This is a genomic window from Chryseobacterium turcicum (assembly GCF_021010565.1).
Lineage (GTDB): Bacteria > Bacteroidota > Bacteroidia > Flavobacteriales > Weeksellaceae > Chryseobacterium > Chryseobacterium turcicum.
Genome location: NZ_JAJNAY010000001.1, coordinates 1,025,343 through 1,948,088 on the forward strand (window position 1 = coordinate 1,025,343; position 922,746 = coordinate 1,948,088).

The following is a 922,746-nucleotide window of genomic DNA, read 5'->3' on the forward strand; positions in this document are numbered from 1 at the left end:
ATTCACTTTTTTCAAAAGCCGTTTCTGAAATAGAACCTCTTCCCGGAATTGCAGTTTCCGGAGCGATGTAATAATCAATTTTTCCTTTGGTATTGTTTTCAGCGAGCTCTAAAAGCTCTTTCTGGATGGTAATGCTGTCTTTAGAATATTTTTCCCCATAAGGATCAAGGTCAGGCTGCAACATTAAAACACTGACTTCACCAATCGGTTTTTCATTAAATTGATTAAATTTTATCAATGAAATAATCATCGGAAGACCAATTAATAGTGCAGTTGCCGAAATATTTATGATTAAATCTTTTCTTTTCCTTCCTGCTTGCCAAATTCTGATGGTATAGAATATCAATAAATTAACAATCAAAATCCAGAAACTTCCGCCGGTTGCACCCAACGTATCATACCATTGTATCAGTTTTGGATAATCTGAAAAAGCATTTCCCAGATTCAGCCAAGGCCAGGTTAGTTCCCAATTCAGATGAAATTTTTCAAAACTCATCCAGATTGCTACCAAAAAAGCCATTCCCCAATACGTCCCCTGAGCATTTTTATACCAATGATAGCATTGAAAAACAAGAGAATATAAAAGAGAATTAACCAAAACAGGAAATACAACGGCAAGCAGCGAATGACTTCCATCCGGATTTTTTGCGCCATACAGCCAACCTGTTGTTACAATATTCCAAATTACAAAACATAGATAAGAAAGACCAAAAACGACCCAGCTTTTTCTTTTGTATTTTGAAAATTTAGAAACATCGTGTTCCATCATTAAAAGCGGAACGAGGGCAAAGAATATAAAAAACGGAACTCCGTAAGTCGGCCACGAAACCGAGAGCAACATCGCTGAAATGAGCGTAAGTAAGACGTATTTCATTAAATTAGTTTAACACACAAATTTAATGCTTTTGAAATGAATAACTTTGCAAATGATGTTAAAGAAATTTTATAAAATTATCATTCTTCCTTTTACGGTATTTCTTCTCTATTTAATGTTTTTTGGAATGGGAAGAATGCAGTTTGAGGATCATATTGTAAGAATTAAGCCAATTATTTCAACAGTTTGGTTTATTCAAGATACAATAAGTTGGTTTGATATTGTTAAAATTGTCTTGGGAAATGTGGTGATGTTTATTCCCTTTGGTTTTTTAGGTTGGGTTTTTCCTAAGTTAAATAATTTGAAAAGTCTCATCATAACTTTTGTTTCCACCATTGTGATTATAGAAGCACTGCAGTATTTTTCAAGATTAGGAGTTTTTGATGTTGATGATGTTATTCTGAATACGTTTGGTGTTTTTTTAGGATGGCAAATGAAAAGAATGCTTGAAACTAAATTTAGGAAATTTGTAGTTGAATAATTTAACGTCAAGTTTGTCATTCCGCAGGAATCCCAATGAGGTTTTTAGAATTGTTTACTTTAAAAAATTTCACAGATTATACAGATTTCGCAGATTTAAAATATTCAATAAAATCTGCTTCATCAGCGAAATCTGCGTGCGACCATATTTTAAATTTAACCATTCAATTCTTTAGCGCGTTTTTCAGCATTCAAAATTCCTTGTTGCAGAATTTTTTTGAAATCATTTTCTTCAAAGGTTTTCAATGCGGCTTCGGTTGTTCCACCTTTTGAGGCTACATCTTTTATCAAGTCTTCAAGACTTTTATCAGAATTATTGATGAGATGATAAGCACCCAACATGGTTTGTTTTACAAAAAGTTTAGAAAGATTTTCATCGATTCCCATTGCTGTTCCGGCTTTAATCATCGCATCTACAATATAATAAAAATAGGCAGGTCCGCTTCCTGAAAGGGCAGTAACTCCATCGAGTAAATCTTCATTTTCCAAATAGACCGATCTTCCGGTGCTGTTTAGAAGTCTTTCGATATTCATGAGTTGATGAAAAGAAATACCTTCTGCAGAAGTGTAACCTGTAATTCCCATTCCTAAAAGAGTAGGAGCGTTAGGCATGGCTCTTACAACGAATTTATGATTGAGTAAAGTCTGGATTTTTTCAATTTTAATTCCCGCCATAATCGATAATATCATCTGATTTTCATTTAAAGAAAACTGAAAACTTTCCGCTGCTTTTTGAAAATCCTGAGGTTTTACAGCAATGATGATAAGATCGGCATCCAAATTTTTCACGTCTTCAAACACAGAAATTTGGGATTTGGGAAACTCTTCTTTTATTTTTAAAACGTTCGATTGGCTTCTTGTAATAAGGTGTAGGTTTTCAGGTTTGATGAGGTCATATTTCAAAAAAGATTTTGAAAAAGATAAACCCATATTTCCGGCTCCGATGATGGCGATTTTCATATTTGTGTTGGTTGTTTATTCGATTAAATATTTTCTGAATGTCAAAGAATAAAGGTCATTAAAAGTTATGAAATTAATGTTTTTAAATAGAATTTTGTCAGGTGTTTTTTCAATTTTTCCGGTAGCATCATAATTTTTAATGACTACTGATTTTTCATTTATTTCTAAAATTTCACCAATTGAAAATAAATTTTTCTTTTTTGTGGAACTTTCGATAATGCAGTGGAATTTTTGCTTTTTTAGAGATTTAAATAATAATTCGAAATTCTTTAATGAAGTATTATTGGTAATTTTTTGATTAAATTTTATCAAACCTTCTTCTGAAAATATTTTCTCAGAAGTTTTTTCAAACTTTTTGTGACGGGTTCCTTCAATTCTGTTGTAAGGAATAATTTTTATTCCATCTAAAGTAAAATTATGAGATTCCTGAATCATCAAAAAATGATCTGAAATATTCAGAATGAAGCCTGATGTGAGTTTTTCAGGACATTGTTCGGAGAAGTAAACTTTTACGTAATGCGTTTTATTAATATGATTCTGAATCGTTTGTTTTAACTCTTTATCAGAAGATTTTTTACCAGCCATAGCTTTTTAGAAAATTTGAACTAAAATAAGCTATTCTGTTAAAACGAACGAAGAATTGGTTTTAAAAAGAAATTAATTTATTCCACAGGAAACTCCGGTCTTCTCATTTTATATTTTGTACCTGAGAGAGATTCAAGGAAAGAAACCAAAGCTTTTATTTCTTCTTTATTTAGATCTAATTTCTGCAATAAAGGATCTGTAGACGGATGAAGCGGATCTGCCAATTTTTTCTCTGCGTTTGGGTCTAGTTGGTGCATTCCGCTGTTGTACATATTGACAACGCCTTCTAGGTCATCAAAAAGACCGTTATGCATCCAAGGTTGAGTTAATGCTAAATCTCTTAATTGTGGAGTTTTAAATTTACCTACGTCTTCTGCTTTTTTGGTGATATTGTACAAGCCAAGATCTTCATATTTTCTTTTGTAATACGTTAAACCAATATTATGGAAAGATTCGTCAGTCAAATATTTTCCGCTGTGGCAATTCATACAACGTGCTTTGGTACGGAAAATATGCATCCCGTAGATTTCTTCGTCAGTTAACGAACTGTATTTTCCTTCCAAAAATTTATCAAAACGACTAGGCTGGCTTTTGATGGTTTTCTGAAAATCGGCAATAGCTTTTACAATTTTATCGTAGGTTACTTTTTCGGTTCCGTACGCGTTTTTGAAAAGCGGTTTGTATCCTTTTATATTTTGGATTTTTGCAGGCAGTGTTTTCACATCCATTGCCATTTCGTGGTGCGCTCCAAGTGGTCCGGAAGCTTGCTCTTCAAGAGTTTTTGCTCTTCCGTCCCAGAAAAAAGAAGTTCTTTCGGCAATATTGTAAAGAGAGATGGTATTTCTGTTTCCTAAAAGATGATCGTTTCCAACGGCAACACGTCTTCGGTCTTGCCATCCCATTTCGGGGTCGTGGCAAGTGCTGCATGAAATCTGATTGGATTTTGATAATTTAGGATCGAAAAAAAGCATTTTCCCTAAAATAACATTCGGTTTATCCTGTTCTGTGAAATAAGCAGAATCTGTTTTAATAGCGGCAAATTCCTGCCACTTTACACCGTGATCAATATTCGGTTTTGGCCATTCTACAATCGCCTTTTTGTAACTTTTTACAATATCCTCAATAGATGGATCCTGAATGTTGGAAAGGTCGGTGCTTACTTTTGAAGTAAAACTCCACAGAAAAATGATCATTAACCCTAAACCCCAATAAATACCTTTTTTCATTTTAAAATGTAATTCCTAAACTTGCGCCGACAAAATTATTGTTTTTTTTCTGAATTTTCTGTGATTGATATTCTGCACTTACAAAAAATGCCGGAAGTTTCTCCAATTTGATGTCATATCTTAAAGACGCTCCGAAAGTACTGATGTCGCTTGCCTGGAAGTTGTAGTCATGCAATATCCACTCATTAATTTCCTTGCTTTCCATAAGGCTCAATGCATTGATTGACTTATTGACCATTCTTTTAGAAAAATAAGGTTGAAATGAAATCGTTTGATTGGTACTAATTGACTGACGGTAATCTGCAGTAAGACCAAAATACGAATATTCAAATTTCTGCCCTGAATTAGGATAAAGATTTCTTTCTTTAATTTCTTCATACCCAAAAAATGGCGAAGCGCTCACTGTAAAATTATCAGTATTGTACTGATACAAAACTTTTACTAAGCTTACAAAATTTTCTGAACGGTAAGATTTTCTTTTAAATATTTGTTGGGTAGCATTGGTGTTTGCAGAATATCCAAATTCTGACCCCGTTCTTACAATAGCTTTGTAGTTGGCTGAAACTCCGATTCTGTGTTTTTCTTTAAGAGTGAAAAACTTTGCTCCTTCTAGCTCAAGATTTTTATTTTCAAGTTCTGAAATTTCAAAAGTTGTACCTGAGCCACTATCACGATGACTCTTGGTGTTGTTTGAGCGTCCTGCTGAAGCACGAAGGTAAAAGTCTTTTCCTTGTCGATTGCTTATTTGAGCTCCTCCTTTATAGCCAAACTCCTCAAAAGTTTGGGTAGGATTTACACCACCGCTGAAAAAGTAATTTGAAATACCCAATCCTACCATTTGGTAGACAAAAGGTTTTCCTAAAACACTTTGGAAATTTAAAGAACTGTTTTGAGTATATTTATTGAATGATCCAAAAACTCCCAATTCATATTCTCTGAAAATTGTATAGTTTACTCCTGCATTTACCGATAAATCTGATGTTGTACTTTTTAATCTCGGATCGCGACTGCGGTACCCTAATTGTGCAAGATAACTTATTTCACCACCTACAGTCCATTTATTGATTTTCTGAGATAAACCTCCAGCAAAATAGTAGCGTTCCAAATTTAAACTTCCACCGAGAGAGTCTGCGGTTGTATAGGGTGCAATGCGTTCATAATCTAAATTTTCATTCCATCGGAAAGGTCTTTTTTTCAAATTTTGATAACTTGCATTTCCCCAGACTGTACGATTTGGATTGAGTTTTAAAAAAGATTTTGCATTGACAGTTAAACCTTTTTCACCTGCACCAAGCTGCTGGCGATATACTTTTTGATTATCATTATGATAGCCGACATTAAATTCTGAGAATGAAGAAGAACTATAATCCGACTTATTTGCCGGATTATAGTAAAATTGACTTCTAAAATTTCTTTCGATACTGTATTGATTATTGATTTTCTGATAAAGCTGAATGCTGTCCTGCGCTTTTACAGAAAGCGAAGCAAGAGCTATAATCATCAGTGAAAAAGAATGTTTTAAATTGAGCATAGTTTTAAGTATTATTCAAATACTAATTTTTATTAATGTTGAATACCGTCTTTTAAACTTGGTACTGCATCTTTGGTAAAATCGTTGGTAGAATTGTTGGTATCCATGTAGAGATTTTTACCGTTGGTCATGGTTCCTGCAGTTTTACGCCTTACTGATTTTCCAAAACGATTGGCATCGCTATCGGTGGCTCCAACAGAAGTCCACCCTGAGTCAATACCTGGAGCAGTTAATGTATGAATGAATTTTGTCGGCACAGAATTGTTTTCAGCATCAATGATCCATGAATTAGGGATGGCATAAGTACTTTCAGGCTTTACAGCACCAGCACTATTCACATAAGTATAATCGTATTTGTATTTGCTAAGGAAGCTGTCTTTATTTTCTCCAACTGGGAATCTTGCAATTACATAACTTTCAAAACCTCTGTTGTGAAGGTAAAACATATCGTCAAAACCCATTTTTGTAAAAATGATATCTGCATTTGGTACACTTGGGTTATCTACCTGTCCCAAAGATGTGTTTTTTGTTGATGGAAATTCAAAATCTGCGTTGTGCAAATCGTAGGCTGTACTTGTATTCTGTTTGTGATTAATCGCATTGTCTGCAATCACAATAAAATCTCCCGGCTGTACTGGATATTGGTTTCCGCTTCCAGGCAATACCATTACTCCTTTTACGGGAAAAGATAAATTTTTGTTGTAAGGAGTTGGGTTTTTGTCATCTGTTGTCAAAAATTCAGACTGTCCGATGATTAATTGGTCCGCAAAAAGAATCTTATTGGTATTGTTAGTAATTTTAAAATAACGGCTGGAATTGTAATTTTTGTTGTCGGATGTTTTTACCCCTGCGAAAAAAACTTCTTCAATGATAAAATCTTCATGGAATTTTTTTACAAACAAAGGAATTGTAAGATTTTTAACAGCTGAAGTAACATCTGTTTGTCCGGTACCTGCAGCTCTTACTTCTTCGTTGCTGGCAATTACAACACCGTTTACTGTAATTTTATATGAACCATAAGCAACTTCAAAAGAATGCGCATTTTCTTTATTTAGTGTTTTTTTAATTATGGTTTTGGTATTGATTTCCATAATTTCTACCTCCAAATTGATGTATTCTGTAATATTTTCACCTGTAAAATTAAGTGTCAATACACCGTTTTGTTTTGCGGTTACTCCAAAATCATCATCACTTGAGCATGATGTAACGGTAAATCCTGTTGCCATCGCTGCTACTAAGCTTATTAGTATAACTCTTTTTTTCATGTCGTTTTCTATTTGCTATGTATTACTATTTATTTTAAAAATTATAATTCAGCTCCATTCCGAAATAAGGAGTATTAGCACCTTTTCGGTATACCGTAACATTGTTGAAAGTATAAGGTGCGCTATAGTTGAAAATTCGCGTCACAAACATTGATGTACGAAGAGCTTTGTAAATACTTTTAGTGATTTTCAAGTTTCCTATAATCGTAAAGGTGTAATCTGTCGGCATATTATCGGTTACAGAAACGTTTCTTACCAGCCATTGTTTGTACGTATCTGTTTTGTCTGCTTCGGTAAAAGGGTGAATAATACCGTCGATTCCGTAATAAGAGATAGGTTCTGCAATACGCTGGTCTTTCCTTTGATGATCAAATATACTTCCTTGGAATGATGCAGAGATTGTTAAATCTAAACTAGGAAGATAAGTGTCGATAAAAAGATTGTAATTCATATTAGAATTCACATAACCGTCATCATTCTGGTAAATTCCATAGTAAGGAAATCCGTCTGAACCAATAGATGCATTTGGTCTGAATACAATAGGAACTGAGTTTCTTAATTGTGTTTTAAAATAGGCTCCACTTAAAGTAAATCTTGTGTTAATCGCTTTAAAACGTGGTGATGTATATCCGAATTCAATACCGTTTTTAATGGTTTCACTTCCATTTTCTGTGACTGTATATTCGGCATTAGTTTTTCGGTCAGTGTAAGGAGTGTCGGCCAAATTAGGCCCGTTATTCCATTGTGAAAGATCTACTTGTGATGCATCATATTGTTTGTAGGTGTGAAGAACAGTCTGTTTCATCGGGCGGAAACCATTCGCCATATTTTCTTTGAAATAGGTGAAGAAAAAATTGTGATTTTTATAAGAAAGATCAAGTCTTATTTCTTTTTTGATGCTTTTAGCGGCTTCAAGATTTTTGTTTTCAAGATTTTGTACATACGTCATAAAATTGACGTAACGATATTGAGCATCATTGTGATAATAATTCAATTGAGTATAATCCCAGTATTTTCTGTTGGGGTATAGCATCAAAAGAGTAGGTTGCTTGTAAAATTGTCCGTATCCAATAGTAACATCCGTTTTTAAAGGAGCGTTATCAATCATTACATGGGGAAGATTGTACTGAAGATTTAGTCTAGGTTCTACAAAAACTTTTTTGCTGATGGCGTAAGAATTGTCTATTCCCATTTGTTTTGAAAATCGGAATCCGGTGTATAAAGTAAATTTATGCTGATCGATCGCATAGCTCATCTGATCTCCTAAAAATGCAGCCATTAAATTTGAGGCAGGAATATCATTAAACGGTCTTGGTCTAGAATTACTTAAGTCAGCGGTATAAGGTGAGTTCATATCGTAAATCAAACCTCTTCCGTTGTTTTTAGAAAACCTCCAGTCTAAACCGGCTTCATATTGATGGTTGATTCCAAAAGTATTTCTTGTTCCTGTAGTTTGAAGTAAGGCTGTAATGTCAAGTGGTTTACCTTCTGTGCTGTATTCACTGATGTATCGCAGCACCGGAAAAACACCCACGTTTTCTCCTTGCTCAGTTGCCAAAGAAAAAGACCTAGGCCCAGATAATTGCACCAGTTTGGTCTGATCTATTCTTTCAAATCCTTGTCTGATGGCGGTATTAAAAATAATTTTATCAAAAAATGAGGCCTTATTTAAATTATAAATAAAATTATTGGTAAAGCTTATTCTCGTTCTGGTTTGTTTGTATCGGTCAATGTCTGGAACACCATTATCAGGGTCATTTTTTTTAGAATCGATATTGGATGAAAAATCGATGTTTGAGCGCCATTCTAGAGGATTAGACCAAAGCGTGCTTTTCTTTTTCGACCGAATAGAAGCGGTCATTCTTTGGTAGTTTTCAAAATTATCGGTAGGGTCGGCTTTAGAGTCTAAAAAATCTGCTCCTGCACTTATTTGCCAGTTTTCATTGATTTTAAATCCTTTCCCTACGTAATATTGCTTGCTGAAACCGTCTGCTTTAAATCTTGCCTGCAAAGGAGATTCTCCAATTTTTCTTTCAATTTTTATCACTCCGGAAGTTAAATCTCCATATGATGCAGAAGGAATTCCTCGGATGATTTCTACTTTTTCGATATCATTGGTTGAGATGGTTCTCATATCAACTCCGGTGGTTGCAGTTTCTCTTGCTTCAGGTGAATAACCAAATTGTGATTTATCCAAAGAAACCTGCATATCTGCATTAGAGTTGATTACATTTCCGTCAATCATGAATTGAGTTCCCAGAGCACTCGTGTTGTATTCTGTGGTTCTGTATGAAAGATTGCCTCTGTTTTCACGAAGGGCAGGTCTGTTGTTAACGCTTAAATTCGGGGTTTTTGCCAATCCACCCGGTAAAAGCTCCATCAAATCTGTAAAGCTTGAGGGTTGCAAATGTTCCATCGCTTTTCGGTCGATGATGGTTTTTGTTACTAAGCCCTTACCTTCTTTAGAAAAAATAACGATTTCTTCAAGTTTATCTACAGGCTGAAGCTGAAAATTAAGTGTTTTTGAATTGTTTAAAGTAACATCAAACTCTTTTTCCTGATAATTGGTGTGAATGATTTTTATGTGATGCTTCCCTTCGCTTAAAACTAGTGTCGCATGACCATTTTCATCGGTAGTCGCTGAGGTTTGAGAACTTTTTATAGAAACACCTTTTAGTTTTTGTTGGTTTTCACCCGAAATACTAATGTTTAATTGTAATTTCTCGTTTTGAGCTAATAAAAGTTGAGAGCCCGAGAAAAAAAGTAGTATAAATGTTAAAAGCCTGATCGTCATTATTTTAGTTTATCGAAAGCAAAATCGACCGCAAAAATATGAATTAAATCAGCGGATATGAAATTTATTTAGAACAAATTAAAATAACTGATAAATGTCAGATGAAAAATATGAAAGAATGAGGGTTTAAAGAATATTGACTTCTCGCTCTAGTTCAATCCCGAATTTTTCTTTTACGGAATCAATAATTAGGGTTGAAAAATCAAAAATTTCTTTTCCAGTCGCATTTCCTGTGGCATTAATAATTACTAAAGACTGTAATTGATGAGACGCTACATTTTCGATTTGTTTTCCTTTCCAGCCACATTGTTCGATGAGCCAGCCAGCAGGAACTTTTACAAAATTTCCGTTCGGATATCCTTGAATGTTTTCAAATTTTAATTTTAAATCTTCAAACTGTGCTAAAGGAATGGTAGGGTTTTTAAAAAAACTTCCTGCATTACCAATCTTTTTAGGGTCTGGAAGTTTGCTTTGTCTGATGTTAATTACTGCTTTTGAAACATCCTGAATTGTTGGGTTGGTAATATTTAAATTTTCCAATTCAGATTGTATAGCACCGTATTCGGTTTTGATGGTATGGTTTTGAGTGGTTAATGTAAAACTTACTTCCAAAATCACATATTGGTTTTTTCCTTCCTGCTTAAAAATAGAATCTCTGTACCCGAATCTGCATTTTTCTAAATCAAAAGTTTCTACTTCCAATGTTTGTAGGTTTAAAACTTTACAACTTACAAAATGGTCTTTTATTTCCGTTCCGTAAGCTCCGATATTCTGCATCGGTGAAGTTCCTACATTTCCGGGAATTAAAGAAAGATTTTCAAGTCCGCCATAATTTTTGCTCAGGCAATACATCACAAATTCGTGCCAGTTTTCTCCTGCTTTTGAGGTTACTAAAACTTCGTTATCATTTAAAAATTCTTCAGAAATTCCTTTTAAGTTTAATTTTATCGCTAGGCCTTCAAAATCTTTAGTAAACAAAATATTGCTGCCGCCACCTAAGAATAGAAGTGGGAGAGCTTGAGAGTTTGAGGGTTTGAGGGTTTCTATTAATTCTTCTACAGAATTTACCTCAACGAAATATTTTGCGTTGGCTTCTACACCAAAAGTATTAAAAGGTTTTAATGAAAAATTTTCCAGCATTAGATTGGGTAAATATTAGAATTTAAATAAAATGTTTATTGATATTCTTTTGGGAGAATTCTGTTGAGTTGTAATTTAAAATCAGCAAATTGTTTATAGTTGATATCGCTGTATGCATTAACGTAAACGTGAGATTTTTTGTTGGTTTTAATCTGAAAACTTTCGTCAATCCCATCAATAGGCTGAATGCTTGGTGAGCTTTTGATGCTGTCTAATTTTTTGATTTTAAAAGAAGAAACTAAGCTTTTCCAGGTTTCAGGTTTTATAGCCGAATGCCATTCGTTGTGCTTTTTTGTTGAGGTTGTTCCGGTTTCGAAATGAATGGAGTCTTTTGTTGCTTTTATAACTTTATAATGTCCCAATTGACCACCAATCTCCGCCAAACTAATGGATGTGATGTGTTCGGTTTCTGCATCCGAACTTTTATCAACAGTTTTATCACTGCATGAAAAAAAAATCAGCAGTAAAAACATTGAAACGAAAATTTTCAAATCACTTATTTTTACTGCCGACATCTTTGTAATATTAAAGATTAAACTCTAATTTGTATTTTACAAGTGCATGTTTTAAAATCTCTGCACTTTTTCTTAAATCTTCTTCTTTCAAAACGTAAGCAATTCTAACTTGCTTTTTTCCTAGCTCAGGATTGCTGTAAAAACCTCCTGCTGGCGCAACCATAATGGTTTCGTTATTCAGGGTGTATTTTTCAAGAAGCCATTGAGCGAATTTTTCAGTATCGTCTACCGGAAGTTCTGCAACACAGTAAAAAGCTCCTTTTGGTTTAGGGCAAATAACTCCCGGAATTGCATTCAGTAAATCAACCAAAACATTTCTTCTGTGAGTATATTCTTCTCTTACCGCTCTGATGTAGGCTCCGTCATTTTGGTGAGCAGCAGTTGCAGCAATCTGTCCCAAAAGTACCGGGCTCAGTCTTGCCTGTGCAAAAAGCATTGCAGCATCGTGTATTTTTTTTGAACGGGTAATTAGACATCCGATTCTTACACCACACATCGAATAACGCTTAGATTCAGAATCGATAATGATACAGTTTTCTGCCAATTCAGGAAAAGCAAACATTGAAACCTGTTGTTTCCCATCATACACATATTCTCTGTAAACCTCATCAGAAATGATAACAATATCATATTTTAAAGCAATTTCGGCTAATTTCTGAAGTTCTTCACGAGTGTAAAGATATCCTGTAGGATTTCCAGGGTTGCAGATAACAATCGCTCTTGTTTTTGCAGTAATTTTTTTCTCAAATTCTTCAATCGGAGGAAGGGCAAAACCAGTGTCAATAGAAGATGTAACAGGAACTACGTTTACATTGAATGTACTTGTAAATCCGTTATAATTTGCATAGTAAGGTTCTGGGATAATTACCTCATCACCATCATCACAAAGCGTAGAAATGGCAAAATTTAAAGCTTCAGAGCCACCATTAGTCACAATGAAATTATCTGGAGTAAGGTCTGTAAAATCTAAAGAATGATAATATTCTGTCAATGCTTTTCTGTATTCAATATTTCCTTCTGAAAGGGCATATTCTAATACTTTTAAATCAATGTTTTTTAAAGCATTCAGAGCTGTTTCTGGAGTTTCAATATCAGGTTGTCCGATATTAAGGTGATATACTTTTGTACCTCTTTGTTTAGCTTGTAAAGCAAAAGGAACCAGTTTTCTTACTGGCGAAGGCGGCATCTGTTGTGCTCTGTTTGAAATGTTTGGCATTATCTAAAATTTGTATGCACAAAAATAACAAAATATTTCGGCTCATGAGAAAATATGTGACTCTATATTGATAATATTATGTAGTGAATTGTAATTATGTATTTAGTGTTAATGTTTTTTAAATTGTATAATTCGAAACGTAATAAGTCTTTTGTTATTAATTATAATTCGTTAATTTTATTAATTTGTTAAAAATACTGTAAAATAAATGTGGTGTTTTTGGATTTAATTCTTAGTTTTACGCCGAACTAAATAAAAATAATTATGAAAAGAAAAAAACTCTTTGGGTTTGTCAATCTCTGTGCGCTTTTCTATGCGCCTATGGTATTCAGCCAATATTATCACCCAGTTACTGTAAGTGGATTCACACATGACGTTATTGCTAATGGAATAGGAAATGCAACAGCAAGCACAACTGCTCCTGTAGATGCCGTGGACTATGCTTATTTAGCGAAAGATTTTCAAGCTACAGCAACAAGTCCTTTACTTACTTATGGTCTTCCTGCGTCGGGGCAATTTATGGGTGTTGTAGGGACAACTCCTGGATTGACTTATCAATTGGCATCATACAGTGGCAATAATGCTTTAAAACTGAATGCAGTATCTGATGCGGGAACATTAACTTTTAGTACTCCTACTGCAGCATTTAATTTATATATTTTAGCAACTGGCGGTTCCGGATCTGGAGTTGTAACAGCTGTTGTAAACTTTACAGATAGCACAAGCCAAACGTTTACAGGTTTATCAATTGGTGACTGGTATGATCAGTCAAATTTTGCCATACAAGGTATAGGAAGAGTAAAAATTACGTCCAACGCCTTGGAAGACGGAGGAGGTACAAACCCAAGAATTTATCAAGTTCCATTAGCGATATCAGCTGCGAATCAGTCTAAAACGGTACAAAGTATCAGTTTTACTAAAAATTCGGGTGGCGGTTTTGTAAATATTTTTGGTGTTTCAGCAAATAGATATACCACTTGTTTGGCACCAACAGCGATGACAGCTTCCGCAGTTGCTGTGAGCTCTGTTACTCTTGGTTGGACGGCTCCTGCTACAGTTCCTACAAGTTATGATATTTATTATACTTCGTCTACAGTTGCTCCTAATAGCAGTACGACACCTACGGTTTCTGCTGTTACTGGTATTGCTGCAAACATTACAACGGGAATCAATCCGATGACTAAATATCATGTTTGGATAAGATCAAACTGTGGCGGATCTTTGGGAGAATGGGCTTATGGTACAACATTTACAACGCCTTGTTCTACGTTTACCGTTCCTTATTCAGAGAATTTTGATACTACAGCTGCTGGCTCTAGTTCAAATACCAATGCACCAATGTGTTGGTCGTATTTAGAGAACAGTGGGTTTACGGGATCAGGTTATGTAAACAATAATAATTCAAATTCTCCTGCGAATAGCTATTATTTAACTAATGGTTCGGCAAGTACAGGAAATCAAATGTTGGTGTCTCCTCAAACTGTAGCATTGTCTGATGGTACAAAAAGAGTGAGATTTTTTGCAAAAGGTAGCACAAACTATACTTTGCAAGTTGGAACTTTAACTAATCCTTCAGATCCTTCTACATTTGTTTCATTCAATACAACAATTATAACATCAAATTACGCTCAATATACAGTTAATATTCCATCTGGTGGAGGTTCTTATTTAGCCTTCAGACATAATTTAGGTGGAACCTATAGATCAATTTATCTTGATGATATCACTGTGGAAAGCATGCCAACTTGTTTGGAGCCAACTGCACTTGCTACATCAGCTGTTACTGCTAATTCTGCAACATTAAGCTGGACCGCACCTACAAACGCACCAGCAAATGGTTATGAATATGCGTATACAACAGCGAATACTGCTCCTACTGGAGCTGGAACATCTAATGCTGGAACATCGGTTACAGTATCTCTGCCGTCTGGAAGTACAACGTATTATTTATGGGTAAGATCAAAATGTACGACCACTGATTTAAGTGCTTGGGTAAGTGTTGCTGTAAGTACTAAAGCGATTAATGATGAATGTTCTACTCCGATTATTCTTACTGCTGGAGGAACTTTCGCAACAAATCCTGTTATTGCTTCAACAGTAGGAGCGTCTACAACGACTGATACTACCGCTACTCATACATGTCAAACTACAGGTTATAACGATACTTGGTATTCTGTCGTAGTTCCTGCAAGTGGAAATATTAAAATAGAGACACAATCTGTTACTGATTCTTCTGTTTCAGATACTGTTTTAGGAGTTTATTCAGGGGCTTGTGGTAGCTTAACGCAGATTGGTTGTGATGATGACGCCTCAAGTGACGGAAATTTTTCTCTTGTTACTTTAACTGGTCAAACTCCGGGAGCTACTTTGTTGATTGGTGTATGGAACTATTCATCTTCTTCAAACGGACAGTTTAAGGTTTCTGCTTATGATGCCTCATTATTGTCAACTTCAGAAGTTGGGGCGAAAGCTAAGGAAATTTCTATTTATCCAAATCCTTTCAATGATGTAGTACATCTTTCTGAAACTAAAGATTTGAAAACAGTAAAAGTATTCGACTTAGCAGGAAGAGCAGTAAAAGTTATTGAAAATCCTACTAAAGAAATCAATTTAGGCTCACTAAAATCAGGGCTGTATTTGATTACGACTTATTTCAAAGATGGTTCTCAAGCTACAGTGAAAGCCATCAAAAAGTAAATTATTTTTGAATTATTTTTTTTAACAGTCTTACATTTTTTGTAAGGCTGTTTTTATTTTTAATAAGATTTCAGCTTCGTAAAGTCTTTTATTTTAAATTTGATAAAAATTAAAACAATGCAAATTCCCGCAATATCGGTAGAAGATTATATCTCAAAAATTCCGGAAGAAAGACAAGAGGTTTTCAAGAAAATGTTTGATACGGTTACAGACAATTTACCTCAAGGTTTTAAAACTGGGGTCAGTTACGGAATGGTCGGTTGGGATGTTCCTTTAGAAACTTATCCTTCGGGTTATCATTGTACACCGGGATCGGCGCTTCCTTTTATGGGAATGGCTTCTCAGAAAAATTTTATCGCCTTGTATCACATGGGAATGTATGCAAAACCTGAACTTTTAGACTTGTTTGTAGCAGAATTTCCTAAACATTCAAAAAGAAAATTAGATATGGGGAAATCTTGCATCCGTTTCAAAAAAATGGATGACATTCCTTTTGAATTAATTGCCGAACTGAGTAAAAAAATGACTGTAGATGAATGGATCAATATTTATGAAAACAATCTTAAAAAATAGAATATTCTTACGGTTGACTTTCTTCTTTCCAATTTTGATTTGCTTCTTAAGTTGTAAAAATTCTCAGAATTTAGGTTTAAAAAATGGAGATTTATTATTTGTCACCGCTAAAGAAACTGGTTTGTCGGGAGCAATTAATAATGTCACTCAAAAGCAGAAAAATGCATCTTTTGATCATATCGGAATTTTACAGAAAGATAAAAGCGGCGTCTTTGTGCTGCATGCTGCTCCAAAAGGAGGTTCGCAAAAACAGAATTTTAATGAATTTCTAAAAGATCAAGCTAATGATGGGCAAAAAGTTGTTGTGTATCGATTAAAACCTCAGTTTCAGAAAAATATTCCTGGGGCGATTGAAAAAGCGAATTCAATGTTGGGGAAGCCGTATAATTTCAATTATATTTTAGATGAAAATTCCTATTACTGCTCAGATTATATCGAAAGAGCATTTAGAAAAGATAAAATCTTTACGCTAGAACCAATGACTTTCATTGATCCTAAAACAGGGAAGATAAACGTGTTTTGGGAAGAGTTTTATGCTAAAAAAAATCTTAAAGTTCCGGAAGGTGAATTGGGGTGCAATCCGAATGGTTTAGCCGCATCAGAAAAAATCGAGAGAATAAAAGAATTATAATGCCTTTTTTCTAATCATTTGTAATGACTAACACTAGAGAAACTGAAAAGTTTCTCTTTTTTTGATAAATTTTAAAAATACTACCCTACTAATTTGGTAGACTAATATTTTTTTATACTTTTGTGAAAGAATTAATGAGTAAATATTTAAAAATATGTAATTCAGAAAGTATTATTTAATCAAAAATGTTTTAGTTATGATTACACCCAACGCGCAGGCTTTGCCTAAAAATGTAAACCTTACCAGAAAAGAATTAATTCTTGAAGTAGAACTGAACGGGAAAATGAAATTTGATCATCTTTTAAATGCTATTTATCAGCAGATGGGGATTTGTTACAAAGTATTAAGCGCAAATGTGGAGTATATGAACGGAAACAATTTTGGCTCATTTCAATTGTACATCAATGCCACTCAGGAAGAATCTCAGGAACTGGAATTTTTTCTGAATCATAATAAACTTTTGAATACCACTGTAGAATATACCTGTAGAAAGTATTCATAGAGCTGTACGTCCATATAGTTTGAGGAGCGTTCAATTTATTGAGCGCTTTTTTTGGTTCTACATTTCCCTGCATTTAAACGGTAATGCTTTTTTGACTTAGGAAGCTGTAGCGTTAAGAAAATTGAAATTTAATCCGTTAAAAAATTCCCACTGTTTGAGTGCGGGAGAAGACTTTAAAACAAAAGAAATAATTTAATCCGCACGAGTTTTGGGGATTTTAGGAGTGAATTTCAATTTTTAGCGAAAGGTTCCAGTCTTGAATTTTTGCTACCTTTTGTTTCAAGTTAAAAGTAGAAGATATATTTTATTCAATTTTCCGAGAAAAAGATTATTTTTAATATAAATTAAATTACAAAATTATGATCGCACTTATTATTGGTGGTGTTTTGGTTATTGCATTACTTTATGGGGTTTCCATTTACAATCGTCTTGTGAAATTGAGAAATCTTGTTCAGGAGGCTTGGAGCAGTATTGATGTAATGCTTAAGAAACGTCACGACTTAATCCCTAATTTGGTTGAAACCGTAAAAGGATACGCGACTCACGAGCGTGAAACTTTAGAAAATGTTACAAAAGCTAGAAATTTAGCAGTAAGTGCAGATTCTGTAGAAGGTAAAGAAGCAGCAGAAAAAAATCTGAATCAGGCGATGATGAATTTATTTGCGGTAGCAGAACAATACCCCGACTTGAAAGCGAATGCAAACTTCCAGCAATTACAAGCAGAGTTGACATCAATAGAAAGCGATATAGAAAAATCCAGAAGATATTACAACGGAACGGTGAGAGAAAACAATACTTTGGTAGAGTCTTTCCCAAGCAATATTGTCGCCAATATGTACAAATTTGAGAAGTCTAAATTCTTTGAGCTTGAAAACATTGCCGACAGAGAAGTTCCTAACGTAAAATTCTAAGGAATGAAAAAGATTTTCGCTTTTCTTTTTCTTATTTTCTTTTCACTGGGCTTTGCACAGGAAGCAGAAGGTGCTGTAGCTGTTGGTGAAGAATCGAACGGTTTTGTGAGCGGTTCCGAAAGGATTTTGTCTTTTCATGCAGATATTAATGTTGACAAAAACTCAGCATTGAATATTACGGAGAACATAAAAGTGCATAGTCTCGGGCAAGAAATTAAACGTGGGATTTTTCGTACCCTTCCTGTGGTGAGAAATCTCAATAATCATACTCAAAAAGTAAAATACAATATCATTTCTGTAAAGAAAAATGGTGTTGATGAAGATTATCACGAGGAAATTGAAGATGGTTTTCTTAAAATTTATATAGGAAATAAAGATATTATCCTATCTCCGGGAGATTATGATTACGAAATAAAATATACTACAGAAAAGCAAATCGGCTTTTTTGAAAAATATGACGAACTGTATTGGAACGTCAATGGAACAGAATGGGATTTTCCGGTTGACAGTATTTCTGCTACGGTAAATCTTCCGCAAGGAGCCGGAATTATTCAGAATTCTTGTTATAAAGGTGTTTATGGAAGTAACTCTCAGGATTGTTTGGCTAAAATTCTTTCAGAGCATTCGATAGAGTGGAGTGCGAAAGATTTAGGTTCAGGTGAAGGTTTGACAATTGCGGTTGGTTTTAAAAAAGGGATTATGGTTCCGCCACCACCGCCTACATTTCTGGAAAAATTCGGAGTTTTAATTGCCGGAATTATCATCTTTTTAGGATTGTTATTTTATTATTACTCGACGTGGAAAAAATACGGAATCGACCCTGAAACTCCTACAGTGTATCCGCAGTTTAACTCGCCAGATGATTTGTCGCCGGCTTCGTTAGGGTATATTCACAGTGAAAGTTTTAAAAATAAATATCTCACAGCTTCTTTGGTCAATTTGGCGATAAAAGGATACGTGCAGATTGTTGAAAATGAAGATTCCGGAATTTTCGGTTTGTTTAAATCGAAACAGTTTACCGTTAAAAAACTAAAAAATGCAAATCAGGATTTGCCAAAAGAGGAAATTAACCTGATGAACAGCTTATTTTCTAATATTTCAGACAGCATAAAATTTGACGGAAAATATGATTCTAAAATCGAACAGACGGTTCGAAGTTTTCAATCAGCCTTGAAATTTCAGCATGATAAAATGTTAAACGAAGGTAATAATTCTAAAAAACTGATTGTACCCATCTTAGTCATTTTAGGAGTCTATTTTCTTGGTCTTTTTATAAGTTTTACAATCTTTCCAGAATTTGAAAAAGTATTTTTAGGAATTTTCCTTCTTGTTGTTTTAACGATAGCCTTTGTGGTTGCGATTGTTTTGTTTAAATTTTTTCCAGGTTTATTTAAGATTTTCCTGATTTTTCCGGTCATTGCCTTCGTGCTTTTAGGAATGCTTATTTATAAAGGAAGTGATTTTACGATTGACAATAATTTTAATGTTTGTTATATTTTTATTGTCTTAGGTTTTATGTCGCTGGTTATTTATCAGTTTTTAATTCAGCGTCCATCAGAAGAAAAGCTGAGGAAAAAATCTTTGATTGAAGGATTCAAAATGTACATGGGAGCTGCCGAAAATCAACAAATCAAATTTCACAATCCACCAGAAATGACACCACAGTCTTTCGAGAAATTATTGCCTTTTTCAATGGTTTTGGGAGTTGATGAAATTTGGGGCAAGAAATTCGATGATTTGCTCAAAAAAATGTCTTACGAATATCAAAGCAATTGGTATGTTGGTTCATCAATGAATCATTTTGCGATGGCAAGTGTACTTAATTCCAGCTTAACACAATCAATACAGTCTTCAGCGACACAACCTTCAAGCTCTGGAAGCAGTTCTGGCTCCGGATCTGGCGGTGGTGGATTTTCCGGCGGCGGTGGTGGTGGTGGTGGTGGCGGCGGTTGGTAAACCATTGCCATAAGCAGACTTTTAAAACTTATCATTCTTAATGGTTTAATAAATTTAAACAATTAAGAATGATAAGATTAAAGAAAAATTAAGTTGAGCTTCGCTTTAAGTGCTGAGCTAAATAAAATCATTGATTTTTCGCTTAAAAAACCTTAAAAATTAAAATTCCTTAATGTTTAAAATTATTTAGAACTCTTTTGAATTTGCTTCATAGGAGTATGTTTTAAAAATATTCAATTAATTAAAAGCTCATAAAGATGCTTTGATAATAATTGAAATAAAAACAAAAGCGTTCAGGAAATAAATTCTGAACGCTTTTTATATTGAATAATAGAGATTAATTTTCCTAATTTCTAAAATTAAATTCTCTCAATATCTGCACCAATAGCTTTCAATCTTCCGTCGATATTTTCATAACCACGGTCGATTTGTTCAATATTGTGGATGATTGATTTTCCTTCTGCTGAAAGTGCTGCAATTAAAAGTGCATTTCCTGCTCTGATGTCTGGAGAAACCATTGTCGTCCCACGAAGTGGAGATTCTTGGTTTAAACCGATAACGGTTGCTCTGTGCGGATCACATAAAATAATTTGTGCGCCCATGTCTATTAATTTATCAACAAAGAATAGTCTCGATTCAAACATTTTTTGATGTACCAAAAGACTTCCTTTTGCCTGAGTAGCGACAACCAAAATAATTGAAAGCAAATCTGGTGTAAATCCTGGCCAAGGTGCATCTGAAACCGTAAGAATAGACCCGTCGATGAATTTTTGGATTTTATAATGTTCCTGAGAAGGAATGTAAATGTCGTCACCGCTTTGTTCTAGTTGAATCCCCAACTTTCTGAATGTGTTTGGAATAACACCTAGTTGATTCCAGTTTACATTTTTAATGGTGATTTCAGATTTTGTCATGGCAGCAAGCCCAATCCAAGAACCTATTTCTACCATATCCGGAAGCATAGTGTGCTCAGTTCCGTTTAGATGAGTTACTCCTTCAATCGTTAATAAATTTGAACCGATTCCTGAAATATTAGCCCCCATTCTGTTAAGCATTTTGCAAAGTTGCTGTAAGTAAGGTTCGCAAGCTGCGTTGTAGATTCTGGTTTTACCTTTTGCTAAAGCTGCAGCCATTACAATGTTTGCGGTTCCGGTTACAGAAGCTTCTTCCAAAAGGATAAATTTTCCGTTCAGCTCTTTTGCTTTTAATGAATAGAAGCACTCTTCGTCATCATAATTAAATTCTGCCCCAAGTTCTACTAAACCCTGAAAGTGAGTGTCTAATCTTCTTCTTCCGATTTTGTCACCTCCCGGAGTCGGCATATACGCTTCACCGTAACGAGCCAACATCGGTCCCATCAACATGATTGAGCCTCTTAGTTTAGCACCGTCTTTTTTAAATTCGTTAGATTTAATATAATCAAAATTGACATTGTCTGCCTTGAAAGTATAATCGCCATGAGCGTTTTTGGTCACTTTTACACCGAAGTCGCCCAAAATCTCAATCAGTCTGTTGACATCGTGGATGTCTGGAATATTTTTAATTCTTACCTCTTCATCCGTTAGCAAAACTGCACATAAAATTTGAAGCGCTTCATTTTTTGCCCCTTGTGGAGTAATTTCTCCATGCAGCCTTTTTCCTCCTCTTATTTGAAATGTTCCACTCATTATCTTCTGTTGTGATTATTGTTGTTGTTATTATTGTTAAATCTTCTTTTTGCGGGTTGATTTCTGTTGTTAGTGTTTTTATTGTTATTGTTATTATTCCTGTTAGCATTGTTGGCGTAGTAAATTTTACTTTTATCTAAGCTCTCAATATTAGTAAGGTCTAATCTGTTTGCTGAAAGTTCTTTCAAATGACGGAAAATTACATCATCGGTTACATGTTCTTTATTGTAAACATTGTAAGACTTTTTCATATTGTTGGCAATCACCTCGATTAGGGCTTCTTTTTCGTCGCCTGGTTCTAGCTCGATTGCTTTTTCAATTAACTGAAGAATACTTTTCCCGTAGAATTTAAAATCACCCTGAAGTTTCGGGTATTCCATTCTTTTGGGCTTTTCTTCAAGCTGTTCTTTTGTAGGGAAAGGGTATGGGGAATCTACATCCAGGCTATGATTGGCAAGAATGTAAAGATGATCCCAAAGTTTATGTTTATAATTTTCTTCGTCGCGGAGCTGTGGGTTTCTCTGACCCATAAAATCAATGATTGCCATTGCCATTTCGTTTCTTTCTTCTCTATCTGAAACTTCTTTGCAACGCTCAACCAACTGTTGTATAATTCTGCCATATTCTGGCATATTGAGATGAGTTTTTTGGGTATTGTATTCCATAGTCTGCAAATATATGGATTAATAAAAATAATGTTTCGAAAAACTTAAATGTTTATAAAAATTTAACGAGATAATTTAATAATTCTTAATAGTAATCTGATACCAAAATCTAAACCAAATCAGACTTCTATAAATTTCTTTTTTTGTTGTTGGTCGGGTAGGAAGCACTTTTGAGCGGAAAGTTTCATTCTGTTTTCAGAGATTTTATCGTAAACTTTATCACTTATAAATGTGGGAATTAATTTACCAATAACCAACGTTTTATAAATTCCTCCTAAGAGACTGGCGATTTTTAAAACGGCTTTAGATTTTACAAGATAGTATTGATGAGGTTTCCAAAGATAAAGTGTATTAAATTGTTTAGTTTCTAGTTTTCTTTCGGATAAAAACTTTTGGCCAAAATCTGATTGCAGAGAAGCAAACATAAATTGGTTTTTTTTATCTCTTTCCAAAATCCATTGTACCCAAAAATTACAAACACCGCATTCACCGTCAAAAAATACAATATGTTTTTGTTCCCAGATTTCTTGCATGATTTCTATTATTCAGTTTTAAATTTTGTTTCTTCAATCTCTCTTTTAAAATAAGTAATCAACTTTTTTCTTTGAGGGTCTGTTAATTTTGCTTCCTGATGTCCCAAATAATAAGATTCTAAAGGCATTTCATGCTTTTCAAGCATTTCCACACATTCTTCCATTTTATGAATCTGCCTTTTGGGTTCGTAAGTAGCAAATGTAGAAAAATTAAGATGCTTTCTTCCTTCATCAATATGATTTTTTATCCACCACGAAGCCGGAGCAATACTTGTATACCAAGGATATTTCGTTTCATCAGAATGACAGTCGTAGCATGATGTGGTAATCATCTCAGCTATTTCAGGACTAACGTTTTTTATTTTTAAAAAATCCATTCCTGCATTCAGCGGTTTGTTGGTTTTATCAATAGGAAAAAACTGAATAATCACAAAAGCAACCAAAATTATAAATAGTATTTTTTTCATAGTGAAGTTTTTGAAAGCCTTCAGTGTAGAACAAATCAAATGCCTAAAAGATTAAAAATAAGAAAAAAATATTAAGTATGGGTTTGCGAATGAGGTAATTATATTAATGATTTTTAAAATACTAAATAATAAAGCCTTACCTTTGCAAAAAATTGAGCTCCAAAAGTTGGAGTAACTCATTGATAATCTTATCCTATCGCTTTGTCGAAGGATTATTAAACATTTTTTATGTCAAATATTGTTGCTATTGTTGGGCGTCCCAACGTAGGAAAATCCACGTTATTTAATCGTTTATTAGAAAGAAGAGAGGCTATTGTAGACTCTACTTCAGGGGTAACCAGAGACCGTCATTACGGAAAATCTGACTGGAATGGTGTAGATTTTACTGTAATCGATACAGGAGGTTATGATGTAAATAACGATGACGTTTTTCAGGGTGAAATTTCTAAGCAGGTGCAGTTGGCAATTGATGAAGCTACATCAATTATCTTTATGCTGAATGTAGAAGAAGGTCTTACCGATACAGATCATGAGATTCATGAGATGTTGAGAAGATCAAATAAACCTACTTATATTGTTATTAATAAAGTAGACTCTGCAAAAGAGGAAATTGATGCTACAGAATTTTACCAGTTAGGAATCGATAAATATTATACTATTTCTTCTGCAACCGGATCAGGAACAGGAGAAATATTAGATGATATCGTAAGAGATTTCCCAACTACAGATTATAAAGATCCTTTTGAAGGGTTGCCAAAAATCACCATTGCAGGTCGTCCAAACGTAGGGAAATCTACGATGACTAATGCGTTGCTTGATACGGAAAGAAATATTGTAACTGATGTTGCAGGAACGACGAGAGACAGTATTCAGACGTTGTATAATAAATTCGGACACGAGTTTGTGTTGGTAGATACAGCGGGTATGCGTCGTAAATCTAAAGTAAACGAAGATTTAGAATTCTATTCTGTAATGAGATCTATTCGTTCAATCGAATATTCTGATGTAGTTATCATCATGGTTGATGCTACTCAAGGATGGGAATCTCAGGACATGAATATTTTCGGTTTGGCTCAGAAAAACAGAAAAGGTATTGTAATTGTAATCAATAAATGGGATTTGGTGGAAGATAAGCATACCAATACAATTAGAGATTTCGAAAAATCAATCAGAGATAAAATCGGGCAGTTCAGTGATATTCCAATTTTGTTTGTTTCGGCATTAACGAAGCAGAGAATTTTGAAAGCTGTAGAAATGGCAATGACTGTTTACGAAGACCGTAAGAAGAAAATTAAAACGTCTAAGTTAAACGAAATTATGCTACCGATTTTCGAATCAACTCCACCGCCGGCAAACAAAGGAAAGTATATCAAAATCAAATATTGTGTGCAGCTTCCAACGCCGTCACCACAGTTTGTGTTTTTCTGTAATTTACCGCAATACGTAAAAGAACCATACAAAAGATTTACTGAAAATCAATTGAGAAAACAATTCGGATTTACCGGAGTTCCAATTGAAGTATATTTCAGACAGAAATAAATTAATTTGAGAATTTGGAAATGGGTTAATTTGAAAATTAATTTCATTATCTCATTTTCAAATTCACAAATTTTCAAATTCAAATCATGACAGTAATACTTTCACAACAATTTTCTTTAGTTAATACCTGGATCAACGAACTTCGAAATGTAGAAATTCAGCATGACCGAATGAGATTCCGTAGAAATATGGAAAGAATCGGTGAAATCGCAGCATTTGAAATCAGCAAAAGTTTAGAGCAGGTAGAAGTTGAAATTCAGACACCTTTAGATAAGATTACAGTAAAAGAAATTGCTGTTCAACCCGTAATTACTACAATTTTGAGAGCAGGAGTTCCTTTATTTGAAGGGATTTTAAATTATTTAGACAAAGCAGATTGTGGTTTTGTAGCTGCATATAGAAAACACGATGCCAACGATTATTTTTCAATCAAACAAGATTATTTAACCTGTCCTAGTATCGATGGAAGACCTTTAATCGTTGCAGATCCTATGTTGGCAACCGGAGCTTCTTTAATTGAAGCAATCAAAGATTTGCTGACTAATGGTACGCCAACTCAACTTCACATCGTTGCAGCAATTGCCTCAAGACAAGGAGTAGAAACTATTGAAAAAGCTTATCCCGATGCAAAAATATGGGTCGGAGCAATTGATGAAGATTTAACTTCCAAAGGGTATATTACGCCAGGTTTAGGTGATGCCGGAGATTTAAGTTATGGAGAAAAACTTCAGAGATAAGTTTTTATCGAGAGTTACATTTAACAAAAATATATATAAGAATCCGTCTCAGGTGTGAGATGGATTTTTTTTTCTTTTTTTTGAAGTTAAATTTACTCATCCATTGCCATCACCAAAATATTTACCTTATTATTTCCGGTTTTCAAAATTTCCCAGGCAATAGAAGAAAGTGTGTTCCCGGTAGTGAAAACATCATCAATCAATAAAATGTTTTTCCCTGAAATATTTTTGGTGATAGAAAACGTGTTTTCGATTTCTAAACGATGTTGTCTGTTTTTCAAAGCTTGCGCTTTTGAATAATAGTTTCTTTTAATTAAATCATGACTAAAAGGAATTTCGTAAAACTTCGATAATATTTCCGTAAATAAATGAAGCTGATTATAGCCTCTTTCCTTTAGTTTCTTCGGATGTAATGGGACTGAAACTAATAAATCAGGCTTTTCATTTTTAAAATCTAGTCGTTCCGTCGTCCATTCTGCTAAAATCTTTCCAACTTTTTCTCGACTTTTATATTTTAATTCGTGAATAATTTTTCGGCTTAAATTTTCCTTTTCAAACTGCATTAATGCAAAAGCATTTTCAATAGGAAAGAGAAGTTTACATTTCTCCAGAATATAATTGTTCTCGAAAAAGTTGAAATGGGTAAAGTGAATTTGCTCAAAACAAACATTACAGACAAGCAAGTCGCCGTCAATAATTCGGTTGCAGTGAATGCAGCGATTGGGAAAGAAAATATCTAAAATCATTTGTGTGTTTTATGAAACTAAGATAGTGATTTTGGCTGGAAGATGTAGGCTTGAAGTTGGATGTTTTATATGAAGTTTGACTGAATGCTCTTAATTTAAATAAACAAAGTTTATTTTTCAAAAATGTAGAGGTGCTTTATCGAGTAATAAACTATCAAATAGTTGATATTAAATTTTTGCGAAAATTTATTAAGTTTAAAAATATTCTCAATATATTAAGCTTCCATCATCCAGCTTCAAACTCCCAGCCTAAAAATCTTTGCGAATTTTCTCAATTGCATTTTTCATGCTCGAATTAAAATATTCTTTTTCCAGACGAATCGGTGGCGACTGTCTCACTTCGCAGTCGGCAATACTGCAAGATTCACAAGTTACACCAACATTGACGGTTTTTAATGTCTCAGATTTAATAAAATTGATTTTCTTGATGGTCTGCGAATTCAGTAAAATTCCCAAGCAATAGCTTCTGTTGCTTCCATCAGAGAACGGGTTTTTCTGCGAGGTTGAAATAACCAAATAACTTACACCTTGGTCTTTGTAATGAGAAATTTGTGCATCGGTCAAAGTCTCGTTTTCAGTTAAATCGTGCAGGTTTTTAATCGCAATCCATCTTCTGCAATAATGTTCGTTCGTTGCATTGGCGTGAGGAGCTTGTTGATGATTAAGATGTAATTCCTTTAAAATATGTATTTTATCTGAATTTTTCTTTTTTACCAAACACAAATAAAACAAATCTTTAATTCCTAGTTCTGAAGAAAGTACATTGGTTAATCGATAGTAAAAAGTTTCAGGTGAATGGGTGAAATTCTCAATTAAACTTTCGAAGTTCTTTGGCTTCCAATCATTTTGAAGGAAAAATTCAGAAGTTTTTTCAATCGTTTTCTGTTTTGAAATTAATAAAGCTCCGGCAAAATAAGAAGCATAAAAATTATTTAAAATTTCTTCAAAGCTTCCAAAATCAAGCCATGAATAAGTGTTTGGACGATTTTTTAATTCTAAAACATTAAAAGCTATTTCTTTTGAAAGTATAAAAGTCTTTTGATCTTTTTCTAATTTTTGATTTAAAAGCAACAATTTTTTTTCAGGAATAAATAGTGAACGGAGATTATCCAACGTTCCATATTGTTCGAAATCTTCTGATTGAATTTTATAATTAAATTTTTCAGCTAAAATATTTTCTAAAATATCAGGCTGTAGATTTTTGCCAATTTCTAATTGGTTTTTGTCTGCAAATTGCAAAGCTTTGTCTTCAATCTCAGGGAAATAATTATCATACAATTCCTGAAAAGATCGCAGAACAGCGAAGTAAAATCGTTCTTTTCCCAGATTGTAATTCTGTGAAATTTCAATCAAAGCGTTGATAAAAGCAGTCACTTTTTTGGGAGCATCGCTGATGATACTGATGAGATTGTTCTTGTTGATTCCGAAAAGATCCAAAGGAATTTCTTTAAAAAAATCAGACTGTAAAATTTCGTTAAAAGGAGCTAAACTTTTATCCAGTTTTGTAGAAACCAAATCATCAAATGTGCAATTCAGAGATTCTGAAAGCTGAATGATTTTATCATGTTTCGGATATTTTTTTCCGTTTTCAATTTCGTTGAGGTAAGATTTAGATAAACCAGTTTTCAACGCAAGAGCCTGCAAAGACCAATTTTTCCGTTGTCTTTGCTGTTTTAGTTTTAGTCCGAAAACTGTTTTGATAAAATCACTGTCCGAATTCATAATTCAAATATAAGATTTAGAAGCGATTTTTCGCATAATAATTTTTAAAATAAATTTAGCGAACGTTCGCTGTGTGTGAAAATTTTTATTTAGGTTTGTAATGTCGAATCACAAAATCAACACGTTATGGAAACTAAAACTCAATTAAAAATAAATGCACAGCAACAATTTGAAGAAATTTTCACCAATGATTTGGTAGATTTTCTGGTTGAGCTTCATCAGAATTTTAATCCTAAAAGATTAGAACTTTTAGAAGAAAGAAAAAAAACGCAACAGGAGTTTAATCAAGGAATTCTTCCAAGATTTTTATCTGAAACAGAAAAAATCAGAACTGGAAATTGGGTTTGCGCACCACTTCCTGAAGATTTGCTCGACAGAAGAGTAGAAATTACCGGACCTGTTGATAGGAAAATGATTATCAATGCTTTGAATTCTGGTGCTTCAACCTTTATGGCAGATTTTGAAGACAGTAATTCTCCAACTTGGAAAAATTGTATGGAAGGGCAAATCAATTTGTCAGATGCAATCAGTCGACAAATTGATTTTACAAATGAACAAGGAAAATCATATCGATTAAATGAGAAGATTGCTGTTTTGTTGGTTCGTCCGAGAGGTTTGCATTTGAATGAAAAGCATATTGAAATTAATGATGAGCAGGCTTCAGCTTCATTAATTGATTTTGGAATTTATTTTTTCAGAAACATAAAAAAGTTGATGGAAAACGGTAGTGTAACCTATTTTTATCTTCCAAAATTAGAGCATTACAAAGAAGCCCGTTGGTGGAATGAAGTTTTTGTTTTTGCTCAAAATTATCTTGAAATTCCAGAAGGAACAATCAAAGCAACTGTTTTAATTGAAACAATTACGGCTTCTTTTCAGATTGATGAAATTTTATTTGAATTAAAAAAGCACAGCTCCGGTTTGAATTGCGGACGATGGGATTATATTTTTTCGTTCATTAAAAAATTCAGAAATCTTCCTGAATTTATCGTTCCAGATAGAGATCAGGTAACGATGATTTCACCTTTTATGAATGCGTATTCAAAAAGGGTAATTGAAATTTGCCACAAAAGAAATGTTCACGCAATTGGTGGTATGGCGGCACAAATTCCTATTAAAAATGATTATGAAGCGAATAGCGTAGCCTTCGGAAAAGTAAGAGCTGATAAAGAAAGAGAAGTGAAAAATGGTCACGATGGAACTTGGGTGGCACATCCTGCTTTAGTTTCTGTAGCGAAAGATATTTTTGATCAATTTATGCCAGAAAAAAATCAAATCGATAAAAAGTTTTATTATAAAATTACCGAAAAAGATTTACTGGAAATTCCAAAAGGTGAAATTACTGAAAAGGGTGTCCGTAAAAATATCAACGTTGGGATTCTCTATATTGAATCATGGCTAATGGGAACGGGAGCTGCAGCTATTTACAATTTGATGGAAGATGCAGCGACTGCAGAAATTTCTAGAACCCAAATTTGGCAATGGCTGAAAAATGATGCTGTTCTCAATGATGAGCGAACATTGACAAGAGAAATGATTCTTCAATGGGAATTTGAAGAATTAGAAAGAATCGAAAAATATATCGGAGCAGATCGTTTCAAAAACGGAAAATTCAGTTTGGCAAAAGAACTTTTTAACGAACTCATTTTTTGTGAGAATTTTGAAGAATTTTTAACCTTAAAAGCATATCCTTTTATTTAAATGGGAGCTGGAGGTTTTCCGTTACTTCAAGTAGATTTTTGAAAAAAATCATATCGAGAAGTTGTTGAGCATAGGACAAATTTTGTTTGAACTTCACTGGTTCTCGATACATTTTTCTCCGCTTTGCTACGAAAAACACTAGAACTGACGAAGCGACTCTAAAACCCCAAATTTTGCAACTCGAATCCCGAACCCCGCAACTCAAAACAAAATTTTAAAATCCAAATATTATGAAAACAAAACAAGATCAAATTCAGGAAATAGAAAAAGACTGGTTGGGAAATCCACGTTGGAAAGGTGTGAAAAGACCTTATACAGCAGAAGATGTTTTAAAACTTCGTGGTTCTTACCAATTAGAGTACACGATTGCGACCGAAATGTCAAAGAAATTTTGGAATAAACTAAATTCTCAAGATTTCGTTGCAGGATTAGGAGCTTTAACCGGCAATCAGGCAGTACAGGAAGTTGATGCGGGATTGGAAGCGATTTATCTTTCAGGATGGCAGGTTGCGGCCGATGCCAATTTGTCTGGTGAAATGTATCCTGATCAGTCTTTGTATCCTGCGAATTCAGTGCCTTCTGTGGTGAAAAAAATAAATAATGCTTTGTTGAGAGCCGATCAAATACAATCGGTAAACGGAGGTGGAGAGAAAGAATATTTGGTTCCGATTATTGCAGATGCAGAAGCAGGTTTTGGTGGAAATCTGAATGCTTATGAATTAATGAAGCAGATGATAGAAGCTGGAGCGGCGGCGGTTCATTTTGAAGATCAGCTGTCTTCCGCAAAAAAATGTGGTCATTTAGGAGGAAAAGTTTTGGTTCCAACTCAGGAAGCGATTAATAAGTTGATTTCGGCTCGTTTGGCAGCGGATGTTTTAGGTGTTCCGAGCTTAATTATCGCAAGAACAGATGCTGATGCTGCAGATTTGTTGACTTCAGATATTGATGACAGGGATAAGAAATTTGTGACAGGGGAGAGAACTTCCGAAGGTTTTTATGTCGTGAAAAATGGAGTAGAGCAAGGAATTGACAGAGGCTTGTCTTATGCTCCTTATGCAGATTTAATTTGGATGGAAACTTCAAATCCTGATTTGGAACAGGCAAAACAATTTGCAGAAGGAATTCATGCGAAGTTTCCGGGAAAAATGCTTGCTTATAATTGTTCGCCGTCTTTCAACTGGGCAGCAAGACTTTCGGTAGATGAGATGCTGAATTTCAGAGAAGAATTGGCAAAAATGGGTTATAAATTTCAATTTATCACATTGGCTGGTTTCCATGCATTGAATACGGCAATGTTTGAACTGGCTTTAGCATATAAAGAAAAAGGAATGGCAGGTTATTCTGAACTGCAGGAAAGAGAGTTTGCTTTGCAACAAAAAGGTTTCAGGGCAGTGAAACATCAATCTTTTGTTGGAACAGGATATTTTGATGAGATTCAGAATATTGTTACAGGAGGTTCTTCGGCGACTGTTGCGATGAAAGATTCTACGGAAACAGCGCAGTTTCATTAAAATAATTTGTTGGAAAACGCTAAGAAGCAAAGATTAATGAAATTTATAATGTTTTAAGGCGCAAGAAAATCAAAGATTTTCAATATTAAAAGTCGTAAATTTTATCAAAGATAAAATCTTTGCGCCTTAAAAACATATAATTTGTAAATTTCCTAGCGCCTTTGCCTTTTTCTAACAGAAAAAAATATTAAAAAGATCATTTTAACTCAATTTAATTGTTAAGAACCTTCTCAATTTTGGGAAGGTTCTGCTTTTATGTTTTATTTTTGAGTAAATATTTGAAGAAGATGAGTTTGATTTTTGAAAAGCAGATAAAGATTACAGAGCAACATATTGATGTAAACAATCACGTAAACAATGTGCAGTATGTAAAGTGGGTAGAAGAAATTGCTGGTGAACATTGGGATTCCGTAAAAAATCAATTAGGTTTTCCAAATGACATCTGGATGCTTCTCGATCATCATATTCAATATAAAAAGCAGGTTTATTTGGGAGATGTAATTACGGTGAAAACCTATCCTAAATCTCCTGAGGGAATTCGACAACCAAGAAAAGTAGAGTTTTATTGCAATGATATTTTGGTGGTAGATTCGCTTACGCTTTGGGTTTTTATTGATAAAGAAACACAGAAAATTAAAAGACTAGATGAGAATTGGCTTAATTTGCTTTGATTTTTAATAAAAATATTTATTTTCGTGGTTCAAAAAAAACTACATGGAAACGAAAAACACAGAAGATCAATTTGCAGAGTTTGAAAAATACGAAGCACTTTCTGATCAGGATATTTTTACAAAAATCTGGACAGAGCCAAGAAGGATTTTTAGATTTATCAATGATACCCGATACGATAAATATTTGTACTTACTTATGTTTCTTGCGGGTGTAGCGAGTGCTTTTCAGCGCTCCAGCTCTAAAAATATGGGTGATCATTCATCATTGTTTTTAATTGTTTTCGGATGCGTTATTCTTGGCGGCGCTTTGGGATGGATTTCTTATTACATTTATGCAGCACTTTTAAGTTGGTCGGGAAAATGGCTGAATGGCGTTGGAGATACATCTTCAATTTTTAGAATGATGGCTTATGCAGTGATTCCTTCAATTTTAGGTTTGTTTTTTCTGTTTTTGCAGATCGCAGTTTACGGTGTTGATTATTTTACAGATTTTGCAGGATATTTAGAAAAAAGTGTACTCATAAACGTTATTTTCTGGATTTCATTCGTCATAGAAAATCTATTATCACTTGCAACTTTGGTTTTTATGGTAATTGGGCTTTCTGAAGTGCAGAAAATTTCGATAGGAAAAGCAATTATCAATCTTCTTTTACCAATTGCAATCATTGTTGTACCAATACTTATTATAGTTTTAATAGCATTTCTAGTTAAAGTCTAAGTTAGGGTTTTCTTTTGCAAAATGAATTTCCCTATCTTTGTCCTATGATACGTATTACAAAAATTTTTACATTCGAAACGGCCCATGTTTTATATAACTATGACGGGAAATGTAAAAATATGCACGGGCATTCTTATAAACTTTTCGTTACGGTAAAAGGAAAACCTGTTAATGATCTTGAAAATCCTAAAAATGGAATGGTGGTAGACTTTGGCGATATTAAAGATATTGTAAAGTCTGAAATTGTTGATGTTTGGGATCATTCTGTTTTGATTAATGGAGTTTCTCCACATAGAGAATTGGGTGAAAGTTTAGAAAATCAGGGTCATAAAGTGATTTACTGTACTTTTCAGCCAACTTGTGAAAATATGTTGTACGCCATTGCCGCAAAAGTAAAATCAAAACTTCCTGAAGGAATTTCTTTAGCCTATCTTAAACTTCACGAAACCGAAAACTCTTACGGAGAATGGTTCGCAGAAGATAATTAATATTTTTACTGAAAATTAAAATACAAAAGGTGCTTAAAACAACCATTAATTTAGAGCCAGGGAAAAAAGTATACTTTGCTTCAGATCAGCATTTTGGTGCTCCAAATCCTAAAGAGAGCAAAATACGTGAAGAAAAATTTATCCGATGGATGAATGAAATCAAAGAAGATGCTCAGGTTTTATTTTTGATGGGCGATTTGTTTGATTTTTGGCATGAATGGAATCATGTGATTCCGAAAGGCTACGTGCGTGTTCTCGGAAAAATTGCCGAATTGAAAGATCATGGCGTTCAGGTTTATTTTTTTGTAGGAAACCACGATTTGTGGATGAAAGATTATCTGGAAGAAGAGATTGGCTGCACTGTTTTTTACAAGAAACAATATTTTGAAATCGCCGGAAAGCAGTTTCTTTTAGCGCATGGTGACGGATTAGGTCCTGGAGACAAAGGATATAAAAGAATGAAAAAAGTCTTTACAAATCCTATTGCACAATGGTTTTTCAAATGGTTGCATCCCGATATTGCCATGAAAATCGCTTTGTACATGTCTCAGAAAAATAAAATGATTTCGGGAGATGAAGACAAGGCATTTTTGGGAGAAGACAAAGAGTTTTTAATTATCTATTCTAAAAAGAAGTTGGAAACCGAAAAAATAGACTACTTTATTTATGGTCATCGACATTTGCCGATGGTTTTAGATTTAGGGAAAAATTCTAAATACATCAATCTGGGAGACTGGATTTCCTATTTTACATACGGAGTTTTCGAACACGATTTTGAATTGAAAACTTTTGAGAAAAAGGAATAAAAAAAATTACCCCATAAATGAGGTAATTCTTGTAAAAAGATTTTACAATCTTTATTACTAATCCATATTCCGAGAATGAAGTTACAAAAACTTGACCAAATTTTTAATTTTAATATTAAAAAATAATTAAAAGTTATATTTGTTATAATAAATGCTTCGTTTTGAGCTAATAACAAGTTTTAAAATATTTATATCATTGGAAAATATATTCGACATAAAGACAGAAGATGACTTTTTGGCTGCATCACTCAAGACATTTCGTTATCAATATGACAACATCGAAGTGTATAGAAAATTTGTTGATTATCTGAAAATAGATCCGAAAGAAGTTTGTAGTTTAGATAATATTCCGTTTTTGCCTATCGAAATGTTTAAAAATCATCAGATTTTAAATAAAAATATTTCAACCGATTTGTTTTTTCAGAGCTCAGGAACAACGCAGATGAATTTGTCTAAACATTTCATTGCTGATGAGAATATTTATCAAGAAAGTATTTACAAAAGTTTTGAGCAGTTTATAGGAAAGCCTGAAGACTTTATTTTCTTAGGATTGCTACCGAGTTATCTTGAAAAACAAAATTCATCTTTAATCTACATGGTCGATTATTTGATGAAAAAGTCTGGAAGACCTGAAAATGGATATTTTCTTTACAATCATGAAGATTTATTTAAACTTTTAAATGAGTTGAAAGATAAAAAAGTTATTCTCTTTGGAGTTTCTTTTGCGCTTTTAGATTTTCTGGATTTCTTCAACGCAAACTCTCAAACCCTCCAATTCTCTGACTCTCTGACTGTCATAGAAACAGGCGGAATGAAAGGCAGAAAAGAGGAAATGACAAAAGATGAATTATTGAAGATTTTACAGTCAGGTTTTAAAACCGATAAAATTTATTCAGAATATTCAATGACCGAATTACTTTCGCAGGCATATTCTTTAGGACAAAACGAGTATAAATCTCCAAATTGGATGCGGATTTTAATAAGAAATGTAGAAGATCCTTTCAGTTATGAAAAAGAAGGTAAAACCGGAGCGATTAATATTATTGATTTAGCAAATATTCATTCATGTTCATTTATTGCTACTCAGGATTTAGGGAAGATTGTTGGAGATAAATTCCAGGTTTTAGGAAGGATTGATCATTCTGATATTCGAGGATGTAGCTTGTTGGTGAGTTGATTGGTTTGGAGAGTTTTAGAATGGGAGAATTTTAGAGTTTAATAAGTCGTTTCTTAAAAATACTAATGTTAAAAATAGAAGAACTTATTCATGCATACATTCATTCTCAATGTGATTTTGAGAAAGAAATTGTGCTGACTAACCATTTTCAAGCAGATTGGGAAGCTGATATTTTAATTATAGATTCTGAAGGTTTCAGTCATGAAATAGAAATTAAACTTTCTAAAAGTGATTTTAAAAGTGATTTTAAAAAATCTTATGTTAATACTTCAACAGGTGAGAAGTTTCTGAAACACGATAAAATTTGCTGTGGTGATTATATCTGTAATTCTTTCAGTTTTTTGTTACCGATGGGAATGATTGAGCATTCTGAAATTCCTGAACATTGCGGGATTATTGAGTTTTATCACAATGTAGATTCTTGGGAAACAGAATTTTATTTAATAAGAAAGCCTAAAAAAGTACACGAAGATTCTTATTGGAAATTGGCAGATAAAGATTTGTTCATAAGAAAAATGGCACTTAATCTTCTGTATAAAAAAATGGAAGTGAAAGGAAAACATGAAGAACTCATCTTTAAAAATCCTTTTGAAATAAAGAAAACAAAATAAAAATTCCTGCCTAAAAAGACAGGAATTCATTTTTATATAAAGCATTAATTATTTTACTTCGGGTTTTTCTATCAACAGATTGTACGTCAATGCTGCAAAAATTCCACCTAAAATAGGAGCTGTAATAAATAGCCATAGCTGAGAAAGAGCTTCGCCGCCTGCAAAAATTGCAGGGCCAATACTTCTTGCTGGGTTTACTGAAACTCCGGTTATTTTAATGCCAACAATATGAATTAAAACCAGAGAGAAGCCAATTGCTAAGCCTGCAAAACCACCATTGATGTTTTTTGTAGAAGTTGATCCCAAAATAACCATCAAAAAGATGAAGGTGAAAATGAATTCAGCCACAAACGCGGCAACAGTATTGTATTGATCGAGGTATCCTGTTCCCCAGCCGTTAGATCCCAAAGCCCATGGTTTTATTTCTGCGCCCGGATGGTTGGTGAAAATTAGATAAAGAATGCCGGCTCCGATAATGGCTCCGATAATCTGTGCAATAACGTAGCGAACGGCTTCGTCCATCTTCATTCTTCCTGCTGCAACCATGGCAATAGAAATCGCAGGATTGATATGGCATCCTGAAATGTGACCAATAGCGTAAGCCATTGCAACTACACTCAGACCAAATGCGAAAGAAATTCCTAAAAGTCCTACTCCTGTAGTTCCGTCTGCGCCTGCAATTACGGCGCTTCCACAGCCAATTAAAACTAAGACCATAGTGCCGAACATTTCGGCTACGAATTTTGAGGTTTTTGAAATCATCTCTTATTGTATTTTTTAATTAGAAAGCTAATTTACAAAAATTAATAATTCAACATTTATTTATTTTTAATATTTATTTTACTATAATTGTGGTTTTATTTTTAAAAATAATTATTATAATTAACTGTTTTTAAGTAAAAGTTTTTAAAAGTAAATTATTATGTTTTTGCTTTAAATTAATACCTTTGAACGTAAGAAAATCAATATTTATTCGTTTTACAGTTTAAATGGTATTTAATGAGGAAATATCTTTTTATAATCACTTTATTTGTTTATCATAGTTTTTGTGGGCAACAATCTAAAAAAGCATTGCCTTGCTATGATCTTGCAGAAGTTTTAAAAGTGGAAGCAACGCCACTTTATAAATCACATTTGGATGCTTCGAAAAGTTTTAATGTAAAAATTCTGAAAACAACAAGTACCGTTCAAAAATATATCAACAGCGGAAAATTTCATTCCATCAAAAAGTCTGGAAAAGGCTATAAGGTTCAAAAATTAGATTACAGCAGAGCCTGGATGGTTTCTAAAGGGAAATCGACTTTAGAAAAAATGGGCGCGAGGTTTAGTAAAGAAACCAAAGGTCATACTTTTACTGTTTCATCAATTACAAGAACGTTAGAGGATCAATGCCGATTGAGAAAGGTAAATTCTAATGCGAGTTTAGGAATCAGTTCACACAATTACGGTAATTCTTTTGATATTTCTTATGTAAGATTTAATGGTGTTTTAAAGAATAATCCAAAAATGGAGGCTGCTTTAGAAAAGGTGTTGAAATATTATGCCGATGCAGGGCAAATTTATTATATTAAAGAAAAGCAACAGAGCTGTTTTCATGTGACTGTGAGAAATTATTAAATAATTATTATTTATTCATGGGATGTTTGTGTAGTTTATGGATTATCAATAATTTTATGCACCGAATTAAAAACTATTTTTATGAATAATTTAAACAGAGAAGAATATTCCATGGCCGTAGAAGGCTGGATTATGGCAAAGCAAGACATTCAACGAGTTGCAGAGCTTTTTCCTCCCAATTACGTATTCAATTTATCACCTGAGCAAGTGCAATGGCTTAAGAAAAATAACTCTAACAAAGAATTTTGTGTAGAAATAGGAGTTGTTAAAGATCAATTGTCAATAATTTTATGCCCATTAAACGAAAAAGGGACTAAAGTTGAAGTTGGTGAAGCTCCTTATTCTTCTTTTGAAGCTTTAGACCGTGACTTGAAATTAACCGAAATTCAAACGTATACAATTGTTAAAAATGCATTGCTATCAAAAGATATGCGCAAAATTGATAATGATGCTGATATGTTTTTTCCCATTACCAGCCAACCTGTAATGGAGCAGGATAAAGCGGTAGATTCTATCGAATCATGGCAGAGTAACGGGCAAGACTGGTTTTATGCCCAATACAAACAAGATAAAGGGAGAGGTATTTTTAATAAGTTTTATGTGCCTTCAGATAAAATTTGTCATGCAGATGAAGGGCTTAGTTTTGTTTGTTCTTTTGGATTGAAATATTCAGAAATTTATCAAAAACAATTACCTGCATTAATCTTTATTTCTTTTCATAACTATTTAGGTAACGGAAGTGCACAAACCATCTCAAATACTTATGACTATGCAAAGCCATGTCCTCCAATCTGTAAAATACCAGATCTTGGGACAGATGATTAATTACTAAAAATGGTAGAATTTTACAAAACATTTTTATTTATAAATTATGGGCTGCTTTCAGTCCTCATTTTCCTGATATTTTGGAAATATACCATTCTTAATAAAATAGAAAAGCAATATACATATTATATTGTTTTTCTGTTTTTAATAGAATTGTGCAGTTTTGTATTGCCTTATCTATTAGAATTAAAAGATACCTCTTTTTTATATCATTTCTTTATCGCAGGTGAATTTTTACTTTTAACGGGGATTTTTATAAGAAAGCTGAATCTAAATAAACTATTCTTAATTTTTTCGGCACTTTTGTCGATTGGGTTTTTGTTTGTGATTTATGGCTTAAAGATTAGTTTTAATTATGATTTGGCGAAAATAGTTTCCAATCTGATTATTATATGTCTTGTTGCCGTATTTTTGATTCAGCAAATTAAAAACGGGAAAAATATTGATCGATTTATTTTGGTAGATGCAAGTATCTTTTTTTATTATTCAGTTTCTGTTCTTATTTTTGTAGTCTTATCACAATTCGTTAATCTGTCTACAGAAAGTGTTTACTTAATAATGGGCGTCAATAATGTTTTGTCAACTTTTCTTTATTGTTCAATCTTATATACCTTTTTAAAATTAAAGAAGTAACCTTAAATATCAATCTGCTTATTCTGATAATTGTAACGCTTGCAATTATCGTGTTTTTTATATTGGTGGCGTACAAAACTTTTGTAGACCGTATTATAAAAGAAAAAGAAGTGCAGAGTTTAGCAGAAATTCAGCATCAAAAAAAGCTGATTTTAGAAAGTACCAAGGTACAGGAAGAAGAGCGTAAAAGAATTGCTATATCCGTGCATGATGATATTGGTAACAGATTAAACATCCTTTCTTTATGGCTTAATAACCTTGATATTGAAGATGAATCTACTTCTAATGTAATTTCAGGTCAGATCTCAGAATTAATTGACAGTACAAGAAATATCTCACATTCACTTTATCCTGTCAACTTAGAAAAATTAGGTTTGATTTTGTATATCGAAGAACTTATTACCAATTTGTCGGCAAGAATCAATATTTCACTTTTTGTTTCTTCAAAATATATACAAAAAGATCTCTTTACAGAAGTTCAGATTTACAGGATTATACAGGAGTTTACCACCAATGTGATTAAGCATTCAAATGCCGATAAAATAGACATCGTCATCAAAGATTTTAATGATTTTACAGGAATTATTATCTTTGATAATGGGCAAGGATTTGATTATGAAAAGGTTAAAAAAGGGATGGGAATCAAGAATATAGAATCAAGACTACAGTCGATGGATGCCCAATTCAAATGGAAAAGTATTATAAATAAAGGAAGTCGATTAATATTTAAAATTCAGAAAAAACAATGAGTGAGCAAATAAAAATTGCCTTGGTTGATGACGAGCAGTTAATACTTGAAGGAGTAAAAATGCTGTTGTCAAAAGAAAAAAACTTTTCGGTAACCATGATGGCCAATGCGGGAAACGTTTTTCTTGAGAATCTTGAGAAATGTACAGAAAAAGACTTCCCAGATATTGCTCTGGTTGACGTTCAGATGCACCCAATGAATGGTTTTGAATTGGTAGAAATTTTAAAAGATAAATATCCAGATTTAAAAATTATTATTCTTTCATCCCATTACAAAACATCGGTTTTAGGGTATATGGTTAAATTGGGAGTTGCTGCATTTCTTCCGAAAAATTCAGATAAAAAACTGTTTATAGAAGCTATATTTAAAGTATCTGAAAACGGTATTTTCTTTACCAATGAAGATCATGAGATGCTTCTTTCTTATATGAATAATAGTTCCAAGAAAAAATCACTCTTTAGTATGGATGATGATCTGTCTGAGAGAGAAAAAGACGTTGTGAAGCTAATCTGCCAGGAATGCACCAATAATGAAATTGCAGAAAAACTTTTTATCAGCCCAAGAACGGTAGAAAGCCATCGACAAAGAGCCATCGAAAAAATAGGCGCTAAAAATACGGTGGGAATTGTAATTTATGCCATTGTAAACAATATTTATTCTCCAGCTTAAAAATGCGAAGTCCGTATAAATACGGATTTTTTTATTTACGTGTTTTTACGGAATGAATTTATTTTTTTATGACGTTATTTTGTTATGTTCATTGAGAAGTGCTTTGTAAATCTTGGGAATGAATAATAAAACCGGCTGAATTTCTTAAATAAATTCTAGGCAAATGTTTTTAAAAATTTAGCAGGGAGCTGTCATTTGAGACCGCTCTTTTTTTTATTTCCTTGTCATTCATTTCTTTTTATTATTTTTCTGAAATAAAATTGATACTATCGTCGTAATTTTAACACATATTTTAAAGAATGAAGATATACAGATTTTATGTGAGTTCAGAGAATGGTTTTCAAGCAGTTACTGACTTACCTCCTCGAGAGTTATTAGAAAGAAATTTATATACTGAATATCCATTTAACAATATTGATAGTATTAGATTGGATATGGATGAAGGTACCGAGATGGCAGATGTATTAAAAGTAGGTACAACAATGCTACATGGTTTTCCAATACGGAATAAATTTTATGATATTTTAAAAAATTTCAATTTATTTAAAATTCAATTTGTTGACATCATTGACCGAGATTTAAAGGATTATAAGTTTATGTTTTTCAATAGTGATTTAACCTATGATTTTGATTATCAAAAAAGTGATTTTATTTTAATTGAAGATATCCTGGGTAATATAACTGAACTTGATGAAAAAATAGATCCAAGCAGAGATACTGTAGTAAGGGCTTATGATGATTTTTGTATTGAAGATATATTCAATAGAGTAGTACCTCGAAATGGTTATCATTTTTTACCCGACTTTAATATCTGGGAGCATGATGTTTTTAGAATCGGTCATTTTGATATGTCTTTTTATGTTTCAGAAAAAGTGAAAAATGCATTAGAAAGTAATAATATTACAGGTGTAGAGTTTATAGAGGAGTCTCTTTTTAATGTAGAACAATAGATGCTTTTTTGGGTTAAGCACTATAGAATCTTTTCTTAGAGAATGTTTAAATTTAAATGAAAATAATTTATCTCGCAGATTTTGCTGATTAAGCAGATTGATTCCTCTGTTTTTAATCTGCTAAATCTGTGAAATCTGCGAGAACTATATAAAAAATGATTTAAAAAAATCAAAAACTAATCATACAGAATTTAAATTAATAAAACTTAAACAGGCTCTAAATATATCACCTTAATTTTACATATTTTCCTTTTAGAGAATTCTCTGCCACATACTTTAGTGGCTCATCGTTTGAGTGCATACATTCTTCCAAAAAAGGCTTGACATTTTTGGCGTTCCATCCGGCACATGCGGCTGCAAGTCCATAACGAGGATCTGTTAGTCCCTTCTCCCTATTTTTGCCAAAATCTTTACAAAGATCAATAATTTGCTCTTGTTCCGTAATCGATGGGGTCATTTTATCATACCCTAAAACTTCTAGAGCTCCTTCAGACATAGAATATATATTTTGCATTATTAAATCTAAAATTACAGTAACATCATTATTGTTTTCTCTTTCAAGCCTACAATAAGCCATTACAGCAGTTCGTAAAAAGAATCCTTTATCTATATAGTTTTCTTTGATATATACTTTTGCGTCCTTGTTATCACCCAATTCCCCAATTGCCCTGATGAGTTCCATCTCTGTTTCATTATGCTTTTTCAAGTACTCCAATTTTAAAGCATCTAACAAAACCGATTTATACTCAAAAAGGCATTTCTTTCGTATTTCTATAGCCGCTTTTCTTCTCTTGACAGTTGATGTTCCTAATAAATCTTCAATCATTATAAATCTTTAATTTTCCAGTTATTAAATTTTTCTTTTTTAAAAGTCCTTTTGTTTCATGGTAAAGATAAAATTTCTTTAAGTGAACTTGTTGTGCTTAGTAATTTGTTTTGATGGCAAAACCTGCGCATTCGAATAACGATATTTGTTCCTTGCAGACAACTCTCAGCCTCATTCATATTTGTGGGAACATCTTTTTATGATTAAAAAAGCTTGATGTTCTTTCGATAATTCAAAAATAGAAGTTTTTTCCAGCATATTTATAATTCCTTGAAAATTTTCCACTAATTTTCCCAAACAGAAATAGTGAATCATAATCCGTTATTAAAAATTATCCAATAATTATTCTTTTGAGAAGATTCATTTCTTTTCCGTATTTTTGCACCCGAAAAAGATTCATATTCATTATTCACTTTTAATATTCATTTCAAATGCTTTCTGTTCAAGGTTTAGGATTACATCATTCAGGTAATTATTTATTTCAAAACGTAAATTTCACCATCAAAAAGGATGATAAAATTGGGTTGGTTGGTAAAAATGGAGCGGGGAAATCTACGCTTCTTAAGATGCTTTCCGGCGAAATTACTTTCTATGAAGGAAATGTAGTTCCTGAAGGAAGTATTACCATAGGTTTTCTAAAACAAGATCTTGATTTTGTGAAAGGTAGAACCGTTTGGAACGAAACAATGCAGGCTTTTGAGCAGATTAATGCTTGGAAAGAAGAATTAGAAGAAATTAATCATCAATTGACCGTAAGAACCGATTACGAAAGTGATTCTTATACCGATTTGATTAATAGAATGACTGATCTGAATGATCTTTTGATGCATCATGATGCATATAACTTAGAAGGTGATATCGAAAAAGTATTATTTGGATTAGGTTTTAAAGCAGATGATTTCCAAAAAATTACCGACGAATTTTCTGGAGGTTGGAGAATGAGAATCGAACTGGCAAAACTATTACTTCAGAAAAATGATTTAATGCTTCTCGATGAGCCTACCAATCACTTGGATATGGAATCTATCATTTGGCTTGAAAACTTCTTGAAAGATTATCCTGGAGGAATTCTTCTCGTAAGTCACGATAAACAGTTTATGACTGCCGTTTGTAACCGTACTTTTGATGTAAACAACAGAAAAGTAGACGATTATAAAGCCAATTATACTAAATATTTAATCATGCGCGAAGACCGTCGTGAAAAACTGATTCAGGCTAAAAAGAATCAGGATGCGGAAATCAAGCAGATGGAAGATAACATCAACAAGTTCCGTGCGAGTGCAACAAAAGCTTCTTTTGCACAGTCTTTGATTAAAAAATTAGATAAAATTGAGCGTATTGAAGTGGATAACGACGATGTTTCAAAATTCAATATCCGTTTTGTACAGTCTGTAGTTCCCGGAAAAGTTATTTTTGAAGCCGAAAAATTAGGTAAAGCCTACGGAAATAAACAGATTTTTGATGATGTAGATTTTATCGTTCAGAGAGGTGACAGAATTTCACTTTTAGGACAAAACGGACAAGGGAAAACGACGTTAGCCAAAATTCTTGCCGGTGATATCAAAGAATTTTCAGGAAACTGGAATTTAGGACACAATGTTAATATCGGATATTTTGCTCAAAATCAGGAGGAAGTTCTAACGCCAAATAAAACCGTGCAGGAAGAAGCCGAAGATGCTGCAACTGAAGAAACGAGACCGAGAGTACGTGATTTGTTAGGATCTTTCCTTTTCCAGGGTGAAGCCGTAAATAAAAAGACAAAAGTGCTTTCAGGAGGAGAAAGAAACCGTTTAGCGCTATGTAAATTGCTTTTACGTCCGTTCAATGTTTTGATTATGGATGAGCCTACCAATCACTTAGATATTCAGTCTAAAGAGATTATCAAATTGGCTTTACAGAGGTTTGAAGGTACACTAATTGTAATTTCTCACGATAGAGAATTTTTACAAGGGTTAAGTGATAAAATCTACGAATTCCGTGATGGTAAAATGAAAGAATTCTTAGGCGACATCAACGAATATCTTGATTTCAGACAAAAAGAATCAATCAGAGAAATTTCTGCTGAAAAAGCTAAACTTCACAGTGATGAGCCTAAAGTTGAGGTTAAAAAAGTTGAAGAAAAACCTGCTGTTAGCCAATCAATAATTGTAAGTAAAGAACAGAAAAGTATTCAGAATAAATTAAAAAAAGTAGAAGAAAAAATTTCTGAACTGGAAACAGCAATCGAAACTTTTGAAGCTACGTTCACCAAAGAAAACCCTTCTGAAGAAACATTAGAAAAATACAATAAAACCAAAGAAGAGCTCGACCTTGCTCTGCAGGAATGGGAACATTTGGGAGCTCAGTTAGATTAATTTTTTTTTTAATATAAACAATGAAAGATGAGCTTTGGTTCATCTTTTTTTGTGAAGTATGGTTTGATACTTATCTGTGTAGAAAATAAAATTGTCGCCAAATAATGCATTTTATAAGAAGGTTATCTTTTAAAAATTTCTATTCTAACACAAAAATTAACATTTAAACAAAACGCTTTCATTTATTTTTTATAATTTTGCCCAATGATTTTTAAGGAAAGTCGACAATTAAAGAATTTTATCTCAAAGCTGATGCTTGGGATTTACTTCTTTGCGCTCTTTTCTTCAAGCTTTCACAGTCATGAGTCTACAGATTTTAAGCATTTTAACCTTAAAAAAATAGAAAACTCTATTTCTAAAACTGAGGCTAAAGAAAAAGCAGGCGACTGTCTGGCTTGTCACTTTTTAGCAACAGCAAACACGCTCGTACCAGACGAATTTAGTTTTATGGTGATTAAGCATACCCATGAGGTAGAGCAGGTTTTTGCTGTACAGGAAAAAATCTGGTCACAAACTAAATTTTCTTTTCAACTTCGGGGCCCGCCCGCAATTTCATAATCAATAGATTCTTTTTCGGATTTTTTTGCTTTAAATTTTTCAAAATTTGAATAATTTTAAATGCATGGTGTATTTTAATTAAACTAGCTCTGTTTTTAACCATGAAGGTAAATTTAGGAGTTGAGTTTCATTAACAAAAAGCATATGCATTTTAGGTGCTTCTTAAAAAGCGTAGCTAAACTTAATTATTCTAAACTGCTTAAAACAAAATCTTAATGATTTAAAATTAAGCGGAACGGTTTATCGTTTTAAATATAAAAAATCCAATTTAAATTTTAACGAAAGTATGTTTTAAGTTAAACCTCCAAAGGGATAATTAACTTAAAGTATACGCAATCAATCTATTTACAATGAAATTGATATATAGTTTATTGCTTATCCTTTCCGGATTTGCATTTACAAACGCACAGAAAACTTATGCGGTAGAAGGAACTGTTCAGGATTTTCATGATAAAACCATGCTTGAAAATGCAGTGGTGAAAATTGGAAATTTTACAGCCAATACCAATAAAAAAGGTGAGTTTTCATTTAAAAATATTCCTGCAGGAAATTATCAGCTCATTGCTAAACATTCTTTGTGCGATGATTATACTGAAAATGTGGGAGTCAACAAAGATTTGCATTTAGCAATTACTTTAGAGCATCATACCGGTGATATCGAAACCGTAACCATTCATGGAAGCCACAAAACAAAAGGTTCTGTGATTATGCGAACACTTGATAAAACGGAAATCGAAAGAAATTCTACAGAAAATCTGGGGAATTTGTTATCAAGAATTTCAGGAGTTACGGCATTGAAAACGGGGAATAATATTTCAAAACCGGTCATTCGTGGTTTATATGGAAGCCGAATTTCTATTCTGAATAATGGAGTGAAAATGGCTGAGCAGGAATGGGGAGTAGAGCACGCTCCGAATGTTGATGTCAATGATTTTGAACACATTGATGTCATTAAAGGTGCATCCGCATTGAAGTATGGAAATGAAGGCGTTGGTGGAGTGGTCGTTTTAGAACCTGCAATTTTACCAAAGAAAGATACCATTATGGGAAGTCTGAAACTTTCTGGTATTTCCAATGGAAGAGGAGGTGAAATTGCCATGAACGTCGCTAAAACCTGGGAAAACCAATGGTTTGTAAAAACCGGTGGAAGTTATAGGAAAACGGGCGACCAATATGTTCCACATCATACATTACAGAATACGGGTCAGGAATTTAATTCTTTCAACTTCGCATTTGGAAAACATAGCTTTTTACAGGGTTTTGATGTTTCATACAGTGGAATCAATCAGGAATTCGGGATTTACAAAGGTGCACATTTGTCGAGCCCTGAAGATTTTTATAATGCGGTGAATTTCGGACAACCATTTTATCTTGATCAGTTTACACGCAATATCGAAAATCCGAAGCAGAAAGTAGAGCATCATATCGCAAAACTTTCAGCGTATAAACGTTTTGCTGATTTTGGTAAATTTACTTTTCAATATAGTTTTCAATTAAATAGAAGACAAGAATATGATATCAGAAGGGGAGAATTGAGTGATGTACCTTCAATGGATTTACGATTAATTACTCATTCTGCAAGCCTGGTTCATTTAATTGAGCGTACAAACTGGAGTTTGGAAAGTGGAATTTCTGCTGCTTTTCAGGATAATTTTCCTGATCCTGCAACCAAAGCTAGACGTTTAATTCCTGATTATTATCGATATGATGGCGGTGCTTTTTCTGTTTTTAAATACCGTTTTAGTTCAAAATTAAATGCTGAAGCTGCAGTAAGATATGATTTCAGCAGATATGATGCTTATAAATATTATGATTCTGATAAATGGAATACTAACTATGCTGACCTTTTTCCACAATTTTTTGTGAGTGAATCGGGAAGCAGAATTTTAACACGTCCAATTTTAGATTATCATAATTTTTCAGCAAATGTAGGATTAGATTATAAACCAACTCAAAATTTTGAGTTTAAGCTCAATGTATCCAGAGCAGATAGAAGCCCGAATGCAGCAGAACTGTTTTCAGATGGTTTACATCATTCGGCAGCTGTGATGGAAGAAGGGAATCTAAACATTCAAAAAGAAACAGTTTACAATATTAATCTTTCATTGGCGGGACAGTTTGATGTGTTGAAAGGTCTTCACATCGAGGCAAATCCTTATCTGATGATGTCTGATAATTTTGTAAATCAGATTCCGACAAGTGTTTTAAATACCAACAGAGGGGTTTTCCCGGTTTGGTCTTATCAACAGATTAAAGCGAGAATTTATGGGATTGATGCAGATGCAGAGTTATCAATTTTAGATAATCTAAAATGGAAATCAGGATTCAGTATCTTGAGAGGTGACGATCTTTCGAATAATGAGCCACTGATTTTAATGATGCCTGCAAAATTGAGAAATTCAATAGAGCTTAATCTTAATCAGCCTAAAAATTTCTATATAACGATTGAAAACGAAAATACATTTAAACAAAATCGTTTTCCGATAAGAAATTTGCCGGTTACATTTATTAAAGACGGAGTGGAAAGAAACGAAACCGTTGATTTTAGTTCTACACCAGCCGCGTTTACCTTATTTAATGTTTCTGTGGGAGCAGACTTATTTAAAAATCTGAATCTAAATTTCAGAATCAATAACGTATTTAACGTAGAGTATCGCGAATATCTGAACAGACTCAGATATTATATGTACGAGCCCGGAAGGAACTTCGTCGTGACTCTTAAATACAATTTCTAATTATTTACAACTTAAAATTTAAAATTAAAATGAAAAAATTTATCAATATTACACTCGTTCTTTTAGCTGCATTTTTAGTATTTTCTTGTCGATCAGATGATGACAGTGTTCCTGAAGATGTACATGAGCACGATGAGATTGGAAAAGTGGTTTTAACATTGACAAATAAAGCAGACGCAGCAGATGTACAGACGGTAAGTGTTATTGCTGGTGAAGCAGTGGGGCACTTGCACCTAACTGTAGGAAGTACTTATTTAGCAGAATTAGACTTTCAGATTAAGCACGATGATCATTATCATTCTTCAGATGAAATTGAGGAAGAAAAAGATCATCATTTCATTACTTATGGTCCAGCAAATGCAGATATTACTATTTTGAGAGCGGCAAATGACATTGTAAGAACGGACGGTCAAAAATTAGGCTTAAGAACAGAATGGAAAATCAATTCTACCCAACCAACAGGAAAAATGAATATCAAATTGATTCATGGTCCTGCAACGGTTAACCAGAATTACCCTTCTGCAACCAATCAGTTGGGGCAAACGACTGGCGGTGAAACAGATGTTGATATTACGGTTGACGCACACTAAAAGTTAGTTCAGACAAATTTTAATATTACAAAAAGACATTATTTCGGTAATGTCTTTTTATTTTAACGTATTATAACAAAAGGAATGTCTTGTTTTAATAAAAAATTCATATTTTTGCAACCTAAAATTTTAATCAATAATGAAGGTTACCGCAAAAAACCATGATGATGTAAGTGCATTGCTTACAGTAACATTGGAGAAATCTGACTACAAAGAAAAAGTAGAAAAGCAATTGATTAATTATGCTAAAAATGCACAAGTTCCTGGTTTCAGAAAAGGAAAAGTGCCTTTGAGTATGGTTAGAAAGCAATATGAAGCAGGAATTGCATTCGAAGAAATCAACAAACAAGTTTCTGATGCTTTAAATAACTATATCAACGAAAACAAACTAAGATTAGTTGGTCAGCCGGTTCCACAGCCTGTGAATGATTTTAATCATAATGCAGAGAAGTTGGAAGTAGCTTTTGAAGTAGGATATGAGCCTGATTTTACAATCGACTTGGCTAAATATGAAGCACCACACTACAAAGTTTCGGCTTCAGAAAAAGAAATCAACAAGAGCATAGAAAATATGCAGAAGCGTTTTGCTGAGCAGGTTCCGCAAGACAAAATCACTAAAGATTCTTACATCAACTTCGAGGTTACTCAGGTTGTAGAAGATGATGCTGAAGGTGAGCACAATCATGCACCAAAAATGGCTACCATTACTGCTGAAAACAAAGCAGCTTTCAAATTGCTTAAAGGTTTGAAGATGGACGAGTCTGTAAAAGTGTCTAAAGAAACTCTTGCTGCTGACGAAGATTTGGCTAAAGAATTAGGTTTCGCTCCAGAAGAAGTTGAGCATTTACACCACGCTGAAGTAGAAGTTAAAGTAAAAGATTTCTATAGCTTAAACTTGGCAGAACTTAATCAAGAATTATTTGATAAAGTTTACGGTGAAGGAAACATCACAACTGAAGAAGAGCTTAAAGATAAAGTAAAAGCTGAGTTGGATGAGTATTTCCAGCAGAATGCAGACGTACACTTCGTAAACAAAGTGTTGGAGCAGGTTTCTGAAAAAGAAGAAGTAAAACTTCCTGAGTCATTCTTGACGAAGTGGTTGGTATTCTCTAACCAGAACATCCAGAATGAAGAGCAAGCTCAATCTATTCTTGAAGCTGAAAAAAATCAATTAAAATACCAAATCATCGAAGGTAAATTGATGTCTGAAAACAACATCCAATTAGAGTACGGTGATGTTTTGGCTCAGGCTGAGCAGTTGGTAAAAAATCAACTGGCAATCTACGGAATTCACCATTTAGGTGACGAAGAAATTCAAAAATATGCTGCTGAAATGTTGAAAGACCAAGAGCAGGTAAGACAAATTTCTTCTGAAGTAGCAATGGCTAAGTTGAAAGACGTTATCCTTGAAAAAGCAACTAAAAAAGCAACTGAAATCTCTCACGACGAGTTTTTAGAAGAATTGAAGAAGTAATTCTGATATAAATAATTAAATAACTCCCCTCTAATTAATTAGAGGGGAGTTGTTATATAAATAGGTTTGTGAGAATGTATAAACTAGAGAAGATTAGAAAAGTTTTTATTTACATTCCCATTAAAGTTTCGCTAAATCTTCAGCATATCTTCCCATGATAGGATATGCTTTTCCGTCTTTTATAGTGTAATATTTTTCAGGAAATCTGTTTTTTATAAATTGAGCCATGTGTTCATCAGATAAATTTTCAGGTAAATCGAAACTTACCGACTTATCAAAAATTATTTTGTCATATAAATTTTTTTCAGATTTATCATAACTGCTTCTGTACGTCTCGACAGGAGTTGCCCATCTTCCATCTTTTGTTTTATAAACAGGATAAAATTTATACCTTTTATGAATCAATTCACCACAGCTTTCTTCTACAAAAAGCAACACATTTGCATTATAATTTTCAAACAAGAACCGATGTGAAAAATCATGGTCATACGCAGTAAATGTTATTGTAGAATCTGGAAAATGGTCGCCAAATTCCTGCTCAATTTTGTAAGTGGCATCATATTTAGAATCCATCGGCATATAGCAATAATCTGATGTATCTACATATGATATATCTATTTTTTCGCCAACAAATACATATGATTTTGATGGGATTTTCTGTTCGCATTCCTTGGGGGTGATGCAAGGTTTAGATTCAAGTTCTATAACGAGTTTCTTTTTATTCATCAAGTCTGAGACTGCGTATTTTTTAGGATAGTACAATCTTGGATTATTTTTAAAAAACAATGTATCACCCAATTTTGCATTGATTGAAAAATATCCAGTATTATCAGTGCATTTGAAAACATCTTTATTCGCTGTTACCTTATTTCTTATGATAACATCTTTTACTCCTAATTTATCAAGCTTATTAATAGTATCATTTAAGATAATACAGCTAATTGCCCATCCGTTTTTATCCGGAAGCTTTATAAATCCTTCTATTTTAACTTTTTGTGCATTCAATAGAAAGGGTACAAAACAAATTATAAAATAAATTAAAGTTTTTTTCATGATTGTGTTTTTTATTGCTTGGTAAATATCAAATCTTTTGTTATCGGAAGATAAACTTTTTTATCTACACTTGGTGGGCAGGTTGCATCATCTATTACTAAATTATTCGGACGATAATCCCAAGAGAATTGCGTTGTATTGAGTTTTTTTAGGATTATTTTTCCCCAACCAATACCACAATTGGTACCATCATAACCTAATGAGACAATTCCTAATGATGGTATTGTTCCTATACTTACAATATTAAAATACGTTTGATCATTCAAAATCATATTTTGAGTATTCTGTAAAATATTTCCTGCTGAATTTTTCACAATATATTTAACCACTAATGCATCTCTATAAAAATCTTTATTCATTCGCCTTGTAGGCTTATTTTCTTCTTTATTGATAATTAAAATAATTTCATTTCCTTGATAATTTGTCTTATACGTACCTACATAAGAATTTAATTCATTATTCGTATCTTTTATATATCCATTTGCTGGAATATCTTTCATTAAAGTATTTAAAGGAAGTTGTTGTGCCTTGCAAGAAAGTACAACAAACAATCCATAAAATATTATTATACTTTTCATTATTGCTTGGTAAATATCAAATCCTTTGTTACAGGAAGATAAACCGTTTTATCTGTACTTGGGGGACAGGTGGCAGAATCTATCATCAGACTATTTGGGCGGTATTCCCAAGTGATTTGAGTTGTATTGAGTTTTTTTAGTATTATTTTTCCCCAACCAATACCACAATTCGTACCCTCATAGTAAAATATTACAGTTCCTGATATTGGTCTAGTTCCCATACTTACAATATTAAAAAAAGTTTGGTTATTCAAAATCATATTTTGGGTGTCCTGAAGAATCACACCAGACGGATTTTTTACAATGTACTTTATTATTAAAGCATCAGTGTAATAATTTTTATTCGTACTTTTTTCTAACTTGTCTTCTACCTTCGTTATATATAAGTAAATGTCGTTTCCTTGAAAATTAGTTTTATAATTTCCTACATAGGTTAAAAGTTCATTATTTAAATCTTTTAAATGTGCATTTGCAGGAATATCATCAAGAGGTGTGTTCAAAGGAAGAATTTGTGCTTTACAAGAAATTACACATGTAATTATAAATAGTATAACAGATGTTTTAAAAAAAAATGTTTTCATAATATATTTAATTTTAAGGGCATGGTGTTGCTGTTGGCTGATTATTATTGTCTAGTGTTATATTTTGTATTATTCCTTCATTATCAACTCTTTGTAGATTAACTTTTCCATCCATATTCATACCTTTAAGAGTGTCAAAAAAAAGTTTTTCTAATCCTTTTTGATTAAGTGATTTTCCATCATTATCTGTATAAGCACTATTATTTGATAAACTATTTTCTCTTTTTTGGTAATCTTTGCTCAAAGCGACTTTATCCCAAGTCGTTTGAAATAAATACTTCTCAAGTTCCTGTGATGTTCCATTAAATCGAATAATATAATTATGATATTTATAGCCATCGGGGCAGGTGCTGCATTCTTCAGAGCCAAACATTCCGAAAAAAGCATCGCCAAAATCTCCGTTGGGCTGTGCTAATGCGTAATTTAGCAATTTTAAAGAAAGCATTTTTATTCCGGTAGGGGTATGATTATGATATCCTCCTTGCCATCCTGCTTCACTTCCCAGATCTACTTGGTGTTCTCCTCCATTAATAATACTAGAAGTAGTGCCGTCAGCTTTTATATTAAACCCTTTTTCACCACCAATTTTAGATTGTGCTTTAAGAGTTTCTACTTTCTCCATCACAGCAGGATCTTCCAGTAAAGCTTTTGTTTTCGCACAAGGGTTTTGCGGTGGCTCAGGATATTCAAAGCCTGTATCTCCGCCGCCGCTGCCATCACCGTTGGGGTCGCCAATAGGGTTTAGTCCTTTAGGTGGGGTGCCTGTGGTTTTCCATTCGCAGATTTATTGGCTAGAAAACACTTTTTTTACGGATTATAACAATAAATAAAAACCTGCAATTGCAGGCTTTTATTTATTGTTTTGTTAATACAATTTCTTTCGGCAAAGCCTCAGGGAAAGGCACAGTATTATAATAAGGACACTCGTCAGTAATCATATTACTACCTAAATATAAATTCCAGTTTAGTTTAGTTTAGTTTAGTTTAGTTTAGTTTTCGTGGAATCTGTAAAACTAATTCTTATATTTCCGGAGGTAAAACACAAATCTGGATCAACATAGCTAAGAGAATATTTATCATCTACTTTTCTGAATTTCCCCCCTCATATCTTTGCTTTATCATCTGATATATTTGTGTTATCGAAAAGTATATTACCATTACTATCTAATACTTTAAATTTTCCAATTAAATTATCTTTATAGTATTTCAATACATTATCATAGATATAGGAATTCTTTTTAAAAGTAATAAAGATAGTTCTATTATTCCACGTTCCTTTCCATACACCCTCATAGCCTTGAAGTTCATTATTAGTATCTTTTAAGTAGGTGTTTTCAGGTATCTCTGTAAATGTTCTTAAAGGATATGTTTGTGCTGTACAGGCAATTGCTGAGCTGAGTAATATAATTAAAAGTATATTTTTCATAAGTTTTCAAATTAAAATATTATTATGGACATGGTATAGAGTGTACAGGATTGTCTTTTCCGTTGTATTCAAGTTTATACTTGGGTTTCCGGTAGTTTTATCGATTTTATAAACCTCCAAACCGCTTATATTGATCGTTTCTTTTAAAAACTGTGTAAAAATTTTTTCTATATTTTCTTGTGTTAACTTATTGTTTTCAATGAGTTCTAAATACTTTCTATCATATGACTCTTTCCAAGTACTATACTGACCAGCCAAAGTGTATCCTCCGTTACCCGAGTATTTCAGCATATAATTTCCCTGAGATGTTATTACCATAGCATAAGCATCGCTCATATTTCCTTTTTCTTTGGCATTTCTTACGCATTTGAGAAGAAAGGTATGTACATCGGCAGGTGAAAATATTTTTATTGCTCCTTCTTTATCAAGGTGGACGTGGATATACGCAAAATATTTATTTCCTTCCGGCATTTTTAGTTTATCATCAGTGATAATTTTAAGACGTTCATAATTGGTTTGGGGTCCATATGCCGCTGCAAAGCCTGTTTCTGTATTCTTTTGAAAAATAGAATCATGATCCAGCTCAGAAACCTTATCCTTATACCCTTGGTCTGTTTTCTGTGCTTTTATTTTCTCGCAAGGGTTTTGCGGTGGCTCAGGATATTCAAAGCCTGTATCTCCGCCGCCGCTGCCATCACCGTTGGGGTCGCCAATAGGGTTTAGTCCTTTAGGTGGGGTGCCAGAAGTTTTCCATTCGCAGATTTGTTGGCTAGAAAATACTTTTTTTACGGATTATAACAATAAATAAAAACCTGCAATTGCAGGCTTTTATTTATTGTTTTGTTAATACAATTTCTTTCGGCAAAGCCTCAGGGAAAGGCACAGTATTATAATAAGGACACTCGTCAGTAATCATATTACTACCTAAATATAAATTCCAGTTTAGTTTAGTTTTCGTGGAATCTGTAAAACTAATTCTTATATTTCCGGAGGTAAAACACAAATCTGGATCAACATAGCTAAGAGAATATTTATCATCTACTTTTCTGAATTTCCCCCCCCATATCTTTGCTTTATCATCTGATATATTTGTGTTATCGAAAAGTATATTACCATTACTATCTAATACTTTAAATTTTCCAATTAAATTATCTTTATAGTATTTCAATACATTATCATAGATATAGTAATTCTTTTTAAAAGTAATAAAGATAGTTCTATTATTCCACGTTCCTTTCCATACACCCTCATAGCCTTGAAGTTCATTATTAGTATCTTTTAAGTAGGTGTTTTCAGGTATCTCTGTAAATGTTCTTAAAGGATATGTTTGTGCTGTACAGGCAATTGCTGAGCTGAGTAATATAATTAAAAGTATATTTTTCATAAGTTTTCAAATTAAAATATTATTATGGACATGGTATAGAGTGTACAGGATTGTCTTTTCCGTTGTATTCAAGTTTATACTTGGGTTTCCGGTAGTTTTATCGATTTTATAAACCTCCAAACCGCTTATATTGATCGTTTCTTTTAAAAACTGTGTAAAAATTTTTTCTATATTTTCTTGTGTTAACTTATTGTTTTCAATGAGTTCTAAATACTTTCTATCATATGACTCTTTCCAAGTACTATACTGACCAGCCAAAGTGTATCCTCCGTTACCCGAGTATTTCAGCATATAATTTCCCTGAGATGTTATTACCATAGCATAAGCATCGCTCATATTTCCTTTTTCTTTGGCATTTCTTACGCATTTGAGAAGAAAGGTATGTACATCGGCAGGTGAAAATATTTTTATTGCTCCTTCTTTATCAAGGTGGACGTGGATATACGCAAAATATTTATTTCCTTCCGGCATTTTTAGTTTATCATCAGTGATAATTTTAAGACGTTCATAATTGGTTTGGGGTCCATATGCCGCTGCAAAGCCTGTTTCTGTATTCTTTTGAAAAATAGAATCATGATCCAGCTCAGAAACCTTATCCTTATACCCTTGGTCTGTTTTCTGTGCTTTTATTTTCTCGCAAGGGTTTTGCGGTGGCTCAGGATATTCAAAGCCTGTATCTCCGCCGCCGCTGCCATCACCGTTGGGGTCTCCAATAGGGTTTAGTCCTTTAGGTGGGGTGCCAGAAGTTTTCCATTCGCAGATTTGTTGGCTAGAAAATACTTTTTTATGGATTATAATGATAGATAAAACCTGCAATTGCAGGTTTTTATTTATTGTTTTGTTAATAGAATTTCTTTCGGCAAAGCCTCAGGGAAAGGTACAGTATTATAATAAGGACACTCGTCAGTAATCATATTACTATCTAAATATAAATTCCAGTTTAGTTTAGTTTTTGTGGAATCTGTAAAGTTAATTCTTATATTACCGGAGGTAAAGCACAGATCATTATCAATGTATATTAATGAATATTTATCATCAGTTTTTCGAAACCCACTTCCATAGATTTTTGCTTTATCATCAGTTAAATTTGTATTATCAAATAGAAGATTTCCATTACTATCTAATACTTTAAATTTTCCGATTAAATAATCTCTATAATATTTAAAATGCTGATCATATTTATTAGTAATTTTTTTGAAATTAATAAAAATTGTTTTATTACCCCAAACCCCTTTCCATATTCCTTCATAGGCAGGAAGTTCATTGCTTATGTCTTTTTCATAAGCATTTTCAGGAATATCTGTAAAGGTTCTTAAAGAATAAATTTGTGCTGTACAAGAAATAGTTGTATTAAGTAATATAATTAAAAATATGTTTTTCATAATGATAATAATTTATTAAATTAAGGGCAGGGTGTCAATTTTATTGGATTATTTTTCCCATCATATTCAAACTTAATTGCTTGTCCTGAAGTTTTGTCAACTTTATATAATTCTAAACCGTTTATATTAACTGTTTCTTTTAAAAATTGTGTAAATAATTTTTCTACATTAGATTGAGCCATTTGGTCATTTTTTAATAATTTATCATACTCTTACATGAAATTGCAATGACTGAAAGTAGTATTAAAAATATATATTTCATAAGTTTAATTTTTTTAATTACAGTTAGTTGAACTTACCACAGCATTGGGAGTGTTGGATGCTATTTCGAGTTTACTAAATCCGGTTAAATTACTTCTTTTACATATTAAACAATAAATAAAAACATCTGCCTCAAATTGGTGCAGATGTTTTTATTTATTATTTAATCATTATAAACTCGCCTAAAGGTAATGAAAAGTCTTCAGGTGGACTTTCTGTGTCTACATTATAAGAAACGGTATTTACGTTGTTAATTTTTACCTGCATCACTTGTTGTCCGTTTATTACTGTTCTGCGCATCAATATATTTGCGTATCTGTCAGTTACTCTATCTCTAATTCTTAAAACTGCCCTTTTTTCATTTGGGTTACACTGTGGGCATTTCCATAGTCTATTATTAATATTAGATATAATTGAATTTCCTGCAATTCCGTGTTTTAAAAATTGATCAGAATAGCTGATATTTAAATTTGAAAGTGTATTTATTTTCTCTACACCATTTTTTATATATTGATATTCTCCAATAATCAAGTCTTCGAAATGTAATCCTACGTTTTGTTTTATTTTCTTTTCTAACACTATTTTAAAGCTAGTGTTTCCGCTGGTATATAAATACGTTCCTTGAAATAGTTCTAAGAGGCTATTCAAATCTTTTTTATAATAATCAGAGTAAGTATTATTCCAAGTGGAATATGTTGTATCATCTATGTCAATTATGGTTTGTGACTTTACAGTAGTTGATAATAGTAGAATCAGTATTAGATATATATATATCATAAGTTTAATTTTTTTAATTACAGTTAGTTGAGCTTACCACAGCATTTGGAGTGTTGGATGCTATTTCGAGTTTACTAAATCCGGTTAAATTACTTCTTTTACATATTAAATTTTAATAAAAACATCTGCCTCAAATTGGGGCAGATGTTTTTATTTATTGTTTAATCATTATAAACTCGCCTAAAGGTAATGAAAAGTCTGCTGGTGGACTTTCTGTGTCTACATTATAAGAAACGGTATTTACGTTGTTAATTTTTACCTGTATCACTTGTTGTCCGTTTATTACTGTCCTTCGCATCAATATATTTGCATATCTATTTGTTAATTTATCTGTAATCGTTAGGTCTGCTCTTTTTTCATTTGGCTTGCATTGTGGACATTTCCAAAGTCGAGAATTATTCCAGAGAATACCATTTCCTGCTATGTTATGTTTTAAATACTGATCAGAATACATAATGTTTAAATTAGATAAAGTATTGACTTTTTCTATACCATTTTCCATATATTGATATTCACCAATAATTAAATCTTCATAATGAGAGTCAACAGGTTGCTTAATCATTTTTTGCAATACTATTTTAAAGGTGGAAGTTCCATTCGTATAAATATAAGTACCTTCAAATGGGTTTAATAAATTATTAAAATCTTTTTGGTAATAGCCATTAGGCTTTCCAAAACCAGGTTCTTCAATATCAATTGTTACGCTTTGAGACTTTAACTCCGCCGAAAATATTAAAATAAATAAAAAGAATATATTTTTCATAAGTTTAATTTTTTTAATTACAGTTAGTTGAACTTACTACAGCATTGGGAGTGTTGGATGCTATTTCGAGTTTACTAAATCCGGTTAAATTACTGTTTGCTTTATATAAGCCAATATTTGTTCCGAAATTTAATTGAAGAAAAGCGCTTTCATAATTTGGAGAACTTTTTTTAGCTTCAGCTTTATATTGTTCACCCAATTTTTCATCCATTCTTTTTATTATCTCCTGATGAGTACATCCAATATTATCAGGATTATTAAAAATGTCTTCCATATAAGTTCCAATATCTTCAAACATGATCATATAGGTTTGTTTTACTCCATTATCATCTTCGCATACCAATATAAAACTAGATTGTCCGTTATTGTATGTCGCAGCATTCATTTCTAATCCATATAATACATAGATATCTGCCCAGGTAAACATTGGATAAGTGTCTTTGGGATGGGTATGTATGGCAGCATAATAAGCACCGCCTGTCATTATTTTAATATTATTAGTCGCAGTGGATGGTGCAATTACTAGAGTAATATTTCCAACTGCATCTTTTTTCAGCCATACTCCTGCTTCTCCAGAACTACTGTTATTGATATAATCGTACATACCACCAGTAATAAGAGGTTTGATATTAGCTTTGGTGGGATCTATCAATGCATTAGCTTTCTCGCAAGGGTTTTGCGGTGGCTCAGGATATTCAAAGCCTGTATCTCCGCCGCCGCTGCCATCACCGTTGGGGTCGCCAATAGGGTTTAGTCCTTTAGGTGGGGTGCCTGTGTTTTTCCATTCGCAGATTTGTTGGCTAGAAGTCATTGGCTCACAGCCGGGATGATGGTCGTCACAGCCTACAGTAAAGATGCGCGTAAAACAAATGTAAGACATAGCCTTGGCAGAAAAATCGCCCACCTCACTGCTATACTCCTCTGTCTTGATAATAGGTGAATAGATAGCATGCTGAAAAAAAGCTAAAAGCTCAGGGTCTTTTTTTTCGTAAAAGTATACCTTGTTGCCTTCTCTTACGGTTTCCATTAAAATAATTACTCTGTTTTTTTTCACGATCGGTACCAATGCATATTTTTCTCCATACTGGCCAAAAGACATCGCATAATCCCAATAAAGCTCACCATACGTCTCATTGAAGCGTGGGAGATTGGCATGTTTCAGGAAGACCTGCTGTGTTTTTTTAATGTACATCTGGTCTTCATTCCAAGGAGATTTAGAGACGTATTCTGTGTTTGAAGGGGCAGAAGCAGTGTACACTTCATCGTGAATACAGGAGTTGAAAGATAGCAAAGCTATCATCATCAGACAAAGTCTGAAAAATAAACTTTTCTTCATAAATATTGTGTGGTTTAATGGGTTAAATATATACTTTTTTATTAACTCTACAAATAGGTGACAAAAATCAAAAAAAGAAACAGAAGAAAATTACTGGTTTCCGTAGTGTTTTTATAAAAGAAAATTTATGTACTTTTGGTAAAGATAGTTTACACCCCGACAAGGTGTAATGCACTGGAAATAAAAACATATTGGAATAGCCAGATAAAGGGCAGCAATTGCTTTCTGCCTTCCCCGAAAACCTCCTGCACGCAGCAGCGGGTTTTCAATATCCTCCGAAAGTCTCCTGCAGTGTGCAGCGTACTTCCGGAGAACTCCGAAACCTTCCTGCAGCCTGCGGGAGACTTTCGGAAGATCCCGAAATTAATTTTCAGCCCCTCCTGGAACTTTCGGGTAAAGTAATAGAATAAAACCGCATGAGGCGGCTTTTATAATAATAAACACAATAAACAATGATGAATTCCATCGATTTACCAAAACTTCGGAATGCAGAATACCTGCAGTACATGAAAGATTTTTCAAGTATCATTAATCTCAACAACGCTGGGCAGTTTGATATTGAGACAAAATTGAATGCCTTTACGACCAAAATAGGAGAGCTTGAGGCGCTTTACAAAAAGGCCCTTGCCAGTGAAAAAACTCAGGCGGTTCTTGCACTCGACGAGAGAAGAGATGCGGCAATGAACGGGATTAATTATTTTCTGCTTTCTCAGACTTATCATTTTCAAACCGAAAACCGAAAAAATGCCCAATTGCTTCTGGATAGTATCAATATGTATGGAAGCAGTATTGCAAGGCTCAATTATCAGGCAGAAACTGCTACCCTCAATAATCTTATCCGCGACTGGGAAAACAAACCCGAGCTTACAAATGCCCTCATGGCATTTAACCTTTTATCATGGGTCAATGAAATGAAAGCTGCCAATGATGAGTTTAATACACAATATCTTTCGCGCACTCAGGAATACGGTGATGCCAATCCGGAAACCATTAAAATCAAAAGAGAAGAAGTGAATCTTGCTTATTATGCACTGAGAAACAGAATCGATGCACTGCATCTTTTGGTAGAGACACCGCCGTCACCATATGTTACAGTAATCAATCAGCTCAATGCATTGACAGACCAGTATAACGTATTGCTGTTTAACAGAAAACCAGACTTGCCAGATTCTATAAATCCTGAAGAGCAGACTAAATAATGATCGGTCTTTAATAAGCCTTGTCAAGGTTCAAAACCTTGACAAGGCTCTTTTTTTGATGTTTTTCTACGGCAAAAGAATCAAAAGAAATGATTGAAAAAATAGAAATTCAAAAGTTTACAATAGGTAAGAAGCGTACTTTAAGACTTGTTTTGTTAGCTTTTGAAAAGCTTATATCAGAGTGAAATCTTTTGTTTATTTTGCGGTTAAAAACATACCATATCCTAAAGAAAGTTAAAATTTAAACTCATGAAACCTCCGTACTTACTGAGGTTTTTTTGATGCCTCACTCTTCATATCGTACAATATGATTATCTTTATCGCTTTAAATTTAATAATGAAATCGAATGCCCTTTAAACGGAGTAAATAGGGTTTCACAAGCTTTAAACAATAAATATTTTAATATGAAAAAGATCATCATTCCGTTTTTCTGTGCGGTATTATTTACTACTTCTGCTCAAGCGCAGACGGCAACGGCAGAGGTAACAGCAGCAACTGCTTCTGTAAAATCTAAACTTTCACCACAACAGGTTATTGACAGCTATCTCAACGCATTGGGCGGGAAAAGTAAACTAGAGGCTGTAAAAACCACTATTACAGATAACACAATGTCTATTCAGGGGATGGAAATTGCAATGTCTACTAAAAAAATGGGCAATAAATTCAAATCGGTACAGTCGGTAATGGGGCAAGAGGTTACTCAGATGTTTGATGGCGAAAAAGGATACATCAACCAAATGGGGACTAAAAGTGACTTGCCGGCAACGGCAATTCCTGAATTGAAAAAAGGAAAAACAATCGATGCTCTAGGGTATGATGCTGCTAATTTCAACGCAGTAACTGTAGAAAAACTTGACGGTAAAGATTATAATGTATTGGCTTCAGATAAAGGTAAATTTTATTTTGATGTGGCTACCGGTCTTTTGTATAAATCGAACTCAGCAGTGGGTGATGCTTTGATAAAATCTTATATGACGGTAGACGGAATCAAGTTTCCTAGCGATATCGAAGCTGAAGGTAACGGACAAAAAGTAGTTATTAAAACAACAAAAGTAACCGTAAACTCTGGTGTTACTGATGCAGATTTTAAATAATCATTATTAAATAGATATTTAAAACCGGTTTTTATCGGTTTTTTTTGTTTTTAAACTTTAACGCAAGTTTAACTAAATCAGTAGTGATTAAATTTCTTCGGGTTGTGATAAATATTTAAATTTATCTCCGCAAAAAGATTTAAAAATCAAATAATATGAAAAGAAATTTGTGGTCAGTAGCGGCAGTTGTTTTAATGTCGTCTATGGCTTTTGCACAGAATATCCCAATGGATCCTTCTGTGAAAACAGGTACTCTTCCAAATGGAATGAAATACTACATCAAAAAAAACACGCTTCCTGAGAAAAAAGTAGACTTCAGACTGGCTATTAACGCCGGATCTATCTTAGAAGACGAAAACCAAAGAGGTCTTGCTCACTTTATGGAGCATATGAACTTCAACGGAACCAAAAACTTCCCAGACAATAAATTAGTTGACTTTCTACAGTCTATCGGAGTAAAATTTGGACAGCACCTTAATGCCTACACAAGTTTTGACGAAACTGTATATATGCTTCCTGTACCATTAGACAAACCTGGTAATCTAGATTCTGGTTTGAAGGTAATGGAAGATTGGGCATTCAACGCAACTTTGACTGATGCACAGATTAACAAAGAAAGAGGAGTCGTTTTAGAAGAACTAAGATTAGGGTTAGGAGCAGACAAAAGAATGTCTGACAAATACCTTCCGAAGCTTCTTTACAAATCTCAATATGCCGACAGATTGCCCATTGGTAAAAAAGAAGTGTTAGAAAACTTTAAACCTGAAGTTATAAGACAGTTTCATAAAGACTGGTACAGACCAGATTTGATGGCAATTGTAGTAGTAGGAGATATTAATGTAGATGAGGTAGAAAAGAAGATTAAAGATAATTTTGGCAAGTATAAAAATCCATCGAAGCCAAGAGAAAGAAAAACGTTTGATTTACCAAACCACAAAGAAACTTTGGTGGCAATAGAAACTGATCCAGATGCGACCAATTCTATGGTACAGTTCATCATGAAAGATGCAGATTCTTATACACCGGATGTTACCGTTGAGCAATATAACCAAAGTTTAATTGAGAATATTGCTACACAAATGCTCAACAACAGATTGAGAGAGTTGGTGAATTCTAATAATCCGCCATTCACTTTCGGTTCTGTTTATCATGGGGGTACTTATGCGAGAACGAAGGAGGCTTTCCAAGGTTTTGCAATGGTAAAAGAAGGAAACCAAGTGAATGCATTGAAGGTTCTTTTAGAAGAAACAGAAAGAGCAAAGAGATTTGGTTTTACCCAAGGAGAGCTAGAAAGAGCAAAAGCTCAGTTGATGTCTAATATGGAAAGATCTTACAACAACCGCGACAAAACAGAAAGCGATATGTTGGTAGATGAGTACGTAAGAAACTTCCTGGAGCAGGAGCCAATGCCTGGGATTGCTTGGGAATATGAAGATATGAAGACATTTTTACCTTCAGTAACTTTAGCGCAGACCAATGAGGTAATCAAGAAAATGGTAAAAGACGACAGCAGGGTAATCGTAATTACAGGTCCTAAAAAAGACAATGTAACAATGCCTACAGAAGCTTTAGTGTTAAAAACGTTTGATGATGTAAAAATGGCTGACCTTAAGCCTTACGAAGATAAAGCGACCATCAAAAATTTAGTAAAACCTTTCAAATCTGAAGGTAAAATTGCTAAAACCGAAACCGATGCCAAACTAGGAACCACAACTTGGACTTTAAACAACGGTGCTAAAGTAACCTTCAAAAAAACAGACTTTAAAGATGACGAGATTATTTTCTCAGCAAGAAGTTTAGGTGGAAACTCTTTATTAAACGATGCCGATTACAACAAAACTCAGTTTGCATATCAAGCTTTAACTGAAGCGGGAGTAAACGGAGCTTCTAAAGCTGATCTTACGAATTATTTAGCAGGAAAACAGGTGAGCGTTAGCCCGTACATCAGCAGTACTTTGGAAGGTGTTTTTGGAAGAACCAACCAGAAAGATTTAAGCTCAGCAATGGAGCTGATGTATGCTTATTTTACTGGTTTGAACTACAGCCCGGAAGCATTCAATGCTTACAAAATAAAGCAGTCTGCGATGTTGGATAATCTTTTGTCTAATCCACAGACGTATTTTTCAAGTGAGCATGCTAAGTTTACGAATCAGAAAAACCCAAGATTCATCGGTATTCTTCCGTTAGAAAAAGATTGGGCAGCGACAAATTACAAAAAAGCGTATGATGTTTACAAAGAGAAATTTGCGAATGCAGGAAACTTCCATTTCTATTTTGTCGGAAATATCGATGAGGCTAAATTTAAAAATGAAGTTTTACAGTATATAGCAAGTTTGCCAACTACCGGAAAAGCAACGAATTTCAAAGATACTGGCTACAGATCAATGACCGGAGATTATACCAAAGTGTATAAAAAAGGTAAAGATCCTAAGAGTATGGTACAAATCGTTTATTCGGGGGAGACTCCTTACAACGAGAAAGAAGCGTTGGCACTTTCTGCTTTAGGTGAAGTGGCTACCATCAAAGTTATTGAGAAGCTAAGAGAAGATGAAAGCGGAATTTACGGTGGTGGAGCAAGAGGGTATATGGGGAAAGTACCTTACAGTAGCTATAGTTTCAGTTTAAGTTTCCCTTGTGGACCAGAGAATGCAGATAAACTAACGAAAAGTGCTATCGCAGAACTTCAGAAAATTATCGATAAAGGTCCTGAACAAAAAGATCTCGATAAGTACAAAGAAGGGGAGATGAATGACTACAAAACAGACATCAAAGACAATAATTACTGGGTAAATGCCTTGTCTAAAAACCAATTGGACGGAAGCGATAAGTATGAAATTCTTAATTATCAGGAAAAAGTAAAAGCATTAACTGTAAAAGATCTACAGGATGTTGCTAAGAAATATCTGACAAAAAACAGAATTATCGCTACTTTAATGCCTGAAGACGGGTGGGAAAACGCTCCTAAAAAAGATGGTGCTGCTACAGTAAAAGCTACTGCAACAAAATAATCTTAGTCGATTACATATAAAGAAAACCACCGCAGAAATTTTTCTGCGGTGGTTTGTTTTTTATTTTGAAATTCTTTGCTATTAATCAATAGGATTGCATCCTATTCTAGAATAAATCGTCCCTTCAGGACTTCAATTAATTAAAATAAATATAGAAAATTATTTTATAACAATTAACAATTAATTCCCATATTCCTTTTTCCACTCTTCAGCAACATCGCTCAGTGTGGTATAAAAATCTTCACCATATTTTCTGGTAAGCGGAGTTTTAAGGAACTTATACACCGGAACCTGAAGTTCTTTTCCTAAAGTACAGGCGTCGCTGCAGACATTCCATTCATGGTAATTTAAAGCAGAAAAAGTAGAGTATTCTGTAACTCTAATCGGGTAGAGGTGGCAAGAAATTGGTTTTTGCCAGTCGACTGCACCATCTTCATAAGCTTTTTCGATGCCGCATTTTGTAATGCCTCTTTCATCAAAAGTTACATAGGCACATTCTGCATCTTCAATCATCGGAGTTACGTACATTCCGTCCATAGGATCAGTTGTCCAGGTTCCTTGTTCGTCTAATGCTTTAATTCCTGCTTCTGTAAGGTAAGGTCTTATTTTATCATAAATATTATCTAAAATGACAAGCTCGTCTTTATCTAAGGGAGCTCCCACATCACCTTCTACACAACATGCACCTTTACATTTGGTAAGGTTACAAACAAATTCTTCAGAAAAAATATCTTCAGAAATTAATTTATCGTCTATTTGAATCATAATCTTTTTTTTTAAAATAAATTAAAGTGAGTTCCTGCTTTAAAAGCAATTAAACTTACAATGGTTAACCAAACACAGGTTTCCTGCATCCAGTATTTAGGTAAAAACTTAAACATTCTGCTTAAGATAATCGTTGATGGGAAAGCCAAAAGCAACAGATATTCATAGCTTGTATCCATATAAAGGATGATGCTTATAAGCTGAGCTAATGAAAAAACCAACAAGAAAGTATATTTATATCGACTTACAGGGCTTTTCTTATTATAATGGGTAAAATGGTCATAGATTGCATAGATAAGCATTAAAGCAATGGGAGTTAATGAAAGTAAATCTGTGTAATCGGTCATCATTTTCATCTTTCCAAACGGAATGTAATCGGTATTCCAAGCATTAAACTGAAAGAAAAACATCACCGAGAAATAACTCAGTCCAATTATGATAATACCCAATAAGAATCTGAAAATATTTAAACCTATTCTTTCGGAAGTAACAATTAAATGAATCAATACAAAAATCATCATCGGCCAGGTCGTGGGTAAAAATATAAAGTTTAATGCTACAATAGAACCTACCAAAACATAAGATTTCTTTCTGAGGTCTTCATCACTGCTTGTTAAGAGAAGTAAAAGGAAAGAATTGGTAAGAATGGCAACGGCAATTCCAAGGTCGATACTACCATCATAAAGCCCAAAGATAAAAAATGTGTAGAGGAATAATGGCAAATGCGTGTGATAATTAAGATCTATCGCATTAAAACAAAAATATCCCAATGCAATTCCTACAAAAGTAATTCCCGCAATTACCCCTTCATAAGTATTGAAATTCAGTATATTAAATAGTATTACTATTAAAAGCAGAAAACCAATGTAGACAGGAATTGAAAAAATATTGCTTTCTTTTGAAAGTAATCTAAACATTTTTTATAAATTTGTGCAAAGTTAATTTAAAAAAGGAAAATAATGACGTCTTTCTTTCTATTCTTAAGTGATGCATTCAAATGGGCATTTGGTTTCTACGATATTTTCGGAAACGTACTAAATTGGATTTTATTCGCAGTTTGTTGTGTATTATTTACATATTGGTGCTACGTTTTGGTAGCAACTCTTGGGAATAACAAAGACAAAGACTACTTCTCTCCAACAGAGGGGAAAAATCCTTATTACGATCCAAAGATCTATAAAAAAGAAGGTTAATTAATTGGTTATATAGAAAAAGACCGGTCAAATTTTTTGATCGGTCTTTTTTACGTTAAAGTTAACTTTGAGATAATTTCATCTTTTCAATTTCCTTAAATAATACTTCGAAATTTTGTAATTGATGACCTCCTTCAATATAAATAAAGTCTGCCTGATTTTTATATTTATAGACAACGGGTTTAGAATCTACAACGGTATCATTTTTTGATATAATTATTGATACTTTAGATTGAACAGTTTTATAATCTTGATAACTTTCAAACTTTTTTAATTGATTATCGGTTAAATTATATTTTTTTAGAGAAACTGAAGGCTCAAGACTAGGATTTATGAGGATTGCATTCCAGCTATTTTTTATAGCAAAAATTTCAGCCCAAAAACCACCTAAACTTTGACCGATAATTAAAACTTTCTCATTTTTAAGAATTTCAAGTTGTTCACAAATTTGAAAATACGCATTATCTGCATTTCTATTATCATATAAAATACACTCAGTTTCAAAGTGTTTTCTGAATATATTTTGATAAGTTTCTGAATTTTTATTTCCTCCAAATCCTGGTATATAAACTATTTTCATTAAATCATAAATCGTTTAATCATGAATAGGTAGCACCAATACCGGAATTTTAGAACTCTTCGTTAAGCCTTTGGTTAAACTTCCTACAAAAACATCGTAGATACCGCTTCTTCCATGAGAGCCCATTACGATATAATCTGCTTTTTTAAGGTCGGCATATTCTAAAATAATATCTTTTGCGATACCTTGTTTCAGGATATGCTCACATTCTACACCCTGAGCAAGAACTTTTTGGTTAATCTTGTTTAAAAGAACCAGCTCTTCTCTGATTTCATTTTCTTCTATTTCCGGAAAATACTGATATCCCATATCTCCGATTGCAAAACCAATATCGGTAGGTGCAACATGAATAAGGCAGATTTTTCCGTTTACTTGTTTGGCAAATTTTACTGCGCCATCAATTAGCTGGTCTGTTTTCTCCCCAAAATCTACAGGTAAAATAATGTTTATCATAAGTTTGAATTTGTAATTTAAGTCTTCTTAAAGATATGAAAAAAACAGACCAATCTCAAATGATAATGTTACATAATTCTTATATCTAAGATTTTTTCGTCTTCAAGATAAGCTTCTAAGACATCATTTTCAGATACCTTTCCTACACCTTCCGGAGTTCCTGTAAAAATTAAATCACCCACTCTTAATGTAAAATACTGTGAAACGAAAGCAATAATATCATCAATCCCAAAAATCATATCTTTTGAGTTGCCTTGCTGTACTTTTTCTTTGTTTTTTAGAAGCGAAAAGTTCAAAGATTCAAGGTTGTAGTTTTCTTTTTTGAAGAAACTGCTCACAACTGCAGAACCATCAAAACCTTTCGCCAGTTCCCATGGAAGACCTTTAGATTTTAGGTCGCTCTGAAGGTCTCTTGCGGTGAAATCGATTCCTAAGCCAATCTCTTCATAATGTTTGTTGGCAGATTCTTTTTGGATGTATTTTCCACCTTTTGAGATTTTTACCACCACTTCCAGTTCGTAATGCACATCATTCGAAAATTCAGGGATGTAAAAATCATTTCCTTTTAAAACCGCAGTGTCGGGTTTCATAAAAATTACAGGTTTATCGGGAATCGCATTTCCCAATTCCTTTGCGTGCTCGCTATAATTTCTTCCTATGCAGATTATTTTCATAATTTATTTGTTTATGCGAGTCCAAGAAATAATCTCAGAATCACTCATTTTTATTTTTTTTAGAAGCTTTTTCCCGCTTTTCACTCTATCTTTTTTGTAACGGTCTCCGCTTCGCTGCGCCCGTTACAAAAAAGGATGCCGTTGCAATCGGGGCTAAGGTTAAGGTCATTAATTTAAAAATTTGAAATCACTACAAGTTTGCCATTTCGTAGGAATCTCTATAACTAAAAAATATCAAATTTCTCTCTCAGACCACCCCGTCAAAAAAATCTTTGAAATTTTCGCCACCCTTTCAAAGGAGGGGAATGCTGAGTGTCATTAAAGTATTTCATAGTAGCGAGTAAAAGAACTTTTGCGGGTTGATAGAAGTATAGCCGTTTTCAAATTTATCCTCAATCATTTAAACTTCCATCATCCAGCTTCAAACCTCCATCTTCCTAATGCGTAAATTTATTCTCACAATAATAACACACATATTGATTGCTTGAAAGAAGAGAGATTCCAAAGAAACTTGTCGAGCTATCGTCTTTGTAGATATGATTTGAACCACATTTCGGGTATACAAAATAAAATTCCAACAGTTTACAAAAAGTAAATGTATTTATGGTTTTGTAATCTGTTGGAATGCTTTTGCGGCTATAAAACTAAAATTTACTTGAAAGCTGAATTTTAGTAAAAACTTTCTTCGTGTACAAAGGAAAATCAGCGTTTTGCAACCATCCGAAATATCCCATATCTTTTTGGAAAACTTCTTTTACAACCTGACCTTTATATTTTCCGAAAGCAAAAATCTCCTGGTCTTTTGCATTGTAATGAATCATTCCTGCTAAATCTGCAAATCTGTTCTGAGTAGAAAACTCACTGAGTTCTGCAACTTCATTAGGAAGGTCATCATATTTTCCAACCTGTGCATCCAAAACTTCAAATGTTGCCAAAACATCAGCTTCTGCAGAATGGGCATTTTCTAAAGTTTTACCACAATAAAATTGATAAGCAGCACCCAAATTTCTAGGTTCTTTTTTGTGGAAAATCGTTTGTGCGTCTACTAATTTAAATTTACTTAAATCAAAATCAAATTCAGCACGAAGTAATTCTTCTGCCAACAAAGGTACATCGAAACGGTTTGAATTAAAACCTCCCAAATCAGCTCCAGAAATCATCTCAACAATTTTTGGGGCAATTTCTTTGAAAGTTGGAGAATCTTTGATGTCTTCATCATAAATTCCATGAATCTCACTTGAAGAAACAGGAATCGGCATTTCAGGATTTACTCTCCATGTTTTGCTCTCTCTTGAAGCGTCCGGATTAACTTTTAAAATACAGATTTCAACAATTCTGTCTTTTCCAACATTTGTTCCGGTAGTTTCAAGGTCAAATACGCAAAGGGGTTTATGTAATTTTAAGTTCATTTTTTATAATTTGAAAATTTGAGAATGTGTTAATTTGAAAATTGTAAAACTTCCAATTTTTTACTTTAATTGTTTTTGAAAAATAAGGGATATTAAAATGTAATATAGTATTACCAAAGGAATTCCTACTGATTTAAATATGATTAAAATAAGAATTGAGCCAATTAATAAAGCTAATTTAGGATAATTGTCTTCGAGCTTCATTGATTTGAATTTCATCGCAATCATTTTAATTGGTGAAATCAAAAGCCAAGAAGAAACGGCTGTAAGAACCAATAAATAAATTTCGTTTTCGAAAAGAAAACTGAAACTTCCTAATTCTTTGTGAGCGAAAAATAACCCAAAAATCAAAATAGTATTACTTGGAGTATTTAAACCTTTAAAATAATATTTCTGTTCTTCATCCAAATTAAAAATAGCCAATCTTAAACATGAAAAAAGAGTGATGAAAAATCCTAGATAAGGTATCCATCCATTATCATTAAGCAAGGTGTTGTAACTTACAAAATGTAATAAATCAGTATTATTTATTTCAAGTAACGAAACAAACATCACCAATCCCGGAATGAATCCGAAACTTACCATATCTGCTAAAGAATCAAGCTGAGTTCCTAAATTAGAGTTGACTTTTAAGGCTCTTGCTACAAAACCATCGAAAAAATCTAAAACCAATGATAGAATAATGCAGATTGCAGTTGTTTGGTAATCACCTAAAATCAAATGTACAGCCCCAATACAACCCGAAAAAAGGTTGCCCAGCGTAATGGCGTTTGCCAGATTGTTCTTAATGAAATTCATAGCAGCAAAATTACATTTTTTAAAAATTTTAACCTTAATTAATATGAACTAAAAATTACAATCCTGCGAAATCGCTCTAACTGACAGTAAAATATGAGGCCATAAAATTGGTGATTGCATATGACCAATAAAAAAATAAATATCTACATATGAATTTAACGTAATTTTGCACCCGATAAATAATCGACTTTTAAAAAAAATAATATTTAAAAAATGAAATTTTTCAAAGAATTCAGAAAAGAAGAAATCCTCGTTTTGTGCTACAGGCTTTTCTTGGCTTTTGTTTTTTATCAGATTGCGAGACTTTTGTTTTGGTTTTTCAATAAAGATTTAATAAAAGTAGACAGCGTTGCAGACTATCTCAGTCTGGCTTATCACGGGATTGCTTTTGATACAACAGCGATATTGTATGTAAATGCTTTGTTTATTTTGTTGAGTTTAATTCCGATTGTTATCAATACAAAAAGCGGATATCAAAAGGTACTGATTTGGCTATATTTTATTACCAACGGAATTGCTTTTGCAATGAATTTTGGTGATTTTATTTATTATAAATTTTCTCAGGCAAGATTGACTTCGGCTGCATTTCAGGTAGCAAAACATGAGACGAATATTTTTAAAGTATTTACTGTTTCTATCAAAGAGCATCCTTTTATCCTTATTTGGTTTGTGCTTTTAATGGCTGCATGGGTTTTTCTGTACAAGAGATTTAAAATTAATTATAAAAAACCGGTAAAGCTCGTTCCTTATTTTATTTGGTCTGTAGTGACTTTATGTATTTCTGCGGTATTAATTGTTGGAGGAATCAGAGGAGATTTTAAGCATAGTACAAGGCCTATTAATTTGGTAGATGCCAATAAGTTTGTGAAAACACCGCTTCAGGGAAACATTGTGTTGAATTCTACTTTTTCGTTTTTCAGAACATTGGGAACGAATAATTTTAAGGAAGTTCATTTTGTTGACCAGAAATTTATTGATGAAAATATCAATACATACAAACTTTACGACAGACAGGTTCAGGATAAACCCAATGTCGTAATTTTTATTGTTGAATCTTTCGGTAGAGAATATTCGGGAGCTTTTAATAAAGATAAAAATATCAAAGATTATGTTTCTTACACACCTTTTATAGACAGTTTGGCGAATGAAAGTCTTATTTTTCCGAATACTTTTGCCAATGGAAGGCAATCTATTCATGGGATGAGCAGTATTTTGGCGGGAATTCCGAGTTTGACGGATGCATTTACAAGTTCGCCTTATTCTAATCAAAAAATTCAATCTATTGTTTCGGTTTGTAATGATTTAGGATATGATACTTCATTTTATCACGGTGCGCCGAATGGTTCGATGGGATTTTTAGGTTTTGGAAATATTCTTGGCTTTAAACATTATTTCGGAAAAGACGAATATAATCATAATGAAGATTTTGATGGAATGTGGGCGATATGGGATGAGCCATTTTTACAATATTTTGCTAAAAATGTAGGGAAATCAACACCTTTTATGGCAACCGTTTTTACAGCATCGTCGCACCATCCGTTTAAAATTCCTGCAAAATATAACGGAAAATTCAAAAAAGGAAAAATTGAAATGCATGAGCCGATTCAATACACCGATTATGCAATTAAAGAATATTTTGAAACAGCTAAAAAGCAACCGTGGTTTAAAAACACCATTTTTGTATTTACAGGAGACCATCCCAATCAGGTGTATTACTCAGAATATGAAAAGGCGATGAATCGTTTTGCGGTTCCGTTGATTTTCTATTCTCCAAATCCTGAATATCAATTAAAAGGAGTGAATAATGAATTGGCACAGCAAATTGATATTTATCCTACATTGGCAGATTTGATTGGGTATAATAAAAAAATCAGAAGTTGGGGGAGAAGCTTGGTAAGTGATAAAAAATATGAACCTTTGATTGTCAATTCAGACGGAACTTCGGAGCAGTTTATCTATGGAAATTATATTTACAGATTTGATGGCAAAAATATCATAGGTATTTATGATAAAAATGATTTAGGCTTTGAAAACAACTTGAATGATAAAATAAAATCTCCGGAAACTGAAAAAGGAAAGCTCATTGCTAAAGCTTGGTATCAGGACTATATGAGTCGTGTGATTAATAGAAAGCTGAACTAGTTTTTAATTGTTTAATTTTTAAAATAGGTTTTTCGGCTGTTATATATGCAAAGGATAATAAAAATGTTTGTGCGTTTAAAATTTATGTTTATTTTTAACTAATTAAGAATTTAAGAATCTATAAATTAAATTAAACTCTATAATATGAAAAAATTATTAGCAACATTTGTACTTTCACTATTCAGTGTGATGTCATTTGCACAAATCGAAGGAAAATGGAAAACCATAGATGATGAAACCAAACAAGCGAAATCTATCGTAGAAATCTACAAAAAATCTGATGGTAAATATTATGGTAAAGTATCTCAGTTATTGATTAAACCAGCAGATCCTAACTGTACATCATGTAAAGATGACAGAAAAGGAAAACCAATTTTAGGATTGGAAATCATCAGAGGGCTAGCAAAAGATGGTGATGAGTTTACAGGTGGAACGATTACGGACCCAAAAACCGGTAAAACCTACAAATGTACCATCACAAAAAGCGGAGATAAATTAAATGTGAGAGGATATATGGGTGTTTCTATCTTAGGAAGAACACAGGTATGGCAGAAAGTAAACTAAGTAAGTTTAAAATAATATTAAATATAAGGCAACTCATCAATGAGTTGTCTTTTTTGTTATGTAAATAATAAAAAAACACTATTTTTGTACTCTAAATTTTTCAAATAAATATGGCAGAACATACTTTTCGTGAAGTGATTGCGCAGGCAATGAGTGAGGAAATGCGTAAAGACGAATCCATTTTTCTAATGGGAGAAGAAGTTGCAGAATACAATGGTGCATACAAAGCTTCTAAAGGAATGCTGGATGAGTTTGGTGCTAAACGCGTAATCGATACACCTATCGCAGAGCTTGGTTTTACAGGAATCGCGGTGGGCGCAGCAATGAATGGTAACAGACCAATTGTAGAATATATGACATTCAATTTTGCTCTTGTTGGGATCGATCAGATTATCAACAACGCAGCAAAAATTCGTCAGATGAGTGGTGGCCAGTGGAACTGCCCGATTGTTTTCCGTGGTCCTACAGCTTCTGCAGGTCAGTTGGGAGCAACACACTCTCAGGCTTTTGAAAACTGGTTCGCAAACGTTCCGGGTCTTAAAGTAGTCGTTCCTTCAAACGCTTATGATGCGAAAGGATTATTAAAAACGGCAATTCAGGATAATGATCCTATCATTTTCATGGAATCTGAACAGATGTATGGAGATAAAATGGAAATTCCTGAAGAAGAATATTACTTACCAATAGGAAAAGCAGACATAAAAAGAGAAGGTACAGATGTAACTTTGGTTTCTTTCGGAAAAATCATGAAATTGGCAATTCAGGCAGCTGAAGATATGGCTAAAGAAGGTATTTCTGTAGAGGTAATCGATTTGAGAACGATTCGTCCTTTAGATTTTGATACTGTTATCGCTTCAGTAAAGAAAACAAATAGATTGGTAATTTTAGAAGAAGCTTGGCCATTTGGTTCTATATCTTCAGAGATTACTTATATGGTACAGCAGAAAGCATTCGATTATCTGGATGCGCCAATCAAGAGAATTACGACTCCTGATGCACCTGCTCCTTACTCAGCGGCTTTATTTGCAGAATGGTTCCCGAAACTTGAAAAAGTAAAAGAGGAAATCAAAAAAGCAATGTACGTGAAATAATGACGATATGATTATAGAAAAAAACTTCCGAAAGGAAGTTTTTTCATTTATACAATGCATGACTTATGTGACGGTGGGTGATAAATTTAATATAAATTTGCGCTTTTAAAAATAATAAGCTGACATGGCAGAAGTTACTGAAGGAGGTCATCATATAGACCTTAAAAAGCTTTCATTTGTGGGAGTTATCGTCTCTCTCGGAATCGTTTTCGGAGATATCGGTACCTCGCCGCTTTACGTAATGAAAGCGATTGTTAATGCAAGGAAAGATGGTTCTACCATGCCTTTCGACACTTATATAGAAGGTGCTCTTTCTTGTATTATCTGGACATTAACTCTTCAGACGACGCTTAAATATGTGATTATCGCTCTTAAGGCAGATAACCGCGGTGAAGGGGGAATTTTAGCATTATACTCTTTGGTAAAAAAGCTGAAAAAGAAATGGCTCTACGCCGTCGCCATCATCGGAGCCTCAACCTTGGTTGCAGATAGTGTGATTACACCTTCTCTTACGGTAATGTCCGCGATTGAAGGGCTTAAAATCTACAATCCTGATACACCGGTTGTCTTTATTACCCTTTTTATTCTCTTTATCGTTTTCGTTGTACAGCAATTCGGAACGGCTTCCATCGGGAAATTCTTCGGACCCATTATGGTGACGTGGTTTTTGGTTCTGGGAGGTTTCGGATCAATGCATATTGTTGATCATATCGAAATTTTAAAAGCATTCAATCCAATGTATGCCTATAACCTGATTACGCATTCACCAAGTGCGATTGTGATTATGGGGGCAGTGTTTTTATGTACAACAGGAGCCGAAGCTTTATATTCAGATTTAGGGCATTGTGGAGCAAAAAATATCCGTGTAAGCTGGATTTTTGTTAAATTAATGTTGATTCTTAATTATTTAGGACAAGGTGCTTGGTTATTAGATAATTATGAGAAAGTTTTTACAGGAGTTAATCCTTTCTTCGGAATTATGCCTGAATGGGCAGTTTTACCGGGAGTAATTTTGGCAACTTTGGCAGCTATTATTGCGAGTCAGGCTGTAATTACGGGTTCATTTACGATGTTTTCTGAGGCGATGTCTATTTCATTCTGGCCCAATCAACATATTGAATATCCTTCAGGAGTAAAAGGACAGATGTATATCCCAAGAATTAATTGGGGATTAATGTTTTTCTGTTTCATCGTAGTTATTTTCTTCCAAAAATCAGAGCATATGGAAGCGGCTTATGGTTTAACGATTACCATAACGATGTTGATGACCACTATCTTATTGACATATTGGCTGAGCCGAACGAGACTTAATAAGGTATTTCTTTTTGGTTTCGTAGCGATTTATCTTGTCCTTGAGTCTGGATTCTTCTACGCCAATGTGATTAAATTTTTCGATGGCGGGTGGTTGACAATGGTTCTTGGTGGATTTATCGCGGTCTGTATGTACGCTTGGTATAACGGAAGATTATTAAAAGCAAATTTCACAAGCTATGTGAAGATTGATAAATACGTTTCGATCATTAAAGACATGAAATTAGATGAAACAATACCAAAATATTGTACCAATCTTGCCTACTTGAGTCGTGCGAAACGAAATGACGAAATAGAATCTAAAATTATTTATTCTATCATTAAGAAGCAACCAAAAAGAGCTGATCATTATTTTATTTTAAGTATTGTTAATCAGGAAGATCCTTATACTTTTAAATACAGTGTTGATGAAATTTTACCGGGAACAATCTATAAAATTAATTTCCTTTTAGGATTTAAAGTAGACCGAAGAATCAATGATTATTTTAACATGGTTTTAAAAGATTTAATGGCTGATGGAACGATTCCGTCAAGAAGTAGCCATCCTTCTTTGAGAGCGCATGATGTTCCGCCAGATTTGAAATATGTAATCATAGATAACACCTATATCAACGATATTCTCTTGACGGTAAAACAAAAAATTACGTTAAATATTTACAATTTTGTTAAATATATCGGGAGTGATGACTTCAAATCTTGGGGAGTTACTTCGCACAATGTTGTCGTAGAATCGGCTCCATTGACCGAGGAAACGATTTCGAGCAGTAAAATTCAACAAGCAGAATTCCGAAGGTCTAATTTTTAACATTCGCATTTTATAACTGAAATCCATCATATTGATTTAAATAAAAATCGATAAATTTGTAGGAATAAATTTTTTAATGGATACTTTACAAAAAGAAAAAAATATAGCTTTAATAAAAGACGTTTTACGTAATTATTTACTTGAAAAAGGTTTTCGTAACACGCCTGAACGATACACCATCTTAGAAGAGATTTATAATATGGATCATCACTTCAATGTTGATGATCTGTATCTTCTGATGATGCAGAAAAAATATCATGTTTCTAAAGCTACAATTTACAATACCATCGAGATTTTCCTTGATGCTGGCTTAATTCGTAAGCACCAGTTTGGTGAAAAAACGTTGACTTCATCTTCTTACGAGAAATCTTATTTTGATAAGCAACATGATCATTTGGTGATTTACAAAAAAGATTCAGATAAAGAGATTGAAGAAATCATCGAGTTCTGCGATCCTAGAATTCAGGGGATTAAAGAAGCAATAGAAGGAGCTTTTGGCGTAAAAATTGATTCTCATTCGCTGTATTTTTATGGCACTAAGAATGATTAATCAATGAGACTGATTGTTTTTCTATTTCTATTTATTTCCTCGTTCACTTTGGCTCAGGTTACCCCGAAACCTGTGCTGCGTGATCCTTATTTGCAAAACCCTGTAAAAAATCAGCCTCAGAAGAGTAAGCCTGGACAAAAGGTGAAGATCATTCATGCTGATGAAATTAATAAGGATACCAAATATGAAGGGAATCGTTATCTTACAGGAAATGTTATAATAGAACACCAAGGTTCTACACTTTCTGCGGATGAAGTAGTAATGTATGATGAAGAGAATTTTGTAAAGGCTATTGGCAATGCAAAACTTGTTAATTCTGATGGCTCAGTCATTACTTCCTCAGAAATGGAATACGACGGAAATACTCAGAAGGGTATTGCCCGAAAAAATGTTGTTTTAACGGATGTTAAAGGAACGATTATTCAAACTGAAACCATGTATTACGATCGGGTTTCTAATCAGGCGTATTTTAATACGGGCGGAACAATCAATGATGGGAAAAGTACAACCTATGCAAAATCTGCGACATATTTTCTTACGACACGTACAATAGATCTTACCGGAAGGGTGAAAATCGTAGACAAAGATTATACTTTAGAAGGTGATAATGTCGTACAAAATCAAAATACAAATGTCGTTACCATCAACGGGTATACGGTAATTACCAATAATAAGAATCCTAAAAACAGAATTGTTACCGAAAAAGGAACGCATAATATGAATACCAAAGAGTCTTTTCTTACAAAAAACTCTAGGATTTACTATAATGACAAAATTCTTACCGGTGACGAGATGTATTACAACCAGCTTACTGGTTTTGGTAAAGCGACAGGAAATGTAACATTGGATGATCCTTTAGAGAAAAGATACATGAAAGGTGGTTATGGCGAAATTTTCGAAAAGAAAGATTCATCTATGATGACCAAAGAGCCTTATGCAGTGAAGATTTTTGAGAAAGATTCTATTTATTTTGCCGCAGAAAAAATTCTGTCTTATCAGAAGCCAGATACTGCAGATATTACCAAAAAGAAAAGTTACTTAAGAGCTTTCAGAAAGGCGAGAATTTATAAATCTAATGCCCAGGGGAGAGCAGATTCTATCGCGTTTAATGAAACAGACGGAATCATGCACATGTACACCGATCCTATTTTGTGGAGCGGCGAAAAGCAGGTGACAGGCGATAAAGTAGAAGCTTACTTTAATACAACAACTGAAAATATCGACTCTCTAAAAGTTATAGGAAATGGTTTTGCGATTGCAAAAGTAGATTCGCTAAATCTTTTGGATGAATTTCATCAGGTGAAAGGAAAGTTGATGACCGTGTATTATGAAGGACCGGATATTAAAGAAATTAAAGTAATCGGAAATGCAGAGGCTATCACCTATGCTGATGAATTTAATAAGAAGACAAAGGTTAATGATAGGATAGGGGTTAATGTTTCACTGTGCGGAATTATCGGTGCGTTGTTTGATCAACGACAGTTACAGATTATTTCTTGCAGCATTGGTGCGGTTGCAAAAACTTATCCGATGAGTCAGATTTCTCCACAACAGAAAAAGTTTGAAGATTTCAACTGGAATACCAAAGACCGAATACGGAAATGGCAAGATATTCTCGTCGACTCACCAAATTATGAAGAGATAAAATACGAGCCCAACGATACGCTTTACAACAAAGTGCAGGAAGTTGCAGAAAAAGAGAAAGCTAAAGAAGAAGCCAAAAAACCTAAAAGGGTAAGGAAATAATAAGTGAAAGACCAGTTGTAAAGCTGGTCTTTTTATTTGTGTAAATACGAACTTATTTGGTAGAGCCTTGACAAGGTTTTAAACCTTGACAAGGCTTAATTTTAATTAGACGCATGACTTAATTTTAATTAGACGTCTTAATTGAAGAAGTTACACGTCTAAGTTTAAATATCTACAAATACGGGCAATAATCACCTATTAAATTTCTGCATCTGATGAATGTTTTTTAGCTTTGCCTAAAATTTTTGGTACAATGGAAATGCAAAACGATTTTTTTAAATATCAGGCTCAAACGACCCAATTTGCAGCAGGTTTTGAAGTAGAAAAAGCAGAAGGAAGCTATATTTTTGGGAAAGATGGCAGAAAGTATCTTGATTTCGTAGCAGGAGTTTCTGCAAACACTTTAGGGCATTCGCATCCGAAAATTGTCAATGCAATCAAAGAACAGGCTGATAAATATCTTCATGTGATGGTTTATGGGGAATATGCGCAGGAAAAACCTGTTGAATTGTGCCGATTATTAGCCGAAGCAACTCCGAATCCTTTAGAAATTACTTATTTGGTCAACAGCGGAGCAGAAGCGATCGATGGAAGTTTAAAGCTAGCAAAAAGATATACCGGAAGGGAAGAAATTGTTTCTTTTAAAAACTCTTACCACGGTAATACGCATGGAGCATTAAGTGTTTCGGGTCATGAAGGTCACAAAAGAGAATTCCGTCCTTTGCTACCGATGATTTCTTTTATTGAATTTAATAATGAGAATGATTTCGATAAAATTACCGAAAAAACGGCTTGTGTAATTCTTGAAACCATTCAGGGTGCAGCAGGTTTTTTAGTTCCTAATGATGATTATTTAGTTAAACTAAAAAAGAGATGTGAAGAGGTGGGGGCACTTCTTATTTTGGATGAAATTCAACCGGGTTTCGGAAGAACTGGTAAACTGTTTTCTTTTGAGCATTTCGGTATTGTTCCTGACATTCTTGTGATGGGAAAAGGAATGGGCGGAGGTGTTCCTGTAGGAGCATTTATGAGTTCTAAAAAAATAATGGAAACCTTATCACATTCTCCAAAATTAGGTCATATTACGACTTTTGGTGGCAATCCTTTAATTGCTGCGGCTTCTCATGCCACATTGAAAGAAGTTTTAGAAAGCGGTTTAATGAATGAAGTGGATGAAAAGGAAAAATTATACAGAGAACTTCTAGTACATCCTAAAATAAAAAACATCAACGGGAAAGGTTTGATGCTTGCGGTAAATCTTGGAACTCCAGATTTTACACTGAATGTTGCTAAAAGATGCATGGAAAAAGGCTTAATAGTTTTCTGGCAATTATATAGAAACGAGTATCTGAGAATTTCGCCACCGCTTACTATTTCTAAAGAAGAAATTACAGAAGGTTGTAAGATTATTCTTGAGGTTTTAAATGAAGAATAATTGAAAATAAACGCGTTGTAAAACCATTATTTTTGAAGAAGTTTTTTGAGATAATTCTATTCTGAATAGTAGAGGTAAATTTCATTTTGAAGCAATGAAGTTAATTCTGATAAAAATCATAAAAATATAGATATAATCTTGCGTAATAAAAAAATTAATTTATATATTGCGTGACGTTAAAAACAAGTTATATGGCGAAACATAAAGTCCATTACGAATTCCCAATGCACTGTCTTTCAGAGATTTTGTATGAATATTTGGCAACTGCTGAGGGATTGTCTGAATGGTTTGCAGATGAGGTAGTAGAGAAAGGTGATGATTTCTTTTTCAGTTGGGGCGGAGGTCCTGCTGAAAAGGCGACTTTAATCAGATATAAGCCTGAAGGTTTCGTACGTTACAGATGGGAAGAGGATGAAGGGACCAAAAACTTCTTCGAGATGACTATTACAATTGATGATATTACAGAAGATCTGGCTTTAAATATTACAGATTTTTGTGAAGAAGGGGATGAAGAGGAAAACGCAATGTACTGGGAAAACCTTATCGAAAACCTTAGAATAAAATTAGGTGCTGCTTAATTCATAAGCGGGACTGTTTTAATGAACAAAACTGATGAACGATTTATCGTTCATTATTTTTTTATAAAAGAATTAAATTTTGAAAAATACCTATTTTACTTCTGAAGAACTTGAATTGAAAAACCGCGCATTTCTCTCAGGAGATGCGGTGAAAGTTTCTTTTTTTATTAGAAATTCAAAATTAATCATGGATGAAGAATGCTATTTCTTTTTAATGGCGTCCATGAGAAAAATGAGAATGAATATTCCTCTTTCTTACACCCTGGAGTTTTTTCAGAATCTTTTTAATGAAAAAGTGATTGCGGGAAGCAATATTCATAACGGAATTATCAATTTCTTGGTATTCAGAAATTCAGACGGAATTACTTTGTCTAAATCTTCGGTTTCTTATTATTTTGAAGTGGAAGAAATGGATGATATTCTTTCGATTCATCAAAGACCTTTAGAATTAGATTTAATTAAGGAAATTAATGTAAATAATAATCTCCTAAGCAATATCCGCGTTCATTGTCCTGAAAATATTTATGGGAAAATTTACGCCCAGGAAAATGACTTGGATGATGTGATATTATTAAATCCGAATAAGCGAATTGCACGTTCTACCACAGGGAATCTTTTATTCTTGGAAGGGTATGTAGTTAAAATACCAAAACAGTCTGAAGGAGCTTATATTTCGCCGTTATTGGAGAATTTTGTAACCTTCTTGCACAAAAATAATCTTGCCGATACTCAGGAGCATGAAATTATTGCTTTTGAATCTCAGAAAGCAGAAGAAATTCTATTGATTTCAGATGAAAAAGGAGTCTTTTCAGTAAAGAAAATTAGAAATAAAACTTTCGAAAATACCCGCTTCACCGAATTGGTTGAAAGCTGGAGAAATAGTTTCTAAAATTGACAAACCCGGTAAACAACATTGAAGTCCTTTACCGGGTTTTATTCTAACCGAGGTTAGAAATTGTATTTTATTTGGGTAAAGCTTCAAAATCTAAATAAACATGTTTTGCTGCTTTCATCGTACTTGTTTTATATATTCTCAAAGAACGGGAAAAGTATCTTAAAAATTTTATAACAAAAACATAAAATTTGTTAAATTTTAAATCGCTTCAATGTGAAGTAATGGTTAGTTTAAAGAAATATCTTCCGGAGCATTGGCCCATAAAAGATATTCACCACCAAGATTTTGCATAATAGATTTCCATAGAGTATGGTCATTGGGGAGGGTGTAGTCGAGATTGTAGACATCTACTACCGTCCAGACTTTTTGTTGTACTTCATTATCGAGCTGTGAGCCAGACCAACCAGAATATCCTGAAAATATTTTCACATCCTGAATGCTGATTTCGTTCTGCAGCACGGCATTTATGATGAGCTCTATATCTTCAGTAAGATAATATTCGTCATTTATTACGGTGTAATTTTCCGTTACTTTTTTGCCTTTGATGATAAAAAAGACTTTATCATTTTCCACAGGGCCGCCATCGTAAACTTCAATTTCAAAATCGAAAAAATTTTTGAAACGATTACTCATTTTAGTGTTTTTCTTATTCAGTATCAAACCAAATGCTCCATTTTCGGTATGGTCGATAATTAGCACAACCGACCTTGAAAAAATATCGCCGGAAATATCGGGTGTGGAAATTAATATTTTACCTTTGTATGAGTAATTCATACTCAAATTTAATAAAAATTATTTATGGAAAACCTCCACGATAAAAGAAAAATCTACGAAAAATCTCAACTTATTGAAACTGAGATTAAAGAGAATCCTATTGAGCAATTCAGAGATTGGTTCTTAGATGCTTCTGAAAACCCTTCCGTCTCTGAGGCTAATGCAATGGCGGTTTCTACATTGGAGGAAGATGGCTGTCCGCGTACAAGAATGGTCTTACTGAAAGAATATACCTACGAAGGTTTTATTTTTTATACGAATTACGATAGCCGAAAAGGAAAAGCAATTGAAAAAACACATAAAGCCTGTCTTCATTTCTTTTGGCCCGGTTTAGAAAGGCAGATTATTATTAAAGCAGATTTAGAAAAAATTGCTGAGAATTTAAGTGATGGTTATTTTCATTCAAGACCCAAAGGCAGTCAGCTTGGTGCTGCGGTTTCCCCACAAAGCCAGGAAATCCCCGACAGAATGTTTTTAGAAGAAAAATTAAAAGCATTAGAGCAAGAGTACGAGAATAAAGAAGTTCCCAGACCTGAAAATTGGGGCGGGTATATCGCAAAACCTTACGAAATAGAATTTTGGCAGGGAAGACCCAATAGATTGCATGACAGGATAATTTATATCTTAGAAGATTTCGACTGGAAAATCTCTCGATTGGCACCTTAATTTTTAATTATTGAAGTCGAAACCTGTGTTATTTATACGAAAAAACCCCATCATATGATGAGGTTTTCTTTTTTTATAATCACGTGATTATTTTTTCTTTTTAGCAGCTGCAGGAGCGTTTGCCATTGCTACAGCCGAAGATAAATCTGCACCTGCTTTAAACTTAGCAACAGTTTTAGCTTCAATATTGATTGGTTTTTTTGTAGCAGGGTTAATACCTTGTCTTGCTGCTCTTTCAGATACTGAGAAAGTACCGAAACCTACTAAAGATACTTTTCCATCTTTATTCTTTAGGGTGGTAGTTACATTAGAGATGAAAGATTCTAATGCTGCTTTAGCGGCTACCTTAGTAATTCCTGCGTCTTTTGCGATTGCGTCGATTAATTCAGACTTGTTCATAATTTTAATATTAAAAGTTAGTTAGTTATAGAAGCAAATTTAAAACAATTTTCAAATTGTGCAAATTTTTTGCAAAAACTTATTGATTTTTTTTACAATTTGTTAAAATTGATTGAAAATTGATAATTCGGGTTTTTGCGAAAAAGCTACGTTTCGAGGTACTAAAATCATGCCAACTCCTTATGTTTATTGACTTTCCGTGATTCTACGGTTTTATTCTTTGATTTATTAATTCCCTAATTTGGTGTCAAGTATTTATTTTTTTATAGATATGCTTGTTGAGTTTGTAAAATAATTATCAATATTTTACTGTGGATAAAATTAATCGCCTCTATTGATGGGACTTGTAATTTATATTTTGAAATCTGTATTTTGATTTGTATTTGAAAATTCAGCTGGATAAATCAAAAATAAGACGTTAAAAAGAGTTTAAAAAGATACCAAAGGCAAAGTTGCGCACCAAAATAAATATTTAAGTAAAATTTTAAACAAGCTCTTAAATATTATTAATAAATTTGCACCATGTTAATAGAAGTATTCAAATCTAAAATTCACAGGGTAAGAGTTACGGCTTCAGACCTTAATTATATTGGAAGCATTACCATTGACGAAGACCTTATCGAAGCTGCTGGTTTGGTAGTAGGAGAAAGAGTTTATATCGTTAATGTCAACAACGGAGAGCGTTTTGATACGTATGTGATTAAAGGGAAAAGAAAATCTGGTGAAGTTTGCTTAAATGGCCCTGCTGCTAGAAAAGTACAGCGTGATGACATCATTATTATCATTGCTTATGCACAGATGACGCCCGAGGAAGCTCAGGAGTTTCAACCAAAAATCGTTTTTCCGGACGAAAAGACCAATCTTCTTACTTAAAATATGGAGAAGAAACCGAACAAAATATTAAAATCATTTTTAACCATAGTAATTTCGCTTGCTTTTGCAGGCTTTTTTTTGTGGTTAGCGCTTAGAGGATTAGATTTTAAAGTGATTCAAAAGTCTTTGGCGAAAGCCAATTATATTTGGGTGGCTTTTGCTTCTGTTTTTGCTCTTTTAGCGTATTGGTTCAGAGCAATTCGCTGGAATTTGTTATTAGAACCGATGGGACATAAGATTTCAAGTTCAAATGCACTTTGGTCTTTATCATTTGGTTATTTGATGAATTTAACGATTCCTAGAAGTGGAGAGGTGGCGAGAGCGACTGCTTTATACGGAGTAGAAAAAGTTCCTGTAGATAAATCTTTTGGAACGATTATTCTTGAAAGAGTGGTTGATTTGATTTGTATGATGGGATTTTTGGGATTGACTTTAATCTTTAAATATGATGCAATTTTATCATTCTATCAGAATTCAGGAGTGAATATCAATCCAAATAAAATAATACTGATTCTTGGAGGTTTGGTAGTTGCAGGAATTTTATTTTTTATTTTTAAAAATAAATTTGTGAATGTTCCTGTTTTAGGGAAAATTATAGGTTTTATTGATGGGATTATTCAAGGTCTTACATCTATTTTCAAACTTAAAGAAAAAGGGAAGTTCATCATCTATACAATAGGAATTTGGGTTTCTTATTATTTTGCAGCATTTCTAATATGTTTTGCGTTGCCTGAAACTTCAGGCTTTACCTTCGCAGACGGATTTTTTATTCTTGTTGTAGGAACTTTAGGGATGATTATTCCTGCTAGTGGTGGAATTGGTGCTTTTAATTTGGCGATGAAATATGGTTTTATGGCATTATTTCTTGCAATGGGTAAAAGTGCTGAGTTTGGTGGCGAAATGGGCTTAACATATTCGTTCATCTCACTTCCTTTACAAATTTTTGTAATGCTGGTTATGGGATTAATTTCCATTCCAATGTTGGCAAAAGCCCGTAACAATGTGGCTAAAGAATAATTTTCAATCATCTTTTTTAAATATAGAAATCCCGTTTCATTTGAGATGGGATTTTTTTGTGTTTTAAAATTTTATCAAATATTAAAAAAAGTTTAAAGTTGTATGATTTTTTATCATTAATTTGGTCAATTCACAAATCAAATCTATCTTAAGAGAAAAATTACATTTACACATTATGGCGATTAATTTACAGAAAGGGCAAAAAATAGAATTAGGACTTACAAAAATGACAATCGGTTTAGGATGGGACCCAAATGAGAGTCATGGAGGTGGTACTTTTGATTTGGATGCTTCAGCAATTATGATTGATTCCGACAGAAAACTGGTTGGAGACGAATATTTTGTTTTTTACAATAATTTGAATTCTCCGGATGGAGCTTTACAACATACAGGAGACGATCCCGATGGAAAAAGTAGCGATGGTGACGATGACGAAGCCATTGTGATTGATCTTGAAAAAGTAGATCCTAGAGTAGAAGAAATACTGTTTGTAGTAACTATTGAGGATTTCGAAAGAAAAAAACAAAACTTCGGAATGGTAAGAAACTCGTACATCAGAGTTGTTGATAATAGTAATCATCAGGAAATTGCAAAATACGAGCTTGATGAAGATTTCTCTATCGAAACCGGCGTAGAATTCGGTAGACTATACAAAAGAAACGGAAGCTGGAAATTTGAAGCTTCAGGAATTGGGTACAGAGCTGATCTTGGTTTCTTTTTAGAGAAATATTATAAAGGTCAAATCATTAAATAAAAGAATTTTAACTTACAAAAATAAAACAACAACAAATTTAAAACAACACAAAAAAGATTAAAAATGGCAATTAATTTACAGAAAGGTCAAACAATTGATTTAAGAAAAAATGACCGTGGCGAAAGCGTTTACGACCTGTCTCAGGTAACTATTGGTTTAGGATGGGATGTTCGTAAGCAAGGAGGTTTTTTCGGGAAAATATTTAGCAAAGAAGCAGAATACGATTTAGATGCGGTTGCGTTTCTTTTAGATGGAAACGGAAAAGTTGCCAATTTAGGAAGAACGGTTCAAACCAACGATGGTAGACAAATGGGACTTTATGAAGGCGATGTTATTTATTTCAATTCAATGCACCATCCAAGCGGCCATATTTGGTTAACTGGAGATAACAGAACCGGAGCAGGAGATGGAGATGACGAACAAATTATCGTAAAACTAGACCAACTTGACGAGCGTTATCAAAAAATTATTTTTGTGGTGACGATCTATATGGGAAGAAAAAATAATCAGCATTTTGGAATGATTGATAATGCATTTATCCGTGCGGTAGATGCCAGAGGAAAAGAAATTACAAAATACAGTCTTTCCGGTGATGCTAGTATGAATGGAAAATGTTCTATGGTTTTCGCAGAAGCCTACAGGCATAATGGTGACTGGAAATTCCGTGCTTTAGGAGAACCCAATCATTCAGACAGTTTTGTAGATATCCTTAAAAACTATTCTTACTAATTAAAGTATAAACAATTTTAGTACCTGATATTGTTTAACCGCAAAAGCAACAAAAGATTTTAGGATCTGATAAGCTATTCAAAAGCTAACAAAACAGTTAATAAATGAAAATTTTAGATTTTGTAAACTTTTGAATTTCTCTCTTTCCAATCATTTCTTTTGGTTCTTTTGCGGTTAAAAAGCTATTTTAAATTTTTTGTCATGTACTAGAATAAATAATAATAAATAAATTTCATCAAGATTAATCTTTTTTGGAGATTGGTTTTGATGAAATTTTTAAAGTTTCGCATAATGAACAGAAGATTATTGGCGTATTTTCTGCTGGATACCTCCGGCTCGATGAATGGTGAACCTATTCAGGCGCTGAACAATGGTTTCAACGGTTTGATTTCTATGCTCCGTTCAGATCCTCAAGCGATGGATACGCTGTCTTTAAGCGTGACCACTTTTGATCGTGATGTAAAAAATATCATTCCGATGATTGATCTTGCGAGTTTTCATCCGATGGAAATTACTTGTCCCGATAGTGGCCCTACTCATACAGGAGCTGCTTTGGAGCTGGTTTTGGCATTGCTTCAGGTTGATTTAATTAAAGGGTCTACAGAAGTGAAAGGAGACTGGAAACCATTGCTTTTTATTTTTACCGACGGAAAACCTTCAGATATTCAAAAATACAGACAGATGATTCCTGTAATCAAAAATATGGATTTCGGAGTCATTGTAGGTTGTGCTGCAGGACCAAAAGCTGATGAAAGTTTCCTGAAAGAACTCACTGATAATGTCGTAAAACTCGACACAACCGATGCTGCAACCTTATCTTCGTTCTTCAAATGGGTAAGTTCATCAATCACAATGGGTGGAAAATCACAAGGAACAGGCGAAAGTATCAGTCTTCCGCCACCACCATCAGAATTGAATATTATTATTTAAATTTATTTTTAATTTTTTAAACCATTAAGATGATTTAAGAAGTTGAGGTTTATTAAGAAAATCAAATAGATTGCTAAAAAGCGAAGCTCAACTTAATAGTCTTAACTCCTTAATTAAAATCTTAATGGTTTAAGAAAAAAAAATAATCTCTCGCAGATTATTTTGATTAAGCAAATTAAAAAACTGCTCAATCTGCGTGAAATAAATTATAATTAAACTAAAAAACACAATTAAAAAAATATGAGAAGACTTCCCATTTATTTTTTAGTAGATATTTCCGAATCGATGATTGGTGAGCCGATTGATCAGGTTCAGGAAGGTATTTCCACAATTGTAAGAGAATTAAAAAAAGATCCATATTCCTTAGAAACCGTCTGGATTTCTGTGGTGGGTTTTGCGGGTGAAGCAGAAGTGATTACTCCGTTGCAGGATATTATTTCGTTTTATCCACCAAAAATTCCTGTAGGTAGTGGAACTTCTTTAGCGAAAGGTCTTTTCAAAGTAATGGATTGTATTGACAAAGATATTGTAAAGACAACCTACGACAGAAAAGGTGACTGGAAACCCCTTGTTTTCCTTTTTACAGACGGAGTTCCTACCGATGATGCACAAATTGCCATCGACAAGTGGATTAAAAACTACCACGGAAAATCAAATACAATCGCCATTTCCATTGGTGAAAATACCAATTATAAATTATTGGGTTCGCTTTCAGATAATGTTTTGTTGTTTAATAATAATTCGGAAAATTCTTACAAAGAGTTTTTCAAATGGGTAACCGATTCTATTAAAACAACCAGTCAGAGTGTTACCGAAGCCAATAAAGATGGAATTAATTTGTCTAAAATTGACCACAGTATTTTAGAAAAAGTTGATCCAGAAGCATTACAAAAATTCCCAGATAATAATTTTGTAGTGTTAAACGGAAAATGTTCAGAATCCAAGAAACCCTATTTAATTAAATATAAAAAAGCATTTACTGACTCCGGAATTGCTGGGATGCAAACCCGATATTACCGACTGGAAGGAACTTACAAAATAGATGACGCTTCATATTACCGACTTTCTTCGGCGCAGAAAAGTAGTCAGAAAATTTCTGTAGAAGAACTTCATGGTGCTCCGTCTTGTCCGCATTGTGCTAATCCTATTGCTTTGGCGACTTGTTCGTGTGGTGGAATTCACTGTTTAAAAGGTGAAGGTTACAACGAATGCCCTTGGTGTGGAACGGGTGATCATTACGGATTCAGCAACGAAGGTTTTGATATCAACCGAACTTTAGGCTAAATGGAAAACACAATTAGGCAGATTTTGAAAAATCATAATATCCAAAACAATAAAACGATGGATAAAGTGGTTTCAAAACTATTAACTCAGACGGAAATTCAAAACAATCTACAGCTGATTATCGAAGCTCAGAATAAAATTATGCAGAAAGCAATTATTTATAAAGAAAGAGAAGAATTTGCCGATGCATTTTTTCCGATTACCAACGCACATTCTAAAAAGAAATACGAATTTGTTTTTCCGATGGAGCAATTTCCGAATATCAGAATTAAAGATATTTCCGGATTAGAATTGGCAGGTTTAAGCTTTGAAGAAAATTCTATAAAAGGAATTCCTTTTGAAAGTGATGCTTACGATTTGCAGATTGAGTTTTTTCATGTTAATGATGAAGAAAATGTTGAATTCAAAAAATCGCAACTTTTCGTCAACGCAGACCCAAAAGATTTATGGAAGGATTTTCCGTCAGATAAAGAAGCACCTTTTCATAAAGCAGATGAAACAAAATTTAAAGGCAATTTTTCAGATAAAAAAATAGTTGTTGCTTCAAAAAGAGGCCGTTCTCATGCGCATGAAGGCAAATTCAGAGATGATGATTTTGCAGTCAATGAATTGCCAAATTCTTGGAATATTATTTCAGTTTCCGATGGAGCAGGTTCGGCACAATTGGCGAGATATGGCTCTGAATTAGCAACTCAGTCGATTAATGATTTCTTTAAAAATGAAGAAATTTTAGCTAAACTTGAGGTTGAGTTAAATAAAATTTTTAATTCTGAACAAGAGAATTCAGAAGCAAAACAAAACGTTATAAAAACTCTTTATCAGGGAGTTTCTGATACTTTTAAAACGTTGAAGGAAAAAGCAGAAGAATACGAAGTTAGTTTAAGAGATTTACACGCCACTTTAATCTTTGCTTTGGTTAAAAAGTTTGATTTTGGATATGTTATTCTAAGTTTTGGCGTTGGCGATTGCCCGATTAATTTAATCAATGAAGATTTTTCTGATGTAAAATTATTAAACCTGATGGATGTTGGTGAATTTGGTGGCGGAACTCGTTTTGTCACGATGAATGAGATTTTTGATGATACTATTTCTTCCCGTTTCAAAATTACTCATGTTAAAGATTTTTCAAAATTGATTTTAATGACCGACGGAATTTACGACCCGAAATTTATCACCGAAAATAAACTGGAAGACCTCGAAAGTTGGAAGACTTTCTTTGAAGATTTAAACGGCAATAATGAAGATGATGCGAAAGTTGATTTTGAAAATGACGAAAAAGTCGATGAACAATTACTTTCCTGGATGGATTTCTGGAGCAAAGGAAATCATGATGATCGGACTTTGGCAGTGATTTATTAAAAAAAATATAATGGCGATTTGGCAATATACATGTATTCTTATTCCTTTAAGAAACTTTGAAAATAATTATATCAAATTTTTGCAGCAAGAGAAAACAGATTATAGAAAGGAAACTCATTATTTTTGGAATAACTTTTCATTAAGTAAATCTGTAGTTTCAGAAAAAATAGATTTAAATATTTCAAAATATAAATCAGAAAATGAGAACTTTATTTATTGGAAAGGAGATTCCAATAATTTTGAGGACAATGATTGTGAGATACAATCGAATAATGATTTTATTACTGAATTTGCAATTAGGTTTGATTTAAGAAATGCTAAAAATGTAAAGAAGTTTATTGATTTGCTTTTAGAGATAGCAATTGAAAATCAATTGAAATTTATGAATTTAAAATATGAATTTTTTAATGCTGAAAAAAACTTACTTATTGAAGATATTAAGAATTCAAATGGTATGAAATTTTTGGAAAATCCAGAAGAGTTTTTAAACTCATTATCTCAGAGCTAAAAACGATGTTTCATTTTTAAAAATGATTTACAACCTCTCATGAAAAAAACAACCTCCGTTTCTTCGATTTTAGACAATTCAAAATCGTATGAATATGTAGACGAAAACCCTGTAAAAGGTGGGGTGAAAGATGTTTATTTTTCACCGGATAGAAAATATGTGGTGGCTTTTTACAGAACTCCGCTTGAGAACGAACAAAAAGAAAGAATCAAACGGATTGTTTCTACCTATTTACCCAATATTCAAAATGGAAATGCCTCAGGGTATTATTTGGATGAGGTTTTTAGATGGCCTTACGATATTGTTCAGAAAAATAATCTGACGGGAATTGTGGTTCCTATTTACAGTCAGAAATTCTTTTTTGCCAAAGGATATGTTGGCTCAGATAATATTGCGGGTGGAGATAAAGTAGGGAAGTGGTTTACGGCTCCGATGTTTAGAAATCAGCATTATCCGCTTCGTTTAGACAAATCTGAATTGGGAGATTGGCTCAGCTATTTTCAAATTGCGATCAACATCACCCGCGGAATAAAAAAACTGCATCAGATGGGTTTGGCGCATTCTGACCTTTCTTATAATAATATTTTGGTAGATCCGGTTACGAAATCTGCCTGTATCATTGATATTGACGGATTGGTTGTTCCGAAATTATTTCCGCCTGAAGTTATCGGGACGGCAGACTTTATTGCTCCGGAAGTTTTAAAAACAAAACATTTGCATCTTCATGATCCCGGAAGGCAACTTCCCAATCAGAAAACTGACCTTCATGCTTTGGCAGTGTTAATTTATATGTATCTTCTTCGTCGTCATCCTTTAAGAGGTGGGAAAATCTGGGATCTTGATTCTGAAAAAGATGAAATATTCTCGATGGGTGAAAAAGCTCTTTTTGTAGAACATCCAACAGATTCCAGTAATAAAGTGCGAACAGAATATCTTAAAAAATGGGACTCATTTTGGGGGGATCCCACTAAAGTTCCTTATACAGTTGCTGGACCTTATTTATCTGAATTATTTAAAAAAGCTTTTATCGACGGACTTCATGACCCGATTAAACGACCGTTGACGAATGAATGGGAAACTGCTTTGCTGAAAACCGTAGATCTTATTCAGCCTTGTCTTAATCCTGAGTGTAGTGAAAAATGGTATGTTTTCGACAATACCCAAACTCCAAGATGCCCGTTTTGTGGAACTTCTCATAAAGGAACCTTGCCGGTTTTAGATTTATATTTTAAGTATGATGATGAGGTTTGGAAACCCGAAAACCACCGATTAATGGTGTATCATAACCAGTATCTTTTCAAATGGCATGTTTCAAGAAAAGTGATTCGAAATGAAAGTCTTACGTTTGAAGATAAAAAACCGGTAGGATATTTTACTTTTTATCAGGATAAATGGGTTTTGGTGAATCAAACCTTAACGAGTATGAAAGATTTGACCGAACAAAAAGAAATTCCGCCCAATTCAATGGTTGAATTGACTGAAGGCAAAAAAATATTGCTTTCTAATGAAGAAGGCGGAAGAATTATTTATGTCACGATGGCGAATATTCAATAGGAGCGGACTTTAGTCCGCTTTTTAAAATCAAAAAACCAAAGGCTTTAGCCAAAACTTACTTTTTATTTTAGAAATTATGAATATCTGTAATTAGTAATAAGTTAGTTTTTAACAGCATATTTGTCTTTTCGTAGGAATCTAAGATGCTTTATATTTAATATGTTGAGATTCCTCCGGAAAGACAACGTAACTGCTGATTTCTAATACTATGATTAAAAACGGACATTCGTATAGAAATTAAATAAGCTGTTTGTTTAAAAATTACACCAATTCAAAAAAATCTCTTTTTCCAATCTTAATTTTTGTCTGTTTTAATAATTCAATTTCTGCAGTAGGGTCAGTCATTTTTACATTGTTAATTTGAATTCCGCCATTTTCAATTAATCTTCGGGTGAAAGATTTGCTATCAGTATTTTTTAAATGATGACAAAGCTCAATTAAGCTGATTTTCGATTGATTTGGAAACAAAGATTCAATAGAAATTGGTTCAAATACTTTTTCTTCAAAATTCTTATTCTGAAACTGATTACTAAAAAACTGTTCAGCAAGTTCGGCCGACTCTTCATTATGGTATTGAGAAATAATATTTTTAGCAATGATTTTTTTAATGTTCATGGGATTTTCACCATCAGAAATTCTTGATTTTAAATTTTGCTTTTCTGCATTTGAAAAATCTGTGGTCAAATCGATAAATTCATCAATCAAAGCATCGGGAATAGACATTGTTTTTCCAAACATTTCATTGGGTTCGTCGGTTAAACCGATAATATTATTTAAAGATTTACTCATTTTTTCTTTTCCGTCGAGCCCTTTTAGTAAAGGCATACACATCACGATTTGTGGTGATATTTGATGAGTTTCCTGCAGTTGTCTTCCCATGGTACAGTTGAAAAGCTGGTCGGTTCCGCCCATTTCAATATCGCATTCTATTTTCACCGAATCAAATCCCTGCAAAATTGGGTAAACCAATTCATGCATGGCAATCGGAGAATTTTCAGTAAATCTTTTGTTAAAATCGTTTCTGTGCATCAGTTGAGCTACCGTAACTTTTGACATGAGCTGAATTACTTCTGAGAAGTTTAAAGCATCCAGCCACTCAGAATTGAAAACTATTTTTGTTTTTTCCACATCAATTACTTTTGAAAGCTGATTAATATACGTTTCTGCATTGTGTTGAACTTCTTCTTCGCTCAAAGGTTTTCTAGCTTTATTTTTTCCTGTTGGGTCGCCAATTCTTGCCGTGAAACTTCCGACAATGATGATAATCTGATGTCCCAAATCCTGAAACTGTTTCAGCTTTTTCAAAACAACGGCGTGTCCCAAATGTAAATCCGGAGCTGTAGGGTCAAAGCCAAGTTTGATGATGAGTTTTCTGTTTTCGTCTTCGGTTTGTTTTAATTTTTGTTCCAAACCGTTTTCTGGTAGAATAATTTCTACGTTTTCTTTTAATGTATTAATCATATTGTTGAATTTTAAGCATAAAAAAGCCCGAACAAATCTGTTCGGGCTCCTTCAATATTGTAGTTTAAATTTTATTGAATTTTAGATATAGAAATACTTCCCGAACGATAGAACGGGTAATAATAAGTGCTGAAAAACGGTAAACGTAAAATGCTGTTTAAGTGTTTCATTCTTTGGCAAAGATACGAAGTTTTAGATAAAATGAATTTCAAGAATTTATTCCAAATAAAAAAGCCCTAAAAATTAATATTTTCAGGGCTTTTATTGTAAACGTTGCTTTTATTTTCTTGGCTTTTCTACTCCAATCCATGCTTCGCCTTCTCTTTTTACTTGGCTTAGGATGAATGTTTTAAAATCCTCAGTTTTGTATTCGATGTTATCTTTATTTTGCTCAAAAGGCATAATGTAGAAGAAATCTTTGTCTGTTTTATCACCTTTTGTTCCTTTTTTCACGGTCGGCATATATTTTTTCTCAAATTTATACTTCGGAAGATATTGCTTTACAGAAGCGTAAAATTTAGCATTCTCTTTTTCGTTAGGAATAATGTCAACGATGCTAAATTTATCATTTTTCTTATCAACCCAAAGGTAATAGTTGGTTTCTTCGTGTGTTTTCTTGTTTAAAGAAGTGAATCCGAAGAATTCTTTAGGCACCAACTGCTTGATTTTTTCAGCATCTACTTTAGTGAAATATTCTCCTTGTGAAGGGTCTACATACGTTTCAAGATTCAACAATAATACCTCATTGTTCTGGAAATTTTTGTTTTTGAAATATTGGTCTAGAGATAATTCTGCGGTATGTCTAAGTTCTTTTCCTCTGTCATCCAATTTTTTAGTAGGATTCTGAGGGTTTACTTTTTTTACAAAGTTGTACAACACAACAGGCTTGATGTCTGCAAGGTGAGGATACGTTTTAAGCTGTTCTGCTTTTACCAACCAATAATATTGTTGATAATAGTCGTCTTTATCAACAGGTTTTACAGTTTTATAAGAAAGAGCTAGTTTTTTAGAATTGAGAACTTTTCCGTATTTACCTTGTCCGAAAGCTAAGCTTGTACACAGTAAAGCAAAAAAAATAGTAATGTTTCTTTTCATTTTACAACAGAGATTATTTTTATTTTTCAAATATAATTATTTATTAGATAATAAGTTTAATACTTAGTTAAATTATGCAAATATTATTGATTTTATTGAACAAAAAATCCTGTACGAATACAGGATTGATAAATTTCGTTGATTTTAATACGATGTTTCGTGTACTTTCACCGCTCTTCCGCTCGGGTCGTTCATTTTTTTAAATGCTTCATCCCATTCTAAAGCAATTGGAGTAGAGCAGGCTACAGAAGGCACAGAAGGCACCGTTGCAGCAGCGCTTTCGCTTGGGAAATGCTCTTCAAAAATGGTTCTGTAACGATATTCTTCCTTGTTTTGTGGCGTGTTTAAAGGAAATTTGAATTTTGCATTCGCCATCATTTCGTCTGAAACATATTTTTCGGCAATATCTTTCAGAGTGTCAATCCAAGAATAGCCAACTCCGTCTGAGAACTGTTCTTTTTGTCTCCATGCAATAGATTCTGGCAATAAATCTTCAAAAGCTTTTCGTAAAACCCATTTTTCAATTTTTCCTTCTTCTTTGCGAATCATTTTATCTTCCGGGTTTACATTCATGGCGATATCCATAAATTCTTTATCCAAAAACGGAACTCTTCCTTCGATTCCCCAACTCATCAACGCTTTGTTGGCTCTTAAACAATCGTATAAATGAAGTTTGTTAAGCTTTCTTACCGTTTCATCATGAAATTCTTTTGCGTTTGGAGCTTTATGGAAATATAAATATCCACCAAACAATTCGTCTGCTCCTTCACCTGAAAGTACCATTTTAATTCCCATCGACTTAATCACTCTTGCTAAAAGATACATCGGCGTGGAAGCTCTGATGGTTGTTACATCATATGTTTCTAGATGATAAATAACGTCGCGTATGGCATCTAAACCTTCTTGAACGGTAAAGTTGACTTCATGATGAATAGATTGAATATGTTCTGCCGCTTTTTTTGCCGCCGCCAAATCGGGAGAACCTACTAATCCTACTGCAAAACTGTGAAGTCTCGGATACCACGCTTCCTGAGTATCACCACTTTCTATTCTTTGTCTTGCAAATTTTGCGGTAACGGCAGAAATAATCGATGAATCTAAACCTCCGGAAAGTAAAACGCCATAAGGTACATCACTCATTAATTGTCTGTGCACAGCATCTTCCAACCCTTTTCTGATAGCCTGGATGTCTGTAACGTTCTCTTTTACGGCATCAAAGTTTTCCCAGTCTCTTTTGTACCATTGCTGAAGCTCGTGACCTTCGGCGCTGTATAAATAATGTCCTGGCAAAAATATTTCAATCTTTTTACAGATTCCTTCTAAAGCTTTCAGTTCTGAGGCAACATAGTAATTTCCTTCTCTGTCCCAACCTTGATAAAGTGGGCAAATTCCCATATGGTCTCTTGCGATGAGATAGATGTTGTTTTCGATGTCGTATAATGCAAAAGCAAAAATACCGTTTAGTTTTTCGATAAAGTCTTTTCCGTATTTTTTGTAAAGCGCAATGATAACTTCGCAATCCGACTGAGTTTGAAATTCATAATCGGGAAATTCTTTTTTTAATTCTCTGTGATTGTAAATTTCACCATTTACGGCAAGTACAATTTTTCCATCTTTTGAAAACAACGGCTGCTTTCCTGAAGCCGGGTCTACTATCGCTAATCTTTCATGCGAAAAAACAACTTTTTCACTTTGAAAAACCCCGCTCCAATCGGGACCACGATGACGGATTTTTTTAGACATTTCAAGAACCTGAGGTCTTAATATTTCGGTTGACTGTTTTGCGTCAAATAAGCAAACGATTCCACACATGTTATTTTTATTTGAAACAAAACTAGATATATGGTTTAAAAATTGCAACTAAAATTTACAAATGATTAAATAATTTAATTAAAAAGATTAAAATAGTTAAAATTGTAAATTAAATTTATTAAATTTTATTAATAAAGAGAATTTTTTTCGCAGCAAAGTATTATTGATTCATTTTAAAACATTGAATAATATTTTTTCTAATTTATTATAACTAATTCATTTTTTTTTCTCACCTTTGTAGCTCGAAATAATTTTTTTTCATCATTTGTGTTTTTACCTCCTTGTAATAATATTGCAAGGAGGTTTTGTTTTTACTCATTACCTAATAAGACACCAGAAATATTCCATGCGCTGAAGCTTGTTCCTTCGGGTTCTCCCTGAGGAATTTTAACCTGAATAGTGTGTTTCCCTGCTTTCAAATCTCCTAAAGAAATAAAATTGGGGTTGGTTACTGTTCCAGGACACCAGTTTGAGCGGCTCAAATCTGAAGAAGATAGTCCGTCTGCAAAATTTCCTGATGCCGGATTAAATAATCGGTAAGACCCGCATTCTGTTCTCCAGGGTGTAAAAGAGAAGCTTAATTTTCCGTCTACATAAATTGAATTGGCTTTTGGGATAAATTCATCACCATTTTCCCAACCTCCATGTCCGGTGGTAATGTATCTTAACTGAGCGTTTTTTAAATCTTTTTCTAAATTAAACTCCACAAAAAGACCCTTATCATTATTAAACATCGTTGCGTAATCTTGCCCCGCCATTTCCATGATATTGGTGGTATTAAATAACGGAATCACTTTATTGTTTTTATTTACAATCTGTTCGCTATTGTGAATGGTGATATCTAAGCTCACTTTGTGACCGCCTTTATCGTAATTTCCAATGAAAGTTCCTATCCAAAGTTCTTTTTCAGAAAGAGAAGGCTTCAATTCGGTAATATCCTGACGAAATGGACTTACGGTTTGCCAAGTTTTGTCTTTTAATTCGATATGATTAAACTTATTGATTCCGAAAGCGGTGAAAAATCGCATTAACTCAACCGTTGGCTGATAATTTTGAGTGGAAACAACTCCGTAATACTGTTTTCCATTCCCATTGTCGTAAAGAGGAAGTGTTTTTGCCCCTTTTTCTAAACCATCAAAAAATGTCTGAGATTTTTCTTCAGGAATAAAAAATACAGTTCCAGTTCTGTCGTAAGCATCACCATTTGATTGTTGTTTTAGTTCTACAAAAATATTGTCGCCTTGAGCAATTTTTGGAAACTTTATCTTCTTTAAAATAATTGTCCCGTTGGCGAATCTTTTTATTTTTTCGTCAGATTTTGACTGGTCAGAAAAGTTGATGATTTCATTTTCAAAAACATTCAGTGTTGTAAATTTGCTTTTCCAAACTAAATCTTTGTAGCTCAATATATCTGTTGTAGGAATAGATTTTGTAATGATTTTGTCGATTCCTGTAGTTTTAATTTTCTTTAGAGAAACTGCTGTTGTTGCTGAATTACCGTTTCGTTCAACCATTAAAACTAAACCTAAGTTTTGTCCTAAACTTGAAGGCCCACCTTTTAATTTTAAATCATTGGTGTACCAAACTTCAATGGTGTTTGAGTTGATTTTTGTGACTGCTTTTTTACAGTTGTAGCCTAAAATCTTTTTAGTTTGTGTTGTTAATTCAAACTCCTGTTTTGCGATAGATTCTTTGTCTGAAGTAGAAATTGCTTCATTGGGTTTTAAAAAAGCATACGAAACAATTGTGTTTGAAGGCTTTTCTATTTTGCTAATTTCAAAAGGATAGTCGCTTTTCTGTTCTTTGATTTTTGTATTTAAAATAAAATTTTCTTGTTCGTTAACCCAAACAATAGTTGGATTCTGATTAGGCTGAACTTTTCCGTTGTACGAACTTTCATATTGAATTTCGTACGTCTGAGAAAAACTTAAAACAGATAAGAAAATGAAAAAACTGGCTAAAATTGTTTTAAACATAGGTTTTGATGGTTTTTACAAAGATAATTTATAGTTGATGATTTGTTTTAGTTTGAATAAGAAATATTAATTTTAAAATTTCGTTACAGCTTAAACTAAAAGCATGAAATTTATTTTTTCTTTATTGATATTTTTAATTTTTTCAAATTATTGTACTGCTCATAAACCGAAATTCAAGGTTGAGAAATTCGGGAATGTAAAAACTTTTTTCAAGTCAGAATTCAATTTTGGAGATAAAATAGTAGAATCTGAGGAGATGAAAATTCATATTATTGGAAAATTGTCTGAAACTATTGCGAATAAATTAAATTTTAAAGACACTCTAATAATCGAATATGAAAAGAATTATTTTCTGCAAAAATTGAGAATTTTGGAAGGTGATAATTCTAATTACAGGATTTTAGGTTTGAGAGATGGTGTGATTATGAAAAATAATGGAAAAGGATTAGCTGTAAGAATTATTGATAGCAATGTTGAAGTAACTGATATTTTAAAATTAGTGGAATATTCTATTTTTAATAAGACAAAACTTAATAAATCATTAATTCCTGTAAATTACTTTTATAATGATGATAACCCAATTACTGTTCTTGCTAATTCTGATGAATTTATCCAAAAAATTATTCGAAAGAAATCAGATTTAGTTAATGAAATAATTCAGTCAGAAATTTTATTAGTAGATAATGGAGAGTTACGAACCGAAATTTCCTGGAAGAATAATGAGTTTATATTTGCAAAAAATACAAAATACTTAAAAGAAAATAATGTTTATAAAAACGATTACGTAAGTTATAAAGTTTCAGATTTTAAGTATTATCTTGATTCGTTTGATTCTAGCTGTGTTCTGATTTTTAATGATGTAAATACATTTACTTACTTTGATGGAAGAGAAGAAAATACTTCTTCACAGAAACTTGATGAAGGCATTAGCGATTTTTATCCTTTCAGATTAAATAAAGATAAAATTTCAAACAAAATTATATTAATCCCTTTCCGAAGTGATGTAATTTATATCTATAAAATAAACAAAAAACTACTCCAAAAAATAGAGTAGTTAATGTATAATATGTTGAATTATTTTAAGACAATCTTTCGATTAAAGCCATGTAGAATCCGTCGTAGCCTTCACTTGGCATTACTTTTTCGTCTTTAATCATTTTGTAGTTAGGATTGTTTTTAATAAACTCTTCTACTTGCAGGTTGTTTTCAGAAGGTAAAATAGAGCATGTTGCATATACCATTTTTCCACCTACTTTCAGCATTTTAGAATAATCCTGCATAATTTGCTGTTGCTCTTTCTTAATTCTGTCGATAAAAGCTTGGTCGATTTTCCATTTGCTGTCAGGGTTTCTTTTTAAAACTCCTAAACCAGAACATGGCGCATCAATCAAAAGTCTGTCTACTTTATCGTGAAGACGTTTGATTACTTTTGTATCAGAAATTACTCTTGTTTCGATATTGTGAGCTCCTGCTCTTTTTGCACGACGCTTCAATTCTGTCAGTTTCCATTCAAAAATATCTAAAGCGATAATCTGCCCTTTATTTTTCATTAAAGCAGCTAAATGAAGTGTTTTTCCACCCGCACCAGCACAAGCGTCAACCACTCTTTGTCCTTCTTTTACATCTAGAAAATAACCAATCTTTTGTGAAGAGGCATCTTGTACTTCAAACAATCCTTCTTTGAAAGCAGTGGTAAGAAATACATTTTTTTTCTCCTCAAGCTGTACCGCATCAGGATAATTTTTAATAGGATAAGAAACTACATTTTCGTCGGCAAGGTCAGAAATAAGCTCTTTTGGAGTTGTTCTCAAAGAGTTTGCTCTTAAAACGGTAGGTGCTTTTTCGTTTAAAGCGTGCATTTCCTTTTCCCATTTTTCGCCTAATTCTCTTTCCAGAGTTTCAACAAGCCATTCTGGAATAGAATGCTCAATTGCTTTTGTAGGAACGGTTCCTTTTTTAAGTTTTGTCGTAATGTCGGCAATTTTGATGCCTTCAAATTCTTCAAATCTTTTGTAATTGGTTTTACTCCAAAGAAGATATGCGATGATAAGTTTATAGATGTTGGTAGGTTTTACTCCTTCACCCATATAATATTCAAGGCGTTTTTTCCAACGGATAATGTTATAGAAAATCTCAGAAACAACGGCTCTATCCTGGCTTCCCCATTGTCTGTGGGATTTCAAAAGTCTTTCGATTACTTTATCGGCATACTTGTTTTTTTCGAAAAATGTTTCCTGTAAAGCATCGTGAATACCGATTGCCAGGTTTCTGTGAATTAATTCCATAAATTGCTATAAGCTGTTTGAATTTGCAAAAATACGAAATTAGTTTAAGGTTCATGGTTTAAAATTTCAGGTTTTAAAATTGTGACTCCGCGAAACAAAATTTTTGTAGTTAATAAAGTGGTGCTGAAGCGAAGCTCGGTAGGATCGAAACCTTTTGAAATAGATTAAATAGACAGTTAAATACTATCTTTTATCAAATTTGTTTTATTTTTATCTGATTGAAAGTCTCTACTTATGAAAAATATTATTTGTTTTTTATTGTTTTTCAGCGGTTATTTAGCGTTGGGGCAGACTAAAGAAGAATTGATTCAAAAAATTATCGATTATAATGTTTTTGAGTCGAATTGTGTAGGAATAGCATGTTCTCCCAGTGAGCAGTTTAACAGATTTGAGAAATTAATGACTTTAATTTCAGAAAAAGAACTTATGGAGTTTTCAAGACATAAAGAACCTGTAATCAGGGCTTATGCATCTGCAGAATTAATCAAAAAGGATGAAGATGTTATCAAATTATTTTCTTTTGAAATTGACAAAAATGAAAGTGTTGAAACTCAGGATGGTTGTATTGGTGGTTTTGATGAGTTAGCATGGATAATTTATAATGCTTATAAATGGAAAGTAGCTTCAAAAGCAGTTACAAAAATGGATAAAGATGAAGATGTTCGAAAATCAAAAATTGAACAAACTTTAATAAATGATGTAACTTTTCAAAAATTAGACAGTATAATTTTACATTCAGATAAAGATTTGTATTATATGTTTTATTATATTATTCTGAAAGGTGAAAAAGTAAATAAAAGTTTATTTCCTGTACTAAAAGAACTTGCTTTTACATATAATAATTCATTTGCATTTGATTGTATTTCAGATGAATATCCGGATGAAGTTAGAAGCTATTTTCAGAATGATTTTCTACAAGCTGATTTTAATAGTCCGAATAAAGTAATGTATTTGGACAGATTTGTAGAATATTTATTAAACTCCGAAAATGAAAATTATAAAAGTATTGCTATTCAGAAACTTGAAAAAGATGACTCATGGAAAAAATACCTAAATTTTATTGAAGGAAAATTGAAAAAACATAATGTTGTCTTGGGTTTTTAAAAACAAAAGTATACTCTCATTCTCGAACTTCTATCTTCCAGCTCAAAAAACTACCTTTGCAAAAATTAATAAAATGAGTGATGTAATTATTTGTCCAAAATGTAGTTCTGAATTTACCTATGAACAAGACGGTTTAATGGTTTGTTCTCAGTGTTTCTACGAATGGGATCCTAAAGAAGCGGGAAATGAAGATCAAATTTTAGACATCAATGGAAATGAACTTCAAAATGGAGATTCTGTTATTGTGATGAAAGATCTTCCGGTAAAAGGTGCTCCGAAACCTGTAAAAGCGGGAACTAAAGTGAAAAACATCCGCTTAAGACCAAACAGTGATCATAATATAGATTGTAAAATTGATGGTTTTGGTGCAATGGCTTTGAAATCTGAATTTGTAAAGAAGGCTTAAATTGAAATGATTTTAGTTTTTGGCAATTGGCTTTAATTTTAAATCTAATTGCCAAAAGCTAATAAAAAAAGGAAAGAATTGGACAGAGTACTCTTTCAAAGACCGAATTGCAGAATGCTAATTTGGGTCTGGAAGGCAGAAAGAGAATTAACCAAAAATTTCCCTATGTTGTTGTCTTACAAAGGTATTGAAATATATAAGATAGGAATTGTTAATTCGTTGAAAATTATCAACATACTAACATTAAGCAACTTAACGTTTTCTTAATATAACTACTCAAAAATAATCTGAACTGAATTTTCAAGCTGATGATTACTGAACATCACCATTTCTCTGTTTTTGAATTTAATCTTATTCCAGTAGTGATTTCCGGCAAATCTACTTTCTAAAACTGTGGCTTTAAAACCATTTTCAGAGATTTTGATTTGATGTGGATAGTAGAAAAATCTTGAAACCTGCAATTCCGAAATTTCATTCTCAGTAAAAATATTTACTTCCCCAAAAAGCTTTGCAACATAAGCATTATAAGGATCTTTATAAGTCTCTTCCGCGCTATTATTCTGAATAAGTCTACCGTTTTGTAAAACAATGATTTGGTCGGTCCATGCAATGATATCCTGTAATTCGTGAGTAGAAATAATCAAAGAGATATTATTTTCTTTAACATATCGGAACAGTTTTTCACGAAGTTCTATTTTTCTGGCAAAATCAAGATTACTGAAGGGTTCGTCTAATAAAAGTAATTTTGGAAGTACAGAAAGTGCTCTTGCGATGGCTACTCTTTGTTGTTGTCCGCCACTCAGATTTTTTGGTAAAACGTTTGCAAACTCCACCAATCCTACAACATCTAAAAGTTCTAATACCTTTTCTTTTTTCTTGGCTAAATTGATATTAGAAATAAATTTCCCCACATTATCTGCAACTGTTGCATAGGGCATCAAATCGAAATTTTGTGCTACAAATTTCATTTCAGCTTCTCCGGGAACCAGATTTCCTTTCGGCCCCATTAATTTTTTGCCTTCAAATAAAATTGCACCCTGATTCCAATCGTGTAAACCATAGATAAGACTTAGGAGTGTAGATTTTCCGCAACCGCTTTCGCCTGCCAAAGCGATAATTTTACCTTCATCTAATTTTAGATTGAAGTTTTGAAAAAGTGTTTTCTCTTGAGAATGAGAGAAGTATAGGTTGTTTATCTCTAATAGCATATTGCAAAAATAAGAGTTTTTAAGTAAGGCTGGCATATTTTTAGTAATTTAGCCATGCATAAATTATATCAAAATGAAAAGAATACTATTTTCTCTCGCTATTCCTGCTTTGTTCACTGTAGTGTCTTGTTCGAAGGAAAAACCGGTAACAAGTGATGCTCATGAAGTGACGACAACGAAAGATGGAAGCAGGTTTGTTTTGGATACTTTAAATAGTAATGTAGAATGGAAAGGGTATAAAGTTTTTAAATCTGAAAATACAAGCCATTTTGGAACGATTAAATTCGAAAGTGGGGATGTGACCGTAAAAGACGGAAAGCTGGAAAGCGGAAAATTTGTAGCAGATATGGAGTCTCTAAGTTCTGAAGATTTGAAAAATGATGCAGAACAGCACGGAAAGCTTAATGGTCATCTGAAAAGTGCTGACTTTTTTGAAGTTGAAAAATTCCCGACGGCTTCTTACGAAATTACAAAGGTAAGCTCGTCTTCAGAAGGTGATTATAATACAATTTTAGATGGTAATTTAACGATTAAAGGAATTACAAAACCCGTACAGTTTAAAGCTAATGTTGCCGTAAATGGAGCAGAGGTAAGTATTGCAACTGAGCCAAAAGATGTTATGAGAGAAGATTTTGGAGTGAAATTTCAATCTCCTGCAGCGAATGGAGTGATTAAAAATGAAGTGACCCTTCAGATTAAAGTGAAAGCTTTAGAGCAAAAATAATTTGAATAACAATCTGATGAGTAAAGCTATTTTAATAATCAGCATTGCTTGTCTTGGCTTTTTACTAAGTCTTCAGGTTTTTTATTTTATTTCCTACAGCAACCAAATTATCCAGTTTTTTGCAGAATTGCTTACCATTCCATCGATGTTGTTTGTAATTTTTGCATTTTTCTTTGCCCTTGTGAAAGTGCTGAGAAAAAAGAAAGAATACAATCTTATTTTGGGAATTTATATTTTTACAATTTTAATAAGCATTGCTGCTACAGCATTTTTAGACTAAATCAAATAAACTTTAAATAGCAATTATATAATCTGTTTCTCGTGAGACAGATTATTTTATGATAAATTGAAAAGGTTTTTTAAACTGAAAATCGTATTTTTGCAAATACATTTTTTTGAAAGGGTAAAACAATGATTGAAAAGATAGAAGAATTGCTTGCTGAGGTTAATGGCTTCAATACCACAAGTAAAGAGGAAATAGAAAACTTCCGAATCAAGTATAATGGAAAAAAAGGAGTTCTGAATGATTTTTTTGAAAAATTTAAAGAAGTTCCTAATGACCAAAAGAAAGCATTTGGGCAGAAAATCAATACCCTAAAGCAAGCGGTAAGTGTAAAGTTGGAAGATTTGAAAAACGCTTCTACTTCTTCTATTATTTTAGAGAAAGAAGATCTTACAAAACCTGCATTTCCGTTAGATTTAGGATCAAGACATCCCATTAATTTAGTGAAAAACAGAATTATTGAGATTTTTAAATCAATTGGTTTTGCTGTTGCAGACGGACCGGAAATTGAAGATGACTGGCACAATTTTACGGCACTGAATCTTCCGGAATATCACCCTGCAAGAGATATGCAAGATACTTTCTTTATCGAGCAGAATCCGGATATTTTATTGAGAACGCATACTTCTTCGGTACAAATTCGATATATGGAGGAAAACGAGCCGCCGATTAGAATTTTGTCTCCAGGAAGAGTTTTCAGAAATGAAGCGATTTCTTCACGTTCGCACTGTATTTTCCATCAGATTGAAGGTTTATATATTGATGAAAATGTAAGTTTTGCAGATTTAAAACAAACGATTCAGTTTTTTACGACTGAGCTTTTCGGGAAGTCTAAAATCAGAATGAGACCTTCATTTTTCCCATTCACTGAGCCAAGTGCTGAGATTGATGTGTATTGGGGATTAAATTCTGAAACCGATTATAGAATTACAAAAGGAACAGGCTGGCTAGAAATTATGGGCTGCGGAATGGTAGACCCTGCTGTTTTGAAAAATGTAAATATTGATTCTGAAAAATATTCAGGATACGCTTTCGGAATGGGAATTGAAAGAATTACAATGCTTCTTTACCAAATGAGTGATATCAGAATGTTTTTTGAAAATGATATTCGAACTTTAGAACAGTTTAAATCATTATAATTAAAAAACTTAAATAAATTTGAATCCTGTGAAATTTTCGCAGGATTTTTTATTAACTTTATGAAATCGCTTAAAGACTAAGTTTTTAATGAAAACTTAATTTTTTTTGCTGAAATTTAGAGAATAAAATATAGATATTATAATTTGGAACTTTTTCCATTTAAAAATAAATATATTAATCTAAAAAAATGATAATGTGCCAGAATGTTTTTACAATCTTTACTATGAAAGGATTGTAAAAAAGCTTTAAATACATGTATATGAAGTCTAAAGATGACCATCCAAAATCGTTGAATTTTAGATTCCGAAAAATTGTTCACTACTCTCTTATCTTTTGTATTTTATTGATACAGCTTATTATTGCTGTTTTCTTTTATAATGAATTTGTTAATAAAAAGAATTTAGCATTTATAGAAAATCAATTGAAAGAAGTAGATTCTCTCGAAAAGTTAACAGATAATTCCCGTAAAGAACTTTTAAACGCTCAGAATTTTCTTCAGCAATATTTAACACATACTGATGAAAAATACTTGAATTCCTATTTTAAATCTTTAGAAAAAATTGGTGAAAATTTAGAAAATATTAATCGTTACGAATCTAAATATCCCAAATTAAAAAATATCATAGCCTATCAAAAAACAGATTCTTTAGGAAGTAAAAAACTGAAGTTATTGATTGATTCTACGTATCAGTATTCTACTAAATCAGATTTCAGAGCTCCTGTTTCTATCCCTTCGCTTAAAAGATATGATGGCAATTATAATCTGGATAAATATAATTTTGACGTAGAAACAAAAACGATTGTTGATACCGTTAAGAAAAAAGGCTTTTTCGGGCGTTTGGGAGATGCTATATCCGGAAAAGAAAATGTGCGAAAAGACAGTACCATCATTACGGTAAAACAAGGGAAAGTTCCGGAGGCTGCTGCCATAAAAGCAGATATGGACAGTATTATGAATCTTGTTCAGCATCACTATTCTAGAGAAATAAAAAAAGTTCAGGTTCAGGCAAAGGGAAATCAAAACGATAGTAATAAGTTTTATACTATATTTAATAATCTTTTGGTTTACAGTAATGGTGTGATGAATATCTATGATTTTGCAATTAAAGCTTCTAAAGCTGATCTCGAAAAAGAATATGCGCAGCAAAATTCTGAAAATAATAAAATCAGAACGTATCTGGTTTTAGGAGCCATGGTTTTGATGTTTATTGTATCGATATTGATTATGTATTTCACCAGAATCGCATTTATATATGAAAAGCGACTAAATTCTGCCAATAAACAGATTAATGAAAACCTTAAATTCAAAAACAGAATCTTAGGAATGTTGAGCCATGAATTGCGTTCACCATTAAAAATTATTGGGATTTTCATCAGAAAAATAAATAAAAAAACCAATGACGACAGTATTAAAGAATATTTAAAGTCAATTAGTTTTACCAATAATACATTGTTGATGCAGGCGAATCAGATTTTAGAATATACCAAAAATCAACAGGTACAAAATCATTTGGTTCCGGTAGTTTTCAACCTTAAAAATGAAGTGACTTCTATTTTAAATTCAATAGCTCCTTACATCGAAACCAGGAATAATAAATTTATTGTTGACGAAAATATCGATCCGGAAATTGTCGTGTATTCTGATAATACAAAAATCAATCAGGTTTTTATGAATATACTTGCCAATGCCAATAAGTTTACCGAAAACGGAGAAATCACGGTGATGACCAAAGCAGAGTCTGTTGACGAAAATACGGTTTCTTTAAAAACGGTAATAAGCGATACGGGTGTTGGAATTTCAAAATCTGATCTTAAAAAAATATTTGAACCTTATTACCAAGGAGTATTGTCTGAAGACGTAGAAAATTTGGGTGCAGGTTTAGGATTAAGCTTGTGTAAGGAAATCGTAGATTTGTATTCTGGAAATATCTCAGTAGATAGCGAAATACATGTAGGTACCCAGGTAAGTTTCACCATTAATTTGAATATCAATAAATGAATAATTTAGACTCTAAAACCATTAACTTTTTACTTGCCGATGATCACAGTCTCATAAGACAAGGCGTAGAATTTCTTCTTGAAGAAATTGGTTTTGAGGGTGAAATTTTTCATGCATCATCTCTGAATAAAGTTTTGGAGACTTTAGGAGCGCAGCAAGTAGAAATTGTAGTAATAGACGCTATTTTTCCTGATGGAAACAGTTTGAATATAATTTCTGATATCAGAAGTCTTAAGCCAGATATTAAAATTCTAATATTTTCTGGGGTTGATGAAAGTACCCAGTCTATTAAATATATTAATGCTGGAGCCAACGGTTTCCTTAGTAAACTGAGTGAAGAAAGTGAAATAAAAGAAGCGATTCTCAAAATTCATCAAACCGGAAAATATATTTCATCAATTACCCAAGGTGTTTTAATTGATTCTTTGCAAAATCGAAGCAGTATCAATCCTTTACAAAGACTTACAGAAAGAGAGTTGGAGATTGCAGAGCTGTATGCAAAAGGCTACGGAAATCTCGAAATTGCCAATAATCTTAATGTAAAGCAGAATACAATAAGTACCATTAAGAAAAGGATTTTTGAGAAACTACATATCGAAAATGTAGTTGATTTGGCAGATTTAATCAAAAACTACCATTAGTTTTCATTGTTGTCCAATTAAAACAATAAACAAATTGACAAACTCAATGTTAATAGTGTGAATCGATAGGTCGCTTCTCTGGAGCTTTGTTTTGGATTATTTCATTTTTTCTATTAATAGAAAATCCCGATGGGATTAATACAGCTCCATTAGGAGCAAATTGTTAATAGAAAATAGAGGTTCTTTTATCATTAAAGCTCCTGAGGAGCGAGCTGTTAATTGTATTTCTAATTTTTACCGGACGACAATGATTAGTTTTATTCTTATTTATTTCCTTAACCTATCTTTTTTGTAGATAAATATCTACAACAACATCGAAATACATCTACAAGAAATATTAGCAAGATACCTCTGTATCTTGCTATTTTTACAGTATGAAAGATGAGCGAAAAAAGAATTTCTCAAAAAGTTTTTTTAAGGTCATTAATCTAAAAGGAAGTTCAGAATTTTGAAAACATTCGAATACGAATAAATTAAAATTTTGAAATTGATTTTAAAAACACACATGATGAAAAAAAATAAGTGTCTGATTGCGGAGCTGAAAAAGCTCTGCAGCTAGATACTAAAAAATAAAACCAAGTCAGTATAACATATAAACACAAATTGATTAACCTAAGTGTCATCATTGCAGAGCTGAAAAGCTCTGTAAACGATGCCTTAAAATCAATAAAGATATTTGTTAAATACAAATGATGAAAACTGTGAGCATAATCACAGATTTAAAAATAGTTTTTTTAATATGTATTTAGGGATAAAGTTTTTCATGGTAATAATCCCTAGAAAATGATTTCAAAGCATGTTAATTTAGGTTGGTAAGCCTTCGGATTTTTTCCGGAGGCTTTTTTGTAAAGCTAAATGAAGCGCTTTTTATAATGAAATGGAGTGGATTAAAATATATAGATTAGTTTAAATTTTTAAATAAACAAAACATGCATACTCAATCTGCTATTATAGAAAATAATTAATGCTTGTCCGCAATTTCTCATATTTTATAACTTTTTTTATTTCTTTGCTAAGTTTACGCTTTTGTATAAATTTCAAACAGTCAAATTTTAATATTCTTTGTTTGCCTTTGCGTTAAATTATGAAATAGTAGTGAAAACGAATATAAAGAAAATAATTTTATGTAAAAATAGAATCACCATCTCCTGCTGTAATCTCAAATTTAAAGTCTTTGGGTAAGATTTCTACTAATTTTTTATGAACCATAAAATTTCTATTTCTTTCTTTTACGAGTAAGAAACGGTTTTTTTCTAATTTCTTATTGATTTCATCATCATAGATAATGATATTTGCAATATTAAATTGAGTAAGAAAAATCATTAAGACTTCATTTATTTTATCGTTTTTTTTGTTGCCGAAAATAAATTGTAAAGTTGCTTTTTTATTACGTACTGTAAGCATCAAAATAGTATCTAAGCGATTAGAATCATATATTTTAATAAATATGTATTTGAAATTTATATCAAAATCTGAGAATAGATAATTAGTTTCTTTATTTGTGTTGCTATTTAAAATCCAAGGATAGCTTGTCATCCAATCAATATCTGCGACATCTTTATTGAAAATTTTTAGTTTGCTAAAGCCTTTAATAAATTCCTTAATTTCACTGTCAAAATTATCTGTAATCGTGAATTGTTTTTCAGGATTTTCATATCTACGTATTGTATATAGAAATTGATTGAAAACTTTATCGGATAGTTTTAGAATAGGATATATACGACTCCAATTTTTATTTTTCTTAGGAAGAATTTCGGAAAAATTTAATAAAAAATGATAGGAAGACCCTTCTAATGGTTTTTGAGGTACAAATAGATTACTTCTTTCATACATTTTTTTTGCTTCCTCAGTATATTCAGTAATTATAATGTTTTCTTGATATAGATTACAAGCCTCTTTAAGTAGCATCTGAGCAATTTTTTTTCCACGATAATCAGGATGTACAAAGAGCGTACTTAGCCAGCCTATCTTTATCAATGTATTATTAACCTGCATATGATCTGCTAAAATTCCGATATAACCAGCCAACTTATTTTCATAATAAGCCAAAATCAGAATGGTATCATTATCATTTGCATGAGGATTGTTTATATGAGAAATTGCTCTATGATGTGAGATAGGAAGAAAAGGTAATTCATGAAATTCTTTTGAATTTACGAAATTAAATAAAGCCTTTTTGTTCAGGGGTTTCAAAATAATCATATTCTAATAATTTGATTTTTATTAAAAATTTTTTTCAAAAGAAAATAGTTACTCTCAAAGTTGATTTCGTCGGAGGCTGAAAAACCATTTTCCATAGGGACCCGTTGTAAATTTTTTTCTACACTGTCAAATTTTAAACCAGCAGTCCCTAAAGTAAATTTAAGGGATTTGTTATTTTTAAAAAGTTGATCAAACATCATTTTTTTTAAACCAAAATCGGTAAAAGGAAACGCTATTGACTCAGTATTAAATCCGTGTTCTAAGATGAAGTCTATAGATTGCTGAATGTTTTGGACCTGATCACTAATAGATAATTCTGGTAGGTAGGGATGATCCCAAGAGTGTGCTGAAATACCAAACCCTTTTTCTTGCAGATATTTTAAATCATTTATATTTAGATATATTTTATTGTTTTTTAAATAATCATCAAAACTTAAATCTATAGAAATACTTATTTGATCCAAAAGGTGTCTATTCGTATACGATATTGCTTTAATTTTTGCAATTAAATCTTTTTTAGAAGCATTAGGTGATGCAAGTAAAGCCATTAATGAGCCTGAAGGTATAAGATTTTTGCTTAGAATTTTTTCTACAATAAGACTTATCTTTAATCTAAACATCATATCATCATTTTTTATAAATGCTGGGTTTATGTAATTTATAGCATAAATCCCTTTCCTCAACAAAATTGGTGATATAATATCTCTGAATTCACTATAGCCATCGTCAAATGTCAAAAGAGCATATGGCTTATTGTTTTTCTTCGTGTAATTTTTCGAAAATGTTTCACCATCTACAAACTCAAATCGAGTACACATGTAGTCTAAGTCTTTTTCAAATTCAAGACTGCTTTTGTAATTTATTATATGCGTAAGGTGTGGTAAGTATGAGTTTGAAACGCAATGATATACAGGGATTAGGTAATCTAATGGAAATCTCTTTTGTATGGGATTAAAAGAATTTATTTTTTTTAAAAAAGGTTTTAGCATTTCAATTTTTAATGATAGATAAGAACTAAGATTAACAAAAATAATTAAATAATTATGAAAAAAAACTTTTTTATCAGTCTACTTAATTATAACCTATTTTCCTGTGCTCAAAACTAATCTTTAACTGAAAATTCTAATGATCCGATTACCTATCTGAAAAAAATAGACAGCAAAGACTTAATGTTAAAAAAATAATAATGCAGCATTGTAACGGTATTAAATAGAGGTGCTGGAATAAATCTTCTGTGGATTAATAATTTCTTTTTTTAATCGACTAGTCCAGTTATCTATTGTAAATAATTACAGTAGCTGCTCATGAACAGTGCAATGTTGTTGTAGATAAATATCTACGCAGACATAGAAATACATCTACAGTAAGTATGCGGAAAACATTTCTAAATCTTCCTACTTTTACAGTACAAATGATGAACGAAAAAAGCTCAGAATTTTGAAAATATTTAAATAAGAATAGATTTAAAATTTGAGGTTAATTTCAAAAAAACACACATGATGAAAATATAAGTGTCTGATTGCGGAGCTGAAAAAGCTCTGCAACTAGATACTAAAAAATAAAACCAAGTCAGTATAACATATAAACAAATTGATTAACCTAAGTGTCATCATTGCAGAGCTGAAAAGCTCTGTAAACGATGTCTTACAATCAATAAAGATATTTATTAAATACAAATGATGAAAACTGTGAGCATAATCACAGATTTAAAAATAGTTTTTTTAATATGTATTTAGGGATAAAGTTTTTCAGGGTAATAATCCCTAGAAAATGATTTCAAAGCATGTTAATTTAGGTTGGTAAGCCTTCGGATTTTTTCCGGAGGCTTTTTTGTAAAGCTAAATGAGGGATCTTGTATTTTTATAATCACCAATAATTTCTTTTTAAAAATCGACTAATTCAGTTATGAGCATATTGGAAATAATTGCCATAGCTACTCATTAGCAGTGCAATGTTTTTGTAGATAAATATCTACGCAGACATAGAGATACATCTACAGCAAGTATGCGGAAAACATTTCTAAATCTTCCTACTTTTACAGTACAAATGATGAACGAAAAAGCTCAGGATTTTGAAAATATTTAAATAAGAATAGATTTAAAATTTGAGGTTAATTTCAAAAAATACACATGATGAAAATATAAGTGTCTGATTGCGGAGCTGAAAAAGCTCTGCAAAAAGATGCTAAAAAGAAACACAAATTTATTATAACACATAAACACAAATGATAGAGCCCTAAGTGTTAATAACAGAGTTGAAAAACTTTGTAATAGGTACCGGGAAAATTTTTCATAATAATACCTGGGAAAATACTTCCAGAAGTATGTTAATTTAGGTTGGTAAGCCTCGGGGGAAGTCCGGAGGCTTTTTTATTGGTCTAAAAATGAGTGGAAACGATGTGCTCTTAGTATGCTTTATTTTTTAAGAGTCTAAAAATTTATAATCTTATAAAGCACAGTTTTTTTCGGAATTTTCTTAATCATATTAGTGCATTCGTGGCAAAAATAAACGTAGATAACTGTGCTTAAAACTATGGGATTATAATCGATAGCGGATTATTTACTAAACTTTAGAGGAAATTTTACATTCTTGTAATCGTCAATACTTGCTTTTAAAGATCCAACTGCCAATTCAGCTTTCAGCAACAAAGGAATGTGGTTGTAATCGTTGCTTACCCACATCGTAACTCCTTCTTTTTCTTTAAAAACTCTGCCGCTTTTCACAGAAGGAATGATTTTTAATGCATTAATCGTTCCGAATTTTGTTTTTAAATTTTCTGTTCCCGTTACTTTAAGCTGAAAAGGAAACATTTCATCATCAATCCATACATTCATATTGATAACGGTTCCTACCTTTAGCTCGGTCGGAGTTTTACTTCTTAAATAATAAAAACAAGAAAGCATATCTTGAACTCCTTTTACAGATTTTATCAGTTTTGAACCATTAGCTGGATTTTTTTTATCAGTTAAAATTAAAGTAGTATTGTCATGATTAAAAACGGTCTGAAAATGCTGGGTATAACTCCCTTCTTTTACATTTCTTACATAAAAGCTCGGCAATTCTGTCTCGATGTCTATGTAACTTTCATATAAATCTTCGACTTTAAAAAAAGCTTTCACTGCGCCCGTCGTTTGCCCTGTTCCTTTTACGTATAAATGTGGAACTCCTTTATAATTAACTTTTTTTGTTGTAAGATTCGCCGATCCTGCATTTAAAAATCCGTAATGTATTCTTAAGCTAATCGATTCTCCATCTGCGACATTAGTTAATTGAGAGTACCCCAAAAAAAAGGCGAATAAAGTGATGATAGTAAGTATCTTCTTCATAATTTACAGTTTACAAAAACGCTGCCAATTTTTTAATTATCAGCTTATTGCGTCTATTTGATAAATCTCAGTTTTTTATTTGCGTATAATTAAATATGCTTCGCATTAAAATTAGTAAATTTGCAGCTACAAATTATTAAATTATCATCATATTATGATCACTACAGATATATTGATTATTGGAGCAGGACCAACAGGGCTTTTTGCTGTGTTTGAAGCAGGTTTGCTAAAAATGAAATGTCACATCATCGACGCACTTCCTCAGCCGGGAGGTCAGTTGGCAGAGTTATATCCTAAAAAGCCGATTTTTGATATTCCGGGGTATCCATCTGTAAATGCAGGTGAATTGGTAGATAATTTAATGGAGCAAATCAAACAGTTTCAACCAGGATTTACTTTAGGAGAAACTGCGGTTTCTTATACTAAAGTTGATGACGAATGGTTTGAAGTGGTTACCAATAAAGGTACTGTTCACAGATGTAAGGCAATTGCTATTGCTGGAGGTTTGGGGACTTTTGAGCCTAGAAAACCTACTTTTGAAAACTTGGCAGACTATGAAGAAAAAGGTCTTGAATATTTCGTAAAAGAACCAGAACATTTCAGAAATAAAAAAGTTGTCATTGCTGGTGGTGGAGATTCTGCCTTAGACTGGAGCGTTTTCTTGTCTAATGTGGCAAGTGAAGTGACTTTAATTCACAGAAGAAACGAATTCCGTGGTGCTTTAGATTCTGTAGAAAAAGTGCAGGAATTAAAAAATCAAGGAAAAATTAAATTAATTACTCCTGCAGAAGTAACTGGAGTAAAAGGAGACGGTAAAGTTGAAGCAATTACAGTAGCTGTTGACGGACAAGACCCTTACGATATTGAAACCGATTATTTTATTCCTTTATTCGGATTAACGCCAAAGTTAGGTGAAATTGGAAACTGGGGATTAAATATCGAGAAAAATGCAATCGTCGTAAACAACGCATTAGATTATCAAACCAACATCGACGGTATTTACGCAATCGGAGATATCAACACCTATCCTGGGAAATTGAAGCTGATTCTTTGTGGTTTCCATGAAGCAACTTTAATGTGTCAGAGTGTTTACAATAGATTAAATCCAGGGAAAAAATTCGTTCTAAAATATACAACAGTAAGTGGAGTGGATGGTTTCGACGGAAGTAGAAAAGAAGCTGAGAAAGCAGTTGTAAAGAAAATAGATTAATCTCGTTGTGAGTTGTTGGTTATTAGTTGTTAGTAAAACAAAAATACCATCAACCATCAACCAATAACCATCAACCAAAGATGAGCGATATAAATATTAAAATTACCGATAGAGAAGGTGTTACGCACGATATTGCTGCTCCTACAGATATGTCGATGAACCTGATGGAGATTATCCGTGCTTATGAACTAGCAGAGGAGGGAACTATCGGAGTTTGCGGCGGAATGGCGATGTGTGCCTCTTGTCAGGTTTATGTAGAAGTAGACCCGGGACTTGAGCCAATGGGTGATGAAGAAGATGCCATGTTGGGTGAAGCTTTCCATGTGAAAGAAAATAGCAGATTGGGTTGCCAATTGCATATTATGCCTCAAATGGAAGGCCTTGCAGTGGCGATTGCTCCTTATCCTTAGAGAAATTTTTAAACAACATAAAAAACTCCTGAAGAAAAATCTTCAGGAGTTTTTGTTTATATCAAATTTTTTAATTTTTAGAAGGTTGAAAATTCGGATGTCCCACCTGCCATAATGCAAATGAATAAATATCTGCATATTCTTTAAAAACAACATCAAAATCACTTGTAAAATGACCATTGTCGTAGTTTGCATACAATAAAATAGGTTTTCCTGAAGCCGAATTATTTTGTAAAACTCCTGCAAATTTACCAGGCATCCAAGGAACAACTCTGGAATCGTTCATACCGACACGTACAATTACGGCAGGATATTTTTCACCTTTTTTCACCTTGCTTTGTGCATCCATTTCGATTAGATGTTTGGTGTCTTCTTCATTTTTAATAGATCCAATTTCCGGAATTTGATTAGGTCCGTTTGCAGTAGTTTCAGATCGTAATGTATTGGTCATCCCAACTTCGGCAATTGCCACCGCAAAGAGATCGGGTCTTTCGGTAATTGCTCTTCCGATCAGAATTCCACCTGCACTTACACCGTTTCCGATTAGTTTTGAAGGAGAAGAATATTTTTGATTAACCAGATATTCCGAGCAAGCAATAAAATCTTTCCAGGTATTGGGTTTTGTAGCTTTCATGCCTTCCTCATGCCATTTTTCGCCTTTTTCACCACCGCCTCTTACGTGAGCAATGGCAATAACAACTCCTTGTTCTAGCAAAACGGAAAGTCTCGTTGAGAAACGAGGCTCATAAGAAATTCCGTAACCACCATAACCTGTTATATAAGCTGGATTGCTACCATCCATTTTCATATTTTTAGGATAAATAATAGAGAGTGGAACCATTACACAATCGTGGCTTTTTATTTCAACTTCTTTTACAGTATAAAGTTTATTATAATCAGGATAATTGCTTTCGGAATTAATAAATTTACTTTTTACAGGATTTCCTATTTCCGGATTGTATTCATAGGCCGTTAATGGAGTAAGCCAATTAACATTACTACAGAAAATGTTATCATTTTCACGTTGGTTAATTGATAATGAACCATTTATTCCGGTCGGAAAATTAATTTTTTTACCATTAAGAGTATTAATATTTATTTGATATTTATCTCTGATGATCCCATTTCCTAATGAATAATAAAGATAGTTTTTAGAATTGTGGATGCTGCTAATTACACCGTCTTTATTTTCAGCAACAACCACTTTTGCATTATTAAAATCAGGATTTGATAAGCTCGTTAGAGTGATTTTATAATTAGGAGCATCTTTATGAGTGAGAAGAAACAATTTGTCACCTGAAATAAATACATCGGTAATATCATCCGAAGGCTTTACAATCTGTCTCCATTTTATTTTTTTATTTTTTAATTCGGAATAAGGTGCAACAAAAATGGGGTTTTCTAATTTTGTAGAGCTTAATCTTAAAACAAGATATTTATAATCATCAGTAAAACCAATACTCGTAAATTGCTCGGTTAAAGCATTCAATTCAGGATAATCTTCTCTTGATGCTAATATTTTATCGGTTTTTATATCGGTTCCAATAACATGCAACATTGCTTTCATATCTTTTAAAAGCATATTGCTGTTTGGATCTGCAGTGCTCATTTTAGTATAAATAATAGATTTGTCATCTGGTGTAAATTCAAATGCAAATTCACTCCAGATAGGATCAATTTCATCCTTTAGAAATTTCTTGGTTGTAAGATCTAAAATTCTTAAATCACAAATTTCACCTCCTGATTTTGACAATAAAATAGCCATTTTCTTAGCTTTAGAATCAACGATAAAATTGGTAATTTGTGTGTTTTTTCCAAGAGTTTCGGGATCAAAAACCAATGTTTCTTTTCCTGTAGATAGGTCTCTTGAATAGAGTTTTGAAAGATTTTCGCCCTTTTTTGTTTTGGTGTAAAAATAAGTGTTTTGTCTCTCCAATATCCCGCCAAAAGAATCGCCGTTCATTTCCTGTACTTCTTTCATGCGCTTATAAAGGTCTTCACGATGCGGAATTTTATTAATTACGCTATGGCTAAAATCCGATTGAGATTTGAACCATTTTTCTACTTCAGGGCTTTTGCTATCTTCCAGCCATCTGTAATTATCTGTGATTTTAGTTCCAAAATAATCGTCAACAACAGGGTTTTCAGGAGTTTTAGGATAATTATATTGCGCTAAAAGTAAATGACTTGCAAATAAACTTGCAGACAGAATCATGTTTTTCATAATTGTATTTCTTATTGGTGTGAAAATAGTATTTGCAAATGTACTAAACTCCCTCCTTAGAAATCCACTTTCCAACCGTTGGAGCCTGATAATTTTTCATTTTCTCTAAAAGCTCATCAATAGAGTCGCTTACCAAAAGCATTTCTTGATTGATTTGCTTTAAAAAGCCTTTATCAACCATCGTCTGAACCAATTTAATCAAATCATCATAAAATCCGTTGATATTCAGAATGGCAATTGGTTTTTTATGAAGTCCGAGTTGCGCCCAGGTAATCATTTCGAAAAACTCTTCCAAAGTTCCGTAACCTCCGGGAAGAACAATCACACCATCGGAAAGGTCATTCATTTTAGTTTTCCTTTCATGCATTGTTTCCACTACAATAAGTTCGGTAAGATGAGTGTGCGCAATTTCTTTCGACTGTAGAAAATGAGGGAGAACTCCAATGGCTTTTCCTCCATTTTGAATGGCTCCATCTGCAACGGCGCCCATTAATCCAACATTCGCTCCGCCATAAATCAAGCAAATATTTTCTTTGGCTAAAGTTTTTCCAACTAAATAGGCCTGTTCTTTATAAATTTCATCTGAACCGAAACTTGAACCGCAAAACACCGTAATACTTTTCATTGTAATATTCTTCATTATTTTGTCCATTTAATTTTTACAGCAGACATGATTTCCAGTTCCAGTCTGGTATCTGATAAAACTTTAAAATCATTTTTTATATAAAATTCTAATGGAGATTTGTAGAAATTTCCGTTGAGCTTTTTATCATTACTATGGTCAATAACCCAGCCATTAAGCTCGTTTTTATTCTGTTTTAATTCATTTAAAACTTTTGTTCCCCAGCCCTGACCATGAAGATTTTCTGACAGAATAATTGCAAACCATGTTTCATGTTCTCTTATAAAAGTAATTGCCCAACCGTAAATTTTGTCTTCATCTGCCAAGATAAAATGATTGACTTCATTGAGTTTTTCAAGATAGCTTTCAAAACTATCAATATTTTGATAAGCTAGTTTTTCAGGGTATTCGTTATTCCATAAATGAAGAATTTGGTGTTTTTGCTCGGAATTGAGAAAGGTGGTGGATGAGATTTTCATGGGATATTGTTTTGTTATTATTGAGGTATACTTTAACACATCAATATAATTTTCATTTTATCATTCAATAGGGGTGGGCTTCAGCCTACCTACAAAATTAAATTATACATTGGCTTTAGCCAAAATTTATTCAAAATTATATCTTTCAATAAACTGACGATATTCTTCTTGGAAAGTCTTTTTCTGATGATGAATATTCTGATTTTTAATATAATGTCTTACCTGTTCAATTTTTGATTCTGAAACTGAAACCGCAAAATATTCTTCTTGCCAAGCAAATTTTTCTTGTGTCAAATTGTTTTTATTAATCCAATAAGAAGATTCTCCTTTTATGAGCTGAACAATATTTTCAATGTTTTGATTTGAACTTAAAGAAATCAAACAATGGCAGTGGTCAGAATAACCATTGACCATATCCATAAAAATTCCTTTTTCTGTCGCATTTTCTTTGATATGTTTCCATATTTTCACTCTTAATTCCAGTGTATTGAAGTAAGGTATTCTATTTTTTGTAAAAAATACAATGTGAATGTAGATTTTAATGTAAGACATTTGTGTTGTTTTCTCAAAAATAGAAAATATTTCTAACTTTTGGCTAAAGCCGAAAGAATGTTTTAATTGTTTAGGTGGGTTAAAACCCACCTCTGTTGAATAGAATTGAGATGTTTTAAAGGGTTTTCATCATGAATCTTATAACGGAATTATTATTAATTGAAAATTAAGAAAAACACGTTGCATGATTCAATAGGGGTGGGCTTCAGTGGATGTAGATTTTGATGTAAGACATTTGTGTTGTTTTCTCAAAAGTAGAAAATATTTCTAAGTTTTGGCTAAAGCCGAAAGAATGTTTTAATTGTTTAGGTGGGTTAAAACCCACCCCTATTGAATAGAATCGATATTTTAAAGGATTTTTATCATGAATCTCACAATGCAATTATTAATTGAAAATTAAGAAAAACACATTGCATGATTCAATAGGGGTGGGCTTCAGTCCACCTAAAAAAAATAAATTCATCCTTGGCTTTAGCCAAAACCTACAACGCACAAAAAAATATCCAAAATCAAAAGACTTTGGATATTAAAATAATATTTTAAAAATTCTATTTCAAAGGAATATTCGCTAAAATATCTTTTGTGAAACTCCAGAATTTCTGTGTTGAAGAGATATTAGCCTTTTCATCAGGAGAGTGAGCTCCTCTGATGGTTGGTCCGTAGCTTACCATTTCCATTTCTGGGTAATTAGCACCGATAATTCCACATTCTAAACCTGCGTGACAAGCTACAACGTGTGGTTTTTCTGAAAATTTCTCAGTGTAGATTTTTTCTAAAACTTGTACGATTTCAGAGCCCGGTTTTGGTTTCCATCCTGGGTAAGAACCACTGAATTCTACGTTCATTCCCGCTAATTCAGATACTGATTTTAATTGTTCAGCCACCGAATCTTTAGACGAATCGACTGATGACCTTGAAAGGTTTAAAATTTTCAGACCACCATCTTTTAGTTCTACTCTTGCAACATTATTTGAAGATTCTACCAAATCTTGTACATCTGGACTCATTCTGTAAACACCGTTGTGAAGAGATTTTAAAACCAAAATGATTTTCTTAGAATCTCCTTCAGAAAGTGCTTTTTCAGAACTTGTAGCATTTTCAATATTGATTTGAAGATGAGCTTCAACAGAAGCAAACTCTTCTAAAATTTCTTTTTTGATACCGTTGGTTACATTTTCGATAAATTCACCTGCATTTCTTACAAAAATTAAAGCAACAGATTCTCTCGGGATAGCATTTCTTAAACTTCCGCCATCAATTGAAATTAACTGAACGTTTTGATTTTCTAAAGCTTTGTAAAGGATTCTGCCCATAATGATATTGGCATTTCCGAAACCTTTATGAATATCCATTCCTGAATGACCACCTTGTAAACCTTTTACTTCTATTTTTACAATTTGCCCATTAGAAGATTCTGTTGAATAGTTTTGGCTTACGGTTACATCAATTCCACCTGCACATCCGATGTCGATTTCGTCATCTTCTTCTGTATCTAAATTTAAAAGGATTTGTCCTGTTAATTGCCCTGGCTTTAAACCTAAAGCTCCTGTCATTCCTGTTTCTTCATCAATAGTGAATAAAGCTTCCAAATCAGGATGTGGAATGTCTGAACTTTCAAGAATCGACATAATAGTTGCAACTCCTAAGCCGTTGTCTGCTCCTAAAGTCGTTCCTTTTGCTTTTACCCAGTCTCCATCAACTTCCATCTGGATTCCTTGAGTTTCAAAATCGAAATTGACATCGTTGTTTTTCTGGCAAACCATATCCAAATGCGATTGCATTACAATCGATTTACGGTTTTCCATTCCTGGAGTAGCCGGTTTTTTAATAATCACGTTTCCTACTTCATCTACAGTAGTTTCCAGTCCTAAATTTTCACCAAATTCTTTAATGAAAGCGATTACTTTTTCTTCTTTTTTAGAAGGTCTTGGAACTGCATTTAACTTGGAGAAATTTTTCCAGATAATTTGCGGTTCTATATTGGATAGTTCCATAAAAATTTATTTTTCTCAAAATTACGAAATTAAAAATGCTCCCGAAATTCAGGAGCAATATTTTTGCTTATTGCTTATTGCTTATTGCTTATTGCTCTTATTGCATTAGCATCCGCATTCGCCGTAAATAGGCATTGTGGTTTTGCTTCCGTCTGGTCTTTCAATCGTTAAAGTACCTTCAAACAGTAAAGCTTCTTCGTGTTTTATTTTTTTTCCTTTCACGGAGATTTTATAGTTCTCGTTTTCAATTTCTTTGGTCAGCTCTTCATCAACTTCCATGTCGCTTGAGGAAATTAAATTCATCGCAATTCTTTTTCCGTCGAGTTTCATGTAGGCGGTTTTTCCTGCATCGTCGGCGTAAATGTATTTTTCATTTTCAAAATCTGCTTTGCTTTTTGCAAAATAACAAGAGCATTCTTTGATTTCTTTTGGGAAAGGAAATACATCCACTAAAACTTGAGCAGTAGCAGGAGTTGTTTTAGCAGAATCCTGAACAATATTTAAAGAATCTGCAGGTTTTGAATCTGGTACGGTTTCTTTTTCCTTCTTACACGCAATTAAAGTTAATGCTGAAAAGAGTATGATAAAATATTTCATTTTTTAATTATTATTAAACTTTAAATTAAGTAATTCTAAAGATAGTAAATTCTAATTTATAGAGTTTTTTCAATCTTTTCTAAAACATTATTTATCCAATTTTCGTCGTCAGTTGAAATAATAATTGTTTTAAAACCAAATTTTTTGCCTTCCATTTCTACACCAAGAGAATCATCAATGTGAATGTCAATACCAAATTCGGGTGGGAATTTGGAAATGTTTTTTCCTTTCTTTCTAACTCTTCTTTCATGGAGCTGCTGATTAACAACAAAATCTATTGGAATACCATAGGAGAGAAACATTAATTTAATTTTTATTTTGCTTCTATATGAAGTAGTATAAACATAAATTTTATGATTTTTGGCTTTTAATTCTTTAAATAATCTAATTGTTCCAAATCGAATTCTTTCAGCTCCAATGATTTTAGACCAAAATGATTCTTTTTCTAAAGAAAACTTTGTTGTAGAAATAATTGTATCATCAAGGTCAAATGAAATTTTCATAAAAGTAGATGTAAATAATAGCTTACCCTCTCGCTCTTTCAAGTAAAACCATCATCAGAAAAGATAAAACAACCAAGCTTTCATCTTCGTCATCAATATCGATTAATCGGTCTAATTGAAATCTTCTTCCGAAGAATGAAGGCATTTTTTTTAGTTTAAAATATTCTTTACCATCTATTCCTTTTACAGTATAAGAAGGATTTAAGAAATATCCTGTAAACATTCCGACAATTGGGATTTCACCGACCATTCCGTCGAAAAACTTTACCCACGCGTTATCTTCTGTAATGGTAAATTTTTGTAAATCTGCTTGGTCTAAAACATTGTAAGAAGATTTCCAGATAGAGCGCATTCCTTTTCTGGCTAATCTTCCAAAGTTCTTTCCAATGGTATCTTTCATCGAATAAGACGCATTAAAATCAATCCATTGATTAGCCTGAATTCTGAATAATTCTTTCGTTTTACTTTCGTCGTTAAAAACAATAACGTCTTCTTTTAATTTAAACATTTTCTGACGAACGTAAGCTACATAATTTCCGTGTCGGTCTGTAATATTGAAATCGCTGGCTAGAGTTGTCATTTTGAATTTAAAATCCAGCGGATAGTTGAGGTTGTTAAGTGCCATTTATTTTATTTCTGTTTAATATTTTGCGGGGTAAAATTATTCATTTTTTAATAGATTAAAATCATATTAAATATGAATTCTTAAAAAAATCATAAGTTATCAAATATCATACCTTAGACTCTCTATTTAATTCATTTATCAGTTTAGAATTCTTATTTTTGTACTTATGGATTATCCAAGTAAAGTATTGGCAAAAGCAGTGGAAGAAATTTCCGGACTTCCTGGGATTGGGAAGAAAACCGCTTTACGTTTAGCGCTTCATTTATTGAAGCAACCCAATTCCAGAGCGACAAGTTTGGGGACTTCAATCATTAATCTGGTGAATGAAATTAAATACTGTAAAGAATGTCATAATTTTTCTGATTTTGATGTTTGTGAAATCTGTAGTAATGATAAACGCAGTGATGAGCTGATTTGTATCGTAGAAGATGTGCGAGACGTTATTGCCATAGAAAATACTGGAAAATACAGAGGTAAATATCTTATTTTGGGTGGAAAGATTTCTCCGATGGAAGGAGTCGGACCACATCAACTGAATATTCCCAGTATTGAAAAGAAATTGCAGCAAGGTTTGGCAAAAGAATTTATTTTCGCTTTAAGTGCAACAATGGAAGGCGATACAACAGCGTATTATATTTACAAAAAATTCAAAAATTCCGGGATTCAATTTTCAAGTATTGCAAGAGGGATTTCGGTAGGAGATGAATTGGAATATGCAGATGAAATTTCTTTGGGTAGGTCTATAACCAATAGACTTCCGTATAACGAAAAGGATTAAAAATGGGTAAGAAAATTTCAATCATTATCGTTAATTACAATGTAACTCAACTTTTGAGAAACTGCCTTTTGTCTATTGAAAAATATGCAGACAATATCGATTATGAAGTTGTTGTAATTGATAACAAGTCTACAGACAGTTCTTGGGGTGACCTCATTCCGGAATTTCCAAAAGTACATTTTATGGCTTCTGAAGTCAATGGAGGTTTTGCCAAGGCTAATAACGAAGCAATAAAAACAGCAATCGGAGAATATGTACTTATTTTAAATCCTGATACAGAGTTAGAAGATTTTTACTTAAAAGAAGTTTTAGATTTTGCTGATTCTAAAATCAATTTTGGATGTTTGGGCGTGAGAATGCACGATGCTAACGGAGATTTTCTTCCCGAAAGTAAGCGTTCAGTTCCTGATATGATGAACTCTTTCGAAAAATTATTTACCAATTTTAAAAAGAAAAATTCAAAATCATATTACCGAAATGATGTTGGCGAATTTGAAATTGCTGAAGTAGAAGTAATAACCGGAGCTTTTTTCTTGGTGAAAAAGGAGGTTTACGAAAAGGTTGGCGGTCTTGATGAAAGATATTTTATGTATGGTGAAGATATTGATTTGTGCTATACTTTGTTGAACAACGGCTACCAAAACTATTATTATGGAAAATCGTCTATCCTTCATCACAAAGGCGAAAGCACCATAAAAGATGAGGTGTATCTTGAAAGATTTTACGGCGCGATGCAGATTTTTATTGATAAATATTATAAAGTAAATAAACCGATACAATATTCATTTATGAAAGCAGGTTTAAGATTAAGATACAAAATAGAGAAAATTAAACTTAAATAAATATCTAATCATTTACCATAAAACTAAAAAAGCAACTCAATTGAGTTGCTTTTTTTATCTTAAATAAAGTATTTCTTATTTATTTGCCGGAACACTTACCGGAGCTGTAGTTTTAGAAGCTGGAGCTTCAGATTTAGTTGGAGCTTGTGGAATAGCAGGTGCCACTTGTTTAGGTTTCCCTGTAACAACAACGCTTATCAAGATAAGAACGATAATTACCGCTCCTAAAGTCCACGTTGACTTTTCCATAAAGTCATTTGTTCTCTGTACTCCAAACTGTGCAGGAGATGCACCTCCGAAAGTACTAGAAAGACCGCCACCTTTTGGGTTTTGAGCCATAACAACGATTACCAATAAAACGCTGGCAATCATAATAAGAACCATTAATAGTGTAAATATAGTATCCATTAATTTTAATATCTTTTTGAATGGGCAAATCTAATGTTTTTTTAGCAAACGACAAAATAAGATGAGTGCTAAAAATAAAAAAACGGCAACAATTGCTGCCGTTTTTATTAAATATATGAAGTTTTATTTGAAGTCAGAGTCTTTAGCCTGATTTACTTCGTACGATTTTACTTTCATTTCCATATCCATACCCATTTGGTTAACCGTGATTGTGTAAGGCATTTTCACACCAGAAACATCTTTGTAATCTGCAAAAGTTGTAGGAACTGTGAATGTTTGTCCTTGTGCCGATACAGTTTCAGTTTCCCCAGTTTTAAGTCCGGTTTTTACGCTGTAGTAATATGCTTTATCTCCAGATTTGATTGCATAAGAATCTTCACCGTTGATTTTTTCAATTCCTGCCAATTTATAATCTGCAGATTTAGCAAAACCTAACTCTTCGAAAAGTTCAGTATTTTTAAGGTTGTCAGCAATTTCTTCTTTAGTCATTTCAACTTTTTGTCCCATTTGCTCAGAATAACCAGTTTTTCCGTCGAAAACTTGTTTTTGAAGTGTCATTCCACCGGCAGAAACTATTTGAAGTTCTTTTCCTCCTTGAGCTTTTGTAGTTTTTATATCGATGGTTTGACCTTGCATAGAAGTTGAAGAAACCATTGTGTAAGAATTCACTTTTGATACATTCGCTTTTCCACCAATTGCATTGATGTATTTATCAACAACAGAAGCTACCGTTACACTTGCATCAACTTTCTGAACAGTTGGTTTTGCTACCGGGTTTGCATTAGCATCAAAATATTTTACAGGATATCCTAATTTTTCTAAACCTTCAGAAATATCAGACGCTTTACCAGCGATGAAAATTCTGCTTTGGTTTGGTAAAATAGTAGCTTTTACTGCATTGGTAACATCAGCTGCAGTTACTTTATCAATAGATTTTAAATAGTTGGTGTAAAAATCAGCAGGAAGGTCCTGAACTTTTTGATTAACCGCAAATCTCGCAATCGTTGCAGGCTGCTCTAATGCCATGATGAAGCTTCCTTTCAATTTAGCTTTAGCGTTAGCCAATTCTTCAGGTTTTACTGTAGAAATAGCGTTCAATTCGTTCATGAATTCTTTAACCGCTTTATCTGTTACTTCATTTCTTACACTTGCTTCAGCAGAGAAAGAAGGTGAATATTTGCTTGCTGTTAAACTAGAGTAGGCACCATAAGTAAATGCATTTTTCTCACGAAGATTCATGAATAGTCTAGCTTCTCCACCGCCACCAAGAATGTAATTGGCGATTGTTGCAGGGAAGTAGTTGGCATCTTTCATTTGCAATGTGTTTAGATTTCCTACAGAAACTACAGATTGCACAGCAGAAGGAACGTCTACTATATTGATTTCAGTTTTAGCAACATTTGAAGCAGGCTCTAAAGCCGGGAATTTTGTGTCAGCTTTTTTCCAGTTGTTGAAAGCTTTTTCAACCATTGGTTTTACCTGGTCAAACTTTACATCACCTACAATTACAAGGTAAGCATTGTCTGGAGCGTAATATTTTTTATATACATTCTGAACGTCAGCTAACTGTATTTTGTTGATCGATTCTTCAGTTTCAAATTCACCTCTTGAAGTGTTTTTTCCGTAAGCTAATGCGTTTGAAACTCTTGAAGCAATTGCATCTGCGCTCTTTTCTGAAGATTTCAAGCCTTCAATAGCTCTTTCTTTAGATTTTGTGATTTCGTCAGCCGAAAATTTAGGGTTGATGATTGCTTCAGACATTAAGCCTAAAACTTCTGGAAAATATTTTGAAAGAGAGTTTGATGAAGCACCTGCAGAAGAGAAGTTTAGGTTAGCTCCCAAAAAGTCTACTCTTTTGTTGAATGCATCTTTGCTAAAAGTTGTCGTTCCGTTACCCAACTGATCTGCCATGATTTCGCTTACGCCGGTTACATCACCTTCAAAATAAGGCTGTCTGTCCATTGTAAGGCTTACGTTTACTCTTGGTAGTTTGTTGTTTTCAACTACCATTACGGTCATTCCGTTTTTAAGCTGAAAAGTTTTTGGTTTCGCAATGTTGATAGCAGGAGTTGGTCCCGGCTTTGGCATTGCATTAATATCAATTTTTTGTGCAGAAAGCATTCCTGTGAATAAAAATGCTACTGCTATATATGTTAATTGCTTTTTCATTTGTAAAAATTTAATTTTAATAATCCTTTATTTAAATTGATCAATTTTATTGAGATTAATAGAAGACGTATGAGAAGTCTTTTATCTGAAATCTAATATCTTATAATCTATTTAGTGATTATTTTTTCTCAGGTAAGTAGTTAAGGATGATTCTTTGGTTAGAATTCAAATACTTTTTCGCCGCATTCTGTAAGTCCTGCTTAGTAATCGATTTGTAGATTTCGATTTCTTTGTTAATCAGGTTTGTATCTCCCATTAATACGTGATTTGTAGCTAATGAAGCTGCAATTCCTTCAATACTTGAGTTAGCATTTACAAATTGATTTTCATACTGATTCTGAAGTTTTTGATAATCTTCATCAGAAATCAAAGTAGTCTGAATTTTTTTGATTTCCGCATCGATGTCAGACTGTAAAGTTTGCTTCGTTGTTGCTCCCATCGGGATTGCAAAAAATGCAAAAATACCGTAATCTTCAAGACCTTGGTTGAAAGCCGCTACCTGAAGTGCTTTTTTCTCCTGATCTACCAATTTTTTATATAAAACTGAAGACTTTCCGTTGCTTAAATAAGACGAAAGCATATCTAAGACGTAAGCATCTTTTTCTTTGTTACCCGGCGTTCTGTATGCAAAAACATAAGCAGGAAGCTGAATGTTAGGGTCGTATGCTGTTACTTCTTTTTCTTTGGTGATAGGCTCATCTTTAGGGAAGTTTTTAGGATAAACTGTTCCTTTAGGAATGGCTCCGTAATATTCCTGAATCCATTTTTTTGTCTGCTCAGGCTTGATGTCTCCTGCTACAACTAAAGTTGCGTTGTTTGGAACATAATATTTCTTGTAGAAAGCTTTAAACTCATCTAATTTAGCAGAGTTCAAATCATCCATAGATCCAATCGTAGACCATGTATATGGGTGCTTGGTGAAAAGATTTTTCTGTACGTTGGTGAAAAGATTTCCATAAGGCTGGTTATCCATTCTCATTCTCTTTTCTTCTTTTACAACTTCTCTTTGTGTGTCTACCCCAATCTGGTTGATTTCTGCATGACGAAGTCTTTCAGACTCCATCCAAAGACCTAATTGCTCGTTGTTTGAAGGGAAAGTTTCGTAGTAATATGTTCTGTCGTTTGTTGTGTTGGCGTTGTTTTTTCCACCGTTTGAAGAAACGATTTTAAACCATTCTCCTCTTTTGATGTTTGGAGTTCCTTCAAATAAAAGGTGCTCAAAGAAATGTGCAAAACCCGTTCTTCCCACTACTTCATCTTTGGCTCCTACATGGTACATGATACCAGTTGTTACTACTGGTGCAGAGTTGTCCTGATGCAAAATTACATGTAAGCCGTTTGGTAAATCATACTCTTCAAATTTGATTTGTTGTGCATTCAGCATTGCTCCAAAAAAGGCAGCTGCTGCAACACTAAGAAGTCGTTTTTTCATAAAATAGAAATTGTTTTGTCAATTAGTGTTAGATTTAAATGAATTGTTACAAGTATTTTAATCTTTTTTTAAGAATTTTAAAAGAACGTTAGTTTTACTTAAAAGAGTTGTGGGATGTTGAATGGCTTTTATATTTCATATTTAAAGAAGTGTAATTATTGTACTGAAATTCAAATTTGAATTCTCCATATAATACACTAATTTTGTGTTCCCAAATTTTTTTGCTGTATGGATTATCTGAAAGGACTCAACGAATCACAATATGAAGCCGTTACCACTTTACAAGGACCTTTGATGGTGCTTGCAGGAGCGGGTTCCGGAAAAACACGTGTGCTTACAATGCGTATTGCACATTTGATTACCAATGGAGTAGATCCTTTCAATATTCTGTCATTAACCTTTACCAATAAAGCGGCAAAAGAAATGAAAGAACGTATTGCTAAGGTCGTTGGCCAAAGCAATGCGAGAAGCCTTTGGATGGGAACTTTTCACTCTGTTTTTGCGAGAATTCTGAGAAGTGAGGCACATTATTTGGGATATCCTTCCAATTTTACGATTTATGACCAACAGGATGCTTTGAATGTTATCAGAAAAGTTCTGAAAGACATGAATATCGATGCTGATTTATACAAACCAAAAAAAGTTCAGTCTAGAATTTCCAATTATAAAAATAACCTGATTACGGTAAAAGCATATTATAATAATCCTGAATTAATGGAAGCTGATGAAAAAGCCAACATGAAATTTATCGGAAAAATTTATGAAAAATATGTAGAAGCCTGCTTCAAAAACGGTTCTATGGATTTTGATGATTTATTGTTAAAAACCAACGAATTGTTAACAAGATTTCCGGAAGTTTTAGCAAAATACCAAGATAGATTCAGATATATTTTGGTAGATGAGTACCAAGATACGAATCACTCTCAGTATTTAATTGTGAAAGCTTTGGCTTCAAAATTTGAAAATATTTGTGTGGTAGGAGATGATGCGCAGTCTATTTACTCTTTCCGTGGTGCGAATATTTACAATATTTTAAATTTCAAAAAAGATTATCAGGACGCGGTGACTGTTTCTTTGGAACAGAATTACCGTTCGACACAAAATATAGTGAATGCTGCAAATGCCGTGATTGCTAAAAACCTTCAGCAGTTTAAGAAAAATGTTTTCAGTGAAAATGAAGAGGGAGAAAAAATAAAAGTTTACCGTTCGCTTTCCGATGCTGATGAAGCCAATTTCGTAGCCGGAAATATCTGGGAGCTTAGAAATAGAGAGCAGAAAAAATTCAGCGATTTCGCAATTCTATATCGTACCAATTCTCAAACCCGAGCGTTTGAAGACTCTCTGAGACGTAAAAATATTCCTTACAAAGTATATGGAGGTCTTTCTTTTTATCAAAGAAAAGAAGTGAAAGATTTAATCGGTTACCTTCGTCTTTTAGTCAATCAGAATGACTCTGAGGCGTTGATGAGAGTTATTAATTATCCTACGAGAGGAATTGGTGAAACTACGCAAAATAGGTTGATTGTTTTTGCAGACTCACAAAATATTCCTGTTTCTAATGTTTTAGATAATCTGGGAATTTATGCGCCACAGTTGAAATTTAATAATGGCGTTTTAACTAAATTAAGTGATTTCTGGGCGATGATTAAAGCGTTTCAGGTTTTGCTTAAAACAGAAACTGCATACAGTGTTGCGATGGAAGTGGCAAAACGAAGCGGTTTGATTAAATTTTTAAAAGACGACCAAACTCCGGAAGGTATTTCAAGAGTAGAAAACGTGCAGGAATTGATGAACTCAATGCAGGGTTTCATCGAAGAGCAACAACAGATAGAGGATGGTGACCCAAGTTTGCCTAATTTCCTTGAAAATATTGCCCTTTCTGCAGATACGCAAAGAAAAGATGATGAGGAAGATATGGTTTCGCTGATGACCATTCACCTTTCAAAAGGTCTTGAGTTTCCTGTGGTTCATTTGGTGGGATTAGAAGAAAATCTATTTCCAAGTTTTATGAGCTCGGCAACCCGTGAAGATTTGGAAGAAGAAAGACGTTTGTTTTATGTTGCTTTAACGAGAGCTGAAAAACAGGTGTTTTTCTCTTATGCAACTTCCCGTTTCCAATGGGGGAAAATTACCGATGCCGAACCTTCACGATTTTTAAGTGAAGTAGCGGAAGAATATATCGAATTTTTAAATCCTGTTCTCGAAAAGAGATTTATCAACAATGCTGGGATTACTTCTAATATTTTTGACGAGCATCCTTCAGAAATGAAGAGCTTTAGAAAAATAGAAAAGAAAACAATTTCTAAATCAGAAAATGATAAACCTATTGCCGAACCAAGAAAATTAAAACCTGTTGCTACAGCAAGAATTATCAACCCAAGTGGAGCTTCTTCGCAAGATATTGAAGTTGGGGATAAAGTGCGACACGACCGTTTCGGAATTGGTGAGGTGGCGTTTTTGGATGGTACAGACCCGCAAAATATCAAAGCGAAAGTGGTTTTCTTACACGAAGGCGAGAAGAATTTGATTTTGAAATATGCTAAATTGACGAAGATTTAGAGTCATCACTCATGAAACTTAAGGTGCTCATTTTATTGATTCTCTTTTTGCTGACTCATTGTAAAAAGAAAGAAAGTGAGGAATTTGATTTTTCTTACGGCAATACTTTTGAGACTAATTTTTCGATAAAATTTAATCCAGATAATGATTCTGTTTTTATTCGTGAACATTGGTCAGCGAATGATAACAAGGCACCTTTCAGTAAAACAAATTATGTTTCCAAACTTAGTAAGCTTCAAAAAAAGAAGCTAGACAGTTTTATTGAGAATGTCAATTTTAAGGCTTATGATACGTTGTATTTTGAAAATTATGAAGATGGGGAACATTACAGTTTTCATATAAAAAATGGTGATTTAAATAAAACAATTCGGGTTCACAGTAACCATGCACCTAAAAGTCTAGTCGATTTTTCAGAATGGATTTACAAAACTAAAAATTCATTAAAGCTTATTCAGACGTCTAATACATTTGAATTTAAAAGTAAAGCCGTTGAATTGGAGCCTCCAAAAGCACCTTGAGAAGTTTTTTTTTTCAATATTATTCAAATTGAAAAAAATATGAAACCGTTCAAGTCGACTTATTTTTCAGTTCTTAAAAATAGTTAATCAATAAAATTCCTTTTAGTAATTCACACGAATGAGCTATATTTAAAGCCTCTTTTTAGATTAAAAAATTGATTTATACAACACTTTTAAATATCGCTGTTTTTCAGGGAATAATCTTAGGTTTAGTTATCTTAAAATCTTCTCTTTTCAATAGTAAATCCAATAAATATTTAGCATTTTTACTGTTTGCACTTTCAATTGTCTTACTCAATCATGTTTTTGAAATTCACGGTGTATTTGAAACGTATCCATTATTGCGTTTTTTAGACAATATTGACTGGATATTTCTGCTACCTGCTTTCCTATTTCTGTTTATTATCAACCGTATTGATGATGATGTGAAAAACAAACAAAAAACGTATTTGTGCTACATCCCATTTGTCTATAACAGTATTCTGAATACAATAATCTGCCTTGACGTAGTTGCAGGAATTTATAAAATTCCGGATTCTTATATGTCTCTTATCAATATACTTCAAATAATTCAGTTATTAATGGCTGTTATTATTGTTGTATTTCTGCCTTTTTACTCTTATTTTATGATTAGGCATTTAAAAAATTCTCAGGAGAAAAAATGGGTCATCACACTATTAACAATTCTATATTTATTGCTAATCGTCTGGTTGACGACTTACCTCGTTGAGCTGTTTTTTCAGTCTGATATTTCTTCAGTCATGAGTATAGTGGCTATAGCTGCAACATTTTTCATTCATTGGACAGCTTATATCGGAATTTATAAATATAAACTGGCGAAAAATAAAGAAGCTATTTATCAATTTTTAAACAACGATTTAGCAACTTTAACTGTTCATCTGCCAATTACAGAAAACAATACAACCGAAGAAACCATTTCTACTGAAGAATATCGGGAATCGATTACGGTAGATAATATTTATTTTCAGAAGCTGGAAATTCTTTGCAGAGAGCATCATATTTATACAGACAGTACATTAAATAGAGAAAGAGTTGCCGAAAAACTGGGTATAAGCGCAGGCTATGTTTCACAAATTGTAAATGCGGTGACGGGAGATAATTTTGCGCATTATATCAATCAGTATCGGGTGGAAGCTGTGAAGGAAATGATTTCAAATCCTGAATTTGAAAATTACACTTTACTGACGATGGGATTAGAAGCCGGGTTTACTTCTAAAACAACGTTCTATAATTCTTTTAAAAAAGTAACGGGTCAAACTCCCAATGAATATAAAAACACCATAAAATAAGTACCATTTTATACAGTTTTAAGCTTTTGAAACCTGTTTTAATTTTGATTATATGAGTTTTGCACTCAAATAATTCAAATTAACTTTTCTATGAAAAACAAATTTTTAGCACTCTTCATTTTGTGTGCTTTTTATTCTCTTAACGCTCAGGAAAAAACCGATGCAAATACTTATCAGAAAAACAATGAAATTAAACTGAATCTAATTTCTCCATTATCCGGAGCTGTGGAGGTGGGCTATGAACGTTTTCTCAACAAAAATTCATCACTGGGAATTTCTACATTTTTTGTTTTTGATGATACAAAAGAAAAGGATATGAATTACTTCATCTCTCCGTATTACAGATATTATTTTGGAAAAAAATACGCTTCCGGTTTTTTTGCCGAAGGATTTGGAATGTTCACTTCTATTGATGGTAAAAAAATATACTCAGCAGACCGACTGACTTTCACTGAAAATAAAGATGTGTATGATCTTGCAGTAGGTGCTGGCCTTGGTTGGAAAATCGTTACCAAAAAAGGATTTGTTTTTGAAGCCAACGCAGCTTACGGAAGACTTTTATTCAATGCAAACAAAACAGATCATGACCAAGTTATAAAGCTCGGATTAAGCGTTGGCTATCAGTTTTAAATATTAAACTTTTTAATTAACCCGAAAAGTCACAAAAGATTTAAATACCTCTATTAAAGCTTATTTTTTGAAATGAAAAAAGAACACATAATTTCAAAAATATCTTTGATTTTTATTCTTTTGATGACTTCAATTATCTAAAAATTATCTATTTCAAATATCTTTTGTCTCCTTTGCCGCTAAATTTAAATTAGTTTAAAAAGCTTTATTAAAAAATGATTCAAAATAAAACAGACGCCCAAAAAAGCGTCTGTTTATTTATTTAAAATTAACTAACTAACTAACCGCATTATCTTTCAACCAATTCCTTCACGTTTTCTCCATAGGAAGTAGGTATGTGAAGTTTTGACTTGTAATAATTGATGCCATTTTCTAAAGGCTCCAAGAAAAACAATAAGCATTAAAACCATGGCTACAATGGCTAAAGTTGCTAATTAATTTACAGTTATTTAACTATTGTTTCTTTTTGAAAATGTATGTTTTTTAATGATGAATGAAATTTACTCTTTCTTGTGACAGAATAAAATTAACCATTGCATCGTTGAGCTCATTTTGATACGTTTTATCGGTAGTATGAAAACCGTGGTTTCCTTTTTTTACAATAATCAATTCATGAGTTGTTTTCGCTTTTTTTAGCATTTTATTGAGCCTTTTGGAATGTCTGATAGGAGCTATTTTGTCTTTGTTCCCATGAAGAATAAGAGTAGGGACGGTATTTTGGGTATAATTAAGTGGAGAAATAGTTTCGCAAACTTCTATGACTTTTTTTCTTTCTGTTTTAATGTCATAACCGCTTATGCCATTGGCAAGATTGGTTCTGATGTCGATGATTTTTTTCGAAATTAAACCTACCGTCAGTAAAAGAGGTTTGGGAGCACGAGTATGAAGAAGTCTATTCATATCGGTTGGTCCGAAATTATCAACGACATAATTTACTTTTGCAGAATATTTTGAAAGCTCAGCATCTCCTACAAAATCAGTGTCTTGTGTATAAGCACTCAAAAGCGAAAGGTGAGCTCCTGCAGAAACGCCCCACATTCCGATATTGTTTTCATCAAGAAAATATTGGTCAGCATTTTTTCTAATCCATCGTATAGCATCTTTCGTATCTTGAATAGGTGCCGGAAAATGAATGTCTTTAGAAACCAAACGGTAATTGATGCTTATTACGACATAGTTTTTTTCTAAAAGTTTTAAAATAGTATTTTCTACATAATTATCAGCGGTGATTACTTTATCGCCTTCTACCCAAGCGCCACCATGAACGTAGGTTACGACTGGAAGTTTCTTTTGGTCAACATTTTTAGGACGATAGATATCGAGCTGTATATTTTTTCCGCTTTCATCAGTTTTATAAGTGATATTTTCTGAAACATTGGCATGCTCAAAAAGAAGAGTGCTTTTCTGCTTTTGCGAAAATCCAAGCGTAGAAATTGTTATTAGGAATAAAAAAAATAGGCTTTTTAAAAACCTATTATTTTTTGAATCTGAGTTGAATGTTCTCATAAAATATTGCTTTGGTTTACTACTTTACCAATTCTTCAAAAAGTTTACCAAAAGCATAAAAAAAATGGTTTTAAAAACTATCACTAAGGTGATATAGAGTATACATAGATTTTACCTTATCTAACTTTTTAAAAGAATTTTTTTTATATCCTTCGTTAAATGTAATAAGTAACTTTCCGCTTTTGCTTTCTGTAAAGACCCTAATGATTCACTTGGTGGATTAGCAGCTTGATACTTGCTTAAAATAGAATCTGTAAAAAGACAAGGTTCTACAATTATTGGCATTATTTTAACTCCTTTTTTCTTTGCATTCTCTAAAATAATTGGCACCTCTTTTTTCGTGATAAATTCAGAAGCTAAAAAATCTGTAGAAATTACGAAAATAGCAATTCCAGCATTATTCAAAGATTCATTAATTTTTTCCTCCCAATCATCACCTGTCATAAGTTTTTCATCATCCCAAACATCTATTTCAATATTTAAAGAATGTTTAAGTACATTGAGATGGGTTTTAATTCTGTTTAACCAATATTTATCTTGATGAGAGTAACTAATAAATATTTTATTATTAAAAAGTTCGGATTGCACATTCATGTCTTTTAAATCTTTAAGTATTTCTTTCTGTGTTTCTAAAAATTTTAAATTCGCTAAAGAATTTCCTTTAATTTTAGAGAGATCTGAAAATGTTTTTTGTATAATGGGATTGGTTTCAATTTTTCCATAGCAATATATAGCCAAAAGACTATTCATTCTTTTCAATTCTCTTTCTGGAAATTGCTCCAAAATAAGATAGTTTAACCATAATTTTCTTAAGTTAGATAAATTTTCAATTTTTGGTGATAAAATTTTTATTTTATTTCTGCTTAAATCTAATTCTCTTAAAGAATACACTGAAAACAATTCATTGGGTAAAAATTCGATAAAATTATTAGCTAAATGGAGACTTACTAAACCATTTAAGTTGTTGATTTGTTGTGGTAAAGATTTTATTTTATTGTTATTTAAATTTAAAATTTTTAATTTTTTCAATTTAAATACTTTTGCATAAATATTCTCTATCCGATTATTAGAAATATCTAATGTTTCTAAAAATTTAAGATTTTCAATTTCTTTAGGTATTTCTTTAAGAAGATTATTAGACAAATTTAATTTTTTTAAATTTTTCAATTCTAAAATTTCTTTTGGAAAAACTTTTAATTTCTGCCCAGATAAATCAAGTTTTGTCATATTTTGGTTTATCATCAATGTATCTTATTTATAAATTAGTTAAATTTGTTGCTTCCTTTTGGAGGGAGGGGAATTAAAATAACAAAATATATTTAAACTGTTTGACGGCAAGCTGTCATCTGAAAAAGAAATACAGGGTAAATATATTTGCTACGGCGACCTCACTAACAAATGGTCCGAGCCGGTTATATCCACTCGGACTTTTACTTTACCAATTCTTCAAAAAGTTTACCAAAAGTTTGGTTTAAATCTTTCGATTTTCCTGGATGAGGTCTTGAAGTTTGTACAACTGCGCTTCTCACTGCGGTTAACCATCGGAATCTGTCAGGAATTTCAAGTAAAGCAATCGGGCCACCTTCTTTTTTTCCTTCAGCGATATTTTTAAAACTTTCCAGATTTTTAATGATATCATCATAATCCAGTTTATTGTGCATCAGTTTAAACTTATCGGGACAGAGGTGAAATTCTACTTTAATAAATTTTTCTCTTTTTGAAAACAAAACCAATCCGATGTTGAAAAACTCTTCTCTTTCAACCTTCGGAACCAAACGTATTACGGCGTATTCGTATATTTTATCCTCTTGCATTTTTGGCTTCGTTTATAAAGATTTGAGAATTTTCTAATCGGGTTTTCAGAAAGTTGAAGTACACTTCACGAATTTCATCCGGACTTTCTTCGGCGTCATTCCAATGTAACCAATCCTGTGGAATCAAATCCACAATTTCTCGGAATAATGTTTCATTTAAAACTGAATGTGCAAATTGGTCTGCTTCATCCAGTTGTGTTGCCTGCGGAAGTAAAACATGGTCTTTTATATATTTAAAAGGTGTTTTTGCAGCTGTATCAAAATTCTGCCACGAATGGTGAAAGTAAAAAGAAGCGCCATTATCAATTACCCAAAGCTCTTTGTGCCACATCAAAAGATTGGTGTTTTTAAAAGTACGGTCGATATTGGTAATAAATGCATCCAGCCAAACAATTTTTGAAGCCAGAAGTGAATCTACTTTTACACTCGAATCATAAGCAATAGAGCCCGAAAGATAGTGAAGACCTAAATTAAGACCTTCGGAGTTTTTTAATAAATCCTGAATTTCTTCATCGGCTTCGGTTCTCCCAAAATCTACATCAAGATTGGCAAAAACCAGCTCCGGAATTGGTAAACCCAAAGCTTCGGTAATTTTTCCTCCCAAAAATTCTGAAATCAACATTTTCACACCATGACCGGCGCCACGAAATTTTAAAACATATTTAAAATCATCATCTGCTTCTGTTAAAGCAGGCAGTGAGCCTCCTTCACGAAGCGGAAGAATGTAGCGCTGTATGGTAACTGTTCTTAAATTTAGCATGATGCAAAACTAAAACTATTTTTTGATAATCTTTTTAGTGTATTCTTTTTCTCCGATTTTATATTTCAAAAAATAGGTTCCAGTGATTACATGATGTAAAGGGATGGTATAGCCATTTTCTGTTTTTTTGAAATCATGCTTGAGAACACGGCCAGAAGCATCTGATAAGGAAATAACAGACAGGTTTTTATTAGTAATAATGTTGATAAAATTCTGAGCCGGATTAGGATAGATTTGAACCAAATTGATTTTATCCTCCTGAGTTCCCAGATTATTAATGGTAACAGATTTTGCTTTGGTAGAATTTATTCCGCAAGCGTTGGTCGTAAGTGTTACTTGGTAGTTTCCGGTAGCAAGATACGTATGGGTAGGGTTTTCTAAAGCAGAGGTACTTCCATCTCCGAAAGCCCATGCAAAAGTCGTAGCATTCTGGGTAGTGTTTGTAAATTGAACTGTAGAATTTCCTACGGTTTGATAATTAAATTTACTAGCTACATCGTTGGCTCCGATAAACCATGTGTTAAGGTTGTCATAGACTGTATTTTTTACAATACTTTTTATAGCCTGTGATTCTGTAGCAGTTAAATTCCCATTGAAAGGTGCCAATTCTGGATTCTTTTTAAATAAAATAGTGTAGAACGTATAAGCTGCTGCCATAGACCCTAAATAGCTGGGATGTGAGCCATCGCTGGAATATAATTCCATAGAAGGTTGCTGCTGTCTTATCGCTCTCCATACTTTTCCAACTGGAGAAATCAGACCTTCGTTTATTTGTGCCATATCCATATATCGGTTGTAGATAAGGTCGTCCATACCTTCATAAGTGCACGCAGGAGTATTTCCGTTGGCGCAATTTGTAGCATCACCGGTTTTATAACCCCAAGTCATAAAGAATATTGGGTTTCCACAAGCATTCATGTTTTTGGTAAGTTCCGCAAGTTGTTTGGCGTACGGGTGCATTTCTGACTGTATATAGCTATTTGGAAATGACGGAATTTGGCTCTGTTCCTGCAAGACGACATAATCCCAATTGCCTTGATTAATGACTGAGGTTACTGCTTGGTTTTGTGCATGTTGCTTTAGTGTAGCGCCTCCCATTGCATGAGTTTGGTAATTTAATACATCTCCGGTAGAAACTGCAATTTGCTTTACCAATTCGGGTAAATCATTGGTGTACGTGTAGCTGTTTCCTACAAAAAAAACTTTTTTTGTAGTCTGCCCGATGGTGAAAGAGAATGAAATTAATAATAAAAGGAGTAATGATTTTTTCATATATTTAAGTTAAAATTAATATCGTAAATGTAACTTTTATTTTAATGATATGTTAAATTAATATTTTATGAAAATAATCAAACAGATTAATATTCTTCTTAAAAATCCTGAAACCAAAGATTTTCTTGCCGATGCATTTTATTCAGATACTGATAAAAAACTCCCTTTGGTTATTTTTGTTCACGGTTATAAAGGTTACAAAGACTGGGGCTCGTGGAATATGATGGCAAAAAAATTTGCGGAGGCAGGTTTTTTCTTCGTTAAATTTAATTTTTCTCATAATGGAACTACAACTGAAAATCCTCATAATTTCGACGATTTAGAAGCTTTTGGAAATAATAATTATTCGAAAGAACTGTCTGATTTAAATTTTGTGGTTGATTATTTCATTAAAAACCCAAAAATAGACGGTCAGAAAGTAGTTTTAATTGGTCACAGTAGAGGAGGAGGGATTTCTATTATTAAAACCTGCGAAGACGAAAGAATTAACGGGCTCATTACTTTAGCAAGTGTAGATACTTTAGACAGATTTCCTAATCCCGAAAATTTGGAAAAATGGAAACAAGATGGAGCGTATTACGTAGAAAATGGAAGGACAAAACAGCAAATGCCTCATTATTATCAGTTTTTTGAAGATTTTAAAAATAATGAACATCTTTTTGATGTAGAGCGCTCGATGGAAATGGCAAAAGCTCATGTTTTGATTATTCATGGGACAAAAGACGAAAGCGTAAATGTAAAACACGCAGAGCATCTTCATATTTTAAATCCAAATTCTGAATTATATCTCATTGAAAATGCAAACCATACATTTGGAGCCAAAGAACCTTGGGAGGAAAATCAATTACCAGAAAAATTGAATGAAGTTGCAGAAAAATGTATTGATTTTATTAATGATAAAATTGTCAACGACTGTCGGTCTTTATAAATGACATTTTTTTTTAATATTTTATTTTTTCTACAACAGATATTGTTCCTAATGGAGCAAAAGTTGTGTATTTCGTAGGGTTATCATCTATGTAGATGTATTATTTTTTTAATGAAATATTTTAAACCGTTAAGGATATTAAATTTTTAAGATTTTTTAAGCGAAAAATCAAAGATTTCATTTAGCAAAATGCTTAAAGCGAAGCCCAACTTAATTAATCTTAAAAATTTATAAATCTTAGAGCCTGTTTACGTTTTATTAATTTGAATTCTTTATGATTGATTTTTTTTCAATCAGTTTTTAAATAATTCTCGCAGATTTTGCTGATTAATAGCAGAGAAATTAATCTGCTTAATCAGCAAAATCTGCGAGATAAATTATTTTCATTTAAATTTAAACAAACTCTTAATGGTTAAAAAAAATTATTTAACCAAAACTTTCCAAGCTTCTTCAATTTTACTTTCTAGCAATAGTTTCTGCGCTTCCAGATGAATGTTTTCGTCATCATGACAGTTTTCAGAAGGTAAAATTTCTACATTCGCCAACATTCCCAAATCGTTTCCGGTAAAGATTTTGCTGAGTTTTATAGCATTTGGAAGTAAATCGAATCCAATTCCTTTGGTAACCAATGGTTTTGGAACTTCAAAAAGATTATTCTCATTATTTCTAGAATACCAGTTTCCTCCAAGACGCGCAACCATATCAAGCTTTTTCTGGTCTAAATTTCCTTCTTCATTCAGATATTCTTCTCTGATGTGGATTTTCTGTACTTCACAAATAACTAAATTTCCTGCACCACCTTGGTCTCCCAAAGATTTTACCTCTAAAACTTTGCATTCAAAATTAACAGGGCATTCTTCAATCAATTTAGGCTGTACCAAATCAGCGTCTTTCATCGTCAATCCAGATTTGATAAATTCGTTGACTCCGTCACCATATTCTGTTGAGGCTAAAGAAATCTGCTGTACAATCGGAAAGTTTACCGTTCCGATTACGACTTCAGAAGTTTCCAAAACGTTCTCCAAAGTATGTTTTGTGGTATTGTCACGAACTCTTCTTGAAGGTGAAAAAATCAAAATCGGAGGAACAGTACTAAACATATTAAAGAAACTGAACGGCGACAAATTGATTTCCCCATTTTTATCAACCGTAGAAGCCAATGCAATCGGACGTGGCGAAACGGCTGTTTGCATGATTGTTTGTAGTTGTACAGGTGTTATTTCGGATGGAATTACTGTTTTCATTGTTTTTATTACTTAACACTTAAGTTATTTTAAGTATTATATTTGTGCATATTAAAGTACACTTAAGGTTTGAAAATCTGAGATTTTCATTCTCTTGGGAGTTCTTTGAAAAGTTTGGAAGCAAAGGCTTCGTAACCTTCATGATAAATATTTATAACATTGAAGTTTACTAAAATTGCTCTAGGAACTTTTAGTAAATTCATATAATTCATGGTTTGTGCTTTATGAATTGGATGAATTTCTGACACTGATTTTAATTCTAAAACAATTAAATCTTCAATTAAGAAATCACATTTTAATTTACAATTTACTTTTTCTCCCTTATATGAAAATGGAATTTCAAGTTCACTTTTGTATTTTAAACCTATCAAATTAAATTCTTTTTCTAAGCATTGATGATACACTTCTTCATAAAGACCTGGCCCTGCCAATTTATGAACTTCAATACAAGCTCCTACGACCTTATATGAAATATCATTGATGAATTTTTGTGTAATCATAATAAGAGGGAAATCTGAGATTTTCAAAAAACTAAAGTGAACTTAAATTTTCATTGCTTTTTAACTAATAAGATACTTAAGTGTTTGATATTTATTTTGTTGGAATAATTTTTCCTGCTACTTCACCGAAACCTACTCTCACGCCATCTTTTTCTGCCCAAGCTTTCATGGTTACGGTATCGTTATCATTGATGAATTTTCTTTCTTCACCGTTAGAAAGTGCGATTGGGTTTTGTCCTCTCCAAGTTAATTCAAGCATAGAGCCGAAAGATTTTGGGTCGCTTCCTGAAATAGTACCACTTGCGTAGAGGTCACCCACTTCTACATTACAACCATTTACGGTGTGATGAGCCAACTGTTGGGCCATATTCCAGTACATATGTTTGTAGTTGCTTTCAGAAATTAGGTTTTCTTCACCATTTTCAGGCTGTAAATAAACTTCAAGATTGATATCGTAATTTTTGTCACCTTCAAATTTTAAATAATCTAAAACTTCAGGGTCTTGAGTAGGAGAAGTCGTTTTGAAAGGCTCTAAAGCTTCAAGAGTCACAACCCATGGAGATGCTGATGAACCGAAATTTTTCGCCAAAAATGGTCCTAGTGGAACATATTCCCAAGCCTGAATGTCTCTTGCTGACCAGTCATTGAAAATAATCATTCCGAAAATAGCGTCTTCAGCTTCTGCTGTAGAGATGCTTTCCCCCATTTCGGTATTTTTGTTAACGATAAATGCCATTTCCAATTCAAAATCAAGTTGTTTTGATGGTCCGAAAACTGGTTTGTCTGCATCAGCAGGTTTTGTCTGACCTTTTGGACGGTTGATTTCTGTTCCTGAAACAACAATGGATGAAGCTCTTCCGTGATATCCTACCGGTAAGTGTTTCCAGTTGGGAAGTAATGCATTTGCAGGGTCTCTGAACATTTTCCCAACATTGGTTGCGTGCTCGATGCTGCTGTAAAAATCAGTATAATTTGGAATGTGAATAGGCATCATCATTTTTACCTGATCTACATCGTAAAATGCTTCTTCGATTGTTTTTTCATCTTTAGACAAAATAGAACCTTCAAGCAATAATTCCTGTATTTTAAGACGTACTGCATTGGTAACCGGTTTCCCAAGTTCTATAAACTCATTTAAAGTGTAAGCTTCAAAAATATTATCATCAAGATCTTTAATTTCGTCAAAAAATCCTAAGTCGTACAAGGTTGCAAGATCAATAATCTGATCTCCGATTCTTGTGGCGCATCCTATGAATTCTTTATCGAAAACCGCTACTCCGAAAGGAATGTTATGAATTGAAAAGTCTGAATTAGATGAATATTCTACAAATGATTTCATAATTTTTGTAATTTAATTTAGGTTAGAGCAAAATCAGTCGTGATTTTACTTTTTAGCTTTAATCTTTGCTTTAGAAAAAGATTCTTCGTCAATCCATCTGTCTTTGTTGTTGACGTCGATAAGGTACAAGATATTATCTTGTCTGGTAAGTAACAGAGTTTTGGTAACGGGGATTGGAACTTTTTTGTTTTCAAGAAGATCGGCTCTCAGCGAAATAATGTTTTTTCTGCTTCTCACAATGTCACCAGAAAATACATTTGAGGTACTTTCGTTGGTCGCTTTATCGTCAAACATCTCAACGTATGTTGCATTTTTTCCTTTAATGACGATAAAATTTCTTTCGGTGTGGTCGGCAAAATCTTTAATCAAAACAAATTTTTTATCGTCAATATTAACGTTGCTTAAATTCTGATTAATACCTTTTCTTTCCTCTAGTTTTGTGAGAATAGCATCCAAAGACCCGTATTGAGCGTTGGCAAAAAAAACGATTCCGATAAGTAATAGTCCACTGAAAATTTTGTTCATAATCCTGTGTTTGTAAAAAGTTTTGTCAGGATCTGCATCCTGACAAAACTCTGTTTTTGATTTTTAGATTAAAGATTTCCTCTTTTTTCTTGTTCTCTTTCTAATGCTTCGAATAATGCTTTGAAGTTACCTGCTCCAAAACTTTGTGCACCATGTCTTTCAATAATCTCGAAGAATAGAGTAGGACGGTCTTCTACTGGTTTTGTGAAAATCTGAAGTAAGTATCCTTCTTCATCATGATCAATCAAAATCCCTAAATCTTGAAGTTTTTTAAGGTCTTCATCGATGTGACCTACTCTCTCAGGAACCAATTCGTAATAAGCTTCCGGTGGTGCAGAAAGGAATTCTACTCCTCTTTTTTTCAATTCAGTTACTGTATGAATGATATCTTTTGTTGCAACAGCAATGTGTTGTACACCTTCACCTTCGTAGAAATCAAGATATTCTTCTACTTGAGATTTCTTTTTACCTTCTGCAGGCTCATTAATCGGGAATTTTGCAAAACCGTTTCCGTTTGACATTACTTTAGACATCAAAGCAGAATATTCTGTATTGATTTGTTTGTCATCAAAAGAAAGGATGTTTACAAACCCCATTACTTTTTCGTACCATTCTACAGTAGGAACCATTCTGTCCCAATCTACGTTTCCTACACAGTGGTCAACATATAAAAGACCTGCATCTTCCGGCTGATAAGCACTTTCCCATTTTTGGTAACCAGGCATGAAAGGACCTGTATAATTTTTTCTTTCGATAAACATGTGAACAGTTTCTCCGTACGTGTAAATTCCGGACATTCTTACTTCACCATGCTCATCAGTAAGTGTTACTGGCTCTAAATAAGGCTTTCCACCTCTTTTAGTAGTTTCTTCGAAAGCTGAATAAGCGTCATCTACCCAAAGTGCCAAAACTTTAACACCATCACCGTGTTTTTTTACATGCTCATTGATAGGAGAATCAGAGTTTAAACCTGTCGTTAAAATCAATCTTATTTTCCCTTGCTGTAGAACGTATGATGCTCTATCTCTTACTCCTGTTTCAGGACCTGCGTAAGCAACTGACTGAAAACCGAATGCTGTTTTATAATAATGAGCCGCCTGTTTTGCATTACCCACATAAAATTCGATATAATCTGTACCGTTAATTGGTAAAAAGTTCTCTGCCTGAGCAATTTTTTCGGCAAATGTTAATGTTGACATATTTTCTATTTTTACTTTTATTTAATGGTTTGCAAATTACAAAATTCTTGTAAATAATTAGAAACAAAATTGTTATGTAATCGATTGTCTTATTTTTAATTAAAATTAAAGTTTATTTAAGTATAGTTAAGTTTATCGTTGTTTTGTTATTTATTCTATATTTGATAAAGATACAAGATGTAGATAATAAAATTATTTCAAACAAAGAAAGCCGTAATTATTTACGGCTTTCAATTTTTATTATTTAATCTTCCTGCGTCTGGGTTGTAATTATCCCATATTTTCCACACATTATCTATTTTGCGGATAAAATAAATCTGCGTGTTGAGCTGGTTGACGAAGTGCTCTTCTCCGTTTTCTCCTGCTTTAAAGACTAGATTCCAGAATTCCTGGGTTTCGAGAATCTTTTTATCAGGCTCGTCTGTTACGATGTTTACATCAAAGACCTCAAAATTTGAACGGTTGTTTTTGGTAACGAGCTCAAACTGTCTTTCACAAAGTTCTTTGCTGAAAGCGGAAGCTCTCTCAAGAAAAGGAGAATTGTCGAATACCAACTCTTGAAATAGTTCTATTTTTAATGTAGGAAAGCTTTTATATAAATTGAAAACGGCTGAACAATATTGATAAACAATGTCTACTGAAAAAACACTACTGCTTACTTTTTCTTCGAGTATTTGATTCTCTTTACTATCATGAATGTATGAGTTGAGGTCTTTAAAGCCTAAAAAAATACATATTTTATCAAGTGTTTTTAAAAAACGCAAATCATTGTGTGTTTTATCTTGATAATCGCTTTCAAAAAAACGTTGTAAAGTAATGTGTGAAATTGTATTTCCCAGCTCAAATCGTTTATCGCTTTTAAGTTCTTCAGACAAGGCCAATTCTTCTTTGATGATTTCTGAAAGAATAATATAGTGGCTTCTTTTCCACTCGTCTACTGTTCCTAAAATTGAATCTTGAACTTTGGGATGCTTAGCAACTTTATCCTTTATAGAATTATAAATCGTCTTCATTTGTGTAGTATTTATATAACAAAAGTTTTTGGCAAAAAGATTGCCAAAAACTTCATGGTTATTTTATCTAAATGTAAGAAAATTTTTAATTCGAAAAGCGATATTTTTTCTTTTTTTATTGTTTAAACCTCTCATGAGCTGCTCTTTCCAGCATTTCTCGGTCATCAGGATGTGCAATGCTGATAAGCTCCTGAGCTCTTTGGCGAAGATTTTTTCCGTATAGATAAACACTTCCATATTCTGTTACCACCCAATGAATATGGCCTCTCGTGGTTACAACTCCTGCTCCTTGTTTCAGGAAAGGAACGATTCTGGAAATTCCTTTTTTTGTTCTTGAAGTGATAGCGATAATGGGTTTTCCTTCTTCACTTAAAGCGGCACCTCTCATAAAATCCATTTGTCCGCCGATTCCACTATACTGCATCGTTCCGATAGAATCTGCACAAACCTGCCCAGTCAAATCAATTTCAATAGCAGAATTGATGGCAACCATTTTATGATTTCTCATAATGTTGATTGGGAAATTTACCGTACTTACATCATCGAAAGAAAATACTGTGTTATCATCTACATAGTCATACAGTTTTCTTGTCCCGAAACAGAAACTTGTAATCATTTTATTGTCGTTGTATCCTTTATATTTGTTGTTAATAACGTCATTTTGAATTAAATCGATCACTCCATCGCTCAACATTTCGGTGTGTACACCTAAGTCTTTGTGATTTCCTAAACATTTTAAAACCGCATCAGGAATCGTTCCTATTCCCATTTGAAGAGTAGAGCGGTCGTCAATTAGTTCGGCAACATTTTTACCTACCAACATCTCGTCAGGACCTACTTTTGCACCATAGTCAACGGTTGGAAGCTCTTCTTCATGCCAAACCAGTTTATGAATTTTGCTGATGTGAATCATTCCGTCGCCATGCGTTCTCGGCATCAAAGGATTAACGATTGCAACAATTGTTTGAGCAGTATCTACTGCAGCTCTTGCAATATCTACAGAAGTTCCCAGTGTACAGAAACCATGTTTGTCAGGAGGAGAAACCGTAATAAAGGCTACATCAAGCGGTAAAATGTTTTTTCTGAAAAGAATTGGGATTTCACTTAAAAAAACAGGGACAAAATCACCTCTTTCAGAATTTACTGCATCACGAACTGGTGTAGAAACGAATAACGAGTTGATGAAAAATTTATCTTTGTATTCAGGTTTTGCAACTTCCACATTTCCTTGCTGTGTAATGGAAACCATTTCTACTTTATCAAGTCGGTGTGATTGCCTCGCCAATTCATCAATTAAATAATTCGGAGTACACGCACTTCCATGAAAAAACACGCGGTTTCCGCTTTTTACTGTGTAGACAGCTTCTTCTGCACTTATATAATTGTACATAGTTGGTGATTTTTAGTAATACTTTAATAATTGAACTGAACATCTTTATTAATTTTCAAAAATGTCTGTCTTCTCAAAGATAATTGATATTCGACTTGTTATGTTTAAATATTAGATAAAAATCAACAAACTTTTGTCATGTTATATCAATTGATAGATAATATGCTTCAATAAAAAAGGACTAAATGTATTACAGTTAGTCCTTTTTAATCTATTTTTAGTTTATTAATTATAAACCTCTTCTGTGATTTGTTTCTTCATGCTTCCTGTTTCTGAGAATCTTAAATGCCAACTGAAAGATTCTTCCAAAAGGTGAGGGGTATGGCCACCTCGTTCGCATGCTCTATCGAAATAAGACTGTAATTCTTCTTTATAATCAGGATGAACACAGTTGTCAATTATTTTCTGGGCTCTTTCTCTTGGAGCTAGCCCTCGTAGATCTGCTAAACCAATATCGGTTACCAAAATATCAACATCATGCTCTGTATGATCGGTATGAGAAACCATTGGAAGAACGTGCGAAATTTTATTTTCTTTGGAAGCCGCCTGTGTTACGAAAATGCTTAAATATGCATTTCTTGCAAAATCTCCCGAACCTCCGATTCCGTTCATGATTTTTGTTCCTCCAATATGTGTAGAATTTACATTTCCGTAAATATCAAACTCAATCGCGGTATTGATGGCGATAATACCTAATCTTCTGATCAATCCGGGGGTATTGGAAATGTTTTGAGGTCTTAAAACAAATTTTTCTCTATATTTTGAAAGATTCCCTAACACTCTTTCATAACATTCCGAAGAAACGGTAATTGAAGATGCTGAAGCAAAACTCAATTTTCCAGAATCAATTAAATCAAATGTACTGTCTTGAAGAACTTCCGAGAACATTGTGAGATCATAAAAGTTACTGTCTTTGAAACCTGTAAGAACAGCATTAGCAACTTTTCCGATGCCTGCCTGAAGCGGAAGTAATCTGTCGGTAAGTCTTCCTAGCTGAACTTCATTTTCAAAAAATCTGATAATATGTTTTGCAATAGCAGTTGTCTTATGATCGGGTTCTGTAATATCTGCTGGACTGTCTTTTTTATTAGTAAAAACAATCGCTTCAACTTTGTTAGGATCTAGAGGAATACTTTTTCTTCCAATCTTGTTCCATGGAGCTACAATTGGAATAACGTTTCTGTAAGGATAATCTTCTGCCTGATAAATATCGTGAATTCCATAAACTTCTTCAGGAACTTCTGTATTGATCTCAATAATTACTTTTTTTGCCAATGCTGCAAATGTTACGGAATTTCCTACAGAAGTAGTAGGAACTATGCTTCCATCTCTTTCTATATAAGCCGCTTCAATTATTGCAACATCAATATTCTGTAAATTTTTTGTGTGAAGAAGCTCAGCGCTTTCACTTAAATGTTGATCGATAAAGAGGATTTCACCATTATTGATTTTACTCCTCAGAATGGGATCTGCCTGAAATGGCATTCTTTTTTTTAAAACATTAGCATCTGCTAATTTTCCATCAATTCCGTGTCCTAAAGAAGCTCCGGTCATTAAGGTAACCTGAATGTTTTCGGTTTTTCCTCTTTCTGCTAATGCTGCTAAAATGGCTTTGCTGTCACCAGCTTTTGTAAATCCGCTGGAGCCTACGACCATACCGTCTTTAATAATCTTAACAGCGTCTTCCGCAGTTGTTACTTTCTCGCGCAGACTTTCTAATCTTATTCTTTCTAACATGTAATTTTGATTTTATTTTAATCATCATTAACTACATATTTTTTAATTAAAACAATGATGATTAAATGTTAACCCTATGTTACAAATTTACAAAAAAAGATGCTTTAAATAAGTTTTTAAAGCATCTTTTAGATTTGTTTTCCAAATTCTTATAAATTATTTTTTCGGAACAATTCTATTCTTCCAACCAAGAAGTTTTATAAGATGGGTCTTCCACTTTCATCGCTTCTTCGGTGATTTTTAATGGTTTAAAAGGGTCTACCATTACGGCATATTCTTCGGTGAATTTTTTACCGATACTTCTTTCCATAGCTCCAGGGTGAGGACCATGAACGATTCCTCCGGGATGTAAAGTGAAATCCATTAAATCAATGTGATTACGGCTCATAAAATCACCTTCTGTGTAGAATAATACTTCATCAGAATCAATATTTGAGTGATTGTATGGCGCAGGAATTGCCATTGGATGATAATCATACATTCTCGCACAGAAAGAGCAAACTACAAAGTTATGCGCCTCAAAAGTCTGGTGAACTGGTGGCGGTTGGTGGATTCTTCCTGTAATCGGCTCAAAATTTTTGATATTAAATTTATAAGGATAAAAATATCCGTCCCAACCTACAACATCGAATGGATGCGTTGCGTAGATGAAATCGGTAATCTGATTTTCTTTTTTTACTTTAATTAAAAATTCTCCTTTTTCGTCTTTTGGCTCAACAAAAGTAGGGGCAATAATGTCTCTTTCGCAGAATGGAGAATGCTCCAAAAGCTGTCCGAACTCATTTCTGTATCTTTTTGGGGTGTAAATCGGTGAATGACTTTCGACAACGAAAAATACTGTGTCGTCAGAATTTAATTCAACCTGATAAATCGTCCCTCTTGGAATAATCAGATAATCACCAAACGAAAATTCAAGATTCCCAACAAAAGTTTTCAAAATTCCGCTTCCGTTATGAACGTACAAAAGCTCATCACATTCCGCATTTTTGTAGAAATAATCCATTGATTTCCTTGGTTTTGCCAATCCCATTTTCAGGTCATTGTTCACCAAAAGAAACTTTCGGCTATCCATAAAATCGTCTTCAGGAGTGACGTTCATTCCTTTAAACATTCTTGGAGTCACGTTTTTGTCGATGGCAATTTTCGGTGTCACATCTTTCGGCTCACCAATCGATTTGATTTGGGTAGGACGATGTACATGATATAACAAAGAAGAAATCCCATGAAAACCTTCTGTTCCAAAAAGTTGTTCGTAATAGAATTTATCCTCTGGAGATTTGAAAATTGTATGCCTTTTTTGAGGGATATTTCCCGACTGATGGTATCTCATTTTACTTTATATGTTGAATCTCAAATTTAATATTTTTTAATGAATTGGGTAAAGATATTTTTTGCGGCATATTTTCTTACCGAAAAAGTAACAAAAGTTGAAATTGAAAATCTGAAGTTGAATGTGATTTTAGATAAGAGCTAGTTTAAATTTAAATGAAAATAATTTATCTCGCAGATTATACAGATTTAGCAGATTAAAAACAGAGAAATTAATCTGCTAAATCAGCAAAATCTGCGAGAATTATATAAAAATTGATTGGAAAAAAATCAAAAGCTAATCATGCAGAATTTAAATTAATAAAACTTAAATAGGCTCTAAGTTTTGAGTTCTGATATATCATTTTGTGAGCTTTATATTTTCAAGAAGATAAACTTTAATACGTTGGAGTTCTTTTTTAGTAGTTGTAGTTCAGGTTTTTATAAATTATTTAAAAATAGTTTTTCTATTCTAAAATTAATTGTTAGTTTTGTCTAACAATTTTATTTCATGAAGCGAATATTATTTTCTGTAGTTTTTTTGTCATCATTTTGTTCCGCTCAGGAAACAGATAGTTTAGATATTAATAACACTCAAAAAGCCGATGTTGATACAATTTCTAAGAGAAAAGAAATTAAAACGAAAGATATTGACGATGTTGTCATTACCGGGACTATAAAACCAATCAGCAGGTCGAAAAGCCCTGTTGCGGTGGAAATTTACAGTCAGAAATTTTTTCAGAAAAACCCTACTCCCAATGTGTTTGAAGCAATTGCGATGGTAAATGGTGTAAAACCTCAGCTGAACTGCTCGGTTTGTAATACGGGAGATATTCACATCAACGGATTGGAAGGACCTTACACAATGATTTTGATTGACGGTATGCCTATTGTAAGCTCACTTTCTACAGTATATGGCTTGAGCGGAATTCCAAATAGTTTAATTGACAGAATAGAGGTGGTAAAAGGTCCGGCTTCATCACTTTATGGTTCTGAAGCGATGGGCGGAGTAATTAATATTATTACAAAAAATGCCTTGACGGCTCCAAAATTGAGCGTTGATGTAATGACGACGAGTTGGGCTGAAAATAATGTTGATTTTTCTACTAAATTTAATGTATCTGAAAAAGCCGCTTCCTTATTAAGCCTGAATTATTTTAATTCTACCAAAAGATTCGACGAAAATAATGACAATTTCACCGATGCAGCGCTACAAAACAGAATTTCAATTTTTAATAAATGGAATTTTCAACGAAGAGAAAACCGACAGGCGAGTTTTGCATTGAGGTATTTATATGAAGACCGTTTTGGTGGAGAAATGCAGTGGAATAAATCGTATCGTGGAAGCGACCAAGTGTATGGTGAAAGCATTTATACCAATAGAGTAGAAGCTTTTGGGGTTTATCAATGGCCGATAAAAGAGAGTATTGTGACGCAGTTTTCTTACAATTTTCATGACCAAAATTCATTTTACGGAACCAATCCTTTTGAAGCGACTCAAAAAGTAGCTTTTGCACAAACCTACTGGGATAAAAAACTGGGAAACCATGATGTGATTGTAGGAGTAACTTTCAAAAGAACTTTTTATGATGACAATACTCCTGGAACTCTCTCAAGCGATGGACTGATGAATGAGCCGATGAAATCACCAATTTTAGGTGCGTTTATTCAAGACCAATGGGAAATCAACGAAAAAAATACCTTGTTGCTCGGTTACCGATTTGATTATGATAAAATTCATCATGCTGTGCATTCACCGCGTTTTGCATGGAAGTTTTCTCCCAATCCTTATCATACGTTACGGTTTAATTTCGGAACAGGATTCAGGGTTGTGAATTTATTTACGGAAGATCATGCAGCTTTGACGGGTTCGAGAGATGTTGTGATTCAGTCTGATTTAAAACCAGAAAAATCGATTAATGGAAATATAAATTATATATGGAAAATTCCTGTTGGCGACAAGCTGATTAATTTGGATGCTTCTGCATTTTATACTTATTTCAGTAATAAAATTGTGGGCGATTTTGATACCGACCCTGAAAAAATTATTTATGACAACCTTCATGGTTATGGGATTTCAAGAGGTGCATCTATGAATTTAGACTATCAATTTAATTTTCCTTTGAGTGTAAATCTTGGAGTGACCTATTTGGATGTGTATCAGAAATTTGATGGCGAAACTGGAAAATCTCAACAGCTTCACGCTCCAAAATGGAGCGGAACGTATAATCTGACCTATAAATTTCCCAGTAATTTAACGATTGATTTTACAGGACAGTTTTACGGACCGATGCGATTGCCGGTTTTACAGAATGATTACCGACCAGAATATTCTCCGGCTTTTAATCTTGCCAATATTCAGGTTTCGAAAAGCTTCAAATCGGGAATTGAGGTGTATTGTGGAATCAAAAACCTGTTCAATTTTACACCAAAAGACCCATTGATGCGACCGTTTGACCCGTTTGATAAAAATGTTAACGACCCCATCAGCAATCCGAATCGTTATACTTTTGATACGACTTACGGATATTCTCCGATGCAGAAAATAAGAGGTTTTTTAGGAGTGAAATATACTTTGAAGTAAGATTGATTTGCATATGTTTTTAACGCAAAGTTTTTTAATTATTAAAACTCTTATTTTAAGGAGCAAAGATGAATCAACAAGTTGATTTGATTAAGCTATATTTTCAAGCTTAGCGAAGCAAATTTATTTGCCTTTGCCTCTTAAAATAATATGTTATTCCAAATAAATCTTTGCGTTAAAAGAATTGAAGTAATAAAGATTAAAATTGATAAAATGAAAAACGTAACGATTTTTTTATTTTTAATGTTAGTGCCGAGTTTTTGTCTTTCACAGATGAAAACCGGTGCTTTTTCGGATTTAGAAAATCTGGAACAAGAGAAAGCAAAACCTACGATTATTCATATTTATACCGATTGGTGTGCAATCTGTAAAATAGAATCTTTTGAATTAAACAAAAACAAACATCTGGTAGAATTAATTAATGAGAAATTTAACCTAATCAATTTTGAAGCTGAAAAAACAAAAGAAAAAATCAATTTTCAGGGAAAAAAATTCAATTATTTACCCAACGGAAATTCAGGAATTCATGAATTGGTTTTAGCTTTATCTAAAAATAAAAAACAGCCTGTTTATCCGTTGTGGATTGTTTTAGATGAAAATCAGAATTTAGTTTATTATCATGAAGGACGATTTAAACCTGAAAATATGAAAGAGAAACTGTTGGGGATTTTGGCTTTATAATTTCTTCAAAAATAAATAATCCTCATGTTTTCTTAAAAGATGAGGATTAATTCTGAAAAGAAATTTGAATAAACATTCAATTTTTATCCAGCCAGGAATTTACGAGTTCAGGATGGTCTTTCACCCATTCTTTAGCTGTAGTTTCTTTGTCTTTACTACCTTCCATCTTAGTCAAAAGGTCGGTCATTGTTTTGTTATCAAAATATATTTTAGAGAAGAATCTTGTCAGTTCAGGATGATCTTTTCCAAAGCTTTTTCTGCTGTAGGTTTTGATTTTTTCGGCTTCTCCAAATGTTTTTTTAGGATCATCCAAAAATTTAAGTTTCATTTTACCAAACATCCAGTGAGGTTGCCATGCTGCTACAACAATCCATTCTTTACGTTTTATAGCATTCTGAAGTTCTGTAATCATTGCGATTGTTGAAGAATTAATCTGTCTGTAATTTAATTCATAATCTATAATTGCTCGGTCTGTTGCAGAGGTCATTCCGGCTCCCTTTTCTATACCAATAATTCTGTTTTTAAATTGCTTTTCGTATTTTGGAAGGTCTTCAATAGATTTTACAGGAACATAATCGGGAATTACCAACCCAATCTTTCCGTTGTCATAGTTTGTTCCAAGGTCAACCAAGTCAGGGAATTTTGCAATTTTCGTTTTATGAGTGTAAGGTAGCCAGACTCCAAGGAATAAATCTGTGTCTTCATTATTCATTGAAGCCAAAATCATATCCGTGGAAGCTTTCTGAATGATGATGTGGTATCCCTGCTCATCCAAAATAGCTTTTACAACATGGGTCATTGCGACATCTTCTGCCCAGCCGTCGACCATTCCAATGTTGATATATTTGGAGCTTTTTATGTTTTTACAAGAATTAAATACTCCTAAAATGATAACAAAAGTAATCACAAATAGATAATTTATTTTTTTCATTTTGCTGTTTTTTTCTTTACAAATCCTTGGGTAATCCTGTCAAGAATAATAGCTAAAATCACAACGGATAAACCACTTTCAAATCCTAAACCGATATCCAGATTATTAATTCCTTCCAATACTTTTTCTCCCAAACCACCTGCAGCAATCATTCCTGCAATAACAACCATTGATAATGATAATAAAATGGTTTGATTGATACCTGCCAAAATTGTATTTGTTGCCAAAGGGAGTTCTACTTTAAATAAAATCTGACGGTTGGTGGCTCCAAAAGCTCGGGCTGCTTCTACAATATCTTTGGGTACAGAGTCTATTCCTAATGTCGTTAAACGTACTGCGGGTGGCATTGCGAAAATAATTGTTGCAAAAGCTCCCGGAACTTTACCGATGCTGAAAAATAATACCGCAGGAATTAAGTATACAAATGCAGGCATTGTCTGCATTAAATCTAATAAAGGACGAATGATTTTTGCTGCAAATTTATTTTTTGCCGCCCAAATTCCCAACGGCACAGATAAAATAAGTGCGGTAAGTGTCGCCACAAAAATAAGCGCTAATGTTTCCATCGTTTCTTTCCAGAATCCCATTAGAAATATTACAGTAAGCCCAGCTGCCGTCATAATAGCGGTTCCTTTTCCTGCTTTCCATAAGGCTAATAATGTGAAAAGAATAATGATAATGTAAAAAGGAGTATTTACTAAAGCCCATTCAATGCCCAAAATGGAGGAGTTTCCAATATTTTTTATAACATCAAATAAAGGTTTTGCGTTTTCTGTGAGCCAATTGATAGCAGTTTCTATATATTGACCTATATCTATAGTTTTATTCATCTTATTGGTTGTTTGCAATTTCTTTTAATTCAATAATCTCTTCTTCGTTAAACTTGGTAGCTTCTATGATAAGTGATAGCTGAGTGACCAAACCTAAAAATTTATTAGTTTCATCTACCACGGCAATCGCTGATTTGTTTTCCGAAATCAAAGGAAGCATTTCTTCGACGGTGGCTTCCTGGTACACCGAAGGAACATTACTGTTAATCACTGATTCAACAGTTAGTTCTTTTTTCTTTGCAATTTGAACAATATCACTAAGCGTTACAAAACCCAGAAATTTATTTTGAAAATCTACGACTGGTAAAGTTTCCAAACCTGTAGTTCTCATTTTTCTAAGAGCACCTTCGGGGCCATCTTTTCGGAAACGAACTACAGTTGGCTTATCAAACATCAGAGATTTTGCGGTAATAATCGTTTTACGGTCAACTTTTTCTACAAAAGCTTTTACATAATCGCTTGCCGGATTGGTTAAAATATCTTCTGCAGTTCCTATTTGCTCTATGACGCCGTCTTTCATAATGACAATACGGTCTCCGATTTTAATGGCTTCATCCAAATCGTGAGTAATAAAGACGATTGTTTTCTGTAGAGTTTCTTGCAGATCGAGCAGCTGATCCTGCATTTCAGATTTTATCAGCGGATCGAGTGCTGAGAAAGCTTCATCCATCAACAAAACTTCAGGGTCGTTTGCCAAAGCTCGGGCTAATCCGACTCTTTGCTGCATACCTCCCGAAAGTTGTGAAGGTAATTGATTTTCAAAACCATTTAATCCAACAATATCTAATGCTTTTTGTGCTTTCTCTTCACGGATAGTTTTGCTTTCTCCTCGTATTTCAAGTCCGAATGCGGCATTGCTCAAAACAGTATGATGAGGTAGCAATCCAAATTTCTGAAATACCATACTCATTTCTGTTCTTCTTACTTCCAGAAGGTCTTTATTGTTTTTATCGGTAATATTATCGTTATTGATAAAAACTTTTCCTGCTGTCGGTTCATTCAGTCTGTTCAGGCAACGTAGTAAAGTAGATTTTCCGCTTCCCGAAAGTCCCATAATGACAAAGAATTCACCTTCGTAGATTTCAAAACTTGCTTTGTTGATTCCTACGGTACAGCCTGTTTTTTCAAGAATTTCTTTTTTAGAAAAACCTTTATCCAGAAGTTCTAACGCCTTTTCTTTATTTTTTCCGAAAATTATTGTCAGATTTTCAACTTTAAGTTTTACTTGTCTATTATTGTTAATTGTTTCCATATTCAAATTTTGTTAATGTATTTGAAATAAGAAATTGATACAATGATACAATGATACAATGATGCTTTGATGAGTGATGTCATCTTGTGCAAAAATGTTTAGTATGATTTTTATAGTAAAATCATTTTTTAAATAATAAAAAACATACAAAATCATATCAAATGAATGATTATGTTTAATGTTTTCAAAATGTTTTACTTTGACAAAGAATGTATTACGTAAAAAAAGAAATCAATCTTTTTAAGTTGAATCAAAGAATAATTATCACTCAGATAATTAAAGATATTTGCCAGAACAGCTTGAATTTATATTTATACTTAAAGCATAAAAAAGCTGTACATCAATTTCTTATGACGTTGCAAATTTACGGATTTTATATTTAATGAGAATTTAAGATTGTAATGATCTGAATTGTAGTGCGTTATTGTAATTCTGTTTTTGTGATGTAGAAATATTCAAATGCAAGGAAATTAATGAAAATGTAAGCGAAAATATTTTTAGTATTAAATGCTACAATTTTATATTGTATTTTTTGAATATTTGCGCATCAAAACTGCCACCTAATTCTTTCTCCCAACCTTTGGTAGTTTTTAGTTTTTTTAAGATTTTATTTTGCATATCTATACTGGTATTCTCAAAAGCAAACTCTGCTAGATTAAAAAGATAAAACGTTTGATTCACTTGATTAAACTTCGCTTTTGAAAAATATTTATCAAAATAAGTGTTGTAAATAGATTTTTTAAATTCTTCAGGATAATTTTTGCTTAGATATTCAAATGCGTAACTATTGTTGTATTTATAAAGAAGATTAATAATATTTTTTTTTAAACCAACATCGTATTTTTCTATTTCAAATACTCGGTCATAAATAAGCCAAAATAAATCTTCATCCAGCTTTAAAATTTCGGAATTTATATCTCTTAAAAGAATGTCTTCATTTACTGCTTTAAGATTAATTAATTCAATTTTTTTTTCATCTGTTTCATAAGGTGGTTTTGATGCTTTTCCTCTTACATTACTCCAGTAGTTATGATAAATAATTGAATAAGTTAATTCTCTATCGACTATGCAGCCAGAATGTGTTTGAATCATTTTCTTGTTAGAAATGGCATCTAAAATCTCTTTTTTCACATTAATTAGCTCGAGATTTTTTCCCATCAATTCATCAAGTGCATATAATCTTACAACTTCATTTTTGTGATTGCTCAGTTCAAAAAGTTCATTATGTGAAATTATTTTTTTTAATTTTTCAAAATTATAATAATTGCTGTCGTTACTTAATCCATTTTTTTCAAGAACAGGATTTCCAATACCGTCCCAGCCGTCCAAAGAATTTAATTCTATTATTTTTGAAATTATTTCTTTTTTAGTTTGAGCTATAGAAAGATGTGAAATTCCAATAAAAAGAAAAATCACCAAACGGATATTAATCATCTTTGTGTTTTATTTAATTATTTCAAAAGCACCGCAACAATCGCCAAAATCGCCGGCAAAGCCTGAACAAAAAAGATTTTCTTCGTTGCTGAAATTGCGCCGTAAATTCCGGCTACAGCGACACATCCTAAGAAAAATAAAGCAATATTGGTTTGCCATTTTTCATCTTCAATAAAGAAAGACCAGATTAATCCGGCAGCGAGAAAACCGTTGTATAATCCTTGATTAGCGGCTAAACCTTTTGTAGGCTTAAACATTTCGGCAGGTAAAGCAGCTTTGAAAACTTCTTTTCCTTTGGTTTCCCAGGCAAACATCTCCATCCAGAGAATGTAAAGGTGTTCTACTGCGACTACTGCGATTAAGATTTTGGCAACGATTTCCATGATTTATTGTTTGTTATTGTAAAACTAAAAAAATAAAGTTAAGTTTGGTTACACAATTTCAAAAATGGAAAACTTTAAAGCACATTTAGATAAATTTATTACTATCAGTGACGAAGAATTTACTTCTGTATTTACTTTTTTTCAGATTTTGGATGTGAAAAAAAAAGAATGTCTGATGCTTGAAGGAGAGGTTTGTAAATTTAAATATTTTGTTCTGAAAGGCTGCTTGAGAAAGTTTTTCGTGAATGAAAAAGGGGTGGAGCAAACCACCGAATTTGCCATCGAAAACTGGTGGATTTCTGATACTTTTGCGTTTGAAAAACAAGTGAAATCAGATTTTAATATTCAGTCTGTTGAGCATTCTACAGTTTTGGCTATTGATTTTCATTCTCAGGAATTGTTGTTGCAAAAACATCCAATCATGGAGCGTTATTTCAGAATGGTGTATCAAACCGCTTATGCTGCTGCCGAAAAAAGAATTCGATATATTTATGAGATGACGAAGGAAGAGTATTATGTGCATTTCAGTACTTTATATCCTTGGTTTATTCAACGAATTCCGCAATATTTACTGGCTTCTTTTTTAGGTTTTACTCCAGAATATTTAAGTGAAATCAGAGCGAAATTACGTTCTTAAACCAGTTTAAGATTTTTACAATTTCTAATTCGCAACTTTGTCCTGTTAATAAAAACAAACGCTATGGCAGACAAAGATTTGAAATTCCCACAGTTATTTTTAAGGCTTACAATTTCTGTAACCATGCTTTCTGCAGTTGCCGACAGATTTGGGTTTTGGGGCGAAAATTCAGCTTGGGGAAACTGGGAAAACTTTGAAAAATATACCCAACAACTCACGTTTTTTCTTCCTGAAATTCTAAGCACATTTTCTGCTTACACCGCTACTTTTTTAGAAATACTATTTCCATTGATGCTGATTTTTGGGTTTAAAACGAAAATAGCGGCATTCGGAGCCGGATTTTTATTACTTGTCTTCGCTTTGTCAATGTCTATAGCTTTAGGAATAAAAGCCCCTTTAGACTATTCGGTTTGGGTAGGAAGTGCAGCGGCTTTTTTATTGGCGATACAAAAAGAATATTATTTTTCAATAGATACATTAATTAAAAAATCATAAATAAAATGAGTGCAAGATTTAATATGGCAACGACGCACGCTGCCGCTTACAAAGCAGGAATAGGAATGGAAACTGCTCTTCAAAACAGTTTTTTAAGCCCGATTCAGAAAGAATTAATAAAAATCAGAGCTTCGCAGATTAACGGATGTGCTTTTTGCCTTGATATGCATACAAAAGATGCCTTAAAGTATGGTGAAACGCCACAGAGAATTTTCCTTCTCAATGCATGGAGAGATGCAAAAGAGTTTTTCACGGAAGAAGAACAGGTGATTTTGATGATGGCAGAAGAAATTACATTAATCAGTCAAAAAGGACTTTCTGAAGAAACGTATCAAAAAGCAAAAGAACTGTTTAATGAAACTCAGATTGCAGATATTATTATGGCTGCTATTTCGATTAACATGTGGAATCGAATTGCAATCTCTACCCATTTGCCAGTTGCAAAGTAATTGAATAGATTATTTAAAAGTATTGATTAAAATCGCTTCTCAGGATTTGAGAAGCGATTTTGTGTTGCTTAGGAAACATTAATGAAGTAATCTTTAATGTTTTTACCATTAAGAACTATTTAAGGAGTTTAGGAAGTTAAGATTTAGCTAGGCTTTAAGCGATAAAACTTAAAAAAAATCTATTGATTTCCCTTAAAGAATCTTAACTCCTTAATTTCCCTTAATGTTTAAATTTTTAAATAATTTCAGTTAAATAAATTTGAGGTTTCTCCTGTAATTTTTCATTAACTAAATTTCCAAAAGCTTTAATATAGGCTTGCTCATTATGTAACTTCAAACCTTCTTCATTTTTCCAGATTTCGTAGAAAATAAATTGATTTTTATCTTCAATTCCCTGATGAAGCGTATATAATTCGTTGGCTTCTTCTTTCACGGTTTCTGTTACCATATTTTGAAGAACTTCCAAAACTTCGGTTCTGTGTTCCTCTTTTGCTGTTATGATTGCTGTAAGATAGATTTTCATTAGACGAATTGAGGTTTTAATTCTTTTTCGAAAACAGTGGTAAGATGCTCTCTGTATAATTTCATATCGCGCTCGATGTTCGCATTTTTCTCCACATCATGGAAATGAAAACTCTCCATTTTTTCTAGCGATACAAAAGCATTCATTCTATGGAATCCAAATAATGCACCGTTATCGACACTTGTTTCGTTAAAAAATTCTCCGGGAAGGGTAAATGCAGTTTCGGGAGCGTTCCAGCTTGAGGTGATCATGTATTTTCTACCGCCCAACATTCCTCCTGTTCCATAATTTATTTTTGGATTTTCAGAAGTTCTGCCATCACTCATATAAATTCCTTTTGCGTGGCCTGCTGTGAAAACTTCATCAATATATTTCTTTAAACCATTAGGCAATTGGAACCACCAAATCGGAGTGTGATAAATAATATAATCTGCCCAAACGAACTTTTCTACTTCTTCATGCTTGTTATAATTTTCGCTTACGTTGGTTATTTTTACGTCTATGTTTTCGAAATTTTTTAATACTTCTAATGTGTTTTCTGCGATTGTCTGATTATATTTTCCTCCAGAATGTCCGAAGTTTTGTCCACCGTTAATGATTAATACTTTTTTCATTGTTGTATGATTGTTTAAATTTTACTCTGCAAAGTTATGTTGGGTTTTTGTATAATTAAAATAATATAATTCATAGCTTTGTATTATTATTCTGATAAGTGATAAGTGATAAGTGATAAGTGATAAGTGATGAATGATGGGGGAATTCACAATTGAAGAAAATTGACTATTCAGAATTCACTATTTACATTTTAAAACAAAAAACATGGTAAATCTCGAATGGTACCGCACTTTTAAAGCGATTTATAAAACAGGAACGTTGACCGGAGCTGCAGATTCTCTCTTCATTTCACAACCCGGAGTGAGTTTGCATTTGAGTTCTTTGGAAGCGTATGTTGGCTACAAATTATTTGACAGAACCGGAAGGAAAATGATGCCGACTGAGAGAGGAAAAGTCTTGTTTAATGCGGTTTCGGAACCTTTAACCAAATTGGAAGAGGTTGAAAAAAACTTTCAAAAATCTACCGAAAAACACGCGCCAACCATCAGTGTCGGAATGTGTTTTGAGACTTTTCAGACGACGTTAGAGCAATATGTTTCGACGTTAGATTTTAATTTGATTATCAGCTTTGGCGAATATCCTGAAATGCTGGACCAACTGGATAAAGGGATTTTAGATTTAATTATCACGCCGAAAAAAGGAACGTCACCCAATATTTTACACGAAGCGTTTTCTTCTGAACAGATTATTTTAATTGGTGGTAAAAACATCGATAAAGAAAGTTTTGATGAGGTTTTAAAAACAAAAGATTTTCAAAAAATTGAAGACTGGCTGAAACAGGAAAAATGGTACGGTACAACCGGTGATATGGAACATCTTTTTCAATTCTGGTTGTTGAATTTTGGACATAAACCCAATTTCCGACCCAATTATATTGTTCCGAATTTAAACTCTATTCTCCGTTGTCTGAAAGGTGGAAACGGTTTGGCAGTAATTCCCAACTTTTTATGCAAAGATGAAATTGAAAATGGCAACGTAAAACTGATTTGGGAAGGTGAAAAAAAACTTGAAAATACGCTTTATTTTGGCTGCCGAAAAAAGACGATGTATCAATCTGAAATCGACCATATCAAAGGACTTTTCCGTCAGGTAATGGATAAAATTGAGGTTTGATTTAACGTAAGAAAAATTCCCCTCCTTTGGAGGGGTGGCGAAAAATCTTCGATTTTTTGACGGGGTGGTGTTGTTTTCAAAGTTTTTATGGATGGTTTTACATTTTTTTAATCGAATAATATGAAATTTAGGACTAAAACCCTAGCCTCGATTGCAATGAAAATCCTTTTTTGAAAAAAAAGATTGTAATGGAAAGCGGGAAATAGCTCTAAAAAATAATCATTATCTTTGCAACTCACAAAACCCGAAATTTCAGACATGTAGAATTTAATTTCTTTCAGATTTAATCAACAATAACAGAAAATGTTATTGCATTTTAACCTTAATTAAAGAAAGAAATTATGCTTTTTCTACACAATATATCCTTTGGGTTTCCTGCGGGGAATCTGCTATTTAATTCTATCAATTTAACGATATCTACTCATTCAAAATCGGCTTTGGTCGGAAGTAACGGCATGGGAAAATCGACCTTGCTGAAAATTATTGCCAACGAAATTGAACCTTTGGAAGGTCATGTCAATATTCAAGGAGAAATTTTTTATGTTCCTCAAATGTTTGGAAATTTGAATGATTTGACGGTCGCAAAATGTTTGAAAATTGAAAAAAAACTAAATGCTCTTCAACACATTACGAATGGGGAAGTGGATGAAATTTATTTTGAAACTTTAAATGACGATTGGGATATTGAAGAACGTTGCCAACAAGCTTTACAATATTGGAAACTTGGAAATTTAGACTTAAATCAGAAATTAGAAAGCCTGAGTGGTGGACAAAAAACAAAGGTTTTTCTGGCGGGAATTCAAATCAATCAGCCGGAAATTATTTTACTTGACGAACCTACGAATCACCTCGATTTGGAAGGTAGAAATCTGTTGTATGATTTTATTGAAAAAACAAATTCAACCGTTGTGATTGTAAGTCATGACCGTACTTTGTTGAATTTGGTTGATACTATTTTTGAACTGAGTAATCAGGGAATTTCGACGTATGGTGGAAATTATGATTTTTATGCTGAACAAAAAGCAATTGAAAACGAAGCCCTGGAAAACGATATTCATTCTAAAGAACGGGCGCTGAAAAAAGCCAAAGAAAAGGAGCGCGAAACGATTGAACGAAAACAAAAACTCGATGCGCGAGGAAAAGGAAAGCAGGAAAAATCGGGCGTCGCGCGAATTATGATGAATACGCTGCGGAATAATGCCGAGAAAAATTCTTCGAAGTTGAAATCTGTTCATGCCGAGAAAATCAATGATATTTCTGGTGATTTGCGGGATTTGCGTTCGTCGGTGAGAAATGTAGGCCAGATGAAAGTGAATTTTAATGATTCGAATCTGCATTCTGGGAAAATTTTGATTTCGGCGGAAGAAATTAACTTTAAATATGATGATGAAAATCTTTGGAAAGAAAATCTCAATCTTGAAATCCGAAGTGGTGACAGAATTTTGATTAAAGGCTCGAATGGTTCAGGGAAAACGACTTTGATTAAATTGTTGTTGGGAGATTTACAGCCTTCAATTGGAAGAATCTCGAAATCAGATTTTCAGATAATTTATATTGACCAAGAATATTCTTTGATTGATAGAAATGCAAGTGTTCACGAATTTGCAGAGCAATTCAACGATAATGCGATGCTGGAATCTGAAGTGAAAACTTTGTTGTCAAGATTTTTATTCGGAAAAAAAACCTGGGACAAAAAGTGCGATGTTCTGAGTGGCGGAGAACGTTTGAGATTGCTACTGTGCGGACTTTCCATCAGTAACAAAACGCCAGATATGATGATTCTTGATGAACCGACAAATAATTTAGACCTTCAAAATGTGGAAATTCTGACGAATTCTATTAAAGATTATCATGGAACTTTGTTGGTGATTTCGCATGATGAGGTATTTTTAAATGAGATTGGAATAGGTAAAGAGATTGTTCTAGGATAATCTTAATAATTGAGTGAAATCTTTTATCACGCAAAGATTTAATTTTTTAAACTTATTATTTTAGGGAGCAAAGAATGGCGACAATGTCGCTGATGAAGCTTGAATGAAGCGAGTGTTTTATAAAAATCAATCTATTGATTCATCTTTGTTTATTGAAATTAATTTATCTCGCAGATTTTGCTGGTTAAGCAGATTAATTTCTATGTTTTTAATCTGCTAAATCTGTGCAATTTGCGAGAATTTTATAAAAAATGATTGAAAAAAAATCAAAACTCAATCTTACAGAATTTAAATTTATAAATCTTAAAAAGGCTTTAAAATAAAAATAACTTCAATAGCTTCTCGATTTGTTACTACTGAAGTTGTTTTTGTTATAAAAATTTCAATAACCATTGATGAATGTCATTCAAAACATTTTCTCTGATTTCTTCATTCAATATTTCATGGCGCATCTCGGGATAGATTTTCATTTCTACGTCTTTGAAACCATCAAGCTTTAAATTCTCAACGGTCTTTGTCACGCCTTTTCCAAAATCTCCGATAGGGTCATTTTGCCCGCTTACAAAAAGAAAAGGGAAGGACTTTGGGATGGTTTGTGCCCAATTTCTCGCCGTTGCTTTTTTGTAAACACTGAATAACGCATAAAAAGCATTGTTGGTAAACGGAATTCCGCAAAGTTCATCCTCAGAAAAAGCATTTCTATTGGCCGGATTCAGGCTAAGCCAACTTGTATCGCTAAAATCTTTATCTTTTTTAAATTGCTTATTGTTGACAATATTAAAAATGGTATTGAAAAAAGTACGTTTTTGAGGAGCTATTTTATTGGCTAATGAAAAGTAGGTTTTCACTAAATTAATTCCCGTTAAAGGTCCGCCGGTTCCTGAAATAATGGCACCTGAAAATTGATTGCCCATTTTTTGAAGAAGACAGCGCGTAATAAAAGAACCCATCGAATGTCCCAAAATAAAATGAGGAACCTCCGGATATTGTTCCATCAAATATTTGCCTATTTTTTCGGCATCTGAAATCAGTTTTTCATGAGGGGTATTAAGCTGGAAAAAACCAATATCTTTTTTGTCTTTCACCGATTTTCCGTGTCCTAAATGGTCATACGTCAACACCGCAAATCCTCGATTGGCAAAATATTCTGCAATTTCGGCATATCTTCCGCTGTGCTCCTGCATCCCGTGAACGATTTGTAAAGTTGCTTTTACAGGAATTTCTTCGGGATAAAATAAAGTGTAAAAGAGTTGAGTTTGGTTGTCTGTGGTTGTAGATAAGTATCCTGATTTTCGGTGTGGTTTCATGGTGTGATTATCTTTGGTGTTGTGGTAGATAGGTAATTAATGATTATAATTATTTAACTTCTGATAATGTCCACTTAAAATAAGCATTCGTTTTCATAAGATCAACAAGAGCATCAGATAAATGATTATAACAAAAATATCTTCCTAAGTTGGCGGGTGTCTGCTTTAGTATTTCTTCTAATTTTTCTTTAGTATAATAATGAAATCGTATTTTATTATTTTCATCGTGAGTAAAATATTGAATTCTGTTTCTTAATAAAACAGTTATTAGTTCATTGAGATGTTCACCTTCGTCTAATTTATATATATCAGTAATTATTAGATTATAATTGTCGTTTTGAATATTATAATTTTTATAGTAAAGTCTTATTAATCTTTCTTGGTTTAATTTATTGGTTACTTCAATAAGAGCTTCTTCCTCACCTGTACCACTTCCATATTCAAATATTCTTCCATCTTTTTTCACTAAAACTATTGGACCTTGTCCCACAAGTCTCACCTTTTTATCCTTTGCTTGGTAACCGAAAACGAAAAGTTCATCATAATCTTCTGTGTAACTAACTTCAACATAATCACCAGCGTTATTTAGTACATATTCATCGGCTATTTTTAAAAGTTCATCTTTTGAGTTTTTTTGCATTTTATTTTAAGTGTTTTTTGTGAAGATTGGTTAAGAAGTTTTTGCGGTTAAAGTTTTTTATAAAACCTGATTTTTCGCCTTTTCGCAATTCAGATTGTAATTTTAATTGATTTTTCATAAGGTGTTTTTTTAATAATTTATTTTCAAATATAATCTAATTTGATATCAAAATTACAACTTTAACCACATGATTTCCACCCCACCAAAAAATAAAATCCATCACAAATTTGCCCACCCAATTTTTTAAAAGTAATTTTGCATGAATCTAAAATAAAAGTAAAATATGTCAACTTACGTAGTTGTAGGTCTTCAATATGGAGATGAAGGTAAAGGAAAAATAACGGATGTTTTATCTGCAAAATCAGATTATGTGGTGCGTTTCCAAGGGGGCGACAACGCTGGTCACACGGTTTATGTAGGTGAAGAGAAATTCGTTTTGCACCTTCTTCCATCGGGAGTTCTTCAGTGCAAAGGGAAGTGTATCATTGCCAATGGTGTAGTGGTAAATCCTAAATCTTTCATTAAGGAGGTGAATCAGATCGAAAGCAAAAACATGAGAACTGATCACATTTTCATCAGCAGAAGAGCGCATGTCATCATGCCTTACCACATTCTTTTGGATACTTACCGTGAGGAAGAGCACGGAGGAACACAAATCGGAACCACGAAAAAAGGAATCGGACCTTGCTATGAAGATAAAATTGCAAGAGTGGGAATCAGAATGGTAGACCTTCTGAATCCTGAGATTTTAAGAGACAAAATCGAGAAAAACTTAAAAATTAAGAATTCTCTTTTTGAAAAATATTTCGGAAAACCAACGTTAGACGTTGAAGAAATTTACAACGAATATCTAGAAATCGGAAAACAGCTTCAACACAGAATTGTTGACACCGAAGTTGAGTTAAACGAGGCGATCAGAGATGGTAAAAACGTTTTATTCGAAGGAGCGCAAGCGTTGATGCTAGACATCGACTTCGGAACATATCCTTACGTTACTTCATCTTCTCCATCTACAGGAGGCGTTTGTTCAGGAGCAGGAGTTCCACCAACGGCGCTTAAAAACTTAATCGGTGTTGCAAAAGCATACTGTACAAGAGTTGGTAACGGACCTTTCCCATCTGAATTAGACAACGAATTGGGTGAGAAAATCAGACAAATCGGTGGTGAGTTCGGAGCAACTACAGGAAGGCCAAGAAGAACAGGTTGGTTAGACCTTGTTTCTTTGAAGCATGCTTGTATGATTAACGGTATCAATAACTTAGTAATTACGAAATTAGACGTTCTTACCGGGATTGGAAACCTTAAAATCGTAACACATTACAAAACTGAAGACGGAAAAATCATCGATTATTTCACTTCTTCAACAGAGAAATTATACAATTACGAGACAATTTGCGAAGAATTACCAGGTTGGACGGAAGATATCACAAAAGCTAGAAGCTACGACGAACTTCCAGAAACGGCTCAGCAATACATCGAGTTTATCGAAAAGTATTTGGGAATCAACGTTTACTTAGTTTCTGTAGGTCCTGAAAGAAGTCAGAACATCATCAGAAAAGAATTATTCTAAGAAAATTATTTTCACATAAATCAAAGAGACTGTCAATCGATAGTCTCTTTTTTTGTCATTATCATTTATCACTCATTACTAATTACTCATTACTCATTTTCAAGAAGCTATTTCCAGCTATCCACTCATACTCCTCACTCCATAACGCTCCAGCACCAAACCCCTCCGACTTTCCCATCGCTTGTTGCGGGGTAACCGTTGCTATCTGGGCTAGGGAAGTGGTCTTTTGTTTCAAAGTATAGTCAAAAAAGAGAGGATTAGTTTTTTAAACCACCAAATTGAAGATTTTATCCAAGTTTTTATCACTTTCAGAAGACGAAAGTTTATCTGCTTGTCTAAAAGAATTTTTATTTATCGTAACGGGCTTATCAATAGATTGATAAGTAGTCTATAGTTGTTTAAAATTCTATGCTCAAGCTCCCATCTTCCAGCTAAAACAATATTCAATAAATAGTTAAAATTTAAACTTTAACACTCATTTTTCTATAAAAGTAATTTTTTAATAAAATTTTGGCAAATATTTTGATATTGTTTCAAAGATTATTTCAAATAGTATTGAAAACTGATAATCTATATAGTAACAATTTTAATTTTATAGTGATGAAACACCTAGAACACAACCAGGAATTTCGACTGAACGAAATCCTTTTCGAAAACCGGAACAAAGCGTATGGGGCATATGCATTAAGAACGGAATCAGACAGAATCTTAACCAAAGCATTTTTTATAGGTGTCGGTTTATTGGCTGCGGTTTCTATGATTCCAACTGTAATTTCTGCTTTTAATGGAGGAGGAAGTGGAACTATTACAACAGTTTGTGAATTTCCTGATATTGATATGATTGATCCTGTTGATCCGCCAGTTGAAGTAGTTTTACCTCCACAAACTGTTACGCCTCCACCACCAAGTGTAAAACAGTTCGATTCACAAGTGGTAACTCCTACGAAAAATGCAGACGAAAGTAATATCGTAACAGATATTCCCGAAGATGCCATTGCAGGAGTGAAAAATGATTTTGATGCTCCGGTTGCTCCAAGAATTAATGTTCCTACAAGTGTGATTTCAGGTCCTGGAACTGTGGTTCCACCAAGAGTTGTTCCACCGGCTATAGTAAAAGACCCAAATGAAATTGAGACTGAATTAAGCGTAGGCGCAAAATTCGAAGGAGGTATTGATGCTTTCAGAAATAAAGTGATGAATAAGTTTGATGTTTCTGCTTTTCAAGAGGAAGGTAGTGTTTCTACCACAGTTACTTTTATTGTAGAAACAAACGGTACCATTTCAGATATTAAAACCAACGGAAAAGATGCTTCTTTCAATGCAGAAGCAATCAGAACCATTAAAGCTGTAAAAGGAAAATGGGAGCCGGGCAAAAATAAAAAAGGGGAATCTGTAAGAAGTTATTTTAAGTTTCCAATCACCATGAAATTTGATAATTAAATATCTTAAACGCGAATCTCAATAGTTATCCACAAAAATTTATTTTTGTGGATAATTTTTTTAATGTATAAAGTTCTTATTAACAATATTTTAACTCTATTTTCATTTTAGTCATTCCCCAAGAGCAGAGAAAAAAGTGTATTTTTGAGGCTTAAAGTTTGAGCAATGGCAAAAATTATAGGTATCGCTAATCAGAAAGGTGGAGTAGGAAAGACTACTACTGCCGTAAATTTAGCTGCAGCATTAGGTATTTTAGAAAAGAAAATCCTAATTATTGATGCAGATCCACAGGCAAATGCAACATCAGGTCTTGGTGTGGAAGAAGTGCCATATTCTACCTATAATCTTTTGGAACATAGTGTTGAAACCAGACTCTGTATTCAGCAAACAACAACTCCAAATTTAGATATCATACCTTCTCACATCGATTTGGTAGCTGCCGAAATTGAATTGGTAGACAAAGTGAATCGTGAGTATATGTTAAAAAAGGCATTGGAGGAAATAAGAGACGATTACGACTATATCATCATCGATTGTGCACCGAGTTTAGGTTTGATTACAGTGAATGCTTTAACAGCAGCTGATTCTGTGATTATCCCAATCCAATGTGAATATTTTGCTTTGGAAGGTCTTGGAAAACTTTTAAATACGATTAAAAACGTTCAGAAAATTCATAATAAAGATTTAGATATCGAAGGATTGTTGTTGACAATGTACGACAGCCGTTTGAGACTTTCTAATCAGGTGGTAGAAGAAGTAAATTCTCACTTCCCAGAGATGGTTTTTGAAACCATTATCAGCAGAAACGTAAGATTGAGTGAAGCACCAAGTTTCGGTGAAAGTATCTTAAATTATGATGCTGAAAGTAAAGGTGCCATTCAATATATTCAGCTTGCAGAAGAGGTATTGTTGAATAACGAAAATTTAGTAAAAAACTAAAATCAAAAATAAGCCAATAACATAGTATGAAGGATAGAAAAAGAGTGATGGGACGTGGTTTGGGAGCAATTTTAAGTGCTGAATCCAAAGCTATGGTCAACACAGCAACTGATGAGGGCGCAGATAAGTTTGTTGGGAATATCATGGAGGTTTCCATCGAAGATATTTATCCCAACTCTACGCAGCCAAGAACTTATTTTGACGAAAAAGCTTTAAACGAATTAGCACAGTCGATTACAAACTTAGGCATCATTCAGCCTATTACCTTAAGAAAAGAAGGGGAGAAGTTTGAGATTATTTCTGGGGAAAGACGTTTCAGAGCGAGTAAAATTGCAGGATTAACAAGTATTCCGGCATATATTCGTTTGGTAAATGATCAGGAGCTTCTTGAGATGGCTCTTGTAGAAAATATTCAGCGTGAAGATCTTGATGCGATTGAAATTGCTTTAACGTATCACAGACTTTTAGAAGAAATAGGTCTTACTCAGGAAAACTTAAGCCAAAGAATAGGAAAAGACAGAAGTACGATTACCAACTCAATTAGATTATTGAGATTGAGCCCGGATATTCAGAACGCCATCCGTAGCGGAGAAATTTCTGCAGGCCATGGGAGAGCAATCATCAGTCTTGAAAATGAAGAGCTTCAGCAGGTTTTATTTGATTTAATTATCAAAGAAAAATTGAATGTACGCCAGTCTGAGCAAGCGGCTACCGCTTTGAAAAATCCAAAATCTCCAGCGGCAAAAAAAGCAAAAGCTGAGCTTTCAAACAATTATAAAAGAGCTCAAAAAGCGATTTCAGATATTCTTGATGTAAAAGTTGAGATAAAAACAACAGGAACCGGTAAAAGAGGTAAGATTGTTTTAGATTTTAAAAATGAAGATGAGCTGGAATATATTTTATCTCACATTAAATAAATGAAAAACATTCTTTTTTCTTTTTTTCTGCTTTCTTCAGGGCTGGTTTTTTCACAAACCAATCCTAGAGACACCATCAGGTTAGAGCATTATGCTACAGACAGTATTCCTGCTGTAAAACCGCAGGCTGAAGCTAAAGTGGTTGCAGATATCGAAAAAGCAAATGCACCAGCCTCTTTAAAAGTAAAAAAGCTAAATCCTACAAAAGCAGGTCTGTATTCTGCAGTTTTGCCGGGATTAGGACAGGTGTACAATAAAAAATACTGGAAAGTGCCCCTTGTTTGGGGAGCTGTAGGAACCGGAGTAGGGATAGCTATCTGGAATGAAAATCAATATAAAAAGTATCGCGAATATTATGTTGCAAAACTTAATGGTGCTCAAAATGACTTTCTAGACAGACACCCTTCTTTTGATAAGGTGGCATTGGGAAACGCACAAGACAAAGTGAAAAGACAGAGAGATTATGCAATTGCCATTACAGGATTAATCTATATTTTAAATATTGTAGATGCTGTGGTAGATGCCCATTTGTATGAAGGTCGTAAAGATCCAGATTTAACATTAGCTCCTGCGGTAATCTATGATGAATTTAATACTAATCCTCCAAAAACAGGCTTAGCTTTAAGTTTCAGATTCTAGAAAAAGATAATAAATAGTAAGATAATAAGTTTCAAAATTTTATGAAAATAGCATTAGTAGGATACGGAAGAATGGGGAAGATAATTGATGAGATTGCCTTAAAAAGAGGTCATGAAGTCGTTGCCCGACTGAAAGAAACTCCGACCGCTGAAAATCTTAATCATCCGGATGTGGTGATTGAGTTTTCGCTTCCTGAGGTTGCTTTTGATAATATTAAAGCTTGTCTTGAAAATAAAATTCCGGTAATCTGTGGAACAACAGGTTGGCTGGAAAGAAAAGCTGAAGTTGAACAATTGGCTGTAGAAAACGAAACTGCATTTTTATATGGTTCAAATTTCAGTTTAGGCGTTAATTTATTTTTTGCTTTAAACGAAAAATTGGCAGATTTAATGAAAAATGTCGATGAATATTCTTGTCAGTTGGAAGAGATTCATCACATCCACAAATTGGATGCACCAAGTGGAACAGCTATTTCTCTGGCAGAAGGAATCATCAAGAACAATGCAAAATATGATGCTTGGAAGCTTGAGGAAACTAAGGAAAAACAATTGGGTATTTTTGCAATCCGTGAAGATGAAGTTCCGGGAACGCATTCTGTGTATTACAGAAGTGAAGTAGACGAAATCGAAATAAAACATAAAGCATACAACAGAAACGGCTTTGCTTTGGGAGCTGTCGTTGCTGCAGAATGGATTAAAGATAAAAAAGGAAACTTTACAATGAAAGATGTTTTAGGACTCTAGATTTGTAACAAAATCCCTACATTGCAAACTAATAAGACTGAATGGTGAATTGTCAATAGTGAATCTATCAACATTTATCGCTTATCATTAATCATTTATAATTACAGATTAGGCACAAAAATTTATGAATTATTTTTTAACGTACACAGTTTATGTTCTCATTTTATCAGTATTGATGGGGATTTCCACTTGGAAGCTGTTTAAGAAATTAGGGTATAATCCGGTATTCGCATTTATCCCTTTCTATAATTATTTCATTATACTTAAAGAAACGAAACACCCTAAATGGTGGGCAATCTTGTCATATCTACCCATTGTAGGACCTATTATGATGAGTGTTTTTCATTTGTATTTAATGAGAAAATTTGGAAAAAGCCTATTCAAAGATCAATTGTTGACGGTTATTTTGCCGTTTATTTATATGGCAACGGTAAATTATTCTAAAGATACCGAGCTTGAGGATGAAAATGATTTATATTTAACAGAAGAAGAGAAAAACGCACAAAAGAAAGATACCTTTATGGGATCAATCACTTTTGCAGTTGTTTTTGCAACGATTATTCACGTTTTTGTAACACAGCCTTTCGGAATTCCTACCGGATCAATGGAGAGAACTTTATTGGTTGGAGATTTCCTTTTTGTAAATAAATGGAGCTACGGTTACAGATTACCGATGCGTCCTGTAGCCATTCCTTTTTTACAAGGAACAATTATGGATACTGGCGAACCTGGTAATCCTAAAGACGATCCTAAATCTTATGTTGAAGCGGTAAAATTACCTTACGAAAGAATTTTCCAATTCAGCAAACCTCAAAGAAATGATATTGTTGTTTTCAATTATCCAAGAGATTCTGTGCATACATCACTTGACAGAGCTGATCCATATGTGAAAAGATTGGTTGCAGTTGCAGGAGATACTTTTGAGATGAGAAACGGAAGACTTTTTGTTAATAACAAACCGGAAACTGTTTTAGGTGATCAGGAAGTTCAGCACAGATATATTGTCACTACAGGTAGCCAACTTGATATTCCGGGATTATACAATATTTTTGGTTTTTTACCTGTACAGGAAATTCCAAATGGTAATGGGTTTGTTTATGCATTTCAGGGATTAACTGATAAAATGGCTGCAGAAATCAAAAAGCTTCCTCAGGTAATTGAAATGAAGGAAGACATTCAGCCTAAAGGAGAACTAGCAATTGCTTACAGAGATGAAGCAAGAACTAAAATAGACACAACAAATTCTATTTTCCCTATCAATAGCGGATGGAATCAGGATCAATATGGACCTCTAAAAATTCCTAAAAAGGGGGATGTCGTTACGCTTAATGAAAATACTTTGCCAGAATATCAGTGGATTATTAAAAACTATGAGCATAATTCATTAGAAAACAAAAACGGAAAAATTTTCGTTAACGGAAAAGAAACCAACCAATATACGATTCAGCAGGATTATTATATGATGGTGGGAGATAACAGAGATGCTTCTTTGGATGCGAGATTCTTTGGTTTTGTTCCTGAAGAAAATATTGTAGGAAAACCAATGTTTACATGGATGAGTTTGCAAGGTGCATTTAGTGATAACGGATCAACATATCAAGCACCATTCAAAGTTCGTTGGGACAGAATGTTTAAAGCAACCAATACCGGAGAAGCCAACAAAACTTCTTATTGGTGGATTGCAGCGATGATATTAGTTCTTTTCTTTGGTTGGGAATATTTCATGAAATTATTCGGAAAGAAAAAAGAAGACGAAATATAATTAAATAAAAAAATAAATGAATGAAGTATTTGAAAAAATACTTCATTTTTTCTATATAATGATTATGCAAAATATATTATTACCGGTATTTTATTTACCACCTATTTCATGGTTTTCAGAATTTTTGAATGCTGAAAATGAAGTGATATTTGAGCAGTATGAAAGTTTCCCAAAGCAAACCTTTAGAAACCGTACCAATATTTATGGAGCCAATGGGAAATTGTCATTAATTATTCCTGTCAATCATAATGGTAGTCGCGAGTTTAAAAATACCGAAATCTCTTATAGAGAAGACTGGCCAAGACTTCATTGGAAATCTATTAAAACAGTTTACCAAGGCTCGCCATATTTTGAATATTATGAAGATAAGTTGAAGAAGATTTTCGATAATCAAGAGAAATTTCTTTTAGATTTTAATATAAAAAGTATTCAGATCATTTTAGATATTTTAAAAACGGAAAAGGCATACTCTTTGAATGAAGAATATATCAAAAATCCTAAAGAAGTAAATTTCCGAGAAAAGTTTTCGGCAAAAACAGCTTCAGAATACGACATGGATGAGTATTATCAAACATTCACCGATAAACTAGGATTTTTTAATGATTTGTCGATTATAGATCTTATTTGTAACAAAGGACCAGAATCGATGACTTATATTAAAAATATTAAAAAATTATAATCAAAACAAAGCCTTATAATTGGTAAAATACCGATAGATATTGCTTTTATAGACGATTATTAAATAAATAAATTCTACATATGAAAAAGGTAATGTTGGCCGCAGTTTTTTTAGCAGGCTTTACTTATTCATCAGCTCAGAAAACTCCTGCAGTTGATCCAAAAGAAGATAAAGATTTAATGACTTGGTATCATAAAGATTTTGCTACAACAAAAGTTTATGGTGTTAATACAGAAAATGCCTACAAGTTTTTAGAATCAAAAGGTCTAAAACCTAAAACAGTAGTTGTTGGTGTTTTGGATAGCGGAGTTCAGGTAGATCATCCTGGGTTGATTAACAATATGTGGAAAAACCCTAATGAAATTCCCAATAACGGTAAAGATGATGATGGAAACGGCTACATAGACGATATTCACGGATGGAATTTTATAGGAGGAAAAAATGGTGATATCGGTATAGATAATATGGAGGTTACTAGAGTTGTTGCAAAATATAAACCAGTTTTTGAAGGTGATAATTCTACTCAAAACAAAGCAAATCAGGCAAAAATGCCAGAAGAATTTGCAATGTACATGAAGTCTAAAGAGCTTTTTACTAAAAAAAGTGTGGATGCGAGACAAAGCTTTCAGCGTTATACAATGATTAATGAAGCGATTCCTTCAATGGTTGCGATTTTAGGAGGTCAACCTTTAAATGCTGAAACTCTTAAAAATAAAAAACCTTCTACTCAACTTGAAGCGGTAGCGTTAGAAATTCTTAATAATATTGCTAAAGACCCTGCATTCACAGGAAAAACTCCTGCAGAAGTAGAATCTATGCTGAAAGAGCAGATGAAAGGAGCGTTAGATTACTTTGGTCCAATGGCAAAACAATATGATATTAATTACGACCCAAGAGCAGAAATTGTAGGGGATAATTATGATGATTATTCTGAAAAAATCTATGGGAACAACCATTATCAAGGTCCTGATGCAGAACACGGAACACACGTTTCCGGAATTATTGCTGGTTTACCACAAGGTAAAGAAGTACAATATGGTGTGGCATCAAGAGTTGCAAAAATCATGTCGGTAAGAACGGTTCCTAATGGTGATGAGAGAGATAAAGATGTTGCCAATGCGATAAGATATGCAGTAGACAACGGAGCAAAAATCTTGAATATGAGTTTCGGAAAACCTGTTTCTCCAGGTAAAAATGTAGTATGGGATGCTTTTCAATATGCTCAGGATAAAGGAGTATTATTGGTAAAAGCTGCCGGAAACGAAAATGAAGATGTTGCTGAGCATTTAGCGTATCCTACCAATTTTAAAAATATTACAGACGAAGCACCTTTTGTGAATAATGTAATGGTTGTAGGTGCTAGTACCAACAGAAATAATGAGTTGAGAGCAGATTTTTCAAACTACAATAAAAAAATGGTGAATGTATTTGCTCCAGGAGAAGAGATTTATTCTACGGTTCCTACTAACGAATACAGTTATCAACAGGGAACTTCTATGGCTTCACCAGTAGCAGCAGGAGCAGCGGCAGTGTTGTTGGCTTACATGCCAAATCTTAAACCAGCACAGATTATTGAAGCTCTTGTGAAAACAAGCAACTTGAGCTCAGAAAACGAGTTTGGAGAAAAATCTCAGGCTGGTGGTGTAATCGACGTGAAAAAAGCAGCGGAGTATGCGTATAACAATTTCTACGACGGAAAATCGAATACTGTAAAAGTAAAAGCGGTAAAAAAATCAAGACCTGCTAAGAAATCTGTAAAGAAATAATAATCAGATAGATTAAAATAATTTTAAATAAAGCCTGAGTTTTTCAGGCTTTATTTTTTTTGAAATAAATAAAATTTGGCACGGTTTTTTGTATTATCTTTAATGTTAAAATAATAAAACTACAATATGAAAAAGCTATTACTTGCAGGTATAGTGGGAACCTCACTTTTTGCAGTGTCTTGTTCCACAGTCAATAAAGCTAAAGATGCACAAGCGGTAAGATCAGAATTTCTAAAAATGAAAGGTGATTGGCAGATTGTAAGCATCAATTACGATAAGACTTACAAAATCAAACCTTTTGACGAAGGTGCAGATGCACAGTGTTTTGTAGGAAGTCACTGGAGGTTTATACCCAATAATTATTCAGGTTCTTATACATTAAACGGTGGTGGTTCTTGCCCTAATGTAATACAGCCCATAAAGGTTGATATTAAAGGTAATGTTTTCACATTCAAAAAAATTGCAGACGGTACAAAGGCTAAGCAAAATACAGCAGGATATACTTTGAATGTAATTAATTCTACAACAGACCAGTTTTCTTTAGAGCAAAATGTTCCATTTGAAGGTAATTCTATAAAAGTGGTTTACAATTTCGAAAGAACAGGAATGGACTACACTAAATAATAATAAAAAAATATTTTAAGATGAAATTTAACAAAACATATATAGCAGCATTATTTTTATCTTCAGCTTTGTTATTAACAAGTTGTGAAGCAGTGCAAAATTCTAATCACCAACAAAGAGGTACTGCAGCTGGTGCGGCTTCAGGAGCCGTAATTGGTGGTATATTGGGGAATAATGTAGGTAAAGGTAAAAATGCCGCCTTAGGAGCTGTTTTAGGTGGTATTATCGGTGGAGTTACAGGTAACGTTATCGGTAACAAAATGGATAAACAAGCCAAAGATATTAAAGAAACTCTTCCCGGTGCTGAAGTAGAAAGAGTAGGAGATGGTATTAAAATCACAATGAATGAAAGTATTGTTACTTTTGCATTCGATTCATCAGAGCTTACAGCACTTGCTAAAACAAATCTTGATAAATTAACTAAAGTTTTAGTAGATAATCCAGATACAAACATCAATATTTACGGGCATACCGATAGCAAAGGGGCAGATGATTACAACCAAAAGTTATCTGAAAGAAGAGCCAATTCTGTGAAATCTTATTTGATTTCTAAAGGAATTGCTGCTAGCAGATTATTCGCTTCAGGTGAAGGAGAGTCTATGCCAGTTGCATCAAATGATACCGATGCAGGAAGAGCTAAAAACAGAAGAGTAGAGTTTGCAATCACTGCAAATGAGAAAATGATTAATGACGCTCAACAAGGTCAATAGTCATTTAACATATAAATATTATTTTTTAAACCGCTTTGGCGGTTTTTTTTGTATTTTTATGGCTAATTTTTGTTCGTAAAATCAGTATTTTTGCAATCGAAACCACATAAATGAAGAAATATTTAAAGTTACTTCGGGTAGAACAATGGGTAAAAAATCTTTTTGTTTTCGTTCCGCTTTTTTTCTCTGGTAATGTTAAAAACTTAGATTTACTTAGTAAAAGTATTTTTGCATTCATCATATTTTCCTTGGCAGCAGGTGTTGTTTATATTCTTAATGATTATAACGATATTGAAGCAGACCAAAAGCATCCCGAAAAAAGAAAACGTCCGCTTGCGAGTGGCGCTATATCAAAGAAAACGGCAATCAGCATTCTGATTGGTTTAATTATCGTAGATGTTGCACTTGTTCTATTTGCGCAATTCTACTTTCATCGTCCAATATGGAAATTTGCCTTCATCATCGTATTTTATTTTGTGATGAATATTGCATACACCTTCAAGTTGAAACACGTTCCGATTGTTGATATTTTTATCATTGCCATTGGTTTTGTTCTTCGTGTACAGGCTGGTGGTTACATCACTGGAATTTTTATTTCGCAGTGGGCAACGTTGCTGACTTTTGTTTTAGCATTGGTTTTAGCAATAGGAAAACGTAGGGGAGAACTTATTAATGCGCAGGTTTCGGGCAAGACAAGAAAAGCATTAGATGGTTATAATGTACAGTTTGCAGATATTGCACTTTCTATTTCTGTGACTTTGGCGATTATTTGTTATCTCATGTTTACCCTTTCGCCTGAAGTTCAGCAAAAATCACATTCCAGTATTTTTTATACTGTCATATTTGTTGTTTTTGCATTTCTAAGATATTTGCAACAGACATTGGTTTATAATCGTACAGAATCTCCTACAAAAATTTTATATAGAGACCGATATATTCAGATAACACTCGTTTTGTGGGTGATATCGTTTTTAATATTAATTTATTTTAAACACAGTATTCTTAATTTTAATTTACTGTAATCTATGAAGCCAAATTTCATACAAAAAGTTACAAACTGGGGTAATTTCCCCATTGTAGAAAAAGAAATGAAGTCTGAAGATAGCTTCAGAAAGATAAAAGAGTTTGTACAGAATCATAACGAGGTGATTGCAAGAGGAAACGGAAGATGTTATGGCGATGCTTCTTTGGGAGAAAGTATTTTTTCTACTAAAAAACTAAATAAATTTATCAGTTTCGACCGATTAAACGGAATTATAGAATGCGAATCGGGTGTTTTGTTGTCTGATGTTTTAGAAATATCAGTTCCACAGGGATATTTTCTTTACGTAACTCCCGGTACAAAAATGATTTCTGTAGGTGGAGCAATTGCTTCAGATGTACACGGAAAAAATCATCATTCGGAAGGTTGTTTTTCAGAATATGTACTGGATTTTAAATTAATGACAGAGAATGGGGATATCATTACCTGTTCAAAAGAAGAAAATTCCGAAAAATTCTATGCAACAATCGGTGGAATGGGACTTACAGGAATTATTCTTTCCGCTCGATTTAAACTTAAAAATATCGAAACCGCCTACATTCGTCAGGAAAGTATTAAAGCTGAAAACTTAGACGAAATATTCACATTATTTGAAGAAAGCGAAAGCTGGACTTATACTGTAGCGTGGATTGACTGTCTGCAAAAAGGAAATAATATAGGAAGAAGTATTTTGATGAGAGGTGAGCATGCTTTTGCGCACGAGCTTCCTCAGAAATTCTCAAAAAAACCACTGAGATTAAAGAAAAAGTTTTCTCCTACTGTTCCGTTTTATTTCCCAGGATTTGTATTGAATACTCTTACTGTAAAGCTTTTTAATCTTTTATATTATAAAAAACAGGCAAAAAAAGAGCTTAAAAATATTATTGATTACGAAACGTATTTCTATCCATTAGATGCGATTAGTGACTGGAATAAAATTTACGGTAAATCAGGTTTCATCCAATATCAAATGGTGATTCCGAAAGAAAATGGCAAAGAAGGAATGAAAAAAATTCTTGAAACCATTGCCAACAGTGGGAACGGTTCTTTTCTAGCTGTTTTAAAATTGTTCGGAAAAAATAATCCTGAAGCCTATAATTCTTTTCCCATTGAAGGCTATACTTTAGCGCTAGATTTTAAAGTAAATTCTAAGCTTAAAAAATTGGTCGGTCAATTAGATCAAATTGTGCAAGATTTTGGCGGGAGAATTTATCTTACCAAAGACAGTATGAGCAAGTCTTCGCTGACCGATTATCTTAAAAATGTAGAAAGCTCAAAATTTGTGTCTTTACAGCACAAAAGAATCTTAAATAATAAGTAAAATGATAGTTCTCGGAAGTACATCTGAAGTAGCGCAGGCTTTTGTGGAAAAAGCTTTGCAGGAAGGCGAAAAATATGAAAAAATCTATCTTTTTACCTCAAACAAAGAAGCAACGGAACGTTTTGCAAAGCATATCGATGTGAAATTTTTGCAGCAATCTGAAATTGTTGAGCTCGATTTGACCAAAGATATCAACTATTTTGAATTTGACCATATCAATTCAAATGTCTTGTTTTGTGCAACAGGTTATCTGGGTGAAAGCACTGAAGATGCCTTGTATGACAATAAAAATACAGAGCGAATTATTGACATCAATTATTCAAAATTAGTTCCTGTGATGAATTATTTTGCGCAAAAATTTGAAAGCAAAAGGTCAGGAACAATTATCGGTTTATCATCAGTTGCAGGAGATAGAGGAAGACAGAGTAATTTTATTTATGGAAGCGCAAAAGCAGCATTTACAGCCTATTTAAGCGGACTTCGTAATTATCTTTTTGATAAAAAAATACATGTTTTAACCGTGAAACCTGGTTTTATGGCAACAAAAATGACGGAAGGTTTGCCTTTAAACCCAAAATTAACAGCAACACCAAAACAGGCGGCTGATTGTATTTATAAGGCATTCAAAAAGCAAAAGAATGTCGCATACGTTTTACCAATTTGGGGCGTTATTATGTTAATCATCAGAAATATTCCTGAGTTTATATTTAAAAAATTAAAGCTTTAATTGTAATATGAAAAAACTGTATTGTTTTGATTTTGACGGAACTATCACTTATAAAGATACCATGTTTATGTATCTTAAATTTTACAATCCATCCAAATTTCGGGTTCAATTTTTGAAACATATTCCTCTTTTTATTTTATTGAAACTAAAATTGGCAGAAACTGAAAAAGTAAAGAAAAGTTTTATTGGTTCTGTGTTGAAAGGTCAGCTTCAGTCTAAAATTGAAGAAAAGTCTAAACAGTTTTTTGAGGAACATTATCCTAAAATCGTAAGAGAGAATGCTTTAGATTTTATAAAAAATATAGATAGACAAAATACACGCAGTCTTATGGTGACCGCATCTCTTGATATCTGGACTAAACCTTTTGCCGACAAATTACAGATGAATCTTATTTCTACAAAGGCTGAGTTCAAAAATGGGGTTTTTACAGGTAACTTTATAGGTAAAAACTGCAACGGAGAAGAGAAATTGGAGCGCATAAAAAAAGAAATTTCAGACGATAAGTATGATAAAATCATAGCGTTCGGAGATACTTCCGGAGATAAGCCAATGCTGAAATGGGCAAATGAGGGTCATTACCAATTTTTTCATTAATTTTGAAGGATTAATAAAAGTAAAATGAATAAACTGCTGATTTTTTGTTTTGCAACCCTAATGAGTTGCACAAGCACTAATGCAAAAAAATCTGAACCCATGCAGAATAAAGCCGAAATTATAAAATCTGAATCGCAGGGTGGAGCAGAACAGTCTGGTTTTGTCATCATAAAAAATGAGCAGGAGTTTCAGAATGCAATAAAATCTATGCAGGGTACCTCTTTAGTGGAAGTAGGAAGTGAGCCTGTGATGAAATACCCTACATTTCCTAGTGATAAAAAAGTAATTCTGTATAATCTAGGTTCATTCAGGTCAGGTGACCATAGAGTAAATGAAATCAAGAGTATTTCTGTAAAAGATAATGTTTTGTATGTAGAAATACCGATGTATGAATCGGGTGGCATGGAAATTCAGATGCTTTCTAATCCTTGGTTTATTTTCTCAGTTCCTTCAAATTATCAATTTACCTCAGTACAATTAAAATCTTCAAATTAAAAATGAATAAAATATATTTAGATAACGCTGCTACAACACCTCTTTCAGAAGAAGTAATCGATGCAATGGTTGAAACGATGAAAATAAATTTCGGTAACCCTTCTTCTACCCATAGTTTTGGTCAGGATGCAAAAATCCTTATAGAAAATGTAAGAAGGCAGGTTGCAGATTATCTACATGTAACTCCGGCTGAAATTATTTTCACCTCTTGTGGTACAGAATCTAATAATATGATTATCAAATCGAGTGTTGAGCATCTTGGTATTGAGAGAATCATAAGCTCTCCTATGGAACATAAATGTGTTTCTGAGAGTATTCTGGATATGAAAAACAGAAAAGGAGTTGAGGTTGCTTACATTCGTCCTAACGAAAAAGGTGATATTGATTTAGCTAAATTAGAAGAATTACTTAAAGGTTCAGATAAAAAAACATTGGTAAGCTTGATGCATGCCAATAACGAAATCGGAAATATTGTTGACATCAAAAAAATTGCACAGTTGTGTAAAGATAACAATGCGCTTTTCCATTCGGATACCGTTCAGACGATGGCGCACATGAATCTAGATTTTTCAGATATTCCTGTTGATTTCGCATCTTGCAGTGCTCATAAATTTCACGGTCCTAAAGGGATTGGTTTTGCGTTTATCAGAAAAGCAAGTGGCTTAAAAGGTATTATTACAGGCGGTCCTCAAGAAAGAAGCTTGAGAGCAGGTACAGAAAATGTTGCCGGTATCGCAGGTTTAGGCAAAGCTTTGGAACTTTCATTAAATAATATGGAAGCTTACACGCAGCATATGCAGGATATTAAACAATATACCATTGACAGAGTGTCTGCAGAAATTTCAGGGATAAAATTTAACGGGAGAAGCTCGGAAGCTGATAACAGTTTATACACTGTGGTAAGCCTTTTACTACCTTACAAAAATCCTTTAATCGGATTACAGTTAGATATGAAAGGGGTTGCCGTTTCTCAAGGAAGTGCATGCTCTTCAGGAGCGTCAAAACCTTCTATGGTAATGATGATGGTGCTTTCTGAAGATGAGATGGATAATTGCACTCCTTTGCGCGTTTCTTTCAGCCATATGACGACAAAAGAAGATATCGATGTTTTCGTAAGTGCTTTGAAAGAAATCTCTAAAGATTTCGTTATAGAAAATACAAATGTTGAGCATAGATAGGCTTTTCATTTTAAAATGGTAATTTTGACTCAGAAAATTAAATAGTATATTAATCATTAAAAGATAAAAAAATGGCTTTAGAAATTACGGACAGCTCGTTTCAAGAAACGGTTTTAAAATCAGACAAACCGGTATTGGTTGACTTTTGGGCAGTATGGTGTGGACCTTGCAGAACTTTAGGACCAATCATCGAAGAAGTAGCAGCAGATTTTGAAGGAAAGGCTGTAGTAGGAAAAGTAGATGTAGACAACAATCAGGAAATTTCTATGCAATACGGAATCAGAAATATCCCTACAGTTCTTATTTTCAAGAACGGTGAGGTAGTAGATAAATTGGTTGGAGTAACTCCAAAAGAAGTAATCGCTGAGAAATTAAGCGCACACTTATAAAAAAATCATTTGATAATGAGTGCTTTCCGTTATGGGAAGCATTTTTTATTTCTAAAAGTTTGCAAGGTTGTAAAAAAGTTGTATTTTTGCACCACAATAAAGGAAGATACTTCTTCAGGCATTGAAAAAGATCCGGTAGTTCAGCTGGTTAGAATGCCGCCCTGTCACGGCGGAGGTCGCGGGTTCGAGTCCCGTCCGGATCGCATAAAAGCTCTAAAACATAGGTTTTAGAGCTTTTTTTTATTCAGATTATCAAAACTTTTTGTCTAGTCCCAAGATTTTGGGATTGATCCATTATTATCTTTTCTCATTCTTTCAAAATCATCCATTCTGTCAAATCTTTAAATCTGATGAATCACATTCCATTCTACAGCATCATAAAAAGAAGTTTTGCAAAATACATTATTTCGCCGTTGGAAGTAAAATCAAAAATTGAGTTTTCTTCCTTTTCAAATGCTCTGAAACTGGTTATTTTTACGCCTTTGATTTTAATTTCTTTTACACGTCAACTTTTGTCGCATACCAATAATACATTTGCCTCAGAAGCAAATTAAATTTTTAAAATTATGGACAAAGTAACACTACAAAGAATTGAAAAACTGCATCCTTTTGTAAGAGAGGAAATGAAACAAATTATTAAAGAATGTGATGAAGCATTAACAGGAAAAGCAAAAATCAGAATTACCCAAGGGCTTAGAAGTTTTGAAGAACAGGAAAAAATATATGCAATAGGAAGAATTACTTCCGGAAAAAAAGTGACCAATGCAAAGGCCGGACAAAGTATTCACAATTATGGATTGGCCGTTGACATGTGTTTAATTATTGACGGAAAAGCGGCAAGCTGGGATACTGCAAAAGATTGGGATAATGATGGTGTTGCAGATTGGTATGAGTGCGTAAAGATTTTTGCCAGACATGGTTGGGATTGGGGAGGAAACTGGAAAACTTTTAAAGATCTTCCACACTTTGAAAAAAAGAAGATTCCAACAAAAAAAGGAATGGTAAAATCGAGTTGGAGGACTCTTATAAAGTTGAAAATGGATAAAGATGGATATGTCTTATTTTAAAAATAAATATCCTATAGAAATTAAAATACGTCAAACTCTGTCGCTTTCCAATACCATCCTTGATTTACCAAAATAACAGTAGAAATAATGAAAAAAATTACCATCCTTTCTTTAGACGGAGGAGGAATAAGAGGCATTATTACCTGTATTATTTTGCGTTATATTGAAGAGCAACTTCAGATTCACGATAGGGCAAGTGCCAAGCTAGGAGATTATTTTGATTTTGTTGCAGGAAGCAGCACAGGAGCATTAATTGCATCAATCATTTTATGTCCTGACGAACAGAGAAAAGCAAAGCATTCCATTCAAAAAGGTTTGGAGCTCTATTCTGAAAAAGGTGGAGATATTTTTCAGGTTTCTTTTTGGGAGAGACTTGTAAACCCTTACGGACTTTTTAATGAAAAAATATCTCAGGAAGCCCTTGAAAAAAACTTAAACGATTTTTTTGGAAACTTAGAATTGAAAGAATTGATAAAACCCTGCCTGATTACGAGCTACGATATCGAAAAAAGAAAAGCTAAATTATTTAATTCCTGGAAAGCTCACTTAAGTACCGATAACTTTTATGTAAAAGATGTCTGCAGGGCAACTTCAGCAGCACCTACTTACTTTACTCCCGTTCAAATTAAATCAATGTACGGACAGATATTCAGCTTAATTGATGGTGGAATGTTTGCCAATAATCCTGCACTTTGTGCGTATGCAGAAGCCAGAAAAATTCCTTTTGCTGAAGTTTTAAAAAATCATCAGAAGCCAAATCATCCTGCAGTTAACGATATGATTATTATTTCAATCGGAACTGGATTAGAATCTAAAAGTTATTCTTTCAGAAAAATGCAAAAAGTCGGAAAAATTGGTTGGGTTAATCCTATTATTGATATTTTAATGTCAGCCAATGCAGAAACTGTAGATTATCAGTTATGCCAAATTTTTCAAACTTTGGGACAAAGAAATCAAAAAAATTATTACAGAATAAATCCTTCCTTGAAAAATGCTTCGCCGGCAATGGATAATGTAAGAAAATCAAATATTGAAAATCTTATTCAGGCAGGACTCAATTATATTGAAGATAACAAGGAGAATTTGAACCAAATTGTACAGAAACTAATTAAAAATAAAACATAAGCTTTTTTGTTTATAAATAGTCAACAAAAAACTTTAAATACGTCAGATTTTGACGTTTTCACCAATTACTTTTGGACTAAAATAAACACAAGAAAACAATCATTTTTTATTAAAAAACTTAAAAAAAATCAACATTTCATCAATGGTGAACAGCCAGAAATATGTCAAAAATTAACCTTATCATAACACACTTAATATGGAAACATTAAACTATAATCCCGAAATATTATTAAATGAAAATCTCTACACCATAAGCTGGAGCGATATTGAGAATGAAGAGCCGGATTATGAAAACTATCTGAACGAAATTGAAAATTTCTTCAGAGAAAATTCTGAAAATGATCTTCTTGAAGAAGATATCTTTTAATTCTAAATTTTAGGCTAAATTCTCCCGGCATTTATTAATGAAACCGGTTTACTAAAATATCATTAGCATCAGAAAAATTAATTCTGACACAGAACATTAAAGAGACTATTTTCAAAGAATGCAGTCTCTTTTTTTGTTAATTATTTTGCGTTAAAAAACTTTTAACTCTCAATTTATTTTTCAATCTTAATTATAAAGATAAATTCATAATTTTCACACATTAATTATTTATATTAAAATATATCATGAAATTACTTTTATTATTTTGCTTTACGCTTTCAGGTTTTGTTTTTTCTCAGAAAATTCAGCTCAAAAAAGATAAAATTCTTTACAACGAAAAAGAAGTTGCAGTCATCAAATCTCCTTACAGAGATCATTATGAGTTTTACAGTTTAAACAACGAGAAAGCTTTTGATCTCGATTTAAAAGGGGTTGCTTTAGCCGGAAAAGAATTTTTATATTATCTCGATATGAAATCTGCAGACGGAAAATCAACTCAGGTTCCTTATGAAGTTTTAATTACCTCTTTTAAACCTGATCGCATTATTGCACATCAATTGGCGGTAAAATATAATTTCTTTAATGAAAAAGGATTAAATACGGCAGAAATAGAGCGTTTTTTTAATGTTCAGAGAGAAAATTTAGGAGATAAATATCTTCAGGCAAAAGCTAATAGTATTGCAGGTGAAAGTGAAAGACAAAGCAGCTTGAGTAATATAAGATCTCTTTATAATCCCAGAATTGGTTCGAAAGGTGAAATTTTGATTAATAATGGAAATTATCCTGCAAAAATCGTAGGATATTCTACTGCTTTTAACTGTGGTTTTGGAAGTATGGCTCCTTGCATGGAAGTGAGTGATCTTGACGGAATAAAAGTGGCAAGAATGTATGAAAGCAAACAAGGAATCAAAACATATCTGGTTAAAACTTTTGACAATCATGAATTTACATTTGTAGCAACCAGACCTTATGCTCCTTCAGATTATGCTTTTGTGAATGAATTAATTGCCAATCTTTTCATCGAAGGTTATACACTAGAGCATCAGGCTTACTACAAAAATCAGGAACTTCAGCATGCAAAAGTGAAGGATGCGATCGACAGAAGCATCAATCTCTATGACGTTCCGGGATATGTCGTAGAAAAATCCGGTAAAAAGACAGAAGGATTGATCACGATCTGGTTTGAAAAACTGGATACGGAAAGAACAGGACAGAAATTACCTACTGAAGGAGCAGATCTTTTTGGACAAAGAGTGAGCCTAAAAACAAATTTGCCGGGCGGAGGCGTAAAAGCCAAAACCTATAATGCTGACTCGGGAATATATTTTTGCGTGCCTTACAACGGAGGTGAAGATTGTTACTATGGTCTGGATGTAAAAGGCGAACTGATGAAAAAGCTTCAGAATTATGGAGATCTTCATGGTAATAATTCCTATTTCTACAGACTGGTAGCCAAGGAAAATAAAATTATGTTGCTTCAGGATCCTGTAGAACGTCAAAAGTATGTCGTAAAAACAGACATCCAGCAAAAAGGACAGATGCTTGACAACCGATCTAGTGAAAAACTGTCTCTGAAACTTGCAGATTACCTTAAAGACTGTAAAGCGGTTTCCGAAAGTCTGAAGAAAGAAAATGTGGATCTGAAAAATGAAGAAAACCTTATTCACATTATATCCGAATACAGTAAATGTAAGAAATAGCTTCTATCGTTTTTACATAAAAGTGGCGGGGATCAAATTTGATCCCCGCCACTTTTTATTTCAATAAAGAATCTTTTTAAACTTTTTTAAATAAAATAATAATGCGTCAAGTTTTGACGTTGGCCGCCAATATCTTTGTTTCAGAAATAACAACCGAATAAAACTACACACTATGTAAAAACAAGAACGTAAACGAAACTTCTATTTTAAACTAAAAAAAGTAAAATAAATATTTATAAATCAATTGGCCTTGATTAAATATTAAAAACAATTTTAATAACATGAAATAAAAACAGTAATTATTATGAATTCTAATCACAGAATTTTCACAAAGATAAGCTTTTTTGAGAAAGCTTACCAAAAATTTATATCACAAAAAATAACACCAAATGCCACAAAACAATATACAGAGCTCTACACCCACTTCTGCTGATGGTGATGGCCTGCATGTAAGACCCGATCTTTTGCCGGAATCTTATCTTTTTATTGAGAAAACCCCTTTTATACAGGCACAAACTGATAAATTTGGTATGACTGGAGATACTACATTCAGAACGACCTCCAGAATCGGATATTCCGGTAAAATATTTACAATTTGTCAGGGACAGGTACTCATCCAGCCCAATTCAGAAGATGCCAATAAAGTCAATCTTATTTTAAAGCCTTTCACACAGCCTATTAAAGGGCTTGCTATTAAATATTTTATTTACCGCGGGCTTAAAGCATCAGACTTTTTTGGCAGTAACCAAACGATTAATCCTATTTCAAATGCTACAGGTTTTGTAAAACACATCAGGGACGATTTTCAGAAATTATACAATACGTTGAATCTCACAGAACCTACACTGACAGCACAATACATTGGGTATCCGGGAACAGGATCATATGCGCAAACTACAAACTTGCTGATTGATGATTTTTTCTTTAAAATCTCACAGGAAGATGCAGGAAGTACTGCTGCGAACCAAAAAGCTTTTGAACTGCCGATGATTCCACGGGGAACTCATCTGGGAACTATAGATTCAAATAGCTCTATCGGTATCGATATCGTTTTAAACGAAGGAGATTATACCATTGAGAACGATCCGAATCCTTTTAAGCTGGATTTAAACTTTGCCCGTTTAAACAACCACATTCTGAATTCGACTTCTGGAGCTAATGCTTTTGAGAACAAACTGATCAGGGAATCTGCTACACAATTCATTGATATTGCTGCTTTCTACGGGCTTCATACGCACGGAAAAGGAAAACTTTATGCAAACAGTGGTGGGCAAGATGCTGTCTTTCAGACTAATGACACTATTTATGAAGCGATTAAAGATTTTAAAACAGCAAATACAACCTATTTGTATATCCAGGGAAGTAGACAGCGATCTTATAATTTCTATGGGAATCATACAATTGGGGCGACTCTTAATGATTATAAAAAAGGGACGACAGTAGCCAACCTTGCCGCAGGAAATTTTTCTGAAAAATGGCCTGTGAAGGAATTTCTGAATACTCCTTCCTTAGCTATTCAGCTTACGACAGATAGCAATGATGCAGCAGCATTATACGTAAAGCAGGGAATCTTAAATGTAGATACTGCTAACGAAGATTATTTTATCCGGGGGGAGAATCTTTTGCAGCAAGCCGACACCAACAACACTGTCGATACGGGACTTACCAAACCCATTGTTTTTGATATAAAGAAAACAAGCTATGGAACAAATATCGGGTCTTTTGTGCAATTGATTTATGAGGGAAAAGCTCTGGAAATTACGAATGTAGTTCCGCCTTTAAGCTCAGGAGAATCATTAATTCTTAAGGATATTGATGATGTTTTTGGATTGATTAACGTCACACCTCATATTCAGCCGAAAAGTACAAATGAATTGAGATATGTAATTGATCAGAATTTATTGTTGATTGATTTTGAGAACAAGAGAGGAGGAAAAGATATTGCAACCGTTACGACAAAGAGAGTCGAAGATATGATAATGGGCGATGAAAATGAAACTTTAGAAAGAGTTACTTATGAAACATTATTAAATAATATCCGACAAGGCTTTGAAGGGTTTTATCAAAGTAGATCAGCTTATCAAGATAATAGCAATGGAGGAACAATTACTTATAGTGATACAATGAATAATTTTTATTCACCTGAAAAACCATATTATTTAAAAACTAGGATCTTCACTGGTTTGGATGGAAATACGATAACCGGACTATCCATTAAAACGGATGAAAAGACCCTTCCAAGTAAAAAGCTTTTAGGAATAACTAAAATTGAAAATGACAAATTTTCTTTACTTATTGATCAGCATCAATTGAACAATCCTAAATTTTATTTGAAAAATGAACTCTCAGATGAAACAAGCAAATATAATTCTTTAGAAGGAATAGAATATAAAAAATATTCACTTTGTATAATAGGAGAAAATCACGCTGGAGAACTCACTACAGTATTTCCAACTGACGATGTATATGTAACTACAGTTGATAGTATGGTTTTTACTTCTAATGAATATTCGAAGTTTTATCCCAATTTATCAAAAGAAATAATTTTTAAACTAGACTTATTCTAATGGCACAGGCAATTATTCTTAAAAATGGAAATATCGTAAGAAAAGGTAATATAACAGGTGAAACTTATTTTACTACTGGACATTTAGCTTCATTCAAAGCACCAGATGGAACAAGATATACTTGTGCAGCTTATTTGGATATCAAGAAACGTCTCACATTTTATGTTCAGGAAACTAGCTTTTATACTAATATTGAAGCCGCAGAATATGATAAAATGAAAATTTACAATGATAAAGATTGGGATAAAGTAGAAGAAAACGATATAATTGAAATACAAAAAAGAGAAATATCATTGATGGGGACTCCAAGCTATTGTTGGAATACTTATAATAAAACATATCATATTGGGGAATCTTTTTCAGATAAAGATATACCATTAACTGGTTTTACAGTAAACACGTCAAAAAGTTATTGTAATAATTTAGCACTAACAAATACTGCTCTTGAATTTTTCAATAAAAATGTGATTTTATCAAATGATTCAAAAGTTAAAGAAAGTATTGCGGACGTTGCACAGCTTATAAACAATATAGATAAATATATTTATGAGTCTTTTAATACTGGAATAGATTTATTAAAAGAAAATCAAAAAGCACTTTGGCGAACCTTAGATACCTCTTCGTTAAGTAGTGATTCTCAGAAAAAGGCATATTATGACCAATATTATATAAACTTGTTGAATTATTATAATTTAATAAAAAAACGAATTTACATCCTAAATAATTCTACTGATATTGAGAGCACTATTCTGACAGCTATGAGTATGCATCCTAAAATTTTAATAGGACTAAGTGTAAAAATAAAAATCGAAATGCTAATTTATCTAGTGAAATATCTTCTTTCAGAAGATATAGATAAAGTAGAGTATGAAGAATTTGTAGTTAGTATTGTTTATTCTTTTGATAAAACCGACACTAACAATATAAATTTATTTTTAGACGGTTTGATTGATCCTAAAAAATCAATATCTGACTCTAAAATGAAGGAGCATCCAAAACCTGAGGAATATGAAATTTTTCGAAATTCGGTTACGCTATTTGAAGCCATTTATACTAGAATGTCTCAAAGTTGGGATGTTACTGAAAAAATAATCTCTTGGGTTAATTATATTCCTGGTTTTGATTTTGATCCTGTTTTAACTAGGTACAATTTTGTAGATGCTGTTTATAGACTGTGGAGATATAGTAAATATAATCCTTATAAAGATAATATTTACAAACCAGAATTGTTAAGCTTGGTAGAGGATAATCAAAACACAATGTTCAAATACAGTAGAAAACCTTCTATCAAGTATATGCCAAACATGAGTTTCACGATTGATAAAACTTCTGGGCCAGTAGTAATTAATTACAAGTCTAGTGAAAACTTTGGACTATATGATCAAAATTTTATTTTTGAGTTTACAGGATATAATAAAATTTGCGCCCTTACAAATGATTGGAATGTAGTTAAAAATGAACAAATATCCGAGCCGCCAATCTCAAGAAGCTGGTTTCCTTATGGTTATTATGATATATTTCAGCCGGTAACCCTTGTCGATCATAACAATGAAACATCTTTACCAATATTAACAGTAGATAATGCAGATCCTTCTGGTAACTTAGATAATTACAATTCTATAGTTCCTATATTTTATATTAAATACATTGCTCAGCTAAGCAAAAATAAAAATGCAGAATTCCTTATTTTTAGAACTGCTGATATTGTTACTTTTTTTAGAAGCGGAGGAGGATTAGTAGGTAAATTATCTCATATTAGAGGTCTCTCAAAATTTGAACACATTATTACTTTAACAGAAACAATCCAACTTTCTTTAGATGTCACAAATGCTGTATCAGATTATACCGCAAGCTGTAATAATATTAATTCAAAGTTTTGTCAAAAGTTAAAAATACTTTTAGGTTGGGTAGAATTAAGTGCGGTAGGAGATGATGCAATGTCTAGGCTACAGAAAAAAATAGCAGCGAAAAGATTTATAAAGGAAATAGATTTTGGAGAAGGAATACCAAGTGATTTTAATACTGATGAAGCACAAGAATTTATCTCGAAAATAAGGATTTTAGCAGAAGAAATAGATGACTTGGAATTGTTGAATAAATATAAAGAAACCGCAAAGAAAATTTTAGATGAAATATTATCATCCGATACAAAAAAATACGAGAACTATTATTCTAACAATCAAATTACAGAGTTATTCACAGTCGCTTTTAATAAAAATTTATCTACTTCAGATATTGCTGGTATAATTCATCAGGCTTGTAGAATTAGAAACCCGGTGTATATTGCTCCTGTTGCTGAACTTAAGCAGAGAATGGAAAATCTTCTTCAAGTAAAGCGTCAAGGATTTCCATATACATTTAATAGTAAAGCAGACTTTCAAGATTATATAGATGAAAAAGTAAAACCATTTATAGAAATGTTTGGGCTACCAAAAAATACTATAAAATATGGTGGGTCATCAATAACCTCACCAGGAGGATTTAGCCCAGGACCTCAAGATACTGATTGGTGGGTATTTTTTGAAAATAAAGATGAAGAAAGACTTTTTATTGAAGAATTGGTTCTTAGATACGAAAATTATAAGGCACAAGGTTTAATGAAAGGAAGTAAAGCAAATGGAAAAATAAGAAGATTAAGAGAAAGATATGCTGAAAGGTTAAAAGAAAGGAAAGAATATATAGATAAAGAGTATATTACAGCGGTTTATCATGGTCAAATCACAGAGTATCAGGGGAAAGTTGTAGATTTAAGAAAAATAAGAGATGATGGAAGTGGATTTTATGAAGCTTATTTTGGGAGTGATGAAACAGATGTAACTTTAAAAGTTAAAGGAGATATTGAAGCAATACCTAATATAAAAATTAAATTATTTTAAAATGGCAATAAATATAAAATTTGAAAATGAATTTGAAAAATTAATTACCTCACAACAGGTGAGCAGTGTTGATAATTTTCATAAAGTTTTTGAGGAGAATGGGATTCTTAAAAAGAAAGAAGAGTATAAAAATAATTTGATAGTAAAAGTTATCTATTATACAGTCCCTAATTTTAATGAACAACAAATAATTTCAGAGATTTTGAATAATTATCCGTCTTTAATGGATGGATTTGAAATACGTGTTTTAGAAAATATAGGAATATATAAAAAAGAGGTTCAAAAATTTTTTTCTGCAACAGGTATATACGATAACTTTTCAATTACGCTATTATTTAATCAAGAGAATTCTCTTATTTATGAAAAGCAAGAAGATATTATCAATGGAATAGCAGATTATGATGTAAAAAAATATTTCTATGATTCTTTATTAAATGATAAATATGAATTTATTTATAAAGTTAATGGGGAGTTATCTGCCATGAAAGGTTCTTACCCACCATTTGTTGCTGAAAATGATTTTGCAATAGGTGCTAATGAAATGACTATTTATTTCCCTGACTTTTTAACTAATAATCCGTATTATCAAAACGCTAACTTACTTCCGTAGGATAAAGTTTAATTATTTTAAATAGTTAAAATGTTATAGTATTAAGCTTAATTAAAGTAATTTAATTATTAATACCCCAAACACAAAATAATTTATATGCCAAATCAAACACCGGTAACACATAGGTATTACCCGAGGTTATCCTCTGTGGTTACACCAGACCAGATTCCAGACATTCTGGGATTCATAAAAGACGGAGTCGTTGGACTCCTCGACAAGATCTATTACAAAGATTTGCAGTACAGTAAAGGCCCGAAAGGAGATTCGGCTTTCTATAGTTTATCCCTCGTATCAAAAAGATTAGACATCGAAATTCCGGGAACGGGTATTTCCTTAGTTCTTAATCCGGATATGACAGGAAATGATTCTCAGATTTCGTCCTTTCCGATTACGATCGAATATCAATGGAAAATCCTGGCGTATCTGCGCCAGTTCAGTTTAGGAAACTTTTCCTTTGAACCTCAGCAAATCTTTGAAGTCGCACTTAGAGTGCTGAATATTACGGAAGAACAGGCTATCGCACATATGGTCAATACTTTCGTAGAACCTGAAAATCAGGACATCACCCCGCTGATGCAGTTTGTTAAAGACCTGAATGAAGATCAACAATTAGGACTTATACTTCCTACAGACGCAACATCGGTAACTGATGTCGTAAAAGACATCTATGCAAAAGCAGGCAAATATGCATCATTAGCAGCTTTTGCCACTTATTTATTAACGAGTGACATTCAGGAAACAGGGAAAAAAGTAAAAGAATTTTTCCAGTCACTGATTCCTCAGGATATTGATGAATTCATCAAAGAAGTCATCATTCCAAAATTTAAAGCAACTTTGATGCTTTCGGCAGCAATCGAGTTCCCGAGAAGTATTTTAACTCCGGCTTATCCGCGTGATCATATCAATGCTTTAGATCCTATTCCTGAAAACACGCAGGGATTCCGTGATAAAGTGTTATTAGAATTCGGAGAAGTTCTTTTCTATGCCGACACGGAAAGAGGTTTCGGATATAATATGGACTTAGCTTTAAGCACCAGCACTCCCGCATTGATCGGAAGCACGGGCTTTGCGATTGATATTCATAATATGAAAATCGATTTAAGCAAGAAAGAAAATATCGCAGAAGCTGATGCCGATGGAAGACCCAAAGAGTTTATGGGAGTGTATATGGAATACACTGAGATTTTCCTTCCGAAAAAATGGTTTAAAAAGCAGCAGACCGGGCAAACCATCGGAATTTCTGCCAATCATTTACTGATCGGAACCGGCGGATTATCAGGGAACATTGCTATACGCCCTACCTACAGCACCGTGGCAAACACCACGACCGGCGGTACTGATGTAGTTGATTATTTCGGAGATTTCTTTGATCTGAACTATAGCAACCTACAGGTAAAATCTATGGACGGAAATACCGTTCAACCGATTACAGGAAAAACACAGCTCCTTGGATATATTAATGGATTAAGTTCTCCGTCTCAATTAAAATTTGTTTATCCGTTCGGATTGACCACTAAAGATGGTGAACAGAGAACATTTAAAAAAGAAGATGAATATTATCAATTCATCAGCAGCTTAAATATTGAAGAACTTGCTGATATCGAGAAGCGTACTTTATGGTTTGATTTAGGAAAAGATCCTGAAAAAGCATGGAAACTTGGCTTCAGCCATTTCGATATCGATTTCCACCATGGTCAGGTTGTGCATTCGTCGCTACGTGCAGCTTTAAAGATCAGGAAATTTAAGGGTGAAGACAGTGGAGACCTTCTCATCGATGTAGTCGGAGAATGGGAAAGCAAAGAGAACTTTAAGCTTTCTGCAGCATTTCATCCAAGTCTTACAATGAACCTTTTTGATATTCTTAATTTCAAATTACAGAGTATTGAGATCGGAAAAAAAGAAGATAACTTCTATATTGAAGCTGATACCAAAATTACTTTCCCTACCGGTTCTTTCGGTGCAAAGCTATTAGGAGAAGATGGAATCGACCTACCCGCAATACGCTATTATGCTAACGGTAAATTCGAGATTGCAGGAGGAAACTCTGTCATTCCGATTAATATCAACCTGAATATCGGTCCGGTTACTATGAGCGTTACAGCCATACACATGGGTACCATCCAAAGATTGAGAAATGGTGTCATGCGTAGCTACAACTACATTGGTTTCGATGGAGGAATTAACGTAAATCCGTTAGGACTTGATGTGAGAGGAAATGGTGTAAAATATTATTATACCAATGACAATGATGAATTCAATGGAGACAGCGACGATTATTTCCACATTTCAACTTTGGAAGTAGACTTAGTTATTCCTGGATCGGCAAATCCTGAATCGGCAATGGCTATCATTAATGGTTCTTTGACGATTCCTGAGCCTGGGGTTTCTACGGAATACAGAGGTAAAGTTGCGATTCAGTTGCCAAAGATGAATATTTATGGTTCTGCGGAGATGGCATTCGACCCGAAATATCCTGGATTTTTTATTGATGCTCAGGTAGAATTTCCTTTTGTGATTCCAATGGGATCATTCGGGATCTTCGGATTTAGGGGACTTTTAGGATACCGATACATTGCACATAAGAGTGCTATCAATATGGATCAGGATGATAGCTGGTACGATTATTATGTCTATCCGGAACGTGGAATCCGCTTACCGAAATTTATCGGTCCGCAGCATACAAAACAGTATGATTTTCCTTTCTCTATCGGGGCAGGAGCTTCTTTGGCGACATTAGACGGCCGTTTGGCTTCGCTTCGTGCAATGGTTTTATTATCCGTTCCGAGTATGTTTGCCATCGATGCCGGTTTAACAATTATTAGTGAAAGATTGGGCTTAACGGAGGACGACCCTCGGGTACCGCCATTCTATGCCTTCGTAATTGTAGGCGACAACTCACTGGAAATCGGAGCAGGAGGTAACTTCCAGCTCAACAGAACCAACGGTTCATTTATCGATATCAAAGCTGAGGTTCAGATGGGATTCTTCTTCAAAAACCAAAAGCCGTGGTACGTCAATTTCGGAACCAAGGAAAAACCGATTACCGCTGCGCTGTTTAAAGATTCCATGAACATTAAGGCTCAGGCTTATCTAATGATTGCTGCAAAAGGTATTGAAGCCGGTGCAAGGATCGACTTCAACCTTAATTTGCTTATTCTGAAAGTATGGGCATCCATCGAAGTAGGCGGTAAAGTGAGTTTCGAAAGACCTCAGACAGGAGGATATATTTATGTGGAAGGCGGTGCCGAGCTTAATTTATTTATTATAAAAGTATCGCTTTTCATTTCTATCTACTTCAGGGTTGAACTTGTAAAACCGTTCCTGATTTTAGCTGAATTTAAGCTTGAATTAAAGGTAAAGCTATTTATCTTTAAAGTTACCTTAAAAGTACATTTAACGATTAAATGGGAGAAGGAAAAGAATACTGACACAGCACCAATCGCACCAATCACATACGAATCTGATCTTCCGGGAATCGATTATCCGAAAGACAGCCGTGTAGAAGATGCCGTAAAAGGAGTTAACATGCTGACAAACGAAGAATTTATGCTTAAAAATCTTCCGATGAATGCTATGCCTTCACCTCTAAGTGTGAGAAATAGTACAAGTATTCCTATCATTCCTTTAGACACCTATTTAGATATCAAGATTGAAAAAGGAATGGTTCCGACAGAACAATCCGACAAAAAAATTGGAGGACATACAACTGGAGCCAACGGATTCTTAGATTTAATACCGCCTGAAAAAGTACAGCCGGGAGGTCATGTAATTCGTCAGGTAAAGCATAAGTATTCGGTAGAAGATGTAATCATCAACATTATAGATGACAGCGGAGACTGGAAAGAGTATAATCCTTACAGAGCTGTTCTTAGTAATGCGCAGGCTTCCAATATTTCAGGAATTGATGATTTCAAAATCGGTTTCTGGCAAAAAACAAACGAGAAGTACGACACCATCAGAATTTTAGGAACAACTCCGTTCTCCTTCCTCGATGGCGGTCAGCCGGGATGGTTTATTCCTGAGCAGTACGGCATCACGGCTTCTACCTTATTCTGTACCAATTATACCGAAGAATGGCATCACTCAAATGTATTGGATAAGACAGTAGGTACCATATATTACCAACCGACGATGTATCCTAATGAATTCATCAACGGCGCTTATTACAATCTTTTAGGAAATGTGACGAGTAATAATTATATGAGTGTTTCCAATGCTTCAAATCCTCATGGATATACCAAGTCATTAAAGATTACAAACGGAAATACGATGGTTGTCATTCTGCCTGAAACTTCAGGAAAGGTAAACCTGACGCTTTCTACACTGGCTAGCGATGTAACGATTATCTATTACAAAGATGTGTATTCAAATTTGATTTATCAGACCTATGAGGTAATTACTGAAGTTACAAAAACAAAGGATGAACTTGCAGCCGGAGAAATTACGTATTCAGCTTCAGACTTTAATAATCAGTTTGTAAGTAAAATTGAAATTATTCCACATCACCCGAATCAGGCTCAGATTGATGCGATTAATGCTCAGATTGACCAAATTTGGGCAAATGCCATCGCACAGACAACGGGAGAAGTTTCGCAGGTGGTACTTTCACCATCAGAACTGGCTATGCATGACAAGTTACTAGAGGAATTGGATAAACTGAAGAGCCAAGGCTGTACAACAGCACAGTGTAATGAACTTGATTTTGATGTTCTTCATACAGTAGATAAATATAATGAATTATTTGGACCGGGAATCGTAGATTTTTCATCCTCTAATGTAGTTAACAATTGGGCAGAGTACGAGTCTACTTATACTCAGGTAACAGGAAATACACCACCTTTCGTAGATTTTAATCTTCATTCTGTGATCTTCCTTTATTTACCTAGCAGCCTATTTAATCAGACTGTAAAACACAATACGCTGATTACAAAAATTTCCGAAAAATCTTCCGGCATTGATATCTGCTACTCTAGCGATTACCCTAAAGAACAAATGAATAAAGCGGTCGTTATTAAGGTAACTAAAACAACCAACAAACCGCTCAATTTAAAATTCACACCGGAATGTGGATGCGACTCATCAATAGAACCCTGCACAAAAGACGATTTACTTTGTCAGTTTTTAAGTGAGATTAAATATGCACTCAATAATTGTCTTGCGGCCAATCCTAAAGGGAGCCTACGCGACAATTGGAAGTGTTTCCAGATCCTTATTGATCAGATAAGAATTTTTGACAAGCAATATCCGTATTATGAATTGCTAAATGGCAAAGCATATATTCTGGAATATATCAAGAAACTTGAAAGTCTGCTTGGTAATGATGCTACAGTATATGACGCATTGCAGATTGTGCAGATAATTTTTGAGATTATTTATGAACTTGGAAACTGTGGCTGTAATGATATAGATGATTCTGTTACCCAATGTTTCACTCTTCTTCAGCAGGTAAGTTGGATTACGGCTAATGATTATGAATATCAGCAGACGATTCCGAGTCAGGCAGCAGTGCAGCAGGACAGTCAGAATATGATTGCAGCGATCAACAATATTGTTCAGCCAATCTGGAGACCAAACAGTGTGTATTGTCTGAATCTTAAACTAAAAGATGAGGTTAACGACAGCAATTCGACAGTTTACAATTATTTCTATGCATTTAAAACCGCAGGGCCAATCGGGCATTTTGAGAAAAGAAATACAGATTATATTGAATTTTTAAAAGATCAGAATGGAGATATTATTCAACCTCCGAAAAAGAAAAATTTGGAAGAATACCCTATCACATCATTGAAATCTTACATCGATATGAAGAGATCTTATCCTAATGCAGACGGAAATCTTTTGATGGCGAAACCTATTTTCTACGGTAATAAAGAATGTAAGATTAAACTCTTCTTTACCAAACCTTATGTTTACAATATGTTGAAAGCGTGGGAAGCTGTTCCGGGAAGCAATCTGAAAAAGATCGACGGAGCAATGAATATCGTCATCAAAGATCCGGTGACAGATGTAATCGTTCCTTATCCTTTACCAATCGATTGGACCGAGCACGAAACCGTTCCGGGGCAGACAGGCATTACTTGGGAAGAAGACAATGCACCAGCCTTACCATTGGGAATGCAGCAGATGATCAATTTTGTGAATCAGGCAAACCAAAACGGTTCTATGCAGTGTACGATTCATTTGGGAAACCCTATCGCACCAAAAGCATACAGCTATTCTGTAGATCTTACCAATTTAAAACCGGAAAAACTATATACAGCAATTGTATACAATGCTTTCGATGAAAATGAAGATGCTGCGTTTGCTCCGCAAAAAGACGGTGACCTTATCGTTTACGAAGAAAACCAGAAAGTTCATGAGTTTGTATTTAAAACGTCAAGATACATCAACTTTGAAGAGCAGGTGAACAGCTATAAGCTGAAAGAATATGATGATAATAATGTATTGATCAATCAGAAAGATGCAGTTTATCAGATTAATGTAAACCTTATGCAGAAGCAAATTGATGATGCCTACACCTTGGTTTCACGAGGTCCGGAAAACAATCATCTGAAAGAGCTTGTAAATACCTATTCGGAAGTCTTCGACAGAGCTTTTGAGGGAGTACTGGGCATTCAGCCGCTGAATCCGCCTACTAATACAGAATTTGTGAAAATTGTAAATAATAAACAAGATGTAGTAGCATTGCTTATAAGAAACCCGGAACCATTTAATGATCCTAAGATTCCTTTATCTGAAATGGATGAATGCTTCAGAATCTTAAGCGGATCAGGAAATGTAAATGATGACTTTGATATTCTTTATTCAAAAGATTATTCTCAGATGCTGGTGATGCATAAAAGCAAAAAAATCAGCAATAAAAAGATCAAATTCAGATTCATGTACAAAAACTGGGACGGAGCAGCTTACACAGAAGAATCTACAGTAACAACAAACGAAATACAACTTTAAACAACCAAATCTAAAATGAGTTTTTTTAAATATCATAATTATAACAATTCAGAAGCTATTATTAATAATTCTTGTAAAAGCTCTGTAAATGAAAACATCATCCATGTCGGTAATCAAAATGGTTCCGGATTGGTGAATGTTATGGACGAATACGGAAATCTGGTATGGAGCAAGATTTATACTACAGATGCAAGTGTTGAGTTCAGAAAAGTAATGAGTTTTCAGAATAGTTATATTATTTTAGGAGTAGAAAACGGGGATTCCCCGTTTCTGCTTCGAATGACAGAAGATGGAGATGTTCTGTGGCACAGGAGTTTTCATGACATCTCTGTTAAGGAGAATATTTACATAGCCAACTTCTATGATCACCAGTTTCATTTTGCATTTCACAATGTAAAATCAAATGAAAGTGGTGTTATGTTCATCACAGACAAAGGTGAACTGATGTATCACAAGATCATTTTGAATAGCCAGGGAAAAAGAGAGTTCAAAATCACAGGCTTGGCGAATTATGGGGAAATGATTTATTTATCAGGAGTGGAAATCGTTAAAGATAGAGAGCAAGGAGTCTTCATTACCACTCAGGTGGGATTCGGAACAATAGAAGCTAAGTTTACCTCTTGGTATGATGACACACCTGTTGTTTTAGACGGAGTTTACTGCCGTGATACAGACGGAACCGTCCTGATTTCGGGTGTTGCCAATGACATCCCATGCTTTTTAAAAGCCAATGAAGGATATGGAGCTTCTTATCAGCAATTCAGAGGGAAATATACCCGATATGCTTTAGGAAATGAATCGTTCTATGCCTATAATGATCGAAATGAAATTATATACTCAAACTACTATTACATGCATGATTGGGTAAAAAGAATTAACGTACAAAGCTTTGCAATTGACCAGGTTGCAAATAATTCTCCGATATTCCATGGAATTAATGATTCGACAGACTATTCAGGATATGTTTCCCATGATTTAAACACCTGTAAAACCGTTCCGCACGAATTTTTCAGACCCACTCTTATAGAATTTCAATCAATTCCGGTCAATTACAATTTTGAGGGCCAAGATTTTGATTATCATGAGCATACATTTGATATTAATAATTTACCTTATGAACTTACAGATGTATGTGAAATAGGAAATGTGATCGATTTTAATGATTTTTCAGGACTTCAGACCCCAAATTTCTATCTTCAGGCTGCCGGATCAAGAGGTAAAGACAGTACAAGAGGGATTCATCTGAGATGGAGCTTAGGAGGTGAACTGGGTGAAAACCATTTGCCGAAAGGTAATTTAGCAACAACCAATGTTAACTATAACAAACCGAATGACTTTGTAAAAATTTACAGAGCGCCGTATACGAAATCTGTATTTAATCTTAGTTTCAGCAAACCGCCACAGATGGTTGATGACTCTCAGAAACTCTGGGTGTATAAGTTTAATAATGATAAGAGGATTTTCTACGTTTATTTTAAAAACAAAGAAGTTTACAGTCATGTAAGACAATACGTTAACCCTCTTACAGATCCTTTGAAATTCATTGAAAGCTATGGTAATGAAATTATCGAAGTGCTATGTAAGACAGACCTGTTTTTTGCAGCAGAAACGAGAATTGAAAATGTAGATTATCAGTCTGTTTTAGATATGGAAGGGCTTTCTATAAGTGATGTAAATAATACTTCACAGCAATCTCTTACCTATAGAAAACAAAGCTATGGCTATGATGTTGCTCAAAATCATTTTACTGCCGAAAACGGAAAAACAATACGGTTCAGAGCCGGAAACTCTTATGTTTCAGCTATTGATTTTGAATTTTATTCAGATTTCATTATCGCAAGAAATGAAGAGCAGGCTTGGAAGCACATCGGAAATTTTGCATTAACGTCCGATACAGAAACTGCTCATAAAAGACTTGATCCGCTTCCTGAAACCAACCCGGTACATGGATCATGGCTAAGGTATAACGATAGCGCTTATGTCAACACAGAAAATTATAAAACAAAATGGGAGCACCCTTCTACAGGACCGCTGGATAAGGATATTCAAACTGTTGTAACAAACTATCTTTCATTAAGTGATGCACAGCCGAATCCTAAAGCGTACGAAACCATTAATTTTAATTTTGCTCCGACTGATTCAGACCCATTCGTGAATATTTCTACAGATCCTGTTCAGGATGGTGCGACGCAGATTTCTAATTTAGACATTTTGAATATTGCCTCATTAGACTATCACGTTGCGAGAATGTTGGGATTAGGGCATCTTGATATTAAAGATGATGCCTTTGATCAGGAGTTCATCTATATCGCAGAATATTTTACCAATAAGAATTTAGATATGAATACTTCTGATAAATCATATCAGCTGTTATCGATGTCGCTTCCGGTTTCTACTGAAATTGAAAGACTAAGCTTACCGGTAGATTTAATGAAGCTTACAAAAGGTATGGATTCGAATAACCAGAATTCCTCGAACTTATACAACAGTGAAGGATTTTCGCACGATGGTAAATACCGTTACATTGGAATTTATAATTATCAAGTTCCTGAAAACGAGCTGAACCCTTCGTTTTTCTCAACTTCAATGCCGTATGATGCATCACAGTTTACAACACCCGTTTATGCAGGTCTCGAACACAGATTGGTAGAGCTCGGACAGAATGATAATTACATCTGGAAAAAGCCGGAACTTTGTCATGATACCCAGTATTTCAACCTTGATTCTACAGTCAGTACACAGGTAGAAAAGCAGGAAACTTTACCGATACAAATCCCGGATTCTAATACTCCGTTGTACATGCATAAGCAAGACAAAACAGGAACTTATTTCTATAAAGGATATGGAATTAACTGGTTTTCAAGAGCGCAGCATGGCCAAAGCGAGTTGTCTATCGTAACAGAAATTAAACCTTTCAATAAATTGCTGCCCCCTTCCGGAGCCACAGCTTTTAATATTCAGAAAGAATTTCCGCTCACGTTCACCACTCAGAACGAACAAGGACGATTAAATTCGATTCCCGGAACAGATAAAACATTAGCAAGACTTACATTCGATTATCATATTTATCAGGATCAGGTGGGATATTCCATTCCTTTTGATTCGGTTATATCTAATACTGAATATATTTCAGACCCTAATTCTCTTTTCCCTGATAACAAGGAAGTGTTTGCAGACGAGGTGGAAATTTTCTATAGGAACTATACCCCTAAAATCATTTCGGCAAGAGCGTATGATGTGATTCAGCACCCTTCCAATCAGCTATTGGTTATTATTAAAACCAAAGATCTGCCACTGGTGAGTACAGGAGCCAATCCGAATCCGAATGCCAACCCAAATCCAAATCAGCAAAATTCGGGTACACCAACAGTACTGTATTCAGAATTCCCTGCAGGAACTACAGCAAATGATTTTATCGGAGGTATCTTCCTGATGAATTCTGACAGCTACATCATTCATGAAATCGTTGAAGAATCTTTGGGTCTTACATTTACGGTATTTAAAAAAGCCGCAAGTGATGCTATTATTGCAGGTACGACACCTTTGATTAACCAATCTAGTCTGACACTTCCTGTCATCAATCCTGGAACAGAAGGTTTATTCAATGTGACCGAAAATATGCAGAATACATCGACTTGGGGAGTGAAAAACCCTAATTCACTTAAAGTACAGATTGGAAGCAGCGATTGGACAATCAACAGAGAGATCATCAATATGCCTCAATCTAGCGGAGTTCCACAAAGATATTTGGAAAAAAGCAGAGGAATCTGGAAAAATACACTTGTACAGAAGTTTTATGAGAAAATTGAGAAATATCAAAACAGCCAGGGAACCGTTATTAATTTTCCAGATAATTATCCTAAAGTACATCAGGGAGTTTATAAAATAACATTCCCGGGCTTCAAAATGGCGCAGCATCCGCAGGTTTCTAACAATTCGCATTCAGTAGAATGGTTTAATGGTATTGTGAGGCTTTTCACAGTAGGAAATTATAACAGAGGTTTTCCGATTGATTCAAGATCTATTTTTAAAGTAGTACGTACTGAGAATATTGGGAGTACAACGGAAGATTTGGTAGTATATTTCTACGATGAAAATTTCACCATCCGTGAAGATGTAAACTTTGAACCTATTTTAGATACTGGGACACAATTATTTCCCGGAAGCCTTACAGATCCATATATTTCGAGGAATACTCGTGTAAATTATTACCCTTCTTATAAAGTCTATTTACACGAAAATGATCCGAGTGGTTTTGTTGAAGACGTAGTTTTACCTGCAGCAGATGAAGATGTAAGATATTCTATCTTCGGCTTCAAAAGTGTTGATAATGATAATTTTGATCCGCAGGGAAATAAATATAAATCTAAATTCAGTGTGCCGACAGTCATGTTTGCCCAGAGAATTATTGAACCTGAACAGCCTAAAAAGCCTACCGGATCGAAATATGCGACAAGACCTGATAAATTTGGTAAATCGACCTATAGCATTTTAACGGAGTACATTCATAAACCCTATTCTGTACAGTTTTTCAGAGCCAACAACAGTTTGCTTTTAGCATCGTTGTACGAACCTGAAACGATTTTGGAAATTAAGGCTGCACTTAACGAACTGGGAGGAAATGAAGAAGAATACTTCAATGACCGATGGATGAACTTCATGGATTTTAATTTTATTTTAAATTCGCCGGAATTTCTTGGTTTCCCATTAACATCAGCTACACCGTATGTATTGCCACTTCCAGATAGTGCGCACTTATTCAGTGTCATTAATGAGTTTATTGAAGAGCATAACAGTTATTATGAGCTTTCACCTAGCAATTTGAATTACAGCCAGCCATTAACTATTGCTGACAGAGGAAATATTAAATTCAATGAACTTGTGATTAACCCTGTTCCAAATGTTTCCGGCCCTTTAAACTTCGGAAGTTTTGTCAAAGAAAGATTATCAAATTGCTTCTTGCCACTTACGGAAGTTCCGGTGATTTATCAGCACATTAAGCATTTGAACGTTTCGACGGTTACGGGACACCGTCCAAAAAACAAAAAGCAGAACATAAGAGATACAAACGGTTATTTATTACCGCCTACACATACAGATTTTGATATGGCTCCGATGGCTGCGATTTATAGTCAAGCTCCTGCTCATACAACATTGTTTACGGATTTTACGCTTGACGGAGCTTCAGATAACTTCTATTTTTATGGGGTAAGAGAACTTGGAAACCAAATGCAAATGGGAGAATTCAGTGAGTTCGCAGGACCAATTAAACTGGTTAATACTCATCCGGCCGAACCACCAAAGATCATGAGTCTTTTACCTGTAGTAGATAACGCAACACTAGGAATTAGCGCTAAAGTAAAGATAGAAGTTAATCCTTATCCTGAAGTACAGCAGATCACCAAAGTTTCGCTTTACAGATCCACCAACAAGCTGGATGCTGATTCTATTTTAAGTATGAATCATGTTAAAACTGTTGATATTGCTGATGTACAAATAGACGAAGGAAACGGAACCTGGGTTCTATATGACGAATTTGAAGATCTGGAAGACCACCCTTATGGAGACCTTTTATTCTACCGTATCGTTGTCACCAGAAAAGTAGAATATTCTACTACAGATTATAATGTATCACCTCCTGCAACGAAAGTAGTTGTGGAAGAGGCCCCATCGATGCCTTCAAAGGTTGTGGTAAGTACATTGATAGAAAACTATAATCCGCCAACTCCTGAACTGAATTATCACTCGGAGCCTGTAGCTGTAGATTCAGATACTATCAATTGGGTGATCTTATCTTGGGATCAGATTTGTTACAAAGGAAAATACCAATTGTATAAATTAAGCAACCAAGGAAACTGGAAAGAAATTGCAAAGATTAATACAGATACCAAAGATGGTTCTAAAGCATATCTATCTCTTCTTGAAACTAATGCTACAAGCAACACTGAAGGTTGGGTAGTTCAGGAGAAATTTGATTTGACGGCCAATAAGTTCTACTTACCGTTGGAAAAAGTGAATCTGGATCCGATGCTGATTAAAGATGCTGATGGAAATATACTGTATCATCACTTTAAACTAGTCGCTCAAAATACATCCAATATGTTTAGCACGCAGGAAAAAATTCTTACCATTTATAAAAAAGAAACCTGGTCAGACATCGGAGGTATCTCATCAGACGGAATAGATGGAATGATTACTCAGGGAACATTTATCATCAGACCTTAATTATTTTAAATTTAAAATTATGGCAAAAAGAACAAAATCAGAACTAAAAAACTATTTCCAAGCAGGAAAACGACCTACGGAAAACCAGTTTGGAGATTTATTGGATAGCTATATACATCTTGATGTGTCAGATTTAGCATACGGTGAGGGAGGTACAAATACGATAAACAGAGAAGATGCCGGTGGATCAGGAGAAGGTCTAAGAAGTGGTTTTTATCAAACATCTAACCCAATCAATTATCCTGCAGGAGCAACTTCTTGGTGGCATCTCTTAGATGTTAGGCACTCCAATATTAATAATAATTATGCAATGCAGGTTGCAGGAAGTTTTTTTGACCAAGATTTATGGTACAGAAAAACATCAAATGATGCTACTCAAGCATGGAGAAAAATTATAGCAGCCGAACCTAATGGCAATGTTGGAATTGGCATTGAAAATCCTCAAACAAAACTTGACGTCAACGGATTTGTGACTTCGAGAATTACCGATAGTGCTATAAATTCTTCAAACACTTCTGGGTTTATTGTCAATCAACTGGGAATCAATGTTCTTGAAATGTCTTATACCAGAGACGGTCAAGGTGTAGGGGTGATTAAAACTCCACTCAATAATCATATTGTAATTGGAACAAATAATACCGAAAGAATCAGAGTTCATGGTTCAACGGGAAATGTTGGTATCGGAACCCAAAATCCCGATCAGAAACTTACCGTAAAAGGAAAAATACATGCAGAAGATCTTATTCTTGATATGAATGTACCTGCAGATTATGTTTTCCAGAAATATTATGATAATTACTCATCCATCAGAGAAGATTATTCGATGATGACTCTGAATGAGCTTGAAGCATTTATCAAAGAAAACAAACACTTACCAGAAATTCCGTCGGGTGATAAAATGACACAGGATGGATTAGCATTAGGAGATTTTCAAATGAAATTGCTTCAGAAAATCGAAGAACTCACCTTATATGCAATTTCACAAAACAACGAAATTAAACAACTTAAATCACACATAAATATATAGTTATGCCCAAGAAATTAATATCAGAATTAAAAGAATATTTCAAAACTGGAAAAAGGCCTACCCAAAATAATTTTGCAGACTTTCTGGAAAGTTATGCCCATCTAGATGGTCCCCAGCTCGCAAGAATAACCAATAATATCAATACGGAAAATGGTTATTTGAGACTTAGAGGAATGGATAATGCTATTGTTGCACAAATTTCTCTTCAGGACATCAGAAATAATATGGGAATTCCCAATAGTCTGGTACAAAGTGTAAACGGACAGACCGGAAATATTGTATTAGACTTAGAAGGTTCTACTGATGTAGGGAGTACAAGGGAAGGAATCGCCAAGTATTTTACAGAAACTCAGAGTGGTACAGATATTTTTCATATCAAGCTTCCCTATAAAGTTAATACAGACCGCGCAATGTATCATTTAAAAGCTTCAGGTTATGCTTATGGATCAGCTGATATCATTGATGTTACCTGGGTAGGCTATTGTTATGCACCAATATCAAATATCACTAGTCATAAAACCGGAATTTTAAATTCTACAGCCATTACGGCGGGACAATATGTAGGCTCAGACTCTCATGTTTATCTCTGGTTTAAATTACCAACTACTTATTATTCAACTTTTAAATTAGATTCCTTGCGTGTAGGTAACGGAAGCCTTATCAAAAGCAATGATGTTCAGATTCTGGTTAGCAGCCAGGCTCAGTTATAATAAATTCTTTTAAAAACAAAAGAGGCTGTCTTTCGGGACAGTCTTTTTCTTTTTAGCATGATTTAAAATCAAATCCAAATCTTACACAGCACCTATTTTCATTAGTATATTGTTATTCCTTCACATAAAAAATAAAATAGCTAAATTTGGGCTCAATGCCAAAACCTCGGGACTAGGCAAAAAGTTTTGATAATCTGAATAGAAAAAAAGCTTTAAAACATATGTTTTAAAGCTTTTATGCGATCCGGACGGGACTCGAACCCGCGACCTCCGCCGTGACAGGGCGGCATTCTAACCAGCTGAACTACCGGATCAATTTTTTTAAAGTTAAAATTGTAAAACTTATGCGATCCGGACGGGACTCGAACCCGCGACCTCCGCCGTGACAGGGCGGCATTCTAACCAGCTGAACTACCGGATCTTTTTGCAATGCCTAGAAGAATTATCCTCTGTTATTGTGGTTGCAAATATATAGCTTTTTTCATTATCTGCAAACTATAATTATTAATTTTGTTAGAATTAATGGTAAATTGCAGAGTATCAACTGTATTATTTTTAAATTAAGATTACATTAAAATATTATTGATAGGTTGCAATGCTGGTGGAAGGCTCGTTTCCCCAAGCATTTCTCTTAAATCAATCTCAATGTTTCTGGTGATTTGGGTAATCGGAACATCATTGGGGTTTCCTTCAAAAGGATTTTCGGTGCTTTCACCAATTTGTTCTAAAACAAGGAAAACCCAGCCTATCAAAACACTAAAAGGAACGGTAAGCCAGATAATAGGCTCTCCAAATTTTTCAATCATTTTAGAAAACTCTCCTAAAAAGCCAAATGGCAATAAGAAACACAGCATATTGGTAAAATATAAATTGATGCTTGTAAACTGTCTTGGGTACGGAAAGTTTTTAATTCGCTCGCATTTTCCTTGCTGGTCATAAAGGTCTTTCAACTGATTTTCTAAAGCCACATAATTGTAATCTGATATAAAGCCTTTTTCATTAAGTGTTCTCAAATGTTCCGACTGTGTGGCGATAATTTGTGTTGCTCTGTTTTTGGTAGATAAAATATAAGCCAATTCTTTTTCGGAAAGAAAAGGTTTAAGCTCTTCAGATAAATCGCTTTCCCACTCCGGAACTTTGTAATATTTCAGATATTCTTTGTAGTAGCTTCTTACTTTTACATTTTCCCAGCTTTTGGTTTCTCTCAGCTGAAATCTCAAAGCAGTAAGCCATGCAAAATGACGGTAAATAATTTCGGTATGAAGTTTAGATTCTTCGAGTTTATCACTATTTCTCACAAAATCTTTCACCATAATTCCGAATGCACGACTGCTGTTGATGATGGCGCCATAAATTTGCCTTGCCTCCCAAGTTCGATTGTAGGTTTGTGTATTTTTAAACCCTGAAATGAAAGCGGTTGCTGTTCCCAATAAGGCTATAGGAACCCAAGGAATCGCAAGCCAGTTTAATTCTAAAAAATAAAATGCAAGGGTAGGAATTATACTTAAAACAAGCATTTTGTAAATTTTAGCCCGCGTCCAGGGAATAAAATGTTGAAGTTTATAATGAGAATTTGTATTCATGTTTTTTATAAATTAATTGAATTTGTATTTTTTTACTGCAAAAGAATTAAAAGAAATGATTGAAAAAGAGAAATTTAAAAGTTTTCAAAATGTAAAATTTTCTTTTATTGCTTGTTTTGTTAGCTTTTGAATAACTAATTCCATCATAAAATCTTTTGGTGCTTTTGCGGTTAAAAAAAATACCACCCTTCCAATTTCGAATAAATTAATGACCTCCGCCAGTGATTTTTAATTCATTTAAATCTAATTGGAGCTCGGCTTTACGGATTTCTTCATCTGAAAAAAGTCTTTCTTTTCTCATTTTGAATAGTTCTTTTCTTTGAATGGTGTAAATATCCAAAAGCAACTGATGATATTTTTCAATTTCCTGATGTTTTATTTCGTCACATTCTAAAGATTCCAGTCGTTTACTGGCGACGTTGATATCGGCTTCCAAATTAGATTTATAAAAATTAACCAATTCGTTATTCATTAAATCGTCCGAAGATTTTTCGTTCACTATTTTGAGAGCTGTATTGTCTAAAATCAGTTGAATTCCTGTTTTTTGCTCTTCTTCAGGGAGAATGTCATCAATTTCTTTAAGTTTAATTAATTTAATAATAAAAGGCAAAGTCAATCCCTGAAAAACCAGAGTAATGAATATTACGACGAAAGTGATAAAAATAATAAGGTTTCGTTCTGGAAAAAGGGTTCCTTTGTCATCCAGATAAAACGGAATTGAAAGTGCAGTTGCCAATGAAACAACACCTCTCATCCCAGCCCAACTGATTACTACGGGGCCTTTCCAGCCTGGAGAAGGGTCTTGTCTTGCTTTTGAGCTCAACCATCTTGGAATATGTGCAATAGGAAAAACCCACAAAAATCTTAGTACAATAATGATTAAACTTACGATTGCTCCGTACTTTACACCTTGCCAAACTGAATATTTTCCCAGAGATTCAATGATTTGAGGAAGTTCTAATCCTATCAATACGAAAACAACCGCATTCATCACAAAAATAAGCGTCGTCCAAACTCCAAGCATATTTAATCTTGTGCTTCCTGTTTTAAATATTTCGTGAGAACGCCATGAAATAAATAATCCACCTGTAACAACTGCCATCACTCCCGAAAAATGAAACTGTTCTGCTGCCAAAAATAAAATATAAGGTGTCATTACCGTAAGAGCTGCGTCAATTGCCGGAGTTGTGGGCAAAAAGCGATGAATGACATACATAATATGCGCTCCGACAAGCCCAACCACAATTCCCATTCCAGCCACTAAGAAAAACTGACCCGTTGCTTCCTGCATTGAAAAAGTTCCGGTAATGACGGCAAGTAAAGCAAATTTAAAAACGATTAATGAAGAAGCGTCATTCACTAAACTTTCACCTTCCAAAATCGTCATTAGCCTTTTTGGAACGCCCATTCCTTTTAAAACAGTTGCTGCTGCTACTGCATCCGGCGGAGAAATAATTCCACCCAAAAGAAATCCTAAGGCAAGGGTGAATCCGGGAATAAAAGAGGAGGTGAAGTATGCTACAATGGTTGACGTGAAAAATACCAACCCAAAAGCCAGTAAGCCGATTGGGCGTTTCCATTTCCAAAAATCTGTCCATGAAGTGTACCAAGCAGCTTCGTATAATAATGGGGGCAAAAATATCAAAAATATGATTTCAGGGTCTAAACCTACGTGTGGAATTCCTGGAATAAAACTGATTCCCAGCCCCGCAATAACGAGAAAAATAGGATACGCAATTTTGATACGCTGAGCCAACATAACCAGCATAAAGACGGAAAACAAAAGTCCTAAGACCAATAATATAGAATGGTGCATTTTTATTTTTTCAATTTGTGTAAATAATATGAGCGAATTTATTATTTTTAATAGTAATCACCCAAATACAATTGTCAATTTTTAAATTTATTTGAAATAAGATAGTAATAATACAAAAAAAGCAGTGAAATTTATTTCACTGCTTTAAATTTTACATCCAAGATTTAGACATTAAAAAAAGGATAAAAAAAGAGGCTGCCTTTTCTCAAAAGACAGCCTCAAAACAAATTATTCCCTCTTCATTAATCCACAATACTACTACTACTGTATTATTCTCTGTTTTTTACCAAAATCCAATCGGCATACATTACGGCAACCTGAGTTTCTGGCTCTATCCATTTTATTTCGTACCAATATGTTCCGGTGCTTATAGGAGTTCCTCCAATTTTCCCGTCCCATTTGTAAGTTTTATCTATATCAGAAGAATACATCATATGACCATATCTGTTGAAGATTGAAATTTTTAAATCTTTAAGATATGCTAATGCTGAATAATCTAAATTGTCATTTCTACCGTCTCCGTTGGGCGTAATTGCATTCACAAGGTTAGGTACTGTAATCTGAGCCTGAACAGAAGCACAACCATTAATATCTTTCACATAAAATATATTTTTACCTCGAGGTAAATTTGTGAATACATTAGAGTCTTGCCAGAAAAACCCATCTCTAGAATATTGATAAGGAGAGTTTCCACCCTCAGCAATTATGGTTGCTGTATTATTACTAATATTTATTTTTTTAATTTTTGGAATAGGAAAAGGATGTACTTTCACAAACTGTTTCGTTTTACAGCCGTCAAATTCTAAGATTACCCAATAATCTCCTACCAGTACATTTTGTATGGTCTGCGTGGTTGCACCTGTGCTCCATAAATAAGAATTATATCCTGGTCCTGCATCTAATGTGGTGCTACCTTCAGGGCAAATTATTTGGTCAACCAAAACAGAAGACGGTTTTGGAGGGATAACTTTCAGGACTATTTTAGCAAAATCAAAACATCCATTGACTGTTGTTATTTTAACATACACTATGGCATTAGGAGAAACAAATGCATTCGAAGGGATGATTTCATTGATACCATTCTGCGCATCATTCAATGTATGATAATAATTTTTTGTTACAGGAATAGTGGTGGTAACATTGGCTAAGGCTAAATTAAAAGTTCCCGTATTAGGATTGTTTTCATTAAAACATTCGGTAAGAGCCCCTTCAAGTATATTTATTCTTGGGTAATAAGTCAGCGTAATTTTCGCATTGGCTATACATCCGTCTACGGTCGTTACTTTTACATAAACGGTAGTCGGTGCTGTTGTTGAATAAGCATTTGCAGGAATAATCTCTGCAGTATTTGCATTTAAATCTGCCAGGGTAGGGTAGTAATTTTGAGTAGCTGTTGCGGGTGCACCTACATTAGCCGTTGTTAAATCAAAAATACCAGATGCATTGATGTTACAAGCACTTATGGTAGTATCTGTAAGCACTAAAGGCGCTACTGTTACATTTACTTTTACCTGCTCACAATCTGTAAAATCGGGATTGTTTCCGCAAAATTTATAAGTGAAAGTATCTGTAGTGGTTCCGGCATTGGCTGTATAAGTTAATACTCCAGTAGTGGTATTGACTGTTAACGTTCCATTTGCCGGTGGCGTAATAATCTGAACTGTATTGGGTACCGGAATTTGCAACGAGTTTGTAAATGCAGGAGTAATCGTGGTAGGAGTACCTGCTGCACAAATATTTAATGGTTTTACTGTATTGGCTAAACAGCTATACACTTTAAAAGGATATGTTGTAAGCGGCACACAAGTTCCCTCGGTGATAGATACAGTATAGTTTCCGGGCTGGGTTGGTGTATAGGTATTTAAATTGGCTCCAGGAATTGGGTTTCCGTTAAGGTTCCATTGGTATTGCGCAAAACCACCTTGTACTTCCAATACAATCCCAGGAATACAGTCTCCTGAAGTTTTTTTAATTACCGGGACCGAATTAAATCCTGCAAAATATCCTCCGTATCCTAAGTTACCACTTCCGCCGATAATACCCGCCGTTACTGCTTTAGTAGAAGTTACGGTAACATTTCCGGAAATATTAGGAATAGAATAAGATACCCAATCTGTGGTTCCTGTTACAGGGAAAGGGCCTTGTGCCGGTGTGGTAGGAATTCCACTCACGAGCACTGTGGCTCCTGTCTGTGTCAAAATATTCAGCTTTACAAAAAGAGGCGGGTTGAAAGTTGTATAATAAGGCATTTCACCTATTTTTCCTATTTCGTCAATAATTTTAGGTAAAAAGCAGTTTAAAGGCGGTATATAATTAAATCCTTCTGTTGCATCGTTATCCTGAGTTCCTGATAACAGCTGGTATACATATACATTTTTACTTGACTTGATGTACATATTGAGATGAGATGGCCCATTAACCATATAGTTCATCGCACTTACGCGGTAGTACTGACCTTCGTTCAATATCGCTACAGGAATAGGATTATTATTAAGTTTAATCTCTGTATTGTTTTCGGTAGCTACAATCATAGCACCTTCAATCTCAGGAAGTAGATTTCCCATGCCTTTAATAAGCACAAATTCGTTTCCTAATCGTTCTACAGGTACCGACTGATCCATAATAATATCTTCCCCATTATAAGGCGGGGTAAGACCAAACTGACCATGAAAGTTTCCGTTGGTAACAGATACTGGTTTTGTAGCTTCTATTTTAGCTCCGATGAAGCCATCTTTGTTTCCTGGTCTGTTGGCATATCCCGCAAATATATATGACTGCCCTTTATTCAGGGTAATCGTAATAGAAGGGTGAGTAAGCCCATTAAAGTTATTGTAAAACCATGTCATCATTGCATACCCTGAAACTTTTACCTGCGTATTGTCTTCTGTAGCCAAAATACCAACCGTAAAGTTTTGGCTAATTTGGTTGTTCATCAACGGGGCATAAACGGCATGAAACTTTGTTCCTATTCCTGCTTTTCCTTTGGAAGTTAAAATTTCTCCATGGTTAATTTCAGAAAATCGATAAGTTGCAAAATAAGGCAGGTCACCATGAAGGTAGAGCCCTCTGGTTTTTACACTCATGGCATCAGATGCATTTTGTCCCACCATTACATTTAAAGGAACATCAAAAGACTGTGGACTTCCTTTGCTGATGGTTACTGTACCAATTGCAATATTATTATTGTAAATCGTGACAGGAAATGGCACTGTACTATCTGTTGATAAATATAATGCGTGCTTTGGAGATCCATTAATGGAACTCGCTGCCATTGGTGCAAACCAATGATCTGTATCTCTTTGTGCCCAAATAGAAATCGAGAAGAAAAACAGCATCACTATTAATAGTATTCTTTTCATAAATTATAAGGTAAATTAAATTTAAACCGATGAACAGCTGTTTTCAGAAAATAGCTCCTTTCGGTAATATTGCTTATTAAAAAAGTTTTAGTATCAAATATTAATTGGCATTTTTCAATAAAATCCAGCCGTTGTATTTGATTATCGTGTTTTCAGGGTTAGATTCTTTCCAAGAGATTTCATACCAATAAGTTCCGGTAAGCATTTTTTTGTTGCTAAATTTTCCGTCCCATGTATAGTTGTTGAAAGCAGTTCCTTTAAATACCTGATTTCCGTATCGGTCGTATACCGAGAATGACAAGTCTTTTTTGTAACCTAGCTCTGCGTAAGAAATAATATCGTTTTTATGATCTCCGTTTGGAGTAATTGCATTAATCCTGTTGATGATGGTCATTTCTACACTTACAGGGTCACAATTGAATGCATCTTTCACATAAAATCTATTTTGCCCGTTAGAAAGTCCCAAAAACACATTAGAAGCTTGCCATTTTACATTGTCTTTTGAATATAAATAAGGGGGCTTTCCACCAATTGCGGTAACGGTGGCTGTGTTATTTTGAAGGTCAATGTTTTTAATAACAGGTTCCGGTGCTGCTTTTATCTCAACTTCATAAGTGTTGAAACAACCATTATATTTTAAAGTAACCGAATATTTTCCAACTCCTACATTAGATATAGATTGTGTAGTTTCTCCAGTGCTCCATTCGTAAGATTCGAAACCAGAGCCTGCATCCAGCGTTATTCTTTCATCAACACAGATTACCTTATCAGTAAGGAGCGTAGGAATTTTTGTAGACGTTACCACTTCAAAAATAGGAGTGGTTGCGGGAGGACAAGTTCCACCTACTGATACGGTAGCGGTATAACTTCCTGCCTTTGTTGGTGAATAAGTATTTGTTGTTGCTCCCGGAATAGGATTTCCATTAAAATTCCATTGATAAGAAACGTAGCTGTCGTCTACTTCTAAAATCATTCCGGGAATACAGTTTCCATTCTTTTTGGATATCACCGGAATAGAAGAAAAACCTGCAAAATAACCACCATAACCTACATTTCCGTCTCCTGCAGCAATTCCTGCAGTCACAGCTTTGGTAGATTGTACGGTAATATTTCCTGTAACATTGGGTACAGAGTAAGATTCCCAATTAAGGTTTCCGGTAATAGGGAATGGCCCTTGTGCTGCGGTTAAAGGTGTTCCGTTAACAGATACTGTAGCTCCTTTTTCGGTAATAATATTCAGTTTAACCGCTGGAGTGATAGGCATGTAATAGGGTAGTGTGTTAATAAGACCTATTTCATCAATTTTTTTAGGAAGAAAACAGCTTAATGGGGGAATGTAATTGGCTCCAATGGTTATTTCTACAAAAGAAACTTGAGTGCCCGCCATCAGTTGGTATACATAGATTTTTTTAGTAGAACGGATTCTCATATTGTAATGTCCCGTGAAGTTCTGATTGACAAATGAAGAAGACCCAATATGATAAAATTGTCCTTCATTCAAGGTTGCAATGGGAGTTACTTCATCATTTACATAGACTTGGGTATTATTTTCTGTTGCTACGATTACAGCTCCTTCTACATTTGAGCTTATCGGTGCCATTCCTTTAATTAGGGCAAACTCATCACCCAGTCGTTCTACAGGAATAGACTGGTCCATCAAAATATCTGAACCGTTGCTTGAATTTACAACCTGACCATTAAAATTACCATTGGTAACGGTTACGGGTTTATCCGATTCAATTTTTGCTCCTAAAAAGCCTGTTTGATTCCCTGGCTGATTTCCTAATCCTTCTACGATATAAGATTGCCCTTTATTTAATGTAAAAGTAAGGGTAGGATTAGTAGCTCCTGTGGTACCGTTAGAAAACTGAACTGCAGCATTGTAATTAGATATTGTTACCTTGGTATTGTCTTCTGTAGCTAAAACGCCACAAGTGAAGTTATTACTTGAAGATAAAATGGCAAGAGGTCCGTATGCTACATAAAACTTTGTCCCAACCCCTGCTTTTCCTTTGGAGGTTAAAATTTCACCATGATTCTTCGTTGAAAACCTGAACGTACAGAAAAACGGTTTATCCCCTTTTACGTACAGTCCTCGGGCTTTGACAGTAAATATCTCAGTTTGAGAATTTGTCATCATAAGGTCTGTGGCAACGTCAAAAGACTGTGGATTTCCTTTGCTGATGGTTACGGTACCAATTGCAATATTATTATTGTAAATCGTAACAGGAAAAGGAGTTGTAGAATCGGTTGATAAAAACAACGCCTGCTTATTAGACTCATTAAACCTAGACATCATTGGTGCAAACCAGTGCTCTGTATCTCTTTGTGCCCAAATAGAAATCGAGAAGAAAAACAGCATGACTATTAATAGTATTCTTTTCATAAATTATAAGGTAAATTAAATTTAAACCGATGAACAGCTGTTTCAAAAAATAGCTTCTTTCGGCAATATTGCTCGTATTAAAAAAGTTTTAGTATCAAATATTAAAGGGCGTTTTTCAATAAAATCCAGCCGTTGTATTTGATAAGCGTGTTTTCAGGATTAGATTCTTTCCAAGAGATTTCATACCAATAAGTTCCGGTAAGCATTTTTTTATTGCTAAATTTTCCGTCCCATGTATAGTTGTTGAAAGCAGTTCCTTTAAACACCTGATTTCCGTATCGGTCGTATACCGAGAATGATAAGTCTTTTTTGTACCCTAGCTCTGCGTAAGAAATAATATCATTTTTATGATCTCCGTTTGGAGTGATTGCATTAATCCTGTTGATGATGGTCATTTCTACACTTACAGGGTCACAATTGAATGCATCTTTCACATAAAATCTGTTTTGCCCGTTAGAAAGTCCCAAAAACACATTAGAAGCCTGCCATTTTACATTGTCTTTTGAATATAAATAAGGGGGCTGGCCTCCAGTTACGGTAACGGTTGCCGTATTATTTTGAAGGTCAACTTTGTTAATAACAGGTTGGGCTGGTGCTTTTATCTCAACTTCATAAGTATTGAAACAACCATTATATTTTAAAGTAACCGAATATTTCCCTATTCCTACATTAGATATAGATTGTGTAGTTTCTCCGGTACTCCATTCGTAAGATTCGAAACCAGAGCCTGCATCCAGCGTTGTTCTTTCATCAATACAGATTACCTTATCAGTAAGGAGAGTAGGAGTTTTTGTAGAGGTTACCACTTCAAAAACCGGAGTGGTTGCGGGAGGACAAGTTCCACCAACTGATACAGTTACGGTGTAGTTTCCTGTCTTTGTTGGCGAATAAGTCTTTGTTGTCGCTCCTGGAATAGGATTTCCATTAAAATTCCATTGATAAGAAACGTAGCTGTCGTCTACTTCTAAAATCATTCCGGGAATACAGTTTCCATTCTTTTTGGATATCACCGGAATAGAAGAAAAACCTGCAAAATAACCTCCGTAACCTACAGCTTCATGACTAGCTACAATCCCTGCAGTGACAGCTTTGGTAGATTGTACCGTAATATTTCCTGTAACATTGGGTACTGAGTAAGTTTGCCAATTGAGGTTTCCGGTAACAGGATAAGGCCCCTGAATTCCTGATAAAACAGTTCCGTTAACGGTTACTGTAGCTCCAGCTTCGGTAATAATATTAAGCTTTACTATAGGAGTAGCAGGATTAAGGTAAGGTAGCGTATTAATAAAGCCTATCTCATCAATTTTTTTAGGAAGAAAACAATTAATGGGAGGAATATAATTGGCCCCACCTGTGTTGTAATACGTTCCTGTGCTACCTCCTGACAAAAGCTGATAGACATAAATGTTTTTGGTAGAGCGAACTCTCATATTATAATGCCCACTGAAATTCTGACTGATATATCCTGTGGATCCAATTCTATAAAATTGTCCTTCATTTAAAGTTGCTACAGGAATCGTGTCGTCATTTAGATACACTTGTGTGTTGTTTTCAGTAGCCACTACAATAGCACCTTCCAGCTCATAAGAAAGAGGCGCCATGCCTTTCATTAAAATATATTCATCTCCCAGACGTTCAACAGGAATAGATTGGTCCATATAAATATCATTTCCTCCTCCGCCATTTCCTATTGTTGTATGTTGACCATTAAAGTTTCCGTTGGTCACACTAATGGGTTTATTAGAGATGATTTTAGTTCCTATAAAACCTGTAAGATTTCCGATTGCTGAACCTTTTCCATCGATGAGATAAGATTGTCCTTTATTCAATATAAAGGTCATCGTTGGGGTATTGGTTCCTGTAGTTCCATTGGAAAACTGAACGGAAGGACTATAGCCCGATACTATCACCTCAGTGTTATCTTCTGTAGCTAAAATTCCACAGCTGAAATTATAAGAACTATCAGCTTGTGGTAAGTTGACATGGGCAACATAAAATTTATTACCTATCCCTGCTTTTCCTTTTGATGTTAATATTTCGCCATGTTTATCAATAGAAAATCTAAAGGTGCAGAAAAAAGGTTTATCTCCTTTTAGATACAATCCTCGGGTTTTGATCGTAAATACCTCAGCCTGAGAATCTGTAATCATGAAATTTGTGGGTACGTCGAATGAGATAGGATTTCCTTTGCTGATGGTTACTGTGCCAATAGCAATATTGTTATTGTAAATCGTAACGGGAAAAGGAGTTGTAGCATCTGTTGATAAAAACAACGCCTGTCTATTCGTATTAGAAGCAAAACCTTGCTTTGTTGGTGCAAACCAATGTTCTGTATCTCTTTGCGAAAAAAGATTATTGCTTGCAAAAAGGAAAAGCAATAAACCAAACACAACCTTCTTCAATAATGAAGATTCTTTTTTTATATGATAATAAGTATTTTGGAGTATCATTAGAGAATTATATTGTAATAACAGGAATCATCGTTTGTTGAATAATCAATACAATGTATTTTTAAAATAGAGTTATTAAAATGATTCATTTTTCTGGAAAGTCATTCACGAGTAATGATGCCAAAAGATGAAAATCTTAATAATTACGATCTCCTGTAAGATTAAAATTATAATCAGTAGATTTTTTGCATAGAAATGATTTTGGGTAGGTGTTATTTTAAAAAAAAAGCTGCCATAACAGCGGCGCTACTACCACCGCATGCTATGACAGCGACAACATATTATTTTTTAACTGCTTTCACAGTTTTAGAGCTTCCATTCTTCATATTCAATTTTACCATATACACCCCTGATGTAAGGCTGTGTAATGAAATTGTTTTTTCAGATCCTTTGAATTCTTTAATCATTTTACCTGAAAGATCATAAACCACAACAGACTGCAACTGTACATCTCCTGAAATGGTAATGGTATCTGTAAACGGATTAGGATAGATCACAATGTCTTGTTTTGCTGAAATGTCGCTTACGCCCAATACTACTGTAGGAGCCCAAGAGATGTTATCCCAATAGTAAAATGCATTCCCAGAAAGTGCGAAAGTATTGCGAATAGCCAATCTTGCTCCTGCCGGAACTGTATTGGGAACCGCAACAGAATACAAACTAGTCCCAGTAGCTGGCGTATAAGAAGTATTTGTAATATTTAATTGTTCTAAAGTGATGAACGTAGCGGCATCGGCAGGGTTTGTTAAATAACCAACATCTAGTTTACCTGTACTTACTGCACAATACGCATTAAAAGATAATGAATATCCTCCCACATTTACATTGCTAAATTCTGGCAACACAGCAATTGTGTAATCACCTGTTGTAATACTTCTTTGCGAGACATGTCTCGTTCCAGACATTGAGCCATTCCCATTTGTATTGGTTCCTCCTAACCCTGCTTGCACTCTTCCCCAACAAGGTAAACTTGTAAAAGCTGCTGTGCCATAAGAATCGAAATTCTCGGATAATGTAGTAACTGGCGCACAAAGAGTTAATGCTGAAGCAACATTTGTCCATGCGCTTTGGTCTGTTGCAGTGCATCTCGATCTTACCCAGATATAATAAGTAGTAGCCGAACTAAGCCCCTGAATCGTATAAGGATTTGCTGTTATACCCGTTAAGTTGGGTACAGAAGATGAGGTAGGAGGTGTGCTGTTTGTACTGTAATAAATATCGTAGCCCATACCAGGAGCTGAAGCGGGAGCAGTCCATGCTGCATCTACTGTCGCACTGGTCATATTAGATAAAATAACATTGGTTGGGGCTAAACAAGTAGGCTTAGCTTCCCAATATACATTATCCCAATAGATATTCACGGCAGGAACTCCACCATGTCTTATGGCAAGTCTAGCATTAGCAGGTACAGTAGTTGGAATAACTACGCTGTATTCAAACCCGTCATATACAGTATTGCTGATGTTTATTGATTGAATATTCACAAATGAAGCTGCGTCTGTATCATTAGTAACATAACCGATGTCTAATACTCCTGCGGTGCTGCTTACTTTGGCTTTCAATCTCAACCAATGAGTTCCCGCGCTAACATTACTAAAGAAAGGAAGTACAGCAATTGCAGTATTAGCAGCACCATTGGCACTTTGGTACATTCCTTTAGAATTATTAACACCTGCCGAAGCATTAATGGTTTGATAACCGCTGCCTAGAATAATTCTATCCCAACAATCAGCATTGGTTATTCCAGCTGTAGCTGTTTCAAAATCTTGGAACATCGCCGTCATAGGATCGCATTTTGTTTTAAATGCTCCTCTTAGAGACCATGCGCTTTTTGCAGAGGTACCACAAACAGATCTTACATAATAGTAATATGTTGTAAATGAAGACAGTCCACTAAGTGGTGCGGAAGTCGTTGTACTTGTTCCTAACGCTGTCGTTGTATTGTCGGGTGGTGTATTGTTTGCAGAATAATAATATTCGTAACCGTCATTGGGTGCAGTAGTGGGTGCATCCCAAGAGATGGTCGCGCTATTATTGGTTATAGAGCTGCTCGTAAGTGTGCTAGGAACAAAACAAGTAGGGGTTGCCACAATTTGTAAACTAAAATCTACAAAGTTTCCATTACCATTGGGATTAGGACCACATGGGTTTGATGTGGTAGAAAGACCCGTTCCACTTTGTACTCTTATTCTATAGATACCTGGAGTCTGAGATGGTGGTACAAAAAACTGATCGTCAACCGTTGAAAAACTAGAAGTACCAATAGGGTTTTCATAGAAGTCATTAAAATCTCCATTAGAATTCCAGTCTACCCAAACCAGTGATTTGGCTCCGCTTCCTACAAATTCGAGGTGTACTTTTACGGTTCCGCCAGGATATGAGGTCACTATCTGACTTGCCGAATTGTTTACATAGGCTTGATATGAGCTCGCGTCATAATAGAAAGCTCCCTGATCAGAAAATATTGCATTTTTTAAGTAATATGTGGTGGCTGTTCCTGTAGTGGGGGTGCAATAGGTTTGTGCATCCAGCTTCATAAAAGGAAGAAGTAAGATCATCCAAAAGAGATAGTGTTTACTCATAGTATTTCTATTTTATAAGGTTAATATGTAATTACCAGGGTGCAATGATTAAGCTTTTTTTTCGCCTCTCCATTCTCTACTTTGATTATCAAAACTGTAGAGTAAGTCTAAATTTTTAGTATGCTTAAAGATTTAAACAATATTAGTGTTATATTTGCCCTTCATAAAAAAAGAGGCTTGCATAATTCATTGTATTTACAAGAATTTAAAAATTATAAAGCTGAAAATCAATTGTTTGTGAAAGTGTTGTTTCAGAGGGCAGTTAATCGAAATTGTAGTGAAAAACAAGAAAAAAAACCATTTTAACTGTAAAACAGCTCTAAGAAATAATGTGATTTTATTATTTTTAATTGCCTTGTGTCCGCTATTTATTCATGGGCAAAAAGGGCCAGATTTTAGTATTTTAACAGACAAATCTTTTCAAAAATTATATCAAAATCCAGAGGATTGTATTGCCTATTCGCAGAGTATTTTAATTAGCGATAAAAATCTTGAGCATAAAATTGTTTTAAGAAATATTCTTTCACAAGCTTATGCGATGCAAGGAAATTATGTGCAGTCGCTCACCATTTACAACCAAAAAGAAGAAGAAGAAAATATCGGAAAAGATAGCCAACTCTACTTCATTCATCTCTTCAGCGAATACAGTCTAGCCGATCAATATCAAAACCTCGGGCTTTATAATCAATCTAAAAAGATAATTTCTAATCTTTTACAAAGCCAAGATTTGCTAAAAAGCCGCGATGCCAAGGTGAGAACTACCATTGCAAAACTGTATCAGCTGCAATCTATCAACTTCGGAATTACCCGAAACTACCAAGAAGCCCTTCAAAGTCTTCATGCAAGTAATCAGTATCTTACGGGAAAGAATAAAGAAAATACCCTTTTAATCTGGGAAAACAAGATTTTCAAAGCTTCTTATCTCATCCGCCAAAATAAACTTGCGGAAGCCAAAAAACTACTCGATGAGGTAATTGATGAGGTGAATCGTAATGGAGAGTATCCTTTTATTACAGCTTTTGCTTATGAAAACCTTTCACGCTATTATTTTCAGAAAGAAGAGTACGATTCTGCCGTTAAAAGCTTGGATAAAGGTTTTTTAAAAATAGAAAGCCTGCCTTACAACAATATAAAAATTGTTTTTTACGAGCTGTACACCCGAAATTATCTGGCATTGAATAATGATGAAAAATACCATTATTACAACAATCTTTTTGCCAATTTGAAATCTAAACTTGATACCAATAAAAAGGAAGGCATACAGTACATTGTAAAATTGGTAGAAACGTATAACAAGAAAAACTTTGAGATTCAGAAACAAAATAAAATAATACAATTAAGAAATACCACAATCATTGTCCTGTTTTTTGTTCTCGGAATTGCTACCTATTTCTTTTACGAATCACGAAGAACTAAAGACCTGAAAAAACAACTCGCTTTTTTTGAAAAACAAAAAGAAAGAGATAGCTATATACAATTAAACGTCAGTAAATTAAATGAAAATATAGAAAAAGAAAAAGAGCTAAAAAATACAGAAAAAGAATCTCAAAAAGTTTCAAAAGAAAAAGAAGACGAAATTTTACAAAAACTGAAAGAATGGGAGCTTTCTGCTAATTTTTTAAGCAAAAATATGTCTATTTCTATTTTATCTGCCCAAACCGAAATCAATACAAAATATCTTTCTGAGGTTATCAACAGCAATAAAGGGAAAAATTTTAATGCCTATATTAATGAGTTGAGAATTAATCATATTGCAAGTTTATTAAAAAACGACCCTGCTTTTCTTAATTATAAAGTGAGCTATCTTGCTGAGTATTCGGGGTTTTCTTCACACGGGGCATTTACCAATGTATTCAAATCGATTACCGGGATGTCGCCCAATCATTATATTCAGGAAATTATTAAAAACAAAAGGTCATGAAACTACTTATTCGCGTTTTTTTTCTGTCCGTTTTGCTGGGAATAATTTCTGTATCGGGACAAAAAACATCTGATGATTCATTGAGCATCATCCTTAGAAAAGCCACGAAAGAGATTTACAATAATCCGGATAATGCCACCAAAATAGGGAAAGATTTGCTCCGAAAAGAGAAAGATCCTCTCAATTTGATTAGAATTTATATGCTTCTCTCTACTGCAGAAACGGCGAAAAGAAATTTTGACGAATCTTTACAGTATATCTACAAAGCAAGAGAGCTTGCCAAGAAGACCAATGATCCTAAAGTATTAACTACAGTTTTGATAACTGCCGCTGCACAGTTTCAGCAGATGGATCTTTTGAGCAAAAGTATAGAAACGCTGGATGAGGTAGACAAATATCTCGCAGAGCTTCCAGATGATCTTTCTTTGAAGTATTTTGAAATCGGTAGAAGTACACTTTTGCGAGGCATCATTTATAAAAGCCAGTCTAACCCTGAGATTGCGTTGCAGGAGTTTTTAATTGCCATTCAAAATTTTGAAAAAGTACCCGAGCAAAAAACGACCTATTATAATCAAAGTATTACTTACTATAACATAGGATATTCCTATCTTTATATCAACCAGCTAGACAAGGCACAACAAGCGCTTCAGAAATCGATTGACTTTGCTCGGCTTACCGCAGCTAAAAGTTTAGAAGCCTATGCTTTGAAAGGAATGTCTGAAGTGTCAAAGCAAAAGCATCAAAGCCAAGATGCACTAGACTTTTTGATACAAGCAGAAGCGCTCAGTAAAAATATTGGTGATCTTACCCTTAATGAAGGGATTTATAAAGAAATGGGCGACACTTATTTGGCAATGGGAAATCAAAACCTTTATCAAGTCTACAGCAAAAAGCATTTTGAAACCCGTCTCAAAAGAGAGCAAAACGAGTTGAGCTCTATCAATCATGCCCTTGATATTCATAATGTAGAGTCTCAGAAAAAAAGTGAAGACATGATTACCCGATATCATATTTTTATTTTGGCAACCCTTCTATCTGGGGCATTTATTTTTGGATTGTTTTTTTACTTTGTATTAAAAATTAGAAAACGCAATCAACGATATCATGAAGAAATTAAAAAGCTTTTAAGCTCATAAGAATTCTGGCTGCTGTTATTTTGCCTTTGTAGATTTCTTATGTATTGCCTAAAAATAGGTGATGTTTAATGTGGAACTTTAATTTTATATTTATTAATGTTTTTAAAATATAAAATGGTCGGAAGAAATTCCGACCATGACTAGGTTATTTGCTTTTGATTGATTTCCAATGATTTATTATCTCAATAAAGTTACATGCCCTACGTAATCTTTTTTTCGACTGGAGCTTTCTGCTTTTTTCATGTTTAAAAAAACTTTGATGGATGCTGTATTATTTGGTAAATCAGAACTGTAATAAGCAATCCAATCTTCTGACGTTGTTCCGTTTTGGATTTTATTGAACAACAACATCGGATATTTTCCGCTAGAGACTAACACGGCTAAAACCGAATCATCACCTTTTTTGATAACTTCTGCATTAATCAGATTGAAATCATATGCCAGTAAGGCTTTTTTTAATTCTCCATATTTGGGATTTCCAGAAGAACCATTGTTATCATCAAGTTTAATATTGCCTAAATTACGAACAGGAATTTCTTTATAAAAACCATAATCGCCTTCTTTCACTTCATAACAGGTCTGGCCTGCAAAAGAGCAAGCTGCACATTTACCATTAACCATCATACAACCCGTCTGGCAACTGCCTTTACAAGAATAACGATAACCCATAATAATCCCAACTGGACCTTCTGCATCTATAGGTGAAAACGTACTAACATAAGTATCCTTTTCTTGTTTTACTAATTTTAAGAATGTTTGATTTTGATCTGTAATAATTGAAGGATTGAGTTTCGTTGATTTATTAATCTTGTCTACAATCTCTTGAATTCCTTGCGAAATAGGAACCATCATTTGATCTTTAGGAATGGCAAGCAATTCTTTCAAATCTCCGTTCCAATGGTTTGATCTTACCGGACTTCCTCCGCCGTCATATACAGAAAGATCACCTTCTATGCCTTCAATAGCCCATGTTGCAGAATTACAAGGTAAAGTGGTATACTGAACATTATATACTAGTCCTTTTCCATTATAATATTTAAGAACCTTCATACCGTTTTCACAAAATACTCTTGTGTGAGGTCGCTGCGGAATTACACCAGTGGAAGAAGAATGCGGTGAATCTTGTTGTTTTATAGTATTACTAGGTGTGTCTGAAACACCATTTCTAACAGGCTTTTTCGTGCCTTTTACTATGGTTCCACTCATTGGTTGTACTGGTTTGGTCTCTTGTGCAAAAACTGTAAAGGCTATTAATAATAATAAAAAAGCAGCCCATTTTCTGATTGTAAATGTTTTATTTTTCATAATATTTTGTTTTAATAATTTTAGTTTTTAATGATTTGTATTTTAAATGTTTTTGTAGAAGTCATAATCTCAACCCAATAATTTCCTTTTGGTAAATACGAGATGTCGAGAGCCTTGTCATTGATTTTAGATGTTTTGATGAGTCGGGCATTCATGTCAAATACATTTACTTTTTTGATGTTTGATATATTTTTGAAGTAAATTTTATCTTTGGTAGGATTTGGGAAAATGCTTTCTTTTAATAATTGATTATTTTCGGTAGAAAGTGTGGTCGAAATAAGAATACTGTTGCTGGTGTCATTTCCTGCAACACAAGTTGTTCCGGAAGAGATTTTTAAATAAACAGAATCTCCAATATTGAGGGTGTTATCTGTATACACATCATTATTGATGCCTACCATACTTCCGTTTTTATACCATTGATAATTCGGAGTAATCTGGTTAGGGTCACTGGGATGATTGCCTCCTTTTACCGTAGCATAAAAGAAATTAGGTGCGCCCGATTGAACATTTGGAATTAAATAAATACTGGGTGAAGTCGCAAAAAAATCGCCGGGATTCGGAATGTTATCATTACAATCACAGTCATCTCCAATCCCATCAGTATCCGTATCATTTTGGCTAGGATTATATAAAAACTGACAGTTATCTGAAGCGTCTACCAAGCCATCATTATCTTCGTCGGAGACCACAGTAAGGTTTGCGCTATTGGTAAAAGCACCCAGCGTTGCTGAAATCTGAACATTGCCATTAGAAGTTGCGGTTACAAAGCCCGTTTTTCCGGTGGCATTGCTTACCGATGCAAAAGCAGGTGCTGATGATGACCATGTTACAGATGTAGAGATATCCTGACTGCTTTGGTCAGAATAGATTCCGATTGCTTTTAATTTTAAATTAGAACCTGCACCGAGTGTGACATTATTGGGAATAAGCGTGATGCTCGTTAAAGTTTGCGCAGAGATAAAATTAATTGCAAAGCAAAAAATAGAGAGTAGCATTGTTTTCATAGCATTTTGTTTTAAAATTGATTTTCAAAATTGATTTAAAATAAAACACAAAAAAATCCCTAATTATAGGGATTTACAAAACATGGTTAAAATTTTCACCACCAGCTTTCTTACTCTTTAATATTTTTAAAATACCAGGAAACTGCTTCTCCCAAAGACGAAATATGCAGTTTGTTGTAAATATGTTTAATGTGTGTATTGACCGTTGAATAGCTTACACCCAATTTGTCGGCAATCATTTTATAGCTTAAACCTTCCGACAGGAATTTTAAAACCTCATTCTCCTTTAGAGTTAAAATTTTCCCTTCTTGAGAGGGCAAAAAGTGTTCTAATATTTTTTTAGCAATTGCAGGATTCATCGATGCACCGCCTTCATGTACTTCTTCTATCGCCTGCAATATCCTTCTGGGGTTGTCGCTTTTCAGAATATATCCACTTGCGCCACCCGAAATAGACCGGAATACTTTGTCACTGTCGTCAAAAGCAGTTTGTACCAAAACATTGATGTGAGGAAATTTTGATTTAATGATTTTTAAACCTTCTATACCATCTACAATAGGCATATTAATGTCCATCAATACGATGTCTGGCTGATATTTTATCATATCTTCTACAGCGTTTTCGCAGCATAGTGCTTCGCCAACATATTCCATGTTATCAGACAGCTCGATTAAAATCCTTAAGCTATGCAGGCGTTCTGGGCTATCGTCGTACGCGAAAATTTTCATCTTTTTCAAAGCTGTTATTTATTATCAAATGTACGTTAAAGTCGGTTTGTGCTCAATCCCTAATTTTAGGGATGCTAATTTTTATACACGTTCCGTTTTCAGAAATAATTTCAAAAAAACCGTTCATTTCTTGGGTTCTTCTTTTCATATTTCCAATGCCGTTTCCAATCATATTTTCTTGAGTAAAACCGTTTCCGTTATCTTTTATCTCGAGTTTATATTCATTTTTTATACTTTTAAATTGAATGGTAATTTCGTTTGCTTTACTGTATTTTAGCGCATTGTTAAGCGCTTCTTTAATAATGAGAATCAGATTTTTTTTGATGCTGAAATCAGTGATTTCGGTATTTACAATTTCATCTATTTCAATATGATAATCGATGTCGGAGCTTCCCAAAATATCGCTTACAATATTTCTTATTCTTGTGCTCAGCGTCATCAGCGCATCATTATTGGGCTTTAAACTCCAGACAATATCGCTCATGTTTTCGGATAATTTTTGAGATTGGTGTTCGATATTTTTTAGAACATTCTGTGCTTCTTTGATGTGGTCTTTTTCAATCATTTTCCCTGCCACCGCCGAGTTGATTTGAAGGCTGCTGAGTGTAGAACCAATGTCATCGTGCAGATCTGCAGTAATCTTATTCCGTTGTGCTTCCAGCGCCAATTGTTCTTTAAAATGATTTTGTTGCTGAATAAATTTCCATCGGCTAAACGCAAAAATTAATCCACCAAAAATAAGACCTCCGATAATTGCCCAAAATAAAAAGGTCTGATAAAAAGCTTTTCCAATGTGTATCGTCAATTCTTTCTGATGCGAAATACTGCCATTGAATCGGTCTTCTATTCCAAATTCAATAACATAGGTTCCGGGTGCCAAACTGTTGAGGTTGAGAGGTGTTTTTTTAGGGAGTTTCCGCCAAGTATTATCCTGGTTTTTAATTCGGTACAGTAATTTTCTTTGCGAGCCATTTTCTAAATCTTTGATAAGAACTTTTATGGCAATATTATTTTCGTTGTGACTGAGCTCTATTTGTTTTAAAAATTGAAGGCCGTTTGGCGCGATATATCTTTTATTATTAATTGAAATTTCATCGAAATAAATTTCAGGTTGATAAAAAGCATTGAATTTTAAAGGGGGTTTAAAGTAATTAAAACCATTAACGCCCCCAAAATACAACGTACCATCTTCGGCTTTCATAAAGCTTCTGTTATTGAAATCCCAATGTTGAATGCCATCTTCTTTATCAAAATTGGAAATAAAATGCGTTTGGGTATCAATGCTCGACAAACCACGTTGATGGCTGCACCACAATTTTCCAAAATCGTCTAACAAGATTCCGTAAATATAAGTGCCTGCCAAGCCGTTGTTGCTGTCGAAAATTTTGAGGGTTTTAAAATTTTTGTTCAAAAGATAAATTCCCTGGTTGGTTCCGACCCAATATTGCTGTTTTTTTTTGTCTTCCTGAATATAAAAGCCCTGTACATTTGGTAATATTTTCTGTATCACTTTGTACTTGTTTTCAGACTCTATTTTCACCAAAACCATTGCCTGATTCAGGTAGCTAATACCCACTCTGTTTTGACTGAGAATATTAATGAAAAATGGGTTTTTATCGGGCAGAGAATCAATTTTTTTAAACTTTTTCGAATTCAAATCCAAGAAATACAAACCATTAGAAAATGAAAATAAAGGATTTGAGTTAGGCAAAATTGCCATACTTTGATACTTTCCAAAAGCTACATCAAAAGAAAATTTTGTTTTTAAGTTGAGATTTTTATCAAAAAGTAAAACCTCTCCGTAAGCCTTGCCCTGATTTTCTTTTACCAGCCACAATTCGTTAGAATAAGGATAGCTGTAATTGGAACCTCTCGACACATATTCATTGCCAAACTGAGCTGGTTTAAAGATTTTGGCGGTATAGGTTTTTGGGTCAAAAATAACTGCAGAGTTGATTAAAATTTTCTGGTTGGCAAGCTTATTAAAACTAGAAACACCAAACTTTTTAAAAGACAATAATAAAGAATCTTCGGTATCTAGATTGTTTTTCAACATCGCTCCTCGGAAATCTAAAATAACCTGTCCTTGCCCGTCGTCACAAAGCCAGAGTCTTCCTATTTTGTCAAAATTAAATCCAAAAGCTCTTTCGTAGCCTTTGTCTAGTACTTTTTTTAAATTTAAGTTCTTATCAAATATTTTCAGATAAGGTCTCTTGTGCAAAACAACCCAATTTCGAGTCACCGCAATGTTTGAAATGTCTTGAAATGTTTTCAGATGATTAACAATGGTTTTGTAATGATGATTCACCACAAAAAGTCCATCGTTAAGGGTCCCAAGATAAAGTGCATCCTGCTGTTTATCGTAAGTTGATGATAAAAAAGTAATATCAGAATCTTCCCAATATTTCTTTAGTGGAAAATCTATTTTTCCGGAATCTAAATGATAAATGACCAATGATTTTTTGCCTACAAAACAGATATTCTGATTCTTATCTAAAAATGGGAGTCTGAAATAAAAAGGATTACTTTCACTATCATAAATGTGTACCGATTTTATGCGCTCCAGTGGAATTTTAGCTTCCATTTTTACAAACTTAGAAGTCACATCAAAACTTGCCAGTTGATAATCTTCATTAAAAATCCAGATTTTACCTTTCGCAAAACCAATCGGAATTGCTGTTTTAGTCTTGAACTTATTTTTGAAAATATCTATTAAAGTAAACTCGTCTAATTGGTAGTTATAAATATACAAACCCCTGGTACTGCCGATATACAGATGCTTTTCATCTTCTGCAAAACCATAGCCTTGTTGCAAAGTAGGGCAGTTTTTAAAGAAATAATTAAGGTTGTATGTTTTCACAGAAGAGCCATCGTATCGGTTGAGCGCATCATTACCCGTCAGCCAAACGAAACCCTTATCATCTTCATGCCAAAAATAGTTGGAACCTTGTGAAAGACCTTGATTTTGCGTGATTTTACTTACCGAATAATTCCCAATACCTTGCCCTTTCATCACTTTAGGATAAAATAATGCGACGAAAATGGATAAAACCAGAAAAGCTTTCATCATTTTGGTTTTTATAAAAAACTTCTTTAAACTTTTTATTTAACCACAAAAGGCACAAAATATTTAGATATTTCTATTAAAGCTTATTTTTAAAATGAAAAAAGAATACATCAATTTTAAAAATCTTTGATTTTTATTCTTTTGAGAGCTTTGAATATCTAATAATATACATTTCAAATATCCTTTGCCTTTTTTGTGGTTAAATAAAAATTAGTTTAAAGCACTTTAAAGTTAAACAATTATGGAGTATTATAATAGGTAATCTTATGATTTCGGTCGAAATAAAAATCTAGTTTTTTTAGAATACTATTTTGACGCTTTTTATTTTTGTTAAATATGCGAAAATTGCTTTGTAATGTGGTATAAACGCTAAAAGCCACTAATAAGAATTTAAAATCAGTATAAATACGTAGTTGTATATGTTCTGCAATTTTTAATTTTGACAACAGTTATTGGAAATAAAAATATATAAATAAAAATTATTTGATGTGTAATATTTGTAAATGTTAATTTTTAAATATTCATAGTTAATTATATTATTATATTGATAATAAATGTATATTTGTTAAGGATTGTTGATTTATGTACCACATTTGTTAACAATTGGAAAAATACTAAAGCCAACCGAAAAACTAAATTAACATGAAAAAATTCTTAAAAAAGATTCCTCTTTTGATTTAATAATCACTATTTCGTGAAGTTTAAACATCGTGTAGTAAGTCGTATTATTTATCTTTATAAATACATATGATAAATAAATGCTTAGTACACCGCACACATTTTCCCATGAATTATTCACTGGGGTTATAGCTCTATTAATTTAATTTGATAATCTCTAGAATCAAATCTATTTACTTAAAAAGATAAATTTTATCAGTTTCACTCTTTAAAAACAAATAACTATGGAAGGAACAATTGGAGAAATCCGCCTTTTTGCCGCAAACTTTGCGCCTCAATATTGGTCGTATTGTAATGGTGCTTTAATGGCTATTAGCTCAAACACAGCCTTATTTTCTATTTTAGGAACAACCTATGGCGGAGATGGAAGAGTCACTTTCGGTTTACCCAATCTTGCAGGAAGAGCTGCAGTAGGAGTAGGGCAGGGCCCAGGATTATCTTACTATGATTTAGGGGAAATGACGGGCGTAAATAGTACAACACTTGCTATATCAAATCTTCCACCGCATACTCATACTGCGGGAGGAAATATCGTTATTCCTGCATTTTCAGAAGAAGGAAATTCGGGAAGCCCTGCTAGTAATGTTTTGGCGGCAAATGGTGCAATGTACACCTCTCAGCCAAGTGATTCTAGTACAAAAGCAACTCCGCTGAATATTCAGGTGGGTGTTGCTGGTGGAAGTAATCCTGTAAATATTACTCAGCCTTCAATAGGGATGAATTATATTATTTGTATGTACGGAGTGTTTCCGTCAAGAAACTAATAGTAAATCATTTGTGAATTTTTTTAAACGATTAATAACAATAAAAAATTAAAAATACTATGGAAGGTTATATAGGAGAAATTCGATTATTTGCTGGAAATTTTGCTCCCAGAGGCTGGGTGCTTTGTGATGGAACAGAATATAGCATCTCAATGTATCAAACGGTTTTCTCAATTTTAGGAACTACATATGGTGGAAATGGGCAGACTACTTTCGGTGCGCCAGATTTACGAGGTCGTCTTGCTGTAGGAACAGGGCAGGGAGCGGGCTTGTCTAATATTGAGCTTGGCCAAGTGGGTGGCGTAGAATCTGTAGCAATGACTGCTGCACAAATGCCGGCGCATACACATACTGCAATGGCAACGATTGCATTTCCTGCTTTTTCTGAAGCTGGAGATACCGGTACGCCTTCAGGAACTATTTTGGGAGGTTTGCAAGGAGCTTATTCTAGCCAACCAGCCGATACCAATATTGCTCCTGCTACAGCTTCAGGAACTTTATCAACTGTAGGTGGTGGTATTCCTTTTGAGATTATACAGCCTGTTTTGGCGGCTAATTATATCATTTGCTTTGAAGGAATTTACCCAAGCAGAAGCTAATTCAGTAAATATTTAATTCTTAAAAAAAACTAATCATTATGGATGGAACAATATCAGAAATAAGAATGTTTGCCGGGAATTTTGCTCCAAGAAATTGGGCCTTCTGCCAAGGGCAAACGTTAGCAATCAATACAAACCAGGCACTTTTTGCTCTTCTAGGAACAATGTACGGCGGAAATGGAATTTCAACATTTATGTTGCCCAACTTTGCAGGTAGAACTCCTATGGGAACAGGAAGTGGAGTAGGAACCTCTAATTGGATACTTGGACAAATGAGTGGTACACCAACAGTGACATGTACAACTAATAATATGCCGATGCATAATCATGCTTCCGGTACAGAAACAGTTGCTATTAAAACATTTTCAGACGGAGGAGATACGGGTTCTCCCACAAATGGGACGCTTGCATCAGTAGCAGGGCTGTATTCAAATCAACCTGCGGATTCAACATTAAGACCGATTACAAGTGCATTCAGTTTAAGTGTTGCGGGAGGAAGTCAGCCCATTAATATTCAGCAACCGTTTTTAGGAATGAATTACATTGTTTGTTTATACGGAATTTTCCCTTCAAGATCATAATTAATAATACAAAAGCCTCTAATAGTTTATTCGATTAGAGGCTTTATCAAGAAAATATGAAAATAGCTTTACTTTTACCACGATCGGTTATTTATCCTTCAATATCTTTTGATTTGATGGATGGCTTTAAGCAAGCGTTAAAAAATATCGGCTTGGAAGGTCATCATGAAATTGTATCTGCTGGAGTAGGGGTTGCAGCAAAACATGAAGAAATTTATGACCGTTGCGAGCAATTTCTATTAGAAGGCGCAGATATTATTATAGGATATATCAATCCTCTTTCTGCAGAATTTGTTCACCCTCTTTTCGAATCTTCGGGAAAAACGTTACTTGTTTTAGATAGCGGATATCACTTTCCTGCTTTTCAGGGAAAACTTTCTAATGCCTATTTTATATCTCTTCAGGGAGGTTTGTGTACAAGGGTTATTGCGCACAAAGCAATTGAAGAAGGGCATAAGAATTTTGCATTTACGTGTTCTTTTTATGATGCAGGCTATCGCCCTTCTTATATTTATCCAGCTACAGTTGAAGAGAAAGGAGGTACCATAGGTTTTAATCATATTACCTCTTTGCGTCGTGAAGATTTTACTCTGGCGCCACTTACAGAATACCTTGAGCAACAAAAAGAAACGGCTGTTCTTACAACATTTTGTGGGGATATGGCAGATGATTTTTTCAGAGCAGGTAATGATTTGGTAAATAATCATTCGGTGTATGGAACAGGTTTTACATCTGATGAAACCTGGCTTTCAAAAATGCCTTATCCGGGAAGTGACTGGAGTTCTTCTGTAGCTTGGTCTAAAACTTTAAAAACACCAGAAAATGAAACATTTGTAAGTGTAATGAATAGTCTTAAAGATGGTAAGGCTAATCTTTTCTCTTTATTGGGATGGGAAGCTGCTCTCTTTATTACATTGGAAAACGAAAATTTCGATGGCGTTACAATCAATTCGCCACGTGGAAAAGTGTATATGAATCCTGAAAACCGATTTACAGAATCTCAGGTTTATTATGCCACGGTTTCAAAAGATGAAACTACAGGAAACTGTCTTCTGAAAGATGTTGAGGTTGCTACAGTTACAGAATCAGAGCGTGAAAGTTTAAAAAATAATATTAAATACATTCAGAGTATTGAGGCAAATTCTTGGCTCAATGCTTATGCATGTTTAGAATCATAATGACGACATCCAGAATAGCAGTTTTATGTAACAATCGCATGGCGATTCCGGCTTTGCAGGCTCTGTCTGCGCAAGGTCGACTTTGTGCTTTAGGAGTGCCAGAAGGAAATACAGATGTTATAGATTTCTGTATAATGCTTTCAAAACAGTCTAGCATACCATTATTTATCATTAAAAAAGAAATTCTCTCTGCTCAGTTAGAAGAATTAATGGTAAAAACTAATGCTCAGTTTATTTTTACCATGACGTTTCCTTGGAAGATACCCGGGGAATTTTTAAACCAAAATCCGGGTAAATTTTACAATTTTCATTATGGATTACTACCCGAAATGCGAGGTGCAGATCCTGTTTTTGAATCTATCAGAAGAGAAGCAAAGGAAACAGGAATTACTGTGCATGCTATTGAAGATAAAATTGATAAAGGGGCAATTATTTTGAAAAAGATTTTACCTCTTTCAATAAAAATGACCCATGGTGTACTTTGTACAAACTTATCATGGTTGGGAGCAAACTTGCTTAGTGAGCTTTTAATTTTATTAAAAAATAATTCTAAAGGCACACAGCAAGATGAGGGCAATGCTAAATATTTCACAAAACCTGCAGCCGCAGATGTTTGTATTTCTTGGCAAAGATACGATGCTAAAACCATCGAAGCTTTATCTAGAGCTTGCAACCCGTGGAATAAAGGAGCATACACACAATGGAATGGCTGGAATATAAGAGTGGTAGAAGCAACCGTAATTAATGAAGCTTCAAATCAATCTGATGTTCCTGGAACAATTCTGTCGTTGGACGAACACAATGGTCTTATTGTAAAATGTAATAATGAAACTCAACTTCGATTAGACATCATCTATACAGATGAAGGATTTATGAGTGGTCACAAACTGTTTGCTTTTGGTATGAAAAAAGGCAGTCGGTTTGTAAATCTTTAACCTAAAAATGAATTAAATATGAGAAATTTTTATTCAAAAATCAAAACGCTAACAAGAACGGCTCTTACAACGGGTGCGTTATTGCTGGGATTTGCGGCTAATGCTCAAACGATTCTCGCGGCAGGAGATATCGCTTTTACGAACTATGATTCTAGCCCTCCATCGGGTGTGGGAGATAAGTTTTCTTTTGTCTTGCTTACACCTATTTCGGGAGGAACAACGATTAGTTTTACCGACCGAGGGTATATTGGCTCAGGATGGCAGCCTGTCGGAGGAACAGAGTCTAGCATAACTTGGGTAAGCTCTACTGCAATTCCCATGGGAACAGAAATATCTATAGTAGGGCTTACAGCCTCTACCTATAATCCTGCAACAACAACGTCAACGCCTAATGGTACAGTTACACTTACAGAGGGCTCAACTACAAATGGACTTTCATTGTCTAATGTAGGAGATCAGATTATTGCATTTCAAGGAGGTGCTGGCAGCATTACAGGAAGCGGAGCGTATTGTATTGCGGGAATTAATTATTTTTATAGCCCAACTACAACAACTGCTGGATGGAATTTAGGAGCATCCTATCCAAATCCTAATGCATCATTAATGCCTCCTGGGCTTGTCGGAGGGACAAGTGCATTTTATACAGGTTCAGTATCGGGAAATACACTTGCGATTTCAGGAAAATTTAATTGTACAGGAACACCTACTACGACCGCAGCCTTGGTACGTACCGCAGTAATGACTATGGCAAACTGGTCGCTTAGTACTGCTGTAGGTTCGGCATATTCAGGATGTCAATTTATAGGAAATAATCCTGTAATTACAGGAAATCCACCAAACAGAACAATTTGTGCGAATGGAAATACTACATTTCCTATTTCTGCAACAGGGGCAACTTCTTATCAGTGGTATCAAGATTCAGGAAGTGGATTTGTTGCTTTGACTAATGGAGCTCCATTTTCGGGAGTTACAACAAGTACATTAACGATAACAGGAGCAACTGGTGCACTGAACGGATATCAATATCGTTGTGTTGCAACTAATTCTTCAGGCTCTGCAACGACAAATTTAGCTAATTTAACGGTTGTATCTGTTTCTGCAACGACTACTAAAACAAATGTTTCGTGTAATGGTGGCAATAATGGTACAGCAACAGTTACTGCATCAGGAGGTATTGCTCCTTATACGTATTCATGGTCTCCATCTGGGGGAACAGGTGCTACAGCAACTGGTTTAGGAGTTGGAACTTATACCGTAACCGTAACTGATAATATTGGATGTACAACAACTGCTACAGCTACGATTACCCAGCCATCCGCGATGAGTGCAACCTTATCTCAAACGAATGTTTCATGTAACGGCGGTACAAACGGATCAGCGGGTATTGTTGTATCTGGCGGAACAGCACCATATACGTATTCATGGTCTCCAACAGGCGGAGCAGCAGCAACAGCTACCGGTTTAGGAGTTGGAGTTTACACGGTAACCGTAACGGACGCTAATTCTTGTACTTTAACAAGAACGGTAACGATTACTCAGCCTACTGCGATGAGTGCAACGGTATCTCAAACGAATGTTTCATGTAACGGAGGTTCAAACGGAACAGCAGGTATTGTTGTATCTGGCGGAACAGCACCATATACTTATTCATGGTCTCCAACAGGCGGAGCGGCAGCAACAGCTACCGGTTTAGGAGTTGGAGTTTACACGGTAACCGTAACGGACGCTAATTCTTGTACTTTAACAAGAACAGTGACGATTACTCAACCTACTGCGATGAGTGCAACGGTATCTCAAACGAATGTTTCATGTAACGGCGGTACAAACGGATCAGCGGGTATTGTTGTATCTGGCGGAACAGCACCATATACTTATTCATGGTCTCCAACAGGCGGAGCAGCAGCAACAGCTACCGGTTTAGGAGTTGGCGTTTACACGGTAACCGTAACGGATGCTAATTCTTGTATTTTAACAAGAACAGTAACGATTACCCAGCCATCCGCGATGAGTGCAACACTTTCTCAAACGAACGTTTCATGTAACGGCGGTACAAACGGATCAGCAGGTATTGTTGTATCTGGCGGAACAGCACCATATACTTATTCATGGTCTCCTTCAGGTGGAACAGCAGCAACAGCTACTGGTTTAGGAGTTGGCGTTTACACGGTAACCGTAACGGATGCTAATTCTTGTATTTTAACAAGAACAGTGACGATTACTCAGCCTACAGCAATTGCAGGAACGACCGTAGTTACGAATATTGCATGTAACGGAAGTTCAACAGGAGCAATTAATTTAACTCCATCAGGAGGAATAACGCCTTACACCTTCAACTGGGGTGGTGGAATCACTACTGAAGACCGTACCGGTTTAGCAGCAGGAACTTACACGGTAACAATTACTGATGCTAACGGATGTACAAGAACAGTGAGTGCTACTGTAACTCAGCCTACGGCAATGAGTGCAACGCTTTCTCAAACGAATATTGCGTGTAACGGTGGAACCAATGGTTCAGCTAGTATCGTTGTAACAGGTGGAACAGCTCCATATACGTATTCATGGTCTCCTTCAGGCGGAACAGCAGCAACAGCTACTGGTTTAGCAGCAGGAACTTACACAGTGACAGTGACCGATGCTAATGCTTGTACAATTACAAGAACAGTAACGATTACTCAACCTACAGCGATGAGTGCAACCGTTTCACAAACAAATATTTCATGTAATAGTGGAACAAACGGATCTGCAGGTATTGTTGTAACAGGTGGAACAGCTCCATATACGTATTCATGGTCTCCTTCAGGCGGAACTGCAGCAACAGCTACTGGATTGTCTTCAGGAACTTATACAGTAACCGTAACAGATGCTAACGCTTGTACAATTACAAGAACAGTAACGATTACTCAACCTACAGCAATGAGTGCAACCGTATCTCAAACAAATGTTTCATGTAATAGTGGAACAAACGGATCTGCAGGTATTGTTGTAACAGGTGGAACAGCTCCATATACGTATTCATGGTCTCCTTCAGGCGGAACAGCAGCAACAGCTACTGGTTTAGCAGCAGGAACTTACACAGTGACAGTGACCGATGCTAATGCTTGTACAATTACAAGAACAGTAACGATTACTCAACCTACAGCGATGAGTGCAACCGTTTCACAAACAAATGTTTCATGTAATAGTGGAACAAACGGATCTGCAGGTATTGTTGTAACAGGTGGAACAGCACCTTATACGTATTCATGGTCACCAAGTGGTGGAACAGCAGCAACAGCTACCGGTTTAGCAGCAGGAATTTACATAGTGACAGTAACCGATGCTAATGCTTGTACAATTACAAGAACAGTAACGATTACTCAACCTACAGCAATGAGTGCAATCGTATCTCAAACAAATGTTTCATGTAATAGTGGAACAAACGGATCTGCAGGTATTGTTGTAACAGGTGGAACAGCTCCATATACTTACTCATGGTCTCCTTCCGGCGGAACAGCAGCAACAGCGACTGGATTGGCAGCAGGAACTTACACGGTAACGGTAACAGATGCTAACGCTTGTACTTTAACAAGAACAGTAACGATTACTCAGCCAACTGCAATGAGTGCAACCGTTTCACAAACGAACGTTTCATGTAATAGTGGTTCAAACGGCTCAGCAGGTATCGTTGTAACAGGAGGAACAGCTCCATATACGTATTCATGGTCTCCTTCAGGCGGAACAACAGCAACAGCTACTGGTTTATTAGCAGGAACTTATACAGTAACCGTAACAGATGCTAATGCTTGTACGTTAACAAGAACAGTAACGATTACGCAACCTACAGCAATGAGTGCAACCGTATCTCAAACAAATGTTTCATGTAACGGCGGTACAAACGGATCAGCGGGTATTGTTGTATCTGGCGGAACAGCGCCATATACGTATTCATGGTCTCCTTCAGGCGGAACAGCAGCAACAGCTACTGGATTGGCAGCAGGAACTTATACGGTAACGGTAACAGATGCTAATGCTTGTACGTTAACAAGAACAGTAACGATTACTCAGCCTACCGCGATGAGTGCAACGCTTTCTCAAACGAACGTTTCATGTAATAGTGGTTCAAATGGAACAGCAGGTATTGTTGTAACAGGTGGAACAGCACCATATACTTATTCATGGTCTCCTTCAGGCGGAACTGCAGCAACAGCTACTGGATTGTCTTCAGGAACTTATACAGTAACCGTAACAGATGCTAACGCTTGTACAATTACAAGAACAGTAACGATTACTCAACCTACAGTAATGAGTGCAACCGTATCTCAAACAAATGTTTCATGTAATAGTGGAACAAACGGATCTGCAGGTATTGTTGTAACAGGTGGAACAGCTCCATATACTTATTCATGGTCTCCTTCAGGTGGAACAGCAGCAACAGCTACCGGTTTAGCAGCAGGAACTTATACAGTAACCGTAACAGATGCTAATGCTTGTACAATTACAAGAACGGTAACGATTACTCAGCCTACCGCAATTTCAGGAACAACAGTAGTTACGAATATCGCATGTAACGGAAGTTCTACAGGAGCTATTAATTTAACTCCATCAGGAGGAACCGCGCCTTATACATTTAATTGGGGTGGAGGAATCACTACAGAAGATCGTACTGGTTTAGCAGCGGGAACTTACACGGTAACAATTACTGATGCTAATGGATGTACAAGAACAGTGAGTGCTACTATAACTCAGCCTACCGCAATGAGTGCAACGCTTTCTCAAACGAACGTTTCATGTAATAGTGGTTCAAATGGAACAGCAGGTATTGTTGTATCAGGTGGAACAGCACCTTATACGTATTCATGGTCTCCTTCAGGTGGAACAGCAGCAACAGCTACTGGATTGTCTTCAGGAACTTACACAGTGACAGTAACCGATGCTAATGCTTGTACAATTACAAGAACAGTAACGATTACTCAACCAGCTACAGCGGTTTCAGGAACAACAGTGGTTACCAATGTAGCATGTAATGGTGGAGCTACAGGAGCAATTAATTTAACTCCATCAGGTGGAACAGCACCTTACACTTTCAACTGGGGTGGTGGAATCACTACTGAAGACCGTACTAATTTAGCGGCAGGAACTTACACCGTAACCATTACTGATGCTAACGGATGTACAGGAACAGTGAGTGCGACAGTAACTCAATCGAGTGCAGTTGCGGCGCCAACTGGGGTAGCAACACAAAGCTTTAATTTAGGAGATACTTTAAGTGCTTTGGTAGTAACTGGACAGAACATCAAATGGTATGCTTCAGCTACGGATGCTGCAAACCATACGGGAAGCTTACCAATCACTACGGTAATTGTAAATAATACAACGTATTATGCAACTCAAACAGTAGGAGTTTGTGAGTCTACAGCTTCATTGGCTGTTCTTGCTTACAACGCTACTTTGGGTGTAGGTAACCTTACAAAATCATCATCAGATATGCAGATTTACCCTAATCCGGTAGTAGATATCCTTAACGTAAGCGGAGAGGAGAAAATTATAAGATTAGCTATTTACTCAGCAGATGGTAGAAAAGTTACTGAGAAAGTAATATCTAAAAATGAAAGAAGCATCAATGTACATTCATTAGTACAAGGTGTTTATTTACTTCAGGTATTTACTAAAGATGGTGTGAAATCATTCAAATTTATAAAAAGATAGAATATTTTAATAGTAATACCATAACTTAATAATCAACCAGTAGCAATTTATTGCTGCTGGTTTTTTATTGCTTAATGATTTGATAGAGGTATTCTTAAATTTGATTTTTAGATTATTGTATTTTTTTGTTTTCAATTTAAAAATTGAGTTAATTTAGATTTATAAAAGTTTTTAAACAGATGAAAAATTTTAAAATATTGGTTCTTGTTTTTATAATTTTTGCTTGCAGATATCATGCGCAGCCATTTAATTTAAAATCAGTTGGCGAGGCGAAAGAATTTGGTCTTAAAATTTATTACGGAACTCATGGTAAAGGAGCTTTTGTGCAATACAAAGGTCAGAAAGGAATTATTCCTTTAAAAATAAAAAGCGTTGCCATCGATGACAGCCAACGAGAATATAATCAGCCAAATTTTACCTCTTATATTTGGGACGAAGTAGTGAATGGAAAAATTAATGGAACTTATTATCTTACCGAAGGTCTGCGGGATGTTTTCGATATTCGATATATCAGAAAAAAGGATGGTAGGGTTTTTCAGTTAGCTCTTGATGAAAATAAAAGCAAAAAGTATGATGGAGTCAATCAATTTTTACTTTATGATGCACTTATTTCTTACAATACTTTTGCTGATAATTATTTAACGATAAAATATTCTGATACAAATCAGTTTAAAACTGAGTTACCAGATGTAGATAATCCAAATTATTCTAGACAAGCTATTATTGATGATTACAATTTTGACGGTTTTGATGATATCTCATTTTCAATTCCCGATGCTGGAATTGGAGTCTACAGAATGTTTACCGTTTTTCTATATAATGCTAAAACTAAAAAATTTGAAGAACTCGTCGAGCCAGATTTCAGCAAATCAAAATGTGAATGTTTGTGTAATCTTAAAATCGATAAAAATAAAAAAATGATTACCAGCGAATGTAGAGGAGGAGCAAGATGGTGGAAAGATTTTTATCAATACAAAAACGGAAAACTCGTTTGGGTTCGCTCTCAGGAAATGCACGAATAAAAAATACTAAAAGCATATTTAAGTTTTATTATTTTAAATTCTATCTGATTGGCTTTTGATTTTTTCTAATCAGATTGTATAAATTAATCATATTAAAAACAGAGAAATAAATCTGCCTAATTAGCAAAATCTGCGAGATAAATTATTTTCATTTTAATTTAAATAGGCTCTAAGGTTTTTGGATATTGAAGTTGGTGAGAATTAATATTTTAAGCTTTAATCTGTAATCAATCAATTATTGCACACAAAAAAAAAATTGTTAAAATGAAAGATGTTTTTTGTAAATTTAATCAAGGATTGTAGAGTTAAAAATCCAACATCTTGATAACTTAGGTCTGATATTTGTAAGCCTATATCAGACTCAGATGAACAATTATATTTATGAAAAAACTAACTTTGAAAAAATCAATATTTTACACTTTATTTTTTGCATTATGTCTCGTTTCTTGTAAAAAAGAGGAAGCAGTTGACCAAAATGAACAATCAGACTCACTTTCTGAAGAGATTGTAAAAAGTACCTCAAATCCAGATTCTATAAAAGTAAAACCTGTCGAAGAATCTGCTCCGCCAATGATGCAGGAAAACGGATTTTATAATGCTTTTGCCATACCAAAAGATAAAAAGCTGAGAGACTCTCTGTATGCTATTTTTAGTAAAAAATATTCTGAAAGAGAGCGATATGCAATTTTAGCATTAAACAGATTAGATTCCAAAAGCAAATGGAATTCTGATACCTTGGTCGTTCCCGCAAAAATAGATACAACTTTAATGGCATATTCACCTTTCCCGATGCAGCTTGATGTATTGAGTGATGTGAAGAAGTTTGTTATATTTTCATATCCTATTCAGGCTTACGGAGTGTATTCAAACGGAGCTTTAGTAAAATGGGGCCCCACAAGTATGGGTAAAAAAGCAGCTCAGACCGACAGAGGTTTAATGTTTGCTAATTGGAAAAAGAAATTGGCGATTTCCACGGTAAAAAGCGAATGGAAGCTTCCTTATAACTTCAATATTCACAATACGCATGGAATAGGATGGCATCAATATGACCTTCCGGGTTATCCTGCTTCTCATTCTTGCCTGAGATTATTATTGAATGATGCAATTTGGCTGTACAATTATGCAGATACATGGATTTTAAATCCGGGTGGAGCAACCACAAAAGCAAAAGGCACTCCCGTAATGGTTTTCGGAGATTATGGATGGGGAAAAAGAAAGCCTTGGAGAAATCTTTTGGATGACCCTAATGCCAATAATATTTCAGTTGAAGAAATGACCAAACTGATTCAGCCTAATGTTGAAAAAATGGTTTTCGAGCAAATCAACCGTGAGAAAGTAGCAGATTCTATAAAATCAGCTAAAGCTTCACAGGCAGCTATTCAGGAAACTGAAACTTCAGAAATTAAATAAGTTTCTCACAAAACAAACACATAAGTCACATTAGCTTTTAGTAAAGTTTTTGAAAACATTTAGAGCACAGTAGAGGAAATCAAAGATTTCCAAAAAACTACTGTGTTCTTTTTTGCATAATAACAATAAAACTCTTTGTGACTCATGTGTTAAAAGATTCATCGTTTTATAGTACTTAAGCCACATTAGCTTTTTAGTAAAGTTTTTGAAAATATTTAGAGCACAGTAGAGGAAATCAAAGATTTCCAAAAACTAATTTGTTCTTTTTTGTAGAATTAATAATAAAAACTCTCTGTGACTCATGTGTTAAAAAATTCATTGCTTTATAGTACGTAAGTCATATTAGCTTTTTACACCAACTTTAAGACTCAACTATTTTTTCAAATTTTAAAGTAGATTCCTCCGCAAATTTGCGGAGTTTTTTCATTTCACCTTTCGCCTTACTTTGTCCAAATCTTGCTGCAGCGTAAGTGATAGCAATTAAAATAAGCATTAAAAATGAAGCATGCAAAGCCCAAGGATATTCGTGGCTGTTGATTTGCTTTTCTACATAATACATGGTAAAAAACGTCATCCACGAAATAGTAAACAAGAAATAGAGAAACATAAAAAACGTCCATACTGCAGAACTTGGCCCAAAAACGCCTCTAATCACCGTAATTTCTTCATCAAGCTCAGTTCTGAGCGCTAAACAAGGTTTCCAGTAATTGTCGTCTTTGGTTAAAACAGAAATCGTTGCAACTTCGGTGTTTACATTTCCTATAAATTCATCTTTATGCTCAATTAAATATTTTTTTAGATTTTCGGCATACGTTTCCTTGGTGAGATGCGTGTACATTTTAAATCTCGGGCGGGTTCTTATTTTGTCTAAGGTCGTTTCTTTTGTTTCCATATTAATCTTGATAGGGAATTGGGTCTTCTAAGGTGAAAGAAAATTTAAGCTCCAGACCTTTTCTGTCTACAGTCATATTGATTGTTTTTCCTTCTTCAGATTTCATGATATCCATTATTTTATTGAGCGTCATATCTGAAGTTTTCTTTCCGTTGATGATGAGTAATTGGTCATCTTTTTTTAAACCTGCTTTATCTGCAGGAGAATCTTTTCTTATTCCAGAAAGAGAAAATATAGGTTTTAAAACAAATTTATATTGTAAATTACTATTAAAAGTTTGAACTTCTCCCGATGATGATTTTTCATTTTGAGTTTTAAAAGTCAGATAATCTTTTTCCCATTGTAGACCGTCTTGTTTAAAATCGAGTCCGCTCATATTAAAATGGAATGGATCATCATAATTTTTGTTTTTTCTAAGATATAATTTTTCGTTTTTGTAATCAAAAGCTACCGTAAATCTTCGCATAATCTCTCCTCCAATAGAGCCTTTTCTGTCTTTTGCTAAATTAATATGCTGAATAGAAAACTCGTCAGGCATTGCAGTAAGAGGTTTCTCAAACTTAAAATCGCCCAGATTAAGTTGATGAATTCGGCTTCTTTTGCCATAAATATCTCCATTAAAACCTCTTCCCAAATAATCTTCAATATTGGGTCTGTTGTAAACAAAATCTTTAATTAAAACAGGAAACAACCAGATTGGGTCGCTGTTCCCAATATCGATAAGCAGTTTTGAAGTTTTTTTTTCGTTGGTCATTTCTACATCAGCCATGATGTAAGGCTTGTTTTTTTCAACAGAAATGTGAAAAGCATCAAACTTTTTTATTTTCTTTTCAAAAAGTGCGCGGTCTTTAAAAACGGTAATTTTTTTTGAAGTGTAATCGATAATAATAGGGTAGTCCTTAAAAAAATGATAGCCTATAAACCCATTTACAGGAATTCCTATATGGGACGAAATGTTAAATTCTTCATCCTGAATAATATAAACCATCAAAGAATCGTTGATGAAATTTTTTCCTATTTTTCCGGTATTTAAATCAGATTTATATCCCTCAATACTTTTATTACCACCAAGTCCGGAAAATTTCATTTTTTCCATGGTACCTAGCTTTATTTCTTTGTTTTCGAGGCTGAAAATTGTGTTTTCTGTTACACCGGTATCCAGCATAAAGGTAAGGTCGGCTCCATTAATATTAATAGGAATGAAGATTAAATTATTAATGAGTTTAAAAGGAATGACGACTTTATTTTCATCTTTAATCTCAAAATTATTTTGAGCATTAATGAAAATGCTATACAATAAAATCAATATTAAAAATCGTATTTTCATTCATTGAATTTAGTGAAATATATGATATTATACAAAAAAAACATTCTTTTATAAGAATGTTTAGTATTTTGAAAATTGAAAATGATTTTTAAATATTATTTTGAGAAAAATTCCATCAAGTCGATGTAGTTTTTTTGATTAACCCCATGACCGCTCATATATTCTCTGAATGTAAAATAGCAGCTCAAATCATACAGCAAATCTGCAGCTTTTCTTCCCCATTCCATTGGGATAATTGCATCGTCGCTTCCGTGAGATACAAAAAAGCGGAGATTTTCCAGTTTCTTTTTATCTTTCACAATATCCGTCAATAATTTCTCTTCAGGATAAGCACTTAGACAAGCAACATAATTAAAAAGCTCAGGGTATTTTAAAGCTAAACTGTAGCACAAAATTCCCCCTTGGCTGAAGCCACAAAGATGAGTTTTATTTTTTGTAAGACCATATTTGTTGGTAATCGCCATGATGTTTGCTAAAATACTTTCTAATACTTCTTTAGCTTGGTCGATATCTATAAATTGTTCAGGATTATTAAAATCAATATCAAACCAAGAATATCCTTCAAATTGAGTGGCTTTTGGAGCTCTGAAACTCACAATAATCCAGTCTGCAGGAAGGCTTTCTCTGAAACTGAAAAGGTCTTGTTCATTGCTGCCATAGCCGTGAAGCATAAAAAGAATGGGAGTGATGGGACTAATATGTTCGGGTTCTCTTACGATGTAATCTAAATTCATAAAGCAAAGATAATAATATTGAGTTATTTTAAAATGATAATTTTTGAAGCTGATAATGAGTTTGAAATAATAATAAGGTACCAAAAAATCTGTTCCTAATGCGGTTCTCGTCTTTTATTGATTTGATAGTATTTAGAAATCTTTATTGGAAAATTTTCATAAAAGTTATTTTTATATTGATAAAAAACCTATATTTGAAACATTAAAAAATCTATTTGGAGAAATGAAGCAATTTTACAAATCAAAAAATTTACTTAGACTTTCATTTTTAGCAGCGATATTATTTTCGACAGCTACTGTTTCTAATTCTTGTAAAGACGATGACGAAGACGAGTTTCAAGACCACTTGGTACAGTTTGAGGCAAAAATAGTTAATGGCGGTACAGGTGCTAATCCTCCTCTAAGTACTTTCAAGACAATCATCAGCCAGGTAGGAATAAAGCAGGAACAATTATTTGACTCTCCTGGATTGGTTTGGACGAGCGGTGAGTTTTTTGTAAACTCTAGCCAGTCACAATTAAATCTAGCGGCAAATGCAAACCTTTTAAATACTGATTCTAAACTGATTGTTTCAATCTACATCGATGGAGAAGTTGCAAAAACAGATACTATTCAAGGTAGCGGGACTAAAAACGTTGCAGTAGCACATAGTTTCCTAGAATTATAATTAATATCAATTTATAATACAAAAAAGCACCTCTATACTGCAGAGGTGCTTTTTTTTGTGTTTTAGAATTTAATGTTTTATAAAAATATTAAATTCATTTCTGATAAGAGTTAGCAATTCTTTAAGTGAAAGTAATTCATCAACATTGGGATATATTTCTAAATAAGATTCAGGACTAAAATAGGTAAACTCATTTTCTACTTTACCATTTTTAATTTTCACATAAAAAGATGCCCCATCTACAATAGCAATTTTAGAATAAGATGAAAGCAATTCTCCGTCTTCAATCTGATATTCTTTTTTGACTGTTTTTAGTTTGTATTGAAACGCTTCCCATTGAGGAAGATGAATAACTTGAGTGTCGAGAATTTGCAACCAAATCATTTCCAGATTTTTCAAAGAATTTAATGTAGACTTCCTTGTCCTGATTGTTATTTCATCTTTATTATTTTTTGAAGCAACGGTGTTGTAAAATTCAGCTTTCCAGTTTTCATTGTCATCCTGATACAATCTAAAAAGTTCTAAACCGGTAGAAGTTTGGTAATCTTTATAAACCCGAATTTCCTGATTATTAAATTTTAGATTTTCAATTTTCAAAATTTTATCATATTTCAGGTTGTTTTGACTCAACAAAAAATTGAATGGGATAATCAGAAAGCAGAAAAATAAATATCGAGTCATAATTTTAATTATCTTAAATTTCTTACCGTCACTTCAGGTTTTTCACCTTGTGGAACAATAAAGATGGCATTATCATTAATAGTATCTCCGGAATCAAAATAATAACTTCCAATGACAGGAAGTATATTGGTAACCGATTTTCCAGACTTGTCGTATGCGGTGTAAGATACATTAATCAACTGGGTTTTCATTTTTAGTTGAATTTTTTTAGAGGTCAGTTTTGCTCCCGTAGCATTTACGCAATCGAGTTCTACAATTCCGGTATCCATTACAATTTGAGGATAAGAGGTGAGTCTTATATTGTAAGATTTGTCTGATGTATTTTTTACAGAAGCTGATACTTTGTAGCGGTCAAAGTTTTTTCCTCCGGCTTGTATACTTTCTTTGTTGAGAATGTTAAAGCTCACTTTCATTCCGTTGATATCTACAGTTTCTCCGTCAGATATTTTCTGGGCTTTAAAACTTCCGAAGCTTAAGAAGGTGAGAAAAAGAAACAGAGTAATTGAGTTTTTCATAGCTTATTTTTAAATTGGTTATTCGTTTAAATTTACAAAATAAAAAGCTTCTGAATTCTTAATGTTCTAAATTCTATATGATTGGCTTTAATTTTTTATAATCAGTTTTTATATAACTCTCGCAGATTACAGAGATTAAGCAGATGGAAAATAGAGATATTAATCTGCTTAATCAGCAAAATCTGCGAGAATTAAATAATTTTTCAATTAAACAAACTCTGAATTAAAATTATTTGATTTCCGCAATCCACTCTGCACCGCTGATATCAGTCAATTTAATCATTGAAACTTTTCCGGATAGAGAAGAATTATCTTTCAAATCAATCATTAAATCAGCTTTTGCACCTAGGGGAATAATTAAACTGTGCTTTCCAGGCTTTACTTTTGCCACATAATGATTGTGAATTTTTTCTTTAGAAAACTTTGAAAGCTCAACGCCATTCATTGATTGAATCACTTCCCCATTTTCATTTAATAACTCGATTCCGATAAGAAAAGAGCCGTACACATCGACACCTTCCGTTCTGTAAACCTCAAACTTTACCTGCGACGGATTGATTTTTATATTGGAAATTTCCACCTTTGGTTTTACAGATTTATTATGCAGCGTTCCAAAAACACCCCCATGAAAATACTGATTGGTGTATAAGGTAAGTCCAAAAATAAGCAGCGAACCTACAAGTACAAAACGTTTAATGTTTTTAAGAGGGAGTACACCAGAACCCAGATAAGTAAACCATTTTTTATGGGTGAAACGGTATCCTTTATTTTTAAAATAGTGGTCTAAAGAATAAGTTCCACTGCCTGTAAGAAAAAGGGTGAAACCGCAGGCGATTCCCAAAACTCCGATTTGCCATTCGTCTAAACAGGTTGTTCCTATCCAGCCAGAACCGAGTAAAATCCCCATTGCCAAGGCAAAAACTCCTGCAGCCATTAGTCTTGTGAACAAGCCTAGGATAATAAATAATCCTACAATAGCTTCAATGATGGTAAAGCTTACCATGGAAGTATGAAGAGCATCCGGATGAGTCACCAGATATTCAATAATGGGTTTTATTCCTAAAGCATTGGGTAAAAAATGATTGAATTTTTCGCCAATATATCCGGCTTCATCGGGAATGAGTTTGTTTTCAAGGATGAGTCTGCGCCAGAAAGCCGAAAAGTAGGTCCAGCCAATTACAAGGCGGATTGATAATGTATATAAACCAGCCATATCAGCAGGCTGATTGGTCATATTTTTTGTCATTAAAGTTTATTTTAAAAGATTGATTGTGAAAATTGATTTAGAACTAAGTCTAAACAAGATTCAATTTCAAACGTTTAAATAAAATATACTTTGGAGGACTGTTCCCGGAAGTGTTTCCAGAATACGATTTTTGAGAAAAAGTATGCTTCTCAGAATTTAAATTGACCGATTGTAAAAAACCAGAAAATGGAATTTGTTTAAACTTAAAATCAGATTTTGAAACTGAAACTTTTGTAGAAGAATGAAAACTCTGGCAACCAGAAAATGAGGATGCTGTAGTTTTTATTTTATTAAGAGCACTGATGTGCTGGATATCAAAAATGTCCAAAACCTCCCTCTTTAATGAACAGGGAGATAACGAAAACGCTACAGCAAGCATTATTACAATGGCTCTGTATATTTTCATATGGGATTTTAATTTTGACATCGTTACAAAACTACGGTTTTCAAAATTAAAAGTGCTACACTCAAAAAAATATTTGAAAACATGATATTGAAGCACGCCATCACAACTTCCATATTTCTTATCTTTGTCTCTCTTTAAAGCAATAAAATACCCTTACTTCAATTGAAGAATCTTAAATATTATTTAGCCGCCATTTTTGCATTTGCAACTTGGGGAACATTCAGTCTGGTTTTAAAACCACTGCATTCGTATGCTTCTTTAGATATTCTTTTTTACAGAGTGTTTAGTTGTGCCTTGATTATGTCGGTTGTTACCATTCTTTTCAGAAGAGCAAAGCTTAAAAATAATTTGAAATATTTTCAGAGTATTTCACAGAAAAGTAAATACAGAACAATAGGTTTAAATGTTTTAAGCAGTATTTTACTTACGGGAAATTGGTTTTCGTTTATTTATGTGATGAATCATATCAGTGTGAGAGCTACCTCTGTTGCTTATCTTGTATGCCCGATTATCACAACGATTCTTGCTTTTTTTATTCTTCGCGAAAAACTGACAAAACTACAATGGCTTTCGGTGATTTTAAGTGGGGTAGGATGTATTCTGCTGTCGTATTCCAATCTTCTTGATATGTTGTACAGTAGTTTGATTGGCGCTACTTACGCCTGTTATCTGATTGTTCAAAGTACCAATAAGAAATTTGATAAGTTTCTGGTTCTTAACTTCCACATGATTTTGTCAGCACTCATTCTTTTGCCGTTTTTTCCGAAATATTCGGGAACTATTCCTACCGATTTTACTTTCTATTTTTATATTGAAATCATCGCAATAATGTACACCATTGTTCCATTATTGTTGAATTTGTACGCATTATCGGGAATTGCCTCATCAAAAGTAGGCATGATTCTTAATATTAACCCGATTATTGCCTTTATTTTAGCAGGAGCAGTTTATCATGAAGCGCTTGGAGGTTTGCAAATCCTATCTTATGGAATCATATTTTTGGCGGTTATTATTTTTAATGCAAAAGAAATTTTTAGACTAAAAGCAACAACAGCAGGATAAATATTTAAAGTTAAATCAAAAAATATCTCGCTGATTTTACAGATTGAGCAGATTTATTTCTATGCTTTTAATCTGCGAGAATTATATCAAACTAATTGGACGAAAATCAATAATAAAGAAATCTTTTAAGATTTAAAGGCTTTTTTGTGTATAATTCCCCATTTTTCCAATTCTTCAATAACGGGTTTTAGTTGAGAACCGATTTCTGTTAATTCATATTCAACCCTGGGAGGAACTTCTGCAAAAACGGTTCTTGTGATAATTTTATCTTCTTCCAGTCTTCGCAGTTGCAGCGTAAGCATACGTTCTGTAATATTTCCTAAGCTTTTTCTGAGTTCTCCGAATCTGAGTTTCCCATTAATCAGATAACTGCAAATGGCCAAAGACCACTGCCCGCCAATTAATTTTGAAGCATACAGCTCGGGACATTCATCGATGAGAGCTTTCTTATTGGCAAAATTGGTTGAAGTTTCCTTTATTTTAGTCATTACTTACATTTTTTATAGTACCATACAATGGGTTGCTAATGTACAAAATGTAAGTTACACCTATTATTTTTGTAAAAGAAATTTAAAATATGAAAACATTAGTAATCGTTACTCACCCAAAAATGGAAGAGTCGTTAATCAACAAAAGATGGGTGGAAGAATTGAAAAAGTTTCCCGAAAAATATACAGTTCATCAACTATATGAAAATTATCCTGACGAAAATATCGATGTTAAGAAAGAACAGAAATTGGTTGAAGCGTATGACAAAATTATTTTCCAGTTTCCGTTTTATTGGTTTAGCAGTCCGCCATTATTGAAAAAATGGCTGGATGAAGTTCTTTTACACGGTTGGGCATATGGAAGTAAAAGTGGATTTAAAGTAGGGCAAAAAAAGATTGCTTTGGCAGTATCGGTAGGAGTGGATGATGAAGATTACAGCGCCGAAGGAAAATATAAATACACAATGATTGAATTGTTGAGACCTTTTGAACTGACTTTTGAATATATAAAAGCAGATTACAGAGAACCTTTTGTTTATTATGGAATGGAGCATACTCCTTCCCCAGAATGGATTGAGAAAAGTGTTCCTTTATATCTTGATTTTATCGATAAATTGTAAAAATAGCTCAATAAAACAAGCTGCTGACAGACAGTTGTCAGCAGTTTGTTTTATCTTAGCCTTTCCAACAGAAAAAACTATTCTCATGAGTTATTGTTCAGCAGTCGAAAGAATGCAGCCCGAAAGCAGAAAAGAGCTTCACAAAAAATATCACGACAATCATTACGGTTTTCCGATTCATGATGATAATGAATTGTTTGGAAGATTGATTATGGAAATCAATCAGGCAGGATTGAGCTGGGAAACTATTTTAAAAAAAGAAGAAAGTTTCAGGAAAGCGTATGATAATTTCAGCATACAAAAAATCGCTATTTACACAGAAGAAGACCGTGAAAGACTGCTCAGTGACCCAGGAATTATTAGAAATAAACTAAAGGTAAACGCTGCCATAGAAAATGCCAAAAGGATTATAGAACTTCAAAAAGAGTTCGGTTCTTTTGAAAAATGGCTGGAACATCATCATCCCAAAACGCTGCAGGAATGGATGAAAATTTTCAAAAAAACATTCAAATTTACCGGCGGAGAAATTGTAAATGAATTTTTAATGAGCATTGGTTATTTAAAAGGAGCTCATGCAGAAGATTGTACTGTGAATGAGGAAATTTTGAAGCATAATCCGATGTGGCTTGTAGATTGAGGTTAAGGTTAAGAATTTTTTTTGGATTTTATTCAATAGGAATGGGCTTCAGCCCATTTTTTAAAGTAACATTCAATTCGGCTTTAGCTTAAACTTATTTTAATGAATATTTTCTGCTAAAACATATACAGAACATTTCCCAACATCTTGTATGTATATTTTTTTGCTAATTATTTTTACAGATTTTTTGTTGGTTCCATATCCTCCACCCATTTTAAACGCTACAATGGTTTCAATAATTATTTTCTGATCCTTCTTATAAATTACACCGTAAAAACTAGAAGATGACGACCTATCTAATAATTGATAAGCTGAATGGATATTTTCTGCATAAAACTCATCAACTTTTCCATTGTCGTACAGGATGAGATAGTCTTCATATTTTTTAGGGTCAGAACCTCTGTGTATTTCAAGTTTGGGAAATATGGGCTCAAAATCTCTATGGGTAATGTATGTACCTTCCATTACATATAGTTTGTTATAAACCGTTCCTTCAATTGGATGATTACCAAATTTAGTCACTTTTTTTAAAAGCTTATTTTCTATATTCTGAACAGATTGGCAAGAAAGAAACGAAAAACAGAAAACACACCCTATTATATTTAAGAATTTTATCATTTTATAAAAGTATTTATTTGTTAATCGTTATTTAAAACCTGTAATTAATTTAAAATTAAAGTAATAAACTAGAATTTATCTGACTTTGTATTCTTTTAATTATCATCGTAATAATTCTTTTATTAAAAACTTTACTATCAGATTGATACTCTTTCAATTCCTCTAAAGTAAACATTCCTATGGTCATCCCAATAAAAATGTTTTTTAACCCGTTGTCTTTCTGAATGCTTTGCTCTATCATTACATTTTTTTTAGGAGTAGATAAAGATTTAAAATCTGCATTTTGACGAATAGCATAATTAATAAAAAGTGACAGATACAAATCATTTTGCAGCTTTAAAATAGGTCGCAAAGTTTGGTTCTGAAAAACTTCTGTAGAAGTTGCATTTTCTGAAATGGGAATATTTAAAGACTGTCTTAAATCAATTTTAGTTGCCATGATTTATATTGATTTCGATTATTTATAGTGTAGATAAAATTTATTCTCAAAAATCTCTTGTGGGTCATATTTTCTTTTCAGTTCAAAAAAAGAATCAGCCTGAGGATAGACTTTTCTCATTTTTGCTTTGTTGATATGAAGACGGTAGGGAAGATAAAAAGTTCCTTCATTTTTTATGGTCATGTCGACTAATTTATTTGTCAATATTTTCATTGCATTTTCCTGTTGTGTCGTTTTTTTCTGGTTGAATAGTAAAACAAAACCGAAAACATGTTCTCTTGCATAATTCATGTAGCTGTCTTCATCTTTATCTACGGCTCGAATGGTAATGTTGAGAAGGTCAACTTCAGAATCTTTTAAAATAGGCCTTATATCTTTTATAAACTGGTTGAATTTTCTTTCAGGAATAAAATATTCATGTAATAAATCTGTCGAATTGGGGTCTTTATTTTCTATCAGCGAAACATGACCATTTAATAATTCGTTGCGGGTGAAAACTGAGTTGTTTAAAATAGTATTCATTCCGGTTTCCAAATCCCAGCGAAGTCTTTTACCATATTCACTGTCTACGCTACTTCTGAAAATAACTCGCCTTATTTCTTTATTTTTTGTGTGTTGTTGGTCAAGAGAAAGGGCTTTAGTATTAGATTTTTCAAAATAGATGATGGTCGCTTCATCCAGAAATTTCTTGTCTGAAATTCTCAGTCTTCCGAAAACCAAATTTACATTTTCATTCTCTGTGATGTATTTTTTATAATAAGAAACATATTCGTCAGAGTTCATGGCGACCGATTTATATTTCAAAGCAACATTATCTACTACTTTCAGTTTTACATCCAAAATAATCCCGAAAAGCCCATAACCACCGATAACCAGTTTAAATAATTCAGGGTTTTCTTCGCGGCTGCAATTGATGATTTCTCCTTTGTCATTCATTAAAGTAAAAGAAACCACACTTGAAGAAATCGGCGGAAGGTTTTTTTGCCATCCATGTCCGTTTACACTCATCGAACCGCCAATAGAGAACGAACTAAAAGCCTGCATTACTGCCACAGATTTTCCATATTTGTCTAAATAATTAATCGCATCTTCCCACAAAGCTCCCGAACCAATCGTTAAAATATTATGTTTCTGGTCGAGTTCCATGTGTTTGTAAGGAAGCATATTGAGAAGAATCCCTTTGGGATAAATGGAATGTCCGCCCATGCTGTGTTGAGCTCCTGCAATCGAAATTTTCAGATTTTTTTCTCTAGCATATTGTATAACCTGTTTCAGTTGACTGATAATCTCGCTTTTGGCTTTGGGAACTGCAATTAAAGTATCAATTTCGGTAAGATTGAGCTGACTTGCATCATTGGTAAAACCTTTTGGAGTTTCGGTTTTAATATCTTGTTCTTTCCATTTTGTTTTTAAAATGTGAATAACCGGAACCGCAAGAAATATAAGAACGGTTACAATTCCAATAATAAAAAGATACTTTTTTTTCATCTTCGGTAGAATAATAAGGAACGAAAATAGGGAAAATATTTTTGCTAAAAATATAAAGTGAATGTCCGTCTTTAAGCATAACGCTAAAATCAGCAGTCGTTTTGTCATTCCGTAGGAATCTCAACACACTGAAAATGGATTAGTTTAGATTGACTTCGTTGAACCACTACGTTAGGTTTCCTGCGGAATGACAAACAAACTGTTAAAAATTAAGTTATTATTAATTACGGACAGACATAAAATATAATATCCTCATTTTCATATTCAAAAAATCACTACTTTAGTTTAACCTAAAACACACAATAAGGATTATTAAATACATTAACATTTAAAATCATAAATGATGTGAATTACAAATTTAAACAATGTGCATTTAAACAATGCAAAACTGATATCTATTCTTGATGCAATTACCGTTCTTGAAACAGAACTGGCAAATTTCAACTTCAATCTTTCACCGAATCACTCCTCAAAACAACCGAATCGTTTTGGTCCCGAACCGGAAATTTGTGGTTTTTAATTGAAATGATACGATTTGAAGCCAAATGGTTTTTGTAATCAACCTGAGTTCTTGGATAAAGAAGGTTCTATAATTCAATAGGAATGGGCTTTAGCCCATTTATGTGAAGTGATATACATTTGGCTTTAGCCGAAATCTAATTCTAAGTTTCGGCTAAAGCCTTTGTATGCTCATTATTTGAAACATCGGGCTAAAGCCCGCCGCTATTGATACTTAAAACGAGCGAAAGTTTCAAGTTCGTGTCTGCATTGAAAGCACAAGCGTGACGCTTGCGGGTACGATTTTAAATCAGATGTTTTCTGTAATTAACCTGAGTTCTTGGATAAAAAAGGTTCTATAATTCAATAGGAATGGGCTTTAGCCCATTTATGTGAAGTGGTATACATTGGGCTTTAGCCGAAATCTAATTCTAAGTTTCGGCTAAAGCCTTTGTATGCTCATTATTTGAAACATCGGGCTAAAGCCCGCCGCTATTGATATTTAAAGCTGGAGTGAGCTTCAAGCTCGTGTCTATTTTGAAAGCACAAGCGTGATACTTGCGCTAGTGGGGGTGGATTTAATGTTAAAAAAACTCAAACCCTAAAACACTCATACTCTCCAACCCAAAAACTCACCCCACCGTCGGCGTATTCTCCTCCTTCAAAATCTTTTTCTCTTTCATGGCGACCATCATTCTTTCGTATTTGTATTTTTTCCAGTCAAATTGGTTGAGGAAATCGAGGGCTGCAACAAATCCGGCATTGAAGAGCTGTTCTTTTTCTTCTCTTTTCATAAAGAAATTGAGCCAGTTGCTGGTTCCGCAGTTGACGGTTTTTATGCTGTAGAGATTGTAAAATGAATATTTGGTAAGGAAAGATTTATCATTAAAACCTTTTAATGTTTCAATGATATTTCCGGCGTAGGAGAGCGGCGTTTTAAGGATTTGTTCGCTTGTTTTTCCTTTCTCCTCTAAAATTGCTGAATCGCTGGTTAACTGCACCCCAAAAAGAGGGAGCCTGGTATAGAAAATATCCGACATATGAAAAAGGTCGATTGGAAAATTGGAAATACTTCCACCATCGATAAAAATTCCGACTGGGTAAATGTCTTCTTTGGAGGTATTCATCCAGAATTTCCAGGCATATTTTACAGAATCGTCGTCTTTGTTGATAAGTTTTTGCATGGGTTCAAAAAAGAAAGGAACAGACATCGAGGCACGCACAAATTCTGCCGGACTAATGTGTTTAAGCTCTTCTTCAGACCAATACAGATTAGCCATCGTGGGAAGTTGTACCTTTATTTTAGCATTGATATCGGTGGTGATGACAATATATTCAGATTTTAGCTGATAAAACGGATTGTTTTTATAGTAGTCATTGTTTTCGATGCTTTCAAAATAAATTCTGTATCGTGTTTCATCAATGTGTTCCAGATTATTCATTTTAATTTCTTCAATTCCGTTGAGCGCATTGGTGTAAAACTCCATTCCGTTGCCGTAACGGTAATTGAGGTTGAGTTCGTGCTCTTTTTGAATAAACTTTTTGTTGAGCTCGGCGACCGTTTTAATTTCAAATTGGTCGAGCACATTTTTCATGGTGTCTTCAAAAGCATTTCCAGGATTCAGTCCGCTGTTGCTTTTCGTGAAATTATAATATAGCTTTTTGAAAATTAAAAGGATTATAATCAAAGGAATCAGAGGAATTAGAAAATACAGTTTGGCTTGAAGCGTTGTTTCTGAAGATAAAATAAAGGGTAAACTGATTAATCCAACGGTAAGAACGACGGCGATGATCAAATTAATTTTAAAGAAATTCTTATTGTTGAGCATTGCATGAATGATGCTTTTGATATAGCTTTTTCCATCCATAAAATCAGCAAAATTCCAGTTGAAAAGTATTTCTTTAATGACTTCGCTTTTGGCTTCTTCTTTGGTTTTGCAGGCAGCAATCAGCATTGTATTAATTGCTCCAGCGCTGGTTCCCGCAACTTTCAAAAAACGGATTCCGAAAATTTCAAGTCCGTACAGATAACCCACCAAAGCGCTTCCCCAAACACCGCCGCCTTCCTGTACAAATTCTACATATTGGTTTCCTTCGGCATCAAGAAGGTCTGAGAATTCTCTTTTCGAAATGTTTTCGTGCAGTGCTTTCAGTTTTTCTTTGGATTCAGTAGAGAGTGTTTCATCTTCGAGGATTTGGTTTAATGTTTCTGTATTCATGATTTTGGTGTGGTGTTTTGATGGTTAATCGCAAAGGCGCAAAGGTTTTTGATAAAATTATAGTGTTTTTAAGGCGCAAGAAAATCAAAGATTTTCAAAATATTCTCTATTAATTTGTGAATATCCGTCTTTAAGCATAACGCTAAAATCAGCAGTCGTTTTGTCATCCTATGTTTGCAAAACAATAAATTTAAGGAATAATAGAGAGGTAAGGGTAAAGAATAAAACTACAAATTGTCATTAGTCTTGAAGACAGTCCGGAATGTAAGTTCCTTTACCCTTTACTACAAAAGCTTGAACAGATCATTAGGTTATAAAGCCTGCATTCAGGATAGATAAGCAAGTATAGTATTTCTTCTCGGTAAAAAGTATTGTATGTGTAAATTTATAGGAATTGACATTAGTAAGCAAACATTTGATGTTAGTTTTTCTGAGAACAAAAACTGGCGACATCAGATTTTTGAGAACAAGGTTTCAGGATTTAAGAAATTGCTAAAACTGATAGATACGGAAGATTGGATTGTAATGGAAGCTTCAGGAAGTTATTATCTTCCTTTGGCAGAGTTTTTAAACAAGCTGGGGATGCAGGTTTGCGTTGTGAATCCTTTGGTAATAAAGCGATTCTCACAAACCAACCTGTACCGCGCAAAAACGGACAAGAAAGATGCCCAAACGATTGCAGAATATGCTGAAAAATATGAATTGAGGAAGTGGAATCCTGCGAGTGAAAATGCCAACAAACTCCGCCAACTGTATAGTCGGAAAGAAATGTTATTGAAACAGGTTCATCAGAATGCAAGGCAATTGGAAGCCTTTACATCCAGTGGTGTTTTGGATAAATTTTTGAAAATGGAGATCAGTAATTCCATCAAATATTTAGAAAATAAAGTATTGAAGCTGGAGAAGGAAATGGACAGGCTTTCGTTGGAGGAATATTCGGAAACTATGGAGAACCTGCAAAGCATTCCTGGAGTAGGAAAACAAACGGCGATGATGATGTGCTTGATAACGGATAATTTTGAGAAGTTCGACCATTACAAGCAACTGATTGCCTTCGTCGGATTCAGTCCGAGGGTTTATCAAAGCGGAACGAGTGTTCGGGGAAGGGGACATATTTGCAAAATGGGCAAGGCTCAAATCAGGAAACTGCTTTACCTGTGGAGCTGGAGTGCAAAAAGATGGAATTCTAAATGTAAAGAAATGTACGAACGGCTAAAAGCAAAAGGCAAACCGGAGCGTGTCATCAAAATTGCGATTGCAAACAAGCTGATAAAACAAATATTTGCCATTGGCAAAAGCAAGGAAAAATATCAGGCAGATTTTTGTTAAATAATTTGCATATTAACACAGATCATTCCGGAGGAATCTCAACACACTGAAAATAAATTAGTTTAGATTCCTGCGGAATGACAAACAAACTGTTAAAAATTAAGTTATTATTAATTACGGACATTCATAATTAATTTTATCTTGATAAAATCTTTGCGCCTTCATAGTTTTAAGTTTTAAAATTTCCTTGCGCCTTAGCGTTTAACCAACAATGTTACAATTACCATTGCTTTCTTCTAGCATAAATAAAAGTGCAGATTACAATCACCCCCATTACGCCGAGAGTATAAAAGTATCCGTGTTTGGTATGCAGTTCAGGCATATTTTCGAAATTCATTCCATACAAACCTGCAATAAAAGTAATCGGTAAAAAATAGACGGAATAAATCGCTAAAACTTTCATGACCTGATTGGCTTTCTGGTCAGACAACGCCAAAAACATCGAAATTAAGTTGGTGATCTGAATGTTGAGGTGGTCAAAATCGGCAACCACATCTTTGTGTTTATCTTTTAAATCAACGACTTCAGAATCCTCTAAATTAAGCAGTTTAAATTTATCAATTGCATCAGTAGAAATCGTTAAAACTCTTGAATTTAAACCTGATTTTCTTTTCAGTTTATACAGCCTTCGGATTTGATTGGTGTGATTGGTATTTTTAAGGAAGATTTCGTTTTCTATGTTATCCATTGTTTCAAATAAACTCAGCGATTCATCATCGAAACTTTTCATAATGACCACAGCAATTTTTAAAGCAATTTTTTCAGGAGAACAAATTTCCTGACGGGAAGAAAGTTCTTTTTTGGTTTCAGAAATACTTCTGGTTTTCATTCTGTGAACTGTGATAATCGTATTATCTAAAAGGAAAATTCCAATTTTGGTACTGATGTCACTAATGGTGTTGAGGTTTTTTCTTTCAAGCTCGGTGCTTTCACGCAAAAGGAAAAATTTTACGTTTCCGTCGGCTTCATATTTTGGTAAGTGATTGGGGTCTAAAGTATCTTCAAGAAGGAGGTTGTTGATTTCGTATCGCTCATGAAGGTACTTCATATCTTCTTCTGTAGGTGCTTCTACATCTATCCATTCGCATCCCGAATCTCTGTAAATTGTATCTATAGGCATAAAGTAAATTTACTGTTATATTTGAAATTCTATGTATGAAATAAATTTTATCTTTACTAAAATTAGAAAAAAAAGAGATGATTAAAAGTACAATAAAAGGAATTGGATTTCACGTTCCGGATCATGTTGTCACCAATGATGATTTATCGAAACTGATGACCACCAATGATGAGTGGATTACGGAGCGAACGGGAATTAAAGAAAGAAGACACAGAATAAACAGAAACGATGCTCAGGAAACGACGGCCTATCTTGGTTTTAAAGCCTCAGAAAAAGCTTTAGAAAAAGCTGGTTTAACGGCAAAGGATATTGACTATATTGTTTTTGCAACGCTTTCACCTGATTATTATTTTCCGGGATGTGGCGTTTTGCTTCAGGATATGTTGGGTTGCGATACCATAGGAGCTTTGGATGTGAGAAATCAGTGTTCAGGTTTTGTGTATGCAATGAGTGTTGCGAATGCTTTTATTAAATCTGGAACCTATAAAAATATCTTGGTGGTTGGAGCTGAAATTCATTCTTTCGGACTTGATTTTTCTGATGAAGGAAGAGGTGTTTCAGTCATTTTTGGAGATGGAGCAGGAGCAATTGTACTTTCTGCAACAGAAAATGAAAATGCAGGTGATATTTTAGCGATGAATATGCATTCTGAAGGAAAATATGCCGATGAATTGTGCACGCAGTTTCCAGGTTCTAAATACGGTTGGAGCGACAGGATGAGAAAAGAGCCCGAAAATGTGACCAATAAAGAAGTATACCCGATTATGAATGGGAATTTTGTTTTCAAACACGCGGTAACAAGATTCCCTGAAACGATGCAGGAAGCTTTAGATAAAGCAGGAAAAACCATTGAAGATTTGGATATGTTTATTCCGCATCAGGCGAATTTGAGAATTGCACAGTTTGTACAACAAAAATTTGGCTTGCCAGACGAAAAAATTCACAATAATATTCAAAAATACGGTAATACAACGGCGGCTTCTATTCCGATTGCTTTAAGTGAAGCGATAGAATTAGGAAAAATAAAAAGAGGAGATTTAGTGCTTCTTTCTGCTTTTGGAAGCGGTTTTACTTGGGGAAGTATTTTGTTTGAGTATTAATCTACTACAAAATAAGGATTTGAAGTTCGTCATTTCGAGTAGGTTTTGAAGAAAACCGCATCAAGAAATTTTATATTATCGAGGTTCTCGACACGCTTCGCTACTCGAACTGACGTGACACATAAAAAATGCCACGAATTCACGAATTTAATTATTAAATATTTATTCGTGCATTCGTGGCAAAAAACAAAAATCCGAAAAACTTATGTGTTCTTCGGATTTTCTATGTTTTAAAATTAAAGATTACAAAGTCTTCAATAATTTTTCTGTGTCTGCAGTATCTTCACCTGCTGCTTTTCCTAGGTCAACTGATTTTTGCGCCCAGATTTTAGCATTTTTCTTATCTCCAATCTTGTTGTAAAGGTTAGCTAAAGTATCAGTATTTGCATAGCTTTCTTCTTTTTTTACCGATTCTTGAGCCCATTTTACAGCAGTCTCCAAAGAAGCTTTCGTTGTCACATTTTCAAAGAAATTCCAAGCTAATGAATTAAGTTGATCTGCACTAAGAGCTGAAGTATCTTTATTCAGTTCAATAGTTATTTTTTCATAAGTTGCAAAATCTTTATCTTTCAATGCTCTGCTTGCTTTTACTCTTTTCAAAAGGTTTTCTGCTTCATCTTTAGTCATGAATTTCTGAGTTTCTGCAAGGAAATAAGCTTCATCCAATTTTTTAGTGGTAGCATTATAAGCTTTCGCCATTACCGTGTTTACTTTCACATTTTTATCCATTGAAGCATATTGCTGCTCAGGAAGCATTTTCAAAATGTCAGCTTTTCTTTCAGTGAAAATTCTGTAAGGTGCACCTTCAGTACTTTTCATTGCCTGAAAAAGAAGACCTAGATTATCTCTTGTCAACTCAGGCTTTCCTGCAAAATAACGCTCAATTACTTTGTTTGAGAAATCTGTATCGCTATAAATTGTAAGATTAGCAAGGTTTAAAAGAAACTCAGCGTCTTTTTCTCCTTTTTCAAATTTTTGCTTTAAAGCAGTTAATCTTTTATTAGGATCACCTGCATCCATAGCAAACTGAATGAAATCTTTCTCTTCAACGTATCCAATGGTTCTGTGCACTTCCTCACCGTCACCGTTGATGAAAAGATAAGTAGGGAAAACTTTTACATTGAATTTTTTTGCCAACTCAATACCTTCACCTTTTTCCATGTCGATTTTAGCATTTACAAAATTTGCGTTGTAATAATCACCAACAGGTTTTAGCGGGAAAATATTTTTCACCATCAACTTACATGGGCCACACCAAACTGCATAAGCATCAATAAAAACAAGTTTGTTTTCTTTTTTTGCTTTCGCTAAAATGGTTTTGAAGTTACTGCCTTCTTCAAACTTAATTCCTTGTGCAAATGCAAGTACTGCAAAGAAAAGGAATGATAATATTGCTGTTTTTTTCATGAATTTTTTTTGTTGGATACAAATGTAATAATTAAGTTAAATAATTATTCTCTTTTTAATAAAAATAAGAAGGCCATCTTAAAAATAATTTAAATATAAAATCCGTAGAATTTTTTCTACGGATTTTATGCTTATCTAGAACCTCCTACAGAGGTGTTGGGTTTTGTTTTTTTACTTCCATAATCGGTGGGTGATGCGGCAGTATCTCGTAATGCTTTCGGGGTATCTGTTTCCGCTTTCGTAGGCTCAGAATGCTCTGCAGCTGAGGTTGCCGATATGTTAAGCAAAGAATCTTTATTATGATTTTCTTTATACGCTTCTCTGTTTTCTTTTTTATCTGCGCAGCTTCCTAAAGTTACTAAACCTAAAAGCATTGCGAGTCCTAGTTTCTTCATAATATTTTATTTTTATAGTGTTTACAAAGATTGTCAATTATCATTCCGAAAACTGTGAATATTATATTAAAATTCAATATTTTTTATTGAAAAGCAGTTGATGGTATTAAAAGTCGTAGTTCTACTACAAGAAATCGTAGAATTACTACAATTTTCGAAATAATAGTTTAAAAGTTTTAAAAATATTTTTAGGGTATCTATCTTTGGGTTATAGAAATCACAAAAATACTAACGATTTAAAATTTACTTATTATGGCAGCAAATTCAAGAGGAATCTTAAAATTCAACGGCAGCGAAGGTCAAAAATTATTAAAACTGAACTACAGCGTTTCAAGATCTACGGATGTTTCGGGTAGAGTAGCATCAGACCCATCCAATGCATTAATTAAATTAACGATTGAGGCAACAGAAAAATCTGACATCCTTGAATCATTATTAAATGGAAAATACAAGCCTACGTCAGGCGAAATTACATTCAACAAATCTCACGAAGAAGGAACTTTAATTACTTTAAATTGGGAAAACGGTTACGTGATTCAACACGAAGTAGATTTTGATGCGGTCGACCAAAACTCAATGTTAATAAGCTTTGTCGTAAGTGCAGAAAAAATTAATTATGGTAATTCTGCGTACGAAGGAATTTGGCCAACATCATAAAAAGCGTCAAAAATTATATAGACTCAACTAAAGACTGTCCCCAAAAGACGGTCTTTTTCGACTCATGAGGGTTTAAACTGAATCGTTTTTAGGGCAGCTTATCCTTCTTCCACTCCCGCTTTTTATTTTGTTGGCTTCGGCTTGGCTCAGCCAACAAAATAAAAGAGCTCCGTTCAAGCAGGGCTGCAATTGAGTCTGTTCTTAAAAAAGTCAGCACAAAGACAATTTCTTTTCACAATAGCAATCATTTAAAAGCCTGAATATGAATTTTATCCCTTAAAATTTAAATGAATAAATAAAATTTGGTATTGTTAAACTAAAATATTTAATTGATTGTTAAGTTTTAAAAATAATAATTTCAATGAGTTTTCTATCATAAATTGTTTTTTAGAATAGCACTTTGTTTTTCTTTTAAATCTTGCTAGATAATGCCTGATTCTGGAATTATAACCTTCAACGGTGAATGTTTCTGCTTTTGATTCACAATGCTTTTCTTCTGGAATTAATTCCGAATAGCTTTTCCAATAATCACTGCAAAAACCATTAATATCTCTATCTTTTAATCTGTCCCAGATCTCCTTGAAGGTTTTTGCATTTCTTTTCCCACAAACAAAATCGATGAAGCGTTTTCCCAATCTATCAATAGCAATCCACGTCCAGCAGTAGTTTTTTTATTTTGTACATAGCTGTGAATTTCATCCAATTCAACGATTTCTATAAACTCTTGGGATTGAGGTAAATAAGCCGATTCTCCCCATTTTTTCACCCATTGATAAACTGTTCCGTAACTTATATTTAACACTCTCCCAATCGCTCTAAAACCCTTCCCCTCCAAATACATCTCCAAGGCTAATCTCCTTTGCTCTAAACTTTTTACATCTGATTTACTTTCAACACTAAAAAAAACCACAAGATTTGCATTTATATCTCTGTAAACCTCGCGTAAAACCAGCTTTTACTTTATCTTCTGATTGGCATTTGTAACACTTCATAAAACTAAAATATAAAATGTAAGTATTCCCTCAGAAATAGTTTAGAGAATTTTGTATTTTAGCGAAATGGGAAGAAGTAATCGACTCTGCCATTACAGCTACATTTTGCTTGCCTGCCGCACCTCTTCCACGAACGCCTTTTTCTTGCTCTATCTCGCTAGATTCTACTGTAAAATAGGCTTCATCAAACTCAATCATACCCTCCAAAGTGTATTTTTCATCGCGCGCTCCCATTGCTTTTCGAAGTTTATGAACCATTGCCCAAACAAGCTCATAACGCTTCAAACCCAATTGTTTCTGAATCTCTTTAGAAGAAAACCCTTTCTTGGTAACACTCATCAGAAACATTGTTTTGTAACAAATTAAAAATGAGAGATTTGAGTTCTGCATAATGGTACCGCTCTTCAAAGAGGTTCTGCTGCGACACTTTTTGCACTCATAGCTCCAAATACTTTTAATCCAAAAATGTGCGTTGTGACCACATTTACAGATAACTCCGATTTCATCTCTTTGAATCTTAAAATGAATTCTACAATCTTCCTCTCTACCAAAATATGCCGTAAAACTAAATATATTTATATAAACACCTGAAGGTCAAGTAAATACGCTAAATTATGACTAATTACGGATATACATGAAAATTTTAAATTAAAATATAATAGATATAAAAACGGAAGAATTGAAAAATCTATTCAAAACCCAAAGAATGATGATGGGAATTATGCTGGTTAGTTTGCTTTTAGTTTTGGGGATCATGATTGTTTTTTAGACCGGTTAAAAGATTTATTTTAAAAATTGAACCTATAGAACACATTCATTGCAGTAAAGGTTTTGGCTTTATTAAAGTTGTTAGAGACCTTTAATCCTACAACCGATTTTTTCTCAATTCTATATCCCGCATTCAAACCTAATTGATAATTAAAATGACTCTTATCTTCTATGAAAGCAATTCCAAATCCAGTAAATCCTGATAATAGAATTTTCTTTTCTATATTATTTTCAAGACCAAAAACTAAATTGGCAAGATTTACATCTTTTGAATTAATATAATTGGTTTCCAAAGAATGTTTATTTTTAAAATGATATCCGACTGCAACATCGAAATCAAAAGCTGAAGTTTTTTTGTGCGCTAAAACTCCTGCTCCCGCAGATACATAAACTCCATTTTGTGCGAAAGCAAAAGAAGAAAGTATTAAAAATGATAGGACTAATTTTTTCATGTGTATTTAATTTGATTATTCTAATTATTTTTTTAAGTGAAAAATCTGAAACTTATATAGGTTATTTTCTCTTATGTTTATCTTCTATCCAATGAATCTAAAATTTTCTTTATGCCTTCATAATGTCCTGCTCCATAAATTAATGCTATTTTTTGCCTTGAATCATTTTTTATAGCATTCGCTATAAGATTATTTCGATAATTCAATACTAAAGTCTCATATGCTCCAGTATGTTTATTTTTTCTACATTTTGTATTATTTGAAACATCAGTCACTGCAAGATCGCATTCTTCTAGTTTAATCTCTCCATATTTAGACTCATAATAGTTAATTAGTTCATGAACTGTTGCATCCGTATTTGTACTATTATTATCGTTTAGTTTCCATTCAGAATAGTCAGGTTGAAAAACAATTTTAGTTTTTAATACTATTTTTTTTTCAGTGAGGATTGAATCTAATATTTTTTTATATCCTTCCTTTGGTAAAGCAAAACCAACAATTTTTCTAAATTTCATCAATTCTAATTTGTCAGAATTATTCATAATTACTTTTTCTGTGAAGAAAAAATAATTTAACTCAATTAATGAGTCTATCTTATTGTTAATATTTGTATAGAATTTTTCAGTTCCTGCATGGTGTATTGGTAAAAAGAGTATCTCTTTTTCCTTATATTTCATTTTTTTCACAGAAATATTATCATTATATATTCCTTGTTTTTGAAGTACATAATTAAATATTTGACTGCTACAGCTTAATATTGTAAAGTACAGAATTGAAAATAAGATAATCTTTTTCATTATAGGTGTTTTTAAATAGGATTTGTGCAAAGAAAAAACTTGAACTAAAGATTCGGACAAAAGCGAATTTCATCACTTGCTATTTTTAGTTGTTAAATACATGATAACAAAGAATATTACACTAGACAATACACATTGAAACGCAGCTCGTTTTATCGAAATATCATGTTCTTCATTGAACAAAAAAATAGTTGGAACAGAAAAGAAGAATCATAAAGATTAAAGTTTCAATGAGTAGTTTTAATATTTTCATTGTTTATTTTTTTTAATTTTAGAAGCTAAAAAAGTTAGTTTTCCTGATTATTTTTATTCCTTTTATTGAATAAAGCAAATATCATAGAGAATACAGCTCCAATTAAAAAGCCTTGTGAGACAATTTTGACCAAAGAATCTTCTCCATCAGCAAAAAAGAAATATCTCGAAATAACAAAAAGAGCTAAGCAAACTACTGTAATAATAATGGGTACAAGAGTTTTCATTGCTTACTGTTTTTTTAAGTTTTTAAAATAATTTCTAACCACTTTTATCATAGTAAAAGTCACAGCAATATTGAGAAACAATAGCACCATATTGACTTTCAAATCTATTAGGGTGGTAAAGAAATCTGTCATAGCGGCAAACATAATGACAACACTGTTTAAGTAGACCATCAAACTTATGATAAATTGTGTTTTAGTAGGGTTTTGTACCCAATTGTTTTTTTGATTCATGATCGTTTTTATTTTTAAATTTTCAAATCGTTTTTGATTTCTGATGCAAATATATTGTGGCAAAAATTCATTTTCCAAATTCAGAGAATTGGGCATCTGAATGAAAAGAAAATTTCTATTTGATGGCAGGAAAAAATTCTTCTTTAAAAGGAAAACAACCTTTCTAAAAAGAAAAATTTAAGAAAATTAACGTTGATTTTCAACACATTGAAACAAACTTGCATGTAATCGAAATATTTCCGTTATTTGACAGATAATTCATAAGCGCAATGACCAAACTTTATCGGTTTTTATTTTTCATATTACTTTTATTTGTAAATTTCATCAAAGCGCAAGATGATACTTCATCTAAATTTTCTCTTAAATTTGAAAAATTAGTAACTCAAATTAAAAAAAATCAAACCAGGGAAGAATCTTATAATCTTTCGAAAAAACTGATTGCGGAGACAAAGAGAGAGGGAGAAGACAGTGATTTACTTCAAGCGTACATAATTACATCCGGCATTGCTCCAGATAGCTTATCTATAAAATATTGTGACAGTACTTTAAATATTGCCATCAAATTAAAAGATCAATCCGCTATTGGAGCTTCATATTTTTCAATTGCGGGCAGAAGCATGAGGGTTTTTGATTACAAAAAAGCTGCAGAATACTTTGTAGTTTCTTACGATTACTATTTGTCACAAAAAAACACTTACTGGGAAAAAACGAATTTACTATCCATAGGAAGACTCAAATCACTTATAGGCGAAGATAGCACTGCTTCGAATCTTGTTCTAGAAAACTATAACTATTTTAAAAATAATCAAATCACTCCCGACCATGAGTTTTCTTTGAACTTTGCGAAAATTTACTTGATATATATAAATTCAAAACTTAAAAAATACAAAGAGAACGACATTTTAATTAAAGAAGTTTACCAGTTTTTTGAGCAATATAAAGAATACAGCTTCTTTAAATTTCATATTTTCCTTGCAGATGGACGAAATGATTTTTCTTTAGGGAAATATAGTTCCGCTTTGACAAAACTTGAAAACTCAAAAAAAGCAATAGATCTTGTTGACAGTCAAAACCTCGACAATATCGATTTTTACATTGCAATGTGTTACTGGAAAATGGGAAATATAGAGAAAGCCTTTCCCATATTTGAGAACATAAAAAAGAACTTTCTTAAAACCAAAAGAACATCCTTAGAATTTCGCCCCGCATTTGACTTCTTCACTGAATATTACAAAAAACACGGAACTACAGAACAGCAATTGGCATCGCTAAATGATTTGCTGGAGTTTGACAAGTTTGAAAAAGATATTAAAAACTACGTTCAATTAAAGCTTAAAGACTTTGACGAAAAACATAAGAGTGAAGAACAGGCAATTTCCGAGAATGAGCAAAAGTTTAGCGATTGGCTTAGTATTGCAATTATTACCCTAAGTTCTATCGGTATCATTTATTTTGGATATCGAAAAATTAAAGCCCGTAAAAAGAAAGAAATTCCTGCGGTTGTGCAAATCGAAAAAACGACCACTGAGATTCCTCAACCAAAGAATAACCAAGCGGAAATACACGAAACTTCTAATAGTGCGGCAATAGATTATAGTTTGTACCGACCGATTAACAAATTTACGTTAGACCAGATTCTCGCTTCCATGAAAAATTTTGAAACGTCTTTTGGTTTTTTAGAACAAGATCTTAAGCTCACCACTTTAGCACAGAAATTTAGCACCAACGAGAAGTATTTGAGCAAAGTAATTAAAATAAATTTGGGAAAAACTTTTAATTCCTATATTACAGACTTAAGATTTGAATACTTGGATAAAAAATTGAAAAATGACTCTCATTTTAAAAATCAAAAGATTAAAGAAATTTCTTCCAAATTAGGTTTCGGGAGCCCTGAATTTTTTGCAACAGCATTTAAAGAAAAATACGGAAAATCTCCGAAGGAATATTTTGAGTCCTAAAATATTGATTATCAACCAAAATCCATTTGAATGATAATCAGTATTTTATTGTCTTGGATTCCTATATAAGATTTAATCCATTTAATAACAAATTGCGGTATACCCTAAATAAGAAAAATTAGAAATTTTCACTTAAAAAAATATTTTTTGAGATTTACCTCATTATTTTTTGTAGCTCTTTAAGCAATAACTGTTTTTCTACATCTGTAAGATCATTCTTGCTTCCATCCGATGCATATTCTATTTGATGTACATCTTGTTTATCCTTCTTCCACTCCCGCTTTTTATTTTGTTGGCTTCGGCTTGGCTCAGCCAACAAAATAGAAGAGCTCCGTTCAAGCAGGGCTGCAATTGAGTCTGTTCTTAAAAAAGTCAGCACAAAGACAATTTCTTTTCACAATAGTAATTATTTAAAAGTCTGAATATGAATTTTATCCCTTAAAATTTAAATGAATACATAAAATTTAATATCTTTAAACCACCACATAATCACAACAATATGAATACCTCAGAAAAAAACGGAGGTTCATCTTTTCGCCCATCCCAAAATGCGGCAGGAATCTCAGAAAACCATCATGTCGGCATCAACCGACTGGTAAAATTATCTTTGGTCATTGAAGGTAAAGTAATCAAATATTACAAACATTTCAAACTGACTCAAAGTACCCAAAAACATCACGAATTTACACTGACTTTAGCCCACGATACTTTAGGCGATCGCCAAACCCATACTTTAGAAGAAGCGAATAAATTTTTAGGGAAAAGATTAACAGCTGTCATTTCTTATAAAGATATCGAAAACAGTCCCGAACGAACTTTTGTAGGTGTCATTACTGGTGTAGGTTTTAGTCAGGAGAGAATGAGTTTAGGAAATATCGTTTTGTCAGGTTACAGTCCAACTATTTTATTGGATGGTGCACCCCATATTCAAAGTTTTGGTGGAAATCAAGCGGTCAATATGGGAATCATTGCTGAAGAAGTTATTAAACAGGGTTTAGATAAAAGCCGTTTTGATATAAGGATTGACACCAATGATTATTCTCAAATTATGTACAGCAGCCAATATGACGAAACACACTATAATTATCTGGCGAGAATGGCAGAAGCGTATGGCGAACAATTTTATTATGATGGTGAAGTTCTGCACTTCGGAAAACTTCCTCCTCAAAATCAACCGATAAAATTAACGTACGGAAGCAGTGTCAACGACATTAAAGTTGAATTGAAAGCTGTTCATACAAAACCCCAATTTTACGGTTACAACAGCAATAAAAATGAAGTGTTAAAATCGGGTTCCACACCCATTCAGCATGTAGGAGATTTAGCAAAAACAGCTTATCAACATAACGATGCTATTTACAAAACACCATCATTACGAGTTGCTCCAATCAAAGCGACGACCCATTTAGATGTTGAATATTCACAAAAAAGTACTTCAGGAAGTGAGGCGGTGAATGTTTTCAATCTTTCAGGTTCTACAACAGTTCCTTTCTTGCATCCGGGATGCAGTGTTGATATCGAAATGCGAAAACCGGACACGAATGAAACTTCATATTTCACAAGAATCATGGTTACAGAAACGACTCATGAAATTGATACGATTGGCCATTACACCGGAAGTTTTGCAGGAATTGCATCCGACACCGGTTTTTTACCCAAACCTGAATTTACAGTTCCTGTTGCGCAACCACAAATTGCCACTGTCATTTCGAATACCGATCCAGAAGGACAGGGAAGAGTTCAGGTAAGATTTGACTGGCAAACGAATGACACAACCCATTTCATCAGAATGATGAGCCCTGATGCAGGAGGAACCGATCAGATTACTCAGAATAGAGGTTATGTTGCAATCCCCGAAGTGGGTGATCAGGTCATGGTAAATTTTGTACACAATCATCCTGACAGACCTTTTGTAATGGGTGGGATGTTTCATGGGGGAACGGCTTTGGGTGGATTTGCAGACAACCGTGTAAAATCGATTATGACGAGAAGCGGACATAAAGTGGTTTTCACGGAAGATGAAAGTATTATTATTACAGATAAATCGGGTAATGAAATTCATCTGGACACGACGGGAAGTAATATTAATATCACGGCTCCGGAGACGATGACGCTGAATTGCAAAAATATGAATATTAATGTGACGGAAAATATGACAACGAGTGTGGGTATGAATCAGTCTGATACGATAGGCATGAACAGAACCCAAAACATAGGACTGAATGCCACGCAAAGTGTAGGCGCTATGAAAATGACTTCTGTAATTGGAGATACAAGTATGTTTATTACAGGAAAATTGACGGAAATGATTGACGGAGATGTGCATAGTGAAACAAAACAGGGTAAAACTATTGTAAATAATGAGGGTGGAATAGAAACATTTACTGTTGGACAGATAAAAAAAGATGCACAAGGTAATATAGATAACAGAAGTGGAGAGATAGGTAAGGCGCATTAAAATAATAATATATGAGCAGAACGAGATTTGTAAAGGGAAAGATTTTCGAAACAGTAGGTGGTAATCTGCAATATTATTCTGAAGCCAATATTACAGAAAGTGCCTCCGAAACATATGCCGAAAAAAGTTCTGAGAAGATTTTGCAGGCCGGAAATCCGGAAAGGTATCAGAATAAATTGGAAAATTCTATAAAGGGTTTAGCTATTTTTCGAAGAAAAAATAATTATAGTAGCAAACCAGATTTTGGATTTGATTGGTATGCAGGAAATAATTACGGAACAACTTATAATGAACCTTTCAATTATGATGACGATAAAACATTAGTAAGCGGGAGAGATAAGTTAAAAAAAGAGTATGCGTCTGTAATACAATATATGTCAATCCGTAAATTCGGATATATCGAGGCTGGTAAAAATAAAGGAAGATCTATAATAAGTATTATGGATAAAAATTATTTTGTGCCATGGTTCTCTGGATTTGCAAAAGATGAAGGAGGTAATTCAAAAAGCTACGAGTTGGATGTTTTTTTCAATATCGAGGAACCAGCAGAAGGTAGTATTAAAATAAGTTCTAAAAACGAGAGTATTGAAGTAGTTTTTACAGATGATAATGATATATCTTTTAATATCAACGAAAGCCATCCAAAGCAGTTTAGCAAAACTGTAAAAATATCTTTTTTGGACTACATAACTGAAGATAGCACGATTATAATAAGTTTTCATAAAAAAAGTGAAGAGGAAAAAGTTGAAGAACAAAAACAGAAAGAAAGCCAGGCAGAAGATCAAACCTCAAATTCCATATCAACAGTTTTTGTAACTGCGGGTGAGTTAATGGGAATATTAAATATTTATAAAAATTCAATAGAATATAATGTAGTTTTCAGATATGTAAAGGTTTTTTTCAAAGGATGGGTCTATGTTGAAAATATCAAAGACAAAGTTTATGTTTCTGGTGCTTCTAATGGCTATCAGGAAGATGAAAACCTCATCGAAAAAGAAAGAAATCTAACAAGAGGAATTGCTAACCTAAAAACTCTTCGAACATCTATCATAGTCGGTGGAAATGCTGAAAGAATAAGACAAAATCAAGATTTAATTAGAAAACAGGAAAGTGAACTTCTTAGCCTTAAAAGCGTAATGGCTCAAAGAAAATTGATTTCTACAGCATTGTATAATGAACAGTTGGGAGTTATGAATAACAAAGAAATATTCATTAGTAATAATAAGTCGGATTTAATCAATATGTTTTCTCAACCACTCATTAGATATAAAGAAAAGGCTGCTACTAATTATGAGCAATTAGAAATAGATGTGAAAGAAATGGACTCTTTCTTTGATGATTTAAAACTGAAAAAAAGTGGTGCTTCACATTTTATAGTTGATGATGATGACGAGGAAGCAAATTCTGGAAGAATAAGAAATAAAATCAACAAGGCATTTAAATCAAGAGAAACAAAGGATAAAAAAGAACTCATCGTCTTTTTGTTGCCTTTTGGCATTATCAGTAATGTAAAAAATGGCCTTATATTGCTGGGACAGGCAGAAGATGTTTCTTATAATGCTGACAGCGCAATGCTTACCCCGCAAGCAGATGCTTCAACATTTATTCATGAAGCGGGACATACATTTAATCTTCCCCATACTTTTTTGAAAAGAGATGGAGGCTGGTTCAGCGAAGGTATAAAAATTGAACAGGGTACTACAGATAATATCATGGATTATAGTTATAATCTGAAAAACAAGGATAGTAATCCTTCGAATAATGTAAATGTACTTGCCGATAAATTTGCCTTATGGAAATTTCAATGGGACATAATGAGAAAAGACCCTAACTTAGTTGAAATAGTAAAAAAGTAAATAATGAGAAAACATATTCTGACTTATAGTATTTTATTTTCTATTAATTCTGTAATGGTCTCATGCCAATCGAAAACGCAAAACAACGAAACCAATACCTCTGTTAATTTATTAAAAATGAAAGAACAATTCCCGAATCAAAACACAGCTTTTGAAAAAACAAACGATAAAGTGACTTTTTATAAACCTTCCGGAAGTAGGATCTTAACAATAGATGTAAAAAAACATTTCTATTATGTGTATTCTTCGGAGATTTATCATGAAGGATTCATTAAAGTAAATGATATGCTTTACTTTTTCCCGGGAAAAATAGAAAAATATCAAACATTTTCTACTGGCGAAACTGGGACTGGAAACGGAACTTTTAAAACACAAAATGTTACAAATGATTTAGGTTTGCCATTAAAAGAAACAATAGAATACCCCGATGAGAATAAGGTCAAAACATTTGATGTTTCCTATGGGTATAATAAATTTGGGCAGTTACTGAAAGTTCAGCAGGATAATAAAACGATTGTTGATAAGACATATGATAATAACGGTAATTTGATAGAATCCAAAACACCTGATGAACATATCAAATACAATTATAATAAAGAAGGAAATGTTGTCTCAGAAGAAGTTGAAAAAAAAGGACAGAAGAAAATATTCAATTATCAGTACAATTCTTCTAAACAGCTTTTGAAAAAATATACAGATGATCAGAACCAAGTGCAGAAATTTACATATGATTCTGAAGGTAAAATTCTGAGCATTATTGAATATTATGGCGAAATAGATAAAAGTGATGCTAATAAATTAATCAATCATTTTTTAATAAAAACTTATTCTTATACGAAAAATCAGCCTACAGAAGAAAATCACAGAGAATTTAAGATTGCAAATGCATCTGTATTGGTGAATAAAAAATGGGAAGCGATTAATCTTGAGAAACAAAGGAAGTTAGCATGGGATAATATTAATAATTCTTCCGAAATTCCAATTGCTGAAAATGATAAGAAATATGTTTATCTCTCAAACGAGATCAATGTTTCAATAAATTATTTTAGTTTTTCTAATAGAGTTAAAAATGGAAAAGCATCTCAGGAAAAAGAGATACTCCGTACAGAATCGATTAAATTTTCTCTTGACAAACAAGGGCGGATTATAAAAAAAGAAACTGTTAGCAAAGAAGATCAAAAAAGTAACATAGAAAAGTATTTTTATTAGTATCTAATATAATCATGGGAAAAATAACTAATTTTTCATTGATATACATGGTTTCTGTATTTGTTAATTTATACCAAATTTTTCTTAAAAATTCCTTAAAATTAATCATGTTAAAGTGATAATCTTATTTAATAATATTTAAAAACCCTTTATTATAAGGGTTTTTTCTTTATTTAATCCTAAAGTCGTAGAACTACTACATCAAATCGTAGTATTACTACAAAAACTGAGATTTATCAAATTTATGACTCTAAAAGAAATCAATGGCTCTATCTTTGAATCAACCAAATCACAAAATATTAACTGTTTAAAATTTACAAAATGGCAGACAATTCAAGAGGAATCTTAAAATTCAACGGAAGCGAAGGACAAAAATTACTGAAGCTTAATTACAGCGTATCGAGATCTACAGACGTTTCAGGGCGTGTAGCATCAGATCCTTCCAACGCAATCATCAAATTAACAATCGAAGCAACAGAAAAATCTGAAATTCTTGAAAGTTTGCTTAATGGTAAGTACAAACCAACTTCAGGTGAAATTACTTTCAACAAATCTCACGAAGAAGGTACTTTGATTACCTTAAACTGGGAAAACGGATATGTTATTCAGCATGAAGTAGATTTTGATGCAATAGATCAAAATTCTATGTTAATCAGCTTTGTAGTAAGTGCAGAAAAAATCAACTACGGTGGAGCTGCTTACGAAGGCGTTTGGCCGGGAGCATAATTCTAGCTTATGAAATGATAATGTGTATGAGTAGTTTTTATTCATACACATTTTCGATATAATATCATTTTTTGTTGTAAAATCAGCCTTAATTCTCAAAACTTCTCGGTTATGAATGAAAGTGAAGTAAACGAAATTCAAGAAGTAAATTCATTTAAATATGCTTGGTACAGAAACGGAAAGTATTCTGTAAACGTAAAGTCATATCTCACTTTAGGCAACGGAAAAGCAAACGAAACAGAAACGGAAGAAATCTGGGAAATCATTCCTGGAGAATATAAGCATATCGAAATTCTTATTTCAGATAAAAAATATATTCATTTTGATGCGCAGATGAAGCCTTTTTATGAAATTTTAAATCAGGTCAATAAAGCAACCGAAAATCTGGCGCTACTTCTAGATGAAGACAAGACAATTGATAAGATTGAAAACGATGAGGTAATCATTGAAAAATGGGAAGAAATTAAGCGGAAAGAACTTCGTTTTCTTCAATTGGTAAAAGATTCTTACAACGAAATCATTACAATTTATGATAAAGAATTTCAGAGAATTGATGATAATATTAAAGCGAATCTACTTTATCAAATACTTTTTTATCCGTTTCCAAATACGGGGGTGAACTTTACCAACGAAGGACAATTCAAAGAAAGAGAATTTCTTTCAACTCTTTTTCCGGGAGAAAAAATAGTGTACGATACAAACTATGAGTTTATAGATAATAAAGATCAATTTCAGATGAATATTGTAGGAAAGCTTAAAAGCCATACCGGAGATTTTGATGAAATTTATGCTCAAAATTATCAGAAAGCGTTAAATATTCCTTTAGAATATGATTTAATAATGGAAGGAGAGTATTTGTATAACCTCGATTCAGTTTTATCAGAAATTATATTCCATGTCAAGGAAAAGCTGAATGAAAAAATGCTGTATGTCTGCAGATATCATATTCAACTAATACCATCAACAATATGAGCCAACTGTATATTGCACAAGAAACTCCGCTTATGTGTACCAGCGGAAGGCGGCTAATTGGGATAGGAGTCAGTTCTCAGTCTAGTGTTTATTTAAAAAATGGCTTGAAACTGATGGCTACAGAAGATGATCGTTTTAAAGACAATTTTATTTGTCCGCAAATGATGATTGCCGGAGCTGTTGCCGGAGTCGGAATTGCCGCTGCATTTGGTGGCGGATTGTTTGTTTTGGCTGCTGCAGCTTGGGCTGGAAGCGCACTTATTGACGATTGTTTGAATATTTGCTCATTTCTTACGAAAGGAAGCGATTGGACGAATACCCACCAAAAAGTGAGAGTTGAGGGTAAAAAACCGCTTCTTCAAAATTCTACATTAAATTGTTTTCTGGGGGGAACAGTGAAGTTTCATCTTCCTACACCAGCTCAAATTACAGAATTGAGCAACGCTGCATCGATGGCGCAGGATTCTTATAATGATAATTCTGACGAAGCTGCACAGATTGGTGATTATACAAGAATAAATACTGATGATCAAGCAGTGCTTGACGAAATGTTTGGTCCCGGAACTTTCAAACCTGAAGATTTTAATACGAATCGTGATAATGGTTTTTATGCTTCTTTATACAAAAATAATACAGGACAATATTTTGTAGCTTTCCGAGGATCTGAACCTAAAGGGATGCAGTTTTATCACGACTGGTTTATAGAAGATGGGGGGCAGGCTTTTGGAGCTCAGACTCCTCAAATAGAAAAAACAATGCGTCTGGCAAAGAAAATGAATGAGTCAACCAATGGAAATGTTTCTTTCACAGGACATTCTTTGGGAGGAGGAAATAGCGCAATGGCATCTTACTATACCGGATTACCTGCTTATACTTTCAATACAAGAGGAGTTCATGATAACACTCTTGAATATTTAGATGAAAACGGTGCGATAGGTTCTACTTCCAATATCACCAATTACAGCACAAGTAATGATATTCTTAATGCTCTTCAGAATAACAGAGAGGGTCTGCTTTCTACCCTTGCCATTTCAAGAATTCCGGGTCTCAACAAGCTGGGAATTTTTGGAAACCTTACAGGTGCTGTTCCGAGAGCATTAGGCGAACAAAACGAAATCTTCGGATATATCCCGGATAATGAAGGAATGAATCTGAAAACATTCGGAAGCGGTCACAGTGCCTATGCAGATGCTGTAGAAGCGATGATTGCAACCATTAATACCAATGTAATTGCAGTAAACCCATAAATTATGAAAAAAATAATTTTTTTAATCTTTTTTACCATGACCTTATTTTCCTGTCAGGATACCAGATCCAGAAAAGCTCAAAATAAAGAACAATATCCTCCTCAAAAATTATTTGAAGGAGAACAGCTTAAAGCTGCACAGAAAATTTTTGATGAAGATAATTCAGGATTAGAGGATGTTTTAAAAAATGACCCACAAATCATCAATCAGTTGAGTGACACTAAAGGATATACTTTACTAATGTATGCTTCTATTGTTGAAAATCTTCCTGCAATGGAAATTCTCCTTAAAAACGGAGCAGATCCCAATCTTGTAGTTCCTAATGAAGGGCTGGGTTTACCACTTTCTCATGCAGTAGCTATAAATAATTATGAAATGGCAAAGCTTTTATTCAAGTATAAAGCCAATCCAAATCCTACAGTAGGAAGTAGTCCACTTTGTAGTGCGCTACTTTTGGGAAATGAACAAACTGAGAAAAAAATGATTGATTTTTTGTTGGATAATGGTGCAGATATCAATCATACTTCTTATTTGGGAGACAATATTATGGAAGATGCAGCACGAAGCAATTTGGCCACTGCACAATATTTTTTAGAAAAAGGAGGAAATCCGAAAATAAAAGGAACTGAGCTTTCTCCTATGGCTTCTTATATTGAGTTTGAAGAAAAGAGAAAAGCTAAAAATCAAAACTCTAAAAACGCTGCATACTTTGAAAGGGTATCTGCAATGAAAAAACAGCTTCAGGAAAAAAATGACATCAATTTTCCTGTAATAAAAGATCCAAAAGCAGAAGCGAAACTGAGAATTGATTTATATGAAAAATTGAATGAGAGAGATAAAAAATCTCTGAATTTTAATAAGAATTATGGTGAAAACAGATATAAAGAAGATCAGAAATTATTATCTCAATAAAATAATTCGTTCAAAAACGAATCGTAGTATTACTACAAAAATTGAAATTTTAAGTTTAAATTTTTTCTTAAAGTAGTAATATGATTAAATTTAAAATAGTTAGAATCAACAAAAATTTTCATTATTAATAAAAGTGAAAATTTTGTCATCTCAGACGAGATCAGATAAAATAAAAAAAACAATTCACAAGTTTAAAGAAAAATATTATGTTTCAGGATAATACCACCAAACCTCAGCTTTCAGATCAAATAAAGACTGATGCTGCTCAAAATTTAAAAGAAAAGGTTGCAACAAACATAGAAAATACAGCGAGCGAAAATATTAAAAATATAAGCTCACAGTTTAATCAGCCCATTAACGGAGCAGTACAAAATTCTTCGGGGATGTTTATGAATCAGATCGCTCAGACCAATAATTCGACATTAGTAGAAGATAAAGTTTGGGACAATCAGCCTACTTCAAAAATACATAATGCTTTGGCAATTCCTACAAGCCAGATTTTAGGAATCAACAGAGTGGTAAAGCTCGATTTGATTATTGAAGGACAAGTAATCAAGCATTTTAAGCATTTTAAATTAAACCAAAGTGCAATAAAACATCATGAATTCAGCATTACGCTTGCTCATGATACGCTTGGTTCTGTAGAAAATCATAATCTTGAAGAAGCTCAGAATTTTTTAGGAAAAAGGCTGACCGTTATTTTTAAATATAAAGATGTCATCGACGGTCCCGAACGAAATTTTGTCGGAGTCATCACAGAAGTAGGTTTCAGCCAGGAAAAAGGAAGTTTAGGAAATATTGTATTGAGTGGATTTAGCCCGACGGTACTTTTAGATGCCGCTCCGCATATTCAGAGTTTCGGGGGAGCTCAACCGATTAGTCTTAACAGTATCGCAGATCACGTCATCAAAGAAGGATTGGGCGGAAATAAATTCGATTTTCGGGTGGATGCTCAATATGGAAATGTTTCTTACAGTTCGCAATACGAAGAAACCCATTACAATTATCTGGCAAGAATGGCAGAAGCTTATGGCGAACAGTTTTTTTATGACGGGGAAGTTCTTCATTTCGGAAAGCTTCCACCTGCAGAACAACCTGTAAAACTCACTTATGGAAGCAATGTGAATGACGTAAAAGTGAGAATGAAAGCACAGCATGTAAATCCTTCTTTTTATGGATACAACAGCAGTAAAAATGAAAAGCTGACAACAGGAAGTTCTAAAATTAACCATGCTTCGGATATTGCAAAACGTGCCTACGAAATTTCAGAAAAAACATTTACAACACCTTCTCTAAGAGTAGCACCGATAAAAGCAGCCTCTTTCATGGATATTGATGCCTCGCAAAAAGGAACAGCCGGAAGTAAAGCTTCACAGGTATTTATTACTTCGGGAGAAACTACAGTTCCGTTTTTATATCCGGGTTGTACGGCAGATGTGGAGATGAGAAAAGCAGATACCAATCAGACTTCTTATTTCACAAAACTAATGATGGTAGAAGTAACTCATGAAGTAGATGCAATAGGATATTATACCGGAAACTTTGAAGCTATTGCTGCAGACAGCGGTTATATTCCCCGTCCAGAGTTTGAAAGTCCCAGAGCGGAAGCTCAGTTTGCAAAAGTGACCGCCAATGCAGATCCACTTAATCAAGGAAGAGTAAAAATTCAGTTTGATTGGCAAAGTGGACAAGATACGTCAGAATTTATTAGAGTAATGACTCCGGATGCAGGAAGTAGTGATAAAGTAAATAAAAACCGCGGATTCATGGCCATTCCGGAAGTGGGTGATCAGGTGATTATTAATTTCGTTCATCAACATCCAGACCGACCGTTTGTAATGGGCGGAATGTTTCATGGCGGAATTGGCGGCGGTGGTGGAGCCGGAAATAATGTGAAAAGTTTATCGAGTAAAAGCGGAAATATTATTTGTTTAAATGACGGCGCTGGAATTGAAATCAAAGACAGAAATGGAAATCATGTAACTCTAAGCGGAACAGGTGATGTTACCACTTTTGTAAGCAATGATAATAACGAAGATATCGGAAATAATCATACAACAAACATCGCTACGAAAACTACGATAAATGTTGGAAAAGACCAAAGTGTTTTGACGATGGATAATGCCGGAAATATTTCTTTGGAAGGAAAAACACAGATTGAACTTAAAGTTGGAGAAAACAAAATCACTATAAAACAAGACTCCATTACAATCTCGGTAGGAAACGGGATGCTTGATATGAACTCTAAAGATAACGCATTGCTCGTGACACAAAATAATTTGAGTCTGCATAGTAAATCTAATACATCAATTAACGCAACAGGTAACACTTACGTTACAGGTAAACAGGTGGATATTAATTAAATATGAGGTTTTTAGAATACGAAATTAAAGATGTAGACACTTTAGAATCTATATCAAAACAATATAATCAGAGTGTTGAAGAAATTGTGAATTTTCACAATCAGAATTGTGGTATTACACAACAGATTATAGGGGATAAATTTCCCGTGTATCTGAAGTTTTTATATTTAAATACAAGTCCTTCAAGTAAACCAAATAAGGAAGAGCAAATTTTTATAAGTGAAAGCTCTGCAAGATATCGTTGTGAACAATCTGTAATGACTTACATTGGAGGAATGTTAATCAACCATATCGATACAAAGAGAGAGTTTCTGGTAGATAAGTTTCAGAAGAATGGCGACAGTTTTGTGAATACAAAGTTGGTAGAAAATATTATGAATTCTTATCCGGAAGAAATGAAAGAGGCGGTTGATTTGATTTCAGATATAGATTTACTTGCTTGTAATTTGCAGGTTTCTTTAAATAAGGAAAGCGGGAAAATTGATAAGATAATTAATCATAATACTATTGTTGAAAACTGGAAAATGCATAAGCAACATCTGAAAACCAAATATGGTTTTTTAAGAAACTCCGAGACAAAAGATAACTTAGAATTGTTTCTACAAACTAATGATGAAATCTTTTTGAATGAAGGAAAATTAAAAGAATGGGTAAACAACAAGATGTTTTTCGATTTGTTCTTTGATAAATATTTGGTGAGCAATCAAAATGTATTCAGTCCTTTTAAAAAAGATTTATACTCTCAGCTGTTCGAAGGAAAACCAATTTCATTTGAGTTCAGACAAGATATTATTACAGAAACTCAGAGTGCAATTAATGTAAGGAAGGTAGGGGATATGATAAAAAACAGAGTGAATACCACTTCATTGGAAGAGATATATGATGTTAAGTTTAAGCCTCTGGTTAATTATAAGTTTTCAGAATTTAAATTCAGCTATAGAGAAAATTCTACTTATGATTTAGAAAATACTTGGATTACAGCTTCAGATGTTACAATTATTGAAGAAATAAAAAATAATGTAAAACTGATGATTAGTTATAAATTGACAAAAATAGAAGTATAATGGCAGAGTCATACGTTCCACAAGATACAACGGCTGTATGTACGATGATGACAAACGGTGCTCCACAAATGATCAAGATTACGAGCCCGAGTAATGTGATGTACAGCACCAAAACACAGCCTTATTTGACAATAATCGATACCAAACTATCTGGTTCATTTCAATGTAAAGCTCCGGCAAAATTTTGGGGCGGTCTTCAGGCATTAGCTTTAGGAATTGCTATTGGAGCTGCTATTGTTCTTACAGGGGGAGCTGCTGCTGTAGTTATTGTTGCCGCATGTGCAATAAGTGTTGCGGCAGGAGGTATTGCACTCTATAAAATGGCGCACGATTGTGATGCTACTTTAGAGAAAAAATGGTCTTTACCACATAATAAAGTTCGTTTTAATCAGGAAAAAGCTATTTTAAATCGTTCCTATTTAGATTGTCCGAAAAAAGGTAAGATTACCATTATTATGGATCCTGTCATTGCTCAGAGAGCAGCAGATTTTATAAGTAACAACAATAATAAAGAAGTAATGATGCAGATGGGAAGTCAGTTGGTGATGGGAGTAATTACGGGTGTTACGGCAGGTGCTTCTGTTGTTGCTGTTGGAGTTACTGGTGCAATTACGTTAGGTCTTTATTGGCCAAGTGAAACATTTGGAGATACAGACTTCGGATCGACTAATGAAGGAACTGCAAGTACAATTTCTGCTGTTGGAAGTGATGCTATAACAACCGGTGTTGGTGCAGGTCTTTCGGCTACACATATAACCAGCGAAATTGGAGGAACAATTATCAACTCAAACGTAGGAAATGCAGTTGGAGGTTTAGTGCAATATGGTGCAGGATCAGCTACCGGTAATGTTACCAGAAGTTTTGAAGGTGCTATCCGTAATTTTATTGGTCATCGAGGTTTAAAAGCTAATAATTATGCAGGTTACAAAGGAATTGCTGGTTTTGTAGCAAATATAGCCATAGGCACTTTTGCGGATAAATATGAAAATGGTTTGGCTGCAGAAACTGCATTTAAGGCTCAGAAACTTGATGAATTAGATATGAATAAAGGTATTAACGTTATAGCCACAGAAGCTTAAATTATGAAAATTGTATATAGAATATTAGGATTAGTATGTATTATTTTAATACTTAATCTATTAGCCACATGGATCTTTGTAAATAAAAATAATGGAAAAGATTTTGTTGAAAAGTATATAAGCTCATCTAAAGAGATTAAAATTAAAGTGAAAAAAGAAAGTTTTGATGATATGTTTGATGGTTATAGTTACCTTAAGCAAATCATTATTTTTAAAGGAATTTTTGGAAATAGTTCTAATTATACTTTTAGAGATGAATATTCAGGTAAATTTTATAAAATTGTAAGGTTTGATAAATATGGCAACAAATTTAGTCATCCACAAACTTATTTAATAGACAATAAAGAACTCAATGTAAAAATTGATCCTTTCCAAATTAATAATCCTTCATTTGGTACAAAAGAAAATCCAATTCTTGTATTTTCATATAAAGGTGTTAATAATGATTTTATTATGGATATGGATATAGATGAAAAAGACGAGAATGGCGTTTATAAACAAGCTCCAATTTCTATTGCACCTACAGAAGAAGAATACCATTACAACGTAGAAAAGTATTTGACTTACATAATACCTAAAGAAGAGTTTAAAAAGCGTTTTAAGTAGTGAAAATAGTATATCAGGTTTTAACCTATCTTGGAACAATAATGATTTTAAACTTATTAGCCAATTGGTTTTTTGTAAGCAAAAACAATGGTGAAAAATATATTGACAATTATATTTCTTGTTCAAGAGAAGTTAAGATTAAAGTAAACCCCGATTTTTTTGAAGGACAAAACTCTCATACAAGCTTTTTTAAATATACAATATTGTTTAAAGGTATATATGGTAACAGTGGTGACTTTATTTTTAAAGATGATTTAAATAACAAATTTTTTAAAATAATGAGATTTGATTATTATGATGATAAATTTGGCTTACCTCAAAGCACAAGCTTAGATAATGAAGAGCTTTACGTTAAAGTAGATCCCTTACAATATAATAATCCTGCATTTGGGACAAAAGAAAATCCTATACCTATATTTTCTTACAAAGGTGTGAATAAACAATTGATGACAGAAATCAGAACTGATGAAAAAGGAGAAGATGGCAGATATATTAATAAATCAATTCCTCTCTCTCCCACAGAAGAAGAATACCATTACAACGTAGAACAGTATTTGACTTACGTAATGCCTAAAGAAGAGTTTAAAAAACGTTTTAAATAATAAATAAAATATAAGGATTCTTTTTAATAGGAGAATATCAAAAATAATTTTTCAAAACCTCATATCTCTACCAACTCACAATTTTGTAAGTTCTTTCTTATTGCTAAAACAAAAAATATATTTGCGAAAAATATTTACAAATGAATTTAGCCGAAAATATTCTAGATTTTCATCATTACTCTTTAAAAGTTACAGATTTTCGTTCTACTTTAAAATTTTATAAAGCTTTAGGTTTCCATGAGATTCACTCTTGGGAATTGCCGTCATTTAATTTGAAGAAAGGAATGATGCTTTACAACGAAAAAATCAACTGTTACATTGAGTTATTCGATAAAGATGCAGAGATTCCGACTCAGGGAAGAAAAAGAAATGCTGATGAAGAATTTGTAGAAAACTCTATTTTACATATCTGTTTTACTGTAGAAAATGCTGAAAAAGCAAGAGAAGAAGCACTGAAAATTGGAGCAAAAAATTTGAGTGACGGAGTTTTTGAAATCAGTTTAGCGAATGATGAAAAATCTGTTGAGGTAAGAAACAGTCTTGTTTACAGCCCGAATGGCGAAGTAATTGAGTTTTTAGAAAAAGTCAGTTTTTAATTTAATCGAAATTTTGCTCATTGATATACTCAAGTAAATTCAAAACTTTTCTGCCGTTTTGCGTTAAAAAATAGTCAGATTTTGTTTTGTCTTTATCGTTTTCAATCAAGTTGGCTTCTACAAGTTCTTTAAGTTGTTTGGCCAAAACTCGGTCAGTAATCGAAGTGGGGAGTACGGTTTTAAAATCGGAGTAAGTCAATTTGTCTTTGTTTAAGGCAAATAAAATGGAAACTTTCCATCTTCCGCTAATCTTTGATAAAATTTTATGAGCATTGCAATAATTCTGTAAGATTTTATCGTTCTCAGAATTGGTTGAGCTTTCTTTTTTCATTTAGCAATTATATAAAAAAGAAATTCAGAATTAAAGCTTTAATTCTGAATTTTATATAATATTGTTAATCTAGAAATCTTATTTAGACTCCAATTCTACAGTATAACTTTTTGGGCTGTATTTTGTAAGTGAACCGGTTGCAGCATCAATACCTACGCCGATGGCACCACCAAGAAGAATATTTAATAAGGTTACCGGATTAAAAGTTTTGGTAAGCTTCACCTCTTTTGTTTCAAAACCTTCTTTTTCAAACATGACGATTTGTTTTCCCAAGCCTCTCGATATTTCTGCTGTACAAGGTGTTGTACATTTTTCTTTTCCTTTGTGCATTACTTTTGCGCCTTCAGGTGTTGAGGTAAATGCGATAGAGTCTTTGGTTCCTGTAAAAATAGTTGCACATGATGTTGTAGAAAGTGCAAAGCTTAATCCTAATATAAAAGATAAAGTTCTTTTCATTTTGTTTAATTAAATATCGTTTTTAATTTTTTTTTGCTGAAAACAGTAGATTTCAATCTCCATAATTTTCGAGGTGCGAAAATATATTTTTAAAATTGAATAAAAAAATATTCACAGCATTCAGAATTAAATTATTTATTTAAGAACAAAATATTTTCAACTTCACTTTCATTTTTATCAGAATAATAAATTTCTTTAAACTTATAATACCAAGCTGATTTTTCAAATTTTGATTTGTTAATAGATGCTGCAATAGAATTTGAGAAGTACGATTTTTTATTGATAATCACTTTGAATCTAACTTGAGTTTTAAAGTTTCCAGCATATTTTTTTGAATTTAAACTGATGATTCCACCCGAAATTACATTGATTTTTTTAAGATAAGACATTCCGCAATCAGAATTAACCCAAAACTCAATCGGTTTCCATTTTTTATCTTGAGTTAAAGCTTCCTGAATAAGAGTGAGTTTATTATCTTGAGGAATAAGGAGTAAATCTGCTTGTGTGTTGTTTTTTAAATAGATAGAGAATAATGAATCGTTTTTAATTTCGGCAATTATCAAAATTGAATCTTTATTGCCATTCTTGAATAACTTTTCTATCCTTATATCTGATTTAAAATCATTATCAATTTGATTTTCATTCAAGAAAAGGTCTGTTTGTAAATTTTGAGCAGAAAAATTGGCACTCATAAGAATGAACAATAAAGTGAAACTTAAATTTGAATAAAATTTTGTTTTCATCAGATTGCATGAAAATAGAAGTTAATTTTTAAACTCATTACAATCCAAATCCTTTCTCCTTGAGTTTTGTAATATTAAAATAAACTCCCGGCAATTGGTATTTATCTTTTGGTAAACTTAAATAATCACAATCACCCGATAAACTTTGGGATGCGATTTCTAGTTGTAAAGTATTCATCAGCACATATTCATGAGTCACTGTAATAACATGAAATCCGGAAGTACATTCTTTACCGTCTCCCGAACTAAAAATAGCGCCGAATAAACCATAGAAATGATGAGAAACTTTTTTTGCCATTGCTTCATTGCCATCTAAATGATAAATGTAAGCAAGAAAATTCATCACCCGAAGATTAAGCGGAAATTCTTTCAAAGCTGCATTCGAAATCTTAATAATTTCTGCATAATCAGATTTTTTTAAATCAGAGCTCTGAAAATATGGAGCCAGTTTTTTTTCTTCTTCTGAAGTTTTATAAGGATGATATTCTTTCTGAAAAGTATAGCCAAAATACAAATGCCTGTATTGGTCATTGGTAATGAGCGTATCATTTGTTTTCAGCTTATCCATCAATTTCGGATAATAAAATTCTGAATCTTTGTTCTCAATATTTTTCTGAATGGCTTTGTAATTGGGAGCTTCGTATTCTTTTTGTTGAGAATATATAAAACTTGAGACAAAAAATAAAGAAATAAGCAGGATATATTTTACCATGATTTCCTAGAATATTTTAGTTTCTACTTTCTCTTACAGCACGAATCAGTTTTTCATTTCTCTTTTCAGCTCTTGAATTTTGTAATGATAAAGCCGCCCAAATCGCTGCAGGAATCCAACCCAAAATAGTGATTTGTAAAATAAAGCATATAATTCCGGTGATGATTTTTCCTCTCACAATGAATGATAAAAAGGGAAGTAAAATGGCGAGTAACATGTTTTTAGTTTTAAATTAATTGATTTTTAATGTGAATGTGGGTCAAAATACGCCTTAAAAGTAAGCGGGTCTTCGCTCATATTTTCAGCAATTTCTAAATATTCATGATATTCTTCGGCATTCTTTCCCATATCAACCATCACGATGGCAAGATTGGTGTACAGATTTTTATCTTCTGAACCCAAATCTAATGCGATTTTTAAAATAGCGAGCGCAGTTTCATATTCACCCGAATCACATAAAATGGCACCAAGATTAACCAAAGCAGGCATATTTTGACCTTCAATGGTTAAAATCTCTTCAAGCTCTTTAATCAAAAGGTCGTTGATGTCGTCCCAATAATCTTCATTTTCCCATCTTTTTGCCTGAAGTTTTTTTACATTTTCTAGTCTTTGGGTTATATTATTCATGCCGTAAAATTACACAATTACCAATACTTATTTTCTATTTCTTGCGTTTTTCAAATAACCATTTCGGGATTTCATCTGTTACTAAAAACGGAATCACAATATTGTTATGATTAAGATTAGTGAAAGTTGTAAAAATCAAATTCTTGTTGGAAGAAACTTTGTTATACAATTCAACGCTGCCAATATATGGGTTTTCATCATCTTGTTTGCCATGAATTAGCCAAATGTTTTTTTCTTTGATTTTATTGAGATTCGACAAATCTGGAACAGCGGCAACAGAAACAACGGCTGCAAATGTATTAGGATTTAAATTCATCAGATTTTGAGCTGTCGAACCTCCCATGGAATATCCTATCAGATAAATCCTGTTTTTGTCAATATTGGGATATTCTTTTTCAAGATTTTTAATCAATTTCAATAAAGCAAAAACCTCGTCGGAAGGTTTTGAAATTTGAATTCCGTCTCCATTGGTCTCATAGTTTGTTGAGCGTTTATTAAATTGTGGTGCTACAACATAACATTGGTATTTTTCATAAATTTCATCGCGTAACCATATTTTTGCAAAGGGTTCCAATTGATTTTCATTATCATTTCCAATCCTTGTAGAATTATGAAAGGTTATCACCAAAGGAAACTTCTCGCTTTTTAAGTTGTTTTTGGGCGTTAAAAATCTGTAAGGAATTTTAATATCATTTTTTACAAATGTTTTCTTTTGAAATTTATCGGTATTTAAACTGTTTAATAGTTTTCTATTGTTCAAAAATGTTAGACTGTCAACTTTTGTATCTCTAAATTCTTTCTTTTGTGCAAAAGTTTGATGTATGGTGAGTATCAATAAAAGTGTGATTAAATTCTTCATTGTATTTATGAAAGTTTAGGAATTATGATGAAATATGTATTGAGATAGTAAATGTTCATTCAATAGAAAATAGCTGTTCTTATAATCAAAGATCCAGAGGAGGGACCTGTTAACTGTATTCCTAATTTTTATCAGGAAAAAATGATTTAAATTAGAAAACCATTTTTAATATCTACTAAATTAATCCAAATTTTCCCAATCAGGCTTATGAATTTGAAATACATCCATCATCTTTCCCGAATAATCGATTTGTTTTTTGAAAGACATTCCATTTTTCAAAGCGATAATTTTAGAATTTTTGTTTTCAGGATGAATGATTGAAATTAATCTGTCGTGAAAATTATTTTCAAAAGCAAAATCTCTGCATTTTTTAGCAGCTTCAATCGCAAAACCTTTTCCCCGAAACTTTGGAAGAATAGAGTAGGCAACTTCCAACTCAAATTTATTTTCGACTTCGCGAACCAACAGTCCACATTGTCCAACCAATTGATTTGTTTCTTTTGAAATCAAAACGTTTTGTCCGCCGAGATTACTTTCATAACGGTGGAAAGTCCATTCAAACCATTTTTCGGAACGTTCTTTGGGTGTTTTAAAATCATCCATTCCGAGCATTTTTGCAGTATGCTCATCTTCGAATAATTCGAGCCAGATTTCGAAGTCGGAGTGTTGTAATTTTTGGAATGTAAGTCTTTCGGATTGTTGATAGGTGAGGAGAAAGTTCATTATTCTTTATCTAAAATTTCTGTGCAAGTGTTTCGGTCATCATTACACGGGTATTCTAAAATAATGTAATTTTCACCAGTTTCCACGATTTTATATTCTGTCTTTTTTCCTAAGTACATTAAATCATCTTTCAGTTCTAATTTTGTTTTTATGCTTATTATTTCAGTTTCAAATTTACATTTATCAAGCATTTTTAATTTGCTTTCTATTGTAATTGTTTCTTTATCCCCCAAAATTTCAATCATTTTATTATGATGAAATTTCACCTTTAAAGTATTTTTATCATCGCTGTTAAAACTCCCATTATTAATTAAACTGCAATTAGGATTTTTATCTGAGTCAGGGAAATAATTTTTTCTTTGAGAATAATTTTTGATAGAAAAAACTAATAATAAAATTATCAAGCATTTCATAATTAATAGTTTTGCTAAAAATAGTAAATTTTAGGATAAATTGTTAGATGAAATCTTGAATTTCCAAAACTAATATGTTCTTTTTAAGAGTAGAATCACTTGCTTCAAATTTTCTAATGTATTGAAAGCTTTTATGGCTTTTGTGGTAAAAAAAACTCCAAAAAGTTTTCACCTCTTGGAGTTTTATAGTATGTTTTGAAATTTTATCCAAATGCCCTTTTCAGCAAACTCTCCACTTTCGGTTCACTTCCTCTGAAATTTTTGTACAATTCCATCGGGTCTTTTGTACCGCCGGAAGAAAGAAGAGCTTTAAATTTTGCTGCTGTTTCAGGATTGAAAATTCCGTTTTCTTTAAAATACTGGAAGGCATCGGCATCCAAAACTTCCGCCCATTTGTAAGAATAATATCCTGCAGAATATCCACCCTGGAAAATATGAGAAAAACTCGGGCTCATGGCTGTTTCAGGATTTACAGGATAAAGCTGTGTTGCTTTTGTATATTTATCCTCAAACTCTTTTACGCTCAAATTCTCCAACTCTCCAACTTTGGTGTGGTAATTCATGTCGAGTAACCCAAAACCGATTTGTCTCATCGTCTGATAACCTTCCATAAAGTTTTTCGACTGTTCAATCTTCTCGATTTTCTCATCCGGAAGAACTTCACCAGTTTTGTAATGTTTGGCAAATGTTTTTAAAAATTCCGGTTCGTAGCAGAAATTTTCCAAAAACTGAGATGGTAATTCTACAAAATCCCATTTCACAGAAGTTCCCGAAAGATTTGGATATTGGGTATTCGCCAACATTCCGTGCAGCGCATGACCAAATTCATGGAACAATGTTGTCACTTCCTGAAACGTTAGTAAACTAGGTGTATCTTTTGTCGGCTTGCTGAAATTACAAACAATAGAAATATGCGGACGAGAATTTTCGCCATCTTTTGTGTATTGACTTTTATAGCTCGTCATCCAAGCTCCGGCTCTTTTGCCTTTTCTTGGGAAATAATCAACGTAAAGTAGGGCTTTGAAGTTTGTTGCTGGTTCTTGGTTGTCGGTTGATGGTTCTTGATTTTCAAAAACTTCATATACTTTGACCTCTTCATGATATTTAGGAATATCGTTTCTTTCCACAAAAGTGAGTCCGAAAAGTTGTTTTGATAATCCAAAAACAGCTTCCTGAACTTGCTCTAATGGAAAATAAGGTTTTAATTCTTCATCATTAAAATCATATTTTGCTTTTCGAAGTTTTTCGGCATAAAAAGCATGGTCATAACCTTGTATTTCTTCAATTCCATCAGTTTTTGCTAAAGATTTTAATTCTTCAATTTCTTTTTCAGCGTAAGGTTTTGCTTTCGTTAAAAGTTCATTCAGAAAATCAATGACTTTTGTCGGAGATTTTGCCATTCGCTCTTCCAAAACATAATCTGCGTAAGTAGAGTAGCCTAATAATTCTGCTTTTTGCTGTTTTAAAGCAAGCAACTCTTTAATTAAGTTTTGATTGTCAAATTCGCCACCGTCAAAAGATTTTTTACCATTTGCCAAAGCTATTTCTTTTCTTAAATCACGGTTTTCGGCATAGGTCATCAAAGGAATATAGCTTGGATATTGTAAGGTTACAACCCATCCTTCCAGATTTCTTTCCTTTGCTTCTTCCGCATATTGTTCCAAAATTGCATCCGGAATTCCTGCCAAATCTTCTTTATTGGTAATGTGTTTAAAATAATTATTTGTTGAAGCCAACACATTTTGTCCGAATTGAAGTGATTTTAAAGATAAATCCATACTGATTTTCTTTAATTTTTCTTTGTCTTCCTCATTTAGCAAAGCACCACTTCTCACAAAACCTTTATAAGTTTCATTCAAAAGCATTTGCTGTTCTTCGTTCAGATTGTATTTCTCCTTTTCGTCGTAAACTTTTTTAATTTTATTAAACAAAGCTTCGTTTTGAGAGATTTTTGAAGAATATTCTGTTAAAATAGGAGAGACTTCCTGAGCGATTTGTTGTAATTCATCACTTGTTTCTGCAGAATTTAAATTGAAAAATATATTGGAAGCCACATCCAATTGTTCACCCGAAAAAGCAAGTGCTTCAATTACATTTCCAAAATTTGGCTCTTCCGAATTGTTAACAATTGCGTTGATTTCCTCTTCCGATTTTTGAATTAATTCTTTGAAAGTAGGAAGGTAATCTTCATTTTTAATTTGATTAAAAGGTGCTGAATGGTATGGTGTATTGAATTTTTCTGTTAAAATATTCATTGACGTATTTTTAATTGATGTAAATTTAATTATTTGAATTGAATTGTTTTTTGATGCGCAAAAAGAATGCCTTGATAATGATTTGTGACAAAAATGCTTCATTCGAAAATTATTCTTGTCATATGTAAAGTTGAAATGCTCTGAAAATATATAATTTTGACCCTAACAATTAATATATAAACTATGAAAACAATTTTAAAAATTATCGGAGGAATTATTCTCTTATTTGTAGTGTATGCAATCATTGCAGTACTAACTTTTGGTAAAGTTTACCATTACGAAAAATCTGTTGTGATGAATGCACCGAAGGAAAAAGTGTGGCAACAAATTTCTTCGATGAAGTCTTTTAACCAATGGAATCCTTGGATGAAATTAGACAAAAATATGAAGATTAATTACAGTGGAATTTCAGGGCAAGTAGGAGATAAGTATTGTTGGGATAGTAAAAATGATGATGCTGGAGCAGGTTGTCAAGAGATTAAAGAAATCATACCCAACGAAAAGCAAAAAACAGAGATGATTTTTAAAAGACCTTTTGAAGGGCAGGCAATTTCTGATATTGTTCTGACCTCTGAAGGAAATTCTACAAAAGTAACCTGGAGTATGGATACTGAACAGGAAACCTGGATGAAAATAATGAGACCAATGATGGATTATCAAATGAATAAATCTTACGAAGAAGGTTTAAACAATCTGAAAGCTTTGGTTGAAAAGTAAATATAAATTAGAAGTAATTTCTTACAAACTGTTTTCAAATTTTGGAAGCAGTTTTTTTATTTAATAATTTTTTTTACCAATTTCATCAATCGTATAGTAATTGCCAATGCCTTTAGGGTTTTCTCTGTACTTTTTATACCATGATTGCTGTCTACAAAAGCCATGGCAATAATAAAAAACGGAATAAACTGAAACCAATCACTCACTCCTATATCATGACATCTTTTTTGCTCCCTGAATAATTCTAAAAATTAATCCGGTAAACCAAACGAGCATGGTAATAATATAGAATAACAGGAACTCGATTATACTGTATTGATTTTCAACTATGAGCTATAATGCTTTTTCACGCAAAGTTTTTATTTAAACGAATCTTGATTTTAAGGAGCAAAGAGTTGCGACAAGTCGCTGATTAAGCTAGCTTCATAAAATCAATTGTATTGATTCATTCTTTGCTCCTTAAATTTCGAAGGTATAGTATTTAAACCTTTGCGTTAAAAAAAACAAATTTTCATTTTTTAATAACGTATTGCAAAGAAAAACTGTCGATTTTGCGGTCAAAAAGTTATAAACTATCAAGTCTTGTAATTAATAATTTGAAACCTGGTTGCTTGCTATAGAGTTCACGTTAGAATAAATCGACTTTGGTCGCAATTGCTAAAAATACGGTGAAAAAACGGTTCTTACATAGATGACATATGATAAAGTAAATTCTGTTGTTCTGATTCTTCCTTTCGTTGAAAATACGTTTTGAAACATGGTTTTATTTTTGAAGAGTAAAAGTATCATTTATTTTCAAAAAATATTATCTTTAACTAAAGATTCAGATGTATGCAGAAGGCGATTTACAATAAAAACGATTTACGGGTTTTCGTGAGAGATATGATTTCGGGGAAAGTGAAAAAGCTTGAGTTTTATCTCAACTTTACTTTAGAAGCCAGCCGTGAAGTAAAAAAAACTTCAAAATACGATTCTATCCGTGAAGAAATGCACGAAGAGATTTACCATTTAGATAAACAGATGGCCAACTTAAAAGAGATGCAGCTACAGATGAAGAAAGTTTTAAATTCTGAATCTGAGCATGCTAAATTGGGTTCATTAGTGATTACCAATAAAGCAAGGTTCTACATCTCAGTTTCATTGGGTGAATTTTTCTTTGAAGGCGACCGTTTCTACGCCATTTCCCCCGAAAGCCCGATGGCAAAAAAAATAATGGGCATGAAAGCCGGTGAAGAATTTACGCTGAATAAAATTCATCAGAAGATTGAGACAATTTTGTAATTATCAATTATCAATTATCAATTATCAATTATCAATTATCAATTATCATCACTGTTAAACTTCCTTTATCCTGCTTCGTGCTTCCGGCATTTTTCATTATTTTTGTTACATGAATAAAGCAGAAGTTTTAAAAAATATCATAGAGCAGAGAAGAAGCATCTTTCCAAAAGATTATTCTGAAACCGAAATTTCACAAGAAATTATAGACGAAATTCTTCATTCGGCGACGTTGGCTCCCAATCATAAACGTACAAAACCTTGGCGTTTTAAAATCTTCAAAGGCGAAGAAAAGGCAAAATTGGCGGTAGAAATGCAGGAAATCTATAAAGCTACTCAGGCTCCACAGGTTTTTCTAGAAAAAAAATACAACGATATTGGTTTTAAAATCAATAAAGCGGATGCTGTGATTTCTATTATCGTTAATTTCAGCGGAATGGTTCCTGAATGGGAAGAAATTGCCGCGGTTTCTATGGCGGTTCAGAATATGTATCTTACGTGTAATGCAAATGAAGTAGGCTGCTACTGGAGCTCTCCTAAAATAGTTGACCATCTGAAAGATTCTTTAACCATCGAAGAAAACCAAAAGTGTCTTGGCCTTTTCTACATGGGAAATGTTGATTAATGTAACAATGTAACAATATAACAATTAGGGTAGATGACAAATGTTGATTGACAGAAAAATATTTTAGCCCTGATGGAAACGGCATCCTTTTTTGTTATTGCGATTGGGAAAAAATTCAATTTGTTGCCTCATCTTGTTCGCAATAACAAAAAAGATAGAGTGTACAGCAGGTTCCCGGCTCCTAAAAAAAAATAATATTCTAAAACTTTTTACTTGAGTCTTTTTACTTGAAACTTTTTACTATCTTTGCAAACTTATAATATTTAACCCGGGACGAGTTCCCATAACATTCAAACATTATGTCAGTAAAAATCAGATTACAGAGACACGGATCAAAAGGAAGACCTTTTTTCCACATCGTAGTTGCAGATGCAAGAGCTAGAAGAGATGGTAGATTCATCGAAAAATTAGGTACTTACAACCCAATTACAAACCCTGCTACAATAGACTTGAACGTTGATGCTGCTGTAAAGTGGTTAAACAACGGAGCTCAACCAACTGACACGGCTAAAGCGATTCTTTCTTACAAAGGAGCTCTTTACAAAAAACACTTACAAGGTGGTGTTGCTAAAGGTGCTTTTGACGAGGCTGAAGCTGAAAAAAGATTTGCTGCTTGGTTAGAAGCTAAAGATTCTAAAGTACAAGGTAAAGTAGAAGGTTTGGCAACTGCTAAATCTGATGCTAAAAAAGCTGCTTTTGATGCTGAAACTAAAGTAAAAGAAGCTAGAACTGCTGCTGCTGCACAAGCTGAAGCTGATGCTAAAGCTGCTGAAGAGGCTGCAAACGCACCTGCTGAAGAGGTTACAGAAGAACCAACTGCTGAAGCAGAAGGAACTGAAGAAGCTCAGGCTTAATTCTTCTAAAAAGATACAAAGCAAAGGCACGATTTTTTCGTGTCTTTGTTGTTTATACTGAAAACCAGTACCCTTATCAAAATTCTTAACCTTGATAAGATTTTAAAGAGAAAAACCAATTTTTAAGATTCAATATCATGCTGAAATGAGCATCATCTAACATTGATTGTAAAGAGCAATGAAGATAAGCAAATTTAATATGATTATTAAAAACAGATAAATATCTAGATATGAAAAAAGAAGACTGTTATCTATTAGGAAAAATCACACGCAGACACGGGCTTGCCGGAAATGTTATCCTTAAACTGGATACAGACCAACCCGAGCTTTATAAAAAACTGGATTCTATTTTTGTAGAAATCAACGGTCTGTTGGTGCCTTTTTTTCTTGAAAAATCTTCTTGGAGCAAATTGGATGCTTTGAATATTGCTTTTAAAAATTCTTCGGAAGCTTTGGTTGATCAGTCTTTAGGGAAAAGTGTTTTTTTGCCCTTAACAAGTTTGCCTAAACTTACTGGAAACCAGTTTTACTATCACGAAATCATCGGATACGAAATTTTAGATGAAAATGATAATCATTGTGGGGTCATCAGATCAGTAAATGATCAGACGGCTCAAAACTATTTCGTAACCAATTTAGATGGTAAAGAAGTGGTAATACCAATTATTAAAGACTGGATTATCGAAGTAAACCGTGATGACCAATTTATTAAAATGCAACTTCCGGAAGGTTTAATTGATGTATTCTTGGTGCCTTCAAAAAAGGATGAGTAATTGACAAGCTACTAATACACTATTTTTTTTCATGTTTCACATCATCATATTTTGTGTATTCATGACAAAACAGATAAAATAAAAAGACTTTTAGTTCAAACTAAAAGTCTTTTTATTTTACTTATTGATGTACAGCAGGCAATACATATTCCTGCACCATTTTATCAACTTGTGAATGTGAATAAGGTTTGTTGTAAGCTTTAGCAGTAATTACCATAACAATTGGCAGCTCGCTAAACATAATGATTTTATTCCCTCCGTTTCCGCTAGATTGATAGGTTTCAAAACTTTTGTTTCCTATTTTATATATTTTTCTCCAGAACAAATATCCATAACCTTCAAAATCTGAAGTATCTGAAAAGTAATTGGTAAAAGATTTTTTGATCCAATCTTTATTTAAAATTGTTTTACCGTTCCAAACTCCATTATTCTTATACAATTGTCCGAATTTTGCCAAATCTAAAGCTCTCATTCGTAATCCTCCAGCCAAAGAAACTTTATTTTGAGGGGTGTATTGCCATTTGTAATTCTTAATTTCAAGTGGTTTGAATAATTTTTTGTCAGCATAGTTTTCCAAACCTTTAGGAACAGATTTATCCAAAATATCTCCGGATAAAACGGCACCAGCAGTAAAATACGACCATTTTTCCCCTATTTTATTTTCTGTCATTGGTAAATCCAAGGTGAACTTTACCCAATTTTCCGTGGGATACATATTTTCTTCGTTTCCGGGAGAATCGTAATCAGAATCGTTTCCATCAAAAGAAGAACTCATTGTCATCAGACTTTTTATGGTCACACTATCTTTTTTTGAAGAATAATCTTTAAATGTTTTCAAATCATAAAATTCACTTATTTTTTGATTTTCACTTTTAAGATACCCATCTTTCATGGCTATTCCTGCTAATGCTGAAGCAAAAGATTTTCCAACCGAACGCGTGTCGTTCAAACTGTCTCTATTATAACCGTTGAAATATTCTTCCAGCAACAATTGATTATTTTTAATTACGACAATTCCGGTAATTTCTCTGAATTTGTTTTCAGCAATTTTTTGATTTAAAAGTCGAATTTTTTCTTGATCAAATTTTTCTTCTGAAACTTTCCATCCACTATTTGGTTTGATTTTTTGAATGGTAATTTGCTCTTCAGAAACATTCTTTTTCGGAACAATTAATTTGATTTCTCCTGATGCAATCACATTTCCAACTTTCAAGGTTGATGTTTTTAAATAAGGTTTAATTTCAATTTTTAAAGTGTGATTTCCTTCTTCTAAAGCATCCAATCCTCCATTGGCAAAATAAAAGCGTGACCAAAGATATCTTCCCCAAGAGTCTTCATTTTGTGTATTTAAAAATGGAATTCTGAAATTGGTTTTGATTTTTTTATCTTCTGATTTTCCAGCTCCAGAATTCAAATTTTCGGTATAAATCAACTTTCCGTCAACATAGAATGTGAATTGATAGTTTCCTTTTTTCAATAACTCATCAACAGTTAACGAATTATCAAGCTGATGAAGATAATTAACCAAAGAATTGTCATGAAAAACTCGAATATCAAAGTCTTTATCTTCCTGAAAAATCATCGTTTTAAGAAAATCAGATTCTTTTAGATCGTCAAGCGGAACAACCTTATCCAAAAATAAAATTTGGTTTAAATGGTTTTTCTGAGTTTGATTTTCAATTTTTTCTGTCCCGACAATATTTTTAGTTTGGCTCAATGAAAAACTGGAAACTAAAATCAGGGTAAATAGTAAGATTGATTTCATTTTAAATTTTAAAAGACAAAAATAAAATGTTCAGCCCAGAAAAAATAGAACAGAATTAACGTTTTGATTATTTCAAAAGGTTTCTGTACTTCAAAGGTGTAATTCCTATATTTTCTTTAAAACAACGAATAAAATGGCTTTGGTCTGAAAAACCACAATCTAAAGCAACCTCAGTTAAAGATTTTTCTTTGGCTGTAAGGATAGATAAAGACTGATTAATTTTTAGCTTTCGAATGTAGTCTCCCAAATTACAATGAAAATATTTATGAAAATCTCGGCTAAGGTGAATAGGATGAACATTTACTATTTGAGAAATTTCCGTCAGATTTAGTTTCTCATGAAAATTTTCGTGCAAAAGTTCATCGATTTGTTTTACCCAACTTGGTTTCTTTTCTAAAAGCAACTTCGGAGTCGTTAATTGACTGAAAATATCTAATAATAATTGAGCTACTGAGATTTCAGAATTACTGTCATTGATTTTACTTTCTTTAAAAATTTTATACATCAAAATTTTCAGCTCCGGATTTTTAAGATTGAAACTTCCTTCGAGATGAGTTTGATTGATGTTCAACGCTTCAAACCATTCTTTGGGTATTTCAATATGAAAACCTCGGGTAAAAATATCAGGTTTTTTATTGTAATGCGGATCTTGCCAATGATGATAGAGTAGTGTGCCTGCAGCGCAATCGTAGATTTCTTTTTTGTTTCCTTCAAGCATATTCCCCTGAAGAAGAAAAGTAAAATATGCGTTCTCATGATAATGCCAATCAACATACGGGTGAATGTATTCTGTATCGGTCACAACTAAGCCATCAAAGTGAAGCGTTTTGTTGGTCTGCCCGAAAAATTCACCATTACCAAGAGTTTTCATTGTAGTTTTTGCTTTAAATTTTCAATCTGGGCATACATTTTATTAAAAAATATTTTGCGGTCACGGTTTCCGGAAGCACTTAAAGACTTTGAATTTTTAATTTGATGCTCAAAATAATTAAATGTTTCATTACACGTTTTGGTATCGTTAATTAAGATATATCCAAAAGTATTTAATGGCAATGCCAAAAGTGAATTTTGAGGATGCTGAAAAAATATATCATTCGAAAGTTGCATCAGCTCATTCTCATAGATTTGGTACTTTGAATTGGTATCTGTTTTATGCTCAATATACTCAATTAATTCTGTTACTTCTGTCAAAATAATTTCGGCTTCATTTTTTAATAAAAGTCGGGTGTCAGAATAGAATGAAATCTGTTGCAAGATACTTGAGATGGTTGTGTCATTCCACAGTTCGATTACATTTTGTTCTTCATATTTTTTTCGTAATTCTTTAGTATTCAATTCGAAATTTGGAGGTGAAAATTGTAAAAAAGGAACAAATACCTGTTTTGCATTGAGCAAATTCATCCACACATAAATTTTAAAACGAGAAAGCATCGTATCTGAAAGTGTATAAAAAAACGGAATATCTTTCGCCGAATAATAAATCGTCATATCCTCGGTAAGAGGAAGTTTGGCAAAAACGCTCAGATTATTTTGAAAAAAAGACTGCAAATCTTCCGTTGATGTTACAGGCGAAGTTTTTTGTACGACCAGTTGATTTTCTGAACTAATCATTTCATTCAATGAAATCTGATAATACTTTGCCAATTCTACAGCTTCTTCGAAACTGAATTTTGCTTTCATTGAAGTTCTTCTGTGCGCAGCATCATAGCTAATGTTGAGAATATTTGAGATCTCATCATTTAAAGATTTATCGCCAATTTTTTTTCTGATTTGTTTCAGTAATGTTTCCTGATGCATGTTTTTGTGATTTTCACAAATGTAGAGATTTATTTTAATTTTTTTTCGCATTCATAAAAAGTGTTTTCAAAATTAGCTTTGAACTATAATTTAAAACTACAGGTTATGAAAACGAAGTTATTTTTAATCATTGCGATGGTATTCAATAGTTTGGTGTTTTGTCAGGATAGTTTAAAGGTGAATGAGCAAAAAGTACGATTAATTGCTGTAACCCCTTTGAACGATGACATCACAAAAGTAAACGGATTGACAGTTGGGTTGGGTTTTGACCCTAAATACCTTCTCAAAGATGATGATCTTACAGAATTACAAACTGTAAACGGAATAAATCTAGAACCTAATCCTTTAGGAATTATTTATTGGTTTTTTTATAATCCGTCTGGATTTGAACACCAGCAATTGATTAAAGTAAACGGTATTAATCTTTCTTTAGCAGGATATTTAAGAGGAATAAGTCACAATGGTATCAGTCTTTCGATGTACAATTATGGTCATACGATGAATGGCGTGATGGGTTCTTTGATTTCTTTTGACATTGAAAAAGCAAGAGGTGTTTTTTTTGCAACAATGAATGTCTCATCCAGAGAAATGAAAGGGTTGAGTATCGCTCCTTTTAATGGTGCTGAAGTTTTAAGAGGTGTTCAAATTGGTTTTTACAACAACAATTCGGATGGGAAAGGTTTGCAGATTGGTTTGGTTAATAGATCTAAGAAAATGAAAGGTCTCCAGATTGGCTTTTGGAACAAAAACGGAAAACGTACACTGCCATTAATAAATTTTTAAGCCATGAGAACTTTTATCATAGTAATGTTTTTGTGCCTGAATCTTTCTGCACAAAACTTGGAAACAGTAAAATCTGAAAGAACTTTAATAGAAGCCGGATCGTTTTTGAATTATTCTAAATTTAAAACGAAACAAAAAGCTGGATTTTTCGTAGGATATTGGTATAGATTTCCTATTGACGAAACAAAAACCCGTTTAGAGTTGGGAACAAATTTGGGGTACAGCAATAGTTTTTATGAATTTAATTATAAAAAAGAAGGAATGTTGTATCCTATTCGTTCAGAAGAATTTGTTTGGAATTTGGGAGCGAGAATGGTAAAAGAATATCGTATTAAAAATAATAAAATAGAATGGGTTTCAGAATTTGGTCTTCATACATTGATTTTTAATGACGGAGATGTGCCAAAAGATGAACCGGACAAAACTGATTCTCAGAGTAATTATCTTACCAATATAGATACAAATACTGCCACTTTTTCATCTTTAAAAATAGGTCAGGGAATTCGTTTTTGGAAAAACAATGTAGGAATCGGTGTTCAGGCCTCTTATCTCCCTTACAGACTTTGGAACAAGGAAATCACGCCTGAAGGTTTTAATTCTTTCTCGATTGAAACGAGCTTACTTTTTAAGTTTTAAAATAGATAAGCAAGCATGTAGTAAGATATAAAATGGCAATTTTTCACCGTAAAAGTGACAAATAAATGATTGGAAAAAGAGAAATTCAAAAGTTGTCAAAATATTAATTTAAGCTTGTTTTGTGAGCTTTTGTACAACTTATCTCTCCTGAAATCTTTTGTTGCTTTTGTGGTTAAAAAAAGCACTAAACATTTAAAATAATAAGAAATGAAAAACTTAATGATAGGAATTACAATGCTTCTTTGTCCTTTTTTCAAAGCGCAATACGGAAGTGATAAAGACTGGAAAATAATAGGAATCATTATAAGTACAAGAATCGAGGCTACTTCTATTGATAATAAATCATTTTTTTCTTTCGGACCTAAAATTCCGATTAATGAAAATAATTATGTGAGTTTTAGAGGGCATTTCAATTGGTGGGATTTACCAGATAGAAAACTTATTGTGATTCCCGAATTAGATTATTTCCGTAAAGTAGCTTCATTTGAAGGAGATAAAAACGTGATAAAATATTTGTATGCAGGAGCCGGAATTACACCGAATGCAGTTTCACCAAAATTTGGAGTTAACTTCTTTTATCTGTTTTCAGCCGAGTTAGGATATAATTTCGAATATAAAACATATAAACACTTTCCGACTGAAGGTTTTCGATTTTCTTTTGGAATCAACCTCGTTTATTAATAAAGCTTTCTAAACTAATTTAAATTTAACCGAAAAAGAGACAAAAGATATTCTAAATGTATAATTATTAGATGATTAAAGTCACCAGAATAATAAAAATCAAAGATTTTTGAAAACTTATGTGTTCTTTTTTCATTTTAAAAATAAGCTTTAATAGAAATATCTAAATCTTTTGTGCCTTTTGTGGTTAAATAAAAAATTTAAACAAGTTTAATTTAAAAAATCACACTTATGAAAACTATACCTTATCTATTAATAGCCATCAGATTTTTTCTTGCCCCCATCATTATTTTACATTCTTATTTATATGGTGGCGAATCAAGATATTTCATTCTCACTTTAATGTATGTGGGATTACTCACAGATATTTTCGACGGAATCATTGCACGAAAAGTAGGCGTTTCCTCCGAAAAATTAAGAAGATTGGATAGTCAGGTTGATTTAATATTCTGGCTGTCATTGGGTTTTGCAGCTTATTTTCTAAATCCTACATTGATAAGAGATGAATGGCAGGGCATTTTACTAATTTTTATCATGGAAGCACTTTGCTATATCATAAGCTGGATAAAATTTAAGAAAGAAACCTGTACTCACGCTTGGATTTCAAAGTTTTGGGGGATTAAGCTTATTGCTGGCTTTTACTTTTCTTATTGGCTTTCAGCAGGTAGGTTGGGCATTTTACCTTACGATTATTTTAGGTTTTATTTCTCATCTTGATGTTATCCTTATTATTTTGATTCTTCCTAAATGGCAATACGATATTCCCAGCTCTTATCACGCCTGGAAAATAAGAAATGGTGTACAAAGAAAAAAAACAACATTCTTTAATTAAGTATTGGAAAAAATTTCGAAAGAATAGATATCTGATTGTAAGTCTTTTATCTTTAATCTATTTTCTTTCATCTACTTAATAATTGATTTTCAGGATTAAATGATGATTTTTAAATCGAACAGCGTAATAAACCAAAAGTTACGCTGTTTTTTGTAACTTTGCCAACATTAATTTTTTAGACAAAATTTTTATCATCAACAAATGAAAAAGCAAACAATTAAAGAAGTCCTTCAGGACTACAAAAAAGTATTACATCATGACATTACAGTTTACGGTTGGGTAAGAACTTTCCGTGCAAATCGCTTTATTGCGCTAAATGATGGTTCTACGATTAATAATTTGCAAATTGTAGTTGATTTTGAAAATTTTGACGAAGAAATCATCAGTAAAATCAGTACAGCTTCTTCACTGAAAGTAGTAGGAGAGGTGGTAGAAAGTCAGGGTGCTGGGCAAGCAGTAGAAATTATCGCTAAAAAAATTATTATTTTAGGAGATAACTTTACCGAAGAAAGAGACAAAACGATTCTTCAGCCTAAGAAACATTCATTGGAAGTGTTGAGAGAACAAGCGCATTTGAGATTCAGAACCAATTTATTTGGGGCGGTTTTCAGAGTACGTCACGCAGTGAGTTTTGCCATTCACTCTTTTTTCAATAAAAATCAGTTCTTTTACATCAACACACCAATTGTAACTGGAGCAGATGCCGAAGGGGCAGGGGAAATGTTTGGAGTAACCAACTTCGATTTAAATAATATTCCGAGAGACGAGCAGGGAGATATTGATTTCGCTCAGGATTTCTTCGGAAAGAAAACAAACTTAACAGTTTCTGGACAGCTTGAAGGAGAAACAGCAGCAATGGGATTAGGAAGAATTTATACTTTCGGACCAACTTTCCGTGCAGAAAATTCAAATACAACCCGTCACTTAGCTGAATTCTGGATGATTGAGCCTGAAGTTGCTTTCAATAACTTGGAAGACAACATCGATTTGGCAGAAGATTTCCTAAAATATGTGATTCAGTACGTTTTAGACAACTGTAAAGACGATTTAGAGTTCTTAGACAAGCGTTTTGCAGAAGAGCAAAAATCAAAACCAGAAAAAGAAAGAGCAAAAGAAGGCTTAATCGAAAAGCTGGAAAATGTAATTGCTAAACGTTTCAAAAGAGTTTCTTATACCGAAGCAATTGAGATTTTATTAAACTCAAAAGAAAATAAAAAAGGAAAATTTGCTTATCCAATCGAAGAATGGGGCGCAGATCTTCAGTCTGAACACGAAAGATTCTTGGTTGAAAAGCACTTCGAGTGCCCTGTAGTTTTATTTGATTATCCAAAAGAAATCAAAGCATTCTACATGAAGCTAAATGATGACAACAAAACCGTTGCCGCAATGGATGTACTTTTCCCAGGTATTGGTGAAATCATCGGTGGTTCAGAAAGAGAAGCAAGATTAGATGTCCTAAAAACTAAAATGGCAGAAATGCACGTTGACGAGCACGAATTGTGGTGGTATCTTGACACAAGAAGATTCGGGTCGGTTCCTCATGCAGGCTTCGGTCTAGGTTTAGAAAGATTGGTACTTTTCGTAACAGGAATGACCAACATCAGAGATGTAATTCCTTTCCCAAGAACTCCAAAAAACGCAGAATTTTAATTCTCACAAAAAATAGACAAATGTCCTTGAAATTTTCAGGGACATTTTTTATTATATATAGATGTCAAAAACTACACATCAAAAACTACACATCAAAAACTTTCCAACACTAAAACACTAAAACATTAAAACCCTCATACTCTCCAACTCACTTCCCTATTTTTTCAAGAGCTTAATCCCGCTTTCCGCTATATCTTTTTCGCCCATGCTTTTTAACAATCCTTATTCAGAAAAAGGATGTCGCTACAATCGCGGCCCATATCTTTGAAATAGTATTAACAGATAAACAAAACCAGGTTGCAAAATTCTATCGGGGCGAGATACATTTTAGATGATATTGTACACCTTAGGCTAATCCACCTGGTTTTAATTGTTAATTGCATTAAAGTCTCAATAGTACTTAAGCACTTGGTTTTGTCCAAAGATGCTGCATAAACAATGAGCCAAGATCATTGCAGTTTTTTGTTTATCACAAAATGGTAAAGCGATGAATTTAAAGTATTCAGTAGGCCTTGATGTTTCCAGCAAGAAAATCAATGCCTGCCTCAGTATTATTGATGAAAAGCAGAAAGTGAGGTTTAAATCCAGTTGCGTCATCCTCAATACCAAGAAAGGTTTTGAAGATTTGGAGCATTGGATATTGAATCATCAGCAAGAAACTCTTCCTTTGGTGGTTTGTATGGAAGCTACGGGGATTTATCACGAGAACTGTGCTTATTATTTATTTGAGAAAGGTTTTTCGGTATCCATTATTTTGCCCAACAAAGCCAAGAAATATTTGGAAGCTCTTGGCTTAAAATCAAAAAATGATTCGATAGATGCAAAAGGATTATCACAAATGGGAGCAGAGCAGTGTTTGGAGGTATAGCAACCTATGGGTTCTTTTTTTTATCAGTTGAGATTACTGACAAGACAGCATCAAAACGTTGTGGAGTTGAAAACAGTTTTAAAAAATCAGCTTGATGCTTTAGGTTTTGCGATGCATCACTCGGATGAAGTGATGGGTCAGTTGAGACAAACCATTGCATTATTTGAAACTCAAAGCAAAGAACTCATCAATGCGATTAAAAAGCATTTAAAATCAGATGATACAATTTCGTCAAGATTCGCTGAATTATTAAAAATAAAAGGATTAGGGATATTGACTTTAGCGACAGTTTTGGCAGAAACTAATGTTTTGAATTATTCAAAAACTACAAACAGTTGGTTTCTTACGCGGGTTATGATGTTGTAGAAGCGCAGTCCGGAACGCGTATCGGAAAAACGAGAATATCAAAGAAAGGCAACTCGAGAATAAGAAGAGTTTTACACATGCCCTGTCTTGTGGTGATACAATGTGGCGTGAAAAAGTACAAAGATTTATTCGACAGAACTTACGAAAAGCACGGAATAAAAATGAAAAGTTATGTTGCTGTACAAAAAAAACTTTTGGTTATGATTTATCATTTATGGAAAAAAAAGGAAGAATATAATGCTGATTATGAAAAAAACATCCAAGAAAAGGAGCAGGTGATTTCCTCTCTGTCTGCTTTTGAAAAAAGCAAAAAAGTAGTCCCAACGAATTGAGACTACACAAGGTAAACCTCCAGTGAAATATCACAGTATGTTTCCTCTCTGTGTTACAAAAGTATAAAATTTATTAAAACAAATTTGCTTTTTAAGATAGTACCTAGGAGATACTATGTAATAAAGAAGTTTTAGTGTTCCCATTTGATTTTCCAAAATCTCGAGAACCACCCTCCATTTTTCCATCAGCCTTACGCCCCGCCAACAACAAGAGGCGCAAAAGCAAGAACAACTACAACAACAGAATGGTATTACATTCCCCTCCCAGGGAGGGGTGTTAAAAAATCAAAGATTTTTTGACGGACTGGTTTTCCGTTTCAACCCTCCATAAAACGTTATTTTTCCTAAACCTAAACCTAAACCTAAACCTAAACCTAAACCTAAACCTCCAATCTCTATCCATCACTCCATAGGAGTGCTATCTGTGTAGATAAACAATTATCACAATTGAGCGCTTCGTAGAATCGCCATCTTTGTATCCCAACGATATGATTATATAATGAGCTTCGTAAGAGGGACTCCAACCCACCAACTAAATTATTCATCCAACCAGTCAGTTGTTTAAGCTTCAATATGAATTGAAATTAAACATAATGTTAAATAAATTAGGATTGTGTTTATAAAAAGTACTACTTTTGCCCCACTGAAAAACGAAAGAGATTCAGTAGCGCAGAAGCCACTATTTATATAGTTTAAAAAGAAAAAACTAATATCCACTTTAAGATATAAAATCAAAAAAAACTCTTTAAAATTTTTAGCGATAAAGATTGTGAGAATTAAAAAGATTAGTATCTTTGCAGTCCGGTAAAACGGGAAGCGCAGGAGTAGATAGATTAGGTGTAGAGAGAAGGATTTAGGGTCATCAAAAAACTTTAAAATTTCTTCAAAAAACATTTGGTCAGTTAGTAATAATTTTTTACTTTTGCACACGCAAATCGATACTGAAAACGACAGAAAATGTAGGTATCGTAAAAAGCGAGAGAGAAGAGATCATTGAAAAATAATATACAACCAAGTAAGGAAAAACTAAAGCGTCAATTAACTTTGAGTGAGTCAGACAAACATACAATGGAGAGTTTGATCCTGGCTCAGGATGAACGCTAGCGGGAGGCCTAACACATGCAAGCCGAGCGGTATTTGTCTTTCGGGACAGAGAGAGCGGCGTACGGGTGCGGAACACGTGTGCAACCTACCTTTATCAGGGGGATAGCCTTTCGAAAGGAAGATTAATACCCCATAATATAATGATTGGCATCAATTATTATTGAAAACTCCGGTGGATAGAGATGGGCACGCGCAAGATTAGATAGTTGGTAGGGTAACGGCCTACCAAGTCAGTGATCTTTAGGGGGCCTGAGAGGGTGATCCCCCACACTGGTACTGAGACACGGACCAGACTCCTACGGGAGGCAGCAGTGAGGAATATTGGACAATGGGTGAGAGCCTGATCCAGCCATCCCGCGTGAAGGACGACGGCCCTATGGGTTGTAAACTTCTTTTGTATAGGGATAAACCTTTCCACGTGTGGAAAGCTGAAGGTACTATACGAATAAGCACCGGCTAACTCCGTGCCAGCAGCCGCGGTAATACGGAGGGTGCAAGCGTTATCCGGATTTATTGGGTTTAAAGGGTCCGTAGGCGGATCTGTAAGTCAGTGGTGAAATCTCATAGCTTAACTATGAAACTGCCATTGATACTGCAGGTCTTGAGTAAAGTAGAAGTGGCTGGAATAAGTAGTGTAGCGGTGAAATGCATAGATATTACTTAGAACACCAATTGCGAAGGCAGGTCACTATGTTTTAACTGACGCTGATGGACGAAAGCGTGGGGAGCGAACAGGATTAGATACCCTGGTAGTCCACGCCGTAAACGATGCTAACTCGTTTTTGGGTCTTCGGATTCAGAGACTAAGCGAAAGTGATAAGTTAGCCACCTGGGGAGTACGTTCGCAAGAATGAAACTCAAAGGAATTGACGGGGGCCCGCACAAGCGGTGGATTATGTGGTTTAATTCGATGATACGCGAGGAACCTTACCAAGGCTTAAATGGGAAATGACCGGTTTAGAAATAGACTTTTCGCAAGACATTTTTCAAGGTGCTGCATGGTTGTCGTCAGCTCGTGCCGTGAGGTGTTAGGTTAAGTCCTGCAACGAGCGCAACCCCTGTCACTAGTTGCCATCATTAAGTTGGGGACTCTAGTGAGACTGCCTACGCAAGTAGAGAGGAAGGTGGGGATGACGTCAAATCATCACGGCCCTTACGCCTTGGGCCACACACGTAATACAATGGCCAGTACAGAGGGCAGCTACCAGGCGACTGGATGCGAATCTCGAAAGCTGGTCTCAGTTCGGATTGGAGTCTGCAACTCGACTCTATGAAGCTGGAATCGCTAGTAATCGCATATCAGCCATGATGCGGTGAATACGTTCCCGGGCCTTGTACACACCGCCCGTCAAGCCATGGAAGTTTGGGGTACCTGAAGTCGGTGACCGTAACAGGAGCTGCCTAGGGTAAAACAAGTAACTAGGGCTAAGTCGTAACAAGGTAGCCGTACCGGAAGGTGCGGCTGGAACATCTCATTTTAGAGCGTCTTCGGACGATAAAAAATAAGGACACAATGTGTCCATGCACTTACTTAAAGAGAAGCTTTAGTTTTTATTTGGTTGATATATAAGTATAAGTAAAAAGGTTAAAGTAAAAAGAGCCAAGTGTAACAGCTTGTATTAATTACTCATTACCAATTATTTATTACTTATAATATATATAAGAAATACAAAACCCACTAGAAATTAGTATTAGGGAAGAGAGATTGAGTATGAAGAAGAGAAAAAAGAGATATGCAAATATTACTTATTACTCATCACCCATTACTCATAACAAAGTCTCGTAGCTCAGCTGGTTAGAGCGCTACACTGATAATGTAGAGGTCGGCAGTTCGAGCCTGCCCGAGACTACTAATTTAAATAGAGGTTAGAATCTAGAAATTAGAAGTTAGTTTTTTACTAATCTCTAACTTCTAACTACTAACATCTAAACTAGCGGGGAATTAGCTCAGCTGGCTAGAGCGCCTGCCTTGCACGCAGGAGGTCAAGGGTTCGACTCCCTTATTCTCCACATTGTTATAGTAATATAACATGATTTATGGTTTAATTTTAAGAAGCAAATAGAGCCAAAAACAATATTTTGCGAATTAGATCAGAAATAGCATAAAGATCATTGACATTAACGGTAAAAATATCACAAAGAGAAAACCGAGCGCAATTAAGCGTTTGAGTTTACAAAAATATTTTAGCAGCAATGCTAAAGCAAAAATACTGAACTAATTAATAATTAGGAAAGAAATCGTTAAGGGCGTATGGCGGATGCCTAGGCTTTCAGAGGCGACGAAGGACGTGGTAAGCTGCGAAAAGCTGCGGGGATTGGCACACACGAATTGATCCGCAGATGTCCGAATGGGGCAACCCGTCTGGTTGAAGACCAGTCACTCCGCAAGGAGAGCAAACCAGGAGAACTGAAACATCTAAGTACCCTGAGGAAAAGAAATCGAAGAGATTCCGTAAGTAGTGGCGAGCGAACGCGGATTAGCCCAAAAGCTTTTATATGTTTAATAGAATGTTCTGGAAAGAACAGCCATAGAGGGTGATAGCCCCGTATATGAAAGGCATATTTAAGTGATAAATGAGTAGGGCGGGACACGTGAAATCCTGTTTGAATATGGGGGGACCATCCTCCAAGGCTAAATACTCCTGAAAGACCGATAGTGAACAAGTACTGTGAAGGAAAGGTGAAAAGCACTTCGAATAGAAGGGTGAAATAGAACCTGAAACCGTACGCCTACAAGCGGTCGGAGCCCACAAGTTGGGTGACGGCGTGCCTTTTGCATAATGAGCCTACGAGTTAATGTTACTAGCGAGGTTAAGTACTTCAGGTACGGAGCCGGAGCGAAAGCGAGTCTGAATAGGGCGCTTAGTTAGTAGTATTAGACGCGAAACCTTGTGATCTACCCATGGGCAGGTTGAAGCTTTGGTAACACAAAGTGGAGGACCGAACCGGTTGACGTTGAAAAGTCTTCGGATGACCTGTGGGTAGGGGTGAAAGGCCAATCAAACTGGGAGATAGCTCGTACTCCCCGAAATGCATTTAGGTGCAGCGTCGTGTATAAGTTTATTAGAGGTAGAGCTACTGATTGGATGCGGGGGAGTCAAATCCTACCAATTCCTGACAAACTCCGAATGCTAATAAATGTTCCACGGCAGTGAGGGCGCGGGTGCTAAGGTCCGTGTCCGAGAGGGAAAGAACCCAGACCAACAGCTAAGGTCCCCAAATCTCTATTAAGTTGAAGCAACGCGGTTGGACTGCATTGACAGCTAGGATGTTGGCTTGGAAGCAGCCATTCATTTAAAGAGTGCGTAACAGCTCACTAGTCGAGCGGTCCGGCATGGATAATAATCGGGCATAAATAGAGTACCGAAGCTATGGATTTACAACCTTGAGTTGTATCTGGTAGGGGAGCATTCTGTTTGCACAGAAGCTGAGTCGTGAGGCTTGGTGGAGCGGACAGAAAAGAAAATGTAGGCATAAGTAACGATAAAGCGGGCGAGAAACCCGCTCACCGAAAGACTAAGGTTTCCTCAGCCATGCTAATCAGCTGAGGGTTAGTCGGGACCTAACGCGAACCCGAAAGGGGTAGTGGATGGACAATGGGTTAATATTCCCATACTTGCTCACACTAAAAAGGGGACGGAGTGCCGTACTTACTGGAGACTGACGGAATAGTCAAGACCTAGCCTTCGGGCGAAGTTGTTGTAGGGAAAGTGCTTCCAAGAAAAGCCGAAGTGAAGCAACCCGTACCATAAACCGACACAGGTAGTCGAGGAGAGAATCCTAAGGTGCTAGAGTGAATCATGGTTAAGGAACTAGGCAAAATAGTCTCGTAACTTCGGGAGAAGAGACGCCATCAGCAATGGTGGCCGCAGTAAAAAGGCCCAGGCGACTGTTTATCAAAAACACAGGACTCTGCAAAATCGAAAGATGCAGTATAGGGTCTGACACCTGCCCGGTGCTGGAAGGTTAAGGAAGGGCGTTAGCAGCAATGCGAAGCGTTTAACTGAAGCCCCAGTAAACGGCGGCCGTAACTATAACGGTCCTAAGGTAGCGAAATTCCTTGTCGGGTAAGTTCCGACCTGCACGAATGGTGTAACGATCTGGGCACTGTCTCAACCATGAGCTCTGTGAAATTGTAGTCTCGGTGAAGATGCCGAGTACCCGCAATGGGACGAAAAGACCCTGTGAACCTTTACTATAACTTCGTATTGACTTTGAGTAAGTAATGTGTAGGATAGGTGGGAGACTTTGAAGCAGGCACGCTAGTGTTTGTGGAGTCAACGTTGAAATACCACCCTTTACTTACTTGGAGCCTAACTTCTTTTAGAAGGACACTGCGTGGTGGGTAGTTTGACTGGGGTGGTCGCCTCCAAAAGAGTAACGGAGGCTTTCAAAGGTACCCTCAGCACGCTTGGTAACCGTGCGTAGAGTGTAATGGCATAAGGGTGCTTGACTGTGAGACCTACAAGTCGATCAGGTGCGAAAGCAGGACATAGTGATCCGGTGGTTCCGTATGGAAGGGCCATCGCTCATAGGATAAAAGGTACTCCGGGGATAACAGGCTAGTCTCCCCCAAGAGCTCACATCGACGGGGAGGTTCGGCACCTCGATGTCGGCTCGTCACATCCTGGGGCTGGAGAAGGTCCCAAGGGTTGGGCTGTTCGCCCATTAAAGTGGCACGCGAGCTGGGTTCAGAACGTCGTGAGACAGTTCGGTCTCTATCTATTGCGGGCGTTAGATGTTTGAGAGGGCTTGATTCTAGTACGAGAGGACCGAATTGAACAAACCTCTGGTGTATCAGTTGTTCCGCCAGGAGCACCGCTGAGTAGCTACGTTTGGAAGAGATAAGCACTGAAAGCATATAAGTGCGAAACTCGCCTCAAGATGAGACATCTTTTAAGGGTCGTGGGAGATGACCACGTTGATAGGCTATAGGTGTAAAGTTGGTAACAGCATAGCCGAGTAGTACTAATTACCCGTAGATTTATAGCCTAATTGGCAACTGCTTAATTGCGCAATTAAAGGTTCTCTCTTTGTGAATATTCTTATCGATAAAACCAGAAGTTAGAAACTAGATATTAGAAGTTAGTTTTTTACTAATCTCTAACTACTAAAATCTAACCTCTTATATACAACCTTTAGGGTGGTTTTAGCGGTGGGGCTCACCTGTTCCCATTCCGAACACAGAAGTTAAGCCCACCAGCGCCGATGGTACTGCGAAAGCGGGAGAGTAGGTCGCCGCCAGTTTTTTTTAAAGTCTCATACATGAATTTGTATGAGACTTTTTTTTTGCAATAAACTTAAAGCGAAGGTAATAGGTAATAGGTAATAGGTAATAGGTAATAGGGCGCTCCTTCGGAGCGTAACCTTTGTAAAAAGGAATAATTCTAGCCTAATCTCTTATAGCTCCGGAGGAGCGACACTATTATCCACATTATATTTATCCATTATATTATTAACAAACTCATCATAGGCATATTTATATCTTGAATAAAATTTGCTATTAACCTAAATCTTTGTTTTATGCTGTGTTTTCTAGCCCGGATAGCAGCGACATCCTTTTTCTTGACGAAAGGGAAAAGCGGAGGGTGTCATGAAAAAGATACAGCGGAGAGCCGGAAATAGCTCCTGAAAAATTAAAGTGAAAATAAATGGATTTCTGGAATTACTGTACAGAATAAAAGGTAGTATTTTGTAACAAAATAAGCCAAAACGTAATTGTATTGGCTTTATAAATTTAATACTACAAAAATCGTGCTAATAGCTGTTTTTCCAAAAAAAAATATTAAATTCGTAGATGTTATGTTAACAAACACAAAGTAGAATATGCTAAAACAACATTTACAACTTAAATTAGGACAGAAACTTGCCCCTCAGCAAATTCAGCTGATGAAGTTGATTCAGCTTCATACTTTGGAATTTGAAGAAGAGCTTGAAAGAGAACTTGAAGAAAATCCGGCACTTGAAGTAGCTAAAGACGAATCTAAAGAAGATGAATACTCTACTTTGGATGAAAGCTATGAAAGTGAAGGAACAGAAAGTATAGAAACGGATTTTGATATCAATGAATATCTGTATGATGATGAACCAAGCTATAAAACGGCTTCAAGTAACTATTCTGCTGATGATGAAGATTTTGATAATGAAAGTCTCCTTACCGAAGGGCAGTCGTTGTATGATTACTTAATGGAGCAAATAAACCTTGTCAACATCAGCGATGAAGATTTGAAAATTGCTGAATATATTATTGGTAATTTGGATACCGACGGATATTTAAGAAGGGAAATAAAGGCAATTGTTGATGATTTGGCTTTCTCTCAGGGAATTTATACTACCAAAGAGAAGGTAGAAGATATACTTGAAAATTACATTCAGAAACTTGATCCTTCCGGTGTAGGTGCCAGAGGATTGCAGGAATGTCTTTTACTTCAGATTGAGAAAAAAGTAAGCTCTGATAAAGCAATTTCGTTAGCGGCTAATATTTTGAGATTTCAGTTTGAGGCGCTTACCAATAAGCATTATAATAAGATTATTCAGAAATATGATATTGAAGAAGAAGATTTGAAGGATGCTTTAGATGAGATTTCAAAACTATCGCCAAAAGTAGGCGGTAACTTCGATACACAGACCATTACGATTAATCAGGAAATTATTCCGGATTTTGTAATTCAAGTGAAAGATGGGCAGGTCATCCCAATGCTTAACAGTAAAAACGCACCAACTTTAAGAGTTTCTGAAGAGTATAAAGATATTTTAACCACTTATTCTCATGATAAAAAATCATCTGAGCATAAGCAGGCTGCTTTATTCATCAAGCAAAAATTGGACGCTGCAAAATGGTACATTGATGCTATTAATCAACGTCAGAATACTTTGCTTCAAACGATTAATGCTATTGTGAAGTTTCAGCATAATTATTTTATTACGGGTGATGATAAGTCTTTAAGACCGATGATTTTAAAAGATATTGCTGATATTACAGGTTTTGATATCTCAACAATTTCCAGAGTTGTTAAAAGTAAATATGCCGATACGCCAAACGGAATTCTTTATCTGAAAGATTTGTTTTCTGACAGTTTAACGAATGATGAGGGTGAAGAAGTATCAACAAAAGAAATTAAAAATCATCTTCAAGAAGTAATCAGCAAAGAAAATAAAAGGAAACCTTTAACGGATGATGCCTTAGTGGTGATTCTTAAAGAGCAAGGATATAATATTGCCAGAAGAACGATTGCAAAATACCGTGAACAGCTCAATATTCCGGTCGCAAGATTAAGGAAAGAGTTATAAAAACGGAAAAGCATTTCAAATTTGAAATGCTTTTTTTATGCTGAATATTTAATATTATTTTTAATTTTCCTGAGATTCTATTTCTTTTAATTGGCTTAAATTTTTATCAAGCCTGCTTATAATGATTCCGTAAACTAAGCGGTAATAAACCCAAATTAAGGATACGCATAAAATTGTACCTATAATAATTCCTACTAAAAAACCAATAAGAGTAGAATTACTGACTTCAATATTTTGAATATTGATAATGTAAAAAGTAAAACCTATAAATGCACTCATTAAAACTAATAATAATCCGATATTAGTTAAGATAAAAGCATTCACAGTTTTCTTGAAAGTAATTATTCTAATAATAAAAAGTTTAAGGTCTTCTTCAATTTTAATTTTGCGGTAGTTCTGATAAAATTTTATCACAAAAAATCCGGTAACCACTAAACTTAAGATTTTTACAATTAAATAAATATTATCAAGTTTATTTACAAGTTGGCTATCTTTGTGAACCCCCATTTTCTCTAAAATACTTAAAAAGCTATCCGATTCATTACTTTGTATAAGATAAAATACCCCTAAAACGCTAAATAGTAAAAACTCTGCCACGCTTATCCAGAAAATATATTTCATGTAATTGCGTGATTTTTTATTGAGCATCTTTAGAATCTCATTATTGTCGTATTTTGGTTGAACAGGTTGTTCTTGCCAAGTTTTCTTAAAGCTGTCTAAATCAAATTCAGGCATGTTTTTCCATTTTTTCTTTAAGGATTTTCTTTAATCTGTTCATTTTCACTCTTGCATTTACCTCAGTAATACCCAAATTCTCTGCAATATCTTTATAGGGCAGGTCATCGAGATACATCATTACAATTGCTCTTTCTACATTGGGTAAAGTTTTGATTACGGTATAAAGAAGTGAAATCTGCTGCTGTTTATCATCATCATCTTCAATAAAATCTCTGTGATTGATGTCGAGCTCATTAGTGGGTAAACTTTTACTTTTTTTTCTGAAAAGAGTGATTGCAGTGTTGAGCGCAACACGATACATCCAGGTAGAAATTTTTGAATTTCCTTTAAAAGAATCATAGCTTCGCCAAAGCTGCAAAACAATCTCCTGGAAAAGGTCTTCCTCATCTTCCAGCGAATTGGTGTACAGACGCGATACTTTAATAATCAAACCCTGATTATCTTTTACAAGCTGTGCAAACTCTTTCTCTTTAGAAATCAAAATAAATGTATAACTGCACGAAGATATGATATAATTTGAAAATTTGAAAATTAAGTAATTTGAAAATGAATGAATAATACCTTTTTTTGAAAATAACCATAATAAATTACCCTAGTGATTAAAAATTTTTATGTATCTCCGTTTTCACAACTATTTCATAATTTAACGCAAAAACAAACAAAGAATATTAAAATTTGACTGTTTTAAAGTTATACAAAGGCGTAAACTTAGCAAAGTAATACAAAAAGTTATAAAATATGAGAAATTGCGGACAAGCATAAAAATTTTCAAATTATATCATTATCAAATTTTCAAATTATCATATCTTTGCAGCCACGAGAAAATCGGCTTGTTGATTCTTACTTCGGTAAGGGTAGGAAAGTCCGGACACCATAGAGCAGCAAAGCGGATAACATCCGTCATCCGTGAGGATAGGACAAGTGCAACAGAAAGCAGGTACAGTTCGGCTGTAGTGAAACCAGGTAAACTCTTTGCGGTGCAATGATAAGTATATCGGTTCTTTTCAGTAATGAAAATAGGGGCGGCTCGTCCTGAAAGCCGAGGGGTAATCAGCTCAAGTTTTGCAGCAATGTAAAGCGTAGATAAATAACAGGCACTTTTTTAAAGTACAAAATCCGGCTTATAGATTTTCTCGTTTTTTATTAAACTGCCGCGAATGCACGAATTTTTATTTTAAAATTTATGTATTCGTGGCAGTTTTTTTGATTCTTTTTACTTTTACCTTGGCTCTTTTTTACTCACTTTCCAGGTGTTTTTTAGCATCTTTTAAATCTGCTCTATCTTCTTTTGAAAGTTGTGGGAATTTTAAATCCATTTTTTCTAAAGTATCAATGATAATCTGCACGGCGGCAAGTCTGGCAAACCATTTATTGTCTGCAGGAAGTACATACCAAGGTGCATGATCTTTTGATGTTTCATTAATGGCAGTTTCGTAGCATTTCATATATTGGTCAAACAAAGCCCTTTCTGGAAGGTCTGAAGCTGAGAATTTCCAGTTTTTTTCTTGTTCGTTAATACGGTCTAGAAGTCTTTTCTTTTGTTCGTCTTTAGAAACATTCAAGAAAATTTTAATGATAGTGGTGCCGTTATTGGCCAAATGTTTTTCAAAATCTCTAATACTTTCATATCTGTTGTTCCAGAATTTTTTATCAAAACTTTTTACAGAATCCCAAGTTTTTTCGCTTAAATTATATTCAGGGTGCACTTTACAGACCAAAACACTTTCGTAATGAGAACGGTTAAAAATACCAATCATTCCTTTTTGAGGTAAGGCTAAATAATGTCTCCACAGAAAATCATGTGAATATTCTCTAGAACTCGGAGTTTTAAAGCTTGTCACATTACAACCTTGCGGATTTACCCCACCGAAAACGTGCTCTATTAAGCTGTCTTTTCCGGCTGCATCCATCGCCTGTAGAAAGACTAAAAGCGACTTGCTTCCATCGGCGTACATTTTTTCCTGAAGCTCTCTAAGTTTTTCTTTTTCTTTAATTAGCATTTGTATTCCTTCCTCTTTTGTGATTTTCCCCTTGTATGCTGTGGAAGATTTTTTTATTGAGAAGGTATTTTTAACCAAAAAGTCGTCTGAGAAATTATTTTCCATGTTTATTTAATGATTTAATGATTTAATGATTTAATGATTTAATGATTTAATTCAATAGATAAATGATGATGGAATTTCAATATATGTTAACTATCTAATATCTAACAATATAAATATAACAAAAAAACCGCCTCAATGGAGGCGGTTTAAGAATTTTTTGAGTAAAAATTATTTTTTTGAAGCCAATTTAGCTGCTTTTTTCTCAGCTTTAGCGGCTGCTTTTTGTTCTGCAGGAGTTAATGGTTTTGGTTCTGGAGCGTTTGCATTTACATCACCTTTAATGTAGATTACACTTCTGCTGTTTACAGGGTCATTAGAAAATACCTCAATCATTTTGTTGAATGCTCCAGGGCTAGCAGTATTGTATCCAACTTTAATTTTCGCTGATTTTCCAGGTGCAATAGGATCTTGGCTAAATTCTGGAGTAGTACATCCACAAGCTGGTTTTACATTAGAAAGAATCAAAGGCTTATCTCCTGTATTGGTTACTGTAAAAAATCTTGTACCGTCAGAATTTGGCTTAATTTGACCATATTCATAAGTAGTTTTGTCGAATGTAATTGATTGTGCAGATGCTAATGCAAATGTTCCGAATAATGCAATTCCTGCTAATAAGTTTTTCATATTCTTAAAAGTTAATATGTTTGTTAGATAAATTTTGAGAAACAAAGTTAAAAATTATTTTAATTAATGCTTACATTTTTTTACTTTAAACTATTTTTGCAAATTATAAGTTATAGAAACCAGAATTTATGCAGATTTCAGAAAAGTATAATCCACAGCAAACAGAACAAAAATGGTACAATTACTGGCTGGAAAACAAATATTTCCACTCAGAGCCCAACGAAAAGCCACCGTATACGATTGTAATTCCGCCACCTAACGTCACCGGGATACTTCACATGGGGCATATGTTGAATAATACCATTCAGGATATTTTGGTCCGCCGTGCAAGAATGCAGGGCTTTAATGCTTGTTGGGTTCCGGGAACAGATCACGCTTCAATTGCTACTGAAGCGAAGGTTGTTGCTAAACTGAAGTCTGAAGGAATCAACAAATCTGATATTACCAGAGAAGAATTCTTAAAGCACGCTTGGGAATGGACTGACAAATATGGTGGAACAATCCTTGAGCAATTGAAAAAACTAGGATGTTCTTGCGATTGGGATAGAACCCGTTTTACAATGGAAAAGTCTCTTTCTGAGCAGGTCATTAAATCTTTTGTTGATTTATACAATAAAGGATTGATTTATCGTGGCTACAGAATGGTGAACTGGGATCCGGAAGCGAAAACCAATATTTCTGACGAAGAAGTAATCTTTAAAGAACAAAACGGAAAACTATATTTCCTTAAATATAAAATAGAAGGGACTGAAGACTTCCTTTCGGTAGCGACAACACGTCCTGAAACTATTTTTGGGGATACTGCAGTTTGTATCAATCCTAATGATGAGCGTTATGCTCATTTGAAAGGGAAAAATGTAATTGTACCGATTGTTAACAGAGTTATTCCGATTATTGAAGACGAATATGTTGATATCGAATTTGGAACAGGGGCGCTGAAAATTACGCCGGCTCACGACATTAATGACTACGAAATCGGAAAAAAACATCAGTTGCCAATGATTGATTCTTTGGATGATGACGGAAATCTGAACGAGCACGGATTACATTACGTAGGAAAAAACAGATTTGATGTAAGAAAGCAAATCGCTAAAGAATTAGAAGAAAACAATCTTTTGTTAAAGGCAGAAGATTATATGAATAAAGTAGGAACTTCAGAAAGAACAGGTGCAGTTATCGAGCCTAAAGTTTCTGTTCAGTGGTTCTTAAAGATGTCTGAGATTGCAAAACCAGCTTTGGATGTGGTAATGGATGACGAAGTAAAATTCTATCCTGAAAAATTTAAAAACACCTACAAATATTGGATGGAAAACATCCGTGACTGGAATATTTCGCGTCAATTATGGTGGGGGCAGCAGATTCCTGCTTTCTATTACGGAGAAGGTGAAAATGATTTCGTAGTTGCTGAAAGCATCACTGATGCTCTTATTTTGGCTAAAGAAAAAACAGGAAACCAAGAATTAACGATAGATAACCTAAAACAAGACCAAGACGCTTTAGACACATGGTTTTCATCATGGTTGTGGCCAATGTCTGTTTTTGATGGGTTGAATAATCCGGATAATAAAGATATCAATTACTATTATCCAACTTCAGATTTGGTAACAGGTCCGGATATTATTTTCTTCTGGGTTGCCAGAATGATTATGGCAGGTTTGGAATACAGAAAAGAAGTTCCATTCAAAAATGTTTATTTTACAGGAATTGTAAGGGATAAAATAGGCAGAAAAATGTCTAAATCTCTAGGAAATTCACCCGATCCATTAGACTTAATCGAGCGTTATGGAGCTGATGCAGTAAGAGTAGGGATTATGATGAGTTCTGCAGCCGGAAACGACTTGAAATTTGATTCTGAGCAAATTGATGAAGAAGGAAATGTTTTAACTGAAAAGCAGATAAAACTGAGAATGGAAGAAGGGAAAGATGCTGTTTACACGTCGCCTCTTTGCGACTTGGGAAGAAATTTCGGAACAAAAATCTGGAATGCTTTCCGATTAATCAACATGTGGAACCATGAAGATAAGCCGGCTAATTCAACAGACATTCAGACGATAGAATGGTTCGAACATCAATTGAATAAAACAATTGCGGAAGTGAATGATCAGTTCAGTAAATTTAGAATTTCAGATGCTTTAAACTTACTTCAAAAATTAGTAAAAGACGATTTCTGTGGTTGGTATTTGGAAGCTATTAAACCCAATTATGGTGAAGGTATTTCTAAAGTAGTTTATACAAAGACGATTTATTTGTTTGAGGAATTAATGAAACTGCTTCATCCATTTATGCCTTTCTTAACGGAAGAATTATGGCAGACGATTTCTGAAAGAAAAATAGAAGATGCCCTGATGATTTCTCAGCAGAGAAAAGAAGAGTCATATAACGAAGATATTATCAAGAAATTTGAGACCGCTCAGGATTTAATCTCAGGTGTTAGAAATTACCGTCAGACAAAAGGTATTTCTCCAAAAGAAGCTGCAGAAGTTTATACCAATGCTACTGAGTTTGCCAACGAATCGGTGATTAAGAGATTGGCTAATATTTCAGAAATTCATTTCGGTACTAAAACAGATAAGCCAAGCTTTACGTTCTTGGTTGGATCTACTGAAGTTTCAATTCCTCTAAGTGAAAACTTAGATTTAGGCGAAGAAAAAACAAAAACAGAAGAAGAATTAAAATATCTAAAAGGATTTTTAATTTCTGTAGATAAGAAACTTTCTAACGAAAAATTTGTTGCCAACGCAAAACCAGAAGTGGTAGACAGTGAGCGCAAGAAACAAAAAGATGCGCAAGATAAAATTGCCCTCTTAGAAGAGAAATTGAAATCTTTAAACTAAATAATTTGAGAATTTGAAAATGGAATAATTTGAAAATAGCACAAATTAATTTTCAAGTTCTCAAATTATTACATTTTCAAATTAAAATAATGACACACTTAGAAAACATACAAAAACTTTTTTCAAAAGACTTCGTAGAAAGCCCATTATTGGAAAGTTTTGAAGTGGGAAAAATATATCTTTCCACAGGAAAATTGATTGCCTGCGATCCTTTGATTACAAATGATATGCAACCTTTTACGACTCAATTTCCTAAAGGAGACTTTCAGGTTTTATTGCACAAAGAAACTGAAAGCAATTGTGTAGCCTATGCCGAGATTATTTTTAGTGATGCCAAAATTACATCATGGAAAATGGCAACTACCAAAGAGCAAAATATAAAAGATTTAGCAGAGGGTGAAGTTTTCGGCTACCCTGTAGAAAGCGGAATGGGATGTTTTATGGATGCTCAAACTCAGGAGCAGCTTAACCTTCATGAGCAGAAACTTTTCCAAAGAAAAGGAGACGATTTTATGGGAATTTATGAAGAGTTTTTTCATGATCATTTTTTTGATGAAAACGGGGCTATCGATCAATTTGCATTTTTAAAACCTAATGAAGAAAATCCGGGAAATATTTTTGCTTTTGAAACAGGCTATGGCGAAGGTTTTTACGCAAGCTATATAGGATTTGACAAAGAAAATAATCCTGTAAAAATTATTACTGAATTTATTGAGATATTAGTCAGTTAAAATTGCTTACATTTAAATGGTAGTTTTTAATTAAGAAAACGATTAAAATACGATTATGAACTTTTCTTCAGAGCATCCAAAAATTGTCGTTATTGGCAGTTGTTCGCTAGATTTAATACTGTATACTGATAAAATACCGTTTTGTAATGAAACGGTGATTGCTCGCCATTCTGAAAACTTTTTTGGTGGAAAAGGCGCCAATCAGGCAGTGGGTACAGCAAGATTGGGAGCCAATGTTCATTTTGTGGGTTGTGTAGGGATTGATCCTTTGGGGCAGCAAATCATGCGTAATCTTGTCAATGAAAATGTGAATGTAGGTTTTGTATACGAAACAGATCAGGAGGCTACCGGTATTGCTTATGTAACGAGTTGCAAGGGAGATTTCTCTATTGTTGTAGATCCTGCTTCCAACAAAAAATTAACCGAAAAACAGATTGATGATGCAGAGAAATACATTCACTCAGCATCTCTTATTCTTTTGCAGTTGGAAATCCCAATGGAGATTATCGAATATACGATAGCAAAAGCAAAAGGTCTTGGTAAAATGATAGGTCTGTATGCATCTCCAGGTGCAAAATTAAGTGATCATCTATTAGATCAGGTTGATTTTATCGTTGCCCGAAGCAATGAGCTTACTGTTATTTTTGGAGAAGATAAAAGAGAAGAAATTTTCAAAAAATATCTGAATAAACTTTTTGTGAGAGACGAAACCAATTCTACCATTTATTTTGACGGCACTGAAATGAAATATTTCCGTAACGAACATGAAAGTATGGTGTACAAGATGGGAATGGGAGACGCTTTTACATCTGGTTTTGCCATAGCATTGTGCCATAAAAATACCATTGAAGACTGTGTGAAATTTGGTAATCTTGTTTCATCAAAAGTTTCTCTAGGAAAAGGCGCTCAGACAGCACTTCCTTATCTTAAAGATTTGATATAGACCCTATTTAATGCATATTGATAAATCTTTTTAATAGAGATTTATAAAACTAAAATTTCCACATTTGATGTGGATTTTTTTATTAGACCTTATGGAAAAACTAATACTCACGACTAAAGATCAATTTCAACTGACCACCCATCTTTTTAAACCTGAAAAATCTAACGGTAAGGTTTTGATTATCAATTCTGCAACAGGTGTAAAGCAGCAGGTTTACTTTTCTTTTGCCCAATTTTTTTCTGAAAACGGATTTACCGTCATTACCTATGACTATCGTGGAATAGGACTGTCGAAGCCTGATAGAATGAGAAAATTTAATGCTTCGATGCGAGTTTGGGGAAATGAAGATTTTAAAACGGTCACAGAGTTTATCCTCAAAAACTATCCCGATTATCGTAAGTTTTGTCTGGGACATTCTGTTGGTGCTCTAATAGTCGGGATGAATGAAAATTCTAAAATATTTGAAAAATTTATTTTTGTGGCTACCCAAAATGCTTTTATCGGAAATCTGAAAGGGAAGACCAAATGGGAAGCTTTTTTCGGTTTCGGATTGGCACAGCCTTTTTTCACAGAGCTATTGGGTTATTTCCCAGCGCATTGGTTCGGATTGGGAGAAAGTCTTCCAAAAAATTGCGCTTATGACTGGAGAACCTTAATTTTGAACAGAAAATCAACCGGAAAATTATTGCTTAAAACCAATGATTATTCAAAAGTATTAACCCAAAAAGTAATGGTTTTATACGCTGAAGATGATGCTTGGTTAACCGATAAAGGGGTGAAAAGTCTTCTCAACGATGTCTATTCTAATCTGAAACCTGATTATAGATTTCTAAAGACTTCAGAATCGGAAAAAGGTGAAATCGGGCATGTCAACTTTTTCAGAAGTTATAATAATAAACTTTGGAATATTATTTTAAACGAAATTAAAAATTAAGCAATTAATTCCTTTACATTGGAGGGGTGACGAAAATTTGTAAGAATTTTTGACGGGGGATTTCAACATAATTTACATTAAACTAAATTCAAAAAATGAACAACACTATAGAAAATACGGTACAATTTGTAAAAGAAAAACTAGAAGGTGCAGAAGCCGGACACGATTGGTTCCACATTGAAAGAGTTTGGAAATTATCTAAAAAAATCGCACAAACCGAAGACTGTAATCTTAATGTTGTAGAACTTTCCGCTTTATTGCACGATATTGCTGACCCGAAATTTCATAATGGAGATGAAACTTTAGCTTTAAAAATTTCAAGAGAATTTTTAGAAACTCAAAATGTTGAGGAAGAAATTATTCAGCAGGTTTTATTTATTATTCAGAATATTTCATTTAAAAATAGAGGTGAAGTCCCTCAAAATCTACCAATCGAGCTTAAAGTTGTACAAGATGCCGACAGAATCGATGCAATTGGCGCCATTGGAGTGGCAAGAACGTTTAATTTCGGTGGTTTTAAAAATAATATGATGTATCACCCCGATATTCAGCCAAAACTTAATATGTCGAAAGAAGAATATAAAAAATCAAATGGAACAACGGTGAATCATTTCTACGAAAAACTTTTACTGTTGAAAGATTTGATGAATACAAATGAAGGCAAAAAAATAGCCGAAGAAAGACACCAGTTTATGCTGACTTTCCTCGACCAGTTTATGAAAGAATGGAATGTAGATTAAGAATCTCATCAACAATCTTTAAATAAGTATCTTTGCACTTATGGGATTTATCATTTTTGTTATTTTTCTTTCGCTGGTTTTCTCGCTTTTTTTTTCAAAGCTGAAAAAAGGAAAATTGGGGCAGTTGGCTAAACTTTTCAGAATTGCAAGTGTTGTTTTTGCGGTTTCTGTTTTTACGTATTGGTTTATCAAAAAGTCGGTGATAGGGGTTGTAAACAATTCGTTGTCATTGCAGGTGATTAATAAACTTCCGCAGCCTCTTGATTTTTATGTTATCAACCTTAATAATCTGGATAAAAATACGCCTTTAGAAACCAAGCACATCGGAAAAATCCGTCCAGAATATTATAGAGTAGAGTATCTGAAGATGAATAAATCTGATGAATACTGGGTTGCCGGATATTTGGGAAAAAAAAATCTGGTTTATTTTTCGCAACATTCTGTTCCCAATAAAAATATAGATCAGATGATTGAGGTGAAAAACTACATCAATCAAAGTGAAAAACTTTCTGCAATAGCAAAAAAAGAAATTGAAGAAGACAATTACCAAAATATGGTGATGGGAATTTGGGTAACCTTGTGTTTTCTTTTACTATTCCTCAATTTTGTTCTTTTGGTAAGAAAAAAGTAGATTAAAATGAAAAATAATTTATCACGCAGATTTTACTGATTAAGTAGATTTGTTTTAGTGTTTTTTATTTTCTAACCTGCATAATTATTAAGGAATACATAAAGATTAAGAGTTAGGCAAGTTCTAAAATAAAGTAGGTTTTTCATCTGCTAATTTCGGAACGGAAAGCTCGGTTTTCCATTCTTTATTTAGTTTTTCAATAAAATAAGCTGACAAAAGTGGTGATGCCTTTTCAATATTTTGATGAACGAAAAAATAAAGATTCTGCAAACCGTCTTTTTTCCATTGGGTAAGATGCTTCAGCCAGTCATCTAATCTTTCGTAGTCGCTTTCTGCATTGGCACCAACGTATCTGATGAATGCATTGGGCGTGGTGAGTCTCATGTGGAGCATATCTCGTCTTCCGGCTGTATCTACAATAATATTAGTGATATTGTTGTCTTCAAAAAGCTGGCAGGTTTTATCGAAAATTTCTTCATCCGTAAACCATTCTGTATTTCTCAATTCTATAGCTAAAGGAACTTCTTTCGGCCATTTATTCACAAATTGCTCTAGTCTTTCGTAATCTTTTGGTTTAAAATTATCATGCAGCTGTAGAAAAACCATTCCCAATTTCTCATCAAAATTAAGAACTGCTGTTGCAAACTGTGTCACTACATCGTCAATATTTAAAAGCCTTCTAAAATGTGAAACCGTATTGGTAATCTTTGGAAAAAATTTAAAATCTGCAGGTGTTTTTTCTTTCCATGTTAAAACTTGATCCGCACTCGGCATCCCATAGAAAGTGGCGTTTAGCTCAATAGAATTGAACTGTGTAGCGTAATAAGATAATTCATCTTTCGTTCCTTTTGGATAAAAGCCTTTCAAATCGGTCTTATTCCATTTTGCGCAACCAATAGAAATATTTTCAAGCCCTTTTTTATTTTGAGCTAAAATTTCTTTGGTTTTAGAATGATCTTTAGGTAAGGTAAAATCTATTTGCGAAGGATCTTCTACTTGTCCGAATTTCATTAACTTAGGTTTTAGGGATTAGGTGTAGGTTTTAGTTTAAAACAAATATAAATAAATTTTTATATGATTTAAAGCATTCTAATTTCATATTATTAAACAAATTCAAAAGTGTAAAGAATAATATTGACGATTAAAAATTTAGAGCCTAAATACTCTTTACTATAACTTAAAATTACGTGAAACAGGAATTTCTGAGTTGTCTGCCATTGTTATAAATTTAGACTGCGACTGCTTGATATAATTTTTATTGATGATGTAAGAACGATGACATTTTACAAAATTAGCGGGTAATTCTTCTATAATATCTGCCAGTTTTCCTCTCACAAAATGATTTTTGCTTTCGATGGTATGCACGTTCAGGTAGTGGTCGTCGGCTTTTATATAGACTAATTGATCGAGGTTTATTTTGGTTTTGTCTTTTAAAATGATGTTTTCTTTTTCTATTATTTTCCTCAGGCTTTTGAGTTCATCTACGGTTTGATTATGCTCTTTTTCCAAAAACTCTTTTTCCAGAGACAATTCTTTTTCTCGCATAATAAAAGAAATAAAGAAAAAACAAAAATTGAGATTGTCGCAGATTTGCAGCAAAAGATAGGAAGAATCTGATATTTTAATCCAATTGGGATCGAGATTAATGAGATTGAGAAATCTTGGCAATGCTACTTCAAACGAACTAATCATGGCAATCAAAATTCCGATAAAAAGATATTTGCGATAACCATTTCTATGAAAATACGCATAATAAAATACACAGGCTAAAGTTATAAAATCGACAATTGCCGCAGTATTAAGTATGAATCGGAACACTGAAATAACGCTAGGATTATTGATAAAAGGCAAGGCTTCAACAAAAAATAAAATAACCCAGAAGACTGTAATCCAAACTAAAAAACGGTATAAAAATGACTTTTTATCTAAATCAAAAAAACTGATAATCAGAAAATTAAATACTACAATAAACAAATCTCCAAAAGCTTCATACACCATTTTGTTGGTAATGAAGGGTAAAAAACGGGTTTCAAAAACCAAAAGATGAATTTCGTTCAGATAAAATAAAATAAACAAAAGACATTGCAGTGAAAAGAAGAAATATATTTTTTTGAACCCCAAAACATACATCTTAAAAATTCCAAACAGAAGCAAAGCGAACTGGAATCCTGCAATAAAAACGGTAAACAAAAAGTATAAACTCAAGGGCTTACTTTGCTTTTTTTCGAAGTCTTTCAGATATTTTGTTTCACTTTGAAGTTCTATTTCAGGAATCGGAAGGATGTATTTATATTTTTTAAGATAGACAATATAGTGACTTGTTTTATTTTTTTTTAGACTTAATATGAGTTGTCTGTCATTACTTTTGAGAGAAAAATCTGAAATCCTATTGGCATAACCTGTTTTTGCAACCAATTGATAATACGAGTCTTTTAACTCATAAGCCTGCATGTAGGCAATGTCTTGTTTTGCGGAAAGATAAAGGTGTGTATCTTTTTCTTGATTATTAAGAATACTGAATTTTATAACCGCATATTGCAAAGTGTCAGGAATTGGATATTGCTTTAAAATGGATGCGTTAAATGGTTTAAAATCTAGCTCATTGATAAATGTAGCAGATAAATTTTCTTGATTGGTATAAGCAATCTGAGCATTTTTATATAAAGAAATACTGTCTGTTTCTGGCGAAAAAATAATGCTCTTCTGCTGCGAAAACGCAAGGGTCTGGAATAAAAATATTCCAAATAAAAACAAAAGTTTTGGTATCTTTATAAAACCGAATTTTGGTAACATTGTAATGTTATTTAGCTTTCCAAGCGGTTGAAATATTCAATAGGCCGTAAAAGTCTAAATCAGAATCTCCTTTTGTATTTCTAACGGTTTCAAAAACACCCGCTTCATCACCTACCACAACATTAAATTCAAATGCAGGGAAATTTCCGTTTTCATCTGGTTCTCCTATGATGATAGAAACATGGCCGTGAGGTCCGGTTTTGAATTTCCAAAATACCAGATTCCCGATTTCGAAAAGATGGGTTTTGTATTTTGGTTTTGCCAATTCATAAAAATCGATAGCACCGGGATGTTTTGGTAAATCAAATTTAATGAATAATTGTTCTTCCAAAAGATGTAAAGTATAGCAAATTCCTGTCATACAGTAAGGGTCTCCCAATTCAGCAAGTGGCATCCAGATATTTATTTTATCAATAAAAGGTGAGCGGTTTTGCCCATCGGTTTCGTTTTCACCTTCAAATTGTCTGGCTTGAGTTATTATTTCTTTTATGATATCCATGGTATTATTCGTTTTAATAAATTTACACCTTTCTAATAAAAGCCCCACAAATTTTTTAAAATATACGAGGCTAGGGAAATGGCTATTGGTTATTTCTAAACAAAATACTTGTTTTATAAAGATTGAAAATTTAATTATGAATTTGGTCATTTGTATTAATAATAACTTTTTATGACAGTTTTTATTCAATTCCGACATCAAACCAATTGTCACTACCACTTCTTTCTGTTGCAAATTTTGTACATTTTCTTCCATCCGAAGCACTTTCACAACCCATTAATTTATAAAGTTTAAGATAAAATGCTCTCGATTTAATATTGTCAAAGTGCAGGTTTCTAATGTAATAAGGTGGAGCTAATTTGGGAGAATAACTCACCTTGAATTCTTCAAAAATATATCTTGCAGAATTATCTCCTTCAAATGATACAAAATTAAATCCTGCTGAAATTAGCAAATCTTTAATGTAATTTCTGTGTGTTTCGTAACCTTTGTTTTTGTCAAATAGATTTGTGGCAGGTGTAATATTTTCTGTAATATCTTCTTTTTGTTCACTTTTGGAATTCGTTAAGTGAGCATTACTTTGTCTTCCATTACAATCTAAATATCCATTTTTTCTACAATCCTGTCCTTCAAAACAAACTTCAGAGACTTCGATTTTAAACTGGTCAGAGTTATTATTTACAATTATTGCTTTTACTTTTCCAAAATCATTAGAGTAAGTTTCGTCTGGCTTAATGTAGTAAGTAAGTGTCCCGACTTGCGTATTGTCATTGCCAACAATGAGCTTATATTTTAGCTGCACCGCTTTTGAATATTTGTTTTTTACAGAAACTCCCCAAGAGTAAAAATTTCCATCCTTATTGTAGCCATAATTCTTTACTGTAAATGCAAAACTTCTATAACATTCGTTTTCATAATTCCCACTTTCATAATTGATAGTTTTTTTTGGAGACGCTTCTTGTTTGTTTGGTTTGTAACCGCCTGTTGCCATTCCCTGATTTCCTTTTTTGTTTTCTGTTTTCATCTGTGAAAAAGCAGAAATAGGTACAAGAGAAAAACACATGAATGCTATGAAAGCATAGCTTTTTATGATTGCTAGATTTTTCATAATATTTAATTTTAAAATTATGTTATGAATATATTTTAGAAATCGGTTAAGGTGATAATCTCTTCAAATTTTTGTGGTTTATCGATGTTTTTTTTGGCTTCTTTCAAGGTTATTTTTTGTAGTATTTTTTTATCACTATCTAAGTAGGCATTGTACAAATCTCCAAAGCAAACCGGTAGTAATTCTTCTTTTTGTGAAACTGTATTGAGTTTTGTGAAAAGACATGATTCGTTTTTGTCATAGATATAATAAGAGTTTCCTTCTTTTATTAATAAAGCTCTTTTTATAGTAATCGTATCCTGCGAATTTTGGGCATTGTAAAGTGAAATGCCAAAAAGTAATATTGATGTTAGTAGTGTTTTCATCATGTTAATTTTTAATGATTAAACATTTATTGTTGTCCACATCCATATCCTGGTCGGTTTACACAGTCTCTTGCAGTGGTTCCCGATCCTGAAGATTTTTTTTGATAAGAATTTTGCTGTGTTTTATTCTGAAGATTTTGGGTCACATTATCCATCATAGAATTAAAGCTTTGCTTTCTTATCTCAGTAGCCTGTTGCTTTTGATTTTCCAATAAATCAAGCTCTTGCTGAAGTTGCTCTTTAGAATTTTGGGTAACCTGGCTCATCCAGCCGTTATATTGTTCTACATAGTTACCGCCTTTCATAGCAAGTGATACCAGACAATTGGTAAGGTCATCATTTTTAGTATTGTTATTCAAAAGCTCAATTGTATATCTCTTACATTCATTAAGTTTTGCGGCCCCCTCATCTTGTTGTGCATGCATAAAATGAGTCGCAAAAACGATTAAAAAAAATAGGGTAGTTTTCATGATATTTTATTTTTGTAAAAGTTTTAAAAGTTCATTGGTTGTTTGGTTGATGGTATTGGTAAGCTCTGCATTTCTGCGGGCTTTTTCCTGCTCTCTCAATATATCTCGTTGCTTTTGTTCGGCAGCTGCTCTTTGATCTGCCAAAAGCTGGGCTGTTTCTTTAGCTTGCTGGTTTGCAGCATTTGCCATATAGATGGTTTTATCATAAAACTGAGTTCGGTTTGGTAAAGTATTTTTTCCTGTAGTAAGTGTAAAATCTCGGCTGGTAAGCGAAGTATAATTTTCTACCATATTTTTATAATACTGATTTGCCATTGTAGAGTTGTCGTTATCTACGCTATACTTCAGTCCCCAGTACTCTTTAGATGTTTTGTCGTCGTAGAAAATATATCGTATGGTTGCTCCTTTTTTCTTAATGACAAAATTTGGACTGTCATAAACATTGCTTGTCGCAAAATGGTCATTCATATACGCTACTCTGTCTTCATAAGAAAAACCACTGTAGATGTCTTCTAGCTCAGAGAGATAGAGCAAGCTTCCATAGGCTAGTTTAGTTTCATTATCATCCAGAGAAGCTACCGAATACAACTGTATTTGATTCATACTGGGAGAAATACTTATCATGTTATTGTTTTTTCTGTAATATGACATGTCGTATACAGAATTGGTATATCTCTGATTCCAGGTATTATCAATAAGTTTTGTTTTTAAGGTGCTAAAAATGATAGCATTGGGATTTGAGATGATGATGCTATTTTTTTTATTTTCATTCATCACGACTGTTACTTCAGTACCCTGATTGTAATACAGAGTTTGATAATAGCTTACAAAATCATAAGCCGGAGTATCGGTTTTATTGTAAACAGCACGTTTTTTTGCAGATAAAAGTTTAAATCCCATCTTGGTCATCAATTCTCTTGTGAAATCTACATTTTCTGCAAACGAAGAACGTAAAGTGAGTGAGTCTATCGCTTGACTTGCTGGCAATACAGCCGGAACAAATACATCACAACTGAAATACTCTCCCGAGCTGATGTTGGCAAAAAGTTTTCCTCTTTTGTAGAGAGAGCGTTCTCCTTTTGTTTCTACAAGGCTCCAGTCTTTAATGCCTAGTTTTTGAATAATTTTGGGAAACAAATCATTGTTTACAGGATAATTGTTGAGTGAGAAACCTACAACGGCATTGTTTTTATCTGCAATCAGAGTAAATTGATAATTGTCATCAGTTATCAGATATTTTAAAATAGAATTTATAGTATCTGTTTTTTTCAGTTGGTCATCATAGATGTAATTTTTTTCGTCTTGTACTTTTTTAAAAACAACCCCAACTTGTGACAACTCTTCATCTAAAAGTAGAGTAGCGCCCTCTAAGTCGGTTTTAAAAATATTTTCGACAAAAGTGACAGTTTCTTTCGGTGCAACAATTTTCTTTTTGGCTTGTGCATATAATGTCTGTGTCATCAGAAATAACACAAAACATAAAATCGGAATTTTCGCTAAATTTTTCATATTACTTTTTTTTAAAGTTCGTGTTGAAATCGTTAAATCTTCACACAAATTTCTGTCAAAAAATAGGCATTTCACGAAAAATGTCGTGAATTGAATGATAAATAGCGTGAATGGTAATACCGAAATTTTAGTCTTTATTTAATCGTGGATTTTCTATCCTGAAAGCGATTTTTATTTCTGAAAATTGTAATAAGAGTGAATTTTTAACATACTCTACGATTATTAAAAACTATATTTAGCCTATATTTTTTTAGGTTTAAAATTGAGGTTTGAAATTATCAGATAGATTCCATTCTGTAAAAAAGTGTAGAATAGATTAATAGGTGAAAAAATATTGCACTCCATAGGAATGCAATATTATTATTATTATTATAGTAACATAAATTTAAAACGATATAAAAGCTAAAAACGATTAGTGTCAAAAGTAAAACATTCTGTTTTTTGCTAATCTCTAATCTCTAATCTCTAATCCTCAATTTCCAATTCAAAAATATCTTCCACTTTTTTATCGAAATATTTTGCGATTTTTAAGGCTAAAACTGTTGACGGAACATATTTTCCAGCTTCCATAGCGTTGATGGTCTGTCTCGAAACACCGATTTTTTTTGCCAAGTCTTCCTGAGTTATATTCTTTAAAGCTCTTTCTATTTTAATGGTATTTTTCATTTTGTAAGCAGTAAATAGTTAAATCTGAAAACATACAATATCAAAGGTAAAAATATTATCAAAATCATGATGGTAAAGAAAAGTACTCCGAATATCGTTAAAAATAGAATCAGAATAATAGAGTAGGTTACAATCAGGCTCCAAAATACGGATTTCAGTCTTACACTTGAGATGTATTCATCTTCGATTTTTTCTTTTGAAAATCCTGTCAGAATTCCACCAATAATAATTAAAATTCCAAAAAGATTCGGGAAAAAATCTACTTCTGTAGTTTTAAATAATCCGGAATCTTCGCTGCTTAAAGGAAATCCTGAATTATAAAATACAGGAATCGAGACTTCAGGGAAATCAATAATCCCTGTCAAAGAAATAATTCCTAAAATTAATGACGGAATAAAAATAAACCAGCCTATTTTTTTGTAACGGTTTGGGAAAAGTTGTAAAGTATTCATGTTTGTAATTTTTAATCAATCAAATGTAAAAAATATTTTACAAAATGTAAAGTTTATTTTACATGTTAATGAAAATAAAAACCGCAGAAAAAATTCTGCGGTTTTTAAATTTATTGATGAATTATCTAAATATTGGGCTTTTCATTTAGCGACTATATTCTTCTTTTTATTAGCATAAGCGATAACAAAGGCAATCGCAATGATTAAAAGAGCAGGAATGTAATCGTCAATAGGTGCCGATTTAGGGTCTCCCGGATTGGCAGGAATAATTTCTTCTTCATACAACTCAGGAGTATCATTATCATAAACAAATGGATTATCTGAAGACTCTTGTGCAAAGGCAACACCGGATAGTGCCATTACTAGCATTATTACAATCTTTTTCATCATCACTTGTTATTTAATTATTTTTTTTGAGTACTCTTTCCCTGCTGACAATGCCTTTAAGATATAAACACCTTTAGAGCTAAGTTGTACACGAATGAGTTTAGAGTTTTCATTAATAGTCTGAATTTTTCTTCCAGCCGCATCAAATATTTCTATTTTTTCAATATTTTTATCGTTTCTCACTATAAAATCTTGTCCATCTCTATACACTTCAAAAGCATCTTTTTTAACTTCAGCAGTTGCCAAAACACTAAGTTTGTAAACAATCTCAAATCTATTGGTGTTTTCTCCTGCATTGGCCGTAAATGAATAAACTCCATTTTGAAGATTGGTATAAGTACCTGTTACTTTATCGTGTAGGTAAATAGCCTGTCCGTTATCAAATAATCCTTCTTTTTTTACTAATGCTATAGTAAAAGCACCATTTTGGAAATGTTTTACTCCTACAGGAACTACATCATTGATATCAAAACTTTCTTTCCCCTGAATGATTAATTTTTGTGCATCAGCTAAGGTGTAGAAAGCATCAGAACCAGTTCCTATTGCTTTAGAATCATAATTATCAAATGAATCTGAGGCTCCGTTTGTATAATCTACCGCAAAAGTATTATTGGTATTGTATTCAGAGTTTAACTTTAACCAAAATTTACCTTCTGTTGAGGAATTATCTTTATTAAAGAAGGTTGCGTTTGTTGCACTTCTCATTTCGTTATTAAAGGTTAAAGATGTATCAACAGAAGCATTTAAAGTCTTAATAATAAATCCTTGACCAATATTCGCAACTGTACCCATTGGAACAACGGCCGTTCCTCCGTTATCATTTGGAGCCGGAACCCAAGTAGGGTTGGCGCTGTTAGCAGCATTGAAAGTAGCATATCCGTAATTGGTAGTCGTAGCACCGTTTTGAAGCGTTACATTCGTGCTTTTGTTATCCCAGAAATAGAATGTACTTGAAATTCTAGCCGAGTTTACGGTATAAAAAGCTCCTAAGTTTAAGTTGGAAGGATAGGGGTTTCCTATTAAATTGAATCCGTTTCCTGAAGTAGCCAATGAAAAAGTTTGCGTTCCGTTATTTGGGGTACCTTCAAAAACTAAAGCAGCGTTTGCAACCGGAGTTTTTATAGAATAGCCTTTACCGAATACAGAAGTTGTAGAAGATGCATTTACATAATTATCAGTTGCGGTGTCGTATTCTGTAATAAACGCCGGCGTTGCCCCTGTATAAATATTCGTTAAATTCTGACCAACAACTGGAGAGGTCCAAAATGCATATTTATTAACCTCGCTCGTTCCGTTTTTCAATGTTTTAAAAGCTCCTGAATAAGATAAATTAGAACCGTCTTTCTGAATAAGGTTACCTCCATCTTCCACTGTTACATTTACAGCTGAAATGGTATTACCTGAAGTGATTTCTAAAATACCACTGTTCTGAATAATAATATTTTTAGCTGTGAAAGTTGGTTGCGAAGCAGTGGAATAAGAGCCCGTTAAAACCACAATTGCTATTGATGACGGTGTTCCGTTTGACCAGCTTGTTCCGTTCCATGTTGTAGTGAATAGATTGTTACAACTTGTTGAGAAGTTTACATTAGGATATGTAGTCTGTAATCCAATCAATTGGGTATCATCTACACAAACGGATAAATTGCTGTTATAATTTTGGAGACTTATGGCTTCATTAGAACTATTTCTTACATTTATAGAAGTAAGATTTGCCATATCATGTGAACTAATAATTTCTAAATGAGAAGCACCAGAAAGATCTAATTGTGTGATTAGAGGACAAGTCTTAGCAAGAACAGTTTTTAAATTAACATTATTGGATAAATTAAAATTCGTCAATAAAGGCGAATATTGAACTTCTAAATTTTCTAAAGCTAGATTGTTTGATAAATCTATTTGATTATGAAAATTATTTCCTGAAAGTTTTAATGATTTTAATTGCGTACAATCAGAAGTATTTAAGTTATTTATTTTTGTATTCCAAATGAGTAGGTCTTCAAGAGATGTACATTGCGCTATATTTAGATTAGTAAATTCGGGGAAATAGCTAATGTAATATGAATAATTTATTTGTTCACCAATTTTTAAACTTTTTAAACTTGAGCAGTTTTGTAGATTTAGGGTATGCAAATCATCGTTTCCAAATATTTCTAAATTTACTAATGCTGTACAATTTTGAGCATTAATTTGTTGTAGTTTTTTAAGAGTTATCAGTAGGTCTGTAGCAGATAAATTTAATGTATGCAGATTGACCAAATTATTTACATCAATACTACTAATAAAAATAATAGTATTGACTAAATTTATTTCTTCAAGTAGCGGACATACAGCAAAGTTAATATTGTTAATTCGCTGATTGTATGCCGTAAGTTTTTTTAATTTTTGAAGTCCTGAAAGGTTTATAGAATTAACATTTCCAAGTATCGCACTTCCAGAGGTATTTGAAGCATAGGTGTATTTGTTTTGATACGAGCAATCTAGTTCTTCCAGATTTATAAGACCGGCTGTCGAAAAATCGACCGAAGGATCATTAAGTCCGGATAATTTTTTTAATGCAGTACATCCATTTATATTTACTGAGGTAAAATAATTACCTGTATTATTGTTACCATGATTGGATACAGTTATTTCCTCTAAATTAATACAGTTATTGGCAACAAGCTCTATGTACTGATTTTGAGCGAGAGGGCTCCAATAATTAGAAGTATTATAATGCGAAGACGAAATTTTAGTTAATGTGCTTAAATTTGGAACATGAATTTTAGTAAGAAGCGGACAGGAATCAATACTTAAATTACTGATATTTGAATTTTCAATATAAAGTTCTTTTATTTCACTAAAGCTAATTAGTGCGGTGCTATTAATCTGTGAGCAATTTTTAATTCTTAAAATATCTCCAGAGCCATGCCAAGGATCTACTAATACAGAAGCGACAACATCAGCAATATTCTGTAAGTTTGAGCAATTATCAAAAGTAAGATTACTTGATACAGTAGTATCTTGAAATGTCGAGCTATAATAACGAGGATTACCCTTAACAATTCTTATTTTATTGTTATTGATAAAATTAATATTGAAAGATTTCGCCATTACAACATACAATTCTTCCATGTTTGGAAATAATAATGCATCTGTAACTCCATCCGGTAAATGTGAATTGTAATAATTGACATTGATATTGTCTGGATCATAAACCTCAAGATCTTTGGTAGGATCAATATACATCAGGTTTGGATCTTGTTTGATCTTGAGTGTTTTCACCTGTTGCGCTTCCGAAACCTGAACTTCACCATCACCATTTACATCGATAGCAATAAAGTTTCCATTTAAATCTTTGGCGATTTGGTTGGTAGTAGTAGAGCTTAAGATTAAAGCTTTAAATTTAGAATCTGCAAAATTTAGATTTTGGGCATAAGCTATAGAAAAACAGCTTACACTAAGTGTAAATAAAATTTTTTTCATGTCATTATGTTTTTAAGTATCAGTTCATTTCAATAGAAAACTGATGTAACAAATATATGAATTGATTTTGTTTCTGAGTTAAAATATTTTACAAATTTTTCAATTTAGATTTATAAATGTAATTTATCACCAAGTAGGGTATTATTTGTTAAACTTTTTTAACCTAAATAGTTAGCTCTTGCAAAGACGCAAAATATTCTTTAGATACTGTGTTAAGGGGCAAATATTCTTGCTCAAAATCTTTGATTTTTTGTGTCTGTATTTTCCAACAAGATTATTTTATTTTAACAAAAAAAAAACCGCAGAAAAATTTCTACGGTTTAAATATATTCACAGCCAACTTGGCTCCTTTTACTTTTTACTTTGCTCTTAAAACTTAAGCTTCACAAGCCGAACAGCTCACAAAATTCACCATCATTTCTTTAGAAACAGATGAACTTCTTTGGTAATACAAAGTTTTCACTCCTTTTTTCCAAGCTTCGATGTAAAGATAATTTACGTCTTTTACTGGCATTGTAGCAGGAATCTGCAAGTTCAGAGACTGAGCCTGGTCGATGTACTGTTGTCTTTGTGCCGCCTGAGAAATAATCTCCATCGGAGAAATCTCTTTAAACGTTTTAAATACTGCTTTTTCTTCGTCAGACAATTCATTTAAATGTTGTACTGAACCGTGATTCAACATAATTGTTCTCCATGTTTCCTCATTGTCAAGACCTTTCGCTTCCAACAATTTTGCTAAGTATTTATTCTTACGCATGAAATTTCCTTTCGCCAAACCAGCTTTGTAATAGTTTGAAGCAAAAGGCTCAATTCCAGGAGACGTTTGTCCTAAAATCGCAGAACTAGAAGTGGTAGGAGCAATCGCCATTACCGTTGTATTTCTCATTCCGTAACCTTTTAAGATTTCCGGTTCTCCGTAGATGTTTGCCAATTCTTTTGACGCAATATCCGCTTGCGCTCTGATGTGTTTGAAAGCTCTTGCATTAAACTGCGTCGCCTCAAAACTCTCAAAAGGAATCATATTTTTCTGAAGATAAGAGTGGTAACCCAAAACGCCTAAACCTAAAGCTCTGTGACGCATTGCGAAGTCTCTTGCTCCCTGAAGGTAATAATTTCCTTCCGTTTTTTCGATAAATTCAGACAAAACAGCGTCAAGGAAATAGATTGCCAATTGTACTGCGTTTGTATCTTTCCACTCGTCGTACAATTCTAAGTTCATCGAAGACAAACAGCAGATGAAAGATTCCTGTCTTGTAGACGGAAGCATAATTTCCGAACAAAGATTACTTGCATTAATCGTTAATCCAAGGTCTTTATAAACCTGAGGTTTGTTTCTGTTCACGTTATCGGTAAAGAAAATATAAGGAAGACCTTTTTGCTGACGGCTTTCCAAAACTCTCGCCCAGATTTTACGCTTGTCGGCATCACCGTCAATCATATCTTGCATCCAGTAATCTGGTACACAAATTCCTGTAAAAAGGTTCTGAATAGGGCTTCCGATATCTTTAATTGATAAAAATTCTTCAATATCACCGTGGTCAACATCAAGATACGCCGCAAAAGCACCTCTTCTTACACCACCTTGCGATACAACATCCATTGAAGTGTCAAAAAGTTTCATAAACGAAACCGCACCAGAAGATTTTCCGTTATCGGTCACCGCAGTTCCTCTGTTACGAAGTTCACCGAAATATCCCGAAGTTCCACCTCCAATTTTGGTCTGCATGATAACCTCACCCATTTTGTGGGTAATTCCCTCAATGCTGTCTGGAATATGTACATTGAAGCAAGAGATTGGAAGACCTCTCTGCGTTCCCATATTCGCCCATACCGGAGAAGAAAAACTAATCCATCCTTTCATGATCATCTCCTTGAAAGCTGGTTGTAGTTCAGGTTTGTATAATTTTTTTGCTGCAGCAGTGGTGATTCTGTCGATTGCACCGTCTACGGTTTCCCCTTTCAAAAGGTAACCTCTATTCAGCATTTGCTCAGATTCTTCGTTGAGCCACCAGATGTTGTTGTTTTGTTCTTCCATTTTTTATATTGTTCTCGATACTTCAATGCCCGTTTATCATTGCGAGGCACGAAGCAATCTGTTGTTTTTATTTTTTTTTAGAGCAGAAAATTTTGTCTTTCTCCTCACTTTTCTACCTGCTTTCCGCTATATCTTTTTTGCAATTGCGAACAACGTTTATTCATCCGTTGAACTTTTTCTCCTTCGCAATCCCAAAAAAGGATGCCGCTTCAATCAGGGCTAAGACGACGTTTTGTTTTTCTTTTCACTTTGTCAAAGTTGAAAATCTTTGACAAAGTTTTTAATGCTTTTGAATCAACCGTGTCAAGGTTTTAAACCTTGACACGGTTTTTTGCGCAAAAAAAATCCTTTTTAAGTTTTGGCTAAAGCCAATCGGATTTTTTCTCATTTTAAAACGGGCTAAAGCCCGTTCCTATTGAATTTTAATTAAACCTAACGGGTTTTCAAAACCCGTTAGGTTTTTTTGAGCCAATTATTTCTTTCTGTCATTGCGAGGAACGAAGAAATCTATCTATTCAGTCATACTATTAATTAGTGTTTCAGTCATTATTTCAGACTCTACCCAATTAACAGATAATTTGATAAGTAGTTTTAAATCGGATAGATCTTTTGTTGCCCATTTTTTTACATAATGAGTGTGATCGTTTCCCAGCCAAACAGCTCTTTTTGCTGTTTCTTTTAGTCTTAAATCTTCAACAAATTCGTTTATACATTTTCCTAAAAGGAGTTTCTTGATAAGATCTTCTTTGTGAGGATTTTTAGTAATTATATAGTCTTTAATTAAAAATTCTAATGCTTTTCTATAACCAACACCACATATTTCTAATAAATTATTTTGTTCTGCAAAATAAGCTTCATTATAAATTTTTATAAAATATGGAGATAGGTTTTCAATTTGTTCGGAAAATTTTTCCTGAATAACATTTCCTTTAATTATCTTGCTAAAATAATGTAAATAATGATCATGTTGCTTCAAGTATTCTGCAGCAAATGATATTTCACATTTAGGATTCGGACAGCTTAAAAAAACGAAAGTTTTATCTCCTTTCCTTGAAAGTCTTTTACTGCTAATTATTGGAATTATTTTTTGGTGGCATTCTGGACAATTTTCAGGATGATCTACCAAATGGAATGTTCCATGATGTGTTGAATCATTAAAAGCACAAAAACTAGTCATAATTTAAAACAAATCATTAGCCGTAATACTCTTATCATGCTTCGTATAATCCACAGGTCTTTTTGCAAAGAAATCATCCATAGAATTAGCGAAAACTTCTTCTTCAAACCATTTCATAGGGCTGTATTGTTCAGCAGTGGTATTGTAACGTTTTTCCATATTGATTTTAACTAAACTTTCGTCAACACGGTATTTCATAAAGTTGATTAAATCTAGTTTTGAGAATTTATCAAGTTCACCCATTTCAAAGATCCAATCCAAAATTTCTCCTTCCACTTCAATAGATTGGTCTACCAAAGTGTAAATGTCTTCGATGTCAGAATCAGTTAAAAGATCCGGCTGCTCTTCACGAATTTTATTGATTAAGTAAATCCCACCGTTAGCGTGAATCTGCTCATCAATAGATGTCCAAGCGATAATATTGGAAACATTTTTCATGTACCCTTTAAATCTTGTAAACGAAAGAATAATCGCAAATTGAGAAAATAAAGACACATTCTCAATCAAAATACTGAATAAAAGTAAAGAAGAAACATACTCTTTCGGAGTTGCCGAATTGGCGTGCTTCAAAACATTAGATAAGAAATCAATTCTTTTCTTCAACGCAGGAACTTCTACAACGTGAGCAAACTCTTCATTGTAACCCAAAACTTCAAGCAAACGAGAATACGCCTCCGAATGACGGAATTCACATTCTGCAAATGTAGAACCTAAACCATTCAGTTCCGGCTTTGGAAGGTGGTTGTAAAGATTTCCCCAAAATGATTTTACCGAAACTTCGATTTGAGCAATCGCCAAAAGCGCATTTTTTACAGCATTTTTTTCGTGCGGCTCAAGCTGCGACTGAAAATCTTGAACGTCTGCTGTGAAATCTACTTCTGAGTGTACCCAGAACGATTTATTGATGGCTTCTGTAAACTGAAGAACTTCAGGATACTCAAACGGCTTGTAGCTTACTCTTTTATCGAAAATTCCCATATTATAAATTTTATGTCTTTTTTTGTAAAAAAATCAAATTCTGAAAATACTATCACCAAAATGATAAGTATTTGATTTTTTGAAAGTTAATAAACTGATTTTTTTATGGTTAATCAAAAATTAGCTTCTCCAAAATTTCTCTACAAAGTTAGAAAATGAAGACTGATTTTGAAAGGGGTAAAGAGTAATTGGCTGGCTTTTAACCTGAAAAGTTTTCCACAATTACCCGAAACGTCCTCTACTGCTGGTTTATAGTGCTTTATGATTTTTAAATGACCCTTACATGAAATATAGATTTAAACGAGTTGTTTTAAGTTGTTTATTATTAGGTGTTTAAGCGCTAAACACTTCTTTTTTCTTAATAAATTGCTGTATTTGTAACAAATCTTTTCTTACTACTACTTATTAGATAATAAAAAGTATAACTCAATGCTGGTAATTCAGGATCTACATAAATCATACGACACAGGAAAAAGTAAACTTCACGTTTTGAAAGGCATTGACCTTACTATTGAAGCCGGTGAATTTGTCTCTATTATGGGAAGTTCAGGATCCGGAAAATCAACTTTGCTGAATATTATCGGAATTTTGGACGAGAAAGACAGCGGCGTTTACAACCTCGACGGTATTCCCATCGAGTATCTTAATGAAATAAAAGCTGCCGAGTACCGCTCTCAATTTTTAGGATTCGTTTTCCAGTCGTTTAATTTGATTGGATATAAAACAGCTTTAGATAATGTTGCGCTTCCTTTGTACTATCAAAACGTTCCGAGAAAAGAACGAAATCAAAGAGCAATGGAATATCTTGAGAAAGTAGGTCTTGCACAATGGGCAAATCATTTACCCAACGAACTTTCGGGTGGACAAAAACAGAGAGTTGCCATCGCAAGAGCTTTAATTACCAATCCTAAAGTGGTTTTAGCGGATGAACCAACCGGAGCTTTAGATTCAAAAACGACGCATGATATTATGAAACTGCTTCAGGATATTAATAATGAAGGAAGAACAATCATCGTAGTTACCCACGAAAACGACGTAGCTGCACAAACCAAAAGAAATGTCATTTTACGAGACGGTATTATCGAGAGTGACGAGTTTATTGAGCAAATTGTGTTGTAAAAGAGCCAAGTAAAAAGGCAAAATAGTAAAGTTTAAGAAAGTGAAAAACTTAAGTTTTAAACACAAAATTGTATTTCAGTAATAATAAAAAATCAGGTAATCTGTAAAAAATCCATAATGAACGCTTTTGTATGTTGCATTGGGCTCTTTTAACTTTTTACTTGGCTCCTAAATTTAAATTATGTTTGATCTAGACCGTTGGCAGGAAATATTCAGTTCTATTCGCAGCAATGTTTTGCGTACGGTGCTTTCAGGGTTTACTGTGGCACTTGGGCTTTTCATATTCATTGTTCTTTTCGGAATTGGAAAGGGGTTACAGAATGCCTTTACCGAAGGTTTTGCAAGAGATGCCCAAAATCTTATTCAGATTACTACCGGGAAAACAACGATTGCCTATAAAGGGCTTCAGTCTGACCGTGAAGTAACAATGAATAATGATGATTATGATTTCTTGGTCAATGCTGACAAAGAAAAAGTAGAATATACAACCCCGAGGTATGCTGCTAATCTCTTGGTGAAATATGGTAAGGAAAGTGGAAGTTATCAAATTAATGGTGGTGACACGGATGAAATATTTGTCGAAAATAGAAAAATGTTGGACGGAAGATACCTGTCTCCCAATGATTTGAATAACAAGCAGCACGTTGCCGTAATCGGAAGAATGGTGCAGCGGGATTTAATTAAAAACGGAAATCCTGTCGGAAAAGATATTGATATCAACGGAACGATGTTTAAAGTAATCGGTGTTTTCTCAGATGACGGCGGAGATTGGGATGAAAGGCATATTGCTGTGCCTATTACCACCCTTCAACAGATGAAAAAGGGTTCAGATACGGTAAGCACTGCATTTATCGCTTATGACGAAAAACTTACTCCCGAGCAGGCAATTAAATATGGAGATGAGCTTAAAGATAAATTAAAATCACGAAAAAACGTTTCTCCCGATGACGAAAATGGCGTCAGAGTCTGGAACAATGCTCAGAATATGAATGATACATTTGCCATCATGTTTGCACTTACTCTTATTGTAGGATTTATTGGTGCAGGTACGCTTCTAGCCGGAATCATCGGAATTAGCAACATTATGGTCTATATTGTGAAGGAAAGAACTAAAGAAATCGGTGTACGAAAAGCGATTGGTGCAAAGCCAGGAAGTATTGTAGGATTGATTGTTCAGGAAAGTGTGGTCATCACGGTCGTTTCCGGATTGGTGGGTGTTGGTATAGGAGTTTTAACTTTAAATCTCATCGGCGACAGTTTAGAGGAATATTTTATTAAAAATCCAAGTGTAGGAACTACGGAAATCGTGATGGCGTTTGTGGCTCTCGTACTTTCGGGCTTAATTGCAGGGTTTGTTCCCGCACGAAGAGCATCGAAAATTAGACCTATCGAAGCGTTGCGAACAGAATAATTTAATTTGAAAATTTGACAGTCTGTTAATTTGAAAACGAAATTCAAATTAAATATTATAAATTATAATTCATAACTCAAAAAAGTGAATATTTTATTTAAAAAAGATACATGGCAGGAAATCTATTATTCTCTTCGGAATAATAAGCTCCGCACCTTTCTCACCATGATTGGCGTAGGGTGGGGAATGTTCTTGTATGTAAGTCTCCTCGGAGCAGCAAAAGGTCTTGAAAATGGTTTTGATAAGCTTTTCTCGGGATTTGCAACCAACACAATCTTTCTTTGGGCTCAAAACACATCCATCCCTTATGACGGCTTTCCCAAAGGCAGAGAGATGAATTTGCGCCTGTCTGATATAGATTTGTTAGAGAAAAAAGTTCATGAGGTAGACTATATTTCACCTCAAAACTCACGCGGAAACTTTGGTAGTGCAGGCGAGCAAATGTCTAGAAATGGAAAATATGCAACCTATACCTTAACCGGAGATTCGCCGATTGGAAACAAAATTTCTGAGAAAAAACTGATTTTTGGAAGATATCTTAATGATGCCGATCTTTCTCAGAATAAAAATGTTGCCGTTATTGGAGAAGAGATTTATAAAAACTTTTTCGATGCCAAAAAGAAAGAAGACCCTTTGGGGAAATCGATTAATGTAAAAGGCATTTTCTTCAATGTAATTGGTGTTTTCAGAGTGAAAAGAGGCGGCCCGATGGAAAATGACCGTACAGTTTACATTCCACTTTCTTCTTTTAGCAGTTTGTTTAATAACGGCGACAAAATTGATGTTTTTTCTGTTGTGAGTAAACCTGATGCAGAAGTGAATGAGGTAGAAGTAAAGATTAAAAATGTTTTAAAAACTAAAAATAAAGTTTCACCTGATGATACCAATGCTTTCGGAAGTTTTAACCTTGGAAAAGAATTTAAAAAACTTACCGGTTTCCTTGACGGAATGCAGCTTTTAACGATTATTGTGGGAACTCTTACTATTCTTGCCGGAGTTATAGCCATTTCCAATATTCTTTTAATTACAGTTACAGAAAGAACTAAAGAAATTGGTATCAGAAGAGCTTTAGGAGCAAAACCAGCTGAAGTAAGAAATCAGATTTTGCTGGAAAGCGTTGTGATAACCATTTCGTCCGGGCTTTTAGGTTTTATGTTTGGACTTCTATTATTGATTGGATTAGATGCTTGGGCACAATCCAATGAAAATATTCCTTTGTATAACCCAACAGTCAATTTCGGAAATGTCTTCAGTGCAATGGCAATTATGGTTTTCTTAGGATTAATCATTGGGATGATTCCTGCACAGAGAGCCGTTAAAATCAGACCAATTGAAGCTTTAAGAAGTGAATAATTAATAATTTGAAAATAAGTTAATTTAAAAATTTGAAAATGAAATGTTTGTTCAAATTTTAATCTTTTAATTAAAAAATAAACTATATATGAAAAAGAAATTTAGCTGGAAGAAAGCAATTTACATCATTCTCGGAATTATTTTCGCAGGAGTATTGATTATGGGAATCAGCTATTTGGTGAAATCAAATTCAAAAGAAACGGAGGCTTTCCTTACCCGAAAACCGAAAATCCAGAATATGGAAGATAAGGTGATGGCTACCGGAAAAATTGTTCCAAAAGAAGAAATTGAAATTAAACCCAATATTGCCGGAATTATCGATAAAATTTTGGTAGATGAAGGAGATAGAGTAGAAGCAGGACAATTAATTGCCACGGTGAGAATTATTCCCAACATTGCAGAAGTAAACAATGCTACACAAAACGTTCAAAATGCACAGCTTCAGATTAATAATGCTAAGATGAATCTTTCTAATATGCAGACTCAGTTTGCGATGTCTGAAAAATTATTCAAGCAAGGAGTAATTTCAAAACAAGAATATCTGACGGCTCAACAGCAGTTATATACCCAACAACAAACGCTGAAAAATGCCAATCAACAATTGGTAACTGCTCAAAAGTCTTTACAGATTGTAAAGACGGGGGCTATTCCGGAATTGCAAGGTTTGGCGACCACTCAAATTCGTTCTAAAGCTGCAGGTACCGTTCTTGAAGTTCCTGTAAAAGTAGGAAGTCAGGTAATTGAAGCGAACTCTTTCAACGCAGGAACTACAATTTGTTCGATTGCAGATTTAAATTCATTGATTTTTCAAGGTGAAATTGATGAAGCTCAAGCCGGAAAACTAAAGCAGGGAATGGATATGAAAATCGTGATTGGAGCTCTTCAGAATAAATCATTTCCGGGAACGCTTACGATGATTGCTCCTAAAGGAAAAGATCAAAACGGAACGATAAAATTCCCGGTAGAAGGTGACGTGAAAAACCCGAATAACGAATACATTAGAGCCGGATTTTCTGCCAACGGAGAAATCGTTTTAAAATCAGAAAAAAATGCATTGCTTTTGGATGAATCTTTGGTTCAGTACGAAAAGAAAAACGGAAAAGACGTTTCTTTTGTTGAAGTAAAACAAAAAGACGGAAAATTCAAAAAAGTGTATGCAAAATTGGGTGCGAGCGACGGAATTAATGTACAGATTTTACCGGGTTCTGGTATTGATCAAAACTCCGATATAAAAGTTTGGAATCCTTCAGATAAAGACAAAGAAGAATTAAAAGAAAAAGCGAAGAAATAAATTCGTTTTGATTATAAATAATGTGAATTTGATATCAATCATCTTGTTTTCAGATTGTTGATTTTATAAGCTAATTCATCGTTTTTTAACGCAAAGATTTATTTTTCTTGATATTTTACTTTAATAAACAAAGATGAATCAATGAATTGATTTAATTTAATGAAGCTCATGCATATATTTTACGCTTAATCAACTTGTTCGATAATCTTTGGACTAAAGTCAAAATTATTTTAAGTAAATCTTTGCGTAAAAAGAATAATCGATTTCATATTAAATAAAAAAGTCCCAGATTTTCTGGGACTTTTTTATGCTTTTTACTACAGATTTCAAATCTTATTGGAGTTTAAAATTAGCTTAAAAACTTAATTTCTTTGTCTTTAAATTTATTTTTTACCACGATTTTATTCATCGTCGTCAACATTTTTCTACGCAGTTTAGCTAGTTTTCTTACATTTTTATCTTCACTGTAATCAAAGATATTGTCTTTAAAACTAAATGTATCGCCGTCTTTAAATTCGATTTTACTTTTCTTTAATTCACCCAAAAGCATAAGGTTGGTCATGCTTTCAAGAAGTAAATGTTCAGATTTACCAAGAGATTTTAAAGAAATAAGGAGCTGTTTTTTATATTTTTTCTTTGCCATAATTTAGACGGTTTCGTTTTAAGATTTATGCAAATATATCATTTTCATTATAACTAAATTTTGATATTAATTTTTTATCAATTTTACATATCTTAAAGTTAAAAATTAAAATTTATTTTCTCTAGTAACTTTATTATCGTAATATTGCAATATTAAAATAAGAAGATGGGACTTACAAAAACAGAAATTTTTACTGAAAAGCAAAACAGATTGGCAACAGTTTTTAAAGTTTTGGGTCACCCTGCAAGAATTGCAATTCTACAGCATATTATCAATCAAAATGCGTGTATCTGTAACGATTTGGTAGAAGAGTTAGGTTTAGCACAAGCTACGATTTCGCAACATTTAAAAGAGTTGAAAAATATAGGAATCATCAAAGGAACGATAGAAGGTAAGTCTGTTTGCTATTGTATTGAAGATACCATCTGGAAAACAATTCAAGATGAGATAGGAATGTTTTTCATTCAAAATCCTCAATCAGAATCATGCTGTTAAAAGCATTTTTTTTATTATAAATTATCGTAATATAGCAATGTTACGATTTTAAATTAATTTAATATCAATATTATGAAACTTTCAAAAATTAAAGAAATTTTACCTTCATTAGAAAATGTAGAATTTCAATTAGAAAACGGAACTTTTGTACCAGAACATTTTCACGTAACAGAAGTAGGACAAATCACTAAAAAATTTATCGATTGTGGCGGAGTAATCCGTTCAGAAAAAGTAGTGAATTTTCAGTTATGGAATGCTGATGATTTTGAGCATCGCCTAAAACCTGGAAAGCTTTTAAACATCATTCAGCTTTCAGAAGAAAAATTAGGAATAGAAGACTCCGAAATTGAAGTAGAGTATCAATCACAAACCATCGGGAAATACGATTTAGAATTTAATGGGAAATATTTTGTTTTAATGAATAAAACCACCGCTTGTCTTGCGCAGGATGCTTGCGGAATTCCTTCTGAAAAAGAAAAGAAAAATCTTTCAGAATTAACTTTAAATTCAGAAAATTCTTGCCAACCCGGAAGTGGATGTTGCTAGTTTTTTCAGCTACGAATACACGAGTAATAAAGTTAATATTTGTGTATTCGTAGCCATTTAATAATATCGAATTATTCAAAAATGAAACAAGAAATTAAAGAACGTTGCGATATCATCAGCAAAAATTTTAAAGAAATTAATGCTGAAAGAAAAGTTTTATTGGAAAAATTAGCCAATCATATTCAAGAGAAATTAAATGTAGGTAAGGAAATCAATTTGGTTTACGTTTGCACGCATAATTCCCGCAGAAGTCATTTGGGACAGATTTGGGCAAAAATGGCTGCCGATTTTTATGGTGTCAATGTTAATACTTTTTCTGCAGGAACTGAAGCGACTGCTTTCAATCAAAATGTCATCAATACATTGAGAACTGAGGGTTTTCAAGTAAAAAAATTAGAAGAAACGAATAATCCTAAGTATGATGTTATTTTTGGAGACAATAAATCAACTCTCTGTTTTTCAAAAACAATTGATGATGAAACTTTGCCCAAAGAAAATTTTGTTGCTATAATGACTTGTGGAGATGCAGACGAAAACTGTCCGTTTATTCCAGGTTGTGATTTGCGAATTGGGACTACTTATTTTGACCCAAAATCTTACGATAATTCTATTCTTCAGGACGAAAAATATATTGAAAGAAGCAACCAAATTGCGATGGAATGTTTATATGTTTTTTCTTTAATTAAAAAAATAATTTGATGCAACCCAAACTCAAATTTCTTGACCGTTATCTTACTCTGTGGATTTTCTTTGCAATGGTAATTGGAGTAGGTTTAGGATTTTTATTTCCAAATATTTCTACGATTACCAACTCGTTATCTGTAGGAACTACTAGTATTCCGCTAGCAATGGGCTTGATTTTGATGATGTATCCGCCGCTTGCAAAAGTAGATTACACTTTATTACCAATAGCTTTTAACGATAAAAAAGTATTATCACTTTCATTGTTGCTTAATTGGATTATTGGCCCAATTTTAATGTTTATTCTCGCAATTGTTTTCCTGAAAAATGAACCAGATTATATGGTTGGATTAATCTTGATTGGCTTGGCAAGATGTATTGCGATGGTAATTGTTTGGAATGATTTAGCTAAAGGAAATCGAGAATATGCTGCGCTTTTGGTGGCTTTGAACAGTGTATTCCAAATTTTCTCTTACAGCTTTTTTGTATGGATATTTATCAATGTTTTACCGCAGAAATTAGGTTTGGGAAGCTTTAACGTTTCTATACCCATGCAAGATGTAACTAAAAGTGTTTTAGTTTATCTGGGAATTCCTTTTTTAGCAGGTTTTTTATCTCGTTATTTTTTAGTGAAATTAAAAGGAGTAGAATGGTATCACCGAAAATTTATACCAAAGATTTCTCCGATTACCTTGTATGCATTATTATTTACTATTGTTTTGATGTTTGCTTTAAAGGGTGATAAAATGGTAGAACTCCCGATGGATGTTTTGAAAGTAGCAATTCCTCTTGTTATCTATTTTGTATTGATGTTTTTTGTAAGTTTTTTCATTAATAAATTGATGAATGTTTCTTATGATAAAAATGCTTCAATATCATTTACGGCTACAGGAAATAATTTTGAATTGGCAATTGCAGTGGCTATTTCTGTCTTCGGAATTCATTCTGCACAAGCTTTTGTCGGTGTTATAGGTCCTTTGATAGAAGTTCCTGTATTGATTTTGCTGGTGAGAGCTAGTTTGTGGTTAAAGAAAAAATTCTATTAAAATTAAATTTAAAAAGTAAAGACTTAAGTGTAAAAATCATTGTAAGAAATACCTAATTCTACACTAAATTCCGTATTTTTGGGGTTCAAAATCTAAAAATCTAAGAATAAATGGACATTATTTTTGACCTTATCGAAAAAGAAAGAGAAAGACAATCCCACGGATTAGAGCTTATTGCTTCAGAAAACTTTGTTTCTGAAAATGTAATGAAAGCAATGGGAAGTGTATTGACGAATAAATATGCAGAAGGATACCCTGGAAAAAGATATTACGGAGGTTGTGAAGTAGTAGATGAGGTTGAAACATTGGCTATCGAAAGAGCAAAGCAGCTTTTTGGTGTTGATTATGTAAATGTTCAGCCGCATTCTGGTTCTCAGGCTAACGCTGCGATTTATTTGGCAGTTTTGAAACCTGGAGACAAAATTATGGGGATGGATCTTTCTATGGGAGGTCACCTTACTCACGGTTCTGCAGTGAATTTTTCAGGAATTCAGTATAATGTAGTTTCTTACGGAGTACAGCAGGAAACTGGTTTGATTGATTATGACCAAATGAGAGAAGTGGCGTTGAGAGAAAGACCAAAAATGTTGATTGCTGGTTTCTCGGCGTATTCAAGAGATTTAGATTATGCTAAATTCAGAGAGGTTGCAGATGAAATCGGTGCTACACTTTGGGCAGATATTGCGCATCCTGCAGGTTTAGTAGCAAAAGGATTATTAAATTCTCCATTCGAGCACTGTCATGTTGTAACCACTACGACTCACAAGACGTTAAGAGGTCCAAGAGGAGGAATGATTATGATGGGGAAAGATTTTGAAAATACATACGGACACAAAACTCCAAAAGGTGAAATCAAGCAGATGAGCCAGGTTCTTGACGGAGCTGTTTTCCCAGGAATTCAGGGCGGCCCGCTAGAGCATGTGATTGCAGGGAAGGCAATTGCTTTCGGTGAAGCACTTGATGACCAATTCTTAACGTATGCAAAACAAGTTAAATCTAACGCTCAGGCTTTATCTAAAGCGATGGTAGATTTAGGTTTTGATATTGTAAGTGGTGGGACTGATAATCACTTGATGTTGGTAGACCTTAGAAATAAAGGCGTAAACGGAAAAGAAACTGAAAAAGCTTTGGTGAAAGCTGATATTACTTGTAATAAAAATATGGTTCCTTTTGATGATAAATCTCCGTTCACGACTTCGGGTATCAGATTAGGAACTGCAGCAATCACGACAAGAGGTCTTAAAGAAAATGATATGAACACGATTGCAGAATTAATTTCTGAAGTAGTAGACAATATCAAAAATGAAGAAGTAATTGCAGACACTAGAAAGAAAGTAAACCAATTAATGGAAGGAAAGGCTTTATTTAATTATTAAGAATTGCTATTTAGCTGATAGCAGTTTGCTTTTGGCTCTTTAATATAAAAACAAAAAGAGGTGCAAATATTTTGTGCCTCTTTTTTGCAAATTGTAATTTTACACTATCAACTATCAACTATCAACTATCAACTATCAACTATCAACTATCAACTATCAACTATCAACCATCAACCATCAACCATCAACTAAACTATGCAGCCCGATAAGAAACTTTTCACATTTGAAGAAACCAAACAGAAGTTGGTTAACTATTGCGTGTATCAAGACCGTTGTCATGCGGAGGTTGAGCAAAAGATGCGAGAGTTTGTTTTGATTCCTGAAGCGAAGGATGAGATTATTCTTTATCTGCTTAAAGAAAATTATCTCAATGAAGAGCGTTTTACCCGAAGCTATATTCGCGGAAAATTTTATATAAAAAGTTGGGGCAGAACGAAGATTAAGATGCATTTAAAACAAAAAGGCATTACCGAAAAACTAATTTCTAGCTGTTTTGATGAAATTGACGAAGATGATTATTTAAAAACCATCAATAAGATTTACGAAAATTACGAATCCAAATTGAAAGGGTTGAAGGACTATCAGAAAAAAGGAAAAACAATTAAATATCTTCTAAGCAGAGGCTTTGAATATGAATTTATTTTACAGGTTATAGAAAATTAACATAAGCTGTAAAATATCATTAAATTAATAATGTTTTGTATTATTTTTTTCACTTAAAAAACGAATAGGTTCCAAATTAGATGAAAGTGAGGCGTGCTATCTTACTTATTAGACTTGTTTTAAGTCCTCCAAATGATTTTGTTTAAAAATGCTTAATGGGGGATTGCTTTGTTAATATAATTATTTAATTCACTTATTTTTGGTGCTATTTTTCTGTTTTTTTTAATAGTTCCTAAGTGAATAAGTATTATGTTGATTTTTTTATAAAAATAATATCATTATATTTGCCGAATAACCGAAATATCAAAATGCTGAATGAAAAAGCTTACTGATGCTTTTACTGCGCTGTATAATGGAGACAATATAGTTAAACTTACGGATTTAAGGTATATCCCAAGGTGGATTGTCATTCTTATAGATATTTCTATAGTATTTTTTTCAATATTTCTGTCGTATACGTTCTTAGATTGGCTACACGTACAGGTCAATTTTCCCAATCAAAGTTTAGAAAAAAGAATATTACTTATCGGGGTTAACTTATTCTTTATGTTTGTTTTTAGAACCTATGCAGGTATTGTAAGACATTCTACTTTTTTTGATTTGTTTAAGATTCTTTTGTCTTCAGGAAGCACTTTATTAACCCTAATGGCTATCAATTTTTGCATAGGGAAATTATTAGGGAAGTCGTTGTATTTGTATCCAACTTTATTTCTTTACTTTTTTATTTCTGTTTCACTGATGTTCTTCTTTAGAATGCTCATCAAACAGTTTTTTAATATTTTAATTGATATTAAAGGAGCTTCTTCAAAAACCAGAGTTGCAGTAGTAGGAGTAAGTGATGCCTCAGTTTCTTTGGCAAGAGCAATACTTCATAATCCCAATTACCCTTATCGCTTAGAGGGTTTTGTTACCAAACGATCAGACTCAAACAAGGCAGTTTTGCTGGGGAATAAAATTTATAATAGTGATTATTTTTTTAAAAATAAAAATCTAACTAAACAGTTTGATGCGCTCTTGATTATCAAAGAAATTATGTCAAAGCAAGAGCTTGAAGAATGGATGACATTGGCATTAGATAACGGATTGAAAGTTTTAAAAGCTCCTACATTGAGTAAAATGCGTGATTCTGACTTGGTGGGAGGGATTCGTCAACTTCAAATTGAAGATTTGCTAAACCGTAGGCCGATAAAGATTGAAAATGAAGATGTTACAAAAAGACATTTTAATAAAAATATTTTAGTTACTGGGGGAGCTGGTTCTATAGGTAGTGAAATTGTACGCCAAGTCGCTCAGTTTGAGCCTTCACTCATTGTTGTGCTTGATCAGGCGGAGTCTCCTTTATACGAACTGGAACTCGAATTGCTTGAAAAATACCCTGAGCAGAAATTCAAATTTGTCTTGGCAGATATTTCTAATTCTTACAGACTCGAAAAAATATTTGAAACCTATCAGTTTTCAATGGTGTATCATGCTGCTGCTTACAAACATGTTCCTTTAATAGAAGAAAATCCACATGAAGCTATTTTTGTAAATGTGTTGGGGACGAAAAATGTGGCTTTGCTTTCAAAAAAATATAAAGTAAACCGTTTTGTAATGGTTTCTACAGACAAAGCAGTAAATCCTACCAATGTAATGGGAGCTTCGAAGAGAACGGCTGAGCTTTTTGTACAGTCTTTACAGAATTTAGAAGGGAACACAACAAAATTCATTACTACCCGTTTTGGAAATGTATTAGGCTCCAACGGTTCGGTGATTCCGCATTTTAGAAAACAAATTGAAAAGGGAGGTCCTATTACCATTACCCATCCCGATATTATCAGATATTTCATGACTATTCCTGAGGCTTGCGAATTGGTTCTTCAGGCAGGAACGATGGGTGCAGGAGGCGAAATTTATGTTTTTGATATGGGAGAACCTGTTAAAATTTTAGATTTAGCCAAAAGAATGATCAAATTATCTGGCTTTAGACCAGATGTAGATATTAAAATTAAATTTATAGGGTTAAGACCGGGCGAAAAATTGTACGAAGAGCTGCTGAGTGATAATGCGACGACAGTTCCTACTCACCATCAGAAGATTATGATTTCTAAAGACCCCTTAATAGCTTTTGACGAAATTGAATTTTTATGTAAACAGGTAATAAAGGCAGCAGTAAAAAGAGATAAGTTGCACGTGGTAAAGCTGCTGAAAGATATTGTACCCGAATTTATTAGCAACAATTCCGAATTCGAAGTGCTCGATAAAAAGAATCTTACAGATGTGTCAAATTAAATATAAAAAAAAGAACTGTTGTTAAGCATAATTAACAGCTAATTCTCAATATAACCCTCAACAAGTTTTGTTTGAAAAATAATAATCCTATTTTTGTGAAAAAATTACCGAAAATGAATTTTAAAAAATATTTTGTATATAGTGTCTTAGGTCTAGCTGTGTTTTCTTGTACTCCGAGACAGAATATCAATTACATGCAAGACATTGAAAATATTACCTTAGATAATTCAATTAAAAACAGCCGTACGACATTGCAGCCCGGCGATCAGTTAATTATTTCCGTAACGGCTAAAGATTTAGATGTTGTTAAACCATTTAATCAAAGCTATTCGTCAAGTTCTGAAGTTGTTCGTTATTCTACACCAAGCTCTAACAGTGTGCCGCAGCCAACACCAGTGGCAGGTCAGACGTATATTGTAGATACTGATTATAATATAGTTTTTCCTCAAATCGGTAAAGTAAACACTAAAGATGAAAATATCGAAAGTTTCAGATTAAAATTAACGAATCTTGTCGGTGAATACGTAAAGAATCCTGTTATTGATGCACGATTAATCAACTTCAAAGTGTCGGTAATGGGTGAAGTTGCTAGACCCGGAGTTTATGTCGTTCCTGAAGGAAATACTACAGTGCTTGCTGCTTTAGGGTTAGCTGGTGATTTGACGACGTATGGGATCCGTGAAAATGTTTTGATTGTTAGAACGGTAGACGGACAAATTACCCACCATAGAATAAATCTTAACAGTGCGCAGTTTATCAATTCACCGTATTATTACTTAAAGCAGAATGATATGATTTATGTACAGCCTAACGCTAACCGAGAAAAAGCGGCTAGAGTAGATCCAAATACAGGATTGTATATTTCAGTGGCATCAGTTATTGCTTCTTTAGTAATTGGAGTTTTAGCACTTACAAAAAATTAATATAAGAAGAATTCTTTATAGTGGATTATAATCAAACACAAGATGAGGCTCAGGAAGAGTCTTTCAATATCAGAGAAGTCATAAAACCTTATATTCATCGTTGGTATTGGTTTATTATAGGGGCAATTGTTGCGGTTATTGCTGCTTGGTTTTTCTTAAGATATAGTATTCCTGTATACAGTACAGAATCTACTTTATTAATTAAAGAAGTCAAAAAATCAGCCTCTTCGCAACCTGAAATGTCTGTGATTTCTGAATTGGGTGGCATCGGCGGTATGGGAACCAATTCTGTGGATAACGAAATAGAAATCCTTAAATCTAAAAAGTTGATGCTTTCTGTGGTGAAAGAATTGGCGTTAGAAACTGGTGTTTATTCTAAAGGAAGCATTAAAGAAACGGAGCTTTATCAAGAATCTTCTCCTTTCCTGGTACGTGTTATCAGTGAAAAAAAGAAAGCAAAATATCCCTCAAGTGAGGTTACGGCTCAGATTGTAGGCAACAAAATTATTATTAAATCTGAAGATTTTAAAAAAGAGATTCAGGCACAGTTTAATACTGCGGTAACAATGCCTTTTGGAGTGGTGATGTTCCAGAAAAATCCAAAATTCAAAGGAAGCCCAAATCAAAACAGTATGTACCGATTGCAGTTTATGTCGGGCATGAATAGAGCGCGATACTATCTTACGAAGCTTAATGTCTCATTGGCACAGAAAGAAGCCACTGTACTGAAGATTACATTTACTGATCCCGTTCCTGAGAAAGCAGAAAATATTTTGAACCGCCTGGCGGTGAACTACAACCGTGAAGCCAATCTTGATAAAAATTCAGAAGCCCAGAAGACCGCCTCTTTTATTGATGAAAGAGTATCGTTGATCAGTAGAGAATTGGGGAATGTAGAATCGGAGAAAGAAAATTTTAAGGTAAAAAATAATATTGCTGATATTCAGACAGAAGCAGAACTTTCTTTAGCAACGGAGATGGGTACCCGTCAAAAACAGCTTGAAAATGAAACTCAGCTTGAATTGGTCAACAGTTTGCTGACCTCGGTTAACAGACAGGGTACTTATCAGGTTTTGCCATTGAACGTAGGGCTTTCAGATCAAAGTATTGCTACTAGCATAGCAGCATTCAATCAGTTGGTGATTGAAAGAAACAGATTGCTTGAAAATTCTACGAGCGCTAATCCTGTGGTACAAGATATTACCAATCAGATCAACAGTATGCGAAGTTCTGTGGTGCAGAGTCTACAGAAAAATAAATCTGGATTGCAGATGGCAAGAAGTACTATTTTGGGGGAGCAAAATAGATTGTCAGGGAAAATTTCTAAAATTCCTGTGCAGGAAAAAATGTTCCGAAGTATTGAAAGACAGCAGAACATCAAAGAACAGTTGTATTTATTATTATTGCAAAAACGTGAAGAAGCGGCCATTTCATTAGCCATTGCGGCACCCAAAGCCAGAATTGTTGATGATGCATTAACCAATCCTATACCTGTTTCTCCCAAAAAAATGATCATCTATCTGGGAGCATTAATGATTGGGTTGCTCATTCCTTTTGCGGTTATTTATTTATTAGAACTCTTCAACGATAAAGTTAAAACGAAGCTCGATCTCGAAAGATTACTAGATGGTGAGCCTGTAATTGGTGAGCTGCCATCTGTGCCAAAAGGGGAGCCAGAAATCGTGCAATTAAATGATTTATCTCCTCTGGCAGAAGCATTCAGAATTTTAATTACCAATATTAATTTTATGTTGCCGAAAAACAAAAAAGGAAATGTAATACTTGTTACCTCTACCGTGAAAGGAGAAGGTAAAACATTTACTTCGGTTAATTTGGCGTTAACATTGGCAACACCGAGAAAAAAGGTAATTATTATCGGTTCAGATATCAGAAATCCCCAGTTACAGAGATACAACGAAAGCCGAAAAGGGTTAATTGGTCTTTCAGAATTTATGTATGATGAGCAAATTAGTATTTCAGAACTTATTCATCCTACTTCATTCAATCCGTATTGCGATGTGATTTATTCAGGAGTAATTACCCCAAATCCTACAGAATTATTATCTAACGGAAGGTATCACGAATTGGTAGACAGTTTAAAACCAATGTACGACTATATAATATTAGATACTGCACCGATGATGTTGGTAACAGACACTTTCTTAATAGCAGATGTTGCAGATGCTACAGTATATGTTACCCGCTCTGGATATACCGAAAAAGAATTGATAGGATTTATCAATAAGCAGGTAAAAGACAAGAAAATAAATAATGTGGGATTGGTACTGAATGATGTAAGCAAAATTCATAGTGGCTACGGCTACGGCTACAAATATGGCTATGGTTATGCAGCAGAATCAAAAAAATCTTTTTGGAAAAGATTACTAGGAAAATAATTTATTTTGAGTATTTATTTTTTTGAATAATTTACGAAAATTAAATACATACACTTTTTTCAGAGATAAAAAATGAATAAAGAGCATAAAATTGCAGTAATAGGCTTAGGCTACGTGGGTTTGCCTTTAGCAAGATTGTTTGCTACTCAATACCCAGTAGTAGGTTTTGATATTAATCAAAAAAGAGTTGCTGATTTACAAGCGGGGACTGACTCTACTTTAGAATTAGATGATGAAGTTTTACAATCAGTTTTACTTCAAAAAAATCCTTTAAATGAAAAAAATATAATTAAAGGATTATTCTGCTCAGTAGATCTGAGTGATATTCAGAATGCCAACATTTATATAGTGACGGTTCCAACCCCTGTAGATAAACATAATCGTCCTGATTTGACTCCATTGTATAAATCAAGTGAGACAGTTGCTAAAGTTTTAAAGAAAAACGATATCGTAATTTATGAATCTACAGTCTATCCTGGGGTAACTGAGGAAGAATGTGTGCCGGTTTTAGAAAAAATTTCCGGTTTTAAGTTTAATGTAGATTTTTTCGTAGGATATTCACCTGAAAGAATTAATCCTGGAGATAAAGAACATACGGTAGAAAAAATATTAAAAGTTACCTCTGGTTCGACTCCTGAAATAGGAAGAGTTGTTGATGATTTGTATAAATCAGTAATCACCGCAGGAACTCATTTAGCGCCAACAATTAAGGTCGCTGAAGCTTCAAAAGTGATAGAAAATTCACAAAGAGATATCAACATCGCTTTTATGAACGAACTTGCCAAAATATTCTCATTAATGGATATTGATACGCATGATGTATTAGAAGCAGCAGGAACAAAGTGGAATTTTTTAAAATTCAAACCCGGATTAGTGGGAGGGCATTGCATCGGAGTCGATCCTTTTTATCTTGCTCAAAAAGCACAGGAAGTAGGTTATTATTCGGAACTGATTTTAACAGCAAGAAGACTGAATGACTCCATGGGAGCATTTGTAGCATCACAAGTTGTTAAGCTAATGATTCAAAAGGATATTAAAATAAAAGATGCTAAGATTTTAAACCTTGGGATTACGTTCAAAGAAAACTGTCCGGATATAAGAAACTCAAAAGCAATAGATGTAATAACCAATTTACAGGAATACGGTGCTGAACTTATCATTTTTGATCCTTGGGCAGACCCTAAAGAAGTTTTAGATGAATATGGTATTATCTGTCACTCACAGATAATCGAAGAGCAGCAAAAATATGATGCAATTGTACTTACAGTTGCTCACAACGAATTTTTGAATATTAATTTCAAAAATCTTTTAAAAGAAGAGGGGGTTGTTTACGACGTAAAAGGAGTATTGGAAAAAAATAAAGCTAATAAAAGATTATAAAATATTATTTTGAAGAAAAATTTAATCATATTCGGAACCAGACCAGAAGCTATAAAAATGGCTCCTCTAGTAAAAGAGTTTCAAAAGCATACAGATGTTTTTGAAACAAAAGTTTGCGTAACGGCCCAACACAGAGAAATGTTGGATCAAGTGCTTGATTTTTTTCAAATAAAACCAGATTTTGATTTAGATTTAATGAAACCTAATCAGAATTTATATTCATTAACTGCTGATATTATTACTGGAATGAAATCAGTTTTTGATGAATATCAACCTGATTTTATATATGTACATGGTGATACCACTACTACGATGGCTGCAAGTATTGCTGCATTTTATTCTGGTGCAAAGGTTTGCCATGTAGAAGCAGGACTTAGAACTCATGATAAACAGTCTCCTTTTCCTGAAGAAATCAATAGGCAGGTAGCAGGAAGAATTGCGGATTATCATTTTGCTCCTACATTGCAGTCTAAAGAAAATTTAATAAAAGAAAATGTTAATCAAAGCTCAGTAATTGTTACAGGAAATACAGTTATTGATGCATTATTATATAGCTCAGACAGAGTGAAAGTTTTAGAAAATAGCGAAATTAATTTATTGAAAAATATAATTGATTTTAATAAAAAAATAATTTTAGTAACTGGTCATCGACGAGAAAATCACGGTAAAGGATTTATTAACATTTGCGAAGCGTTAAAAGAAATAGCAGAAAATAATGAAGAAGTTCAAATTATATATCCTGTTCACTTAAATCCAAATGTGAAAAAACCAGTTTTCGAAATTTTATCTAAAGTTAAAAATATTAAACTAATTGATCCTTTAGCTTATCCTGCTTTTGTTTGGCTAATGAATCAGGCATATATGATTATTACAGATTCTGGAGGTGTACAGGAAGAAGCTCCAAGTTTAGGGAAACCTGTATTGGTAATGCGTGAAACGACTGAAAGACCTGAAGCTGTTACTGCTGGAACAGTAATTTTGGTAGGTACAGATAAAAAAAGAATCATTTCAGAAGCACAAAGCTTATTGTCAGATGTAGAAAGGTACCAAAATATGAGTGCTTTACATAATCCTTATGGAGACGGGGAAGCTTGTGGAAGAATAGTAAATTTTATTGAAAATTTAAGTGATAAACTCTAAAACTATTGCAAAAAATGCAATGTACTTATACATAAGGATGTTTATCACGATGGGGGTAACTCTTTATACGTCCAGAGTAATTTTGAATGCATTAGGCGTTGAAGATTATGGAACCTATAGTATTGTAGGGGGAGTAGTTTCAATGTTTAGCTTTTTCAATAGCGCTATGGTATCTGCTACCAATCGTTTTTTGGCTTTTGACATTGGAAAGAATGATATAATACAGTTAAAAAAGACGTTTAATGCAACATTAAATATTCATATACTTATTGCTTTATTAATTTTAGTGTTGGCAGAAACTTTAGGATTGTGGTTTATTAACTACAAGTTGAATATAGCTGCAGAAAGAATGTCTGCAGTGAATTGGGTATATCAGTTTTCTGTATTCACTTTTTTATTAAGCGTTATTCAGGTACCTTATGATGCATTGATTGTTGCAAGAGAAAAAATGAGCATATATGCTTATATGAGTATAGCTGAAGTTATATTAAAGTTATTGATAGTTTATCTACTTCTTATTTTTGATTTTGATAAATTAATACTTTATGCAGGGTTGTTATTTGGGGTATCATTTATTACAAGAGTTGTACACAAAATTTACTGTAAAATAAATTTTGAAGAAAGCAAATATCAGTTTTACTATGAAAATGAATTATATAAAAAATTATTGTCTTTTTCGGGGTGGAGCCTATTTGGAAATATGGCTTCTGTTGTCAGAGGGCAAGGATTGAATATTTTGTTAAATGTTTTTTTTGGAACAGTTGTGAATGCAGCATATGGTATAAGTATGCAGGTTCAAGGGGCGGTACAAGTTTTTGTAACTAATTTTCAAATGGCTGTGAACCCTCAGATTATAAAGCAATACTCATCTGGTAATAAAGAACAATCTTTGAAACTTATTTTTCAAAGTGCTAAGTTCTCTTATTTTTTGATGTTTTTGTTAGTTTGTCCAATAATATATAATATTGATTTCATTTTAGAAATATGGCTTAAGAATCCTCCGAAAGGGACTTCAAGTTTTGTTGTACTATGTTTAATCGGTATATTAATAGATTGTATTTCAGGTCCATTAATGATAGGTGCACAGGCACACGGAAATATTAAATGGTATCAAATAGTATTGGGAACATTTATCTTTCTGTGTCTACCTATTTCATATATTTTTTTAAAGATTTTTTATAATCCTAATGTGATTTTTTGGGTCATTATAGGTATAAATATAATTTCATTATTTGGACGGTTATTGTTTTTAAAATATCTAATTAATTTTGATGTGGGATTGTTTGTTAGAAATGTGATATTAAGAATCATAGTTATTACCACAATATTGTTTCTTACTACTCATTATTTAATGTTTTCATTAAATAATTGTTATGTTGATTTTATTTCAAAATCGATGATTTTAACAATTGTCAACTTAGTTATGATTTTTTTTTATTGGCTTGAGTAATAGTGAAAGAATGATGTTATTAGGTTTTATTAAAAACAAAAAATATTAAAATAATTTTTATAAATTTTCTTGAAAAATGAAAATAGTTTTAGTTAGGGCGTATACTCATTGTAATTTAGGAGATGATCTTTTCTTAAAAGTTCTTGTTGATCGTTATCCAAATGTTAAATTTAGAATTATTGTAAATGATTTAGATTTATATGCTAAAATGTTTGATCAATATCAAAATGTCACAATAATTCAAAATTTAACATTTTCTTTATTGGAGCGTATTTATTTTAAATCTATATCTTTTATTTCAAAAAAGAAAAGAAAAGAAATCATTAAAAAATACTATAAAAAATACTATACTAATGAATATGACCAATCTGATTTATATCTTTATATAGGAGGGTCTTTGTTTATGGAGAATATTTATGGAGATAATTTAGCGGATGAGTTGGACAAGTTAATTACGTCTGTTTTTTTTGATAAGCCTAAATTCATAATAGGAGCGAATTTTGGTCCGTTTTATTCTTCTGGATATAAAGATTTTTATAAAAATATTTTTTTTAAATATCAAGATGTTTGTTTTAGAGAAGCATATTCTTTAGATGTTTTTAAAGAATTACCTAATACTCGGATGTGTCCAGATGTTGTTTTTCAGCTACAGTTGCCATCAGTTATAGATAAAGAAAGCAATAGTATTGGTTTTTCTTTAATAGATATTTCTCAAAGAAAGCAATTGATGATGTTTACTGAAGAATACAAACGATTTATAATTCAGACAATAAAAGAGTCTTTAGAGAATGATAAAAAAGTTTATATGTTTTCATTTTGCAAACAAGAGGGAGACGAAAATGTTATAGATAATATTCTTTGTTTATTGCCTATAAATTTAAGAGAGAAGGTAAATATTGTATTATATAAAGGGAATATTGATGATTTTTTGCTTAAATATTCAAAAGTAGAGACAATGTTTTGTACTCGTTTTCATTCGATGATTATTAGCTCTCTATTAAACCAAAATATTTTTCCAATTATGTATAGTGATAAAATGAAAAATGTTTTACAAGATTTGAATTATGAAGGATTAAGTTCTGATATTGCGAGTTTGCATAATATAAACTCTTCAGAGATATTGAAAAAAATACGAGGAAATAAACTTAAAATTCATCAACAAGTTATTGAAAAATCAAAAGATGCTTTTACAGAATTAGAAAAAGTAATTACGTTATAAAGAATTCAATTTTTATGATTTCAATCATTATACCAGTATATAATACAGAGAAATATTTGCATAAGTGTATAGATACTGTGCTATCACAAAGTTATAAGGATATTGAGGTTTTGTTAATTAATGATGGTTCTACTGATAACAGTGGAAAAATATGTGATGAATATGCAAATAAAGATGGTAGAATCAAAATTTTTCATAAAGAAAATGGTGGCGTAAGTGCTGCCAGGAATTTGGGAATTAAGAAAGCAAAAGGTGAATGGTTATGTTTTATAGATGCTGACGATTGGATAGATGCAGATTACCTACAAAACTTTGTTATTGTATTTTCTGGAGAAGAGGATTTTATTATTCAGGGTTATATAAAAAACAACGACGAAAAAATTGTTGGTGGGTCAGGTTTTTTTTCAAACTTTGAAAATTTTTTAGATTTTTTTATGTACTCTGAAAAAAATAATTTATTAAATTCCCCTTGTTTCAAGTTGTTTAGAAAAGATATTGTTGATAGAAACAATATGAAATTTGATGAAAAATTTTCGTTAGGCGAAGACCATATTTTTACACTCGAATATATTCGGTTTGTAAGTAGATTTTCAGTTTCTTTTAAAAGAGGATATCATTATAGGATGTCAAATGACGGAAATTCCTTAACTCAAAAACTAATAGACATTGAGAAATTTAAACAATATGTATTGATAAATAACAGTCTAAGAGAAGAAATTTTAAATCTAAATAAAGCTGGAAAAGATTTTTTTATCTGCTCATATCAAGAAATGAATAGATGGGTAATATTTACAATACACGCACTATTTGATAAAGGAAGGCAATTATATTTCACAGAGGAAAAAGCAGAATTTGAATCGTTATTGAAATTGTTTAGATTTAAATATGGTGTTTCAAGAATTTCATTAAAAGTAGATATTTATAATATGTTGTTTATAACTATAATGAGATCAGGTATATTACCTATAAAAATGAAAATGAAATGTTTGAAATTTTTCACAAGTATAGTTTCTGACTGAAATTAGATGCAATATATTTATATATGTTAACAACTGAAAAAAAAGCAGATAAAATAATATTCTACATAGTAATGTTATGTCCTATGATTGGTATTTATGAATTGATACCAAACGTGGGGTTGGATACTTTAGTGTTATTGTTTGGTATGTTATTATTAATCCTAATTAAAAGGAAATTTCAGTTTGACAGGATGCTTTTTTTATATTTTGGTGTACTTGTTGTGTTAAATATATTGTCTTATGGTCTTTCTACAGCTAACAAAAATAATATATTTGTAAATAACTCTATTCAAATATTAGTTTTTGCATTTTTTTTATCTTTCTATAAAAAAAATAGTATGTATAATACTAAATTTGATAAAATTTTGAATTATTTTGGGCTATTCGCTGTAATGGGCGTATTTATTCAATATATTTCATATTATTTCTTTAACAATCCTTTACCATTACGCCTTCCAATAGGTAATTTTATAAAAGATGGATTTGATATTGAAACATTTGGTGGGTCCATACTTTATGGAAGACCAACTTCTTTTTTTAAAGAACCTTCCCATTTTGCAATTTATATTGTACCAATTATGTATCGTAATTTGGAGAGAAAAAATTATTGGATGTTCGGATTATTTACTTTGGGTTTAATATTATCTACAAGTACACTAGGTATTGTTTTGTTTGTGATAATGTTAATTCGTCATTCTGTTTCTTCTGCTAAGAATATAGGTTATATTTTATTAAGCATTATCCCATTGGTACTTTTTACGATATTGTATTCCGATGAATTCAAAGCTATAAATAAAGATTATTCAAACAAGTTAGATACAAGTTCGTTAAATGATAACATTAGGGTGTTTGGTGTTTTAAAGACATTTGATTTTTTTGAATTTAAAGATTTTTTATTTGGATTAGGTCATAACCAATTAGGTGATTTCCAGTTACAGCACAATTTTGCAGAGGCATACAATTATGCTAATTCTTTTTTTATGGCCGTTTTTTCATTTGGTGTAATTGGTTTCTTTGTTTTTTTGTTAATATTAAAAAAAGGATTTAATAATAAGTTTACTACTGGATATTTTTTAATTTTTGTAGCGGTTCTATTTTCTGATCAAATTTTATTTAATCAGAATTTCTTTTATCTCTATATGATAAGTTTTATGTTTTTGAATGTAGATAGCTCCAGAATTCCTAAACTCTCCCCAGTACAAAAGAAAAAAAAATGAAAGTTATTTTTTATTATGATGAGCGTTCATTAAATGATGCTACTATCTACTATATTGGATTAATTGAAAAAATATTTTTATCTAAAGGGATACACATGCAGTATTGCACTAAATTAGACAATGTAAAGAAAAAAGATATTATTTTTACGATAACGGAAAAGTACTTCTGTATGGCAAAATTTCGTTACCCATTACTCAAAACGATTTATTGGGCTCAAGGAATAGCTCCTGAAGAATATTTTTTGAGTGGTAGAGATAATAAGCTAGTATTTTGGTTAAAATGTATAATCGAATTTATCTCAATAAGGTATTCAAATTTATTATTTGTCGTTTCTAATAGAATGTTAGGACATTATAGAACTAAATATTTTTATTATAAACAGGATTATCTCGTTATGCCTTGTTATAATTTAAAATATTTATCAGGAGTAGCAAGTTCTACAGGAAAGAGATATAAGAATCCGAGCTTTGTTTATGCAGGCAGTATGGCAACTTGGCAGTGTGTAGAGGAAACATTACAAATTTTTAAAGCTATACAGCAAAAAATTTCAGAAGCCTCATTAACTCTTCTCGTAAAAGAGCGAGATGAAGCTTTGGATTTGGTAAATAAATATGGAATAAAAAATGTTGAAATAAAATATGTTAATTTGAGTGATTTGCAAAAAGAGTTGATGAAATATAAATATGGGTTTATAATTAGAGAGGATATATTAGTAAACAATGTAAGTACTCCAACAAAAATGAACTCATATTTAGCAAGTGCGGTTATACCTATTTATACAGATTCTGTACACGCTTTTGTGCAAAACATTGACTTGGGAGAATATTCTATTTGTTTGAACTCGAAGAATTCGATATATAAAAAGGCACAAAAGATTATAGATTTTGAAAAAAAAGTAATTAATCCAATTCAACTTGATGAAAACATTCAATCAGTCTTTAAAACGTACTATAATGATGAAATGTATTTGACGCAGATAGAACTTAAGATTAATGGGTTAATAAAAGGACTATAATTACAATCACAAAATATAATAGAGACTTACCAATTAGGAGCTATACTTTTTGGTAGTTAATTTTCAGGAAATATTATATTGAATAAACTTTTTGGTTCGCAAGTGCTATTTATATGATAATTCCAGAAATCAGAAACTACAAAACTAATATTTATTCGTTATGAAAATATTACATATTATTAACTCCTTGACTACAGGCGGCGCAGAAAAACTACTGTTAGATACCATTCCGCTTTATAGAAAAGCAGGAATAGAAATGGATATTCTTCTGCTTTGGGACAATGATTTCCCATTCACTAAAAAACTGAAAGAATTGAATTGTTGTACTATATATATATTAAAAAAGTCTAATAACTTCAAAGATATTTATAGTCTTTCGCATATTCTCCGTATTCGAAAAATTATCAAGGAGTATGATATTGCGCATGTTCACTTATTTCCGACGCAATATTTTGCGGCTGTGGCAAATATGGGTGTTGGTAAAAAAATGATTTTCACAGAGCATAATACCACAAATAATCGTATAAAAAACAAGAAATATAAATTAATTGAGAAATTCTGCTATGCTCAGTACAATAAATTAATATGTATCAGCAATGAAATATTTGATATTTATAACCAGTATTTAGGTTTAGGTAATAAAAGTGTTGTAATTCAAAACGGAGTAGATTTAGATAAAATAAAAAACGCTTATCCTTACGGTAAAATGGATATTGATAAATCTATCCAAGAAACCGATATTTTACTTTTGCAAGTATCGGCTTTTCGTATACAAAAAGACCAAGATTCATTAATAAAAGCGTTGTATAATCTACCGAAACATTATAAATTATTACTCGTTGGCGATGGAGAAAGGCGACCGGAACTTGAGCAATTGGTGAAAAAATTGCAATTAGATAATAGAGTGTATTTCTTAGGACAGCGAATGGATGTGCCAGAATTGTTGAGATCGGTAGATATTGTAGTACTTGCTTCGCATTTCGAAGGACTTTCGCTGGCTTCAGTAGAAGGATTGGCATCAGGAAAGCCATTCATTGCAAGTGATGTTCCGGGATTGCATGAAGTTGTAAAAGATGCTGGAATTTTGTTTAAAGACGGAGACGAAAAAGAGTTATCGGATATTATTTTAAAATTAGGAGAAAATTCTTCGTTTGCCCAAGAAACCGCTCAAAAAGGGAAAAAAAGATCTAAAGAATATGACATCACAAAAATGGTGCAAAAACATATAGAACTGTATAAATCTATTTATGAAGCTTGAAATTAAACTCTTTCGCACATCTACAGTTCCTGTTTCTCTTAATATTCTATTAAAGGGGCAACTGAAATTTTTGTTCAATCATTTTGCTGTTACCGCAATTTCTGGAGCAGGAAAAGATTTAGAGGAAGTTGTAAAAAGAGAAGGTGTAAAAACATATTCTATAGAAATGCAAAGAAATATTTCTCCCATTAAAGATTTTATTGCTTTACTCCAACTTTACTTTTATTTCAAAAAAGAAAAACCCGATATAGTTCATTCAATTACCCCAAAAGCAGGATTGTTGAGTATGATGGCGGGTAAAATGGCTGGAGTTCCCATACGTATGCACACTTTTACGGGCCTTATTTTTCCTACACGGACTGGGAATATTCAAAAGTTATTGATAAAAATGGATCAGGTATTGTGTTGGGCTGCTACCAATATATATCCTGAAGGTAATGGGGTTAAGCAAGATTTAATCAATTATAAAATAACCTCAAAATCTTTAAAAGTTTTAGCTAATGGTAATGTAAATGGGATAGATTTAGAATATTTTGATTTAAATACTATTTCAAACGAACAACAAAGTCAGTTAAAAAAAGAACTAAATATTTATGAAGACGATTTCGTCTTTGTTTTCGTAGGTCGTTTAGTTGGAGATAAAGGGATTAACGAATTAATTGAAGCTTTTTCCAAACTTCAAACTCCAAACTCAAAACTATTATTAGTCGGCCCTTTAGAAAGTGAATTAGATGCTTTACAAACAAAAACCCTAAAGGAAATTGAAACCAACCCCAACATACTTAGTGTTGGATTCCAAAAAGATGTACGCCCTTACTTTGCAATTGCAAATGCGTTGGTATTTCCAAGCTATCGTGAGGGTTTTCCAAATGTTGTGATGCAGGCAGGAGCAATGGGTTTGCCAAGTATCGTTTCTAATATTAATGGGTGTAACGAAATCATTATAGAAGGAGAAAATGGAACCATAATTCCTGTTAAAGATTCTAAAGCTATACAATCAGCAATGCTAAAAATGATAGAGGATAAAGAATTTTATTTTAAACTGAAAGAAAACTCCCGCCCAATGATACAGTCCCGATATGAGCAGACTGTTGTTTGGGAAGCTCTGCTAGAAGAATATACACAATTACTTAAAGAAAAGAAACTTAATGTATAAATCTATATTTAAAAGACTTTTTGATTTTATATTTGCTTTCATAGGCATATTGATTTTAAGCCCCATCTTCATTATCATAACCATAGGTTTATACCTTGCAAATAATGGTAAACCTTTCTTCTTCCAGAAACGTCCCGGTTTAAATGAAAAAATCTTTAGCATTATCAAATTCAAAACGATGAATGATAAAAAAGATGCTAACGGAAACTTGCTTTCCGATGCTGAAAGATTGACGGCTATCGGTGCTTTTGTACGTAAAACTTCCTTAGATGAACTCCCACAGTTGATCAATGTTTTAAAGGGAGATATGTCTTTAATAGGGCCAAGACCTTTGCTGCCACAGTATTTACCTTTATATAATAATAATCAAAAACGCAGACACAATGTTCGCCCAGGGATAACAGGATGGGCACAGGTAAATGGAAGAAATGCAATTTCGTGGTCTAAAAAGTTTGAACTGGATGTTTGGTATGTAGATCATGTTTCATTCATGACAGACATGAAAGTTTTTTTTACCACATTTAAAAAAGTTTTTAAAAGCGAAGGCGTATCGCAGGAAGGGCAGGCTACAGCAGAAGCTTTTAACGGAAATAATTAATTTTTGTACATAAAATAGTGATGTTTTCTATAACAATTTTTTTGATTTTAATCTATCAACCAAAAACTACCAACTAACAACAATAACGAATTATGTATTTATACGGAGCAAGTGGTCACGGAAAAGTAATTGCTGAAATTGCAGAAGAAAATAATCTTATTATTGAAGCTTTTATTGATCAAGATAAATCTAAAAAACAGTTATTAGACTACCATATTATACATGAAGTACCTAATAGCAATATTGACGTTGTTGTTTCGATTGGTAATAATCTTATCAGAAAAAGTGTAGTTGATTTATATCAGCAATTAAACTACATAAAGCTTTTTCATCCAAAATCTATCATTTCTAAGAGGGTTAGAATTGAGGAAGGAACGGTCGTAATGGCAGGAGCAACAATAAATTCAGAAGTTGCCATTGGAAAGCATTGCATCATTAATACGAATGCTTCTATTGACCATGATTGTATCTTTGATAATTTTGTACATATTTCTCCCAATGTTTCTATCGCAGGGAATGTTGAAATAGGAGAAGGAACACATATCGGAATAGGATCAAGTATAATCCAGGGTATTAAAATAGGAAGATGGTGTACCATTGGTGCAGGAGCGGTTATTATTAGAGACATTCCCGATGGAGCTACAGTAGTAGGAAATCCTGGAAAAGTTATTCGTAGCTAAGACCCTCATGGGTTATTCAATAAGGCTGTTGATAATCATTCATTACAGAAATTGATATCGTTTTTTATTTTACTAAATATTTAACATAATGTAGTATTGTGTAATTATTATTGTGTTTTTGTTAAATAAATTCTTGTTTTTGTGAATTTTATATATTTGATTGAATTTAAAACAAAACACAATGACGACAAAACAAACCAATCGGCTAGAAATGGCCAAAACACTGAAGCAACTTTTTTCTGTAGAGCAAGCCACATATGCAGAAAATAATCCTCTTATCGCAAGAGTAGTTGAGCTGAATACAAGCATTGAACAGATTGATGCAATCGCAGGAATTCAAAACATCGATACGACAGCAAACACTTCCCTGAAGACCAATGCTAAAACACTGATGATTAACCTCACGGTAGCATATGCCAATACCGCAGCAGATTTTTTCGACGGCAAAGACAGTCCCCTGAGTAAGCAGCTTACCGCAAATAAGTCTAAAATACAGCGCTTGAGTGGAGTGGAAGCAAAAATCTACTGTGATAAGCTCTATACAATTGCCGCTGATAATATCGTCAATCTTAATCCGGACTATGTGACCGCTGAAGAAATGCAGGAGTGGCAGAATGCGATTACCAATTTCGATGCTAAGGCATATGATGCTAATGTAAGCATCGATACAACGCAGAATGCTACACGGGAACTGGATGAAGGATTTAAGAATCTGAGACAGTGCATTACAAAAATTGAAAGACTAATGAAAAAATATGATATCCTAAATCCTTCGCTTTACGGAAAATTTAAGATATCAAGAAAAATTTCTAATCTCGGAATCCAACATAAAAATCAGCTTCCTCCCGAACAATTATAAGAGCTTATTTAAATGTAAATAAACATCATTTATCTCGCAGATTTTGCTGATTAAGCAGATGAGTTTCTCTGTCTTTAATCTGCTAAATCTGCGAGAATTATTTTAGGACATGACACGTTAGGTTTCCTACGGAAAGACAAGCAGACCGTAAAAAACTAAGATTCAATAAGCGCATTTATAATTCAATAGGGATTGGTTTTAACCCATCCATCAAATTGAACGATGCAATTGGCTTTAGCCGAAACTATCATTAGTTTCGGCTAAAGCCTTTTCTGCAATTCTATTTATTAGTCGGGTTAAAACCCGCCTCTATTGAATGAATGCTTGCTGTTAATTTATAATACGAATTTCCCTTTTTCTAATGATAACATAAAAATAAGCAACCACTTTGTGATTTCTTAGGAATCTCAACATACCAAAAATAAAGCAGTTTAGCTTGACTTCGACGAACCACTATGTTAGGTTTCCTACGGAAAAACAAATAAACCGTAAAAAATTAAGATATTACTAAATGTAGATATTCAATAAGCGTATTTATAATTCAATAGTGATGGGTTTTAACCCATCCATCAAATTGAACGATGTAATTGGCTTTAACCTAAACGATCATAAGTTTCGGCTAAAGCCTTTTTTGCAATCCTATCTATTAGTCGGGTTAAAACCCGCCTCTATTGAATGAATGCTTGCTGTTAATTTATAATACGAATTTCCCTTTTTCTAATGATAACATAAAAATAAGCAACCACTTTGTGATTTCTTAGGAATCTCAACATACCAAAAATAAAGCAGTTTAGCTTGACTTCGACGAACCACTATGTTAGGTTTCTTTATTTTAAACGAATGAAACTAAAGTGGACTGGTATATTCATCAAGTCAATCATTCAGACGTTGTGTAAATAGTTGAGAAGTTATTTATTCAGCAAATCATAGTTAATAGATAAGCTGCTGATAAGAGAAATTGGGAGATCGCACTTTTTAAATCCGAAAGACAGCATTGCGAAGTGTACCGATAAGTTTGCGACTGAGACAAACCTATTTACACGACTGACAGATAGTTTTGCGGGGACGACAGATGGATTTGTACAGCAGACAGATGCCTGTGCGAAGTCTGTACACCAGTTTGCAACGATGACAGATACAATCACGCACCGGACAGATGTTTTCGGCACAGCGAAGATAGGTTTTGAGAATAAAACAGATGAATTTGTACAACAGGACCATGAATTTTCAAGGCTAACAGTTTGCTTTAAGTAATGTGCTAAATAAAATCTTTGATTTTTTCGCTTCAAAAATCTTAACAATTTAAATCCCTTAATGGTTTAAAATCATAGTAATGTTTAAACTTTTGTATAGCTAAAATATGCTTGTTGGAAAACGTAAAATGAATCAATTGTATGAAGTTCATTCATATTCCACCCCTAATCGACTTATTCGATATTCTTTGCTCCTTAAATAGCAATCTCAATATTTAAAACCTTTGCGTGTAATACAATTAATTGCATTTATTTCAAGAAAAATTTACCAGTTATTTCTACAATTAGGATTAAATTTGGGGTCAATTAAAAACAAAACAATCATGCAAGATAAAATCTGGTTATCTTCCCCACACATGGGAGGTAACGAACAAAAATATGTTAATGAAGCCTTTGCTGCCAATTGGGTAGCTCCTTTAGGTCCAAATGTAGATGGTTTTGAAAAAGATATTGAAGATTTTTTGAATACTGATGTAAAAGTAGCTGTTCTTTCTGCAGGTACTGCAGCGTTACATTTAGCTTTAATTGAGTGTGGAGTAGAATATGGTGATGAGGTAATCTGTCAATCGATGACGTTTTCGGCTTCGGCAAACCCAATTGCATATTGTGGAGCCACCCCAGTTTTTATAGATTCAGAGAAAGAAACATGGAATATGTGTCCGGTTGCTTTAGAAGAAGCAATTCAAGATAGAATTTCAAAAGGAAAGAAGCCAAAAGCAATCATTGTTGTTCATTTGTATGGGATGCCTGCTAAAATGGATGAAATTACTGCCATTGCTGAAAAATTTGAAATTCCTGTGATTGAAGATGCTGCAGAAGCTTTAGGTTCAACGTACAAAGGGAAAGCTTGCGGAACCTTTGGCCGTTTCGGGATTTTGTCTTTTAATGGGAACAAAATTATTACGACTTCTGGAGGTGGAGCATTAGTTTGTCATACTCAGGAAGATAAAGATAAAGCCGTGTTTTTGTCGACACAGGCGAGAGACAACGCTCCTCATTATCAGCATTCTCATATAGGATATAATTATCGAATGAGTAATATTGTAGCAGGAATCGGTCGTGGCCAAATGGAAGTTTTAAACGATAGAGTGGAAGCCCGCAGAAAAATGCACGATTTTTATGTTGATGCTTTCAAAGATATTGATGGCGTAGAAGTTTTTTCTGAACCTAATGAGGATTATTATTCCAACCATTGGTTGTCTGCCATTGTAATTGATGAAAATATAACAGGAATCAATCGTGAAGATTTAAGATTAGCTTTTCTTGAAGATAATATAGAATCTAGACCATTATGGAAACCAATGCACCTACAGCCGGTTTTTGCAGATGCTCCTTATTATGGAACTAATGTAGCTGAAAAATTATTTGATGATGGGTTGTGTTTGCCTTCGGGATCTAATCTTTCTGATGATGACAGACTGAGAATTGGGAAAGTAATACAAAAGGTATTTTCAAAAAAATAGTTTAATCAAAATTAATATAGTATTACAACAGCTTGCTTTACATGAAGTAAGCTATTTTTTTATGAGTAATGTGTTGTATAAAGGTTAAATCCCGAAACTGAGAGTCAAAATCTTTCCTTATCTTTACCATTCAGTTTATAATTTGATGAAAAAATACCCATGGTGGAAAGTTTTAATGGACTACGGATTAAGTTTCGTAGCAATTATTGTTTTGCTGCCTATTTTCTTTATTCTAATCATTTTGGCATCTTTAGATACTGGGTTTCCTGGTATTTTTAAACAGGAAAGAGTCGGTAGATTCGGTGATGTTTTTGTAATTTATAAATTCAGAACCTATCACAGTAAAAGGCATACGAAATCTAATTTTGGTCAATGGATGAGAAAAACAAAGTTGGATGAATTGCCGCAGCTATTCAATATTCTTAAAGGCGATATGTCTTTGGTAGGCCCCAGACCAGATATTCCAGGGTATTATGATCAACTAAAAAATGAAGATCAATTGATTCTTCATTTAAAACCCGGATTAACGAGTGAGGCCGGAATAAAATACAGAAACGAAGAAGAAATTTTAAATCAACAGAAAAATCCGCTACAATACAACGATGAAGTTCTTTTTCCTGAAAAAGTGAAAATGAATCTCAAATATTATCATGAGCTTTCTTTAAAAAATGATATGTATATTTTATTTAAAACTTTTTCAGCTTTAAGATAACAGTGCTTGATACAATGATGAAGTTTGTAAAAGAGCTCTTGTTAAAAACCTTTTGATAGTTGTTGTTTTTAGGTGTTGGAATATTGATGTAAAACTTTGGATTTTAGGTTGTTAAAAACGTAGAATGTTGCTTAAATACTTAATAAGAAATACTACATTGTTGCTTATAATTTTCTTGTTGCATTTAATAATTAGACAACAAGCGATTTGTAATTTATGACTTCTGAAAGAAAATGAATGATGGTTATTTAAAAATCAAAGTAAATTATTTCAGTTTTTAGTAATTGGAAATTATAAAAAAAAGACATTCATGATAATAAATGGTTACCGATGATAAGTGAAAATATGCAAAATCATATAAAATAAGATAATCACTGCCGTGAATTTATAAAATATAGATATATTTGCAACGTTTAAATTTTAAAGAAAAATAATCCTAATTCTCAAATATAATCCAACAAAATGGATAACAAAAACAGTAAAGAAATTAATATTAAAGAGCTCATAAATCCTTATTTAAAAAAATGGAAATATTTCGTAGGAATGGTTCTTCTTATGGGGGTCGTGGCTGTTTTTTACATAAAATCAAAATCTCCGGTTTACAAAGCACAAACATCTGTTCTTATTAAGGATGCAAAAAAAATGTCTGCAGCATCAGGAGATATTGGTGTACTTCAAAGTTTAGGTGGTCTTAGTGGGATGGGAACTAGTAGTATAGAGAATGAAGTGGGTGTTTTTGAATCTAAAGCGATTGTGGAGGATGCTTTAAAAGAAATTAATTTTCAAACTACTTTTTATACTAAAAATTCGTTGAAAAAAATTGAACTTTATGGCGAGTCTAATCCTTATATTGTACATGTTATTCAAGAAAAAGAGAATATAGAATTACCTAAAAAACCTATATCAATTTCTTCTAAAGGGAATACGATAACTTTATCATCTGATGAATTCGAAAAAGATGTTACGACTTCTTTTAATAAAACAATCAGTCTGCCTTTTGCCATCATTATGATTAGTAAAAATCCGGCTTACAAGGTACCTTATAAAGTAGATATGTCTGATATCTCTTTCTATTATAATACTTTTGATAATATGGTTACAGATTATCAAAATGTTTTAAAAGTAGATTTATTAGATAAAGATGGAACGATTATTACTCTTGCCGTAGATTTTGAAAATAAAAACAAAGCAAAAGACTATTTAAACAGATTAGTAAGACAATATAATATTTATGCAATCAATGATAAAAATATAGAGTCTAAGAAAACTAAAGATTTTATTGATAAAAGGATTAGACTTATTTCTCAAGAATTAGGAGATGTTGAGACAGAAAAAGAAGGATATAAATCTGATAATAATATTGTTGATTTACCTGCTGAAGCTCGTATAAATCTTCAGATGAAGGAGCAGAGTAAGGCTCAGATATTAGAATTGGGAACACAAATGGAGCTTAATAATATTCTGCAGAATACTTTGAGCAGTAAAAAGACAGGTGATTTATTGCCCTATAATATAGGTCTAAGTAATGAGGCTGCTACAAATTCAATTCAGGAATATAATGGGCTTGTTCTTCAAAGAAATAAATATTTGCAGGAAGCAACTCCAGATAACCCTGTGGTTAAAAATTTAGACAAACAAATTGATGAAATGAAATCGTCATTGTCTGAAACTTTACAAAAAAATGGAACAGCCTTATCTTTGGCAAAAAGAAAAGTTGAAGTGCAATTGGGTACTTCTGAAAATATGATTGGTAAAATACCAAACCAAGAAAAATTATTCAGAAGTATTGAGAGGCAACAGCAAATAAAAGAAAGTCTTTACTTATTGCTTTTACAAAAAAGAGAAGAAGCTGCAATCAGTATGGAGATAACAGCCGAAAAAGCAAGAATAATAGATAAAGCATTCGTCTTTAAGGAACCAGTTGCTCCTAAAAAAAAGGTGATTTTTGGTGTTTTTCTATTAATTGGAGCGCTAATCCCTTTTTCAATTATTTATTTAAAAAGTTTACTTCTAAGTACAGTGATTACACGATCAGATATAACTAAACTTACAAAGCTTCCGGTGATTGCAGAAATTCCAAAGCTTAAAAATAAAGATAACGCTTTAGTGAGCTTCAACGATGTTTCGCCGATGGCGGAAGCATTTAGAATATTTGTAACCAATCTGAAATTTTTAATGCAATCAAAAGATGGCCCTCAAACTATTATGGTTACATCTTCTGTGAAGGGGGAAGGTAAAACATTTATATCTACAAACTTATCTATTATATTAGCCTCTTCGCGTAATAAAGTTTTGGTGATTGGGGCAGATGTGAGAAATCCTCAATTACAACGTTATAATCCCACAATGAAATCAGTAAAAGGACTTACTGAATTTTTGAGTGGTGATGAAAACTCTATCAATGAAATCATCCATCCAAGTGGGTATAATGATAATTGCGATTTTATTTATTCTGGATCTATTCCTCCAAATCCAACAGATCTTCTAGAAAATGGTAGATTGGATGAGCTTTTAAACATGGTGAAAAATCTTAATAAATACAAATATATAGTATTAGATACCGCTCCGCTTTTACTTGTTACCGATTCTTTATTGATTGCCGATAAAAGTGATGTAATCATCTATGTAACAAGATCTGAAGTTACCGAAAAAGAGTATTTTGAATTCTTGAATCATTCTATTGAAGACAAAAAACTGAATAACGTAGGTATTGTGTTGAATGGTGTAAATCAATCAAACTTTGGGTACGGAAATAAATATGGATACGGATATAATGCAGAGGAGAAAAAATGGTGGCAAAAGTTTTTTTAGTATGATTCGGGAGAATTGTAATAATGATTTTTAATCTTAGCAATAAATGAATTTTTCTTCAAAAAAACTCACTATAAATGCTTTATCAGCTGTTTTACAAGTCGTATTTACAGCATTTCTCTATTTCTTTTTATATAAATATTTATTAGAAAGTTTAGGGGTTGAGCAATTAGGAATTTGGTCACTTATTTTATCATTTTCTTCTATTGCGAATTTGGCCAATTTAGGGCTTACTTCAGGGTTGGTGAAATTTGTAGCAGAATATCTCTTAGATGAAGATAAGACAAAACTAGGGAAGCTGATATTTACCTCAGTTTTATCGATGTCAGTACTATTTGGATCGATAAGTTTGATAATATTATTCTTTGCCGAATCTTTGCTTGTACATATTATAGATGAAAATTTTTTAAAATTAGCTTTAGATATACTTCCATTTTCTCTGGCCTCTTTGTGTATAAATGCTATTAGTGGAGTTTTCACTTCAGTATTAGAAGGTTATCAAAAAAATTATATAAGGAACTTTATTTATATAATATCAGGAATTATAATGTTTGGAGGAACCATTGTTTTAACACCTGAGTATCATCTGAAAGGAGTCGCTATTTCTCAACTATTACAGTCAGTTTTTATATTACTTATCGCATTCGTTTTTACGGTAAGAATAAATCCTAATAACCGATTAAAATATTGGAAATGGAATTCTCAATCATTTAAAGAACTCTTTAACTATGGTTATAAATTTCAGTTGGTTTCTATAAGTCAATTATTATATGAACCAGCTACAAAATTTCTTTTAACAAAATATGGTGGTTTAGGACTCGTGGGACATTATGAAATGGCAACCAAAGCGGTTAATCAATTTAGAGCATTACTTACTAACGCAAATCAAGTTGTAGTACCGATAATCGCAGAAAAAACAAAATCAGGGGAAGCTTCTTTCTTGCAAAGTTTTTATATTAAAATGAATCGTGTTTTATTATTATTAACTTTACCATTATCTACTCTTTTAATTGTTGCAACCCCTTTCATATCGCTAGTTTGGCTTGGAACTTTTAATGAAGATTTTATATTTTCAATGCTCGTTTTGGCAGCTATGACTTTTATCAATATAATGTGTGGACCAGCATATTACAGCTCATTAGGAGAAGGTAGATTAAATATTTTAGTATTTGTACATGTTGGGATGGCAATTATAAATATCATTTTTGGAATTATTTTAGGAGAATTAGTGGGAGGGTACGGAATAATTTTGGCTTGGGGTGTTGCACTTTCATTAGGGTCATGTATTGTAATTATTACCTATAATAAATCTTTGAAAATAAATTTTTTTGATATATTTAGAAAAGAAGAATTTAAATTGTTTGTAATTAGTTTAGTTATTATTTTCGTGAATACTTTATCTTTTGAATTAATCTCTCAAGATAAAAATATAATTAAAGTAGCCCTAGGTATACTTTCGTTTTTGTTATTTATACCTGCAATATTGAAAAATGAGAATGTTAAACAAATTATTTTATTAATCAAAAAAAAGTAAAGAAGTATGGTTGATAGATCTTATTTGCAGAATCCTTTTTTTGAATATTTAAAATGGCTTAAGACTAAAATAAAATACCAAGCAAAGTACAAAAATCTTAAGGTGGGATATATGTCTAGGCTTATTAACGTAGTTTTTGGACAATATAACTGGTTGGGAAATAATGTAATAATGATAAATTCTTCTATTGGGGATTTTTCGTATATTTCTGACGGATCAGTAATTAGTGAGACGGAAATGGGGAAATTTTGCTCAATTGGTCCTAATGTGAGAATTGCACCAGGAAAACATCCTACCCATACATTTGTTAGTACTCATCCCGCAATTTATTCAAATCCTGATTATTGCATGAAAAATTTTCAGACAAAAGATCATCATAATCCTAAAAGAAATGTTATAATAGGTAATGATGTTTGGATTTGTGCAAATGCAGTTATAGCAGATGGTGTGACAGTAGGCGACGGGGCAATAATAGCAGCAAATGCTGTAGTTAATTCTGATGTTGAGCCCTATTCAATAGTAGGAGGGATTCCGGCTACATTCATTAGGAAAAGATTTAAGGACGAACAAATAAATGTTTTAAATAGATCTAAATGGTGGGACCAGAGTCTTGATTGGATTGAAAAAAATTCGGATATATTTTTAGATATTGAAGATTATTATAGGTTTCACACAAAATAATTTAATGTTATGCAGTCAATATATACATTAAAAGGAATTGTAAGAAATAAGTATTACAGGCTTAAGGCTGTTTTATGGTATAGCTTTTTTTTAAAAAAAATGGGAAAAGGTTGTGTTATTTTTAAGCCTTTGGTCATAACTCCCGATTCAATTATTATGGGGGATCGAGTTTCTATAGGAAATCGTGCAAGGATAGAAGGCGTTAAACAATATCAATCAAAAATATTTACTCCAAATATTATATTGAATGAGGGGGTTACCATTCAGCAGAATATACATCTTACTTGTGCAGAATCTGTAGTGATTGGCAGAAATACAGCAATTGCTGCCAATGTATCCATCACAGATATTCACCATCCTTATGATGATATTAATATACCTATAGAACATCAAGATATCAAAACAAAACCTGTCTTTATAGGTGACGATTGTAAAATTTATAATAATTCTGTTATATTACAAGGGACAATTATTGGTAAACATTGTACGATAGGTGCAAACAGTGTAGTGTCTGGTCAGTTTGGAGATTATTGCGTTATCGCAGGAATACCAGCTAAGGTGCTAAAACGATATTCATTTGAAACACAAGCTTGGTTAAAAACTGATGCTAAAGGGAATTTTTTAGAAATATGAAAAATATATTAATCACAGGCGGAGCTGGTTTTATTGGTTCCAATATCGCTCTTAGTCTTATAAATAAAGGGTTTAATGTTACTGTTTTAGATAACTTATCACCTCAAATTCATGGAGATAATCCTGAGGTAAGCTCTTCACTTTATAAAAATATTATTGGTAAAGTTACCTTTATAAAAGGTACAGTTACTTCAAAAGAAAATTGGGTTGAGGCTATTAAAAATCAAGATGCAATTATTCATTTGGCCGCGGAAACGGGTACCGGACAATCGATGTACGAAATTCAGAAATACATTGACGTTAATATTGGTGGTACAGGGTTGATGCTAGACATATTAGCAAATAATAATCATACCATAAAAAAGGTTATTGTGGCTTCTTCTCGTGCTATTTATGGTGAAGGTAAATATGAATGTAAAGAGCATGGAATTGTTTATCCTACCGAAAGACGTGAAGAAGAAATGTCAAAAGGTGATTTTTCATGCAAATGTCCTGTATGTAGCGAGACTGTTTCTATATTACCTACTACTGAAGACAGTAAAATACATCCCACTTCAGTATATGGTATTACCAAACAAAATCAGGAGCAATTGGTTTTGACGGTTTGTAAGTCTTTAAATATTGGAGCGGTCGCTTACAGGTATCAAAATGTTTACGGACCCGGACAGTCTTTACTAAATCCTTACACAGGAATACTATCTATTTTTTCTACAAGAATAAAGAATGGAAATTCTATTAATATATTTGAAGACGGTAAAGAGACTCGTGATTTTGTCTATATAGATGATGTTGTAGAAGCAACTATCTTAGGATTAGAAAACGACAATGCCAATGGGCAGGTTTATAATGTGGGAACCGGTATAGCAACCGACGTTATTACTGTTGCTAATACTTTGGCTAAATATTACGAACGTAACATTCCTATACAAATATCCGGGAACTATAGACTTGGAGACATACGACATAATTTTGCAGATATTACCAAAATAAAAGCAGAATTAGGTTTCGAATCTCAATGGTATTTTGAAAAAGGGATTAAAGCATTTACCAATTGGGTTAATGAGCAAGAAATTCCTGAAGATAAATACGAGCAGTCTATTGAAGAAATGAAAAATAAAGGCTTATACAAATGAGCAGAAAAATAGGAATTGTTACTGTTTTATATAACAGTGAGTCTGTACTCGAAGAGTTTTTTGAAACCTTAAGTACACAGACCTATAATAACTTTATATTATATGTGGTTGATAATCTTTCGCCAGATGGTTCTTTAGCATTAAGTGAAAAACTAGCAAGCCACTATCAATTCGAAACTAGAATCATCAAAAATGATACTAATTACGGGGTTGCCAAAGGCAATAATATAGGGATTAGAAGAGCTTTAGCTGATGACTGTGATTTGGTACTTTTATCAAACAATGATATTGCTCTTGAAGATAATTCAATTGATAAACTGTTAGTTGGTTTAGATAAAAACAATGCAGATATGGCTGTACCCAAAATTTATTTGTATGGTACAAAACAGATTTGGGCTGCAGGAGGGGGATTTGTAAAAAGAAACGGATTAACAGCACAATACGGTCAAGAGCAAGAGGACGAAGGACAATTTAATTCTGACCAAAAAGTAGATTATGCCCCCACTTGTTTCATGCTCATTAAAAAAGAAGTTTTTGATAGTGTAGGATTAATGGATGAAAACTATTTTGTTTATTATGACGATACTGATTTTGTATATCGAGCATTAAAATACAATGAAAAATCATTATGGTACATTGCAAATTCTGTAATACATCATAACGAATCTACTTCTACTGGGAAAATGAGTGATTTTTCAGTGCGATTTTTATGGAGAAATTTAGTTTATTTTGCATTAAAAAATTATAAGCCTTTTTACGCAGGATATGTGCTGATTTATAATTTTTTATATATTCTGATCATATTATATTTTAGATATTCTCCCAAGCAATGGAAGATTGCATTAGGTGCTTATAGAGAAGGATTTGGCTTGTATATTAATAATAGACCAGTATAGTAAAATTAGCACATTATCAATTTAGAAAAACTTAATGTTTTTAAAAATGAAAATCAATTAAAAAAATGAATAATTAATGGAGCCTACATTTAGCTATAGTTATTCAATGCCTTATGTTTTCCTTTTTTTTATATTTTTTTTACTTTTCTTATGGGAAAATAAAGTGAAAAAAAGTGAAGGAAGCATCACTATGATCAGATACCTATGTATGCTGGTTTTCTTTGTTTTTTTTGGTTTTAGAGGGTATGTAGATACCGATTTTATGGTTTACTATCCGGTCTACGAAACTGCACCTACACTTTCAGATACAAAAGGTGTTTTGAATTTTTTTTCGGATATGAATGAGGATTTTCTTTTAAAAATAGAGCCTGGATTCAAATTATTAGTCATTCTAGTCAAAAGTATTTTCAACGATTTTTTTTCACTTCAAATTGTATCATGTTTAATTGATGTATTATTTCTCAATTATTTTTTCAAGAAATATTCTCCTCAATATGTATTGGGTTTTATAATGTTTCTAATATTTTCTGGACTTATTATTGAGATTAATCTTCTTAGAAACTCTAAAGCAATGTTTCTTTTTATTTATTCGTTACAATTTATAAAAGATAGAAATCCTATTAAGTATTTCATATATAATGGAATAGGTCTTCTTTTTCATTCTTCAGCTATATTTTATTTTCCGCTATATTTTTTTCTACACAAGAAATTTTCACCACAATTAGTTTGGGGAGCATTCATCCTTGGAAATGTTCTATATTTGGGACAAGTAAAATTTATTACTCCAATGATTGTTGCCATAGGCAGTTTTTTTGGCGGTGTATATTCATTAATGGCTGAAGGTTATTCTCAAAACAGTTTATACAGCACAGGATATGGTATAACAATGGGATATTTAGAAAAGTTTTTTACATTTATTCTTTTTTATTATTCTTATAATAAAATTGGTGAGCTGATAAAAGATGAAAAAATACTCAATATATTTTTTAATCTGTTTTTTATTTTTACAGTTACCTATTTGTTTTTATCAGAATATTCTATATTAATAGATAGAATGACTACGCTTTTTGTAATGTCTTATTGGATATTATATCCATATATTTATGTAGTACTTGAAAGAGTTTTTAAATTGGTATTTACTTCTATCTTGTTTTTATTTGGTGTTTATAAAATGATTTATGCTAATAACATTATAATTAGAAAATACGAAAATATTTTGTGGAGTAAGCCTACTGTAACAAGAGCATATTACATCATAAATAAACATCTGGATAAAATACTATATCCTCAAAAAAAATAAATCTTTAAAAGTACAATGAAAGTCGTTTTCTTATCTACCTTTGCTTTCGATGCAAATATTTCTCTTATCAATGCTCTGAAAAATAAATGTGATATCTATTTTTTTACAGAAGCATTATATGAAATAGATAACTATCTGGATAAAAATAAATTGTCTGAATTTTTATCGGTTGGAACTGATGTGCAAGAAATACAACGTTTTTCAGAACTTATACCATTAGATAAAACATTTGTCATCAAAGGGACAAGACAGATAAATGTTGTAAAAAAACTATATAATTCATATAGAATAGATAAAAAAATTAGAGAAATAAATCCGGATCTTATTATTTTAGATAGTCACTTAATAACTTATTTTTTTACTGCATTTAGATACAGTAAAAAAAGTTTACTTATTGTACATGATCCTTTTTTTCATAGTGGAGAAAATTTTAAAGCAGATATATTACTTAGAAAATTATATTTTTCTCTCGTAGAAAATAAAATTCTACTCAATAAGAATCAGAAAAATGATTTTATTAATCATTATAAGCAAGATTCAAATAAGATTTTTACATCATTTCTTAGTGTCTATGAATATCTTACTTTTTACGGCGGTATAAATGATAAAAAAAATACATCCTTTAATGTTCTTTTTTTTGGAAGAATTTCTCCATACAAAGGAGTGAAGTATTTTTTGGATGCATGTGTAGAGATAATAGAATCAGGGCAATATCCAAACATAAGTTTTACTGTTGCTGGAAGCGGAGACTTTGATTTTGATATCACAAAATATTATAATTATTCTCAAATAAAAATAATAAACAAATTTATCCAGCCTGAAGAGCTGTCACAGTTTATAAAAAGCTCTTCTGTTGTGGTCTGTCCCTATGTGGATGCTACACAGAGTGGTGTGGTGATGTCATGTTTTGCTTTCAAAAAACCAGTTATTGCTACCAATGTAGGTGGGTTGCCAGAAATGGTTGAAGATGGAAAAACAGGTGTTATTATAGAGCCTAAAAGTACTGAGTCAATTAAGGAAGCCATATTTAAACTCTACGAAAATCCTCAGATATTAGAACAAATGTCTGAAAATATTGCTCAAGAATATTTGTACGGTGAAAAAAGCTGGTCGCAATCTGGTGAATATTTTATAGATGCGATTAATTCGATAATTAAAAAATAACTTAGATTAGATACATGAAGAGAGCACCTGTTTCTGTATGTATGGCTTCATATAATGGCGCAAAATATATAGAAAAACAAATAGAATCAATACTTGATCAGCTAAGATTAGGAGATGAGTTAATCATTGTTGATGATTGTTCCACAGACGATACCGTAAACATAATTAAAAAGTTTAATAGTGATTTTATTAAACTTTTTAAAAATGAAAAAAATATAGGTTACGTGAGAAATTTTGAGAAAGCCTTAGGCTTAGCAAAAAATCAATATATATGTTTAGCAGATCAGGATGATGTTTGGATTGATGGAAGATTACAAAAACTTGAAGAAAAAATAAAGAAAGAAAATGTATTCTTAGTTGCTTCAAACTTTGATCCAAGTTTTCAAGATTCTAAAAATGATAAAATATTTTTGAAGTTAAAGATTGAAAACTCTACAGAATACTTAGGGAATATTATAAGGATTTTTAAAGGAAAATCAGCTTATTATGGATGTACGATGATGATGAATAAAGAATTGTTGAAATTTATTTTACCCTTTCCAAAGTACATTGAGGCTCATGATTTATGGATTGCTATGAATGCCAATTTATTGAGATCAATACATCATCTATATGATGATACTTTGATTTATAATGTTCATCAAAATAACACCAGTCTTAAAAAAAGAAGTTTTCTTAAAAAAATAAAAGCCAGATATTATTTTTGTCAGGCATTAATAGACATATTAAAAAGAATAAATAAGTAAATTTGTCGAAAATTCTTTTTATTGAAACAAAAATTATGAAAAAAAATATGAAAAAAATTGTAATATTAGGAGGAGGTGGATTTATCGGAGGCCACTTAGGAAAAAGATTAAAAAAAGAAGGATATCATGTGAGAATTTGTGATATTAAAAAACATGAATATTTTCAGCATTCAGAAATATGTGATGAATTTATCGTTGGGGATCTTACAGATCCTTCAGTCGTAAAGCTTGTCATAGAAGATGGAGTAGATGAGGTTTATCAGCTTGCAGCAGACATGGGAGGTGCTTTATATATCTTTACCGGTCAGCATGATGCCGACGTAATGCACAATTCTGCAACGATCAACCTTAATGTTGCGAGAGAATGTGTTCTAAAAAAAGTGGGTAAGGTTTTTTACTCTTCTTCTGCATGTATGTATCCTGAACACAATCAATTAGATCCAGATAATCCCAATTGTGAAGAAAGTTCTGCATACCCAGCAAATCCTGATTCTGAGTATGGTTGGGAGAAATTATTCTCTGAAAGACTTTTCCTTTCGTATAATAGAAATTATAACTTAGATGTAAGAATCGCTAGATTCCATAATATTTTCGGTCCTCAGGGAACTTGGGAAGGAGGAAAAGAAAAATCTCCGGCAGCGATGTGTAGAAAAGTAGCTGAAGAAAATAATAACGGAAACATTGAAGTTTGGGGTAATGGAAAGCAAACAAGATCTTTTTTGTATATCGATGAATGTATTGAAGCGGTTTTGCGTTTAATGGATTCAGATTTTAAATATCCAGTTAATATTGGAAGTGAAGAAATGGTATCAATAAATGAATTGGCTCAAATGGCAATAGACATATCGCAAAAAGAATTATCTATTATGAACTTGGAAGGTGAAGAATTCTATGCGAAATATGGCTTTAAATGCCCTTTAGGTGTAAAAGGTAGAAATTCTCATAATAAATTATATAAAGAAAAAGTTGGGTGGGAAGTTTCACAACCCTTGATAATAGGAATGCAGAAAACATATCAATGGGTTTCTGAGCAGGTATTAAAAAGAAAAGAAGCTATTTCTATTTAATAATTGTACGAAATTTTATGAAAATAAGTATTATTACAGTTTGCTGGAATAGTGAAAAATATCTTAAAACTGCCATTGAATCAATTTTAAATCAAACATACCAAGATATTGAATATATCATTATTGATGGGGGGTCTACTGACGGAACTCTTGATATTATTAAACAATATGAACCATTGTTTAATACAAGAATGAAATGGATTAGTGAAAAAGATAATGGCATCTATGACGCAATGAATAAAGGTATCAACATGTCTTCTGGCGATGTTGTAGGACTATTAAATTCAGATGATTTTTATATGTCAAATACCTCTTTAGAAAAGATTACCAATGCCTTTATTAAAGAAAATGTTGACTCTGTATATGCAGATCTTTATTATGTAAAAGAACTTGATATAGATAAGATTGTTAGAAGCTGGAAAACTGGTAAAAAACGTCCATTTAGTAAAGGTTGGCATCCTGCACATCCTTCTTTTTTTGTGAAAAAAGAGGTTTATAATAAATTTGGTAGTTTTAACTTGAATTTCAAAATCGCTGCAGATTTTGAAATAATGTTAAGATTTTTAGAAAAATATTCTATTAGCTCGTATTATATTGAAGAATATATAGTAAAAATGAGATTAGGTGGAGAGTCTAATAAAAATATTAAAAACATCAAAAAGGGAAAGAATGAAATTATAGATGCTTTTAAGCAAAATAATATACAAATTCCTTTCTATTACCCTTATAAACGTTGGACTTTAAAATTGATTCAATATATAAGGAAATAATAATGTTTTCTAATAAATTAATTATATTTGCAAGTATTCTGCACAAATGATGATTGTAAGCATGAAAAACTATTTAAATCTTTCTCGGATTTCTGAAAGATACCTATTTGTAAACATAAGTAACATCTCAGAGAAAATTTTTACTGAGGCTAATTTTAGTAAGTCCTATAAATGTGTTTTTTTTAATTCCCAAACGGATAAAAAAAATATTTCAGAGTATATCTCTAAGCTAAATGTTAAAACTATTGTTATTGAAACTTCAGATTTAAATTATCTGCCGAAGAAAGTAACAGATGATATTATAGAAGCTAAACTTAAAGGAATTAAAGTTTTTGAAGTACATGAATTCTATGAAAAAATTAATGGTAGAATTCCTTTAGTGAAACTTAATGCATTTCAGTACTTAGCTGATGACGTTTTTTCAATAGGTTTAGACCAATTTGATTTTGCTTTTAAAAGAATTATTGATATTTTTGTTTGTATTCTTATTTTACCATTTGCTTTAATTATTATTTTATTAGGCTGTATCGGTGTTTTTCTTAGCTCTCCCGGAAATGTTTTCTTTACTCAAGAAAGAGTGGGAAAGAATTCTAAAACATTTAAAATCTATAAACTCCGTACAATGACCAAAAAGCATAATGGAGATTTTACAAAAGAGAAAGATGACAGAATATTTCCTGTAGGAAAGTTTCTTAGAAAAACTAAAATTGATGAATTACCTCAGATATTTAATGTCATGAATGGTAACATGAGTGTTATTGGTCCTCGTCCCGAGAGACCTAAATATGTAAAAGAGTCTGTAGATGAAAACTCTTTTTTTGATTTAAGACATTTAGTAAAACCAGGTATTACAGGATGGGCTCAGGTCAACCTCCCTAAAGCAACGCCAAAAGACAATCTTAAAAAACTAGAGTATGACTTGTATTACATTAAAAGCTATACTCCTCTCTTAGATTTTAAAATTTTACTAAAAACAATTAAAGTATTATTTACTTTTAATAGTAATTAATCTCTCAAAATGCTAAAAAGCATATTATTTAATTATATATGAAAATAAAACAAACTCCCTTAAAAGACTGCTATATCATAGAACCTACAATTTTTGAAGATGATAGAGGTTATTTCTTTGAAAAATTTAATGAGAAAAAATTTGAAGAATTGACTGGGATGAATGGGCATTTCGTACAAGATAACATTTCAAAATCATCGTATGGTGTTTTGAGAGGTCTTCATTTACAAAAAGGAGAACATGCTCAGGCGAAACTCGTATCTTGCCTCGAAGGAAAAGTTTGGGATGTGGCGGTAGACCTTAGAGAAGACTCTTCCACTTTCGGAAAATGGTTTGGGGTAGAGCTTACACCAGAAAATAAACTTCAACTTTATGTGCCAAGAGGCTTTGGACACGGCTTTTCAGTAATTAGCGAAACTGCTGTGTTTGCCTATAAATGTGATAATTTTTATAATAAAGAGTCTGAAGGTAGTGTAAAGTACAATGATAAAGATTTACAAATAGACTGGAAATTAGAGGAGAAAGATATGATTCTTTCTGAGAAAGATGAAAATGCTCCCTCTTTTGCCGATAAAAACTTTTAATTGTTTATAATCAATATAAATAGAGAACCGAATCATCGGTTCTTTTTTTTATTCTTAAATTTGCACCCACAAAAATTACTGATTACTAATTACTTATTATTCAATATAAAATGCGCACAAAATCTGTAGGTAAGAAAAAGATAAATATCGTCACGTTGGGATGCTCCAAAAACGTGTACGATTCTGAAGTGTTGATGAGCCAGCTGAAAGCCAACGGAAAAGAGGTTGTGCACGAAGAGAAAGGAGATATCGTAGTGATTAATACCTGCGGTTTTATCGATAATGCAAAAGAAGAATCTATTAATACAATTCTTGATTTTGTGGAGGCTAAAAATAGAGGCGAGGTTGAGAAAGTTTTCGTTACAGGATGTCTTTCAGAAAGATACAAACCAGATTTGATAAAAGAAATTCCGGATGTTGACCAATATTTTGGGACAAGAGATTTGCCTATCTTATTGAAACATTTGGGGGCAGACTATAAACACGAATTGGTAGGTGAAAGATTAATCACGACCCCAAAACATTATGCTTACCTTAAAATCTCTGAAGGCTGCGACAGACCTTGTTCGTTCTGTGCAATTCCTTTAATGAGAGGAGGCCACGTTTCTACGCCAATTGAGAAATTGGTGAAAGAAGCTCAGAAGTTAGCGAAAGTCGGAGTAAAAGAATTGATTTTAATTGCTCAGGATTTGACGTATTACGGTTTAGATATTTACAAAAAGAGAGCTTTAGGCGAATTATTAAAAGAATTGGTAAAAGTAGAAGGTATCGAGTGGATTCGTCTACATTATGCTTTCCCAAGTGGTTTTCCGGAAGATGTTTTAGATATCATCCGTGAAGAGCCGAAAGTTTGTAATTATATCGATATCCCGCTTCAGCATATCAATTCAGATTTGTTGAAATCGATGAAACGTGGGACGACTCACGAAAAAACGAATGCTTTATTAGATAAGTTCAGAGAGAAAGTGCCAGATATGGCCATCAGAACTACTTTAATTGTTGGTTATCCTGGCGAAACGGAAGAAAGATTCCAAGAGCTGAAAGAATGGGTAAGAGAGCAGAAATTCGATAGATTGGGGTGTTTTACGTATTCTCACGAAGAAAATACCGGAGCTTATGTTTTAGAAGATGATATTCCACAAGAAGTAAAAGAGGCTAGAGTAGAAGAGATTATGGAATTGCAGTCGCAGATTTCTTGGGATAAAAATCAAAAGAGAATCGGGGAAGTTTATAAATGTGTTTTCGACAGGAAAGAAGGAAACTATTTCGTAGGTCGTACAGAATACGATTCTCCGGATGTAGACAATACCGTTTTGGTGTCTGCAGAAAATACTTACATTTCAATTGGAGATTTTGCCAATGTAAAAATTACTTCCGCAGAAGAATTTGATTTATACGGAGAGCTTGTTTAAGCTTACATATAAAAGTAAAAACCAATGATTAGTCATTGGTTTTTTTATTTTAGTTAAAATATCAATTTACTTTTTAGTTAAATCTTTGATATAAATAGTGCCCAAATTCTTTTCCTGCTGAAAATATTCCGATTAAAATCACCGCCAAAACGAGAATAAGCAGTATTTTGTTGTTTTTTAGCTTTTCCATAATATTTTATGATTTACTAATAAGTATTGTGTTTATTTAATTAGTTACAGCGATTTTCAGAAATTTTTTATTTTATTTAATTTATTGATTTTCAATTGTTTGTTGTTTTCTTGAATCATGAACTATGCACTGTTTAGTTAATTACGTTAACATTTTACCTGTTTTTTTAACACTTTTTAACACGGTCTTTTAAAACCCCTATTAATAGGCACTTACAGGTTTTATTAAGATTTAATTAAGATTTAATTAACGTTTGTTAACTTTTAGAATAGGCAGGTAATAAGTTTAAGTATAGTTTTGCCTCGTCAAACAAGTAAAAGTTCAACATGATGAAAAGATTCATTCTCGTAATCATAATGATGATTTCAACACTAGGTATTTATTCATTTACGAATAATGCTGTAGATGCGAAGAAAACAAGTTATGCATCGTACTACCACGATAAATTTAACGGTAGAAAAACTGCTAGCGGAGCAATTTTTGATAATTCAAAACTTACCGCAGCGCACAGAACGCTTCCTTTTGGAACCGAAATTAGGGTTACCAATCTGAACAATGGCAAAGAAGTAATCGTATCGATTAATGATAGAGGACCTTTCCATTCGTCAAGAGCATTAGATATGTCTAAAGCCGCGTTCGATGAAATCGGAAATACCGACCACGGTACCATTCCGGTAGAATATGAAATTGTCGATTAATTTATGATTTAAATTACAAAGCCAGCTAAATTTTAGCTGGCTTTTATGTTTTCATACCCTTGTTCATTAATATCATTTCGCTCAGAATTTTATTTTATTAAACAGCTTAATAGGGTAAATATTGATATCTGTAATTTGCACTCCAGATGAGTTCAATTTTTTAGAAAATTCAAAACAAGTTCTTTTTTATCTTAAAGCCTATATTTTTCTCTTTTTTATTTGAGAATATCCGCCTTTAAGCATAACGCTAATATCAGCAGTCGTTTTGTCATTTCGGAGGAATCTCAATACACTGAAAATAAATTAGTTTAGATTGACTTCGTCGAACCACTACGTTAGGTTTCCTGCGGAATGATAAACAAACTGTCAAAAATTAAGTTGTTATTAATTACGGACATTCATATTTTTATTTGATGTTTGTCCTAGCTCAATTGATAGAATTTCAATTAGTATTGCAAGCAAATTAAAGAATAGAATTTAGGTAATTCATAAAATATTCATCAATTAAGTGATTTTTAAAACTGATATATTTATTTAAGATACTGTTTATTAATTAGTTGTGTTTATTTGAAAATTGATATTATGTAATGATTAGTTAATTAAATTATTATTTCTCTATTTTTTTTAACATTATTTAACGCCATGCTTCAATTCCTCTATTAATAGGAGGTCACAACCTTTTTTAAGTTTTAATTAAGCTTTGTTTAATACTTATTAACCATTAGAATAGGCAGTTATGATGTTTAGCTATAGTTTTGCCCCGTCAAACAAATAAAAGTTCAACATGATGAAAAGATTCATTCTCGTAATCATAATGATGATTTCAACACTAGGTATTTATTCATTTACGAATAATGCTGTTAATGCGAAGAAAACAAGTTATGCATCGTTTTACCACGATAAATTTAATGGTAGAAAAACCGCAAGCGGAGCAATTTTTGATAATTCAAAACTTACCGCAGCGCACAGAACGCTTCCTTTTGGTACCGTAGTTAGGGTTACCAATTTGAACAATGGTAAAGAAGTAATTGTATCGATAAATGATAGAGGTCCTTTCCATTCAGCTAGAGCATTAGATATGTCTAGAGCTGCGTTCGATGAAATCGGAAATACCGATCATGGTGTTATTCCGGTGCAATATGAAATTGTCGATTAATTTATGATTTAAATTAAAAAGCCAGCTAAATTTTAGCTGGCTTTTATGTTTTTAGAGGTTAAACTCTATCAATGCAGGACAATGGTCAGAATGAACGGCTTCTTTTAAAATAACAGCTCTGCTGAGTTTGTCTTTTAAAGAATAAGAAGCAAAGTTATAATCTAATCTCCAGCCTTTGTTATTGGCTCTTGCGTTTTGTCGGTAGCTCCACCAAGTGTAATTGTCTGGTTCATTATTAAATAACCTAAAAGTGTCTATCAACTCACATTCTTCGATGAAGTTGGTCATCCATTCTCTTTCCATAGGTAAAAAGCCTGAAGTGTTTTTTAAACCTACAGGATTGTGGATATCAATCGCCTGATGACAGATATTAAAATCTCCGGAAATAATCAAATTCGGAATTTCTTTCTTTAAATTTTTTATATATTCTAAAAAATCATGGCAAAACTGCATTTTAAATTCCAGTCTTTCAATATTAGAAGCTGAAGGAACATAGACTGAAATTACTGAAAAGCCGTCAAAATCTGCACGTATAATTCTTCCCTCATTATCATAGCTTTCAATTCCGCAACCATATTCTACATAATTGGGTTTTATTTTAGATGCAATTCCTACGCCGCTGTAGCCTTTTTTTACTGCAGAATGCCAATAACTGTGATATCCAGCTTTTTCAAGACTTTCAATATCAATCTGGTCGTTTCCGGCTTTACTTTCCTGAATGCAGATAATATCCGGATCTGCGGTTTTAAGCCATCCTAAAAAATCTTTGGTGAAAGCAGCCCTGATTCCGTTGACGTTGTATGTAATTAATTTCATAAAATAAATATACAGGCAAAGTTATAAAAACAAATGCCGGTTTTGGTACCGGCAATGATAAGTTATTTTATTTTTCACTTTTAAAAATGAGCTTTCCATCCTTGTGAAGCTCGTTTTCGTTTCCTTTTCCTCGCAGTTCGTAATGGTCATTTTTATACCAAATTCCAGATGCCGCTTTTTGACCTTCAAGTTCTATCGTTTCACCGTTCAATACTAAACTAACCGTGTTTTTTGTATTATCAAATGTCATGTCAAGCTTTTTTCCATCTTTATCGGAAATCGTTGTTTTGATAATTTCCGGAGCAGAATCTGTTTGATTGGTTGCCAATGAATCACTGATAGAGTGATGGGTAGAATCTTTCGGAGAACTCATGATAGAATCTGTACCTAGAGAAGATCCTGATGCTGGATTTTCTTTTTTACAAGCTGCTAAAGTTAATACAGCAACAAACGATGCTGCCAAAATGTTTTTATTCATAATTATTATATTAAAGGTGAAATTTTACTTCAAATTGAATACCAAAACTCAAGGGATAAAAGCATTGATTAGCAAATGTTAATTAATGTTTGAGTTATTTTGTGGAAAAATTATTTTTTTAATAAGTATATTGCGAATTTAAATGATGAATTGGTCGTATGTTTAAACTTAATTTTTTTATATTATTTTTTCTTTTTAGTTTACAAGTTTTTCCCTCTCAAAATATCAGACACTTATCTGTAGATGACGGCCTTCCGCAATCTTTTGTTTCGGCACTGGAGCAGGATGATGAAGGTTTTGTTTGGATAGGAACCCGAAACGGACTTTCTCGATACGACGGGCAAAACTTTAAAACATATCAACATCATTTCAATACCCAAAATTCTTTAGCTTCAAATACAATCGATTATTTAAGAAAAGGTAAAAGAAATAGTCTCTGGATAAAATATGAAACGGCAGGGATTGATTATTTTGATATTAACTCAGGGAAAATTAATCACATCATTGATGCTGAATTTTTAGATAAAAATAAACTTTCGATTCACCGGAAATCTTGGTTGGTAGCGCACGATGGTTTTTTATGGTTTAAAACTTTAAAAAATGAACTCTTTAGTTTTAATCTTCAAAGTAAAAAGTTGAGCCACAGAAATCTAAATTTCGATAAAGACGAGATTATTTATAATATTCTAGAGGATAAAAACAAAAATATTTGGGTCTTAACACAGAAAAATCTGAAGATTTTTGATGAAAAAAACAACAGCTTTACAAGCATTTCTATTCCTTATCATATGTTTGCAGATAAGCTGTATCAAAACAATAGTGAAGCCGCGCTGTTTCGTCAAAGAAAAAATGGAGAATTGATGTGGGCAGATAAAGAATATTTTTATTTTTTTAATCCTATCAAAAAAACGTTCAGAAGTGAAAAACTCCCGTTTTCTACTTTGTATCATATTAAGTTGTTGAGTACAGATGTTCAAGGCAAAGAATATTTTGTTGCAGACAATATTATTTATAGCTATACGAATGCTTTAGGTTTTAGAAAAATAACGGCGATTAATTTAGAAAATGATAGACCACCACAAGCTTTTCTTGTTGATAATTCTGGGTTAATGTGGATTGGTGGAGATGCAGAAGGAATTTATACAGTAGATCCCAAACTTAATTTTCAGTCTTTTCATTTTGAAAAAGATTTTGCTGCAGATTTGTTGAAGAATTATTATGGTATCTCGCTTTACGATTTTTTTAATTGGAAAAAACAAAATGGTATTCTGCCGGCTTCCTATTTTCTTAGATCTGTGACCACTCAAAATAAAAACTGGATAGCGCTCAATCGCACTGTTTCGTATTATGATAAACAGCAGAAAAAAATATTCCGTTTACCAGAATTACCAAAAGTAAAAAACGTGGGTTTCGCTCCGATAAAAGGAATCAGCCTTTATGATGAATCGCCAATTGTGATGGATGAGCTGAATAATATTTATCTGTTTAAAAATGCTAAATGGGAGCTTTTGTTTTCATTACATAATTTTAATGCTGATATAAAGCCCACCAATATTTATTTTGATGGCAAAACCAAAATACTTTGGGTGACCACAGAATCTCACGGTATTGTTAAGGCAAATTTGAAGACAAGAAAAATAGATAATATTAAAAATAATACCAAAGATTTCCCTGTTAATCATTTAATATCCCTCGCTGCAGATCCAAAGAATGATGATATTTTATGGATGGGAAGCAATGATGGATTAATTCAATACCATAAAAAGAATAATAAAGTTAAAATATTTTCCGGAAAAGAAGGGCTTCCCGATAATGTAATCTATTCTATCCTTCCTGATCAATCGGGAAATCTTTGGATGGGAACCAATAAAGGACTTTTTAAATTTGATACCCAAACTCACAAAGTAAGAGTTTTTACTCGTTCACACGGTTTAGAAAATATTGAATTCAACAGATTTCATCAATTGATGCTTCCCAACGGAAAAATGGCATTTGGTGGTGCAAAAAGTGGAGTGGTTTTTAGCCCGGAAGATATTAAAAATGATAATTTCTCACCGCCCACTGCAATTACACGCATTGCTCTCAATAATGAAAATATTAATCTTACTGAAAGAAATCTGAAGCCTGTCAATCAAATTAAAGAACTTTCTATAGATTATTTTGAAAATACAGTTTCCATAGGTTTTGCTGCTCTTCAGTATAATCAACCGCAACAAATTCAATATCGCTACCGTTTAAAAGGATATCAGGATGAATGGATTTCAGCAGGGAATAGTACAGAAGCCGTTTTTACAAAACTTCCGCCCGGAAATTATATTTTTGAAGTAAATGCTACAAATACCACAGGGAATTGGAGTACACTCATTAAATCTTTAAAAATAGAAGTAACGCCACCTTGGTGGAAAACATGGTGGGCAATACTGTTGTATTTAATGATATTAATTGGAGGTGTTTTTTGGTTGATTAGATTCAAAATTAATCAGGAAATCATTAAAAAAACAATAACGCTAAAGCAAAAGGAAGCTCGCGAATTACGCAGATTAGATAAAATAAAAACAAAATTTTTCGCCAATATTGCCCATGAATTCCGTACTCCATTATCTCTTATTATAGGACCTGCGGAACAGTTGAAATCTGTAGAATCTCAGGATGAAAAAGAGATGCTATTTGGTATGATTAAGAAAAATACCAACAGTCTTATTCAGCTTACTGATCAGCTGATTGATGTGGCAAAACTTGAAGCCGGAGTTTTAAAGCCTCATTTTATGTGGGGAGATGTAGTTCCTGTGATTTCAAATATTATAAATGCCTTTTTGGAAACCACTTCCGAAAAAGGGATCAAACTCAGTTTAGAAGCTCCGGAAAAAGCCGAATTTTTATTTTCAATCAATACTTTAGACCGTATTTTGTACAATTTGATTTCAAATTCCATTAAATTTTGTAAAAATGGCGATACGATTACAGTTAAAATAGATACCGAAACCGACGGTTTGTTAATTCAGGTTGTTGATTCAGGAGCTGGAATTCCAGAAGATGAGCAAGCTGAGATTTTTGAGAGGTATTTTAAAGGTTCTAATCAGGATCAGCTTCAGGGAAATGGTTTGGGACTTTCATTGGTTAAAGAACTGGTCGATCTGCACCATGGAACTATTGATGTGAAAAGTTCTACCCAAAATCCTTCCGGAACTACATTTTTGGTATGGCTTCCTTTTGAGTCTCAAAATAATAAGTTGCCTCAAAATACCGAGCATCAACAGAATTCAGAAGAAAAAGCTACGATACTTATTGTGGAAGATCACAAAGAGTTGGCGCAGTTTATTGCCGGAAATTTAGCAGATTTATATCATGTTCTAACCGCAGAAAACGGAAAGCAGGCATTAGAAATGACTTTAGAGAAAATGCCAAATCTTATTCTAAGTGATGTTGCGATGAGTGAAATGGATGGTTTTGAATTTTGTAAAACGTTAAAAACAAATGTAGAGATTAATCACATTCCTATTATTATGCTCACAGCAAAAGCTGATACAGAAAGTAAACTTGAAGGCCTTTCTCATGGAGCCAACGATTACATTGTAAAACCTTTCAGTATAAAAGAGCTTAAATTGAGAATAGAAAATCTACTGAATTTGCAAAATCAGCAATATAAATATTTTCAAAAACAACTTTTGCAACCCGATTCAACAGAGAATCTTCATCAGGAATTTCTTAATAGAATTTATGAAATCATAGAAAAAAATCTAGATGATAATAATTTCAGCGTAGACGAGCTGGCTTCTGCTTTATCAATGAGCAGAACGAGTCTTCATCGTAAAGTAAAAATGATGTTTAATATTCCTACAGGAGAAATTATTAAAATTTACAGGCTAAAGAAAGCCGCAGAATTATTAAAGCAAAATTTTAGTATTTCTGAAGTCGCTTATATGACAGGATTTAATACACCGTCTTATTTTACCAAATGTTTTAAAGAATATTTTGGTAAAACACCCAATAAATACCACTGATATAGGTCGTTGCAACGAAATTGATAGTTTTTGCAACGAGATTGCTTTTCTGTTTTGGGCTTGAAATGTAATTTGGCCGAAACAAAATTATTTCAGTATGTATAAAAATCTACTTAAGAACAAATTAAAATTTGCAACATTATTTACGGTTTTTCTAGGGTCGGCTTCGGGATTAAATGCTCAGCAAAATGCGCTTAATTTTGACGGAACAAATGATTATATTCAAACCACTTATCCCGGAATTTTAGGAAACGCACCACGTACTGTAGAAGCCTGGATTAAATTACCAACAACTACTTCTGGGGAAAATCTCGTGACAACTTGGGGTTCTGATAATGTAAACGGAGGAAGGTTTACTGTAAGGATAAACAATGTAAGCGGACTGTATAAACTAAGAATTGAAAATAAAGGGGGTGGAGTAAACGGAAACATTACCCTAAGTGACGGAAACTGGCATCATATTGCAGTAACGTATGATAACAGTTTGTCGACCAATAAGTATAAATTATATGTAGACGGTAATTTAGATGTACAAGGTGATATCAGTACGGCTACCAATACGGTGGCGCTTACCAATATGATTATCGGAAGAAGAATTAATTCTAGTTTTGGAGGATTTTTTAATGGAAGTATAGATGAGGTTCGTGTTTGGGATAAAGCGCTTACACTGGCAGAAATTCAGGCAAATAAAAATTATGAATTTTGTACCCCGCCTACAAATTTGAAAGCTTATTTTAAATTGAATGAAGGAACGGTAAATTCTAATAATAGCACCGTAACTTCCATTACGAGCGCCGTAGGTTCTTATTCTGGTACACTAAATAGTTTCGCTTTAAATGGAACTGCTTCAAACTTTATTACAGGAGCTTCATCACTAGGAGGGGCAAATATCAACACTGCAGTTACCGTTTCTGGTTCTACACTCACTGCTACACAAGCCGGCGCTACTTACCAATGGGTAAATTGCAATAATGGGAATGCTCCGGTTGGCGTAACGACGCAGTCTTACACCCCAACGGTTGCAGGAAATTATGCAGTTATTGTTACGCTTGCAGGATGTACACAGACATCATCTTGCCAATCGGTAACTTTAGGAGTGAATGATTTTGATGCCATTCCTGAGTTGACTTTATCACCAAATCCTACCAACGGAATTCTTAAAATTAAAGCTAAAAATGCAATTGAAAAAGTAGAAATTACCAACTTTTCAGGGCAGAGATTAATGAGTTTCCAGCCAAATTCTGTAGATACAGAGCTTAATATCTCTCAATTGAAAGCCGGAGTTTATTTGGTAAAGGTAAGTTCAAAACAACAAACCCAAGTTTATAAAATAATTAAAAGATAGTTTTTTTCATAAATCATTATTACTAATCCATATTAATGATTAAGCCTCTTCAGATTTTGAAGAGGCTTTTGTATTTTTAAACTTAAAAAACTATTTCGGTTCTAGAACGCTTATAGGAATGATACATTCTTCCAAAGAAATTCCACCGTGTTGATACGTTTCTTTATAATAATTTACAAAGTGATTGTAGTTTTTAGGATAGGCTAAAAATATATTGTTTTTGGCAAAAATATATTTTGAACTCAGATTTCCTTTAGGTAAAAAAAGCTTTTCAGGATTGCTCACTGCCCAAACATCTTTATCGTCATAGGTTAAGCTTTTCCCTGTTTTATAACGGATGTTGGTTGAGGTTTCTCTGTCACCCACAACGCGACTAGGTTTTTTAACGTAAACGGTTCCGTGGTCTGTTGTAATCACTAATTTGAATCCGTTTTCTGCGGCAAGTTTAATAATCTTAATTAATGAAGAGTTTTCAAACCAATTTGATGTTAACGATCTGAAAGTTTTATCATCTCTGATTAATTGGTCAACAATATGATTGTCTGTTTTTGCGTGCGAAAGAATATCGATAAAGTTATAAACAATCACTAAAAGATCATTGTTTTTGTGCTGATTAAAGTCATCATAGATTTTTTTCTCAAAATCAGCATTCAAAACTTTAAGGTATTTCATTGATTTTGAACTTAGACCCACTCTTTTCATTTGGTCTTCTAAGAAATCACGCTCAAATTCATTCTTATTTCCTTCTTCATTATCGTTAAACCACTTATCCGGGAAGCGCTTTTCAATTTCTGAAGGTAAAAGTCCTGCAAAAAAAGCATTTCTTGCATATTGTGTAGCAGTAGGAAGAATACTGTAATAATAATCTTCAGAAACTTTATTGTAATATTTCGTGAAAAGTGGTTCTATCACTTTCCATTGGTCATATCTTAGATTATCGACCATCAAAAGAAGTACTTTGTCTTTTTCAACGACAGATTTTATTTTATCTTTAAATAAAGTATGGCTCATCATTGGTTTTTCAGAACCATTCAACCAATCTTCGTAATTGTTTTCGATAAATTTAGCAAACTGAATATTGGCTTCCTCTTTTTGAGATTGAAGAAGGTCTGCAAACTCATTATCGGTTACTTTATCAAATTTTAGTTCCCAATTGACGATTTTTTTATAATATTCTGCCCATTCTTGATACGTTCTAAGGTAAGAAAGTTCCATAGAAAGGCTTCTGAATTCCTGCTGATATTGCAAAATTGTTTTCTGCTCTACCAAGTTATCTTCCTGGAGATTTTTTTTCAGCGAAAGTAAAATCTGGTTTGGGTTAACAGGTTTTAAAATGTAATCTGCGATTTGAGAACCAATGGCTTCTTCCATAATGTGCTCTTCTTCGCTTTTGGTTACCATTACAATTTTCAAAGAATTGTCTTTTTCTTTAATCATTGGGATGGCTTCCAATCCGGAAATTCCCGGCATATTTTCGTCGATTAACGTTAAATCAAATTTCTCAGAATCTATAAGTTCTAAAGCTTCATTCACATTGTTTACTGGGGTTACAACGTAGCCTTTCTTTTCCAGAAAAACGATATGAGGTTTTAGTAAATCTATTTCATCATCAATCCATAATATTTTGTTTGACATACAAGTTTATTTTTTATGCGGAATATAGTATCAAAACTTCGACCAAAACTTTATAAAACTTCATAAAATAAGTGGTCTGAAAGTTAAATCTTAGTTAACGGTTTTTATCTCAAATTATTGCATGAAGATAAGATAAATACTGCGATTTGTAAACAAACTTTAATCTTTATATTCTTAAATAATAATCTGGCATTTTCTTTGAATTGACTTTAATAACCTAATTTTGCAATACTCTCAGAATATCTCTAATGCAGAACAAGCTTAAAATCATCAACGATCCGGTACACGGTTTCATAAAAATACCTCACGAAATCTTATTTGATGTTATCGAACATCCTTATTTTCAGAGATTAAGAAGGATTTCGCAGACCGGACTTTTAAATTTAATTTTTCCTGGAGCAACACACACCAGATTTCATCATGCTATTGGTGCAATGCATTTGATGTTTATGGCTTTAGAAACTTTAAAGCAAAAAGGAGTTTCTATTTCTGTGGAAGAAGAAAAAGGGGCTATGTTGGCGATTTTAATGCACGATATTGGGCACGGCCCGTTTTCTCATGCTCTCGAAAGTATGTTGATGGATGATTGGCATCACGAAAATCTTTCATTATTATTAATGAACCGAATAAATGATGAGTTTGACGGCCAGTTGTCAATAGCGATAGAAATGTTTCAGGGAAAATACCACCGAAAATTTTTCAATCAACTGATCAGTTCGCAATTAGATGTTGATCGTTTAGATTATTTAAACAGAGATAGTTTTTTTACAGGAGTTTCAGAAGGGAATATCAATACCCAAAGGATAATCTCAATGATGAATGTTTGTGAAGAAGAATTGGTTATTGATGCAAAAGGAGTGTATTCTATTGAAAACTTTTTGACAGCTAGAATGTTTATGTATTGGCAGGTTTATTACCACAAAACTTCAGCTTTGGCAGAATTTATTTTGGTGAAAATTCTTGAAAGAGCAAAATATTTAGTTTCTGAAGGAGTAGATTTACCGGCAACTGAAAATTTAAAATATTTTTTAAACAGAGGTAAAAGTGCCGCAACTGATGAAGATGTGGAGCGTTTTACACAATTGGACGATAATGATATTATTCATGCGATGAAAATTTGGCAGAAGTCAGATGATTTTGTACTTGCTTACTGGTGCAAATGTGTTATTCAGCGTAGTTTTCCTAAAACAATTATTTCTTCGCAACCTTTTGACCCAGAATTTATTAAGGAAAAAATAAAAAACACCAACGATTTTTTTGGAATTGACAACGGTGACGAACTAGTACACGAGATTACCAGAAGTTTACTTCCGTATAATACAGAAAAACAGCCTATTTACCTTCTTCAAAAAAATGGAAAGGTCTTAAAATTGGATGAATCGGAAGATCAGCTTTTATCGGGGCTTATCGTACATAAAACGAAAAGATATATTCTGGCATTTCCAAGAGTATAACCTTTATTTTTCATAAATATTATTAAAATCGACATTCCATAAACTAAAAAATGTTTGCGAATAAGAGAATTTCTTATCTTTGCAGAATATGGAATTTACAGCTTCGCAAATTGCAAGTTTTATCGACGGAAAAATTATAGGTGACGAAAACGCACTTATTACTGGCGTTTCACCGATTGAAAGCGGAGAAGCCGGTCATCTTTCTTTTGTTGCACAAGATCGTTTTGCACATCATCTAGATACTTCAAAATGCTCGGTACTTATTGTTACCGAGACACTTATTGATAAAGATCAATACGATCCTACAATTATAGCGGTAAAAGATGCTTACCTTTCTTTTCAGATTTTAATGAATCTATATCAGGAAATGCAGGGCAGAAAAGAAGGTGTGGAAGATGGTTCTTCTATTCACGATACTGCTGTGCTAGGAGATAAAGTTTATATCGGCGCATTTACTTATGTTTCAGAAAAGGCTAAAATTGGTGAAGGCTCACAGATTTTTCCTCAAGTATACATCGGTAAAGGAGTAAAGATCGGTAAAAACTGTAAGATTGATAGTGGTGCAAGAATTTATGATTACTGTATTATTGGTGACAATTGCGTGATACATTCTAATACCGTTATCGGTGGCGACGGATTTGGTTTTCAGCCTACTCCGGAAGGTTTTCAAAAAATTCCTCAGCTAGGAAACGTTATTATTGAAGATAATGTAGAAATCGGGTCAAACTGTAGCATCGACAGAGCAACAATAGGTTCTACAGTTATTGGTAAAGGAACTAAAATCGATAATCTGATTCAGATTGCACACAATGTAAAAATTGGTGCCAACAATGTAATCGCAGCTCAGGCTGGAATTGCTGGCTCTACAACCATCGGTGACTGGAACCAAATTGGAGGTCAGGTGGGAATCGTCGGTCATATAAAAATAGGAAATCAGGTGAAAATTCAGGCGCAAAGTGGAGTGAACTCCAGCGTTAATGATAAAGAAACCATTTACGGTTCTCCTGCGATAAGCTATAACGACTACCTTAGAAGTTATGTACACTTCAGGAATCTTCCTGAATTGGCAAAAAGAATAAATAATCTTGAGAATAACTCAAAAGATCATACTAATGAGTGATATGCAAAAAACCCTTCAGCAAGAGGTTACTCTTTCTGGAATCGGTCTTCATACTGGTAAAGAAGTAAAACTAACCATTAAACCTGCAAAAGAAAATACAGGTTTTGTGTTCGTAAGAACAGATCTTGAAGGGCAACCTCATGTAGAAGCAGACGTAAATTACGTTGTGGCTACAGAAAGAGGAACTACTTTGGAGAAGTTGGGTGTTAAAATCAATACGTGTGAGCATGTTTTAGCTGCATTGGTTGGTTGCGATATCGACAATGCTATTTTAGAGATGGATGCTTCTGAGCCTCCTATTTTAGATGGTTCTTCAAAATTCTTTGTAGAAGCTATCGAAAGTGTAGGCGTGGTAGAACAAAGTATTGCAAGAGAATATTTTGTGGTAAAAGAAGTATTAAGCTACAGCGATCCGGTTACAGGTTCAGAAATCACAATTATCCCTTCAGATCATTACGAAGTGACAACGATGGTAGATTTTGGAACTAAAGTTTTAGGAACTCAAAATGCTACCCTTAAAAATATTTCAGAATTTAAAGAAGAAATTTCTTCTGCAAGAACATTCAGCTTTTTGCACGAATTGGAAATGCTTCTTGATCACGGTTTAATCAAAGGAGGAGATATCTCTAACGCTATTGTTTACGTTGATAAAGATTTAACTACTGAAACAACCGAAAAACTGAAAAAAGCTTTCGGAAAAGACCATGTTTCTATAAGACCCAACGGAATTTTAGATAATTTAACTTTAAACTATCCAAACGAAGCCGCAAGACACAAATTATTAGATGTAATTGGTGATTTAGCTTTAACAGGAGTGAAAATTAAAGGAAAAGTTATTGCCAATAAACCAGGTCATTTTGTAAATACCCAATTTGCAAAAAAACTAAACCGTCAGTGGAAACTACAGAAAAAGAAAAATGTTCCTGAGTTTGATTTAACTAAAGAACCCGTTTTTGACATCAATGGAATTATGAAGCTAATGCCTCACAGACCTCCGTTTTTGTTAATCGATAAAATTCTTGAGCTTTCAGACTCTCACGTTGTAGGTTTGAAGAATGTGACGATGAACGAACCATTCTTTGTGGGTCATTTCCCTAAAGAACCGGTTATGCCAGGAGTTTTACAGGTAGAAGCTTTAGCACAGACAGGAGGAATCTTGGTTTTGGCAAGCGTTCCGGATCCTGAAAATTATTCAACTTATTTTATTAAAATAGATAAGGTGAAATTCAAGAGAAAAGTTGTTCCTGGTGATACAATGATTTTCAAAATTGAATTGATAGAGCCAATCAGAAGAGGTATTGTTCATATGCAAGGGTATGGTTATGTTGGCGATACTGTTGCTGTAGAAGCAGAACTAATGGCTCAAGTTGCAAAAAATAAAATTGATTAAATGATTCATCAATTAGCAGCCGTTGATAAGCGTGCAAAAATCAGCAAAAACGTTGTAGTAGAGCCATTCACTACCATTGCAGGAGATGTAGAAATAGGAGAGGGATCTTGGATTGGTTCAAATGTAACCATTATGGATGGCGCAAGAATCGGTAAAAACTGTAGAATTTTTCCCGGAACTGTAATTTCTGCAATTCCTCAGGATTTAAAATTCGATGGTGAAGACACACAAACGATTATCGGTGACGATACTACAATCAGAGAATGTGTAACGGTAAATAGAGGGACCAAAGCTTTAGGTTATACAAAAATCGGAGCAAATTGTTTGATTATGGCAACAACGCATATTGCACACGACTGTGTAATCGGTGATCATGTTATCATTGTAAACGGTTGCGGTATTGCAGGTCACGTAGAAATTGGTGACTATACAGTAATGGGAGGTTTATCAGCGGTACATCAGTTTGGTAAAATCGGAAAACATGTAATGATTTCTGGGGGTACTTTGGTGAGAAAAGATATTCCGCCTTACGTAAAAGTGGCTAGAGAACCGATGGCTTATGCAGGAATAAATTCTGTAGGTTTAAGAAGAAGAGGTTTTACCAATGAGAAAATCTTTGAAATTCAGAAAATTTACAGAGCTATTTTTCAAATGAAAATGAATGTTTCTCAAGCAGTGACGCATATCGAAAAAGAAATGCTTCCTACTGCAGAAAGAGATGAAATTCTTCAGTTTATTCAAAACTCACCAAGAGGTATCGTAAAAGGATACGGAACAGGAAAAGAATAATTTAAATTGAAAATGATGAAAATTTTAGTATTGATTCTTACCGTTTTATCTTCCTCTTTTTTTGCACAGCAGAAAAGAAATTTGTCTTTAGATATTAAAGATTCTCTGGCAGTTAAAAATGTAAATTCAATCCTAGATTATTCTAAAAAATCTTTTTCAAACCTAAATTCAGACTTAAAGAGTTCTTCACAGGTGAATAAAAATCTAGACCAGCTTTTAATCAATACAATCAACTTTAATACAGTAATTAATAATCGCGCGGTAACTCTTGTAGATGCAGGGTCATTTAGCAAACCGAGAATTGATGCAGTAGATATGCTTGGTAGAAAATTGTTGAGCGTTCAGGTTTATAAATCAAAATAAAAAAACATACTATACATAATGGCAACAAGTAACGATATAAAAAAAGGTCTTTGCATCGAATTTAGCAATGATATCTTTAAGGTAATCGAATTTATGCACGTAAAACCAGGTAAAGGACCTGCTTTCGTAAGAACAAAAATGAAATCTGTAACCAACGGAAAAGTTTTAGACAATACTTTCTCTGCAGGTCACAAAATTGATGAGGTGAAAGTAATTACCAGAAAATTCCAGTATCTTTATGATGATGAGAATGGTTTCCACTTCATGAATAACGAAGACTTCTCTCAATTATATTTAAACAAAGAAATGATTGAAAACTCAAACCTAATGAAAGCAGGTGAAGAAGTAACAATCATTTTGAAAGAAGCAGACGAAACGCCGCTTTCTGCAGAACTTCCTCAGTCGGTTTACCTAGAAGTTATCGAAGCTGATCCAGGTGTGAAAGGAAATACAGCTACCAACGCCCTGAAAAACGCAATCGTTGAAACAGGAGCAAGAGTAATGGTTCCTTTGTTCATCGAGGCAGGCGACAAAATAAAAGTGAGCACAGAAGACGGTTCTTACTTAGAGAGAGTAAAAGAGTAATCTTAGATAATATTAGAGAGCTGAAAGCATTACAACTTTCAGCTTTCGTTTTTTTATGGCAGCAATTCCCGCCTTCCACTCCCGCTTTTTTGCTACACTTCGTTTCGCAAAAAGAGCTCCGTTCAAGTCGGGCTGCAATGTAAACAGAAAAACAAATTTTGTCAGAATTTCAGATTTTGGCAACAATCATTACAAACCTTGTCAAGGTTCAAAACCTTGACAAGGTTGATAAAACAACACATTATTTAAAAAAATATGACGTTTCATCAGCCACAAAAACTTAAAACAATTGCAGATTTAATCGGAGCAAAATTTATAGGTTCTGAAGATTTTGAAGTAGTGGGAACCAACGAAATTCACAGAGTAAAATCTGGAGAAATTGTTTTCGTAAACCATCCCAAATATTACGATAAAGCGTTAAACTCAGCAGCTACCATTATCTTAATAGATAAAGAAGTAGAATGCCCAGAAGGTAAGGCGCTTTTGATTTCCGACGATCCTTTCAGAGATTTCAATAAAATAAACACGCACTTCACTAGAATTTATAATTTCGCAGAGACCCTTCATGATGTTGAGATTGGTGAAGGCACAAAAATTCACCCTTCAGCAGTTTTAGGAAACAATATTACCATCGGTAAAAACACCATTATCTTTCCAAATGTGGTGATAGGTGACCGCACAGTTATTGGTGACAATGTCGTTATCCAGTCTAACACGGTTTTGGGTGGCGACGCATTTTATTACAGAAAACTCAATGGAAATTTTGACCGTTTAATCTCTGTAGGAAATGTAATTATCGAAAATAACGTAGAAATCGGAAACGGATGTACCATCGATAGAGGTGTTACAGATTCTACCATTATTGGGGAAGGTTCTGTTTTAGATAACCAAATCCAAATCGGTCACGATACCGTAATCGGTAAAAAATGCTTGATTGCTTCTCAGGTGGGTATTGCAGGATGCTGCATTATCGGTGATGAAGTAACGTTATGGGGACAAGTGGGTATCGCTTCTGGGAATACGATTGAAAGCGGTTCCGTGCTTTTAGGTAAAACAGGAGTCAACAGAGACCTCAAAAAAGGAACCTACATCGGAATGTTTGCAGAAGATTACAAAACCTACCTCAAAAAAGAGGTGAAATTGAGGCAGCTTTAATAAACAAATTGCTCTGTTTTATTCAAATTCAAAGAAAAATAAGTAAATTTGTGAGCATTAAAATAAATAAATTTAAAAAATAATAAAATGTCAATTTTAGTAAACAAAGATTCTAAAGTAATTGTACAAGGATTTACTGGTAACGAAGGTACTTTCCACGCTGGTCAAATGATCGAATACGGAACAAACGTTGTAGGTGGTGTTACTCCAGGAAAAGGTGGTAGCGAGCACTTAGGAAAGCCGGTATTCAACACCGTGGCTGATGCTGTTTCAAAAGCTGAAGCAAACGTAAGTATTATTTTCGTACCTCCTGCATTTGCTGCAGATGCTATTATGGAAGCTGCAGAAGCAGGTATCAAAGTAATCGTTTGTATTACAGAAGGTATTCCTGTTGCTGATATGGTAAAAGTAAAAGCTTATATCGCAGACAAGGAGACTAGATTAATCGGGCCAAACTGTCCAGGAATTATCACTTCTGATGAAGCTAAAATTGGTATTATGCCAGGTTTCGTTTTCAAAAAAGGAAAAGTAGGTATTGTTTCAAAATCAGGAACTCTTACGTATGAAGCTGCTGACCAAGTAGTAAGAGCAGGTTACGGTATCTCTACTGCAATCGGAATTGGTGGTGACCCAATTATCGGAACTACAACTAAAGAAGCGTTAGAATTATTCATCAACGATCCAGAAACTGAAGCGGTTGTAATGATCGGAGAAATCGGTGGTGGTCTTGAGGCTGAAGCTGCAAGATGGTACAAAGCGAGTGGTTCTACAAAACCAGTAGTAGGTTTCATCGCAGGACAAACTGCTCCTAAAGGAAGAACAATGGGGCACGCTGGTGCAATCGTTGGTGGTGATGAAGATACAGCTCAGGCAAAAATGGAAATCATGAGAGAAAACGGAATCAACGTTGTAGATTCTCCTGCTGATATTGGTGCTACTGTAGCAAAAATCTTAGGATAAGCAAAAACAAATATGATATGAAAAAAATTTTATTAACATCTGCATTGGCCTTTTCTTTTTTATCGTTCGCACAAATCGATTTAAGAAGTACAAGATTCGGTCTTACTGCAGGTGCAAACTATTCCAGAATTAAAAACGCTCACAATCCTTCGGGAGCAAAATTTGCTTTTCAGGGTGGCGTTTTAGCATTAATTCCAATGGGGGGAGCAAATCAGTTTTATTTGCAACCCGAGGTGACGTATTACGGAGCCGGAGAGTCAGGGAAAGATAAAAATGCGAAAGGAGCTGATGGTTATAACGCAGTATATGCCAATAATTATTTAAGTGTTCCTATCTATTTTAAAGGGTATTTTTCTGAAGCAGAATCAGAATTTTTTGGACTCATTGGTCCTAGATTTAATTTCTTGCTTAGTCAGAATGTAAAAAATGTTCCTCTTGGAAGACCTTATTATGATCCTGATGTAACCGTTCCTAACTATCCTCAGATTAGCGGTAAAGCAAATAGCTTTAATTTTGCCATTGGGGCAGGAATAGGATATAGCTACAAAAGACAGTTAGAATTAACTTTAAAATATGATTTAGGGATTTCTAATACATATCCCAAACTTGTTGAGGATTTTACCAAAGATCCCAATACTGTAAAGAAGAAATCTGAGCAGGTTTTAAGCTTAAGTCTTAGTTATATTTTCGAATAGAATTTTTTCATTCAACACATAAAAAATCCCGAAACCATTTAGTTTCGGGATTTTTGTTTATTTATAGAAGCTTTTACCCTCTAATCCACTTCCAAAGCTCTTTCAAAGTCGCCTTATTTCCATACATCAAAATCCCAACTCGGTAAATTTTTCCGGCTAAGAAAATCATGAAAATTGTTGTTCCTAAAAGCAAAGCCATAGATAAAGCAATCTGCCATGCCGGAACTCCAAACGGAATTCTTGCCACCATCGCAACAGGCGAAGTAAACGGAATCATCGACATCCAGAATCCTACCGGTCCGTCAGGATTATTAATGACAGAAATACTTCCATACATCCCTAAAGTAAGCGGAAGAATAGCAAATAAAGTAAATTGCTGGGTTTCAGTTTCGTTATCAACTGCAGAACCAATTGCAGCATAAACAGAGCTGTAAAACATATAACCCAAAAGGAAAAACACAATGAATACAAAGATTATTAATGGGAAATTCATTTCCAATAAGCTGTGAGAAACCTGTGTCGCCATTTGCCCGATATCTAGCTTGCTCATCAACTCTTCATTTCCACCAGGAATATTTTTCTGAATAGACGAAAAACCAGTGTTTAAAATCAAAGCTCCAGCTATAGACATGGTAATCCATACAATAAACTGAGTAAGAGCAACCATGGTAACGCCTAGAATTTTTCCCATCATCAATTCAAAAGGCTTTACAGAAGAGATGATGATTTCTACAACACGATTGTTTTTTTCTTCTAAAACGCTTCGCATAACACGAACACCGTAAATAAGAATAAACATAAACGTAACGTACATTAAAATCATGCTCAAAGCACTTTTAATCCCAAATGCCAAATCAGAATCTTCTTTGTTATCTTCCGAAACATTAATGGTTTTTAGCGTAAAGCTCTTATCTAAATTTTTAAGTTGTGCTTCCTGAATTCCCAGCTGCTTTATTTTTTCTTTTTTGATGACATTGGTAATGTCTGAAATAATCTGTTGCTTCGTATCAAAACCAATTTTCGAGTTGATAACTAATCGAGTGTTTTTCTCTATATCATCAAGATTATTACCCGATATAGCAGGAAGAATTAAAATTCCGTCTAAACTTTCGTTGCCTTTAAGATTTTTAATTTTAGCATTCTCTTCAGCAGTAGGAATAAAAACATAGTTGATTTTTTCGTCAGATTTGAGCTGTCCTTTAAATAATCCGCTGTTGTCTACAACCTCTATCACATTATGAGATTGGTTGGCTTTAAACATAAATCCGATTACTGCACCAAAAGCAACAATCATCAACGGAGCCAGTAAAGTCAGTATAATGAAAGATTTTTTCTTAACCTGAGTAAGAAATTCCCTTTTTGTAATTAAAAAAATATTGTTCATAATATTAAGAGTGATTGCTTACCGCATTGATAAATACTTCATTCATGCTCGGAATTCTTTCGTCAAAAGACCTTACTTTTCCTACATTAACCAAATCTAAAAGAATATTGTTTTGATTGGCTTCGTTTTTCAAATCAAATGAAACCAAGTTGTTTTCATTGGTGATATTAAAAATTCCATATTTGTCTTTAAACTGGTCAAACTGATGGTCGTTGACTTCAGATAAAGTAATTCCAAAAATATTTTTCTTGAATTTTTCGCGTACATCAAAAACTTTTCCGTCAATAATTTTTTTAGAATTGTTAATTAAAGCTACATAATCACACATTTCTTCTACACTTTCCATTCTGTGGGTAGAAAGGATAATGGTGGTTCCGTTGTTTTTAAGGTCAATAATTTGATCTTTAATTAAATTGGCATTCACAGGGTCAAAACCTGAAAAAGGCTCATCCAAAATCAATAGATGTGGTCTGTGAAGAACAGTGACAACAAACTGTATTTTCTGAGCCATCCCTTTAGATAATTCAGAAAGTTTCTTCTTCCACCACTGGTCGATATTGAGTTTGTCAAACCATTTTTTTGCTTCATTCAGAGCATCGCTTTTTTTCATGCCTTTCAGTTCTCCAAAATAAAGAATCTGATCACCAACACTCATATTTTTATAAAGACCACGTTCTTCCGGCATATAACCGATGTCTTTAATATGATTAGGGTTCAGTTTTTCTCCGTTAATGAAAACATTTCCAGAATCGGCTTGTGTAATCTGATTGATAATTCGGATGAATGATGTTTTTCCTGCTCCGTTTGGTCCTAGAAGACCGTAAATACTTCCTTTCGGAACGTCTATGCTAAAATCTTCTAATGCGGTTTTTTTTCCGGCATTGTAGGTTTTAGTAATTTGTTCAGCTTTTAGCATTAAAATTGTTTTTACAATTAGTTATGAAATATCCCGAAAGTTACGGAATAATTGAAAAAAAATATGCTAAAAGAAAAAATTCTGATGATTATCAGGATTTTGAATATTATTGCTTTACTATTTGAGTAACTTTTTGTGTGTTGTCGCTTAGAATATATCTGATAAGATATTTTCCGGGTTTCAGTTTCTGAATATTAATCTCAGCATTATTGCTGTTAATATTATAACTCGCTACTTGAGTTCCTAATATAGAATAAAAAGAAACATTTTTAATTTTCAATGAAGAATCTTTCGCTTTCACCATCAAAAAATCTTTCGCTGGGTTAGGATATGCAGTAAGCACACCGTCATCAGATTTTTGAGTAGTGGAAGTTGGCTCTTTTATTTGTGCTTTCAAATTATCAGAAAACCCAATAGTAGCGCCAATAAATATAAATAAAAGTAAAAGTTTTTTCATCAACGATATATTTGCTTAAATATTACTAACAAAAATAATAAATTCTATAATTCTCTGCAATAGTTTTTTGGAGAACTTATATTAAATTTGCAATAAATTATTCAAAAAGTATTCCAAAGATGATATATTCTAGAAACAGAAGACTAAGAGTGAATGAATCGATGAGAGGATTGGTGAGAGAATGCAATCTTTCAGTCAACGATTTTGTAATGCCTATTTTCGTAATGGAAGGTGAAAATAAGGAAGAAGCAATCCCTTCAATGCCCGGTATTTTCAGGCGTAGCATCGATCTTACGGTGAAAGAATGTAAAGAATTATTTTCTTTAGGAGTGAAGGCGGTTAATCTTTATATGAAAGTTTCCGACGATTTAAAAGATAACACCGGAAAAGAAGCTTGGAATAAAGATGGCTTAATGCAAAATACCATTAAAGCAATCAAAGATGCAGTACCTGAAATGGTGATCATGCCTGATGTAGCCTTAGATCCGTACTCAATTTATGGTCACGACGGAATTATAGAAAACGGAAAAATCATCAATGACGCAACCAATGACGCTTTAGCGAGAATGGCAGTGTCACATGCCGAAGCTGGAGCTGACATTGTGGCGCCAAGTGACATGATGGATGGCAGAGTTTTGACAATTCGCGAAGCTTTAGAAGAAAGCGGCTTCCATGATGTAGGAATTTTAAGTTATGCGGCAAAATACGCAAGTTCTTTTTACGGACCTTTCAGAAGTGCTTTAGACAGCGCACCAAAAGACAATATGGAAATTCCAAAAGATAAAAAAACCTATCAGATGGATTTTCACAATTCTCGTGAAGCATTAAACGAAGTTTTCAAAGATGTGGAAGAAGGTGCTGACATTATTATGATTAAACCGGGTCTTCCGTATTTGGATATTGTGGCTAAAGTGCGTGAAGCTATTGATTTGCCAATCGCAGTTTACAACGTAAGCGGAGAATACGCAATGTTAAAAGCGGCTGCACAAAATGGCTGGTTAGATAATGATAAAGCAATTATTGAAAGCTTAACGTGCTTCAAAAGAGCAGGAGCAGATATGATTTTCACGTATGCGGCAAAAGAAGCAGCGATGATTTTAAATAAATAATTTTTTACCACAAAAGGCACAAAAGTTTTTTCAGAGTTTAAAATGATATGGAAAAAGTTCACATAAGCCATTGTTTGGGAAATTATGTGAACTTTTTTAGGTCTAAATTAGCTCTTTTCTTTTGTGCCTTTTGTGGTTAAATTAATCTACATCAAAGTTTTTTCCTTTTACAAACTTTGCCGCAAAAGGAGCTTGGTTTCCGGAATATTTTAAGACAAAATGTTTTTTGGTATCGGTATCTACTTTTGCTTCTACATCCACATTGGTTGTTTGAAAACTGACATCCAAGCCTACACCAGATTCTTTTTCAAGAAAAATTTCTACACTTTCAGCATAAAATAAAGAGATACTCAGGTAATTGAATTTAATATTCTTGCGATATGTTTTAGATTTTGACTGTGTGAATTCCGAGAAACTTTTTAATATTTCAATTCCCGGCGAATCGATATTGGTGATTCTAGATTTTGTAACTCCATTTACTCGGATTGAGAAATTTTTTGCACTGTTGATATTTCCGTTAATTCCAATATTAAATAAAGACGGTAGAGATAAACCGTATTCAATCATACTGTCTTTGGTGAATTCAAAATCAGGGATTAATGCAGTATGTTTTGGTGTATTTAATAATTGATTTTTTACGGTATTCAATTGTTCACCCGAAAACAAATAACCGATGAGGTTGTTATTGGTTGTGCGCCAGTTTCTGCCGTTCCACTCGTAGATTTCACAAAGTAAAGTATCAGTTGATGAATGGGGAAGAAGCTCGATATCCTGCCATTTAAAAACTTCTTTTGCGTAAGGTCTTCTGTTGATAAGGTTGATTCCCAAATCGAGAGCCATCAAATCGCTTAATTGTTGGTTGGTTTGCATAATTATTGTGTGTAATTGGTGATTTAAAATTAAATAAAAATACCGAAATCAATCTTATTTTATCAACAGAATTTAAAAGGATTTATAAAATTTAATAATTGCTTCAGCTTAATGAAAATTTTCGGTTGGTTTTGTTGATTTAAACTTTACCAAACATTTGTCAGCATAGTTTTAAAAAAGTAATTTAGTCTTTTCAAATCACCGTGATTACGCAGGGTGTCTAAGAACAATGAAATATAATTATGAAAATATATACTAAAACTGGGGATAAAGGGCAGACTGCTTTATATGGCGGTACAAGAGTTTCAAAAGCGAGCGCAAGAGTAGACAGCTACGGAAATATTGACGAGCTGAATTCTTTTATTGGAATTTCAAAAAGCCATATCACTGATGAGGAAGTTTTAAAACAGCTGAAAAAAATCCAGTTTGATTTGTTTACGGTAGGTTCTGAAGCGGCAACTCCGGTTGATAAACTGATGTTGGCCAACGGAAAATCTCGTCTTCCTTTAATTATTTCTGATACGGAAATTGAAGAACTCGAAAATTGGATGGATGCTTATGAAGATAAATTAGAGCCTTTACAATATTTTATTCTTCCAGGAGGAGGCAAATCGGCAACTTTTTTACATGCTGCCCGTACCATTTGCCGTAGAGCAGAGCGTTCTTTGGTTTTTTTGAACGAATCTGAGGAAGTGCGTCCTGAATTAATCAAATATCTTAACAGACTTTCAGATTATCTTTTTGTTTTGGCAAGATATATCTCAAAAATCAATAATGAACCGGAAGAATACTGGAATCCGAATGAAAGATAAAGTATTACTTTTTATCAACGGTGACGCTCCGAAATCTTTCCCTGATTTAGAAAATTACGATTTAATTGCCTGTACAGACGGTGCTTTTCATTATTTGAAAGAGCTCGGTTTTCCGTTAGATAAACTAGATTTTATTTCCGGAGATTTTGATTCGCATATTGGCTCAGACGAAAATGTTTATCAAGATAAATTTATTCATACTCCTGATCAGGAACGTACCGATTTTTACAAAGCTTTAGAAATAATTTTAGAAAAAGGTTATAAAAACGTTGATGTTTTTGGCGGAAGTGGAGGCGAGCAGGATCATTTTTTAGGAAATCTCACGGTTGCTTTCGGCTTTAAAAATCAAATGAAGATTCAATTTTTTGATGAATTTTCTGAATATTATTTTATTCCGGAAAGTTTTATAATGAATGGAGTGAAAGATAAAATGATATCGCTTTATCCATTTCCATCGGTAGAAAATATTACGACAAAAGGTTTGAAATGGGAGTTGAATAATATCAATGCTAATATGACAACCGATATGCTCACCAGAAATTTAGCAATAGAAGATGAGCTTTCAATTGAATATAAAAAAGGTGATTTACTACTTTTTATTGGAAATAAGAAGCGTAATATTTAATTGGAAGTCAATAAAAATAAGATGTGACAAACTGTGTAAATAAGAGTAATCTGTAGGAATAAAGAATGAAAAATCAAATTAAAATAATAAGCCTGTTCATTTTATTACTCTGCATCTCCTCTTGTAAGACTCAAAGTTTTTCCATTCCCGAATACGGAATTATAACAACTGAAAATAAAGTTTTAATCAAAAAAGCAACCAATTTCAGAACCGTTGGGAATATCAAAAATAGTGATGGCAGAATTTTAAAAGAGGGGAAATTTTACAGAAGCGCACATTTGCATAAGCTGAAGAAAAAATCATTTGAAGCTTTTGAAAATTTAGGAATTAAAGAAATTATTGAGCTTAGAAATTCTAAAGAGATTTCTCAAAAACCAGATGTCATTCCTCAAAATGTAGATTATAAAAATTATTCTGCTTTTGAAGATGAAGGAGATCAATTGAATCATGCGAAAAAGCTTGTTTTAAAAGGAAAAGTAAAAGGTTCAGATGCAGATCAAAGGATGCTGGATTTTTATAAAACCTATGCAACAGAAAATCCGGAAATTATTAAAAAGATTATTCATCAGATTTTAGATGCAGAAAATCCTGTTTTATATCATTGTACAGCAGGGAAAGATCGTACAGGGATTATAACGGCATTAATTTTAACTATTTTAAAATTTGACAAAGCCACAATTGAGAATGATTATCTTCTTTCTAACAATTATCGTGAAAAATTAGTTCAAAAAAGACTTCATCTCGCTCATAATCTACATTTTATATATCCAAAAATGGATTTAAATGTTATTGAAAAATTAAGCTGGGTAGAAAAGAATTATTTAGATGCTGCTTTTTTAGAAATTAATAAAAAATATGGCTCAATGGATGTATATATTCATGAAAAATTGGAAATCTCTGAAAATAAAAGGAACGAATACATTCTTAAGTTCACGTATTGATTTTAGACTAAGTTTTTAGTCTAAAAACTGCTTAAATTTATAATAAATTTAACGTTAAAAAATCAAACTTTTTTAGCAATTTTGCATTCTTAATTCACTTGTCAAAAAATGAAAATAAAATACTCGGAACTTATTGATCAGACATTGTATTTTCCTACGGAAGAATTCAATGTTTCTGAGAACAATTTGTCTTTTCACGATATTCCTTTGATGGAAGTTGTTGAGAAGTTTGGAACGCCTCTTAAGGTAAGTTACCTCCCGAAGATTTCTCAAAATATTCAAAAAGCAAAAGGCTGGTTTAAGGAAGCTTTTGAGAAAATCGATTACAAAAAGAACTACAGATATTGTTACTGTACAAAATCCAGCCATTTCAAATTTGTCATTGAAGAAGCTTTGAAGAATGATATTTCTATCGAAACATCTTCAGCGTACGATATGGATATTGTGAAATCGCTTTATACAGAAGGTAAAGTTGATAAAAACATCGAAGTAATCTGCAACGGTTTCAAAACGGATGATTATCTGGCGAAAATTTCAGATATGATTAACAGTGGTTTTGAAAATATCACTCCGATTCTGGATAATTACCGTGAGCTAGATAAGCTTACAGAAAGCATTGATACAACGTTCGACATCGGAATCAGAATTGCTTCTGAGGAAGAACCTAAGTTCGAATTTTATACCTCAAGATTAGGAATCGGATATAAAGATATCATTCCTTATTATAGTCAGAAAATTGCAGAACATCCGAATGCAAGGCTGAAAATGCTTCACTTTTTCATTAATACCGGAATCAAAGACACGGCTTATTATTGGAATGAATTATACAAATGCCTTCGTGTTTATGCACGTTTGAAGAAAATTGCTCCGGAAGTAAATTCACTGAATATCGGTGGTGGTTTCCCAATTAAAACTTCATTAAATTTTGATTACGATTACCAATATATGGTGGAAGAAATCGTTTCTCAAATTAAAAAATTCTGTGAAGAAGAAGGTGTAGAAGAACCAAATATTTATACTGAATTCGGAAGCTTTACAGTAGGAGAAAGTGGTGCGAATTTGTATAAAATTATTTCTCAGAAACGTCAGAATGACAGAGAAAAATGGAACATGATTGATTCGTCTTTCATGACCACACTTCCTGATACTTGGGCGATTTCCAGACATTTCATCATGCTTCCGTTAAACCGTTGGGAAGATTCTTACGAAAGAGTTTTCTTGGGTGGATTAACGTGTGATTCTGATGATTATTACAATTCTGAACAACATACCAACGCCATTTATCTGCCAGTTTTCAGTGATACAAAACCTTTATACATCGGTTTCTTCCACACGGGAGCATATCAGGAAACAATTGGTGGTTACGGTGGAGTTCATCACTGTTTGATGCCTCAACCAAGACATATTTTGATTCAGAAAGATGAAAATGGAGAATTCCAATATGAAATCTTTAGAGAAAGACAAGAGCCAGAAGATATTTTGAAATTATTAGGTTATCAATAATCATATCTTTCAATATAAACGTGCTTTAGCTCGTTTGACATAAAAAAACAAAGCTCTCCGATTTGGAGAGCTTTTATATTTTAGAAATGTTGAGAAATTTTATCAATTTCGATTTCTGAATAATCTGAAACGACAATATTAGCTAAACTATAATCCTGATTGTGAGAATTGAAGCTTTTATAAGCTGCGCAAAAAATATTGGCTCTGTGTGCTGCTAAAATTCCGTTGGTAGAATCTTCAATCACCATGCAGTTTTCAATCGGCTCATTTGCTAATTTGGCAGCAAGTTGGAAAATTTCAGGATGAGGTTTTGATTCTTTCAAATCGGCACCACTTATTTTTCCGCTAAAATATTTTTCTAAGCCAAATTTCTCGAAAACCATATTAATGGTCGTCATACTTGCAGAAGAAGCAACAATTAATTTTACATTGTTTTCGTAGTAATGCTCAATCAGTTTTCTCACTCCGGGAATTAAATCAAAGTCGGCATCATTATAGAAATAATCTTTGAAATGAGTTCTTTTGAGTTGCGTGATGTTCTCGTGGGTATGATTGAGATTAAATTCAGCAATTAAAGTTTCGCAGACTCTTTTTGTAGAAGCACCAGTAAAAGAGGTGTATAATTCTTCAGAAACTTCAATTTCCAGCTGATTGAAGGTTTTAAAATAAGCTTTTCTGTGCAGAGGTTCTGTATCAACAATTACCCCGTCCATATCGAAAAGCACAGCTTGTAAGGACATATTTTTGAATTTCTTGCAAAGGTAAGGAATTTGATGGAAGCTTTTAATACTAATGATTTAGAGAATGGCTATATAATCTGCTTAATCTAACAAATCTGCGAGCGTTTAAGTTTAATATAATCTAAATCAATTACTATTTTCACGCATAAAAACTTCCAACTTCCATCATCTATCTTCCATCTTTCATTATCTTTGCTGCAATCATTTAATTCTAAAATAAAACATGAAAACATACGCAGGAATTCCTGAAGAAAATGCTTCATTAGAAAATTCAAAAGTAGTTTTGGTAACAGTTCCTTATGATGGAACTTCAACTTGGGGAAAAGGAGCTGACAAAGGCCCAGAATTGTTTTTGGATGCTTCCGAAAATATGGAGTTGTACGACATTGAAACAGGAACAGAGCCTTATCTTGAAGGAGTTTATTTAGCGGGAGAAATTTCTGAAAACTCTACTCCGGAAGCGATGACAGAAGCGGTTTATCAGAAAACAAAAGAGCTTTTGGCAACAGATAAATTGTTTACCCTTTTTGGTGGCGAACATTCGGTTTCTATCGGTTCGATTCGTGCAGTGGGTGAAAAATTTGAAAATCTTACCGTTTTACAGTTAGATGCTCACACAGATTTACGTCCTGAATTCCATGGTTCTACTTCTAATCACGCTTGTGCAGTTTTTGAAGCAAATCAAAAGCATAATTTGGTGCAGGTGGGAATCCGTTCTATGGATGCTGAAGAAGTTGAATATTTACCGGAAGGAAGAGTGTTTTTTGCACACGAAATTGCCAATAACGAAAACTGGGTGAATGATGTTTTAGAAAAAGTTTCAGGAAACGTGTATATCACCATCGATTTGGATGCTTTTGACCCTTCAATTGCTCCATCTACAGGAACTCCCGAACCAGGTGGTTTACAGTGGTATCCAACATTGGAATTGTTAAAAAAGGTTTTTGAAAAATGTAATGTTGTTGCTTTTGATATTGTTGAATTAATGGATTCTGCATATTCAAAACCAAGTGCATTCTTGGCTGCTAAATTATATTACAAAATGTTGGCATATTATCACATCAACAAAGATTAATATTCATTTTGAGTTAATATTAATCGTAAAAAATTCAAACCCATAAGTCACATTAGTTTTTAGATTAAAACTTGAAAATATTTAGAACACATTAGTTTTGAAAATCTTTGATTTTCTCTTATGTGTTCTAAAATATACATATCAAAAATAAGGCTCTAATGTGACTCATGTGTTAAAATTGAAAGAGCTTTTAAAATTCCGCAGGAAACGGATTTTTTCTTTCAGATTTTCTTTGGAAATTTGTGATACAAAACAAAACGAAATGTTCACACAAGACGAAATAGATTATCAGAGAATTGCCAAAGCGATAGAATATATTCAGGGCAATTTTAAGCTTCAGCCCAATTTGGATGAGGTTGCTGAAAAGGTAAATTTGAGTCCGGCACATTTTCAGAGAATATTTACAGATTGGGCAGGAACAAGCCCGAAGAAATTTTTGCAGTTCATCAGTCTTGAACACGCAAAAAGTCTATTAAAAGAAGAAAAAGCAACCTTATTTGATGCTGCATTAGAAACCGGACTTTCAAGTACCAGCAGATTACACGATTTGTTTGTGAAAATTGAAGGAATGTCGCCTGCAGAATATAAAAACGGCGGAAAAAACTTACATATTAATTATAGTTTTTCTGAAAGCCCGTTTGGAAAAATTATCACAGCTTCTACCGAAAAAGGAATCTGTTACATGGCTTTTGAAGAAAATAAAGAAAATGCATTGAGAGATTTACAAAGTAGATTTCCCAATGCATCTTTTTTTGAAAAACAGGATGATTTCCAACAAAATGCTTTGTCTATTTTTACCAAAGACTGGTCAAAACTTAATACCATCAAACTTCATTTAAAAGGAACCGATTTTCAGCTGAAAGTCTGGGAAAGTCTACTCACAATTCCATTAGGAAAACTTTCAACGTATGGAAATTTAGCCGATAAAATTGGAAATCCAAAAGCTTCAAGAGCAGTGGGAACCGCAATTGGAAGTAATCCTGTAGCATTTTTAATTCCTTGTCATCGGGTGATACAATCTTCGGGAAAAATTGGAGGTTATATGTGGGGAAGTAATAGAAAACAGCTGATTATTGGTTGGGAAAGTGCAAAAATTTATTCTGATGATTTGTTTTAAATGCAATGAACACAAATATTTTCATAAATAATCACAATGATTTTATTTATTATAAATTATTGTTTTTTTTCAATAGAAACGGGCTTTAGCCCGTTTAAAATATAGAATAATCGAATTGGCTTTAGCCAAAATCTATTTTCAATAATAAAATTTACTTCAATATTGTCATCCCGATTTCTATGACAAACTGAGTGGGCTGAATTTGTTCAATTTAATTTTAATGTAATCATGAATAATTTGTTCGACGAAATCCAAGATTTCCCCATCAACATTCTTCCCAAAGACGGCGTCGCAGAATATTACGGAAAGATTTTTTCTGCTGAAGAATGCGAAGAATATTATCACTATTTATTCAACCAGATTCCGTGGGAAAATGATGAAGCAATTATTTTCGGAAAATTGATTTTAACCAAAAGGAAAGTAGCCTGGTTTGGAGAAAAAGCATTTGAATACACTTATTCAAACCGAACAAAATATGCAAAACTTTGGACTCCGGAACTATTAGCTTTAAAGCAAAAATGTGAAGAAATAACAGGAGAAACATACAATTCTTGCTTACTGAATTTATATCATAATGGAGGCGAAGGAATGGCCTATCACAGTGACGGTGAAAAAGATTTGAAAAAACATGGAGCCATTGCATCTCTCACTTTTGGAGCAGAAAGAAAGTTTGCATTCAAACATAAAATTTCTAAAGAAAGAATTGATATTCAGCTTGAAAATGGAAGTTTATTAGTGATGAAAGGAACGACTCAGGAAAACTGGCTTCACAGGCTTCCACCTACTACAAAAGTAAAAACTCCAAGAGTAAATCTTACTTTCAGAACGATTGAAGAATAAAAAATAGCGACAGTAAAAATGCCGCTATTCTAATTATTGTAATTTTGTTCTAACTTCTAACTTCTAACTTCTAACTTCTAACTTCTAACTTCTAACTTCTAACTTATTTCAAAACCTCAACCTCAATCGCCGAGTCTTCAAAAACCTTAATAAACGCTTTTGTATAATCCTCTTTTGTTGCAAAATTAGGATTGTCTAAAAACTTCTGTGGATTAATCGCAAACAACGGAAACCAAGTTGAAGAAATCTGAATCTGAATTTTATGCCCTTTTTTAAACGTATGAACAACATCCTGCAGTCTGAAATTAACGGCAGTTTTCTGATTGGCAACCAAAGCTTCACTTTTTTCTCTTGAATTTCTGAATCTTGCGGGCATAATTTCGCTTCTTACCATTTGATGATAATTTCCATAAATGACACCTTCTTTTTTTTCAGTAGGCTTAAAGTCTTCAGGATAAACATCGATTAATTTCACTGCAAAATCGGCATCGGTGGAAGTTGAAGCAATATTTAATTTAGCCATGATTTCTCCTGCGAAAGTCATATCTTCTGTTAAAACATCGGTAGTGAAAGTCAAAACATCGGGTCTTCCCACTGCAAATCTTTGGTCTTCCGACATATAATTTCTTGGCGTAAATCCGTTAAAATCTTTCAGATTATCCGAACTTAAAACCGGATTATTTGGGTCACTGTAATATTCTGAAGAGCCTTGTCCTGCTGAATTTTTCAAAGTTTCGTTTGCTAAATAAAAGTTTACTTTCTTTGCTTCTTTTGGTGGATATGTTGCAAATTCTCGCCATTGCTTTACTCCGGTGTCATACATTAAAGCTTCGGGTAAACCGGCATCCTGTTTTGTATTTCCTTTTAAATAATGATTGAAAAATTTCGTTTCAACATTTTTCTGATAATACGTTGCAATACTGTCTCCGAAATAGATTTGATTGTGAAAATGTTTTCCTTCTTCACGTCCCCATCCGCCGTGAGAAAAAGGTCCCATTACGATGGTATTTTTAGCTTTTGGGCTTGTTTTTTCAATCGTTTTGTAAATATTTAAAGGCCCTGAAAGGTCTTCTGCATCAAACCAACCTCCAACAGTCATTACCGCATGATTAATGTTTTTCAGATGTGGTAAAAGATTTCTTTTCTGCCAGAACTCATCAAAATTGGGATGGTTCATTATTTCGGTCATAAAGAAATTGTTTTTATAATATTTCTCGTAGCCATCTTTCAAGGTTCCCAGGTCTCTGTAAAATTTCAAACCGTCTTCGGAAGTCGATTTAATCATAGAATCAGAATACCAAGCCTTATTTTCTGCTTTTGTTTTCTGAACTCCGAAAACAGGAAACGTTTTAAAATAACCTAACATAAATCTTCCATTGTGCATAAAATCGTCATTCCAGAAATCGGAAATCGGAGCTTGTGGAGAAGAAGCTACCAAAGCCGGATGTTGCGCTAAAGTTCCTACAGCTGTGTAAAATCCAGGGTACGAAGTTCCAAACTGGCCGACTTTTCCGTTGTTGTTTTTAATGTTTTTTACCAAATATTCTACCGTGTCGTAGGTATCTGTACTTTCGTCAACATCTTTTTTGGTTTTTCTTTCAACCTGTGGTGTCATATTCGTAAAAACTCCTTCACTCATATATCTCCCACGAACGTCCTGATACACAAAAATATATTTGTCGTTCATCAGATATTTATTGGGACCAAGACTTCTGCGGTATTCATTTTCTCCGTATGGAGCGATGCTATAGCAGGTTCTCTGCATCAGAAAAGGATATTTGTTTTTATTAGAAATATCTTTCGGTGTATAAACCGCTGTAAACAGTTTTGTCCCGTCACGCATCGGGATATAGAATTCCTGTTTGGTGAAATTGTCTTTTACATACGTGTCCTGCGGCTGAGTCTGAGCATTTCCAAAGATGATAAGCAACAGCAGTAAAAATGAATATCGGATGTTCATAGTTGAAATTTGTCGCTAATTTAATGATTAATTAGTTTTGAATATAATCCTTTTAAAAATGAAGTTTTTGGTAATGAAAAAGACCAGAATTTCTTCTGGTCTTTTGTTGTGTATGATAAACCTTGTCAAGGTTATTTTTACTCTGAATATTAACCTTGACAAGGTTTCGCTTTTAGTACTTTGCTATAAACACTGCCTTTTTACAAGTCGCTCTGCTGGGGCAACCAATGGGCTAACTTTAACATAGCCACTGATTTTTGAATGTTCTGATTATAAATTTTCCTGAGTCCGTTTGATAATTCATAGGCTTTTTTAAGGTCATGATACACCTCAAATAAGATTTTTACTCTTTGTTTTTGTGATAAAGCCCACTTTTCTCTGGTTTTATAAAGCAGGTATTTGCTTCTTGCCAAAAGTTATTTGCGGGTGTCACCGTTTTGAAAAACTTCAATTACTCATTATTTAGTTTAAATAGAAAAACCCTCAACACTTAGAAGTATTGAGGGCTTATCATATAAATTATTGCTCGTCTTATTATAAAGCCGTTGCAGTATAAGTTACTGTTTGTGTATAAGTTCCGGCTGGTTTACCTAAAATATCAGAAGATGATGATTTCGCTGCAGGAATTGTGTAATCCAAATTCAGCGTTAATGCGCTTCCAAGTGGAGCATTTGCCACTAAAGTTTGATCAGTTGCAGATAAAACAACCGCGCTTTTTGTTCCGCCCATTGTTCCGGCAGCTGTAGCCGCTTTGATCGTCAAAACATTTACAGGGATTAAGTTAACTCCATTCATGAAATTGGCACCTCCTGCTTTTACTTTCACATTAAAGTTTTTCGTAGAAGTAACTTTTAAAGAGTTGGCTTTATTGATTGTTTGATCTGAGTTATAGTCTGCAGCTGTAACATAGTTAAAGTCAACGGTATTACCAATTGCAGTACTTCCTGCGTCGATTGAAATTACATCATTCAGAGTAATGTTTACTGTTGTAGTAGCGGTTGTATTTTGAGCTTTAGCATTGTTAGTTCCTAATACGATTGCTCCGATAGTTAATGCTGCGATTGCGAATTGTTTTGTCATGGTATTAATTATTTAATTTTTTATTCTTGTTTAATTGTTCTCTTTTGAACACTACAAATTTACGGTGGCAATAAAAGTTTGTTCGTAGTTGAAAATGGAAGTTCATGTAGTAAAATAACTACACGCTTTATTCATTTGCTTAAGTAAAAAAGCCCTCAACACTTAGAAGTGTTAAGGGCTTATTATATAAATTGTTGCTCGTCTTATTATAAAGCTGTCGCAGTATAAGTTACTGTTTGCGTATAAGTTCCGGCTGGTTTACCTAAAATATCAGAAGAAGATGATTTCGCCGCAGGAATGGTGTAGTCCAAATTCAGAGTTAATGCACTTCCAAGTGGAGCATTTGCCACTAAATTTTGATCAGTTGCAGATAAAACAACCGCGCTTTTTGTTCCACCCATTGTTCCGGCAGCTGTAGCCGCTTTGATTGTCAAAACATTTACTGGGATTAAGTTGGTTCCATTCATGAAATTAGCACCCCCTGCTTTCACTTTCACATTAAAGTTTTTCGTAGAAGTAACCTTCAAAGAGTTTGCTTTAGTAATGGTTTGATCAGAGTTGTAGTCTGCTGCAGTAGCATAGTTAAAGTCAACATTATTACCAATTGCAGTACTTCCTGCGTCGATGGAGATTACATCATTAAGGGTGATGTTTACTGTTGTAGTAGCGGTTGTATTTTGAGCTTTAGCATTGTTAGTTCCTAATACGATTGCTCCGATAGTTAATGCTGCGATTGCGAATTGTTTTGTCATGGTAGTAATATTTTAAATTTTTATTCTTGTTTAATTGTTCTCTTTTGAACACTACAAATTTATGGTGGCAATAAAAGTTTCTTTGTAGTTGAAAATGGAAGCTCATGTAGTAAAATAACTACACGGTTTATTCATTTGGATTCAAATAGAAAAGCCCTCAACACTTAGAAGCGTTGAGGGCTTATTATAAAGATTTTTGCTCTTCTTATTATAAAGCAGTGGCAGTATAAGTTTACTTTTTGTATGTAAGTTCCCAGCGGAGCAAAAGGGCCGTGGATGCTTTTTCTCCCCAAATAGTGCTGTCAACAACTATCTTAAATTGGCTCTATTATTTTATAATCTTGCCAATTTATTGTAATGATTATTAACTAATTTATGTTTTGTTTATCATGGATTTCTGTCTTAAAGATTAGATGATTAACTTTAAAACTACTTTTTATAATATATGTCCTATAAAAGCGGCTGCAGCTGTCCAATCCGGATTACGATCCTGAATTACGTTGCTTCCGACAATTTCAAGAGCAATACATCCATTAATTGCATTTGCTGTAATTATTTTTTTAATTCATCTGAAGAAAGATTAGCTATATAATCATCTGGAATTACAGTTAACTTTTCTGAATTTGTAGGATTATCATTCAATTCAATACTTAAAATTTCCTGAAAATAATGGGCAATTAATTTAGATCCCTGAAATTCCAATTCTCTTTTTAAGTCTATTATTTCACCAGCAGTTACCAAATTAGTAATCGCATTAAGATTTATATCATGAACAGAATACAAAGCTTCTCCCGTATTAGAAGTTGTAATGGTTATATCAATTTTAAGAATGCATTTAGATTTTTCAAGATTTACTGTTAGAAGTCTTTTAAGGGAAAGAATTGAATTTTAGAAAATAAAGAAACTTTCATTTGAATGAAGATAATTTTTTAACCATTAGATAGAGGAGTTTTTTTATTATTGAGAAATCATTTTTGATGATCTTCTTTGATCTATTTAAGAACTTGGGCTTATAATTTTAAAAATCAGCTATATTTGCCAACAATTGTTAAATTCGAAAGAATTCTTCTTACTTTAGTTAACAGTCTATAATGATTCACGCATGCCTACAAAAATTATTAGAAATCTTCAAATCGGAATAGTACTTTCACTGGTGCTGCTTATCACAAGTTCCATAGCATCTTATATCAGCATTCAGAAACAGATGAAAAACCGGGAGAGCTTTATAAGAAGCAAAGAATCCATCATTTTTGTAAAAGATATCTTAAATTCTCTTCTGGATGCGGAGACTGGTAACCGAGGGTATCAGCTTACTCATCAGGAAAGTTTTCTCGAACCTTTTAATACAAGTAAACTTAAATATCAGTCGCTGGTTTCTAAAGCCGGCAAACTTAATATTACAGAAAAAAAACAGACGGATATATTTCAAAATTTATTGCGTACATCACAAGCGATGATGGAAGAAGGTGTTTTGCTCATAGAGAAACATAGGAAAGGAAATTTAATTACCGCACAAGAACTTTTACAGAATAGGACAGGGATGGATGCCTGTCGCAGGTTGGTTCAGGAGTTTGTTAAGCATGAGGAAGCTCAGCTAGCCATCACAAATAGAGATTTGAACAGGTCTTCTATATGGACAGTATTATTTATTGTTTTTTCCGGTGCAGCAGCCGTCAGCGTGACTGTTTTTATTTACGTACAATTGAAATCTGATATTAAACGCCGAGACAGGTTGGAAAAGGATCTGTCTTATGCGAAGGAGTTGCTGGAGGAAACAAGTGAGGTCGCACAGGTAGGCGGATGGGAAGTCAATATGAAATCGGGTGAGCTGTTTTGGTCTCAGAGCACAAGAAAAATTCACAAAGTGAATAGCAATTTTCGACCAAATTTTGAAAATTTCCTCGGATTCTTCGAAGGGAAAAATGAGGAGAGAGTAAGATATCTCTTCGATAAGGCTGCAAATGAAGGATTGGCTTTCGATGAGGAGCTTCAGCTTTTACGCAGTGACGGTATTACGGTATGGGTAAGATTGAAAGGGATTCCCGAATTGGAAGGAAAGGTCTGCCAGAGAATTTTTGGAACCATCCAGGATATCGATTCTTACAAAAAGATGTTGCTGGAAATTACAAAGAAGGAAGCGATGATGCAGTCGTTTGTCAAAGATGTTCCTGTTCCTTTGGCGATGTTTGATAAAGATCTTAATTACATTGCTGTAAGCAGCAGATGGAAGGAGGAATTCGGAATAAACCGTAGAGAATTTATCGGGCACACTCTTTTTTCTAGTACGTTTCCTATGATTGAAGAAAACGGAATGGATATTTATCAGAATGCATTATCAGGAATTACTTATGTGAATAAAGATTTTACGCTGGAAGTGAAAGGCAGGAAAGATATTCAACATTATGACCTCAAAGTTGGACCATGGTATCTTGATAAAGATCAGGTAGGAGGGATCATTATTTCTATACAAAATATCACCGATGAGGTTAGGATAAATGAAGAGCTTAAAAATGCGAAAGAGACTGCTGATATGGCCAGCAGAGCAAAATCTGAATTTCTCGCTAATATGAGCCATGAAATCAGGACGCCATTGAATGGAGTCATCGGATTCTCAGACCTTCTTTTGGAAACCCCTCTCAATGAAACACAGACACAATACCTGAAATACATCAATGATTCGGGAGAAAATTTACTTCATATCATCAGTGATATTCTAGATTTTTCGAAAATTGAATCAGGAAAAATGGAACTCTTGATTGAAGAAAGCAACCTGAATGAGATGTTGGATCAGGTTATTAATGTTATTCTTTATCAGTCTCAAAAGAAAAATATTGAGCTTCTTCTCAACGTAGAGCAGGGTCTTCCAACGATGCTTCTTATTGATGAAGCACGTTTAAAGCAGATTTTAATCAATCTGCTGGGGAATGCGGTGAAATTTACAGCAAAAGGAGAAATAGAGCTGAAAGTTGAGAAATTGCAGATGGATGAGAAAAATATCGTTTTACGATTCTCCGTAAGAGATACAGGAATAGGAATTCCTGAGGATAAACAAAAATACATTTTCAATGCATTTACTCAGGAAAACAGTTCTATTAGCAAACGATATGGGGGTACCGGTCTGGGGCTTACGATATCGAACAATATTCTGGGATATATGGGAACGCATCTCTTATTGATTAGTGAACCGGAAAAAGGGTCTACTTTTTTCTTCGATATCGAAATTCCTTATCTGATGACTGAGCCAGACGATGAGATGGAAGTTGCGATTGAGAGCGCACTGGTTGTGGATGATAATGAAACGAACAGGATTATTCTTGAGCATATGCTTGCTCACAAAAATATAAGATCTACACTCGCTACCAATGGAATGGAAGCATTGGAAATCCTGATGAAAGGCGAACGATTTGATGTCATCTTGATGGATTACCACATGCCCCTGATGTCTGGTGTAGAAACAATTGAAAAAATAAGAGTACTCTTCAATGAGCGGAAAGAAGTAACTCCATTTATTATACTCTCTTCTTCTTCGGAAGAGAAAGAGATTAGTAACACCATTCGCGATAAAGACAATTCATATCTGCTTTTAAAACCGGTAAAATCAAATGATTTATTTAAAACTTTACGTAAAGCAGTCCACCGCAGCGTAGTTGATTTAACGCCGATTCAGTCTGAAATGAATTCGTATTCGTTCTCTCAGGACCTTGAAATTCTGCTGGTCGACGATAATCCCATCAACATGATACTTAATAAAAGAATGATGGAATCGCTTGCTCCAGATGCAGTTTTAACGGAAGCAGTCAATGGAATGCAGGCATTAGAAGCATGCCAGAAAAGACATTTTTCTATTATACTGATGGATGTGCAGATGCCAGTAATGAATGGTATCGAAGCAACAGAACAGATTCGGATGCTTCCTGGCTATGATAAAATTCCAATCATTGGTGTGACAGCAGGTAATATAGCAGGTGAAAGAGAAAAATGTCTAGGATCAGGCATGGCAGATTTCCTTCCAAAACCTTTCAAGAAATCTGATCTTCAGGAAATATTACAAAAATATATCGGTGCTGATAGCAATACTAAAAATATAAATCAGGTTGTTAATGAGACGGTACCCTTATCAGAAATAGATATGAAACTGTATATCAACATCGATATGCTGAACGAACAGACAGGGGATAATTCTGATTTCAGGAAAATCTTTCTTGGGCTTCTGATTCAGGAGCTTGTTAGCGCAGAAAAAAACGTAAAAAAAGCAGCAGCAGAACAAGATATTGCAGAAATAAGGTTAATTCTTCATAAACTTAAGGGTACTGCCGGGAGTGCCGGATTTTTTAAATTGTCGGAATGTGTCCTGAAATGGGAAATGGTAAGTGATAATGAAATAGATTTATTTGTCTTGCAGAGTGATATACAACATGAAATAAAAATGGGATTAGAAATTGCAAAGGATTTGATAAAGTAATTTTCGTCATTACACCTAATTCTGCAGAAAAAGGTACCATGAGAATGGATAGAAGGAAGTATAATCAAGATCAAAAAGTTTACGCAGACCTTTGCGAAAGTCATGACGTTTTGAGATGGATGGTTACAACTGTACAATTAGCAGCACGACATCAGTTTCATCAAAAATTAGTCTTTATTTAATTTTATAACAGGCTATAAGTTAAAGCTGAAAATTTTTTCAAAATTATCCGCAACTGCTTTTCATATTGTTTTTTTTCTTTAATTTAGACAATCTGAAAAAGCATTTGCTTCGCTTCAGTCTGAATTGAACTTTTGGTTAAATCCAGACTGCACTTTGTAAAGCTTTTTCGGTAGCATAAATTTTAAAAAAAATGATATTTAAAGGACATTTAGATTTACTATTACCGCCCCTACATTTTAATAAATTAACAATATCTTTAGAAAATGAAGATAAAAAACAAATTAAAAAAGAATATTTTTATAAAGAAAATAGAGTTGTTAAAATTATAGATTATTTTAACAATATATATTCAGAATATGAATATTTAAGCAATGCTAATTATTCTGTAAAATTTCATCTATTTGAAGAGTCAGTAAATGATAAAAAAATTGATTCCATTAAAAAATTCACACTCAATGAAAACAAAATAATAAGAGAAGATCTTATTACTATTGAAAATAATAAAGAAGTTAATATTTATAAAGGTGAATTTAATTATTCTGGAGATTATTTATCATTTGAAAGATTTAGTTATGAAGATGGGGAAGTTTATAGGATAGAACATAAGTGGAATGAAAAAAGGACAATTAATAAAATTGAACATTTAGACGAGCCTACCAAAGTTGAATATACTTTTGACGATAATAGATTTCTAATTGAATGCTTACAATTTAAATATAAAGGAAGTGTTAAGAAAACACTTTATGAATACAAAAACGATAAACTTTTTAAGTTAATTGAATTTCCTGATCTCGAATACAAAAAAAACATTTTTGGAAAAATTAAAATTATTGAAGAGGCACAATTTATGAATGAAACTGAATATTGTTACTATGAAAATGGATTGGTTCAAAAAGAAATAATTAGAGATTATGAGACAAAAGAAATTGTTGACGTAATTCATTATGATTATGAATAAAAATTTCGGCTAACACGGCTAACCGTCGCATAAGCCTAAATTTTTGAATTATTCTAATATATCCAATCAAAAAACAACCTCTTTTAAAGCGATTTAAGAGAGGTTTGGTTTTTAATGAAGAAAATATTTTTGCTTTTTAGGATGCGTATTTTTGAAGAAAGGCTCAGATTATAATACACTCATCAGGTTTCTGGACTTTTAAACTAAGAGCCTGTGATAAGTTTTATTAATTTAATTCTGTATGATTGACTTTTGATTTATTTCAATCATTTTTTAATATAATGTCTTGGAATATAAAGATTTAGCAGCTTAAAAGGAGAGGTGTTGATCTGCTAAATCAGCAAAATCTGCGAGATAAATTATTTTCATTTAAATTTAAACATTCTCTAAAAAGATTTAAGGTTATGGTGTTTTTTTTTAGATACCTCAAAAGATTACCTATAGTAAAAGTGAAGCCATTCTTAGAATGACTTCACTTACAATATTTCAAAATGTTTTTTTAACTGTTTATTCAGCTTCTATCACTCCACCTCTTGTGATAATTGGGAGTTGATCTGTAGTCTCAGAAGCAGTTATAACATCATCAAATCGGACTTTATTATCCTCAATTTTTGAACTTGGAATTTGTTTTAAAATTTTCAAGTGATTTTGATAGTTCCTAATACCAATTGAAATTTGGAATGAAAAATCAGATGTTTTATAAGCTTTACCTTTGTAATTGATGGTCTGTACACCGCCTTTCACTTTTTGGAAAAACTCTTTAAACATTTCAATACTATAAGGGTTATTAGAAAAATCTGCAATATCCAAAGCATCATAATCAGCACTTAATGCTGCATGGCTGTGACAGGATATACACGATGCTCTTTGATTGTCAACAGGGCCATTCATTCTACCTCCGATTCCTAAATGGGTAACGTATGCTTGATCTAGATTGTTTATGGATTTGTCATTTCTTATCAGTGAAGCATTAATGATATTTTCTGTGAGTTTTTCATTTATAAAATCATTTGGGAATCTATTGATATCATTCAGTTCATCAACATCATTATCCCAGCCTATTCCCACCGGTTCAAGTTTTTCATACCATTTTTCTCCTTTCTTGGCGTTATTATAGATAAATGTTCCAAATGCCCATTGTGTGTGTTTGGCTCTGGAATCTTTTACAGCAATATCCAGTTGAATCAATCTTACCTTTTTTACTAACTTACCGTTGATATTTTTCTTTACTGTATTATCATAGATGTGAGCATCCCATTCCAAACTTCCTTTCAGGAAAGGCACTTCTTCAACAGGTGCATCAGTGAAAATCAGTTTAAAACATACTGTTCCTTCCGGAAAATCAGATTCGTCAATATTTGGAGCTTTCTCTTTCCATACTTTTCCAAAGGTATATCCTCCGGGCTCATTGTAAAAAGAAACTGCCCAAGTCTGTGAAGGATTTGTTTGCAAACTATGCAACTGACCTGGTCTGGAAGTAATTTCCTGAGTAAGTCCTCTCAATGCCTCTCTTCCTGCACCAACGTAGAGCGAATCTTTGTTTGCATTGATAATGTATTGATCATCATTATGCATCCAGGGTGCATGATACCATTTTCTTTGTGTGTTTTTTTGCACTCTAAAATCATTTTCTACATTCCCTTCAAGACAATATTTTAAAACGGTATTCATGTAATCCTCATACTTATTCTTGTCTGTAAAATCGATGTCCTGCCATGGATATTTAAGGTTAGAGCCATCGTAACTCTGCGGATAATCTTGGCTGAGTTCGAAAGTTTTTCCTGAATATCCATCTGGTACTTTATAAAAAGTATTGTAATCCGGAAAACGGTCTTTATCGTTCGAAAAAAGCTTTTGAGTAGCAAAGAGTAATTCATTGTCAGATAATTTTTTGTTCTCTTTACAACCTATTGCTATAAGCATAAGCAGCATAGAGCAAAAGATTGCTCTTGTTTTTGTAGTTTTCATAGGTACTCGTGATTTTTGGTTAAATTAAATATAATAAGCTCGCGTCTGAATTGCCGCTGGAGCCGACATACTAGTACGAACCGCAAAAGCCGGACTGTTGCCAATGAGAAACTCCATATCGGTTTTCATGATGTGATCAGAATTTCCATAAGTCATTTTTACTCGTTTTTGGCTTTCTTCTTCCGTTAAAAAATGAAGTTTTGTAGGTTGTAAAATATTCCACCTGCAGCCGATTAATTTATCTTCAAATTTTCCATATTCTGTGATAGGAGAGAACGCAGACATTTCAGGAATAAGATCTTCTACATTTGCAACACAGGTGAAAATTGATTCTTTGCTGTCTTTAGGGTCATTGCACGTAACTTCCCATGTATTTTGTCCGGGAACATTCAGAGAAGGGAGATTTGTGGTAAATGTTGTCTTAAATTTTGGTTCGCCAAATAATTCGATTCCAGCTTTTATTGCCATATCTGCATCGCAAGGAACGTGAACTCTTTTATGTCCCATCAATTTGGTTTGCTCTTCGCCACGAAGGTATTCTTCTGCACTTACGAAAGCTACAGTATCTTTCTGAGATTCCGGATAGCAAACGATATTAAGTTCTATTTCCTGAGTTGTGCTTGAGCCGTTTGGAAATTGTCCTGTATAATTTTGAAAATTAAAGCTTACGATTGCTTTTCCATTAAAATCAGAAGCAATAAGTCCTGTATTCTCGAGGTATTTTAAAACTTTTTTTCGGTCTACAAGAAAAGCGACTTCAATGTTATATAAGGTTGCGTAATAAAACGGTAATCCAAATCCTTCAGGAATTGGAGGGAGTTGATTATTCATGGTAAATAGTTTTTAGTTTTAAAAATATAATTCTACGGCATCAAAAGTTACCGTAGAATTTTTAATTATTCAAATTTTATCCTTTATGATAAGGGCATCCGGAAGGTGGAGTTACGCTTTCAATTGAAGCAGGTATTGTCATGCTCATCCCTGAAGGCGCATTAAAAAACTGTTCTTCTATTATTTTTCTTTGATTTGCAGGAATATCTTCTATTTTACGAAGTGTATTCACCTGAATGTGTGGCCAGCTTGTCGTACCTCCATCATTTCCAAAATCAAATTCGAAAAATATAATCTGCTCGTATTGCAACTGAAGGATTTCTTTCCCATCTTCAATCACAGTTTCAATCCAAAGATTAAAATCTATTTCAACGGTAGGTACAAAACGATTAACAAAAGGAACATTTAGAATTCCACCTTGCGCTCCAGTTTTCATTTTTGATGATAATTGAACAAGTACATAATCGGTAACATTTTGTTCGCTCAAAGTATCTCTTAATCGCATATCGGGTCTTACGCAATAAGGATATAGCTCATTGGCCAATATTCTCTGCGTATAAATTTTGTTTGAACCAGGATCGTTTTCATCATTTAAAGTCTCATGAACCCATGCCGGAGCCGGTTCGTCGAGGTTTATAGCACCTCCAGCACCTCCCATAGTTGGTGAGATAGCAAGATGAGGTGGGTCCCAAGTTGCAAGACCGGTAGGGAATTGGGGAGCGCCGTTTCTAAGGTAATATACTTTATTATCTTTACTTTCAGGGGTAATATCTCCCAATACGGTAATGGTGCTTCCGTGAGGGATAACTCCACTTCTTGAGATAGAATAATCAGGAATAAAATAAGGTCCTTTAATTCCATCCATTGGTTTTATTTCTTGTGCAGGAATGATCTCATAATATTGCTGTCCTTCTTTTAATTGGCTTAAAAGAATGTATGAAGAATTACCGTTTTCGTCTTTTACTTCAACCAAAGGCTCATTTCTGTATTCTCCTTTATATCCGTATTTTTCAAAATCTTCATTAGAAAAGGCATGAATTCCACGGTCTCTTTTAATGGTTTCTTCAGTTGCAGCGTAATTGTAAACGTCGCTTAACCAAAGATACATTCCGTTTTCTTCGTGAATTCCGGCATATTGTAAATCTGGATTTCCTTCTACTTTATTGACGCTTTTAATGGTTTGATCGTATTTTACAGCGCCACAAAATAATTCTGTTGCACCACCACGGTTACGAACACCACCCGGAACGATTTCGAATGTTAATTTTTCAATATATTCTTCAGTATCAAAACTGAATTTCCCCGGAATTGTATTTTGATTAGTACCCGGAGAAGGCATAATCGTTGTATGAATTCCGCTTCCTAATGATGGTCTGTCAATATTTTTATTGTAATTGGCATTATAACTTACCCAAGTTCCATCCAGTGCTGCTAAAACTCCATAATCAACATTATTTGCTATTTCATTTAGGTTTTCTTCTCTGAAAGGTCTTACAGGATCATCAATTAATAGCTTTGAGTAGCCATCCATTAATTGCTCTAAATAACCTTTTTGTTCTTCAGGTAAAGCTTTTAATAATCTCGCGTTAAGATCCTGAATAATCTCTTTTTTTCTTTTTAACATGGTATATTAAGTTTATTGGTTGTATTAATTTGTTGGATACTCAAAAGTTGGCCCTGCATTGTATTGAGAATCTAATGGTTGACTCATCAATCCGATTGCTTGTTCTTTTAATGCATACATATACATTACTGATTTTGGCAATTCTTCAGCATTTCCTTCTACCGCAGCCTGAATTGCATCCAACAATTTTTTGTAAGTCATATTAAAAGCTTTTCCTTGCTCAAATAATGCTGGATTTGATTGATAATCTGCAATTTTAGGATTGGGTTTCATCGGGTAAGCGGCGCTCCAGTCAACAGGAAGAGGTTTTCCGACCGGTGGAGTAGTAACAGGCATCATTCCGTTTTCATCTGTAAAAGGACTGTAATCTCCGCCAACATAAAAATGCTCATGGAAAACCTCTTTAAATCTAAAATAATGCGCCAGTTCGGCACCTTCCTCAAACTGAGAAGAATCTACATCAAAAATAGAATCATCCGCACCTTCACCTTGACCTTTAATTTCCTGAAAGACAAGAATTACACCTGCTAAAGCATCAACCGGATGCAGTTTTCCACCGCTTCCGTAATATTGTTCCGGACGGATTTGTTTTGCGGGATCTCCGGTGAAAATTCCGCCTTTGTTTAATTCTTCAAAATTCTGTGGAAGTGTTCCGTGTTCTTTGTAATAAGCAATGATTTGGAAAACAACAATGTAAAAGAATAATACATCGTAATATTCACCAATTGTATGAACATTCTGCATCATAAAATCTTTCATGTTTTCCAGATTCCAGAAATTATTTTCCTGTACTGCACTTCTTGAAAGTAAATTAGAAGTTTCAATTTCAGGAGTATATTTCGGAGCCTTTACCAAAGGATTGCTCGGGCTTTCAATAGCGATAAAAGTCGCAATACTGTTTGATGAAAATGTTTCTAAACCAACGTAGAAATCAACATTCATAGGCAATTTCATTGGATAGCTTGGATAATTTTGTGGTCTGTTTACCGATGGCTGAATACTTACTGCATTCATTACATTACAAACCATGATCATGTGAAGCATTTCTTCTACAGCGACACTTCTGATGATTTGTGAAGCTAAAACATTGGTTCCGTCTTTAATGGAATATAAAGCTGTAAGATATGGGGGAATTGTAGAATGCTCAATCAGAATTGCAGTCTGTAAAAGATCCTGTAAAATAGGACGGTAATCTAATTCTATTAATCCTTTTTTAAATTCAGAAAGTTGTCCTTTTGAAAGTTCCGCAGAAGGTTTTAAGTTTGAAATTTTACCAGAAAATTGTGAACTTAAATATGCATTAAATTCTTTAATCTGATTATTTAATAACAGGTTTGTGAGTGTTTTGCTGTGGTATTTTAATCCTTCAATCCAGTCTTGTTTATTTATAGTTGAATCAAATAATAATGACTGGAGTGAAATAGCTTCTGCTTCGATTGTATTTTGCGCTAAAGAACTTCTTGAAGAAATATTAGTTTCCTGAGGTTCTGTTTTATTGATAAGTCTTTGTCTCATGGTTTTTATTTTAAAATGTTTTCCAGATCTTTCAAAATGGATTCTACTGAACGAATGGTAAATGCTGATAAGGTTAAAGTAGGATTTGAAGTTCCCAAAGTGGTCATGTTTCCTGCACCAACGATATATAAATTCGGGTGATCCCAAGCTTTACAATAACTGTTGGTTACAGAGTCTGATGCGTCGTGACCCATTCTGTGAGTTCCCACGATATGACCAGCTCCGTTGTAAGAGTATCTTACATTATTGTAAATGAAAGTGTTGTTATCTGTAGCGTTGTACTTTGTAAAATCATCAATTCCTAATCTTTTAAACATTTGGTCAGAAGCGAGTTTTGCCTGTTCCATGGCTCTCATTTCATAATCCGTTAGTTCATAATTGATAACAGGACGCGGAATTCCCAAAACATCCAAATATTGATCATTTATGGTGACTCTGTTGTTTGGATTGGGTAGCTGTTCAATTTCAAAATGGAATAAAACCTGTCTAGAAAGTCTGTAAGCCAAAGCTTCTTTTAATTTTTCACCGAAAAGACCTTGTCCCAAAAACTCTGAAAGATCAGATCCCGGCGAGAAAGTCGGCCAGCTCCATCCCCAATTGTCAAGAGGAGAGATCCAAGCAGAAAAATCGCTTCTGAAATTTCCGTCACGGAAAGACGAAATATTGGTGGTAGAACCGGGTCCTCTGTAAGAATAAACGGGATCTGGGAACAGTCCCCAAGTCAGCATTACCATGTGATCCATCAAATTTCTTCCGACTTGGTCGCTGTTGTTGGCGACAGTTTTTTCAACTTTTTGCCCGTCTTGAATAACGGTATATTTTGAATTTAAAAGAATTTTAGGATTTTCAAAAGCATTGGCTGCAAGGATTACAATTGAATCATTTGTATCTATTACTTCTTCAATAAAATCTGTTTTTTCCTTAGAAATATATCTTCTCAAATGAACTTTTGAGATTTTATCATGATCATGCTGATTGACACTTAATTTATAAACAACACTCTGCGCTTGAACCTGAATGTGAGGATTTCTCTGTAGATTTTTGTTTTTATTGACTTTATATAAAGCTTTTTTCAAAGTCTTCAAAGCATTATATTTTGCCTGAACCGGGCAGATAGGAACACATGAAGCATTTCCTTCGCAACGTTCTCCCTGATAAGGATTCCATACTGCACCTAAAGCCTTATACTCTTCATTTTCAATATTGTTTAATGATAATTTATATCCCGATTCTGAAGAATTAGCTTTGATTAATTTTGCTTTTCCATAAGCAATATTTGGAGTAGAGTTTCTTCCCTGAGGCGAAGGAACCATCATCAACGGAATGTTCTCAAAGTTCAACTGAACTGAAGTTCCGGAAAGTCCTTTTATGATTTGGTTATCCATATAACTTTGCGGAATTTCATCCATAGGAAAAACATAGTCTTTACCATAATATTCTTCCATGCTTTCTTTAATAGGGTATTCCTGCGCTGCAACATTTCCTGAAACACCGATTTCAAATTCCGCCATTTCGTAATAAGGCTTCAAAATATCATAATCGATAGGCCAATCCATTCCTCTGCCGTATTTTTCTTTTAATCTAAAGTCATTGGGAAGCATTCTCGGTGTTGTTCCCAACCAGTGAAGGGTAGTTCCACCTCCAACACGGATAGCATCACTTGCAAAAGGCATGGGGCCCAACTGTACCAAATATCCTTTCTTATCTGGAAATGGTTGAACAATAGGCTGCATATCCAAAACATTAGGCGAAGGAGCCTGTTTCAAATCCGGGTATGGAGAATTCGGAACTTTTGCTTCTTCCATGTAAAATTTACGGATATAATCATTATAATTGACCATAGAAGAGGCGGAGTCTAGCTCCAGTCCGGCTTCTAATCCGGCTTCATACATTAGAATTGATAATTCTTTATATGTTTTTGAATCGTTCATTTCTGAACGGTGAATCATTTTTTTTGTACCTGTATCAAAAACATGATCTGTTAAAAGCTTGGCAATCAAAGATCCAGCAATTCCGGTTCCTACGATGATTACATCTTTTTTTGGCTGTATTTTTTCTGTCTGATTCATGAATTACTGTTTACAGGTTTAAGATTCCAAGATTTAAAGCCGGGCTGTTTTGCTCCTGGTGGATGAGCGTGCATGACGTTCCAAACCAATCCTTCTTTGTAAGATAAATCGTTGACGTAAACACCTTCCCAAGTTCCCAAATACCAAAGAGTGATTACACTTTGAGCGATTCCTTGAGTTGAAGGTGCAGATAAAATTTTAGCAGAAATTACATGAGTCAGTTCTTCTTGAGTTTGAGAATTTTCAATACTATTTTTAGAAATATTCAAGAATTCTATGAATGTTGCCAATTCGATATGATTGAGAATATAGCTGTAGTAAATTTCTGCTAAACCAGTAGATTGAAGTTCATTAAGGGTAAATCCTGTGAGAGATTCTGAAATTGTCATGAACACACCGTAGTAGTAATCATCGACGTTGAGGATTTTGTTATTGATAATCATTTTGTAAAATTTGGTGTTAAAAAGCCATCCTTATAAATCATTATGAAGGCTTTAATACAATTGGAATAATAAAATAAAGAATGCCAAGTCGTTACTTAGCTAAAAAAGTTATAATTTCTTTTTGTATACATAGTTGTTAGTTTTTATTAATTCAAAAATATAGAATCAGTACTGCAACTACTTCCGTATTTATACGTAAAATACGAGTTGTCAGATATTTGTAATTGTTATAAATAAAAATTACTTCGGTCGGAAATAGAAAAGTGCTAAAGCCTCCATTTCACGCAATGATTTCTACCAAATTTCAGGAACATTTTAAAGAAGAACTCATAAAGATTTTGACAGTAGGATTTAAGGCGGAGCTTTACTGTTTTTTGACATAAATTTTTGCTTGAAATCTTATCGTTTTTTTTCGTTGAATAGGTAAAATGAGTCGATGAAAGCAGATGTTATTTTATAATCTGTAAACTTCAGAGCAAGATTTTTATCATTTTATTAATCCTTTTTTGAATAAGTAGGAGTTATTGTGTTTACAAGCCTGTAATTGTGTTTATAAATAAAAATTTTATAAAAACTTATTTGTATAAATACTATAATGATATTTATTTATTTTTAAATAATTTAGCGGCTAGTATGATGAAGTATATTACTCCTGATAATGAGATGGGAAGATTGAAAAAATTAGAATTTTTTCATCTCCTGAACTTAGGTAAAGACCCCCAATTTGATGTTTTTGCAGAGACTGCATGTTTGATTGCCGATTGTCCAGCTTCTTTAATTGCGATTATGGAAAGTGAAACGCAGACCATCCAAAGCTGTATAGGTCTTGAAATTGATTCTGTAGAGCGCAAGAATACGGTTTGCCAGTATTCGATAGCAAGCGGAGAAGTGGTGATTATTAATGATACGCTTTTGGATGAGAGATCTAATAGCAACCCATTAATCTTGCAAGGAGGGATACGATTTTATGTAGGAATACCTTTTATTGACGAAGAAGGCTTTGCATTAGGAACACTTTGCGTGATCGACTATAAGCCTAGAACAATAACAGAGAGTCAGATTACAGCACTCAAAAAGCTTTCAGATGTTATTTTGAATCTTTTAAAGGTAAAGAGAAAGACAATTTATGCAGAGTATTTTCAGCAGCTCTTCAATATATCCAATAATCTGATTTGTGTTTTAAATGACGAATTGAAGCTTAAAGATTTCAATCCTGTAGTAGAAAAAATATTTTCTTTAAAGAAAAAAGAAGCGATTGGGTTTGGTTTCGACCAGGTTTTTGGTGAAGATAATGAAGAGCTTTCAAAGCTTAAAAACTTTCCAGAGAATGGTCAGGAAGTATCTTTTACTACTTCTACACTCATTGAAGACGGTAGTTCTGTGACGATAGAATGGTTATTGAAGCCAAATCAGGAAATTTCTGAAGTTTTCTGTTTCGGAATCAACATTACCGAACAAATAGAGGAAAAACGCCAGTTGGAAAGCTCGGAGAGACGCTTCAGAAGCTTCTTTGAAAACGCTATCGGTTTGATGAGTATGCATGATATGGAAGGCAATATTCTCGCTGTTAATGAAAAAGGGAGAGAAACATTACAATATTCTATAGATGAAGTAAAAGATTTAAACCTTAGAGATCTTGTTCCTGAGCATAGGTGGCCTTTTTTAAACCAATATCTTGATCGGATTAATAAAAATAAGGAGGATTTCGGAACCATGATTCTGAAGGCAAAGAATGGGGTAGAGCACATCTGGATGTACCACAATCTTGTTGAGATAGATGAGGAAGGAAAGCCTTACATAGTGAGCACTGCATTGAACGTCACCGAAAGAATGACCTTAGAGAAAGATTTGATTCACACAAAAAAAATGCTGGAGCAGACAAGTTCTGTAGCTCAAGTAGGAGGCTGGGAAGTAAATTTAAAAAAAGACACTGTATTCTGGTCTCAAAGTACCAAAGAAATTCATAAGATAAGTAACGATTTTCAGCCTAACTTAGAAAATGCTATTGGTTTTTATAAAGAAGATAGCAGAGAAAGAGTTAAATTTTTATTCAACAGAGCGGTAACAGAAGGAATTCCGTATGATGATGAATTTCAGCTGGTGCGTAATGATGGTGTTACAATCTGGGTTAGGGTAAAAGGAATTCCGGAATTTGAAAATGGTGTTTGCATCAGGGTTTTCGGGATAATTCAGGATATTGATGTTTTCAAAAATATGTTTCTGGATATTGCTAAAAAAGAAGCAATGATGCAGTCGTTTGTAACGTATGTTCCCGTTGCAGTGGCAATGTTTGATAAAGACCTTAATTATATTTCAGTAAGCAGCAGATGGAAAGATGAATTCGAAATGAATGAGGCTGACATTATAGGAAAGAATATTTTTGTTGTATCACCAGACATTCCTGAAGAACGAAAGGAAATTTATCGTGATGCTTTGCAAGGTAAAACTTATATCAATGAAGATCTTGCAATCAGTATTGAAGGCAAAGAAGAAATTCAGCATTTCGACTTTAAGGTGGGGCCATGGTATCTTTCAGATAACGAAATCGGAGGGGTGATTGTGTCTGTACAAAATAGTACCAATTCTGTACACACCAACGAAGAGCTTAAAAATGCAAAAAAAATGGCTGATATTGCAAGTAAAGCAAAATCAGAGTTCCTTGCGAATATGAGTCATGAGATACGCACACCTCTCAATGGAGTGATTGGCTTCTCAGATCTTCTTTTGAGAACTCCTCTTAACGATATTCAGACCCAGTATCTTAATTATATTAATGAATCGGGGGAAAACCTCTTGAGCATTATTAATGATATTCTTGATTTTTCTAAAATAGAATCCGGTAAAATGGATCTTCTGATCGAGAAAAGTGACGTTTATGACATCGTAAGTCAGGTTATTAATGTGATTCTGTATCAGTCTCAGAAAAAAAATATAGAACTCCTTCTTAATATAGAGCAAGGGCTTCCAAAAACTCTGTTACTTGATGAATCGAGATTAAAGCAAATTCTTATCAACCTTCTGGGGAATGCCGTAAAGTTCACGGAACAAGGCGAGATTGAGCTTAAAGTAGAAAAACTCAGCATGGATGATAGCAATATCGTTTTGCGATTTTCTGTAAGAGATACAGGAATTGGTATTCCCATCGAAAAGCAAAAACATATTTTTGATGCTTTCACTCAGGAAAACAGCTCTATCAGCAAGCGTTACGGAGGAACCGGTCTCGGTCTTACCATCTCAAACAATATTCTTGGTTATATGGGAAGTCATTTGTCATTGATCAGCACCCCTGAGAAAGGTTCGGTATTTTTCTTCGACATTGAAATTCCTTATGAAATATCAGAATTGAAAGAAGAAGACGAACTTACTATAGAAAAAGTGCTTGTAGTAGATGATAATGAAGCCAACAGAATCATCCTTCAACATATGCTTAGCTATAAAAATATAGAAGCTACACTGGCTGCCAACGGAATGGAAGCTTTACAGATACTGCTGAAAGGTGAACATTTTGATGTGATATTGATGGATTATCATATGCCGGTAATTTCCGGATTAGAAACCATTGACAAGATCAAAGAGCTATTTAATGAGCGAAATGAGACTTCACCATTGGTCATTCTTCATACTTCTTCAGAGGAGCACGATGTCATTAATTCTTTCCGGAAGGAAGATAATTCTTATTTCCTTTTAAAGCCTATTAAATCTGATGATCTTTATAAAACACTCAGACGTGTGGCACAAAATAATGTGACAGAAGTTGTGGCTCTGGAGCATTCTGAAGAAGATGAGTTTTCTTTTATGAAAGAGCTTGAAGTACTCTTAGTAGACGATAACCAGGTAAATATGGTGTTGAATAATAAAATGATGAGATCGCTTACACCTGATGCTAACCTTACAGAGGCGGTAAACGGCCTTGAAGCTTTGGAAAAATGTAAGAAAAAAGTTTTTTCTATTATTCTGATGGATGTACAGATGCCGATGATGAATGGTATTGAAGCTACACAGCAAATCCGTCTCTTACCCGAATATAAAAACGTACCCATCATTGGGGTTACAGCAGGAAATGTCTTGGGCGAAAAAGAAAAATGTCTGGAATCGGGAATGAACGATTTTCTACCAAAACCTTTGCGACAGACAGATCTTTCAGAAATGCTCAAAAAATATATTGCCATTAAAGAAGATAAAAGTGTTGAAGCAGAAACTGAAATATTAACTGGGAAATACATCAATATGAATATGCTGAATGAGCAGATTGGTGATGATGACGATTTCAAAAAAATATTTTTAAACCTTGTCATTAACGAGCTTGTCCAGACAGAGAGTAATATTGCAACCACAGCAGCAGAAAAAAATGGGAACGATACCAAAATGATTCTTCATAAGCTTAAAGGCACTGCCGGAACTGCTGGCCTTTTCAGGCTTTCAGAATGTGCATTAAGATGGGAAAAAATAGCAGATGAAAATATAGATTTTTCAGCTATGGAGAAAGAAATAAAAGAAGAACTAACAATAGGATTAAATATTATAAAAAGTTTAGTAAAATAAAATCAAAAGCTATATTCATTTTAATTGCTGCTAAAAGATTTTTCAGAATACGTTTTCGTTAAAGATGGGTCGATTCAGAAAAAAGATATCTGATAACGCAGGGAATTCGTGAGCTTAGCTTCTGTCTATCTCTTGATCTCCAGTTCTGTTCGTAGAATCACTTTTCACGAACGAAACTGGAAATCAGAGTAAAGAATTTTATTGTGATGTATGAAATTCCACGATTTCTCGAGATGATAAAGCGGGAAATAATGGAGTTTTTACTAATTATACAGTCTAAGAATTTCCACCAATTCGGGTACGGATCGTATTTCCAGTTTCTCAAACAATCTGTTTTTATAGGTACTGATCGTCGATGAATGGAGATTGAGTTGATTAGAAATTTCTTTGAGGGAAAGACCTTCTGCAATTTTATTAGCAATTTGCAATTCACGGTCTGACAGCGCTTCAAAGGGTGAGTCTTTTGTTGTACCGGCTAATGATCCTAAAAACATTGCTTCTTTTACAACTTCACTTGCATATCGACCAGTATTGAGCATCGCCGTCAATGCAGCTTCAATTACAGCATACGAGCTTTGTTTGCTCAGATAGCCACCTGCTCCCATCTTTAGATAACGCATTGCGTACACCTCTTCATCCTGAGAAGAAAATATGAGAATTTTTAAGTTAGGTTGGTGTATTTTAATATAATCAATCGCTTCCTGAACAGAACCATTAGGCATATTAACGTCCATAATGGCCAAATCCAATTCTTCTTTTAGAATTGCTTTGTACAACGATTTATAATCCTCAACTTCTGAAATTATAGCAGCAGGTAAGAGTCGTTTGATGGTTTGTATCAAACCCATCCGTACGATACCATGATCGTCTGCTACAATAATACGAGCGTTTACTTTTAAAGCCATTATTCAGTAAATTTTACAAAAAAAGGGAAACTGTAGTACCTGCATTTTCAGCGGAAATGATTTGTATGTTTCCACGCATCAATGATACAAAATTTTTAACAATTTTCAAACTTAATCCAGCTCCTTTCTCACCAGAAGTACCTTGGAATATGGGATTCTCATAAGTGAAGATCGTAGATACATACTTTTCAGCCATTCCCGTTCCAGAATCGACAACAGAAAGTATGACCTGATCACCTTCTGTAACTTCCTGCAGGTAGATATCTTGCCCCGGCAAAGAGTATTTCACTGCATTGTCGAGAATTTTGTCTAAAACATAGTCAAGCAACAATCGATCGGTTGTAACAAATGCATTGGAATCTCCTTTAAAATGAAATTTAATATTTTTTTCTTTTAATTTGGCAGCATATTTTTCTTCAAAATGGTGAAAAAGATCCATCACTATGATTTTCTCAGGTTTAATCTTAAACTCCCCGTATTGAGTTTTTAACCAGGAAGTACTGTCCTTAATGGTTTGCAGATTCTTCTGGGCATCGCTTTTTATCTGCGGCAACAAGTTGAAAAAATCTTCTTCACTTATAGTCTTTTCTTCCAGCGCTTCTATAATCCACAGAAAATTTCCAAACAGCTCTTTTGAATCATGAGACAACATCGAGATCAGTCCGTTTTTAAAACTGATTTCACTTTCCAGTCTTTCGTTTTTTAATTGTAGTTCGTTGATAAGGTCTTTCATAAATTAAGTATCATAGCTTTAAAAAAATACAATCCAGTATTTTTCAAAGTATAGTTTTTTTTGATCTCTATGCCAAACCATTTTCTCATCATATGAGTTTAATAAAGGTTTGGTTAAAAAGTCTGATATTCAGGTTTGCAGACATTTTTTATTTCTCACCAGGCAGACTTCCTGCCGCTAGTGCAATAATAGGTATTTCGATACTTTTTTCCAAGACTCTTATTTTTTTTCTTCAATGATGAGGTATCTGAATATCCATTAAAATAAAATCGGAACTTTCTTTTCAGAACTTTTTAGGGCGAATAAAATCGGGTACTTCTGTTATAAACGAATGGGCTTTACAAGTCGATTTTCTATTTCCAAATTGCCATAGGTGTCTTGTAATCTAACATTACCGGACGAGCTGTATAAAACAATATACGACGCTACATGAGTGGCGTCGTATATTTTTCATTTAAATTTAAAGTTCTTAATTTATCAATATAGTGCTAATCCGGCGATTGGTTATTGATTAATAAAGAAAAGTTTTATAAAAAACTATTGTTAAATTGCCGTAAAGCTATAATAAATGTTGATTGAGTAAGTAGAATTTTGTTTTCCTACTAAACTTTGGGCACCCGCAGGTAGTATGGTGTATTTTACGTTCAGTCCTCGGTCTAAAACCGGTGTTCCGTTAAAGAGTATTTTTTGAGGAGTTTTGGATAGGGGAGTATCTACAGAACTTCCATCTATGCCAATTTGTAATATGTTAGAATTGATGTCGGTCTGCAGGCCACCTTTCTTGAAATAATTTTCGTCTGATTTTACATACAGTTCAAAATTCTCATTATTGGACAATGAAATTTGATTTGGAATCATTTGTGACTGACCACTGGTGTACTGGGCAGCTGTATTAAAGTTGAAGTTTACATTTCGCCCGGAACTGGGGATGGTAATCTCCGACCTAGGAAGTACCTTTAACTGAACAGCTGTATTTTGAAAACTGTTTATTGAATTATCTGTACTTATGGCGTTGAAGTTCAAATCAAAAGTATAGGTTCCTGCTTCAAAGAAAAAGTTCTTAAAATCTTCCGCAGAAACATAAAGCTCTGGGGTGAAGTTATTTCTGTTTCCCGCAACAACACTGAAATTAGCAGGGGAAAAATTCTGAAAATTAGCAGATAAGGGTTTTGTAGTGAGTGTAGATCCATTACCACCCAATTTAATGCTTGCTACATTTCTGGTTCCCGGAACACCTTTAGAGGAAGTGAACTGTACATTTGTTGAGGTAGCTTTCGCCCATAAATTAAAATCTACAGTATGTGCGATTTCCGCATTTTCCAAACTGAAGACTTTCGTGCCAGTACCTCGGTAATCATTTAAAGAAGATATTTCTATGTATTTTGTTAAAGAGGTTGTGAGCCATCTGACGGAGGAAGGAATTACTAAAATTGTTTTAAAATTACGTGGCGTAAAATCATTATAATTTTGATTGATATCCATGGAGTAATTTCCTGCCCGGAAGGTGTTGGCAGCAAACTGTGAGGCTGGGATTTTAAAAGTGAAATTGATATTTCCGCGGTTAAATCCTCCATTAAAAATAATCGATGCGGGCGGTTCAAACCATCGTATAGCACTTGTGTTGAACGACTGAAAACCTGGTAAATAACCCGAAAGTCCTGTAGATGGCAGCTGCCCGCCCATACTTTCTAACTGCCACACAAGAGTAGAGCTGGGTAAAGTAAATGAAGACGAAGAGTGAGTGAAATTAGGACCCGAGACAGAGGTAAATGTAGGAGCTGTTGGGGAAAATCCAAAAAAGGTATAATCCCAGTTTGTTCTGTTGGCATTCGTCATCATCCTTGTAGGGACTGAGGTAAATTCACTCCTGTTAAAAATATTATTTTCAGGAATAGACAGGTAAACATCCTGAGCTTTCATGACTGTTGATCCTGAGCACACGGTAAAAATTCCTATTAAAAAAGCTCTCATCGTTTTCATATCCTCTAAATTTAAAACTTTTTCACCTTTATAGTGGTGTCTTTCTTCTTATATTCAAAAACTACGGTTCCAGAATAACCTTCTTTTGTTACCTGAATAGTCTGGTTGGGCTGTGTATAGCTGTATTTGTCATTTTCAATGTAGAGGTTGTATTTTCCATCTTTCAGGAAAAACTCAAACTCATTTTTTTGGTTAACCACGGCGGTATAGATTACACCATCTTCACTTTTTGCATACACCACTATTCCGGTTACATCCGTTTCCAAAACATCGTAGGTTTGTTTAATTTCTTTTAACTTTCCGCTTACTTTGATGTTTTTTACCAGACCCACTTTACGGTTGATATTTTTATTTACCATAATTACAGGATCCATCATCAATCGTGCACTGGCACTTTCGTTCACCTTCAGTGTGTAAATACCCTCAGGTACATTCTGAAAAACTACTTTTCCGTTTTTATCTGTTATTGCAACAAAATTGTCAAGTTTCACTATTTCATTGGCAATAGCCGATTCACCTGTTTCAAGAAGTCCATTAAAATTTTTATCTTCAAAGAACTGGAACGTCACTTTATGATTTCCGAGAGCCGTAGCTGCGGTAAAGGATTTTTTAATACCCACTCTAAACTGGTAATAACTGCCACTACTTGCATAAGCAGCCGTAGATTTATAACCTGAAAAATTAAAATAACCTGTGGTAGACCATGAAGGAGAAACCTTATACTCCAGATTACCACTGATATTGCTGTTTAAGTTTTGATAAAGTTCCGAATAGTAAGTTCCAGCAGTAAAAGATCCAGTCAGATTATTTTTAAGCATCTGAAAATTATACGAGGCGTATACATTGTAGTTGGCAAAATTACGGTCTGTATCGTAATAAGAATTTAAATCAAAGACGCTAATTGCGTTCCATTGGGCTGTTCCGTTGAGGGAGAAGGATTTGTATCTGTAAGACAAAGTTGTTCTCAGACTGTTGAACCAATCGGCCTTATTGTTCTCTTTCGAATAAGAATATTCCGCCATCCAGTTGAATCCATGAGCACCCAATACCGTGCTTATGTTAGCTTCCATCCGGTAGGAGAAAAGCTCCTGCGATGTATAAATATTGGCTGTTTTTTGGTTTTCAATTTTTGGAGAAAGTAGGAAATTCCACTTTTTTAGAGAAAGCTGATACCCTGATCCCAAAGTTTCTGTACTATTGAAATAATAACGCAAATTAGCAGTATTTCCAGATTGGATTGGTGCACTTTGAAAACTCAGAAACTCGGGGTCTACTTGTGAATTCTGATATTGTATAAAAGCACGCTGAGAAGCAGAAAATTGGCGGCTGATTCGCTGATTTGAAAAAAAAGACCCTCTTTTTATCCCTGCATAGCTTTTTGTAGCAAAGGAATTAATAGATTGTATATCCCATTTTCCTATTTTTCCCTCGTAATTGGCTCCCATTGAAGCTCCTGTATTTTCATCTTTATTAATAAGGCCTTTTTCGTTGCTGAGGCCTATCTCTGTGCGGATTGTGTGTTTATCGTTAATTAAAAATGATGATGTTGCGTTTGCAACCTGTGTATCTATATTAAAGCGCGGATCATGGTCAAATATATAGGAAACTTTCCCATTGAAAGATTTAGCATTCCCAAAACCATATTTTGCACCCATTATGGTAGATCCTTTGGTTTGTTGGAAATAAGTTCCATACAGGTTATAATTATTTTCCAGCGCAAGAATTTCAATCTGATTATTTTCACCAAATTTGGTAGAAGCTTTTCCACCTCTTCCGAAAACAGGGTGATCGTAATCGTTACTATTAACATTTCCCACTCTTAATACCGTATTTTTTTTCTCAAGCTCCAGCCAGGTATCATATAAGTTATAACGACCGTCTTCAAGATAGTAATCTGCGCCTATATTGAAACGGGATTTCAAATCTTCAGTCACTCTAAATGATGTATTTCCTCTCAATTGAAGAAAATTGAACCCTGAACTGTTTTCGTTATAGGAAATTTCCGCAAAATTACTTCCGTTCACCGTTTCATTTCCACGGGCAATTTGCCTGTTGTTTGATAAAATGACTAAGTATAGCGTATTGCTTCCCACGATTTCATTATTAAGCACATCGGTTGCGGTTGCATTAATATTAAATTCTGGAAAAAGCGTATTCTGTTTTCTTACCGCAATTCTGATCTCAACGGTTTGTTTTTCTAAACCTTCCAGAGATATAGTTTGTTGCTTTGGCATCATTTCCAAACCATCAGGAATAGATTGCAAATCAATCTTAACGGTTCGTTTACTATAGCCTTGGTTTTCTACAATCAGCATGATTGAGGAAGCGGGAGAAGCAGGATTAATGAAATTTTCATACGATGCCGTATAAATTGCAATATTTTTGTTCTCGTCTTTGTCAACGAAGAACGAGGTACTTTCAGTTTTGGTGACCGTTGAGGTGGTATACGAAACCTGGAATTTGATCTCATTTGATTTCAGTTTCATAAAATCAAGGTTGGCAATCAGTTTCACAGGAAGATTTTTAGACTGACCGGCAGCTAAGGTAAAATCATTTTTTGGATAGAAAAGTAAACCCGGATAATTTTCCTGAGGCATAATATTCTGAATGGTAATTTCTTCAGAACTTTTATTCTCAATCACCAGGAAATTAGTAAAAGTAGAACCCTTCTTAACCGCTACATTGTCATTTTCAAAATGAATTTGAATATTCTTCTTTTCCTGCGCAAAGGCAAACGAGAAGTGCAGAACTAATGCAAAAAATAAGATGGTTCTTTTTACGGTTGATATTGGTATTTCCTTATGTGGTCTCAAGACTTAATTTTAAAATTTAAAGTTTTTTTCGCCAACACGTAAATCATTGGATCCTGCCATTTTGATAATCGCCACGCCAAGAAAGTTCCCTGAAATATTCTCAGGTAAAGAAAATTGAACGACCTGACTGGTATTAGGAAGCATAGAGATAGAAATTGCGGGTAATTTTATTTCCTTACCACTTTCTGTTTCGGTTAATTCAAACTCAACGGTGGCATCATTGATAGTGTTTCCATCATTTTGGATGCTTACTGCTACTTTTCTGTTCGTGGCATTTTCATTACTTACTTCTGAAATATTGGTAATATCCAAACTTTTTACGTGGTTCCCAGAGGGAGTATAAAAGATGTGAAGCCCCACCTCAAATAAGGTGATAATACCAATACCATTCTGAATACGTGCCTGATCTGCTTGCTGGGGAAGTTGGGTGAAAAACAACATACTGTTTGTAACATCAGACTTTGAGGCGTTTGCCGGAATCTGCATGGTTACTACAATTTCCTTTGTACTTTTCGCAGGAACTGTTACAGCGTTTTCTAAGGTTGATACCCAAGCGGCATTAGAAGTTTTTGAACTGCCTGCTTCAAGATAAACTTTATTTCCATCTTCTTCTCTGCTCCAATCTTTATAGTTGAGATTAAAAACATAATCCTTATCTGAGCTGTTTTGAAGCGTAACTGTTTGCGTTACTTTTTCTCCTGGATTACCGGTGAAAAATAGTCGCGTTGGCGACATAGAAATACTTTGTGCTCGAAGTGCAGAAGACACTGTTAGGATAAAGAAAATGAAAAGATAAGTAAACTTGCGCATGGTGTAAATTGTTTAAAAATAAATGATCCCCAAAACTACTGAAAACGTAACAAAAGAAAGCTTTATAAGCTAAAAAAAATATTATAAAGCCGTCGCAGTATAAGTTACTGTTTGCGTATAAGTTCCAGCTGGTTTACCTAAAATATCGGAAGAAGATGATTTCGCAGCAGGAATAGTGTAGTCTAGATTCAGTGTTAATGCACTTCCAAGTGGAGCATTTGCTACTAAAGTTTGATCGGTTGCAGATAAAACAACTGCGCTTTTTGTTCCGCCCATTGTTCCGGCAGCTGTAGCAGCTTTGATGGTCAAAACATTTACAGGGATTAAGTTAACTCCATTCATGAAATTAGCACCGCCTGCTTTCACTTTCACATTAAAGTTCTTCGTTGAAGTAACTTTTAAAGAATTGGCTTTATTGATTGTTTGATCAGAGTTATAATCTGCAGCAGTAACATAGTTAAAATCAACGGTATTACCAATTGCAGCACTTCCTGCGTCAATTGAAATCACATCGTTCAGGGTAATGTTTACTGTTGTGGTAGCGGTTGTATTTTGAGCTTTAGCATTGTTAGTCCCTAATACGATTGCTCCGATAGTTAATGCTGCGATTGCGAATTGTTTTGTCATGGTAGTAATATTTTAAATTTTTAATCTTGTTTAATTGTTCTCTTTTGAACACTACAAATCTACGGTGGCAATAAAAGTTTGTTTGTAGTTGAAAATGGAAGTTCATGTAGTAAAATAACTACACGGTTTATTCATTTGGCTTAAATAGAAAAGCCCTCAACATTTTTAAATGTTGAGGGCTTATATAAAATTGCTGTTTGTTTTTATTATAAAGCCGTTGCAGTATAAATTACTGTTTGCGTATAAGTTCCAGCTGGTTTACCTAAAATATCGGAAGAAGATGATTTTACTGCAGGAATGGTGTAATCTAAATTCAGCGTTAATGCGCTTCCAAGTGGAGCATTTGCTACTAAAGTTTGATCGGCTGCAGATAAAACAACTGCGCTTTTTGTTCCGCCCATTGTTCCGGCAGCTGTAGCAGCTTTGATCGTCAAAACATTTACAGGGATTAAGTTAACTCCATTCATGAAATTAGCGCCTCCTGCTTTTACTTTCACATTAAAGTTCTTGGTAGAAGTAACTTTTAAAGAGTTCGCTTTATTGATTGTTTGATCAGAGTTATAATCTGCAGCAGTAACATAGTTAAAGTCAACGGTATTACCAATTGCAGCACTTCCAGCGTCAATTGAAATCACATCGTTCAGGGTAATGTTTACTGTTGTGGTAGCGGTTGTATTTTGAGCTTTAGCATTGTTAGTTCCTAATACGATTGCTCCGATAGTTAATGCTGCGATTGCGAATTGTTTTGTCATGGTAGTTATATTTTAAATTTTTATTCTTGTTTAATTGTTCTCTTTTGAACACTACAAATCTACGGTGGCAATAAAAGTTTCTTTGTAGTTGAAAATGGAAGTTCATGTAGTAAAATAACTACATGGTTTATTCATTTGCTTAAGTAAAAAAGTCCTCAACATTTTTAAATGTTGAGGACTTATTTCAAATAATCTTTTTATATTTTAAATATTACTCCCTTATTTTCAACCTAATACTTGTTACAATTTCGTCTTTAAAATACAGCGATAATGAGGTCAGGGTATTTCCAAATTTATCTGATTCTACAGGATATGACCATGTTATGGGAGTATAAATTTGTGGTTCATGTCCAAAAAGTTCACATATTTCTTTTTTGCTTTTCCCAATAGGAATTTTAAACTTGAAAATATCATCAACAAGAGTTTTTCTTTTTTCTGGACGGGTTTTCCAAAGGATGCTGTCAAATTGATGATTACCAATTTCAAGTAAAAACAATAGCTTTTTTATTAGGTTCGGCATATTATCTTGTAATTATTTGATTATTACCTTAATTTTATTTGTTAGCCTAAAATAGGCCGTTTTAACATTAATTTATAAGATATTTCAGAATTAAAAATGTTTTATTATAAAGCAGTCGCTGTATAAGTTACTGTTTGCGTATAAGTTCCAGCTGGTTTACCTAAAATATCGGAAGAAGATGATTTCGCAGCAGGAATAGTGTAGTCTAGATTCAGTGTTAATGCACTTCCAAGTGGAGCATTTGCCACTAAATTTTGATCAGTTGCAGATAAAACAACTGCGCTTTTTGTTCCGCCCATTGTTCCGGCAGCTGTAGCGGCTTTGATGATCAAAACATTTACAGGGATTAAGTTGGTTCCATTCATGAAATTCGCGCCTCCTGCTTTCACTTTCACATTAAAGTTCTTGGTAGAAGTAACTTTTAAAGAGTTCGCTTTAGTAATGGTTTGATCAGAGTTATAGTCTGCTGCAGTAACATAGTTAAAGTCAACATTATTACCAATTGCAGTACTTCCAGCGTCGATTGAAATCACATCGTTCAGGGTAATGTTTACTGTTGTAGTAGCGGTTGTATTTTGAGCTTTAGCATTGTTAGTTCCTAATACGATTGCTCCGATAGTTAATGCTGCGATTGCGAATTGTTTTGTCATGGTAGTAATATTTTAAATTTTTATTTTTATTTAATTGTTCTCTTTTGAACACTACAAATCTACGGTGGCAATAAAAGTTTCTTTGTAGTTGAAAATGGAAGTTGTTGTAGTAAAATAACTACACGGTTTATTCATTTGCCTAAGTAAAAAAGCCTTCAACATTTTTAAATGTTGAGGACTTATTCCAAATAATCTTTTTATATATTACTCCCTTATTTTCAACCTAATACTTGTTACAATTTCGTCTTTAAAATACAGCGATAATGAGGTCAGGGTATTTCCAAATTTATCTGATTCTACAGGATATGACCATGTTATGGGAGTATAAATTTGTGGTTCATGTCCGAAAAGTTCACATATTTCTTTTTTGCTTTTCCCAATAGGAATTTTAAACTTGAAAATATCATCAACAAGAGTTTTTCTTTTTTCTGGACGGGTTTTCCAAAGGATACTGTCAAATTGATGATTACCAATTTCAAGTAAAAACAATAGTTTTTTTATTAGATTCGGCATATTATCTTGTAATTATTTGATTATTACCTGAATTTTATTTGTTAGCCTAAAATAGGCCGTTTTAACATTAATTTATAAGATATTTCAGAATTAAATAATGTTATATTATAAAGCCGTTGCAGTATAAATTACTGTTTGCGTATAAGTTCCAGCTGGTTTACCTAAAATATCGGAAGAAGATGATTTCGCTGCAGGAATGGTGTAATCTAAATTCAGCGTTAATGCACTTCCAAGCGGAGCATTTGCTACTAAAGTTTGATCGGCTGCAGATAAAACAACTGCGCTTTTTGTTCCACCCATTGTTCCGGAAGCTGTAGCGGCTTTGATGGTCAAAACGTTTACAGGGATTAAGTTAACTCCATTCATGAAATTCTCGCCTCCTGCTTTCACTTTCACATTAAAGTTCTTGGTAGAAGTAACTTTTAAAGAGTTCGCTTTATTGATTGTTTGATCAGAGTTATAATCAGCCGCAGTAACATAGTTAAAGTCAACGGTATTACCAATTGCAGCACTTCCAGTGTCGATTGAAATCACATCGTTCAGGGTAATGTTTACCGTTGTGGTAGCGGTTGTATTTTGAGCTTTAGCGCTGTTAGTTCCTAATACGATTGCTCCGATAGTTAATGCTGCGATTGCGAATTGTTTTGTCATGGTAGTTATATTTTTAATTATTAATCTTGTTTAATTGTTCTCTTTTGAACACTACAAATCTACGGTGGCAATAAAAGTTTGTTTGTAGTTGAAAATGGAAGTTGTTGTAGTAAAATAACTACACGGATTAATTATTGGGTTTAAATAGAAAAGCCCTCAACATTTTTAAGTGTTGAGGGCTTATTATAGAGATTGTTACTCGTGTTATTATAAAGCCGTTGCAGTATAAATTACTGTTTGCGTATAAGTTCCAGCTGGTTTACCTAAAATATCGGAAGAAGATGATTTCGCTGCAGGAATGGTGTAATCTAAATTCAGCGTTAATGCACTTCCAAGCGGAGCATTTGCTACTAAAGTTTGATCGGCTGCAGATAAAACAACTGCGCTTTTTGTTCCACCCATTGTTCCGGAAGCTGTAGCGGCTTTGATGGTCAAAACGTTTACAGGGATTAAGTTAACTCCATTCATGAAATTCTCGCCTCCTGCTTTCACTTTCACATTAAAGTTCTTGGTAGAAGTAACTTTTAAAGAGTTCGCTTTATTGATTGTTTGATCAGAGTTATAATCAGCCGCAGTAACATAGTTAAAGTCAACGGTATTACCAATTGCAGCACTTCCAGTGTCGATTGAAATCACATCGTTCAGGGTAATGTTTACCGTTGTGGTAGCGGTTGTATTTTGAGCTTTAGCGCTGTTAGTTCCTAATACGATTGCTCCGATAGTTAATGCTGCGATTGCGAATTGTTTTGTCATGGTAGTAGTATTTAATTTTTATTTAACTGTTGTTTTTGTATACAGCAAATCTACAGCGACGACAGATGTTTCTTTGTAGTTGAAAATGGAAGTTCATGTAGTAAAATAATTACACGGTTTATTCATTTGGCTTAAATAGAAAAGCCCTCAACATTTTTAAGTGTTGAGGGCTTATTATAGAGATTGTTGCTCGTCTTATTATAAAGCAGTTGCAGTATAAGTTATTTTTTGCCTGTAAGTACCCTGTGGTTTTCCTAGAAGCACCTTTGATGCTTTTTCCGCCGAAATAGAGTAGTCAATATTTAAAGATTGTTTGGTGCCTAAGCTTGCATTACTTACCAGCACCTGATCAGTTGGAGATAAAGTGACCTCGTTCAGGGTTCCTGCTAAACTCCCTCCCGGTATTGCTTTTACCTGTAAAATATCTACTGGAATTACGTTGGTACCACTTACAAAGTGCGTACCTTCAGATTTTACTTTTACATCAAAATTTTTGGAAGAAATGATAACTAAACTGTTGGGAACAGTCACATTTTTTGATGAATTATAATCTGCTGTACTCCCATAATTAAAATCTATGGAGCCTTCTGAAGCAAGACTACCAATGTCCATTGCAATGACATCTGCTAAAATAATATTTACTGATTTACTAACCTGTCCAGAATTTTGTGCCAGAACCAAGTCGGTTCCTAAAGCGATTGCTGCCAGCGACAGCGCGGTGATAAAGATTGGTTTTTTCATGATTTGGATAAATTTGAAGAGTTGTGATAATAAAATGAACTATATTAACAAACATAATCAAGACTAAATTTAAGAACATTATCTGACATGACCAAACTCTTTATTGTAATATTCCCCAACATTAAAAATAAATGTCAATTGTCGAGTTATGCAGGTCTAGATGTGAAAGAAAAACAATCAGGCACATCGGTAAAAGGAAAGCCCAGAATATCTAAAAAAGGCAATAGAAATTTACGAAAATCTCTTTACTTACCTGCTTTAACGGCTGTAAAATGGGATGATGATTTTAGAAATATCTACGCAAGACTGGTATCGAAACACGGTATAAAAATGAAAGCGTTGGTGGCAATACAAAGAAAAATTTTAGAGTTAATTTACATTTTATTTAAAAATGAAACCGAATATGATAAAGAGTATCAAACAAAAAATAGCGTGCAAAAACAAATGCTTTAACACGCTATTGAGTCTAGTTCTTGACTGACTTGAAAAACAAATTTACACAAATAAATATCAATTTTTATTTGGAAATCAACACAGAACCTCCTTGTACATTTGGTTCATTTTCGTCACTTCGAGTAGATTTTTAGAAGAAAAATCATATCGAGAAGTTGTTGATGGGAAAACAAGTTTTGTGCTTCGGTTCATTTATTCTCGATATACTTTTTCTCCACTTTGTTACGAAAAAGTACTCGAATTGACGGATGTACAATCAAAATTTTGCAAAACGTACCCTAAATTAATTAGCTTTAAAACAAAAAATAACCGGAGAAAAACATCTCCGGTTATTTTTTTAGAATGATTGTGTTTTATTTCACTTCAGCTTTCTTTCCTCCAAATTTGTTGAGTTTCATGGTTAAAGAAAACATGATATACCGTTTTAGGATTAAATCTTCTCTGTCTTCAAAATAGGTGTTGGTAATGGTACGTCTTACACTTTGGTTTTGATTAAGAACATCATATACTTTTACTTTGGCAGTGAGCTGTTTTTGAAAGAATGAATAACCTAAACTGGTATTCCAGAAATAGAAGTCTCTCTTGAAACCAGGAGCAATGTTTGAGGTCGTGTTGTATTCAAAGTCGTTCCCAAAGATTAGTTTACTTTTAAAAATGTAATTGGTGAGTTCCATTTTAAGAATCTGATTGCTCGTTTTTATATTCCCGACACTGTAATTGTTGTATTCTGAGAAATTATAGCCTAATGAATACGATGGTTTAATGGTGAATTTTTCTTTCAATTCATACGTCAGATTGAAGCCTGGGTTGATGCTGTATGTTTCACTGGTAAACTGCTGCGTGTTGACAAAACCTCTGTTGTAGCCATAATTCATATTAAATCTAGGGTTTACAATAAGTTTATTTTGTTTCCATTTGAATGTTTTAGAAAAGCCACCGCCAAGGTTTACATATTTGTTTCCACTTATATTGACGTAGGTCGCAAATTGCTTTCCAGAATCGTCATAGTAAGAATAGTTGGTCACATCATTATTGTAGTAATTGAAACTTAAGCTCATATAATAGTTCATGTTTTTCAAGATATTATAATTACTATAGTAAATATAGGCTGAGTTTTGCCACCTGTTTTTCAAATTGGGATTTCCTTGGTAAGTAACCAAAGGATTGAGGTTGTCTGTAAACGGAGTAAGCTGTTCTGCAGTAGGGATTGAAAAATCAGCGCTATTGTAAATACTCAGGCTTTTATTATCTGAAAACTGATACTGAAGATTTAAACTATAGCCGGGTAAAGCAAAGTTGTTTTGAAAATCGTATTGCTGACTGTTGAAAAACGAATTCACATTCATATTTGTAATATCCAAGTTTGCCGATGCCCAAAAATTGATTTTCTTTTTATTGAGTTCATAAGATATTTCAGGCCTGAATTGGTTGTTTTTTTGGCTCATCGTATTCGATAAAGCATCATTATAGTCAGAATATTGCCCGTTACTTAAATCAAAATCATTGACGTCTCTTAAATTTCGGGTTAATTTATTTTCGTAAGTTAGGCTTACAGTTACATTTGATGAATCGGATAACGGCTCGGAATATGCGGTTGTAAAACGATATCTGTTGGTTTGATTTTTTGTCTTGGAAACCTGATTTCTTATATCATTTGGATCTGTGGTTTGGTAGAAAATAGTTTGGGAATTATTGGTGTTTTCTCTTTTAGATTCCGAGATTGTGGTGTTGATGTTAGCTGACCAAACACGGCCTTTCTTTTTAAATTTTCTTGAAAAATAAAGGTTGGGAGAAAAATTATTGTTTTCAGTTTTAGAACTTGTAAACGATTCGCTTTCGTTCAGAAGTAAATTGTCTTTTAAAGTAGATGATTTTGAATTGCTGAAATTGAAACCCTCTGTTCGTGAAAAGTTAGGTGAAAAATAAATGTTGGTAAGAGAATCTATTTTTATTCTTGCTGAAGCAGCAAAACTATACTGTTGGCTATCATTCTCTCCGTTGCTTTCTGTGTTTGTTTTTAACGTAAATTCCGGTAATAAAGTGGTTCTCGAAACTCTTGATCTTGTTTCGAGATTATTATCAATGTGCATGAGACTTAAAGATTCCAGATCTGTTTTTTTGTCGAATTTATCACTGTAATTAAATCCTACTGTCGTGCTGCGTTGAATTCCTTTGGTATTGTTTCCGCCTTGTGTATAATAGGTATTTCCGCCATCACTAACTACAGATCCGCCCTGCATGAGCCAGGAATTTCTTCCGTGTCCCATGCTGTCGAAGACCTCATCATTAGAAAATCCCTGAGAATTGATATTGTTTGACGAAGCCAAAAGACTGACCTTTGAATCTTTTTTAAAATAACTTAAAAGTAAACTGCCTTCATATCGCTCATCAGAACCGTAACCGGCGGTTAAACGCGATAGTAAACCTTTATTTTTCTTTTCGTCGATAGTAAAGTTGATGGTGGTATTCTTCGATTTCGGAGCTTTGCCGCTCAATTCCTCTTCTTTGGTTTTTGTAGTGGTAAACTGAATATTTTTAATAATATCTGCCGGAAGATTTTGTAAGGCTATTTTCCCGTCTTTGTCAAAAAACGGTTTTCCGTTGATCATGATTTGGTCGACTTCTTTTCCGTTAACGGTAATTTTTCCGTCGTTGCTTACTTCAACACCTGGAATCTGTTTTAAAAGTTCTTCAATTTTACTGTCAGGTCTTACTTTTATCGCCGAAGCATTAAACTCGATTGTATCTTTTTTAATTTTAACAGGCGAAGCTGAAATGGTGACTTCTTCAATATTTTGAACAGAGTTTTTCTCCAGTTCAATTTCTCCAAGCGAGACCGATTGTTTAATAATATCAAAACTTTTTGAGTACGTTATGTATTTTTCAGCATCAATTTTTAGAATAGTTGATTCTGAGAACTCATCAGTTTTTAGAGAGAATTTTCCTTCGCTGTTGGTTGGAGTATAATTGACAATGGAGGAATCTTTTTGTTTCAATAAATAAACGGTGACATTTTCAATTGGTTTTTTTTCAAAGTTTAAAACTTTTCCGTCTATGCTTAATTTTTGCGCATTTAATAATAAATTGCTGACTACAAAGAACAGTAACCAAAACTTTTTTCCCATTTATAGATGTTTAAGGCGCAAAAGTAATAAAAAAACATCCCTTTATTGGGATGTTTCATGTTTTTTAAACTTAATTTTTAATTTAAGCCTTCAAATATCTTGAGTAAGCGTAACCCTCCTGTCCATCGGCAGTTTTTACTTTCCACCAATCGTCTGAAGTTTGCTCTACTAAAGTAACAGAAGCTCCTTTAGCCGCTTTTCCTACAACTGCAGCTTCTGTAGAAGGCTCTTGTCTGATGTTTAGATTAGAATCTTCAGTCGCAACCGTAAGATTTGCACCAGCCGCAAGACCTGCAACCTGTACATCGATGTTGATGTCTGTAGCAGAATACGTAGAGTCAATAGCTCCTAAAGCGTTCCAAACTGCGTCTTTTGTTGCGGTATTTGAAGCGTTTCCGGAAACATAAAGAATACCGTCTTGCTCCTGAACCTGTAGATTAGAAATTCCTGCAGACTGAGCCGCAGAAACTACACTTGAATATTTATCTTGTAATGTGCTCATTTTTTAATTTTTTACCACTAGGTTATTGTTATATTTTCCAACTTTTAAAGCATCTACAGATTCTTTAATTTTTCTAGCCTGCGCTGAAGATACATTTCCTGTAAGTGTTAATTCTCCTTTTACAACCTCAACTTTTACAGAAGGGAAATCTTTCACAGCATCCTGTACTTTTTGCTGAACCATAGGGTCTACAGCTGAAGCCGTTTCTACAGGCGGTGGTGGAGGTGGAGCAACTTCTACAGTGGCCATATCATGCACATCTTTTACTCCTTTTATTTCTTTTAGAGATTTTACGGCTGCGTCTTTTTCAGCCTGAGTAGCAAAGGTTCCTCCAAGATGGGCAACGCCTTCTTTTACTTCAACAGTTGCTGTGGGGGTTGCTGTTACAATAGTTGTTGCTTGAGTCTGAAGCTCAGCATCAGAAACTTTCTTTTTACACGAAATAGCTCCAAATGATATCGCCAAAGCTAAGGCAGACATAGTGATTGTTTTTTTCATAATTAAGATAATTTAATGTTTTCGTTAGACTCAAATGTAATAATAAAATCTATACCAATGTTGTGAAAAAATAATAATTATCAAAAATATTATGATTTAAGCTTTTCATAATCTGATGTTTAATTTTTTTTGAGTGGTGAAATTATTAAGCTTAAAAACAAACTTTTATACTAAAATATAAAACTATTATATTTGTGGCAATTGATAATAGATATGAAAGGACAAAACAAACTATTTTTTGCCATCATCATTGCACTTATTCTGGGTGTAGCAATTGGAGGCTTAGTTCATTTACAGTATCCTGAAAGCGCAGAGCCGTTTTCAAAAAATATAAAACTCCTCGGAACTATTTTCATCAGACTGGTTCAGATGATTATTGCGCCCTTAGTTTTTACCACATTGGTGGTAGGAATTGCCAAAATGAGCGATATTAAAATGATTGGAAGGGTAGGGTCAAAAGCGATGCTTTGGTTTATTTCTGCATCTCTTGTATCTCTTTTCATCGGTTTAATTTTGGTCAATTGGCTTGAGCCGGGGCATGTAACCAAACTTCCGATACAGGATGTGGCTTCTGCAGATGAACTATTAAAATCGAGTAAAGGATTTTCTATGGAAGATTTTGTGAAGCATGTAGTTCCTAAAAGTATTTTTGAAGCTTTTGCAACTAATGAAGTGCTTCAAATTGTGGTTTTCTCCATTATGTTTGGGGTGGCTTTGGCTAATTTAGGAGACGAATATGCGCAGCCTGTTATCAAATTATTTGATGTAGTAGCGCATGCGATTCTTAAAATGGTAGGGTATATCATGTGGTTTGCTCCGCTTGGAGTTTTGGGTGCGATTGCAGCCGTTGTAGCCACAAATGGTTTTGAAATCTTTAAAGTATACGCCATCTATCTGCGAGACTTTTTCTTTGCTATTGCTGTGTTATGGCTTGTTCTATTGATTGTAGGATATTTAATCTTAGGAAACCGTTTATTCGAATTGTTAAGAAGAATTAAAGCTCCTTTATTGATTGCTTTTTCTACGACAAGTTCGGAAGCCGTTTTCCCTAAATTGGTAGAAGAATTAGAAAGATTTGGCTGTAACAATAGAGTAGTATCATTTATTTTACCATTAGGATATTCATTTAATTTGGATGGAAGTATGATGTACATGACATTTGCTTCAATCTTTATTGCTCAGATTTACGGTATAGAAATGTCTATTGGGCAACAAATTACAATGCTTTTGGTGTTGATGCTAACTTCTAAAGGAATTGCAGGGGTTCCAAGAGCTTCTTTGGTCATTATCGTGGCGACTTGCTCGATGTTTGGAATTCCACCGGAAGGAATTGCTTTAATCCTTCCGATAGACCACTTCTGCGATATGGCGAGAAGTACTACCAATGTTTTAGGAAACGCTTTAGCAACTTCTGCCGTTTCAAAATGGGAAGGGCAGCTTGATAATCATGGCGGTGATATGTAAAGCATTAATTTAGATAAAATAATAAATGGTCAATAGTGAATTTTTAATCTTCATTATTGACCATTTATTTTTTAGGAGCTTTTTCCCGCTTTCCATTGTATCTTTTTGGTTGCGGCTTCCGCTGCGCTCCACCCGCAACCAAAAAGGATGTCATTCCAATCTGGGCTAGGGTTGCAGTCATTATTTTTCAGTATAGAAATAACCACAAAGTTTGTCATTCTGAAAGAATTCAAGCACGAATCTTTTCATTTTTTCTAATATTATAATAAAGATTTCTCCAGAATGATAAATATTGTATTCCTTTGCTGAGTGGAACGCCCTTGCGAACGAAAAATACACAGAATCATTTAAAAAAAATCTTTGCGAACTTTGCGTTTAAAATAGTTCCAAAAAAATCATATTAAATGAATTTACAACAACATAAAAATATAATTCAGGAAAATGGTTTCACCGTAATCAACAATATTTTTTCTACAGAAGAAATTGAAAAAATAAGTGAAGTCATTCAAAATATCGACACGTCTAAAGAAACGTTCAGAAAGTCGGAAGACCTTTTTGCTATCAGACAATTTTTAAAAGAAATTCCGGAAATCAAAGATTTGATTTTTAATGAAAATCTTCAAAAGATTATTAAAGATATTTTTGGAGATAACTATTTTGTGGTTAAAAGTATTTACTTCGATAAACCAGAAAAATCAAACTGGTATGTTGCCTACCATCAGGATTTGACAATTTCGGTAGATAAAAAAGTGCCGCTCGAGAATTTCGGACCATGGACGACCAAGCAGAATCAGTTTGCGGTACAGCCACCTTTAGATATTCTTGAAAATATTTTTACCATAAGAATTCATCTCGATGACACCGATGAAAATAATGGCGCTTTAAAAGTAGTCCCTAAATCTCATGCAAAAGGAATCTACAGACCCGAAACCATCGATTGGAATGTGGAAACAGAACATATCTGCAACGTCGAAAAAGGCGGAGTTATGATGATGAAACCTTTACTTCTTCACGGTTCCAATCGCACTACAAACGGAATGAAAAGAAGAGTTATTCATATTGAATTTTCTGATAAAGAATTACCGGAGGAGTTGAATTGGCCAGAGAGAATGAATTTAAATCTCACACATAATTTTATTATTTGAAGATTTTCAGTACAAAAATATAATCGATACAGTATTATTGGTAGTGAAATGTAATTGATACAGCTTGTTTGTCATTCCGCAGGAATCTCAACAGTTAATAGAATAATGCTGCCGAGATTCTTTCAGAATGACAAACTTTGCGTTTACTTATTTTATTAATACTACAGATTAATAATCATTAAACAAAAACCTCTTCCAATCGGAAGAGGTTTCATTATTTATTTCAAATTCTTCTTTTCACTTTCAGCTTTTTTGGCAGCTTCCTCTTCTTCTAAAGATTTTTGATAATCTTTGAAATCATCGTCGGTCTCGTTCAAGTCTTCTTTTTGATATTTTCCTGTTTCCACTTTAAATGTGTCCGAAGGTCCGGTAATTTTAATAGGAATTCCAATAATTCCGAAAGGAGGGAGGCCTAGACGCATTCCGACATTGATGTACCCATCCAGACTTACCTGGCCTTCAATTCTTGGCCTGAAGCCTGCAATTTTAAACTTCGTTCGTTCGATAGTGATAACGTTGTCTTTTATATTTGTTTTAATATCAACCTTAGTCACTTTTGCATCGTGCAGCGCATTGGCTGAGGTTTTTTCAGCGACTGAGTTGAAGACTTTAAACCCATGAAACTGTATATCTTCCAGTGTAAGAATACCATCACCTTTTATTGTTTTTAGTTTTGGGAAGAAATCTGCACCCAAATCGCCTTCCAAATGATAATCTATAGAAACTTTTCCGTGCGCTTTTTCTGCTGCCGAAACCATTTCTCTGAATAATGTGATTTCTTTGTATGCTCTCTGGATATCAAAGTTTTTAGCCTTTGTGTTGATGCTGAACTTTGCTTTTTTAGCATTGATAGGAGTGTAGGTTCCGTTGGCATTGAATGTTGAGCCAATCATCCCAAACTCAGTTTCATTGAGCAATAGATTTCCATCTTTTAAAGCTAAGTTGCCTTTAAAATTATTAAGATTAATATCTTTAAATAAAATTTGATTGGCATTTCCGTTTATTGTAATATCGAGATTTTTAGGCAGTAAAATCACTCCTTTTTCTGCAGATGAAGAATTCGAAGATTCTCCAGAATTGTAGGCCATAAAATCATCAACATTCACTTTTTTTGAGGTGAAGCTGATATTTCCATTTAAGTTTTGGTCTTTTAGAATATAATTAATGTAATTGCTTACATTTCCGTTGAATACGAATATATTCTTCTTGTAACGGGCTTTTACATCTTCAAATTTGAGCTGGCTTCCGTTCAGTTTAAACAATCCTTCTTTTATCACAAATTTACTTGGGAAAAACTTAGAGTGTATGGTGATATTTTCAATTTTCACAAAACCACGGTTCTGTATATTTTCCAGAGCAGCTCCGTTTTCACCTTTTAAGCCAACGTCGGTAGAAATCACACCATTTACGTCAAGCCCTTCAATAGGGAAAAGTTTATACAGATTGCCCAAATTAAGCTGCCCTTTTGAATGAAGTCTGTAATCAAGATTGTTTAAATTTTTTAAATTGGCTTTTACCGTAAAAGGTTTTCCTGCCAAAGTAAACGAAATCGGAAGAATACTGATATTTAAATCATTAAAAGAACCTCTTCCACTTTTTATTTGCGTTTCTACATTGATGTTTTCTAAAGGAAGCTCAGGATAACTATCTAATTTTATAAAACCATTTTTTAACGATAATGTACTATTGGTTACCGGAACTTTTTTCTTTTTAGGTTCATAAGTTCCTGTTGCTTTTGATTGTACAAAAAGGTCACCTCGAAGATTAATTCCTTTTACAGGATAAATTTTGTAGAGGTCTTCCAGATGAATTTTTGCAGTAAAATCTGCGTCAATAGGGTAGTTGTATAAATTTTTAATTTCAATTTTTCCTTTTGCATAATTGTCCAGTGCTTTAGCGTCGATGTTATGAACTAAGATTTCTGTGTTTTTAAAGTTGCCATTCTTATTGCGAATGTCCATATCAAGGTTGATATAATCTAAAGCAGCAGGCATTTCTCTCATTTTGAAATATCCGTTTTTCAAATCTGCTTTTATGTCAAAAAGAGGGATTTTTTGTAAATTATTTTTTGAATCAGTAAAAATGTAACCTTTCCAACTTCCTTTAAGCTTAAAATCTCCTTTTGCATCGATTTTTTTGTATCCAATTGCATTTTTTAAGGCCTCAAGATTGATGTTTGAGTCTATGTTTCCCTCCGAAAACTTGGCAGACCCATTTTCAAAAATAAAATTAGTTCTTGTATACCCATTTAATAAACTAAAATTAAGCTCACTTACTTTTATTTTAAGTTTATCAGGATTTAAAGCTGGAATATCAATCGTAGAAACCAGATTTAAATTTTTGATTGGCGACGACGATTTTTGATAATTAAAAGAGCCGTTGTTTATATTTGCTTCAAGATGAATATCTGGATTTTGTTTCTTTGAAGCATTTAAAATTCCTTTCATTGTAAACAAAAGGTCAGTTTTTCCTTTCATTTCAACCTGTTTTGCATACTCTTGATATGCTTCCGGAATTATTGCAGGAATCGTTTTTATATCAGCATTTTTTGTTGTTATTTTTAAATCGTAAACCTGCTGTTCATTTGCCATTTTCAGGCTCCCCTGAAGATTAAACGGAAAACCTCCTAACGCTAAAGGATTATCAGTAAAATAAAAAGCTAACTGATTAATATTGATTTTTGTGTTAATTTTTCCTTTAAGGGGTAAATCTTTAACCCATGTATCTTTATCAATTTTGAAAAACGTATTGCTTACTTCGGTGTTAGCGTGTAAACTTAAAATATCTTTCGATAAATCAATCAGTCCGTCATATTCTAAGTTGTCTAATTTTAAATAAGTTTTGCTTTGCTGGTCATCATAGATAAAATTAGAATTTGAAATTTTAAAATTCTGCAAAGCCAAAGTAAGTTTAGAGTCATTTTTCTCTTTAGATTCTTCTTCAGCAATGAGAATATCGAAATTGTTTTTTCCTAAACTGTCAATTTTCATTCGGATGTTTGCATTTTCAATATACAGCTTATTGAAAATTATTTTGTCTCCGAAAAGACTTGTAATATCTACGCCTAAACCGATTTCATTTGCATCAATAAAGTTTTCTGTTTGAAAGGGCTGGCTGGCTTTTACGGAAGGATGGGTAAGGGTAACCGTAAGATTTGGAAAGTGTTTAAAGAAAGAAATATCTAAATCTTTGAAATCTACTTTTGTCTTAAGATAACTCTTAGAAAGCTCCTTTATCCCACTATTGATGGTGTCTTTAAAGAAATAGGGCGTTATAAATAAAACCAATACAATGCTTCCTAAACTTATTCCCGAGATTTTTAAAATTTTGGATAATGCTGAGACTTTTGTTTTTTCCTTCTTCATAAATGTTAATATCAATTTGCAAAAATAATTGATAAATAAAAATAAAACGAAGTTTTTTAGACTAATATGAAACGTTTATAGATGAGCTTGCGGGTTTTTACGAAAAAATACCACAAACGATATGATAATTTAAAAACAAAACCCTCTTTCAATCGAAAGAGGGTTTCACTATTTTAAAATTAAAATGTATTATTTCACAGAAACTTCATCTACAAAAATATAAGCATCACCACCGGCACCTTGATGCCATTCGGGAAGTTTCCCGAAGTGGTAGGCTTTTACTTTTATATAACGTGCTTCAGTAGGAAGAACTGCCGTTTTGAAATCTTTTGTCTGAACATTTTCATCTTTCGGGTCGATGTTATTTTCTAACGTTTTCAGAAGAATAAATGTTTTTCCGTCCATTGAAGCGTAGTATTCTACTTTCTTAGGCATTAAAATCCATGCTCTGCTGTCTTGTAAATACGTTGAAGAAATTTCTTTAATCTGTTGTGGAGATTTAAAATCAATAATCGCTTCCACAGTTTGTCCCTGATAACCTTGCCATTCACCTTTTCTCCAGTTTACATCTCCATTAATTCCGTCGATAATCGCCAATTTTCCACCTGCTGTATATTGCGGATTTACCGTTGAGTTAATCGTCACATCCCAATGATTAGGCCTTCTGTTGAAGTTGGAAGTTGTAATTCCACTTTTCTCACCATTTCTTTCAGCATATGTAGAAATCTGTGTCGTTTTGTTGATGGTAAATGGTTCTTTATAGACTTTAAAAGTTTTTCTCACGTTGGCATCGTTTTCATCCATCGTCATATAATACACTTTATCTTTCTCGTTTAAAGGGGTAATTTTTACCTGAGTGGTAAACTCAAAAAGACGGTCTGCATTGATAACAGGTGAAGCTGTTTGTTGAGCATATTTCATGTCTTTCACTAGCTTTACATTTTCAAAACCTAATGTTTTAAGCTCACTCTTTGGAGTGTTTTTAGTAATAATTCTCGTCGTTCCGTCTTCTAAATGTAGTTTAACCTCATCAAAATAAGGCGTTACCGTTTCCCACTCAGGTTTCCCTGGAGTTACAGAATAAATTCCCATTGAGCTTAGAATAAACCACGCACTCATTTGTCCGCAATCTTCATTTCCAATCAGTCCATCGGGAGTGTTTTTGTAGAAATTATTAAGAATAAATTTGATTTTCTCTTCTGTTTTCTGAGGTTTATTTACGAAATTATAAAGATAGGCGATGTGGTGGCTTGGTTCATTTCCTTGTGCATATTGTCCGATTAATCCGGTAATATCTACCTGCTCTCTTCCCGTTGTTTTATCTGAAGCCGAGAAAATAGCATCGATAAACTGTTCGAATTTTTCTTTTCCGCCATGCGCTTCAATCAATCCCGGAATATCTTGCGGAACGAAATATGAATAATGCCAAGAATTTCCTTCTGTGTAATTGTTATTGACTTCACTTGGGTCAAAAGGCGCATACCAGTTTCCGTTTTTTCTTGCCTGCATAAAACCGTTCGCTGGATTATAAAGGTTTTTCCAGTTTTGAGAACGTTTCATGAAGTATTCGTAATCTTCTTTTTTGTTTAAAATCTTCGCCATTTGAGCGATACACCAATCGTCATAAGCGTATTCTAAAGTTTTAGAAACACTTTCGTGCTCATCATCAATGCTGATATAGTTTTTCTGCTTGTAAGCATTTAAACCAAAAATATCCTGCATTGCCGAATTTTTTGAAGCTTCAAAAGCTTTTTCATAATCAAAACCCGTGATTCCTTTTGCCATGGCATCTGCAATTACAGAAACACCATGATACCCAATCATACATTCAGTTTCGTTGGAAGCTAACTCCCAAACCGGAATTCTTCCACCTTGCTCACGTTGTTTAATAAAAGTATTAACGAAATCTGCCGTTCTTTTTCTATCAATTAACGTCATCAATGGATGTGCTCCTCTGAAAGTATCCCAAAGTGAGAAAACAGAGTAGTACCCAAAATCTTTTGCGGTGTAAAATTTATTGTCTCTGCCACGGTATTTTCCATCAACATCCATATTGATATTCGGTTGCGTGAAAACGTGATACATTGCGGTGTAGAAAATAGACAATTTGTCTTTGTCGCTAGACTTCACTTCTATTTTTGAAAGTTCTTTATTCCAGCCAGCAACAGCTTGGTTTTGAATTTCATTAAAATCATTAGATTTTCCTTCCGCCAACATATTTTTTCCGGCACCTTCATACCCTGTTGGAGAAATCGCCACTTTTACACTTATTTTTTCACCTTTTTTAACTGCTGAGGTAAATGCTAAAGCCAATTTTGTTCCCGAAAAAGTATTGTTTTCATTTTTACCGTTAAAATTTTTATTTGAAATTTTCATTGGTTTTGAAAACTCAATTCTCGCATAAATATATTGATTGGTCGCCCAAGCTTCACTTCTTCTGAAAACTTCAATAGTTTTGCTGTCAATAACTCTTACTTCACCTTCCAGCAATTTATCTCTGTGATTCAAGTCTAAAATAATATTGGCATTTCCGGCTTTGTTGAATTTGTATTCGTGATAACCTACTCTTGTTGTCGTTGTTAAACGAACATCAATGTTGTTTTTATCTAATTTTACAGAATAAAATCCTGCTGTTGCTTTTTCGTTTTTATGAGAAAATTTAGATGAATACTCTTTGGGAGTTAAACCCGGTTTTCCCATTGTAGGCATCAACATAATGTCTCCGTAATCAGAAACTCCGGTTCCGTTTAAGTGGGTGTGAGAAAATCCGTAGATTACAGAATCTGAATAGTGATAACCGCTGCATCCGTCCCAACTTCCGTCAATTCTCGTGTCTGGTGAAAGCTGTACCATTCCGAAAGGTACAATGGCTCCCGGAAAAGTGTGGCCGTGACCGCCCGTTCCGATAAAAGGATTTACGTATTGCGAATAATTTTGTGAAAATGAATGATGCGCAATTAATCCAAACACAACGAATAATATTTTTTTCATGGATATTAAATTAAAATTGCCCTAAAATACTACAAAATTTTGGTCTGCAAAAGAATTTATCTATCACCATGTTTATTGATTCTAAATAGCTAAAAATTACGTAAATTTGCAGTCAATTTATATTTTTATGTTGACTAAAGAAAAGGTACAAGGTTTCCTTAAAGAAATAGAAGTAGATGATTTGGTGAGTAATTTTCAGGTAATGGGCACAGAAGTGTACATTGATATGACTGCTCACTCGCCTGCAATGCACGAAAAAAAGAAACTTGAAGCAGCAATGAAACAGGCTTTCGCAAGTGAATTTGGTGAAGAAATTAATCTTAAACTTAAAATTGTTTCTCCGGAACCAAGCGAAGTTCAGCTAAGCCAAATCAAAGGAAAACAAATCCCAGGAATTCAAAATATTATTGCCATCGCATCTGGAAAAGGAGGTGTTGGTAAGTCTACCGTTTCTGCAAACCTTGCGGTAACGTTAGCAAAAATGGGCTTTAAAGTAGGCTTATTAGATGCTGATATTTACGGACCATCTGTTCCTACCATGTTTGATACAGAAGGTCAAAAACCAATTTCTGTAGACGTAAACGGAAAAAACTTGATGAAACCTATTGAAAATTACGGTGTGAAAATGCTTTCCATCGGATATTTTTCTGGAGCCAATCAGGCGGTAGTTTGGAGAGGTCCTATGGCTTCGAAGGCATTGAACCAAATGATTAGAGATGCAGCTTGGGGAGAATTAGATTTCTTATTAATCGACCTTCCTCCGGGAACTGGTGATATTCATTTGTCTATCATTCAGGAAGTTCCTGTAACAGGAGCGGTGATTGTAAGTACACCTCAACATGTTGCTTTGGCAGACGTAAGAAAAGGAATTGCAATGTTTAATATGGAAAGTATTAACATTCCGGTTCTTGGATTGGTAGAAAATATGGCATATTTTACACCGGAAGAGCTACCTGACAATAAATATTATATCTTTGGAAATCAAGGAGCGCAACATTTAGCTGAAGATTTAAATATTCCTGTTTTAGGAGAAATTCCTATCATTCAGAGTATCAGAGAGGCGGGAGATGTAGGGAGACCGGCTGCTTTGCAGGAAGGTTCTGTAATTGCTGAGATTTATACAGAAACGGCTCGTAAAATGGTAGAAAGTTTGGTAGAAAGAAATAAACTTCTTCCTCCGACAGAAGCCGTTAAAATTAGTACAATGGCTGGTTGCTCACCAAAAAAATAACTAAAATAATTTCAAATACATTTTTGAAAACCAAACCCGAATATGGAGATAAATACAACACACGAAGACACTGTAACCCGAGTAATGGAAGCTCTGGAAAGCATTCGTCCGTTTTTGAATAAAGATGGCGGTGATATTGAGCTTTTGGACGTAAAAGACAATACTGTTTTTGTAAAGCTTTTAGGAAACTGTTCATCTTGTTCTCTTAATTTCTCAACATTGAAATTAGGGGTAGAAAACAGCATCAAACAACATGCTCCTGAAATTGAGAAGGTAGTAAATGTAGAGTAAAAAATACAACAATATATTTTTTGAAGCCAGATTTCTTTTGAAGTCTGGCTTTTTTTGTGATGTGATTGGAAAATCTTGTCAAGATTAATTGCGGTTTAATATTTACCTTATCAAGGTTGTTAGATCAATAGAAACGGGCTTTAGCCCGTTCAGAAATTTAAAAATTCGTTTGGCTTTAGCCAAAATCTACTGCAAATTTATTTTAACATTAAAATCTTCAAATATTCGTAGAATTTCATTGAATTTTGTTTTGAAAATTTTCATACTTTTTAGATGATTTTTCCAAGTGAGTTCTTCAATTGATCCAACACCAAAATCTCCTCTCAAACAATTATAAAAAGCGGGGATGTTTCTCCCAAAATAACCTGCAATTCCATTGATTTCTTCACCAAGATTACAGAAGAATTCATCTAAATTGTGAAAATTATTGCCATCAATTTGAATCTTTAAATTTTCTTTTGAGTTTTCATAAAACGTATTGTTTAAAGCGAAAACTAACCAGCCTTGTAATTCATCCTTTTTAAAATTCTTCCAAATATTTTTATTATTAATTTGTTTATTCATCTTCATTTTCCAGGCTTTATAATAACCTTTCGGTTGATGCCAAACATAGGCGCTTAAACTGAGATTATTTTTCTCTGATTTTAAAATTTTAATATCACTAATAAATGTTCCTGTAAGAATTGTATTATCCTTATTTAAAAGATAAATGAAGCCTTGGTTGTCAAAATTAGCAGTTGCTTTTTCTATTTCTAATGCTAGCTGTGCTGGATTTTCAACATTCATTAATCTTAGTTGACGATAACCAAAATTTTTATTGTTGTTTTCAAGATTTTTTACTTGTTCAATATAAGTGATAATCTGGGGCTTTTCGAGTGTATCGAGCGCAAATGCAAACATAAAATTATTTTTTATAGCTAATTGAAACTATACTTCTTGTAAGACTTTAATACAGTTTTTTAAATCGGATAACCATTCTGTATTAATATCTTGATCATTTTTATATTTTTCATAAATATTTATAATGAATGGAAGATATTGTTCACCGTTTTTAATATTGAGTAAAGTATCGAAAAATAAAGTTCCGAAATTTTCCTTATGAAGTTCAGATAATATTAGTTCTTCAACTCTTTCATCATTGCGATTTGCAAGTCCCTTTATCGCTTCCTGTCTGATTTGGTCATTCTTTGATAAAGAATTTTTGTACAGAATATCTCTTATTTCTTTAGTGTCAGTTTCTATTTGTGTTCCTAAGCCAAAAGTTGCCCAATCACGTATTCTTAGACTTTTATCCTGTGCTAATTTTATAAGTATTTTTATGGCTGCTTTTCTTTTAATTCCGAGTAATGAAAAAGTTAAAGCATATCGAATATCTGTCGAATTAGAAATTTTAAATTTTTCTAAAACACTGAAATGTTTATTTTTAATGTACTTGTTGTTGTGGCCAACAGCAAACAAGCTTTTAGAAATTAACTTTTCATCGGAAGATGTTTCAAAAATTTCAAAAATTTTATCAAGCATTTGTGTTGCGAAACCTTTTCTATCTTGTCCAAGTTGTGATAAAACATCAATTCCAATTTCCTTAGATTTTAAATCATCAGAATCGATGAGCTCAAAACATTTTGAAATCATTTCTGCCGTGACAAATTTTCTAAGTTCGAATATTTGATTCCAGTAATTGTTATCGGTCTTTGCTTTGTATGCCTCTTCAAATAATTTTGTGACTTCCGATTCGTTCATTTGTATTTCGATAATAGTTTTGGGATAAAATTAATGAATTTCCAGACTACAAAAAAAGCCCCAGAAAAAATTCCGAGGCTTTGAAAAGTAAATTAGTAAGTCAAAAAATTATTTCACGATGAATCTCTTCACTTCACCTTCTGAAGTTTTTATTGAATAAACCCCGGTGTTTAGTTTTGAAGTGTCGATGGTTAAAGTGTTTTTCTCTTTTCCAAGAAGTTTTCCGCTCATATCGTACAATTCGTAACCTTGAGCTCTGTTGAAGTATAAGGTGTTTCCTTTGTTTACAGGATTCGGGAAGATATTGAAAGTAGCTTTTTCTTTTTTCGTTTCACCTGTAGCTAATGTTGGGGAAAGCATTACTTCGTACATCGATAGCGTTCCGCTGATTTCGTTGGCAACGATGACGTATCCTTTTCCGTTATTCATATTTGTGGGAGGAATATACGTAATTCCTTCGGGGCCGTTGTCTCCGCCAAATGCAGAAGTCGATCTCGAATGTTTGTAATCTGTAAAGGTTACATTGTTTGGGTCTGTTACATTATAAACCATTACGCCTCCGGTTCTTTCTAAAGTGATGAAGGCAAACGTTTGTCCGTTGATTGTTCCTAAAGTTACCCCTTCAGGTTCTGGACCTTTTGCACGACTTCGGCTTTTGGCACCGTTGGCTTCGTTATCAGCATTAAAAATTAAAGGATGGTTAGCTGCGATGTATCTTTCAAACTTGTCTCCGCTGTCGTAAACCAATTGTTTTGTATCTGCATTGAAAATTGAGAAAGATCTCGCTCCTAAAGCATGAATTTCTTCAAAATCTGTGTCTCCATCTGTGTTTCCGTTCACATTGGTCACTCTGAATCTTCCTAAATTATGCGAAGCTTTTAAAACAGAAGCATTCGGGAAAACTGCAGCGTCTAAAGTGTATCCGTTGGCGCCGACAGTTGTTCTTTCGCTGAATCCGCCTAAATCTTTTTCGTCACCTTCGTTGGCTGTCACTAAATAATTGGTAGATCCGACTTTGAAGGAAGCCATTGCATCTGGATTGTAATAAGCTTTTACTGGCCAGTTGGCAATAAGAATTTCACCATTATTGTCTGAAGCATCAAAACCATTTCCTGGAAGATTCATGTCTTTTTTACCTAATCCCCAAATGTTTCCTAACGTATTGTTGCTAAGGTTTACTTCGATAATTCCATTGTTTTCCTGACAAGAAACCCATGCTTTCTGGCTGTCTGAGCTTATGGCAATGTATTCCGGCTCAAGATCTTGTGCCAAAGTACTTGTTGATTTTACTTTTCTTCCACCAGAGCTGATAAATGCAGCTTCCTGACTGTTGTAACCTATGAAACCGAGTGTGGTAACATTCGATTGAGTTAAATTATTAATTCCACCTGAAATATCAATAATACTGATTGAGCCTTCCGGATCTACCGTATACGCGTCGTTTGGTTCGCCTTCGTTCGCGGTCATTACTTTTGTTCCGTCTGGAGTAAAGGTAATCATGTCTGGCAAAACTCCCACGGTTACTTGTTTTAGGAAGCTTCCGTTGATGTCGAAGAATACCACAGAGCCATTTTGCTGTGGATTGGTTCCGTTTGGTGAAGCTACAGCAACGATTCCGTTTTTCACGGCGATGCTTGTGATTCCGCCATAAGGAGCCATATTTACAGTGTTGATTACCGATGGTGATAACGGATTTGAAAAATTAATGATATCAAAAACGTCTGTTAAAGAACTTATCGTAAATAATCTTTGAGTTGTAGCATCGTGAACTACAATTTCTGTAGAGCTGCTGTTGTTTCCGGAAGGATCAAAACTTCCGATATAGTTTAATGAAATTTGGTTAGAAGGAACCGGAGCAGCTTTATCATTATCGATAATGTAAACGGTAGAAGTGTTGTCTCCGGTAATCGTTGTCCCCACAGGATTTTCCAGCCCTAAAACAAAATATTCGGCTTGTTGTTCTTCTAAAGTATCATCAATAATAGGAATGTTTACCGTAATACTTGTTGTAGAAGGTGTAATATTGATGGTTTGGCTTGTAAATGTAAAATCACTGCTGTTTGCGGTGTTAAAAGAGGCCGGTTTTACAACCAGATTCACCGTTGCGTTAGAAGGATTGTTAACATTTATTTTAAATGCCAAAGTTCCTGCATTTTCATTGACTTTAATTAAAGTTTTATCTAAAGAAATGCTTGTTCCTGCTGTTGTGAAAATACTTGATGTTGCTGTAGTTACTGCGTTGTCACTTGTATCTTCAACCATATTGGGTTTTAAAGCCAAATAATAAGCCTGATTCGGAAGCAGTGCTGTTGTAGGAATTACTGTGATTGCATTATTTGCGAATGTCGTCGTAAAGGGAACAACTGTTCCTGCTGCGTTATTTAATCTTAATTCTACAAGATTTTGTGCATTTGCAGAAGTAATCGCAGAGTTATCAATTAATCTTACATTTTCGTTAAAAGTAATCGTAGGATTTATGGTTGTAGAGGCGTTGTTAACATTGTTTGCAGGTAAATAAGCGACTGTTGGTGGAGTAGTATCGGTTCCGCCAACAGAAGTTGCATCTAGTGTAAAATTATCGAATCTGTTATTTCCAACAGTTCCGCCACCGCCTTGTGTAAATTCAACTTTTAATTTGAAATTTGGGTTATTTGAAACTCCTGTTACATTCGAAAAGTCAAATGTTATGAGTTGCGGATTGGCATCTTGTGAAGTAACCGTTTGATATGGTACAAAAGTAGTTCCGTCTAAAGAATAAGACCAATTTTGATTTCCTGCACCCGAACCTGATCTTCTTGTAGAAAATTTCACCACAACATTATTATATCCTGTCGTTGGCAAATTAAATTGTACATTTCCGTTGATTGGATAATTGTATCTCAAATGTGTTCCGGAAGCATCTCCGTTTCTTGCATTTAAATTATTTACATTAAAATTTTGTGATGTTCCACCAGCAAAATCAACAAAAGTATCTGTACTTCCTGTTCCTGTAGAAGTGGCAGTGATAGAACCGTTTAAAAGTGTTGAAGTAGGTGTTGTGATGGCAGCAACGGAAGCGTTATTATTAAAATTCCAATAGTGAACTAATGTGCTCTGTCCGGAAGCTAAACCGTGAAATAAAGCAGCAATAGGCAATAGACCTCTCAAAAAGTATTTGTTTTTCATTTTACTCAATTATAGATTTGTGCAAAAATGAGGCTTGAACATTGTGAGGCTTTTAATAGAAGTTTACGAAATGATTAATAATTTGATTGAATAATTGTTATTTTTTAAGTTATTGTTAATTTTATTGTTGTTAGAAATTGGATGATGTCCTTGGGATTTGTTGAAATGATGGGATTTTGAAACGAATCTTTCTATTCTAATCCCAAACCGACCATTTCAACAAACCGATGCTATCTGCAATATTTTATTTGTTTTCATTCCAATAATAGCTATCGGGATGAATTCTTTTTCCGAAAATAGCTGTACCCACTCTTACAATCGTTGCGCCTTCTGCGATAGCTGTTTCCAAGTCTCCACTCATGCCCATTGAGAGTTCTTGCATTTCCACATTAAAGATATTTAGCGTTATAATTTGTTGCTGAATATCTTTGAGTGTACGGAAACATTGACGTACTTTTTCAGTTTCGGTACTAAACAGGCCAATGGTCATCAAGCCTTTTATTTTAAGGCTTTCAAAATGTGCGAGTTGTTGTACCAATTCAATAGCATTTTCTGGATTAACACCAAATTTACTTTCTTCGTTTGAAGTATTTACTTGAATCAAAATTTCTATAGTTTTGTTTTCAAGCTGTAATCGATGGTGTAATTTTTCGGCTAAATCGAAGCGGTCCATCGACTGAATACAGGATACGTCGTATTTCAAAATATCTTTGATTTTGTTGGTCTGCAAATGTCCTATAAAATGATTGGTGTGTGGAATTTCTTGTAAGGATTGGTATTTCTCTCTAAGTTCCTGTGTTTTGTTTTCAGCTATCAGGGTACATCCTGTTTGTAATGCAATTTTAATATATTCAGCAGGTACAGTTTTAGTTGCCAATAGCAGCTTTACTTCATCAGGATTTCTATTACTCTGTTTGCAGGCATTAATTATTCGTTCCTGTATAATGGCAATGTTTTTTTTTATTTCTTCGTCCATAATAATGATATGAATAAAGGCGGAACCGATTAAGCCCGCCTTTTGTTTTACTTCCACCAATAGTAATAATTGTGATTGCCGTCATATTCAAAACCGCAACGTGGATATAATTTGTTTCCGATGTCGTTTGTTTTTTCGGTTTCAAGCATGAGTCCGCAAGCTCCAGTTTCATCACACCATTGTTTTGCTCGGTCTATCAGTGCTACCGAAAGTCCTTTACCTCTGTAATCAGGGTGTACAAATAAGTCACTCAATAACCATTGTTTTGCTAATTTTATATAATGATATAGCTTGTACAACTGTATAAAACCGACTGCTGTATCGCCTGCATACACTACAAAAATAGATGATTGGTCATTGTCTATTCTTTCCTTAATAAATTTCTTGCATTTTTCGTAATCCTCAGATTGACGATAGAAAACCCGATAAAGATTAAATAACTCCGCTGTTTTGTCTAAATCTTTTAGACTTACTTTTTTGATTTCGTACTCCATTGTTTAAAAATATTTTAATTGATAAGACAAAAGTATTTACAAACAGGACTATATTTGTAGTCCAATTTATATATAAAAGGTAGTCCAGAATGTTGCCATACGAACATATCATCATTATAGAAAAAGAAAGCAAAATTCCTGTATACAGACAGATTGCTATATCGATTATCAATGCTATTAGAAACGGGACTTTAAAAGCAGGAACCCATTTACCAAGTAGCCGTGAACTAGCCAAAACATTAGATATTCATCGGAAAACAGTAATTGCAGGGTATGAGGAATTGAATGCACAAGATTGGGTTACTATTGTTCCAAGAAAGTACATTGCCGTTTCAGAAAATATCCCTTTACTAAAACCGCAAAAATGGACTTCTGCGAAAATTTTATCTTTTGAGAATGATTTCAATCTTCCATTTAAAATCATAGAGCCTATTGAAAAAAATAATACGGCTATTATTCCTGAGATAATTATTGATGATGGGCATCCTGATGTAAGACTTTCTCCTATTAATGAGCTTTTAAAAACTTATCGGTCTTATACTTCAAATAAATATGCCATAAAAAATGCAAATATTGGAACTACGCAAGGAACTTTTAAACTTCGGGAAGCGCTGGTTAATTATTTGTATGAAACACGGGGATTAAATATTTCTGCTGAAAATATTCTGATAACGCATGGAGCTCAAATGAGTATTTATCTCGCTTCCCGATTACTTCTTGATACAAACTCGAATATCATTGTAGGAAAGCCAAATTATCCTCTTGCCAATAAAACATTTGAAGAAACAGGAGCTCATCTGATAGAAATCAACGTCGACGAAAACGGAATAGGCACCAAAGCTATTGAGCAACTATGTAAAGAGAAAAAAATTACTGCTGTATATGTTATTCCGCACCACCATTATCCTACAACGGTAACATTAAGTGTGGAAAGAAGAATGAAATTACTGGAATTGTCTCAACAATATTCATTTGCAATTATTGAAGATGATTACGACTATGATTATCATTATACATCATCGCCTTATTTACCTTTGGCAAGTGGTAACCACAATGGAAATGTAATTTATATAGGCTCTTTTTCTAAAATGTTAGACCCTGCTTTACGTATTGGATTTATGGTAGCTTCCAAAAATTTCATCGAACAATGTACAGCTTTCAGAAAAATAATAGACGTAAGTGGCGACGGGTATATGCAGAATGCTTTGGCTTTTCTAATTAAAGAGGGCGAACTGAAGCGTCATCTTAAAAAAGCAAAGAAAATCTATCATCAGCGTAGAGATTTTTTAGATGTATTGTTGAACGAAAAATTAGATAAATATGTCTCTTATACTTTACCTACGGGAGGAATGGCTATTTGGATTACATTTAATAAAGAATTTGATGTTGAAAAATTACAATCAAATAAAAAATTGAATATAGTGAGAATGGATACAGAGCTTAATTCATTCCGGTTTGGTTTTGCTTCAATGAACGAAGAGGAATTACGATTGGCAGTCAATGAGATAAGTGATATATTAATAAAGTGTTGATTTTTTGTTTGGCGAAATATCATCCAACATTTTGGGAATTGGTAGGATTTGTAGACGAATGTTTTAATTTAAAACTAAACCCAATATTACAATAGATTTATGTTATTTGCGGATGTTTTTTAAAGTTATTTTTGGTTTAAACTCAATTTGCTCACAGGCATAGCAATTTTCTTTTTTAAAAGATTGATATTCTCCAAATTTCGTTTTGTAAGTTTTATATCCAGTTTTAGAAACCTCAAAATCGGCATTACACCAGGCGAAAGGTAAGTCAAGTGGGGTGTGAAACCAATCTATTCTAGATTTTTCATCAAGAAAAAAGCTTCCATTTTTATCTGTTTTTACAGTTTGAGATTTAAATTCTGAATGTTCTTCATAGCCCCATTCTTTATTTTTCCATCTTTTTTCTTCAATTCTTGAAACCGTTGCATTTTGAATTGGTTTTCCATTTTCATCCACAATATTACCTGAAACTTTTGCTTCATAGATTACTTTTTGTGGACGAATAAAAAGTATGAGAAGTAAAATTCCTAAAAAGGCAAGAATTATTTTTATAATACGTTTTTTCATGGAATAGTAGATAGAACTCATGTTTATGTATTGAGCTAACATACATTAGTATGCTAATAATTTTTGATAAACATAGTTATCGTAAGATTTTTATTAAATTTTTCAGCAGTTTATTTCTTCCCTGAAACCCTCTCATAAATATTGTGAATCAAACCATCTGCAACAGAGATTTTAGGAACAAAAATTCTGGTGATTTCAGACCATGTCATCACGTTGTTGAAAATTCTTAAAGCGTGTGCCAAAACGTCTGCACGGTCCTGTCTCAGGTTGTAGAGACTCATTCTTTCATCTACGGTCAATGCATTGATGTCTTTATAGATTTTTTTCAAATAAGTTGCTGACATTGGTTTCCCATCTTTGGTTTTACTCATGGAAAAGGCTTTGTTGATATTTCCACCCGAACCAATGGCAACAATAGGTCTTTTACTGTTGATGTTTTTACGGATTTCCTCTTTCATTTCCTTCCAGTTGTCTTCGCTTACCAAATCGTTCAGCAATCTGATGGTTCCGATGTTGAAAGACCTTTCGTAGACCATTTTTCCGTTTTCGTAAAAGGTAAGTTCGGTAGACCCGCCACCAACATCTACATAAAGATACGCAAAATCTGTGTCGAGACCTTCTGCAACATGGTTTTCATAGACCAAAGTCGCTTCTTCGTCCCCGGAAATGATTTCGATGTCTATATCTGAAGTTTCTTTTACAATTTTAATGATTTCTGTGCCGTTTTCTGCATCACGCATCGCGCTGGTTGCACAAGCACGGTAATGTTCCACTTTATAGATTTTCATCAAATCGCTGAAAATTTTCATTGAATCGATGACCATTTTTTCTCGTTCTTCACCGATTTTTCCAAGAGTAAAAACATCCATTCCCAATCGCAGAGGGATGCGCAGAAGATTTAATTTAATAAATTCTGGTTTTCCATGTTGAATTTTTACCTCATTGATTAAAAGTCGGGCTGCATTACTTCCTATGTCTATCGCTGCAATAATCATTGTTGATTGTATTTTATTGAAATTCAGTTTTTTAATTAAAATAGAGTATTACTCAATATTTAATATACAAAATTAAATTATTTGTGATGATTTCTGTGGCTATTTTAAACTTTTTTAATCATTAAAACTGCTGGCTCAGTAACAATTATTAAGACTCAATAAACTGATTTAAGCATTTCACTTAATGCTTTACTTCAATGAATCTGAATTATTATTTTATCCTTAAAAATTGAATACTCTTAAAGGTTCAAAAAAATTATCATTAGCTAAAATTTTTTATCTTCTACACAAACTATTTTTTTGTAGTTTTTGCTTTTAAATATTTATAGGTTTCAATCTGCGAGCGGCATTCTTTTTCGCCATTGTTGATGTACTCGTTGCTCAGTTTTTTGTCTAAAATTCTCGCCTTTACATTATCTTTTAATTGAATGTCAAGAATATCTTTCAATTCTTTTTTGAGGTTTTTATCAGAGATTTTTGCGGCTGCCTCTATTCTATAATCCAAATTTCTATTCATCCAATCGGCAGAAGAAATGTAGATGTCTTCAGAACCTTTATTGTAAAAATACATCACTCTTGCATGCTCCAAATATTCATCTACAATGCTAATTGCTTTAATTTTTTGTTTAAAGTCTTTCTGATTAATGGCACAATAAATTCCTCTTACAATCATTTTAATCACCACTCCTGCTTCTGCAGCCTCGTACATTTTAATAATTAAGGCACGGTCACTTACAGAATTTGCTTTAATAATCATTTCTGCTTTTCTTCCAGCTTTGGCTTCTTCAATTTCTTTATCGATGTGATGCACGATTTTTTCGCGCATAAATTGCGGACAAACCATTAGTTTTTTACAAGTCTTTAGAACGGGGAGATAATCTTCTTTTGGTTTTTTGAGTACTGTGAAAACTTTATTAATATCTGCCATAATGCCTCTGTCAGAAGTCATAATCAGATGGTCGCCATATATTTTGGCAGTTTTTTCATTAAAATTTCCGGTGCTTACAAAACCATATTGCAGGGTTTTGTTTTGTACCCGTTTTTTGATAATACACAATTTGGCGTGTACTTTTTTGTCAGGAATTCCTATTAAAACAGTGATTCCTTCAGGTTCAAACATTTCTTTCCACATCAAATTCGATTCTTCATCAAATCTTGCCTGAAGTTCAAGCATTACGGTCACATCTTTGCCATTTCTGGCAGCATAAATTAGCGCATTGCTTATTTTCGAATTACTCGCCAAACGGTAAGCAGTAATCTGAATAGATTTTACATCGGGATCCATTGCTGCTTCACGCAACAAATCAATAACCGGAGTATAGGTGTGGTACGGAAAGCTCAGCAAAACATCTTGTTTCTGAATAACGTCTGTTATTCTTTCGCCATGCTCAAAAGCCTGATGGGTAAAAGAAGTTCTTTCTACCGGTTTTTTTGTGTATTCAATAACATCTGGGAAATCCATAAAATGTTTGAAATTATGAATTTTTCCCCCGGGAATTATGCTGTCTTTTTTGCTTAAATTTAATTTTCGGATGAGCAATTCGAGCATTGCTTTATCCATATCTTTATCAAAAACAAAACGGGTAGGTTTTCCTTTTCTACGGTTTTTAAGGCCTTTTTCTATTTTTTCGGCAAAATTGGTTTTGATGTCGTTATCAATATCCATTTCTGCATCTTTGGTTACCTTAAAAGCATTGGCAGAAAATTCATCATATCCGAAATAAGAAAAAATATGTGGGAGATTGAAGGTGATAACATCCTCAAGCAACATAACGTTTTTTTCTTCAGGGTCTTCGGTAGGTAAGAGTACAAATCGCCCAACAAACCTTGACGGAATCTCAATAATTGCGTAGTTGCTGTGGTAATTCCAGTCTTTTTTTCTCATGGCAACACCCAGATACAAACTTTTGTCTCTCATGTAAGGCATGGGTGTATTTTCGTGAAGGAGAATAGGGATGACGTTTGCTTCTACCACCTCGTCAAAATATTGCCTTACAAATTCTTTCTGTTTGGCAGTGATATTTTTTGAAGTTTTAATGAAAACTTTCTGCTCAGCCATTTCAAGCTGAATTTTTTTCCATGTTTTATCGAAATCTGCTTGTTGGGTAATAACAATTTCGTTAATTCTCTGAAGAATTTTTGAGGGGGGCTGATAAAATGATTCGGCAATTACTTTTTCTTTAAAATCCATGGCGCGTTTCAGACCTGCAACACGCACTCTGAAAAATTCATCCAGATTATTAGAAAAAATCCCAAGAAAACGAATTCTGAGATGAAGCGGCACGTTTTCGTCCATTGCTTCCTGTAAAACTCTTTCGTTAAATGCTAACCAGGTAACATCTCTGGGATTAAAGTGTAAAGACATATTTGTGTGTATAGTTTATCAAAAATACTAATAAAACTGTTCTTTAATGAGATTTTAAAGTTAATTCTTAATTAAATTTTTAGTTGAAAGAAAAAAGAAGAAAGGAGTAGAGAAGTGCTGGTGAAAACTAAATTTAAATAACGATTATTTATTCTAAATATGTAAATTGGAGCCAAATCGTACATAATTTAACACAAAAAAAACTTTAGTATGGTTTAAGTAAAGTAGTTAAAATTGGCGTCAAAAAATAAAAAAAAGGTTCAATATTAAAACTTTGATATTTAAAAACTGTCAATTTGTCACAAAAATTCTAATGGTACAGATATTGAGAAACTGAGAGTGTAATCAAGTTTAAAAATTAGAAAAAATATAAATATTATGAGTAAAATAATCGGAATTGACTTAGGTACAACCAACTCTTGCGTTGCTGTAATGGAAGGTAAGGATGCTGTAGTTATCCCTAATGCTGAAGGTAAAAGAACAACACCTTCTATCGTAGCGTTTACAGAAGATGGTGAAAGAAAAGTAGGTGATCCTGCAAAAAGACAGGCTGTAACTAACCCTACAAAAACGGTATATTCTATTAAAAGATTTATCGGTACACACTTTAAAGAAGATGCTAAAGAAATTTCTAGAGTACCTTATAAAGTAGTTGCTGGACCAAACGATACCGTAAAAGTAAAAATTGACGACAGAGAATATACGCCACAAGAGATTTCTGCAATGACTCTTCAAAAAATGAAGAAAACTGCTGAAGATTATCTTGGACAAGAAGTAACAAGAGCGGTAATCACTGTTCCGGCTTACTTTAACGATGCTCAAAGACAAGCGACGAAAGAAGCTGGAGAAATTGCAGGTCTTAAAGTAGAAAGAATCATCAATGAGCCTACAGCAGCAGCTTTGGCTTATGGAATGGACAAAACAAATAAAGACCAAAAAATCGCAGTTTACGATTTAGGAGGTGGTACTTTCGACGTTTCTATCCTAGATTTAGGAGATGGAGTTTTTGAAGTATTGTCTACAAACGGTGATACGCACTTAGGAGGTGATGACTTTGATGATGTAATCATCAACTGGATGGCAGACGAATTCAAAGCTGAAGAAGGTGTTGAGTTGAAAGCTGACCCAATCGCTTTACAAAGATTGAAAGAAGCAGCTGAAAAAGCAAAAATCGAGTTGTCTTCTTCTGCTCAAACAGAAATCAACCTTCCATACATCACTGCTACAGCGACTGGTCCTAAACACTTAGTGAAGACTTTAACTAAAGCTAAATTCGAGCAGTTAGCTGCAGACTTAGTAAGACGTTCTATGGAGCCTTGTAAAAAAGCGCTTTCTGATGCAGGTCTTTCTATCTCAGATATCGACGAAGTAATCTTGGTAGGTGGTTCTACAAGAATCCCAATCATCCAGGAAGAAGTTGAGAAATTCTTCGGTAAAAAGCCTTCAAAAGGAGTTAACCCGGATGAGGTTGTAGCAATTGGTGCAGCAATCCAAGGTGGAGTTTTAACTGGAGATGTAACTGACGTGCTTTTATTAGACGTTACGCCACTTTCTTTAGGTATCGAAACAATGGGTTCTGTTTTCACTAAATTAATTGAAGCGAACACGACGATTCCAACTAAAAAATCTGAAGTATTCTCTACAGCTTCTGACAACCAGCCAGCTGTAAGCATCAGAGTAGGACAGGGGGAGAGACCAATGTTCAACGATAACAAAGAAATCGGTAGATTCGATTTGACAGATATTCCACCAGCACAAAGAGGAGTTCCTCAGATTGAAGTAACTTTCGATATTGATGCGAATGGTATCTTAAGCGTTTCTGCTAAAGATAAAGGTACAGGTAAAGAGCAGTCTATTAAAATTCAGGCTTCTTCAGGTCTTTCTGACGAAGAAATCGAAAGAATGAAAAAAGAAGCTCAAGAAAACTCTGTAGCTGATAATAAGAGAAAAGAAGAGGTTGAAGTATTCAACAAAGCTGACGGATTGATTTTCCAAACTGAAAAGCAATTGACAGAATTTGGTGATAAATTATCAGCTGACAAAAAAGCGGCTATCGAAACTGCTCATGCAGAATTGAAAACTGCTTTCGAAGCTCAAAATGCAGAAGAAGTAAAAGCTAAAACTGAAGTTTTAGATGCAGCTTGGATGGCAGCTACAGAAGAAATGTATGCTCAAGGCCAAGGTGCTGAAGCAGGAGCTCAACAAACTCAAGGTCAAGCAAACGGAGCAGAAGATGTTCAGGATGCTGATTTTGAAGAAGTGAAGTAAGACTCAGTGAGTCATAATAAATAAGAATCCCCAAGCTTACGCTTGGGGATTTTTTTTAGATAGTTGAATGAAAAATTATTTTATCATTGCTTTAATAGTATTGAAGTAATCACCATAAGATTCAATTTTGTGAGGAAGTTTATTCATTTGAATTAAAAATGATAATTACAATAAAGGAGACATAAAGTTTATTATTTACAGGTAGCGAAAATGAATACATAGAATAAAAATAACATTCTTAAAGAAACCGAAATAATTATTGATAACAAACTGTCATAAACTACCGAATTGTAAATGGCTAGTACATGCATCTTAAATTGTTTAATATCCTTTAATTTAATAACTATACTCTTTTTATCAATACTTTAATGCGATAAAAAAATAAGCTCTCATTTCTGAGAGCTTATTCTATTTAATTAATTGGTTATTCTTTAATGAATTTTCTCTGAGCTGTGCCCTGAATATCATCAATATCAATTACGTATAGACCGTTGATTAATCTGCTTACGTCAATCTTGTTATTTAAGATTACTCCGCTAGAGATTACCTGACCAGCTGCACTGTAAATGTTATATTTCGCTTTTTTACTGATATTCTTAACATTTAAAATTGATTTAACAGGATTTGGATAAATCAAAATATCTGTTTGATTAACAGTATTTGCTGTTGGCAATTGAGAGATTCTCACTGTATAGTCTTCCACTTCACCATCAGTAAAGCTTACACAACTTACAGGAATAGCGTCTTTAGACATTGCCACTCTCATTACCACATATTTATTGGTAGATCCTAAGAAAGCATTAGAAGGTACCGTAAAGGTAGCACTTGCAGTAGGATTCGTATTAGGGCCATCTGCTAAAATCCTTTCGTCAAGATCAAAAGCTCCGTTTCTGTTGAAGTCAATCCAAACGGCTACTCCAGCTTTCGCACCTGAGCTAATTGTTTTATCAATTATAATTTGGTTACCTACAGAACCTTGAACCATATCAATAAACTTCGTAGGAACCGTTGTATAGTCTGAATAAGCTGAACCTGCTGTAATATTAATCATCTGAGGTTTACCCGCTGGCTTCGCTGTTACTTTTGAAATAAATTCAGAACCAAAGTTTGTTGAATGCATTGGGCAATAAACAACTGTTGGTGTTGTAAAGTAGTACTCTGGTGTGAAGTTACCCGGTGTACCCGTACAAACATTTGCTACCTGCATTTCATATTTCGTAAGTTCTAATAATCCTGTAAGGGTATAGGTATTATTACTTACGTTAATTGTCGTCCAGCCTGGTAATCCAACTTTTCTGTATTTTAATATGTAATTATTAGTAGCTCCAGGACCTGTGTAAGCACTCCAAACTACTTCTGCTGATGTAGGATTTAACTGAGTGATTGTTAATCCTGGAGGCGGAATTTCGCAAACTCTAACCGTAGTAAACACTTGAGATGTAGACCAAGGGTTAAACGTTCCAGATCCAATACACTTATTTCTTACCTGAACCTCATACGTTTTATATGAACTTAAGCCTGTAAGAAGGTAACTATTAGCAGGAGGTTGCGGAGTAGTAACGGGGAACCATGTTCCTGTACCAACTTCTTTCCACTGTAGTTCATAAGTAGCACCAGCTGCAAGCGGGTTCCAAGTTACTAAAGCTGATGTTGGGGTAATACTAGTTACTGTCACATTTGGAGGAGTAGGGTCACATTTGGTTTTAAATTCGCTATGTGAGAATAATCCTACATTCGTAATATTACAAACTGCTGCAACTTCCACTTCATAATCAGTGAATGGTAACAAGTTGGAAGGGAAAGTATAAGTACCTGCTGTTACAGTAATAGGACCAGTGTTTGGCAACCAAGCACTACCCGTCCCTAAAGGTCTGTATCTTATTTGATAAGTAGCTCCTCCGGGATCTTGAGGCCAAGTAAGCGTTGCTGAATTATGGGTAATAGAAGCTGGTACTACTGTCACTACAGGAGTAGCATTATTACAAACTCTTAGTAAAATATTATCAATTGCAGCCGGAGGCTGTGTGCCAAGGCTTCCGTCATTTCTCCATTCGAAGACTAAACGCATTATACCACCTGCGTATGCAGTTAAGTTTAAGTTTGTATTAGAAAATGTTTGCCATGTACCTTGAAGTTGGTATTGTCCTACTTGTATTCTATTTGTACCTGCAGCAATTTGAGTTCCGGGTACAGGCATAACAGTAGTTGGTACCAACCAAACTCTTAGATAATCCAAATTGTTTTCTCCTTGAGACTTCCAGTCAAAAGAAAAAGAAGCAATTGTAGTTCCTGCCGGAATCTGAATATCTCTAAATGCTTGTACTGTAGTTGCCGTGTGAGAATATGCATTCGTTACACCGTTATCATTAGATATATATAATGATTGAGCAGTGTTTCCTGTTGCAGTACCACGTACCCACTTATTTGTCTGTGTTCCGTTTAATAATCCTAAATCATTACCTCCTGTAAAGTTTTGACTATAAGGCAGTGTTGCCGGAATCTGTGTTGTTGTAAAGCTTGGCCCACCAATCCAGATGCTCGCATCTGTTGTGCTACATCTTGCTCTTACCCACCAATAATACGTTGTATTAGGAGTCAACCCAGCTAAAGGAACTGATGTTGCAGTCGTGTTTCCTGTTGGGAGTGTCGTCGCAATTGGAGGTGTAGGATTTGTTGATAAATAATATTCATATCCTATCGCAGGTGGCGGTACAGTGGCTGTCCAGCTTATGGTGGCAGTCGCTGAAGTTATAGCAGCTACTGCGGGTGCTGTAGGTAATTTACAGGTAGGAATAAGTAAATTTATATTATCAATAGCACCTGCAGGTGGAGTACCGACACTTCCGTCATTTCTCCACTCAAAAACCAGACGTACAGTAGCTCCTGAGAAGCTTGTTAAGTTTACGTTTGTATTTAGGTAGGTTTGCCATGCAGTTTGTGCGTTTAAATTTCCTCCTATTTGAATTCTTCCTGTGCCTGCTGTAATTTGAGCACCCGCTGTTGGGGTAAAAGAAGAGGGCACAAGCCATACTCTTAAGTAGTCACAACATGATTCTCCCATTGCAAGCCAGTCAAATGATAAAAGTGCAGGTGATGCAGCAGTTGTTCCTGTTGGTACTGCAATATCTCTGTAAGCCTGAACAATACTTGATGAAGTGTTGGTATAGTTATTTGTTACTCCATTGTCATTAGAGATATAAATAGAGCTAGGTATATTCCCTACAGTATTCCCATAAACCCATTTGTTCGTTTGAGATCCGTTTATAAAACCGAAATCATTTAGAGTTGAAAAATTTTGGTTGTAAGGAAGGGTAGCAGGTATTTGCGTAGTTGAAAACCCTCCACCTGCAGTCCATATACTAGAATCTGTTGCGCTGCAAACTGCACGAACCCAAAAATAATATGTAGTACTTGGTGAGAGTGTATTTAAAAGAACTGACGTTGTGGTACTTGCACCTGAAGGAATAGTTGTGCTAGTTGGTGGTGTAGAACTTGTAGAAATGTAATATTGATACCCATTGGCAGGAGCAGGGGTGATGCCTGTCCATGAAATCGTAGCATTTGTTGTTGTTATTGTATTAACAGCTAATGCAGTAGGTGCACTACAAGTAGGAATCAGCATATTAATGTTATCAATAGCACCTGCAGGTGTAGTACCTACACTACCATCATTTCTCCATTCAAAAACAAGACGTACATTAGCTCCTGCAAACGTTGCCAAGTTGATGTTTGTATTGGTGTAAGTTTGCCAAGTAGTTTGTTCGTTTAAGTTCGCTCCTAGTTGAATTCTACCTGCCCCTGCAGTAATTTGTGTTCCTGGTGTAGGTGTAAAAGTAGTAGGGACTAGCCAAATTCTAAGGTAATCACAACATGCTTCTCCCATCGCTCTCCAGTCAAATGATAATGTGGCTGGTGAAGTAGCTGTGGTACCCGTTGGAACTACAATATCTCTATACACCTGAACAACGCTTGAAGATGTATTAGTATAATTATTTGTAGTACCATTATCATTGGAAATATAAATAGAATTTCCCGCATTACCTGCCGCTGAACCATATGCCCATTTATTGACCTGGGTTCCATTCAGCAAAGTAAAGTCATTGCTCGTGTTAAAATCTTGAGTGTATGGTAAGGTTGCAGCTTGCGCATGAAGCAGCGGTATGAAACCAAAATTAATAAAACACAAAAGAAGTAATAAAGAAGTAAAGGTTTTAATCATATATTAAATTATTTATTAGTAACAAAATTAGTTATTTTTTTTATAAAATTTTAATTTTCTAACATGAATATAATGAATGAATTATTTTTTGTAAATTAATATTGTGAAAATGATAATATTGTTCGCTGTATTCTGTTTTTTAATGCCAAAAAGTGAATTATTTACTTTTTTTGTATAGATTTTAGTGGTTTTTATTATTAAATCTGTTTAAATTTTTTTGAGAAACGAATTCCGAAAAAAAAATCAGCAATTTTAAATTGCAAAAAAGAACTGAAATCTGGAACTCATAAGAAAATATAAACTGGATAATTGGATTTTAGCCTTTTTAAGCAAGGGAAAACGGGGACAACAAGATTTGATTTAGGGAAAATATTTGAATTAAAACAGGTTGGGTTAAATTCACTTACAATAATAAATACTTTTTTAATGAGTCTTTATAATTTAAAATTAAAAGTCTATTTAAGTTTTATTAATTTAAATCCTGTATGATTGGCTTTTGATTTTTTTTACTCAGCTTTTATATAATTCTCGCAGATTTTACCGATTAAAAACGAATAAATTAATCTGCTTATTTGACAAAATCTACGAAATAAATTATTTCATTTAAAACTAAACAAGCTCTAAGATTTCTGCTTAATTTTAATTGAGTAAATCTACAAATAGGATAAAAAATTAAATCTATTTTACCTGCATTATTTTTAACTTATCATAAAACTGTTCGCGGTAGCTGAGTCCTACAGGAATACTTTTTTTATTGGTTAGTATAATGACATGCTGTTCGAGGTAATTGATTTTATTGAGGTTGATGAAAAACGATTTGTGAACTCTACAAATGTGAGTAAGGTGCTTTAAATTTTCTTCAAAAGAAGCTAAGGTGGCGTGAATCATTATCATGCCATTTTCGGTGTGTAAATTAATATAATTGCGCATTCCTTCGATATAAATTAATTCTGCAGGATTGACTTTTATTAAACGTTTATCACTTTTTACGTAAAAACTACCATCAACTTTTTCTGAAGTCATGAGCGTTTGATTCTGCTGGATGGGGCTCAGAAATTGAGTTGCTTTTTGGATGCCTTTTGCAAAACGTTCTAAGGAAATTGGTTTAAGCAAATAATCAATAGCACTTTGGTCAAATGCATTTAGCGCATATTGATGGTAGGCAGTGGTATAAATAATTGCAGGAGGATTATTAAATAGAGTAACGAAATCTGTTCCGTTAATTTCAGGCATTTTGATGTCTAAAAAAATCAAATCGATGTCTTTGTTTTTATTGAGAAAAGCAATTAATTCAAAAACGTTATTACAAACACCTTCTAGCTGCAAAATATCAAATTTTGAAATATGATGAATCAGGACATCCTGAGCCAATTTTTCATCATCTACGACCAAACATTTTATTTTCGTCATTGCTCTATAATTTTATTTCAAGTGTTACTTTAAAAACATTATTCCTTTTTTCAATTTGAAACTGATGTTTAGAAGGGTAAATCAATTGAAGACGTTTGCGGATGTTTTCAATGCCAATTCCGCCAAGTTCTTTCCTTACCGATTCTTTAAAACTATTTTCACAGGTAAATATAAGGCTAATATCGTCGCAACTTAATGTAGCATTGATATATGAATGACCAATGGTAGAATCTGTACCATGTTTGAAAGCGTTTTCTATCAATGGCAATAAAAGCATAGGCGCAATTTTGACAGATTCTTTTACGTTTTCGTAATGAAAGGTGATGGTTGCATTTTCAGGCATTCTTACTCTTTCAATATCGATATAGGTATTCAGAATGTGTATTTCATCAGTTACAAATACTTCTTTTTCTTGTGCTTCATATAAAGAGTAGCGCAAAATATCAGAGAGTTTTAAAATTACATTTGGAGTTTCATCTGATTTTTTAAGAGATAAAGCATACAAACTATTCAGTACATTGAAAAGAAAATGGGGACTAATTTGAGATTTTAATAAGCTAAGTTCTGCAATAGTTTGTTGGGTTTGTATTTGTCTTTCTTTTTTAATTTTTAATAAAAATTGTTGAATGGCATACCCAATAACCATGATTCCCATCACAATAATAATTCCAGGTAAGGCATCGAAATAATATTGATACTTTTCTAAACCAGCTGGAGTAGAAGAGGTGGCTGCAAGTGGAGTAAAATCAATTAATTCTATAGTTGCAAACTTTTGGTATAACCAATGTAGGTATTGACCCAATATGAATGTTGTACTTATAATAACAGCGACTGCCGAAGCGCAGTACCATTGTATTTTTTTATTTCGTTGAAGTCTGGGGAGAAGCCAAAAGGTATTGAGCCATGCCGGAAAAAAGAGTAGAATATTGTAAAGTAAAATAAAACCTAAGGGAATATTTTTATCATTATTACTTGCAGCAGCTGAAAATATAAAGACGATAAACAGAAGATTTAGCAGTATTCTCAGAAAATTATATTTTTTCAATGGTTTTGTTTTATAGAATGGTAAAGTTAAATATTTTCATAAGCAGCATATTCTTTTTTACACCAACGGCTATTATTCATTGACGAACAGCAAGTAAATAATGTTCAAAATTGTTTGTCCACATTATCATACTGTTGGTCAAAAAAATGAAAAACGGTTGCAGAGTTATTCTTTCATTTGTACCAATAAAAATTAAACCATGAAAAGAATCTTTCTTTTGCTTATTCTAAATTTCTATGGAATTGCTTCAGCCCAAAATCCTGACTACAAAAAGTCGATTGACAGCTTGATGAATTATTTTCAGGAAAATAATACTTTTTCAGGGAGTGTTTTACTTCAAAAAAATGGTGAAACGATTTACAAGGGAGAATTTAACAAATTTCCAAAGGGTACCGATGGATATAGAATAGGGTCGATTACTAAAGTTTTTACTGCTGTAGTAATTTTTCAGCTTATTGAGGAAGGTAAACTGAAGCTTGATACAAAACTCAGCACTTTTTATCCATCTATTAAATATGCTGATGAAATAACCATCGGAAATCTATTGAGTCATACCAGTGGAATGTATGATTATCTGGAATGGGAAGAGTATTACAACCAAAAAAGCAGTACCTATACCAAAGAGAAGATGTTGCAACTCATAGAGCAAGGTAAGCCAGAATCTAAACCTAATCAAGAAAGCTCCTACAGCAATTCCAATTATACGATATTGGGATACATTATAGAGAATATTACAAAAAAGAAGTATTCGGAAAATGTAAAATCTCGTATTATTGAGCCATTAGGACTTCAAAATACGTATTACGAAACAGGGGAAACTGACAATTTTAAACGAAATGATTCCTATAAATTTGATGGAGAAAAATGGTCTAAAGAAAATGAAACGCACCCAAGTTTTACACTTGCTGCAGGGGCTATGGTTTCTACTACAGAAGACTTATCAAAACTAATGTCTGCACTTTTTAATGGTCAGCTGGTTTCAAAAAATTCTTTAGAGAACATGAAAAATACAAGTTTGCAGACTGCCATCGGATATGGATTGTTTAGAACTCCATTTTATGACAAAAACGGATTTGGTCATACCGGTAGAATTGATGAATTTCGGGCGGCTACAGTATATTTTACGGGAGATAATTTGAGCATAAGCATTCTTGCCAATGGAACCAGTATCAAACTGAATGATATCGTAATTGGAATAGCTTCAAAATATTATGGTACTAAATACAAAAGACCAAATCTTACTGCCTACCAAAGCGTAAATGCGCCAAATACACAGGTTTATACAGGTATTTATAGTGCAAGATTAGCTGGAATTATCAGTGTAGGAAAGTTTAAGCTCACACAGGCCGGTAAAAATCATTTATATATTGCCATGTACAATAATGAAAAAGATAATGCCAAAGAAAGTAGGAAGGCATTGCTGAAAAGAACAGGAGAAAATGAGTTCTATTCTTTCGATACCAATGCAAAACTCGAGTTTCTGCTCAATAAAAAAAGAGCGGTAACAGGGATAAAACTCACGCAAGGCAATAACTCAATCAATTGTAAAAAATTATAGCCATGTTAATAACAGAAGGAGAATTGAAAACCTGAATTTCCACAGAGTAAATTATAAATTAAACTACAAATTGATAGATGAATTTTTGGGAAAAAGGTCGTGTAAGTTTTCAATTTAAATAGAGTAAAGCTTTAAAATATGTCATTAATCTTAAAAAATGCTGATTCAAAATAATAATAATTAAATCAACAATAATGTAATTATTATGCTGTTTTTTTAGGGGATTCTCTCTTAATTCTCCTTAAGTAAGTGCTTTTTTTGCTAATTTAGTTTCTAAATCAGATGTGAATGATGATGAATTATTGATATTTTACTCGAAATAATTGCGTATGTCATTTCATTAGCTTACCTTTGTAGATAATAAGGCGAATAATGATTTAGTTTCTAAAAGATTCAGATATTAAATCAGAGGTTCATTTTTGTCATTAATTTTTAGGTGCTCTACCTTTTAAGAAGTTTGATTTTCACTCTTAAATTCTATACATCCATATTTTTCTTTCAAAAATTTATTATAATTTTGATATAAATCAAAATATCAGTATTTTTGAGTCTTATTTAACAGATAAAATAATTTTTTAATACACAATACAATGCAACAAGGAACAGTAAAATTCTTTAACGAAACTAAAGGATTTGGTTTTATTACTCCATCTACAGGTGGTCAAGACGTCTTCGTACACACTTCAGGTTTAGTAGACCAAATTCGTGAAAACGATGTAGTAACATACGATTTACAAAACGGTAACAAAGGGGTTAATGCAGTTAACGTTAAAAAAGCGTAACTTCAAATAACAACCATTATATGGTATATAGAGCAGGTAATTTATTTATCTGCTCTTTTTTTTGTTTTAATAGCTGGTATCTAAAATCAATCTGAGGGGAGACGTACTAATTTATCTTCCTCTAAAATTTAAGCATAAAAACTTATTTTAAGATAAAAAATGAGAGAGAGTTGTCAATTTGAAAAAAAAATGTGAAGCCTGTATTCATCAAGATTTCAAGCCTGCTACATTCTAAATTAAATCATTGGTAACCGCATATGCTAATGCTTCTGTGATATTACTAACATCAAGCTTTTCAAAAAGTTTTCTTCGATGCCATTTTACAGTGTCAGAAGATAAATAGGTCTTCTCTGCAATTTCAGGTATGGTGAGCCCTTGTAAATAGTATCTAAATACATCAAATTCTTTGTAGGTTAACTTTTTTTTGTTGGTTTTAATCCATTTTTCTTCTTTAAGATTATATAACCATAATATATCTGATGCTTCTGATGATATCTGAATATTTCCTGATGACTTTTTTAGCGATAATGATAAATTACAAATTGCCTTCTTGATATTGCCTTCATGATCAAGCTCAAAAGGTATCACTTTATAATTGAGTAATATTTTTCTTTTTTCAACACTTTTGATATGAGAATCAAAGTTGATGACATGCTTAGTTCTGTCGTTGATTGGAAGTTTATTGAAAAAAGGAATGACCGTTTTTTTTAGTGCATCAAGTATTTGGTGATCCTCTGATGCTGTTATTTTTCGAAGAAAACTTAAACCTGCTGTTTTTATATCTTGTATAGAACCTTCGGAGATGTAAAAAGGAAGATATGGAATGTAATCAATTTTTTTCTCAAGCAAATTGATGATAAAAATATTACCATGTATACCCTTTGTCATGGCTTCGAATATTTTTACTGTTTGATTAGCTAGAACATGATCTGATGCTTGATAACTTTCCTCCGGGAATAAGTGTTTTTTCATTAATATTTTTTTGGTATGATAAAACTACACTAAAGTGTAGAAATAATCTAATTATAATGATTTATTTTTATGAAAAATTAACACCATGTATAAAATAACCCTCCCATTTACTAATGTGGAAACCTGTTGCATTCATTTAAATATCTAGTTTAAGTGATTTGTTTTAAAGGTTATTTATTAATAAACTTTTTTAACAATGCATATGTTGGTAAAATATTGATTACTTCATCAATGTTTTTTCGACTATTAATTTAAAAACTAATCTACACCATAATTTATTAAACATGAAAAACCAAATTTATTTTGGTAGGATGCATCTTTTCAGATGTCTTCTACTTATTTGGCTTGTCTGCCCTTGGGTTGTGCAAGCTCAAATCGGAACTCACATCACTTCTAATTCTCAGGTTGGCTGTAAAGATTACCGGGGAGATAAAGAAGAACAGTATGATAATGGAGTGACATCCGAGCAGGTGATCCCTTCGCAATGTATTAAAGTCTGTGCAGGTAGTACTGTTACTTATACCGCCAGTGGTCAAAATATTGCCAATGTTCAATGGACGGCAGCAGGAGGTACAGTTGGTACGGTTTCAGGACCTGGAAACAGCGATGCTCAGATAACTTGGAATAGTTCACTTGGTAGCGGTTCTGTACAGGCGATTATTACCTATTCAAATGGTACAACAGAAAATCAAACAGTTTGCATTGAGAAAATTAATACGCCTACCGCTGAATTTCAAATGCTTAACCTTGATTATACCGTTTGCAAAGGTACTCAAATCTATTTTGATAACTTTTCTCAGGATAATGGGGGGGCAGAAATAGTGAGTTACTTTTGGGATTTTGGAGATTCAAATTCAACATCACCTACATCCACGGCTTTTGAGCCTTCTCATGCTTATAATCAGGCAGGGAATTATACTGTTTCATTAACAGTAACAAATAAGTGTGGTTGTTCGGATACCTTTTATAAAAAAATCGAAGTAACTCAATCAACACCTGTACAAATCAACTGTGCTTCTGTGGTATGTGAAGGAAGCTTAGAAAAATACAGCGTACAGGACGGATGTAAAGATGGAGAATGGAAAGTGATCGGGGGATCTATTGCTTCCAATAATGGTAATGAAATTGAGGTGAAGTGGGATCAAGTAGATCCTGCGGATGGATTTGGATATGTGATGTACAAATCTAAATGCGGATGTGAAGAATGGACGACCATAAAGATTCCGGTCATATTGTCGAACGGGCAAATACAAGGTCCGGCAACAGTTTGTAAAGACAAACAATATATCTATAAGTTACCGCAATGGCCAACAACAAATTTCCAATGGAATATGTCTGGTCCTTCAGGACAGCTGATTTATAATCAACAAAGAAACGAAGTGGTATTTCAAGCCTCTCAACCTGGGACTTATACGCTATGGTGTACCTACAGAAATACTTTGTTGCTGTGTGAAGGGTATGCTTCAATGACGATTACAGTTGAAGAGCCTGTTGTTGTAAGTGGAGGTACAGATGAAATTTGTGCAGGTACAAGCCAGACTTTCACTGCAAGCCCTAATGTTCCTGTGATATGGACAGTAACTGCAGGAGGTTCTGTGGTTTATAATTCAGCGCTTACTACACAGCCATTTACGTATCAGTTTGCAACAGCAGGCTATTATTCTGTAACAGCTGTAAAGCAAGGTGGAGGTTGCGAAAGTAATGCAAGATTTATAAAAGTTACCCCACCTCCGGCTGCTCCATCAGGAACAATTGTAGGAGATCACTTAGTGTGTTCTGGAAAACCTTATGTTTATACACTGAGCACAATTGATGCTGGTGTAGTTCCGGTATGGGAAGTGACGGGTGGCGTTATTCAGGGAAGCAATACAGGAAATTCTGTAACAGTTATCTTTAATGCAGGAACACCATCTTATACAATTTCTGTACGTAATCAATCTTTAAATGCTGCCAGTTGTATTTCAAATGCTATCACAAAGACTTTATCACCGATAGATTTAAGTACTATTTCAGTAAATCCTTCATCAGGAATATACTGTCCAAGTAGCTCTCAAACATTCACGGCTAACTTAAACGGTATTGTACCAGATACAATGGAATGGTATTTTGATGACGCTAACTTCGGAAGTTTTGCCAGTGGGCAGGGAACAGGAAGTGTTGCAATAAATTTTAATGAAATTTCTAATTTTAACAATGATACTATTTTACATTTAAAAGTGGTAAAATGTGGGGTAGAGAAAATCATTGATATTCCCGTGGCACTCTATACATTACCTGTAGTTAGTTTTGCAAACAATGGCCCGATATGTCTAGGTTCAAATCTTGTTTTTAACATAAACGAGGGCGGAATACCAGCTGGAACACAAATGCAGTTTAGCTTTCCTAATGGAAATATTTATCCTACGACTTCTAATGGTTCAGGACAATATTCATTTGTGAATAACAACTACATTCAAAATAATACCGGCGCTAATGTTTCGCAGACTGTGACAGTAACTTACACTGGGGCAAACGGCTGTAACTATAGCCCGACTGCAAGTGCAACGTTTACAGTGTTTCCACAAACTTTTATAACCATTTCTCCGGTCTATAATATTGTTGTTTGTGATCCGTCAACGATTACTCCTTATACGTTGACAGCTAATGGATCGACTGGGCTTACCAATACACAAGCATGGGTATGGCATCATAATGTACAAGGAATTGTAGGTTATGGACCGAGTTATACACTTTCTGGATCAAATATTTTTGGAAGTTATTATGTTGAGGCAATTGATCAAAACGGTTGTGTCGTTCGCTCTCAAGAAGTAAAAGTTACGCAAGATTGCTCTACGAATGGTTGTACTGCCAATCCACAAATTTCTTTTACTCCAACATGGACGGGTTGTAATACGATTAATGTAAGCAATGTAAGTTTCATAGGTACTCCTGATGAGATCCAATGGGGAAGTGACGGCGTGTTAAATCTATCATCAGGACAAGGAACTCTTTCACCGGTTTACACTACTACCTTAGCTGGTGCACATATCGTTTTTCTTAAATTAAGATATGGTAGCTGTTGGTACAGTGCAGGATATGAGGTACAGAAAAAGTATGAACCTAAATTTAACATCAGTACAGTTTGTAACGGAAACGGTTACACAGTTACGCTTCACAATACTTCAACAATTTTCGCTATTAATACTTCAACAATCAATTATCAGTTTAGTGGAGGTGGACAGCCTTCCCAAAATGGCGAAACAGCGACGTATAATCTAGCGCCTGGTACTTATACATTTACAATGACGATGCAGGGAGGAGGTTTCCCAGTTTGTACAACAACGCAGACTATAACATTAGAACCTTTGCCTTCTACAAATATTTCTGTTCCAAATAAAGCTTGTGAGGGAGAGGTAATTACTTTACAAGTACCTGGAGTCTATTCTCCGAATAATGTGTATACTTGGTATTATGATAATACTTCTTACGTGACTTCAGCATTGAATGTGCAGTTGACATTTAACTCTTCAGGGTCTAATAGTATTCAATTAAAAATTAAAACTCCAAACGGGTGTGAATTCTTATCACCTGTTGAGGGTATTTTAATTAATTCAAATAATATGTTAGGGAATTTTTTCCCTTTTAACCCAATTGGATGTGTAGGGAATGGTTCTACAATAAACTTCTTCTCGACAACTTCATTAACTCCAACATCTTATATTTGGATGAATGGATCGCAAGAAGTATTAAATGCACCTAATGCACCTTCATTTACTCCAACGGAATCTGGTACCTATTGGCCAGTTTTAGTTTCTGCACAAGGATGCAAATCGTATGATATGAGCAGTAGTGCAGTTTCAGTTACTTTGCTCAATGCACCATATGTCAATATATCGGCAAAATCAAATATTTGTGCAGGTCAGGCACTTACGCTTACAGGTATCGTAACTGATAATAATTTAGAATACAGATGGGGAATTAACGCTCCAGCAAGTGGATCATGGATTTCATTACCTACTGCGGGTCCTATCGTTCTATCAACTGTACCTCCGGGTGCAGGTACTTATACTTATACATTGGAAGTTCGTCCAATGGGAACTGTAAATGGATGTGTAGGCTCTAAAAGTTTTGTTGTAACGGTAAGTAATCCGCCATCTGCTCCTACAATTAGTTCTACCATTCAGGGATGCCAACCTTACAAAGTTTTGTTGACGGCTTCAGGACCTTCTACAGGACAGTACAATTGGAGTAACGGAATGTCTGGTCAGTCGATAGAGGTATATGAAGGGGGAGCTTATCAAGTGACTTACACAGCACCTAGCGGTTGTAAAGTTTCTAATCAGGTTCAAATTCCTCTAAGTATAGAAAGTCTGATGTGGGTATTCCCTACGGGATGTTATGATGAATGTAGAGGAGACCGCTATATTATCGGCCCAAAAGGAATTTTTGATAGTCATCACTGGCAAATGTTCGGAAATAATATTCAGAGTGGGGTAAATGACTTTATTTATCCGTTGTCTATGAATACTGCAGGAACATATCAATTGCAAATCAATCAGTTTGGATGTAGTGTTACATCAGGAGCAATGAATTTCTTTCCTGGTATTGATTGTGGTATAGAGCCAGAATGTAAATTTGATGCTCATGTGGAAGGGATGAAGTGGAATGGAGACCATTTTATATTATTAGGAGTAATCAATAACTATTCTGGTCAGCCGATGACGATTACTTTGTCGAGTATCTACGGCTATGGCAGTTATATTCCTTCAGTAATTACCATTCCGGCAGGAGGCACATATGATATGTTTACCAATCCTATCGCATTCTACCCTAATGGAACGTTCCCTGGTGGAGCAGACGAAATTCTTTTCGATGCCGGAAATGGATGTAAGTTTGTCACAAAGGTTGAGATTCCTGATTATATCAATAAATCGTCTAACCCGAAGTACCTATCTTCTACCGTTTCTGAATCGTTGATGAAAATATTTCCTAATCCTGCGAAAGAAAAAGTAACAGTTTCTTTCAATACAGGTAATGAAAAGGAAAAAGCAAAACAGATTCAGGTCTTTGATGCTAGAGGAACAGTGAAATACACTAAAGAGCTAAAATCTTCTTCCGGTGAAATGGAAATTCAGATTGATGATTGGCTTCAGGGCGTTTACATTGTCATCATCCATACTGATGGAAAAGCATTACAAGGTAAGCTAATTAAGAAATAATCAATAAAAAATGCAGTGTTTTGAAAATAGACACTGCATTTTTACAATTATTTTATTAAGTTTAAAAAACAATTACAAAATATTATAATATGCAAAAATCTTTAAAGAATTTGTGCACACTTTTCTTGATGTTGCCAGGATTATTTATCAGTCAAACATACCAATGGCAATGGGCAAAACAGGCGGGGGGACAAACAGGGTCTGTAGGCTCAGGTTTTGATTATCTTAGTGATGAATCGATTCGGGACATTGTTGTTGATAGTAACAATAATACATACTATTTAGCAAAAATCTGGAATCAAGGACAGAATGTTGACGGTATCTCTGTGCCAAACTATGGAAATAGTGATTTAATTCTCTACTCTACGGATTGCCAAGGTCTTTTAAGATGGAGTACTGTAATTGGTGGGTCTGGTAATCTAGATTCTGCATGGAATATTGAAGTAGATAATAGTGGAGGTGTATATATTTTAACAAGTTTGTGGAATGAGGGATATTCATATCAGGCAGGTACTATTCCTACACATTTAGATAATAATCAATTATTACCTGCTATTTCTGCAATGGATGCGACTACGCCTGATGCGGGATTTAAAACATCCTATCTTCTAAAATATAATTCTTCCAACGGGAGCTTAGTTTGGAACAAACCTTTACAAGGTGACGTGAATTTTCTTCTTCGTCAAAGCGATTCTCAAATGATGTATATGGATTCTTCGAAGAATATACATGCCATTTTGGGGTTTAAAGCAGGAACACATTTAGATGGTCTTATAACAGTGCCTTCAAGTTATACAAATACTTATCAGTACTATCTAGTAAAATTTAATTTTAGTAATGGTAATATGGTGCCCGCAACTCCTATTATTTTACCGATAATTGGTAGCTTATACTCTGGAGTAGAACATGGTAAAATAAATTTAGTTTTCGATGAAACACTCAATCGATATTATTTAGCAGGTACAAGAGGGAGCTCTGGAAACCTAATTGATTTTTCGTTTAACAATATTCCTGTTACTAAAGAAGCTTATCTCATTGCTTTTAATATCAATGGAAATACGGTGTCAGAAGCTTGGAGAAAAGAAATCGAAGCAGGGAATACTAATTCGGATGAAGAAATTCATTCTATTATCAAAGATGCCAACACCTCTGATATTTACATATCTGGTCGTTATTTTTCTATAAATTCATCAGCCACCTTGGGAAGTTATACATTCCCGAGCATATCTTACAATGGACATATACCTTTTATCGTAAAACTTAATTCTTCGGGTGTTGTACAATGGTCTAAGATTGCTGACGGAGCACCAGGTACGGTTGGAAATACAACTTACGGCTTCATGAAAGGCAGAATTGTTCAAAATGGAAATGAGATAGGTTTTGCACACGGAAGTTGGGGAAGTGGTTGGGGAAACTATAATATGGTAAGGCCTAGCGGAGATCGTGCTGACCCTATTCTCGTTAGACTAAATAAAGACTCAGGTTCAGTGTTGGAAGTTGCTGATGTTCTTAGTAATTACAATACTGTTGACGAGTTTACTGCAATAGCTGTTGATAACGATGGTAATTATGTTTTAGGAGGTTTTTTCCATCAGCAGTTGTTTACGGATGCTAATGATAATATACCTACGATGGCTCTTAATGTTACAACAGGTAAGTCTCAGAATTTCTTTACAAAGTATGCTAAATCAGTATGCAGTAATTTATCCGTTGAAGAAACGGCTTTAGAGGCAGGTTTACAGTTCTATCCAAATCCAGTTCAGGATGTGCTTAGTATAAAAAGTAAAAATAAACTCGAAAATTTTGAGATGTATTCTTCCACAGGTCAAAATATTAAGCGAGGAAATTTACAGAATACCAATGCTCAAATTAATATGAGTGGATTGACTGCAGGAGTTTATTATGTAAAAGTAAAAACTGAAAACTCTGTGGTTACAGAAAAGATTATTAAAAAGTAATGAAATTGCATTTAGAATGAAAAAATCTTTAAAGAATTTGTGCACACTTTTCTTCCTATTGCCAGGATTATTTATCAGTCAAACGTACCAATGGCAATGGGCAAAACAGGCAGGCGGTCAAACAGGGTCTGTAAGCTCGGGATTTGATTATATAAATGATGAATCGATAAGGGATATCGCTGTCGATAGTGACAATAATACCTATTATTTGGCAACTATTTGGGCACAAAACCAAAATTTAGACGGCACAGCGGTGACAAGTTATCATCAGAGAGATTTATTTTTGTTTTCTACCGATTGTCAGGGAAATATAAGATGGTCGAGAACAATTGGTGGTACCGGAACATCTGAACATGCCTGGAATATTGAGTTGGATAATAATGGAGGCCTATATATTATGACCAATATTTTTAATCAAGGTTACGCTAATCAGCCTAGTTCGATAACGACTCATTTTGATGATACTCATACTATACCTTTAATTACTGCAACAGATAATAATACAGTTGACCAAGGGGTTAAAACCGGGTATCTCTTAAAATATAATACAACCAATGGAAATTTAATTTGGTCTAAACCTTTACAGGGAGATGTGACAATGGCATTACAACAATGTGATTCACAAATGATGTACATGGATTCAGCTAAAAATATCCATGCTATTTTAGGATTTTGTGCAGGAACCCATTTGGGAGGATTAATAAATGTACCTTCAACTTACACATCATCCTATCAATATTTTCTAGTTAAATTTAACTACGACGGTGGAAATATGACCCCCGCATCAGCAGTTTTACTTCCTATCACAGGATTCGTAAGTGCCGGAATGTTTAACGGTCATGTGAATATGCTTTATGACGACACAATAAACCAATATTATCTAGCTGGTAAACGGAGAGCAGGGTCATATAGTTCTTTAGTCGATTTCTCTTTTAATAATATTCCCGTAACGAAAGAGGCGTATCTCATAGCATTTAGTGTAAATGGTACTACGGTCTCAGAAGCTTGGAGAAAAGAAATTAATACTGGTCAATCATCACCAGACGATGAAATCCATTCAATCATTAAAGATACTAACTCCTCTGGTATCTATATTTCAGGGCGCTATTTTTCAGATGCCGGAGCGTCTGTTTCATTTGGTACTTACACATTCCCTCCTGTATCTTACAATTTGCAGAGACCTTTCGTAATGAAACTGAATTCTAGTGGAAATGTTCAATGGGCAAAAATAGCAGATGGGATTCCTGCAGCAGTGAACAGTAATGGCTACCGTTTTATGAAAGGCAGAATTGTTCAAAATGGAAATGAGATAGGTTTTGCACACGGAAGTTGGGGAAGTGGTTGGGGAAACTATAATATGGTAAGGCCTAGTGGAGATCGTGCTGACCCTATTCTCGTTAGACTAAATAAAGACTCAGGTTCAGTGTTGGAAGTTGCTGATGTTCTTAGTAATTACAATACTGTTGACGAGTTTACTGCAATAGCTGTAGACAACGATGGTAATTATGTTTTAGGAGGTTTTTTTCATCAGCAGTTGTTTACGGATGCTAATGATAATGTACCTACGATGGCTTTAAATGTTACAACAGGTAAGTCTCAGAATTTCTTTACGAAGTATGCTAAATCAGTATGCAGTGGTTTATCCGTTGAAGAAACGGCTTTAGAGGCAGGTTTACAGTTCTATCCAAATCCAGTTAAGGATGTGCTTAGTATAAAAAGTAAAAATAAACTAGAGAGTTTTGAAGTGTATTCTTCTGTAAGACAAAATGTTTTAAGAGGAAATTTACAGAATACGAATGCTCAAATTAATATGAGTGGATTGACCGCAGGAGTTTATTATTTAAAAGTAAAAACTGAAAAATCTGTGGTTACAGAAAAGATTATTAAAAAGTAATGAAATTGCATTTAGAATGAAAAAATCTTTAAAGAATTTGTGCACACTTTTCTTGCTGTTACCAGGATTATTTATCAGTCAAACGTACCAATGGCAATGGTCAAAACAGGCAGGCGGTCAAACAGGGTCTGTAAGTTCAGGTTTTGATTATCTTAGTGATGAATCGATAAGGGATATCGCTGTCGATAGTGACAATAATACCTATTATTTGGCAACTATTTGGGCACAAAACCAAAATCTAGATGGTACAGTCGTCACTAGTTATCACCAACGAGATTTATTTTTATTTTCTACAGATTGTCAGGGAAATATACGATGGTCTACTACTATAGGAGGGAAGGGAAGTAGTGAAAACGCTTGGAATATTGAGCTAGATAATAATGGAGGTATTTATTTGCTTGCTACTATTTATTCAAATTCTCAAATCGGTGATCCAGAGATGGTACCTATTCATTTAGATAATACTACGACACTACCACCTTATACTTATGTTGATCTTACAACAACGGATCCTGGATGTAAATCTTCATTTTTGTTAAAGTATAATACAGCAAATGGCAATCTAGCTTGGAGTAAATCTTTACAAGGTGATGTTTCTTTGACGTCAAGAGTTTGCGATTCACAGATGATGTATATGGATTCTGCTAAGAATATTCATGCTATCTTAGGCTTTAGAGCGGGTACGCATTTGAATTCAATGATAACAGTTCCTTCTTCATTTACAAACACAAGTCAGTACTTTATGGTTAAGTTTGATTATGATGGAGGAAATATGACCCCTTCATCGGCGGTACTATTACCAATTACTGGGGATTTAAATGCTGGAGTAACCAACGGGCACGTCAATATGCTTTATGATGATTCAATTAACCGTTATTATTTAGCTGGTAAACGGAGAGCAGGATCATATAGTTCTTTAGTCGATTTTTCTTTTAATAATATTCCTGTTACCAAAGAGGCGTATCTCATAGCATTTAGTGTAAATGGTACTACGGTCTCAGAAGCTTGGAGAAAAGAAATTGATACAGGTAAATCATCACCAGACGATGAAATCCAGTCAATCATTAAAGATGCTAACTCCTCTGATATCTATATTTCAGGGCGCTATTTTTCAGATGCCGGAGCGTCTGTTTCATTTGGTACTTACACATTTCCTCCTGTATCTTACAATTTGCAGAGACCTTTCGTAATGAAACTGAATTCTAGTGGAAATGTTCAATGGGCAAAAATAGCAGATGGGATTCCTGCAGCAGTGAACAGTAATGGCTACCGTTTTATGAAAGGTAGAATTGCTCAAAATGGTAATGAGATAGGTTTTGCACACGGAAGTTGGGGATCAGTTTGGGGAAATTATTCTTTACTTCGACCAAGCGGAAGTAGTGCAGAACCTATATTGGTTCGTTTAAACAAAGATTCTGGAGCAGTGTTGGGAATGGGAGAAGTCTGGAGCAATGCAGGATCTACAGACGAGTTTACCGCAATTGCCGTTGATAACGACGGAAATTACGTTTTAGGAGGCTTTTTTCATCAGCAGTTGTTTACGGATGCTAATGATAATGTACCTACGATGGCTCTTAATCTTACCATAGGTAAATCTCAAAATTTCTTTACAAAGTATGCTAAATCAGTATGCAGTAATTTATCCGTTGAAGAAACGGCTTTAGAGGCAGGTTTACAGTTCTATCCTAATCCTGTTCAGGATGTGCTTAGTATAAAAAGTAAAAATAAACTCGAAAGTTTTGAAATGTATTCTTCCACAGGTCAAAATATTAAGCGAGGAAATTTACAGAATACCAATGCTCAAATCAATATGAGTGCATTGACTGCAGGAGTTTATTATGTAAAAGTAAAAACTGAGAACTCTGTGGTTACAGAAAAGATTATTAAAAAATAATGAAATTGCATTTAGAATGAAAAAATCTTTAAAGAATTTGTGCACACTTTTTTTGATGTTACCAGGATGTATTTAAGCTAAACAATAATAACCAATAATTAAAAGCCGTTTAAACGAAAATTTTAAGTGGCTTTTTTATGCTTTACATTCTAGAAAATTCAATGTTAATAATAGATTTCTATTATTTGTGCCAGAAATCGTAGAGTGGTCTTAATTTTGCAAAAAGAAAGTAATTATTGAGAAAATCAGTAAATTATTAGTAAAGCTGTTTAAACTAATTTTTGTTTAACCGCAAAAGAAGTAAAAGAAATTTGGAATGTATATTATTAGATATTCAAAGCTCTCAAAAGAATAAAAATCAAAGATTTTTGAGAACTTATGTGCTCTTTTTTTATTTTAAAAATAAGCTTTAATAGAAATATCTAAATCTTTTGTGCCTTTTGTGGTTAAATAAAAATTTAAATAAGTTTAATAAAACAAAAGACCATTTTATGAACCGTAAAGAATTTCTCAGACATTCACTTTTAGGAATGGGAGCCTTGTATTTTACAAGCTTTTCATCAGTTGTATTCGCTAAAAGTAATGTAGAGACAGAAAATGTAGAAATTGATAATGTGATTATCGGGTCTGGATATGGAGGAGCTGTTGCTGCCCTACGTTTAGCCGAAGCTGGGCATGAGGTAACGATTTTAGAAATGGGTCTTAATTGGGAAAAGTCTGGTGAAAAATTTTCTCCGATGATTAGCCCCGGAAAATCTGCAGCCTGGTTGAGAACGAAAACTATTGCGCCATTTTTTAATATTTTCAACACCAAAAAATATACAGGAACACTTGACCGATGGGATTTTAGCAATATCAAAATCTGGATGGGAAGAGGTGTTGGCGGAGGTTCTCTTGTAAACGGAGGAATGGCAGTGTTACCAAAAAAAGATTATTTCAGAGAAATATTTCCGGAATTGAATGCTGAAGATTTTTACGGAAAATATTTTCCATTGGCTGAGAAGGAGCTTGAAGTAAATTCTGCAGATGAAAATTTTCTTGAAAACTGTAGTTTTTATAAATTCAATAAAGTTGGTGAGCAAGAAGCTCATAAAGCAGGGTTTAAAACTGTGCGTGTTCCCAATGTATATGATTTTAAATATATGGAAGCTGAATATGAAAACAAAGTTCCACGTTCGGCTCTTGCAGGTGAGGTGATTTATGGAAACAATTATGGCAAGAAATCTTTAGACAAAACCTATCTTAAAAAAGCCCAAGAAACAGGCAAGGTTCAAATTCATGATTTGCATAGAGTTGAAAGTATAACAAAAGGTTCAGATAATACGTATATTTTAGAAGTGATTCAAACGAATACTGTTGGAGAAATTATTGCAAAAAAGAAGATTGTTTGTAAAAAGCTTTTTTTATGTGCAGGAACGATGGGAACGTTAGAGTTGCTTTTAAAATCGTCAAATGATAACAAATTGACTCTAAATTCTGAAGTTGGACAAAATTGGGGCAACAACGGAAACTTCATGACGGGCAGAAATTTTGTCAAAACATTTTCGGGAGGAACTGGGGTAAATCATTCTACAATTCCTGTAGGAGGAATTGATAATTGGAATGATAAAGAGCATCCGTTTTTTACAGAAATTGCCCCACTTCCGATGGGGATGGATGTGGCTACTTCACTTTATTTAATGATTAGTCCGGTGCCCAAAAAAGGTACTGTATTTTTTAATCCAATTTCTGGGAAAATAGATTTAAAATGGTCTGAAAATAATGTTGCTCTTGCCAGAAAAAATGCCGAATATTTTATTAAAACAATGAATAAAGCAAACGGCGGAACAAGAGCGCATTTGCTGTTTAATAACGGATTCGGAGCCGATATTTGTTATCATCCATTGGGTGGTGCAGTATTGGGAAAAGCAACAGATAAAGCTGGGCGACTTTTAGGTTCTGAACATCTTTATATCATCGATGGCTCTTTAATTCCCGGAACGATTGGGGTGAATCCGTTTTTAACGATTACTGCATTGGCAGAATATTGTATCGAGCATATTATTTCTGAAGATTATTGATATAAAATGATTTTAATCCATAGTTTACAACAAGAAGTATTAAATAAAAAGACCGGATGCTTCAATATAAGCATCCGGTCTTTAATTCTTGTCATTTGATTATTTTGCTTTAATAGCCATTTGAGCTGTAGTTGTCAAATTATCTCTTTTCAAGGTAACAGACCTTGCTTTTCCATCTTTAAAATCAAATTGTAATAAGTTAGGATAATCTATAACTCTAAATAACCCGTTTTTTAGATAGACCAATTCGTTATCGTTTTTTCCTTTAAAATGGTCTAAAAGTTCTGACTCTACATAAAGACGGTTGTTTTTTTCTACTATTTTGGTTTCCATTCCTTGTGCGTAAAGAAAATCATCATAAGTTCCGATGAGTTGTTTTTTTAGATTTGAAGGTATTTCCTGAGTTTTTTCACGCATTGTTTTTCCTTCCCAATTCATCAATGACAGAATTTTTCTTTGCGTTGCTCCCATCACAGGAAAACGATTTGGTTTTTCGCCATTGGCAAGAAAGGCAAAGCCATTTCCATCTTTCATCGTGCCCATTACGGTTCCGCCAACTCCGGTGTTTGAGCCATTGCAAGTAAACCAATCGTAATCGTTATATCCAAAAGATTTTTGCCATCCGTAACTCCATCCACCAACGGCATTTTTCAAAGCGGTTACTTCCGTTACTTTTTTGGCAACATTGTGAGAAATCACTTTGTTATTTTTATTGCGCAAAGCATTTTGCATCTCCATAGCAATTTTAGCCAAATCAGTAGGTGTAGACCATAATCCTGAAGGACCAACTTGTGGGGTGATAGGCAAACCTGTTTTTATCACTTTTCCGTCTTTGTCGTGAACTGATGCAACATTCGTTAAAAATCCTTTTTCATTAGGCTGAATCATTGTGGTGTTTTTCAATCCAAGTGGAGAAAATAGGTGCTCTTTTGCAAGCTCTGCAATAGATTTGTTAAAAGTATCTTCCAAAGCCATTTGAATAATGGTGTAGCCACCACCGCTGTATTGCCAATCGGTTCCGGGCTCAAAAGTAAATTCAATTTCTTTATCATATCTCGGGATTTTTCCTAAAAGACTTTCTACTAAAGTCGGGATTTTTTCTCCTTCATAATGGTCTTCGAATCCGCTTTGGGTAGTTCCTGCGGTATGATTCAGATACTGTTTCCATGTCGGGCTCTTCTTTTCGGTAAACTTACTTTTTGGTAAATGCCATCTTTTTAAATGTTTGTCGATGGGTTCATCTAGATTGATAAGTCCTTTCTCTTCCATAATATAGCAAAGCAGCGCTGTAATTGGTTTTGAGATAGATGCTGTAGAAAATGCGGTATTTTCATCTATTCTCTCTGGAGAATTTGCAGATTTTACTCCGAATTGATTAGAATAAACAATCTTGTAGTTTTCAAAAACAACCACGCTAAATCCTGGAAGTTTGTACTTTTCTAATTGTTCTTCAATTTTCAAACTATCGGTAAGAAAGCTGTAATTTTTTTTCTGAGCAAAAACTTGAAAACTTGTAAAGAATAATAGAAATAAGCTGATGTAAGAAATTGTTTTCATTGTATCGTTATTTAAGGTTTGATAAATATTTCGATACAAAGATGTGGAAGTGCAAAATCTTATGCGACCGAATACATGTATTCGACCCTATTTCGAGAAAAGAATGGGTAAGAGTAATGATTTAAAACGTACGAGTAATTACAAACTGTTGTTTTATACCGCTTTACGGTATTCGGTGGGCGTGTTTCCGGTTTGTTTTTTAAAGGCTGTATTGAAGGAAGATTTAGAATTAAAACCAACTTCATACAAGATTTCAAGTATAGTAACCTTCGATTTTGATGTGTCTTTCAGAATTTTCATGGCATTTTCAATTCGGTAAGTATTGACGAAATCATAAAAATGTTGCCCTAACTGATGATTAATTAAAACGGATAATTCGCGAACGGGAACATCGATTTCTTTAGAAATATCCTGAATTTTTAAGTCAGGATTAAGAAATGGTTTTTCATCAGTCATGTATTGTTTGAGCTTCAATAAATCTTCATTCAGTGTCTCCGGCTCTATTTTTTTATCCTCCAAAATCAAATCGGAAACGAGTTTCAATTTTGAATCAATATTTCTAAAAAGTCCTGGATTATTGAGTGCTTTGTACAGATACCAACACGTGATAAATGGTTGAAGCATAAGAATTCCTATTTTAATCCAATCAGAAATGTATGGATAATCAGAAAATTTTAAAATATTCTTTAAAATAACAATCAGATAAAGAGTCGCCAAAACGCTGATAAACTGAAAAAGCCACTGGTAAGAATTCAGACTTCCGCCCGAATTATTCTCCAAATAAAGCTTTTTCGACTTTCTCAATACCAGAAAAGCTGCGGTAAAATAAAAGACAATCTGAAGATGCAACAACCAATGATTGATTTGCAGCTCTATCATATTTTGGCGGTTGATGATAAAATCAAGCTTAGAATCTACGTCTACCAGATAAAAACGAGGCAATAAAACAAGATTTGCAACTAGATACGGAAGCAGATGAATAAAATATTTCGGTTTCCACTTAAAATCTGAATAGCAAACCGACAAAACATAAAGGTAAAAAGTAGGAATTTGTAAAAAACACAACATGGCTCTAAACATTCCGAGGTTTGAAGGGCCGTTTGTAATTTGGCTAATCAATGGTTCACTCGTATCGATGGCTGTTATGATAAGAAAAAAAGCGAAAAGATAGTTGCTGGTCTTGTGTTTTGTTTTGACCGTCAACATAAAAAATGCCAAAAAAAATGAAATGAACAGCGAGATTCCCGTTACAATATTTAATAAATTATCCATTCACCTAGTTTTCTTTTGAATTATAGTTTTTGCGCTGTAAATATAATTGAATTGCTAATAGATATCAAATTCATATTTCAAATCTTCAATAGAAATGATTATTTCATAATAAAACCCAGCTTCAGGTAATGAGAGCTGGGCTTAAATGTTTTTGAGGTTGTTTTTTTGAAATAATTAAAGGGTTATTAATAAAGTGAAACCATAGATTAATTCACTTTATTCAATTAAATCCAGCTTTTTTTATCATAAGCTGCTTCCCAAAAGTAATATTCCATTCGTGAAGAAGTGATAAATGCTTCAGTCATTTTTTCTTTGATAGCGGGTGTTGTAGAAGCTGCTGCTTCATCACACGCATTTATAGCTTGTTCAACAGCGATTCCAAATTCTTCGCCTCCGTAAGTATCTATCCATTTTTGATAAGGATTATTTTCAGATTGTAGATTGTTGTAAATATGGTCTCCCACTTTTTTATAAATCCAGAAGCAAGGTAATACGGCAGCCATCGCAATCTCTACCGAATCTAATGCAGCTGTACTTTTAAGAAAATGTACATAATGATGACAGGCTGGCTGCATATCGCCTCTTTCGTTTAAACCAAAATCTTTAAAATAAGATTCATGAAGCGCATTTTCTACAATGATGGCAGTTTCTGCATATTTTAGATATCTCAACGTATTGTTAATATCGTGAGCTCTTGCTGCAATTAATGCCAACGCTCTTCCAAAATGCTCTAGATACAGAGAATCCTGAGCCATATAAAACTGAAATTTTTCTTTGGGCAAACTTCCATCTGCCAATTCAGAGACAAAAGGCATGGTAAGAATGGCTTGATAGCGCTCTTCAGTTTGTTTCCAGGTTAATTCAGACCAATTCATTTTTAATTATTTTATGGGGATTAAAAAAGTGATTAAGTGGACCATTTCCTTTTCCGATGAGAACATCTTTTCCGTTTTTAATAGCCTCAAAGACATATTCTTGTGCTAATTCAACCGATTGATGTAGCTCTTCACCTCTTGCAATGTATGCTGCAATAGCCGAGGAAAGGGTACATCCGGAACCATGGGTATTGTTGGTGCTAAATTTTTCTGTTTCAAAAGAAGATTGTTTACTATTTTCCTCAATAAATAATGAAGTGATGATAGGAAGTTCCTGATGTCCGCCTTTAAGAAGAATATTTTTGCAACCTGATTTTAAAATCTTTTCTCCAGCAATCTGCATGTCTTCTAAAGTTTTTACTTCCATTTTTGCCAATATTGATGCTTCATCCATGTTTGGGGTAATAATATCCGCGATGGGAAATAATTTTTCAACGATTGTTTGAATGGTTTCCTCTTCAATCAGTCGGTGTCCGCTTGTCGCAACCATAACCGGGTCGAACACAATTGGAGTTTTGGGATATTTAGCTAAAGTATTTACAATGGTTTCAACCAATTGAGGAGTATGTACCATTCCTATTTTAATGGCATCAGGAAAAATATCATCCAATACCGCTTCGATTTGAGCGGCAACAGCTCCCATAGAAATGGGATATATTTTTTGTACTCCCATCGTATTTTGAACCGGAAGCGCAGTAAGTACTGAGGTTGCATAACATCCCAACGCTGAGAATGTCTTGATGTCGGCTTGTATTCCTGCGCCGCCGCTGCCATCAAAACCTGCAATCGTAAGGACAGTGGGGTAAGTATATTTTTTCATTTTACTATTTCATTTTTAATTTCGTAAGCTGCTTTTTCGGGATTTTCTGCACTACAGATTGCTGATACAATTGCTAATGCATCTGCTCCGGCTTTTATAATTGCGGCTGCGTTTGAGAAATTGATATTTCCGATAGCGACAAGAGGTTTATCGGTAAGAGACCTTATTTTAGATAAACCTTCCAATCCCCATTCTGTTACTGTATCTTTTTTGGTGTCTGTACTAAATATCGGACTGATTCCCAGATAATCTGATATTTCTGTATTTACACTTTCGAGTTGGCTCAAATATTCGATGGAATATCCAATCATTTTATCTTTAAAAAATAATTCATTTCTGAGAATTGAGGGTGCTTTATCATTATTTCCCACATGAATTCCAAATGAACCTATTTTTTCGGCAATCTCAAAATGGTCATTAATAATAAGCGGAATATTATATTTATCAGTAATCTCTTTTAAAGCTATTGCTTTTCTAAGAAAATCTTCTGTTGAGGTATTTTTTTCACGCAGCTGAATAATATCTACACCACCCAAAATCGATTGTTCTGCAACTTTAAGAAAATCTTTTCCCAAGCAATCTTTTTCAGAAATCACTAAATACAGCTGATAAGGAAATGATGTTTTCTTAATCATTGTTTTATCAGTTTTAAATAGGTAGAAAACTCTTCTTCGGTAATATTGTAGAGTTTATCAATGATATTAAGTTGTAAACTTCCTGGGCCTGTACTTTGTTTCGCGGCTATTTCTCCTGCTACGCCCAATAAACTCATTGCAGAAACGACAGCTTCGGTTTTGTTTTCTATAACTCCGATAAAAGCACCAATCAGCGCAGTTGCTGTACAACCCAATCCGGTAACTTTAGTCATCATAGGATGCCCGTTTTTTAAGTGTATTTCTTGATTTTCACTGATGATAATATCGGTTTCACCAGAAATACAGACTATTGATTTGTGATTTTGTACCAATATTTTGGCTGCTTCTACAGCTTCATTGCTTTGGGCTGTACTGTCTACTCCTTTTGTAATTGTTTTAGTGGTTTTTGAAAGAGCGATAATTTCAGAGGCATTTCCTCTAATTACGGTAGGGTTTAAAGAGATTATCTTACTTAATACAGAATCACGATAAGATGTTGCTCCAGCTCCTACAGGGTCTAATATCCAAGGTTTATTGAGTTCGTTTGCTTTTTTTATTGCGATAAGCATGGTCTCTTCCCAATATTCATCAAGTGTACCAATATTGATGACTAATGCGTGTGAAATATTTACCATTTCTTCTACTTCAGATTTTGCATGAGCCATTATTGGTGATGCGCCGATTGCCAGAACTGCATTAGCCGTGTTGTTCATTACAACATAATTGGTGATACTGTGAACGAGAGGAGAAGTGTTTCGTACTCGAAGTATGTTGTGCCAAAGATTGTTTTCCATTCTAAAATTTTTATCAATAAAAGCTTTAGGATAAAATCCGGTACAACAGTCATAATTTTAGAATATGACATATTGCTTTTCCCTACGTCGGTGTAAGCCGTATCAGGTTCAAAGGGACTCTCTCAATTCTTTTCAGAATACCCCTAAAGCGTAACACAAAAGTATTGAAAAATATTGATTTGTAAATTAAAGGATACTGATGTCTTCAAAAAATGAAGCTTTCATAAAAATAAACCACTCTAAAACAGTTGTTTCAAAGTGGTTTTATAATAATAAAGCTGTTTAAACTAATTTTTGTTTAACCGCAAAAAGGGCAAAAGAAAGTCGAAATGTATAGTATTAGATATTCAAAGCTCTCAAAGAATTAAAAATCAAAGATTTTTTTGAACTTATGTGTTCTTTTTTCATTTTAAAAATAAGCTTTAATAGAAATATCTAAATCTTTTGTGCCTTTTGTGGTTAAATAAAAAGTTTAATACAATAAGCCTAAAAATTAAAATCTTTGCGTGAAAAAGATTTTATTCAATAAATAATAGTCTTTTTCATATAAAAAGAAAATCCCGAAGCGCAATTGCTCCGGGATTTTTTCGTAATGTATATAATATTGATTTAGTGTCTTTTGAATAAGATTTCGTCCATTTTTGCTTGTTTCACATAGATTTTTTGAAAACTTACCGGCATATATTGATATAAAATATCCCATTGATGAGTGTCGGTTTGCTTTTTAAAACTCTTGAAAGACCTTACAAAAAGATTTTCGATAATCTGTTTTACGTTTTGCGTTCCATTCCTGTAAATCCAGCCCATCATTTTGATGTTGTGATTCACAATGTTGATTTTCGATTCCTGTAACAGGTTTTTCAGGTGATCTACTGTTGTCTGAATAATTCCTGCAAAGTTATCTTGTGCTGAAAGTTGCACGATTTCCTTTTGTAACGAAGGATAGAATACTTTTAAATGTTCAATTGCCCCATTTTCATTAATTACTTTCTTGTCAATATTCTTCATTTTAAATATTTTTTCAAAACATTCTTGTATTAGCCAAAACTGTACCAAGTTCTTGATTGTAATATTAAAAAACTGTTTCTTATGTGAATTTTGTTTTAATTTCTTACCCTTTGAGAAATCTTTTATTAATGGCAACTTTCGCACATATTATAAATCTTTGTTTAGTGATTAAAATTATAATTCGTTGATTATTAATGCTAATAGTAATACTCAGTTTTTACGATTATGTAATAAACCATTTAAATAATGTAATGAAAGATTCTGCCAAAATTTGAATAAGAGTGCTTTTTATCTGCCATAACTGAAAGATGTCATACTTTTCTTAACTGAATTAAATCATAAATTCAACGAAGTCAAATGTATTTTCAAACCTTTAGCATTAAAATTTAGCATAATGTGACAAGTAGGATATTCAAATTTTTAATTTTCAGATTCAAAGAAAAGAGATATTTATTCCGTTTTAACTTTCAGATTAAATATATTTGCAATCCATAAAAAATCATCGATGTTTACAAAAATTGTAGTCCACAGAGTAGGAAATAAAATCAACGGAGAATCACTTATACTTTCACAGGAAGAGCTTCAGTTGGATGAAGGTACAGTAGAGATGCTAGAAAATTACTTTTTAGGCTCTTTTAAAACTGAAGAAACCTATCAATTCTACAGCGATTCTTATTTGGTAAACAATCCGGTTTTCAGTTCGGTGTCTGAGATTTTTGATGATAAAGCCAAGTTCCTTTGGGAAGCAGAAAATATTGCTAAACATCTTTTCGAAGCTGCAGAAAATCCACGCGTTCAAGGTGGAGAGTTATTCATTGTTTTCTTTGAAGACGAAAGAGAAAGCGAAGAAAGAGTAGATAAAATCGGGATTTTTAAAACCGAAAAAAGAGATTCTTTCTTAAAGATATTCCCTAAAAACGAATCTTTCGAAATTGAAAAAGACCAAGGAATCAGTCTTTCAAAAATTGATAAAGCAGCCTTAATTTACAATAACAATAAAGAAAGTGGCTATGTACTTTCCGTGGTTGATAACAACAAAAACGGAGATATGTATTACTGGTTCGAAGATTTCTTAAAAGTAAAACAGCGTGATGATGAGTATTTCCACACGCAGGAAGCTCTGATGGTTTACAAAGATTTTATCGTAAAGCAGCTTCCTCAAGAATTCGAAGTTTCAAAAGCAGATCAGGCAGATTTTTTAAACCAATCGATTAATTTCTTTAAAGAAAAAGAAGAGTTTAAGCTGGATGAATTTGCCGCTGAGGTACTGAAAGACGAGCATGTGATTGAAAGTTTTAATAATTTTAAAACCGATTACGAGCAAGAAATGCAGATCAACATTGCTGAAGAATTCCCAATCAGTGAAGCGGCGGTAAAAAAGACGCAGCGCCATTTTAAAAGTATTATTAAATTGGATAAAAATTTCCATATTTACATTCACGGTGACCGAAAAATGCTGGAACAAGGGCAGGATGATAAAGGAAAATTTTATATGCTTTACTTTGATAAAGAAGTCTAAGAGAAAGTTTTAAAAACAATGTTTCAAAAATTGAAGCTTTGGATTCTTTAAATAAAAGACATTTTTATATTATAATAACTGACGGTTTACAGGCTGAAATAAAGGGAATTAAATAAGATAACTCCACAATTTAACATTGGAAATTGAATCTCGGAATTAATTAAAAAAAACCAAAATTATCTTAAGTAATTTTGGTTTTTTTTAATTGGATATTGTATTTTGTTTTAATTTGTCATAATTTTTGTTAATTATAAATACGAAATCAATATTGCATACCACATCTTTCAATTTGCGTATTTAAATCAGTATCTTTGATTACTTATTAGATACTATGAATTTTGTAGAATGTCATGATGAGCCCATTCATGTTCCGGGCCACATACAAAGTTTTGGATACTTGATTGGCATAGACATAGCTTCTCTTACCATTACTTTTTTCAGTGAAAATATTACCGAGATTTTTAAAATTGAAAATTCCGAAGGACTTTTCGGGAAAAAACTTTCCCAATTTCCTGATGTTTTTCAGCAGGTAATAGATTCTGAAATCTTCAAAGACGACGGTTTTCTATTGAGAAAAGATAACGAAACTTATTTCGACAAAATTTTTTTAAACGAAAAACAATATCATTTTTCTGTTTTTCGTGCCAATGATTATATTTTTTTAGAATTTGAAGAGGTTACTGAAAATCATCAGAAGCGGATTACCAATAAATATGATAATTTCTATATTGTAGATAATGATCAGGAGATTTGGAATCAGCTTTTGAATACCATTTTCAATATCATCAATTATGACCGTATTATGGTCTACAAATTTATGAGTGATGGCTCAGGAAAGGTGATTGCCGAAAAAACCAACGATCATTTTGACAGTTATTTAGGGCTTCATTATCCCGAACATGATATTCCGAGACAAGCACGTGAATTGTACAAAAAGAAAAGAAAAAGAATTTTTTCTGATGTCTATTCAGAGCCTGTTCGTGTTTTGAGTCGTACAGAAACCAATATCGATCTTACTTTTTCTTCTTCCAGAGCGATGTCGCCCATTCATGGTCAATATGTAAAAAACTCGGGAGCTTCATCAAGTTTCAGTATTTCCATTATTATTGATGATAAATTGTGGGGATTGGTAACTTGTCATAATTCTGAAGCGAAGCATGTAGATCTTGAAGATCGCGTACAGGCGGGGATTTTTACCGTTTTAGCATCCAATGCCTATTCTTCTTTTAAAGCTAAAAAAGAGCTGGAATATCGATTAGATTTAAATGAAAAATTAAATAATTTAAAATCTGAATTCCTGAAACATGGAACTTTATTTGACTCTTTAGATGCCAATAAATCTGAACTAAGACTGATGCCAAAAGCTGACGGATTGGCCATTATTTCTGATACAGAGATTGTGACAGATGGTTTAACCCCCGATAATGAAACGATTGATAGAATTGTTGATTGGGCTTATCAAAATACACCGCAAAATGTTTTTGTAAGCAACAGCTTTCTAAAAGATTATGGACAAGAATTAAATTTAAATTCAGATACCGCCGGAATTATCATTTATTTTATTGAAAGAAGTAAAAAAGAAATTTTAATATGGTTTAGAAAAGAATTTGACGAGCATATTAATTGGGCTGGAAATCCGGAGAAAAAAATTGATGTGTGTTCGAAAGACGGCGTAGAGACACAATTTGTTTCTCCTCGTACATCTTTTCAGGTTTTTACGGAAAATAACAAAGGAAATTCTAAAAGATGGGGTGCTAAAAATGTAATCGCAGTAGATTTAATCCGTGATTTGATTCTTGAAACTTCTCACAAACAGTATATTACCATAAAAAAACTGAATGACCAGCTGAAAAAAGTAAATGAAGAGCTCGACAGTTTTTCTTATACGATTTCACACGATTTGGGAACTCCGCTTACCGTGATGAAGCTGAATGCACAGATGTTACTCAACAGTTTAGAAAACCCATCAGACAAGAATAAGACTAAAATCAATTCTATTATCGGTGAGATTGATAGTATGGCAGAAATGATGCAGAATGTGCTTCAGCTGAGCCGTGCAAAACACAGCGAAATACAGCTTGAAACCATTGAGACCAATCTTACCATTAAGAATATTACTGAGAATGCAAAAATCACCTACGATAGCCAGAAAAGTATGGTGGTGATTAAAGAATGTCCGGAAGTGTTGGCCGATAAAACGATGTTGCATCAGGTGTTTTTAAATATCATCAATAACGCAGTAAAATATTCGTCAGACCAGGAGCAGCCGATAATTGAAATAGAAGGTACAGAAGCGGGAGACAAAATTATTTATCGTATCAAAGATAACGGTATCGGTATTCCGGAAGAAAATAAGCATAAAATGTTTAAAATTTTCAACCGTATGGATAATGCCAAAAAATTTAAAGGAAATGGAGTAGGCCTTTCTATTGTTCACAGAATTATGAACAGATTGGGTGGAAATGTAGATTATGAGAGTAATAAAGATGGAACTTGTTTTATTTTAACGTTTCAAAAACCTAATTTTGTACAACTTTAAAACAAAAATATGGTATCTGAATATCTAAAACAAAATACAGCCGAGTATCACGATGCAGCTGAAAAATTATTTAGCTCTGAAAAAATTTTTAATAAAACCTTTACTTTAGAAGATTATAAAAAAATCATCAACACCAATTATTTGATGTTGCTTCACAGTGAAAACAAAATTTTCACCAGTCTTTCTGATAAGTTTTCTGAAAAACTTCAATTAAATCAAAGAGTAAAACTTCCTTTGATTGAGAAAGATTTGGCAAGTTTGGCATTAGAAAATCAAACTCCGTCTCACGATTTTGAATTGGCTAATGATTTTGAAGCTTTGGGAGCAATGTATGTGATTGAAGGTTCTACTTTAGGTGGAAACGTTATCGCAAAACAACTTTCTAAAACTGAAGGATTTGATAATGTAACATTTAATTTCTTCGGTTGTTATCAGGAAAATACAGGATCGATGTGGAAGAATTTCAAAGAAGTTTTAGACACTGAAGTTACTGAAGAAAACTATAATGAAGTGTTAGCAGGCGCTAAAAAATTATATACGTTTTTATTAAACGTTAATTAATTTTCTTAAATAATAATTAAAATTCCCGAAAGATTGCTCAATTTTTCGGGAATTTGTACATTTGGGAAGCAAAAAATTAAACGAACAAATAAATAATAAAAAGTAATATTATGAAACTGTAAAGTTCCATAATACCATTAAAAACAATAAATCAATATATTATGAAAGTAACTGTAGTAGGCGCAGGCGCTGTAGGAGCAAGTTGTGCAGAATACATCGCAATGAAAGACTTCTGTTCAGAAGTAGTTTTAGTAGATATTAAAGAAGGTTTTGCTGAAGGAAAAGCAATGGACTTGATGCAAACTGCATCTTTGAACGGATTTGATACAAAAATTACGGGTACAACAGGAGATTACAGCAAAACAGCAGGTTCTCACGTAGCAGTAATCACTTCTGGAATTCCAAGAAAACCAGGAATGACAAGAGAAGAATTAATCGGTATCAACGCTGGAATTGTAAAAGAAGTTACTGAAAACTTAGTAAAAAACTCTCCGGACGTAATCATTATTGTGGTTTCTAACCCAATGGATACTATGGCTTATTTGGTACACAAAACTTCAGGTCTTCCTAAGCACAAAATCATCGGTATGGGTGGTGCTTTAGATTCTGCAAGATTCAAATACAGATTGGCTGAAGCTTTAGAAGCTCCAATTTCTGACGTAGACGGTATGGTAATCGCTGCTCACAGTGATACTGGTATGCTTCCTTTATTGAGCAAAGCGACAAGAAACGGAGTTCCAGTAACTGAGTTTCTTGACGAAGCTAAACAACAATATGTAATCGAAGAAACTAAAGTTGGTGGTGCTACATTAACTAAATTATTAGGAACTTCTGCTTGGTACGCTCCGGGTGCTGCAGTATCTGTAATGGTTCAGGCAATTGCATGTGACCAAAAGAAAATGATTCCTTGTTCATTAATGCTTGACGGAGAGTATGGCGAAAGCGATATTTGTCTTGGTGTTCCTGCAATTATCGGGAAAAACGGTGTTGAAAGCATCGTAACAATTTCTTTAACTGAAGAAGAAAAAGCTAAATTTGCTGAAGCTGCACAAGCGGTAAGAGAAGTAAATGGTGATTTGAAGTTTTAATTTTTATTAAACTTTATATAAATGAAATCCGCGCTCGAAAGAGTGCGGATTTTTTTGCTAGCAATCAATTACTTGATGTTTTTATCAATAGAGTTGGGCTTTAGCCCGACTTTAATTAAAGAGTTAACTTCGGCTTTAGTCAAAATATATTGTTTTTTAATAAGGTTGATTGCTTGGTGTTTTTTGTCTATTGATTATTTTTAGAGTTATCAATATTATCTGACTAATGATAAATATTAAAAATGGGATTGTAAAGGCAGGATAATTTAAAGCTTCAATAGAAACGTACATCAATCGGCTTGCAATTGCCAAATTCATAAGTATAAAACTGATTAACGAAATTAAAACTGAGTGTTTGCTTTTTATAAAGCTGAGAATAATTCCTGCAATACCAAAAAATGCAAAAAGTTGATCAATATTTCCAAAATCAAAAACAGCAAAACTAAGCCATAAAATAAAAGGAATAGGTATCATTTGTCCCATTAACATTATTAATGAATAGGATATAATGGAAAAGATTTTAATATATTTCTGCACGATTTATCTTAAATTTAACTGAATATTTTTATCCTTGAAAATCTCCACAATCATGTTCCTCAAATTTTTCAATCAAATTTTGAAGAGTGTAAAATTCTGAGATTCTTTTATTTTTCAATTCCGGTTTTTTGCCTTCAAATGTGAGCTTGTAAATAGGTTCGTTTTCAACTTTAGTAAAGATGAAAGTTGTTTCTGAGGTGATTACTTTTAAACTATTCCCTGATTTTTCATACTTGAAGTCTTTAAACTTTTCAAAATCATTTTCGTCACAAACATTGACGATATCAAAATTTTTCTTGTTGATTTTGAATATTGCTAAATCACAGGCATAACAGTTTCCACTGAATTCTGTTCCGTATTTTTTGAAAACATTTTTATTTTTAGAATCTTTCAATTCAATAGGAGCAAGTTGGCTGTATTCGGATAAATCGATATCCTGAATTTCCTTTTTGTCGACAGGTTTTTTATCCGTTTTAATTTCAACAGATTGTTCAGTAGGAATGATTTGTTTTTCGGTTTCTTTATTCTCCGATTTGCAGGAAAAAATGGCTAATGATAATACGATAGCGTAAAATGGAAGTGTTGTTTTCATATATATTAAAAATTTAATTAATCTCCACCACAACCGCCACAACTGCTGCACGAGCTTCCGCCGCAAGAAGAGTCTGATGATGAAGTTCCGCAACCACCATCAGAAGTAATAGCTGTAGTTTGATTGGTTAAAGGTGCAAAAGACGTTGTTAAAACTGCAGTTCCCAAAAGAAAATAGCTCCATTGCCAATCGTTGTTGGTGTTTTTCTTCGGTAATATAACGGTTTTGTATAAGTTGGGTAAAATTTTAGAACCAAACAAAAGAGTAAGCCTGAATAGATATCCAATCATCATAAAAATTAAAATAATAACGACAAAACTTATTTGAAGAATTGGTTTTTCACGTAAAATTCCTGTTGTGATTCTGAGAAATCCAAACATCATTAATGAAAGAAAAACAATTAAATTTAGGACAAACAAATTGGAAAAAAACCTTGACCTGTTAAAATATTTTTTAACAGCCTCCATTGAATTAATCATATTTGTAAAGACAGGTTTTTTAATAAGCTGAATGAAAAAATTTGAGTAAGAAGTCTTTCCAAGCTCATTTAGTAAATCGACAATTTGTTGATGTTCTCGTGATTTTATAAATGTTAGTTTGTTGGTGCTAATTGTTTGGTCTGCGTTTATTTTTATCGAGCCATTATCAATTAGTTCATTCACGGCTCCGTTGATGACGGGAGAAATATTTTTGTTTTTAAGGTAAATTAATTCATAAGGTTGAAGGTTAAATATAAAAGAATCTTTACTGAATAAATGAGCTGCCTGTGCAAATTTTCTTCGGTTATACCATTCTAATCCTGTAAAAGTGATTACGGTTAATCCTAAAAATAGGAAAATAAAATCAGGATTTTCAATGCTTAGATATAAAGATTTCAACAAAAAGTATAGAGGAAAACTTAGAACAACGAATGCTAATATCCCTACAATTAATGCGGTTCTTAGTTTGAATTTTGATTTTCCTAGGTGTAGACTTTCAAAAGGGTTTGAATAATTCCAGATGTTTTCAGGGTGTTTTCCAAATTCAGTTTCGTATAATTTTGTTGTACGTTCTTTGGCAAGTTTAAATTTCTGAAAATCTTCTTTATTGTGAGTAGAAGGAATGTGCTGAATCTGCTTCCCTAGAATTTTACAAAATTCTGAATAAGATTTAGTGAAAATAAGATGTTGATGCCACACGGTATCGACAATCTCAGAAGGCGAAACCATCATTTCTGAAACCGCAGCCAGATACATGAATTTTTTGTATTCTAAAACTGCCTGTTTTGTAAAATTCTGAGTCCAATAATTTTCATGAGCCAGCCTTAATGTAAAATCATACTCACTTTTAGGGAAATCAAAATCGAAATCTTCAATTTTTTTCCAAAGCTCTTTATTCATCATGTTTTTGAATGTTGATTTTAAAGATAAGTAATTTTGGGTTTTGAAAACTGAATTCAAATGATTAAATACTCAGATTTAATATTCGCTTAAAAATAATCCGTCACCAGTTCCATATTCACTATTGCTCCGGCTACATTTCCGGTCATCACAGCGTTAGAAACTGAACGCATCATTGATGAATTGTCGCCGCAAACAAAAACTCCCGGAATATTTGTTTTCTGAAACTGATCTGTTTTAATGTGACCAAATTCTGTAAACTCACAATCTAATATTTTTGGAATTTCAGAGTGTTGGTGAAAAGGAAAAGCTCCGTAAACTGCATCAAAATTCATTTCTGTTTGGTCTGAGAAAATAATGCTTTCAACGATTCCATTTTGGTGTTTCAATTCCGATATTTCATGCTCAATAATCTGAATGTTGTTTCGCTTCAATTTTTCTTTTTGCTCAGCTGTGAAAACTTCTTTTCCACGAGTGAGAATGGTAACGTCTTCAGTTAGATTTTTAACAAGCGAAGAAATATGTATGGCTTTGTCTCCATTGGCAATAATCCCTGTTTTTTTATTTCTGTATTCATAGCCGTGACAATAAGGACAATGAATCAGAGATATTCCCCAAGATTCCTTAAAACCTTTGATGTCTGGAATTTCATCTACAATTCCCGTTGCAACAATTAATTTTTTTGAATGAAATTTTTCGTCGTTTTCTGTAATGATTTCAAAACCTAATTCAGTTTTTTTAGCATCAACTGCTTTTCCTTGGTGAAAGTGAACGGTTTCATAGTCGCTTACTTGCTTTTTTGCACTTTCTGCAATTTCTTTGGGCGATTTTCCGTCCTGAGTCAGAAAATTATGAGAATGAGGCGTTTGTTCATTGCAGGGTTTTCCGCTGTCTATCACTAAAGTTTTTCTTAATGATCTTCCTAAAGCCATCGCAGCAGAAAGCCCGGAATAACTTCCCCCGATAATGATTACTTCGTATTCTGTTTCATTCATAATTCCTGATTTTTAAATTTTTATGAAAATATTCTTCCCTGAAAAGTTTGTCAAAGTTAGAATAATTTTTTATTATTGCAACATAATCGCATTAATAAAATGATAAGAAGAAGTACACCCACCAAAGATGCAGTTTTGAATGTTTTAGCAGATTCTAAAAAAGCGATGAGTCAGGAAGCTATTATGAAAAATATTGCAATCGATATCGATAGAGCAACCATCTATCGCGTTCTCAACCGATTCTGTGAAGACAAAATTCTCCACAAAATTGTAGCCGAAGACGGAAAGCAATATTTTGCCGTATGCATTAAATGTGAAGATAAAAAACTGGCGAATCATCATTTTCATTTTCGGTGTACGCAATGTCAAACCATAGAATGTTTACCGGTTGCGGTTCAGTTTTCTTTGGAAAAAGGATATCAGGTTGAAAGTGTCAATTGTATTTTAACCGGAGTTTGTAAAGATTGTGCATAAAAAACCTCTGCAGATTTTTGCAAAGGCTTATAGATTTTCTTTTAAAATATTTAAAGTTTGTTTCAATTTAAATGAGAATAATTTATCTCGCAGATTTTGCTGATTAAACAGATTAATTTCTCTGCTTTTAATCCGCTAAATCTGTACAATCTGCGAGAATTATATAAAAACTGATGGAAAAAAATCAAAAGCAATCATACAGATTTTAAATTAATAAAACTTAAACAGGCTCTTACTTTTTCTTTTTATCTAAAGAATCTTTTTCAGGCTTTTCCTGTACAATAGACATTTTATTTTCAAAAGGTTTTGTTTCTAAAACCGTAATGCTTGTTTGGTCTTTGCCAAGGTTGTATTGTACGAAAACAGTTTTCTCGGCAGTGCGAATAATGTAGGTATTTACATTTTTCCAGTTGTTGCAAGAATGCATGTATCCTAAGTTATAGGCTTCCGGATCTTCTTTTTTTATGCGTTCTTCTTCGCCATCTCTTAAAGGTTCTCCTGTATTTATTTTTACTCCACCGAGATTTTTAATGAGCTCATCAAAGCTTTTTTGAATCTCAAGGGGTGAAAACTTTTTATGTTTAAATTCTTCAGAAATTCTAATCTCGGCTTTGAAGGTTTTCCCCTCCATTGAAGTGTAGGAGCCATGGTCGTAGAAATATTCTTTATCAAAATCTTTGGTTTGTCCATCTCCCTGATAAGAATTAGGGTCGGTAAAAGCATACCCTTCCGGAAGTTGGAAATAAGGGAAAACGCCGTGAAATTTATCAGTGATAGGAATTTTGCTGATGTTGTAACCCGTATCTGAAATTGTTTCCGATGGATATTCACGTTTGTCTGACTTTATATTTTCAGCTTCCTGAGAAGCAATCTTATTCTGATTTTTGTTATCACACGACCATAAAGTAAGCACCGCCAAAGCACTTATTAAAAGTGTATTCTTCATATTCAATAGGTTGAGATGTGGAATTCTGCCTTTTGGTGGTAGCAAAATTGGTGCTAAAGAAGCTGAAGAAAGTTTAAAATTATGTTAAATTATAAATGTGAATTATTATAGAGAATTTATAAATTCTTTATTTAAAATTTCTCTTTGCTGTTGATAATTTTCTTCCAAAAGATCAAGACTTTGCATCTTTTCCACAATATTTTTTAACTCCTTCTTGTCTGACAACTCAGCAATTTTGAACATTATAGCATTATTGCAACAAGACTTTTTATTTTTCTTTAAATAATTTATTAAATAGCTAATAATTTTAGAGTCATTTTTTTTAGCTATTAAATTCGTTATTCCAACAATTTCATAATCAATGTTTTCAGATTTAAAGAATAAATTTCTTAATCTTTTTTTTTGATTTTGGGTTAATGGGTAAGTTCTAACATCTTGTTCTTTAGAATAATCGTAAAATGACATAAATGTTCCTTTTTCATAAAGATCCATCAACCCTTCACTTCTTGTGGCTTTATGAGAAGCGCAGTCGATAAGCCAATCAATTGTCTTTTCTTTTTTCTCTATATTATCACTAATTTTCATAATTATTTGATAATCTTTTATTCTGGTTTTATACGCAGAATACCCATTTTCATTGACTTTTTTTAAACCATAACTTAACGAGTGAGTCGTATATTTCTCCATCTCTTTATCTAAAAACGCGATAACATTTGTTCCAAGTTCATAAATTGCAGGTAGGGGACATGAATATTCCGGGGAAAAATAAACTTCCACAGTTTTACTTTTAATGTTTCCTTGTAAAGTTTCTTTAATTTCCAAAACAGCAATATGACTCATATTGAATGTACTTTTAAAAGAACCTTCGTTTGCTTTTATTTGTTTTACGTGTGCGTATACAATATTTTGAGAATCTGTAATGAGAACTCTTAAACTTGCAGGATCAATTGGATAAGCCATGTAAAATTGTCCCCAGAAAATTGATAGAAAAATAAAGAAAGTTTTAAGACTCATTGGAAGGTTTATTTATTAGTTGTAATGATATAATGCTGAAAATCTTTAAATTATTGTATTAAAGACACTAATTTATTTTTGAATTTCATTTAATATCCTCTCAAATTCCAAATCACGTTCCTCCAAAATAGCCTTATCAGAATATTTTATCTTTTTATTCATTCTGATTCCTATTTGTTGGGTTTGCGAATTGTCAGGGTAAAAAATTCCGTTTCCTGTAAATTCCAAAACATAATTTCCCGGAAGTTTTACTTTTACCATATCACCGTCTCCGCCGGAAGTTTGTTGGCCGATGGTTAGAGATTGCGGAAATATTTTTTGTAAACTCATGCTGTACCATTCACTGGCGCTTCGGGTTTCCGGGTTGACAAGAATGAAAACTTTTCCTTTGTAACTATGCATTGTTTTGTCTGGAATTGACGGGAAATAATCATAATCTTTGTAGACAAATGTTCCGATGTTTTTTAAATTCGGTTTATAATATTTTCCAAAATAATTTTCTGCAGGTGAAAAATATTTGTAGATATAATGATAAACAAAACCGCCCCAATCAGGATATTCTCTCATATCAAAAACAATTGCTTTTTTCTGTGAAGCGCTGTTTAAAATGCTGTCCATTTTAGCATCTATTTTATCATCATCCACATTATTGATGAAGCCTAATGTTTTATTGGTTTTAAAATAGGCAACATCAGGATGAATGAGTTGATGATTTTCTTTTTTCTGTATTTTCTCAATTAAATATTTTTCTAAAACAGCATACATGGCTTTGTCGTTCAAATCAATAAACTCAACCATCTTAGTGTCGGTTTTACCATCTTTTGCAGACTGTATTTTTAATGTTTTAGTTTGCAGATTATCGTTCCAAATCAAGTTGTTTGGGTAGTTAGAAAGAGTGAATCTTAGTTTTTCTGTATTCGAAGCTGAGATAAGTTCGCTTTTCTCTTTAATAATTTGTGAAATACTTTTTTCACCCATAGAAAGTATTCTGTCGCCTACATTGATTTGAGCTTTAGCACAGATTTCCGGAAAAATTAATTTAGTAATTAAAATATAGTTATCCACAATCTGATAATCAAATGGAGCAAAGTAAGAAGCGTTGAAAATTTCTTTCTTGTCATTCAAATGACGATAAAAACTTAAAGAGTGGCTGTCTTCCATTTTGGCAACCAATTTTGCTAAAATAATTTCAAAATCTTTTCTTGAGTTTGTTTTTACTGTTTCGTCTATTTTATTTTTAAAAAAAACATCAAAATCTTTATCCATAAGATATTTGTGTGGAAAAAGATAATCTACAACGCCCTGAATTTTCGCTAAAATAAGCAAACGGTATTCTAAAGGTAGATTTTCAGTTTTCGGAAACGAATATTCTTTTTCATCGCTTACCAACTTTTCTTTTGGAAGGTTTTCAAAATTATATCGATGAATATAAATAGAGTTGAGTACATCTTTATTTTCAGCACTTATTTTTTTGTTTTTCTGAAACCAGTCGAAGTTCTGATTTTTTGTAAGAATGTCTTTTGATGTTTCAACAGGAACAGAAGTAGTGAGTTTTTTATTGAGATTTGAAATGAGTTTATTGGTCACAGAATTAAAATCATCTTGAGAACTTACGTTTTTTACATTCACCAAAAATAAACTGTCGGCATTTATTTTTCCGCTTGCAACGTCGGGATGATAATATTTAATGAAATTCCAGGTTTTGATGAAATCGTAATATTGCTCTTTCTGAGCGAAAATGTATTGTTGAAATAGAAAAAAGATAAGAAGAACTGATGTTTTTTTCATGATAACGAGTAATTTTTAAAGATAACAGATATTTGTTAATTTAAAATGATTAAAATCAATAAGTTGAATTTTTTGCTTTTATGACTCAAAAAAACGTTGTTGCATTAGATTTTTAGCATGAAAATTATGCTTTCTTTCGCCAGAATAGAGTTTTGAATGATGAAATTTAATTATAATTTCATACATCAAGACTTTCAAAACCCGTAAATTTGTGGCACTAAAAAGTGATACAATGTTTAGGAAAATTTCAATTGCAGCAGTTACATTGCTGTCTGTGATTACAATCGATGCTCAGAAAAATAAAAACAATCAGGTTGACAGACCCAAATTGGTCGTAGGTTTGGTAATTGACCAGATGAGGTGGGATTATCTTTACCGATATTACAGCAAATATGGGAATGATGGTTTCAAAAGACTTTTGAATAAAGGATATTCCTTAAATAATGTACATATTCCTTACGTTCCTACGGTTACAGCTTTAGGGCATACTTCTATTTATACAGGCTCGGTTCCTGCGATTCATGGGATTGCGGGAAATGACTGGACGGATAAAGAAACGGGCAAAAATGTATATTGTACGACCGATGAAAATGTACAACCTGTCGGTACAACCAATGTAAAAGTAGGAAGCCATTCTCCAAAAAATCTTTGGTCTACTACCGTTACAGATGAACTGAGATTAGCAACCAACTTTCAAGGGAAAGTGGTGGGAGTTTCTCTAAAAGATAGAGCGTCAATTCTTCCTGCAGGCCATACACCAAATGGAGCCTATTGGTTTGACGATTCTACCGGAGATTTTATTACGAGTACTTATTATATGAATGATTTGCCGCAATGGGTAAAGTCTTTCAATTCTCAAAATCTTCCGGATCAGTTGGTGGCAAATGGTTGGAATACTTTATTGCCAATTAACCAATACACAGAAAGTTCGCCAGACAATTCTCCTTGGGAAGGGCTTTTAGGAAGTTCAAAAACTCCTGTTTTCCCTTATAATAATTTGGCTGAAGATTATAAAACTAAAAAAGATAACATCCGTTACACGCCTTTTGGAAATACACTGACTTTAAAATTAGCTGAAGCTTCTGTAGAAGGTGAAAATTTAGGAGCAGATGATGTAACTGATATTTTGGCAATCAATTTAGCTTCAACAGATTATGCGGGACATAAATTTGGACCAAATTCTATCGAAGTTGAAGATGTTTATTTAAGGTTAGATCAAGATTTGGCTCAGTTTTTTAAATATTTAGACGGGAAAGTTGGAAAGAATCAGTACACGGTTTTTGTTTCTGCAGATCACGGTGGCGCTCATTCTGTAGGTTTCCTGAAAGAGCATAAAATCAATACAGGATTTTTCGGTGAAGGAATGGAGAAAAATTTAAATGAAAAACTGAAAGCTAAGTTTGGCGTTGATCAATTAATTAATGGTGTTGATAACTACCAGATTTATTTCGATAGAAAATTAATGGCTGACAATAAGCTTGAATTGGAAGATATCAAAGAATTTGCAATTCACGAATTAGAAAAAGATCCTACCGTTTTATACGCTGTGTCTACAACCGAAGTACAGGAAGCAACAATTCCTGAACCGATAAAACAAAGAATTATTAACGGAATTAATAGACAGAGAAGTGGCGATATTCAATTGATTTCTCACGATTCTATGCTTCCTCCGTATTCAAAAACAGGAACTACACACAGTGTTTGGAATTCTTATGACGCCCATATTCCTTTGATTTTTATGGGTTGGGGAATTAAACATGGTGAAAGTAATAAGCCATATCATATGACCGATATTGCGCCGACGGTTTCAGCTTTGTTGCACATTCAGTTCCCAAGTGGAAATGTCGGTAATCCTATTACTGAGGTTTTAGGAAGATAATTTTTCAAAAAAATACTCAAGTCTTTAATAATTGAGTAGAAAATAAAAACGTGACAGGCTTTTAAAAGCTGTCACGTTTTTTTATAGGAGTTTGTAAGAATATTAAGATTTATTTTTCTTCAATTTCTTCATCCTCGCCTTCTTCGCCCTCATCTTCATATTGCTCGAGATAATAGGTGAATGTGAAATCTTCTACTTCATCTTCCGCATCTTCCAAAGTGGTCAGAAGGTCTTCAAATAGTTCAAGATGATCTACACTCATATTTACAAATTCTAGATGAAGAGGCATTTCTAAATCCCCAGAAATTACATCTGAAAGCGCATCAAGATTATCTCCAAAATGTTCCGGAAGTTTTACCTTTTCTTTAAGTTGGGTATAAAAATCTTCGTAATCTCCGATTTCTGTAAAGTCGATGTATATTGTATTCATAGTTTTGTTTAAATTTCTAATGTGCAAATGTAAGTGTTTTCAATGATAGACTATTGTGAGAAGTAAATCAATGAAGGTTATGGTTATTTAATTAAAATTTCCAATTTTTAGTTTTTAAAAAATTTTTACACTTAGTACAAAAGTCAGTTTCTTCATCGGTGTGGTTTTTACCCTCCGCATCTCTCATAAAACATGATCTTTCGGGACAATGTTTAAGACCTTGCGTATGACCAATTTCATGTATTGCAACTTTGAAAAACTGTTCGTTTTTATTGTTTTTGTTTAATCTGAAACTCGATGCAATACAAGATTTTCCGGGTTGAAACCCTAATCCCATAACACCAAAATCTTTAATGGTACCTTTTGTTGTACTGATGTCTTTTGTCGTTAAACCTATTGTTACAAATCCATCTTTTGTATTTTTACTTAAATGTTTAATAATTGAATCTGCTCTGTAGCGGTTCCTATCTTTATAATAGGCTTTGTGGGGTAAATCGATTGCTTCGAGAATTTTTACATGTGGATAAACTTTTGTGATTTCATGGGTGATAAACGTTGTCGTCTCAGAATTCATGTCCTTAAAAGGTTGAATCAGAATAGTAACTAATTTTTCCTTTTCTTTTTTAATGAGAGTATCCTTCTTATCACTGCATGAGTAAGACCATAAAAACAGGATAACTAAAAATAAATGACTATTTCTTCTCAAAACTCTTATAGTGATCTTTAGTTAAATACACATCACCTTTTTTTGTGAAAATAATTCTGTCAGAATTTCTATTTCCACAGTTGTAGTTTACGTCTGCTTCAAAATATTTTTCATCTTTTGGAAGTTTCCCTTCACGGTTTCCAAAATAATCTCCACCGATTACTCTTCCGGGAAGAGTCTCGCAAAGATTTCCCTGAGAAGGATTCCAACCCAGCTTTTTAGCCTCATTTTTTGTGATGTAATAATCGGGAAGTTTGTGATTTTTCTTCACATAATTAATTACAGTAGTTTGTTCTGTGATAGAATAAATTTCACTGCTGTTTTCAATTGTATTTCCTTCTTTATAATCAGAACTATTTGATTTTTTGGATACTTTCTCGGTTTTAGAAGGTGCTTTTTTCTCTGCAATAAAATTATTGTAAATATACATCACAGACATTCCAAAAAGGAGTCCGAGACAGGCAAAGAATAGCGATCGTATTTTAGAATTCATATAATTTTATTTACCAATTTATAAGGGTATCAATGTAATAATTAATTGGTAAACTGTTACATTGATAAATTGTTACATTCATTAATTCCTCCATTCTTCATTAATCTCACACACCGGAATTGGGTTGATTTTATGTTGCGCTGCTTTATTCATTCTGCTGAAAATTTTAAAAACTTCCAGATCTCTACCATTGTAATCGGCTTCAGTTTTTGTTCCCCATTCTTTTTGAATTTTTTCAAGTTCTGGGTAGGTTGCGCCAATCTGCATTTCGTCAGTTCTTTCTGCGTCCCAAAGTCCGTCTGTAGGGATGGCTTCCTGAATGTTTTTAACAAGATTTAAAGCTCTCGCTAATTCATAAACTTCAGTTTTGTAAAGATCAGCGATAGGAGAGACATCTACACCGCCGTCACCGTATTTGGTGTAAAAACCAATTCCGAAATCTTCTACTTTATTGCCGGTTCCGCAAACCAAAAGTCCGTTGATTTGCCCGTAATAATACAAAGTCAGCATTCTCAAACGTGATCTTGTATTCGCAAAAGCCAATTTCTCATTCGGAAATTCATCATCATGTACATCAAAAGTCTTGTATAATTCTTCAAAAGCTGGTGTTAGATTCACAGACATTGCTTCCACATTCGGAAATTTAGATTTTAGATCATTCATGTGTTCCCAAGCTCGGTTTACCTGATCTTCTTTTTGGCGAATTGGCATTTCGATTAACAAAGTTTTCAAACCTGTCATCGCTGCCAAAGTAGAAACTACTCCAGAATCTACACCACCCGAAACTCCTAAAATATAACCTTTAGCTCCCGATTTTTCGGCATAATCTTTCAGCCATTCTACGATATGATCTATTACTTTTTGTGTCTGCATTGTATATTTTTTAGGGTTTAATTATTATGATTTCCTGCCGGAGGCGGAGGTGGAGGAAGAAGTTCTTTCTTTCTTATATATGGATTTACATCCACTATTTCTCCTTTAAAATCTTTAGATTTTATAATATCTATTTTTTTTGATCCATTTCCATAAGTTGTTACAGAATATAGTTTGGGATTTTTAGAAATATCCAATTTTTTAATGTGGTTTCCATCTAATGTAAGCAATTTCAATTTAGGTAGATTTTGCACATTTAATATCAATAGATTATTATTACTGATATGAAGAGTTTCTAATTTTTGAAATTGATCTAAATTTATTTCAGAAATATTATTATCTGATAAATTAATATAATCAATGTTTGGACAGTTTTTTATGACAATATTTTTTAATTTATTTTTATAGATATAAATACTATTGAGATTAGGATTATTCTCAATTTCAAATGTTGTTAAATCACAATTGTCGCATTTAACTACAGCCAAGGTTGGATGATTTTTTATTATAAGATTTTTTATTGGGAAATCTCCAAGCAATAGTTTTCTTGCCCTAAATAAATACACATCTTCATAAGATTCAATTTGTATTCCTTTAAGGTTTATTGTAGTAACAGAAGAGTATTCATTCTGATCTATACTTCCGTTTTTATTAATGTCATATCGCTCCAATATTACTTTTTCAAAATTTTTATCCTTAAATTGAATTTTTTGAGAGAAAAAAAATGAAGAAAAAAATATAAGTAAGGGTAATATTTTTTTCATAATTAATAAGTGTAATTTTTGACATTTAGTTCGTACCAGAAACAAATTCCGTCTGGCTCGGTAAATTCTCCTGTTTTTTCAAATCCAAGTTTCGTTAAAATATGATTAGAAGCCGTGTTTTCACAATGAGCATATGCATAAATTATTTCTGCCTTCAAATCATTAAAACCATAATCCAAAGATGCTTTTCCCGATTCTGTAGCATAACCTTTTCCCCATGTTTCAGGTAAAAAACGGTAACCAAGTTCGTAGAAATTTTGATATCCGTTTACTTCTGAAGTATTGAGTTTTAATCCGCTCCAGCCGATAAGAAGTTCGCTTTCTTTTTCGATAACGGCAAGTCTTCCCAAGCCATTGTCTTCATATTGCTTCATAATCATTTTTACCACTTCTTTCGATTCTTCGGCTTTTGAAAGTGGTGGCATTCCTACATATTTCATCACTTCAGGATTAGAGTCGAGAAGAAATAGCCGTTCAAAATCTGTTTCTTCAAATTTTCTTAAAATCAGTCTTTTTGTTTCTAAATGCATATTTTAATTTTTTTCAAATCCTAAAATTGTTGCGTTTTTCGTACTTTTTTTGATGTCAGTTTCTTTCAATGGGTTTCCTATAATATTCAAAATTTGTAAGTTTAAATTTTTAGAAATATCAAGTTTTTGAATCTGATTATGCTCAATATTTAATCTTCTTAAATAGTTGAGTGTACTTACATCAATCGTCTTTAATTGATTTAAAGATATAGTTAATTGATCAATTTTCGGTGTAGATTTCAGCGAAATATTTGTCATCCGATTATTGTCAAGATAAAGAGAAGTTAACGCATCAAGATTTTCTGTTGAAAAAATTTGTGTTTCGCAATAAGCACATGAAAAAAGCTCCAATTTATTTAGTTTTATGAGCGAAATTTTTGAGATTGTATTTTTATCAAGAACAATCATTTTCGCATTTTTAAAATAAACCAAATCATCAGCGGAGGTAATACCTTTATTGACAAGGAAAAGATTTTCTGTTTTTTCAGCTTCCTCGTGATTGATAAAACCATCTTTGTTGAGATCAAAATTTTCTATAACAGCTTTTTCAAATTTTTTATCTTTAAAAACCAAATTTTGGCAACTGAAAAAATGAATTGCAGAAATCATTAAAAGTAAAGTAATTATTTTACATTTCATCCTTAAGTTGTGTTTAATTCATTATTTTTGTAATCTTTAATTTCATGTAAAAATAATGAAGATTTTTAGAATTGCAGCACTTTCATGCCTTTTAGTTTTAGCACTGAACTCTTGTAAAAAAGAGCAGGAGACCGATTGGAAAGTAGAAATAAAAAATCCTGCCGAGAAGGTAGAAGTTACCGATATTTCAAAAGAATTGTACGATGTAAATGTTCCTTTGGGTCAGTTTAAAGCTAAGTTTCCATGGTTTCAGGGAACGGTTTCTGATGCCGACTTTGCCAAAAACAGAGTGAACCCTGATGAAGTGAAGATTTATAAAGAAGCAATTTCAAAAATAGATCAGGCAAAGCTTCAAAAAGAACTTCAGGATTTGTTTTCGCACATCAAGTATTATTTTCCAGAGTTTAAAACACCGAAAGTATATCTGTTTTCATCAACATTACAGATGATTCAGGATCCTATATTTTTTGATGATAAAACCAATTTTCTATTTATTGATGTGAGCGGTTTTATGGGAAATAATAATCCGAATTATAAAGGATTGGAAAATTATTTTCAAAAATCTATGAATCCGAATAATATTGTTCCTAAAGTTTCACGAATATTTGCAGAACAGGTTGTTCCTTTTTCTCCCGATCATCAAAAATTTATTGATCTTTTGGTGTATAACGGAAAAATAATGTTGCTTCAGGATGCTTTTCTTCCTGAAACGCCGGATTATCTGAAAATGGATTACGACAAAAAGCAATACGACTGGTCTGTGGCTAATCAAGCCAATGTTTATAATTATTTTGTTGAACAGAATTTGATTTTTGGAGATGATCACCGTTTGGTAGACCGTTTCATTAATCCTGGACCATTTTCAAAGTTTTATACAGAAATTGATAACGAATCTTCTCCCATGGTTGGTGTTTACATCGGATGGCAGATTTGTAAAGAATATCTAAAGAAAAATCCTGAAACTAAACTGATTGACTTCCTTAAAATGGATGCCACAGAAATCTTTAATAAAGCAGGATACAAACCAAAATTAGAAGAATAATAAAGCTGGATGTTTGATGATGGAAGCTGGAAGAACGCTCAATCATTAAACTTCACAAAATAACATATTTAGAAAAATAGAAAAATGAGAAAGACTCAAATAACGATAGATGTAGAGCTGGATGAAAATCATATTCCTGAAAAAATGACATGGAATGCTCAGGATGGAGGAGTTGAAAAAGAAGAAACAAAAGCAGTAATGATTTCTGTTTGGGACGAAAAAAAATCTGAAGCTTTAAGAATCGACCTTTGGACAAAAGAAATGCCCGTTGACCAAATGAAAATGTTTATGCATCAGATTTTGGTTTCTATGGGAAGTACGTATCAAAGAGCTACAGGTGAAGATGATGTAGCAGCCTGGATTGAAGAAATCGCAGAAGAATTTGCGGTAAAATCGGCAATAAAAATGTAGAAAGCGTTTGGCTTTTGGCAAATGGCAATTAGCTTTTTGGCAAAGGTTAAAACAAATTATAAACATAATTTTGGCAGTTAGCTCAAAAGCTAGTAGCCAAAAGCAATAAGCTAAAAGCAAAAAACAATGAATTTCAATACAAAAGTTATACACGGTGGGCAACATCACGAATCTGCTACAGGTTCTGTAAATGTTCCTGTATTTTTAACATCAACATTTGCACAAAAAAGTCCTGGCGTACACTCAGGATACGAATATTCTAGAGCAGCAAACCCTACAAGACAGGCTTTAGAAGATTCTTTGGCAAGCATTGAAAACGGAGCGAGAGGTTTAGCTTTCGGTTCTGGTTTGGCAGCTATCGACTGTGTTTTAAAGTTACTAAATCCTGGTGATGAGGTAATTGCAGTTGATGATTTATATGGTGGAACGTACAGAATGTTTACCAGACTTTTCGAAAAATATCAATTAAAATTTACGTTCGTGAATTTTGATGATGCTTCAAAAATTGCAGACATTATTACAGATAATACCAAATTAATCTGGATAGAAACTCCTACAAATCCATTAATGAAGTTGGTGGATATTAAGGCGGTGGTAGAAATTGCAAAAGGAAAAGATATTTTGGTTGCTGTTGATAACACATTTGCAACACCATATTTGCAAAGACCCATCGATATGGGAGCTGATATTGTGATGCACTCAGCGACAAAATATTTAGGAGGTCACTCTGATGTTATCGCGGGAGCTTTAATTGCTAAAGATGTTGAATTAGGTGAAAAACTTCACTTTATTCAGTTTGCGAGCGGTGGAATTTTAGGGCCTCACGATTCTTATTTGGTATTGAGAGGAATTAAAACTTTGGCATTAAGAGTTCAAAGACATTCTGAAAACGGAATGGCAGTCGCAAAATATCTAGAATCTCATCCTGCAGTTGCACAAGTAATTTACCCAGGATTAGAGTCTCACCCGCAATATGAATTGGCAAAAGCTCAGATGAAAGATTTTGGTGGAATGGTTTCTTTCACATTTAAATCTGGTAAAAAAGAAGATGCTATCAAATTCTTAGAAAAAGTAAGAGTTTTCACATTGGCAGAATCTTTGGGTGGTGTAGAATCTCTGGCAAATCACCCTGCTTTGATGACTCACGCTTCTATTCCGGCTGAAAAACGTGCAGAATTGGGTATTACCGATGATTTGGTTCGTTTAAGCGTTGGAATTGAGGATGCAGAAGATCTTATCGCAGATTTAGAGAAAGCTTTTTCTTAAAAGTATAAATTGAGCATCCGTTTTTATAGCGGATGTTTATTTATCTGCAGTTTGGCATGACGTGTTTTTCACCACAAAGTGCACAAAGAATTTCACAATGAGCACAATGCTCTGTGAACTTAGTGTAAAGCCTTTGTGCACTTTGTGGTAAAAGAATATATGAGACAAATGATTTCTCGTCGGCAACCATTTTATTATTAACTTAATTATCGACATGAAAAATACCAGAAAAGCAACGATTCAAGATGTACAACAGTTAGCTGAATTGTTTGATCAGTACAGAGTTTTTTATCATAAAGATTCTGATATTCATGCTGCTGAAAGTTTTTTAAAAGAGAGAATTGAAAACGGTGATTCTGAAATTTTTGTCGCTGAAAGTGAAGGTCAGTTAGTTGGCTTTGTTCAATTATATCCGTTATTTTCTTCTACAAGAATGAAACGTTATTGGTTGTTGAATGATTTGTATGTCAACGAAAATTATCGTGGAAAAGGCTTTTCAAAAGAATTGATTGAAGAAGCGAAACAACTGGCGACATCCACAAATGCTTCCGGAATTTTATTGGAAACCGGAAAATCCAACGACATCGGAAACAAACTTTACCCAAGTTGCGGATTTGAAATTTATGATGAAGTGAATTTCTATGAATGGAAGATTTTATAATCTAACAATTTACCAATATAAGAGTTTACCAATTTTTTAATTGTTACATTGGTAAACTGATACATTGCTACATTAATTTTACTCATTACCAATTACTTATTACTCATATTAATATGACAGATTTTCAAAAATACATACAACGATATTTAGATTTAATTCCATCAGAAAACTGGTTGGAAGAATTAAAAAAGTCGGGAGATAAAACCGTTTCTTTATTTTCATTTTTGACTGAAGAACAATCAAAATTTGCTTATGCAGAAGGAAAATGGACGTTGAAAGAAGTTCTTCTTCATTTATCTGACACGGAAAGGATTTTTCAATACCGAGTTTTGTCTATTGCAAGAGGAGAGGAGAAGAATTTACCGGGTTTTGATGAAGAATTGTACGCTCAAAATTCTTTTGCCAACGATAGAAGTTTAGATTCTTTATTGGAAGAATATCAGTTGGTGAGAAGGTCTTCAGAAATTTTGCTGGAAACAATGAATTCTTCAGCCTTGAATAATACTGGAACAGCTAATGGTAATCAAATTTCAGCCGAAACGATTGGAAAACTGATTGTTGGACATAATATTCATCATTTGAATGTGATTGAGGAAAGGTATTTGCCGAATTTGTAAATATTTAAAATAGAATAATATTTCTTTCTCAAAGAACTTAATTAATATCAATAGGAACGGGCTTTAGCCCGTTCTTCAATTTCATAATCAAATGGCTTTAGCCTAAATCTATCTTTATATTGAAAAATATAATTTTAAAATGTAAGCTTTGGTTAAAGCCGAATGAATGCTTAATTTTGAAGGCGGGCTGAAGCCCACCTCTATTGAATACAAAATGTATAAACACATGGAAAACATCATACAAATTTTAAAATCAGGCGGAACAATTCTTTATCCAACAGACACCATCTGGGGAATAGGTTGTGACGCGACAAATATAGACGCTATCAACAAAATTTTCGATATTAAAAAACGCGAAAAAAATAAATCCATGATTATTTTGGTGGAATCTGAAAAAAGATTGCAGGATTTGGTAGACGTTCCGGAAATGGCTTGGGAAATCATGGATTTAAGCGAAAAACCGGTAACATTGGTTTATCAAAATCCGAAAGGTTTGCCGAAAGAATTACTCGCAGAAGACGGAAGCATCGGAATTCGCTTGGTGAAAGATCTCTATTGCAAAAAATTAATTACAAAACTTAATAAACCATTGGTTTCAACTTCAGCTAATTTTAGTGGTGATAAAAGTCCGTTAAAATTCTCTGATATTTCAAAAGAAATTATTGATTTGGTAGATTTTGCAGTAGAAGAAGATCGCGAGAAAGTTTCGCAATATTCAGGTTCTTCGGTAATCAAAATCTGGAGTGACAACAGAATAAAAGTTCTTCGCGAGTAATAAATTTCCCGCAGATTACTTAGTTTTTTATAGAAACAAAATGAAAATCAAAGATTTTCAAAAACTTATGTGTTCTTGTATGCATAACATATTCAAAAAAACTCATGTGTTAAAAATCTTTTGTGACTTTTGTGGTCAGAATAAAGCATTTTTCCGTAAATCCTTATCTTTGCAAAATCATTTAACCATTAAGAAATTCGAAATTTGGTTTTTAAACTGAAAAATCTGATTTCTTAATGGTTTTAAGTTAGATATTGGTTAACAATTATAAACTGATAGTTGTAAGTCTAATATCTAAAATCTAATATCTAACATCTATCAAAAAATGTTCATCAATCTTACTCAAAATAAAAATCTAAAACTTTTCAAAATAATTTCTGAAGTGGCAGCGGCAAATAACCAGTCGGTGTACATTGTGGGTGGTTTTGTGCGTGATCTTTTAATGAAAAGAAAAGCGTCTACCGATATTGATTTTGTGACCGAGCAAAGCGGAATTGAGCTTGCCCAAAATGTAGGAAAAGAAATTGATCCTAAGATGAAAGTTTCGGTTTTTAAAACCTATGGAACAGCGATGATCAGATACAAAGACCTTGAATTGGAATTTGTAGGCGCAAGAAAAGAAAGCTACACTGAAGACAGCCGAAAACCTGAAGTAGAAGGCGGAACAATAGAAGATGATCAAAAAAGAAGAGATTTTACCATCAATGCAATGGCGATTTCTTTAAATAAAGATAATTTTGGAGAATTAATAGATCCTTTTGATGGAATTGGTGATTTAGGAAAAGAAATTCTGAGAACACCCTTAGAACCTGCTCAAACATATTCTGATGATCCTTTGAGAATGATGAGAGCGGTACGTTTTGCTTCAACTTTAAATTTTACGATTGAAGAAAATTCTTTAAATGCAATAAAGCAGGAGGCAGAAAGAATCAAGATTGTTTCTATGGAAAGAATCATGGTTGAGTTTAATAAAATCATGTTGTCTAAGAAACCTTCAATTGGTTTAAGATTGATGGAAGAAACGGGCTTAATGAAGCTTATTATTCCTGAATTGATTGATTTGAAAGGGGTGGAAGAAGTAGAAGGACAGACTCACAAAGATAATTTTTACCATACGTTGGAAGTGGTTGATAATATTTCTGAAAACACAGATAATTTGTGGCTTCGTTGGGCTGCTTTGCTTCACGACATCGGAAAAGCTCCGACTAAAAAGTTTGTTGAAGGAACAGGCTGGACTTTTCATGGGCATGAGTTTTTAGGCTCAAAAATGGTAAAAACACTTTTCCAAAAACTAAAATTACCATTGAATGCTGACATGAAGTATGTTCAGAAAATGGTGAAACTTTCATCTCGTCCTATTGCTTTGATTACTGATGATACTTCAGATGCGGCATTAAGAAGACTGCTCTTTGATGCAGGTGAAGATATGGAAGATTTATTCACGCTTTGTAAAGCTGATATTACGACCAAAAATTCTAGAAAACAGGAAAGATTTAAGAAAAATTTCCAATATGTTGCGGTAAAAATAAAAGAAGTGGAAGAAAAAGATCAGGTAAGAAATTTTCAACCACCTATTACGGGAGAAGAAATTATGACGATGTTTAATCTGAAACCCGGTCGTGAAATTGGAATTTTAAAGGAAAAAGTAAAAGAAGCAATTTTGGAAGGTGAGATTGGAAATGATCATGAAGAAGCCCGAAATTTTGTAATTGCAGAAGCCGAAAAATTAGGTTTAACACTTATTTAAACTTTTTTATTTAACCACAAAAGGCACAAAAGATTTAGATATTTTAAGTTTAAACTTAATCAATAGACAAAAAAAGAGCACATAAGTTTTTTTTAAATCTTTTATTTCTATTCTTTTGAGAGCTTTGATTATCTAATAATATACATTTCACATTTCTTTTGCCTCTTTTGTGGTTTAAGAAAAATTAGTTTAAATATTCTATCTTTTAACGCTCATTTTCATCTTCAATATTGGAGTTTGGAAATATAAAATAATTAAGAAACGCAATTGGATTTTATATCTGATTGCGTTTTTGCTATTGGGATTTATCATTCCATTCTTTTCGATGGGATTTGAAATTGATAAAGCCACTGAAAATGAACCAGCTATTGATAATTTTACACTTTTGTATACTTATTTTAGATTTCCTACTTGGTGGTTTATGGGTGTAATAGAATTTTTTATTCTCAGGAAAATCGTCAAAAAATGAAGTGATAATTAAACCTTAAAATTTTGTTAATAAAATCTTAAATTTTGCATGAAATTTGTTACTACATTTGTTGGAAATTTCAGTTTCAATTTCGTTTAATATTTAAAATTTTATTGGTGAAAAAAATCATTTTCTTTCTTCCGTTCCTTTTTCTGATATTTTCTTGTGAGCACAAAGTAGAAAAAGTAGAAAAAGCATTTTATTATTGGAAATCTGATGGTTATCCTTCGGATAAAGAAAAGCAGATTCTTGTTAATCAGAATATTCAGAAAATTTATGTGAAGTTTTTTGAAGTGGATTACAGTGATGCGATGGGAAATTTTCCTATTTCTAAAACAAATTTTTCTTTAAATTCTTATTGTGATGAGGGAAAAGAAAGTCCTTATCAAATCATTCCCACAGTTTATATTAAAAATATAGTTTTTCAAAAAAGTAGCGAGAAAGACCTTGATAAATTGGCAGATAATGTCAACTTTTTAATCAATAAATACACCAACGAAAAATTAGATTCTTTAAAAGTATCTGAAATACAGATTGACTGTGATTGGACGGCTTCTACAAAAGACAATTATTTCTATTTCCTTAAAAAATTAAAGCCGATTTCTCAAAAGGAAATTTCTGCCACCTTGAGATTGTATCCTTATAAATATCCCGATAAAATGGGAGTTCCGCCAGTTGATAAAGTGACTTTAATGTGCTATAATCTCATTAATCCATTGGCTGACCAGTCCAAGAATTCAATTCTTGATCTCAAAGAATTGGAAAGTTATCTCAATACAGGAAAAAAATATCCGTTGCATATGGATGTTGCCCTTCCGGTATATTCGTGGATGCAGATTTACCAAAACAATCAGTTTACGAGTGTTTTATATAATGTGAATGATATTAAGAAACATTTAAAACAAATAAAACCGCTTTGGTATGAAGTACAAAAAGATACGGTAATTGATTATAAAACATATCTGAGAGTAGGTGATAAAATAAAATATGAAGAGATAACCGCTGATAAAATAAACAAAGCCATTGCATTAATCAAGAAAAATATAAAGTTTGATAAAGAAATTACAGTAATGCTTTTTCACTTAGACGAAAACCAACTTAAAAATTACACTGATGAAGAAATTAGTCATTTTTACAGCGATTTTAATAAGTAGTGCTTTTTCTGCATGTGGGTTCTATCCTTATGGAGAAAATATTCGGTTTTGTTTTTTGAATCCTCATAACTTTTCTTACCAAACATATTCGCCGTTTTATTATTCAGCTTTAAGTTTTCAACAAAGTTATGATGGAGTATTTTCTAATCAGGATAACGAAAAACTTTGGCGAAAGTATTGCGAAAATAAGGTTTCTGTTGCCGATATCTCTTCTGTTTTGGAAGGGTTAAGTTTTTCGGATATTCATCAAAATTCAACAAATCCTTTTCTGCGCTATTTGTATTCTAAAAAAGATATTGAGGCAATTAATTATTTGAAATTTGCCAAAAACTGCGAATATTTCAATACTTGGCAGGATGACCCTTGGGAAAGAAATGAGAATATTTCAAAGACGAAAAGAAATGAGTTGTTTCAGAAGGCGATTCTTTTTGCAGAAAAGTCTAAAAAAGCCACCATCAAAAAGAGATATGCATTTCTGGCAATTCGTTTAGCTTTTTATAATGATGACATGAAAAATATTGAAAAACTATACAGCCAATATTTTTCAGTTGACCAATCGAATGATGTAATTGATATTTGGGCATTGTATTTTAAAGCAATTTCTGAGAATAATCCAGTTTTAATAAATCTTTATTTTGCGAAAGTTTTTGCAGGAAGTCCCGAAAAACGTTTTGTTTCATGGCAATATTTTTTATCGAAAGTTCCTGAATCTGATGTTTTAAATTTAGCTAAAACCGGAAAAGAAAAAGCCAGCGTTTTACTGATGTACGGACTTCATAATCCGGATAAAAATCTCGAAAACCTTAAACGAGTTTATGCAAATGATTCTCAATCTGAAGGATTAAGTTTTTTACTATATCGTGAGTTGGGGAAACTTGAAGACTGGATTTTTACACCTTATTATTCTCTTTTTTCTTCATCTGTACAGATTTTTGGCTATTGGAGTAATGGTTCTGAAAACGACAATGTACTTAAAATTTTAGAACGGTCTGAAATCGACAGAGCGTATGCAAAAGAGGTTTTGAATTTTATAGATTCTGTTGATTTATCAAAAGTTGAAAATCCAAATTTCTGGAAATATGCGCAAGCCGAGCTTTTATTAATGACAAAAAATTATGCAGAAAGTTTAAAGCAGATTGCAGAATTAGAAAAAGTGTTGCCTTCTAATGATTTATTACTAAATAATGTAGAGATAATAAAAGCTTTAAATCTCTTTGCTAATCAAACATATGGAAATGCCAAAATTCCTGAGGTTGCAAAAAATATTATCATTAAAAATAAAAACAACAAGCAGTTTATTTTTGCTTTAGGAAGAGAGCTGGAGTATCTTGGAAACAGTGATGATGCCGCACTTCTATATGCTTCTTTAAATAATCCATCCACGGAAAATAACGACTATAATTTTGTGTATTATAAATCTTTAAAAAACTCTAACCAAACTTATGATAGTTATTATAATAATTATTTTGATTATTTGGACGCCGTTTATTCACCAGAACAAGTGCAGAGTTTTATTAATAAAGTTAAAAGTTTAAATAAAAATCTAGATTTGTTTTATAGAAATTTTCATTTGCTTACTCAGTCAGAAATTGATGATTTGTATGATTTATTAGGTACAAAATACATCAGACAAAATAAACTGGATCTCGCTTTGAATGCTTTCAATAAATTAGGTGAAAGCTATTTTGATGCTCACTATTCACTTTGGGAAAAAGATGGTAAAGACAATTATTATTCATCAAGCAAAGTTTTTGATAAGAACCCTTTTTATCATTTAAAATACACTCCTGATTTTATTCCTGAAAAAGAACATTTTAAAATAAATAAAATTTCAATTACCAAAAAACTGATAGAATATCTTACGAAAGCCAATAATCCTAAAGAAAAAGACAGAGATTATTATTATTTTCTGGTTGCAAATTGTTATTATAACATGTCTCAATACGGGAATGCATGGATGATGAGACGATATTCTTTAAGCTCGATAGGAAATTTTTCAATCCATGAAGACAATCAGGAGTTTAATACTGCTTCTCTTGCAAAATTCTATTATGGAAAAGCTTTAGAGAATGCTCAAACCGATAAATTCAGAGCTTTGTGCATAAGAATGCAAGGAAGGTGTGAAAATTATAATTACGATTTTATTGGGGAGAGTATTCGTACAGATTATTCTTCTAAAGCTGAGTATTATGAAGACACAAGATTTGGACAAAATAAATACTACGAGAATCTTAAAAATAAGTATTCTGGTGAATATGAAGATATGATTAGTGGTTGTGAATCTTTTAAAGCTTATTTTAAAGCGAGAAGATAAAATTATCAAATAAAAAATGCGATTTCCAAAGAAATTGCATTTTTTATTTTTTTAAAATAAGAGATTAATAGTTTTTGTAAACTCCGTTAGCCCCTTTTCCTGCTTTGAACTTGCTAACTGCTGTTCCTGCAGTAGTGTAAACTGTAATTTCGCTTGCTTCTGTAAATCCTTTTACATCAACCGTGAATATTCTTCCGTCTATTACCGAGAATCCGTAAAGTGTAAAATAATCTCCTCCATCTACTGCTGTAATAAGAGGTGAAGTAGGAGTTGTTGTAGCATTCATTGCCATAGAATAAATTTTATTCTTAGAACTAAAATAGAATCTACCTCCATCAATTTGAAGGTTTGTAGCTTTTTCAATTCCTGTCAATGTAGTCGTTGTAATAGTACCTCCGCTTGCAGGAATTTGGTGAATATATGAGTTCGAAGTTCCTTCAGCGATTGCATAAACACTGTTGTTGTAAGAAATAATTTTGTTGATATTAGTTCCGTTTGGTACCTGAATCGGAGAATCAATTGTATTACTACTCGTGTTAATTTTTGTAATTATAGTTCCAGGATTAAAAGAATTGGTATTTTGTACATAAATATTTCCTCCTGCTTCTACAATTCCTTCAACCGTACTTGTTGTTGCAAAGTCAATTTTCTTTACAAAAGAGTTGTCAGATAGTTTGTAAACATTTACAAATTTTCCTGCTCCAAACTGATCGTTTGTTACATAAAGATTACCATTGGCTACAGCCATATAACGAGGGTTATTCAATTGTGCAGTAATTTCTCCTGTTTTTTTGAATGTTAATCGGTCTACTACGGTAATTTTGTTTGAACTGTTTAATAGAAGATAAGCCTTATCATTATTAAAAGTCATTGTTTGAAGAACATCTCCTAAATTTTCGTTATTGTTTTTTGCTTTATAGATGTCATTTTGCATTAAGCTTAAATCTTTTGTAACAAAAGTAACATCAGCATTTGGAGTTTGGAAATTACCTTCATTAGTAATAAAAAAACCGTTGTTATATGTTATTTCCGGAATGGTTTCCTCGTAGTCTGAAGTACAAGAAACCGAAAATAAAAGAACGAAACCGAAAATAATTTGTAATAGTCTGTTTAATTTCATAATATAATATTGTTAAAAATTTATTGTTGCATTGATATTGTAATTTCTTTTTGGCAAAGGATAATATGCCGTTGTTTCATATACAGTATCTGTAATATTGTTCACTTTTATTCCTAAAGTATAGTTTTTTAGAATCGTGGCAGAAATTCCCGCATTCATTACAAAATATGGATAAATCGCATCTTTTTTGCTCTCATCAGAAGTTGTGTATGTTAATCCGTTAAACATTCCCTGTGCAAAAACATTCAAAAATTTATACTGATAATCTACATTTGAAGTAAATTTATGCAACGGAACATACATCAGCTGTTTTTGAATCTTCAAATCTACGGATTTTGTATAAGTATATCCAGCAATAAGCTTCACAGCATGATTTTCATTAAACTTTTTTTGATAACTAAGCTGAGATTCTAAGCCATAAGATTCTACTTTCTCAGTATTAAATGCTGCCCAATAGCCAAACGCAGTCGGAAGCCAACGAATCATATTGTCTATTTTAATATAATAAGGAGTGATGCTCAGTTTAAACCCATGTAGGCTAAATTCTTGATTTAAATCTGCCTGAACTGAAGTTTCTGATTTTAAGTTAAGATTTCCTCCAGGTTGCCAATACAAATCATTAAATGAAGGGTGCCTGAAGTTTTTTGATAAATTTAAATTAACCTGATACCAATTATTAGCTTTCCACTTACCTGAGAAAGAATAAAGAAGAGGAGAACTGATATCTTCTATAAAATTCTGTCTTATTCCAGCTTCAAAACGAAGATTTGGCGTCGCGAAATATCTTAATAAACCCGCAACCGAGCCTACATTTCTACTGACATTTCGAAGTTCTGAAGTCCCTAGGCCTTCTGCCTGATTTTGCTGAAATTCTCCGATAACACCAATATTCAGTTTAGGAATAATGAAGTAATTAAAATCATTTTTAAAAATGTAGTTCTTATTAATTCCGCCACTCGTAAAAGGGGCATTATAAATTCCGAAATATTTGAAATTATCTTCTGTGTAAGCTGCTTTTAAACTGTTTGAAACTTTAGATTTGTTGATGTCCCAAGCAACTAAACTTCTAAAAGTCTGTGCTGCATAACTAGTTTTATCCACATTTTCCGCAAGAATCCTATAATTCTGAGTCGCATCATAAAACTGACTTTGCCAAGAAATTGTTTGATGCTCTGCAATTTTATAGGCCGTACCTATATTGAAAGTTGTATTGTAAAACTTTCCGTTTCTATTGATGTAATTTTTTTCGGGAACTTCGTAGTTATTTTCACTAATTGAATAATTTCCTGAAGCTTTAAAACTGAATTTATCATTACTATATTCAGCTTTCAAGAAATTATTATACGTTCCGAACGAAGCTACTTCAGAATTATATATTCCTTTAAAACCTTGATTAAAACTTAAATCGTTATTCAAATGGATACTTCCGCCAATCGCGCCACTTCCGTAGATGACACTTCCGCCTCCAGATTTTATTTCCATTTGGTCGTATCCGAAAACTGCAATATTATTGATATCGCCCTGTCCTAAAAACTGCGAATTGATATTAATTCCGTTCCATACGAATGCTGTCTGTTGCGCTGTTGTTCCCCTAAATGAAGGCGAAGAAACTGCACCACGGCCGTTTTCTTTAATATAAATAGGAGACTGAAAACGTAAAACCTCGGAGAGGTTCGAAGAGTTTTTTTGAATATCTGCAGGAGATAAAGTAGTCAAAGAATGAAAAAGTTTTACTTTTTTCATCTGATTGTCGAATACAAATACGGTGTCAATATTTTTTTCCTGACTATAATATATTGTCAGGCAAGAAGACACCAAAAGTAGGGTAAATGCTTTTTTTAAAATCATATCATATCTGCCTTTCCTCCGAAAGCAATTCTATTATTAATATTAAATTTCGGCAGGTCTCCTGACTTTCGCTTTGCTACACCTTCCCGTTTTGGCAGTGGTTTTTGTAGCAATTTTTGTATGCGATTTACAGTTGCGGGGACAGCTTGAGATTTTCACTCAATTCCCTCTTAGTTCCAATCTATTGGAAACCAAAATTTTTTGCAAATATAGCTTTTTTGAAAAGAAAGATTAAATTTTTGTTAAGCCTAAAATATACCCATACAATTGATTTAAACTAGATGGTTTTAATCGGAAATTTTAACGAATGAAATTTATATAAAAGTCCCAACCATTTGGGTAAGTTTGGTTTTCTGAAGCAGATTTTCCTATGGTTATTTTTAATTTTTAAGCCACGAATGCACGAATATTTTTTAATATTTGTGCATTCGTGGCAAAATAGAGGTGTTGATTTCCCGTGATCCGCGAAAATGTAAAAGTAATCTGTGCGAGAAAAGCTGCAAAAAGATTACAAAAATGTTCCGTCAAAATAAAAAGGAAGCAAATCTTTAATAGAACTCACTTTAATTACTTCGTCATTTAAGCTGGAGAAATACAAATCAATATCCTCATTTTGCTTTGTTTCGTATTCTATAATGCTTTGTCGGCAAGCTCCACATGGAGGAATGGGTGGGGTTTTCTCTGAAAATTCTTCTGGACCACCTACAATAAAAATCTTTTTAATTTTTTGAGTGGGGAAATTAGCTCCAATCCAAAAAAGGGCTGTTCGCTCTGCACAAAGTCCTGACGGGAAAGCCGCATTTTCTTGATTATTTCCTGTGAAAATCTCACCATTCTCTAGCAAAACAGCACATCCTACAAAAAAGTTAGAGTATGGCGCGTATGCTTTTTCTCTGGCCTGAATTGCCTGTTCAAAAAGACGGTTTTCAACCTCTGAAAGTTCGTTCCTACCTTTGAAATGTTCGTAATTGATTTTTATATCTTTTTTCATTTTTTTCTCCGTAAAAAAGGGGCGTAAAAGTAAACTTTTTTAATGAGGTGGGCAATAAGTAGTTGATGGTTTCTATTTGAGGCAGGAAGATGGAAGATGGAGGTGTGATTTGAAATTTGAGATTTTTCGAGAATTAAACATAAGAAAAATCTTTGATTTTTAATCTTATGTGGTCTTTTATTTTCAAAGCTTAAAACTTTAGAAATTACTAATGTGTTAAAAAAAACTTCTAATGCGTTTGGTCTAGATCATACTGAATTTTGTATTTTTAGTTCTTAAAAAAATAATTAAATGTTATATTCTCCGATAAAATTTAGAAATGTAGAGCTTAAAAACCGTTGGGTAATGTCGCCAATGTGTATGTATTCTTGTGAAAACGGTGTTGCTAATGATTTCCATTTTGTGCATTACGGAAGCCGTGCTCAAGGTGGAACCGGTCTTCTGATTGTAGAAGCAAGTGGAGTAGAGCCAAAAGGTAGAATTACCAATCACTGCATGGGAATTTGGAATGATGAGCAAGCTGATGCACTTCAGAAGATTGTAGAATTTGTACACAAAAATTCAGAAAGTAAAATAGGAATTCAGATTGCTCATGCCGGAAGAAAAGGTTCTACATGGGAAAATAAACAGATTTCGGAAGAAGAAGGTTGGGAAACATTGGCTCCAAGTGCTATTCCGTATCATCCAACTGAAAGAATTCCGCATGTGTTAAGTTTAGAAGAAATAAAAGAACAGATTCAAAATTTCAAAAATGCGGCAAAAAGAGCGGTAAATGCAGGTTTTGATGTTGTTGAAATTCATGCTGCTCACGGATATTTAATTCATCAGTTTTTATCACCGCTTTCTAATGTGAGAACCGATGAGTATGGAGGCGGTTTTGAAAACAGAATCAGGTTTTTATTGGAAATTGTAGATGCTGTCAACGAAGAACTTAACGAAAATGTAGCACTTTTTGTGAGAATTTCTGGAACTGAATATGCTGAAAATGGCTGGGATATTGACGAAAGTGTAGAATTGTCTAAAATTTTGAAAACCCACAATGTTGATTTAGTCGACGTTTCAAGTGGTGGAAATATTCACGGTGCCAAAATTTCTGTTTTTGATGGTTATCAGGTTCCGTTTTCTTCGGCGATAAGAAATCAGGCACATGTGAAAACCGGAGCGGTAGGTTTGATTACGAAAACCGAACAGGCAGAAGAAATTCTTCAAAATGGTGAAGCTGATTTGATATTTGTAGCAAGAGAGATTTTACGAAATCCTTATTTAGCGGTTCATGGTTCGTTTGAAATGAAAGAAGAAACTTTTTTTCCGCATCAATACCTTAGAGCGAAAATTTCTTCTTAATTTTAAAAGCAATTTAAAAGACGGCAATGCGTATAGAAGATTTTATGCTTTCGTGTCCCAGCAAAAAGTTTTTGGGAATCGAATGTTTCGGATGTGGAACTCAGCGGGCTATTTTGATGGTTTTTCAGGGAAAGTTTTCTGAGGCCTTTCAAATGTTTCCGGCAGTGTACACCTTATTGCTGTTTTTCTGTTTTGTAGGAATCAATTTTATAGACAGGAAAAGAAATTATGGTCAGATTTTAATTTTTTTAGCAATAATTAATTCACTAATCATGGTTTTTTCCTACTTTTATAAACATTTTATTATTCATTTAAACTAAACATTAAAAAACAAATTATGAATCAACAAAAATTACCTAATGCTACGGCGGTACTTGTTTTAGGAATTGTTTCTATCATCGGATGTTGTTGTTACGGTATTTTGGGGCTAATTGCCGGAATTATCGGACTTGTACTTTACAAAAAAGACAATGCATTGTATCAGGCAAATCCTACTCTTTATTCAGATTACAATAATCTTAATACAGGAAAAATCCTTTGTATTATTGGTTTGATATTGAGTGCACTATATCTTGTATTAAATATTGTATTGATATCAGTTTTCGGATGGGAGGCTCTTTCAGACCAAGCATTAATGCAAGAACGTATCAAAGAATTGATGGGACAATAATAAGTTTCAATAAGAAATAATGAAGGTTGCAATTTTTTTTTGCAACCTTTTTTGTTTCAATGAATTATTTTTAAATCAATATATTTAAACATTAGTAAAAAATAATGGAAAATCATACAGAAAAAAAGCTGACTATTGATTTAAAGAAAGCAAATGCTTATTCGCTTAAAATACTGCTGTATTCCTGTGTGGTGTTTGTAATTCCGTATGTTTTTCTTTGGAGCAACCAATTTAGTTTCGAACATTTTAGTACTACTTTTAAGAGACTTATAGAAAAATATACTTTCTTAAGTGGGTTTATTCCCTTGTTTTTTATAGCCTTAGGAATCGTTTTGCACGAGCTCATTCATGGACTTACTTTTTTGCCTTTCTGTAAAAATGGTTTTAGCTCTATAAAATTTGGTTTTCTGAAACAATATCTCACACCATATTGCCATTGTAAAGAACCATTAAAACTAAAATACTATAGAATAGGAGTTGTAATGCCCGCTATTGTTTTGGGGTTTCTTCCTTCAGTTTGGGCAATCGCTACAGGCAATTTTTATCTTTTATGTTTCGGAGTTTTCTTTACCATGGGAGCTGCAGGAGATTTTATGATTTTAATGATTTTAAAAAATGAAAATCCTGATGATTTGGTTTTAGACCATCCAAGCGAAGCGGGTTGCTTTGTTTATAGTTCAAAAGAATAATTTTATTTAAACCAATTCAATTTAGAGCCTGTTTTAAGTTTTATTAATTTAAATTCTGTGTGATTGGCTTTTGATTTTTTTTAATCAGTTTTTATATAATTCTCGCAGATACACAGATTTAGCAGATTAAAAGCATAGATATTAATCTGCTAAATCAGCAAAATCAGCGAGATATTTTTTTTCATTTAAATATAAATAAGCTTTTAGTAAATGAAAAAAAACGTCTTTTTAACCGCAAAAGAAATGAATCAAAAAAGAGAGATTGAAAAGTTTCCAAAATGTAAATTTTTTATTCATAACTTGTTTTGCTAGCTTTTGAATAACTTATTCATCATAAAATCTTTTGCCGCTTTTGCGGTTAAAAAATATCATGTACTCATTCAATTCAGTTTAAACTTAAGCCTCATTCAATTTCTTTAAGTTTGATTTTTTCTTCAGAAAATAGGCCAGCCCCAATCCGATAAAAACCATGGCTGCACTGAATGGAAAGATAAACTGCATCCCGAAAAAATCGGCAACACTTCCGATGATAGGCCCTGCAACACCCAAAGAAATATCAATGAAAAGCCCATAACCTGCCAAAGCAGAACCCTGACTTGATGGAGAAACACTTTTAATTGCCATTATTCCAAAAGCTGGAAATATCAGAGAAAACCCTAATCCTGTAACGCCGGCTCCCACCAATGCCATTTGAGCGTTGGTCGCAAATGTAATAATTAAAAGACCGATGGTTTCTACAAAAAGACAGGCAATGGCAACCTTTATTCCGCCATATTTATTGATAACATTACTGAATACTAATCTTCCGGCAACAAATAATGCCCCGAAAATACTTAAGCACAACGCTCCGTTATTCCAATGAAAATGATTATAATATAAGGTGATAAATGTAGAAATACTTGCAAAACCAATACCTCCTAAAGCCAGACAAACTCCGAAAGGAGCCACTTTTCCCAATACTTTCCAAAAAGATTGTATTTCTTTTTGATGGGTATTCGTTTTATTTTCTTTTGTTTTCGCAAAGAAAAACCCGATAATTCCTAAAATAATAGAAAGAATTCCAATGCCATAAAGGCCAAATTTTTGTTCGATGATTATCCCTAAAGAAGCTCCCATCGCCAAAGCTCCGTAACTGGCAACTCCGTTAAAGGAAATTATTTTTGCAGTATGTTTTTCACCAAAAGCCATCATCGCCCAGTTAATAGGACTTGCTCCCACCATTCCTTCTGCACAACCCGTTAAAAGTCGGGTAATAACTAAAAATGTAAGGCTTAGCATCGGTGAAAATTTAAAATAATAAGCAAGAATCAGAAAAATTCCGGTTAACGAAAAACCTATCATACTGAATAAAACTGCTGGTTTGGGACCTTTTCCATCAATAACTTTTCCGGAATATGCCCTTAGAAAAAATGTGGAAATGTATTGTAGACTAATCACAATTCCTGCAATTAAAAGGCTAAAACCTAAACTTTTGCTGATGAAAATCGGAAGAACGGAAAGCGAGAGACCGATAATGAAATATCCTATAAAAGTAAAAGATACATAAGAAATAAGTTGGGCATTGATATTTTTTGGTGAGTTTAAAGAACTGTCCATGTGATGAAAAAAATTAAGCTGCAAAGATACAGCGATATTATTTTTCAGATTCAGTCTCAAAGGTTAAAAAAAGGATAAGATTTCAATTGATGTAAAACTGTCAGAACTTTTGTAAATTCTTTATAATATTAAAAAAAAAATACTTATCAACTATAAAGGATTGAATCTCAATAAATCAACTAGAAACTAAAAACTAGCAACTACTTATCGGTTTTCATTTCATATAATTTCAATTATCTTTGTTTCTCTTAAAAAATCATCAGTACATGGAAAACTCAAAATATCCGAAATATATTTTTGACTGGATGGGAGGCCTAATTCTTTTTGCAGGTTATATTGCTGGCAGCATGTTTGTTGGGGTTCTCGGTCTTGCAGGGAAATTCATGTTTAAACTAGATTTCATGCAGAAGCCTTGGTTTATGATGATTGCTAATGCTGTTGTTTTTTGTTTGATGATTGCGGCTTTTGATTTTTTAATGGTGCGCCAGAAAACAGGAAAAAAATTAAATTTCAATTTTTCGCCAACCAATTTTTATACCTATTTATTAATTTTTCCAATGATGCTGGGAATGATGTTTGTCGGTGAATTTATCACTTCACAAATTCCTACAACAGGGCCTTTTTTTGGAGATTTTTATGAGTTTTTTGAAAACCTGATGGCGGGTCTTACAGATGACCCTGTGGTAATGGTGATTACTGCGGTAATTATGGCTCCTATTTTTGAAGAAATTATTTTCCGCGGAATCATCCAAAAAGGAATGATTAATAATGGCGTAAAACCTTGGAAAGCCATACTTCTAGCAAGTGTTCTCTTTGGTTTGATACACGGAAATCCGTGGCAGTTTGTAGGGGCAACTTTATTGGGAACGGTCTTAGGATTGGTTTATTATAAAACAAAATCTCTGCTTTTGCCAATGCTTTTGCATGGTTTTAATAATCTTTGCTCAGCGATTTTAATATTTTATACTCAAAAAGAAAGTTTTGCAGAAGCTTTTGAAATTCAGGAATGGATGATTTTAGTCATCGGAACTGTATTGTTCTCTGTGTTCTTCTATCTTTTTACATTTAAAAATAAAGTGCGTTACTCTGAAATTTAAATTCAATTTAAAAATACAAATCACGCGAATATTTTGGCAAATTTTACAACAAATAGGGTGAAATTTTTGCAAATAGTATTTGTGCAGTTTGCATTTAAATAAACATAAAAAAATAAAAAATGGAAATATTAGTTGCTACCCACAACCTCCATAAAAAAGAAGAAATTCAACAAATCTTAGGAAATGGTTTTGTAGTAAAAAGTCTTACGGATTATGATATTCACGACGAAATCGTTGAAGATGGAGACTCTTTCAATGCCAATGCTTTAATTAAAGCTAAATACTGCTTCGAAAAAACAGGTATTCCAAGTTTAGGTGACGACAGCGGTTTGGTGGTAGAATCTTTAGACGGAAGACCTGGGATTTTTTCAGCAAGATATGCAGGAGACCATGATTTTGCTAAAAACATCGAAAAAGTTTTGAGCGAAATGGAAAATGTCGAAAACAGAAAAGCATATTTCATCACCGTATTATGTTATTACGATGAAAACGGAGCTCAATATTTTGACGGCAGAGTACATGGGAATTTATTGACAGAAAACAAAGGTCATCAAGGTTTTGGTTATGATCCTATTTTTGTGCCTGAAGGATACGAAATAACTTTTGCAGAGATGAATCCTGAAGATAAAAATAAAATCAGTCACAGAAAACAGGCATTAGATTTGTTTCTTGATTTTTTGAAAGATTAGGTTAAGGTTAAGGTTAAGGTTAAGGTTAAGGTTGCAAAACTTTGAGGCTTAAAGAACTTATTTCTTATTTTAAATTTATTTTAAAACTGATAGACTCTACTTGAGTCTCAACCTTAAGCTCAACCTTTTATTGTACATTTGTTTTAATAAACTATTGATTTGAGTACTTATTTAACGATATTAGGCTTTAACTCGGCGATTCCTACGATTAATACTTCACCTACAGCTCAGCTTCTGGAAATGGAAGAGAGATGTTTTCTAATTGATTGTGGTGAAGGAACGCAGGTGCAACTGAGAAAAGCAAAGGCAAGATTTTCAAAAATCAATCATATTTTTATATCGCATCTTCATGGCGATCATTGTTTTGGTTTACCAGGTTTAATAGCCTCTTTCCGCCTTTTGGGAAGAGAAACTCCGTTGCATGTTTACGGGCCGAAAGGAATTAAAAAAATGCTGGAAACCATTTTTACCATTACCGAAACACATCGAGGTTTTGAACTGGTATATCATGAGCTTGATAAGGACTATTCGGAAAAAATCTACGAAGATAACAGGCTAGAGGTGTTTACGATTCCTTTAGATCATAGGATTTACTGTAATGGATATCTGTTTAGAGAAAAGCCAAAAGAGCGTCATATTAATATGGAAGAGGTTTCCAAATATTCGGAAATTGAGACCTGCGATTACCATAACTTGAAGGCAGGAAAAGATTTTGTTTTGAGTGACGGATATGTTCTTAAAAACGAAATTCTTACAACAGCTCCGGCGCCGTCGGTTTCTTATGCGTTTTGTAGCGATACAAGATATTTGGAATCAGTCATTCCGATTATTAAAAATGTAACGGTTTTGTATCATGAATCTACATTCTTGCATGACCTTAAAGAAATGGCAGATTACACGGGACATTCAACAGCTCTGGAAGCCGCAACGATTGCTAAAAAAGCGGAAGTTGAAAAATTAATTTTAGGACATTTTTCAAACCGATATGGCGATTTGACAGTATTTACCGATGAGGCGCGAACTGTTTTCCCGAATTCTTATCTTCCAAAAGCTTTGGAGTGCGTGAAAATTTAAAGACTATAAAACTTAGCTATTAAGATAATTTAATAATGAATCTAAAATATTTACCTTGGTGAATCTTAAAAGATCTAAATTATTTCATTCTTAAAAACTAAATGCTCTTAATGGTTTAATAAATAACAGTTTGAAAGAAAGAATGAATTTGAATTTTTCAGAATTAAAAGATTTTCTCGACGAAAAATATGATGTGTATAATCATCTTGATTTTATTCAGGATGATCCGGTTCAGATTCCACATCGTTTTTCGTTGAAGCAGGATATTGAAATTGTTGGTTTTTTGTCGGCAACCATCTCTTGGGGAAACAGAAAATCGATTATTAAATCTGCTGAAAAAATACTCGACATCATGGGAAATTCTCCTTATGATTTTGTGATGAATTATTCTGAAAAAGATTTAGATAGTATTAAAGACAAAAGCATTCACCGAACTTTTAACGGAGAAGATTTTGCTTATTTTATTAAACAATTTAATCAGATTTATAAGGAAAATGAAACTCTTGAGAGTTTGTTTTTAATTCATGAAAATGAAAACAATTTTTATCATTCCATAGAAAGATTTAGGCAAAAATTTTTAGGTATTGAAAAACACAGAACCCACAAACACGTAAGTTCACCATACAAAAATTCGTCTTCAAAAAGGATTATTATGTTTTTGCGATGGATGGTTCGAAATGATAACCGTGGCGTAGATTTTGGAATCTGGGAGAATATTGACCAGAAGTTTTTATCAATTCCTTTAGATATACACACGGGGAATATATCTAGAAAATTGGGGCTAATTACCAGAACGCAGAATGATTGGAAAACGGTAGAAGAATTAGATTTGGTTATTAGACAATTTGACGAAAATGATCCTGCAAAATACGATTTTGCCTTGTTTGGATTGGGCGTAACGAAAGAATTATTTTAAACAGAAAATAATGAAAACATCATACGAAAAAATAGAACTTCTAGAAAAAATGGCAGACGGAATCACCTCGTGGATTGGCTCTATACATTCTCTTATTATTCATACAGTGCTTTTTATAACCTCATTTTTACTACCTGTATTTGGTATTGTAGATGTAGATAAAATGTTGCTTGTTTTAACCACGGTTTTGTCATTAGAAGCGATTTATCTTTCCATTCTTATTCAGATGTCGGTTAATAAAAGTCATGAGAAAATTGAAGATATTCAGGAGGATATTGAGGATATTCAGGAAGATATTGAGGAAATTAGTGAAGATATTGAAGAGATGAGTGAAGACATTGAAGATATCCAGGAAGATATTGAAGAGATTAATGAAGATGAGGATGATGAAGATCACAATGAAAGAGCGAAAAAAGTAATTCTTAAAAATAACGTCAATACTAATAAAAACGAAATTAGATTTTTAAAAGATAAAATAGCCGAGCTTCAGCATAAAATTGATGAACTGAAAAAAGATTAATTTTATTTAAAATACCTTTAAAAAAATAATGAAAAGACTAATCTGTATGATTGGTCTTTTTTTAGAACTAAATTTTAATTAAAATTTAATGACTATATAAGTGAATTGTTGTATTGTTGCTAATAATAAGTGTAATTGTGTGTTTTAAATCGATTAAATTTGGTATTTTTGGGCAAACAATTACAAAATGTTAAATTATAGACTAAAAAATTACCTTTTTCTTTTCGTAGTATTGTTTACATCGATTTCTATTTCTGCCCAAAAAAGGCAAGCTCCCAAAAATATAGTCGATGAAACCAATAAAAAAGCAGGAGTATTTATTGATGTAAATGCTGCAGGATATGCGCCATCTGCTTACACTATAGAGCAACTTGTTAAGAATGTTTTGATTAGTGGAGGTACTACTTGTTCGGTACCTAATGTATCTAATGTAACGGTTACTCCCACTCACTCGGAGACTTTTAATGATAGGTTTTGGGGGTATTTTCATAAGGGGACTACAAACTTTCCTTTTACTGATGGTATCGTTTTAACGACAGGTCGTGCAAGAGAAGCAGGGAATGTTGCCTCTAGTGCAAGCTATAGAATACCAGGGACAGGGATTAACGATGCCGATTTATTGGTAGCAGTTCCTAATCAAGATCCTTCTAAGGACTATAATGATAATGTTATTTTGGAGTTTGATTTTGTACCAAACTCTACGCAGGTGAAGTTCAACTATCTTTTTGCATCTGAAGAATATTCCGGATCTTTTCCTTGCGATTATTCAGATGCATTTGCTTTATTAATCAAACCTGTATCTGGAGGTCCTTATGTAAATTTGGCTATTTTACCGAATAATGCAGGGCCTGTTGCGATGACAAATATTCACCCTATAATTAACGGGATTTCGGGATGCCCCGCTATCAATGAAATTTATTTTGGAGGATATAATATACCTCCTAATGTTGTAACAAATTATGATGGTAGAACTGTTCCTTTGACCGCAGTAGGAACTGTTACTCCAGGAGTTGCTTATCACTTTAAAATGGTTTTGTCTGATTATGATGATTGGAGTTTTGATTCGGCGGTATTTCTTGAAGGAGGATCTTTTGATATAGGAATTAAGCTTGTTGATGGAACTGGAGCTACGCTACCTGCAAGCCTAAATGTATGTGATAATGCCCCTCAAACATTGGTGGCTCAGCTTTCAGGGATTACAGGAGCGACTTATCAATGGTATAAAGATGGTGTATTAATACCGGGAGCAACAAATGCGACCTATGTTGCTACATCACCGGGAGTTTATACGGTAGTTGTTACAATTCCTGGAAATAATTGCCCCGTTGAAGCAAAAATAACTATCGTAGGGGGTACTACTCCTACCGCTCAAAATGCAACTTTAAAACTTTGTACAACTCCCACGGTGAGTAATTTTAATTTAAATGATGCTAAACCTCAGATTAGTACTACAGTTGGAGCAGTATTTCGTTTCTATGTAAATCAAGCGGATGCCCAAGCTCAAAATAACAACTACATTCCTGATGCAAATGTAGCATCATATAATGGAACAGATGGTCAGGTTTTACATGTTGTCGTATCCAATGGTGGTTTTTGTAGTAAACAAGTTACTTTAACCTTACGTAAAGAAGCGACTCCAGTTGCAGAGCTCGTAACTACAAAATTGAAGATTTGTGTAGGGGAGACTATTGTTTTAACTGCTTCAGGAGGTGTTACGTACCAGTGGAGTAATTCTACGACTACGAGCGCAGTACAAACACTTTCGCCAACACAAACTACCACTTATACAGTGTATGCGATTGGAGCTCAAGGGTGTAAATCATTACAACCGGCAACCGTTATCGTGGAAGTTGTACCAGCGATTACTTCTAATCTGTCAGGAGGAATTATTTGTGCGGGAGATAGAATTACTTTAAATGCAGGTGCAGGACCAAACTATTCATACATTTGGAGTAATGGTGCCAATACACAGACTATTATTGCTGAAACTCCAGGGATTTACTTTGTGGATATCAGTAACGGGGTTTGTACTAAACGTTACACCACAGAAGTGAAACTAGCGCTTGCTCCAGAAATTATCAATGTAGATTACAATCAAAGCGGAACATTGGTTATTACTGCTTCTAATTTAGGTAGTGGTGTGCTTGAGTATTCTGTGGATAATGGGCTAACTTGGCAAGGTTCTAATGTATTTAATAATATCCCGAACAATAAAATTATTTCTATCAGAGTTCGCGTGAAAACAACTAGTTGTGTAGGATTCTTAGAGTATTTTACTTTTATTATGCAGAACGTAATTACTCCAAACGGAGATAATGTAAATGATATGATTGATTTTAGAGGAATAAGTGACTACAATAAATTCCAGGCATCAATCTCAGATAGATATGGTAAAGTGGTATTTAAAGCAGAAAAAACAAGACCTTTCTGGGATGGTTATTTCCAGGGTAAAAAACTGCCGACAGCCTCTTATTGGTATCAGGTAACGTTTGAAGACCCTGCAAGTAAGCAACTTACTTTAAAAACAGGCTGGATTTTACTTAAGAATTTTGAATAATACTAAACCCAGATATTTTTAAAAGACCGATTTTGTCGGTCTTTTTTTTGTTTTACTAACGAATGAAACTGAAAACCTGAACTTTATAGAATTGTGTTAAAACTAATGTAAATGAATTTTGGTTAAATTTTAATCAAAAAAAATAGTATTTTTGTTGAAAATAGTTTAAAATGTTAAATGGTAGATTGCAATATTTGCTTCTTGTTTTGATACTTCTTGGTAATTTTACTTTTTCTCAACAGAGAAAAATAAGTGAGGCTACCAGCAAGCCATCAAATCTTACTATGAAAGCAGGTGCTTTTATTGATGTCAATACAGCAAGTTACCCAGAGTCTTCTTTCAATATCTCACAATTGGTAAAAGATGTGCTTATTTCCGGAGGTTCTGCTTGTTCTACGGCAAATGTTTCCAATGTTGTAGTTTCTCCCAATCTTTCAGCAGGTGACCAAACAAGAAGTTGGGGCTTTTTTAATAAAGGAACCACTAATTTCCCTTTTGCAAAAGGTATTGTACTAACTACAGGACAAGCTAGAAAAGCAGGGAATTCTTTTATACTAGGTGAATTAAGCGATGCGCTTCCCACTCAAGGCGACATTGATTTAGCAAATGCGTTAGGAATTTCTAATAATGTGTTAAAAGATGCGAGTTATATAGAGTTTGACTTCATTCCGACAGCAACTGAAATTAAGTTTAACTATCTATTTGCGTCTGAAGAATATTTTGGTGACTATCCTTGTGATTTTACAGATGGTTTTGCATTACTATTAAAGCCCAATACCGCTGGATCCACTTATACAAACTTAGCTATTCTACCCGCTGGTGCAGGTCCTGTTAGCGTTAAAAACATTCGTCCGTCAACAAGATTTAATGGTCTTCCTTTGGCTTGTGGAGCTTTGAACGCTCCATATTTTGGAGGTTATAATACATCAGCTATAGAAACTAATTTTAGTGGAAGAACTATTCCATTGACTGCACAAGCGACAGTCGTTCCAGGGCAGTCTTATCATTTTAAAATGGTTTTAGCAGACAATCAAGATTCTCAATTTGATTCAGGAGTCTTTTTAGAAGCTGGATCTTTTGATATCGGAGTACAGATTTTAGGTCCTGGAGGTGTACAGCTTCCGGCATCTATTAACGTTTGTGATAATACTCCACAGACTTTTACAGCTTCTACACAGGTTCCTGGAGCAACTTATGTTTGGTATTTTAATAATGGAGTTATTCCGGGGGCAACCAATGCTTCTTACACCGCTACACAACCGGGAATTTATAAAGTTGAGGTTACTCTTCCAGGGAATTCATGTCCTGGGTCTGCCACGGTAACGATTGTTGGAGGGACATCTCCTACGGTGCAAAACGCTACCTTGACGAGTTGTTATGCGGCAGGGAATGTTAATTTTAATTTGACATCAGCTGAAGCAAGCATCAGTACGACTCCAGGAGTTAGTTTTTCATACTATGTTAATCAGGCGGATGCAAATGCTGGAAATACAAGTGCAATTGGAACTCCTACCACATTTTCAAGTGCAGGAAGCCAAACAATTTATGTATTGGTGAAAAATGGTTTCTGCTCTAAAGTGGCTCAACTTCAATTGATAAAAGCTCCGCAGATTACGGCAACTATTGCAACACCAACAACTTTAAATTGCACCAATACCCAAGTAACTCTTAACGCTTCGGCATCAGTATATCCTGTAGGTTCTACATTTGCATGGACCACTACAGGAGGTAATATCGTATCAGGAGGTAATACTTTAAATCCGATAGTTAATACAGCAGGAATTTATACTTTAACTATTTCAAATACATATCAACCAGGTACCGTAGTTTGTACAGGAACGGCTAATGTAACAGTTTCTGGAAATAGTACCCCACCAATAACAACACTTACGGCGAGCAAAATATTGATTTGTGCAGGTGAAACTGTGATACTTACTGCAGGAGGAGGTATCACTTATACTTGGACAGGACTTACAGGAACAGGAAATACACAAACAGTAACTCCGGCTATAACTACAACTTACACGGTTACGGCACAAGGAGCAAACGGATGTGCTTCTACAGCACCAGCAACGATAACTATTGAAGTTTCACAACCGATAACTGTACAGAATGCAACACTCTTGAAATGTTATCAGCAAGGAAATATCACTTATGACTTAACGTCTGCACAACCACAGATGACTACAGTTGGAACTGCAACTTTTACTTATTATGTGCTTCAAGCCGATGCTAATGCAGGAAATGGAAACACAATTGCTGCTCCTACGACATTTCAAAGTGCGGGTAACCAAACAATTTATGTATTAGTAAAAAACGGAGGGTGTAGTTATGTGGTAACTTTACAGTTGTTGACTACAGCAGTTACCAATGTAACAATTGCGGCTCCACAAACCATTACGTGTGCTGTTCCTCAGATTACACTTAATGCATCTGCTTCTACGGTTCCGGCAGGGTCTACGATTCTTTGGACAACGGTGGGAGGAAATATTGTTTCGGGAGCCAATACCTTAAACCCAATTGTTAATGCAGGAGGTACTTATACTTTAACGGTGACTAATGTCACCCAGCCAGTGAATTTAACATGTACTTTTACGGCTACTGTAAATGTGATTGTAGATAAAGTTTTACCGGTAGTCACTCTAACTTCTACGTTTGCGCAAATATGTCCTGGTGAATCTGTAATACTTACTGCTGCCGGAGGTGTAACTTATACTTGGGCAACTTTAACGGGAACGGGTAATACACAGGTTGTTTCACCAGCAGTAACAGCAGTATATTCTGTTACAGCTACAGGAGCAAATGGATGTGTATCTGCAGCTCCGGCAACAATTACCATCATTGTAGGACCGCCAATAGCTTTTATTGCAGCATCAAAAGCTAAAATTTGTGCCGGGGAATCGGTAACATTAACAGCAAGTGGTGGATTTACTTATAACTGGACAGGTCTTACCGGAAACGGAAATACGCAAATTGTAACTCCAGCAGTTACTACAACATACGAAGTTTTTGCATTAGGAGGAAATGGTTGTGTGTCAACTACACCGGCAAAAATCACCATCGAAGTTGTTCCGGCTATCGTTTCTACATTAGCAGATGTATCTGTTTGTTCTGGCGATTCTGCTACATTGGATGCGGGAGCAGGACCAAACTACACTTATCTTTGGAGTAATGGTGCCACTACACAGACTATTACAACCAATATTCCAGGTTCATATTCTGTTACGATTAGTAATGGGACATGTTCTAGATTGTTTACTGCACAGATTATTAATCCTGATCTTCCACAATTTACTAATGTAGTTTACGATAAGGAGATGCTTACTATTACAGCTTCAAACCCTAGTGGTGGAGTTTTAGAATATTCTATTGATGGTGGTGTCAATTGGCAGACTTCAAACATATTTTATAATGTATTAAAAAATTCGAGTTATAATTTAATGGTAAGAAAACAGGGTGCTAAATGTGGCAATTCTTTAGAGTTCTTTACTTTTGTTTTAAATAATGCGATTACTCCAAATAATGATGGAGCAAATGATTATATTGATTTTAATGGAATTATCAATTATAAAAACTTTGCCGCTTCAATATTTGACAGATACGGTGCCGAATTATTTAAAGCAGATAAATCAAATACCAGATGGAATGGTTCTTTAAAAGGTATTAATTTACCAACAGGAACTTATTGGTATCGCGTACAATATGAAAACCCAGCGAGTAAAAAACTCGAATTAAAATCCGGATGGATTCTTCTGAAAAACAGAGAATAATTTTTTCGCAAAATAAAGACAAAGCCTTTCTAATTTTGAAAGGCTTTGTCTTTTATAAAAGGCTGTTGTTTTTGAAATAATTCTAGGTCAATTATTAGCAGTCTGTTTCAAAATAAATTAAGTTTATTCTTTTCAAACTCATGAATAATATCACTAAAAATTGATTTTCTTGAGCTTATGAATCTAGGGAATGGTAAATAAACATCATTTAATTTTAATCATTGACAAAAAAAACTTATTTTAGTTAGACCAAAATTTGTCAAAATATTAATATTAAAATATAGATGGGAGTACTTGTTACCAACGAGACAGTAAAACAGCTGTTTCATATTGCACAGTCAATTGCAAGAGAAAATTATAACGCTACTTACGATGGTCCGCATATTTTGCAGGCTTTAATGCATAAAGATATAGGCTTAAATGAGTTTCTGAAAACCATAGATAAAGATCCCGGATATTTTTACGAATGGGCAGATGTGCGTATCGAAGATTATCCGAAAACCACTCATCTTCCGGCAGAAGTTGGAGAAGGTGAATCTGTAGATCAGATTTTAGAAGAAGCGGATGATATTCGATTAAAGCTTGGTTTAGATGAGATTACTCCGATTTGTATTCTTACAGCAATTGTAAAACCGCAGGTTGCTTTTACGTTACAACAATTAAAGTCACTTCCTTTAAGAGAACACGAGATTTTTAATTTATATCGAAAAGATACTCCTTTTGCAGCTTCAGATAATGGTGATATTTCTTCTCTGTTTGGAGGTTCTTCAGATTCTTCTTTTCCTTCAATTAAAAGTTATTGTATAGACCGAACTGCGCAGGCAAGAAACGGAGATATAGAAAACATTATAGGTAGGGATAAAGAGCTTCGAATGTTGGTGGAAATCCTTTGCCGTAGAAGTAAACCTAATGTAATTATCGTAGGTGAACCGGGTGTTGGTAAAACCGCTTTGGTAGAAGGTTTTGCAACAGAAATTATCAAAGGAAATGTTCCTGAGATGCTGAAAAATGCAACTTTGCTGGAGCTTGATACTGGAGCTTTATTAGCCGGAACGTCTTATAAAGGTGAAATTGAAGACCGCCTGAAAAAAGTAATTAACGAATGCAAAAAAATTGAAAAAGCAGTTTTATTTATTGATGAAATTCACACGCTGTTAGATCCAAAAGGAAGCATCGGAAATATCGGAAATATCCTTAAACCCGAATTGGCAAGAGGTGAGATTACGGTAATTGGAGCTACTACTCAGGAAGAATATAGGAAAATTATTGAGCCTGAACAAGCTTTTAACAGACGTTTTGAAGTGTTGACGGTGCTTGAGCCGGATGAAAAAACCTGTGTAAAAATGATTGATGTTTTGTTGGATGGTTATAAAAAACACCACGGAATTGAAGTCGAAAAAACAGCAATTCGCGAATGTGTACGTTTGGCAAAGCGCTATGCAAAAGGAAAAAAACTTCCCGATGCAGCGATTGACCTTTTAGACCGAACCATGGCAGCAATCAAAATGCTTGATGAACTTTCGGAAAAAGAACTCGAAAGCTGGAAAGAAATTTATGAAAATATTTTAAAAGAAGAATATTTTGATGATAAAGATAAAGCCGATGAATTGATATGGAATTACAATTTATTAAGAGATAAAATCAGTCCTATTTTGTGGGGTTCTCTAAGCGAGCAGCCGCAAATTGATAATTCTATGCCGATAGAATCAATTCAAAAAATAATAGAAGAAACGTATGCCGAACTTTTACAGCATGCGGCTAAAAAAAGAGAGAAAGTTGACCGTCTCGAATTGGCTGCGGTAATGGCAGCAAAAACCAATATTCCGATTGGGAAAATTCAGGCTCAAGAGAAAGAGAAATTGCTGAATATGGAAGGTCTTCTGATGAACAGAGTGGTTGGTCAGGATCATGCCTTGAAAATACTTTCAGATGCTATTGTTGAAAACCGAAGTGGTTTAAACAAGCCAGGGCAACCTATTGGTTCATTTTTCCTTTTAGGACCGACCGGAACAGGAAAAACAGAATTGGCAAAATCGATGGCAGAATTGCTTTTTAATGACGAAAAAGCAATGGTACGTTTTGATATGTCAGAGTTTAAAGAAGAGCATTCTGCAGCACTTTTATATGGTGCTCCTCCAGGTTATGTAGGTTACGAGGAAGGAGGAATGTTGGTGAATAAAATTAGGCAGCAACCATACACCGTAGTTTTATTTGATGAAATTGAAAAAGCGCATCATTCGGTTTTTGATGTCTTTTTACAGATTATGGACGAAGGAAAAGTACATGATAAACTCGGAAAAGAAGGAGATTTCAGCAACGCTTTGATTTTGTTTACTTCAAATATCGGTAGCGAAGAAATTGTAAAACAGTTTGAAGAAGGTAAAGTTCCCGAATCGAATTCATTAATGCAGATTATGTCTAATTCCGGGAAATTCAGGCCTGAGTTTTTGGCAAGAATTACAGAAATTATTCCGTTTGCACCGATTACAGAATCTATTGCGGAAAGAATTTTTAATATTCAATTAAAATCGCTCCACAATTCATTAACCAGATTGGGAATGTCATTGAAAATAAGTGATGAAGCAGTAAAGAATTTAGCATTAAACGGATTCAGCAGTAAATACGGTGCAAGACAAATTTCGGGTGTTATAAGATCGCAATTGGCAAGACCAATTTCGAAAATGATTGTACGAGAAGAAGTAAAAGCCGGACAAAACCTATCAGTAGACTGGAATACTGAAGAAGAAAAAATCAGCTGGAAAGTAGACTGATTTCACAAGTCTGTATAAATTTTAATTTTAAATTAATTCTCTCGCAGATTTAGCTAATCAAGCTGATTTATTAAAATTCGCAAAATCTGTTTAATCTGCGTGAATATTAAAAGAGAATATTCATTTTTAGAATATAGAAAGCTTAGAAACACATAAAAATGAAACCAAATTTCAAGAAAATTATTGTAGCTGCAGTATTTTTAAGTTGTTCACAATTTGCAGATGCTCAGTTTATTTCAGCATCTGATACTTCAGAAAGCAGTGTGAAGAAATACCAGAATATCATTGAAGCCAATAAAGAAGTGGTCACTTTTATTGAATATTCTATGGTGGAAAAAGGTTTGCCGAAGCATTTAAGAAACTTAGCTTTAATAGAATCTCATTTCAACAGGAATGTTACTTCAAGCGCTGGAGCAGTAGGAGTGTGGCAGTTTATGACCGCCCATGCCAATCAATATGGGCTTACAGAAGATCGCCGAAATGACTTGTACAGAAGTACAAAAACAGCCGCAGTTTCGCTGAAAAATCTGTATAAAAAATACAATAATTGGGTAACGGTTGTGGCAGCATACAATTGTGGGGAAGGGAATATTGCGAAGGCAATGCAGGCTGCAAATTCTACGCAATATCATGTTTTTTCTAAATATTTGCCTGCAGAAACCATCAATCACGTGAAAAAGTATCTCAATGCATGTTATGCAACAGGAGAATTGTCATTGGTTTTAGATAATTACAATAATGCGAGAACAATCGCTCTTCTTAATACAAGAAATACAAATGCTACCGAAATTCCTTTGTCTGAAACTGAAATTAATGCCGGATTTAAACTCAATGTGATTGCAGATGAATTGAAAATCGAAATGAATGATCTCCTGAGTTGGAATCCAGAGATTGTTAGTACTTTAGAAGCTGATGGCGAGAGTAAATTTTTTCTTCCAACAGATTTAATGCCCGATTTTTTAATGAAAAAGAATGCGATTCTCTCGAAGTCGATACGTACAAAATAAAACAAAATCCGAAGTTATTATTCTTCGGATTTTGTTTTGTGTAATTTAAGCAGATTCTATTTCAATTTCTTTTGTTTTGTTATTCCGCTCAATAACAATCTTCATTTTCGAACCAAAAAATTTTCTAAGAAAAGAGTACATTTCACAATTGTTTTTTGGAGGTGTTTCACCATTGATACTTATTAATGCATCACCTAGAACCAAATTCTCGACTCTTGTAGAAAGTATTGTTATCATATTTTTTTCTTTCTCAAAATTATAATTGACAGAAAATCCTAGATTATGCAGAGCTGTATCATTAATACTTTCAGTATTCTGATTTACCTGTTTTATAAAAAGTTTGTGATTTTTTAAATCTAAATAGGAAATAAACTGTTTGCTAAAATCAAATCCCATATTATTAAAATCATTTTTTGAGGTTTTAAAAACCTGATTAGTTACATTAAGGTTTTCAATTTGTATTTCCGCATTGTATATTTTATGGTGTAAATCTTTATCATTATTCACACCGTGTATTCCATAGTTATTGCTCTTTGTATGATATGAAATATGCTGATTTTTTTCTATATATTTATTTAGTTTAAAATCTGTGGTACTTAATCCTCCGTTGCTTCCGGTATCAAACTGTACAAATCGTTTCTGTTTTCCTATTGTTATAGGCATATATGGAGCAGAAGTTTTTTGGAGTTTAATTTTGGTAAAACCAATAAGATGATTTTCATTAAATGTTGAAGGAGTGTGAAAAACAATTTTTTTATTGTCAGGATTAATTTCCACAATATAGTTTTCCATTATATCTCGTCCAATAATTCCACTTATTTTTAAGTTCGTACAACTCATTTTTGAGAATAAATTTAAATCGGTATAAAGCACTTCTTGGTCAGTGTAGTTTTGATTTAAAAAATTAAAAGAAAAATTCACAGCATTGATTGATTTTCTTTCACTGCCAATTCCTCCTATGTTCTCAATAATTTTTGAAACAGGAAGATTGGGAAAAACTTCTGAGTTTATGCATGTCATAAATGCTCCAGTATCAAAAACAAATTGATGATTTTTCCCCTCTACTGAGACATGAACAATAGGCCATCCGTCTATGATTTCAAATGGAACTGATAATTCCTGAGCTTGGTTTTTTGTAAATGATAAAAACAAAATAAATAATAAGGAAAGCTTATACATAATGATTAAATACGATTGATATTAAAGTGATTTTTTTGTGAAATTTACCTCTTTTTAAAGATATGAAAAAATGTTGAAAATGCTTTAAATGCACAAAAAAATGAAAGTCTAGTTAAAAATAACATAACTTGTATCAAACAAACTAAAAAGTCCGAAACTTATCAAGTTTCGGGCTTTTTTTTAATATCAATATCTAAATATGAGAATTAAGGATTTGAGATAATCAATGTTGATGGAATATCCGATAACCAAAGGCTTTTAGAATCGATTAAACCGCGCCAGCTTTTCTTGCTGATTAGCATTAAATCCTGCGACTGCAAAAATTCTTTTTCAATCTGTTTTTCGTTGTATAAAGTGATGTGATTGGGTGCAACCTGTTCGATGCTTCTAATCAGTTCTTTCACTTCAATATTATTTCTGATTTGTCCTGCAACATCCAAAATAATGATTTGTGAATTGTTATTATTAATCAGTCTTTTGGCATATTCAAGCAAATAGAAATCACTTAAATTAAAGATGGGAATAAACACTCTGTCTGCTGAATTAAAGTCTCTGTCTACCAATACTCCAACAGGAATATTGGTATTATCCAAAATCTGCAATGTAGAATCATCAAATGGCGAATTGTTGAAAATGTTGCTTTTCCCTTTTACAGTATTCAATAGTTTTTCAGGATTGATAATCTTCGTGGTGAAACCTAAAAGCCTTCCTAATAAACTCCCTTCGTACATCGATTTTCCGAGCATAATGAGAAGAAGATCGTAATTTCCTTTGTTTGAAATATTGGTCAAATCATTTTCAATATCAGTAGAAGCTTTGAAAAGAGTTGTTACTTCAAGTTTAAGTTCCTGCGAAGTTTCGATTACATTTTTAAACTGTTCTTTTTCAAAATCTTCAATATCAAAAGCGTGCAATTCATCAACTGGAGCGATATTCATTGCCGTTACACTTTTATTACCATTCATTTTATTCGTAAGGTTGTCGGCAAGTTTTAGTAATGTACTTCCTGATTCTGGAGTTTCAAAAGATAAAAGCACTCTGTATTTTGCATCATTATCATCATGATCTTCTTCTTCCAATGAAGATTTTTTTCCTTTAAAGAAATAATTGATGATGTCTAGACAAGGTCCGGTCATGAATGTAGTAAATAATGCCATGATGACCAGCATGGTGAATAATTCAGGTCCTAAAACTCCAAGATCGTAACCGATATTTAAAACGATAAGTTCGGTAAGACCTCTTGTATTCATCAATGCACCAATGGTAAGACTGTCTTTCCAGCTTAATTTTAGGAATTTTGCGGTCAGTGCGCTTCCTACAAATTTTCCTACAACGGCTGTAAGAATAATAAAACCGCCGATTTTCCAAAGGTGTGGGTCATTCAATAATCCGACTTGTGTTCTTAAACCTGTAAATACAAAGAAAAGCGGAAGCAATAGTACCAAGGCAACATCTTCTATTTTTTCGATAAAAAGGTTTCTGAATTTTACATTTTCAGGCATAATGGCTCCTGCCATAAAAGCTCCAAATAATGCATGAATTCCGATAACTTCTGTGGCGTATGACGAGATAATAAGAATTAAGAAAAATACAGCAACCAATGCTTTGCTGATGAAACCTTTTCCTTTCTGAGATTCTGCAATTCTGTGTAAAAAGGGTCTCACTGCTTTAATCATAATAAAAACGTAAACAATCGCCATAATAATCACGAAAATAGATCCTGAAAAAGATCCTGCTTTTACCACTGCAATTACCGCTGCCAAAATACACCATGCTGTAATATCATCGGCTGCAGCACAGGTAATAACGACAGTTCCAATCTTCGTTTTATGTAAATTCCGCTCCTGTACAATTCTAGCAAGAACCGGAAATGCGGTGATACTCATGGCAATCGCTATAAATAAAGCGAAGGAACTGAACTGAATTCCTTCCGGAGCAAATTCTTTATAAATGAAATAAGACAATCCAACTCCCAATGCGAAAGGAATAATGATACTTGCGTGACTGATGACAACGGCATCGTGTGCTTTTTTTCTTAAAACACTCAAATCAAGCTCCATTCCGACAATATACATGAAGAGAATTAAGCCTATTTGACTTAAAAACTGTAAATTTCCCAGAGATTCTGTCGGGAAAATGAATGCTGAAAGTTCAGGAAAATACAATCCAAAAAGCGAGGGTCCTAAAACAATACCGGCAATCATTTCTCCAATTACGGAAGGTTGTTTCAACTTCATGCATATCCATCCAAATAATTTTGCGACCAAAATAATCGTAACAATCTGAGCCAGTAAAAGTGCTAAAGGATGATGAAGATTTGATAAGAAAGAATCGGTGAAATTCTCCCACATTGTATTTCCGGTAGCTTTATTGGGTGTAATATTTTCTCCTATTTCTAATGTTTTTCCTTCAACGAAAAACCAATACATCAGGCATGAAAAAAAGATAATCGTTGCTACATAAAAAATAATATTTCGATATTTCCCCATATTCAATAGTCATTTTATTTGAATGCAAATTTCTAAAGAATAAACGGATGTAAAAACTTGTTTTTTTTGAAATGTAACGAATATGCAGAATAATGTAATGAAAAGAAGAGATCTGTAATCTAACCTTTGTCTATGAAAAAATCCCTTTCAGAAACTAAAAGGGATTTGTAATGTTTTATAATGAAACGGTAGTTTTAAGAAATCAATTTCATGATTTCTAAAGCTACTTTCAATGCTTCGGTTCCGTCTTCCAAAGAAACTTCAACGTTTTTATCTTCTAAAATCGAATCCGCAAAAGAATTTAATTCGTCCAAAATTGCATTATTAGCCTGAATATTTGGATACTCAAATAAAATCTGATTTTTTTCACCTTCAGCATTCTCAATAATCATATCAAATGGAGTAGGGTTTTCGGGAGCATCTTTCATTCTGATAACTTCTGCTTTTTTCTCTAAGAAATCAACAGAAACATAGGCATCTTTCTGGAAAAAACGACTTTTTCTCATCGCTTTCATAGAAATTCTTGAGGTTGTTAAATTGGCAACACAGCCGTTTTCAAACTCAATTCTTGCATTGGTAATATCCGGAGTTTTACTGACTACACAAACGCCGCTTGCATGAATATTTTTTACTTTTGATTTTACAACACTCAGCAAAATATCAAGATCGTGAATCATTAAGTCTAAAACCACAGAAACATCAGTTCCACGCGGATTAAACTCAGCCAAACGGTGAATCTCAATAAACATTGGGTTTTGAATATAATCTTTTGCCCCAATAAACGCAGGATTATATCTTTCAACGTGGCCAACCTGTGCTTTGATGCCGTTTGCTCTACATTTTGAAAGAATTTCTTCAGCTTGCTCAAGCGTCTGAGTCACTGGTTTTTCAATAAAAAAATGAAGCCCTTTTTCAATAGCTTTCAGAGCATAATCATAATGATACAATGTTGGAGTAACAATATCCAACATTTCTATTTGATCTAATAATTCATCAAAATTTTCAAAATATTTATATCCGAATTCAGCTTCTAGCTTTCTTCCGTTTTCTACATCTTTATCGTGGAAACCTATGAAATCATATTTATCAGACTGATTTAGAAGTCTTAAATGTATTTTTCCCAAATGTCCGGCGCCTACCAAACCTGCTTTTAACATAGCGTTGTAATTTTTGTAAAGATAATAATTTTAGGTATTAGTAAATAGATGATAGGTTTTAGGTTGATAAGTATTGATTGTTTTTTTACTTTTGTAGCTACACTATCTAATAACTGTTGATAATGCATGATTCGTTTGTACATAAAGGGAAAAGGAAAAATTTGGTTGAATATCTTAGATACAAGATTGGGATTTCGGATGAGAATGTACTTGCTGCAATAAATGCAGTACCGAGACACCTTTTTATTGAAAGTATTTTTGAAGATTTTGCCTATGAAGATCGTGCTTTTCCGATATTGGCGCATCAGACAATTTCTCATCCTTCAACGGTGGCAGAGCAGTCTGAGCTTTTGCAGGTGAAGCCAGGAGAAAAAGTGCTTGAAATAGGAACTGGTTGTGGGTATCAAACGGCTGTTTTATTGGCGATGAAAGCCTTAGTTTATACGGTTGAAAGACAGAAAGATCTTTTCGATTTTTCTAAAAATAAACTGAGAGAAATGCACTTGTACCCAAAGTTTCAAAGCTTTGGAGATGGTTTTGCAGGACTTCCTACTTTTGCACCTTTCGATAAAATAATTGTGACTTGTGGAGCCGCAGTTTTACCTACTGAATTATTAAAACAATTAAAGGTAGGTGGGAAAATGGTAATTCCTTTGGGACCGACCGATCAACAGGTTTTGTATCGATTTACTAAAATTTCTCCTACTGAAATTGAAAAAGAAGAATTTGGTGCGTATAAGTTTGTGCCGATGTTGAATAATACAAATCAGTAAAATATATAAAAGCAAACAATAAGTCATGAAATATTTAGCTTTTATATTCTTGATATTTTTAATTACAATTTCAAATGCGCAAAATGTTATTTCGAAATATGAGTTGCAAACGATTTTAAAAGAGTCTTTACAAAAATCTAGGAATATGGTTTCTACAGCAAATAACAATTGGAGTTATGATAACACAAATGATGATTATTATAAAAATGATACAATTGTTTTAAATTCCGCAAGAAGTTTTAAGATGGATTGTTGTAGAGTCATAAACTGGAGTTTTTATGAAAACGAAAGATGTGTAATTGAAAACGCAAACTATTGTAATGAACCGCCGACAAAATTAATTTCAAAAAAAGAAGATTATGTAACTCTGGAAATAATTGAGCTGTGTGGAGAAACTTATATAGAACAAAATAATTTAAATGGTATTTTAGATAGGTTTAAAATAATAGAATTTTTACGAAATAAACTACGTGGAATTGGCGAGGACGAATTCGATTATACGTTAAAATTATTTCGAATTAGAAAATAAATTAGTTGTTTACTGACAGATATGATCAATCCCGATATTTTAGATTATAACGAAAGACAATCAGATTCAGACAAAGAAATTTGTAAAATGCTTTCTCAATTAATTGATTCTGGTTTGAATGATGCTGAGAATAAAATCTGGCACGCTCATCCTGTCTGGTTTTTAGAAGGAAATCCAATTGTAGGGTACAGCAAACAGAAAAAAGGAATTCGTTTGATGTTTTGGAGCGGAAAATCTTTTAATGAAGAACAATTGAATGTCGTAGGAGAAAAATTTCAGGATGCCTCTATATTTTATAATAATGTCAACGAAATTATCGAAACTGATATTCTGCGTTGGCTTAAAAAGTCTGTGGAAATTCAGTGGGATTATAAAAATATTGTAAAAAGAAAAGGCGAGTTGATTAGATTGAAATAAATTACTTAAAGAGATTAATCTGAGGTTTTTCGGAATGAAAATTGAACTTTAGTTTAAATGAAATCAAAAAAATAAATCAATAATAATGAATAAAAACCTCACTTGTAAAAGTAGTGAGGTTTTTATTTGTCTAAAAAATAAATAATGAAAGTTTTTATAAACAAAAGAATTCCCGAAATAGGAATTACCATGCTAAAAGAAGCCGGATTGGAAGTGATAATTCCGGAAAATGATAATCTGTCACGTGAAGAATGGTTAGAATACTGCAAAAAAACAGACGCTGTTTTAAATGTTGGCGGTAATCAATTTAACCAAGAATTTTTTGAGGAATGTCCTAATGTAAAGGCAATTGCATTGTTCAGTGTAGGTTTTGACCATGTTGATATTAAAGAAGCCAACAAAAGAAATATCCCAATAGGAAATACGCCGGATGTTTTGAGCCGTGCTACTTCGGATGTTGCATTTTTGTTGATGCAATCGGTTTCTAGAAGAGCGAGTTTTTATTTTCAAAAAGTAAAAGACAGAAATTGGGGTAATTTTGACCCTTTATATGAACTTGGACAGGAATTGTACGGTAAAACTTTGGGTATTTTCGGTTTAGGCAGAATCGGTTTTGAAATGGCCGAAAAATGCAAGAAAGCTTTCGGAATGAATATTATTTATCACAACAGAAATCATAATGAAGAAGCCGAACAAGAACTCGATGCAAAATATGTTTCTTTTGATGAATTGATCGAGAAATCGGATGTTTTAAGCATTCATGCCAATTTTAAACCCGAACAAAGCAATCTTTTCAATGCTTCAGTGTTTGAAAAGATGAAAAAGAATGCCATTTTTGTAAATACTGCAAGAGGTGGTTTTCACAATCAGAAAGATTTGTATCAGGCTTTGGTTTCCGGAAAGATTTGGGGAGCCGGTTTAGATGTTACCAATCCTGAACCTATTGAAGATAATGACCCTATTTTACAATTGTCGAATGTGTGCATTCTTCCACATATCGGTTCAGCAACCATTGAAGCCAGAAACGGAATGGCGAGGTTGGCGGCAGAAAATATCATTGCTTTTTCTAAAGGAGAAAAAATGAAGCATATTGCCAATCCGGAAGTGTACTAAAATTTGAGATTTAAAGTTTTAAATTTAGGATTCTAATTTGATTGATGGTTTTGAAAAAGTATACAATTTCCAACTTGATTCTTTCAACTTTTTCCTTGTTTCTTATCTAATTTGGAACTATTTTTGACTATTATTCATCAACACTAAAATAAAATTATTATGATCACTGAAGATAACAAAAACGAGCAAGACAGAAGATTGGAAGAGATGGATTATAAGCCAAGTGAAGATATTTTTAACAAAGAAAAACACATTCCTTTAGATGGAAACGGAAATCCTATTATCAATCCGGCTCATATCAACGACGGAATGCCTTATGGTCTAGATATTCCTGGAGCTGAAGATGATGATAACTTTGAGCAAATCACCAATCAGCTTCCTGATGAAGAAAATAACCTCTACAGCAGAAGCGATAATGAAGATGATAATGAAGAAGAAAATGAAGATATTGTGAGCTAAAATATAAATCCCTGCAAAAATTGATTGCGGGGATTTTTTGTGTGTTGTAAAATTAAGGATCATAATTTTAAACTGAATCATTGTTGTCCAGTAAAAATTAGAAATACAATTAACAGTTCGCTCCTCAGGAGCTTTAATGATAAAAGAACCTCTATTTTCTATTAACACTTTGCTCCTAATGGAGCTTTATTAATCCCATCGGGATTTTCTGTTAATAGAAAAATGAAATTACCCAAAACAAAGCTCCAGAGGATCGATCTATCGATTCACACTATTAACATTGAGTTTGTCAATTTGTTTATTGTTTTAATCGGACAACAATGAAACTGAATATTAAATTTGAAGTTTAAACACATTTACATAACTTTGGCAATCTTTGAACAATAATGAACTGAGGAGATATAAAAATCCCGAAAGTTTATAAAAATAGTACAGAATATGAAATTGAAGTACAGTCTGCTCGCTTTGGCAGCGCCTTTCTTAATGAATGCACAACAACTCATGACACCTGAAATTCTTTGGACTTTGAAAAAAGTTGGAGTACAGGCTGTCTCACCAGATCAATCATTACTGATTTATAAAGTCGGACAGGTTGATTTAAAAACTGAAAAAACAAAAAACGAAAACTATTTCCTGAATGTTATCAATAATCAGTCTTCAAAAATTGATTTAGGTAAGAAGGCTTTAGTTCAGTGGGATAAAAACGGACTTTACGCTCAGGAAGGTGACAAAATTTATCTTTCAAAAGACAGTGGAAAAACCTGGACAGAATTTTACACCATCGGTGAAGTAGATAATATCGTTATTTCTCCGGATGGAAAAACAATAGCTTTCAGCAAGCAGGTTTTGGTAGAAAAGCTAATGGGGAAAGATAAATATGCAGACACTCCAAAAACGACTGCGCAAGTTTATACAGACCTGAATCACAGACACTGGGATTATTTTAATGAAGGAAAATACAATCACGTATTTGTAGTTAATACTTCTTCAAATGTAGATTCTGCAAAAGATTTATTGGAAGGGAAAACGTGGGATTCTCCGCAAAGACCTTTTGGTGGAGCGGAAGACTTCGTCTTTAGTCCGGATTCTTCAAAACTTTTATATGTTACAAAACCTAAAAGTGGGAAAGAATATTCTACAAGCACTAATACAGACATTTTTGCGTACGATTTAGTTTCAGCAACAACAAAAAATTTAACTGAAGGAATGATGGGTTACGATGTGAATCCAAAATTTTCTCCTGATGGAAAATGGCTGTTGTGGCAAAGTATGGAGCGAGAAGGCTATGAAGCTGATAAAAATGACATTGTTGTCATGGACTGGAAAACCGGTGCAAAAAGCAATATGACAGGGAACTGGGACGAAAGTGTAACTGGAACAACGTTTTGGAGCAGCGATTCTAAAAGTATCTATTTTAACGCAGCGTTTCGTGGAACCGTTCAGTTGTTTTCTGTTGACCTTAAGAATGCAAAAGTTAGTCAGATTACAAAAGGAAATTTTGATGTAAGTGATATTTTTGCAGAAGTAAAAAAATCACTTTTAGTTTCAAAAACAGATATCAATCACGGTGCAGAATTATTCTCAGTAAATCTTAAAAACGGAGAATTATCGCAGGTTACTGATGTCAATAAAGCTACTTATGCAAAACTAGCACAAGGAAAGTCTGAGTTGAAAATGGTGAAAACTTCAGACGGAAAAGAAATGGGCGTTTGGTTTCACTATCCGCCAAACTTCGATCCGAACAAAAAATATCCAACTTTAGTGTATTGCCAAGGAGGTCCACAGTCTGGGTTAACTCAATTTTTCAGCACAAGATGGAACTTTGCACTAATGGCAGCGAATGGTTACGTTGTTGTTGCACCAAACCGTCGCGGAATGCCGGGTTGGGGAACAAAATGGAATGAAGAAATCTCAAGAGATTGGGGTGGACAACCGATGAGAGATTATTTGGCAGCTACGGATTATGCCAAAACTTTACCTTATGTAGATGGTGAAAGAGTTGCTGCAGTTGGAGCAAGTTACGGTGGTTACAGCGTATTTATGTTAGCCGGAATTCATGAGAATAGATTCAAAACATTCATTGCTCATGATGGATTGTTTGATATGAAATCTTGGTATTTAACAACAGAAGAATTGTGGTTTGCAAACTGGGATTTGGGTTCTCCTTGGGAAAAGCCTCTTCCAAAAGCATATACAGAATTTAACCCAAGCAATTTTGTTGATAAATGGAATAAGCCAATTATGATTTTCCAAGGTGGAATTGACTTTAGAGTAGGATATGAGCAAGGTCAGGAAGCTTTCCAGGCAGCAAGACTGAGAGGCCTGAAATCAAAATTAGTATATTTTCCTAACGAAAATCACTGGGTTCTTCATCCGCAAAACGGCTTAGTTTGGCAGAGAGAATTTTTTGATTGGTTGAAAGAAACTTTATAAAATATCAATAGGAGCGGGCTTTAGCCCGCTTTTTGTTTTAAATATTCAAAAGGCTTTCGCCAAAATTTATATATTTGAATCATGCAAAACAGAATCTCGTCATTTCCACCGTTTATTGATGGAAAATCTAAAATTTTAATTTTAGGCTCTATTCCCGGTGTAAAATCTCTCGAAAAGCAACAATATTATGCACATCCACAAAATAAATTCTGGAAAATTATTTTTGAGTTGTTTAATGAAAAATTTACAGAAGATTATGTTGAAAGAATAAAGATTTTAAAGAAAAATCACATTGCAATTTGGGATGTCATCGATTCTTGTGAAAGAAAAGGAAGTTTAGATTCTGAGATTAAAAACGAAGAAGCCAATCAAATTGAAGAATTATTAGAAAATCATCCTAATATTCAGGCAATATTTTGCAATGGTGGAAAATCTTATAAAAATTTGCAGAAATTATTAGGCAAAAACTTTAGAGTTCCGATTTACTTATTGCCTTCTACAAGCCCGCTCCACACCATTTCTTATGAAAGAAAATTTGAAGATTGGAAAAAAATATTGGAGTTCTTTTGAGTAATAATTGAAACAAAAGCAAGAATCTAAAATCCTTGCTTTCAATATTTAAAATTACCAATTGAATATAATTTACTTTACTTATCAATCCTATAAACCTCCTCATAAGGCTGAATCAAAACCCAGCCATTTCCGGAAAATTTCATCTGAAACTCTTCGCCGCTTCCTCTTCCGATTAAACTTTTAAAAGAAACATTGGTTTTTAGTTCAGGACTTAGATTACCAGACCAGGCCACGGTTGCATTTGGGTCTGTAAAAACCGGCGCATCTGGAGTTACCAATAAAGTTAAAGGTTCGCCATGAGTAGTTATCGCAATATGTCCTGTTCCGGAAAGCTTTATCTGAAATAATCCACCCGACATTACTCCGGCAACGCTTTTTAGCATCGTGATGTCACTTTTTATGGTTTGTTCGTGTGCCAAAACGTCATTTCCGTTCACGCAAATTGTTTCGTTATTGAGGTATAGAATTCTTACTTTTTTGCCGTCATCTGCCACATAGAGTTTACCGGTGCCTTCTGCTTTCATCAGTTTGGTGCCTTCTCCACTGATGGCTTTTTTTAATAAATTTCCAAGTCCACCAGAAAGCATTCCTTGTCTTTCAAAATTAATATTTCCTATATAACCTACCATACTTCCTGTTTTTGTCCAGACTGCTTGGTTATTTAAGTTAATTTCTAAAAGTGCTGGTTTTTCAAGCTCGAAATAATCTCTTTCAAGAGGGTTTTCTTTTGTTTCATAGACAAAAGATTCAATAGAATATTTGCTCATCGTTTACTATTTTGATTAAGCCAAAATAATCATTTTTTTATTGATAATATCTTGAAAATAATAAAATTTAGGCTCCGTAACCACCATGAATAAAGAGGAGTAAAATAAACACTTGACAAAGGGGTATAGAATGTTGTATATTTGCACCTCGAAAATTACACCATGTAATTTTACATAAATTTTTAAACCGTAATTTAAAATAATGAAAACATCCGATTTTAATTTCGACCTTCCTGAAGAATTGTTGGCAGAATATCCTTCAGAGCATAGAGATGAAGCTAGATTAATGGTTCTTGACAGAAAAACGCAAACTATTGAGCACAAATTGTTCAAAGATGTGGTAGATTATTTTGATGAGAAAGATCTTTTCATCTTTAATAATACTAAAGTTTTTCCTGCTCGTTTGTATGGAAATAAAGAAAAAACCGGAGCTAAAATTGAAGTTTTCTTATTAAGAGAGCTTGATAAAGAAACTCGTGTTTGGGATGTTTTGGTAGATCCTGCAAGAAAAATAAGAATTGGTAACAAATTATTCTTTACGGAAGATGAATCTTTGGTTGCTGAGGTAATTGATAATACAACTTCAAGAGGTAGAACTTTAAGATTCTTATTCGATGGTTCTTATGAAGAATTTAGATCTAAATTAAAAGATTTAGGAGAAACACCACTTCCGAAGTATATCAAAAGAGAAGTAGAGCCGGAAGATGCTGAAAGATATCAGACGATTTATGCAAAAGTAGAAGGAGCGGTAGCAGCACCAACTGCAGGTTTGCATTTCTCTAAGCATTTGATGAAGAAATTAGAAATCAAAGGAATCGATTTTGCTGAGGTAACACTTCATGTAGGATTAGGAACTTTTAACCCAATCGAGGTAGAAGATTTGTCTAAACATAAAATGGAATCTGAAGAAGTGATCATTGATGAGAAAAATGCTGAAATCATCAACAGAGCAGTTCAGGAAAATAGAAGAGTTTGCGCAGTAGGTACGACTACGATGAGAGCAATTGAAACATCTGTTTCTTCAAACAGAAAAATCTCAGCTTTCGATGGTTGGACTAATAAATTCATCTATCCGCCACACGATTTTGGAATTGCTAATACAATGATTACCAATTTCCATACGCCAAAATCTACTTTAATGATGATGATTGCTGCATTTGCAGGAAAAGATTTCCTAATGCAAGCCTATGAAGAAGCCATAAAAGAAAAGTATAAATTTTATACTTATGGTGACGCAATGCTAATTATTTAATTAAGATATAAGGTAAAAGGTTGCAGATAGTAGTTATCTGCGACCTGAAACCTAAAATCTACAACCTTACAATGAAAGACATCCGTACATTATCACTCGACCAGCTTAAAGATTATTTTGGATCTTTAGGAGAAAAACCATTTCGTGCGAAACAGGTTTATGATTGGTTGTGGAGCAAAAATCTGCATTCAATAGAGGAGATGACGAATCTTTCAAAGCAGCTTCGGGATAAAATTTCTGAAGAATATACCATTAATCCAGTTTCTGTAGATCAGCTTCAGAAAAGTACAGACGGAACTATTAAAAACGGAGTGAAACTTCACGACGGTTTATTGGTAGAATCTGTTTTAATTCCTACAGAAACCAGAACAACAGCCTGTGTTTCTTCACAAGTAGGATGTTCTTTAAACTGCGAATTTTGTGCAACGGCAAGACTCAAAAGAATGAGAAATCTTGAGGTTGCAGAAATCGTAGATCAGGTGGCCTTAATCGACAGCCAAAGTAAAATGTATTTCAACAGACCGCTTACCAATATTGTTTTTATGGGAATGGGTGAGCCAATGATGAATTACAAAAATGTGGTGGAAGCCATCAGAAAAATCACTCAGCCGGAAGGTTTGGGAATGTCACCTAGAAGAATTACCGTTTCTACATCCGGAATTCCAAAGATGATAAAAATGCTTGCAGATGATGAATTACGTGTAAAATTGGCGTTGTCACTTCACTCAGCAATAGAATCTAAGCGTAACGAAATTATGCCGTTCTCGGATAAATTTCCGTTGACTGATATTATGGAATCTCTTCAGTATTGGTACAAAAAAACAGGCTCAGTAGTTACTTTTGAATATTGTGTCTGGAAAGGTATCAATGACGGAGATGAAGATATTAAAGCTTTAATTAAATATTGCAAGCAGATTCCTTCTAAAGTTAATTTGATTCAATATAATCCTATTGGTGACGGAAAATACGACCAATGCAACAAAAAGGCAGAAGACAACTATGTTCGTCAGCTTGAAAATGCCGGAATTACCGTTATGATTCGTAAAAGTCGTGGTGGTGATATTGATGCAGCTTGTGGGCAATTGGCCAATAAAGAAACACAATAATTCTATTTAATTCTTTTTTATAAATACTTTTCGCTACGCTAAAATTTTTGAATATCCATTATTTGCTATAATATTTAATTTGACGCGAAGACAAAGAATTTTAAATCTTGGTTGTTTTTAAGGTATACAAAGACGTAAACTTAACAAAGAAATAGAAAGTATTTTCAATGATGATGAATTTTTGATAATCATGTGGTAGTTTATTGATTATTAGGTATTTATTTTGTTTTTTTTTAAATGATTTGCAGATATTATTTAGCATAAAAGGGAACTACGAAGTGGTTCAATATTAATAACCTCGGGTGAAACCCGTGGTTGAATGTAAAGAATTTCCAGCGAACCACGAAGAGGTTCAATATTTTTTCTCTAACTACATAAATCTTCCATTCCTTAACAATTCATTCATATCAAAAACCTTATTTTTGCTAAATGAAGAAGGTTTTTTTATTACTTATTTTCAGTTTTTCTATTATTTCTAATGCTCAGCAGGCAGAAATTTTTAAGCTTAAAAAATATAGAATTGCAGTCCTCAATGACTCGATTCAGGAGACTTCAGGATTGAATTTTTTTGATGGAAAACTATACACTTTCAACGACAGCGGAAATCCTGCAGAATTGTACGAAATCGATAAAAATTCAGGAAAAATTCTAAAAGTTTTAAAGACAAATGCCGAAAATAAAGATTGGGAAGCATTAACCAATGACGGCAAAAACTTCTACATCGGTGATTTTGGAAACAATGCTGGAACTCGGAAACATTTGAAAATTTATAAAATTCCTTTTCAAAACAATCAACTGCAAAATGATTTAATGAAAACGATTTTGTTTTACTATCCTGAGCAAAATGATTTTACTTCAAGAAATATCAATACAGATTTCGATTTAGAATCGATGATTTATTTAAATGGTAAAATTCATATTTTCACTAAAGAATGGGCTTCAAAATCTACGACACATTACATTCTTGACCCTGAAAATTCTGAAAATCAAGCTGCTGAAAAAGTAGAATCTTACAAAACAGGTTTTATGATAAGTGATGCTTATTATTTTGATAAAAAGCTTTATGTAGTAGGGTATACCAAGAAAACCGAAGTCTTTTTAAACGTTTTTTATGAGTCTGAACCCGGAATATTTTTCAAAGAAAAACCAAGACATCTTTATTTAGGAAGTGCTTTAACAATCGGTCAGATTGAAGGAATTGCGGTTGACGAAACGGGAGTTTATATTTCCGGAGAAAAATTCCATTCACCTATCAAAAATACTCAGTCATTTTTCTATTTTATCCCCAAAGAAAAACTCCAACTTTAATTGCTAGGTATGTTTAAACTTTGATTAAAAATATGCTTGTTGGAAAACGCAAAGACGCAAAGTTTTTATTAATTTATACTCTTTAAGGCGCAAGAAAATCAAAGATTTTCAGCAAGACTGGATAATTAAATTTTATCTGTGATAAAATCTTTGCGCCTTAAGACAGTATTTAAAGAATTTATTGCGCCTTTGCGACGACCAACCATCAAGTTTAAAGATTCTATTTGTTAAAATTGGCGGAAAAAAATTATCTTTGTGAGAATTAATAAATACTCACCCATCATTCTTACTTCGTGGCAAACATTGTAGAAGAAATCAAGCAGCCGATTAATGAGGAAATGAAACTTTTTGAACAGAAGTTTTACGAATCTATGCAGAGCAGAGTTGCTTTACTCGATAAAGTAACCCGTTTTATAGTTACCACAAAAGGGAAACAGATGCGCCCGATGTTTGTGTTTCTGTGTGCAAAATTAATAGGAGAAGTCAACGAAAAAACATATCGTGGCGCTTCAATGATTGAATTGATTCATACCGCAACTTTGGTACATGATGATGTAGTAGATGAGAGCTTTAAACGTCGTAATTTCTTTTCTATCAATGCATTGTGGAAGAATAAGATTGCGGTTTTAGTGGGAGATTTCTTACTTTCAAAAGCCGTTTTACTTTCTACAGACCATAAAGATTACGATTTGCTTTCTGTGATTTCCAGAACCATCAGAGAAATGTCTGAAGGAGAGCTTCTTCAATTGGAAAAAGCCAGAAAACTCGATATTACAGAAGATGTTTATTACGAAATTATACGCCAGAAAACAGCGACTTTAATTGCTGCCTGTTGCGAGATTGGAGCTTTGTCAAATAATGCTGATGAAAATTTAGCAAAAAAAATGATGCAGTTTGGAACGTATACCGGAATGGCTTTTCAGATTAAAGATGATTTATTCGATTATTTAAGTTCAAACGTCATCGGAAAACCTGTTGGAATCGACATTAAAGAGCAAAAAATGACTTTACCTTTGATTCATACCTTAAAAATAGCCAACGAAACCGATAGAAAATATTATTTCAACACTATTAAACGTTATAATAACGACCAAAAACGTGTAAAAGAGCTCATTGCTTTTGTTAAAAGTTCGGGCGGTTTAGATTATGCCATCACCGTGATGAAAGATTTTCAACAAAAGGCTAAAGATATCCTTAACGAATTTCCAGATTCTCAGGTTAGACAGTCTTTACATAAAATGCTTGATTACGTTATCGAAAGAAAGTTTTAAAACATTCTTTTTGTTGATTTTAATTTTCGAAGATTTAAAGTAATATATGAATCAGCTCTATTAGCGAGATAACTCTTAAATATTGAGTTAGTAAGAATTTTTAAGAATCAATAAAATTGAATGAAGTAAACTGCTTAATAATCAATCTTGATAAATCTTAAAAAGTCTTAATTCTTTTTATTTTTAAAAATTAATTTCTTTAACGCTTTTAAAATTTTTATTTAGAATTTTTTGGATATTGTAAGGTTTTAATCTAAAATCATTGTTGTAATCATTATCACAGACAAAACAATACAAAATAAAGCGGTTAAAAATAAATAATCCGCAATCTGCTCGTACCTATTCTCTATCTTTTCCTTCTTTGACCTTATTGCCATAAACGAAAGGAAACTGCTGCATGCGAAAAGTACACACGCAACTCCTGCAAACTCATCTAAATAGGTATTGTGACTAGTTTTTGTGATTTTAAGTGAGGTGATAATCAGCATAGAAAAACCCAGTAAATTACTAGATGCATTCAGGATATGGGATGATTTTTTTTGCATTTCTTTATATTATGTAAAATTAAGATAGAATAATCTTGATTGTCAAATTTTTAAAAAACATTATTGAAAATTAAAATTAATATAAAAAGTGTATATTAGCAAAATACTTCATTAATAAAATTAATTTAATATTTGGCAATGCAAACAACCTATATTGAAACTCAACAGATTTCTTTTCAAGATTTTAAAAATCAAATACTTGAAGACTATAAGTTAGGAAGAATCTCTCGTGAAATGTCTTATTTGGGCAGAAGAGAAGTACTTACCGGAAAAGCTAAATTCGGTATTTTTGGAGACGGAAAAGAGCTTCCGCAGCTTGCAATGGCAAAAGTTTTCAAAAACGGAGATTTCCGTTCAGGATATTACAGAGATCAAACCTTTGCTTTGGCAGCAGATGCTTTGACGGTTGAAAGTTTCTTTGCTCAGTTATATGCTGATACAAGTGTAGAAAGAGAACCTGCTTCTGCGGGAAGACAGATGAACGGGCATTTTGCGACAAGAAGTTTAAATGAAGACGGAAGTTGGAAAGATTTAACAGCACAGAAAAATATTTCTTCTGATATTTCTCCTACAGCAGGTCAAATGCCTAGATTATTAGGATTAGCACAAGCTTCAAAAATATATAAAACCGTAAAATTTGACGGTTCTGAAAAATTCTCAAAAAAAGGGAATGAAATTGCTTTCGGAACAATTGGAGATGCTTCTACAGCAGAAGGTCACTTCTGGGAAACGTTGAATGCTGCTTGTGCGCTTCAGGTTCCTATGATTATTTCTATCTGGGATGACGGGTACGGAATTTCTGTTCCTACAAAAAACCAGAGAGCAAAAGCTGATATTTCTGAAATGTTGAGCGGTTTCCAAAGAAAAGAAGGCGAAAACCAAGGTTGTGAAATCATTCAGGTGAAAGCTTGGGATTATCCTGCATTGTTGGATGCTTATGCAAGAGCTGAGCATTTTGCAAGAACAGAATCTGTACCTGTAGTAGTGCATGTAATTGAAGTTACTCAGCCTCAAGGTCACTCAACTTCTGGTTCTCACGAAAGATATAAGAACGAAGAGCGTTTATCTTGGGAGTCTCAGTTTGATGGATTATTGAAATTCAGAGAATGGATTTTAAATTATTCAATCGAAATTGAAGGTAAAGAAGAAATTATTGCAAGCGTTGAAGAGCTTGATTTAATCGATGACGAGGCTAAAAAAACGGTAAAAGCCGGACAAAAAACGGCTTGGGAAAGTTACCAAAAAACAATCACAGATTTAATCGGTTCAGTATTACCTTTGGTTGAAAACTTGAAAGGACAGAATACTGAAATTGAAAACTATATCGGTCAGTTTAATAAACTGGTTTCAAAAGCGAAGAAAGATGCTTTCCATTTGGTGAGAAAATCTTTATTGGCTACAAGAGGAACAAATTCTGCAGAAAGAAGCCAATTGATGCAGAAATACAATGACATTTTTGAGGTTGAAAAAGACAATTATTCTTCTCACTTATATTCTCAGTCTCAGTGGAAAGCTGAAAACGTAAAAGAAATTAAACCTACTTATTCTGAAGCTTCTGAAGATGTAGATGGAAGAGTAGTCATTAGAAATAATTTCGATAAAATTTTCGAAAAATATCCTGAAACTTTAGTGTTTGGTGAAGATGCCGGAAATATCGGTGACGTAAACCAAGGTCTTGAAGGGATGCAGGAAAAATACGGTGACGTTCGTGTTGCCGATACAGGAATTCGTGAAGCGACAATTTTAGGTCAGGGAATCGGAATGGCAATGAGAGGTTTAAGACCCATCGCAGAAATTCAGTATTTAGACTATATTTTGTATTGTTTACAAGGAATGAGCGATGATTTGGCGACAGTTCAGTACAGAACAAAAGGTGGTCAGAAATCTCCTCTAATTATCAGAACAAGAGGTCATAGATTAGAAGGTGTTTGGCATTCAGGTTCGCCAATGGCGGGAATTTTAAATCTTTCAAAAGGTATTTTGGTATTAGTGCCAAGAAACTTGACGAAAGCTGCAGGATTCTACAATACCATGCTTCAAAGTGACGATCCTTCTATCATTGTTGAATGTCTAAACGGATACAGATTAAAAGAAAAACAGCCTGATAACTTAGGAGATTTTACAGTTCCTGTAGGGCAAATTGAAGTAACAAAAGAAGGAAAAGATGTTACGTTGGTAACTTACGGTTCAACTTGGAGAATTGTAATGGAAGCTGCTGAAGAACTAGAAAAATTAGGAATCTCTGCAGAAGTTATTGATGTTCAGTCATTAATTCCTTTCGATTTAACTCATGAAATTGCGGAATCTGTAAAGAAAACAAACAGATTGGTTGTCATCGACGAAGATGTAGAAGGTGGAACTTCAGCGTTTATTCTTCAACAGATTTTAGAAAAGCAAAAAGCGTTCAGATTTTTAGATTCAGATCCGTTAACAATTGCTGCAAACGACCACAGACCGGCGTATGCAAGTGATGGAGACTATTTCTCTAAACCATCTTCAGACGATATGGTTGAAAGAATTTACGCAATGTTTAATGAAACAAATCCTCAGAAATATCCTGCGATATTTTAATTGAGATTTTAGATAAATTTTGAAACCGCTTTCTTTTTGGAAGCGGTTTTTTTGTTTAAATAGCAAATTTAATATATCTTTAAATTTAAAATAAACCATGAAGAAGATGATTGCCACGTTGACTTTGTCAATTTGTACTTTTACTACTTTCAATTCTCAAAATATAAATTTGGATGAGTATGAAATTTACATCGGTGATACTTTAGTTGCTAAATCTGATTTTGTTAAATTTAGTAATAACCTAGCAGAAGAACGCTCAAAAAAGCTTCAATTTAAGCCTATAACTGATGGAACTAAAAAAGCTTATTTTTTTAATGGAAAATTATCTTCTAATGGAGTGATTAAAAACTTAAAGGAAAGTGGTTTTTGGGAATATTGGCATTCAAACGGGAAAAAAGCTCGTGAAGGTGAGTTTGTAGAGGGAAAACCAAATGGGGCTCATAAATATTGGTATGAAAACGGTGATTTAAGAGCAATTGGAAATTGGAAAAACGGTGTTTATGATGGGAAATGGGAGATGTATCAATTAAATAAAGAGAAAATTATTCAGATTTATAAAAATGGGAACTTAATTGAGGAATGAAAAATTTAGAAATATGAAAATCACAAAACTAGTAATCCTTTTCAATTACCAAAAAATAGTCTTAGGGCTTATTGTTGCTGTTATTCTTTTTATATTGTCATTTTGTATTAGTTCAGAGTTTTTTATTTTTTTATTCAGATTTTTTGGAATCCTTATTATTTTAAATATAATAGCTTCACTCGTTGCTTCCTATATTCTGTATGATAACTCTGATTTATATGAATTAAATAATCTAAAAGGAGTCGTAGATTGGAATAAAACGAAAAATGCTATTTTAGTTCATGCTAGTTTTGATCCTTTATCTAAAAGCCTGGAAGAAAAATATCCAAATTTAAATTTAACGGTTTGTGATATTTTTGAAAATCGTCACGAACAGGAAAAAGGAATTGAAACTTCAAAGAAAATATTTCCTCCGAATCCTAAAGAGATAAAAATTAACCCAAGTCAATTGCCTTTTGAAAATCAATCTCAAGATGTTATTCTAGCTGTAACTGCGCTTCATGAGATTCTAGATCACAATCAACGAGTTTTATTCTTTAAAGAAGCCAAAAGAGTTTTAAAAGACGGTGGCTTAATTATCGTTTCAGAACAGTTCAGAGATTTTACCAACTTTGTATTCTTTAATATTGGAGCTTTTCATTTTTTAAGTAAAAAACAATGGAAGAAAGCTATTTCTGAGGCAGGTTTGATGATTCTGAAGAATAAAAAAATTACTCCTTTTGCAAATATGCTAATTTTGAAAAGCTAAGAGAATAACTATTGAGTAAAAGAGCCTTAAACTACAACCTTTTCTACCTTCTTACTTTCCAAAAAAGTTTTACAATCTTTATCTTTAATCGGATCATAAACATGATATTTTGTTTCCCATTCTTCCAATTGATGAAAAATAGGTAAAAGTGCCAAACCTTTTTCAGTCAACGAATATTCTACTCTTGGCGGAAGTTCTTTAAACTCTTCACGGATAATCAACCCATCAGCTTGCATTTCTTTTAACTGATCAGTCAGAACTTTTCTTGAAATGACATTAATGCGCACGGCAAGTTCACCAAAACGCAGTTTTCGGTCTTTAATTACCAATACAATGATTGGTTTCCATTTGCTTCCTAATGCAGACATTGCTTTGCCCAAAGGACAACTGTATTCCATCAATTCGTTCTTTTTCATTGTAATTATTTCTAAAACTAATTAATATAAATATTTAACCACAAAAGGCACAAAAGTTTTATTCAGATACAAATTTCTAACTTTAATATTTTAAACCAGAAGTTCACAAAATAAAAAATCTTTGATTTTTTAACACTTAAGTGTTCTTATTTTCATACAATTATCAAACTTAAAATAACTTAAGTGTTTAATATTTATACCTTTTATGGTTAAAAACGGTTAAAGATTTAATGTAATCATAAAAGTATCAAAAGCTTTATTGTCTATTTTTTAAGTTCAATTAATCTAAAATTAAAGTTCGCAAAATAAAAAAATCTCTGATTTTTAAAACTTATGTGTTCTTATTTAAGTCTTATTATTTATCTTAAAATAATGAGCATAAAATCTTTTGTGACTTTTGTGGTTAAAAAAAATCAAACGTTACTTTCAGGTTACTAATGTAAGTTACTGCGAAGTTACCACTATTTTTTCATTGAAAGATACAAAAACAAACTATTATTAGTTACTTTGTGTAACAATTATAAATAAATACTTTAAAAATGAGTACAGAATCATTGTTTAAACCTTTTCAATACAAGAATTTAATACTAAAAAATAGAATAGTAATGGCTCCGATGACGAGAGCTCAATCTGATAACGGAGTTCCTACTCAGCAAATTGCAGATTATTATGCAAGAAGAGCTGCTTCAGAAGTTGGGTTGATTCTTTCTGAAGGTACGGTCATCAACAGACCGGGATCCAAAAACTTACAAAATATTCCTGATTTTTACGGAACAGAAGCATTAAACGGCTGGAAAAACGTGATTGATGCGGTTCATCAAAATGGTGGAAAAATGGGACCTCAGATTTGGCATGTTGGCGATACAAGAATGGCTGAAGATTATCCATTGGTTGATATGGAAAAAGCTTCTACCATGACTTTGGAAGATATTCAGGATACGATTGCTCAGTTTGCGGCTTCGGCAAAATCTGCAAAAAATTTAGGATTTGATGTTTTAGAAATTCATGGTGCACATGGTTATTTAATCGATCAGTTTTTCTGGGAAGTTACCAACACCAGAACCGATGAATACGGTGGAAAGACCCTAAAAGAGAGAAGTAAATTTGCTGTGGATGTAGTAAAAGCAATGAGAGCTGCAGTGGGAGAGGACTTTACGATTATCATCCGTCTTTCTCAGTGGAAACAACAGGACTATAAAAGCAGATTAGCTTTAAATCCTACAGAAATGGAAGATTGGTTGTTACCATTAAAAGAAGCTGGAGTTGATATTTTCCACTGTTCACAAAGACGTTTTTGGGAACCTGAATTTGAAGGTTCAGATTTAAACTTCGCAGGTTGGGCAAAAAAAATTACCGGACAACCAACAATTACCGTAGGTTCTGTAGGATTAAATGGTGATTTTATGGCGGCTTTTGCTGGAGAAGGTTCAGAAAAAGCAGACCTTAAAGAATTGGTAAGAAGACTTGACCGTGAAGATTTTGACCTTGTAGCAGTAGGACGTGCTTTGTTGAGCGATTATCAATGGGCAAAAAAAATAAAAGACGGCAGAGTAGAAGAGCTTACAGATTTTGCTGGGTCTAGTTTAGGAGTGCTTTATTAAACAAAAACTACAGTGAATTGCAGGTTTGCTTCGTGGTCAATTTATTATTTAAACTTTATTTCCACTTTTTACCTGAGAAGTAAAATAAGCAGTTCACTTTTATTTTATACATAATTTTACCTATAATTTTTTTAATTTTTAGAACCGTTTTCAATTTTTTGAAAGCGGTTTTTTTAATGTTTAATTTGTTTTAATGCTAAGTTCGCTAAGTTTTTCGTTATCACTTACTGCATATTTTTCGTTCGCAAAGGCACTTCGTTCAGCAAAAGACTAATTGCGTTCATCGCTGAGCGAAACGCCTTTACGAGCTAAGAATAATTTCAATGATTTAAAAAAAATTTGCGAACCTAACGTTAAAAATCCTTAGCTGATTTCTAAAATAAAACCGCCTGAATAAAATTCAGACGGTCTATTAACAAGTTTAAATATCTAAAATTGTCACCTAGTAGACAATAATGATTTCTTATAAACCAATACTTTTGCTTGGTTTCAGTTGTTTTCTGATGTTTTTCGGAATTGCATTTTTATGAACCAAAATAGCAGTTGATTTATACTCAACGTAAGGTCTAGTCACGTATAAATATCCTTCAAAATCATTGGTTACGCCCCAAGAATTTTTTACCATATAATATTCTTTACCAGACTGATCTTTTGCCAAACCTACGATGTGCATACCGTGGTCATCGGTTGTAGAAAGGTTATTCAACGCTTTCTGACGCATATCTTCAGTGATGGTTTTATCTTTTTTGGGTTCCGTAAATAAATTCTCTTTATTTTCTTTAGTAATTTGATCTAAATCTACATCAGGAACGTAAGCAACTCCATTTTTGTATGAGAAATAAGGTTCAGTCACATCTGTTGCCCAACCTACAGAATATCCTTTGTTTACTGCATTGTCTATAATGGCAGTCAGTTCATTCATCGGAATATTCCAGTCAGAATCATGGCTCCAGTTATCAGGGATTGGAACTACAAATTTTTGGTAATAAGGATAGTCTTTGTAAGAAGACAACTCCACATAATCTTCAGGATTAATTCCTACCACTTCTTTAGCAAAAGTTTTTGGAGTATAATTTTTCCCTTCATAGGTAAAGTTAGCAGGTACTTTTCCTAAATATTCATCTAAAATAGCATCTACTGAAGCCATCCAGTTATCAGAAAGTTTCCCTTTTGAAGACGCTTCAACTAAGCTGTCTAAAACCGGTTTTAATTTTCCCTGCATTTCTTTAAAATTATTTAAAGATTGTCCGGCTTTCAAACCTGTATAAGCTTCCTGCGGTACAGCACCGTATTTTTTGTACATATTTACCACATCGTGAAGCTCACCACCATCGCCCCAGCTGATTGCTCCGCTGTTTAATACGTATAATTTAGCTTTGTCATGATAAGAATTTCTAGCGGTAAAGATTTCTGCCAAATCAACGGGCTTTTTACCCATTCTCTGCATTTCAGACTCTAGGAAAGAATTCCCTGAATAGCTCCAACATGTTCCTGATGAACCCTGGTTTTTTACCGAAGTTGCACCCACATCTTTCAAAGTGGTAAACTGGAAATTGGCATGTTGAGACTGATTGTTTTTCAACTTGTTGATCAGGTCATCCTGAGCAAACATCATACTTCCTGCGCATAAAACAAAAAGTAATGACGCAAATCTTTTGTTTTTCATAAGTAACGAATCTATTTGTTTTAAAGATGATTTTGAAAATCTCAATGATGAATCAAATCAATTTTTATCAGCTTTAAATTATATTATAAATAGTCTGCAATGTTAAGGATATGTTACAATATATTATGTTAAAAAAGGGTTAAAATTGTGTTGGAGGAATTTTGAGTCGGAGAGTTTTAGTGTTTGAGAGTTGAAGGTTTCTATACAAACTAAGTGCGCTTTTACAAGTGAAACGGCTCTGTGAAACTTAAAAATATCTAACATTGAAAACTTTGTGTTCAATGTGTATTCATTTAAATCTAACAACTATTAATTGAGCTATCGAGTATTAGCGTTTTAGAGTTGAAGGTTTCTATAGAAACTAAGTGCGCTTTTACAAGTGAAACGGCTCTGTGAAACTTAAAAACATCTAACATTGAAAAAAACTTTGAGAACTTTGTGTTCAATTCTAATTCATTTAAATCAATCTGCAATATTTCATTATTTTTAAAAAAAGTTTATCATGTTTCCAACCTGTGAGAAATTTCCTGCATCTATAAGAGTATAAAGCTTGACTATGGAAAAAGAATTACTGATAGAATGTCAACGGAACGACCGCAATGCACAGCGGAAAGTTTATGAAAAAATGGCGGGCAAGCTGTACTCAGTCTGCAAACGCTATCTGAAAAACGATGAAGATATCGAAGAAGTATTGGCAGATACTTTTTATAAAATCTTTACAAAGCTAAACCAACTGCAAAATCATGATATTTTTGAAGCTTGGGCAAGAAAAATTGCGGTGAATGAATGTCTGCAGAAATTAAGAAGTATGAAAGCGCTTGATGTTTCGTTAGATGAAGATTTTGTAGAATCAACAAGTTTTTCAACCGACAGTATTTCGTTTGAAAAAGATATTTTGAAACTCCTAAATTTTCTTCCGGAAGGCTGCAGAGCAATTTTCAATCTTTTCGCAATTGAAGGCTATCCACACAAAGAGATTGCAACGATGCTTTCCATCAGCGAAGGAACCTCAAAATCTCAACTGAATTTTGCAAGGAAAAAACTTCAGGAATTATTGGTCAATCACAACATTTAAACTTTACACAATGGAAAATAATCACGATATAGATAAAAAATTCAATGAGGCTTCTCAATCTTTGGAAGAGCCTGCGACTTTTCCGGGTTTTGATAAAGTTTGGGCTACCATTGAAGAAAAATTAGATAAAAAAGTAGATAAAAAGAGAATCATCCCAATTTGGTTTCCTTATGGAATTGCTGCGAGTTTAATCATCGGTTTGGGAGCATTTTATTTTATTAATAAAAATAATATTTCTGAAATTAATAAACCTGCAGTTGCTCATAATACGGTTTCCTTAAAGGTAAATTCAGTTGTTCAGACGATTGATAGTACCGTGAAATCGAATCTTGAGAAAGAAATTCATGCACAAAAGAAAATTCAAAAGCCAGAAGTTTTAGTGTATAATAATGTTTTTCCTGTACCTACAATTTCTCCTATTTATCATAATGAAATGCCACCGCCGAGTTCAAATGTTGCAAAAGGAGATGTGGTTTATAGGGAGCCAGACCATGATGGAATTTTGGATAGAGATGATAAAGAAACTAAAATTGAAGAGGTTGTGGTTACAGGTTATAGAGCTGTGAAAAAACAATCTTATACTTCAAGTGCTAGTTCAATAAAATCTACAGAAGTTGTAGGAAATTCTCCATCTAGTTCACAGGGTTATGTTAACTCATCCCCGATTATTGCAATGGGTGATTATACCAAAATGCCATATCAAAATTCTTCCCCAAATTACAATATCAGAAATGAGTTCAAACAAAATAATAACATTTCACAAGCTTTAGTTGGAAAAATTTCGGGTCTGCAAATTGCCCCAAACCTTGGAACTCCTGGTTCTTCTGATAAGATTATGATTAGAGGGATTGCTAGTCTTAATAATAGCTCAAATCCTTTATATGTTATCAACGGAAAAGTTTCAGACAGTAAAGCTCTTAGCAATTTAAATCCTAATACTATTGAAAGTGTTACAGTTTTAAAAGACGCTTCTGCAACTGCAATGTATGGTATCAGAGGCGGAAATGGAGTTATTGTTATTACAACCAAAAAACTTTCCCGAAAAGAAAAAAAAGCTTTTGAAAGACTTCAGAAAGTTCAGGATAGTATTAACGTTTCAAAACAAATTCAGAAACAAAACACCGAAGAATATGATGCTTTTGTAGAAAATCCTTTTGAGTTGACAAAAAACCAATCGGTTTCTACCTTTTCAATTGATGTGGATAAAGCGGCGTACTCGAATATTCGCAGAATGATTAACAATGGAGAACATGTGAATAAAAATGCAGTAAGAATCGAAGAAATGATTAATTATTTTAAATATAATTATCCGCAACCGAAAAATAATGAGCCATTTTCGATTAATACAGAATACAACGATTCGCCATGGAATCCTAAACATAAATTACTGAAAATAGGTTTGCAGGGAAAAGAAATTCCAATGAATAAGCTTCCCAACTCAAATTTTGTTTTTCTGATTGATGTTTCAGGTTCTATGAACGAACAAAATAAATTACCGTTGCTAAAATCATCTTTTAAAGTGCTTTTAGACCAGTTAAGACCAACCGACAAAGTAGGAATTGTAGTTTATGCCGGAAGTGCCGGAATGGTTTTACCACCAACTTCAGCCAAAGAAAAAAACAAAATTATTGAAGCGTTAGATAAACTTCAGGCAGGTGGAAGTACAGCAGGTGGAGAAGGAATTGAACTGGCGTATAAATTGGCTCAGGAAAATTTTATTAAAAACGGAAACAACCGTGTCATCATCGCAACGGATGGAGATTTTAATGTGGGGGCTTCTTCAACAGGAGATTTGCAGACTTTGGTAGAAGAAAAAAGAAAATCGGGAGTCTTTCTTACCTGTTTAGGCTTTGGAATGGGAAATTTCAAAGATAATAGAATGGAAACTTTAGCCAACAAAGGAAACGGAAATTATGCCTACATCGACAATCTTCAGGAGGCCAATAAGTTTTTAGGAAAAGAGTTTGCGGGAAATATGTATGCTATCGCAAAAGATGTGAAAATTCAGATTGAATTTAACCCAAAATACGTGAAATCATATCGTTTGATAGGTTATGAAAACCGAAAACTGAAGAATGAAGATTTTACTAACGATAAAATTGATGCCGGAGAACTTGGAAGTGGACATACCGTAACGGCTTTATATGAGGTCATTCCGAATGATGTGAACTCTGAATTTTTACCTAAAGAAAATGATTTAAAATATACTAAAAACACAAGTGATGAAAATTTCAGTGATGAATTGGCAACCGTAAAATTCAGATATAAAAAACCGGATGGCGATACAAGTTCGGAAATTATTCAGGTGGTTAAAAATACAAACGAATCTTTTTCATCTTCAACTGATGATTTCAAATTTGCTTCTTCGGTTGCGTGGTTTGGTTTGGTTTTAAGAAATTCAGATTTAATTAAAAATAAAGATGTCAACGAAATTGAAAAGCTTGCTAAAAAAGGAAGAGGAAAAGACGAAGATGGCTACAGAGCAGAGTTTGTGAGATTGGTGGAGAGTTATAAAGCTCTTAAAAAGTAATTGAAAACAGACATTTTTTAAGATGTCTGTTTTATTTCAAATTAAACTTTCAAAAAATACTGAAAATTCAAAAGATATAATTACATTTGTAATAGAAATTAGAAAAACAAAGAAATGCAACTTTCAGAAGCCAAAGAAAAATATATTCAAACTTGGGGAACTTTCGCAACCAATTGGGGAATTAATCGTACAATGGCGCAGGTTCATGCTTTATTGTTGGCGAGTGATAAAGCGCTCTCAACCGATGAGGTGATGGAAGGATTAGAAATTTCTAGAGGAAATGCCAATATGAATTTACGAGCATTGATTGATTGGGGAATTGTAAGAAAAGAATTTATAAAAGGTGACCGAAAAGAATATTTTGTAGCAGAAAAAGATGTTTGGTATTTGTTTAAACAAATCACAAAAGAACGTCGGAAAAGAGAAATAGAACCGGTAATTGCTTTTTTGGAAGAACTTAAAGAGATTGAAGACAAAGATTCTGAAGGAGCAAAAGAGTTTATTAAGCTGATGGAAGATTTTAGCTCTGTGACTGGGAAAATTAATAATATTATGGACCTCGCCATCAAAAGTGATGACCATTGGTTAGTCGGAAAGATTACCAATTTATTAAAATAGAAAGGACTTCAAAAATCCTTTTTTATTTCAAATAAAGTTTCAAAAATTATTGAAAGTATAGTAAGTTAAAATAATTAAAAAACTAAAAACATGAAACTGAATATTTTAAAAATCGAAGTGGCACTTCAAACCATCTTAACCTTAGGGTGCCTTATTTACTTAATCATAGATTACAATAACCAAGCTCTAGCATCAGATTTTTTTATTGCGCTTTTCTTTATTGGAGCTGCAAATCAGTTGGGATTTTTAATTAGAGTCTTTACCGTCGCTAGTAAATTTCATCGATACTATTTTTTCGGAGTTATTTTATTTTTTATTTTATTGTATTTTTTGAGTTCAATGTATGCCAATTCTAATATTGATTTTGTGATGTATTTTATGGGAATTGGCGGTATACTTTTTAACATTTACTATCTGATTTACGGATTTTATATCATTAAAAATTATGAAGCAAATAAGAAAGAATAATTTTTTTTTTATTTCAATTAATGTTTCAGAAATTATTGAAAATATAATATTTATAAGATGTACAATATTGTTTCATATTTATTATTCCTCGCTATCAGCTCTTATATAACGGTTGATGTAGGACGAAGATGTTTCAATTCAGGAAAAATATATCTGGAATATCTCATCAAAGACAAAGATTTTTGTTTAACGGTTAATCGAATTTTACTCGCAAGTTATTATCTTCTTAATCTCGGTTATATCGCTATCAATCTAAGTTTCTGGAATAAAATTTCAAATATAGAAGAGCTTTTAACCAGCGTTTCCACTCGCATCGGAATCATCGTTTTAATCCTTTGTGCATTACATTTTACCAATATTACGACACTTTATCTATTAAGAAAAAAATTAACAATAAAATAAAATTATCATGACTGCAACTATCCTTACCCAAACGTACAACTTCTCAGCGTACATGATTTACTTACCTATTGTCATCACTTTAACAGTGCTTGTTTCTCAATTTCTGTTTAAAAATTCAAAAACCTTTATGATTGATATTTTTCATCAGAAACAAGACATTGCAATGGCAACCAACTCATTGTTTAAAATCGGATTTTATCTTTTAAATATTGGTTTTGCACTGTGTATTATCGAGTTTTTTCAAATTGAAACTGTTGAAAGATTAGTTGTTGCGTTAAGCAAAAAAATCGGCGGATTCTCAATTTATCTTGGAATTATGATGCTTCTGAATCTTTTATTATTCTTAAAAGGCCGTAAACATGCGATGAACAAAGACAAAATCAAAGACGAAGAAATTATAGAATCTTAAACTTTAAAATCAATTATTATGAAAAATTTAATCATTCATTTATTCCTCATATTTTACTTTGGAGGAAATAAGAAAACAACTTTTTAAAACTTAATACCATGAAAACTTTTATTAGATATGATTATATTCAAATATCTGTTGCTGTTTGCTTTATACTCTTTTTAGATTGATAGTTTTGGCAATAATGATAGGTTTAAATTTCTAAAAAAATCAAAATGAATCACCTCGAACTTACAAAAAAAGTAGAATGGAAAGACCTCAAAAAACTTTCCATCAAAGAAATGTTGATAGAAAATAATATCTCTTTACCGTGGCTTTTTATTTCTTTATTTTTAGCTTACAAAGGATATTATTGGGTAGCACTTCCGTTTTCGGGTTTTTATTTTTTAACAGCTTTAAGACAGGTTCACAATGGATTTCACAACTCATTGGGAACGGGGAAATTGCTGACTTGGCTTTCGATGTACCTCAACAGTATTTTAATGATGGCATCTATTCATGCCGTGAAATTTAATCACATCAGGCATCATAAATTTTGTCTTTCAGAAGAAGATTACGAGGGTAAATCTGCCTCAATGAAATGGTACGAAGCAATTTTGTACGGTCCGAAACATCTATTTTTAATCCATTGGATGACATTTAAACTGGCCAATAAAAACTACAAAAAGAATATGTTTTTAGAACTCATTTCAATTGGCGTTTTTGTGTTTGTAGTTTTTTATTTTAAAATTGATTTTTTAATGTATCACATTTTAATCATGTTTTTTGGTGAATTTTTAATGGCTTTTTTTGCCGTCTGGACCGTTCATCACGACACTCATGAAAACCCCAATATCGCACGAACACAACGTGGATTTTGGAAAAATAAATTAACATTTAGCATGTTTTATCATATGGAGCATCATCTTTTTCCTGCTGTTCCTACCATAAAATTACCGGAATTGGCAGATAGAATAGATAAAGTTTTACCCGAACTGAATAAGAAACAAACATTTTAAAAGTTTTAAAATAAAGTCCCAAAGGGACGGTTTACCAAAGGATAGGATGAAATCCTATCAACCATCAACCATCAACCATTAACCATTAACAATGAAAAAATGTCAAAAATAATTCTAAATACAATCATTCAAGCGGATATCAAAACCGTTTTCGATTGTGCAAGAGATATTGATTTGCATCAAAAATCAACTTCAAAAACGAATGAAAAGGCAATTGCTGGAAGAGCTTCAGGCTTAATCGAACTGAATGAAACTGTAACCTGGAGAGCAAAGCATCTCGGATTTTATCAAACCCATCAGTCAATAATTACAGAAATGGAAAAACCTTATCGATTCACCGATGTGATGTTGAAAGGAAGGTTTAAATCATTTAAACATCAGCATCTTTTTAAAAAAGAAGGTGAAAAAACGATAATGACCGATATCCTCGAATTTGAATCTCCATTGGGAATAATCGGTAAAATATTTAATGCTATATTTCTAAAAAATTACATGAAAAATTTTCTTTTGCAACGCAATAAATTAATCAAAGCCACCACTGAACAATAAATCCCGAATCCCGAATCTCAAACCCAAAAGCTATGAAATTCCTAAAAGCCGAATGGCGAAAATTAGCCATCATCAATTACGAAATTAATCCTGATATCTTATTGAAATACCTTCCGAAGGGGACGGAATTAGATTTTTATAATGGAAAATGCTATGTAAGTTTGGTAGGTTTTATGTTTTTAAATACCAGGTTATTGGGGTTTTCTATTCCTTTTTACAGAAATTTTGAAGAAGTGAATTTAAGATTTTATGTCAAGAAAAAAGAAGGTAAAGAATGGAAAAGAGGCGTTGTTTTTATTAAAGAGATTGTTCCGAAATATGCCTTGAGTATTGTTGCCAATTCTGTTTATCAAGAGAATTATAAGACTCGAAAAATGAAAAATGAGATGCACTACAGCGACAGTAATCTTATTGTAAAATATTCATGGAAAGAAGAGCACTGGAACTCTATTCAGATTAATGCTGAAAGCAAATCACAAACTATGGAAAATGATTCGGAATTTGAATTTATCACCGAACATTACTGGGGTTTTACAAAACGGGGAAACAAAACCTCAGAATATGAAGTTTGCCATCCAAAATGGGATTGGTATCCTGTGAAAGACCATCATTTGGAAATAGATTTTAAAAAAGTCTACGGAAAAGACTTTGAATACCTGAATCACCAAAAACCGCTCTCCGTAATGCTCGCAGAAGGTTCTGAAATAGAAGTTCATATGAAAAAGTATTTAGCTAAAGAGCCAAGTAGAAAGTAAAGCCAAGTAGAAAGAGCCAAGTAGAAGTTTATTTACATTATTTTCTTTCACAAGAAAATCTTTGATTTTCAATCTAATGTGTTCTAAAATATCCTCAATCAATTAAACTAAAAACTAATGTGACTTATGTGGTTAAATCCTCAATCTTAGCCTCAACCTTAACCTAAAAACTATGAAAATAATCATCGCTGCCGGAACCGGTTTCCTCGGAAAAAACTTAGAACAGTTCTTTACTGAAAAAGGAAACGAAGTCTATATTTTAACTCGAAATCCGAAACGTAAAAACGAAATCTTTTGGGATGCAAAATCTTTAGGAGACTGGAAAGAATCACTTGAAAATGCTGATGTTCTCATCAATCTTGCAGGAAAATCTGTTGATTGCCGATATACAGACGAAAATAAGCTTGAAATTTTTAATTCAAGAATTAACAGCACAAAAGTGCTTCAACAGGCAGTTGACAATTGTATCAATAAACCAAAAGTATGGTTGAATGCAAGTTCGGCAACCATTTATACCCACTCTGAAAAACATTTAAACACTGAAGAAAACGGAATTATTGGAGATGATTTCTCAATGAATATTTGTAAAAGCTGGGAAGATGAGTTTTTTAAAACTGAAAACAAAGATGTCAGAAAAGTTGCGCTAAGAACATCGATTGTTTTGGGAAATAATGGTGGCGCATTTACCAAATTGAAAATGATTACAAAATTAGGATTGGGTGGAAAACAGGGAAGAGGAAACCAAAATGTAAGCTGGATTCATATTGAAGATTTCTGCAGAGCCGTCGAATTTATAATTGATAATGAAAATCTTTTAGGAAAAATCAATATTACTGCGCCAAATCCTTTGCCTAACGAAGAATTGATGCAAAAGCTGAGAAAAGAAATGAAAATTCCTTTCGGTTTAAATGCTCCAGTTTGGCAATTGGAAATAGCTTCCATATTCTTAGGAACCGAAACCGAATTATTACTGAAAAGCCGAAATGTTTACCCCGAAAAACTCATTCAAAATGGTTTTGAGTTTATTTATCCGACGGTAGAGACTGCTTTTCAGAACTTAATAAAATAAATTTTACATTGAGTCCAAACAGAAGTATTTGTGTTCAAAATCAATTTACATTTAATTGAAATAGGGGTGTTTGCTCTTAAAATCATTATATATTAAGTCCAAACAGGGTTGTTTGTATTCAAAATCAGTATACATTTAATTAAAACAAGGGTGTTTGTACTCAAATGCAAATCTGTTTTAATTAAAATAGATGTGTTTCAAGTCATCCGGAATTCCATTTTAGTTAAAACAGGAGTGTTTATATTCTCACAGCTTTCTGTTTTAATACGAACAGGGTTATTTATGCTTTCCCGTAATTCCTTTTTATAACGTGAACTCGATTATACTTCAGCTATGAGCTATAATGCTTTTTCACGCAAAGTTTTTATTTAAACTAATCTTTATTTTGAGGAGCAAAGAGTTGCGACAAGTCGCTGATTAAGCTAGCTTCATAAAATCAATTTTATTGATTCATTCTTTGCACCTTAAATTTCGGAGATATAGTATTTAAATCTTTGCGTAAAAAAAACAAAATTTCATTTTTTCACAAAGTATTGTAAAGAAAAACTATCAATTTTGCGTTCAAAAAGTTATAATTGCACAGATTTAACAGATTAAAAACATAGGAATCAATCTGCTAAATCAGCAAAATCTGCGAGATAAACTATTTCCATATAAATTTAAAAAAGTTTGATGATAACGACACTCCCACAAAAAAATCTTTGATTTTTAAACTTCTGTGTTCTAAAATATTCTCAATCTATTAAACTAAAAACTCATGTGACTCATGTGTCATAAACTTTTGTGCCTTTTGTGGTTAAAAATTTATGGTTAAACATTAAATTAGCAAAAACTAAACTTCAATGTTCATCAAACCAAAAACGAAAACTCTTTTTCTCTCATCATTACTCATTTCCTCTACTTTTTTTTCGCAGGCACACAATGTTTCCGATGGTTACCAAAAACCTACAGACCCTTTAGTGATTCAAAATCTCGAAAACTGGCAGGATTTAAAATTTGGTTTGTTCATGCATTGGGGAACCTACAGCCAATGGGGAATTGTAGAGAGCTGGAGTCTTTGTCCCGAAGATGAATCGTGGACGCAACGTAAACCTGAACATGGAAAGTCGTATAATGAATATGTAGAAAACTACGAAAACTTACAGAAAACTTTCAATCCGACACAGTTTAATCCACAAAAATGGGCAGATGCAGCGAAGGATGCAGGAATGAAATATGTGGTTTTCACGACAAAGCATCATGATGGATTTGCCATGTTTGATACGCAGCAGTCTGATTATAAAATAACTTCTCCAAATACTCCTTTTTCCAAGAATCCAAAAGCAGATGTGGTGAAAGAAGTCTTTAATACATTCAGAAAAGACGGTTTTAAAATAGGAGCTTATTTCTCAAAACCCGATTGGCATTCTGACGATTATTGGTGGTCTTATTTTCCGCCAAAAGATAGAAATGTGAATTATGACCCTAAGAAATATCCTGAAAGGTGGAATAACTTCAAAAATTTCACTTTTAATCAATTAAATGAAATCACTTCAAACTATGGTAAAGTTGATATTCTTTGGTTAGATGGAGGTTGGGTTCGTCCGTTTCATACGATTGACCAAAATGTAGAATGGCAAAGAACCATCAAAGTGGAGCAAGACATTGACATGAATAAAATTGGTACGATGGCTCGCAAAAATCAACCTGGAATTATCGTTGTAGACCGCACCGTTCCAGGAAAATGGGAAAATTATGTAACTCCAGAACAAGCCGTTCCCGAAAAACCGCTTACCATTCCTTGGGAAAGTTGTATTACAATGGGCGATTCGTTTTCGTATGTTCCAAATGATAATTACAAATCATCTCAAAAAATCATTGAAACTTTAGTTAAAATTATTTCTCGAGGTGGAAATTACCTGATGAATATTGCTCCCGGACCGAATGGAGACTATGATGCAGTAGTTTATGAAAGATTAAAAGAGATTTCAGGTTGGATGGATGACAATCAATCTGCAGTTTTTGCAACGAGAAGCGTAGCTCCTTACCACGATGGAAATTTTTATTATACGCAAAGCAAAGACGAAAAAACAGTGAATGTTTTCCATTTGGATGATAGCAAAAACTATCAGTCTCCATCAAGTTTAAGCTTTCCAATTCCTGAAAATTTTAAACCAAAATCATTGAAGGTTTTAGGATTATCAAACAAAATTCAATGGAAAAAATCGGGGAATTTAATTGAGATCACTTTGCCTAAAGAAAGAAGTCAATTGAAATATTCAACGGTAATTCAAATCAATCAGTAATTGAATTTGTAAACTACTTTTAACTGAAAGGATAAATATATGGATGTAAATTTTTTAGGTCTAATAGGTAGCTTAATAAGATTAAGTTTTGTTTATAAATTTAATTTTAATAAACAGCGAGAAGCTTCGAATCAAAATTTTGAAAAGGAAGAAAAAAGAGATGTTTTAATTGGTTTAATTGCTGTCATAATCTTTTTAACATGTGGAGTTTTAGCTTACGTGGTTAATTGGTAATTTTTGCGGGAATAACCACATGAATATTTGTCTTATTTTTAGAAGGTGCTGAATTTTTATTTTGGAATTTTATCTAAAAATTCAATCTTATCCAGAGTCTTAGGAATTGGTTCTTTTGTTTTAAGACAAAAGAACAATAATTAAATCAAATTATTTACAATGCATTTTAAACTTCGATTTAAAATTATAGGAATTTCATTGTTGAGTTCGGTATTTATTTCCGCTCAAAAGCCTTTATATAAAGACCCAAAACAACCTGTTGAAGCCCGTGTTCAGGATTTGTTGAAACGCATGACCCCTGAAGAAAAATTCTGGCAATGCTTCATGATTCCCGGAGATTTAGATAATGTTCCGAAAGGTCAATATGCTCATGGAATTTTCGGATTGCAGGTAAGTGCGGGAAATCAAGGTGGTGGAGTTGCCGGACAATTATTGAAATATAATGCGAATGAAGACGCGGAAAGACTAGCGAAAAAAATCAACGCCATTCAAAAATATTTTGTGGAAGAATCTCGATTGGGAATTCCGATTATTCCTTTTGATGAAGCTTTACACGGCTTAATGCGAGAAGGAGCGACTGCTTTTCCTCAGGCGATTGGTATGTCTGCAACCTTCAATTCTGAGTTGATGAAAGAAGTTTCGACGGCGATTGCCAAAGAATCGAAATTGAGAGGAATTCGTCAGATTTTAACTCCGGTTGTCAATTTGGCGAGCGATGTCAGATGGGGAAGAACGGAAGAAACCTATGGTGAAGACCCATTTTTGACTTCCGTGATGGGCGTAAACTTTGTGAGTTCTTTTGAAAATATGGGAATTATTACTACTCCGAAACATTTTCTGGCAAATGTGGGTGATGGTGGAAGAGATTCTTACCCGATTCACTGGAGTAAAAGATATTTGGAAGAAACGCATTTAATTCCTTTTCAAAAGGCCTTTAATCAAGGAAAAAGCCGTTCAGTAATGACATCTTATAATTTGCTGGATGGGCGACCTTCAACGGCAAATCATTGGCTATTGACCGAAAAATTAAAAAATGAATGGAATTTTAAAGGTTTCATAATCAGTGATGCAAGTGCGGTTGGCGGAGCAAATGTTCTGCATTTTACGGCAAAAGATTATGATGATGCTTCTGCACAAGCTATTAATGCAGGATTGGATGTGATTTTTCAGACCGAATATCAACATTATAAATTGTTTATTCCGCCGTTTTTAGATGGGAGAATTTCTAAGGAAAGAATTGATGATGCAGTAGCGAGAGTTTTGAGGGCGAAATTTGAACTCGGTTTGTTTGAAAACCCTTATGTTTCTAATCAAAATATTGAGGAATTAAAGAAAATAAATCATAAACCTTTAGCGGAAAAAGTAGCTCTTGAATCTTTTGTGTTGCTTCAAAATAAGAATCAAACGCTTCCAATTTCTGAAAATGTGAAAAAAATTTTGGTAGTCGGAACGGATGCTGTTGATGCAAGATTAGGAGGTTATTCCGGGCCAGGAAACAAGAAAGTGAGTATTTTAGATGGAATTAAAAATTTCGTTAAAAATAAAAATGTAAAAATCACTTATTCAAAAGGAATCGATTGGAATTTAAAAGATTTTGTAACTATACCCACTGATTTTCTGTCTTTCGAAAATCAAAAAGGATTGAAAGGAAATTACTTTTCTAATTCTGATTTAAAAGGTAATCTGGCTTTTGAAAAACAGGACGAACAATTAAATTTTAAATGGACATTATATTCTCCGAATCCTGAAAAACTTCAACCCGATAATTACAGCGTTCGTTGGACAGGAAAACTAGAAGCTCCGAATTCAGGAAAATATCAATTGGGTCTTCGCGGAAATGATGGTTTCCGATTATTTTTAAATGGAAAATTGTTGATTGATAATTGGGAGAAGTTGAGTTATTCAACAAAAACAGTTGAGCTTGATTTTATGAAAGGTCAAAAATCTGATATTGTTATTGAGTTTCATGAAAATAGGGGAGAAGCAAATATCGAATTGATATGGAATTATGGTTTGAATGATGAGCAAAAAGATTTTAATGATGCTTTAAAATTAGCTCAAAATGCAGATTATATTATAGTTACAGCCGGAATTCATGAAGGAGAATTTCAGGACCGTTCTTCATTAAGTCTTCCTGGAAATCAGGAGGAATTTATTCATGAAGTTTCAAAATTAAATAAACCAATAACAGTGGTTTTAGTTGGTGGCTCTGCGATAAAAACAACGGCTTGGAAAGATAAAGTCGGAGCAATTTTAGATGTTTGGTATCCAGGAGAAGAAGGTGGAAATGCGGTTGCAAAAGTTCTTTATGGAGCTGAAAATCCTTCAGGGAAATTGCCGATTACGTTTCCTATTGAGGAAGGTCAGTTGCCTTTAACGTATAATCACCATCCGACGGGAAGAGGAAATGATTATCATGATTTGAGCGGCGAATCATTGTATCCGTTTGGTTTTGGATTGAGTTATACGACTTTTGAAATCTCTGGTTTAACATTAAATCAATCAAAATTTTCTAAAAAAGATACGATTGTTGCTAAAGTAAATGTGAAAAATACAGGCTCAAAAGCCGGAAGTGAAGTTGTTCAGTTATATGTTAAAGATTTGTTGGCTTCAGTTTCGAGACCAATTATTGAGTTGAAAGGGTTGAAAAAAGTACAGTTAAAACCGGGAGAATCTAAACAGATTTCGATTGAAGTTCCTGTAAAAGAATTACAGTTTTTGGATGAGAAAATGAACTGGAATGTAGAAAAAGGAACGTATAGGATTTTTGTAGGGAATTCTTCAAAGAACTTGCCTTTGAAGCAGAATATTGAGGTTGAATAGATTTATCTATCACAATAAACATTTGAATATATTTAAACTTTAATGCACAGACTGTTAGTAGTTTGAATATTATACTAATCTACATGGAACTTCTAAATCTTCTGTAATGTAATAGCTGCAACATAAACGATGATAACCATCGGCGATAATCAATCCATTTTGTCCCCTTACCAATAAAATAGGTGATAGTTTTTTGTTTTTCGCTACTTTTTTTAGATTTTCTTTGACATGAATATTACTTTCGGGGAGTAAGGTAAGTTTGCTGGCTCTGAGAATGTCTTTAGATTTTTTTGTGATGGTAGGAGCTTTTTTGAGTTCTTCTACAATTTTTTGTGCCTGATTTGAGGGAAAAAGAAGTTCCAAAAAATCTTGTGCTGCAGGAAAATCATGTTCTTCGGGTTCTTTCAGCCAAATATTATCTTTAGTTAAAATATTTTTTTTCATAAAAAATGTATTATAAATTTAAGATACAATAAAAAGGAATTAGTTTACAATTAAATTTAATAATTGGTATGATATCTGTAATATTCACTTTGAATCCGAATGAAATTAATTGGTTTTAAAATCATTCTAAAATTTAAAAGTCATGAAAAAGTTATTCATATCAACCGTTTTATTAGTGGTAATGTCGACAAGTGTTTTTGCACAGAAACATCCAACTCCGCCACCGCATCCTTCGAAAACCGAATTGTATAATAGTAAATCGCGTGAACTTGATAAAAGATATAATACAGAGAAAAAATTGATTCTGAACCACCCATTGGCAACAAAAAAAATGAAACAAGACCAATTGAAAGCTTTGAATGTAAGATATCAAAATGAAAAAAAACTGTTGCGAAGTGTAAAATAATATTTGATAAATAAATTGAAATAATAGAGAAGAGAATGCTTAGGTATTCTCTTTTTTCATGATGATTTTAAATCTAATTTCTCGATTAAAGCAATATAAGAACTGCTTTTAGAAGTATAAAAATCCAATATTTTTCCTTAAATTCGCATAAAATTTTAAACTAATGAATTACGATATTATTGTTATCGGGAGTGGTCCTGGTGGATATGTTACTGCAATCAGAGCGGCGCAATTGGGTTTTAAAACTGCAATTATCGAGAAAGAAAATCTAGGAGGAATCTGCCTTAACTGGGGATGTATTCCTACAAAAGCTTTGTTGAAGTCGGCTCAGGTTTTTCATTATATTAATCATGCGGAAGATTACGGTTTAAATAAAGTAGAAGCTAGTTTTGAGTTTCCAAACGTAATCCAAAGAAGCCGTGGTGTAGCGTCTAAAATGAGCAAAGGAATTGAATTCTTGATGAAAAAGAATAAAATCGATGTTATTTTAGGAACTGCAAAAGTACAAAAAGGTAAAAAAGTTTCTGTAACTGATAAAGAAGGTAAAGTAACTGAATATTCTGGAACTCACATTATCTTGGCAACAGGAGCTCGTTCTAGAGAATTGCCAAACTTGCCACAAGACGGTAAAAAAGTAATCGGATACAGACAGGCATTATCGCTTCCTGAGCAACCAAAATCTATGATTGTTGTAGGTTCTGGAGCAATCGGAGTAGAGTTTGCTGATTTTTATAACACAATGGGTACCAAAGTAACTGTTGTAGAATTCTTACCAAACATCGTGCCTGTAGAAGATGAGGATGTTTCTAAACACTTAGAAAAATCTCTGAAAAAATCAGGCATCGAAATTATGACAAACGCTTCTGTAGAAAGCGTTGACACAAGCGGAAATGGTGTGAAAGCTACTGTGAAAACTGCAAAAGGAAACATTACGCTTGAAGCTGATATCTTACTTTCTGCTGTTGGTATTGCTGCAAACATCGAGAACATTGGTCTTGAGGAAGTAGGAATTCAAACTGATAAAGGTAGAGTTTTGGTTAATGAATGGTACGAAACTTCAGTTCCTGGATATTATGCAATTGGAGATATTATCCCTACTCAGGCTTTAGCACACGTTGCTTCTGCAGAAGGAATTACTTGTGTTGAAAAAATCAAAGGAATGCACGTTGAGAAAATCGATTATGGCAATATTCCTGGTTGTACTTACTGTCACCCGGAAGTTGCTTCTGTTGGTCTTACAGAGAAACAAGCTAAAGAAAAAGGTTACGAAATCAAAGTGGGTAAATTCCCTCTTTCTGCAAGTGGAAAAGCGACTGCTAACGGAAATACAGATGGTTTCATCAAAGTAATTTTCGACGCTAAATATGGAGAATGGTTAGGTTGTCACATGATTGGTGAAGGTGTAACTGATATGGTTGCTGAAGCAGTTGTTGCTAGAAAACTAGAAACGACTGGTCACGAAATCATCAAGTCTATTCACCCGCACCCAACGGTTTCTGAAGCAATTATGGAAGCTGCTGCTGCGGCTTATGGTGAAGTGATTCACATTTAATTTTCACTTTGTCAAAGTTGAAAATCTTTGACAAAGTTTAATCATATCAAAACCACAGATTTTGTCTGTGGTTTTTCTTTTTGGTAGATAATTTTTTTTATTTGAATATTCTAAATACATCAGAATAAAAAAATCTATGGTCTTAGTTAAGTGTTAACGCCTTTGTGAGCCTTAAAAACGGTTTGATAGAAAAAAACTCTATGCACTCTGTGTTTAACTTATATATAATAATTAGAATTTTACTCACGTTATATTTTATCTCAGTTATTTTCTTAATTTTATTCACTTAATAAACTACAAATTAAAATAAATTATGTTCAAAAAATTAGCTGCAGAAGCTTTAGGATTGGGGGATATCGGTAAAATTATTCCTTCTCAGGATTACGACAAAGTAGATTCTGATGATTATATTTTATCGGAAGATAATGAGAAAATTTTCTTTTTAATTAAATCTAAAAGAGATGAATATTGTTTTACCAATCGTGCTTTGATTCACATTGACGGAGCAAGTGCGATTGACAGAAAAAGAATTTTGAGAAGATACGAATATTATCAGTTCCCGTTTTCAAATGTAGCTTTGCAGACTGCCGGAACAATTGATTTGGATGTTGAAATTTCATTCAATATCGGAAATGTTCCATTAATGATTAGCGTTGCAAAAGGTCAGATTGACCAGCTGAAAGACCTTTATAAAGCACTTTTAGCTATTCAGCAGGAGGTTCATCATAATCATTCTTTGCTGAATTTTTCAAATGACAGTATACAGAAAGCAATTGGCAGTGTTGCCTCAGGAAAACAGGAAAATGTCTCAAAAAGCCAGGAATTAAAGGCAATCAACGAATATATTTTCGCTTGGAACACCAATAGTTTTGACAGATATACCCAAAAAGATTTCTCGAAAATTTTTGAAAAGTATATTAATAATTAAGATTTTAATATTAAAGATATAAAAAGCCACAGAGAAAGTCTGTGGCTTTTTGTTTTGATAATCAACAATTTTTTGATTGTTTAAATAGATTTTTCACCAATGTTTTCTTACATTTATGTAATGAATTTTGAAAAAACAGGATTGGTTTTGTCTGGTGGTGGTACCAAAGGTATTGCTCACGCTGGTGTGCTGAAATTTTTGAGCGAACAGAATATTGAGGCCGATATTCTGGCTTGTTGCAGTGCCGGTTCTATTGTGGGATGCCTTTATGCCATCGGAAAAAAGCCTGAGGAAATTTTAGATTTCTTTCAGTCGGTCTATTTTTTTAATTGGAGACATTTTACATTTAACCAACCGGGGTTGGTTTCTTCTGAGATTTTTAATGCCTATCTGAAACCTATTTTCAATGATATGAAGATTGGAGACCTTGATAAAAAAGTGAAAATTGTGGCAACTGAACTGGTTGGCGGAACAGAAAAAATTTTCGATGAAAATTTTTTAATAACAGATGCTATTATTGCTTCATGCTCGATTCCGGGAATTACAACGCCTTATATTTTAGGGGAAGAAATGTTCTGTGATGGCGGTGTTTTAAATAATTTTCCGGCAGATATTATTCGTGATGATTGTGATAAACTGATTGGGGTTTTTGTATCGCCACCCCACGATATTAAAATCAACGATTTAAAGTCAATTAAAGCCATTGTTTCCAGGTCTTATGATTTGCTTTCATATCGTATCGAAAAGGTTAAATTTGAATATTGTGATTGGTTTATTTCGTCTCAGGATTTATCGAGCTACGGAACTTTTGAAAGGAGAAGAGACCGTTTAGAACAAATATTCAATATTGGGTATCGTGCTGCCAAAGAAAGTTTCGCAGAAAGTAATTATTTTACAGGAATGAAAAATTAAGTGATTTATAAGTAAAAGGTAAAAAGTAAAAGGTAAAAAGAGCCAAGTAAAAAGTAATTTTGCATCTATCATCTATCATCTATCATCTATCATCTATCATCTATCAACCATTTTAAACAAAAACATCCGTAAACTCAAAGCTTTTACCATTAAATAATCCTTTATCACTCAGTTTCAATTCAGGAATTACTAAAAGCGCCATAAAAGATAAACTCATGTAAGGAGCTCTCAGCTTGCTTCCTAATTCTTTTGCTCTTCTGTCTAATTTAATGTAGGATTCTGCGACTTGCTCAGCAGGAAGATTGGTCATAATTCCTGCAATGGGTAATTCTAAGACCATTTCTTCAGTTTGTGTCGAAAGAGAGATTCCTCCTTTAGCTTTAATAATAGCATTTACAGCTTTACAAATATCAGCATCATTTGTTCCGACCACAACGATATTATGACAATCATGAGCTACACATGATGCGATGGCACCCTCTTTTAAACTGAAATTTTTAATAAATGCAACGGCTACTGGAGCATCGTTGTAACGATTAACGACAGCAATTTTCAGAATATCTTCATCTGTATTTGATTCAGCATATCCATTGATGTTTAAAGTACTTGCTTGGATTTCATGCGTGATAAGTTGACCGTCTAAAGCTTCAATCATACGAATTTTTTCGCCCTCACTTTTAATTTTAAAATCAGAAGGTTGTTTTATGGTACAGTGGAAATTATTGACAATTTCAGATTCAATAGGTTGAATGAATGAATTACCGTTTTCAGCAACTAAATCTCCGTTGATATACGTTTTTAAAACAGTAAAATCTTCAGTATTATCAATTTCAATAAAATCTGCATTATCCCCAATTTGCAATAAACCGATGGGCAAATTATAATGATGAATCACATTGTAAGAAGCTGCACGAAGAACATTGTATAAATCGTGACCTTCTTTCAAGGCACGTTTCACATGGTCATCAATATGAGACTCGATTAAATTATCAGGATGTTTGTCGTCGCAACAAAACATAATCTGCTCCGGAAAGTCTTTCAATAAAGGGATTAACGTGTCGAAATTTTTCGCAGCACTTCCTTCTCTTATCATGATTTTTACCCCATGTTTTAGTTTCTCTAGCGCTTCATCATAACCAAAGCACTCATGGTCTGTAGATATTCCGGCATCGAAATAATTTGTCATGGTTTCGCCCATCAATCCGGGAGCATGGCCATCAATAGGCTTATTGTGTTCTTTTGCGAAGGCAATTTTCTTTAAAACCTCATTATCTTTGTAAATAACGCCTGGGAAATTCATCATTTCAGCTAAATAAACAATTTCCTTTCTGCTCAATAATTCGTTAATATCATTAGAATCTATAACTGCTCCTGCCGTTTCGAAATTTGTTGCAGGAACACATGATGGAGCCCCAAAATAAAAATGAAAAGGAACTTGTCGCGCATTTTCAATCATATAATCTACACCGGCAACACCCAAAACATTCGCAATCTCATGAGGGTCTGAAATGGTTCCGACGGTTCCGTGTTTTACGGCAATTCTGGCAAATTCTGACGGAATGAGCATACTGCTTTCAATATGTACGTGAGCATCGATAAATCCCGGTAAAATATAGGTGTCTAAAGTCTCTTCAATTCTTTTTATGGAAGCTATTTTTTTGTTTGAAATAATAACTTCTGCAGGATAAATATCTTTAGCGATGATATCGATTAAATTAGCTTTTACCGTAAATTCCATTTGTTTTATTTAAATAAATAATTCCTAATAGTGAAATTAGGAATTATTTTTAGATTTTATTTAAAATTAATTTTTAACAATTTGCGCATCTTGTTTTACCAAAGTTTTGCCGTTTCCATCAATGACAACTAATGTGTAAGGTGCTTTTTTTGCTGAAGCAGTAAGGTAATTTCTCCAAACCTGATACAGCGTTCCGTTATTGTTGAATTCAAAATAATAATTTCCTCCCGAACCATCTGGAATTAACTCTCCATCACTAATAATCATGCTTGGTTTAGCAGTAATTTTTGTATTGGCTCCCCAAGATTGGTAGAGATAGTTTCCGTTGGGCTGTTTGTCGATTCTTACTTTAAATTTTTTGGTTTTAATGATAACCGTTTTTGGAACATTTTGATAGTAAGCTGTTCCATTATCTTTTTTGGGAGTGGGATTTAAATCATGTGCCGAAATCAGAGAAAACTGAGCAATACATAAAGTTCCTAATAATAATTTCTTAATCATTTTGATTTGTTTTTAAAATTACAATGTTGGAATCAAATTTAAAGCCAATAAAAAATAGAGGAAACTATTTCTTTTTACTTTCGTTAATAATATTTATAATTTCTTGTTTATCAATGCTATTTTCTAAAAGTCTCCCGCCATCTTGTATAATCTCCTTTTCAAATTCCCATTTTACCCAATCAAAAATATATAATTTGGTATATGATGTTAAAACTTCTTTCATATTACTATCGTCAGTAGATGTTAAAGTTATTTTCTTTTCTTTTACTACAAAAATTGGTATATTACTTTTTAAATAAACTTTAGTTTTTGAATAATTGTCTGAATATTTAAACCAATATGAAGTCAAAACGGCAACACTAGGCTCTTCATCTTTTATTTGTATTTTGTTAATATCTATTCCAGTACGTTCATTTGTACCGTGCCCAACTTGGAAAATTTGAACATCTTCTTCATTTGCATTAGTTTTATTATTAATAAAATTGACTTCGTTAATTATATCTTGCTTAGCTATTTGAGCATAAAAAACAGCTGATGAAAACAGATTTAGTAATAAAATTAAAGAAAGAGAAGATTTTAAATTCATCTTAATTTAAGCTTTAGTTTCAACCTTAAACTCCAGCGTATAACTCGCAAAAGCCTCTTCCAAGCTATTAAATTTTCCTTTAAACTCTTCAATATTACAATCCTGAAGAATATTTCCTTTATGAATCAAAATCACGCGGGTACACAGCGCTTCAACTTCCTGCATAATATGTGTAGAAAGCAAAACGGTTTTCTCTTTACCAATCTCTTTAATCACGTTTCTGATTTCAAGAATCTGATTGGGGTCTAGTCCATTGGTCGGTTCATCTAAAATTAATAAATCTGGCTGATGAATAATGGCTTGCGCTAAACCAACTCTCTGTTTGTATCCTTTAGAAAGCTGACCGATTTTTTTAGATTTTTCGGGAGTAATTCCTACCAATTCTATTACCTCATCTACTCTTGCTTCAGAAATTTTGTGAATATTGGCAACAAATTGTAAATATTCTTTCACGTACATCTCTAGATAAAGCGGATTGTTTTCAGGAAGAAATCCAATGTTTTTTTTGCTTTCAATCTCGTACTCCGAAATGTTTTTTCCGTTAAAGATAATTTCACCTTCATCAATTTTCAATGCACCGACAATAGATTTCATTAATGTAGATTTTCCGGCTCCGTTTGGACCCAAAAGACCAATGATTTCACTTTTATCAATATTGATGTTGATGTTATTGAGAGCAGTCTGCTCACCAAATTTCTTTGTTAGATTAATTACCTGAAGCGACATAGTACAATGAGATATTTTCACAAAAATAGAAATAAAAAACTCATTCGGGAAGAATGAGTTGATATATATTGTGAAAAACGAAATTTATTTTCTTTTTTTCGTAGGTTTTACCGGAGTTTTGGTTGCTGGTGCAGTGTAATTCTGGGTGTTATTTACCGAGTTTTGTACGGTATTATTTACAGGATTTACCGGAGTTTGTTTTACAGCTGTTTTATAAAGTGCTGCTTTGGGAGTTCCGATACCAAATATTTTATCAATCTGTTTTTTGTTTAAAAACTGAGATTTTCCTACATATTTTTTATTCTTATTGATGTACTGAATAATCTGTACGGTAGGTTGACCGTAGTTTTTCTCATACTGTAGCTCAATAATATCGTTGGGAAGTTCTAAAGAAATATTTCCAGTAGGCTGGTCTATAAAACCATCAGTAATCATTTTGTAAAGCTCTTGTACATCACCATTCATATCGTTAAATGAAAATGACCTAAAAGTGTTGAGATTACTGGTGTTGATGTCCTGATAATTAAAAGTAAATTTATTATCTTTTTTATATAAGCCGACAGAATTGTCTTTTCCGATTTCTATTAATGTTTCATTTTTAAGAACCTTTATTTGTGAAAATACAGAGATTCCAGAGAACAAAGTGAGGAGTAAAATTATTTTTTTCATGCTATTGTAAGTTTAATATTTTGGTTTATAATGCTATTTTACAGATAGAATTATAAACACTATTTCTTTTATAAGGCAAAAATAATGTTTTTTTTTAATTTGCTTTTAACGAATTATTATGCAAATCGTAATATGTCACAAAAGAAAATGATTTTAAAATTAGGTTTGTTTTTGGTTATTAGTAGTTTTTTCATCTTTAGCAGATGATATATTATAGTTTATAAATTAGTTTTTTAGTTTATGATACAAGAGTTTTATTTAAGCTTTCTAAAAATAGATTGATATTTTTAATTTTAGTTTTTTAGGTGTAAAATATGACTGTTGAATAAGGTTTGTTTTTCGGTTTTTAGTTTTAATGTGTTTAAATACAGTATTTTATGGAATTTTGTTTTTGTGTAAAAATTTAATTAAAATTTAATATTAAATAAAAAATAAACTAGTTAGTTATAAATATCTGTGAAAAAATTACTCATCAAGCAACAAACTATTTTAATTTAACTTAATAATTTGCGCAAATAACAAGAGAATGAATATTTGTATTTAATAAATTTTTTAAATCTATTCAACTCTTGAAAATTTATTGCATATTATCCTGCCTAATAAAGAAATGCAAATAAAATACCATTTTCAATAAATTTTCAATAAAATGACAATCTTGTTTATCCATAAAAATAATCTCATTTTTTAACCAATTTAATAAGATGCTTATTTTAAAAACCAAATTTCAAACCGGCTTCCTTTTTCCAAAGGCTTATAATTCAAATAACCTTTATGAGCTTCAATAATACTTTTACTGAGTGTTAATCCTATTCCGGAACCACTGATTCTTGTAGTAAAAAACGGAAGGAAAATTTTATCTTTAATTTCGTTTGGAATACCTATTCCATTATCTTCTACGCTTAAAAGAATACGTTTGTTCAGAGTTTTTATTTCTGTTTTGATGATTTTTTTTGAATTATCCGCGACGGCATAGATTGCATTGAGATAAAGATTGATGAGACATCTTTCAATCATTTTCTGGTCTGCAAAAATAGTTTGATTCTCTAATGAGTTGATGATTGTAATATTATTTTTTTCAAATTCTGGTTTCAGAAAATTAAGGGCAGATTCTACAATATGAGTTAAAGAAATTATTTTAGAAACCGGTTTTGGCAACTCTGCAACCTGTCTGTAATCATCCACGAAATTCAGCAATTGTTTCGATTTTGAATTGATAATCATCAAGCTTTCCTTCATATCTTGTTGGTCTTCTTTTTCGATGATTTCCTGATTGGCAATGTATTCCAAATTTTGAATCAAACTGTTGACTGGCGTCAAAGTATTGAGAAGCTCATGAGAAATTACTTTCATCAGATTGTTCCAAGCCAGTTTTTCTTTTTGCTCAATAATTTTCTGAACAGACTCTAAACTGATAATGCAGAAGCGGTTTTTTATATTTTCAACCTTTTTGGTCCTTAGAGAAAATGACTGTTTTGTATTTTCGTTAATTGAAATATCAAAAAATTCCTGAGAGTTTTCGTATCCCGTTTTTTCAATTATTTTATAAAAATTAGGGGTTTTATTTTCATAAAGATTCCAGGAATTATACTTTGGAATTTGTAAGATTTCCAGAAAAACAGGGTTTACATAAAAGACTTCCCACTGATTATTTTTTTTGGAAAGAATCATTAACCCAATTTCTAACTGACTCAAGATTTCTTCATACAAAAGCTTGTACGAAGAATGTGAAAGATGCTCTTCCTTACTTTGATAATAGAGTTTTACAGCGCTATCAACTAAACTATTTTCTTCATTTTTCGGAAACAAGGAAAAATCTTTTTTCTGAATTGCCAAAAGTATTTTTTCGGTTTTTTGAATATAAGACAACGCTAATGTCTGAGCAAAAAAGATGCATCCAATAGTTATACTGCTAAATAAACCGAAGTTAATCCACTTGCTTTGCATATAAAAATCAAATGAAAAAATCCCACTGATTATTGCCAGCAGAATAATTATTAGCCAGATTATTTTATTTTTATTCATTATTAATTTATATGAATGTCCGTTTATTTATCTAAGGCTTCGACAAGCTCAGCCTGACAATGTTTAAAAATTGACATTTAGTATTAGATTTGTCACACTGAGCTTGTCGAAGTGTTTCAGTATTATCAATTTTAAAATCCATCAATTCACAATTCAAATTTTTCCATTCTTCTGTAAAGTGCAGCTCTTGATAATCCTAAATCCTCAGCCGCCAAAGAAATATTTCCACGGTGTTTTTTTAACGCTTTTTTTATAAGAATTTCTTCCATTTCTTCGATGTTCAGATTGACGATTGTGCTTTCAGATTCTTCATCTTGAGGCATCAGTAATTTCAGATTTTTCTCGTTAGAAAGAATGACACTTCTTTCTATACAATGGTCTAGTTCGCGAATATTTCCCGGCCAAGAATATTTTTTAAGCTCATGGAGAATCGATTCATTTAAACTTAAATCAGGCTTGTGATATTTCTGTTTGTATTTTTCCAGAAAATAATCAGCAAGATTAGGGATATCTTCAATCCGTTCTCTCAAACTCGGAATTTGCAATTCTACAGTATTGATTCTATAATATAAATCTTTTCTGAATCTATTTTCAGAAACTGCCTTTTTGAGATTTTCATTGGTTGCAAAAATAAATCTTACGTCCAGTAATCGTTCTTTACTTTCTCCCAGTCTAGATAGTTTTCTATTCTGAATTAAGCTTAATAATTTAGTCTGAAGATGAAGGGGAAGGTTTCCGATTTCGTCAAGAAAAACTGTTCCATTTTCTGCATTTTCTATTTTTCCGGCGTAATCCTGATGAGCATCTGTAAACGCACCTTTTTTATAACCAAAAAGTTCAGCTTCAAAAAGATTCTCAGAAAGACTTCCCAAATCGATGTGAACGAATGGTTGATTTTTTCTTTCAGATAATTCGTGGATATGTTCTGCCAAAACATATTTTCCGGTTCCGTTTTCTCCTAAAAGCAAAACGTTTGCGTCCGTTGCAGAAACTCTTTCAATTTGGCTCATCACTTCTTTCATTGATTGAGACAGAGTCTCCAACTGATATTGATTAGTTTTTAGACTGATGTTTTCCCATTGATTCAGTTTTTTATTCTTTCGAGAAATATCAACGGCTAAATTTACAGAAGCATATAGTTTTTCGTTATTCCAGGGTTTCAAAATAAAATCTGAAGCTCCGTTTTTTAAAGCTTCTACAGCCAATTCAACTTCACCGTAAGCGGTCATCAGAATAATCGGAAGTTGTGGTTCCAGAGTTCTGATTTCCTGCATCCAGTATAATCCGTCTTTTCCGTTTTCAAAACCTTTCCGGAAATTCATATCCAAAAGAACAGTGTCAATTTGATGTTCAGACAAAAATTTTATAATGTTTTTTGGTTGACTGAGACAACTTACTTCCGTAAAAAATTTCTTGAGCCAGACTCTTGCCGAAAATAAAATATCTTCGTCGTCATCCACAATTAGTATATGAGATTCTTTTTTTCGCATTTTTAAGATAATAAAATTATAATAATTTTTTTCGCTCAAAACGTTCTCTTGCTTCGATTAGAGCTACATGTAATTTTCTTTCGAGTTCTTTTTTTGATGGTAATTCAGTCCAATATTCAGAAACTATAATTCCGTCTTTGTGCATTTCCAATAATTCTACTTGTTCTTTGCTGCTTTCAGCACAAAGTATTAATCCTATTGGAGTTTCTTCTCCTTCTTGACGTTCATTTTTATCAAGCCATTTTAGATATAATTCCATTTGACCTTTATGTTTTGCCTGAAATTTCCCCAATTTTAATTCGATTGCCACGAGTCTTTTTAAAGAACGGTGATAAAATAAAAGGTCAAGATAAAAATCTTCACCATCGATAATCATTCTTTTTTGACGTTCCACAAAAGCAAATCCTTTCCCTAATTCTAAAATGAATTTTTCTAATTCTGAAAGAATAGCAGTTTCAACGTCTTTTTCTAAATAACCATTTTGTAGCCCTAGAAAATCTAAAAGATAAGGATCTTTAAAAGTATTGATGGGGAAATTTTCATTTTGAGTTACCTGAATATTGACAATTTCGGTGCGTTCAAATGCTTTGCTGGCAATTTGTTTACGAAGCTCTCTTTTTCCAAATTTTCCTTCGATAGATAATTGAGCATAAAATAATTTGGCTTCATAAGTTTTCAAAGGGAGTAATTCTGTAAAATGTGACCAACTCAATTGTGTAGCCAGTGGCGACACAATTTCTAATTCTTGGAATTGTTCTGCAAACTGCATCATTCGTCTTACGTTCCTTTCAGTAAAATTACGCCCATAATGATGTTCCAATTGTGTCGACACTGTCGGAACAATTTGTTTTCCATATTCTGCACGTTGATTTTGGAGAATATCATCATTGATGCGTTTTCCAACCTGCCAAAATAAAACGGTAAGTGTGCTGTTGGCTTGCATTGCTACCTGATGGCGGCTTTGCTCTATCAATTGTGATAAATCAACAAACAGTTTTTCATTTGAAAATCCCGATTGATTATCGGTTGATTGTAAGTTTTGTGATTTTTTAGCCATAATTTTTAATGGTCATTTGGTTTCAATCATTGTAATTTAGCAATTAATTTCTTGAGAGCTTTCTAATGTCATTAAATTGTTTCAAATAGTACTTAATTCTAAAATTATTTATCAATTATAATTCATCATTTATACTCAATGTGTCCATTTTCGCACAAAAAGTGTTCGATAATGAACAGTTTTAAAATTTATTAATTAATATGTAATCACATTTACAGGAAGTTATAAAGTCTTAAATCTCTGGCAAGTGTATTGTGTAATTAGTTATAAATAAAGATGTTATCTAAATATGGATACGAAAATAGTAAAAAAGAAATCTAAACTAAAATTAATATTAATTATCCTTGCTTCAGTTTTGGGAGTTTTTGTTTTTGGGTGGTATTTTCTCAATCAGAAAAAATCGTATAATGTAAAATCAGAAGATATTACAATAGATGAAGTAACGAATGAGAAATTTGAAGATATGTTGATGTTGACTGCACAAACACAGTCTCTCAACTCTTCTCTGGTAAATGTTTTGGAAGGTGGTGCAGTAAAAGAAATTTTTGCGGAAGATGGTCAGATGCTGATGAAAGGTCAACCAATTGCGCGAGTTTATAATCCGAATACAGAATTTAATTATCTGAATCAGGAAACCGGAATTATGCAACAGATAAGCCAAATGAGGAGTTCGCTTTTGGAACTGAAAAATCAAGAATTTAATCAGGATAAAGAATTATTGCAATCACAAAACGATTACAATACAGCTTTGCAGACTTATAATCTTCAGAAAAGATTGTATGAAGCAGAAATCGGAAAGAAAACTGATTATGATGTGGCTCTTCAAAATCTGAACTATCAGAAACAAAGAAAGCAAATCGTAGAAAAAGGAAGTTCAAATGAAAAGGCCTCGAGAAATTCCCAGTTTGCAGCTATTAATAATTCTATCAACCAAATGGAAAAAAGTCTGAATATTTTGAAGTCAAATAAAAATAATTTCCTGATTATGTCGCCGGCTTCAGGAAGATTATCGTCATTTAATATTTCTCTTGGGCAAAACTTAACAACTGGAGAAAGCATCGGAAAAATAGATTTGATGGGCGGATACAAACTGATTGCCAAAATTGATGAATATTATATCAATAAACTCCAGGTTGGTATTAAAGGAAGTTTGGATAACAACGGAAAAGAATACGAAGTGATTGTCGCTAAAATTTTACCGGAAGTAAAAGACGGACAGTTTTCTGCAGAGCTTAATTTTGTTGATGTAAAACCTGAAAACTTGAAAATAGGAATGACCTTCGGGGTGAAACTGAAATTGTCAGCCGATACACAAAGTATGATGATTCCGAAAGGGAATTTCTATAAAGACACCAACGGAAAATGGATTTTTGTAGTGAAAGGCAACAAGGCTGAAAAAAGAAACATCAGTTTGGGAAGAGAAAATCCGATGTATTATGAAGTGGTTTCAGGTTTGAAACCGGGCGAAAAGATTATTACTTCTGATTATTCTGAACTGAAAAAATATGAAATTCTTGATATTAAAAAATAAATAAACATGATTTTGATTAAAAAACTTTTGGGATTAAGTATTCTTCTTATTTCAATTTTAAACTTCTCACAAGAAAAATTAACTCCTAAAGTAGATGAAAGAGTAGAAATTGTAAGTATTGTTTTTCGATTGGCAGGAGCTGAAGAATATAGCCAGAATTACAATAAGAAATATACAACAGATATCAACACCTATTTTGAACCCTACAAAAATTCAGAAATTATTGAATTTATTAAAGAAAACAGAAACAAAAACGGTTTGGGATATGATGCCGTGATGTCGATGGCACTTCATTTATCTTTTAAAAAAGGAAAATTTAGCCAGATAAAAGAAAAAGTAAATTCTTTGGATAAAAGATGGGAAAAAGTAGACAAAAAGCAGTTTGTTTCTTTGTTGAATCAATTTTATAAAAAGACCAATTTCCAGCAATTTTTTAACAATCATTCTGGAGATTATCAAAAAGCAGAAAGTGAATATCAAATGACAATTTTGTATGATTTTAATCAAGATTGGTATTCTAAATTTTATGGTAAAAAAGCTAATGAAGACTATAAAATCATTTTAGGTTATGGAAATGGTGGTGGAAATTATGGAATTAAAACACATCCAGAAAAACAGAAAGAAATTGTAAATGCGGTAGTAGGAATATGGTCGTTTGATAAAGAAGGAAATGTGAAATTTGATAAAAATGAGTTTCAGCCTTTACTTATTCATGAGTTCAACCATTCATTTGTCAATTATATTTTGGAGATGAATGAGAATGCCTCCAAATTGAAAAATTCAGGTGAAATTATTTATGCATTGGTGAAAGAAGATATGGAATCTCAAGCCTATGGAAACTGGGAAACGATGATTAATGAAAGCTTGGTAAGAGCTGCTGTCATTCAATATATGATGGATAATAAATATTCGCAAAAAGATATAGATGAAGAAATTTTAATACAAGAAAAAAGAAAATTTCTTTGGATGAAAGAATTGGTGGATTTGCTTGGAAAGTATAAAAATGACAGAAAAAAATATCCTTCATTAGAAAGTTTTTATCCCGAGATTATCTCTTTTTATAATCAATTATCTCCAAAAATGAGTACTCTTATTAGTGATTATGAAAAAAAACAACCTAAAGTAGTGTCAATTTCTCCCGATATCTGGAACAAAAATGATGTAGACCCTGCGATTAAAGAAATCACTATTAATTTTGATAGAGAAATGGCAGAATCATCTTCTATAAACATGGGAAGTACAGGAAAAGAACATTTTCCTCTGACAAAAAATGAAGGTTTTGTTAATAACCATAGGGGTATTAAACTCTTAACAGAAATGAAACCGAATACCGAATATGAATTTGTATTTACCGATAGTAGGTTTAAATCAAAAGAAGGCTATCCTTTAAAGGAAACCGTGATAAAATTTAAGACAAAATAAAATATACCTATGAAAACTTTAGCAATATTATTTCTTACCACTTTTGCAACACAGTCTTTTCAGGTTTCTGGAAACCTTAATTTTTATATAGAAAATCAAGGCATTAAATCTTCTCAAATCGAAACAAAAACCATCGCCTTAGAGCATTTTGATGGCATTGCTTCTGATATGGTTTTTGATGTTGAAGTGGTAAAATCTATCGAAGAAAAAGTTGTGATTAAAAGCAATTATCTTCAATTCGTAGAAGTAAATGTGAAAAACAGCGTATTGAAGATTGCCTACAAAAGTGGACAGTCGTTAGAAAATGTGGATACTAAAATTATTGTTTATGCAAAAGATATCAAATCTGTGAGTGCAGGAATTGGCTCTGTTGTAAAAATTAAGGATGATTTTGATATTCAAAAATTTTCTACAGTGAGTGGAGGGAAAATTTATGGTGATTCTAATGCAAAACAAGTGTTTATCACGACAGAATCCGGAAGCTTGGTTTCAGGAACCATCAATACAGAAAACCTTGTCTTGCATGCGAAATCGGCAAGCACAATAGATATTCAGGGGAAAATTTCAAAAGCGAGAATCAATTCAGAACAGGCTTCTAAAGTTATTGCCACTGAAGCTAATATTACCGAAGCATTGGTAGACGCAAGATCGGCTTCTTCGGTAAGTTTAAGTGTTTCTAAAGAATTGACAGCATCTGCAAATTCATTAGCAAAAATCAGATATAAAACCTTGTCAGGAGTCAAATTTTCTGCAAGCAGAGATTCTGGCGGAACAATCGATATTTTGTAACCTAATTCACAAACAAACTATAAATTTTAAATAATACCATAATGATAAATATTCAAAACCTTTCTAAAACATATAAAACAGAAGAGGTGCAAACCAATGCACTCAACAATGTAAGCTTAACGATAAAAGAAGGTGAATTTGTAGCCATAATGGGACCTTCAGGTTGTGGGAAATCTACTTTTCTTAATATTCTTGGGTTGCTAGACTGTGCTTCTTCCGGTTCTTATCAGTTTGAAATCATAGAAACAGTGGGAACTTCTGAAAAGAAAAAATCAGACATCAGGAAAAAAAATATCGGTTTTATCTTCCAGAATTTTAATCTGATTGATGAATTAACAGTTTTTGAAAATATAGAATTGCCTTTGATTTACAATGGTGTTTCTTCTTCCGAAAGAAAAAAGCGTGTAGAAGAAATTATGGAGAAAATAAATATTGCTCATCGAGCAAAGCATTATCCACAGCAACTTTCAGGAGGTCAACAACAAAGAGCGGCGGTTGCGAGAGCTTTAGTTACAAAACCAAAATTGATTCTTGCCGATGAGCCAACAGGAAACCTAGACAGTTCAAACGGAAATGAAGTAATGAATCTTCTGGCAGAACTTCACAGAGAAGGTTCTACCATTGCAATGGTAACGCACTCTTCTTACGATGCAGGTTACGCATCCAGAATTGTGAATATGAAAGATGGTGAGATTTTCAGCGAAGAGCATTCTTCTCAGAGAAAAGATGTTTTCGAAAAAGCAGATGCCACAAATTTCGGTTAATTATTAATTCTTCATCATCATTAACCATTAATAATTTCTAATTATAAAAATTATGTTACAAAACTGGCTCAAAATTGCCTTCATCAACTATAAAAAGAATTGGCTTTCCACGATTATCAATTTATTCGGATTGACCATCGGATTGACTGGATTTATGCTCATCCTGATGCATTGGAATGACGAAGAATCTTACGAAAGATGGAATCCTAAAAAAGATGATATTTATTATTTTCAGACGCATTACAAAAAAGATAATAGTTATGGCGGTGCTATTTCTATTCCTTTAGCTGAAAATGCATTGAAACGGATTTCTGAAGTTCAGGATTATGCTTTGATGAGTGGTACAGATATCTCCTACAAAATGATCACAAAAAATAAAACGGCTTATCAGGAAGGAGGAAGCGCTGTGTCTGAGAATTTTTTCAATTTATTTCCATTCAAGTTGGTAGCAGGAAGCTATAAAGATGTTCTTAAAAATGATAATAATATTGCTATTTCTAATGTTGTGGCAAAAAATCTTTTCGGGAAAACTCATGTTGCCGGCGAAACGATTAAAATTAATACTACAGATTACATTGTTACAGCGGTTTACGAATTACCAAAAGGAAACAGCCAGATAAAACCGGATTTCATTTTCAAACCTGTTGAACAAATGAAAAATGATAAAGAATCTTGGGGAAATTTCAATTATGGGTGTTTCTTTCTGTTGAAAAAAGGAGCAGACCCAAGAAGTTTTGAGAAAAAATTCCTCGATATTATTATGATGCGGGCAAAAATTTCTAAAGATGCAGGAATGACACCTCAACAGTTTATTGATACGTATGGACCAACTGATTCATTGCTTACGCCACTCGAGAGAATAAAATTGCATTCAGAAATGACTTGGTTCGGAAAACCCGATTTCAAATCACTAATGATTTTATTTACACTTTCTGTTCTGATTGTGATTTTATCAGCCATTAATTTTATCAATCTAAAAACCGCTCAGGCTTCTCAAAGAGCCAAGGAGATTGGGGTAAGAAAAGCAATAGGTAGTACGAAATCTAATCTTGTTCTTCAGTTTTTACTGGAAACTTTCTTAATCTGTTTTGTTTCATATCTTTTATCTCTGGCTTTAACAGAGCTTCTTTTACCAAGTCTCAACAAGTTTTATGACAAAGAAATTGTAATGAACGATTGGCACGTTTACTTCTATTCATTTGCAATGGTGGCTTTGGTTACGGTTGTTTCTGGGCTTATTCCTGCTTTATATTTATCCAATTTCAAAGCAATAGAAACCTTGAAAGGAAATTTTGCCAGAAGTAAAAACGGGGTTTGGCTAAGAAACGGAATTCTGACTTTACAGCTTATTATTTCGTCCTTTTTTATCATCGGTGGATTGATTGTTAATCAACAAGTAAAACATATGATGAATAAGGATTTGGGCTTCAATGGAAATCAGGTTTTTCAGATTAATTTTAATGAAGATAATAATGGAAAACCATGGTTGAAGTATGAGAGACTGAGAACGGAAATGGCAAAAATTCCAGGTGTGGAAAGTATTTCGTTTGCCGAGGCGCCTCCCGGAACTAATAATCAGAGTAGTTCAAATATGGATTATCTGAATACAAGTATTCAGGCTCGCCACGGCTCTATGGATTATAATTATCCCCAATTTATGGGCGTTAAATTACTTAAAGGACGTTGGTTAAATCCTAAATTATCTTCAGATACTATTAATAATGCTTTGGTAAACGAAGCTTTTCTTAGAAAATTTGGCTGGACAGATGAGCAGGCAATGAAAAGAGAAATAAGACCTGGGTTTGATAATAAAGCGTATCACATTATAGGAATTACAAAAGATTTCAATATCAGAAACTTGAAAAGCGAAGTGGAACCCATGATATTTTTCCATTACAGAGAAACTAGCTGGAAACGATATAACGTAGGTAATATTCAATTAAAATTAAAAGCAGATGATATTGAGGGAACGGTGAAAAGAATCAAAACCTATTGGCAAAATAGTGTAGAACAGGGCTACCCATTCAATTCTTATTTTATAGATAAGCAATTTGCAAAAACTTTTGAAACGTATCAAAAACAACAAACGCTTTTCACTATTCTCAATGCCATGGTGTTAATGGTTGCTTTATTAGGATTATTCGCTTTATCTTCATTAATGATTGAGCAAAAATTAAAAGATGTAGCCATTAAAAAGACTTTAGGCGCATCAGACGGAGTTTTAGTTGTTGGATTGACCAAACAATTCCTTTGGATTACCTTAATCGCTGTTTTAATAAGTATTCCAATCAGTTACTATCTGATGAATGAGTGGCTGAAAGATTTTGCCTACCGAATAGATATGCCTGTTTTTCCATTCATTCTGAGTATGATTTTACTATTGACTTTAACTTTCGCAGTGGTAAGCATTAAAGCGTATCAGGCTACAAAAGTAAATCTTGTAAAATATCTGAAATACGAATGATAATTGTTAATGGTTAATTACCAATGATAACCATTAACAATTAATAATTAACCATTAGCTAATTATGAAAAAACTACTCTTTATTTTAATCATCAATCTTTTTCCGGCTCAGCAAAGTTGGACACTCAAACAATGTCTCGATTACGCTTCGATAAATCATCCGCTGATAAAACAGGCTACTGTCAATATTCAGAAAAATGACCGACAAATTGCGGCTTCAAAAGGAATGTTGCTTCCATCAGTGAATGCAGGTGTGAATCACAGCTATAGTTTAGGCTCGTCAATTAATCAGTCGAGCAATCAAAGAGAAACGCTTAATACACAATACGACCAAGTTATTGCTCAGGCAAATATTGAATTGTTTAACTGGAGAAATTATTTGAATATTTCATTGTCTAAGCTTAATAAAAATACAAGTACATACAGACTTAAACAGGCTCAGAATGAAGTGAAATTTAATGTAATTCAGAATTTTTTCACTTATCAAAACAGTAAAAGCTGGCTTGAAGTATTAGAAACACAGATTGCGGGAATTGAAGAACAAATCAAACGTACCGAAAAAGAAGTTGAAATAGGAAGCCGTTCTAAAAGTGATGTTTACGATATTAAAGCAAATCTAGGAACATTACAAGAGCAATGGGTTTCTGCAAAAAATCAACGTGATCTGGCAAAAATAAACCTTCTTAATGCATTGAATATGACAAACGATTCTGTCGATTTTGTGATGACTGATGATGTTTCTCTCATGCAGGAAGATTTTAATAATACTGATTTTACCAATAAATTAATAGAAAATAATCCCGCTTATAAAACTGTTGTTGCTGAGATTGCAACGCAGGAAAAAAGCATTGATATTGAAAAATCGGCTTACCTTCCCACACTTAACGGTAATTATAGCTGGTCTACTTTTTACAATAAATCTTTAGGTAATAATTCTCTTTCTAACACGAGCTTTTCGGACCAGTTTAGTCAGAATAAAAACCAATCGATTTCTTTTGGTTTGAATATTCCGATTTTTAATAAGTTTCAAATCAAAAATAATGTAGAAATAGCAAAATTAAATGTTATAAATTTCAACTATAGCAAAGATTTAATTATTAATGATTTGACCAAATCTATTAACTCCATAAAAGTTCAGTTTCTGAATGCACAGGAAAAATACAGTTTGTTGGAGTTGAATTTTGAAAACCAAAAACTGTCTTTTCAGAAATCTGAAGAAAAATACAAAGAAGGTTTAATGGATGCTTACACTTTTTTTGTGGTGAGAAATAACTGGCTTCAGGCAAATTATAATTTAATAAGCAGTAAAAATGATGTCAACCAACAAGTCGAATTATTGAAAGTTCTGAAGTCTGAATTTTAAATAATTGATGTTCTAGAATTCAGTATTTTAACGGGAAATGTCTTACCGCAGATTACTCAGATTTTTATTATTGAGTATTTTAAAATTCGACCATTAAGGTGATTTAAGAAGTTAAGTTTTATTAAGAAAATCAAATAGATTTTTTACAAGCAACTTGCTTATAGTGAAGCTCAACTTAATATTCTCAACTTCTTAATTAAATCTTAATGGTTTAATTTTATATGAGATTTTATTCCCAATTATCAGTGAAGATTTGTGTGACTCTTTGGTTATGTCAACCTTGTCAAGGTTAATAAATATGCGAATTATTAACCTTGATAAGGTTTCTTTTGAAATTAAGTTTTACATTTTGTAAACTTTTGAATTTCTCTTTTTTCAATCATTTCTTTTGATGCTTTTGCTGTTAAAAAGATTCAAAAATAAATTATACTTTCAATCCTAAAAATCAAGACAGTAATTTGATATTTTTAGATAAAATTTCAATGCTTTTATCCATTTCATTTAGATTTAAATTTCCAAAACCCAATCGCATTGCTGTGAGGTTTTTATTCTGATAAAGCAAGGTTTTTGGAATGAAAAGATTGTTTTGAGCACAGTTTCTGCTAAGTTGCATTAGATTAACCGGGATTTTCCACTTCATCCATACCGCCAAACCTCCTGTTGGCTTTTGAAAATGAATGTAGTCACTTAAGTTTTGTTCTAAAAGAGAGACAAAATAATCTCTTCTTTCCTGATAGGTTTTTAACGATTTTTTTAGATAGCGATTGATTTCTCCTTCAGCAATCATTTCTCCCAAAACGTGTTCCATCAGAACATCGCCTTGTCGGTCTATAATTCCTAAATATTTTCGCATTTCCGTCATCAGATTTTCGGGAGCGACAATAAATCCCGTTCGGAAACCTGGTACCAAGGATTTTCCAAAAGACCCTATATAGATGACCATTCCGTTGGTATCTGCGCTTGCCAAAGGAAGAATGGGACTTTTGTCATAGTGAAAGTCATAATCGTAATCATCTTCGAGAATGATAAAACCAAATTCATTCGCAAGATTTAGAAGTTCGAGCCTTCTTTTTGCACTCAAAGTGACCGTAGTAGGATAGTGGTGATGTGGAGTAAGGTAAAGCATTCTTATTTTCTGCTTCTTACAGGCTTCTCTTACTTCTTCTACATTAATTCCTTCATCATCAATCGAAATAGTCTGGATGTTTACTCCTGCTTTTTGAAAAATCATGTTGACTGAGAAATAGCTTAATGCTCCAACCAAAACAACATCTCCCGCCGAAAGTAAAATTTCTGAAACAATATAAATACTCATTTCAGTGCTTCTCGTAATCAAAAGGTTATTTTTTGAAATAGGTAAGCCTCTTGACAGATTTAAAAATTCTGAAAGGTTTTTCTTGAAAAATTCACTTCCATCCTGATTGTATTGTCCTATTTTGTGGGCTTTCCTTTTTAGAATAGAGCTGTAAATTCGGGAATGATGGTCAATTTGTGTTAAACGGATATCCGGAACTCCGTCGTTGAAAATATATTCGCAATCAGAATATTCAAACGGATTATCTAAAATGTTTGAAGTTTTAAAAGAAAAACCTGTCGATTTGGGGTAATGTTCAAGATTATTCTTCTCAAAATCTTTAATTTGAAATGGTTTTTCCTGATTTTTCCCGATAACAAAAGTTCCTTTATTCGGAAGACTCTCTACCCAGCCTTGAGCAAACAATTCATCATAAGCGGCAATAATTGTGTTTCTATGAACCTGTAAAATGATACTTAAAGCTCTTGTTCCAGGAAGTTTTATGCCAAATGGTAAAACGCCTCTTTGTATTGCATTAATCAATTGATTTGAAACCTGCATGTAAATAGAAATCTCTGAACTTCTATTGATTAAAATAAAACTCTCATAAGGAAACTCAACCGGACTACTCATAATGTTGAAACTGGTACAACTTAACCATCCGGCAATATACTACTTTTGGCACAAAATAAATAGTAATGGAATTTTATAATCTTATTGATAAAATCGTCAGTGATAATAAATCTCATGCAAAATGGCTCAATACGCTTTCTTTTATGGAGAATGCGGGAGCGAGAAAAATTTCTGCCTGTGAGCATTCTACAAAAGTAAGTTTAATACAGTTGAAACATGCTTGTGAAGAGCATCGTCATGCGTATTACCTCAAAAAGCAAATTGGGAAAATCAATGCTGAATGGTGCAAAAATTATGAAAGTAGCGAGCTTTTAGCTTCGACCGCAACACGCCAATATCTTCATGCTTTGGATGTAAAAGCTTGTAAATATCTTCATCATCATTTTGATTTAACAAAAGAAGAGCTAAAATATGCAGCCTATCTTTTTGTGACGTATGCCATTGAAGTTAGAGCTGATGAATTGTATCCCGTGTATCAGGAAGTTCTTACCAAAACCAATTCTAAAGTGATGGTAAAATCGATTATACTGGAAGAAGAAGGACATTTGGAAGAAATGATTCATCAACTAGATGAGTTTTCTGAAGATTGGAAACCTCATGCAGAAGAGATTATAAAAATTGAAAAAGATTTGCATATTCATTGGGTTAATGCAATAACAGAAGACGTGATGAAGCTTGATTATGCTTAATCATCTCAATCATTTTCAGGAAGCTCTTGATAAGAGGAAAGCAAATCAAACATTAAGAATATTAAAACCTAAATCTGAAGGTATCGATTTTTATTCTAATGATTATTTGGGATTTGCAAGAAATAAAGATTTGCAGAATCTATTGTTAAAAGAGATTAATGACAATCCTCATTTGCTTTCAGGAAGTACCGGTTCACGATTGATAAGTGGAAATAGTACTGAGGTTATCGAAACAGAGGAGTTTATTTCAAAAGAACATAAATATGCATCTGCATTGCTTTTTTCTTCAGGATATAATGCCAATTTAGCCTTGTTTTCTACGCTTCCAAACCGTCATGATACCATTATAGTTGATGAGAAAATTCATCGTTCTGTACATGATGCCTGCAAAATGTCACATGCAAGAAAATTGAAATTTAAGCATAATGATGTTAAGGATTTAGAACAAATTTTAAAAAGGCAAAAAGAAAATTGTTATGTCGCGATAGAAAGCCTTTATTCTATGGATGGAGATTTTGCTCCGATTGAGGAAATTACTGAAATCGCTAAAAAATACAATGCTTTTTTAATTGTAGATGAAGCTCATGCTTTTGGAGTTTTTGGATACGGATTGGTTGAAAAATATCAATTGCAAACCAAGGTTCTGGCAACGGTTATCACGTACGGAAAAGCGCTCGGCTCGCACGGAGCAGCTATTGTAAGTAATGAAATTATCAAATCTTATCTTGTCAATTTTGCATCGCCTTTTATTTACACCACGGCGGCCCAGGATATTCAGTGGAGAAGTATCAAAACAGGGTATGAATTTTTTAAAGCAAACAAAGATTTATCCCTCAAATTACAGCGAAATATTAAAATTTTTCACCAACAAAATATAAAAACTCCATCTTCAAACAGCCCGATTCAGGCAGTTTTAATACCTGATAATCATCGGTTGAAAGATTTGCAGGAAACTTTATTACATGAAGGTTTTTTAACCTATGCCGTTTTTAGTCCTACGGTAAAAGAAGGAACAGAAAGATTGAGAATTTGTCTTCACAGCTTCAATACAGAAGAAGAAATTATTGGTTTGACTAAGATTATTAAAGATTTTATTTAATGTAAAAAAGAGTGTCACTTTTGTCATTCTGGAGGAATTTAAGCAATTATAATTTAAAATAATTCTAAAAAAATGGTCTAGATTCCTACGGAATGACAAATGAGATGGGTAAAATATGGATATAAAAAAAGAAAAATTAGAAATACAAAATTTAGAACAAAGAAAACTTTTCGTCACAGGTATTGGTACTGAAATAGGAAAAACTGTTTGTTCGGCAATTCTAGTAAAACACTTTAAAGCAGATTATTGGAAACCTATTCAGTCTGGAGACTTACATTTTTCAGACAGTATGAAAATTAAAAAATGGGTAGGTGAAAATGTAATTATTCATCCGGAAAAATATCGATTGAAATTAGCTGCATCACCTCATCAGTCGGCTTTTGAAGAAGGGATTTTAATTAACAGTAATGATTTTAAACTTCCTGAAACTCAAAATAATCTAATTGTAGAAGGAGCAGGAGGATTAATGGTTCCTATTTCTGAGGATGAGTTTATTATAGATTTAATAGAAAAGCTAAACCTTCCCGTTGCTTTGGTCGTCAGAAATTATTTAGGATGTATCAATCATACTTTATTGTCGCTGATGATTTTAAAACAAAGAAATATAAAGCTGGAATATTTGATTTTAAATGGAAGTTTTCCGTGGGATACAGAAAGAATAATCTGCAAAAATATTCAACAGGAAACCAAAATCATAAGAATTCCGGAGGTAGAAAAAATAACAATAGAAAGTATTACAAAACAATTAGAAAAAATATGATAGATAAAACAAAATTGAGAAATGATTGGACGAAAGATGAAATAGAGCAAATTTATAATCTTCCTTTGCTTGAGCTTATTTATAAAGCAGCAACCGTTCATAGAGAATGGTATAATCCTGAAGAGGTACAAATGTCAACATTATTATCGATAAAAACAGGTGGTTGCGTTGAGGATTGTTCGTATTGCGGACAAGCAGCGCGTTATCACACCAATATTAAAGTTCAAGCATTATTACCCACCGAAAAAGTGATTGAGCATGCCCAAAAAGCAAAAGACAACGGCTCTTCCCGTTTTTGTATGGCCGCAGCATGGAGAGAAGTGCGAAATAATCGTGATTTTGACCGTGTCATCGATATGGTAAAAGGCGTGAATGAGCTAGGTCTTGAAGTTTGCTGTACGCTCGGAATGTTGACCGAAGAACAAGCTGTTCGTCTTGAGCAGGCTGGTTTGTATGCTTACAATCACAATTTGGATACTTCAGAGCAATATTATGAAGAGATAATTTCTACAAGAACTTTTGATAATAGAATTAATACCATCAACAACGTCAGAAAAGCAGGAATTACAGTTTGTTCGGGTGGAATTATCGGTTTGGGTGAAACACATGGAGACAGAATTTCAATGCTGTTAACATTGGCTACAATGCCAAAACATCCTGAATCTGTTCCCATCAATGCTTTGGCAAGAGTTGCAGGAACTCCTCTTGAGAATAATGAAAAAACTGATACCTGGGAAATGGTAAGAATGATTGCTACCGCAAGAATTGTGATGCCTTCATCGATGGTTCGTCTAAGTGCAGGAAGAATTGAAATGACAGAATTCGAGCAGGGTTGGTGTTTTATGGCAGGAGCTAATTCTATTTTTACCGGAGAAAGAGAAACTTTACTGGTGACTCCAAACCCGGGAGTTTCGGAAGATATGCAAATGCTACAAACTTTAGGATTAAAACCGATGAAAAGACAATCCGAAAAAGCAATTGATCAATTTGAAACCTGGAAAGCTGACTTCTAGTTTCTAACCTCAAAATTCTATAATTGATGACATTACAAGAACGAGATCGAGCGGTAAATTGGCATCCGTATACTCAAATGAAAACTGCAGATGATGCAATTCCCATCGTTAAAGGAAAAGGAGTTCATCTTTTTGATGATAAAGGAAATAGTTATATTGATGCGGTGTCTTCATGGTGGGTGACGCTTCATGGTCATGCGCATCCTTATATTGCACAAAGAGTTTCTGAGCAGTTACATACTTTAGAACAGGTTATTTTTGCAGGTTTTACGCATGAACCGGCGATACAGCTTTCTGAAAATTTATTGAAATTACTTCCTGATAATCAGCAGAAAGTTTTTTATTCTGATAACGGTTCGACTGCGGTGGAAGTCGCTTTGAAAATGTGTATTCAGCATGCTTACAATCAGGGAAAAGAGAAAACAAAAATTTTAGCATTTAAAAACGCGTATCATGGCGATACTTTCGGAGCAATGTCGGTGAGTGGAAGAAGTATTTGGACGAAACCTTTCGGAGAGATGTTGTTTGAGGTAATTTTTATTGATACTCCTACTTCTGAAAATATAGAAGACCTCAAATCTCAAATTTTAAGTTATGAAGATGAGGTGGTTTGTTTTATTTATGAGCCATTAATTCAGGGAGCAGCAGGGATGTTAATGTACAATGCTGAAAATTTAGATGAATTAATGAAATTCTGCAGAGCAAAGGAAATTTTGATGATTCAGGATGAGGTTTTTACAGGTTTTGGAAGGACAGGAAAGTTGTTTGCAGCTAATCATCTTTCTGAAAAGCCAAACATTATGTGTTTTTCTAAAGGTTTGACAGGTGGAACGATGCCTATGGGAATTACAACCTGTTCGGATGAAATTTTTGAAGCATTTTTATCAGATGATAAATATAAAACCTTATTTCATGGGCACTCTTTTACTGCAAATCCGTTAGCTTGTACAGCAGCTTTAGCAAGTATGGAGCTACTATTGAATGACGAAACTCAACAAAATATTCAACGAATTTCGGAACAGCATTTTCATTTTTCAAATATCTTAAAACAACATCCAAAAGTTGAAAATGTAAGACAAACAGGTACTATTTTAGCCTGGGAAATCAAAAACAATGGAGAAACCTCTTATTTTAACGAAATAGGAAAAAAGTTGTATGATGAATTTCTGTCTCGGGGGATTGTTATGCGTCCATTGGGAAATGTGATGTATTTGGTTCCGCCTTATTGTATCAGTACAGAAGAATTAAATTTTATTTATAAGAATATTTTAGAAGTTCTAAGTAGTTTTTAAGATATGTATTAATAACCCGTGTTTATTAAATTAAAACCGACATCTGAATGAAAGATTTTCAGATGTCGGTTTTTTTTGTAATATGAAAGGATGGTTTCTGTAACAAATATCAAAAGGCGGATGTCGTTTTTTTTTAGAATCAATTTTATGTAATTGATAAAATTATCAGATACAAAATGAAGTGAGATTTTAGTTTAATTTTTAAACTTTAAACAATAGGCCTGAAGTAGGCTTCGGGAAACAACTGAAAAAATCGAGTCATAAAATACGGGTAATTGTTTAGTTTTGGCTTTAAATAGACATGTTGATAAGTTCAGTGAAAATACGTATTGTAAATCTTATTATTTTAATTATTAAAAATACTTCTAAATTAAATAAACAATAGTGATAAGTCAATATTAAGTCTTGTTCTAATTTGTAATTATTCTAAATAAAGCATCTTATACACCATTAGGTGAAAATACTGAGTGAGCTTCTAATTTAATTTGATATTTTTGGGGTACCAAACTAAATAACTGTGTCTAACTATAAAAAAAACTGCAAACTTATAAAGTTGCCGGATAAAAATTACGGTACATTACTCTTTTACTTTTCAATGGTATAAAAAGTTCCTTACGGATTAAGAAAATAAGTTTGTAACAACAATTTTGCGAAATGATTATCAACAACAAAATCCTCAATATCGACGATTATTATTACAGTATATTCATGACAGTCTCAGAATCTCTCACCAGATTTCCTGTGAACGAATTGCAATCTGTCGGTTTAGCTAAGACGTATTACAGACATATCCTTGGTCAGAATCACAAAGTATAGAACGATTGATTACGATACTTTGAGGCTTCATTATGAGGTGATTGCATTCGAAATCGTAGTTTCAGGAAATTTTACAGCACTGAGTGTAAATTAGAATAATATAGAAAAGTTTCAAAAGTAGATTTGAGAAAATATTGCATATGTCTAAAGCCTAATTCATAAGCAATCTCAAGAATTGATTTTTCAAAAGCAAAAAAACAATATTTTTATCACTATGTGTTGATTTTTTTTGTTAAGATGGCTATTTCCGATTATATTTTATAAAAACACCAAATTAGTTAATATACAATATGTTAAAAACTTTTACAAAGTAATTAGTTGAGTTTTTTAATCATTTATTGGTAATATATTAATGTTGTTTTCTAAACTTTTGTATCTCTTACAAACGTCGCTTGAACTTAATCTTAATAAGATTGGGCAGAAAAAGAGACTCGTATTTTTATTTGATAAACGTATGTTTTTTTACACAAATAAGAATCTGTTTTTTCTTCTGTTGTTTTTAAGTTCATGGGCATTTCCTGCTTCTCTTCATGAGGATGGTATAGTTGTGCAGGGAGATTCGATAATATATGAAGAGCGAGAGGCTAGACCTTTAATCTACGTATCAAAAGGTGCTGCAGTAGTTGATAATAATGCCGTTACGAATGCCACAATTATTGATGAAGACGAACTGCCAAAAGTAAAAGAAGCTAAAACGCATATTGTCAATCAGAAAATTACGAAGTCGCATAAAAAAGTAAACTATGTAAAGAAAATCAAGGTAGACTTTTTTTATAAAAACCCTAATGAGTCTTTTCATAGTGGGAAAATTGATGATAATGAGATTTTTACTTTAGTGAATTATAGTTTTTCTGGGAAGGCTCTCCTTTTATTAATGTTTCTATTGGGGCTTAGTACATTATTTTTCACTTTTATATTAAATCAATATAGTTATAATGCTCGTTTTTGCGATTATTTATTTAAATCCTTTCGAATAAGGCCTCCTCCACAAGTATGGGCTAGATAGTCTTAAAACAATGATTCTAATTTGATAAGATAAAAAAGTACTGAAATATTACATAATATATTTCTGTGTTTTACTTAATTATGATTTAAAATCAACATAAAAAGTATAAATAAAATTTAAAAAATGATCAAACAAATTTCATCTTTAGCTTTGTGCAAATCAATCGTACTGATGCTTCTTTTGAGTGTAAGTACAGTATTTGCTCAGCATAGTGAAAATACAAATAATAAAAGAGAAGAAAGTGTTATTCTAAGTTACGGTATACCATTTTCTTACTCATTAGATACCTATACAGGTTGGGATATAAAAAACAATGCTGGAGGTGTTTTGAGCTCCGGTTATGGGAATATTAATGAAGTATTTAGCAAGCCTGGAAACTATGTTTTATATATTCAAGAAAAGCATAATGATGATTCTAAATCATCTTGTGATCATGATCAATATCCTTCAAAAGTTACGATTAGAGTAAGCCCGTCAAAAATGGTATTCGATTTTTCTTCTCTTGAATTCTCGAAAAAAATTGTAGGGGGACAATCAACAGAAGGTATCATCGTAACCGTAAATGCAATGTACAGTTCTTATGACAATACATCTGCAGTTTATGATTATGGTTTTACAACAGCAGGGGTTGGCACATCATTATTAGGAAGACTTAATAATGGTAAAGTTCTCCTGAAAAATGGGGTAAATAAATTAGAATTTTCGCTTGAAGGGCTTACAACAAAGGGAAATAATATTATGATAGAATTCAAAGATATTAACGACCAAGTACAACCCTATACTTTAATCGAAAAAAACTAAATAATAATGAATAATTATATAAAAACTTTTTTTACTCTTATATTTTTACTTACTCTATCATCTAGAGCTTATAAAGCTCAGGGATTTTGTGCGTCAGGATGTAATGACAATGCATATATTGACAGTAAGAATCCTAATACGATTGAGTATGATAATTTGATTTCTGCTTTCCATGCCACTATTGCAAAAGAAAAAGATGGAAATTTCAAAATTTGGGGACAAAATACTTCAAGTACAGGAAGTGGAAACTTAGTAACGCCAACAGTAATAGGCCCTGGTTCTGGTTTAGCTAATTTTAATTATGCGGGAACACCATTAAGAGCTGCGGCAGGAAGCAATAGTACTTCTCATCAATTTGCTTTGTTAACTACTGCTGGTCTCTACGTTTGGGGGGTGAATGATATTTTGATTAGTAACATAATAACGAACTATAATGCGGCTTTCACTAAAATTTCTATCAATGGAAAAGCAGATGGCTTGCCAGTAGGTGTTGCTCCCGCAGATGTAAAGATGATGTTTGGCTCTTATCGCACATTGGCTATTGTTACTTGTAGTGGTGAGGCATGGGTTTTATCTTCTAATGGTGAAAAAAATGGCGATGGTACAGTACAAAATAGTGTCAATAACTCAATTTGGCACCGTGTTAAAACAGATGTTGCAGGCAATCCCAATCTTGAGAATGTTGTAGCAATGAGAGGAACACCAAATGCGCTATTTGCATTAACTTCTACTGGTAAGCTTTATACTTGGGGAACAAATACTTATAATAACAGTGGTGCAGCGGTGTCTCGCGTGTACGCTACAGAAGTTTCTGTGCCGACAGGAGCAATTCCTAAAATGATAGGAATGACTCAGAAAATTTATCAAAATGAAATAAAACAAAGCTATTATTTATTGGCTACCAATGGTAAATTATACAGTATGGGAGACAATAGCAACAGACAATTGGGCGATGGAACATTGGTAGAAAAAACAGTATGGGTACAGCCTAAAAATATGACGCCTCAAGGTAGTGAGGGCATCGGGATTTTGGAAAATATTGTTTGGATTTCTCCTAACGAACATTCAAATTATGCAAATTCTGCCGCTATTAATGTGATAACCAATAGCAATAAGCAGTGGGGTTGGGGAAGTAATAGAGGGTATATGCTGGGTGATAAAATATTAGATTCTTATAATAATCCTATTTATATGCCAGGTCGATATGATCCTGATGACCTTAGCACGCCTGGTCAACTTGATGACTTGGAGATAACAGATCAAGTAATCGCGGTGGAAACAGGAGGGCACTCAACAATTAATATCAAAAAATGTTCTCAAAATTTTGGCTATGTAGGGCATATAACGGATGGTAGTATGGGAAATAATACAAATGAAGATGAGATGCATATTACGTATAATTATTCTACAAGTGAACTTAATGTATGTGGGACAGATTTAGGACCTGAAATTCAGAATTTAAAAATTTGTACCTATCAGCAAGGCGATTTGAATTCTTCTATTCAGGAAACACTTCCAAGTGAAGTTGAATGGCACGCAACCAACGATCCAAACAGTCCTATTTTAACTGATATTTCGACCGTTGCTCCTGGTACATATTACGCTTTCTTCTCTGTCGCTTCAGGTAAATGTAGAGAGGCAGGCTCTATGGTAACTGTATCTTATTTTGTACCTGGTAGTCAGGCGGTAGATCCTTGTGTTTGTTTCAATGATGCAGCAACAGGAGGAGCAAATAATGATACAAAATTAGGAATTACCCTTCTTAAGCGAGCAGGAAAGACAGATTCTAATTGGCCAATGTCTAGAAAATCAGGTCATATTGCTTTAGAATCTAATACAAAAGGATTCGTAGTAACACGATTGACGACTGCCCAATTAGATGATATTAAAACCGCTGGGAATGCGGTGGAAGGGATGATGTCTTATGATACAACCGTAAACTGTATGAAGATTTATTCTGGTGGCGATTGGAAATGTTTTAACACACCAAGTTGTCCTTAAATTTTTGGAGTGTACTTTTTATCGGTACTCATTTATTCAAGATTAAAATAAAAAAATGAAAACAATTATATCCAGTATATTTCTGAGCCTATCTATTTTTGGATACTCACAAATTATTGTAGGTGGGGTAAATGGAACTGCGCCTGCCAATAATAAAACCGCTGTTTTATTAGAATTTGAAGCTGGGCAAAACAAAGGAATTATTTTGCCATACGTAAGAACAATGCCTGCCCCAGCAGAAGTGACACCGGGAACAATGCTACTAGATGCAAGTGGTAATAATGCGGCGCAGTCTAAAGTAAAATATTATGCACCAGGCAACATCAATGCAGATGCAAGTGGCTGGGTAGATTTAAGTAGTGGCAATAGGGCTGATATTAGTAGCTTAATGGTTGTTCAGCCTTCGTCAACAGGTGCTGATGCTGTGATTGAAGAAGTAGGAGCAAAAACAATCATAGGAGCCAGTAGCTCAAGTGCAGACGGGGTTTTAGTCTTAGAATCAACGACCAAGGTAATGGTACTCCCACAAGTGGAAAGTACAAATGATGTGAAAGACCCAGCTCCGGGAATGATGGTATATTTAAATGGAACCAATAAAAGATTGGCAGTCTATAATGGCTCTAAATGGACCTATTGGGTGCCATAAAAATAATTCTTAAAAACAATCCAGATACCGCATCGTAAAGTTGTAATTTGAATTAGCTATTATTTTAATATAAATCCGTCTCTGAAAATATTCATGAGACGGATTTTTATTTTCTCAATTTAGATTTAACTATCTTCTGAATAGATAATTGACATTTTAAAACGATATTCAGCAGAATATATCATACAAAATATAAGGAATACGAGAAATTTCGTTTCATATTTACTTTACAGAATTGTAATTTTAAAACAAAGTTAGATGTTAAATTAAATTTATCCCATCTATAGGAATTGATTCTGTTTTATAGTATATTAGCAATTGCATGATCGTATATAATAATCTTATAATTAATTGTTTATGAAGTTTAAATCATTAATAGCTATTTTTTTTATTACAACATCAATAGCTACAGCTCAGACGAAGCAGATTCTGATAGAAAATGTCAGAATATTAGACCATAAAACCTCTAATCTTACCCCTTCAATGAATGTCTTGATTTCTGGAAATAAAATTCAGAAAATAAGTTCTGATATTATTTCGGTTAAGGGGAATGATGTAACAAAAATTGAGGGTAAGGGAAAAACGTTAATGCCGGGATTAATTGACGTTCATGTACACATGGTTTTTGGGGCTTTAACAATGGCAGAAATGGTTTCTCCGGATATGTCTCAAGAATTAATGATGAAGAATGTCGCTCTTTCTTCTCAAAAAATGTTGATGCGTGGGTTTACAAGCGTTCGCGATGCGGGTGGTCCTATATTTCCTTTAAAGTCAGCAATTGACAAAGGTCAGATTGTTGGGCCGCGTATTTGGCCTTCAGGTGCTACAATAAGTCAAACGGCAGGTCATGGTGATTTCAGAACTCCGGATGAGCGTTCTCGTCGTTTTTTTGGGAAACCTTCCCGAGCAGAACTTTTGGGGGCAACTTTTATTGCTGATGGGCGAGACGATATATTAACAGCAACGAGAGAAAACCTGCGATTTGGAGCAAGCCAGATTAAACTGATGGCGGGTGGCGGAACTTCTTCTGCTTATGACCCGATTGATGTAACTCAATATACTTTTGACGAAATGAAAGCTGCAGTTGAGGCTGCAGAAGACTGGGGAACTTACGTTATGGTACATGCTTATACACCCAGAGCGGTACAAAGAGCTGTTGAAGCAGGAGTAAAATCTATAGAACATGGGCAGATGCTTGATGAAGAAACCTTAAAATTACTTGCAAAGAAGAAAGTATGGTTAAGTCTCCAAAATTTAATGGACAATAATGACAACATGGATGACCAACGCAAGGAGAAACGCAAGCCTGTATTAGAAGGACAAGACAAAGTTTGGCCATTAGCTAAAAAATTGGGTGTAAAATTGGCGTGGGGAACAGATTTTCTTTTTGAGCCTGAGCTTAACGAAGACCAAAACAAATATATCTTACGTCTTCAAAAATGGTTTTCAAATGCTGAGATTTTAAAAATGATTACGCAGGATAATGGAGAACTATTACAGCTTTCTGGCTTACGGAGTCCTTATCCTGGGAAGTTAGGAGTTATTGAAGAGCAGGCTTTTGCCGATTTACTATTGGTGGATGGCAATCCACTTAAAGATTTATCATTAATTGCCAATCCTGAAAAGAATTTTTTGGTAATTATAAAAAACGGACAGATTTATAAAAATACGATTAAAAAGTAGTTTTATTCGACCTTTTGAAACCTCAAAAGGAATAAATGGAAAAACTTTATTGTATCACTTATTTATTCGCTTTTGACATGCTTAAAACATTCTAAAATATTTTTTTTGTTTTTAAGAACTTGTATAAATTTAAATGAAAATAATTTATCTCGCAGATTAAGCAGATTAATTTCTCAGTTTTTAATCTGCTTAATCTGTGTATTCTGCGAGAATTATATAAAAAATCACAACTTAATCGTACAGAATTTAAATTAATAAAATTTAAACAAGCTCTAAAAATATCAAACACCAAACTTAATTTCACCAAAATCTAAATTAATATGAAAAACTTAACCAAACGACTAGGGAGCGCCTTGTTACTTACCACTGCATTATTTACATCATCCAATACTGCAGAGGCATGCACAAGAGTGATGTATAAAGGCCCCGATAAAACAATTATTACTGCCAGAAGTATGGATTTTGCCTTACCCATTCCTGCTAATTTGTGGCAGTTTCCTCAAGGCATAAATCGGGATGGAAGTACAGGGAAAAATACAATGAAATGGACTTCAAAATATGGCAGCATGACAGCCAGTTCATGGGATATTGCGGTGTCTGACGGAATGAACGAAAAAGGACTTGTAGCCAATCTGCTTTGGCTGGCTAGTTCAAAATATCCTGAGTTTTCAAAAGATAAAAAAGGTAAGAAAAAAGGATTGGCAGTTTCTCTTTGGGCACAATATGCACTAGATAACTTTGCTACGGTAGCCGAAGCGGTTGCAGAATTAAAGAAAGAAGAGTTTGTCGTCGTGACAGATTTTATTCCTGGAACCGATAAATATACGACTGTTCATTTATCTTTATCAGATTCTACGGGTGACAATGCAATTTTAGAATATATAAACGGAAAACTGGTGATTCATCATGACCCTTCTTACACTGTTATGACAAACGACCCCATATTTGAAGAGCAATTAGCAATAAACGAATATTGGAAAGGCATCCCGGGGAATATATTTCTTCCCGGCACCAATAGAGCGGCAGACAGATTTGTTCGTGCATCTTATTATATAAAATCTATTCTGCAAACAGATGATATCAGAATTGCGGTTGCCGGAGCTTTCAGTGTTATCAGACAATGTTCTGTACCTTATGGTATTTCTACAGAAGGTTTTCCTAATCTCTCTACCACAAGATGGAGAACGGTTTCAGACCAAAAAAATCTGGTCTATTATTTTGAAGATGCATTAAGCCCCAATGCAATTTGGGTAGATTTGAAAAAAATAGATTTCAGTAAAACCGGAAAAATAAAAAAGCTGGCACTAGACAATAAGCAAATCTACGCTGGAGAAACGTCTTCACAATTCATAGAGTCAAAACCTTTTGTATTTCAGGGGATATAAAATATGGTCATGATTTTAAAATGATGAATATCTTTGCTGAAAATTGTCATTGCGTTTTTCAACAAAGATATTTTTAAAGAAAAGTTTAAGCAGATTTAAAATTTAAAAACCATGAAAAAAACACTATTCATTTGTTTTGCTTTATTCAGTCTTTCGATTCTTAGTGCACAAACGATAGAATCGGGGAGTCGCAGTACTATAGGTTATATCAAAAGTGACGGAACGATAGAAAATAGCAGTCGTGCTACCGTAGGTTATATAAAAAATGATGGCACCATCGAAAACAAAAGTCGCAGTACGATTGGGTACATCAAAAATGATGGAACTATTGAGAACAAAAGCCGTTCTACTGTGGGATATGTAAAAAGTGATGGTACTGTAGAAAATAGCAGTCGCTCAACCATTGGTTACATCAAAGACGATGGAACGGTAGAAAACAGCAGTCATAGCACAATCGGTTATGCTAAAGGCATCAAAAAAGAATGGGCAGCGGTAGTGTATTTCTTCTTTAAATTAGATTAAAAAAATGATTCCATTGAGGATATAAGTTAAAAAACGAAGGCTTGGATTTTATAATCTGAGCCTTCATTTTTTTTGATAAATATTAATTGCTTGAATTAAAGTAATGCTAACTTAACAAAGATTCTACAGATAATACTTTAATGAATTGAATAATTTTCAATTGAAATTACTGCAAAGCATGAGATTTGGTATTTTAAAAGCATTTTTGTCAAATAAAAATAGGCTTGTATTAATAGTAATAATGATAGGGAATTATAGCATAATTTAATGATTTTTAACATTCTGAGAGATGAAATTCTTATTTAAAGGGCTTATATTTGCAGAATTCTCATTTGTCAATATTCCAATGTTCTAAAGACATGTTAGCTTTAAGGTCATTCATCTTTTTATATTTCGCAATTTTATTCACCCATTTCAACTCGCAATGGGCAGATAATTCTCTGCACAATATTCCATTGGTGACTTGTCCGGGAGACCAGGGAATTAATTTTATAAGTGAATCCTTTCTTAATGTAAAAGCAGTTGCGGTAGGCGTTAAAAGTATTGGTAAATATGTAGCTGAAGTTTCATGTAATTCTTATTTTAAAAAGAATGAAATTTTAGTATCAGAAATTACTAAAGTTAATACTCAGGTTGTTGCTACAGCCTTTTTCTGTGCCGTAAAATCTTACCTCCATCTTCTTCAGTTATTCTAAATCAGACGATTAACCTAGTAATTTTTTCGTCAAATTTTAGTAATAAAAATTCTACAATGAATATAAAAAGTATCATAGTATGCAACTTTGCATTATTATGCGTAATCTCTTGCGGTAAAAACGCTCAAAATAAAAATAAAGAAAACAAAGAAGTCCCGGTATTTGTCGTTAAGCAAAAAGACACTTTGGTCAGCAATCAGTTTGTAACAGATATTCAGGCAAAAAGAAATGTCGAAATACGCTCAAGAATTGATGGACTCTTAGACCATATTTATGTAAATGAAGGTCAGTTTGTGAAAAAAGGTCAGCCATTATTTAAAATTAATGATGCTGAATTAAAGATGGAGCTTCTTAAAGCAAATGCTACCATTAAACAGACTCTGGCCGATGTGCGCATCGCAGAAGTTGAATTAAAGCAGATTGAAAGTCTTCACGCTAAAAAATTCGTTGCCAATAACGAATTGGAATTGGTAAAAGCTAAATTATCTTCTGCCAAAGCAAAATATGCCTTTGCTGATGCTGAGAAAAAAACAGTATTGCAAAAAATAAGTTTTACGACTGTTTCGGCTCCTTTTGATGGTGTTATTGACGTTATTCCTCACAAAGGCGGAAGTTTGATTACCAACGGAACTTTTTTGACCACGTTATCTCAGCTTGATGAGGTGTATGCTTATTTTTCACTTCCTGAAAATGTATATTTTGAACTTCTTTCAAATGACAAGCTTGGGAAACATCAGAAAATAGAATTAACACTGCCCAACGGAATGGCGTACCAATTTAATGGTGCTCTAAAGTCTGCTGAGAGTGAAATCGACAGAACAACTGGGTCTATCCGCTACAAAGCATTATTTCCAAACCCGAATCGTTTAATTAAGCACGGAACATCTGGAAAATTGACGATTTCTGAAGTTCAGAATGATGCGTTGATGATTCCACAGAAGGCAACATTTTCTATCCAGGATAAAACCTACATTTTCTTAGTTGATAAGAATAATAAAGTAAAAATGACCAATATTGAGGTCGGGACTGCTCTTAAAGATTCTTATCTCGTAGAAAGAGGTCTCAAAAAAGGAGATTTGATTATTTATGAAGGCACTCAGTCGTTAAAAGATGGAGACCAAATCAAAATCAAAAACAGACTTTAATTCTTAGATAATCAATTATGGTAGAGATGTTTATAAAACGAAAGGTTCTTTCGTTGGTGATTTCCATTGTCTTTGTTTTGGTAGGAATTATGGCGTTGACCAAAATGCCTATCACTCAATTTCCCGATATTGTTCCGCCTTCAGTGACGGTAACCGCAAAATATACGGGAGCGAATGCCGAAGTTTCAGCAGATGCAGTAGCGTTACCTTTAGAACGAGCGATTAATGGTGTTCCGGGAATGACGTATATGTCAACGGTGACTTCTAATGATGGTTTAACTTTGATTCAGGTATTTTTTGAAGTAGGAACGGACCCCGATTTGGCAGCAGTAAATGTTCAGAACAGGGTGACAACGATTTTAGATGAATTGCCCGAAGAGGTAATCAGGGCTGGAGTTACCACAGAAAAGGAAGTAAACAGTATGTTGATGTACCTCAACATCACCAGTACAGACCCAAGTCAGGATGAGCAGTTTATTTATAACTTCACAGACATTAATGTTCTTCAGGAGCTGAAACGTTTGGATGGAGTAGGCCGTGCCGAAATTATGGGGCAAAAAGAATATTCGATGCGTATTTGGCTTGACCCTCAGAAGATGGCAGTGTATAATATTTCGGCGGATGAAGTGGTTACGTCACTTCAGAAACAAAATATTTCGGCAGCACCCGGAAAAGTGGGTGAATCTTCAGGTAAAAAAGCAGGGGAACTACAATATGTAGTAAAATATAAAGGTAAATTTTTTGAACCTAAACAATATCAGGAAATCCCAATCAGGGCCGATGAGAAAGGAACTATTTTGAAGTTGAAAGATATTGCCAAAGTAGAATTTGGAGCAATGACGTATGGAATGGTTTCCAAAACAGACGGAAGACCTTCAGCATCGATTATGATGAAGCAAAGACCGGGCTCAAATGCTTCTGAAGTTATTCAAAATGTTAAAGATAAAATGGCTGAGCTGAAAGTCAATTCTTTCCCTCCCGGGATGGAATACAATATGGCGTATGATGTTTCAAGGTTTTTGGATGCATCTATTAGTGCGGTTTTAATAACTTTAGTGGAAGCATTTATTCTGGTAGCAATTGTGGTTTTTCTTTTCCTGCAAGATTGGCGTTCTACATTGATTCCTGTGCTGGCGGTTCCTGTTGCCCTAATCGGAACTTTTGCCTTTATGGATATGCTTGATTTCTCGGTGAATTTGCTGACGCTTTTTGCATTGGTTCTTGCGATTGGTATTGTCGTCGATAATGCGATTGTCGTCGTCGAGGCTGTTCACGTAAAAATGGAAGAAGGTTATCCACCTTATGAAGCCACCGTAATTGCGACAAAAGAAATTGCAGGAGCAGTCGTAGCGATTACTTTGGTAATGTCTGCTGTGTTTCTTCCTGTAGCGTTTTTAGATGGTCCGGTGGGTGTTTTTTACCGACAGTTTTCATTGACTTTAGCAATAAGTATTGTGATTTCGGGAATTAATGCATTAACGTTGACTCCGGCATTATGTGCTCTTATTTTAAAACCTCATAATCACAACAAAAAGAAAGGATTTATCGACCGTTTCTTTGATAAGTTTAATATTTTTCTTGAGAAAGTAACGAATGGATATGTCAATATTTTATCAAAATTTGCTACCCGAACTATAGTCACTTTTGGATTATTGACTTTATTTATCGTACTAACTTGGGGAACTTCGAAATTTCTTGCGTCAGGATTTATTCCTGTAGAAGACCAGGGAATGGCTTATGTAAGTGTTACTACGCCTCAGGGAGCAACAGTTGAGCGAACTGAAAAAGTTTTAGATGAAATTACAACAATAGCCAAAAAAATTGAAGGTGTAGAAAATGTAACAACACTGGCGGGGTATAGTGTCGTGACAGAAATTGCAGGGTCATCTTACGGAATGGCTATGATTAACCTTAAAGACTGGAGTGAAAGAGATAAATCGGTAGACGATTTTATTAAAGAGCTAACCGAAAAGACGAAAGGCATTTCAGATGCACAGATTGAGGCTTTTGCGCCGCCTACAGTTCCTGGGTTTGGTAATACCAGTGGTTTTGAACTTCGTTTGCTCGACAGAACGGGCGGAACCATCGAAAATATGGATGAAGTCACCAAAAACTTTGTGAAAAAACTGAATGAAACCCCCGAACTGAAAAACAGTTTTACGAGTTTTGATGCCACTTTCCCACAGTATATCATTCATATGGATTATGATATGGCAGCTAAAAAAGGAGTTTCGGTTGATAATGCAATGTCTACTTTGCAGACGATGTTGGGTTCTTACTATGCTACCAATTTCATCCGATTCAGACAGATGTATAAAGTGATGGTTCAGGCAAGTCCGGAATACCGTGAAACGCCTGAAAGTATTTTAAATCTATATTTAAAAAATGACAAAGGCGAAATGGTACCTTTCTCGACTTTCATTACCATTGAAAGAGTGTATGGGCCGGAAGTTTTAACCCGTTACAATATGTATATGTCGGCAATGATTAATGGTGAACCTGCCGAAGGTTATAGTTCTGGAGATGCCATCGCAGCAGTTGAAAAAATTGCAAAAGAAAGTCTTCCGAAAGGCTTTGAAATAGAATGGTCGGGAATGACAAGAGAAGAAATTCTATCAGGAAATCAGACTTTTTATATTTTCATTGTGTGTTTGGTTTTTGTTTACCTTTTGTTGGCTGCTCAATATGAGAGTTTCCTTTTACCAATGCCGGTTTTACTGAGTTTACCAACCGGAATTTTCGGTTCGTACATCGCTTTGCTGGTTTGTGGATTAGACAATAATATTTACGCACAGGTCGCCTTAGTCATGTTGATTGGATTGTTGGCTAAAAATGCCATACTTATTGTAGAATTTGCCGTCGCCAGTCAGAAAGAAGGAAATGATATTATTCCTGCGGCTATTGAAGGAGCAAAACAGCGTCTCCGTCCTATTTTGATGACTTCATTTGCATTTATTGCAGGATTGATTCCGTTGTGTATTGCTTCAGGAGCAGGTGCCATCGGGAACAGGTCAATCGGAACGGCAGCAGCAGGAGGAATGTTAATCGGAACCATTTTCGGACTGATTATTATTCCTGGATTATACATTTTTTTCGCAACCCTAGAAAACAGAAAGAAAAATGAAACGAAATAAATTCAAACTTATCATTTGGAGCGCAGCGGCATTTTCATTAGTGTCGTGTGCAATTCCAAAGGTAACCGACATCAAAGAATTAAAAGAAACCCCTGAACTAAAAACTTCGGAAATAGTAAAAGATTCTGCCGATTTTACGGGAATTGATTTAGAAACTTATTTTACAGATAAAAATCTGCTGACGTTATTTAATCAGGTAAAAGAAGCAAATCCTGATTTTAAAATTGCGCAGCAGAGAATTGAAATGGCCAACAGTTTTTTGAAACGTTCAAAATCTGAAATGCTTCCTTCATTAGAAATAGGTGCTATCGTGTCGGGTGACCGTTACGGAAAATATACAATGGACGGTGTAGGAAATTACGATACCAATTTTTCAAATAATATCAGTGAACAGCAGAAAATCAATACGACGTTTACGCCCAATTATTGGATGGGTGCAAGAAGCAGTTGGGAAATTGATGCTTGGGGAAAACTGAAAAATAAAAAACTTTCTGCCCAAAACAAATTTTTAGCGTCCGAAGAAGGGTTGAAACTCTTACAAACCGACCTGTTTACCGATATTGCTAATCTGTATTATGACTTAATAGCTTTGGATAAACGTCTGAAAATCTATCAAGACAATTACAATTTGCAGAAAAGAGCTTTTGAAATCATAAAAGCACAACGTGAAGTAGGGAAGGTGACCGAACTTGCCGTGCAGCAGTTTAAAGCACAAAATAATAACTGGTTAGCTGAAATTGAACACATCAAAGTTGAAATTGTTACCGTAAAACAGGCTATTTCTACATTGACAGGCGTTTATGGCGGTGAAATTGAAAGAAGCCCAACACTTTTGCAGACCAATTTTGAAATACTCAACAAAAATATTAATGTGGATGCTGTGATTCATTCACGACCGGATGTGGTTTCAAATTATTATGTGTTGCAGGCTTCACACGCAGATGCCAAAGCAGCGAGAGCATCATTTTATCCTAAAATTGACTTGGGAGCAACGTTCGGACTAAATTCTTTTTCTGCTGAAACATTATTTAAACCTGCTTCATTGGCCGGACAGCTTTTGGGAGGTTTAATGGTACCTGTTTTCAATAAAGGTCAGTTGAAATATGAGTTTAATATTGCTAATGGCGAGCAGGAGATTGCATTTTTAAACTATCAGAAAAGCGTTACAGGAGCGTTTAATGAATTACAGTCAGTTTTAAAACAGACCAAAATATTTCATCGTGTTTTAGATTTGAAAGAAGAAGAGGTGAGCTTTTTAGATAAAGGAATTGAAGTTTCCAATGATTTGTATATCACGGGTTACGCCAATTATTTTGAATTAATTAATGCTCAGAAAAGTAAACTTGAAGCTGAGTTGGATTTACTTAAATTTCAGCACGAAAATACTAAGAATAATGTATTGTTATTTAAAGCGTTAGGTGGTAAATTGAACTAATTGCGTTTTGAGTATATGTCTTTCATATCAATGAAAAGACGAAATATAATTTTAGTTATTCAAAAAGAAGAGTCCGTTTCACTAATTGTGAGATGGACTCTTTCTTTTTATAATTTACTCCACTTTATTTTTAAGCAACATCAGAAGGCTATAGGCACCTTTCTGAACAATCTTTTTATCTCTCAAATTTTCCACTTTTAAAATTTCTGTGAATTGGTCGTCAGAAATCCCTGTATTAACAGGAATTATTTTGAATTTTTTATTTCCGAGTTCTTCAAAAATATAGTTTTTATTTTCAAAAGAAACTACTGATTCGTTTGGTAAACCAACAGTGTAACGACTGTTGACCGTAACTTCTGCGTTGATGTACATCCCTTTGATAAACTCATGATTCGGGCTCGAAAGTTTGGCAACAGCAACCGACGAACCTCCGTTTTCAATATTGGGAACGATGCTTATAATTTTTGCACTCGATTTTTTCTCAGGACTTTGATTATTATACACCAAAATTTCCTGCCCGATTTTTACATCATTGATATCTTTTTCAAACACTTTTAGCTCAAGCAACAAACCTGAAGGATTAATCAATTCAAACAAAGTGTCTGAAGGATTAATATATTGCCCATTGTTCACTGAAATTTTGCTTACAAAACCATTGAAAGGAGCATAAACATTAATTCTACTTCTGATATTTCCAGAGCTTAATCCTTTTGCATTAATGCCGATGATTCTTAATTTTTCTTCCAGACCTTTCAACGTTGCAATTAAAGTTGAATAATCTGCCTGAGCTGTTTGCAGGGTTTTATCACTGCTTGCTTTACTGGTATTTAAATCTTTTTGACGATTGAGATTCAACCTTGCCGATTCCAACTGCGCTTTTGTGACTAAATAATCCTGTTGTAATTGGATAAATTGTGGGTCTTCCACGACAGCCAAAATCTGTCCTTTGCTGAAACGACTTCCATTAATCACATGAATCGATTTGATATGACCGCCCATAATACTGGAAATCGAACTGATATGAGAAGGTGCAATGTCTACTTTTCCATTCAGTCGAACCAATTTTTGCATCGTCTTTTCCTGAACCGTTGTCGTTGTTAAACCGACCGTTTGCATTTGTTGAACCGATAATTGAACCGTACTTTGGTCTTTTTCTTTAAATTTTGTGTTTTCATACACTGTTTTTTCTTCCTCATTTTTCCCTGAGCAGGAAGATAATAGTAAGATTACACTTAAACTGAAGATTGATATGTTTTTAAGATACATTTTGCTGTTATTTTGATAATAAGAAATTAATTTCGGCACCGATTTGATTGAGTCTTTCGAGATTGTCGATGTAATCTACTTTTGTTTTCACTGCCTGATTGGTCAGAATAACCCAGTTGAGATAGTCAATTTCACCGACTTCCATTTGCTTTTGAGCGGTTTTTAAAATCGTTTCAGACTTTGGAAGCTGTTTTTGTTCATAATTTTCAACGATTTTCAGTTGATTGGTATAGCTGTTTACTTGTTGACCGAATCTATTTTTCAGTTCAATTTGTTTACGCTGATATTCGTTTTCAGAAATTAATACTTTTGCTTTCGTTGCTTTTGCCAACGCTCGTTGACCTTTCGTAAACAACGGAATTCCAACACCGACCTGAACTGCATTAAAACGATTATCATTCACATTTTTCATACTTTGATTGGTATATCCTACCAATAAATCAGGCAACAGTTTAGATTTTTCAAGCTGAGCTTCTGCTTCATTCACTTTTATCTGTTGATTTAAATATTGTAATTCAGGATGTTGTTTAATCATTTCTTCCGAAACCTGAACGTTAATATTCATTGTTGGCTTGTCAGAAATCGGTTGATAGGGTGAATCAGACTGAAGCAATAACTGAAGCTGAAGTTGAGTGATATTCAAATCATTTTCCAATAAAGTCAATTGCGTTTTTGCTTGTTCACGCTGAATTTCTGCCGTTGCTTCTTCCAAAATATTAGCTTCGCCTTTTTTTAATCTAAGACTGGCTTTGTCCGCAAAACTACTGTACAAATGACTGATATATTCAATCACTTTTTTCTTTTCCTGAAGCGTCAGAATTCTGTAGAAAACATCCAAAACTTGCTTTGCCAATTGCGCTTTCGTCAAATTTTGATTGATGATACTTGCATTCCATTCTGCATCGAGCATTTGTTTTCTTTTCGTATAAACTGTAGGGAAGCTGAAACGTTGGGAAATTGAGAACGAATTATCGGTTTCCACACCATTCATTTGTCCGATTTGTGCAGTGACTTCTGTTTGTGGAATATCAAGATAGGTTGATTTTAATTTTTCTTGATATTCAGAAATTAATCGTGAGTTTTTTAAAGTTCCGTTTTGTTGAAAAGCTTTTTCCAAAGCCTGTTCGTACGTAATATTTTCCTGAGCATTGACCATTCCGAAAGAAATCAGTAATAATAGTGCAGTCAGTTTTTTATGATTGTTTGAAAATTTCATTATATTTATTTTTAACGCAATGAGCGCAGAGATTTCTTTATTTGATTGAGGATTTTTTTCGCAATAGCGTTCCTTCAGCTAGGATTTAGCTTTTTGAAACTTTTTCTTTTTGCTGACACCTTCAAATAAGACATAAAGAATCGGTAAAACGAATAAGGTTAAAAGTGTTGCAAGCATTAAACCTCCGATAACCACGGTTGCTAAAGGTCGCTGTACTTCTGCACCGGCACCGTCGCTGATGGCCATGGGTAAAAATCCTAATGAAGCCACAAAAGCAGTCATCAAAACCGGACGAAGACGAATTCTCGTTCCCATCAAAACGATTCTGCTTAAGTTATTGACACCGTCTTTTTTCAATCTGTTAAATTCTGAAATCAATACAATTCCATTCAAAACAGCAACTCCGAAAAGGGCAATAAAGCCAACCCCCGCGCTGATACTGAAAGGCATTCCTCTCAAAGCTAAAAAGTAAATTCCTCCGATTGCCGATAACGGAATCGCGGTGTAAATCAGTAAACTATGTTTTACAGAACCGAAGGCGAAGAATAGCAATAAGAAAATCATAACCAAAGAAATAGGAACGGCAATTCCCAATCTTGATTTGGCTTCATTTAAATTTTCAAAAGCACCACCGTAGGAAATTGTATATCCTGCAGATAATTTCAAGTCTTTGTTTACCTTTTGCTGAAGCTCTTCCACAATAGTTTGAACATCTCTTCCTCTAACGTTGAAACCGACAACAATCCTGCGTTTTGTATCTTCCCGCTGAATCTGATTCGGACTTTCCTTTAATTCTACTTTTGCCAATTGAGACAACGGAATCTGTTCGCCATTCGGAGTAGGAACCAATAGATTTTGAATGCTAGTAATATCTTTTTTATGCTCCTGATCCATTCGGACAACTACATCGAATTTTCTTTCCCCTTCATATAAAGAACCTGCAGTTTGCCCGGCAAAAGCCATGTTGATTACTCTGTTGATTTCAGCAACTGAAATATTATAACGAGACAATTCAGCCCGATTATAATCTATGACTACTTGCGGAGCACCGACAACGGGTTCTAAATACAAATCTTGAGCACCGCTTACAGTCGTGATAATTCCGCCTAACTTTTGGGCGTAAGTAGCCAAGCTATCTAAATCTTCACCATAAATTTTGCAGACAACATCTTGTCTTGCACCGGTCATTAATTCATTAAAACGCATCTGCACCGGAAACTGAAAACCGGTGGTTAAACCGGGAATTACTTTCAACGCATTACTCATTTTCTCAGAAAGCTCAGGAAATGATGATGCGGAAGTCCATTCTTTTTTAGGCTTTAAAACAATAATCATATCTCCGGCATCCATCGGCATTGGCTCGGTAGGAATTTCGGCACTTCCAATTTTGGTAACTACCTTTTGAACTTCCGGAAACTGTTTTAATAAAATCTTGGCAGCTTGTGTGGTGGTTTTTTTAGTTTCCTCGATATTACTTCCCTGAAGAATTCTCATCTCCACCGCAAAATCACCTTCTTCCAAAGAAGGAATAAATTCTCCACCCATTCTTGAAAGTACAAAAACGGCTCCTGCAAATAGAACAATCACAGTAAGTATAATCGTTTTTCTGAATTTCAAGGCTTTTATCAACAGTTTCTGATGACCAATTTCAACCTTAGTCATCACTTTATCAGAAACATTGTCTTTTGTTTTTTTCTTTCGGCTCAAGACCAAAGAACTCATCATCGGAATGTAGGTTAATGACAGTATAAATGCTCCAACCAAGGCAAAAGCAACCGTTTGAGCCATTGGTTTAAACATTTTTCCTTCAATTCCCTGAAGCGTAAAGATGGGCAGATATACAATTAAGATAATAATCTGTCCAAAAACGGCGCTGTTTACCATTTTTGTCGCTGAGCTGGAAACCTGGTTATCCATTTCCGCTTTTGAAAGCATATTGTCTTTTCCGAAATGTTTTTTGTGGGCTAACTGATGGAGAACGGCCTCTACAATAATGACGGCTCCGTCGACAATTAATCCGAAATCTAAAGCTCCGAGGCTCATTAAGTTTCCTCCGACGCCGAAAATATTCATCATAATGATGGCAAAAAGCATTGCCAAAGGAATTACGGAAGCAACTAATAATCCTGCTCTGAAATTTCCTAGGAATAAAACCAAAATGAAAACGACGATTAATGCGCCTTCCATCAAATTGGTTTTTACAGTACTGATGGTATTATTAACCATTTTAGCTCTATCCAAAAACGGCTCAACGACAACACCTTCCGGTAAAGATTCCTGAATTTTATCTAATCTTTGTTTGATATTTCCGATGACTTCATTGGCATTTTCGCCTTTCAGCATTAAAACAATTGCCCCGGAAACTTCGCCCGTATCATTGAAAGTCATTGCACCATATCGTGTTGCGAAGCCAATTTTAACATCGGCAACATCTTTAATATGAACCGGAATTCCCTCTTTTGTATTTGAAACCTGAATATTTCCAATGTCTTCAGAACTTCCTAAAAGTCCTTCACTGCGAATGAAAAGAACAGTTTCTTTCTTTTCGATGTAAGCTCCACCCGTATTTTGATTGTTCTTTTCGAGCGCATCAAAAACATCATTGATATTGATATTAAAAGCCTGAAGCTGATTCGGATTAATGGCAATTTCATATTGTTTTAATTTGCCTCCAAAACTGCTGACGTCGGCAACACCTTTTGTCCCTAATAATTGTCTGCGGATAACCCAATCCTGAATTGTTCTGAGTTCGGTTTCATCATAAACGTGTTCATACCCTTTTTTTGCCCTTACAACATATTGGAAAATTTCACCTAAACCTGATGAAATAGGACCTAGCTCAGGTTTTCCGATGCCCTCAGGTATATTTTGCTGAACCAATTGCAATCGTTCCTGAACCTGTTGACGGGCCCAATACACATCAGTATCATCATCAAAAACTACCGTTACCAACGATAATCCAAAACGTGAAAAACTACGGATTTCGGTAATTCCGCTGATATTGCTGGTTGCCTGTTCGATAGGGAAAGTTACGAGTCGTTCAATATCTGCAGCACCATAAGAAGATGCAACGGTAATTATCTGAACCTGGTTATTCGTAATATCCGGCTGTGCATCGATGGGAAGTTTGGTGGTTTCATAGACCCCAAAAAGAACGAGCCCAATTGTAAAAAGAGCGATAATGAGTTTATTCTTTACAGAAAACTCAATAATTTTATTTAACATGAAAAAATTATTAATTGAATTAACAAGAAATCGACTGCTTTAAGAAAAACTTTAAAACATTGATATTTAAATTAAAAATCAATTAACAAAAGCGTGGTGGCTGAAAAATACGGGAAAGATAAGAGCTGGAAAAGTCCTTTTCCTTATAAACAGTTGGTTTTTGAGAAATAATAATCTCTTTTATTTTTTCGAAGTGAAAAGTAGTGTCGGGAAGTTTTGCGTAAACCATCAAAACAACAGGAGGATTAAAGAAGGGAAGCTCTTGGTCGGTCTCCCAGTCTGCATCCGGTTGATGATTATCGTAATGTTCAACGAGAAATTCAGTAACAGTTCCCGGGTATTCCATCAAATGTTCTATAAATAAAGGTACTTTCAACACTTCCGCTACATTGGTCGTTGCAAGTACATAAATCATCGAAAATATTATGGAAAACCATCTCAACATGGGCGCAAAGATAAATGTTTTTAGTTTTAATCAAATGATTCCATTGTTAAATTGCTTTTAATTTTAATGTCTAATTTTTAGATGGAAATCGACCTGTTTTGTTTTAAATGAAAGAGATCGCTTAATTATCCATTTAATTAAAATAGTATCATTAATTTCGTTAATACATTTGTAATTAAACATCTGTTTGTTAAATTTCTTTTTAAAAATTATTATTCTAAATTTCTTCTAAATTCAATATATAAATTAGCAAAATGAAAATACTAATCATAGAAGACGAAAAAGAGCTGGCTCAAAGTGTTGCAGAATATTTATCTGAAGAGAATTATTTGTGCTCTTTTGCGACTAATTTTCGTGAGGCTATTGATAAAATTGAAAATCACGAGTATGACTGTATTATTTTAGATATTATGCTTCCAGATGGAAACGGGCTTGAGATATTGCAAGAATTAAAAAAGCAAAATAAACAGGATGGAGTGATTATTGTTTCTGCAAAAAATGCTGTAGACGACAGAGTAAATGGTTTGCAGCTGGGCGCTGATGATTATTTAACCAAACCTTTTCATTTGTCTGAATTGATGGCGCGGGTATTTTCTATCATCCGAAGAAAGCAGTTTGAAAATTCTAATATCATTCAGCAAAACGAATTGCAAATCGACCTTTTATCAAAGACCATTACAGTCAATCGTGAAGTTGTTGTTTTAACCAAAAAAGAGTTTGATTTATTGATTTATTTTGTCGGAAACAAAAATAAGGTGATTTCTAAAAGTACTTTGGCAGAGCATCTATCGGGAGATTTTGCTGATATGCTCGATAATCATGATTTTGTTTACGCTCATGTGAAAAATTTAAAGAAAAAACTTTATGATGCAGGTTGTGACCACTACCTGAAAACGGTGTACGGAACAGGATACAAATGGATAAATTAAGCTATGAAACCGCTATTAAGTAAAACCACAAAACCGTTTATTATCTATGTATTAATCGTACTTACGATAAGCATTCCTGTTTATTATTTTGTAGTTGATTTTATTTGGCAGGAAGAATTAGACGAGCATAATACGATTGTGGCTGAGAAAACTTCTTATGAATTTAATAGGAGTGATATCAGTCAGGAAGAAATTCAGCAAAATATAGCCTTATGGAATAAAATTCAGCCGGGAACAAATATTGAAAGAATAAACTCAGACCAGATTAAACCGGATACGATTTTCACGGAAGAAAAATTTAAACCCTTTTCAGCAGATAAAAAAATAGAGCGTTACAGATGCCTGAAAAAGGTAATTTATATCAAAAATGTTCCCTATTTATTTACAATAGAAACCAATATTGAAGAAACCGAAGACACGGTAATGATTATCGGGCTTGTCACTGGTTTTTTCTTTATTATGATTGTTATTGGTCTTTTTATTTTGAACAGAAGACTATCTAAAACCATTTGGGGGCCCTTCCGAGATACTTTGGGAAAATTGAAAAAATTCAATCTGAACACTAACAATCAAATCAGTTTTTATAAGACTGATACTATCGAATTTGAAGAGCTGAACGAATCGTTGCGCAAATTAATCGACCATAGTGTTTATGTTTTTAAAGGACAAAAAGAATTTACAGAAAATGCTTCGCACGAGTTACAAACTCCACTTGCCATTATAAAGAACAAGCTGGATATTTTACTGCAAAGTAAAGATTTAACGGATGAGCATTATGTAATCATCGAAGAGATTAATATTGCATTAAGTAGAAGTTCAAGAATTAATAAAAACCTTCTCTTATTGGCGAAAATTGAAAACAGCCAATTTGATATCATAGAAATGGACATTAATGAACTAATCAATCATTCTCTCGGAAATCTGGAAGAACATATCCATCAAAAAAGCATTGTTTTTTCGTCTGAAATGGATGAAAATGTTAGATCTCAAGGAAATATATCTCTTACAGAGATTTTAATTAATAATCTTTTAATCAATGCAATAAGACATACAAGTCAAGGTGGAATGATGAATGTTGAGTTAGCATCTGGATATTTTACCGTATCTAATTCCGGAACAGAAAGCCTCAATCCTGAGTTAATATTCACAAGATTTAAAAGGTTTTCAAACGATAATAGTGGAAGCGGTCTTGGTCTCGCTATTATAAAGGAAATTTGCAGGTTTCAGAATTGGGAAATCAGTTATGATTTTAAAAATAACCTTCACATTTTTTCTGTGAAATTTTAAACTTTTATTTTAAAGTTTCTTTGTAAACATAATGTTTTTTGTAGGGATTTAAAGTGACCGAATATTAAATATTCTTTCGGAAAGGATGGGGGAATTATTTAAGGTTGATTGTCAATTTTTCTTCGAAATTGGCCCAAATTTTTAGAATAAAATAAATTCCTATATTTAAAAAAAAACAATCCAATTAGAAAAATTCAAAATTTCTTCAAAATTGAACTCTATTATTGCGGATTGTATTTTAATTTAAAATAACTATGAAAATATCGAATTCACTAAAGAAACCTTTCCAAGGACGGTTTTCAGCACTTTTCAGTACATTGAGTTTATATCTTTTACTCTCATTTCTGATAAGAGTAGTTCTTCTAATTTGGTCTTCAAAAGATGTAGATTTTAGCCTGTTTTACATCATTAGAGCATTTTTTACGGGATTTCTGTTTGATTTGGCGATAGGCTCATTATTCCTTTTTTTATATGGAATTTATCTTTTGATATTTCCAAAAAGATGGATTGGTTCTGTGTTTGACCGATGCTTTACTTACTTTTATTTAACCCTTATTTTCATCATTATTTACTTCAGCCTTTTGGCGGAAATTCCTTTTTGGGACGAGTTTGGCGTAAGATTCAATTTCATTGCGGTAGATTATTTAATTTACACGTATGAGGTTGTTGAGAATATTAATCAGTCTTATCCTTTGCCGGTAATTGCTTTGGTTTTAGTGGGATTGATTGTTTCCACTATTTTCATTTTTAAGAAATGCAATATTTTTAAAAATACTTTTTCAGATAAAAGTCCGATTTCAAATCGTATTCAATATATACTTCCTTTTGTAATCATTGCTGTTGCTTTAGGATTTTTAATGAAAAATAAACAAGCAGATTTTAGCAATAATTTGGTGGTGAATGAATTGGGGAAAAATGGAGCATTTTCATTTGTTTCAGCATTTAAATCTAATGAATTGGATTATGAAACATTTTATCCAAAACTTTCAGATAAAGAAGCTTATTCTGTGGTGAAGAAAAGTCTTTTGCAGGAAAATCAAAATTATGTTTCGACTCAATTTGATGATATTTCGAGAGCGACAAAAGGAAATCAAGTGGAGAATCCGAATATTATTGTGATTGCCATCGAAAGTTTCAGTGCCGACTTTTTAAGCACATTCGGAAATAAAGATAACCTGACTCCGAATTATGAAAAATTAGCCAACGAGAGTGTATTCTTTACCAATTTGTATGCAACCGGAACCAGAACCGTTCGTGGTATGGAAGCGTTAACGTTATCCGTTCCTCCAACTCCCGGAAACAGTATTGTGAGAAGACCAAATAATGATAATTTATTTTCTGTTTCAACCATTGTAAAGTCTAAAAACTATCAGCCTTATTTCATTTATGGAGGTGACGGTTATTTTGATAATATGAATAATTTCTTTGGCGGACAAGGATTCGATATTGTCGACAGAGACCGAGGAAACCCTTTATCTGACAACATTAAAACACAAAGATTCAAGATAGAAGATAAAGAAGTGAGTTTTGAAAATGCGTGGGGAATTTGTGATGAAGATTTGTACAAACAATCGATAAAATATGCTGATAAAAGCACCAAAGCAAACAAACCATTTTTTCAGTTTGTAATGACGACTTCCAATCACAAGCCTTATACTTTTCCTGCTGGTAAAATTGACCTTCCACAAGGCGAAAGAAATGGGGCAGTGAAATATACAGATTACGCTTTAGGAAAGTTTATCAACGATGCAAAATCAAAACCTTGGTTTAAAAACACCGTGTTTGTGATTGTTGCAGACCATTGCGCAAGCAGTGCCGGGAAATGGGAAATTAATATTGCAAAACATCATATTCCGGCAATTATTTATAACTTAAAACAACAGCCTGAAAAAATTGAAAGATTGACTTCTCAGATTGATGTGATGCCAACATTATTTGGATATTTAGGATGGAATTACAATACCAGTTTGTACGGAAAAGACATTAACCAAACAAAAATCGGTGACGAAAGAGCTTTTATCGGAAATTACAGAACGTTGGGGATGCTGAAAGGAAATATTTTCACCCAAATTGATGACCGAAAAAGAGTGAAACAATTTGTGGTTTCGGGAGCTGATAAGTCTTTATCAGAAGTGAAATCAAAGAATAATGAGCAGGTTGCTGAAACGATTTCGTATTATCAAACCGCAAGTGAAAGATTTAAAAATGGAAAAATGAAAGTACGTTAATCCAAGTATAAATCATTTAAACAAAACATATAAAGATTGATATTAGTATCAATCTTTTTTTTATTCAAAATTTCCACAAAATTGGGTCTCATATTTACCTAATAATTGGTAGAATATGAATACTTTACAGACATATTTCGCTCGTGTTTTTTTGATGTTGATAGTTTCAATGAGTTGTTTAAAACTTGATGCGCAATCAAAAAATACACTGCCTTATTTCCTTGCGACGGCGGAAACCAATAGTCCTGTTTTAAATGATTACAACAATCAGATTATTTCTAATCGAATTGACAGTTTAAAATTAAAGGCAACGTATGGTTTTATCTTTACCGGAGAAGGAAATGTAGCATACTCACCGAATATAAAAGGTTGGGGATACGATAATGCACTCACAAACGGACAATCGCTTTTTGCAGGCGTTCGGGTTGCCAAAGAATTCATTAGTCGTAATAATTTGAATACCCGACTTGACGGAGTTAATGCAAGTATTGCCCAAGTTTTAGCACAGAAAAATATCAGTCTTCAGACACTAAAAAAACAAATTACTGACCAATATATTGCCACGTATGCGAGTCAGCAACAATATAATTTAAGTAAAGAAATCATTCATTTGCTGAATCAGGAAGATATTGTATTGAAAAAACTGACACAAGCTTCAGTTTTCAAACAGACAGATTATCTGACTTTTAAAGTGACGCTTCAACAAAATGAGCTGACTCTCGAACAGCAAAAAGCCGATTGGCAGAACAATTATTCGTTACTAAAATATGTTTCAGGAATTGTTGATGACACTTTCGAACCTCTTGATTCTCCTTCTTTTAATGAAACCTTAAATCCTGTTTCCTTTGAACAAAGTATCTACGAAAATGCCTTTAAAGCCGATAGTTTAAAGCTTTCAAACGACGCTAAAATCATTCAGTACAATTATAAACCGAAGATTACGGCTTTTTCGGATAGCGGTTATCAGTCTTCGTTTACCAGTACGCCGTATAAAAATTTCGGTTTGAGCGTCGGAGTCGGAGTTAGCATTCCGATTTATGATGGGCATCAGAAAAAAATGTTGCTGCAACAGAATCAATTATTATTGCAAACCCGACAAAAGTATCTTGAGCAGACTCAAAGGCAATATCAACAGCAGATTTTTCAGATTAGCAATCAGCTAGAGCAGTATCATCAATTGATAAATACCGCAAATCAGCAAATTACTTATGCTAAAACCTTGGTTGATGCCAATGCCAAACAACTTCCGACAGGCGATGTGAGGATGGTCGATTTTATTTTATCCATCAACAATTTATTGAGTTTAAAAGGAAATATCATTCAGTACAACACGACATTATTCAATCTGAAAAACCAGTTGCAATATCTAATTATTCAATAATTATGAAGACTATTAATAATAGGGTTTGGGCAGCTAATCCGCCCTCCGCTCCCAATCTTTTTTATTTTTTTGAGAAAAATAAAAAAGGATTTCCGCTCAGGTCGGGCTGCAAGATTCGACCTTTTAATCCTGATTTCTGTTTTAATTTTAAAAATGGAGTTGCTATTCTTTTATTCAGTTTTTTAATGATAAGCTGCAGTAAAACTACAGAATCTGCACCCGAGATTGTGACCAATGCGAAACCAAAAACATTAGTCATAGTCGCTTATCCGTCAGATACAGTCCAATTAAATAATACAATTACACTCAATGCAACGGCAACTTATTTACTTAAATCTGATGTAAAAGCCAATTCTACAGGCTACATCACCAAAATGACCATCAAGTTAGCAGACCGTGTCGGAAAAGGAAGTCTACTTTTCGGATTACAGACCAAAGAAGCGAGAGCATTGGGAAATACCATCAATAAACTGGATAAATCTTTTCGTTTCAACGGAACGACGACGGTAACGAGCCCTGCAACAGGCTACGTTGCCATGCTGAATCATCAAATCGGAGATTATGTACAAGACGGAGAAGTTTTGGCAACCATTACCGACGCGAGCAGTTTTGGTTTCGTGGTTGATGTGCCTTATGAATACCTTCAAATCATCAAAAATAAAGGCTCTTTACCGATTACTTTGCCAGATAATACAGTTTTACAGGGGAAAATTGCCAAAGTAATGCCTTCTGTTGATGCGGTTTCTCAAACCGTAAAAGTGCTTTTGCAAGTTCCCAATAATAATATTCCTGAGAATTTAATTGGGACCATTAGCTTTTCTAAAACTTCCGCTTATGGACTTTCTGTTCCTAAAATGGCGGTTGTAAGTGATGAAACACAGTCTTCTTTTTGGGTAATGAAATTAATTAATGATACGACTGCTGTAAAAACTGATATTACAAAAGGTGTGGAAACAGATAAATATATTCAGATAAAATCAGGAAATCTGACGACGAAAGACAGAGTGATTATCTCTGGAAATTTTGGATTGAGTGATACGGCAACGGTAAAAATACAAAAACCTTAGCTTTATGAAAAAGTCATTTTTTGTAACTTATAAAAGTCCTTTATTGGTATTAATTTTCCTGATATTGGCAAGCGGAATTTATTCTTATACCAAAATTCAGTCGGCTTTATTTCCGCAGATTACTTTTCCGAAAATAAAAATCATTGCAGATACGGGACAGCAACCTGTCAACCAAATGACAATCGGGGTGACTAAAGTTTTGGAAGATGCCGTAAAAAAAGTTCCCGATTTGCAGGTTTTGAAAAGTACAACTAGTCGTGGAAGCTGTGAAATATCAGCTTTTATGGATTGGAATGTAAATGTCGATTTATCTAAACAACAGATTGAAAGCAGCATCAACCAAGTTCGAAATCAATTACCGGCAGACGTTAATATTTCTGTTGAAAAAATGAACCCGTCAATTCTTCCGGTAATGGGTTATTCATTAAATTCCAGTTCTAAAGACCCAATTGAACTGAAACAATTGGCACTTTACACCATCAAACCTTTTCTTTCACAAGTTCCGGGAGTAAGTGAAGTGAGAATTATCGGTGGACAGGATAAAGAATTTCGTGTCGTGATGAATCAGGAAATAATGGCGAGATTAGGAATTGCGCCTTCTTCGGTGGAACAGGCTATCAATAATACTAATTTCATTAAATCTAATGGCTATTCTTCCGATTTTCGATATTTATATTTAACGCTTACCGATGCTCAAATTCGTAATGAAAGTCAGTTGAAAAATTTGGTTGTAAGTAATAATGGAAATCGAATCGTTTTGTTGAGTGATATTGCTCAAATCAATGTTCATAATGCCAAACAATATATAAAAGTCAACGCCAACGGACAGGAAAGCATTCTGATTGCCATCATTCAGCAACCCAACGCCAATGTGGTGGATTTAAGTAAAGCAATGGAAGCAAAAATTGCAGAATTGCAGAAAACTTTGCCGAAAGATTTAGTATTAAAACCATATTACGTTCAGGCAGATTTTGTGAATGATTCCATCAAAAGTGTTACCGATGCTTTGTGGATTGGATTGGTTTTGGCAATTATCGTAGCGATTATTTTTCTTCGTTCTTGGAAAGCGAGTGCGGTTATTTTAATCATAATTCCGATTACTTTAAGTCTTACGATGTTGGTTCTTTATATAATGGGACAAACATTCAACATTATGACTTTGGGCGCAATCGCTGCTGCGATAGGATTAATCATCGATGATGCGATTGTTGTGGTGGAACAAATCCATCGAACTCACGAAGAACATCCGGAAGAAGATTCCAAAACGTTGGTGCAAAAAGCGATTAATTATTTATTAAAAGCAATGGTTGGTTCGTCGCTCAGTACAATTGTTATTTTTCTGCCTTTTATGTTGATGAGTGGAGTTGCGGGAGCTTATTTTAAAGTGATGACAGATACAATGATTATCACTTTAATCTGTTCATTTTTTGCAACTTGGATATTATTACCAATTATTTATCTATTACTTTCTTCAGGAAACAAAAAAGAAACCCACCTTCAGCATCATGATGTGAAGGAAAGAAAATGGGTCGGATTTTTCATAATAAAACCAATATTTAGTTATGCTTTTATTATAGTATTAATTGTTTTAACAGCTTTAATTGTTCCCAATCTCAGCACCGGATTTTTGCCTGATATGGATGAGGGAAGCATTGTTTTAGATTACAATTCGCCACCGGGAACTTCTTTGGAAGAAACCGACAGAGAATTAAAAGAAGTTGAGAAAATTATCACTTCTACACCAGAAGTTCAGGCGTATAGCAGAAGAACAGGAACACAAATGGGTTTCTTCATCACAGAACCGAATCGAGGCGATTATTTAATTCAATTAAAGAAAAACAGAAGCAAAACTACGAATGAAGTGACTGACGAAATCCGTGCAAAAATCGATGCTTCAGGTTTGCCATTGACGGTCGATTTTGGTCAGGTTATTACCGATATGTTGGGCGATTTGATGAGCAGTGTTCAGCCAATTGAAATTAAAGTTTTCGGGACAGACCAAAAAGTGATTGAAGATTATTCTAAAAAAATAGCAGGAATTGTAGAGAAAGTAAACGGTACCGCTGATGTTTTTGACGGAATTGTGATTGCAGGACCATCAATGGTTGTGACTCCGAAACTTTCTGTTTTAGCTCAGTATAATATTTCGTTATCCGATTTTCAGAATCAATTGCAGGCCAATTTAGATGGAAATGTTGCTGGAAATATTTTTGATAATGTACAATACACGCCGATACGATTATTATACAACGAAAAAAGTAACCAGTCTTTAAGCGACATCAACAACAGTATGATTGCTCTGCCCAACGGAACTTTGAAACCTTTGAGTGAATTTGCAACGGTAAACATCATCACGGGGTCAGCCGAAGTTAATAGAGAAGATTTGCAGACTTTAGGAATTGTAACCGCAAGATTGGATAACGGAAATCTGGGTGGAACGATTCAGGAAATTCAGAATCAAATCAATCAGAAAATAAAATTACCAAGCGGATATTCTGTAGTTTATGGGGGTGCATATGCCGAACAGCAAAAATCTTTTAAAGAATTGCTTATCATTTTGGTGGTTTCCAGTTTATTGGTTTTTTCTGTGATGCTTTTTCTTTTCAGAAATGTTTTGGTGGCTTTAATCATCTTATTGGTGTCAGTTTTAGGACTTTCGGGAGGTATTTTATTGTTGTTTTTAACCAGCACTCCTTTGAATGTAGGTAGTTACACAGGACTCATTATGATGGTCGGAATCATCGGAGAAAATGCCATTTTCACCTATCTGCAATTCCACGAAAGTTTAGCAACGAAAACCAAAGAACAGGCTGTAATCTACGCCATCAGCACAAGACTTCGTCCGAAATTAATGACTGCTTTAGGAGCAATTATCGCTCTAATGCCTTTAGCCTTAGGAATCGGAACTGGCGCACAAATGCATCAACCTTTAGCCATCGCCGTTATTGGTGGATTTATCATTGCATTGCCTCTTTTATTAATCGTTTTACCGACTTTGTTGAGTAAAATCAACTTTAAACAAGAAGAAATAAATAATTCATAATTTGTTAAAAATTAAAATAAAGTCATTTGTAATTTTCCTTATAAGTTAGCATACTTACAATGTAGTTTTTTTACAGAATGTTAAATGAATGTAATCACTCAGTTATAATTTAGAATTTTTAGAAAATCGGCATTTTTTTCTATGGCTTATTTTAAATGTTTTTTTTAATATACTTCCAAAAATTCAATATCTCTTCAAAATTGGGTTTCAACTTTACCGTATTAATTTAAAATATTTAAAATGAAAAAATTAGTTTTAGCAATGGCTTTAATGAGTTTAAGCACATTGGCATATTCTCAGGAGAAAAAAGAAAAAAGTGTAAAAGTTCCCGATGTTGTAGAAAAATCATTTCAAAAAGCTTATCCTACTACAAAAGCAGAGTGGGAAAAGAAGACGGAAAATTTGAAGCTTCTTTCAAATACAAAGGGCAGGAAATGAGTGTGGTTTATAATGCTCAGGGAGCTTTAGAAGAAAAAGAAGTTGAAATTAAAGCTAATCAGCTTCCTGAAAAAGTTTCATCTTATATTGCGAAAAATAAATTAGGAAAAATAAAAGAAGCTGCAAAAATCACGAAAGCCAACGGAACAATAATGTACGAAGCAGAAGTTGAGAATGGAGATGCTTTGTTTGATGTAAAAGGTAATTTTATCAAACTTCATAAAGATTAGATAATTAAGCCGATTATTTTTATTAGACGGAAGCCACTTTTATAAGTGGCTTTTATTTGTAAATAATCTCCAGATTTGATTTTGACTAATGGAATTCAAAATTTCTTCTAAATCATTCCGGATTATTGTATGAAAATAAACGTAATGGATAGAATCAGATTATTTCTTTTTTTGATAATGATATTAAGTTCTTGTATGGCTTATGCTCAGGTTGCAGGCGTGACTATTTCCGGATTAATCAAAAATAAAACTGGCAGATTGGCTTTGTCTTACGTGAACGTAGTGGCAAAAACAGAAAAAGATACGGCATTTGTGGCTGGAACAATTACTAACGAAGAAGGGAGATTTTCTTTAACAGGAATTAAACCTGGTAATTATAAGCTGGAGTTTTCACATTCAGGGTTTCAAAAGCAGAGACAGGCTTTGTTTGTGGGAAGTCTTTCAGAATTTCTTGAAGTTCCTGATATTGAATTGGAACAGCTAAAAGACGAAAAAGAAACTAAGATTGAGGAAGTTATTTTAACCTCAACAAAGAAAAACGAAATCAGCAATCAGATGGATAAAAAGACCTATTCTGTAGCTGATAATATCAGTCAGAGTGGTGGTTCTGTACTACAATCGATGCAGAATTTACCGGGAGTTACAGTTCAGGATGGGAAAGTTCAGTTGCGAGGAAATGATAAAATCACAGTTTTAATTGATGGAAAGCAAACTGCTCTTACAGGTTTCGGAAGTCAGACCGGATTAGATAATATTCCCGCTTCTTCCATTGATAGAATTGAGATTATCAACAATCCTTCTTCAAAATATGACGCCAATGGAAACGCTGGAATCATCAATATTATCATGAAGAAAAATACAAAAAATGGCTGGAACGGAAAAGTAGGTTTTACCTACGGAACGGGTTCGCTTTGGGTGCGACAAGAAAATCTTCCTACGATAAGACCTCAATATAGTTTTACACCGAAAATTAATCCTTCATTGTCTCTTAACTACAGAAAAAATAAGGTTAATTTATTTCTTCAGGCAGATAACCTTTACACACAGACATTGAATAAAAATGAATTCGTTACAAGAACTTACGATGACGGAACAATCATTAACTCTCAATTAAAACGAAACAGAAATACCAATTTTCTAACGACAAAAGCCGGTTTGGATTGGAATATTGATTCTCAAAATTCATTAACGGTTTCCGGAATGTATGGAAGTGAAAAAATTATTGACCGTGGTGACCAGCCTTTTTTCAACGGAGATTTTTCTCAACGCCTTCGCTTGTGGCAGTTTTTGGAAGATGAATTGAAGACAACGATAATGGGAACGGCTAATTATCAGCATAAATTCAAAGAAGCGGGTCATTTGCTGAATGTGGGTTTCAATTATACCTTTCACAGAGAAGATGAAAAATATTTTTATGATAATTATTTGCCAAATTCCACAGGAACAGATGCTTTTAAATTATTATCGGATGAGCAGGTTTTTGATTTGAATATAGATTACATCAAACCTTTTAAATACGGACGATTGGAAACCGGAATTAAATTGAGAAACCGAAGTATTCCTACCAATATGAATTTTATTCCCGGAGCAAACTCTGTTTTGGATGTGAATGCAGGAGGTTGGGCAAATTACAAAGAATTAATTCCTGCCGTTTATGCGAATTATATTTTCGAAACTCCAAAATGGGAAGCTGAATTGGGAGTAAGGTTAGAATATGTGAACATTCAGTACGATGTCAACCTGAATCATCCAACCTATAAAAGCGATGGTTACAATTACACACAACCGTTTCCAAATATGAGATTGGCATATAAACTCAATGACAGAAACAAATTTTCAATTTTTTACAACAGAAGAGTTGATAGACCCAATGAAGTGGATATCAGAATTTTTCCAAAATATGACGATGCCGAAATTATCAAGGTGGGAAATCCCGAATTGAGACCTCAATTTACCAATTCGGTTGAGTTGGGACATAAATATAACTGGGATAATGGCTATTTGTATTCTGCATTGTATCATCGTTTTTCTAATGGAACAATTACGAGAATTTCGAGTATTGTTCCGGGGAGCACTTTAGTTTATGCTGTATTTCAGAATGCCGGAAAAAGCTATAATTCAGGACTTGAAATGATTTTAAATCAGAAAATTTCAAAAGTGTATTCATTTAATATCAATGGAAATCTTTACAGAAACCAGATTAATGCTTTTACCGTAACCAACCTTTATCCGACTCCGAATTCTTTTTCGGCAGAAATGCAAAATGCTATATCTGGAAATGTGAAATTCAATAATACTTTCAAATTTGTTGGTGGATTTGATGCTCAGCTGACGGCAGTTTATTTGGCTCCGGATATTATTCCACAAGGGAAAATAGGTTCGAGGTTTTCTGTTGATGTTGGTATTAAAAAGTCAATTCAAAACGGAAAAGGAGAGTTGTTTTTTAATGCTACCGATTTGCTAAATACGATGGTGGTTAAAAAGCAGATTCAGGGAATTGGCTTCCGCTACACCAGCGATGATTACTACGAAACACAGGTTGTAAGATTGGGTTATAGCTATAAGTTTTAAATATAATAAAGATGAATAATTTATTACAAGCTGTAAGAGATTATGCGATCCTTTTTCTTACAGAAAATCTTTCAAACGAATTGACCTTTCACAATATCGGGCATACTTATGAAGTGGTTTCTGCAGTGCGTGAAATCTGTCAGGAAAGTGAACTTTCTGAGGAAGATATTTGCATTTTGCAGGTTTCTGCCTGGTTTCACGATTGCGGATATGCTTTTATTTATAAAGGTCACGAACAAGAAAGTAAGAGAATTGCCAGTGATTTTCTTAGAAATTTCGGTTGTGAAAAAGATTTCATCCAAAAGGTTTTACAATGTATCGATTCTACAAAAAATCCTCAAAATCCTATATCAGAGGTTGAAAAAATTCTATGTGATACAGATTTATTTCATTTAACAAAAACTAATTATCCTAAATATGAAAAAGCTTTAAGATTGGAGTTCGAAAAATATCTCGGACTTGTTTTTACAGATGAAGAATGGCAGATGGAGAACTATGATTTTCTAAAAAATCACCAATATTTTACAGAGTACGGGCAAAATACCCTTGCGAAATTTAAAGAAGTTAATGTTCGACTCACAAATGATTTTAATAAATTCTAATACACAAAGAAATGTCAAATTACCGTCAAATAACAGCCGTCAGCCTTTTCATTTTACTATCAGTTTTTGGAAATTGTAAGGCGCAAAATAATGATACAGTTCAGATTCAGGAAGCTGAAAAAGACAGCACAATTGTACTGAATACAGAAAAAAATACGTTAAACTATAAAAAATTAATTGTTCCGACAGTGCTGATTGGATATGGCGCCGCCAGTTTAAGTATGAATGGTTTAAAACAATTAAATTTCTCCACAAGAGACGAGATTAACGAACACAAACCAGACCACATCAGACTTGATAACTACTCTCAATTTGCGCCTGCAGCATTGGTTTATGGATTAAATGCATTCGGAGTAGAAGGGAAACACAATTTTCGTGACAGAAGTATAATCTACGGCACGTCGATGATGATAACTTCTGCATTTGTGCTTCCTTTGAAACATATTACAAAAGAAGAAAGACCCGACCAATCTAATAATCTGTCGTTTCCTTCGGGCCATACTGCGATTGCATTTGCGTCTGCGCAGTTTATGTACAGAGAATATAAAGATACCAATTTTTTACTCGGAATTTCAGGATATTCTTTAGCTGTTTTCACCGGAGTTTACAGAATGCTGAATGACAAACATTGGTTTGGAGATGTGGTTGCCGGAGCCGGTTTTGGGATTCTTTCGACAGAATTATCGTATTGGTTATTTCCAAAAATAAATACTCTTTTGGGAGGGAAAAATAAGAATTCAGCAACAATGGTGATGCCTTTTTACCAGAATAAAAGTGTAGGAATTGGCTTTGTTAAGAGTTTTTAAATGAACTGATTGTATTTGAATATAAACCACAATAGAACATCGCTATTGTGGTTTTATTTTTAATAATTTATCTGATTTTGTTGAGCGAAGCACCTTTACGAGCCAATAAGTATTTTCAATCATTTTTAAAAAAAACTTTGCAAACTTGACGTTAAAAATTACAAATATAAATAATCAAATTATTTTCTTAAATCCTTATAAATTCAAAATTCTTACAAAATTGGGCTTCACTTTTGTGTCATAATAATTACAGCACTGTGAAACAACTATCAATTCCTATTATTTTACTATTTACAATATTGGCTAACGCCCAAACTACAAATCCGGGAACAACGAAAGATTCTTTAAAAGGAAATCAAATTAAAAACATTCAGGAAGTTATCATTAGCGGAAAAAAGGCTGTTGTAGAAAATAAAATTGACAAAATCGTTTATAATGTTGCCAATGATTTAACATCACAAACTGGTGCTGCGATAGATATTTTGAGAAAAGTTCCGCAGGTAACTGTAGATGCAGACGGAAATGTCGAGCTTCAAGGAAATCCGAATGTCAGGTTTTTAATTAATGGAAAACCGTCCAGTATATTCGGAAATAGTCTCGCTGATGCGCTGGCTTCGATTCCTGCAAGTCAGATAAAAAGTATAGAAGCGGTTACAAGTCCTGGAGCAAAATATGATGCACAAGGAACTGGCGGAATTATCAACATTGTTCTGAACGAAAGTAAAGTAAAAGGCATCAACGGAATTGTCAACGGTTCTTTGGGAACAAGATTTGAAACTGGTTCTGTCAATCTTAATTTTAGGAATAACAATTTCAGTTTAAATGCTTTTTTCAGCGGAAATGCACAATTGAAATCCCGAACGCCTTCTTCGCAAAATAGAATTTCACATACCACAACGAACGAAACTCAGTTACTGCAAAATGGGTACACCGATTTTCAAAGATACGGATATCGTACAGGTTTGGGTTTTGACTGGTCAATCAACAAGGCAAATGCGTTGAGCGGTTCGATTTCTTACAATGATTTTGCTAATAAAAGCATTGGGTTCATCAATCAGGAACAGTATATTAGGGATTTTTCTACATCGGGCGAACAGTCAATTATCGGTTACAGAAACTCTGACAATCGTTCTTCTGTGAATTCTATTGATGCCAATTTAAGTTACCGAAAAACATTTCAAAAAGAAGGTCAGGAATTAACGGCAGATTATGTGGTAAGCTTTGGTTCGCCGAAAAGTAATTATTTGCAAACGCAGAGTTTAGCCGGCGCATTTTCTCCGTATGACGGCATTTCCGGAAGCAATCCGGGAACAGATACAAGTCATAATTTGTCAGTTGATTATGTACAGCCAATTAATGATAAAGTGACGCTGGAAATGGGTGCGAAATCGGTTTTTCAGCACATTACAACCGCAACTAATGTAAATGTTTTGGATGCTTTGTCAGGACAATATGAATCTGATCCTTTTCAGTCTTTTCATTTGAAATATGATATGGGAGTTTATGCGACATACTTTTCATCTTCCCTAAAATTATTTAATGATTGGCTGGATGTAAGAGCAGGAGCACGTTACGAATATACAACGGTGAAAATTGATTATCAGAATACCAATATTCCATCTTACAGTTTGCTCGTTCCTTCATTTATTCTGTCACACAAATTTGACAGCGGAGAAACGATAAAACTGGCTTATACAAGACGAGTTGAAAGACCTGAATATTCTGAATTGAATCCGTTTTTAAACTTCAGCGATCCTCATAATTTGACCACAGGAAATCCTTCATTAAAACCTGAAATTGGCGATAATATGGAATTGGGCTACAATAAAAGTTTTGAAAATGGAGCTAATCTTTCGTTGACGCTTACAGAAAGAATAAACAGTCAGGATTTAAAACAAATCACCACTTTTTACCCAATTTATACCGTTAATGGAACAGATTATACCAATATTTCTGTTACTTCTAGGGACAATATTGGGAAAGAATATAATTCCGGAGGTATTTTGTCGGGTTCAATTCCTTTGTTAAATAATAAATTAAATATTCGTGGAAATATGATGCTTTTCCACCGATATATTGTCAGCGATTATTTTGGAAATGTTGATATGGGAATGCGTTATCGATTAAATTTGAATATGAATTATCAGTTTCCAAAAGATTTTATTGTAGAAATGTTTGGAAATTATAATTCTTCAGCGAAAAATATTCAGGGTAAAAACCCTCAATCTATCACGTACAGCATTGCAGCGAGAAAACAATTTTGGAACAAAAAAGCGAGTATAGGTTTTACGGCGACCAATCCTTTCAGCAAATATATTAACCAAGTTACGACAGTTAATACGAATGATTATAGCTCATATTCTGAGCGCTATTTACCGCTTCGTTCGTTTGGAATCAGTTTCAGTTATAAATTCGGAAAAATGGATTTTAAAAAAGATAAAGATATCAGTGATGATTATTTGAATGCGGCTTCGCAAGGGAATTAGATTTTTTCACTTAAAAAAGCATTTGTATGATAAAAAAAATCATCACTTAATTATTAAGTGATGATTTTTGTTTTTGTGACCAATCCAGAAGTATCTTCAATCATTTTTATAGAAGATTTAGAAATAATTTTAGATTATCTGTCTTGTTAGCTGTACAGGACTAGCCACACTTGTTTTCAAAAACCTTTTAGTGCTGATGCGCGTGCGATTTTTCTTCGTTTTCGCCTTTTTTACCTTCTGCTACCTCAACGGTAAAATCTGCGGTATGCACTGTTCCATCGATTTTGAACTGCGCCCACATTCTGTAAACTCCTGGTTTTTCGATATGTGTTTGTGCAAAAATCGGGAAACGCTTGTCTGACACCGGATGAATATGCAAAAATTCTTTATCTACCTTCCCAATCATTACGATATGGGCAGATGCGCCTAAATATTGTTGCAAGTCATTTTCGTTTAATTTTTTTCCGTCTTTTTCGATGGCTATTTCCAGATGTTGTGTTTTATTGGTTTTAAAATCACTTCCATTGATAAGAGTTACTGTAAATCCATCTACTTTTGAGACATATTTGGTTGAAATGTCATTATTAAGTGGAATGTTTTTTCCTTGTACTTCAATTTCCTGCTTGTTTAAAGTTTGTTCGCCGCCGGTCGGTTTAAAATCAGAAAAAATCAGATACTTTCCACCATTGGGGAATGTTTCGGTGACAGCATGGGCACCGTCAGCCTGCTCTTCCGGATGAATGTGGTGAAACCAAGTTAAATCTTCATTTACCACCATGACATGTAATTTCATCTCGTGTGAAATATCCAGAGGCACATTTTTTTCATTTTGCTTTATGGCAAGGGTCAATTTCGTTGGTTTTCCGGCTTCTATATTTTGTGGAAAAGAAGTTAGCTGTACCTGATAAGGATTTGCATTATCAGGGTTAACTGCTTTCAAATCCATTCCACAGATATGACATTTTTCGCCCTGTTTTCCGGTTACTTCCGAGTGCATTGGGCAAGCGTAAGCGCTTTTATTGTCTGTGTGTTCGTGATTTGTCATTTCTTTACTTTTTTTAGTTTCTACATTGTTACAGGCCGATAAAGTAGCCAAACAGACGGTTACGCCCAACAATGTATGTATTAGCCTTTTCATCTTTTTAAATTATTTTATGGCTTCAATTTTGAAACCTGCCTTCTGAACTATTTCTATAACTTCTTGTTCGCTAATTCCTTCAGATTTCAGGGTGAGGATTTTTTCTCTATTGAAAGTGTCTACTTCCCATTTTTCAATACCTTTAGCCTCATTTAAAAAAGGGGTTACTTTTGCTAAGCAGCTGCTGCAATTGATATTTGTTTTGAACTGAAAATTCATATTTTCCATTTTTTTTATTTTAAATTATTTATTGATACAAAGTTGAGCCAAAATAGCCCGATTTCTTTTACTGTTTTTGGGGTTTGATTTGTAAGATTTACTGATTATAGATTTAATTACTTAATATCGCAACTGAAAGATATATCGGATTTTTATTGTAATCATCTAATATTCAGTTGTTTTGTGTGGTTTTTTAATACTTAGTCAAATATTAAAATTCTTGATATTCGTTTTTTAGATAAAAGGTCAAGATAGATTGATGACGACTTCCTGATTGAGCGGATAACTCTGACATAGCAAAATAATGCCTTCCGAGATATTCTCTTCTGTAAGTGCGTGATTGTTGACCATCCGCACTTCACCATCGGTTTTAAGCGCCCAACAAGTGCCACAGGTTCCATTTTTACAAGCTGTCGGAACTTTAATATGATGTTCCTTCATTGCATCTAATAGCGATTGACTGGCTTTTACTTCAATAAGCGAAGTACATTCGTAGGTCTGTACTTCATCTTTAATGTAATGGTCCTGAAAATAATTTACGATAACATCTTTAGATATATCATCATTTTCAAACACGAAATTTTCTTCGGGAACAAGGGCGAAATATTCGGTATGAATCTGTTTTGGCGGAATATTCAGCCCAAGTAAAGCTTTCTGATAAAGGTTCATCAACCCAACTGGGCCGCAAATGTAGTAATGCGCTTCTTCCACCATTTCAATTTGTTCCGTGATGATAGAGTGGAGTATAGGCAGAGAAAACCTCTCTGAGATATGGTTGATTTCGGATGATGTAAACTCGTTGGAGGTAAAAGAATAATAGGTGTTGAGCTGTCTTTCCATTTGCATAGCTTCCAATTCGTCCCAAAAGATAGTTTCTTCGGGAGATTTATTGCCGTAAATAAGTAAAGGCATTTTTATCTTTTTATCAATACTTTTCAACATAGAAAATAGAGGTGAAATACCGCTTCCGCCAGCTAACAGAACTATTTGAGCTTGTTCTGTAATCTGATTTTCTAAAACAAAATTGCCAAATGGAGCTTCTATTTCCCAAATTGAAATGAACATTGCATTATCTACAAGATGGTTGCTCATCTTTCCTCGGGCAACACGTTTTACTGTTATAGAGGGAAATTTATCGGATGGTTTTGAACTAAATGAATATGACCTGATGACCAGCTCGTCATTTATCATACATTTTACGTTAAGATATTGCCCCGGAAGGTAACTGAATACCTCTTGTGCAGTATCAAAATATATGCTAATAGTATCTTCCGTTTCCTTTACTATTTTATGAGTAATCCACTTGTATTTTTTCATCCGTATATTGTTTCTATTTTTTTTGTTAGCCTTATAAAGTAAGAATCTCTTAGTTGGCTAAATTTAAAAATTCAGGGATGTAATGTATTGTTGATACACTATCCCTGAAATTAAATTAAACTTTTAGTTAGTACAGCATCCGCTTGAAGGGCTTGCACCTTTTTCGCTATCATCAGCGTCTACTTTGTAGCCGTTTTTTTCAATAGTGTCTACCAGCTCTTTTTTTACTTCGTCGCTTTCAACAGAAACGGATAATTTTCCAGCCTCTAAGTTTTCGATTTTTATACCTTCAATAGCTGCGATTGCGCTATTTACTCTTGCTTGGCAATGTGCACTTTGCATACCTGGTATGCTCAATTCTATATTTTTCATTTTAAATAAATTTTTGTAGTACAAATTTCTGCATTGTCTTGTACTTATTTTTTACACTATTTCCCTTTTGATTTGTGATATTTACAGATTTATTTCTTCCATTTTAATCTTAAACTATTGGTTACTACACTTATACTACTCAAAGCCATTGCAGCTCCGGCTATCATTGGGTTGAGCAAGAAACCGTTGATGGGATATAATATTCCGGCAGCTAAAGGAATCCCAATTAGATTGTAAATAAATGCCCAGAAAAGGTTTTGCTTAATCGTGGCCACGGTTTGCTTAGATAAGCGTATAGCTTGAGGTATCTTGGTAAGGTCTGATGAGATGATGGTCATTTTGGCTACATCCATTGCAATGTCGCTGCCTTTACCCATCGCAATACTTACGTCGGCTGTTGCTAGAGCGGTGCTGTCATTAATTCCGTCACCTACCATTGCGACTACTTTGCCTTGCTGTTGCAGTTCTTTTACAAAATCTGCTTTGTGCTGTGGCAATACTTCGGCTTTGTAATGCAGAATACCTGTTTGTTCAGCAATTGCTTTAGCGGTAGCTTCATTGTCACCCGTTAACATATACAATTCGATACCCATTTCTTGCATTTCTTTAATGGCCTGAACGGATGTCTCCTTTATTTTATCAGAAATAGCAATAACAGAAAGTGCCTGCTGGCTGTTTGCAAACCAAATGACCGTTTTAGATTGTTTGCCCCACTCGTCAGATTGGTTTTGTAATGATTCTGAAATCGCGATGTTGTTTTCTGCCAAGAGTTTTTTATTTCCTACAAAATAGGTTTCGTTGTCATGAGTCGCTTTTGCACCTTTCCCTGTAATACTGTCGAAGTTTGATAAAGTTGTGGTAGCAACGCCTGCCAAATGCTTCACGACTGCTTCTGCCAAAGGATGCTCTGACTGTTTTTCGATACTCAGTAAAATAGTCTTGGTTGCATCATCATTGTTAAGCCACTGAATGCTTGTTACTTCCGGTCTTCCTTGGGTTATTGTTCCTGTTTTATCTAAAACAATGGCATTAACTTTCTTAGCCAACTCAAGACTTTCGGCATCTTTAATCAAAATACCATTTTCTGCCCCTTTACCAACACCCACCATAATGGCGGTAGGCGTGGCCAATCCCAAAGCACAAGGACAAGCAATAACCAATACGGTAACGGCTGCTAACAATCCTTGTACGATACCATTATCACCACCCAAAATAAACCACAAAATAAAAGTAAGTATCGCAATGCCAATCACTACCGGTACGAAAATACCTGCAATCTTATCAACCAATTTTTGTACAGGAGCTTTACTGCCTTGCGCATCCTGCACCATTTTAATAATTTGGGCAAGCATGGTTTCTTTACCTACTTTCACTGCTTTAAATTGAAAACTCCCTTTTTGATTAATGGTTCCGGCAAATACTTTTTCATTTTCTTGCTTTAATACCGGTACAGGTTCGCCACTCAGCATACTTTCATCAACATACGAATTGCCAGAAGTAACCATTCCGTCGACTGCAATTTTTTCGCCAGGTTTTACCAGGATGATATCATCTACATGTACATCTTCAATAGCTGTTTGTTTTTCTGTTCCGTCTGGAGCTATAACCATGACTGTTTTTGGCTGTAAACCCATCAGCTTTTTGATGGCAGTAGAGGTGTTGCCTTTGGCTTTTTCTTCTAATAATTTACCCAAAAGAATAAATGCGATAATGACCGCTGCAGCTTCAAAATAAACATGCGCATGCAATCCTCTCTGCTGCCAGAAATCCATAAAAAACATGTTAAATACACTGAATAAATAGGCAATCCCTGTGCTTAATGCGACCAAGGTATCCATATTTGCAGAACGGTGTTTGGCTTGTTTCCATGCATTGATGAAAAAATCTTTACCCAGCCAAAGTACGACAGGAGTAGAAAATGCCCACATAATTTCGTTGCCATAAGGCATATCCATAAAAAACATGCCGATGGCTACAACGGGTAATGACAATATAACCGCCCAAATTGTTTTGTTTTGTAACTTTTTGAATTTCTCTGCATGGATGGTCTCCAAAGATTCCTGTTGCTTTGCTTCATCAACAATAAGCAAATCATAACCAACGCTTTGAACTGCTTTTTGCAGTTTGGTAGCGTCTGTCATATTGGGAAGGTATTCAACTGTTAGATTTCCTGTTGCGTAGTTGACAGAAGCGTCAATCACACCAGGTTCATAGGTTACGATACTTTCGGCACTGCCCGCACAAGAAGCACAGGTCATCCCCAAAACGGGGAAAGAATTTTTAACGGTGGGAACGCCATAACCTAAGTCTTTAACCGCTTTTACGGCTTTACCAATGGTTTCGGTATTTGTAACAGTAATCGCTGCTCTGCGGTTGTTGATTTCTACTTTTTGAGATTCAATACCATCAACTTTTGCCAATCCTTTTTCAACGATTAATGCGCAATGTTCGCTTTCTACATCTTCTAAAGGAATGTAAACGGTCTCTTTATTGTTATTTGTTGCCATAATTTCTATTGCTTTATTTGCAATACAAAATTGGCGATAATACAGAAAATACTTATTGTGGAATTATGGAATTGATTTGTAAGATTTACTAAACCTTATCCAATGGTTTGCGTTTTTCTTCCTTTATTTGTTTGAAGTGACTCGGCGTTAATCCGGTAGTTTTTTTGAATTGATTGCTAAGGTAGGCAACACTCGAATAATTAAGTTGAAAAGCAATTTCACTCAATGACAATTCATCATAAACCAGTAATTCTTTTACTCTTTCAATTTTTTGGGCGATAAAATATTTCTCAATCGTTGTGCCTTCTACTTCCGAAAAAAGGTTGGATAAATAATTGTAATCGTTATGAAGTCTTGTACTCAAAATATCCGATAGATTGGTTTTAGCCTCATTATCCTGATGATGTACCAACTCAATGATGGTATTTTTTATCTTTTCAATAATCCTGCTTTTTTTGTCATCTATCATTTCAAAACCCAATGCTGATAGAGCTTCTGCTAAATTATTCTTCTCTTCAAGACTAGGTTCCTTTTCAAAAACTATCTCGCCAAGGCTAACACTTACCGCTGGCAAACCCAGTTTATCCAATTCATTTTGAACCACCATTATGCAACGGTTGCAAACCATATTTTTTATAAAGAGTGTCGTCATTTTTATTTAGTAATAGATTTGTAAAAGTACAATTATTACTTCATTGGTTTTATCTGTCTTTTACCCAAAGCTTCAAAATTGACTTATTTTGTAGAATATTTAATTTAAAAACCTGCTAAATCCATTAGAAATAGCAGGTTTTATTTTAGCTTACTGCCATCCTCCGCCTACAGAGCGGTAAAGAGCGGTTATTGCATTCAACTTTTGAGCTTTTAAGGAAGCTAAATCAAGTTCTGCCTGCAATTTGTTGGTTTGAGCCAAAATGACTTCCAGGTAAGTCGCTGAATTATATTTAAATAACAAATCTGCTTTCTCAACGGCTTCATTAGATTTTCTCACCAAGCCTTCACTTATTTTTTGCTGTTCTTCCAGCTTTTGAATTTGAATCAAAGCATCAGAAACTTCACCAACTGCTTTTAAAACCGATTGTTTGAAATTGATTTCAGCCTGCTCAGAAACAATTTTAGACTGTTCGAATTGGGTTTTTAATTGTTTTCCATTTAATATAGGTTGTGCTAAAGAGCCGGCTACCATACCAAAAAGTGAACCTGGAATATTAAACCAATTACTTGCTTTAAAAGCATTCAAACCGCCTTGGGCTGTGATGTTAAAAGAAGGATACATATTTGCTTTTGCCACATTAATTGCAGAAACACTTTTTCTCACATCATATTCTGCACTTTTAATATCGGGTCTGTAACTCAACAATTCGGAAGGAATTCCTGATGCGATATTATCAGGAGACTGCACATTATTCAAACTTGCACTTCTTTCGATTTTATTTGGCATCGAACCAGTCAGAATACTCAACGCATTTTCCTGAGTAATAATCGAGCTTTCAATCGCTGGAATAGATTTTAAAATCTGGTCTTTTACTATTTCTTGCTGTTGAACTGCCAAAGCAGTTGTTAAACCCACTTCCTGTTGTTTCACCAAAAACTTCAGCGTATTATCAGAATAAAGTAGGTTTGATTTGGTAATTTCAAGTTGAGTATCCAGCATCAATAGATTATAATAAGCCTGAACAACCGTTGCTACCAATTGCGTTTTTACGGCTTTTGCAGCTTCCTGAGTTTTGAGATAATCTGATAAAGCCTGTTCTTTTTTACCTTTTATTTTTCCCCAGATATCTGCTTCCCAAGAAATATTGATGGATGTGGTATAATCCTGCATATACCGACTTCCCATAAATTGTCCCGCCATCATTCCGTTCATACTGTTGTCGGAAGGTCGGTTCACACTTGCATTAGCTATCGTTGCATTCACAGTGGGAACATTTCCCCATTTACTTTGATTATAAGCTAAAGAAGCAAATTCTATCTGTTTTAAAGCGACCTGCAAATCATTATTCTGAGTCATTGCTTTATCAATCAAACTCACTAAAACAGGGTCTTTAAAGAAATCTTTATAACTGATTTTAGCAATATTTTCGTTGTTATCAGTTGCAATGCTGTCGTTTCTGAAGCTTTCAGGCATTTTGATTTCGGGTTGTTCATATTTCTGAACATTACAAGCAATTGCCGTTCCCAAGATTAATGCGATATATGCTATATTTTTAATTGAATTCATTTTTTAAAAATCATTTGAATTAATAGAGGTTATTTTAATCTCTCGCAGATTTCTCCGATTTTGCAGATAACAAAAATTATATCTGCTTCATCCTGTTAATCTGCGAGAATTAATATTGATTTAAATTAAAACCTCTGTAAATTAATATTCCCAATCGGCTTCTGTGACTGCTTTTCCATTGATTTTTTCGTGTAAAGCCTGGAAAACCACAAACAAAACAGGAACAACAAAAACGCCCAAGATGGTTCCGAATAACATTCCTGAAATCGCGGCATAACCAATCGAAAGATTACCCATTGCAGAAGGACCAACCACGAAAATCAAAGGAACTAAACCTGCAATAAATGCCAAAGAAGTCATCAAAATCGGACGGAAACGGGCTTTTGCACCTTCTACAGCCGAAGCAATTAAACTTTTACCAGCTCTACGTCTCTGGATGGCAAATTCCACAATAAGGATTCCGTTTTTGGCAAGAAGACCAATCAACATAACCATGGCGATTTGTACGTAAATATTATTAGATAATTCAGCAAAAGTAATTCCCACAAATACACCAGATAAACCAACCGGAATAGCAATTAATACCGCAAATGGAAGGATGTAGCTTTCATACTGTGCCGCTAAAAGGAAAAATACAAATATGATACACAACCCGAAAATCATGACCGATTGCGAACTAGAACTGGCTTCTTCACGGCTCATCCCTTTGTAATCATACGTATAACCCGGAGGAAGAACCTGTTTTCCTACTTCTTCAATTGCTGCCATTGCCTGACCTGAAGAATATCCCGGAGCTGCCATCACGGTAAGGTTTGATGAATTAAATAAGTTAAAACGGTCTACCACTTCTGCACCGGTCACTTGTTTCAAAGTCACCAAAGTATTGATAGGCACCATTTCACTTAAATTATTTTTAACGAAAATTCCGTTTAATGATTCTTTGTCCTGTCTTGTTTCTGGAGTAGATTGTACCAAAACTCTATAGTACTTACCAAATCTGTTGAAATCTGAAGACTGAATACTTCCGTAATAACCTTGCATTACGCCCAGAACATCAGAAACATTGACACCCAATTGCGCCGCTTTCACTTCGTCAACGACCACCTCAAACTGAGGATAAGAAACATCGAAAGTAGTATAAGCCAAGGCAACTTCTGGTCTCTGCATTAATGCACCCATCATTCCGTAAGAGATATTTCCTAGATTTTGAAGTTCACCATTCGTTCTGTCTTGTATAACGAGTTCCATGCCGCTGGTATTACCAAACCCATCTACAGTTGGCGTATTAATAACCAGGAAATTAGCTCTTTTATCTTGAGAAAGTGTTCCCTGAACTTGTCCGATAATGTCATTGATATTATTGACTTGTCCTCTTTCTTCTCCTTTTTTTAATTTAACGAAAATAGAAGCTGCGGAAGATGACATAGAACCACTGAAAAGATTAAGACCATCTACAGAAATCACTTTGTCAACCGCTGGATTTTTCATTAAAATATCTTCGGTGTCAGAAACAACCTTTGAAGTTCTGTCTTTTGATGCTCCGGGAGCTAAGTTCGCTGTTACAATGATGAAACTCTGGTCTTCGTCAGGGATAAATCCTTTTGGAGTCGTCATAGACATCCATACAAACAATCCTCCGAAAACTAAAACGATGATTCCTGCAACCCATTTTCTTTTTAATAAGAATAAAACTGCTTTTCCGTAACGGAAAGTCAATTTGTTGAAACTCGCATTAAATCCGGCAAAAAAACGCTCCTTAAAGTTCATTTTTTTGTCAGAATCGGCGTGACGTTGTTTTAAAAACAAAGCACACAGAGCAGGACTCAACGTCAAGGCATTAATTGCAGAAATTATAATCGCAATCGCCAAAGTCAAGGCAAATTGTTGATAAAATAATCCCGTGGAACCGCTCATAAATGCTACCGGAACGAAAACCGCAGACATCACCAACGTAATTGAAACAATAGCTCCAGTGATTTCGCTCATCGCCGACATTGTTGCTGCTCTTGCATTGAGTTTTTTATGTTCCATTTTGGCGTGAACGGCTTCTACAACAACAATCGCGTCATCCACCACAATTCCGATGGCAAGAACTAAAGCGAAAAGCGTTAAAATATTAATTGAAAAGCCAAAAATATTCATAAAGAAAAACGTTCCCACAATAGAAACCGGAACCGCAATCGCCGGAATTAACGTAGAACGGAAATCTTGCAGGAATATAAAAACGACGATGAATACAAGAATAAATGCTTCTATTAAGGTATGGATAACTTGCTCGATAGATTGGTCAAGTGCATCTTTTGTCGCATAAGGAATTTCATAAGCCATTCCGTCAGGGAACGATTTTTCCAGTTCTTTCATTCTGTCCTGAAGCGCAATCTGAACTTCATTCGCATTAGAACCTGCCATTTGGAAAATCGCCATCGTTACAGATGGTTTTTTATTATATTTTGATTCTACAGTATAACTATAAGCCCCAAATTCAACCTTTGCAATATCTTTTAATTTTAAAACAGAACCGTCGCTTAAAGCCTTAATGGTAATGTTTTCGTATTGCTGAGGCTCCGTAAATTTTCCTTTATAACGAAGAACATATTCCATCACTTCTTTAGTTCTTTCCCCGAATCTTCCCGGCGCAGCTTCCAAATTTTGAGTCTGAATCGCTCTAGAAACTTCGGCGGGCGTAAGCTTGTAAGAAGTCAGTTTATTTGGGTCAAGCCAAACGCGCATCGAGTAATCTTTGTTTCCGTAAACCATTGCATCTCCTACACCTTTTACTCTTTTGAGTTCCGGAACGATATTGATTTTAGCATAATTCTCAAGGAAAAGGTCATCCATTGTACCATTTTTACTGGTCAGTGAAACCATGGCAATCATACTGTTTTGTCTTTTCACAGTCGTGATTCCGGCTTGTACAACCTCGGAAGGAAGTTGATTGGTTACCTGCGCAACACGGTTTTGAACATTAATTGCAGCTTGGTCGGGGTCTGTTCCTAATTTAAAAATCACAGTAATCGATAACGAACCGTCATTACTCGCTGTAGAAGTAATGTAATCCATATTTTCTACCCCATTGATGGCGTTTTCCAGTGGCGGCGCAACCGATCTAGCAATGGTTTCGGCATTGGCTCCAGGATAGGCCGCTGTCACCATTACGGTTGGTGGTGCAATGTCGGGAAATTTGGTAATCGGCAGACTCATCATACCGACAATCCCCAAAATGACAAGCAATACGGAGATAACCGTCGCCAGAACGGGTCTTTTTATAATTGTCTTTAACATAACTTTTTCTTACTATTTTTTCTGTTGAGAATTTTGCGTTTGTGCCACTACAGGAGTGCCTGGTTGTAGCCTGTCGAAGCCTGAAGCGATGTATTGGTCACCTGCTTTTATCCCTTTTGAAATGATAAAATTATCGCCGGCTTTTCCGCTGATTTCGATAGGAAGCATCACCGCTTTTCCGTCTTTGATTGTAAATACAAACGTCTTGTCTTGGATGGCACGTGTGGAAGCAATCGGTAAAAGAATAACGTTGGAATATTCTTGTTTCATCAAAATTTTTCCGGTATTTCCACTTCTCAGGATGTTATTCGGATTATTAAATTTTGCTCTTAAAGTGATGGATCCTGTAGTTTTGTTAAACTGTCCTTCAACGGCATCAATTTTTCCAGTTTCAGAATATTTTTCTCCGCCAGAAAGTAGGAGAGAGACCGCTGGCGTATTCTTTAAAACCTCATCCATATTACTTCCCGAATGTTGTTTCTGGAAATTGCTAAAATCATTTTCGCTTAAGCTAAAATAAGTATAAACCTGATGAATATCCGACAATAAAGTCATCGCTGCCTGATTAGACGGCGTCAAAAGACTTCCCAAACGGTAATTGAATCTCCCGATATATCCGCTAACCGGAGCTTTTATGGTAGAGAAATTAAGATTGATTTTTGCAGATTCGATGGCAGCGGTTGCTTGGCTTACAGAACCTCTCGCCGCATTATAATTTGCCTCTGCTTCTCTCACCTGAATGTCTGAAACCATTTTGTTTTTTGACAATTCTTTTTTTCTTTCCAAATCGATTTTAGAATTGGCAAGACCTGCCTGAGCTGAAATTAAAGTTGCCTGTGCCGACTTCAATTGCTCACGGAAAATTTGGTCTTCAATTTTGAATAAAGGCTGTCCTGTTCTTACATAATCGCCTTCGTCGACAAAAATTTTGCTCAAATATCCTGTAACCTGTGGTCTGATTTCTACATTAGAAACACCTTCTACAGATGCTGCATATTCGTTTTCTACGGAAGCGTTTCCTTGTTTTACGGTTTCTACCGGAAGTTGTGGTGCCTGCTGTTGATAAGCCTGTCCTTGATTATCTTTTTTACACCCGACTAAGACCAATAAAGCCACGCCAAGTATAGATGATTTTTGTATAGAGAATCTCTGCATAACAATTTTAATTAAATTTTTGGTGCAAAATTCGTTCAAAAAAAAGCGAAGCATAATATTCAAAAAACGACTTAATTTGTCAAAAAGACATCTTTGATTTGTGTTTATATAACAAAATTTTTAAGATGAAAATTTATGCAATAGTTATCTTTAATAAACATTATAGATAAAAAAGAGAACTCATAATCAGAGCTAAGCTAATGAAAAAAAAGATTATAAATTCTACAAAAGACATCTTTTAAAATTGACATTAAAACAGATCGCTTCCTTTGTATTTTAAAGGAGATTGTCCGGTATGTTTTTTAAAGAATTTACTGAAAGAAGCCAAGTCTGAAAACTTAAGTTGACTAGCGACCTCCCCAACATTGGCATTAGAATCTTTGAGCAAAATCTTGGCTTCAATGATCAAAACCTGATGAATAATGTCTCGTGGAGATTTGTGCATTGTTTTGTTGATGACTTTGGTGAGATATTTTCGGCTGATGAAAAGTTGGTCGGCATAAAATTGAACATTATGCTGTTCTTTGAAATGTTGACGAACAAGAATGAAAAAACTTGTTGTAATCTCATCTTCACGATAAGTTAATTGCGCTGTCTTTTCTGTTTTTTTGAAGTAATTATCAATCTCCAGAATGACAAGCGAAAAGTGATGCCAAATCATTTCGTTAAAGTAATAATTTTCTTTTTCGGCATTATTTAATGTTTTCAACTCGTCCAGATGAAAATTTATTTTTCGGTATAAGTCGGGTTCATTTCGGATAATATTGGTTGGATCTGAGGAAAGACTTTTTAAAACATCATTCGATTTGTAGTTAAACCCAGCTTCTGAAATGTATTTAACCGAAAAAAAGATATAATTAGCGTCATAATCATCCGAAATTTCCTCAATCCAAAATGTTTCCGCCATCGGACAAAAAATAACATCACTTTCATAAGCCTGATAACTTGCATTATCTAATCTAAAACGAACGCTTCCTTTTTCGATTAAAATAAGGGTGAAATAATCTGAACGATAAGGGATATTGAGTGTGATATTATAGTTGGTCTTATTGATATTCATCACGACAAACTCTTTAATGCGCAAATCAAATTCGACCTCATCCAGAAGGTCTTTAAAATTAATTTGTGATATGAAGTTTGTTTTATGGTCTGAATGGTAAGGCATCCTAAAATGAAATTTTGGCTAAATTAAAAATTATAAACTTAGCGTCATGATTAATATTCTTAGCGTCGTTTTTACAACACCTTTAATTTACAAAAATCCTTTTAAAAAAATGAAATTTAGACTGAAAATATAAATTAAGCATTTGATTAATTAAGGTTGGGAAATGGCGTCCCAAAAATCAGAATCAAAAAAAATAACCGCTCCATTAATTAAAATGAAGCGGTTAATTTATAAATTAAATAAAGAATTACTTAAAAATTAATTTTTTAGAAGCAACACCTTTCTCCGTTTGAACTTGTATAATGTAAGGTTGGGACATCCATTTAACCTCCAAAAGCTGTAAAGTCTGCCGCTTCGCTACCTTTTGTAGAATAAAGAATTTGTATTTTTTCTTGTAGTGTATTGGTTAATGATGTCGCATTGAAAGAAAACGCGCCGCTATCTGCCGGAATGATCAACCAGTCATTATTAGCACCATCTGGGCTGGCAAATGCGGTTAAGAATCGGCGTCCAGAAAGTGCTGGCATATCAACAGAAGGTGTTGTAGCATTAGGATTAAAGACCACAAATACCATCGGGTTACCCGCATTAGGCCAAGAGAAAATAAGTCTCTAGACCATCTAAGATAAATCCATTAAAAGGAGTCGTAGTTCTACTACAAGAAATCGTAGAATTACTACAATTTTCGAAATAATAGTTTTAAAAGCTTTAAAAATATTTTTAGGGTATCTATCTTTGGGTTATAGAAATCATAAAAATACTAACGATTTAAAATTTACTTATTATGGCAGCAAATTCAAGAGGAATCTTAAAATTCAATGGCAGCGAAGGTCAAAAATTATTAAAATTGAACTACAGCGTTTCTAGATCTACAGATGTTTCAGGTAGAGTAGCATCAGATCCATCAAATGCGCTTATCAAATTAACGATTGAGGCAACAGAAAAATCTGAAATCCTTGAATCATTATTAAATGGAAAATACAAACCAACATCAGGCGAAATTACATTCAACAAATCTCACGAAGAAGGAACTTTAATTACTTTAAACTGGGAAAACGGCTACGTTATTCAGCACGAAGTAGATTTTGATGCAGTTGACCAGAACTCTATGTTAATCAGTTTTGTCGTAAGTGCAGAGAAAATCAACTACGGTAATTCTGCGTACGAAGGAATTTGGCCAACATCATAAAAAAACGTCAAAATTTATATAGACTCAAATAAAGACTGTCCCCAAAAGACGGTCTTTTTTGTCCTAACTCTTTCGTGAAAAGATGTTTCAAAAAACAAGTGGATATACTAACTTAGCGTCCAGTTACAGTTAAGCATAAAACCTTAATTTTAATTTATGAAACGAGAGCGAAAAATCTACGACCCTACTTTTAAGACCAAGGCCGTTCAACTAAGCAATGAGCGAACTAATATCTCGGAACTCGCCCGAGAACTAGGAATCGCTGTCACACTACTTTACAAATGGCGCAAAGAGTATGAAGAATTTGGGGCAGGTAGCTTTCCGGGGAATGGGAATTTAAAACTCACCCCTGAATAGGAAAAAATCTACGAACTGGAGAAAAGACTTAAGGATGCAGAGCTAGAACGTGATATATTAAAAAAAGCAATCGGCATCTTCTCCAAGAGCGGTCGATGAAGTATAAATTCATAAAAAATAATGAATTTATATTCCCGATTGAAAAGATGTGTAATATTTTAAAATTAAGTTCCAGTGGCTATTATAAATGGAAAAATAGACCCAGGAGCAAGATATTGCTTTTGAAAGAAAAAATAAAACATCAAATAACTTCGATTTATTTTTCATCAAAACAACGCTACGGAAGCCCGAGAATTGCATTTGAGTTAAATTCATTAGGATACAGAGTATCGCGAATCACGGTGGTAAAATATATGAAGGAGCTGGGTTTGAGAAGTAAATTAAACAAGAAATTTAAAGTAACTACGAACTCTAAACACAATTATTTGGTAGTAGACAACATCTTGGACAGAAACTCTACAGCAGATAAATCCTCAAAAGTTTGGGTTTCTGACATCACTTATATCCAGACCAAAGAAGGATTTTTGTACTTGACAACTGTTATTGATTTATACGACCGAAAAATAATCGGATGGAGTTTGAGTAAAGGAATGAGTACAGAAGAAACAAGTCTTACAGCCTGGAAAATGGCTGTCAAAAATAGGAAAATAGCAGATGGATTAATTTTTCATAGCGACAGAGGTGTTCAATATGCAAGCAAAAAATTTGTAAATACATTAGATTTTTATAACGTCATAAGAAGTATGAGCCGCAGAGGAAATTATTGGGATAATGCAGTGGCTGAAAGTTTTTTCAAATCATTAAAAACGGAACTCATTTATGGTAACAAGCTCACTACAAAAGAACAAATGGAGCTGGAAGTTTTCGAATACATAGAAATCTGGTACAACAAAAAAAGACGTCATAGCATCCTGAATTACCAAACGATAGAAGAATTCAACAATCAAAACGAAATTTGTAAAAATGCTGCTTAACTTATACTGGAATTTTTATTTGCATATCCAAAGGGTTCTGAATCTTTTTTACAATCATTATTAGAAGCATTTTAACAGCAAATTTTATTAATCAATTAAAAAAAATATGAAAAAAATATCATCCATTATTATATTTCTTTTCTTGGTCAATGCTAATTTATATTCTCAAAAAAATGTAAATAAAAGTAATTATACATCTCTGATACAAGAAGAAGTGGGGGATTTGAATCATGATAAAAAGAATGACAGGATTATGGTAGAAATGGATGTGATAGATGAAACCATGCCCGTAAGAGTACAGATATTCCTCTCCCAGCCTGATAAAAAACTTCAACTGGTCGTTTCTTCTACAAAACTTATTGAAAACGAATATCCGGCTGATAAAAATGGGAAGCATAATGATAATGTAATTCCGGATTTTTTTATTGAAGAAGGTAAATTAATAATGCTCACTGATATTAATAATAGAAAAAGCAGGTATGAATTTAGGCTGAAGCAAAATAATTTTGAATTAATTAAAATATCACGAGTAATCTGGGATGGAAAAGAGACTACCTCCGAAACAGAAATAGATTTAATAAAAGGAACTAAAACTGAATATAATAGAGACTTTAGCCCAAACAAAAAGAATATAAAGAACACTAAATTAAAGCCAATCAAAACTTTGCCTAAAATACAGGATTTAAGTTTTTCTGATTTAGAACAGTATTAAATTATATTTCGTGGTCTGAATTAAATAAAATTTTTGCTGTAACACATCAGGCTAATTTAGACGCTAGAGGAGACGGAATTAAACGAAGAAATGCTGAAAAAAAGAAGTTAACAGAGAAGTATAATGCTGATTCAGATAAGCTTAATGAAACACAAGCACAGCAGTTAGCCGATTTAAAAAAAGACTATGCTAATATTCGGTGGGTTTGGCAGTTAATAGGAAGTGATCGACCAGTTTTAAAAAGTACTAGTTTTAATGAAGCTTTAGATACTGGTAGTCCTGAACTGGAGCTTAATTTTGGGGATTTTCTGGAAGGAGGAGGTGCAGCATATATAGAACCTTTTTTAGAAGGAAAAACTCCTGTGGGAAGATATCCTCACGGAATTATTGTGAATGCAATCGGTCAAAAATCAAATATTATTACGGCTGATTGGCGTGATGCGAATGATGAAAAGATTATTGATGTACTAAAATTTGGGTCTACAGTATATCCTAATATTTATACAGAAGCTTTATATGGACATAACATCAAAGTTCTACTCAAAGATAAAGACAAACTTATAAGAGTGCTTGTAATCTCACCCTTCTTAGTTACATTTAAAAGTAGAGTTTTTTGTTAATAATTTATTGTTGTTGTAAAAATTTTGTTGGAATGTGGGAAACTCATTTGCGTTATTTTGATTGAGTTTTCCATATTTCAATAAAAAGTCTCTGGGAGTGAGGTGTAATTTTCCCCCAGAACAGTTCAAATCATCAGTTAAGAAAATCCCATATAATGTTAATAATTTATAAAGTAATGAGAAAAATTGTAATTATTTTTATTCTTCCGTTCTTAGTATGCTGCAATCAGGCAAACAAAATGGAAAAAAAAGTTCTTTCAGATTTAGAAAAAAATCTAAATAAAAGTAAAGGTCTTCCAATTGATTCAATTAAAATAGATATTACTTCTGATAATATACCAGACTATTTAATTTTCGATGAGATGGATAATAATAGTCCGGTGTTAATCTTCGATGGGAAGACGGGTGTTGAAATTAAAAATAACAATAAATTCACAAGTCAAGATTTTTCTGTAGAGGAGTTAAACATTGATTGCAAAAATCCTCGCAAAGCATTACGTTTAATAAGTAATAGAAAAGTTGGGCTAGAGCTAAGCATTTTACAATATAATTCTACAACTAACAGTATGGATCTAGTATTTAATTATCCTATTTTAATTTTAGAATTTGATAACAATGTTGAAAAAATAAAAGATGCAAATTATATCGACTTAATTTATTCAGATAAAAAATGTTTTGATACAATTAAAATTTCGAAAGGAAAATTTCTTAATTATGAGGGAGAAGCCCCTATAGTCAAACCTTTATCGCAAGAAAAAATTGAACTCTTTATTTATAACATTAACAAAAATAAATTTGAAAAAATTGCTTTTTAAAATATATAAACAATTTGCAGTTTTAGCAATATACAAAAATGAACTGCCAACTTTTTACGATAAAATTTTTGATAGTGAATTTTTGGATTTAACTAAATTTCGGGATAAAAACTCTCAAATAAAATTTAAAGAATTAAATGTCTCACCCTCAAAAAAAGATAAAGACTTTTATAAAAATACAATCAACGAAATAAAAAGCTCAAGCCCCAGACTTTTTTAATGACTGTTGCATTTATTACTTGAATCTAAGATGTACTAAATTGTAATTTTATAAAAATATTAAATTTGACTTTTTTGATTTGATAAAATCTGGAATATAATTGCATAAATTAAAAACATACAAAATTGTGTTGAATAAGTAATTGACTTTTTATTATATTTACAAAAAATGCAAAAAATTGAAAATAGTTTCTTTTATTCTCACAATTCTTACCGGATTTGTTCTGATTTTAGCACTAAAATTGCTGGATAGTTTTTATCTAATATTATTTATATTTACCACTTTTGCAATATCCGGACTTTTAATCACTTTAAAATATAGGGAAAAGTCAAAAATGCGTGAGCTGGGATTGGGCTTATTATTTGGCTCTTTAACTTCTATAATCCTGACAATATTATTTTTAATATGGCTATCTTATAATTTTCCACAATAAAAAAATATGCTGGAAAGTCTACTATTCATACTTCTAATCTTAATGAGTGGGTTATTTATAATCATTGCTTTAATTGTAATGTTTATAGCGTTTATTAAAAAATCGTCTGCATTAAAAAAAACAGCTCTTAAAATTATCGTTATCCCTTTTTTGTGTTGGGGATTAATTGCTGTTTGGTATTTAATAACCTTGCCGTCAATCAATAAGAGTGAAATGGAAAATTTTGCTGGAACTTACACTTTAAATTCATCTGATAGTGAATCGTTAAAATCAAGCAAAAGTAGAATAAATCAAGCTAAATTAATCTTATTTGATGATGGAACCTATCTATTTGAGGGGCGTGAAAAGATAGGATTAAAAAATCAAGGAACTTGGAAAACTGGAGGTAATGATGGATTGTTTGAATTCTATGACAAAAACGGCAATTTATCTCAATGGGCAAGCCCTTATGATAAGGATGACAATTATAGTTTATCAATTGAGTGTCAAAATGGGCAAGATTCTGAAACCATATTATTTGTAAAATCTAAATTTGAATAATAGATTTTACTTTGGTATTAATAATTAGATTAGAAAACGCTTTAATTATTCTATGAAACAACTAAAACTAATAACCCGAATTCTAATAATAACATTCGTTATTCTATTTTCATTATCATTCTTAGCTATGATCATTGTATGTATTGCTATGATGGCTTCTTATTGGGGGAACACAATGGGAAATGAAGCTTCCGGTTTTTTTAATGCAGCGCTCTTGCTAACATTGTTTATTGGGGTAATTACTTTTATTTTATGGACAATCTTCCTTAAGCAAAGGAAAAAAAAAACGATACGAAATAACTAACTAATACGACAATGAAAATCATTATTTCTTCTTTATTCATGATAGTCACCATTCTATTCTTTCCGAAACAGGAAATAAAGAAAGATATTTCCGGAACCTGGAAACTGAATCTTTATACAATGGATTCCGATACAATTTATTATGAAAATCATGAAAAATATACTGTTAATTACTTTGAAAAAACTTTAGGACACCTTAAAAGTCTTGATGAAAAGAAAAAAATAGCTGAAAAATTATATAATCAATTCAAAACCGCTGAACTTCACATCAATAAAAACACCATTACTTCATATAAATTTGATGGTAATCAATCAAAAATAGAATTAAAATATAAAATGGTAGGTGAAAATATAATTCTTGATGAGAAGTCAAACCAAAAATATAAATACAGAGTAGATTATAATCAGGAAAAAGATATATTAACTGTAGATCTTGGAGGCTCTGAAATGAATGTGATTACCAGATATTCGAGGATAAAAAATTAGACAACAACTTTTTAAAAGTAAAATATGAATCGAAAGGATACAGTGAAGATTAAGATGTAAATTTTAGATCAATTTTGGAAATTACTGTCTCTAAAAAAAAAAAATAGAAAAAAAAAAATGACTGTATTTTCGTATCATATCGTAAAACTACCTTTAACTTCGGCACTCAGAATTATATTTTTTCCTGTTAATTCAAAACAAATAAGTGGATTGATTTATGCGGAAACAATGTCTGCTATGATTTTAGGATCGCCTATTTTTACTGTGTCCAGAATTTTCAGCAGAAATATTGTAATTTTTGCTCAATGGGAGAATGAAAGTTATCTAAATGATTTTTTACAATCAAATTTAAAAGGAAGAAAAATAGCAAAAGGCTACCATATCAGATTAAAGTTTCTACGACAATGGGGAAGGATTTCAGGGTTTCAAATTCCCGATAAAGAACTAAATACACAAAACGAAAATATCCCTGTAGTTGCTGTCACTATCGCCCGAATGAGATATAGGCAGATCCCAAGATTTCTTCGTTGGGGAAGACCGGTTGAAAAACAAGTTCGGGAAGATAACGGCACGACCTTATCTTTGGCATCTATTCAATATCCAAATATTATTTCTACCTTTTCCATCTGGAAAACTCAAAAGGCGATGACAGATATGGTACATGGTCACAGTAAAATGCCACAACCCAAAAGACATATCAATGCAATGAAAGAACGTGATAAAAAAGATTTTCACTTCGAATTTACGACATTACGTTTTAAGCCATTAGCAGAATTTGGTGAGTGGCAAAATAAGTCGGATTATATTCCAGATAAAGCTGAAATGTCCTAAATTGGCTTAATCAGGAAAGCAGTTATTATTTGCCAGACAAAAATAAACTAATCAACTAATCATCATGAATATCTTCAATTTTAAATCAAAATTCCTTATAATAATTTTATCATTTTTACTTTTTAATAATTTTTATAGCCAGGACTTATTAGATAGAGTTCACAGTGATTCAAAATTAGTTAGTAAACTAAAGGATGGTTATCGTGCATTTCACATCAATAATGTCATTACTGAACAGAAAGAAATGATCAATTTGATGATCGATGATGTAACGGATAAAGAATTAAAAACTTTGCTCGGAGATTATATTCAAGTCTGCGACAGTTTAAAAAAGAGTCACTTTAAAAATGATACTCTCAAGACTTATATTTCCGATTATTTAACATTGACAAAACAGAGTTACAATATTTCCAAGAATAAAGGTTTTAATTCACCTGAATTTAAAAAGGATTTTGAAAAATATAAAGTATTCAGTGATAAATATATGGGTTATTTGTACTCAGCTTTTGCAACTAATAATTTTATTAGCATGAATGAGGAAACGTATTGGAAAACGATTGACAAGAAGAACTATATTAAATCGACTGAATATGAAACATACAAAAAATTAAAGATAACAAACTTAAAAGAGACTTTGGTTTTACTTGAAAAAATTTCAAAACAGACAACGGACTTTCAGGAATATTCCATTTATCAAATTGAACTTGCCGACCAGTATGTAAAACACGCTGAAAGTTTGGATGAAAACTCAATTGATAAAGCAATTGAAATCTACAAATCGATTATAGACAAAAGAAAATACAGCATTTATCTATTTGAAGCCTGGCTGAAATGGCGAATTGTTACCCAGCAGTTTGTCTATGGAATTTCAAAAACATCTGATATTCCGAATCATACATATGATAAAGTGAGAGAACAGGCTGCGTTGATCGTTCTTGATTACGTCAATACACACAGCAACGACGAAATGGCAATCAATGAGTTTCTTTTATTAGCAACACACGATATTGTAAAACGTTTTGGAGAATATCCTTATGGAAACCAAAACACTGTAGAATACCACCAAACATTTGATGAAGAAAAATAAACTTTAATATTCATTAGAATCATTTTTTTAAAGAACAGTTAGAATGTTTAAATTTAAATGGAAATAATTTATCTCGCAGATTTTGCAGATTAAGCATATTGATTCCTCTATTTTTAATCTGCTAAATCTGCTAGAATTATATAAAAAATGATTGAAAAAAATCAAAAACCAATCATACAGAATTTAAATTAATAAAACTTAATATGAATATCTGTAATTAGTAATAAGTTAGTTTTTAACAGCATATTTGTCTTTCCGTAGGAATCTAAGATACTTTATATTTAATATGTTGAGATTCCTCCGGAAAGACAAAGTAACTGCTGATTTCTAATACTATAATTAAAAACGGACATTCGTAAACTTAAACAGGCTCTTACTTTAAAAAATTAAATTACCATTAAATATTTATGAAATCTTCATTCAAATTACTGTCAATTCTGATTCTGTATTTATCATTTTCTCCTGCAATTAATGCTCAGGAATTGCCGTTTTACGATTTTGACCAAGTTGATTATTATTCGATAGACATTAGTGAAAAGGATATTTCCAACATAGAATATCAGAGAAAGAAAAACTCATATGAGTATAAAAAAATAAGTAAAAAAAATGCTTTGTTTTTATCAATATTAAGAAATAACTATCCTGAAACAATAGAAGAGAATTTTCCCGAAAAACTGATAAACTATGGTTTTAAGAAAAATGATATCGATAAAAAACGATACCCCGAAATAAATACTATTTTCAGCGAAAAGCCATGTAATGACGATTTAGGAAGTTTTTGCATTCCTACATTTAGAGATGTTTTCATTTTCAGGAAAAAAGATAAAATTGTAGGAATCGCCAAGATATGTTATAGCTGTCATCTTGCAACAATAATAGGAACTGAAAAAAGTATCAGGAATTTTGGAAGTTGCGGAGATTTTGTCAAGCTTGAAAAAATAATGGGGAAATAGGTGTAATTTACCTTCTGTTTTAAATTTTAGAATAAATTAAATACAATACAATGAATCTAAAAAGAATTAACACTTTCATTTTACGCCTATTAATTGGTCTTTGTATTTTGACCCTTATTGGTCTTTTAAATTTTGGTCACGGGCTTGGAAACATTATTTATTTCCCTCCGATTATTTTGGCAACTGTTGCACATATTTTAATCACAAGGAGACTTAACAAGAAAAATAATGATAAATATTGGTTTCCACTTATTCTGATAAACTCCATTATTTGTTTGAGTATAATTTATTACGCAACATTGGGTAGAGGGGGAGAATTTAACTGGGATGGAAGAATATTTTTTATAAAATAAAACTCCTTTTTTACGCCATAACAACCGTAAGAATACAAAGAGAAAAAACATCCGAGAATTAATTTTATAATACTTGTCATTTCATTTTTAAAAATTAAGTAATATTTGATGACTGAAAGATTTTTTTAACAATATTTTTCATTGAAAAGCTGTGAAATTTCATTGAAAAGTTATTTAATTTCATATTTTTTGTAAGTTTACTTTATTAAAACTAATACCAATAAAGTAAATCTGTGATTTATTGAAAACTGTGAAAATAATGAGAAAAAAGTCACTTCTATATTTCCCTTTATTCCTGATTTTATTTCAAAGCTGCACAACATCTTCCAACAAAGCTTTAAAGAATGATTTAGAAAAAATGACTCAGGAAAACTATATTCAACTGAATGGAATTTATTATAATCATCCGAAACAAGTTTACGGCAAAAATAAAAAAGGATGATTTCGGAAGGCGAATTGCGTACAAAAAATATCTATGCAATTTTAAATTTTAGACCTTATACATTTGATTCCATCGCAATGTTTGAAAATGAAGAAAAAATTGAGCTCATATTTTTAAATAATCAAAAATTAAAATTAAATCATATTGTTAACGGAAAGGTAATAGCATCCCCGATCTTGAATGGGAAAATAAAAAAAGGATTTTTCTGTTTAGAACAAAAAAATTCAAATTCTTGGGGAATTCCGGTATTACATGGTGGTTATAATAGGCATAATCGTAAAATTGGAATTTCAAAGCAAGGTAATTTAATTGTTGATTTGGAATTTGAGGCATCTGGCTCATTTCTCTTATTTTTTTCTCATGGTTTTCAGGATATAACAACTTATGAAGTTGAAAAGATAAAATAACTGCCAGTCACAAATCGATAAGTGATCTTCTCTCATTTAGTAAAAAAATATATGGGTTAATTTCACATCAATGTAAAAGCTAAAAAGGATGAAAATAAAGACCTATAGACCTGAAAACCTCATACTGAAAAAATATATTGAATGCTTTTATATCCTCGAACAGACCTCTGAAGAATCTTCTGCGACTTATTTTACCTTTCCGAGCATCTATACAATTGTCACTATAAGCGAAAAAACAGAAACTCGGGTCACCAAAAACAAAATAACAATTAAATATTGCCAGTCCAGTCCAATTGAAACCAACCTGGTAAGCAATTTTAATGAACCTGTATTGATCAGCTATGAAGGCATAATCAATGAAATTACGACGTACTTCAAACCATTAGGGATCAATGCTTTTATTCCAAATGATTTAAGAGATTATGCGGAAGGAAGTTTTCCTGATTTTAGTCCATACGAGGATTATAAAGAAACCATGGCAGCCATTCTTTCTATGAAAGATCCTGATGAAAAAATCAGGGCGCTAGAATTATATTGGCTTTCAAAATTTCATCCGTTTGAGGATATTTTGCTGACGGATATACTGACCGAAATGTTGCATGCAAATAATATCAATCAATCTATGACGAAATTGTCTTATACAGCGGGTCGGTCAAGAACAACGATCAACAAGCATTTTGATCGGCATATTTGTAAAACACCTTCCCAGTTCAAAAAGATTATCAGATTCAGGGCCGCTATTCAAAGCCGGCTTGATGATAAAAATGGAATAGGACTGTCTTATAGTCTGGATTATTTTGACCAGTCACACATGATCAGGGATTTTAAAAAATTAACAGGTTTTACACCGAAAGTTTTCTTTTCAAAAACAACAACACTTGAAAAAGATCTTATAAAATGGATGTTTATTTAATGGGGTTTACAAAAATACAATGATGGGTGTTTATTAAGTAGTAATATTACGGCCTAATAATATCGTTACATACTTTATGAAGCTAAGTCTAATCATACTTCTATTCCCAATTCTTTTTTTCGGACAGAAAAATATGTCTGCTAATCTTGCGAACTATATGCAGGCTCAGGCTGAAATCAATAATTTTAGTGGAACCGTCCTTGTGACGAAAGATGGCCAAGTTTTATTAAAAAAAGCATATGGCTTGGCGGATTACGAATGGAATATTAAAAATACCGTTGATACTAAATTTCAGTTGGCCTCCGTAACCAAACAATTTACGGCCACAGCTATCCTTCTGTTGGTTGAAAAAGGGAAGCTGTCCCTTGATGATAAACTGAGTAAATTTATGCCGGCTTATCCCAAAGCCGATAGTGTTACCATCCATATGCTTTTATCACATACCTCAGGGCTGGCTCTGGGTTTTAAAGAAATAGCCTTAAGCTCGATAGATAAAGATTCTGCCTATGCTGAAATAAAGAAAATACCTTATGAATTCTCTCCTGGAACTAAAAGCGGATACAGTAATATTGGGTATTATTTATTGGCTAAGATTATTGAAAAAGTGTCTGGTGAGAAGTATGCCGTTTTCCTAAAGAAGAACATATTTGATAAAGCAGGGATGAAGAATACGGGCGTCAGTAATAATGAGTCGATAGTTGAAAAAAAAGCAAAGGCTTACTATCACTCAGAAAACGGGCTTGTTCACAATCCTTACATCAACTGGAAATTTAATTTTGGTCATGATGGCATTTATTCTACGGTTGAAGATCTGGCTTTATGGGATAATGCTCTATATGGAACAGGCATTCTTTCCGCACAGATGAAGAAATTAATGTTTACGCCCTATGGCCCCGGAAATTGGGGATATGGCTTTGTCATCAATCCGTTTTACAATCACGGACATCAGTTAATTGCCCATGACGGAGGCTTTTTCGGTACAATGACTTCCTTTAACCGGTTTACAGATGATAAGCTTTTTGTGACCGTACTTTCTAATAACGAATCCTTTTCCTATATTATAAGCTATGGACTTTCCGCCATTGCATTGGGGAAAGAGGTCGAACTTCCTTACAAACATCACCGAATTGAAACAGACCCAGGTTTATATGATCAATACGTTGGTAAATATGATAAAATTGATATATTGAAAATGGATGATAAACTTTATTTTAACAGCGTAGAGATGCAACTTATCCCGGAGTCTAAAACGAAATTTTTTAGAGCAGATAATAATGACAGAACAATTGAATTTATTCCGGATAGTGCAGGTCTTTACAACTCTATAATTCTAACAAAAGGAGGAGTAAAAGAAGTTATGAGAAGGAATAAATAGGCATAACAGTCTTGAGGTTTAATTGCCTACTTGTGTAATAAACAAGCCAAACAGATTGTTTAGACTGGTGGTTTTCTCAACCATTGTCTCCAACCTGTTCGGTTTTGAGGATAATATGTTTCTACTTCCTTGTTAAGAATTCTGTTGTTCTAACCATCTTAAGATTGATTGGGTAGTTTCTTCTGGCTTTTCTTGTTGAATCCAATGACCACAATCCAGACTCACAATATCCAAATTAGGAACAATATTTTTTAGGTTTTCAGATTTGGGAATCGTGTCCTGTTCACCATATATCATAAGAGTCGGTTGATGAATGACTGGGGTTACGTCTGCCATTAACTGCCAGTTTCTATCAAGGTTTCTGTACCAATTTATACTTCCTGTAAACCCTGATGATTCGAAAGCAGAAACAAATACAGACAGTTCGTTGTCTTCCATTAAGGGCTCTCCCAGTGGATTTTCTGCTCTTGCAAGATTGATCATGAGCATTCCGGGCTCTGGTGGTGTTGGAGGTACATTTTTACGGAATATGTTACGGAGGAACTGAGAAGTATTTTCATTCATTATAGCATTTGCTACTCCTGGCTGTCGATTGAAGTGAACAAAATAGAAGTCTCCTCCAAATATAGCTTCCATCAACTCAATCCATGGTTGTTCTCCGCGCTCTTGGTAAGGCAAGGTTTATTACTTTATTTACCCTCTCAGGATGCAATAGTGCCAGGCTCCAAATGACATTTGCTCCCCAATCGTGACCAACAAAAGTGGCATCTTCATATCCAAAGTAATCAAGTAGTGCAACGAGGTCACCTGTCAAGTGTACAATATCATATTCAGCTACTTCGGAAGGACAGGATGAGTTCCCATAACCTCTCTGATTGGGAATGATAACATGATACCCAGCTGCAACCAATACTGACACCTGATGACGCCAGGAAAAAGCATGTTCCGGAAAGCCGTGGCAGAGTACAATAGGTTTTCCGGCATTTTGTTTACCTGCTTCAAAGACTTCCAGTTCCACACCATTGACTGAAATAAGAGTAGGGTTAGGAAAATTGGTTGAGTTAAATACTGAGCTAATTTCGTTTGTCATTTTTATTCTTTTAAAATTAATTAATGATGCAAACTTACATCTGCAATATGACAGCAGTGTGTCAGCAGTCAAAAATAAATTAGATCTATTACCTTCTGTTGGGCAAAATCTCCCGACTTTGAACTAATAAATAGTCATGCCTTAAAATGTATTTAATTTATTGTATTTCAATATTTTAATTAAACAAAACACATAAGCTCTATCTTCTAAATTGCCAAAAAGTTGTATTTTAGAGTATAGAAAGCGGCAATATGTTAGGCAAAACAAAACAAGATTTACAACAGGATTTATTTAAAACCAGACTCACGGAACTCATTAATATGGAGCATCCACTTGTGCAATTAGCCCATGAGCTTGATTGGGATCATTTGGAACAAGAGTTTGAAAAATTCTTTTCAACCCACGGAAGACCCTCTGTTGCCATTCGAAAAATTGCCGGTTTATTACTTTTGAAAGAACTGTTTAAAGAAAGCGATGAATCCGTTGTGGAAAGATGGATAGAGAACGCCTATTGGCAATATTTCACGGGAGAAACCTTTTTTCAAACCGCACAACCATTTGATCCAAGCCAGTTCGTTCATTTCAGAAAAAGGATAGGAGAAAGAGGTCTGGAATATTTGTTGAGTCAAAGCGTAAAGCTTCATCCGAGAGCAAAATTTGAAAAAGAAGTTCAAATAGACACGACGGTTCAGGAGAAAAACATCACTTTTCCCACGGATGCAAAACTGGCAAAAAAAGTGATTGACAATTGCGTGAAAATAGCTAAAAAAGAAGGTATTCCCCAGAGGCAAACCTACAAAAGAGTGAGCAAACAATTGCTGAGAGATGCGTATTTTGGTCATCATCCGCGACGAAAAAAGAAAGCATTGATGTCACGGAAAAAGCTTCGGACTTTGGGAAAAAGACTACTTCGTGAATTGGAGAGAAAATTACCGGAAACTATTTTAGAAAACTACAAACTGGAGTTTGAAAAGTATCAAAAAGTTTTGACCCAAGAGCGAACTACGAAAGATAAGATTTACAGTTTGCACGAGCCCCAAACTTCGTGTATTGCAAAAGGGAAATCGGGGAAGGCTTATGAATTTGGGTCAAAAGTAGCGATTGTGAGAGGAAGAAAAACGGGTGTTATCACTTCCATAAAAAGATTTTCAGGGAATCCACATGACAGCAAAACTTTAGAAGAATCTCTAGCCCAAAGCCAAAGGGTTCGAGAATTAATTGGCGGAACAAGACCTGAAATAGCGAGTACAGATCGAGGTTTTCGAGGAGTAAAAGAAATAGAGGGAACTGAAATTTTAATTCCACAAAATAAAAAAGCAAGCACCAAATATGGGCAAGAAGTTGCCAGAAAAAGATTCCGAGCGAGAGCAGCCATTGAACCTTGTATCTCTCATTTAAAAAGAAGCCATTCTTTAGGTTTAAACTTTCTAAAAGGAGTTATAGGAGATATCCATAATGCTATTTTAGCGGGGATAGGATACAACTTAAAGCTTCGATTAAATCAGATCAAAGCCCAAATTATTTTTTGCTTTCAAATAATATTCAACTTTTCAAAAAAAAAAAAAGCCACTATTTTTGTTGAAACTAAAATAGTGGCTTTTTAAGGAATGACTAAATAAGATCATTTTCTTTACACTTGCTCCAAAGTCAGGAGACTTCGGAGAGAGGGGAGAGATGTTAACAAATTAAATTTTACAATAGCTAAATATTGATTTTATTGCGACGAGTTTTGTCGCTATAGCTGGTTACTTTTGTAATAGATATCTAGAGAAATAGATTTATATATTAACCAATAAAATGAAAACTATTATGAAGTAAGCAACATTTATCTGAGGATAGTTTAATCTGTATTGAAATATTTAATACACCTCAAAGAGAAGAAGACTGCCTGTTTGGCAGTCTTTTATTTCTTTAATATGGTTATTTGTACTGAGTTAATTTGATTTGATATGCCATCCTTTATTTTGAAGTTTATCATTAATATACTCCTTTTGATTATCGTTATATGCTTCTCCTTTAATTTTATCTTCTAATTCTTGTTTCAAACTTCGAAGCTTAATATTTTCTTTTTCATAGCTTAGTCCTAAATTACATATTTCTATAGCTTTTGTAACATCTCTAATATTATTTCTATAATTTATTGCATGGTTAAAAGCAGCTATTGCATTCGCATGATTTTGAGATGTAGTTAGATTGTCTCCATTATGATAACTTTTATCAAAGAATTCATTCGCTTTTCTTGCTAGTTTTAGTCTCTCAGGCTTATATAACGACATATTTGTTTTTGTTGCCTGATAAGTGTAGGCTTGTGCAAGCCCAAGGCAAGTCCTTTGATCTGTATTATCAAGCTCATATGCTTTTAAGAAAAACTTAATGCTATTTTCAACTATTTGTTTTGCATTTTTTGGATTGCCGAATCTACTTTTAAATTCTAGATATCCTAATTCGATATAAGCTTCTAAAAAATCTTCATCTATATTGATAGCCATTTTAAATTCCTTTTTGGCCATCTCATATGAATCATTAAATATTCCATTTTCTTCTATTTTTCCCTTGATTAGGTATAAAAAAGCGAAATTTTTATTTTGTTCAATTAGGTCATTAATATTTAGAATAGCATTGTCGTATTCATAATTAGCTAGTGTCAAGGCTTTTAATGCATCAGTTGCTGCAACTTTCTGAACTAGACTTTTAGCTTTTGATCTTTGAATCAAATTTAAAATTGCTGCATCTTTTGAATTGAACTTACTTTTTTCTTGAATGAAATTTTCATAATTAGCTAAAATTTCAGATTCATTTTCTAAATTTAAATATTGTTTTGAATATAGCTTAGCAAGAAATGGAATTGAATAGCCAATATTTCCATTGCTGTCTAAATTTTGATAGCACAGAGACATTTTGGTTAGGTTTGGAATTCCTTGTATTCCAATTTGGTCAGAAGAATAGTTGCTTATATAAACTAATTCATCAAGACTTAAAAATTCCTCTTTTTCTGGTAGGGAGAATATATATAAAAGTGTTTTTTCAACATCAGATAACTTGTCTATTGATCCTTTAAAACAGAAATTTAAAATATTTTCATATGATCTACCATTTTTTAAATTGTTTAAAACCTGATTTATTGGTGTTCCATATGCTAATTGATGACATATCAATTGACCAGCCAAAGGCATTCCTTTGGTGTATGAATATAATTCGGACAAATGATCTCCATATAATTCAATGAATAGTGGAGAATCTTTTCCTGTAAAAATTTTGAATTGAGAATTTAAGAAATCTGGGAACTCACTAATCTCTTCAAATCCATGTAGATTAATTCTTGTTAAATAAAAATCACCTAATGTTTCTCTAGTTGTTAATATTATTTTTAAGGAAGGAGGTGCATCTTCTAAAAATGAAACTAATTGAGTATCATTAAGTGTTTCAAGATTGTCTATAACTAAAAGAACTTTATTATTAGATAAAAAGTTTAACACATACTCTTCTGTTTCTAATTCTTCATCCTCTTCAGACTCGTCAATTAATTTATTTGATTTAATGAATTGATGGATTTCACTGATTAATTCTTTATAATTTGCGATATATTCTGTTAGGTCTTTAATCCCGTTTGGAGTATATTTATTTCTCTTGGAACTTGACCATATTATAAAGTCATAATCTCTTTTACTACGTTGCTGTTTAAGAAGCTTTGTTACATAGTAATGAACGAAAGTTGTTTTTCCTATCCCACCTATCCCATCTATTTGAATAATTCTATTATTTAAATGATTTAATTTGTTGTCTAGATCGATTAAGTATTCCTTTCGTCCGATAAACTCATTATATAAAATAGGTTGTGAGGTTATATTTTCTATAATTTCGAAATTGTTGCTTTTTTGTCTATAAAATAGACTATCAGCTTTTATTGACCTGCTTCCTCTTCTACAATAAACATCTCCTTTTCTAAAAATAGTTATATTTTTATCAGGTTTATTGCCCCAACTCTTTTTTACATATTGTCCATCTTTTTTAAACGATAATATTTCTTTTGAATGAGTAGGTTTAATATAAATAACGAAAAAATAATTTCCTTCTATTTCAACTGTATTTGTTAGAATATTTATATCTCCATCAATAAAATTATCAAAAATATTAGCAAGATCTGCTTCATCTATTTTATCATCACTTCTTTCATCTAATCCAATCCATTCTGCATTATTGTTTACTCCATAAATAATATAGCCACCTTTAGAATTAGCAAATGCTAATATATCTTTTACGAATTCTATTTTGTCCTTTGAATCTTTTATTGAGAAAACCTCTTTATAATCTAAATCAGCTGTTTCTGACTTAATATTGTAATTCTTAATTTTTAATATTTGTTCTTCTGAAATTAATTCTAAGCTTATATTCATTGGTTATTATTTATAGATATGAAATTTTCAAATATATGTAAAAGAAAAATAGAATAAGTTACTTGCATTGTGAATTTCTTAATAAATACAGTTTGGTTAGTATACAGGAAATAAAAATATTTTTTATCACAGAAATTCCTTTGATTTTATTTTCACAATTATGTTCTTTTATAAAATATGATATATAGAATTACTAATTCTAAATTTACAAAAGTCTTCCTTATTTTTATTCTGGTTTTCCGTAAAAAATCCCAACTCTCGTCAGGATTTTCTCTTATTTTGATTTTTAAATTCTTTTTGTAGCTGATTGATTTCAAAAAAGACAATGTACCGACGACGTGTTTTTCTGGTGCAAAGTTTCATTATTGAAACTGTAGATTGTAAGAGAGCAAAGTATAGAATCAACTTTGTTGATTCGTCGAAGCATGCCGCTTCATCAGCAACAAAGTCGCATCACTTTGCCCGCCTAAAATAAAGCGGAATTATTAATGAACTTTGCGTTAATCTTTTACTTTCACACAAAGATTTTACGAATAATAGAATGTTTGGAGTTGCTAATTTAAAGTTAAAAGAAAGAGGATTTACTTATATTTGCCCGCAAAGCAAATTCACATGTTCAAAAAAGTAATCACTGTATCTATCCTTGGCTTTTATACGGTTTTTTCGGCTCAACAGGTTCGGCCTTCAAAATCATCTGAAATTTACCGCGAAATCAAAACGCTTAAACACCTGCCTAAGGTTTTATACCTTGCGGCTCATCCCGATGATGAAAATACGGGATTACTCTCCTGGTTAATCAACGACCAAAATGTAGAAACGGGTTATTTATCTTTAACCAGAGGTGATGGTGGTCAAAATTTATTAGGTACAGAACAAGGGGCTGCATTGGGTTTAATAAGAACGCATGAGCTTTTAGAAGCAAGAAAGCTAGACGGTGCCCAACAGTTTTTTACCCGGGCGATTGATTTCGGGTTCTCTAAAAATACGACCGATACCTTTAAACAATGGGACGAAAATAGCATTATAGCTGATGCAGTTTGGGTCATCCGTACATTCCGTCCTGATGTTATCATTTGTCGTTTTCCGCCTACCGCTGCGGCAGGACACGGGCAACATGCGGCTTCGGCTGTGGTTGCAGAAAAAGCTTTTAAACTCGCAGGCGATAAAACTGCTTTTCCAAATCAACTAAAATATGTTAATGTTTGGCAACCAAAACGCGTATTGTGGAATACTTTCCGATTTGGTGGGGTCAATACGACAGCTGAAAATCAACTGAAAGTGACCGTTGGGCAATATGATGCACAATTGGGAATGGGCTATGGTGAATTGGCAGGATTAAGCAGAAGTTTACATAAAAGTCAGGGTGCGGGAACGCAATCTGTTGCGGGAATTAGAACTGAATATTTTTCCCACGTTGCAGGTGAGCCTGCCAAAACAACACTTTTTGATGGTGTTGTTAAAACCTGGACTTCACAAGGAAATGCTGATATTGACCAATCATTAGATAAAATTATTTCTACATTCAATTTCAACGAGCCAGACAAGAGCTTACCTGCTTTACTTACTTTGCGAAAAAAGGTGATGCCTCTAAAAGATTTAGATTTGAAAAAGGACAAACTTAAATCTCTTGACCATATCATTTTAAGCTGTGTCGGATTTATGGGCGAAGTGGTTACCAATCAGGCTGAAGCTGTTGCCGGAGACCACTATAACTTTAAATTAAATCTTATTTCAAGAGCAGTAAATCCTGTAGTTTTAGAAAATATAAAATGGTTAAATCAATCAGAAAGTTTCAACAGAAAACTATCAAAAGATTCTTTAATTACCATTCAGCATGACATTCAGATTCCTGCGGATGCAGCACTTACGGAGCCTTATTGGTTAGCAAAACCAGCAAAAAATGCAGCTACTTTCTCTGTTCCGAATGATACTTTAGTCGGGTTACCCGAGGCAGAATCACCACTGAATGTTTTGCTTGATTTAAAAATAGGTTCAGAGAAATTTCAGGTTAACCTTCCTTTATCTTTCAAAAAATTAGACCCAGTGCGTGGTGACGTGGTTGAAGCCTTGCGTATTGTTCCTGCTTTGGAACTGAAATTTACACAGCCTCTTTATTTAGTCAAAGAAAATGAAGATTTACCTGTGAGTTTAAATGTTAAGGTTAATTCCAATAAACAATTCAGTAATGGGAAAATTAATCTGATTTATAACGGAGAAAATTTAGGAGGTGCTGATGTAAAATCACTCAATGGAAAAGATACGACCATAGATTATTTGATTCCAAAAGCAAAGCTTACTTCAATAAAATCAAATCAGTTGCAGTTGGATGCTAATTTTGTTGCAGATGGAGTCACTTATAATAAAAAACAAATATTAATTCAATATCCGCATTTACCTTCTTTACAATATTTTGCGCCTGCAACGGTAGCTGTAATGAAAGGTGATATTCAGGCTAAGGTTAAAAAAGTGGGTTATGTACAAGGTGCGGGCGATTTCATTCCTGAGTTCCTAAGAATTACAGGTATTCAGGTTGATGTATTAAAAGATGAAGATTTCTATGGCAACTTAAATGAGTCTGGAAATGGCAGTCAAAACAAGTTGTCACAGTATGATGCCATCGTTCTTGGTGTTCGTGCCAATAATACAGAGAAAAAATTGGGTCGCTGGATGCCTTTTTTATGGTCTTATGTAAAAGCTGGCGGTAATTTGGTGATGCAGTATAACACGAATCAGGATACAACGGTTGACCAATTAGGAATGTACAATTTTACGATTGCCAATAAACGTGTTACTGAGGAAAATGCTGAGGTTAAACTTTTAAATCCAAATCATAAATTACTAAACTTTCCGAATAAAATTACGGCGAATGATTTTAATGGATGGGTACAGGAACGTGGCGCTTATTTCCCTGCTCAATGGGATTCAGCGTACGAACCGCTTTTTGAAATGCACGACACCGGTGAAGAACCTCTTCAGGGTTCAACTTTATATGCCAAATACGGGAAAGGTAATTTTATTTATACCCCGTTGGCATTTTTCAGACAATTGCCTGCCGGAAATGTGGGGGCGGCACGTTTATTTTTAAACTTTTTATCTGCACAAAAAAACTGATGAATATGAAACTTAAAAATTGGAATATCTGGTACCTACTATTAGCCTTTGCACTAGTAGGTCAGATTGTATTTTATTATTTGTTTACTAAATTCTGGGCATGAGTACGATAGATTGGACAGTTCTTATTGTTACACTTGTTGCAGTGGTTGTTTACGGCGTATTTATCGGTCGTGGACAAAAAAGCAACGAATCATACCTAAAGGCAGATAATAAAATGCCTTGGTACATTGTGTTGATAGGTATTATGGCTACTCAGGCAAGTGCCATTACATTTCTTTCAGCACCGGGGCAGGCGTATACAGACGGGATGCGTTTCGTTCAGTATTACTTTGGTTTACCATTGGCGATGATTGTGATTTGTATTACTTTCATCCCAATTTTTCAGCGATTAAATGTTTACACAGCCTATGAATATTTAGAAAATCGTTTTGATAAAAAAACAAGAGTACTTACTTCTCTGCTTTTCCTCTTTTCCAGAGGTTTATCTACTGGAATCAGCATTTATGCTCCAAGTATCATCTTGGCAAGCGTTTTAAACTGGAATATTTATTTAACCAATGTTTTGACGGGTGGTATTTTGTTGATTTATACTTATGTTGGTGGTGCAAAAGCGATTGCTCACACTCAAAAACTACAGTTCCTTATTATTCTGGGAACAATGGCTTTTGCAGGCTATCTGCTTATTCAAAATATGCCGAATGGAATAGGTTTTAAAGATGCGCTGTATCTGGCAGGGAAATCTGGAAAGTTGAATGTAATCACTACAGACTTCGATTGGAAAGATAAATATAATATCTGGAGCGGACTGATTGGTGGCTTTTTTCTTGCCCTTTCTTACTTTGGAACTGACCAGAGTCAGGTCGGGAGATATATTACTGCAAAAGACAATACCAATGCTAAAATGGGTTTGCTGCTAAACGGATTGGTTAAAATTCCGATGCAGTTTGCGATTCTTTTGATTGGTGCTTTGCTTTTCGCATTCTTTTCTCTAAAACCGGCTCCGATTTATTTTAACGAACGCTCTTATCAATCATTAAAAGAAAAACAACCTGAACAGGCTGCAATTTTTGAAAAAGAACATCAAAATCTGCAAACAAAGTTTAATGCAGAATCAAAGGAAATCCTTAAATTAAAAGAAACTCAATCTCCTAAATTGAACAAAACAATTCAGGATTTTAAAAACACACAAACCGAAGTAAAAGCACTTCACGGAAGGGTAGAAGAGGCAATCAATAGTTCAAACTACAATGCAGAAAAAACGGATACCAATTATATTTTCCTGTATTTCGTGAAAAACACGTTACCTGTTGGAATGATAGGTTTACTGTTTGCCGTCATTTTTCTTGCCAGTTGGGGTTCTATTTCGGCAGCGCTGAATTCCCTTGCGGCTTGCTCATTAAAAGATGTTCATTTAATATTTAAAAAAGATATTCCTGATGATGCAACCGAATTAAAATACAGTCGTTTGCACACGTTGGCTTGGGGTATTTTCTCTATCGGTGTTGCGATGTTTGCCACGCAGATGGGTTCGCTTATTGAAGCGGTAAACGTTTTAGGCTCGCTTTTTTACGGTCCGATATTGGGGATTTTCCTTGTCGCATTTTACTATAAAAAAATCACCGGACCAAATGTATTTGTTGCTGCAATTGTATCAGAAATCGTGGTGATTGCCATATATAATTTCGATATCGTTTCATTTCTTTGGCTTAACGTTATCGGGGCAGCGGCAGTTATTATATTTTCGTCAATAGGTCTATTGTTTTATAAGCCGAAAGCTGTAAATTCGTAAACCAATAAACAAAAACTAGATAAACAAACAAAAATATTATGAAATCAATGATTAAATCTGCTACCGTACTTTTTGCTGCAATGACAATTTCAGTCAATGCGTTTGCACAGGAAGCTAAAAAACCTGCAAGTCCTGCGGCTACTGCAACAGGAAAAATTAAAGATGCAACCATTACCATAGCTTATAACAGTCCTTCTGTTAAAGACCGTAAAATTTGGGGTGACTTAGTTCCTTTTGATAAAGTTTGGCGTGCGGGTGCTAATGATGCAACTACTTTCGAAACCGACAAAGACATTACTGTTCAGGGTAAAAAATTAGCTAAAGGTAAATACAGTTTTTTCTTAATCCCTAAAGAAAGCGGAACCTGGACTGCAGTTTTTAACAAGGAGCCAAAGCAATGGGGTGCTTATAAGTATGAAGAAGCTAAAGATGCTTTGCGTGTGGATGTTAAAACAAAACCTTTACAAGCAAAACAGGAAACTTTAGTTTATAAAGTAAACAAAAACGGATTCACAATGGATTGGGATAAAATCTCAGTGCCTGTAGAGATAAAATAAGTTGAAATATTTAAACTTAAAATCCCGTTAATGCGGGATTTTTTTTTGCTTAAAATTTTAATTCATTTTATGAAGATAACGTTTCACAAGTATGTTTTACCGTTTCACTTTAAAACTACTTTATTTCTCTGATTCAATATTTATCTTTACATTCATAAAAACCATTGCGCTATTCTATGAATGATAAAAAGCAAAAACTTTTGTACGGATTCAAAAAAAGACTGTTGATATGGGCAACGGCATTTGTGTTTTCCTACATTTTTATTTATTTAGTAGACCCCTTTTCTTACAAAGAACTCATAGGGAAATCTTGGTATTATATTCTGGAAGATGTTTTATGGATTTTATTTTTCTCTGTAATTATTTCAGAAGTAAGCCTGCTTATTGATTATTATCTTGATAAAAAGATTTCGTGGAATGAAAGAAGCATTCGAAGATTAATCATTCAAACCCTGCTCCAAATTATTGGAAGCATAGGCATTGTCATTCTTATCAATTTTATTTTTGAAATGTGTTCCGACACTACAACGAGTGATTATAGAAAAGAAATTACATTAATGGGTCAGTGGATTGCCACCAACATTGTTGTTTCATTATTAATTAGCGCCATCAATACAGGAAATTTCCTTTTAGAAAATTGGAAAAAAACCGCTTTGGAATCCGCACAATATCAACTGAAATCTTCCGAGCACAAAAGAGCAGCAATGGCGGCCGAACTTCATGCGTTGAAACTGCAGATTGACCCGCATTTTATCTTTAATAATCTCAGTGTTTTGTCTGAACTAATTCTCGAAGACCAGCAATTAGGCTACGAGTATTCTGAGAGCTTTGCGAAAGTGTACCGCTATCTTCTCGTTAACTCAAAAAAAGATACGATTACACTCGATGAAGAACTAAAATTTTTAAATTCTTATATTTATTTGACTCAAAAAAGAATCGGCGAAGGGGTACAGTTTGATATTTCTGTTAATGAAAAATTGAGGAAGTTTTTACTTCCACCTTTGGCGCTTCAGTTTTTGGTTGAAAATGCTTTAAAACATAATCAAACTTCCAAATCTAATCCGCTCAAAATAAAAATTTATACAACTAAGGATGACTATTTAGTGGTTTTAAATTCACTGTCTCCATTAATCAGCAAAGTTGAATCAGCAGATGTGGGCATAAAAAACATCATCAGTCGGTTTGAATTTTTAGGCGACAAAAAGCCCATTATTATTAAAAGCGATAAGGATTTCATTGCTAAAATTCCGTTATATGAAGACAAATAAAATATTAATCATTGAAGATGAAAAACCGAATGCAGACAGGCTCAAAAGATTATTGCTGAAACTGCGTCCTTCAGTTGAGATTCTTTCCGTAGAAGATTCTATTTCTTCGGCTGTAAAATGGCTTGAAAATAATAATGCACCCGATATTATTATGATGGATATTCGTCTTTCAGATGGATTGAGTTTTGAAATATTTAACAGATTTGAAATAAAAAGCCCTGTCATTTTTACCACAGCTTATGATGAATATGCAGTAAAAGCTTTTAAATATAACAGTGTAGATTATTTACTGAAACCGATTGAGGAAGAAGAGCTTGAAGATGCTTTAAAAAGATACGAAAGCTCTATGGAAACTGCTCCATTTCTCGGAACTGCGATTGAAGGTTTACTTAATTACATTCAGCCTAAAGATTACAGAAAACGCTTTCTTTTGGCACATCGTGACGGGTACAAAACTGTTTTGACTGAAGATATTCTTTATTTTTATACCGAACACGGAGTCAGTAAAACAATGCTTAAAACAGGAGCGATAGAAACTGTTCCACAAACTTTGGAAGAGCTTGAAAAGCAGCTCGACCCGAAAGAGTTTTTCAGAGCCAACCGGCAGTTTATTATTCACATCGATTCTGTGTTGCAGGTTTTAAATCATTTTAATGGAAAACTAAAACTCGAACTCAAAAAACATCCGGAAATCGACGTTATTGTAAGTCGTGAAAAAGCTTCTGCACTAAAAACCTGGATGGATTATTAAAATTTATTGATATGAAAAATTATATATTCTTAGCATTTGCCATACTTTGCGAATCGGTGGCGACCTCATTTTTAAAAGCCTCAGAAGGATTTACAAAACCTTTGCAAACGATAATTTTCGTGGTCTTTATGTCTGCGTCATTTTATCTTCTTACACACGCCATCAAAGTCATTCCGATAGGAATTGCGTATGCAATTTGGTCTGCAGTAGGAATTGTTTTAATTGCCTTAATTGGATATTTTGTGTACAAACAGACTTTAGACCTTCCTGCAATTTTAGGAATTGCATTAATCGTGATTGGCGTTATTGTGATTAATGTTTTCTCGAAATCAGCTTCGCATTAAAATATTGCTGAAAAGCAATTTATACTTCGTTTAAAGATGAACGCCTCTGTGAAATTTTACAGAGGCGTTCTGTTTTTTTTATGTATAGGAATACGTAATGTTTTAAGAATTGAGATTGATTGCAAACTCTTAAAACTGATGATTTCCGCCAACCCAATCAGTAGAAAGGTTTCTCATTTTGGGAAAGGATAAACTCAAATGGTTTCAGTTCTTCCCAATTTGGGACAGTCTAAACCTAAACAGCGGGAAGCTTTCCCAACTTGGGAAAGGGCAAACCAAAAAAGGGGCGCCTCATCCCAAATAATTTTCAGACATAATTTTTTTTGTGACTTTTAACTGTATCGAGGATTCTATTTTGGCAAAAGACCGTTTAGAAATATATTTTCGAGGCTATATTTTTCATTTTCGCTATACTACGTTTCACCCATAAATAATTCCGTTTCGCTTTAATTGTTGATTAAATCTGCTGTTTTATAGAGTTATTTTGCAGACGTTTAGAAGTGAAAAACAAGTATTATGAAATATAAAATAGGGTATTTAGCATTGTCAATTTCTATGGCTGTGATGATGTATTCCTGCAATTCGGGGAATGCTCAGGAAAATCAAATGCAGGCAACCGCAACCCCGACAGATTTTATCCAACTAAAATCAGGAAATGCCGATGTTTCCACAGGTTACCCTGGAAATATCGAAGGACAAGACAATGTGGATATTAAGGCACAGGTTACAGGTTATCTCGATGCGGTTTATGTGAAAGAAGGTCAATATGTGAATAAAGGACAGGCTTTGTTTAAAATTAATCCTTCTGTTTACAATGAGCAGGTTAACAACAGTGATGCCGCTTTAAAAGTCGCTTTGGCAAGCCAAGCAACGGCAAAATTGGAAGTTGATAAATTAAAACCTTTGGTAGAAGGAAATGTAGTTTCAGACATTCAGCTTAAAACAGCGCAGGCAAACTATCAGTCGGCTTCAGCTCAGGTTGCACAGGCAAAATCAGCTTTAGGCTCGTCTAAAATCAATGCCAGTTTCACCTACATTAAAGCTCCTGTCAGTGGTTATATCGGAAGAATTCCCAACAGAATCGGAAATTTAATTTCGCCCTCAGATTCTTCTCCTTTAACCACGCTTTCAAATATCAATTTGGTTAATGTGTATTTTTCATTGAACGAGGCAGATTTTATCACCTACAGTAAAATGTCGGCTTCAGAAAATCACACAGGAAACATAGAGCTTCTTCTTGCAGATGGCTCTATTTACAATTACAAAGGGAAATTAGAAAATGCAAGTGGAAATTTCGACAGAAATACGGGGAGCATTCAGATGAAAGCTGTATTTCAAAATCCTGACAAGCTTCTGAGAGCCGGAGGAACCGCAAGAGTGATGATTTACAAAAATGTTGATGCCGTTTTAAAAGTTCCAAAAACTGCCGTAAAAGATATCCAAGATAAGTTTTTTGTCTATAAACTCAATGGTAAAAAAGTACAGATGATTCCAGTCGAAGTTTCAGAAGGAACAACACAGGATTATTTCGTTTCATCAGGGATAAAAGCAGGCGATAAGATTGCCATCAACAGAATTGATGCGCTTACAGACGGAGCAGATGTGGTTCCGAAAATTGTTTCTGCACAGTAATTAATCATTTAAAGAAATTTAAAAATGTTAAAAAAAATAATAGACCGTCCTGTTTTGGCGACCGTAATCTCTCTTATCATCGTGATATTGGGAGTTATCGGGCTCAATCAGTTGGCGGTAACCCGTTTTCCTGATATTTCTCCGCCTACGATTACAGTTTCAGGGTCTTATCCCGGAGGAAACAGCGAAACGGTAATCCGTTCAGTGGTGACACCGCTTGAAGAACAGATTAATGGGGTTGAAGATATGGTTTATATTAAATCGAATGCGAGTAATGACGGTTCGTTTTCAATTTCCATCATCTTTAAACAAGGCGTTAATGCTGACCAAGCTGCGGTAAATGTGCAGAACAGAGTACAACAGGCAACGCCAATTCTTCCACAGGAAGTTGTGAGAATGGGTTTAACGACCTCGAAGCAACAAAACAGTATGGTAATGATTTTCAATATTTATACTGATGACAATACAAAATATGATGAGACATTTCTTCAGAATTATGCTAATATCAATTTAATTCCACAGGTAAAAAGAGTAAAAGGGGTTGGTCAGGCTCAGGTTTTTGGTCTTAAAGATTATTCGATGAGAGTCTGGCTAAATCCTCAGAAAATGTCTTCTTATGGTCTTGAACCAGCTGATGTTTCCAATGCAATTGCCGACCACAGTTTAGAATCTGCTCCGGGAAAACTGGGTGAAGAGTCTAATGCTGCTTTGGAATATGTTATCCGATACAAAGGAAAAAAGAACAAACCCGAACAGTACGAAAACATCATTGTAAAAAATGACGGAACGCAGTTGATTAGGTTAAAAGATGTTGCAAGAGTAGAATTTGGGTCAATTTCTTACAGCGGAGACAATCTTTCTAATGGACAAAATGCAGTAACTATTGCCATTATGCAAACCACAGGTTCCAATGCCAATGAAATTGAAATAGGAATCGATAAAACTATTACCCAGCTTTCAAAATCATTTCCGCCGGGTGTAAAATTTACGAAAGTAATGAGCACTAAAGAAAAATTAGATGAAGCAACCGGTCAAGTAAAATCGACTTTGATAGAGGCGTTTGTTTTGGTTTTTATTGTCGTTTTAATCTTCCTTCAGGATTTCAGATCGACGATTATTCCAGCAATTGCGGTTCCTGTTGCTATTATTGGTACTTTCTTCTTTCTTTTGGTTTTCGGATTTACAATTAATGTTCTGACGCTTTTTGCATTGGTTTTAGCCATCGGAATTGTCGTCGACGATGCCATTGTCGTCGTAGAAGCAGTTCACAGCAATATGGAAGGAACTGATCTTTCAGGAAAAGAAGCTACTCACAAAGCAATGCACGAAATTACAGGAGCGGTAATATCTATCACATTGGTAATGTCGGCGGTTTTTATTCCCATCGGATTTATGTCCGGTTCAGCAGGATTATTTTACAAACAGTTTGCTTATACTTTGGCGATTGCGATTATCATTTCAGCGGTTAACGCATTGACTTTAACGCCAGCTTTATGTGCAGTTTTTCTTAAAAATAACCATTCCGGGGATCAACACGAAGCTCAAAAAGGGTTTACAAAAAGGTTTTCGACTGCTTTTAATGCAGGATTTAACAATATGACGAGCCGTTATATTGGAGGATTAAGATTTTTAGTCAAAAAAAAATGGGTTGCAGGAGGTTTAGTGGTAGGAGTTATCGGTTTATCAGCCTGGTTGATGACAAGTACGCCTCGAAGCTTTGTACCGATGGAAGATGACGGTTTGATGATGTATTCTTTGAGTATGCCTCCCGGAACTGGTTTAGACAAGACAACAGAAGTCACCAATAAAGTCAATACCATTTTTAAAAGTATAAAAGCAGTTGAAACTAATACGTCTATTACAGGTTTTAATCTTTTGAATAATAGTGCTGGTCCCGCTTATGCAATGGGATTTGTAAAGCTTAAACCTAAAAAAGAGCGCGGCGAAATCCAGGATATTGATGAAATCATGAATCTTGTGAACGAAAAATTATCCGTTATTAAAGAAGGGAGTATTATGACATTCAGAATGCCTCCAGTTGAAGGGTATGGTGTCACAAATGATGCAGAAGTTGTTTTGCAAGATCGTGTAGGAAGAGATCCGCAGGTTTTGAAAGCGAAAGCTGATGAGGTTATCGGTCAGCTGATGCAATTGCCGGAAGTTGCCGTTGCTTACACCATGTTCAGAGCAGATTATCCGCAATTTGAATTGGAAGTGAATGAAGATAAAGCGAAACAGTTGGGTGTAAGTATTTCGGGATTATTGGGCACGGTTCAGACTTATTTTTCAGGAGATCAGTCACAGAATTTCTCAAGATTTGGAAAGTTTTATAGAGTTAATATCAAAGCAGACGGCGTTTTCAGAATGGATGAATCTGCCTTTAACGATATTTTCGTTAAGAATAATAAGGGCGAAATGGTTCCTGCAAGTACTTTAATTACGCTTAAAAAAGTTTATGGTCCGGAATCCGTTCAAAGATATAATCTTTACAATTCATTAAGTATTTCGGTGACGCCAAAACCAGGAATCAGTAACGGAGAATTATTAGGAAAGCTTGAAAAAACGTTAGATAAATTGCCTTCAGATTATAGTTATGAATGGACAGGATTGAGTTTAGAAGAAAAGTCTTCGGGAAATCAAACGATTGCCATTTTTGGATTGTGTTTGTTGTTCGTTTATCTTCTTTTGGCTGGTCAATATGAAAGTTATATTCTTCCTTTGGCAGTAATGATTTCCATTCCTACCGGAGTTGTCGGTGCTTTCTTAGGAATTAAAGCCATTGGATTTGATAACAATATTTATGTACAGGTCGGATTAATTATGTTGATTGGATTATTGGCTAAAAATGCGATTCTAATTGTTGAATTTGCCGTTCAGAGAAGAAAGTCGGGATTATCAATTGTAGAATCAGCCTTGGAAGGTGCAAAAGCAAGATTACGACCGATTATTATGACTTCATTGGCATTTATTGCTGGGATGATTCCCTTAATGCTTTCAACTGGAGGAATGGCTTCAGGGAATAAATCAATCAGTGTAAGCGCGGCAATGGGAATGTTGAGCGGGGTTGTTCTGGGAATTTTTGTGATTCCTATTTTGTATATGTTTTTTCAATATTTAGATGAAAAAATTTCTTCAAAAAAAACTTCTGTCTTACCACAAAATCAAATTTCAAATGAAAATATTTAATATAAAACAAATTCTTATTGGAGGAGTAATGACATCAGTTTTGGTGTCCTGCTCTATCCAAAAAGAGTATCAACGATCAGATTTTAATATTCCTGAAAATTATAAACAGCAGGTTCAGGTCACAGGCGATACGATAGTTTTGCCTTGGAAAACATTTTTTAATGACCCAAAATTGATTGGTTTAATTGAAAAAGCTTTAGATAAAAATAATGAAATCAATGTTGCCTTAAAAAATATTGAACAGCTTGATTTAGCGTACAAACAAGCAAAAAATACGTTGATGCCAACTCTTGATTTTAATGCAGGAGCGAACCGAAGCTGGGCTTCTAAAAATAGTTTAAATGGCTCGTTGAATGAACAATTTACGGGAGCAAAATATTTAGATGATTTTAATGCCAATCTGCAATTATCTTGGGAAGTTGATATTTGGGGTAAAGCAAAAATGCAGAAACAGTCTGCTGCCGCTGATTATTTTGCTCAGAAACAAAATACAGATGCTCTAAAAAGCAGGATTATTGTTGAAGTAGCAAAAGCGTATTACAATCTCGTTAGTTTAGATGAACAGCTGAAAATTGCCCAGAAAAATATTAAATTGAGTGATAAAACATTGACGATGATGAAGCTGCAGTATACCGCCGGACAAATCAATTCTTTGGCGATACAGCAGTCTGAAGCTCAGAAGAAAACGGCTGAGCTTTTGGTTCCTTTAGCTCAACAAAATATTTCTGTTCAGGAAAATGCATTGAATATTCTTTGTGGAGAGTATCCAAGTGCGGTAGAAAGAACTGAAAACTTTGAAGCTTTAATCATTGGTCATAAAATGTCTTCCGGAATTCCGGCTCAATTATTAAGCAGAAGGCCAGATTTGAAAGCAGCAGAATTGAATGTGGTAAGCCTGAATGCAAAAACAGGATTGGCAAAAGCAACGATGTATCCGAGCATCAGTCTGTCTCCACAGATTGGAGTTAATTCAAATAAATTGAATACTTGGTTTGATCTTCCCGGTTCAATTACAAAAACTGTGGCAGCCAATTTAGCAATGCCTCTTTTGAAAAAAAGACAACTAAAAACGGGTTATGAAACGGCAATTATTGAACAGGAAAAAGCGGTCATCAATTTTAAGCAAACTTTAATGACTGCAGTCGGCGAAGTTTCTGATGCGATGACAAAATCTCAGGGAAGTAGTGAAAGATTGAGTCTGTTAGAACAAAGAACAATCATTTTAGAAAAGGGAATCAATGATGCTATGAAACTCTACAAAAACGGAATGGCAACGTATCTTGAAGTGATCACCGCTCAAAACAATAAGCTTCAAAATGATTTGGAATTTATCAATGTAAAAGCTGAAAAACTGAATGCCGAAGTTGATCTTTACAGAGCTTTGGGTGGCGGAATTAATTAAAGCAAAAAGCTAAGAAAATTAATTGGATTGGCTATATATATTCTGAATCTAAATAATTCTGCTATTACAATTATATAAAAATGGCGCCAACTGTCTTTAGTTGGCGCCATTTGGCTGTTTGTGACCTCGACAGGATTCAAACCTGTAACCTTCTGAGCCGTAATCAGATGCGCTATTCAGTTGCGCCACGAGGCCGTTGTTTCCTTATTGTTTAAAGGCTTGCAAATATAGTACTTTTTTAGTTTCTTTGAAAGATGAAAGCAAATTTTTTACTAATAATCGCATTTTTATTTCTAACCAACTGTAAGAGAGACTCAAAAATATTGTCTTCAGATTGGGTAACTGTCTCCTCAAGACTGCAATTTAAGGATGATGGAGCAAAATTAGACCTAAAATCAGGTAATTTTAATTATAGTTTTGAAAAAAATAAAGTTCCTTTCCGTAAAATTATACTTTTAAATGCCAGTTTAATGGGGTTTGTTTCAGAATTGCAAGCAGAAAATTTAGTAATCGGAATTGCAAGCCCGGAATATATTTACTCAGCAAAAATTGATAACTTATTAAAATCAGGAAAAATCCAAAACGTCGGAAACGAACAAAAATATGATGTTGAGAAAATAATTTCGATGAAACCTGATGCGATTTTCACTAATTATATTGCAAGTTTTGATAACACTTATCAGCTTTTGAAAAACAATAATATTCAGGTTGTTTTTTTAGATGAATATATGGAGCAAAGCCCGATGGTGAAAACTTCATATATCAAGCTTTTTGGAAAACTTTTAGGAAAAGAAAAAGAAGCAGAAGAAAGGTTTAACGATATTCAGAAAAATTATGAAGATCTAAAAAAAATAGCTGCAAAATCAACTTCAAAACCGAATGTGTTAGCCAATGAAATGTATGGAGATGTTTGGTATATGCCGGGTGGAAAAACTTTTACAGCCAATTATATTGCTGATGCAAATGCTCACTATATCTTAAAAGATAATACTGAAGAAAAAGCAATTACCATGAGTTTTGAAGAAGTTTTTTCTAAATCGAAGAATATTCAGTATTGGGTAAATGCGGGAAATCATTTGTCGAAGAAAGAGATGCTGAATATCAATCCTTTTTATGGGAAGCTGGAAGTTTTTAACAAAGGAAAAATCTACGGAATTTCAGGTAAGGAAAAACAGAAAGCCAACGATTTTTTTGAAAGTGGAGTCGTACGTTCAGACCTTGTTTTAAAAGATTATATCAAAATATTCCATCCCGAACTTTTACCAGATTATCAACTGACTTACATGAATGAATTGCAGTAAGTTGTTGTAAATATTTAAATTTTATATTTTTAGTTTTTAAAGCGCTGAAATTCAAATCATCAATAAGCAACTAAAAACTATCAACTCCTTAACTCGCAGTATTTTCATATTTTTGTACCAAGTTTTTAGCTTATGTGGAAAAAAATAAAACAATTTATTTTTATTGTTCTGATTTTGAATGTAGTTTTCATTATTTGGGGAAGGTTTTTTAACCCACCCATTACCATTACACAAATCGGAGGTCTTTTTGAGTACGGTAAATTGCACCGTGACTATATTTCTTATGATGAAATGGGAGCCAATGTAAAAAAAGCGGTCATTGCTTCAGAAGATCAGAAATTTTTTAATCACAATGGTTTCGATTATACAGCCATTGAAAAAGCGATGAAAAATAATGAAAAGGGTAAAAAACTGAGAGGTGGAAGCACAATTTCGCAGCAAACAGCTAAAAATATTTTTCTTTGGCAGGGAAGAAGTTGGGTGAGAAAAGGGCTTGAAGCTATGTATACGTTTATTATCGAAAAAGTTTGGACGAAAGACATTATCCTAGAAAGATACCTGAATTCTATTGAAATGGGACAGGGTGTTTTCGGTATTGAAGCTGCCTCACAGTACTATTTTGGCAAGTCTTCTAAAGATCTTAATACTTCAGAAGCTGCCTGGATTGCCGCAGTTTTGCCGAATCCAAAAAAATACGATCCCAAAAATCCATCTCCTTATTTGAAGAAGAAACACAACTGGATTATGAGACAAATGAAGAATGTGAGTTTGAAATAGTATCTTTGCACCAATGAGACTGCTGAGTTCGAGTACAAAAAATTTTGAATCTGTTCTTAAAAAGTATTTTTCTTTTAAGAATGAGACTTCTTCGCTGGAGCCTTTGGCTGAGTTTTTAGAGGCAATAAAAAGGACAGATTTTAAAAATGTTCTTGATTTTTTAAAGTCTAATCCAGCTTCAGCAAATCATTTCAGACATTATATTTATACTGTTTTTGCGGAAAGACCTTTCAATCTTTCTTTAACGGAAGCCAATATTCTTTCAGAAAATGCTTTCTTTCCCGAACTCAAAAAAAGAATATTAAATAAAATTTTACCACCCGTAGAAAATGAAAATACGGTTTGGTATCTTATTGATAACGTTAGTTTCAGACCTAAAAAAGATTTAGAATGTCTTCACAATATTCCTGAAAATGAAATTGATGAGTTTCTGAATATTTTAGGTATTTCAGGTTTTATTGAAAGGCCAAATGTAAAAAGTGAACTGATATTTTCTATGAATATCCTTTCGTGGCGCGTTACCGGGATGGCCCTTGAAGTTGATGTGGTAAGAATGGCTCCCGAATACAGGAATTTCGACAATCCTTTTTTAGCATTACAGAACGAGTTAGAAGCTTTAGCAGAAGACTTTAAAATCAATCCTGAAATTCAGCTTCATTCAAAAGACAGCCGTTATAAGCAGATTAAAATTTATGCAGAGCAATGTCAGGATTTCGTGAATATTGCTTTTAAAAACTCTTCAAAATACGGTATTTCAGGGAAGATTAATCAGTCTCTCCTTAAGATTCGTCAACAGACGCAGAGAATCTCAGAAATTGTCAATTTATTGATTATTGATCAGCCTGAAGATGTTATCATCAAGTCTAAACAGTTGATGTTTAATATTCTGAGCTACAAGTCTCACAAGAATAATATTTCAGATCTTATCAACGATAGTACGCGTTTGATTTCGCATTTAATTACGAATCATACTGCAGAAACCGGAAGTCATTATATCACTTCAAGCCGCAAACAGTACATGAAAATGTTCTACAAAGCAAGCGGTGGCGGAATTATCGTGGGTGCATTATGTATTTTAAAAATGCTGTACGGTTTTATGCCTGGAAGTGACTTTTTCCATGCATTTTTATACTCATTAAATTATGCAATGGGATTTGTGATGATTTATCTGATGGGGTTTACTTTAGCGACAAAACAGCCTGCAATGACCGCTGCTACAATGACTAAAGTTTTATCTGAACAGGAAAGTACAAAAACCAATTATTTCGAATTTGCCGATTTGGTATCAAAATTATTCCGAAGTCAGTTTATTGCTTTTGTGGGAAATGTACTTCTTTCTTTTCCGATTGCGTTGCTGATTATTTACGGATTAGATGTTTTCTTCTCACAAAATTTAGCGGTAGAAAAATCAGACAGATTGTTAAAAGACCTTAATCCTTTTGAATCGAAAGCTATTTTACATGCATGTATTGCTGGTTTTTATCTTTTTATTTCAGGGATTATTTCAGGGAACATTGGGAATAACTCTGTGTTTTACCAAATTCCGGATCGTATTGCTAAAAATCTTCCGATAAAAAGAATGTTTGGAGCTCGTTTTGCAAAAAGCCTTTCAAAATATTATGCTAAAAACTGGGCCGGAATTGTTTCGAATTTCTGGTTCGGTGTTTTTCTTGGAGCAACGGCACCGATTGGTCTGTTTTTCGGTCTAGACCTTGATATTCGTCACATTACTTTTGCTGCTGGAAACTTCGCAATTGGATTGTACGGAAAAGATTTTTCGGTAGAATCATCAGTATTCTGGATTTCATTGATTACCGTTTTTGTAATCGGTTTTTTCAACTTCCTGGTGAGTTTCAGCTTGTCGATGTTTTTGGCATTCCGTTCAAGAAAAATGAATTTTGGTGAAGTAAGAGAAATCTATCGTGCAATTTTTAGATATTTCCTAAGAAATCCGTTGAAATTTTTCCTTCCCCTACAATCTAGTTTTGATTTGAAATCAAATAAGCTGGTACAAAATTCTATACCTACAAAATCTGAACGTCGATAAATTTTTCGTCCCCAAATTTATCCTGAAACTTTTTTAGGTAAAAGCTTTTTCGCATTTTAAAATCGTTTTTCAGCAAAGGTGAATTTATTTTTATAATGATTATATGATGCTCTAAATTAACACTTACAATTTCCTGAAAAAGAGTTTCATCAAGATAATCTTCCAGGAAATCTTTAATCTCAAAGGCAATCAGTTTATCTTCAAAACCATGAATTCTGGCAAAAGACTTTACCAGTTCAGAAGATTGAAATTCTCGTTTTTTATTTCGTTTCATAGGAGATACGGGTTTCGTGATTCGCAGATGCGAGGTTTTTAAAGCGATTAATAATTTCAAGATTTACTTTCATTCCAATATTCTTTAACCCATTTTTTATAATTATTTATTTTTCCTCCAAGCAAATCATATCGTTGCTTTAAAACTTCAAATTGTGTAGAAAACTCAGGATATAAAATGATAATTTTTTCTAAATGATTTATTGTTTCGTCGTTACTAGCATGACTGAATACAAGAAATCTGTAATATTCGTTTTTATAAACAGAGCGACCATAACCTTCAACAATATTCGTAATAACAGAATCGGAAGACCTTCTTAGCTGACTTCCCAATTCATATAACTCGTATTTTGGCAGTAGAAAAGAAGCTTTGTGAACTTGAGGAAATAATTCAAAAGCCATTTTATAAATATCTAAATTTCTATAACTCATCGTATTTGTGCTTAGTTAATTATTAGCATCCCGAAACCCGCATCCCGCATCTCGAAACCCGTATCATATCTCAAATATTATGCTTTCCTCATTAATTTTTTTTACCACACTTTCCGTACGTTCTCTGTGTGTGTCTGTAATGAAAATCTGTCCGAAATTTTCCTGATTGACCAATTTGATTAACTGGGCAACTCGTGTATCATCTAGCTTATCAAAAATATCATCCAATAAAAGAATGGGTGTTTTGTTTGTTAGCTCTTTTATTAAGCTCATCTGAGCCAGTTTTAATGAAATTAAAAACGATTTCTGTTGTCCTTGAGAACCTATTTTTTTTATAAGAACAGAATCCATTTCAAAAAGCAAATCATCTTTGTGAATTCCTTTTGAGGTGTAGGTAAGCATTCTGTCGCGTTCTAAACTTTCTTTTAATAGGTTTTCAAAAGAATCATTCAATAAATGAGATTCATAGATAACAGAAACACTTTCTTTGCCACCCGAAATAATTTGATGAAAATTCTGAACAATAGGATTCAGTTTTGCGACAAACTCTCTTCTTTTTTCAAATATTTTAGTTCCGGATTTTGTAATCGGGTCATCGTAAATTTCCAATGAGTCTTTGTCCCAAACTCTGTTTTTTGCGAAGTATTTTAATAGAGCATTCCTTTGTTGAATGGTTTTCTGGTACTGAATCAAATCATAAAGATACCCAGAATCGGTCTGCGAAATCATAGCATCTAAAAACTTTCTGCGACTTTCCCCAGAATCTGAGATAAGGTTTGAGTCGTACGGAGAAATCATCACACTTGGTAAATAACCAATGTGGTCGGCCATTCTATCGTAGTTTTTATCGTTTTTCTTAATGATTTTTTTTCCTTCTTTGGGTTGAGATATTTTTAGAGTATCTTCACTGTCTTCGTTCTGAATTTCAGCATCAAGGGTGAAGAAATCTTCATCTTTTTTGATGTTATTGGTATCTGTATTTCCTAAAAAGCTTTTTCCTACAGAAAGATAATGCAAGGCATCGAGAATATTGGTTTTTCCAACACCGTTATTTCCTACAAAACAGTTGATTTGCGGGGAAAATTCAAACTTTTTTTCAGAATGATTTTTAAAATTGTAAAGGGTAAGTTTGTTGATAATCATAATCCTAAAATATTTTCGAGTTTTTCAGGATTTTGTCGGGTATCAAAAATACTTAGAATTTCAATACTTTTTTCTGAATTTATATAGATGATATAGTAATCTTTAATCAATCTTCCACGACATTCTGAGCCACTTATTTTTACTCCGATTTCAGGATATTCCAAAATCATTAATGCTATTTTATCAAAAAGCTTATTCAATTTTTTTGAATATTCTTTTGATTTATTTCTATTGTTCCAGTACTTTAAAATATCTTTTCGTTGGCTTTTTGAGAACTCTGTCCATTTTAATCTTTTAGCCATTCTTCAAAATATTTTTCCACTTCTTCATTGTCAATAACACGTCCGTTTTTTACATCATCCATTCCATGTTCAATCATTTTCATCACATAATCAGGCAAAATAATTTCTTCTTCTTTGAAATATTCTTCAACCTCTTCATCTTTCATCGGCTTTTCTGATTGGTAAAAAGCATTAGGTTCAGAAACAGATAAATTTGAATCTTCATCATTCCAAAATCTCCACAAACGGAAAATCTTTTCTCTATCAGAGCTTTCGCTAATTACTCTGAGTAATTTATTCTGAATACTTTCAAAAGACTCCATTACTACAAATTTTTAGTAAAGGTAAAACTTTTCCAATAGAATTAAAAACAAAAAAGGCAAACCTGAACAAGTCTCTACCCAAAAAGAAAAGTAAGAATCGTTTCTTTTATTTTCTGAAAAATAGATGAGAATAAAGGTTATTATTGAGGTTAAAAAAAAGCTGACTGCAAACTGAATTTTCAGATGAAAAACAGCTAAAATACAAGCCATAAAAACTAAAAGATAAGCGAGATATTTTGTGTTTTGTACACCTATTAATTTTGGAAAGGTCTGAACGGTATCACTTTTCATATCACGAATGTCGAAGGGTAAAACCAATGCCGTCACAAAAAAGAAACTGATGAAAAATATGGGTAAATTAAATACAGGTAAAGTAAGCCAAGAATTGACCAATCCCCAAACCAAGCCAACATAAAATACCTTTAGTAAAGGGATTTTCCGGATGTAAGTTTCTAGAAAAAAACTATTGTACAATAATCCTAAAACCACAATCACAAACCATTTTACCAAACGTATTTCATTATGATTAAAAATAATTAAAGCTGCGGAAATAATTCCAGTGACGAAATTTAATAATAATATTTTATAAAAATATTTGGTGTATTGGTATTTCGTATACAAATAGCCGCTGAAATAGGTGATGAATATCAAAAGTACAGAAGGGAAACGGAATGTGTTTTGCTCATGCATGAAAAATACTGCGAAAAGTGTTCCCATTAAGGATACGTAAAGTTGGCTGTCGATGACAGATTTTTTCAGTACTTTTAAACAATTCATTTATCAAAAATAACACTTATGCAAAGATTTTCCAAGATTTTGTTCCTTATCCTATTTTTATCGTGTTTTTCTAATGTTTTTAGCCAGAAATATTATGATGCACAATGGAAAAAAATACAAGAAAATTCAGAAAAGGGAATATTCAAATCTAATCTTCCACTGGTTTTAGACATTCAGAAACAAGCTATGAAAGAAAATAACGAGTTACAGTTAATTCGCTCTCTGAAAGCAGAATTTAGTATTTTGAATCAGACGATTGATGATGATAAAAATAATTCGGCATCAAAGTTTTTTGCCAAACTACAAAATACAGAAAAGAACCTGAAAGGTGACCATCTTTTGGTTTACAAAGTTTTATTATCTGGTTTTATGTTCGATTATTATAATCAGCATTCGTGGGAAATTAATGGCAGAACCAATATAAATTCTCAGGATGTATCACAGATTGAAACATGGAGCAAGCTTGATTTTAAAAACTATCTGAACCAAAATTTTAAAACGCTTGACCAGCAAAATCAGGCAATGAGTACAATTTCTTTGGTGAAGTATAGAGATATTTTTTCCAATACTCAGGATATTGCCTATTTCTCTACTTTATCGGAATGGTATTCTCTGAAAAAGGTGAATTTTTTATCTAATAATGAATTGTTTACGAAAAATGAAATTACCGAAAATATAGTTTTAATCAACAAAATTTTTGATGACTTAATTGCTCAAAATACAGGCAATTCTAAGTTGTATTTCATGCATCAGAAACTGTCTGAGAATTGTAATTTTAATCCTTGTAAAGATAAATTGGCGCAACTTCAAAATCTAATGAAAACGAATGTTGACGGCGATTATAAAATGCTTATTGCTGAAGAAATTATAGATGAATTAGTTTCATCAAATAAAGAAAAAGAAGCACTTCAACTGGCAAGTTCTGTTAAAAATCAATATCCAAAATCTTCTTTCATTAATAATATCAAGAATAAGGAAAACCAGATTCTTAATCCTTATTTAAGCATCAAATATGAAGAAAAAACTCAGCCTAATTTGCCGATTCACATGGTTGCAGAATTTAAGAATGTGAAAGAATTTTCTTTGAATATATATGCTGTAAAAGACAATTTTTTACCCTTTATGCAATATGCGAGAAATCCTTACAATGAAGCATATTCAAAGGTGAAAAAAACATTTTTAAGAAAGGATGTTTTTCAGCTGAATGACCCACAAGATTACCAGCTTCATAACACCTCACTTGAAATAAAAGCACTTCCTTCTGGTATTTATGTTGCTGAATATGAAGTTTCTGGTTCAAAAGCCGAACAGGATGTTAATCATAATTTTTATTTTATAGTTTCTAATCATAGAGTTATTTATCAGAATAAAGACCAAAGTAATCAGCTTGCTAATGAATTAAAATTAATCAGTTCAGAAACCGGAAAATCTATCAATAATGAAAACCTTACGTTTCATGAATTTATAGAAAATAAAACATTAAATAAAGTTGCGGGTAAAACTGATGATAGAGGAATTTTTAAATTTCCTGCAACCAATAGCAAAGATTATTACAGAGCTATTTTGATTCAACAGCCGAAAACAAATGATTTTCAATTGATGGAACTGTATGGAAATAATAATCGTGAGCCATACAATCCTAATAAAGAAACCCGAACAAAGGCTCAAATTTTTACAGACCGAGCTATCTACAGACCGGGACAGACTGTTTATTTTAAAGTTATCAATACCAAAATAGAAAAGGAAGTAGAATCTGTTGCATCAAATGTAAAACAGAAAATAACTTTAAAAGATGCCAATAATCAGGAAATTTCGGAGCAAAATTTTACAACCAATGAGTTTGGTTCTTATCATGGAAGCTTTATTTTGCCGAAAGGAAAACTGAACGGAAACTTCAGTATTATCACTGATGGAAATTCTAACGGTTATAAATATATTAAAGTTGAAGAATACAAACGTCCGAAATTTGAAGTGACTTTTGAGCCTGTAAAAGATGAATATAAATATGGACAGACTATTGAGCTGAAAGGTAAAGCAATGATGTTTTCTGGAGTCGCTTTGACTAATACCAATATTAATTACGAAATAAGAAAGCAAAATATCCGCTGGAGATATTTTCCGGGATATCCTCGTGATTATGGAAATGAAAATTCAATTCTTGGAGAAGCAAAAACCAATGATAAAGGAGAATTTACGATAAAATTGGACCTTAAAAAAGATGAAAAATTAGAAGGAATTCAGATTGATAATTATCAAATCAACGCTTCGGCAACCGACATTAATGGGGAAACTCAAACTGCTAATACGAATCTAAAAGTTGCTTCGGTTTCGCACTATATTAAAGCAGATGAGATTAAAAATACGTTTGCAGACGAAAGCGTAAAAATAAAAGTTGAAACCAAAAATTACAACGAACAAAACCTTAAAAAATCATATCAGGTAAAACTTTCAAAACTGGAAACTCCGAACAGGATTTTCAGAGATAATTTTAAAACAGAAGTTCAGAATTTACCGAAATTTTCAAAAGAAGAGTTTATCAGCAAGTTTCCACATGATTTGTATGATAAAAATGATGAATTAAAAAACTGGAAAGTTGAAAAAGTTCTTATCAAAAAAATTCAAGAGCCATCAACCGACAATCAAAAACTGACATCTCAATTAGACCTTGGAAAACTGGAAGCCGGCGATTACCAATTAGAATTATACAATATTGAAGGGAAAGACACCATAAAATCTACTCAAAATTTTTCAGTTTGGGATAAAAAATCATTGAAGCCAACTCAGAAAACTTTCTTAACGGTTTTAGAGCCAAAAGATGAGGTTTCTAGAGGTGAAAAGGCAAAAATTTATATCTATTCATCAATTCCAGATGCCTTGGTGAATATTTTCCTGCAAAATGGTTTAGGAAAAACAGTTACCGAAGTTCATCAGTTTAAAAACGGAGTTTTAGAATATGAAACTAAAATTCCGAAAGATAAAGATATATTTGGTTTAAATATTCAGTTTCAGCTGGCTGCATTTAATGATATTCAGACCGAAACCGTCGATTTAAAAATTAAAGATACTGAACAACCACTGAAAATAGAAACGGTGACATTCAGAGATAAAATAGAACCCAATGCTAAAGAAAAATGGACGGTAAAAGTTATAGGCAATGATAAAGAAAAAATCAATGCTGAAGTTTTGGCCAATATGTACGATATGTCTTTGGACCAGTTTTCTGTAAATAGTTTTAATTGGGAAAAACTGTATACACCTTATTATTATACTTCTTATTATTCAGTTCCTATCAATCTTGAAGAAAAAAAAAATCAGATTAGAATGAGATATTTTAATGAGAAATATTTAGAAATTCCACAGTTTAGTTGGTTTGATGGAAGATTCGGATTAGTTGAAGCTGATAGCGATGGCGATGGGGTTTTCGATAAAGAAGATGCATGTCCAACAGTTCCGGGAATGAAACAATACAATGGTTGTCCGAAACCAAATTCAATTGATGCAAGCGAAATGATAACAAGAGAAGTGTCAGTTGGTAGAAAAAACATTTCATTGTTACAATCCTTAGATGGTCAAGTGGCTGGTCTAGATGTATCATCTACTTCTGGTTCTACTAAAAGTGAAAAAAGAATAAAAACTGAAATTTTAGACAAAATCCCAGTTCGCCAAAATCTCAACGAAACCGCATTTTTCTATCCCGATTTAAAAACTGATGCTGAAGGAAATGTTAATTTTGAATTTACGTCTCCTGAAGCATTAACAAAATGGAAACTGATGTTCTTAGCGCACACAAAAGACGCAAGAGCAACAACTTTAGAAAAAGAAGTGGTGACGCAGAAAGAATTTTCAGTTACGCCAAATTATCCGAGATTTTTGAGAGAAGGTGATGAGTTGAATCTTCAGTCAAAACTATCCAATTTAACGAACAAAAAATTAAACGGTTCTGCTCAATTACAGATTTTAGATGCCTTTACTAATGAAGATATTTCAGAAAAATTTGGGTTGAGTATTTTAACGGCAGTTTCAGGATATAATAAAGAACAGGCTTTTTCAGTAGACGAAAACGGAAATTCAGCATTAACCTGGAAAATAAAAGTACCAAATAACGTTTCATCAATCATTTTAAAAATAGTTGCAAAAGCCGGAAAATATTCTGATGGCGAACAAAAAGCGATTGCTGTTCTTCCAAACAGAATGTTGGTAACTGATGCGGTTCCTATTTTTGTGAAAGAAGGCGAAACAAAGACTTTTGTTTTAGATAATCTTAAAAATACAAATTCAACAACGATTTCTAATGTTTCAAATACTTTAGAATTAACGACCAATCCGATTTGGGAAATTATGTTTGCGCTTCCAAGTCTGAAAAATGACCAAAATAATTCTGCAGATGTCATCTTTAATAAATGGTTTGCCGATGTCTTGGCTTCAGAAATTTTTAAAGCCAATCCGAAATTGAAAACAGTTTTTGAAGAATATCAAAGTAAAGGTTTATTGAACTCTAATCTTGAAAAAAATCAAGAGTTAAAACAATTGTTATTGGATGAAACTCCTTGGGTTTTAGAAAGCAAAAATGAACAGGAACAAATGGAGAAATTAGCACGATTATTTGATGCTAATACCATGAAAAATTCAATCAATCAGGATTGGGATGATTTCAAAAAACTACAAAATCCGGATGGTGGTTTCTCTTGGTATCAAGGGTATCCGAGTTCATACGGAACTTCACTTTATACTCTTAAAAATTTAGGAAAAATAAACGCTTGGTTAAAAGAGAATGTGAAAGATTATCAGTCTTCTGAGCAGAAAGAATTGGTGCAAAAACTAGTTAACTATGTAGATAATGAAATTGCTAAATATTACGACACTTCGACTAAGCTCAGTGCAGGCAAAGAAAATATAATCAATAACTGGAGTTTAGATTATCTTGATACCCGAAATTATTGGGAGAAACAATATCCTTTAAAAGGAAAAGGGGCAACATTAAAATCTTTAGTAAAACAAAAAGCTAAAACAACCAAAATTACTGATTTTACATTCTTTGGATTGCACCGTACCGCTTTATTGATGAGTGATTACGGGCTAAAAGATGTTTCGGATAAATTATTAAATTACTTGAAAGAAACTTCAGTAGATTCTAAAACCCAGGGAATTTACTGGAAGCAGAATCTTGATGATTGGGGATGGTTCAGTTCAAAAGTGGTAAATCATGCAGGAGCTTTGGAAGTATTCAATAAACTGAAATCAAACGACCAAAAATTCATTGAAGACATGAAAATCTGGTTGATTACCCAGAAAGAAGTTAATTCTTGGGGAAGTTCACGAGGAACTTCGGAAGTGATTTTTACAATTTTAAATTCAGGAAAATCATGGACTTCAACCGACAGCGATAGAGCAACAATCATTTGGGGTGGAAAAGAATTGAAACCACAAACTCAGGCGACTGGTTATGTGAAATCTGCTGTGAAAACAGAGGTTTTAGATGAAAATTTGGCAACTGTTACCGTTACAAAACCAGGAGCTGGAGTTGTACAAGGAGGTTTATTCTGGCAATATTATGAAGATTTAGATAAAATAAAATCATCAGAAAACTACATTTCGGTGACTAAAGAATTGTATAAAAAAGTAAAAACAGTAAACGGTGAAGAATTACTAAAGATTTCTCCCGAAACTCCCCTAAAAGTAGGAGATAAAGTTACCGTAAGAATGATTCTAAATACAGACCGCGCAATGGAATTTATTCACATCAAAGATATGCGAGCTGCAGGATTTGAGCCATTGAATGTACTTTCTGGTTATCAGTGGAAAAATAATTTGGGATATTACGAGTCTACCAAAGATGCTTCCACTAATTTCTACATTCAATATATGCCGAAAGGAAAATATGTTTTCGAATATGATTATGTAGCCAACGCATCTGGAAAATTCTCGAATGGGATTACCACGATTCAAAATTATTATGCGCCGCAGATGAATGCGCATACGAAAGGTTCTACTGTCGAGATTAAAGAGTAATAGGACTTCCTATTTTAATAAAAAATGGTTTTAGATGAAATTCTAAAGCCATTTTTTTATATTTGAAAAAAATGGTAATGTTTAGCATATTAGATTTAGAAAGCCAGTTTTCGAAACCGAAAATCAACAAATCAAAAAAGATGACTGTGCGTGAGTTTGAGGAACAAAGCAAAAATCACTTTGTAAGTTTTGTAGATGATACAATGGAGTCTTTTGATGTGCAGATTATTTTGAATCCAAAATCTGAAATAATTAAATCTTCTTGCGACTGCAACAGTAAAGATTTTTGTTTTCATCAATTAGCATTGAGTATTTTTATTGCTGAGAATAATTCAGGAAAAACAACTTCTAAACGAACGAGTAAAAAGAAAATTTCTGAGGCTGAAATGATAATGGAAGATTTGAATTCCGAAGAGATGAAATCTTGGCTCCTTGAATTTTTTAAAAAGAATAAAGATGCCGAGATGCAGTTTTTATTAGAGTTTGCCGAGGCCAAAAAAGAATTTTCGGATGATGAGATAAAACAAATTATTATAAAAACAACTCAATCGGTGGTCGGTAAAAAGAAAAATCTTACCGCTCAGGACGTTAAAAAGATTGTTGATTTAATTACAAAATCTTTGGAGCCTGTAGAGCAGTTTTTATTTCAAAATATTAATAAAGATCGTACTGTCGAAAAATTTCTTTTGATTAATAAGATAATTCTTGACTTTCAAATGTCGGTTTATACCTCTAGCACAAGAATTGATAAATTTTTAGAAAATTTTAAAATAAGATTTGTTTCAAATTTTAATTCTATAAAAGATATTGGGATTTGGGGAAAATCTGCCGAAAAATACTGGAATATATTTTTAAAAGAAGATGAACTTTTAACTATTTATTTCTATGATTTTCTTTTTGAAATGTATCATTCCGGAACAAGAGAACAAAAAACATTTATTGCAGAACTTGTTAGAAATCAAATTATTATTTGGATTGAAAATAAGGTAGATTTGAGAAACTCTATCAAAGAAGATTTGTTACCCATCATTGCTGAAAATGGTTTTTTCCCTTCCCTTCAAGCATATTTTCCAATTGCACTTTACGAAAATTCATATAATATCAAACTCATTAATGAAATTATAAAAATTGATGAGATGAAAGCTGAAGAATTTTGTAAGAAGATTATTGATAAAAATACCAACGAAAAATATAATTTTCCTTATTACGAAATATTGGAGGGGTTGTATGGAAAAACAAATAACATCCAAGGTTTAGCTTATGTGAAAAGGGGCAAATTTAATAGTGGTTATAATTTGGAAGACTATATTTTTATTGAACAAAATGAAGAAGATCGGGAAGTTTTTAAGAAATTCAGAAATCGAGTTTTATCTAACCTAAAAGGATCTTTTAGTAGTGATTCAAGATATTCTGAAATGTATTTTGCAATTTTAGAACACGAAAAAAATTATAAAAAAATGCTGGAAGTTATGAATGATAATGTTCCAAGTGGTGTGATCAATAAATATGTGAAAAACTTGTATAATTTTGATCGTAAAAAGTTCTTAAGTGCTTCTATAAGAAGATCTAGCTGGAATAGCCAAGAAGAAGATGATGATGCTTTGATAGATTTTTTAATTGAAAAATACGATGTTGATGAGATTAAATAACAGTTTTCAAGACCTATTTTCGGATTTGGGACGAATAGATTTTCAAGTTTGTTACTGTCCAAAATAAATGAACTTGAAAAAAAATAATTTATTGAGCAAATAATGAGCAGTTTAAGTATGATAACTAACTGTTTATTAAATAATGTATACAACCTTATGAAATCTAAATTCTATAAATAGTAAATTTTAATGCATTATTTCGTGATTTAAAAATTGTGGAATAGTTTTTGACTGTAAGAAAATTGTAATTTTTAAATCAAATAATTATGAAATTTTTAAAAGTAGTATCTGCAGTATTGATGATGTTTGTAGTGGGTAATGTTTCTGCTCAAAAGAAGAAAACAGAGAAATTTGAGAAACTGCAAATAGAGATGTTTCCAAAAGCTAAAGAAGGGTATAAGCAAGTTTATATTCAATTGCCTGTTGCGAAAAATGAAAATGATTTGAAGGTAGAATTTTTTGTAGGGGTTGAAAAATTACTAGATTGTAACAATCACTTTCTAATGGGAAAAGTGGCAACTCAGGATTTGCAAGGTTGGGGTTACAACTATTATGAAGTAGAATCAAACGGTGAGACAGGCGGAACGTTAATGGCTTGCCCGGATCAGAAAAAGACTAAGAAATTTGTTTCTTTACAGCCAGAAATTGTAAGATATAACAGTAAGTTACCTTTGGTTTTTTATGTGCCTAAAGATTTGGAAGTGCGATACAGAGTTTTGCGCCCAGACGCAGGAATGAAAAAAGCCATTCAGAAATAAATTAAATAAGAATAATTAGTCAAGCTCCATGCAAATTTGTGTGGAGCTTTTTTTTGCAGTTATTATCAATAATTCACGATTCAAATTCAAAAAAAATATTTCAATGAAACGAAAAAACTGATATATTTGTTTCTAAAGATTTAGACAAAAATGGAAAACGTATTTGAAGCAAAAGACGCTCAGAATTATATCAATAGAATCAATAATTTGGTAGAAGAAACACACGGTTTGTGGGGGAGAATGACGGTGGATCAAATGTTGGCGCATTGTTGTGTGTCTTACGAAATGGTTTACGAACCCGAAAAGCACAAAAAACCGGGGTCTATTGCTAAATTTATTTTAAAAACTTTTGTAAAACCAAAAGTGGTGAGCGAAAAAGCCTATCCCCACGATTCTCCTACTGCTCCTCAGTTTATCATTAAAGAAAGAAGAAATTTTGAAGAAGAAAAAAAGAGACTGATTGGTTTTATTCAAAAAACACAACAGTTGGGAGCGACTGCTTTTGATGGTAAAGAATCATTTTCTTTTGGAAAATTAAAATCTCAGGAATGGAATAACATGTTTGCTAAGCATCTTAATCACCATCTGAGCCAGTTTGGAGTTTAAAATTTACAAACGATGAAAAAACTTTTATTACTACTTATTCTTATCTCCAATTTTGCTTTTGCACAAATGCCAAATATTTCTAATGTCTGGCTGAATAATTCAAAGCCATATGTGGGTACTATCGGTAATCATAAAGAAGTCATTAAACTTAAAATAGAAATTTCTGAGCAGGATAAGAAAAAGGATCAGGAATATTTTGTTTCAGGATATTCTGTAGTAGAAAATAATCATTCAAAATTTGAGGGGAAGTTCAAAATTACCAAGTATAAAGACACGAAAAACAAAGGTGTTGTGTATGGTGATTATGAGTTGGCAGAAGAAGTGAAAGGAAAGCATTCCGGGATTTTTACGGGTAAATTTATTTATACTTTTAAATGGAATAAAGCCACCGAAAAAATTGAAAGCCAAAACATCGAATTAATGGGTGACTGGAAAAGCTATGATAAAACATTAAACTTTAAGACCCACCTTAAAAATCAATAAGTATGTTAAAAAAAACATTGGCGGTCATTGCCGGAATTATTGTTGGTTCCATTTGTATTTGGGCGATTGAGACCCTTAATCATGTTATACATCCTTATCCTGAAGACATGAAGCCTAATGATATGGAAGGTTTTAAAAACTATATAGAAAATCTGCCTTTCTTAGGGAAATTTATGGTAATTGTAGGGTATGCTGTTGGAGCCTTAGTTTCAGGGTTTGTAGCTACGAAAATTTCAAAAGATGAAAAACCTACTGCAGCATTGATTTGTGGAGGTATATTTGCTTTTTTTACCATTTATAATATGACTGTTTTACCAACACCTATTTGGTTTTGGATTCTTGGAATTTTAGTTTGGATATTGGTTTTAGCAGGATATAAATTAGCTTTAAATAAAAAATAAAAGATATGAAATTAGGCGTATTTTCGCTAAGCTTGAGCGTGAAAGATCTTGCTAAATCTAAAGAATTTTACGAAAAATTAGGTTTTTCTGAAATGGGAGGAGGCATGGATAAAAATTATCTCATCATGAAAAACGGCAGTACATTAATCGGTCTTTTTCAGGCAATGTTTGACGGAAATATGTTAACCTTCAATCCGGGATGGGACGAAAATGCCCAAAACATCGAATCTTTTGATGATGTACGAGTAATTCAGAAACATCTAAAAGAAAATAATATCGTATTAGATAAAGAAGCCGACGAAACAACAACCGGTCCTGAGCATATCTTCCTGAAAGACCCTGACGGAAATATGATTCTTATCGATCAACATCGTTAATTCGTGATGCGTGTTCCGTGTTTCGTGGTTCGAGTTTCGAGTTTCGCTCCTCGAATCACGCACCTCGAAGCCCGAATCTCGCACCTCGTACCTCGCACCTCGCATCCCGAACCTCAAATCAAACCTCAAATAAAAAAATATTATGGCAACAGTAAATGTTTATCTTACATTCAACGGAAATTGCAAAGAAGCTTTCGATTTTTATAAATCGGTTTTCGGTGGCGATTATCCTTACATCGGAACTTTTGGTGAAATGCCACCACAAGAAAGAATGGAAATGTCTGCAGAAGATAAAGACAAAATCATGCATGTTTCTCTTCCAATTTCAAAAGAAACCATGTTGATGGGAAGTGATACAGGTGGAGAATGGTCTTCAAGTTTAAAATTTGGAAATAATTTTTCAGTCTCCATCAATGCAGATTCTAAAGAAGAAGCTGACAAACTTTTCAGCGGACTTTCTGAAGGTGGAAAAACTACAATGCCTCTTGCAGATACTTTCTGGGGTGCATATTTTGGAATGTTCACCGATAAATTTGATATCAACTGGATGGTAAATTATGATGACCCTGCAAAAATGCAGCAACATCCTTAAAATTTATATTTTATATTTGAAATATAGTAAAACAATAACCGGCAATCATCTGTCGGTTATTGTTTTATAATTAATTTTCTTTTTAGAATTAAAATTTGACTAAGAGCTTGTTTAAATTTGAATGGAAATAATTTATCACGCTGATTTTGCTGATTAAGCAGATTGATTTCTCTGTTTTTAATCTGCTAAATCTGTTTAATCTGCGAGAATTATATAAAAAAATGATTGAAAAAAAATCAAAAGCCAATCATATAGAATTTAAATTAATAAAACTTAAACAGGCTCTAAGTTAATGATTAAGAAACTTGTTTTTCTTTGCTGAGTGAAATCGTAGATTCGACCTAGTCAAATGCCTTTGCGAACGAAAAATATTTTCAATGATTTAAATAAAACCTTTGTGCACTTTGTGTTTAAAAATATAGCTTTAAAAAATAAATAAGATGAAATTTACAATTGATGAAATCAAAACAGAGCACCAAAAGGTAAAAAGTGGTGCCGATTTCCCGAAATATATTCAGGAAATAAAAAATATGGGAGTATCTCATTATACAACGTTTGTCGCTGGTGGAAGTACAAAATATTTTGATGCTGAAAATAATTTTGCAGAAACAGAAGCAAAATATGAGGTTTTAAACATTACAGAAAATGTAAATCTTGAGAATTTTAAAATCAGATTAAAACTTCATCAGCAGGGTGGAACAGATTATCTCACCTTTTGTAAAGACTGTGCCGAAAATGGAATAAATGGCTGGAAAATGGATTTGAATAAAATGATTTGCACTTACTTTGATAAAAACCAGAAAGATATTTTGACAGAACAAGTTCCTTCTTAATAAAGCTATTTAAACTAATTTTTGTTTAACCACAAAAGAGGCAAAAGAAATTTGAAATGTATATTACTTAGATATTCAAAGCTCTCAAAAGAATAAAAATCAAAGATTTTTGAAAACTTATGTGTTCTTTTTTAATTTTAAAAAATAAGCTTTAATAAAAATATCTAAATCTTTTGTGCCTTTTGTGGTTAAATGAAAAGTTTAAACAAGTTTAATATTTGAAAAATTTCAATCTGTAATTTCTTTGGTGTTATAGATTTTTAATATTAATTTTGTTAATTACGATAGGTAATATAAATAAATATTGAGATTATGAGGTTTTTAAGGAAGGTGGCTGTTGCAGTTTTGTGTTTTGGAAGTGTTTTATCATTCGCGCAGGAAAATGATTTGGGAGCTTGGTACATGTATTTTGGGAATAATAAAATCAATAAAAAGCTGAATTTTCATAATGAGATTCAATACCGTAATTTTGATGGAGTCGGTGATTTGGAGCAACTGTTAATCCGTACAGGAATTGGCTATGACCTTACAGAAAACAATAATAATGTTTTGTTGGGATATGGTTTTATTTTGAGCCAGCCTTATGTAAAAGGTGAAAAGGTAGAAAATATAGAACACCGTATATTCCAACAGTTTATTACAAAACAGAAGTTTGGAAGGTTTAATCTGCAACACCGTTACCGTTTAGAAGAGCGTTTTTTACAAGACGATTTCAGGATGAGGTTCCGTTATTTATTAGGATTGAATATTCCTGTTAACAATAAAGAAATGTTGCCTAAAACTTTATATATTTCAGCATATAATGAGATTTTTCTTAACTTAGATAGTCCTGTTTTTGATAGAAACAGGGTGTACGGAGCTTTAGGATATATTATTAATAAAAATATGAGAATTGAAGCGGGTTATATGAATCAGCTTCAGGAAAATAAAAACCGCGGACAAATACAAATCGGTTTTTATAATAATATTCCTTTTACTAAGAATTAATTCGGTATAAGATATTTTTAAACTGCAAAAGAAACAAAAGATTTTATGAGCTTTACGTTGTTCAATAGTTTTCAAAATTGTAAATGAAGTAAAATATTACCTTTTGCAGCCTTTGAAATCCTCTTTTTTTTAATCATTTCTTTTGTTTCTTTTGCGGTTAAAATTTATGTCTCAAAAAATTAAAGTAAAAAAGACTTAGATTCGGTCTTTAAAAATAGAATCTATAAAGAGTTTTCAAAACTCACAAAAACTAAAATACTTTTTTTTAACAACTAAATAATCACAGACCATGATTCACGATTATGTAATTATTTCCATCGCTGTACTTTTATCAGTGATGATTTTGGTGATGGTAGGGCAGAAGCTCAAAGTGGCTTACCCGATTTTTCTTGTGATTGCAGGTTTACTCGTAAGCTTTATTCCGGGAATGCCGCAAATAGAAATAGAGCCAGATTTGGTATTTCTTATATTCCTTCCGCCTATTTTATTTGAGGCGGCCTGGTTTACTTCGTGGCAGGATTTTCATAAATGGAGAAAACAGATATTTTCTATGGCCTTCGGATTGGTTTTCTTAACATCGATTGTTGTAGCTTATCTTTCTTCCTCAATTATTCCGGGATTAACGGTGGCAATGGGATTTCTTTTGGGTGGTGTAAATTCGCCTCCAGATGCAGTTGCAGCAACGTCGGTTTTAAAAAATATGAAAATTCCTAAAAAAATTACTACCATTTTAGAAGGTGAAAGTTTGATTAATGATGCGTCGAGTTTAATTGTATTTAAATTTGCCTTGGCTGCTGTAATTTCAGGACAATTTATTTTCCGTGACGCTGTGACAGATTTCTTTACCATGGCTATCGGAGGCATTGCTGTAGGAATCGGAACAGGTTTGGTTTTTGGGAAATTTTTAAGATTAATTCCTTCCAATTCTAATATTGATACGGTAATTACCCTAATTGTTCCTTACGTGATGTATGTGGCGGCAGAACACTTTCATTTTTCCGGAGTTTTGGCGGTTGTTGCAGGAGGATTATTGATGTCTTATAATTCGCATTGTTATTTAAGTCATACTTCGAGAATTCAGACGGGAAATGTATGGAGCGTTATCATTTTCCTGATGAATACCATTATTTTTATTTTGATTGGACTTGAATTGCCTATTGTAGTTGCTGCTATGAAAGATTACACCATTTCAGAAGGTATCTTATACAGTATTGTCATTGGTGGTGCTATCATTTTCACTCGTTTGGCTTACAGTTATGCAATTGTTTACGTTCCAAGATTATTGTCTAAAAAAGTTCGGCAGGAAAACCCAAAACCCGATTGGAAAGAGCCTTTTATCATCAGTTTTGCCGCGATGAGAGGGGTTGTTTCTTTGGCAGCAGCACTTTCAATTCCTGTTTATATCAGTCCGGGAGAAGCTTTTCCGCACAGAAATATTATTTTGTTTGTGACTTTTGTAATCATTCTTATTACTTTGGTCGGACAAGGATTATTGCTTTCACCAATTTTAAAATTTCTTAAAATTGAAGATGCAGGAAGTGAGCTTCCGGAAGAGAAGCAGGAAGCTATTTTAATGAAAAAATTAAAGGAAACTGCACTTCAAAAGTTAACTTCAGATTTCTCAGAATTGTCTGAAAGCAACAGTCTGGTTAGACATCAGATTTATAAGCTGGAAAATGAAATGAAATTAATTGCCGATAAAACGCAATGTATGGGTTCGGCGGTAGATTATGCTTCGGCAATGAATGAAAATAAAGATGTTTTACGACAAGTCATTCAGGCACAAAGAAACGAACTTCACCGTATGAAACGTGAAAAAATCTTCGATGACCATGTGATGAGAACTATCGAAATGCAACTCGATTTTGATGAAGCTAAAATCACAGGATTTGCCCATTAAATTAATTTTAAAATTAAATTTAAGATGAAATTAAAATCTCTACAGCCCATTTTATGGACTGAAAATTTAGACGAAACCATTGGTTTTTATCTTCATATTCTGGGATTTTCATTAAACGAAAGAAACGACGAGTGGCAATGGGCTTCTTTACAAAAAGATGAGATTCATATCATGATTTCAAAGCCTAATCAACATGAGAAATTAAACGGAATAGGTTTTTCCGGTTCTTTTTATTTTAATGTTGAAAACATAGAGAAGGTATGGGAGGATTTGAAAGAAAAAGCCAATATCTGTTATGAAATTGAAACTTTTGAGTGGGGAATGAGAGAATTTGCCATTTATGATAATAACGGATATATTCTGCAATTTGCTCAACCTGCGTCAGAAATTAGCAGAGAGGAATAAAATTTGCTATTTTTGATAAAATTTTAGAAATAATAAATGAAAAATAAAATAATTGTAGGTTTTGCAGCGTTGCTTATGGTAATGTCTTGTAATAACGACGACAAAATATTGACTTCTCTGGCAGATTATAATGCATCAATGGAAACTGGAGGTTACCATTTTGGTGACAAGCTGGATATTCCTAAAGAGGTTTTAGATAACGCAGAAAGTATTACCATCAGTTTTGGCGAAAAAGAATCTACAAGCCTTACTGTAGACCCAAAATATTTTACATTAGGTGATAATGCCGTAACTTTTAACATCAAAACAAAGGGCGGGAAAAATCTTTATCAGGATGCTACGATTAATGTTTATAGCAAAAGCCCTGAGCAAAACTTAAATTATGAAATCGTTGCTGAATATCCGCATGACGCGAATAACTTTACACAAGGTTTCCAGCTTGATGGAAATACAGTGTATGAAAGCGAAGGACAATACGGTTCATCAAGATTAATTACCTATAAACTTGGAGAAAATACTCCTATTAAAGAAACGAAACAGCCGGATGATGTTTTTTCTGAAGGAAGTACAATCGCAGGAGATAAGGTGTATCAGTTGACTTGGGAAAACAAAAAAGGATTTGTTTATGACAAAAGCACATTAAGTCTGATTTCTGAATTTGCGTATCCGGATATGATGGTAAAAGGTTGGGGCTTAACGTATGACGGGAAAAATCTTGTTGCTTCTGATGGTACAAAAAATCTGTACTTTTTGGATGTAAGTAACCCTTCAAAAATGGTGAGATATATTTCTGTGGCAGGAAATACGTCCGTATATGACCAATTAAATGAGCTGGAATATTATAAAGGTTTTATTTATGCAAACGTTTGGCATAAACCTATTATTTTGAAAATTAATCCAGCAAACGGAGAAGTCGTAGGGAAATTTGACTTTACAAAAATTGCCGATCCATTTACTAAAGCTGACAGCGAAAATGTATTAAACGGAATCGCTTTCAAAGGGGATAATATGTTGGTGACAGGAAAAAAATGGTCTAAAATTTATGAAGTTGCCATCAAATAGTTAAAATTGAAAGCAAGTTCTGATTGAATAAAATAAAGTATGTAAATTGGTAGCGTTCCTTTTGGAGCGCTATCTTTGTAAAAAAAGTTTTTTGAAATTAATATCTCTCTTTCTGGTATTTGTTTTCTGTTCGGTTTCTGCGCAGAAAGTACTTCCTTTTGATACGTTAAAACTTAAGGAAACGAAAGATATGTTTGCAGACGATTACGGAAATCTTTATCTCTACCGCAACAAAGATTTTAGCTTTACCAAATACGATTCCTTGGGAAAACAGTTGGGAAAAATGATGTTTACGGTTCCGTTTAAAGTTCAGGGAGTTCAAAACCCTTTGAGTGTGGCTCTTTTCTCAGAAAATGCTCAGGAAATGAAATTTGTGGATCAGAATCTTAATGATATTCAAAAACTTGATTTTAAGCAAAAATTTAGCTTTATAAAACATGCTTACGCAGAAGATCTGCAACAGATTTGGTTGTTGGATGAAAGTACAAAACGCCTTCTTCAATACAATTTCAGAAATGATACAACCATCAATTCTTTTCCTTTTGATGCGAGTTTTGAAGATTTGATTGATCTTTTGGTTTTTGACAATAAGGTATATATTTTAACTAAAAATCAGTTCAGAGTTTACAATTTAAAATTTGAGAAACTATTTGAAGCTCCTGTAGAAAATGCAAAACGTTTCCGCAGAGAAAACGAAATGATTTTAATTATTGCTAAAAATACCATATTCAAATACATTCCTGAAAAAGGATTGACCAAAATTTTTGAAGACCTTGATGCTCAAATTGTGGATAAAAATTCATTGTCATATTTTGAAATAAAAGGGAACAAACTCTATCTTTACAGCCTAGAAGATATCGCTGATATTAAAAAACTTAAAGAAGCTGAAAACCAGAAAAAAGAACTTGAAAAATCCATAGAAAAACTTGAGAAGGAAAAGTCTAAACAGTCAGATATTCTTAAAGTAATGGATGAGATTCAGGATTTGGGCTTTTAGATTTTAACACTTCAAAATAAAGAGAGATAGATATGCATATTGCAGTTACAGGAAACATTGGTGCCGGAAAAACAACTTTAACGACGATGCTTGCCAAACATTATGGTTGGGATGCTCAGTTTGAAGATGTAGATCATAACCCTTATCTGGAAGATTTTTACGCAGACATGAGCAAGTGGAGTTTTGCTTTACAGATTTATTTTTTGGGGAGCAGATTCCGTCAGGTAAAAGAGATTAGAGAGAGTGGTGAAAATATTATTCAGGATCGTACCATCTATGAAGACGCTCATATTTTTGCAGAAAACCTGAATGATATGAAACTTTTGTCTGACAGAGATTTCAAAAACTATGCATCACTTTTTGATTTGATGAAAACTTTTGTTTCGGCACCCGATTTGCTTATTTACCTTAAATCTGATGTACCGAATCTGGTTAAAAAAATCTATAAAAGAGGAAGGGAATATGAAGCCTCAATCAGTATAGAATATCTTTCTAAGCTGAATCAGAAGTATGAAAAATGGATTTCTTCGTACACAGAAGGTAAACTACTGATTATCGAAGTTGATAATCTTGATTTTGTAGAAAAACCAGAAGATTTCGGGTTTATTTTAGAGAAAATAGATGCCGAATTGAACGGTTTATTTAAATAATTTAGCTTAAATTTTATGATGATGATTAAGGTACTACACAATGGAAGTTGTTCAAAATCAAATGCTGTTTTAGAGTATTTGGACGAAAATGGTGTTCAGTTTGAAATCATTAACATTGTGGAAGATCCGTTAAGCGTTGTAGAACTGAAAACGGTTTTGAAAAAATTAAATCAAAGTGTTTTCCACATTATAAGAAAAGAAGAAAAATTATATCTAGAAAATTTTGCAGGAAAAGATTATTCTGAAGAAGAGTGGCTCCAGATTTTATCTGAAAATCCATCTTTAATACAAAGGCCAATCATTATCAAAGGTTCGGTTGCCATGTTGGGAAGACCGTTGGAAAATGTAAAATTCTTTATTGAAAAATAGATTTTAAAATAGTATAAAAAGAAAAAGGTTAGTTTGTAGAAAACTAACCTTTTTTATTGGGATTGTATGGGCTTACAATAAAATTACGCCTTCAATTTTCGCAACTTCCTGATAAATATTGATTACCTGATTTGCGTCTAAAACAAAAGCATTGATATTGCATGCTGTATATTTTCCGTTTTTGCTTTCGCGGTTGCCCAGTGTGAATTTTATATCATCAAAAACTTTATAAATTTCTGTAAGTTTAGCCTGATCCGTAGGGATAATAAACTTAAACAGATAGTCTTCCGGAAAATCATGATTGTTTTCTAGTTTTTCCTTTAGTGACTTATAAAATTCTTCAGGATTTTTGTTTTCACTTCCTTGTAATATTTCCATTTTTTTCCTTAATAATATATAAATTTAACGAAAATTACCCTATTTTCCAAATGGTGCCAATAGGGATGCTGAATTTTGCTTTTCGTGATCTTCGATAATGTTAAAAAGACCATTTACAATTTGCTCTGAAGCCAAAATGCTTAATCCGCCTGCGTTTACATTGGTTTTATTTCCGCCTAAAAGACTTCCTAAAAGATTGGTTCCCGACAATGCTGTATTGATGGTTTTTACAATACTGTATTTATTAAGCTCTTCCTCAACTTTTGGTGCAATCGCCTGTATCAATTGCGTCTGCGTTTTTTCTTTTAAAATTAAAGTAGCAGTTCCTTTCTCCCCTTGAATAATTCTGGTTACATCCTGTGAATTCAGACTGTTAACTGCCGTTTCTAAAATAGGCTTTGAAATATTTACCGTGTAAACTGCCGCTTCAGCAATGTATTCTCTCTCTTTAGCAACAATGGAAGGTGCAATTTTTTCTAAAGTTGTGTTAATATCTCTAAGCTCTTTTGGCAAAGCTTTGTCAACCAAATTATTTTGAAGAAAAGCTTCTTTGTTGCCGTAAATATTGGCTCCTTTATTGATTCCGCCTAATAAGACTCTCTTAATGACTGCTAATCCTAAATCTGTCGTAGCAATAGAAGTGCACGAGTTTAAGCTCGTGGTAATTACTGCGCCCGTTCCGAAAATTAATGCAGCGGCTATAATATATTTTTTCATTTTCAATTTTTTTATCATTGTCAAATAACGCACCAAAGGTAAATACAATTGTGTGGTTAACAAAAAAATACTTCATAAAGCATCGATTTTATGCTTCGAATGATACGGCAATTTAATACCAATGTTTTGAATGCTTAAATTTGAGACATTAAAGACGTTTTTGGGTAATTTTTGCTAAAAAAAACGCTTTGCTTCAATATGAAATATTCATTTATATTAAAATTTTTACTTGTCGAATTTATTAAAATTTAGTTTTTATTAACATATTTCATAACTTAACATCCATTTAATAAATTATTTAACTTAATTTAACATCAGTTGATATTTTTTATATTTTTGACCAAAGTCTTCTTTTGAGAAAATAGAATTTGTCAAAAGTTGATTTTACCTATTTAGATAAAAGATAAAATTAAACTATATGACACAAACTAATTTAAAGTACTCTTGTTTTATTGCCGTTCTCTATTTTGGGATGAATGTCAATGGGCAGGTTGCTCCTAAAGACACTGTTGCAAAAGAACAGAAAATAGAGGAGGTTGTACTCATAGGATATGGTACACAGAAAAAAGAAAACGTAACAGGAAGTATTGGTTTGGTTACAGCAAAAGATCTTGCTGATAAGCCTAACGCAAACCCATTGAGCTCTATTCAGGGAAAACTTGCAGGGGTAAATATTACCAATATTGGTACTCCCGGAGGCTCTCCAAGAGTAGATATTAGAGGGGTAGGTTCTTTAACTGGGAACACTGTATTTATTGTAGATGGAATGATTACTACTGATATTTCTTATCTAAATCCTCAGGATATTGAATCAATGAGTGTTTTGAAAGATCCATCGAGTTTAGCTATTTTTGGAGCGCAGGCTGCCAATGGTGCTGTAATTATTAAAACTAAAACAGGAAAAGGAAAACCTATTTATAATGTCAATTCTTATATTGGATTTAAAAAGGTTACCAATATTCCTAAAATGGTGAACACTGATCAGTATATCGAGTTATATAACGAAAAACTGATGAATGACAATGGCTCTAGTGCAGGATCTATTAATAGAGTAAATTTCCCGGAAAATACAGATTGGTTTAATGAAATTTTCCGTACAAGCATTGTTAATGCTAATGATTTTTCTGCAATGGGAAGCTTAGGAAAGCTTAATTATTATGGTAGTGTAGGTTATCTTCAAGATCAGGGTAATTTAGCTGCAGGACAAGGAATTAATTCAGGTAGTGGTTTTAATAGATTTAATACTAAGTTAAATCTTAGTTATAAAATAACGGATAACATTACAATCGGAAACAATTTTAGTTTCTCTAAAATGCGTACTGATGTAGCGCAGAATCCTTTATTGGACGCATATAATGCCCCTCCAATATTTTCTGTTATAAATCCTAGTACTGGCGATTATCAATTTTTCAACGGGTATTCGATACCGAATCCTAGAGCTAAATTAGACATGTATCGCTCACAAGTAAGACAGGAAAGATTACTAAATAATATATATGGAGAACTGAAATTTTTGAAAGATTTTACTTTCAGAATTAGCTATTCTACAGATAATTATAGCCCAAGTCAATATGAATATACTCCAACCCTTACGTATACTCCCGTAACAAGCCAGGAACAGTCAACATTGGTGACTAGAAACTTCAAAAACAGAAATTATGTTTGGGACAATACAATTAATTGGAAAAAAAGCTTTGGCAATCATAATTTTGATGTGTTAGCTGGTTTTTCAAGAACAAGAACAACAATATCTCAGGTTTATTGGGCTTCAAGAGGAGTTAATTATGATGGTACTAACGGTTCTTTGAATGCTGCAAATGGAACCGGCCAATTATATGTAAGTGGTATAGATAGAGATGATTTAGGAGTAGATCAGGATCAACAAAGAGTCGAATCATTTTTTGGAAGATTAAATTATGATTATAAAGGAAAGTATTTGGTAAATGCTTCCATTCGTAGAGATGCAAGCTCACAAATTAATGTTGATAGAGCAAGGGTTTTTCCTGCTGTAAGTGCTGGTTGGGTAATATCTAAAGAAGATTTTATGAGCGAGCAAAATGTTTTTAATCTTTTAAAATTAAGAGCAAGTTATGGTGAGTTAGGAAATCCTAATGTAGGTAGAGGATTTAATCAAAATATATCAATTATCGGTGGAGGTGCCTATTTTGGTAACTCGGGTTATCCTGCGGCAACTATCGACCAATTTGTGGATACAGAAATTGGTTGGGAAACCACTGTGGGAAAAGATCTTGGTTTAGAGATGGCATTATTTAATAATAAGCTTAAAATTGATGCAGCTTATTTTGATAAAGACTCTAAAAATGTTGTGTACGATGTTGTGCAAGGAACAGTATCTGGAGCAGGTAACTGGGATAAATTTAAAACTAATGCTTATTCTTTTAATAATAGAGGTTTTGAGGTTTCAGTTAATTATAATACTAAGTTAAGTGACAATGTAAGTTTTGGAGTTTATGGAAATTTCACTTCTCTTAAAAATAAAATTACATCAGTTTATGGCGATTCGTATTTAGAAACTGGTGCTAGTTTATTCGGAAATAGAATCGTACGATTGCAGAATGGTCAGCCTGTAGGTGCATATTATGGCTATGATGTTGCAGGTGTTTTCCAAACAGATGCAGAAGCAGCAGCATCAGGACAAGCAGGTGCAAAGGCAGGATGGTTTAAATTTGCAGACCAAGATGGTAACGGAGTTATTGATTCTAGAGATAAAACATTCTTAGGAAGTCCTATTCCTAAAGGAACGTATGGTTTTGGAGTTAACTTTAATATTTACGCTTTTGATATCGCTGTTGATTTCCAAGGTGTATTTGGTAATAAGATCTACAACTACAATCGTGAACGACGTTTTGGAAATGAAACATGGGATTTAGATATGTATGAAAACAGATGGCAGGGTGCAGGTACTTCTAATACCAATTCGATGATTACATCTAACCAATTAATTATTGCACCAAATAGTTTTTATGTTGAAGATGGAAGTTATATCAGAATCAGAAATATTCAGGTGGGTTATAATTTACCTAAATCTTTAGCAAATGCTTTATCTGTAACGAAACTAAGATTGTATGTAAGTGCACAGAACCCTTGGACAAGTTTCAAATATAACGGTTTCTCTCCTGAGATTAACAATACTGATCGAGTGCAAATGGGGATTGATAATAATATTTACCCAATTTCAGCAATTTACACAATGGGTATGAACTTAACATTTTAATTAAAAAATCATGAAAAAAATATTTTTAACACTGTCTCTTTTTTCACTAATTGTTAGTTGTAATGAGGATTTTGTAGATATTAGAGATGAGGGTGAAATTGATATTGAAAATTTCTTCACCACACAAGATGACGCAATGCGTGCAACTAATGCCGTGTACAGTTTTTTAAGAAGTTGGGAAAATACAGGTTTTCCTGCACAATTTATTTATGGTGTAACGGGTGATGATGTAGAAAAAGGTTCTAATCCTGGAGATGCTTCATTTATTAATGCATATGACAACTTTACATTTACAAGTAGTGATGATGGGGTTAGAGGATATTGGATTGGGCAATGGCAGGCTATTAACAGAGCCAACCAGGTAATTACCAATGTACCTAAAATAGATATGGATGCTACGCTAAAGAATAGATTGATAGCTGAAACTAAAATGTTGAGAGCATACTTTTATTTCAATTTAGTAAGAATCTACGGAGGAGTTCCTATTTTTGATGGTCTACCTGCTGATGGAATTTACACTAAGCCAAGGAATTCTGCTGCAGAAGTTTATGCTTTTATAGTTAAAGATTTAACAGAAGCTGCTGCTGTGTTGCCTCAAACTTATCCGGCTTCAGAGTTAGGAAGAGTTACAAAAGGTAGTGCATTAGGATTACTTTCTAAAGTTTATCTTTATATGAAAGATTATCAAAAAGCATACGATACATCCAATCAGGTTATTGCAATGGGATATTCTTTAGATCCAGACTTTAATCATCTATTTAGACCTGCTGGTGAATTTGGAACTGAGTCAGTATTCGAAGTAAATTGTGGTTGTGACCCTTCTTTAGGTAAGGATGCTGGGAGCCAATATGCAGAAGTACAAGGAGTAAGAAACCAATTCGGGTGGGGATTTTTTACCCCAACAACAGCTTTAGAAAGTGCATTTGAACCAGGTGATATTAGAAAGGAGTTATCTATTTTAAGAGAAGGCGAAACTACTCTTGAAGGCGATTTAATTAAGAAAGGAGATCCTAACGCTGGAGATATGTGGAACCAAAAAGTTTATGTACCTAAGGCTTTGAATAATAACTCTTGTGGTTACGGTTCTATTCAAAATGTTAGAATCTTAAGATTTGCAGATATTCTTTTAATCAATGCAGAAGCCGCTAATGAATTAGGAAATACTGCTGCTGCAATCTTAAATATTAATAAAGTAAGATTCAGAGCAAATCTTGGAAATACAACAGCTTCTACACAAGCTGCTCTTAAAACTGCTATCTGGCAGGAAAGAAGGGTAGAACTAGCTATGGAAATGGATCGATTTCCGGATCTTGTAAGAACAGGACAAGCTGCTACAGCTTTAGGCTCTAAAGGATTTACAGCCGGAAAAAATGAACTTTTTCCTATTCCTATGGATGCGATTAATCAAAGCAACGGGCTTTTCGTTCAAAACCCTGGTTACTAATAATAATCAAAATATATGAGAGGAGAATGAAAATTCTCCTCTTCTTTTAGTATGTAAGTCTAAAAAATGATATAATGAAAAGGATAATACTTTCAATCGCAGTGACATCATTACTCTTTGTTTCCTGCCAAAACGCTCAGAAATCACAGAATATTTCAGAAAATAAAATTGTAAAATCAAATATTACCGATGAGCAGCTGATGGATAAAGTTCAGAAAGATGCTTTAAAATATTTTTGGGATTATGCAGAGCCTAATTCCATGTTGGGAAGAGAGCGTTATCATGAGGACAATATTTATCCGGATAACGACAAACATGTCATTACGACAGGAGGCTCAGGTTTCGGATTAGCGACTATTTTGGTGGGTGTTGAGCGAGGTTTTGTTTCAAGAAAAGAAGCAGTGAAAAGATTGACAACCATGATGGATTTTCTTGCAAAAGCAGACCGTCATAAAGGAGCTTGGTCACACTGGATTAATGGAGAAACGGGAAAAACCGTTCCTTTCGGAAAAAAAGACAATGGCGGAGATTTAGTAGAAACTGCATTTCTTACTACAGGGATTATTCAAGTTCGAGAATATTTCAAAAATGGAAATGCCGAAGAAAAGGCCCTTGCCAAAAAATGTGATGAGCTTTGGAAAGGAATTCAATGGAACTGGTACACCAAAGGCGGCGAAAAAGTATTGTACTGGCATTGGTCACCAGAATATCAGTGGGAAATGAATTTTCCTTTGGAAGGATACAATGAATGTTTGATTACTTATATTTTGGCAGCCTCATCGCCAACATATTCTATTGATGCAGAAACGTATGAAAAAGGCTGGACTAGAAATGGAACTTATCTTTCAGACAACGAAAAATACGGACTTCCGATGTATGTAAAGCATAACGGAGCCGAAGAATATGGTGGGCCTTTATTTTGGGCACAATATTCTTACATCGGTTTAGACCCTACCAATTTATCAGATAAATTAATCAAAAATTACTTCGATTTAAATAAAAATCAGGTACTTATTGATTATAAATACTGTGTCGAAAACCCAAAACATTGGAAAGGATATGGACCGAATTATTGGGGATTAACGGCTGGTTATTCAAGAAATAAAGACGGAAGCGTAGGCTATGATGCTCATTTTCCGCAAAATGACCATGGTGTAATTACTTCAACGGCGGCTTTGAGCAGTTTTCCTTACACGCCCAAAGAATCTATGGATTTCTTAAGGTTTATGTATTCAAAACCTGAATTTATCGGTTCCGCAGGGCCTTACGACGCAACTTCAATTCATTATAATAATTGGACGACGCCAAGATATTTAGCCATCGACCAAGGAACGATTGCTCCGATGATTGAAAATTATCGCACAGGATTTTTATGGAAATTATTCATGAATGCCCCTGAAATTCAACAAGGATTAAAGAAATTAGATTTTAAATCAGAAAAGTACAATATTAAATAGTTTTTAGGAGCTATTTGACTATGTCGATTGCTTTTAGAAGCAATTCCCGCTATCCGCTGTATCTTTTTTGTTACGACCTCCGCTTCGCTCCGGCCGCAACAAAAAAGGATGTCGCTCCTATCGGGGCTAAAAAATTGTTTACCCAAAAATCTTTGTCAAGGTTTTAAAATCTTGACAAGGATTATAAACAAAGGCTTTTATCAATAGAAACGGGCTTTAACCCGTTTAAATAAAGAAATAAAATCAAACGGCTTTAGCCAAAACCTAAAGAAATATGAATTTAAAATTAAAACACTTACCATTCTTACTTCTTCCGTTTTCTTTAAGCTTAAACGCTCAGGAAATCAAGGCAGAACTAAATAAAGAAATTAAAAGAACAGAAAAGATATCTTATATTTTAGATTATCCTCAAAACACAAAAGGCAATGTTCCTTTGATTGTATTTCTTCATGGTTCGGGAGAAAGAGGTAATAATTTAGAATTGGTGAAAGCACACAGTCCTTTTACGTATAAAAATCTGATAAAAGAACCTGTGGCAATTTTAGCTCCTCAGTGTCCTGAAAATACTTGGTGGGATACGGTAAGCGTTTATAATTTAATAAAAGAAATTCAGTCAAAATATAAAATTGATGCTTCCAGAATTCACCTTACCGGGCTTTCGATGGGAGGTTGGGGAACATTAAAACTGGCAATGGAACATCCGGAAATGTTTGCTTCTGTAGTTTCCGTTTGTGCACCGACAGACAGAGTAATGTATGCCAATATTCATCAGTACAAAAATTTAAATATGAAAATTTTCCATGGTGGAATGGATGATGTCGTATTGCCGGAAAATGCATTTAATTTTTACCAAAAGCTGCATCCTATCAATCCATCTGCAGAATTGACGATTTTCCCAAATGATAATCACAATTCTTGGGATTCTACTTATTCAAACCCAAAATTGTACGAATGGATGTTGTCTAAGAAAAAAGATAAATAATTAAATTAAATGATAAAAGTCTTTGAAAAATTAACTATTTAGTTTTTCTTTGCTTTAAATAGAATCATTGATAAAAGAAAAAGAAATATAATTTAAGAAGGAAGATATATGAAATCGAAGATTTACGAATTCCTTAAAAAAATGAAGTAGTATGAGTAAAAAGTTAATTTTAATCGCAACGTTAGCATTGGCTCCAATGTTTTCGGCGCAGGAAATGGTCACGAAACCAGTTCAGGCTTATCAGACAGCTCAATATCAGAATAAGAAAAAAGCTTTTGTTGATGCCTTGTTGGCTAAAATGACCTTAGACGAAAAAATCGGACAGCTTAATTTACCAAGTTCAGGAGATTTTACCACAGGTTTGGCTAAAAGTTCAGACATCGGAAAAAAAGTAGAACAAGGTTTAGTAGGTGGACTTTTCAATATAAAAGGAGCAGATAAAATTAAGGCTGTTCAGAAAGTTGCTGTTGAAAATAGCCGTCTTAAAATTCCGATGATTTTCGGGATGGATGTTATTCACGGGTATGAAACTACTTTCCCAATTCCATTAGGCTTAGCGGCTTCATGGGATATGAATCTGGTACAGCAGTCAGCAAGAGTTGCAGCAAAAGAAGCTGCTGCAGACGGTATCAACTGGACATTCTCGCCAATGGTAGATATTTCTCGTGAACCAAGATGGGGAAGAGTTTCTGAAGGTTCTGGTGAAGACCCGTATTTAGGAAGTGAAATTTCTAAAAATATGGTCTACGGTTATCAAGGAAAAGACTTGGCAAACGGAACCAATATTTTAGCATGTGTAAAGCACTTTGCACTATACGGAGCTGGTGAGTCTGGTAGAGATTACAACACGGTTGACATGAGTCATGTGAGAATGTTTAATGAATATTTTCCACCTTACAAAGCAGCAGTTGATGCAGGAGTAGCTTCTGTAATGGCTTCTTTTAATGAAGTTGACGGAGTTCCTGCAACGGGAAGCAGATGGTTGCAGACAGAAGTTTTAAGAAATCAATGGAAATTCAAAGGTTTTGTAGTAACCGATTATACCGGAATCAACGAAATGGTTGACCACGGAATGGGAGATTTGCAACAAGTTTCTGCTTTAGCATTAAAAGCCGGAGTTGATATGGATATGGTGGGTGAAGGATTTTTAACCACATTAAAAAAATCTTTAGCTGAAGGAAAAGTTATCCAGGCTGAAATCGATATGGCAACAAGAAGAATCCTTGAGGCTAAATATGATTTAGGTTTGTTTGATAATCCTTACAAGCATGGTGATGCAAAATTGGCATCAAAAGAAGTGTATAATTTAGAAAACCGTAATATCGCAAGAAGCGCAGCAGCGCAGTCTATGGTTTTGATGAAGAATGAAAATCAGGTTTTACCTTTAAAAAAATCAGGAACGGTTGCTGTAATTGGCCCATTGGTGAACAACTCGATGAACATGGCCGGAACTTGGAGTGTAGCTACAAAGCACGCGATTTCTGTTAATTTAATGCAAGGGCTTCAGGCTAATTATGGGAAAGATGTGAAATTTCTTTCTGCAAAAGGAGCCAACATTGATTATGATGCTAAATTAGAAGATATTTATGCAGCTCACGGTAAAAAAACCGATAGAGATAATCGTTCAAAGGAAGAATTATTAAAAGAAGCGGTTGATATTGCCAACAAAGCCGACGTTATTGTTTTGGCGATAGGAGAGTCTGCAGAAATGAGCGGTGAATCTTCTTCAAGAGCTGAAATTACAATTCCTCAGTCTCAGGTTGATTTATTAAACGAATTGAAAAAAACAGGAAAGCCAATTGCAATGGTGCTTTTCACAGGGCGTCCTTTGGCATTAACCAATGTGAAAGATGCTCCTGATGCTATTTTGAATGCTTGGTTTGCAGGTTCAGAAGCGGGTAATGCAATTGCTGATGTACTTTTCGGGAAGGTAAATCCTTCAGGAAAACTGCCGATGACATTCCCAAGAAGTCTGGGGCAGGTTCCTATTTATTACAATGCTAAAAATACAGGTCGACCATTAAATCAGGAATCAACGGATAAATGTGAATACCAAAGATTCCGTTCAAATTATATGGATGAGTGTAATACGCCGTTATATCCGTTTGGTTATGGTTTGAGTTACTCTAAATTCAATTATTCTGATATTACGGTTTCTAATGCAAACCCGAAAGGAAATCAAACCATTCAGGCATCGGTTACTTTGACGAATTCTGGAAACTACGATGGCGCTGAGGTTGTTCAGTTGTACATCAGAGATATGGTAGGAACGATTACAAGACCAGTAAAAGAATTGAAAGGATTCCAAAAGGTAATGTTGAAAAAAGGAGAATCTAAAAAGATTACTTTCGACATCACTCCAGAAAGTCTGAAATTCTACAACGGAGATTTAAAGTATGATTGGGAAGCCGGAGAATTTGATATCATGATTGGTACAAACTCTGAAGAGGTGAAACATTCAAAAATCAACTGGACGAAATAAGCTTTTTTAGGTTTATTGTTCAATAAAAAGCCTTGTCACAATTGTGGCAAGGCTTTTTTATAAGTATTTAGTAGTGCTATTTCTTTACAATTTTGCTGGTATAAGTTTGGCGATTCGTTTTGATTTGAATAATATAGTTTCCTTGTAAAAGATTTTTTACGTTTACATTTTTTTCATTATTTCTAAAAATATCAGCAGATATTTTTTGTCCAGACATTGAGAAAATAGAATAATCAATTAACTTTTCCTGAGTTTCTACGTACAAAATATTATCGGTAGGATTAGGAAAAACTTTTAATGATAGATTTTTCTGTAGGGCTTCCTGAGTTGATAGCAAAGAACAGTTTGAGGTGACCAATACATTATTACCAACTGCAACTTTTACTTTATTTCCATAAATAGATGTAGGATTATCTACACAAATTCCGGTTAATTGTGGCATAAACTGATAATTATAATTTGTTTGCCATATAATGTTTTGGTTAAAACCATTTTTTAAATTTATATATTTCATAAGTTGATTTCCCATGAAATCAATATAAACTAGACTTGGATTATTGCTAAGGTCTAGGCTGGTAAACAAATTATTTCCTGCAAGAAACATACGTAACTGTGATAAATGGCTCACATTAATAGTAGGAATGTAATTATTCGTAATACCTAATGTTTTTAAATTTAAATTGCTAGAAAGATCAAGGGCTGGTAAATGTGCAGCGCTTGCTTGAAACTCTTCCAAAAGTGGCTGATGTGACAAGTTGATGCCTCCCGCAAAATTATTGTTTGTAATATCTAAAAACTTCAGTAAAGAATTATTAGTAAGGTTTAATGATGTGATGGCTGTACCCCCAGTAAACAATCTCTCTAAAGCCAAATTTATACTTACATCAATAGAAGGAAGTAAAGAATGTCCTGAAACGGCTATAATTGTAAGCAAAGGATTCTGTGCAACATTCAAAGTAGAAATACTTGTCGGAATGCTTGTAGCTTTTTGTAAAACCAATTCTTCTAAAACAGGATTTTGTGTAACATTTATACTCGTCAAATTATTATCGTTGATCCATAATTTTTTTAATAAAGGATTTTGTGAGACATCGATTGCTGAAAGCCCACCCATAAGTGTACCTCCAATGATGATCTCTTCTAAAAGTGGCTTATTGAAAACATTGATGGAGGTATTAGGAGCAACACCAATACTCAAATACTTAAGTTGCGTTAATCCGGTCAAGTCAACTGATGTCACCGCTGTACCAAATCCTAATCTAATGTTTTGAAGCTGGATATTCTGACTAAGATTAAGAGGGGCAGTAATGGGATTGTTGTTAATCATCAGAATGGTTAGATTAGGATAATGCTCAATTCCACCCAGATTAGTGATATTTTGATTATTATCAATATTAATAGCAGTAGTGTTTTGAGCTTCACTCAAAGAAATCTGTCCGTCGCCATTTACATCTTGAAAAGGAAGTAATGCATTCTTAAAATTTACATCTGCGAAATTGATATTTTGTGATAAAACAAGGCTGAAACTTGTCAAAAATAAAAGAAAATAGATTTTTGATTTCATATATTTTTTTAATTATAGGATTTTAATGGTATATTGGTTTTTTTATCTCTAAAGGTAGATATATTATTTTAATCACAATGTGATGTATTAAAATAATTTGAAAAGCTTATGAAGTTTAAAAACTCATCCTTTTTATCAAAAAAGCAATTATTTGGAAACTTTTTGATAACTGAAATAATTTTTATAAACCGCTCATTTTGAGCGATTTTTTTTATATCTTAGAACTACAAAATACTAAATATGAAAAAAACAATTTTATTCAGTGCAATCTTCCTTGGTCCACTAGTTTTTGCTCAGAAAACTCCGGTTGTAGGAGGCGACAGAGACGTTCATGGTTGTATACCTTCTGCAGGTTACACTTATTCTCAACTCAGAAATAATTGCGTAAAAGTTTTTAATCAGAAAATAAAACTTAAAGAAGTAAACCCAGAAGGAAGTTCAACTTCGATGACGGCAGTCATTTTCAGTAAAAATATGAAGAAAGCTGAGATTTTTATTCCGAATCAAAGCGCAAAAAGTATTATTCTTGAAAGAGAAGGAAATGGCAAAATCTGGAAAAGTGGAAGCTACATCAAAGAAAGCTATGTTTTAGTTCCTTACAAGAAAAAAGGGTATCAAATTAAAAAAGATGATGTCGTAATTTATCAATAAAACAAAACAGGAAGTCAAATTGTCTTCCTGTTTTATTTTTATATTGATTTTTAAATTTTATTCTGTATGATTGACTTTTGATTGACTTCACTCATTTTTTATATAATTCTCGCAGATTAGACAGATTTAGCAGATTAAAAACAGAGATATTGATCTGCTAAATCAGCAAAATCTGCGAGATAAATTATTTTCATATAAATTTAAATAGGCTCTTACATTTTTGTAGCTTTTTCCCGCTCTCCACTGTATCTTTTTTGTTACAATCTCCGCTTCGCTCCGTTTGCAACAAAAAAGGATGTCGTTTCTATCGGGGCTAGTCATGATATTTTACAAATAAGCCTCACCGATGTTGAAAATCGGTGAGGCTTTATTATAAGAAAATTAAAGTAATAAATGGATATAATAATTTACACTAATACATTATACATCATACATCATACATCATACATTCCACTTTTTACACTCTACAAAACTGCTATCCTGCAACCATTTCTTCAGCATACACAACACCTTCATAGCAAGCATTGTAAATCGCTTTCAATTCATCTAAAGAAGGAACTCTTGGGTTAAAACCTGTACAAGGGTCTACCAAAGCATTGTTTGCGATATAATCAAGGTTTTTATCCCAATCTTCTCTTGAAATTCCAAAATCTTTGATAGCTGATTGATTGTTAATTTCAGAACGCAATGTCTCAATAGCTTGCGCCAATTCTTCCGTAGTTTCTTTACCAATCACTCTTGCCAAATCAGGGTAACGCTCAGTAGCAAAAGCATTATAACGGATAACATTCGGAAGGAAAATCGCATTAGAAGCTCCATGAGGAATTCCGTACAGAGCACCTACTTGATGAGACAATGAATGTACAATTCCTAACCAAGCATTGTTAAACGCTAATCCTCCCATAAAAGATGCATCATGCATATTTTGACGAGCAATGATATTGTTCGGGTTCTCTACAACTTCTTTCAAATTATCAAAAACCAGCTCCAATCCTCCTTTAGAAAGCGCATCAGCGATATTGTTATCGATATTCGAAACATAAGCTTCTACACAATGTGTTAATACATCAAGACCTGTATTTGCTGTAACATGTGCTGGCATTGAAGCACAGATTTCACCATCAATAATAGCAATGTCCGGAGTTAATTCGTAAGAAACAATTGGGTATTTTACGCCTTTTTCACGGTCTGTAATTACCGCTAAACCTGTCGTTTCAGTTCCTGTTCCGCTTGTAGAAGGAATAGCAATGAATTTTGCTTTGTTCCTTAAAACTGGTACGGTAAAAGGTTTAATCATTGCGTCAAAATCTGCATCTGGATACTCATAAAATACCCACATGATTTTTGCTGCATCAATTGCAGAGCAACCTCCTAAACCAATAATCCAGTCTGGTTGAAAATTTTGAATCACTTCAGCACCTTTCATGCACGTTGCAGATGATGGGTCTTCTTCTACACCTTCGAAAATTTGAGTTTCAATTCCAGCTTCAGTAAGATAAGCAACAGCTTTATCCAACGTTCCGCTTTTTCTCATCGAGCTTCCTCCGGTTACAATAACGGCTTTTTTACCTTTAATATTTTTTAATTCTTCAAGGCTTCCAGCACCGTGAAAAACCTCTCCTGCAATAAATAATTTGCTCATTTTTCTTATTTAATTTTAATAAGGCAAAATTAGATAAGCCAAAACGAGTAATGTTATACAAACAAGACTATGCGTTATACATTTGCGCCAAATCTTGTTGAAGTTCCGTAGGAGTTTCTTTAAGCTTTGCTTTTACAAACTTATTGAGTGCAGAAGGGGAATTAAACCCTAAATCAAAAGCAATTTCTTTGTGTGATAAATCTGAAAACATTAACTGACGTTTTATTTCCATTAAAATCCGATTATGAATTGCCTGAATTGCCGTTTCCCCACAATGTTTTTTGGTGATAGAGTTGAGCTTTTTTGTTGTAATTGCTAATTCTTCAGCATAATGTTGAACGGTTCTGTATTGCTTATAATGCTCATTCAATAGCTTTTTAAACCGAACGTAAATTGGTTTGTCTACTGTTTCTTTATGTAAAATAGGATGCAAACCATGCACAGACTCAATTAATCCCAACAGAAAAATCTTAATCTGAAATCTTGCCTGTTCTTTTTTAATAAGACTTGGTTTTTGATAAATTCCTTTAATAATTCTAATCGCATTTATACTTTGTTCAAAATCTTCGGAAGATAAAATTGTACAATTTAGCTGAGTGGAAAGATTCACATTATAAGTACTCAATTCATTCTTCAGAATATCAGAACAAAACAATATTTCCTCAAACAGAATAATTTTTCCTTTTAAATCATTACTTACATCTGAAATAAAATGCACTTGTTCAGGAAAAACCACAGAAATTTTTCCTGCCTTTAGATAATGAATTTTATCTTCAATATGAACCTGTAATGTTCCGTTTTCTATGACAACAATAAAGAAATGGTCTTTTTTGTGAGGTTTAAAATATTGATTTAAATGTTCCTCATTCAAATCAAAAACACGGAAGGATAGATTTTTATCTTCAAGTTTTTGAATGTTTCTCTTAATCTCCAGTTTCTTCATGGTTCCCATTTCTATGCTTTGTTTTAAAACGAAGCGACAAATTTAGACTAAAACATTCTGAAATTCCAAAACACAATGTTTTTAGAAAAGCTGTTGTCAAATTTTATCATTGAATAATTTTAAATAAAAAACTTTAAACGTCATTTTACAGCAAAAGAATCAAAAGAAATGACTAATTCAAAAGTTTACAAAATGTAAAGTTTTTATTTGCTCTCTGTTTTGATGGCTTTTGAATAACTCATTCTTTCATAAAATCTTTTGTTGCTTTTGCGGTTAAAAAAATGTCTTGCGCTAAAAGAATAATTAATTTCACAAATGAGCGATAAATAATGTAACGTTTTGGGTGTCTGAAGCGTCTTATTATATATCGTTTAACCAAATCCATCAAATATGAATTTAAATTCCAAAATTTTAGGTATTACACAAGTGGTAATAACAAGTCTCATGATGAATGCACAAACTAAAGATAGCAAATTGCCGGGTGATCCGACTTTGGTTTCTTCAAAAGCTACAATAGAAAAACTAATCTCTTATGACAAAGGAAATTTTAAGTATAAAGTAGAAGATTATTTTGCAAGGCCAAAAGCTTCACAATTTAAAATTTCTCCTGACGGATTGTATTTATCCTATAAAGAAAAAGATAAGGACAGTAAAAATCATGTCTATGTAAAAGATTTAAAATCGGGTAAAATTACAAAGGCATTGGTTGAAAAAGATGATTTAATAAGAAGCTACGGATGGCTTGATAAAAAACGTCTTTTTTACACACAGGATAAAGGTGGAAACGAAAATATCCATTTATACGCAGCAGATATTGACGGTAAAAACCTAAAAGATTTGACTCCTTTTGAAGGAATCACGTTAAATTCTGTAAGATTGATTAAAGATACAGAGTTTGTTATTGTGACTATGAATAAGAACAATAAGCAGATTTTCGAGCCTTATAAAATCAATTTTAATACCGGCGAAATTACTCAATTGTATGAAAATAAAGATGTAAAAAGCCCGATTGATGAATATCTTTTTGACAGACAGGGAAATCTGAGAGGCTATACCATTCTTGAAAATGGGTTAACGACCAAACTGTTTTACAAAGATTTGCAGACAGGCAAGTTTAATCTCGTTAAAGCGACCGATTGGAAAGATACTTTTAGTGTGATTGGTTTCAATGATAATTCTAAAAACAAAGATGAGGTTTATTTGGTAACCAATATTGATGGCGACAAATCTAGAATTGTATTGTATGATTTAAAGAAAAACGAAATTATTAAGGAAGTATATTCTAATCCAACATTTGATGTTTCTTCTATAACACAGGCTGGAAAAAACCGAAATTATGAGCTAGATTACATCAGTTATAACGGAATTAAAAACGAAACTATTCCTGTAAGTAAGTTTTACAAAGAAATTCACGATAAACTGACTTCTGAATTTGGCGATAAACAGTTTGGAATTGCTTCTTCGGATGATAAAAACGAAAAATTATTGGTTGTTGTTGATAGTGATAAATTGTACGGAAAATACTATGAGTACGATACAAAATCAAAAACAACCAAGCTTCTTTTTGATTTGATGCCTCAGCTAAAAGAAGAAGATATGGCAGAAATGCGTCCTATCGAATTCAAAAGTAGAGACGGACTTACCATTCACGGGTATATTACATTACCAAAAGCAGCATTGAATGGTGAAAAAGTTCCTTTAATTGTCAATCCTCACGGTGGTCCGCAAGGAATAAGAGACGATTGGGGGTTCAATCCTGAAACACAATTGTTTGCAAGTAGAGGATATGCTACTTTGCAGGTTAATTTCAGAATTTCAGGAGGCTATGGAAAAGAGTTTCAGACATCTGGCTACAAACAAATTGGCCGTAAAGCGATGGATGATGTAGAAGACGGCGTAAAATATGCAATTGAGCAAGGATGGATTGATAAAAACAAAGTGGCCATCTATGGTGGAAGTCATGGCGGTTACGCGACATTGATGGGATTAATTAAAACTCCTGATTTGTACTCTTGTGGTGTTGATTATGTTGGTGTTTCCAATATCTTCACATTCTTCGATTCTTTCCCTGAATATTGGAAGCCTTATAAAGAAATGGTAAAGCAAATCTGGTATGATTTGGATAATCCTGAAGAAGCCAAAATAGCAAAAGAAGTTTCACCAGTTTTCCAGATTGATAAAATTAAAAAGCCATTATTTGTGGTTCAGGGAGCCAATGACCCTAGAGTAAATATTAACGAGTCTGACCAGATCGTTAAAGCTTTACGAGGTAAAGGATTTGAAGTTCCTTACATGGTAAAATATGATGAAGGGCACGGTTTTGGAAAAGAACTCAACAGAATTGAGTTTTATAAGTCGATGTTAGGTTTCTTTGCCGAAAATTTCAAAAAATAAAAAACAGTTTTTATAAATTAATCGAAACGGAAAGTATTTTTACTTTCCGTTTTTTGTTTAAACACAAACAAGGATGTTTTTTTAATTGTGAAATTTGTGAAGAAAAATTTGTGTTTAAAAAACTGGATGAATAAAAGAAAACCTGAAATTTCCAAAAAATATTTTAAATTTATTAAAGTAAAACAAAATAGACACTCGTCTTAGTAATATGGAGGTTGTCGAAAAATTACCAATGCCACAGAAGGAAAAAGAAAACATAATTTCTCAAACCGTATCAAGTTACGGTGGAAAACTGATGTCTTTCATTCGTCCCAAAGTGAAAAATACAGAAGATGCGGAAGATATTCTTCAGGAAGTCTGGTATCAGTTTAGCAGTTTGACCAATCTTGCAGAAATTGTAAATGTTGGTGGATGGCTGTATCGGGTAACAGCCAATAAAATCACCGATAAATACCGTAAAAAGAAAACCGAAAATCTTGAAGATTTTGTCTACGAAGATGAAGACGGAACTTTTTCGATAAAAGATATTCTCCTTTTGGATGAAAGTGCAGGGCCGGAAGTGAAAATGTTTCAGGATGAAATTTGGAAAAAACTCTTTGAAGCCTTAGCCGAACTTCCTGAAAAGCAGAGATTGGTTTATACAGAAAACGAACTTAATGATAAAACTTTGCAGCAAATTGCAGATGAACAGGGCGAAAATATAAAAACCATCATCAGCAGAAAAAATTATGCAGTAAAGCATTTAAGAAACAGATTGAGAAAGTTATACGAAGATTTAAATAATTAGAAATAGTAGAAATGAATAATAAATATAAGAAAAGTTGGGCTCTTTTAATTTTATGTCCACCCTTGATATTCCTTGTCGTTGCATTGATTGTAATGTCATTGTGGAATTGTATTCTTCCTGAAATTATTGGCGTAAAAACCATTAATTATTGGCAGGCAATGGGAATTTTAATTTTAAGTAAAATTCTTTTCGGCGGTTTTCATGGGAAATTCGGACAGGGAATGAGAGATATGAAAGAAAAGCATCTGAGACATAAAATGGAAGGAATGTCTGATGAGGAAAAAGAAAAATTCAAAGAAATCTGGAGACAAAAATGCTCAACAGGATTTTTCAACAGAAATAACGAATAGTTTTATTTTAAGAAGTAGTAAAGTAAAATCAAAACGAAATTCGTCTCTATAAAAAACAAAAGTATCTGTCTTATTTAAAAATAAAACCTTGTGTTCTTAGCTGAGTGAAACGCCTTTGCGAAACTTAAAAACAGTTAGCTGGCAGAAAAAACTTTGCGGACTTTGCGTTAAATATTTTGTTTTTGATAAGACATATTTTAAAACTAGAAATAGTAAAATTTAAAATTTAAGAAAATGAAAAATTCAGTATTAAAAGGTATTTTAGGAGCTGTTGCAGTTGCAGGTGTTGCCATAATTGCCAAAAAAGTAATCGAAAGAAAAAGATTTGTAAGAGGTATTTTTAATGAATACGGAATCAAAGAAAAATCTCCATTCGGATTGGCAGATAAAATCAGAGAAATGGATGAAGAGCAATATCAAGAACTGAAAGGAAAGTTCAAGAAAGAATTTGCGTCAAGATGTTGCAAAAAAGATAATACTTGCGAAGCGTAAGTTTTATATAACTAAATTGAAATTGTTAATTCCGACGCGAGAAGTTTTGTTTCTCGCGTCGGAATTTTTTTTACTATGAATGAGCTTTGCCACAAATGCACGAATTTTCTTTCATTAAATCAATACAAAGTTTGTCATTCCGGAGGAATCTAAGCTATTTTTAGGCTCGTTGCCGAGATTCCTGCGGAATGACAAACTCGACGGAGAATAAAATTCAAAAAATTAAAAAATTCCTCTTAACTGAGTGAAACGCCTTTGCAAACGAAAAATATTTTCAATAATTTAAAAAGAATCTTTGCAACCCCTGCGTTAAAAAAAAATTATTTCGCTTTGCTCGCAATGACAAAATTCGTGAATTCGTGGCTTCTTTATTTTTGCCCGAATCGACAAATTCCTTATTTTTGTTTCTCTAAATGAAAGACTACTACTATTTTCTCGGTATTTCTCACGATGCTTCAGATGAAGACATCAAAAAATCTTACAGAAAACTTTCATTAAAATACCATCCCGACAAAAACCAGGATGATGATTTTTTTGCAGAGCGTTTCAAAGAAATCCAAGAAGCGTATGAAACTTTAAGTGATAAAGGAAGAAGAATTACGTATGACCAGAATTTAGAAAGTCAGCAGAAAAGCTTCAGATATACCGTTCCACCAGCGATTAAGACTTTTACAGCGAATAAAATTCATGCAAAAAAAGGGGAAGAGATTATCATAACCTGGCAAACTCAAAATGCTGATGTGGTAAAAGTTTTACCATTTGGCTTAGAAAAAGCGTATGGGGAAAGAATTTTTAAAATCACAGAATTTAAAAACGGTAAATTCCAATTGTTGTTGCATGCTACCAATTCTCTTTTGCATAAAACCGTCGTTCAGGGAATTACAATAACAGAAGTTTTTGAGAATGATAGTGAAAAATTCAGAGACAGAGCCGAGGAATTATTTAAATCACAACCACGCACGGCAGCAAATCCTAAAGGACATCCAAAAATTTTCAGATTAATCTCTGGTTTGTTGATTTTAGCTTTAGTAATTTACTTTTTAATTAGTAGCCTAACTAACTAAGCCAATTTCTTATTTCCCGGGCATTTTTTGCAACGTTTTCCTTTTTTAAACTTTTTGCAACACGATTTTTTGTCACCGCAGAACATTTCTTCGTTCTTAAAAGAAAAAGCAGGAGACAATGGTGGTACCTTAAATGGAGTGATGATATTCATGATGCAAATATATTAATTTAGAATAAATATAATTAATATATTTTGATAAATCTGTATTCGCTGACTAGCAAGTAGTTTGAAGTAATTTTAAACGTTCAAATTTTAATTTTTGCTTTAAAATATATAACCAAAACAAGTTGTAAGAACATTTAATATCAACTTAACATAAGTTGCGCAATCGGCTAAAAAATCGTAATTTTACGAATCTTTTTTTACAAACAAAATCTAATATAAAAAATGAATACAGAACAGTTTGTGAGCCGTCACATTTCCGTAAATGAAGCCGATAAACAGGCAATGTTGGAAAAAGTTGGCGTTTCAAGTATCGAAGAGTTAATTTCTCAAACCATTCCAGCATCAATCCGTTTAGAAAATGATCTGAACATCTCGGAGGCACTTTCGGAGTATCAAATGCTAAATCATTCGAAAGAATTGGCATCTAAGAACACAGATTATACAAGCTATATCGGTTTTGGATATCACAATACGCTTTTACCTTCGGCGATTCAGAGAAATATCTTTGAAAACCCAAGTTGGTATACCGCTTATACGCCTTATCAAGCTGAAATTGCGCAGGGAAGATTAGAAGCTTTATTAAATTATCAAACTGTAGTTTGCGATTTAACAGGTTTTGGCTTGGCAAACGCATCTTTGTTGGATGAGTCTACAGCAGCTGCAGAAGCAATGCACATGTTCTTTAATAACAGAACAAAAGATCAGAAAAAAGCAGGAGCAAACAAGTTCTTTATTTCTGATTTGGTATTGCCACAAACCGTTTCTGTTCTTAAAACAAAAGCTGAAGGTTTAGAAATTGAAATCGTAATCGGTGACCACAAAACGCATGAGTTTGACGGTTCTTATTACGGAGTTTTATTACAATATCCTGGTAAAAACGGAATCGTTTTAGACTATACAGAAGATATCGTAGAGTACAAAAAATTAGATTTACAGGTTGTCTTAGCTTGTGATCCTATGGCTTTGGTTAAATTGAAATCTCCTGCATCAATGGGTGCTGACTGTGCCGTTGGTACTTCTCAGAGATTCGGTATTCCATTGGGTTATGGTGGTCCTCACGCAGCATTTTTCTCTTGTAAAGAAGATTACAAAAGAGATATCCCAGGAAGAATCATTGGTGTTTCTCAGGATATGTACGGAAAACGTGCATTGAGAATGGCTTTGCAGACGAGAGAGCAACATATTAAGAGAGAAAGAGCAACTTCAAATATTTGTACTGCTCAGGTTCTTTTGGCTGTAATGGCTGGAATGTACGCTGTTTATCACGGTCCTAAAGGATTAAACTATATCGCTGATCAGATTCACTTTAAAGCAAATGCATTAAAAGGTGGTTTGAAAGCTCTAGGATATCAGACTGCAGAAGAGCCAATCTTCGACACCGTGAAAATTGTAATGGCTGAAGAGGAGAAAGCAAGATTAAACAGATTGATGCTTGATCATAATTTAAACCTTAACTATTTCACAGAAGGAGTTGTAAGTATTGCCATCAACGAAAGTACAACGCTAGAAAAACTAAATGTTTTGATGGCTTCTTTTGCTCAGTTTAAAGATAAGCAAACTTTCAAATTAGAAATTAAAGAAGGATACAGTATTCCTGAAGAAAATCTTAGAAAAGATGAGATTTTAACAGAATCAGTATTCAACAAATATCATACAGAGACCGAATTGATGCGTTACATCAAGCGTCTTGAAAGAAAAGATTTATCATTAACGCATTCAATGATTTCTCTTGGATCTTGTACAATGAAATTGAACGCTGCGACTCAGATGTTGCCACTTTCGTGGGCAGATTGGGGAAGTGTTCACCCATTTGTACCGGTAAACCAAGCTGGAGGTTATCAGGAAATGATTCATGAACTGGAAAAAGATTTAGCTGAAATTACAGGTTTTGCAGGAACTTCTCTTCAGCCCAATTCAGGAGCTCAGGGAGAATATGCAGGATTGATGGTGATCAGAGAATATCATATCTCAAGAGGTGAAGGTCACAGAAATGTAGTATTGATTCCTCAGTCTGCACACGGAACAAACCCTGCTTCTGCAGCAATGGCAGGAATGAAGATTGTTGTTGTTAAAAACCTTGAAAATGGAGAAATTGATTTCGAAGATTTGAAAGCTAAAACAGAGCAGCATTCTACAAACCTTTCTTGTGTAATGATCACCTATCCGTCAACTTACGGATTCTTTGATGCCAACATTATCGAAATTACAAACTTAATCCACCAACATGGCGGACAAGTTTATATGGATGGTGCCAACATGAATGCTCAGGTAGGATATACAAGCCCAGGAAACATTGGCGCAGACGTTTGTCACCTTAATCTTCACAAAACTTTCGCAATTCCTCACGGAGGTGGAGGTCCTGGAGTTGGTCCAATCTGTGTCGCTAAACACTTGGTTCCTTTCTTACCAACGAATGCAAACATTAATGTAGGTTCTAGTGAAGCTATTGCAGGGATTTCTGCTGCACCTTACGGATCAGGATTAATCTTAAATATTTCTTACGCTTACATCAAAATGTTGGGAACTTCAGGTTTGAAAAAAGCTACAGAACACGCAATTTTAAATGCAAATTATTTAAAAGAGATCTTAGCTGAACATTTCCCAATTTTATATTCAAACGAAAACGGAAAAGTAGCACACGAATGTATCGTAGACTTCCGTCAATTCAAATCTTTAGGAATTGAAGTGGCTGATGTTGCAAAGAGATTGATGGATTATGGTTTCCATGCTCCAACAGTATCTTTCCCGGTTGCAGGAACATTGATGATTGAGCCTACAGAATCTGAAAGTAAATCTGAAATCGACCGTTTTGCTGAAGCTTTAATTGCTATCAAACAAGAAATCGATGAGATTGCAAATGGAGAAGCTGATCAAACAAACAACGTATTGAAAAATGCTCCTCACACTGAGCAATTGGTTATTTCTGATTCTTGGGATAAACCATACAGCAGAGAGAAAGCAGCTTATCCGCTAGAGTGGGTAAGAGATCACAAATTCTTTGCTTCAGTTTCTAGAGTTGATGAAGCTTACGGAGACAGAAACTTAGTTTGTACTTGTGAGCCAATTGAAGCTTATATGTAATTAAAAGTTTTTTAAAAATAGAACTCCCTTTCAGTGATGAGAGGGAGTTTTTGTTTAGTTGTGGAGGTATGATTTATTTTGAACATCCAACTTCTTCCAAATAGTTATCGTAAGTAAATTCACCTGAACCCGAAGCTTCACTAATATATTCCTCACTAGATACTCCTTCGTTTATTTTTTTTTGATTTTCAGAATTTAAATCTCTTAAATATTTATTTGTAAATATGAATTTTCCATTTTCATATTTGATTTTTATGTATATCCGTAATTGTCCATAATTTCGTATATTTACCTATAGTTTAATAAGTTAGATGGATATATTTAGTTTTACAGCTCATTTTGGTACTGAGGAAGATTGCAAAATTCATTTTAAAGAGCAGAGAGATAAAATTGGGGTTGTTTGTAAATGCGGTCACAATGAGCATTTCTGGATTAAAAGTATCTGGAGCTACGAATGCAAAAAGTGTCGTAAAAGGATTTCCTTGAAGAGCGGTACGATTATGCAGAACTCAAATCTTTCTTTTTTAGTTTGGTACAAAACCATGTTTCTGATGAGCGTTACCAAGAAAGGTTTTTCGTCTAAAGAAATCCAGAAACAATTAGGATTAAAGCGTTATGAGCCAGTTTGGGCAATGGTTCATAAACTAAGAAAAGCCATGGGAACCCGCGATGAAAGATATACTTTGGAAGGGATGATAGAGTTTGATGAAGGATATTTCACGGTAGAATCCAGCGAGATTGAACAAGAAAAAGGAGTTCGAGGCAGAGGTGCAGCAGGCAAACAAAACGTTGCTGTGATGGCTGAATCTACCCCTTTGGAGAATCTTGAAACTGGAGAAAAATCTAGTTCTTGTAGGTATTTTAAGGCTAAAGTTTTAGAAACGCATCTTTCCTTAGAAATTAATGAAACCATTAAAGAATGTATCGATAATGAAAGTATTGTTTTCACTGATAAAAGCACATCTTACGTAGATATTTCTGATTTTGTTGAGCTTCATATTACAGAAAAATCGGACAAAGAAACTACGGAAGAGATTTTAAAATGGGTTCATATTACCATCAGCAATGCGAAGCGAAATTTATTGGGAAATTATCATAAAATCAAAAGAAAGTACTTACAACTATACTTAAATGAATTTATCTACAAACTAAACCGAAGATATTTTGGAGACCAACTCTTCGAAAGGCTCATTATTGCTAACATTACGGCAGTATGATGAAAAACGGATATACATATTGATTTTTAATGTTTTAATATCTTCCAAACTCTCTTCAGAATTTTCTTCAGTATGAGAATATAATACCGGGTGTTTTTGTGCCGCCCAATATATAAAGCTATTGCTTTTTGTGAATTTATTGTTTTTAAAGAAAACGATATATCTTTCTACTAATTTCTTTTTAGAATCAAAGCCTTCTACAAAGTAAATTTCTTTTATATTGCAGTTTTTTATATTTTTTATTACTTGTTTTTTATAGCTGGTTGATTTTTTGAAATTATGCTTAATGTATGAGTCTACATTAGTGATTGAATTTTGACCAAATAAAAATATGGCAAAAAGTAAAAGTATTATTGTTGTTATTTTTTTCATTTTTAGTAATTTATAATGATTTTGATAAGTTGTAATAAGTATTAATTAGTCATGCCTTAAAATGTATTTAATTTATTGTATTTCAATATTTTAATTAAACAAAACACATAAGCTCTATCTTCTAAATTGCCAAAAAGTTGTATTTTAGAGTATAGAAAGCGGCAATATGTTAGGCAAAACAAAACAAGATTTACAACAGGATTTATTTAAAACCAGACTCACGGAACTCATTAATATGGAGCATCCACTTGTGCAATTAGCCCATGAGCTTGATTGGGATCATTTGGAACAAGAGTTTGAAAAATTCTTTTCAACCCACGGAAGACCCTCTGTTGCCATTCGAAAAATTGCCGGTTTATTACTTTTGAAAGAACTGTTTAAAGAAAGCGATGAATCCGTTGTGGAAAGATGGATAGAGAACGCCTATTGGCAATATTTCACGGGAGAAACCTTTTTTCAAACCGCACAACCATTTGATCCAAGCCAGTTCGTTCATTTCAGAAAAAGGATAGGAGAAAGAGGTCTGGAATATTTGTTGAGTCAAAGCGTAAAGCTTCATCCGAGAGCAAAATTTGAAAAAGAAGTTCAAATAGACACGACGGTTCAGGAGAAAAACATCACTTTTCCCACGGATGCAAAACTGGCAAAAAAAGTGATTGACAATTGCGTGAAAATAGCTAAAAAAGAAGGTATTCCCCAGAGGCAAACCTACAAAAGAGTGAGCAAACAATTGCTGAGAGATGCGTATTTTGGTCATCATCCGCGACGAAAAAAGAAAGCATTGATGTCACGGAAAAAGCTTCGGACTTTGGGAAAAAGACTACTTCGTGAATTGGAGAGAAAATTACCGGAAACTATTTTAGAAAACTACAAACTGGAGTTTGAAAAGTATCAAAAAGTTTTGACCCAAGAGCGAACTACGAAAGATAAGATTTACAGTTTGCACGAGCCCCAAACTTCGTGTATTGCAAAAGGGAAATCGGGGAAGGCTTATGAATTTGGGTCAAAAGTAGCGATTGTGAGAGGAAGAAAAACGGGTGTTATCACTTCCATAAAAAGATTTTCAGGGAATCCACATGACAGCAAAACTTTAGAAGAATCTCTAGCCCAAAGCCAAAGGGTTCGAGAATTAATTGGCGGAACAAGACCTGAAATAGCGAGTACAGATCGAGGTTTTCGAGGAGTAAAAGAAATAGAGGGAACTGAAATTTTAATTCCACAAAATAAAAAAGCAAGCACCAAATATGGGCAAGAAGTTGCCAGAAAAAGATTCCGAGCGAGAGCAGCCATTGAACCTTGTATCTCTCATTTAAAAAGAAGCCATTCTTTAGGTTTAAACTTTCTAAAAGGAGTTATAGGAGATATCCATAATGCTATTTTAGCGGGGATAGGATACAACTTAAAGCTTCGATTAAATCAGATCAAAGCCCAAATTATTTTTTGCTTTCAAATAATATTCAACTTTTCAAAAAAAAAAAAAGCCACTATTTTTGTTGAAACTAAAATAGTGGCTTTTTAAGGAATGACTAATTAGTTCCCCATAATACTTTCCTGTTGAAATATTTTTATGTCCTTGCTTGAAATCTCCATCCATGTTTACAGATCCTCTATTATATGCAATAGCTGTAAATACTTTTTCTGTGCTATTTAATATAGTTTTGTTTTTAAGTCTAGGTGTTCTTTGTTGAGCAGCGATTAACTCTTGGAGTAACAGATTTAAACATTTTTCAAAATTTCTCCATTCTTTTTTTAGAAAATAATTGGGATTAGTTTTAAAATGTTGTAAATCATACTGGAATATCCCATATCCTCTACAGAATTTATTTGGATTTTTATCATAAAGTTGTTTATATGTAGAGTCCCATTTGCCAACATTTTTTAGTGCTTCACGAGCAATTAAAAACATTTCATTACCTTGGGGATAAGAAAGTAATTCTGTTTTTGTTTTAGGGAATGCATTTCTATTTGGGCTATCGAGCGTATCTCCTGTACAACAAAGTAGCAATTCGTCTAAACTTGTTTTACCAATTATTTTACTCCAAATATAGCCGGTTTCCTGATATGCTATTGCTGCTAATAAATCTAAATCGAATGGTGTACCTTGTAATTTATCTTGAATAATTGTACCAAATGTATTTTTGAACCATAATAAAACTTTTTCAAGATTTGTATAAGCTTTTACTTTTAAAAGTGATAAGGTACCCCGTCCACAACAATTCCTTTTGTTCTTTGAAAATTAGTCACGGCTTGTGCAATTTCAGTATTGTATTCATCTGTAATTTCACCATGAAACAAATTTAATTTTTGTAGATTTTCTTTTGTTTCTTTTACGATTTTATTTTTCATGACAGGAGAGCTGACATAAAAATTAAAGGGTGGGTTTTGATAGTCAAAAATAAAATCATTATTAATATCATATTGAACATTGTTGATTAATAAACCATACTCCCATTTTCGACCAATTATTTTACTTTTACAAACACCATCATTTTTACTTTTTGCTTCTATGGTACCTCCATTACCATCACTAAATACAATATGCCCAATATCTATATTTTTGAATCCCGGAGACCTAAGAAGAATAGCTCCATAAGTTTGAGCAGCTTCACTAATACTAATTTCTGTGCAATGTGTTTTAATATCCTTTTCCCAATAACCTGTATATGATTCTTTTCCCCTTATTCCAATTTTGAAATTAGTTGTTTGAAATACTACCCAACTAATAAATTCTGCACAATCCCAAGGTCCTTTATAATTAGGATTATCAAAGGGAACATTCGCTCCAAACTCATATTTTTCACCAACGTGTTGGTTTGCAATATTTAATAATTCTTTTCCAGTTGCCATATCATTAGTTTTTTTTATATTACTTTTTATAATTCTGTTTTCCCAGATTACTTTTAGTTTATTTAGATTTAGCCTCAATCCATACTTTATTTAATTTATAAAGAATATTCTGATATTGTTGTTTAAATAATTCAATCGTGTTTTCATCAATTTGGTAATTTTGTTTTTCTCTGAAATTAATTTCAAATTTTAATTTATATATTTCCATCAAGGCATTATTATATGCTATCCACATTCCTTTATTATCAAAAAAGGTATTGTAAGCACTTATTACTGTTATGCATCCGGAAATAATAAGGGCAATAATTCTTAGTCTGTCTTCTATTTTTTCTAAATTTAATCCTAAAACGATTGTTGAAGTTGCAGCTAAAACTGTTATACTTAAATAAGTACAAAATGCAATTCGTCTATAATATAATCTGCTGCTATTGATTCGGGTTATTCTACGATCTATTTGTTCTTTAAGAAATTTTAGCTGTTCAGATTCCATCCTTTTTCTCTTTTAATAATTCAAAAACAATTTTCATCATTTCTATCTGTATATCTTTATGCTCATTCTGAGCTTCAATATTTATATATGGAATTTTATTTTCTTTACAATACACGGATAATGATCCATCATCAGTTGGTTTATCTGTTTCTAATGCAACATTTTTGTTTAGATTCTTTAACTTATCAAAATCTTCTTGCTCTGTTACTACAAAATAATCATCAGGATCTACTCCTTTCGCACTAAATACATCTTTTGCATTTACTCCTTTTTTGTAATTAATGATTGATGCAGTTCCATTATTTCCTCCATAACCATCCATATTGTTATGCACTGCAATAATGTATTTGTTTTTATTTTTTGTGGAAAATTCTTTTAATAAATCTTTACCAAATTTTTCTAAACCAATTTTAAATTCTTTAGGATATTTAGAATTAAATGTTCTATTAATTCCTTCAGTAGAAAAAACTCTATTGGGATCGAATTCATAAATTTGATCTTTCAATCCGAAAATTAAATTTCTTTTACCATTTCCTACTTGGCTTACTTCAAGGAGACTGAAGCTTACCTCTTTCGGCAAACTGTGAAAGGCTTCTATAGCTGTATTTTCGTCATCATGTAATGATAATAATGTAGCTATCGCAATAGGGTTTTCTGTGTATATGATGTTACATGATTTTGTTCCGAGTGGCAATGTGAATGGTTCATTATGGTTTAAATTACATATAAATACTGCCGGTATAAAAAGTAATCTAATGAATTGTGTCTTCATGATTTATAGTTTTATCTATACAAAGCTATACCACATACTATACAAAAAAAATAGCTATTAATAGCTATTTTTTAATTTCTAAATCCATCCTTCTTTTATCGATTTGCTGAGTAATTCTAGTGGAGTGTGCACTTCAGCCTTGCAAAGAATGTTTTTCCGATGATTATTTACCGTATTCAGGCTTATAAATAATTCTTCAGCGATTGTTTTGCTGTTTTTGCCTTCTACAATGCATTTCAGAATTTCTTTTTCTCTTTTGGTAAATAGATCAAACGATTTGGTGAGGGGTTCGGTAATCTCTACATTATAGTAAGAGGGCTCATCATCAAAGCCAATAATAGAAAAACATGGGATGCCTGATTTTTTAATATGCGTGATATCTGTATGTAAAACTAGGCTTCTGTAATAGTTGTTTTCATCAAATTCTATGGCAACAATCTGATGGAGTAGGCGTATATAGTTTTGGTTTTTATTCCGTATTCTGTAATCGTGCTGAAATTTGTAGCTGCCTCTTTTTTCTAATGGTAACTTATCAAAAAAATCGGTCAACTTATTTTCGAAATTCAAAAAATAAGGTTTGTCATCTGGATGAATCTGATCCAGAAAAAAAGAAGCATTTATTTCGCTAGGTTCATATCCAAGAACATCTTTAATATTGGGGCTGATGAATTCTAATTCCATCTCGCATATATTAAAAATCATATAGTAATGGCGACCGGTTTGAAAAATGTTTAATAATCTCTTATGAAGTTCTAATGTTAACTCCAAATCTTTCACGTAAGGTGTATCAGTTTTAATAACTTTACCCCAAACTTCTGTAGCAGCTTGATACAAAGATGATTTTGATTTTTTCATGATAATATTAGTTTTTCACCAAGTATATCTATAGAAAATCAGCAATCTTTATGGTAGTAAACTATTTTTAATGATTTATAGCTTCTGTCAATATTTGATTGAATAAAATTCTATAAATAATGTAAGGCATTGTGTTCTTGTTTTGAACAAATATAAAGCTTATTTTAACTGAATCTTTTTTATAATCAATTATTTTCTGATTATTGGGATAAAACACACGTTATATAGGACTTAGCTTGTTATTTACAGCAAGTGATAGATCACAAATTCTTTACTTCGGTTTCTAGAGTTGATGAAGCTTACGGAAATAGAAACTTAGTTTGTACTTGTGAGCAGATTTAAGCTTATATGTAATTGAGTTTTTTAGATATAATGAATCCCTTTCAGAGATTAATCTGACTAAACCCATTGTATATTTTAAATCTTTGTCTTTAGAAAATAAGTGAAACTGCTTCGTTTGTCTTTATTTCAGTTTTCTTATTGAACTCTTTGTAATAGATATAGAAATTCTCGAAATGAGAAAACCGCTCAAATGAAAAAGAATTGTAATAGTGATGAAGTCCGAGATTAACATTCTTGCTTTACTTTTTAGTTTATTACTCAAAAAGAAATCCTTCGATAATTTTTCAAAAAAAATCATCATTTAATGAATAAATATCCAATATTTTATAAAAATAAGTAATGAAATCATTTTATTTAATTGGTTGTTTTTCAGTTGTTTAACAATGTTTTTATTGGTTTTTTTGAAAATTATATTTTGAAAATTATTAATTAAGCTAACTTTAACAATAAAATATTACCTTGGTATCTTTAAATTTTACAAACAAAAAACGATGAAATTCAATTACAAAAAAACAATACCTGTATGTGTAGGTATTCTTTTTTCAGGACTAAGTTATGCACAAGCTCCAGCCATAGAATGGCAAAAATCTTTAGGAGGAACAGGTGATGAATACGCAAGTTCCATTATTCAAACTGCTGATGGCGGTTTTATGGTTGCCGGAACTTCTAATTCAAATAATGGAGATGTAACAGGAAATCATGGAAATCAGGATTACTGGCTAACAAAACTAAATCCAGCAGGAAATCTTTCATGGCAAAAATCTTTTGGGGGAACAGCAAGTGACTTTGCAACTTCTATTATTCAAACTGCTGACGATGGATATGTGGTTGCTGGAAGTACTAATTCAAACAATGGAGATGTAACAGGAAATCACGGAAATTCAGATGGCTGGATCTTAAAAATAAATTCTGATGCCGGAGTTGTTTTTTGGAAAAAAACTTTGGGCGGAACAGATTATGAAGTTATCAGTGAAATTATTCCTACGACAGATGGCGGATATATATTTGCAGGAAACTCTTCTTCAAATAATGGTGATGTACCGGGAAATAATGGCTATGTGGATTACTGGATTGTAAAAGTAAATTCTGATGGGGATGTTCAATGGAAAAAAAACTTTGGCGGAACAGGAGACGACAGAGCATCTTCTATTGTTCAAACTAGTGATGGGGGATATGTAGTAGCAGGATATGCAGAAAACAATAATGGTGATGTAACAGGAAATCATGGGGGGAAAGATTATTGGATTTTAAAATTAAATACTGATGGGGGCGTTATTTATTGGAAGAAATCGTTCGGAGGAGTGTATCAAGAATTACCGGCATCTATTATAAAAACTTCAGATGGAGGCTTTATTTTAGCGGGTTCGACGAATTCTAATGATGGCGATGTATCAGGAAATCATGGAATTGATGATTATTGGATCGTAAAAGTAAATTCAACGGGAGATCTTCAATGGCAAAAAGCTTTAGGAGGAAGTTCAGCAGATCAGGGGTCTTCTATTATTCAAACTGCCGATGGAGGATATTTAGTTGTAGGAAGTTCTGCTTCTAATGACGGACAGGTAACAGGACATCATCCTTCTTCAGGCGGTGTCGGAGAAGGTCCTTTTTCTTATGATTGTTGGGCCGTAAAATTAAATTCCGCAGGAAGTATTCAATGGAATAAAAGTCTGGGTGGGTCAGGTAGTGATCATGGTAACTCTGTTATTCAAACTACGGATGGCGGTTACGTTATTGCAGGAAGTTCAAATTCAAACAATGGCGATGTGACAGGAAATCATGGAGGAGAGGATGTTTGGATCGTGAAACTTGCTCCGGATAATTTGGCCACTAATGAAATTGCAAAAGATGTTACAACAGTTAATGTTTTCCCTAATCCGGCAAAAGACAATGTTACTTTAAAACTTGATTATTTTACACCGTCTATGGAGGTCACAATTACTGATATGGTAGGGAGAACCATTCAAACTCAGAAATTAGAAGGACTGACAACAAAAATAAATACCGACAACCTTAAAAAAGGAACCTATTTTCTTAATTTAACTGGAGGTAGAGAAAATGTAAGCAAAAAATTTATTAAAGAATAATTTACTTTTTATCAATGTCTGAAAAAAACCTGTCTCGTGCAGGTTTTTTTGTTAATTATTAATCAGAATAACAACATCAGAATATTACCCTAAAATTAATCTTTATGAAGTATTATCGTATTAGCTCTTGTGTTATCAGAAGAATCTTTAATTTCTATTCTAAAATGATTTTCCAATTTGTAAATAAACACAGAATTGCCACCATATCCTGTAGATTGGCTAATTATTAATTGTTCGATACCATTATATTTTTCATATACATTTGTTTCAAAGTATAACTTACAGTATTTCCTTTAATTTTATTAACTGTGTAATCAGTAGAAATTTTCTCTAGCTTTTAAAATCCAAAACTCCTCACTTTTTCTCTAATGATTTCCAGATTATTAATTTTTTTAAATATAATAAATCCCTTTCAGTGATGAGAGGGATTTTATTTATGGTGAAGAAATTATTTATATTAAGATAAATTTGAAGTCTCGAGAATTTACAGACAAAAAACTTGTAATGCTTATTGCTTACTTTCGCTTGTTTTCTCTAGCTTTCGTTTTTTCAGATACTCGGTTGTATTACCGTTCCAATAACATTTTATGCATCTTTTATTTTCAAAAACGTGAGTGCAATTTTCGTAATTATACAGTATATGTGAACATTCAGGACAAAGATTAGACATTTTGGATGTCGTAGAAAAATATTCGCTTTGGCATTCTTCACATTTTCTAATTTCATTTTTCATTCTTAATATTTAGCATCAATGGAGGTGAATAATTCTTTATTCTCATAAAAGTGGTGTGTATCAAAATAATTGCTAAGGTATCTATTTTATTAATCTCAAACTGAAAATTTGATTTATTAAAACTTCTCATAACTTTTTGGCTATCATCTTTTTCTTTTTGGTCACTTTATTTTTTTCTATTAATAGTAAATCTCGATGGAGCGGGTTCGTCGGGATTGGTGGGCGTCTATGGAGTGGATGCTCTTTTGCCTTGTAATTTTCGATTGTGGATTTTTGCTTCTTCCTTCCGATGCACTTGAAGCCTGTATCACATTGATGAATCTTGTTGTCATCGTTTTAATGCCGCTGAAAGCTTCCTGTCTTTCACTTACTTTTCCATTGTAAACTGTGTTTTTAGATAAAACATCCGCCAAAGTAAAGTCAGCAGATTCTTTTAATACGGTGAGTGCAGGTAATTGTAAGTTGGGATTTGAGGGATTGTACGAAGTGCCGTAGCCAATTACAAATTCGATTAAGGTCTGAAGGTTTGCAATGTTTTTTGCATGACCCGTTTCTGTGGTTGATGCCATAAGTCATTTGTGTTTAAATTGTTAGTGTAACAAATGTAGATTTTTTTTGGATGTGGATGAAGGGTTAGGATTGAGTTTTTTTAATGGGAAAACCTCGCTTGGGTGCGAGGTTTGTTTAAAATTATTTTTGTTGCTTATGGATTTTTTAGAGTACGAGCGAGATGTTGGTACTAGCGGGACGCATAGTTAATGTTAATTTATAGAAATCAAAAATATATTTTCTAAAATTAGATCTATGAATTTAAATCAGAATAAAATGAAAAAAATCTGCTCCCAAAAGAAACAGATTTTATATTATTAAAGTATTTAATTAAGCTTTCACTACCAACTCAGCTTCAAAAACATCTGCAAAATGCTTTCTGATTTTAGCTTTAATATCTTCCATTTCTTCAGGAGTAAGGTCTCTTTCAAGCTCTCTTTTCAGAGATGTCACCTGTTTGTCTTTAATACCGCAAGGAATAATATATTCAAAGTAACGCATATCAGTATTAATGTTTAAGGCAAAACCGTGCAAAGTAACCCAACGGGAAGCTTTTACGCCCATGGCGCAGATTTTTCTCGCGTAAGGTTTTCCCACATCCAGCCAAACTCCGGTTTCTCCGGGAGAACGCTCACCATTTAATCCGTATTCGGCAATAGTTCTGATAATCACTTCCTCAAGATTTCTCATGTATTTGTGAATGTCTGTGAAGAAATTTTCTAAATCTAAAACCGGATAACCTACGATTTGTCCGTAACCGTGATAGGTAATATCTCCGCCACGATTTACTTTTACAAAAGTGGCATCTATCTCTTTTAATTTATCGATTCCGGCAAGCATATTTTCTTCATGACCGCTTTTACCGAGTGTATAAACGTGAGGATGTTCTACCAAAAGAAAATGATTGGGCGTTGTAAGATGTTGCTCCGCAGGGAGATCTCTGTTTTTAACTTTAATATCAATAATATCTTTCATCAGTTTTTCCTGATAATCCCAAGAAGGTTGATATTCTTTGATACCTAAATCTTCAAATTCTACGACTTTATTCTGATGTGTATTCATACTTTTTGTTAACGAACAAATTTAGTGATTTTTAATTTTTTATAGAATTAATAAAATCTATGGCTTTTATTCTCCAATCTTTATCGTTGAGCAAGATGTTAACGAAGGCGGTGCCGATGATTCCACCGTCTGCTTTTTGGGTAACATTTTCAAAATCTTCTTTAGATTTAATTCCAAAACCTATCATTACAGGATTTTTCAGTGGGAGAGAGGCTACTCTGGAAAGGTAGTCTTCGTTTTTTAAAACAGCATTTTCGTTTCCTGTTGTGGATGAGGAGCTTACAGCATACAAAAAGCCTGAACTTAATGAATCCAAATATAACATTCTCTCATCTGAAGTTTCAGGAGTTACCAAAAACGTAAAATTCAAATTATATTTTTTTAAAATTTGCTGATAGTTTTTTTCAAATTCAATCGGTGGTAAATCAGGAATAATTAAACCTGAAACTCCACTTTCCGAACATGCTGCGCAAAATTTTTCAAATCCGAAACTCAATACCGGATTGATATATCCCATTAAAATAATTGGAATTGTTATTTCATTTTTAACAGATTTCAACTGAGAAAGCAAAGTTGAAATGGTCATTCCGTTGTTCAAAGCCAGTTCATGAGCTTTTTGAATGACTGGTCCATCTGCAACAGGGTCAGAATAAGGCATTCCGATTTCCATCATATCGGCTCCGGAATCTTGAATAAGTTTTATAATTTCAGCCGTATTTTCCAATTGCGGAATTCCTGCGGTGAAGTAGATGTTGAGGAGTTTAGGTTGGATATTATTTTGAGACATATGTTTCTTTTTATATTGGTTTGATAGGATTTTATCCTATCCTTTGTTAAGCCGTCCTTTCAGGATTTTTTTGAAAAATTTTATAATTGTTGACGAAATTGCGACCCACTTCGACAAGCTCAGCATAAACTCTTTGAGCGGAACTCCTTTTTTATTTTTTGTCCCTCGACTCAGCTCAGGATGACAAAAAATAAAAAAGAGTGGGAGCCCTTCGATAAGCTCAGGATAAACTACAGACGGAATTTGTCGCCATAAAAATTAATTTATCATTGATAATTAACCATTTATAATTTAGAAAGATACGTTTCCATATCCTTATCACCACGACCAGAAAGACAAATGACAACAATATCAGTTTCGTTAAATTTCTTTTTATCTAAAACCGCCAAAGCATGAGCGCTTTCCAAAGCTGGAATAATTCCTTCCAGTTTAGTTAAATCAAAGGCAGACTGTAAGGCTTCATCATCATTAATGCTAAAAAATTCAGCACGGTTTTCTTTAAATAAATGCGCATGAAAAGGCCCAATTCCAGGGTAATCTAAACCTGCAGAAATAGAATGTGGCTCAATAACCTGTCCGTCTTCAGTTTGCATAACCAAACTTTTGCTGCCGTGTAAAACACCCAAAGTTCCGAGAAAAGTCGTTGCAGCAGATTTTCCGGAATCTATGCCAAAACCTCCTGCTTCTGCGGCAATAATTTTCACATTTTCTTCTTCTACAAAATGATAGAAAGTTCCTGCAGCATTACTTCCACCGCCTACACATGCGATGACATAATCAGGAGTTGAACGCCCGATTTGTTCGTTAAGTTGCTCTTTAATTTCTTTAGAAATTACCGACTGAAATCTTGCCACCAAATCAGGAAACGGATGCGGACCAACCACACTTCCAATAACGTAATGAGTGGTTGTAGAATTATTAATCCAGTCTCGTAAAGCTTCATTCACTGCATCTTTCAAAGTTTTTGAACCAGAAGTTGCAGGAATAACGGTTGCTCCCAACATTTTCATTCTTGCCACATTCGGAGCTTGTCTTGCAATGTCGATTTCGCCCATGTAAACGATACATTCTAAACCAAGCAAAGCACAAGCTGTTGCGGTTGCTACACCGTGTTGTCCGGCTCCGGTTTCGGCAATGATTCTGTGTTTTCCCAAACGTTTTGTCAATAAAACTTGCCCCAAAGCATTGTTAATTTTATGTGCTCCGGTATGGTTGAGGTCTTCTCTTTTTAAATAAATATTCGTTTTATATTTTTTACTTAAATTTTTCGCTAAATACAGCGGAGTAGCACGACCTACATAGTTTTTCAGCAAATCTTGATACTCATTCTGAAATTCTTCAGATTCAATAATTTGCAGATAGTTTTTTTGCAATTCTTCTACATTCGGAAACAGCATTTCGGGAATAAAAGCACCACCGAATTCTCCGTAATAGCCTTGTTCATCTGGATTTTTATAATTTGTTTTAATCATTTTTATACTTGATTTCGGGTTGATGTTTTACTTTAAAATTTAATGAGTTGGCAATGAAACAATATTCATTTGCATTTTGATGAAGTTCGATTGCTTTTTCGACCATATCTTTTTCCGAAACCAAAATTTGGGGTTTTAGGATGATTTCTGTAAATTTTCCACTTCCGTTTTCGCTTTCTATCATTGTTCCTTCAGCAAAATCAAGATACTCCAAAACTAAAATTTTATTGACCGAACAAAAATGTAAATACCACAAAAGATGACAAGAAGAAACAGAAGCTAGCAACAAATCTTCAGGATTATGAAGCGCCGGATTCCCTAAAAACGCAGGGTCAGAAGAACCTTCGATTTCTGCTTTTCCATCCACCGAAATGATATAGCTTCTTTCATAGGAACGGTAATTTTTTGTGGACTCACCGGTATTTCCTGTCCATTCTATTTTTGATTTGTATTGATGATTTTTCATTTTTCATTTTTTTAAGTCCTGAAAGGACGATTTAATAAAGGATTGGATGAAGTCCAATCTAACGTATGATGAACAAAATTAATCCCAAAGATATTTTTCATCATATTCAATTTGGTATTTTTTATAATAATTAATGACTTCTGTTTTGAAATCAAATTCTCTATGATGTTCTCTTTGATTTTTAATATAACTCGTCACTGGGAAAATATTATTTGGACTTACGGAAAAAGCACCATAACCATCTTGCCAAAAGAAATTTTCATACTTTTTACCTTTCGTTTTTATCCATTTTGATGAATGCGCTTTTATTTCCTGCACCAATTTCATTAAAGCTATCTTTTTTGAAAGTAAACAAAGAATATGTATATGATTATCTGTACCTCCAATTTGCAATGCCGTGCTTTCAGAATCTTTACATAGCGTGGCAATGTATGAGAACAATTCTTTTTCTATGTTTTCATCAATAAAATCTTCGCGATGTTTTGTACTAAAAACAATATGGATGTAATTTTTAACTAATGATTGTGACATGTTTTTTTGTGTTCCGATTATTGTAATCGGATTTGCATCCGATTCTGTGCTAAATCGTCCTTTCAGGACTCGTTCTTTATTGAATCTTTAAATTCTTTTATTTTTTCTACATCTTTAATTCCAGGTTCAATTTCAAATTTTGAATTGATATCGAGGGCGAATGGTTGTTTTAACTTTGTCAAAGTTTTATTTTCATGCAGATTAACTTTGACAATTTTTTTCAAATTTTCAACATTTTCTAAAGAAATTCCGCCGCTTAAAAAATAAGGAAGTGGAATCTCTATGTCGTTCAAAATATTCCAATTGAATGTTTTTCCTGTTCCGCCGAACGCTATAGAATCGGTGTCGAAAAGGAGATAGTTGATAGTTGATGGTTGTTGGTTGATGGTTTTTTGTAATTCATCAGAAGATTGGTTGCCAATTCTAATAACGTTGATAATTTTAATGTTTTCGCCTATTAATTGTCTTAATTGCAATATGAATTTTTCATCTTCATCTCCGTGTAATTGAATCATATCAAGCTGAGCTTCTGAAGTGATTTCCACAATTGCTTTAATGCTTTCATTTACAAAAACGCCAACTTTTCTAAAATGTGGAATTTCAGCAATTTCTTTTAAACTCAAATAATTCAAAACGTATCTTGGTGATTTTTCGTAGAAAATAAAGCCAAGAAAATCAATTTTTAATGCCACTAATTCACGAATTTGATTGAGCTGTGTCAAACCACAAACTTTTAGCTTTGGTTGACGGTTGTTGGTTGATGGTTGTTGGCTTTCAATCATTGCTAAACTGTTATATTGTTACATTAGAAACAAATTCTCTGAATTTATTTCCCGGATTTTCATTTTTCATAAAATATTCGCCCATCAAAAAACCGTCAAATCCTTTTTCTTTTAAGAATCTGAAATCTTCTTCGTTATAAATTCCGCTTTCTGCAATCGATAAAATATTTTCTGGAAGCTGATTTTTTAGGTTTACAGAATGTTGTAAATCAACTTTGAAATCTTTTAAGTTTCTGTTATTAATTCCTACAAAATCGATGTTTTTGTTAATATGTTTGAGTTCTTCCTCAGTATGAATTTCCAATAAAACCTCTAAATTTAATTGATGAGCCAAATCGGTAAACTCTGAAACTTGTTGTGGCGAAAGACAAGCTGCAATCAACAAAATAACATCAGCTCCAATTGACTTTGCTTCATAAAACTGATATTCATCAATCATAAAATCTTTTCGCAAAATCGGAATTTGGATATGATTTCTTACGCTTAAAATATCATTAAAACTTCCACCGAAAAAATCTTTGTCGGTAAGAATGGAAATTGCACTTGCCCCAAATTTTTCATACGCTGAAGTTACTTCTAAAGGCGAAATTTGATTATTAATAATCCCTTTTGAAGGCGATTGTCTTTTATATTCAGCAATAATTCCGGATTTTGTTTTAATCGTTTCTTTTAACGAAAAAGTTTCTCGGTTGAAAAATTCGGAATCTTTAAGTTGTTCCACAGAGATTTTAGATTTTGAATCTTTAACTTCCTGCCTTTTTCTTTCTATGATTTTGTCTAAAATGTTCATTTTTAATAATTATCAATTGTAAATTTTAATAATACTGTATAGTTAATCATTAACAATTAATCATTAATAATTGAGCGAAGCGACTTCAGCGCTTTTCCTTCAAATAAACTTTCTTTCACTAAAGCCAAACAATCCTCATACGTCCCAAATTTCTTTGTGTGATGCAACGCAACCGCTGCATTGACTAAAACAACTGCGTTTTGTGAGTCCGTGCCGTTTCCTTCCAATATATTTTTAAAAATTTGTGCCGTTTCTTCGATGGTTTCTCCAGCTTTTATATTTTCAGAATCAACGGATTTAAATCCTAAATCTTCTGCCGAATAAATGTTTTCACCGCTTTTTGTAATGATTTTGCTGTCTTGAGTAAGGCTTATTTCGTCGTATCCATCCATTCCATGAACTAAAACAAAATCCTGATTTTCTTGCTGCAACAAATACTGATATATTCTTGCGATTTCCAGATTGTAAACTCCAATTACCGAAAATTGTGGTTTTGCTGGATTTACCAACGGACCAAGCAGATTGAAAAAAGTTCGTAAACCTAAGGATTTACGTAAAGCTCCGACAGATTGCAATGCAGGATGAAAATAAGGAGCGTGAAGAAAACAAATATTTGCTTTTTCCAAATCTTGATTGAGTTCGTCTGAAGTTTTTTTGAACTGATAGCCTAAAGCTTCTAAAACATTCGATGAACCTGTAACCGTTGATGCTCCGTAGTTTCCGTGTTTGGTCACTTTTTGTCCTGTACCAGCAACTACAAAACTTGCCAAAGTAGAAATGTTGATGGTATTTTTTCCGTCACCACCTGTTCCCACGATATCAATACTGCCATTGGTGTTCAAATTAACCGGAACAGCCATTTGAAGAAGTGCTTCTCTGAAACCTTTCAATTCTTCTAAGGTAATATTTCGCATCAGAAAAATACTGATAAAAGCTGTGACTTCAGTTGCGTTAAATTTATTTTGAGCTATCTCAATCATAATAGCTTTTGCCTGCGATTTTGACAAAGTGTGATGATTAAATAGGTATTCTAATATTTCTTTCATTTTTAGTTGTTAATGGTTAATTGTTAATGATTAATTTGATTGGTTTTTAGTCATTAACAATTAATAATTTATAATTAACCATTGAGAAGAAAATTTTCAATAATTTTCTTTCCATCGGGTGTTAAAATACTTTCAGGGTGGTATTGAACGCCATGAACATCATATGTTTTGTGTTTCAGGCTCATAATCATTCCTTTGCTGTCTGTACTGGTAATTTCCAATTCATCAGGAAAGTTTTCAGGATTAACTGCCCAACTGTGATATCGCCCAACTTCTAAAGTCTGCGGTAAATCATTGAAAAGTTTATGCTCACTGATTTGAATTGCTTCCGTAGCAACACCGTGATAAATTTCAGTGAGATTAATTAAACTTCCGCCAAACGCTTCTGCAATCGCTTGTTGCCCAAGACAAACGCCAAGAATAGATTTTGTAGGAGCATATTTTTTAATTAAATCCAATAAAATTCCAGCTTCTTCAGGAATTCCTGGTCCTGGTGAAAGAATGATTTTGTCGTATTTCTCAATTTCTTCGAGTGAAATTTCATCGTTTCGGTAAACATCAACCTTTTGATTTGTAATTTGCTCAATCATCTGAACGAGATTGTAGGTGAAGCTGTCGTAATTATCAAATACCAAAATTTTTGTTGTTGGTTGTTGGTTGTTAGTTGAGGGTTTTATATTTGTCATTTTGTTTATATTTTTAATTGGATTTTATCCAATTCTATGTTAAATCGTCCTTTCAGGACTCATTATTATCTGTTTCTTGATTTTTATGAGCTAAATTTTCTATTTATAACAAAATTGCGACCCGGCTTGAGCGGAAATCCTTTTTGTTATTGCGATTGCTGAAAAATTCCAAAGATTGTTTCATTTTGTTCGCAATGACAAAAAGATTGGCAGCGGAAGACGGAAATTGTCGCCATGAAAATTTTAAACTAATTTCTCCGCTTTTTCAACCGCTTTTTTGAGGGCATTCAATTTATTGTTAACTTCTTCCAGCTCGTTTTGAGGAATTGATTTTGCAACAATGCCTGCTCCTGCCTGATAAAATAAAGTATTGTTTTTACTAAGAAATGTTCGAATCATAATGGCTTGATTACAATCTCCATTCAGACCAATCATTCCGATACAACCGCCGTAATAACCACGCGAATCTTTTTCGTATTCATCGATAAGCTGAAGGGCTTTATATTTTGGTGCGCCGCTTAAAGTTCCTTGTGGAAATGTTGCAGAAACCAATTCAAAAGGATTGGCGTTTTCTTCCAAATCTGCGGTCACTTCACTCACCATGTGAATAACGTGAGAGAAAAACTGGATTTCTTTAAGTTTGGTAACCGTCACATTTTTACCTTTTTTTCCTAAATCGTTTCGGGCTAAATCGACCAACATGGTATGTTCTGCATTTTCTTTAGGGTCTTTCTTTAAAGCTTCTGCAGATTGTAAATCGGTTTCGAAATCCCCACTTCTTTTAAAAGTTCCTGCGATAGGATGAATGATTGCTTTATCGTTTTTAATAATTAATTGACTTTCAGGGCTTGAGCCAAATAATTTGTAATTTCCATAATCGAAAAAGAATAAATAAGGAGATGGATTGATGTTTCTCAACGCACGATATACATTAAACTCGTCTCCTTTAAATTTTTGCTCAAATCTTCTGCTTAAAACCAATTGAAATACATCACCTCTTTTGCAGTGTTTATGGGCTTTGTCTACCAGTTCCAGATATTCTGCATCGTTAAGATTTGAAGTTTCATAACCGTCTTTTTCAAATGGATAAACGAGGGTGTTTTTATTTTTGATTAAATCCTGTAATAAGCGCATTTCAGACTTTACGCCATCAATTTTATTTTCGATAAGATGCATCTCGTCATTAAAATGATTAATAGCAATGACATATTGGTACAATCTGTAACGAAGAATAGGGATTTCAACTTCTTTGCTTTGAGGTTTGAATTTGATATTTTCAAAAAACGGAACCGCTTCAAAACTAGTATATCCAAAAAGACTTTGCGCCGTTTTTTCTATTTTGTCATCTGTTTTTTCACAAACAAAAACTTTTGAAAACTCATTAAGCAATTGAGTAACTTCAATGTTTTCTAAAGATTTTTTCTCCGGATTTTCATTGGGAAATTTAATTTCATACTCGTGGTAATTTTTTATTTCAATTCCGGCAATAGCGTTTATAGCGATGAAAGAAAAGTTGTTGTCGATACTTTTTGCGTCTGAACTTTCAAGCAAAATGGTATCGCGAAATTTATCTCTTATCTGCAAATAAATATTCATAGGAGTCTGTAAATCACCTAGTGTTTTTTTTGAAGTGGTTTTTATATGGATGGTATTGTTAAACATTTTTATAATTTTTTTAAAATTTGGAACAAAAAAAAGACTTCAACGCAATCGTCAAAGTCTCTGTATGTTTTTCTATAGAATTCTAGTTGTAATTTTAACAACACGACAATAGCATCAGACCCGACGAAGAGTTTGAGTGCCACCACCAATTTTTGTTGTTAGAAATAATCATGGTACAAATGTAGAAAATTTTTTATTATCAAAAACAAGAAAAATTAAAAAGCTGAAATTTATTTTCATTTCTGTGGAATCAGTTTAAATATGATTTAATATAGCTGCAAATCTCACATTTAAAACTTTATTTTTTATATTTTTGTGACCAAATTAGAAAAGCAATGAAAAAAGTATTAGCAATCGTATTCTTAGGAAGTTTAGTAGCAGTAAGCTGTTCAAAAAAAGCAGATAAATCTTTACAAGACAGCAATATTATGCTAGAAGAGCCTGCAGCAACTACTGTTGTAGATTCTACAGCTAAGAAAACAGATTCTACACCGGCTCCGGCTGCAACGCCTGCACCTGCAACAACAGATTCTACAGCAACAAAATAATGAAACAACTGTTTTTAACAGGAGTTTTAAGCTTATTTATTGTTTCCTGTTCTAAAAAAGAAGATTCTCAAACTCTATCAACAGATTCTACAGATATTTCAACGCCTGTACCTACTAATGTTTCAGGAAAAGATTTAATAGAAGCTTCTGATTGTATGGCTTGTCATAATGCTGTGGAAAGAACGATAGGACCATCTTATAAAGAAATTGCCGAAAAATATTCTGAAAAAGATATTGAAACGCTGGCTTCAAAAATTATTGAAGGCGGAAGTGGAGTATGGGGAAGTGTTCCTATGCAGCCTCACTCGCAAATTTCTAAAGATGATGCCAAAAAAATGGTAGAATATATTCTAAGTCAGAAGAAATAGTTCATGACCGAAAAATCAACTCTGCACCCAAGAAATCTGCACCGAAATCCTTATGATTTTGATTTGCTGGTTTCTTGTGTGCCAGAATTGAAACATTATGTTTTTACCAATTCTTATGGTACACCAACCATTAATTTCAGCATTCCTAAAGCGGTAAAATTGCTTAACAAAGCTTTGCTGGAGCATTTTTATAGTATTAAAAACTGGGATATTCCAGACGAGAATCTTTGTCCGCCAATTCCTGGGCGTGCAGATTACATTCATTATCTCGCAGATTTGCTAGGTGAAAATTCCAAAGAAATTCCGAAAGGTGTATCGGTAAAAGGTTTGGATATTGGTACAGGTGCCAATTTGGTGTATCCTTTACTAGCGCATCAATCTTACGGTTGGAAAATGTTGGGAACCGATGTTAATCAGAAATCTTTAGACAATGCTCAGAAGATTTTAAATGAAAATCCTGATTTTTCTGAAAATATTCAGTTAAAATTTCAATCGGATTCCAATTTTATATTCAAAAATATTCTCTCTCCTGAAGATAGATTCTCATTCTCGATGTGCAATCCGCCTTTTCACGATTCTGAAGAATCTGCAATAAAAGGGAATCTTAGGAAGACAAGAAATCTTAAAAAAACGAAGCTTCCAAAAGCTAATCTCAATTTCGGCGGACAACAATCTGAGTTGTGGTGCGAAGGTGGCGAATTATCTTTTATCTCAAAGATGATTACGGAAAGCACTTCGTATTCCTCACAAATTTTATGGTTTACGTGCCTCGTTTCTAAACAAGAAAATTTGTATAAATTGACTTCCCTTTTGAAAAAAATAAAAACGGTCGAGGTGAAAACGATAGATATGGCTCAAGGTCAGAAAATCAGCAGAATCTTAGCGTGGACTTTTGTTCCCAAGGAAAATAGGAAAGATTGGTTTTAAAATTTGCCGAACCATTTCTTTAGGTTTGGGCAGCTTAATCCGCCTGTAGTTTATCCTGAGCTTGTCGAAGGGCTCCCGCTTTTTATTTTGTTGCTTTCGACTCCGCTCAACCAACAAAATAAAAGAGCTCCGCTCAAGTCGGGCTGCAATTTTGGTATCATAAACTAGTCTTTAGCAAGATTAGAAGGCTTTTGTTTTGTGAACTTTAAAAGAGAAACATACTCAACTTCAATTCAATATGAAACTTTTGTTACTTTTATGGTTAAAACAAAATTCCAGTTTCATAAACGTTTAAAATTCACTATTTTTGCAATTCGAAAAAATTGAATTACAATGCAATTATCAGAACAGGAAATCATTAGAAGAGAAAAGCTGAATAAGCTTGTTGAAATGGGAATCAACGCATTCCCAGCGGAAGAATACACGATTACAGATACTACAGAATCTATAAAACAGGATTTTTCTGAAAGTAAACAGGTGAAGATTGCAGGTAGATTGATGTCCCGTAGAATTCAAGGGAAGGCTTCTTTTGCTGAATTGCAGGATTCTACAGGAAGAATTCAGGTTTATTTTAACAGAGATGAAATTTGTACAGGTGAAGATAAAACTTTATACAATGAGGTTTACAAGCACCTTTTAGATATTGGAGATATTATCGGTATTGAAGGAGAATTATTCACCACTCAGGTTGGTGAAAAGACAGTTTTAGTAAAAAACTTTACCCTTTTAACGAAATCTCTTCGCCCGCTTCCGTTGCCAAAAGTAGATGCTGAAGGTAATACACACGACGGTTTTACAGACCCAGAAATGCGTTACAGACAGCGTTATGCGGATTTGGTGGTGAATCCTCATGTGAAAGAAATTTTCATGAAAAGAACAAAATTGTTCACCGCTATGAGGAATTTCTTTAATGACGCAGGATATTTTGAAGTAGAAACTCCGGTTTTACAATCTATTCCTGGGGGAGCAGCAGCACGTCCTTTTATCACGCATCATAATGCTTTAGATATTCCATTATATCTAAGAATTGCAAACGAATTATATCTTAAAAGATTAATCGTTGGTGGTTTTGACGGTGTTTATGAATTCTCAAAAAACTTCAGAAATGAAGGGATGGACAGAACGCATAACCCAGAATTTACAGCGATGGAAATCTATGTAGCTTACAAAGATTACAACTGGATGATGGATTTTACTGAGAAATTATTAGAATTCTGTGCAATGCAGGTTAATGGAGCTTCGGAATCTACTTTTGGAGAACATACCATCAGCTGGAAAGCACCTTATCCAAGAGTTTCTATGACAGAAGCTATTCAAAAATATACAGGTTTTGATATTACAGGAAAGTCTGAACAAGAATTATTTGACTTTGCAAAATCTATCGGAATTGATGTGAACGAAACGATGGGTAAAGGAAAATTAATCGATGAAATATTTGGTGAAAAATGTGAAGGAAACTTCATTCAGCCAACTTTTATCACAGATTATCCGGTAGAAATGTCGCCTTTAACCAAAAAGCACAGAAGTCAGGAAGGTCTGACAGAACGTTTTGAATTAATGGTTTGTGGTAAAGAAATTGCAAATGCATATTCTGAGCTGAATGACCCAATTGACCAAAGAGCACGTTTCGAAGACCAGTTGAAATTGGCTGAAAAAGGTGATGATGAAGCAACAGGATTTATCGATGAAGATTTCTTAAGAGCTCTAGAATATGGGATGCCACCAACGTCAGGTTTAGGAATCGGTATGGATAGATTGATTATGTTCTTAACCAATAATCCATCTATTCAGGAGGTATTATTCTTCCCTCAAATGAAGCCTGAAAAAGCAGTGCCTCAAATCGAATTGGGAGAAGATGAAAAAATAATTCTTGAAATTCTGAAATCAGGAGAGCAGATTGCTTTGACAGAAGTAAAAACTTTAAGTAAATTATCTGGTAAAAAGTGGGACAAGGCTTCTAAAACTTTAACCAAAGGAAACTTGGTGAAAGTGGAGAAGATTGACGAGGTAGTTTTGATGAAATTGGCTTAAGCTTAATTATCAAAGAAAATTATATTTAAATTCCTGAAATTATTTTCAGGAATTTTTTGTTTTATTAAACAATAATTAAATATTTTTCCGTTTTTAAAGAAAACTCAAAATCTGATGAAATACTTCATTTTCTTCTTTTTAATTTCAGCAGGATTGAATGCACAAATGATGACTTCTGTTTATTTTGAGCACAAGTCTTATGAATTAAATCCTGAGTCTAAGAAAAAACTGGATAGTTTAGCACAATTGAAAACCAGCTTAAAATTCAAAATTTTTGGAAATTGTGACTCTTCCGGAACGAATGAATACAATAATAAGCTTTCAGAAGACCGTGCAAATATAGTTCGTCATTATCTTCAGAATAAAATTTCAGAAAATATCCAGTTAATCAGTGTTATTGGTTTGGGAGAAGCAAAGCAAATCAATGACAACAGTACCGATGAATTGAGTGGGAAGAACCGTAGAGTAGATGTTTTTATTGAAAACGCTTTTGCTCCAGGAGAGAAAATTTCAAGAAATGCTTTACCTAATTTTTTAAGTACGGAAATTTCTCAGATGAAAGTAAAAGATACTTTTGCGCTTCCGAATGTCAATTTTGTTGGTGGTCGTCATGTTTGGCTTCCGAAAGGACAATCTGAAATTGTAAAACTTTTAAAAATACTGAAAGAAAATCCTAGATTAGAAATCGAATTGCAAGGACATATTTGCTGCGATTACGAAAATTTTGATGGGGAAGATTTAGATTTAAAAACATTCAATCTTTCGTTTACCCGAGCCAACGCAATCAAAGAATTTCTAGTGAAAAACGGAATAGATTCCAATAGAATTATAGCGAGAGGGCTCGGTCATCTTAATCCTGTAGCATATCCCGAAGAAACAGAATTAGATAAAACTAAAAACCGAAGAGTTGAAGTGGTTTTAATTAAAAAATAATGCTCTGATTGGGTAACTAATTATTTTTATAGGTCATATTTTTTAATAGCAAAAGCATCAAAAGAAAAGCTCATAACATGCTAAAATCTTTTGATGCTTTTGCGGTAAAATAAAATAATTTCAAATTATTTCTTTGATGCCTTTGAAAACGAAAACATCAGATAAAACAAAAATGGAAGGATAAAAAGTGAACCTAAAACCAAAGCCCAGCCTAGTGCTGAAATCGTCTTTGGAGCTGCAATATGTTTTAATAAAGAAAGATGCTGCCCATTTCCTAATAAAATAATATCCGGATAGTGCTGATAGGTTGCTGCGACCAAAATCATGATGATTTGAAATCCTGCCAAAGCTCTTACCGGAAGTAGTTTTTTCTGATGCATCGCTCTTAAAATTAATCCTAAAGCAACGGTTGCAAAACTTATTGCCATTACACCTAGATATTTTGAGAAAATCCATTTTGTTAAAGGAATATCAGAAAGATAGGCGGCTAAAAACACCAATAATCCTGTAATGACTACAAAAATCATTGTTTGGTGTGATTTGTGAATCATTAATTCTAATTCCAATCTATCGCTAGTTTCACGTAAAGAAAAAATTGATGCTAAATAGGCACAAAGTGAAACAGTGAATAGTCCTACAGCAACTCCAAACCAATTGAGCCAACTAAAAACATACAAGTCTAAAAAGTTATTCGCATCAGGATTGATTGATTGTGAAACGGTGGCAGCAGCTATTAAACCTAAGAAAAAAGGAGTTAAGAGACTTGCGTAATAGAAAATCTGCGTGTAAATAATCTGCCATCGGTCTTCTACCGCATCATAATGTCTGAAGGTAAATGCAGTACCTCTTGCAATGATTCCAACCAGCATTAGTACTAGCGGGATATGAAGGTAAGTTGATAGGGTAGTATAGATTTCAGGAAATCCTACAAATAAAATAACAATCGCAATAATGAGCCACATATGATTGGCTTCCCAAACGGGAGCAATCGACTCGTACATGATTTTTTCAGTGTGCTTTCTGTTTTTCTTTTTGGTCATTAATTCTACGATTCCCGCTCCAAAATCAGCTCCGCCCAAAATCACATAAAGACATACGGAAAGCCATAGAAAACCAATTACAACGTAAATCATGATTTTTTGTTTTTAGAATTAAACTGAGGGTCTGTAGGGTCATAAAGTTTGGGAACCATCTGTATCTGTCTTCTCAAAAGAAAAATAATAATTAATGACAATGAAATGAATATAGCCGTGAAAAAATAAAACGAATATTGAATTCCCGGCATTGGTGTAACAGCATCAACGGTTTTCATGATTCCATAGATAATCCAAGGCTGTCTGCCTACTTCAGTGACCGTCCAGCCTGCTTCTAAAGCAATATATCCGAAAGGGGTAGCAAAAAGAAAAGTTTTTAACAACCAGTTTTTATTTAGCCAATCTTTTTTGAAAAAGAAAGCATAAAGATAAAGACTTCCTATGCTAATCATGACGACTCCAAAGAAAATCATAATTTGGAAAGCATAGTGTACCACCGCAACCGGTGGCCATTCATCTCTTGGGAAATCATTCAATCCTTTCACTTCAGCATTAAAATCATTACTCACCAGAAAGCTTAATACTTTTGGGATTTTTATAGCATATCTAATTTCTCCTTTCTCTTCATCAGGAATTCCGCCTAAAACAAAAGCAGCTCCTTTTTCGGTTTCAAAATGAGCTTCCATTGCGGCTAATTTAATAGGTTGTCTTTCTGCAACAGATTTTGCGGCAATATCACCACTCAAAGGCGCACCAAAAGCACCAATCATTGCAAACGCAGCCGCAATTCTAAATGCCTTGGTATGGAATTCTACATTTTTCTTTCGCATAATTAAAAAAGCATGAACTCCTGCAACAGCAAATCCTGTCGCACAAAAAGCGGCAACGGTCATATGCAGCGCTTGCGGAAACCAAGCGTCATTAAACATTGCTTTTATAGGGTCTATATTGAGGTATTGCCCATTGATATAATCAAATCCTGTGGGTGAATTCATCCAGGCATTGGCAGCAACTACTAAAATTCCTGATGCTAAACCACTTAAACCAACCAGAAATCCGCAAAACCAGTGAAACCATTTGTTAAATTTATCCCAACCATAAAGAAAAAAACCAATGGCAATTGCTTCAATAAAAAATGCTGTTCCTTCTAAAGAAAATGGCATTCCGAAAATGGGTCCGGCGTGTTTCATAAACCCTGGCCAAAGCAATCCCAATTCAAATGAAAGCATGGTTCCGGAAACTGCTCCGGTAGCAAATAAAATAGCAACACCTTTACTCCAAGCTTTGGTAAGCCCTTTATAAATTTCGTTTCCGGTTTTGAGATATTTCCAATGGGCAAATGCCATTAAAAAAGGCATAACCATTCCTACGCAGGCGAAGATGATATGAAAACCTAAAGAAAGCGCCATTTGGGCGCGTGCAGCAATGAAATCATCCATAATATTAATTTTTCACTTGAAAGTTACGTATAAAATTACGGTAACTTTATATGATTTAAAACATTACAATAATTTCAAGTTTGCAATGTAACTTTATTGTTTTTTATTTGTGAAATAAACTCAGTATTTTAGGATTAATTCTGATATTTTTAGATGGAATTAACTTTGATAAGTCGAAAAAAATCACGATATTTGTGGGTCTTTGCATTAAGCAAATTTATTTCAATTAATATGAGTCAAAAACAATATACAGCTAGTAGTATCCAGGCGCTTGAAGGCATGGAACACGTTCGATTAAGACCATCTATGTACATTGGAGATGTAGGAGTAAGAGGTCTTCATCACTTGGTTTATGAAGTAGTAGATAACTCTATTGACGAAGCTCTTGCCGGTCATTGTGATACGATATTAGTTACAATACACAAAGGAGAAAGTATCTCTGTAAAAGATAATGGTAGAGGTATTCCTGTAGATTTTCACGAGAAAGAACAAAAATCTGCTCTAGAGGTTGTAATGACTAAGATTGGAGCGGGTGGAAAATTTGATAAAGATTCTTATAAAGTTTCTGGTGGTCTTCACGGGGTAGGTGTTTCTTGTGTGAATGCACTTTCTACCTTATTAATTGCTACAGTTAGCCGTGACGGTAAATTATATCAACAAAAATATTCTGAAGGTAAAGCTTTGGCTGATGTTGCTGAAATAGGAACTACGGATGAGAGAGGAACTGAGGTTTTCTTCCAGCCAGACGGAACTATTTTCCAGGAATTGGTGTATAACTATGATACTCTGGCAGCAAGAATGCGTGAACTTTCTTTCCTAAATAAAGGAATTACAATCACGTTAGTTGACGAAAGAGAAGAAAATGAAGATGGAACTTTCACTTTTGAAGTTTTTCATTCTGAAGGAGGTTTGAAAGAATTCGTTGAGTTTATCGACGGAAACCGTGATTCTATAATGGAACACGTAATTTTCATGGAAGGTGAGAGAGAAAATATTCCTATTGAAGTTGCGATGCGTTACAATACGTCATTCAGCGAAAATTTACATTCTTATGTAAATAATATCAATACTCACGAAGGTGGAACTCACTTAGCTGGTTTTAGACGTGCTTTGACGAGAACGTTGAAAAAATATGCTGATGATTTAGGGATTCCTGCAAAAGAAAAAGTAGAAATTACAGGGGATGATTTCCGTGAAGGTTTGACGGCAGTAATTTCTGTAAAAGTAATGGAACCTCAGTTTGAAGGGCAAACAAAAACTAAATTAGGTAACTCTGAAGTTTCTGGTGCTGTTGATAAGATTGTAGGTGAAATGTTGACCAACTTCTTAGAAGAAAACCCGAACGAAGCAAAAATTATTGTGCAAAAAGTGGTGTTGGCTGCAAAAGCAAGACAGGCTGCAAAAAAAGCACGTGAAATGGTTCAGAGAAAATCTCCGATGGGAGGTTCTGGTTTACCAGGGAAATTATCTGACTGTTCATCAAAAGACCCTGCAGAATCTGAACTATTCTTAGTCGAGGGAGACTCGGCAGGTGGAACGGCAAAGCAGGGTAGAGATAGACATTTTCAGGCTATTCTTCCGTTAAGAGGTAAAATTTTGAATGTTGAGAAATCAATGCTTCATAAAGTTTACGATAACGAAGAAATTAAAAATATTTATACAGCACTTGGTGTATCTGTAGGAACAGAGGAAGATAGCAAAGCTTTAAATATGGCTAAGCTAAGATATCATAAAGTAGTGATTATGACCGATGCTGATATTGACGGTTCTCACATTTCTACTTTGATTCTTACTTTCTTCTTCCGTTTTATGAAGGAAATGATTGAAAATGGATATATTTATATTGCACAACCTCCTTTGTATTTATTAAAGAGAGGAAACAAGAAGATATATGCTTACAACGAGAAAGAACGTGAAGAGATAACTTTACAAATGTCTCCGGACGGAAAAGGAGTAGAGGTACAGCGTTATAAAGGTCTTGGGGAAATGAACCCTGAGCAGCTTTGGGAAACGACTCTAAATCCTGAACACAGAATTCTAAAGCAGGTAACAATTGATAATGCTGTAGAAGCAGATAATGTATTCTCAATGTTGATGGGAGATGAGGTTCCACCAAGAAGAGAGTTTATCGAGAAAAATGCAAAGTATGCGAAAATCGACGTTTAAGCATTTTTTTAAATAATATTTTAAAGACTCCATTTTATATGGAGTCTTTTTTTTAATTAAAATTTAATAATTCTCATATTCATGATTTTATTTTAACATTTTCTTAAGATTTTTTATATTTTTGCCGAAAATAATAACCATGATGAAACTTCTTTGTTTAGGTGCTTTTTCCTTAGCATCTATTTATTATGCACAAAGTTATCCGGTATCCGAAATCAGTGATGTATTAAAAAAGAACGCAAGTGCTGTAATACGAAATGAGAGTACAGTCTTAGAAATTAATAAAATTGATGAAATTGTTTATCGAAATTCTTCAGCCATCACTGTCATCAACAAAGATGCGGTAAGTTTTTCTCTTCCTAAAATATATTATGAGAAAGGAAATTCGGTTTCAAATATTAAAGTAACCGTATATGATGAAAAAGGAGCAAAAATAAAGAGCTACTCTAAAAGTGATTTTACCGATGTTGCAGCTAATTCTCAAGGCTCATTTCATTCTGATAGCAGGATGATGTATTTATCTTATACACCTACCAGTTATCCTTATACCATTGAGTTTAGTTATGATCAGAAAGATCAGAATACTATTTTTATCCCAGACTTTACGCCTTATAATGATTTTAATATTTCTTTACAGAAAAGCAGTTTTAAAATCATCAATAAGTCAGGAATCAATTTACGTTCAAAAACGTATGATTCGCCTTTCGGTTTTGCTTCGGTTAATGTTTCAGACGAAGATGGAATTAAATTATATACCTATCAAAATGTTCCTGCCATTGATCAGGAAGATATGGTTCCTAATCCTAAAAAAATAGTACCCAAAGTAAGCTTTTCTTTGGATCAGTTTAATTTGGTAGGAAAAAAAGGAAGTATTACTAATTGGAAAGATTTTGGAGTTTGGTATTATAATAATTTATTGACACCGGTTTCAGCTTCTACTCCTCAAATAAAAGCTGAAATTGCAGCACTTAATCTTTCGGGATCTACCGAAGAGAAAGTGAAGAAGATTTATCAGTATATGCAAAGTAAAACACGATACGTTTTCGTTGCCTTAGGAATTGGAGGTTGGCAACCTATGATGCCCGATGAAGTACAGAAAAAAGGGTATGGAGATTGTAAAGGTCTTTCAAATTATATGAAAATACTTTTGGATGAAGCTGGAATACCATCATATTATTGTAAAGTCAATTCTAGTTCATCCTCTATTTCATTTGATAAAGATTTTCCTAAAATGGGAGGTAATCATATTATTTTATGTGTCCCTACAGAAAAAGGAAATATTTGGCTAGAAAATACCTCTCAGGATATGGCTTACAATCATTTAAGTTTCAGTACGACAGATAGAAACGTACTAGCCGTAAAGCCTGACGGAATTGAGATTATGGAAACTCCAAGTTATTCTTCACAACAAAATAAGGAAAAACAGGTGTTAAATATTCAGTTAAATCCTGATAAAACGATTACCGGAAAGGGGAAGTTTACTTATACCGGAAATCAGTATGATTTTAATTTATCTTATTCAGGTTTAGGACAGACTGAAAAAAATAGTGCCATAAAAAATGCGCTTTCTACATTAGATTTTGAGAAAGTAGAAATGTCTGATTTTAACAATAACAGAGATTTAGCAACAATCGATTTTAATCTGAATTTTAAAGCGGTTAATTATTCAAAAATGGTGGGTTCAAGCTATATTTTTAGGGCTGTTCCTATTTATACAAATTCGACATTTTATCAAAATGAAAACCGTAATCTTCCATTTGAAAACCGTTTTTCTTATGAAGACGATTATGAGATTGTTTATCAGCTTCCAGTAGGGTATACTATCGAAGAAATGCCGGAAAATAGTGCTGTTGTTTCAGATTTTGGAACGTACAAAATTACTTTTGAGAAAAAAGACGAAAAATTGATTGTAAAAAGGTTTATTCAAATAAAAAAAGGGTTGCATTCTAAAGAAAAATACAATGACTACGTAAGTTTCAGAAAAAAAATAATGAATGCTGATAACTCAAAAATTTTAATTTCAAAAAAATCATAAATGAAAAATATAATAACCCTATTGTCTGTGTTTTTAATAAATACAGCTCTTTTTGCGCAGGATAATAAATTTTTAAAAATGCCTAAGTTTAATAAAGATGATCTTAAAAAAGAGAAATCAGAAATTGATCCGAAAGCACCCGCAGAAATACTGTATCGATCCATACATTATCGTATAGATAATAACACCGGAAACCTTATAAAAGAATATACTTATCGTGTGAAAATTTACGAAAAAGACAAATCTGAAGATTGGCATAATCTTGAGGTTTCTCTTTATGATAACAACTCCGGAGATCGTGAATTTTTAAATAATATGAAAGCTTTGGTATATAATCTTGAAGGAGATAATGTAGTTGAAACTAAAGTTGATAAAAGTTCAAAATTTAAATCAAAAGAAAATAAATATATAACCGTTAATAAATATGCTTTTCCTAGCATAAAGAATGGATCAATTTTAGAGTACCATTACGAGGTTTCGTCACCGTTTTCGTATGAAATTCCATTGATTTATATAGAATTAGATACTCCTTCTGTCTATACAGAATATGTTTTTGATACCCCTTTGCAAATGTCTTACAACGTAGATTTTACAGGAAGTTTGTTGCCGAAATACAAAGCTATGAAGGAAGAAATAATGTATGGTTCACAATATAAAACCTATAGATTCGGTTATGATAACCTAAAAGGTTTTAAGACTGAGAAGTATGTGAATAATAATGATAATTACAGAACGAAAATAAGAGCTGAACTTCATTCAACTTATTTTGGTAATAATCTCAAAATGTATACCTCTAATTGGGAAGATATTAGAAAAAAATTATGGGATCATGATGATTTTGGGGTACAGTACAAAAAAGATAAATTGGTAAAAGAGTTGCTTCCTGCAGGAATTCTAAATGAAAAAGACGATATGTCTAAAGCGAATAAAATTTTGGATTATGTAAAAACGAGTTATACATGGAACTACAATAATGGTATTTATGCAGAAAACGGAATCAAAGATGTTATCAAAAATAAGATAGGAAATGATGCAGATCTTAATTTGATGTTGACTGCAATATTTAGAAGCGCAAATATTAAAGCATACCCAATACTTATTTCTACGGTAAGAAATGGGTACTTAAATTTAACATTTCCTAATTTGGGTAATTTTAATTATGTAGTTGTAGGAGCCGAAATCAATAAAGTATTTTATCTTTTTGATGCAACTTCAAAACAGTCGCAGGCCAATCTTTTACCATCACGAGTGTGGAATAATAATGGTCTCTTGATGAAAGATGATAAAGCAGAAACTATTTTTCTTAATAACGTTAAAATAAGTTACAATAGTCATACTGTCAAAGCAAAAATAAATTCTGATGGTACTGTTTCAGGTGTTTATCAAGATCAAGACGAAGGGATGATGGCTATGAATGCAAAAGAAAACTTTGATGAAAATCCAGATAAATATAAAAAAGAGTATAAGGAAAATTTTTCAGTAGATTTTAATAATATCAACTCTAGAGTTTTGGATGGGGGAGAGTTTCGTTCTACGATGAGCTTCGCATCAAACAATATGATTGATAACTTAGGGAAAAAGATAATTATGAACCCTCTTTTATTTTTACATCAGACCAAAAATGATTTTGACCAATTGGATGAAAGAAGATATATGATTGATTTTATTTCGCCCATTAGTAAAACAAAAGTTGTTGAAATAGAAATTCCTGAGGGATATGACGTAAGTGATTTACCAAAAAATAAAAAAATTGTTACCGAAGATAAAGAAATAAGCTATTCTTACACGATAGAGAAAAAAGATAATAGAATTATTACGATTTCAGAATATAATATTGCAAGTGCAAATTATCCCAAAGAATATTATCCGGCATTCAAAAAAATATGGAAAGTAATTTCAGATTATGAAAGTCAGGTAATGAGTTTGATTAAAAAATAATCAATTATTGATGCAAATTTTAAAAACCATTCATTTTGTGAATGGTTTTTGCATTCTAGTCGAAAAATAAATTATTATGAAAAATACAGTTGTTCCCATTTTACTTTCTGCAGTCTTCCTTTTTTATGCCTGTAAAAAGACTGACTCAAAAACAGTGGATACCAACACAGAAATCAAAAGCCCCGAAAAATTTACAATAGATTCTCTTAAAATGAATGATTCTATAAAGATTAACGAAAAGCTTTCTGTGAATTACGCGTCAAAAGTATTGGTTTTTCCTACTTTAAAAGATAAAGCGTTATTAGACAGTATTTACTACGATAAAACTGGAATTATAGATTATTCAAAAAAAGGATTGCAAAGCTTTCTAGAAAAAGATAAAGCTGAATTTTTCTCATCGGTAAAAGAAGACAGTAAAGAGTGGATTTCTGATATTCAAAATCCTCAAACTTGGGAAGCTGGCTCGTTTATGAAGCTTATTTCACAAAACGACGATTTTCTTCAGATTGAATATTTGCATACTTCTTATGAAGGTGGAGCTCATGGTAATTATTCATTCGATGTGAGAGTTTTCGATTTAAAAAACAACAAAAAATTAGATTTAAAAGATATTACTACAATGCCTAAAGCAAAATTGGAAGAACTTTTAATGAAAAATCTCGACAAAATTCCTAGTGGAACGACTGATTCTGATGGTCCGGTTAAAAATTCAGATATGCTTTTGGTAGATGTGATTCCGGTAAACAAAGATTTTTACTGTGATGAGAAAAATCTCTATTTTCATTACAGCCCTTATGAAATTGCAGCTTTTGCAGCCGGAGATATTGTAATTCCTGTCTCTTGGAAAGAACTTGAAGGAACAATTAATCCTGAATTTAAAAATAGAATGAAAATAAATTAATATTAATGCTTCCAAACCGGAAGCATTTTTTACTTTTGTGGCAATGGAGAAAGTAGCTTTTATCATCAATCCTTTTTCGGCAAAAAAAAATTATCAGCCATTTTTGAACGAACTTAAAAATAAAGTGCAGAATCCGCTGTATTATATTTCTGAGTCAATTTTGGGAACTTATGATTTTATTGATAAGCATTTTGATGAGGTTGATTTCTTTGTAGCCATTGGAGGCGACGGAACGATTTCTACAGTCGCCAAACAGCTCATTAATACCGAAAAAGTGTTAGCTATTTTTCCTGCAGGTTCTGGAAATGGTTTTTCTAACGAAACACAGTTTAGCAAAAATTTAGATGAATTATTAGATAAACTAAAAGCTAAAAAATCTCGTAAAATAGATACTTTTACGGTAAATGGCAGACTTTCTATCAATGTTTCAGGAACTGGTTTTGACGGAAAAGTGGTAAAAGAATTTGAAAAAACCAACCGCGGATTCAAAAATTATATTAAAGTTTCTTTGAAGACTTTCTTTAGTTATAAACCCATTAAACTGAAGTTTTTTGACGAAAATTATAAGCAGTATAACGGAAAATATTTGATGGTGAATATTGCCAACACCCGCCAGTTTGGTAACAACGCTTACATTGCGCCTATGGCAAGTAAAAGTGACGGTTTGGTAGATATGGTTTTGGTGAAAAAATTTCCGTTAACGTATTCGCCGCTTTTTGCATTCAGAATGTTTACCAAAAAACTGAAGGAAGATGATTACATTACCTATCTTCCTGTTTCAGAAATTGAGTTTAAAGTAAATACCAAAAACTGGCATCTCGATGGGGAATTCAATAAAATAAAATCTCCGATTCACGTGAAAGTTCAGCCTTCAAGTCTGAATATTTTAATCTAAAATCATTGTGAAATAAGAAAGCCTTCCGCAAAGAAGGCTAAAACATAACTGATGAATGCATTATTGTTATGATAATAATGTATTCTAAGGTCGGTAATTAGAACTTATATTTTTATGGTTTTAATCATATAGATAAAAAAACTTAATTTTATTGCCTATTGCCTATTGCCTATTGCCTATTGCCTATTGCCTATTGTTTCATGAAGGGCAATTCGGTTTCCTTCACTATCTTCAAATTCGGCAACCGCAAAACCATGTTTTTGATTTATGGTTTTAGGATAAAGAATTTTTCCATTGCTTTCTAGAACTTTTTTTAGGGTAGAATCAATATTATCAGTTTTAAAATAAATTATTATTCCATCTTTAGTTGGTTTATAAACATCTCCTTTTGCCAAAGCTCCGGAAATTCCGCTTTTGGTTTCTTCGAAAGGAAAAAGTACCATTTCATAATCATCGATGATTTCTTTTTCAAATTTAAAATTAAAAACATCGGTATAAAATTTTTCTGCCCGTTCTATATTGGTTACAGGAATTTCAAAATACACAACAGGGTTATTTTTATTCATTTTTTTGTTATTATTTTGCTCTTTGCAGGCTAAAGAAATACATGCAATAAATAGGAGTATAAATTTTGTGAAGATTTTCATTAAATAATTCTTTAAACTTCCAGTTTTTTCTCAATTTCATTAGGATTAGCAAGACAATATTGAAGTTGTCCTTTATCCAGCTGTTTTTCCCAATTGGCTACAACAACAGTTGCTATAGAATTTCCAATCACGTTGGTTAAAGCACGGCATTCACTCATAAATTTATCAATTCCTAAAATTAGGGTCATTCCCGCAATAGGAATTTCGGGAACTACAGCCAGCGTTGCGGCCAAAGTTACAAAACCGGCTCCCGTAACTCCTGCTGCTCCTTTAGAACTCAACATTGCCACTAAAAGGAGCATCAATTGTTTTTCGATAGATAAATCTATATTTAATGCCTGTGCAATGAATAATGAGGCGAGAGTCATGTAAATATTCGTGCCGTCAAGATTAAAAGAATATCCGGTAGGAATCACCAAGCCTACAATCGCTCTAGAACAACCTGCTTTTTCCATCTTTTCCATAATTCCTGGGAGTGCAGATTCTGAAGAACTTGTGCCTAAAACTAACAAAAGTTCTTCTTTTAGATAATACATCAGTTTAAAAATATTGAAACCGTTGTACCAAGCAACTGCGCCTAAAACCAAAACTACAAATAGGATAGAAGTGATGTAGAAAGTTCCTACAAGAAGAATTAAATTTAAAACAGATGCCAAGCCATATTTTCCAATCGTAAAAGCCATTGCTCCAAATGCTCCTATGGGCGCTAATTTCATCAGCATATGAACGATTTTAAAAACCGGAGCAGCAAGAACCTGTAAGAATTCGGTTACTTTTCCACTTTTTTCTTTTGTTAAAACCAAAGCAACTCCCATTAAAATCGCCACCAAAAGTACCTGAAGAATATTATCTCCAATGAGTGGGCTGAATAATGTTTCAGGAATAATATTCATAATAAATCCTGTAAGCGTAGTATCATGAGCCTTTTGCTGATATTGTGAAACATCGCCCGATAAACTTACAGGGTCGATATTTAGTCCAGCTCCCGGTTTGATGATATTTCCTACAACCAATCCGATAATTAAAGCTAATGTTGAGAATGTGAAAAAGTACAACATTGCTTTTATCGCAATACGACCTACTTTTTTCAGGTCTGTCATGTGAGCAATTCCTAAAGTAAGGGTAATGAAAATCACCGGAGCGATAATCATTTTCACCAATTTGATAAAACCGTCGCCTAAAGGTTTCATTTTTTCGCCTAATTCGGGGTAGAAATTACCTAAGAGAATTCCTAAAGTGATGGCAATAATCACTTGGAAATATAATTGCTGATAGAATTTTTTCTTTTTCAAAGCTGAACGTTTCTTAAATATTTCCGAAAATTACAGAATTTAAACAAATTATTTAAAAGAATAATGAAAGCTTCGCACATATTTTGGGGATTAAACATATTTAAATTCATTGTTGTCCGGTAAAATTTAGAAATACAATAACAGGTCGTTCCTCTGGAACTTTAATGATAAAAGAACTCCTATTTTCTATTAACAGTTTGCTAATAATGAGCTGTATTAATCTAATCCCATCGGGATTTACTGTTAATAGAAAAAATGAAATTACCAAAAAAACAAAGCTCCAGAGGAGCGACCTGTCGATTTATCTTATTAATATTGAGTTTGTCAATTTGTTTATTGTTTTAACCGGACAAAAATGATATAAATTAAAACAATCATAAAAATCAAAGAAAAAAATAGCATTGGTTTTAAACTTTAAATCTATCCTGAAAACGAGAAAGTTATCAACTTAAACCTAAAAGATGATAAAAATTACCTACTAAATCGCGATTTTGTTTTCCCATCGTATTCAAAATATTTATTTTTGCCTTCAATCATCTAATAATAAATAAAAATGGAGTCCTACACGGAAAAAATATTGATTACAGGTGCTTTAGGGCAAATCGGAACGGAGCTTACGAATAGATTAGTAGAAATACATGGAGCTGAAAATGTAGTTGCTTCGGGTCTTGACAGATACCAAAAAGGTCTTACTTCTGCCGGACATTACGAAAGAATGGACGTTACCAATACTCAATTGGTAAGACAGGTCATCAAAGATTACGAAATTACAACCGTTTATCACTTAGCTTCTCTTTTATCAGGAACATCTGAAAAGCAGCCAATTTTTGCTTGGAAATTAAATCTTGAGCCCCTTCTTCAATTTTGTGAATTGGCGAAAGAAGGTTTGCTTAAAAAGATTTTCTGGCCAAGTTCTATCGCTGTTTTTGGGAAAGGAATTCCCAAAGAAAATGTAGGTCAGGATGTTGTTTTGAATCCTACAACCGTTTATGGTATTTCTAAAATGGCGGGTGAAAAATGGTGCGAATATTATTTTGATAAGTATGGAGTAGACGTAAGAAGTATCCGTTACCCTGGTTTAATCTCTTGGAAAACTCCTGCAGGTGGAGGAACTACAGATTATGCAGTTGAAATTTTCTACGAAGCAATTGAAGAAGGAAAATATACAAGTTTTATTTCTGAAAATACAGGAATGCCAATGTTGTATATGGATGATGCCATCAATGCAACTTTGCAGTTAATGGATGCTCCAAAAGAAAGTTTAACAGTTCGTTCTTCATATAATTTGGGTGGAATGTCTTTCACTCCGAAAGAACTGGCAGCTGAAATTAAAAAAGAAATCCCTGAATTTGAAATTGATTACAAACCAGATTTCAGACAAGCTATTGCAGATTCTTGGCCAGCTTCAATTGATGATTCTGTAGCTAAAAAAGATTGGGGATTATCTTATAATTTCGGAATTTCTGAGATGTCAAAAGACATGATTAAGAATTTAAAAGTAAAATTGAATAAAAATTAATTTAGAACAATACTTTTGCGGTTAAAAATATATCTTAAGTTTTTTTATCATGTACAAAAATAGGCTGTCGGATTTCACACCATCAACCGACAACTAAAAACCAACAACGATTAAATGATATTGCTCACTTTTAACATCGTAAACTTTGAGGCTGAAATTAAAAACGGCGTCATTATTTCTGATGATGAAAGACTGAAAATTACAGAAAGTAATACCAAAGCAATTCTTAGAATTTTAGATTTACACGATATAAAATCGAGTTTTTTTGTAGAAATTTCTATCGCAGAAAAACTTCAAAATTTATTAAAAGCAATTTCTGCTCAAGGGCATGAAATTGCTTTTTATAATAAAAATTCGAGCCTCGAAACTATAGAGGCTGCAAAAAAAACAACTCAGGATTTTCTTGAAAAACAAATCAAAGGAATTCGTCAAAAAGACAACCAATTTTCTTTAGAAGAATTAAAATCAATAGGTTTTAATTATATTTCAAATATTGACCATGCAGATATTCTGTTTCCTTTTAAACGCTTAAAAAGAACTTCAGAAATCATTGAAGATAATGGATTAAGTATTGTTCCGGAAAGTATTTCGCCGTACAGCCAGTTACCTTACAATGATTTTGTTTTTCAGATTTTGCCGATGCAGTATTATCAGAATATGGTTTTTGAAACCTTGAAAAATGATGACTTTGTCTTAATTTATCTTGAATCTTGGCAGTTTACCGATATCAATAAATATCAGTTTAAAGTTCCGTTTTACCGAAGTTTTTATTTAGGAAAAAAAATGGAAGACAAACTTGAAGCCTTACTTTCCTGGATTAATGAAAAGGAATTGGCAACTTCAAGAATGAAAGATTATATTTTTTAGAGTTTCGAGATACGAGATTCGAAAGATTCGCAGTTTAAATTCGGAATTTAAACCGGAAACTAAAATTTTCAAATTAAAATCTTTAATCTCGAATTGCAAACCCTGAAACTCGTATCTCTTAACTCAATTCAAAGAGTGTAATTTCAGGTAAAACCCCAACTCTTCCGGGATAGCCTAAAACTCCGAAACCTCTGTTTACGTACAGCATTTTTCCTTCACTTTCATATAAATCTGCCCATTTTGGATATTTATATTGTACGGGAGACCATTTTATATTTTTTAAATCTAAACCAAACTGCATTCCGTGCGTGTGCCCAGAAAGTGTCAAATGAATGTCTATTGGATGTTTTTTTACCACGTAATCGAAATGAGTAGGGTCGTGGCTCATTAATATTTTAGTGGCGTTTGGCGGTACGTTTTCTAGAGCTTTGTCAATTTTCCCAAATTGTGGAAAAGGTTTTAATCCCCAGTTTTCAACACCTAAAATGTAAATTTCTTCACCGTTTTTCTCAATAACTCTGTTTTCGTTACGAAGCATGTTAAAACCGGCTTGTTTTTGATAATCAATTAGGTTGTCAAGGTTTTCCTTTTGTTCGTTTGGAGATTTCCATTTTACATAATCACCATAATCATGGTTTCCTAAAACTGAAAACTTGCCGTCTTTCGCTTTAATTTTAGAAAATAATGAAATAAACGGCTTAAACTCATCAGCAACATTGTTTACCATATCTCCTGTAAATAAAACTAAATCAGGGTTTTGCTCATTAATTAAATCAATAGCATGCTGTAGTTTGCTTGGGTCAGAAAAACTTCCGCTGTGAACGTCTGAAATCTGAATGATTTTATATCCTTTAAAGCTCTTAGGAAGATTAGCAAACTTTACTCTTACTCTTCTTACAGTATGTCGGTATTTCCCAAATGTAATTCCATCTATAAAAAGCGCAGAAAGTACACCACCTAAACCTAATCCCACTAAGCTTAAAAACTTTCTTCTTTCTGGGAAAAAATTCTCTGTAGGCCTTGTTAATCCTACCAAATAACCTCCAGTTCTGAAAATATCATCAATCAATAAAAACAGAACGATGAAAATTTTAGGTAAAATAAAAATTAAAAATAAAGAAATCGTTATTTGAGCTCTCTCGGTACTTCTGTCTGTTCTTTGAAAGTGAGCGACTTCGTACGCAAAAATGCTGTAGATTGCTAAAGAAAAAATAATATAGCCGAGTCTTATCCAGAAATTATCGGTTAAGGTTCTTATTGCCTGAAAAATGTAAACTTCTAAAAATAAGAAGATTGCGGCGATAAATAAGAAGTTTTTCTGCATGATAAGATTTAAAAAAAGCACAAAAAATAAATTTCCTGTGCTTTTTTATATTTTTTAATTAATATTCTTAGGGAAATTTATAAACGATCGCATTAATGTTCATTCCGGCTCCAACCGAAGTCATCACAATGTTACCTTTATCTTTAAACGTATGACCCTCCATTTTTCCTTTAATTATTAAATCAAACATCGTAGGAATTGTGGCTACAGAAGTATTTCCCAAATCCTGAACAGTCATAGGAGATACAGCATGGTCGTAATTTTTCACATCATATAACTTGTGAAGTCTGTCTATCATTGCATAATCCATCTTTGCATTAGCTTGGTGGATTAATATTTTGTCGATATCTTCAATAGATAATCCAGCGTCATCGATAGTTTCTTTAATTGCAGAAGGAACGTTCTTTAGCGCATATTCATAGATTTTTCTTCCCTGCATTCTTACAAATAGACGAGTCTGATCTGATTCTTCATTGATAGAAGGGCCATTTGCAAGGTAATTAAGCTCCACACCATTATCACAAATTGTATTGTGAGCGATGATTCCTACATTTTCTTCGTCAGTAGCTTGTACTACTACAGCTCCCGCTCCATCAGCAAAAATCATTCTGTTTCTATCGTAAGGATCGGTTACTCTGCTTAGCGTTTCGGCACCGATGACAAGAATTGTTTTTGCAACTTTAGCTTTAATCAAGTTATTTGCTAAAATCATGGCTTCAACCCATCCTGGGCAACCGAAAATCATATCGTAAGTAATACATTTTCTGTTTTTGATGCCTAATTTGTTTTTAACTCTTGCAGCCATGGTTGGCATAAAATCTACATAACCATTGACGGTAACTTCACCAAAATTACTGGCGTAAATAATATAATCAAGCTCTTCCTGATCTACATTAGCATCAGCAATAGCAATTTTTGCAGCTTCAAAACCGATTTGTGAATTTGAAAGATTATCATCAATAAACCTCCTGTTTTCTATCTCTGTAATTTCAACAAATTTTGCAATAGTTTCTTCAGCAGGTTTGTCAATCTTTACTCCTTCGTCCGTATAAAACTCTGAATCTAAGAAAAAATCTCTTCCAATTACTCTATTCGGAAGATAAGATCCGGAACCAATAATGATCGTATTTGGCATTCGCGTATGTAATTTTTTTAAAGACGCAAAGTTAATAATTAATATTAATAAGAAAGAATTAAAAATATTATTAAATTTGCAAAAATTGTTTCAGACAATCTATGAAAAACAATCCGTCTTTAAAAGGTTTAATTATTGCCGCTGTGGTGTTTATCGGTGCTTTCGCCGTATACAACTTCTTTCTGGCAAAGAAAAACTACTATCTTGTAGATAATCCTACGCCTAATACTTACTATTTTAAAATAAACAATGGCTCTGAAGGCGTTATTTCGGCAGGCCAGTTTGTAAAGGTAGATTTACAAAAAGGAAAAAATTCTATTAAAGTTTTTGATCAGAATAAGAAAATGCTTTATGATTCTGCTTTTGAAGTGAATAAGGTTCGTGGTCTTTTAAATATCGCCCATAAAGATTATTATATTAATGAGCAATATTATGGATACAATCTTAAAAAAGATTCATTACTTTTGGCGTTAGATAAAACCATGATTGATGGAAAACAATATTATGGGGGTGCTAAACGTTTTAATAAACTCTACACAGAAGATTTTTATTATAATGTAGATGAAGATTATGATCAGATGATCAAAAATATTCAGAAAGTAGAATCTCGTACAAAGATTTTCCGCAAGCAGGATTATCTTAATTATTATAAAGAATACTATAAGTTTTAAGTTTTGACAAAAGATATCAACCAAGTAACGCCCTACAATTCTGAATCTAGCAAAAAGAGTCAGGTAGAAGACATGTTCGACAATATTGCGCCTAAATACGATTTATTAAACCACGTACTTTCTATGAAAATAGATGTGCTTTGGAGAAATAAACTGGTAAAATGGATGAACCACGATGCCCCAAAAGAAACGTTGGATGTCGCCACAGGAACCGGTGATTTAGCTATTGCCGTAGAAAAAGGAACCGGAGCAAAAGTTGTGGGATTAGATTTGTCGCAACAAATGTTAAATGTTGGTATTGTTAAAATAAAAAAACTTAATTTAGACGGCAAAATTTCCATGCAAAAGGGCGATGCAGAAAATTTACCTTTCGAGGACAATAGATTTGATGCCGTTTCCGTTGCTTTTGGAGTGAGAAATTTTGAAAACCTTACCAAAGGTTTGGCAGAACTGAGAAGAGTAGTAAAAGAAAACAAAAGCGTTTATATTCTGGAGTTTTCTAAAGTAGAGGGTTTTTTAGGGCCATTTTATATGTTTTATTTCAAAAATATATTGCCGGCAATAGGCAGGTTGGTTTCTAAAGATAGTAGAGCGTATACTTATCTTCCGGATTCTGTAAATGCATTTCCATTTGGAGAAAAGATGAGACAAATTCTCTTAGATACAGGATTTAAAAAAGTAGAATACAAAAAGCTAAGTTTAGGTATAGCCACAATTTATAAAGCAACAAAATAACCTATGAATAAATTTCTATTAAAAGCTCTGGTTTTAGCCTCAGTTAATATTGCATTCTTTGCAGATGCTCAATTTAGAACCCGTAACAGGATGGACAAGTTGGAAGACTTCGACCAAAAGACAGTCAGCTGGGGTTTCTATTTGAATGCAAATGCAATAGACTACAAAATTGTGTTTAATCCTAGATACGGAATGTATGAAAATCATAATCTTGTATCTTCTAAACAAAGCACAAGTTTCGGAGCAGGTCTTATTGCCAAGTTTAGATTGAATGATTATTTAGACGTTAGAGTAGAACCGGGTTTGCAGTTTGCTCAAAGAGAATTGACTTTTAATACACAATCAAATGATATTTATAAAGATGGAAGTTTAACAAATGCTCCATTTATTCCTATGACTTTAACAGATAAAGACAGAATAAGGGAAATTAAATCTACTTTAATTGATATTCCTGTGATGTTAGAATTACACGGGGAAAGATGGTATAATTCAAGACCATATGTTGCGGCTGGGGTAAATTACATTGTTAATCTACAGTCAAACTCAGATTCTCCAGATGACAATATGCAGCAGGTTTTCAGATCTACAACGCATAATTTTGCTTGGTCTGCAGAAATGGGAGTTCAATTCTATTTTAATAAGTTTAAACTGACTCCAGCGGTAAGAGGTACATTCTTTATGAATAACGAAATCGTTGCCGATAATGCTACTACGCCTCCTTATTGGTCTTCAGCAGTTTCTACATTGCAAACAAGAGCGATTATGTTTGTATTGAAGTTTGAATAAAATAATATAAAATTAATATAAAAAGGAGGTGCTTGGCATCTCCTTTTTTATTTTTGTTAAAATATTGAGATTATTATTTTTATCAATACTATTATTTTCCTATTTTTGCTAATAGTTAGAAAATTTATAAACCTGAAATGCTTCAAGAATTAGAAAATAATTTTTCAGAATTAGAGAAAAAGATTTTGAACCTCCAAAAAAGTAATCAAAATTTATCTGAAAAATATTTAGAATTAAATAAAGAGCATACCGAGCTGAAGGCGAAATATGATGAGGAAAGAAAAAAAAATCAGGTATTGGCAGAAGAACAGAAAAATATAAAATTGTATTCAGCAATATCAGGAAATCCTGAACACAACAGACTCATGAAAAACCATATCAACAGATTGGTAAAAGAAGTAGACTTTTGTATTGCACAGCTTCAAAATAGTGGATTATAATGGAGGTAAGGAGAATAACCATCAACATTGCAGGAAGAGTATATCCGCTAAATGTACCCGCAGCAGAAGAAGAAACACTGCGTAAAGTGGGGAAGCAAATTGAAAATATGATTAAAGATTTTGAACAAAATTTTGATGTAAGAGATAAACAAGATGCTTTAGCAATGTGCGCCCTAAAATTAGGAACCAATGCAGAAGTAGTAGCTCTAACTCATGAAAAAAATATAAAATCGACCAACGAAAGATTAGTGAAAATTAATCAGTCGATGGATGATATAGGAAAATAGATATTTTTTCCAGAAAAACTGCCTACAGTAATTCTAACACATTAAGGTAAACTCAACACTAAACAATTAATGTTCGAAAGTCTTTTCAATGGCGTGCTGCACTACGCAGATTACAGAGAGAAGGAATCAGATCAAATCGTGGAGATCAGGAGTTTACTCTAAATCTATGAATTGCTGTGGGTTTTTTATTTTAAATTAACAAGACAATTAAAAACTCAATATATATATGACAACAGCCATAATAGTAGGCGTTATTTGCTTAGTAATCGGTGCAATAGCAGGGATGTTTTTCTCTAAAAGTTCACTGAATACAAAAGCTAAATTCATTGTAGATGATGCACAAAAGAACGCTGAAAACCTTATAGAAAAAGCTAATGTACAAGCTGAATCCATAAAAAAAGAAAAAAACCTTCAGGCTAAAGAAAAATTCTTAGAACTAAAGTCTCAGCATGACTCAGATATTCAGTCTCGCGAAAAGAAAATGCAGGATGCTGAAAAAAGAACCAAAGACAAAGAAAATAAGCTGAATGACGAGCTTAGCAAAGCCGGAAAATTAGAAAAAGATCTTGACAGACAGATTGCTGATTATGCTAAGAAAAATGAAATTTTAGAGAAAAAGCAAAGCGACTTAGAGCAGGCAACTGCTAAGAAAGTTGAAGTGCTGGAGAAAATCTCAAACTACACCGCAGAAGAAGCTAAAGCAGAATTGGTAGAAACCATGAGAGCAGAGGCTAAAACAAGAGCTCAGGCGCACGTTCAGAGCATTATGGAAGAAGCTCAGCTGAATGCTAAAAGTGAAGCAAGAAAAATCGTTATTCAGACGATTCAACGAATTGGTACAGAACAGGCGATTGAAAACTCCGTTTCGGTATTTAATATTGAATCTGATGAAGTAAAAGGTAGAATTATCGGTAGAGAAGGTAGAAACATTCGTGCTTTGGAAGCAATGACGGGTGTAGAAATTATCGTTGATGATACTCCAGAAGCAATTCTTCTTTCATGTTTTGATCCTGTAAGAAGAGAGATTGCAAGATTATCACTTCACAGATTGGTTACGGACGGTAGAATTCACCCGGCAAGAATCGAAGAAGTTGTAGAAAAAACAAAAAAACAAATCGAAGAAGAAATTATCGAAGTTGGTAAAAGAACGATTATCGATTTAGGAATTCACGGGTTACACCCAGAATTGGTGAAAATCGTGGGTAGAATGAAATACCGTTCTTCTTACGGTCAAAACCTTTTACAGCACTCAAGAGAAGTTGCCAACATTGCTGCAACAATGGCTGCTGAATTAGGATTAAACGTGAAATTAGCGAAAAGAGCAGGTCTTTTACATGATATTGGTAAAGTTCCTGAGCAGGAATCTGAGCTTCCACACGCACTTTTAGGAATGCAGTGGGCAGAAAAATATGGTGAAAATGCAGAAGTTATCAATGCTATCGGTGCTCACCATGACGAAGTAGAAATGACCTCTTTATTGTCTCCAATCATCCAGGTTGCCGATGCTATTTCAGGAGCAAGACCAGGAGCAAGAAGACAGGTTTTAGAATCTTACATCCAAAGGCTAAAAGATCTTGAAGCTGCAGCATTAAGCTTTGAAGGAGTTTCTTCAGCATATGCAATTCAGGCTGGTAGAGAGCTAAGAGTAATGGTAGAAAGCAGTAGAATAAACGACGAAATGTCTTCTCAGCTTTCTTATGATATTTCTGAGAAAATTCAAAACGAATTAACGTATCCAGGACAAGTAAAAGTTACGGTAATCAGAGAAACAAGAACTGTAAATATCGCGAGATAATACATCTTATTAATAATACGAAAGACCTTTCATTAAATTGAAAGGTCTTTTTTATGAAAATTTATTAAGATTAAATTATTTTATGAATTCTTTTGTTTAAGTTAAGTTATTTGTAAATATTTCATAATATTTATTATTTTGTTGTCGTTTTATTGGTGAATTATATTTAAATTTGAGAATCAAACTATATTAATTGAAAAACAAATAACATGACAAACAACATTTTAAAAAACGCGAAAAAATTAAAACAAGCTGATCTTAAAAACATTGTCGGAGGAGTAAGCGGAAATCCTGATTTATCTTTTTGTGGATGCAGTTGCACAGGAGCTGTTACAGGTCCTTTATATTGTACAAAGTATTTTGCTTGCCCTCAAGTATATACTTGTAAAGACGTATACTAATTTAGATAGTAAAAAATAAAAGATCTACTTCAAAATTAAGGCAGATTTTTTATTGACTTTCTATTTATAAATTTTTTTAAATTTGAACATCAAACTATATTATTAAAAAAACAAATAACATGACAAACAACATTTTAAAAAACGCGAAAAAATTAAAGCAAGCTGATCTTAAAAACATCGTCGGAGGAGTTAAAGGAGGAAATCCTGATTTATCTCTTTGTGGATGCGATTGCGCAGGTACCGTTACAGGTCCTGAATATTGTCCACAATATTTTGGCTGCCTACAGGTATACACTTGCAAAGACGTGTATTAAATATTTAAAAATCATAAAAAAATACAGTAAAAAAGACCTTTCATTAAATTGAAAGGTCTTTTTGTAAATTATTTTAATGCAAACTAGATTATGTATGTTAATCTGATAATATTTATTGTTTTATTATCGTTTATTGGTGAATTATGTTTAGATTTGATCATCAAACTATATTAATTAAAAAACAAATAACATGACAAACAACATTTTAAAAAACGCAAAAAAATTAAAACAAGCTGATCTTAAAAACATCGTTGGAGGAATTAAAGGAGGAATTCCTGATTTATCTCTTTGTGGATGTAGCTGCTCAGGATCTGTTATAGGTCCAAAATATTGTCCACAATATATTGCTTGCCCACAAGTGTATACCTGCAATGAAGTATAGTAGATATAGATATTAAAATAAATGAATCCGTCTCACAACTGAGGCGGATTTTTTATTTATTTTCAAGTTGATAGCCATTTCCGTTGGCTTACAAAAACGGTTTCATTTCATCTTCAATCTGTGTTCTTAAATCCATCAATCGTTTAGCGTACTTTTCCTGTTGCTTTTCTTCTTCAGATTCGGGAATCCATTTGGGAACAGGCAGTTTTTTTCCGTTTTCATCAACGGCTACAAATACAATGATGCAGTGTGTTTTCTTGTCAAAAGTAGGTTGTTTTAAATTCCTTGAAAAGACATTGATGGAGATATGCATACTCGAAGAACCTGTATAAATTACCTGTGCTTCCACTTTTACAATTTCGCCGATTTTAATAGGCTCATAAAAACGGATTCCACCCACATATACTGTTACAGAATAATTTCCACTCCATGTTGTTGCACATGCATATCCGGCTTGGTCAATCCACTTCATCACGCTTCCGCCGTGTACATTTCCGCCGTAATTAACATCAGAGGGCTCTGAAATAAACTGAAAAGTAACAGGTTTGTTATCCATTTTTTTTTAATTTTAATAAAGGTATTTAATAATTTTCAGAATTTTATATTTAGCCTTATTTTTGAAGATTAAATTTTAATTATGAAAAAAGTTTTTCATCTTAATACCTGCGATACTTGCAGAAAGATTTTAGCACAGTTTGATTTGTCGGATTGGAAAAAAAGAGAAATAAGAAAAGAGCCGATTACCAAGGAGGAGCTTGAAGAAATGTATAAGCATACAAAGTCGTATGAAGCATTGTTCAGTAAAAAATCTACTCAGATTAAACTAAGAGAATTGGATGTGAAATCTTTACAGGAGAATGATTTTAAAGATTTGATTTTAGACCATTATACTTTCTTAAAACGTCCGGTTTTTATGACAGATAAAGAGATTTTTATTGGAAATGACAAAAAGAATGTGGAAGCTTTGCAAGAGTTTTTTGGAGTGAAGTAGATTTGCCATGAATTTGCAAACGTAAATATTTGTATCAAAATAAATTCAAACCTAACGGGTTTTCAAAACCGTTAGGTTTTTTTGTGCTGTTAATTAATAAATATTTTGCGAAATTTTAAGTAAATTGTTTGTAACCAATCAACTTTTACTTTTGTTTCAAACAACTTGCGGGAAGCAAAATGCAATTGACGGAAGTTAAAAACAAGTGTTTTGTCTTAAAATTACTTCTACGGAAGGTTCAAACGAACTGCGGGAAGCAAAATGCAATTGACGGAAGTTAAAAACAAGTGTTTTGTCTTAAAATTACTTCTACGGAAGGTTCAAACGAACTGCGGGAAACAAAATGCAATTGACGGAAGTTAAAAACAAGTGTTTTGTCTTAAAATTACTTCTACGGAAGGTTCAAACGAACTGCGGGAAACAAAATGCAATTGGCGGAAGTTAAAAACAAGTGTTTTGTCTTAAAATTACTTCTACGGAAGGTTCAAACGAACTGCAGGAAACAAACTGCAATTGACAGAAGTTATAAAACATCTGTTTTGTAACTAAATTAATTTTTGGAGAAGTTATGAATCGATAGAACGAAATAATGTAGGGTTGAATGCAAGCCTAGCCTGGATAGGAGCGACATCCTTTTTCTTGACGAAAGGGAAAGCGGAGGGTGTCATGAAAAAGATACAGCGGATAGCCGGAAATAGCTCCTAAAAAATAACCGCTTCATCAATAATGATAAAGCGGTTTTTTATATTTAAAGAATATTCGATTATACAAATGGAGTTTTCACCACTTTTGCAGGAATGTTTTTATTTCTTACCTGAATAAAGATTTCGGTACCTAATTTGAAGTGAGATTTATCAACATACGCTAATCCCAAACCGATTTTTTTCATCGGAGACTGAGTACCTGAAGTTACTTTCCCGATTACATTTCCTTCGGCATCTACCACAGGATAATCATGTCTTGGAACTCCTTTATCAGTCAATTCAAAACCAACTAATTTTCTGGTAATACCTTCTTCTTTTTGTTTTGTGAAAATTTCTTTAGAAACAAAGTCTTTGTCAAACTTAGTAATCCATCCTAATCCAGCTTCCATAGGAGAGGTTGTATCGTCGATGTCCATTCCGTAAAGACAGAATCCTTTTTCTAGTCTTAAAGTGTCTCTAGCAGCCAATCCACAAGGAATAATACCTTCTTCAGCTCCTGCTTCAAGGATAGCATCCCACAATTTTTCTGCAGATTCGTTGTTGAAATAAATTTCAAAACCACCACTTCCTGTATATCCTGTGTTTGAAATAATCACATCACTAACGCCTGCAACAGTACCAACAGTAAAGTTGTAATAAGGAATTTCTGAAAGATTAGTTTCTGTTAATTTTTGAAGAATTTCTGTTGCTTTCGGGCCTTGAATTGCCAATAAAGACATTTCGTCTGAAGCATTGGTCATTTTTGCACCGAAGCTGTTGTATTTTGAAATATGATTCCAGTCTTTATCGATGTTTGAAGCATTTACAACGACAAAATATTTTTCATCTTCCATTTTATAAATGATAAGGTCGTCTACAATTCCTCCGTTTTCGTTCGGAAGACAAGAGTACTGAGCTTTTCCATTTTCTAAAACATCTACATTGTTGGTTCCCACAAACTGCAAAAGGTCTTTTGCGCCTGCACCTTCAATGAAAAACTGTCCCATGTGAGATACGTCAAATAATCCTGCTTTTTCTCTTACTGCAAAGTGTTCTTCCGTTACTCCGGAATATTGTACAGGCATTTCAAATCCTGCAAAAGGTACTATTTTCGCTCCTAAAGAAACGTGTTTGTCGTACAATGCTGTTTTTTTCATAGGTAGATTTATTTCTATTTTTTTATTTTAAAACTTTCAAAAGTTTCGTTAAAAACTTTCATATAGTTTCCGTTCCAGTGTTTTTGTTGGCAATTGATGCTTACAAGAAAAAAGTCTTTATCTTTCTGATACAATTTGGTAAACCAGAATAATTTTTCTTTCTCATCAAAATATTCATACTGATATTCTGAATATCCTTTTTTACTGCCTGTAATTTTTACTTTTTTCTCGTCATCCTGAGAGTTATACAACGCCAGAATAAATTTTTTCACTTCTGTTTTTGGCAAATCCAAATCATGGTATTCAGAAATGGTAATTGCGCCAATTTCATTGGTGGGGAAGATGTTTACAATTCCATCATCATTCGTAGCTTTCCAGGTATCGGGCATTGTGATTGAGTAATTTTCACTTTCGTAGAGCTCAGTTCCCAATTTCTGAGCGTACGAATACATACTCAGGAAAAATGTGGTCATTAATACAATTTTTTTCATCGGTGTGTTTTTAAAAATGATGTTTATATTCTTCCAGAATGATTTTAAACCATTCTGTAAATTGTTCAGGGTGCTCAGAAATTTCTTTATCTAAATTTTCAAGTGAAATATAGCGCACTTCTTCCACTTCATCTTTATTTAAATTAAAATCTGAATGATAAGTTCCGGTAAAAACATGGTCGAGCTCGTGCTCCCAAAGTCCGCCTCCAACATCTGCTTTATAGATGAAATTGAATTTTGGTGAAAGTTCCGCATCAATTCCTAATTCTTCATTCAGTCTTCTTTTTGCTGCTTCAAGATAGGTTTCTTCAATTCTGGGATGCGAGCAAACAGCATTGGTCCATTGATGAGGAGAATGATATTTCTCCGCAGCTCTTTTCTGTAACAACATTTCGCCGTTTTCATTAAATAAAAAAACTGAAAAAGCTCGATGAAGTAAGCCATTAATATGAGCCTGCTGTTTTTCCATCAAACCTAAAACTTCATCTTGAGGATTTACCAATACTACGAATTCTTCCATTCCTACAAATTTAAGTTTAAAACGTGATTTTGTAAAATAAATGTTTAGTTTTTTTAAATATTTATGAAATTTTAGCTTTTTTGAACACATAAAATGGTAATGATGTTTATGAAAAATGCAACGAAGTGCTTGTTTTCATTGCTTTTAAATTTGATTTTGTGTTAAAATTTTAACATAAACTAAGATTAATATGAGTGTTTGGATGAGAAAGTGTAACTTTGCGCTTTAAAATTTTGAACGATGGAGCTAGATTATATTGAGCATATCAGTCCGATTCTAAAAGATGGAATTAAAAATTATCTTATCGATATCGACGGAACAATTACAGAAGATGTTCCCAACGAAGAGCCGGAAAGAATGGTTACGTGTGAGCCTTTCCCCGATGCACTAGAGACCGTTAATAGATGGTATGACGAAGGCCACCAAATTTGTTTTTTTACTTCAAGAACTGAAAATTTAAAACAAATTACAATAGACTGGTTAGACAAACATGGCTTCAAATATCACAGTGTTTTGTGTGGTAAACCAAGAGGAGGAAATTATCACTGGATTGATAATCACTTGGTAAGAGCTACAAGATACAAAGGCAAATTTACCGATTTGGTAGAAAAGCAAGTAACAATAGAAGTTTTTAAAGAAGATTAAATCATAGAGAGGATTTAAAGATTAAACGAAAGGTGAAAACCAATAATTCTTTTAATTTTTAAATCTTTTTACATTTTAAATAGATTATAAGTTAGTTATGAAAGTTTTAGCAAACGATGGTTTAGATCAATCTGGGATTGATGCATTAACCGAAAAAGGCTTTGAAGTAATTACGACAAAAGTTCCTCAGGAGCTTCTTTTAGATTACATCAATGAACACAAAATCCGCACTGTTTTGGTAAGAAGTGCGACACAGGTAAGGAAAGATATCATCGACAATTGTCCGTCACTTGAAATCATCGGAAGAGGTGGAGTAGGTATGGATAATATCGATGTAGATTATGCAAGAGAAAAAGGGATTCATGTGATTAATACGCCTTCTGCTTCTTCAGAATCGGTTGCTGAATTGGTTTTTGCGCATTTATTTTCAGGAGCTCGATTTTTACAGGATTCAAATAGAAAAATGCCTTTGGTAGGAGATACTCAATTTGCATCGCTTAAAAAAGCTTATGCTGCAGGGATTGAATTGAAAGGAAAAACCATCGGTATCGTTGGGATGGGAAGAATCGGTCAGGAAGTTGCTAAAATCGCTTTAGGTTTGGGAATGAGAGTAATCGCTGCTGATAATATGGTAGGAAAAGCCAGCATTAAAGTGACTTTTTACAATAACCAGTTTATCAATGTTGAAATTGAAACTGAACCTTTGGAGCAAGTTTTAAAGCATGCAGACTTTATTACGCTTCACGTTCCGGCTCAGAAAAATGGTTACATGATTGGTAAACCTGAATTTGATATGATGAAAGATGGTGTTGCTATCGTAAACTGTTCAAGAGGTGGAGTGATTGATGAAGCGGCTTTAATTGAAGCTTTAGATTCAGGAAAAGTAAGATTTGCAGGGCTTGATGTTTTCATTAACGAGCCAACTCCTTCAAAAGATATTATCACACATTCTAAAATTTCTGTAACTCCGCATACTGGCGCTTCAACACTGGAAGCTCAGGATAGAATTGGATTGTCTTTGGCAGAGCAGATTTCAAGTATTTTACAGGTACACTAAACAATAGAATAGTGTCATTATAATAAATCCGCTGTAACGTTGTGTTGCAGCGGATTTATTATAATGATAAAATATTTATTATTTCTTTTTCAATTCATCACGAATTTCAACAAGCAATTGTTCTGTCGCTGTTGGTGCTGCAGGAGCTTCAGGAGCTTCAGGAGCTTCAACTTCAGCTTTTCTCATTCTGTTAATTGTTTTTACAAGCATGAAAACAACCAGAGCAAGAAGTATAAAATTGATAGCCACAGTAATGAAGTTTCCGTAAGCAAAAATGGCAGCATCCGGAGCCAGTTCTTTAGCTTTTGCAAGCGTTGAACCTGCAGGTATATTTTCTGCACCTTTTCCCATTGCAAAATAAATACTGCTGAAATCTGGTTTTCCAACGATTGCTGCAACGATAGGCATAATCAAATCATCAATTACGCTTGTTACAATTTTTCCGAAAGCACCACCGATGATTACACCGACTGCCAAATCAAAAGCATTCCCTTTAACGGCAAATTCTTTAAATTCTTTAATAAATCCCATAATTTATATTTTTATTTGTTTTAAACAAAATTATCATTTAAATATAATAATCTTAAAGGTTTTGGGTATTTTTTTTGCTTTAAATTATCAAAATTTATATTTAAATTGAAAAGAAACAATTATTATGAAAATTTTTACTGTAGAAAATATCAGATTGGCTGATGAGTATACGATTCAGAATGAGCCAGTTTCATCCATTCAGTTGATGGAAAGAGCTGCTTTTAACTGTGCTGAATGGATTTTTTCAAACTGTAAACATCATACAAAATTTGCGATTTTTTGCGGAACCGGAAATAATGGCGGCGATGGTTTTGCAATTGCAAGAATGTTGTATCTGAAAGGTTTTGATGTTGATGTATTTATCAATAAAGATAATCTGAAGTTTTCAGACAATGCTTTAATAAATTATAAAAGGCTGAAAGAGATTTCCAGAATTTCACTGAAAGATTTTCATGAAACCTCACAATATCATTTTGATGAAAAAACAATTGTAATTGATGCTCTTTTCGGAACCGGATTATCAAGAAAACCGGAAGGGATTTTCAAAAAGGTGATTGAAATTTTAAAAACAAAAAGTAATCCTAAAATATCAATTGATATCCCGTCGGGAATGTTTGCTGACCAAATTCATGATGAAAATTCAATAATATTTAAAGCAGATTATACATTGACTTTTCAGTTTTGGAAAAAGAATTTCCTTCATCCTGAAACAGGAAGTTTTGCAGGAAAAGTAATTGTTTTAGATATTAATTTATCTAAAGAATTTATTCAAAATGCCTCCACTGATAATTTTGTAATTGATGATGAAATTGTTAGAAATATTTTTAAAGTAAGACAAGATTTTGCTCATAAAGGAACGTATGGTAAGTCAATTATTGTTGGTGGAAGTTACGGGAAGATTGGAGCGGTCGTTTTGGCTGTAAAATCTGCATTGAAAACGGGTTCAGGGTTGACCTTTGCTTTAGCTCCCAATTGTGGGTATGAAACTCTACAGACAAGTACTCCGGAAGCAATGTTTATCAATGGTGGTGAAAAAAACATTCAGCAAATTATAGCTCAAAAAGATGCTGTTTACGTAATAGGTCCCGGTTTGGGAACGGAAAAAGATATTGAAAAAGCATTGCTTGAATTTTTTGAAGATTATCATTCTCCTTTGATTTTGGATGCAGATGCTTTAAATATTATTTCTAAAAGTGAGAATTATTTAAAATTGATTCCAAAAAAATCAATTATTACACCCCATCCTAAAGAATTTGAAAGACTTTTCGGGAAAACAGCGAACTCATTTGAAAGATTAGATTTAGCGAAAACCAAAGCGAAGGAATTAGAAATTTTTATAGTCTTAAAAGACCATCACACACAAGTTGTAACACCTGAAGGAAAAGTTTTTTACAATATTACAGGAAATTCAGGATTAGCAAAAGGAGGAAGCGGAGATATTCTGACGGGAATAATTACCTCACTTTTAGCCCAAAAATACACTGAAGAGGAAGCGGCAATTTTGGGAGTCTGGCTTCATGGGAAAGCTGCTGATTTTGCTGCTGAAAAATATTCAAAAGAAGCGATGCAGCCTACCAATGTAATTGATGAGATTGGGAATGTCTTTCTTTATTTAAACAAAAAAGCCACAACTCAGTTGTGACTTTTAGTTTTTATATAATGTGAAATTTATTCAGGTTTAGCATTTTCAGCTTCTGTAATTTTAAATTTCTTAGAGTAAATCATAATAATAAATCCTGCAATTATAAAAGGAATTGATAAGATTTGCCCCGTATTTAATCCTGCGAAAGAAATAAATTCGTCACCTTGTGGCTCTTTTAAGAATTCTACAAAGAATCTGATTGCCCAAAGAATGATGAAAAATAAACCAAATAACCAACCTTGCTGGTATTTTTTGTTAGTTTTTCTGTATAAAGTCCAAAGTATAATAAACAATAAAACATACCCTACCGCTTCGAATAACTGTGTAGGATAACGTGGAACCGTTACTCCATATTCACTGCTTTGTTGTGGAAAAAGTAACGCAAAAGGTGAGTTTGGGTCAACAGGTTTTCCAATAATTTCAGAATTGAAAAAGTTACCCATTCTTACGAAAGCACCGCCTATTGCAACCACAATCCCAAGTCTGTCATATACCCATAAAGGATTTCTTTTAATGATTTTAAATGAATAATAAAGGGTTGTTAAAATTACAGCAATCGTCGCTCCGTGACTTGCCAATCCTGAGAAACCAGTAAATTTAAAGCCATTTTTTGTGCTAATCGGTAAAAATACACTCCAAAAATCTTCTTTGAATAATTCGGGCTGATAAAAAATAACGTGGCCGATTCTAGCTCCTAAAATTGTACCGACTAATGTCCAAGTGAAAATAGGCTCTACATATTTCAGGTTTACGTTATCTATTGTATACATTTTGGTCATTAAAACATAGCCTATACCGAAAGCAAAAATAAACATCAAGCTATAAAAATGAAGCGTTAATGGTCCTAATTGAATGCCTGAAGTAGGGTCCCAGATTTTAAACGGTGTTTCTAATGATACCGTATCGGCTGAAGTAATCGGGGTCTCCGTTTTTACAATATATTTAAGGGTTCCAATATTATCTGCTGTAATAGAAACATTTTCTACCAATTTAAAGTCTTTATCAAAAAACTCATATTTTGCGCTTTTATAATTTGCCAAAATCATTGAACTGCTGATGAAACGCTCTTTTTCAACATTAGATTTATTAAGAATCACTAATGTATTTGGGTTCTTATTTACCTGAGCAAAAGAATCGAGCGCAACAGGCTCTGCCGTTGCAAAAATCTTTACAGGAATTTCTTTGGAATTTATTTTTAAAGTTCCGTCGGATAAACCATCTTTATAGTTTTGTGAGAAAAAGCACTGAGAAATCAATGCAAAGGCAACAAGATAAGTTCGAAAGAGAATAGTACTCATTTTTATTTGTTTATTATTGAATATTTTATTTTTTTGGAGGAACTGGGTCATAGCCACTTCCGCCCCAAGGATGACATTTTGAAATTCTTTTTACACCCAGCCAAAATCCTTTAAAAATACCATGAACCTGCAAAGATTCTACCATATAATGTGAACAGGTAGGTTCATAACGGCAATTTTTGGGAAGTAAAGGCGAGATAAACCATTGGTAAAATTTAATGAGAATTACCAAAGGTGAAGTGATGATTTTGTTAAATGAAAGTTTCAAAACATTGCAAAAGTAGGGTAAAAAATTGAAATTTAGTTTAAATTTGTTTGAAGTTTCGGGTTGTAAACAGATGATTCGTCGGATAATTGAATGGGTTTGTCGATTCTGTTTATTTTTACTAATTATTTTAAATTCAAATAGATAAAATCTTGAGTCACAACACTCCTTTAGCAGAAAGATTAAGACCAAAAACCTTAGATGAAGTTTTAGGGCAGGAGCATCTTACCGGTGAAAAAGGTACCATCAGAAAAATGCTGGAAAATGATACCTTAAACTCCTTGATTCTTTGGGGACCTCCGGGAACCGGAAAAACTACTTTAGCGGAAATTATCTCAGAAAAATCGGGAAGAAAGTTTTTTAAACTTTCGGCAGTTTCTTCGGGTGTAAAAGATGTACGCGATATAATAGATGATGCCAAAAAGCAAAATCTTTTTTCGGGAAAATCGCCCATTCTTTTTATTGATGAAATACACCGTTTTAATAAGTCTCAACAAGATTCTCTTCTTCATGCTGTAGAAAAAGGTTGGGTAGTTTTAATTGGTGCAACGACAGAAAACCCAAGCTTTGAAGTGGTTTCGGCATTGCTTTCAAGAAGCCAGGTGTATATTTTGAAAGCTTTAAGCCATGAAAAGCTGGAAGAGCTTATTGATATAGCAACTGAGAGATTTAATAAAGATGAAAAATCAGATTTTATCATTAAAGAGAAAGCAGCTTTCATACAATATTCTGGTGGTGATGGCAGAAAACTGATTAATTCTGTGGAATTGGTGCTGAATCAGTTTAAAAACTCAACGAATAAAGAAATTACAAATGACGATGTGATGTCGGTTCTTCAGGAAACGATGGCACTTTATGATAAAAATGGGGAACAACATTATGATATCATCTCGGCTTTTATTAAGTCGATGCGTGGTGGTGACCCAAATGGAGCGGTTTATTGGTTGGCAAGAATGATTGCTGGGGGAGAAGATATTAAATTTATCGCCAGAAGAATGTTGATTTTAGCTTCTGAGGATATTGGTTTGGCTAATCCAAATGCTTTGGTGATTGCGAATAATTGTTTTCAGGCAATTAATGTTATTGGAAATCCTGAAGCAAGAATTTTATTGAGTGAAACGGCTATTTATCTTGCAGTGTCTCCAAAAAGTAATTCAGCGTATATGGCAATTAATGATGCTTTGGCTTTTGTAAAGAAAACCGGGAATCTTCCTGTTCCTTTACATTTAAGGAATGCTCCTACAAAGCTGATGAAAGATTTAGATTATGGTAAAGAATATAAATACGCCCATTCTTTTGAAGGAAATTTTGTGAATCAGGACTTTTTACCGGAAGAAATAAAAGATGCTAAATTTTACGAGCCTGGAAATAATGCCACCGAAAAGAAAATCTTCGAAGAGCTTAAGAAAAAATGGAACAATAAATATTAGTCATAAAAAAAACGGATGCTTAAAAGAGCATCCGTTTTTAAAATATAATTAGATTTATAGCTTTGCTGTAGTTGTAATGAATACCGACTTTACACCGTTGTAATCTTTTACTTCAACCTGCTGAGCGATTTCAGCATATATTCTCATATTGGTATCTTTAAATTCATAGCCCTCGATGATAACAGGAGTGTCTTTAGGGATATTGTTCTGCTCATTGTATTGTGCTAAGCTTACATTATCTAAAGGTCCCACATTGTTTTTAAACTTAACTTCAGTAAGGCCTTGTTCTGCTATGAAACTGAATTTTTTAAGTTTTTGAGGTAAATTAGCCATTTTATATGACTGTTTACTTTGTACGTATTCTTTTTGGTTTTCAAACAAAGTTGTTGTACCCACCATATCTCCTAAAACAGCAAATTTTACTTTTGTGTTTTTCTGAGCAAATAATGTTGCAGAAGCAAAGATGAATAGAGAATATAGGATTTTTTTCATAGTTGATAATATAAGTGTTAAAAACGTGATAAATATACTTACTTTTTATAAAATATCAAGAAAAATTTAATATTAATTGTAAAATATTGATGGATAATAGTTTTTGTAATGATTCTACATATCTTCTTCAGCAGAATTTTCATTCTTATCTACCAAATTCTTAAGCATATTTTTAAATTTTTGAAATAAAAATGAGCTCAGCAATAAAATAATTCCTAAAATAATGAATGCGATAATTCTGGAAACATTATCCATTTGCCAAACATCATAAAGGTATAATTTGAGAATCGTAAGGCTAAGTAAACTAAAACCTATTTTTTGAAGTTCCGAAATATTCTTTTTAAGCCCAGTGAAAATAAATCCACAAGATAAAATTGCCCATATAATAGGAAGATACAAAATACTGAAATGCTCTTGCAACTGATTGATGATTTTGGAAGAACCTGAATTTGAAAAAATATAAATTCTATACAATTCAAAGCTTACAGAAAGAATACAGGTCAATGAAACAATCCAATATCCTGTTTTTTGTTTTAAAAATTCTGATTTTGGAATGAGTTTTAGAATTAAATACAGAAGTGGTATTAAATATATTAAATGAATCCAATAGAAACGCAGCCCAATTTCTTTGGTTATGACAGCATTTACAATCTGTGAAGTCGAAATATGCGCGATAAATAAGAGTAGTAATCCGTAAGTCAACAGGTTCTCTAATTTTTCTGAAATGCTTAATTTGTTCTTTAATATTAATACTAAAATAGTAAAAAGGATACTGTATAAAAAGCTGTACGTAAGAACAATAACAATGTGTAGTGAAGAAAGCTGATAAATCAATTCAAATAAAATAGAAAGATAAATTACTCCAAAGCATGTTAGTGTAAAGACATTTTCGAAAAAATCTAAATCACTCTTTTCTTTAGTGTCTTTTTTTAATACCATTAAATTGAAACAACAACTCGTAATAACGACCAAACTCGTCATAAAAACCGGATTGAAAATGATGGCTAAATGTTTTTCATTGTTTAGATATCCATTCCAGGTAATCATTTGAGATAAAATAACCATCGGGAAGAGCGAATAGAAAAAAAATTTGAAAATACGGTGATTTGTTTTCTTCCATATATATAATAGGAGAGCGGCTTCTATTGCCCAAACACTTGTGGTGAGATGGGTTTTAAAATGCAAGGCGAGTCCTAAAGTTAAAAGACTGATGCCAATTCCTGCAAATACAGAATAGTTTCTTTCAAATTTTCTCCGTTGATATTCCCTGAAAATAAAAATACCATTAAACAACGCAAAACTAAGCGGAAAAATACTTGATGGCTCGTATTGTAAGACATTAAAAATATAAACTAACCCGATAATACTGGAGAAATTAATTAAAACCAACATCAAAATATCTAACTTCGAAAGTAGAGTTGCCTTAAAATAATTCTGAAGCGCAAAAGCGTAAAAAATGAGATAAGTAACAATGTAAAATATAATACTTGTGAGTTCTGTTTTATCAGTAGTCCAGAAAAAAAGATAGATGGCAGTGAAAATAAAGGCAATCCAACCTACACTTTTCCAGTTTTTAAGATAAACGGTAATTAGCATACCGATATTTAAAAGCGATAAATAAGAGAAAAGGAAAATATAATTGCTTTGTCCGGTACTAATCATCAGTGGCGCCAGAAAACCTCCAAACAATGAAAAAATAATCAGCGTTTCACTGTTGTAGCGATAAGAAAGGAATATCAAAAGTAGCGTTATGAAACATGTAATAAGGAATGCGGTATTTTGTGCAAACAAATGATACTCTCTAAAGGCAATGGTTGCTGTAAAATACAGTACGGCAATTCCGCCACCCATAATGATTGAAGAAAAGGTCTTGTAGTTTTTCCTTATAAAATGAGCGGTAGCAATAAAAGTAAATCCTGCAAGAAAACCAATTCCTGCTCTTGCGTTTTCACCAATCCAGTTTTTATCGATGGCGTATTTTACAAAATATCCTATTCCTAAAACTAGAGTGAAAATTCCGATAATCGTAAGGACGTTTTGTTTAATAAAGTCAAACAAAGGTGCAAGCCAATCTTTTTCCGGTTCTGAATCTTCTTCAATGGAGTTGACCGCCGTTTTTTCAACTTCGATTCTTTCATTTGGTAAATTTTCAGAATTGATGCTTTCTATGAAAGATTGTGCTGGCTTTTCGGTATTTGTTTTATCTTTTGATAAATCAGAAATTTTCTGTTCCAGAATTTGAATCTTTTTGTTCAGTTTTTGATAAACTAAAACAATCAGTAGAATTAATATCGTGATTAGTGCGTAAATCATTCATTTGATTTACTACCAAATATAGTGATTTGAAAGTTTAACCGTTAAAAAATCTTAAAACAGATTTACTCATTTTCTTCTTTCCAGTTTTCTTCAATTAATTTCATTAAAAAATCAGGACATCTAATGACTTTTTGCGTTTCTGAATTTAAAAAAAATAGGGTAGTGGAAGCTTCAGTTATTTTAATGCCTTCTTCATTATAAATTTCATATTCAAATTCAATTCTCACTCCCGGAATTTTTTTCATAATGGTATGAATTTCTAATTTTTGATCGTATAGTGCTGGTTTTAAATACTTAATTTTATAATCAGAAACCGGAAGCCAAATTCCTTGCTTTTCAATCTCATCATAAGAGACTCCGATGCTGCGAAAAAGTTCCACGCGCCCCAGTTCAAAATACGTTGCGTAATTGCCATAATATACATATTTCATAGGATCTGTTTCTGCGTAACGTACTCGTAATGAGTGTGTTGAGTGTATCATTTTTACTGCTTAATTATACATACAAATATATTTTTAAATAACCAATATGCGAATATTTTTTTTTAAAAATAAAAAATGAGACCTTTGTCATCCTCCTAAAAAGACTCACTAAAGAATTAATCAGGGCATAATAATGAACGAAAATTTAATGATGATATGGCAGAAGTGCCTTCAGTTTATGCGTGACAATCTTAACGCAGCTGAAGACAATTCTGATCTTAAAAAACTTGAAAAATCTTTCGATTTACTATTCGACAAAATACAACCAATTTCATTGGTTGACAATAATCTTACGTTGATGGTACCGAGTGATTTTTATAAAGAATATATTGAAGATAATTATCTATCATTGCTTTCGGCTGCCTTAAAGAAAAACATTGGTAAAGGCGTTAAGCTTTGGTATTCGGTAATGGAAAATAAACCAAGCGGTTTAGAAAAACCTGTTACCATGAATATGAAAGGAAAAACTGTTCCTACTCCAAAGGTTCAGGAAACAATGCCACAAGGTTTTTCTAGAAATATCGTAAATCCTTTTGTAGTTCCGGGAATTAAAAAAGTAAATATTGATTCTAATCTTAAAGCAGATTTCTCTTTTGACAATTATGTAGAAGGAGAAAGTAATAAATTTGCGTCTACTGTGGCAAGATCTATTGCAAAAAGACCTGGAGCAACTGCTTTTAACCCTTTGTTTTTATACGGAGGTTATGGGGTTGGTAAAACACACTTAGGTCAGGCTGTAGGTTTAGAAGTAAAAAGCCAGTTTCCAGATAAAGTAGTTCTTTATTTATCTTCAGAGAAATTTATTCAGCAGTTTATTTCGGCTGCTAAAGCTCATAAACAAACAGAGTTTGCCAATTTTTATCAAATGGTAGACGTTCTGATTATTGATGATATTCAGTTCTTGTCTGGAAAATCAGCAACTCAAGATAGTTTCTTCCATATTTTCGATTATTTACATCAAAACGGAAAACAGATTATCCTTACTTCTGATAAGGCTCCTGTAGATATTATGGATATTCAGGACAGGATTGTCTCTCGTTTTAAATGGGGACTTTCTGCAGAGATTAAATCTCCGGATATTTCTACAAGAAAGAAGATTATCGAAGATAAATTGAGCAGAGATGGTATCATTCTTACGGATGATATGCTAGAATTCCTTGCTGCAGAAGCAAAAACCAATGTAAGAGAATTGATTGGTATCATTAATTCTGTTATCGCTTATTCTACGATTTATAAATCAGATTTAAGTTTAGAATTATTAAAAGAAACAATCAGCAAGATTGCAGCTAATCAGAAAAAGGTCATCAATATTCCTTATATTCAGGAGGTAGTTTGCGATTATTTCGGAATAAAAAAAGAGCAGCTTTTATCTAAAACAAGAAAAAGAGAAATTGCACTTCCGAGACAGTTGGCAATGTATTTTTCAAAAGAATATACGAATGCTACTTTTAGTAAAATTGGTGAAGAAATGGGTGGTAAAGACCATTCAACGGTAATGTACGCTTGTGATACGATTAAAGATGTTTCTAAAATTGACAAGGAAATCAAAAAATACGTAAAAGATTTAACGGAAAAAATCAAAAATTAATTCTGTACAAAATATTTATAGAAAGGAGAATAGGCTTATTCTCCTTTTTTATTTAGCTTTGTTGAATAAAAAAATTTTGAAATCTGTTTGAGCTAATTTAACTACAGATCTTTTTAACACATCAGCCACATGAGAGTTTTATTTTGATGTGCATATTAAGACACATAAGCTTTTGAAAATCTTTGATTTTCTCTCCTGTGCTCTAATTTTTTCAGCTTTTAAATTTAAACTAATGTAACTCCTATGTTTAATTTATAATTATTTTTTTGTGGTTCAAGCATTTTTTACAAACTAAATTTTAAATAATATTGAAATGAAAATCTTAATGGTTTGTCTCGGAAATATTTGCAGAAGTCCGCTTGCAGAAGGTATTATGCGGTCAAAACTTCCCGAAGATTTTATTGTAGATTCTGCCGGAACTATCGATATGCATCAGGGAAGCAATCCTGATAAAAGATCTATAAAAATCGCTACCAAATACGGAATTGATATTTCAAAACAAAAATCCAGACCTATTACCATCGAAGATTTGAATGATTTCGATAAAATTTACTGTATGGATTTGAGTAATTTAAAAAATGTAATTTCTTTAACTCAAAACGAAGAACAACGAAGTAAAGTTTCATTATTAATGGAAGCTGCAGATCTTAATCATGCTTCAGGTGAAGTTCCTGATCCTTATTGGAGCGAGCTAGATGGATTTGAAAAAGTCTATCACCAGCTGGATGAAGCCTGCGAAAAAATTGCCGAAAAACTTCTCATTTCAAAAATCTAGAATTAACAATTAACAATTTATAATTAAAAAAAATGCTTTTTCTACTTCCTGCTTATCTTTCAGAAAACACGTCAATCAGTCATTTTTCACCTGTGATAAAAGACTACATCATGCAGACCGATTATTTTTTTGTTGAAAACGAAAAAACGGCAAGAAAAGTCGTAAAGTTTTTTGCACCTGAAAAAAAACAGTCTGATTTGAAACTTTTCTTGTTAGATAAGTATACCGAAAATGCTGATATTAAAGAAGCTCAAGATAGAATGCTCAACGGTCAGGATTTTGGGTTGCTTTCTGAAGCCGGTCTTCCGTGCATTGCAGACCCTGGGAATTTAATTGTAAAATGGTGTCACGAAAAAAACATTCGAGTAATTCCTATTTCCGGGCCTTCATCTATTATTTTGGCATTAATTTCAAGTGGTTTTAATGGTCAGGAATTTACGTTTAATGGATATCTTCCGATAGAAAAAGGCGAAAAGAAAAAGAAGATTCAGGCATTAGAAAGTGAACTTGAGAAAACGGGTTTTTCACAAATTTTTATGGAAACTCCCTATAGAAATAATGCTCTTTTCGAAGATTTGTGTAAGTTTCTTTCACCTAATACCAAGCTTTGTATCGCTGTAAACATCAATGATCCGGAACATGAATCGATTAAAACGAAAACAATAAAAGATTGGCAAAAACAAAAACCGGAACTGCATAAAATTCCTGCTGTTTTTGTCTTAGGAAAATAATTGATGTTCTATAATCTCTCGCAAATCAAGCAAATTGAGCAAATTTCTATTTATTAAAAAATCTGCGTAATCAGCAAAATCTGCGAGAGAAAAAATATTAATTATTATCTATAGATTTTCTCTTCCCGTTTCTCCATTTCTTCCAAATCAAAACAACAACTGGAATCAATAAAAAGAAAGGCCAAAAAGAAATTATTCCGAGAAAAAATGCCACAAAACTGTTCCAACCTTCGGTAAAAGAATCTCCAAAACGGCTTCCAAAACCTATTTTTGAAGTAGCAGAACTTCTTACTTTTTCTTTGTACAACATCAGATTCAATGTACTGTAATTTACTCTGTCATCTATGAAACGAAGCCTGCCTTCAGCAACATCAATTTCATCTTCAAGCTCTCTGATATTTTCCTGAATTTCCAGCATATCTTTCGTGGTTTTAGCACTCCGCAACATATCACGGTATTTTTCGAGATAGATTTTTTTGTTGTCTAATTTTATGGAAACATCAGTATATTCTTCAGTTACATCATCAGAAGCTATATTTTTAGATAAAACCGAACCGATTCCATTTGAAAAAGAATTGATTAAAGCATCAAAATTTTTATGCGGAACACGGATTGTAAAAAACTGTTTTTCATCAATATCTGTATTGTTAAAACGCTCAGTTTGTATGTAGGCGTTGTTACTTTTTACGATTTCGTTGACTTGTTGATATGCTTTTTTAATATTTCCCACCTGAATTTCTAACTCCCCATTTTTAATAATTTTCTTAACGATAACATTGTTTTGTGGTGTTGAAATATTGGAGCTTGCATTAACTGCTTTTGCTGAAACTTCACTAATTGGTACTTCTTGAAGAGGTGGTGGAGGCGGTTCATTCATATCTGCCGCAGAGCTCATTATTTTATCTTCTGAGATTATCTCCACTAAATCAGACTTTACTTCTTGTTGATTGCCAGATTTGTTGCAATTGATAAGAATTAAGAGAAATAAAGGGATAAATATTTTTTTCATAAATTGATTTTGTGAATTTGAGCAAAAACTATGCTTAAAATCTAAAATTACTTTTATATTTTTATTGAATGAAAAAAAGTCTTTTAGCATTGGCGTTTTTACCGGTTTTAATTTTTGCTCAGGAAAATCCTAAACTTACGGATGAAATGGCAATGAAATTATCTGAAAAACCACTTCACTGTATCAATCAGGAATACCCGAATAAGACGGCGCATATTATTAATAATGCTAATGAAGTTACCTTGACCCCGAAAGATTTACATCCCAGTTTTTATGGCTGTTTTGATTGGCATAGCTCGGTTCATGGTCACTGGATGCTGGTTCGATTGCTAAAAACAAAACCTAATTTATCAGTTGCTAAAGACATTGAAAAGATACTCGACAATTCATTTACAAAAGAAAATCTGCAAGTAGAAGCCGATTATTTCACAAAATATCAGTTAACCACAACATTTGAGCGAACATATGGTTGGGCTTGGTTATTAAAATTAGATGAAGAATTAATGACCTGGAATCATCCAAAAGCTAAAATCTGGCATCAGAATCTAAAACCTTTAAAAGATAAAATTCTGACTTCGTGGAAAACCTATCTTCCAAAACAAACTTATCCCAATAGAACAGGAGTGCACCCAAACACCGCATTTGCCATGGTTTTTGCTTTAGACTGGGCAAGAGCGACAGGTGATAAAACTTTTGAAAATGAACTGATTGAAAAAGCAAAATATTTTTACTTAAACAACACCAAAACGCCTGCTTATCTCGAACCGGATGGTTCGGATTTCTTTTCTCCGAGTTTGGAAATTGCAGATTTAATGAGAAGAATTCTTCCTCAGAAAGAATTTGTAAAATGGCTAGACCAATTTTATGAAAAAAGAAGCATAGAAAATATCGAAAAAATTCCTGTGGTAAGTGATTTGAGCGATTATCAAACCGTTCATTTAGTAGGTTTATCTTTTACCAAAGCTTGGTGCATGAAAGGAATCGCAAAATCTCTACCCGATAATCATCCGTTGAAACAGAAGTTTCAAAAAACAGCAAACATCTTTTTAAATAATGGACTTCCGTTATTATTTCAAGGGAATTATGGTGGAGATCATTGGTTGGCAAGTTTTGCGGTGTATGCTTTGGAAGATTAAAAACTTTTTTAAACTTTTCATTTAACCACAAGAGCTACAAAAGATTTAGATATTTTTATTAATGATTGTCCGCAATTCCTCATATTCTATATCTTTTTGTATTTCTTTGCTAAGTTTACGCCCTTGTTTAACTTTAAAACAGTCAAATTTTAATATTCTTTGTTTGCCTTTGCGTTAAAATATCGAATATTAGTGAAAACGGATATACATATTATTATTATTATTAAAGCTTATTTTTTAAATGAAAAAAGAGCACAACAGTTTTCAAAAATCTTTGATTTTTATTCTTTTGATAGCTTTGAATATCTTAATAATATAGATTTCAAATTTCTTTTGCCTCTTATGCGGTTAAACAAAAATTAGTTTAAACAGCTTTTAAATTTAAATTGATAAAATGACGATTTTAGAACAATTCGGAGTTGATGTTTTTACGCAACATAATATTTTCGAAAGAATATCTGTAGATAAGCCTTTTCGTCCCGACAATCCGGCTTTTATATTCATTAAAAGTGGTTCTATAAAGCTTCGTCAGCATTTTAATGATCTTGAGCTTACGGCTAATACATTTATGGTGACAGATCCGCAAACGGTGTATGAAATGATTTCGGTGAGTGACGATTTTCAGTCGAGAATGGTGTCTTATAAACGGGATTTTATTTCTGCTTTATCGTTGAAATTCAATAGATTAATTACCTACCGTTATTTCCGTCAGCAAATGAATGTAGGCGTTCCTTTTTCTAAAGATGATTTAGATTTAATTTGGAAAAGTGTCAATTTCTTAAAATCTATTTTAGATTCTGAAACCGAAATGACCTACAAAAAAGAGATTGTAGAGCACCTTTTTTCAGTGTTTTGCTATCAGATTGCAGGAATTATTTCTAATGAAGACAATAGCGCAATGAATCAAATGTCGAGACAACAAGAGATTGTGTTTGTTTTTTTAACTGATTTGTCATCTCATCATTTAAACAACAGAACGGTAGAGTTTTATGCCGAACGACAGTCGATTACAACTAGACATCTTTCATCGGTCGTGAAGTCGGTAACGGGTAAGTCGGCAAGTCAGATTATCGCTTCTATTGTAATTAATGAAGCTAAGGTGTATCTAAACTCTTCAAAAATGCCTATTTCAGAGATTTCTACAATCCTTGGTTTTAGCGACCAATATTCATTTTCACACTTCTTTAAGAAGCATTTAGAGCTAAGTCCGAGTCAATACAGGCAACAATATCAATAACTGAATCCTACATTTGAACATCTTTTTCCAAAATTCAAACATTTGTTTGACTGTGTTGTTGCGCTAACTTTGCATCTGTAAAACAAGGTAAAATGCTTAATAACATAAAAACAGCTCTATCAGTTCTGGTAGGTCTTTTTCCTGCGCTGTTTTTTTCACAGGAAATAAAACAGATGACCGTGAATGAAGTTGCCGAATTGGCCATTCAAAATCATCAACAACTTAAAGTTTCTGCCCAGAATATCGATATTGCCAAACAACAGACGGATATTACAAAACTTCAGAAACTACCCACAATCACAGCGTCTACAAGTCAGTTTTATTTGGGAAACGCCATTGCTATAGATAAAGATTTTTCCAATTCAATAAATGTTCCGATGCCACATTATGGTAGTTCGTATGCATTGCAGGCAACACAATTAATTTTTAAAGGAGGCTTGGTCAATAAATCTATTGAACTGGCAGGACTTCGTGAGCAGCTTTCAGAATTAGATTTAGAGAAAAATAAACAAGACGTAAAGTTGCTGGTGATTTCTAATTATTTGGATATTTATAAAATCATAAACCAGGAATCTGTCATTCAAAACAACAAAAAACTGGCTCAGCAAAGATTAAAAAACGTCAACGATTTTTATAAACAAGGAATGATTACCAGAAACGAAGTGATTCGTGGTGAGTTGGCGATTAAAAATCTTGACCAAAATCTTTTAACCTTAACTAATAACAGAAAGATTCTTAATTATAATCTGAATATCGCTTTAGGCTTAAGCTCAGAAACGCAGATTATTCCGATAGAAAATTTAGGAAATAAAGAAACCGGAATCGGGATGGATTATTACCTGAATCTTGCGCACGACAGCAATCCGCAAATGAAATCTGCAAAAACCAATATTACAGTTGCCGATAAAAATATAGAAATCATTAAAACCGATAAAATGCCGACACTTTCAGGGTTTGGAGGCTATACTTTGCAAAGACCTGTTACAACAAGAAATCCTGTTTTAGATATGTATTCGGGAGGTTGGCAAGGCGGTATTTCTTTGAGTTATAATATTGATAATTTATACAAAACCAAAGAGAGAGTAAAGCTGGGTGAGATACAGAAAAATCAGGCAAATGATGCGATGACTTTGGTACAGCAAAACCTCGATATGGCGGTAAATGCTGCTTTTACAAAATATCAGGAAGCGCTTCAACAATCAGAAATCCTGAATGATGCTAAAAATTTGGCCGACGAAAACTACAACATTACGGAAGCTAAATATCTGAATCAATTGGCTGTACAAGCCGAAATGATTGATGCTCAAAACCAAAAACTACAGTCAGAATTAGATTTTGCCAACGCTGAAATTAATGTGCTTTATCAATATTATAATCTTTTAAAATCTACGGGAACGCTTTAAGAATGCTAATGTTTTTAACGCAAAGTTTTTAGATTATTGAAAATATCATCAAGTGAGCAAAGATTAATCAACAAGTTGATTTTATGAAGCTTATGTATATGCTTCGCGAAGCAAATTCATTTGCCTTTGCAAACTTGAAAATTAAACATACAGAAATAAAATCTTTGCGTTAAAAAAATCCAACATAAAATATATCAAAACTGAAAATCAAGATAATGGAAAACAAGGAACAAAATACACAAGATATACAACCTACCATTTCGAGCGCAGAAGCTAAGAAAAAGCAGAATAAAAAGAATAAAATAAGAGCCATCATTTCTAACATTATTGTGTTTGCAGTGATAGGATTTGGATTGTTTTGGCTGGTTCGTCAATACTTTCACATCGGAGATAAAACTTACACCGAAGCAGCTCAAGTGGAAGAATTCATTAATCCAATCAATACAAGAGTTTCCGCATATATCAACGAAATTAGATTCATCGAGCATCAACCGGTAAAAAAAGGAGATACTTTGGTGATTTTAGACCAAAGAGAAATTCTTACCCAATTGGGTCAGGCTGAAGCGGCTTATCAAAATGCTTTGGCACAAAAAACGGCTACAAGTTCATCGGTGAACACCGTTTCCAATAACGTAAGTGTGATGGAATCTAATATCGCTGGAGCTAAAGCCAGACTTTGGAATGCCGAACAAAATTTAAACCGATACAAAAATCTTTTAGCTTCTGAAGCCGTAACAAGACAGCAATATGACCAAATGAAAACCGAATATGATGCCCAGAAAGCAGCGTACGAAACATTGGTCAATCAAAAGCAATCGGCTAATCTTTCAACAACCGAAGTAAAAAGCAAATTTGGAATCAACGATGCCGAAATCAAAAGAACAAAATCTGCCTTGGAAATGGCTAAAATCAATCTTTCTTATACCGTAATTACTGCTCCTTATGATGGCGTAATGGGAAGACGATTAATCGCTGAAGGACAATTAATTCAGCCAGGGCAACAAGTAGGAACAATCGTTTTGAATAATCAAAAATGGGTAACCGCCAACTTTTTAGAAAGCCAAATGCCCAATATCAAAATCGGACAAAAAATAAAGATGACAGCCGATGCTTTAGGTAAAAAAGAATTTGAAGGAACCGTAACGGCGGTCTCTGCGGCAACAGGTTCCAGATATTCAAGTGTTCCGACGGATAATTCTACTGGTAACTTTATTAAAGTTCAACAACGAATTCCGGTAAGAATTGAGTTTACAGCATCCAATAAAAAGGAAGATATTGCTAAACTTAGCGCGGGTATGAATATGAATGTTTCTTTATAAAGAGACGAATGGATTATAGACGGATAGATTATAGACGAATAGAATATAGACAGATAGATAAAAGACTTTTGTGATTCTTTGTAACCACCAAAGTTCTCATCTATTTAAAACCTTATGACTGTCTGTTCTCTATTAGTCTATTAGTCTATTCTCTATTAATCCATCATCTATTAGTCTAAAAATTATGTACAATAAAGGTCTTTTCAGCGATTGGGTTCCCAAGCCTGTTCAGCTGTTACTTATAGTTTTGCTGCTTGTTGTCGTGATGCCTTTAGGAGGTGTTTACGCAGGGAATATCAGCTTTATGGTGAGCGGAACCGGTCATCTTACCGAATATTTTATGTGGGCAAATTATGCCACAACTATCGGGATGGGCGCTTGTATGCCGGTTGTTCTCAGATTCAAAATGAGATATAAAGTACGTGATAAAGTCGTGCTTTTATTGGTGCTTTTAGGGTTGTTAAGTTACATTAATGGAACCACGATGGAACCAGCAATTATCATTGTAAGTGCTTTGGTGATTGGATTTTTAAAAATGATGATTACCATAGAACTATTCCTTCCGTTGATGGTCATAATGGGTGGAAGAGGTGTTTTCTACGGTGTATTTTATACATTCGTTTTAACTTTGACTCAGATTTCTGGTTACTATGCGGTAGAAATTTCGATGCTCTACAATTGGCAACAATTTTTTATGATTGCGGCACTTCAGTGTTTTGCGATGGCTTTAATTTGTTGGATTTTTATGCACAATAAATATTTTGCACTGAAAGTTCCGCTGCATTATATTGATTGGCTGAGTATTCTTTTATTTGTGTCGACGTTTATGTTTTCGGCTTATGTTTTTTCTTTCGGCAAACAGCAGGATTGGTTGAATTCCACAAAAATTATCAATGCGAGTATTGCGGCTTTTGTGAGTTTTTCTTTGTTGGCGATTCGTCAGTTGACTTTGAAAAGACCCTATTTATCTTTCAAAATTTTCAAGCGAAGTAATGTTCAGAACGGATTGTTTTTACTCTTTTGCTTGGGAATGTTTTTAGGAACTACTTCCATACAAAATATCTTTTCAGTCGGTGTTTTAGGCTATGACCAATTGACGAATGCTAAACTGAATTTGATGATGATTCCCGGATTGATTCTCGCCGGAATTGTCGCTGTATATTGGTTTAAAAAAGAGAAACCACTCAAAATGTTCATCTTCTCAGGATTTTCATCGATGATAGGCTATTGCATTATTATGTATGTTTCAATGGTCTTAGAATTCAACTATGAAAGCTGGTATTTGCCGATGTTTCTGAAAGGTTTTGGGATGGGTTCACTCTTTATTTCTGTTTGGTATTATACTTTAGATAAACTTGAATTGGATGATATGTTGGCGGCCATCGGATTAGTTTTGGTTTGGCGTACTTTCCTTGCGGTAGCCTTTTTCTCAGCATTATTTTCGTGGTTTCAGTATCAGTTTCAAGTCGAAAGTCTTGGTGATTTAGCAGTTTATTTGGATGGAATGACATTGACTTCACAAAACCTTTCATCGAACTTAAAAAATATTCAGCTCAATGCGATTCTTTCTGCCAACAAGAAAATTTTCGGTTACATCATTGTTGCAGGCTTTGGAGTATTATTGTTTGTCTTAACCCATCATTTCGGGGCAGAAAAATTCAAATACCCAAGATTCATAAGACTCATCAGCGGAAAATCGGTCATTGCCAGAAGAAGATTACAAGAGCGCAAAAGACTATTAGAAAACATAAAAGATGCGGCAGGACCTGCTGTATAAAGAACCTTGTTTTTTCTTGCGAAGTCCCGTTTTATTAATGAAATGGGATTTTGCTTTATTATAAATTCAAATGTTTTCAGCAATTCAAATTTTCATTTAACCAAAATAAATTAAAACAAACCTGAATGTCCCCATACATTCAGGTCGTTACTTCCAATAAAATACTTTTCTATATATTTATTTCAATACATTATCATAAATTGTATTCAACAGGTTTTGTCTCATCTTCGAGTCTCTTTTATTTAAAAGGATGACAATTCCCCAGTTTTTAGTTCTGTTGTAACAGATGATTGATGATTGTCCCATAGAATCTCCGGATTTTAGATAAATGGTGTCTTGGTCTTCGGTGTTGATGTTTAAACCTAATCCCATTTCTCGTTTTGCATCTTTGTAATATATTTTTTCCATGATTAATGCAGCGTCAGATATTGAGTTTCCTTTATTTAAAAGGGCTTTTAGGTATTTAACCATGTCAGAAGTATTAGATTTTATTAATCCTGCAGGAGCCGTAACATTCCATAAGAAAAATTCTTGAGCGCCTCCTTCAGGATTGTAGCCTGTTGTAATATTTTTCACGTTGAAATCTTTGGTTAAAGTCTGGTTCATTTTTGCAGACTTCAATATTTTTTCTTTGATGATGTCGTCATAACTTTTACCATATATTTTCTCCAGAATTTGCCCAAGCAAAGTAAAGTTGATGGTAGAATATCTGAATTTTCCATAATCGATTAAGTCTGTACAGCTGTTAATCATTGTTTCTAATGATTGTTCTGTAACGCTGCTTACGGGTTGTTGTGCATTAACTTCAATTAACTTTTGAAAATCGACATCTGGTAAACCCGATTGATGTGATGCTAAATCAGATATTTTGATTTTATGTTGAAGGTTTTTCTGTAAAATATATTGTTTTGGCAGATAGCTATCGATGTAGTCATCTACGTTCAGTTTCTTTTCAATAGCTGCTTGAGCAATCATATTTCCAGTTAATATTTTGGTAATAGAAGCAATTTCGAAAATCGAATTTTTATCGACATCTCTTGTGCTTTCCTTACTCAGTTTGCCATACGATGTGTAAAATTCTTTGTCATTATTAATGAAACCAACGCTAATACCCACGTCAGGATTTTTTAGGTAATTGTCTTTAATAATTGAATCGATTTTTTTCGTGAAATCTTGTCCAAAAGTAAAGTTGCAGATTAATAATGCTACGGCTAAAAAGGTGAATGAAGTTTTCATTGTATTGTTATTTAATGATTAATAATTATTTCGATACAAAGATGTGGAAGCGCTACATCTTATGCGACCGAATAAAAACAATCAAACGCATTTGGATAGAAAAAGAGTAGGAGTATCTCAGAAATAGACGTACGACTTTTTGCAAGATATTGTATATGAGGGTTTTGTGATTGTTTTCTGAAAATTGTTTGATTTACAGATTTGATGAAACTCAAACATAAATAATGAAGATATGATACAACTTTTACATTCCCAATCTTTACTATTTGCTAGATTCAGGATATTCTCTACATTTGTTTTTGTAATCCACACAATATGAAAAATATTTTAGCATTCTTATTTCTCACTTTTTCAATTTTCGCATATTCGCAGGACAATTATGTTCATTCAATCACTAAAAAACAGCAGTTTCTAAATCTTGCTGGAAAACCGTTGACCGATAAGTTTACCAATATGAAATCGGTAAAAGTAGTTTACGATTACAATGCGAAAAAAATGTATTTCTTTAACAGTACAAAGTATACTTATCATTATGATTTTTGTGTGCAGGTTTTAGGCTATAATCATGAAAACGGAGATTTCAATAAAGAATCTTATAACCCAACCAATAAAAGAGCGTATCTTCTTGCCAATATCAATTATCTCGCAGATTCTGATGATTGGGTAATGGAACTGGCTGCTTCAGACGAAATGAATGCAGGTCTTATCAATTTCTTTTTTAAGGAAGTTAATAAAAATGTGTTTTTCAAAGATAAACTGAAGTTTTATCTGAATTCTCCACATGTAATAGGTTTGAATTCTAAGAATCAGCTGAAAATTCCAACGGTTTTCTCAGATTTTATTTTTAAAAGAATTACAGAACAGTCGATTGAAAATACTTCTAGTATTGGCATTCTAAAGAAGTACGATTTGCAGAAAAAGGAAGATTTTAATCCTAAATCAGATGAGATTATTATCATCAATACCACTCCGGAGTTTATTCCTACCGTAAAAGGAATTATCATTACAGAACTTCAAACACCTTTAAGTCATTTGGTTTTATTGGCAAAAAATAGAAATATTCCCGTGTATGTAGATACAAAAATTTGGGAAAAGGAATCTGTAAATAATCTTTTAGGGAAGAAAGTAGAATTAATTACCAAGGAAAATTCATATTCATTAAAGGCTTCACAAAAACCAATTTTGGCTAAAAAAGCATTGAAAGAAATTGTTCTAAAAAGAGATTTATCAGTAACAGATTTAGTCGATTTAGAAACGGTAACTCCTATGAATATTGTTCATTCAATTGGTTCAAAAGCGACCAATCTCGGACTTTTAAAACAAATTCAGAAAGAAATGAAATCGTATAAAACTCCCGAATATGCTTTTGCTATTCCGTTTTATTATTTTGACCAGCATATTAAAGACAATCATTTTCAGGAGAAAATCAATGCATTGTATGCTATTCCGAAAGATTCTGTAAAGCTTCTTGATAGAGAACTTAAAGCTTTCAGAAAAACGGTCAAAAATTCAAAAGTAAATCCTGATTTGTTGAAAAAAATAGAAGAAAAGCTCAATGCACAGAATGATTTTAAAAACTTCAGATTCCGTTCTTCTACGAATGCAGAAGATATGGAAGGTTTTAACGGAGCGGGATTGTACGATTCTAAAACCGCAATCATTGGAGATGCTGATAAAACCATAGAAAAAGCAATTTTAGAAGTATGGTCGAGTTTCTGGAATTTCCGAGCTTTTCAGGAGCGTGATTTGTTTGGAATCAATCATGAAAGCTGTGCAATGGGTGTTTTGGTGCACCGTTCTTTTCCGGATGAAAAAGCTAACGGAGTTTTGGTGACAAGAAATCTTTACCGTAATCAATATGCCGGAATTACCGTGAATGTTCAGTTAGGTGAAGAATCTGTTGTAAAGCCAGAACCGGGGGTGACTTGTGATGAATTTTACTGTCACAATTTCAATTACTTGGGTTCGCTTGTAGTCGATTATCGTTCTACTTCAAGTCTCAATAGCGGAAAACCGATTCTTACCGAAGCGGAAATCAAAAAGCTGTTTGATATTTCTCCCGTTTTAGAACGCAAAATGTATCTTCTTTGGCAGAAGCGTAAAATGGTGAAAAAAAGTTATCCTCTGGATATCGAATTTAAATATTTAGGGAACGAAAAGCAATTATATATTAAGCAGGCAAGAGCTTATATGGATTGATTTTTTAAATATTTTCTTCTTTATTGATAACAAACCAGTCGTTCAAAACCAGTCCATTAAAATCTGTATCAAGTTCATAATATCCAATTGGTATTAAATTGTCAAGCCAAATATGGTCGGTATCTTCGATATAAAGTCCAACTCTTGTTTTAATAATAGAACCTCCATATCGTCTTTCAATTTGATATTCAAACCTGTCAAATATTTTTTTTATTTCATTTTTTTTTAACCCTTCTAAAAAGTTTTTGTCGTTTTCATTATCCTTGAGTATATGTTCAAGGCTTTCAAACGCAGTTTTTGTTAAGTCTAGATTCTTACATCTTTCTGTCAATAACACTTCAAGCTGTTGGTCTGTCATAAAATTGGCGTTAAGTCGTAGATTCAGCTGATGTCACAGATGATTATATTCAGAATCTGCTTAATCTCCTAAATCTGCGAGAGATTTAATTAATGCGAAAGTTTTAAAATCACAATATTATCATTCAAATTAATACTTTTAATATTGTAGCTGAAGTTTTTTAGTTTTGTTTTTTCAGTTAAAACTCTTTTGCGCTCTGCTTCTTCTAACTGAAGAAAATCTAAAGAAGAGATAACTTCAATCGAATTCTTCTCTGAAACGATAGGCGATTTTTTTTCGAAATAATTTAAAACTAAATAAATAACCACAATAGAAATGTTGATTCCTAAAAGAATTTCAAGATTTTTAATAGGCAAAAGTCCATCTAAGAGGGAAAGTGTGATGGAAACAAATAGAAAAACAATTGTCTGAATGGTAAAAGTTTCGGTTCTGAAACGTAGAATAGAAAAGATGGCAAAAAGTCCAAAACCCACACCAAGGCTGTATTCTGCTTTCGTAAAAACGAGACACATAAAAAAAGTACAGACGCTAATTAACCCTAAAAGAGGATGCAATCTGATATTTCTGTTTTTGTTTGAAAAATAATAAAGAGTGAAAATCGATATACAAAGTATCGCTAAACGTTCAAAAAGTTCCTGTAGTTCCAAAATTGTGCTTTAATTTCTGACAAATATACAATTTAGAATGAATGTTTTTTAGAAAAAATGTAATTCGTCAGTTCGAGTGTTTTTCCGTATCAAAGAGAAGGAAAAATGTATCGAGAACTTGGTGGTTTTGTAGTTAAGTTCTCGATACAAAATTCTTTCAGAATTTCTATTCGAACTGACGAGGTATCTTTAAAAGAAAAAAGGAAACATAAATTGTAAGCTCATGTTTCCTAAATATTTTTATTTAAATTGTTTAATTTCTAAATAACTGTCTTACATCTGCAGAATCAAAAGTATAAGTTGCACTGTTTTCTGATTTGTCTAATTTTTTGCTAATGGTTAAAGCCCAAAGAACTAATTCTTTACAAAAGTTTTTATCTTCCTCGTTTAATTCTGAAGTGTTTTCTTCCACAAGATTCGTTAAAGGAGTAACTTTATTCAGTTTTGTGTAAAATTCATCATCTGTATCGGCATAATTTAATTCCAATTGATTTTTGTTGAACCATTTGATTAAATCGGTGTATGGAGTTTTGATACCTTCTTTTTCCAGTTTAGAAATTCGTGGAAAAATACTTTCAAATTGTACCATTACGGCTTTATCAATTAAAATTTTCGCTACGTAATCTGCACCTTCCTGTTCGCCTTCGTAAACCAACTCAATTTTTCCGGTAATTGACGGAATAATCGACATAAAATCTAATAATCGGACGTATGTTTTTTCAGCTTCGGTTTCTATCAGACGTAGTTTTGCAGCAGCAACCAGATTTTCCATGGCACTGATGGTTAATCTTGCACTTACGCCACTTTTTGCATCAACATATTCGCTGTCACGGGCTGCAAAAGCAACTTCTTCCAAAAGATTTTTAGCTAAATCAGGAATTTGTATTTGCGCTTTATCATTTTCAGAAATTAAAGCTTCCTGCTCGGTAATTTGTTTTGCCAATGCAATCGTTTTCGGATAATGCGTGAAAATCTGTGACCCGATTCTGTCTTTTAAAGGCGTAACGATACTTCCTCTGTTGGTGTAATCTTCAGGGTTTGCGGTAAACACAAACTGAATATCCAAAGGCATTCTCAACTGAAACCCACGAATCTGAATATCGCCTTCCTGCAAAATATTAAACAAAGAAACCTGAATTCTCGCTTGTAAATCAGGCAATTCATTCAATACAAAAATCGAACGGTTAGCTCTTGGAATCATTCCATAATGCAAAACTCTTTCGTCAGAATAAGGTAATTTTAAAGTTGCTGCTTTAATAGGGTCAATATCTCCAATTAAATCCGCAACATTCACATCGGGCGTTGCTAGTTTTTCAAAAAATCTTTCTGAGCGGTGAATCCAGGAAATTGGAGTCTCATCACCGAGTTCTGCAATCAAATCTCTTGCATATTTTGAAATCGGTTGAAACGGACTGTCATTAATTTCAGAACCTTTTACAATCGGCATATATTCGTCTAAAAGACTCACCATACTTCTTGCAATTCGAGTTTTCGCCTGTCCACGTAAACCTAAAAGATTGATATGGTGACCCGCCAAAATCGCTTTTTTTAGTTGCGGAATTACAGTGTCTTCATAACCCCACAACCCTTCAAATACAGCTTCTTTTGCTTTAATTTTTGCAATTAAATTAGCCTGAATTTCCTGACTGATGGTTTTATCTGTATATCCCGAATTTTTTAATTCTTTGAATGTTGTATCGTTTTTCATTTTTGTAATGATAATTTTATTAATTGTCTTTTATCTATCAGTCTATTATCTTAAAGTCTAAATCCTTTTAATTCTATTCTTCTCATAATCCTCAAAAATCATCTGTCCCAAACCTGAAAGTCCGGTCAGAAATGCCTTTCCTTTATTTTGAGCGGTAAATGCATTCACAAACTGACGAAGATAAGGGTCTTGGGCAATCATAAAAGTTGTGATTGGGATTTTCAATTTTCTGGCTTGTGCCGCTTTATTGAGACATTCGGTGACAATTTTCTGGTCAAGACCTACACTGTTCATATAATATTCACCGGTTGGAAGTTTCAGGCAACTTGGCTTTCCGTCGGTAATCATAAAAATCTGCTTGTTGGTATTTCTTTTTCTGCGAAGAATATCCATCGCCAATTCCAATCCAGCAACCGTATTCGTATGATAAGGTCCGACTTGTAGATAAGGCAAATCTTTAATTTTAATCGGCCACGCTTCATTTCCAAACACAATAATATCGATGGAATCTTTTGGATATTTTCGTTTAATTAATTCTACCAAAGCCATTGCTACTTTTTTAGCGGGCGTAATTCGGTCTTCGCCATACAAAATCATTGAGTGACTGATATCAATCATCAAAACCGTACTCATCTGAGCTTTGTGTTTGGTTTCCTCTACGATGAGGTCATCTTCGGTCATTCTAAGGTCAGAAATCCCGTTGTTGATTTGGGCGTTCTTCAGACTTTCGGTCATATTTACCGTTGATAAATCATCGCCATATTGGAAATTTCGGTTTTCGCCGTCGCGTTCATCGCCAACTCCTGATTTATTGGTTCTGTGATTTCCAATGCCGCTTTTTTTCAGCTTTCCGAAGATTTGGTCTAAAGCATATTCACGGAGCGCTGCTTCCAGTTTTGCAGTCAGGATGTTTTTGCCTTTTCCCGTTCCAGAATTTCCATCTTCAGAATCATCTTCTTTTTTGATGTAGCCACGTTTTCTTAAGTCTTCTTCAAAATCTTCAAGCGTATATTCATCAGTGAAAATATCGTATTCTTTATCGAGCATATCGAGCCACTCAAAAGCTTCCTCAATATCCCCTGAAGTATGCGTTAAAAGGTCTTTGAAGACATCGAAAACCCTGTCAAAATGCGAAATTTCTTCGGGAATATGTTTGCTGAAAGTAAAGCCTTGATGAAAATTAAAATCTTTATTTGTCATTAGGTTGTTCTACTGTTTTTAAAAACATACAAGTTAGGGACTTTTGTATAAACAGTATACTTTTAAAAATAGAAAATGTGGATGATGATGATTGAAAACAAATGATAGGATGAAATGTATTCGGGAAATTTATTTTGGTTTCTTTTTACTTAAATTGATAAGTTTAAATTTCCAATCATAGTCCGTTCAAAAAGACTGCTGGAGATTTGTCTGTCTAATTCTCTTTTGCTGTAATTTTCTTGTTTAACGAGCTTGAGGTAGAATTCTTTTTCTTGAATCGATTTACATCTTGAAAAAATAAGCAAATTATGAGTCCAGCTAATTTCTCTCACCACTGGTGAGAGTTTTTGAAAATCTTTGTAAGTTTCATAAAACTGTTTCATTCTCCAAAGATTTTTATCAGAAAAACCCTTGATTTCAGGCTCAGTCGTTTGGATAAATACCGCTAATTCTTTAACGATTGATTGTCCCCACTCACTTTGTTCCATTTTTTTACTGATGTATTCTCCAATATTCCAATATAAATTAATGAGTTCTGCATTCACTGTTTTTATAGCGTTAGCTCTTGATATTTTGATGAGATTGATGATGTCAGTAAATCTTGTGTCCATTTTATTTAATACCAATAAGTTCAAATATACAACTATTTCAATTCGTCATAACATCTATTATTTTATCAATTCTAAAGATGGATTTTACGATTCATTCATTTTTATTACCAAGTCTAATTATTATCTTTGTCCCATTAAAATTCAACATGAAAGACTTAATGGGACGTGCAATCTGGGATTATTTTCACAATGAAAATCCTGAAGATTTGCAAACTGAAACTTCAATTTCCGAACTCGATGAGCTTCCGGTAGAGTATCTTTTCAGAGATTTTGAAGGGATGAATAAAATCGAAAAGAAAGCTTTGAAACTATCTCAAGGGAAAGTTTTAGATATAGGGGCAGGAGCGGGTTCCCATTCGTTATATCTTCAAAATGAAAGAAATTTAGACGTTACGGCTTTAGATATTTCCCCAAAATCAATTGAAGTTTGCCAATTGAGAGGAATTAAAAAAGCAGTTACTCAGAATATGCTTGAATTTTCAGGTGAAACTTTTGATACGATTCTTTTATTAATGAACGGAACAGGAATTTTCCAGAGCTTGAATGTGATTGATATTTATCTTAAAAAACTCTATTCTTTATTAAATAACAACGGACAAATATTAATTGACAGTACTGATATTCTATATATGTTTGACCAAGATGATGACGGCGGAGTTTTAATTCCTGCCAATGGATATTATGGCGAGCTTGATTATGTCGTTCATTACAAAGGCGAATCTGAAGACCCTATCAAATGGCTGTATCTTGATTTTAATACTTTAAAAAATGCTGCTGAAAATAACGGCTTTAAAATAGAAAAAGTTTTGCAAGACGAAGATTCTTATCTGGCAAAACTGACGAAGAAATAATTTGATTTTTTTAAATTATAAATCTTTATCTTTACCATAAATTGAAAGTCAATTCCGATAAGGTTTTGACTTTTTTATTTTAGATTAAATCCAAATTGTATTTTTAAATAATTGATTTGTAGTTAATTATATTATTGTTTTTGTCAAAAATAAAGAAAGGAACTTTCCACGGAATCATTTTTGTATTTATAATGATAATCACACTAAAATATACAATTATGAATACCAACAGACTTTCACCTGCGCTGGAAAAAGCTTTAAGCGACCAAATGAATAAAGAAATTCACGCTTCACACACATTTTTATCCTACGGAATTTGGGCAGATGATAAAGGATACAGCGGGATTGCCAACTTTCTATACCGTCATTCGCAGGAAGAGAGAAATCATTCTATAAAATTTATGGAATACGTTTTAAACAGAGGGGGAAAGCCTAAAGTAGATGCCATTCCGGCTCCACCTGCTGATCCTGAAACTTTATCGGCTTGTTTCGATGGCGTTTTCAAGCATGAAGTAGACAATACAACATCCATTTATAGATTAGTTGATTTGGCTTTAAGCGAAAAAGATTGGGCAACTTGGAATTTCATGCAGTGGTTTGTTCAAGAACAGATAGAAGAAGAAACTTTAGCTTCCAATTTAATAGACAAATTAAAAATTGCGGGAGGCGACAGAGCTACAGACGAATCATTATTTAATCTGGATAGTGCGATGGCTTCGGCTCCAAACGATGTTCCTTTAGCTCAGGAAGCGACAGGGAACAACCCATAAACACAAATCAATTAAAATTATTTCTGAAAAATCTGTCAAAATGTTGGCAGATTTTTTTATTATGAAATCCACTGTAAAATTACTATATTTGCACGCTGAAAGCGAAAGGTAATTTAACCTTAAACTTTAAATCTTAAACTTTGAATTTTACAATATGAAATGTGGAATCGTAGGCTTACCGAATGTAGGTAAATCAACTCTTTTTAACTGCTTAAGCAATGCTAAAGCGCAGTCGGCTAACTATCCTTTCTGTACAATTGAACCCAATTTGGGAACAGTTTCTGTACCGGATCAGAGATTATTCGAGCTTGAAAAATTGGTAAATCCTGAGAGAGTTTTGCCTGCAGTTGTAGAGATTGTAGATATCGCAGGTCTTGTAAAAGGAGCAAGTAAAGGAGAAGGTTTAGGAAACCAGTTTCTTGCCAATATTCGTGAGTGTGAGGCGATTGTTCATGTTTTAAGATGTTTTGAAAACGGAAATATTATCCACGTTGAAGGTTCGGTTGATCCTTTAAGAGATAAAGAAATTATCGATATCGAACTTCAGTTAAAAGATTTGGAAGCGGTTGGAAAAGCGGTTGAAAAAGCGAAGAAATTCCTTAAATCTGGTAAGAAAGAAGATATTTTAACATACGAAACTCTTCAAAATCTTCAAGCATTCTTAGAAGAAGGTAAAAATGCAAGAGAGTTTGCAACAACAGATTTTGCAAAAGCTGTCGTTGAAGAAGTGAAACTTTTGACCAATATCCCTGTTCTTTACGTTTGTAATGTAGATGAAAATTCTATCAAAAACGGAAATGAATGGATTGCCAAAATTGAAGAAATGGCAAAAAAAGAAAATGCTGAAGTGGTTGTTTTAGCAGCTCAGATTGAAGCTGATATTAACGAATTAGATACTTTCGAAGAGAGAGAAATTTTCTTGGAAGAATTAGGACTTACAGAACCTGGAGTAAACCGTTTGATTAGAAAAGCATACGATTTATTAAAACTTCAGACGTATTTTACAGCTGGGGTAAAAGAAGTAAGAGCTTGGACTATCGGACAAGGTTGGACGGCTCCTCAAGCTGCTGGTGTAATTCACACAGATTTTGAGAAAGGTTTCATCCGTGCTGAAGTTATTAAATATAATGATTATGTAACCTATGGTTCAGAATCAAAAGTAAAAGAAGCTGGAAAGCTTTCTGTTGAAGGGAAAGAATACATCGTTCAAGACGGTGATATTATGCACTTCAGATTTAATGTTTAAAAATATTAAAAGTTAGTTATATAATATTTTAAGACGCTTCCATGAATTTGGGAGCGTTTTTTTTGTTTTCAAATCGCTATAAATTTTTAGCACATGAGCCACATAAGTTTTAGTTTGTACGCTCTGAAAACATGAGAACACATAAGAGAAAATCAAAGATTTTCATAAACTGATGTGCTCTAAATATTTTCAAAATTTAATCTAAAAACTGATGTGACTCATTTGTTTTAAAAATGTCTTTTAGGGTTAAATTCTGTTTCAAAAACTTCTTCTTATATTTGATTTACACAAATTCCACATTATGGAAAAATTGACACATGCATCCTTAGAAGATTTTTACCTTGAAATGACTCAAAGACTGGGGAAAGATATGGAAAGTATTTTTCCGAAAGGTCTTCACAAAGATATTGGTCATTTTAATGTTTTTGATATCGCACAAACAATTGCGACGGTAAAGAAAACCTGTGAAATGCCTTACAACAGAAGGAAATATTATAAAATAAGTTTGATTCGAGGGAAAAACAGAGCAGAATATGCAGATAAGATAATTTCAATTAAGAAAAATGCTTTGCTTTTTGCAACCCCAAAAGTTCCTTATCATTATATTCCTGAAGATGACAATCAGTCTGGAAATTTTTGTGTTTTTACAACAGATTTTTTCACTAAAAACTCTTCACAGAATATCCTTGAAGATTTGCCTTTATTTCAGCCGGGTGTTATTCCTGTTTTTGAAATAGATGATGAAAAGGCTGATGAAATTGATTTACTTTTCGGAAAAATTAAAAAAGAAATCGATTCTGATTACGAGTTTAAATATGATTTGATTCGAAATTATGTTTCAGAATTAATTCACTACGGACAAAAATTGCAGCCTGCAGAAAAGATTCATAATACTCAGAATGCTTCGTTAAGAGTGGTTTCTTTGTTTATAGAATTATTAGAAAGACAGTTTCCGATTGAATCTCCAAATCAAAGAATCCAGTTAAAAGTGGCTAATGATTTTGCAGAACGATTGTCTATTCACGTCAATTATTTAAATAAAAACTTAAAAGAAAATACAGGGAAAACGACGACTGAATTTATTGCAGATCGGGTAATTCAGGAAGCTAAGATTTTATTAAAACAAACCAGTTGGAATGTCTCCGAAATTTCCTATGCTTTAGGTTTTGAAGAAATTGCACACTTTTCAAATTTCTTTAAGCGTAAAACTTCATTCACCCCAATGGAATTTCGTTCCTGATTTGAATTTTGCAAATTTCAGATTGATTCGGGTAACTCATTTGGTTTGAAATTGACTCAACTTTGTATCATTAAAAAATCAATTATGAATAACAGAACAAAAATTGCCCTTGTAACGGGTGGAAGTCGTGGCCTTGGTAAAAATTCAGCCTTAAAAATTGCAGAAAAAGGATTGGATGTAATTATTACTTACCATTCAAACAAAGAAGAAGCCGACAAAACGGTTGCAGAAATCCAGGCTTTGGGAAGAAAAGCAATTGCTTATCAACTGAATACGAAAGAGGTGAAATCTTTTGATGAGTTTGTAAAAAAAGTAGGCGACCATTTAGAAGAAAATACCGGAAGCAGAAATATTGATTACCTTATTAATAATGCGGGAACAGCTTTATATTCTCCAATCTCAGATGTTACAGAAGAGCAATTGGATGATATGGTAAATATTCATTTTAAAGGAGTTTTCTTTTTGACTCAGAAATTCTTACCATTTATGAATGACAATGGCGGAATCGTTAATCTTTCTTCAGGTTTGGCGAGATTTGCGATGCCGGGTTCGTCTGTTTACGGTTCTATGAAAGCAGCAGTCGATCAGTTGAGTAAATATATGGCAAAAGAATTAGGCGCAAGAAAAATTAAAGTAAATGCTGTTGCACCTGGAGCGATTGAAACCGATTTTGGCGGCGGAAGAACGAGAGATGACCAAAACGTAAATGCGCTCGTAGCTAACAATACAGCTTTGGGAAGAGCTGGTTTACCGGACGATATCGGTGGAGTAGTTGCTTTTTTATGCACCGACGATGCTTCTTGGATTACCGCACAAAGAATTGAAGTTTCTGGCGGAATGTTCTTTTAAAATAATAAAGGAGTAGGCGGATGTCTGCTCCTTTTTCTTATCTTTAATAGGTGAAATCATATTAGATTCATCAATAATTTTATGATGATTAAAGATTTTTTAGACCAGTTTCCCTATATTTTATTAGGTGTTGAAATTTTATACTTGGCAGGTGTACTTTTTCTTGCAGCTAAAATTATTATAGATACCAAGACCACGAGCAAAACGCTGGCTTATCTTATGCTGATTGTTTTTCTCCCTTTTGTAGGGATTATTATCTATTTTGTATTTGGAGTAAATTATCGGAAGAATAAATTTTACACCTTTAAAATTGAAGGAAATGAAGAAATTTTTCATAAGATTCTAAAGTACGTTAAACAAACCCATTATGTAACATTAGACAACCGGAAGGGTGAACTGGATAATTTTATAACCACCATAAATTTTCTTTATCATTCAGGGCACTCTCCTTTAACACAGTGGAATGAAGTAGAAGTTTTGGTGAATGGAGAAGAAAAGTTTGCTAAAGTGTTTGAAGTCATCCAAAAAGCAAAACATCATATCCATTTAGAATATTATATTTATGAAAATGATGATATTGGAAATAAACTGGCTGATCTTCTTATCCTAAAAGCAAATGAAGGAGTCATCGTTCGCTTTTTGTATGATGATATGGGAAGTGGAAAAATAGGAAAAAAACTCTTGAATAGATTAAAAGAAGCAGGCGTTGAAACCTCTCCGGTGAATAAAATTACTTTTAGAATTTTTGCCAATAGAGTCAATTATCGTGATCACAGAAAAATTATTATTGTAGACGGAAAATACGTTTTTACAGGCGGTATCAATGTTTCAGATAAGTATATTAACCCTAATCCTAAACAATATTGGAGAGATATTCATTTGTATATTAAAGGAAATGGTGCTTTTTATTTTCAGTTTTTATTCTTGAGTAACTGGACTTTTGCTACTGAAAAAATTCCTCAGATCTCGCAGGAGTATTTTGCCTACGAAAACCTTGATTCTGGAAATAAAATGGTACAGGTTGCAGCGAGTGGACCCGATACAAAACCTTCTATTATGCTGAGTACAACCTCGGCTATTCTTTCTGCTAAAGAAAAAGTCTATATTGTGACACCTTATTTTATTCCGGTAGAAACAGTTTTGAATGCTATAAAGCAGGTTGCTCTTTCTGGGCTGGATGTAAGATTGATGGTTCCAAAATCGGGAGATTCTTTAGTTGTAAATGCGGCTGCCTATTCTTATTATGAAGAATTATTAGAAAATAATGTTCGTATTTTCTTTTACAAAAAAGGGTTTATTCATGCTAAAACAATGGTAATAGATAATAATTTCTCTTGTGTAGGTACTGCAAATATGGATGTTCGGAGTCAGGAGCTTAATTTTGAAGTAAATACACTCGTATTTGATCAAGAGGTTAACCAGAAACTACAAAATGTATTTCTCAGTGACATGGATGATTGTGATGAAATTATATTTAATGAATGGAAAAAACGATCAAAGCATAAAGTTCTTTTTGAACATTTAGCAAGATTGCTTTCTCCACTCATCTGATTTAAATTAAATTTTAGCTAAATTTTCAATCGCTCTTTCTAAGGTTTCATTCTTCTTTGCAAAACACAATCTTATTACATTTTCATTTAATTTACCCTTGTAAAAAGCCGAAAACGGAATACTTGCCACTTTATGATTAATCGTTAATTCTGTTGCGAAATCAAAGTCATTTTTATCTGAAATTTTATCGTATTTTAAGGCTTGAAAATAAGTTCCTTCACAATCAAGAAGTTCAAAAGAGGTATTTTGAAGTCCGGCTCTCAGGAAATCTCTTTTTTCCTGAAAAAACTGGTTCAGCTGGATGTAATGCTCGTCATTTTTCATATACTCACCCAATGCCATTTGAAGTGGAGTGTTCACGCAGAAAACATTAAATTGGTGTACTTTTCTAAATTCATCAGTCAGAGCTTTTGGTGCGGTACAATATCCAATTTTCCAACCGGTAATGTGAAATAATTTCCCGAAAGAGGCGACTAAAAGGCTTCTTTCTTTCAGTTCCGGATATTTGCAGATGCTTAAATGTTGGTTTCCATCAAAAACAATATTTTCATAGACTTCATCGCTTAAAATTAAAATGTTGGTGTCTTTTACGATTTTAATTAATTCCTGAATGTCATTTTCCTTTAAAATCTTTCCTGAAGGATTGTTGGGGTTATTCAGGATAATCATTTTTGTTTTTTCTGAAACCAAATTTTTCACCATACTCCAATCGATTTCATAATGTGGTGCTTTCATTTGGAAACGTTTTACAATTCCTCCAAAAAGTTCTACCGTTGGTTCGTAGCAATCGTAGGCTGGCTCAAAAATAATCACTTCATCATCTTTCTGTATAAAAGTAGCAATCGCTGTGAAAATCGCCTGAGTTCCGCCTGCTGTAATCGTAATTTCAGATTCAGGATGATAAATTGCGTTGTGGCTGTTTTCAATTTTTCTTGCAATTTCTTCTTTTAAACCCATTATTCCGCCCAATGGAGCATATTGATTGAATCCTTTTTTGATGAAATCATTTGCTAAATTCATTAATTCAGAATCTGTTTCAAAATCAGGAAATCCTTGTGAAAGGTTAATGGCCTGATGTTGATTGGCCAATTGAGACATTTGAGAAAATATGGTGGTTCCTACATTGGGAAGTTTCGAAGAAGGAAGTTGTATCATTTAAAATTCTTTATGAATCTAAATTAAAGCAAATTTTCAAATATTCAGATGAAATGAGAAAAAATGTGTCGCTCTATTTTTAAAGCTTAAGGCTGTTTAAATTTAACCGCTTATTGTTTTAATCGGGCAACAATATTTGAAATGTATATTGCTAGATACTCAAAGTTGTCAAAAGAATAAAAATCAAAGATTTTTGAAAATTGATGCGTTTTTTTCATTTTAAAAATAAGTTTTAATCGAAATGTCTAAATCTTTGTGCCTTTTGTGGTTAAATAAAAAAAAATAACAATTTTTTCAGTAAAAAATATTAATAAATAGAAACTTAAAAATTCGGATATTTTTGTCCGTTTTTGTACTTTTGTATGTTTGCTGAAATAATATATGTCACAAGAAATACAACCTATCTATTCTGAAGATAATATCAGAACCCTAGATTGGCAGGAACATATTCGTTTGCGTCCCGGTATGTATATCGGAAAGCTTGGAGATGGCTCGTCTGCCGATGATGGTATTTATATTTTACTGAAAGAAATTCTTGATAACTCTATTGATGAATTTAGAATGAAATCGGGTAAAAGAATCGAAATAAAAGTAGATGACGGAAAAGTCACAATTCGAGATTTTGGTCGTGGAATTCCTTTAGGAAAGGTAGTTGACGCGGTTTCAAAAATGAATACCGGAGGTAAGTATGACAGCAAGGCCTTCAAAAAATCTGTCGGTCTGAATGGTGTGGGTACAAAAGCGGTGAATGCACTTTCAGATTATTTCCGTGTGCGTTCTTTCCGTGATGGTAAGGTGAAAGTTGCTGAGTTTTCTCGTGGAATGATTACTGAAGACCACGAAGAAAAAGAAACATCAGACAGAAATGGTACCGAAATTTCTTTTATTCCTGATGCAGATATTTTTCTTCATTTTAAATACCGAAAAGAGTATATCGCAAGAATGCTCCGCAATTATTCGTATTTGAATCCGGGATTGAAAATTCTTTTTAATGGCGAAACGTTCTATTCTGAAAACGGATTAAAAGATCTTTTGGACGAAGAACTAGAAAGCGATGCATTGTACCCGATTGTTCATTTGAAAGATAATGATATTGAAGTTGCCATAACACACACCGATAAATCTCAGACTGAAACCTATTTTTCATTCGTAAACGGACAAAATACAACGCAGGGTGGAACGCATTTGAATGCTTTCCGTGAAGCGTATGTGAAGACCATCAGAGAATTTTTTAATAAAAGTTTTGATGCTTCTGATGTTAGGAAATCAATTGTTGCAGCGATTTCAATCAACGTTGAAGAACCTGTTTTTGAATCTCAGACCAAAACAAAATTAGGCTCGAATGATATGGGGCCAAATGGTCCTACTGTACGTACTTTTATCATTGATTTCTTAAAAAATAAATTAGATAATTTTCTTCATAAAAACCCTGAAATTGCAGAAGCGATTCAGAGAAAAATTTTAATTTCTGAGAGAGAAAGAAAAGAGCTTTCGGGAATTCAAAAGCTGGCAAGAGAAAGAGCAAAAAAAGTTTCTCTTCACAATAAAAAACTTCGTGACTGCAGACAGCATTACAACGACCAAAAAGCGGAAAGAAAAGCGGAAACGCAAATTTTTATTACCGAGGGAGATTCTGCTTCTGGATCGATTACAAAATCGAGAGATGTCGATACGCAAGCTGTATTTTCATTGAAAGGTAAACCGCTAAACTGCTATGGTTTAACCAAGAAAGTGGTATACGAAAATGAAGAATTTAACCTTTTGCAAGCTGCTTTAAATATTGAAGAAAGTCTAGAAGATTTAAGATATAACCAAGTGATTATCGCAACCGATGCCGATGTCGACGGAATGCACATCAGACTTTTGATGATTACGTTTTTCCTTCAGTTTTTCCCGGATGTGATTAAAAACGGACATTTATTTATCCTTCAGACGCCGTTATTTAGAGTTAGAAATAAAAAAGAAACAAGATATTGTTATACTGAGTTGGAGAGAGTAAAAGCGTTAAATGAATTAGGGAAAAACCCTGAAATTACCCGATTTAAAGGATTGGGAGAAATTTCACCAGATGAGTTTAAGCATTTTATAGGAAAAGATATTCGTTTGGAACCTGTAGTGATTGGAAAAGATCAAACAATAGAGCAGCTTCTAGAGTTTTACATGGGGAAAAATACCCCTGACCGACAAGTATTCATTCTTGAAAACTTGGTAGTTGAAGATCAGGATATTAACAATAAAGAGATTTTGGATGAAGTAGGGCTTTAAAAAAATAAAAAATTAATATCCTACACCAAACTAAAATAAATATGATAAAGCTAAGTAATAAGAAAAAAACGCCCCTGTATAATTTTTTCAATATTGTATTATTGATGATATTATCAGGCGGATGTATCAGTTTTATTGTAGATAAAATAAGGTTTAATATTTTAGACGAAAAAAGTTATTTTTTAATTATTATTCCTGTTGTATTATTGATTTTCATTCATTTACACGGAAGACAGATTTTTGAATATGACAGCGAAGGGGAAGCAATTCATTTCAGGAATAGAAATATTATTCCTTTTTTAAATAAACCTCAGAGTGATGAATTTCCGAAATATAAACTGGTAAAATATGAAGTGTTTTCTGTATTTTTTTTCAAAAGACTTTACATAACCATTTCAAGCAAAAACTCGGGGACAACCACTTTAAAATATGAGATTTCATATTTAACGAAAAAAGAAGTCAACGATTTAAAGAGATCTCTCAATAAAATAATTAGAGCTAATAAAGAGAAAAGACATCAAGAATAAGGAATGATAGAAGACAACTCTCACGAAGGCGAAAGCTTAAAAAAAGTTTCAGGACTGTACAAAGACTGGTTTCTGGATTATGCATCTTATGTAATTTTAGATAGAGCCATTCCGTCTGTTTATGATGGTTTCAAGCCTGTGCAGCGTAGAATTATGCATTCTATGCGCGAATTAGAAGATGGGCGTTACAATAAAGTAGCCAATGTTGTCGGTAACACGATGAAATATCACCCGCATGGTGACGCATCAATCACCGACGCAATGGTGGGAATTGGGCAGAGAGAATTGTTGATTGATACTCAGGGAAACTGGGGGAATATTTACACAGGAGATTCTGCAGCGGCAGCAAGATATATTGAGGCAAGATTAACACCTTTTGCTTTGGAAGTAGTCTTTAATCCTAAAACTACAGAATGGTCTAAATCCTATGACGGTAGAAATAACGAACCTGTAGATTTACCGGTAAAATTTCCGTTGCTTTTGGCTCAAGGAGTTGAAGGAATCGGGGTTGGACTATCCACTAAAATTCTTCCACATAATTTCAATGAATTAATTACGGCTTCTGTTGCTTATTTAAAAGGGAAGAGCTTTCAGGTTTTTCCTGATTTTCTTACGGCAGGATTTCTTGATGTTTCAGAATACAACGATGGTCACAGAGGTGGAAAAGTAAGAGCGAGAGCCAAAATATCTCAGGTTGACAAGCATATTCTGATGATTTCTGAGCTTCCTTTTTCTAAAACCACAACAGATTTAATTGATTCTGTTTTAAAAGCGAATGAAAAAGGGAAGATTAAAATCAAAAAAATTGAAGACAATACTTCAGATAAAGTAGAGATTCTAATCTATCTTCACAACGAAGTTTCTCCCGATAAAACGATTGATGCTTTGTATGCATTTACCGACTGTCAGGTAACGATTTCGCCCAATGCTTGTGTTATTGTTGGTGACAAACCGATGTTCCTGGATGTTTCTACCATTCTTAAAATGAATACCGATCACACGGTTTCTTTATTGAAAAAAGAACTGGAAATTGAGCTTCATGAGTTACAGGAAAGCTGGCATTTTTCATCTTTAGAACGAATCTTCATCGAAAACAGAATTTACCACGACATTGAAGAGGTAAAAAGCTGGGAAGAAGTTCTGAAAACTATTGATATAGGTTTAAAGCCTCACACGGCACATCTTCTAAGAGAGGTTACTGAAGAAGATATTTTAAGGCTGACAGAAATTAGAATTAAAAGAATTTCAAGATTCGATTTAGATAAATTTAAAGAAAATATTGCTTCATTAGAAGGGAAAATAGAGCAGGTAAGATTCCACTTGGCTAATCTTATTGCCTATGCGATTGATTATTATCTGAATATTCAGAAAAAATACGGAAAAGAAAGAGAAAGAAAAACAGAATTAAGAATTTTTGATACCATTGACGCTTCAAAAGTGGCTGTGGCGAATGAAAAATTCTACGCTAATTTTGAGGAAGGTTTCATTGGAACTTCTCTGAAAAAAGACCAATATTTATTTGACTGTTCAGACATTGATGATATCATCACATTCAGAAAAGACGGAAGCATGAAAGTTGTAAAAGTGGAAGCGAAAACTTTCATCGGAAAAGATATTCTGCACGTTGCTATTTGGAAAAAGAATGATAAACGTACCGTCTACAACATGATTTACCGTGAAGGTAGAGATGGCCCTTATTACATGAAACGTTTTTCGGTAACTGCAGTTACAAGAAATACAGATTATGCTTTAGGTTCTGATAAAAGAGGTTCAGAAATGCTTTATTTTTCGGCAAATCGGAATGGTGAAGCCGAAGTGGTAACGGTTTTACTAAAGCCAAACCCAAGAATCAGAAAAAATAAAATGGAAATCGATTTCTCTGAATTAGCCATCAAAGGAAGAGATTCAAAAGGAAATCTGGTCACCAAATATTCTGTAAAGAAAGTCGACCTGAAAGAAGAAGGCGTTTCTACTTTAGCGCCAAGAAAAATATGGTTTGATGATACCGTAAGAAGGCTTAATGCTGATGTGAGAGGAACTTTATTGGGGAATTTTAAAGGAGACGATAAGATTTTAACGATTAATGCTCAAGGCGAAGCAAAATTGGTAAGTTTTGATCTTGGAAACCGTTTTGATGACGAATATATCATTCTTGAAAAGTTTCGTCCAAATCAGCCGGTAACTTGTATTTATTACGACGGAGAAAAGGATATGTATTTCATCAAGAGATTCTTGCTGGAAAACAATACCAATCTTCAAACCTTTATGCCTTCAGAACATCCGAAATCTTTTATTGAAAGAATTTTGGTTTCAAACAATGTTACTGCAGAAATTATTTTTGCGAAAGATAAAGGAAAAGATCGTGATCCCGAAACCATTAATATTGATGAATTTATTACCGTAAAAGGAATTAAAGCCATCGGAAATCAGTTTACGAAATTTAAAGTTAAAAATATCAACATCACCATTCCAGAGCAGGAAGAAGAGGAGCCAGAAGTTTATGAAGAACCTGATTTTACTGCTTCAAATGATGATGGAACAATAGGAAATTTGTTCGGAAGTGATGATAACGAAAAATAAAAAAATATGGATACAATTGTTATCATTATAATTGCAGTTACGTGTATCATTAGCTATTTGGCTTTAAATGATATGAGAATGTTTGAGAAATATAAATTTAATGTGGGAGCAATTCTGCATAGAAAAGAATATTTCAGACTTTTGACGGCAGGTTTTCTACATGCAGATTTTATGCATTTATTGCTTAATATGTATGTGCTTTATATGTTTTATCCGCCAATAATGGCAGCATTTGGAGTTGTAGGTTTTTTAATCATATACATCGCCTCTATTTTGCTGGGAAATCTTTTTTCTCTGTTAATTTATAAAAATCAAAGCTGGTATTCTGCAATCGGAGCAAGTGGCGGTGTTGCTGGAATTATTTTTGCAAGCGTTTCTCTAAATCCGGTATTTTCAAAAATTGGAATTATATTTATTCCTTTTCTTAGTATTCCGGGCTATATTTTTGGGTTACTATACTTTGGATATTCTGTGTACAGCATGCTAAAACCAAGATCAAATGATAATGTGGGGCACGCTGCTCATTTAGGAGGAGCTTTCTTTGGATTGATTTATACCGTAATCATTTATCCTGAAGATGCAATTCATAATATGTTTTACCTATTGATTATGTCACTTCCGCTGATTTATTTGGCGTACGAAATATTTGTAAGAAAAAGAATAGGCTAAATTTTTTTTAATTCTTAACCATTAAAACCAATGAATCTTTTCATTGGTTTTGTTTTTTTTATTAATGTCCGTTTTTAATCATAATATTGAAAAACAAATGTATCATTTCATTATTTTAATCATTGTTTCAAAATCTCTTGTGATTATTCAATATTGTCCTAAAGTTCTATGATTAAACTAAAAATCCGTCTTCACTAGATGTGAGACGGATTTCAAATAAGTTTTTAAAAACTATTTATTATTTTTTCATTATTTTTTGATTAAATATTCCTTCTTTAGTTTTAATCTGTAAGAAATAAATGCCACTCTTTAGACTTGTCATATCAATTTTTGTCGTATTCTCATTAATTGTCTTAACAACTTGTCCAACTGAGTTTGATACAATTACCTGTTCAACAGAACTATTTTTTGGTGTAGAAATAGTAAGGATAGAATTAACAGGGTTTGGATAAATATTTAATTTTTCTAATCTGTTTTCCTGGGTTGCTAAAACTCCTGCGGTATTAAATACTGTTTTAAAATAAAATAGATTTGCAACACTTCCTTTTGTAATGCTATGTGCTCCTGGAGCAATATTAGGAATTGTTATAACCCCTGCTGTGGCAGTATAATTTACATTGTCAAACTTTACAGTTCCGCTAAAAGTAGGATCCAGAACCAATGTTAAAGTAGAAGTTTGCAAAGTGTTGTAAGCTATAGATGTCGCTGATTCTAGTTTTAAACGCTTTGTTAAAGCAGCCCCATCATAGGTTGCAGATCCATCCGTAGAGTTTATATTTGCTGATGTAAAAGTATAGAATGTACTGTTTAATGCAGACGTAGTGAAATTATGAATTTCATTACCTTGAGGTGTTCCCGCCGCAATTACACTGATACTGCCTGTTCCTGAAACTGATGTTCCCGCAGATCCCACAGTATTTACAGTGAAGCTTACATCGTCCGAAGGATTTCCAGAAATAATAACTGTTTTATTAGTGGTGTTTTTTACAAAACTTACTCCTGAAGCTGGTAACCCAGATATTGTGACATCAGTAGCTGTTCCACCCCATGTAAAGGTCATCGGTGCTATTGCTGTATCGGTAATGACTGTTTGATCATTATTAGAAGGTATGCTTAATGTCTGAGTACTTACTACAGGTGAAGCAATTCCCTGAACAGAAATAAGAGAGGATGTATAATTCTGTAATAATGCCATGAGCCCTGTATTGACTGCTGAACTTGTATCATCTACTGCATTATTGAACGTCCAACTTATATCACCTCCGGAAACTCTCCCCGAATATTGCATCGTTTTATCTCTCGCTACAACAGGGGTGTCTACAACCAAAGAATTAATATACAATGCCGGATTTGTATCGAAATTATTATAAGTTGCACTGCCTTGTACAGCGGTGATATTACTTCCCAAAATTTCATTTCTGCTTGTTGCAAGGTAGGCATCAAATTGAGTAAGTGCTACTGAACTGTATGGTACAAAAGCTGTCTGACCGGTCATATAGTTGTTATGTGCCTTAATCATCCCTCCGTTTTCATTAGAAAATGTTCCGGTTGAGCCTCCCGCAATGTCTGTTCCTTGCTTAGAAATCAACATCGGGTATTTACAGTTTCTGAAATAATTACCCTCTACAAATACAGATGAACCTAATGTAGATCCGGCACCATATTTTGAGTTTCCATCATAATAATTGTTGTAAACGTGTGCTGAAAAAAAACGTACACGAGGATGTCTTGAGTCTGAATGATCAAACCAATTGTGATGATATGTAATGTATAAATCGGTAGTAGTACCTTCACTTAGACCTAACAGACAACTCTTTCCGTTATCCCAAAAGTGATTGTATGAAAAGGTTACATAGGTAGATTTTTTTGAATCAAGTGCTCCATCACCTTTTGCCTGATCAGCATCAGATCCTGGTGCACCATAAAATAAATCATTATTGTGAGCCCAAATATAAGTATTGTCTTGCTGTAAACTGAGATTATCACCCTCAGAAGCATCAGTCAACATAAATCCTAAGTTACGAACTTCAATATTCGTTGCTGTTTTTATTCTGATTCCCCATCCATTGACCAGCGCATCAGAACCAACACCTTCAAAAGTGATAGAACTTGCTGCAATTTTTTTGTTTTCAATTACAATATCTCCATTGAGCATGTAGTTAGGATCTGTAACATTCCCAATCAACCTGATAACGAGTGGACGGAAATCTAAACCTTTTTTGAATCCGTCTAAAATAGACTGTAGACCAACACAGGGATTAGAGTTAGCTCCGGTAACATTCATAGAAACTGTGTTTTTCGTATCTTGAGTAATGTATAAAACTACGGCATTTGCCTTTAAAGTTCCGTCAAGATTGTAGGCTCCTGGTACTCTTCCGTTATGGTGCGCAAACCCTGTTCTGTCGTGTGCGGTTACAATTATCGGTGCTGATATGGCTGCTGGTCCTTCTACGTTTCCAGTGACAGGAACTACTTTCATGGTGTAAACTCCCGGATTTAGCCCTAGTGCATCTGCTCTATAATACGAACCATAATTACGTATCAGTTGGGTATCGATGATTTGGTCAGTAAAATTTGCTCCGGTATAATAAACTTTATAGCTATCGACTCCCGTTACAGGGGACCACTTAATATAGGCGGTTTCCATCCAGCCTGTCGCTTGTTTTATAGTAATGTTTTGTGCGGTTATTTTCAGAAAACTGAAAAAGCACATCAAATAAGTTAAAATTCTTTTCATGACGTAATAGTTTAAGTTAATAGCATATTAATATGACAAAATGTAATCGATTGCACTAAATATATATAAATAAATAATACAATTAATTAAATTGTGAATAACCTAAAAATTACTTGTTAAAATGAATTTTAAATAAATTCTATTTTGAATTTATATTTTTTTGTTTTTAATGATTTATTTAGTGAAAAGAGATTTTTATTTTTGTTTTAAATACTATTTATCGAAAATATGTCAACTATTTTAAGTAATGGTGAGTTGGTTTTTTAATAATAAGTGTTATGTATTTAATAATAAATTGTTTTAAAAATAAGGAATAGTGTATCTGGTTTTTTTGAGTAATGTTAATTTAATGTTACGAATTTTAAGATGAAATCATAAAAATGACAAAGTTTTCAATTTTCATGACTAATATCATGCTTTCTAGCGTTTACTTAAAATTTGCTCAGATACTATTTTACGCCAAAAATAAAGCGGTCATTTCCACTCAAATCTTTGATGAGCTCACTGTGAGAAAAATCGTTGTATAATTCTAAAGTTTCAGGTCCTAATTTCTGATTAATTTCTAAAAAGAGTAAACCATTTTTATTCAAATGTTTTTTAGAATCCTCGGCAATTTTTCGGTAGAAAATCAAAGCATCAGAAGTAGGAGAGAATAATGCTATTTTCGGCTCAAATTCCTTTACAGAATCGGCAATTTTATTCTCTTCATCAATCCCGATATAAGGCGGATTTGATATGATAACATCAAAGTTTTTATTCAAATCAAAACTTAAATAATCAGCGTGAATAAAATTGATATCCAACTTATGAAAATCTGCATTTTTTTTCGCTGTCACTAAAGCTTTTTCTGAAAAATCAACTGAGCTAACTTCACTTTCAGGAAAATACTTTTTTAAAACCAAAGGAATAATTCCGCTTCCGGTTCCGATATCAAGAATTCGGGGATTTGAGATTTGAGATTTGAGATTTGAGATTCTCTGAATGGCAATTTCCAGCAACTCTTCTGTCTCAGGACGTGGAATGAGAACATTTTCATCAATAAAAATTTTCATCCCGTAAAATTCCGTTTCACCTAAAATTTGTAAGTAAGGTTTTCCTGTTTTTAATTCTGAAATAATTTGTTGAAATTGATTAATCTTCTCATCAGACAATTCCAAATCTGTAGACTGTCTTTGCTGAAAATGATTTAATTCTAAAATATCTTCAGCAAAAATCTGAAATATAAATACACTTTCAGAATCGGTATAAATTTCAGAAACAGATTCTGAGAAGTGTTTTTTAAGCTGTGATAATGTCATTATCTTGTAAAAACGAGTTTTGTATTTGTTGATTTTTCCTCATTAATTCTGTACCCTTCATAGTTGAATGCTTTCACATCGTTCAATGTTTTTGCATTGTTTTCTGCGCAGAATCTTACGACAAGACCTCTTGCGTGTTTGGTGTACACTACAATGGTTTTCAGTTTTCCTTCTTTTATTTCATAAAAATCAAAATCGATTACCTCATGATTGAGTTTTTTTCGGTCAACCACTTTTATATATTCGTTACTTGCCAAATTCAGGAGGATTTCGTTCTTTTTCATTTCAGAATTAAGCAGTTCGGTCACTTTTTCTGTCCAGAATCCGTAAAGGTTTTTATAATTTTCAAATTCAAAATTTCTACCCATTTCAAGGCGATACAGCATTACTTTATCTGAAGGTTTCAATAAGCCATACAGACCCGAAAGTATTCTGTAATTTTTCTGAAGATAGTCAACCGCATTTTTGTCTAACGTTTTTGCATCCAGACCACGATAAACTTCGCCAGTAAATGCAAACATTGCGGGAGCCGATTCTTTTGCTGTTGGAGTAGGCTTCCATTTTTGGTTTCTTTCCCAGTTTTCGTCTGCTAATTTTGCCGAAATTTCCATTAACTCGGAAAGATATTTTGGCGATTTATGTTTTAAGTGTGATTGTATAAGTGCAGCTTCATTAATAAATTTTGGAGTAGAAGTTCTCAATAAATCTGTTGAGTTTTCTATGTTCATTAATTTTGCAGGGGACGTTATGATTTTCATAAATTAAATAAAGATAAATGTTTAGGGTCAATAAAATTCATCATCATCATTGAGATAAAATCAATCAAAAAATGACAGATAATCAGAATTTTAATGTTTGAATATTTTTTATAAAATAGAGCAAATACAATCCCAATAAAGAAAGGGACAACAACTTGACCGATTGTTCCGTACGTGCTGTGTAAAATACCGAATAAAAGAGCAGAACCAACCACTCCCATCATCGGGCTATTGTATATTTTCTCGATTCTTGGCTGAATATATACTCTCATTAATAATTCTTCCACAACTCCGGCCGTAAGACAAGTAAAGATAATCAGGAAGTAATTATTGCTAAATAATTTTTTTAGTTCTAAAAGTCTTTCACTGGGTTTTTCCTGAGTTACAAAAATAATAATTGCATTCAGAAAAGCACCGCCAAATACGCAAATAAAGTATAAAGCAATGACAGCACCCAAATAAAACAAAGGGGAATACTTTTTTTCTTCCCAGACAAAAAATGACCTGTTTTCTATGAAAAAATTATAAATCAATACAACAAATAAAACCAACCAAAGAGAAAGTCTGTCGTAAAAAAATAAATCGGCGGTTAAAGCTTTATAATTAAAAAATAAATTAATTGTAGGGATTGAATACAGTATTGAAACTGCTAACAATACGAAAGTAAGTACAATGCCTAAAGAATATTTTCCGTTCAGACTCATTTTTTAATAACTGTTCTAAATTTCTCCTTTCCCCTGACGGATAATTTCCGGCTCTCCAGAGGTAAGGTCTACAATGGTTGAGGCAATATTGTCACCGTATCCCGAATCGATTACAATATCAACCAAGTGGTCGTATTTTTCAGCAATCAGTTCCGGGTCTGTAGAGTACTCAAGAATTTCGTCATCATCTCTAATGGAAGTCGAAGCAATAGGATGTCCCAGTTTTTCAACAATCAACTGTGGAATTGAATGGTCAGGCACACGAATACCAATCGTTTTATGGCCCTTATATGCTAAAGGTAAACTTTTATTGGCTTCCAAGATAAATGTGTACGGACCTGGAAGATGACTCTTAAGAAATCTGAAAACGGATGTGTCAATAGGTCTTGTAAAGTCTGATAAATGGCTTAAATCATTACAAATAATCGAGAATTTTGACTTCTCCAGCTTCTGTTTTTTTATTTGAGCCAACTTTTCCATGGCTTTAATATCAAAAATATTACAGCCCAAAGCATAGATGGTATCAGACGGATAAATAATCAATCCGCCATTATTAAGGGTTTTAATAACCTCATTAATAAGGTTTTCCTGTGGGTTGTCCGGGTAAATTTTTAAAATTTTTGCCATAAACAAATGTACGAATATTTAAATAATTTTAATGAAATTGCTTTATTTAAAAGGATTGCTTGTAGTTTTGAAATATATTCGTATATTTGCAATCCAATATCGCGGGGTAGAGCAGTAGGTAGCTCGTCGGGCTCATAACCCGGAGGTCGCACGTTCGAGTCGTGTCCCCGCTACTAAGCACAGTGTTTTCGATAAACACTATAAAGATATATCGCGGGATGGAGCAGTAGGTAGCTCGTTGGGCTCATAACCCAAAGGTCATCGGTTCGAGTCCGGTTCCCGCTACTAAGTACAACGTTTTCGGTAAACGTTTTAAAAATATACCGCGGGGTAGAGCAGTAGGTAGCTCGTCGGGCTCATAACCCGGAGGTCGCACGTTCGAGTCGTGTCCCCGCTACTAAGCACAGTGTTTTCGATAAACACTATAAAGATATATCGCGGGATGGAGCAGTAGGTAGCTCGTTGGGCTCATAACCCAAAGGTCATCGGTTCGAGTCCGGTTCCCGCTACTAAGTACAACGTTTTCGGTAAACGTTTTAAAAATATACCGCGGGGTAGAGCAGTAGGTAGCTCGTCGGGCTCATAACCCGGAGGTCGCACGTTCGAGTCGTGTCCCCGCTACCAACAGGAGAATCAGAAATGGTTCTCCTTTTTTATTTTCAAGAATTAAATTAGATAAAAAAAATCCCGCTTCGAAAAGAAACGGGATATTTTTATTTTGTTTAAAGATTAGTTTACCAAAGTATCAAATGGAGCTAATTTAAAATCTTCAGATTTTACCTGCTCAAAGTAAGATGCTTTTGCAGTACCTCTTAATTTACCAGCTGCTTTTGAAGCTGCTGTGAAATCGGTATCGATTTTAGTTGCAATTTCTGTAGGTTTAAAATCTTTTTTTACAGAATCATCTTCTACGCCTAAATATCCGTTTTTCTTTGTGATATAATTGATGAAGTTATCATAATTCCCTAAAGTGTTTCTGAAATATAAAGTATGATAGTTCATGCATTTTGATGCTTTCTTAGATTTGTTGACAATACAACTTGCCATATTTCCTCTGTAAAGGTCAAATTCTAATGCAACAGCATCATATTCTTTTTTAAGAGCGGTTGTACCATTAGTAAGAATGGAATTATCATTTTGTGATTCGCTAATCTTTTTCAAATGTTCCAAAACTAAAGGAACGGTTCTTTCAATTTTTGATTTTGCTTCTGCAACAGATCCGAAAACTGAAGATGTTTGCGCTGATGTTACATTAAATATCAACAACATTAAAACAGAAAATAGAGTATATCTTTTCATTAGAAATTTTTAAAGCACTAAAATAAATATATTTTCTCATTCTTTGCATATTCATATTCATTTTATTTAATAAAATTTAACAAATCTACAATGTAAATTGTGCATTTTTGATTAAATGATGATTTAAAGCCTTTTTAGAACTGATTTTTGCAATTAAATAAACTGATTTTAATAAATTTATATTCAGATTATTTTTATTAAAATGATTGTTGTCTGATAAAACAAGAAGCCATTTATTTGACTTCTTGTTTTATCGAGCAACGATGTATATTTATATTCATTGTTGTCCGGTAAAAAATTAGAAATACAATTAACAGCTCGCTCCTCAGGAGCTTTAATGATAAAAGAACCACTATTTTCTATTAATAGTTTGCTCCTCATGGAGCTGTATTAATCCCATCGGGATTTTCTGTTAATAGAAAAAATGAAATAATCCAAAACAAAGCTCCAGAGGAGCGACCTATCGATTTACACTATTAACATTGAGTTTGTCAATTTGTTTATTGTTTTAATCGGACAGAAATGATTTATATTGTATAAATTTATCTGTGAGTAATAATCTTAAAATATAATGGAAACAAAATTTACATATCTAGTTACTAAAGATAAGGTAGAAATGATAAATGATTTAGATTTTGCAATTCATTTAGATTATTTAGTGATTGAAGAGTTTAAAGATATGACGGGTTTTAAAATGGAAGAGGCAACAGAATCTCTTAAGAAATTTAATACTTTGGATGAGATTTTTGAAAGCAAACTAACTCAAAGTTTACATACACAAAAGATAATTTCGATTATACAAAAATTGAAAGTTGAAAACTTTTTTTTACATCACTGTACGGATAATGAAAATTTTGGTCTCCCATTATGGTCATCTCTATTAATTGTAAAAAATAAAGAAGTTTACAAATCCTCAGATTTATATGATGTACAAGAGATTTTAGATTATAATTACTTTGAAGATATCTTATAAAGCTAACATATTATCGTTTATATTTAATCACAAATAATTGATTTATGATTTGTGTGTTAATTAGTCATACGGCATATATTTAAAGTTAATATAATGCTTAAATTTGGGAATCTGCTACAATTCAACAAAATAATGGCGCATAGAATTACATTAATAATAACTAAAGAAAGTATCAATACAGCTATTGATATTCCTCATTTTTATGAGAATAATTATTTAGTCATTCCAACTGATGACGACGGTTGGGAAGCTCAAATGATTGAAGATATATGTAAAACTGAGAATTCTTTTGATGAAATTTTTAATGTCTTTTTTAAAGAATTTTATAAAGAAGATATAGGAAACGGCAATTTTGAAGATATTTGTAACGAACTTACTACTTTTGAAAATTTGTATATTCTGGAAATAATTGAAAAATTGAAAATCTCAGATTTTATAATTATTCATTATTCAGAAGTGGGATTTGATATTTATCAAAATTATATTGGATTCAAAAATAAAGAATATATTGGCTATAGTAAATTTTGTACAAAATTTTGTGAAACTAGACTTACAACCGAAAATTACTGGAGATTTGAATCATGCAGAAAAAGATATTCGGAAAATCTTAACAAGTAATAAAATCATAGACAAGCCGTCTTATTTGATAATTTGTGGTAAGATTATACAATATGAATATTATTTAGGCTGTATCTTTTTTTAACAATTTTTAAGAATTTATATCAAATTTTAGGTTTTCTCTGATGATTAATAAGCACATATTTTCTATTAATTAAAAATTTAACATATTTTAATATTTTTTATTCTATTGATTTTCAATCAATTATATGTTTTTGTGTTTTATCACTAAAAAAATAGTTGTTCAGATTAAAAATATTTCTACATTTGTATAACTAATTTATTAGTGATATAGATTTTTTAGTAACTTTATCACAATAATTAAAATTCAGATTATGATCATTCAGACCTTAACAAAAGCAGAAGAACAGGTAATGCAGTTTTTATGGAAACTTGAAAAAGGTTTTCTAAAAGATGTTTTGGATCTCTATCCCGAGCCCAAACCGCATACCAATACGGTTTCTACAATTCTGAAAGTGTTGAAAGATAAAGAGTTTGTAGATTATAATGTATACGGAAGACAACACGAATATTTCCCTTTGGTTACAAAAGAGCAGTATTCTGGAAAAACAATGAAAAGCCTGGTGAAAAACTATTTTAAAGGCTCTTATAAAAGTGCCGTTTCTTTTTTAGTTGAAAAAAACGAAATGACCGTTGAAGATCTTGAAATGCTACTAAACGAACTCAAAAACAAAGACTAATATGGAAGTGCTCTTGTTTTACTTTGGGAAGGTGATTATCTGTTCAGGTGTAATGTTTTTGTATTATCAATTGTCTTTAAAAGACAAGACCTTTCATCATTACAACAGATTTTATCTTTTGTCGGCTATGTTGGTTTCGATCTTGTTGCCTTTAATTAAGGTAGAAGATTTTACGATAGAGGTTAATGAGAATTTGTTTTTGTTAATCAATAAGTTACAGAATTTTAATGCAAATAAAACTATCGACCATGACTACATTTATTTTAGAATTATTTTCTCAGCTTTGGGATTGGTTTCTCTCTATTTTTTAGGGAAATTCATGTATGGGATTTTCAGAATCCAACAACTCAAAAGTCAGTTTAAAAAAGAAAGCTTTGAAGGGGTAAATTTTTACCAGACCAATCTCTCTGAAGCTCCGTTTTCTTATTTCAAGAATCTTTTCTGGAAAAATTCTATTGTTATCAATTCTGAAGTAGGAAAACAGATTTTGAAGCATGAAATGGTACATATCGAGCAGAAACACTCTATTGATAAGATATTTATAGAGATTCTCACTTCTATTTTTTGGTTCAATCCATTCTTTCATATTATTAAAAAAGAAATCAATTTAATACACGAATATTTGGCTGATAAAAAAGCCGTCAAACAATCGGATACAAAAGCATTTGCGCAGATGCTTTTAGCAAGCCACTTTTCCGGAAAACAGTTGCCTGCGACCAGTCCGTTTCTAAGTTCAAACCTTAAAAAAAGACTCAAAATGTTACAAAAACCTCAAACTAAATTTGGGTATGCGCGAAGAATTTTTGCCTTACCGGTTTTATTTACTGTTGCCTTTGCTTATATGGTGAATGCAAAAAACAAAGAAATAAAAGAAGTAAACAACGAAATTGAAAAGGCTGTTGCCGAGATTAAAGTTGATACTTTATCTCCGAAAAATGAAACGAATCAAATTGTAAAGTTACAGCAAGAAAAAATTTCTAAAGCCAATGACAAATTAAAAATTCAATCTGAAAAACTTAAAACACTAAGCGATAAGTCAAAAGAAAAAACGACTGAACTTCAAAAAATAGCAAAAGAAAAAGGTGAAAAGAGCTATGAATTTGAACTAAAAGCAAAAGAGCTTAAGCAACTTTCTGGGGAAATGGATAAGGTTGTCAACACTGAGAGAGTTTTTAATGATCTGGAGTTTTCAACGGTTTCTTCCAATGGGAAAAATTACACTTTTAGATTGAATGAAAATAGAGGAAAAGCTGTTGACGCAAGTAATGATGAAGGATATAAATTATTAGAAAAGCAAAGTGATTTAAATTTGGAGCAGATTTTTAATTCTGAAGAGTTTAAAAGTAAATCTGGCCTAACGGAGGAAAAAATTAAATCATTGAAAAAAGCTACAGGCAACCTTATGAATCAATATAAGAAGGTTGATAAAGTTTTTATGAGTGGTAAACAAGTGTATGGAAAACCATACCCAGATTACAAAGTGACATCTTCTTTTAAAGAAGTTATAAATCTTTCAAAAAAAGACCAAAGAAAACTGGAAAAATTAGCCAAAGAAAAGGCTGAACTTTCTGCAAAACAGGCAGAAGTTGCAAGACAACAGGCAGAAATTGTAAGAGAGCAGTCAAAAAATATGGTAGGAAAGCCGTGGGTTGTTGCAGTTGATGCTCATGCACCAAAAGTAAGTTACTCAGCAAGTTCTTCTTATACAGATTTTTCAAAGCCTTCTAATAGTAAAATTATTTCTACAGGGGGAAACTACCAAACAAACGTAAAAGATATGATTAAGGCCAATTCTGCTGGAGATATAAAATATTTCATTGATGGAAATGCAAGTTCGAATGAAGAGTTGCAAAGTCTTGATCCAAAGAATATAGAATCGATTAATATCAATAAAACGAAAGTTTCCGGCAAAGATGCAGGGGAAATTCATATCAAAACAAAACAAAAATAATTTTAAATATTCACAAAATAAGTTTTTAGGATGAAAAAACTAATAACCGTTTTCAGTTTATTGCTCATTGGAGTTTTTGCCAATGCTCAAAATAAACGTTTTACTTACGAATACCGTTTTATACCCGATTCTACCAATGCAGGCGATGTAAAAACGGAGATGATGAATCTTGATGTTGCCGATTCGGGATCTAAATTTTACAGCTACACCGCTTATCATTCAGATTCTATTATGAGAGTTGATTTGGAAAAACAATTGGCTTCAACGGGGATGATGAATGTTAAGACTGATGCCCGAAAAGGCTCGGTAAGATATTCAATATCTAAAAAATATCCGAAATATGAAGTTTTCCTCCACAATAGAATTTTGAGAGATCAGTACAAAGTTGCCGACGACCGAAAAATAGATTGGAAAATAAGCTCTGAAAAGCAAAAAATAGGAGAGTGGAATACTCAGAAAGCTGAAGCTGAATTTGGCGGAAGAAAATGGATTGCTTGGTTTGCTGCTGATATTCCAATTCAGGATGGGCCATACAAATTTCATGGGCTTCCCGGTTTAATTGTAAAGCTGGAAGATCAGACAAAATCTCATGTTTTTAATTTGCAGGCTGTGAAGAATATTTCAGAAATCCCAAAAGATGTTTTTGGAGAAAAAGAAATTGTAGTCAATCAAAAACAATATGATAAATTGCTTAAAGATTATGAGAATGATCCTACAAAAGGACTCAAACAAATGCAGATGGGCGGTGTTACGATGATTATGAAAGAAGGTACAGGTAATCAAATGAAAGACCAAGAAGAACGTTTGAAAGCAAGGATAAAAAAAGATAACAACAGAATAGAACTTAATAAATAGTTGATTGTTGTTTGTTTTATAATTCAGTGATTTAGGCTTTAGGTGATGTGAGGTCGATTATAATTTATTGATTTTCAGCTATGGGTTATACATTTTTTTAACGCAAAGTTTTTATCTATAATAATCTTGATTTTAAGGAGCAAAGAATAGCGAACAAGTCGCCTAAGCTTTGAAAACAAAAGTTTTTAGCTTCATAAAATCAATTTTATTGATTCATTCTTGGCTTCTTAATTTTTGTGATATACGATTTAAATCTTTGCGTTAAAAAATCAGATTTTCATTTTCTAACAAAGTATTGTAAAGAAAAAACAATCACTTTTGAGGTTAAAAAGCACTGGAATTTAAATCATCAACAAACAGCTTCTTACATGATACATATTTAAGAAAAATAAAATAAAATAGCATGAAAAAAATCTCTTTGGTTCTTTTATTAACAGCAGGATTCTTTAGTTTCGCTCAAAACCGTTTTTTTTACGATTATAAATTTATTCCCGATTCGACAGATAAAGTAAACATGCTTACCGAAATCATGCTTTTGGATATCGATAAAAACGGATCAAAATATTACGGTCAGGAAAAGTTTATAGCTGATTCTACTTCTCAGGCAGATGTAGAAAGGCAACTTAAATTAAATCCTAATAACATCAGTATCAGCAGAAGAGATAAGCCGGGAATGATTACTTACAAGGTGACCAAACAATATCCTGATTTTAAAACTTACCTTTTCACAAAGATTTCTAGCGATAGCTATAAAATTGAAGAAGATAAAAAACCGGAATGGAAAATTCTTCCAGATAAGCAGAAAATTGGTGAGTATAATGCCCAAAAAGCAACTACAAAATATGGTGGCAGAGAATGGACGGCGTGGTTTTCTACAGATTTACCTTTTCAAGACGGACCATACAAATTCTACGGACTTCCCGGTTTGATTGTAAAAATTGAAGATAAAACAGGTTCGCATTCCATGACTTTAGTCGGAAACAAAGCGATGAAGACTAATACTGAGAAAGAGATGGATATTCCTCAGGGAATTCAACTTTACGGAATGGGAGGAAAAGATATTGAAATTAATAAATCTCAATTTAAAAAAGTCTGGAAAGCCTACAAAAGCGATCCTACTAAAAATATGCGTGAGATGATGGCTAAGAATTCAGAGACCAATAAGGTTATTTTTAAAACAAAAACAGCCGATGGAAGAGAGATTTCAGATCCTAATCAGGTGTTCAGAGAAATGGAGAAAAAAGCAAAGGAAGGTTTTAAAAAGAATAACAATCCTATCGAACCGGAATTGTATCAATAATATTAAAGAGGTTAAACAAAAATGCGAGGAAATTTTTCCCCGCATTTTTTATATTAAAAATAGACCAATTTACTTTTTACCAGTTAACCATTGATCCTGAAGTTTTTGTTCTGCAGAAGTAGGATTGGCTTTAAATTGTAATGTCTCTAAAGTTATTTTATCTAAAATAGCTTTTCCTTTCAAATCAATTTTGTCCATTTTATCACCGTTTTTACGAAGAATAGTTACGGTAACATCCTGTCCGTCTTTGATTGACTGTGCATACCCAATAAATTCTTGCGCATTTTGAATGTTAATTGTTTTTCCGTCTAAGGCAACAACTTCATCAGTAATTTTAAAACCAATATTTTTTGAGAAAGCAGAAAGTGCTGAGTTTTCATCAAACACAAATGCATTGTTTTTTTCGTTGTAACCTGTTTGTTCAGGGTTTTTAATAAACCAGAAAATTGGCGGAGTCTCCTGTTTTTTTATTTCTACACCTACTTGAGCTAAATATTCTGCATACGGAGTAGGCTGGCTTCCGGCAATATATTTATTATAAAAATCTTTTACTTGCGGATATCCGGTAATGGTTACCAATTCATCAATCAGTTTATCATCTTTGAAAGGTTTGTTCTCTCCAAATCTTTGAGATAATTTTCTGATCATATCACGATATCCCATTTCTCCGTTTGATAATTTTCTCAACTCAATATCAAGACACATTGTCAAAAGTGTTCCCTTTTCGTAAACATTTCGGTACTGATCCTTGTATTGATCTTGAAGAATATTTTTGCTCATCACCGTAAACGGCATGGTGTCGTTGTAGTTTTTAGAATTTTTGATTTTATCGCCAATTCTCTGTAAAAACTGCTCTTTCGTAATTAAACCTTCCTGAATTTGGAATAAATTGGCAAAATATTCGGTTCCGCCTTCGTACATCCAAAGATGTTGAGACATTTTCGGATCTGCATAATCAAAGTAATGAATTTCTTCAGAATGTGTTTTCAAAGGATTTACCGTATGGAAAAATTCATGAGAAACTACGTCTACAATTGATTCGTCGATTGCTTCTTTCGGCATCATTTCGTGAAGAACAACACTGGTAGATTCGTGATGTTCCAAAGCTCCGAAACCTTTTATTTGCGGACCTTCGGTTCCTGCAAGATAAAGCATGATTGCATATTTTTTGTTGGTATTCATATCACCCAAAAATTTCTTTTGAGCAACAACCATTTTCTCTAAATTTTCTTTAAAATCGACTGCTTTATATTTTCCGGTCGGAGAGTAAACTCCCAAAACAAGATCCATTCCTCCTGCATTGAATGTAATGTAATCAGGTTTTGAATACATTAAAGGTGAATCGGTCAGTTTAGCATAGTTTGCTAGTGTAAACGTATCGGTTGCTTCAGATTTATCCTGATCTACCAAAGCGGTCGTTCCGTAAAAATCATTAGGTTTCTGAATCACCAATTGATACGGAACATCCTGCATATTGTCGATATAACCTACAAAACCATGCGTATTGATTAAATACACTTTTCCCTGCTCGATATCTGTTCCTGAAGGTGAAAAAACAGCTTTATGTTTATCGGTTTCGTTTTCTTCGTCGAAACTGTCATTCACCAAATAGGTAATTTTAGTTAAAGCCTTTGCGTTTTTTAGTGAATATGTATTGTCATTCACTTTGGTAAAAGCGATTTCTTTACCTTTGTTATCTAAAAACTTTATGCCTTCAATAAATCTTCCGTAGTCATCTATAGAATATGTTCCAGGAACCGTTTTTGGAAAGTGAAATTTTACGTCATTCGATTTCATTTTCGGAAACTCCATCGTTACAGCTATTTTATCATCTTTTACATTCACCAGGTCGATGTTTGTTTTTATAGATTGCGCTTGAACGAAAGCCACTGCAAGAATCCCTAAACTAATTGCAAATTTTTTCATTAGGTTTTATTTTATAGATAAATAGTTGATTTTAAATTGGAATTGTTACAAATCAACTTATAATTTTTTGCTAAACTTTAGTTAAAAAAAGCAAAACCACACTTATGATTTTGCCTTTTAAAATTTCATTAAATTTTTTTATATCTGATATAATAATTTTTGCTAAACTCCACAGGATTTGAATTTTTCAGCTTTAAAGTCTGCCAAGATTCGCTCGGTGAAATGGTGTATTCTCCAAATCTTATCGGAAGATTAAGGTTTTTTACACCATGTACGAAACGGTATTTCAATTCTGTGCCTTTTTGGGTATATTCTAAAACAGGGACGTCGGTGGTACGTAAATATTGATTAAAAATCGTTGTAAAGTCAAAACCTGCTTTCTCTGAAATATATTTTTCAACTTGTTCAGTTGTAACGGTCTGATGATAAAAATCTTTGTTTAAACCTCTTAAAATCTGCCTGAACTTCGCATCGTCATTAATAATCTGCCTCATGGTATGAATCATACTTGCACCTTTCGCATACATATCGCCACTGCCTTCATTTCGTACGCCATATTTACCGATAATAGGAACGTCGTTTTCAATATTATTCTGAATTCCTTGTGCGTAGATATCCGCTGATTTTTTATCCATGAAGTTTTCGGTAAAAAGAACTTCAGAATAATTGGTAAAAGCTTCATGAATCCACATGTCGGCTTGGTCTTTTGCGGTGATATTATTAGCAAACCATTCGTGACCACTTTCGTGAATAATGATAAAGTCCCAGTTTAAACCCACTCCGGAGCCAGAAAGATCTCTGCCTAAATAACCGTTTTGATATCCATTTCCATAGGCAATATTACTTTGGTGTTCCATTCCCAAATGTGGTGATTCTACCAATTTGTAAGAATCTTCATAGAAAGGATAAGGGCCAAACCAGTATTCAAAAGCTTTCAACATTGGTTTTACCTGTTGAAACTGTTTTTTTGCTTTCTCTAAATTATAGTCAATGACCCAATAGTCAAGATCTAATTTTCCTTTTTCTCCTGTGTAAGAATCTTTAAAATTCACATATTTTCCAATACTAGGAATAATAGAATAAGCATTGATTGGGTTTTTAACTTCCCAAGTGAATGTATTTTTATTGTTTTCTGTTTTTTTATTAATTAATTTTCCGTTTCCAACTCCCACTAAATCTTTTGGGGTTGTAATTTTCATAATGATTCCATTTTCGGGCTCATCACTCCAAATATCTTTTGTAGGAAGCCATACCGAAGCGCCAATTCCTTCATCAGCAACACTCATCCAAGGATTTCCTTTTTCGTCTGTTGTGAAAATCCAACCTCCGTCCCAAGGTGCTTTTTTGGCAATAACAGGTTTTCCTGAATAGGAGACATCAATCGTATATTTTTCTCCTTTTTTGAAAAATTTATTCGCTGAAATAAAAATGAAATCTCCGTCTCTTTTAAAATTTCCGATAATAGGGAAGCTGCATTCTACTTTTTCAGCTTTCATCGGTTGTTGTAAATCAATTTGAAAAACAGGATTTTTCACATCTTTTATAATCTCAAAACTAATTTTGTTATTACCGGAAATGCTTTTTTGTTCGAAATTAGGTTCTACCGATAAATCGTATTTTTTTACATCCCAGAAATTTCTGAATTGGGTATTAGAACCTTTTAAGGTGTCTTGTTTTGTAAAGGTTTTACCCTTTTCAAAAAACTGACCGAAAGCTAAGCTGGAAGCTAATAATAGCGAATATGAAATTTTTTTCATTTTAAATAAGATGGAATTTGAATAAAACCAAAATTAAAGAATATAATTAAGAATATTAGCGTTTTGATAAGTATTCTAAAAACAAGCGGCGCGAAAACCTTAGATTTTCGCGCCGCCATAATATATATATTAATTTTTTTAAGATTTTTGAACTGCCTGTGAGCTGCTGGCATCACGTTTTTGTACCTTTTTATAAGTATAACCGCACATCACAATACTGAATTCATAAAGTAATAAAAGCGGTAAAGCCGCCATAATCATACTCAAAACATCGGCAGGAGTAATAATTGCAGCAACAACCATGATTAAAACAATAGCATGTCTTCTGTAAGTTTTCATAAACTGAGGATTCAAAATCCCAATATTGGTCAGAAAATAAATTAAAACCGGAAACAAAAAGACTACACCCATTCCTATAACAACTTGTAAAAATAAAGTTGTATAATCACTAAGGTCATAAAGCGGAATAATAATGTCTGATATTTTAAAAATAACCCCAAAATTCACCGCAAAAGGTAAAATAAGGAAATATCCGCATAAAACTCCGGTCATAAATAAAATCCAAACCGAATTAATAATGAAAATAGAGTTTTTTCTCTCGTTAGGATGAAGAGCTGGACTTATAAATCGCCACAATTCCCAAACAATATAGGGAAAAGCTGCAACAATCCCTCCAAAAATAGAAACTGCCATCATCACATTAAATTGCTGATACAATCTCTGAACTCTCACCGGAAATTCATCAGGTAAAGTAATACTATCTTCCCCTAAAACCCATTGTGAAAACTCGTTCACCAGTTTAAAAGTTGGGAAATCATTTCGGGTAGGACCAAAAAAGATATGATCCATAATCCAGTTGATATTAAAACCGACAACAATTGCCGCTATAACGATGGCTAGAATAGAGCGGATTAAATGCCCTCTCAATTCCCCAATATGTCCAAAAAAAGACATGTCTTTATCTTCGCTCACAGATATTTTTTTTAAGTTCTAAATTTAGAAAAAAGTTTATTATGTATGATTCGTGTTCCGAGTTCCGAGATTCGAGATTTTGAATTGATAACTATTGAAACTAATCCTCGCATCCCGTACTTCGCATCTCGCATCCCCGTACCTCGCACCTCAATTAATCCCCTCATCCAGCAAGGTGTGAAGATCAATAATTCCGAAATATTGTCCGTTTTCTGTAACAATTAATTGTCCGATATTATTGTCTTTTAATATTTTCATGGCTTGTTTTGCCAAAACATCTTTTTCAATCGTTTTTGGGTTTGCAGACATAATATCTTTCGCTAAAACTTTAGAAATGTCATCTCCTTTCAACAGCATTCTTCGTAAATCTCCATCAGTAACGACACCGATGATTTTTTCGTTATTGGTTACCACGGTTATTCCGTGACTTGATGCACTGATAGAAATAATGACATCTCTTATAGATGCATCTTCAGAAACTTGTGGTTTTTGTGAAGAAAGAAATTGCTCAACTCTTGCCGTTAAGTTTTTACCTAAACTTCCTCCTGGATGAAATTTGGCGAAATCATTTTCTTTAAAGTCGTTCATCTCCATAAGACATACCGCCAAAGCGTCTCCTAAAGCCATTTGATTGGTTGTAGAGCTTGTTGGTGCCAATTTATTCGGGCATGCTTCCAAATCTACATGAGTATCTAAAATAACATCAGAAAATTCTGCAAGTTTACTTTTTCTGTTTCCGGTCATTCCTATTAATGCAGAAGAATAATCTTTTAAATAAGAAACAAGATTGGTAATTTCTGGTGAGTTTCCGGAATTGGAAATACATAAAACAACGTCCTGCTTTTGAATAACACCCAAATCACCATGAATCGCTTCAGAAGCATGCAAAAATTGAGAAGGTGTTCCTGTAGAATTCAAAGTGGCAACGATTTTATTACCTACATGAGCCGATTTTCCGATACCCACTACGATGAGCTTTCCGGTAGCAGAGTGAATCAGCTGTACCGCTTTTACAAATTCGTCATTAATTCTTTCTTTTAATTTTTCCAGCTCGGAAATTTCTATGCTTAAAGTGCTTTTTGCGATTGATATAATGTTGTCTTTTTCCATTTTTATAACGAAATTAGTAGTAGATTATCAATGGTTTCAATTTCTACTTAATATAAATTTGATGACTAAAAAATCCTATTACTTTTATTTTAAGTAAAAATTTTATAACTTTGGATTGGATGCAAATTTAGCAATACAAAATTAGATGAGCGCAAAAAAAGCCAATTTATCAGGCGAATTAAAAAAATACTTCGGATTTTCTACCTTTAAAGGACAGCAGGAAGAGATCATTAATAATCTCTTAAACGGTAAAGATATTTTCGTTCTAATGCCTACAGGAGGCGGTAAATCACTGTGTTATCAACTTCCGGCCCTTATTTCTGAGGGTACGGCAATTGTTGTTTCACCACTTATTGCCCTTATGAAAAATCAGGTGGATGCCGTAAACGGACTTTCCTCAGAAACGGGGATTGCCCACGTTCTTAATTCTTCTCTTAACAAAACTCAGACCAAACAGGTCTTTGATGATATAAAAAGTGGTAAAACAAAGCTTCTTTATGTCGCTCCAGAGTCATTAATTAAGGAAGATTATCTTGAATTTTTAAAAAATGTTAAAATATCATTCTTTGCAATTGATGAAGCGCACTGTATCTCAGAATGGGGTCATGATTTCCGACCAGAATACAGAAATTTAAAGCAAATCATTGATAGAATTGCCGATGTTCCTGTCATTGCATTAACTGCTACGGCGACTCCAAAGGTGCAAGATGATATTCAGAAAACTTTAGGAATGAGCGATGCTTTGGTATTTAAAGAGAGCTTTAACAGAGCTAATTTATTTTACGAAGTTACCCCAAAAGTTAATATAGATAAAGAAATTGTAAAATTTATCAATAAAAATAAAGGTAAATCGGGAATTGTTTACTGTTTAAGCCGAAGAAAAGTGGAAGAATTTGCCCAGCTTCTTCAGGTAAACGGAATTAATGCACTTCCTTATCATGCGGGTCTTGACCAGAAAGTGAGAGTTGCCAATCAGGATAAGTTTTTGATGGAAGAGGCAGATGTAATTGTGGCAACGATTGCATTCGGAATGGGAATCGATAAACCAGATGTACGTTTTGTGATTCATTACGATTTTCCAAAATCTTTGGAGAGTTATTATCAGGAAACGGGTCGTGCAGGTCGTGATGGAGGAGAGGGATATTGCCTAGCTTTCTACGATCCTAAAGACATAGAAAAATTAGAAAAATTCTTGGCTCAAAAACCTGTTTCTGAAAGAGAAATCGGCTTGCAGCTTTTAAATGAAGTAGTAGGCTATGCTGAAACTTCTATGAGCCGAAGACAGTATATTTTATATTATTTTGGGGAAACTTTTGATCCTATAAACGGAGCAGGAGCTAAAATGTGTGATAATGCATCAAACCCTCCCAAATTAAAAGATGCTTCTGATGATTTAAGAAAAACATTAGAATTAATCAACGAGACGCAAGAAAAATTTAAGTCAAAAGATTTAATTTCTGTTATTGTTGGAAAAGAAACAGCAGTTACGAAGGCATATAAAATAGAGCAAAGTTCATTTTTTGGGTTTGGAAAATCTGAAAAAGATAACTACTGGAAAACAATTTTAAGACAAGCTACAGTACAGAATTTTTTACAAAAAGATATCGAAACCTATGGTGTTTTAAAATTTACTGAAAAAGGTAAGACCGTTTTAACTGACGACTTTAAAGAACCTTTTTTAATTGCTGAAGACCGCGAATTTGACCTTTCACTAACCAAAGCAGAAAGTGATCAGGTGCAGATGCAATCAAGTGGAGGTTTAGATCAAAATTTATTTGGGCTTTTAAAAGAGCTTAGAAAAAAAGTGGCCAAAAAACACGGGATTCCGCCTTACACGGTTTTTATGGATCCTAGTTTGGAGGATATGACGGTACAATATCCTATTACTGTAGAAGAAATTGCTAAAGTGTATGGTGTTGGAGAAGGGAAATCTAAAAAATATGGTAAGGAATTTGCAGATTATATTGCTAAATATGTTGAAGATAACAACATAGAACGTACTCAGGATATGGTGTTGAAAAATGTGGCTAATAAATCGAGTCATAAAGTTTTCATCATTCAGAGTACCGATAAAAAAATTGATCTTGAAGATATAGCAAGAGCCAAAAACCTTTCGATGAATGATTTGTTGAAAGAAATGGAACGTATTGTTTATCAAGGCACAAAGCTGAATATTGATTATTATGTCGAAGACAATTTCGATGAAGATATTGTAGACGGCTTTATGGAATTTATGAACGAATCTGATAGCGACAGTATGAAAGTTTTGCTTGATGAATTCGGAGATGAGCTTTCTGATGAAGAAGTAAGAATGCTGAGGATAAAATTCATCAGCGACGTTGCCAATTAATGTTCTGATAAAATTATAATGGAAAATCCGATTTTAGACGCAAAAAGAGAACTCATCCAATGGATTAAAGAAATGGATGAGTTAGAAGATATTGCAGAATTATTGGAAATCAAAAATAAAATGGTTTCAAGTGGAGTCGTTGCAGAGTCTCAGGCTGAATATGCTGTAAAAGATGATTTTGATGAGAGATTTGCGAAGGGGATTTCCGGCGAGGAATTAATGAAAAGAGTTTATGCTCACATAGAATCTCTGCCTTGGAAAGAAAAATAATTTTTTCAACAAATATAGAAGCTTATCTTAAAGAACTTGTAGATATTCTTTATGAAAAAAAATACTTTGGATTTGAAGAAGATACAAGAATTTATGTTCAAGAAATTGTAGAATTTATATTACATTATGATTTTAAAGTGAACGTTAGAAAAACGGATAAAAATTTCAAAATGTTTGGTTCTAATTTCATAAAATACAAAGCAAATAACAATACTTCGTGGTATATCTTTTTCGATCAAAGGGGAAATCAGTTTTTGATCAATCATATTTTAAATAATCATTCTCATGACTTTCCAGACTTATTGTAAAATAAAATTCCTTTGAAATATTTAAAAAATCTTAGGATGAATAAGAAAATTTCTGTTATGTTTATTCTGCCGGATTTGGAAACCGGAGGTGCAGAAAGAATTGTTACCACCATTGCCAATCATCTCTCAAGAGATCGTTTTGAAATTAAGATTTTGTTGTTGCGCAAACAAGGTGGATATTTGAGTTTGATAAAAAAAGATGTTGAAATAATAGATTTAAATATAGAGCGAATAAGAAATTCTCTAAAACCCATTCTTTCACAAATTTATCGCAGGAAACCCGATATTGTTTTTTCAGGATTTGGGGAAGTGAATGCCTATCTATCTTTATTTATTAAGCTTTTTCCAAAAATTAAATTTATTGCCCGAGAAACCAATGTCGTTTCAGAGCATATCACCAGAAAAGAAATAAAATTTTTCTATAATTTCTACAACAATTATCAAAGAATTATTGCACAAAGCGATGATATGATGAATGATTTGGTAGATAATTTTAATATTAAAAAACAAAAAATCACAAAAATCAATAATCCTGTAGATTTTGATTTTATCAATCAAAAACTTCTGATTTCTACAAAACCTGAAAGTTTTAAATACAATTATAAAAACGTGGTTGCTATTGGTAATCTATCGGCAAGAAAAGGTTTTGATAATCTACTGAAAGTATTTTCAAGACTTAAAAATGAGAATATTATTCTCCATATTTTAGGCGACGGAAAAGACAGGGAATTGCTGAGTCAGATGAAGGATTTTTTAGGTTTAAAAAAAGTTATTTTTCACGGCAGACAAGAAAATCCGTATGAGTTTCTGAAATTTGCAGATTTGTTTGTGCTTTCCTCACGTTATGAAGGTTTTCCTAATGTATTATTGGAAGCCGGAGCCTGCGGAACGTATTCTTTAGCAAATAATTGCCGCGGTGGAATTAACGAAATCATCCAAGACAAAGTAAACGGTGAGGTTTCTGATATTGAAAACCATGAAGAGTTTTCACAGAAAATTATGAAAATTTTGCAAGGGCATTACGACGCAGATTCTATTAAGAACTCTATTAAAGCTAGATTTTCAAAAGAAATTATTTTGGATAAGTATGAGAAAATTTTGCTTGAATTGATGAAGTAAATAAATAATCTTTAATTTCCTTAAATTTGACCTTTTAAAATTTTAAAATAATTATTTCATTCATGAAAAAACTTCCAAAATTAGGTTGCGCGTGCGAAAAAGCAGTTTTAACTCCTTCAGAATATAGAAGTTCGGAGGTCGGCAAAGATAAAACTAACGGAAGAAATGCTGATGTTGAGATTATTCAATGCAGATTATGCCAGAGAATTTGGATTAATTATGTTATTGAATCAGCAGAGAACTCTGAATCTAAGAATTGGTACAAAGGTATTGTTGCCAAAAAAGACGTTACCCAAGTTACTCCCGAAAATGCTATAGAATATATTGAGAAACAAGAGTGGTATATCTATGGAGGTTCTGATTTTGAAAATCCGGAATCATTTGGTCAGGGAAAATTGAATCTTGGTTTATAATTTATTCTATTATAAAAATCAGATTATCATTAATGAAAAAAAATCAGAATCAATTTGTCAAATGCAAATGTTGTCATATTTTGAAAGATAAAAATGATGTTTCAATTTGTTTGACAGTTTTGAAAAATACTGATTTTATAAAAGTGTATGGGAATGATTTTGACTTATATAATTATTTATTCTCGAGTAATTTTGAATGGGCATGTGATAGTTGTTTAAAGAATAAAAAAGCCTTAATTGCAAATCCTTCTCAGCAAAATGATGGTTATAATTCTCATTTAGCCTATTATGACATCAGTTTAAATTGTAAAAATTGTGGAAACGAATTTACATTTACAAAAGAGAAAAAAAACTGTGGTACGAAGAATTAAAGTTTTTTAGAGAATCTACACCTTTAAACTGTCTAAAATGCAGAAAAGAGATTAGAATATTTAAAATTCAAAATAAAATTCTGTCTGAGGTACTGAAAAAGGATATTAAAGAAATGTCAATTGAAGAGCTTTCTCAAGTTGCTGACATTTATAAAAAGTGGAATAAAGAAGATAAATTTAATTTTTACAGCAAAATTATTAAAACCCGTCAAAACTGAAATATCATAAACTTCCCTCATCCATCAGCAAACATCCCACATAAAAAAACTTGATAAAACTCACTTGGGTGCGTGGTAATTAATCAGTAAATTTGTAAGAATTAATCATTTCAGATAATAAATAAATTAAAATATAAAATGAGTCAATTTGATGTTACCGTAATCGGTTCCGGTCCTGGAGGTTATGTAGCTGCTATTCGCGCTGCACAATTGGGTTTCAAAACAGCAATTATTGAAAAGTATTCAACTTTAGGCGGAACTTGCCTTAACGTTGGATGTATTCCTTCAAAAGCGCTTTTAGACAGTTCTGAGCATTTCGAAAACGCAAAACACAATTTCGAAAACCACGGAATTATCATTAACGAGCCAAAAGCAGATATCGCAAGAATGATTGCGAGAAAAAATGAAGTGGTAGAACAAACTACAAAAGGAATCAACTTCTTGATGGACAAAAACAAAATTACTGTTTTTGAAGGTTTGGGAAGCTTCGAATCTGCAACTCAGATTAAAGTGACTAAAAACGACGGTTCTTCTGAAACGATTGAATCTAAATATACCATTATTGCAACAGGTTCTAAGCCTTCATCTTTGCCTTTCATTACTTTAGATAAAGAAAGAGTGATTACTTCTACTGAAGCTTTAAATTTAAAAGAAATTCCTAAGCATTTGGTAGTAATCGGTGGTGGAGTTATCGGTCTTGAATTAGGTTCAGTTTACTTAAGATTAGGAGCTCAGGTTACTGTAGTTGAATTTATGGATAAAATCATTCCTACAATGGATGGAGCTTTAAGCAAGGAATTGACTAAAGTTCTTAAAAAACAAGGAATGAAGTTTATGCTTTCTACAGCGGTTTCTGCGGTTGAAAGAAACGGAGATTCTGTAAAAATTACAGCAAAAGATAAAAAAGGAGCAGAAGTTACTGTTGAAGGTGATTACTGTTTGGTTTCTGTAGGAAGAAGACCTTTCACAGACGGTCTTGCTCTTGAAAAAGCAGGTGTTGAGCTTGACGAAAGAGGAAGAATCAAAACGAACGACCATTTACAGACTAACGTTGCAAATATTTATGCAATCGGAGATGTTATAAAAGGAGCGATGTTGGCTCACAAAGCTGAAGAAGAAGGAGTTTTCGTTGCTGAAACTTTGGCTGGGCAAAAACCTCACATCAATTATAACCTTATTCCTGGTGTAGTATATACTTGGCCGGAAGTTGCTGGAGTTGGTAAAACTGAAGAGCAATTGAAGGAAGAAGGTGTGGCTTACAAAATCGGAACTTTCCCAATGAGAGCTTTAGGAAGAAGCCGTGCAAGTGGTGATATCGATGGTTTGGTGAAAATTATTGCTGACGAAAAAACTGATGAGGTTCTTGGTTTCCACATGATTGGAGCGAGAGCTGCAGATTTGGTTGCTGAAGGTGTTATTGCAATGGAATTCCGTGCTAGTGCAGAAGATATTGCAAGAAGTTCTCACGCTCACCCTACGTATGCAGAAGCTATTAAAGAAGCTGCATTGGATGCTACAGGAAAAAGAGCGTTGCATATGTAAAATTTGATTAAAAGATTTAATCATTTAAATATTAAAAAAAAAGACCGCCTCAATTTGATGGCGGTCTTTTTTTTGTGCTTAAATTTCCCTTGGATTCAATATTTTCTATAAGGTTAAAGCGATTATTTTTAAATTTTATTTTAATTAAAAAGATGCATTTCTGGCATGAAAATAGAGTGCGATTTGATTATAAAATTGAAGTCATTATGAAAAAAATATTTACAGTTTGTGCTATCTTATCAGGTCTACTATTTTTTGCACAAGAAGCAGGAAAAGCAGGAGAGCTTTTGAAAAATGAAGTGTCTAAGAAAGAAATGGAATCTTCAGAAAGTAGAAAATTAGATTCCCGAAACAATAATTCTGGTAATTCTTCAGGATTTAGAAAACCAAATAATCAGAATAGTCAAAACAGAAGACCAGCCAATCCAAATTATCAATGGAATTCTAATAATGGATATGCTGAAGTTTTTGTGAGAATTCCGGAGCAGGGATATTTCAGTGTTGAACTGGCAGACCAGATGATTTCGAATAATTCCGGAAAGTATCGTTTTTTTGACCTTCCATCGGGAAGGGTTCCTATTTCTATTTATGATAATGGATTTTTGGTTTACAGAACAACTTTAAATGTTAGAAATAACAGCAGATTAGTCCTTGATTTTTTCACGAATGAAGGTTTGTATCTTTTAGACTCTTATCCTCTTCAAAATAATTATTACGGATTTAATAACTGGAATGACGTGTGGAATAATCCTTATGGAAATTCAGGGAATATTGGAAACATAAACTATCCCAATGTAATGGATAATCAAACTTTCCAGCAATTTATGACGACCATGAAAAAAGATGCCTGGTTTGATGATAAGAAAATTGCTTTCATTAATCAACAAGGTCGTCACGCAATGTTTACTTCAGAGCAAATAAGCGTTTTGGTAAAGGATTTAAGTTTTGATAAAAATAGAGTAGCTTTAGCTAAATCATTATTTTCAAAATGCGTAGACAAACAAAAGTATTTTATCGTAGGAGATGTTTTAGATTTTGAAAGTAACAGACGAGAACTGATGGATTTTATATCTAATTCTTAGAAACGGAATTTAAAATAATAAAACTCAAAACTTAGTAACCCTCAAACTCTCCAACTTATTTTCCTTACCTTTGCCAACTAAATTTATCATTCATGCAACTCGGAAAAACTCAGACGTTAAAAATTTCAGAAAAAAATAGTTCAGGCTGGATGCTTGAATCAGAGACAGGCGAAACCGCTTTTATGTCTAAAGTTTTTATTCGTGACGAAAAAGAAATTGGCGACGAGATTGAAGTTTTCGTTTATCAGGACGATAATAAACTGAAAGCTACTACCGAAGTTCCTTTGGCTGAAGTAGGTGAGTTTGCGGTGATGAGCTGTGTACAAAGTCTTCCAACGGGCGCTTTTATGGAGTGGGGAATCATCAAAGACCTTTTCATTCCTTACAAACAACAGAAGACAAAAATTATCGAAGGGAAGAGATATCTTGTTTATCTTTATGTAGATGAAGGTTTGGATTTGATTACTGGAACGACAAAGTTTAAAAGAAATCCGCAGTACGAAAATCTTCCTTTACAAAAAGGTGATAAAGTAGATTTGTTGATGATGAATGAAAGCGAATTGGGCTGGAATGTTGTCGTTAACAAAAAATACATCGGATTAATATATACTTCAGATGTTTATAAAAAATTGTATCCACTTTCTGAAGAAGAAGGTTACATTAAAGATATTCGTGAGGATGGAAAAATTGATGTTTCGCTTCAGCCTGTAGGTTTTGAAAACATTGATGAATTTAAACAGAAAATCTTAAATAAATTAGAAGAAAACTTTGGTTTACTGCATCTTTCAGACAAATCTTCTCCGGAGGAAATTAAAGATGAATTACAGATGAGTAAAAAGAACTTCAAAAAAGCTTTAGGCGGTCTGTATAAAGATAAAATGGTCGATATTTTAGAAGATAAAATAAGATTGGTATAAACCTAAATTAATTTACCAAAAGCAATAAAAAAAACGAGCAGAAATTTCTGCTCGTTTTTATTTTTATTCTCTGTTCTTTACAAGAAGCCATCCTGTATAATTTCTTCCGTCTGATACTTTTATCGTATACCAATAATTTCCTGTAGGAATTGGCGAACCATTGATTTTTGCGTCCCATTCCAAAGGTTTTTTATTGATAATTTGTTTGAATACTAAAACTCCTTTTCTGTCGAAAACAATGACTTCTGAACCTGTATAATTTTCTAAACCGGCAACTTTCCATTTGTCATTTATTCCGTCTCCATTCGGGCTGATTGCATTCGGGATATTAAAAATAGAAAAAGGTTTCTGACCAATGATACAGCCAGATTTTGTTCTGACGTAAACGATATATTCTCCCATTCCTAAATTACTGAAAACATTAGAATCTTGCCACGAAGAATTGTCTAAAGAATACTCATAGTTACCTGTAGAAGATAAAATGACTGTAGCTGAACCGTTATTGACATTTACCGAAACAATTTCTGCCAAAACAGAATAACTTAACTCAATAGTATCTGTATTACTACACCCAAAAATATTAGTAACCGTTACTGAATAATTACCAGGACTTGAAACACTAATGGTTTGTGTTGTTGCTCCGGTACTCCATAAATACGTTGTATAGCCAGCTCCTGCATCTAAAGTAACAGTTTTGCCTTTACAAAAATCAAAATCTTCAGGAAGTTTAATGATAGGTTTAGGATTTAAAACCAATTCTAAGATGACGTTTTTAAAACATTCGTCTGCAGTTGATACTTTAACGTTTATTATATTATTTCCTAAATTCAAAGTATAACTCGAAGGAATTGCAATTAGAGTTCCGGCTTGTGTTGTATAGGTGAAAATATAATTATTAGGGTTTGCAATGATGTTGCTTTGATACGAAGTAAGGTCTACCACCATTGTGTTTGTCGTAAAAATATTACATAATGATGTTCTGTAATTATTTGCCGGAACATTATTTTGTGAAAGCGTTACCGCGATAGCTAGTTTTTCAGACTCACAATTATTTAAAGTTTGGGTGACGAAATAGGTTTGTCCGTTTACAAGTGGGGTTGTCAAAGGTAAAATATTTCCAGCCGCATTGTAATAAATTAAACCAGTTCCGTTTACCACCAAACTTGCCAATCTAGGATTTGCTGATTCACAGAAATCCTGGTTGATATTTGCAACAGGTTTTGGTGTATTGTTTACCGTTACCTGAATAGAAGTTTTAACACTTTCGCAGCCGTTAATTGTTTGTGATGCAAAATAAGTTTGCCCATGTATAAGTGGAATAGTGACAGCTAAAATATTATTGGCAGCATCATACCATTTTACGTTTTGACCTGTGATTTGAAGATTGGCAATCGTTGGGTTGTTTGTAGCACAGAATATTTGCTGTGCATTTGTAGTTGTTGGAAGTGCTGTAGAATTTACAATTACATTTTGATTTTGGGTGGAAATATTTCCGTTTCCGTCGCTATAAACCCAGTGAATAACATAAGTTCCCGGAATTGAATAATTTAACGGGTCTATAGTTGTTGCCGTGATGGTTCCTGCACAATTATCTGTAGCCGTAGGGAAATTAGAAATAGTTGTATGACAATCTCCTGTAATATCAGAAAGTTGCGCCGTGTTAGGAACTGGAGCAATGGTATCACCAACGACAACGTTTACGGTGAAGCTTCCATCACACGCTCCCGAGCCTGAAATTTGACAAGTATAAACACCTGCATTTGCTAAGGTAGCATTTGGAATTGTAGGATTTTGAAGAGTTGAGGTAAATCCGTTTGGACCTGTCCAGCTGTAGGTTGTACCTCCAGTTGCGGTTAATTGAATATTTGAATTTATGCAAACAGGGGAGTTTGATACTACAGTTCCGGTTGAAGTACAATCCTGGAATTTAGCAATGAAAACATCATTAGATGGATGTCCTCCAGTTTGCTGAAATGTTCCTGGTGTTGCAATACCTGTCGTATTATTGCTTGATATTCCTGTTAAATAGATGTAGTCGTCTTTATCTTTCGTTACCAAACCAAGTTGTGTTCCTCCGTTTCCTCCGTAAAAAGTTCCCCATTCTTTTACATTATTTGAATTGTACTTTACTAAAAAAGTATGAGCATAAGGGGTTACTTGTTGCATATATGCATTTGGCGTAGCAATATCTGGCTGCCAACCGTTTGATAATCCTGTAAAAAATATATTTCCATGTTTATCTACATAGGAGAGTAATTGAAAACTAGGGAGAGGAGAGTAAAAATTTTTTGTCACAACATTGGTTGCTAAATCTACTCGGAATACCCCGGGATTATTTATTCCTTGCACTGTAGAGAAGTAATGACCTGGAATTATTAAAGTATTATTTATAATTCGAGCTTCATAGCTTTCATCTTGATTTTCTAATCCTGCATAGCTTGATCTTAATAAATTTCCGGTTTTAGAAAATTTTAAATATAAAATATCTGTACTGCCTGAATTAGTAGGTTGAAAGGGATTTATCATCGCTATATTTTGTGATGTAGTTAATCCAATGATTTCAAGATCATCTGTCGACGAAAAAATATTATGAAGTGATGTTGAATTGTTGCCTCCCAAATAAGTTGACCAAACAATATTTCCTAAAGAATCTAATGCAGTAAGAAACCCTTCACTACTCCCGCTTTGGCTTAATTTAGTAGGTTGAAAAGCGTTTAAAACAGGAAAGTCGAAACCATATGTGTGCCCAGCAAGATAGATGTGATTATTATTATAAGATACGGAATAACATACATCAGAGCTATTTCCGCCCATGTTTTTTTGCAATACTAAGGCTCCGTTAGAATTAAATTTAGCCATAACAACATCATTATCACCGGAGGGTTTAAATTTTACACCCGCCGCATAGATATTTAAATTTTCATCAAAATCTACTGAGCTAAAGTTATCATCCCTCATAGCTCCATAATATGTTCCCCAAAGTTTTTGCCCGTTTGATGTAATTTTCATTAGATAAGCATCAAAGTACGAATTGGTAATATTCGTCTGGCTGGCTCCGCTAGTAGCAATATTTGTTGCGCTTGCTGTTGCTCCATATAGATAGACATTATTTTGAATATCTGTTTTTGTCTCCCCATACTCTTCGCCAAATCCACCTGCATAACTTCCCCAAATTCTGGTTGGTACTGGATCAATTATTATTTTCTTATCAGATATGTTGATAGGAGATGCAAAGCCAAAAATTTGATTTCCTAAATCTTTAAAAGCTACAGCTATTTCTTTTTTATTTATCCCTTCAATCCAACTGTTAGGAATATTTTCATGTAAATCTCCAAAACGTAAGTTCATGACAAGTTTCTCTTTTTCTATTAATGTAGAAGCTCCATGAAATTTCATTTTAATATCAGATATTCTTCCTCCGGGATTAATTATGAAATTGTATTCGATGGGTTTTAAAGTATCTTTTGGTTTGAAGAAGACTAAGTCAATATTTGAATAAATATTTTTATATAAAATCTTTTGATAACGATGAACATTGTTTATTCCTTCTGGTCTATTCTCAAGATTATAATAATTTTCGTAATCCTTTGATTTACCTTGAGCTATTATTGTCGATTTTTTATTCGAGTTTAATAATTCTATATCTATTCTATGAATTGATTTTTCATAATTAAACTCTCTATTCAGAAAGGCAAGCTTTTGAGGTAATCCATTGTCTTCAATTTTTCTGAACTCTGGATTTTTCTTTTTGGAAGTTTCATATACATCATAAGAAAATCCATTAGAACGTAGCTGAACATTCAATCCTGCAGAATGAAAAAGGTACTTCACATCAGAATTTTCCTTCCCATTTTGATCTACAATCTGCCCCTTATTCTCATAGAAATAATATTCATTGCTTTTTTGGAAATTTTTCTGCCCAAACATAAAAGCACAGCTAATTATCGCAAAAAGGAATAAAATTTTTTTCATCATTATTAATTTTCCGCAAATATAATCAAACAAAGATTTTTTAAGTATTAATAATTCATAAATACGTGACTCGAAGTTTAAAATATGATGCAAATCATATTAATTATTTTGTTTAACAATTTTGTCAAAACAAATGATTGATATATATTTGCACAAAATTGTTTAACAAAAATGTCAAAACAAGAAAAAAAAGATCAAACCCAAGAGTTAATCAAGCAAACCGCAAAGAATTTATTCTTTGTACAGGGTAAGTTTGATGCTACCACACAGGAAATAGCAGATGCTGCAGGTGTCAATAGAACACTTATTAATTATTATTTCAGATCAAGAGATAATCTGATTCAGATTATTTTTGATGACGCACAGAAAGTAGAAAAAGAAAAGTCTGAAATCATTATGAGTTCTGACCTTCCTTTTAAAGAAAAAATATCTCAATTTATCGAAGGAAGCCTTTCTACGAGCCTTCAGTATCCTTATCTGGAAACCTATATCGTTTCACAGATTAATAAAGGGAACTGTCGTAAGAAAGATATTGAAACTGAGGATTTAGAAAAACTTTACAAAGATATCGAGACAGAGATGGAATTAGGAAATATCGATACGATGAAACCGGTACATTTTATCTTAAATATGATTGCTTTACTCATTTTCCCGAGTGCAATCAGACCATTATTTATGGAAAACATGAATGTGACAGATAAAGAGTTTGACGAGCTGATATCAGAGAGAAAAGAAATTATTCTTAACATGCTTTTTAAAAAATAATTAAAAATTGTTAAAGTATTTTAAGAATTGAAGCGTCTTTTAGGGATAAAGACAAATACAACAAAAAATAAACGAAGTATAAAATTATGAACAGAAAACGTATAACTGCTAAAAAGCTCAACATTGGTGTAGCTGCAGCATTTATGATGTTGGCCTCTTCATCAGCTTTTGCGCAACAGCAGATTTCTCTGCAGGAAGCCATTAAACAGGCGTTGCAAAATAAGGCTGAAGCCAAAAAAGCGGCTTTGCAGATTAAAAAAGCAGAGTACAAAATCAATGAGGCTAGATCTGGAGCTTTACCTCAGATTGGAGCTACTGCAGGAATAACTTACAACCCGGTGATTCAAGAGTCATTGCTTGAATTTGGTGGCGAAAGAATTCGTGCTCAATTGGGCCAGGCTTGGCAATCGCAGGCGGTAGTAACTCTTAATCAGACGATATTTGATCAAAGAGTTTTTACGGGTCTTAAGGCAGCAAAGTCAACCAGAGAATTTTATGTTTTAAATGCTCAATTGACCAACGAACAGATTATTGAAAATGTTGCAACAGCCTATTATCAGGTTTTTGTGCAGGAAGAAAATCTTAAAACTCTTAAGGTAAGTTATACCAATACCGAAAAAGTAAGAAATGTTATTAAGAGTTTAGTAGATAATGGTTTGGCAAAAGGAATTGATCTAGATCGTACCAATGTACAATTGACCAACATCAGTTCGAGCAGGCAGCAGTTGATTAATGCAGTAGAGCTTACTAAAAATTCTTTGAAGTTTTATATGGGAGTTCCTATTGAAACCGAAATTGAATTAGAAGAAAAAACAATCGAGCCTCAACCTCAGCTTTTAGCTGAAATGGTAAATCTTGATGGTCGTTCTGAGCTAAAAGTTTTGCAGAAAAACAGAGAGCTTTTAGTTTACAATAAAAAAGCTACCGAAGCCTATCTTTATCCTACTGTAGGATTACAAGCAAACTACGGTTGGGCTGGAATGGGTAAAAAATTCCCTTTAACAAACGGATTAAATAACGGCGTTCTTTGGAGTGACTATTCTGCAATTGGTTTAAATGTAAACATCCCCATTTTTACAGGAGGTTCTACGAAATCGAAAATTCAACAGGCTGAAATTGATATTTTAGATCTTGATCAGGATATTCAGAATACTCAATTGAGTTTAAGTTTAGAATATAAAAATGCGGTAACCAATATTGAAAATTCATTAATCAATATTGAAAGCATGAAAAGCAATGTAGCACTTGCCGAAAAAGTACAGAAAGACACACAGTCAAATTATCAGTACGGTTTAGCAACGCTTACGGAAGTTTTAGATTCTGAAAATGCTCTTACAGATGCAAAACAGAATTATACAACTGCATTATTAGACTACAAACAGGCTGAAATTAAATTAATAAAAGCTAAAGGCGAGCTTAATACTTTACAAAACCCATAATTGAAATGAAAAAAACTTTAATATATATCATCGTAGCAGCTGTACTTGTTGGTTTAGCAGCTTGGAAAATTGCAGACAATAAAAAGAAGCAGGAAATCGAAGTAAAAGAAGTGGCAAAACAGGTTGATAAAATCAACGTGAATGTAATCACTGTTTCAAGAGAAAATATCAACACCGACTATGCTGCAAACGGAACTTTTATTCCTAAGCAGGAACTACAACAGTCATCTGAGATTTCAGGACGTATTGTAAGCGTTTTAGTAAAAGAAGGTTCTAAAGTTGGAGCAGGTCAGGTTTTGGCAACCATCAAAAGAGATGCAATCGAAGTTGATGTTACTCAGGCTCAAAATAATTTGCAAAATGCGATTATTGACAATCAACGTTACGAAAATGCATATAAAACTGGTGGTGTTACTAAACAGCAATTAGACAACTCAAGATTACAGTTGAAAAACATGCAGGCTGCAGTAAGAGCTCAGGGTGTAAAAATCAACGATACAAGCATCAGAGCAGGAATCAGCGGTACCATCAATAAGAAAATGGTGGAGCCGGGAACTGTGGTTTCTCCGGGAACTGCTTTATTTGAAATTGTAAATATCAATTCATTGAAACTTTCAGTTTTGGTTGACGAAAGCCAAATCGGAAGAATTCAGCTTGGTCAGGAAGTTCCAATTAACGTAAACGTTTTACCTGAAGATTCTTTCAGCGGAAGAATTACGTTTATCGCTCCTAAAAGTGATGTTTCTTTAAATTTCCCTGTTGAAATTGAAGTTCAAAACAGAGGAAACTTAAAAGCAGGGATGTATGCTACAGCAACTTTCAAAACCAACAATGGTGCTGAAACTCAAAATATGTTGACTGTACCTGCGGAAGCTTTTGTAAATGGAGTAAGCTCTGGGCAATTATTTATCGTAAGCAATGGAACTGCTAAACTGATTAAAGTTCAAACAGGAAAAGTGTATGGTGACAAAGTTCAAATCATCAGCGGATTGAATGGTGGAGAACAGGTAATTACCAGTGGACAAATCAACCTTGATAACGGGTCGAAAATCAATATCGTAAAGTAAGAGAAGATGAAGTTAGCAGAAATATCCATTAAAAGGCCGTCCCTTGTCATCGTATTATTTACGATTTTGACGTTGGGAGGTTTATTAAGCTACTCCATGATGGGGTACGAGTTGATTCCGAAGTTTGAAACCAATATGGTAACGATTTCTACGGTTTATCCGGGAGCTTCACCTTCAGAGGTAGAAACTTCGGTAACCCGAAAGATTGAGGATGCAGTAGGTTCTTTGGAAAACGTAAAAAAGGTAGAGTCTTCTTCATACGAAAGTTTATCAGTTATCATGGTTCAGTTGAACACGGGTGCTGATGTAAATTATGCTTTGAATGATGCTCAGAGAAAGGTAAATGCTATTTTGGCAGACCTTCCTGAAGATGCAGATCCACCTTCTTTACAAAAATTCTCATTAGATGATTTACCAATCATGACGATGAGTATTACCAGTGATAAGCTGAATAATAAAGAATTATACGATCTTTTAGATAAAAAAATTGAGCCTATTTTTTCTCGTGTAAACGGTGTGGCTCAGGTTGATCTTGTAGGTGGACAGGAAAGAGAAATTCAGGTAAATTTAGATGAAAAGAAACTGCAGGGTTACGGTCTTTCTGTTGGAGATGTGCAGCAGGCAATTCTTTCATCCAACTTAGATTTCCCTACAGGAGCTTTGAAAACGAGAACTTCAAGATCTACAATCAGACTTTCTGGGAAATATAGAGACATTAATGAGATGAATAATCTTGTGGTATCTAATAAAGATGGGGCGCAGGTTCGTCTTTCAGATATTGCAACGGTTTTTGATACTCAGAAAGATGTAGAGAAAGTAGCAAGATTTAATCAAAATTCTACGATTTTACTTCAGGTTAAAAAACAATCTGATGCTAATGCAGTAGCGGTTTCAGAATTAGTTCAGAAAACCATTGCTCAGGTTCAGGATAATTACAAAACTCAGGCTGTAAAAGTAACGATTGTAGATGATACAACAGACTTTACGCTTGCAGCTGCTGACCACGTAATTTTCGATTTATTCTTAGCGATTATTTTGGTTGCTATTGTAATGTTATTGTTCCTTCACAATATCAGAAATGCATTCATTGTAATGGTTTCTATTCCTTTGTCTTTGATTGCTACGGTAATCGGGATGTATTTGATGGGGTATACCTTAAACTTAATGAGTTTATTAGGACTTTCATTGGTAGTAGGTATTCTTGTGGATGATGCGATTGTAGTTTTAGAAAACGTTTACCGTCACATGGAGATGGGTAAAAGCAGAATTCGTGCAGCGTACGATGGTGCTTCAGAGATTGGGTTTACCGTAACGGCAATTACCTTGGTAATCGTGGTGGTATTCTTGCCGATTGCGATGAGTTCTGGTCTGGTATCTGATATCTTGACGCAGTTTTGTATAACGGTAGTTATCGCAACATTATTTTCACTATTAGCGTCATTTACTATTATTCCTTGGTTATCTTCAAGATATGGTAAATTGGTGCATTTAACAGGGAAAAATCCTTTCGAGAAATTTATCCTTTGGTTTGAAAAGCAATTAGAAAAATTTACACACTGGATTACAGGAATTTTGGAGTGGGCTTTAAAGTCAACTTTCAGAAGAATAATGACTGTTTTTGTGACCTTTCTTATTTTGATTTCATCATTTATGTTGGTGGCATTCGGATTTATTGGTGGAGAATTCTTCCCTAAAATGGATAGAGGTCAGTTCCTTGTTCAGATGGAATTACCAAAAGATGCTTCTGTAGAAAAAACCAATCAGTTGACTTTAGAGGTTGAGAAATACCTTAGAAATGATAAAGATGTGGTAGACATGATTACAACAGTAGGTCAGCAATCAACAGGTTTTGGGGGTGCACAGGCTACTTTGTATCAGTCTGAGATTCAGGTAATTTTGGTAGATAAAGCTGAGCGTGATGAAAGTACTGATATTAAATCAGCTAAAATTAAAAGAGCTTTAGAAGAAAAATTCACCGGAGTTGAGTTTAAAACAGCACCAATCGGATTAATGGGAGCAGACAATGCACCAATTGAAATGGTGGTAACGGCTCAGGATAATGAAACGGCAAATAAAGAAGCCAACAGAATTTTAGAATTGCTTAAAAAAGTACCTGGTTCTGTAGATGCTGAATTATCAACTGACTCAGGGAATCCTGAAGTTCAGGTGAATATCGACAGAGATAAAATGGCTGCTTTAGGTTTAAATCTTTCAGGTATTGGGCAAACGATGCAGACTGCATTTAGTGGAAATACAGATGGGAAATTTAGAGCTGGAGAATATGAATATGATATCAATATTCGTTTTGCTGATGCTAATAGACAATCTATTGACGACGTAAGAAACTTAATGTTTACAAATCCTCAGGGAGAGCAGATAAGACTGAGCCAGTTTGCGGAAGTGAAAATGGGTTCTGGGCCAAGTTTGCTAGAGCGTAGAGATAAAGCACCTTCTGTAAAGGTAAAATCTAAAGTAGTAGGTCGTCCTGTAGGAGATGTTGCCAACGAATGGGCAGCTCAGTTTATGGATAATGAAAAAACAAAACCTGCAGGTGTTTCTTATATCTGGAGTGGTGATATGGAAAACCAGACTGAAGGTTTCGGTACTTTAGGAATTGCTTTATTAGCAGCTATTGTATTGGTTTATTTGGTAATGGTTTCATTGTATGACTCGTTTGTATATCCGTTTGTGGTATTGTTCTCAATTCCTTTGGCATTGATTGGGGTAATGGTTATTTTGGCCATCACCGGAAATTCTATTAACATCTTTACGATGTTGGGGATGATTATGTTGATTGGTTTGGTAGCGAAAAACGCGATTATGATTGTCGATTTCGCCAATATGAGAAAAGCAGCAGGTGCAACAACGCATGATGCATTGATTCAGGCAAACCACGCACGTCTTCGTCCGATTTTGATGACGACCATTGCGATGATTTTCGGTATGATTCCTATTGCGATTGCAAAAGGAGCAGGAGCGGAGATGAACAACGGATTGGCATGGGTAATCATCGGTGGTTTAACATCATCATTATTCCTTACTTTGATTATTGTACCGGTAGTATATTCACTATTCGATTCAATGTTAAGAAGAATGGGTAAACATGAAAAGCCAGACTATGAAGCTGAAATGAAAGCCGATTACGAGCACAGAGAACTAAGTGAAGACGGGTTTACCGCAAAACACGTAGATTAATATAACAACCTTTAATTAACCTAAAAGCGCATCAATTGATTGATGCGCTTTTTTTGTTTTGAATATGACTTCAAAATAAGAAATACTTTAATACTGATAGGAGGGAGCTTTAGCTTATTTGTTTCGAACAAGAAACGTTTTATCATTCAATAGAAATGGGCTTCAGTCCATTTAAATATTGCGAAACCAATTCGGCTTTAGCTAAAACCTATCTTTGAAACGTAAACTTAGAGTCTGTGATAAGTTTGCATATTAATAATTATAGAATACTAAAAGTTAAAAATATTCATTTAAGAAGTACACTGGAAAAAGCTAGCAGGAAAAAGACAGAGAGCCTGTAGATATTTGGATATCGATTTAAACAATTAGTCCCTGCCAGCTTGTTTTCTAAAGACCGAATAGATTGCTGTTTGCAAAGAGAAAACTCTTATCACAATGGTTAAAAAGGAAACAAATTTCCAATGAATTTTAAACACTTTTAGTATGACAAATTTAGAAAAAAAAGTAATCGGGGTGGATGTGAGTTCAAAAATTCTGGTGATGAGTTTTTTGAATGAACAAAACAAACAAATGATTCTGAGTGTTTTGAACACCAAAACTGAGATTGAAAAAAATTTGAAAAAATTAGGCAAAGAAAATTACAAAATCGTAGTAGAGGCCACAGGAAACTACAGCAGTAAAATTTTGTATTATGCTTATACGCTTGGTTTTGAAGTGTTTCAGGTAAGTGGGTTTTCTATTAAGAAATTCTCAGAAGCCCGGAATCTTATCAGTAAAACAGACGAAGAAGATGCGAGAATGATTAGGAATTTTGGAGAAATAATGGAAATGATTCCTTTCGAACCAAGAAAAGAAAACCTAGAATTTTTAGATCAAGAACTTAATCTTTTGCAAGATTTGGATCAGGAAAAAGCGAGATTTTCATTAAAACTAAAATCACTTCGTGAGAGGGCAAATCCGAGTAAAGAAGTGATAAAACATTATGAATCGGTTATAAAATCATTATCAAAAGAGATAGAAAAAGTAAAAAAAAGACTTCCAAAATTAGAAGATGAAGAATTAAAAGAAAGCAAGGAATTACTCATCAGCATTAGTGGAATTGGAGAAAAAACAGTATTGCTTTTATTGGTGGCGACGAATAATTTTAAGAATTTCAAAAGCGCAAAATCGGTGGCAAAATATTTTGGCGTTGCTCCAAGAATGTATCATTCTGGAAACAAAAAGATTACGATTGGAAAATGCAGAACAAGTAAAGGCTTTGTGAGGAGTGTTTTATATGTTTGTTCTTGGAGTGCGATACGATTTAATACGCAGTGCAAGTCACTTTATGAAAGGATTTTAGAAAAAGGAAAGTGCAAAAAAGTGGCTTTAATTGCCGTTTGTAACAAACTTTTGAGACAAACTTTCGGGATCATTACTAAGAAACAAAAATATCAACCAAATTATATTTAATAACAAATAAAATTAACTTTTAGAATTTGGATTTTAACATAGAATGTTTAAAAAATGATTAATAAACAAATTTTCAAAGCTTTTTTCTTTGCCCCAACCCTAAAGGAAGTAACTTTGATGAAATTTAAACAAACTTTTACAATGATAATTTTCATTATTAATATTCAATAGAAATGGGCTTCAGCCCATTTTAAAATTATCAACCCAACTCGGCTTTAGCCAAAACTTAGCTCATTCCGTACTCTTGTAATATTTTGTCATGAATATTGTTGAATTGACGACTAAGTCTCTTGAAATCATCGATTTATATATCCGATGCGGTCTTTAACTGATATCGAAGGGTTCCGAAGTAATCGGATGGAGTCTTTAGCTATTTCGATGAGGTTCTCTAACCATAGATTGATGGTTTCCAACTATAAATCCTTAGTTTTTAATCCTAATTTTAGGGTTCTTTAACCCCAACAGAGAGGTCTGTAACCTCTTCAGACCTATAAATAACCTCAATGGATATGTAAATGACTAGTCGAGATGAGTATATGAGCTCTGAAGATGAGTGAGTGTGTAATTATTTAATCATAAAATTAGAATTCTTTATAATAATTGAATCTCCATAAAACAAAGTAAGCAAGCAAATAGAAAGACATGGCAGCAAACCACTAACAAAAGCTGTTGGGAATCCTACTGTGATAATGGCTAAAATTAGGTAAACAAAAAAGCCACTTCCAAATTTCAAAAGTCTTTGCGTTCTGCTCATTTTTAAAGTGAAAAATACAATACCCATAGGTATTAAAAAACTCAGCAATATACCGGCAAATCGGGAGTTTAAATTGGCTTCAGAATCCAATGTCATCCATCCGATAAGGGTCATCAATGCAAGGTTGATTATTACTAAAGAGAAATATTTAAAACCTGTTTCTATAAAATTGGATGATTTTACAAATGATTGCGTTTCTGTTTTTGGAACGGCAATCTCCAAAGTATCACAAATCAACTTCAATGTGTTTTCTCTGGGCACGTTTTCATTATTTTCAATCCTTTGAATGGTTTTTAAATTAACTTTCGAAAGGTCAGCAAGCTGTTCCTGAGTTAGGTTTTTATTCTTTCTTGAAGTGATGATGAGTTCGCTAATGGAGTCCATGTATTTTTTTTTCAAAATTAGTTTTTTATTAAATGGTAATCGCGGAAATAAGTACGACAAATCTACGACATTTGCTTTGTCAGCCTATTTTTAACAAATGTCTTATCATTTTTTCAACAAAAAAGACTTCCGGAATCAACCAAAAGTCTTCATTTATTTTAAATCTTAAAAGATTAATCTACCATTACTTCACCAGATTTTCTAAAGGTAAAATTCCCATAGATATGTCTTCTTGCAAAACGGCTCGGCGAATCTGCATTCACCATTTTGATATACGTATTTCTTGGAACACCGATGTATTCAAACATTTTTCCATTCAAGTGCTGAACTTTCAAAATTGATTTCTCAAGATAGAAATCAGTAATAATTGAAGTGGTAATTGTTTCTGTGTATTCTTCCTTATATTTTTCCTGCGTTTCAGGGTTGATGCTTACCAAAAAATGATAGGCTTCAATCACAGATTTGCTTTTTTCTTCTGCAGCCAGTTTCCCTTCTTCATCATTCACAAATTTATCAGGATGCGTATCTTTCATCACATTTCTGTAAATTGTTTTCAAGTCTTTCAAAGTAGCAGTATTGTCTACCTCAAGAAGTTTTCTGTAATCACCTATTTTTTTCATAACACTTATCCTTATTTTCGCGGTGCAAAAGTACAAATTTTAATTTAAAAAAACGTAAGTTTTTGATTATTAATTTGTTTTAAAAAAGTAAAAGAATTTTAAAAAGTGGCGGTTTTGTTTTTTATCAATTAAGGATAGACTGCATTATTGATGTTATTTAAAGCTATCTTAATGAAATTCGGTTTTGTGGCAAATAAAGTATTTTTTCTATTATTCCATTGTTCCATTTTATGAATAATTGCATCTACATTATTTACTTTTTCTTTTTCCTTAATATAATCAACAGTAGACAATAATTCAAGTGCAAAATTGGAGTAAAATCCCGATAAAAATATCTTTGTTGTATCTGCTATTTTTTTATATGCTAGATTTTCATCTTTGTCCAAATATTCCAGAACTTCTTTTTCTGCATCTAATAACAATCCTAGTTCTTCAAATGGTTTTTTATCTTTAGAACTGTATCCTGTAATATAGCTTCCATTTAGATGATAAAGCACGTGTTTTACTTTACCAGAATAAGGACCATAGAAATTTTGCTTATATTCCAATTTAAAAATATCTTTGGCCCCAAATTTTTGTAAAAAATATGCAATTTTTTCAGCAGAAAACTCAGATAAAAATTCACCATTTTTTACTAAGTCAAACAAAACATATAAAAGCATTGCACGAGCTGGAGTAAGAGAAGTTCGTTCTTTTTTTAATACCTCTATAATTTTAGTGTTGGGTTCAAAAATTTGAATTTCACAATCTATGTTTTGTAGGTATTTTTTTAAAATTTCCTTTACATTAATCCAGTTAAGACCACCATTTCCAGCTCCTAAAGGAGGAATGGCAACAGATTTTATTTTATTTTCCTTAATAATGTTTACTAAATCGACTAATCCTTTTTCAATATAAGAATATTCGGAAGGTTTTCTCCAGCTTGTTTTTGTGGGGAAATTAATTATAATTTTTTTACCCTTTAGAAGTGTTTGTTCTTCAAAGACAAAAAGTTTACCGATACTTATTTCATTGTTTTTACAAGCTTTTACATATTCTTTATAATTGCCCGGAAATTGATTTTTGAATTGCAAAGCAATACCTTTTCCCATAATACCATCAGTATTAACAGTATTGACCAATGCATCTGCATTACTGTCTAATAAATTACCAATCTTATATTGTATCATGTTTAAAAGTAATGTTGAGGTTTAATAACAATTTTGTTTAATTTAATACCAAAGGATATTAATTTATCCTGAGCTGCTTTATTGAAACAAATATAACCCAAAATATTATTTAGAGGCAAATCTGCTTCTAATAAAAATTCTGCTTCTTTTCTTCTTTTTTTGTCTAAGTCATTTTCGTCTCTCCAATCTCTACAATTTATAGTCTCATAATCTAAGATATTATTAATGTTATTTATTTGGTTTTTAGAATATTCCGATGTGAAATGATTATTAGCATGTCCGTCAGTAAAAATAAAATTCAAATTTATATCTAAAATTTGTTTTACTGAAGTTACACAATAAATTATATCTTCTGGTTTTGTTGGTTTAACCCCATTAAAGCCTTTCTGTATTACATATAGCATTGGAGTTCTTGTTGCAAAATAAAAAGGAATATAATCCCCAATTGTTTTACCTGAGTTTAGTTGATAATGGTTTCTTGTTGATATAATTGAATTATCCCCGATCGGAATATAATTTTTATTACAATTATTTGAATTTTTATGTGTTATTCCATATTTAAGAATATGTGGAATATTCTCAATATGTGTCATACGAAATAGATATATTTTATTTAATTCTGTCATTAAAGATTTCAATTAACGCTAATTTACAAAAATTTTAGACAAAAAACAGGAGCCCCAAAAGCCTCCCGAAAAAATAAATATCAATAAATTAAAGCGTCTCCAAAGCAAACGCCTCACTCATCTCCCTCGAAGCTTCCACCATCGCTTTTTCTGTTTCATTCCAAACAAACCTAATGGGTTTTAAAACCCGTTAGGTTTACTTAGAAATCTATGGTTTTATCAATATCGGCGACAGTTAAAACAAGATGGTCAATATTGTTTATTTTCATTTTCTTAGTTTTAAAACTCCCTTTTCATAAATATATTCAGTATCATTATTTTTAATCTTAATATCTTCGTTTCCGGGTTTTAGCAAAAGAGAATCTAAAATGAATGGCATTTTTCTTTTCGTAAATTTTAAGAACATCAGTCATTGAGGTTTCCATATCAAAAGGTTCTAAATCAATATTTCCAACGTATTTTACAGAATTGTTTTCATGTAAAAAAACTTCGCCACCGAAAAAATACTCAAATGCCAATTGACAAACGATTAAAACTTTATCGTCTATTTTATTTTTGTAAAAATGAGGTTGGTACAGATATGTATCTCCGCTACCTTGCCCTTTAAAAATAATTTCATTTTTATTATTTAACACCAAAAGTCTTTGTCCGTTATCTTTTTCTGTATCGGGAACAACGGTTTTGCCGTCTACAGGATTATAATATCCCGTCACAAATTTGTTCTGATTGTAAGAATAAGAGCTTATCACCTCAAATCCTTTTATCTTTACATTAGAAATACTGTCTGGTTTAAATTCTAAGTAATCAATTTCTGAATCTGAATTTTTTACATCAATATTTACATTTTCTGGTTTAGAAGTTTGAACTGATGATGCTTTCTCTGATTCTTTAGTGCAATGAACTAAAGCTAATGAGCATAATGAGATTAAGAAGTATGTTTTCATTTTTATTTAATCAATTTTTGTGTTTTTTCAATTTTAAAAGCCGAAAAAATATTTAAAACTTAAAAATAAAATAATTAAAGTAAAATTTTGTTTCATTTTTTGCAATTAGTTTGAATTATTCTGTATCAATATAGGTCAATTTTGCCCCTTTTATAAACTCTTCCAGCGAAATGTCTTTCGTTGATTTATCATTCATTAATTCAAAAAGATACATGGTGGTGGTATTTAATCTGATGTCTTTTATCAATATTTTAAATCTCTTTGTTTTAAGAGTTGAACTTAAAAAAGGCAACTCAGAAGTGTTGCTCAACTTGATATTATTCACATCAAAAGAAGCTCTTGGGTCTTTCTGAAGTTTCAAAAATCTTTTTTGTGTTTTATCGGTTGATTCATCGAGAAACTTTTGCATCTGATAATCGGTTAAAAGTTGAGGATAAATGAGACCTTCTTTCAGAATTGTAGCAGTAATTTTATCTGCTTTGTCATAATAAACCGTTTTATTGTCAAACTGTATTACATTATCTTTTACAAGAATTTTCCCTGCAAATTTTTTATAGCTTTTCTTTTTATAATCGTTTTTAAAGTGCTCAACTAAGGCTTGGTCTTTTGCGTTAAGCTTCTCATTTTTCTGAGCAAGAAAGTTGGAAGAGAGCAATATTGAAAGACCAATGGTGAATATAAATTTCATAATAAGTAGGTTTTAGTTGGTGGTTGATAATTTGAGATTCAATGTTTTAGACATGATGTTTTTTTTAACCGCAAAAGTGACAAAAGATTTTATAATGGATAAGTCATCCAAAAGCTAACAAAACAAGTGATTAAGTAAAAAAAAGCATTTTGTAAACTTTTGAACTTCTCTTTTTTCAATCATTTCTTTTGATTCTTTTGAGGTTAAAAAGTGATTTTAAGTTTTTGTAATATGTTAAAATTCAATGTCTTAAATTCTAATAAAATATAATTTAACTTTACAGAATATTCTTCAGACGAAGATGTTGCAAAAGCATAATGGTTTTGGCATCTTTTATTTCGCCATTATCAATCATAGAAAGAGTTTTATTAAATTCAAGTTCTAAAACTTCTATATTTTCTCCTTCTTCTTCTAATCCGCCACCATCATTTATTTTCATATCATCAGAGTATTCAGCGATAAAAAAATGCAAAATTTCGGTGACTGAACCGGGAGACATATATGCTTCAAAAATCTTTTCAACTTTAGATATTTTATAGCCCGTTTCTTCTACAGTTTCTCTTTTAATGCAATCTTCGGGATTATCGTTGTCTAATAAACCGGCACAAGCTTCAATCAGCATTCCCGTAGAATTTCCATTGATGTAAGTGGGAAGGCGAAATTGTCTCGTTAAAATCACATTTTTGGAGGTTGTATTATATAGCAAAATAACAGCTCCGTTTCCTCTGTCATACGCTTCTCTGCTTTGGGTTTCGGTCTCTCCGTTTTCTTTTTTAATATTGAAAGTCACTTTCTTTAAAGTGTACCAGTTCTCAGATAAAATCTCTGTTTTTTCAATATTTACCTTTGTCTCTCGCATTCTATATTTTTATTATATTCTCGCTAATTATGCAGATTTAGAAGATTAAAAAATCAGCTTAATCCGTAAAATCAGCGAGATAAACTGTTTTAAATTTCATTATTTTTCAGCAAATCCTCCAAAGTCATTTTCAAATCAGGAAATTGAAACTCAAAACCTGCTTTCTCTATTTTCTCTGATGAAGCTCTAGAACCTTCCAGCAAAGCGTCTGCCAATTCTCCAAATATCAATTTTAAAATAAATGATGGGACATTCGGCATCAACAAAGACTTCTTTAAAACCTTCGCAATTAACTTCGTTAAATTTTCATTGGTTGTATGTTGTGGAGACGAAGCATTATAAGCACCATCAATTTCATGATTTTTTAAAACGAACTCATAAATCCCACAAATATCATCCACATGAATCCATGGCATATATTGTTTTCCGCTTCCGATGGGTGAGCCAATCCCGAATTGTATTGGGGGCATCATTTTTGCCAATGCGCCGTCATTTTTATCAAGAACAACGGCAGTTCTTATTTTTACCACTCTTTCTGCGATATTTTGTTCTTTAAATTCATCAGCCGCTTTCTCCCAAACCACGACAACTTCACTCAGAAAATCATTTCCGGAAGCATCATTTTCAGTGAAAATTTTATCGGTTGTTTTGGTTCCGTAAAAATTAATTCCGGAAGCTGAAATAAAAGATTTGAGCTTTATGTTTTTCTTTTTTAAAGTATTTAAAATCAATTTTGCCGAATTTACCCTACTTGAAATCAGTTCTTTTTTTCGGTCTTGTGTCCAACGTTTTTCAGAAATATTGGCTCCTGCAAGATGAATAATATGGCTTACGTTTTCGAATGCTTGCTCATCTATCGTATTATTTTCAAGATTCCATTCAAACTCATTTTCGGCTTTCTTTTTTCTGGTTAAGAAGCGTACTGTATAGTCTTTTTCAATTTTTTTTGAAAGCTCCCTTGCAATTGCTCCGCTTGCACCGGTAATTAATACAATTTCTTTCATCTATTTTTTAGATTATTTTTTTTAATACCTGCTATTTTTTAACCGCAAAAGCAACAAAAGATTTTATGACGGAATAAGTTATTCAAAAGCTAACAAAAAATAACGTAAACTTTTATATTTTGGAAACTTTTGAATTTCTATTTTTCAATCATTTCTTTTGATTCTTTTGCGGTTAAAATTATATTTTTAATTTTTTTATCACGTATCAAAACTAATTTTTTACGATTAAAACGTAATCTTCTTCCAGTATTTTATAACCTTGGTCGTACACAAACATGTATTCCGAACCGTTTTTATATACTTTTATGTTGGTGAAATAATTAAAATCAAAACCTAAGCCATCCAATTTTGACTTTGTAATTTTGGTTTTTCCTTCGATATTGATTTCACTCAGAATGCGATAATTTTTACGGAGTTTATTATTTACATTCCGCATCAGATTGCTCGAATCTTTATTCTGATTATTGTTGTAAGCATTTCTGCAAGAGTCGTTACAGAATTTTTTGTCGGACCTTCCGATAATTTTTTCTCCGCATTCAATACATTCCATGATAATTAATTTTTCAAATGATGTTTGTGTTTTTTCTTTAGCAATTTTATAAATCTGCTGTGAGTAGGGTAGCTTCTGTTTTTAGTCATATTGTTAAAAACCAAAGCGACTAAAAGTAAGATAAGACAACCCGACAGAACAGGTGAAAGTACGTACCAATATCCTAATTCAGGAATTTTTCCTGTGGAACTGACTGCAATTAAAGCTGTTGCGCCTCCCGGTGGATGAAGAGTTTTTGTGTATTGCATGGCAACAATAGAAAAAGCAACGGCAAGAGGTGCAGAGATCCAGATAATATCGGGAACAATTTTAAAAACAGTAACTCCGATTAATGCAGAAATAACATGACCTCCAACAAAATTTCTCGGCTGAGCGAGCGGACTTTGAATGGCTCCATAAATCAAAACACAAGAGGCTCCGAATGAACCGATTAAGAAAATATTTTCCTGTTTAAATAAATATTGGGACTGCAGGAAAGCAATCACTCCAATTCCAACAAATGCTCCTAAAAAAGACCAAAAATGTTCTTTATAATCAATAAGAGTTTCTTTATAAATAACATATTTTGAAACTCTGAGCGTTCTTTTGAAAGTTTTTTTCACGATAAATTTATTTGAAGGTGAAAGATACAACATATCCGTTTGTAAGCGGTTGTGATTTAACTGCAAAAGAAACTATAGAATTATTTGGCTTTAAAGAATGCGTGAATTTTAAACGCAATGTTCGCAAGATTAATTTATATAAAATGAAAACATTTTCCGTTCGCAAGGACACTTCGTTCAGCAAAGGTAAATTGCGTTTTTCGCTGAGTGGAACGCCTTTGCGGACGGAAAAATATCCTCAAACAATTTAAAAAAAATCTTTGCGCTCATTGCGTTAAATAAATAATTATGTTTAAATCAATATATAAAATCTCTTTTACAGTTTGAAAACAAAAGATTTTTATTTTCCAAAAAAAAGTCTCACATTTGCGGCATTAATGGGGTGCTGCATATTGCGGCTGAGATGATACCCGGGAAGTTTTTCCACACCTGATTCGGATAATGCCGACGTAGGGATTTTTATAATTTATCATCTCATCATTTAATTTATATAAGTTAATTTGATGCAGGACTTTTTACAACATACCACCTGGCAAGAATGGTTGGGTGTCTTCTTCTCAGTATTTCAGGTTTTATTAGCCCGAAAAAACAATTCAAACAATTATCTTTTTGGGATTGCCGGAATTTCACTTTCGCTTTATGTAATGTTTTATGCAAAGCTTTATGCAGAATTTACTTTAAATCTTTACTATTTGGTAATGAGTATCTACGGATTACTTTATTGGAAGTTTGGAAAAAGAAAATCTGAAACCGTTATTTCCGAAACGACGAATCAGGAAAAATTAATCACTGCAGGAATTGTGGTTGGAACTTTCAGTCTTTTCTGGGTTTTTCTTACCCATTTTACCGATTCTGATGTTCCGATTTTGGATTCCTTAGTGAGTGCTTTTGCTTGGGCAGGAATGTGGTTGATGGCTCGAAGAAAAATTGAAAACTGGATTTTACTGAATATGAGCAACATTATTGCAATTCCGTTGTTGATTCATAAAGGTCTTTATTTGTACGCAGCTTTGACGGTTTTCTTATTTATCGTTGCTATTTCAGGGTATTTGGAATGGCGGAAAAATATTAAATCTAAATTGGTTTCTGTAACTTAATCAGGTTGATGTTTAATTTTTTAACGCAAAGTTTTAATTTTATTAGCGTGGTTTTTTAAGGAGCAAAGATGGTGACAAGTCGCTTGATGAAGCTTGAAAACGGGGAGCTTAAAATTAATTTTATGAATGTCCGTAATTAATAACAACTTAATTTTTAAAAGTTTGTTTATCATTTCGCAGAATCTAAACTGATTTGTTTTCAGTGTGTTGAGATTCCTCTGGAATGACAAAACGACTGCTGATTTTAGCGTTATGCTTAAAGGCTGACATTCACTTAATTTAAATTCTGTATGATTGGCTTCTGATTTTTTTCAATCAGTTTTTTTAATTCTCGCAGATTGTACAGATTTAGCAGATTAAAAACAGCAGAAATTAATCTGCTAAATCAGCAAAATCTGCGAGATGAATTATTTTCATTTAAATTTAAACAAACTCTAAGAGTTTTAAAATATGTTTACACCTCAAGAATTAAGAGAAAAAATGCATGGAGCCTCTGAAGTTCCACATGAGATTATTAATCAAATTCATCAGAAAAGATTGCTTCAGATTTGGGTTCCTAAACTATATGGCGGATTGGGGTTGCGTTTAAATCAAGGGTTGAAAATTCTTTTTGATTGGTCAAAAATAGATGGGAGTTTAGGCTGGATGTTCACTTTATGTGCGGGAGCCAATTTTTTCTCCAGAAACTTAAAACCTAAACTCGCAAAAGAGCTTTTTGCGGATGCTAAAACCTGTTTCGGAGGAAGCGGAATGATTGGTGGAACTGCAGAAAAACAAACCGACGGAACTTTTTTGATTAACGGACTTTGGCATTTTGCAACTGGTGCCCCGCATTTAAGTCATTTTACGCTGAATGCAAAACTGACGGAAAACGGAAATTCTTTATTGGATGAATCGGGTTCTGAATTGATTAGGTCATTTGTTATTTCTAAAAATCAAGCTGAAATAATTCCGAACTGGAAATCGATGGGAATGAGAGCAACCGGAACGTATTCTTTCAAGGTTGAAAATGTGAAGGTTTCTAAAGACTACAGTTTTATTTATGATGAGTTTTTTACGGATGATGTTTTAGATAAAATTCCATTTAGAATTTTTGCAGATTTAACGCTGTTGGTTAATTATCTTGGGATGGCTTCTCATTTTGCCGAAGAAGCGATTGTCATTCGTCCCCATCTTGATTTGAATTTATTTAATAGTAGAATAGCGAAAGCGATGGAAAAAGTAATTGAGTTTGCTGATGAAATCGAATTTTTATTAACTCATTCTCAACTTATTATTTCTGAAAAACAATTTGAAATTCATGAGTATTCTTCAGATGTAGTTGAAAGTTTATCGCATCAGATTCTGGAGATGTATTTTCATTTGGGACTTAAAGCAACTCATACAGATTCTGCGATTTACCAAGTTTTTTGTGATTATTTTACTGCGACCCAGCATTCTAATTTTAGAAAAGAATTGAAGGAAGACTATCATCATACCATCAAAAGAATATAAATTTACATCGCTAAAATTATAGCTTCCGGATACGAGAATATTATTTGCAGGTGTACCAATGTAGAATTCAGACCGAAAAATGTAACTCTACATCTTTAGTACATCGCAAAAACTTAAAATCTCTTTTTAACCGCAAAAGCATCAAAAGAAATGATTGAAAAAAGAGAAGTTCAAAAGTTTACAAAATGTTTTTTAAGCTTTATCACTTGTTTTGTTAGCTTTTGGATGACTTATCCATTATAAAATCTTTTGTCACTTTTGCGGTTAAAAAAAATGTCATGTACTAAAATTGTTGTAATATAATTGATTTCGCCCCTTCAGTGCTTCTATATACGATATCGTGTTTTTTATCATTGGGTTTCACGCAATGCTTTAGTAAAACGTCCTTTCAGGACTTTGAATTTTTGAAGTACTATTGTTCTTACTCAGAGTCTAAAAAAAACAAAATTTCTTTTAAATATCAATGATTTCAATGATTGAATATTATTTTACATCAGAAGAATATAAAGTTGCAACGCTCGAATGTAAAGTTACAACGCAAGAATGTAAAGTTGCAACGCTCGAATGTAAAGTTGCAACGCTCGAATGTAAAGTTGCAACGCAAGAATGTAAAGTTGCAACGCTCGAATGTAAAGTTACAACGCAAGAATGTAAAGTTGCAATGCTCGAATATAGAGTTACAACGCTTCATTATAAAGTTACATCGCAAGAATATAAAATTACATCGTTCCAATGTAGAATCTCGGAGGTAAAATATTAATATGAATGTCCGTAATTAATAATAACTTAATTTTTAACAGCTTGTTTGTCATTCTGTAGAAATCTAAACTAGTTCATTTTCAATGTGTTGAGATTCCTGCGGAATGACAAAACGACTGCTGATTTTAGCGTTATGCTTAAAGACGGATATTCACAATATTAATAAACTTTTTTAAATGTTCGATTGAGATTTGAGAATATTGAAAAATGATTTTATACTTTGAATTTTTCTTGTATTTAAAATGAACATTTAAAGAAAAATTCTGTGAAATGTAGGGCAAACTTTAATAGTCAACATAAATTTGCTCTAAATTTGACATCATAAAAAGAAAGCCGTCGATTTGTTCTTTTGTTGGTTTTTTAGAGTATTGCTTTTTTATTTCGGCAATTTTGCTTTTAGTTTTTGCGAATGATAATTCTATTTTTTCGCTCTCTGTATTGCTTTTAATATAGTCTTCATAGGCTATTTTATAGTCTTTAGTTTTTTGAAATTCTTCGAATTGCTTTATTTTAAACTTCATGTAATCTTTGTTTTGCAGCTCTTTCTTTTTTTCTAAATGGTCATTTTTAACCGTGAGGAGGAGGTAGCTTTTGTAGTAACTTGAAAACCCGAAATTATCAGAATCGATAAAATCTCCGGTTGGAACTGTGAGAATTCCGGAGTAATTTAGCTTTACCGTTTTATTATCTGTAAAAATTTTGTTGTATACGGAAATCAATAAACCCGAATTAGAATCGTCGATTTTAAGGTCAGTGAGAAAAAGTTCATTATTTATGATTTCAAAATAGGCAACATATCCGCGCCAGTTTGCTGTAGAAGTTGTAAAATAGGTTTCTCCTTTTTCATCTTTTTTAATGAATTTTTCTCCGAAAATGGGATGATTTTCAGGATGTTCTTGAAAATATTTTTCTAAAGGGTCATTTAATAAATCATACTCTTTTCCATCAATTTTAATGAAATTGGGTTCTTGTCCGGTAGCAAAAAATTTTAGAGAAATAAATAGGAGTATGAATAATAATTTGAATTTCATTTATTTAGGTTTTGGGTAATTATTCTTTTGTTTTCTAAATAGGGATAGCTCAAAATATGGCTGGTTTCAAAATATCGGTACCATTTCCAAAACTTCCAAACATTGATATTAAACTTTCTATTAAACCACAAAAGATTTAGATATTTCTATTAAAGCTTATTTTTAAAACAAAAAAGAACACATAAGCTTTCAAAAATCTTTGATCTTTATTCTTTCCTCGTTTTCTGCATATACTTTGTAGAGTTTTCGGCTTCGGTTGTGTTAATTTGAAATTTGAGCGCTTTTCCTAATTTATTTTGTTCGTTGGTAAATATGTTTACCATAATTAGCAATGCCTTCCAATTGTTTTCAATATTTGAATCTGAATATGTTTTTAAAATATTTTCATAAAGTGGTTTGGGTATTAATTTCTTGGCAAACTTTCCTGATTTTCCAAGTGAAATCTGGAAATCGTGTTCGTTGCCAATATTCCATTCGATAAGTTGCCAAAACATAGGTCTTACCACATTTTCCAACATATCTTTTGCGTAGATTATCTCTTCTCTTTTTAGTCCTTTTGCAACATTGGTAATCGTCCACCAAAACTCATTGCAAACTTCGGTAAATTCCTTTTGAGTAGGTTTTTTGATATGATAATCTTTATCAGATGGCTTTGATGGCTTCTCAAACCGATGGTCTTTGTCTAGCCAAACAACCGTTAAACTGTCGGTTTTAAAATGAGATTCAAATTTATCTGCAGGAAATAATGTAAGGTCAATTCTATAATCTTCCTCAAAAATCATTAAAAACCCAAAAGCAAAATTGTCTTGATTGACATCTTTTCCTAATTCCATTTCATCCGGAAGTTGTTGCAAAATAGGTTTTCCTAACTTTTTAATCCAACTTCTGTCATTTAAAAATGAATTGAAATCATTAACGATAAAAACAATATCAAAATCTTGATATTGGTCAGGGCAAACGTTGGGATTTGCTCTTGAACCGTTTAAGATGACCGCTCTAATTCTTTCATCATTTTCGGCAAGTTGTAGAATTTTCTTTTTTTGTTTTTCTGTTTGCATCGTTGGTTTGGGAATTAGGGCGAAGGTTTTGCGCGTTAATAAAAGTACTATACTTTCAATAATAACTCAATTTTATAAAAAGGACTAATCTTCGAATTAGCAGTAACATTATCTTGCCAAATTGATGTTGTACATTGGCTTTTATTAAAAGGTGTATTTTATTGGATTTTGACTACCTTTTTTAATATAGTTTTCGAGAGATTGATTAAGGTATTTATTTCTAATACTTTCTTCGGCTATTTTTCCTGTAAAATACCATCTTTTTCCATCTTTTGTTTTAAGCCAATTTTCTATTTCATATACTTCTCTCACAATTCCACGATAAGATGCAATACCATATTTTATGGTTTTTATTCTTTTATCTGCAATTCGCCAAGAAATACGAGTAATATTATAAAGTTCTTCTGGTGACATGAATCTTTTATAATGCTTATTTATTGTTATTATAATAGCGGGTTCAGTAATGGTTACAATTTTTGCATCATAATATTGAATAACTTCATTAACTGTTTTTAGTCCGCGCTCCCAAGAATTATGTCCTTTTACTGAATTTGTCAAGTTTTGTAAACCTAAAAGGTCTATACAAGCACTTTCTATTTCTAATGCTTGTTCACTTGTTAAATCATGTCTCAAAATATAATGTTGAATTTCTAAATTATCATTAATAATTTCACGAATTAAATTTAGTTTATCTGTTTCATTTGAATTTTCTAATATACCAAATACGTGATGAAAAACTCTATTTCCAATGCCTTTACCAATGTAAAATATTTTAGAATTTCTTGGGTCTTTTAAGACATAAACGTAATGTCCTATTTTTTCGCAAACTGATTGTGAGAACTCTTTCATTGTTTTTAAGTTTTGAGTTGATAGTAAATTTTATTCCCAAAATTTCCACCATTTTTTACTGTCTAATTTTTCAATTTTATTTACTTCCTCTTTCGTTTCTTTTTTTGTTTCATTGTTTAGGCCTTTCTGAATAATATTTTTCTCATTTTCCAATGTTTTAAAATGTAAAAGTATTTTGTAATGTTCAATTTCGTTTATTGGATGAATAATATATTGTAGTTCATCAACTCTTTTGGCTTGCTTTGAAATGTATTTAATAAAATCATCATAAGGAACTTGTGCAATAGTGTCATTTTTTTTCATTAAAAAAACATAATCAACTTTTGGTAGTAAAACTGTATAGTTTGCTGGAAAAATTGCTATTTTCTTTTCTCCTTCTGGAAAGTCCATTATTCTTACACTTGGAAACTCTATTTCTTTTTCATAGTCTTCAATAAACTGTAATTTTCTTATATCTTCGATAAGCCTATCATAAAACATTTCTTCGGAAATAGTACCTTTAGAAAGTGTGTCAATAATATAATTTCCTGCATAAAAATCTCTAATGCAGCCCATAAATGTCATAACACCACCATCAGTTTTTCCCTCTTTAAACATTTGAATAAAAGTATCCATTGATAAATATTTAATACTTTCAATCCATTCTTCATTATAATCTCTCTCAAATTCTTCAAAGGTTTTTTCATTACCAAGTTCTGGTTTTATTACAGAATTATTTAATTCACTTAATGCTAAAGAAATTTTTACTGCCAATCTCCAATCGTCTTTAGTAGCTCCAGTATTAATTTCTACATCAAACTCATCTTGATTTGTTGTAATTGCAACACCTCTTGAAGAAAGTTGAGGAATATATAATTTTGAATATCCATGTAGTAATTCATTTGCATTAGCTCCAAATGATATATTCGTATTTTTAGGTAAATATTTGCTTTCTAATAACTGATTAAATGAAATATCTTGTTTTTTTTTCTATGTAGATATGGAAACTCATATTTTCTGGTTTTTTGTTTTTTACTACTGACGGTTTGGGGTTGTGATGATGACTTTTAATTTTAGTATCGGAAAATGATTATTGGTTGTAGTTTTTTATTTCAAGCTGATTTTTAATTCCATTTCATTCTTCATGTAAAGTAAGACTTCTGCATTTCCTTTTGCGTCATCAACAGGATTGTGGGTATGTTCTGTTTTTCTTAAATGCTTCCATTGCGCAAAGGTGTCTTTTACAAGCCCACAATATAAATCTGAAATTCTTCTTGATGAATACCCAAAAGGATTGCGCCCAATAAAATGATGGAAATACCAACAAATAAACATCCAGTCAAATCCATTATTATCACTAATAAATACTGGTCTACCTTTAGAATTATCTTTAATCCAATCTTCAAATTTTAACATTACTTCAGTAGGGTCATCAAATTCCAACGTTTCTTCGCGATTAAATCCTGAAATAGCAAGTGCATCGGGAAGCCATTTTTCGGAAATTGGTTTTAGTTTACCATAAAAGGTTTTATTCAGGTTTTCTTCCACGATTACAGCTCCAAAACATATCATTGAATAATCTCCCGGAATTGGGCCATCAGATTCTATATCTACTACTATATAACTCATAATATTGATGTAATTGTTATCTTATTTTATTGTTGAATTGAGTGGGGTTTGCGCATTGATTATAGTTTGTAACTTTGTGAGAGTGGTCTTTATAAAGTACCAAAGTTTAATTTAGTTTTGCCGAACTTATGCTTTCTGCAGCTATAATTTTTCTATATATTTTTCATATTCACTTTTCTCCAAGACTTCTTTTGCTGTCAATTTGTAAATATCTTTCCAAGAATTTTGTCCATTCTTTTCTACATACTTCGAAACGATTCTAAACCCTAACCAATAATTTAAAGATTTTGGAGCTTCGGGGAAAAGTTTATGTTTCTCATTTCTTAACAAAGGATTATTTCCAGATGAATCGGAAAAGTAAGATTTTGTTTTTGTAAAGATTTCTTTTTCGTTTTTAATAAACCAATTCCAATTTTCTTTTGTCATATTTTCAACAGCTTCATATTCTGGATTTTTTTTATCAAAGAAAATATAAGTAAAATAACAGGCAAATCCTTCATCGATGGTTTGGCTCAAAGCAGAACTTTTGTCTGAATCTTTGTTTCTGAAATTTTCGTAAACTAAGTGGTTCAACTCGTGTGGCAATCCTTTTTCTAAGGTGTAACTAATGTCGATAGATTTATTATTTAACTCTAACGCAAATTGTTGAGCATCGCATCCTCCAAAACCAATTCCTGTAATTGAAGTAAAAAGTATGCTTATTTTCGCATTAGGTTGATAAGGAACTAATCTATTAAATTTTTTAAGATTTGTCGTGATTAATTTATTAAGATTAATGCTTGTAATCGTTTTTGTTTTTTCTATAAATTCATTTTTGCTTTTCTCAAAAAGTGTTTTATTCCACTTTATCATTCCTTCTTTCGTGTTAAACCGGTTTGCATTTTCATCTCCAAAAATTTGAGCATAACAACTATCCCATAATTTTTGATGAGGTAAATAAACATTTTTCACAATCATTATAGAATCAAACTCATTGTTTCTATGTGCCAAAATTTGAGATTTAAACAAATTATGAATCGTAATATTTTGAATTTTGATACTGTCAGAAATTTTTTCAATTTTTTTATAATCAAAATCTGTATTTTGAGCTTTTGTAATTGTATAAGAAAGGAAAGTTAAAATTCCTAAAATTAAAGTAATTAATCTCATTTGATTATGGACGTTTTTTTTAAACTTAAGTTGCAGATAAAGTTTAGGGCCTGGCGAAGGCTGAGTTTTTAGCATTAAAGTTATACCGAATTACAACTGTTGAACTTTCCAGTTTCTCCCCACTATTGCAAAACACTTGCTAGTTGATGTTTTTTCTTTCTTCTTCGTCAAGTTTTATAATTAAATCGTAAAAGTCTTGGTATTGGTCTTGAAATTCTTCTGCTGTTTCGTGGTCCCATAGCACTATTGGGTAATTCTTGTCATCTTGATTTCTATTTGTGTCGAAGCAAAGAAGTCCCCAATCACTCCAATTAATAAAAGGAATATAGCCTTTGTCGATTAAGAATTCTCTAGGATAACCATTAAAAATCATTTCTGAAAGACTTGCTCTCCATATGTTTACAGGATGTTCGCAAAAAGAAGCTTCGGAAATTTGAAGTTCATAAAAGTGCTTATGTCTCAAAAAGTTTTTGTAATCACTTGGAAATTTATTTCCAATTCTATTTTCTATTTCCTCAATTTCAAAATCTGTTACTTTACTATCAATAGGAAGCCAAGTTCGCCATTCCTCATCTTTGTCTTGATTTGGGTCAGCCATTTCAAGTTCAACATCACTTGGCGTACTGTTAAGTTCGTTATCAACCCATTTTTTTAAATAGGAGTCAATTATATTTTTTATTGTCTGTTCTTTCATTGTTGTGTCCTTCTAAAATATCAGCTAACGTTTTCGGGTTTTGCGATAGTGAAGTAATTGAAGTATAAAAGTTGAGCTTTGTAGTTTTGCCTCATTACTGAAAAATCCTTCTTGCACGCATTTCTATTTTAGATATACTTTTTCGAGTAGCTCAATGGATTCAGATTCCGTTAGTGAATTTTTTTTGTCAGTATTATTTGTTAGATTAATTGAAATTAAATTATTATTTCTAACTGCATAAAGTAAATAAGAAATTAAGTCTTTGTCATTATTTTCTGGCACCTTTTTAACGATTAATTTCCAAATTATGTATTTTTTATCTTCATTTCTTTTTGTCTCAGAAACTTCCGTTGAAATTCCGTTTGATGAATTCCAATAATCATATTCCCATTTGTAAAATTTATTTAAAAGTTCGGCATCATTTAATCCTTCTTGGTAAAATTCAAATTTTTCTGGCTTTCTTACAGAAATCAATAAATTGAGTTTTTCTTTCTTGTTTGATAAATGAAATTGGCCAGATTCTTTAAGCTGTGTTTTAAATTCCCATTTCCCAGGAATTTCAAACAACTCTCCATTGATTTGAAAAGGTGAAACTTTTTGAGCAAATGAAAAAGAAGATATAAAAACTATAACAAGAGTTGAAAATATTTTAAATTTTGAGTTCATTGATTTTTATTTTTTGAAGAATGTTTCTTTAAAATGAGGGACAATATTTTGAGGTTTTG

798 protein-coding genes, 11 tRNA genes, 3 rRNA genes, 1 other RNA gene, 4 pseudogenes and 3 riboswitches (1 of these 820 cut by a window edge) are annotated in these 922,746 nt (G+C 33.4%); of the genes and pseudogenes, 476 read left to right on the forward strand and 341 right to left on the reverse strand.

The window, feature by feature from the left end; genetic code table 11:
* Positions 1–874 carry the 5' portion of an apolipoprotein N-acyltransferase gene (gene lnt / locus LO744_RS04755; protein WP_230667429.1) on the reverse strand. The gene continues 770 nt to the left of window position 1, outside the view, so 874 of the gene's 1,644 nt are visible here — the first part of the coding sequence; the start codon lies at positions 872–874; the stop codon falls past the left edge of the window.
* Between the two features lie 52 nt (positions 875–926).
* On the opposite strand from lnt, the gene LO744_RS04760 reads away from it, so the two are divergent.
* Positions 927–1,355: a VanZ family protein gene (locus tag LO744_RS04760; protein ID WP_317207246.1), complete on the forward strand. Its 429-nt coding sequence runs from the start codon at positions 927–929 to the stop codon at positions 1,353–1,355.
* A gap of 155 nt (positions 1,356–1,510) precedes the next feature.
* Here LO744_RS04760 and proC read toward each other — a convergent pair whose 3' ends face one another.
* The 9 genes from proC to LO744_RS04805 form a co-directional block, all read right to left on the reverse strand.
* The gene (gene proC / locus LO744_RS04765) at positions 1,511–2,314 is read right to left on the reverse strand and encodes a pyrroline-5-carboxylate reductase (RefSeq protein ID WP_230667430.1); all 804 of its coding nucleotides are present in this window, start codon (positions 2,312–2,314) and stop codon (positions 1,511–1,513) included.
* Positions 2,315–2,329: 15 nt separating this feature from the next.
* Positions 2,330–2,899, reverse strand: a complete 570-nt coding sequence (locus LO744_RS04770; RefSeq protein WP_230667431.1) for a hypothetical protein — start codon at positions 2,897–2,899, stop codon at positions 2,330–2,332.
* Between the two features lie 77 nt (positions 2,900–2,976).
* Positions 2,977–4,125 (reverse strand): cytochrome-c peroxidase, encoded by a 1,149-nt coding sequence (locus LO744_RS04775; RefSeq protein ID WP_230667432.1) that lies wholly within the window; start codon positions 4,123–4,125, stop codon positions 2,977–2,979.
* Position 4,126: 1 nt separating this feature from the next.
* Positions 4,127–5,626, reverse strand: coding sequence for a DUF6850 family outer membrane beta-barrel protein (locus tag LO744_RS04780; RefSeq protein WP_230667433.1), 1,500 nt, complete (start codon positions 5,624–5,626; stop codon positions 4,127–4,129).
* A 62-nt stretch (positions 5,627–5,688) separates the two neighbouring features.
* Positions 5,689–6,921, reverse strand: coding sequence for a DUF4876 domain-containing protein (locus LO744_RS04785; RefSeq protein ID WP_230667434.1), 1,233 nt, complete (start codon positions 6,919–6,921; stop codon positions 5,689–5,691).
* Between the two features lie 34 nt (positions 6,922–6,955).
* Positions 6,956–9,715 carry a TonB-dependent receptor gene (locus LO744_RS04790; RefSeq protein WP_230667435.1) on the reverse strand — a complete coding sequence of 920 codons (2,760 nt, stop codon included), beginning with the start codon at positions 9,713–9,715 and terminating at the stop codon, positions 6,956–6,958.
* A 126-nt stretch (positions 9,716–9,841) separates the two neighbouring features.
* Positions 9,842–10,855, reverse strand: coding sequence for a UDP-N-acetylmuramate dehydrogenase (gene murB / locus LO744_RS04795; RefSeq protein WP_230667436.1), 1,014 nt, complete (start codon positions 10,853–10,855; stop codon positions 9,842–9,844).
* A 35-nt stretch (positions 10,856–10,890) separates the two neighbouring features.
* Complete coding sequence (locus LO744_RS04800) at positions 10,891–11,346, reverse strand: hypothetical protein (protein ID WP_230667437.1); 456 nt, start codon at positions 11,344–11,346, stop codon at positions 10,891–10,893.
* A 34-nt stretch (positions 11,347–11,380) separates the two neighbouring features.
* On the reverse strand, positions 11,381–12,586 hold the full coding sequence (locus tag LO744_RS04805) for a pyridoxal phosphate-dependent aminotransferase (RefSeq protein ID WP_230667438.1): 1,206 nt from the start codon (positions 12,584–12,586) through the stop codon (positions 11,381–11,383).
* A 264-nt stretch (positions 12,587–12,850) separates the two neighbouring features.
* On the opposite strand from LO744_RS04805, the gene LO744_RS04810 reads away from it, so the two are divergent.
* The 6 genes from LO744_RS04810 to LO744_RS04835 all read left to right on the forward strand — a co-directional run bounded on the left by LO744_RS04810 (position 12,851) and on the right by LO744_RS04835 (position 19,856).
* Positions 12,851–15,283 carry a fibronectin type III domain-containing protein gene (locus tag LO744_RS04810; protein WP_230667439.1) on the forward strand — a complete coding sequence of 811 codons (2,433 nt, stop codon included), beginning with the start codon at positions 12,851–12,853 and terminating at the stop codon, positions 15,281–15,283.
* A 117-nt stretch (positions 15,284–15,400) separates the two neighbouring features.
* Entirely contained in the window at positions 15,401–15,856 is a 456-nt protein-coding gene (locus LO744_RS04815) for a DUF1801 domain-containing protein (protein WP_230667440.1), read from the forward strand.
* The gene (locus tag LO744_RS04820) at positions 15,834–16,487 is read left to right on the forward strand and encodes a YiiX/YebB-like N1pC/P60 family cysteine hydrolase (protein WP_230667441.1); all 654 of its coding nucleotides are present in this window, start codon (positions 15,834–15,836) and stop codon (positions 16,485–16,487) included. The genes LO744_RS04815 and LO744_RS04820 overlap by 23 nt, the downstream gene beginning before the upstream one ends.
* Positions 16,488–16,683: 196 nt before the next feature.
* Positions 16,684–16,989: an NIL domain-containing protein gene (locus tag LO744_RS04825; protein WP_230667442.1), complete on the forward strand. Its 306-nt coding sequence runs from the start codon at positions 16,684–16,686 to the stop codon at positions 16,987–16,989.
* Between the two features lie 359 nt (positions 16,990–17,348).
* On the forward strand, positions 17,349–17,900 hold the full coding sequence (locus tag LO744_RS04830; protein ID WP_230667443.1) for a LemA family protein: 552 nt from the start codon (positions 17,349–17,351) through the stop codon (positions 17,898–17,900).
* A 3-nt stretch (positions 17,901–17,903) separates the two neighbouring features.
* Positions 17,904–19,856, forward strand: coding sequence for a DUF2207 domain-containing protein (locus LO744_RS04835; protein ID WP_230667444.1), 1,953 nt, complete (start codon positions 17,904–17,906; stop codon positions 19,854–19,856).
* A gap of 359 nt (positions 19,857–20,215) precedes the next feature.
* On the opposite strand, the gene murA is transcribed toward LO744_RS04835, so the two are convergent.
* The 4 genes from murA to LO744_RS04855 all read right to left on the reverse strand — a co-directional run bounded on the left by murA (position 20,216) and on the right by LO744_RS04855 (position 23,188).
* Positions 20,216–21,523 carry a UDP-N-acetylglucosamine 1-carboxyvinyltransferase gene (murA, locus tag LO744_RS04840; RefSeq protein ID WP_230667445.1) on the reverse strand — a complete coding sequence of 436 codons (1,308 nt, stop codon included), beginning with the start codon at positions 21,521–21,523 and terminating at the stop codon, positions 20,216–20,218.
* Positions 21,523–22,188 carry a DUF4290 domain-containing protein gene (locus LO744_RS04845; RefSeq protein WP_230667446.1) on the reverse strand — a complete coding sequence of 222 codons (666 nt, stop codon included), beginning with the start codon at positions 22,186–22,188 and terminating at the stop codon, positions 21,523–21,525. The genes murA and LO744_RS04845 overlap by 1 nt, the downstream gene beginning before the upstream one ends.
* A gap of 119 nt (positions 22,189–22,307) precedes the next feature.
* Entirely contained in the window at positions 22,308–22,721 is a 414-nt protein-coding gene (locus tag LO744_RS04850) for a thiol-disulfide oxidoreductase DCC family protein (protein ID WP_230667447.1), read from the reverse strand.
* 8 nt (positions 22,722–22,729) lie between these two features.
* Positions 22,730–23,188, reverse strand: coding sequence for a heme-binding domain-containing protein (locus LO744_RS04855; protein ID WP_230667448.1), 459 nt, complete (start codon positions 23,186–23,188; stop codon positions 22,730–22,732).
* A 228-nt stretch (positions 23,189–23,416) separates the two neighbouring features.
* On the opposite strand from LO744_RS04855, the gene der reads away from it, so the two are divergent.
* Positions 23,417–24,727 carry a ribosome biogenesis GTPase Der gene (gene der, locus LO744_RS04860; protein WP_230667449.1) on the forward strand — a complete coding sequence of 437 codons (1,311 nt, stop codon included), beginning with the start codon at positions 23,417–23,419 and terminating at the stop codon, positions 24,725–24,727.
* Between the two features lie 86 nt (positions 24,728–24,813).
* Positions 24,814–25,464: a uracil phosphoribosyltransferase gene (gene upp, locus LO744_RS04865; RefSeq protein WP_230667450.1), complete on the forward strand. Its 651-nt coding sequence runs from the start codon at positions 24,814–24,816 to the stop codon at positions 25,462–25,464.
* Between the two features lie 92 nt (positions 25,465–25,556).
* Here upp and LO744_RS04870 read toward each other — a convergent pair whose 3' ends face one another.
* The gene (locus LO744_RS04870) at positions 25,557–26,210 is read right to left on the reverse strand and encodes a ComF family protein (protein ID WP_230667451.1); all 654 of its coding nucleotides are present in this window, start codon (positions 26,208–26,210) and stop codon (positions 25,557–25,559) included.
* A 249-nt stretch (positions 26,211–26,459) separates the two neighbouring features.
* Positions 26,460–27,932: a helix-turn-helix domain-containing protein gene (locus tag LO744_RS04875; RefSeq protein WP_230667452.1), complete on the reverse strand. Its 1,473-nt coding sequence runs from the start codon at positions 27,930–27,932 to the stop codon at positions 26,460–26,462.
* Positions 27,933–28,058: 126 nt separating this feature from the next.
* Here LO744_RS04875 and aceB point away from each other — a divergent pair, with 126 nt between their 5' ends.
* The 8 genes from aceB (at position 28,059) to LO744_RS04915 (ending at position 35,615) form a co-directional block, all read left to right on the forward strand.
* Positions 28,059–29,633, forward strand: a complete 1,575-nt coding sequence (aceB, locus tag LO744_RS04880) for a malate synthase A (protein ID WP_230667453.1) — start codon at positions 28,059–28,061, stop codon at positions 29,631–29,633.
* A 230-nt stretch (positions 29,634–29,863) separates the two neighbouring features.
* Complete coding sequence (aceA, locus tag LO744_RS04885) at positions 29,864–31,144, forward strand: isocitrate lyase (RefSeq protein ID WP_230667454.1); 1,281 nt, start codon at positions 29,864–29,866, stop codon at positions 31,142–31,144.
* 287 nt (positions 31,145–31,431) lie between these two features.
* Complete coding sequence (locus tag LO744_RS04890) at positions 31,432–31,815, forward strand: acyl-CoA thioesterase (RefSeq protein WP_230667455.1); 384 nt, start codon at positions 31,432–31,434, stop codon at positions 31,813–31,815.
* A 43-nt stretch (positions 31,816–31,858) separates the two neighbouring features.
* On the forward strand, positions 31,859–32,533 hold the full coding sequence (locus LO744_RS04895; RefSeq protein ID WP_230667456.1) for a Yip1 family protein: 675 nt from the start codon (positions 31,859–31,861) through the stop codon (positions 32,531–32,533).
* A 44-nt stretch (positions 32,534–32,577) separates the two neighbouring features.
* The gene (locus LO744_RS04900; protein ID WP_230667457.1) at positions 32,578–33,021 is read left to right on the forward strand and encodes a 6-pyruvoyl trahydropterin synthase family protein; all 444 of its coding nucleotides are present in this window, start codon (positions 32,578–32,580) and stop codon (positions 33,019–33,021) included.
* Between the two features lie 29 nt (positions 33,022–33,050).
* Entirely contained in the window at positions 33,051–33,827 is a 777-nt protein-coding gene (locus tag LO744_RS04905) for a UDP-2,3-diacylglucosamine diphosphatase (RefSeq protein ID WP_230667459.1), read from the forward strand.
* 196 nt (positions 33,828–34,023) lie between these two features.
* Positions 34,024–35,004: a LuxE/PaaK family acyltransferase gene (locus tag LO744_RS04910; RefSeq protein WP_230667461.1), complete on the forward strand. Its 981-nt coding sequence runs from the start codon at positions 34,024–34,026 to the stop codon at positions 35,002–35,004.
* Positions 35,005–35,069: 65 nt separating this feature from the next.
* The gene (locus LO744_RS04915; RefSeq protein WP_230667463.1) at positions 35,070–35,615 is read left to right on the forward strand and encodes a hypothetical protein; all 546 of its coding nucleotides are present in this window, start codon (positions 35,070–35,072) and stop codon (positions 35,613–35,615) included.
* 48 nt (positions 35,616–35,663) lie between these two features.
* On the opposite strand, the gene aqpZ is transcribed toward LO744_RS04915, so the two are convergent.
* Positions 35,664–36,377, reverse strand: a complete 714-nt coding sequence (aqpZ, locus tag LO744_RS04920; protein WP_230667466.1) for an aquaporin Z — start codon at positions 36,375–36,377, stop codon at positions 35,664–35,666.
* A 237-nt stretch (positions 36,378–36,614) separates the two neighbouring features.
* Between aqpZ and LO744_RS04925 the strand changes: the two genes are divergently transcribed.
* The 6 genes from LO744_RS04925 to LO744_RS04950 all read left to right on the forward strand — a co-directional run bounded on the left by LO744_RS04925 (position 36,615) and on the right by LO744_RS04950 (position 41,057).
* Positions 36,615–37,232, forward strand: a complete 618-nt coding sequence (locus tag LO744_RS04925; protein WP_230667468.1) for a DUF5715 family protein — start codon at positions 36,615–36,617, stop codon at positions 37,230–37,232.
* An 81-nt stretch (positions 37,233–37,313) separates the two neighbouring features.
* Complete coding sequence (locus LO744_RS04930; RefSeq protein ID WP_230667470.1) at positions 37,314–38,057, forward strand: hypothetical protein; 744 nt, start codon at positions 37,314–37,316, stop codon at positions 38,055–38,057.
* A 9-nt stretch (positions 38,058–38,066) separates the two neighbouring features.
* Positions 38,067–38,690 carry a hypothetical protein gene (locus LO744_RS04935; RefSeq protein ID WP_230667471.1) on the forward strand — a complete coding sequence of 208 codons (624 nt, stop codon included), beginning with the start codon at positions 38,067–38,069 and terminating at the stop codon, positions 38,688–38,690.
* Positions 38,651–39,439: a sensor histidine kinase gene (locus tag LO744_RS04940; RefSeq protein ID WP_230667473.1), complete on the forward strand. Its 789-nt coding sequence runs from the start codon at positions 38,651–38,653 to the stop codon at positions 39,437–39,439. Before LO744_RS04935 ends, LO744_RS04940 begins: the two co-directional genes overlap by 40 nt.
* A complete protein-coding gene (locus LO744_RS04945; protein WP_230667475.1) occupies positions 39,436–40,107 on the forward strand; it encodes a response regulator transcription factor in 672 nt (223 codons plus the stop codon). The genes LO744_RS04940 and LO744_RS04945 overlap by 4 nt, the downstream gene beginning before the upstream one ends.
* A gap of 299 nt (positions 40,108–40,406) precedes the next feature.
* Positions 40,407–41,057, forward strand: a complete 651-nt coding sequence (locus LO744_RS04950) for a hypothetical protein (protein ID WP_230667477.1) — start codon at positions 40,407–40,409, stop codon at positions 41,055–41,057.
* A 226-nt stretch (positions 41,058–41,283) separates the two neighbouring features.
* Here the strand turns inward: LO744_RS04950 and LO744_RS04955 are convergent, their stop codons facing one another.
* Entirely contained in the window at positions 41,284–41,883 is a 600-nt protein-coding gene (locus tag LO744_RS04955; RefSeq protein WP_230667479.1) for a hypothetical protein, read from the reverse strand.
* Between the two features lie 431 nt (positions 41,884–42,314).
* Between LO744_RS04955 and LO744_RS04960 the strand changes: the two genes are divergently transcribed.
* From LO744_RS04960 to LO744_RS04980, 5 genes are all read left to right on the forward strand, one after another.
* Positions 42,315–44,237 carry an ABC-F family ATP-binding cassette domain-containing protein gene (locus LO744_RS04960; RefSeq protein WP_230667481.1) on the forward strand — a complete coding sequence of 641 codons (1,923 nt, stop codon included), beginning with the start codon at positions 42,315–42,317 and terminating at the stop codon, positions 44,235–44,237.
* A gap of 204 nt (positions 44,238–44,441) precedes the next feature.
* A complete protein-coding gene (locus LO744_RS04965; protein WP_230667482.1) occupies positions 44,442–44,795 on the forward strand; it encodes a hypothetical protein in 354 nt (117 codons plus the stop codon).
* Positions 44,796–45,145: 350 nt separating this feature from the next.
* Positions 45,146–47,530 (forward strand): TonB-dependent receptor, encoded by a 2,385-nt coding sequence (locus LO744_RS04970; RefSeq protein ID WP_230667483.1) that lies wholly within the window; start codon positions 45,146–45,148, stop codon positions 47,528–47,530.
* A gap of 29 nt (positions 47,531–47,559) precedes the next feature.
* Complete coding sequence (locus LO744_RS04975; protein ID WP_230667484.1) at positions 47,560–48,120, forward strand: hypothetical protein; 561 nt, start codon at positions 47,560–47,562, stop codon at positions 48,118–48,120.
* Positions 48,121–48,259: 139 nt separating this feature from the next.
* Positions 48,260–49,594 (forward strand): trigger factor, encoded by a 1,335-nt coding sequence (locus LO744_RS04980; protein WP_230667486.1) that lies wholly within the window; start codon positions 48,260–48,262, stop codon positions 49,592–49,594.
* 120 nt (positions 49,595–49,714) lie between these two features.
* Here the strand turns inward: LO744_RS04980 and LO744_RS04985 are convergent, their stop codons facing one another.
* The 13 genes from LO744_RS04985 to LO744_RS05045 form a co-directional block, all read right to left on the reverse strand.
* Positions 49,715–50,647, reverse strand: a complete 933-nt coding sequence (locus LO744_RS04985; protein WP_230667488.1) for a hypothetical protein — start codon at positions 50,645–50,647, stop codon at positions 49,715–49,717.
* An 11-nt stretch (positions 50,648–50,658) separates the two neighbouring features.
* The gene (locus LO744_RS04990) at positions 50,659–51,225 is read right to left on the reverse strand and encodes a DUF6705 family protein (RefSeq protein WP_230667490.1); all 567 of its coding nucleotides are present in this window, start codon (positions 51,223–51,225) and stop codon (positions 50,659–50,661) included.
* A complete protein-coding gene (locus LO744_RS04995) occupies positions 51,225–51,806 on the reverse strand; it encodes a DUF6705 family protein (protein WP_230667492.1) in 582 nt (193 codons plus the stop codon). The genes LO744_RS04990 and LO744_RS04995 overlap by 1 nt, the downstream gene beginning before the upstream one ends.
* Before the next feature lie 13 nt (positions 51,807–51,819).
* Complete coding sequence (locus LO744_RS05000) at positions 51,820–52,428, reverse strand: hypothetical protein (protein ID WP_230667494.1); 609 nt, start codon at positions 52,426–52,428, stop codon at positions 51,820–51,822.
* A 480-nt stretch (positions 52,429–52,908) separates the two neighbouring features.
* A complete protein-coding gene (locus LO744_RS05005; protein WP_230667496.1) occupies positions 52,909–53,232 on the reverse strand; it encodes a DUF6705 family protein in 324 nt (107 codons plus the stop codon).
* A 6-nt stretch (positions 53,233–53,238) separates the two neighbouring features.
* Complete coding sequence (locus LO744_RS05010) at positions 53,239–53,703, reverse strand: hypothetical protein (protein ID WP_230667498.1); 465 nt, start codon at positions 53,701–53,703, stop codon at positions 53,239–53,241.
* Between the two features lie 361 nt (positions 53,704–54,064).
* Positions 54,065–54,616 (reverse strand): DUF6705 family protein, encoded by a 552-nt coding sequence (locus LO744_RS05015; RefSeq protein ID WP_230667500.1) that lies wholly within the window; start codon positions 54,614–54,616, stop codon positions 54,065–54,067.
* A gap of 6 nt (positions 54,617–54,622) precedes the next feature.
* A complete protein-coding gene (locus LO744_RS05020) occupies positions 54,623–55,432 on the reverse strand; it encodes a hypothetical protein (protein WP_230667502.1) in 810 nt (269 codons plus the stop codon).
* A 14-nt stretch (positions 55,433–55,446) separates the two neighbouring features.
* A complete protein-coding gene (locus LO744_RS05025; protein ID WP_230667504.1) occupies positions 55,447–55,998 on the reverse strand; it encodes a DUF6705 family protein in 552 nt (183 codons plus the stop codon).
* Positions 55,999–56,018: 20 nt separating this feature from the next.
* Positions 56,019–56,180 carry a hypothetical protein gene (locus tag LO744_RS05030; RefSeq protein WP_230667505.1) on the reverse strand — a complete coding sequence of 54 codons (162 nt, stop codon included), beginning with the start codon at positions 56,178–56,180 and terminating at the stop codon, positions 56,019–56,021.
* A gap of 238 nt (positions 56,181–56,418) precedes the next feature.
* Positions 56,419–57,036: a DUF6705 family protein gene (locus LO744_RS05035; protein WP_317207247.1), complete on the reverse strand. Its 618-nt coding sequence runs from the start codon at positions 57,034–57,036 to the stop codon at positions 56,419–56,421.
* 154 nt (positions 57,037–57,190) lie between these two features.
* Positions 57,191–57,799, reverse strand: coding sequence for a DUF6705 family protein (locus LO744_RS05040; RefSeq protein ID WP_230667509.1), 609 nt, complete (start codon positions 57,797–57,799; stop codon positions 57,191–57,193).
* Between the two features lie 13 nt (positions 57,800–57,812).
* Entirely contained in the window at positions 57,813–59,135 is a 1,323-nt protein-coding gene (locus LO744_RS05045) for a hypothetical protein (protein WP_230667511.1), read from the reverse strand.
* 218 nt (positions 59,136–59,353) lie between these two features.
* On the opposite strand from LO744_RS05045, the gene LO744_RS05050 reads away from it, so the two are divergent.
* The 4 genes from LO744_RS05050 to LO744_RS05065 all read left to right on the forward strand — a co-directional run bounded on the left by LO744_RS05050 (position 59,354) and on the right by LO744_RS05065 (position 64,437).
* A complete protein-coding gene (locus tag LO744_RS05050) occupies positions 59,354–59,545 on the forward strand; it encodes a hypothetical protein (RefSeq protein ID WP_230667512.1) in 192 nt (63 codons plus the stop codon).
* A gap of 42 nt (positions 59,546–59,587) precedes the next feature.
* Positions 59,588–60,334: a DUF6261 family protein gene (locus LO744_RS05055; protein WP_230667514.1), complete on the forward strand. Its 747-nt coding sequence runs from the start codon at positions 59,588–59,590 to the stop codon at positions 60,332–60,334.
* Positions 60,335–60,739: 405 nt separating this feature from the next.
* Positions 60,740–61,429, forward strand: coding sequence for a hypothetical protein (locus LO744_RS05060; RefSeq protein ID WP_230667516.1), 690 nt, complete (start codon positions 60,740–60,742; stop codon positions 61,427–61,429).
* Between the two features lie 155 nt (positions 61,430–61,584).
* Complete coding sequence (locus LO744_RS05065; RefSeq protein ID WP_230667518.1) at positions 61,585–64,437, forward strand: M16 family metallopeptidase; 2,853 nt, start codon at positions 61,585–61,587, stop codon at positions 64,435–64,437.
* Between the two features lie 180 nt (positions 64,438–64,617).
* Here LO744_RS05065 and LO744_RS05070 read toward each other — a convergent pair whose 3' ends face one another.
* Both LO744_RS05070 and LO744_RS05075 read right to left on the reverse strand, forming a co-directional pair.
* Entirely contained in the window at positions 64,618–65,202 is a 585-nt protein-coding gene (locus LO744_RS05070; RefSeq protein WP_230667520.1) for a DUF3109 family protein, read from the reverse strand.
* A gap of 11 nt (positions 65,203–65,213) precedes the next feature.
* Complete coding sequence (locus LO744_RS05075) at positions 65,214–66,119, reverse strand: DUF6427 family protein (protein WP_230667522.1); 906 nt, start codon at positions 66,117–66,119, stop codon at positions 65,214–65,216.
* Positions 66,120–66,161: 42 nt separating this feature from the next.
* Between LO744_RS05075 and LO744_RS05080 the strand changes: the two genes are divergently transcribed.
* Entirely contained in the window at positions 66,162–66,395 is a 234-nt protein-coding gene (locus LO744_RS05080; protein WP_230667524.1) for a DUF6341 family protein, read from the forward strand.
* 61 nt (positions 66,396–66,456) lie between these two features.
* Here LO744_RS05080 and LO744_RS05085 read toward each other — a convergent pair whose 3' ends face one another.
* The 5 genes from LO744_RS05085 to LO744_RS05105 all read right to left on the reverse strand — a co-directional run bounded on the left by LO744_RS05085 (position 66,457) and on the right by LO744_RS05105 (position 70,309).
* Complete coding sequence (locus tag LO744_RS05085; protein ID WP_230667525.1) at positions 66,457–66,975, reverse strand: YqiA/YcfP family alpha/beta fold hydrolase; 519 nt, start codon at positions 66,973–66,975, stop codon at positions 66,457–66,459.
* Between the two features lie 15 nt (positions 66,976–66,990).
* Positions 66,991–67,428 carry a universal stress protein gene (locus LO744_RS05090; RefSeq protein ID WP_230667527.1) on the reverse strand — a complete coding sequence of 146 codons (438 nt, stop codon included), beginning with the start codon at positions 67,426–67,428 and terminating at the stop codon, positions 66,991–66,993.
* A gap of 68 nt (positions 67,429–67,496) precedes the next feature.
* Positions 67,497–68,102 carry a fumarylacetoacetate hydrolase family protein gene (locus LO744_RS05095; RefSeq protein WP_230667529.1) on the reverse strand — a complete coding sequence of 202 codons (606 nt, stop codon included), beginning with the start codon at positions 68,100–68,102 and terminating at the stop codon, positions 67,497–67,499.
* Between the two features lie 644 nt (positions 68,103–68,746).
* Positions 68,747–69,511: a 3'-5' exonuclease gene (locus LO744_RS05100; protein ID WP_230667531.1), complete on the reverse strand. Its 765-nt coding sequence runs from the start codon at positions 69,509–69,511 to the stop codon at positions 68,747–68,749.
* 60 nt (positions 69,512–69,571) lie between these two features.
* Entirely contained in the window at positions 69,572–70,309 is a 738-nt protein-coding gene (locus LO744_RS05105; RefSeq protein ID WP_230667532.1) for a CDP-alcohol phosphatidyltransferase family protein, read from the reverse strand.
* Positions 70,310–70,522: 213 nt separating this feature from the next.
* Between LO744_RS05105 and LO744_RS05110 the strand changes: the two genes are divergently transcribed.
* From LO744_RS05110 to LO744_RS05150, 9 genes are all read left to right on the forward strand, one after another.
* Positions 70,523–72,451 carry an LTA synthase family protein gene (locus LO744_RS05110; RefSeq protein WP_230667533.1) on the forward strand — a complete coding sequence of 643 codons (1,929 nt, stop codon included), beginning with the start codon at positions 70,523–70,525 and terminating at the stop codon, positions 72,449–72,451.
* Positions 72,452–72,595: 144 nt separating this feature from the next.
* Positions 72,596–73,015 carry a DUF2147 domain-containing protein gene (locus LO744_RS05115; protein ID WP_066675806.1) on the forward strand — a complete coding sequence of 140 codons (420 nt, stop codon included), beginning with the start codon at positions 72,596–72,598 and terminating at the stop codon, positions 73,013–73,015.
* Positions 73,016–73,125: 110 nt separating this feature from the next.
* Entirely contained in the window at positions 73,126–74,106 is a 981-nt protein-coding gene (locus LO744_RS05120) for a pyruvate dehydrogenase complex E1 component subunit beta (RefSeq protein WP_230667535.1), read from the forward strand.
* A 124-nt stretch (positions 74,107–74,230) separates the two neighbouring features.
* Entirely contained in the window at positions 74,231–76,222 is a 1,992-nt protein-coding gene (locus tag LO744_RS05125; protein WP_230667537.1) for a KUP/HAK/KT family potassium transporter, read from the forward strand.
* A 76-nt stretch (positions 76,223–76,298) separates the two neighbouring features.
* The gene (locus tag LO744_RS05130) at positions 76,299–76,772 is read left to right on the forward strand and encodes a Fur family transcriptional regulator (RefSeq protein WP_047399628.1); all 474 of its coding nucleotides are present in this window, start codon (positions 76,299–76,301) and stop codon (positions 76,770–76,772) included.
* 3 nt (positions 76,773–76,775) lie between these two features.
* Complete coding sequence (locus LO744_RS05135) at positions 76,776–78,518, forward strand: OstA-like protein (RefSeq protein ID WP_230667539.1); 1,743 nt, start codon at positions 76,776–76,778, stop codon at positions 78,516–78,518.
* A 259-nt stretch (positions 78,519–78,777) separates the two neighbouring features.
* The gene (locus tag LO744_RS05140; protein ID WP_230670494.1) at positions 78,778–79,953 is read left to right on the forward strand and encodes an aspartate aminotransferase family protein; all 1,176 of its coding nucleotides are present in this window, start codon (positions 78,778–78,780) and stop codon (positions 79,951–79,953) included.
* A 191-nt stretch (positions 79,954–80,144) separates the two neighbouring features.
* Positions 80,145–80,531: an START-like domain-containing protein gene (locus LO744_RS05145; protein WP_066675814.1), complete on the forward strand. Its 387-nt coding sequence runs from the start codon at positions 80,145–80,147 to the stop codon at positions 80,529–80,531.
* Between the two features lie 79 nt (positions 80,532–80,610).
* Positions 80,611–81,420, forward strand: a complete 810-nt coding sequence (locus LO744_RS05150; RefSeq protein ID WP_230667542.1) for an aminotransferase class IV — start codon at positions 80,611–80,613, stop codon at positions 81,418–81,420.
* A gap of 231 nt (positions 81,421–81,651) precedes the next feature.
* On the opposite strand, the gene LO744_RS05155 is transcribed toward LO744_RS05150, so the two are convergent.
* Entirely contained in the window at positions 81,652–82,200 is a 549-nt protein-coding gene (locus LO744_RS05155) for a YqgE/AlgH family protein (RefSeq protein WP_230667544.1), read from the reverse strand.
* 24 nt (positions 82,201–82,224) lie between these two features.
* On the opposite strand from LO744_RS05155, the gene pdxH reads away from it, so the two are divergent.
* Entirely contained in the window at positions 82,225–82,866 is a 642-nt protein-coding gene (gene pdxH / locus LO744_RS05160; protein ID WP_230667546.1) for a pyridoxamine 5'-phosphate oxidase, read from the forward strand.
* A gap of 87 nt (positions 82,867–82,953) precedes the next feature.
* Here pdxH and LO744_RS05165 read toward each other — a convergent pair whose 3' ends face one another.
* Positions 82,954–83,265 (reverse strand): HU family DNA-binding protein, encoded by a 312-nt coding sequence (locus tag LO744_RS05165; protein ID WP_230667548.1) that lies wholly within the window; start codon positions 83,263–83,265, stop codon positions 82,954–82,956.
* A gap of 522 nt (positions 83,266–83,787) precedes the next feature.
* On the opposite strand from LO744_RS05165, the gene panD reads away from it, so the two are divergent.
* The 9 genes from panD to LO744_RS05210 all read left to right on the forward strand — a co-directional run bounded on the left by panD (position 83,788) and on the right by LO744_RS05210 (position 92,273).
* Positions 83,788–84,138 carry an aspartate 1-decarboxylase gene (panD, locus tag LO744_RS05170; RefSeq protein WP_066679682.1) on the forward strand — a complete coding sequence of 117 codons (351 nt, stop codon included), beginning with the start codon at positions 83,788–83,790 and terminating at the stop codon, positions 84,136–84,138.
* A 3-nt stretch (positions 84,139–84,141) separates the two neighbouring features.
* Entirely contained in the window at positions 84,142–85,155 is a 1,014-nt protein-coding gene (locus LO744_RS05175; protein ID WP_230667550.1) for a lysylphosphatidylglycerol synthase transmembrane domain-containing protein, read from the forward strand.
* Between the two features lie 175 nt (positions 85,156–85,330).
* Positions 85,331–85,909, forward strand: coding sequence for a TerD family protein (locus tag LO744_RS05180; protein ID WP_230667552.1), 579 nt, complete (start codon positions 85,331–85,333; stop codon positions 85,907–85,909).
* Between the two features lie 63 nt (positions 85,910–85,972).
* Positions 85,973–86,638, forward strand: coding sequence for a TerD family protein (locus LO744_RS05185; protein WP_230667554.1), 666 nt, complete (start codon positions 85,973–85,975; stop codon positions 86,636–86,638).
* A gap of 291 nt (positions 86,639–86,929) precedes the next feature.
* The gene (locus tag LO744_RS05190; RefSeq protein ID WP_230667556.1) at positions 86,930–87,568 is read left to right on the forward strand and encodes a vWA domain-containing protein; all 639 of its coding nucleotides are present in this window, start codon (positions 86,930–86,932) and stop codon (positions 87,566–87,568) included.
* A gap of 240 nt (positions 87,569–87,808) precedes the next feature.
* The gene (locus tag LO744_RS05195; protein WP_230667558.1) at positions 87,809–88,852 is read left to right on the forward strand and encodes a TerY-C metal binding domain-containing protein; all 1,044 of its coding nucleotides are present in this window, start codon (positions 87,809–87,811) and stop codon (positions 88,850–88,852) included.
* The gene (locus tag LO744_RS05200; protein ID WP_230667559.1) at positions 88,853–90,211 is read left to right on the forward strand and encodes a PP2C family serine/threonine-protein phosphatase; all 1,359 of its coding nucleotides are present in this window, start codon (positions 88,853–88,855) and stop codon (positions 90,209–90,211) included.
* Between the two features lie 10 nt (positions 90,212–90,221).
* Positions 90,222–90,719, forward strand: coding sequence for a hypothetical protein (locus tag LO744_RS05205; protein ID WP_230667561.1), 498 nt, complete (start codon positions 90,222–90,224; stop codon positions 90,717–90,719).
* Positions 90,720–90,758: 39 nt separating this feature from the next.
* Positions 90,759–92,273 (forward strand): helix-hairpin-helix domain-containing protein, encoded by a 1,515-nt coding sequence (locus tag LO744_RS05210; RefSeq protein ID WP_230667562.1) that lies wholly within the window; start codon positions 90,759–90,761, stop codon positions 92,271–92,273.
* A gap of 261 nt (positions 92,274–92,534) precedes the next feature.
* On the opposite strand, the gene tyrS is transcribed toward LO744_RS05210, so the two are convergent.
* The 4 genes from tyrS to LO744_RS05230 all read right to left on the reverse strand — a co-directional run bounded on the left by tyrS (position 92,535) and on the right by LO744_RS05230 (position 98,617).
* Positions 92,535–93,734: a tyrosine--tRNA ligase gene (gene tyrS / locus LO744_RS05215; RefSeq protein ID WP_230667564.1), complete on the reverse strand. Its 1,200-nt coding sequence runs from the start codon at positions 93,732–93,734 to the stop codon at positions 92,535–92,537.
* A 279-nt stretch (positions 93,735–94,013) separates the two neighbouring features.
* Positions 94,014–94,829 carry a hypothetical protein gene (locus tag LO744_RS05220; RefSeq protein WP_230667566.1) on the reverse strand — a complete coding sequence of 272 codons (816 nt, stop codon included), beginning with the start codon at positions 94,827–94,829 and terminating at the stop codon, positions 94,014–94,016.
* A 144-nt stretch (positions 94,830–94,973) separates the two neighbouring features.
* The gene (gene asnB / locus LO744_RS05225; protein ID WP_230667568.1) at positions 94,974–96,641 is read right to left on the reverse strand and encodes an asparagine synthase B; all 1,668 of its coding nucleotides are present in this window, start codon (positions 96,639–96,641) and stop codon (positions 94,974–94,976) included.
* Between the two features lie 311 nt (positions 96,642–96,952).
* Entirely contained in the window at positions 96,953–98,617 is a 1,665-nt protein-coding gene (locus LO744_RS05230) for a GLPGLI family protein (protein WP_230667569.1), read from the reverse strand.
* 103 nt (positions 98,618–98,720) lie between these two features.
* Between LO744_RS05230 and LO744_RS05235 the strand changes: the two genes are divergently transcribed.
* On the forward strand, positions 98,721–99,671 hold the full coding sequence (locus LO744_RS05235; RefSeq protein ID WP_230667571.1) for a hypothetical protein: 951 nt from the start codon (positions 98,721–98,723) through the stop codon (positions 99,669–99,671).
* 25 nt (positions 99,672–99,696) lie between these two features.
* Here LO744_RS05235 and LO744_RS05240 read toward each other — a convergent pair whose 3' ends face one another.
* On the reverse strand, positions 99,697–100,902 hold the full coding sequence (locus LO744_RS05240; RefSeq protein WP_230667573.1) for an RsmB/NOP family class I SAM-dependent RNA methyltransferase: 1,206 nt from the start codon (positions 100,900–100,902) through the stop codon (positions 99,697–99,699).
* Positions 100,903–101,136: 234 nt separating this feature from the next.
* Between LO744_RS05240 and LO744_RS05245 the strand changes: the two genes are divergently transcribed.
* Both LO744_RS05245 and LO744_RS05250 read left to right on the forward strand, forming a co-directional pair.
* Positions 101,137–102,006: a hypothetical protein gene (locus tag LO744_RS05245; protein ID WP_230667575.1), complete on the forward strand. Its 870-nt coding sequence runs from the start codon at positions 101,137–101,139 to the stop codon at positions 102,004–102,006.
* 73 nt (positions 102,007–102,079) lie between these two features.
* On the forward strand, positions 102,080–102,412 hold the full coding sequence (locus tag LO744_RS05250; protein ID WP_230667577.1) for a zinc ribbon domain-containing protein YjdM: 333 nt from the start codon (positions 102,080–102,082) through the stop codon (positions 102,410–102,412).
* Positions 102,413–102,684: 272 nt separating this feature from the next.
* Here LO744_RS05250 and LO744_RS05255 read toward each other — a convergent pair whose 3' ends face one another.
* Positions 102,685–103,620: a sulfate/molybdate ABC transporter ATP-binding protein gene (locus LO744_RS05255; protein WP_230667578.1), complete on the reverse strand. Its 936-nt coding sequence runs from the start codon at positions 103,618–103,620 to the stop codon at positions 102,685–102,687.
* A 73-nt stretch (positions 103,621–103,693) separates the two neighbouring features.
* Here LO744_RS05255 and LO744_RS05260 point away from each other — a divergent pair, with 73 nt between their 5' ends.
* From LO744_RS05260 to LO744_RS05280, 5 genes are all read left to right on the forward strand, one after another.
* Positions 103,694–104,344 (forward strand): YceI family protein, encoded by a 651-nt coding sequence (locus tag LO744_RS05260; RefSeq protein WP_230667579.1) that lies wholly within the window; start codon positions 103,694–103,696, stop codon positions 104,342–104,344.
* 16 nt (positions 104,345–104,360) lie between these two features.
* A complete protein-coding gene (locus tag LO744_RS05265; RefSeq protein ID WP_230667580.1) occupies positions 104,361–104,624 on the forward strand; it encodes a hypothetical protein in 264 nt (87 codons plus the stop codon).
* A 131-nt stretch (positions 104,625–104,755) separates the two neighbouring features.
* Positions 104,756–105,766, forward strand: a complete 1,011-nt coding sequence (locus LO744_RS05270) for a phenylalanine--tRNA ligase subunit alpha (protein WP_230667581.1) — start codon at positions 104,756–104,758, stop codon at positions 105,764–105,766.
* A gap of 260 nt (positions 105,767–106,026) precedes the next feature.
* Positions 106,027–107,766, forward strand: coding sequence for a sensor histidine kinase (locus LO744_RS05275; protein ID WP_230667582.1), 1,740 nt, complete (start codon positions 106,027–106,029; stop codon positions 107,764–107,766).
* Positions 107,763–108,407 (forward strand): response regulator, encoded by a 645-nt coding sequence (locus LO744_RS05280; protein ID WP_230667583.1) that lies wholly within the window; start codon positions 107,763–107,765, stop codon positions 108,405–108,407. Before LO744_RS05275 ends, LO744_RS05280 begins: the two co-directional genes overlap by 4 nt.
* 1,122 nt (positions 108,408–109,529) lie before the next feature.
* On the opposite strand, the gene LO744_RS05285 is transcribed toward LO744_RS05280, so the two are convergent.
* The 3 genes from LO744_RS05285 to LO744_RS05295 all read right to left on the reverse strand — a co-directional run bounded on the left by LO744_RS05285 (position 109,530) and on the right by LO744_RS05295 (position 113,935).
* Positions 109,530–110,609, reverse strand: coding sequence for a GNAT family N-acetyltransferase (locus LO744_RS05285; RefSeq protein ID WP_230667585.1), 1,080 nt, complete (start codon positions 110,607–110,609; stop codon positions 109,530–109,532).
* Positions 110,606–111,598: a polysaccharide deacetylase family protein gene (locus LO744_RS05290; RefSeq protein WP_230667586.1), complete on the reverse strand. Its 993-nt coding sequence runs from the start codon at positions 111,596–111,598 to the stop codon at positions 110,606–110,608. The genes LO744_RS05285 and LO744_RS05290 overlap by 4 nt, the downstream gene beginning before the upstream one ends.
* Before the next feature lie 1,566 nt (positions 111,599–113,164).
* Complete coding sequence (locus LO744_RS05295) at positions 113,165–113,935, reverse strand: DUF3108 domain-containing protein (RefSeq protein ID WP_230667588.1); 771 nt, start codon at positions 113,933–113,935, stop codon at positions 113,165–113,167.
* 154 nt (positions 113,936–114,089) lie between these two features.
* On the opposite strand from LO744_RS05295, the gene LO744_RS05300 reads away from it, so the two are divergent.
* Both LO744_RS05300 and LO744_RS05305 read left to right on the forward strand, forming a co-directional pair.
* Positions 114,090–115,145, forward strand: coding sequence for an NAD(P)/FAD-dependent oxidoreductase (locus LO744_RS05300; RefSeq protein WP_230667590.1), 1,056 nt, complete (start codon positions 114,090–114,092; stop codon positions 115,143–115,145).
* An 80-nt stretch (positions 115,146–115,225) separates the two neighbouring features.
* Positions 115,226–115,555, forward strand: coding sequence for a 2Fe-2S iron-sulfur cluster-binding family protein (locus tag LO744_RS05305; RefSeq protein WP_230667592.1), 330 nt, complete (start codon positions 115,226–115,228; stop codon positions 115,553–115,555).
* A gap of 70 nt (positions 115,556–115,625) precedes the next feature.
* Here LO744_RS05305 and LO744_RS05310 read toward each other — a convergent pair whose 3' ends face one another.
* The 8 genes from LO744_RS05310 to LO744_RS05345 form a co-directional block, all read right to left on the reverse strand.
* A complete protein-coding gene (locus tag LO744_RS05310; protein WP_230667594.1) occupies positions 115,626–117,779 on the reverse strand; it encodes a prolyl oligopeptidase family serine peptidase in 2,154 nt (717 codons plus the stop codon).
* A 43-nt stretch (positions 117,780–117,822) separates the two neighbouring features.
* Positions 117,823–118,404, reverse strand: coding sequence for an LOG family protein (locus LO744_RS05315; protein ID WP_230670497.1), 582 nt, complete (start codon positions 118,402–118,404; stop codon positions 117,823–117,825).
* A 14-nt stretch (positions 118,405–118,418) separates the two neighbouring features.
* On the reverse strand, positions 118,419–118,880 hold the full coding sequence (locus LO744_RS05320; RefSeq protein ID WP_230667596.1) for a GNAT family N-acetyltransferase: 462 nt from the start codon (positions 118,878–118,880) through the stop codon (positions 118,419–118,421).
* Positions 118,881–119,006: 126 nt separating this feature from the next.
* On the reverse strand, positions 119,007–119,432 hold the full coding sequence (gene tnpA, locus LO744_RS05325; RefSeq protein WP_230667598.1) for an IS200/IS605 family transposase: 426 nt from the start codon (positions 119,430–119,432) through the stop codon (positions 119,007–119,009).
* A 548-nt stretch (positions 119,433–119,980) separates the two neighbouring features.
* The gene (locus tag LO744_RS05330; RefSeq protein WP_230667600.1) at positions 119,981–121,426 is read right to left on the reverse strand and encodes an aminoacyl-histidine dipeptidase; all 1,446 of its coding nucleotides are present in this window, start codon (positions 121,424–121,426) and stop codon (positions 119,981–119,983) included.
* A gap of 105 nt (positions 121,427–121,531) precedes the next feature.
* Positions 121,532–122,023 (reverse strand): hypothetical protein, encoded by a 492-nt coding sequence (locus LO744_RS05335; RefSeq protein ID WP_230667602.1) that lies wholly within the window; start codon positions 122,021–122,023, stop codon positions 121,532–121,534.
* Positions 122,024–122,079: 56 nt separating this feature from the next.
* Positions 122,080–122,526, reverse strand: coding sequence for a hypothetical protein (locus tag LO744_RS05340; RefSeq protein WP_230667604.1), 447 nt, complete (start codon positions 122,524–122,526; stop codon positions 122,080–122,082).
* Between the two features lie 22 nt (positions 122,527–122,548).
* Entirely contained in the window at positions 122,549–123,151 is a 603-nt protein-coding gene (locus LO744_RS05345) for an LURP-one-related/scramblase family protein (RefSeq protein WP_230667605.1), read from the reverse strand.
* A gap of 166 nt (positions 123,152–123,317) precedes the next feature.
* Here LO744_RS05345 and recR point away from each other — a divergent pair, with 166 nt between their 5' ends.
* Together recR and LO744_RS05355 are read left to right on the forward strand one after the other, a co-directional pair.
* Positions 123,318–123,929, forward strand: a complete 612-nt coding sequence (recR, locus tag LO744_RS05350; protein WP_230667606.1) for a recombination mediator RecR — start codon at positions 123,318–123,320, stop codon at positions 123,927–123,929.
* A 2-nt stretch (positions 123,930–123,931) separates the two neighbouring features.
* Positions 123,932–124,771 carry a glycosyltransferase family 2 protein gene (locus LO744_RS05355; protein ID WP_230667608.1) on the forward strand — a complete coding sequence of 280 codons (840 nt, stop codon included), beginning with the start codon at positions 123,932–123,934 and terminating at the stop codon, positions 124,769–124,771.
* A gap of 75 nt (positions 124,772–124,846) precedes the next feature.
* Here the strand turns inward: LO744_RS05355 and secG are convergent, their stop codons facing one another.
* The 3 genes from secG to LO744_RS05370 form a co-directional block, all read right to left on the reverse strand.
* Positions 124,847–125,179, reverse strand: coding sequence for a preprotein translocase subunit SecG (secG, locus tag LO744_RS05360; protein WP_230667609.1), 333 nt, complete (start codon positions 125,177–125,179; stop codon positions 124,847–124,849).
* Positions 125,180–125,302: 123 nt separating this feature from the next.
* A complete protein-coding gene (locus LO744_RS05365) occupies positions 125,303–127,348 on the reverse strand; it encodes a M16 family metallopeptidase (RefSeq protein WP_230667610.1) in 2,046 nt (681 codons plus the stop codon).
* Positions 127,349–127,466: 118 nt separating this feature from the next.
* Complete coding sequence (locus LO744_RS05370; RefSeq protein WP_230667611.1) at positions 127,467–128,780, reverse strand: M16 family metallopeptidase; 1,314 nt, start codon at positions 128,778–128,780, stop codon at positions 127,467–127,469.
* A gap of 228 nt (positions 128,781–129,008) precedes the next feature.
* On the opposite strand from LO744_RS05370, the gene LO744_RS05375 reads away from it, so the two are divergent.
* The 4 genes from LO744_RS05375 (at position 129,009) to LO744_RS05390 (ending at position 133,797) form a co-directional block, all read left to right on the forward strand.
* Complete coding sequence (locus LO744_RS05375; protein ID WP_230667612.1) at positions 129,009–131,339, forward strand: ATP-dependent helicase; 2,331 nt, start codon at positions 129,009–129,011, stop codon at positions 131,337–131,339.
* 11 nt (positions 131,340–131,350) lie between these two features.
* Positions 131,351–131,857, forward strand: a complete 507-nt coding sequence (locus LO744_RS05380) for a hypothetical protein (protein ID WP_230667613.1) — start codon at positions 131,351–131,353, stop codon at positions 131,855–131,857.
* Positions 131,858–132,012: 155 nt separating this feature from the next.
* The gene (locus LO744_RS05385) at positions 132,013–133,167 is read left to right on the forward strand and encodes a helix-turn-helix domain-containing protein (protein ID WP_230667615.1); all 1,155 of its coding nucleotides are present in this window, start codon (positions 132,013–132,015) and stop codon (positions 133,165–133,167) included.
* A gap of 90 nt (positions 133,168–133,257) precedes the next feature.
* Complete coding sequence (locus LO744_RS05390; protein ID WP_230667617.1) at positions 133,258–133,797, forward strand: DUF3575 domain-containing protein; 540 nt, start codon at positions 133,258–133,260, stop codon at positions 133,795–133,797.
* Between the two features lie 483 nt (positions 133,798–134,280).
* Here the strand turns inward: LO744_RS05390 and LO744_RS05395 are convergent, their stop codons facing one another.
* The 5 genes from LO744_RS05395 to LO744_RS05415 form a co-directional block, all read right to left on the reverse strand.
* The gene (locus LO744_RS05395; protein WP_230667619.1) at positions 134,281–135,303 is read right to left on the reverse strand and encodes an alpha/beta hydrolase; all 1,023 of its coding nucleotides are present in this window, start codon (positions 135,301–135,303) and stop codon (positions 134,281–134,283) included.
* Between the two features lie 120 nt (positions 135,304–135,423).
* Complete coding sequence (locus tag LO744_RS05400; protein WP_230667621.1) at positions 135,424–136,530, reverse strand: leucine-rich repeat domain-containing protein; 1,107 nt, start codon at positions 136,528–136,530, stop codon at positions 135,424–135,426.
* Between the two features lie 203 nt (positions 136,531–136,733).
* Positions 136,734–137,117: a DUF3037 domain-containing protein gene (locus LO744_RS05405; protein WP_230667623.1), complete on the reverse strand. Its 384-nt coding sequence runs from the start codon at positions 137,115–137,117 to the stop codon at positions 136,734–136,736.
* Complete coding sequence (locus LO744_RS05410) at positions 137,104–137,877, reverse strand: HipA family kinase (RefSeq protein WP_230667625.1); 774 nt, start codon at positions 137,875–137,877, stop codon at positions 137,104–137,106. The genes LO744_RS05405 and LO744_RS05410 overlap by 14 nt, the downstream gene beginning before the upstream one ends.
* 15 nt (positions 137,878–137,892) lie before the next feature.
* Complete coding sequence (locus LO744_RS05415; RefSeq protein WP_230667626.1) at positions 137,893–139,149, reverse strand: DUF4886 domain-containing protein; 1,257 nt, start codon at positions 139,147–139,149, stop codon at positions 137,893–137,895.
* 67 nt (positions 139,150–139,216) lie between these two features.
* On the opposite strand from LO744_RS05415, the gene LO744_RS05420 reads away from it, so the two are divergent.
* Positions 139,217–140,077 (forward strand): alpha/beta hydrolase family protein, encoded by an 861-nt coding sequence (locus LO744_RS05420; protein ID WP_230667628.1) that lies wholly within the window; start codon positions 139,217–139,219, stop codon positions 140,075–140,077.
* A gap of 422 nt (positions 140,078–140,499) precedes the next feature.
* On the opposite strand, the gene LO744_RS05425 is transcribed toward LO744_RS05420, so the two are convergent.
* The 9 genes from LO744_RS05425 to LO744_RS05465 form a co-directional block, all read right to left on the reverse strand.
* Positions 140,500–141,321, reverse strand: a complete 822-nt coding sequence (locus LO744_RS05425; RefSeq protein ID WP_230667630.1) for a flavin reductase family protein — start codon at positions 141,319–141,321, stop codon at positions 140,500–140,502.
* A gap of 86 nt (positions 141,322–141,407) precedes the next feature.
* On the reverse strand, positions 141,408–141,821 hold the full coding sequence (locus LO744_RS05430) for a GxxExxY protein (RefSeq protein ID WP_230667632.1): 414 nt from the start codon (positions 141,819–141,821) through the stop codon (positions 141,408–141,410).
* Between the two features lie 91 nt (positions 141,822–141,912).
* A complete protein-coding gene (fahA, locus tag LO744_RS05435; protein WP_230667634.1) occupies positions 141,913–143,160 on the reverse strand; it encodes a fumarylacetoacetase in 1,248 nt (415 codons plus the stop codon).
* A 45-nt stretch (positions 143,161–143,205) separates the two neighbouring features.
* Positions 143,206–143,685 carry a hypothetical protein gene (locus LO744_RS05440; protein ID WP_230667636.1) on the reverse strand — a complete coding sequence of 160 codons (480 nt, stop codon included), beginning with the start codon at positions 143,683–143,685 and terminating at the stop codon, positions 143,206–143,208.
* Between the two features lie 68 nt (positions 143,686–143,753).
* Positions 143,754–144,884 (reverse strand): 4-hydroxyphenylpyruvate dioxygenase, encoded by a 1,131-nt coding sequence (gene hppD, locus LO744_RS05445; RefSeq protein ID WP_230667638.1) that lies wholly within the window; start codon positions 144,882–144,884, stop codon positions 143,754–143,756.
* Between the two features lie 230 nt (positions 144,885–145,114).
* Positions 145,115–145,897 (reverse strand): hypothetical protein, encoded by a 783-nt coding sequence (locus tag LO744_RS05450; protein WP_230667640.1) that lies wholly within the window; start codon positions 145,895–145,897, stop codon positions 145,115–145,117.
* 115 nt (positions 145,898–146,012) lie between these two features.
* Complete coding sequence (locus tag LO744_RS05455) at positions 146,013–147,287, reverse strand: acetyl-CoA hydrolase/transferase family protein (protein WP_230667642.1); 1,275 nt, start codon at positions 147,285–147,287, stop codon at positions 146,013–146,015.
* Positions 147,288–147,512: 225 nt separating this feature from the next.
* Positions 147,513–149,024, reverse strand: a complete 1,512-nt coding sequence (locus LO744_RS05460; RefSeq protein ID WP_230667643.1) for a succinate CoA transferase — start codon at positions 149,022–149,024, stop codon at positions 147,513–147,515.
* Between the two features lie 175 nt (positions 149,025–149,199).
* Positions 149,200–150,354, reverse strand: coding sequence for a homogentisate 1,2-dioxygenase (locus LO744_RS05465; protein WP_230667645.1), 1,155 nt, complete (start codon positions 150,352–150,354; stop codon positions 149,200–149,202).
* A gap of 489 nt (positions 150,355–150,843) precedes the next feature.
* Here LO744_RS05465 and LO744_RS05470 point away from each other — a divergent pair, with 489 nt between their 5' ends.
* Positions 150,844–152,916, forward strand: coding sequence for a TonB-dependent receptor plug domain-containing protein (locus tag LO744_RS05470; protein ID WP_230667646.1), 2,073 nt, complete (start codon positions 150,844–150,846; stop codon positions 152,914–152,916).
* Between the two features lie 213 nt (positions 152,917–153,129).
* The gene (locus LO744_RS05475; protein ID WP_230667648.1) at positions 153,130–153,597 is read left to right on the forward strand and encodes a thiol:disulfide interchange protein; all 468 of its coding nucleotides are present in this window, start codon (positions 153,130–153,132) and stop codon (positions 153,595–153,597) included.
* Between the two features lie 76 nt (positions 153,598–153,673).
* Here LO744_RS05475 and LO744_RS05480 read toward each other — a convergent pair whose 3' ends face one another.
* The 5 genes from LO744_RS05480 to LO744_RS05500 form a co-directional block, all read right to left on the reverse strand.
* On the reverse strand, positions 153,674–154,528 hold the full coding sequence (locus LO744_RS05480) for a glycine betaine ABC transporter substrate-binding protein (RefSeq protein WP_230667650.1): 855 nt from the start codon (positions 154,526–154,528) through the stop codon (positions 153,674–153,676).
* Positions 154,525–155,358, reverse strand: a complete 834-nt coding sequence (locus LO744_RS05485; protein ID WP_230667652.1) for an ABC transporter permease — start codon at positions 155,356–155,358, stop codon at positions 154,525–154,527. Before LO744_RS05485 ends, LO744_RS05480 begins: the two co-directional genes overlap by 4 nt.
* A 1-nt stretch (position 155,359) precedes the next feature.
* Positions 155,360–156,610 carry a quaternary amine ABC transporter ATP-binding protein gene (locus tag LO744_RS05490; RefSeq protein ID WP_230667654.1) on the reverse strand — a complete coding sequence of 417 codons (1,251 nt, stop codon included), beginning with the start codon at positions 156,608–156,610 and terminating at the stop codon, positions 155,360–155,362.
* 510 nt (positions 156,611–157,120) lie between these two features.
* Entirely contained in the window at positions 157,121–158,044 is a 924-nt protein-coding gene (locus tag LO744_RS05495) for a hypothetical protein (protein ID WP_230667655.1), read from the reverse strand.
* 17 nt (positions 158,045–158,061) lie between these two features.
* A complete protein-coding gene (locus LO744_RS05500) occupies positions 158,062–158,427 on the reverse strand; it encodes a DUF1304 domain-containing protein (protein ID WP_230667656.1) in 366 nt (121 codons plus the stop codon).
* A 64-nt stretch (positions 158,428–158,491) separates the two neighbouring features.
* Between LO744_RS05500 and LO744_RS05505 the strand changes: the two genes are divergently transcribed.
* From LO744_RS05505 to LO744_RS05515, 3 genes are all read left to right on the forward strand, one after another.
* A complete protein-coding gene (locus LO744_RS05505; RefSeq protein ID WP_230667657.1) occupies positions 158,492–159,064 on the forward strand; it encodes a Crp/Fnr family transcriptional regulator in 573 nt (190 codons plus the stop codon).
* 63 nt (positions 159,065–159,127) lie between these two features.
* On the forward strand, positions 159,128–159,559 hold the full coding sequence (locus tag LO744_RS05510) for a DoxX family protein (protein ID WP_230667659.1): 432 nt from the start codon (positions 159,128–159,130) through the stop codon (positions 159,557–159,559).
* Positions 159,560–159,564: 5 nt separating this feature from the next.
* On the forward strand, positions 159,565–160,008 hold the full coding sequence (locus tag LO744_RS05515) for a carboxymuconolactone decarboxylase family protein (RefSeq protein ID WP_230667661.1): 444 nt from the start codon (positions 159,565–159,567) through the stop codon (positions 160,006–160,008).
* A gap of 235 nt (positions 160,009–160,243) precedes the next feature.
* On the opposite strand, the gene LO744_RS05520 is transcribed toward LO744_RS05515, so the two are convergent.
* Together LO744_RS05520 and LO744_RS05525 are read right to left on the reverse strand one after the other, a co-directional pair.
* Positions 160,244–160,531, reverse strand: a complete 288-nt coding sequence (locus LO744_RS05520; protein WP_230667663.1) for a putative quinol monooxygenase — start codon at positions 160,529–160,531, stop codon at positions 160,244–160,246.
* Positions 160,531–161,145: an NAD(P)H-dependent oxidoreductase gene (locus LO744_RS05525; RefSeq protein ID WP_230667664.1), complete on the reverse strand. Its 615-nt coding sequence runs from the start codon at positions 161,143–161,145 to the stop codon at positions 160,531–160,533. The genes LO744_RS05520 and LO744_RS05525 overlap by 1 nt, the downstream gene beginning before the upstream one ends.
* 205 nt (positions 161,146–161,350) lie before the next feature.
* Between LO744_RS05525 and LO744_RS05530 the strand changes: the two genes are divergently transcribed.
* Positions 161,351–162,259, forward strand: a complete 909-nt coding sequence (locus tag LO744_RS05530) for a LysR family transcriptional regulator (RefSeq protein WP_230667665.1) — start codon at positions 161,351–161,353, stop codon at positions 162,257–162,259.
* 341 nt (positions 162,260–162,600) lie between these two features.
* Positions 162,601–164,190 carry a ribosomal protection-like ABC-F family protein gene (gene abc-f / locus LO744_RS05535; RefSeq protein ID WP_230667666.1) on the forward strand — a complete coding sequence of 530 codons (1,590 nt, stop codon included), beginning with the start codon at positions 162,601–162,603 and terminating at the stop codon, positions 164,188–164,190.
* Between the two features lie 371 nt (positions 164,191–164,561).
* Here abc-f and LO744_RS05540 read toward each other — a convergent pair whose 3' ends face one another.
* Together LO744_RS05540 and LO744_RS05545 are read right to left on the reverse strand one after the other, a co-directional pair.
* Complete coding sequence (locus LO744_RS05540) at positions 164,562–165,497, reverse strand: alpha/beta fold hydrolase (RefSeq protein ID WP_230667667.1); 936 nt, start codon at positions 165,495–165,497, stop codon at positions 164,562–164,564.
* Positions 165,498–165,546: 49 nt separating this feature from the next.
* Positions 165,547–166,137 (reverse strand): hypothetical protein, encoded by a 591-nt coding sequence (locus tag LO744_RS05545; RefSeq protein ID WP_230667669.1) that lies wholly within the window; start codon positions 166,135–166,137, stop codon positions 165,547–165,549.
* 283 nt (positions 166,138–166,420) lie between these two features.
* Here LO744_RS05545 and LO744_RS05550 point away from each other — a divergent pair, with 283 nt between their 5' ends.
* From LO744_RS05550 to LO744_RS05700, 31 genes are all read left to right on the forward strand, one after another.
* Positions 166,421–167,707 (forward strand): adenylosuccinate synthase, encoded by a 1,287-nt coding sequence (locus LO744_RS05550; RefSeq protein ID WP_230667670.1) that lies wholly within the window; start codon positions 166,421–166,423, stop codon positions 167,705–167,707.
* A 600-nt stretch (positions 167,708–168,307) separates the two neighbouring features.
* Entirely contained in the window at positions 168,308–169,147 is an 840-nt protein-coding gene (locus LO744_RS05555; RefSeq protein WP_230667672.1) for an energy transducer TonB, read from the forward strand.
* Positions 169,148–169,312: 165 nt separating this feature from the next.
* On the forward strand, positions 169,313–170,086 hold the full coding sequence (locus LO744_RS05560; protein WP_230667674.1) for a ParA family protein: 774 nt from the start codon (positions 169,313–169,315) through the stop codon (positions 170,084–170,086).
* Between the two features lie 26 nt (positions 170,087–170,112).
* Positions 170,113–171,003, forward strand: coding sequence for a ParB/RepB/Spo0J family partition protein (locus LO744_RS05565; protein ID WP_230667676.1), 891 nt, complete (start codon positions 170,113–170,115; stop codon positions 171,001–171,003).
* Entirely contained in the window at positions 171,004–171,642 is a 639-nt protein-coding gene (locus LO744_RS05570; RefSeq protein WP_230667678.1) for a DUF5683 domain-containing protein, read from the forward strand.
* 41 nt (positions 171,643–171,683) lie between these two features.
* Positions 171,684–172,385 (forward strand): 4-hydroxy-tetrahydrodipicolinate reductase, encoded by a 702-nt coding sequence (gene dapB / locus LO744_RS05575; protein ID WP_230667680.1) that lies wholly within the window; start codon positions 171,684–171,686, stop codon positions 172,383–172,385.
* A gap of 124 nt (positions 172,386–172,509) precedes the next feature.
* Positions 172,510–174,147, forward strand: a complete 1,638-nt coding sequence (gene lepB / locus LO744_RS05580) for a signal peptidase I (RefSeq protein ID WP_230667682.1) — start codon at positions 172,510–172,512, stop codon at positions 174,145–174,147.
* A 64-nt stretch (positions 174,148–174,211) separates the two neighbouring features.
* A complete protein-coding gene (locus tag LO744_RS05585) occupies positions 174,212–174,826 on the forward strand; it encodes a WbqC family protein (RefSeq protein ID WP_230667684.1) in 615 nt (204 codons plus the stop codon).
* 80 nt (positions 174,827–174,906) lie between these two features.
* A complete protein-coding gene (locus LO744_RS05590) occupies positions 174,907–176,592 on the forward strand; it encodes a S8 family serine peptidase (protein ID WP_230667687.1) in 1,686 nt (561 codons plus the stop codon).
* Between the two features lie 126 nt (positions 176,593–176,718).
* A complete protein-coding gene (locus tag LO744_RS05595) occupies positions 176,719–177,216 on the forward strand; it encodes a lipocalin family protein (RefSeq protein WP_230667690.1) in 498 nt (165 codons plus the stop codon).
* 20 nt (positions 177,217–177,236) lie between these two features.
* The gene (locus LO744_RS05600) at positions 177,237–177,926 is read left to right on the forward strand and encodes an OmpA family protein (protein WP_230667692.1); all 690 of its coding nucleotides are present in this window, start codon (positions 177,237–177,239) and stop codon (positions 177,924–177,926) included.
* A 110-nt stretch (positions 177,927–178,036) separates the two neighbouring features.
* Positions 178,037–178,948 carry a UbiA prenyltransferase family protein gene (locus tag LO744_RS05605; RefSeq protein ID WP_230667693.1) on the forward strand — a complete coding sequence of 304 codons (912 nt, stop codon included), beginning with the start codon at positions 178,037–178,039 and terminating at the stop codon, positions 178,946–178,948.
* Between the two features lie 3 nt (positions 178,949–178,951).
* On the forward strand, positions 178,952–180,268 hold the full coding sequence (locus tag LO744_RS05610) for an FAD-binding oxidoreductase (protein ID WP_230667694.1): 1,317 nt from the start codon (positions 178,952–178,954) through the stop codon (positions 180,266–180,268).
* Between the two features lies 1 nt (position 180,269).
* On the forward strand, positions 180,270–180,995 hold the full coding sequence (locus LO744_RS05615) for an SDR family NAD(P)-dependent oxidoreductase (RefSeq protein WP_230667695.1): 726 nt from the start codon (positions 180,270–180,272) through the stop codon (positions 180,993–180,995).
* Between the two features lie 7 nt (positions 180,996–181,002).
* Positions 181,003–181,590, forward strand: coding sequence for an HAD family hydrolase (locus tag LO744_RS05620; protein ID WP_230637913.1), 588 nt, complete (start codon positions 181,003–181,005; stop codon positions 181,588–181,590).
* A 99-nt stretch (positions 181,591–181,689) separates the two neighbouring features.
* The gene (locus tag LO744_RS05625; protein ID WP_230667696.1) at positions 181,690–182,085 is read left to right on the forward strand and encodes a hypothetical protein; all 396 of its coding nucleotides are present in this window, start codon (positions 181,690–181,692) and stop codon (positions 182,083–182,085) included.
* Between the two features lie 2 nt (positions 182,086–182,087).
* Positions 182,088–183,263 carry a cysteine desulfurase family protein gene (locus LO744_RS05630; protein WP_230667698.1) on the forward strand — a complete coding sequence of 392 codons (1,176 nt, stop codon included), beginning with the start codon at positions 182,088–182,090 and terminating at the stop codon, positions 183,261–183,263.
* Between the two features lie 71 nt (positions 183,264–183,334).
* Positions 183,335–183,652 (forward strand): thioredoxin, encoded by a 318-nt coding sequence (gene trxA, locus LO744_RS05635; protein WP_191177899.1) that lies wholly within the window; start codon positions 183,335–183,337, stop codon positions 183,650–183,652.
* Positions 183,653–183,781: 129 nt separating this feature from the next.
* A tRNA-Asp gene (locus LO744_RS05640) sits at positions 183,782–183,855 on the forward strand.
* 147 nt (positions 183,856–184,002) lie between these two features.
* The gene (locus LO744_RS05645) at positions 184,003–184,206 is read left to right on the forward strand and encodes a hypothetical protein (protein WP_230667700.1); all 204 of its coding nucleotides are present in this window, start codon (positions 184,003–184,005) and stop codon (positions 184,204–184,206) included.
* Between the two features lie 12 nt (positions 184,207–184,218).
* Positions 184,219–184,719, forward strand: coding sequence for a M15 family metallopeptidase (locus LO744_RS05650; RefSeq protein ID WP_230667702.1), 501 nt, complete (start codon positions 184,219–184,221; stop codon positions 184,717–184,719).
* Positions 184,720–184,806: 87 nt separating this feature from the next.
* Entirely contained in the window at positions 184,807–185,844 is a 1,038-nt protein-coding gene (locus LO744_RS05655) for a patatin-like phospholipase family protein (protein ID WP_230667703.1), read from the forward strand.
* A gap of 196 nt (positions 185,845–186,040) precedes the next feature.
* A complete protein-coding gene (locus LO744_RS05660) occupies positions 186,041–186,211 on the forward strand; it encodes a hypothetical protein (RefSeq protein ID WP_230667705.1) in 171 nt (56 codons plus the stop codon).
* 245 nt (positions 186,212–186,456) lie between these two features.
* Positions 186,457–187,911 (forward strand): hypothetical protein, encoded by a 1,455-nt coding sequence (locus tag LO744_RS05665; protein ID WP_230667707.1) that lies wholly within the window; start codon positions 186,457–186,459, stop codon positions 187,909–187,911.
* 389 nt (positions 187,912–188,300) lie between these two features.
* Entirely contained in the window at positions 188,301–190,478 is a 2,178-nt protein-coding gene (locus tag LO744_RS05670) for a hypothetical protein (RefSeq protein ID WP_230667709.1), read from the forward strand.
* On the forward strand, positions 190,478–193,354 hold the full coding sequence (locus LO744_RS05675; protein ID WP_230667711.1) for a hypothetical protein: 2,877 nt from the start codon (positions 190,478–190,480) through the stop codon (positions 193,352–193,354). The genes LO744_RS05670 and LO744_RS05675 overlap by 1 nt, the downstream gene beginning before the upstream one ends.
* 1 nt (position 193,355) lies before the next feature.
* On the forward strand, positions 193,356–193,964 hold the full coding sequence (locus LO744_RS05680) for a hypothetical protein (RefSeq protein WP_230667713.1): 609 nt from the start codon (positions 193,356–193,358) through the stop codon (positions 193,962–193,964).
* A 96-nt stretch (positions 193,965–194,060) separates the two neighbouring features.
* On the forward strand, positions 194,061–200,915 hold the full coding sequence (locus tag LO744_RS05685) for a hypothetical protein (protein WP_230667715.1): 6,855 nt from the start codon (positions 194,061–194,063) through the stop codon (positions 200,913–200,915).
* Between the two features lie 15 nt (positions 200,916–200,930).
* The gene (locus LO744_RS05690) at positions 200,931–207,140 is read left to right on the forward strand and encodes a hypothetical protein (RefSeq protein ID WP_230667717.1); all 6,210 of its coding nucleotides are present in this window, start codon (positions 200,931–200,933) and stop codon (positions 207,138–207,140) included.
* A 19-nt stretch (positions 207,141–207,159) separates the two neighbouring features.
* Positions 207,160–208,167, forward strand: coding sequence for a hypothetical protein (locus tag LO744_RS05695; protein ID WP_230667719.1), 1,008 nt, complete (start codon positions 207,160–207,162; stop codon positions 208,165–208,167).
* Between the two features lie 2 nt (positions 208,168–208,169).
* Entirely contained in the window at positions 208,170–208,877 is a 708-nt protein-coding gene (locus tag LO744_RS05700; RefSeq protein WP_230667721.1) for a hypothetical protein, read from the forward strand.
* A 240-nt stretch (positions 208,878–209,117) separates the two neighbouring features.
* On the opposite strand, the gene LO744_RS05705 is transcribed toward LO744_RS05700, so the two are convergent.
* The 8 genes from LO744_RS05705 to LO744_RS05740 form a co-directional block, all read right to left on the reverse strand.
* Positions 209,118–209,191: transfer RNA gene (locus tag LO744_RS05705), tRNA-Asp, on the reverse strand.
* Between the two features lie 33 nt (positions 209,192–209,224).
* A tRNA-Asp gene (locus LO744_RS05710) sits at positions 209,225–209,298 on the reverse strand.
* Positions 209,299–209,443: 145 nt separating this feature from the next.
* Positions 209,444–210,460 (reverse strand): bestrophin family protein, encoded by a 1,017-nt coding sequence (locus LO744_RS05715; RefSeq protein ID WP_230667723.1) that lies wholly within the window; start codon positions 210,458–210,460, stop codon positions 209,444–209,446.
* A 205-nt stretch (positions 210,461–210,665) separates the two neighbouring features.
* Positions 210,666–212,276 carry a Na+/H+ antiporter gene (locus LO744_RS05720; RefSeq protein WP_230667725.1) on the reverse strand — a complete coding sequence of 537 codons (1,611 nt, stop codon included), beginning with the start codon at positions 212,274–212,276 and terminating at the stop codon, positions 210,666–210,668.
* A 269-nt stretch (positions 212,277–212,545) separates the two neighbouring features.
* Positions 212,546–215,635 carry a T9SS type B sorting domain-containing protein gene (locus tag LO744_RS05725; RefSeq protein ID WP_230667727.1) on the reverse strand — a complete coding sequence of 1,030 codons (3,090 nt, stop codon included), beginning with the start codon at positions 215,633–215,635 and terminating at the stop codon, positions 212,546–212,548.
* A 100-nt stretch (positions 215,636–215,735) separates the two neighbouring features.
* Complete coding sequence (locus LO744_RS05730; protein WP_230667729.1) at positions 215,736–218,021, reverse strand: T9SS type B sorting domain-containing protein; 2,286 nt, start codon at positions 218,019–218,021, stop codon at positions 215,736–215,738.
* Positions 218,022–218,122: 101 nt separating this feature from the next.
* Positions 218,123–220,471, reverse strand: a complete 2,349-nt coding sequence (locus LO744_RS05735; protein WP_230667730.1) for a T9SS type B sorting domain-containing protein — start codon at positions 220,469–220,471, stop codon at positions 218,123–218,125.
* Positions 220,472–220,752: 281 nt separating this feature from the next.
* A complete protein-coding gene (locus LO744_RS05740) occupies positions 220,753–223,053 on the reverse strand; it encodes a fibronectin type III domain-containing protein (RefSeq protein ID WP_230667731.1) in 2,301 nt (766 codons plus the stop codon).
* A gap of 120 nt (positions 223,054–223,173) precedes the next feature.
* On the opposite strand from LO744_RS05740, the gene LO744_RS05745 reads away from it, so the two are divergent.
* The 3 genes from LO744_RS05745 to LO744_RS05755 are packed head-to-tail and all read left to right on the forward strand — an operon-like array spanning position 223,174 to position 226,110.
* Positions 223,174–223,359, forward strand: coding sequence for a hypothetical protein (locus LO744_RS05745; RefSeq protein ID WP_230667733.1), 186 nt, complete (start codon positions 223,174–223,176; stop codon positions 223,357–223,359).
* Positions 223,331–224,974, forward strand: coding sequence for a helix-turn-helix domain-containing protein (locus LO744_RS20405; RefSeq protein ID WP_230667735.1), 1,644 nt, complete (start codon positions 223,331–223,333; stop codon positions 224,972–224,974). Before LO744_RS05745 ends, LO744_RS20405 begins: the two co-directional genes overlap by 29 nt.
* Positions 224,971–226,110, forward strand: coding sequence for a tetratricopeptide repeat protein (locus LO744_RS05755; protein WP_230667736.1), 1,140 nt, complete (start codon positions 224,971–224,973; stop codon positions 226,108–226,110). Before LO744_RS20405 ends, LO744_RS05755 begins: the two co-directional genes overlap by 4 nt.
* Before the next feature lie 177 nt (positions 226,111–226,287).
* On the opposite strand, the gene LO744_RS05760 is transcribed toward LO744_RS05755, so the two are convergent.
* From LO744_RS05760 to LO744_RS05775, 4 genes are all read right to left on the reverse strand, one after another.
* Complete coding sequence (locus tag LO744_RS05760; RefSeq protein ID WP_230667737.1) at positions 226,288–227,415, reverse strand: hypothetical protein; 1,128 nt, start codon at positions 227,413–227,415, stop codon at positions 226,288–226,290.
* Between the two features lie 20 nt (positions 227,416–227,435).
* The gene (locus tag LO744_RS05765; RefSeq protein WP_230667739.1) at positions 227,436–228,422 is read right to left on the reverse strand and encodes an Ig-like domain-containing protein; all 987 of its coding nucleotides are present in this window, start codon (positions 228,420–228,422) and stop codon (positions 227,436–227,438) included.
* Between the two features lie 110 nt (positions 228,423–228,532).
* Entirely contained in the window at positions 228,533–229,150 is a 618-nt protein-coding gene (locus LO744_RS05770) for a response regulator (RefSeq protein WP_230667741.1), read from the reverse strand.
* A gap of 52 nt (positions 229,151–229,202) precedes the next feature.
* Positions 229,203–232,220 (reverse strand): sensor histidine kinase, encoded by a 3,018-nt coding sequence (locus LO744_RS05775; RefSeq protein ID WP_230667742.1) that lies wholly within the window; start codon positions 232,218–232,220, stop codon positions 229,203–229,205.
* A gap of 899 nt (positions 232,221–233,119) precedes the next feature.
* Between LO744_RS05775 and LO744_RS05780 the strand changes: the two genes are divergently transcribed.
* From LO744_RS05780 to LO744_RS05815, 8 genes are all read left to right on the forward strand, one after another.
* On the forward strand, positions 233,120–233,659 hold the full coding sequence (locus LO744_RS05780) for a phage tail protein (protein ID WP_230667743.1): 540 nt from the start codon (positions 233,120–233,122) through the stop codon (positions 233,657–233,659).
* Between the two features lie 59 nt (positions 233,660–233,718).
* The gene (locus tag LO744_RS05785) at positions 233,719–234,258 is read left to right on the forward strand and encodes a phage tail protein (protein WP_230667745.1); all 540 of its coding nucleotides are present in this window, start codon (positions 233,719–233,721) and stop codon (positions 234,256–234,258) included.
* Between the two features lie 38 nt (positions 234,259–234,296).
* Positions 234,297–234,839: a phage tail protein gene (locus tag LO744_RS05790; protein ID WP_230667747.1), complete on the forward strand. Its 543-nt coding sequence runs from the start codon at positions 234,297–234,299 to the stop codon at positions 234,837–234,839.
* A gap of 56 nt (positions 234,840–234,895) precedes the next feature.
* On the forward strand, positions 234,896–236,017 hold the full coding sequence (locus LO744_RS05795; RefSeq protein WP_230667748.1) for an ABC transporter substrate-binding protein: 1,122 nt from the start codon (positions 234,896–234,898) through the stop codon (positions 236,015–236,017).
* Complete coding sequence (locus LO744_RS05800; protein WP_230667750.1) at positions 236,002–236,952, forward strand: formyltransferase family protein; 951 nt, start codon at positions 236,002–236,004, stop codon at positions 236,950–236,952. The genes LO744_RS05795 and LO744_RS05800 overlap by 16 nt, the downstream gene beginning before the upstream one ends.
* An 18-nt stretch (positions 236,953–236,970) precedes the next feature.
* Positions 236,971–242,637 (forward strand): T9SS type A sorting domain-containing protein, encoded by a 5,667-nt coding sequence (locus LO744_RS05805; protein WP_230667751.1) that lies wholly within the window; start codon positions 236,971–236,973, stop codon positions 242,635–242,637.
* Positions 242,638–242,816: 179 nt separating this feature from the next.
* On the forward strand, positions 242,817–243,659 hold the full coding sequence (locus LO744_RS05810; RefSeq protein ID WP_230667753.1) for an XAC2610-related protein: 843 nt from the start codon (positions 242,817–242,819) through the stop codon (positions 243,657–243,659).
* 381 nt (positions 243,660–244,040) lie between these two features.
* A complete protein-coding gene (locus LO744_RS05815) occupies positions 244,041–245,069 on the forward strand; it encodes a L,D-transpeptidase (protein ID WP_230667754.1) in 1,029 nt (342 codons plus the stop codon).
* 361 nt (positions 245,070–245,430) lie between these two features.
* Here LO744_RS05815 and LO744_RS05820 read toward each other — a convergent pair whose 3' ends face one another.
* The 3 genes from LO744_RS05820 to LO744_RS05830 form a co-directional block, all read right to left on the reverse strand.
* Entirely contained in the window at positions 245,431–245,961 is a 531-nt protein-coding gene (locus tag LO744_RS05820) for a hypothetical protein (protein WP_230667756.1), read from the reverse strand.
* A gap of 1 nt (position 245,962) precedes the next feature.
* Positions 245,963–247,288 carry an aspartyl protease family protein gene (locus tag LO744_RS05825; RefSeq protein ID WP_230667758.1) on the reverse strand — a complete coding sequence of 442 codons (1,326 nt, stop codon included), beginning with the start codon at positions 247,286–247,288 and terminating at the stop codon, positions 245,963–245,965.
* 95 nt (positions 247,289–247,383) lie between these two features.
* A complete protein-coding gene (locus LO744_RS05830) occupies positions 247,384–248,022 on the reverse strand; it encodes an alpha/beta hydrolase (protein ID WP_230667760.1) in 639 nt (212 codons plus the stop codon).
* Between the two features lie 223 nt (positions 248,023–248,245).
* On the opposite strand from LO744_RS05830, the gene LO744_RS05835 reads away from it, so the two are divergent.
* A complete protein-coding gene (locus LO744_RS05835) occupies positions 248,246–248,689 on the forward strand; it encodes a hypothetical protein (RefSeq protein WP_230667762.1) in 444 nt (147 codons plus the stop codon).
* 69 nt (positions 248,690–248,758) lie between these two features.
* On the opposite strand, the gene LO744_RS05840 is transcribed toward LO744_RS05835, so the two are convergent.
* The 4 genes from LO744_RS05840 to LO744_RS05855 all read right to left on the reverse strand — a co-directional run bounded on the left by LO744_RS05840 (position 248,759) and on the right by LO744_RS05855 (position 251,537).
* A complete protein-coding gene (locus LO744_RS05840; RefSeq protein WP_230667764.1) occupies positions 248,759–249,370 on the reverse strand; it encodes a hypothetical protein in 612 nt (203 codons plus the stop codon).
* Between the two features lie 8 nt (positions 249,371–249,378).
* Positions 249,379–249,885 carry a hypothetical protein gene (locus LO744_RS05845; RefSeq protein ID WP_230667766.1) on the reverse strand — a complete coding sequence of 169 codons (507 nt, stop codon included), beginning with the start codon at positions 249,883–249,885 and terminating at the stop codon, positions 249,379–249,381.
* Positions 249,886–250,114: 229 nt separating this feature from the next.
* Positions 250,115–251,131 carry a TQO small subunit DoxD gene (locus LO744_RS05850; protein WP_230667768.1) on the reverse strand — a complete coding sequence of 339 codons (1,017 nt, stop codon included), beginning with the start codon at positions 251,129–251,131 and terminating at the stop codon, positions 250,115–250,117.
* 49 nt (positions 251,132–251,180) lie between these two features.
* The gene (locus LO744_RS05855) at positions 251,181–251,537 is read right to left on the reverse strand and encodes a hypothetical protein (protein WP_230667770.1); all 357 of its coding nucleotides are present in this window, start codon (positions 251,535–251,537) and stop codon (positions 251,181–251,183) included.
* A 162-nt stretch (positions 251,538–251,699) separates the two neighbouring features.
* Here LO744_RS05855 and LO744_RS05860 point away from each other — a divergent pair, with 162 nt between their 5' ends.
* Positions 251,700–252,599, forward strand: coding sequence for an EamA family transporter (locus LO744_RS05860; RefSeq protein WP_230667771.1), 900 nt, complete (start codon positions 251,700–251,702; stop codon positions 252,597–252,599).
* 125 nt (positions 252,600–252,724) lie between these two features.
* Here the strand turns inward: LO744_RS05860 and LO744_RS05865 are convergent, their stop codons facing one another.
* Positions 252,725–253,087: a winged helix-turn-helix transcriptional regulator gene (locus tag LO744_RS05865; RefSeq protein ID WP_230667772.1), complete on the reverse strand. Its 363-nt coding sequence runs from the start codon at positions 253,085–253,087 to the stop codon at positions 252,725–252,727.
* 89 nt (positions 253,088–253,176) lie between these two features.
* Between LO744_RS05865 and LO744_RS05870 the strand changes: the two genes are divergently transcribed.
* Positions 253,177–253,707 carry an NAD(P)H-dependent oxidoreductase gene (locus LO744_RS05870; protein WP_230667774.1) on the forward strand — a complete coding sequence of 177 codons (531 nt, stop codon included), beginning with the start codon at positions 253,177–253,179 and terminating at the stop codon, positions 253,705–253,707.
* A gap of 85 nt (positions 253,708–253,792) precedes the next feature.
* The gene (locus LO744_RS05875; protein WP_230667776.1) at positions 253,793–254,344 is read left to right on the forward strand and encodes a DNA-3-methyladenine glycosylase I; all 552 of its coding nucleotides are present in this window, start codon (positions 253,793–253,795) and stop codon (positions 254,342–254,344) included.
* Positions 254,345–254,443: 99 nt separating this feature from the next.
* On the opposite strand, the gene LO744_RS05880 is transcribed toward LO744_RS05875, so the two are convergent.
* Genes LO744_RS05880 through LO744_RS05890 form a run of 3 tightly spaced genes read right to left on the reverse strand, consistent with a single transcriptional unit; the run spans position 254,444 to position 256,889 of the window.
* Positions 254,444–254,962: a hypothetical protein gene (locus tag LO744_RS05880; RefSeq protein ID WP_230667778.1), complete on the reverse strand. Its 519-nt coding sequence runs from the start codon at positions 254,960–254,962 to the stop codon at positions 254,444–254,446.
* A 55-nt stretch (positions 254,963–255,017) separates the two neighbouring features.
* Positions 255,018–255,401, reverse strand: coding sequence for a glyoxalase (locus LO744_RS05885; RefSeq protein WP_230667780.1), 384 nt, complete (start codon positions 255,399–255,401; stop codon positions 255,018–255,020).
* Positions 255,402–255,419: 18 nt separating this feature from the next.
* Entirely contained in the window at positions 255,420–256,889 is a 1,470-nt protein-coding gene (locus tag LO744_RS05890) for an FAD-binding oxidoreductase (protein ID WP_230667781.1), read from the reverse strand.
* Between the two features lie 367 nt (positions 256,890–257,256).
* On the opposite strand from LO744_RS05890, the gene LO744_RS05895 reads away from it, so the two are divergent.
* Positions 257,257–257,409, forward strand: a complete 153-nt coding sequence (locus LO744_RS05895) for a hypothetical protein (RefSeq protein WP_230667782.1) — start codon at positions 257,257–257,259, stop codon at positions 257,407–257,409.
* A gap of 610 nt (positions 257,410–258,019) precedes the next feature.
* Here the strand turns inward: LO744_RS05895 and LO744_RS05900 are convergent.
* The gene (locus LO744_RS05900; protein ID WP_230667785.1) at positions 258,020–259,606 is read right to left on the reverse strand and encodes a patatin-like phospholipase family protein; all 1,587 of its coding nucleotides are present in this window, start codon (positions 259,604–259,606) and stop codon (positions 258,020–258,022) included.
* 375 nt (positions 259,607–259,981) lie between these two features.
* On the opposite strand from LO744_RS05900, the gene LO744_RS05905 reads away from it, so the two are divergent.
* Complete coding sequence (locus LO744_RS05905; protein ID WP_230667787.1) at positions 259,982–260,935, forward strand: IS110 family RNA-guided transposase; 954 nt, start codon at positions 259,982–259,984, stop codon at positions 260,933–260,935.
* A gap of 220 nt (positions 260,936–261,155) precedes the next feature.
* Here the strand turns inward: LO744_RS05905 and LO744_RS05910 are convergent, their stop codons facing one another.
* Positions 261,156–262,055 (reverse strand): magnesium transporter CorA family protein, encoded by a 900-nt coding sequence (locus tag LO744_RS05910; RefSeq protein ID WP_230667789.1) that lies wholly within the window; start codon positions 262,053–262,055, stop codon positions 261,156–261,158.
* Positions 262,056–262,132: 77 nt separating this feature from the next.
* On the opposite strand from LO744_RS05910, the gene LO744_RS05915 reads away from it, so the two are divergent.
* Positions 262,133–263,155, forward strand: a complete 1,023-nt coding sequence (locus LO744_RS05915; protein WP_230667791.1) for a 3-oxoacyl-ACP synthase III family protein — start codon at positions 262,133–262,135, stop codon at positions 263,153–263,155.
* Between the two features lie 243 nt (positions 263,156–263,398).
* On the opposite strand, the gene LO744_RS05920 is transcribed toward LO744_RS05915, so the two are convergent.
* Both LO744_RS05920 and LO744_RS05925 read right to left on the reverse strand, forming a co-directional pair.
* Positions 263,399–264,562 (reverse strand): thioredoxin family protein, encoded by a 1,164-nt coding sequence (locus tag LO744_RS05920; RefSeq protein ID WP_230667792.1) that lies wholly within the window; start codon positions 264,560–264,562, stop codon positions 263,399–263,401.
* A gap of 131 nt (positions 264,563–264,693) precedes the next feature.
* On the reverse strand, positions 264,694–264,957 hold the full coding sequence (locus LO744_RS05925; protein ID WP_230667793.1) for a hypothetical protein: 264 nt from the start codon (positions 264,955–264,957) through the stop codon (positions 264,694–264,696).
* 252 nt (positions 264,958–265,209) lie between these two features.
* Here LO744_RS05925 and tssD (LO744_RS05930) point away from each other — a divergent pair, with 252 nt between their 5' ends.
* The gene (gene tssD / locus LO744_RS05930; RefSeq protein WP_230667795.1) at positions 265,210–265,614 is read left to right on the forward strand and encodes a type VI secretion system tube protein TssD; all 405 of its coding nucleotides are present in this window, start codon (positions 265,210–265,212) and stop codon (positions 265,612–265,614) included.
* A gap of 311 nt (positions 265,615–265,925) precedes the next feature.
* On the opposite strand, the pseudogene LO744_RS05935 reads toward tssD (LO744_RS05930), so the two are convergent.
* The 6 genes and pseudogenes from LO744_RS05935 to LO744_RS05960 form a co-directional block, all read right to left on the reverse strand.
* A pseudogene (locus tag LO744_RS05935) lies at positions 265,926–266,606 on the reverse strand (IS1 family transposase).
* A gap of 81 nt (positions 266,607–266,687) precedes the next feature.
* Positions 266,688–267,185: pseudogene (locus tag LO744_RS05940) on the reverse strand (IS1595 family transposase); the annotation flags it as partial.
* Positions 267,186–267,394: 209 nt separating this feature from the next.
* On the reverse strand, positions 267,395–267,826 hold the full coding sequence (locus LO744_RS05945) for a hypothetical protein (protein WP_230667797.1): 432 nt from the start codon (positions 267,824–267,826) through the stop codon (positions 267,395–267,397).
* Between the two features lie 77 nt (positions 267,827–267,903).
* Positions 267,904–268,623 carry a hypothetical protein gene (locus LO744_RS05950; protein ID WP_230667799.1) on the reverse strand — a complete coding sequence of 240 codons (720 nt, stop codon included), beginning with the start codon at positions 268,621–268,623 and terminating at the stop codon, positions 267,904–267,906.
* A gap of 287 nt (positions 268,624–268,910) precedes the next feature.
* Positions 268,911–269,102 carry a hypothetical protein gene (locus LO744_RS05955; protein ID WP_230667801.1) on the reverse strand — a complete coding sequence of 64 codons (192 nt, stop codon included), beginning with the start codon at positions 269,100–269,102 and terminating at the stop codon, positions 268,911–268,913.
* Between the two features lie 3 nt (positions 269,103–269,105).
* Positions 269,106–269,411 carry a hypothetical protein gene (locus LO744_RS05960; protein WP_230667803.1) on the reverse strand — a complete coding sequence of 102 codons (306 nt, stop codon included), beginning with the start codon at positions 269,409–269,411 and terminating at the stop codon, positions 269,106–269,108.
* A gap of 191 nt (positions 269,412–269,602) precedes the next feature.
* On the opposite strand from LO744_RS05960, the gene LO744_RS05965 reads away from it, so the two are divergent.
* On the forward strand, positions 269,603–271,291 hold the full coding sequence (locus LO744_RS05965; protein ID WP_230667805.1) for a helix-turn-helix domain-containing protein: 1,689 nt from the start codon (positions 269,603–269,605) through the stop codon (positions 271,289–271,291).
* Positions 271,292–271,445: 154 nt separating this feature from the next.
* On the opposite strand, the gene LO744_RS05970 is transcribed toward LO744_RS05965, so the two are convergent.
* A complete protein-coding gene (locus tag LO744_RS05970) occupies positions 271,446–271,670 on the reverse strand; it encodes a hypothetical protein (protein ID WP_230667807.1) in 225 nt (74 codons plus the stop codon).
* Positions 271,671–271,790: 120 nt separating this feature from the next.
* Here LO744_RS05970 and LO744_RS05975 point away from each other — a divergent pair, with 120 nt between their 5' ends.
* The 13 genes from LO744_RS05975 to LO744_RS06035 all read left to right on the forward strand — a co-directional run bounded on the left by LO744_RS05975 (position 271,791) and on the right by LO744_RS06035 (position 286,981).
* On the forward strand, positions 271,791–273,749 hold the full coding sequence (locus LO744_RS05975) for a type VI secretion system Vgr family protein (protein WP_230667809.1): 1,959 nt from the start codon (positions 271,791–271,793) through the stop codon (positions 273,747–273,749).
* Positions 273,750–273,760: 11 nt separating this feature from the next.
* Entirely contained in the window at positions 273,761–275,605 is a 1,845-nt protein-coding gene (locus LO744_RS05980) for a reprolysin-like metallopeptidase (RefSeq protein WP_230667811.1), read from the forward strand.
* Between the two features lie 3 nt (positions 275,606–275,608).
* Positions 275,609–276,814 (forward strand): RHS repeat domain-containing protein, encoded by a 1,206-nt coding sequence (locus tag LO744_RS05985; RefSeq protein ID WP_230667813.1) that lies wholly within the window; start codon positions 275,609–275,611, stop codon positions 276,812–276,814.
* Positions 276,815–277,135: 321 nt separating this feature from the next.
* A complete protein-coding gene (gene tssD, locus LO744_RS05990; protein ID WP_230667815.1) occupies positions 277,136–277,540 on the forward strand; it encodes a type VI secretion system tube protein TssD in 405 nt (134 codons plus the stop codon).
* A gap of 111 nt (positions 277,541–277,651) precedes the next feature.
* Entirely contained in the window at positions 277,652–278,512 is an 861-nt protein-coding gene (locus LO744_RS05995; RefSeq protein WP_230667817.1) for a hypothetical protein, read from the forward strand.
* Complete coding sequence (locus tag LO744_RS06000) at positions 278,509–279,759, forward strand: PAAR-like protein (RefSeq protein WP_230667819.1); 1,251 nt, start codon at positions 278,509–278,511, stop codon at positions 279,757–279,759. Before LO744_RS05995 ends, LO744_RS06000 begins: the two co-directional genes overlap by 4 nt.
* 3 nt (positions 279,760–279,762) lie before the next feature.
* Complete coding sequence (locus tag LO744_RS06005; RefSeq protein ID WP_230667821.1) at positions 279,763–280,671, forward strand: ankyrin repeat domain-containing protein; 909 nt, start codon at positions 279,763–279,765, stop codon at positions 280,669–280,671.
* A gap of 206 nt (positions 280,672–280,877) precedes the next feature.
* Positions 280,878–283,034, forward strand: coding sequence for a type VI secretion system Vgr family protein (locus tag LO744_RS06010; protein WP_230667822.1), 2,157 nt, complete (start codon positions 280,878–280,880; stop codon positions 283,032–283,034).
* A 2-nt stretch (positions 283,035–283,036) separates the two neighbouring features.
* Positions 283,037–284,098, forward strand: coding sequence for a hypothetical protein (locus LO744_RS06015; RefSeq protein ID WP_230667823.1), 1,062 nt, complete (start codon positions 283,037–283,039; stop codon positions 284,096–284,098).
* Complete coding sequence (locus LO744_RS06020) at positions 284,098–285,177, forward strand: hypothetical protein (RefSeq protein WP_230667825.1); 1,080 nt, start codon at positions 284,098–284,100, stop codon at positions 285,175–285,177. The genes LO744_RS06015 and LO744_RS06020 overlap by 1 nt, the downstream gene beginning before the upstream one ends.
* A gap of 3 nt (positions 285,178–285,180) precedes the next feature.
* The gene (locus tag LO744_RS06025) at positions 285,181–285,783 is read left to right on the forward strand and encodes a cytochrome c oxidase subunit Vb family protein (protein ID WP_230667828.1); all 603 of its coding nucleotides are present in this window, start codon (positions 285,181–285,183) and stop codon (positions 285,781–285,783) included.
* Entirely contained in the window at positions 285,783–286,385 is a 603-nt protein-coding gene (locus LO744_RS06030) for a cytochrome c oxidase subunit Vb family protein (RefSeq protein WP_230667832.1), read from the forward strand. The genes LO744_RS06025 and LO744_RS06030 overlap by 1 nt, the downstream gene beginning before the upstream one ends.
* Positions 286,386–286,525: 140 nt before the next feature.
* Positions 286,526–286,981 (forward strand): VOC family protein, encoded by a 456-nt coding sequence (locus tag LO744_RS06035; RefSeq protein WP_230667835.1) that lies wholly within the window; start codon positions 286,526–286,528, stop codon positions 286,979–286,981.
* A 1-nt stretch (position 286,982) separates the two neighbouring features.
* On the opposite strand, the gene LO744_RS06040 is transcribed toward LO744_RS06035, so the two are convergent.
* From LO744_RS06040 to LO744_RS06085, 10 genes are all read right to left on the reverse strand, one after another.
* Positions 286,983–287,312 carry a winged helix-turn-helix transcriptional regulator gene (locus LO744_RS06040; RefSeq protein ID WP_230667838.1) on the reverse strand — a complete coding sequence of 110 codons (330 nt, stop codon included), beginning with the start codon at positions 287,310–287,312 and terminating at the stop codon, positions 286,983–286,985.
* A gap of 78 nt (positions 287,313–287,390) precedes the next feature.
* Positions 287,391–287,768, reverse strand: coding sequence for a PEGA domain-containing protein (locus LO744_RS06045; protein WP_230667840.1), 378 nt, complete (start codon positions 287,766–287,768; stop codon positions 287,391–287,393).
* Between the two features lie 131 nt (positions 287,769–287,899).
* Complete coding sequence (locus tag LO744_RS06050; protein WP_230667843.1) at positions 287,900–288,460, reverse strand: hypothetical protein; 561 nt, start codon at positions 288,458–288,460, stop codon at positions 287,900–287,902.
* 88 nt (positions 288,461–288,548) lie between these two features.
* Positions 288,549–289,223 (reverse strand): DUF4919 domain-containing protein, encoded by a 675-nt coding sequence (locus LO744_RS06055; RefSeq protein WP_230667846.1) that lies wholly within the window; start codon positions 289,221–289,223, stop codon positions 288,549–288,551.
* Between the two features lie 16 nt (positions 289,224–289,239).
* Positions 289,240–289,440 carry a YqaE/Pmp3 family membrane protein gene (locus tag LO744_RS06060; RefSeq protein WP_230667849.1) on the reverse strand — a complete coding sequence of 67 codons (201 nt, stop codon included), beginning with the start codon at positions 289,438–289,440 and terminating at the stop codon, positions 289,240–289,242.
* Between the two features lie 26 nt (positions 289,441–289,466).
* Positions 289,467–289,850, reverse strand: coding sequence for a hypothetical protein (locus LO744_RS06065; protein ID WP_230667851.1), 384 nt, complete (start codon positions 289,848–289,850; stop codon positions 289,467–289,469).
* 34 nt (positions 289,851–289,884) lie between these two features.
* Positions 289,885–290,709, reverse strand: coding sequence for a carboxylesterase family protein (locus tag LO744_RS06070; protein WP_230667854.1), 825 nt, complete (start codon positions 290,707–290,709; stop codon positions 289,885–289,887).
* Between the two features lie 180 nt (positions 290,710–290,889).
* Positions 290,890–291,432, reverse strand: a complete 543-nt coding sequence (locus LO744_RS06075; RefSeq protein ID WP_230667857.1) for a GNAT family N-acetyltransferase — start codon at positions 291,430–291,432, stop codon at positions 290,890–290,892.
* Positions 291,432–291,845, reverse strand: a complete 414-nt coding sequence (locus LO744_RS06080; RefSeq protein WP_230667859.1) for a hypothetical protein — start codon at positions 291,843–291,845, stop codon at positions 291,432–291,434. The genes LO744_RS06075 and LO744_RS06080 overlap by 1 nt, the downstream gene beginning before the upstream one ends.
* A gap of 203 nt (positions 291,846–292,048) precedes the next feature.
* Entirely contained in the window at positions 292,049–294,100 is a 2,052-nt protein-coding gene (locus tag LO744_RS06085; protein WP_230667861.1) for a M3 family metallopeptidase, read from the reverse strand.
* Positions 294,101–294,283: 183 nt separating this feature from the next.
* Between LO744_RS06085 and LO744_RS06090 the strand changes: the two genes are divergently transcribed.
* The 5 genes from LO744_RS06090 (at position 294,284) to rimM (ending at position 298,347) form a co-directional block, all read left to right on the forward strand.
* On the forward strand, positions 294,284–294,817 hold the full coding sequence (locus LO744_RS06090) for an SRPBCC family protein (protein ID WP_230667864.1): 534 nt from the start codon (positions 294,284–294,286) through the stop codon (positions 294,815–294,817).
* Between the two features lie 831 nt (positions 294,818–295,648).
* A complete protein-coding gene (locus tag LO744_RS06095) occupies positions 295,649–296,098 on the forward strand; it encodes a GreA/GreB family elongation factor (RefSeq protein ID WP_230667866.1) in 450 nt (149 codons plus the stop codon).
* Between the two features lie 109 nt (positions 296,099–296,207).
* Positions 296,208–296,720, forward strand: coding sequence for a nitroreductase family protein (locus tag LO744_RS06100; RefSeq protein WP_230667869.1), 513 nt, complete (start codon positions 296,208–296,210; stop codon positions 296,718–296,720).
* Between the two features lie 299 nt (positions 296,721–297,019).
* The gene (locus LO744_RS06105; protein ID WP_230667872.1) at positions 297,020–297,574 is read left to right on the forward strand and encodes a 30S ribosomal protein S16; all 555 of its coding nucleotides are present in this window, start codon (positions 297,020–297,022) and stop codon (positions 297,572–297,574) included.
* A gap of 230 nt (positions 297,575–297,804) precedes the next feature.
* Positions 297,805–298,347, forward strand: coding sequence for a ribosome maturation factor RimM (gene rimM, locus LO744_RS06110; protein ID WP_230667876.1), 543 nt, complete (start codon positions 297,805–297,807; stop codon positions 298,345–298,347).
* Between the two features lie 121 nt (positions 298,348–298,468).
* On the opposite strand, the gene LO744_RS06115 is transcribed toward rimM, so the two are convergent.
* From LO744_RS06115 to LO744_RS06125, 3 genes are all read right to left on the reverse strand, one after another.
* The gene (locus LO744_RS06115) at positions 298,469–300,112 is read right to left on the reverse strand and encodes a serine hydrolase domain-containing protein (RefSeq protein WP_230667881.1); all 1,644 of its coding nucleotides are present in this window, start codon (positions 300,110–300,112) and stop codon (positions 298,469–298,471) included.
* A 67-nt stretch (positions 300,113–300,179) separates the two neighbouring features.
* A complete protein-coding gene (locus LO744_RS06120; RefSeq protein WP_230667886.1) occupies positions 300,180–300,983 on the reverse strand; it encodes a helix-turn-helix domain-containing protein in 804 nt (267 codons plus the stop codon).
* A complete protein-coding gene (locus tag LO744_RS06125; protein WP_230667889.1) occupies positions 300,980–301,909 on the reverse strand; it encodes a 3'-5' exonuclease family protein in 930 nt (309 codons plus the stop codon). The genes LO744_RS06120 and LO744_RS06125 overlap by 4 nt, the downstream gene beginning before the upstream one ends.
* A 105-nt stretch (positions 301,910–302,014) precedes the next feature.
* Between LO744_RS06125 and LO744_RS06130 the strand changes: the two genes are divergently transcribed.
* The 14 genes and pseudogenes from LO744_RS06130 to rpoN all read left to right on the forward strand — a co-directional run bounded on the left by LO744_RS06130 (position 302,015) and on the right by rpoN (position 316,451).
* Positions 302,015–302,692 carry an LA_2272 family surface repeat-containing protein gene (locus tag LO744_RS06130; RefSeq protein WP_230667891.1) on the forward strand — a complete coding sequence of 226 codons (678 nt, stop codon included), beginning with the start codon at positions 302,015–302,017 and terminating at the stop codon, positions 302,690–302,692.
* Between the two features lie 3 nt (positions 302,693–302,695).
* The gene (locus LO744_RS06135; protein WP_230667894.1) at positions 302,696–303,328 is read left to right on the forward strand and encodes a hypothetical protein; all 633 of its coding nucleotides are present in this window, start codon (positions 302,696–302,698) and stop codon (positions 303,326–303,328) included.
* A 207-nt stretch (positions 303,329–303,535) separates the two neighbouring features.
* Positions 303,536–304,009: a hypothetical protein gene (locus LO744_RS06140; protein ID WP_230667897.1), complete on the forward strand. Its 474-nt coding sequence runs from the start codon at positions 303,536–303,538 to the stop codon at positions 304,007–304,009.
* A gap of 231 nt (positions 304,010–304,240) precedes the next feature.
* A pseudogene (locus LO744_RS06145) lies at positions 304,241–304,841 on the forward strand (CDP-alcohol phosphatidyltransferase family protein).
* A 201-nt stretch (positions 304,842–305,042) separates the two neighbouring features.
* On the forward strand, positions 305,043–306,491 hold the full coding sequence (gene asnS, locus LO744_RS06150) for an asparagine--tRNA ligase (protein WP_230667901.1): 1,449 nt from the start codon (positions 305,043–305,045) through the stop codon (positions 306,489–306,491).
* 487 nt (positions 306,492–306,978) lie between these two features.
* Positions 306,979–307,359 carry an IS110 family transposase gene (locus tag LO744_RS06155; RefSeq protein WP_230667904.1) on the forward strand — a complete coding sequence of 127 codons (381 nt, stop codon included), beginning with the start codon at positions 306,979–306,981 and terminating at the stop codon, positions 307,357–307,359.
* 6 nt (positions 307,360–307,365) lie between these two features.
* A complete protein-coding gene (locus tag LO744_RS06160) occupies positions 307,366–307,725 on the forward strand; it encodes a hypothetical protein (protein WP_230667906.1) in 360 nt (119 codons plus the stop codon).
* Positions 307,695–308,057, forward strand: coding sequence for a transposase (locus LO744_RS06165; protein WP_230667909.1), 363 nt, complete (start codon positions 307,695–307,697; stop codon positions 308,055–308,057). Before LO744_RS06160 ends, LO744_RS06165 begins: the two co-directional genes overlap by 31 nt.
* Before the next feature lie 1,065 nt (positions 308,058–309,122).
* Positions 309,123–310,639: ribosomal RNA gene (locus LO744_RS06170) — 16S ribosomal RNA — on the forward strand.
* Between the two features lie 298 nt (positions 310,640–310,937).
* Positions 310,938–311,011: transfer RNA gene (locus LO744_RS06175), tRNA-Ile, on the forward strand.
* A gap of 86 nt (positions 311,012–311,097) precedes the next feature.
* Positions 311,098–311,171, forward strand: a tRNA-Ala gene (locus LO744_RS06180).
* A 221-nt stretch (positions 311,172–311,392) separates the two neighbouring features.
* Positions 311,393–314,153: ribosomal RNA gene (locus tag LO744_RS06185) — 23S ribosomal RNA — on the forward strand.
* A gap of 147 nt (positions 314,154–314,300) precedes the next feature.
* A 5S ribosomal RNA gene (rrf, locus tag LO744_RS06190) occupies positions 314,301–314,408 on the forward strand.
* Together the 16S, 23S and 5S rRNA genes with 2 tRNA genes alongside form the textbook arrangement of a ribosomal RNA operon.
* A gap of 579 nt (positions 314,409–314,987) precedes the next feature.
* Complete coding sequence (rpoN, locus tag LO744_RS06195) at positions 314,988–316,451, forward strand: RNA polymerase factor sigma-54 (RefSeq protein ID WP_230667911.1); 1,464 nt, start codon at positions 314,988–314,990, stop codon at positions 316,449–316,451.
* A gap of 60 nt (positions 316,452–316,511) precedes the next feature.
* Here rpoN and LO744_RS06200 read toward each other — a convergent pair whose 3' ends face one another.
* Positions 316,512–317,186 (reverse strand): beta-carotene 15,15'-monooxygenase, encoded by a 675-nt coding sequence (locus tag LO744_RS06200; RefSeq protein ID WP_230667914.1) that lies wholly within the window; start codon positions 317,184–317,186, stop codon positions 316,512–316,514.
* The gene (locus LO744_RS06205; RefSeq protein WP_191181688.1) at positions 317,179–317,670 is read right to left on the reverse strand and encodes an RNA polymerase sigma factor; all 492 of its coding nucleotides are present in this window, start codon (positions 317,668–317,670) and stop codon (positions 317,179–317,181) included. Before LO744_RS06205 ends, LO744_RS06200 begins: the two co-directional genes overlap by 8 nt.
* A 336-nt stretch (positions 317,671–318,006) precedes the next feature.
* Between LO744_RS06205 and rnpB the strand changes: the two genes are divergently transcribed.
* An RNA gene (gene rnpB, locus LO744_RS06210) (RNase P RNA component class A) lies at positions 318,007–318,329 on the forward strand.
* A gap of 95 nt (positions 318,330–318,424) precedes the next feature.
* Here the strand turns inward: rnpB and LO744_RS06215 are convergent.
* Both LO744_RS06215 and LO744_RS06220 read right to left on the reverse strand, forming a co-directional pair.
* Entirely contained in the window at positions 318,425–319,294 is an 870-nt protein-coding gene (locus LO744_RS06215) for a PPK2 family polyphosphate kinase (protein ID WP_230667917.1), read from the reverse strand.
* Positions 319,295–319,462: 168 nt separating this feature from the next.
* Complete coding sequence (locus tag LO744_RS06220; protein WP_230667920.1) at positions 319,463–319,918, reverse strand: DUF1573 domain-containing protein; 456 nt, start codon at positions 319,916–319,918, stop codon at positions 319,463–319,465.
* A gap of 128 nt (positions 319,919–320,046) precedes the next feature.
* Here LO744_RS06220 and LO744_RS06225 point away from each other — a divergent pair, with 128 nt between their 5' ends.
* From LO744_RS06225 to LO744_RS06250, 6 genes are all read left to right on the forward strand, one after another.
* Positions 320,047–322,752 carry a valine--tRNA ligase gene (locus tag LO744_RS06225; RefSeq protein ID WP_230667933.1) on the forward strand — a complete coding sequence of 902 codons (2,706 nt, stop codon included), beginning with the start codon at positions 320,047–320,049 and terminating at the stop codon, positions 322,750–322,752.
* A gap of 89 nt (positions 322,753–322,841) precedes the next feature.
* Positions 322,842–323,483 (forward strand): DUF4241 domain-containing protein, encoded by a 642-nt coding sequence (locus LO744_RS06230; RefSeq protein ID WP_230667937.1) that lies wholly within the window; start codon positions 322,842–322,844, stop codon positions 323,481–323,483.
* A gap of 55 nt (positions 323,484–323,538) precedes the next feature.
* Positions 323,539–324,426: a ribokinase gene (locus LO744_RS06235; RefSeq protein WP_230667940.1), complete on the forward strand. Its 888-nt coding sequence runs from the start codon at positions 323,539–323,541 to the stop codon at positions 324,424–324,426.
* A gap of 91 nt (positions 324,427–324,517) precedes the next feature.
* The gene (locus LO744_RS06240; RefSeq protein ID WP_230667943.1) at positions 324,518–325,360 is read left to right on the forward strand and encodes an alpha/beta hydrolase family protein; all 843 of its coding nucleotides are present in this window, start codon (positions 324,518–324,520) and stop codon (positions 325,358–325,360) included.
* Positions 325,361–325,455: 95 nt separating this feature from the next.
* A complete protein-coding gene (locus tag LO744_RS06245) occupies positions 325,456–326,100 on the forward strand; it encodes an HD domain-containing protein (RefSeq protein WP_230667947.1) in 645 nt (214 codons plus the stop codon).
* A 124-nt stretch (positions 326,101–326,224) separates the two neighbouring features.
* Positions 326,225–326,731, forward strand: a complete 507-nt coding sequence (locus LO744_RS06250) for a hypothetical protein (protein ID WP_230667950.1) — start codon at positions 326,225–326,227, stop codon at positions 326,729–326,731.
* A gap of 123 nt (positions 326,732–326,854) precedes the next feature.
* Here LO744_RS06250 and LO744_RS06255 read toward each other — a convergent pair whose 3' ends face one another.
* The 14 genes from LO744_RS06255 to LO744_RS06320 all read right to left on the reverse strand — a co-directional run bounded on the left by LO744_RS06255 (position 326,855) and on the right by LO744_RS06320 (position 342,635).
* Complete coding sequence (locus tag LO744_RS06255) at positions 326,855–327,742, reverse strand: DUF72 domain-containing protein (RefSeq protein WP_230667956.1); 888 nt, start codon at positions 327,740–327,742, stop codon at positions 326,855–326,857.
* Positions 327,743–327,901: 159 nt separating this feature from the next.
* Positions 327,902–329,524 (reverse strand): LytTR family transcriptional regulator DNA-binding domain-containing protein, encoded by a 1,623-nt coding sequence (locus LO744_RS06260; RefSeq protein WP_230667959.1) that lies wholly within the window; start codon positions 329,522–329,524, stop codon positions 327,902–327,904.
* Between the two features lie 7 nt (positions 329,525–329,531).
* On the reverse strand, positions 329,532–330,023 hold the full coding sequence (locus LO744_RS06265; RefSeq protein WP_230667961.1) for a hypothetical protein: 492 nt from the start codon (positions 330,021–330,023) through the stop codon (positions 329,532–329,534).
* 181 nt (positions 330,024–330,204) lie between these two features.
* Positions 330,205–331,131 carry a hypothetical protein gene (locus LO744_RS06270; RefSeq protein ID WP_230667965.1) on the reverse strand — a complete coding sequence of 309 codons (927 nt, stop codon included), beginning with the start codon at positions 331,129–331,131 and terminating at the stop codon, positions 330,205–330,207.
* A 35-nt stretch (positions 331,132–331,166) separates the two neighbouring features.
* Positions 331,167–331,496, reverse strand: coding sequence for a hypothetical protein (locus LO744_RS06275; protein WP_230667968.1), 330 nt, complete (start codon positions 331,494–331,496; stop codon positions 331,167–331,169).
* 26 nt (positions 331,497–331,522) lie between these two features.
* Entirely contained in the window at positions 331,523–331,966 is a 444-nt protein-coding gene (locus LO744_RS06280) for a hypothetical protein (protein ID WP_230667971.1), read from the reverse strand.
* Positions 331,967–331,972: 6 nt separating this feature from the next.
* A complete protein-coding gene (locus LO744_RS06285) occupies positions 331,973–333,475 on the reverse strand; it encodes a hypothetical protein (protein WP_230667977.1) in 1,503 nt (500 codons plus the stop codon).
* A 465-nt stretch (positions 333,476–333,940) separates the two neighbouring features.
* On the reverse strand, positions 333,941–334,141 hold the full coding sequence (locus LO744_RS06290) for a helix-turn-helix transcriptional regulator (RefSeq protein ID WP_230667979.1): 201 nt from the start codon (positions 334,139–334,141) through the stop codon (positions 333,941–333,943).
* Positions 334,138–334,593: a hypothetical protein gene (locus tag LO744_RS06295; RefSeq protein WP_230667982.1), complete on the reverse strand. Its 456-nt coding sequence runs from the start codon at positions 334,591–334,593 to the stop codon at positions 334,138–334,140. The genes LO744_RS06290 and LO744_RS06295 overlap by 4 nt, the downstream gene beginning before the upstream one ends.
* Before the next feature lie 141 nt (positions 334,594–334,734).
* Positions 334,735–334,953: a hypothetical protein gene (locus LO744_RS06300; RefSeq protein WP_230667985.1), complete on the reverse strand. Its 219-nt coding sequence runs from the start codon at positions 334,951–334,953 to the stop codon at positions 334,735–334,737.
* Positions 334,954–334,989: 36 nt separating this feature from the next.
* A complete protein-coding gene (locus LO744_RS06305; protein ID WP_230667987.1) occupies positions 334,990–338,445 on the reverse strand; it encodes a T9SS type A sorting domain-containing protein in 3,456 nt (1,151 codons plus the stop codon).
* 376 nt (positions 338,446–338,821) lie between these two features.
* Positions 338,822–340,480 (reverse strand): ribonucleoside-diphosphate reductase subunit alpha, encoded by a 1,659-nt coding sequence (locus LO744_RS06310; RefSeq protein WP_230667990.1) that lies wholly within the window; start codon positions 340,478–340,480, stop codon positions 338,822–338,824.
* Positions 340,481–340,991: 511 nt separating this feature from the next.
* Complete coding sequence (locus tag LO744_RS06315) at positions 340,992–341,657, reverse strand: DUF4145 domain-containing protein (protein ID WP_230667993.1); 666 nt, start codon at positions 341,655–341,657, stop codon at positions 340,992–340,994.
* A 3-nt stretch (positions 341,658–341,660) separates the two neighbouring features.
* Positions 341,661–342,635 (reverse strand): ribonucleotide-diphosphate reductase subunit beta, encoded by a 975-nt coding sequence (locus LO744_RS06320; protein WP_230667999.1) that lies wholly within the window; start codon positions 342,633–342,635, stop codon positions 341,661–341,663.
* Positions 342,636–343,064: 429 nt separating this feature from the next.
* Between LO744_RS06320 and LO744_RS06325 the strand changes: the two genes are divergently transcribed.
* From LO744_RS06325 to LO744_RS06340, 4 genes are all read left to right on the forward strand, one after another.
* On the forward strand, positions 343,065–343,754 hold the full coding sequence (locus tag LO744_RS06325; RefSeq protein WP_230668002.1) for an ABC transporter ATP-binding protein: 690 nt from the start codon (positions 343,065–343,067) through the stop codon (positions 343,752–343,754).
* Positions 343,755–343,935: 181 nt separating this feature from the next.
* Entirely contained in the window at positions 343,936–345,165 is a 1,230-nt protein-coding gene (locus LO744_RS06330; RefSeq protein WP_230668015.1) for an ABC transporter permease, read from the forward strand.
* An 84-nt stretch (positions 345,166–345,249) separates the two neighbouring features.
* Positions 345,250–346,518: an ABC transporter permease gene (locus LO744_RS06335; RefSeq protein ID WP_230668018.1), complete on the forward strand. Its 1,269-nt coding sequence runs from the start codon at positions 345,250–345,252 to the stop codon at positions 346,516–346,518.
* An 88-nt stretch (positions 346,519–346,606) separates the two neighbouring features.
* Positions 346,607–347,809: an efflux RND transporter periplasmic adaptor subunit gene (locus LO744_RS06340; protein WP_230668021.1), complete on the forward strand. Its 1,203-nt coding sequence runs from the start codon at positions 346,607–346,609 to the stop codon at positions 347,807–347,809.
* Positions 347,810–348,158: 349 nt separating this feature from the next.
* Here the strand turns inward: LO744_RS06340 and LO744_RS06345 are convergent, their stop codons facing one another.
* Positions 348,159–348,452, reverse strand: coding sequence for a hypothetical protein (locus LO744_RS06345; protein ID WP_230668024.1), 294 nt, complete (start codon positions 348,450–348,452; stop codon positions 348,159–348,161).
* Positions 348,453–348,617: 165 nt separating this feature from the next.
* On the opposite strand from LO744_RS06345, the gene LO744_RS06350 reads away from it, so the two are divergent.
* From LO744_RS06350 to LO744_RS06540, 39 genes are all read left to right on the forward strand, one after another.
* Entirely contained in the window at positions 348,618–348,947 is a 330-nt protein-coding gene (locus tag LO744_RS06350; RefSeq protein ID WP_230668027.1) for an ArsR/SmtB family transcription factor, read from the forward strand.
* Between the two features lie 72 nt (positions 348,948–349,019).
* Entirely contained in the window at positions 349,020–349,493 is a 474-nt protein-coding gene (locus LO744_RS06355; RefSeq protein WP_230668030.1) for a DUF6428 family protein, read from the forward strand.
* Positions 349,494–349,574: 81 nt separating this feature from the next.
* Entirely contained in the window at positions 349,575–350,192 is a 618-nt protein-coding gene (locus tag LO744_RS06360) for a low molecular weight phosphatase family protein (RefSeq protein WP_230668032.1), read from the forward strand.
* Complete coding sequence (arsB, locus tag LO744_RS06365) at positions 350,192–351,220, forward strand: ACR3 family arsenite efflux transporter (protein WP_230668035.1); 1,029 nt, start codon at positions 350,192–350,194, stop codon at positions 351,218–351,220. Before LO744_RS06360 ends, arsB begins: the two co-directional genes overlap by 1 nt.
* 110 nt (positions 351,221–351,330) lie before the next feature.
* Positions 351,331–352,596, forward strand: a complete 1,266-nt coding sequence (gene glyA / locus LO744_RS06370) for a serine hydroxymethyltransferase (protein WP_230668044.1) — start codon at positions 351,331–351,333, stop codon at positions 352,594–352,596.
* Positions 352,597–352,791: 195 nt separating this feature from the next.
* Positions 352,792–353,259, forward strand: coding sequence for a regulatory protein RecX (locus LO744_RS06375; RefSeq protein ID WP_230668046.1), 468 nt, complete (start codon positions 352,792–352,794; stop codon positions 353,257–353,259).
* A 315-nt stretch (positions 353,260–353,574) separates the two neighbouring features.
* Positions 353,575–355,530, forward strand: coding sequence for a polysaccharide biosynthesis protein (locus tag LO744_RS06380; protein WP_230668051.1), 1,956 nt, complete (start codon positions 353,575–353,577; stop codon positions 355,528–355,530).
* 113 nt (positions 355,531–355,643) lie between these two features.
* Positions 355,644–356,453, forward strand: coding sequence for a polysaccharide biosynthesis/export family protein (locus LO744_RS06385; RefSeq protein ID WP_230668053.1), 810 nt, complete (start codon positions 355,644–355,646; stop codon positions 356,451–356,453).
* A 20-nt stretch (positions 356,454–356,473) separates the two neighbouring features.
* Entirely contained in the window at positions 356,474–358,849 is a 2,376-nt protein-coding gene (locus LO744_RS06390; RefSeq protein ID WP_230668059.1) for a GumC family protein, read from the forward strand.
* A 72-nt stretch (positions 358,850–358,921) separates the two neighbouring features.
* Entirely contained in the window at positions 358,922–360,229 is a 1,308-nt protein-coding gene (locus LO744_RS06395) for a nucleotide sugar dehydrogenase (protein WP_230668062.1), read from the forward strand.
* 9 nt (positions 360,230–360,238) lie between these two features.
* Positions 360,239–361,369, forward strand: coding sequence for a non-hydrolyzing UDP-N-acetylglucosamine 2-epimerase (gene wecB / locus LO744_RS06400; RefSeq protein ID WP_230668064.1), 1,131 nt, complete (start codon positions 360,239–360,241; stop codon positions 361,367–361,369).
* An 82-nt stretch (positions 361,370–361,451) separates the two neighbouring features.
* The gene (locus LO744_RS06405) at positions 361,452–362,819 is read left to right on the forward strand and encodes a lipopolysaccharide biosynthesis protein (protein WP_230668067.1); all 1,368 of its coding nucleotides are present in this window, start codon (positions 361,452–361,454) and stop codon (positions 362,817–362,819) included.
* A 76-nt stretch (positions 362,820–362,895) separates the two neighbouring features.
* The gene (locus tag LO744_RS06410) at positions 362,896–364,038 is read left to right on the forward strand and encodes a polysaccharide pyruvyl transferase family protein (RefSeq protein ID WP_230668071.1); all 1,143 of its coding nucleotides are present in this window, start codon (positions 362,896–362,898) and stop codon (positions 364,036–364,038) included.
* Between the two features lie 14 nt (positions 364,039–364,052).
* The gene (locus tag LO744_RS06415; protein ID WP_230668075.1) at positions 364,053–365,057 is read left to right on the forward strand and encodes a glycosyltransferase family 2 protein; all 1,005 of its coding nucleotides are present in this window, start codon (positions 364,053–364,055) and stop codon (positions 365,055–365,057) included.
* 23 nt (positions 365,058–365,080) lie between these two features.
* On the forward strand, positions 365,081–366,274 hold the full coding sequence (locus tag LO744_RS06420; protein WP_230668078.1) for a hypothetical protein: 1,194 nt from the start codon (positions 365,081–365,083) through the stop codon (positions 366,272–366,274).
* Positions 366,271–367,290, forward strand: coding sequence for a glycosyltransferase family protein (locus LO744_RS06425; protein WP_230668081.1), 1,020 nt, complete (start codon positions 366,271–366,273; stop codon positions 367,288–367,290). The genes LO744_RS06420 and LO744_RS06425 overlap by 4 nt, the downstream gene beginning before the upstream one ends.
* Before the next feature lie 160 nt (positions 367,291–367,450).
* On the forward strand, positions 367,451–368,548 hold the full coding sequence (locus LO744_RS06430) for a glycosyltransferase (RefSeq protein ID WP_230668083.1): 1,098 nt from the start codon (positions 367,451–367,453) through the stop codon (positions 368,546–368,548).
* Positions 368,538–369,704: a glycosyltransferase family 4 protein gene (locus tag LO744_RS06435; RefSeq protein WP_230668086.1), complete on the forward strand. Its 1,167-nt coding sequence runs from the start codon at positions 368,538–368,540 to the stop codon at positions 369,702–369,704. Before LO744_RS06430 ends, LO744_RS06435 begins: the two co-directional genes overlap by 11 nt.
* On the forward strand, positions 369,697–370,302 hold the full coding sequence (locus LO744_RS06440; protein WP_230668089.1) for a sugar transferase: 606 nt from the start codon (positions 369,697–369,699) through the stop codon (positions 370,300–370,302). Before LO744_RS06435 ends, LO744_RS06440 begins: the two co-directional genes overlap by 8 nt.
* A 92-nt stretch (positions 370,303–370,394) precedes the next feature.
* Entirely contained in the window at positions 370,395–370,982 is a 588-nt protein-coding gene (locus LO744_RS06445; RefSeq protein WP_230668092.1) for an acetyltransferase, read from the forward strand.
* Positions 370,983–371,163: 181 nt separating this feature from the next.
* The gene (locus LO744_RS06450) at positions 371,164–371,841 is read left to right on the forward strand and encodes a hypothetical protein (RefSeq protein WP_230668094.1); all 678 of its coding nucleotides are present in this window, start codon (positions 371,164–371,166) and stop codon (positions 371,839–371,841) included.
* A gap of 1,576 nt (positions 371,842–373,417) precedes the next feature.
* Positions 373,418–374,557, forward strand: a complete 1,140-nt coding sequence (locus LO744_RS06455) for an aminotransferase class I/II-fold pyridoxal phosphate-dependent enzyme (RefSeq protein WP_230668097.1) — start codon at positions 373,418–373,420, stop codon at positions 374,555–374,557.
* A gap of 145 nt (positions 374,558–374,702) precedes the next feature.
* Positions 374,703–375,269 (forward strand): sugar transferase, encoded by a 567-nt coding sequence (locus tag LO744_RS06460; protein WP_230668100.1) that lies wholly within the window; start codon positions 374,703–374,705, stop codon positions 375,267–375,269.
* Positions 375,270–375,731: 462 nt separating this feature from the next.
* Positions 375,732–378,080 carry a GumC family protein gene (locus LO744_RS06465; protein ID WP_230668103.1) on the forward strand — a complete coding sequence of 783 codons (2,349 nt, stop codon included), beginning with the start codon at positions 375,732–375,734 and terminating at the stop codon, positions 378,078–378,080.
* Positions 378,081–378,126: 46 nt separating this feature from the next.
* Positions 378,127–379,614, forward strand: coding sequence for a lipopolysaccharide biosynthesis protein (locus LO744_RS06470; protein WP_230668106.1), 1,488 nt, complete (start codon positions 378,127–378,129; stop codon positions 379,612–379,614).
* Positions 379,615–379,620: 6 nt separating this feature from the next.
* Complete coding sequence (locus LO744_RS06475) at positions 379,621–380,295, forward strand: CatB-related O-acetyltransferase (protein ID WP_230668109.1); 675 nt, start codon at positions 379,621–379,623, stop codon at positions 380,293–380,295.
* A 9-nt stretch (positions 380,296–380,304) separates the two neighbouring features.
* The gene (locus LO744_RS06480) at positions 380,305–380,928 is read left to right on the forward strand and encodes an acyltransferase (protein ID WP_230668112.1); all 624 of its coding nucleotides are present in this window, start codon (positions 380,305–380,307) and stop codon (positions 380,926–380,928) included.
* A complete protein-coding gene (locus LO744_RS06485) occupies positions 380,925–382,061 on the forward strand; it encodes an NAD-dependent epimerase/dehydratase family protein (RefSeq protein WP_230668115.1) in 1,137 nt (378 codons plus the stop codon). The genes LO744_RS06480 and LO744_RS06485 overlap by 4 nt, the downstream gene beginning before the upstream one ends.
* A complete protein-coding gene (locus LO744_RS06490) occupies positions 382,058–382,957 on the forward strand; it encodes a glycosyltransferase family 2 protein (protein ID WP_230668118.1) in 900 nt (299 codons plus the stop codon). Before LO744_RS06485 ends, LO744_RS06490 begins: the two co-directional genes overlap by 4 nt.
* A gap of 76 nt (positions 382,958–383,033) precedes the next feature.
* The gene (locus LO744_RS06495) at positions 383,034–384,257 is read left to right on the forward strand and encodes an EpsG family protein (protein ID WP_230668122.1); all 1,224 of its coding nucleotides are present in this window, start codon (positions 383,034–383,036) and stop codon (positions 384,255–384,257) included.
* A 15-nt stretch (positions 384,258–384,272) separates the two neighbouring features.
* On the forward strand, positions 384,273–385,421 hold the full coding sequence (locus tag LO744_RS06500) for a glycosyltransferase family 4 protein (protein ID WP_230668124.1): 1,149 nt from the start codon (positions 384,273–384,275) through the stop codon (positions 385,419–385,421).
* A 14-nt stretch (positions 385,422–385,435) separates the two neighbouring features.
* Positions 385,436–386,167 (forward strand): glycosyltransferase, encoded by a 732-nt coding sequence (locus tag LO744_RS06505; protein WP_230668127.1) that lies wholly within the window; start codon positions 385,436–385,438, stop codon positions 386,165–386,167.
* Between the two features lie 47 nt (positions 386,168–386,214).
* Complete coding sequence (locus LO744_RS06510) at positions 386,215–387,234, forward strand: NAD-dependent epimerase/dehydratase family protein (protein ID WP_230668130.1); 1,020 nt, start codon at positions 386,215–386,217, stop codon at positions 387,232–387,234.
* Between the two features lie 17 nt (positions 387,235–387,251).
* Positions 387,252–388,004, forward strand: coding sequence for a glycosyltransferase family 2 protein (locus tag LO744_RS06515; RefSeq protein ID WP_230668133.1), 753 nt, complete (start codon positions 387,252–387,254; stop codon positions 388,002–388,004).
* A gap of 61 nt (positions 388,005–388,065) precedes the next feature.
* Positions 388,066–389,013, forward strand: a complete 948-nt coding sequence (locus tag LO744_RS06520; RefSeq protein ID WP_230668135.1) for a sugar transferase — start codon at positions 388,066–388,068, stop codon at positions 389,011–389,013.
* A 38-nt stretch (positions 389,014–389,051) separates the two neighbouring features.
* Entirely contained in the window at positions 389,052–389,597 is a 546-nt protein-coding gene (gene rfbC / locus LO744_RS06525) for a dTDP-4-dehydrorhamnose 3,5-epimerase (protein ID WP_230668138.1), read from the forward strand.
* A 110-nt stretch (positions 389,598–389,707) separates the two neighbouring features.
* A complete protein-coding gene (rimO, locus tag LO744_RS06530) occupies positions 389,708–391,009 on the forward strand; it encodes a 30S ribosomal protein S12 methylthiotransferase RimO (RefSeq protein WP_230668140.1) in 1,302 nt (433 codons plus the stop codon).
* Positions 391,010–391,525: 516 nt separating this feature from the next.
* Positions 391,526–391,897 (forward strand): septal ring lytic transglycosylase RlpA family protein, encoded by a 372-nt coding sequence (locus tag LO744_RS06535; RefSeq protein WP_230668143.1) that lies wholly within the window; start codon positions 391,526–391,528, stop codon positions 391,895–391,897.
* Between the two features lie 784 nt (positions 391,898–392,681).
* Positions 392,682–393,053 carry a septal ring lytic transglycosylase RlpA family protein gene (locus LO744_RS06540; RefSeq protein ID WP_230668146.1) on the forward strand — a complete coding sequence of 124 codons (372 nt, stop codon included), beginning with the start codon at positions 392,682–392,684 and terminating at the stop codon, positions 393,051–393,053.
* Positions 393,054–393,104: 51 nt separating this feature from the next.
* Here LO744_RS06540 and LO744_RS06545 read toward each other — a convergent pair whose 3' ends face one another.
* Together LO744_RS06545 and LO744_RS06550 are read right to left on the reverse strand one after the other, a co-directional pair.
* On the reverse strand, positions 393,105–393,869 hold the full coding sequence (locus tag LO744_RS06545) for an exodeoxyribonuclease III (protein WP_230668149.1): 765 nt from the start codon (positions 393,867–393,869) through the stop codon (positions 393,105–393,107).
* Positions 393,870–393,936: 67 nt separating this feature from the next.
* Positions 393,937–394,347: an MliC family protein gene (locus LO744_RS06550; RefSeq protein ID WP_230668150.1), complete on the reverse strand. Its 411-nt coding sequence runs from the start codon at positions 394,345–394,347 to the stop codon at positions 393,937–393,939.
* On the opposite strand from LO744_RS06550, the gene LO744_RS20450 reads away from it, so the two are divergent.
* The 3 genes from LO744_RS20450 (at position 394,334) to LO744_RS06560 (ending at position 399,693) form a co-directional block, all read left to right on the forward strand.
* The gene (locus LO744_RS20450) at positions 394,334–394,429 is read left to right on the forward strand and encodes a hypothetical protein (RefSeq protein WP_394799508.1); all 96 of its coding nucleotides are present in this window, start codon (positions 394,334–394,336) and stop codon (positions 394,427–394,429) included. The two genes, LO744_RS06550 and LO744_RS20450, sit on opposite strands and share 14 nt — an antisense overlap.
* Positions 394,430–394,505: 76 nt before the next feature.
* Positions 394,506–398,348: a hybrid sensor histidine kinase/response regulator transcription factor gene (locus LO744_RS06555; RefSeq protein WP_230668152.1), complete on the forward strand. Its 3,843-nt coding sequence runs from the start codon at positions 394,506–394,508 to the stop codon at positions 398,346–398,348.
* A 97-nt stretch (positions 398,349–398,445) separates the two neighbouring features.
* Positions 398,446–399,693, forward strand: a complete 1,248-nt coding sequence (locus LO744_RS06560) for a LamG-like jellyroll fold domain-containing protein (protein WP_230668154.1) — start codon at positions 398,446–398,448, stop codon at positions 399,691–399,693.
* Positions 399,694–399,783: 90 nt separating this feature from the next.
* Here the strand turns inward: LO744_RS06560 and porX are convergent, their stop codons facing one another.
* Positions 399,784–401,328, reverse strand: a complete 1,545-nt coding sequence (gene porX, locus LO744_RS06565) for a T9SS response regulator signal transducer PorX (RefSeq protein ID WP_230668156.1) — start codon at positions 401,326–401,328, stop codon at positions 399,784–399,786.
* 248 nt (positions 401,329–401,576) lie between these two features.
* Here porX and LO744_RS06570 point away from each other — a divergent pair, with 248 nt between their 5' ends.
* The 9 genes from LO744_RS06570 (at position 401,577) to LO744_RS06610 (ending at position 409,839) form a co-directional block, all read left to right on the forward strand.
* The gene (locus tag LO744_RS06570) at positions 401,577–402,782 is read left to right on the forward strand and encodes an HD domain-containing protein (RefSeq protein ID WP_230668158.1); all 1,206 of its coding nucleotides are present in this window, start codon (positions 401,577–401,579) and stop codon (positions 402,780–402,782) included.
* A gap of 88 nt (positions 402,783–402,870) precedes the next feature.
* On the forward strand, positions 402,871–403,902 hold the full coding sequence (gene lpxD, locus LO744_RS06575; protein WP_230668160.1) for a UDP-3-O-(3-hydroxymyristoyl)glucosamine N-acyltransferase: 1,032 nt from the start codon (positions 402,871–402,873) through the stop codon (positions 403,900–403,902).
* The gene (locus LO744_RS06580; protein ID WP_230668162.1) at positions 403,895–405,292 is read left to right on the forward strand and encodes a bifunctional UDP-3-O-[3-hydroxymyristoyl] N-acetylglucosamine deacetylase/3-hydroxyacyl-ACP dehydratase; all 1,398 of its coding nucleotides are present in this window, start codon (positions 403,895–403,897) and stop codon (positions 405,290–405,292) included. Before lpxD ends, LO744_RS06580 begins: the two co-directional genes overlap by 8 nt.
* Positions 405,293–406,081 (forward strand): acyl-ACP--UDP-N-acetylglucosamine O-acyltransferase, encoded by a 789-nt coding sequence (lpxA, locus tag LO744_RS06585; protein ID WP_066678334.1) that lies wholly within the window; start codon positions 405,293–405,295, stop codon positions 406,079–406,081.
* Between the two features lie 15 nt (positions 406,082–406,096).
* Positions 406,097–406,444: a hypothetical protein gene (locus LO744_RS06590; protein WP_230668165.1), complete on the forward strand. Its 348-nt coding sequence runs from the start codon at positions 406,097–406,099 to the stop codon at positions 406,442–406,444.
* 18 nt (positions 406,445–406,462) lie between these two features.
* Positions 406,463–407,029: an elongation factor P gene (efp, locus tag LO744_RS06595; protein WP_230668167.1), complete on the forward strand. Its 567-nt coding sequence runs from the start codon at positions 406,463–406,465 to the stop codon at positions 407,027–407,029.
* A gap of 255 nt (positions 407,030–407,284) precedes the next feature.
* Positions 407,285–408,184 (forward strand): UDP-3-O-(3-hydroxymyristoyl)glucosamine N-acyltransferase, encoded by a 900-nt coding sequence (locus tag LO744_RS06600; RefSeq protein ID WP_230668170.1) that lies wholly within the window; start codon positions 407,285–407,287, stop codon positions 408,182–408,184.
* A gap of 87 nt (positions 408,185–408,271) precedes the next feature.
* Positions 408,272–409,144, forward strand: a complete 873-nt coding sequence (sucD, locus tag LO744_RS06605) for a succinate--CoA ligase subunit alpha (RefSeq protein ID WP_230668174.1) — start codon at positions 408,272–408,274, stop codon at positions 409,142–409,144.
* A gap of 17 nt (positions 409,145–409,161) precedes the next feature.
* Entirely contained in the window at positions 409,162–409,839 is a 678-nt protein-coding gene (locus LO744_RS06610) for a porin family protein (RefSeq protein ID WP_230668176.1), read from the forward strand.
* Positions 409,840–409,912: 73 nt separating this feature from the next.
* Here LO744_RS06610 and LO744_RS06615 read toward each other — a convergent pair whose 3' ends face one another.
* From LO744_RS06615 to LO744_RS06625, 3 genes are all read right to left on the reverse strand, one after another.
* On the reverse strand, positions 409,913–411,223 hold the full coding sequence (locus LO744_RS06615; RefSeq protein WP_230668189.1) for an ABC transporter permease: 1,311 nt from the start codon (positions 411,221–411,223) through the stop codon (positions 409,913–409,915).
* Between the two features lie 4 nt (positions 411,224–411,227).
* Positions 411,228–412,139 carry an ABC transporter ATP-binding protein gene (locus LO744_RS06620; RefSeq protein WP_230668192.1) on the reverse strand — a complete coding sequence of 304 codons (912 nt, stop codon included), beginning with the start codon at positions 412,137–412,139 and terminating at the stop codon, positions 411,228–411,230.
* Between the two features lie 106 nt (positions 412,140–412,245).
* Positions 412,246–412,596: a T9SS type A sorting domain-containing protein gene (locus LO744_RS06625; protein ID WP_230668195.1), complete on the reverse strand. Its 351-nt coding sequence runs from the start codon at positions 412,594–412,596 to the stop codon at positions 412,246–412,248.
* Positions 412,597–412,715: 119 nt separating this feature from the next.
* Between LO744_RS06625 and hemB the strand changes: the two genes are divergently transcribed.
* Positions 412,716–413,705, forward strand: a complete 990-nt coding sequence (gene hemB, locus LO744_RS06630) for a porphobilinogen synthase (RefSeq protein WP_230668199.1) — start codon at positions 412,716–412,718, stop codon at positions 413,703–413,705.
* Positions 413,706–413,846: 141 nt separating this feature from the next.
* Here the strand turns inward: hemB and LO744_RS06635 are convergent, their stop codons facing one another.
* A complete protein-coding gene (locus tag LO744_RS06635) occupies positions 413,847–414,575 on the reverse strand; it encodes a hypothetical protein (RefSeq protein ID WP_230668202.1) in 729 nt (242 codons plus the stop codon).
* 242 nt (positions 414,576–414,817) lie between these two features.
* On the opposite strand from LO744_RS06635, the gene LO744_RS06640 reads away from it, so the two are divergent.
* The 4 genes from LO744_RS06640 (at position 414,818) to LO744_RS06655 (ending at position 418,456) form a co-directional block, all read left to right on the forward strand.
* Positions 414,818–415,387, forward strand: coding sequence for a cob(I)yrinic acid a,c-diamide adenosyltransferase (locus LO744_RS06640; protein ID WP_230668206.1), 570 nt, complete (start codon positions 414,818–414,820; stop codon positions 415,385–415,387).
* Entirely contained in the window at positions 415,377–416,012 is a 636-nt protein-coding gene (locus LO744_RS06645) for a thiamine diphosphokinase (protein WP_230668209.1), read from the forward strand. The genes LO744_RS06640 and LO744_RS06645 overlap by 11 nt, the downstream gene beginning before the upstream one ends.
* 65 nt (positions 416,013–416,077) lie before the next feature.
* The gene (locus tag LO744_RS06650; RefSeq protein WP_230668211.1) at positions 416,078–416,953 is read left to right on the forward strand and encodes a tyrosine-protein phosphatase; all 876 of its coding nucleotides are present in this window, start codon (positions 416,078–416,080) and stop codon (positions 416,951–416,953) included.
* A gap of 108 nt (positions 416,954–417,061) precedes the next feature.
* Positions 417,062–418,456, forward strand: coding sequence for a type III PLP-dependent enzyme domain-containing protein (locus tag LO744_RS06655; RefSeq protein ID WP_066680796.1), 1,395 nt, complete (start codon positions 417,062–417,064; stop codon positions 418,454–418,456).
* 80 nt (positions 418,457–418,536) lie between these two features.
* Here LO744_RS06655 and LO744_RS06660 read toward each other — a convergent pair whose 3' ends face one another.
* Complete coding sequence (locus tag LO744_RS06660) at positions 418,537–419,196, reverse strand: HAD family hydrolase (protein WP_230668213.1); 660 nt, start codon at positions 419,194–419,196, stop codon at positions 418,537–418,539.
* Between the two features lie 223 nt (positions 419,197–419,419).
* Here LO744_RS06660 and speB point away from each other — a divergent pair, with 223 nt between their 5' ends.
* From speB to LO744_RS06675, 3 genes are all read left to right on the forward strand, one after another.
* On the forward strand, positions 419,420–420,271 hold the full coding sequence (speB, locus tag LO744_RS06665) for an agmatinase (RefSeq protein ID WP_230668215.1): 852 nt from the start codon (positions 419,420–419,422) through the stop codon (positions 420,269–420,271).
* A gap of 262 nt (positions 420,272–420,533) precedes the next feature.
* Positions 420,534–421,388, forward strand: a complete 855-nt coding sequence (locus tag LO744_RS06670) for a bifunctional helix-turn-helix domain-containing protein/methylated-DNA--[protein]-cysteine S-methyltransferase (protein ID WP_230668217.1) — start codon at positions 420,534–420,536, stop codon at positions 421,386–421,388.
* A 228-nt stretch (positions 421,389–421,616) separates the two neighbouring features.
* Positions 421,617–422,228, forward strand: a complete 612-nt coding sequence (locus tag LO744_RS06675; RefSeq protein WP_230668219.1) for an alpha-ketoglutarate-dependent dioxygenase AlkB family protein — start codon at positions 421,617–421,619, stop codon at positions 422,226–422,228.
* A 103-nt stretch (positions 422,229–422,331) separates the two neighbouring features.
* Here the strand turns inward: LO744_RS06675 and LO744_RS06680 are convergent, their stop codons facing one another.
* The 5 genes from LO744_RS06680 to LO744_RS06695 form a co-directional block, all read right to left on the reverse strand.
* A complete protein-coding gene (locus tag LO744_RS06680) occupies positions 422,332–424,188 on the reverse strand; it encodes a CocE/NonD family hydrolase (protein ID WP_230668229.1) in 1,857 nt (618 codons plus the stop codon).
* Between the two features lie 200 nt (positions 424,189–424,388).
* Positions 424,389–424,601 (reverse strand): transposase, encoded by a 213-nt coding sequence (locus LO744_RS20455; RefSeq protein ID WP_394799509.1) that lies wholly within the window; start codon positions 424,599–424,601, stop codon positions 424,389–424,391.
* A gap of 121 nt (positions 424,602–424,722) precedes the next feature.
* Positions 424,723–425,268, reverse strand: a complete 546-nt coding sequence (locus LO744_RS06685) for a peptidoglycan-binding protein LysM (protein WP_230668232.1) — start codon at positions 425,266–425,268, stop codon at positions 424,723–424,725.
* A gap of 206 nt (positions 425,269–425,474) precedes the next feature.
* A complete protein-coding gene (locus LO744_RS06690; RefSeq protein ID WP_230668236.1) occupies positions 425,475–426,020 on the reverse strand; it encodes a peptidoglycan-binding protein LysM in 546 nt (181 codons plus the stop codon).
* A 552-nt stretch (positions 426,021–426,572) separates the two neighbouring features.
* Entirely contained in the window at positions 426,573–426,803 is a 231-nt protein-coding gene (locus LO744_RS06695; RefSeq protein WP_230668239.1) for a hypothetical protein, read from the reverse strand.
* Between the two features lie 319 nt (positions 426,804–427,122).
* On the opposite strand from LO744_RS06695, the gene LO744_RS06700 reads away from it, so the two are divergent.
* Complete coding sequence (locus tag LO744_RS06700) at positions 427,123–430,482, forward strand: response regulator (RefSeq protein ID WP_230668244.1); 3,360 nt, start codon at positions 427,123–427,125, stop codon at positions 430,480–430,482.
* Positions 430,483–430,855: 373 nt separating this feature from the next.
* Positions 430,856–431,623: a hypothetical protein gene (locus tag LO744_RS06705; RefSeq protein WP_230668247.1), complete on the forward strand. Its 768-nt coding sequence runs from the start codon at positions 430,856–430,858 to the stop codon at positions 431,621–431,623.
* Positions 431,624–432,130: 507 nt separating this feature from the next.
* Here the strand turns inward: LO744_RS06705 and LO744_RS06710 are convergent.
* The 6 genes from LO744_RS06710 to LO744_RS06735 form a co-directional block, all read right to left on the reverse strand.
* Positions 432,131–433,591, reverse strand: a complete 1,461-nt coding sequence (locus LO744_RS06710) for a hypothetical protein (protein WP_230668250.1) — start codon at positions 433,589–433,591, stop codon at positions 432,131–432,133.
* 24 nt (positions 433,592–433,615) lie between these two features.
* Positions 433,616–434,422 carry a hypothetical protein gene (locus tag LO744_RS06715; protein ID WP_230668253.1) on the reverse strand — a complete coding sequence of 269 codons (807 nt, stop codon included), beginning with the start codon at positions 434,420–434,422 and terminating at the stop codon, positions 433,616–433,618.
* A 76-nt stretch (positions 434,423–434,498) separates the two neighbouring features.
* On the reverse strand, positions 434,499–436,046 hold the full coding sequence (locus tag LO744_RS06720) for a peroxidase, FMP-type (protein ID WP_230668256.1): 1,548 nt from the start codon (positions 436,044–436,046) through the stop codon (positions 434,499–434,501).
* Between the two features lie 24 nt (positions 436,047–436,070).
* Positions 436,071–437,561: a ferritin-like domain-containing protein gene (locus tag LO744_RS06725; protein WP_230668259.1), complete on the reverse strand. Its 1,491-nt coding sequence runs from the start codon at positions 437,559–437,561 to the stop codon at positions 436,071–436,073.
* A 5-nt stretch (positions 437,562–437,566) separates the two neighbouring features.
* Positions 437,567–439,630 carry a GMC oxidoreductase gene (locus LO744_RS06730; protein ID WP_230668261.1) on the reverse strand — a complete coding sequence of 688 codons (2,064 nt, stop codon included), beginning with the start codon at positions 439,628–439,630 and terminating at the stop codon, positions 437,567–437,569.
* On the reverse strand, positions 439,627–440,073 hold the full coding sequence (locus LO744_RS06735) for a hypothetical protein (protein WP_230668264.1): 447 nt from the start codon (positions 440,071–440,073) through the stop codon (positions 439,627–439,629). Before LO744_RS06735 ends, LO744_RS06730 begins: the two co-directional genes overlap by 4 nt.
* A 633-nt stretch (positions 440,074–440,706) precedes the next feature.
* On the opposite strand from LO744_RS06735, the gene LO744_RS06740 reads away from it, so the two are divergent.
* Complete coding sequence (locus LO744_RS06740) at positions 440,707–444,615, forward strand: response regulator (RefSeq protein ID WP_230668267.1); 3,909 nt, start codon at positions 440,707–440,709, stop codon at positions 444,613–444,615.
* A gap of 263 nt (positions 444,616–444,878) precedes the next feature.
* Here LO744_RS06740 and LO744_RS06745 read toward each other — a convergent pair whose 3' ends face one another.
* From LO744_RS06745 to LO744_RS06805, 13 genes are all read right to left on the reverse strand, one after another.
* Positions 444,879–445,520: a response regulator gene (locus tag LO744_RS06745; protein ID WP_230668269.1), complete on the reverse strand. Its 642-nt coding sequence runs from the start codon at positions 445,518–445,520 to the stop codon at positions 444,879–444,881.
* A gap of 13 nt (positions 445,521–445,533) precedes the next feature.
* Positions 445,534–446,253, reverse strand: a complete 720-nt coding sequence (locus LO744_RS06750) for a sensor histidine kinase (RefSeq protein WP_230668274.1) — start codon at positions 446,251–446,253, stop codon at positions 445,534–445,536.
* A 543-nt stretch (positions 446,254–446,796) separates the two neighbouring features.
* Positions 446,797–448,233 carry a hypothetical protein gene (locus tag LO744_RS06755; protein WP_230668277.1) on the reverse strand — a complete coding sequence of 479 codons (1,437 nt, stop codon included), beginning with the start codon at positions 448,231–448,233 and terminating at the stop codon, positions 446,797–446,799.
* Positions 448,234–448,244: 11 nt separating this feature from the next.
* A complete protein-coding gene (locus tag LO744_RS06760) occupies positions 448,245–451,046 on the reverse strand; it encodes a hypothetical protein (protein WP_230668279.1) in 2,802 nt (933 codons plus the stop codon).
* A gap of 9 nt (positions 451,047–451,055) precedes the next feature.
* The gene (locus LO744_RS06765) at positions 451,056–451,856 is read right to left on the reverse strand and encodes a fimbrial biogenesis chaperone (RefSeq protein ID WP_230668283.1); all 801 of its coding nucleotides are present in this window, start codon (positions 451,854–451,856) and stop codon (positions 451,056–451,058) included.
* Positions 451,857–451,937: 81 nt separating this feature from the next.
* Complete coding sequence (locus LO744_RS06770) at positions 451,938–452,483, reverse strand: peptidoglycan-binding protein LysM (protein ID WP_230668286.1); 546 nt, start codon at positions 452,481–452,483, stop codon at positions 451,938–451,940.
* Between the two features lie 206 nt (positions 452,484–452,689).
* On the reverse strand, positions 452,690–453,235 hold the full coding sequence (locus LO744_RS06775) for a peptidoglycan-binding protein LysM (protein ID WP_230668289.1): 546 nt from the start codon (positions 453,233–453,235) through the stop codon (positions 452,690–452,692).
* Positions 453,236–453,446: 211 nt separating this feature from the next.
* The gene (locus tag LO744_RS06780; protein WP_230668292.1) at positions 453,447–453,755 is read right to left on the reverse strand and encodes a hypothetical protein; all 309 of its coding nucleotides are present in this window, start codon (positions 453,753–453,755) and stop codon (positions 453,447–453,449) included.
* A gap of 104 nt (positions 453,756–453,859) precedes the next feature.
* Positions 453,860–454,405, reverse strand: a complete 546-nt coding sequence (locus tag LO744_RS06785; protein WP_230668295.1) for a peptidoglycan-binding protein LysM — start codon at positions 454,403–454,405, stop codon at positions 453,860–453,862.
* A 204-nt stretch (positions 454,406–454,609) separates the two neighbouring features.
* Positions 454,610–454,918 (reverse strand): hypothetical protein, encoded by a 309-nt coding sequence (locus LO744_RS06790; protein WP_230668292.1) that lies wholly within the window; start codon positions 454,916–454,918, stop codon positions 454,610–454,612.
* Positions 454,919–455,023: 105 nt separating this feature from the next.
* On the reverse strand, positions 455,024–455,569 hold the full coding sequence (locus tag LO744_RS06795; protein ID WP_230668298.1) for a peptidoglycan-binding protein LysM: 546 nt from the start codon (positions 455,567–455,569) through the stop codon (positions 455,024–455,026).
* A 207-nt stretch (positions 455,570–455,776) separates the two neighbouring features.
* Positions 455,777–456,322 (reverse strand): peptidoglycan-binding protein LysM, encoded by a 546-nt coding sequence (locus tag LO744_RS06800; protein ID WP_230668298.1) that lies wholly within the window; start codon positions 456,320–456,322, stop codon positions 455,777–455,779.
* A 198-nt stretch (positions 456,323–456,520) separates the two neighbouring features.
* Entirely contained in the window at positions 456,521–457,063 is a 543-nt protein-coding gene (locus LO744_RS06805) for a peptidoglycan-binding protein LysM (protein ID WP_230668300.1), read from the reverse strand.
* 87 nt (positions 457,064–457,150) lie between these two features.
* Between LO744_RS06805 and LO744_RS06810 the strand changes: the two genes are divergently transcribed.
* Positions 457,151–457,516, forward strand: a complete 366-nt coding sequence (locus tag LO744_RS06810; RefSeq protein ID WP_230668303.1) for an IS110 family transposase — start codon at positions 457,151–457,153, stop codon at positions 457,514–457,516.
* A 353-nt stretch (positions 457,517–457,869) separates the two neighbouring features.
* Here the strand turns inward: LO744_RS06810 and LO744_RS06815 are convergent, their stop codons facing one another.
* From LO744_RS06815 to LO744_RS06825, 3 genes are all read right to left on the reverse strand, one after another.
* A complete protein-coding gene (locus tag LO744_RS06815; RefSeq protein WP_230668304.1) occupies positions 457,870–460,641 on the reverse strand; it encodes a TonB-dependent receptor in 2,772 nt (923 codons plus the stop codon).
* 82 nt (positions 460,642–460,723) lie between these two features.
* On the reverse strand, positions 460,724–461,143 hold the full coding sequence (locus LO744_RS06820; protein WP_230668306.1) for an SH3 domain-containing protein: 420 nt from the start codon (positions 461,141–461,143) through the stop codon (positions 460,724–460,726).
* Between the two features lie 3 nt (positions 461,144–461,146).
* Entirely contained in the window at positions 461,147–461,641 is a 495-nt protein-coding gene (locus tag LO744_RS06825; protein ID WP_230668308.1) for a BON domain-containing protein, read from the reverse strand.
* Positions 461,642–461,854: 213 nt separating this feature from the next.
* Between LO744_RS06825 and LO744_RS06830 the strand changes: the two genes are divergently transcribed.
* Positions 461,855–463,105 carry a dicarboxylate/amino acid:cation symporter gene (locus tag LO744_RS06830; RefSeq protein ID WP_230668309.1) on the forward strand — a complete coding sequence of 417 codons (1,251 nt, stop codon included), beginning with the start codon at positions 461,855–461,857 and terminating at the stop codon, positions 463,103–463,105.
* 71 nt (positions 463,106–463,176) lie between these two features.
* Here the strand turns inward: LO744_RS06830 and LO744_RS06835 are convergent, their stop codons facing one another.
* Positions 463,177–463,323: a hypothetical protein gene (locus tag LO744_RS06835; protein ID WP_230668310.1), complete on the reverse strand. Its 147-nt coding sequence runs from the start codon at positions 463,321–463,323 to the stop codon at positions 463,177–463,179.
* Between the two features lie 186 nt (positions 463,324–463,509).
* Here LO744_RS06835 and LO744_RS06840 point away from each other — a divergent pair, with 186 nt between their 5' ends.
* Positions 463,510–464,250: a phytanoyl-CoA dioxygenase family protein gene (locus LO744_RS06840; protein WP_230668311.1), complete on the forward strand. Its 741-nt coding sequence runs from the start codon at positions 463,510–463,512 to the stop codon at positions 464,248–464,250.
* Between the two features lie 218 nt (positions 464,251–464,468).
* Here LO744_RS06840 and LO744_RS06845 read toward each other — a convergent pair whose 3' ends face one another.
* Together LO744_RS06845 and LO744_RS06850 are read right to left on the reverse strand one after the other, a co-directional pair.
* Positions 464,469–467,615: an AsmA family protein gene (locus tag LO744_RS06845; protein WP_230668313.1), complete on the reverse strand. Its 3,147-nt coding sequence runs from the start codon at positions 467,613–467,615 to the stop codon at positions 464,469–464,471.
* Positions 467,616–467,804: 189 nt separating this feature from the next.
* Positions 467,805–470,606 (reverse strand): GH92 family glycosyl hydrolase, encoded by a 2,802-nt coding sequence (locus LO744_RS06850; protein ID WP_230668315.1) that lies wholly within the window; start codon positions 470,604–470,606, stop codon positions 467,805–467,807.
* Between the two features lie 127 nt (positions 470,607–470,733).
* On the opposite strand from LO744_RS06850, the gene LO744_RS06855 reads away from it, so the two are divergent.
* Positions 470,734–471,837 (forward strand): Mrp/NBP35 family ATP-binding protein, encoded by a 1,104-nt coding sequence (locus LO744_RS06855; protein WP_230668317.1) that lies wholly within the window; start codon positions 470,734–470,736, stop codon positions 471,835–471,837.
* A gap of 42 nt (positions 471,838–471,879) precedes the next feature.
* Positions 471,880–472,128 carry a NifU family protein gene (locus LO744_RS06860; protein ID WP_066679253.1) on the forward strand — a complete coding sequence of 83 codons (249 nt, stop codon included), beginning with the start codon at positions 471,880–471,882 and terminating at the stop codon, positions 472,126–472,128.
* A gap of 186 nt (positions 472,129–472,314) precedes the next feature.
* On the opposite strand, the gene LO744_RS06865 is transcribed toward LO744_RS06860, so the two are convergent.
* The 5 genes from LO744_RS06865 to LO744_RS06885 form a co-directional block, all read right to left on the reverse strand.
* Positions 472,315–473,028 (reverse strand): barstar family protein, encoded by a 714-nt coding sequence (locus tag LO744_RS06865; protein ID WP_230668319.1) that lies wholly within the window; start codon positions 473,026–473,028, stop codon positions 472,315–472,317.
* Positions 473,029–473,055: 27 nt separating this feature from the next.
* On the reverse strand, positions 473,056–473,868 hold the full coding sequence (locus tag LO744_RS06870; RefSeq protein WP_230668321.1) for a hypothetical protein: 813 nt from the start codon (positions 473,866–473,868) through the stop codon (positions 473,056–473,058).
* A gap of 108 nt (positions 473,869–473,976) precedes the next feature.
* Positions 473,977–477,033, reverse strand: coding sequence for a choice-of-anchor I family protein (locus tag LO744_RS06875; protein WP_230668323.1), 3,057 nt, complete (start codon positions 477,031–477,033; stop codon positions 473,977–473,979).
* A gap of 244 nt (positions 477,034–477,277) precedes the next feature.
* Positions 477,278–478,009: a YggS family pyridoxal phosphate-dependent enzyme gene (locus LO744_RS06880; RefSeq protein WP_230670500.1), complete on the reverse strand. Its 732-nt coding sequence runs from the start codon at positions 478,007–478,009 to the stop codon at positions 477,278–477,280.
* 47 nt (positions 478,010–478,056) lie between these two features.
* Positions 478,057–478,503: a GNAT family N-acetyltransferase gene (locus LO744_RS06885; RefSeq protein WP_230668324.1), complete on the reverse strand. Its 447-nt coding sequence runs from the start codon at positions 478,501–478,503 to the stop codon at positions 478,057–478,059.
* A gap of 89 nt (positions 478,504–478,592) precedes the next feature.
* Here LO744_RS06885 and pdxR point away from each other — a divergent pair, with 89 nt between their 5' ends.
* On the forward strand, positions 478,593–480,035 hold the full coding sequence (gene pdxR, locus LO744_RS06890; protein WP_230668325.1) for a MocR-like pyridoxine biosynthesis transcription factor PdxR: 1,443 nt from the start codon (positions 478,593–478,595) through the stop codon (positions 480,033–480,035).
* Between the two features lie 102 nt (positions 480,036–480,137).
* Here pdxR and LO744_RS06895 read toward each other — a convergent pair whose 3' ends face one another.
* The 3 genes from LO744_RS06895 to ppk1 form a co-directional block, all read right to left on the reverse strand.
* A complete protein-coding gene (locus LO744_RS06895) occupies positions 480,138–480,623 on the reverse strand; it encodes a transthyretin-like family protein (protein WP_230668326.1) in 486 nt (161 codons plus the stop codon).
* Positions 480,624–480,712: 89 nt separating this feature from the next.
* On the reverse strand, positions 480,713–481,597 hold the full coding sequence (locus tag LO744_RS06900) for a Ppx/GppA phosphatase family protein (protein WP_230668327.1): 885 nt from the start codon (positions 481,595–481,597) through the stop codon (positions 480,713–480,715).
* 292 nt (positions 481,598–481,889) lie between these two features.
* Complete coding sequence (ppk1, locus tag LO744_RS06905) at positions 481,890–483,962, reverse strand: polyphosphate kinase 1 (protein ID WP_230668328.1); 2,073 nt, start codon at positions 483,960–483,962, stop codon at positions 481,890–481,892.
* Positions 483,963–484,340: 378 nt separating this feature from the next.
* Between ppk1 and dnaK the strand changes: the two genes are divergently transcribed.
* Complete coding sequence (gene dnaK / locus LO744_RS06910; protein WP_230668330.1) at positions 484,341–486,230, forward strand: molecular chaperone DnaK; 1,890 nt, start codon at positions 484,341–484,343, stop codon at positions 486,228–486,230.
* Between the two features lie 424 nt (positions 486,231–486,654).
* Here the strand turns inward: dnaK and LO744_RS06915 are convergent, their stop codons facing one another.
* The 3 genes from LO744_RS06915 to LO744_RS06925 form a co-directional block, all read right to left on the reverse strand.
* Positions 486,655–490,449 (reverse strand): fibronectin type III domain-containing protein, encoded by a 3,795-nt coding sequence (locus LO744_RS06915; protein WP_230668335.1) that lies wholly within the window; start codon positions 490,447–490,449, stop codon positions 486,655–486,657.
* Between the two features lie 678 nt (positions 490,450–491,127).
* Entirely contained in the window at positions 491,128–491,859 is a 732-nt protein-coding gene (locus LO744_RS06920) for a LytR/AlgR family response regulator transcription factor (protein ID WP_230668337.1), read from the reverse strand.
* A gap of 4 nt (positions 491,860–491,863) precedes the next feature.
* Positions 491,864–492,904 carry a sensor histidine kinase gene (locus LO744_RS06925; RefSeq protein WP_230668339.1) on the reverse strand — a complete coding sequence of 347 codons (1,041 nt, stop codon included), beginning with the start codon at positions 492,902–492,904 and terminating at the stop codon, positions 491,864–491,866.
* 199 nt (positions 492,905–493,103) lie between these two features.
* On the opposite strand from LO744_RS06925, the gene LO744_RS06930 reads away from it, so the two are divergent.
* Positions 493,104–494,462, forward strand: a complete 1,359-nt coding sequence (locus tag LO744_RS06930; RefSeq protein WP_230668341.1) for a serine hydrolase domain-containing protein — start codon at positions 493,104–493,106, stop codon at positions 494,460–494,462.
* Positions 494,463–495,052: 590 nt separating this feature from the next.
* Positions 495,053–495,244 carry a cold-shock protein gene (locus LO744_RS06935; protein WP_230638224.1) on the forward strand — a complete coding sequence of 64 codons (192 nt, stop codon included), beginning with the start codon at positions 495,053–495,055 and terminating at the stop codon, positions 495,242–495,244.
* A gap of 231 nt (positions 495,245–495,475) precedes the next feature.
* Here the strand turns inward: LO744_RS06935 and LO744_RS06940 are convergent, their stop codons facing one another.
* Entirely contained in the window at positions 495,476–496,216 is a 741-nt protein-coding gene (locus LO744_RS06940) for a response regulator transcription factor (protein WP_230668343.1), read from the reverse strand.
* A gap of 284 nt (positions 496,217–496,500) precedes the next feature.
* Between LO744_RS06940 and LO744_RS06945 the strand changes: the two genes are divergently transcribed.
* From LO744_RS06945 to LO744_RS06965, 5 genes are all read left to right on the forward strand, one after another.
* On the forward strand, positions 496,501–501,414 hold the full coding sequence (locus tag LO744_RS06945) for a PKD domain-containing protein (RefSeq protein WP_230668345.1): 4,914 nt from the start codon (positions 496,501–496,503) through the stop codon (positions 501,412–501,414).
* An 89-nt stretch (positions 501,415–501,503) separates the two neighbouring features.
* On the forward strand, positions 501,504–503,372 hold the full coding sequence (locus LO744_RS06950; RefSeq protein ID WP_230668347.1) for a T9SS type A sorting domain-containing protein: 1,869 nt from the start codon (positions 501,504–501,506) through the stop codon (positions 503,370–503,372).
* Between the two features lie 16 nt (positions 503,373–503,388).
* Entirely contained in the window at positions 503,389–505,266 is a 1,878-nt protein-coding gene (locus LO744_RS06955; RefSeq protein ID WP_230668349.1) for a T9SS type A sorting domain-containing protein, read from the forward strand.
* 16 nt (positions 505,267–505,282) lie between these two features.
* Positions 505,283–507,160: a T9SS type A sorting domain-containing protein gene (locus LO744_RS06960; protein ID WP_230668351.1), complete on the forward strand. Its 1,878-nt coding sequence runs from the start codon at positions 505,283–505,285 to the stop codon at positions 507,158–507,160.
* A 491-nt stretch (positions 507,161–507,651) separates the two neighbouring features.
* A complete protein-coding gene (locus LO744_RS06965) occupies positions 507,652–509,220 on the forward strand; it encodes a GMC oxidoreductase (protein WP_230668353.1) in 1,569 nt (522 codons plus the stop codon).
* Between the two features lie 99 nt (positions 509,221–509,319).
* On the opposite strand, the gene LO744_RS06970 is transcribed toward LO744_RS06965, so the two are convergent.
* The 7 genes from LO744_RS06970 to LO744_RS07000 form a co-directional block, all read right to left on the reverse strand.
* Positions 509,320–510,777: a serine hydrolase domain-containing protein gene (locus LO744_RS06970; protein ID WP_230668355.1), complete on the reverse strand. Its 1,458-nt coding sequence runs from the start codon at positions 510,775–510,777 to the stop codon at positions 509,320–509,322.
* Between the two features lie 153 nt (positions 510,778–510,930).
* Positions 510,931–512,049 carry a helix-turn-helix domain-containing protein gene (locus tag LO744_RS06975; protein WP_230668357.1) on the reverse strand — a complete coding sequence of 373 codons (1,119 nt, stop codon included), beginning with the start codon at positions 512,047–512,049 and terminating at the stop codon, positions 510,931–510,933.
* 224 nt (positions 512,050–512,273) lie between these two features.
* Positions 512,274–512,924 (reverse strand): thiaminase II, encoded by a 651-nt coding sequence (tenA, locus tag LO744_RS06980; RefSeq protein ID WP_230668359.1) that lies wholly within the window; start codon positions 512,922–512,924, stop codon positions 512,274–512,276.
* Positions 512,911–513,744: a bifunctional hydroxymethylpyrimidine kinase/phosphomethylpyrimidine kinase gene (gene thiD / locus LO744_RS06985; protein ID WP_230668361.1), complete on the reverse strand. Its 834-nt coding sequence runs from the start codon at positions 513,742–513,744 to the stop codon at positions 512,911–512,913. The genes tenA and thiD overlap by 14 nt, the downstream gene beginning before the upstream one ends.
* Positions 513,741–514,379: a thiamine phosphate synthase gene (gene thiE, locus LO744_RS06990; RefSeq protein ID WP_230668363.1), complete on the reverse strand. Its 639-nt coding sequence runs from the start codon at positions 514,377–514,379 to the stop codon at positions 513,741–513,743. Before thiE ends, thiD begins: the two co-directional genes overlap by 4 nt.
* Positions 514,376–515,173 carry a hydroxyethylthiazole kinase gene (thiM, locus tag LO744_RS06995; RefSeq protein ID WP_230668365.1) on the reverse strand — a complete coding sequence of 266 codons (798 nt, stop codon included), beginning with the start codon at positions 515,171–515,173 and terminating at the stop codon, positions 514,376–514,378. Before thiM ends, thiE begins: the two co-directional genes overlap by 4 nt.
* A 62-nt stretch (positions 515,174–515,235) precedes the next feature.
* Positions 515,236–515,328, reverse strand: a riboswitch (TPP riboswitch).
* A 454-nt stretch (positions 515,329–515,782) separates the two neighbouring features.
* Positions 515,783–516,181, reverse strand: a complete 399-nt coding sequence (locus tag LO744_RS07000) for a DUF7674 family protein (protein ID WP_230668367.1) — start codon at positions 516,179–516,181, stop codon at positions 515,783–515,785.
* Positions 516,182–516,686: 505 nt separating this feature from the next.
* On the opposite strand from LO744_RS07000, the gene LO744_RS07005 reads away from it, so the two are divergent.
* The 4 genes from LO744_RS07005 (at position 516,687) to LO744_RS07020 (ending at position 521,888) form a co-directional block, all read left to right on the forward strand.
* On the forward strand, positions 516,687–517,700 hold the full coding sequence (locus LO744_RS07005; protein WP_230668369.1) for a nucleoid-associated protein: 1,014 nt from the start codon (positions 516,687–516,689) through the stop codon (positions 517,698–517,700).
* A 331-nt stretch (positions 517,701–518,031) separates the two neighbouring features.
* Positions 518,032–520,239, forward strand: coding sequence for an ATP-binding protein (locus LO744_RS07010; protein ID WP_230668371.1), 2,208 nt, complete (start codon positions 518,032–518,034; stop codon positions 520,237–520,239).
* Between the two features lie 9 nt (positions 520,240–520,248).
* Positions 520,249–520,800: a biliverdin-producing heme oxygenase gene (locus LO744_RS07015; protein WP_230668373.1), complete on the forward strand. Its 552-nt coding sequence runs from the start codon at positions 520,249–520,251 to the stop codon at positions 520,798–520,800.
* Positions 520,801–520,961: 161 nt separating this feature from the next.
* Positions 520,962–521,888 carry a malate dehydrogenase gene (locus LO744_RS07020; RefSeq protein WP_230668375.1) on the forward strand — a complete coding sequence of 309 codons (927 nt, stop codon included), beginning with the start codon at positions 520,962–520,964 and terminating at the stop codon, positions 521,886–521,888.
* Between the two features lie 156 nt (positions 521,889–522,044).
* Here the strand turns inward: LO744_RS07020 and LO744_RS07025 are convergent, their stop codons facing one another.
* The 4 genes from LO744_RS07025 to LO744_RS07040 all read right to left on the reverse strand — a co-directional run bounded on the left by LO744_RS07025 (position 522,045) and on the right by LO744_RS07040 (position 525,391).
* Positions 522,045–522,371 (reverse strand): hypothetical protein, encoded by a 327-nt coding sequence (locus tag LO744_RS07025; protein ID WP_230668376.1) that lies wholly within the window; start codon positions 522,369–522,371, stop codon positions 522,045–522,047.
* A gap of 82 nt (positions 522,372–522,453) precedes the next feature.
* Complete coding sequence (locus tag LO744_RS07030) at positions 522,454–523,017, reverse strand: hypothetical protein (protein WP_230668377.1); 564 nt, start codon at positions 523,015–523,017, stop codon at positions 522,454–522,456.
* A 17-nt stretch (positions 523,018–523,034) separates the two neighbouring features.
* Entirely contained in the window at positions 523,035–524,399 is a 1,365-nt protein-coding gene (locus tag LO744_RS07035; protein WP_230668378.1) for a glycine-rich domain-containing protein, read from the reverse strand.
* Between the two features lie 86 nt (positions 524,400–524,485).
* Entirely contained in the window at positions 524,486–525,391 is a 906-nt protein-coding gene (locus LO744_RS07040; RefSeq protein WP_230668379.1) for an NAD(P)/FAD-dependent oxidoreductase, read from the reverse strand.
* Between the two features lie 99 nt (positions 525,392–525,490).
* On the opposite strand from LO744_RS07040, the gene LO744_RS07045 reads away from it, so the two are divergent.
* Positions 525,491–525,865 (forward strand): Fur family transcriptional regulator, encoded by a 375-nt coding sequence (locus tag LO744_RS07045; protein ID WP_230668380.1) that lies wholly within the window; start codon positions 525,491–525,493, stop codon positions 525,863–525,865.
* Between the two features lie 232 nt (positions 525,866–526,097).
* Here LO744_RS07045 and LO744_RS07050 read toward each other — a convergent pair whose 3' ends face one another.
* The 3 genes from LO744_RS07050 to LO744_RS07060 all read right to left on the reverse strand — a co-directional run bounded on the left by LO744_RS07050 (position 526,098) and on the right by LO744_RS07060 (position 529,613).
* Positions 526,098–526,811 carry a hypothetical protein gene (locus tag LO744_RS07050; RefSeq protein WP_230668381.1) on the reverse strand — a complete coding sequence of 238 codons (714 nt, stop codon included), beginning with the start codon at positions 526,809–526,811 and terminating at the stop codon, positions 526,098–526,100.
* A 105-nt stretch (positions 526,812–526,916) separates the two neighbouring features.
* Positions 526,917–527,825, reverse strand: coding sequence for a hypothetical protein (locus tag LO744_RS07055; protein WP_230668382.1), 909 nt, complete (start codon positions 527,823–527,825; stop codon positions 526,917–526,919).
* A 72-nt stretch (positions 527,826–527,897) separates the two neighbouring features.
* Positions 527,898–529,613, reverse strand: a complete 1,716-nt coding sequence (locus tag LO744_RS07060; protein ID WP_230668383.1) for a S41 family peptidase — start codon at positions 529,611–529,613, stop codon at positions 527,898–527,900.
* Positions 529,614–529,845: 232 nt separating this feature from the next.
* On the opposite strand from LO744_RS07060, the gene pafA reads away from it, so the two are divergent.
* Positions 529,846–531,492: an alkaline phosphatase PafA gene (gene pafA / locus LO744_RS07065; RefSeq protein WP_230668384.1), complete on the forward strand. Its 1,647-nt coding sequence runs from the start codon at positions 529,846–529,848 to the stop codon at positions 531,490–531,492.
* 109 nt (positions 531,493–531,601) lie between these two features.
* Here the strand turns inward: pafA and LO744_RS07070 are convergent, their stop codons facing one another.
* From LO744_RS07070 to LO744_RS07100, 7 genes are all read right to left on the reverse strand, one after another.
* Complete coding sequence (locus LO744_RS07070; RefSeq protein ID WP_230668385.1) at positions 531,602–531,922, reverse strand: barstar family protein; 321 nt, start codon at positions 531,920–531,922, stop codon at positions 531,602–531,604.
* Positions 531,923–532,013: 91 nt separating this feature from the next.
* Positions 532,014–532,496 (reverse strand): matrixin family metalloprotease, encoded by a 483-nt coding sequence (locus LO744_RS07075; RefSeq protein ID WP_230668386.1) that lies wholly within the window; start codon positions 532,494–532,496, stop codon positions 532,014–532,016.
* 118 nt (positions 532,497–532,614) lie between these two features.
* Positions 532,615–533,121: a ribonuclease domain-containing protein gene (locus LO744_RS07080; RefSeq protein WP_230668387.1), complete on the reverse strand. Its 507-nt coding sequence runs from the start codon at positions 533,119–533,121 to the stop codon at positions 532,615–532,617.
* A gap of 81 nt (positions 533,122–533,202) precedes the next feature.
* The gene (gene nadE / locus LO744_RS07085) at positions 533,203–533,994 is read right to left on the reverse strand and encodes an NAD(+) synthase (RefSeq protein ID WP_230668388.1); all 792 of its coding nucleotides are present in this window, start codon (positions 533,992–533,994) and stop codon (positions 533,203–533,205) included.
* A 17-nt stretch (positions 533,995–534,011) separates the two neighbouring features.
* Positions 534,012–534,758 (reverse strand): leucine-rich repeat domain-containing protein, encoded by a 747-nt coding sequence (locus LO744_RS07090; RefSeq protein WP_230668389.1) that lies wholly within the window; start codon positions 534,756–534,758, stop codon positions 534,012–534,014.
* A gap of 2 nt (positions 534,759–534,760) precedes the next feature.
* Positions 534,761–535,288: a GNAT family N-acetyltransferase gene (locus LO744_RS07095; RefSeq protein WP_230668390.1), complete on the reverse strand. Its 528-nt coding sequence runs from the start codon at positions 535,286–535,288 to the stop codon at positions 534,761–534,763.
* 3 nt (positions 535,289–535,291) lie between these two features.
* Positions 535,292–535,927, reverse strand: coding sequence for a leucine-rich repeat domain-containing protein (locus tag LO744_RS07100; RefSeq protein ID WP_230668391.1), 636 nt, complete (start codon positions 535,925–535,927; stop codon positions 535,292–535,294).
* 55 nt (positions 535,928–535,982) lie between these two features.
* Between LO744_RS07100 and gldB the strand changes: the two genes are divergently transcribed.
* The 9 genes from gldB (at position 535,983) to LO744_RS07145 (ending at position 546,383) form a co-directional block, all read left to right on the forward strand.
* A complete protein-coding gene (gene gldB / locus LO744_RS07105; protein ID WP_230668392.1) occupies positions 535,983–536,969 on the forward strand; it encodes a gliding motility lipoprotein GldB in 987 nt (328 codons plus the stop codon).
* Between the two features lie 84 nt (positions 536,970–537,053).
* Complete coding sequence (gene gldC / locus LO744_RS07110) at positions 537,054–537,380, forward strand: gliding motility protein GldC (RefSeq protein ID WP_230668393.1); 327 nt, start codon at positions 537,054–537,056, stop codon at positions 537,378–537,380.
* 126 nt (positions 537,381–537,506) lie between these two features.
* Positions 537,507–538,646, forward strand: coding sequence for a cystathionine gamma-synthase (locus LO744_RS07115; protein WP_230668394.1), 1,140 nt, complete (start codon positions 537,507–537,509; stop codon positions 538,644–538,646).
* A gap of 214 nt (positions 538,647–538,860) precedes the next feature.
* Positions 538,861–539,307, forward strand: coding sequence for a GNAT family N-acetyltransferase (locus LO744_RS07120; protein WP_230668395.1), 447 nt, complete (start codon positions 538,861–538,863; stop codon positions 539,305–539,307).
* A 113-nt stretch (positions 539,308–539,420) separates the two neighbouring features.
* Positions 539,421–539,924 (forward strand): DinB family protein, encoded by a 504-nt coding sequence (locus LO744_RS07125; protein WP_230668396.1) that lies wholly within the window; start codon positions 539,421–539,423, stop codon positions 539,922–539,924.
* Positions 539,925–540,150: 226 nt separating this feature from the next.
* The gene (locus tag LO744_RS07130; protein ID WP_230668397.1) at positions 540,151–540,699 is read left to right on the forward strand and encodes an L-threonylcarbamoyladenylate synthase; all 549 of its coding nucleotides are present in this window, start codon (positions 540,151–540,153) and stop codon (positions 540,697–540,699) included.
* A gap of 325 nt (positions 540,700–541,024) precedes the next feature.
* Positions 541,025–542,446 (forward strand): CCA tRNA nucleotidyltransferase, encoded by a 1,422-nt coding sequence (locus LO744_RS07135; protein ID WP_230668398.1) that lies wholly within the window; start codon positions 541,025–541,027, stop codon positions 542,444–542,446.
* Between the two features lie 585 nt (positions 542,447–543,031).
* Positions 543,032–544,069: a hypothetical protein gene (locus LO744_RS07140; RefSeq protein ID WP_230668399.1), complete on the forward strand. Its 1,038-nt coding sequence runs from the start codon at positions 543,032–543,034 to the stop codon at positions 544,067–544,069.
* Entirely contained in the window at positions 544,029–546,383 is a 2,355-nt protein-coding gene (locus LO744_RS07145; RefSeq protein ID WP_230668400.1) for a hypothetical protein, read from the forward strand. Before LO744_RS07140 ends, LO744_RS07145 begins: the two co-directional genes overlap by 41 nt.
* A gap of 64 nt (positions 546,384–546,447) precedes the next feature.
* Here LO744_RS07145 and LO744_RS07150 read toward each other — a convergent pair whose 3' ends face one another.
* The 3 genes from LO744_RS07150 to cdd form a co-directional block, all read right to left on the reverse strand.
* On the reverse strand, positions 546,448–547,503 hold the full coding sequence (locus LO744_RS07150) for a YncE family protein (protein WP_230668401.1): 1,056 nt from the start codon (positions 547,501–547,503) through the stop codon (positions 546,448–546,450).
* 12 nt (positions 547,504–547,515) lie between these two features.
* Positions 547,516–549,351 (reverse strand): TonB-dependent receptor plug domain-containing protein, encoded by a 1,836-nt coding sequence (locus LO744_RS07155; protein ID WP_230668402.1) that lies wholly within the window; start codon positions 549,349–549,351, stop codon positions 547,516–547,518.
* 34 nt (positions 549,352–549,385) lie between these two features.
* A riboswitch (cobalamin riboswitch) is annotated at positions 549,386–549,562 on the reverse strand.
* A gap of 297 nt (positions 549,563–549,859) precedes the next feature.
* Positions 549,860–550,342: a cytidine deaminase gene (gene cdd / locus LO744_RS07160; protein WP_230668403.1), complete on the reverse strand. Its 483-nt coding sequence runs from the start codon at positions 550,340–550,342 to the stop codon at positions 549,860–549,862.
* A gap of 291 nt (positions 550,343–550,633) precedes the next feature.
* On the opposite strand from cdd, the gene namA reads away from it, so the two are divergent.
* The 4 genes from namA (at position 550,634) to LO744_RS07180 (ending at position 553,045) form a co-directional block, all read left to right on the forward strand.
* Complete coding sequence (gene namA, locus LO744_RS07165; RefSeq protein ID WP_230668404.1) at positions 550,634–551,686, forward strand: NADPH dehydrogenase NamA; 1,053 nt, start codon at positions 550,634–550,636, stop codon at positions 551,684–551,686.
* Between the two features lie 44 nt (positions 551,687–551,730).
* Positions 551,731–552,006 (forward strand): DUF2752 domain-containing protein, encoded by a 276-nt coding sequence (locus LO744_RS07170; protein WP_317207262.1) that lies wholly within the window; start codon positions 551,731–551,733, stop codon positions 552,004–552,006.
* 17 nt (positions 552,007–552,023) lie between these two features.
* Positions 552,024–552,356, forward strand: a complete 333-nt coding sequence (locus LO744_RS07175) for a CCC motif membrane protein (protein WP_230668406.1) — start codon at positions 552,024–552,026, stop codon at positions 552,354–552,356.
* Between the two features lie 104 nt (positions 552,357–552,460).
* Positions 552,461–553,045: a DUF3267 domain-containing protein gene (locus tag LO744_RS07180; protein ID WP_230668407.1), complete on the forward strand. Its 585-nt coding sequence runs from the start codon at positions 552,461–552,463 to the stop codon at positions 553,043–553,045.
* Between the two features lie 396 nt (positions 553,046–553,441).
* Here LO744_RS07180 and LO744_RS07185 read toward each other — a convergent pair whose 3' ends face one another.
* Complete coding sequence (locus tag LO744_RS07185; RefSeq protein ID WP_230668408.1) at positions 553,442–554,641, reverse strand: MFS transporter; 1,200 nt, start codon at positions 554,639–554,641, stop codon at positions 553,442–553,444.
* 266 nt (positions 554,642–554,907) lie between these two features.
* Between LO744_RS07185 and LO744_RS07190 the strand changes: the two genes are divergently transcribed.
* The 9 genes from LO744_RS07190 (at position 554,908) to LO744_RS07230 (ending at position 569,042) form a co-directional block, all read left to right on the forward strand.
* Positions 554,908–555,738, forward strand: a complete 831-nt coding sequence (locus LO744_RS07190; protein WP_230668409.1) for a CPBP family intramembrane glutamic endopeptidase — start codon at positions 554,908–554,910, stop codon at positions 555,736–555,738.
* Between the two features lie 119 nt (positions 555,739–555,857).
* Complete coding sequence (gene rdgB, locus LO744_RS07195; protein WP_230668410.1) at positions 555,858–556,427, forward strand: RdgB/HAM1 family non-canonical purine NTP pyrophosphatase; 570 nt, start codon at positions 555,858–555,860, stop codon at positions 556,425–556,427.
* 159 nt (positions 556,428–556,586) lie between these two features.
* On the forward strand, positions 556,587–557,501 hold the full coding sequence (locus LO744_RS07200) for a ribonuclease Z (RefSeq protein WP_230668411.1): 915 nt from the start codon (positions 556,587–556,589) through the stop codon (positions 557,499–557,501).
* Positions 557,502–557,649: 148 nt separating this feature from the next.
* A complete protein-coding gene (locus LO744_RS07205) occupies positions 557,650–558,417 on the forward strand; it encodes a TIGR02757 family protein (RefSeq protein WP_230670503.1) in 768 nt (255 codons plus the stop codon).
* A gap of 10 nt (positions 558,418–558,427) precedes the next feature.
* A complete protein-coding gene (locus LO744_RS07210) occupies positions 558,428–558,937 on the forward strand; it encodes a hypothetical protein (protein ID WP_230668412.1) in 510 nt (169 codons plus the stop codon).
* Between the two features lie 187 nt (positions 558,938–559,124).
* Complete coding sequence (locus tag LO744_RS07215; protein ID WP_230668413.1) at positions 559,125–561,494, forward strand: choice-of-anchor L domain-containing protein; 2,370 nt, start codon at positions 559,125–559,127, stop codon at positions 561,492–561,494.
* 170 nt (positions 561,495–561,664) lie between these two features.
* Positions 561,665–565,264, forward strand: a complete 3,600-nt coding sequence (locus LO744_RS07220) for a choice-of-anchor L domain-containing protein (protein WP_230668414.1) — start codon at positions 561,665–561,667, stop codon at positions 565,262–565,264.
* A gap of 284 nt (positions 565,265–565,548) precedes the next feature.
* Complete coding sequence (locus tag LO744_RS07225) at positions 565,549–568,035, forward strand: ATP-dependent Clp protease ATP-binding subunit (RefSeq protein ID WP_230668415.1); 2,487 nt, start codon at positions 565,549–565,551, stop codon at positions 568,033–568,035.
* A gap of 158 nt (positions 568,036–568,193) precedes the next feature.
* Positions 568,194–569,042, forward strand: a complete 849-nt coding sequence (locus LO744_RS07230; RefSeq protein ID WP_230668416.1) for a lytic transglycosylase domain-containing protein — start codon at positions 568,194–568,196, stop codon at positions 569,040–569,042.
* A 45-nt stretch (positions 569,043–569,087) separates the two neighbouring features.
* On the opposite strand, the gene LO744_RS07235 is transcribed toward LO744_RS07230, so the two are convergent.
* The 3 genes from LO744_RS07235 to LO744_RS07245 all read right to left on the reverse strand — a co-directional run bounded on the left by LO744_RS07235 (position 569,088) and on the right by LO744_RS07245 (position 573,867).
* Entirely contained in the window at positions 569,088–570,221 is a 1,134-nt protein-coding gene (locus tag LO744_RS07235) for a protease (RefSeq protein WP_230668417.1), read from the reverse strand.
* 206 nt (positions 570,222–570,427) lie between these two features.
* Positions 570,428–572,710 carry a cation:proton antiporter gene (locus LO744_RS07240; RefSeq protein WP_230668418.1) on the reverse strand — a complete coding sequence of 761 codons (2,283 nt, stop codon included), beginning with the start codon at positions 572,708–572,710 and terminating at the stop codon, positions 570,428–570,430.
* A gap of 194 nt (positions 572,711–572,904) precedes the next feature.
* Complete coding sequence (locus LO744_RS07245) at positions 572,905–573,867, reverse strand: Gfo/Idh/MocA family protein (RefSeq protein WP_230668419.1); 963 nt, start codon at positions 573,865–573,867, stop codon at positions 572,905–572,907.
* A gap of 122 nt (positions 573,868–573,989) precedes the next feature.
* On the opposite strand from LO744_RS07245, the gene LO744_RS07250 reads away from it, so the two are divergent.
* The 7 genes from LO744_RS07250 (at position 573,990) to LO744_RS07280 (ending at position 580,161) form a co-directional block, all read left to right on the forward strand.
* A complete protein-coding gene (locus LO744_RS07250) occupies positions 573,990–574,640 on the forward strand; it encodes a protein-L-isoaspartate(D-aspartate) O-methyltransferase (protein WP_230668420.1) in 651 nt (216 codons plus the stop codon).
* Positions 574,641–574,665: 25 nt separating this feature from the next.
* Positions 574,666–575,169, forward strand: a complete 504-nt coding sequence (locus tag LO744_RS07255; RefSeq protein ID WP_230668421.1) for a hypothetical protein — start codon at positions 574,666–574,668, stop codon at positions 575,167–575,169.
* Positions 575,170–575,190: 21 nt separating this feature from the next.
* Positions 575,191–575,586: a DUF1801 domain-containing protein gene (locus LO744_RS07260; protein WP_230668422.1), complete on the forward strand. Its 396-nt coding sequence runs from the start codon at positions 575,191–575,193 to the stop codon at positions 575,584–575,586.
* Between the two features lie 144 nt (positions 575,587–575,730).
* The gene (locus tag LO744_RS07265; protein ID WP_230668423.1) at positions 575,731–576,699 is read left to right on the forward strand and encodes a 2-hydroxyacid dehydrogenase; all 969 of its coding nucleotides are present in this window, start codon (positions 575,731–575,733) and stop codon (positions 576,697–576,699) included.
* Between the two features lie 159 nt (positions 576,700–576,858).
* Positions 576,859–577,158, forward strand: a complete 300-nt coding sequence (locus tag LO744_RS07270; protein ID WP_230668424.1) for a hypothetical protein — start codon at positions 576,859–576,861, stop codon at positions 577,156–577,158.
* 438 nt (positions 577,159–577,596) lie between these two features.
* A complete protein-coding gene (locus LO744_RS07275) occupies positions 577,597–579,591 on the forward strand; it encodes a S9 family peptidase (RefSeq protein WP_230668425.1) in 1,995 nt (664 codons plus the stop codon).
* A gap of 81 nt (positions 579,592–579,672) precedes the next feature.
* Complete coding sequence (locus LO744_RS07280; protein WP_230668426.1) at positions 579,673–580,161, forward strand: DNA-deoxyinosine glycosylase; 489 nt, start codon at positions 579,673–579,675, stop codon at positions 580,159–580,161.
* Positions 580,162–580,238: 77 nt separating this feature from the next.
* Here the strand turns inward: LO744_RS07280 and LO744_RS07285 are convergent, their stop codons facing one another.
* Positions 580,239–580,931, reverse strand: a complete 693-nt coding sequence (locus LO744_RS07285) for an AIM24 family protein (protein WP_230668427.1) — start codon at positions 580,929–580,931, stop codon at positions 580,239–580,241.
* 202 nt (positions 580,932–581,133) lie between these two features.
* Here LO744_RS07285 and queA point away from each other — a divergent pair, with 202 nt between their 5' ends.
* The 4 genes from queA to LO744_RS07305 all read left to right on the forward strand — a co-directional run bounded on the left by queA (position 581,134) and on the right by LO744_RS07305 (position 585,868).
* Positions 581,134–582,183, forward strand: a complete 1,050-nt coding sequence (gene queA, locus LO744_RS07290) for a tRNA preQ1(34) S-adenosylmethionine ribosyltransferase-isomerase QueA (RefSeq protein ID WP_230668428.1) — start codon at positions 581,134–581,136, stop codon at positions 582,181–582,183.
* A gap of 71 nt (positions 582,184–582,254) precedes the next feature.
* Positions 582,255–583,289 (forward strand): 23S rRNA (adenine(2503)-C(2))-methyltransferase RlmN, encoded by a 1,035-nt coding sequence (rlmN, locus tag LO744_RS07295; protein WP_230670507.1) that lies wholly within the window; start codon positions 582,255–582,257, stop codon positions 583,287–583,289.
* A gap of 429 nt (positions 583,290–583,718) precedes the next feature.
* Positions 583,719–584,597, forward strand: coding sequence for a hypothetical protein (locus tag LO744_RS07300; protein ID WP_230668429.1), 879 nt, complete (start codon positions 583,719–583,721; stop codon positions 584,595–584,597).
* Between the two features lie 293 nt (positions 584,598–584,890).
* Positions 584,891–585,868: a polyprenyl synthetase family protein gene (locus tag LO744_RS07305; RefSeq protein WP_230668430.1), complete on the forward strand. Its 978-nt coding sequence runs from the start codon at positions 584,891–584,893 to the stop codon at positions 585,866–585,868.
* Between the two features lie 248 nt (positions 585,869–586,116).
* Here the strand turns inward: LO744_RS07305 and LO744_RS07310 are convergent, their stop codons facing one another.
* Positions 586,117–586,413 (reverse strand): hypothetical protein, encoded by a 297-nt coding sequence (locus LO744_RS07310; RefSeq protein ID WP_230668431.1) that lies wholly within the window; start codon positions 586,411–586,413, stop codon positions 586,117–586,119.
* 138 nt (positions 586,414–586,551) lie between these two features.
* Between LO744_RS07310 and LO744_RS07315 the strand changes: the two genes are divergently transcribed.
* From LO744_RS07315 to LO744_RS07325, 3 genes are all read left to right on the forward strand, one after another.
* Positions 586,552–588,984: an alpha-ketoacid dehydrogenase subunit alpha/beta gene (locus LO744_RS07315; protein WP_230668432.1), complete on the forward strand. Its 2,433-nt coding sequence runs from the start codon at positions 586,552–586,554 to the stop codon at positions 588,982–588,984.
* A gap of 97 nt (positions 588,985–589,081) precedes the next feature.
* Entirely contained in the window at positions 589,082–589,567 is a 486-nt protein-coding gene (locus tag LO744_RS07320; RefSeq protein WP_230668433.1) for a toxin-antitoxin system YwqK family antitoxin, read from the forward strand.
* Between the two features lie 13 nt (positions 589,568–589,580).
* A complete protein-coding gene (locus tag LO744_RS07325) occupies positions 589,581–590,315 on the forward strand; it encodes a class I SAM-dependent methyltransferase (protein WP_230668434.1) in 735 nt (244 codons plus the stop codon).
* A gap of 26 nt (positions 590,316–590,341) precedes the next feature.
* Here LO744_RS07325 and LO744_RS07330 read toward each other — a convergent pair whose 3' ends face one another.
* The gene (locus LO744_RS07330) at positions 590,342–590,731 is read right to left on the reverse strand and encodes a winged helix-turn-helix transcriptional regulator (RefSeq protein WP_230668435.1); all 390 of its coding nucleotides are present in this window, start codon (positions 590,729–590,731) and stop codon (positions 590,342–590,344) included.
* Between the two features lie 539 nt (positions 590,732–591,270).
* Between LO744_RS07330 and LO744_RS07335 the strand changes: the two genes are divergently transcribed.
* Complete coding sequence (locus LO744_RS07335; RefSeq protein WP_230668436.1) at positions 591,271–592,332, forward strand: NADH:flavin oxidoreductase; 1,062 nt, start codon at positions 591,271–591,273, stop codon at positions 592,330–592,332.
* 463 nt (positions 592,333–592,795) lie between these two features.
* On the opposite strand, the gene LO744_RS07340 is transcribed toward LO744_RS07335, so the two are convergent.
* Complete coding sequence (locus LO744_RS07340; protein WP_230668437.1) at positions 592,796–593,998, reverse strand: C1 family peptidase; 1,203 nt, start codon at positions 593,996–593,998, stop codon at positions 592,796–592,798.
* Positions 593,999–594,554: 556 nt separating this feature from the next.
* On the opposite strand from LO744_RS07340, the gene LO744_RS07345 reads away from it, so the two are divergent.
* The 13 genes from LO744_RS07345 to LO744_RS07405 all read left to right on the forward strand — a co-directional run bounded on the left by LO744_RS07345 (position 594,555) and on the right by LO744_RS07405 (position 608,213).
* A complete protein-coding gene (locus tag LO744_RS07345; RefSeq protein ID WP_230668438.1) occupies positions 594,555–595,073 on the forward strand; it encodes an RNA polymerase sigma factor in 519 nt (172 codons plus the stop codon).
* Between the two features lie 10 nt (positions 595,074–595,083).
* A complete protein-coding gene (locus tag LO744_RS07350) occupies positions 595,084–597,603 on the forward strand; it encodes a vWA domain-containing protein (RefSeq protein WP_230668439.1) in 2,520 nt (839 codons plus the stop codon).
* A 114-nt stretch (positions 597,604–597,717) separates the two neighbouring features.
* Positions 597,718–598,221, forward strand: coding sequence for a GbsR/MarR family transcriptional regulator (locus LO744_RS07355; protein WP_230668440.1), 504 nt, complete (start codon positions 597,718–597,720; stop codon positions 598,219–598,221).
* 90 nt (positions 598,222–598,311) lie between these two features.
* On the forward strand, positions 598,312–598,689 hold the full coding sequence (locus tag LO744_RS07360) for a hypothetical protein (RefSeq protein WP_230668441.1): 378 nt from the start codon (positions 598,312–598,314) through the stop codon (positions 598,687–598,689).
* A 57-nt stretch (positions 598,690–598,746) separates the two neighbouring features.
* Complete coding sequence (locus tag LO744_RS07365) at positions 598,747–599,091, forward strand: hypothetical protein (RefSeq protein ID WP_230668442.1); 345 nt, start codon at positions 598,747–598,749, stop codon at positions 599,089–599,091.
* A 7-nt stretch (positions 599,092–599,098) separates the two neighbouring features.
* Complete coding sequence (locus LO744_RS07370) at positions 599,099–599,500, forward strand: hypothetical protein (protein WP_230668443.1); 402 nt, start codon at positions 599,099–599,101, stop codon at positions 599,498–599,500.
* Between the two features lie 215 nt (positions 599,501–599,715).
* Positions 599,716–600,498: a fatty acid desaturase gene (locus tag LO744_RS07375; protein WP_230668444.1), complete on the forward strand. Its 783-nt coding sequence runs from the start codon at positions 599,716–599,718 to the stop codon at positions 600,496–600,498.
* Between the two features lie 99 nt (positions 600,499–600,597).
* Positions 600,598–601,047: an SRPBCC family protein gene (locus LO744_RS07380; RefSeq protein ID WP_230668445.1), complete on the forward strand. Its 450-nt coding sequence runs from the start codon at positions 600,598–600,600 to the stop codon at positions 601,045–601,047.
* Between the two features lie 32 nt (positions 601,048–601,079).
* Positions 601,080–601,802, forward strand: coding sequence for a YqjF family protein (locus LO744_RS07385; protein ID WP_230668446.1), 723 nt, complete (start codon positions 601,080–601,082; stop codon positions 601,800–601,802).
* Positions 601,803–601,974: 172 nt separating this feature from the next.
* On the forward strand, positions 601,975–602,871 hold the full coding sequence (locus tag LO744_RS07390; protein ID WP_230668447.1) for a TIGR01777 family oxidoreductase: 897 nt from the start codon (positions 601,975–601,977) through the stop codon (positions 602,869–602,871).
* 842 nt (positions 602,872–603,713) lie between these two features.
* Positions 603,714–605,156 (forward strand): alpha-L-fucosidase, encoded by a 1,443-nt coding sequence (locus tag LO744_RS07395; RefSeq protein WP_230668448.1) that lies wholly within the window; start codon positions 603,714–603,716, stop codon positions 605,154–605,156.
* A 39-nt stretch (positions 605,157–605,195) separates the two neighbouring features.
* Entirely contained in the window at positions 605,196–605,390 is a 195-nt protein-coding gene (locus tag LO744_RS07400; RefSeq protein ID WP_230668449.1) for a hypothetical protein, read from the forward strand.
* 159 nt (positions 605,391–605,549) lie between these two features.
* A complete protein-coding gene (locus LO744_RS07405) occupies positions 605,550–608,213 on the forward strand; it encodes a glycoside hydrolase family 3 N-terminal domain-containing protein (protein WP_230668450.1) in 2,664 nt (887 codons plus the stop codon).
* Positions 608,214–608,282: 69 nt separating this feature from the next.
* Here the strand turns inward: LO744_RS07405 and LO744_RS07410 are convergent, their stop codons facing one another.
* The gene (locus LO744_RS07410) at positions 608,283–608,657 is read right to left on the reverse strand and encodes a hypothetical protein (protein ID WP_230668451.1); all 375 of its coding nucleotides are present in this window, start codon (positions 608,655–608,657) and stop codon (positions 608,283–608,285) included.
* 142 nt (positions 608,658–608,799) lie between these two features.
* On the opposite strand from LO744_RS07410, the gene LO744_RS07415 reads away from it, so the two are divergent.
* The 4 genes from LO744_RS07415 (at position 608,800) to LO744_RS07430 (ending at position 612,455) form a co-directional block, all read left to right on the forward strand.
* On the forward strand, positions 608,800–609,063 hold the full coding sequence (locus LO744_RS07415; protein ID WP_230668452.1) for a hypothetical protein: 264 nt from the start codon (positions 608,800–608,802) through the stop codon (positions 609,061–609,063).
* A 163-nt stretch (positions 609,064–609,226) separates the two neighbouring features.
* On the forward strand, positions 609,227–610,615 hold the full coding sequence (lpdA, locus tag LO744_RS07420; RefSeq protein ID WP_230668453.1) for a dihydrolipoyl dehydrogenase: 1,389 nt from the start codon (positions 609,227–609,229) through the stop codon (positions 610,613–610,615).
* Positions 610,616–610,928: 313 nt separating this feature from the next.
* Positions 610,929–611,543 carry a PH domain-containing protein gene (locus LO744_RS07425; RefSeq protein WP_230668454.1) on the forward strand — a complete coding sequence of 205 codons (615 nt, stop codon included), beginning with the start codon at positions 610,929–610,931 and terminating at the stop codon, positions 611,541–611,543.
* A 99-nt stretch (positions 611,544–611,642) separates the two neighbouring features.
* Positions 611,643–612,455 (forward strand): patatin-like phospholipase family protein, encoded by an 813-nt coding sequence (locus LO744_RS07430; RefSeq protein WP_230668455.1) that lies wholly within the window; start codon positions 611,643–611,645, stop codon positions 612,453–612,455.
* A 112-nt stretch (positions 612,456–612,567) separates the two neighbouring features.
* On the opposite strand, the gene ade is transcribed toward LO744_RS07430, so the two are convergent.
* The 8 genes from ade to LO744_RS07470 form a co-directional block, all read right to left on the reverse strand.
* Positions 612,568–614,193 (reverse strand): adenine deaminase, encoded by a 1,626-nt coding sequence (gene ade, locus LO744_RS07435; RefSeq protein ID WP_230668456.1) that lies wholly within the window; start codon positions 614,191–614,193, stop codon positions 612,568–612,570.
* A gap of 66 nt (positions 614,194–614,259) precedes the next feature.
* Positions 614,260–614,694 (reverse strand): hypothetical protein, encoded by a 435-nt coding sequence (locus LO744_RS07440; RefSeq protein WP_230668457.1) that lies wholly within the window; start codon positions 614,692–614,694, stop codon positions 614,260–614,262.
* Between the two features lie 64 nt (positions 614,695–614,758).
* Positions 614,759–615,280: a hypothetical protein gene (locus LO744_RS07445; RefSeq protein ID WP_230668458.1), complete on the reverse strand. Its 522-nt coding sequence runs from the start codon at positions 615,278–615,280 to the stop codon at positions 614,759–614,761.
* Between the two features lie 6 nt (positions 615,281–615,286).
* Positions 615,287–616,006: an ABC transporter ATP-binding protein gene (locus LO744_RS07450; RefSeq protein ID WP_230668459.1), complete on the reverse strand. Its 720-nt coding sequence runs from the start codon at positions 616,004–616,006 to the stop codon at positions 615,287–615,289.
* An 84-nt stretch (positions 616,007–616,090) separates the two neighbouring features.
* Positions 616,091–616,675, reverse strand: a complete 585-nt coding sequence (locus LO744_RS07455; protein WP_230668460.1) for a hypothetical protein — start codon at positions 616,673–616,675, stop codon at positions 616,091–616,093.
* Between the two features lie 705 nt (positions 616,676–617,380).
* Positions 617,381–618,508, reverse strand: a complete 1,128-nt coding sequence (locus tag LO744_RS07460; RefSeq protein WP_230668461.1) for a sensor histidine kinase — start codon at positions 618,506–618,508, stop codon at positions 617,381–617,383.
* A gap of 335 nt (positions 618,509–618,843) precedes the next feature.
* Positions 618,844–620,187: a sigma-54-dependent transcriptional regulator gene (locus LO744_RS07465; RefSeq protein ID WP_230668462.1), complete on the reverse strand. Its 1,344-nt coding sequence runs from the start codon at positions 620,185–620,187 to the stop codon at positions 618,844–618,846.
* A gap of 16 nt (positions 620,188–620,203) precedes the next feature.
* Positions 620,204–621,244: a PDDEXK nuclease domain-containing protein gene (locus LO744_RS07470; RefSeq protein ID WP_230668463.1), complete on the reverse strand. Its 1,041-nt coding sequence runs from the start codon at positions 621,242–621,244 to the stop codon at positions 620,204–620,206.
* Positions 621,245–621,533: 289 nt separating this feature from the next.
* On the opposite strand from LO744_RS07470, the gene LO744_RS07475 reads away from it, so the two are divergent.
* From LO744_RS07475 to LO744_RS07500, 6 genes are all read left to right on the forward strand, one after another.
* Entirely contained in the window at positions 621,534–622,775 is a 1,242-nt protein-coding gene (locus LO744_RS07475) for an efflux RND transporter periplasmic adaptor subunit (RefSeq protein WP_230668464.1), read from the forward strand.
* Between the two features lie 6 nt (positions 622,776–622,781).
* On the forward strand, positions 622,782–624,197 hold the full coding sequence (locus LO744_RS07480; protein WP_230668465.1) for a DUF4932 domain-containing protein: 1,416 nt from the start codon (positions 622,782–622,784) through the stop codon (positions 624,195–624,197).
* Positions 624,198–624,206: 9 nt separating this feature from the next.
* Positions 624,207–624,986, forward strand: coding sequence for a GIN domain-containing protein (locus LO744_RS07485; RefSeq protein WP_230668466.1), 780 nt, complete (start codon positions 624,207–624,209; stop codon positions 624,984–624,986).
* A 41-nt stretch (positions 624,987–625,027) separates the two neighbouring features.
* Positions 625,028–625,750 carry an ABC transporter ATP-binding protein gene (locus LO744_RS07490; protein ID WP_230668467.1) on the forward strand — a complete coding sequence of 241 codons (723 nt, stop codon included), beginning with the start codon at positions 625,028–625,030 and terminating at the stop codon, positions 625,748–625,750.
* A 52-nt stretch (positions 625,751–625,802) separates the two neighbouring features.
* Entirely contained in the window at positions 625,803–628,214 is a 2,412-nt protein-coding gene (locus tag LO744_RS07495; RefSeq protein ID WP_230668468.1) for an ABC transporter permease, read from the forward strand.
* A 64-nt stretch (positions 628,215–628,278) separates the two neighbouring features.
* Complete coding sequence (locus LO744_RS07500) at positions 628,279–629,577, forward strand: TolC family protein (protein ID WP_230668469.1); 1,299 nt, start codon at positions 628,279–628,281, stop codon at positions 629,575–629,577.
* 445 nt (positions 629,578–630,022) lie between these two features.
* On the opposite strand, the gene LO744_RS07505 is transcribed toward LO744_RS07500, so the two are convergent.
* Positions 630,023–631,504 (reverse strand): aminotransferase-like domain-containing protein, encoded by a 1,482-nt coding sequence (locus LO744_RS07505; protein ID WP_230668470.1) that lies wholly within the window; start codon positions 631,502–631,504, stop codon positions 630,023–630,025.
* A 65-nt stretch (positions 631,505–631,569) separates the two neighbouring features.
* Here LO744_RS07505 and LO744_RS07510 point away from each other — a divergent pair, with 65 nt between their 5' ends.
* From LO744_RS07510 to LO744_RS07590, 17 genes are all read left to right on the forward strand, one after another.
* On the forward strand, positions 631,570–632,193 hold the full coding sequence (locus tag LO744_RS07510) for a hypothetical protein (protein ID WP_230668471.1): 624 nt from the start codon (positions 631,570–631,572) through the stop codon (positions 632,191–632,193).
* Entirely contained in the window at positions 632,186–633,292 is a 1,107-nt protein-coding gene (locus tag LO744_RS07515; protein WP_230668472.1) for an aminotransferase class I/II-fold pyridoxal phosphate-dependent enzyme, read from the forward strand. Before LO744_RS07510 ends, LO744_RS07515 begins: the two co-directional genes overlap by 8 nt.
* A gap of 115 nt (positions 633,293–633,407) precedes the next feature.
* On the forward strand, positions 633,408–634,052 hold the full coding sequence (gene bioD / locus LO744_RS07520; protein WP_230668473.1) for a dethiobiotin synthase: 645 nt from the start codon (positions 633,408–633,410) through the stop codon (positions 634,050–634,052).
* The gene (gene bioB, locus LO744_RS07525) at positions 634,049–635,065 is read left to right on the forward strand and encodes a biotin synthase BioB (protein ID WP_230668474.1); all 1,017 of its coding nucleotides are present in this window, start codon (positions 634,049–634,051) and stop codon (positions 635,063–635,065) included. The genes bioD and bioB overlap by 4 nt, the downstream gene beginning before the upstream one ends.
* Before the next feature lie 26 nt (positions 635,066–635,091).
* Positions 635,092–636,357 (forward strand): adenosylmethionine--8-amino-7-oxononanoate transaminase, encoded by a 1,266-nt coding sequence (gene bioA, locus LO744_RS07530; RefSeq protein ID WP_230668475.1) that lies wholly within the window; start codon positions 635,092–635,094, stop codon positions 636,355–636,357.
* 654 nt (positions 636,358–637,011) lie between these two features.
* Positions 637,012–637,173, forward strand: a complete 162-nt coding sequence (locus tag LO744_RS07535; RefSeq protein ID WP_230668476.1) for a hypothetical protein — start codon at positions 637,012–637,014, stop codon at positions 637,171–637,173.
* 454 nt (positions 637,174–637,627) lie between these two features.
* Positions 637,628–638,179 (forward strand): hypothetical protein, encoded by a 552-nt coding sequence (locus LO744_RS07540; protein WP_230668477.1) that lies wholly within the window; start codon positions 637,628–637,630, stop codon positions 638,177–638,179.
* 123 nt (positions 638,180–638,302) lie between these two features.
* Positions 638,303–638,980, forward strand: a complete 678-nt coding sequence (locus tag LO744_RS07545; protein WP_230668478.1) for a hypothetical protein — start codon at positions 638,303–638,305, stop codon at positions 638,978–638,980.
* A 6-nt stretch (positions 638,981–638,986) separates the two neighbouring features.
* On the forward strand, positions 638,987–640,981 hold the full coding sequence (locus LO744_RS07550; protein WP_230668479.1) for an RCC1 domain-containing protein: 1,995 nt from the start codon (positions 638,987–638,989) through the stop codon (positions 640,979–640,981).
* Positions 640,982–641,036: 55 nt separating this feature from the next.
* The gene (locus LO744_RS07555; RefSeq protein WP_230668480.1) at positions 641,037–641,627 is read left to right on the forward strand and encodes a hypothetical protein; all 591 of its coding nucleotides are present in this window, start codon (positions 641,037–641,039) and stop codon (positions 641,625–641,627) included.
* A gap of 357 nt (positions 641,628–641,984) precedes the next feature.
* Entirely contained in the window at positions 641,985–643,310 is a 1,326-nt protein-coding gene (locus tag LO744_RS07560; protein WP_230668481.1) for a metal-dependent hydrolase family protein, read from the forward strand.
* A gap of 320 nt (positions 643,311–643,630) precedes the next feature.
* Entirely contained in the window at positions 643,631–644,695 is a 1,065-nt protein-coding gene (locus LO744_RS07565) for a linear amide C-N hydrolase (protein ID WP_230668482.1), read from the forward strand.
* Between the two features lie 111 nt (positions 644,696–644,806).
* Positions 644,807–645,217 carry a 5-fold beta-flower protein gene (locus tag LO744_RS07570; protein WP_230668483.1) on the forward strand — a complete coding sequence of 137 codons (411 nt, stop codon included), beginning with the start codon at positions 644,807–644,809 and terminating at the stop codon, positions 645,215–645,217.
* Positions 645,218–645,576: 359 nt separating this feature from the next.
* The gene (locus tag LO744_RS07575) at positions 645,577–645,912 is read left to right on the forward strand and encodes a hypothetical protein (RefSeq protein WP_230668484.1); all 336 of its coding nucleotides are present in this window, start codon (positions 645,577–645,579) and stop codon (positions 645,910–645,912) included.
* Between the two features lie 56 nt (positions 645,913–645,968).
* On the forward strand, positions 645,969–647,057 hold the full coding sequence (locus LO744_RS07580; protein ID WP_230668485.1) for an efflux RND transporter periplasmic adaptor subunit: 1,089 nt from the start codon (positions 645,969–645,971) through the stop codon (positions 647,055–647,057).
* Between the two features lie 17 nt (positions 647,058–647,074).
* On the forward strand, positions 647,075–650,191 hold the full coding sequence (locus LO744_RS07585) for an efflux RND transporter permease subunit (RefSeq protein WP_230668486.1): 3,117 nt from the start codon (positions 647,075–647,077) through the stop codon (positions 650,189–650,191).
* Positions 650,178–651,626: a TolC family protein gene (locus tag LO744_RS07590; protein WP_230668487.1), complete on the forward strand. Its 1,449-nt coding sequence runs from the start codon at positions 650,178–650,180 to the stop codon at positions 651,624–651,626. Before LO744_RS07585 ends, LO744_RS07590 begins: the two co-directional genes overlap by 14 nt.
* Positions 651,627–651,740: 114 nt before the next feature.
* Here LO744_RS07590 and LO744_RS07595 read toward each other — a convergent pair whose 3' ends face one another.
* From LO744_RS07595 to LO744_RS07605, 3 genes and pseudogenes are all read right to left on the reverse strand, one after another.
* On the reverse strand, positions 651,741–652,892 hold the full coding sequence (locus tag LO744_RS07595) for an efflux RND transporter periplasmic adaptor subunit (RefSeq protein ID WP_230668488.1): 1,152 nt from the start codon (positions 652,890–652,892) through the stop codon (positions 651,741–651,743).
* Between the two features lie 7 nt (positions 652,893–652,899).
* Positions 652,900–657,333 (reverse strand): annotated as a pseudogene (locus LO744_RS07600) (CusA/CzcA family heavy metal efflux RND transporter).
* Between the two features lie 82 nt (positions 657,334–657,415).
* Positions 657,416–657,748, reverse strand: a complete 333-nt coding sequence (locus LO744_RS07605; protein ID WP_230668489.1) for a hypothetical protein — start codon at positions 657,746–657,748, stop codon at positions 657,416–657,418.
* 284 nt (positions 657,749–658,032) lie between these two features.
* Between LO744_RS07605 and LO744_RS07610 the strand changes: the two genes are divergently transcribed.
* The 12 genes from LO744_RS07610 to LO744_RS07665 all read left to right on the forward strand — a co-directional run bounded on the left by LO744_RS07610 (position 658,033) and on the right by LO744_RS07665 (position 674,846).
* Entirely contained in the window at positions 658,033–658,707 is a 675-nt protein-coding gene (locus LO744_RS07610) for a response regulator transcription factor (RefSeq protein ID WP_230668490.1), read from the forward strand.
* A gap of 3 nt (positions 658,708–658,710) precedes the next feature.
* On the forward strand, positions 658,711–659,994 hold the full coding sequence (locus LO744_RS07615; protein WP_230668491.1) for a sensor histidine kinase: 1,284 nt from the start codon (positions 658,711–658,713) through the stop codon (positions 659,992–659,994).
* 254 nt (positions 659,995–660,248) lie between these two features.
* Positions 660,249–662,222 (forward strand): LTA synthase family protein, encoded by a 1,974-nt coding sequence (locus LO744_RS07620; protein WP_230668492.1) that lies wholly within the window; start codon positions 660,249–660,251, stop codon positions 662,220–662,222.
* 169 nt (positions 662,223–662,391) lie between these two features.
* The gene (locus LO744_RS07625; protein ID WP_230668493.1) at positions 662,392–663,603 is read left to right on the forward strand and encodes a TolC family protein; all 1,212 of its coding nucleotides are present in this window, start codon (positions 662,392–662,394) and stop codon (positions 663,601–663,603) included.
* Between the two features lie 2 nt (positions 663,604–663,605).
* The gene (locus LO744_RS07630; protein ID WP_230668494.1) at positions 663,606–664,670 is read left to right on the forward strand and encodes an efflux RND transporter periplasmic adaptor subunit; all 1,065 of its coding nucleotides are present in this window, start codon (positions 663,606–663,608) and stop codon (positions 664,668–664,670) included.
* 4 nt (positions 664,671–664,674) lie between these two features.
* Complete coding sequence (locus LO744_RS07635; RefSeq protein WP_230668495.1) at positions 664,675–667,713, forward strand: efflux RND transporter permease subunit; 3,039 nt, start codon at positions 664,675–664,677, stop codon at positions 667,711–667,713.
* A 240-nt stretch (positions 667,714–667,953) separates the two neighbouring features.
* Complete coding sequence (locus LO744_RS07640; protein WP_230668496.1) at positions 667,954–668,151, forward strand: hypothetical protein; 198 nt, start codon at positions 667,954–667,956, stop codon at positions 668,149–668,151.
* Positions 668,094–668,381 carry a PepSY-like domain-containing protein gene (locus tag LO744_RS07645; RefSeq protein ID WP_230668497.1) on the forward strand — a complete coding sequence of 96 codons (288 nt, stop codon included), beginning with the start codon at positions 668,094–668,096 and terminating at the stop codon, positions 668,379–668,381. The genes LO744_RS07640 and LO744_RS07645 overlap by 58 nt, the downstream gene beginning before the upstream one ends.
* A gap of 144 nt (positions 668,382–668,525) precedes the next feature.
* Positions 668,526–670,952: a TonB-dependent receptor domain-containing protein gene (locus tag LO744_RS07650; protein ID WP_230668498.1), complete on the forward strand. Its 2,427-nt coding sequence runs from the start codon at positions 668,526–668,528 to the stop codon at positions 670,950–670,952.
* A gap of 11 nt (positions 670,953–670,963) precedes the next feature.
* On the forward strand, positions 670,964–671,554 hold the full coding sequence (locus LO744_RS07655; RefSeq protein ID WP_230668499.1) for an HD domain-containing protein: 591 nt from the start codon (positions 670,964–670,966) through the stop codon (positions 671,552–671,554).
* An 11-nt stretch (positions 671,555–671,565) separates the two neighbouring features.
* Positions 671,566–672,360: a phosphatase PAP2 family protein gene (locus tag LO744_RS07660; protein ID WP_230668500.1), complete on the forward strand. Its 795-nt coding sequence runs from the start codon at positions 671,566–671,568 to the stop codon at positions 672,358–672,360.
* 257 nt (positions 672,361–672,617) lie between these two features.
* Positions 672,618–674,846: an outer membrane beta-barrel protein gene (locus tag LO744_RS07665; protein WP_230668501.1), complete on the forward strand. Its 2,229-nt coding sequence runs from the start codon at positions 672,618–672,620 to the stop codon at positions 674,844–674,846.
* Positions 674,847–675,033: 187 nt separating this feature from the next.
* Here LO744_RS07665 and LO744_RS07670 read toward each other — a convergent pair whose 3' ends face one another.
* From LO744_RS07670 to LO744_RS07720, 11 genes are all read right to left on the reverse strand, one after another.
* Positions 675,034–675,984: a heavy metal-binding domain-containing protein gene (locus LO744_RS07670; protein ID WP_230668502.1), complete on the reverse strand. Its 951-nt coding sequence runs from the start codon at positions 675,982–675,984 to the stop codon at positions 675,034–675,036.
* Positions 675,985–675,993: 9 nt separating this feature from the next.
* A complete protein-coding gene (locus LO744_RS07675) occupies positions 675,994–676,212 on the reverse strand; it encodes a heavy-metal-associated domain-containing protein (RefSeq protein ID WP_230668503.1) in 219 nt (72 codons plus the stop codon).
* Positions 676,213–676,449: 237 nt separating this feature from the next.
* A complete protein-coding gene (locus LO744_RS07680; protein WP_230668504.1) occupies positions 676,450–677,520 on the reverse strand; it encodes a flavin reductase family protein in 1,071 nt (356 codons plus the stop codon).
* A gap of 123 nt (positions 677,521–677,643) precedes the next feature.
* Complete coding sequence (locus LO744_RS07685; RefSeq protein WP_230668505.1) at positions 677,644–677,892, reverse strand: heavy-metal-associated domain-containing protein; 249 nt, start codon at positions 677,890–677,892, stop codon at positions 677,644–677,646.
* 89 nt (positions 677,893–677,981) lie between these two features.
* Positions 677,982–680,399 carry a heavy metal translocating P-type ATPase gene (locus LO744_RS07690; RefSeq protein ID WP_230668506.1) on the reverse strand — a complete coding sequence of 806 codons (2,418 nt, stop codon included), beginning with the start codon at positions 680,397–680,399 and terminating at the stop codon, positions 677,982–677,984.
* An 88-nt stretch (positions 680,400–680,487) separates the two neighbouring features.
* Entirely contained in the window at positions 680,488–681,051 is a 564-nt protein-coding gene (locus tag LO744_RS07695) for a helix-turn-helix domain-containing protein (protein ID WP_230668507.1), read from the reverse strand.
* Between the two features lie 150 nt (positions 681,052–681,201).
* A complete protein-coding gene (locus tag LO744_RS07700; protein ID WP_230668508.1) occupies positions 681,202–682,620 on the reverse strand; it encodes an efflux transporter outer membrane subunit in 1,419 nt (472 codons plus the stop codon).
* 141 nt (positions 682,621–682,761) lie between these two features.
* Entirely contained in the window at positions 682,762–685,902 is a 3,141-nt protein-coding gene (locus LO744_RS07705; RefSeq protein WP_230668509.1) for an efflux RND transporter permease subunit, read from the reverse strand.
* Between the two features lie 12 nt (positions 685,903–685,914).
* On the reverse strand, positions 685,915–687,057 hold the full coding sequence (locus LO744_RS07710; RefSeq protein WP_230668510.1) for an efflux RND transporter periplasmic adaptor subunit: 1,143 nt from the start codon (positions 687,055–687,057) through the stop codon (positions 685,915–685,917).
* A gap of 250 nt (positions 687,058–687,307) precedes the next feature.
* Complete coding sequence (locus tag LO744_RS07715) at positions 687,308–688,222, reverse strand: helix-turn-helix domain-containing protein (RefSeq protein WP_230668511.1); 915 nt, start codon at positions 688,220–688,222, stop codon at positions 687,308–687,310.
* Between the two features lie 323 nt (positions 688,223–688,545).
* Positions 688,546–688,749 (reverse strand): hypothetical protein, encoded by a 204-nt coding sequence (locus LO744_RS07720; protein ID WP_230668512.1) that lies wholly within the window; start codon positions 688,747–688,749, stop codon positions 688,546–688,548.
* 257 nt (positions 688,750–689,006) lie between these two features.
* On the opposite strand from LO744_RS07720, the gene tssD (LO744_RS07725) reads away from it, so the two are divergent.
* The 17 genes from tssD (LO744_RS07725) (at position 689,007) to LO744_RS07805 (ending at position 701,232) form a co-directional block, all read left to right on the forward strand.
* Positions 689,007–689,411 carry a type VI secretion system tube protein TssD gene (tssD, locus tag LO744_RS07725; protein ID WP_230668513.1) on the forward strand — a complete coding sequence of 135 codons (405 nt, stop codon included), beginning with the start codon at positions 689,007–689,009 and terminating at the stop codon, positions 689,409–689,411.
* A 156-nt stretch (positions 689,412–689,567) separates the two neighbouring features.
* Complete coding sequence (locus tag LO744_RS07730) at positions 689,568–689,768, forward strand: transposase (RefSeq protein ID WP_230668514.1); 201 nt, start codon at positions 689,568–689,570, stop codon at positions 689,766–689,768.
* A gap of 95 nt (positions 689,769–689,863) precedes the next feature.
* A complete protein-coding gene (locus tag LO744_RS07735) occupies positions 689,864–690,742 on the forward strand; it encodes an IS3 family transposase (RefSeq protein WP_230668515.1) in 879 nt (292 codons plus the stop codon).
* Positions 690,743–690,848: 106 nt separating this feature from the next.
* Positions 690,849–691,454 (forward strand): hypothetical protein, encoded by a 606-nt coding sequence (locus LO744_RS07740; protein ID WP_230668516.1) that lies wholly within the window; start codon positions 690,849–690,851, stop codon positions 691,452–691,454.
* A 362-nt stretch (positions 691,455–691,816) separates the two neighbouring features.
* A complete protein-coding gene (locus tag LO744_RS07745; protein ID WP_230668517.1) occupies positions 691,817–692,074 on the forward strand; it encodes a hypothetical protein in 258 nt (85 codons plus the stop codon).
* A gap of 239 nt (positions 692,075–692,313) precedes the next feature.
* Entirely contained in the window at positions 692,314–692,889 is a 576-nt protein-coding gene (locus tag LO744_RS07750) for a hypothetical protein (RefSeq protein ID WP_230668518.1), read from the forward strand.
* Positions 692,870–693,109, forward strand: a complete 240-nt coding sequence (locus tag LO744_RS07755) for a hypothetical protein (RefSeq protein ID WP_230668519.1) — start codon at positions 692,870–692,872, stop codon at positions 693,107–693,109. Before LO744_RS07750 ends, LO744_RS07755 begins: the two co-directional genes overlap by 20 nt.
* A gap of 439 nt (positions 693,110–693,548) precedes the next feature.
* Positions 693,549–694,082, forward strand: coding sequence for a hypothetical protein (locus LO744_RS07760; RefSeq protein ID WP_230668520.1), 534 nt, complete (start codon positions 693,549–693,551; stop codon positions 694,080–694,082).
* Positions 694,083–694,397: 315 nt separating this feature from the next.
* Positions 694,398–694,871, forward strand: coding sequence for a hypothetical protein (locus tag LO744_RS07765; RefSeq protein WP_230668521.1), 474 nt, complete (start codon positions 694,398–694,400; stop codon positions 694,869–694,871).
* A gap of 117 nt (positions 694,872–694,988) precedes the next feature.
* Entirely contained in the window at positions 694,989–695,702 is a 714-nt protein-coding gene (locus LO744_RS07770; protein WP_230668522.1) for a hypothetical protein, read from the forward strand.
* 244 nt (positions 695,703–695,946) lie between these two features.
* Complete coding sequence (locus tag LO744_RS07775) at positions 695,947–696,789, forward strand: hypothetical protein (RefSeq protein WP_230668523.1); 843 nt, start codon at positions 695,947–695,949, stop codon at positions 696,787–696,789.
* Between the two features lie 407 nt (positions 696,790–697,196).
* Entirely contained in the window at positions 697,197–697,742 is a 546-nt protein-coding gene (locus LO744_RS07780) for a hypothetical protein (protein ID WP_230668524.1), read from the forward strand.
* A 50-nt stretch (positions 697,743–697,792) separates the two neighbouring features.
* Positions 697,793–698,095 carry a hypothetical protein gene (locus LO744_RS07785; RefSeq protein ID WP_230668525.1) on the forward strand — a complete coding sequence of 101 codons (303 nt, stop codon included), beginning with the start codon at positions 697,793–697,795 and terminating at the stop codon, positions 698,093–698,095.
* 259 nt (positions 698,096–698,354) lie between these two features.
* Complete coding sequence (locus tag LO744_RS07790) at positions 698,355–698,537, forward strand: hypothetical protein (RefSeq protein ID WP_230668526.1); 183 nt, start codon at positions 698,355–698,357, stop codon at positions 698,535–698,537.
* A complete protein-coding gene (locus LO744_RS07795; RefSeq protein ID WP_230668527.1) occupies positions 698,534–698,944 on the forward strand; it encodes a hypothetical protein in 411 nt (136 codons plus the stop codon). Before LO744_RS07790 ends, LO744_RS07795 begins: the two co-directional genes overlap by 4 nt.
* A gap of 88 nt (positions 698,945–699,032) precedes the next feature.
* Entirely contained in the window at positions 699,033–699,857 is an 825-nt protein-coding gene (locus LO744_RS07800) for a helix-turn-helix domain-containing protein (RefSeq protein WP_230668528.1), read from the forward strand.
* A gap of 76 nt (positions 699,858–699,933) precedes the next feature.
* Complete coding sequence (locus LO744_RS07805) at positions 699,934–701,232, forward strand: serine hydrolase domain-containing protein (RefSeq protein ID WP_230668529.1); 1,299 nt, start codon at positions 699,934–699,936, stop codon at positions 701,230–701,232.
* Positions 701,233–701,364: 132 nt separating this feature from the next.
* Here LO744_RS07805 and LO744_RS07810 read toward each other — a convergent pair whose 3' ends face one another.
* Both LO744_RS07810 and LO744_RS07815 read right to left on the reverse strand, forming a co-directional pair.
* The gene (locus LO744_RS07810; protein WP_230668530.1) at positions 701,365–701,910 is read right to left on the reverse strand and encodes an alpha/beta fold hydrolase; all 546 of its coding nucleotides are present in this window, start codon (positions 701,908–701,910) and stop codon (positions 701,365–701,367) included.
* On the reverse strand, positions 701,873–702,322 hold the full coding sequence (locus tag LO744_RS07815) for an alpha/beta fold hydrolase (RefSeq protein WP_230668531.1): 450 nt from the start codon (positions 702,320–702,322) through the stop codon (positions 701,873–701,875). The genes LO744_RS07810 and LO744_RS07815 overlap by 38 nt, the downstream gene beginning before the upstream one ends.
* A 251-nt stretch (positions 702,323–702,573) precedes the next feature.
* Here LO744_RS07815 and LO744_RS07820 point away from each other — a divergent pair, with 251 nt between their 5' ends.
* Positions 702,574–703,926 carry an IS5 family transposase gene (locus tag LO744_RS07820; RefSeq protein ID WP_230668532.1) on the forward strand — a complete coding sequence of 451 codons (1,353 nt, stop codon included), beginning with the start codon at positions 702,574–702,576 and terminating at the stop codon, positions 703,924–703,926.
* Between the two features lie 330 nt (positions 703,927–704,256).
* On the opposite strand, the gene LO744_RS07825 is transcribed toward LO744_RS07820, so the two are convergent.
* On the reverse strand, positions 704,257–706,716 hold the full coding sequence (locus LO744_RS07825) for an RNA-binding domain-containing protein (RefSeq protein WP_230668533.1): 2,460 nt from the start codon (positions 706,714–706,716) through the stop codon (positions 704,257–704,259).
* A gap of 612 nt (positions 706,717–707,328) precedes the next feature.
* Between LO744_RS07825 and LO744_RS07830 the strand changes: the two genes are divergently transcribed.
* The 9 genes from LO744_RS07830 to LO744_RS07870 all read left to right on the forward strand — a co-directional run bounded on the left by LO744_RS07830 (position 707,329) and on the right by LO744_RS07870 (position 720,759).
* Positions 707,329–709,827: a PIG-L family deacetylase gene (locus tag LO744_RS07830; protein ID WP_230668534.1), complete on the forward strand. Its 2,499-nt coding sequence runs from the start codon at positions 707,329–707,331 to the stop codon at positions 709,825–709,827.
* Positions 709,828–709,927: 100 nt separating this feature from the next.
* Positions 709,928–711,619 (forward strand): sodium:solute symporter, encoded by a 1,692-nt coding sequence (locus tag LO744_RS07835; protein ID WP_230668535.1) that lies wholly within the window; start codon positions 709,928–709,930, stop codon positions 711,617–711,619.
* A gap of 38 nt (positions 711,620–711,657) precedes the next feature.
* Entirely contained in the window at positions 711,658–712,176 is a 519-nt protein-coding gene (locus LO744_RS07840) for a DUF2911 domain-containing protein (protein WP_230668536.1), read from the forward strand.
* Between the two features lie 176 nt (positions 712,177–712,352).
* Positions 712,353–713,444, forward strand: coding sequence for a sensor histidine kinase (locus LO744_RS07845; protein WP_230668537.1), 1,092 nt, complete (start codon positions 712,353–712,355; stop codon positions 713,442–713,444).
* On the forward strand, positions 713,431–714,195 hold the full coding sequence (locus LO744_RS07850; RefSeq protein WP_230668538.1) for a LytR/AlgR family response regulator transcription factor: 765 nt from the start codon (positions 713,431–713,433) through the stop codon (positions 714,193–714,195). Before LO744_RS07845 ends, LO744_RS07850 begins: the two co-directional genes overlap by 14 nt.
* A gap of 11 nt (positions 714,196–714,206) precedes the next feature.
* A complete protein-coding gene (locus LO744_RS07855) occupies positions 714,207–714,539 on the forward strand; it encodes a DMT family transporter (RefSeq protein ID WP_230668539.1) in 333 nt (110 codons plus the stop codon).
* A gap of 516 nt (positions 714,540–715,055) precedes the next feature.
* The gene (locus tag LO744_RS07860) at positions 715,056–716,171 is read left to right on the forward strand and encodes an efflux RND transporter periplasmic adaptor subunit (RefSeq protein WP_230668540.1); all 1,116 of its coding nucleotides are present in this window, start codon (positions 715,056–715,058) and stop codon (positions 716,169–716,171) included.
* A gap of 24 nt (positions 716,172–716,195) precedes the next feature.
* The gene (locus LO744_RS07865; RefSeq protein WP_230668541.1) at positions 716,196–719,357 is read left to right on the forward strand and encodes an efflux RND transporter permease subunit; all 3,162 of its coding nucleotides are present in this window, start codon (positions 716,196–716,198) and stop codon (positions 719,355–719,357) included.
* Positions 719,344–720,759 carry an efflux transporter outer membrane subunit gene (locus tag LO744_RS07870; RefSeq protein WP_230668542.1) on the forward strand — a complete coding sequence of 472 codons (1,416 nt, stop codon included), beginning with the start codon at positions 719,344–719,346 and terminating at the stop codon, positions 720,757–720,759. Before LO744_RS07865 ends, LO744_RS07870 begins: the two co-directional genes overlap by 14 nt.
* 121 nt (positions 720,760–720,880) lie before the next feature.
* Here the strand turns inward: LO744_RS07870 and LO744_RS07875 are convergent.
* A tRNA-Arg gene (locus LO744_RS07875) sits at positions 720,881–720,954 on the reverse strand.
* A gap of 128 nt (positions 720,955–721,082) precedes the next feature.
* On the opposite strand from LO744_RS07875, the gene LO744_RS07880 reads away from it, so the two are divergent.
* From LO744_RS07880 to LO744_RS07890, 3 genes are all read left to right on the forward strand, one after another.
* Entirely contained in the window at positions 721,083–722,060 is a 978-nt protein-coding gene (locus tag LO744_RS07880) for an ABC transporter substrate-binding protein (protein ID WP_230668543.1), read from the forward strand.
* 132 nt (positions 722,061–722,192) lie between these two features.
* Positions 722,193–722,837 carry a monofunctional biosynthetic peptidoglycan transglycosylase gene (gene mtgA, locus LO744_RS07885; RefSeq protein WP_230668544.1) on the forward strand — a complete coding sequence of 215 codons (645 nt, stop codon included), beginning with the start codon at positions 722,193–722,195 and terminating at the stop codon, positions 722,835–722,837.
* Between the two features lie 13 nt (positions 722,838–722,850).
* Complete coding sequence (locus LO744_RS07890) at positions 722,851–724,884, forward strand: site-specific recombinase (protein ID WP_230668545.1); 2,034 nt, start codon at positions 722,851–722,853, stop codon at positions 724,882–724,884.
* Here LO744_RS07890 and LO744_RS07895 read toward each other — a convergent pair.
* The 6 genes from LO744_RS07895 to LO744_RS07920 all read right to left on the reverse strand — a co-directional run bounded on the left by LO744_RS07895 (position 724,862) and on the right by LO744_RS07920 (position 728,113).
* Positions 724,862–725,158 carry a hypothetical protein gene (locus tag LO744_RS07895; protein WP_230668546.1) on the reverse strand — a complete coding sequence of 99 codons (297 nt, stop codon included), beginning with the start codon at positions 725,156–725,158 and terminating at the stop codon, positions 724,862–724,864. The two genes, LO744_RS07890 and LO744_RS07895, sit on opposite strands and share 23 nt — an antisense overlap.
* 56 nt (positions 725,159–725,214) lie before the next feature.
* Positions 725,215–725,589, reverse strand: coding sequence for a four helix bundle protein (locus LO744_RS07900; protein WP_230668547.1), 375 nt, complete (start codon positions 725,587–725,589; stop codon positions 725,215–725,217).
* Positions 725,590–725,652: 63 nt separating this feature from the next.
* Positions 725,653–726,732, reverse strand: a complete 1,080-nt coding sequence (gene recF / locus LO744_RS07905) for a DNA replication/repair protein RecF (protein ID WP_230668548.1) — start codon at positions 726,730–726,732, stop codon at positions 725,653–725,655.
* Positions 726,729–727,034 carry a type II toxin-antitoxin system RelE/ParE family toxin gene (locus LO744_RS07910; RefSeq protein WP_230668549.1) on the reverse strand — a complete coding sequence of 102 codons (306 nt, stop codon included), beginning with the start codon at positions 727,032–727,034 and terminating at the stop codon, positions 726,729–726,731. The genes recF and LO744_RS07910 overlap by 4 nt, the downstream gene beginning before the upstream one ends.
* Positions 727,019–727,336 carry a hypothetical protein gene (locus tag LO744_RS07915; protein WP_230668550.1) on the reverse strand — a complete coding sequence of 106 codons (318 nt, stop codon included), beginning with the start codon at positions 727,334–727,336 and terminating at the stop codon, positions 727,019–727,021. The genes LO744_RS07910 and LO744_RS07915 overlap by 16 nt, the downstream gene beginning before the upstream one ends.
* Positions 727,337–727,348: 12 nt before the next feature.
* Positions 727,349–728,113: a UbiA prenyltransferase family protein gene (locus LO744_RS07920; protein ID WP_230668551.1), complete on the reverse strand. Its 765-nt coding sequence runs from the start codon at positions 728,111–728,113 to the stop codon at positions 727,349–727,351.
* Between the two features lie 18 nt (positions 728,114–728,131).
* Between LO744_RS07920 and LO744_RS07925 the strand changes: the two genes are divergently transcribed.
* From LO744_RS07925 to LO744_RS08000, 16 genes are all read left to right on the forward strand, one after another.
* On the forward strand, positions 728,132–734,122 hold the full coding sequence (locus tag LO744_RS07925) for an alpha-2-macroglobulin family protein (protein WP_230668552.1): 5,991 nt from the start codon (positions 728,132–728,134) through the stop codon (positions 734,120–734,122).
* 77 nt (positions 734,123–734,199) lie between these two features.
* Positions 734,200–735,771, forward strand: a complete 1,572-nt coding sequence (locus LO744_RS07930) for a hypothetical protein (RefSeq protein WP_230668553.1) — start codon at positions 734,200–734,202, stop codon at positions 735,769–735,771.
* 266 nt (positions 735,772–736,037) lie between these two features.
* Positions 736,038–736,529 carry a serine protease inhibitor ecotin gene (gene eco, locus LO744_RS07935; RefSeq protein ID WP_230668554.1) on the forward strand — a complete coding sequence of 164 codons (492 nt, stop codon included), beginning with the start codon at positions 736,038–736,040 and terminating at the stop codon, positions 736,527–736,529.
* A gap of 150 nt (positions 736,530–736,679) precedes the next feature.
* The gene (locus LO744_RS07940; RefSeq protein WP_230668555.1) at positions 736,680–737,135 is read left to right on the forward strand and encodes a DUF1569 domain-containing protein; all 456 of its coding nucleotides are present in this window, start codon (positions 736,680–736,682) and stop codon (positions 737,133–737,135) included.
* 12 nt (positions 737,136–737,147) lie between these two features.
* The gene (locus tag LO744_RS07945; RefSeq protein WP_230668556.1) at positions 737,148–737,618 is read left to right on the forward strand and encodes a hypothetical protein; all 471 of its coding nucleotides are present in this window, start codon (positions 737,148–737,150) and stop codon (positions 737,616–737,618) included.
* A 2-nt stretch (positions 737,619–737,620) separates the two neighbouring features.
* Positions 737,621–738,019 (forward strand): hypothetical protein, encoded by a 399-nt coding sequence (locus LO744_RS07950; RefSeq protein WP_230668557.1) that lies wholly within the window; start codon positions 737,621–737,623, stop codon positions 738,017–738,019.
* Between the two features lie 5 nt (positions 738,020–738,024).
* Positions 738,025–738,396, forward strand: a complete 372-nt coding sequence (locus LO744_RS07955; RefSeq protein WP_230668558.1) for a VOC family protein — start codon at positions 738,025–738,027, stop codon at positions 738,394–738,396.
* Positions 738,397–738,538: 142 nt separating this feature from the next.
* Positions 738,539–738,988, forward strand: a complete 450-nt coding sequence (locus tag LO744_RS07960; RefSeq protein WP_230668559.1) for a VOC family protein — start codon at positions 738,539–738,541, stop codon at positions 738,986–738,988.
* A 440-nt stretch (positions 738,989–739,428) separates the two neighbouring features.
* The gene (locus tag LO744_RS07965) at positions 739,429–739,821 is read left to right on the forward strand and encodes a DUF1398 domain-containing protein (protein ID WP_230668560.1); all 393 of its coding nucleotides are present in this window, start codon (positions 739,429–739,431) and stop codon (positions 739,819–739,821) included.
* Between the two features lie 312 nt (positions 739,822–740,133).
* Positions 740,134–740,808 (forward strand): DUF2490 domain-containing protein, encoded by a 675-nt coding sequence (locus LO744_RS07970; RefSeq protein ID WP_230668561.1) that lies wholly within the window; start codon positions 740,134–740,136, stop codon positions 740,806–740,808.
* Positions 740,809–741,097: 289 nt separating this feature from the next.
* The gene (locus LO744_RS07975) at positions 741,098–742,708 is read left to right on the forward strand and encodes a Na+/H+ antiporter (protein WP_230668562.1); all 1,611 of its coding nucleotides are present in this window, start codon (positions 741,098–741,100) and stop codon (positions 742,706–742,708) included.
* Positions 742,709–742,732: 24 nt separating this feature from the next.
* Entirely contained in the window at positions 742,733–743,113 is a 381-nt protein-coding gene (locus LO744_RS07980) for a VOC family protein (RefSeq protein ID WP_230668563.1), read from the forward strand.
* Between the two features lie 36 nt (positions 743,114–743,149).
* Entirely contained in the window at positions 743,150–744,175 is a 1,026-nt protein-coding gene (locus tag LO744_RS07985; protein ID WP_230668564.1) for a glutaminyl-peptide cyclotransferase, read from the forward strand.
* Between the two features lie 91 nt (positions 744,176–744,266).
* Positions 744,267–745,172, forward strand: coding sequence for a hypothetical protein (locus LO744_RS07990; protein ID WP_230668565.1), 906 nt, complete (start codon positions 744,267–744,269; stop codon positions 745,170–745,172).
* 32 nt (positions 745,173–745,204) lie between these two features.
* Positions 745,205–745,822, forward strand: a complete 618-nt coding sequence (locus tag LO744_RS07995) for a deoxynucleoside kinase (protein ID WP_230668566.1) — start codon at positions 745,205–745,207, stop codon at positions 745,820–745,822.
* 21 nt (positions 745,823–745,843) lie between these two features.
* Positions 745,844–746,191, forward strand: a complete 348-nt coding sequence (locus LO744_RS08000) for an ArsC/Spx/MgsR family protein (RefSeq protein ID WP_230668567.1) — start codon at positions 745,844–745,846, stop codon at positions 746,189–746,191.
* Between the two features lie 72 nt (positions 746,192–746,263).
* Here LO744_RS08000 and LO744_RS08005 read toward each other — a convergent pair whose 3' ends face one another.
* Complete coding sequence (locus LO744_RS08005) at positions 746,264–746,569, reverse strand: DUF493 family protein (protein WP_230668568.1); 306 nt, start codon at positions 746,567–746,569, stop codon at positions 746,264–746,266.
* A gap of 39 nt (positions 746,570–746,608) precedes the next feature.
* Positions 746,609–747,286, reverse strand: coding sequence for a DUF4197 family protein (locus LO744_RS08010; RefSeq protein ID WP_230668569.1), 678 nt, complete (start codon positions 747,284–747,286; stop codon positions 746,609–746,611).
* 418 nt (positions 747,287–747,704) lie between these two features.
* Between LO744_RS08010 and LO744_RS08015 the strand changes: the two genes are divergently transcribed.
* The 5 genes from LO744_RS08015 to bglX all read left to right on the forward strand — a co-directional run bounded on the left by LO744_RS08015 (position 747,705) and on the right by bglX (position 756,886).
* Positions 747,705–750,521 (forward strand): SusC/RagA family TonB-linked outer membrane protein, encoded by a 2,817-nt coding sequence (locus LO744_RS08015; RefSeq protein ID WP_230668570.1) that lies wholly within the window; start codon positions 747,705–747,707, stop codon positions 750,519–750,521.
* A 10-nt stretch (positions 750,522–750,531) separates the two neighbouring features.
* Positions 750,532–751,965 (forward strand): RagB/SusD family nutrient uptake outer membrane protein, encoded by a 1,434-nt coding sequence (locus LO744_RS08020; protein WP_230668571.1) that lies wholly within the window; start codon positions 750,532–750,534, stop codon positions 751,963–751,965.
* 74 nt (positions 751,966–752,039) lie between these two features.
* Entirely contained in the window at positions 752,040–753,422 is a 1,383-nt protein-coding gene (locus tag LO744_RS08025; RefSeq protein WP_230668572.1) for a glucoamylase family protein, read from the forward strand.
* Between the two features lie 274 nt (positions 753,423–753,696).
* A complete protein-coding gene (locus LO744_RS08030; RefSeq protein ID WP_230668573.1) occupies positions 753,697–754,404 on the forward strand; it encodes a carboxylesterase family protein in 708 nt (235 codons plus the stop codon).
* A 151-nt stretch (positions 754,405–754,555) separates the two neighbouring features.
* Positions 754,556–756,886, forward strand: coding sequence for a beta-glucosidase BglX (gene bglX / locus LO744_RS08035; protein WP_230668574.1), 2,331 nt, complete (start codon positions 754,556–754,558; stop codon positions 756,884–756,886).
* 76 nt (positions 756,887–756,962) lie between these two features.
* Here bglX and LO744_RS08040 read toward each other — a convergent pair whose 3' ends face one another.
* The gene (locus tag LO744_RS08040; RefSeq protein WP_230668575.1) at positions 756,963–758,450 is read right to left on the reverse strand and encodes a T9SS type A sorting domain-containing protein; all 1,488 of its coding nucleotides are present in this window, start codon (positions 758,448–758,450) and stop codon (positions 756,963–756,965) included.
* 240 nt (positions 758,451–758,690) lie between these two features.
* Between LO744_RS08040 and LO744_RS08045 the strand changes: the two genes are divergently transcribed.
* Positions 758,691–759,101: a hypothetical protein gene (locus LO744_RS08045; protein WP_230668576.1), complete on the forward strand. Its 411-nt coding sequence runs from the start codon at positions 758,691–758,693 to the stop codon at positions 759,099–759,101.
* 475 nt (positions 759,102–759,576) lie between these two features.
* Here the strand turns inward: LO744_RS08045 and LO744_RS08050 are convergent, their stop codons facing one another.
* Together LO744_RS08050 and LO744_RS08055 are read right to left on the reverse strand one after the other, a co-directional pair.
* Entirely contained in the window at positions 759,577–760,743 is a 1,167-nt protein-coding gene (locus LO744_RS08050) for an iron-containing alcohol dehydrogenase (protein ID WP_230668577.1), read from the reverse strand.
* A 67-nt stretch (positions 760,744–760,810) separates the two neighbouring features.
* The gene (locus LO744_RS08055) at positions 760,811–761,686 is read right to left on the reverse strand and encodes an AraC family transcriptional regulator (protein ID WP_230668578.1); all 876 of its coding nucleotides are present in this window, start codon (positions 761,684–761,686) and stop codon (positions 760,811–760,813) included.
* A gap of 390 nt (positions 761,687–762,076) precedes the next feature.
* On the opposite strand from LO744_RS08055, the gene LO744_RS08060 reads away from it, so the two are divergent.
* The 7 genes from LO744_RS08060 (at position 762,077) to LO744_RS08090 (ending at position 771,238) form a co-directional block, all read left to right on the forward strand.
* Positions 762,077–764,080: a S9 family peptidase gene (locus LO744_RS08060; protein WP_230668579.1), complete on the forward strand. Its 2,004-nt coding sequence runs from the start codon at positions 762,077–762,079 to the stop codon at positions 764,078–764,080.
* A 232-nt stretch (positions 764,081–764,312) separates the two neighbouring features.
* A complete protein-coding gene (locus tag LO744_RS08065) occupies positions 764,313–764,867 on the forward strand; it encodes an RNA polymerase sigma factor (RefSeq protein WP_230668580.1) in 555 nt (184 codons plus the stop codon).
* Positions 764,868–764,878: 11 nt separating this feature from the next.
* Positions 764,879–765,217, forward strand: a complete 339-nt coding sequence (locus LO744_RS08070; protein ID WP_204533985.1) for a hypothetical protein — start codon at positions 764,879–764,881, stop codon at positions 765,215–765,217.
* Between the two features lie 234 nt (positions 765,218–765,451).
* On the forward strand, positions 765,452–765,709 hold the full coding sequence (locus LO744_RS08075) for a hypothetical protein (protein ID WP_230668581.1): 258 nt from the start codon (positions 765,452–765,454) through the stop codon (positions 765,707–765,709).
* 413 nt (positions 765,710–766,122) lie between these two features.
* Positions 766,123–766,773 carry a DnaJ domain-containing protein gene (locus LO744_RS08080; RefSeq protein WP_230668582.1) on the forward strand — a complete coding sequence of 217 codons (651 nt, stop codon included), beginning with the start codon at positions 766,123–766,125 and terminating at the stop codon, positions 766,771–766,773.
* A 389-nt stretch (positions 766,774–767,162) separates the two neighbouring features.
* A complete protein-coding gene (gene gcvP, locus LO744_RS08085; protein ID WP_230668583.1) occupies positions 767,163–770,021 on the forward strand; it encodes an aminomethyl-transferring glycine dehydrogenase in 2,859 nt (952 codons plus the stop codon).
* 311 nt (positions 770,022–770,332) lie between these two features.
* Entirely contained in the window at positions 770,333–771,238 is a 906-nt protein-coding gene (locus tag LO744_RS08090) for an IS1595 family transposase (protein ID WP_230666864.1), read from the forward strand.
* Here the strand turns inward: LO744_RS08090 and LO744_RS08095 are convergent.
* On the reverse strand, positions 771,170–771,610 hold the full coding sequence (locus LO744_RS08095; protein ID WP_230668584.1) for a hypothetical protein: 441 nt from the start codon (positions 771,608–771,610) through the stop codon (positions 771,170–771,172). The genes LO744_RS08090 and LO744_RS08095 overlap by 69 nt on opposite strands.
* Positions 771,611–771,776: 166 nt before the next feature.
* Here LO744_RS08095 and LO744_RS08100 point away from each other — a divergent pair, with 166 nt between their 5' ends.
* Positions 771,777–773,129 carry an IS5 family transposase gene (locus LO744_RS08100; protein ID WP_230668532.1) on the forward strand — a complete coding sequence of 451 codons (1,353 nt, stop codon included), beginning with the start codon at positions 771,777–771,779 and terminating at the stop codon, positions 773,127–773,129.
* Here LO744_RS08100 and LO744_RS08105 read toward each other — a convergent pair.
* The 5 genes from LO744_RS08105 to LO744_RS08125 all read right to left on the reverse strand — a co-directional run bounded on the left by LO744_RS08105 (position 773,076) and on the right by LO744_RS08125 (position 776,574).
* Entirely contained in the window at positions 773,076–773,615 is a 540-nt protein-coding gene (locus LO744_RS08105; RefSeq protein WP_230668585.1) for a hypothetical protein, read from the reverse strand. The genes LO744_RS08100 and LO744_RS08105 overlap by 54 nt on opposite strands.
* A 179-nt stretch (positions 773,616–773,794) precedes the next feature.
* Positions 773,795–774,457, reverse strand: a complete 663-nt coding sequence (locus LO744_RS08110; protein ID WP_230668586.1) for a peptidoglycan-binding domain-containing protein — start codon at positions 774,455–774,457, stop codon at positions 773,795–773,797.
* Between the two features lie 58 nt (positions 774,458–774,515).
* Positions 774,516–774,947 (reverse strand): SLATT domain-containing protein, encoded by a 432-nt coding sequence (locus LO744_RS08115; protein WP_230668587.1) that lies wholly within the window; start codon positions 774,945–774,947, stop codon positions 774,516–774,518.
* Entirely contained in the window at positions 774,937–775,719 is a 783-nt protein-coding gene (locus tag LO744_RS08120; protein ID WP_230668588.1) for a hypothetical protein, read from the reverse strand. The genes LO744_RS08115 and LO744_RS08120 overlap by 11 nt, the downstream gene beginning before the upstream one ends.
* 78 nt (positions 775,720–775,797) lie before the next feature.
* Positions 775,798–776,574: a LuxR C-terminal-related transcriptional regulator gene (locus tag LO744_RS08125; RefSeq protein ID WP_230668589.1), complete on the reverse strand. Its 777-nt coding sequence runs from the start codon at positions 776,572–776,574 to the stop codon at positions 775,798–775,800.
* Positions 776,575–777,407: 833 nt separating this feature from the next.
* On the opposite strand from LO744_RS08125, the gene LO744_RS08130 reads away from it, so the two are divergent.
* On the forward strand, positions 777,408–779,003 hold the full coding sequence (locus tag LO744_RS08130; RefSeq protein ID WP_230668590.1) for a T9SS type A sorting domain-containing protein: 1,596 nt from the start codon (positions 777,408–777,410) through the stop codon (positions 779,001–779,003).
* Positions 779,004–779,511: 508 nt separating this feature from the next.
* Here the strand turns inward: LO744_RS08130 and LO744_RS08135 are convergent.
* The 12 genes from LO744_RS08135 to LO744_RS08190 all read right to left on the reverse strand — a co-directional run bounded on the left by LO744_RS08135 (position 779,512) and on the right by LO744_RS08190 (position 789,569).
* Positions 779,512–779,736 carry a hypothetical protein gene (locus tag LO744_RS08135; RefSeq protein ID WP_230668591.1) on the reverse strand — a complete coding sequence of 75 codons (225 nt, stop codon included), beginning with the start codon at positions 779,734–779,736 and terminating at the stop codon, positions 779,512–779,514.
* A 179-nt stretch (positions 779,737–779,915) separates the two neighbouring features.
* The gene (locus LO744_RS08140; RefSeq protein WP_230668592.1) at positions 779,916–780,305 is read right to left on the reverse strand and encodes a hypothetical protein; all 390 of its coding nucleotides are present in this window, start codon (positions 780,303–780,305) and stop codon (positions 779,916–779,918) included.
* Between the two features lie 310 nt (positions 780,306–780,615).
* Positions 780,616–781,347, reverse strand: a complete 732-nt coding sequence (gene lipB, locus LO744_RS08145) for a lipoyl(octanoyl) transferase LipB (RefSeq protein WP_230668593.1) — start codon at positions 781,345–781,347, stop codon at positions 780,616–780,618.
* A gap of 31 nt (positions 781,348–781,378) precedes the next feature.
* Complete coding sequence (trpA, locus tag LO744_RS08150; protein ID WP_230668594.1) at positions 781,379–782,134, reverse strand: tryptophan synthase subunit alpha; 756 nt, start codon at positions 782,132–782,134, stop codon at positions 781,379–781,381.
* A gap of 284 nt (positions 782,135–782,418) precedes the next feature.
* Positions 782,419–783,606 carry a tryptophan synthase subunit beta gene (gene trpB / locus LO744_RS08155; RefSeq protein ID WP_230668595.1) on the reverse strand — a complete coding sequence of 396 codons (1,188 nt, stop codon included), beginning with the start codon at positions 783,604–783,606 and terminating at the stop codon, positions 782,419–782,421.
* Positions 783,599–784,072 carry an OsmC family protein gene (locus tag LO744_RS08160; protein ID WP_230668596.1) on the reverse strand — a complete coding sequence of 158 codons (474 nt, stop codon included), beginning with the start codon at positions 784,070–784,072 and terminating at the stop codon, positions 783,599–783,601. The genes trpB and LO744_RS08160 overlap by 8 nt, the downstream gene beginning before the upstream one ends.
* A gap of 78 nt (positions 784,073–784,150) precedes the next feature.
* Complete coding sequence (tnpA, locus tag LO744_RS08165; protein ID WP_230668597.1) at positions 784,151–784,603, reverse strand: IS200/IS605 family transposase; 453 nt, start codon at positions 784,601–784,603, stop codon at positions 784,151–784,153.
* Positions 784,604–784,665: 62 nt separating this feature from the next.
* Entirely contained in the window at positions 784,666–785,385 is a 720-nt protein-coding gene (locus LO744_RS08170; RefSeq protein WP_230668598.1) for a phosphoribosylanthranilate isomerase, read from the reverse strand.
* 10 nt (positions 785,386–785,395) lie between these two features.
* Positions 785,396–786,175, reverse strand: a complete 780-nt coding sequence (gene trpC, locus LO744_RS08175) for an indole-3-glycerol phosphate synthase TrpC (RefSeq protein WP_230668599.1) — start codon at positions 786,173–786,175, stop codon at positions 785,396–785,398.
* 56 nt (positions 786,176–786,231) lie between these two features.
* Complete coding sequence (trpD, locus tag LO744_RS08180; RefSeq protein ID WP_230668600.1) at positions 786,232–787,221, reverse strand: anthranilate phosphoribosyltransferase; 990 nt, start codon at positions 787,219–787,221, stop codon at positions 786,232–786,234.
* 74 nt (positions 787,222–787,295) lie between these two features.
* A complete protein-coding gene (locus tag LO744_RS08185; protein ID WP_230668601.1) occupies positions 787,296–787,907 on the reverse strand; it encodes an anthranilate synthase component II in 612 nt (203 codons plus the stop codon).
* 243 nt (positions 787,908–788,150) lie between these two features.
* Positions 788,151–789,569, reverse strand: coding sequence for an anthranilate synthase component I family protein (locus LO744_RS08190; protein ID WP_230668602.1), 1,419 nt, complete (start codon positions 789,567–789,569; stop codon positions 788,151–788,153).
* Positions 789,570–789,904: 335 nt separating this feature from the next.
* Between LO744_RS08190 and LO744_RS08195 the strand changes: the two genes are divergently transcribed.
* From LO744_RS08195 to LO744_RS08215, 5 genes are all read left to right on the forward strand, one after another.
* On the forward strand, positions 789,905–790,117 hold the full coding sequence (locus tag LO744_RS08195; protein ID WP_230668603.1) for a hypothetical protein: 213 nt from the start codon (positions 789,905–789,907) through the stop codon (positions 790,115–790,117).
* Entirely contained in the window at positions 790,117–790,485 is a 369-nt protein-coding gene (locus LO744_RS08200) for a c-type cytochrome (protein WP_230668604.1), read from the forward strand. The genes LO744_RS08195 and LO744_RS08200 overlap by 1 nt, the downstream gene beginning before the upstream one ends.
* A 3-nt stretch (positions 790,486–790,488) precedes the next feature.
* The gene (gene rlmF, locus LO744_RS08205; protein ID WP_230668605.1) at positions 790,489–791,412 is read left to right on the forward strand and encodes a 23S rRNA (adenine(1618)-N(6))-methyltransferase RlmF; all 924 of its coding nucleotides are present in this window, start codon (positions 790,489–790,491) and stop codon (positions 791,410–791,412) included.
* A gap of 333 nt (positions 791,413–791,745) precedes the next feature.
* Positions 791,746–793,443: a lysine--tRNA ligase gene (gene lysS / locus LO744_RS08210; RefSeq protein ID WP_230668606.1), complete on the forward strand. Its 1,698-nt coding sequence runs from the start codon at positions 791,746–791,748 to the stop codon at positions 793,441–793,443.
* A gap of 114 nt (positions 793,444–793,557) precedes the next feature.
* A complete protein-coding gene (locus LO744_RS08215) occupies positions 793,558–794,376 on the forward strand; it encodes an OmpA family protein (protein ID WP_230668607.1) in 819 nt (272 codons plus the stop codon).
* Between the two features lie 125 nt (positions 794,377–794,501).
* On the opposite strand, the gene LO744_RS08220 is transcribed toward LO744_RS08215, so the two are convergent.
* Together LO744_RS08220 and LO744_RS08225 are read right to left on the reverse strand one after the other, a co-directional pair.
* Positions 794,502–795,509, reverse strand: a complete 1,008-nt coding sequence (locus LO744_RS08220; RefSeq protein WP_230668608.1) for a cytochrome d ubiquinol oxidase subunit II — start codon at positions 795,507–795,509, stop codon at positions 794,502–794,504.
* Entirely contained in the window at positions 795,506–796,849 is a 1,344-nt protein-coding gene (locus tag LO744_RS08225) for a cytochrome ubiquinol oxidase subunit I (protein WP_230668609.1), read from the reverse strand. The genes LO744_RS08220 and LO744_RS08225 overlap by 4 nt, the downstream gene beginning before the upstream one ends.
* Before the next feature lie 231 nt (positions 796,850–797,080).
* Here LO744_RS08225 and gyrB point away from each other — a divergent pair, with 231 nt between their 5' ends.
* From gyrB to LO744_RS08250, 5 genes are all read left to right on the forward strand, one after another.
* On the forward strand, positions 797,081–799,015 hold the full coding sequence (gene gyrB, locus LO744_RS08230) for a DNA topoisomerase (ATP-hydrolyzing) subunit B (RefSeq protein ID WP_230668610.1): 1,935 nt from the start codon (positions 797,081–797,083) through the stop codon (positions 799,013–799,015).
* A 139-nt stretch (positions 799,016–799,154) separates the two neighbouring features.
* On the forward strand, positions 799,155–801,050 hold the full coding sequence (locus LO744_RS08235; RefSeq protein WP_230668611.1) for a DUF3857 domain-containing protein: 1,896 nt from the start codon (positions 799,155–799,157) through the stop codon (positions 801,048–801,050).
* Complete coding sequence (locus tag LO744_RS08240; protein WP_230668612.1) at positions 801,051–802,988, forward strand: transglutaminase domain-containing protein; 1,938 nt, start codon at positions 801,051–801,053, stop codon at positions 802,986–802,988.
* A gap of 76 nt (positions 802,989–803,064) precedes the next feature.
* Positions 803,065–803,889, forward strand: a complete 825-nt coding sequence (locus LO744_RS08245; protein ID WP_230668613.1) for a DUF3298 and DUF4163 domain-containing protein — start codon at positions 803,065–803,067, stop codon at positions 803,887–803,889.
* 43 nt (positions 803,890–803,932) lie between these two features.
* Positions 803,933–804,784, forward strand: coding sequence for a diacylglycerol/lipid kinase family protein (locus LO744_RS08250; RefSeq protein ID WP_230668614.1), 852 nt, complete (start codon positions 803,933–803,935; stop codon positions 804,782–804,784).
* Positions 804,785–804,960: 176 nt separating this feature from the next.
* Here the strand turns inward: LO744_RS08250 and LO744_RS08255 are convergent, their stop codons facing one another.
* Positions 804,961–805,350 (reverse strand): VOC family protein, encoded by a 390-nt coding sequence (locus LO744_RS08255; RefSeq protein WP_230668615.1) that lies wholly within the window; start codon positions 805,348–805,350, stop codon positions 804,961–804,963.
* Between the two features lie 92 nt (positions 805,351–805,442).
* Entirely contained in the window at positions 805,443–806,723 is a 1,281-nt protein-coding gene (locus tag LO744_RS08260; RefSeq protein WP_230668616.1) for a dicarboxylate/amino acid:cation symporter, read from the reverse strand.
* Between the two features lie 553 nt (positions 806,724–807,276).
* Here LO744_RS08260 and LO744_RS08265 point away from each other — a divergent pair.
* Positions 807,277–808,242 carry an NAD-dependent epimerase/dehydratase family protein gene (locus LO744_RS08265; RefSeq protein WP_230668617.1) on the forward strand — a complete coding sequence of 322 codons (966 nt, stop codon included), beginning with the start codon at positions 807,277–807,279 and terminating at the stop codon, positions 808,240–808,242.
* A gap of 114 nt (positions 808,243–808,356) precedes the next feature.
* Positions 808,357–809,109, forward strand: coding sequence for a polysaccharide deacetylase family protein (locus LO744_RS08270; RefSeq protein WP_230668618.1), 753 nt, complete (start codon positions 808,357–808,359; stop codon positions 809,107–809,109).
* Between the two features lie 118 nt (positions 809,110–809,227).
* Here LO744_RS08270 and LO744_RS08275 read toward each other — a convergent pair whose 3' ends face one another.
* A complete protein-coding gene (locus LO744_RS08275; RefSeq protein ID WP_230668619.1) occupies positions 809,228–810,433 on the reverse strand; it encodes a metallophosphoesterase in 1,206 nt (401 codons plus the stop codon).
* Positions 810,434–810,500: 67 nt separating this feature from the next.
* Positions 810,501–811,568 carry a 3-oxoacyl-ACP synthase III family protein gene (locus tag LO744_RS08280; RefSeq protein ID WP_230668620.1) on the reverse strand — a complete coding sequence of 356 codons (1,068 nt, stop codon included), beginning with the start codon at positions 811,566–811,568 and terminating at the stop codon, positions 810,501–810,503.
* A 101-nt stretch (positions 811,569–811,669) separates the two neighbouring features.
* Between LO744_RS08280 and LO744_RS08285 the strand changes: the two genes are divergently transcribed.
* From LO744_RS08285 to LO744_RS08325, 9 genes are all read left to right on the forward strand, one after another.
* Positions 811,670–812,239, forward strand: a complete 570-nt coding sequence (locus LO744_RS08285) for a hypothetical protein (RefSeq protein WP_230668621.1) — start codon at positions 811,670–811,672, stop codon at positions 812,237–812,239.
* A gap of 3 nt (positions 812,240–812,242) precedes the next feature.
* The gene (gene ubiE, locus LO744_RS08290) at positions 812,243–812,974 is read left to right on the forward strand and encodes a bifunctional demethylmenaquinone methyltransferase/2-methoxy-6-polyprenyl-1,4-benzoquinol methylase UbiE (RefSeq protein ID WP_262908659.1); all 732 of its coding nucleotides are present in this window, start codon (positions 812,243–812,245) and stop codon (positions 812,972–812,974) included.
* A gap of 3 nt (positions 812,975–812,977) precedes the next feature.
* On the forward strand, positions 812,978–813,760 hold the full coding sequence (gene porT, locus LO744_RS08295; RefSeq protein ID WP_230668622.1) for a type IX secretion/gliding motility protein PorT/SprT: 783 nt from the start codon (positions 812,978–812,980) through the stop codon (positions 813,758–813,760).
* A gap of 137 nt (positions 813,761–813,897) precedes the next feature.
* On the forward strand, positions 813,898–814,200 hold the full coding sequence (locus tag LO744_RS08300) for a V-type ATPase subunit a family protein (RefSeq protein ID WP_230668623.1): 303 nt from the start codon (positions 813,898–813,900) through the stop codon (positions 814,198–814,200).
* A complete protein-coding gene (locus LO744_RS08305) occupies positions 814,200–814,487 on the forward strand; it encodes a cell division protein ZapA (protein WP_230668624.1) in 288 nt (95 codons plus the stop codon). The genes LO744_RS08300 and LO744_RS08305 overlap by 1 nt, the downstream gene beginning before the upstream one ends.
* A 226-nt stretch (positions 814,488–814,713) precedes the next feature.
* Positions 814,714–816,282 carry a ribonuclease Y gene (rny, locus tag LO744_RS08310; RefSeq protein ID WP_230668625.1) on the forward strand — a complete coding sequence of 523 codons (1,569 nt, stop codon included), beginning with the start codon at positions 814,714–814,716 and terminating at the stop codon, positions 816,280–816,282.
* A gap of 209 nt (positions 816,283–816,491) precedes the next feature.
* Complete coding sequence (locus LO744_RS08315; protein WP_230668626.1) at positions 816,492–816,683, forward strand: hypothetical protein; 192 nt, start codon at positions 816,492–816,494, stop codon at positions 816,681–816,683.
* 119 nt (positions 816,684–816,802) lie between these two features.
* A complete protein-coding gene (locus tag LO744_RS08320; protein WP_230668627.1) occupies positions 816,803–816,997 on the forward strand; it encodes a hypothetical protein in 195 nt (64 codons plus the stop codon).
* 190 nt (positions 816,998–817,187) lie between these two features.
* Positions 817,188–817,379, forward strand: a complete 192-nt coding sequence (locus LO744_RS08325) for a hypothetical protein (RefSeq protein WP_230668628.1) — start codon at positions 817,188–817,190, stop codon at positions 817,377–817,379.
* An 88-nt stretch (positions 817,380–817,467) separates the two neighbouring features.
* On the opposite strand, the gene LO744_RS08330 is transcribed toward LO744_RS08325, so the two are convergent.
* Complete coding sequence (locus tag LO744_RS08330) at positions 817,468–817,935, reverse strand: acyl-CoA thioesterase (protein ID WP_230668629.1); 468 nt, start codon at positions 817,933–817,935, stop codon at positions 817,468–817,470.
* Between the two features lie 81 nt (positions 817,936–818,016).
* Here LO744_RS08330 and LO744_RS08335 point away from each other — a divergent pair, with 81 nt between their 5' ends.
* A complete protein-coding gene (locus LO744_RS08335) occupies positions 818,017–818,370 on the forward strand; it encodes an arsenate reductase family protein (RefSeq protein WP_230668630.1) in 354 nt (117 codons plus the stop codon).
* 763 nt (positions 818,371–819,133) lie between these two features.
* Here the strand turns inward: LO744_RS08335 and gcvT are convergent.
* The 3 genes from gcvT to idi are packed head-to-tail and all read right to left on the reverse strand — an operon-like array spanning position 819,134 to position 821,221.
* Positions 819,134–820,210 (reverse strand): glycine cleavage system aminomethyltransferase GcvT, encoded by a 1,077-nt coding sequence (gene gcvT, locus LO744_RS08340; RefSeq protein ID WP_230668631.1) that lies wholly within the window; start codon positions 820,208–820,210, stop codon positions 819,134–819,136.
* Between the two features lie 14 nt (positions 820,211–820,224).
* On the reverse strand, positions 820,225–820,701 hold the full coding sequence (locus tag LO744_RS08345) for a hypothetical protein (protein WP_230668632.1): 477 nt from the start codon (positions 820,699–820,701) through the stop codon (positions 820,225–820,227).
* A gap of 10 nt (positions 820,702–820,711) precedes the next feature.
* Positions 820,712–821,221 (reverse strand): isopentenyl-diphosphate Delta-isomerase, encoded by a 510-nt coding sequence (gene idi / locus LO744_RS08350; RefSeq protein ID WP_230668633.1) that lies wholly within the window; start codon positions 821,219–821,221, stop codon positions 820,712–820,714.
* 240 nt (positions 821,222–821,461) lie between these two features.
* On the opposite strand from idi, the gene LO744_RS08355 reads away from it, so the two are divergent.
* Both LO744_RS08355 and LO744_RS08360 read left to right on the forward strand, forming a co-directional pair.
* On the forward strand, positions 821,462–821,866 hold the full coding sequence (locus LO744_RS08355; protein WP_066677251.1) for an LNS2 domain-containing protein: 405 nt from the start codon (positions 821,462–821,464) through the stop codon (positions 821,864–821,866).
* 97 nt (positions 821,867–821,963) lie between these two features.
* Positions 821,964–822,923, forward strand: coding sequence for a D-2-hydroxyacid dehydrogenase (locus tag LO744_RS08360; RefSeq protein WP_230668634.1), 960 nt, complete (start codon positions 821,964–821,966; stop codon positions 822,921–822,923).
* 78 nt (positions 822,924–823,001) lie between these two features.
* Here LO744_RS08360 and mscL read toward each other — a convergent pair whose 3' ends face one another.
* Positions 823,002–823,454: a large conductance mechanosensitive channel protein MscL gene (gene mscL, locus LO744_RS08365; RefSeq protein ID WP_230668635.1), complete on the reverse strand. Its 453-nt coding sequence runs from the start codon at positions 823,452–823,454 to the stop codon at positions 823,002–823,004.
* A 124-nt stretch (positions 823,455–823,578) separates the two neighbouring features.
* Between mscL and LO744_RS08370 the strand changes: the two genes are divergently transcribed.
* Positions 823,579–825,096: an NAD(P)H-hydrate dehydratase gene (locus LO744_RS08370; RefSeq protein ID WP_230668636.1), complete on the forward strand. Its 1,518-nt coding sequence runs from the start codon at positions 823,579–823,581 to the stop codon at positions 825,094–825,096.
* Between the two features lie 26 nt (positions 825,097–825,122).
* On the opposite strand, the gene lgt is transcribed toward LO744_RS08370, so the two are convergent.
* Together lgt and yidD are read right to left on the reverse strand one after the other, a co-directional pair.
* Positions 825,123–825,971: a prolipoprotein diacylglyceryl transferase gene (gene lgt, locus LO744_RS20375; protein ID WP_317207263.1), complete on the reverse strand. Its 849-nt coding sequence runs from the start codon at positions 825,969–825,971 to the stop codon at positions 825,123–825,125.
* A 448-nt stretch (positions 825,972–826,419) separates the two neighbouring features.
* Positions 826,420–826,662: a membrane protein insertion efficiency factor YidD gene (gene yidD, locus LO744_RS08380; protein WP_066677245.1), complete on the reverse strand. Its 243-nt coding sequence runs from the start codon at positions 826,660–826,662 to the stop codon at positions 826,420–826,422.
* A 149-nt stretch (positions 826,663–826,811) separates the two neighbouring features.
* Here yidD and LO744_RS08385 point away from each other — a divergent pair, with 149 nt between their 5' ends.
* Positions 826,812–828,089 (forward strand): replication-associated recombination protein A, encoded by a 1,278-nt coding sequence (locus LO744_RS08385; RefSeq protein ID WP_230668637.1) that lies wholly within the window; start codon positions 826,812–826,814, stop codon positions 828,087–828,089.
* 54 nt (positions 828,090–828,143) lie between these two features.
* Here LO744_RS08385 and LO744_RS08390 read toward each other — a convergent pair whose 3' ends face one another.
* The 3 genes from LO744_RS08390 to LO744_RS08400 form a co-directional block, all read right to left on the reverse strand.
* A complete protein-coding gene (locus LO744_RS08390) occupies positions 828,144–828,581 on the reverse strand; it encodes a hypothetical protein (RefSeq protein WP_230668638.1) in 438 nt (145 codons plus the stop codon).
* 114 nt (positions 828,582–828,695) lie between these two features.
* On the reverse strand, positions 828,696–830,894 hold the full coding sequence (locus LO744_RS08395; protein WP_230668639.1) for a DUF2339 domain-containing protein: 2,199 nt from the start codon (positions 830,892–830,894) through the stop codon (positions 828,696–828,698).
* A 65-nt stretch (positions 830,895–830,959) separates the two neighbouring features.
* Positions 830,960–831,379: an acyl-CoA thioesterase gene (locus tag LO744_RS08400; RefSeq protein ID WP_230668640.1), complete on the reverse strand. Its 420-nt coding sequence runs from the start codon at positions 831,377–831,379 to the stop codon at positions 830,960–830,962.
* A gap of 133 nt (positions 831,380–831,512) precedes the next feature.
* On the opposite strand from LO744_RS08400, the gene dnaA reads away from it, so the two are divergent.
* The 3 genes from dnaA (at position 831,513) to LO744_RS08415 (ending at position 834,473) form a co-directional block, all read left to right on the forward strand.
* Positions 831,513–832,967: a chromosomal replication initiator protein DnaA gene (gene dnaA, locus LO744_RS08405; RefSeq protein ID WP_230668641.1), complete on the forward strand. Its 1,455-nt coding sequence runs from the start codon at positions 831,513–831,515 to the stop codon at positions 832,965–832,967.
* Positions 832,968–833,280: 313 nt separating this feature from the next.
* Positions 833,281–833,742 (forward strand): low molecular weight protein-tyrosine-phosphatase, encoded by a 462-nt coding sequence (locus tag LO744_RS08410; protein ID WP_230668642.1) that lies wholly within the window; start codon positions 833,281–833,283, stop codon positions 833,740–833,742.
* A 32-nt stretch (positions 833,743–833,774) separates the two neighbouring features.
* The gene (locus tag LO744_RS08415) at positions 833,775–834,473 is read left to right on the forward strand and encodes an SAM-dependent methyltransferase (protein ID WP_230668643.1); all 699 of its coding nucleotides are present in this window, start codon (positions 833,775–833,777) and stop codon (positions 834,471–834,473) included.
* Between the two features lie 97 nt (positions 834,474–834,570).
* On the opposite strand, the gene LO744_RS08420 is transcribed toward LO744_RS08415, so the two are convergent.
* Positions 834,571–835,482, reverse strand: coding sequence for a DUF4349 domain-containing protein (locus tag LO744_RS08420; protein ID WP_230668644.1), 912 nt, complete (start codon positions 835,480–835,482; stop codon positions 834,571–834,573).
* A 68-nt stretch (positions 835,483–835,550) separates the two neighbouring features.
* Between LO744_RS08420 and LO744_RS08425 the strand changes: the two genes are divergently transcribed.
* The 5 genes from LO744_RS08425 to LO744_RS08445 all read left to right on the forward strand — a co-directional run bounded on the left by LO744_RS08425 (position 835,551) and on the right by LO744_RS08445 (position 842,354).
* Positions 835,551–836,618, forward strand: coding sequence for a DUF2891 domain-containing protein (locus LO744_RS08425; RefSeq protein WP_230668645.1), 1,068 nt, complete (start codon positions 835,551–835,553; stop codon positions 836,616–836,618).
* A gap of 394 nt (positions 836,619–837,012) precedes the next feature.
* Entirely contained in the window at positions 837,013–837,855 is an 843-nt protein-coding gene (locus LO744_RS08430; RefSeq protein ID WP_230668646.1) for a helix-turn-helix domain-containing protein, read from the forward strand.
* Between the two features lie 92 nt (positions 837,856–837,947).
* Positions 837,948–839,258: a TolC family protein gene (locus LO744_RS08435; RefSeq protein ID WP_230668647.1), complete on the forward strand. Its 1,311-nt coding sequence runs from the start codon at positions 837,948–837,950 to the stop codon at positions 839,256–839,258.
* A 215-nt stretch (positions 839,259–839,473) separates the two neighbouring features.
* On the forward strand, positions 839,474–840,577 hold the full coding sequence (locus LO744_RS08440; RefSeq protein ID WP_230668648.1) for an HlyD family secretion protein: 1,104 nt from the start codon (positions 839,474–839,476) through the stop codon (positions 840,575–840,577).
* 184 nt (positions 840,578–840,761) lie between these two features.
* Positions 840,762–842,354 carry an efflux MFS transporter permease gene (locus tag LO744_RS08445; RefSeq protein ID WP_230668649.1) on the forward strand — a complete coding sequence of 531 codons (1,593 nt, stop codon included), beginning with the start codon at positions 840,762–840,764 and terminating at the stop codon, positions 842,352–842,354.
* Between the two features lie 177 nt (positions 842,355–842,531).
* Here LO744_RS08445 and LO744_RS08450 read toward each other — a convergent pair whose 3' ends face one another.
* Positions 842,532–843,590: a serine hydrolase domain-containing protein gene (locus LO744_RS08450; protein WP_230668650.1), complete on the reverse strand. Its 1,059-nt coding sequence runs from the start codon at positions 843,588–843,590 to the stop codon at positions 842,532–842,534.
* A 315-nt stretch (positions 843,591–843,905) separates the two neighbouring features.
* Between LO744_RS08450 and LO744_RS08455 the strand changes: the two genes are divergently transcribed.
* Complete coding sequence (locus LO744_RS08455) at positions 843,906–845,789, forward strand: PEP/pyruvate-binding domain-containing protein (RefSeq protein ID WP_230668651.1); 1,884 nt, start codon at positions 843,906–843,908, stop codon at positions 845,787–845,789.
* Positions 845,790–845,793: 4 nt separating this feature from the next.
* Here the strand turns inward: LO744_RS08455 and LO744_RS08460 are convergent, their stop codons facing one another.
* The 5 genes from LO744_RS08460 to LO744_RS08480 all read right to left on the reverse strand — a co-directional run bounded on the left by LO744_RS08460 (position 845,794) and on the right by LO744_RS08480 (position 850,313).
* The gene (locus LO744_RS08460) at positions 845,794–846,147 is read right to left on the reverse strand and encodes a hypothetical protein (RefSeq protein WP_230668652.1); all 354 of its coding nucleotides are present in this window, start codon (positions 846,145–846,147) and stop codon (positions 845,794–845,796) included.
* An 89-nt stretch (positions 846,148–846,236) separates the two neighbouring features.
* Entirely contained in the window at positions 846,237–846,794 is a 558-nt protein-coding gene (locus LO744_RS08465; RefSeq protein WP_230668653.1) for a DUF4956 domain-containing protein, read from the reverse strand.
* A gap of 253 nt (positions 846,795–847,047) precedes the next feature.
* On the reverse strand, positions 847,048–848,502 hold the full coding sequence (locus LO744_RS08470; protein ID WP_230668654.1) for a sigma 54-interacting transcriptional regulator: 1,455 nt from the start codon (positions 848,500–848,502) through the stop codon (positions 847,048–847,050).
* A gap of 57 nt (positions 848,503–848,559) precedes the next feature.
* Positions 848,560–849,702: a vWA domain-containing protein gene (locus LO744_RS08475; RefSeq protein ID WP_230668655.1), complete on the reverse strand. Its 1,143-nt coding sequence runs from the start codon at positions 849,700–849,702 to the stop codon at positions 848,560–848,562.
* Between the two features lie 149 nt (positions 849,703–849,851).
* The gene (locus tag LO744_RS08480) at positions 849,852–850,313 is read right to left on the reverse strand and encodes a DUF1016 N-terminal domain-containing protein (protein WP_230668656.1); all 462 of its coding nucleotides are present in this window, start codon (positions 850,311–850,313) and stop codon (positions 849,852–849,854) included.
* A 146-nt stretch (positions 850,314–850,459) separates the two neighbouring features.
* On the opposite strand from LO744_RS08480, the gene LO744_RS08485 reads away from it, so the two are divergent.
* The 6 genes from LO744_RS08485 (at position 850,460) to cls (ending at position 856,820) form a co-directional block, all read left to right on the forward strand.
* Positions 850,460–851,164 carry a class I SAM-dependent methyltransferase gene (locus tag LO744_RS08485; RefSeq protein ID WP_230668657.1) on the forward strand — a complete coding sequence of 235 codons (705 nt, stop codon included), beginning with the start codon at positions 850,460–850,462 and terminating at the stop codon, positions 851,162–851,164.
* 218 nt (positions 851,165–851,382) lie between these two features.
* Complete coding sequence (locus LO744_RS08490; protein ID WP_230668658.1) at positions 851,383–851,934, forward strand: ferritin; 552 nt, start codon at positions 851,383–851,385, stop codon at positions 851,932–851,934.
* A 154-nt stretch (positions 851,935–852,088) separates the two neighbouring features.
* Positions 852,089–853,180, forward strand: a complete 1,092-nt coding sequence (gene ychF / locus LO744_RS08495) for a redox-regulated ATPase YchF (RefSeq protein ID WP_230668659.1) — start codon at positions 852,089–852,091, stop codon at positions 853,178–853,180.
* A gap of 301 nt (positions 853,181–853,481) precedes the next feature.
* Positions 853,482–854,420, forward strand: coding sequence for a helix-turn-helix domain-containing protein (locus LO744_RS08500; RefSeq protein WP_230668660.1), 939 nt, complete (start codon positions 853,482–853,484; stop codon positions 854,418–854,420).
* Positions 854,421–854,504: 84 nt separating this feature from the next.
* Complete coding sequence (locus tag LO744_RS08505) at positions 854,505–855,269, forward strand: SDR family NAD(P)-dependent oxidoreductase (protein WP_230668661.1); 765 nt, start codon at positions 854,505–854,507, stop codon at positions 855,267–855,269.
* Between the two features lie 81 nt (positions 855,270–855,350).
* Positions 855,351–856,820, forward strand: a complete 1,470-nt coding sequence (gene cls, locus LO744_RS08510; RefSeq protein WP_230668662.1) for a cardiolipin synthase — start codon at positions 855,351–855,353, stop codon at positions 856,818–856,820.
* A gap of 6 nt (positions 856,821–856,826) precedes the next feature.
* On the opposite strand, the gene LO744_RS08515 is transcribed toward cls, so the two are convergent.
* Positions 856,827–857,975 carry a methionine aminotransferase gene (locus LO744_RS08515; RefSeq protein WP_230668663.1) on the reverse strand — a complete coding sequence of 383 codons (1,149 nt, stop codon included), beginning with the start codon at positions 857,973–857,975 and terminating at the stop codon, positions 856,827–856,829.
* 381 nt (positions 857,976–858,356) lie between these two features.
* Between LO744_RS08515 and LO744_RS08520 the strand changes: the two genes are divergently transcribed.
* The 4 genes from LO744_RS08520 to LO744_RS08535 all read left to right on the forward strand — a co-directional run bounded on the left by LO744_RS08520 (position 858,357) and on the right by LO744_RS08535 (position 864,016).
* Positions 858,357–860,240, forward strand: a complete 1,884-nt coding sequence (locus LO744_RS08520; RefSeq protein WP_230668664.1) for a DNA topoisomerase IV subunit B — start codon at positions 858,357–858,359, stop codon at positions 860,238–860,240.
* A gap of 104 nt (positions 860,241–860,344) precedes the next feature.
* Positions 860,345–860,767 carry a hypothetical protein gene (locus LO744_RS08525; protein ID WP_230670516.1) on the forward strand — a complete coding sequence of 141 codons (423 nt, stop codon included), beginning with the start codon at positions 860,345–860,347 and terminating at the stop codon, positions 860,765–860,767.
* Between the two features lie 3 nt (positions 860,768–860,770).
* Positions 860,771–863,347, forward strand: a complete 2,577-nt coding sequence (locus tag LO744_RS08530; protein WP_230668665.1) for a DNA gyrase/topoisomerase IV subunit A — start codon at positions 860,771–860,773, stop codon at positions 863,345–863,347.
* A gap of 6 nt (positions 863,348–863,353) precedes the next feature.
* Positions 863,354–864,016, forward strand: a complete 663-nt coding sequence (locus tag LO744_RS08535) for a rhomboid family intramembrane serine protease (RefSeq protein ID WP_230668666.1) — start codon at positions 863,354–863,356, stop codon at positions 864,014–864,016.
* Between the two features lie 238 nt (positions 864,017–864,254).
* Here the strand turns inward: LO744_RS08535 and LO744_RS08540 are convergent, their stop codons facing one another.
* From LO744_RS08540 to LO744_RS08560, 5 genes are all read right to left on the reverse strand, one after another.
* Positions 864,255–866,753 carry a pectate lyase family protein gene (locus LO744_RS08540; RefSeq protein WP_230668667.1) on the reverse strand — a complete coding sequence of 833 codons (2,499 nt, stop codon included), beginning with the start codon at positions 866,751–866,753 and terminating at the stop codon, positions 864,255–864,257.
* Positions 866,754–867,202: 449 nt separating this feature from the next.
* The gene (gene prmC / locus LO744_RS08545; RefSeq protein ID WP_230668668.1) at positions 867,203–868,051 is read right to left on the reverse strand and encodes a peptide chain release factor N(5)-glutamine methyltransferase; all 849 of its coding nucleotides are present in this window, start codon (positions 868,049–868,051) and stop codon (positions 867,203–867,205) included.
* Entirely contained in the window at positions 868,051–868,809 is a 759-nt protein-coding gene (yaaA, locus tag LO744_RS08550; RefSeq protein WP_230668669.1) for a peroxide stress protein YaaA, read from the reverse strand. Before yaaA ends, prmC begins: the two co-directional genes overlap by 1 nt.
* Positions 868,806–869,513, reverse strand: coding sequence for a CPBP family intramembrane glutamic endopeptidase (locus tag LO744_RS08555; RefSeq protein ID WP_230668670.1), 708 nt, complete (start codon positions 869,511–869,513; stop codon positions 868,806–868,808). The genes yaaA and LO744_RS08555 overlap by 4 nt, the downstream gene beginning before the upstream one ends.
* 15 nt (positions 869,514–869,528) lie before the next feature.
* On the reverse strand, positions 869,529–870,140 hold the full coding sequence (locus LO744_RS08560; protein WP_230668671.1) for an L-threonylcarbamoyladenylate synthase: 612 nt from the start codon (positions 870,138–870,140) through the stop codon (positions 869,529–869,531).
* Positions 870,141–870,240: 100 nt separating this feature from the next.
* Between LO744_RS08560 and LO744_RS08565 the strand changes: the two genes are divergently transcribed.
* The 5 genes from LO744_RS08565 (at position 870,241) to LO744_RS08585 (ending at position 870,764) form a co-directional block, all read left to right on the forward strand.
* Positions 870,241–870,313 (forward strand) — tRNA-Met (locus LO744_RS08565).
* A gap of 39 nt (positions 870,314–870,352) precedes the next feature.
* Positions 870,353–870,425, forward strand: a tRNA-Met gene (locus tag LO744_RS08570).
* 39 nt (positions 870,426–870,464) lie between these two features.
* Positions 870,465–870,537, forward strand: a tRNA-Met gene (locus tag LO744_RS08575).
* 39 nt (positions 870,538–870,576) lie between these two features.
* Positions 870,577–870,649 (forward strand) — tRNA-Met (locus tag LO744_RS08580).
* A gap of 39 nt (positions 870,650–870,688) precedes the next feature.
* Positions 870,689–870,764: transfer RNA gene (locus LO744_RS08585), tRNA-Met, on the forward strand.
* Positions 870,765–870,869: 105 nt separating this feature from the next.
* Here LO744_RS08585 and LO744_RS08590 read toward each other — a convergent pair.
* Positions 870,870–871,439: a hypothetical protein gene (locus LO744_RS08590; RefSeq protein WP_230668672.1), complete on the reverse strand. Its 570-nt coding sequence runs from the start codon at positions 871,437–871,439 to the stop codon at positions 870,870–870,872.
* A 571-nt stretch (positions 871,440–872,010) separates the two neighbouring features.
* Between LO744_RS08590 and LO744_RS08595 the strand changes: the two genes are divergently transcribed.
* The 6 genes from LO744_RS08595 to LO744_RS08620 all read left to right on the forward strand — a co-directional run bounded on the left by LO744_RS08595 (position 872,011) and on the right by LO744_RS08620 (position 877,837).
* Positions 872,011–872,412 carry a hypothetical protein gene (locus tag LO744_RS08595; RefSeq protein WP_230668673.1) on the forward strand — a complete coding sequence of 134 codons (402 nt, stop codon included), beginning with the start codon at positions 872,011–872,013 and terminating at the stop codon, positions 872,410–872,412.
* Between the two features lie 132 nt (positions 872,413–872,544).
* Positions 872,545–873,030 carry a hypothetical protein gene (locus LO744_RS08600; RefSeq protein ID WP_230668674.1) on the forward strand — a complete coding sequence of 162 codons (486 nt, stop codon included), beginning with the start codon at positions 872,545–872,547 and terminating at the stop codon, positions 873,028–873,030.
* 335 nt (positions 873,031–873,365) lie between these two features.
* Positions 873,366–873,731 (forward strand): BlaI/MecI/CopY family transcriptional regulator, encoded by a 366-nt coding sequence (locus LO744_RS08605; RefSeq protein ID WP_034675657.1) that lies wholly within the window; start codon positions 873,366–873,368, stop codon positions 873,729–873,731.
* 1 nt (position 873,732) lies between these two features.
* Positions 873,733–875,682, forward strand: a complete 1,950-nt coding sequence (locus tag LO744_RS08610; protein WP_230668675.1) for a M56 family metallopeptidase — start codon at positions 873,733–873,735, stop codon at positions 875,680–875,682.
* 30 nt (positions 875,683–875,712) lie between these two features.
* On the forward strand, positions 875,713–876,537 hold the full coding sequence (locus LO744_RS08615; protein ID WP_230668676.1) for a GLPGLI family protein: 825 nt from the start codon (positions 875,713–875,715) through the stop codon (positions 876,535–876,537).
* A 403-nt stretch (positions 876,538–876,940) separates the two neighbouring features.
* Entirely contained in the window at positions 876,941–877,837 is an 897-nt protein-coding gene (locus tag LO744_RS08620) for a GLPGLI family protein (RefSeq protein ID WP_230668677.1), read from the forward strand.
* 69 nt (positions 877,838–877,906) lie between these two features.
* On the opposite strand, the gene LO744_RS08625 is transcribed toward LO744_RS08620, so the two are convergent.
* From LO744_RS08625 to LO744_RS08640, 4 genes are all read right to left on the reverse strand, one after another.
* Positions 877,907–879,763 (reverse strand): M61 family metallopeptidase, encoded by a 1,857-nt coding sequence (locus LO744_RS08625; RefSeq protein ID WP_230668678.1) that lies wholly within the window; start codon positions 879,761–879,763, stop codon positions 877,907–877,909.
* Positions 879,764–879,891: 128 nt separating this feature from the next.
* On the reverse strand, positions 879,892–881,520 hold the full coding sequence (locus LO744_RS08630; protein WP_230668679.1) for a M1 family metallopeptidase: 1,629 nt from the start codon (positions 881,518–881,520) through the stop codon (positions 879,892–879,894).
* A gap of 138 nt (positions 881,521–881,658) precedes the next feature.
* Positions 881,659–882,492 carry a twin-arginine translocase subunit TatC gene (tatC, locus tag LO744_RS08635; RefSeq protein ID WP_230668680.1) on the reverse strand — a complete coding sequence of 278 codons (834 nt, stop codon included), beginning with the start codon at positions 882,490–882,492 and terminating at the stop codon, positions 881,659–881,661.
* A gap of 150 nt (positions 882,493–882,642) precedes the next feature.
* Positions 882,643–883,602, reverse strand: coding sequence for a KpsF/GutQ family sugar-phosphate isomerase (locus LO744_RS08640; RefSeq protein ID WP_230668681.1), 960 nt, complete (start codon positions 883,600–883,602; stop codon positions 882,643–882,645).
* A 145-nt stretch (positions 883,603–883,747) separates the two neighbouring features.
* Here LO744_RS08640 and recQ point away from each other — a divergent pair, with 145 nt between their 5' ends.
* The 9 genes from recQ (at position 883,748) to LO744_RS08685 (ending at position 892,192) form a co-directional block, all read left to right on the forward strand.
* On the forward strand, positions 883,748–885,952 hold the full coding sequence (recQ, locus tag LO744_RS08645) for a DNA helicase RecQ (RefSeq protein ID WP_230668682.1): 2,205 nt from the start codon (positions 883,748–883,750) through the stop codon (positions 885,950–885,952).
* Between the two features lie 18 nt (positions 885,953–885,970).
* The gene (locus LO744_RS08650; protein WP_230668683.1) at positions 885,971–886,222 is read left to right on the forward strand and encodes a hypothetical protein; all 252 of its coding nucleotides are present in this window, start codon (positions 885,971–885,973) and stop codon (positions 886,220–886,222) included.
* A complete protein-coding gene (locus LO744_RS08655) occupies positions 886,207–886,530 on the forward strand; it encodes a hypothetical protein (protein ID WP_230668684.1) in 324 nt (107 codons plus the stop codon). Before LO744_RS08650 ends, LO744_RS08655 begins: the two co-directional genes overlap by 16 nt.
* Positions 886,531–886,566: 36 nt before the next feature.
* Positions 886,567–887,649 (forward strand): glycosyltransferase, encoded by a 1,083-nt coding sequence (locus LO744_RS08660; protein ID WP_230668685.1) that lies wholly within the window; start codon positions 886,567–886,569, stop codon positions 887,647–887,649.
* A gap of 62 nt (positions 887,650–887,711) precedes the next feature.
* Positions 887,712–888,062, forward strand: a complete 351-nt coding sequence (locus LO744_RS08665) for a hypothetical protein (protein WP_230668686.1) — start codon at positions 887,712–887,714, stop codon at positions 888,060–888,062.
* A 32-nt stretch (positions 888,063–888,094) separates the two neighbouring features.
* Complete coding sequence (locus tag LO744_RS08670) at positions 888,095–888,433, forward strand: hypothetical protein (protein WP_230668687.1); 339 nt, start codon at positions 888,095–888,097, stop codon at positions 888,431–888,433.
* Between the two features lie 356 nt (positions 888,434–888,789).
* Positions 888,790–890,193 carry a dihydrolipoyl dehydrogenase gene (gene lpdA / locus LO744_RS08675; protein WP_230668688.1) on the forward strand — a complete coding sequence of 468 codons (1,404 nt, stop codon included), beginning with the start codon at positions 888,790–888,792 and terminating at the stop codon, positions 890,191–890,193.
* Between the two features lie 206 nt (positions 890,194–890,399).
* On the forward strand, positions 890,400–891,275 hold the full coding sequence (locus tag LO744_RS08680) for a DUF4476 domain-containing protein (protein WP_230668689.1): 876 nt from the start codon (positions 890,400–890,402) through the stop codon (positions 891,273–891,275).
* Positions 891,276–891,367: 92 nt separating this feature from the next.
* Positions 891,368–892,192, forward strand: a complete 825-nt coding sequence (locus LO744_RS08685) for a CvfB family protein (RefSeq protein ID WP_230668690.1) — start codon at positions 891,368–891,370, stop codon at positions 892,190–892,192.
* Positions 892,193–892,255: 63 nt separating this feature from the next.
* Here the strand turns inward: LO744_RS08685 and LO744_RS08690 are convergent, their stop codons facing one another.
* Positions 892,256–896,164 (reverse strand): DUF7948 domain-containing protein, encoded by a 3,909-nt coding sequence (locus LO744_RS08690; RefSeq protein WP_230668691.1) that lies wholly within the window; start codon positions 896,162–896,164, stop codon positions 892,256–892,258.
* 171 nt (positions 896,165–896,335) lie between these two features.
* Between LO744_RS08690 and LO744_RS08695 the strand changes: the two genes are divergently transcribed.
* The 5 genes from LO744_RS08695 to LO744_RS08715 all read left to right on the forward strand — a co-directional run bounded on the left by LO744_RS08695 (position 896,336) and on the right by LO744_RS08715 (position 904,082).
* A complete protein-coding gene (locus tag LO744_RS08695) occupies positions 896,336–896,929 on the forward strand; it encodes a TetR/AcrR family transcriptional regulator (protein ID WP_230668692.1) in 594 nt (197 codons plus the stop codon).
* 86 nt (positions 896,930–897,015) lie between these two features.
* On the forward strand, positions 897,016–898,368 hold the full coding sequence (locus LO744_RS08700) for a TolC family protein (RefSeq protein ID WP_230668693.1): 1,353 nt from the start codon (positions 897,016–897,018) through the stop codon (positions 898,366–898,368).
* Positions 898,369–898,373: 5 nt separating this feature from the next.
* The gene (locus LO744_RS08705) at positions 898,374–899,435 is read left to right on the forward strand and encodes an efflux RND transporter periplasmic adaptor subunit (RefSeq protein WP_230668694.1); all 1,062 of its coding nucleotides are present in this window, start codon (positions 898,374–898,376) and stop codon (positions 899,433–899,435) included.
* Between the two features lie 6 nt (positions 899,436–899,441).
* Complete coding sequence (locus LO744_RS08710) at positions 899,442–902,630, forward strand: efflux RND transporter permease subunit (RefSeq protein ID WP_230668695.1); 3,189 nt, start codon at positions 899,442–899,444, stop codon at positions 902,628–902,630.
* Positions 902,631–903,113: 483 nt separating this feature from the next.
* Positions 903,114–904,082, forward strand: a complete 969-nt coding sequence (locus LO744_RS08715) for a transposase (RefSeq protein ID WP_230668696.1) — start codon at positions 903,114–903,116, stop codon at positions 904,080–904,082.
* Between the two features lie 565 nt (positions 904,083–904,647).
* On the opposite strand, the gene LO744_RS08720 is transcribed toward LO744_RS08715, so the two are convergent.
* From LO744_RS08720 to LO744_RS08765, 10 genes are all read right to left on the reverse strand, one after another.
* Positions 904,648–905,235: a helix-turn-helix domain-containing protein gene (locus LO744_RS08720; RefSeq protein WP_230668697.1), complete on the reverse strand. Its 588-nt coding sequence runs from the start codon at positions 905,233–905,235 to the stop codon at positions 904,648–904,650.
* Positions 905,236–905,393: 158 nt separating this feature from the next.
* Positions 905,394–905,840, reverse strand: coding sequence for a KTSC domain-containing protein (locus LO744_RS08725; RefSeq protein WP_139423415.1), 447 nt, complete (start codon positions 905,838–905,840; stop codon positions 905,394–905,396).
* Between the two features lie 128 nt (positions 905,841–905,968).
* Positions 905,969–907,009, reverse strand: coding sequence for a type II toxin-antitoxin system antitoxin DNA ADP-ribosyl glycohydrolase DarG (gene darG, locus LO744_RS08730; RefSeq protein ID WP_230668698.1), 1,041 nt, complete (start codon positions 907,007–907,009; stop codon positions 905,969–905,971).
* Between the two features lie 2 nt (positions 907,010–907,011).
* On the reverse strand, positions 907,012–907,635 hold the full coding sequence (darT, locus tag LO744_RS08735) for a type II toxin-antitoxin system toxin DNA ADP-ribosyl transferase DarT (protein ID WP_230668699.1): 624 nt from the start codon (positions 907,633–907,635) through the stop codon (positions 907,012–907,014).
* Between the two features lie 326 nt (positions 907,636–907,961).
* Positions 907,962–908,579: a hypothetical protein gene (locus tag LO744_RS08740; protein WP_230668700.1), complete on the reverse strand. Its 618-nt coding sequence runs from the start codon at positions 908,577–908,579 to the stop codon at positions 907,962–907,964.
* Positions 908,580–908,694: 115 nt separating this feature from the next.
* Positions 908,695–909,267 carry a hypothetical protein gene (locus LO744_RS08745; RefSeq protein ID WP_230668701.1) on the reverse strand — a complete coding sequence of 191 codons (573 nt, stop codon included), beginning with the start codon at positions 909,265–909,267 and terminating at the stop codon, positions 908,695–908,697.
* Between the two features lie 277 nt (positions 909,268–909,544).
* Entirely contained in the window at positions 909,545–910,126 is a 582-nt protein-coding gene (gene nudK, locus LO744_RS08750; protein ID WP_230668702.1) for a GDP-mannose pyrophosphatase NudK, read from the reverse strand.
* An 89-nt stretch (positions 910,127–910,215) separates the two neighbouring features.
* Complete coding sequence (locus tag LO744_RS08755) at positions 910,216–911,130, reverse strand: TIGR01777 family oxidoreductase (protein WP_230668703.1); 915 nt, start codon at positions 911,128–911,130, stop codon at positions 910,216–910,218.
* Between the two features lie 211 nt (positions 911,131–911,341).
* Positions 911,342–911,683: a DUF2116 family Zn-ribbon domain-containing protein gene (locus LO744_RS08760; protein WP_230670518.1), complete on the reverse strand. Its 342-nt coding sequence runs from the start codon at positions 911,681–911,683 to the stop codon at positions 911,342–911,344.
* Positions 911,684–911,685: 2 nt separating this feature from the next.
* On the reverse strand, positions 911,686–912,282 hold the full coding sequence (locus tag LO744_RS08765; RefSeq protein ID WP_230668704.1) for an HPP family protein: 597 nt from the start codon (positions 912,280–912,282) through the stop codon (positions 911,686–911,688).
* Positions 912,283–912,299: 17 nt separating this feature from the next.
* Here LO744_RS08765 and LO744_RS08770 point away from each other — a divergent pair, with 17 nt between their 5' ends.
* The 4 genes from LO744_RS08770 to LO744_RS08785 all read left to right on the forward strand — a co-directional run bounded on the left by LO744_RS08770 (position 912,300) and on the right by LO744_RS08785 (position 915,633).
* The gene (locus LO744_RS08770) at positions 912,300–912,533 is read left to right on the forward strand and encodes a hypothetical protein (RefSeq protein WP_230668705.1); all 234 of its coding nucleotides are present in this window, start codon (positions 912,300–912,302) and stop codon (positions 912,531–912,533) included.
* Between the two features lie 117 nt (positions 912,534–912,650).
* Positions 912,651–912,755: riboswitch (TPP riboswitch) on the forward strand.
* A 27-nt stretch (positions 912,756–912,782) separates the two neighbouring features.
* Complete coding sequence (pnuC, locus tag LO744_RS08775; protein WP_230668706.1) at positions 912,783–913,379, forward strand: nicotinamide riboside transporter PnuC; 597 nt, start codon at positions 912,783–912,785, stop codon at positions 913,377–913,379.
* Positions 913,380–913,829: 450 nt separating this feature from the next.
* Positions 913,830–914,873, forward strand: a complete 1,044-nt coding sequence (locus LO744_RS08780) for an acyl-CoA dehydrogenase family protein (RefSeq protein ID WP_230668707.1) — start codon at positions 913,830–913,832, stop codon at positions 914,871–914,873.
* A gap of 463 nt (positions 914,874–915,336) precedes the next feature.
* On the forward strand, positions 915,337–915,633 hold the full coding sequence (locus LO744_RS08785) for a hypothetical protein (protein WP_230668708.1): 297 nt from the start codon (positions 915,337–915,339) through the stop codon (positions 915,631–915,633).
* A gap of 283 nt (positions 915,634–915,916) precedes the next feature.
* Here the strand turns inward: LO744_RS08785 and LO744_RS08790 are convergent, their stop codons facing one another.
* The 8 genes from LO744_RS08790 to LO744_RS08825 all read right to left on the reverse strand — a co-directional run bounded on the left by LO744_RS08790 (position 915,917) and on the right by LO744_RS08825 (position 922,687).
* Positions 915,917–916,663: a hypothetical protein gene (locus LO744_RS08790; RefSeq protein ID WP_230668709.1), complete on the reverse strand. Its 747-nt coding sequence runs from the start codon at positions 916,661–916,663 to the stop codon at positions 915,917–915,919.
* Positions 916,664–916,869: 206 nt separating this feature from the next.
* Positions 916,870–917,721 (reverse strand): aminoglycoside 6-adenylyltransferase, encoded by an 852-nt coding sequence (locus LO744_RS08795; RefSeq protein ID WP_230668710.1) that lies wholly within the window; start codon positions 917,719–917,721, stop codon positions 916,870–916,872.
* 144 nt (positions 917,722–917,865) lie between these two features.
* The gene (locus LO744_RS08800) at positions 917,866–918,570 is read right to left on the reverse strand and encodes an LEM-3-like GIY-YIG domain-containing protein (protein WP_230668711.1); all 705 of its coding nucleotides are present in this window, start codon (positions 918,568–918,570) and stop codon (positions 917,866–917,868) included.
* A 30-nt stretch (positions 918,571–918,600) separates the two neighbouring features.
* Positions 918,601–919,323, reverse strand: a complete 723-nt coding sequence (locus tag LO744_RS08805) for a hypothetical protein (protein WP_230668712.1) — start codon at positions 919,321–919,323, stop codon at positions 918,601–918,603.
* A 333-nt stretch (positions 919,324–919,656) separates the two neighbouring features.
* The gene (locus tag LO744_RS08810; protein WP_230668713.1) at positions 919,657–920,178 is read right to left on the reverse strand and encodes a 3'-5' exonuclease; all 522 of its coding nucleotides are present in this window, start codon (positions 920,176–920,178) and stop codon (positions 919,657–919,659) included.
* Between the two features lie 141 nt (positions 920,179–920,319).
* Positions 920,320–921,327 carry a DUF2268 domain-containing putative Zn-dependent protease gene (locus LO744_RS08815; protein ID WP_230668714.1) on the reverse strand — a complete coding sequence of 336 codons (1,008 nt, stop codon included), beginning with the start codon at positions 921,325–921,327 and terminating at the stop codon, positions 920,320–920,322.
* A gap of 139 nt (positions 921,328–921,466) precedes the next feature.
* Positions 921,467–922,021 carry an SMI1/KNR4 family protein gene (locus tag LO744_RS08820; RefSeq protein WP_230668715.1) on the reverse strand — a complete coding sequence of 185 codons (555 nt, stop codon included), beginning with the start codon at positions 922,019–922,021 and terminating at the stop codon, positions 921,467–921,469.
* Positions 922,022–922,144: 123 nt separating this feature from the next.
* Positions 922,145–922,687 (reverse strand): hypothetical protein, encoded by a 543-nt coding sequence (locus LO744_RS08825; protein WP_230668716.1) that lies wholly within the window; start codon positions 922,685–922,687, stop codon positions 922,145–922,147.
* Positions 922,688–922,746 lie beyond the last annotated feature (59 nt).

Bases quoted from the DNA above. Each gene is read 5' to 3' on its own strand.
- LO744_RS05875 (WP_230667776.1), top strand. From the start codon at position 253,793: ATGAGTTATTGTTCAGCAGTCGAAAGAATGCAGCCCGAAAGCAGAAAA.
- LO744_RS06735 (WP_230668264.1), bottom strand. From the start codon at position 440,073: ATGATTATCAATAACAAAATCCTCAACGTCGATGATTACTACTACGGT.
- LO744_RS07635 (WP_230668495.1), top strand. From the start codon at position 664,675: ATGAAAAAGTCATTTTTTGTAACTTATAAAAGTCCTTTATTGGTATTA.
- LO744_RS05510 (WP_230667659.1), top strand. From the start codon at position 159,128: ATGGCAGACAAAGATTTGAAATTCCCACAGTTATTTTTAAGGCTTACA.
- LO744_RS08065 (WP_230668580.1), top strand. From the start codon at position 764,313: ATGCCACAGAAGGAAAAAGAAAACATAATTTCTCAAACCGTATCAAGT.
- LO744_RS06155 (WP_230667904.1), top strand. From the start codon at position 306,979: ATGAATTTAAAGTATTCAGTAGGCCTTGATGTTTCCAGCAAGAAAATC.
- LO744_RS07050 (WP_230668381.1), bottom strand. From the start codon at position 526,811: ATGAAGAATACACTTTTAATAAGTGCTTTGGCGGTGCTTACTTTATGG.
- rlmF (WP_230668605.1), top strand. From the start codon at position 790,489: ATGACCGAAAAATCAACTCTGCACCCAAGAAATCTGCACCGAAATCCT.
- LO744_RS04815 (WP_230667440.1), top strand. From the start codon at position 15,401: ATGCAAATTCCCGCAATATCGGTAGAAGATTATATCTCAAAAATTCCG.
- LO744_RS05605 (WP_230667693.1), top strand. From the start codon at position 178,037: ATGAAGAAATATTTAAAGTTACTTCGGGTAGAACAATGGGTAAAAAAT.
- LO744_RS06485 (WP_230668115.1), top strand. From the start codon at position 380,925: ATGAAAAATATATTAATCACAGGCGGAGCTGGTTTTATTGGTTCCAAT.
- LO744_RS08420 (WP_230668644.1), bottom strand. From the start codon at position 835,482: ATGAAAAAAATATTTATCCCTTTATTTCTCTTAATTCTTATCAATTGC.
- LO744_RS08590 (WP_230668672.1), bottom strand. From the start codon at position 871,439: ATGAAAAGATATACTCTATTTTCTGTTTTAATGTTGTTGATATTTAAT.
- LO744_RS05915 (WP_230667791.1), top strand. From the start codon at position 262,133: ATGATTAAAAGTACAATAAAAGGAATTGGATTTCACGTTCCGGATCAT.
- LO744_RS07770 (WP_230668522.1), top strand. From the start codon at position 694,989: ATGACTGTATTTTCGTATCATATCGTAAAACTACCTTTAACTTCGGCA.
- LO744_RS07410 (WP_230668451.1), bottom strand. From the start codon at position 608,657: ATGAAAAAAAATATTTTAACTAAAGATAATATTTGGCTGAAAGAACCC.
- namA (WP_230668404.1), top strand. From the start codon at position 550,634: ATGTTATATTCTCCGATAAAATTTAGAAATGTAGAGCTTAAAAACCGT.
- LO744_RS07655 (WP_230668499.1), top strand. From the start codon at position 670,964: ATGAATAATTTATTACAAGCTGTAAGAGATTATGCGATCCTTTTTCTT.
- LO744_RS05495 (WP_230667655.1), bottom strand. From the start codon at position 158,044: ATGATTAATATCCGTTTGGTGATTTTTCTTTTTATTGGAATTTCACAT.
- LO744_RS05595 (WP_230667690.1), top strand. From the start codon at position 176,719: ATGAAAAAGCTATTACTTGCAGGTATAGTGGGAACCTCACTTTTTGCA.
- LO744_RS05505 (WP_230667657.1), top strand. From the start codon at position 158,492: ATGGAAAACTTTAAAGCACATTTAGATAAATTTATTACTATCAGTGAC.
- nadE (WP_230668388.1), bottom strand. From the start codon at position 533,994: ATGCAGACACAAAAAGTAATAGATCATATCGTAGAATGGCTGAAAGAT.
- LO744_RS08080 (WP_230668582.1), top strand. From the start codon at position 766,123: ATGAAAGACTACTACTATTTTCTCGGTATTTCTCACGATGCTTCAGAT.
- LO744_RS08670 (WP_230668687.1), top strand. From the start codon at position 888,095: ATGAAAAAAAATCAGAATCAATTTGTCAAATGCAAATGTTGTCATATT.
- recR (WP_230667606.1), top strand. From the start codon at position 123,318: ATGGATTATCCAAGTAAAGTATTGGCAAAAGCAGTGGAAGAAATTTCC.
- LO744_RS06645 (WP_230668209.1), top strand. From the start codon at position 415,377: ATGAAAGATAAAGTATTACTTTTTATCAACGGTGACGCTCCGAAATCT.
- LO744_RS08100 (WP_230668532.1), top strand. From the start codon at position 771,777: ATGTTAGGCAAAACAAAACAAGATTTACAACAGGATTTATTTAAAACC.
- LO744_RS08415 (WP_230668643.1), top strand. From the start codon at position 833,775: ATGCTTTTTCTACTTCCTGCTTATCTTTCAGAAAACACGTCAATCAGT.
- LO744_RS07495 (WP_230668468.1), top strand. From the start codon at position 625,803: ATGTTACAAAACTGGCTCAAAATTGCCTTCATCAACTATAAAAAGAAT.
- LO744_RS04850 (WP_230667447.1), bottom strand. From the start codon at position 22,721: ATGCAAGAAATCTGGGAACAAAAACATATTGTATTTTTTGACGGTGAA.
- LO744_RS07840 (WP_230668536.1), top strand. From the start codon at position 711,658: ATGAAATCAATGATTAAATCTGCTACCGTACTTTTTGCTGCAATGACA.
- LO744_RS05730 (WP_230667729.1), bottom strand. From the start codon at position 218,021: ATGAAAAGAATACTATTAATAGTCATGCTGTTTTTCTTCTCGATTTCT.
- LO744_RS05365 (WP_230667610.1), bottom strand. From the start codon at position 127,348: ATGAAAAAGCAATTAACATATATAGCAGTAGCATTTTTATTCACAGGA.
- LO744_RS05000 (WP_230667494.1), bottom strand. From the start codon at position 52,428: ATGGAGAAAGTAGAAACTCTTAAAGCACAATCTAAAATTGGTGGTGAA.
- LO744_RS07900 (WP_230668547.1), bottom strand. From the start codon at position 725,589: ATGAGTTATAGAAATTTAGATATTTATAAAATGGCTTTTGAATTATTT.
- LO744_RS08095 (WP_230668584.1), bottom strand. From the start codon at position 771,610: ATGAAAAAAATAACAACAATAATACTTTTACTTTTTGCCATATTTTTA.
- LO744_RS05890 (WP_230667781.1), bottom strand. From the start codon at position 256,889: ATGAAAAAAAAGTATCTTTTTATTATTGGAATTGTAACCGTTCTTATA.
- aceA (WP_230667454.1), top strand. From the start codon at position 29,864: ATGAAAACAAAACAAGATCAAATTCAGGAAATAGAAAAAGACTGGTTG.
- LO744_RS06770 (WP_230668286.1), bottom strand. From the start codon at position 452,483: ATGACAAAACAATTCGCAATCGCAGCATTAACTATCGGAGCAATCGTA.
- pdxR (WP_230668325.1), top strand. From the start codon at position 478,593: ATGTTGCCATACGAACATATCATCATTATAGAAAAAGAAAGCAAAATT.
- rimM (WP_230667876.1), top strand. From the start codon at position 297,805: ATGAAAAAAGAAGACTGTTATCTATTAGGAAAAATCACACGCAGACAC.
- LO744_RS08070 (WP_204533985.1), top strand. From the start codon at position 764,879: ATGAATAATAAATATAAGAAAAGTTGGGCTCTTTTAATTTTATGTCCA.
- LO744_RS06690 (WP_230668236.1), bottom strand. From the start codon at position 426,020: ATGACAAAACAATTCGCAATCGCAGCATTAACTATCGGAGCAATCGTA.
- LO744_RS07080 (WP_230668387.1), bottom strand. From the start codon at position 533,121: ATGAATTCTAAAATACGATCGCTATTCTTTGCCTGTCTCGGACTCCTT.
- LO744_RS07225 (WP_230668415.1), top strand. From the start codon at position 565,549: ATGGGAGTACTTGTTACCAACGAGACAGTAAAACAGCTGTTTCATATT.
- LO744_RS07975 (WP_230668562.1), top strand. From the start codon at position 741,098: ATGATTCACGATTATGTAATTATTTCCATCGCTGTACTTTTATCAGTG.
- LO744_RS07470 (WP_230668463.1), bottom strand. From the start codon at position 621,244: ATGGCTAAAAAATCACAAAACTTACAATCAACCGATAATCAATCGGGA.
- LO744_RS07005 (WP_230668369.1), top strand. From the start codon at position 516,687: ATGTTTACAAAAATTGTAGTCCACAGAGTAGGAAATAAAATCAACGGA.
- LO744_RS07100 (WP_230668391.1), bottom strand. From the start codon at position 535,927: ATGAAATGTAAAATAATTACTTTACTTTTAATGATTTCTGCAATTCAT.
- LO744_RS06475 (WP_230668109.1), top strand. From the start codon at position 379,621: ATGGTTGATAGATCTTATTTGCAGAATCCTTTTTTTGAATATTTAAAA.
- LO744_RS06815 (WP_230668304.1), bottom strand. From the start codon at position 460,641: ATGGGAAAAAAGTTTTGGTTACTGTTCTTTGTAGTCAGCAATTTATTA.
- LO744_RS06600 (WP_230668170.1), top strand. From the start codon at position 407,285: ATGACGTTTCATCAGCCACAAAAACTTAAAACAATTGCAGATTTAATC.
- LO744_RS07740 (WP_230668516.1), top strand. From the start codon at position 690,849: ATGAAAAAAATATCATCCATTATTATATTTCTTTTCTTGGTCAATGCT.
- LO744_RS04805 (WP_230667438.1), bottom strand. From the start codon at position 12,586: ATGCCAAACATTTCAAACAGAGCACAACAGATGCCGCCTTCGCCAGTA.
- LO744_RS05165 (WP_230667548.1), bottom strand. From the start codon at position 83,265: ATGAACAAGTCTGAATTAATCGACGCAATCGCAAAAGACGCAGGAATT.
- LO744_RS05900 (WP_230667785.1), bottom strand. From the start codon at position 259,606: ATGAATACAGAAACATTAAACCAAATCCTCGAAGATGAAACACTCTCT.
- LO744_RS06935 (WP_230638224.1), top strand. From the start codon at position 495,053: ATGCAACAAGGAACAGTAAAATTCTTTAACGAAACTAAAGGATTTGGT.
- LO744_RS08245 (WP_230668613.1), top strand. From the start codon at position 803,065: ATGAAAAATACAGTTGTTCCCATTTTACTTTCTGCAGTCTTCCTTTTT.
- LO744_RS06230 (WP_230667937.1), top strand. From the start codon at position 322,842: ATGACACACTTAGAAAACATACAAAAACTTTTTTCAAAAGACTTCGTA.
- LO744_RS08625 (WP_230668678.1), bottom strand. From the start codon at position 879,763: ATGAAAAAATTTGCAATTAGTTTAGGGATTCTTGCAGTGGCTTTCGTT.
- LO744_RS07940 (WP_230668555.1), top strand. From the start codon at position 736,680: ATGGAAAACGTATTTGAAGCAAAAGACGCTCAGAATTATATCAATAGA.
- LO744_RS05320 (WP_230667596.1), bottom strand. From the start codon at position 118,880: ATGAAAATCTCATCCACCACCTTTCTCAATTCCGAGCAAAAACACCAA.
- LO744_RS05820 (WP_230667756.1), bottom strand. From the start codon at position 245,961: ATGGAAACAAAAGAAACGACCTTAGACAAAATAAGAACCCGCCCGAGA.
- LO744_RS08690 (WP_230668691.1), bottom strand. From the start codon at position 896,164: ATGAAAAAAATTTTATTCCTTTTTGCGATAATTAGCTGTGCTTTTATG.
- LO744_RS08370 (WP_230668636.1), top strand. From the start codon at position 823,579: ATGAAAATTTTTACTGTAGAAAATATCAGATTGGCTGATGAGTATACG.
- LO744_RS06065 (WP_230667851.1), bottom strand. From the start codon at position 289,850: ATGAATAATATAACCCAAAGACTAGAAAATGTAAAAAAACTTCAGGCA.
- LO744_RS05945 (WP_230667797.1), bottom strand. From the start codon at position 267,826: ATGAAAAAATTAGTCCTATCATTTTTAATACTTTCTTCTTTTGCTTTC.
- eco (WP_230668554.1), top strand. From the start codon at position 736,038: ATGAAATTTTTAAAAGTAGTATCTGCAGTATTGATGATGTTTGTAGTG.
- dnaK (WP_230668330.1), top strand. From the start codon at position 484,341: ATGAGTAAAATAATCGGAATTGACTTAGGTACAACCAACTCTTGCGTT.
- LO744_RS06950 (WP_230668347.1), top strand. From the start codon at position 501,504: ATGCAAAAATCTTTAAAGAATTTGTGCACACTTTTCTTGATGTTGCCA.
- LO744_RS06825 (WP_230668308.1), bottom strand. From the start codon at position 461,641: ATGAAAAAAACAATCACTATGTCTGCCTTAGCTTTGGCGATATCATTT.
- speB (WP_230668215.1), top strand. From the start codon at position 419,420: ATGAAAACATACGCAGGAATTCCTGAAGAAAATGCTTCATTAGAAAAT.
- LO744_RS08460 (WP_230668652.1), bottom strand. From the start codon at position 846,147: ATGACAGACCAACAGCTTGAAGTGTTATTGACAGAAAGATGTAAGAAT.
- LO744_RS08555 (WP_230668670.1), bottom strand. From the start codon at position 869,513: ATGAGTCTGAACGGAAAATATTCTTTAGGCATTGTACTTACTTTCGTA.
- LO744_RS08120 (WP_230668588.1), bottom strand. From the start codon at position 775,719: ATGAAGACACAATTCATTAGATTACTTTTTATACCGGCAGTATTTATA.
- LO744_RS05340 (WP_230667604.1), bottom strand. From the start codon at position 122,526: ATGAAAATTTCATTTGACCTTGATGATACAATTATTTCTACAACAAAG.
- LO744_RS05755 (WP_230667736.1), top strand. From the start codon at position 224,971: ATGAAACTACTTATTCGCGTTTTTTTTCTGTCCGTTTTGCTGGGAATA.
- LO744_RS07240 (WP_230668418.1), bottom strand. From the start codon at position 572,710: ATGGGGAAATATCGAAATATTATTTTTTATGTAGCAACGATTATCTTT.
- LO744_RS07695 (WP_230668507.1), bottom strand. From the start codon at position 681,051: ATGACGACACTCTTTATAAAAAATATGGTTTGCAACCGTTGCATAATG.
- LO744_RS06660 (WP_230668213.1), bottom strand. From the start codon at position 419,196: ATGTCCTTACAAGCTGTGCTTTTCGATATGGACGGGGTAATTGTTGAT.
- idi (WP_230668633.1), bottom strand. From the start codon at position 821,221: ATGGAAGAATTCGTAGTATTGGTAAATCCTCAAGATGAAGTTTTAGGT.
- der (WP_230667449.1), top strand. From the start codon at position 23,417: ATGTCAAATATTGTTGCTATTGTTGGGCGTCCCAACGTAGGAAAATCC.
- LO744_RS07980 (WP_230668563.1), top strand. From the start codon at position 742,733: ATGAAATTAAAATCTCTACAGCCCATTTTATGGACTGAAAATTTAGAC.
- LO744_RS06305 (WP_230667987.1), bottom strand. From the start codon at position 338,445: ATGAAAAAAATTTTATTTACACTTAGTGTAAGCTGTTTTTCTATAGCT.
- LO744_RS04790 (WP_230667435.1), bottom strand. From the start codon at position 9,715: ATGACGATCAGGCTTTTAACATTTATACTACTTTTTTTCTCGGGCTCT.
- LO744_RS06940 (WP_230668343.1), bottom strand. From the start codon at position 496,216: ATGAAAAAACACTTATTCCCGGAGGAAAGTTATCAAGCATCAGATCAT.
- LO744_RS05255 (WP_230667578.1), bottom strand. From the start codon at position 103,620: ATGCTATTAGAGATAAACAACCTATACTTCTCTCATTCTCAAGAGAAA.
- LO744_RS07910 (WP_230668549.1), bottom strand. From the start codon at position 727,034: ATGGCTAAAAGATTAAAATGGACAGAGTTCTCAAAAAGCCAACGAAAA.
- LO744_RS06325 (WP_230668002.1), top strand. From the start codon at position 343,065: ATGCTGGTAATTCAGGATCTACATAAATCATACGACACAGGAAAAAGT.
- LO744_RS05760 (WP_230667737.1), bottom strand. From the start codon at position 227,415: ATGAAAAATAAAACATTTACAATCAGAAAATGGGCTGCTTTTTTATTA.
- LO744_RS08500 (WP_230668660.1), top strand. From the start codon at position 853,482: ATGGAAAAATTGACACATGCATCCTTAGAAGATTTTTACCTTGAAATG.
- LO744_RS07835 (WP_230668535.1), top strand. From the start codon at position 709,928: ATGAGTACGATAGATTGGACAGTTCTTATTGTTACACTTGTTGCAGTG.
- LO744_RS07490 (WP_230668467.1), top strand. From the start codon at position 625,028: ATGATAAATATTCAAAACCTTTCTAAAACATATAAAACAGAAGAGGTG.
- LO744_RS08185 (WP_230668601.1), bottom strand. From the start codon at position 787,907: ATGACAAATATAAAACCCTCAACTAACAACCAACAACCAACAACAAAA.
- LO744_RS05490 (WP_230667654.1), bottom strand. From the start codon at position 156,610: ATGGAAACAATTAACAATAATAGACAAGTAAAACTTAAAGTTGAAAAT.
- LO744_RS05805 (WP_230667751.1), top strand. From the start codon at position 236,971: ATGAGAAATTTTTATTCAAAAATCAAAACGCTAACAAGAACGGCTCTT.
- darG (WP_230668698.1), bottom strand. From the start codon at position 907,009: ATGATACAATATAAGATTGGTAATTTATTAGACAGTAATGCAGATGCA.
- LO744_RS06745 (WP_230668269.1), bottom strand. From the start codon at position 445,520: ATGGCTTTAAAAGTAAACGCTCGTATTATTGTAGCAGACGATCATGGT.
- LO744_RS05140 (WP_230670494.1), top strand. From the start codon at position 78,778: ATGCAAAACGATTTTTTTAAATATCAGGCTCAAACGACCCAATTTGCA.
- LO744_RS05080 (WP_230667524.1), top strand. From the start codon at position 66,162: ATGACGTCTTTCTTTCTATTCTTAAGTGATGCATTCAAATGGGCATTT.
- LO744_RS05625 (WP_230667696.1), top strand. From the start codon at position 181,690: ATGCAGAATAAAGCCGAAATTATAAAATCTGAATCGCAGGGTGGAGCA.
- LO744_RS05380 (WP_230667613.1), top strand. From the start codon at position 131,351: ATGAAACTTAAGGTGCTCATTTTATTGATTCTCTTTTTGCTGACTCAT.
- LO744_RS04990 (WP_230667490.1), bottom strand. From the start codon at position 51,225: ATGAAAAGTATAATAATATTTTATGGATTGTTTGTTGTACTTTCTTGC.
- LO744_RS04780 (WP_230667433.1), bottom strand. From the start codon at position 5,626: ATGATTATAGCTCTTGCTTCGCTTTCTGTAAAAGCGCAGGACAGCATT.
- LO744_RS06430 (WP_230668083.1), top strand. From the start codon at position 367,451: ATGAAAATATTACATATTATTAACTCCTTGACTACAGGCGGCGCAGAA.
- LO744_RS05815 (WP_230667754.1), top strand. From the start codon at position 244,041: ATGAAAAAACTAACTTTGAAAAAATCAATATTTTACACTTTATTTTTT.
- LO744_RS06705 (WP_230668247.1), top strand. From the start codon at position 430,856: ATGATATTTAAAGGACATTTAGATTTACTATTACCGCCCCTACATTTT.
- LO744_RS07015 (WP_230668373.1), top strand. From the start codon at position 520,249: ATGGTATCTGAATATCTAAAACAAAATACAGCCGAGTATCACGATGCA.
- LO744_RS06945 (WP_230668345.1), top strand. From the start codon at position 496,501: ATGAAAAACCAAATTTATTTTGGTAGGATGCATCTTTTCAGATGTCTT.
- LO744_RS05690 (WP_230667717.1), top strand. From the start codon at position 200,931: ATGAGTTTTTTTAAATATCATAATTATAACAATTCAGAAGCTATTATT.
- LO744_RS06440 (WP_230668089.1), top strand. From the start codon at position 369,697: ATGTATAAATCTATATTTAAAAGACTTTTTGATTTTATATTTGCTTTC.
- LO744_RS04970 (WP_230667483.1), top strand. From the start codon at position 45,146: ATGAAATTGATATATAGTTTATTGCTTATCCTTTCCGGATTTGCATTT.
- LO744_RS07405 (WP_230668450.1), top strand. From the start codon at position 605,550: ATGCATTTTAAACTTCGATTTAAAATTATAGGAATTTCATTGTTGAGT.
- LO744_RS05650 (WP_230667702.1), top strand. From the start codon at position 184,219: ATGGACAAAGTAACACTACAAAGAATTGAAAAACTGCATCCTTTTGTA.
- LO744_RS07650 (WP_230668498.1), top strand. From the start codon at position 668,526: ATGGATAGAATCAGATTATTTCTTTTTTTGATAATGATATTAAGTTCT.
- LO744_RS08450 (WP_230668650.1), bottom strand. From the start codon at position 843,590: ATGAAAACTTCATTCACCTTTTTAGCCGTAGCATTATTAATCTGCAAC.
- LO744_RS05040 (WP_230667509.1), bottom strand. From the start codon at position 57,799: ATGAAAAATATATTCTTTTTATTTATTTTAATATTTTCGGCGGAGTTA.
- LO744_RS05265 (WP_230667580.1), top strand. From the start codon at position 104,361: ATGAGTAAAGCTATTTTAATAATCAGCATTGCTTGTCTTGGCTTTTTA.
- aceB (WP_230667453.1), top strand. From the start codon at position 28,059: ATGGAAACTAAAACTCAATTAAAAATAAATGCACAGCAACAATTTGAA.
- proC (WP_230667430.1), bottom strand. From the start codon at position 2,314: ATGAAAATCGCCATCATCGGAGCCGGAAATATGGGTTTATCTTTTTCA.
- LO744_RS08330 (WP_230668629.1), bottom strand. From the start codon at position 817,935: ATGGATAACAAACCTGTTACTTTTCAGTTTATTTCAGAGCCCTCTGAT.
- LO744_RS06425 (WP_230668081.1), top strand. From the start codon at position 366,271: ATGAAAGTTATTTTTTATTATGATGAGCGTTCATTAAATGATGCTACT.
- LO744_RS07970 (WP_230668561.1), top strand. From the start codon at position 740,134: ATGAGGTTTTTAAGGAAGGTGGCTGTTGCAGTTTTGTGTTTTGGAAGT.
- LO744_RS07150 (WP_230668401.1), bottom strand. From the start codon at position 547,503: ATGAAATTAAACAGACTATTACAAATTATTTTCGGTTTCGTTCTTTTA.
- LO744_RS07510 (WP_230668471.1), top strand. From the start codon at position 631,570: ATGGAATTTTATAATCTTATTGATAAAATCGTCAGTGATAATAAATCT.
- efp (WP_230668167.1), top strand. From the start codon at position 406,463: ATGGCAACAAGTAACGATATAAAAAAAGGTCTTTGCATCGAATTTAGC.
- LO744_RS07590 (WP_230668487.1), top strand. From the start codon at position 650,178: ATGAAACGAAATAAATTCAAACTTATCATTTGGAGCGCAGCGGCATTT.
- LO744_RS05030 (WP_230667505.1), bottom strand. From the start codon at position 56,180: ATGGCTCAATCTAATGTAGAAAAATTATTTACACAATTTTTAAAAGAA.
- LO744_RS20450 (WP_394799508.1), top strand. From the start codon at position 394,334: ATGTTTTTATTCATAATTATTATATTAAAGGTGAAATTTTACTTCAAA.
- LO744_RS07865 (WP_230668541.1), top strand. From the start codon at position 716,196: ATGTTAAAAAAAATAATAGACCGTCCTGTTTTGGCGACCGTAATCTCT.
- LO744_RS07365 (WP_230668442.1), top strand. From the start codon at position 598,747: ATGTACAATATTGTTTCATATTTATTATTCCTCGCTATCAGCTCTTAT.
- LO744_RS05685 (WP_230667715.1), top strand. From the start codon at position 194,061: ATGCCAAATCAAACACCGGTAACACATAGGTATTACCCGAGGTTATCC.
- LO744_RS07035 (WP_230668378.1), bottom strand. From the start codon at position 524,399: ATGATGAATAAAGAGCTTTGGAAAAAAATTGAAGATTTCGATTTTGAT.
- LO744_RS05475 (WP_230667648.1), top strand. From the start codon at position 153,130: ATGAAAAACGTAACGATTTTTTTATTTTTAATGTTAGTGCCGAGTTTT.
- LO744_RS05800 (WP_230667750.1), top strand. From the start codon at position 236,002: ATGTTTAGAATCATAATGACGACATCCAGAATAGCAGTTTTATGTAAC.
- LO744_RS07185 (WP_230668408.1), bottom strand. From the start codon at position 554,641: ATGGACAGTTCTTTAAACTCACCAAAAAATATCAATGCCCAACTTATT.
- LO744_RS06040 (WP_230667838.1), bottom strand. From the start codon at position 287,312: ATGAAAAAAGAAAGCTCAACCAATTCTGAGAACGATAAAATCTTACAG.
- LO744_RS07560 (WP_230668481.1), top strand. From the start codon at position 641,985: ATGAAGTTTAAATCATTAATAGCTATTTTTTTTATTACAACATCAATA.
- LO744_RS05010 (WP_230667498.1), bottom strand. From the start codon at position 53,703: ATGCCGGAAGGAAATAAATATTTTGCGTATATCCACGTCCACCTTGAT.
- LO744_RS06670 (WP_230668217.1), top strand. From the start codon at position 420,534: ATGTTCACACAAGACGAAATAGATTATCAGAGAATTGCCAAAGCGATA.
- LO744_RS07670 (WP_230668502.1), bottom strand. From the start codon at position 675,984: ATGAAAAGGCTAATACATACATTGTTGGGCGTAACCGTCTGTTTGGCT.
- LO744_RS06280 (WP_230667971.1), bottom strand. From the start codon at position 331,966: ATGAAAACTACCCTATTTTTTTTAATCGTTTTTGCGACTCATTTTATG.
- LO744_RS05590 (WP_230667687.1), top strand. From the start codon at position 174,907: ATGAAAAAGGTAATGTTGGCCGCAGTTTTTTTAGCAGGCTTTACTTAT.
- LO744_RS07685 (WP_230668505.1), bottom strand. From the start codon at position 677,892: ATGAAAAATATAGAATTGAGCATACCAGGTATGCAAAGTGCACATTGC.
- LO744_RS06845 (WP_230668313.1), bottom strand. From the start codon at position 467,615: ATGAAGAAGGAAAAAACAAAAGTCTCAGCATTATCCAAAATTTTAAAA.
- LO744_RS05540 (WP_230667667.1), bottom strand. From the start codon at position 165,497: ATGAAACCACACCGAAAATCAGGATACTTATCTACAACCACAGACAAC.
- LO744_RS07690 (WP_230668506.1), bottom strand. From the start codon at position 680,399: ATGGCAACAAATAACAATAAAGAGACCGTTTACATTCCTTTAGAAGAT.
- LO744_RS06810 (WP_230668303.1), top strand. From the start codon at position 457,151: ATGACCAAACTCTTTATTGTAATATTCCCCAACATTAAAAATAAATGT.
- LO744_RS06480 (WP_230668112.1), top strand. From the start codon at position 380,305: ATGCAGTCAATATATACATTAAAAGGAATTGTAAGAAATAAGTATTAC.
- LO744_RS06470 (WP_230668106.1), top strand. From the start codon at position 378,127: ATGAATTTTTCTTCAAAAAAACTCACTATAAATGCTTTATCAGCTGTT.
- LO744_RS06775 (WP_230668289.1), bottom strand. From the start codon at position 453,235: ATGACAAAACAATTCGCAATCGCAGCATTAACTATCGGAGCAATCGTA.
- LO744_RS06915 (WP_230668335.1), bottom strand. From the start codon at position 490,449: ATGATTAAAACCTTTACTTCTTTATTACTTCTTTTGTGTTTTATTAAT.
- LO744_RS05735 (WP_230667730.1), bottom strand. From the start codon at position 220,471: ATGATACTCCAAAATACTTATTATCATATAAAAAAAGAATCTTCATTA.
- LO744_RS07625 (WP_230668493.1), top strand. From the start codon at position 662,392: ATGAGTTGTTTAAAACTTGATGCGCAATCAAAAAATACACTGCCTTAT.
- LO744_RS05075 (WP_230667522.1), bottom strand. From the start codon at position 66,119: ATGTTTAGATTACTTTCAAAAGAAAGCAATATTTTTTCAATTCCTGTC.
- LO744_RS07030 (WP_230668377.1), bottom strand. From the start codon at position 523,017: ATGAAAACAACACTTCCATTTTACGCTATCGTATTATCATTAGCCATT.
- LO744_RS07630 (WP_230668494.1), top strand. From the start codon at position 663,606: ATGAAGACTATTAATAATAGGGTTTGGGCAGCTAATCCGCCCTCCGCT.
- LO744_RS05270 (WP_230667581.1), top strand. From the start codon at position 104,756: ATGATTGAAAAGATAGAAGAATTGCTTGCTGAGGTTAATGGCTTCAAT.
- LO744_RS08475 (WP_230668655.1), bottom strand. From the start codon at position 849,702: ATGACAAATAAAGATTTTAATTTTCATCAAGGCTTTACTTTCAGCAAA.
- LO744_RS07945 (WP_230668556.1), top strand. From the start codon at position 737,148: ATGAAAAAACTTTTATTACTACTTATTCTTATCTCCAATTTTGCTTTT.
- LO744_RS07245 (WP_230668419.1), bottom strand. From the start codon at position 573,867: ATGTTAAAAGCAGGTTTGGTAGGCGCCGGACATTTGGGAAAAATACAT.
- LO744_RS07675 (WP_230668503.1), bottom strand. From the start codon at position 676,212: ATGGAAAATATGAATTTTCAGTTCAAAACAAATATCAATTGCAGCAGC.
- LO744_RS08710 (WP_230668695.1), top strand. From the start codon at position 899,442: ATGAAGTTAGCAGAAATATCCATTAAAAGGCCGTCCCTTGTCATCGTA.
- LO744_RS05840 (WP_230667764.1), bottom strand. From the start codon at position 249,370: ATGACTCGATATTTATTTTTCTGCTTTCTGATTATCCCATTCAATTTT.
- LO744_RS07045 (WP_230668380.1), top strand. From the start codon at position 525,491: ATGATAAGAAGAAGTACACCCACCAAAGATGCAGTTTTGAATGTTTTA.
- thiM (WP_230668365.1), bottom strand. From the start codon at position 515,173: ATGGAAAACAATCTTTGGCACAACATACTTCGAGTACGAAACACTTCT.
- LO744_RS06395 (WP_230668062.1), top strand. From the start codon at position 358,922: ATGAATAAAGAGCATAAAATTGCAGTAATAGGCTTAGGCTACGTGGGT.
- lipB (WP_230668593.1), bottom strand. From the start codon at position 781,347: ATGAATACACATCAGAATAAAGTCGTAGAATTTGAAGATTTAGGTATC.
- LO744_RS07090 (WP_230668389.1), bottom strand. From the start codon at position 534,758: ATGAAAAAAATATTACCCTTACTTATATTTTTTTCTTCATTTTTTTTC.
- LO744_RS05980 (WP_230667811.1), top strand. From the start codon at position 273,761: ATGAGCAGAACGAGATTTGTAAAGGGAAAGATTTTCGAAACAGTAGGT.
- LO744_RS08650 (WP_230668683.1), top strand. From the start codon at position 885,971: ATGGAAAATCCGATTTTAGACGCAAAAAGAGAACTCATCCAATGGATT.
- LO744_RS06900 (WP_230668327.1), bottom strand. From the start codon at position 481,597: ATGATTATTGCAGCGATAGACATAGGAAGTAATGCAGCCCGACTTTTA.
- LO744_RS07220 (WP_230668414.1), top strand. From the start codon at position 561,665: ATGTTAAATGGTAGATTGCAATATTTGCTTCTTGTTTTGATACTTCTT.
- LO744_RS04820 (WP_230667441.1), top strand. From the start codon at position 15,834: ATGAAAACAATCTTAAAAAATAGAATATTCTTACGGTTGACTTTCTTC.
- LO744_RS07545 (WP_230668478.1), top strand. From the start codon at position 638,303: ATGATCAAACAAATTTCATCTTTAGCTTTGTGCAAATCAATCGTACTG.
- LO744_RS05905 (WP_230667787.1), top strand. From the start codon at position 259,982: ATGTGTAAATTTATAGGAATTGACATTAGTAAGCAAACATTTGATGTT.
- LO744_RS07995 (WP_230668566.1), top strand. From the start codon at position 745,205: ATGCATATTGCAGTTACAGGAAACATTGGTGCCGGAAAAACAACTTTA.
- nudK (WP_230668702.1), bottom strand. From the start codon at position 910,126: ATGCGAGAGACAAAGGTAAATATTGAAAAAACAGAGATTTTATCTGAG.
- LO744_RS07335 (WP_230668436.1), top strand. From the start codon at position 591,271: ATGAGTACAGAATCATTGTTTAAACCTTTTCAATACAAGAATTTAATA.
- LO744_RS05250 (WP_230667577.1), top strand. From the start codon at position 102,080: ATGAGTGATGTAATTATTTGTCCAAAATGTAGTTCTGAATTTACCTAT.
- LO744_RS06090 (WP_230667864.1), top strand. From the start codon at position 294,284: ATGAAAACAATTTTAAAAATTATCGGAGGAATTATTCTCTTATTTGTA.
- LO744_RS08620 (WP_230668677.1), top strand. From the start codon at position 876,941: ATGAAAAAAATCTCTTTGGTTCTTTTATTAACAGCAGGATTCTTTAGT.
- LO744_RS08700 (WP_230668693.1), top strand. From the start codon at position 897,016: ATGAACAGAAAACGTATAACTGCTAAAAAGCTCAACATTGGTGTAGCT.
- LO744_RS05400 (WP_230667621.1), bottom strand. From the start codon at position 136,530: ATGACAAAACTTGATTTATCTGGGCAGAAATTAAAAGTTTTTCCAAAA.
- LO744_RS06120 (WP_230667886.1), bottom strand. From the start codon at position 300,983: ATGAAAACTCTTGGTAATGGTGAATTTTTCGGGCAGACCAACAAAACG.
- LO744_RS07475 (WP_230668464.1), top strand. From the start codon at position 621,534: ATGGATACGAAAATAGTAAAAAAGAAATCTAAACTAAAATTAATATTA.
- LO744_RS06345 (WP_230668024.1), bottom strand. From the start codon at position 348,452: ATGGCAAAGAAAAAATATAAAAAACAGCTCCTTATTTCTTTAAAATCT.
- LO744_RS08665 (WP_230668686.1), top strand. From the start codon at position 887,712: ATGAAAAAACTTCCAAAATTAGGTTGCGCGTGCGAAAAAGCAGTTTTA.
- LO744_RS06855 (WP_230668317.1), top strand. From the start codon at position 470,734: ATGTTGACTAAAGAAAAGGTACAAGGTTTCCTTAAAGAAATAGAAGTA.
- LO744_RS06275 (WP_230667968.1), bottom strand. From the start codon at position 331,496: ATGAAAACACTACTAACATCAATATTACTTTTTGGCATTTCACTTTAC.
- LO744_RS08815 (WP_230668714.1), bottom strand. From the start codon at position 921,327: ATGAGATTAATTACTTTAATTTTAGGAATTTTAACTTTCCTTTCTTAT.
- LO744_RS07825 (WP_230668533.1), bottom strand. From the start codon at position 706,716: ATGAATATAAGCTTAGAATTAATTTCAGAAGAACAAATATTAAAAATT.
- LO744_RS06920 (WP_230668337.1), bottom strand. From the start codon at position 491,859: ATGACGAAAATAAAATGTTTGGTCGTAGATGATGAAAAATTGGCTCAG.
- LO744_RS05220 (WP_230667566.1), bottom strand. From the start codon at position 94,829: ATGAAAAGAAACATTACTATTTTTTTTGCTTTACTGTGTACAAGCTTA.
- LO744_RS05095 (WP_230667529.1), bottom strand. From the start codon at position 68,102: ATGAAAATAATCTGCATAGGAAGAAATTATAGCGAGCACGCAAAGGAA.
- LO744_RS08160 (WP_230668596.1), bottom strand. From the start codon at position 784,072: ATGAAAAATCATCAATACAAATCAAAAATAGAATGGACAGGAAATACC.
- LO744_RS07265 (WP_230668423.1), top strand. From the start codon at position 575,731: ATGAAAGTTTTTATAAACAAAAGAATTCCCGAAATAGGAATTACCATG.
- LO744_RS08315 (WP_230668626.1), top strand. From the start codon at position 816,492: ATGACAAACAACATTTTAAAAAACGCGAAAAAATTAAAACAAGCTGAT.
- LO744_RS07270 (WP_230668424.1), top strand. From the start codon at position 576,859: ATGATCACTGAAGATAACAAAAACGAGCAAGACAGAAGATTGGAAGAG.
- LO744_RS07965 (WP_230668560.1), top strand. From the start codon at position 739,429: ATGAAATTTACAATTGATGAAATCAAAACAGAGCACCAAAAGGTAAAA.
- LO744_RS06835 (WP_230668310.1), bottom strand. From the start codon at position 463,323: ATGACAAACTTTGTGGTTATTTCTATACTGAAAAATAATGACTGCAAC.
- LO744_RS08075 (WP_230668581.1), top strand. From the start codon at position 765,452: ATGAAAAATTCAGTATTAAAAGGTATTTTAGGAGCTGTTGCAGTTGCA.
- LO744_RS05835 (WP_230667762.1), top strand. From the start codon at position 248,246: ATGAAGCAATTTTACAAATCAAAAAATTTACTTAGACTTTCATTTTTA.
- LO744_RS05910 (WP_230667789.1), bottom strand. From the start codon at position 262,055: ATGCCTATAGATACAATTTACAGAGATTCGGGATGCGAATGGATAGAT.
- LO744_RS07720 (WP_230668512.1), bottom strand. From the start codon at position 688,749: ATGCCAGCACTTTCTGGACGCCGATTCTTAACCGCATTTGCCAGCCCA.
- LO744_RS07565 (WP_230668482.1), top strand. From the start codon at position 643,631: ATGAAAAACTTAACCAAACGACTAGGGAGCGCCTTGTTACTTACCACT.
- LO744_RS05005 (WP_230667496.1), bottom strand. From the start codon at position 53,232: ATGAAAAATATACTTTTAATTATATTACTCAGCTCAGCAATTGCCTGT.
- rfbC (WP_230668138.1), top strand. From the start codon at position 389,052: ATGAAAATAAAACAAACTCCCTTAAAAGACTGCTATATCATAGAACCT.
- LO744_RS07820 (WP_230668532.1), top strand. From the start codon at position 702,574: ATGTTAGGCAAAACAAAACAAGATTTACAACAGGATTTATTTAAAACC.
- LO744_RS08430 (WP_230668646.1), top strand. From the start codon at position 837,013: ATGACGATTTTAGAACAATTCGGAGTTGATGTTTTTACGCAACATAAT.
- LO744_RS08705 (WP_230668694.1), top strand. From the start codon at position 898,374: ATGAAAAAAACTTTAATATATATCATCGTAGCAGCTGTACTTGTTGGT.
- ppk1 (WP_230668328.1), bottom strand. From the start codon at position 483,962: ATGTCTTTACACTTTAATCCCAGAGATGTTACCTGGTTAGCATTTAAC.
- LO744_RS04915 (WP_230667463.1), top strand. From the start codon at position 35,070: ATGTTAAAAATAGAAGAACTTATTCATGCATACATTCATTCTCAATGT.
- LO744_RS08250 (WP_230668614.1), top strand. From the start codon at position 803,933: ATGGAGAAAGTAGCTTTTATCATCAATCCTTTTTCGGCAAAAAAAAAT.
- LO744_RS04830 (WP_230667443.1), top strand. From the start codon at position 17,349: ATGATCGCACTTATTATTGGTGGTGTTTTGGTTATTGCATTACTTTAT.
- LO744_RS06080 (WP_230667859.1), bottom strand. From the start codon at position 291,845: ATGAAATGCTTGATAATTTTATTATTAGTTTTTTCTATCAAAAATTAT.
- LO744_RS05100 (WP_230667531.1), bottom strand. From the start codon at position 69,511: ATGAACTTAAAATTACATAAACCCCTTTGCGTATTTGACCTTGAAACT.
- LO744_RS06330 (WP_230668015.1), top strand. From the start codon at position 343,936: ATGTTTGATCTAGACCGTTGGCAGGAAATATTCAGTTCTATTCGCAGC.
- upp (WP_230667450.1), top strand. From the start codon at position 24,814: ATGACAGTAATACTTTCACAACAATTTTCTTTAGTTAATACCTGGATC.
- LO744_RS04925 (WP_230667468.1), top strand. From the start codon at position 36,615: ATGAGGAAATATCTTTTTATAATCACTTTATTTGTTTATCATAGTTTT.
- LO744_RS06085 (WP_230667861.1), bottom strand. From the start codon at position 294,100: ATGAATATTTTAACAGAAAAATTCAATACACCATACCATTCAGCACCT.
- LO744_RS05420 (WP_230667628.1), top strand. From the start codon at position 139,217: ATGAAAATAATCAAACAGATTAATATTCTTCTTAAAAATCCTGAAACC.
- LO744_RS07095 (WP_230668390.1), bottom strand. From the start codon at position 535,288: ATGCATTTAGAAACAAAAAGACTGATTTTAAGAAAATTTGAAGAAACA.
- LO744_RS07815 (WP_230668531.1), bottom strand. From the start codon at position 702,322: ATGACAAACGAAATTAGCTCAGTATTTAACTCAACCAATTTTCCTAAC.
- LO744_RS07465 (WP_230668462.1), bottom strand. From the start codon at position 620,187: ATGCGAAAAAAAGAATCTCATATACTAATTGTGGATGACGACGAAGAT.
- LO744_RS06870 (WP_230668321.1), bottom strand. From the start codon at position 473,868: ATGAACGAATCGGAAGTCACAAAATTATTTGAAGAGGCATACAAAGCA.
- LO744_RS08455 (WP_230668651.1), top strand. From the start codon at position 843,906: ATGAAAAATATTTTAGCATTCTTATTTCTCACTTTTTCAATTTTCGCA.
- hemB (WP_230668199.1), top strand. From the start codon at position 412,716: ATGATATATTCTAGAAACAGAAGACTAAGAGTGAATGAATCGATGAGA.
- LO744_RS04870 (WP_230667451.1), bottom strand. From the start codon at position 26,210: ATGATTTTAGATATTTTCTTTCCCAATCGCTGCATTCACTGCAACCGA.
- LO744_RS06965 (WP_230668353.1), top strand. From the start codon at position 507,652: ATGAACCGTAAAGAATTTCTCAGACATTCACTTTTAGGAATGGGAGCC.
- LO744_RS08345 (WP_230668632.1), bottom strand. From the start codon at position 820,701: ATGAAAAAAATTGTATTAATGACCACATTTTTCCTGAGTATGTATTCG.
- LO744_RS06535 (WP_230668143.1), top strand. From the start codon at position 391,526: ATGATGAAAAGATTCATTCTCGTAATCATAATGATGATTTCAACACTA.
- LO744_RS06410 (WP_230668071.1), top strand. From the start codon at position 362,896: ATGAAAATAGTTTTAGTTAGGGCGTATACTCATTGTAATTTAGGAGAT.
- LO744_RS07680 (WP_230668504.1), bottom strand. From the start codon at position 677,520: ATGAAAAAATACAAGTGGATTACTCATAAAATAGTAAAGGAAACGGAA.
- LO744_RS08125 (WP_230668589.1), bottom strand. From the start codon at position 776,574: ATGAAAAAATCAAAATCATCTTTGTATCAAGCTGCTACAGAAGTTTGG.
- LO744_RS08640 (WP_230668681.1), bottom strand. From the start codon at position 883,602: ATGGAAAAAGACAACATTATATCAATCGCAAAAAGCACTTTAAGCATA.
- abc-f (WP_230667666.1), top strand. From the start codon at position 162,601: ATGCTTTTTCTACACAATATATCCTTTGGGTTTCCTGCGGGGAATCTG.
- LO744_RS06955 (WP_230668349.1), top strand. From the start codon at position 503,389: ATGAAAAAATCTTTAAAGAATTTGTGCACACTTTTCTTCCTATTGCCA.
- LO744_RS07000 (WP_230668367.1), bottom strand. From the start codon at position 516,181: ATGAAGAATATTGACAAGAAAGTAATTAATGAAAATGGGGCAATTGAA.
- LO744_RS05770 (WP_230667741.1), bottom strand. From the start codon at position 229,150: ATGAAAATTTTCGCGTACGACGATAGCCCAGAACGCCTGCATAGCTTA.
- LO744_RS04760 (WP_317207246.1), top strand. From the start codon at position 927: ATGATGTTAAAGAAATTTTATAAAATTATCATTCTTCCTTTTACGGTA.
- LO744_RS04960 (WP_230667481.1), top strand. From the start codon at position 42,315: ATGCTTTCTGTTCAAGGTTTAGGATTACATCATTCAGGTAATTATTTA.
- LO744_RS06310 (WP_230667990.1), bottom strand. From the start codon at position 340,480: ATGGAAGAACAAAACAACAACATCTGGTGGCTCAACGAAGAATCTGAG.
- LO744_RS06465 (WP_230668103.1), top strand. From the start codon at position 375,732: ATGGATAACAAAAACAGTAAAGAAATTAATATTAAAGAGCTCATAAAT.
- LO744_RS07585 (WP_230668486.1), top strand. From the start codon at position 647,075: ATGGTAGAGATGTTTATAAAACGAAAGGTTCTTTCGTTGGTGATTTCC.
- LO744_RS06555 (WP_230668152.1), top strand. From the start codon at position 394,506: ATGTTTAAACTTAATTTTTTTATATTATTTTTTCTTTTTAGTTTACAA.
- LO744_RS08680 (WP_230668689.1), top strand. From the start codon at position 890,400: ATGAAAAAAATATTTACAGTTTGTGCTATCTTATCAGGTCTACTATTT.
- LO744_RS07440 (WP_230668457.1), bottom strand. From the start codon at position 614,694: ATGATTAAGAAATTATTATTAGGAACTTTATGTATTGCTCAGTTTTCT.
- LO744_RS06650 (WP_230668211.1), top strand. From the start codon at position 416,078: ATGAAAAATCAAATTAAAATAATAAGCCTGTTCATTTTATTACTCTGC.
- LO744_RS07320 (WP_230668433.1), top strand. From the start codon at position 589,082: ATGAAGAAGATGATTGCCACGTTGACTTTGTCAATTTGTACTTTTACT.
- LO744_RS05655 (WP_230667703.1), top strand. From the start codon at position 184,807: ATGAAAAAAATTACCATCCTTTCTTTAGACGGAGGAGGAATAAGAGGC.
- LO744_RS06755 (WP_230668277.1), bottom strand. From the start codon at position 448,233: ATGAAAACGATGAGAGCTTTTTTAATAGGAATTTTTACCGTGTGCTCA.
- LO744_RS08825 (WP_230668716.1), bottom strand. From the start codon at position 922,687: ATGAACTCAAAATTTAAAATATTTTCAACTCTTGTTATAGTTTTTATA.
- LO744_RS07075 (WP_230668386.1), bottom strand. From the start codon at position 532,496: ATGAATTCTGAGACGACAACGTTTATCACCCATGAAATCACAAAAGTT.
- LO744_RS08540 (WP_230668667.1), bottom strand. From the start codon at position 866,753: ATGAAAAGAATTTTAACTTATTTGATGTGCTTTTTCAGTTTTCTGAAA.
- LO744_RS05240 (WP_230667573.1), bottom strand. From the start codon at position 100,902: ATGGAATTAATTCACAGAAACCTGGCAATCGGTATTCACGATGCTTTA.
- LO744_RS05880 (WP_230667778.1), bottom strand. From the start codon at position 254,962: ATGATAAAATTCTTAAATATAATAGGGTGTGTTTTCTGTTTTTCGTTT.
- LO744_RS06005 (WP_230667821.1), top strand. From the start codon at position 279,763: ATGAAAAAAATAATTTTTTTAATCTTTTTTACCATGACCTTATTTTCC.
- ade (WP_230668456.1), bottom strand. From the start codon at position 614,193: ATGGAATTTACGGTAAAAGCTAATTTAATCGATATCATCGCTAAAGAT.
- LO744_RS07180 (WP_230668407.1), top strand. From the start codon at position 552,461: ATGGAAAATCATACAGAAAAAAAGCTGACTATTGATTTAAAGAAAGCA.
- LO744_RS06490 (WP_230668118.1), top strand. From the start codon at position 382,058: ATGAGCAGAAAAATAGGAATTGTTACTGTTTTATATAACAGTGAGTCT.
- LO744_RS08780 (WP_230668707.1), top strand. From the start codon at position 913,830: ATGTTTACACCTCAAGAATTAAGAGAAAAAATGCATGGAGCCTCTGAA.
- LO744_RS06785 (WP_230668295.1), bottom strand. From the start codon at position 454,405: ATGACAAAACAATTCGCAATCGCAGCATTAACTATCGGAGCAATCGTA.
- LO744_RS07895 (WP_230668546.1), bottom strand. From the start codon at position 725,158: ATGAAACGAAATAAAAAACGAGAATTTCAATCTTCTGAACTGGTAAAG.
- LO744_RS07125 (WP_230668396.1), top strand. From the start codon at position 539,421: ATGACAGATTTTCAAAAATACATACAACGATATTTAGATTTAATTCCA.
- LO744_RS07010 (WP_230668371.1), top strand. From the start codon at position 518,032: ATGAATTTTGTAGAATGTCATGATGAGCCCATTCATGTTCCGGGCCAC.
- LO744_RS08605 (WP_034675657.1), top strand. From the start codon at position 873,366: ATGATCATTCAGACCTTAACAAAAGCAGAAGAACAGGTAATGCAGTTT.
- LO744_RS06865 (WP_230668319.1), bottom strand. From the start codon at position 473,028: ATGTTTGCATTTGCGCTCGATACACTCGAAAAGCCCCAGATTATCACT.
- darT (WP_230668699.1), bottom strand. From the start codon at position 907,635: ATGACAGAATTAAATAAAATATATCTATTTCGTATGACACATATTGAG.
- LO744_RS08335 (WP_230668630.1), top strand. From the start codon at position 818,017: ATGAAAAAAGTTTTTCATCTTAATACCTGCGATACTTGCAGAAAGATT.
- LO744_RS07345 (WP_230668438.1), top strand. From the start codon at position 594,555: ATGGAAAAAGAATTACTGATAGAATGTCAACGGAACGACCGCAATGCA.
- LO744_RS05525 (WP_230667664.1), bottom strand. From the start codon at position 161,145: ATGAAAAAAGTATTAATCATTAACGGTGGACAAAACTTCGGACATTCT.
- LO744_RS05565 (WP_230667676.1), top strand. From the start codon at position 170,113: ATGAAGGATAGAAAAAGAGTGATGGGACGTGGTTTGGGAGCAATTTTA.
- LO744_RS06265 (WP_230667961.1), bottom strand. From the start codon at position 330,023: ATGGATATCATAAAAGAAATAATAACTCAAGCCAGACAATTTGAAGGT.
- LO744_RS05610 (WP_230667694.1), top strand. From the start codon at position 178,952: ATGAAGCCAAATTTCATACAAAAAGTTACAAACTGGGGTAATTTCCCC.
- LO744_RS08530 (WP_230668665.1), top strand. From the start codon at position 860,771: ATGATAGAAGACAACTCTCACGAAGGCGAAAGCTTAAAAAAAGTTTCA.
- LO744_RS08020 (WP_230668571.1), top strand. From the start codon at position 750,532: ATGAAAAAAATATTTTTAACACTGTCTCTTTTTTCACTAATTGTTAGT.
- LO744_RS04900 (WP_230667457.1), top strand. From the start codon at position 32,578: ATGATACGTATTACAAAAATTTTTACATTCGAAACGGCCCATGTTTTA.
- LO744_RS04775 (WP_230667432.1), bottom strand. From the start codon at position 4,125: ATGAAAAAAGGTATTTATTGGGGTTTAGGGTTAATGATCATTTTTCTG.
- LO744_RS07780 (WP_230668524.1), top strand. From the start codon at position 697,197: ATGAAATCTTCATTCAAATTACTGTCAATTCTGATTCTGTATTTATCA.
- LO744_RS04985 (WP_230667488.1), bottom strand. From the start codon at position 50,647: ATGAAAAAAACTTTAATTTATTTTATAATTTGTTTTGTACCCTTTCTA.
- LO744_RS05555 (WP_230667672.1), top strand. From the start codon at position 168,308: ATGAAACACCTAGAACACAACCAGGAATTTCGACTGAACGAAATCCTT.
- gldB (WP_230668392.1), top strand. From the start codon at position 535,983: ATGAAGATTTTTAGAATTGCAGCACTTTCATGCCTTTTAGTTTTAGCA.
- LO744_RS07785 (WP_230668525.1), top strand. From the start codon at position 697,793: ATGAATCTAAAAAGAATTAACACTTTCATTTTACGCCTATTAATTGGT.
- LO744_RS08195 (WP_230668603.1), top strand. From the start codon at position 789,905: ATGAAAAAAGTATTAGCAATCGTATTCTTAGGAAGTTTAGTAGCAGTA.
- LO744_RS04975 (WP_230667484.1), top strand. From the start codon at position 47,560: ATGAAAAAATTTATCAATATTACACTCGTTCTTTTAGCTGCATTTTTA.
- LO744_RS05300 (WP_230667590.1), top strand. From the start codon at position 114,090: ATGATCACTACAGATATATTGATTATTGGAGCAGGACCAACAGGGCTT.
- LO744_RS06220 (WP_230667920.1), bottom strand. From the start codon at position 319,918: ATGAAAAACTTATTAGCAGGAATTGCATTATTCGGAACATTTGCATTA.
- LO744_RS07950 (WP_230668557.1), top strand. From the start codon at position 737,621: ATGTTAAAAAAAACATTGGCGGTCATTGCCGGAATTATTGTTGGTTCC.
- LO744_RS07800 (WP_230668528.1), top strand. From the start codon at position 699,033: ATGAAAATAAAGACCTATAGACCTGAAAACCTCATACTGAAAAAATAT.
- LO744_RS08275 (WP_230668619.1), bottom strand. From the start codon at position 810,433: ATGCAGAAAAACTTCTTATTTATCGCCGCAATCTTCTTATTTTTAGAA.
- LO744_RS06780 (WP_230668292.1), bottom strand. From the start codon at position 453,755: ATGCCGAACCTAATAAAAAAGCTATTGTTTTTACTTGAAATTGGTAAT.
- mtgA (WP_230668544.1), top strand. From the start codon at position 722,193: ATGTGGAAAAAAATAAAACAATTTATTTTTATTGTTCTGATTTTGAAT.
- LO744_RS07400 (WP_230668449.1), top strand. From the start codon at position 605,196: ATGGATGTAAATTTTTTAGGTCTAATAGGTAGCTTAATAAGATTAAGT.
- LO744_RS05035 (WP_317207247.1), bottom strand. From the start codon at position 57,036: ATGATATATATATATCTAATACTGATTCTACTATTATCAACTACTGTA.
- LO744_RS06570 (WP_230668158.1), top strand. From the start codon at position 401,577: ATGCAGAACAAGCTTAAAATCATCAACGATCCGGTACACGGTTTCATA.
- LO744_RS04895 (WP_230667456.1), top strand. From the start codon at position 31,859: ATGGAAACGAAAAACACAGAAGATCAATTTGCAGAGTTTGAAAAATAC.
- LO744_RS06100 (WP_230667869.1), top strand. From the start codon at position 296,208: ATGAATAAAGCAGAAGTTTTAAAAAATATCATAGAGCAGAGAAGAAGC.
- LO744_RS07130 (WP_230668397.1), top strand. From the start codon at position 540,151: ATGGAAAACATCATACAAATTTTAAAATCAGGCGGAACAATTCTTTAT.
- gcvP (WP_230668583.1), top strand. From the start codon at position 767,163: ATGAATACAGAACAGTTTGTGAGCCGTCACATTTCCGTAAATGAAGCC.
- LO744_RS08255 (WP_230668615.1), bottom strand. From the start codon at position 805,350: ATGAATAAAAATAACCCTGTTGTGTATTTTGAAATTCCTGTAACCAAT.
- LO744_RS04935 (WP_230667471.1), top strand. From the start codon at position 38,067: ATGGTAGAATTTTACAAAACATTTTTATTTATAAATTATGGGCTGCTT.
- LO744_RS08740 (WP_230668700.1), bottom strand. From the start codon at position 908,579: ATGAAAACATACTTCTTAATCTCATTATGCTCATTAGCTTTAGTTCAT.
- LO744_RS05450 (WP_230667640.1), bottom strand. From the start codon at position 145,897: ATGAAGACGATTTATAATTCTATAAAGGATAAAGTTGCTAAGCATCCC.
- LO744_RS05195 (WP_230667558.1), top strand. From the start codon at position 87,809: ATGAGAAGACTTCCCATTTATTTTTTAGTAGATATTTCCGAATCGATG.
- LO744_RS07055 (WP_230668382.1), bottom strand. From the start codon at position 527,825: ATGAGTCTTAAAACTTTCTTTATTTTTCTATCAATTTTCTGGGGACAA.
- LO744_RS05180 (WP_230667552.1), top strand. From the start codon at position 85,331: ATGGCGATTAATTTACAGAAAGGGCAAAAAATAGAATTAGGACTTACA.
- LO744_RS08360 (WP_230668634.1), top strand. From the start codon at position 821,964: ATGAAAGTTTTAGCAAACGATGGTTTAGATCAATCTGGGATTGATGCA.
- LO744_RS07175 (WP_230668406.1), top strand. From the start codon at position 552,024: ATGAATCAACAAAAATTACCTAATGCTACGGCGGTACTTGTTTTAGGA.
- LO744_RS07750 (WP_230668518.1), top strand. From the start codon at position 692,314: ATGGAAAAAAAAGTTCTTTCAGATTTAGAAAAAAATCTAAATAAAAGT.
- LO744_RS06625 (WP_230668195.1), bottom strand. From the start codon at position 412,596: ATGAAAAAACTTTTACTTTTATTTATATTTATTGGCGCTACTATTGGG.
- LO744_RS05460 (WP_230667643.1), bottom strand. From the start codon at position 149,024: ATGTTAGAAAGAATAAGATTAGAAAGTCTGCGCGAGAAAGTAACAACT.
- LO744_RS07705 (WP_230668509.1), bottom strand. From the start codon at position 685,902: ATGTTAAAGACAATTATAAAAAGACCCGTTCTGGCGACGGTTATCTCC.
- asnB (WP_230667568.1), bottom strand. From the start codon at position 96,641: ATGTGTGGAATCGTTTGCTTATTTGACGCAAAACAGTCAACCGAAATA.
- LO744_RS05440 (WP_230667636.1), bottom strand. From the start codon at position 143,685: ATGAACAAAATTTTCAGTGGACTATTACTTATCGGAATCGTTTTTTTT.
- LO744_RS07060 (WP_230668383.1), bottom strand. From the start codon at position 529,613: ATGAAAAAAACATCAGTTCTTCTTATCTTTTTTCTATTTCAACAATAC.
- LO744_RS05390 (WP_230667617.1), top strand. From the start codon at position 133,258: ATGAAAAACAAATTTTTAGCACTCTTCATTTTGTGTGCTTTTTATTCT.
- LO744_RS06710 (WP_230668250.1), bottom strand. From the start codon at position 433,591: ATGAAAACTACAAAAACAAGAGCAATCTTTTGCTCTATGCTGCTTATG.
- LO744_RS04825 (WP_230667442.1), top strand. From the start codon at position 16,684: ATGATTACACCCAACGCGCAGGCTTTGCCTAAAAATGTAAACCTTACC.
- LO744_RS07190 (WP_230668409.1), top strand. From the start codon at position 554,908: ATGGAAAACTCAAAATATCCGAAATATATTTTTGACTGGATGGGAGGC.
- LO744_RS05120 (WP_230667535.1), top strand. From the start codon at position 73,126: ATGGCAGAACATACTTTTCGTGAAGTGATTGCGCAGGCAATGAGTGAG.
- LO744_RS05560 (WP_230667674.1), top strand. From the start codon at position 169,313: ATGGCAAAAATTATAGGTATCGCTAATCAGAAAGGTGGAGTAGGAAAG.
- LO744_RS05230 (WP_230667569.1), bottom strand. From the start codon at position 98,617: ATGTTTAAAACAATTTTAGCCAGTTTTTTCATTTTCTTATCTGTTTTA.
- LO744_RS05175 (WP_230667550.1), top strand. From the start codon at position 84,142: ATGGAGAAGAAACCGAACAAAATATTAAAATCATTTTTAACCATAGTA.
- LO744_RS07575 (WP_230668484.1), top strand. From the start codon at position 645,577: ATGTTAGCTTTAAGGTCATTCATCTTTTTATATTTCGCAATTTTATTC.
- LO744_RS06055 (WP_230667846.1), bottom strand. From the start codon at position 289,223: ATGGTAAAATATATCCTGCTTATTTCTTTATTTTTTGTCTCAAGTTTT.
- LO744_RS06750 (WP_230668274.1), bottom strand. From the start codon at position 446,253: ATGAAAGACCTTATCAACGAACTACAATTAAAAAACGAAAGACTGGAA.
- LO744_RS08130 (WP_230668590.1), top strand. From the start codon at position 777,408: ATGAAATTCAATTACAAAAAAACAATACCTGTATGTGTAGGTATTCTT.
- LO744_RS07795 (WP_230668527.1), top strand. From the start codon at position 698,534: ATGATTTCGGAAGGCGAATTGCGTACAAAAAATATCTATGCAATTTTA.
- LO744_RS07145 (WP_230668400.1), top strand. From the start codon at position 544,029: ATGAAGAAATTAGTCATTTTTACAGCGATTTTAATAAGTAGTGCTTTT.
- LO744_RS08660 (WP_230668685.1), top strand. From the start codon at position 886,567: ATGAATAAGAAAATTTCTGTTATGTTTATTCTGCCGGATTTGGAAACC.
- LO744_RS06315 (WP_230667993.1), bottom strand. From the start codon at position 341,657: ATGACTAGTTTTTGTGCTTTTAATGATTCAACACATCATGGAACATTC.
- LO744_RS07430 (WP_230668455.1), top strand. From the start codon at position 611,643: ATGTTTTCTTACATTTATGTAATGAATTTTGAAAAAACAGGATTGGTT.
- lpdA (WP_230668453.1), top strand. From the start codon at position 609,227: ATGAATTACGATATTATTGTTATCGGGAGTGGTCCTGGTGGATATGTT.
- LO744_RS05210 (WP_230667562.1), top strand. From the start codon at position 90,759: ATGAAAAAAACAACCTCCGTTTCTTCGATTTTAGACAATTCAAAATCG.
- LO744_RS06140 (WP_230667897.1), top strand. From the start codon at position 303,536: ATGAAAAACTTAATGATAGGAATTACAATGCTTCTTTGTCCTTTTTTC.
- LO744_RS07230 (WP_230668416.1), top strand. From the start codon at position 568,194: ATGAAACCAAATTTCAAGAAAATTATTGTAGCTGCAGTATTTTTAAGT.
- thiE (WP_230668363.1), bottom strand. From the start codon at position 514,379: ATGATTAAGAAAACATCATTTCCTTATCAGCTGTATTTAGTGATTTCT.
- LO744_RS05455 (WP_230667642.1), bottom strand. From the start codon at position 147,287: ATGTACAATTATATAAGTGCAGAAGAAGCTGTCTACACAGTAAAAAGC.
- LO744_RS08695 (WP_230668692.1), top strand. From the start codon at position 896,336: ATGTCAAAACAAGAAAAAAAAGATCAAACCCAAGAGTTAATCAAGCAA.
- LO744_RS06680 (WP_230668229.1), bottom strand. From the start codon at position 424,188: ATGAACATCCGATATTCATTTTTACTGCTGTTGCTTATCATCTTTGGA.
- LO744_RS07285 (WP_230668427.1), bottom strand. From the start codon at position 580,931: ATGAGCAAATATTCTATTGAATCTTTTGTCTATGAAACAAAAGAAAAC.
- LO744_RS05125 (WP_230667537.1), top strand. From the start codon at position 74,231: ATGGCAGAAGTTACTGAAGGAGGTCATCATATAGACCTTAAAAAGCTT.
- LO744_RS05790 (WP_230667747.1), top strand. From the start codon at position 234,297: ATGGATGGAACAATATCAGAAATAAGAATGTTTGCCGGGAATTTTGCT.
- LO744_RS05110 (WP_230667533.1), top strand. From the start codon at position 70,523: ATGAAATTTTTCAAAGAATTCAGAAAAGAAGAAATCCTCGTTTTGTGC.
- LO744_RS05995 (WP_230667817.1), top strand. From the start codon at position 277,652: ATGAATGAAAGTGAAGTAAACGAAATTCAAGAAGTAAATTCATTTAAA.
- porX (WP_230668156.1), bottom strand. From the start codon at position 401,328: ATGTCAAACAAAATATTATGGATTGATGATGAAATAGATTTACTAAAA.
- LO744_RS08050 (WP_230668577.1), bottom strand. From the start codon at position 760,743: ATGAGCAAATTATTTATTGCAGGAGAGGTTTTTCACGGTGCTGGAAGC.
- LO744_RS07500 (WP_230668469.1), top strand. From the start codon at position 628,279: ATGAAAAAACTACTCTTTATTTTAATCATCAATCTTTTTCCGGCTCAG.
- LO744_RS05920 (WP_230667792.1), bottom strand. From the start codon at position 264,562: ATGAAAAAAACAGCAATATTATCATTCCTTTTCTTTGCAGTACTTGCA.
- LO744_RS05155 (WP_230667544.1), bottom strand. From the start codon at position 82,200: ATGAATTACTCATACAAAGGTAAAATATTAATTTCCACACCCGATATT.
- LO744_RS07375 (WP_230668444.1), top strand. From the start codon at position 599,716: ATGAATCACCTCGAACTTACAAAAAAAGTAGAATGGAAAGACCTCAAA.
- LO744_RS07120 (WP_230668395.1), top strand. From the start codon at position 538,861: ATGAAAAATACCAGAAAAGCAACGATTCAAGATGTACAACAGTTAGCT.
- LO744_RS08115 (WP_230668587.1), bottom strand. From the start codon at position 774,947: ATGGAATCTGAACAGCTAAAATTTCTTAAAGAACAAATAGATCGTAGA.
- LO744_RS08785 (WP_230668708.1), top strand. From the start codon at position 915,337: ATGATTTCAATGATTGAATATTATTTTACATCAGAAGAATATAAAGTT.
- LO744_RS07350 (WP_230668439.1), top strand. From the start codon at position 595,084: ATGGAAAATAATCACGATATAGATAAAAAATTCAATGAGGCTTCTCAA.
- LO744_RS06095 (WP_230667866.1), top strand. From the start codon at position 295,649: ATGCAGAAGGCGATTTACAATAAAAACGATTTACGGGTTTTCGTGAGA.
- LO744_RS06975 (WP_230668357.1), bottom strand. From the start codon at position 512,049: ATGGATAATTTATTAAATATTGTAACGGGAATCTCGCTGTTCATTTCA.
- LO744_RS07535 (WP_230668476.1), top strand. From the start codon at position 637,012: ATGATTATCAACAACAAAATCCTCAATATCGACGATTATTATTACAGT.
- LO744_RS06115 (WP_230667881.1), bottom strand. From the start codon at position 300,112: ATGAAATCAATCTTACTATTTACCCTGATTTTAGTTTCCAGTTTTTCA.
- tssD (WP_230667795.1), top strand. From the start codon at position 265,210: ATGGCAGCAAATTCAAGAGGAATCTTAAAATTCAACGGCAGCGAAGGT.
- LO744_RS08795 (WP_230668710.1), bottom strand. From the start codon at position 917,721: ATGCAAACAGAAAAACAAAAAAAGAAAATTCTACAACTTGCCGAAAAT.
- LO744_RS07570 (WP_230668483.1), top strand. From the start codon at position 644,807: ATGAAAAAAACACTATTCATTTGTTTTGCTTTATTCAGTCTTTCGATT.
- LO744_RS06300 (WP_230667985.1), bottom strand. From the start codon at position 334,953: ATGGCACTATCCGGTGTTGCCTTTGCACAAGAGTCTTCAGATAATCCA.
- trpD (WP_230668600.1), bottom strand. From the start codon at position 787,221: ATGAAAGAAATATTAGAATACCTATTTAATCATCACACTTTGTCAAAA.
- LO744_RS08435 (WP_230668647.1), top strand. From the start codon at position 837,948: ATGCTTAATAACATAAAAACAGCTCTATCAGTTCTGGTAGGTCTTTTT.
- LO744_RS07915 (WP_230668550.1), bottom strand. From the start codon at position 727,336: ATGGAGTCTTTTGAAAGTATTCAGAATAAATTACTCAGAGTAATTAGC.
- LO744_RS05235 (WP_230667571.1), top strand. From the start codon at position 98,721: ATGAAATTTATTTTTTCTTTATTGATATTTTTAATTTTTTCAAATTAT.
- LO744_RS05845 (WP_230667766.1), bottom strand. From the start codon at position 249,885: ATGAAAAACTCAATTACTCTGTTTCTTTTTCTCACCTTCTTAAGCTTC.
- LO744_RS07860 (WP_230668540.1), top strand. From the start codon at position 715,056: ATGAAATATAAAATAGGGTATTTAGCATTGTCAATTTCTATGGCTGTG.
- LO744_RS05775 (WP_230667742.1), bottom strand. From the start codon at position 232,220: ATGATGAAAGCTTTTCTGGTTTTATCCATTTTCGTCGCATTATTTTAT.
- LO744_RS04890 (WP_230667455.1), top strand. From the start codon at position 31,432: ATGAGTTTGATTTTTGAAAAGCAGATAAAGATTACAGAGCAACATATT.
- LO744_RS07115 (WP_230668394.1), top strand. From the start codon at position 537,507: ATGAATTTCAATACAAAAGTTATACACGGTGGGCAACATCACGAATCT.
- LO744_RS05470 (WP_230667646.1), top strand. From the start codon at position 150,844: ATGAAGCGAATATTATTTTCTGTAGTTTTTTTGTCATCATTTTGTTCC.
- LO744_RS07070 (WP_230668385.1), bottom strand. From the start codon at position 531,922: ATGAATACAATATACATCGACTTTACAGAAATCGGAGATTACGAAGAT.
- LO744_RS06385 (WP_230668053.1), top strand. From the start codon at position 355,644: ATGAATTTTAAAAAATATTTTGTATATAGTGTCTTAGGTCTAGCTGTG.
- LO744_RS08445 (WP_230668649.1), top strand. From the start codon at position 840,762: ATGTACAATAAAGGTCTTTTCAGCGATTGGGTTCCCAAGCCTGTTCAG.
- LO744_RS08800 (WP_230668711.1), bottom strand. From the start codon at position 918,570: ATGAAAGAGTTCTCACAATCAGTTTGCGAAAAAATAGGACATTACGTT.
- LO744_RS05515 (WP_230667661.1), top strand. From the start codon at position 159,565: ATGAGTGCAAGATTTAATATGGCAACGACGCACGCTGCCGCTTACAAA.
- LO744_RS05615 (WP_230667695.1), top strand. From the start codon at position 180,270: ATGATAGTTCTCGGAAGTACATCTGAAGTAGCGCAGGCTTTTGTGGAA.
- LO744_RS06160 (WP_230667906.1), top strand. From the start codon at position 307,366: ATGGGTTCTTTTTTTTATCAGTTGAGATTACTGACAAGACAGCATCAA.
- LO744_RS05480 (WP_230667650.1), bottom strand. From the start codon at position 154,528: ATGAAAAAAATAAATTATCTATTTGTGATTACTTTTGTTATCATTTTA.
- LO744_RS08090 (WP_230666864.1), top strand. From the start codon at position 770,333: ATGGATATATTTAGTTTTACAGCTCATTTTGGTACTGAGGAAGATTGC.
- LO744_RS05355 (WP_230667608.1), top strand. From the start codon at position 123,932: ATGGGTAAGAAAATTTCAATCATTATCGTTAATTACAATGTAACTCAA.
- LO744_RS07380 (WP_230668445.1), top strand. From the start codon at position 600,598: ATGTCAAAAATAATTCTAAATACAATCATTCAAGCGGATATCAAAACC.
- prmC (WP_230668668.1), bottom strand. From the start codon at position 868,051: ATGACATTATCACAGCTTAAAAAACACTTCTCAGAATCTGTTTCTGAA.
- LO744_RS07540 (WP_230668477.1), top strand. From the start codon at position 637,628: ATGTTTTTTTACACAAATAAGAATCTGTTTTTTCTTCTGTTGTTTTTA.
- LO744_RS06235 (WP_230667940.1), top strand. From the start codon at position 323,539: ATGAACTTTTCTTCAGAGCATCCAAAAATTGTCGTTATTGGCAGTTGT.
- LO744_RS05275 (WP_230667582.1), top strand. From the start codon at position 106,027: ATGAAGTCTAAAGATGACCATCCAAAATCGTTGAATTTTAGATTCCGA.
- LO744_RS06380 (WP_230668051.1), top strand. From the start codon at position 353,575: ATGAAAAAGCTTACTGATGCTTTTACTGCGCTGTATAATGGAGACAAT.
- LO744_RS06960 (WP_230668351.1), top strand. From the start codon at position 505,283: ATGAAAAAATCTTTAAAGAATTTGTGCACACTTTTCTTGCTGTTACCA.
- LO744_RS05630 (WP_230667698.1), top strand. From the start codon at position 182,088: ATGAATAAAATATATTTAGATAACGCTGCTACAACACCTCTTTCAGAA.
- thiD (WP_230668361.1), bottom strand. From the start codon at position 513,744: ATGAAAAAATATACTTACCCCACTGTCCTTACGATTGCAGGTTTTGAT.
- LO744_RS08265 (WP_230668617.1), top strand. From the start codon at position 807,277: ATGGAGTCCTACACGGAAAAAATATTGATTACAGGTGCTTTAGGGCAA.
- LO744_RS08325 (WP_230668628.1), top strand. From the start codon at position 817,188: ATGACAAACAACATTTTAAAAAACGCAAAAAAATTAAAACAAGCTGAT.
- LO744_RS06840 (WP_230668311.1), top strand. From the start codon at position 463,510: ATGAATTTACAACAACATAAAAATATAATTCAGGAAAATGGTTTCACC.
- LO744_RS05830 (WP_230667760.1), bottom strand. From the start codon at position 248,022: ATGAATTTAGATTACATCGTAAGAGAACCCGAACATATTAGTCCCATC.
- LO744_RS06135 (WP_230667894.1), top strand. From the start codon at position 302,696: ATGAGAACTTTTATCATAGTAATGTTTTTGTGCCTGAATCTTTCTGCA.
- hppD (WP_230667638.1), bottom strand. From the start codon at position 144,884: ATGTCAACATTAACATTTGCCGAAAAAATTGCTCAGGCAGAGAACTTT.
- LO744_RS07040 (WP_230668379.1), bottom strand. From the start codon at position 525,391: ATGAATGAAACAGAATACGAAGTAATCATTATCGGGGGAAGTTATTCC.
- LO744_RS08440 (WP_230668648.1), top strand. From the start codon at position 839,474: ATGGAAAACAAGGAACAAAATACACAAGATATACAACCTACCATTTCG.
- LO744_RS05105 (WP_230667532.1), bottom strand. From the start codon at position 70,309: ATGAATTTCATTAAGAACAATCTGGCAAACGCCATTACGCTGGGCAAC.
- LO744_RS08320 (WP_230668627.1), top strand. From the start codon at position 816,803: ATGACAAACAACATTTTAAAAAACGCGAAAAAATTAAAGCAAGCTGAT.
- LO744_RS05660 (WP_230667705.1), top strand. From the start codon at position 186,041: ATGGAAACATTAAACTATAATCCCGAAATATTATTAAATGAAAATCTC.
- LO744_RS05375 (WP_230667612.1), top strand. From the start codon at position 129,009: ATGGATTATCTGAAAGGACTCAACGAATCACAATATGAAGCCGTTACC.
- LO744_RS08820 (WP_230668715.1), bottom strand. From the start codon at position 922,021: ATGAAAGAACAGACAATAAAAAATATAATTGACTCCTATTTAAAAAAA.
- LO744_RS06730 (WP_230668261.1), bottom strand. From the start codon at position 439,630: ATGAATCAGACAGAAAAAATACAGCCAAAAAAAGATGTAATCATCGTA.
- LO744_RS05015 (WP_230667500.1), bottom strand. From the start codon at position 54,616: ATGAAAAATATACTTTTAATTATATTACTCAGCTCAGCAATTGCCTGT.
- LO744_RS07855 (WP_230668539.1), top strand. From the start codon at position 714,207: ATGAAAAATTATATATTCTTAGCATTTGCCATACTTTGCGAATCGGTG.
- recF (WP_230668548.1), bottom strand. From the start codon at position 726,732: ATGATTATCAACAAACTTACCCTTTACAATTTTAAAAATCATTCTGAA.
- LO744_RS05260 (WP_230667579.1), top strand. From the start codon at position 103,694: ATGAAAAGAATACTATTTTCTCTCGCTATTCCTGCTTTGTTCACTGTA.
- LO744_RS06450 (WP_230668094.1), top strand. From the start codon at position 371,164: ATGACGACAAAACAAACCAATCGGCTAGAAATGGCCAAAACACTGAAG.
- mscL (WP_230668635.1), bottom strand. From the start codon at position 823,454: ATGGGATTTATTAAAGAATTTAAAGAATTTGCCGTTAAAGGGAATGCT.
- LO744_RS08300 (WP_230668623.1), top strand. From the start codon at position 813,898: ATGCTTCAAGAATTAGAAAATAATTTTTCAGAATTAGAGAAAAAGATT.
- LO744_RS07310 (WP_230668431.1), bottom strand. From the start codon at position 586,413: ATGCAAAAAAAATCATCCCATATCCTGAATGCATCTAGTAATTTACTG.
- LO744_RS06025 (WP_230667828.1), top strand. From the start codon at position 285,181: ATGAAAATTGTATATAGAATATTAGGATTAGTATGTATTATTTTAATA.
- LO744_RS08395 (WP_230668639.1), bottom strand. From the start codon at position 830,894: ATGATTTACGCACTAATCACGATATTAATTCTACTGATTGTTTTAGTT.
- LO744_RS04965 (WP_230667482.1), top strand. From the start codon at position 44,442: ATGATTTTTAAGGAAAGTCGACAATTAAAGAATTTTATCTCAAAGCTG.
- fahA (WP_230667634.1), bottom strand. From the start codon at position 143,160: ATGAAATCATTTGTAGAATATTCATCTAATTCAGACTTTTCAATTCAT.
- LO744_RS07485 (WP_230668466.1), top strand. From the start codon at position 624,207: ATGAAAACTTTAGCAATATTATTTCTTACCACTTTTGCAACACAGTCT.
- lpdA (WP_230668688.1), top strand. From the start codon at position 888,790: ATGAGTCAATTTGATGTTACCGTAATCGGTTCCGGTCCTGGAGGTTAT.
- pdxH (WP_230667546.1), top strand. From the start codon at position 82,225: ATGGAAAACCTCCACGATAAAAGAAAAATCTACGAAAAATCTCAACTT.
- LO744_RS06620 (WP_230668192.1), bottom strand. From the start codon at position 412,139: ATGCTAAAAGCTGAACAAATTACTAAAACCTACAATGCCGGAAAAAAA.
- LO744_RS08015 (WP_230668570.1), top strand. From the start codon at position 747,705: ATGACACAAACTAATTTAAAGTACTCTTGTTTTATTGCCGTTCTCTAT.
- LO744_RS05090 (WP_230667527.1), bottom strand. From the start codon at position 67,428: ATGATAAACATTATTTTACCTGTAGATTTTGGGGAGAAAACAGACCAG.
- LO744_RS07955 (WP_230668558.1), top strand. From the start codon at position 738,025: ATGAAATTAGGCGTATTTTCGCTAAGCTTGAGCGTGAAAGATCTTGCT.
- LO744_RS06000 (WP_230667819.1), top strand. From the start codon at position 278,509: ATGAGCCAACTGTATATTGCACAAGAAACTCCGCTTATGTGTACCAGC.
- lpxD (WP_230668160.1), top strand. From the start codon at position 402,871: ATGGAATTTACAGCTTCGCAAATTGCAAGTTTTATCGACGGAAAAATT.
- LO744_RS07355 (WP_230668440.1), top strand. From the start codon at position 597,718: ATGCAACTTTCAGAAGCCAAAGAAAAATATATTCAAACTTGGGGAACT.
- LO744_RS05500 (WP_230667656.1), bottom strand. From the start codon at position 158,427: ATGGAAATCGTTGCCAAAATCTTAATCGCAGTAGTCGCAGTAGAACAC.
- LO744_RS07605 (WP_230668489.1), bottom strand. From the start codon at position 657,748: ATGATTTATGTACTTGCAACGACCAATGTAGCGGAAGTGTTGAAAGTA.
- LO744_RS05715 (WP_230667723.1), bottom strand. From the start codon at position 210,460: ATGAATACAAATTCTCATTATAAACTTCAACATTTTATTCCCTGGACG.
- LO744_RS06020 (WP_230667825.1), top strand. From the start codon at position 284,098: ATGGCAGAGTCATACGTTCCACAAGATACAACGGCTGTATGTACGATG.
- LO744_RS05130 (WP_047399628.1), top strand. From the start codon at position 76,299: ATGGATACTTTACAAAAAGAAAAAAATATAGCTTTAATAAAAGACGTT.
- ychF (WP_230668659.1), top strand. From the start codon at position 852,089: ATGAAATGTGGAATCGTAGGCTTACCGAATGTAGGTAAATCAACTCTT.
- tssD (WP_230667815.1), top strand. From the start codon at position 277,136: ATGGCAGACAATTCAAGAGGAATCTTAAAATTCAACGGAAGCGAAGGA.
- lepB (WP_230667682.1), top strand. From the start codon at position 172,510: ATGAATTATTTTTTAACGTACACAGTTTATGTTCTCATTTTATCAGTA.
- LO744_RS07580 (WP_230668485.1), top strand. From the start codon at position 645,969: ATGAATATAAAAAGTATCATAGTATGCAACTTTGCATTATTATGCGTA.
- LO744_RS05200 (WP_230667559.1), top strand. From the start codon at position 88,853: ATGGAAAACACAATTAGGCAGATTTTGAAAAATCATAATATCCAAAAC.
- LO744_RS07845 (WP_230668537.1), top strand. From the start codon at position 712,353: ATGAATGATAAAAAGCAAAAACTTTTGTACGGATTCAAAAAAAGACTG.
- LO744_RS07925 (WP_230668552.1), top strand. From the start codon at position 728,132: ATGCAAAGATTTTCCAAGATTTTGTTCCTTATCCTATTTTTATCGTGT.
- LO744_RS05145 (WP_066675814.1), top strand. From the start codon at position 80,145: ATGGCGAAACATAAAGTCCATTACGAATTCCCAATGCACTGTCTTTCA.
- LO744_RS05695 (WP_230667719.1), top strand. From the start codon at position 207,160: ATGGCAAAAAGAACAAAATCAGAACTAAAAAACTATTTCCAAGCAGGA.
- pafA (WP_230668384.1), top strand. From the start codon at position 529,846: ATGTTTAGGAAAATTTCAATTGCAGCAGTTACATTGCTGTCTGTGATT.
- LO744_RS05245 (WP_230667575.1), top strand. From the start codon at position 101,137: ATGAAAAATATTATTTGTTTTTTATTGTTTTTCAGCGGTTATTTAGCG.
- LO744_RS07455 (WP_230668460.1), bottom strand. From the start codon at position 616,675: ATGAAAAAAATAATTTTACTCCTCACTTTGTTCTCTGGAATCTCTGTA.
- LO744_RS06225 (WP_230667933.1), top strand. From the start codon at position 320,047: ATGCAGATTTCAGAAAAGTATAATCCACAGCAAACAGAACAAAAATGG.
- LO744_RS05585 (WP_230667684.1), top strand. From the start codon at position 174,212: ATGCAAAATATATTATTACCGGTATTTTATTTACCACCTATTTCATGG.
- LO744_RS05550 (WP_230667670.1), top strand. From the start codon at position 166,421: ATGTCAACTTACGTAGTTGTAGGTCTTCAATATGGAGATGAAGGTAAA.
- rlmN (WP_230670507.1), top strand. From the start codon at position 582,255: ATGAAAGACATCCGTACATTATCACTCGACCAGCTTAAAGATTATTTT.
- LO744_RS05205 (WP_230667561.1), top strand. From the start codon at position 90,222: ATGGCGATTTGGCAATATACATGTATTCTTATTCCTTTAAGAAACTTT.
- LO744_RS07760 (WP_230668520.1), top strand. From the start codon at position 693,549: ATGCTGGAAAGTCTACTATTCATACTTCTAATCTTAATGAGTGGGTTA.
- LO744_RS07210 (WP_230668412.1), top strand. From the start codon at position 558,428: ATGAAAACATCATACGAAAAAATAGAACTTCTAGAAAAAATGGCAGAC.
- LO744_RS07550 (WP_230668479.1), top strand. From the start codon at position 638,987: ATGAATAATTATATAAAAACTTTTTTTACTCTTATATTTTTACTTACT.
- LO744_RS08225 (WP_230668609.1), bottom strand. From the start codon at position 796,849: ATGGATGATTTCATTGCTGCACGCGCCCAAATGGCGCTTTCTTTAGGT.
- LO744_RS07920 (WP_230668551.1), bottom strand. From the start codon at position 728,113: ATGAATTGTTTAAAAGTACTGAAAAAATCTGTCATCGACAGCCAACTT.
- LO744_RS08200 (WP_230668604.1), top strand. From the start codon at position 790,117: ATGAAACAACTGTTTTTAACAGGAGTTTTAAGCTTATTTATTGTTTCC.
- LO744_RS05675 (WP_230667711.1), top strand. From the start codon at position 190,478: ATGGCACAGGCAATTATTCTTAAAAATGGAAATATCGTAAGAAAAGGT.
- LO744_RS07235 (WP_230668417.1), bottom strand. From the start codon at position 570,221: ATGTATAAGCTTTCCTTATTATTTATTTTGTTTTTATCATTTACAAAA.
- LO744_RS08790 (WP_230668709.1), bottom strand. From the start codon at position 916,663: ATGAAATTCAAATTATTATTCATACTCCTATTTATTTCTCTAAAATTT.
- LO744_RS06510 (WP_230668130.1), top strand. From the start codon at position 386,215: ATGAAAAAAATTGTAATATTAGGAGGAGGTGGATTTATCGGAGGCCAC.
- LO744_RS07260 (WP_230668422.1), top strand. From the start codon at position 575,191: ATGATCAATCCCGATATTTTAGATTATAACGAAAGACAATCAGATTCA.
- LO744_RS05310 (WP_230667594.1), bottom strand. From the start codon at position 117,779: ATGAAAAACATGATTCTGTCTGCAAGTTTATTTGCAAGTCATTTACTT.
- LO744_RS05135 (WP_230667539.1), top strand. From the start codon at position 76,776: ATGAGACTGATTGTTTTTCTATTTCTATTTATTTCCTCGTTCACTTTG.
- bioA (WP_230668475.1), top strand. From the start codon at position 635,092: ATGACATTACAAGAACGAGATCGAGCGGTAAATTGGCATCCGTATACT.
- LO744_RS06075 (WP_230667857.1), bottom strand. From the start codon at position 291,432: ATGAACTTTCTCCTCACCTATCAACAATCCGAAAGACTTACATTCCAA.
- LO744_RS07170 (WP_317207262.1), top strand. From the start codon at position 551,731: ATGCTTTCGTGTCCCAGCAAAAAGTTTTTGGGAATCGAATGTTTCGGA.
- LO744_RS08240 (WP_230668612.1), top strand. From the start codon at position 801,051: ATGAAAAATATAATAACCCTATTGTCTGTGTTTTTAATAAATACAGCT.
- LO744_RS07930 (WP_230668553.1), top strand. From the start codon at position 734,200: ATGTTTAGCATATTAGATTTAGAAAGCCAGTTTTCGAAACCGAAAATC.
- LO744_RS07715 (WP_230668511.1), bottom strand. From the start codon at position 688,222: ATGCCTTACCATTCAGACCATAAAACAAACTTCATATCACAAATTAAT.
- LO744_RS05865 (WP_230667772.1), bottom strand. From the start codon at position 253,087: ATGACTAAAATAAAGGAAACTTCAACCAATTTTGCCAATAAGAAAGCT.
- LO744_RS06540 (WP_230668146.1), top strand. From the start codon at position 392,682: ATGATGAAAAGATTCATTCTCGTAATCATAATGATGATTTCAACACTA.
- LO744_RS08810 (WP_230668713.1), bottom strand. From the start codon at position 920,178: ATGAGTTATATAGTAGTAGATATAGAATCTGATGGCCCAATTCCGGGA.
- LO744_RS06790 (WP_230668292.1), bottom strand. From the start codon at position 454,918: ATGCCGAATCTAATAAAAAAACTATTGTTTTTACTTGAAATTGGTAAT.
- LO744_RS05425 (WP_230667630.1), bottom strand. From the start codon at position 141,321: ATGAAAACAGTAATTCCATCCGAAATAACACCTGTACAACTACAAACA.
- LO744_RS04810 (WP_230667439.1), top strand. From the start codon at position 12,851: ATGAAAAGAAAAAAACTCTTTGGGTTTGTCAATCTCTGTGCGCTTTTC.
- LO744_RS06045 (WP_230667840.1), bottom strand. From the start codon at position 287,768: ATGAAAAGAACTTTATCTTTTATATTAGGATTAAGCTTTGCACTTTCT.
- LO744_RS08170 (WP_230668598.1), bottom strand. From the start codon at position 785,385: ATGATTGAAAGCCAACAACCATCAACCAACAACCGTCAACCAAAGCTA.
- LO744_RS06445 (WP_230668092.1), top strand. From the start codon at position 370,395: ATGTATTTATACGGAGCAAGTGGTCACGGAAAAGTAATTGCTGAAATT.
- LO744_RS04875 (WP_230667452.1), bottom strand. From the start codon at position 27,932: ATGAATTCGGACAGTGATTTTATCAAAACAGTTTTCGGACTAAAACTA.
- LO744_RS08595 (WP_230668673.1), top strand. From the start codon at position 872,011: ATGGAAACAAAATTTACATATCTAGTTACTAAAGATAAGGTAGAAATG.
- LO744_RS06215 (WP_230667917.1), bottom strand. From the start codon at position 319,294: ATGGAAAATAATTTCTCAGACGACTTTTTGGTTAAAAATACCTTCTCA.
- LO744_RS05045 (WP_230667511.1), bottom strand. From the start codon at position 59,135: ATGAAGAAAAGTTTATTTTTCAGACTTTGTCTGATGATGATAGCTTTG.
- LO744_RS05720 (WP_230667725.1), bottom strand. From the start codon at position 212,276: ATGCACCATTCTATATTATTGGTCTTAGGACTTTTGTTTTCCGTCTTT.
- LO744_RS05305 (WP_230667592.1), top strand. From the start codon at position 115,226: ATGAGCGATATAAATATTAAAATTACCGATAGAGAAGGTGTTACGCAC.
- LO744_RS06820 (WP_230668306.1), bottom strand. From the start codon at position 461,143: ATGAGCACATTACAAGATAAATATTCAAGTGTAGTTTCTGCGGCTCAG.
- tyrS (WP_230667564.1), bottom strand. From the start codon at position 93,734: ATGATTAATACATTAAAAGAAAACGTAGAAATTATTCTACCAGAAAAC.
- LO744_RS08045 (WP_230668576.1), top strand. From the start codon at position 758,691: ATGAAAAAAACAATTTTATTCAGTGCAATCTTCCTTGGTCCACTAGTT.
- LO744_RS08485 (WP_230668657.1), top strand. From the start codon at position 850,460: ATGAAAGACTTAATGGGACGTGCAATCTGGGATTATTTTCACAATGAA.
- LO744_RS07710 (WP_230668510.1), bottom strand. From the start codon at position 687,057: ATGCAGAGATTCTCTATACAAAAATCATCTATACTTGGCGTGGCTTTA.
- LO744_RS06545 (WP_230668149.1), bottom strand. From the start codon at position 393,869: ATGAAATTAATTACATACAACGTCAACGGAATCAGGGCTGCTTTCACC.
- LO744_RS07390 (WP_230668447.1), top strand. From the start codon at position 601,975: ATGAAAATAATCATCGCTGCCGGAACCGGTTTCCTCGGAAAAAACTTA.
- LO744_RS06320 (WP_230667999.1), bottom strand. From the start codon at position 342,635: ATGGGAATTTTCGATAAAAGAGTAAGCTACAAGCCGTTTGAGTATCCT.
- LO744_RS04945 (WP_230667475.1), top strand. From the start codon at position 39,436: ATGAGTGAGCAAATAAAAATTGCCTTGGTTGATGACGAGCAGTTAATA.
- LO744_RS06105 (WP_230667872.1), top strand. From the start codon at position 297,020: ATGTCAGTAAAAATCAGATTACAGAGACACGGATCAAAAGGAAGACCT.
- LO744_RS06125 (WP_230667889.1), bottom strand. From the start codon at position 301,909: ATGCATCAGGAAACATTACTGAAACAAATCAGAAAAAAAATTGGCGAT.
- LO744_RS05745 (WP_230667733.1), top strand. From the start codon at position 223,174: ATGCTTAAAGATTTAAACAATATTAGTGTTATATTTGCCCTTCATAAA.
- LO744_RS08220 (WP_230668608.1), bottom strand. From the start codon at position 795,509: ATGATTTACGTTGTAATTGGTTTTCTATGGCTTTCCGTATGTCTTTAT.
- LO744_RS04950 (WP_230667477.1), top strand. From the start codon at position 40,407: ATGAAGATATACAGATTTTATGTGAGTTCAGAGAATGGTTTTCAAGCA.
- LO744_RS06720 (WP_230668256.1), bottom strand. From the start codon at position 436,046: ATGTTAAAAAGAAAAAAAGAGATTATTCAGGATCTTAACGCGAGATTA.
- LO744_RS06130 (WP_230667891.1), top strand. From the start codon at position 302,015: ATGAAAACGAAGTTATTTTTAATCATTGCGATGGTATTCAATAGTTTG.
- LO744_RS07700 (WP_230668508.1), bottom strand. From the start codon at position 682,620: ATGAATTCAATTAAAAATATAGCATATATCGCATTAATCTTGGGAACG.
- LO744_RS06495 (WP_230668122.1), top strand. From the start codon at position 383,034: ATGGAGCCTACATTTAGCTATAGTTATTCAATGCCTTATGTTTTCCTT.
- LO744_RS05680 (WP_230667713.1), top strand. From the start codon at position 193,356: ATGGCAATAAATATAAAATTTGAAAATGAATTTGAAAAATTAATTACC.
- LO744_RS06685 (WP_230668232.1), bottom strand. From the start codon at position 425,268: ATGACAAAACAATTCGCAATCGCAGCATTAACTATCGGAGCAATCGTA.
- porT (WP_230668622.1), top strand. From the start codon at position 812,978: ATGAATAAATTTCTATTAAAAGCTCTGGTTTTAGCCTCAGTTAATATT.
- LO744_RS08425 (WP_230668645.1), top strand. From the start codon at position 835,551: ATGAAAAAAAGTCTTTTAGCATTGGCGTTTTTACCGGTTTTAATTTTT.
- LO744_RS05290 (WP_230667586.1), bottom strand. From the start codon at position 111,598: ATGCTAAAACCTTTTTTAAAAAAAATAAATTCTTTTAATCCCATACAA.
- lpxA (WP_066678334.1), top strand. From the start codon at position 405,293: ATGATTCATCAATTAGCAGCCGTTGATAAGCGTGCAAAAATCAGCAAA.
- LO744_RS05600 (WP_230667692.1), top strand. From the start codon at position 177,237: ATGAAATTTAACAAAACATATATAGCAGCATTATTTTTATCTTCAGCT.
- murA (WP_230667445.1), bottom strand. From the start codon at position 21,523: ATGAGTGGAACATTTCAAATAAGAGGAGGAAAAAGGCTGCATGGAGAA.
- lysS (WP_230668606.1), top strand. From the start codon at position 791,746: ATGCAATTATCAGAACAGGAAATCATTAGAAGAGAAAAGCTGAATAAG.
- LO744_RS05925 (WP_230667793.1), bottom strand. From the start codon at position 264,957: ATGAAGAAACTAGGACTCGCAATGCTTTTAGGTTTAGTAACTTTAGGA.
- LO744_RS07480 (WP_230668465.1), top strand. From the start codon at position 622,782: ATGATTTTGATTAAAAAACTTTTGGGATTAAGTATTCTTCTTATTTCA.
- LO744_RS07555 (WP_230668480.1), top strand. From the start codon at position 641,037: ATGAAAACAATTATATCCAGTATATTTCTGAGCCTATCTATTTTTGGA.
- LO744_RS07890 (WP_230668545.1), top strand. From the start codon at position 722,851: ATGAGACTGCTGAGTTCGAGTACAAAAAATTTTGAATCTGTTCTTAAA.
- LO744_RS04785 (WP_230667434.1), bottom strand. From the start codon at position 6,921: ATGAAAAAAAGAGTTATACTAATAAGCTTAGTAGCAGCGATGGCAACA.
- LO744_RS08270 (WP_230668618.1), top strand. From the start codon at position 808,357: ATGATATTGCTCACTTTTAACATCGTAAACTTTGAGGCTGAAATTAAA.
- gcvT (WP_230668631.1), bottom strand. From the start codon at position 820,210: ATGAAAAAAACAGCATTGTACGACAAACACGTTTCTTTAGGAGCGAAA.
- LO744_RS07395 (WP_230668448.1), top strand. From the start codon at position 603,714: ATGTTCATCAAACCAAAAACGAAAACTCTTTTTCTCTCATCATTACTC.
- LO744_RS06355 (WP_230668030.1), top strand. From the start codon at position 349,020: ATGAAACTTTCAAAAATTAAAGAAATTTTACCTTCATTAGAAAATGTA.
- glyA (WP_230668044.1), top strand. From the start codon at position 351,331: ATGGACATTATTTTTGACCTTATCGAAAAAGAAAGAGAAAGACAATCC.
- LO744_RS05855 (WP_230667770.1), bottom strand. From the start codon at position 251,537: ATGAAAATATACAGAGCCATTGTAATAATGCTTGCTGTAGCGTTTTCG.
- arsB (WP_230668035.1), top strand. From the start codon at position 350,192: ATGCAACCCAAACTCAAATTTCTTGACCGTTATCTTACTCTGTGGATT.
- LO744_RS06240 (WP_230667943.1), top strand. From the start codon at position 324,518: ATGGAAAAACTAATACTCACGACTAAAGATCAATTTCAACTGACCACC.
- LO744_RS06050 (WP_230667843.1), bottom strand. From the start codon at position 288,460: ATGAGTGCCAATTTTTCTGCTCAAAATTTACAAACAGACCTTTTCTTG.
- LO744_RS05570 (WP_230667678.1), top strand. From the start codon at position 171,004: ATGAAAAACATTCTTTTTTCTTTTTTTCTGCTTTCTTCAGGGCTGGTT.
- LO744_RS08685 (WP_230668690.1), top strand. From the start codon at position 891,368: ATGCAACTCGGAAAAACTCAGACGTTAAAAATTTCAGAAAAAAATAGT.
- LO744_RS07960 (WP_230668559.1), top strand. From the start codon at position 738,539: ATGGCAACAGTAAATGTTTATCTTACATTCAACGGAAATTGCAAAGAA.
- LO744_RS06500 (WP_230668124.1), top strand. From the start codon at position 384,273: ATGAAAGTCGTTTTCTTATCTACCTTTGCTTTCGATGCAAATATTTCT.
- LO744_RS05085 (WP_230667525.1), bottom strand. From the start codon at position 66,975: ATGAAAATAGTTTATATACCAGGATTTGGAGGAAATAAAAATTCAGAA.
- LO744_RS08390 (WP_230668638.1), bottom strand. From the start codon at position 828,581: ATGAAAAAAATCCTATATTCTCTATTCATCTTTGCTTCTGCAACATTA.
- LO744_RS06895 (WP_230668326.1), bottom strand. From the start codon at position 480,623: ATGAGTTCTATCTACTATTCCATGAAAAAACGTATTATAAAAATAATT.
- LO744_RS07325 (WP_230668434.1), top strand. From the start codon at position 589,581: ATGAAAATCACAAAACTAGTAATCCTTTTCAATTACCAAAAAATAGTC.
- LO744_RS04770 (WP_230667431.1), bottom strand. From the start codon at position 2,899: ATGGCTGGTAAAAAATCTTCTGATAAAGAGTTAAAACAAACGATTCAG.
- LO744_RS06285 (WP_230667977.1), bottom strand. From the start codon at position 333,475: ATGAAAAATTTAGCGAAAATTCCGATTTTATGTTTTGTGTTATTTCTG.
- LO744_RS08610 (WP_230668675.1), top strand. From the start codon at position 873,733: ATGGAAGTGCTCTTGTTTTACTTTGGGAAGGTGATTATCTGTTCAGGT.
- LO744_RS06375 (WP_230668046.1), top strand. From the start codon at position 352,792: ATGCAGCCCGATAAGAAACTTTTCACATTTGAAGAAACCAAACAGAAG.
- LO744_RS05795 (WP_230667748.1), top strand. From the start codon at position 234,896: ATGAAAATAGCTTTACTTTTACCACGATCGGTTATTTATCCTTCAATA.
- LO744_RS06970 (WP_230668355.1), bottom strand. From the start codon at position 510,777: ATGAAAACAATTTCTTACATCAGCTTATTTCTATTATTCTTTACAAGT.
- LO744_RS05070 (WP_230667520.1), bottom strand. From the start codon at position 65,202: ATGATTCAAATAGACGATAAATTAATTTCTGAAGATATTTTTTCTGAA.
- LO744_RS08490 (WP_230668658.1), top strand. From the start codon at position 851,383: ATGAATACCAACAGACTTTCACCTGCGCTGGAAAAAGCTTTAAGCGAC.
- LO744_RS07135 (WP_230668398.1), top strand. From the start codon at position 541,025: ATGTTCATCAATCTTACTCAAAATAAAAATCTAAAACTTTTCAAAATA.
- LO744_RS07330 (WP_230668435.1), bottom strand. From the start codon at position 590,731: ATGAAAAAGAACGAATTGATGGAATACAGTTGTCCTTTGGGCAAAGCA.
- LO744_RS05415 (WP_230667626.1), bottom strand. From the start codon at position 139,149: ATGAAAAAATCATTACTCCTTTTATTATTAATTTCATTCTCTTTCACC.
- LO744_RS07275 (WP_230668425.1), top strand. From the start codon at position 577,597: ATGAAATTGAAGTACAGTCTGCTCGCTTTGGCAGCGCCTTTCTTAATG.
- LO744_RS06715 (WP_230668253.1), bottom strand. From the start codon at position 434,422: ATGAATAATCAACTCCCTCCAATTCCTGAAGGATTTGGATTACCGTTT.
- LO744_RS05780 (WP_230667743.1), top strand. From the start codon at position 233,120: ATGGAAGGAACAATTGGAGAAATCCGCCTTTTTGCCGCAAACTTTGCG.
- LO744_RS06880 (WP_230670500.1), bottom strand. From the start codon at position 478,009: ATGGACGAAGAAATAAAAAAAAACATTGCCATTATACAGGAACGAATA.
- LO744_RS06610 (WP_230668176.1), top strand. From the start codon at position 409,162: ATGAAAAAAATTTTATTAACATCTGCATTGGCCTTTTCTTTTTTATCG.
- LO744_RS07735 (WP_230668515.1), top strand. From the start codon at position 689,864: ATGAAGTATAAATTCATAAAAAATAATGAATTTATATTCCCGATTGAA.
- bioD (WP_230668473.1), top strand. From the start codon at position 633,408: ATGGATATAAAAAAAGAAAAATTAGAAATACAAAATTTAGAACAAAGA.
- LO744_RS05345 (WP_230667605.1), bottom strand. From the start codon at position 123,151: ATGGCACTTAACAACCTCAACTATCCGCTGGATTTTAAATTCAAAATG.
- LO744_RS05115 (WP_066675806.1), top strand. From the start codon at position 72,596: ATGAAAAAATTATTAGCAACATTTGTACTTTCACTATTCAGTGTGATG.
- murB (WP_230667436.1), bottom strand. From the start codon at position 10,855: ATGCTGGAAAATTTTTCATTAAAACCTTTTAATACTTTTGGTGTAGAA.
- LO744_RS06885 (WP_230668324.1), bottom strand. From the start codon at position 478,503: ATGGAGTACGAAATCAAAAAAGTAAGTCTAAAAGATTTAGACAAAACA.
- LO744_RS08755 (WP_230668703.1), bottom strand. From the start codon at position 911,130: ATGAAAGAAATTGTATTAATTACCGGTGCAAGCGGAGCAATTGCAAGG.
- LO744_RS08480 (WP_230668656.1), bottom strand. From the start codon at position 850,313: ATGGACACAAGATTTACTGACATCATCAATCTCATCAAAATATCAAGA.
- LO744_RS05295 (WP_230667588.1), bottom strand. From the start codon at position 113,935: ATGAAGAAGATACTTACTATCATCACTTTATTCGCCTTTTTTTTGGGG.
- LO744_RS08110 (WP_230668586.1), bottom strand. From the start codon at position 774,457: ATGGCAACTGGAAAAGAATTATTAAATATTGCAAACCAACACGTTGGT.
- trpB (WP_230668595.1), bottom strand. From the start codon at position 783,606: ATGATTAAAACAAATTATAAAAATCCAGATGAACAAGGCTATTACGGA.
- LO744_RS07730 (WP_230668514.1), top strand. From the start codon at position 689,568: ATGAAACGAGAGCGAAAAATCTACGACCCTACTTTTAAGACCAAGGCC.
- recQ (WP_230668682.1), top strand. From the start codon at position 883,748: ATGAGCGCAAAAAAAGCCAATTTATCAGGCGAATTAAAAAAATACTTC.
- LO744_RS07640 (WP_230668496.1), top strand. From the start codon at position 667,954: ATGAAAAAATTAGTTTTAGCAATGGCTTTAATGAGTTTAAGCACATTG.
- LO744_RS06060 (WP_230667849.1), bottom strand. From the start codon at position 289,440: ATGTTACTCGCCATTTTACTTCCCTTTTTATCATTCATTGTGAGAGGA.
- LO744_RS08235 (WP_230668611.1), top strand. From the start codon at position 799,155: ATGATGAAACTTCTTTGTTTAGGTGCTTTTTCCTTAGCATCTATTTAT.
- rpoN (WP_230667911.1), top strand. From the start codon at position 314,988: ATGCTAAAACAACATTTACAACTTAAATTAGGACAGAAACTTGCCCCT.
- LO744_RS07985 (WP_230668564.1), top strand. From the start codon at position 743,150: ATGAAAAATAAAATAATTGTAGGTTTTGCAGCGTTGCTTATGGTAATG.
- LO744_RS06415 (WP_230668075.1), top strand. From the start codon at position 364,053: ATGATTTCAATCATTATACCAGTATATAATACAGAGAAATATTTGCAT.
- LO744_RS07830 (WP_230668534.1), top strand. From the start codon at position 707,329: ATGTTCAAAAAAGTAATCACTGTATCTATCCTTGGCTTTTATACGGTT.
- LO744_RS08410 (WP_230668642.1), top strand. From the start codon at position 833,281: ATGAAAATCTTAATGGTTTGTCTCGGAAATATTTGCAGAAGTCCGCTT.
- LO744_RS06860 (WP_066679253.1), top strand. From the start codon at position 471,880: ATGGAGATAAATACAACACACGAAGACACTGTAACCCGAGTAATGGAA.
- LO744_RS08030 (WP_230668573.1), top strand. From the start codon at position 753,697: ATGAATTTAAAATTAAAACACTTACCATTCTTACTTCTTCCGTTTTCT.
- dapB (WP_230667680.1), top strand. From the start codon at position 171,684: ATGAAAATAGCATTAGTAGGATACGGAAGAATGGGGAAGATAATTGAT.
- LO744_RS06700 (WP_230668244.1), top strand. From the start codon at position 427,123: ATGCCTACAAAAATTATTAGAAATCTTCAAATCGGAATAGTACTTTCA.
- LO744_RS07615 (WP_230668491.1), top strand. From the start codon at position 658,711: ATGAAACCGCTATTAAGTAAAACCACAAAACCGTTTATTATCTATGTA.
- LO744_RS08560 (WP_230668671.1), bottom strand. From the start codon at position 870,140: ATGGCAAAAATTTTAAAAATTTACCCGGACAACCCACAGGAAAACCTT.
- LO744_RS06350 (WP_230668027.1), top strand. From the start codon at position 348,618: ATGGGACTTACAAAAACAGAAATTTTTACTGAAAAGCAAAACAGATTG.
- LO744_RS06420 (WP_230668078.1), top strand. From the start codon at position 365,081: ATGTTAACAACTGAAAAAAAAGCAGATAAAATAATATTCTACATAGTA.
- LO744_RS07765 (WP_230668521.1), top strand. From the start codon at position 694,398: ATGAAAATCATTATTTCTTCTTTATTCATGATAGTCACCATTCTATTC.
- LO744_RS08630 (WP_230668679.1), bottom strand. From the start codon at position 881,520: ATGAAAAAAATTTCATATTCGCTATTATTAGCTTCCAGCTTAGCTTTC.
- LO744_RS08060 (WP_230668579.1), top strand. From the start codon at position 762,077: ATGAATTTAAATTCCAAAATTTTAGGTATTACACAAGTGGTAATAACA.
- LO744_RS06515 (WP_230668133.1), top strand. From the start codon at position 387,252: ATGAAAATAAGTATTATTACAGTTTGCTGGAATAGTGAAAAATATCTT.
- LO744_RS05055 (WP_230667514.1), top strand. From the start codon at position 59,588: ATGATGAATTCCATCGATTTACCAAAACTTCGGAATGCAGAATACCTG.
- LO744_RS05185 (WP_230667554.1), top strand. From the start codon at position 85,973: ATGGCAATTAATTTACAGAAAGGTCAAACAATTGATTTAAGAAAAAAT.
- LO744_RS05620 (WP_230637913.1), top strand. From the start codon at position 181,003: ATGAAAAAACTGTATTGTTTTGATTTTGACGGAACTATCACTTATAAA.
- asnS (WP_230667901.1), top strand. From the start codon at position 305,043: ATGAAAAAGCAAACAATTAAAGAAGTCCTTCAGGACTACAAAAAAGTA.
- tssD (WP_230668513.1), top strand. From the start codon at position 689,007: ATGGCAGCAAATTCAAGAGGAATCTTAAAATTCAATGGCAGCGAAGGT.
- LO744_RS07340 (WP_230668437.1), bottom strand. From the start codon at position 593,998: ATGAAAAACAAAAGATTTGCGTCATTACTTTTTGTTTTATGCGCAGGA.
- LO744_RS05315 (WP_230670497.1), bottom strand. From the start codon at position 118,404: ATGAAAAGTATTACGGTGTTTTGCGGTTCAAGTTTCGGTTCAGATGAA.
- LO744_RS04845 (WP_230667446.1), bottom strand. From the start codon at position 22,188: ATGGAATACAATACCCAAAAAACTCATCTCAATATGCCAGAATATGGC.
- LO744_RS06070 (WP_230667854.1), bottom strand. From the start codon at position 290,709: ATGAAGAATTTAATCACACTTTTATTGATACTCACCATACATCAAACT.
- LO744_RS06930 (WP_230668341.1), top strand. From the start codon at position 493,104: ATGAAAAGAATCTTTCTTTTGCTTATTCTAAATTTCTATGGAATTGCT.
- LO744_RS07425 (WP_230668454.1), top strand. From the start codon at position 610,929: ATGTTCAAAAAATTAGCTGCAGAAGCTTTAGGATTGGGGGATATCGGT.
- LO744_RS06340 (WP_230668021.1), top strand. From the start codon at position 346,607: ATGAAAAAGAAATTTAGCTGGAAGAAAGCAATTTACATCATTCTCGGA.
- LO744_RS08535 (WP_230668666.1), top strand. From the start codon at position 863,354: ATGGATACAATTGTTATCATTATAATTGCAGTTACGTGTATCATTAGC.
- LO744_RS05370 (WP_230667611.1), bottom strand. From the start codon at position 128,780: ATGAAAAAACGACTTCTTAGTGTTGCAGCAGCTGCCTTTTTTGGAGCA.
- LO744_RS07250 (WP_230668420.1), top strand. From the start codon at position 573,990: ATGCATGATTCGTTTGTACATAAAGGGAAAAGGAAAAATTTGGTTGAA.
- LO744_RS08190 (WP_230668602.1), bottom strand. From the start codon at position 789,569: ATGTTTAACAATACCATCCATATAAAAACCACTTCAAAAAAAACACTA.
- LO744_RS06035 (WP_230667835.1), top strand. From the start codon at position 286,526: ATGAATTTAGCCGAAAATATTCTAGATTTTCATCATTACTCTTTAAAA.
- rdgB (WP_230668410.1), top strand. From the start codon at position 555,858: ATGGAAATATTAGTTGCTACCCACAACCTCCATAAAAAAGAAGAAATT.
- LO744_RS06460 (WP_230668100.1), top strand. From the start codon at position 374,703: ATGAAAAAATACCCATGGTGGAAAGTTTTAATGGACTACGGATTAAGT.
- LO744_RS05785 (WP_230667745.1), top strand. From the start codon at position 233,719: ATGGAAGGTTATATAGGAGAAATTCGATTATTTGCTGGAAATTTTGCT.
- LO744_RS05465 (WP_230667645.1), bottom strand. From the start codon at position 150,354: ATGAGATACCATCAGTCGGGAAATATCCCTCAAAAAAGGCATACAATT.
- LO744_RS07255 (WP_230668421.1), top strand. From the start codon at position 574,666: ATGAAATATTTAGCTTTTATATTCTTGATATTTTTAATTACAATTTCA.
- trpC (WP_230668599.1), bottom strand. From the start codon at position 786,175: ATGAACATTTTAGACAAAATCATAGAAAGAAAAAGGCAGGAAGTTAAA.
- LO744_RS07370 (WP_230668443.1), top strand. From the start codon at position 599,099: ATGACTGCAACTATCCTTACCCAAACGTACAACTTCTCAGCGTACATG.
- yaaA (WP_230668669.1), bottom strand. From the start codon at position 868,809: ATGAAAATCATAACGTCCCCTGCAAAATTAATGAACATAGAAAACTCA.
- LO744_RS08505 (WP_230668661.1), top strand. From the start codon at position 854,505: ATGAATAACAGAACAAAAATTGCCCTTGTAACGGGTGGAAGTCGTGGC.
- queA (WP_230668428.1), top strand. From the start codon at position 581,134: ATGAAAACATCCGATTTTAATTTCGACCTTCCTGAAGAATTGTTGGCA.
- LO744_RS07300 (WP_230668429.1), top strand. From the start codon at position 583,719: ATGAAGAAGGTTTTTTTATTACTTATTTTCAGTTTTTCTATTATTTCT.
- LO744_RS05485 (WP_230667652.1), bottom strand. From the start codon at position 155,358: ATGAATAAAACTATAGATATAGGTCAATATATAGAAACTGCTATCAAT.
- LO744_RS05725 (WP_230667727.1), bottom strand. From the start codon at position 215,635: ATGAAAAGAATACTATTAATAGTGATGCTGTTTTTCTTCTCGATTTCT.
- LO744_RS05645 (WP_230667700.1), top strand. From the start codon at position 184,003: ATGAATCACATTCCATTCTACAGCATCATAAAAAGAAGTTTTGCAAAA.
- LO744_RS05700 (WP_230667721.1), top strand. From the start codon at position 208,170: ATGCCCAAGAAATTAATATCAGAATTAAAAGAATATTTCAAAACTGGA.
- LO744_RS06270 (WP_230667965.1), bottom strand. From the start codon at position 331,131: ATGAAAAATCTAGCAATCATAAAAAGCTATGCTTTCATAGCATTCATG.
- LO744_RS08140 (WP_230668592.1), bottom strand. From the start codon at position 780,305: ATGGCATCAACCACAGAAACGGGTCATGCAAAAAACATTGCAAACCTT.
- LO744_RS06590 (WP_230668165.1), top strand. From the start codon at position 406,097: ATGAAAATTTTAGTATTGATTCTTACCGTTTTATCTTCCTCTTTTTTT.
- LO744_RS04835 (WP_230667444.1), top strand. From the start codon at position 17,904: ATGAAAAAGATTTTCGCTTTTCTTTTTCTTATTTTCTTTTCACTGGGC.
- LO744_RS08615 (WP_230668676.1), top strand. From the start codon at position 875,713: ATGAAAAAACTAATAACCGTTTTCAGTTTATTGCTCATTGGAGTTTTT.
- LO744_RS07280 (WP_230668426.1), top strand. From the start codon at position 579,673: ATGCAAAACAGAATCTCGTCATTTCCACCGTTTATTGATGGAAAATCT.
- LO744_RS08055 (WP_230668578.1), bottom strand. From the start codon at position 761,686: ATGAAGAAACTGGAGATTAAGAGAAACATTCAAAAACTTGAAGATAAA.
- LO744_RS07415 (WP_230668452.1), top strand. From the start codon at position 608,800: ATGAAAAAGTTATTCATATCAACCGTTTTATTAGTGGTAATGTCGACA.
- LO744_RS06550 (WP_230668150.1), bottom strand. From the start codon at position 394,347: ATGAATAAAAACATTTTGGCAGCATCGTTTGTTGCTGTATTAACTTTA.
- bglX (WP_230668574.1), top strand. From the start codon at position 754,556: ATGAGTAAAAAGTTAATTTTAATCGCAACGTTAGCATTGGCTCCAATG.
- LO744_RS05430 (WP_230667632.1), bottom strand. From the start codon at position 141,821: ATGATTACACAAAAATTCATCAATGATATTTCATATAAGGTCGTAGGA.
- LO744_RS05985 (WP_230667813.1), top strand. From the start codon at position 275,609: ATGAGAAAACATATTCTGACTTATAGTATTTTATTTTCTATTAATTCT.
- LO744_RS07155 (WP_230668402.1), bottom strand. From the start codon at position 549,351: ATGATTTTAAAAAAAGCATTTACCCTACTTTTGGTGTCTTCTTGCCTG.
- LO744_RS07385 (WP_230668446.1), top strand. From the start codon at position 601,080: ATGAAATTCCTAAAAGCCGAATGGCGAAAATTAGCCATCATCAATTAC.
- LO744_RS05765 (WP_230667739.1), bottom strand. From the start codon at position 228,422: ATGAAAACAATGCTACTCTCTATTTTTTGCTTTGCAATTAATTTTATC.
- LO744_RS07215 (WP_230668413.1), top strand. From the start codon at position 559,125: ATGTTAAATTATAGACTAAAAAATTACCTTTTTCTTTTCGTAGTATTG.
- LO744_RS04855 (WP_230667448.1), bottom strand. From the start codon at position 23,188: ATGAAAAAAATACTATTTATAATTTTGGTTGCTTTTGTGATTATTCAG.
- LO744_RS05530 (WP_230667665.1), top strand. From the start codon at position 161,351: ATGGTAAATCTCGAATGGTACCGCACTTTTAAAGCGATTTATAAAACA.
- LO744_RS06435 (WP_230668086.1), top strand. From the start codon at position 368,538: ATGAAGCTTGAAATTAAACTCTTTCGCACATCTACAGTTCCTGTTTCT.
- LO744_RS05545 (WP_230667669.1), bottom strand. From the start codon at position 166,137: ATGCAAAAAAACTCAAAAGATGAACTTTTAAAAATAGCCGATGAATAT.
- rny (WP_230668625.1), top strand. From the start codon at position 814,714: ATGACAACAGCCATAATAGTAGGCGTTATTTGCTTAGTAATCGGTGCA.
- LO744_RS08400 (WP_230668640.1), bottom strand. From the start codon at position 831,379: ATGATACACTCAACACACTCATTACGAGTACGTTACGCAGAAACAGAT.
- tnpA (WP_230667598.1), bottom strand. From the start codon at position 119,432: ATGTCTTACATTAAAATCTACATTCACATTGTATTTTTTACAAAAAAT.
- trxA (WP_191177899.1), top strand. From the start codon at position 183,335: ATGGCTTTAGAAATTACGGACAGCTCGTTTCAAGAAACGGTTTTAAAA.
- cdd (WP_230668403.1), bottom strand. From the start codon at position 550,342: ATGAAAAAAGATATAAAAATCAATTACGAACATTTCAAAGGTAGGAAC.
- LO744_RS06765 (WP_230668283.1), bottom strand. From the start codon at position 451,856: ATGCGCAAGTTTACTTATCTTTTCATTTTCTTTATCCTAACAGTGTCT.
- LO744_RS08520 (WP_230668664.1), top strand. From the start codon at position 858,357: ATGTCACAAGAAATACAACCTATCTATTCTGAAGATAATATCAGAACC.
- LO744_RS05280 (WP_230667583.1), top strand. From the start codon at position 107,763: ATGAATAATTTAGACTCTAAAACCATTAACTTTTTACTTGCCGATGAT.
- LO744_RS05670 (WP_230667709.1), top strand. From the start codon at position 188,301: ATGCCACAAAACAATATACAGAGCTCTACACCCACTTCTGCTGATGGT.
- LO744_RS04980 (WP_230667486.1), top strand. From the start codon at position 48,260: ATGAAGGTTACCGCAAAAAACCATGATGATGTAAGTGCATTGCTTACA.
- LO744_RS05810 (WP_230667753.1), top strand. From the start codon at position 242,817: ATGAAAAATTTTAAAATATTGGTTCTTGTTTTTATAATTTTTGCTTGC.
- LO744_RS06725 (WP_230668259.1), bottom strand. From the start codon at position 437,561: ATGAGACAAAGACTTATCAATAAAACAGAACCTCAGGAAACTAATATT.
- panD (WP_066679682.1), top strand. From the start codon at position 83,788: ATGTTAATAGAAGTATTCAAATCTAAAATTCACAGGGTAAGAGTTACG.
- LO744_RS06015 (WP_230667823.1), top strand. From the start codon at position 283,037: ATGAGGTTTTTAGAATACGAAATTAAAGATGTAGACACTTTAGAATCT.
- LO744_RS04930 (WP_230667470.1), top strand. From the start codon at position 37,314: ATGAATAATTTAAACAGAGAAGAATATTCCATGGCCGTAGAAGGCTGG.
- LO744_RS06255 (WP_230667956.1), bottom strand. From the start codon at position 327,742: ATGAAATTCGGACAAGTAGAAGATCCTTCGCAAATAGATTTTACCTTA.
- LO744_RS06805 (WP_230668300.1), bottom strand. From the start codon at position 457,063: ATGAAAAAACCAATCTTTATCACCGCGCTGTCGCTGGCAGCAATCGCT.
- LO744_RS06740 (WP_230668267.1), top strand. From the start codon at position 440,707: ATGATGAAGTATATTACTCCTGATAATGAGATGGGAAGATTGAAAAAA.
- cls (WP_230668662.1), top strand. From the start codon at position 855,351: ATGATGATTAAAGATTTTTTAGACCAGTTTCCCTATATTTTATTAGGT.
- LO744_RS05405 (WP_230667623.1), bottom strand. From the start codon at position 137,117: ATGCAAGAGGATAAAATATACGAATACGCCGTAATACGTTTGGTTCCG.
- LO744_RS07360 (WP_230668441.1), top strand. From the start codon at position 598,312: ATGAAACTGAATATTTTAAAAATCGAAGTGGCACTTCAAACCATCTTA.
- LO744_RS06875 (WP_230668323.1), bottom strand. From the start codon at position 477,033: ATGAAAAACAAATACTTTTTGAGAGGTCTATTGCCTATTGCTGCTTTA.
- LO744_RS05850 (WP_230667768.1), bottom strand. From the start codon at position 251,131: ATGACAAAAAATATGACCAATCAGCCTGCTGATATGGCTGGTTTATAT.
- LO744_RS04955 (WP_230667479.1), bottom strand. From the start codon at position 41,883: ATGATTGAAGATTTATTAGGAACATCAACTGTCAAGAGAAGAAAAGCG.
- LO744_RS08305 (WP_230668624.1), top strand. From the start codon at position 814,200: ATGGAGGTAAGGAGAATAACCATCAACATTGCAGGAAGAGTATATCCG.
- LO744_RS08025 (WP_230668572.1), top strand. From the start codon at position 752,040: ATGAAAAGGATAATACTTTCAATCGCAGTGACATCATTACTCTTTGTT.
- LO744_RS08355 (WP_066677251.1), top strand. From the start codon at position 821,462: ATGGAGCTAGATTATATTGAGCATATCAGTCCGATTCTAAAAGATGGA.
- LO744_RS06505 (WP_230668127.1), top strand. From the start codon at position 385,436: ATGAAGAGAGCACCTGTTTCTGTATGTATGGCTTCATATAATGGCGCA.
- LO744_RS07870 (WP_230668542.1), top strand. From the start codon at position 719,344: ATGAAAATATTTAATATAAAACAAATTCTTATTGGAGGAGTAATGACA.
- LO744_RS06675 (WP_230668219.1), top strand. From the start codon at position 421,617: ATGAATAATTTGTTCGACGAAATCCAAGATTTCCCCATCAACATTCTT.
- LO744_RS06635 (WP_230668202.1), bottom strand. From the start codon at position 414,575: ATGCAAACCAACCAACAATTAAGCGATTTGATGGCTCTCGATTTGGGA.
- tenA (WP_230668359.1), bottom strand. From the start codon at position 512,924: ATGAATTGGTCTGAATTAACCTGGAAACAAACTGAAGAGCGCTATCAA.
- LO744_RS06200 (WP_230667914.1), bottom strand. From the start codon at position 317,186: ATGCCTGAATTTGATTTAGACAGCTTTAAGAAAACTTGGCAAGAACAA.
- LO744_RS04995 (WP_230667492.1), bottom strand. From the start codon at position 51,806: ATGAAAACATTTTTTTTTAAAACATCTGTTATACTATTTATAATTACA.
- LO744_RS05825 (WP_230667758.1), bottom strand. From the start codon at position 247,288: ATGAAAATACGATTTTTAATATTGATTTTATTGTATAGCATTTTCATT.
- LO744_RS05065 (WP_230667518.1), top strand. From the start codon at position 61,585: ATGAAAAGAAATTTGTGGTCAGTAGCGGCAGTTGTTTTAATGTCGTCT.
- LO744_RS07850 (WP_230668538.1), top strand. From the start codon at position 713,431: ATGAAGACAAATAAAATATTAATCATTGAAGATGAAAAACCGAATGCA.
- secG (WP_230667609.1), bottom strand. From the start codon at position 125,179: ATGGATACTATATTTACACTATTAATGGTTCTTATTATGATTGCCAGC.
- dnaA (WP_230668641.1), top strand. From the start codon at position 831,513: ATGAACGAAAATTTAATGATGATATGGCAGAAGTGCCTTCAGTTTATG.
- LO744_RS05285 (WP_230667585.1), bottom strand. From the start codon at position 110,609: ATGATTATTTTGAAACCCCTGAACAAAAAGGCTTTATTTAATTTCGTA.
- LO744_RS05410 (WP_230667625.1), bottom strand. From the start codon at position 137,877: ATGCTAAATTTAAGAACAGTTACCATACAGCGCTACATTCTTCCGCTT.
- LO744_RS05330 (WP_230667600.1), bottom strand. From the start codon at position 121,426: ATGGAACTATCCAATATAGAACCGCAAATTATCTGGAAAAATTTCTCC.
- LO744_RS06850 (WP_230668315.1), bottom strand. From the start codon at position 470,606: ATGAAAAAAATATTATTCGTTGTGTTTGGATTAATTGCGCATCATTCA.
- LO744_RS05060 (WP_230667516.1), top strand. From the start codon at position 60,740: ATGAAAAAGATCATCATTCCGTTTTTCTGTGCGGTATTATTTACTACT.
- LO744_RS05520 (WP_230667663.1), bottom strand. From the start codon at position 160,531: ATGAAAATCTATCTTACAGCAATCATAACAGCAAAAGAGGAACACAGA.
- LO744_RS06455 (WP_230668097.1), top strand. From the start codon at position 373,418: ATGCAAGATAAAATCTGGTTATCTTCCCCACACATGGGAGGTAACGAA.
- LO744_RS07790 (WP_230668526.1), top strand. From the start codon at position 698,355: ATGAGAAAAAAGTCACTTCTATATTTCCCTTTATTCCTGATTTTATTT.
- LO744_RS07025 (WP_230668376.1), bottom strand. From the start codon at position 522,371: ATGGGACAAATGATACCTATTCCTTTTATTTTATGGCTTAGTTTTGCT.
- LO744_RS07315 (WP_230668432.1), top strand. From the start codon at position 586,552: ATGCAAACAACCTATATTGAAACTCAACAGATTTCTTTTCAAGATTTT.
- LO744_RS05025 (WP_230667504.1), bottom strand. From the start codon at position 55,998: ATGAAAAACATATTTTTAATTATATTACTTAATACAACTATTTCTTGT.
- LO744_RS07805 (WP_230668529.1), top strand. From the start codon at position 699,934: ATGAAGCTAAGTCTAATCATACTTCTATTCCCAATTCTTTTTTTCGGA.
- LO744_RS06830 (WP_230668309.1), top strand. From the start codon at position 461,855: ATGAAAGGACAAAACAAACTATTTTTTGCCATCATCATTGCACTTATT.
- LO744_RS05975 (WP_230667809.1), top strand. From the start codon at position 271,791: ATGAATACCTCAGAAAAAAACGGAGGTTCATCTTTTCGCCCATCCCAA.
- LO744_RS08745 (WP_230668701.1), bottom strand. From the start codon at position 909,267: ATGAAATTTATATTCACCATTGGTCTTTCAATATTGCTCTCTTCCAAC.
- LO744_RS06580 (WP_230668162.1), top strand. From the start codon at position 403,895: ATGAGTGATATGCAAAAAACCCTTCAGCAAGAGGTTACTCTTTCTGGA.
- LO744_RS08525 (WP_230670516.1), top strand. From the start codon at position 860,345: ATGATATTATCAGGCGGATGTATCAGTTTTATTGTAGATAAAATAAGG.
- LO744_RS06290 (WP_230667979.1), bottom strand. From the start codon at position 334,141: ATGAAAAATACCATTAAAATAGAAAGAGCTTTAAAGAATATAACTCAG.
- trpA (WP_230668594.1), bottom strand. From the start codon at position 782,134: ATGTCTCAAAATAATATCCAACCTAAACTCCTCAACATCTACTTCACC.
- LO744_RS07505 (WP_230668470.1), bottom strand. From the start codon at position 631,504: ATGAGTAGTCCGGTTGAGTTTCCTTATGAGAGTTTTATTTTAATCAAT.
- LO744_RS06560 (WP_230668154.1), top strand. From the start codon at position 398,446: ATGTATAAAAATCTACTTAAGAACAAATTAAAATTTGCAACATTATTT.
- LO744_RS07610 (WP_230668490.1), top strand. From the start codon at position 658,033: ATGAAAATACTAATCATAGAAGACGAAAAAGAGCTGGCTCAAAGTGTT.
- LO744_RS05335 (WP_230667602.1), bottom strand. From the start codon at position 122,023: ATGAAATATTTTATCATACTCTTTTCAGCATTAACTTTAATTGCGTGT.
- LO744_RS06295 (WP_230667982.1), bottom strand. From the start codon at position 334,593: ATGAATACTTTACAACTTTTCCCAAACCGTTACAAAAAAATAGGCTGG.
- LO744_RS06245 (WP_230667947.1), top strand. From the start codon at position 325,456: ATGAACAACACTATAGAAAATACGGTACAATTTGTAAAAGAAAAACTA.
- bioB (WP_230668474.1), top strand. From the start codon at position 634,049: ATGATAGATAAAACAAAATTGAGAAATGATTGGACGAAAGATGAAATA.
- LO744_RS06795 (WP_230668298.1), bottom strand. From the start codon at position 455,569: ATGACAAAACAATTCGCAATCGCAGCATTAACTATCGGAGCAATCGTA.
- LO744_RS07660 (WP_230668500.1), top strand. From the start codon at position 671,566: ATGTCAAATTACCGTCAAATAACAGCCGTCAGCCTTTTCATTTTACTA.
- LO744_RS05950 (WP_230667799.1), bottom strand. From the start codon at position 268,623: ATGAAAAAGATTATCTTATTTTCAATTCTGTACTTTACAATATTAAGC.
- LO744_RS05395 (WP_230667619.1), bottom strand. From the start codon at position 135,303: ATGAGAACATTCAACTCAGATTCAAAAAATAATAGGTTTTTAAAAAGC.
- LO744_RS05665 (WP_230667707.1), top strand. From the start codon at position 186,457: ATGAAATTACTTTTATTATTTTGCTTTACGCTTTCAGGTTTTGTTTTT.
- LO744_RS07620 (WP_230668492.1), top strand. From the start codon at position 660,249: ATGAAAATATCGAATTCACTAAAGAAACCTTTCCAAGGACGGTTTTCA.
- LO744_RS05885 (WP_230667780.1), bottom strand. From the start codon at position 255,401: ATGGCAACTAAAATTGATTTAAGACAGTCTTTAAATATTCCCATTTCA.
- LO744_RS07515 (WP_230668472.1), top strand. From the start codon at position 632,186: ATGCTTAATCATCTCAATCATTTTCAGGAAGCTCTTGATAAGAGGAAA.
- sucD (WP_230668174.1), top strand. From the start codon at position 408,272: ATGTCAATTTTAGTAAACAAAGATTCTAAAGTAATTGTACAAGGATTT.
- gldC (WP_230668393.1), top strand. From the start codon at position 537,054: ATGAGAAAGACTCAAATAACGATAGATGTAGAGCTGGATGAAAATCAT.
- LO744_RS06010 (WP_230667822.1), top strand. From the start codon at position 280,878: ATGTTTCAGGATAATACCACCAAACCTCAGCTTTCAGATCAAATAAAG.
- LO744_RS05870 (WP_230667774.1), top strand. From the start codon at position 253,177: ATGAAAACATTAGTAATCGTTACTCACCCAAAAATGGAAGAGTCGTTA.
- LO744_RS08515 (WP_230668663.1), bottom strand. From the start codon at position 857,975: ATGATACAACTTCCTTCTTCGAAACTTCCCAATGTAGGAACCACCATA.
- LO744_RS08040 (WP_230668575.1), bottom strand. From the start codon at position 758,450: ATGAAATCAAAAATCTATTTTCTTTTATTTTTGACAAGTTTCAGCCTT.
- LO744_RS07595 (WP_230668488.1), bottom strand. From the start codon at position 652,892: ATGTATCTTAAAAACATATCAATCTTCAGTTTAAGTGTAATCTTACTA.
- LO744_RS06260 (WP_230667959.1), bottom strand. From the start codon at position 329,524: ATGTTACCAAAATTCGGTTTTATAAAGATACCAAAACTTTTGTTTTTA.
- LO744_RS08470 (WP_230668654.1), bottom strand. From the start codon at position 848,502: ATGAAAAACGATACAACATTCAAAGAATTAAAAAATTCGGGATATACA.
- LO744_RS08285 (WP_230668621.1), top strand. From the start codon at position 811,670: ATGAAAAACAATCCGTCTTTAAAAGGTTTAATTATTGCCGCTGTGGTG.
- aqpZ (WP_230667466.1), bottom strand. From the start codon at position 36,377: ATGATTTCAAAAACCTCAAAATTCGTAGCCGAAATGTTCGGCACTATG.
- LO744_RS08000 (WP_230668567.1), top strand. From the start codon at position 745,844: ATGATTAAGGTACTACACAATGGAAGTTGTTCAAAATCAAATGCTGTT.
- LO744_RS08010 (WP_230668569.1), bottom strand. From the start codon at position 747,286: ATGAAAAAATATATTATAGCCGCTGCATTAATTTTCGGAACGGGCGCA.
- tnpA (WP_230668597.1), bottom strand. From the start codon at position 784,603: ATGTCACAATCATTAGTTAAAAATTACATCCATATTGTTTTTAGTACA.
- rimO (WP_230668140.1), top strand. From the start codon at position 389,708: ATGCGCACAAAATCTGTAGGTAAGAAAAAGATAAATATCGTCACGTTG.
- LO744_RS07450 (WP_230668459.1), bottom strand. From the start codon at position 616,006: ATGTCGCTTCAGGTAATTAATCTAACAAAGAAATTTGGTGAGCAGACT.
- LO744_RS08215 (WP_230668607.1), top strand. From the start codon at position 793,558: ATGAAATACTTCATTTTCTTCTTTTTAATTTCAGCAGGATTGAATGCA.
- LO744_RS07775 (WP_230668523.1), top strand. From the start codon at position 695,947: ATGATCAATTTGATGATCGATGATGTAACGGATAAAGAATTAAAAACT.
- gyrB (WP_230668610.1), top strand. From the start codon at position 797,081: ATGAGTCAAAAACAATATACAGCTAGTAGTATCCAGGCGCTTGAAGGC.
- LO744_RS05740 (WP_230667731.1), bottom strand. From the start codon at position 223,053: ATGAGTAAACACTATCTCTTTTGGATGATCTTACTTCTTCCTTTTATG.
- LO744_RS05965 (WP_230667805.1), top strand. From the start codon at position 269,603: ATGACCAAACTTTATCGGTTTTTATTTTTCATATTACTTTTATTTGTA.
- LO744_RS05190 (WP_230667556.1), top strand. From the start codon at position 86,930: ATGAACAGAAGATTATTGGCGTATTTTCTGCTGGATACCTCCGGCTCG.
- LO744_RS08005 (WP_230668568.1), bottom strand. From the start codon at position 746,569: ATGGAAATATTACAAGGAAGTGAAAACAAAAATCCTGAAGAATTTTAT.
- LO744_RS06640 (WP_230668206.1), top strand. From the start codon at position 414,818: ATGAAAATATATACTAAAACTGGGGATAAAGGGCAGACTGCTTTATAT.
- LO744_RS08725 (WP_139423415.1), bottom strand. From the start codon at position 905,840: ATGAAAAAAATAGGTGATTACAGAAAACTTCTTGAGGTAGACAATACT.
- LO744_RS07445 (WP_230668458.1), bottom strand. From the start codon at position 615,280: ATGAATTTAAAATCTTCTCTTTCTTTAATTTTATTACTAAATCTGTTT.
- LO744_RS06655 (WP_066680796.1), top strand. From the start codon at position 417,062: ATGAAAATAAAATACTCGGAACTTATTGATCAGACATTGTATTTTCCT.
- LO744_RS05955 (WP_230667801.1), bottom strand. From the start codon at position 269,102: ATGAAAACTCTTGTACCCATTATTATTACAGTAGTTTGCTTAGCTCTT.
- LO744_RS06800 (WP_230668298.1), bottom strand. From the start codon at position 456,322: ATGACAAAACAATTCGCAATCGCAGCATTAACTATCGGAGCAATCGTA.
- LO744_RS06520 (WP_230668135.1), top strand. From the start codon at position 388,066: ATGAAAAACTATTTAAATCTTTCTCGGATTTCTGAAAGATACCTATTT.
- LO744_RS06615 (WP_230668189.1), bottom strand. From the start codon at position 411,223: ATGAACAATATTTTTTTAATTACAAAAAGGGAATTTCTTACTCAGGTT.
- LO744_RS08280 (WP_230668620.1), bottom strand. From the start codon at position 811,568: ATGCCAAATACGATCATTATTGGTTCCGGATCTTATCTTCCGAATAGA.
- LO744_RS06360 (WP_230668032.1), top strand. From the start codon at position 349,575: ATGAAACAAGAAATTAAAGAACGTTGCGATATCATCAGCAAAAATTTT.
- LO744_RS08600 (WP_230668674.1), top strand. From the start codon at position 872,545: ATGGCGCATAGAATTACATTAATAATAACTAAAGAAAGTATCAATACA.
- LO744_RS08715 (WP_230668696.1), top strand. From the start codon at position 903,114: ATGACAAATTTAGAAAAAAAAGTAATCGGGGTGGATGTGAGTTCAAAA.
- LO744_RS08135 (WP_230668591.1), bottom strand. From the start codon at position 779,736: ATGAAAAATGAAATTAGAAAATGTGAAGAATGCCAAAGCGAATATTTT.
- LO744_RS07020 (WP_230668375.1), top strand. From the start codon at position 520,962: ATGAAAGTAACTGTAGTAGGCGCAGGCGCTGTAGGAGCAAGTTGTGCA.